Genomic DNA, 897,370 nt, shown 5'->3' on the forward strand with positions numbered 1-897,370 from the left:
GCGCCCTGACCCAAGCCGGTATCTGGCACGTCCGCACCCGACCCTATACCCCACGCACCAACGGCAAGGCCGAGCGCTTCATCCAGACCTCGCTGCGCGAGTGGGCCTATGCCAGACCCTATCCATCCTCAGCCCTGCGCAACCAGGCCATCGGCCCCTGGATCGACGCCTACAACACCACCAGGCCACACGCTGCCCTCGGTGGCATCACCCCATTCCAAAGACTGAACAACCTGCTTGGTAACGACAGCTAGGTCGCAGGCGCTCCCAAGCTGCGCTTGCCCTCTCCCCTGAGGGGCGAGGGGGCTGAGCACCCGGCTAGTTCTTCGCCGCCCCGGTCTTCGCGGCCTTTGCGGGGCCAGCGCCTCTTTCCTTCTCCCCTTAGGGGAGAAGGTGGCGCGGAGCGCCGGATGAGGGGTGAGGTGGTCTCGACATGCTGAATGAACCAGCATCTCGAAAGGCTGCACCCCTCACCCTAGCTCCGCTAGGTCGCAGGCGCTCCCAAGCTGCGCTTGCCCTCTCCCCTGAAGGCGAGGGGGCTGCGCACCCGGCTAGTTCTTCGCCGCACCCGTCTTTGCCGCCTTGGCTTCATCCCACCACCAGATCGTGGGGAAGCCGATCGAGAACTCGGGGAGTTCGTCGGGGTGGCTGAAGCGGTCCCAGCGGGCGATGCGGGCGCGGCGCAGGGTATAGCTCGGCGTCACGAAGTTGTGGGCGAGCAGGACCCGATCCAGCGCGCGGGTCGTGGCGATAAGCGTCTCGCGGTCGTCGGCGAAGATGATCTTGTCGATCAGCGCATCGATGCCGGGGTCCTTGATGCCGGCATAGTTGGAGCTGTCCGCCTGGTCGGCCGACGCGGAGCCCCAGAAAAAGCGCTGCTCGTTGCCCGGTGACAGCGACTGCGACCAGCCGGTGTAGATCATGTCGAAATCGCGGTTCTGGACGCGCTCGATGTACTGGGGGGAGTCGACCGAACGGATCGACACGTTCATGCCCAGGCGCTTGAGGTTGGTCTGGAAAGCCGCGGCGATGGGCTCGATGGTGGGACCGTTGAGCAGGATCTCGAAGGCGACGGGCTGGCCGCTCGGATCGACGAGTTGGTTGCCGTTGAGCGTGTAGCCGGCCTTGGTCAGGATCTCGTTGGCGGTCCTGAGGCTCTGGCGCAGCTTGGTGGGATCGCCGTTGACCGGGTTCTTGTACTCGGTGGTGAAGACCGAGGCCGGGACCTTGTCCTTGATCGAGTTGAGTATCTCCAGTTCCTCGCCTTCGGGCAGGCCGGACGAGGCGAACTCGGTGCCGTAGAAGAAGCTGTTGATGCGGTCGTACTGGCCGAAGAAGCGCAGCTTGTCGAGTTCCTCGAAATCGAAGGCGTAGAGCATGGCCTCGCGCAGCGCCTGGCTCTGGAACATCGGCTTCCTGAGGTTGGGCACGAAGCCGACCATCACGCCGCTGCTGCGGTAGGGGTTCTCGAACGTCTCCTTGATGACGCGGCCTTCCTGCACGGCGGGGAAGTTGTAGTCGTTCTGCCAGCGCAGGGCGAGGTTCTCGTCCCACCAGTCGAACTCGTCACCCTTGAAGCCCTCGAACTGGGCCGTCGTGTCGCGGAAGAACTCGTAGCGGATGGTCTGGAAGTTGTTCTGGCCGATGTTGAACGGCTCCGTCAGTCCCCAGTAGTTGGGGTCGCGCTCGTAGTTGATCGACCGTCCGGCGGAGAAGCTTCCGAGCTTGTACGGGCCCGAGCCGAGTGGCGGCTCGAGGGTCGACCGCCCGATGTCGCGCGGCTTGCCGTCGGGGCCGGTGCCCTCCCACCAGTGCTGCGGCAGGACGAGGAGCTGGCCCATGATCTGCGGCAGCTCGCGATTGCCCGTCTGGTCGAACGTGAACGTGACCTCGCCAGGTGCGGTCACCTCGGCTGATTTCACGTTGGCGTAGTAATTGGCCTGGTTCGGGCTGAGCTCGATGGCCTTGTTGAAGGACCAGACGGCGTCCTCGGCCGTCACCGGCTCGCCATCCGCCCACTTGGCGCGCGGGTTCATCCGGAAGGTGACCGACGAATAGTCGTCGGGGTAGCTGAAGGCCTCGGCCAGGTTGCCATAGGCCGTCGACGTCTCGTCGAGCGAGGGGCTGGTCAGCGTTTCATAGACGAGGCCGAGGCCGGTCGCCACCTCGCCCTCGGGCAGGATCGGGTTGAACGTGTCGAACCCACCCATGTCGCTGAGCCGCACCATGCCGCCGACCGGGGCATCGGGATTTACATAGTCGAACTGCTTGAACCCTTCCGGGTACTTCGGTTCGCCGATCAGCGAGCCGCCATGATGCCAGACCTTGTCCTGGGCGATGGCGGGCGAGAGCGCGACCAGCGCGGCGAAGGCGAGTGAGGCGAACTTGGCGAGATGCATGACGGGCCTCTGTCCTCTTGAGGGCTTGTGGGGCGAGACTAGCGGGTGATGGCTCACTGGGCCACCTCGGCCGATTGCGCAGCCTCGACGCGGAAGGCCGCAGCCATCAGCGCGCGGGTGTACTCGGATTTCGGGGCGGCAAATATGTCGGCGGCAGGGCCGTGCTCGACCACCTTGCCGCCGCGCATGACCATGAGTTCGTTGGCGAGCGCCCGGACGACACGCAGGTCATGGGAGATGAACAGGTATGTGAGCCCGTGGCGGCGCTGGAGCTCGCGCAGCAGGTCGACGACCTGGGCCTGCACGCTCATGTCGAGGGCCGAAGTGGGCTCGTCGAGGACGACGAATTTGGGCTCCAGCACCATGGCGCGGGCGATGGCGATGCGCTGGCGCTGCCCGCCCGAGAACTCGTGCGGATAGCGGCTGCCGTCGGCCGGATCTAGCCCGACCTCGGTGAGCGCCTGCGCAACCCGCGCATCGCGGTCGGCCGGCGAGAGCTGCGGAGCATGGACGCTCAGGCCCTCGGCAACGATCTCGGCGACAGCCATGCGCGGGCTCAGTGAGCCGAACGGATCCTGGAAGACGATCTGCATGTCCTTGCGCAGCGGGCGCATGGCACGCCAGGAGAGCTTGTCGACGTCGCGGCCCAGATAGACGATGCGCCCTTCCGAAGAGACCAGCCGGAGCAGGGCGCGCCCGAGCGTCGTCTTGCCGGAGCCGGACTCGCCAACGACGCCGAGCGTTTCGCCCCGGCGGATGGCTACGTCCACATCGTCCACGGCCTTGATGTGGCCGACCGTGCGGCGCAGCAGGCCACGCTTGATCGGGAACCAGACGCGCAGCTTCTCGGCGCTGACGATGGGCGGTGCCGAAGCATCGGTAGCGGGTGGCTGGCCCTTGGGCTCGGCGGCGAGGAGCTTGCGCGTGTAGGAGTGCTGCGGGTTGGCGAAGATGGCTTCGGTCGGCCCGGACTCGACGATCTTGCCCTCGGTCATCACATGCGTGATCTCGGCCATGCGGCGAACGATCTGCAGGTCATGCGTGATGAAGAGGATCGCCATGCCGCGCTTCTTCTGCAGCGACATGAGCAACTCGAGGATCTGCGCCTGGATGGTGACGTCGAGCGCCGTGGTCGGCTCATCGGCGATGAGGAGCTTGGGTTCGTTCGCGAGCGCCATGGCGATCATCACGCGCTGGCGCTGGCCGCCGGAGAGCTGGTGCGGGAAATCGCCGAGGCGCGACGCCGGGTCGGGGATGCCGACTTCAGTGAGCAGTTCGATGGTGCGGGCACGGGCGGCGGACCGACGCATGCCGCGGTGGAGGATGAGTGCTTCGCTGACCTGCCGCTCGACGGTGTGGAGCGGGTTCAGCGAGCTCATCGGCTCCTGGAAGATCATCGAGATGTCGTTGCCGCGCACTGCGCGGATGCCATGGTCGTCGAGGCTGAGCAGGTCCTGGCCGCCGTAGAGGATGCGGCCCTTGGGGTGCGAGGCGGCGGGATAGGGGAGGAGCCGGAGCACGGAGAGCGCCGTGACCGATTTTCCGGAGCCGCTTTCGCCGACGAGAGCCACCGTCTGGCCGGGCTGGATGTGGAAGGAGACGCCCCGGACTGCGTGAGACTTGCCATGCTCGGTGGCGAAGTCGACGTGGAGGTCATCGATGCGGAGCAGGGGCTCGTTCATGCGCGCCCCGCGAAGGTCTTGCGCGGATCGAACGCGTCGCGCACCGCCTCGCCGATGAAGACGAGGAGTGTGAGGATGATGGAAACGGTGAAGAAGCCCGTGAGACCCAGCCACCAGGCAGAGAGGTTCTCCTTGCCCTGTGCCAGCAACTCACCCAGCGAGGGCGACCCGACCGGGAGGCCGAAGCCGAGGAAGTCGAGCGCGGTCAGCGTTGTTACGGAGCCGGCGAGGATGAACGGCATGAAGGTGAGCGTCGCCACCATGGCGTTGGGCAGCAGGTGCGCCAGCATGATGCGGCCGTTTGAGACCCCCAGGGCCCGCGCCGCCGCCACGTACTCGAAGTTGCGGGCGCGCAGGAATTCCGCCCGTACGATGCCGACCAGCGCTGTCCACGAGAAAAGCAGGAGGATGCCAAGCAGCACCCAGAAGCTGGGCGCTATGACGCTCGAAATGATGAGCAGCAGATAGAGCGAGGGGATCGAGGTCCAGACCTCGATGACGCGCTGCGCCGTGAGATCGACCCAGCCGCCCAGATAGCCCTGCAGTGCTCCCGCGCCAACCCCGACGATGGAGGACAGCACCGTGAGGATCAGGCCGAACAGCACCGAGATGCGGAAGCCGTAGATCAGGCGCGCCATCACGTCTCGGCCCTGGTCGTCGGTGCCGAGCCAGTGGAAGTTGCCGATGGTGCAGGATGGGTCGGCGGGACCCAGCGGATAGCCGCCACAGCGCTCCTCGACCGTCTGCAGCCAGCTCGGCTTCGATGGTACCGCGCCGGCCAGGGATTCATCGACAGTGGAGTAGGAGTAGCGGATGGGCGGCCAGATCATCCAGCCATTGGCGTTGATCTCGTCGGCGATGAAGGGATCGCGGTAGATCGTCTCGGCGAGGAAGCCGCCGAACTTGCTCTCGGGATAGTTGACGACCACCGGAAAGAGCAACTCGCCCCTGTAGCTGGCGACCAGCGGACGATCATTGGCGATGAGCTCGGCGAACATCGTGATGATGAACAGCACGAGGAAGATCCACAGTGACCACACGCCACGCTTGTTGGCGTTGAAGATCTTCAGCCGGCGCTGGTTGATGGGAGAGAGGCGCGGTGCCGACCGAGCGTGCTCGGCCGGGGCAAAGGCCACGAATGGGGTGCGGATGCCCGCGAGCGTGGCGTGCATCAGACCTCCCGGTTCTCGAAGTCGATCCGGGGATCGACCCACATGTACATGAGGTCGGACACGAGGCCGATCACCAGCCCAAGAAGCGAGAAAATGAAGAGCGTGGCGAACACTACCGAGTAGTCGCGGTTGAGGACGGACTGGAAGCCGAGCAGCCCCAGCCCGTCGAGTGAGAAGATCGTCTCGATCAGCAGCGAGCCGCCGAAGAAGGCCGAGATGAACGCGGCCGGGAAACTAGCGATGATGAGCAGCATGGCGTTGCGGAAGACGTGCCGGTACAGCACTTGCCTCTCGCTGAGCCCCTTGGCGCGCGCGGTGACCACGTACTGTTTGCGGATCTCCTCGAGGAAGGAGTTCTTGGTGAGCAGCGTCACGGTGGCGAAACCGCCGATCGCCATGGCGATGATCGGCAGGGTGATGTGCCAGAGGTAGTCGAGGATCTGCTGGTACCAGGGCAGGCTGGCCCAGTTCTCCGAGACCAGCCCGCGCAGGGGAAAGATGTCCCAGAAGCTGCCCCCGGCGAAAAGCACGATCAGCAGCACGGCGATGAGGAAGCCCGGCAGAGCGTAGCCGACGATAACGATCGATGAGGTCCAGACGTCGAACCGGGTGCCGTCGCGGATGGCCTTGGCGATGCCGAGCGGAATCGAGACGCCGTAGCCGAGCAGGGTCATCCAGAGACCGAGCGTGATCGAGACCGGCAGCTTCTCCTTGATGAGGTCGATGACCGAGATGTCGCGGAAGTAGCTCTCGCCGAAATCGAAGCGGATGTAGTTCCACATCATCGAGACGAAGCGCTCGAGCGGCGGCTTGTCGAAGCCGAACTGCTTCTCGATGCGCGCGATGATCTCTGGCCTGAGACCGCGGGCGCCGCGGTAGGTCGATACCTCCGTGGAATCCTGGGCCCGTGGCATCTGCTGGCCGGCGAAGTCCCCCGCCTCGCTGCCGGTAACGCGCTCAGTGGCGGCAACGTTCTGCCCGCTCATCTGCGCGATCATCTGCTCGACCGGTCCACCCGGCGCGAACTGCACGATCACGAAGGAGACGACCATGATCCCGAACAGTGTCGGGATCATCAGCAGGATGCGTCGGAGGATATAGGCGACCACTAGCGGCTCCAGCGATCCGGGTAGTTTGACGCTAGCAACGCTTCACCTTGGCCCAGAATGCGGCAAATCACCATGCGTTGATATCAGACGTGGTTCCGCCAGCTATGCTGCGGATTGTAGTCCAGCATGCGCCGCGCCTTGTCGATGGAGAGCAGGGTGCCGTTCTGGCTCAGCTCGCGCTTGTGCGGCACCTTGGGGAACACCTCGGCCATCAGCGACATGTTGGAGCGGCTCATCACCGTGTCGTGGTTGGCGATGATGAAGGGCTCGAAGCCCTTGAACTCGGCCTCGATGCCGCGGCGCACGGCCTGCGCGCCGTCGCGCGCGTCGATGTAGCCCCAGAGGTTCCACTTGCGCAGCTTGGGGTCGGCGTCGAAGGACGGGAACGCCTTGTAGTCCTCGACGTCCATGACGTTCGAGAAGCGCAGGCCCACGATCTTGAGTTCGGGGTCCCAGCGGCAGAACTGGGCCGCCATGGTCTCGTCGAGCAGCTTACCGAGCGCATAGGCCGTTTCCGGGCGCGGAAAGTACTCCTCGTCGATCGGCACATAGGGCGGGGGAGTTTCGAAGGGGAGACCGAGTACGGTCTCGCTCGAGGCGAAGACGACGTTCTTGATGCCGGCGAGACGGCAGGACTCGAACACGTTGTACGTGGTGGGCACGTTATTGGCGAACGTCCGGCTGTTGGCGAACAGCCCGGGCGCCGGAATGGCGGCGAGGTGCACGACGGCGTCGAACGGCCCCTTCTTCTCGTCGATACCGCCGAGGATCGCCTGCGCCACCTGACCGAAGTCGGTTAGGTCCACGCGGACGGTCGGGCAGATGGGATCCCTGGGCACGACCTGGTCGACATTGAGGACAGAGTAGCCGTTGGCGACGAGGTCCTTGAGCACCGCCTTGCCGAGCTTGCCGCTGCCGCCCGTCACCAGAACCTTTGCCATTCCCACTCCCTCCGCAGTGATTTGCCTCAGCCTAGCACGCCCGGGGGCCATTCTGTCACGAGCCTGAACGCGCGCGTCACTGCCGGTTCAAGGCGCGGAGCGCAGGTTCGCTTTCAGTGTCAGGAGGCGGGTCGCCTCCGTTCGAAATGGACCAAGACATGCGCGGGCCGATGCCCGCAGCACAAATCAGGAGACCGAAATGACCAAGCTTATGCTCGCCGCCGCCTTCGCCGCCGTTGCGCTGACTTCGTTCGCTTCAGCCCCGGTCAACGCACAGGTGCTTCCCGACTCCACATGTCCCAACGGGCAGTGCGGGGGATCCTCTTCCACTCCCGACCGCTGTGGCGATCAGCTCGGGCACCTGAAGCGCGTGTTCCCGGCCCAGGTGCGTGGCATCGACAACCACTATCGCGTGTGGGTCACCGAGTTCTGCCCCACCGCCGACCTGATGCGCTCGGACGGCAATGCCGCCTACCTGCGCACCACCATCGCCCAGAACGACGTGCTCGTCGACGTGCTGAGCGACAAGGGCTACTTCGCCAGCGACGTGTTTGCCGTGCGGATGATGGGTGAGGACACCATCAGCCTCTACGTGCACCGCTTCGGCGACTGATTTGGGCCAACGGCCGGTTGAAGAGGCGGGACCCCGGTCCCGCCTTTCGCTTTTCTGCCCCGACCTTGCCACTGCGATGAACGAGTTCTGAATGACGGGCTCAGTGCGGGTTCAATCGAGCCGATGCATGTTCACAGCAACAGATCGAACTCCGGCCCCTCGAGAGGATGCCACCATGAACAAGTCCCAGGAAAAGCTGCTGGTCGCGACCCTCGCGGGCCTGATCATCGCAAGCGTCGCCGCCTTCGCCGTGCAACCTGCGCTCGCCGCCGGCTACGATGTCGAGAGCCCCGCCAAGATCGTCGGCGTCAAGAAGTGGGACGTGCTGAACGCCCGCAAGTGGCCCGCCTCCTACTCGCAGAAGGTCGGCGCCTTCGAACCCAAGACCTCCGTCTGGGTCGAGCGCTGCATCATCGCCCCGCAGGGCGGCTCCGACTGGTGCCTCGTCGAGCAGCAGGACACCAAGGGCTGGGTCAACGCCAAGTTCCTGAAGTTCGCCTACGACTGGGACATCTGATTTCCCGGCGCGCCGCTCCTCCCGCGGCGCCCGCCCTCCGACGACTACCCATGCACACGTGCCTTTGACTGACCTCGAATAGATTGACTTGATGGCCCGGACGTTCCTAGGAACCTCCGGGCCTTTTTCTTTGCTTCGGACACCGACCTTGGACGCCAACCCAATACTCATCGAGCAGACGCGCGGCAACTTTGTCGAGAACCGGCACCGCGCCGCCTTCGTGATCGCCGACGCCAACGGCACCATCATCGCCTCGGCGGGAGACATTGCCCGTCCGGTGTTTCCCCGCTCGGCCATCAAGTCGATGCAGGCGCTGGCCATGGTGTCATCGGGCGCCATCGAGCGCTTCGCCATCTCCGACGAGGAACTGGCATTGGCCTGCGCCTCGCACCACGGCGAGGATGTGCATGTGCTCGGCGTGACCAACTTCCTCGCCCATGTCGGGCTCGGGCCGGACGATCTCGAATGCGGTGCGCACCAGCCATCCAACGCCCGCGCCCGCGAGGCGCTGCGGCGTGAGGGGCGCGAGCCGAGCCAGCTTCACAACAACTGCTCGGGCAAGCACTCCGGCATGCTGTCTGTGGCGCGGGCGCTGGGGGTGGATACCCACGGCTATGTCGGCCGCGAGCACCCCGTGCAGGTTGCCGTCCGGCGCGCCATCGAGACCGTGGTCGGCGAAACGCTCAGCGAGGACCGCTGCGGCACCGACGGCTGCTCGATTCCGACCTGGGCAGCACCGCTCAGCGCCTTCGCCCGCGGCTTTGCCCGCATGTCGACTGGGGACGGGCTTCCGGAGGATATGGCGGCCGCTGCGCACAGGGTCTTCGATGCTGCCACGTCGCATCCATTGCTGGTCGCCGGGACCGGGCACCTCGATACACTGGTGATGGAGGCCTTCGGTGGCCGCGTCATGCAGAAGGGCGGGGCCGAAGGCGTGCAGTGCGGCGCCATTCGCGATCGCGGCTGGGGCTATGCCCTCAAGATCGACGACGGCAACATGCTGGCGAGCCAGACCCTCGTTGCCAACCTGCTCCTGCGCTACGCCGAGCCGGACGACGCCCAGCGCGCTGTGCTCGACAGGTTCTCCCGGCAGATTATCAAGAATGTCCGCGGCTTCGAGGTCGGCGAGATGCGCCTCGCCGGAGCGCTGTAGTTCCTTGAGGCGGAACGGCGGGGCGTTGACCCTCCCGGCACCGAGTTCCTAGGCTCCCCCGATCACGCTGGGGAGCCACACATGCGCCTGTTCATCGCTACGCTCGGGACCGAGACGAACACCTTCGCTTCGTTCCCGACGGGGATCGACGACTTCAAGTCCTGCATGTGGAACGAGGGGCAGATCGAGACGCTGCCGGCGTCACCATGGTCGGCACCCGCCCAGATCTGGCTGAAGCGCGGCCAGGAACTGGGATGGGACGTGGTGCAGAGCCTTTTCGCCTTTGCCAACCCTGCCGGTCCGACGGTCAAAGAGGACTACGAGGCGATGCGCGATCGCATCCTCGCCGACCTGGCGGCAGCGGGCGAGGTGGATGCGGTCCTGCTCTATCTCCACGGCGCGATGGTTGCGTACGGCTATGACGATTGCGAGGGCGACCTCGTGAGCCGGATCCGGGCCCAGGTGGGGGATCGGACCAGGATCGGCGTCGAGCTCGACCTGCATGGCCATGTCGACGACACGCTGGTCGATGCCTCCGACCTCATCGTCATCTACAAGACCTATCCGCATATCGACCACGCCGAGCGCGCCGAAGACCTGTTCGACCTGATGCGCCGCCTGCTGGCCGGCGAGATCGACCCGAAGATGGCGCTGTTCGACTGCCGGACGATGGGCCTGTTCCCCACCACGATGGAGGGGCCGATGATCGAGTTCTCGTCCGCAATCATCGAGGCCGAGGGCAAGGACGGCATCCTCTCGCTGTCGCTGAACCACGGCTTCCCATGGGCGGACGTGCCGCTGGCCGGGGCAAAGATGCTCGCAGTTGCCGACGGCGACCAGGCGATAGCCGACGCCGCCGCCGAGAAGTACGGTAAGTGGTTCTACGGCATCCGCCGTGAGGCGACGCTTCCGTTCACCCCCTTTGCCGAGGCGATGGCGGAGGCCAGGATCAAGGGCGACAAGCCGCTGCTCATCGCCGACACCGCCGACCAGATCGGCAGCGGTGCGCCCGGCGACACGACCCATGTGCTGAAAGCCTTCATCGACGCAGGGATTCGGAACGCCGCCGTGGCGCCGCTGTGGGATCCGATGGCTGTCGGGATTTGCTTCCAGGTCGGCGTCGGCGCGAAGCTGCAGCTGAGAATCGGCGGCAAGTTCGAGCCCTACTCGGGGCCGCCGCTCGATGCCGAGGCGGAGGTGCTGTTCCTCAAGCGCAACGCCTACCAGGACCACCTACCCGGCGAGCGCATCGACATCGGCGATGTTGCGGTGGTGCGTGTCGAGGGCATCGAGGTGCTGCTGACCACGCTGAGAACGAACCTCTTCTCGCTCAGCCTCTTGACGCATCACGGCATCAGCTTCGACGACAAGCAGGTGGTCTCGATCAAGAACCTCTACAAGCACAAGGACCTGTTCGTTACGAACACGCGCAAGCAATTATTCGTCGCAACACCCGGAACCAGCAATCCTGACTGGTCGCAACTGCCGTTCAAGCGCCTGCCGCGGCCGATCTGGCCATTGGACGAGGATCCGCTGGGGCTGGAGGGGTAGGGGTCAGAAGCGATTACAGGTGCATAGAGCTGCCGGCGTCCTTGAGGATGCCGTTGGCGGTGTGGCGCTTCATCAGATTGCGAGGGACGATAAGCAGGCGCCCCTGATCGTTGGTCCACTTCTCGTGCGAACCCTTCGCATTTCCCGCATGACGAAACCCCAGGCGACGCAGTTCCTTGGTCACGGTCGTGTAGTAGCCAACGACCACTTAGCTGGCTTTCGCCAGAGGCTTCTCGAAGACAATCGCGGGAACCAGATCGCGCAGGGGGCGATTGGCGAGATCCGAGGCTGACAGGTGGTTGGCAACGATCAACTCGGGCGCAACGTCCATGACGACGGCCTCGAACTCAGCCATGGTCGCTGCCTCGACATGCAGCCCGATGATGTCGCTCTCGGCGTAGAACAGGTTGTCTTCTGCGTCCCACACCGCTTTGACGTGAAATGTTCGGTTTGCCATGTCAGTCCCCTGTTGCGCCCAAACATAAGGTCTGTGGCGGCCGGAAGCCAGTGATCAGCTGACGCTGTTGGCCCCGAGGGTTACGTGCGGGTAGCGCGCGGCGTCGCGGATGAGGTCGTCGCTGAGCACGCGGTCCCAGGCCATGCCGGCGATGGCATGCTCGGAGGGCTTGGCGATGACGTTGCCCGTAATGGTGACGTTGCCGACCGGCGGGTTGTCGACGACGCTGACGCCGATGCCGATGCGCGTGCCGGTGAGCACGTTGTCGGCGATGGCGACGTTCTGCAGGAACGGACCGTTGCCGGCGAGGATGCCGAAGCCGGGGACATTGTCGACCGTATTTCCGGAGACGTTCGTGTCGGCCTCGACATAGATGCCAACCGGGCGCGTGTCGGGGTTGACCTTGGAACGTTCGAAGATGTTCCGCACGACGTTGCCCGAGCAGACCGCGAGTCGGCCCTTGCTGTCGAGATTGGTGATCGAGATGCCGGCCGCCGCGCCGTCGATGACGTTGTTGGCGATGACCGAGCCCGTGAAGGCGAACTCGGAGAAGATCGCCACCTCTCCCGAATTGCGGCAGACGTTGCCGGTGACGGCGACATTGTTGGTCGAGTTGAGGCGAACAGCCGTGAAGGCGCAATCGGCGATCTGGTTGTTGGCGACGATCACGTCGTTGCAGCGGAAAACGTTGATGCCGTTGCCGTTCTGCCCGTTGCCACCGTTGGACGTGCCGATGCCGGTGATCGTGTTGCTCGAGACGATCGACCCGTCATGCCGGTTCTGGCTGCCCCAGATCAGGATGCCGCCATTGCCGCACTTGGTGATGCTGTTGAACCCGATGTTCAGGCCGCGGCTGTCGATCGAGAGGATCGCTGCGAGTGCGTGACCGGTGAAGTCGCAGTCCTCGATATTGGCCGCTGCGTCGCGCACGACGAGACCGTTGGCCGCGCCGCCCACGAAGGTGCAGTTCGTGATCGCGACATGGTCGCTCGCCTCGACTTCGACGAGGCCCCGGTCCGCGCCGGAAGGGCCGCCGTTACCCCGCGTGAAGGTAAGGCCGCTTATGTCGACCCGGGCGCTTCCCGCAATTCGAAGGATCGGCGCGTCGCCGACGGCGGCGAGGATGGTGCTGCCGGCAATGCCCTCGACAGCGATGTTCCCCGGCACCTGCAGGTTCTGCACGTAGTACGTGCCCGGAGGCAGGAACAGCCGTCGCCCCTCGCCGGCGGCGCGAAGCAGCGCTTCCTGCAGCGGCCCGCTCTGGTCGTCGAGGCTGTTCGTGGAGAGGTTGAGGCTCGCGGGGTCCAGCGACTGGGCGAGCGCGGTCCCGGCCAGCGGCAGCGCGGCAAGGGTCGCAAGGATGTGTCGGCGGCTCGGATGACGCATGGCGCCGCGAGTGTAGAGAAATGGTGCCCAATGGGAAATGGCGACTGCGGCACCATCGCCGGACGTCCACAACCTGCTTTCATTTGGCACCCCCTCGCGTGGAAGCTATAGAGATCGCATCCGGCGTACCGAATCCTCGTGAGGTGTCATGCTCCTTCCCGACAAGATCTATCTCGGCAACAGCACCCGCCCGGAGTACCTGGCGCTCAAGTTCGGCAACCGCCACGGGCTGGTCACCGGCGCGACGGGCACGGGCAAGACGGTGACGCTTCAGACGCTGGCGGAAGGCTTCTCGGCGGCGGGCGTGCCGGTGTTCGCAGCCGACATCAAGGGCGACCTTTCTGGCATCGCCGCCATGGGCAAGATGCTCGACTGGCAGGTCAAGCGTGCCGAGGAGATCGGCTTCACCGACTACCGGGCGGACAAGTTTCCAACCATCTTCTGGGACCTGTTCGGGCGGCAGGGCCATCCCGTGCGGACCACTATCTCGGAGATGGGGCCGCTGCTCCTGAGCCGCATCCTCGACCTCAACGACACCCAGGAGGGCGTGCTCAACATCGCCTTCAAGTTCGCCGACGACAACGGCCTGCTGCTGCTGGACCTCAAGGACCTGCGCGCGCTGCTGGTGGAGATCGCCAACAACGCCAAGGATATCTCGGTGCAGTACGGCAACGTCGCCTCGGCGACGGTTGGCGCGGTGCAGCGTTCGCTGCTGGTGCTCGAGCAGCAGGGCGGCGACCAGTTCTTCGGCGAGCGGGCGCTCGATATCCGCGACCTGATGCGGACGACCGTCGACGGCAAGGGCTTCGTCTCGGTGCTGGCCGCCGACGAGCTGATGCGCTCGCCGCGGCTCTACGCGACGTTTCTGCTCTGGCTGCTGTCGGAGCTGTTCGAGGTACTGCCCGAGGTGGGCGATCCGGATCGGCCCAAGCTCGTCTTCTTCTTCGACGAGGCGCACCTGCTGTTCGACGATGCGCCCAAGGCGCTGATCGACAAGGTCGAGCAGGTGGTCAAGCTCGTGCGCTCCAAGGGCGTGGGCGTCTATTTCGTCACGCAGAACCCGGCCGATATTCCCGACAGCGTGCTGGCCCAACTCTCCAACCGCGTGCAGCACGCGCTCCGGGCCTATACGCCCAAGGAACAGAAGGCGGTGCGGATGGCGGCGGAGTCCTTCCGGCCCAACCCCGACTTCTCGACCGAGGAGGTCATCACCCAGCTCGGCATCGGCGAGGCGCTGGTCTCGGTGCTCGAGGAGAAGGGCGTGCCCTCGATCGTCGGGCGGACGCTGATCCGGCCGCCATCGGGGCAGGTGGGGCCGATCCTTCCCGAGGAGCGCCGCAGCCTCATGGCCAATTCGCCGGTCGCCGGCGTCTACGACACGATGGTCGATCGCGATTCCGCCTTCGAGGTGCTGACCAAGAAGGCCGCGGAGCGCCAGGCGGCGGAAGCAGCCCAGAAGCAGGCCGAACTCGAAGCCAAGGAGGCGGCCGCGCGAGCCAAGGCCGAGCGCGCCGCCCAGCCGCGCCGCTCGACCCGGCAGGACCCGGTAGAAGCCGCTGTCACCTCGTTCAGTCGCAGCATGGCCTCCGGCCTCGGTCGGGCGCTGGTCCGCGGCATCCTTGGCGGCCTCACCCGTGGCCGGTAGCGTGGCAACGGCCATCCCGGCACTGGCAGTCTTCGCGTCGGACAAGGGCCCGGGTGATGCCGAGCGCGGCTCGATCATGGCCCAGGCGGGGACGATCCTTGCCCGTCATGGGGTCCGGATCATCTGCCTCGCGGACGAGACGCTGGACGCCATCCCGCTGATCACGAGCGCGCGCGCGGCCGGCGGCGAAGTTCTGATCGTTGCCGATGCCGGCTTTCAGGCGCCGGCCGCGCTGAGCGAGGTGCCGGTGGAGCGGATCGACGATCCGGAGGAGCGCATACGCCGTGTCGGCGAACTGGCTCAGGCCTTCGTGGGGTTGCCCGGATCGCTGGCTTCAGCGGCCGCGCTCTATCGTACCTGGGTGCGGACCGGGGCAGGGGCGAGCGGCAAGCCGGTCGTGCTGCTGAACCACCACCGCGCCTTCGAGGCGATGCGTGGCATGGTGACGGATGTGCTGAGCCACTCGGTCGATCACTCGGACCGGATCGTGGTGTTCACCGACAGCGTGGACGACCTGTGGAACAAGGTCGCCTGGGCGCTGAACGTCGCGAGTTAGCCACTCGGCTCAGTGTGTCGTCGGCAAGGGCCGTTCGCGCGTCCAGAGCGGGATGACGTTTCCGTACTGCGAGAAATCGGGACGTGGGCGACCTTCGTCGCGGTCGCCGCGTGCAGTCGGGCCGCGGCGGGCGAGGCGTGAACGCACGCGCTCGACGAGGTAGCGCGGCGACATCGGCTTGACGATCACTTCGTCGATGCCGGAGGCGATGCAGAGGTTCTTGGTCTCGGGCGAGACCTCGCTGGCGAGCGCAATCACCTGGTACTCGCGGAAGGGAATGGCGCTGTCGGCGCGCAGGTCGCGTGTCACGAGGTCGGCGCGGGCCGAAGCGCTGTCGAAATCGGTGACGACGATATCGACCGGTGCCAGCCGCATGTAGGTGACGAGCGCGAGCTCCGAGTCGAACGGGCGCACGCGGTAGCTCGGGACGGAAGCCAGCACCATGCTGAGGATCGAGCTCAGCGCCGGGTTGGCGACGAGGACGGCAATCGTGCGAGACAGTTCGGCCACGGGCTCTCTCCCGCGCTTCTGCGCGTTATGGTTAACCAATTGTTACCATCGCGCGCTGCGCCGGGGAAGCGGGGCACAAAGAAAAAGGCCCGCCGGAGCGGGCCTTGATGTCTCGATGGGCGAACTGCGCTCAGCGGGCTTCGTCGAACAGGAACTCGACGTGCTCCCAGTTGACCAGGTTGTCGAACCAGGCCTCGAGGTACTTCGGGCGCGCGTTGCGGTAGTCGATGTAGTAGGAGTGCTCCCACACGTCGACGCCGAGCAGCGGCTTGGCATTGCCGTGGACCAGCGGCGACTCGCCATTGGCGGTCTTGGTCACCTGGAGCTTGCCGTCTTTGAGGCTCAGCCACGCCCAGCCCGAACCGAACTGGGTGGTGCCGGCATTGATGAAATCGGCGCGGAACTTGTCGAAGCCGCCGAGGTCGGAATCGATCGCCTTGATCAGCGCCGCCGGGACCTTGGAGGCACCGCCGCCGCCATTGGGCTTCATCCAGTTCCAGAAATGCACGTGGTTGTAGTGCTGGCCCAGGTTGTTGAAGAGCGCCGGATCCTTGCCGAACACCTCCTTCACCGCGTCCTCCAGCTCGAGCACTTCGAGACCCTTGCCCTCGGCAAGCTTGTTGCCGTTGGTGACATAGGCCTGATGGTGCTTGTCGTGGTGGAATTCGAGCGTCTCGGCGCTCATGTACGGCCCGAGGGCATCATAGGCGTAGGGCAGGGGTGGGAGTTCGTAAGCCATTCTGGAAGCCTCCTTGTAGGACAAGTAGTTAGGACTGTGGCCGCTGGGCTGGCACCGATATAGGCCCTTTGCCTTTGCTCAACAATTCCTGCTTTCAGACCATTTATGCCAATCCCACGCAGGAAAGGGCAAAGGCATAGCCGAGCGCGGTTTCCTTGAGCTGGTCGAAGCGGCCGGACGCTCCGCCATGGCCCGCGCCCATGTGCGTCTTGAGATAGAGGGGAGCGCTGCCGAGCTTGGTAGCGCGGAGCTTGGCGACCCACTTGGCCGGCTCCCAGTAGGTGACCCGCGGATCGGTGAGGCCGGCCAGCGCGAAGATGGGCGGATACTCGATGGCAGCGACCTGTTCGTAGGGCGCGTAGCCGGCGATGCGGTCGTAGGCGGCGCGATCGGTGATGGGGTTGCCCCATTCCGGCCATTCGGGCGGCGTGAGCGGCAGCGTCGCGTCGAGCATGGTGTTCAGCACGTCGACAAAGGGCACCTCGGCGATGACGCCGGCCCAGAGATCGGGCCGCATGTTGGCAATGGCGCCCATGAGCAGGCCACCGGCCGAGCCGCCCTCGGCGACGATGCGGTGCTTGCTGGTGTATCCGAGCTCGATCAGCGTCTCGGCGGCGGCGATGAAATCGGTGAACGTGTTCACCTTGTGCTCGCGGCGGCCGTTCTTGTACCAGGCGTAGCCCTTGTCCATGCCGCCCCGGATATGCGCGGTGGCATGGACGAAGCCACGGTCGACGAGGCTGAGCTTGCCCACCGAGAAACCGGCGGGCATGGCCATGCCATAGGCGCCGTAGCCATAGAGCAGGGCAGGGGCGGAGCCGTCGAGCTTGAGGCCCTTGCGGTAGAGCAGCGTCACCGGCACGCGCTCGCCGTCCTTGGCCGTGGCGAAGATGCGCTTTGTCTCGTAGTCGGCCGGGTTGTGCCCGGACGGGACCTCCTGCTCCTTGAGCAGGGTGCGCTCGCGCGTCACGAGGTCGAGGTCGTAGGTCCGCGACGGGGTCGTCGGCGACGAATAGGTGAAGCGGATGGTCCGGGTGTCGAACTCGTAGCCGGCCGACATACCGAGGGCATAGGCCTCCTCGTCGAACTTCACCGTCCACTCTTCGCCATCGTCGAGGTTGCGCACGACGATGCGCGGCAGGCCTTCGAAGCGCTCGAGGCGCACGAGGTGGTGCTGGAGCAGGATGATATCGAGGACCAGCACGCCCGGCCGGTGCGGCACGAGGTCGACCCAGTTCTCGGCCGCCGGGTCTTCGGCCGAGACGGTGACGATCTTGAAGTCCTCGGCACCCTCGGCATTGGTGAGAATGTAGAAGACGCCGTCGCGCTCCTCGATGTCGTACTCGCGGTCGGTGACGCGCGGCGCAACGAGGCGCGGAGCACCACCCTTCACGGCGTCGATCAGCCAGAATTCCGATGTCTGGTGGTCGTGCGCGTCGATGACGATGTACTTGCGGTTGAGCGTCTCGTCGACGCCGACGAAGAAGCCCGGATCCTTCTCCTCGTAGACGATTTCGTCCTCCGACTGCGGCGTCCCCACGATGTGGCGGCGGACGCGGAAGGGCCGGTGATTGTCGTCGTACTCGGAATAATAGATGGCCCTGGAATCGGCGGACCAGACGCCACCGCCGGCGATGTCTTCGAGGATCTCGCCCGTATCCTTGCCCGTCTCCATGTCGCGGATGTGCAGCGTGTAGTACTCGCTGCCCTGGCGGTCCGCGCTCCAGGCGAGCCAGCGATGCGACGGGTCGTGGTCGCCGCCGCCGAAGCCGAAATAGTCGTCGCCGGCCTCGGCGTTGCAGTCGAGCAGGATCTGCTCCTCGCCGCCGTCGCGCGGCGTGCGCACGAGGATGGGGTACTGCCGTCCCTCTTCCATGCGCGAGTTGTAGGCCCAGGCGCCATCGGCGGACGGAATGCCGGACTCGTCCTCTTTGATGCGGCCGCGGATCTCGCGGTAGATGGTCTCGGTGAGCGCCTCGTGCGGTGTCTCGAAAGCCTCGGCGAAATAGGCGTTCTCGGCCTCGACATAGGCCCTGATATCGGCGGGGAGCGTGTCGGGCTCCTGCATGACCTGCTGCCAGTTCTCCGCGCGTAGCCAGTGATAGGGATCCTGCCGGGTGATGCCGTGGTTGGTGACGGCGTGCTGGCGGCGTTCGGCTACGGGCGGCGTGGGAGCGGTGTCGGTCATGCGGCGGGTTCTAGCTCGGAGAGGAGGGGAAGTCTTGCGGTAGAGCGGCGACGCCGGCCGAAGGAGGCGGCGTCGCCGGTTGGTCAGGAGGCCTCGGGCTCGAACTTGAGGCTGGTGCCGTTCATGCAGTAGCGCTGGCCGGTGGGGTTGGGCCCATCGGGGAAGACGTGGCCGAGGTGAGCACCGCAGTTGGCGCAGTGGGCCTCGACCCGGACCATGCCGTGCGAGCGGTCGACGTTCTCGCCGATGGCGCCCTCGATCGGCTTGAAGAAGCTCGGCCAGCCCGAACCCGACTCGTACTTGGTATCTGACGAAAAGAGCGGGACGCCGCAGGCGGCGCAGTAGTACATGCCGTCGCGCTTCTCCGTGTTGTAGAGGTGCGACCACGCCCGCTCGGTGCCATGCTCACGGGCGATGCGGTAGAGGTCGGGGCTGAGCTGCGCCCGCCACTCGTCGTCGGTCTTCTGAACCTTGAAAGTCTCGCTCATGGGGGAATCTCCGTTCGGCGCATGATATGGCGATCGGCGCGCCGATCCGCAAATGCTGCCGTCTCACAAAGCTGTGGTGCAGCGGCGCTTCTGGCCGGTTTGCCTTGCCGGGGCGGCCCGACTGGCTAAGCTGTCGCAAAATCGAATCCGCAAAGAGGTTTGGAGGCAGTGGAGGCAAGGCCGGACATCGCCGTACTGATCAGCGTTCTGCTGCCCTTCGTGGCTGCGGCCCTGGTGCCGCTCGTTCACCGGCTGGCTGGCGCCTTTACGGGATGGATCGTGGCGCTGGTGCCGGCGGCGGGCTTCGTGGCGCTGTGGACGCTGGTTGGGCCGGTCTCGGTCGGGGCGGCCCTGCCGGTCGCCTGGGCGTGGGCGCCCTCATGGGGCATCAGCCTGAGCTTCCTCGTCGACGGGCTGAGCCTTACCTTCGCGCTGACCATCGCCGGCATCGGCACGTTCATCCTGCTCTATTCGGGCGCCTACCTGAAGGGCCATCGGCAGGATCGCTTCCTCGCCTTCCTCCTCGCCTTCATGGGCGCGATGCAGGGTCTGGTGCTCGCCGACAGCCTGATCGCGCTCTACCTCTTCTGGGAGCTGACTTCGGTCACCTCGTTCCTCCTTATCGGCTTCGACCACACGCGGCAGGCCGCGCGCCGGGCGGCCATCCAGGCGCTGGTGGTGACGGGTCTCGGTGGACTGGCGCTGCTTGCCGCCGGGGTGCTGATCTACACCATCTCGGGTAGCTGGGAACTGAGCGCCGCCAACGGCCTGCGCGCCCTCGACGTCTACCCGCTGCTGGTGCTGCTGGTGCTGCTCGCCGCCTTCACCAAGTCGGCGCAATTGCCGTTCCACTTCTGGCTGCCCAACGCAATGGAAGCGCCGACGCCTGTGTCGGCCTATCTCCACTCGGCGACGATGGTGCAGGCCGGTGTCTATCTCGTCGCGCGAATGACGCCGGAGCTTGGCGGCGAGCTGCTGTGGAACCTGACGCTGATGGGGTTCGGCGGCGCGACGATGCTCTGGGGCGCCGTCGCCGCCATTCGCCAGACCGATCTCAAGCAGATGCTCGCGCAGACGACGCTCGCCTCGCTGGGCCTGCTGATGCTGCTGCTGGGCGTGGGGACCGAGCTCGCCGTGACCGCGGCGGTGCTCTACTTCCTTGCCCATGCGCTCTACAAGGCGGCCCTGTTCCTCATCGTGGGCGCCATCGATCACGGCACGGGCACCCGGGACATCACCGCACTGGGCGGGCTGAGGGACACCATGACGGTGACCTTCATCGGCGCCATCATGGCCTCGGTGGCGATGCTGGGCCTGCCTCCCGTTCTCGGCTTCTTCGCCAAGGAGGAAATGTACGCGGCGCTGGCGCTCGGTCAGTGGCTGCCGCTCGTCGCGCTGGGGGCCCTGGTGATCGGGAATGCGGTGTTGGGCGCGGTGGGGCTGGTCGTGCTCATCCGCCCGTTCATGGGCGAACTGCTGCCGACGCCGATCGAACCGCATGAGGCACCGGTGCCGATGCTGGCGGGGCCGGTGGTGATGGGAGGGCTCGGCATCCTCCTGGGCTTCCTGCCGTCGCTTGTGGGGGGCGCGATAGTGGCGCCCGCGACGTCCGCGATACTGGGCAGCGCCGTCTACTCCCACCTCAAGCTCGGCATCGACTTCTTCGGCCTGCCGTTCTGGCTCTCCGTCGTCACCTGGGCATTGGCGCTGGGGCTCTATTTGCGTGTCGATTTCGCCCGCACGCTCCTGCGTCGCACCGAACTGGCGATCGGCTGGAACTTCGACCGAGGGTTCGACGCGGTCTATTTCGGCCTCGTGCGCCTCTCGGGCGCCGTGACGCGACTGCTGCACCACGGGCGGCTCGAACTTTACCTCTTCGTGGTCTTCGCGCTGCTGGCCGCGGCTGCCGTGCTGCCGCTCTGGCTGATGGGCGGACTACCTAGCTGGCCCAGTTCCATCGATGTCCAGTTCTATGAGGCCGGCGTGGCGTTGTTGGCGGTGGTGGGTGTGGTGACCGTTATCGTCGCCCGAAGCCGGCTCTTCGCCATTCTCGCCCTGGGCGTACAGGGCCTGTCCGTGGCGCTGCTGTTCATCCTCGTCGGTGCGCCTGATCTCGGCTTTACCCAGTTGATGGTCGAGGTCCTCTCGGTGGTAATCCTCGCCCTCGTCATGACCCGGCTCAACCTCGACGCAGATGACAGCCGTCCGTTCGAGGACTGGGTGCGCGACGGATCGCTGGCGCTGCTGGTGGGCGTGGCGGTCACGAGCCTGCTCTGGTCGGTGCTGGAGCGACCGCTCGACCTCGCGCTTTCGAGGTTCTTTGACGCCAACAGCGTGCCGGTGGCGCACGGGCATAACGTGGTCAACGTCATCCTCGTCGACTTCCGCGGACTGGATACTCTGGGCGAGATCGCCGTCGTGATGACAGCGGGGATCGCCATTCTCGCGCTCATCCGCGGCCGGAAGCGGCGCCCGCGGGGGGCACCGGTGCCAGCCGAGGACGTCCCGCTGCCGGCCGGCCGGAAGGAGCTCGCATGAGCACGCTCATTTTCCGCACGATCGCGCCGTTGCTGACGGCGGTGATGCTTGTCTTCTCGGTCTTCGTATTGTTGCGGGGCCATAACGAGCCCGGAGGCGGCTTCATCGGCGGGCTGATCGCAGCCTCGGCTCTTGCCATCTACGGGATGGCGATGGGTGGGGAGGCTGCGCGCACCGCGCTGAACGTTCATCCCCTCGCCATGGCTGGCTTCGGTCTCGCACTGGCCGGGCTTTCAGGCGTGCTTTCGCTGGCCTTCGACGTGCCCTTCCTCACCGGCCTGTGGTCGATCTTCGATCTCGATGGCAGCGAGGTCGCACTCTCGACGCCGATGGTTTTCGACATCGGGGTCTACTTCGTGGTCTTCGGCACGATCGCCGCGGTAGCGCTGGCGCTGGAATCGGACGGGGAGGACGCGTGATGGATCACCTCGTTGCCCTGCTGGCCGGTATCTTCCTCACCGCCGCGATCTACCTGCTGCTGTCGCGCTCGCTGATCCGCATGCTGCTAGGGCTCGTGCTGCTGGGCAACGGTGTGAACCTCGTAATCCTCGTGTCCGGCCGGCTCGGCCGCATCGTGCCGCCTATTGTGCCTGAGGGCGCCAAGGTGCCCATGGCCGGCGCCGCCAATCCACTGCCGCAGGCGCTGATCCTCACGGCCATCGTCATCGGATTTGCCATGTTCGCCTTCCTGCTCGTGCTGGCCTATCGGGCCTACCAGTCGCTCGATGCCGACGACACCGACAAGATGCGCGTCGCCGAGCCTCGCAACGCGCCCAAGCCACCGATGAGCTACTGATGGAGGGCGTGATGCAGGACATGGCGATCCATCCCGTCGATTGGCTGGTCATCCTGCCGGTGGTGCTGCCGCTCCTCGGCGCCGCACTGCTGCTGATGCTGCGCGAGGCAAAGGAAGCGCAGTACTGGATGGCGCTCGGGACTGTGGCCGTGCTCCTCCTGGGCGACATCGCGCTGGCCACGCGCATCGCGGAGCAGGGGCCGGTGTCGATGACCATGGGCAACTGGCTGCCGCCCTTCGGCATCAGTTTCACCGCAGACCTGGTGGGGGCGGTCTTCGCGCTCGCCGCTGCGGGCGTGACGCTGCTGGTACTGGTCTATCTCAGGCTCGACATGCCGGACCGGGCCCGTCGCGATGGGGTCTATCCGCTGGTCCTGCTGCTGCTCGCCGGCGTCAGTGGCTCCTTCCTCACGGGCGATCTCTTCAACCTCTACGTCTGGTTCGAGGTCATGCTGATTGCGAGCCTGGGGCTGATGGTGCTGGGCGGGCGCAATAGCCAGCTCGACGCCACGGTCAAGTACGGCTTCCTCAACTTCTTCGCGACGACGATCTTCCTGCTCTCGCTCGGGTTGACCTACGGCACTCTCGGCACGCTCAACATGGCCGACATCGTCGCCAAGGCCCCCGCCGCGGATCCGGCCGTGATGGCTTCGATCGCGGCCCTGCTGCTGCTTGCCTTCGGCATGAAGGCAGCCGCCTTCCCGGTGAACGCGTGGCTGCCGGCGAGTTATCACGCGCCGCCGGCCGCCGTGTCGGCGCTGATGGCGGGGCTGCTCACCAAGGTGGGCGTCTATGCGCTGTTGCGCGCCATGACCATGCTGTTGCCGGCAAGCCGCGAGGTTCTCGAGCCCGTACTGGTCGTCGTGGCGCTGGGAACGTTGATCCTCGGCCCGCTCGGCGCCATTGCCGAGACCAACCTGCGACGTGCGCTTGGCTTTCTCGTCATCGGCGGCATCGGGGCGACCGTCACCGGCATCGCGCTGAACAACGAAGCGGGCCTCGCCGGAGCGGCGACCTATGTGCTGCACGCCATGCTGACGATTACCGGCCTCTATCTCGTCGCCGGGCTGATCGAAGCGATGACCGGCGAAACCGACACGCGGCGCATGGGCGGCCTCTACGCCGCTGCGTCCTTGCCTTCGGTGCTGTTCTTCGTGCTGATGCTGGCCGTAGCGGGCGTGCCGCCCTTCCTCGGCTTCTGGCCCAAGCTGCTGCTGGTCGAGGGCGGTATCGCGGGCTGGGCGCCGAATTGGGACGGCTGGGCGCTCGCCCTGTGGGTCGGCGTGCTGGTCAATGCGTTGCTGACGCTGATCGCGGGAAGCCGGCTCTGGGGGCATATATTCTGGCGGGCGGGGCATGAGAGCGCCGAGAACGAGGCGCCAAATCCGGACCTGCGCCGCCTCGACCGGCGCGCCACCTGGCTGGGCCTTGCGCCAACCGCTGTGCTGACGCTCGCCGTTTTCCTGCTCGGCGTCTGGCCCGAGCCGCTCCTAGGCTTTGGCAAGCAGGCGGCTGCGGGGCTGCTCCAGTCTGCCGACTACGTGGCGGCGACCGGTGTTGCCGGAGGTGAGCCATGAACCTCGCGCTGTTGACCGTCGTGCTGGCAGTGGGCTGGGCGGCCGCGACCGGCAGCTTCGGCGTGCCCAACCTACTGCTCGGCGCCGCAGTGGGCGGAGCCTGCCTGTTCGTCGTCCGACAGTTCGTGTCGTCGCCGGGCGTGCTGGGGCGGGCGACGCGGATCGTCGGCCTTGCCGTGACGTTTGTCGTCGAACTGGTGCTCAGTGCCCTGCGTGTCGCGCGGCTGGTGCTGCGGCCGGATCTCAACGACCACATCCGGCCCGCCATCGTGGCGTTTCCCCTCACGGCGAAAACGGACGGCGAGATCACGCTCCTCGCCAACCTGATCACGCTGACGCCAGGCACGCTGAGCGTCGATGTCTCGGAGGACCGCCGGCTGCTCTACATCCACGTCATCCACCTCACCGACCGGGAGGCCTTCATCAAGGAGATCGCCGACGGCTTCGAGCGACAGGTCATGGGAGCTTTCAGATGAGCGGCGCCATGGCACTGCAATGGGCGGGGCTCGCCGCCCTGGGCCTGCTGCTGATCGCAATGTTCGTCACCGTGATTCGGCTGGTGCGCGGGCCCAACCTCGGCGATCGCATCCTCGCGCTCGACATGATCAGCCTCTTGGCCGCCGCTTTTATCGCCGGCATTGCCGTTGTGACGGGGTTCTCGCTCTATATCGACATCGCCATCGCGCTGGCGCTGGTCAGCTTCCTCTCGACAGTCGCGCTGGCGCGCTACCTGCTTGCGCGGGCGAGCCGCAGGTCCCGAACGGAAGAGGCGCCGTGATGGCAGAGTTCGCGCAGTATCTCGCGGCTTTCCTGGTCCTTGCCGGCGCCGGATTTAGCCTGATCGCGGCGATCGGTGTCTTGCGGCTGCCCGATCTCTATACTCGGCTGCACGCGGCATCGAAGGCTGGAGCAATCGGGGCGGGGCTCGTTTTTCTCGCAGTCGCAGTTGTTTCCCTGGACGGTGCTGTGGTTCTTCGCGCCCTGCTCGGCATCGTCTTCCTTTTGCTGTCCACTCCGGTTTCCGCGCACCTGCTCGCGCGTGCGGCATTTCGTAGCGGGGAAGAGCCGACTAAGGCGACGACTGTGGACGATTTGAAGTGATCCGCCAAAGCAATTGCACACTATTGCCCGAAACAATCAGTTATACACAGTTGTGACAGTTGCTATTGCGTTTGCAATGCAGCGGTTCTACAGAACCAGTCTCCGGTGAGGATGCCACCTCTTTACCCGGACGTACCGCAGAAAAGGACCCGAAATGAACGATATCATCAGCGGCAATGCCGCGGCTGACAACGATCTCATCGATCTGAGCGCCGACATTGTCTCCGCTTATGTTAGCCACAATGCGCTGAGCGTCACCGACCTGCCCAAGCTGATTGCCGATGTGCACGCCGCGCTCAGGGGCCTGCAGTCCCCGTCGGCCGCCGAACCGGTCGAGGAGCTGAAGCCGGCCGTTCCGATCAAGAAGTCGGTCGCCCCCGACTACATCATCTGCCTTGAGGACGGGAAGAAGTTCAAATCCCTCAAGCGGCACCTTCGCACGCACTACAATCTCTCGCCGGAAGAGTATCGCGAGAAGTGGGGCCTGCCGACCGACTATCCGATGGTCGCCCCGAGCTACTCGGCGACCCGGTCGCGCCTCGCCAAGGACAATGGCCTGGGCCGCAAGGCCGCCTGACGTCCTGAGAAACTGTCGTATTCGGCGTGGCCGCTCCGCAAGGGGCGGCCACGCTGCTTTCTGGGTCTGGTTTCCCTGACTTATCCCCGTGACGCCCATTGCCCGATATAGGAATATCGTCCTATATTGAGGAGGCGGCAATGCGTAGTCTCGAGGCGTATGCGGGTGAGGGCCCCGTACTGGTGCGAAAGCGAGCGGGGCGGGTCCTGCGGTTCGATCGGCGACGGGCCGATCCGCGTGGCTGGCACCTGGCCGAACTGGTTGCGGCAGACCGGCGGATAAGGGTGAGCGAGCTGTTCGGTCCCGACCGGGGCAAGGCCGAAATCGCTCTCGCCCGGCAGCTGGCAATGTACCTCATGCACACGCATTACAGCCGGATCTACTCGGAAGTAGGCCGTTTCTTCGGTCGCGACCGCACCACAGTCTCCTATGCCTGCGCCCTGATAGAGGAAATGCGCGAAGACCCTGCCTTCGATGACCGGGTTGGTCGGATTGAACGCGAACTGGCCGGCGAAGCGACGCAGGAGCAGGAGCTCGCCCATGCAGCGAGCTAGCAAGGCGGCGCTGCGCTTCGTGCGGGCTCTCCTCGCCGGCGCCGACGCTCGGCGCGAGGGAGGCACTTTCGTCGCCGCTGGTAACACTGCGCTTCCGGCGGCCGAGGCGAGGGAACTCGTTGCCCAGGGCGTGATCGCCGGCGACCGCGATACATGCCGAGCCATTGCGGGCACGGCACAGTGGCTCAAGCGCCAGATGCTGGATGCTGATGCGTTCGCAGCGCAGCACCGGGTGGAGGCAAAGGGCGCCGAGGGCGCGACGATGAACCTCGCCGAAAGCCCCTTGGCGCGATTGGCGACGCCGGGCCCCGATGGCGCCGCGTTCCTCATGCCGCATCAGGTCGAAGCCGGTGAGCGCCTCCGCCGGCTCGTCGAACGTGCCCAGTTGCAGCCGCGCCTGACCATGAGCTACTCGGCCGCCCATGTTGCCGGGGGCGGGGCCGGGCATTCTGAGATCGGCGACATGGCTGCCGATGCGCGCAAGGCGCTGGCCAATCTGCACCACGAGCTGCCGCGCGACTGTGCCGAGGTGGTGCTCGACGTCTGCGGCTTCGGCAAGGGCCTGCAGCAGGTCGAAGCCGAGCGGGGCTGGCCCCGGCGAAGCGCCAAGCTGGTGCTGCGCATCGCCCTCGACCGGCTGGCCGAAGTCTATGGGCTCAGCGCAGCCGCCACCGGCACAGGCGCGAGGCAGCGTGGCTGGAGGGAGGGCCCACGCGTGGCGATGTTCGAATGAGGGATCTGGTTCAGGCTGCAGCCAGCTGGCGCGCTTCGCCGCGGATGCGGTTGACCATGGCGACGAGGCCATTGGAACGCTGCGTGGTGAGGTGCTCGCGTAGGCCCAGTTCGTCGAAGATGGTGATGGCGTCGGTGTCGGCGATCTCGCGAGCCGGGCGCCCCGAGTAGAGGGCGATGAGCACTGCAACAAGGCCGCGAACGATCATGGCGTCGGACTCGCCGCGATAGATGAGCTGGTCGCCGTTGCTGCTCGAGACGAGCCAGACCTGCGACACGCAGCCATGCACCCTGTTCTCGGCGTTCTTCTCTTCCTCGGCGAGCGCCGGCAGGGCCTGGCCGAGTTCGATGATGTAGCGGTACCGGTCTTCCCAGTCGTCCAGGTAGGAGAGGTTCTCGGCGATTTCGGCGAAAGCGTTCGGGTGGCTCATACGGGATAGATAGGACATCGCGGGCCCCAGAACTAGAGAGCCGCAGTGCGGGGCAGCGCACTGCGGCTCGGGCCAGGGATCGCTCGTTGGAGTAGCGTCGGGGAAGTGACGCGAACCCTGACTAACCCATCCGATCCGGTCGCGGTCGGGGAAGCGGGACCGGAGAATTCGACGAAGCATTCGGCTGGTCGGCGGACGGGAGCTTGCTGCCGGCGAGGACAGAAAGAGCCGCCTTGCCGCCGGCACATCTCAGATCGGCGCAATCGGTCGCAAGAATCTGGGCGACGATCGCCTCCTGGCCGGCCTCGAGTGCCTGTTGCGACGCGGCGCTCGCGGTCTTGCCCAGGTCGAAGTCCTTGGGCGCGATGATGAGGAACATCACCGTGAGCCAGAATGCGGACCTCAGAAGAAACATGAACGCCTCGTCGTGTGGCAAGCCTGTGCCGGTTTCAGGAAGCAACGTTAGGCGCGCCGGCTTAAGTGGCGTTTCGAGATTTCGATAAAAGTTTACGCGAATTGGAGTGGGCGCGTCCGGACCCTCTTCACTGGCGACTTCCCACCATCCCGGAAAGCGCTGGGATTGGTGCGTTGCGATTCGGCCCCCGCAGTAGCGGGAGTGCGGGTGCGGAGTGATGGACGGGGTAGCGGTCAGGTTCCACCTGTCACCGCAACCAACTGTTTACGCTAACGCCAGAAACCCGGCGAGCAAGGCTGTGGATCGCGGTGGCAAGGCCCGGGCGGGCGGTTTCCCTTAAAGCGGCATTAGGCGTTGGAGTGGAAGCTCCTGGTAACAATAAGAAGGGCGACGGGGCGGTTGGTTCGAGTTATGCGTAGCCTCTGGTCATGGTTGAGTGACGCCGATCGGTCCGCGCCTTTGCGCGGAGCCGAGGGGCGCCCCGAAGCGCTGCGGCGCCGGGCGATCTCGACCAATGCCCGGCTTATCCTTCTTGCAAGTATCATCGGGCTGCCCGCAGCGCTCTACGCGCTGACCCAGCTGCTGCTGCTCCCGTTCATTCTCGCCGTCACCGGAGTGACGGTGGGCGTGATTGCCATGGCGTTCTGCCAACGCGGGCAGTACGAGCGAGCCGGTGCGGCTCAGGTCTATGGCACGTTGCTCTGCGGCCTGCTGCTGACCGTGGCCGATCCCGCGATCGCCGATTTCGGCCTCGCCATTGCCGTGCTGGCGCCGGTGCAGGCTTCGCTCCTCAGCCGCACGCCGGTGAAGAAGCGCGCCTGGGCCATCCTCGTCGCCGTCGTCGGGTTTGGCGCAGCGGCCCATTTCGGGATGCTGGGCTGGCCCGAGCCGTTCAGCTTCAGCTACGCCCTGATGGGCGGCTTCATCTTCTGCGTTGCGGCGACCATCGTCGCGGTTTCGGCGAACCGGCTCAACAGCGTGTTCGAGGTCTACGAGAAGGCGCAGATCAACGCCTATCGCCACCTCATCGAGCATGTGCAGGACGCTGTGATGCGCTTTGCCCCCGATGGCACGGTGCTGTTCACCTCGCGCTCGTCGGAGAAGCTGTTCGGCTGCCGGCGTTTCGAACTCAGCGGCAACGGGCTTATCGAGCGCATCCATGTCCTCGACCGCCCGGCCTATCTCACCGCCTTCGCCGAGGCCAACCAGGACGGGCTGACCCGCCGCATCGAGATTCGCATGCGTCGCGACGAGCCCGGCCCGTCTGCCGCTCCGCCCAAGTTCGTATGGGTCGAGGTGTCGCTGACACCGGTGATCGACGAGGACATGCCACGCGGCCGAAACGAGGTCGTCATCCTGCTCCGTGACGTGACCGAGCGGCACGACCAGATGATCGAGCTGCAGCGCGCGCGCAAGGCCGCCGAAGAGGCCTCGAACGCCAAGTCGCGCTTCCTTGCCACCATCGGGCACGAGCTCAGGACGCCGCTCAACGCCATCGTCGGCTTCTCGGAGATGATGACCTCGGGCGTCGTCGGCGACCTCTCGCCGCAGCACAATGAATACGCCACGTTGATCCAGCAGAGCGGCCATCACCTGATCGGCGTCGTGCGCATGCTGCTCGACATGAGCCGGCTCGAAGCGGGCAAGTTCGAGCTCAACACCGAACCGCTCGCCCCCGAATCGCTGGTCGAGCCCTGCCTCAAGATGGTCGACGCCATGGCGCGCGAGAAGTCGGTGCGCCTGATGACCGATATCCCGCGCACCTTGCCGCTTCTCATCGCCGATGAGCGGGCCTGCCGGCAGATACTGATCAACCTGCTGTCGAATGCGGTGAAGTTCTCCAACGAACACTCGGTGGTGACGCTCGCCATGAAGCGGCAGGGCCGGCACCTCGCCATCTCGGTTGCCGACCACGGCATCGGCATGGGCGAGGAATCGGTACAGCGCATCGGAGAGCCGTTCTTCCAGGCCCAGGACGGGCTGGCGCGCCGCTACGAGGGCACCGGATTGGGCCTCTCGATCGTCAAGGGACTCGTCGAACTGCACGACGGAACGCTCCATGCGTCGTCGTCGCCAGGGGAGGGGACCGTGATGACGGTTCTGCTGCCGATAAACGGTCCGGAAACCAAGGTGGAGGAAACTGGCGCCGTTACGCCCCTTCACCGGGACCCGGTCACGCAGCATATGCCCCAATGGTACGACGAAAGAAAAAGAGCCCTATGACGGCAGCATCTCTGGCGCACCTGCCCATGCAGGTCGGCGGTGTCGCATTGGCCCACACAGGCCGGGCGGCACTTTGGGTCATTGCGCGCTACATGCGCGCGCCGCTCACCAATTCGGCGATCGCCTTGCTCGTCGCGACCACCGCGATGGCAGGGTCGAACGCCCTCTATGGACAGAGACACGAGCATCCTGCGCCACTCTTCACGGCTGCCGAGGAGATGACCACCGGCTCGATCGAGATGGAGCCGGTGATTCCCAAGACGCGGCCCAAGAGCTTTGCCATGGGCACGCCGGTCAAACTCAAGTCCGTCGCAGCGACCGAACCGGTCGCGACGTCCGAGGGGCCGATCGGCAACAAGGATGTGTTCGAAGTCCAGCGCAAGCTCGAGCAGTTGCAGCTCTTCACCGGCACCGTCGATGGCTACTACGGGCCGCAAACGGCGCGCGCCATCCGCAAGTTCGAGGAACAGCGCGGGCTGCGGCCCATGGGCGAGCTGTCGCGCGAGGTCATCGCAGCGATTCTGGCGGCGCCGTTGTCGACACCAGAACCCGCGCCGGTCCCGGCACCGGCGCCGGCACCAGCCGCGACGGTCGAACCCAAACCGGCCGTGACGATCACGCTGCCTAAGGTGCAGGCAGCGCCCGTCGGGGAAGTACTCGCGCCGGCAGAGGCCGTGCAGCCGCAGTCTCTGGCGGCCGTTTCCGGTACCAAGCCGCTCGCTGCAGTGGCGCCCGCGCCCAAGGTGAAGCAGGCAAGCCCCGCGCCAAAGCTGCTCGGACGCCCGGTTCCGGAGACGCCCGAACAGGCGCTCGAGATGGCCGCCGATACCGCTGGCGACGCAATCAACACCATTATCGACGGCGTGCAGTCGATGACCATGACCACGCCGCCAAAGAAGCCGGCGGCCCAGGCCTTCGCCGCGCAGGCCAAGGCCACCGCGAATGCTGTCGCAGAAGCGGCCGCGCCGATCGCGCTGGTGCCGCGCACGCAGCAACTCGCTGCTCTGCCCGACAATCCGCAGGTGGGCGTGCCGCTCAAGATCGAGGAAGAGGCGCCCAAGCCCGGTGAGACCATCGCCGTGCTCGATACCGACGCCACGCCCGACCAGGTGAAGCCCATCTCTGTGACCGATCCGGTGGTGGTCGCAAAGATCCAGCGCGGCCTTGCCAGCCTCGGCTTCCTGCACGGCCCCGCGGACGGCGTCGCCGGTGAGGCGACAGCCAAGGCGATCCGCAACTTCGAGGTCTACTTCAACTACAAGGTGACCGGCCGGATTACGCCTGAGTTGATGGATCTGCTGGTCGACAACGGGGCGGTCCTCTAGTCCGCGGGCATCTGAGTTGACGGCACTGCGTGCGGTGCCGTCCGATGCCACATGGATTCGACCCACCCCCACATCGAGATTCGCCGGCCGAAATGCTCGTCGTCTCGGTCGATGATCCGGCGCAGGTCGCGGAGGTAGTCACGCACCACTCTAGTCAAGCGCGCGGTTTTGCGGCATGAGCGCTTATGTTCCGCACCGACCTGTGGGTCTCAGCCTTCGTCAGGCGACACAACGATATCGGCCACATGTGCGTGGTCACGCGCCGGGGCGACCCGATCGCGGGGCAGATCTTCGTCGAGGTGGATCATCTCAACGGCGAGGTTTCACTCTATACCCCCGCGCCGGCCACCAGCCGGTTGGACGACACCGAATCGCGCCTGTTCCAGCTCCGCCTCGACCATGTCGAGCCGCTCAAGGTGCGCGAGCGCATCGAACGCGAACAGGATTTCGATCCCGATCTGTGGGTGGTGTCGCTCGAGCTGCGCAGCGGCGATATCGGTATCGACGTGCCGGGTTAGCCGGCGACTAGGACGCCCTTGCTCCGATGCGTGCCAGGGCCTCGATGGCCTGGTCGACGACCGGGTCGCGATCGCGGGTCTGCGGCGGCGGGATGCGGCGGCGATCCGGATCGAACGGCTTGTACTCGGGCTTGGTCATGTCGAGCAGGTTCACCTCGCCGCGCCAGGCGCTCATCAGGAACGCCGTGGCGTCGACGCTGACCGTCTCGAACAGCAGCGAGAAGTCGGCAAGGGCCCTGGACCGGTCCTGATCGTGCGAGGTGGCGTGGATCAGCACCTTGAGCCCGTCCTGGGCATTGCAGCCGAAGGCGCGCAGCACGACGAAGAGGGCGGCGCCGGAGGTGTCGTGGGCGATCTGGCCGCAGCGGACTTCGTCGAGACCGGTGATCTGGTGGAGCAGCCGCGTGACCTCGGGGCGGCGGTTCTCAGAGAAGAGCTTCATCAGCGCGCGCGTCAGCTCGCTGGTGGCAACCGAGAGCTGCTCGAGCGTGCGCTTGATCGGGGCCGCGGGCGTGTCGCGCTTGGCGAAGGCGTTGATTACCTTGATGCGGTCGTTCTCGCCCAGGTCGAAGAAGGCGGGAGCGAGGAGGGCGGCATCGAAGTCTTCGCGCGCCGCGAGCGACCAGGCCACCTGATGGTCCATCTGTGCCGAGCGGGCGAGGGCGCTGAGATAGGGGCCGCGGGGCACGATGGCCGTATTGGTGGCGAGCGCGCGATAGACCTTGCGGCTGTTCATCTGGAACAGGCGGCCGAGCACGCCATTGGAGAGTTCGCCGCGCCGGGCGAGGGCGGCGCCGAGCGTCACGTCGCCCGACGACAGCACCTTGAGCATGGTGCTCTCGGAGAGCTTGGGTGCCGAGACCAGATAGTCTGCGAGGTCATCGCCGAGGTAGCGGACAACGAGTTCCTCGAGCTCGGGCGAGAGATCCTCGGAGCGGCCGAGGGTGGCTGCTGCCTTGGCCCGCGCCGCTGGCGCAGCTGCCGGGAACAGACGCTGGGCGAGCGCCACGAACTGTTCCATTTCGGCACTGGTCGGCCGACCGCGACGTGCGAAGGCATCGCACGCAGCGCACAAAAGAGTATTCGTTCGATCGACGCCGCCAGTCTCGATGAGGAGCTGGAACGTCTCGTAAGGCTGGAAACCGATCATCATTCGCCCTGCGAGGCCCCATGGATTCGGGCCTCAACCACGAGATCGACTATTTCCTGAAATCGTTAGCGAACTGTTAACCTTGACGAACTCTTAATGGCCTCGTCGGGTTCACGCGTCGCTCCCGATTTGCCGCAGGAATGAGCCTCGGCAACATTCGCCCATCCGCCGGAGGCAAGGTTGGGAAAGCTGGTTCAACTCCCCAAGCGCGGACGCAACTCGAAAACGCGCTCCCAAGCGGAGGGCGCGGGCGAAATCGTGCTGTTCACCGGCATCCGCTACGAGCGGAATGGATCACCGGACAAACCGGCTGGCGCTGCAGCGGGCGGCAAGCGCCGCCGTGGCTAGTTCGTTGCTGAAAGCCAGTCTGGTCGTGCTTGGATTGGCATGGGCAGGGCAGGTCCCCGCCCATGAGATCGGCGACTTCGGCCGGGTGAAGCCCGGCGTGCTGAACGACCAGATCATCCCCGAACTCGACCGCTGGGGGCGGCGGGCCGCAGGCCAGCCAGTCTCCGGCTTCAATGTCACCGACCAGGAACGCGAGATGCACGATCGCGTGTACCGCTTCCTCATCGCGCGCCACGTCAAGGACTGGGCCTTCGACTACGAGCAGGTGGTGATGGTCGCGAGCCTGTTCAGCAAGAGGGCAGGGCGCGACGACCTTTACTATCGCTGGCTCAGCCGCGAGCCCTATGCCTCATCTCGCGTCCGCTTCAACACCATGGCCGATGACGCGGGCGCTGACCTGCTGACGCTACCCACCACTTTCAAGTCGATCTGTGCGGTGATCGAAGTCGACCGCCAGCGCGCCGTCGCTGCCGCCGAGCTTCGTGACCTCGAAGCCGAGATGGTCACTGAAATGCGCACCAGGCGGGCGGAGAACGACCTTTACATCGCACGCTTCGTACGCGCGCTCCGCTACCGTTACGACTCCTACGGCTATGCGCTGGACCACTTCCTGGTCGAGACGCCCCACACCGAAGCGGTACGCGTCGACGAGCGACTGAGTGCGATGGCCATCTGGATCGACCACGCCGAGCGCGGCGAGTTCTGCATCGATGTTGCCGATGGGTGGAACGACAGGGCCATCGCCGTCCCCGGCCGGGTGCTCATGGATGCGCCCAGCGAAGGCGAATACCGCAAGTAGTCAGGTGGCGATGTTCCCGCACTTGAGGCCCGTCAGGGCCTTTTCGAAGCGGGCGCGCATTTCGGGGTGGGGTGGGGCGAGCCGCACGACCACAGCAAGATCATCTTCCTTGGCCTCGACGATCAGGAGTCCCTCGGCGATATCGAGCTGCTGCTCGGCGAGTAGGCGGGTCTGGCCGGGGTTGAAGACGCCAAGGTCGAGATTGGTGCCGATGCCGTCGCGGTTGGTTGTCGCGTAGATCACGGTGCCGGCGCGGCCATAGACGGCGACCGACCAATAGGCCTGGGGCAGGGTGCCGGTGACGGAGCCGGGCCCTTTTCGGAGGTCAAGCCGGCACACCGCATAGGCGAGCTCGGGGTCGAGCCGCAGCGGGTTGGGTTCGCCGGACTTCGCCGCGGGCAGGATGGTGGGGGCGGAGCTCTCGCCGAGCGCTGCCACGCGATCCCAGGCCGCGCTGGCCGAGAGGGTCGGCAGGCTCAGGATCACCACGATGTGAATAATGCCGCCAAGGACGACGCCGCCGAGCAGCCAGAGCAGGGTGCGGATCATGTGCAGGCCTCGCGGATGATCGCGGGCAGGGCTGTGATCTCGCTCGTGGTGCCGGAGAAGCTGGCCGTGTCGTAGAGGGTCAGCATCAGGTCGAAGGGTCCCTCGCCCGTGATCTCGAGCCAGTTCTGCGGTGCCAGGGTCTTGGAGACATAGAGCGCCACCGATCCGTCGCCGGCGCGGCTGAGGCGGGCGCTGTGGAAATCGGTGGGGCCGTCCTCGCGGGCGATGGGCGCGCCGTCGTCGGGCGCCACGGGCACGAGGGTCCAGAAGCGCGCCGCCGGCGTGTTGCCGTCGATGCGGTAGCGGCAGCCGCGGTCGAGGCGGCGGTTGTCGCTGTCGGTGGTGGCGATGAACTGGATGCCCTCGCTGATGCCGAGCTCAAGGGAGCCCGAGCGGGCGATGAAGGCGCGGGTGTAGGGATCGGGCGAGGGGGTGCCGACGTCCTTCCATGCCTGCCAGGGGCCGATCGCGATGGCGCCGAACAGGCGGCCGTCGGTGAGGGCGTGCCAGCTGAGGCCGAAGCCGACCACCAGCGCGACCAGCAGCATCGCACCGATGTTTACGAGAAAGCGCAAGGATTACAGGCTCTTGGAAGGTGCGGCGGGGGCGACGGTGAGGGCGACCTGATTGGCGGCGCCACCCAGGGCGTTGTTGATGAGGTTGGCCATATCGAGCAGCTTCTGGGCGGCCCCCGGCTTGAGCCCGGGTGGACGCTCGACGGCCGGCACGGTCGGTTGTCCCTCGGGCGCGGCGTTGGCGATCACGAATGGAGCGGGCTGGAACTTGACGCCTTCCACCGGCTTGATCTCGATATTGGTATGCGCATAGGCCATGAACTTCTGCCACGCGATCGTCGGAAGCGTGCCGCCGGTCAGTTCCCGGGTCATCTGGTAGTCGTCGTTGCCGAACCAGACGGCCGCAACGTAGTTGCCGGTGAAACCGCAGAACCACGCATCTCGGTAGGACGAGGTGGTCCCGGTCTTGCCCACCGAGGGGACGCCCTCGATCTGCGCGCGCCGTCCCGTGCCGGATTCGACCACCGCGCGCATCATGCGGTTCATGTAGTTGACGGTCTGCTCGCTGACCACGCGTTCGCGCGGTGCGTCGGGATCGGCGTCGAACACCGGCTCGCCCGTCAGGGTCGAGATGCGGGTGATGCCGAAGGCCGGCGTCTTGTAGCCGTGGTTGGCGAACACGGCATAGGACGAGGCCATGTCGATGACGCTGACCGAGGCGGCGCCGAGCGCCAGCGAGCGGGTGACGGGGAAATCGTTCTGCAGCCCGATCTTGCGGGCGAAGTCGGCGATCGGCTGCCGGCCGGTCTTGATCGAGAGGTTGACCGGGACGGTGTTGATCGACTGCTGGAAGGCCGAGATCAGGCTGATGCGGCCGACCGAGTTGCCGGAGTAGTTGCGCGGGCACCAGTTGCCGATGCACTGGGTGGCGCCGGAAACGATCGTGTCCGGATCGTATTCGGGGATCATCTCGAAGGCGGTGGCGTAGTCGAACAGCTTGAAGGCCGAGCCCGGCTGGCGATTGGGCACGATGGCGCGATTGAACTGGCTCTTGCCGTAGTCCATGCCGCCGACCATGGCCCGGATGGCACCATTGGGCTCGAGGACGACCATCGCCGCCTGCGACACGCGATACGCCTCGCCCTGCTCGCGCACGACCGAAGTCACCGCGTCCTCGGCGTAGGACTGCAGCACCGGATCGATCGTGGTGCGGACGACGAAGGTATTGGACCGGCTGCCGCTGGCCTCGATGATCTTCTTGGACTCCTCGAACGCGTAGTCGAGGAAGTAGTTGGGGGAGTTCGCCTCCTCCGAGCGGTCCACCGGAACGGCGGGGCTGCGACGGGCGGCCGCGACCTGCCCCTCGGTGAGGAACCCGGCATCGACGAGGTTGGAAAGCACGAGGTTGGCGCGACCGCGGGCGGCCGCGATGTCGACGTGCGGCGCATATCGGGTCGGCGCCTTGAACAGGCCCGCCAGCATGGCGGACTCGGCGAGCGTGATCTCGGTGACCTTCTTGCCGAAGTAGAACTCGGACGCCGCCGCGGCACCGAAGGCGCCGCCGCCCATGTAGGCGCGGTCGAAATAGAGCTTGAGGATCTCGTCCTTGGTGTAGTGCCACTCGAGCCAGACCGAGAGGTACGCTTCCTTGATCTTGCGCTCGAGCGTGCGCTCGGACGAGAGGAAGAGGTTCTTGGCCAGCTGCTGGGTGATCGACGAGCCGCCCTGCAGCGAGGCATCGCCCTGCGCGTTGCTCATCAGCGCGCGCAGCGTGCCGACGACGTCGATGCCCCAGTGCTCGTAGAAGCGCCGGTCTTCGGTGGCGAGCGTCGCCTTGACGAGATAGTCGGGCAGCTTGTCGAGCGGGTAGGAATCGTCGGAGCGGATGCCGCGGCGGCCGACTTCGTTGCCGTAGCGATCAAGGAAGGTGACGGCGTAGTCCTCGACCTTGTTGAAGCGGCCGGTCGCCGTGGCGTCGAACGCCGGCAGCGCGAGCGCGGTGACCAGCACCATGCCGATGGCGGCAAAGCTCAGCACATCGGAGAAGATTTCGACGAAGAAGCGCTTGAAGCCGGAGACGCGGAAGCGGGAGAAAAAGTCCTCGACAACGGTGTAGACACGCCCCACCGACTGGCCGAACTCGTACATGGCGGAGTCCAGCCAGGCATCCGCAGCCAGCATGCGGGTTTTCTTGCGCCGCTTCTCTTTGTGGTAGAACGGATCCTGCACCAAACGCTCCGCAGGGCCCGAAAACGGGCCTTCGCCGAAAACAGCTAACAGATAGCCGATTTCGGCGAAAAACGAAACGCCGGCAAGGGCGTTCTGACCCTAGTCCCGGTTAGTTGAAGTGGTAGTTCACACCCGCGCGGATCGAGTGATCGGCGAAGTCGGCAGTGGTGACGTTGACCAGGTCGTAAATCTTGGTGCCGAAGCTGGTGTAGCGGTACTCGAGGTTGGCCGAGACGCTGTCAGCCAGAGCAACTTCGACACCGGCGCCGATCGTGTAGCCGATATGGGTCTGCGTCTCGGTGACGTTGCTGCCGTCGGTCACGCTAGCCGTGGTGGCTGCAATGCCGCCCAGCGCGTACGGGACGATGCCGTTGAGGTCGAGGCCGATGCGGGACGTGACCGAACCGCTCCAATCGAGAGCAATGGCGTAGGAATCGTTGTCGGAGGAGGCGCTGTTGTAGGCGATATCAACGCTGTACCCGCCGACCACGTTGTCGGTCAGGTGGAAGTTGTAGCCCGCCTGCACGCCAACGAGGTAGCCCGCATACTCGGCTTCGTAGGGGGAGATGATGAGGAAGTTGTCGGTGGTGGTCAGATCGCCTGCGGCGTATCCGGCGAAGATACCGGCATAGAAGCCATCCCAGTTCGACGAGGCGACGGCCTGTTCCGGCGCTGCCGAAACGAGAAGGTCGGCGGCCTGGGCGGCGCCGGAGAACAGCGCAAAGGACGCGGCGGAAAGCAGAAGTGCATTACGGAAAGACAACGTTACCCTCATATAAATCAAGTCGCTATCCGTAGGTGATTCTCGGCGCGCGGCTGCGCTATACTGGCAAGCAGGTGCCGGAGGCGTGCTGGTGTGACACATCGGCCACAAGGCGTCGTGGCGCGTGGCTTCGCGCCCCGGTTGTGCTACCCAGTCCCCGACCGAATTGCTGAAAGTGCCCGATGCCGTTCTGGGAAGAAAAGACGCTCGAAGAGATGACGCCGGCAGAGTGGGAATCGCTCTGCGACGGCTGCGGGCGCTGCTGCCTGATGAAGCTCGAGGACGAGGATACCGGCGATATCTACGTCTCGGACGTGCGTTGCCGGCTGCTCGACGGCGAGAGCTGCAAGTGCACGGACTATCCCAACCGGCTCAAGGTCGTGCCCGACTGCATCAAGCTGACGCCCGAGAACGTGCGCACGATCGAGTGGATCCCGGTGACCTGCGCCTATCGCCGCATCGCCGAAGGCAAGGGCCTCGCCTGGTGGCACCCGCTGGTGTCGGGTGACCCCGACACCGTCGTTGCCGTTGGTGTGTCCGTCCGCGGCCGGACCGTGCCCGAGCAATCGGTGAAGCCGGGTGAGTGGGAAGAGCACGTGGCCGACTGGCCCAACTGGGAGCCGCCGGAGGACATCTAGGGATCGCACGCGCCACGCAGGGTTGGGCGTCCTCCAGCTACGGAAGCATTGCAGTACACGCGACGAACGGGTTTCCCGAGGTGCTAGAGGTGAAAGTCACCCGAGGCTTCCGGCTGATAGATCAACCGGTCGATCAGAATGCGTCGAGTGCGACTTGAAACCACCCAGTCGATAGCGTCGCCTTTTCGATAGCCCAGGATCGCGGCGCCCAGGTCGGACAGGACCGACAGCTTCCCGGAGCGTTCGTCGGCATCCTGCGGATAGACGAGGGACACTTCCCTTTCTTCGTCGTCCAGCTGCAGCACGACCCTTGAGTTCATTGTCACGACATCCTGCGCGACGCGCTCGGGAGCGACGACGATGGCTCGTTCGATTTCGTGTTCAAGTTCGACGACTGCGGGCCCATGCTCGAGCTCGATCAGTTCCTGAAGCCGGGATTGGTCCATCTCGGTGATGTAGATGTCGGTCGCCTCTGCCATGGCGCCTTCACGCAGGAGCCGGCGATACCGGCCAGCGGTCATGGATAGCGACTTGAGCGTCGACGTCTCGCTCCTGGCAAGGAAACCGCAGCGCTCGAAGGCCTTCAGCGAGCGCGTGTTGTCCGGGTGGATTTTCGCGATCACGGTCTCTGCTCGCATTTCGAGGAAAGCGAGCTTCAAACCTTCGCGGATGGTGCTTGAGCCGATCCTGCGACCCCAGTTGTCGTGGTCTCCGATGACCAGAACGATCTCATAGTCACGGCCTGTCCTGACCAGACGGACGAAGCCGACAGGCCTGTCATCTCGATCGTGGGCCATGAAGAAGCGGCCGCCCTGATTGAACAGGTGTGTCAGGATCGGCATCTGAGTTCGATCTATGGCCTGTGCGATGAACCGAGACACACTACGTGAATCGCTGAGGTGGCGGGTGACGCGTTCATCCTCCAGCCAGTCCATCAGGATCAGTGCGTGTGCCCGCGTGATCTCCGGACACAACGAAACAAAAGGCTTCTTCATCTTCGCCACCTTGGTCGCAAGAATGAAAGCCTGTCACGGCCAGGGCCGTGCTGGTTCTTTCGGGTCAGTGCTAAATTCGGAAAGCACACCCTACCAAAGATCCACTCGCAAAGGCCAGACGTCCGCATCGTGCCAGGCAGCCCTCAGAAGCGGTCACTGCGACTGTCCGCCATGCGCCAGACGCGGACTCTTGATTTGGGACTGAGCCAAGGTCATTCTGGTCAGCGCGAACTCTTCGCTCTGGAGCACTCCATGCGAGCCTACTGATCCAAGGCAACGACGCCACCCGGGCAACGAGCGCTTGTGCTCGCCCTGGATTCGGCGCGACTGCCATGGATCAGATCGTTCTCTGGGTTGAACTCGCTGCCCCAATCGCAATAGCCGCCCTCGCCATCGGTCGTGCACCGCCGGCCAAGGACTGAGTTCGAACGCTACGAGCGCATGGTCACTGCACGCCCTGGGCGAGCAGCGATACCGCCTCCTCGCCCAAGGCCGCCTCTGGCGGTGCGGCGGGCGGCCCGACCCTTCCGGAACACTGATCCCACTCAAAATCCATTTGAGGGGATGACTATGCTTGACGTGACGATCGGCGCGGTGGCGCTGCGACTGCAGACCGAACCTGGCCTCTTCTCTCCGCAACGGCCAGATGCCGGCACACTGGCAATGCTCTCACGGATCACCTTCGATCCACACGACAAGGTCCTCGACCTAGGTTGCGGCTACGGCCTGGTGGGCATTCTGGCCGCCCACCACGCTTCTCCAGCGCAGGTGATCATGCTCGACAACGACCCAAGGGCGGTGGCGGTCGCCCGTCGCAACGCCGAGGCCAACGGGGTGCCCGCCGTGACGGTGGCGCTGTCCGATGGCTTCAGGGACACGCGGGAGACCGGCTTCACCAAGATCATCTCGAACCCGCCCTACCATGTCGATTTCTCCGTTCCCCGGCACTTCATCGAGAAGGGCTTCAACCGGCTGGTGCTGGGCGGGACGATGTGGATGGTCACCAAAAGACGCGATTGGTACCGCAACAAGCTCGGCGCGATCTTCGGCGGCTGCCGGGTGCACGAGATAGACGGATACTATGTGTTCGAGGCCACCAGGCGTCGATCGACCTACGCTCGGTGGCGCTAGGGGCTCTGGTCGGATTGCCGGCCTGTGACAGACGACCGCTCTGGGCCGGGAGCGGTCCATTCAGCACCCCGGGCACAAGCGCTGTGTGCGGGCCTGCGTAGCCGTATTGTGGCTATTGCACTATTCGTCACGTCCTCAAGCTTCCAGCCTTTGTCGAAGTGATGACAGTAGAATTACCAAGGCCACGGAGTAGTATGGCTTATGTGTCGGCAATATTCGGTGGGCATCCTGTTGATTGCCCCATCTTCAAGGGCGCATACTTGCCTCCGCAATGTAACGCTGCGGCCGGCTCATCGCGTCAACACAGGAGGGTGGAATGCCGACAGTTATTGGTCACCACGACATCACGAAGGGCGCGAAACACTGGCTCGACTCGCCAAAACGCAAAGAGCTTTTTGGCTCGATCGGCGTGACCAATATTCGAACATTCGTTGATCCGCAAAATCCGACACGGGTAGCCATCATGATGGATGTTCCGGATATGGATGCGCTGGCGAAGGTGATGCAAAGCCAGGCAGCCCAGGATGCAATGGACTACGATGGCGTGGTGCCGGAGTCCGTGGTGATCCTGGTGGAATCGTAAGTGGCAGTGGAGCCGCAACTGGGTGGCTGCGCAATGCGGCTACCGGGCGGAGGCATCAGCTAGCTGCAACATGGCGGGCGCAGTGGGGCGGTCAGCCTTATCCCCAATCCGCAGCTCTTTTCGTTCTGGTGGTAGCTTTGCGGAATGCGACCAACCAACAAATCCGGGCGCCTGCCATGGCAGCGTGGAGATTGCTGCGTCCGCTGGCGATGATGTCCGGTTCGGGCCAAGAGCTGCCGCTGGGGAACGTCCGTTCAGCGCCAATTGCGTACAGCCACACCCCTACCATTATTCGGGTCCCACTTGGCCATTGCCACTAAATCCCTGGGGAGCCAGAATATCGGTTCCCCTCGCACCGGACGCCTCGCAAGCGGCACGATCGTCATGGCAAAGGGTGAACCATGAGCGAACTCACGCCGCCCCAGCCGCAGCCCCCCGAGCCGCTCAGGCGTGACCGGCGGATCGTCTGGACCGTGATCGCCTCAGCAATGCTGCATGCAGGGGTGCTGGTGTTTCTGCTCTGGCAGCCGCTGCCTGACCGCGCCGAAGCCGCACCGTCGCCCGCCATCGACGTTGAGCTGGTGCGGCCGCCGGAGGCGGTCAGCACCAGTTCGACGCCTGTTGAGGAGCCCGAGGAGGAGGCTTCGGCGGCGACGTCGCCGCCAGCCGAGACGACCTCGGTGGAACCGCCGCCGCCGGCCGAGACGACCTCGGAGGAACCGCCGCCGCCTGAGCAGGCAGCCGGTCCAACTCCATCGGCGGCGGAGGCATCCGCGCCCGAAATGCCATCCGGGACGGCGGCGCCAGAGACCGCATCCGAGGCTGCCACCGCAGCATCGGAGCCGGTGCGGGGTTCGGAGACCTCAGCAGAGGTAGCCCCGATACCGCTGTCGCGCCCCAGAGTGAGGGGGCTGACTGCCCCGGCCAGCGTGCCGGATGAAGCCGTCTCCGCAGTTACGGCCGACACTGGCGAGATGGCGGAAGGAACAGCCCCGCCTGCTGCGTCGGCACAGCCCGATGTCGCGACCCTCAAGCTGGGCGCGCTGCGCAATGCCGAACGCTTCTATCTCAAGGCGATGCTGAGTGATCCCAGCATGGCGCGGGCGCGCGCGATGATCGAAACGCTGCCGCCCGAAAAGCGGCTGCCGCAAACCTGCAATATTGAGGCCCTGGCCCAGGTCGGCAACGCCGGGGAAGGCTTCGCGCCCGACGTGGTGATGGCGGAAGCCTATGCCAGGGCGGAGAAAACAGGCACGCGCGTCGCAGCGAGCGGCGCGATCTTCCGCTCCGGAGAAAGGTGGTATGGCCTCGCCTTCGACTGCACGCTCAGCGACGACCTCTCCAGTGTCACTGCGTTTTCCTATCGGCTCGGCGCCGACGTGACGGACGCGGTGCTTGCTCGACTGAGCAGGACCTAGCCAGGACGGCAGACGCTGGGTTCAAGCACGCCGCCGCACGATCGCGTCCAGTACAGCACTCGGTCCTCGCCGGCCTTTCAGGTGTCGTCGAGGGCAGTGGGGAGTAGCCTTCGCAGGAGCGGACCGTTCGGCAGGTCGTAACGGTCTACGCGCTTTCCAGGGTCTGGCCGAAGCCGATCTTCTTGAACTTGATCGGCCTGCTGTTGGCGACGAAGACGATGCCGATTGTTTCTTCGAGCGTCGACACTTCCTCGGGAGCGAGCAGCGGAAACGCAAGGACCTCTTCCCGCTCGCCGCCGGGCGAGAAGGCCTTGGGCCGGGCTGTCGTGTTGCCGACGCGCTTCGAGATGTACTCAGCCGTGAAAAAGTCGCGCGCCGAGAAGGCCTGGAACACGCCGGAATTGCCGATGAAGGTCTCCCAGGCATCGCCATAGGTCGCCTTGAGCTGGGACAGATCCTGCAGGATCCCCCAGACGCGCACGCCATAGCCGGCGAGGAGGGCGAAGGCGTCCTGGAGGACCCGCATCCGGCCCAGTGCAGCCATCTCGTCGACGATGAAGAGCACCTCCTCGCCGCCTCGCTTGCCGGAGTTGAGGAGGTCAAAGAGCGCGATACCGACGATCAGGCGAAGCCAGCGCCCGTAGGTGGTGAGGAACTGCGGCGGCAGGACGATGAACACGGACGTCCTGGCATCGAACATGCGGGCAAACCTGAAGGGCTCGCCGTCCATTGAACTGAGGATGGCCTCGTTATCGAGGAAACCCAGGTTCTGCCGCAGCGTGGTGAGGACGCCGCTTCTCTCGTTGGGCGCCTTGTTCAGATAGCGGGTGAAGGCGTTCTTGATGGTCGCCGATGCGCCTTCGCTCAAGGCTGCCAGTTGCGTCCGCATGTCCGTCTCGTCCGCGAAGACGAGGTCGCGCAGGGCGCGCAGGGACCCATCGGGTTGAGCCGCGAAATGGAAGAGCAGGCCGATCAGCAGCGATGCAGCCTCTTCCTCCCAGAAGAACTGCGAGCGGTCTTCCCCGCGGTGGATGATGCACTCGGCGACTACAGACGCCGCCGCATGCCGGTCCTGCGCGTCGCGAACGAACTGGAGGAGGTTCAGGCTGGCCGACGGACCGAGGTCGGGCGAGAGGGGGGCGAAGTGGACGATGGTTCGATCGCCTGCCGTGCCCCGCCGGCTGACTGCGAGAGCCTCTCCCTTGGGATCGATGGCCAGCAGCGAACCCCGGTACCGGGCGCTGTTGGGTATGACGGCGCCGACACCCTTGCCGGAACGTGTGGCGCCCACGGTGAGCAGATGCTGCTCGCCCCGGTAGTTGATCGGCTTGCCGGCCAGGTCGTGGCCGAGGAGGATCGGATGGCTCGGCCCGGTATCGGCCGCGGAATTGAGCACGAAGGTGGCCTTGCCCAGCTCCGCTGCCTGGCCCTTCGGCGCGAGGGAATGGCAGACGAGCAGGGTGGGGGCGGCGAGAAATGCCACCTTCAGCAGGGCGTCGACGACCCCCATACCCCCAAGCAGGACGATCGTTCCGACCACCCCGATGGCGGCAGCGATGCCGTAGCTCCAGGCGTAGGAATAGATGCCCTCGCTCGCCAGCGTGTCGCGAATGGTATGCTTTGTGGGGCTGGTCCGGTTGCTGATCAGGTTGGCCACGTGGCTGACCCCGAAAGTCAGGGGCGCGAGGAGCAGCGTGCCGTAGAGCAGCAGGTTGAATGCGGCTGCGATCGCCGAAGGCACCCCTCCGTTGGTCAGTTCCCAGGTCGGGGAATAGTTCGGCATGAGCAGCAGGAGTTCCAGGTAGCCCCGGTAGTCGAAGGCGTAGGACCACGTGCTGAGCGCGCCGATCACGATCAGTATGCAGCCGAAGGTCAGCAGCAGGCTGATGATGATCCCGTTGACGAAGAGCGGATGCCTGAAGCGGTGAAGCCAGCGTTCCATCTCAGTATCCCAGGCCCTGTCCCTGATCCTGGCCTTCGTCCTGGCCCTGATCTGCCCCCTGGCCTTGGTCAGCCTCTTCGCCCTGGTCGGCCTCCTGTCCCTGGTCGGCCTCCTGACCCTGGTCGGCTCCCTGGCTCTGGTCGGGCCCCTGGCCCTGGTCGACGTCTTGGCCCTGATCGGCCCCCTGACCCTGATCGGCCTCCTGGCCGTGGTCGGCCTCCTGACCCCGATCGGCCTCCTGACCCTGGTCAGGCCCCTGACTCTGGTCTGCCCCCTGGCTCTGGTCAGCCCCCTGGCTCTGGTCAGCCCCCTGACCCTGATCTGCCCCCTTGGCCTGATCAGCCGCCTGGCCCGGGCTTGCCGACACGCCGCCCTGCGCACCGATGTAGATATTGGTGCCGATCAATCCGCCGGCTCCGCCAAGCGCGCCTCCCAGGATGCCGCCGGCCGCCGCACCCAGCGGCCCGGCGACGGCTCCGCCCGCAGCACCCGCCAGCGCGCCACTTACTACGCCCACGATCGTGTTCTGAACGTAAGCCTGCGACGCTTCCTTCGGTGTCATTGCCATGGTGCCCCCTCAGCCCTGCATCTCCCCGATGAAGAGCTCGCCAGTAATGCTATTTTCGCATTCAACGAAGACAGACCCTGCGCCAATGGTCGGCGAGAAAATCGAGTGTCTGTGAGAGATATACAGTCGTCAAGCCGATGAAGGCCCGGCGAAATCTTTAGTGTTCGGTGGGGGAGGGCCGTGCGGCGTGTTCGGGCCGCTCAGGCGCGCAGGATATTCTCCATCGCCTTGCCCTTGGCGAGCTCGTCGATCAGTTTGTCGAGGTAGCGGATCTCCCGCATGGTGGGCTCCTCGATGTCCTGCACGCGAACGCCGCAGACCACTCCTGTAATCAGCGAACGTGCCGGATTGAGCCGGGGCGCGCCGGCGAAGAAGTCCTCGAGCGTAGTGGATTTCGCCAGCTCATCGCCGAGCGTTTCCTGGCTGTGTCCGGTCAGCCAGTGGATGATCTCATCGACTTCGGCCTTGGTGCGCCCCTTCTTCTCCGCCTTGGCGATGTAGAGGGGATAGACGCTCGCGAAGCTGATTGAATAGATCCGATGCTTCGTCCTGGTCGCTCCCGCGCTTTGCACTGGTCCGGTCCCCCGTGTGGCTGAGACCCGGACTTTAGCGCGTGCCGGGCGGCGGACAACCGCTAACTGGGAACGCGGCGGGAAAGCGCGGGCGGATTAGCGGTACCTCGGCGCCTCAACAGGGCAGGGCCGAGGTACCTCACCGCGACGTGGTCTGATTCAGGGTGACCAGCGCGGGTACGTAGAGCGACACGTTGGACGCGGGCCACTCGATGTAGAAACCGATGCGATCGGTCGTGACCGACGCCAGTTCGGCGTCGGTCATCGATGCCAGCTCAACCCGATCGCGGGCCTTGAAGGCGAGCGTGTCGCCATCCTTCAGCACGACCGTCAGCATTCCGGTCTCGGCCACGAACTGCACCGATGCGGCGCGCGGCTCCGGGTATGTCGGAAACGGACGCCGCATCGAAGCCGTCAGTGAGCCGGATGCAGGGCATCGTTCAGGTACATGCAGGTCAGCATGGCGAAGACATAGGCCTGGATCGCCGCCATCAGCACCTCGAGCGCGGTGATGGCCACGACCATGAACAGCGGGAACACTGTCGCGACCATGCCGAGAGGACCGAGCCCGCTCAGGTCCACGATGAACCCGGCAAAGACCTTCAGGGTGATATGGCCGGCCAACATGACCGCGAATAGTCGCACCGAATGGCTGATCGGGCGGGAGAGGTAAGAGATGACCTCGATCGGTACGATGATCGGGAGGAGGTAGGGCGGGATGCCGCCCGGCGCGAACAGCTTGAGGAATTTGAAGCCGTGCTTCCAGACGCCGTAGACGGTGACGACCCCGAAGACGAGCATCGCGAGCGCGCCGGTCACGATGATCTGGGCCGTCACCGTGAAGGCGAAGGGGAACATGCCGATCATGTTCGCGACGAGAATGAAGCTGAACAGCGAGAAGACCAGCGGGAAGAACGGCATGCCCTCCCGTCCGATCGCCGAGACGACGAGCCGTTCGATGCCCTCGTAGGCCATCTCGGCCACGAGCTGGAGCCGGTCCGGAACCACCTGCCGCTTCCGCCCGGCGAACACCATGAACCCCGCCGCCGCGGCGACGGTCAGCACCATGTAGGCGGACGCGTTGCTGAAGCTCAGGTCCTGCCCGGCAAGGAGCGGCAATGGAAAGATCGGTTCGATGACGAACTGGTGGATGGGGTCGGCCATGCTGGCTCCCTTCTTGCTGGTTATTTCTGGAGGTGGATGACGACGCCCGCGACGATCAGGCCGACGATCGAGGGCACGAAGCCGACGGTCAGGCCGGCCGTGGTCGGATCGAGCCGGGCGTATTCAATGAGAACGGTCGAGCCGATGTAGCCGACGAGGGCGCCGACCAGGGCAAGCTCGTACACTTTCGACATCGCAGAGGTCCACGGTTACTGGGGTCGTCCCCGTGGGCCCTGCGCCGCCAGGTCGTCCTGGCGGCAGGCGATCGATCAGGTGACGAACAGCAGCACGCCGAAGACGGCGAACATCGTAAGGTGGAGGGCGCCGTGCAGGGCGGACGCACGCTGCCCGAGGAAGGTCAGTGTAGTAAGCCCGATCGTGAGGAGCAGCAGGACTGTCTCCGTGGGCGATACGCCCATGACGACGGTCTTGCCGGTGACGAGGCCAACGATAAGGACCGCCGGCACGGTCAGGCCGACCGTTGACACGAATGCCCCGAGGCACAGGTTGATCGAGCGCTGGAGCTGGTTCTGCATCGCGGCCTTCACGGCCGTGATCGATTCCGGCGTGAACACGATGATGGCGATCACCACGCCACCCAGGGCGACCGGTGCGCCGACCGCGGCGATGCCGAAATCGATGACCAGCGCGAGATCGTGGGCCAGCAGCACGATCGGCAGCATGAGCGCCACCAGCAGCACCGAGTGAATGATCACGCCGCGCAGGTCGACCGGGGGCTTCTCGGCCGCCTGCGGCGGCATCTCGCGCGCCCGCATCGGGATCGTCAGCGATCCCAGTTCAGGCTGGACGAAGAACCGGCTGTAGCCGCGCGTCTGCATGAGGAGGAAAGCGCCGTAGAGAATGATCGTCAGGATGGCGAAGGCCACGGCCTGCGCCGGCCAGAACGTGCCGTCGCCGGTGCTCAGCGTGTTGGGCAGGATGAGCCCGATGCCTGCGAGAACGAGCGTCATCGCCACGTAGGCGATGGCGCCCTGGAAGTTGTAGTCCTGCTCGCCGTAACGCCGGCCGCCCAGCAGCAGGCAGATGCCCGTGACGAGGTTGAGGATGATCATCATCACCGCGAAGATCGAGTCGCGGCCGATGGTCGGGTTCTCCCCCGGACCCAGCAGGACCGCGGCGATCAGGATGACTTCGATGGAGACGATCGCGAGCGTGAGGATCAGCGTGCCGTAGGGCTCGCCAAGCTGGTGCGCCAGGTAGTCGGCCTCGCGCACCACGCCGAAGGCGGCGAGGAGGATCGTGGCGAAGATCACCACGAAGCAGACCACCGCGACAACGGGGGCGATCGGGGCGTGCAGCCAGGTCGGGCCGCCGACCATGAAAACGGCGACGACGAGCCACGACACGATCAGCTTGCTGATCGTCGAGGCCGGTAAGTGCGTCTTGAGAAGGCTGCTACCAGGGGTCGGGACAGACAAGGCCATACCTCATGGGGGCCGTCCCCGTTTGATATGCCCGCACTGCGGTCGTCCGCAATGCCCTGCCGCTCCTGGGCGACATGGCGTCCATAGTCGGTTTGACTTTCGGTGTCCATAAGCGGCCGGCGCCGGTCGCCGAGGGCGCGAAGCCATCAGGACATTCCCGTACGTGATCGTGACAGCGTGGCTCGGTCGCTCGCCTGGCCTAGGATGGCCCGGGGACGTCGGAGTGCAGGGCGGTGGAGCGTATCGAGCGTGTTCTGGGCTGGCTGGCCCGGGTCTTTTCGAGCGGCGTGTTCTTCATGGTGGTCGGCGCGGTGATCCTCTCCGCCGCGTACTACACCATGGGGGACACCCACAGCTCGTTCAGCTTCGTGCTCGTCGTCATCGGCATCGCCATCCTGCTCTACGGCACGGGCACGCAGGGCGCGGGCCAGTTCAGCTCGGAGGCCGAGAGCGCCAAGTACAAGGTGGCGATCGCCGGTGGGGCAGGCATCCTCGCCTTTTGCGTCGGGGCGGGCATTCTCTACTTCGCCGACCAGATCAAGACCGCGTTCCAGATCGAGAAGCGCTACTTCCGCTACCTCGTGAAATCGGACGACGAGAACTTCGCCGACCTCAGCAACTACGTCGCCCTCGCCAACGTCAACGGCGAGATGGTGCCGGCGCTGACGCGCGGCGGGCAGATCGAGGTCTACGTGCCGTACTTCCTCAGCACGCAGGACGTCGAGATCAGCGGCACGGCCTGGCTCTACCGGATCAAGCCGGGGCTGAGCCAGCTGGAGCAGCTGCCGGCGCCGTTCACCATCCAGATCCCCGCCAAGGAAGTGATCCGCAATGCCGACGGCGGCTACGACTTCCCGGTCTACCGCAAGCAGATCATGCGGGTGTCGATCCGCGAGGCGGTGAGGCCGGACGTCGGCCAGCTCGATGAATCGCAGGCGGGAAGCGGTCCGCTGCCGCCGCCGGTTACCGTGGGGGCACAATGAGGACGGGTCTGCTGCTGGGTCTGCTCTGGATTGCGCTTGCCGTCCCACCGGCCATGGGACAGGCGATGGGGAGCAAGGATGCCTGCGCGCCCTTCACCGAGGCGACGAAGACGCCGGGCGCCGTTCCGGACGAACTGCTCGCCGACATGGACACGTCCGTGCCGTGCCTGATGGGCGTGCTCGGCGATCTCGCCAAGCAGGGCGCCAAGGCCGAGCTGGTGGAGACCGAGCGCGACAAGCTCAACCGGGCCACGGCGGCGCTCGGCAAGCTGATCTCGGCCAAAGGCGTGCCGGCGATCGACCAGATGCGCGCGCTGGATACGACCGAGATCGCGTCGCTGTTGTCCTTCGGGGCCCGGAGCGGCGACTACGCCACGCGGGTGAACTCGACGATGCTGCTCTCCAACATCGTCGACAATTCGACGGTCTGCGTGGTGATGGACCATCTCGCAGACCCACAGCTGACGACGACCGAGGGCGGCAAGAACGGCCGGGCGAACCTGCTGTCGGTCGCCTCGGTGGTGGCGCCCTGGGCCATGCGCTCGAACTACGCCAACATGCAGAAGCTGCTCGACTACGTGGAAGAGGACATCGTCGACGAGACGGATGTCGCGCAGACCACGCGCATCGTCGCGGCCTTCAAGGAGCGCCTGGCGTTCCAGGAAAAGGTGGCGGTTCCGAACCGCAACATCGACAGCGCCGAGGCCCGGCGCTGCAACGAATGGCCGGTGCTCTACGACAATTCGGCCGGGTTCCGGATCCAGTACCCGGTCGCCGCTCCACCCTCCCAGTAGCCCATTCTGCCCTTGTTCACGACTTCGTGATGACAAGGTTATCCGCCGTCTGCCGGCGAGTTGGCCCCTGAATGTGGCAGGGTTAACGCCCGCTGAACATTGCGCTGCAAAGCGTGTCAACAGCGTTGCCATATCAAGGCCCCAGTCTGTCACAAACATGAATGAAAGATTAACGGCTCGGCTATTCAACATTCAGCCAAAGTCTCCATCTATCGGCGTCAACAGACCCGCACCACATGGTCGGGTGCACTACCGACCAGAGACAAACCGATACTTCGGAGACGCATGACAATGCACCTCGCGACCAAGCTCGCCGCTGCTGTGCTGGCCACAGTGCTCGCCACGGCGCCCGTTTACGCCATCGCCGCTGATCCCACCGGCACCTGGCAAACCACCACCGGCGAAAGCCGCTACAAGGTCAGCTACTGCGGCAAGGGCGGTCAGCTCTGCGCCAAGCTCGTCTGGCTGCGCGACGACGCCAAGACCGAAGAGAACCTCGCCTACTTGAACCGCAATGTCGTAAACGGCGCCCAGCCGGCTTCCGACAACCAGTGGAAGGGCAAGGTCTCCTATGCCGGCGACACCTTCTCCGGCACGCTGACCATGACCGGCAGCAACTCGCTCAAGCTGAACGGCTGCCAGGCCATGTTCTGCAAGACCATGAATTTCAGCCGTATCTAGGCTGCCCGAATAGGCAGCCCCAAGACTGCCGAACTCCGAAGCCCGCGTCTCCGCCGACGCGGGCTTTTTATTGTGCCTAACCTCAGGGGAACAGCAGGGCGATGTAGGTCGCCAGCACGCATTCGTGCCAGATAGAGCAAAGGCTGTGGGTTGGGGGATACGCCGCGAATGGAATGGATGCTGGTGGCCGTCCTCGGCGGGCTCGTTGCTTACCTGTTCCACGCGCACAGGCAGACGGCGCGCGCGGTAGAGGTCCTCGAAACCAGGTTGAACATGCTCAGGACGCGCCTGGGGGAGATCGAGGACGCTCAGGACGCGGCCGCCAAGCCGAGAGCGAGGGCCAAACCAAAGGCGTCCGTACGCGAGACTCTCGTCGTGGTGCCGGCCGAGATCGAGCCGGCTCCGGCGGTCGTCAGCACGCGGGCCTGGCCTCACCCCGATCCGGCGGAGACGCGAGCGGCGCCAGGGGCTGAGGCAGCGGCTGAGCCGGCCAAGGAAGCTGCGTTCGAACTTCCGCCGCCCCCACCGCCCGCCAGCAAGCCAAAGGAGATCGACTGGGAGAGGACCCTGGGCGTGCGCCTGCCTGTCTGGGGTGGCGCGATCATGCTGCTGATCGCCGGCTATTTCCTCGTGAACTGGGCGATCGAGGCGGGTGCGGGCCTGTTCACGCCGACGGTTCGTGTGGTGCTTTGCGGCCTTGCCGCGGCCGGCCTGTTCGCGGCGGCCGTGGTCGTCAAGGCGAGGCGGATCGCCAATGGCGACAGGATTGCCTCGGCGCTGGCGACGGCGGCGATCGCTGTCGCCTATGGCACGATGTTCCTGGCGGCGAGCGTGTTCCAGCTCGTCCCCGGTCCCGTCGCGCTGATCGGGGCAGGGCTCGTGACACTGGCCGCCATCGGCATTTCCACCCAGTTCGGGCAGAAGGTCATGGTGGTGGGGCTGCTAGGCGGCTACCTGTCGCCGTTCTTTGCCTGGTCGGTCGGATCCTCGAGCGGCCTCGTGCCGATCTATGTGGTCGCGCTCTTCACGGCGTCGATGTTTGCCATCCGCTGGAACGGCTGGTGGGGCCAGGGCATCCCGGCGCTCGTCGCGCCGGCATTGTGGGCGCTCGGGCTCGTCGACAGCTCAGACCCGGTCACGCTCGCTGTGCTTTACCTGCTGCTCGCCGTGGTGCCGGCCGCCCTGATGCTGTCGCCGTTGCGCGACGACGCGGGTGCCCGGGAGCAAAGGTCCGCGCTGGTCATTCTCGCCAGCGCCGCGGCGGGGGCATGTCTTGCGTTCGGGACCTACCTGCACGAGTCCCACACCGCTTTCCTCGCGGCGATGGTGCTTTTCGGGCTGGGTGGAGCTGCGCTGGTGATCCGCTATGGCGTCGCCCTCCGGCCGGCCTGGGTTGCGACGCTGGCCGTGGCTGTTCTCACGTTGATCAGCTGGCGCCAGCCGGACGGGCTGGCCTTTCTTCTGGTCGCGCTGCTGCTGGCCGGTACCCATCTGGGGGCGCTGGCGATCCAGTTCCGGGCCGGCATCGACCGCGCAGCACTGTCCTTCGCGCTCGCCGGGCTTTCGGCGCTGCTCTTCGTCATCCTGCTGGTCAAGCTGGATGGGTGGCTGGGCGCGCGGGATGTTCCCTATCTCTGGGCCGCGATCGGCCTCGCCATCGCCGCCGGATACGCATGGCTGGCGGTGCGCCACAACGAGGCATCGAGCGCTTACGGCCCGGCGGCCGGTTTCGCAGTGGGGGGCAGCGCCTTCCTGTCGCTGGCCCTCGGGCTTGTGCTGGATCCGGGGCTCTATGCCCTTGTCGCGGCGTTGCAGGCGTTCGGGCTGTCGCTGCTCTACCTCAAGTTCCGTGACCCCGTGCTCCGCCAGATGCACATGGTCTATGTGGCGCTCTACGCCGCGCTGCTGGCGCTGGGACAGGTCGGGCCTCTCGTCTCGCAGGTGTTCGGCGGCCAGTTGGCGGGCTGGCTCGACTTTGTCCCGATGGCCGGTGTGCAGGACCAGCCGGTGACGCTGCTGTTGCTGCCGGGGCTGCTGTTCCTCGCGGCGAGCACCGTATTTGCGAGGGTCGCCTACTCGACGCTGCCCTGGGTTCTGGACGGCATCGGCGTGGCGTTGCTGGCGCTGGCGGTGCACTTCCTGATGGTGCCGGGATCGCCTTGGGGTCTCTTCGAGCAGCCGCTGGTGGTGGGCTCGTGGTGGTTCAATGCGCAGGCGCTGCTGGCGCTGGCATCCATCTACGCCGCTTCGAGAACCGGACGCACCATGCTGTTCCAGGCCGGCATTGGGCTGGCTGTGGTCGTCGCGCTGGCGATGGCCGCTACGGTGATGGTGCCGGTGTTCCGGTTCTGGCCCTGGATGGAGACGCCGGGCCTGCCCGTCTTCAACGCCGCGCTCACCGGTATCGGGCTGCCGACGGCGCTGCTGCTCGCCACCGCGTACGTGGCGCGACGGCAGGGCTCGCTGCAGTTCGCGCGCGCTCTCGCCGCTTTCGGCGGGCTCGGCGGGCTGGTCACGATCCTCGTGCTGATCCGTCAGGCCATCCACGGACCGACGCTCCAGGGTCCCGGCCTCGTCCCCGCGCAGATCGAGCTCTATCTCTATTCGGGTGGGATGCTGGTCTATGGCTTCGCGTTGCTGTTGGGCGGGGTGGCGTTCTCGAGCCTCGCCTTGCGCGGAGGTTCACTCGTGGTGGTGCTGGCGACCATCGGCAAGGTGTTCCTCTACGACGTCAGCGGCCTCGAGGGCCTGTGGCGCGTCGGATCGTTCCTTGGGATGGGCATCGCCCTGCTGGCGGTGAGCTGGTTCTACGGGCGGTTCGTGTTCGGCATCGGCCCTTCCGGCAGGAAGGTGGAGGTGGAGGCGACTGGCTAGCGGGGCTGCGCCCGGCTATCGCAGCAAGGGGTGAGGGTTCGTTAAGCATGCAGCGGCTAAGCCTTGGACCGCGCCTATTTGCGGTGGCCAGGAGGCTGCGGCGCGCGATCCCGGGGACTGGTCTTGACCAACGCTGACAACGATATCACCGCGCTGCGCGAGCGGCTCGATTTTGTACGCCTCGATGAAGCGGCGCTTGCCGACCTTCGGGCGCTGCAGCCGGTGGTTGAGCGGCTTCTGCCTGAGGCGCTGTCGGCCTTCTACGACAGGCTGTCGGACGTCCCCGAGATGGCGGCGTTCTTTTCGGGCCGGCCCCAGATGGACCAGGCATCGGGCAAGCAGGTCGGCCACTGGGGCGCCATCGCGGCCGGACGGTTCGACGCCGGCTACATCGCCTCCAGCCGGCGCGTGGGCGAGCGCCACGCCAAGATCGGGCTCGAGCCGCGCTGGTACATGGGCGGCTACGGGCTGATCCTCGAGCACCTGCTGACCGGCGTCCTCACCGCGGAACTGGCCCCGTCGCAGGAAAAGCCCAGGGGCCTGTTCGGCAAGGCCAGGCCGGCTGAAGTCGATGCCGCTGCCCTCTCGCGCAAGCTCTCCGCGCTGGTGAAGGCGGTGCTGCTCGACATGGACCTCGCCGTCACCGTCTATTTCGACCGGCTGACCGCCGACGCCGCCGAGCGCGACCGCAAGGCCGCCGAGCGCATCCACCGTGCCGTGACGCTGACCGGCGAGGCGCTGAAGAGCCTTGCCGACGGCAACCTCACGGCCCGCATCTCGGCCGAGTTCGACGCCGAGTTCGACGAGATCAAGCACGACACGAACGCCGTCGCCGACCGGCTGGAGCAGATCGTGCGCCAGCTGCGCGACACGTCGGGGTCGCTGCGGACGGCGACGGGCGAGATCCTCGCCGGCGCCAACGACCTGTCGGACCGCACCACCAAGCAGGCGGCGACCATCGAGGAGACTTCGGCCGCGATGGAGCAGCTGATGACCACGGTGGCGGCCAATGTCGAGAGCGCCCGGGTCGCGAGCGGCAGCGCCCGCGCCATGTCGGAGACGGCCGAGGCCGGCACCGGCAAGATGGCGCGCGCCAACGAGGCGATGGAACGCATCACCGCCTCGTCGGACAAGATCGGCAAGATCATCGGGCTCATCGACGACATCGCCTTCCAGACCAACCTCCTCGCCCTCAATGCCTCGGTCGAGGCGGCGCGGGCAGGGGAAGCCGGCAAGGGCTTCGCCGTGGTTGCCGTCGAAGTGCGGCGCCTCGCCCAGAGCGCGGCGATCGCATCGGCCGACATCAAGGCGCTGATCGAGCAGAGCGGCAACGACGTGCGCGACGGCACCGCGCTCGTCGCCGAAGCGGCGCAGAAGCTCGGCGCCATCCTGAGCTCGGTGCGCGACAACGAAGTGCTGATGGAGCAGATCGCGACGGCCAGCGCCTCGCAGGCCGAGAGCATCGCCGAGGTCACCGTGGCCGTGCGCCAGATGGACGAGATGACCCAGCACAACGCGGCGCTGGTCGAACAGATCAACGGCGCCATCGAGCAGACCGAGCAGCAGGCCGCCGAGCTCGACATGGTGGTTGACGTGTTCACCGTGTCGGACGAGGACGCACCGATGCGGCGGGTGGCCTAGGCGCTGATCGGACCCGCGGCCTCGAGGAAGGCGGCCAGCTTCTCGAAGGCCGCGATCCAGCCGTCGGCATGGCCCTCGCGGTCGACGCCCGGCGGGAACGGGGACTGGCGGAAGGTCATGCGGGTCCTGTCGCCGACGGCCTCGAAGCTGACGGTGATCTGCGTCGGGTTCTCGCGATTGAGTTTGCCGTCTTCGCCCCAGAACTCGACGGTGAAGGCGAGGCGGGTCGGCGGGTTGAGCTCGAGGTAGCGGCCGCCCCAGCTGTACTCGACGCCCTCGGGAAAGCGCATCGAGATGCGATAGGCGCCGCCGGGCCGGAGGTCGACTTCGACCAGGTGGACATCGACGCCGGGCGGGCCCATCCAGCCGGCCAGTTCCTCAGCGTCGCTCCAGGCACGGTAGAGCTCGGACGGGGACGCCCGGAACTCCTTGACGAGGACGAGATCCTCGCCGCCGAAATCAATCACTCTTCTTCTCCCTCTTGTTGGCGACGTGCTTTTCCAGCCGTTCGAAGCGCGCCTCCCAGACGGCCCGGTTCTGGTCGATCCAGCTGGCGGCGATGCGCAGGCCCGCCGGATCGAGGTGGCAGGGGCGCCGCTGGCCCTCCCGTGTGCGATAGATCAGCCCCGCCCCTTCGAGCACGGCGAGGTGCCGCGACAGGCCCTGCGCGGTGATCGTCACATCCTTCGCCAGCTCGCCCGGGGTCGCCGGGCCGCGCAGCAACCGCTCCACCACGGACCGCCGTGTGGCATCGGAAAGCGCGGCAAGGACGGTGCCAAGGGCGTCGGACATCGGTGGCTCCTACGCGGGGTAGTTTATAAACAGAGTCGTTTAGGATGCAAGCGGCAGGCGTCGGACTGTTGCGGCACCGGCGGACCGGTGGCGACCCAGTGCGATTGGGAGCCACCCGAACTCTCGCTCCCCTCCCCCTTGAGGGGAGGGGTTGGGGGTGGGGGTCTGTCGGTGATCACGGCACGACCCCCTCCCTCGGTCCCTCCCCTCAAGGGGGAGGGAGGCGAAGGAGCCGAGAACTGGCCGAACGCCACCGAGGGGACGGCGGCGGCTGGTGCTAGCCGGCTGGGAGCCACCGAACTCTCGCTCCCCTCCCCCTTGAGGGGAGGGGTCGGGGTGGGGGTCTGTCGGTGATCGCCGGACCACCCCCTCCCTCGATCCCTCCCCTCAAGGGGGAGGGAGGCGAAGGAGTCGAGAACTCGCCGAACACCACAGAGGGGAGGGCGGCTAGTGCCTGCGCCTCGCGACGATCAGCACGAAGCCGATGGCGCAGAGGGTGCCGGCGGCGATGATGACGACCATGGGCATGGGCGTGCCGTCGGCGAAGGCGCCGACGAGGGCTGAGCCGACCATGCCGCCGCCGTACTGGGCGAAGCCGAGCAGCGCCGAGGCGGAGCCGGCGCCGTGGCCGACACTCGAGAGGCCACCGGCGATGGCGTTGGCGCCGACGAGCCCGTTCATGGCGACGAAGACGAAGAGGCCGGCGCCAAAACCGAAGACGCCGCCCCAGCCGGTGGCCACCTGCAGCAGGATGACCAGCGCCGCCGCAAAGCCGATCACGGTTCCGATGAGCATCATGCGGTCGCTGCCGACGCGGTTGACCAGCCTGCGGTTGGCGGCGTTGGCCAGCATGATGCCGACGATGCCGGCGGCGAAGACGAGGCCGTAGGCTTCGGGCGGGAGGGAATAGTACTCGATGAAGACGAAGGACGACCCGGCGACATAGGCGAAGACGCCGGCCGCGAAGCACCCGAGCACGGCGGCGTAGGCCATCAGCCTCGTGTTGCGCAGGTGCTCGCCATAGACCCCGAAGGCGGCGCGGAGCGTGGCGTGCGATCGGCGGGACGCGGGCAGGGACTCCGCCGTGCGGGAAACGCCGACCATGGTGAAGAGGCCAATGGCAACCAGCGTCCAGAAGATGTGGTGCCAGGACGAGACGGCGAGGATCTGCGCCCCGATGGACGGCCCCAGCAGTGGCGCGATGCCCATGATCATCATCAGGGTCGAGAGCACTCGGGCGGCCTCGTCCCGCTCGAACAGATCGCGCACCATGGCGCGGCCGAGGACGACCGCGGCGCTGGCGCCGAGCGCCTGCACGATACGCCAGCCGATGAGCTCTAACGGGCCTGTGGCCAGCGCGCAGCCGGCCGCTCCGATGACGAAGATGGCGATGCCCATCAGCAGCGGCGCCTTGCGACCGTAGAGGTCGCTGACGGGGCCCCAGAACAGCTGCCCGAGGCTGAAGCCGAGCAGGTACCCGGAGACCGTGAGCTCGAGCTGGCCCTGGCTGGCTCCGAGGCTTGCGCCCATGCTGGGCAGGGCGGGCAGGTAGAGATCGGTGGAGATGGAGGCGAAGCCGAGGAGCAGGCTGAGCAGGGCCGTCAGCCAGACGCCGCGATGGGTGCTCGTCCCGGCAGCAGGAGCAGTCATTGCAGTTTCCACTGGGGTCACGGGGCAGGGCAACTGCCCTTCAGACATCAGCGTAGCGGCTCGCCCGGTATGCGACAACGCGGCGTGGTTCGCAAAGGCTTGTGAGCATTTCTCATGAGTGGCCGCGGCAGCACCTGTTGTACCGGGCCAAATCTTCCGCGCACTTCGCCGCGACTCTTCTTATGAAGGTCGGTCGAAACAACCGGGTTACTTCAATGACCGATACCCTCCATCCCCGTCCGCGGCTCACCCGCCAGCGCTGGTTCGACCTCTGCGGCACGTGGGACTTTGCCTATGACGACGACAATTTGGGGCTCGACGGCCGCTGGTTCGAGCAGCCGGAGAAGTTCGACCGGCAGATCCAGGTGCCGTTTCCGCCCGAGAGCGAGCTCTCCGGGATCAACGACAAGGGCTACCACCCGGTCGTCTGGTATCGCCGGACCTTCCCGGCGGTGCAGGAGGAGGGCGAGAGGCTGATCCTCCATTTCGGCGCCGTCGACTACAGCGCCCGGGTGTGGGTGAATGGGCAGCTGGTCGCGACCCATGAGGGCGGGCACACGCCCTTCTCGGCCGATATCACCACGGCGCTGGGCGAGGGCGAGCAGGTCGTCGTGGTCCGCGCCGAGGACCGGCCGCTCGACGGCACCATGCCGCGCGGCAAGCAGGACTGGGAGCCGACCCCGCACGCCATCTGGTATGACCGCACCACGGGCATCTGGCAGCCGGTCTGGCTCGAGCCGGTCCCTGCGACCTACCTCACGAGCTTCCACCTGACGCCGGACCTCACCCGCAATGCGGTGACGGTCGAGGCACGTCTCAACCATGGCCACCAGGGTTGGCTGTCGGTGACCCTGCGCAAGGGCGACGAACTGCTGGCCGTGCAGCAGGTGTTCGTCGGCGGCGACAATGCCGAGAGCACCATCACCATTCCGCGGGCCAAGAACGGCCAGCGGCGCGGCGACCTCTACTGGTCGCCGGAGAACCCCAACATCATCACCGTCGCGGCGGTGCTGCTGTCCGAGAGCGGCGACCAGATCGATACGGTGCAGAGCTATTTCGGACTGCGCAGCGTCGGCATCGGCGAGGGGCGGTTCCTGCTCAACGACAAGCCGTATTTCGTCCGCTCGGTGCTCGAGCAGGGGTTCTGGCCGCAGTCGCATCTGGCGGCGCCGAGTGCCGATGCGCTCCGGCGCGAGGTCGAACTGATCAAGGCGCTGGGCTTCAACGCCTGCCGCATCCACCAGAAGATCGAGGACCCGCGCTTCCTCTATTGGGCCGACCACCTGGGCCTCCTGGTCTGGGGCGAGATGGCGAATGCCTATGAGTTCAACGCTTCGGCGGTGGAGCGGCTGACGCGCGAGTGGCTGAGCGCGGTCGATCGCGACCGCTCGAACCCCTCTATCGTCACCTGGGTGCCGATCAACGAGAGCTGGGGCGTCGAGGATATTGCCCGCAACCCGGCGCAGCAGGCCTATGCCTCCTCGCTCTACTTCCTCACCAAGGCGCTCGATCCGACCCGCCCGGTGATCTCGAACGAGGGCTGGGAGCACACGTTCTCCGATATCATCGGCGTGCACGACTACACCCAGCATGGCAGCCAGCTGACCGATCGCTTCGGCAGCAAGGAGGCGATCGAGGCGACGCTCGGGACGTTCAAGCCCAATCGCAAGCGGCAGCGCCTGTTCGAAGACGATCGCGACCAGCCGGTGATGCTGACCGAGTTCGGCGGGATCTCGTTCCACCCCGCGGCGGGCCAGAACTGGATGGGCTATGCGACCGTCGGCAGCGAGGAGGAGTATCTCGGCATCCTGCGCGACCTGTTCTCGGCGATCTACGCGAGCCCGGAACTGTCGGGCTTCTGCTACACGCAGATCACCGACACGCAGCAGGAAAAGAACGGGCTCTACGACGAGCACCGCAACCCCAAGCTGCCGGTCGACGCGCTGCGCGAGATCATCTGGCAGCCGAGCAATGCCGTGCCGACCGAGTATCTCGACATCGCCCGGCGCAAGGCCATCGAGCTGAGCAAGGCGAGCAAGTAGGCCGACCTGCCGCGCGCTGGGCGGACTTCGGTCTGGTCAGCGCGTGGTCGCTTCGACGATGGGGGCGACGGCGCGCGACAGGCTCGCGGCGTCTAGGCCGGTGACGACGGCACCCAGGAGAATGGCGCCGATGCCGGCCTGCCGGAGGCCGGGCACGTCGGCGGGCGTGAACTTCTTCTGGCTCGGCGCGATCACCGGGCGGCCGGACATGCGCACGATTTCGGCGAAGCGGGCGAGGTCGGCGTCGTTGAGCGGCTGGCCGTATTCGGCAAAGCGCCCGATCGAGGCTTCGACCATGGCGCCGGGGATGGCGCGGATGGCGTCGATGTCGGATTGCCCGCTCTCGCTGTCGAGCGCGAGGATGGGCTTCAGCCGCGATTGCAGCATGTGCGGCTGCACGTGCTTCAGATAGATGTTCCAGCCTTCGACGCCGTAGTCGGCGAGCGCTTCGAGCTCATCGAGGCTCGGCTGGGTTTCCTGTCCGCTCATGACCAGCATGGGTTTGCCGAGCTTGGCCAGCGCTTCGATGAACGGGCGCTCCTCGGCGAAGGTCCCGAACGTGCTGCCGCTGGCGCGGTGATAGGCGTTGAGGTGGAACTTGAGGCCGAAGACGCCGGCATCCACCGCCGCCTTGGCGAGGTCGAGGTCGTGCCGGCCGAGCGACACCAGCACGGGCAGCTGCCCGCCGATCATTGCAGCTTCGATCATGTTGGGCCTTTCAACAAGCTATGGACAGGGCGATGCGCTCGCGCATCGGGGGTCAGCCCTTCAGTCCGGTGTGTGCGAGGCCTTCGATGAACTGGCGCTGCGCGAAGATGAAGACGACCAGCACCGGCAGGGCGGTGAGCGTCGCGGCGGCGAGCTGGATGTTCCACATCGGCCCCTGGTATGCGTCGACATACTGGGTCAGCGCCTGCGGCAGGGTGAAATTGCCGGGGGTGGTGAGGAACACGATCGGCTCGAGGTAGAGATTCCACGAATGGAGGAAGGTGAAGATGGCGACCGCTGCCAGCGCCGGCTTCGCCAGCGGCAGCGCGATCTGCCAGAAGATGCCGAAGCGGCTGAGGCCATCGACGCGGGCGGCCTCTTCCAGCTCCACCGGCAGCGCGATGAAGAACTGGCGCATGACGAAGGTGGCGAAGACGCTCGGCGCGCCGAAGATCGGCACGAGGATCAGCGGCCAGTGCGTGTTCACCAGCCCCCATTTGAGGAACATCTGGAACAGCGGCACGATGGTGACTTCCGACGGGATCAGGAGCCCGAGCAGCACGACCATGAAGATGAGGTTCGCGCCCGGGAACTTGATCCGCGCGAAGGCGTAGCCGGCGAGCGAGGAGACCGCCATCGTGCCCACCGTGACGATCAACGCGATGTAGCAGGAGTTCCAGTATTGCTGCGCGAAGGGCTGCAGCCGGAACACCTCGGAATAGGTCGACCAGTCGAAGCGCGATGGGATCAGCTCGGGCGGGAACGCGAAGATATCCGAGATCGGCTTGACCGAGCTCGTCACCATCCACCAGGTCGGAAAGACGAAGGGGATGGCGAGCACGCAGAGCAGGCCGTAGAGCGCGACGCGGGCGCGGGGTGAGAGCTCAGTTTTCATAGAAGACGATCCGTTTGCGCATCTGCCACTGCGCGAAGGTGAGCACTGCGACGATCACGAACAGCAGGATCGAGATGGTGGCGCCGTAGCCGAAGCGGTGGAACTGGAAGGCCTGCTGGTAGAGGTAGTAGACGAGCACCGTCGTCGACATCCCCGGCCCGCCCTGGGTGAGCACCGCGATCTGCGCGAAGACCTGGAGCGAGCCGACGATGGTGATGATCGTGGTCAGGAGGATCGTGGGCGAGATCAGCGGCACGGTGATCGAATGGAACTGCGTCCAGCGGCTGGCGCCATCGACGCGGGCGGCCTCGTAGAGCTCGCGCGGCACGCCCTGGAGGGCGGCGAGGAACAGCACCATGTTGAGGCCGACATTCTTGAACACCTGCACGACGATGACAGAGAGCATCGCGGTTGGTGGGGAGCGCAGCCAGTTCGGCCCCTCGATGCCGATGACCTGCAGCAGCCCGTTGATGCCGCCATTGGCCTGCAACAGGAAGCTCCAGACGATGGTCCAGGCGACGAGCGAGACGACTACCGGCGAGAAGAAGATGGTGCGGAAGACCGTGATGCCCCTCAGCTTCTGGTTCACGAGGATCGCGAGCAACAGGGCGAGGGTGAGGTTGAAGACCACGAGGCCGGCCGAGAAGATGGCGGTGGCGGTCAGCACTTCGGGGAGCGCGGGATCGGCGGCGAGCTTCTGGTAGTTGGCGTCGCCGACGAAGCGGAAGGTGCCGGCCAGCACGTTCCACTCGTGCAGCGAGTACCAGACGACGAGCCCCAGCGGGATCAGGACGAAGAGGATGATGCCGATGAGCTGCGGGGCGATGAACAGGTAGCCCGCCACGCTGTCGCGCCGCTCCATGGTCCAGAACGGCCGCTTGCGCGATCGGTCAGCGGTGGGAGGGGCAGCGAGGGTCATAGGTACAGCTTTCTCGACATTCGGAGCATACGCCCCTCATCCGGCCCTTCGGGCCACCTTCTCCCCGACGGGGAGAAGAATCCACCGGCACCGGTGAAGGGCACCATTCCTCTCCCCGTCGGGGAGAGGGTGGATCGCGCGTGAGCGCGAGACGGGTGAGGGGTGGGCCACATTGGCCGGCCCACCCCCAGATCGTCACAGCATCGGCTGGATGCGGTCGCAGACCGATTTCAGCACGGCCGGGACGTCCGCATCGGGCACCCAGAGGGCGTCGAGGGCGGCGCGGGCGGTCTGCTGGATTTCGGCGAAACCGGCATGGCCGGGCTTCACGACGCCGGTCGAGATGCCCTTGATCACCACGTTCTCGATCTGCTCGGGGGAGAGCAGCGGGTTGGCGGCGCCGAGGACTTCGGCGTTGAGGAGACTCGCGCGCGGCGGCGGGAAGAACTTGGCGAGCTTCTTGGCATTCTCCGGATTGGTGAAGAAGGCGAGGAAGTCGGAGGCGACGGCCGGGTTCTTGCCCGAGGCGAAGACGCCGATGCCGGCCTGGCCGATCACCGCGTACTCACCGGCGGGGCCGGACGGCAGCGGCACGAGATCCCAGGCGAAGCCATTCTCCTTGGGGAGGAGCGAAGCGCGGGAAATCTGCGTGATGGTCATGGCCGCATCGCCGGCGAAGAAGTCGGCGGTGACGCCGGGGCCGGGGATCGACTTGTCGGTGAAGACGGCCTTGTGGATGAAGCTCATCGCATCAACCATGGGCTGCTCGGTGAACGTGCAGGTCTTGCCGTCGGCGCTCCAGGGCGAGGCGCCCCAGCCGTTCCAGATGGTGGCGAGGTTGTCCCACACCTTGTAGTCGAAATCGCGGACGATCAGGCCCTGCTTGCCGGACGCGGCGACGGCCGTGTTGATGGCATTGGCATTGTCCCAGTTCCACTCGCCGGCGGCGATCAGCTCGGCCGGGGTCTTCTGCCCGGCGGCCTTGATGAGGTCGTTGTTGGCGAACACGCCGAAGGGCGAGGTCGAGAACGGATAGGCGTAGATCTCGTTGTCGGCCGACCACAGGGCGAGAGCGCTCTGGGTCACGTCGGCGAGGTCGTAGCCCTCGACGCCTTCGAAGGTTGCCTTGAGCGGGGAGAGCGCGCCGGAGCTGACGAAGTCGCCCGCCGTGGTCTCGAGGATCCAGGCGAGGTCGGGGGCGTTGCCGCCGGCGATCTGCGTGGTCAGCGTCGTGGTGTAGCCGTCGAAGGGCAGCGAGTCGAAGGTGACGTTCACGTCCGGATGCTGGGCCTTGTAGGCGGCGGCGATCTCGTTGAAGAGCGCCAGGTGCGCCTCGTTGGCGCTCCAGATCGCCATGCGGATGTCCTGCGCCATGGCGGGAACGGCGGCCATCGGGATTGCGATGCCGGCTGCGAGAGCCGCCATCCTGAGGTTGAGTAGGTTCATCTGTTTTTTCCTCCTGTCAGTAGTCGGTTAGTAGCCCCGCACGTCGGGCCAGCGGGTTTCGATGCCCTCGGCGTAGAGCCGGGACTGGAAGTCGGCGAGCAGGGTGTTGTCGGCCTGCACCTGGTGCGGCGTGACGCCTTCGTTGAGGCAGTAGGCGGCGAGCAGGCCGGCGACCTCGCCGATGTTCCACTCCACCGGATGCAGCCGGTAGCAGCCATTGGTGATGTGGGTGGTGCCGATGGTCTTGCCGGCCGGGATCATGTTGGTGACGCGCTGCGGCAAGAGGGCGCCGAGCGGGATCTCGAACGGGCACGAGGCCACGTCGATGTAGTTGTCGCCGCCGGTCGAGGGGTGCAGGTCGATCCGGTACATGCCGATGCCGACGCTGTCGCGGTAGTTGACCGCACCGCGGTCGCCGCGCACGTCGTAGCTGAGGTCCTGCTCGACGATCGTCGTCACCGCCTTGATGCGGCGGCTCTCGCGGATGTAGGGCGCCATGGCGAGGCCATGGTTGGTGCCGGTGATGTCACCGCGCAGGCGCAGGCCCGGGAAGCCCTGGCCGCCATCTTCGCGCGGCGCTTCGGTCTGCAGCCAGTAGAAGACGGAGTAGGCGAGGTCGGCCGCGCCCTGGATGCGCTCGTTGTAGACGGCCTCGGGCACGTCGATGATCGGGTGCTCGAAATAGTCGAGCATCGGCCAGTTCACGAGGCAGATGTCCGACTGGTACGCGCCGGGCACGAAGTTGCGGCGGGCCGCGATGCGCCGGAAGGTCCAGAGATTGCCGTCACCCGGGTTCTTGCGCTGGTCGGCGTCGACGAGGGTCGGATCGTCGTCCGGGTTCGGCGTGAAGCTGCGCACGGTGCTCTCGAGCGTGCGCGGGTGCGGCGCGACGAAGCCGATGAGCGGTCCGCCCCAGAAGCTCGGGGTGTAGGCGCGCCACTTGTCATAGTTGCGCGGCTTGTCGCCGACCTGGTTGCCGTCGACATGGTCGAGGGCAAAGCAGATCGAGACGGCCTGCGAGTTGGTCGGCTGCGCTTCGGCCGGGGCGGAGGGCTCGCCGGTATCGCGCTGGCTCTCAAAGCCGGTGACGTACTCGGTGCCGGTCATCGGCAGCAGGTCGCCGAGCTCGGTGGCCTCGATCACGTACTTGCCGGTGACGACGATCTGGTCGCCGCTGTCGCGGTGCCTGAGGGTCACGGCGCGCACGCGGTCGCCATCCATCTCGGCCGAGACGGGCTTGTAGGGCTGGAGCACGGTGAGCTGGCCGCCGCCGCGATAGGGCATCAGCATCGCTTCCATCACCGCGAGGCCGACGCGCGGCTCGTGGCAGAGGCGCGAGACGTAGCCGGCGCCGGGATTGAGGTCGCCCCAGGCGCGGCTCTTCTCGGTGAGCGGATAGTGGTCGCGATAGTACTGGCGGATCCCGTTGCGCAGGGCGCGGTACGAGCGGGTGATGCCGAACTGCTCGACCCAGCTGTGCTCGTCGGGCGGCACGGCCTGGCTGGTCATCTGCCCGCCGATCCAGTCGAACTCCTCCGTCATGACGACGGTGCGGCCCGAACGAAGGGCGCCGAGCGCCGCCGCGACGCCGCCGAGGCCGCCGCCGATGATCGCGATGTCTGCCGAGAATTCTTTCACTTGAAGTCCGTCTGTTAGGTCGCGCCGGGGGGCGAAGGGCCGGTCAGCTCTTCAGTCCGTCGCTTGGGTGGATGGGGCCGAGGGTTTCGCCCTCGATTGGTTCGCAGGGGAGCACGACCTGCTCGCCTTTCGAGCCGGCCTCGATCCGCTCGCAGAGCATCTGCGTGGCGCGGCGCGCCATTTCCTCGCGGGGGACCGAGAAGGTGGTGAAGCGGGTGCCCGACTGCATGGGTCTCAGGTGGCTGCCGAGGACGACGATCGAGAGATCGCCGGGCACCGAGAGGTTCTGCGAGCGGGCCGCGGCGTCGACGATCACCGCGTCGGCCATTTCGGTGAAGACTGCCACCGTCGCGCCGGAATTGCGGATCGCCTCGAGCATGGGCAGCGCCTTGCCGCCGACTTCGGGGATGTGCAGCACCATCTCGGCGCCCCCCGGCGCCAGTTTGGCGTCCGCGAGTGCGGAGGTGAAGCCGGTCCAGCGGTCGACCGAGGACTCGGCGCCCTTGCTGGGGCCGACATAGGCGAGTTTCGTGTGCCCCTTGAGCCTCGCCCGGCGCACCATTTCGGCGGTGGCCGACACGTAGTCGGCGCCGACATAGGGGACGGGGGCGCCGACGGGCTCGCGGCGGCCGACGGCGACGAAGGGATAGTCGCCGGCGACGAGGCGCTTCAGCTCGGCGCGATCGAACTCGCGGCCGAGGATGACGCAGCCATCGGCGAGGCGCAGGCGGTTGTTCTCGTCGAAGATCTTGCGCTGGCCGCGATGGGCGGGAGCGCCGGTGAGGAGCAGCAGGTCGTAGCCGAGCGCTTGCGCCGTCTCCTCGATACCGAAGAGGAACGGTGTGAAGAAGTCGGCCTGGGCGCTGGGGAAGGCGGGTTCGTAGGTGAAGACGCCGAGGATGCGGTTGAGGCCCTTGGCCATGCGACGGGCGATCGGATCGGCGACGTAGCCGGTCTCGCGGATGGCTTTCTGGACGCGCTCGCGCGTCTCGTCCGGGATGCGGCCGGCGGCGGCCTTGGCGTCGTTGAGGACGAGCGAGACGGTCGCCTGGCTGACGCCGGCGATGCGTGCAATGTCCCGCTGTGTGAGCCGTCCCACCTTCGCCAATCGGTCCTCCCAGACGCCCGGCAAGTCTGCTAATGCGTATTAGCTGCTAATGCGTATTAGCGGGATCGGGGGAGGGAGTCAACGGCCGGGTCGGCGACGGTCACGAGGGGGCCGACCCCGGCCCGCGAAGCCTCTATCGCCACCCCCGTGGTCACGACCGACACATGGAACGGGGCGTGCTGGCTGATCGCCTTCGGGCTGTTCGGCCTCGAGTTCGGCCCGATCCTTCTGTCGGCGCGGACAAAAGGCGGATGAGTTTGCCCCGTCGGTGAAAAGAACGCGAAGGGCTTCCAGCCGGCACTGGCCTTTCGGTGGGCAGACCGTGCTAAGGGTCGGGCAGGCCGAGTCATTCCAGACAAGACTATTCAAAAGAGAGGACAGGTATGAAACTCGAATCCATTGCGCTGCACCACGGCTACACGCCGGAGGCCACCACCAAGTCCGCTGCGGTCCCGATCTACCAGACCACGTCGTACACGTTCGACGACACGCAGCACGGCGCCGACCTGTTCAACCTCGCGGTGCCCGGGAACATCTATACCCGCATCATGAACCCCACGACCGCGGTGCTCGAAGCCCGCGTCGCGGAGATGGAAGGCGGCATCGCCGGCCTCGCGCTCGCCTCGGGCATGGCGGCGATCACCTACGCCATCCAGACCATCGCACAGGCCGGCGACAACATCGTCTCGGTGAGCCAGCTCTATGGCGGCACCTACAACCTGTTCGTCCACACCTTCCCGCGCCAGGGCATCGAGGTCCGGCTTGCCGACCAGGCTGATTTCGACGGGCTCGAGAAGCTGATCGACGGCAAGACCAAGGCCGTGTTCTGCGAGTCCATCGGCAACCCCGCCGGCAACGTCGTCGACATCCAGCGGCTGGCCGAGATCGCGCACAAGCATGGCGTGCCGCTGATCGTCGACAACACCGTCGCAACGCCCTACCTCTGCCGGCCGATCGACTTCGGCGCCGACATCGTGGTGCATGCGCTGACCAAGTATATCGGCGGCCACGGCAACTCGATCGGCGGCATCATCGTCGACTCGGGCAAGTTCGACTGGAAGGCCAACAAGGAGCGCTTCCCGCTGCTCAACGAGCCCGATCCGTCGTACCACGGCGTCGTCTACACCGAGGCGCTCGGGCCGGCAGCCTTTATCGGCCGGGCGCGCGTCGTGCCGCTGCGCAACACCGGCGCCGCACTCTCGCCCAACAGCGCGTTCCTCTTCCTGATGGGGCTCGAGACGCTCGGGCTGCGCATGGAGCGCCATTGCGAGAACGCCGAGGCGCTCGGTGCCTGGCTGAAGAAGCACCCCAAGATCGAATGGGTGAACTACGCCGCGCTGCCTGACAGCAAGTACAACGCGACGGCCAAGAAGATCAGCAAGGGCAAGGCCTCGGGCATCATCAGCTTCGGCATCAAGGGCGGGGCCGCCGCGGGCGCCCAGTTCATCGATGCGCTGCAGATGATCTACCGGCTGGTCAACATCGGCGACGCCAAGTCGCTCGCCTGCCACCCGGCTTCGACGACCCACCGGCAGCTCTCGCCCGAGGAACTGGCCAAGGCCGGCGTCTCCGAGGACCTGGTGCGCATCTCGGTCGGCATCGAGCACATCGACGACATCATCGCCGATGTCGAGCAGGCGCTGGCCAAGGTCAGCTGACAACGAGCTGGCCGCCGGCAACCCCGGCGGCCAGTTTCATTTCAGGACTTCGTACCCCGTGACCGTTCCCTTCCAGTACGTGAAGGGTCCGTGCGGCAGTTGCCAGCTGACCTCGCCATAGCTTGGGAGGCGATGGGCGCCGAACGAGCGGTATTGCGAGTAGGCGCCGATCCACGGGGTCGGCACTGTGCGGTTGCCCACGGTCATCGGCCGGTCCTCGGCGCGCATCCCGGTGATGTCGCCCGCTTCGTCGAAGGTGAAGCGGACGCTTGCCGTACCGTCCGCGACTTCGACGGTCCGCGCGTCGATCTGGCGCCAGGCGAGCCCGGCATTGTTGAGGATGGCATCGGGGTGGAGCGGGAGCTCGGACAGGTAACGTTGCAGCTCGCCCTTGTCGAAATCACCGCCTTCGCCCTTGGCGACGGTCACAGTGCCGAGAAGGCGTGCTTCGAGGAGGCCCTTGCCCCCGACGATGCTGTCGACGACGGAAACGGGGATGCCGAACATGGCGCCGCGGCCGTACCAGACCATGCCGGACGTCGTCGGTGACAGCCACTGGTCGGCGGTGATGTCGATCGGCGGGCGGCCGGCGGCGGTGGACAGGCGGGCGCGATGCGTGAGGTGGATGGGCGAGCCGGCACCAACGCGGCCGCCATTGCGGATGGCGAAGTCGCGCACGATGGCGGGCAGGTCGGGACTGCCCGCTGCTTGCGAAGCGCCCGACAGAACGGTGCCGCGCAGGGCCAGGATCCGGCTGTCGAACTGGCGGTTCTGGACCCATGCGAACGCGGCAGCCGCGATGGCGGCGATCAGCAGCAGCAGTAGCAAGGCGCGTCTCCCATTCACGCCTGTTGATCCGGTCTAGTCGGTCATGGCCTCGAGAGCGGCGACATCGAGCAGTTCCACCTCGCTGATCGAACGGAGCCGGATGAGGCCCTGTTCCTTGAGCGCGCGGAGGACGCGCGACACGGTTTCGAAGGTCATGCCGAGATAGTCGGCAATGTCGTTGCGCGGCATGGCGAGGTAGACCGAACGGGCGTCGCCCTGGCGCTCGGCAAGATCGAGCAGGAGGGCGGCCATGCGCTCGTTGGCGGTCCGGCGGCCCAGCAGCATCAGGTGGCTCTGCATGCGGGCGAGGCCCTTGAGGGCGACCATCAGCAGGCTGCCGGCCGGCTGCGCGCCGCAGCTGGGGCGCAGCACGCGGATGCCGGCGCCGTCGACGCTCTCGGCATACGAGTCGTGGGTGCCATCGGCCTCGAAGCCGAAGACTTCGCCGGCAGTGTGGAAGGCGCAGACGAGCCGGCGGCCGTCCGCCGTCATGCGGCAGATGCGGATCATGCCGAACTCGACGAGGTAGAGCGGACCGGCAGTCTCGCCCTGGGCGTAGATGGTGGCTTCGGCTGGATAGAAGGTGACCGCGGCGGGTTGCATCGCGGTGAGCAGGTCGGACAGGCCAGCATTCGCGTCATTGGTGCGGTTGACCCTGAAGCTCGGCTGGATGTGCATTTTGCTGCCCCGTTGTTGACGGTGCGAAACTAGCCGTTGCGTGGGAATACGAAATTCCGGTCGGAGTCTTAGGGGGACTACTTAGTAGAATCCCGGAGGGGCTAGACCGCAACGGAATGACGCCCGACGCCGGAGCCCAGATAGGTGTCGAAGGCCGAGGCGACAGAGCGCACGAAGGGGCGGCCGAGGCTCGTGACCGAGAAGGACTGGCCGTCGAACGCGACGATCCCGTCGGCGTCGCCCTGGGCGGCATAGCTCATCTCGGCCAGCACCGGCGAGGCGGCCTTGCCGAAGCGCTCCTTCAGCTCGGGGATGGAGATGGCGAAGTCGCACATCAGCCGCTCGATCACCCAGCCGCGCAGCCGGTCCTCGTCGCTGAAGGCGATGCCCTTGGCGATTGCGAGGCCGCGCTCCTTGATGGCGCGGATGTACTCGCCGGTGGCGGTGACGTTCTGCACGTAGCCCTGCGGCAGGCTGCCGATGGAGGAGGCGCCGAGGCCGATCAGGGCAGGGGCGTCGTCGGTGGTGTAGCCCTGGAAGTTGCGGCGGAGCTTGCCTGCGCCTGCTGCGACGGCGAGGCGGTCGGCGGACCTGGCGAAATGGTCGATGCCGATGGCGACATAGCCGGCGGCCTCGATGCGGGCGGCTGCGGCCGTGGACTGGCGCAGGCGCTCGGCGGCATCGGGGAGCACGGTCTCGTCGATCATGCGCTGGTGCGTCTTCATCCACGGGACGTGGGCATAGCCGAAGAGGGCGAGCCGGTCGGGGTTCATCGCGAGCGCGAGGTCGATGGTCGCCTCGACGGTCTCGACCGTCTGGTGCGGCAGGCCGTAGAGCACGTCGAGATTGACCGAGGCGACGCCGCGCTGGCGCATGCCTTCAACCACCGCGCGGGTCTGCTCGAAGGTCTGGATGCGGTTGATCGCTTCCTGCACCTTCGGGTTGAAGTCCTGCACGCCGACGCTGATGCGCGACACGCCCGCGGCCGCGAAGGCGTCGTAGCGGTCCTCGGTCATGTCGTTGGGGTCGATCTCGATGCTGAACTCGAAATCGCGGCGCGGGTTGAAGAGTTCGCGCGCGTGGCGCGAGAGGGCAATGAGGTCGTCGGGCTGCAGCATCGAGGGCGAGCCGCCGCCGAGGTGGAGCGCGGTGGCGCCACCGCGACCATCGAGGAGACGCGCGACGGTTTCCATCTCGGTGTGCACGGACGGCAGGTACGCCGCGATCGGATCGTAGCGGAGCACCTGCTTGGTGTGGCAGCCGCAGAACCAGCACAGCCGATCGCAGAACGGCACGTGGACATAGAGCGAGAGGTCGGTCTCGACGGGGACTGTGCCGAGCCAGCCCGCATAGTCGGCATCCGCGATGCCCGCATGGAAATGCGGGGCAGTCGGATAGCTCGTGTAGCGGGGAACTGGCCTCGAGTGGCGGCTGAGCAGGGTGTCGGACATCGGAACCTCCGCCCCGCTTGTCGCAGGGGGCGGATGGGGCGTCCTTGATCTCGATCAAACCAGCCGGCGCGCGGCGTGCGACGAGAAAGTGCACGCATTCCAGGCACGCCGAATGGACACCCGCCGCACCCCCGATCAACCCATCCCTGTTTCCTGCCAGCGCTGTCGCGTGCGGGAGGGAGGCGTTTGCGAGGTGCTGGGGCCGACCGAGCTGCGGCGGCTCGCGACCTATTCGCGGCGGACACGGCATTGCGCCGGCGAGACGCTGGCGGTCGAGAGCGACGAAGTCATGGGCTATGCCAACGTGACGAGCGGCACCGTGAAGCTCAGCCGCGTGCTGCGCGACGGTCGCCAGCAGCTCGTCGGGCTGCAGTTCGCGCCTGACCTCATGGGGCGGCTGTTCTCGACGGAAAGCCCGCTGTCGGCCGAGGCCGCGACCGAGGTCGAGCTGTGCCGCGTCCCCAAGGAGGTGATGGAGGCGCTGGTGCTGAGCAGCGACAGGCTGAAGCTGCGCCTGCTCGACCAGTCGCTCAAGGACCTCGACGAGGCGCGCGAATGGATGGTGACGCTGGGGCGGAAGAGCGCGATAGAGCGGGTGGCGAGCGTGCTGCTGCTGGTCGCGACGCGCATGGGGGGCGCCGACGCGCAGGGCGACATCGTGGTCGAACTGCCGATCGGGCGGGCCGACATGGCCGACTTCCTCGGGCTGACGCTCGAGACGGTGTCGCGCCAGATGAGCCGGCTGCGCCACGAGGGCGTGATCTCCGTCCAGGGTCACCGCTGTGTCGTGATCCACGACATCGATGCGCTGAAGGGCCGGACGGGCTGACCCTTAGTCCTTTATGTCTTCCTCGAAGATGCGCTCGCTGGCGCCATCGAGATCCTCGTACTGACCCGAGCGCAGCGCCCACAGGAATGCCCCGAGGGCGGCAAGACCCATCAGCACGGCCAGCGGAATGAGAACGGCGAGGCCACTCATGCGGCGGTCTCCTGTGTGACGAGACGATCCTGCGCGGCCTTCGGTACGACGGGGCGGCGGTCGAAGCGCAGCCTGAGGGCATTGGCGACAACGATGATCGACGACGACGACATGGCCACGGCTGCGACCAGCGGTGTCACCAGCCCGCAGATGGCGAGGGGGACGGCGATGGCGTTATAGCCGATGGCGAGGAAGAGGTTCTGCGACACGAGCCGCGCGGCGCGCTTCGCCGTCCTGATGACGAACGGCACGGCGCCGAGGTCTTCGCCCGAAAAGACGAAGTCGGCGGCGCTGCGACCGATATCGGCAGCCGAGGTCGGCGCCATCGAGACATAGGCGGCGCGGAGCGCCGGGGCGTCGTTGATGCCGTCGCCGACCATCATGGTGTGGCCGTCCGCGACGGCTTCGACCTTCTGCTCGGGGCGGAGGCCGCCGGTGGCCGCACCGATGCCGACCACCGTCGCGATGGCGTCGACCGGGCCCTGACGGTCGCCCGAGATGAGGCGGGCGGGAAGGCCCATGCGCTCGAGTTCGGTGACGCTTGCCCGGGCGGTGGGCCGGGGCAGGTCGCTGAAGCGGTACCGGGCGCGGACGGCGCCGTTGGCGGTGAGCCAGACCTCGGTAAGGTCCGATCCCTGGTCCTCCGGCAGGCCGCACCATTCGCGGCTGCCGAGGCGCCAGGTGACGCCGTCGGCCTTGCCCTCGACGCCGCGGCCCGAGACTTCCTCGATGCTGCCGGCGAAGCTGCCGGTGGTTCCGAGCTGGGCCGAGAGGGCGCGCGAGAGCGGGTGGTTGCTGGCCGAGGCGAGGGCGGCGGCGATGGCACTCGCCTGTCCGTCTTCGGCGTGGCTCTCGACCACCTGCGGCTGGCCGATGGTCAGCGTGCCGGTCTTGTCGAAGGCGACCGAGGTGACTTCGGCGGCGCGCTCGAGGGCGGCACCGTCCTTCATCAGGATGCCGCGCTCGAAGAGCTTGCCGGCGGCGACGACGTGGACGATCGGCACGGCAAGGGCGAGCGCGCAGGGGCAGGTGATGATCAGTACCGCCACGGCGTTGAGCAGCGCCGCGTGCCAGTCGCCGCTGAAGAGGCCCCAGCCGAGGAAGGTGGTGATGGCGATGGTGTGGACGACCGGCGCGTAGATCGCGGCGGCGCGATCGGCGATGCGGCGCGGCCGGGTGCGCGCGTTCTCGGCGGCATCCATCATCGCCGCCATGCGGGCGAGGAAGGAATCGGTCGAGGCCCTGGTGGCCTGCAGCAGGACCGGCCCGCCGAGGTTGTTGGCGCCGGCGACGACTTCGCCGCCACTGGGGATGGCGTGGAGGGCGGTTTCGCCGCTGATGATCGAATAGTCGAACGCCGCGCCGTCCGAGACGACGGTCGCGTCGACCGGGACGCGTTCGCCGCCCTTGATCTCGAGGCGCATGCCGGGCGCGATCTCGTCGAGGCGCAGGTACTCGCGCCGGCCGTCGTCGTGGATGCGGGTGGCGCCGCGCGGCTGCAGCCGGGCAAGCCCGGTGATGGCGCTGCGGGCCCGCTCGCGCATCAGGTGATCGAGCGTGCGGCCGATGAGGAGGAAGAAGAGCAGGCTCGTCGAGGCGTCGAAATAGGCGTGACGGCCCGACTGCATGGTCTCGAACAGGCTGAGCGCGGTGGCGAGGATGACGCCGATCGAGATCGGCACGTCCATGTTGGTCTTGCCGACGCGTAGTGCGCGCCAGGCCGAGCGGAAGAAGATGCGGCCCGAATAGGCGACGGCGGGCAGGGCGATGATCGCCGAGATCCAGTGGAAGAGGTCGCGCGTCGCCTCGTTGGCGCCGGACCAGACCGAGACCGAGAACAGCATGATGTTGCCGGCGGCAAAGCCGGCGACGCCAAGGGCGCGGATCAGCTCGCCCAGCACCGGGTCGCCCGTGGTCTCCTGCGCGGGGTCGAGGACATAGGTGTGGTAGCCGCTGGCGCGGATGGCCGGGGCCAGCTCGGCCGGATTGCCCACTGCCGGATCGAAGGCGATGCGGACGCGGCGCGCGGTGAGGTTGACGCGGGCCGTCGCCACCTGCGGCAGCTCGAGCAGCGCCGTCTCGATCGAGCGGATGCAGGCCGCGCAGTGTGCGTCCGGCACGGCGAACTCGAGCTGGCGGCGACCGTCGCCGAGGGGGCGGCTGAGGGAGAGGAGGGCGGCGCTGTCCGCCTCGATGGCGCTCGGATCGTCGATGACGCTGTGGGCGCCGGGAACGCAGCAGGTCATTGCGCTTCTCCCGCGATGCGGAAGCGGTCGTGCAGTTCGAACGGGCCGAGCGCGGTGGCGGGGACGTTCACGCGTGCTTCCCAGACGCCGGGACCGAGGCTGACCGGGCCGGCATAGGTGCCGTCGGGCTGGCGAACGAGGGCGATTGTCTGGTCGTCGTGGCCGCCGACCGGGCGGTTGATCTGGAGCACCGGCTCGCCGAGATCGACGGGATTGCCGGCGCCGTCGACCACCGATAGCAGCGCGGTGCCGCCGGCGTGGGTGAGGCTCGACGTCCAGCCGGCCTCGAGCTGGGCGGCGTGGGCGATGCGCTTTTCCTCGAACTCCTGGCTCGCGACATAGGTGTTCTTGACGACGAGGCCGGTCCAGCTGGTCGCCGAGACCACGGCCATGGTGATGTTCACCGCGATGATGACGCCGAAGAAGCCGACGATGAACAGCCACATGTGGCGGCCGGTGAACTCGCCGGGCCGGGCTTTGGAGTTGGTGGTCATTTGCGCTTCTCCGGGACTTCGAAGGTCGACTCGACGCTGCGGGTGATCCCGGCGGCCTCGTCCGAGACGACGATCTGGAACGGCATCTGGCTTGCGGGCAGGGACTCGGGGCCGACGCGCACGTAGAGGCGCACCGGCAGGACCTTGTCGGGCTCGAGCGTGAAGGTGAGGCTGCCGGCGGTCTCGCTGCCGCCATCGACGAGCGAGATCGTCGAGCCGGGCAGGCCGTCGAGGCGAAGCTCGACCTCGCGCATCTCGGGCGCCATGTTGAGCACCTTCACGTCGTAGCCATTGCGGACCGAGCCGTCGCGCAGCTCGACATAGAGCGGATTGCGGTCGTGCAGCACGTTGAGCGACAGCGGCGTGCGCAGCGCCAGCGCGGTCACCATGGCGAGGCCGATGGCGATCCAGCCGACGAGGTAGACGATCGTGCGCGGGTGGATGACCGAGCGCCAGTTGGTGCGCTTGATCGCATCGACCAGCTTGCCGGTGACCGGGTTGCGGACGCGCGACGGCTGGACGACTTTGCCGCTGCCGGTGGCCAGCGCCATGTTGCGGTTGTAGTCGCTGAGCGTGGCGTAGGAGATGAGGCCCTGCTCCTTGCCGAGCCGGGTCATCACGTCGTCGCAGGCATCGATGCAGAGCGCGCAGGTGATGCACTCGAGCTGCTGGCCGTCGCGGATGTCGATGCCCATGGGGCAGACGACGACGCAGGCATTGCAATCGACGCAGTCGCCGACGGGCTTGCCTTCGGCGGCGGCGCGCTTGGCGTGACGCGAGCGCGGCTCGCCGCGCCAGTCATTGTAGGTGACGGTCAGCGAGTGCTCGTCGAGCATGGCGCCCTGGATGCGCGGCCACGGGCACATGTAGGTGCAGACCTGTTCGCGGAGCAGGCCGCCGAACGTGTAGGTGGTGGCGGTGAGGAGCGCGATGGTGGCGTAGGCGACGAGCGGCGCCTGGAGCGTCACGACGTCGGCGAGGAGGGTCGGGGCGTCGGCGAAATAGAAGATCCAGGCGCCGCCGGTCAGGATGCCGATCACCAGCCAGGTGGCGTGCTTGGCGGTGCGCTTCATGAGCTTGTCGGCGGTCCATTTTCCGGCGTCGAGCTTGATGCGGGCGTTGCGGTCGCCCTCGATGAAACGCTCGACGGCGAGGAAGAGATCGACCCACACGGTCTGCGGGCACGCGTAGCCGCACCAGGCCCGGCCGACGGTGGAGGTGACGAGGAAGAGACCGATTCCCGCCATCACCAGCATGCCGGCGACGTAGTAGAATTCCTGCGGCCAGATCTCGATGAAGAAGAAGTAGAAGCGCCGGTTGGCGAGGTCGACCAGAACGGCCTGATCGGGTGCGAACGGCCCGCGATCCCAACGCAGCCAGGGCGTCACGTAGTAGATGGTGAGCGTGATCAGCATCACCAGCCACTTGAACTTCCGGAACCGGCCGCTGGCGCGCTTGGGGAAGATCTTCTTGCGCGGCGCATAGAGCGGCTGGCGGCGTCCGGCAGCGTTCACCGCCTCGACGTCATAGGTCTGGGTATCTGGGGTATGGGTAGTCATGCCGGGGTTCCGGGTGGTCATCCCCCGGGTTCTCTCACGCCGGGTCGCTGGCGCGATTGATCTGGGTCAAGAGGGGCAGGTCCGGAAACGAAGAAGGGGGCGTTTGCGGACGCCCCCTTCCCCTCGCTGGCAGCAGCACGGGAATGCTATTGGCCGCCGCCGAGACCGTGAACGTAGACCGCGAGCTGCTTGACCGCGGCGTCGCCGAGACGTGCGCCCCAGGCCGGCATCACGCCGTGGCGCGGCAGGGCGATCTGCTCGCGCAGGGCCGCGAGCGTGCCCTCGTAGAGCCAGACCTTGTCGTTGAGCGATGGCGCGCCGACGTCGACCATGCCGGCACCGTCCTCGGCGTGGCAGCCGGCGCAGTTGTCGGCGAACAGCTGCTCACCCTCGGGGGTGGCTTCGCCCCCTTCCATGCCCGAGAGCGACGCAACCTGCTTTGCCACCCGGTCGATGTCCTCGGCCGTCAGCATGCCGTCGGTGCCGAAGGCGGGCATGTCGTTGAAGTGCGTGTCCTGGTCGGTGGGCGAACGCGCGCCGTGGGCGATGGTGGCGTAGACCTGGTCGATCGTGCCGCCCCAGATCCACTCGTCGTCGTTGAGGTTGGGATAGCCCACGCTGCCGGTCGCGCCAGTTCCGTGGCACTGCGAGCAGTAGACCTTGTACAGCGACTCTCCGCCGGCCCGGGCGAAGCGCGCGAGGCCGTCATCCTTGACGATGTCTGCCACCGGCGTCGTCGTCACCGCCTCGAGCATGCCGCCCTGCGCCGCCCTGGCCGCGGCGACATCGGCGTGCAGGTCGGCGCGGCTCGAATAGCCGAGCACGCCGGTCGTCGCCGACGAGATCATCGGCCAGGCGGGGAAGGCGATGGTGTAGCCGATCGAGAAGATGATCGAGCCGTAGAAGGTCCACAGCCACCAGCGCGGCAGGGGGTTGTTCAGCTCCTTGATGCCGTCCCATTCGTGGCCGGTCGTCTCGACGCCAGTGACCTGGTCAACGTCCTTGTCGCTCATTTGCGCTCATCCCCCAGCGGTTCGTTGTCATCGAGCGGGATGCGCGCCGCCGCCATCGCGTTGGCTTTGGCGCCCGGCCGGAGCAGGAAGAACACCACCGATAGGAAGATCGCCATCATGTAGAGAAGGCCCCAGCTGTCGGCGAAGTGCCGGAGCATGTCGTAGTGTGCAGTTGGCATGGTGTGGCTCGCTTACCGGAAGTTGGCCTGGGCGTCGTACGTGGTGAAATCGACCAGCGTGCCGAGCATCTGGAGATAGGCGACGAGGGCATCCATCTCGGTGATCCGCTTCGGATCGCCGTCGAAGTCCTCGGCGCGCACGTTGTTGTAGCGCTCGATCAGACCCGAGGTGTCGGCACCGGGCGTGGCCTGCGCGACGAGGTCGCGCTGCGCGTTGGCCACCGCATCCTCGCTGTAGGGCACGCCGACCGCGACATTGGCCTTGAGGCTGGCCATGGTGTTGTTGGTGTCGAGGTCGGTCTCGGCGAGGAAGCCGTATTTCGGCATGATCGACTCGGGCACCAGCGACTGCGGATTGGTCAGGTGCTCCACATGCCATTCGTCCGAGTAGCGGCCGCCGACGCGGGCGAGGTCGGGCCCCGTCCGCTTCGAACCCCACTGGAACGAGTGGTCGTACATCGACTCCGCCGCCAGCGAGTAGTGGCCATAGCGCTCGGTCTCGTCGCGGAACGGACGGATCATCTGGCTATGGCAGGTGTAGCAGCCCTCGCGGATGTAGATGTCGCGTCCCGCCAGCTCCAGCGGGGTGTAGGGCCGCATGCCCTCCACCTTCTCGATCGTGTTCTGGAAGTAGAACAGGGGAGCGACCTCGACGATGCCGCCGATGCACACCACCACCAGCGAGAGGGTGAGGAGCAGGGTGGCGTTGCGTTCGATGACGCCGTGTTTGCCCAGAATATCCATGGGTGAGGGCTCCTATTCGGCCGGCTGCAGGGCGGTGGTGGGGATCGGGCGCTCATCGCGGACGCGGCCGCGGATGGTCATCCAGATGTTGAAGGCCATCACCAGTCCGCCGGCGAGGTAGAGCAGGCCGCCGAAGGCGCGGGCGATGTAGTAGGGGTGGAGCGCGGCCACGGTCTCGGCGAACGAGTACACGAGGAAGCCCTGGTCATCGTACTCGCGCCACATCAGGCCCTGCATGATGCCCGAGACCCACATGACGGCGGCGTAGATGACGATGCCGGTGGTCGCGAGCCAGAAGTGCCAGTTGACCATGCGCGGCGAGTAGAGCTGCCTGCGGCCCCACAGGCGCGGCACCATGAAGTAGACGGCGGCGAACGAGATCATGCCGACCCAGCCCAGCGCACCCGAGTGCACGTGGCCGATGGTCCAGTCGGTATAGTGGCTGAGGCCGTTGACCGACTTGATCGACATCACCGGGCCTTCGAAGGTCGACATGCCGTAGAAGGCGATGGCGATGACCATCATGCGGATGATCGGGTCGGTGCGGACCTTGTCCCAGGCGCCGCGCAGCGTCATCAGGCCGTTGATCATGCCGCCCCAGCTGGGCATCCACAGCATGATCGAGAACACCATGCCGAGCGTCTGCGCCCAGTCGGGCAGGGCGGTGTAGTGCAGGTGGTGCGGACCGGCCCAGATGTAGAGGAAGATCAGCGCCCAGAAGTGGATGATCGAGAGGCGGTAGCTGTAGACCGGCCGCTCGGCCTGCTTGGGCATGAAGTAGTACATCATGCCGAGGAAGCCGGCGGTGAGGAAGAAGCCCACGGCGTTGTGGCCGTACCACCACTGGGTCAGCGCATCCTGCACGCCCGAAAACAGCGAGTAGCTCTTCGAGCCGAGCAGGCTCACCGGCATGGCGAGGTTGTTGACGACGTGCAGCAGCGCGATCGTGACGATGAAGGCAAGGTAGAACCAGTTCGCCACATAGATATGCGGCTCCTTGCGCTTGATGAGCGTGCCGAGGAACAGGATCAGGTAGGCGACCCAGACGATGGTCAGCCACAGATCGACATACCATTCGGGCTCGGCGTACTCGCGGCTCTGCGTGATGCCGAGCAGGTACCCGGTCGCGGCCATGACGATGAACAGCTGGTAGCCCCAGAAGACGAACCAGGCGAGGTTCTCGCTGATCATCGGGGCGCGGCAGGTGCGCTGCACGACGTAGAAGCTCGTCGTGATCAGGGCGGTGCCGCCAAAGGCGAAGACCACTGCCGAGGTGTGCAGCGGCCGCATGCGCCCGAAGTTGAACCACGGCTCGAGATTGAGGTCGGGCCAGGCGAGCTGGAGGGCGATGACGAGGCCGACGAGGAAGCCGACGCACCCCCAGAAGACGGTGAGGATCGAGCCGGCCCGGATCGGGCCGTCGATATAGGTGGGCGCGTCCGAACGCGAGACCGGCGCCGCGACGGCGGCCGGTTCGGGTCGACGCATCAGGATGATGGCGCCCAGGCCGAGCACGACGGCAATGATGCCCCAGTGCGCGCTGAAGGCCGCATCCTGTCCCAGGCCGGAAAGGACGAGCGCGAAGAACGCGCCGCCTCCCAGCACGATAATCCAAGGCAGATAATGCAAAGCGGCCCCCGTGATGCTGCGGATTGAGACGGGTGCAACCTATGGGGACCGGCCCCGGGAAAACTTGATCCAGATCAACGCGCATCCGGCGACCAGCGGATTTCCTGCCGCCAACGACATCCAGATGCAGGAGGCGGGCCATGATCGCGAGCAAGGGAGCGCTCGAAGAGGTGCGGGAGTTCTTCGAGCAGCAGCTAGCGCTGTGCGACCTGCTCGAGGCCATCGCCGACTCGCTGCCCAACCGGCTCAACCACGCCAGGTGCCTCACGGCCTCCAAGTTGATCGGCCCGCTGCTGCGCGAGGCGCATGCCGCCGAGGAGGCGGTACTGTTTCCCAGCATCGTCGCAACCCACGCCCGCGGCACGCAGATGGTCGAGCAACTGCGCCTAGAGCATCTCGAGGACGAGTGCTTCGGCGAGGAAGTGCAGTTCGAGCTGCACCAGCTGGCCTGCAAACAGCCGGTGCTGGCGCCCGAGGCGACGGGATACATGCTGCGGGGGTTCTTCGAATGCCTGCGCCGTCACGTGCGGCACGAGCGGCAGCTGCTCAACGCGCTGCCCGCGCAGGCGGCCCTGAACTAGGCTTCCGAGTGCATCGCCCGGCGCACCGAGGCCGAGATGGCATTGCCGAGCACCGGCATCTCGACGACGTCGGTGACCCACTGGACCAGCCAGGGGTGGGCATGGGCGGCGAGCAGCACGACCGGATAGGCCTTCACGCAGAAGGCGATGCTGGCATAGTCGGCGCCGGTCAGCGCCTTCTGGTCGAGCACGGTGGCGTCGAAGCGCTGCCGCGCCAGCCAGGAATAGTCGGGCAGGTCGGCGCGTACCGTCACCTCGTAGCCCTCGGCCTCGAGTGCAAAGACCAGCGATCGGCGCAGATCGTTGTCGGGCGCAATGACGAGGAGGCGGCCAGCGGCCATTTCGGTCGATCCCTTGGTTCTGCCCTGCGATCAGGGCAGAACCAGTATGACGATTGGCCGCAGCGCCGTGGTTGAGCTAGATCAAACCGTCAGGGCGTATCGATCTTGAGGTCCATGACCATGCGCACGAGCTCGGGCAGGCTCCGCGCCTGCATCTTGCCCATGAGCCCGGCGCGATAGACCTCGACGGTGCGCGGGCTGATGCCGAGCTCGAAGGCGATGGTCTTGTTGGCCTGGCCGGCGACGACGCCCTTCAGCACCTGCTGCTCGCGTTCGCTGAGCAGCGCGACACGCTGGCGGACCGCCTCGAGGGCCGCGTCGCTCTGGACGCGCTCGGCCGCGCGGCTTGCGGCATGGGTGATCGACTCGATCAGCACGTCGTCGCTGAACGGCTTCTCGATGAAGTCGATGGCGCCGTTCTTCATCGCCTCGACCGCCATCTGCACGTCGCCGTGACCGGTGATGACGATGGCCGGCAGCATGGCATCGGCAGCCCTCAGGCGGCGGAGCAGCTCGACGCCGTCCATGTCCGGCATGCGGAGGTCCGTGATGAGGCAGCCATTGCTGATCTGCGGCGCGACGGCGAGGAACTGCGTGGCGCTCTCGTGGACGCGCACGGCAAACCCCGCGCTCGAAAGCAGGAAGGCGAGCGAGTTGCGGACGGCTTCCTCGTCGTCGACGATGTGGACGACAGTATCAGCTGTACTCAACCGGAGCCTCCGTGAAAGTCGGTAGCGTGAAGGCGAACGTCGCGCCCCCTGCGTAGTTCTTGGTGACGGTCAGCTCGCCGCCATGCGATTCGATGATGCGCCGCGAGATCGACAGGCCGATGCCCATGCCGTTCGCCTTGGTGGTGACGAAGGGCTGGAACAGCTGCGGCGCGATCTCGTCGGCGATGCCGGGCCCGGTGTCCTCGACCTCGACGCTCAGCCAGTCGGGCGACAGCTGGCGGGTCCGCACCACCAGTTCCTTCTGGTCGGTGTCGCGCATGGCCTCGATGGCGTTCCGCATGAGGTTGATCAGCACCTGCTGGATCTGCACGCGGTCGGCGACAACCATGCTTCGGTCCGCGGCGAAATCGAACACCGACTTGATGCCGCGTTCGCGCGAGCCGACCAGCGCCAGGGCGCCCGCTTCCTCGACGAGGTGGTTGATGTCCTCGGGGCCCTTGTCGGTCTCGCCGCGGGTGACGAATTCGCGCAGGTGCCGGATGATGTCGCCGGCGCGCAGCGCCTGCTTTGCCGTCTCGTCGAGCGCGCCCCGCATGCGGTTGGCGAGTTCGTCGTCGAGCTTGTCGAGCATGCGCCGGCAACCCTGCACGTAGTTGGCGATGGCGGAGAGGGGCTGGTTCAACTCGTGGGCGAGCGTCGAGGCCATTTCGCCCAGCTCGTTGAGCCGCGCGAGGCGGGCCAGCTCGCTGCGCGCCTGGTCGAGCATGGCCTGCGATTCCTCGCGCTCGGTGAGGTCGCGGATGAAGCCGGTGAAGTAGACGCGATCGCCCTGCCGCATCTCGCCGACGGCGAGCTTCATGGGGAAGGTCGAGCCGTCCTTGCGTCGCCCCACCACGACCCGGTCGATGCCGATGATCCGCCGCTCTCCAGTGAAGAGATAGCGCGCGATGTAGTCGTCGTGATGCTCGCGATAGGGCGATGGCATCAGCATGCTGACATTGCGGCCCACGACCTCGTCCGGCGCGTAGCCGAACTGCCGTACGGCCGAGGCATTGAACGAGAGCATGATGCCCTCGGCGTCGATGACGACCGTGGCGTCGAGCACGGTGTCGAGGATCGACTTCAGGTGCGCGTCGCGCTCCCCGAGGGTCGCGGTTGTCTCGTTCGCGACGGTGCGCTGCAAGAGCACGGAGCGCAGGAGCAAATAGATCGCGCCCAGCCCGATGGCGCCGAAGAGCACGGAAAAGGCGGTGCGATAGGACGCGGCGACGATCGGCTCGGGCGCCAGCGCCATGCCGGCCGATAGCACAAGGCAAAGCGCCGCCACGGCGGCGGTCATCAGGTCCCGGCGATCTGTGGTGCTGGAGCGCGGCCGCTGCTGCATGAGTGCTGTGTAACCTCCACTTTGCGGCGAGACAATAAGCGCCCCACCTCGCGCCGGCTTGATCTGTCGCAAAGAGCCTGTCCGCGCGCCGTGCATTCTTCCGATGCGTCAAAGGAGGCCGAGATGAGAGCAGCCATTGTCTACTTCTCCCAAACCGGAAAGACGGCCGCCGTGGCCGATGCACTGGGCGCCCAGCTGGACGCCGAGCTGATCCGGCTGACCTGTCCCGCCTATGCCGGGACGCTGGGCAGGTTCAGGAAGGCCTGGGACATCTTCACCCGGGGCTGTCCATCCATCGACCGCGAACCGCTGGTCGACGGCTGGGACCTCGTGGTCGTCGCCGGCCCTGTATGGGACGCCAGGGCAGCGCCACCCGTCCTCAGCGCGCTGCGCCGGCTGAGGGGCAAGACGCGGCGGCTCGCCATGTTCGTCACCTGCGACGGCCGGGTGCCGACCTCGCCGCCGGAGACGGCCATGGAGGAGATGGTGCGTAAGTGGGACCTTCCCGTCCTCACCACCCGCATCTTCCGGCGCGATGACATCAGGACGGCGGCCTTCGCCGGCAACGTCACCAGCTTTGCCAACGAGCTGACCCTCCTGATGCGGCTGCACGGTCGCGACGAGGCCAGGCCGGCTCCGCCCGCCCGCCTGCCGGTCAATGGAGCGGCCGAACTGCTGCTCGGGAGCTGACGGCCGGCGGGAACCTGGGAACCTCCTGTCGAATTTCGCTGCGGCCGTTCGACCATGTAGTGATGGGGTTGCCTGTCGGCCCCCGGCGCTATCGAGGAGGAACTCATGACGCAGTACCTGGTCGCCATCCACCGACCCGATGACTACGACGCGAGCGTCGAAGACGACGCCATGCGCCGCGAGATTCGGGCGCTCAACGTCGAGATGGTGGCTGCGGGGGTGAGGAAATTCGTGGGCGGCCTCGCGCCGCCGCGCGAGGCCAGGGCCGTTCGGGTGAAGGACGGCAATGCGCTCGTTACCGATGGTCCGTACATCGAGACCAAGGAGCACATGGGCGGCCTCTGGGTGCTGGAGACCGATACCCTCGACGAGGTGCTCGAATGGGCGCGCAAGGCCGCAATCGCTTGCCGCGCGCCGGTCGAGGTGCGACCGTTCCTCTGACGATCGCAAGATCCTCGAGGAGGCGCGGATGGACCGATACACTGGCGGCTGCCTGTGCGGCGACGTTCGGATCGTGGCGACGGGTCGCCCGTACCGGGTCGGCATCTGCCACTGCCTCGACTGCCGCAAGCACCATGGCGCGCTCTTTCATGCGTCGGCGATATTCCCTGAGACGGCGGTGACCATCGAGGGGGAAACGCGCGACTATGCCGGCCGGCATTTCTGCCCGCGTTGTGGTTCATCGGTCTTCTCGAGCAGCGCCGACGAGATCGAGGTCCACCTGGGGGCGCTGGATGCGCCGGACCAGTTCGTGCCGACCTACGAGCTCTGGACCATCCGTCGCGAAGCCTGGCTGCCGCCGTTTCCGCTTACGCGGCGCTACGAGCGCAATCGCGACGACGACGCGGGCCGCTCCGAGGAATAGCCCCACCCTCGCCTGATTTCCTACGACCTATGGCTGTGTCCTGACCCGCTTGACCGGGTCGGGATCGTCTGTCATCGTTCAATATATAGACAAACGTTCACTATATTGAACGGCGCGATCAGGCAGGACCTGCGCAGCAGGCGTCGCGCATCCATTGGGAGGGATAGACGTCACCATGACAAACAAGTTTTCGTTGAGCCGCCGCTCCGTGCTGGCGGGCCTTGCGGCATCGCCGTTCGCGCTTGCCGCCGGCAGCCAGTTCGCGATGGCGCAGCCGACCAGCGGCACGCTGTCGATCGGCATCCTCGACTGGGCCGAAACGGGCATCAAGCCGGTGTTCGCCGCCTATGAAGCAGCCCGTCCGGGCGTCAAGATCGACTACTCGATCCTGCCGGGCGATGGCCCCGGCCTGCGCCAGGCGTTGCTGTCGCGCCGCCTCGCCAACAAGCTGCCCGACATCACCTACCTCGCCGACATCTTCGCAACGCAGTTCGCCAATGCGCAGGTCACCGCCGACATGCGGCCGTTCCTGAACTCGGGCGGCCCGATCACGATGACTTCGCTCGCGAAGCCCTTCCTCGACCAGTACCTGGTCACCTCGGGCCCGAACAAGGACGGCATTTTCGGCCTGCCGATCGGCGCCGATACCGTGGTGCTCTACTACAACAAGAAGCACTTCGACGACGCCGGCATCCCGTACCCCGATGACAGCTGGACCTTCGAAAAGCAGATCGAGGTCGCGACCCAGTTGACCCAGAAGAACGGCAATGTCACCACCCGCTACGGCCTCGCCGCCTCGGTGCCGTGGCACGCGACCTACGTTCCGGGCATCGAAGCCTTCGGCGACACGCTGCTCGACGAAAACAACATGTACAAGCTGCAGACCGAAGCGGCGATCAAGGTCTTCACGATGTACTGGGACCAGGTGAAGGCGGGCGTCCTCGCCTCCTCGCCGCAGCAGACCCAGCTCGGCGGCGGCTACCAGGCCTTCGGCGCCGGCACGGTCTCGATGCTCCAGTCGGTGCGTGCGCTGACCCCGCTGATCCGCAGCGTGACGACGGACGACTGGGACGTGGCGCTCGAGCCCACGATCAACGGCGTCCGCAAGACCGGCATGGGCTCCATCGCCCAGGCGATCACCCCGCAGGGCATGGCGAACAACCAGGAACTCGCCTTCGACTACCTCAACTGGTTCTATTCCGAAGACGGCGGCATGAAGATCCTTGCCGCGGGCTACGGCACCGTGCCGCCGGTCGAGGCGCTCTACACCAGCCCGATCTGGACCGATCTGCCCGGACCTCCGTACGACAACCGCGTCTTCGCCGAGTCGATCCAGTATGGCGCCATGAACCCGACCTCGATCCCGGCCGACGTGCAGGTGGTGGTCGATACCGAGCTGGCGAAGGCGGAAGAGGCGGTCGTCCTCAACAACGTCCCCGTGGCCGACGCCCTGAAGGCCGCCGAGGCGGTGATCAACGAAGCCATGGCCCGCGTCATGGCGGCCGGCGGCTGATCAGAAAAGAAGTGTGCCGCCGCTTCCTCTGAAGCGGTGGCGACTCCTGAACCGGCTGCATCCTCCCGCAGCCGGTTCTCCCTTTGTGCAATGGGATCTACGCTTTTGAGCAAGACCGACACCGCCGACGAGGCCGGCCTGTCCGCGATTGCGCGGCTGGCGCCGCGCCGCAGATCGAGCCGCACCGACTCCCCGTTCTGGGCTGCCCTGTTCGTCGGGCCCAACGTGGTCCTGTTCACCGTCTTCATGCTGATCCCCATCGTCTGGGGCCTGGCGCTCAGCCTGTTCGACTGGAACCTGATCTACGAGCCGCGCTTCGTCGGCCTGGACAACTACGTCGCCCTGCTGAACGACACCCGCGCCGTGAACTCGGTGTCGAAGACGGTCTATCTCCTCGTGCTCGGCGTCGTGCCGACGGTGTTCCTGTCGTTCGTCCTCGCGGTGCTGATCAACACAAGTTTCCCCGGCTACAGCGTGTTCCGCACGATGTACCTGCTGCCGATCGTCATCTCGCTGGTCGCTTCAGCCGTGCTGTGGAAGTTCATGTACGATCCGCGCGTCGGCCCGATCGCGCAGCTGCTCGGCTTCTTCGGTATTTCCGGCCCCAACTGGTTGCAGGATACCACCTGGGCGATGCCCGCCCTGTCGCTGGTGATCGTCTGGCTGCGCCTGCCGCTCGGCATCATCCTCTACCTCGCCGCCCTGCAGCAGATTAACCCGCAACTGCTCGAAGCCGCCGAGATCGACGGGGCCGGCCCGTGGGCCAAGCTCCGCCACATCATCTGGCCGAACGTCATGCCGGTGACCCTGCTGATCCTGGTGCTGACGCTGCGCGGCATCATCTTCGACAGCTTCGACATTGCCTTCGTGATGACCAAGGGCGGGCCGCTCAACTCGACCGACATCCTCGCCGTCTACATCTACGACCTCGCCTTCGCCCAGTTGCGGCTCGGCTATGCCTCGGCGCTTTCGACCGTGCTGTTCGTCATCGTCACGATCCTGGCGCTCGTCTTCAACCCGCCGCGCCGACGCCCGACCAATGGAGACCCAGTATGAGTGCCGGACACTATTGGCGTCGCCGCTTCCACGTCTCGACGGTGATCTTCTTCGGCCTCGTGATGGCCGCGCCATTCTACTGGATGATCATCAACTCGTTCAAATCCGCTCGTGAGGTGGTCGCATACCCGCCGACGTGGTGGCCGACGGAATGGCATTTCGAGAACGTCTTCGCGGCGCTCACCTTCCTCGACCCCAGCGCGATCATGAACTCGGTGATCTTCACCGCGATCATCACCATCACGCAGCTGACGCTGGTGGTGATGACCGGCTTCGCGCTCGCCAAGATGCAGTTCCTCGGTCGAAACGCGCTGCTTGGGCTCTTCATCCTGACGATGTTCGTGCCGGGGCAGGTCGCAACGATCCCCACCTTCATCCTGGTGCGTAACCTCAACTGGCTCGATACCTTCATGGGGCTGTGTATCCCCATCATCGCGCAGACCAGCTTTGGCGTATTCATCTTCCGGCAGTTCTACATCTCGATGCCCAATGAGATTCTCGATGCGGCCAAGATCGACGGCGCGCACTGGGGACAGGTGTTCACCAGGATCGTGCTGCCGCTATCCGGCCCGCCGATCGCGGCCTATACGGCGGTGACGGTGCTGACTGCCTGGAACATGTATGCATGGCCGCTGATCTCGACGACGGAGAAGGACATGCGCGTGCTGCCGCTGGCCCTTGCCGGCCTCGGCCAGTCCTTCTCGCAGACGCCGCCGAACATCGCGATGATGGCGGTGCTACTGTCGACCTTGCCGATCATCATCTTCTTCATTCTCTGCCAACGCTACTTCATCAACGGCCTCGGCGGCTCGTTGAAGGAATAGGCGCCAGGTTTTCGATATGTCGCGCTTTCGAACCGGAAAAGTCTGCAACTTTTCCTGAAAGCGCTCAGTCCAGCGGGAGCTGAAACGTGACTACAGTACCAGTCTGCCTCGTCGGGTGCGGCGGCATGGGGAGCCGGCATGTGCAGGGCTTCGCCCGCCTGCAGCGCTCGGGCCTATCCAATGTCCGCCTCGCAGCGGTGTGCGACGTGCGCCAGGACAATGCCGAGCGGGTCGCCAATGAGGCCGAGCAGCTCCTCGGCTACCGGCCGAAGATCCACCTGTCGATCGACGAGGCGGTGGCCGATCCGGAGATCGCGGCGTTCGACGTGGTGACCGAGGCGTTCAGCCACCTCGGCGTGGTGCTGCCGGCGCTGCGCGCGGGCAAGCACGTCCTGTGCGAGAAGCCGCTGGCGCTGACCGTCCGCTCCTGCCAGGTGCTGCTCGATGCGGCCAAGCAGGGCGGTGCGGTGCTGGCGACGGCCGAGAACTACCGGCGCGATCCGACCAACCGGCTGGCCAAGGCGGTGATCGATTCCGGCGTGCTCGGGCCTGTTCACCTGATGGTGCAGACGATGATCGGCGGCAACGACCGGATCATCATCACCCCGTGGCGGCACTTCAAGGACAAGGGCGCTATCGGCCTCGACATGGGCGCGCACCTGACCGACATCGTGCAGTACTATTTCGGGCCGTTCCACTCGGCCTTCGGCAAGGGCTTCATCGCCGAGCCGATCCGTCGCCGGCAGGAAAAGCCGGAGATGCAGACCGAGGCGTACCTGAAGCGCTTCCTCGAGATCCCCGAGCAGATCACCGCCACCGGCGAGGACTCGTTTGCAGCGACGTTCACCATGCAGTCCGGCCTGATGGTACAGATGGCGTACGTCGCCTCGGGCCCGGGCAAGGGCTACAACCAGCGCACGGTGCATGGGCAGAAGGGCTCGCTCGAGATCTTCAACGACCGCACCGGCAAGGCGCCGATCCTCCACACGGCCGAGGGCGATCTCACCGGGCAGGCGCTGGCCGACAAGATCGGGTTCAAGCTCGATGAACTGACCCAGAAGCTCTATGGCGGGGTCTCCTACGAGCTCGACTGGGCCGAGACGGACTCGGGGCTGCTCGCCATCGAGATCCACGATTTCGCCGCTGCCATCATGGAAGGCCGGCCGCCGGAAGTGGACGGGGAGGGTGGTCTTACCGCCGTTGCCTCGGTGCTCGCCGCCTACGAAAGCGGCATTGCCGGCCGGGCCGTGACGATGGACGAGGTGCTGTCGAGCCAGATCTCGACGTACCAGGACGACATCGACGCGGACCTCGGGCTGTTGCCCAAGTCGAACGCGGCCTGAGGGAGTTACGCGATGACTGATGCAGCCTTCGACGCGGTCCCGTTGATCGTCCAGAAGCTCGGCCCCAAGCAGATTGCCTTCGTGGTTCGCGACCTCGAGGCCGCGACGAAGCAGTGGTGGGACGTGCTCCGCATCGGCCCCTGGACGGCGTGGGAATATACGCCGGAAATCCTCAAGGACATGACCTACAAGGGTGCCCCGGCCCAGTTCGGCCTGAAGCACGCCCTCGCCTGGAAGGATGGCGTGCAGTTCGAGCTGGTCGAGCCCACTACCGGCCCGTCCTTCTTCGCCGATCAGCTCGCGAACTCCGGCGAAGGCCTCAACCACATCGGCATCCACGTGACCGAAAACCACGCGCAGGCGGTTGCCGAACTCGAAGCCGCCGGCTTCACCCGTCTCCAGTCCGCCCGCGGCTTCGGCGGCGATGGCAGCGGCGCCTTCGTCTATTTCACCTCACCCAAGCTCAACGGCCTCGTCCTCGAGCTCATCAGTCCGCCGGCCACGCGCCGCACACCGCTATTCGTCTACCCTGAGGAAGCAAAGTGAAGATCGAGCGTATCGATACCTACGTCGCGCATAACTGGATGTTCGTCGAAGTGACGACGGATACCGGCCTGAAAGGCGTGGGCGAATCCACCTTCTTCGGTTTCCCGGAGGCGACCGCCTCGGTGGCCAAGGGCTTTGGCGAGCGGCTGATCGGCGAGGACCCGTTCCGCATCGAATACCATAACCTCTCTCTCTACCGCGCCTATTCGATGCGCGGCATGGCCATCGGCGGCGCCATCTCGGCGATCGACCAGGCGCTGTGGGACATCAAGGGCAAGCACTACCAGGCGCCCGTGTGGGACCTGCTCGGCGGCCGCGTGCGCGACAAGGTGCGCGCCATGCTGGTGATCCCCTACGGCACGGCCGAGGAAGTGGCGGCAAGCTGCAAGGCGGCGGTCGAGGACGGCTACACCGCGCTCAAGGTGATGGTCTACCAGCCCGAGCATCACCTGATGGCGTTCGGCGCCAAGGTGAAGGACATGGTCGAGCGCATGGCGCTGATCCGCGAGGTCGTGGGCTGGGATGTCGAGATCGGCATTGAGCTGCACCGCAACATGGCGCTGGGCGAATCCATCGCCGCCATCCGCGAGTTCGAGCAGTTCCGTCCGCTGTTCGTCGAAGACCCGATTCCGCCCGATAGCGTGCTCTCATTCGGTGAAGTGTCGCAGAAGTCGCGCGTGCCGATGGCCGCGGGCGAGCGCAACACCTCGATCTGGGAATTCCGCGAGTATGTCGAGCACGGCGGCGTGCATCACATCCGCCCCGACGTCGGCATTGCCGGCGGCATCACCGGGACGCGCAAGATCTGCGCGCTGGCCGAGGCGCATCACCAGGGCATCATCCCGCACGCCGTGCCCTCGGGCCCGGTGGCAACCGCGGCGCAGGTGCAGCTCGGCTTTGCCGTGCCGAACTGGGAAGTGACCGAGCACATGGTGCAGGACCGCGCCCCGTGGACCAAGGCCGTGAAGGCGATCGTGCCCGTCATCAACGGCCACTGGCTGCCCAACGAGACCCCGGGCCTCGGCGTCGAACTCGACCACGAGGGGCTGAAGTCGATCCCCGTCATCAACAAGGTGCCGCCGACCTCGATGAAGACCGACGGCTCGGTCGCGTTCCGGTAGGCGCCAGTGATCGTCGACAGCCACACTCACGCCTGGGCGCGCTGGCCCTACGAACCCGAGGTGCCCGATGAGGCCACCAAGGGTTCGGTCGAGCACCTGATCCACGAGATGGACCAGAACGGCGTCGCAGAGGCGGTGATCGTCTCGGCCAGGATCGAGAAGAATCCGGACAACAACGCCTATGGGGCAGCGGCCGTGCGCCGCTACCCCACCCGGCTGCACCAGTTCGCCGATGTCGATTGCGCGTGGTCGCCCGAGTATCACACGCCGGGCGCGGTGGAGCGCCTGCGGACGGCGGCGGACACGCTGCCGATCAAGGGCTTTACCCATTATGTCGGCGAGAACGACGGCTGGTTCCGCTCGGACGAGGGCAGGGCGTTCTTCAGGCTGGCGGCGGAGCGGAAGCTCATCGCCTCGATCGCCATGGGGCCGGCCTGGGCCGGGGACCTTGGCGCGGTGTGTGCCGAGAACCCGGACCTCGTGGTGCTGCTGCACCACATGGGCGGCATCAGCTCCACCGATCCGCGCTCGCAGCTCGAGGCGATCGCGACGCTGGCGAAGTACCCCAATGTCCACATCAAGCTCTCCGGCTTCCACTATGCGGTGGGGCTGGAGAACGGGTGGGATTACCCGCACCCGAGCGCGATGTGGATTGCCGAGGGGCTGTATGCGGCCTTCGGAGCGAACCGGCTCTGCTGGGGTTCCGACTTTCCGGCGCTTAGCCGCGCCATGACCTACAAGCAGGCGCTGGAGATCGTGCGTCTCCATTGCCGCTTCCTGCAGCCGGGCGATCTCGAGATGATCCTGGGCGGCACGTTGAAGCGGCTGCTCGATGCAGCCGCCCCACTGAGGAATATCTGATGAACGCGCCCGCGCGCCCCCAGTCCCTGTTCCGCTCGCTCAATCCGGCGACCGGAGAGCTGTTTGGCAGCTACACCGTACACGACGATGCGGCGGTCGAGAGCGCGCTCGCCCGGAGCTTCTCCGCCTGGCAGACGGTCCGGGGCATGAGCGTCGAGCAGCGGGCGCAGTTGCTGCGCGCGCTCGCCGACCGCCTTGAAGCCCATGTCGAGGACTATGCCCGCCTGATGTCGCTCGAGATGGGCAAGCCCATCAACGAGGCGCGCGGCGAGATCAAGAAATGCGCTTCGACCTGCCGGACGACGGCGGATCTCGGCCCGGCCTGGCTCGAGCCGCTGACGGTGAAGAGCCCGGCGCGCGCGAGCCGCGTCCGCTACGAGGGGCTTGGCCCGATCCTCGGCATCATGCCGTGGAACTTCCCGTTCTGGCAGGTGATCCGCTTCTTCGCCCCGGCCTTCCTCGCCGGCAACACGGCGGTGATCAAGCATGCCGAGAACGTGCCCGGCTGCGCCGAGGCGCTCGAGGAGGTGTTCCGCGAGGCCGGGATGCCGGACGGCACGCTGGTCAACCTGCGCGTCGACCACGGCACGGTCGCGCGGATCATCGCTGACGATCGCATCCGCAGCGTTACCGTCACCGGCAGCGTGCGCGCCGGCCGCATCGTTGCGTCGCTGGCCGGAAGCGTCGGCAAGAAGGCCGTGCTGGAACTGGGTGGTTCGGACCCGTTCATCGTGTTCGCGGACGCCGATTTCGACAAGGCGGTGAAGACCGCAATTGCCGCCCGGCTGAACAACTCGGGCCAGAGCTGCGTGTGCGCCAAGCGCTTCCTCGTCGAGCAGTCGATCGCGCCGCGCTTCACCGAGGCCTTCGTCGAAGGCATGCGCAAGATGAGATACGGCGACCCGCTGGACGAGAACAACAATCTCGGTCCGCTGGCGCGCGAGGACCTGCGCTCCGGACTGCAGGCCCAGCTCGATCGCAGCGTCGCCGGCGGCGCCAAGGTTGCGCTCAAGGGTGGCACCGTCGAGGGCAGGGGCTATTTCTTCGCCCCTACGATCCTCACCGACCTTCCCGACGGCAACGTCGCGGCGGTTGAGGAACTGTTCGGGCCTGTGGCGCCGATCCTGCCCTTCGCCGACGAGGCGGACGCGCTTCGCATCGCCAACGGCACCGAGTTCGGCCTCGCTGCCGCGGTGTGGACGAGCGACGACGAGCGGGCCCTGCTGATGGAAGCGGCCATCGAGGCCGGCGCCGTGTTCATCAACGACATGGTGCGTTCGGACGCCCATATCTCGTTCGGCGGCATCAAGGCTTCCGGCTATGGCCGCGAGCTTGGGCAGATCGGCATCCACGAATTCACCAACGCCAAGACCGTGTGGATTGGCTGACGAGGCATGACCATGACCCTGTACGAACTGTCCGGCCCCGTTCGCGTCGGCTTTGCCTGCAACGCAGAAACCTACGAACGCATGGCCAATGACGAGGCCGTCGCGGCGCTGACCGAACTCGGCAGCTTCACGCACCATGTGTGCGACGAGCCGTCGAGCTGGGACGAGGCGCCGCCGGAGAACTCGGCGGCCATCGACAAGCTGGTGGCGTTCGCCAGCAATGTCGATGCGCTGCTGGTCTGCCACGGCTCGCCACGGCTCACCGGCGCCATTCTCGACCGCCTGCCCAACCTCAAGATCATCGCCGAAGTCGAAGGCGACCGCTTCAGCCAGCGCATCGACGTCAACGCGGCAGCCGAGCGCGGCGTGACCGTGGTCGACACCACCAATGGCTCGTCCTATCCGGTATCGGAATGGGCGCTGGCCATGGCGATGATCGGGCTCAGGAATGCCGGTTCGCTGTTCCGCCGGATGATCGCGGGCGAGGTGCTGTTCACCACGTCCGAGGAACGCGTCAACGATTTAAGCTGGAACGGCGAGTTGACCGGCCGGACCGTCGGGCTGATCGGCTGCGGCTATATCGGGCGCCGGCTGATCGAGCTGCTGCAGCCGTTCCATGCCGATATCTATGCGTTCGATCCGTATGCGCCGCGCGTCCTCGCCGATATCTACGACATGACCCTCACCTCGCTGGAGCAGGTGATGGATTGCGACGTGGTGATCTCGCTGGTGCCGCTGACGCCGGAAACCAGGCAGATGATCGGCGAGAAGGAACTGAACCTCCTCCGCCCCGGCTCGGTGTTCGTCAACGTGTCGCGCGGCGCGGTGGTCGACCAGGCGGCGCTGATCCGGCGGCTCGAGAAGGGCGATATCGTTGCCTCGCTCGACGTGTTCGATCCGGAGCCGCTCGAGGCGGATTCGCCGCTCAGGCAGATGGACAACGTGTTCCTCACCCCGCATATCGCCGGCGTCACCGCACCGTGCGGGCCGCGCTTCCTGACGCTCGCCGCCGACGAGATCGCGCGGAAGTTCGCCGGTCACCGCACCCGCCATGACCTCGTGCCGCGCGCGGGAGTGAAGTCGTGATCGCAGCCGAACTCGCCGCACGCCGCAAGGCCGGCACCGTGAAGATGGGCTATTGCGTGCCGGCTTTCGCCATGCCGAGCCCGGGGCTGTTCCGTGTCCCCAACGTGGCGCGGATCGAGGATGTCGACGTGCTCGGCAATGCCCGCGAGGCGGAGCGGCTGGGCTTCGACTCGCTGTGGGTGTGCGACCACCTGATGCTTGGCCGCGAGCAGGCGGTGCTGGAAGGCTGGACCACGCTGGCGATGATCGCCGGCGCGACCACGAAGGCGCAACTGGGTCTGATCCACCAGGCCAACCTGTTCCGCGCCCCGCAGATCGCCGCCAAGATGATGTCGACGCTCGACCTGCTGTCGGGCGGCCGCTTCATCCACTTCTTCGAGGCCGGGATGGGCCGTCCGGAACAGGTCGCCTACGGCCTCGACTGGGACGACAACCACGATGCGCGCGTCGAGCGGCTGGAAGAGGCGATCAACCTGATCAAGGCGCTCTACGCGTCCGACAAGCCGATCGATTTCGACGGCAAGTTCTATCAGCTGAAGCAGGCGCAGCTGGCGCCAAAGCCGGTGCAGGCGCACGTCCCGGTGTGGCTGGGCGAGGCGTTCGACCCGGTGATCGAGCTCAGCGGCCGCATCGCCGATGGCTGGAACTCGACGCCCGTGACGCTGACCGAGCTGGCCCGTCGGCTGGCGTTGCTCGATGCCTCGCTGGCGAAAGCCGGACGGTCGCGCGCCGAGGTCGAGATCAGCTTCGAGACGCAGATACTCGTTGCGCCGGACGTGGCGACCCTCCGCCGGAAGGTGGCCGCCATGGTCGAGCGAATGGTCGAGACCGGGTCGGGCGAGCCGCCGGCCGAGGTGACCGATTTCGTCGCCGGCCGGGCCGACCGGTTGCCCGAGTCGATGACCGGCCCGTGGATCATCGGCACGGCCGAGGAGGCCAGGGCGCGCATCGTGGAACTCAGGCAGCAGGGGGTCGATCACCTCATGTTGTGGTTCATGGACGCGCCCGAAACGGACGGTATGGAGTATTTCATGACGGAGATCGCCCCGGCCTTCCACTGACAGGCTTGCGACTGCAGGTCAAAGGCGGTTAATGGCCGACCATGTCCACGTAGCGAAAGTATCGCTCCAGATGATCGACGACACAGAGCAGCGCGGCAAACCAGTGCCCGCGCTGGTCAGGACCAAGAGGATACTCGATGCCCTCAGCGCCGGCGGCAAGCCCAAGGGCGTGTCCGAGCTGGCGCGCCTGCTGGACCTGCCCAAGAGCACGGTGCATGGGCTCTGCCATACGCTCGTCGACCTGGGGCTGATGATGCGCGTCGGCCCGTCGCAGTTCGCGGTGGGGCCGCATGTCCTCAGCTGGGCCAACGCCTTCGAGGGCCAGAGCGACCTGACGCAGGAGTTCATGCGCATCGCCGATGCGACGGACCTGATCTCCAAGCAGGCGATCAACCTGTCGATCCTCACCGGCGACGAAGTGATGTACGTCGCCTGCCGCCGCGGCACCGACCCGCTCGGCGTGAGCTTCCGCCCGGGCGTGCGCCTGCCGGCGCCGTTCACGGCCACCGGCAAGGCGATGATGTCGACGATGCGCCCCGAGGAAGTCGAGGCGATCTTCGCCGGCGGCTGGCCGGAGCCGTGGACCAAGCACAGCGTGCCCGACCTCAAGACGCTGATGCACGAGCTGGAAGAGACGCGCGAACGCGGCTACTCGATCGACGATGGCCAGCTGCGCGATGCCATGGTGTGCTTCGGCGCGCCGGTGTTCAGCGCCAATGAGGAGCGCGCCGTCGCGGGCATCGCCATTGGCCTCCTCTCGGGCGAAGTCAACGACGCCTCGACCGCCCTGGTGAGCCACGCCGTGCTCACGCTGGCCCAGAAGCTGAGCCAGCGTCTCGGGGGCCGCAGGCACTAGGCCAAAGTCGTACCTCGGCGCCCGCGGCTGTGATTGACAATCCTCCCGCTGCGACCGATTGTTCAGTATCACGAATGACGTTCAACAGGTTGAACGAAAACGAAAGGGAGCAGGAATGATCGTCCTCATCGCCAAGTACCACACGAAGCCGGGCAACGTGCCGAAGGTACTGGCCGAACTCACCAAGATGAAGCCGCTGGTCGAGGCGGACGAGCCGGGCTGCAAGCTCTACCAGGTGTCGAAGTCGACCGAGAACGAGAACCTGATCGTGCTCTATGAGCACTACGTGGACCAGGCTGCGCTCGCCGCGCACCGCGAGACGCCGCACTTCAAGTCGATCATCGAGGGCACCGTGATCCCGATGCTCGAGAAGCGCGAGCGCGAGCTCTACGAACTCGCTATCTCCTGAGGCTGACATGCGCCTCGTTTCCTTCGAGCTTGCGACGCCGTCGGGCGCGCAGACACGCATCGGCGCCGTCCTCTCGGATGGACGCTATGCCGACCTGCAATCGGCCTTCCGGGCAGTGCTGGGGGACAACGGGGCGACGAGGGAAGGGGCGGCGCGCATCGCCGCCGCCACTATCCCCTCGGACATGGTGGCCTTCATCGAAAACGGCGTGACTGCGCTCGATGCGGCGCAGTCGGCCCTCGACTGGGTGACGGCGAAGGACGAGACGGGTGCCGATGGCGCCACGCTCGTCTTCGCGCCTGAGGCGGTGAAGCTGCTCTCGCCGCTCCCGCGGCCGCCGCTGATCCGCGACTTCATGGCCTTCGAGACGCACCTCAAGAACATCTATCCCAAGCTGGGGCGTGAGATCCCGCCGCAGTGGTACGAGATGCCCGTCTACTACAAGGGCAACCCCTCGGCCGTCGGTGCGCATGGCGATGCCATCACGATGCCGACCTACGCCACCAACATGGACTTCGAGTTCGAGTTCGCGGCGGTCATCGGACGGGGCGGCGCCAACATTGCGCGTGAGGACGCGCACCGGCACATCTTCGGCTTCATGATCTACAACGACTTCAGCGCGCGCGAGATTCAGCAGCGCGAGATGTCGGTGGGCCTGGGGCCGGCCAAGGGCAAGGACTTCGAGCGCGGCCACGTCTTCGGGCCCTGGCTGGTGACAGCCGACGAGATCGCCGACGTCTACGGGCTGCGCATGGTGGCCGAGGTCAGCGGCAAGCCCTGGTGCGACACCAGCACCTCGACCATGCACTGGCGCTTCGACCAGATGATCGCCCACGCCTCGATGAACGAGCGCCTCGTCCCCGGCGAGATCTTCGGCTCCGGCACGGTCGGCGGCGGTTCGGCCGCCGAGATGGGCAAGGTCCTCGGCCGCGGCGACACCGTGACCCTCAGGGTCGACGGCCTCGGCGAACTCCGCAACAGCATCGCCTAGCGGGCTGGGTTGAGGGCTAGGACTGTCGCGTCCTCGATCGCGCTGTTGCAGCGCAAACACCTCCACCGAAGGCCTTGAGCTGGTTGCCGTCGCCGGGCAGGTTGCGGGTCCATTTGGTTTGGACGGAGGCTGGCGGTGGGCAGCGGTGTGCGGGAGCTTCGGCTCGTTATCACGACGGACGATTTCGAGCGGGCCATGGCGTTCTGGAAGGACGCGTTGGGGCTCGAGGAGCAGCTGGCGGTGAACTCGCCGGACGGGCGGGTGGCGATCCTTAGGGCTGGGGTGGCGACGCTCGAGATCGCCGATGCGAACCAGGCGCGCTTCATCGACGAGATCGAGGTCGGCCGGGCCGGTGTCAGCGGGCAGTTCCGCGTGGCGCTGCAGGTACCGGATGTGGCAGCAACGACGGCGCGTCTCGAATCGGCTGGAGCCGGGATCGTGGGCGCGCCGCGGCCGACGCCGTTCAAATCGGTGAATGCGCGGCTCGAGGCGCCCGATGGGGTGCAACTGACGCTGTTCGAGATGGAGTAGGCGGGGTGGACGAATATGTGCTGGTCGAGCGGATTCCGACGGTCGAGGAGTTCTGTGAGCTGAGGCGGCTCAACGGGCTGACGCCGAAATCGGCGGAGGCTGCGGCCAGGGGCCTGCCCAACTCGGTATTCGCCGTCGTCATCGAGCACGAAGGCAGGGCGATCGGCATGGGGCGGGTGATCGGGGACGGCGGGACGGCCTACCAGCTCACCGACATCGCGGTGATGGGCGCGTATCGCGGCAAGGGATGGGGCAAGCGCATCGTCGCGGCGCTGGTCGGCTGGCTCGAGGCCAATGCGCCGAAATCGGCCTATGTCAGCTTGATCGCGGATGGGCCGGCCAAGGAACTCTACGCACAGTTCGGCTTCGAGGAGACGGCGCCGGTTTCGGTTGGGATGGCGCGCTGGATCAGGTGAGGGGGCTGCGTTCGTGAGCGCTGCACCATCCCATGGGTCCCCGGGTCAAGCCCGGGGATGACGGTGGGTGGGGGCTTGGGCGGTGCAGAGCGCAAGTCCTGACCCAGGTCCCTTATCCGCGGACCCATCTCGCCGCCAGCACGGGCTGATGGTTGGGTCCCTGCTTTCGCAGGGATGACAGCCGGTGGGGTGGGGGAGCGGGGTGGATGGAACCGGTCGCCCCGCCGTCATGGCGAAATACATTTGTAATATCAGTGGTTTGCGTCTTTCTTTGCCCCTTCCGTCCCCGCGTGACGGTGGTGTGCTATGTTTTGGCTACGGTCGGAGAAGTGGGGCTGGTCTCCACGGTCTGACTGGATGAAATCGTAGCCGTCGTGGACGTGGGCCCCGAAGTAGCGCCCCTTGGCCGGCGATTGCCGGAGCGCGTCGTAGACGGCGGCCGGAACCTCGAAATGATCGGAGCGGCGGCCTGACGGCCGGAACCAGACGGCAAGCGTCTGGGTGTCCGGGTCATAGGCCATGTCGGCAATAGTCGTGGTCGGCATCCGCGCCTCCGACTGAGGTGAACGCGATGGGGGGAGGGGCGGTTGCCTTCGGACGACGAGGTCAACTGGGAGCTGGTGCGCCTGCAGGTGAAAGCCGGCGAGATGACCCGGCAGCGCATCTGTGCCGCGCACGGCATCACCATGCAGCGGCTGGCCCGCCGGATCAGTGAGAACAAGTGGGATGTCGATGAGGACGCCAGCGAACACGACCGCAGGATCATCGTCGGCGAAATCCTGCTCGCGGCCGAGCTGCAGATCCTGCATCTGCTGGAGACTGAAATGAGCGAGACCGGGGAGCGCGAAAGCATGTTGCTCGGACGCCTGGCCACGACGCTGAACCGTCTCATGGCGCTGGACATCAAGGTCGCCGGGAAGAAACCGACGCCGCGCCAGAGCAAGGAGATGACCGAACTCAGGGCCAAGATTGCAAAGCGGCTGGATGAGCTCAAGGTCCGCTAAGACGCTGATGTCGCTCGTCGCCGACGAGGAGTTGGGCGACCTCCGGTTCGACTGGGAGTTATGGGCTCACGAACAGCAGAAGCCACCGGCGGGCGATTGGGCCACCTGGCTGCTGATGGGTGGACGCGGCGCGGGCAAGACCTGGGCCGGCGCAGAGTGGGTCCGAGGCCTCGCCGCTCGGGAGATCGGCCCCATAGCCATTGTCGGCGAAACGATGATTGAGGCGCTGCAGGTGATGGTGCGCGGCGAAAGCGGCATCCTTCGCGTGACGCCTCCCGAGGAGCGACCGATAGTAAGGGGGCAGACGCTGCGCTGGCCGAATGGCACGGAGGGACTCGTGCTGGGGGCAAGCGACCCTGAGCGCTTCCGTGGCCCGCAGTTCGCCGCCGCCTGGTGCGATGAGATCGGCAAGTGGACGGACGCCGAGGCGGCGTGGGACATGCTGCAGTTCGGCCTCAGGTTGGGCGACGAGCCAAGGCAGCTCGCGACAACGACGCCGCGATCGACAGCTCTGATCAAGCGGCTGCTGACCGATCCACAGACCAGGGTGACGCGCATGCCGACCAGGGTGAACCAGAACAACCTGGCGCGAACCTTCTTCAAGGCCATCGTCGCTCGGTATGAGAACACCGTCCTCGGCCGGCAGGAGCTCGAGGGTGAGCTGATCGAGGATCGGCCGGACGCGCTGTGGACGCGGGGCATGTTCCGGCCGGACGAGGGTGCGGAACTGGGCCGGATCGTCGTGGCGGTGGATCCGCCGGTGACGGGACACAAGGGCTCGGACGCCTGCGGCATCGTCGTTGCGGCGCGGGCGGGGGAGGGGGCCGTGGTGCTCGCCGACCTCAGCTTTGCGCCGGCGCCGCCCGCGGCCTGGGCGGCCCGGGCGGTGGCGGCGTTCCATGAGCATGGCGCGGACTGCATCGTCGCCGAGGTGAACCAGGGCGGCGACCTCGTGAAGGCAGTGATCGCGCAGGAGGACGCCGACGTGCCGGTGCGGGCGGTTCACGCGAGCCGCGGCAAGTGGGTGCGGGCTGAGCCGGTGGCGGCGCTCTACGCCAACGGGCGCGTGGCGCACCGGCCGGGGCTGAGCGCGCTCGAGGATGAGATGTGTGCATTTGGGGCGGACGGGCTGGCGGACGGTCATTCGCCGGACCGGGTGGATGCGCTGGTCTGGGCGCTGACGGAACTGATGCTTGGCAGCGGGGAGCCGCGGGTGCGGGGGATTTGAGGGCTGGTGCGTGGGGCCGCCCCCACCCACCGGCTTCGCCGCCCCCCTCCCCACGAGGGGGAGGGAGACCTGACTGGGAGACCGGAGCCGCTTTCCCACCCCCTTGTGGGGAGGGGGGACCACGCGAAGCGTGGTGGGTGGGGCGGTCAGGCCCTGCAGGCCGCCAAGATCGCAGCGTAGACGCCGTCGAGATTGGTCAGCACGTCTCGGGTGGTGACGCGAAGCACGCGATAGCCCTGGGAGCGCAGGAATGCGTCACGGCGTGCGTCATACGCGATGGCGGCATCGTCGAAATGGCTGCCGCCATCGACTTCGACGACGAGCTTGGGGCCATGCGCGGCGAAATCGGCATAGTAGGGGCCGAGCGGCACCTGGCGTCGAAAGTGGTAGGGCTTCAGCTGTTCATGGCGCAGCGCCGTCCACAGCACGGCTTCGGCCGGGGACATCCGTCGTCGCATCGATCGGGCGCGGGTGATGCTCAACGGGTCGGTGCCTCCCCCACCCACCGGCTTCGCCGGTCCCCCCTCCCCACAAGGGGGAGGGAAGTCCGACTGCGACAATTGAACGGAATCCGAACAAGGACAAGTCATGCCCAACTGGTTCACGCGCCTCGGCGCGGTGATTTCGGCTGCCGAGCGCAAATCGGGCGGGCCGCAGAGTTTGATGACGGTGACGCAGCTGGGCGAGGCGAGCTGGAGCCGGCGCGGCTTCGTGAGCCTTGCGAACGCGGGCTATGCCCGCAATCCGGTGGTGCATCGCTGCGTGCGGATGATCGCCGAGGCGGCGACGCGCGTGCCGCTGGTGGCGGAGGAGGGCGGCAGGCGGCTGAGCGAGCATCCGGTCGTGCGGTTGCTGGCGCGGCCGAACGCGCGGCAATCGGGCTCCGAGCTGCTTGAGGCGGTCTATGCCTACCTGCAGACGGCGGGGAATGCCTATGTCGCGGCGACGCTGATCGAGGGCGAGGTGCGCGAGCTGCATGTGCTGCGGCCCGACCGCGTGCGCGCCGTGATCGGTCGGGACGGATATCCGGCGGCTTATGCCTACACCGTCGGCGGGCGGACCGTGGAACTGAAGCTCGACAGCAAGCCCGTGGCGGGGCTGCTGCACCTGGCGCTGTTCCACCCGCTCGACGACCACTACGGCATGGCCCCGCTCGAGGCGGCGGCGCAGAGCCTCGACATCCACAATGCGGCGGCCGAGTGGAACAAGGCGCTGCTCGACAACGCGGCGCGGCCCAGCGGGGCGCTGGTCTATTCGGGCGGCAGCGGCACGTTGACCGAGGCGCAGTTCCGGCGGCTGAAGGAGGAGCTGGAGCAGGGGTTTTCCGGAGCGCGGAATGCCGGCCGGCCGCTGGTGCTCGAAGGCGGGCTCGACTGGAAGGCCATGGCGCTGACCCCGGCCGAGATGGATTTCATGGAACTGAAGCACGCCGCAGCGCGCGAGATCGCGCTGGCCTTCGGCGTGCCGCCGATGCTGCTGGGTATCCCCGGCGACAACACCTATGCCAACTATGCCGAAGCCAACCGGGCCTTCTGGCGTTCGACAGTGATCCCGCTGGTGCGGCGCGTGGCCGACGACCTGAGCTTCTGGCTGGCGCCGGGGTTCGGTGGGGTGACGCTGGCGCCGGATGTCGACGGCGTCGAGGCTCTGGCCGAGGACCGGGCGGCGCTGTGGGCACGGGTTGGCGGTGCGGAGTTTCTCACGGATGCGGAGAAGCGGGAGATGCTGGGGGTGGGGGCGTAGCTCAGCTACGGAGTTGGTGCGTGGGGCACGCCCACCCTCAGTCCCTCCCCACAAGGGGGAGGGAGGCGATAGCTGCACGGCCTCGGTTCTTGCGTCTCCCTCCCCCTTGTGGGGAGGGATCAAGGGTGGGGGTGCCCCACGCTCGGCGCTACGGCGGCTAACCCAGCTCTTCGACCGAGATATGCACGTCGAGGTCGGGCCAGTGGAGGCCTTCGCCCTTGCCGATGAACCGCCAGTTGAGGCGGGCGGCGGGGGAGCCGTCGCGGAGGCGAGGGTAGCGGGCGAGCGGGGCGATCAGCTCGCGGCCATCTTCGAGTTTCACTTCGATCGTTGCGGTGCCGAAGCGGACGTCGATGGCCCGGGAGCCGGTGTTGGTCGTCGTGCTCATTGGTCCTCCTCCTAAGAGCATGCGGGAGCGAGGCTAGCTGCGTTCCGGGGGTACGAGAAGGTGGGAAACGCCACCGCTCTCGTCACCACCTCGATGTCATCCCAGCGAAAGCTGGGACCCATTTCGTCGCCCGCGCCTGCCGAGAGCTGGGTCCCTGCCTTCGCAGGGATGACAGCCGGTGGGGTGGGCGATCCGGCGCATGACTGCGGACCAAAACCACGGAGGCCCTTATGGACGAGCTCACCAAATCGATCGTGGCGCGGGGAGACCTGGCGCATCTGGCGCTGTTTGCCTGGGCGATGGGGACGACGGGCCTCCTTGTCTGGGCGCTCAAGGAGCTGGTGGCTGCCAATCGCCGCTTCAACGATTTCGTCAAAGAGATTTCGACGCTGAATCAATTGTTCCGCCGGGAGAAATAAGCCTATGGGGGCAAAGGACAATCCTACTGGGAAACACGTAGCTGGAGAGGTGTTCCGGCAGTTCGCCTGGAACCTCGCCGGAACGCTGGCGAAGCCGGTACGCCGGCAGGTGCGGCCACGGCCCGTGGCGGGGAGCAAGGGCTGATGCTGCCCATTCCCATCGACGAGCGGGGGCGCTTTGCCGGCTATGCGAGCGTCTTCGGGCGGCTCGACGAGGCGGGCGACCTGGTGATGCCGGGCGCCTTTGCGAGATCGCTGGCCCGGCGCGGGGCGAACAAGCTGCGGATGCTGTTCCAGCATGACCCCAAGGAGCCGGTCGGCACCTGGGACGTGGCGCGCGAGGACGGCTACGGGCTCTGGGTCGAGGGCCGGCTCGTGGCGGGCGTGCCGCGCGCCGATGCGTTGCGCCGGCTGATCGAAAAGCGCGCCATCGACGGGCTCTCGATAGGCTTTCGCACGGAGCGGGCGACGCGCGAGGCGCGCAACGGCCAGCGGCGCCTGTGGCAGATCGACCTGTGGGAGATCTCGATCGTGACGTTTCCGATGCTGGCCGATGCCCGCATCGCCGCGGGCGGAGCCAAAGCTCCGTCCCTGTCCGGCACAGCCGCGACGGACCGGTCGCTCAAGGCGGCCATTTCGCTTCTGAAGCAATAGAGGACCACCAATGACCGATCTGACGGACCGCCTTGAGAACAAGGCGTCGACTTCGGCTGCGCCCGATTCCGAGGGACTGCTGGGCGAACTGATGACCGCCTTCGAGGAGTTCAAGCGCACCAATGACGGGCGGCTCAAGGAGCTCGAGAAACGCGGTGCGGCGGACGCGCTGACCGAGGAAAAGCTCGGCCGCCTGAACCAGGCGCTCGATGGCGCCAAGGCCGCGATGGACCGGCTGGCGCTCGACCGGGCCCGCCCGGCGCTCGAGGCGGGGCGGCCCGAGCTGGGCGATGAGTACAAGGACGCGTTCTCGGCCTATGTGAAGCGCGGCGAGGAGAAGGCGCTCTCGATCGGCTCGAACCCGGACGGCGGCTATCTCGTGCCGGCCGAGACCGAGAGCGAGATCCTGAAGCGGCTGACGGCGATCTCGCCGATCCGCGCCATCGCCTCGGTGCGCAATGTCAGCTCGAGCCTCTACAAGAAGCCGGTGACGCTGGCCGGCCCGGCGGTGGGCTGGGTGGCCGAGACGGCGAGCCGGCCGCAGACCGCGAGCCAGACCATCGACAGCATCGATTTCCCGACCGCCGAACTCTACGCCATGCCGGCGGCGACGGCAGCCTTTCTCGATGACGCGGCGGTGGATGTGGGCCAGTGGATCGCCGACGAGGTGAACACCGCCTTCGCCGAGCAGGAGACGACGGCGTTCGTTTCCGGCAACGGCACCAACAAGCCCAAGGGCTTCCTCGCCGAAACGCAGGTGGCGGAAGCGAGCTGGGCCTGGGATGCGATCGGCTATCTGGCGACCGGCGTTTCCGGCAACTGGCCGGCGGGCGACCAGAGCGACGTGCTGATCGACCTCGTCTATGCGCTGAAGGCCGGCTATCGCCAGAACGCCAGCTGGGTGATGAACCGCAGGACGCAGGGCGCGGTGCGCAAGCTGAAGGACGCCGACGGCAACTACCTGTGGTCGCCCGGAGCTGCGGCCGGGGCGAAGGCGACACTGCTCGGCTTCGACCTCGTCGAGGCCGAGGATATGCCCAATATCGGCGCCGGCACGACGCCCATCGCCTTCGGCGACTTCCGCCGCGGCTATCTCGTGGTGGACCGCATGGGCGTGAACGTGCTGCGCGACCCGTACTCGGCCAAGCCCTACGTGCTGTTCTACACGACCAAGCGCGTGGGTGGCGGCGTGCAGGACTTCGACGCGATCAAGCTGCTGAAGTTCTCGGCGAGCTGACGGGTCGGAGCGCTCGGCGCCCCTCACCCTGACCCTCTCCCCAGCGGGGAGAGGGGACGCACCTTGCGCGGGCGGTGCCCCTATCGCCCCCTCGCCCCTTTGGGGAGAGGGTTGGGGTGAGGGGCGCCAAGACCACCCAACCTTTCAAGGACATCCAATGATTTCCTACCTTCTCGCGGGACCCGCGGAGGAGCCGGTTTCGCTTGCCGAGGCGCGGGCTTTCCTGAGGCTCGACGGCACAGGCGAGGACGGGCTGGTGACGACGCTGATCGCGGCGGCGCGGCTGCACCTCGAGGGCACGACCGGGCGGGCGCTGGTGCGCCAGAGTTGGCGGCTGGTGCTCGATCGCTGGCCGGTGGAGCAGGCGCTGCGGCTGCCGGTTTCGCCGGTGCTCGAACTGGTCGCGGTTCGCGCCTTCGACGAGCAGGACGACGAGCACGCGATCGGGCTCGGACAGTTCCAGCTCGAGCCGATGGGGCTGATGTTGCCGGCGACGGTCGCGGGCATGCCGGTGCTGCGCGAGCGGCTCGCCATCGAGATCGACTATGACGCGGGCTATGGCGCTGCCGGCGACGTGCCGGCGGACCTGAAGCAGGCGCTGCTGGCGCTGGTGGCGCACTGGTTCGAGCATCGCGATGCGGCGGTGGTGGCCGCCTCGGGCGTGGCGCCGGCGGGGTTCGACCGGCTTGTCGCGCACTATCGCGCGGTGCGGCTGTGACCGCGGCGCCGCCGGTGGGGAGCCTCACCGACCGCGTCTCGCTGCAGCGGCGCGAGACGACGGGCGAGGACGAGGGCGGGCACGCGGTGATCTTCGTGCCGGTGACCTCGCTCTGGGCCCGGGTCCGCGCGCTGAGCGGCCGGCAGGTCGGCGAGGCCGATGCGCGGGGCGTGGCGGTGAGCCATTCCGTGGTGCTGCGGTTCAGGACCGACGTGAAGGCGGGGGACCGCTTCGGCTATCGCGGGCGCTGGCTGAGCGTGGTTTCGGCGGTGGATCTGAACGGGCGCCGCGCCTGGCTGAGCTGCGCCTGCGTGGAGACGGGGGTGGTGGGGTGAGCGGGTTGGCATCGAGCGTGGGGCTCACCCCCACCCAGCTGCGCTACAGGCCGCTGGCCCTGGCTGCGCTACCCTCCCCCCAAGGGGGAGGGAGGGCGTTTGTGGCAACGGCAGCGCCACACCGTCTCCCTCCCCTTGATGGGGAGGGATCAAGGGTGGGGTGGGGCGGCGCGCCATGACCCATCCGATCATCGAACTGCAGTCGGCACTGGTGGCGAACCTCCGCGGCGACCCCGGGCTGGCCGGCGTCGGCATCTTCGATGCGCCGCCGCAGGCTGCGTCGCCGCCCTATGTCGCCATCGCCCGGCACGACCTGCTGCCGCGCGATGGCGATGTGACGCTGCATGTTTGGGCCGGGCAGCCGAGCCGGAAGGCGGCGCTGGCGATTGCCGAGCGCGTCGTGGCGGTGGCCGAGGCGCTGACTGCCGTCGGGCTGGCCGTGACGCATATCCAGCACGAGCGGACCGATACGGCGATCGACGGCGAAACCGGGCAGGCGCGGGCGGCGGTGGCGGTGCGGTTCTTCTCGGAGCCGGTGGCTTAGCCACTGAGCGCTCTGCAGCGCCTCCCTCCCCCTTGAGGGGAGGGATCGAGGGAGGGGGTCGTCCGGTGATCACCGATGGACCCCCACCCCCACCCCCTCCCCTCAAGGGGGAGGGGAGCCGGATAGTTCACTTGGGAGACGCGACATGACCGCCCAGAGCGGCAAGGACATGCTGTTGAAGCTCGACCAGAGCGGGTCGGGGAGTTTCGTCACGGTGGCGGGGCTGCGCTCGCGGAGCCTCGCGTTCAATGCGGCGGCGATCGACGTGACCGACGCGGAGAGTGCCGGGCGCTGGCGCGAACTGCTGGCGGGCGGCGGGATCAAGCGGGCGGCGGTGGCCGGGTCGGGGATCTTCAAGGACCAGGCGTCGGACGCGACGATCCGCTCGCTGTTCTTTGCGGGAACGATCCGCAACTGGCAGCTGATCCTGCCCGATTTCGGCACGGTCGAGGGACCGTTCCAGATCGTGGCGCTGGAGTTTGCCGCGGATCACGCCGGCGAGGTGACGTTCGAACTGGCGCTGGAGAGTGCCGGGCAGCTGAGCTTTGCGGTGGCCTAGCCTCCCTCCCCCTTGAGGGGAGGGATCGAGGGAGGGGGTAGTTCGGTGATCACCGATGGACCCCCACCCCCAACCCCTCCCCTCAGGGGGGAGGGGAGCGAGGGTTCTGTGCAGGAGGAGAGGTAATGCCAAACATTCAGCGCGGTGAGATATCGGCCGTGTTCGAGGGTGAGGAGCGGGTGCTGTGCCTGACGCTGGGGGCGCTGGCGGAGCTGGAGGCGCGGCTGCAGGCGGGGGATCTCGTGGGCTTGAGCGAGCGGTTCAGCTCGGGGCGGGTTTCGGCGCGGGACCTGACGGCGATCATCGGGGCGGGCTTACGCGGCGGTGGCAATGCCATCACCGACGATGACCTAGCGCGGATGGCGATCGAGGGCGGGCTGAAGGGCGCGGCGGAAATCGCGGCGCGGCTGCTGCGCGCGACGTTCGGGGAGGCGGCATGAAAGCGTTTCCGTGGGACGAGGCGATGCGGTTCGGTTTCGGCGTGCTGGGGCTTTCGAGCAGGGAGTTCTGGGGGCTGACGCCGAGGGAGCTGGCGGCGGCCTTCGAGGCGCGGGCAGGGCGGGCGCGGGGCGTGGTGCCGGGGCGCGAAATGCTCGGCCGGCTGATGGCGGCCTTTCCTGACGAGGTGACGTGATGGCGGATCCGTTTGGCGACAGCCTCGCGGGGCTCGACGACGTATCGGCGGAACTCGAGCGGATCGGCGACCTGGCGGACGGCGTTGGCAAGTCGCTGAGCCGGGCGTTTCGCGGTGCGGTGCTCGACGGCAAGTCGCTGAAATCGGTGCTGGGCGAGGTGGCGGGGGCCTTTGCCGAGATTGCGCTGAAGGCGGCGTTCAAGCCAGTTGCCGGGCTGGTGAGCGGAGCGATCGAGAGCCTGTTCCAGATGACCAACCCGGCGGTGACGCCGTTCGCCAAGGGCGGCGTGCTGGCGAGCCCGGCGTATTTTCCGCTCGGGCGCGGACTGGGGCTGGCGGGTGAGGCCGGGGCCGAAGCGATCCTGCCGCTGGCGCGCGGATCGGACGGGCGGCTGGGTGTCGCCGGCGGTGGCGGCGGGGCGGTGAACGTGACGTTCAACGTGACGGCGAGTGATGCGCGGAGTTTTGCGGCGAGCGAGGCGGAGTTGAGCGCGATGCTGCTGCGGGCGGTTCGGCGGGGGACGCGGGGGAGTTAGTCCGTTCAGTGCGCTTGGCTGCCCCTCACCCTGGCCCTCTCCCCTCGGAGGGCGCTATCGCACCTCCTAGGAGGGGAGAGGGGACGCACTTTTGAACTGCCGGTGCCACATCGCCCCCTCGCCCCTCTGGGGAGAGGGTTGGGGTGAGGGGCGGCCACACGCGAGGATATCTCAGATGACCTTCCATCCCAGCCGCTTTCCCCTCGACATATCGCTTGGCGCCCGTGGGGGGCCTGAGCGCGCCACCGACATCGTGACGCTCGCCTCCGGGCGCGAGGAGCGCAACAGCCGGTGGGCGCATTCGCGGCGGCGGTACAATGCCGGCTATGGGGTGAAGTCGCGGGCCGACATGCAGGCGGTGCTGGCGTTCTTCGAGGAGCGGCGGGGGCGGTTCCATGCGTTCCTTTGGCGCGATGGGCTCGACCATTCATCGAACGGGACCGAGGCGCCGACGGCGCTGGACCAGATGATCGGGACGGGCGATGGCGTACGTGTTTCCTTCGATCTGACTAAGCGTTATGGCGCCGAGTTCGACCCCTACCTGAGGCCGATAACGAAGCCGGTGGCGGGGTCGGTGATGGTGGCGGTGGGGGGCGTCGTGACCACGGACTTCGAGGTCGATCCGCTGACCGGGAGGGTGACCTTCGAGGCGGCGCCGGGGGCGGGAGCCGTGGTGACGGCGGGGTTCCTGTTCGATGTGCCGGTGCGGTTCGACATCGACCGGCTGGATGTGGAACTGACCAGCTTCGATGCGGCCGAGGTGCCGGCGATCCCGCTGATCGAGGTGCGCGAATGAGGGCGCTGGAGGCGGGATTTGCCGCCCACATTGCGAGCGGCGCGACGACGCTGGCCACCTGCTGGCGGATCGTGCGGAGCGACGGGCTGGTGCTGGGTTTCACCGACCATGACGTGGCGCTGGCGTTCGGCGACACACAGTATCTGCCGGCGCACGGGCTCGACGGCGGAGAGCGGACCGGGAAACTCGGCGCGAGCGTGGATACGACCGAGGTCGCCGGCGTGCTGCACTCGGACGCCATATCGGAGGAGGACATCCTGCTCGGCCGGTTCGACGGGGCGGAGGTGGAGACCTGGCGGGTCAACTGGCGCGACGTGAACCAGCGGGTGCTGCTGGGGCGGGCGACCATCGGCGAGATTGTGCGCGAGGACGGGGTGTTCCGCGCCGAGCTGCGCTCGGGTCAACACGCGATCAACCAGCCGAAGGGGCGGATCTACCAGGCGCTGTGCGACGCGGAACTGGGGGATGCCCGCTGCCGGGTGAACCTCGACGATCAGGACTATCGCGCCGAGGCGGCGGTGGTCGGGGTGCGGGATCGGTTCCGGATCGTGATCGGGGGGATCGAGGGTTTTGAGCCGGGCTGGTTCGCCTTTGGCGTTGCGGCCTGGGGGAGCGGCAGGCGCGAAGGCCTGCGGGACCGGGTGGTGACGCATGAGCGGCTGGGTGGCGTGGACGTGCTGGGCTTCGGCTCGGCGGTGGGGGAATGGGTCGATGCGGCGGATCAGCTGGTGCTGACGGCGGGGTGCGACAGGCGGTTTGCGACATGCCGGGAGCGGTTCGGCAACGTGGCGAACTTCCGCGGCTTTCCGCACATCCCGGGCACCGACTTCGTACTGCGCTACCCGCGCGAGGGAGCGGTGATGGACGGGCGGACGCTGGTCGGATGAGCGCCCAGATCGTGGCGGCGGCCCGGGCCTGGGTCGGCACGCCCTACCGGCACCGGGCGGCAACGCTCGGGGCAGGGTGCGACTGCCTCGGGCTGCTCGTCGGGGTGTGGCGGGCGGTTTATGGGACGGAGCCACCGGAGCTGCCGAACTACCGGGCGGACTGGCGGGATGCCTCGCATGCGGCGGAGCTGGAGGCGCTGGCCGGGCAGTGGCTGGCGCCGGGGGCGATGGGTCCCGGGGCGGTGCTGCTGTTCCGCATGGGGGCAGCGGCGTTGCCGCGGCATTGCGGGATCATGGTGGGCGAGGGGCGGTTCGTCCACGCGCAGGAGCGGCTGGGCGTGGTGGAGGGGAACCTCACGGATGGGTGGCGGAAGCGGGTGGCGCGGGTGCTGGCGTTTCCGACACTGGGCTAGCAGTCGGGTGCCTTCTCCCCTTGTGGGAGAAGGTGGCGCGGAGCGCCGGATGAGGGGTCCTGTCCGCGCATTGCGTCGCTCGTCGCTTCGCTCCGACCGCACAACCCAAGGGGTTGCGCGACCCCTCATCCGCCCTTCGGGCACCTTCTCCCACAAGGGGAGAAGGCCCTGACTGGATCATCCAGCTCTAGGAGACATCATGGCAACTCTCGCACTACCCGTCGCCGGGCAGTTCATTGGTGGAGCGATTGGTGGGCCGATCGGCGCGACTATTGGCAGGGCGCTGGGGGCGCTGGCTGGGTCGGTGGTCGATCAGGCGCTGTTTGCGGAGAAGCCGCAGCGGGCGCCCGGGGTGGATATCCGGATTTCGGGGTCGGCCGAGGGCGGGGCGGTGCCGCGGCTCTATGGCTGGAACCGGCTGGCCGGCAACATCATCTGGGCGACCGAGCTCGAGGAGATTGCCGGCGAGGACTCGGGCGCCAAGGGCACGGCGCCGGAGGCCGAAGAGCGGCAGGTCGTGGCGAGCTTTGCCGTTGGGCTGTGCGAGGGCGAGGTGCACCGGCTCGGACGCGTCTGGGCCGATGGGCAGGTGCTCGAGACCGAGGGGATGACGATCCGCTTCTATCGCGGAACGGAGACGCAGCAGGCGGACAGCCTGATGGAGGCCAGGCAGGGAAGCGACGCCGCGCCGGCCTATCGCGGGCTCTGCTACCTCGTGTTCGAGCGGCTGCCGCTCGGCCAGTTCGGCAACCGCATCCCCAACATCACGGTGGAACTCTGTCGCGTGGTCGGCGAGCTTGAGCCGATGATCCGCTCGGTGACGGTGATCCCGGGGGCGACCGAGTTCGGCTACGACCCGGTGCCGCGCGTCCGCGTGACGGGGCGGGGCGCCGTGGGGCGCGAGAACGCCCATGCTTCGGCGCTGGTGAGCGACTGGACACTGTCGATCGACGAGCTGGCAGATCTCTGTCCGAACCTCGATCACGTTTCGCTTGTCGTGGCCTGGTTCGGCGACGATCTGCGCTGCGGCGAATGCTCGATCCGACCCAAGGTCGAGGCGGCCAGCCGCACGATCAAGGGCACGAGCTGGAGCGTTGCGGGGCTGACGCGGGCGACGGCGCAGGTGGTTTCGAGCCACGGCGGCGGGCCGGCCTATGGCGGGACGCCTTCCGATGCGGCGGTGCGGGCGGTGATCGCCGACCTCAAGGCGCGCGGGCTCGAGGTGACGATCTACCCGATGCTGCTGATGGACATCCCGGCGGGCAACCCGATGGGGCAGCCGGCCTATCCCTGGCGCGGGCGGATCGCGCCGGTGGGCGGCGGCGCTGCGGCGCAGGTCGCAGAGTTCGTCGGCTCGGCCGGTGGGTGGGGCTACCGCCGTTTCGTCCGGCACTACGCCCGGCTCGCGGACGAGGCGGGGGCGGACTCGCTGGTGATCGGCTCCGAGATGATCGGCATGACCACGGCGCGCGGTACGGGCGGGTTCCCGTTCGTCGATGCGCTGGTGACGCTGGCGGCGGAGGCAAGGGCGCTGGCGCCTTCGGTGGAGCTGACCTACGCGGCGGACTGGAGCGAGTATCACGGCTACCAGCCGCCGGACGCGCCGGGAGACAAGTGGTTTCATCTCGATCCGCTCTGGGCCAGCGACGACATCGCGATGGTGGGGATCGACAACTACATGCCGATCGCCGACTGGCGCGACGGCGAGGACGGGCCGGACGCGGGGAGCGATGGGCCCTATGGCCTCGCCCATCTCGAGGCGGGGATCGACGGCGGCGAGGGGTTCGACTGGTACTATGCCAGTGCCTCCGACCGGCTGGCGGGCGCGCGAAGCCCGATCAGCGACGGGGCGCATGGCGAGCACTGGGTCTGGCGGTTCAAGGATATCGCCGGCTGGTGGGGCAACGCGCATCACGACCGGGTCGGCGGAGTGCGCGCGGCGAGCCCGACGGCCTGGGTGCCGGGGATGAAGCCGATCTGGTTCACGGAACTCGGGTGCGGAGCGGTCGACAAGGGCGCCAACCAGCCGAACATGTTTCCGGACGCAAAGAGCGCCGAGGACGGGCGGCCGCATTTCTCGACGGGCGCGCCGGATGCGCTGATGCAGCGCCAGTTCCTGCGCGCGCACCTCAACCACTGGTAGGGCGACCCCATGGTGGGGCGGATCTCGCTCTGGACCTGGGACGCGCGGCCGTGGCCGGCGTTTCCGACCGATACGGCGAGCTGGGCCGATGGCGAGAACCATGCGGCGGGACACTGGCTGACCGGCCGGCTGGGCGCGCTGGCGCCCGATGAGCTGGCCCGGGCTGTCGCCGATGATTTCGGTGTCGGGCTGGGAGCGGCGGATGTAGCGGGGCCGCTGATCCATGGGGTGGCGGTCGAGGGCGTGGTGAGCTGGCGCGATGCGACGGCACCGGCGCTCGCGGCGGCGGGTCTCTCCGTGCGGGATGGCGCCGATGGGCTGGAGCTTGTGGGGCCGGACCTGCTTCCGGCCGTGGTGCTCGATGGCGAGGATCTGGTGAAGGACGAGGGCCCGGTGCGTTCGCGCCGGCGGCCCGACCCATCGGCGACGGTGGCGCGGCTGGCCGTGGGCTATGTCGATCGCGAGCGCGAGTATCTGACGGGAACCGTAACCGCGATGCGGCCCGAGGGAGCGGCGGTGGCCGGGGAGAATACGGGGCTGGTGCTGGAGGCGGCAGCGGCGCGCGGGGTGGCCGAGCAGCTGCTGCGGGCGACCGATGCGCGGCGCGAGACGCTGGAGTTCGACCTGCCGCCTTCACAACTGGCTCTCGAGGTGGGCGATGTGATCGCGCTTGCCGGGGAGGGGGAGGGACCGTTCGAGATTGCCGAGATCCGTGACGGGCGGAGCCGCCGTGTCTCGGCGCGGGCGCTGCCGCCACTGGTCAGGGCCGCGGTGCTGAGCGACCGGCCGGCGCGCGCACCGACAGCGCCGGCTCCGATGGCCGAGCCTGCCCTGATCGCGGCGCACCTGCCGCCCGACCCGGCGACGCCGGATCGTTCGTGGCTGCTGCTCGCCGCCTATGCCAGCCCTTGGCCGGGTGAGGTGGACGTGCAGCTGGTGGCGACGGGGTCGCGCATCGCGCGGCTGGCGCGGCCGGCGGCGATGGGCGAACTGTTGACGCCGCTGACGGCGGGGCCTCTGCATGTGCGGTACCGGCGGAGCATCGAGATCGAGCTCAGCGGCGGGCATATCGCGCCGGTGGATTTAGAGGCGGCGCTCGCGGGCGCGAACCGGATCGCGGTCGAGACCGACGCGGGCGAGTGGGAGGTGCTGGGCTTTGCCGGCGCCGAACTGATTGCGCCCGGCCGCTATCGGCTCACCGAACTGCTGCGCGGGCTCGGGGGCAGCGATGTGGCGATGGGACCGGCGGCTGTGGGCAACCGGCTCGTCGTGCTCGACGGCAATGTCGTGGTGCTGCCGGTCGAGCCGGACTGGCTCGGCGGGGAATTGGCACTGCGGGCCTTTGCCGGGAGACACGACGGGACGGGCACGGCCTTCGGGGCGACGGCGTCGCTGGGGCCGGTGCTGCCGCTGCCGCCGGTGCATCTGAGGGCCGTGCGCGGGGCAGGGGGCGACGTGAGCCTCAGCTGGCTGCGGCGCAGCCGAGCCGATGCCGGCGCCTGGGCTGCGGTGGAAGTTCCGCTCGAGCACGTGCCCGAGGCCTACCGGGTGACCATCCTCGATGGGCCGACGCCGGTGCGGACCATCGCGGCAGCGGCAGCGGGCGCGACCTACACGGCCGCGCAGCAGGCCGCAGATTTCGGCGCGCCGCCGGCCTCGTTCGACTTCACCGTAGAGCAACTGAGCCCGGTCTTCGGGCCGGGACATCCGGGGGCCGGCACCTTCCATGCGTAAGACCATCTTCGATGGCCTCGACGAGGCCATCGCCCGCCAGCGGCTCAGGCTGCTGGTGGGCTTCCTGTCATCCCAACTGAGGAGAACCCTGATGACTTTCGGAATTCTGGACGGCTTCAAGACCTACATCGTCGCCGCAGCCATGGTGCTCGCGGCCATCAGCCAACTCGTGGGCGTGGACCTGCCCAGCTTCGAGGGGCACGCGGCGGGTCAGCTGCTGATGGAGGGGCTGGCGATCTTGTTCTTGCGCAAGGGAATTAAGGGGGCCGTCTAGGGCACATGCAGGCGATGGGTCGGCGACACTGTCGACCCATCGCTGTGCGCCAGTAGACTTCGACCAGTCGCAGTCGTCCTCCGTTCAGGCAAGCCTGGCACATTCCGCGCAAAGCGGCTTCCCGCCGGTACCGTCGCGAAGGTTCTCTTTCTCGATGTTGTTGCCGGTGTTGCAGGAGGTGTTGTTGTGGTGAACGCTCTGCTTCACAGAGTGCCACGGTGACTTCTTTGCCATTCCCGGATCCCCAAAGTTTCACGACGGGGCATCTTAGGATGCCGACCGAGTCGTGCTCTGTTGGCGACACCTGATGGTGCTTTCACCTACGTGCTGACCAGGTGCCCGACGGTTCCGCGGCGGAGACTCGGCGCTGTTCAAGCCAGGTCGTCCAGCGACACCCCAAGCGCCCCTGCCAGCTTTTTCAATGTGTCCACAGATCCCCGCTTCCTGCCGGATTCAATATTGGCGATCTGGACACGGTTGACCCCGGAGGCCTCGCTGAGCGCGACCTGGGTCAGGCCGCGGAACTCCCGGTACACGCGGACGGGGCTTTCGCCGGCGATCAGCCGGTTGGCAAACTCGGCGGGGATGAGTTCGTCGTCGCCTGCGGCAAGGGCGGCCTTGGCTCGGTCGTAGGCTGCGATATCGGCAAGGTCTTCGGCAGCCTCAAGCAGGCGCTCGTACTCGGCCTTGGTGATGGTGACCATCTCGTTCATCTAGAGTCTCCTTCAGTCGTAGATGCCGCCGCGTGGCCCGATCTGCAGCACGGCCAGCACCGCGCCATCCTCCATGATGACACGCCAGTCGCCGACCCGGAGCCGGATACCCGGCCGACCCTGCAACGCCTTGACGTTGTTGGCCTGCGAGGCCGGATCGGTTGCATATGCTTCGATCTTCGCCCTGATCCTTTCGGCCGTGTTGGTGGGCATCTTGCGCAGCGCCCTCAACGCGTCCTTGGTGTAGGCGATCTGCTTCATGCACGGAATGTAGCGCATAGCTACAGTGTGGGCAATGGCCGGGGAAGCAGCCCCCGTTCATCCCACATTCAGCCATTCCACCCCATAACCCCCCGATGACACAGAAACTGACATTGGTGGCGGCCGGCGTCCTGGCGCTGGGGCTGGGCTTGGGGTTGGCTGCGCCGACCTCGGCGCAGGAGTGCCTGTCCAAGCGCGAGATCCAGGAAAAGATCGATACCGGCGAGCTGGTTCAGCTGTCGCAGGCGATCGCGCAGTCGGGTGTCGACGGCAAGATCATCAGTTCGCAGGCACGGGTATGCAACGTCGGCGGCCAGTGGGAGTGGCAGGTCAACGTGATGGACGAGACCGGCGAAAGCAAACCTGTGAGCTTGCCCGCCCAGTGAGGCGTTCTGTAGAATTCGGGCTCGACCGTCCTTGCGCGAAGGGCCGGCTAAGCCGGGCGCGTGGTCCGGTCGCGGCGGCACAAGGGGACCGATATGCGTATTCTCGTCGTTGAGGACGACACCAATCTCAACCGCCAGCTGAAAGAGGCGCTCACCGAAGGCGGCTACGTCGTCGACGTGGCCTTCGACGGCGAAGAGGGCCATTTCCTGGGCGACACGGAGCCGTACGACGCGATCGTGCTCGATATCGGCCTGCCGCAGATGGACGGGCTCTCCGTGCTCGAGGAATGGCGCCGCGCCGGCCGCAAGACGCCGGTGCTGCTGCTGACCGCCCGCGACCGCTGGAGCGACAAGGTGCAGGGCATCGACGCCGGCGCCGACGATTACGTTGCCAAGCCCTTCCATATGGAAGAGGTGCTGGCCCGCGTTCGCGCTTTGGTGCGCCGCGCCGCCGGCCAGGCCAGCAACGAGATCGTGGCGGGTTCGGTCCGGCTCGACGTGAAGGCGGGCAAGGTGACGGTGGACGGCCATTCCATCAAGCTCACCAGCCACGAGCTGCGCCTCTTGAGCTACCTGATGCACCACAAGGGCAAGGTGATCTCGCGCACCGAGCTGACCGAGCATCTCTACGACCAGGATTTCGACCGCGACTCCAACACCATCGAAGTGTTCGTCGGGCGGTTGCGCAAGAAGCTGCCGGACGACTGCATCCAGACGGTGCGGGGGCTCGGCTACCAGATTGCTGAGGATTGAGCACGGACAGTCCCACCTGGCGTGATCGGATCGGGGGGTGGTTCCGCCCCCGCGAGCAGACCTCGACTCAACCGAAGGGCCGCCGGGGCTCGATAGCGGCCGCGCTGTTCCTGCTGTCGGCCGGCTGGCTGATCGTCGCGCTGGTGGCGACGGCCTTCCTGCTCACCGAGCTCTACTCCCGCGCGCTGGACAACAGCCTCGTCGAGACGCTTGAGTTCCACGTCGAGACGCTGACCGACCTGAGCCTGCTGTCGGAGTCCCCGAAATCGGACCAGATCAGCGTTGCCGATCCGCGCTTTGATCGCACGGGTTCGGGCTGGTACTGGGCTATTCGCGCCGAAGACGGCGAGCTGCTCAACTTCTCCAACTCCTATGTCGGCATGGTGCTCGGCCCGCTCCCAGGCCCGTTCGACAGCACCAACGCCAAGACCGCGGTGGTGACCGACCCGTTCGGCACCAAGATCCGCGTGATCGAGCGCGCCGTGACCGTGAACGGCGTGCCGCTCCACATCATGGTGACGGGCTCGCTCGACGAGATCCTGTCGCTGGTCGACGAGTTCCGCGGCCAGACGCTGATCGTGCTCGGCGCGGTGGCGATCATGCTGGCGGTGATGTCGACCATCGTCGCTCGGCTGGCCCTCCGGCCCATCGGGCGGCTGCGGCGCGAGGTGGAGCGCGTGCGCGAGGGCGACGCCCCGTCCGTGACCGGCTCCTATCCCGCCGAGATCGCTCCGCTCTCCGAAGAGATCAACGAGCTGCTGCGCGCCAACGCCCAGATCGTCGAGCGCGCGCGCAACCAGGTGGGCAACCTCGCCCATGGGCTGAAGACGCCGATCGCTGTGCTGCGCAACGAGGCGGTCGCCCACAAGTCCAACCTGCTGGCCAAGGTCGTCTCGACCGAGACCGAGAAGATGAGCCAGCTGGTCACCACCTATCTCGACCGGGCGCGGCTTGCCGCCCGCTCCGCGGTGGTGGGCAAGAAGGCAGACGCGACCCACGTCATGCTGCGGCTGACGCGCGTGATGCAGAAGCTCAACCCGCGCGTGACCATCGCCATGGTCCGGCCCGACGCCTCGCTGCCCTGGTTCCGCGGCGACGAGGGCGACCTCGAGGAGATGGCGGGGAACCTGCTCGACAATGCCTGCAAGTGGGCCAAGTCCTCGATCGGCGTCACGGTTGTGGCCGAAAGGCGCGACGGAACGACCAACCTGCTGATCAAGGTCGACGACGACGGACCGGGGCTGACCGAGGAAGAAGCGACCAAAGTGTTGCGTAGAGGTGTCAGGCTGGACGAGAAGACGCCCGGATCGGGCCTGGGGCTGGATATCGTCAAGGAACTGGTTGACGTCTACGGCGGCTCCTTGCAATTGAAACGGTCTGTGCTGGGGGGCCTGCTAGCCGAACTGCGGTTGCCTGCCGCCAAGGTCGCTGGCTTCCGCACTTTCGCCTCAATACGAAAAGAGTAAGGCCCCGGCCTTCAACCGAGACCGACATGCAGCAGCCCGTCCGCGCCCTTCCAGTCCTCGCCATGCTCCTGCTCGCCGGGTGCAGCATGGGCCCCTCGACCTCCGACATCGCTGTTGGCCCGACGCTGCCGCAGCCGAATTCGACCCTCGCCACCCAGCCGACGATCACGCCCGCTTCGCTGCCGGCGACGACCGCCATCCAGCCGACCACAGTGGCGATGAACGACGTCAGCGCCTTCGTCGACGGCTCGATCCTCGGCCAGCTGACCGCCAAGGACAAATCCGAAGCGGCGAGCGCGCAGTTCAACGCGCTGACCTTCGGCCGCCCGGGCGCACCGCGCACCTGGAACGGCGACAAGGGCGTTGCCGGTTCGGTGACCGTTGGCCCCTATGTGCGCGTCAACAACATCGACTGCCGCGACTTCACCCACACGGTGACCGTCGGCGGCGCTCCGCATGCCCGCAAGGGCACCGCCTGTCGTGATGCGACCGGCAACTGGAGCGTCACTGGCTGATGGCGATTTGATCGGGCGAGCTTGCCCGATCAGCCATTTGTTTACCGGGGGCAGCTAGGGTCAGGGACTACGCTGGACCTCATCGCCCCCCGGTTTCCATGAACGACAGGACTGCCTCAGCCGCTCCGACCGAGACCGCGCCTTCGCGCGGTCCGCAGCTGGTGGCTCGGCCCTTTTTCGGGCTCATCGACGCCGTCCTCGTTCCGGGCATCACGACTTTCGAGTTCGCCGGCGCCATTGCCGAAGGCCACGCCCGGTCGGCCTGGACCTGGCTGGTCCGCGACGTCGCGCCGGACCTGATCGACTCCACTGCCACCGATGACGAAGCGGCGCGTAAGGCGCTCGATGCGCTCGTGCCGGAGCTGCTGCAGCGCGCTCGCGCGCGGCTTGCCGTCACCTCGGAAGAGGATTTGCGGCGGCTGAAGATCCAGGTGGGCGGTGACGATGTGTTCGCCCGCATGCCGGTGATCCTCGGTGCGCTGAAGTGCCGGGCCCTGTTCGACAAGGCGCAGGCCTTCGGGCGCGCCACCAACGCCATGACCGACGATGCGGCGCTGGGCCTCGCGCTCCAGTCCATGCCGCTCGCCGACCAGGCGGTGACTGCTCTGCTGATGCAGGCGGCGATGGGGCAGGTGACCCATCCGGGCCGGTTGATGGCCGCCGTGGTCCGCATCGCCGACTCCGCCACCGAGGCGTCGGTCCAGCGTGCCGGCTTCGGGCCCCTGGTCGATGCCATGCTGAGCCACGCGCAGGCGCAGATCCCGGCCCTGCAGCAGCGCGGCGCCTTCTCCGATGTCGATCTCATCTGCCGCGCCATGGATCGCTTCCACCGGCTGATGCGCGCCGTGACCGGCTTTGTCGAGCTGGGCCGGCTGACGCGCTGGTCGACGATCATTGCGGCATTGACCAAGACGGTCTCGGAATTGCTTGACCCGAGGCTCCGGGAAGTCGGGCCGGACATCAACCTGGCCCTCCGCCGCCATCATGGCACCGACCGGATCGACAGCGACCAGGTGCTGGCCGCGCTCAACGGCTGCTACGTGATGGCCATGGTGCGTGATTGTCGCGACTCGCTGGCGCTCAATGCGCTGTTCGACCAGATATGGAACCAGGTCGGGCAGGCTCTCGAAATCCACGTGCAGCGCAACCTCGAGCTTTTCCGCCAGAACCCGGCCGACCGTGTCATCGGCGCCCGCCTCGATGCGGCAATCAAGATGGCCTCGCTGCGCTTCAACCCCGACTATGCCGATGTGCTGCGCCGTGCCCGTGACGGCGTCGAGCGGCGGGCCGGCTAGCTCTTGAGCTTCAACTGTCCCGTGAGGCGCGATGCGACCGCCGTGCCGGCGTCGCGGACGAAGAGCGACGCGTTGTCCGGCGTGCCCGCCATGATCGCGATGCCGCCATGCGTGCCGGGGAGCGGCGCGGCATAGATGATGCCGATCGCCTTGAGCGGATCGCTGGTTTCCGAGTTCGTGAAGACGAGGCACCCGGGGCCGAAATTGCGTGCGTCGGCCGACGCGATGGCCCACACCTGCGGCTTGTCGCCGAAGCGGCCGGTGAGCCAGACCGGTGGGGCAGGCACCTCGGCAGTCGCGGGCGCAGGCGGATGGACGCGCCAGCCGGTGTCGGTGATCTCGCCTGCGAGGGCGCAGCGCTCGGCGGCAACCGAGCCGGCGTCGCGCGCCGCCATCGAGCCGATATCCACCGCTGCCGCGATGTCGCCGAGGCTGAGCTGGACCGGGCGGACCGCGATGCCCGAGATGCCGTGCCGGCTGGTTTCGGCCGAGCGGCGGGTGATGAGCGAGGCGCCGCGATCGAGATAGGTATTGCCCTTGGCGTGAGGCCGGAACGGCGCGACCGAGGTGTGCGCATCCGGCGTCTCGAATGCTTCCTCGATGACGTGGTCGACGACGCGCGGGGCCGACTTGCCGAGCTGGGTGAGGATAGCGGCCTTGCCGCTGGCGAGAGCCGCCGCGTTGGTCCGCAAGCCTGCGGCTGAGCCGGCAAGCGAGAGCGTCGCGACCGAGCCGCGAGGCGCGAGCCAGCCGTTGGTCTCGTCCCATGCGGCAGCGCCGCCGGCGCGAAGCCAGAGCATGATATCGGGCTGCCAGGCGCCCGCCGCGATCAGTTGGTCGGTCTCGATCGCGCTGGCATCGTGGCTGATCTCATCCATGTTGACCGAGAAGCTGACCCTGAGCCCCGGCTTGTTCCGCTCCAGCGGCTCGGCGTGGCTGGGCGCGAGCGCCGAGGCGAGGGTGATGCCCATGGCCTTGGCGAAATCGACGAAGCGGGAGAGCGGCGCGAGCCGGCTGTCGACGATGCGCTGGACCGCCACGCCGGCATCGGCGGCATGGAGGGCGAGGCGGTAGGCGAAGCTCTGCGGGGTCGTGAACAGCGCGCGCCGGCCCGGCCAGACGCCGTAGCGCTCCGCCCGCATGTAGGCGGCGAGCGCGCCGGCAATGCCGGGCGTGCGGTTGCCCGGAAAGACCGGCAGCCGCTCCATGGCGCCGGTCGCGATGACGATGTGCCTGGCAACGATCGCCACCACCCGCGAGGTCGGCCGGTCGCCATCGACCACAACCTGATGGACGCGCAGGGTAGTGCCCGCGATGGCAAAGGCCTCGGCGCGCAGCAGTACGGTGACCGGGGTCTTTCCCTCGAGCCCCGCCAGCAGTTCGGTGATGGTCTCGTCGGGCGACGCCTCGCCGTCGATGCCGCCAAAATAACGTGTGATACCGCCCAGCGTGTCGGTGCGCTCGACGAGGACGGCGCTCTTGCCCGCGGCCGAAGCGGCAGCCGCAGCGCTGAGCCCGGCGATGCCGCCGCCGACAATGGCGAAATCGGCCTCGATCGTCTCGGTGGGCGACGCATTGTGCCAGGGTGCGGCGATGGCGGTTGCATCGCCGAAGCGATGATTGAGTGTACGCGCCGGGCCGACGAGCAGGTGGCGCACGGTGCCGAGGAGGCCACCCGACGCGATCGGGTCGCGCCGGTCGCCGATGGTGACGAAGTCGACGCCATCGAGTGCCGGCGTGCGCTCCATCGGCAGCGCGGCGCCCTTGCCGGTCGAAACGAGGGGGGCAAAGGTCTCGTCCAGCGCGATGGGCTCGTCGCCATGGCGCCCCGCGATCTGGATGCCGTCGGCGAGAGCGGCCGAAAGCACCGAGTCTCCCGCAAATCCCTCGATCTGACGGCTGTTGAGGCGGAAACTGATGCGCCGGCTTCGGTCGATGGCTGAACCGCCGAGGCCATGTGGTGCGTCGCCCGGCAACCGGTTTGGGGTTTCGCTCACGCCGACACCGGTGCGTACTCGGCCGCCTGCAGCCGGAGATTGCCGCGGGTGGCGCCGCGCGCGGCAAACCAGGCCTCTTCATCGGCCGGCGAGGCGCCCGCGAGGTGGCGCGCCACGGCCGGCGCAAAGAACGCGGCAGCCGGGCCTAGCCCCGCGACGACCACGGCCTTGCCACCGCGCGCCGGCCCGACATAGGGCGCGCCGTCCGTGGTCGCGATCGTGTTGAAGACCATCTCCCCGGCGATGCGCAGCGCCCCCGCCCGGGCCGCGGCGCTGCCCAGCCGGGCGCGGGTGGTGGCGGGATCGCCCGACGTCAGCGCCGATACGCCGGCGCGGCCATCCTGCGTGAGCGTCACACCCCGATCGAGGAAGGCGAGGTACGGGGCAGAGAGGCCCTTGGCGCCTTCGAGCAGCAGCGCCGAGGCCGGCTGTTCGACGAGGCTGCGGTCGCGTGAGTCCTCGGGCAGATGGGTGAGGATCGCCTCGTCGTCGAGGAGGATCGACCGCGCGGCGTCGACGGCAAGCTCGCCGGCAGTGATCCGCGCCGTGCCGTCCTTGCGGATGCTGACGGCGGCTTCGGCGCGATCGAGCCGCCTGACGCCGTGCTGGCCGAGCCATTGCTCGAGCGCCGGCTCGAACCGCCCGTGGCCGAGGAGCTGGACATCGCGCACCCTGAGAATCAGGCCCTCGGCGAGGCTCCGGTCCGCAACGGGCTCGACGGCATAGCCGAGCGCCAGGGCGAGTTGGCGGAAGTAGCCGAGCGCGGCGATGCTCTCGGGCGTCTCGGCGATGAAGAGGGGATCAACGCGGGTCACGAGGCCCTTGCCCCAGCCATTGACGAGCCGGACGGCCTCGGCCGCGGCCCGTTGCAGCAGGATCAGCGTCTCCGGCCGGGTGACCGGTGCGACCGACAGCGTGAGGCTGCGCTGCAGGCGGAAGGGCGAGAAGGGCTCGCCGACGATACAGACCTGCTTGCCGTGGGCGCTGGCGAGAAGGCCGGCAACAAGGCCCGCAAGTGGGGTCGAGCCAACGATCAGGTAGTCGAAACCGTCGCTGGCCATGGGATCAGTGGACCTGTGCGCATGCGACGATGCGTCCGCCACACAACCGTGTGTGTGGGTGCATTATTTGCCCGAATGCCTTTATAGATCGGGCGCATTTCAGCACCCTCCTTTGAGGCACGGTTCTGTACATGGTCTTCTGGTCGCTCGCTATTGTGGTCACAGTTGTCGCCTGCGCCGCACTCTATTATGCGGGTGCGCGGCGGAGGGTCAACGCGAGCCCTGCCGTTGTAGACAGCCCTGAGGTGCAGCACCTCAGGCTTCAGCTCAAGGAAATCGAGTCCGACGCCGCCCTTGGCCGCCTTGGTCCGGCCGAAGCCGAGGCCGCCAAGGGCGAGCTGGCGCGCGAACTCCTGCGGCTGAAGGCCGGTCCCGGCGCGGTCGCGCAGGGCAACGGCAAGCGCGGCATCGTCGCCGGTGCGGCGATTGCAACGGCGCTGCTGGCCTTCGGCATCTATGGCGCTTTGGGTCGGCCGGACCTCCCGGCGCAGCCGCTGGCGACGCGGACCGACGCTGCCCCGTCCACCCTCACGCTCGACGACGCGATTGCGCGGATCGAGGCGCAGCTGAAGCAGACCCCCGACGACCTGCGCGGCTGGACCGTCGTCGCTCCGGCCTACATGCAGCTCGGCCGTTTCGCCGATGCGGCAACGGCCCTCCGCAAGGTGATCGAACTCGCAGGACCCAACGCCGACCGCGAGACCGATCTCGGCGAAGCCGTGATGATGGCCAATGGCGGCGACGCCAAGGGCGAGCCGATGGAGCTGTTCCGCAGCGCTGCGGCGCGCGATCCGGCACACATCCGCTCGCGCTACTACATTGCCGGCGAGGCGACGCGCGAGGGCGACTTCGCCACCGCCAAGGCCGAATGGGAGAACCTGCTCAAGCTGTCCAAGGGCGACGAGAGCTGGGTTGCCAATGCCGAGGCGGGGCTGGCAGCGGCCGAGACCGGTCTCAACGGCGGCGCGCTCCCCGACGAGTCGGCCATTGCCGGAATGGTGGATGGCCTGTCGGCCCGGCTGATGGCCGATGGCGGTACGATCGCAGAATGGACGCGGCTGGTGCGTTCGCGGCTTGTGCTGGGTCAAAACGACCTTGCGCAGCAGGCGTATGACCTGGCCCGCAAGGCATACCCGGATGCCGGGGATCGCGCGGAACTCGATGTTCTCGCAGCGGATAACGGATTGGTGGCAAACAAGTGACCCGTAAGCAGAAACGCCTGGCGATCATCGGTGGACTCGGCGCCGTACTGGTAGTGGCCGCCGGCCTGATCTTCGTCGCCCTGCGTGACCAGATCGTCTTCTTCTATTCCCCCAGCGAAGTGCAGGAACGCCAGATCGCGGCCGGCACGTCCATTCGCCTGGGCGGCCTCGTGAAGGAAGGGACCTGGACCCGTGCTGGCCAGACCTCCGATTTCGTGGTGACCGACGGGCAGACCGAGATGCCGGTGCACTTCGTCGGCCTGCTCCCCGACCTGTTCCGCGAGGGCCAGGGCGTGGTGGTGGAAGGCAGCGTCTCCGCCACGGGCACGTTCGCCGCGACCAACGTGCTGGCCAAGCACGACGAGAACTACATGCCGAAAGAGCTAGTGGACGAGCTCAAGAAGCGCGGCGAATGGCAGCGCGAAGGGGCACCGCTTTGAAGGTGTTGTCAGCATCGTGGCGGAAGTATACCCCCACCCCTGTTCCCTCCCCGCAAGGGGGAGGGAGACCTGCGCTCGCAAGTCTTCGTAACGCACTGGTAGAAGTGTTGGCGTCTCCTCTCCCCTTGCGGGGGAGGGACAGGGTGGGGGGTGCGCTTCCCGCACCAGCAGCAGGAGGCGTGGCATGACCATCGAGCTCGGCCATTTCGCCCTCGTCCTCGCCTTTGCCATTGCCGCCATCTCGGCGGTGGTGGGCCTTGCCTTCTGGCGGCGTGAGGCCGTTGCCGGCTACCTCCAGCAGGCGGCGGTACTGCAGTTCGTGCTGGTGGCGGCCGCATTCGTGGCGCTGATCCAGGCCTTCGTGACCTCGGACTTCTCGCTCAAGCTCGCCTTCGAGCACGCCCATTCGACCCAGCCGCTGATCTACAAGATCACCGCGGTATGGGGGAACCACGAGGGCTCGATGGTCCTGTGGGTGCTGATCCTCGTGATCATGGGCGCGGCCGTCGCGGCCTTTGGGCGTAACCTGCCCAAGGACCTGATGGCGCTGGTGCTGGCGATGCAGAGCCTGCTCGCCGCGGCCTTCATCGGCTTCACCATTTTCACCTCGAACCCGTTCCTGCGCCTGTCGCCGGCCCCGTTCGAGGGCAAGGACCTGAACCCGATCCTGCAGGACATCGGCCTCGCCATCCACCCGCCGCTGCTCTACCTCGGCTATGTCGGCTTCTCGGTCTGCTTCAGCTTCGCCATGGCGGCGCTGATCTCGGGCCGGATCGATGCCGCCTGGGCCCGCTGGGTGCGGCCGTGGACGCTGGTCAGCTGGTGCTTCCTGACGCTCGGCATCGCCATGGGCTCGTACTGGGCCTACTACGAGCTCGGCTGGGGCGGCTGGTGGTTCTGGGATCCGGTCGAGAACGCGAGCTTCATGCCATGGCTCGCCGGCACCGCGCTGCTCCATTCGGCGCTGGTGATGGAGAAGCGCAACGCGCTCAAGATCTGGACGATCTTCCTCGCCATCATCACATTTTCGCTCAGCCTGCTCGGCACCTTCATGGTGCGCTCGGGCATCCTGACCTCGGTGCACACCTTCGCCGCCGATCCGACGCGCGGCATGGTCATCCTCGCCTTGCTCGCCGCCTTCATCGGTGGCGCCTTCTCGCTGTTCGCCTTCCGCGCTTCGTCGCTGCGGGCCGGCGGGCTGTTCGCGCCGATCAGCCGCGAGGGGGCGCTGATCCTCAACAACCTGTTCCTCATGGCCGCACTCGCGGCTGTGCTGGTGGGAACGCTCTATCCGCTGCTGCTCGATGCCCTGATCGGCGAGACCATCTCGGTCGGTGCGCCGTTCTTCAACCTCACCTTCGGCGCGATCATGGCGCCGCTCCTGATCATCCTGCCTTTCGGGCCCTTCCTCGCCTGGAAGCGCGGCGACCTGATCGCGGTGACGCAGCGGCTGGCCGGTGCGGCCGGGCTGGCGCTGTTCGCGGCCGTCCTCTGCTTCGCGCTGACCGGTGCCTCGGTGTCGCTGGCGCCGCTCGGGTTGCTGCTCGGCTTCTGGGTTTCGTTCGGCGCCCTTGCCGAGCTCGTCGACCGCGCCAGGTTCTTCCGCACCGATGTCGTCACGTCGCTGAAGCGCCTGTTCGGCCTGCCGCGTACCGCCTGGGCTACGGCGCTGGCCCACCTCGGGCTCGGCCTCTCGGTGATCGGCATCGTCGCGGCGAGCGCCTGGCAGAACGAACTCATCACCATCATGACGCCGGGGCAGGGCGTGGTGATCAGCGATCACCAGGTGACGTTCGAAGGCATGCAGCACGTCGAAGGCCCGAACTTCGTGTCCGACACCGGCACCTTCTCGATCCGCGCGCCGGGTGGTGGGGTACGTACGGCGCTGGCGGAGCGCCGGATCTACGTCGCGAGCGGCCAGCCGACGACCGAGGCGGCGATCGAAACCTATGGCTTCAGCCAGCTCTACCTGCAGCTGGGCGAGCCGACCCCGGATGGCAAGACCGTGGTACGGCTCTGGTACAAGCCCTATGTCACCCTGATCTGGCTGGGCTGCCTGATCATGGCCGGCGCCGGCTTCCTGTCGCTCAGCTACCGCCGGCTGCGCGTCGGCGCACCACAGCCGGCCGCGGCCCGGGCGGCAGCCGAATGAGGGCGCTCCTCGCCATCGTGATGCTGGTGCTGCTGAGCGTGCCCGCGCTCGCCGTTCGGCCCGACGAGATGCTGGCGGACCCCACGCTCGAGGCGCGGGCCCGGGCGATCTCGACCGAACTGCGCTGCCTCGTCTGCCAGAACCAGTCGATCGACGAGTCCGACGCCGACCTCGCCCGCGACCTGCGGGTGCTGGTGCGCGAGCGGCTGGTCGCGGGGGACACCGACGATCAGGTCCGCGCCTTCCTCGTCGCCCGTTATGGCGAGTACGTGCTGCTCAACCCGGTGGTGGCGCCGCACACGATCCTGCTCTGGGTGGCCGCGCCGGTGGTGCTGCTGATCGGTGGGATCGTGGTGTGGATCGGGGCGCGCCGCAAGCGGCATGCAGAGCCCGAGCCGGCCCTGACGGAAGAGCAGAAGCGGGCCCTCGACGAACTCAAGTAGGCCGCCACTTGCGGCTGCGGATGGGCGGGGCTACTCAGGCCCGACCCCTCCGGATCCCGCCCTTGCCATTCACCGATCTTCTCCCCGCCGGCCTCGATGCGACGATGGCGCTCGCACTCATCGTCCTGAGCTTCGTGACGTCGCTGATCACGGCGACCTTCTCGCTCGGCGGTGGCACGCTGATGGTGGCGGTGCTGGCGCTGGTGTTTCCGCCCGCTGTGGTGGTGCCGCTCCATGGCGCCATCCAGCTCGGTTCGAACGGCGGCCGCGCCATCGTGCAGCGCGCGCATGTCCAGTGGCACCTGGTGCTGTGGCTGGCGCTCGGTGGGGCGATCGGCACCGTGATCGGCGGGCAGTTCGCGAGCCTGCTGCCGGCGACGGCGTTGCAGGTGGCGATCGCCGCTTTCGTGCTGCTGACGACGTGGTTGCCGCAGCCCCGGATCGTCGGGCGTTCCCGCGTCGCGCAGGTCGTCGGCGGGGCGGTGATCTCCGCCCTGTCGATGGTCGTGGGCGCCACCGGGCCGCTGGTGGCCGTGTTCATCAAGGGCCTCGCCGACCGGCGCCATCTGGTCGCGACGCACGCCATGCTGATGACGTTGCAGAACACGTTCAAGGTCGTCGTCTTCGTGTTCCTGGGCTTCGCCTTCGCGGAATACCTGCCGCTGATCGTTGCGATGGTCGTTTCCGGATTTGGCGGCACGGCGCTCGGGAGCAGGCTGCTCGTGAAGGTGCCCGAGGCCGCTTTCCGCTGGGGTTTCAAGATCGTGCTGACAGTGGTCGCGCTCGACCTGCTGCGCGAGGCGATATTCTAGCAGCTGAGAAAAGCGCTCCGGACGCCCGGTAACATTACCGATATTTAAGACAGGCGACACGCTGCAGAAAGGCGGCACCCTCCATATGTCTGGCCCACAATGAGTGCCTGATTGAAGGAGAACCACATGCGCTCGACTCTCAACTCCCGCGCCCGCCGCTGGATCGGGGCCTCGGCTCTCGCTATCCTTGCAGGTATCGGGGGCGGCACTGCTTTCGTTGCCGCGACTGCACCTTCCACCGCCCAGTCCGCCAAGCTCGTGCCCGCCGCACAGATCACGGCTCCCGCCGTGACCAACGTCCCGAATTTCGCCGACCTCGTCGAGGCGGTGAAGCCGGCCGTTGTCTCGATCGTGGTCGAGGGTTCCGAGAAGGGCCGCGACCTGCAGCGCGGCGGTCGCCAGTTCGAGTTCCGCTTCCCGGATCTCCCGAACGACCACCCGTTCCGTGATTTCTTCGAGCAGTTCGGCGAGCAGTTCGGCGCGCCCGGCCGCGACAACAACAACAACGCACGCCCGCAGCCGCCGCGTCGCACCATGGCAGCCGGTTCCGGCTTCGTCATTTCGGCTGACGGCTACATCGTCACCAACAACCACGTCGTCGACGATGCCGAGAAGGTAACGGTCATCTTCGAGGACGGCACCGAGAAGCAGGCCAAGCTCGTCGGTACCGACGAGAAGACCGACCTCGCGGTCGTCAAGCTCGAGGGCGAGACGGACCTTCCCTTCGTCAAGCTCAGCGATATCGAGCCGCGCGTCGGCGAGTGGGTCGTGGCCGTGGGTAACCCGTTCGGCCTCGGCGGCACCGTGACCGCCGGCATCATCTCGGCCCGTGGCCGCGACATCGCCGGCTCGGCCTATGGCGACTTCCTGCAGATCGACGCGGCCGTGAACACCGGCAATTCCGGTGGCCCGGACTTCAACATGCAGGGTGAGGTCGTCGGCGTGAACACCGCGATCTTCTCGCCCAATGGCGGCAACGTCGGTATCGCCTTCGCCATCCCGGCGAGCGTGGTCAAGCAGGTGACGAACCAGCTCATCGAGCATGGCGCCGTGACCCGTGGCTTCCTCGGCGTCGGCATCCAGGACGTGAACCGCGACATCGCCGAGAGCGTCGGCCTCGCCACTGCGGCGGGTGCACTCGTGACCGAGCCCTCCAAGGACAGCCCGGCCGACAAGGCTGGCGTCAAGTCGGGTGACGTGATCACGGCCGTGGACGGTGACCAGGTGACCGATGCGCTCGACCTGAGCCGCACCATCGCCGGCAAGAACCCGGGCTCTACCGTCGAGCTGACCATCTGGCGCGACGGCAAGGAGCAGAAGATCTCCGTGACGCTCGGCAAGCTCGACGAGGCCGCGCAGGCTCCCAGCGATGAGCAGACCCAGCAGCAGCCGCCGGCTGCGCCCGAGCCCGCTTCGACCAGCGTCGGCCTGACGCTCGTGCCGAACTCGGGTGGTGAAGGCCTGCTGATCCAGGACGTCGATCCGAGTTCGGCTGCCGCTGAGCGTGGCTTCGCCGTGGGTGACACCATTCTCGAGGTCAACAACCAGGCCGTGAAGTCGGTCGATGAGTTCGAGAAGGCCATCCAGTCGGTCAAGGACAACGGCCGCAACACGGCTCTCGTGAAGGCCCAGCGCGACGGCAACACCCGCTTCGTCGGCCTGCCGATCACCGAAGACAAGTCGTAAGGACTTAGGGGCTCCGGGGCGACCTGCCTCGGGGCCCTTCCTCCCTTCCGTCAGTCCTGCCAAGACCGGGATCCGCAAGGGTTCCGGTCTTTGCTGGAATGACGCAGAATGAGCCGGGGGCTGGTGCCATGAAGATTCTGCTGATCGAGGACGATCGCGAGGCGGCGAGCTACCTCATCCAGGCGCTGGATGAGGCCGGCCACGTGACGCACCACGCCAGCGACGGTGAGACCGGCTACGCCATGGCCTCGTCGATGGACTACGACGTGCTGGTGATCGACCGCATGCTGCCCCGGCGCGACGGCCTCTCGATCATCGAGAGCCTGAGGGCCGAGGAAGACCACACCCCGGTGCTGATCCTCTCCGCCCTGGGCGAGGTCGATGACCGCGTGACCGGCCTGCGCGCCGGCGGCGACGACTACCTCGTCAAGCCCTATGCCTTCACCGAGCTTCTCGCCCGCATCGAGGTGCTGGCCCGCCGCTCCTCGCCGGCGGAGGCGGCGACGAGCCTCGAGGTCGGCGGCCTGCAGCTCGACCGGCTGAGCCGCAAGGTGGAGCGCGACGGCGAGCCCATCCTGCTCCAGCCGCGCGAGTTCCGCCTGCTCGAATACCTGATGAAGAATGCCGGCAAGGTGGTGACCCGCACCATGCTGCTCGAGAACGTCTGGGATTATCACTTCGACCCCCAGACCAACGTCATCGACGTGCACATGTCGCGGCTTCGCGCCAAGATCGACAAGGGGCACGCCAATCCGCTGCTGCATACGATCCGCGGCGCCGGCTACATGATCCGCGACTGACATGTACCGTCTCGCCGAGCTTTGGCGCACGACCACGGTGCGCCTGACCGCGATCTTCATGCTGATCTTCATCGTCTTCGCGGTGGGGCTGCTGGGGCTCATCTTCTGGCAGACCACGATCCAGCTGCAGCGCCAGCAGGCCGAGCAGATCGATCGCGAGACCTTCGCCATCAGGCGCATCGACGACGACGGCGGCTTCCGCGCCACCATCCTCGCCATCGGCCAGCTCGCCTCCCAGCCCGGGCCCGGCATCTACTATCTCGCCGATCCCACCGGCCAGAAGATCGTCGGCAACGTCTCCGACCTGCCGTCAGAGGTCGTCGCCGAGCCCGGCACCTACAGCTTCAACTACGATCGCACCCCGGGCCTGAGCGATGGCGGCGGCGACCTGCGGCCGCGCCAGGGCAACGCGCTGGTGCGATCGGAGAAGCTGGCCAGTGGGCTGATCCTTGTCGTCGGCCGCGACGTGGTCGAGCGCCGCGGCTTCACCGCCATCGTCTTCCAGTGGTTCGCCATCGGCGTCGGCGGCATCCTGCTCTTCTCGCTGATCGCCGGCATCGTGACCTCGGTGCGCGTGCTGCGCCGCGTCGACACCATCGCCTCCACCTCCAACAAGATCATGGCCGGCGACCTCAGCGAGCGCGTGCCGGTGACGCGGCGCAACGACGAATTCGATGCCCTCGCCACCAACCTCAACGCCATGCTCGATCGCATCGAGAAGCTCATGCAGGGGATGAAGGAGGTCACCGACAACGTCGCCCACGACCTCAAGACTCCGCTGACCCGACTGCGCAACAAGGCGGAGTCGGCCCTGCTCGAAAGCAAGGACGAGGCGGCGCGGCGCGAGGCGCTGGAGACGACCATCGAGGAGAGCGACAAGCTCATCCGGACCTTCAACGCGCTGCTGATGATCGCGCGGGCCGAAGCCGGCACCCCCTCGGGGGCGCTGAACGAGATCGACCTGAGCGCGGTGGTGAGCGACGTCGCCGAACTCTACGGCCCCCTCGCCGAGGACCAGGGCATGGTGCTCGAGACCGATATCGCCGAGGGGCTGCACATCCACGGCAACCGCGAGCTTCTCGGCCAGGCGCTGGTGAACCTGATCGAGAACGCGCTCAAGTACTACGAGCCGGCGGAAGGCAAGCAGGGCCTCATCAAGGTCAGCCTCAGGTCCGAAGGTGGGCGCGCCAGGATCACGGTCGGCGACAATGGACCGGGCATTCCCGAGGTCGATCGGGGCAGGGTGGTCGAGCGCTACGTGCGCCTCGAAAAGAGCCGCAGCCAGCCCGGATCCGGGCTCGGATTGTCGCTGGTGGCGGCCGTGGCGCGGCTGCACAAGGGCGAGCTCAGGCTCGAGGACAACGCCCCCGGCGTGCGTGCGGTGATCGACCTGCCGGCGTGAACGTCTCGCAGCGCCAATGCGTCACGCTAACCTTACGAAACTGCACGCAAATTTCACGCCTGGGGTAAGCTCATGGAGACCCGCGGCGTGGCATGAGGCGGCCATGACTACGTTCATTGTGCACATGCCGGCGTCCGATGCTCACCGGCTCCAGATGTTCAATCCGACCACGGTCGAACTCCTGCCCACGCCGGAGCTTTCCGCCCTGCGCTCCGATCGCGACGTTGCGATGGTCCGCTCGACGTTTCGGACCGTCGTGAAGATGGCCAAGATGTTCCCCGACTGGCAGTTCCAGGCGCTGATCGGGCACTAGAGCCAAGTACACCAACAGGCCCTCATGGCCGGGCTTGTCCCGGCCTTGTCCCGGCCATCCCGCCACGCGGCGTCTGCCGCGTGAGAAGAAAGTCTCTCGCCGCGCCGATAAGCGGTTGCTGGATCACCGGGACAAGCCCGGTGATGACGGGCACCATGGATCGGCGCCTAGTGCGCCGTCGGCACGGACGTCTCGCCGACGCCGATGCCGCTCACCTTGCCGCCCTTGAGCGTGTAGCCGATGTACTGCGCGATGTCGGAATAGCCGCCCGGCCGGTCGGAGCGGTAGGCGACCTTGTTGCCGGAGGCCGCCCCGAAGGTCGACTTGAGGTCGGCGCTGGCCGCGCCCAGCCCGGGAATGCCGAAATCGGGGACCGCGAACTCGGCCGGCGCCGCATCGCAGCTCTTTGCCGGCTTGCCGGCCTCTGCCGCCACCATCATCACGAACTCGTAGCCGCCAAGCGCATTCGAGATGAACCAGACGTTGGCCCCCTCGGTGCCGTAGCAGATCCAGTCGGCACGGCCGGCGCCGTCGCCGTCGCTCTGGATGGTGCCGCCGAAGGCCTTCTGCAGGTCCTTGAGCTTGGTGCGCTGCAGCTGGACCTTGAGCTTGCCCACCTCGATCGTCTTGACCGGCGCCTTCTCGAGGTTCGCTTTGCTGAAGTTGAAGCCGTTGCCGAAAATCGCCTGGCCCATGCCGCCGAGCGAGGCGGCGTGTGCGGGAACGGCGGCAATGACGAGGGCAGACAGGACGGCGGCAGTCAGGTGGCGCATGCGAGGCTCACGGGGTTTCGACTGGCCGGCGAAGATAGCGGCGCCCATGCCGAATTCCAGTGACTTTTGAGTATGGTGCGCTATCCCTCCACACATGAAAGTCGCGCTCGAAACCCTCCTCGACTCCGCTCCCTACCTCAAGGACCTTGCCGAGCGCCACGCCGACTGGTTCGCCACCACCCGAAGACAGTCCCCCGATGACGCGCTGGCCGCCGTGCTCGACGGCGTCCGACAGGCGGGCGCGTCGTCGGAAAACGAGGACGATATCAGCCGCGAACTGCGAATCGCCAAGGGCAGGGTGGCGCTGCTGGCTGCGGTGTCCGAGGTCGAAGGGCAGTGGACGACGGCGCAATCGACGGCCGCGCTCTCCGATCTCGCCGACGCTGCGCTCGATGCCGGGCTGGAGGTGCTGCTGCGGCTCGCAGCGGCGCGCGGGCTGACCACGAAGACGGCCGCCGACTCCGGGCTGGCCCTGTTCGCGCTGGGCAAGCACGGTGGTCGCGAGCTCAATTATTCGAGCGACATCGACATCGTCGCCTTCTTCGATCCAGACAAGGCCGCGCTGAACGAACGCGGCGAGGAGACCAGGTTCTTCACCCGTATCGTGCAGCGCCTCGCCAACCTGATGCAGGACCGGACGGCCCACGGCTACGTGTTCCGCACCGACCTGCGCCTCAGGCCCGACCCCGGCGCGACGCCGGTGGCGCTCTCGATCGACGCCGCACTCGCCTACTACGAGAGCCGCGGCCAGAACTGGGAGCGTGCCGCCTGGATCAAGGCCCGGCCCTGCGCTGGCGACCGCGAGGTAGGGGAGCGCTTCCTCAAGGAGCTGGCGCCCTATGTCTGGCGCAAGCACCTCGACTTCGCGACCATCGCCGACATCCAGGCGATGAAGCGTCAGATCAATATCACCAAGAACGTCGGTGACGTCCGCGTGGCGGGCCACAACGTCAAGCTCGGGCTCGGCGGCATCCGCGAGATCGAGTTCTTCACCCAGACCCAGCAGCTGATCGCCGGCGGCCGCGACCTGACGCTGCGCGTCCGTCCCACCGCGGTGGCTCTCAGGGCGCTGGCCGAGGCGAACTGGATCTCGAAGCGCGCCGCCGAGGACCTGACGCGCATCTACTGGTTCCTCCGCGCCGTCGAGAACCGGCTGCAGATGCTGCGCGACGAGCAGACCCACGTCATGCCCGAGAGCGACGCGGCCATCGCCACCATCGCTGCCCTCATGGGCATGGATTTGCCAACGTTCGAAACGGTTTACCGGCGCGCGCTGAATCAGGTTGTCGGCTACTACTCCGACCTCTTTGCCGAAGGCGAGAGCCTCGCCGCGACCGGTGGGAACCTCGTCTTCACCGGTTCCGACGACGATCCGGGGACGCTCGAGACCCTGTCCGGCATGGGCTTCCGCGAGCCGTCCAAGGCCATAGCCACGGTGAAGAAGTGGCACTATGGCAGCTATGGCGCGACACGCGCATCTGCCGCGCGCGCCCACCTCACCGAACTGCTGCCGGCGCTGCTCACGACCATCTCGGAAGCCGGTAACCCTGACGACGCGCTGATGCGCTTCGATAACTTCCTGTCGCGCCTGCCCTCGGGCGTGCAGCTCTTCGCCCTGCTGCGCAACCACGAGAACCTGAGGAGCCTGCTCGTCGCGCTGATGGCGTCGGCGCCGCGCATGGCCGATGCAGTCATCCACCGCGCGCACGTCATGGACGGCCTGATCGATCCCGCCTTTGCCGACGACGTGCGGCGCCGCGAGATTCTGCTCGGCAAGATCGAGGCCTTCTTCGCCGACGCCCGCGACTACCAGGAGGTGATCGATCGCGCCCGCATCATCGGGCAGGAGCAGATGTTCCTGATCGCCGCGGGGCTGCTCGCCGGCACGATCGATGCGACGCGGGCAGGGGAGCAGTTCACGACGCTTGCAGAGACGCTGCTGACCAAGCTGTTCGACGCGGTGCGGCGGGAGTTCGAACGCCGGCATGGCGTCGTGCCCGGCGCGCGGGTCGCGCTGCTTGCCTTCGGCAAGATGGCGAGCCGCGAGATGACGGCGCGCTCCGACCTCGATTTCATCATGCTCTACGACCTCGGCGCCGCCGACGAGTCCGACGGCGAAAAGCCTTTGGCGGCAAGCCAGTACTACGCCCGGCTCACCCAACGCCTTCTCGCCGCGATCAGCGCCCCGACCTCCGAAGGCGTGCTCTACGAGGCCGACATGCGGCTCAGGCCCTCCGGCAACGCGGGGCCGCTCGCCACCAGCCTCAAGGGCTTCGTGCAGTATCACCACGAGAGCGCCTGGACCTGGGAGCACCTGGCCCTCACGCGCGCCCGCGTCATCTACGCCGATGGCGAACTGGGTTACGAGGTCGATGCCGCCGTGGCCGAGATTCTCAGCCGCCCGCGCGATGTGGGAAAGACCATCGACGATGTTGTCTCGATGCGCACCCTGATGGCCAAGGAGCGCCCGCCGCGGCACCAGTTCGACCTCAAGCTGGCAGCCGGCGGGCTGGTGGACCTCGAGTTCATCGCCCAGTCTGCCCAGCTGGTGGCCGGCGACACGGTGGCCGCGCCCCAGGCGACGACCGGCCTGGTGCTGCGCCGGCTGGGCGAGACCGGGCTGGTGCCCGAAGGCATTCGCCTCGCCGAGATCCTCGGGCTCTACTCCACCGTGCTGCAGGTCATGAGCGCGGCCCTCGCCGACCCGTTCCAGGACCAGGGCTGGACCCCGGCCTTCCGCGAACTGCTGGCGCAGCGGACCAACACGCCGAACTTCGAGCGGCTGGCGTCCGACGTGCGCGAGATGGAGGGCGAGGTGAGCGCGGCGGCCGACGCTTGGTATGCGCACGCGAGGACGTTGGGGAACTGACGGCAGCCCCGTGCCGAGAAGGAGGCGTGGCCGGGTTCGCCTGGTGGCCGCGATCACCGGAGTGATCCGCATCGCCACTCCGTCACGCGCACGGTCGGACCGCCCCTAGGCCGCCCTCGCCTCTTCCTGCACCAGCAGCGGCAGGCTGATCGCTACCGTCGTGCCCAACCCCTGGCGGCTGTCGATGGCGAGATGACCGCCGCTGAGCTCGGCAATGGCGCGGGCGATGGCGATGCCGAGCCCCGCGCCGTCACGGTCGCGGGTGAGGGCGGCGTCGCCGAAGACGAAGGGCTGGGAGAGGGTGGCGAGGCGTTCGGCGCTCATGCCGATGCCGGTGTCGGTGATCTCGAGGACGACGCCGTCAGCGGCGGCATAGGCCGCCAGCGTTACCTTGCCGCCGCGCGGGGTGAAGCGCACCGCGTTCTCGACGAGGTTCGAAACCATGCGCTCGAGCGCGAAGCGGTCGGCGTTGAGCAGCGCGTTGCACGGGCCGGCGAGCCCGAAGGTGACGCCGGCGTGCTGGGCCTGGCCGGTATAGCGGCGGAACACGCCGACCAGCAGCTCATCGGCGGTGAAGCGGTCGTGGCGGAGTTCACGCCGGCCGCCCTCGAGCTCGGCGAGTTCGAGGATCGAGCCGAAGAAGCCGAGCAGGCGCTCGCCCGAGGTCTTCACCGCCTCGACATAGCTCAGGTACTTGGCGTCGCCGAGCGGCCCGAAGGGCTGCTGGCGCAGCATGTCGGCAAAGCCGATGATGTGGTTGAGCGGCGTGCGGATGTCGTGGCTGAGATGGGCGAGGAAGCTGGTCTTGGACCGGCTCGCCGCCTCGGCGCGGAGCTTTTCCTCGTGGTAGCGCCGGGCCAGCAGGCGCTGTTCCTCGCGGATATTGGTGAGCAGCTGTGTCGTGCGCCGGCTCTCGGTCACATCCATGACCAGCGTGACGAAGCCGGAGCCTTCGAGCGGACGCTCCTCGATGAGCAGCGTCGAGCCGTCCTCGCGGTGCAGTTCGAGCAGCCGGTTCTCCCAGTCCTCGCGCACCGATTGCATGTAGCCGCCCTGGGCGAGCGTCTTGACCACTTCGTGGTAGGCCGAGCCCGGCTCGATCGACGCCACGCGCAGCCGGTCGGCGAAGCGCGTGTTGCTCGCGATCAGGCGCGCGTCGGCGCCCCAGCATGCGACGCCGAAGGGCAGGGTCTCGATGAGCGCGGCATAGCCGGCGGTCGCATCGCGACCCGTGAGACGGAAGAGAAGCCGCTCCAGCACGCCGACCACAGTGCGGCGCAGCCAGCTGCGACGCATCATGGAATCAGGCGCGCGGAATCGCTTCGCCTCGTCGCCGGATTGCTCCGTCGGCCGCATCAAGTTCTCCGCCTATGTGATTGGGACGACCCAGTGATTGCCCAGTGGGGGGACTTTGAATCTGCTTCGCTGTCACTGTCCAGAGGGGGCTCCGAGGGCAGCGACGGCAGAGCGCCAATTCATGAGTCGGCTGAATCACTTAGCCGGAGAAGAAAAATTCTTCTAACGGTAAGCTTCCGTTAACCACGTTGCCGCGGGGCTTGGAATTCGCCGCCGGCGGGGTCCGCAGTTGACGACCGAAAGGGTCGAGCGCGTGGCCTCCCCCCACCCTGTCCCTCCCCCGCAAGGGGGGAGGTGACCTGCGCTCGCAAGCGATCGTCCCGCACACACGGAGTCGGTGGTGGCGTCTCCCTCCCCCTTGCGGGGAGGGGACAGGGGTGGGGGGAGCCTCTCGCGCCATTCTGGCCCCACCCACGGGGTCATTCCCGCGAACGCGGGAACCTCTATTCTCGAGCGGGCAGCCAACGGCGGTCCCCACTTTCGCGGAGACGACACCGCTTGCCTGCCTGCCTCAGCCCGCCAGCGTCCTCTCCAGGATGTCGGCCGTGTTGCGGCTGAGCGAACCTGCGTCGTGCAGCGCCTTCAGCGCCTTCTCGGCTTCGGCCCTGCGACCCGGCTCGTAGCTGCGCCACACCCGGAAGGCGGTGAGGACGCGCGCCGCGACCTGCGGGTTGCGCTTGTCGACATCGCCCACGAACTCGGCGAGGAACCGGAAGCCCGCCCCGTCGGCCCGCGCGAACTGCGTCGGGTTGTTCATGCCGAAGGTCGCCATGAGCGCGCGCAGCCGGTTCGGGTTGTTCTGCGGGAAGTCGGGCGCCGCGAGGATTGCCCTCACGCGGTCGACGACACCATCGTCCGGCGCGCCGGCATTGAGCGCCAGCCACTTGTCGAGCACCAGCGGATCGGCCGTGTACATGGTGCGGAAGTCGCCGAGCAGGGCCTGCGCATCCGCCGTCCACGAGTGCACCGAGATCGACAGCGCCGACAGCCGATCGGTCATGTTGAGCGCGCGCTCGTACTGCTCGCGCGCCAGCTTGTCGGCTCCGGATGCGCCGCCCTGTACCAGCAGGGACAGTGCCGTGTTCTTCATCGAACGTCGGCCCGTCTGCTGGAAATCCGGCGAGTAGGCGAGGCGGCTGTCGTTGGTGAGGTAGATCTTCTCCAGCGTCGGCGCGAGGCGGGCGACGAGCGCCGTGATCAGCTCGCCCCGCACGGCATGGACGCGGTCGGGATCGACATCGTGCTCGATCGTGCGCGCCACGCTCTGCTCGTTCGGCGGGCTCATCGCCAGCGCCTTGTAGGCAGCGTCGAGTTCCTTGGAGTTGAGCGTCTCCTCGAGCGCCTCGGCGAGCGCGCCGACCTGTGCGTCGGTCCACGCCGTCCCGCGGAAGGCGCCCACCATCAGCTTCATCGCCACGTCCTGCAGCGCCTGCCAGCGGTTGAACGGGTCGCTGTCGTGGCGGGCGAGGAAGAGCTGGTCGGCCTCGGTTGCGTTGGTGGTGAGCGTCACCGGCGCCGAGAAGCCGCGCAGCAGCGACGGCACCGGCTTGTTGGGGATGCCGGTGAAGGTGACGGTCGCGCTGGCCCGGTCGAGCACGATCATCTCGTCCCGCACCTCGGCACCGGCCACCGAAGCCCAGCTCATCGGGCTGCCATTGGGGCCGATGAGGCCGAACTTGATCGGCAGGACGAGCGGTTGCTTTTCCGGCTGGCCCGGCGTCGGCGGGTTGGTCTGGGTCAGCTCGAGCGTATAGGTCTGGCTGGCCGGGTCGTAGCTGTCCCTGACGTCGAGCTCGGGCGTGCCGGCCTGCAGGTACCACTGCTGGAAGTGCTGCAGGTTCTGCCCCGAGCTGTCCTCGAACACCTTGATGAAGGCTTCGATGGTCGTCGCCTCGCCGTCATGGCGCTCGAAATAGAGGTCCATGCCACGGCGGAAGCCGGCCTCGCCGAGCAGCGTCGCCAGCATGCGGACAACCTCGGCGCCCTTCTCGTAGATGGTCGCCGTGTAGAAGTTGTTGATCTCCTTGTAGCGGTCCGGGCGCGGCGGATGGGCGAGGGGGCCGCCATCCTCGGGGAACTGCGTCTGGCGCAGCTGGCGCACGTCCTCGATGCGGTTCACCGGCCGCGAACGCTCGTCCATCGAGAATTCCTGGTCGCGGTAAACCGTCAGCCCTTCCTTGAGGCAGAGCTGGAACCAGTCGCGGCAAGTGATCCTGTCGCCGGTCCAATTGTGGAAGTACTCGTGCGCGATGACGCTCTCGATGTTGATGTAGTCGGCATCGGTCGCGGTCTCGGGCTTGGCGAACACCAGCTTGTCGTTGAAGATGTTGAGGCCCTTGTTCTCCATCGCGCCGAAGTTGAAATCGGAGACGGCGACGATGTTGAAGATGTCGAGGTCGTACTCGCGGCCGAAGCGGCGCTCGTCCCAGGCCATGGAGCGCTTGAGCGAGTCCATGGCGTAGAGGCACTCGCTCTCCTTGCCGTGCGTGCAGTAGATGCCGAGCGCCACCTTGCGGCCGGACGCCGTGGTGAACTCGTCATGGATCGAGCCGAGATCGCCGGCCACCATGGCAAAGAGGTAGGCCGGCTTGGGGAAGGGGTCCTCCCACACGGCATAGTGCTGGTCATTGCCCACGGTGCCCTGCTCGACGAGGTTGCCATTCGAGAGCAGCACCGGCGCGAGCTTGCGGTCGGCCGTCATCCGCACCTTGAAGGGAGCGAGGACGTCGGGCCGGTCGTAATAATAGGTGATGCGGCGGAAGCCCTCGGGCTCGCACTGCGTGCACCAGGTGCCGCTGGAGCGGTAGAAACCCATCAGCCGCAGGTTCTTCTCGGGCTCGACCGCAACCTCGGTCTCGAGCACGAAGCGCTTGTTCGGCGGCTGGTGGACCACGAGGCCGGTGGCCGTCGTTTCGTAGGCGGTAAGCGCCAGCGGCAGGCCGTCGATGGCGATCGAGCGCAGCGTCAGTTCCTCGCCGTCGAGGACGAGGGGCGTGCCCGGCGCAGTCGCTGCCCGCGGGGTAAGGGTCAGGAAAGCGCGGATCGTCGAAGTATCGGGCGCGATGCGGACATCGAGCTCAACCTGCTCCACCACATAAGGGGTCTCGGCGTAATCCTTGAGGAAGATGGTCTCTTCGTTCTCGCCACGCATCAATTGCTCCGCAACATCAACTCGTTAACCAACTGTGGCGCACCCGCAACAGCCGAATCCCAGCCTTAGTGTATTCTGTGCGGCTGACAACCAGCCATTTTGGACACGATCCCAGCCGAATTCGGCAGTAGTGGGATCGGCGCCAGGCAGGCCGCCAGCGCGCACCGCCGACGGGTCATCAACCCGTCGAGTGCGCAATCCAGAATGATAATGAGGGATACCCCTCGATTGGCAAGAGCCGCTTGACCTCAACAGTGGTTGAGGTCGTAGCCGTGCCGCCGTCGAGCGTGGATGAGGAGACGGTCGTGATTGATCCTGTGTTCAAGTGGTTCGAGAGCCGGCTGAACCCCTATCCGGTGGGCGAGCCGGAGCAGCCGCCCAAAGGGCTGCTGGCCTTTTGCCTGCACTATTCCAAGGGCGCCAAGCGCTGGCTGATCGCCATGGCAGTCCTCGGCGCGGCCATCGCCATAGGCGAGATCGCGCTGTTCGGCTTCATGGGTTCGCTGGTCGATTGGCTCAGTACCGCCGACAAGGCGACGTTCCTCGAGACGGAAGGCTGGAAGCTCGGGCTCATGGCCTTGTTCCTCCTCGTGCTCCTGCCGGCGCTGCAGATCATCGACACGCACATCATCCACCAGACGCTGATCGGCAACTTCCCGCAGCGCATCCGCTGGATGGCGCACCGGTACCTGCTGCGCCAGTCGATGAGCTACTTCCAGGACGAGTTCGCCGGCCGCATCGGCGCCAAGCTGATGCAGACCGCTCTCGCCGTGCGCGAAGTGGTGATGAAGCTGCTCGACGTGACGATATTCGTGGTCGTCTACTTCGCCGGCGCCGTGGTGCTGGCGGCGATGAGCGACATCTGGCTCGCCGTGCCCTTCGTCGTCTGGCTCGTCGCCTATGTCGCGCTGCTCTACCGCTACGTGCCGCAGCTCGGGAAGATCTCCGAGGCGCAGGCCGACGCGCGCTCGCTGATGACCGGCCGCATCGTCGACAGCTACACCAACATCGCGACGGTGAAGCTGTTCTCGCACTCGCGCCGCGAGGAAGCCTATGCGCACGAGGCCATGGACCAGTTCATGGGCACCGTGCACCAGCAGATGCGGTTGATCGCCTTCCTCCAGATCATCATCCCGCTGATGAACAACCTGCTGCTGTTCGCGGTGGTGGCCGTGGGCATCAACCAGTGGATCTTCGCCGGCATGACCCCGGGCGCCATCGCCGTGGCGGCCGCACTGGTGCTGCGCTTCCAGGGCATGAGCCAGTGGGTGATGTGGGAGATGTCGGCGCTGTTCGAGAACATCGGCATCGTGCGTGACGGCATCAACTCGATCTCGCTGCCGCGCGTCGTCGCCGACCAGCCGGGCGCCAAGCCGCTCGGCCCGGTGAAGGGCGACGTGCGCTTCGACGATGTCGGCTTCCACTACGGCAAGGCGTCGGGCGTCATCGACCACCTCAACCTCGAGATCAAGCCGGGCGAGAAGATCGGTCTCGTCGGGCGGTCCGGTGCGGGCAAGTCGACCATCGTCAACCTGCTGCTGCGGTTCTACGACCGCGAGAGCGGCGTGATCAGCATCGACGGCACCGATATCGCCACCGTGCAGCAGGATACGCTGCGCGAGCAGATCGGCGTCGTGACGCAGGACACCTCGCTCCTGCACCGCTCTGTGCGCGAGAACATCCTCTACGGCCGCCCCGACGCGACCGAGGAGGAGATGCTCGCCGCCGCGCGCCTGGCCGAGGCCGACACGTTCATCGACGGGCTGGTCGATCACAAGGGCCGCAAGGGCTACGACGCCCATGTCGGCGAGCGCGGCGTCAAGCTCTCTGGCGGGCAGCGGCAGCGTATCGCCATCGCCCGGGTGCTGCTGAAGAACGCGCCGATCCTCGTGCTGGACGAAGCGACCTCGGCCCTCGATAGCGAGGTCGAGGCCGCGATCCAGGGCCAGCTGCAGCTCCTGATGCGCAACAAGACCGTGATCGCCATCGCGCACCGGCTTTCGACCATCGCCATGATGGACCGGCTGGTCGTGCTGGAGCACGGCAAGATCGTCGAGCAGGGCACCCACGCCGAACTGATCGCGCTCGGTGGCGTCTACGCCAAGCTCTGGGCCCGCCAGTCCGGCGGCTTCATCGAGATGGACGCACAGGAGGAGGCGGCTGAGTGATGCTTTCGTCTCCGGGCTTTCAGTCGGGATGCCTTCTCCCCTTGTGGGAGAAGTTGCCCGCAGGGCGGATGAGGGGTGTCTCCCGGCACCCACCGTCGCTCGTCGCTACGCTTCGATCGCGCAACCTTCGGTCGCGAGACCCCTCATCCGGCCTTCGGCCACCTTCTCCCACAGGGGGAGAAGGCGCCTAGCCGCGACCTACCGACCAACAACTTCAACCACCCTGAGGAGGGACAAATGGATACACCCAACAGACTCATCGCAATCAGCGCGGGCCCCAACGCCAGCCGTTCCAAAGTGAAGCGAAAACAATCTGATAGAGCCCTGACCTGACTCTGATAGTCGGATATCGGGCTCGGAATATGAGTTCAAAATGCTCAACCGAGTCATTGCCTGGTTCGATGCCCGCTACTCTCCGGTAGCGCTGGCCAAGGACACCCAGCCCCCGATGGGGGTCACCAAGTTTACTATGTACTTCGTCAACCAGTTCCGCGGCGCGTTCCTGCTCCGCATGGTGCTGGTCGCCATCGGCTCCATTGCCGATGCGATGATGCCGATCTTCGTCGGCGTCGTGGTCGGGCTGCTCGCCACCACCCCGCCGGGGCAGATGTTCGAGCTGCACTGGCAGACCTTCCTCTGGATGATCCTCGTGATCGCCGTGGTCCGCCCGATCACCTTCCTGCTCGATACGCTGGTGCGTAACCACTCGATCGTGCCCAACCTCGTCGACATCGTCCGCTGGCAGAGCCATTGGCACGTCATCCGGCAGACCTGGAGCTACTTCCAGAACGATTTCGCCGGACGCATCGCCAACAAGATCATGCAGGCAGGGGAGTCGATCGAGGCCTCGGTCAACATGACCATCGACGCGGTGTGGTACGCGGGCATCTTCGTCATCGTCGCGGTGGTGGTGCTCGCGCGTCTCGACTGGGTGCTGCTGGTGCCGATCGGCATCTGGCTGGTGCTCTATGGCATCCTGTTCACCATCGTCATGCCGATGATTGCCCGGCACTCCGAGGAACTCTCGGAAGCCAAGTCCGTCATGACCGGCCGCGTCGTCGACAGCTACACCAACATCCATACGCTGAAGACGTTCTCGACCGACGGGCACGAGGACGCCTACGTGGCGGACTCGGTGAAGGACCACGCCATCGAGTTCCGCAAGCTCATGCGCGTGTTCACCTACATGTGGTCGACGCTGTTCATGCTCAACGCGGGCCTGGTGATCTCGATCGGCTGGATCGCGCTGGCCAGCTGGAACGCCGGAACGCTGAACGCCGCCGCGGTGGCGACGGCAATCCCGTTCGCGCTGCAGATCATGAACATGAGCGGCTGGATCCTCGACGTCGGCTCCAACATCTTCCGCCAGATCGGCACCACGCGGGACTCGATGATCACCATCGCCCAGCCGATCACCATGCTCGACAAGCCCGAAGCCAAGCACCTGGTGGTGAAGGAGGGCGGCATCGTCTTCGACAACGTCACCTTCAACTACTGGCGCGGCAAGGAAGGCACCGTGATGGAGGGGTTCAACCTCGACATCAAGCCGGGCGAGAAGGTGGGTCTGGTCGGCCGCTCGGGCGCCGGCAAGTCGACGCTGGTCAACCTGATGCTGCGTCTGTTCGACGTGGAATCGGGCTCGATCCGCATCGACGGGCAGGACGTTCGCGACGTCACGCAGGAAAGCGTGCGCGCCGCGATCGGCCTCGTCAGCCAGGACACCTCGCTGCTGCACCGCTCGGTGCGCGAGAACATCAAGTACGGCCGCCAGACGGCGTCCGACGAAGACATGATCCGCGCCGCCGAGCAGGCGAAGGTTGCCGAGGTGATTGCCGGGCTGGTCGATCCGAAGGAACGGCGGGGCTACGACGCCCATGTCGGCGAACGGGGCGTCAAGCTCTCGGGCGGGCAGCGCCAGCGCGTCGCCATCGCCCGCGTGCTCTTGAAGAACGCCCCGATCCTGGTGCTCGACGAAGCGACCTCGGCCCTCGACAGCGAAGTCGAGGCGGCGATCCAGGATCAACTGGTGTCGCTGATGCAGGGCAAGACGGTGATCGCCATCGCCCACCGCCTCTCGACCATCGCCGCGATGGATCGCCTGGTGGTGCTCGAGAAGGGTCGCATCGTCGAGGAGGGCACCCACGCCCAGCTGCTCGCCAGCGGCGGGCACTATGCCCAGCTCTGGGAACGCCAGTCCGGCGGCTTCCTCGACATGAAGTCCGAGACTGCGGAGTAAGGCACCGCATAACCCTCCCCCTCGCGGGGAGGGTAGCGAAGCTGAGCCTGGCGCAGCCAGGTCGTAGCGCAGCTAGGGTGGGGGGAGCAGGACGCACAGAGCGTGTGGCTCCCCCCACCCTTGATCCCTCCCCGCAACGGGGGAGGGAGACGATGTGGCACCCCCATTGCCCAACCTTGACCCGATTTCACGTTCACTTCGTTAGAACTCAAGCTATTGAGTGTTCGACGGGAACACCAATGAAGCTCCTCGAGCCCATCCACCGCTTCTTCGAGACCTGGATCGATCCGTTCGGAAAAACCGGTGATCTCCGGCCGCCGGCGGTGACGTGGCAGTTCTTCTGGTTCTACATTTCGCAGGCCAAGCTCGCGTTCCTGGCCCTCCTGGTACTGGGCGGGCTGGTGGCGCTGGTCGAGGCGGCGCTGTTCTACTATGTCGGCCGCCTCGTCGACATTCTCGACAGTTCCAGCCAGGCCGAGGGTTGGCCCGGGCTGATCGCCGGGTACGGGCCGGAGCTGGTCTGGATGCTGGTCGTGACCCTGGGCATCCGCTTCGTCATCACCTGGTTGTCGGCCACGGTGGAAGAGCAGACGGTCAATCTCGGCTTCTATAACCTGGTGCGCTGGCAGGCCTACGCGCATGTCATCCGCCAGAACCTCACCTTCTTCCAGAACGACTTCGCCGGCTCGATCGCTTCCAAGGTCTGGCAGTCGGGCGGGGCAGTGGGCGACTTCATGGTCAGCCTGCTGCAGGTGGTGTGGTTCATCGGCATCTACACGGTGACCACCATCGTGCTGGTCGGCCAGCTCGACTGGCGGCTGGCGGCGGCGGTGATCCTGTGGGTGGCGGCTTTCGCGGTGCTGGCGCGCTACTACGTGCCGCGCATGCGAAGATACTCGGCGGGCGCGGCGGAGCAGGCCTCGGTGCTGACCGGCCGCATCGTCGACAGCTTCGCCAACATCCAGACGCTGAAACTGTTCGGCACCGCCGAGGCGGACGACAGGTTCGTCAAGTCCGGCTTCGAGACCTTTATCGCCGCGCTGACCAAGCTGGCGCGGACGCTGGTCGGCGTGCGCACGGCGATGGGCATGCTGTCGGGCGTCGCCATCGCCGGCATCGCCGCGCTGGCCGTGAACCTGTGGACCGAGGGGCTGATCAGCGTCGGCGGGGTGGCCTTCACCACCGGCCTGGTGCTCCGGCTCTACAACCTGCTCGGCCGGCTGATGAACCAGCTCAACGGCCTGATGCGCAACTACGGCACCGCGCAGAACTCGGCCGAACTGATCGCCCGGCCGCTCGGGCTCGTCGATGCGCCCGATGCAAAACCGCTGGTGGTGACCAAGGCGGCGATCTCGTTCGACCACGTGAAGTTCAAATACGACAACGCCTTGCCGGTGATCGATGACCTCGAGCTTCAGATCAAGCCAGGTGAACGGGTCGGGCTCATCGGTCGTTCCGGCGCCGGCAAGTCGACCATCGTCAACCTGCTGCTGCGCTTCTACGACGTGCAGGGCGGCACCATTTCGATCGATGGGCAGGACATCGCGAAGGTCACCCAGGAATCGTTGCGCGCCAATATCGGCGTCGTGACGCAGGATACCTCGCTCTTGCACCGCTCGATCCGCGCCAACCTCACCTACGGCCGGCCCGATGCCACCGACGACGAGATGTTCGCCGCGGCGGCCTCGGCCGAGGCGGACGATTTCATCGAGCAGCTGATCGACCAGAAGGGCCGCACTGCTTACGACGCCTTCGTCGGCGAGCGCGGCGTGAAGCTGTCGGGCGGCCAGCGCCAGCGCGTGGCGATTGCCCGGGTGCTGCTGAAGAACGCCCCGATCCTCGTGCTCGACGAGGCGACCTCGGCGCTCGACAGCGAGGTCGAGGCGGCAATCCAGGGCCAGCTCAAGACGCTGATGGAGGGCAAGACCGTGCTTGCCATCGCCCACCGGCTCTCGACCATCGCCGAGATGGATCGGCTGATCGTACTCGACAAAGGCAGGATCATAGAAGAAGGCACGCACGCGCAGCTGCTGAAGCAGGGCGGGGTGTATGCGACGCTGTGGGCGCGGCAGTCCGGCGGATTCCTCGATGCCGAGGCGGCGGAGTAGGCCGGGAACGACGGGTGCAGCCCGTAGACCTTGCTCACCACGGCTCCCCGAGATGGACGGCGTAGTCCCCTAGGTCGGTCGCGCGCTCATACCCCGGCGAGGATCGTCTCCAGCCCCGTCTCGAACGCTTCCTCGATATCGCCGCCGAGGTTGAAGGCGCTGCCGATCTCCATGATCACGAAGCCATGGAGGAACGGCACGAGGGTGCGCGAAACCGGCAGGATGCGCTGCTCGGCGATCCCTGCGGCGCGCAGTTCCTCGAACAGCGGCTGGGCTGAGTAGAGGCACGCCTCCCGGATTTCCGGATCGATGAACGCGTTGCCCGAGTAGATCACCCTGTAGCGGTTGGGCGCCGTCGTCCCGAACCGGCGGTAGGCGCGCGCCATCGCCTTGAGGCGAGACTTGTGGTCCGCCCCTTTCGTCTCGCGCCGCAGATGCGCCTCGAGTTCGTGCAGCACATCGATTTCCACCGCCTTGAGCAGCGCGGATCGATCGACGAAGTGCTTGTAGAGCGACGGCGGCTTGATGCCGGCGCGCTGCGCCACCGCTCCCACCGTCAATGCGTCGGGCCCGGAAGCTTCGACGAGCTCCCGGGCGATGGCTGCAAGCGCCGCTTGCGAGGTCTTAGCCGGCGTTGGCAAGCTTCTTCGCCTTCCCGATCAGGCCCAGATGCGTCTGGTGGTCGAAGCCCGGATACTTGAGTCCGTAGCCGAGCGCACGGTCCATGCCGATATGCGCGGCCCAGATGAGCCCGACCTCGACGAGCCAGTGGACACCACCGAACCAGCCGATCGCGCCCAGCACCGCCGGCACGGCATAGGTGTGCGCGAGATTGTAGATCCTGGCCCCGGTCCTCTCCCCGGCCGCGAAGCCGAAGAACGAGAGATCGGGCGCGAGCAGCAGCAGGGCGAAAAGCCACCAGTTGCCGCCGATGAACCAGTAGGCGGTAACCGCCGCGGCAAGGCCGGCGAGGCCCTCGAGGCGGAGTATCCGGATGACGGATCTGGGCGCGAAGCCCGGAAGGACAGCAGGCATGATATGCGTCTCAATGGCTAATTCATGTAGCCATGATAGCTATATACATTAGCTATAAGAGTCAAGCCGACTAACCTCGGCCGTCATCCCGCCTTTGCGGGAATGACGCCCCGGTAAGCTGGGGGCAAAGGGTGGAGCGAGGCGGCGCCGGCACCTGGCCGGCGCCGCGAGGCACTACATCGGCATCAGTTCGGCGACTTCGACCGAGCCGCCGGCCGCGTAGATCGGGCAGCCACGGGCAAGCGAGATCGCGTCGTCGAGGCTCTTGGCCTCGAGGATGGAGTATCCGGTCAGGGCATTGCCGTTGGTGCTGGCCACGCGGCCGTCGGCGGCAATAGTCTTGCTCGGCCCGGCCGGGTTGCCCATGTCGGCGACGGCGCCGCCCATGTCCTTGTACCAGGCGATCCACTTGGCCATCGCCTTGGCGCCTTCTTCGGGGGTGGCGGGGGCAGTGCCGCCATGAAAGCCCAGGATGTACTTGGTCACGATGATGTTCCCTGTTTTGCCGCTGCTTGCTGGTTACATGCTGGTCGGCAGGTTCAGCGGTTTGCCTGTCTCGAGCAGCGTCTTGAGACCCGCGACGACCACCGGCCAGCCCGTGTCGATCCCGGCATTGGCCTTCTCGTAGTCGTGGTGGGTGATGGTGAACTTGACGACCTCGCCCATCGGCTCGATCGCGAAGGTGACGAGGGTCGGCTGCGAGTTCTCGGCCCAGCTCGGAATGAAGGTCGAGACGATCTTCCTGAGCGGCTCGATCTCGATCACTTCGCCGTCGAGCATCACCTGGCCGTCGCCAACGAGGTACCGGAAGGCGCCGCCGCGCTTGAGGTCGGTGTCGATGCGCGCGCCGTAATAGTACTGCGCGGTCAGCTCGGGCTTGGTGAGCGCATCCCACAGCGCCTCGGGCGTGGTCCGGATGTAGGTCTCGAGCACGAAGTTCGGTTTGTCGGCCATCGGTACTGAACTCTCCAGCTGGTTCTTCAGATCGAGTGCGAAGCGTGCGAACGGCTTCTGGTACGGCGCGATCCAGCGATCGGCGACTTCCTGGATCGGGGCAGCGTTGAGGTAGTGGTACTTGAACCGCCCTTCCTTGCGGCTCGTCACCAGCATCGCCTCTTCGAGCACCTTGAGGTGCTTCATCACCCCGAACCGCGTCATCCCGAGCCCGCTTTCGAGCTCGGTCAGCGTCTGTCCGGCCTTGTCGCGCAGGCTGTCGAGCAGCTGCCTTCGGGTCGGATCGGCCAGGGCTTTGAAGACGGCATCCACGAGGCACAGAATAGGTGACCAAATAGTCACATGTCAAGAGGTGCGGGATCGATCGTCGCTGTCATGGTTCCTGACCGTGCCCAGTGCTCGGTGTCATCCCTGCGAAAGCAGGGACCCATTTCCCCGCTCGCGCTGGCGGTAGGTTGGGTCCCAGCTTTCGCTGGGATGACATCGGGGCAGCATCTTGGCAGCTGGAATGGCAGCGGCTACAGAGTCGACGGCCGGGCCTGCAATCGATTGCGCCGGGCACCGAGCGGAGGACTCCCCAACATGGCCAAGACCAAGACTGCGGCAGCGCCCGCAGCGTCCGGCTACAGCGAACTCAACCTGGCCGGCCAGTTCCAGCTGACTTCGCCAAAATCGAAGATCAAGGCGCCGATCGCGCTCCCGGGCGACGTGCACACCGCACTCCTCGATGCCAGGGAAATCCCCGATCCGTATTTCGGCCAGAACGAAGTCGACGTCATGTGGGTCAACAAGACCCCGTGGACGGTGGAGCGGAAGTTCGATGCCACGGCCGCCGACATCGATGGCTACCTGACGCTCACGCTCGAGAACGTCGACACCATCGCCACGGTGATCCTCAACGGCGAGACGATCGCCGAAACGCAGAACCAGTTCATCCGCTACGACATCGACGTCACCGGCAAGGTGAGGGCCGGCACCAACACGCTGCGCATCGAGTTCGCCGTGACCCGAGACGTGGCCAAGGCCCGTTCGGATGCGCACCCGTTCCCGATCCCGTTCACCTACAACTACCTCTCGAACGGCCTCGAAGGCGTGCACATGAATTTCGTGCGCAAGGCCGCCTGCCACGCCGGCTGGGACTGGGGCATCTGCCTGATGCCGACCGGCGTCTACGGCCGGATGGCCATCCGCCGCTCACGCCTCGCCCGCCAGGAAAGCGTCACCGTCGAGCAGGCGCATGGCAGGAAGTCGGTCGAACTCTCGATCACGACTCGGGTTTTCGCCTTCGCCGAGGGCTCGGTCGAGCTGATGCACGAGATCGACGGCCAGAAGCTCGCCGACAAGGTGGTGGTGCGTCCCGGCGAGAACGTCTTCACCCACAACGTCACCATCAGGAACCCGAAACTGTGGTGGCCGAACGGGCAGGGCGAGCAGCCGCTCTATGAGCTCTGGACCACGCTCGACGGCGAAGTGACCAAGCGCAAGCTCGGGTTGCGGAAGCTCGAGTGGCTGGTCGAGAAGGATGAGATCGACCACACCTTCAAGGTGCGGATCAACGGCCGCGACATCTCGATGTTCGGCGCCAACTGGATCCCCGCCGACGCCATCCCCTCGCGCATCACCCCTGACACCGTTCGCGACCTGCTCGAGAGCGCCAGGGCGGTGAACATGAACATGCTGCGCATCTGGGGCGGCGGGCAGTATGAGCCGGACTATTTCTACGAGATGTGCGACGAGCTCGGCATCCTCATCTGGCACGACTTCATGTTCGCCTGCATGAGCTACCCGAGCGACCGGGCCTTCCTCGCCGACGTGCGCACCGAGATCACCCAGCAGATCCGCCGCCTCAGCCACCACGCCTCGATTGCGCTGTGGTGCGGGGACAACGAGGTGATCGGCTCGCTCCACTGGTACCCCGAGACCAAGGCGGCGCCCGAGCGCTACGTCGCCAATTACGACCGGCTGAACTCGATGCTCGGCTACATCGTCGAGGACGAGGACCCCTCGCGCCGCTTCTGGCCGTCCTCGCCGTCGCTCGGCTACATGGACTATTCCGACGGCTGGCTGTCGGATACGCGCGGCGACACGCACTACTGGAGCGTCTGGCACTCGGCCAAGGATTTCTCGGCCTATCGCGACGTGAACCCGCGCTTCGCCTCCGAGTTCGGCTTCCAGAGCTTCACCTCGATGAACGTCATCGAGACCTTCACCACCCCGGCCGACCGCAACCCGACCTCGCCGGTGATGGAGGCGCACCAGCGCAACACCGGCGGCAACTCGCGCATCCTCGAAACGATGACGCGCTACTTCCGCTTCCCCTCCGGCTTCGAGAACATGGTGTTCCTCAGCCAGATCCAGCAGGGCCTCGCCATCAAGACCGCCATCGAATACTGGCGCTCCACCAAGCCGCGCTGCATGGGCACGCTCTACTGGCAGATCAACGACGTCTACCCGGTCGCCAGCTGGTCGAGCCTCGATTACGGCGGGCAGTGGAAGCTGCTGCACTACATGGCGAAGCGCTTCTACAACCCCATCAATGTCGTCGCCGTGCCGGATGGCGACACCATCCTCCTCAAGGCCATCAACGATACCGCCGAGAAGGCTGAAATCGCTGTCGAAGTCCAGGCGGTCGATGCCAACGGCAAGGCCCGGGTCATCGCCACTGCCAAGGCGAAGACCAACCCGGACAAGGCGGTGGTCGCCACCAAGGTAAGCCTCGCGGACCTGCAGCCCAACGAGTTCCTGTTCTTCAGCTGGACCGCCGAGGACGGCAAGCTCCTGGGCGAGAACGACTATTTCCCCAAGGCCTACAAGGCCTACGACCTGGCCGAAGCCAGGGTGAAGGCAAGCTGGTCGGGCGGCGACAAGGCCCCGGTGCTGACGCTGACCTCGGACCAGCCGGCCGTGTTCGTCACGGCCACGGTGGATGTGCCGGGGTATTTCTCCGACAACGCGGTGACGCTGCTGCCGGGGCGTGAGGTGAAGCTGACCTTCACCCCGCGCAAGGGCGCGACGGTGACGAAGGATGCGTTGGCAGGAAGCCTCAAGGTCGGGCATCTGCGGCAGACTTACTGAGACACACTGATAGAGACGGCCCCCTCCCGGCCTCCCCCATGAAGGGGGAGGTGAAGAGTAGAGGCTACGTCTTCGATCCCGCCCAGTGAGCCGGCGGGGCACCTCCCCCTTCATGGGGGAGGATGGGAGGGGGCCGTCTGCCAGCAGTTGGCTACGGCACCAGCACGATCTTCCCCACCGACCCCCGGCTTTCGATCAGCCGATGCGCCTCCGCGGCATCCGCCAGCGCAAACCGGTGCCCGATATCGACACTTAGCCACCCGTCCGCCACGGCCCCGAACAGCCGCCCATACGACGCCGCGAGCGCCGGTCCGCGGCGCGCCGGATCCCCCAGCAGCGACCACAGCGAGAATCCCGCAATGGTCTGCGCCGCCGCCGTAACCCCGGCCATCTCCGCCGGACCGAAGCTCGGATAAACCCCGCTGGCGCCGCCATAGACAGCGTATCGCCCCTCGGGTGCGAGAAGCGGCAGGCTCGCAGCCGTGATCTCGCCTCCTGCCGCATCGAAGACCACATCGTAGGGGCCGGGCGCCTCGGCAGCCCAATCCGCCTCCCCGGACACCGCCACCCGATCCGCCCCCGCCGCGAGCGCTGCGTCGCGCTTGGCCGCACGACCCACCGTGCCGACGATCCGCGCCACACCCGCCAACCGCGCCAACCGCACCAGCAACTGCCCGACGCCGCCTGCCGCCGAATGCACCAGCACCGACTTCCCCGCGACCGGATTGCGCGCCAGCAGCTGCTCCGCCGTCAGCCCCTGCACGGCCAGCGCCACCGCCGCATCGAACGACACCGCATCGGGCAGCCTGAACGCCACGTCGGCCGAAATCGCCACGAACTCCGCATAGCCGCCATCGAGCCGCGGCTCGGCGAAGATCGCGCCGAGCACCCGGTCGCCGACCGTCAGCCCGCTGACCCCGTCACCCACCGCCGCCACCGTCCCGGCCACCTCGCCGCCGGGCACGAAGGGCATCGGCAGCTCCAGCCCCGAGCGACCGGATCGGATGATCGCGTCGCCGAGGTTGAGCCCGATGGCTTCCACCTTGATCAGCACCTGGCCCGGCCCAGCCACCGGCGTCGGCACCTCGCTGAGCCGCAGCTCCTCGGGACCGCCGAAGCGCGAAATCGAAACAACCTTCATGGGAAATCTCCTTGCCGAAGGCATCCCTTGTTCCGATATCGTCTTCTGCCCGCTACAGACTTTCTGGTGTCATACGCACCGCCGGGTGTGCTTGGAGCAACGCGATGAACCGCCTCTCGACCTGGCCCCTCGAACGCACCCTGCAGATCATCGGCGGGCGCTGGAAACTCTACATCCTGTTCCACGTCCTGGCCGGCCCGCAGCGCCTCTCGCAGCTGCAGCGCGGCATCCCCGGCATCTCGCAGAAGGTGCTGGTGCAGCAGCTGCGCGAGATGGAGGAGCACGGGCTGATCACCCGCAAGGTGTTCGCCTCCGCCCCGCCGCATGTCGAATACAGCGCCACCGACCTTGGCCTGTCGCTGGCGCCGCTGATGGACACGCTGCAGAACTGGGGCATCCGGCACGCCAAGGCCACCGGCGACCACGGCCGCATGGTCTATTGCGACGGCTTCGCGGCCGAGAACCGCGCGGTGACGGCCTGAGGCGTCCGGCGTCACTTTGACCGCGATGCCGGCGCGGCGGGCACCGCGCGCCAGCCAAACTTTAGTCCAAGCGAACGCATTGTTGCCGCCGCGGCATTGACAGTCCGGCGCAGTGCGCCCTTTGGTGCCCCGATGCCGCATCCCTCAGCGGCCCTTCGGACCAGCCCATGACTTCCACCATCGCCCCCGTCGAGGAGCGCCGCAATTTCGGCATTGGCCTGCTGCTGTTCAGCCAGCTGTTCTTCGCCACGCTGGATACCTCGGCCAAGTACCTCGCCTTCATCGGGCTGCCGCTGACGCAGATCGTCTTCGTGCGCTACGCCATCCATGTGGCTCTGGCCATCGCGCTGTTCCTGCCGCTGCAGCGCGGACTGTTCGTGACGCGCAACTGGAAGCTGCAGCTGCTGCGCGGGCTGTGCCTGCTCGGGGTGACGGCGGCCAACTTTCTCGCCATGCGCTTCCTGCCGCTGACCGTGACGGGCGCGCTGATGTTCACCATGCCCCTGATGGTGACGGCGCTGTCCGGTCCGTTCCTCGGCGAACACATCGGCTGGCGCCGCTGGGCGGCAGTCGGCGCCGGCTTCGTCGGCATCCTGATCATCGTGCGGCCCGGCACCGAGGCCTTCCATCCAGCCTCGCTGCTCTGCCTCGCCGGTGCGCTGTCGGCGGCGTTCTATTCGATCATCACGCGCAAGCTCGCGGGCGTCGACTCGGCGGCGACCCAGCAGGTCTATTCCGGCCTCATCGCGCTCGTCTGCATCACCCCATTCGCCTTCAACGACTGGGTGTGGCCGACCGAGGGGGCAGGGTGGTTCGCCTTCGTCGCCATCGGCGTTGCCGGCATGATCGCGCACCAGCTCAACACCATCGCGCACCGCTACGCGCCGCCCTCGACGCTGGCGCCGTTCAGCTACACCGAGCTGCTGCTGCTGGCGCTGGCCAGCTGGCTGATCTTCAACGAGCCGCCCGACGCCTGGTTCTACCTCGGCGCCCCCATCATCATGGGCTCGGGCATCTACATCTGGTTCCGCGAGCGCCAGCTGCGCCGGCCGACCACCATCGAACCCGTGGAGGACTGAGTGGCCTCCACGGTCAAGCCGATCGAGGATCGTCGCCTGCTCGGCATCGGCATGATGCTGGTGGGCTACCTCTGCTACACCATCATCGACAGCTGCGCGAAGCTGCTGAGCCAGTCGGGCCTGCCCACCATGGAAGTGGTGTTCGTGCGCTATGCCGGCCAGTTCATCCTGGTGCTGGCGATCTTCCTTCCGCGCGAGGGCCTGCGCAACCTGACGGCGACGCGCAGCCTGCCGCTCGAGGTCGCGCGCGGCCTCTGCCTCCTCGGCTCCACCGTCTTCAACTTCATGGCCATCACCTTCCTGCCGCTCACGGTGACCTCGGCCATCTCGTTCACGATGCCGCTGATCCTGTGCGCGCTCTCCATCCCCATGCTCGGCGAAACCGTCGGCTGGCGGCGCTGGACCGCGATTGCGGTCGGCTTCATCGGCGTGCTGATCATCGTGCAGCCGGGTACCGAGGCCTTCCATCCGGCGGTGATCCTCTCGATCATCACCGCCGTGTTCAGCGCGCTCTACAACTTGCTGACGCGCAAGCTCGCGGGCGTGGATTCGACCACCACGCAGCAGTTCTGGGCCGCCGCCGTGGCGACGCTCTGCATCGCGCCATTCTCCCTGGGCGACTGGACCTGGCCGCACGAGATCGTCGGCTGGTCGGCCTTCATCGGCATCGGCGTCGCGGCGCTGATCGGGCACCTGTTCATCACGACGGCGCACCGCTACGCCCCGGCCTCGGTGCTGGCGCCGTTCGGCTACCTGCAGATCATCTTCATGACTGCGTCGAGCTGGTTCATCTTCCAGCAGCCGCCCGACATGTGGCTCTTCGTCGGTGCGCCCATCGTCATCGGCTCGGGCCTCTACATCTGGCTGCGCGAGCGCCAGCTGTCGAAGACGATCGTGACCGAGGTGACGGTCGAGGACTAGAAGAGGCTCCCCGCGAAGTCGAACAGCAGCTTCACGTTCAGCGCCGCGATCACGAGGGCAACCACGCCGGCGAGGATGATCAGCCAAAGCGGCGCGACGAGTGCGCCCATCTTCTTCCTGTCGGCGGTGAACATCACCAGCGGGAACACCGCAAAGCTCAGTTGCAGGCTCAGGACCACCTGGGTGAGGATCAGCAGCTCGGCAGTCCCCTTCTCGCCGGCCCAGATGGTCACGCCCGCCGCGGGGATGATGGCGATGGCCCGGGTGATGAGACGCCTCAGCCAGGGCGGCAGCCGGATGTTGAGGAAGCCCTCCATCACGATCTGCCCGGCCAGCGTCGCCGTCACCGTCGAGTTGATCCCGCAGCACAGCAGCGCGATGCCGAACAGGGTTGGCGCGATGGCGAGCCCGAGCAGCGGGGCGAGCAGGGTGTGCGCCTCACCCAGTTCGGCGACATCGGTATGGCCGGTGGCGTTGAAGGTCGAGGCCGCGAGGATGAGGATCGAGGCATTGATCAACAGGGCGAACATCAGCGCCACCGTCGAGTCGATGGTCGCGAACTTCAGCGCCTCGCGCTTCTCGGGCAGCGTCTCGCCATAGGCCCGGGTCTGCACGATGCCCGAGTGGAGGTACAGGTTGTGCGGCATCACGGTGGCGCCGAGGATGCCGAGCGCCAGGTAGAGCATCTCGGGGTTCGTGACGATCTCGGTCGTGGGCGCGAAGCCGCGGATCACCTCGCCCCAGTTGGGATCCGCCAGCGCGATCTGGATGCCGAAGCACACCGCGATGACGCCGAGCAGCGTGATCACCAGCGCCTCGACCCAGCGGAAACCGACCCGCTGCAGGTAGAGGATGAGGAACACGTCGAGCGCCGTGATGATCACGCCCAGCTCGAGCGGAATGCCGAAGATCAGGTTGAGGCCGATCGCCGTGCCGATGACCTCGGCGATGTCGGTTGCGATGATCGCGATCTCGGCCAACAGCCACAGCACCCATGCGACGGGACGCGGAAACGCATCGCGGCAGGCCTGCGCGAGGTCCCGGCCCGAGGCGATGGCAAGTCGCGCGCATAGCGATTGCAGGATGATCGCCATGACGTTGGAGACCAGCGCGACGACCAGCAGCGTGTAGCCGAACTTCGAGCCGCCGGCGAGCGAGGTGGCCCAGTTGCCCGGATCCATGTAGCCCACGGCGACGAGGTAGCCGGGTCCGACAAAGGCGAAGGCCCGCCGCAGGAAAGTCCCCGACGTTGCCACCGCGATGGTGCGGTGGACGTCGGCAAGGGAGGCCTCGCCACGGCTGCGTCGCCAACCGCCGAACAGTTCGCTGGAACCCATGTCCATCGTGCTACCCGCCTTGAAGGCGGCCCTGCTGTTGCGAGGAACGACTATGCGTGAGTCAATTGCGAATGCTTCTTAATAGCAGTTAGTCGGAGAGCGATGTCAACTGCATTCCCTTTGAGCCGGGGCAGGGCGTTCGCGGACTCGCGAGGCTCACGACCCCGGAGAGGCCCGCGCGACCCGTCAGGCCTGCGGAACGCGCTTCCGCAGCAGCCCGCCTCCCGGCGCGAACAGCAGCGCGGCGAGGAACACCGCAGCCTGGATCAGCACGATGCAGGGGCCGGTGGCGCCGTTGATGGCGTAGCTGATCAGCGTGCCGAGCACCCCCGAGCCGATCGCGACCGTCGCCGCGATGACGAGCATGGTCTCGAACCGCTTGGCCAGCAGGAACCCGATGGCGCCCGGAGCGATCAGCATGGCGACAACGAGGATGATCCCCACCGCCTTGAGCGACGCGACGATCGTGATCGAGAGCATTGCGAGCAGGCCATAGTGCAGCACCTGCACCGGCAGGCCGATGGCGCGGGCATGTTGCGGATCAAAGGCATAGAGCAGGAAGTCGCGGCGCTTGGTGAGGATGATCGCGAGCGTCACCACGGCGATGACACCGGTTTCGACGAGGTCGCCCCAGGTGACGCCCAGCATGTCGCCGAACAGGATGTGGCTCAGGTGCTGGTCGGTCTCGATGCGCGAGAACAGTACGAGGCCGATGGCGAACATGCCGGTGAAGACGATGCCCATGGCGGTGTCTTCCTTGATCCGGCTGTTGTCCTTGAGGTAGCCCGTGCTGATCGCGGCGAAGAGCCCGGCGACGAACGCGCCGATGGCGATCGGCAGGCCGATGACATAGGCGATCACGATGCCCGGCAGCACCGCGTGCGAGATCGCGTCGCCCATCAGCGACCAGCCCTTGAGCACGAGGAAGCACGACAGCACCGCCGACACGGCGCCGACCAGCACCGCGACCAGCAGCGCGCGCTGCATGAAGTCGTAGCTCAGCGGCTCGAGCAGGAAAGTCTGGATCCAGTCCATCAGCGCACTCCTGCTTCGCTCATTGCGCGCCGCCGCGCCGCAAGCCGCCCATGCTTGGGTGCGAAGAAGAACGCGATGAGGAACAGCAGCGTCTGCAGCGAGACGATGACGCCGCCCGTCGCCCCATCGAGGAAGAAGCTGATATAGGCGCCGACCGAGGCGGTCGCGGCGCCCAGGATGACGGCGAGGATCAGGAGGTTCCGGAACCGGTCGGTGAGGAGATAGGCCGTCGCGCCCGGGGTCACCACCATGGCGATGACGAGGATCGCGCCCACCGTCTGCAGCGCCGCCACGGTGCATGCCGCCAGCAGCGCGAAGAACAGCACCTGCAGCGCGCGCGGATTGAGCCCGACCGTTCGGGCATGGTTCTCGTCGAAGAACACGACCATCAGGTCCTTCCACTTGAGGACTAGGATGGCGAGCGACACCAGCGAGATGATCACCACCTGCACCACGTCGCCATCGGAAATGCCGAGGATGTTGCCCATGACGATCGCCTGCACGTCGACCGCAGTGGGGTTGAGCGAGACGATCAGCAGGCCCAGCGCGAAGAACGAGGTGAAGATGATGCCGATCACCGCGTCCTCCCTCAGCCGTGTGCGCGCCCGCACGATGACCATCGAGGCTGCGGCGAGTCCGCCCGCAACGAAGGCTCCGGCGGAGTAGGGGAGGCCGAGCAGGTACGCGGTGGCGACGCCCGGCACCACGGCGTGCCCGAGCGCATCGCCGATCAGCGACCAGCCCTTGAGCATGAGGTAGGCCGAGAGGAAGGCACACACGGCGCCGACCAGCGCCGACACCCACATGGCCTTGACCATGTAGTCGTAGCTGAAGGGAAGCAGCATCTCCTCGATCATTTCTCGTCCTGCTCCCGGCTCGGCGAGGCCGGCTTGCTGCCGCCATTCTCGCCGTAGAACACCACCGGCCGCTCGTCGTCCGTGAGCACCGTGACCCGGCGCTTGTCGGTATCCTGGTGCAGGTCCTCGCCGGCGAGGTGGAAGTGGCGCAGCACGCCGCCGAAGGCCTTCTCGAGATTGGCCTGCGTGAACACCTCGGCCGTCGGACCGAAGGCCAGCACCGTGCGGTTGACCAGCACCACCTGGTCGCAGAAGTCCGGCACGCTGCCGAGGTTGTGCGTCGAAACCAGCATCAGGTGGCCCTGCGCGCGCAGCTCGCGCATCAGCCCGATGATCGCTGTCTCGGTCTGCACGTCGACCCCGGTGAACGGCTCGTCGAGGAGGATGATCCGGCCCTCCTGCGCCAGCGCCCGGGCGAGGAACACGCGCTTCTTCTGCCCGCCCGAGAGCTCGCCGATCTGGCGCTTGCGATAGTCGCTCATCCCGACCCGCGCGAGCGACTGGTCGACCAGTTCGCGGTCGCGGGCGCTGGGGATGCGGAAAAAGCCCATGTGGCCCTGCCGGCCCATCATCACCACGTCCTCGACGAGGACGGGGAAGTTCCAGTCGACCTCCTCGGCCTGCGGCACATAGGCGACCAGGTTGCGCTTGAGCGCCTCCCGCACCGGCAGTCCGGCGATGCGGACCTCGCCCGCGATCGGCTGGACGAACCCCATGATGGCCTTGAACAGCGTGGATTTGCCGCTGCCGTTGACGCCGACAAGGCCGGCAATGGTGCCGGCCCCCAGCCCGAATGAAGCGTCCCTCAGGGCAACGTTGCCATTGGGGTAGGCGACCGTGACGCCCTCCACCTCGAGGCTGGGTTGCGGCGTCGGGTTCCACGCTTCATGCGGGACGTTGGCAGTGAGGGTCACTTTCCGAACCCCTTCGCGATCGTGTCGACGGTGACTTCGAGCAGCTTGAGGAAGGTCGGCACCGGGCCATCCGCCTCGCTGAGCGAGTCGACATATAGAACGCCGCCATAGGCCGCTCCGGTTTCCTTGGCGACCTGCTTGGCCGGCTTGTCGGAGATGGTGCTCTCCGAGAAGACGACCGGGATCTTGTTGGCGCGAACCGCGTCGATCACCTTTCGGACCTGCTGGGGCGTGCCCTGCTGGTCGGCATTGATCGGCCACAGGTACAGCTCCTTCATCCCGTAATCGCGGGTGAGGTAGCTGAACGCGCCTTCGCTGGAGACCAGCCAGCGCTCCTCGGCCGGAATCTGCTCGAGCCGGGCGCGAAGCGGGGCGTCGAGCGCCTTGATCTGTTCCGAATAGGCGGCCGCGTTGGCGTCGTAGGTCGCGGCGTTGGCGGGGTCATGCTCCACCAGCGCCTTGCGGATGTTCTCGACATAGACCAGCGCGTTGCTCGGCGACATCCAGGCATGCGGGTTGGGCCTGCCGGAGTAGGGGCCCTCGGCGATGCCCATCGGCTCGATGCCGTCCGTCAGCACGACCTGCGGCACATCCTTCACGTTCTGGAAGAACTTCTCGAACCACTGCTCGAGGTTGAGCCCGTTCCACAGCACGAGGTCGGCATCCTGCGCCTTCACGATGTCGCGCGGCCCGGGCTGGTAGTTGTGGATCTCGGCGCCGGGCTTTGTGATGGATTCCACCACTGCCGCGTCACCGGCGACGTTGCGCGCGATGTCGGCGATGATGGTGAAGGTCGTGACGACCTTGAACTTTTCCTGGGCAAAAGCGCTCACAGGGCTCATCCCGGCGAAGAGAGCGAGCGCCAGGACTGCGAAGTGACGACGGGAAAGCATCGATCAGGCAATTCCTTGTTGCGAATGGTTCTTATTTGCGGGTGCAAGTGTGCTGTTGTCAACTCCCTTGCCTGACTTGCTTTCACTCCCGGATTCCGGGAGCATTGCGCCAAAAGCCCAACACGACAGAGAACAATGCCTGCGTTTCGCATGATCGACGCCAAGCTGCCGGACTTCGGCATTCCCGAAACTCGGCCGGAGCTGGATCGCTCCATCTACACCGAGCGATACTCGGCGCTGAACCGCGCCCGGCGGAACGCCGGACTCGATGCCCTGATCGTCTATGCGGACCGGGAGCACACGGCGAACCTCACCTACCTCACCGGCTTCGATCCCCGCTTCGAGGAGGCACTCCTCATCATCGTTCCCGACGCGACGCCGACCCTCCTCGCCGGGCCCGAGAACCTCGGGCGCGCCGCTGCCTCGGCCATCGAGGTCGAGGCGCGCCTCTACCCGCCCTTCGGCCTCTTGGGGCAGGACCGCACCAAGACGCCCGACCTGGCCGAAGTGCTGCGCAACGCCGGTATCGCGAAGAACCAGCGCGTCGGCGTGCTGGGCTGGAAGTACTTCGGCGCCCATGAAGCGGCCAAGCCCGAGTCGTGGCTGGAGGCGCCGTCCTACATCGTCGACACGCTCCGCCAGGTCGTCGGGGCCGATGGCCGCGTGGTCAACGCCAACGCGCTGCTGATGCACCCGGTTACGGGGCTGCGGGCCGTCAACGAGATCGTCCAGATCGCCCAGTTCGAGTTCGGCGCCGGGGCCTGCTCCGAGGCGGTCAAGGCGCTGATCCGCAACGTGCGGCCGGGCATGAGCGAGTTCGAGGCCGTCCAGCACATGCGCCTCGGCGTGCTCCCCCACTCCTGTCACACCATGCTCTCGTCCGGCGACCGGCTGGTCGGGCTGAACAGCCCGTCGGGCCGCAAGCTCGGTCGCGGCGATCCGATGACCACGGCCGTGGGTTATTGGGGAGGTCTGTCGAGCCGCATGGGCTGGCTCGTCGAGGACGCGTCCGAGCTTTCCGAGGGCGTCCGCGACTATGTCGAGAAGCTGGCCGGCCCGTATTTCGCCTGCGCTGCCGAATGGTACGAAACCATCGGCATCGGCGTCACCGGCGGCGAGCTCGACGCGCTGGCGCGGCGGCACCTCGACAATCCGTTCTTCAAGCTGGTGCTCAATCCCGGTCACCTGATCCACATCGACGAGTGGATGAACACGCAGGTCTATCCGGGTTCGACCGAACCCTTCCTGTCGGGCCAGTGCGTGCAGGTCGACATCATTCCCGCCGCCGGAGCGCCCTACTATGGCGCCAATATCGAGGACGGCATCGCCCTGCTCGATGCGCAGGGCAGGGATGAACTGAAGTCATCTTTCCCCGATGTCTGGAATCGTACCGAGGCGCGGCGGGCCTTCATGGCCGATGTGCTCGGCATCAGGCTGAAGCCCGAGGTTCTGCCGCTTTCCAACCTCGCGGGGGCCATGCCGCCCTACTGGCTGGCGCCCGACCGCATCGTTAGCAAGGCGTGATGTGGCAATAGGGTGGCGCTTGCCAATTGGCACGGCGCAATCTATCCGTTCTGGAATCGACATTTGGCTTATTTCCGGCCGTATGCCGCCGTTTTCGGTCAGGCGCACGATTGGTCTTCCAAAAATCGACTGACCGGACAGGGGGATCTTCGCTGGTCGCGTTCTGTCCACCACCTAACTGCGCATGAGGGACTACCCTATGGAAAAGGGCACCGTCAAATTCTTCAACGAACAAAAGGGCTACGGTTTCATCCAGCCCGATAACGGCAGCAAGGACGTGTTCGTGCATGTCACCGCGCTGCAGCGTGCCGGCCTCACGGCTCTCGCCGAAGGCCAGAAGGTCTCCTTCGAAACCGGAGAAGACCGTCGCACGGGCAAGGTCGCCGTGACCGAGATCTCGGCCGACTGATCGGCCCACAAATCTGAGTCGAAGTGCCGGGTGCCGGAAGGTGCCCGGCTCTTCTTTGGCCTACTTCTTCCCGCTCCCGGCCTCGCCCCAGGTGATCAGCCGCGCACTGCGATGGCCGGTGAGGTAGATCCACAGCCAGCTCATCGCCACCGAAATCCGGTTCTTGAGCCCGATCAGGAAGTAGATGTGGGCAAGGCCCCAGGCCCACCAGCCCACCCAGCCGGTGAGCTGCAGCCAGCCGAAATCGATCACCGCCGCGCTGCGCCCGATCGTGGCGATGTCGCCTGCATGGCGGTACCGGAAGGGCTCGGTCGTCTCCCCCTTGAGCCGAGCCCGGATAACGCCGGCCGCATGCTTGCCGCCCTGCTTGGCCGCATCGCCTACGCCCGGCACCGGCTTGCCATCGGGCGCCGCCACCGTGACCGTGTCGCCCACCGCGAAGATCTCGGGATGCCCGGGCACCGTGAGATCGGGCTCGACCTTGATGCGGCCCGCCCGGTCGGCCTCGACACCAAGCCACTTCGCGGCCGGCGAGGCGAGCACCCCCGCCGCCCAGATGATCGTCTCCGCGCGCAGCGTGTGGCCGTCGAACCTGACGGTATCGCGGGTCACATCGGTGACCGGATGGTTGAGCAGCACTTCGACGCCGAGCTTTTCCAGTGCCGACTTCGCATAGTCCGACAGGTCCGGGCGGAAATTGGCGAGCACCCGCGGCCCGGCCTCGATCAGGACGACACGCGCCTCCTCGGGCCGGATGGTCCGGAACTCGTCCTTGAGCGTGATCCGCGCCAGCTCGATCACCGCACCGGCGAGCTCCACCCCGGTAGGACCCGCCCCGATGATCGCGAAGGTCAGCAGCGCCTTGCGCCGCTCGGGGTCGGTCTCGCGCTCGGCCTCTTCGAAGGCGAGCAACAGGCGGCGGCGCATTGCCGTCGCGTCCTCGAGCGTCTTGAGGCCGGGCGCGAAGGGCTCCCACGCGTCATGGCCGAAATAGGCATGCCGCGCACCCGTGGCGATGATCAGCGAGTCGTAGGGCACGCGATCGCCATCCTCGAGCTCGACCACCCGGTCCTCGGTGTCGATGCCGGTGACGTTGGCAAGCAACGTCGTCACCTCCGGCCGGTTCTTCAGCAGCAGCCGGATCGGCCAGGCGATCTCGGACGGGCTGAGCGAGGTGGTCGCCACCTGGTAGAGCAGGGGCTGGAAGAGGTGATGGTTGCGCCGGTCGATGATGGTGATGTCGAAATCGGCGCCCTTCAGCTTCTCGACAGCCGCGAGACCGCCGAAACCGCCGCCGATGATGACGACACGATGCCTGTGAGCCGAACTGGTCATTGTGAACCCTGCGTCTCTTGCACACCCCGCATGTAAGTCTTTGAGCGGGCTGCAACAACGCCGGGCACCGGCCCACAGGTCAGCCATGCGCCGGGTGCGAGGCTGGAGGGTGCGGCAAACCCTGGCTCCGCGCGGCCCGCCGCCCCCTGGGGGCGACGGCGATCGGTGGTGATCGGGCTTACTCGCCCATCGCGTGGGCGCGTTCCTCGGCCGTCATCGGCTTAGCCGCCTTGGGACGGCGCAGCAGGAAGACGATCGGCAGCGACACGAAGGTCAGGATCATCATCAGGTGGAAGTCATCGAGGAAGGCGAGCATCGCCGCCTGCTGGGTGATCATCCCGTGGATGCTGCCGACGACGTTGCCGAACCCGCCATGGGCCGCCGCGAAGTCGCGCAACGGACCCGAGTCGAGGGTGATCCGCTCGGCCAGCTCGCCGTAGTTCACCACCTGCATCTGCGCGAGGATCGTCGTCACCACCGAGATGCCGACGCCCTGGCCGACATTGCGGATGAGGCTGAACATCGCCGTCGCATCGACCCGGTACTTCGCGTTGATGGTGGCAAAGGCCAGCGAGTTGAGCGGCACGAACACGAACCCCATGCCGATGCCCTGGAGGAACCCCGAGAGGAGGATCGGGCCCGAGCCCATGACGATGTCGAACTCGGTCATCATGTAGAGCGAGTAGCCCATCAGCAGCGTGCCGCCGACGACCAGGATGCGCGGATCGTACTTCGAGACCAGCCGGCCGACGACGATCATCGATACCATCGTGCCGATACCGCGAGGTCCCATCAGCAGGCCCGTCTCGATGACCGGAAAGCCCATCAGGTTCTGCAGCATCGGCGGCAGCAGCGCGAGGCCCGAGAACAGCGTGATGCCGGTGATGAAGATCAGCACCAGCCCGGTGACGAGGTTCCTGTCCCTGAACATCCCCATGTCCATGAACGGGTTCTCGGCCGTGAGGCAGTGGACGGCGAACACCCACAGGCCCGAGATCGCGAGCAGCAGGTAGAGCCAGATCTCCGTCGAGTCGAACCAGCCGACGCTCTGGCCGCGGTCGAGCAGCATCTGCAGCGATGCCACCGCCAGCGCCAGCATGCCGAAGCCGAAGAAGTCGAACTTGCGGATCTTGATCACCGTGTTCGGCATCAGCGCCGCCAGCATGAAGAAGGCGACGATACCGACCGGCAGGTTGACGAGGAACACCGCGCGCCAGTTGAACGTCTCGGTCAGCCAGCCGCCCAGCGTCGGCCCGATGATCGGCCCGAACATGATGCCGGCGCCGAAGATCGCCATCGCCTGCCCGAGCTGCTCGCGCGGGTTGATGTCCATCATCGTCGCCTGCGCCAGCGGCACCAGCATGGCGCCGCAGATGCCCTGGGCGACGCGGAACACCACCATCTGCGCGAGGTTGGTCGCGACACCGCAGAGGAGCGACGCGGCCGTGAAGCCGACCACCGCGAACAGCAGCAGGTTGCGCCGGCCGAAGCGGTCGGAGAACCAGCCGGTCAGCGGCGTCGCGATGGCCGCGGCGACGATGTAGGAGGTCAGCACCCAGTTGATCTCGTCCTGCGACGCGCCCAGGCTGGCGCGCATATGGGGCAGGGCGACGTTGGCGATCGTGGTGTCGAGGACCTGCATGATCACGGCCACCATGATGGCGGCAGTCAGCATGCCCTTGTTCTTCACGACGACCGTGGGGGCCGAGACGGTGGCAGCGGCGGCGGCCATGCTAGAGCGCCTTCTGGCCTTCGGCAGCCTGGGCCCCTTCGGGCTTGGTGTCGACGTTGACGGTGGCGCTCATGCCGGCGCGGAACAGGTCCGTTCCGGTGTCGCACGCGATGTTGACCGGCACGCGCTGCGTCACCTTCACCCAGTTGCCGGTCGCGTTCTGCGCCGGGATCAGCGCGAACTCCGCACCGGTCGCCGCGCCGATCGAGGCGACGTGGCATTCGATCGCCACCCCCGGATAGGCGTCGACCTTCACCTCGGCCGGCATGCCGACGGCGAGCGTGGTCAGCTGCGTTTCCTTGAAGTTGGCCTCGACCCACGTGTCGCCGGTTTCCACCAGCGTCGCGATGGTCGAGCCGGTGTTCACGAACTGGCCGACATTGAGGCTGCCGACCTGCGCGACGATGCCGTCGGCCGGGGCGACGACATTGGTCTTGTCGAGGCTGCGCTGCGCATTGTCGCGCGCGGCCATGGCGGCGCGCACGGCGGGATGCTCGTCGGTCGCGATGTCCGGATTGCCCCCCAGCGCGGCGATGGAATTGGCGACGTCCTGCTCCTCGAGTGCGACGTTCGACTGGGCCTGCTGCAGCGCCAGCCGCGAGTCATCGAGGCTGGATTCGGCAGTGATGCCCTGCTCGCGCAGGTTGGACGTGCGGTCCCATTCCTTCTGCCGGATCTCGAGCGCATCCTTGGCCGCCTGGAGCTTGGCTTGGGCGATGCTGTGCGCGACGCGCAACTGCTCGACATTGACCCGCGCCGAGGCGAGCGCCGCGTCGGCCTGCGCCAGCGCGATGCTGTAGGGCTCGGGGTCGATGGTGAAGAGCGGCTCGCCCGCCGTGACCGGCTGGTTGTCCTTGACCGCCACCGAGACGATGCGGCCCGCGACATCCGGGGAGATCGAGACCTTGTTCTGCTGCACATAGGCGTTGTCGGTTTCGACATAGCGCCCGCCGGTCAGCCAGAAATAGCCGCCACCCGCGGCGAGAACCACCGGCACGGCAAGCATGATGGCGAGACTTTTGCCCGAGCGCTTCTTCTTGGCTGGCGCTACCGGTGCGGCGGGAGCAGCCGCAGCCGGAGCGCTCTCGGCAACCGGAGTTTCGACCGGCTTGGCTTCGCCGGGGGCAGGGGGTGTGACGCGGGCGTTCATTTCAGACTTCCTCGAGTTCGGCCGCCTGGCCGAGTAGGTTGCCGCGCATCTTGCCGAGCACGGCGATAACTGTGTTCCGATCGTCCTCGGAGACGCCCTCCAGCGCCGCCTCGTACATGGCGAGCCCGACCTTGCGGGCCGTCACGAAAATCTCCTCGCCCTCCGGCGTCAGGCGGGCGAGCTTGGCCCGGCTGTCGGTGGGGTCGGCGTAGCGATCGATGAGCCCGCGCTTTTCCAGCCGGTCCAGCACGCCCGACATCGTCATCGGGTCGGTATCGGACGCTGCGGCCAGCTGGACCTGCGTGATGCGCTCGTTGATCGCGATCTGCGCCAGGGCGCGCCACTGCGGCAGGGTGATGCCGTGCGACTTGGCCTCTTCCTCGAAGCGCCGCTTCATCAGCCGCGCCACTTCGTGGATCAGGTAGCCGAGCGGCGCCTGGTGCTTGTAGCTCTCTTTCGATTTCATAAGTGCACATATAATAAGTGCACATATATGGTCAATCGGCGGAACTGTTAGAAACCTAACTAAATCTGCGGACCAGCCATGCGCGCGGTGCGGGGGGATTCAGCCTGTCGGCGCGCGCGGGTAGACAAGCCCGCCATCTTTCGTCAGAACGGCCAAAAGGGCGCGCCGCCCATTGCCGCGCCGCAAGTTCGTCCTAAGTAGCTCGCATGCACACCGACACGCCCCCGGCGCTCGACATCGCAGCTTCCGCACCGCCCGCCGCCGACCGGGTCGCCGTCGCACGCCGGTTCTCCGTCGCGCCCATGATGGACTGGACCGATCGTCATTGCCGCCACCTCCATCGGCTGCTGACCCGGCACGCGCTGCTTTTCACCGAGATGGTGACGAGCGCGGCCATCGTGCATGGGCCGCGCGAGCGGCTGCTCGGCTTCAGTCCGGTGGAGCAGCCCGTCGCCGTGCAGCTCGGCGGCTCCGATCCGCGCGAGCTGGCCGAGGCGACCCGCATCGCGACCGAGTTCGGCTATGCCGAGATCAACCTCAATGTCGGCTGCCCGTCCGATCGCGTGCAGTCCGGCCGCTTCGGCGCCTGCCTGATGGCCGAGCCCGAGCTCGTCGCCGAGTGCGTCCGTGCCATGCGGGACGCAACGGATGTGCCCGTGACGGTCAAGTGCCGCATCGGCATCGACGACCAGGACATCGAGGAAAGCCTCGACCGCTTCGCCGACACCATGGTCGGCGCCGGCGTCGACGCGCTCTATGTCCACGCCCGCAAGGCCTGGCTGAAAGGCCTCAGCCCCAAGGAAAACCGCGAGATTCCGCCGCTCGACTACCCCCGCGTCTACCGGCTGGCCCAGCGCCTCGCGCCGCTGCCGGTGATGATCAACGGCGGTATCAAGACCATCGGTGAGGCCGAGCACCACATGGCGCACATGTCGGGCGTGATGCTGGGCCGCACGGCCTATCACGAGCCCATGGTGCTGAGCCTCGTCGATTCCCGCTTCTTCGGCGATGAGCAGAAGCCCCTCGAACTGCGCGAGATCATGCTGGCGATGGCCGAGTACGCCGAGCGCGAACTCGGCAAGGGCGCGCGTCTCAACAACATCACCCGCCACATGCTCGGGCTCGCCAACGCCCGCGCCGGCGCCCGCACCTTCCGCCAGATCCTCAGCGTCGACGCCGCCAAACGCGGCGCCGGCCCCGACGTCATCCTGCGCGCCTTCGCAGCGCTGGAACCGGAGCTGGCGCTGGCGGTCTGATTGCGACTGTCGCCGTGTGGCGCCCCCTCATCCGTCTCGGCCTGCGGCCGATCCACCTTCTCCCACAAGGGGAGAAGGTACCCGACCGAGAGCCCTCGGCCCCATCGCCTTCTCCCCCTTGGGAGAAGGTGCCCGACTGAGCGCCCTCGGCCCCATCGCCTTCTCCCCTTGTGGGAGAAGGTGCCCGAAGGGCGGATGAGGGGTCGGGGAGCCACGATGCCTCAACCCTTCTCCCCCCAGAAATCCGCCTGCAACTGCGCCGCCTCGTCCGCCAGCAGCGGCCCCACCACCTCAGTCGGCCGCTGGCCCGCCTCGAACACCACATGGCAGGGCAGATCCAGCGTCGGGTTCTCCTCATGCGCACCGGTTTGCGCCTTCAGGTCCCTCTCGCTTTGCCCGAACACCACCCGGCCGATACCGGCCCAGTAAATCGCACCCGAGCACATCGCGCACGGCTCGGCCGAGGTGTAGAGCGTGCACCCCTGCAACTCCTCGAGGCTCAGGTTCCTTGCCGCCCACGAGGCGAGCAGCCGCTCGGCATGCGCGGTGCGGTCGCCGCCCTCCGAACTGTAGCCGTTGCCCTGTTCGCGCAGCACCTTGCCGTTCCGGTCGGCGAGCAGTGCGCCGAACGGATGGTCGCCACCCTCGCGCGAGCGCTTCGCGACGGCAAACGATTGGCGCAGCAGGGATTCGTCATTGGGGCGTTGCGGCATGCGGGTCTCCGGGTTCGCCCCCGAGACTAAGCTGCCTCAGTCGACCAGTTCCAGCGAATTGCCGCTCACCGCATAGCGGCTCAGCGTGCCGAGAAAGCTCATGCCGAGGAGGCTCGTTTCCAGCGCATCGCGCTCGGCGACGAACGCCCGCACATTGTTCCGCACGATCCCACCCACCTCGACCCGGTCGAGCGTGACGGTAGCGGCGCGGCCGGTGCCATTGGCAGTCGAGACCGGAACGCTGTAGTCGAGCGCATCGGTGGCAAGCCCGATCCGCTCGGCGTCCGACTGGCTCAGCACCACGGCGCTCGCGCCCGTATCGAAAATCGTGCGGATGTCCGAACCGTTGATGGCGGCGTTGATCATGAAGTGCCCGTCACGGCCGCCCCGGAACGTGGCCGTGCCGCGTTCGCGATCGACCGTCGCCACGCCCGGCACCAGCTCGCCGAAGACGCGCGAGGCAACGAGCGTCAGGTCCTCGCGATAGGTGTAGCCCACGAGCGCCACGCCGAAGATACCGGCCCACAGGACGAGGTTGCCGATGAGCTCGGAGAAGCGGTGGCGCCGCGCGAAGAGCCCGCCCGCGATGACGATCAGGATCGCCACCAGCGGAATCAGCTGCCCCATCTGGTCCTGCGTCAGCCCCACGAGCGTCCCTGCATCGGCGCTGACGAGCAGCGCCAGACCGATGGCGATCAGGATGGCAAAGCCGATGAAGAGCATGAACTTCCTTTCGCGCGCCCCAGGTCACGATAATGGGGATGTGCGCTACGAGTTCAAGCTCCTCTCACGCAAAGATCAGCAGCACGGCGAGGACGGCGACCTCGATGAGCGCGCCGAGCGCCCCGATCAGGTCCCCGGTCTGCCCGCCGATCAGCCGCCGGCAGGTCCAGACCCAGGCCGAAGCGACGCCAACCGCGGCAGCGAAGGCGAGGATCACCGCAACGAGGCTGGTGAACGGTGCCGCGAGGATCAGCGTCACCAGCGCCGCAAACGCGAGGCCGATGAAAAAGCTGCGCCGCGACACCCTGCCGGCCGACGCCGAGGCGCCGCCCTCGCGCGCGTTCGGCAGCTCGACGCTCAGCCATAGCGAGCCCGAGCGGCCGAGCACGGTAGCCGCCAGCCAGATGCCGGCGGCAGCCAGCGGGTTGTAGGCCGCCACCGCGCCGATGGCGGTGATGCGCAGCAGCAGGTAGAGCCCGAGCGCCGACACCCCATAGGTGCCGTGCCGGCTGTCCTTCATGATCTCGAGCCGCCGCTCGACCGTCTGCCCGCCATAGAGCCCGTCCGCCGCATCGGCGAGGGCGTCGTCGGCCATCGCGCCGGTGGCAACGATCATCGCGGCGACGCCGAGCGCGGCGGCGAAATAGCTGGGGATCGTCGCCCAGGCGCACAGCATCATCAGCAGCGACGGCCCGAAGCCGATGACGATGCTTGTGAAGGGCAGGACGACGGCGATGCGGTCGAGGTCGGGCTTGACGAACGGACGGTCGCCGGTGGGCAGGCGCGAGAAGAAGCGCAGCGCCATCACCAGGTCGTCGCCGAAATTCCGCTCGGGCGGCGGCTCAGTCACCGGCGCCGCCATGCGCGGTCCGTTGTCCTGACGTGGGCGAGTACCATCCTCGTTCAATTGCAAATGCCCGTCGCATGGTCCAGAAGCGTGCCTCCTTACCACTGCCCAGCCGGAGTCGTCACCCGATGGCCTCGCCCTTCGCCGATATCATCGATCTGCTGCATGTGACGCCCGACGGGGATGAGCGGGCCGTCGCCGCCATCCGCGAGCGCGACAAGCAGCTCACCAAGCCCCCGGGCGCGCTCGGCCAGCTCGAGTCGCTGGTCGAGTTCCTCGGGCGCTGGCAGGGCAAGTCTGCCCCGACGCTCGACAACCCGATGGTTGCGATCTTTGCCGGCAACCACGGCGTCACCGACCAGGGCGTCTCGGCCTTTCCGCGTGAAGTAACGGCCCAGATGGTCGCCAACTTCACCGCCGGCGGCGCCGCCATCAGCCAGATCTGCCAGCTCCATGAGCTGAACCTGCGCGTCTTCGAACTCGCCCTCGAACTGCCGACCGGCGACATCACCCGCACCGTCGCCATGGACGATCGCATGTGCGCGGCGACCATCGCCTACGGCATGGAAGCAATCGCAGGTAAGCCCGACCTGCTCGCCATCGGCGAGATGGGCATCGGCAACACCACCGTCGCCGCCGCGATCTTCAACGCCCTCTATGGCGGCAACGGCGCCGACTGGGTCGGCCGCGGCACCGGCGTCGACGATGCCGGCCTCAAGCGCAAGGCCGACGCGGTGGATCGCGCCGTTGCCCTCCATGTCGATCCGCTCACCGATCCGCTGTCGATCCTCGCCCGCCTCGGCGGCCGCGAGATCGCTGCCATGCTCGGCGCCATCATCGCCGCGCGCCAGCAGAAGGTCCCCGTCATCGTCGATGGCTACGTCGCGACTGCGGCGGCGGCCATCGCCCATGCCGTCAACCCGGCCTCGATCGACCACTGCATCTTCGGCCACGTCTCGGCCGAGCACGCCCACGGCCGCGCCCTCGAGGCCATGGGCAAGCGCCCGCTGCTCGATCTGGGGATGCGGCTGGGGGAGGGGAGCGGGGCCGCCCTCGCCGCGGTGCTGGTTAAGACCGCACTTCACCTGCACAAGAACATGGCAACCTTCGCCACAGCCGGCGTAACCGACAAGGGCTGAGCTACTTCGCCTGTTGCTCGTAGAGCGTTTCGACCGCCTCGTTGAGCGCTGCGTCGGCATCCTTGCCCGGCAGGTTCGTCACGGCCGCGATCGTGACTCCGGTCTCGGTGTCGACGAGGATCTTGGCGAGGTTCATGCTGTTGGACCCGTTGTGGGTCAGCACGGGGTGCCCGGTCCAGTCGTAGTTCACCACGCCCCAGCCGAAGGCATACTCGCCCTGGCCCGGCGTGCCCGGCGGCGGGTCGGGCAGCGGCGGCGTCGTCACGCGCGGCTTGAGGATTTCGGCCAGCGTCTCGGGCTTGACGATGGTGGGCGACTTGCCGCCGGTGGCGTTCCAGTCACCCCATTTTGCGAAGTCGAGCACCGACATGTGCGCGTCGCCGGCCGGCGCGACGACTGGCGGTACTCCGGCTGCCACGCCCCAGGGTATGGCCGTGAGCGAGCCGTCGTCATTGATGCGGGTCCCGACGGCTGCGTCGTAGAGCCCGTCGGTGGCCGGCGCCCCGAGCCCTGCCGATTTCAGCCCCAGCGGCTCGAAGATCCGCTCGTGGATCAGCTGTTCCCACGGCTTGCCGGCAGCCTTCTCGATCATCGCCCCCGCGATCAGGTAGCCGAAGTTCGCATACTGGAACGGCGACCCCTCCGGCACCTTGGGCTCGAGGCCCTTCATCGTCTCGATCGCCTTGAGGCGCAGTGCTGCGGCAGTGTCCTGGAACGCGTCGGCGTTGAAGTAGATCTTGATCATCTCGTCGGTATCGGACGGGATGCCGCTCGAATGCGAAAGCAGCTGCTCGAGCGTGACGGCCGCGAGTTTCGGGTTCATGTCCTTGATCTCGTCGCCGAGCACCTCGCCGATCGTGCTGTCCCACTTCAGTTTGCCCTCATCCACCAGCGTACCCGCGATGACCGCAGTCATCGCCTTGGTATCGGAGCCGATATGGAAACGGTCTTCGACCGTGACCGGGATGTCCATGTCGAGAACACGAGTGCCCGCGGCGCCGGACGCGAGGATCTCGCCGTCCTTCATCATCGCCACGGAGATGCCTGGCAGCTGGTACTTGGCGCGAATGCCCTCGAGCACGCCGGATACGTCGTCTGCGGCCAGGGCCGGCAGGCAACTCGCGAGCACGACAAGGGATGCGCCGGCCAGTCGGTACAATGCGGTCACTTGAAGTCTCCTCGTCCACAAGGGAATTCAGACGCGCAAGCCCCGCATAAGCTTGACCGGCCCCCACCTTACGGAGGTGAAAGCCGGTCACATGCCTTTGATTACAATCGGCTCGATGGACGACTAGACGTCCACCCAGCGGCGCTCCCGGTGCGACCGCAGCGCCGCATCCAGCACCTTCTGCACTTCGACGCCCGCCTCGAACCCCGGCTCGGGCCGGAACCCGCCCTGGATCGCATCGATGAAGTGCCTGGCCCCGGCTGAGGCCTTGGTGAACGGCGCCATGAAGTCCTTGCGGTCCATCTCGCCATAGCGCGCATCGGGGACGACGATCGTCTCGGTCGCCCCACCCCGCTGCGTCGCCACGAACCGCAAGCCGTCGCGCGGGCCGAGCACCACATGCTCCACCTCGACGCTGCCGTCTTCGCCGTCGATGCCGACCGACATGCTGCAGGCACAGTCCTGGTGGGTCAGCGTCGTCACGTCGATGATCCCCTGCGCCCCCGAGGCGAAGCGCACGATGAGATGCGCCGTGTCATTGGCCGGCTGGGCAATCTCGCGCCGGAACAGCACCGGCGCGTCCGCCATCACCGAGCTGATCGGACCCATGAGCCACTGGGCCATGTGGATCATGTGCGAGCCGAGATCGCCGAGGGCGCCCGTCGCGCGCGCTGCATCCATCCGCCACTGATAGTCCGCACTGGGCCCGCTCCCGCCCACGAAGCGGAACTCCGCGCGCAGCGGCCGGCCGACGAACTTGTCGTCCACGAGCGACTTGAGGTGCTGGAAATGCGGCTGCCAGTGCCAGGTGAAGGGCACCATGTGCTTGATGCCGGCTTCATTGGCGCGCGCCAGCATCTCCGCGGCGTCGCCGGTCCCGAGAGCCATCGGCTTCTCGCACAGCACATGCAGGCCCGCCGCAATGGCCGACAGCGTCATCTCGTGGTGCAGGTCGTCCGGCGCCGCGATCACCACCGCCTCGATGCCGCTCTTCAGCAACTCGGGATAGGCCGTGAAGGCCTTGGGGATGTTGTGCTTGCGCGCCAGTGCCCCGGTGCGCTCGCCATCCCGGCCGCAGATCGCGACGATCTCGGCTCCGGGATGCGATTCAAGCGATGGAAGAAACATGAGTTCGGTCCACCAGCTCGTGCCGATGATCCCGACCTGAACACGGTCCGACATAGCGCCCTCCGGCCGCTGATGCCCCCGGAACGGTTTTTATCCTGCTTCGGAATATATCTGCAACCGCGGCTTCTTCTCGACCACGGGGGCGAGCGCATCCATCACGCGGGCGCGCGGGAACGTGGCGATGACCTCGGTGCCGAAGCGGAGTTTCGAAAACAGGTCGAACCGCCCCTGGTGCAGTTCCATGATGCGCTGCACGATCGGCAGCCCCAGGCCCGCGCCCTGTTCGGCCGATTTATGCGCCAGCGAACCCTGCCCGAACGAGGTGAGCACCATCTCGATCTCGCTCTCGGGAATGCCCGGCCCGTTGTCGCGCACGCTGATCAGCTGGCCGCCATCGCCCGAGCGGGTCACCGTCAGGTGCACCTTGCCCGACTGCGGCGTGAACTTGATGGCGTTCGACAGCAGGTTCAGCACCACCTGGCGGATGGCGCGCTCGTCGCCCCACAGCTTGGGCAGGTTGTGCGCGTAGCTGACCGTGATCTCGATGCCCTTGCCCTTGGCGCGGATTTCCACCATCCGCCGGCAATCGTCGGCGATGTCGATCAGCGACACCGCTTCCTCGTTGAGGTCGTACTTGCCCGCCTCGATGCGGCTCAGGTCGAGCAGTTCGTTGATGAGGTTGAGCAGGTGCTGGCCGGACGAATGGATGTCGCCGGCATATTCCTTGTACTGGGGCACCTGGTGCGAGCCGAGCAGCTCGGATTTCAGCACTTCGGAAAAGCCGATGATGGCGTTGAGCGGCGTGCGCAGCTCGTGGCTCATCGTGGCGAGGAACTGCGACTTGGCGATGTTGGCCTGCTCGGCGTGCCGGCGGGCCTCGTCGCTCATTTCACGCGCTTCCTCGAGCTCGTTGATGAGCGCATCCTTCTCGGCCTGGTGCTTTATGGTCTCGAGCTCGGAGGTGTAGAGCTGCTTGGCGAGGAAGACGAAGAAGATCTCGCCGCCGATCACCACCGCCGCCAGCGCCCAGTTGAGCGTACCGCCCGAGACCATGAGGTTGATCGTCACCGTGGCGGCAGGCGGCAGCGTGCTGGTCAGCGTCGCGCCGGGCAGGGTGCGGGTCAGCACCGCGTTGGCGGCGATGCCGATCAGCGTCATCGCGAACATGGCGACGAGCAGCGCCACCCTGTCGTCCGCGACCAGCGTGAACAGCGACAGCATCGCCCAGCAGATACCGTTCACGCTCTCGGCCGCGATGAACGTCGCCGCCCAGCGCGGCGCGCTGAACTTGCTGGCCGGCTCGCTCTTGAACTGCCGGCAGAGGAGGACGACGACGAGGTTGGCCGCGATCACCAGCGCTGCCCAGCCGCCGGCGGCCAGCGGCGAAACCCACAGGCTCGCGAACAGCGCCAGGATGAGCACCAGGGCCGGCACGGCCAGCAGGCCGCTCAGCCGCGAGTTCGCGTATTCGTCGATGAGTTCGAAATCGTAGGAAGCGCGGGTGCCGGAGCTGGAGGTGAGGCGCTGGCGCGCGTCTTCCACGGTCCGCTGCGAATTGCGTCGGAGTCCGCGGCCCATCTGGGCGCGCACGTCGTCTCCGTGCATCGCGGACTTGGAAACCATCTACGCAGTACTCGACACTTACTATTGCGAAGAGAGAGAAACGCACTCTCTGACACTTGGTCAAAAAACCTATGCGCCGCATGGTTAAGTTACGGTGAAGCCGGGGGCACGGAAAATGGGTAAAACCCGCGACAGGCGGCCCCGGGCCCCGCTCAAGTTTGATGCCATGCCAGCCTGGGCCTCGGGCCGGCGCGTTCGGCACGGGTCCGGTGGCACCAACTGGCGCAACTGGGCCTTCATCCTGCTCCTCATTGGCGGTCTCGCGATCTACGCCCTGCTGCCGGAGCCGCCGTTCCCCCTAGGGGGCACGCCGCTCACCGGTCCGGTCGAGCGGGTTGCCGATGGCGATACGCTCGAGATCGCCGGACAGCGCATCCGCCTCCTGGGTCTCGACGCACCGGAGTGGAACCAGACCTGCCGTACCGCCGCCGGTGCCGAGTGGCCCTGCGGTCGCGACGCAGCGCGGCGGCTGCGGAACCTGGCGGCCGGCCGCACCCTGAACTGCTCGGCCGAGGGGCATGACCGCTACGGTCGGCTGCTCGCCACCTGCCGCGATGGCAGCGTGGACGTTGCCGAGGTCATGGTGGGGGAGGGGCTGGCCGTGGCGACCGATGCCTATGCCGGCGCCCAGGCTGCTGCCAGGCGTGCAAGGAAGGGCATCTGGCAGGGCGATTTCGATACGCCGGCCGCATGGCGGCAGCGCGAGGCCATGGGCGAAGCCGCAAGCGGCGGGAATCCCAGCCGTTTCGAGCGCTTCATGGCCTGGCTGACGGGCCTGTTCGCCAGTTGACAGGCGCAAGATATTTTCGTTTTATGCCGCCCAACGCTGACCATCGTTGCGTCAGTCTGGGTAATTCGCCTAGAACGCGCAATCTCATTTCACGGGGGCTGTCATCGCTTTGGACAAGATCGACCGCAAGATTCTTGCGCTCCTGCAGAAGGACGCGACCACTCCTGTTGCCGAAATCGGCCGCAAGGTCGGGCTGTCGACCACTCCGTGCTGGCGGCGCATCCAGAAGATGGAAGAGGACGGGATCATCAAGGGGCGCGTCGCCGTCCTCGACCCGGCCAAGATCAATGCCGGCGTCACCGTCTTCGTTTCGATCCGCACCAACGAGCACAACGACTCCTGGATGCGGAAGTTCGCTGCCGTGGTGGATGACTTCACCGAGGTCGTCGAGTTCTACCGCATGAGTGGCGAGGTCGACTACCTGCTGCGCGTCGTCGTGCCCGACATCGCGGCCTATGACTCGTTCTACAAGAAGCTGATTTCCAAGATCAATCTGACCGACGTGAGCTCGTCCTTCGCCATGGGGCAGATCAAGTACACCACGGCGCTGCCGCTCGAGTTCGCCATCGTCAGCGACGACGACCGGTAACATGCCCATCACCAGAGATCGGCTGCGCCAGCTCATCGGACTGGCAGAACGGCCGGTGACGCTGAGCGCTGCCCAGATTGAGCAGCGCGACGGCTATGAGATCGAGCACCTGTCGCTGCGCATCGGCGACGAGGAAGTCCGCGGCATCCTCACCCGGCCACTCCATGTCGAGGGCAGGCTGCCCGCCATCCTCTACGGCCACTCGCATGGCGGCCGCTACGATATCGGCGCCGACGAGTTGCTCGACGGTCGCGAGTACCTGCTCGATCCGCTCGGTCCGGTTTTCGCGCGTGCCGGCTACGTGACGCTCTGCATCGACATGCCGGTGTTCGGCGAACGCGCCACGGTTTCGGAAGGCTACGCGGCCAAGGCTCTGCTCTGGTATGGGCGCGGCCTCTTCGCCGAGATGCTGAGCGACCACGCCTCCGCGCTGACCTACCTCGCGTCGCGTCCCGACGTGAATCCCGACCGCATCGGCGCCTTCGGCATCTCGATGGGCTGTACGCTCAGCTACTGGCTCGCTGCGATGGACGAGCGCATCGCTGCCGTGGCGCACCTCTGCTGCTTTGCCGATCTTCGCAAGATGATCGAACTCGGCGCGCATGACGGGCACGGGATCTACCTCGTCGTGCCCGGCTTGCTCAACGAGGCCGATGCCGGGGCTATCGGGGCGCTGGTGGCGCCGCGCCCGCAGCTCATCTGCATCGGTGAGGCCGATGCGCTGAGCCCGCCGGAGGCGGTGGCGCTGGCCTGGGCGGAAACCAGCGAGACTTACGCCCGAACGGGTGGCGTTCTCGAGAAGGTGTCGGAGCCCGGCGTCGGCCACCGCGAGACCCTGCGCATGCGCGAGGCAATGCTGGCCTTCTTCGCCCAGCACCTCTAGGAGCGCATTGGGGAAAGCCCAGGGTTCCGCCGTTCGCAGCCTAGCGGCCGACGATCCCGATCGCGCCGTCGTCATGGACGACGAACCGCACGCCCGAGCGCGTGAAGGCGTCGCGGATGGCGTCGAGGTTCGCGTCGCGCACCGCGCGGCGCCCCGGCATTTCCACACGTCGCACGGTGGAGAAGGAGACACCCGCCTTCTCGGCGAGCTCGATCGCCGTCCAGCCGAGGTAGGCGCGGGCCGCGCGCACCTGCGCGTGGGTGAGGCCCGGGTCCTCGCGAACGGCGCTTGCCTGCCTGTCCGTCACATCGATGCAGATGCCGCTGATGCCCAGCAGGCCGCCATCGCTTGCGCGTACGGCCCGACCATGTAGCCGCACGCGCCGCAGCTCGCCATCCGGCCGGATGACGCGGAATATCCGGTCGTCGAGCCACTCCATGGCGAGCAGCGCCTGCCAGTTCCCCACGGCGCGCAGGTCGTCCGGATGCACGAGGTTGCGGCAAACGTCGAGTGTCGGGATGACGCTGAAGGCCTCCATGCCGGCGAGCCGGTACAAGCCGACCGACCACTCGAGCTGGTCCTGCCCGGCCTGCCAGCTCCAGCTGCCAATTGTCCCACGGTCCTCCGCCCGGGCCAGCAGGTCGCCGGTCCGGTGATGAACATCCGACTCATCGTTCACTAGGCGCTGGCCTCCTGGAGCCTGTTCTGGGGATCGGGAGCCATCGCTTCACTGACCATGCAGATCGAATACGCAGTTTTCCCTAGTCGCGATCTCACCGTCGCAACTGCCCCATTTCACAACGGCGCACGAACCTGTGCGCCCAATTCAAGTCATGTTGCCGCCCCAGCACCGCAGCATATGCGGCGGAACTGGGGTTTGCGCTAGATCAGCGCCGATCACATTTTGCCGTGAGCAGAAAACGCTCAAGGAAAGCTTTGTCTGTTTGTTGAAAGAACAAAAAGTGCTCTAACAATATAGTTGCGGCAGACGAAACTATATCGGCCGCCATGGCTCAATCATATTGAATGTAACTCATGGTTAACTGTCAATATGTATGGGGGTCTACGTGCGACCGGGTGGCCCCGGTCGGCGATTTAGGGAATTTGGGAGTTCCTGCATGTTTGGCTGGTTTGGGTCGCGCCGCGGGGGCGGCGCGGAAGTCGATGCACGTGCGGTGGTGGACGCCGCTTCGCGCTCGCAGGCGATGATCGAGTTTGCGACCGATGGCACGATCCTCGGTGCCAATGACAATTTCCTCGCGACAATGGGCTATTCGCTCGACGAGATCGTCGGCCAGCACCACCGCCTGTTCGTGACGCCGCTGCACGCCGCGAGCGAGGAGTATCGCGAGTTCTGGCGGCGGCTGGGGCAGGGCGAGTATCAGGCGGCCGAGTACCAGCGCCTCGGCAAGGGCGGGCGCGAGATCTGGATCCAGGCGTCCTACAACCCGATCATGGGTGCGGACGGCAAGCCGGCGCGGATCGTCAAGTTCGCCACCGACATCACCGACCAGAAGCGTATGAGCGCCGACTGGCAGGGGCAGCTCGCCGCCATCTCGAAGTCGCAGGCGGTCATCGAGTTCACGCCTGACGGCAAGGTGCTGACGGCGAACCAGAACTTCTGCGATGCCCTGGGCTACCGTCTGGACGAGATCGTCGGCCGCCACCACGAGTTGTTCGTTCCCCGCGCCTATGCCCAGAGCGCCGAGTACCGCGATTTCTGGCGCCGGCTGGGCGAGGGCGAGTTCCAGGCGGCCGAATACCTGCGCCTCGGCAAGGGTGGCCGCGAGGTCTGGATCCAGGCGACCTACAACCCCATCCTCGACCACGGCGGCCGCGTGCTGAAGGTGGTCAAATACGCCACCGACGTCACCGCCCGGAAGCAGGCCGTGGTCATGCTCGGCCAGAGCCTCAGCCGCCTCGCCGACGGGGACCTGCGCGCCCGCATCGCGACGAGCTTCCCCGGCGAACTCGACGACGTCCGCACGGCCCTCAACCACACGGTCGACCGCTTCGCCGAGATCATCGGCCAGCTGCGGCGCACGTCGCGCACGCTCAGGTCCGCCACCGCGGAAATCCTCGCCGGCGCCAACGATCTCTCCGGACGAACCACGCGGCAGGCCGCGACCATCGAGGAAACCTCGGCGGCCATGGAGCAGTTGAGCGCAACCGTGGCCGACAATGCCCGCCGCGCCGGCGCTGCCAACGTCAAGTCGCAGGAGGTCCTCCACGCCGCGGCGGAGGGCGGCGAGGTCATGCGCTCGGCCAACGACGCCATGACGCGCATCTCCACCTCCTCGGGCAAGATCTCCAACATCATCGGCATGATCGACGACATCGCCTTCCAGACCAATCTGCTGGCCCTCAATGCCTCGGTCGAGGCGGCGCGGGCGGGCGATGCCGGCAAGGGCTTCGCCGTGGTGGCGGTGGAAGTGCGCCGTCTCGCGCAGTCGGCGGCCCATGCCTCGGCCGAGGTCAAGGCGCTGATCGAGCAGTCCGCCCAGGAAGTCGGGGCCGGCTCGCGCCTCGTCTCGGCCGCAGCCGACAAGCTGGCCGCCATGCTCGCCGCCGTCGACGAGAGCGGCTCCCTGGTCAACAGCATCGCCGGCGCCACCCAGGAGCAATCCGGCGCAATCGCCGAGGTCACCAACGCCGTTCGCCAGATCGACGAGATGACCCAGCACAACGCCGCGCTGGTCGAGGAGATCAACGCCTCGATCGAGCAGACCGAGGCCCAGGCCGGCGAACTCGACGGCATGGTCGCCCGCTTCGTGATCGAGGATCAGCCCGCCGTTTCGTCGAAGCCCGCCCCGCGGGCTTATGCAAGCGCCGGCAACGCCGCCATCGCAACCGACTGGAACGAGTTCTAGCCGACCCCTTAGACATTTCGCCCGCGACGGCTATTCTGGCTGTCGCGGGCGTACACGCCCCACCGGCGCCAGGGAACGCCGGCTGCTCTGGAGGGGGCGTTCATGCGGGAGGAGTTCGATCACATCGTGATCGGAGGCGGCGCGTCCGGCTGCGTTGCAGCGGCGCGGCTCGTGACCGACGGCGACCGGCGGGTGCTGCTGCTCGAGGCCGGCTACTCGCACCACCATCCGCTGCTCGACATGCCGCCGGGGATCTTCAAGCTGATCAACGGCTCGAAATACATGACCTATCACCACACCGTGCCGCAGCCGCATCTCAACGGCCGCGTGCACGATATCCCGCAGGGCAATGTGCTCGGCGGCGGCACCTCGGTGAATGCCCAGGTCTACATGCGCGGCCGCCCCACCGACTACGACGAGTGGGACCAGCTCCTGCGCGGCAACAACGACGGCGCCGCCTGGGACTGGAACACGGTGCTCCCCCACTTCCGGCGCATCGAGGGCAACAACCGCATCGCCAACGACTACCACGGCAACGACGGCCCGCTGCTCGTCTCCGACCCCGGCCACATCGACGACGTCTCGCGCTGGTTCGTGCAGAGCGTCCAGCTGATGGGCGAGCCCTTCACCAGCGACTTCAACGGCCCCGCCCAGCGCGGCGTCGGCTTCTACCAGTTCATGAACCGCCGCGGAAAACGCTCGAGCGCCGCCTATGCCTATGTCGAGCCGCTCAAGGACGATCCCCGCCTGACCGTCCGCCTCCGCGCCGCCGTGCAGCGCATCAACATCGAGAACGGCCGCGCCACGAGTGTCACCTACCGCGATGCCGCCGGTCACGAACACACGGTCCACTCGAAGGGCGACATCGTCCTCAGCGCCGGCGCACTGGTAACGCCCAAGCTCCTGATGCTCTCCGGCCTCGGCCCCGCCGAGCACCTGCGCCAGCACGGCATCGACGTGCTGGTCGACCTGCCCGGCGTCGGCCGCAACCTCATCGATCACCCCGAAGTGCCGGTGATCTCGGTCGCCAACGGCCCCTACGGCTACTTCCGGCAGGGCGTCGGCTGGCGCATGATCCGCAACGGGCTGAACTTCAAGCTGTTCGGCAACGGCCCCATCCTCTCCGCCGGCTTCGAGGCCGGCGCCTTCATCAACCCGCTCGACCGCGACGCGCCCCCCTCCATCCAGGCCTTCTGCGTGCCGATCGTCTATCTCGATCGCGACCTGCTGAAGGTCTTCGACGACACCTATGGCGTCACCATCACCACCGTCCTCGTGAAGCCGAAGTCGCGCGGCTACGTCGAGCTGCGCTCGTCCAACCCCGCCGACATGCCGCTCGTCTCGCCCCACCTGCTGCAGGACCCCGACGACATGAAGACCATGGTCGCCGGCCAGCGCTTCTTCCGCGACGTCCTGCTGTCCGGCCCGCTCGGCAAGCGCGTCGAGAAGGTGATCGCCCCCGAGGGACCGGACCTCAGCGACGAGGTCATGGCCGATCACTGCCGCCGCTTCGTCAAGACCAACTACCACCCGGCCAGCACCGCCCGCATGGGCGCCGACGGCGACCGCATGGCCGTGCTGGACGCGCGCATGCGCGTGCGCGGCGTCGACAACCTGCGCGTCTCGGACATGTCGGCGGTGCCCAACATCAATGCCGGCAACACCACGGCGCCCGCCATGATGCTGGGCGACCGGTGCGTCGACTTCATCCTCGGGCTGGATCGGCCCGCGGCCAGCGTTCACTGAGGGAGCAAAGAGATGTCGGTCTTCGATCTGTTTCGACTGGACGGCAAGACGGCGCTGGTCACCGGCGCCACCCGCGGCATCGGCCTCGGCATCGTCGAGGCGCTGACCGACGCGGGCGCCCACGTGATCATGTCCTCCAGAGTGCCAAAGCCCGAAGTGCTGGCGCGCTTCCGCGAAGCCGGCCACAAGGTCGACTACATCCAGGGCGACGTGCAGGACCCCGCCGTCCCCGGACGCCTGATCGCCGAGGCACTCGAACTCGCCGGCGGCAAGCTCGACATCCTCGTCAACAATGCCGGCGTCGCCCAGCACGGCGACACCGAGGCCTTCCCGGCCGAACAGTACCGCCGGCTGATGGATATCAATCTCGACAGCGTCTTCCGCGCCTGCCAGGCAGCGCTCACCCCGATGCGCAAGCAGAAGAGCGGCGTCATCCTCAACATCGGCTCGATCTCGGGCCTCGTCTCGAACATCCCGCAGCGCCAGGCCGCCTACAACGCCAGCAAGGCCGCGGTGCACATGCTGACCAAAAGCCTCGCCTCGGACTACGCCGAGGAGGGCATCCGCGTGAACGCCATCGCCCCGGGCTACATCACCACCGACATGACCAATGGCGGCCTCTCCGACCCGGTCTGGGGCCCCGTCTGGCGCGACATGACCCCGATGAAGCGCCCCGGAGACGCCATGGATATCGGCGCCGCCGCGCTCTACCTCTGCTCCCCCGCGTCAGCCTACGTCACCGGCGAAGTGCTGGTGGTCGATGGGGGCTACACGGTTCGCTGAGGGCCGAAACCGACTGAAGCAGACGGCCCCCTCCCATCCTCCCCCACAAGGGGAGAGGTGCCGCATCCAGTGTTTGGCACCATCGTGCCACAAGCTCGACTCTTCACCTCCCCCTTCATGGGGGAGGCCGGGAGGGGGCCGTCTCCATCGGCAACGCGCGACTTCCCCTTGCGAGGGACTACCCCCCCGTCACGCTCATGTGCCGGCTCAGCGCTGGTGCCGTATGCTCCCGGTCGAGCACGAAGTCGTGGCCCTTGGGCTTGATCAGCATGGCCCGGTCCAGCGCTTCGTCCAGCGCCTCCGGCCCGCCTTCGCGGATGGCCGCGCGCAGGTCGACCATGTCCTCCTGGCCCAGGCACAGGTAAAGCTGGCCCGTCGCCGTCAGCCGCACCCGGTTGCAGCTCTCGCAGAAATTGTGGCTCATCGGCGTGATGAAGCCGATCATGCCGCCGGTCTCGGCGACATGGTCGTAGCGGGCCGGGCCGCCCGTGCGGTGCCCGGTGGGCTCGAGCGTGTAGCGCGCCTTCAGCCGGTCGCGCATCTCCTTGAGCGGCAGGTAGCTGTCGACCCGGTCGATCCCGACTTCGCCCAGCGGCATGCCCTCGATCAGCGTCAGCCCGAAACCGCGACCATGCGCCCAGTGCATCATGGGCTCGATCTCGTCCTCGTTGAACCCGCGCATCGCGACCATGTTGATCTTGATCCGGAGCCCGGCCGCGTCGGCCGCGTCGATGCCGTCGAGCACATCGGCGATGCGGCCGCGCCGCGTGATCTCGGTGAAGCGCTTCTCGTCCAGCGTATCCAGCGACACATTGAGCCGCCTTACGCCGGCGCGCACCAGCCCGTCGGCATACCGGCGCAGCTGGCTGCCGTTGGTGGTCAGCGTCAGCTCCTCGAGCCCATGCCCGATGTGACCGCCGATCTGGCCGACCAGTTCCATGATGTCGCGCCGCACCAGCGGCTCGCCACCGGTCAGCCGCACCTTCCTCACCCCGCGGGCGACGAAGGCGTTCACGATGGTGTCGATCTCCTCGAAGCTCAGCACGTCCTTCCGGGGGAGGAAGGTCATGTGCTCGCTCATGCAGTAGACGCAGCGGAAATCGCAGCGGTCCGTCACCGACACCCGGAGGTAGGTGATCTGCCGGCCATAGCGATCGACGAGCGGGCGCCCGGCGCCGGTCGGCGCAAGGTTCGGCTGTTCGAGAAGCGTCAGGGACATTCCCCTTTCTAGCCCACTGCCGACCGTGGAGCAAAACAAGAAAGGGCCGGCTCCGTGGAGCCAGCCCTTCACAATTGGCATGATCGCGGCCGTTACTGGCGGACGACCACCAGGGCGCCGACCTTCACGCGTTCGTAGAGATCGGTCACGTCCTCATTGGTGAGGCGGATGCAGCCCGACGAGACGGCTTGGCCGATGGTCCAGGGCTCCGAGGTGCCGTGGATGCGGTAGAGCGTCGAGCCGATATAGAGGGCGCGGGCGCCGAGCGGATTGTCCGGACCGCCGGGCATATAGGCCGGCAGGTCGGGAACGCGCTTGCGCATGGCCGGCGGCGGCGTCCAACCGGGCCACTCGGCGACCCGGGTGATCTTGTGCTGGCCCTGCCAGCGGAAGCCGTCGCGGCCCACGCCGATGCCGTACCTCAGCGCCTTGCCATCTTCCATGACAAGGTAGAGCCGGCGCTCGGACGTCTCGACGACGATGGTGCCCGGCTTGAGGGTCGTCTCATAGTCGACGATCGCCTTGGCAATCGCGCTGCCGCGCTTCGAGCGCGCGGCAACCGTGGTCGACTCTTCCCACAGGTTTGAATCTGGATTGTAGACACGCGCCGCGGCGGCCGGAGCCACCAGCGACACGCTCAGGATCGCCGAAAGTGCGGCTGCGAGCGCTATTCTGGTTATAGACATTTGTTTCAAAACTTCGCCTCTTGACGAAACGGCCGCACCTGCTGCGCGCCAGTCGTGCCTTGGTTGATAAAGCGTTCCATACGCCCAACAAACGGGCGATGCCACGATTCGGACAAACTGCTAACAATGCCGCCACAATCTGTTGCGCCGAAGCGACATACCATTCACCTCTGCGTGAGCGTGGACGGTTGACAGCCCGGCCCGCCTCTCCTAACCGGCCGCCATCTTCAGGGAGGCAGTGATGGACGATCCGAAATGGCAGGCCGCCAATGCGGCAATGGCCGAGGTCCGCAGCGGCATGCGGCTGGGCCTGGGTACCGGCTCGACAGCCAGGCACTTCGTCGACCTGGTCGGGCAGGCCGTCGCCGGCGGGCTCGACGTCATCTGCGTGCCGACTTCCGAGGTCACCGCGGCCCAGGCCCTCTCGCTCGGCATCCCGCTGACCGACCTCGATGCGACGCCCGAGCTCGACCTGACGGTCGACGGTGCCGACGAGATCGGTCCGGGCCTGGCGCTCATCAAGGGGGCAGGGGGCGCGCTGCTGCGCGAGAAGATCGTCGCCGCGGCGTCGCAGCGGATGATCGTCATCGCCGATGCGTCCAAGCGCGTTGAAATGCTGGGCCGCTTCCCGCTTTCCATCGAGGTCAACACGTTCGGCCTCGGCGCGACCAACGCGCTGATCGCGAGGGTGATGGCCGATTTTGGCGCCGAAGGCGCACTGAAGCGGCGCTTCAAACCCGACGGTTCGCCCTTCGTCACGGATGGTGGGCACGCCATCATGGATGCTTTTTTTGGCCGCATTCCTCGGCCAGAAGCGCTGGCGCAAGCCCTTGTCGATATCCCGGGCGTCGTGGAGCACGGCCTCTTCATCGGCCTGTGCAAGCGGGCCTACGTGGCAGGGCCGGAGGGTGTCGACGTTCTGGACGGCTGATGGCCGCTCGGGTAGAGGCTAGTGGGGAAACAACCAGATGGGCACCAAGCTGATGACGTCCACTTTCAAGCGCGCGCCGATGCTTGTCGCAGCGCTGCTTTCGCTGATCCTTTCGTCCTTCGCGCTTCCGGCCCTGAGCCAGGACGCTCCGGCCGAGATTTCGCCCGAGGTACTGGCGCTGGCGCGCAAGTATGTCGACCTGACCGACACCGGCGGCCTCTACGAGGCGACCATCGTGCAGGCCGGCATCCGGACCTACCGCCAGTTGCTGCCGCAGAACCCGGAGATTTCTGATCCGCTCAACAAGGCGATCGAGAAGGTCCTGGGCACCTACAAGGGCCGCAAGAGCGAGCTCTTCGACCAGTTCGCCCGCATCTATGCCGTCGTCTTCTCGCAGGACGAGCTGCAGCAGATCGTGGATTTCTACTCCTCGCCGACCGGCCAGAAGCTCGCCAAGTCGAACGCAATGACCAGCGGTACCATCAACCGCGTCATGGACGTGTTCTCGTCGAACCTGAACACCGAGTTCTTCGCTGCCGTGCGCGCCGAGCTCAAGGCTCAGGGTATCGACAGCTGATAGCTTGATACCTATGTGTCCAAAGGCCCCGTCATCGTGCGGGGCCTTTATGCATCTGGGGTTAGGTTTGTGAGCGACAGTTTCGATCTCGTGGTGATTGGTGCCGGTTCGGGCGGCGTGCGGGCCGCACGCATCGCCGCGACCTACGGCGCCCGCGTGGCAATCGTCGAGGAATACCGCGTCGGCGGCACCTGCGTGATCCGGGGCTGCGTGCCCAAGAAGCTCTTCGTCTACGCCTCGCGCTACAAGGACCTGTTCGAGATCGCCCCGAGCTTCGGCTGGGATGTCGGCACGCCCAGCTTCGACTGGGCGACGCTGGTCGCCAACAAGGACAAGGAAATCGCCCGGCTCGAGGCGGCCTATGTCGCCGGGCTGGAAAAGCCCGGCGCCGAGATCATCCGCGACCGCGCGACCGTCACCGGTCCCCACAGCGTGAAGCTGCAGAAGTCCGGCCGCGAGCTGACCGCCGGGACGATCCTCGTCGCCACCGGCGCGCATCCCTTCATCCCCGATATTCCGGGCAAGGAACTGGCCATCACCTCGAACGAGGCCTTCCACCTCGAACAGCTCCCGCATTCGATCCTCATCGAGGGCGGCGGCTTCATCTCGGTCGAGTTCGCGACGATCTTCTCCGGCCTCGGCGTCAACACCACGATCGTCTATCGCGGCGACAAGCTCCTGCGCGGCTTCGACGAGGACCTGCGGACGGGGCTGGAAGCCGGCCTCGAGGCGCGCGGCGTCAAGATCATCCACCAGACCAACGTGCTCGGCCTGCGCCAGACAGGCGACGACGTCACCGTCAGCTTCTCCGATGGCATCGACGCCCCCTTCGGCGCCGTCATGTTCGCCACCGGCCGGTCGCCCAACACCTCCGGCCTCGGGCTGGAGGCGGTCGGCGTCGAGCTCGAGGAAGACGGCGCCATCGCCGTCGACGAGTACTCGCAGTCGAGCGTTCCCTCGATCTACGCCGTCGGCGACGTCACCAACCGCGCCCAGCTGACGCCCATCGCCATCCGCGAGGGCCACGCCTTCGCCGACACCGTGTTCGGCGACCGGCCGACCGCCGTCGACCACTCGCTCATCGGCGAGGCCGTGTTCTCCGAGCCGGAAGTGGGCACGGTCGGTCTCAGCGAGCACGATGCAGCCACCCACGGCGACATCGACGTCTACGTCACCCGCTTCCGCCCGATGATCAACACGCTCTCGCTCAAGTCCGACCGCATGATGATGAAGCTCATCACCAGGGCCGACGGCGGCGAGGTGCTGGGCGTCCACGTCCTCGGGCCGGGCGCCGCCGAGATCATCCAGATGGCCGCCATCCCCATGGGCATGAAGGCGACCAAGGCCGATTTCGACCGCGCCATCGCCATGCACCCGACGGCGGCCGAGGAACTCGTCACCTTCAAGAAGCCAAGCTACGTCTACCGGGCCGGCGTGAAACAGCCCTGACGCCGCCACCGCTTCGCTGCGCCACTCTTGCAGTGTGCCCCTCATCACCGGGCTCGTCCCGGTGATCCAGCCGCCGTGCGTCCGCGCGGCGAAAGGACTCTTCACACGAAAGCTTCGAAGCTCTGCGAGGCTTCACACCGCCCCATTCCCCTGATAGGACGCCCGCCACCAGGAGGAAGTGCGTTATGACTTGGTCGCCCCAGAGCTGGAGAGAAAAGCCGATTTCGCAGGTTCCGGCCTACCCGGATCCCGCGAAGCTGGAAGCCGCCGAGGCGCAGCTGAGGAAGTTCCCGCCGCTGGTCTTTGCCGGCGAGGCGCGCGAGCTCAAGAGCCAGCTCGCCGATGTGGCCGAGGGCAAGGCGTTCCTCCTCCAGGGCGGCGACTGCGCCGAGAGCTTCGCCGAGCACGGCGCCGACCATATCCGCGACTTCTTCCGCGTCTTCCTCCAGATGGCGATCGTCCTCACCCACGGTGCTTCGAAGCCGGTGGTGAAGGTCGGCCGCATCGCAGGGCAGTTCGCGAAGCCCCGCTCGTCCGATACCGAGACGATCGATGGCGTCACCCTGCCGTCCTATCGCGGCGACATCATCAACGACATCGCGTTCACCGAGGCCGCGCGCATCCCCGATCCGGAGCGGTTGCTGCTCGCCTACCGCCAGTCGGCCGCGACGCTCAACCTGCTGCGCGCCTTCGCCTCGGGCGGCTATGCCGACCTGACCCGCGTCCATGAGTGGACCATGGGCTTCATGAAGGACACGAGCGCCTATCCGCGCTTCGAGGAGATCGCCACCAAGATCGACGACGCGATCGACTTCATGCGCGCCCTCGGCCTCAACTCCGAGAACACCCCGTCGCTGCGCGAGACCAAGTTCTACACCAGCCACGAGGCGCTGCTGCTCGGCTACGAGGAAGCGCTGACCCGCCGGGACTCGATCACCGGCGAATACTATGCCACCTCAGGCCACATGCTCTGGATCGGCGACCGCACCCGCCAGCCCGACGCGGCGCATGTCGAGTATTTCTCCGGCATCCGCAACCCGATCGGCGTCAAGTGCGGCCCGAGTCTCGCCGCCGATGACCTGCTCCGCATCCTCGATCGCGTGAACCCCACCAACGAGCCCGGGCGCGTCACGCTGATCGGCCGCTTCGGCTCGGACAAGATCGCCGATCACCTGCCGCGCCTCATCGAGGCGATCCAGCGCGAGGGCAGGGTGGTCGTGTGGTGCTCGGATCCGATGCACGGCAACACCGTCAAGGCCTCGAACGGCTACAAGACCCGCCCGTTCGAGCGCGTGATGAGCGAAGTGAAGAGCTTCTTCGACATCCACCGCTCTTTCGGCACCCACGCCGGCGGCATTCACATCGAGATGACCGGCGACGACGTGACCGAATGCACCGGCGGCGGCGTCGCTGCCATCACCGAGGCCGGGCTGCAGGACCGCTACCACACCTATTGCGATCCGCGCCTCAACGCCTCGCAGGCGCTGGAGCTGGCCTTCCTCGTCGCCGAGGAACTGCGCTCGCAGCGTCCGGCGCGCGAACGGGTCGTGGCGGCGGAGTAAGGGCGCTCAGGCGGTCGCGACGCGATCGCCGAACAGCGTTAGGCGGCGGGGCGGCACCATGGCGCGCCCGGCACCCTCGCGCGTTCCTAGGGCGTAGGCGATCGCCTGCCGCAGTTCGTTGTCGGCGGCGGGCTTGGCGATGACACCGATAGTGCCCGGAACGCCTGCTCCCAGCTGTTCCGGATTGGCCGTCATGTAGATGACCGCGACGCCCTCCTCGGCGAGGCGCCTGCCGGTTTCGACTCCGGTGGGCCCATCGGCCAGATTCACGTCGACGATCGCAAGGTCGGCGTCTTCGGCCATAGCCAATGCCTGGCGGCTGTCAGCGGCGATCCCCAGCGACTGGTGCCCCAGATCCTCCAGGAGGCTCTCCAGTGCCATGGCGATGAAGATCTCGTCTTCTATGATCAGCACCTTGCTCATGCGTCGTTCCGCCAGTCCGTCTGCGTCATTGTCCCAACTCGCCATTGGCACAGGTGGTTGCACCCGTCAGCTGCAGGGCAGCGATGCTGTAGTGGAGAAGCGTGCCGCTCGGTAAGCAAATCATGTGATTCCAAGTGTTTTGCACACGGCTGCTTGCATTGTGCCACGTTCATTTAGCGGAACATTAACCCTAACGCTGGATAAACGGTGCGATAGTGTACCGGAGTTCAAAAATGCCCCGCCTGGCCACGAGCTTCCTCGTTCTCGCCGCTGCTGCCGGAACCCCGGCTCTTGCTGCCGATTGGGGCAGCAACTCGGCGGAAGATATCTACCGTGAGGCCTACTCGATCGAGCCCGCCGACTGGACCGAGATGGGCGACGAGACCGACGGCATCCACCTCGAGACCGGCCTGCGCTACTGGTACTCATGGGGCAGTCAGGACTTCGCGTCGGGTGGCACCAACTCCGCCTCCGAGGACAACGCCCATAGCGGCGAACTCTTCCTGCGCGTCCAGGATGACTCCACCGCGACCTGGGCCCAGGGCATGGCCGGGTACTCGTTCGCCATCAACGGCTCGACCGGTGGCGGCGTCAGCGACATTCAGGACGGCCAGATCGGCTATGGCGGTGCGGACTTCGGCTGGAATGCGTTCGATGACGGTGCCGGCAACGGGGTGGGTGGCCTGGTAGGCTACCTCTACTGGAACAACTCGCCCGATACGGGCCGCAACAACTTCACCACCGCCACGTCGGCGGCCGACATCACCTACGACCCGGCGACCGGCCAGACATTCATTCCCGGCGACAGCTCGCCGAACCAGGTCGATGCCCACGTGCTTCGCCTCGGCTTGTCGGGCAATGCCAGGTTCAGCGACTTCATCGATTTCAGGGCGGAAGTCGCCGCGGTTCCCTACGCCAAGGTTGGTGGCACCGTCGGCGTCGACGACCCGGTGTTCAATACCGACGTGTACACCGGCCCTGCCCAGTTCCCCTATGGCGGTGCCGACGGCAACATCTCGCAGATCCGCTCCTCGGTCACCACCGTGGACGGGTGGGGTTACGGTGCCATGGCCGAAGCCTGGGTCGGCATCCATCCGATCGACAATCTGACGATGCGACTCGGCGGACGCGCCTGGTATCTTCAGGGCACCGCGGACGCCACTTACAGCGTGGCCCATATCGGCAATCCCGGCGATGCCGACTCCGACGGCGAGTACGACACCGATCCGAGCTTCGTGAACGTCGGCGCGATCCAGACGAACAACCCCTTCTCCATGCTCCGCTACGGCCTTCTCGCCGAGCTGACCTACGCGTTCTGATCGCATGGCGGCAACCGGCTGTCCGCTTGCCCCGTTGGGGGTGAGCGGATAAGTCTTGCCCCGATTTCGCGGGAAGCGGGATCAGGACGGGTCGCATGCCTTTCCGGATCGATCCCGCGCCCACTCAACTCCCGGCCCGGATGTTCCAGTGACCGATCGCCTCCGCATCGCCCTCGCGCAGCTCAATCCGACCGTCGGCGCCGTCGCCCAGAACCTCGAGCTGGCCAAGGCCACGCTCGCCGAGGCGGCGGGGCAGGGCGCCGATATCCTGATGTTCCCCGAGCTGTTCATCACCGGGTATTTCCCCGAGGACCTGCTCTTCAAGCCGCGCTTCGTCTCCGATGCCATCGAGGCGGCCGAGGCCTTTGCTGCGGCCACGGCCGGAACCGGCGTCACCGCGATCATGCCCTGCATCTGGCGTGACGGTGACGTGCTCTACAACGCCGTTCTCGTTTGCGAAGACGGGCGAGTCGTCGCCCGCCGCTACAAGCGCGAGCTGCCCGACGACGACGTGTTCTACGAGCAGCGCTACTTCGAGCGCGCGCCGCTGCAGGAGCCCGTGACCATCAAGGGCGTCTCCATCGGCATCCCGATCTGCGAGGACATCTGGCACCCCGATGTCTGCGCCCATCTCGTCGACCAGGGCGCGCGTATCCTGCTCTGCCCCAACGGCTCGCCCTATTGGCGCAACAAGCAGGCCCAGCGCTACAAGCTGGTGCGCGACCGTGTCGCCGAGGACAACGTCCCGCTGCTCTACCTCAACCAGGTCGGTGGCCAGGACGAGCTGGTCTATGACGGCGCGAGCTTTGCCATCGAGCCCGGTGGCCGCCTGGTGCTGCAGGGCAAGAGTTTCGAGCCCGAGCTGCTGTTCTCGAACTGGGAGCGGACCGTCGACGGCTGGCGCTGCACCGATCCGCATGTCACCGAACTGGCCGCCATCGACGAGGCGCCGTGGCGCGCCTGCGTGCTCGGCCTGCGCGACTATGTCGAAAAGAACGGGTTCAAGTCGGTGGTGCTCGGCCTCTCGGGCGGCATCGACAGCGCTGTAGTCGCCGCCATGGCGGTCGATGCGCTGGGCGCCGACAAGGTCCAGACCCTCATGCTGCCCTACCGCTACACCTCGGAGGAAAGCCTCCGCGACGCCAGGGAGTGTGCCGAGCGCCTCGGCATCGGCTACGACATCGTCTCCATCGGCGCCCCCGTCGATGCGGCGCTGGCCGAGCTGCAGCCGGTGTTCGGCAACCGTCCGGTCGACGTGACCGAGGAGAACATCCAGTCGCGCATGCGCGGTGTGTACCTCATGGCGGTCTCCAACAAGACCGGCGCGCTGCTGCTCACCACCGGCAACAAGTCGGAAATGGCCGTCGGCTACGCCACGCTCTATGGCGACATGAATGGCGGCTTCAACCCGATCAAGGACCTGCTGAAGATGCGGGTCTACGAGCTCGCGCACTGGCGCAACCAGCACCTGCCGGCCGATTGCCTCGGGCCCGCTGGCGAAGTCATCCCGCAGGCGATCATCGACAAGGCCCCGAGCGCCGAGCTCAGGCCGAACCAGACCGACCAGGATTCGCTGCCGCCCTATCCGATCCTCGACGAGATCCTCAACGGCCTCGTCGAGCTCGAGCTGTCGGTCGCCGAGATCGTCGCCCGCGGCGAGGGCCGCTTCGACCGACCGCTCGTCAAGCGCATCGAAAAGCTCGTCTACATCGCCGAGTACAAGCGCCGCCAGTCGGCTCCCGGCGTGAAGCTCACCCGCAAGGCCTTCGGCTTCGGCCGCAAGTACCCGATCACCAACGGCTACCGCGACGTCCGCGAGACGGTCGAGCCGACCGTGCGCCTCGAAGGGAAGGGCGTCGAATGAGTCGAGTACCTGGCACGATCGTCCCCAGGCACCTCTTCACCTCCCCCTTCATGGGGGAGGCCGGGAGGGGGCAGTCTCCCTCGGTCGGTCCGCGCCCATGACCACCGTCCGCTACGCCCCGTCGCCCACCGGCCGCCTCCATCTCGGCAATGCCCGTCCGGCGCTGGTCAACTGGCTCTATGCCCGCGCCAATGGCGGCCGCTACGTGCTGCGCCTCGACGACACCGATACCGCCCGCTCCACCGAGGCATTCGCCCGCGGCATCGAGGAGGATCTGGCCTGGTTCGGTGTCACGCCAGATCTCAAGGTCCGCCAGTCCGACCGCACCGCCCTCTATGACGCGGCCCGCGACCGTCTGATCGCGGCCGGACGGCTCTACCCCGCCTACGAGACCGAAGACGAACTGGAGCGCAAACGCGCCCGCGCGCGCCTTCTCGGCCGCCCGCCGATCTACGATCGTGCCGCCCTGAGCCTCACCGACGAGGACAAGGCAAAGTACGAAGCCGAGGGCCGCAAGCCGCACTGGCGCTTCAAGCTCGACGGCCGGCCGGTGACCTTCGACGACCTCGTCAAGGGTCCGCAGACCGTCAACACCGCCTCCATGTCCGATCCGGTGCTGGTGCGCGCCGACGGCAGCTACCTCTACACGCTGCCCTCGGTGGTCGATGACATCGACCTCGGCATCACCCACGTGATCCGCGGCGAAGACCACGTCTCCAACACCGGCACGCAGATCGAGATCCTCGAAGCCCTCGGCGGCAAGGTGCCGGCCTTCGCCCACCTCAACCTCCTGACCGGTGCCGAAGGCGAGGGGCTGTCCAAGCGCCTCGGCTCGCTGTCGCTGGCAGAGCTGCGCGAGACGGGCTACGAGCCGATGGCCGTCGCCGCCGCTGCCGTGCTGACTGGCACCAGCCTACCCGTCGAGCCCTATCCCGATCTCGATGCCATGGCAGAGGCGTTCCGCCTCGACACGGTGTCCCACGGCTCGGCCCGCTTCGATCCGGCCGAGCTGGCGAGCCTCAATACCCGCATCCTCCACCACATGCCCTATGAGACGGCGCGGCCGCGGCTCGAAGCCCTTGGGCTAGCCTCCGAGCCGCTGTGGCTGGCCTTGCGCGGCAACCTCGGCGTCTTCGGCGACATCGTCGACCTCGCCACGCTGGTCCACGGCCCCGTGACCCCCGTCGTCGCCGACGAGGATCGCGACTACCTCGCCGAGGCCCGCGGACTGCTGCCGGCCGAGCCATGGGACGAGACCACCTGGTCGAAATGGACCGAAACGCTGAAGGCGAAGACGGGCCGCAAGGGCAGGGCGCTGTTCCATCCCCTGCGCCTCGCCCTCACGGGACGGGAGCAGGGGCCGGAGCTCAAGGCCCTGCTGCCGCTGCTAGGGCGTATGGAATCTCTGGCCCGACTACCCTGACGCGCTTGTCACCGAACATCACGACCCGACTGTCCGGGTTTGCGGTCGGCGCCCTGACCTGCACCGGCGCTGCCGGCTGGCCCGAGGCACCGGGCCGGCGGCGCGGCAGCGGGATATCGACATAGCTCGTGAGTTCGGCCACCTGCGTCACCGGTGCTGCCGCGACGAGGTTGGTCGTGCGGCGCTTGTCGCGCAGCGGCAGCGGGAAGCTCTCGCCGCGGAACGACACCATCGCCCGCACGCCGCCACCGGTGAGTTCGGCGACCGTCACCGCGCCCTGGTCCTGCGTCGAGTTGCACTTCGCAGTGGTGTCGAACTCGGAGCGGAACCGGAAGGCGCTCGGCAGGCTCGAGTAGGGCTCGCCGAACTGGTTGATCATCTGGGCCGGTTCCTGCCCCGGATTGTCATAGTAGTAGAGATCGACATCGAGGCCGGGACACATGGCCCGGCATTGCTCGGCATCGTTGGGGACATACTCCACCAGCGTCGAGTAGCTGATCGGCCAGTAGAAGCCGTCGGTCTTGCGCACGCACAGGGTGCGCACCGTGTGGTAGTTGCCGAACGGATCGAACTCCTCGCCGCGTACGCCGCCCTCGCCGTCGAACCCCTCCTTGAAGCCGCCGAACAGCCGCTCGAACAGGTTGCCGCGGCTGCCGCGGTCGATCGTCACGCGCGAGCGGGCGTCACACCCGAACCGGGCCATTTCCTGCAGGATCGCCTCGCGCTGCTGCGCCACGGCCTGCCCGGTGTTGGAGCTCTGCGACAGCTGCTGCACGATATCGCGTCCCTGCAGCACCTCGCGGGCAATCGCCCGGCACTCGGCATTGAGCTGGCGTCCCGCCTTGGCGGCGTCGTTGCAGCCCTGTCGCACATAGGCGCTCTCGGCTCGCTGCAGCTGGCGCTGCACCTGCCGCAACTCACCTGTCTGCGACTGCTGGAAGTCGGAGTTCCGCTCCAGCGTGCGCAGCATGCTCTGCAGCTGCGCGCAGCTGCCGGCCTGCGCATGGGCGATGGAAACATTGAGCAGCATGGCCGCCCAGGTTGCCATCATCAGGATGGCAAACCGCAACAGATGCGCTAGGGGTCTGACGCTCGTCATATACTCGAACCGGATCGCATGACCTCCCGATAAGTCGCTATTGCGCCGAAACCGAGACAGGCCGGATTCGCACCGTATCCAGCATGTCGGCTGCCAACGTCAACGTCCAGTGACCCAACTCGATCCTGTCCATTGGTCCGATAACTGAAGCGTGACGGAAGCTTCCGGACTTCGAATGGAATTCGCCCGTACCGGCCGCGCAGGTTCCACCCGATGTCTACCCCGGTCCGATGGGGTTCGCCGGTCCCTGTGGAGTAGTTTCCGGCCGCTGCAATTCTGCCCAGATAGTCGGTAGAAGGTGGGGCCGGGCACGTCGCTCAGGCGTGCCACCCGCCTCGAGGAGTACTTCTCTTGCAGATTCGATTTGTCGCCGCGGCGCTTGCCGGCCTGATCGGCCTTTCCGCCGTGCCGCCGGCACTTGCCCAGACCCCGGCGGATACAGCCGGTTTCAGCCAGGCCTGCCTCGGTGGCGCGACGTTCCTGCTGGGCCAGGTCCCCGAGGGCGCCGACGCCACGACCATCCTGACCCCGCTCTGCGGCTGCCTGGGCACCGCCTTCAAGGACATGTCCCAGAAGGACATCGACATGCTTGCGGCCGACCTCCGCGGCGAAGGCACCGACGAGGCCCACACCGCACACGGCAACTACCAGGGCCTGACCGAGCTCGCCCGCGAGGGCCTCAACAACTGCTTCGCCAGCCCGGAGGTTGTCGCCGCGATGCAGGCGGCCCAGCCACCGGCCGCCGAGACCACGCCGGCAACGCCGCAATAACCGAACTGGAAGGGGTGCTTCGGCGCCCCTTGCTTTTTCTCGGGGCTCCAGCCATTTTGCGCGCCATGAAAACCGGCACCGCGATCTGCATTTCCCGCTGCATTATTATCCGCTAGGCATTGCTGGCGGCGCGGTTTTCTTCATCCTCTGATCTGTAGTCCCGAAGAACCCGTCCGCGAGCATCTCATCGTGCGCGAGGAACACTGACTTTGGGCGACCTTAAACTGAAGCTCCACAACACGCTGACCAGGGCGAAGGAGGACTTTGTCCCCATCGATCCCGATAACGTCCGCATGTATGTGTGCGGGCCGACGGTCTACGATTACGCCCATATCGGCAATGCCCGCCCGGTGATCGTCTTCGATCTGCTCTACCGGCTGCTGCGCCATGTCTACGGCGCCGATCACGTCACCTATGCCCGCAACATCACGGACGTGGACGACAAGATCAACGCCCGCGCCGCCCGCGACTATCCCGGCCTGCCGCTCAACGAGGCGATCCGCAAGGTCACCGAGCAGACCGCCAACCAGTACTTCAAGGACGTGGCCGCCCTCGGCACCCTCGAGCCCGATCACCAGCCCCGCGCCACCGACTTCATCCCCGAGATGCAGTCGCTGATATCGACCCTGATCGGCAGCCGGCACGCCTACGAGGCGGCCGGCGAAGTGCTGTTCGACGTCGGCTCGATGCCCGACTACGGCAAGCTGTCGGGCCGCAACCTCGAGGACAACCTCGCCGGCGCCCGCATCGCCGTCGACGCGCACAAGAAGAACCCGGCCGATTTCGTGCTCTGGAAGCAGTCGAGCGCCGAGGAGCCCGGCTGGGACAGCCCGTGGGGCAGGGGCCGCCCCGGCTGGCACATCGAATGCTCGGCCATGAGCGAGCGCTATCTCGGCCAGGTCTTCGACATCCATGCCGGCGGCCTGGACCTCATCTTTCCGCACCACGAGAACGAGATCGCCCAGTCGCGCTGCGCCCACGGCACGCCCGTGATGGCCAACTACTGGCTGCACAACGGCTTCCTGCAGGTCGAAGGCCAGAAGATGTCGAAATCGCTGGGTAACTTCATCACCATGCACGAGCTGCTCGAGACCGAAAAGTTCGGCGGCCGCAAATGGCCGGGCGAAGTGCTGCGCCTCGCCATGCTGATGACCCACTACCGCGAACCCATCGACTTCTCGGTCAAGCGGCTCGAGGAAGCCGAGCAGAAGCTGCGCGACTGGCAGCGCGCCGCCAGGCCGAAGCCGGGCACGCCGCCCGAGCCGACGGTCGTCGCCGAGCTCACCGACGATCTCAACTTCCACCGCGCCTCCGTGGCGCTCGATGTCGTGGCAAGGAAGGCCAACCGCGGCGTCGAGACGGCTGCCAACTGCCTCGCCGCCACGCTCGAATTCCTCGGCTTCACCACCGATGGCCTGCTCAAGTCCGACGCTGCCGACGCCCCCGCCGGCGTCGCCGAAGCCGTCGCCGAACGTCTCGCCGCCCTCAATGCCAAAGACTTCGCAAAGGCTGACACGATCCGGGCGGAATTGCTGACACAAGGTGTCCAGCTCATGGACTACAAGGACGAGGCCGGCCAGAGGCAGACCAAATGGGAGGTAGTGAGGTGAGCCCGGAATTATCCGTTCAGCAGTCGCCCATCGCTGTCGCTCTGGTCGCACAGCCTTCGGCTGCGGACCCCTCATCCGGCGCTGCGCGCCACCTTCTCCCACAAGGGGAGAAGGCAGTGCGCCCCACCGATGTCGCGGGGTCGCCTTCTCCCCTTGTGGGAGAAGGTGCCCGAAGGGCGGATGATGGGTTCTGGAACAACGAACTCCACACCAACCGCGACGGCGTGATGGAAGCCATCTGGCTCGCCCTGCAGGAGTCCCGCCCATGACCGTCATCCTCGACCACGTCGGCATCAAGGTCTCGGACTTCATCCGCTCGCGCGACTTCTACACAGCGTCCCTCGGCGCACTCGGCATCAAGCTGCTGGCCGAGTTCGAGTACGAGGGCGTGACTTCGGCGGGCTACGGCAATGACCGCGGGCCGACCTTCTGGCTGGGGACGGGCAAGATGCTGCGCGCCGGCGACACCCATGTCGCCTTCAAGGCGCCCAGCCGATCGGCGGTCGAGGCCTTCTATACGGTGGCGCTGGCCGCCGGCGGCCGCGACAACGGCCCCCCGGGCCTCAGGCCGCACTACCACCCTGACTACTACGCCGCCTTTGTCCTTGACCCCGATGGGAACAATATCGAGGCCGTCTATGTCGGCCCGGCTGGAGGAAAACCATGAGCAGGCTCGATCACGTCGCCATCTCGACCGAGGACTACGCCAGGTCGCTTGCCTTCTATGAGGCCGCTCTCGCGCCGCTCGGCATGAAGACGCACATGAAGTTCGAGGGCGAGGAGGGCAATGTCGCCGGCATCGGTTCGGACTCGCCGTTCCTCTGGATCGGCGACGGCGGCAAGCTCTCCGGTGGCCGCGTCCATATCGCCTTCACCGCCGACAAGCGCGCCGACGTGGATGCCTTCTATGCCGCCGCGATCGCCGCTGGCGGCAGGGACAACGGCCCTCCGGGCCTCCGCCCGCATTACCATGCCACCTACTATGCCGCGTTCGTCTACGATCCGGACGGGCACAACATCGAAGCCGTGTGTCATGCCCCCGAGTGAGGCGCCCTATACCGGTGGCTGCCAATGCGGCGCCGTGCGCTTCGCCGTCGGCCGTCTCGGCCGCGGTTCGATCTGTCATTGCCGCATGTGCCAGAAGGCCTTCGGTGGCTTCTTCGGCCCGCTGATCACCAGTTTCGACGTCGTCTGGACGCGCGGCGAGCCGAAATACTTCGCCAGTTCCGACAAGATCAGGCGCGGCTTCTGCCCCGAATGCGGCACGCCGCTGACCTATGAGGAGAGCGATCGGCCGGCCGACCAGCAGGTCGAGATCGCCATCGGCGCCTTCGACGATCCCACCGTCGCGGCGCCCGTCATCCAGGTCAACATGACCAACAAGCTGCCTTTCTTCGATGGGCTGGCAGCGCTACCCGTCCGGACCGAGTATTCTGCCGGCTGGCACGAGTTCATGGCGAGCCTCGTCTCGCATCAGCACCCCGACCACGACACGGCCGAGTGGCCGCCGAAACAAGGTTTCCCCGCGTGAACGCGCTGCGCACCTACTACCCCGAGATCGAGCCCTACGCCTCCGGCCATCTCGATGTCGGCAACGGCCACCAGATCTACTGGGAGCGCGTCGGCACGCCCGGTGCGAAGCCGGCAGTGTTCCTGCACGGCGGTCCCGGCGGCGGCCTCAGCCCCAACCAGCGCCGCGTCTTCGATCCGGCCCGCTACGACGTGCTGCTGTTCGACCAGCGCGGCTGCGGCAAGTCCCGGCCCTTCGCCGAGCTCGAGCACAACACCACCTGGGACCTCGTCGCCGATATCGAGCGCCTGCGCGAGATGGCCGGCGTGGACCAGTGGCTGGTCTTCGGCGGCTCCTGGGGCTCGGCGCTGGCGCTCGCCTATGCGCAGAAGCACCCCGAGCGCGTCACCGAGCTCGTCCTGCGCGGCATCTTCACGCTGAGGCGCTGGGAGCTGCTCTGGTACTACCAGCACGGCGCCTCGCTGCTGTTCCCGGACAAATGGGAGCGCTTCATCGCCCCCATCCCGCCCGAGGAGCGGGACGACATGATCGCCGCCTATCGCAAGCGCCTCACCAGCGCGGATCGTGAGATCCGGCTCGGCGCCGCCCGTGAGTGGGCGCGCTGGGAGGGCGAGACGATCACGCTCCTCCCGGATCCCGCGGTGAGCGACGCCTTCTACGGCGACGAGTACGCGCTCGCCTTCGCCCGCATCGAGAACCACTATTTCGTCCACGCCGGCTGGATGGACGAGGGCCAGTTGATCCGTGATGCCTCGAGGCTGCGCGACATTCCGGGCATCATCGTGCAGGGCCGCTACGATGTAGCCTGCCCGCCCCAGACGGCGTGGGACCTGCACCGGGCCTGGCCCGAGGCCGAGTTCGTCATGGCCGAAGGCGACGGGCACGCCATGAGCCAGCCCGGCATCCTGCATCATCTCATCGAGGCGACCGACCGTTTCGCGGGAGGGGGAATGTGACCGACGACAGCTATCGCTTCCACGAGTACTCGGGTGGCTGCCAGTGCGGCTCCGTGCGCTTCCATGCAACCCAGCTCCACGACAATCCGCACGTCTGCTACTGCCGCATGTGCCAGAAGGCCTTCGGCAGCCTGTTTGCGCCGCTGGTCGCCGTCAGGCGCGAGCACCTGAGCTGGACGCGCGGCACCCCCTCGGTGTTCCACAGCTCGGAGCACGTCAACCGCGGCTTCTGCAAGGATTGCGGCACGCCGCTCTTCTGGGAGTATCTCGAGGGCGAACGGGTGTCCCTCGCCATCGGCGCCTTCGACACCCCGCACCTGATCCCCATCCTCTACCAGCTCGGCAAGGAGAGCCGGCACCCCTCGATCATCGACATCGAGGGCGCCGAACTGCTCGGCACCACCGAGGAAGAGGATGCCGACCAGGTCCCCGGCATCCGCGCCACCAACAACCAGCACCCTGACCACGACACCACCGGCTGGGTCCCGCGAGGCACGCATGTCTGAAGTCCACCTCAGCGGCGGCTGCCAGTGCGGTGCGGTCCGCTTCCGCGTCGACCAGCAGCCCGAGAACGTCCATGTCTGCCACTGCCGCATGTGCCAGAAGGCGGTTGGCGGCCCCTTCGCCGTCATCTGCCCGGTGCAGAAGACGCATTTCCACGTCACGCGCGGCGAGATCAGCTGGTTCAAGAGCTCCGAGCTCGCCAATCGTGGCTTCTGTAAGAACTGCGGCACACCGCTGATCTTCGACTACCCCTGGGCCCCCGACATCGGTCTCCTCTCGGGCGCCTTCGACGAGCCCGACCGGGTCCCGCCCGTTGTCCAGTACGGCAACGAGAGCCGCGTTGGCTGGTACGCCCATATCGGCGAACTGCCCGGCGACACCCCCACCTATTCGGTTGACCCCGAGGGCCGGCTCGAACGCATCCGTTCCTCCAACCGCCAGCATCCCGACCACGACACGGAAAGCTGGTCCGTCCCACAAGGTGCCGCATGACTGCCGTCCGGCTTACCGGCGGGTGCCAGTGCGGCGCCGTACGCTACGCGCTGCTGAAGCAGCCCGAGCGCCCCAGCGTCTGCCATTGCCGCATGTGCCAGAAGGCCATGGGCAATGTCTTCGGCACCTTTGCCGGCGTCGAGCCGGAGCATTTCGAGCTGACGCGGGGCGAGTTCTCGGTGTTCCGCACCTCCGACGAGGGCGAGCGCATGTTCTGCAGCCAGTGCGGCACCCCGCTCGCCTGGCGCGGCACGGGTGGCGGCTGGATCGCGGTGACCATCGGCTCGCTCGACGAGCCCGAGCGGGTCCCACCGATCCGCTTCTACGGGGAGGAAGGCCGAATTAGCTGGGCGGCTGCGGCGGTCGCGCATTTGGCGACCGCCAGCGGCACCGGCCGGTCGCCCGGCCATTCCGATCACATCCGGCGGACCAACCGCCAGCACCCCGATCACGATACGGCCCACTGGCCGCCCGAGTAACAGCATGACCAAGGAACGACTCTACATCTTCGACACCACGTTGCGTGACGGCGCACAGACGGCCGGCGTCGAGTTCTCCCTCGAGGACAAGATCTCCGTCACAGCGCTGCTCGAACGGCTGGGCGTCGACTACATCGAAGGCGGCTACCCCGGCGCCAACGTCATCGACGACCAGTTCTTCACCGAGTCCCGCACGCGCGACGCGACCTTCACCGCCTTCGGCATGACCAAGCGGGCAGGGCGCTCGGTGGGCAACGACCCCGGCGTCCAGGCCATCATCAACTCGGCAGCCGATGCCGCCTGCTTCGTCGGCAAGGCCTGGGATCACCAGGTCAAGACCGCGCTCGAGATCACGCCCGAGCAGAACCTCGAAAACCTGCGCGAAACGGTCGAAGCCGGCGTCGAGGCAGGCAAGGAGGTGCTGGTCGATTGCGAGCACTTCTTCGATGGCTACAAGGCCAACCGCGCCTACGCTCTGAGCTTCGTGAAGACGGCTCTCGATGCCGGCGCCCGCTGGGTGGTGCTGTGCGACACCAATGGTGGCACCATGCCGTCCGAGGTTGCCGACATCGTCGCCGACGTGCTGACCGTGGCTCCCGGCGATCACCTTGGCATCCATGCCCATGATGACACCGGCCAGGCCGTGGCCAACACGCTCGCCGCCGTCTCCGCCGGCGTCCGCCAGATCCAGGGCACGCTCAACGGCATCGGCGAGCGCTGCGGCAACGCCAACCTCGTGACCATCATCCCGACCCTGGCGTTCAAGCCCGGCTTCGCCGACCGCTTCGAAACCGGCATCAGCGCCGAGCAGCTCGGCGATCTCACCTCGATCTCGCGCGCCTTCGACGAGGTGCTGAACCGCGCCCCGGCCCGGCAGTCGCCCTATGTCGGCACCGCCGCGTTCGCGACGAAGGCCGGCATCCATGCCTCGGCTCTCGCCAAGGACGTCTCGAGCTACGAGCACGTCCCACCCGAGAGCGTCGGCAACGAGCGCAACATCATGGTCAGCCAGCAGGCCGGCAAGTCCAACCTGCTCGCCGCCCTCAAGCGCCACGGCATCGAGATCAGCAAGGACGACCCGCGCCTCGAGGGGCTCCTGCGTATAGTCAAGGAACGCGAGGCACAGGGCTATTCCTATGATGGCGCCGACGCGTCCTTCGTGGTGCTGGCCCGCGGTGTCCTCGGCACGCTTCCCGAATTCTTCGATGTGGAGAGCTACCGCACCAGCGTCGAGCGGCGCCACAACGCCAGGGGCGAACAGATCACCGTCACCGAGGCGGTGGTGAAGATCCGCATCGGCGAGGATCGTCTGATGTCGGTGGCCGAAGGCAACGGCCCGGTCAACGCGCTCGACCTCGCCATGCGCAAGGACCTCGGCGTCTACTCCGACATGATCGCCGATCTCGAGCTGGTCGACTTCAAGGTGCGTATCCTCGACGGCGGCACGGGCGCGGTCACCCGTGTGCTGGTCGAGAGCCGCGATGGCACGGGCGAGCGCTGGTACACGATCGGCGTCAGCCCCAACATCATCGATGCCTCATTTGAGGCGCTTTACGAGTCGATAACCTATAAGCTTATGAAGTCCGAGGCAGCCTGAGACGCCGGCTTGGAGCGGGGAGGAGGGCTCCCCGCTGCAGAAGGTGCGGGGCGGGCTGCCGGAGTAACACCCGGAGAGTCCCCGCTGAGCCGGACTGACGATCGCCGCGCTTTGTCCATAGCCCTCGGCGCCGCCGGGGTGACGGTGGCGTTTACCCTTGGCATCGTCGGCCTGCCCGTGGTCAACGCATGCGCGCCCGCGGGGCGTGACTTCATCAACTGCATCCGTGATCTCGCCAACGAACGCTTCGACCTGCCGGGCCGCGAGACACCGCCTCCGCGGCCCGTCGAGCCGTCGCTGCGTGCCGCCGAGGCGCCTGTTCCCCCGGCGTTAGGGCCGCAGCCGGCCACGCCTCCCATGCTCGCCGAAGTCGAAGCCGAGCCACCCGAAACCGGGATACTGACGCCGGCCCGCGAGGACCCGTCCGCTCCTGAGCCGCGCCTGCACCAGGCTGCGGTCCCCCCGCTCGCTAATGTGCCGGACGCCGCGCCCGCCGTCTTGCCTACGGTTCCCGACGCGCCGCCTTCGCCCGAGCCGACGGCGGAACTCGAAACGGCCTATGCCGAACCGGTGCGACCCGAGCCCCCCAGGCCGGTCGCCGCGCCCATTGCCCTCGCCCCCACCATCGACGCCATCGAGCTCGACGCGGACTCGAGCATCATCTCGGGCTCCGCTCCGGCCGGCTCGCTGGTCAGGCTCTTCGCTGATGGCAAGCTGCTCGGGGAGAGCCAGGTCGAGAACGGGCGCTGGCTCGTCCAGACCGGGCCGATCCTCACCCAGCCGCACCGCGAGCTGAAGATCGAGGCCATCGAGCCCGAGACCGGCAAGCGCCTCGGTGAAGCCGCCATCACGGTCGAGATCCAGCTGCCCGATGCGCCCCCTGCCACGCAGCAGCCTCCCGCCCCGGACCAGCCGTCCGGGCCCGAGCAGCCCGCCCCTCCGGTGGTCACGCCCAACGTCGCGCCGCCGTCCGAGGACGATCTCATCGACCCGACCGATGAGGCTCCGCCCACGCTTGCCGAGCCGGAGCCCGATAACTCCGAGGGGCCGTCGTCGGCTCCGTCGGCCGATGAGCCTGCCCCCGCGCCGACCGCCGATCCCACCCCCGATCCCACTCCGGCCACCGAGGCTCCCGCGAGGCCGCCTTCACCGGGCGTCGACAACCGCACCCCCACGCCGTCCGAGGCCGTGGGGCAATATGCCTCGTTGTCGGATGTGCCTGAGCCGGCCTCCTCGCCGGCAATGCTGCCGGACGCCCAACCGGTTCCCGTTACCCCGCCGCCCCCCGATGGTCCGGCGATCCGCGCCGTGTTCCACCTCCCCGCGCCGAAGCCGCCTGGGAAGCCGGTGGCTGTGATCCAGCTCTTCCCCTCTGGCGATCCCGTCTACAGTCGCTTCTCCGGCGGCAAGGCCATCGTCCGGCGCGGCGACACCCTGTGGAGCCTCGGACACCGCTACTACGGGGCGGGCAAGCACTACCGCACGATCTTCAACGCAAACCGCGAAATCCTGCGCAGCGCCTCCCGCATCTATCCCGGCCAGGTGCTGGTTCTGCCCATCGTCACGGACTGAGGAGGAACGACAGGGCGGCTACCCTCGTTGATCCCACGTAACAGGACCGGAGACAAACCATGCCCGCCACGCGCTTTCCGCTGCCTCCGCGCAAGCCCGACGACGTGATCCCCGCCGAGGTCCCCGAGACCGATGCGCCGGTGCGCGACTTCCCCGAAGGCCCGCTCCCGGGCATGCCCGTCGCAACCGATCCGCTGCTGCAGCCCAGTCCGCATCCGGCACCACGCGAGAGGAGGCCTCTCGACTGACTTTTCTCTGACACCGTGCTGGCGCAAATCCAGTTCAACTGCCTCTTCAGGCAGGCGGTTTCACCTTGCCTTGGTCGCGTCGATCTTTTATCGCTGAATGCCGATGAACCAGATGCTCGACGACGATCTTGCCAATGTGATGCGCGCGCTCGGCCACCCCGTGCGCCTCAGCATCATGCGCATCCTCGCCGAGCAGAAAACCGACTGCTGCTGCATGGACGTGACCCAGTCCCTGCCGCTGGCCCAGTCCACCGTGAGCCAGCACATCAAGGTGCTGCTGGACGCCGGCCTGGTGGAACGTCACGCCAAGGGCACCCGCAACTGCTACAAGCTGCGCGCCGATCGCCTCGCCGAGTTCGGGTCCGCCTGGTCGGGACTGTTCAACGGCCTAACTACCACCGAGTCCCCGGTTAAAGAGCTAGCCTGATGTCTGTCGCCGAAGAGGCAAAGCGTCCCACCGTGAACGCGGAGGAGGGCGGCCTCCTATCTACTGTCCGTAATCTCTGGGGCTACATGTGGCCCGAGGGTCGCCCCGACCTGAAATTGCGCGTGGTGCTCGCCATTGGCGCGCTGCTCGTGTCCAAGGTCGCGAGCACGCTGGTGCCGTTCCTCTACAAGGGCATCATCGACACTCTCGACGGATCCACGCCCGATGCGGCGCTGATCATGGGCATTGCCGTACCGGTGGTGCTGGTCATCGCCTATGGCGTCGGCAACGTCATCGATGCCGGCTTCCAGCAGCTTCGCGACGTGCTGTTCGCATCTGTCGGCCAGCACGCGGTGCGCAAGCTCGCCCTGCAGACTTTCGAGCACCTGCATAGGCTGTCGCTGCGCTACCACCTTTCCCGTCGCACCGGCGGCCTCAGCCGGGTGATCGAGCGCGGCACCAAGGGCATCGAGACCATCGTGCGCTTCACGGTGCTCAACACCGCGCCGACACTGGTCGAGTTCATCATCACCGGCGTCATCTTCGTGGTGATGTTCGGCGTCAGCTACCTGACGGTGCTGATCGCCACCGTGTGGCTCTACCTGTGGTTCACCATCAAGGCCTCGAACTGGCGCATCTCGATCCGTCGCGACATGAACGAAAGCGACACCGACGCCAACGGCAAGGCGATCGACAGCCTGCTCAACTTCGAGACGGTGAAGTACTTTGCCAACGAGAAGATGGAAGCCCAGCGCTTCGATGCCTCGATGGCCCGCTACGAGCGCTCTGCCGTCCGCATCTGGACTTCGCTTGGCTACCTCAACTTTGGTCAGGCAGCGATCTTCTACACCGGTACCGTGGTGATCGGGGTGATGGCCGTGCTCGGGGTCATGAACCGGACGCTGACGCTGGGCGATTTCGTCCTGCTCAACACCTTCCTGATGCAGATCTACCGCCCCCTCAACATGATCGGCTTCGTCTATCGCGAAATCCGCCAGGGCCTGACCGACATCGAGGAGATGTTCAAGCTGCTCGACCGCGCCCCCGAGATCGAGGACAAGCCCGGCGCCAAGCCGCTCCAGATCACCGGCCCGGTGATCCGCTTCGAGGACGTGAAGTTCCACTACGACCCCGATCGGCCCATCCTCAAGGGCGTGAGCTTCGAAGTCCCTGCCGGCAAGACGATCGCCGTCGTCGGTCCCTCCGGGGCCGGCAAGTCGACGATCTCGCGGCTGCTCTACCGCTTCTACGATGTGATCGAGGGCCGCATTACCATCGACGGGCAGGACCTGCGCGATGTCACGCAGGAGAGCCTGCGCGCCGAGATCGGCATGGTCCCCCAGGATACGGTGCTGTTCAACGACACCATCGCCTACAACATCCGCTACGGCCGCCCCGACGCCTCGGACGAAGAAGTGCGTGAGGCCGCCGAACGGGCCCAGATCGGCAAGTTCATCGAGAGCCTGCCCAAGGGCTACGACACCCCGGTCGGCGAGCGCGGCCTGAAGCTCTCGGGCGGCGAGAAGCAGCGCGTCGCCATCGCCCGCACCATCCTCAAGAGCCCGGCCATCCTCATCCTCGACGAGGCGACCTCGGCACTGGATTCGAAGACCGAGGAGGACATCAAGTCCGCCCTCGACGTGGTGTCGGCCAACCGCACCACGCTGGTCATCGCCCACCGCCTCTCGACCGTGGTCAACGCCGACGAGATCATCGTCCTCCGCGACGGCCAGATCGCCGAACGCGGCACCCATTCGGGTCTGCTGGCGAGGCAGGGGCTCTACGCCCAGATGTGGAACCGCCAGCGCGAGGCGAGCGAGGTCGAGGAAATGGCCCGCAAGGTTGCCAACGACCCCGAAGGCTTCGTCAAGCGCGGCCTGCCGGCAGCGGAGTAGACGGCCTTCTGGGGCAGGGCGCTCCGGGCCTTCTCCGCCGCCCTCGGCGCAAACAAGTTCGAGGGCGACATGTGGCGCGTGCACAGTTTCTCAGCGTGATCGGGCCGTAGGACCCGGATCCCTAGAGGTCCGGATCGAACGGTACCGTGTTCCGGTTCAGCCATTCCTCGAGCACGTCCTTGCGGAATGTCCGCGCCTCAAGGTGGGCGTAGATGAACGTTTGAACGTCGTCGTTCGAAGCCGCTATGTCGGCTCCGTTCAACTGCAGAAACATTTCGAGGCAGGCGTAGGCCACGCGCTTGTTGCCATCCACGAACCCGTGGTTCATGGCCAGACTCTCCCAAAGCGCCGCGGCCTCTTCAATCAGGTCCGCATAGTAGCCGGTTTGCGGCCGCAGCAGCACGGATTCGATGAGGCCCGGATCGCGAACGCCCGGCGCGCCTCCGAACTCCCTGATCAGGATTTCGTGGATGCGGAGTGCCTCATCCAGTGTGATGTAGATCGCCACTGCTGCTATTTGGCGAGCGCTTCATACAGGGAGCGACGACGCTCGACACTGCGTGCCATCAGCCGCTCGATCGCAGGCCTCACCCTGGGTGCGGCAGCCCGCTCGACAAGCGCACTGTACTGCTCGGCCGACACGACGTAGGCGACGTCGCGGCCATTCTTCTGGATCGCCACGGGCTCGGCCTGTGCCATCTCCAGTACCTGCCCGAACTTGTTCTTCGCCTCAGTCGCAGTCATCTCAGCCATGGCAGTCTCCTAGCTACATCAGCTAAGATAGCTAATCCCCGTCATGGCTACAATAGCTAAACTGGCCAACACAAAAAGGCCCGGATGTCGCCATCCGGGCCTCCCGATTTCGTATCTGCGAAACGGCTATTCCGCCGCTTGCCGGCTCACCACCGTGACCCCGTCCTGTTCCTTCTCCACCAGGCCCGAACCCTCGGTCTTGATGAAGCGCTTGGAGCTGTCGATGTCGGCCGGAATCTCGACCGTCTGGCCCTCCGGCGTGACCGCTGTCTTGCGGCCGCCGAAGATGGCGCGGAACGGCCAGGCGATTGCGGAGCCGATGGCGCCGAAGATGCCGACGAACAGCTGGCCCACCCAGCCCTTCCGGATGACGCTTGGTGCGGTGATCATCACCGGCACCATCACCAGCGTCAGGGCGGTGGACACGAACAGGCCCGAGACCAGCGCGGCGCTGAGGTGGGTGAACCACGAGCCGGCGATACCACCCCACACGATCTCGCGGCGGATGAAGTCGAACTCGAGGTTCAACGCCATCGGGATCACGCCCAGTGCGGTCACGGTTGCCGTGAGCAGCACCGGCCGCACGCGCTGGCTGGCCGTGATCAGCATGGCCTTCACCGGCTCGACGCCGTCGCCGCGGTTGTAGTGGTTGTAGGTGTCGATCAGCACGATGCCGTTCTTCACCACGATACCCGCGAGCGCCACGATGCCGAGGCCCGTCATGATGGCCGAGAAGCTCATCCCGGTAATGGACATGCCCAGCACCACGCCGGCGATCGACATGATCACCGTCGAGAGCGTCACCATCACCTGGTAGAAGCTGTTGTACTCCAGCAGCAGCACCAGGAAGATGATGAACAGGGCCGCCATCAGCGCCTGGCCGATGAACGCATTGGTGTCGCCGATCTGCTCGTCGGCACCGCCGAACACCACGTTGGTCGTGGACGGGAACCCCTGCTGGTCGACCCAGGCCTTGAGCTGCTCGATCTTCTGGTCGGCGGGCACGCCCGGCGCGAGGTTGGCAGCCACCGTCATCTGGTACTTGCCGTTCTTGCGGGTGATGTTGGCCACCTTGGGCACGGCTTCGCGCTTGATGAAGTTGGACACCGGCACGAGGCCCTGCTGGGTCACGATGCGCAGGGAGTCGAGGCTGTCGAAGCTGCGCTCGCCGAGCGGCAGGCGCACCTTGATGTCGAGCTCGTCGTCCGCATCGTCCGGCCGGTAGGAGCCGAGCGTCACGCCCGACGTCACGAGCTGGACATAGGGGCTGAGCTCGCGCACGCCGATGCCATACTTGGCCGCGGCTTCGCGATCGATCGTCACTTCCCAGTCGATACCGGGGGAGGGGCGGCCGTCCTCGATGTCGATCGTGTCGCCAAGATCGTTCTCGATGTAGTCGCGCAGCTTGGTAACCACCGGCACGAGATCGTCATATGCGGTGCTCTCGACGCTCAGGTTGATCGCCTTGCCGGCCGGGGGGCCGTTTTCCTGCGCCGCGATCTGCACCTGGATACCCGAGATGTCCGCCACCCGGTTTCGGATGTTCTGGAAGATCTCTTCGGCCTTCACGCGCTCGTTGTACGGCAGCAGCTGCAGGCTGAACTGCCCGATGGTATCCGGAGGCGCGGAGCCGCCCATCATGTTTCCGCCCGAACCGGCGAAGGTCATGATGGAGTCCTGCACGCCCTGCACCTGCAGGATCTCGTTCTCCACCTCGACCAGCATGTCGCGGATCTCGACCGGCGAGTAGTTGCCGCGCGCGATCACGTTGACCGTGCCGAACTCGGCCTCGGAAGCCGGGAAGGCTTCGACGCCGGTGGGGTTGGAGATGTAGACGGCGAACATGCCCGCGACGATGATGAAACCCACCGTCAGCGTGACGATCGGGTGCCGGATCAGATGGGCGAGCGTACGCACGTAGACGCCGGTCGCGCCCTTCACCTTCTTGGTGTCGAACTTGTCGGCATACATGACCACGTCGGCCGCTTCCTTGGCCTTCTGGTCCACGTGGCTGGAGGCGATGATCGCCCCGATCACCGGCATGAACACCAGCGCCGAGAGGAGCGAAGCGACCATCACCACGATCACGATGATCGGCAGGTAGCTCATGAACTTGCCGATGATGCCGGGCCAGAAGAGCAGCGGGACGAACGCGCCCAGCGTCGTGAAGGTGGCCGAAACCACCGGCACGAACATCTTGCGCGCCGCGAGGATGAAGGCCTCCTTCTTGGATACGCCTTCCTGCAGCTTTCGTTCTGCGTACTCCACCACCACGATGGGGTCGTCGACGAGCACGCCCACGGCCAGCACCAGGCCGAACATGATCATCATGTTGATGGTCATGCCGAGCATCTGCACGACGAGGAACGCGATCATGAACGAGATCGGGATCGAGGTGCCGATCATGAGGGCAGGGCGGACACCGAGGGTGGCCACGCAGACGGTCATCACCAGCGCCACGGCCGTAAGCACGGCGGCTTCGAGCGAGCGGAACAGGTGCTTGGTCGAGTCCGCCTGGTCGACGAGGAACGAGTGCTGGATACCGGCAGGCCAGGTCTTGGTGACCTCGGTCGTCACCTCGCGCACCCGGTCCGACACGTCGATGACGTTGGTGCCGAGCTCCTTGACCACGCCGAGCGTGATCGCGGGCTGCCCGTTCACATGGGCGTACTCGGTGGCGTCCTTGAAAGTGCGGGTAATGGTCGCCACGTCGCCGAAGGTCACGACGTTGTCGCCGTCAGCCTTGATCGGCAGGGTGTAGACGTCCTGTGCCGTGGTGATGAGGCCGGGCACTTCGACGTTGAACGAGCCTTTGCCCGTGTCGAGCGTGCCGCCGGGCACCACCATGTTGTTCTTGGCGAGTGCGTCGAGGAGCTGTGCAGCCGTGAGGTTGTAGGCCTCGAGCCGGTTCATGTCGATTTCGACGGCGAGCATCTCGTCGCGCGAACCGGAGATGGTCACGCTCTGGACGGTCGGGATGCCCTCGAGCTCTTCCTTGAGGTCCTTGGCGCGCTGGACCAGCGTGCGCTCGGGCACGTCGCCATAGAGGGCGACGGACAGCGACGGCATGCTCGAGAACGAGATCTCGTTCACCGTCGGCTCGTCTGCGTCGGCCGGCAGTTCCGCCGAGACGCCATCGAGCTTGGCGCGGATATCGGACAGCGCCTTGTCCTTGTCGGCGTTGACGTTGAACTCGAGGAACACCGAAGCGTGGCCCGTCGTTGCCGTCGAGGTGTAGTTCTCGAGGCCGTCGATGTCCTTGATGCGGTCTTCGATCGGCTTGGCGAGCAGTCGCTCGGAGTCGCGCGGGGAAACACCCGTCTGGCTGACCGACACGTAGAAATAGGGGATGTCGATTGCCGGGAAGCTCTCCTTGGGCAACGACACGTACGCGCCGAAGCCGGCGATGAGCAGCAGTGCCATCACCGTCAACACGACCCGCGGCATGCGCAGGACGCGTTCGAGGAAATCCATCATGAGTGCACCCCTTCAGCAGCGGCGGTCTCGGACTCTTCCGAAGCCGGCGTCCCCGTAACGTTGGTCGCGTTGACCTTCTGACCTGGCACTACGTATTCCTGCCCCATCGTGATCACGTCGACGACCGGCGGCAGGCCCGCGACCCAGACGCCGTCCCGGGAGTCCGAGATGATCGTCACGGGATGGAACTCGACCGAGCCGTCCTTCACCGAACGCACGCCGAGCGCGCCCTCGTCGTTGAGCGTCAGCACCGACTGCGGCAGCAGGTGTGCCGGGATGCTGCCCATGCTGACCGTTGCCGTGGCCGTCACGCCCGAAAGCAGCTTGCCGTCCTTGTTGGGCAGTTCGATCTCGATGGGGAACGAGCGGGTTGCTTCGTCGGCGAGCGAGGCGATGTAGCTCACCTTGCCTTCGACCGTCTGGCCGGTGACGGTGGTCACCTTGGCCGGCAGCCCCAGTTCCGCGCGGGCGATCTGCGCCTCCGGAACATTGGCCACGAACAGCATCGGGTCGAGTTCGACCACGGTGGCGCACGGCTGGCCCGGGCTCAGCACGGTGCCGACCACGGCCACCGGATCCTGCACCACGCCCCCGACCTTGGTTGTCACCTTGGCGCGGTCGTACTCGAGCTTGGCCTGGTCGAACGCGGTCTGCGCCTGACGCAGCGCCGCCTCGGCGATGATGCCTGTATTGTTGGCGGCAAGGCCCTTGTCACGCAGCGCCTTGTTGGAGTCGTAGTTGGTCTGTGCCTGGGCGAGGGCGGACTCGGCTTGCGCCACAGCGCCCGCGCGCGTGCCCTCATCGAGCGTGCACAGCACGTCGCCCGGCTTGACCGTCTGGCCCTTGACCGCGTTGACCGCGGTTACGACGCCCTGCGTCTCTGGCGTGATCGTTGCCGAATTCTTTGCCTTGGTCCGGCCGCGCAGCGGCACTTCCAGCGCCATCGGCTGCACGTTGAACGTCTCGGTCCGCACCGAGACCAGTGGAGCGCCGGCGCCGCCCGAAGCCTCGGCGACCCGCTCTGCGATCGTCAGGTGAGGGTTGATTTCGCCCTCATGGTGGACTTCGCCCACCTCGGCGTTCTTGTCGATGAAGGCAATGATCGGCTTCTCGCCGTTGCCCGGACCGTTGCCGCCCGCCACGAAGGTGCCGCTGCCGAGCCACAGGGCGCCGACAACAAGAATGACTCCGGCAGTGCCGTAGGAATAGATCGCACGCATATCAGTAAAGTCCCTCTACTCGGCCGCGGCGGCATCGTCCCGGTCCGGACGTGCAAGCGCGATCAATTCTGCCCCATGCGCCTCGATGTAGTGACGGGCCGCTTGCATACAAGTGCGGCCGAAATCGATCACCCAGGCGTCTCCGGGATGGTTGTGTTCTCGTTTCATCCGATCGAAGTCGGCGAGATCGGAGTCGATCTGGGCGAGTCGCTCGTTTAGGCGCTGCTCGACCAGGGATTGCGGAAGCTCGGAAGCAAAGCGCAGGAACAGCAGGAATTCGCTGCGATACTCGTCCTCGCCAAGTTTCTCGAAGAGCGATTGGATGAAGGTCGCGCGCCCCGTCTTGGTGATCGAGTAGATCTTCTTGGCGGGCTTGCCGTCCTGCTGCTCGACCCGCGAGGTGACGAACTCTTCCTGCTCCAGCCGGGCCAGCGCCGGATAGATCGCGCCATAGCTGGCGTCGACGAAATAGGAGTACTCCCCTTCCACGGAGAGCTTCCTGATCTCGTATCCGGTGGCGTCGCCATCATAGAGAATGGCGAGGCAGATACTCCTGACGTTCATCAGTTCCCTATCCGTCCGACATATAACGGGCCAGCATATGACGGGCCTATATATGGAGCGGTGGGAAAGAACAACAAGAGTTGTCGCTGGGGCTGCCATGCAAAACGCGAATGGCTAACCGTTTGTATCCTAACGGTAACTGGCCGACGGGCGGCAAACCGGCCCGCGAAGGGCGGGCCATCAGTATCCGCTAGGCGTGTCGCAACATCTCGGCGAGCGCCCGGCGGGCAAGGTCCTCGCCTGCTGCCGCGACGAACCACTCATTGAGGAAGCTCCGGTCGCGATGGCCGCAGGTGAGAGGCTTGCCATCCATGCCCCATACCACGCCGCCGGCCGCCTGCAGCACTGCCTGGCCCGCTGCCGTGTCCCATTCGGAGGTTGGGGTAAACCGCGGGTAAAGCTGGGCTTCTCCCTTGGCGAGCAGGCAGAACTTCAGCGACGAGCCGACCGAAACGTCCTCCGCCACATCGAGCGTGTCGCACAGCTCGGCCAGCGCCGCGTGCCCATGCGAGCGGCTGGCGACGATGCGCAGGGGATGCTCGGTCCGGCTGACCGCGAGCGCGCTGATGGCGCCGATCTGCCCGTCGATCACCTTGCCCGTGAACGCCCCGCGCGGTCCGCCCCAGTAGATCTCCTCAGTCGCCGGCGCCAGCACCACGCCGCTCACCGGGTGGCCCCCTTCGCAATAGGCAATGTTCACGGTGAACTCGCCGTTGCGCCTGAGGAACTCCTTGGTCCCGTCGAGCGGGTCGACCACGAAGTAGCGCTCGCCGAGTTCGGGGATGCGTCCCGCGGCCACGCTCTCCTCGGCCAGCACGGGCAGGCCGGACGCTTCGAGAAACGCGAGGATGATCGCCTCGGCCCTCTGGTCGGCCTCGGTGACGGGCGACCCATCGGGCTTCTCGATGGCGACCGTGCCGCGTTCGTAGACTTCACGGATCGCCGCGGCCGCTTCGATAGCCGCCTCGTTCATCAGGTCGATGAAGTCGCTCATCTGATTTCGACGTCCAGTCCAAGGTCCAGCGGCTTGGCGCCCATCGTGATCTGGCTCGACGAGATGAAGTCCACCCCTGTCTCCGCAATGCCGCGCACGCGGTCCAGCGTCACCCCGCCCGAAGCCTCGAGCCGCGCCCGCCTGTCGTTGAGCCGCACGGCGGCCTTCATGAGTTCGTTGTCCATGTTGTCGAGCATCACGACGGTCGCACCCGCCTCGAGCACTTCCTCGAGCTGGCTGAGCGTCGTCACCTCGATCTCGATCGCGACGAGATGCCCGGCCGCCGCCCGTGCCGCCCGGTAGGCCCTCCCGGCGCTGCCGGCCACCGCGATGTGGTTGTCCTTGATCAGGATCGCGTCGCTGAGCGCATAGCGGTGGCTCACACCACCGCCGCAGCGCACGGCGTATTTCTCGAACGCCCGCAGCCCCGGCGTGGTCTTGCGCGTGTCGCAGATGCGGGCGGCTGTCCCCTCGATCGCCTCGACGAACCGATGCGTCAGCGTCGCAATCCCGCTGAGGTGATTGACGAAGTTGAGCACCGTCCTCTCGCCCGCCAGCAGCTGCCGTGCGTCCCCCGAGACGACCGCGACGATGTCGCCCTTGTCGACTTCGGCGCCGTCAGCCACCTGCGGGTCGAAATCGACCTCGCCACCCAGTTGCCGGAACACTTCGAGCGCCAGCGGCAAGCCCGCGATCACACCCGGCTCCCGCGCCGTCAGCGTCGCCGTCGCCGTTGCGCCCACCGGGATCGTCGCCTGCGAGGTAAGGTCGCCGGCGAGCCCCAGGTCCTCGGCGAGGGCACGGCGCACCGCATCTTCGATGAGGGCAGGGGGCAGGACGGGAAGGGCGATCGCGTCGGTCATGGCGGCGACGATTACGCGGGCAGGGGTTGGAAGTCCACACGAGCTTTTGGTTGACCTCGCTGCCCCATCCGCTGCTGATGGCGAGCCTGGTGAATCTGGTCAAATACCGCATGGACGACCGCATGAAGCGCGACGCCGTCCGCCAGCTCGAGCAGGCCAAGAACGAGAAAATCCTCAAGGACTACGTCGGCAACCAGTGATCCCTCTTGATCCTCCCCCGCGTGGCGGGGGAGGGGGACCGGCGAAGCCGGTGGAGGGGGCGGCCACGCGCGCCCGCCGCTCTCCGCCATCTCCCCCCTCGCGGGGGAATGGAATTTCTTGGGCTTAGCCCTTCGCTAAGCCTTAGAAATTCCAAGAGGGGGGGACGTCATGGGCACGATGTCGCTACCCCAGCCGATACGGCACCACCTCGCGCCGATCGACATCGATCTCCAGCCGCGCGTCCATCGGCGGCACCGAGCGCTGGATGCAATTGGTCCGCGGACAAATCCGGCAACTGATCCCGATCGGCTCGAACCCGCGTCCGAGGTCCAGGTCCGCCGCGTAAGTCAGCTTTCCCGCATGGGTGATCTCGCACCCCAGCGCATAGGCGTACCGCCGCACCGGCCCGCGAAACCCGCCGGTGTGCTTCTCCTCCGACCACGCGAGGCAGAGATACCGGCTCCCATCCGGCGTCTCCGCCAGTTGCCTGACGATCCGCCCGCTATGTTCGCCGAACACCCGGTGCACGTTCCACAGCGGGCACGCTCCGCCGAAGCGCGGGAACTGCAGCGGCGTTGCCGAGTGCCGCTTGGTGATCGTCCCCGCCGCATCGACCCGCGCGAAGAAGAAGGGTACCCCGCGCGCCTTCGGCCGCTGCATCGTCGACAGCCGGTGCCCGACCTGCTCCATCGAAGCCCCGAACTCGAATGCCAGCTCCTCGACGTCGTACCCGGTCCGGTCCGCCGCCGCGAGGAACGCCCCGTACGGCATCTGCAGCGCCCCGGCGAAATAGTTGGCGAGCCCCAGCCGGCAGATATCCGCCGCCTGCCGCGTCTTGAACTCCGCCCTGCCGACGATTTCGTCGATCAACCCGGCCTGCTCGATCAGCGCCAGTTGCACTGCGAGCTGAAAATACTGCGTCGCCGGCGCCAGTCGCCCGTTGAGCACGATGGTCCGGCTCGCCCGCTCGAACCGCCGCAACTGCTCCGGCGAGTTCGGCTCCTCGAACACCACCGAAATCCGGTGCCGCGTCGTCAGATAGTTCGCCAGCCGCTCGAGCCGCCCATGCAACGCCAGCCCGATTGTCCCCGCAAGGCTCTCGGCCGCCAGATCAAGCGGATCGATGTAGTTGTTGGCGTAGTGGAAGAAGTCGCGCACCTCTTCGTAGCTGGTCTGCGGCCCCGGCCCGCCCACCATCGCCGCATCGGCCCCCATCAGCCGCTCGTTGGCTTTCCGATACGCCTCGTAGAGCCGCAGCATTGCCCGCGCCGTATCCGGTGCACTCGCCGCCACCGATTTCAGCTCGATCAGCCCCGGGGCCGCCTCGCCGAACAGTGGGTCGGCCATCGCCTCGCGAAGGTCCGCCAGCACCCGGTCGGCGCCCTCCGAGGTCAGCTCCGTGAGGTCGAGCCCGAAATTCTCCGCCAGCGTCAACATCAGCGATGCCGTCAGCGGCCGCTGGTTGTTCTCGATCTGGTTGAGATACGACACCGAGATTTCGAGCCGTCGCGCCAACTCGCGCTGGGTCAGGCCCGCCTTGGTGCGGGCCGCCCGCACCCGGGCCCCGGCGAAGATCTTCCTGTCAGCCATTCGCAAGTTCGCAATTTCACAGTTTGCAATTTTGCAGAATTAGCAGGTCCGCACATTCCTGTCTCTCGTCGCGTGTTCGGAGCATGTATGTTGCCCCAAAGGCTTGAAGGCAGGACTCCATGCAGAAGATCATCGCCGCACTCGATCAGCGGCGCACCGATGCCCGTCTCGGCGGCGGCCAGAAGCGGATCGATGCCCAGCACGGCAAGGGCAAGCTCACCGCCCGCGAGCGCCTCGAGGTCCTGCTCGATCCCGGCTCGTTCGAGGAATACGACATGTTCGTCACCCACCGCGCGGTGGATTTCGGCATGAACGAAAACATCATCCCCGGCGACGGCGTGGTCACCGGTTGGGGCACCATCAACGGCCGCATCACCTACGTCTTCAGCCAGGATTTCACCGTGTTCGGTGGCTCGCTCAGCGAGACCCACGCCCAGAAGATCTGCAAGATCATGGATCTCGCCGTGCAGAACGGCGCCCCGGTCATCGGCCTCAACGACTCGGGCGGCGCCCGCATCCAAGAAGGCGTCGCGGCGCTCGGCGGCTATGCCGAAGTGTTCTGGCGCAACGTCCAGGCCTCCGGCGCCATCCCGCAGATCTCGGTGGTCATGGGTCCCACCGCCGGCGGCGCCGTCTATTCCCCCGCCATGACCGACTTCATCTACATGGTGAAGGACACCTCCTACATGTACGTGACCGGCCCGGACGTGGTGAAAACCGTCACCTCCGAGATCGTCACCCACGAAGAGCTCGGCGGCGCCTCCACCCACACCAAGGTCAGTTCCGTCGCCGACGCCGCCTTCGACAACGACATCGAGACCCTGCTCGAAGTCCGCCGCCTGTTCGATTTCCTGCCGCTGAGCGCCGCCGACAAGCCGCCCGCCGTCGCCGTCAACGACACCATCGACCGCGCCGAGTCCAGCCTCGACACCCTGATCCCCGACAGCGCCAACAAGCCCTACGACATGCGCGAGGTGATCCTGAAGATCGCAGACGAAGGCGATTTCCTCGAGATCCAGAAGGACCACGCCGGCAACATCCTCGTGGGCTTCATCCGGTTGAACGGCTCCACCGTCGGCGTCGTCGCCAACCAGCCGCTCGTCCTCGCCGGCTGCCTCGACATCAACTCCTCGAAGAAAGCCGCAAGGTTCATCCGCTTCTGCGACGCCTTCTCGATCCCCATCCTGACCCTCGTCGACGTCCCCGGCTTCCTTCCCGGCGTGGCCCAGGAATACGGCGGCATCATCAAGCACGGCGCCAAACTCCTCTTCGCCTACGCCGAAGCCACCGTCCCCAAGGTCACGGTCATCACCCGCAAGGCCTACGGCGGCGCCTACGACGTCATGGCGAGCAAGCACATCCGCGCCGACGTCAACTACGCCTGGCCCACCGCCGAAATCGCGGTGATGGGCGCCAAGGGCGCCACCGAAATCCTCTATCGCTCCGAACTCGGCGACAAAGACAAGATCGCCAAACGAACCGCGGACTACGAAGCGAGGTTCGCCAACCCCTTCGTCGCCGCCGAACGCGGCTTCATCGACGACGTCATCATGCCCCACGGCACGCGACGCCGCGTGGCGAGGGCGTTCGAGACGCTGAAGAACAAGAAGGCCGTGATCCCGCTGAAGAAACACGGGAATATCCCGCTGTGAGCCAGCTCAGTGTGCATGTCGGTGACATCACCAAGCTGCAGGTCGACGCCATCGTCAACGCAGCCAACAGTTCCCTGCTCGGAGGTGGCGGCGTTGATGGCGCCATCCATCGCGCTGCAGGTCCCGAGCTTGCCATCGCCTGTCGTGCTCTCAATGGTTGCAGGACGGGCGATGCGAAGATCACTGGAGGCTTCAAGCTGACGGCGCGCTACGTCATCCACACCGTGGGCCCCGTGTGGCAGGGCGGCAGCGCCGGCGAGGCCGATCTTCTCGCCTCCTGCTATCGCCGCTCTCTGGAGCTCGCGAACGACAACGGACTTACGAGTGTTGCCTTTCCGGCCATATCGACGGGCCGCTACAATTTCCCACCCGACCGCGCCGCCACCATTGCCGTCCGCACCGTTCGCAGCGCTCTGGCCGCCGGCACCACGGTTCGCGAAGTAATCTTCTGCTGTTTCGGTGAGCCCGCCGCAGCAGACTACCGGACGCAGCTCAGCACGCTGGCGCCCGAGCCAAGGTCTTGACCATGTTCTCCTCCCTCCTCATCGCCAATCGCGGCGAGATCGCCTGCCGGGTTATCCGCACCGCCAAGCGCATGGGCATCCGCACCATCGCCGTCTACTCCTATGCCGACCGCGACGCCGTGCACGTGAAGCTCGCCGATGAAGCCGTGCACATCGGTGGCTCCGCCGCCCGCGACTCCTATCTGAGCATCGAAAAGATCGTCGCCGCGTGCAAAGCCACGGGCGCCGAGGCCGTCCATCCCGGGTACGGCTTCCTCTCCGAGAACGCCGCCTTCCCGGCTGCACTGGAGAAGGAAGGCATCATCTTCGTCGGCCCGCCGGTGAAGGCCATCGAGGCGATGGGCGACAAGATCACGTCGAAGAAGCTCGCCGCCGCGGCCGGCGTCTCCACCGTCCCCGGCCACATGGGCCTCATCGATGACGCCGAGCACGCTGTCGCCATCTCGCGCACGATCGGCTACCCGGTGATGATCAAGGCTTCGGCCGGTGGCGGTGGCAAGGGCATGCGCATCGCCCACACCGACGCCGAGGCCCGCGAAGGCTTCGAGCGCTCAAAGTCCGAAGCCGCCTCCAGCTTCGGCGACGATCGTATCTTCATCGAGAAGTTCGTCACCGAGCCGCGCCACATCGAAATCCAGCTGATCGGCGACCAGCACGGCAACGTGCTCTGGCTCAACGAGCGCGAATGCTCGATCCAGCGCCGCAACCAGAAGGTGATCGAGGAGGCGCCATCGCCATTTCTCGACGCCGCCACCCGCAAGGCCATGGGCGAGCAGTCCGTCGCCCTCGCCAAGGCGGTCGGCTACACCTCCGCCGGCACCGTCGAGTTCATCGTCGACAAGGACCGCAACTTCTACTTCCTCGAGATGAACACCCGCCTGCAGGTCGAGCACCCGGTCACCGAACTGATCACCGGCCTCGATCTCGTCGAACTGATGTTCCTCGCCGCGGCGGGCGAGAAGCTGCCGCTGACCCAGGCCGATGTCGGCATCAACGGCTGGGCCATCGAGAGCCGCATCTACGCCGAGGATCCGTTCCGCAACTTCCTGCCCTCCACCGGCCGGCTCACCCGCTACCGCCCGCCGGCCGAGAATCTCGTTCAGGCACCGTTCATCCGCAACGATACCGGCGTCTCGGAAGGGTCAGAGATCGCGACCTATTACGACCCGATGATCGCCAAGCTCTGCACCTGGGCGCCCACGCGCACCGAGGCGATCGACGCCATGGAAGTCGCCCTCGACGAGTTCGAGCTCGAAGGCGTCGGCAACAACATCCCGTTCCTCTCCGCCGTCATGGGGCAGGAACGCTTCCGTTCCGGCCGCCTCACCACCGGCTACATCGCCGAGGAATTCCCCAATGGCTTCAGCGGCGTAGCGCCGGATGCGGAATCTCTCACGCATCTCGCCGCGCTCGCCTGCACCTCGGCTTTCGCCCTCGACAAACGGCTCTACCCGATGACGCCCGAGCCCCGCGCCGTCATCATAGGAGACCAGCGCTGGGACTTCTCTGTCCATGCTGACGGCATCGAGTACTGGCTCACCCAGCCCGACGGCAAGAAGCTCTTGGTCGAAAGCGGCTGGAAGCCCGGCATGAGCCTCTGCATCGCCCGCGTCGACGGGCGCCTGCACCACGTCAAGCTCGACCGCGTCACCGGCGGCTTCCGCCTGCGTTGGCGCGGCGCCGATCTCGTCGCCAAGGTCCTGCTGCCGCACGTCGCCGACCTGATGCCGGTGATGCCGGTCAAGCTTCCGCCCGACCTGAGCAAGTTCCTCCTCTGCCCGATGCCCGGCCAGATCGTCCGCATCGACGTTGCGGAAGGCGATATCGTCGAAGACGGCCAAACCCTCGCCATCGTCGAGGCGATGAAGATGGAGAACGTGCTGAAAGCCGAGAAGCGCGCGAAGATCAGCAAGGTCCGCGTGAAGCCGGGCTCGGTGCTGGCGGTGGACGAGGTCATCCTGGAGTTCGAGGCGGTATGAGCATCGTGCTGACCGAGAGAGACGCCCCCCTCCCATCCTCCCCCACAAGGGGGGAGGTGCCCCGCCGGTGCGTCAGGCTCGATCGAGCCACGAACTCGACTCTTCACCTCCCCCCTTGTGGGGGAGGCCGGGAGGGGGGAGTCTGCTGATGGCAAGCACGCCCACCTTCGCCGCCTGGGCCAAACTCGCCCAGAAGGACCTCCGCCACACCCCCGTCGACTCGCTGAACCGCGACTACGGCGATCTCCCGATCAAGCCAGCCTACTTCCCCGAGGACGCTCCCACCGATCCCGGCCTCCCCGGCGCCGCCCCGTACACCCGCGGCGTCCGCGCCACGATGTATGCCGGCCGCCCCTGGACCATCCGCCAGTACGCCGGCTTCTCCACCGCCCGCGAGTCCAACGACTTCTATCGCAAGAACCTCGCCGCCGGGCAGAAGGGCCTGAGCGTCGCCTTCGACCTCGCCACCCACCGCGGTTATGACAGCGATCATCCGCGCGTCACCGGCGATGTCGGCAAGGCCGGCGTCGCCATCGACAGCGTCGAGGACATGAAGATCCTGTTCGACGGCATCCCGCTCGATCAGATGTCGGTCTCGATGACCATGAACGGCGCCGTCCTGCCGGTGCTCGCCATGTTCATCGTCGCCGCGGAAGAGCAGGGGGTGAAACAGGCCCAGCTCGACGGGACCATCCAGAACGACATCCTCAAGGAGTTCATGGTCCGCAACACCTACATCTACCCGCCCGAGCCGAGCATGCGGATCGTCGGCGACATCATTGCCTACACCGCCCAGCACATGCCGAAGTTCAACTCGATCTCGATCTCCGGCTATCACATGCACGAGGCGGGAGCGACGGCGGTCCAGGAGCTCGCCTACACGCTCGCCGACGGCCGGGAGTACGTTCGCGCTGCCCAGGCCCGCGGCCTCGACATCGACGCCTTCGCCGGCCGGCTGAGCTTCTTCTTCGGCATCGGCATGAACTTCTTCCTCGAGGTAGCAAAGCTCCGCGCCGCCCGCACCCTGTGGTCGAAGATCATGACCGAGCTGGGCGCCAGGGACCCGCGCTCCCTCATGCTGCGCACCCACTGCCAGACGTCCGGCGTTTCGCTCACCGAGCAGGACCCGCACAACAACATCGTCCGCACCACCATCGAGGCGCTCGCTGCGGTGCTCGGCGGCACCCAGAGCCTCCACACCAACAGTTTCGACGAAGCCATTGCACTGCCAACGGAATCCTCCGCCCGCATCGCCCGCAACACCCAACTGATCCTGCAGCACGAAAGCCGCGTCACCGACGTCGTCGATCCGCTCGGTGGCTCCTATTACATCGAGAGCCTGACCGCCGATCTCGTCGCCCGCGCCGAGGCCCTCATAGCCGACGTCGAGGCCCAGGGCGGCATGACTACCGCCGTGCAGGCCGGCACACCCAAGCTCGAAATCGAAAAGGCCGCCGCCCTGCGCCAGGCCCGCGTCGACCGCGGCGAGGACGTCATCGTCGGTGTCAACCGCTACCGGCTCGAAAACGAGCCGCCGATCGCTATCCGCGAGATCGACAACAACAAGGTCCGCGACGAGCAGGTCGCCCGCCTAGCCGAAATCCGCCGCGCCCGCGATGCGGACCAGGTCACTGCTGTCCTCGAGAGCCTGCGCAGCGCGGCCCGCGGCGGTGGCAACCTCCTCGCCGCCAGCATTGAAGCTGCCCGCGCTAGCGCCACGCTGGGAGAAATTTCGGCCGCGCTGGAAGATGTGTTCGGCCGCCACGCGGCCACGACCCGGGTCATCTCCGGCGTCTACGCCGACAGCTACACCGACGACCCGCAGTATGCCGAGCTGCAGCGCCGCATCGCGGATTTCGCCACGGCCGAGCGCCGGCCACCCGCCATCTTCATCGCCAAGATGGGGCAGGATGGACACGACCGCGGCGCCAAGGTCATCGCCACCGCCTTCGCCGACCTCGGCTTCACCGTCCACATGGGCGATCTGTTCGAGACCGCCCCCGAAGTCGCTGACCATGTGGTGGCCCTCAAGGTCGACGCCGTCGGCGTCTCCTCCCTCGCCGCCGGCCACAAGACGCTGGTCCCCGAGCTGATCGGCGAACTCCGGGGGAGGGGCCTCGGCGACGTCACCGTTATCGTTGGCGGCGTCATCCCCGAGCAGGACTACGACTTTCTCCGCCAAGCCGGCGTCGCCGAAATCTTCGGCCCCGGCACCAACGTGCTGGAGGCGGCGTTCTCCGTCCTGAACCAGATCGAGGGAAGGCTGAGCAATCGGTGAAAGCAATCGAGCTCTGGGATTGTGATCGACAAGGCTTCCTTGCCTTGAAGCAGGTTCTGGCTGCTCTACCAGAACGGGCTGTGACATCACGTTGGGAAATGGTCGACTTCGTGTATCCGAACGGCGAGGCCCACTTCGACGTGGCGTCTGCAGGGGACGATCATCTCAGCCGGCTCGCGAACACCGGAAAATCCATATCCAGCAAGGAATTGGTGGCGATCGCGACGTCCTCGCCGCAAGTCATTTGGGGGACGTTCCGTGGCTTCGACCGGAGCGATAGCAAGGAACCTTGGATACTCCTGCACGCAGTTGATTCTACGTTCTGGCGCTGCGAGACGCGTGATATCGCCACGCGGCAGAAGCTGATGAAGACATTTCGAGATGTAAGGCTGTCTGAGCAATGATAGGCCGCCTCAACCACGTCGCCATCGCCGTCCCCGATCTCGCCGCTGCCGCTGCGAAGTACCGCGACCTGCTCGGGGCCGACGTGCGCCATCCGCTCGATCTGCCGGAGCACGGCGTCACAGTCGTCTTCGTCCACCTCGAGAACACCAAGATCGAGCTGATGACACCGCTCGGCCCGAACTCTCCAGTCGCGAGGTTTCTCGAAGCCAACCCCTCGGGTGGCATCCACCACGTCTGCTACGAGGTCCCGGACATTGCATCCTCCATCCGGACGCTGACCGAGGCCGGAGCGCGCGTCCTCGGTGACGGCAAGCCGAAGACCGGCGCACACGGCCTGCCGGTCGTCTTCATCCACCCCAAGGATTTCGACGGCACGCTGATCGAGCTCGAAGAAGTGAAGCCCGAGCTCCAGCCGGCCTGACTTATCCCCACGCCAGCCGGCCCGCCTATCCTCGGCTCACCAACCCGAGGACACCATGACCACAAGCACCCACCTGAGGCTTCCCTTCATCCTCCCGGCGCAGGCCGGCAAACACATCACCCACAACGAGGCGATTGCCGCGCTCGATACGCTCACCCAGCTCGCCGTGCTCGATCGCGACCTCGCGGCGCCGCCATCGAGCCCGCTGCCTGGTTCCCGCTATATCGTCGGCCCGTCGCCGGGCGGCGCATGGGCGGGCAAGTCGGGGCAGATCGCGGCTTGGGACGGAGCGGCGTGGTTGTTTCATGCTCCCGAACCCGGCTGGCTCGCCTTCCTCGTCGACGAAAGCGGCCTCGTCGTCTGGTCAGGCACAGCCTGGCTCCCGACCGTGGGTTTGAATGGCAGGGTGGCGCAGCTCGGCATCAACGGAGCGGCCGACACCACCAACCGGCTTGCCGTGAAGTCCGACGCCGTCCTCTTCAGCCACGACGACGTGACCCCCGGCACCGGTGACATCCGGCTTAACCTCAACAAGGCGTCCGCCGGCCATACGGCCAGTCTCGTCTACCAGACCGGCTCCTCCGGTCGTGCCGAACTGGGAACCGCGGGTGACGACAAGCTCCACCTGAAGGTGAGCGCCGATGGCAGTGCCTGGGCGGAGGCGCTCGTCGTCGATCCGGCGACCGCCCACGTCGGCATCGGCACGTCCACTCCGGCAGTGCATCTCGATGTCGACGGGCCCATTCGCACCAAAACCTACACGGTCGCCGGCGTCCCGTCCGCCGCCGTCGGGGCAGGGCAGTTGATCTACGTCGCGGACGAGATGGGCGGCGCGACGCTCGCCTTCTCGGACGGCACGGACTGGCGGCGGGTGAGCGACCTTGCCGTGATCAGCTGATCACATTCCATATCATGGCATCGCGGCAATTGGCCTTGGCGCGCGCCTGTGCTAGGCGAGCGCCACTGTTCCTCGAGGCCTGATTGTTCAAAATTCTCGCCAACGCGTTCGCCGACATGGCCGCCGCCTATGAGCGGCGTCGGGTCTGGATCACGCTCGCGACCGAGGATGTCGGCGACCAGCATCGGCGCACCGCGCTCGGTCCAATCTGGCTGCTGGTCAACTACTTCGCCTTCGCGGCCACCTTCATCTTCGTGTTCACGCCCAACCCGACGGCCGAGTTCGCCATCTACGTCGCGACGGGCCTCATGGTCTGGAACTACCTCACCGATTGCATCACGCAGTCGGTGACGCTGTTCGAGCGCGAGGAGAGCTTCATCAAGGGCACCAACCTGCCGCTCTCCGCCTATGTCATGCGCCTCACGCTGCAGAACCTGATCCGCGCCGTCTACGCCGTCATCGGCTGCGTCATCATCCTCGTCCTCGCGCAGGTGAACGTCACCTGGGACTGGATCTGGGCCGGGCTCGGCCTCGTCATCATCGTCGTCTGCTCGCCCGCGGTCATCGCCGTGTTCGGCTTCCTCGGCGTGTTCTTCCCCGACAGCCAGTTCATCGTCGCCAACCTGATGCGGGTGGCGATGTTCGCGACGCCGCTGTTCTGGACGCATGAGGGCGAGGGCGGGTTGCGCGGTGCGCTCTACTACTACAACCCGTTCACCTACTTCCTCGATCTCGTGCGCACCCCCATCGTCAACAACGCCATTCCGTTCACGGCGATCGGCATCAGCCTCGTCTTCACGCTTGCCATGTGGGCCATCGCCATCGTGCTGCTGGGCTCGCTGCGCAAGCAGGTGGCTCTGATCGTCTGATGGTCTCGATTTCCGCCCACGATCTCCGCCTCGTCTACCAGGTCCGCGAGAAGCTGACCCTGAGGCCGCGCGACCGGCGCATGACGCGCACTGGTGGCACCATCTCCGGTTCCGGCAGCCGCCGCTTCGTCACCGCGCTCGATGGCGTCAGCTTCGAGCTCTCGGCGGGCGATCGCCTCGGCCTCGTCGGCTCCAACGGCGCCGGCAAGACGACGCTGCTCAAGGTGCTCTACGGCATCTATGAGCCGAGCGGCGGCAGTCTCGATATCCGCGGCAAGGTCGATGCGCTGTTCAACATCAACCTCGGCTTCCGCGCCGAAGCGACGGGGCGACGCAACATCCTGCTGCGCGGCCTGATCAACGGCTGGAACGAGGATGAGATTGGCGCGCGTACCGAGGAGATCATCGAGTTCTCCGAGCTCGGCGATTTCATCGACATGCCGTTCAAGAGCTACAGCCAGGGCATGGGCGCGCGCCTCGCCTTCTCGATCGCGACGACGCTCGAACCCCAGATACTGCTCATGGACGAGTGGATCGGCGCCGGCGACGCCGATTTCCAAACCAAGGCCAAGCGCCGGATGGATGAGCTGGCCGAGAAGGCCGGCATCATCGTGCTCGCCAGCCACCAGCCCGATCTCATCGAGCGCACCTGCAACAAGGTGCTCCAGCTCGAGCACGGCAAGGTGGTGAGGTTCGGCCCGCTCGAGGTCCAGGAGAAGCCGGCAGCCGCCAACTCGGCCTAGATGTAGCCGACTGCCAGCATCATGCGCTGGGCCAGGTTCCAGTGCTGCTGCGGCACGCCGCGTCGCGTGCACATCGCGAAGAACTCGTCATACTCCTCGGCCGACATGCTCGGTGCAAAGGCGGAGAGTTCGCCCACGCCGTAGATGCCGCGCAGCACGAGGTCCGCCTTGATGATCGGGCAGTTGAGGTGCTTGACCAGCGGCAACGCCCCCCAGTGGATTTGGCTGCCGCGGAACACGAAGTCCATGAGGCTCCGCTCGAGCTGCTTGCGATAGTTCGCGGAAACCAGCCGGCGCACGTCGCCCGCATCAGTATCGGCCAGCGAAGCTGCGGCCTCGATCGGCAGCGGCGCATCGCGGTTGGTGGAGCTCTCACCGCGCGTTTCGAACCACTGCGATGCCGTTTGGTGCAGCTTGCGGAGCGCATCGCGCTCGTTGAAGTGCCCGGGCATCTGCGACGCGGTGAGGATGAGCTCGGTGGTCGGCAGTTCGGCCAGCGCCTCACCAAGCTTGCGCGGCGAATAGACCACCGTGGGGTTCACACCGATCGCGCCGATCACGGTTCGGTTGAGCGCGATCTCGCCGGTGCGGATGACCTTGGGTCGCAGCTCGCTCAGCTGGTAGTTCTCCCAGAACTTGCGGAAATGCGGGCTCTGGAACACGCGTGGCCCGAAGCCGAGCGCATAGCTGCCGACGTGGTAGCCGAACTCGTGGTTTTCGGCCGCCCCGACATAGTCCTTGCTGGTGTCGCTCAACGCCGTGAAGAAGGCCTCGAGCCCGCCCGAGCGGTAGAACACGCTGTCGTTGACGATCAGGATGCGCTCGGGCTGGAAGGTGTCTAGCACATGCAGCACGCCGGTCCTGTAGCCGCCGAAATCGCGGCCGATATTGCGCCGCACGATGACTGTGTGCGCCACGGAGTCGATCAGCGGCAGGTCGGCCTCGGGAATGGCGCCGTTGCTGATGATGACGAGGTTGACTCCCTGCGCCTCCAGCGCCTTCAGCGCGCGGATGGCAGATGCCGGCAGTTTCTGCCGCGGAAACAGATGGAATACGCAGAAGGTGCCCGTCGTTGCGTCGCGCAGCTGGCGCTTCGACAGCACGTCACCGTGGCGCTTCAGTTCCTGCGCATTGCGAAAGTCGAGATAGGCGAACCAGGGGTAGAAAATGATCCGGATCAGCACCTGCAACACGCTGATCACGGCACGGCGCAAAAGCCACATGCTAGCTCTGGTCTCCAGGACCGGGAAGGTCCGCGTCTTTGATCCCCGGGGCGGCCGCATCCTTGCCCGACAGGATCGGCGGCGTCGTCAGCGGCCAGGCGATCCCGACATCGGGGTCGTCCCAGCGGATGGCGCGCTCGCTCGCCCCACTCCAGAAATCCGTGGTTTTGTAGAGAAACTCCGTGCCCTCCTCAAGGGCGAGGAACCCGTGCGCGAAACCGGCCGGAATCCAGAACTGCTTGCGGTTCTCGGCGCTGAGCTCGACTGCCGCCCATTTGCCGAAGCTCGGGGAGTCGTGCCGGATGTCGAGGGCGACATCCCACGCCGCCCCTCGGGCGACCCGGACGAGCTTGCCCTGCGCGTGCGGCGGCAGCTGGTAATGCAGCCCGCGCACCACGCCCTTGCGGCTCTGCGACTGGTTGTCCTGCACGAACTGGCCCGTGAACCCGGTCGCCTCGCGGAACACCCGATCGTTGAAGCTCTCGAAGAAGGCACCGCGATCGTCAGCGAACACCTTCGGCTCGAAAACCATGAGCCCGTCGATGTCGAGTTTGGTTACTTGCATCAGTCGCGGCCCTCGCGCAGGATCTGCAGCAGGTACGTGCCGTAGCCGCTCTTCTTCAGCGGCTCGGCCAGCCGCTCGAGCGCCTCGTCGTCGATCCAGCCGTTGCGCCAGGCGATCTCCTCGGGGCAGGCCACCTTGAAACCCTGTCGCTTCTCTAGCGTCGCGATGAACTGCCCCGCTTCGAGCAGCGAGTCGTGCGTACCGGTGTCGAGCCAGGCAAAGCCCCGGCCCATAAGTTCGACATTCAGCTCGCCTCGCTCGAGATAGAGCCGGTTGAGGTCGGTGATCTCGATCTCGCCCCGCGCCGAAGGCTTCAGCGAGCGGGCCAGTTCCACCACCTGCTCGTCATAGTAGTAGAGCCCGGTGACGGCGTAGTTCGACTTCGGCTGCACGGGTTTTTCTTCGATCGAAACCGCCGTCCGCTTGCCGTTGAACTCCACCACGCCATAACGGCCCGGATCATTCACGTGGTAGGCGAAGACGCTCGCCCCGAGCCGGCGCTGGTCGGCGCTGCCCAGGAGCTTGCTGAGGTCGTGCCCGAAGAAGATATTGTCGCCGAGGATCAGCGTCGAACTGCGGTCGCGCACGAAATCGGCGCCGAGCAGGAATGCCTCGGCGAGGCCGCCCGGGCTGGGCTGCACCACATAGCTGAACGACATCCCCCAGCGCCCGCCGTCGCCCAGCAGCGTCTTGAAGCGCGGCAGGTCTTCGGGCGTCGAGATGATCAGCACCTCGCGCAGGCCGCCATGCATGAGTGTCGACAGCGGATAGTAGATCATCGGCTTGTCGTAGACCGGCAGCAGTTGCTTGGAGACGGTCAGCGTTGCCGGGTGCAGGCGCGTGCCGGCGCCGCCGGCGAGAATGATCCCGCGTCGCGTCATCGAGCGGTCTCCGGAAGGATCGTGTTGAGCGTACCCATCACGTCGTCCTGCCAGTTCGGCAGGTCGATTGCCAGCGCATCCCGGAGCTTTCGGGTGGAAAGTCGTGAGTTGAGCGGACGTTGGGCCGGGGTTGGGAACGCCGAGGTCGGTACCGGCAGCACCTTGTCGGGTGTCGCCTTGAGCGGAAATCCGCGTGCCAGCGCCTCGCCGATGACGAAGCGCGCATAGCCGTTCCAGCTCGTCTCGCCCGACGCCGTCAGGTGGTAGATCCCTTCGGCGATCGGACGGTCGCGCTCGATCTGCAGGATCGCACGCTGCGTGATCTCGGCGATCAGCCGCGCGCTGGTCGGCGCCCCCACCTGGTCGTCGATCACCCGCAGCTCGTTGCGCGACTGCGCGAGGCTCAGCATCTTGGCGATGAAGTTGTGACGCCCCGGCGCGTGCACCCAGCTCGTGCGGAAGATCAGGTACTTCGCACCGCTTCCTGCAATCGCACGTTCGCCCGCCAGCTTGGTCGCGCCATAGACGTTGAGCGGCCCGGTCGCATCATCCTCGACATAGGGCTCCGCCTTGGCGCCATCGAACACGTAGTCGGTCGAATAGTGGATCAGCCACGCTCCACTGGCGGCGGCCGCTGCGGCCAGCGCGGCAGGGGAGTCGGCATTCACCAGCCGGGCCACGTCCGGCTCGCTCTCCGCCTTGTCCACGGCGGTGTATGCCGCAGCGTTGACGATCACGTCCGGCGCCTCGCGCTTCACCAGCGCGGCCAGCCCCGCCGGGTGGGCGAGGTCGGCGCCCTTGCGGCCAAAGGCGACGATCGCGTGATCGGCCGCCAGCACGCCCGTCAGCGCCGTGCCGACCTGACCGTCGCGGCCCAGGATCAGGATCTTCATCCGTACTGCCTCTTGATCCAGTCCCGGTAGGCGCCGCTGGTCACGTCGTCTACCCAGCTCGCGTTGCCGAGGTACCAGTCCACAGTCCGCGCGATCCCTTCGGTAAAGCTCGTCGCCGGCCGCCAGCCCAGCTCGCGCTCGATCTTGCGCGCATCGATGGCATAGCGCCGGTCATGGCCGGGCCTGTCGGTGACATGCGTGATCTGGTTCGCGTAGCTCGTGCCGTCCGCCTTGGGCCGCCTCGCGTCGAGCAGCGTGCAGATCGTCCGCACCACCTCGATATTGGTCTTCTGGTTGTCGCCGCCGACATTGTACGTCTCGCCAGGCATACCGGCCTCGAGCACGCGCCGCAGCGCCGAGCAGTGGTCGCCGACATAGAGCCAGTCGCGCACCTGCAGTCCGTCGCCGTAGACCGGCAAAGCCTTGTTCGCCAACGCGTTATGGATCACCAGCGGAATCAGTTTCTCAGGAAACTGCAGCGGCCCGTAGTTGTTGGAACAGTTGGTCACCAGCACCGGCAGCCCGTACGTCTCGCGGTAGGCGCGCACGAGATGGTCGGACGAAGCCTTCGAAGCCGCATAGGGACTGTTCGGCTGGTAGGGATTGGTCTCGGCAAAGGCCGGATCGGCCGGCCCCAGCGTGCCGTACACCTCATCGGTCGAGACGTGCAGGAACCGGAAGTCCTGCCGCGCGCCGTCGCCTAGCGCGGCGAGATGGTTGCGCACCGCCTCAAGCAGCCCCAGCGTGCCCATCACATTGGTCTCGAAGAACGGCGCCGGACCCGAGATGGAACGGTCCACGTGGCTCTCGGCGGCGAAGTTTACCACCGCCCGGATATCGTGGCTGCGCAGCAGCCGTCCGACCAGCGCCTGGTCGCCGATCGAGCCATGCACGAACGTGTGGCGCGCGTCGCCATTGAGCGGCGCGAGGCTGGCGAGGTTTCCCGCATAGGTGAGCGCGTCGAGGGTGACCACCGGCTCGTTGCCGGCCGTGAGCCAGTCGAGCACGTAGTTCGCACCGATGAAGCCGGCACCGCCGGTCACCAGGATCGTCATATGGGTCAGTTTCCTTTCGCCGCACGGGAACTTAGCGCGAATGCTTGCGGCGTACTATCAGCGTCAGAGCTTCCCCAAAAGCCCCGCCGCGTAGAGTGAAATCTGCCCGATGCGAGATTGGCGGTAGACGCCAGACCTCTTGAGGCTCGCGATGCGCTCCCGCAAAGGGGCGGTGCGTGCCCGACGGAAGGCTTCCAACGTGGCCAGGGACTCCGGCGTCAGCAGGTCGCGGCAGGCCTCGAGCGCCGCGACATTCTCTTCGTTCCAGCGGCGGAAGCGCCCGCCGAACGCCGCAAGTATCCGCCGCATCTGCGCTTTCAGGCCGTGGTTCGAACCCACGAGGTTCCCGGCATGCTGCCGGTAGCGCACATGCGGCGTCTCCGAATAGGTGACGTCCCCGCCAGCGCCCGTAACGATCAGGTACGAGAACCAGTCGTGGCTGACAAAGCCGGTGCGGCGCGCTGCTTCGCGCATCAGCCGGTGCGCGGCGCGGTTCATCACCATCGTGTTGCCGCCGCCGATGCTCTGCACCAGGGCGTTCGAGAACTCGGGCGGCCGCCGGAACAGTGGCGAGCGATCGAACTCGTGTCCCCACTCGTCGGCTATGATGGTCCGCGCGCAGTAGAGGGCAGGGCGGTCGCCGCTCCTCGCGAGAATGCTCGCGGCGGCCCGTGTCTTGTCCTTGAGCCAGATGTCGTCCTGGTCGCAGAAACAGACATAGTCCGCATCGACTTCGGGGTTGATCATCAGCGAGCGGAAGTTGTCGGCAAAGCCCCGATCCGGGCCGCTGAGCACGACGAACTTCCCGCGCCGCCAGCGTCGCGCCCACCGGGCGAGCACGCCCAGCGTGCCATCCGACGATCCGTCGTCAGAGGCCCAGATATCGATATGCGTCCAGCTCTGCGCCTCGATTGAGCTCAACTGCTCGTCGATGAAGCGTTCGCCCTGATAGGTCGCCAGGAGAACGGCAAGCCGATTGCCGGTGGACGGGGTGGTACCCACTCCGATTTCGTCAGCTTCGATCACGGACGCTTCTTGCTGCTCAGAGGGCGGGGTGCCCTGCGTGGCGGGATAGGTTGGAGAGGCGAGATGGATATTCAAGATATCCACACTCCGGCAATTGTGCGGCGCAACATAGTCAGCCGATTTCAACACTCAAGCGCCGAATCCGGTTGCACGCCCGCTGCTTTTGGTGCGGCAGTGGTTAAGACCGTGCAAGCGCCGTGCGCATATGTGCCTCGATCAGCCGCACCCCCGTCCAGCCGAGTTCGGCCGACGCCTCCCGGGCGCTCTCGGTGTACCACTTCCCCCCATCGAGTCGCGCCATCTCCACCGCCTCCGGGCAAAGCGCCAGCATCAGCGATGTCTCGCCGATTCCTGCATGGTCGAACGGATACTGCGCGATGATCTCCGGCGTCATCAGCGGATGGCCCTTGATCCAGTTGAACGGGTCGTCGCCGGTCGACTGCTGTGCGTAATAGTCGCGCATGGCGGGGTTTCCCCACCATCCCTCGCCATGCAACTCCTCGAGCCAGGCAAAGATCACCTGCCGCGCCGCGAACTTGAAGCTCAAGTCAGTCGGCATCCCCACTGCGAAGTTCTCGCTCTGGTGGTGGATGAAGAAGTGGATGTTGCGGAACCCGATCCGCAACAGGCTGCGGAACAGTTCGGCCGCGAACGGCGCCAGCGCCTGCTGTCCCACCTGGATCGAGCCATTGCCCTCTGGCGGCTCCACGGCATAGCTCGCTGCCCCATAGTAGAAGGGCGGCAGGATCACGATGTCCGTATCGGCTTCGATCCGATCGAGCATCTTGATGACCGCAAGCGTATCCATGCCCACCGCCATGTGCTCGCCGTGGTACTCCAGCACCCCCAGCGGCAGCACCACCGGCCAGCGCTCCTCGATTGCCCGCCTGATCTGGTGCGGCAGCATCATCTCGTAGCGCATCCCGAACTCCCTCGCTTGCGCATCCCCTCTTTCCGTGGACACTAACGGCACCGAGGGAGGGAGGAAATCATGCTCAAGGGGATCGACCCGATACTGAATGCCGACGTGCTTCATGTGCTCAAGTCTATGGGGCACGGCGACGACCTGATCATCGCCGACATGAACTTCCCGTCGGACTCGATCGCGCGGCAAACCGTCTACGGCCGCCTGCTGAAGCTCGAGAACGTCACGGCCGGTCGGGCCGTAAAGGGCATCCTGTCGCTCATGCCGCTCGACAGCTTCGTGCCGCATCCCGCCCTGCGCATGGAGATCGTCGGCAAGCCCGGCGAAGTCCCGCCGGTGCAGCAGGAAGTGCAAACCGCCATCGACAAGGCGGAGGGCAAGTCGCTACCCATGGGCTCGATCGAGCGCTTCGCCTTCTATGAAGCGGCCAAGAACGCCTACGCCGTGATCCAGACCGGCGAGCGCCGCTTCTACGGCTGTTTCGTGTTGAAGAAGGGCGTTCTGCCACCTGACGCCTGAGCTACTGTGCCCGTAGAGGTCGTTCACCAGTAAGCGACGAGTTCGCTTACCAATAAATGCAAGCGATTTCTTCGTCGCGCCCGCCGATGCACGTGGTTGGCTTTCTGTTGACTTCTAACATGTTAGCTCCGTACCATCCCTCATAGCTTCCGCACAGACGGAAGCGCTCCCTGGGGAGGGACGTAGGCAGGGTGTTGAGGGACTAGGAGTGCGCCTGGCGCGCTCCACCTGCACGTCATGTCTTCCATCGAGCGCCAGTGTGGTGGCCGAACCGCCGCGACATCGCGGCGTCTGATGGGAGGAACATCGTGAGACTGGAACTCTTCAATCAAGTGGTGGCCATGCAGGCCAACCGCCGCAACTTCCTGAAGGGCGCGGCGGCACTGGCTGCCGGCACCGCGCTCTCTACCTCGCTCGCCGGCAAGGCGCTGGCGCAGGACAACCTGCGCGCCCAGATCCTTGCCATTCCGGGCGTAGGCGCCGGATCGCCCACCGACGCCGACTGGCAGAAGGTCGGCGAGCTCTGCCTCGGGCCGACCAAGGCCAACGTCGCCGAAGGCGAGTTCGCCGGCGTCGAGTTGACCTTCATGGGGCTCAACAACCAGAACCTGCACAACTTCCTGTTCCGCGGCTTCCTGAAGCCGTGGGAGGCCTATACCGGCGCCAAGATCAACTGGATCGACCTTGCCCAGGCCGATTACAACGCCCGCCTGCAGCAGTCGATTGCCACCGGCACCGTCGATTTCGACGTCATCGAGATGGGCGCGCCCTTCGAGGGCGATACCGCCGGCAAGGGCCTGCTCGACGAGATGCCCGACTGGGTCAAGACCCAGATCGAGGCGGACGACCTCGTGGGCTACCTGCAGCCGCCGGTCGGAACCTGGGATGGCAAGACCTATCGCATCACCATCGATGGCGACTGCCACACCTTCGCGTACCGCAAGGACTATTTCGGCGACGGCTCGATCAGCGGCATGGCAGAGGTGCCCTCGCATTGGGAAGACTTCCCGGCGCTGGCCACCGCTCTTGCCGGCAAGAACGATCCGATCACCAGCACCCCGGCCTACGGCTTCCTCGATCCGCTGAAGTACCAGTGGGGCGGCTTCGGCTTCTACTTCATGGGCGATCGCGCCGCAGCCTACGCCAAGCATCCGGACGATCCGGCCTGGCTGTTCGATCCCGACACCATGAAGCCGCGCGTCAATAACCCCGGCTGGGTACAGGCGATCCAGGACGTGCTCGATCTGGTCAAGGCCAATGCCTATCCGCCAGATCAGCTCAACGCCGATCCGAACACGACTGCCTTCTCGCAATTCCTCGGCGGCACGGGCGCAGCCCTCACCTGGTGGGGCGACGTCGGATCCAACGCCCGCACGTCCGACACTTCGGTGGTCGGCGACGTGGTCGGCTTCTCCATCAACCCCGGCGCCAGGAAGGTCTACAACGCAAAGACCAGCGCCTGGGAGGAGAAGGAGAACTTCGCCCCCAACATGGCCTATCTTGGCTGGGGTGTTTACGTGACGAGCCGCGTCTCAGCGGACGAGAAGAAGCGCAAGGCCGCATGGTCGGCTGCCGCGCATCTGGGCGGCAAGGACATCTCGCTCTGGATGGCGGCCTATCCGTCTGGCTTCCAGCCCTACCGCAACTCGCACTTCCAGTACGAGGAATGGGAAGCGGCGGGCTATGACCGCGCCTTCGTCGAGGATTACCTCGGTTCGAACCTCGACAGCTACAATCACCCCAATGCTGCCATCGAGCCGCGCATCCCCGGTATCTTCCAGTACTACTCCATCGCCGAGGACGAGCTGGTGAAGGGCATCAACGGTCAGTACGCCGGCGCCCAGGAAACGGCCGACGCCATCGCCGCCGCCTGGGAGAAGATCACCGACCAGATCGGCCGCGACAGCCAGATCAAGCTGTACAAGGCCTCGCTGGGCGATTGACCGTGGCGTTCGATTGACAACCCGCGGCTGGTGGCGGACCGTCACCAGCCGATTTAGTTCCGGACACGAACGATCGGACCAGGAGCCCGGATGGCCATCGCAGAACTACCGGCCTATGGCGCCATCTCGCGCCGCCGCAAGGAGTGGGGCAGGGCGCTGATTGCCGCTGCTACCGTTCTCTTCCTCGCCACTGCGCTCGCCCAGGTCCTCAACTCCGCCCGCATCGTCGATCTCGGATTCCGCGACTGGCGTCCGACTCTTTTCGCCTACCTTGCATGGGCTGTGGTTCTGGGTTTCGGGCAGGTGATGATCCGTGGCCAGGCTGGCCTGCGCGCCCTGTTCATCCTGCCCGCGGCCCTGTTCACCGTCGCCATGGCGATCTTCCCGACCCTGTTCGGTCTCTCCATTGCCTTCACCGACTGGAACCTCTCATCGGCCACGGGCCAGAAGTTCAACGGCCTCGACAACCTGTTCCAGCTGTTCCGCGATCCCTTCTACTGGAACGCCATGCGCAACATGGTGATCTACGTGCTGTTCGTGCTTGTGGAATACGCCATCGCCTTCGGTCTCGCGCTGCTGCTCAACGCCGAGATCAGGGCGCGGAAATTCTGGCGCGTCGTCTTCCTCATCCCGCTCATGCTCTCGCCCGTCGCAGTCAGCTGGATGGTCGGCAAGTCCATGCTCGAATACCGCTTCGGCCCCGTCGCCCGCTTTGCGCGCTGGCTCGGCATCAACAACCCGAGCTTCTTCACCGACCCATGGGCCGCCCGCCTGTGGATCGAGGCGATGGACGCCTGGGTCTCCATCCCCTTCGTCATGATCCTGCTGCTCGCCGGCCTTCAGGCGATGCCCAAGGAGGTGATGGAAGCGGCGACCGTTGACGGCGCGACGCCCTGGCAGCGCTTCTGGCAGATCACCTTTCCACTGATGCTGCCCGTCTCGCTGACAGCGATCGTGCTGCGCATCATCTTCAAACTGAAGCTGGCCGATATCATCATCACCGTCACCTCGGGTGGCCCGGGAGGTGCCACGGACAGCGTCTCGAGCTTCATCTACCGCGAATACCGCGACCGCTCGAACGTGGGTTACGGCACCATGCTCGCTATGTTCTACCTCGTGGTGATCGTCATCTTTGTCACCATCCTGCTGAACGTCCTGAGCAGGCACATGCGGAGGATGACCTGATGGCCGCCGAAGCAACTGCGTCCTCGCTCGCCTCCGCCGACAGCGGTGCCTCGGCTCGCCGAACCAAATGGCTGCTCGGCCGCATCGGCATCTACGCCGCGCTGGTCTTCTGGGCCTTCGTCTCGCTGTTCCCGGTCTACTGGACCATCACGACCTCGATGAAGGTCGCGCGCAACGTCCAGCAGGGCGCGTTGATCCCCTTCGTCGACTATCAGCCCAACTGGCTCGGCTGGCGCTCGCTCGGCCTCTCCCCCGACACAATCGGCAACGTCTCGACCGTGCGCGAGGAGTTCCTCAACCGCTTCCTCAACTCGGTCTACACGGCCTTCGGCGCCTCGGCGCTGGCCGTCCTGCTCGGCGCGCTCGCCGCCTACGGCCTCAGCCGTTACCAGTACAAGTTCCTCTGGATGCGGAACCAGGACCTGGGCTTCTTCTTCCTCTCCCAGTTGATCCTGCCCCCAGTCGTCCTCGCGCTGCCGTTCCTCGTCCTCTACCGCGAACTGGCGCTGCTCGATTCAACCATCGGGCTGATCCTGCTCTACACGCTCACCGTCCTGCCCATCGTCATCTGGATCATGAAGGACCAGTTCGACACCATCCCGGTCGAGCTCGACGAGGCCGCCCAGGTCGACGGCCTCGGCCCCTGGGGCACCTTCTTCCGTATCATCCTGCCCATGGCGCTGCCGGGCATGGTGGCAGCCTTCATCCTCTCGCTGATCCTCTGCTGGAACGAGTATTTCTTCGCCGCGCTCCTCACCAGCACCAACGCCAAGACCCTGCCCGTGATGGTCGCCAGCCAGACCGGCTCGCAGGGCATCAACTGGTGGAGCATGGCCGCCCTCTCCACGGCGGCGATCGCCCCCCTGGTCATCGTCGGTGTGCTCCTCGAGCGCTTCATCATCCGCGGTCTCACGGCGGGGTCCGTGAAGGGGTGAAGCGGCAAGTGCCGTGCCACCCTTGCCTGATGTACCATGGAGTGGTACAGTGGGGCGTTGAGGGCTGGGAATGATCGTTGGGTTTCGCGACGAATGGCTGCGCGAGTTCTTCGTTGATGATCGCCACTCGCGACGCATGCCCGCCGATCTCGAAGTGCGGGTGTTTCGCAAGCTCCAGATGATTGACGACGCGACGACCGATGCCGACCTGCGAGTGCCGCCCAGCAATCACTTCGAGAAGCTGCAGGGCAAGCTCGCCGGGCTGCACTCTATCCGGGTCAACCAACAGTGGCGGTTGATTTTCCGCTGGGATGGAGACCGGGGCGAGGCGAGCGAACTCTACCTCGACGACCATAGCTACAGGTGACATGAATGCTGACCACCAAGCGCAAGCCGGCGACCATCGGCGAAATCCTCGTCGAAGAGTTCATGCGACCCGTCGGCCTCACACAGGCCGCTCTGGCTGAAGCGATGGGCGTGCCACGTAAGCACGTAAACGAGCTGTGCAACGACCGGCGGACGGTGACAGCGCCGACTGCACTCATCCTTGCGCGCGTCTTCGGCAACAGCGCCGATTTTTGGCTGAACGTCCAACGCCGGACCGACCTGTGGCAGGCGATGCACGACCCAGAGGAGCTGAAGCGGATCGGCCGCGCAAAGCCGCTCGCCGATGCCGCCTAGCCTCAAAGTGCCCGCATCAAGTCCTTGTTCCGCTCATACAGCTCGCGGAACACCCGGTACCCCCGCTCATATAGCCCAGCCAGCCCCACGTCGGGCGTGATCTGGTGATCGACCGGGTTCCAGTCGCGGATCTGCTCGGCTGTCACATCCCCGATCGCCAGAGCCGCGATGAATGCATCGCCATACGATGCCCCCACCGTCTTCTGCCGCACGATCTGCGTCCGCCCCGAGACATCCGAGGTCGCCTGCGACCACACGCGGTTCTTCGTCCCGCCGCCCGCCGCGAGGATCGCCTTGGGCGGTTGTCCCACGTCAGCATAGGTCTCGAACACGTGGTGTGTTCCGAAGGCGATGCCCTCGAACAGTGCCCGATAGATGTCGCCACGCGTATGCGTCAGGTTCATCCCGAACAGCACGCCCTTGGCCTCGGTATCGTGGATCGGCGTCCGCTCGCCCGAGAAGTAGGGCAGCATCACCAGCCCGTTCGCCCCCGGCGGCGAGCCCTCGGCCTCGAGCGCCAGCGCCATCGCGGCGGTTGCGGGATCGACTTCCCTCGCGAACTGCTCGCGGAACCAGTGGCTCAGCGTCCCGCTTGTCGCGAGACCCGACATCGCCGCGTGCTTGCCCGGTATGAACCACGGCGCGTACCAGAGCCGCGCGTCCGGCACCCGCACCGGCGTGATCTCGATGATGAATATCGTTGAGCCGTACATCAACAGCATGTCGCCGTCGTCCAGTACGCCGACGCTGAGTGCCTCCGCCCCGGCGTCGATCGTGCCCGTCGTCACCGGCGTCCCCACCGCGAGGCCTGTCTCGGCCGAAGCCTGCGGTGTCACCGTACCGGCGATCTCGGTGGTCCAGATCGCCTCGGGCAGCTTGTCGAGTCCGATGATGTCGCTCGCCAGTTCGTCCGTCCACGCCAGCTTCTCGACATCGTAGAGCGGCGAGAAGTTCGCAGCCGAGTAGTGGTCGATCACGTAGCGGCCCGTGAGCTTGTGCGTGATGTAGGTGGTCGAGGTCAGGATCCTGGCTGTCTTCTCGTAGAGTTCAGGCCGGTTCCGCTTGAGCCACAGGATCTTGGGCCCGATCGACTGGCTCGTCAGTGCATTGCCGCAGCGGCTGAGCAGCACGTCCTCGCCGATCCGCTCCGTGAGCTCGGCAATCTCCCTGGCCGCCCGCGTGTCGACGCCATAGAGCACGCCATTCATCAGCGGCTCGCCGTCGGCATCGACGGGAAGCATGCACGGCCCGATGGCGCTCGCCGCCACCGCCTTGATGTCGGCCGACGGCACGCCGCTGTCGGCAATCAGCTTGTTGGAGATGAAGCAGAAGTCGCCCCACCAGTCCTCGCGCGGCCGGTGCTCGGCCCAGCCCGGCTGCGGCACCAGCATCTTGTGTGGCCGCGCCGCACTGGCGACGATCTGCCCCTCGGTATCGACGAGCACCCCCTTGCTCTCGTAGGTGCCGATATCGATTCCGAGATAGTATCTCATGAGATGTAGTCGTCCCGGTCGAGGCTGAACGAGCCGTCGATCCGGGGCAGGGCCTCGACCAGCAGCGTCGTCAGTTGCTCGAGGTCACCGAGGTCGCAGACCTCCAGCGACGAATGCGAGTAGCGCATCGGGAACCCGACATCGATCGAGGCGACGCCCTGTCCGACAAGTTGCACATAGCTGAGGTCGGTCAGCGCCCCGATATGTGCGCTCCGCTGCAGCGGCAGCTTTGCCGCCTTCGCGCTGTCCTCGAACAGCTTCACCATCGCCGGATGCGGCAGCGTGCCGTTGAGCGTGCCACGCCCGTGGAATGAATAGAGCGAGATCGCCGGCCCGCCGCCGAGCCTCACGTCGCCCCGCGCCGCCATGTCCGGTGTATCGGTGGCAAGGATCAGGTCGAGCTGGATCGCCACATCAGGCATCAGCACCTGTGCCGCCGTCACCGCGCCGCGCAGGTTGAACTCCTCCTGCACCGAGAACACGAAATGCACCGTCGGTCGCCTCTTCGCGTCCTTCAGCGCCCGCGCCACCTCGACCATGACAGCACAGGCCGCCCGGTCGTCCACCGAGGTCCCGGAGATCCGCCCGTTGGCGAGCTCGGTCACCTTCGGCGCATAGACCACCGGCGTCCCCACATCGATCCCCGCCGCCAGCACCTCGGTCGCCGACTTGAACCCGGTGTCGATGTAGAGCTCGGGGTAGGGCAGGACCTTGTACTTCTCGTCCTGCGAGGTCGCGTGGTGGCTCTTGTGGGCGATGAGCCCGGGCACATCCCTGCCGTCGCCCACGCAGAACAGCACTTCTGTAGAGGGTAGCGCCCGTTCCGGGACCCCACCCAGCCGCTCGACGCGCACCAGCCCGTTCGCCTCGATCTTGCGCACGATCAGCCCGAGCTGGTCCATGTGCGCGAACAGCATGACGCTGGGTGTACCCTTGTCGCCCTCAAGCGTCGCGATCAGGTTGCCTAGCCTGTCCGTAGTGGACAGAATCCCGAGCCCGTTCATGGCCTTGCGCAGGTACTTGCGCACCCGGCCTTCATATCCCGAGAGTCCCGGGATGAGCATGAGTTCCGTGACCAGCTGCTTGAGCGCCATCAGTAGCCCCTGGCTTGCCGCACCAGCCGCATGAACTCGGCGGCCCGGTCCGGATCGACTGCCTTCCACGTGTCGCCGTCGACCTTCAGGGACGAGCCGACAATGCAGCCGTCCGCGATCTTCAGCACATCCGCCACGGTGGCATGCTTCACTCCGGTATTGGCAAGCACCGGCGTCGTCGGCAGCACCCTCTTCACGGCTTCCAGGTCGACCATCCTCGCCGCCTCACCGGTGATGGTGCCGGAAACGAGGATCGCATCGGGGATCGACGAGAACACGGCACTTCGCGCCCGGTCAGGCAGCGAACGCTGGTCGAGCGAATAGGCAAACTCGGCGCTCACGTTGTAGAGCAGGGCCAGGTCCTGTTTGCCGAGCCGATCGCGATAGCGCATCGCCTTGCCGGCATCCGGCGTCCACGGCCCCATGTCCGAGGCATAGGTGCCGGTAAAGATCTCGCGAACGAACCGAGCGCCCGTAGCCGCCGCCAGCGCGATCGAACTCTCCGGGTCCCACAGCACATTCACGCCGAAGGGCACCCTGATCTCCGAGTGCAGCCGCCCGATCACGTAACCCATCGTGGCTGTCGAGGCGGTATCGACGTTGAACTCGTATGGCCGGTCGTTCTCGTTGCCGAACATCACCGCGTCGAACCCGGCGGCCTGCAGCGCCACGAGGTCTTTGCGGGCGTTCTCGACGATCGCCTCGACGCCTCCGTCTTGGTCATGCAGCGGCGAGCCGGGCAATGCGCCCAGATGCACCATGGCAATCACCGGCTTGCCCTCGCCGAAGACCGTCCTGAACTTCGCTGTCATCTGTTGTCGCAAAGCGAGTGACTAGATGATTACGCGTAGCAGGGCAGTTAAACTGCGTCCATGGGGGTGGGGGCGAAGATGTTACCGTTCGTTAACCACAATCCGGGCAGATTGAGGACGAATGAGTGCGGAGTTCCGGCCATGGAACTGCTCCTTCTCCTCCTGCTGATCCCCATTGCCTGGCTTGCGCTGGTGCGGCGCCGCATGGCCAATGAGGCGCGTCGCTATCGCATGTCCACGGCCGGCATCGCAGTCGGCGCCGCCCTGGCGGTCTGGGTTGCCTTCCTGGCGTTCTCGGGACCGTCCCAGCAGAAGGTGGATTACGGCACTGGCGACGATCAGGTCCGCGCCCTCCTGCAGCAGCCCGACGTTGCGCCGCGCTACAGCTCGCGGAACTAGGGTGTCGGCAGCGTCCGCACGTTGAGCTTTGCGTCCAGCCAGACCGGCTTGAACTCGCTGCCCGGGGTGAGCCGCCCCAGTCGTTCCGATCCGATCGCCTGCGCCGGGTAGAGCGCAGCCATCCTCAGGCTCTCGCCTAACTCGATGCCCAGCTCGAAGTGGGCATAGCGCACCGCCGCGTCCAGCGTCAGGTCCGCGCCAGCCAGCGTGCCATCGACGAGGCGCAGCGCTCCGTCCTTGCGGAAAATGGTGCGGCCATTGAGCTCGAAGCTCTCGATGTCGGTGCCCGCCTGCGACATCGAGTCCGAGACGAGGAAAATTCGGCCCGGCCCGTTCTTGCTGCGCCGGGCGATGCCCACTGTAGCCGGGTTCACGTGGATGCCGTCCGCGATGAGCCCCGCCCATACGCTGCCCTGGTCCAGCGCCGCTCCGGCCACGCCGGGGTCCCGGTTGCCGATCTGGCTCATGGCGTTGAACAGGTGCGTCGCCATGGAGGCTCCCGCCCGAATAGCGGCCGCGGCGACCTCGTATGAGGCATCCGAATGCCCGAGCGAGACCACGATCCCGGCGCGCGCCAGCCGTGCGATCTGCTCAGGTGTCACCGTCTCCGGTGCAACCGTCACGAGCAGATGGGGCAGGGTGCCCCGCGCCCGCTCCAGCCGGACGATGTCGGCTTCGTCCATCGGCCGGATCAGATCTGGGTCATGCGCGCCCTTGCGGGCTAGTGACAGATGCGGACCCTCGAGATGCAGGCCGAGAAAGCCGGCGGTGCCGGCGCGCGCCGCAGTCGCGCCGGCCGCCAGCACGGCGTCAGTGATTTCGGCTTTATCGGTGATGAGGGTCGGCAGCAGCCCCACCACCCCGAACTGCGCATGCGTCCTGCAGATCGTTCCGAGATCGGCGGCCGTCGTTCCGGGGCCGACCAGCAGCCCCGCTCCGCCATTGACCTGCAGGTCGACATAGCCCGGCGCCAATGTGCCGCCGTCGAGCTGAACGATCCGCGCTTCCGCAGGCGGGGCGCCGATGCCGGCAACGCGGCCGTTCTCGACTACGAGAGCAGCATGGTCATGGAACGCCTCGCCATCGAAGATGCGGGCGCCGGAGAATGCGATGGGGCTGTCTGTCATGGGAAAATTTGGGTGTCCCGGGCAGCAGGGTCAGCTCCTGCCCGGGACAGTTCCATCAGCCTTCGTCGGCCATGGACTTCTTGAACTGCGGAAGGTGCTTCTGCTGCGCCTCGAGCATGCGCTCGCGGTAGACGCCGTAGATGATGTCGGTGTCGTGCAGCGTCACGCCCGGGATGGTCGGCGAAGCGAAGACCGGCAGTTCGATGCCGCGGTCGGCGATCTTCTGCGCGCTCTCGGCCAGCAGCTCGTGCATCATCATCATGGCGAGCACGGTCGACGAGCCCGCCACCGGACGCGACCAGCCCTTGATGTTGACGATCGCGTCTTCCACCGGCGAGCCGGTGTCGATCACGATGTCTGCCGCATGCGGCAGGCGCTTGCCCGAAGAGTGCGTGGCCGGCTTGCCGGCATTCGACTTGGCCGTGATCGCGATCACGGTCAGCCCGCGCTCTTTGGCATAGAGCGCAGTGTCGATACCCGAAGCGTTCGAGCCCGAGTGACCGAAGATCACGATGGTGTCGCCGGCATTCAGTGGCTGGTGGTCGAGGAACTTCTCGGCATACTTCTCGGTGCGCTCGAGCCACAGCAACTCGCGCACGCCGCCGGCGCCGAGGATGTTGTGCCACATCACGCGCGGGTCGGTCAGCGGGTTGAAGCCGACATAAGAGCCGTAGCGCGGGTAGGTTTCCTGCACCGGCAGAACCGAGTGGCCCGAGCCGTAGAGGTGCACGAGGCCCTTGTTGGCGAGGGTTTCCGCGATGGCGGACGAGGCCTTGTCGAAGGCGTCGGCATTCGCTTCGGCCGCCGCCTCGGCGATCTTCACGAGCTTGCTGATATACAGAGTGGACATGGGTTTGCCTTTCAGAACAAAGCGTTACACGTAGAGGGTGGAGCGGATCTCATAGCGGTCCGCACGCATGGTGGAGAGGGCGTATTCGAACGGCCCCCTCGAGTCGTAGGCGATACGCTCGACCTCGAAGGCCGGCGTTCCTGCCGTGAGCTGGATGAGTTCGGCATCGGCTTCGGCCACGCGGCCGACGCGGTAGACCTCCTTGGCCTTCACAGGTGTGATGCCGCAATGCTCCTTGAGCCAGCCGTAGAGCGACTGAACGTTTGCGGCGTCTTCGAGCAGTCCGGCCACGCGGGCCTCGGGCAGGTGGCTGGCCTGGATACCGATCGGCATGCCGTTGCCGAGCCGCAGGCGCTTCAGCAGCACCACCGGATCGCCGATCGCGATCTCCAGCGCATCGGCCATCTCTTCATCCGCGACAACCCGGTACGCCTCGATCAGCCGGGTGCCCGCCTGCAGCGACAGCGTCTTCATCTCGTCGGTGAAGCTGGTCAGTCCGCGCACGCCGGCGACCACGGTAGCCGACCGCACGAACGTCCCGCGCCCGTGCTCGCGCCGCAGCAGTCCCGCTTCCTCGAGGTTGCGCAAGGCATGGCGCAGGGTAATGCGCGAAATGCCCAGCATCTCGCCCAGCCGATCCTCGTTGGGGATCTGCATGCCCGAGCTCCATTCGCCGCGCTCGATCAACTCGCGCAGCGCCATTTCGGCCTGGTGCCACAGCGGCTCCGGACGCCGCCGGTCGGGCTTTATGAGACCGTTCGGTTCATCCATGCCCATTCCTCCAGTTGGTCCCGTAGGCGCCGGCAAAAGCTGCGCCGACGAGACCCGCCCTTGGCCCGAATTGCCCGGGTCTGATGTCGATCGTTCTCAGGTGCGGCGGCAGTTGGCGCCGCAGCGCCGGCAGCACCAATGGGGCCAGCACGTCGACGGATGCCGCGACCCCGCCAGCGAGGATTACGGCCTCGGGATCGAGCAGAGCCACGGCCCCCGCGAGCGCGGTTCCGAGAGCCGCCATCGGCTTGGCCAGCGCTTCGACCGCTTCGGGATCACGCGCCCGTGCAGCTCGGACCAGCGATGCGCCGTCGGGTAGCCCCACGGTCGCAGCCGCCGCGTCCAACGCACGGCCGGACGCCTGCCGCTCGAGCCAGCCGCTGCGATCTTCGCCTGGGTCAGCGACATCGGCGACTGCCCACCCGAACGAACAAGCCCCACCCCCGCTGCCGGTGATGATACGCCCGCCCGCCAGCACGGCCGAGCCGATGCCCGTACCGATGGCGAGCAGCACCGCGTCGCTCAGTCCGTTCGCGGCGCCCGCCTTGGCCTCGGCCAGCAGCGCCAGTTGCGCGTCGTTGCCGAGCCCGATGGAAACGCCCCCCAACTCGTCGGCGAGGTCGAGCCCATCAAGGTACGGCAGGTTGGGCACCCAGCGGCAGGTTGTCCCCTGCGCGAGCCCCGGGATGCCGAGGCCAAGCTGCGTTGCACCATGCTCGTCGAGCTGCTGCCTCACCAGCGCGAGGAAATCCTCCCGCGTCTGTGGCGCGGTCCACTCGCCTTTGGCGACGACACTACCCGGATTTGCGAGATCGGCGACGCCGGCGCGGAAGCGCGTGCCACCGAGATCGATGGCGAGAATCCGGCTCATCCCTTAACCCCCGAGGAAACCACCGAGTCGACGAAGAAGCGCTGCAGGATCACGAACAGCAGCACCGGCGGCAGCACCGCGAGCGTCGCGCCGGCCATGACGAGGCCCGTGTTCATCGCGCCCCGGTTGTAGCTGAGGAGCCGCGAGAGCGAGATGACGATGGGGTACTGGTCCGCATTGCCCTGCAGGACCGTCAGCGGCCACAGGTAGCTGTTCCAGTGGTAGACGAAGGCGAACAGCACCAGAGCGGCGATGGCCGGCATCACTGCCGGGGCCACGACCTGGAACAGGATGCGCAACTCCGAAGCGCCATCCACCCGCGCCGCCTCGATCAGCTCGTCCGGCACGCCCTTGATGAACTGGCGCATGAGGAAGATGCCGAAGGCATTGGCGAGGTTTGGCACCACGACACCCGCGAGGCTCGCGTTGAGCCCCAGATATCCGGTGATCCGGTAGAGCGGGATCAGCGTCACAATCGGCGGCAGGAACATGGTCGCGATGAGGATCGCGAACAGCGCCTCCTTGTGGCGGAACTGGTACTTGGCGAAGGCATACCCGGCCATGAGGCTGGTCACGATGATCGCGACGGTGGTCGTCAGAGCGATGATCGCCGAGTTCCAGAATGACCGGCCGAGGCTCACGACGTCGGCTACCTGGGCGAAAGCGTCGAGGCTCGGGTTCGCCGGCAGCCACACCGGCGGCACCTGCATGGTCTCCTGCGGCGTCTTCAAACTGGTGAGGATCATCCAGGCCAGCGGGAAGGCCGCAACCACGGCTGCAACGATAATGGCGAGGACGAGGAGGGCGGTGGCCGGCGTCGCCTTGTAGCGCGGCCGCTCCATGATGCGGCGATCGGCGGTGGTGGTGCTCATGAGTTCTTCATCTCCCGCGAGCGGGCGAAGGCGAACAGCAACGCGATCGCGACGACCAGCGCCAGCATCAGCGTCACCGCCATCGCCGAGCCGAGCCCGCCCTGGGCCCGCTCGATGCCGACGCGGCGGATATGGAAAGTGAGGACGTTGGTGGCATTCACCGGTCCGCCCTGAGTGATCAGCGCCACCGGCTCGAACACCTGCACGGCATTGATGATGCAGATCACGGCCGAGAACAGCAGCGTGTTGCTCAGCATCGGAAGCGTGATCGAGAAGAACCGCTGCACCGGGTTCGCCCCGTCGATCTTGGCCGCCTCATAGAGCGACTCCGGGATCTGCGTCAGCCCGGCGACGGCAAGCACGGTGAAGTACCCCACCTGCTGCCAGACATTGAGGATCACGATCGAGACCAGCGCTGTCTGCGGCGCGCTCAGCCAGGTCTGCGGCGGAATACCGACCCAGCCCAGGATCTGGTTCAGCGGCCCCTCGGTCGGCGAGTAGAGCTTGGAGAACACCAGCGCCACCGCGATCATCGGCACCATGTAGGTCGAGAACAGCACGGTCCGGAGGAACACCCCGCCCGGCGCGATCTTCTGGTGCACGAGCAGTCCGAGCATCACCGACAGCGGCAGGATGATCAGCACCGACAGCACGGTGTAGATCGCCGTGTTGACCAGCGCCGCCTTGAAATCGCGACCCACCGAATTGTTGGCGAAGATGTCGATGAAGTTCTGCACGCCCACGAACGTGGCGGTCTCGAACCCCGTCTGCGTCGACCAGTTCTGGAAGCTGAGCCAGATGGTGAGCAGCATGGGGATGACGATGAAGACGCCGAGCAGCCCGGTTGCGGGCGCGAGCATCATGATCGCCGATCGGTGCTGGTTTGAAGTCATCGTACTCGTAACGTTCGTCGCATGTCGGCGCTTGGGCGCGATGCTGGTGCGAGGGTCTCCCTCCCCTTCGCGGGGAGGGGACAGGGGTGGAGGTGTTCCCCCACCGGTGGTAGAGGGCGGGTTGCCCCGCCCTCCCATAGTTACTTCGCGTTGCGCTCGAGGATTTCGGTCGCGTCAGCCTGCGCCGTCGCAGCAGCATCAGCCGCCGACACCTGGCCGAACTGGATGGCCTCGAGGGTCTTCTGCAGCGACTCCGAGAACTCCTGGCCGCCCAGCACCACCGGGAACGGCTTGGCGTTGGCGAGCGTGTCCGTGTAGCCCTTGAGGAACGGGTCGCTGGCGAGCCGCTCGGCAAAGGCCGCGCCGTCCGAAGTCCGCGACGGGAGGATGCCCATCGACATCAGGATATCGCCCATCGCCGAAGCGCCGTCCGGACCGGACTCGGGCCCGTTGAGCCAGTTGAGGAAGTCCCACGCAGCGGCCTGTTCCTCGGCCGAAGCCTTGGCGTTGACCACGGTCATCCACGAGTACGAGATCGAGCGGGCGGTATCGCCCGACGGGCCAACCGGGATCGGCGCGGTCGCGACATTGGCGAAGTCATCGCCCATGCCGGCCTTGAGCGCGGATTCCCACCAGTTCGCCATGATGATCATGCCGGTCTTGCCCGACACGAAGCTGTCGAGGAACGGCCCGGTGGTGTTGGCATCGGCCGTGGCCATCGCCGGATCGGAATAGCCCGACTTGATAAGCTTCTCGTAGAGCTCGAAGGTCTGCTTGGCCGCTTCGCTGTCGAGCGTCGGCTTGCCGTCGACCACGAGGTCGCCGCCGTTGGAGACGAGCAGCGAGGAGAACGGGTGCAGCACGCCGGCGGCCCACGAGTTGATCAGGCCGAAGCCCTGCTGGCCCTTGGACTTGTCGGTCAGCTTCTCGGCGGCGGCGAGGAATTCGTCCCAGGTCTTGGGCGCCTCGGTGATGCCGGCCTCTTCGAACAGCTTCTTGTTGTAGTTGAGCGCGTAGACGTCGATCTCGTTCGGGATGCCGTAGAGCGTGCCGCCGATCGAGGCGGCGCCGATCACACCAGCGGGCCAGTTGGCCCTGACGTCGGCAGCAATCGCCTCGGGAACCGGCGCAACCAGCTGGTCCTTGGCGAGGTCCGGCAGCCAGGCATCATAGATGCCGGCAATGGTCGCACCGCCAGCGCCGCCACCCGAAGTGCGCAGCGTCGTGAGCAGGTCGCCGAACGGAACGGCGCGCACGGTGATCTTGGTGTCGGGGTGAGCCGCCGTATAGGTCGCGGCGGCAGCTTCCAGCTTCGCCACGGTATCGGGGGCCCAGTGGGTGAGGAACGACACATCCGCGGCCTGGACCAGCGCGGTGCTCGATAGCAGGACAGCGGCGGTGCCGATGGCACCCAGCGAAGCCCGGAACAGCATGTTTGGATTCTCCCTGTTGACCGGGCACGCTTCATGCCCGGCTGACGTTATAGAGTTATGACGTTATAACGACTTTGGTCAAGAGCCTGTGCGTGTGACGATCCAATGGGAGCCCACGGGCATGGCTGGGGCTCTGGTCGCCGGTGGGTCGACACGGACCAGAGGCGTGCTGTTCCTCCGCCTTTTGACCAAGATGCGACCCAAACTTTGTATGTTGGGAAAGGACTCGCACATACCGTCCCGAAGCCCTCAGTAGCTCCCTTCAGGTGCGCGATGACACAGCTGTCGGCTTGTTTGAGCCTCGCGCCCGTTTGGGCCTAGAAAATGGCGAGCTGGATCGACAACGTCCCGATCCTCTGGCTCGCAATCGCAATCCTCTTGTGCATGAGCCTCGCGGCGGTGGTCGGTTTCTGGGCGCGCCGATCGTTCATGAAGGATCAGGGCGATCCCGATACTTCAGGGCAGGAGGCCTACATCGTCTCCGCCGTCCTGGGACTGCTTGCTCTGCTCATGGGCTTCACCCTCTCGCTATCCCTCGATCGGTTTGAAACGCGCCGGGCCCTGGTCCTCGAAGAAGCGAACGCCATTGGCACTGCCTACCTGCGCACCCAGTTGCTCCGCGAACCGCATCGCGGCCGGCTCACCGATCTCTTGGTTTCCTACATCGACAACCGCCTCGCCTTCGCCAAAACCGACAGCGCCGATGAGCGTCGCGAGCGTCTTGCGGCCGACGACCAGCTCACCGTGGATCTTTGGGCAGCAACCGCCGCGGCTTTTGATGAGATCCGGTCTACTGCCTTCTCCACCGGCTATCTCGACTCCATCAACGCGGTGCTCGACCTCGATACCTCGCGCCGAACGGCGGGAGCCGCCCGGGTCCCGGCGGAGGTGTTCGGCATGCTCGCCCTGTTCACGCTGGTTGCGAGTGGCCTCCTCGGCTTTGTTCTCACTGGGCCGCGGCGGCGCATCACGGCCACCTTCCTGCTGCTGCTTATGGCACTCGCCCTTTCACTGATGCTCGATATCGACCGCCCATCGGCCGGCCTGGTGGTGGAGTGGCAGGAGCCGCTCGAGGCCCTGCGTGCCTCGATTTCGGCGCACCCGCCCGATGCGTACGACCGCTGGCGAACGCCGCCGGCCTAGCCCGAAAGCGTGTCCACCTTACGTAGGGCAGGGAAGAGCCTGGCCCAGATGAGGACGACCGCGATCGTCCCGAGCCCGCCAAAGGCGACCGCTGCAACCGGCCCGATCACCCCGGCAAGGACACCGGACCTGAACTCGCCCAGCTGGTTCGATGTGCCGATGAACAGCGAGTTGACCGCGTTGACCCGGCCGCGCATGTGCTCCGGCGTCAGTAGCTGAACCAGCGAGCTGCGCACCACGACGCTCACCGTGTCCGCCCCACCGAGGATGACCAGCATGGCGATCGAGAGAATGATGTCGGTGGAGTATGCAAAGACCACCGTCGCCGCGCCGAAGATCGCGACCGCCCACAGCATCTTGATCCCGACCTTGCTCTGCAGCGGGAAGCGCGCGAGCAGCAGCGACATTGCCACCGCCCCCACCGCCGGCGCCATGCGGAGAAAGCCCAGCGCCCACGGTCCGGCATGGAGGATGTCGCGGGCATAGACCGGGAGCAGGGCGGTCGCGCCACCCAGCAGCACGGCGAACAGATCGAGCGAGATCGTCCCCAGCATTACCGGCTTGCTCTTGATGAAGGCGACGCCCGCGAACACCGACTCGAAGGTCACCGGCGGCCGTGCCGTCGTGACTTCGGGCCGCGGAATCGAGATCACGTTGTAGCTCGCCGCAAGGAACAGCACGCCCGAAACGAGGAACGGCACCACGGGCCCCAGTCCGTAAAGCAGTCCGCCCGCCGCCGGCCCGATGATCAGCGCCGTCTGCATCACCGATGTCGATGTCGCCACCGCCTGTTGCAGTTGCGGCATGGGCACGATGCCGGGCAGCAGCGCCGCCATGGTCGGGCGCTCGAAGGCAGCTGCCGCGCCCATCACCGCCACTGCGGCGAAGATCCCCCAGGTCGGCAGCCAACCCTGCCACACACCAAGCGCGACGAAGCCCATCGTCACCGCCTCGATGATCTGGCAGATGAGCCCGATCTGGCGCCGGTCGAACTGATCCGCCACCTGTCCGGCGACGAAGGTCAGCACCAGCATGGGCAGGAACTGGAACAGCCCCACCATGCCGAGGTCGAACGGGTTGCGCGTCCGGTCATAGACCAGCCAGCCGATAGCCACCGCCGACCCCTGGAACGCTATCGAAGACAGCGCTCGGGAGGACAGGAAGTGCCGGAAGGGGCTGAGCTTTAGGACGTGTGGGGCGGGACTCGACATAGGCAGGATGCAGTCCTGCCACGGCCCCCGCGATCCTACAACTCATCCCTTCGGCGCCATGCCGACATAGTTGTCATACAGGTTTCGGAGACTTGTATGTTGACAATCCGACGACCCCTCAACTAACCAATTCGACAGGGGAGGGATTGGTAAAGCACACATCGATGTGCAGCCGGCCCGCGGCTGTTGCTTCGCGCCATCAGTTGGCGCGCGATAGATTTGGCTTGCCGCGAAATGGTGCGGTCGCCACTACAGTCGATGTCCCGTCTATTATTGTCCATACGTGCCTGAGAGTCCTGAAAGCTCATACGGGAGGATAATGATGTTTCAGATGACCAAGCTCGCCGCTGCGGCCCTTGTGGCTGCCGCCATGTCCATCGGCCCTGTGACGGCACAGACCGTCCTGGTCGCTTCCGACACGCATCCGGACGGTTACCCGACGGTCGAGGCCGTCAAGCATTTCGGCCAGCTCGTCAGCGAGCGCACTGATGGCCGCTATTCGGTCGACATGAAGTTCGGCGCCCAGCTCGGTCAGGAGGCCGACACCGTCGAGCAGGTCCGCGCCGGCGCCATCGCCATCAACCGCACCTCGCTCGGTCCGTGGAACGGCCTCGTCAAGCAGACCATCGTGCCGTCGCTGCCCTATATCTTCCGTGACACCGCCCATGCGCGCGCCGTCATGAGCGGCCCGATCGGGGATGAGATCCTTGCCGCCTTCGAGCCCTACGGTGTCGTCGGCCTCGCCTTCTACGATGGCGGCGCCCGCTCGTTCTATACGTCGAAGAAGCAGATCACCTCGGTGGATGACCTAAAGGGCATGAAGCTCAGGACCATGCAGTCCGACATCTTCGTGGACATGATGGCCGCCTTCGGTGCCACCGCGACACCCATGCCTTACGGCGAAGTCTACTCCGCCATCGAGACCGGCGTGGTCGATGGCGCCGAGAACAACTTCCCCAGCTACGACACCGCCAAGCACTCTGAAGTGGCCAAGTTCTACACCCTCGACGAACACCTGATTGTCCCGGAGGTCCTGGTCATGTCCAAGATCGTCTGGGACACGATCAGCCCCGAGGACCAGGCGATCATCAAGGCCGCCGCCAAGGAGAGCGTCGCCAAGCAGTATGAGCTTTGGGACGCCAAGGTCGCGGAGTCGCGCAAGATCGTCGAAGCCTCCGGCTCGACCATCGCCGACGTCGCCAACAAACAGGCCTTCGTCGATGCCGTGAAGCCGGTCTACGACAAGTACGCCGCAGATCCCGACCTCAAGGCCCTGATCGAGAAGATTCAGGCGCTTCAGTAAGCCTCTCGGTGCCGGGGCGATTGTCCCGGTACCGTCGGCCGTCGGGGAGGGACGTCCAATTGACTTTGATCGATGAGGCGGTCGCATCACGGCCGCGCCTGCGCCGGCTCGCGAGGGTCCTGTCCGCCACCAGCACCGCCGCGCTCTACCTGGCCGGCCTGCTGCTGGTGCTGATGACTATCTTCGTGGGCTGGCAGGTTTTTACCCGCTACGTGCTCAACTGGTCGAACGCCTGGACCGAACCGGCGGCCGTCCTGCTCATGAGCTGGTTCATCTTCCTGGGCTCGGCCGTCGGCATCCGCGAGAACTACCACCTCGGCTTCGATGTGCTGCTCTACGTGCTGCCCAAGGGCGGCAAGAAGTACCTGCGCACCATCTCCGACTTCGTCGTCCTCGCCTTCGCTATCGGCATGGTCGTCTACGGCATGCAACTGGTGATGCTCTCCTGGGCCGCCCGCATGCCCACGCTCGGCGTGCCAGAAGGGACCAAGTACCTGCCGGTCGTCGTCGGCGGCGTGCTGATCGTCCTCTTTTGCCTCGAGCGCCTCGTCGTCCGCTGGTCCGGCGTCGACATCGACCGCGACGTGAACGTCGACCTCGACGAAGTTCCCGTGGCCGCTGCGGTCAAGGAGGCATAGTCCGATGGAACTCTGGGTGCTTTTCGGCTCCTTCACGCTGCTCATGCTGATCGGAACCCCGATCGCCTTCTGCCTCGGCGTCTCGGCCTTCGCCACCGCGCTCTTCATGAAGCTGCCCCCTCTGGTGATCTTCCAGCAGGTCAATTCCGGCATGAGCATCTTCACGCTGCTCGCCGTCCCCTTCTTCATCTATGCCGGCGATCTCATGGTGCGCGGCGGCATCGCCCAGCGCATCGTCGCCTTTGCCGGCTCGCTCGTCGGCCACCTGCGCGGCGGCCTCGGCCAGGTCAATATCGCCGCCTCGACCCTCTTCGGCGGCATCTCAGGCTCCGCAGTGGCCGAGGCTGCAGCTGTCGGCGGCCTGATGATCCCGCAAATGAAGCAGCGCGGCTATGGCGCCGACTATGCGGTGAACATCACCTCCATGGCCGCGCTCATCGCGCTGCTCCTGCCGCCCAGCCACAACATGATCATCTATTCGATCTCGGCAGGCGGAAAGATCTCGATCGCCGACCTCTTCACCGCCGGCATCATTCCCGGCCTGCTCTTTGCCGCCTCGCTCATGGTCGTCGCCTACTTCGTCGCCCGCAAGCGTGGCTATCCAACAGAGGCGTTTCCGGGCTTCCGCAAGGTCGGACAGCTATTCCTCGTATCGCTGCCGGGCCTGCTGCTCATCGCCATCATCTTCGGCGGCGTGCGCTCGGGCATCTTCACCGCGACCGAAAGCTCGTGCATCGCCGTCTTCTACGCGCTGCTCGTGACCATCCTCGCCTACCGCAACATGAACTGGACCAACTTCGTCCATGCGACCCTCGGTGCGGTGCGGACGACCGCCATGGTGCTGCTCATCATCGGCACCGCCGCCGCCTTCTCCTACCTCATGGCCCGCCTCAGCGTGCCGGCGCTGCTGATCGAATTCCTCAACAACATTTCGTCCGACCCACTGGTCATCCTGCTTCTGCTCAACGTGCTGATGCTGTTCCTCGGCACGTTCATGGATATGGGTCCGATGATCATCATCACCACGCCCATCTTCCTGCCCGTGGTCCAGGCCTATGGCATCGACCCCGTGCATTTCGGCGTCATCATGATCCTCAACCTCGGTATCGGGCTCAATACGCCGCCGGTCGGTGCCGTGCAGTTCGTCGCCTGCGCCGTCGGCAAGATCACCGTCTGGCAGGCCATGCGCTCGATCTGGCCGTTCTACTTCGCGAGCCTCATCGTGCTCGCCCTCGTCACCTACATCCCCGCCATCTCGCTGTGGCTGCCGGGCGTCTTCAGGGGCCACTGACCATGACTTCCGAACTCGGGCGCCCAGTGCTGGCGCCGCGCCCCAAGCTCTCCGTCCGTCTCATCGATGCATTGCGCACCGATATCGAATCCGGCCGAGTACAGGGTGGCCAGAAGCTCCCCAGCGAGGTGCAGCTCACCGTCAAGTTCGGCGTGTCGCGCACCGTCGTGCGCGAGGCGCTGGCGGCGCTCGCTGCCGACGGATTGGTGGAAACGCGCCAGGGCTCCGGCGCCTTCGCCGTGCAGCAGCGCTTCTCGGCCTTCAGCAATCTGGCTGCCGACAAGATTTCGATCGCGATCAACGTGCTCGAGGTCCGCATGGGCATCGAGATCGAGAGTGCCGGGCTCGCTGCCCAGCGCCGGAACCCGTCGCAGGACGCGGCCATCCACGAGGCCTACTACGAGTTCGATCGGCTGCTTGCGCTCAACGAAGCAACCGGCAAGTCCGATTTCGCCTTCCATCGCGCCATCGCCGCCGCCACCAACAATCCGTTCTACATCGAGGTGCTCGAAGCGCTGGGCACGCGCACCATTCCCTGCGACGTCACTTCTCCCTGGGGAACGGACAGCATGCTGACCCTCGACTACCAGATGGGGCTGCAGGTCGAGCATGCCCGGATCATGGACGCGATCTCGGCCGGCGACGCGGGTGAGGCGCGTGCCGCCATGCGGGACCACCTGACCAACAGCCAGCAACGCTACCGCGCCCGTCTGCAACGCCCCACCGCCACTCTACCTAGGACTTGATGATGGCCGACCACACCGACTATGACATCCGGTGGGCCATTGATCCCACCTCCGCAGCCCGCATGGGGACCGACGAACTCCGGAGCAACTTCCTCATCGAGGACCTGTTCACCCCCGGTCGCATCCGTCTCACCTATTCGCACTACGACCGCATGACCGTCGGCGGCGCCGTGCCGCTGGGCTCGCCTCTCGCCCTCGAAACCATCAAGCCCACCGGCACCGCCAACTTCCTCGACCGCCGCGAACTCATCGCCGTCAATGTCGGCGGCCCCGGAACGGTGACTGCCGACGGCGAGCGCTTCGATGTCGGCCAGCGCGACATGGTCTATCTCGGCATGGGCCTTAAGGACGTGACCTTCGCCTCCACCGATGCTGTGATCCCCGCGAAATTCTACCTCCTCAGTGGCCCGGCACACGCCAGCCACCCGGTGCGGCTCCTCCGCATCGCCGATGCGAAGCGCCTCGATCTCGGCGCCCCCGAGACCTCGAACCAGCGCTCGATCTTCCAGTTCATCCACGCCGACAGCCCGGCCCGAACCTGCCAGCTCGTCGTCGGGCTCACCACCTTCGCCCCCGGCTCGATCTGGAACACCATGCCCCCGCACGTGCACGACCGGCGGATGGAGGCCTACCTCTATTTCGATCTCCCCGAGAGCGCCCGCGTTTTCCACATGATGGGCGAGCCCACCGAAACCCGGCATCTCGTTGTCGCCAATGAGCAGGCCATCCTGTCGCCAGCCTGGTCGATCCACTCGGGGGTTGGGACCGCCGCCTATGCCTTCGTCTGGGCCATGGCTGGCGACAACGTCGACTACACCGATGTCGACCCCGCTCCGGTGACGGCGCTCCGCTGATGGATCTCTCCGCTTTCAGCCTCGAAGGCCGCACCGTCCTGGTCACCGGTGCCAATACCGGAACAGGGCAGGGCATCTGCGTTGCCGCTGCCAAAGCCGGAGCCACCGTGCTCGGCGTCGGCCGGTCCTCGCTCGACGAGACCGCCACGTTGGTGGGCGATGCCTTCCATCCGATCACCTGTGATCTCGCCGATCATGCGTCGGCCCTCGCCATGCTCGGACAAGCCGAGCGCCGGCACGGCCCGCTCTTCGGCCTCGTCAACAACGCCGGCATCATCCGCCGTGCCGACAGCGTTGATCACTCGGAATCCGACTGGGACGATGTCATGGATATCAACCTCAAGGCGGTCTTCCTCTTGAGCCAGGCCTTCGCCCGCACCGCCATCGCAGAGGGGCGCACGGCCAAGATCGTCAACATCGCCTCATTGCTGAGCTTCCAGGGCGGCATCCGCGTCGCCGCCTACACGGCCAGCAAACACGGGGTAGCTGGCCTCACCAAGGTAATGGCCAACGAGTGGGCCGCCAAAGGCATCAACGTGAACGCCATCGCCCCCGGCTATGTCGAAAGCAACAACACCGAGGCCCTGCGTGCCGATCCGGACCGCTCGACCGCCATCCTCGCCCGCATCCCCGCCGGCCGCTGGGGCCGCCCCGCCGACATCGGCGCGGCCACGGTCTTCCTGCTCGCCCCGGCCTCTGATTACATGCACGGCACGATCGTGCCCGTCGACGGCGGCTGGCTCGCGCGCTAACGCGGGGCCTTGCCGATACGTCACTGAATTCTCAGAGGAAAGAAGCTGGCTGGGGAACCTGGATACCCAGCGAGTGCCGCAAATGCGCGAGCTAAGTGTTTGCCGAGTAAGAACATTGTTGCATCGCAAGGCGTTAGCGTTAGAAGGGGTGCTACAGTTCCCTGCTACAGTCGTGACCTCTTCAGTGCCTCGCCCGACGAACTTACACCGGCGCCCAAGCGGCATCTACTACGCCCGCATCCATATCCCGACGGACCTCGTTCAGGTCATCGGAAAGAAGGACAAATGGGTTTCTCTGAGGACCAATGACCCGGAGGAGGCAAAGCGTCGACTGATCGCCGTCCAGGACGAGTGGGCAACCACGTTCGAAGACTTGAGGCGCGAGCGCGAGCTTACTGAGACGGACTTCGCTGTCGCCGTTCACGAGCATTTCTCGACGAAGGTAATGGAGGGTGACCGTGAGCGAGCTGCCCGACCGACGCCTGATGAAGTTATGGCGGCGTTTGACGCGGCCGTAGAAAAAGGCCGCAAAGAGCGTCTAGGCGCGAACGCATTCGACATGATCAACATCATGACCGACGTCGAGATCCTCGCGGGAAAGTCGCGATGGGCCGCAGATCGCCGAACCCGCCGTCTCGCCCGACTTCGCCACGACTTGGGTCTCGGCGACACGCGTCTGATTGAGCCGGAGGTCGATGCCTTCCTGAGTGGGAAGCACGTGCGAATTGTGAGAGGTAGCCTGCAGTATCGGGAACTTTGCCAGAGGCTTATGCGGGCAGAGATCCAGCAGCTGGAGATCTACGCTCAGCGAGATCGCGGTGACTTTGGGGCTAAGCCGACCGACGATATCATCGAGGCGGCCGCCGAGGTGGTCGAACGACTTTCGGCCGCAGGCACCGCGCAGTTGGGTCCTGCGCGCGGTATCATGGATCTGTTTTCGAACTACGAACGCGAGCGAGTTGCCCGACCAGAAAGCACGCTACAAGCTAAGCGCGATGTTCAGCATTTCGTCGACTTTCTCGGTGCGGGAGCCGGGCCCACCAAGATGACGCGGGCAGCTGTGCGCGATTGGAAGGAGGTCCTCATGGACTATCCAGTTCGCGCTAGCGACACGAACATCTTCAGGGGTCTTGCTGCTCGCGAGATCGTTGCGTTGAACAAGACCTTGAAGGAACCCAAGCCGACACTGGCACACCAGACGATACGTCGCGCCATGGGCAGCTTGAACGGGTTTTGCACTTGGCTGGTCAACAACGATTACCTCGAGTCCAACCCTGTGGCTGGTCTCATTCCCGAGAAGGCTCCGCCAACGAACAAGCGCTCCTCACTCGATCACGAAGCACTAGCGCTGCTTTTTCAGTCTCCACTCTTCACGACTGCACGAAGCGATCAATGGCGTCACCTGCATGAGGTGGGCAACATAGCTGTGCGGGACCATCGCTATTGGATCCCTTGGATCATGCTCTACAGTGGAGCGCGGCCCGGGGAGATAGCTCAACTCTACGTCGATGACATCCGTCTGGAGCGGAACATATGGGTCATGCAGATCGTGGACGAGGAGGGGACCGGCAAGCGCGTTAAGCGCGGCAGCTCCCGCAGGGTGGTGCCAATACACTCGCGTTTGATCGCGATGGGCTTCCTTGTGCACGTCGAACGGCAACGAGCAGCCGGGAAGGCCCAGGTCTTCCCGGAAGTGGAAATCCCTAAGGAAGGCCAGATAGCGGCGCAGTTCTCCAGGGAGTTCAATCGCTACCTTGCCAACGTGGGAGTGAAGAAGGACCGGCGCATCGTTGCCTACAGCCTGCGGCACACTTTTATCGATGAGGCTCGCAAAGCAGAGCATCTCGACGACGCTATCGCCATCATAGTTGGGCATGAGACAGGCAACAGCAAGAAGACTATGACTAGCGGCTATGGCGCAGAACAGCACGGAACACTGGAGTGGCGGCAGCGCTTGGTAGAGTCGGTCCGATACCCCTCCTTGGAGCGCCCGCCTGCCTAGGCCTTTTGAGACCGGTCGGTCCACTGTCGTCGACGTATCCAGCTACTTTACGAGGTCGCAGGTAAAGCACGGGGCGAAGCCGTCAAATGGATAGCTGAACATCAGTAGGAGCGACGGTAATCCGCTTCAAAACCGGCGTGCTCTGCTAGTTCATCAAGGATTTGGATCACCAGGGACAACAGCAGTCGGACGCGCTCCGGATCGTCCCAGGTAGCATGGCCGTGCTTGCCGCCATGGAACAGGTTGTTCCTGACCGTGTTCGACAGCGTAACAACCTTTTTCAGATCGCAATCGGCCGCCGCGAACGTCACCGGAGCGAACTCGAGATCGGCCGCTCCCACGATCTGGCGTTGCGGCGCCGCTTCAATAAGAGCGGAGCCAGAGTTCGAGAGGACGTATGCTTCGGCATGGTTATCGATGAAGCGATCCCAGCTTGCCTCTGCTTTTGCACCGACCTTCTTGCTCTTCAGGTAGCCACACTCCTTCAGAGCGAACTCGAACCTAGAGAACCAGTAGAAGAACTCGAACGATAGGTCGTGCAAACCATCGGAGATGCCAGCTCGCTTCATCCGTCCCCTCCAAGAGAACCAGTGCTCGCTTCGCTCGCCTGCGCGGCCTTCGGCCTTGCCGGTCGCCTTCGGCGACCACCATATAGAACGTCTAGAGAAGGATGGGGCGTTGCCTGTCTGAGTTTCCCATAGCTTACAACTGCAGCCTGTTCGGGCGGCAGTCGACATGCTTGGCGGTGAAGCTCAGGTTACTAGCCATCCTCGCTTCGCGAGCAACAGCACCTGCCGGATCAGACCGTCTCGGCGGGACTTTTGCGGACCCTGGACTAGGCGGTCCGGAAAGAGTCCGGCGGCACCCAGTTCGCGTAACTTAGCTGATCTAGCAGTGACTTGCCAACATAGTCGATGGCACCCGCCTCGTAACTTACGGTCTTGACATCTACGTCACCTGCAGGGACGAGATCCTGCCATAGCTCGTTTGCCCATCTGTCGAACTTTTCTCCTTGCCTGCGGCGCTCGTCGTCGTCTGCCATCCAGAAGTGGACCAGGCCGTGCCAGTGAGGATTTACGCCCGGCTTCTCGAGCGTATAGAGGCAAAATAGCTGGTTGTCCGGAACATTGAACCAGTTGCTGCCGATCACCCTGCGCTGCATTCGTGCGTCCCACTCCTTGAGTTTGTCACGGAGTGGCTCAACTGCCGAGTCTGAAAGGCCGCGAACCGGACGCCCGCTACCCGGCTGGTTGAAAGTGAGGGTCACGAAGCGATCCCACTTCCATTGACCGATCCATTCCCGCCACTCGGCGGCTATTCTCACGGCGTCGGCAGTAGCGGGGGCGGCGAAAGTTCTTGAGAGCATCGCGGCTCTAGAGCGGATTCGACTGGCTGATGGCAAGTCCCGCAGATAGATACGCCCATCGTAGCAGGGGGATTAGCCTGCCGCCGTTGTGAGCGAGGTGTTGGCACCGGCGGCTTGCGCTCGCGGCAACACTGCTATCGTAACGAAGATCAATGTTGCGATGCCGCCGAGAATGGTCATCAGCCATAGTGCCGCTGTGGTGCCAAGGGCTCCCATCACGATAGCGAGGCAGAAGGGTGAGACTGCGGAGGCGATCTGCCTCGCCGAAGAGAGCCAGCCAAGCCGGCTTCCGTAGTTCTCTCGCCCAAGCAGTTGCAACGGCAGCGCACCGGCGACAATGCTGGTCAACCCGGACCCAAGGCCGAATAGAACGGCGAATAGAATAGACCCGATCAAGGATGGAGCGGTTAGCGCGACCACGGCCACTGCCAAAGGCGGCAGCACGGCCGTGATGATGGCGAGGCGAGTGGACAAGAGGTTCTTGCCAAGAACCATGTTGGCTAGACGGCTTAGCACCTGCGCCGGGCCGAAGAGGGTGGTGATGAGCAGTATGTTGCTTCCAAGTCCCAAGCCCGTCAGTAGCGGAATGATTTGCATGAGGATAGCCGCCAGGATGAAACCCTCGATGGCAAACCCAAACAGCATAAGCACGAAACCTACGCTGCGGTGACGCCCGTGCAGCGTATCGGTGACTGCTGCAGCGGTCATCCCCGTGTCTAATACGGGTTCAACCTGCGCTTTGGCCGCGCGGCCTAGACAGAAGTGAAGCGGAGCGCAGACAAGCAGGTTGAGCGCTGCGAACACCACGTATACGCCGTGCCAATCCATGTGCTCGAGCAGCAGGCTGGTGATCGGCCAGAAGATTGTCGAAGCGAAACCCGCGATCAGCGTCAGGTGCGTTATGCTGCGCTGAGCACCTTGGCCCCCGACCTGGACCAGCGCTGCGAAGGCGGTGGAATAGAGAACGAAGCTTGAGGCGATTTCCATTGCCACTAGGGCAGCAGCGTAAGCGATGCCGGTGCTGGAAAGTGCAGCTGCGACGAGGGTGACAGCCGCCGCGACAGATCCCAGCACCATCACCCGGGCAGCACCGAACCTGTCGGCCACGTGCCCGGCATATGGGGCGAGAAATCCCCCCGCGAGCAAGGCGATCGTCAGCGCCGCGTAGACCCACTCCGAGGACCAATTGAACTCCTGCCCGATGGCCGGCGCCAGCACGCTGAACGAGTAGTAGAGCGTGCCATACCCGATGATCTGAGTGACACCGAGCGCCCAGATGGCCCTGGCAGGAATTCTGGTGGTCATGGTCAAGCCGGTTCAGCTTCGTTGATGGTCGTTCTGTCCGGTGTGGCGCCCGTCGCGCATCCGCAGCCGGCCTCGCCTTCAGCCTTGGTCACCTCATCGGCGGCACAGCAGGACGACGTGCTGGTGGCCGGGCCGCCGCAGCAGGACGAACCCGTGACCGGCGCGGGGGTGCCGCAACAGGAGGAGGCCGCCGGCGACGAGCCATCGCCGAAGCTAACACTGCAAACGCCGGTTTCTGGCAGCGCGAGGTGGACTTCGCGCGCCGCGACGTGATCGCCAGCAAGCTCGGCCACCACCGAACGGGCCTGCTCAAACCCGGTCGCCATCAGGAAGGTCGGAGCGCGGCCATAGCTCTTGGAGCCGATGATGAAGAAGTTTGCCTCAGGTTGAGTAAGTTCGACGACGCCGTGCGGCGGCACCGTGCCGCAGCTATGGAAGTTCGGGTCGATGAGTGGCGACAGCGCGGGGGGAGCCTCAGTGGCCGGATCGACCGAAACACGCAGCTCGGACAGCATGTCGAGGTCTGGACGGAACCCTGTTGCGACAACAATGCGATCCACCATAAGCGTCGTCTGCGTCTGGTTGAGGGTGCCGACAACGGCGACCCTGCCATCTGCCTTCTCCAGACGAGTGGCTGCGAAGGGGGCTAGCACCTGGAGGCGACCGGTGTCGATTGCCTTCTTGGCAGCGAGGCCTAGTGCTCCGCGCTCGGGGAGCTGATCATTCAGGCCGCCGCCGAGCAGGCGCTCGATGCGGTTGCGCCGCAGGGCCCAGAGCACGCGGGTGCCCGGCTCCTGGTCCTGCAAACTGAGCAGCGCCAATGCGATGTTGATTGCGGAATGCCCGCTACCAACCACCAACACGGTCTTGTTGGCGTAACTCTCCCGCGAACCGCCGAGCACATCCGGGATGCCATAGTCGATGAAGTCTGCCGCCGCTCGCTCGCCGAGCACCGGCAGGCCATCCACGCCCATCGGGTTCGGGCGCTTCCAGGTTCCTGAGGCGTCAATCACTGCCCGGACGACGGTTGCTTGCTCGTTACCGTTCGCGTCGGTCCAGCGCACCTCGAATGGCGCCCTTTCGCGATCCCGGTTCGAGACCTTGTCGAGACCGACACGCGTGATCGCCGTGACGCGGGCCGATAGCTTGATGCAGGGCGCCAAGGTCGGCAGTCCGGCCAGCGGCTCCAGATACTGCTCAACGATCTGACGTCCCGTGGGAAGCTCCGTCAGCTCCGGCGCGTCCCATCCCGCTGCCTCCAGTAGCGACCGGGCAGCGCCATCGACGTTGTATTCCCAAGGAGAGAAGACGCGGACGTGGCCCCAATCCAGCAGGGAAGCGCCCACCGAAGCACCGCGCTCGAAAACGATCGGCGTCAGTCCCCGGCTGACGAGATGGGCGGCCGCAGCGAGACCCACCGGGCCGGCGCCGATAACCGCAACAGGGAGATTGGTTTCCAACTTCATCGCAAACCTTCCTAGTTTCTAGAAATATCGAATTTATGACGAAGAGAAGAAGCTCACGCCGCTTCCGTGGTATCCTCCGACGCCGAAGCGCAGCCGCCAGCGTCGGCGCAGCACTCATCAGCAAGGTAGCCGATGAGCCCGTTCATGCTGGTATAGTTTGCCCGACAGATAAGGGTCGTCGCCTGCCGCTCCTGGCTAACCAGGTCGACGTCGATCAGCTTCTTGAGATGATGCGACAGGGTCGACGACGGGATGTCGAGCTTGAGCTGCAGCTTCCCGACCGGCAGGCCGTTGTCGCCTGCACGAACCAGCGTCCGGTAGATGGTCAACCGCGTCGGGTTGCCGAGAGCTTCGAGCTGTGAGGCTGCTGTTTCGATGTTCATAGAAATAGCATGCCAGCCGCAAAGACGACGGTCAAGCCTATTTCGAGAGTTATGGAAGTAGGTGAGCAGCGAGGTCGACGGAAGAAAGCGGAAGCGGCTCTGTCGGGGTTTCCACTCCTTCGACCAGTTCGAGTCCCCACCACCCCACCGAATGCCACCTGCCGTGCTTGAAGCCGACATTGCGGTAGATGCCGACGGGCACGAACCCCATAGCCACGTGCAACCCTACGCTGCCGGCGTTAGGCAGCGCGATCCCGGCAAAGGCGGAGTGAAATCCCTGGGTTCGCAGGATGGACAGGAGCGGCCCATAGAGGGCACGACCTACACCGGTTCGACGCGCCTGCAGCGCCACATAGACGGTCACGTCGACCGACCACCGATACGCCGCCCGTTCGCGGTGCTTGCTCGCATAGGCATAGCCGACGACTTCGCCGGCACGCTCGGCGACAAGGTAGGGATGCGAGGAAATCGTGCTGCGGATACGCTCGGCCATCACGGCGCCGCTCGGCGGCTCGGTTTCGAACGAAACAGATGTGTCCCTGACGATCGGCGCGTAGATGGCGGCGATGGACTCGCCGTCGTCCGGCTGGGCCGCACGCACTGCCATCATCGGATCAGCCGATTCGGTTGCCCCCGGCATCAATCACCACCTCGCCGTCTTCCTTCACGAAAGGACCGATATCCGGATTCTGGAGGATGTCGAGCACTAGTTCGGAAGGCCGGCAAAGACGAACGCCTCTGGTCGTGACGACAAACGGGCGATTGATCAGGACCGGATGCGCCACCATTGCATCAAGCAGGGCCTCGTCGGACACCGAAGCGTCAGACAGGCCCAACGAGTCGTAAGGCGTGTCCTTTTGCCGGACGGCTTGCCTGACGGTGAGACCCGCCTCTCTGATCAGCCAAATCAGCCGCTCCTTGGCCGGCGGATGCTTCAGGTATTCGATGACCTCCGGCTTTTCCTCGCTCTGGCGGATCATGGCCAAGGTGTTGCGAGACGTGCCGCAGTCCGGATTGTGATAGATCGTCGTCACTCTGCGACCTCAACCGGTTTGAAAAGCCAGCCCGCGAGGCCGAGCGCCAGAAGCGCACCCAGGAACTGGGCGATGATGAAGCCGGGAGCGTCGGCCGGGCGGATCCCCGAAAATGTGTCGGTGAGGGCGCGGGCAATGGTGACGGCCGGGTTCGCAAACGATGTCGAAGCGGTGAACCAGTAAGCCGCCGTGATGTAGAGCCCGACAAGAGCAGGGATCGACTGGGGTCTGGCTCGCAAGCCGCCAAGTATCACCGCGACCAACCCGAAAGCTGCCACCGCCTCGGAGAACCACTGCGAGGTCCCCGTGCGCACATGCGTGGCAACCTGCAGCGCCGGTAGATCGAACATCAGGTGGGCGACCATGCTGCCGACAATTCCACCCACCACCTGGGCGATCACGTAAAGGGCGGCCGACGTCCAGTCGATCTCCTTCCTGATCGCAAATACTGCGGTCACGGCCGGATTGAAATGCGCTCCGGAAATAGGGCCGAGAACGGTTATCAGGACGAAGAGGATAGCGCCGGTAGGGATGGTGTTCCCCATCAGCGCCATTGCGGTGTCCGAGGTGAGCTGGTCGGCCATAATGCCGGAGCCCACCACCGTAGCGACGAGAAGTCCGGTGCCGATGGTTTCGGCAGCGAGGCGTCTGGCGAGAGTCATGCGGCGCCGGAAGCCTTCGTCGTCGAACCATCCATCGCGCCGATGCCACGTAGCTTCGAGCCCAACGCCATATGGTCGATGCTCTCGAGCGGCAGGTTGATGAAGGCGGCGATGCGGTTACGCATGAAGCGGAGCGCATCCTCGAACGCCTGGCGTTGCTTGAACTCCGGGCCCTCCACGGCGGCAGGGTCTTCAATGCCCCAGTGCGCCGTCATTGGCTGCCCTGGCCAGATCGGGCACGTTTCGCCGGCGGCGTTGTCGCAGACCGTGAACACGAAGTCCATCTTGGGTGCGGCGGGTCCGGCAAACTCCTCCCACGACTTCGACCGCAGGCCGTCAATTGGGATTCCCGCCTCCCGAAGGATGTTCAGGGTCATCGGATGGATTTTGCCCTTCGGCATGCTGCCAGCCGAGAAGCCCCGGAAATGGCCATTGCCGACATGATTGAGCACAGCCTCTCCCAACACGGAGCGTGCGGAGTTTCCGGTGCAGAGGAACAGAACGTTGTAGACGCGATCAGCAGCAGGCATCGGTTGCCTCCTTCGGGGTGCAGCAGGGGGAGAACTCGGCGACAAGCGGCTCGCACAGCTCGGGTCGGCCGCCGCAGCAATCATTGACGAGGAAACTCGCGATCTCGCGGACCTTGTCTATCTCGGCTCGGTAGATGATCGAGCGGCTATGCCGCTCTGACGAAATGAGGCCCGCGCGTGCCAGCACTGCCAGGTGCGTGGACATCGTGTTCTGCGGGACTTCAAGCCGCCGGGCGACCTCGCCCGCTGGCAGGCCATTCGGCTCGTGCCTCATGACCAATTTGAAGGCGTCGAGCCTGGTCCGTTGACCGAGTGCAACAAGCACGTCGATTGCATCATTGGATTCCATGCATCGAGGATTATCGATGCAATGAGCCGGCGTCCAATGAAGGTTTTATGACGGCGCCAGGCGAGGCACCGCTGGGCCGACGCGGTCTGCTATCGAAGGTCCCATTCTCGCCGGCATCGGACTCTCAAACAGTAGCCAGCATCCAGTGCTTTGGGCACATTGTTCCTAAGGTCGAGGGAAGAGCGACCAGGCGATTGCACAAGAAGCGGAGGCTTGGCGGCGCGGTGCTGACGCGAGACGCCGAGCCGGCGAGGCATTGCCCCTCCGCCCTCTCTCCTCGAATCTATTCGGACTCCTGCGTCCTCGCTGAGCGTCACGAGAACTTGGGTGCCGAGGACGGGCCCTGCGGGCAGGAATTGCATGCTTCTAGGCTCCAGATCGGGAGTGTCCGCCGGAGACACTAGTAACTCGGCAAATAGCTATTCTGACTTGGCTTGCGGCGGTTTCCCTGCTCCATGCTCGGTGCGACGCGAAGAGTGCACAATACCTATTTCGTGTATTTGGAAGACTAGACGACAATCTGCGACATCCGGTGCTCCAAAGGGTGCCCAGTTGATGGGGCTACAAGTTGACACTTCGCCAAAAAGTGGATTTCTGGGTATTTCTGTCAACCAACGTCAACTTAGTGTAATGCCATTCAATCATCCCCTTAGAACCGACTGACACTCCCTGGTTGACATGGGCGCCCGGCTATCATGCCTAAGTTGTCATTTCGGATCGGGAAGTTGGCGTTTTGCTTGAATAGGTTGACGCCGTGTCAACTTGAGGCACGCGTCGGGAGAGGAGGATTGGATCCCCGACGTCGGTGGACACAGCCTCGATCCCCGTCGCGTCTGCCCACCTTTCCTAGGACTTCGTTGTCTGATCAGGAACTGAGCCATTCCTGGACGGCAGTGCGATGCGCACTTTCGGGTTTGCTTCCTCGCGGTCGACTTCGACGCTGTCGATGGCATCGCAAAGCTCACGTAGCGATCTGCTTCCATAGAACCTCGGATCGAACGTTGGTGATGCTTCTCGCAACTCCTGTCCCAGCTTCGAGATGTCCACCCACTGTCGTGCAGCACCAAGGCGGACAAGGGCGTTGAGGACGCGATCCTCTGCATCGCTGGGCGGGCGCTTCCAGACGTCTGTTCCAGCGGCAGCGCCGGTCGATAGGATCAGCGAACTCAGTTCGTCGAAGGTAAGAAAGGACGAGCAACTGGCTCGCAGCGATGCAGCAGCGCTGGCGTGTCCGACCCCATGCACCGTTGCGCCCGAACGCCGAATGCGGTGGGCGAGCGCCGAGAAGTCGGAATCGCTGCTGATGAGCACGTAGTGATCGGGACGCTCCGTATGGATCAGGTCCATTGCTCGCACTATCAGCGAGGTGTCGGCGGCGTTCTTACCATTGCTAGTGCGATAGTGCTGGAAGCCGATGACGCCGTGCTCCTTCATCTGGGCGGACCACCCGGCGGCATGACTGCTTGCGAAGTTCGCAAACACCTCAATGGACGTCACACGCCCGAGGCTCGAGGCATAGCGCACCAACGCACCGGTAAGGCGCGGAGGCACGTTGTCTCCATCGACGAGGACGGCACAGCGTGCATTTCGGGAGCTGGTTGTCCGGCTGAAGTAGTCGAGCCATTCCTTACCGGCCATGCCTAACCTCGTGCCAGCTGGCCGAAGGACCAGGCCGCGAGAAGAGAAGACGAAGCTGTTGCGTGCGCTCAAGCGTGGGCATGGGGTCCGTATCATTGGAGGCCATCTGGATCACCTCGAGCCAGAATAGTTCGTTTCGCGACACCGTAATGGTAGTTCCGATAGTCCTCTCCCTCACTTGCCGAACACCCCGAAAATGGCGGTGCGAGCGCGGCGGGTCATCGGAGGATCGCTCATGTCGGAGGCCTCCCGGATGGCGGTGACCCACCCCATTTCGTGCTGCGTTACCGCATTGCTGAGGATCGACACGATCGCCTGCGCCTCGGTGTTGCCCACCATCTGTTCGAGGGCCAGGAGCAGCAGGTAGGCGGGATCGACCTCCAAGGCCTTGGCAAGAGCAGACACCCGGTCGATCGGGAGACGGTTGCTGCCGGCCTTGATCATCGCCAACATGTTGACATTGATGAAGCCGGCCTGGGTGGCGATCTCGGCCTGCGTCTTGGTGGGACGAAGCTCGAGAATACGCTTGGCGAGATATGCGGTGAGGCGAGTGCCTGCGAAAGGCTTGGACAAGACGTTTCTCCTATAAAAACAAGTGCTTAAATCACTCACTTGCTTTATAGTGTTGGGATCGTTGGGAGCGCTTCGAGTGCTTCCCTGTCCTTGTCTTGAGTATCGAGCGCCGCTCGAAGAAGTGTGCCTGCAATTGAGCCTGAACGACACCCATTGTGCTGCCCAAGAGTCCTCGGATCTGCTTCCGGTTGATGCCGTCGACGATGCGGTGCAGATCATTCTGAACTTGCTCGCGACCAACCCGACGCTCGCGCCCGCCCTGCTACCGGGGTATGACATTGTGCAGAAACGTGGTGCTCATGGAGCCCATCTGCCTTCAGCTCGCGAGCGCCGTAGTGAACTCAATCGGATCAGGCTGCAGCAGGTGAACGAGGTCATCGAGCGAGAGCGACAGCTCAACCCCACGATAGGTATTCGAGAGCTTGCTGCTGCGCTCAACGTGGCCGGCCTGAAGACCTATCGAGGATACCCCTTCGGCTACATCAGGACTGAGGACCATCTTCGTAGGGTGCGAAAGGCGGCGGCAGCCAGGACGGTGGAACCGAGGGGCGCTAGGTAGCACCATTGGCCTTCGCGACCGCCGCCCGTGCGTCGAACGGCGACATCCCCGCTTTCACCAGTTCCATGAACTGATCTCGCATACGGATGTGTCGCCCAGGGTCTCTCCTCAGTGCAGTCGGCATTTCCTGGCCATCGCGATATGCCCGGTTCGTCCCGTCAGCGTGCTCCCGCCATTCAAGCTTCCCGTCGGGAATGAAGTCGAAGTGCATCGCCACTGGCGTTATCTGCGGTGTGAGGCACAGCCACTTGCCATCGATAACCACAACCGAGTGCAGGATCAGGTCGTCGGCGTGGGGTGACCATCCGACTACGTGCCGACTGGCGCCCGTATGATCATTTTGCTCTTGGGCAGCACAGTTCCGGTGACAGTCATAGTCGACCATGCCCGCCGCGATCAACTGATCCCTTGGCGGTCGGGTTACGACTACGCGGGGTAACATCAGGACGTCTGGCAGCGTTCTGGCTTCAAGTTCGGTCGGCGGAAACGCCAGCCACTCGATGTTCCTCATAGCGAGCTCGCCGAGCTCACGTTCTCGCTCAGCTCGGTCCTCCGGCCTGTTGTTCATTCACGCCCCCATGTCACAAGCCCGACGTGGGAACTGTCGGTCGCAATCGCAACACCCGGTCGCGGCTGAATTGACGCTGCTCACTACCGAAACCACAACCGGTAGTGGCTTGTGTTCTTCTTTTGTTCACGTTTTGCTAGATGGCTCGTTTCGCGAGTCCATCCATGCCCTACGTCGAGCTCATCTCCGCCAGCAATTTCACCTTCCTGTCCGGCGCCTCGCATCCCGCCGAGCTGCTGGAGCAGGCTGCCTGCCTGAACCTCGGCGGCATCGGCATCTGCGATCGGAACTCCTTTGCTGGTGTGGTGCGGGGACATGTGGCCGCACGGGTAATCTGGGAAGCCATGCCGACCTTCCGCTACCTGGTCGGCGTGCGCCTCTCCTTCGTCGACGGCACGCCGGACATCATCGCCTATCCCACCGACCGGGCGGCCTACGGCCGGCTTTGCTTCTTGCTCACCACCGGCAATCGCCGCGCGCTGAAGGGTGAATGCCATCTCCGGCTTGCCGATCTGGGGGCTGCGGCTGACGGACAGCTATTCATCGTGAGCGCTGAGTTCAGCGAGTGTGGCGAAGAAACATTGGAGCGCGTTGCAACCTTCGCTCCTGGGAGCACATGGCTGGCCGCCAGTTGCGCGTTCAAGGGGCAGGATCGCGCGCGCCTTAACCGGATCGCCGACATGGCACAGCGTCACGGCGTGCCGATGATCGCTACCAATGACGTGCTGTTCCACGCTCCCGACCGGAAGATCCTGCACGACGTGGTGACCTGCATTCGCGAGCACATGACGCTTGAGGCCGCCGGCAGGCGTCTACAGCAGAATGCAGAGCGTCACATCAAATCGCCTCAGGAGATGGAGCGCCTGTTCGAGGCGTATCCGGAAGCCCTTGCCGAGACCGGGCGCTTCGCCAGCCGCATCGCCTTCTCGCTCGACGAGCTGAAGTATAACTACCCCGAAGAAACCATTGGCAACGGCGAGACCGCCCAGGAGACGCTGGAGCGCTTGTCATGGGCTGGTGCAGCCCGCCGCTATCCAGACGGCGTCCCGGAGCGCGTGCGGCTCGGACTGGAGCATGAGCTGCAGCTCATCGACCAGATGCGCTATGCCAGCTACTTCCTCACCGTGCACGACCTTGTTCGGTTTGCGCGCGAGGAACGCGGTATTCTCTGCCAGGGCCGCGGCTCGGCCGCAAACTCCGTGGTCTGCTTCTGCCTCGGCGTGACCGAAGTAGACCCTATGCTGGTAGACCTGCTGTTCGAGCGGTTCGTGTCCACCGAGCGCGACGAGCCGCCAGACATCGACGTGGACTTCGAGCACGAGCGCCGCGAAGAGGTGATGCAATACCTCTACCAGAAGTATGGCCGGCACCGCTGCGCACTTACCGCGACCGTCACTACCTACAGGGCGAAAGGGGCAATCCGCGAGGTCTCGAAGGTCTTCGGCCTATCCGACGACATGATCGCTCGGCTCAACGGCATGAGCTGGGGCTGGAACGACACCGGCATCACGCCCGAACGGTTGCAGCAGAACGGCTTCGATCCCGACGACCTCACCCTGATGCACGTCCTTACCGTCGTCAGCGTGCTGATGGGCTTTCCACGCCACCTCGGCCAGCATGTCGGCGGCTTCGTCATCACCCGCGATCGGCTGGACAACCTCATACCGGTGATGAACGCCGCCATGGCCGACCGCACCACCGTCGAGTGGGACAAGGACGACCTCGACGCGCTCGGCATCCTGAAGGTCGACGTCCTGGCGCTCGGCATGTTGAGCTGCATCCGCCGGGCTTTCGAGCTGATGCACATCCACTACGGCACCGCCCTGACGCTGACGTCGGTCCCGTCGGAGGATCCGCGCACCTACACCATGATCCAGCGGGCCGACACGATCGGCGTGTTCCAGATCGAGAGCCGGGCGCAGATGTCGATGCTGCCCAGACTGAAGCCGGCGAAGTTCTACGACCTGGTCATCGAGGTCGCCATCGTCCGGCCCGGCCCAATCCAGGGCGGCATGGTCCATCCCTACCTGAAGCGGCGGCTGGGACTGGAGCCGGTGAGCTATCCCAGCCCAGAGCTGGAAGCAGTGCTGAAGAAGACCTATGGCGTCCCGCTGTTCCAGGAACAGGCAATGAAGATCGCCATTGTCGGCGCCGGCTTCTCGCCGGGCGCGGCCGACCAGCTCCGACGCTCCATGGCGACGTTCAAGCGCACCGGCGGCGTAGGCAAGTTCAAGACTGACTTCATCGGCGGTATGCGCAGAAACGGCTATACGCAGGAGTTTGCGGAAGCCTGCTTCAAGCAGATCGAGGGTTTTGGCAGCTATGGCTTTCCGGAGAGCCATGCCGCTTCGTTCGCCCTGCTGGTTTACGTCTCCTGCTGGCTCAAGTGCCACTATCCAGACGCCTTCGCCTGCGCGCTGCTGAACAGCCAGCCCATGGGCTTTTATGCGCCGTCCCAGATTGTCCGTGATGCGCAGGAGCACGGTGTCGAGGTCCGCAACGTCGACATCAACCACTCCGACCTGGTGTCGGTGCTCGAGCCGGGCACGCCCGGCGGCGACCGCGTCTGGCAGCAGCATGCCAGCATGCGGGACGATATCCGCTCGACTAACGCCATTCGGCTCGGCCTCGGCTTTGTCAAAGGCCTGAGCGATGACGACGCCAACCTGATTGTTGCTCGCCGCGGTCGTGGCTATGACAGCGTCCGGGACCTCTGGTTGCGCACCCGGCTGCTGCCGGCCACACTGCAGAAGCTGGCCGATGCCGACGCTTTCACCTCGCTTGGCCTGAACCGGCGTGACGCACAGTGGGCGGTTTTGGGCCTGCAGGGCAGCGATGGTGCCGAGATGCTTCCCTTGTTCGCCGCTGCCGGGCGGCCGGAGCATCGCGAAGAGGAGGACGCCAACCTGCCGGCAATGCCGCCGGGCGAGCAGGTGATCCACGACTATCGAACGCTGAGCCTGTCACTGAAGGCACACCCGGTCAGCTTCCTGCGCGACACGCTGACGGCCCGCCACATCGTCTCTGCCGGAGGACTACGCGACGTTCCCGCCGGGCGCGTCATTACCGTGGCCGGCGTAGTGCTGGTGCGCCAGCGACCGGGCACTGCCAGCGGTGTCATCTTCGCCAGCCTCGAGGACGAGACTGGGCTGGCCAACATCATCGTCTGGCCGAAGGTGTTCGAGAAATACCGCTCGATCGTGCTCGGCTCGCGGCTGATGGCGGTTCGCGGCGAGGTGCAGAAGGAAGGGCTGGTCATCCACGTCATAGCCCGCGAGGTGTTCGACATGACGCCCATGCTGCTCGATCTCGCGAGCGGCCTCGATATCGGCGAAGGCATGATCGCCAACGCCGATGAGGGCAAGACCGGACCGCATGGCAGCGCTCGCGGTGGTGACAAGCGGCAGGACCTGGAGGCTGAGCGCAAGCGGGTCCACGACGCGCTGCCATCCGGCCGCAACTTCCACTGAGGCACGCCATGGCAACGGCTGAAGTCCGCACCCTGCGGCAGTTTCTGGAGAGCGATCAGGTGATCGATTGCGACTGCTCGAACTACTGGATCTGTTCGCACACCGGACCGCTCCGGATTGAACTGGCAATACTGCGCCTCGGATCGGAGTTCGATTTCTATGCGGGCCGCCACGAGCTGGCCGCGCACACTTACTGCTCGGTATGCGGCAAGTTCCATCCGACCTTCCGCCTGGGGTGGAAGACGCGACCCGCGACCTATACCGGCCTACACGGGGGTGGCGCGACACCAATCAGCGTGTTGACCGCTCCAGCACTATTGTCGGCCTGGGTGGAGCCCGACGACTGGCTGGTAGGTGGCAAAGGCGTCCGCAAATTCGGGCCGCGGCGATGAGCCATTCCGAATGTGAGCTCTAAGAAGCGGGATAAGCGGGATGTTTCTACGTTAATTCTTGCTTTACGCAAAAATGCGACACATAAATCCGGTCATACGCAACAACTCGGAAGTGACCATGATTGAGTCGCTTAGCCCTCGTCTCCACAGCGTTCTGAACCGCGATCTCCTCCTTGACCTGGAGGACCGTGAACGCGCAGAGGCCTTGAAAGCCTTCGAGATGGTTCGCGATGGCTCAGGGCTTCAAGGGAAGCGCGCGAGAGAGCTGGAGGGTCAAGCGCGTTTCCGGATGATGGAGAAAGGGTTCGAGGAGGTGTGCGCTCTGCACGGTGGCCAGCTCCTCGATGGGGGTGTCCTGCCGGACACTGATCTGAAGGTGTTCCAGCCTTTCATGCGCTTCGAAGGTGACGGGGGCGGGGTTATTCTTGGCCTTGCCGCGATGCCGGACCGGCACCTGCTTCCTGGGAAAAACAAGTCTCGCCTGGCTGGCGTCAAGCTCAACTACCACCTTGCCCCTCGTCTCGATTTCGACGCTGGCGGACCGAAGATCGGAGACTTTTTTGCGCTGCTGCTAGTTTCGCGGGACAAAAGCAGATCGGGAGTTCTGGAGGAGATCGCGATCGGCGTCGTGAACTCTGAATACACGGCCTTCTTGTTCTACGAACCGCTCGACCAGTTCCTGCGCGGCGCTGGAGATGCGACGGCGCCGGAAACATCGCCCCTGTCTCCGACGCCGGCGGACGTGGCCGGCGTTACCCTCAAGAAGAAGGTTATTCCGTTCGTGCCCCCGGAAGCTGCCCAGCAGGATGAAGGCGAAGAAGACAAAAAATAGGCCCCTGGCTTCTACTTAGGACCGTTTGACTATGCGTGTTGGTATTCCTGGTTTCATTCCTGAGAGGCTAGTGGAGGCGCGGGCAGCTCGCCGCGTCGCCAGCAAGTCTCAGTTGGCCCGCCTTTTGGGTATGAACCCGAGCACGGTCGGCCGCTGGGAGGATGGGACCAGTGCCCCAGATGAAAGTGCTTGGACCGCGCTTTCAACCGTCCTGAACGTGCGCCGAGAGTTCTTCCTGCGGCCCGTTTTCACTAGCCCTCGGCCGATGTTTTACCGGTCGTTGTCGAGCACCCTGATTAGGGACCTGGAATATCAGCACGCCCAGATGCGCTGGCTGCAGGAGTTGTCCTCTGTATTGCAGCACTACGTGGATTTCCCGGCCGTCGATATCCCGGATGTCCTAGACGGTCATACCTACAAGCAGCTTCGCGACGAGGACATCGAGCGCATCGCCCTAGATCTTCGCCGTCATTGGAAGATGGGCGAAGGCCCTTGCACCGACGTGGTGTCGTTGATGGAGCGCATCGGTGTCGTGGTTTCGACCATCGAGATGGGCACGTCAAAGCTTGACGGACTTTGTAGTTGGTCGTCAGCGGAGAGCAGGCCACACATCTTGTTGGCCACCGACAAGATGTCGTTCCCTCGACGACAAATGGATGCGGCGCATGAGCTCGCGCACGCGGTCTTGCACAAAGACGTTTCTGAGGGTGATTTGAAGCGCGACCTGAAGGAGATCGAACGACAGGCCTTTCGGCTCGCAAGCGCATTTCTTCTGCCATCGACAACGTATCCGCTGGAAGTATCGCGTGTTTCGCTCGCCGCTCTTTTGGCAGCCAAGGAGCGCTGGCGAGTATCCGTCAAGGCTCAGATAAAGCGCCTCGGCGACTTGGAGATCATCCCGCCAGAGCACGCAGTCGATCTCTATAAGCTCTACTCAGCAAAGGGTTGGAACCGTGAGGAGCCGCTTGATCGCGAGTGGGCCATCCCAGAACCCCATAATCTTTCGGACGCGCTAAACGCGATCGTCGATGGCGGTGTCCGGACTAAAGCCGATTTGCTTGCTGTGGAGTTCACGATGCCCGCCGGCGATATCGAGGCCTTGGCGAACCTCCCTGGCGGATGGTTCGCCGGCAAGATCGGTCAAGTCGTGCAACTCAAACAGGATGCGACCCGTGCCTCTAGTACTAGGCCAGAGTTGGAGGGGTCGATACTCACGTTCTATCGACCTCGCTAGGCCCGGCGGTCCCGCGACCGACCTACTCTGCGCACGGTCGTCGCGGACAAGATCTGGCGGGCACGGCCGGCATTCAAGCGGGGGGCTGGCGCCTGTCGACCCGACCATCACCTTAGGTAGCTAGTTTGTGGCTTGGCCCGTCCCGCAGATGTCTTGGGCGACGTTCTCTTCGAGTGGAAAAACATAGTGGTGCGCAGAAAGACGTCGACACCTAGAATGAACGCGGGTGGGCGAGCAACCGAAGCCGGGATGGACTTCCAGGCCGAGGTCGGCACTTGGCTTGCCGCACATCTGCTGGCGCGGATCCCGGTCGGTGGGCGCTTCGGCCTCGCCAACACTGCCTTGCCGGTCTCGATCCAGCTCGAAACCGGCGATGGGCTCGACGACATTCGCCTTGAACAGGACGACGCCGGCCGCATCGACCTGCAGAGTAAGACCAGGGCCGGACTGGACACCAGTCCCAAGAGCCCGCTCGGTGAGACCATCAGCCAACTCGTTCGAGTTATGGTCGACGCCCGCGCCGCTGGCCTCGAGGTCGACCTGGCCAAGGCACGCGCTGTGCTGGCGGTTGCGGTCAACGCGCCGCGCACGCTCGACGCCTTGGAGCGCGGGTGCCGAGCATTCGACCTTGGCGGCAGCTGGGCAACCACCAAGGCTGGGCGGTCCTTGGGCGAACGGGAGGCACTTGATCTGTTCGAGACCCATGCGCGGACTGCATGGGCGACGCACTCGCCCACGCCGCCGACCGACAACGAACTCGCGACGATGGCGCGGCTGTTCCGCATCGTGCGCTTCTCCATGAACGAGGGTGAGGACAATTGGCGCGAAGCCTCGCGGCTGCTCGGCGCGCGGCTCTATGGCTGCGAAGCTGCTGGAGACGCGCCATTGCGCGAATTGAAGGGCATCATCCGCGGCATGATCGGCAACGGAGCGCCCGCGAATCGTGTCGGCTTGCTGCGCGAGCTCCGCCGGCTTGGTCAAAATGACGTCGGCGCCGCCGACTACGCCGCAGATCTAGAGCGGCTGTCGGCCGCGACGGATGCGGAGCTCGCGCGCCTCGTGGGACACACGCGCCTGCCGATTGCTGGCGGCATTCCGATCGCGCGGGCCAGCGACGGGCCGCTTGGCGCAGCGGTCGATACAGGCTCGTTGATCGTCGTTGGTGAGCCCGGCGCCGGCAAGACCGGTGCGCTGGTCACGCTGGCGCAGGCGCGCCGCGCGGCGGGCGACACGGTGGTGCTCCTCTCGGTCGATCGCTTCCCGGGCGTCGCCATCGCCGCCAATCTCCAGTCCGAACTTGGATTGGCACATCCCCTGACCGAGGTGCTGGGCGGGTCGCCGGGCTCAGGAAGTAAGCTGCTCATCATCGATGCGCTGGATGCTGCCCGTGGCGGTCCGGCGGAAGGTGTCTTCGCGAAGTTGATCGAGGAGGTGGGTGCGGCGGCACCGAACTGGACCATCATCGCCTCGATTCGCACGTTCGATCTCCGCAACGGTAGGCGGTTCCGCGACGCCATGCCTGGCACTCCACCCGATCCGGCCTATTCGGAGGCGGGTTTGAGCAATGTCCGGCATTTCCAGGTCCCTCGGCTCGCGGATGATGATCTCGACGCCGCTGGCGTCGCTTCCGCGGACCTTGGCATGCTGTTTGACGCCGCACCCGACAAGCTGCGCGACCTGCTGCGCAACGTCTTTAATCTCTCGCTCGCCGCGCAACTGCTCGCCGATGGCGCGAGCCCCGACAGCATTCGCACCATCGCCACTCAGTCCGACCTCATCGACGCCTATGAGGATCGCCGGCTCATCGGCACACCGGCGCATCGGGCCGCGGCAGCGACCGTCGGCGCGATGGTTGCGCGGCGCCGGCTCGCGGTGCGCAAAGTGGTCGTCGGAGACGATCAACTTGATGCAGTCATTCAAGCCGGCGTGCTCGCCGAGTCTGGCGATCTCGTCAGCTTCGCTCATCATGTCCTGTTCGACCACGTCGCCGGCCGCTTCTTTCTCGAATGGGACGATCCCACCCGGCTCATAAAACAGCTCGGCGGCGATACCTCGATCGCGCTCTTGCTCTCGCCCGCACTGCGCTTTTCGATCGAGCGGCTGTGGCGCCAAGACGCCGAAGGCAAGATGCAGGTCTGGCGCCTGGTCGCCGACATCTACGCTGATCCGGCGGTCGATCCGGTGCTCGCCAACGTGGCTCTGCGCACCGCTATCGAACGCGTCGCGATGCCGGCCGATATCGCAGATCTGGTCGAGCTGATCGCGGCTCGTGCCAAAAGCGAGGCCCTGGCAACGATGCTCTCCCGGCTCGCCCGCTTCGTCGGCATGGCGGTCGATGCCAACGGCAGCATTCATCAAGAGGAGGCGCTCGCCTGGGCAATGGTCGCCGACGCCGCGATCCGAGAAGGCTCACGCGAGCTTTCCGACGCGACGCGCTTCCTGCTCCACACCTTGTTCGACAAGGGTGACCTTGCCGAACCCACGCTACTCGACGTTTTTGGCCGTGCCGCGCGTGCGCTACTCGCCTTTGCTTGGGCGGCCGATCCGCCGATGCAGCATACGGCGACTAGCACGATCCGCTTCGTTGGCAAAAGCTTCGCTTCCGATCCAGCCGCGTCCCGGGCGCTGCTCGACCGGATGCTCCGCGACCCGCATTTCTCGGTCCATGCGGACCAGGAGGCGACCTGGCTTTCCGAGCAGATTATGCCGGTCGCGCGCGCCGACGCGGATTTCACGATCGAAATCTACCGGGTGCTCTATTCGCGCGATATCACCGACGACAGCACGTCGTTCCTGGGCGGACACGCTAGCCGTATTCTGCCGCTCTCGTCTAGCCGCAGCCAGGAGTATCGCCACTGCCGCTTCAACCTCGGCCGGAGTGTTACGCGCCTGCTTGAGCTGTCGCCCTCGCTCGGCACGCGCGCAATCGTGGAAGCGTCGCTCGGCGATACCGATCGCTTGACGCAGTTGGCCAACGGTCGCGAGCAGGTCGTGGTGCCGGGACGCGAGCCGTTCGACCTGCTCGGCCACGATCGTGAGTATCGAGCCTGGGACCATCACGATCGCCACGGCACACAGGACGACAATGTGCTTACACAGCTCGTCGCGCATCTGCGTAGCTGCTCGCCCGCCGCCTTTGCAGCGACAGTCGATGCAGCGGCAACCGCGTATGCCGGGCCAGCGGTGTGGAAGCGCATACTCGGCGTCGGCGCCGAGCGCGTCGGTGAGACGGCCGACTTGTTGTGGCCGTTCGCAAGCAGCAACACGATCTTGGCACATGGCGACATCGTCCGCGACGCTGTCCGCCTTCTGGTTGCCGCCTATCCTTCGCGGTCGATTGAGGATCGAGCCGCGTTCGAAGTCGACGCCTTGCGGCCTGGCTTGTTCACGGACGAAGCCAAGCTGCGCCGGTGGCGCGGCACACTGAGCCGCTTCCTGTCGCTAGTTGATGTCGACGCGATCGCCACGGATACAATGCGAGCGCTACGCGCCGAACTCGTGGCCGCAGACGAACTGTCCGGCAATCCGCCGACGCGCTCGCTGTCGGCGCACTGGGGCTCGTCGCGCGGCGTCGCGCGCAGTCTTCTCGCCGGCGAAGGCGTCAATGTCGACGAAGGCGTGGACGCGCAGATGTTGTCTCGTTCCGAGGCGCTCTACGAGATAGTGCAGGCCACGCCCTCGGACAGTGGCGGCACGGCGCTCGCCGGGCTTTGGGCGGAAGTGTCGACGACGATCGCGCTTTATGACGCTCACTCCGCGACTCTGCACGAGAAAGTGGAGCAGCCTGTCTGGGGGCATGTCAGCAATGCCGTCGAACGTATCGCTGGTGCAAAGGCCTATGCACCAGGAATCGATGGCATGCCGGCGATCGAGGAACTGCTCGCCGTGTTGCGGCGACTATGGGCGAGCCCCTTCCCGGAGTCCGGAGAGAAGAACGATGATTCCAGCTTGAGCTGGGGAAACTGGGAAGTCCGCGTCTACGCGGCTGAGGCTTATGCGTCGCTGGCCGACCGGTTCGGCGAAGATCATGGCGAGATCGTCGACATGTTCGAAGCGATCCTCGCCGATCCGACGCCGCAGGTCCGCCTTCAAGTGGCGCAGAACCTGCAGGTGCTGAGCCGCATCGCAGCCGACAAAATGTGGGAGTTGGCCGAGAATGTCGCACGGGACGAGCCCCACTTCGGAGTGCTAAGTGCCTACCTGCACTATTTCATAGCGCGCTTCACTTGGCACAATGTCGAGAAGTGCAAGGCGATCATAGAGATCGTGCGGACCCGCAGTGAGGCGGTCGAGTGCGACCACAAGTCCGGTCGCGACGAGGTTGGCGAACAATTGGGCGGCCTGACCGCGCAGCTTTGGTGCTGGCAGAATGAGGGCATCGCGCTTGAATGGCTAAGGGCCTGGGTCGATGGTCCCGCCGCGCACCGCGAGTTCTTCACCTCCTTCCTGTCGCAGCTGCGCGGCGCTTTCTTCGCCCGCTACGCATACGGTGAGGAGCGCGACGCTGGGCTTGCAGATCGCTCGCAGCAAGCGGCGATGGTCATCCTGGAGGCGTGCTCGGCGGCGGCTGAAGCCAGCCACGCTGCGTTAACGGGCGAGTCGGTCGAAGGCGCCGCGCGCGATGCCGCCGCCGCCACCTACAAGGCTGCCGAGTCCGTGATCGGCCACCTCACGAACCAGCTCTACTTCGGCTCGGGGGCATATGCAGAAAACCGCGAGGCTGCGGTAGGGCTCATGTCGATCGACGCCATGCGCCGATTCCTCGTAGATTATCGCCCGATGCTCGCGCTGTTGGCGGCGTCGCACGAACCTTCGACTCACCATCGCCTCGTCGAACTCTACGAGTTTCTGATCCCCGGCGATCCGGCCGGCGTATTCGACGCGCTTCACGCCCTACTTAAGGGCCCGGCCGCGCGAGAGGGTTATCATCACGAAGGTCTTGCCGCCCCAGTCATTGTCCGGATGATCACTCGCTATATCGCCGATCACCGCGCAATCTTTGAGGACGACACGCGCCGCTCCGCGCTTGTCGAGATCTTGCGCCTGTTCTCCGACGTCGGTTGGCCGGAGGCGTTGAAGCTGCTCTACGAGCTTCCTGAACTACTTCGCTGACGATAGCCACGAGGTTGCGTTATCTATGGATCGCCAAAATACCGCGTGGAGGTTGCCGTTCGTAACTAACAGCGTTGCGTGTTGCACATCTATTGGCTCAATGTAGCAGTCGGGAGGGGCTCATCAATGCGTTTTGCAGCAATAGACGTGGAGACAGCAAATCGCCGTCAACGAAGCATTTGCCAAGTCGCTGTTGTCGTATTCGACGGTGGGAAAGAAGTGGCTAGCGACGTCGTCTACGTAGATCCGGAGGATGACTTCGATCCGATCAACATCGGTATACACGGCATTGACTCAGCTCGCGTGCGCGGCGCTCTGACCTTTCCCCAAGTCCACTCAAGGCTATCTGGCATACTCGCGGGCCAAAGTGTCCTTAGCCACCACTCCTTCGATCGCATCGCGATGGGCCAAGCGGCCTCGCACCACGGGCTACGGGTCCTTCAATGCACTTGGTTGGATAGCTGCCTGATCGCCCGACAGGTGTGGCCTGACCTCGCGAGCCAAGGTGGTTTCGGCTGAAGAACCTGGCGCGGCATTTCGGCATCAGCCTTCGCCACCACGATGCCTTGGAAGACGCCCGAGCTGCCGGGCAGATCATGCTGCTCGCAATGGAGGCCAGCGGAACAGACCTCTTGCGGTGGGCACAACTCAGTATGCCCAAACCGCGAGGAAGCTACGGCGGATCGAAGCGCGACATCACTCGAGAGGGCGATGGTGACGGGCCACTGATCGACGAGAGCATTGTCTTCACCGGAAACTTCACAGTCGACAAGTTTGAGCTCGCCGATATGGCCCACATTGCCGGCGCGGCAGTGCGCAAAAGAGTGACGCAGGAAACGACCATGGTTGTGGTTGGTGAGTTGCCAGCAGGCGTCGTCGGCGCCGACGGTAAGAGCTCTAACCTTCGTTACGCCGAGCAGTTGGCGGCAAAGGGCGCGCCTATCCTGCTGGTGACCGAGGACGACTTTCGGGAGTTGGTCCGCGGACCTGGCGGGCTTTGACTTTGCGACGAGCTCTCGGCGCGATGAAATGCCACAGAGCACGCTACGGTGGCCTGCTACAGTCTCCTGCTACAGGCTCACGCTAACCCATTGAAAATTAATGTGAAAAGAGGCTGGCTGGGGAACCTGGATTCGAACCAAGATTAACGGAGTCAGAGTCCGCTGTTCTACCATTGAACTATTCCCCAAGCGCCTAGCCTGGGAACGCGGGGCGTCAGCCCTCGACGTTCGGTGTGGCCTTCTAGCGACATTCGATGCCGGGATCAACACCCCAGTTGGCGAACATTTTCTGTTCGTCGCAGCGGCTGGGGCAGGGCGGTTTACGGCGGAATCTTGGCGTTGCGCTCACCGGCTTCATCCACTAGGGTTTTCGGCGACACTGAAATGAGCCCGCGTCGGGCGCCCCGGTTCTGAGGCCGGTCGAGCGACTGCACGGGAATGGAGAAACAGGTTGGCCGATTCCGATCGGTCCGCCGCCGCAATCGAGGCCGAGAGCCTCGAGCGGCACCGTGGGGGGCAAGGCGAGAGCCGGGCCCCGTCGACCGCAAGAGCCGGGGGGCAACCGGATCAAGGCGGAACGGATAGGCGGACGAATCCAGCAGTCCACCCGGCGCGCCGTTCGCGGGGGCCGATCTATGCTGCGCTCGATCTTGGCACCAATAACTGCCGCCTGCTGATCGCCCGCCCGCACGAGAACAGCTTCCGCGTACTCGACGGCTTCACTCGCATCGTCCGGCTGGGCGAGGGCCTCTCCACCACAGGCCGGCTCTCCGATGCCGCCATGGAGCGGACGATGGAGGCGTTGCGCCTCTGCCGCAACAAGCTGCGCGAGCACGAGCCCACGCGCATGCGGCTCATCGCCACCGAGGCTTGCCGCGCGGCCTCGAACGGTCTCGAGTTCATCGCCCGGGTCGAGCGCGAGCTTGGGCTCGTGCTCGAAATTGTCGACCGCCAGACGGAGGCTTCGCTGGCCGTCACCGGCTGCGCCGACCTGATCGAAGAGGCGTCGGCCGGCGCGCTGATGTTCGATATCGGCGGCGGCTCGTCCGAGCTCGCCTGGCTCGATTTCCGCGGTGGACGCCCGCGCCGGCAGGGCCGCATGTTCTCGTCCATCCGCTCCTGGCAGTCGCTCCCCGTCGGGGTCGTCTCGATCGCCGAGAAGTTCGGCGGCGTTGACGTGACCCGCGATCGATTCGAGGAGATGGTGGCCTTCGTTTCCGGGCACCTGCGCCAGTTCCGCGGCCGCGAAAAGCTGCGCCAGATGATCGCCGAGCACCCGGTCCACCTGATCGGCACCTCCGGCACGGTGACGACACTCGCCGGCCTGCATCTCGGGCTCGAGCGCTACGAGCGCCAGAAGGTCGACGGCCTGTGGATGAACCGCACCGACGTCGATGCGACCATGCAGGCGCTGCTCGGCATGACCTTCGACCGGCGCGTGGCCCATCCCTGCATAGGCAAGGACCGCGCCGATCTCGTTCTCCCCGGCTGCGCCATCTTCGAGGCCATCCGCCGCGAGTGGCCGACCGAGCGGGTGCGCGTCGCCGACCGGGGACTTCGCGAGGGGATCCTCATTTCGCTGATCGATGCGGACCGCGCAGGCCGCGCCAACCGGGGTAAGGGAGGGCGCTGATGCCTAAGGGAAGCGGAGATGGAGTTGGTCGCCGTTCGGATCGCGACCTCAAGGTGCGCGTGAAGACGGCCAAGGGCCGCAAGATCGGCTCGACTTTGTGGCTGCAGCGGCAGCTCAACGACCCCTATGTGGCCAAGGCCCGGGCCGAGGGCTATCGGTCGCGTGCCGCCTTCAAGATCAAGGAACTCGACGAGCGCTATCACCTGTTCAAGAAGGGCATGCGCATCGTCGATCTGGGCGCCGCTCCCGGCGGCTGGTCGCAGGTCGCCGCCCCCATCGTCGGATCGACCGAAGAGAACCCGCTCATCGTCGGCATCGACTATCTCGAGATGGATCCGATCCCCGGCGTCGTCCTGCTCCAGAAGGACTTCAACGACGAAGACGCGCCGCAAGCGCTGATCGATGCCCTGGGCGGGCACAAGGCCGACATCGTCATGTCCGACATGGCAGCGCCGACCACGGGCCACCGCGCCACCGATCACCTGCGCATCATCGCGCTGGTCGAACTCGCGGCCGATTTCGCCGTCCAGGTGCTTGCGCCCGGCGGCACGTTCATCGCCAAGGTCTTCCAGGGCGGCACCGAGCACGAACTGCTGCACATGCTGAAGCAGAACTTCGCCACCACGATGCACGCCAAGCCCAAGGCCAGCCGGCAGGACTCCGCCGAAACCTACCTCGTCGCCCGCGGCTTCAAGGGCTGATGCTGGCGAGGAGACGAGGCAGATGAGCTCTCGCAAGACGCCAAGCGTGAGTATTCGGCCCCACCACTCGCCTCTGAACCGGTACGTCAACCTGTTCGCCGCTGCCTTCACCACGGCCGGGTGGCGGGTCCGGCGTCTGCGTTGGCGGCCGGGCGAGGCCTGGGGCAGCCAGGTCAACATCGTGCACTGGCCCAACGACATGTTCAGCCCGGTGGGACGACGCCGGTGGCAGGCCACCGGCAAGCTTCTGCTCATGCGGCTTTCGCGATCCGTGTTCGGCACGCGCTGGATCTGGGTCGTCCACAACCTGCAGCCGCATGATCGGGGCGAGGAGGGCGGCAAGATCTGGCGCGCATTCCTGGGGCAGCTCGATGGACTGGTGTTTCTCTCGAGGCATTCGCGCGACCAATTCGCTGCCGCCTACCCGTTTGTGCGCGCTACCAGTGTCGTTGTCCGCCATGGCCACTATCGCAGCGGCGCGGTTCGGCAGGCTGGAGCATTCGCGCCGCCAACGGCGGACCGCCCGTTGCGCCTGCAGTTCGCGGGCCTCGTTCGCCCCTACAAGAATGTCGATGGCCTGATCGAGGCCACAAGGCCGCTCGCTGGACTGGTCGACCTCAACATCAAGGGATTGGCCAGGGATCCGCATATTCGGTCGTTGCTCTCCCGTCTGGCCGCCGGCGCCAACAACATTTCGCTGCACCTCGCCAGCGAACCACTCGAGGAGGCCGAGATTGAAGACGCCGTGGACGCGGCCCACGCCGTGATCTTGCCTTACCGGCACATCCTGAACAGCGGTGTGGCGCTGTTGTCGCTGTCGCGAAATCGTCCGGTTATCGCACCTGCCGTCGGCAGCCTGAAGGAGCTGCGCGCGGAGGTTGGTCCCGAATGGGTACATCTCTACGAGGGGGAACTGACCAGCGACGTCCTCCGGCGGGCTGCCGATTGGGTCCGCAGCGTGCCGCGCCGGCCGACCAGCCCGCTCCATCTGTACGACTGGGATCGGCTCGGTCCCGAGATCGTTGCTTTCGCTGCCTCTTTGAGGTCCTGATTACTCCGCCGCCTCGCCCTGCGGCTTGCCGGCATGCGCATGCATTCCGGCGCCGCGTGGCATGCGCAGGAACCACAGCGTCGAGACCAGCGTCACGGCCGCTATGACGAAGAAGGAGAGGTGGAAGTCGGCCAGCACCGGCTCGCCGCCATGCGTAAGCCTCAGCCCTTCGAGCACGCCGCCACCCAGCGCCACGCCGCAGGCCAGCGACAGCTGCACGCCGACCTGGCTGATGACGTTGGCCTGACCCGCATCCTTGTCCTCGATATCGGCAAACACGAACGCGTTAGTGGTCGTCCAGAACACCGACTGGAAGAAGCCGGTGATGACGAGGAAGGCCATCATCAGCGGCACCGGCGTCTCCGGCCCGTAGATGCCCATGCCCACGAGCCCGAGCGCCGAGACTGCCGTCGAGGCGATGAGGCTCGGCTTGAAGCCGAACCGCATCAGCAGCCGCTCGGTGACGAACTTGGCGCTGAACGCACCGATGGCGGTGGCGAACGTCACCATGCCGCTCTCGAACGGGTTGAGCCCGAAGCCGAGTTGCAGCATCAGTGGGAACAGGAACGGCATCGCGCCCGTGCCGAGGCGATAGATGAAGCCGCCGATCACCGTCAGCCGGAACATCGGCCGGCGGAAGATCCTGAGGTCGAGCAGCGGATATTCGGTGCGCTGGAAGTGGAACCAGTAGGCGATGGCGCCGGCGGTGCCGATCAGCAGCGCGCCGTAGCCGAACCCGGCGGGAAGTGCGGGAAGCGTCAGCACCGAGATGCCGAACACCCAGCCCGCGAAGGTCGTGCCTGCCAGCAGGAACCCGGTGAAGTCCATCTTCCGCGGCTCGTTCCGATGCCATTCGGGCAGGAAGCGGTTGACCAGCAGCACGCCCAGCAGCCCGATCGGCACGTTGATGAGGAAGATCCAGTGCCAGCTGGCGAAGGTGGTGATGAAGCCGCCGATCGGTGGCCCGATGATCGGGCCGACGAGGCCAGGGATCGACAGCCAGGCCATGGCGTCTACGAGCTGGTTTCGCGGCGTCACCCGCACCAGCACCAGCCGCGCCACGGGCGTCATCATCGCCCCGCCCATGCCCTGCAGGAAGCGCGACGCAACGAAGGTCAGCAGCGAATCCGAGATGGCGCAGCAGACCGAGCCGAGCACGAACACGACCATGGCCCAGCTGAACACCGTCTTGGCGCCGAACCGGTCGGCCATCCAGCTCGAGACCGGGATGAAGATCGCGAGCGCCACCATGTAGGTGGTCAGCGCCAGCTTCAGAGCGATCGGCTCTGAGTTGATGTCGTGCGCGATGGCTGCGAGCGAGGTGGCGATGACCGTGCTGTCGATGTTCTCCATGAACAGCGCGACGGCAAGGATCAGCGGGGTAAGGCGCAGGCTGGACATATCAGGCGGTCACTGGAGCGGGTTTGGTGATGGTCTTGATCTTGTGGCCCGACACGTCGCTGCCGGCATCGGGTGGCAGCCGCATGAAGGGGATGGCGCTGGAGATTGCCACGGCCGCGACCACGAACCAGGCGATGTGGAAGTCGCCCAGGGTCAGCTCGCCGCCATGGAAATTGGACGAGATCTCGAGCACGCCGCCTGCGACCGCCACGCCCGCCGCGATGCTGAGCTGCTGGCTCACGGCATTGATGGCGGTGGCCTGGCTGGCATGGGCCTCGTCGACATCGGCAAAGACGAGGGCATTGACGCCGGTGAAGAAGAACGAGCGGGTGAGGCCGCCGAAGAGCAGCGCCGCCATGAGCAGCCAGTGGGGGACGGCCGGCGTGAAGAAGCCGTTCACCGCAAGCAGCAGGCACCCCAGGACCGACATGGCGACGAGCGTCCGCGGGAAGCCGTAGCTGGCATACAGCCGCTCCGCTCCGAACTTGGAGAGGATCGCGCCGAAGGCGGCGATGAAGGTCGTGAGTCCCGACTCGAACGGGGTGAGCCCGAAGGTCAGCTGCAGCATCAGCGGCATGAGGAACGGAAACGCGCCGATGCCGATCCGGAACAGCGAGCCGCCGATGATGGCATTCCGGAACAGGGGCAGCCGGAACATCCTGGGATCGAGGATCGGGAACTCGGCACGCCGGGCGTGGCGCAGGTAGATGACGCCGGCTACTGCGCCCACGACGATCGCCGTGTAGCCGGCCCAGGTGGGAATGGCCGGCAGGCTGATCACCGAGAAGCCGAACATGATGCCGGCAAAGGTGATGGCCGAGAGCAGCAGGCCGGGAATGTCTATCGGCCGCTCGTTGCGTGTCTCCCCGGCATTGAGGAACTTCGTCACGAGGATCAGCCCGATGATCCCGATGGGCACGTTGATCCAGAAGATCCAGTGCCAGCTGAGATAGGTGGTGAGGAAGCCGCCAAGTGGCGGGCCGGTTATCGGGCCGATCAGCGCCGGGATGGTGAGCCATGCCATCGCCGAAACCAGCTCGTTCCTTGGTGTCGCGCGCACCAGTACCAGCCGGGCCACCGGCGTCATCATCGACCCGCCGATGCCCTGCAGGAAGCGCGAGAGGACGAACGTCAGCAGCGAGTCGGAGAAGGCGCAGCAGATCGAGCCGATCATGAACACGACAATGGCGACGCGGAAGACGTTCTTGGCGCCGAACCTGTCCGCTACCCAGCCCGAGAGCGGGATGAAGATGGCGAGGGCGACGAAGTAGGCGGTAAGCGCGAGCTTCAGCGAAATCGGCTCGGTGCCGATGTCGGCCGCAATCGCTGGAAGCGAGGTCGCGATGACGGTCGAGTCCATGTTTTCCATGAACAGGGCGACCGCGAGGACGAGGGGGATGATGCGCAAGGAGGAGCCTCTCGCGAGGCATGATTAGGATCGAAGTTATCTTCCAAGCATTACGGTGCGTGGAGCCGTGGTGCAACAGGCGTGCCTGCTTATTTCGGCCCAGTGCTCGGCAATTGACCAAAAGCCGCCAAGCGTGGCTTATACGCTTAGGGATTCCGTGAGTTTTTTGCCATGAAGAGTTTTTCGTCTTCGAGCTTTGCTTCGAGCCATGCCGAAGCGCTCGATCTAGCCTTTGCTGCCGTGCAGAAAGACCCGCAGGCGCTTTTTACCAATTTCCAGTGGTTCCTGTTCGCCGGCAAGGACACGATCTTCTTTACTGCCTTCTCCAGGGAGCAGTTCGACCAGGAACGGCTGAAGCAGCTCGTTGCTCAGGTTGTTGGTCTTGCCCCGCAACTGACGCACGGTTTCATCGGGGCCCGCCCGGGCCATCCGCTGACCGAAAGCCAGCTGGATGCAATCACCTCCGTCGAAATGGTCGATGACTTCGAGGGCTATCCCGACAAGTGGATAAGCAAGAGCGCCGACATCTTCGACCATCCCGACCTGCCGCTGTTCCGCTTCATGGCCGCGACCCGCAAGGGCGGGCCGGACAGCGAGGGCAGGGCGTCGATCATCCAGGTCCGGGCCGCCCACAGCGTGCTCGAGGGATCTGACTCCGCGCTGCTGTCGCGCTCGCAGACGGCGAGCCATGGCATCCAGAAGAACAAGTCCAACAAGGTGCCGTTCGGCCAGCGCATCAAGGGCGCCCTCGGCGCCGGCATCGGCGTCGCGCTGCACCTGTTTTTCGCCCACGTCCTCTCGCCGCCCGACAAGCCGTTCGGCTACCGCACGCTGCCGCTCAAGCGTGACCGGATGCGGACGCTGGCGAACCGGCTCGGCGTGCGCCAGCGCTCGCTCTATTTCGCCATCGTCACGCACGCGCTGCACTCGGACAGCGATCACCGCCACAACGAGGAGGTGATCACGGCCGCCTACACGATGCTGGATACGCGCCGCAACGCCGTGGACGACGACTTCTTCCGCGTCCGCGCGCTCATGGCGAAGTTCAAGTACATCCCCGACTTCGTCGACTATGTCCGTAACGTCGACCGCGTCGTCAGCGAGATCGAGAACTCCGACGTCACCTCGTTCCAGGTCCAGACGCTGGCGCTCTTCGCGCTCCACCGCAAGGTGCAGAAGCTGCTCCCGTTCCTCTATGGTCCGCGCTTCTGGCGTTTTGCGGGCCGTACCGACACCGTGCTGACGCTGGTTCCGCCGCACCGCACCTTCGGGCCGGTGACCGAGTGGATGATGGAGCCGATCTATTGCGGCGCCTACCACCCCGCCCAGAACATCGCCACCTTCTGCCCCGGCCGCGAGTACATGACGCTCAACTTCGTCATGGAGCAGCGCTATGTCGACCTCGCCGACCGCATCGAGCCGCTCATCGCCTCGATCGAGGCGATGGACCTCGGCCCGGTGAAGCAGGCGCCGGCAGAAGCCGGGGTGTGAGGCGGCGGGTTGGTGCCTGGCTGAGAGATCGATTGGGTCCCCGGGTCAAGCCCGGGGATGACGGTGGGTGGAGTGGAGTGGCGAGGGCGGTGCCACACCCTCGATGTCATCCCTGCGAAAGCAGGGACCCATCTCGCCGCCGGCGCCGGCCGATGGTTGGGTCCCTGCTTGCGCAGGGATGACAGCCGGTGGGGTGGTACTACCCTGGGCATACCGATGCATCCGACAGCCACGCGGCTTCGGAGTTCTCAAAGAACGCATCTCCCGGAAGGGAGATGAAGCGGGGCCGGCGAGGCGCTGGCCTCACGCGGGTAGTCCGCAGATGAAACGAGGCTCGCGCCTCGCCGGCCGGCCGGGGTTTTGGGCGTATGGCACGATGGCCCGGGCGCATCCCGTACCGCATCGCGGGGAACGTGCCGGCTGACAGACGGCCGGAATCCACCGAACCGCCCCGCCTTTGCGGCTGCCTCATGCGTGGCAGCCTTGTCCCCTGAACCAGCCTGCATTCGGATGGCTCCCGCGTGCTAGCGGCGTCCCCGGCGAACCGGATCATGCCGTCGTGCTTTCGGCCTGATGGCGGACGACTCCACCACCACCCGGTCTCCCCTGCACCAACCACTCGTCATGATCTCGCTTCGGTGCAGCGGACGAGTGGAAGAATCGCACGGGTGCTGGGGTGGGGGGACAAGTCGGCGGAGGGTGGGTCGAATCCCACACTCCCGGTGTCCGGCTCGCCCTGCCTCCGCCCCTTCTGCTCTTTGCGCTAGGCCCCGGCGTGACGCCCGTACTTCTGCGCCACCTCGTCGGCAAGTCGCCCACTCATCTCGGCGAGATGGTCGAACTCCTGCACGAAGCTGCCGACACCGGCCGTTGCCGAACGCAGCTCGACGATCAGGTCCTGCATCTCCGAGGCCGGGACCAGCGCGTGGATCTCGTCCCAGCCGTGCCAGCCATCCCGCGCATCCGAACCGACGATCTGGCCGCGCCGGCGCGGCAGGATGGCATTGATCCGCGCGGTGGCTTCGCTCGGGCAGCGCACCGTCACGTCCATCACCGGCTCGAGCAGTACCGGCTCGCATTGTGGCATGCCTTCGCGCATGCCGATCTGGGCTGCCTGGCGGAACGCCATGTCTGAGCTGTCGACCGTATGGTACGAGCCGTCGGTGAGCGTCACCGCCACGTCGACCACGGGGAAGCCGAGCGGCCCGCCCATGTCGAAATACTCGCGCACTCCCGCCTCGACCGAACTGATGTATTGGCGAGGGACCACGCCGCCGGTGATGCTCTCGTCGAAGCCCACGCCCGAACCACGCGGCGTCGGCTTGATGGTGAGCACCACATCGCCGAACTGCCCATGCCCGCCCGACTGCTTCTTGTGCCGGCCGCGCACATTGGCCGACTTGCGGATGGTCTCCCGGTAGGCGATGCGCGGCACCGAAGTGGTGATGGGCACGCCGTAGCGGTTGGTCAGTCGCTCCATGACGACGCGCAGGTGCATCTCGCCATGCCCTTCGAGCACGGTCTCACCCGTCTCCGGCACGTGGACGAGCCTGAGCGAAGGGTCTTCCTCGATGATGCGCTGGAGCGCGGCCGAGAGGCGCACGTCGTCCTTGCGCTCCCTGGGTGCCACGGCGATCGACATCATCGGCATGCTCTCGGGCAGTGGCGCGATGTCTGCGACCATTCCGGTCGACAGCGTGTCGCCGGTGCGGGCAGCCTCGACCTTGCCGAGTGCGACGGTCTCGCCTTCCTGTGCGGCGTCCCGCTTCTGCGTCTCCTGGCCCATGACCCGGAACAGGCCGGACACCTTGCTCTCTCGTCCATCTGCCGAGCGCAGCACCATGCCGTCGGTCACGCTGCCGGCAAGCACCCGGGCGACGCACATCTTGCCGCTGCGTGCCGTCTGCATGGTCTTCATGACCTGGACGACCGTGCCCGAAACGTCCTTGAGCCCCAGCCGCTCGCGGGTCTCCCGCACCGTCGGGGCTTCGTGCCGGATGGCCTTGAGCAGGCGGGTGATCCCGTTGCCGTGCTCGGCCGATCCGATGAACACGGGGCTGATCCTGCCGGCCCGCATCTCCGCGACGAGATCCTTGAACACGAGGCTCCTCTCGGGCTGCACATCCTCGAGCAACTGCTCCATCAGGGTGTCGTCGAAGTCGGCGATCTGCTCGAGCATCGCGGTGCGCGCCTCGATTTCGGCGGCCTTCTCGGCGTCGGGCAGTTCGATGATCTCGCTCTCCCTGGCCTCGTGGTAGACATGGGCGCGTTCGAGCGCGAGGTCGATGCAGCCCGTGATGACGCCTCCATTGGTCATCGGCAGCTGGCGCAAAACGAGGGGAACGCGGCTCGCCGGCTGCAGCATCTGCAGCACGTCGCGCACCGATCCCGAGAGCTTGTCGATCTTGTTGAGGAAGATGAGGTGCGGCAGCCGGCGTGCCTCGAGGTCGCGCAGGATCAGCTGCAGGGCAGGGACCTTCTTGGGGTCGGCCTCGGCCACCACCACGGCCATGTCGACACCGGCGAGGACCGGCAGGGCCTCATACTGGAATTCGACGGAGCCGGGACAGTCGATGAAGGTCAGCCGGTCATCCATGTAGGTGGTCTCGGCGACATTGACCTCGACGCTCATGGCGTTGGCACGGGCCTCCTGCGAGGCGTCGCCCACCATGTTGCCTTCCTTGGAGTGACCTTGTCGGTTGATGGCCCCAGTCCGCATAAGGATCGCTTCGAGCAGTGAAGTCTTGCCGCTCGCGAACGGCCCCACCAGCGCGATGCACCGGGGCCCGGCTTGTCTGCCGTTGTCGTTTGCCATCTACTCCTCCTCGTTCGTGATTTGTTCGCTCTGCGCCGTCCTCCCGGGTGCGTTTTCCTCGCACCCCTGAGGCGCGTCCGCGGCTGCTACTCTAGCGCTCCCGAAGGGCGGAGCCAATCGGTGGGCGACAGGCGTACATCACGTTCTTCCTCCGCAATCGGCCGCACTGCAGCCATGCGGAAACCGCCTTCCCATCGCCATGTGCTGGTGCTATTGACCCTCGCCAACCCGCAGCAGGGCTTCGAGTCGCCGGCTGCGGGCTTCCGTTTTTCTGATGCGAGAAGGGAAGGGCCCGACCCTTGGCGAAGATCATTACCTCAATCACCGGCGAAAGCGCGCTCACGTTCGATGACGTGCTGCTGCAGCCCGCGCACTCCGACGTGCTGCCCACGCAGGTGGACATCCGCACCCGCGTGACCAAGGACATCTCGCTCAACATCCCGATCCTCAGCTCGGCGATGGACACGGTGACCGAGAGCCGCATGGCCATCGCGATGGCCCAGGCCGGCGGCATGGGCGTGATCCACAAGAACCTCGATATTTCGGTGCAGGCCGAGAACGTCCGGGCCGTGAAGAGCTTCGAGAGCGGCATGGTGGTGAACCCCATCACCATCGGGCCCGACGCCACGCTCGCCGATGCGCTGTCGCTGATGGAGATGAACCGCATCTCCGGCATTCCGGTAGTCGAGAACGGCGGCACGGGCGGCCGGCGGCTCGGTCGGCTGGTCGGCATCCTGACCAACCGCGACGTGCGCTTTGCCTCGAACCCCAACCAGCCCATCTCCGAGCTGATGACCTATGAGCGGCTCATCACCGTGCGCGATGGCGTCAGCAAGGAAGAGGCCAAGCGCCTGCTCCATGCCCATCGCATCGAGAAGCTGCTGGTGGTCGACGACGATGGCCGTTGCGTGGGGCTCATCACAGTCAAGGATATCGAGAAGGCCCAGCTCAATCCCAATGCCGTCAAGGACGAGCAGGGGCGCCTCCGCGTCGCCGCCGCTTCGGGTGTCGGCGATGCCGGCTTCGAGCGCTCGCTGGCGCTGATCGACGCGGGCGTCGACCTGCTCGTGATCGACACCGCCCACGGCCATTCCGACGGCGTGCTGAAATCGGTCGAGCGCGTCAAGCGCGAGAGCAATTCGACCCGCATCGTCGCAGGTAACGTCGCGACGGCCGAGGCCACCAGGGCCCTGATCGACGCCGGCGCCGACAGCGTGAAGGTCGGCATCGGCCCGGGCTCCATCTGCACCACCCGCATCGTCGCCGGTGTCGGCGTGCCGCAGCTGGCGGCCGTGATGGCCTGCGCCGAGGAAGGCGCAAAGCAGGGTGTTCCGGTGATCGCCGACGGCGGCATCAAGTTCTCGGGCGACATGGCGAAGGCCCTGGCCGGCGGCGCGAGCTGCGTCATGGTCGGCTCGCTCCTCGCCGGTACCGACGAGAGCCCGGGCGAGGTCTACCTCTACCAGGGCCGCTCCTATAAATCGTATCGCGGCATGGGCTCGGTGGGCGCCATGGCCCGCGGCTCGGCCGATCGCTACTTCCAGCAGGAAGTGAACGACAGCCTCAAGCTCGTGCCCGAGGGCATCGAGGGGCAGGTGCCGTACAAGGGCGCCGCCGGCAACGTGCTGCACCAGCTGGCGGGCGGGCTCCGCGCCGCCATGGGCTATACCGGCGCGCACAACCTCGAGGAGTTCCGCGACAACGCGACGTTCGTCCGCATCTCCGGCGCCGGCCTCAACGAGAGCCACGTGCACGACGTCTCGATCACCCGGGAGAGTCCGAACTACCGCGGCGGCAACTAGGCCGCCCCGATGGCGCCCTGGCTGATCGCCGCCATCCTCGCCCAGGGCGCACTCGCCCTGGGGCTGCTCTGGTACCTCGGCACCATCCGCATCCCGATGGTGATGAAGGGCGAGGTGCGGATCGACGACATCGCGCTCGAGCGTCAGGGCTGGCCGAAGCGCGAGTGGCAGGCCTCCAACGCCTTCGACAACCAATTCCAGCTGCCGGTGCTGTTCTACGTCGCGGCCGGGCTGGCGCTGTACTTCGGCCCGACCATCTTTGAGGTCATGCTGGCCTGGCTGTTCGTCCTCACCCGCTACGTCCACGCCTTCATCCACGTCACCGACAACCACGTGATCCGGCGGTTCTTCGCCTATTTCGCCGGCCTGCTGCTGCTCTGCGTGCTCTGGCTCGACCTGGGCGTGCGGCTGTTCCTCGCTTGATCCGCGTGACGCATCGTGTCACGGACGCGCTGACGAACTGAGGATACCTGCATGAGACTGCCCGGCCGGATCGCTGCCGCCATCGATGTGCTCACCGATATCGATGCGCACAAGCGCCCGGTCGCCGAGGCGCTGAAGGCCTGGGGGCTCGGCAACCGCTTCGCCGGGGCCGGCGACCGCGCCGCCATCGGCAACCTCGTCTATGACGCGCTGCGCCGCCGCTCTTCGCATGCATGGGCCATGGGCGAGGACACGCCGCGGGCCCTGGTGCTGAGCGTCGTCGTGCGCGAATGGGGCGAGAACGTCGAGGAGCTCAACCAGAGCCTCACCGGCGACCGCTTCGGCCCGGGCGAGATCACGCCCGAGGAGACGGCACGCCTGACCGCCGCCGATCCGCTGGCAGGCGCCCCGGACCATGTTCGCGGCGATGTGCCCGAATGGGTCGTGCCGCATCTCGCGGCGAGCTTTGGCGACGACTGGGTCGCCGAGGCCGAGGGTCTGGCCGGGCGGCCGCCGCTCGATCTCCGGGTCAACACGCTCAAGGCTAATCGCGACAAGGTCGCACGGGCGCTTGGGCGCCTCGCTCCAGAGGCCGACGTGCGGCTTGCCGAGGGCATCCGCTTTCCGGCCGGAACGCGCGACAGCCGCACGCCGAACGTGACCAGCGAGGAAGGCTACCTCAAGGGCTGGTTCGAGGTGCAGGACTTCGGCAGCCAGATCGTTGCGGCGCTGGCGAGCCCGCGCGGCGGCGAGCAGGTGCTCGATCTGTGCGCCGGGGCAGGGGGCAAGACCCTCGCCATGGCGGCTGCCATGCAGAACCGCGGCCAGATCTTCGCCTATGACAGCGACCGCACGCGGCTCGCGCCGATCTACGACCGCCTGAAGCGCGCCGGCGTGCGCAACGTCCAGGTGCGCCAGCCCGGGCCCGGTGCCCTCGATGATCTCAAGGGCAAGCTCGACCGCGTCGTCGTCGATGCGCCCTGCACGGGCACGGGCACCTGGCGGCGGCAGCCGACGACGAAATGGAAGCTCACCCCCGAGCAGCTCGCGACGCGCATCGAGGAGCAGCGCGCGATCCTTGCGGACGCAGCGACCTACCTGAAGCCCGGCGGCACGCTCGTCTTCATCACCTGCTCGGTGCTGCCCGAGGAGAACATGGGGCAGGCGACCGCCTTCCTCGCCGCCAATCCCGATTTCACCGCCGTTCCCGGCAACAAGCTGTGGATGAGCCATTTCTCCGGGGCAAAGCTCAGGGCCCGCTTCTCGCCCGAAGGCGGCGTCTCGGTGACGCCCCACACCACGGGAACGGACGGCTTCTACACGATCGCCATGCAGAAGGGCTGAGCATGCCGCGCGTACCCATGCAGCTTTCGCCGTGGTGGCTGATCGGCGGGTCGATCGCCGTCATGGTGCTGGCCGGCGTCTTCGCCTGGTTCGCCCTCCCCGGGGCCAGCGCCAAGCACCACTTCGTCTCCCCAACGGGCCGGGTCGCGCTCGATGTCGGCGAGACCTGCGGCGAGGCCGTATGCGACCGGCGCATCACCGCCGAGATCGTGGCGCCCGACGGCAGCAAGGCCCGGCGCGGCTGTGCCTTCTCGCTGCCCGCGACCCACCTGGTCCTGCTCAACGCCTATCCGCTCTGGGCCTCGGACGAGCAGACGGTCGACATCGTCCATGCCGACTCGGACGGCCAAGGCGGCAAGTTCACCATCGATATCGCCCGCGACTGCACCATCACCGAGTGAACCCGAGTGGTGCTGGCGCGTTGACAGCGCATGAGAACCTTGACCCAGACCGACCTCAAGTCCCCGCGCAGCCTCATCATTCTGGCTGTGTTCCTCGCCGTTGTGATCGGCGTCGGCGCACTGATCGGCTTCTCCACGGCACCCACCGAGTGGTACGCCGGGCTCCACAAGCCGCCGTTCAACCCGCCGAACTGGCTGTTCGCCCCGGTCTGGTTCGCCCTCTACGTGCTGATCGCCGTCGCCGGCTGGCGCACCTATCTGGCCGAGCCGGGCGGCACCGCGATGAAGCTCTGGTACGCCCAGATGGGGCTGAACTGGCTGTGGTCGCCGGTGTTCTTCAGCCTGCACCTGCTCTGGCCGGCCTTCATCGTGATCCTCGCGATCTTCGCCCTGATCATCGCCTTCATCACCAACCGCGCCTACCGCGATCGGATTTCCGCCTGGCTGTTCGTGCCCTACGCGGCATGGGTGGGCTTCGCGAGCCTGCTCAACCTCGCGATCGCTGCCCTCAACTAGCTGCCGGCGAGAACGTCGCGTCCTTCAGCGGGCGGCGTTCCTTGCCGCGCGCCCAGCGGATCACCGGTTCCTCGAGCATGTAGTAGGAGAGGTGCGCGACCACGATGGTGATGAGCGTGATCAGCGTGCTGGTGATCAGGAAGCGCATGGGCTCGGTGGCGGCGCCGTGGTCGATCTGAGGGTCCCAGAAGATCCGCACCAGCTCCAGAACCGGGTAGTGCCAGACATAGATGCCGAACGAGATGCGGGCCACATAGCGCGCCGCCGGGTTGTCGAGCAGCCGCCCCAGCATCGCGCTTGAGGGCGCCGCCGCGAGGAACAGCCCGCAGGCCAGCACGAACCACGGGAACCCGTAGGGCACGCCCAGCCAGCCCCAGCTGTCGCCGTTCCGCATGCCCATCTGGAACATGATCCGTTCCATGCCCCAGGCAAGAGCCGCCAGGGCCAGCACGTCGAAGACGAAGTTGCGATGCCGCGCCCAGCGCACCTGGATGCCAGCGGCGAGGGCGCCGACGGCGAACATCGCGAAGAAGGCGAACGGGTTGTAGCGAGGCATCCAGTACTTGGCGCCGCCGATGAGCCCATAATCCCAGCCGCGCTCCCGCATGTCGACGCGGTAGTAGCGGGCGAACAGCCAGTGCGCGAACAGCGCCAGCGCGATGACGCCGATCCAGGCCAGCCGCGACTGCCAGCCCTGTCCCAGCCAGCCCGCCATCCAGAACAGCAGCACGAAGCAGAGCGGCAGCAGCACGTAGGAAGTCACTTCGAAGCTGATCGACCACAGCGGGCCGTTCACCTCGACAGGAAACAGCGTCACCCAGTGCCAGTCGGCAACGGTGAAGAACCCGGCGAGAAACCGCAGCACCAGCTGGCTGTCGAGCCGGAAGCCGAACACGGTGATCGAGAGAACGAAGGTCACGGCGAGCGCGAGCCAGAACCCCGGCAGGATGCGCGCCGCACGCCGGATGGCATAGGTGCGCAGGGACGGCATCGCCTCGCCCTTGTCGAGCGCCTGCCAGAACGGCCGGGCGAGAAGGAAGCCGGAGAGCACGAAGAACATCGCTACGCCGAACGTGCCCATCTGCGCGAAGGGGCGGAACCACTCCATCCAGGTGAGGTCGTCGCGCCAGCTCATGCGCTGGGCCAGGTGATGGAAAAGCACCGTGAGGCAGGCGGCGGCGCGCAGGAAATCGGCGCCGTCAAGGCGGCTGGCAGGCATCGAAAGTCCCTCCGGCAGGCTCGCGATCTGAACGCCGCGTTGCCTATGAAATCGATTTCATTTCGCACCGTCGACGGTGTGAGTGCAAGCGCTGTTTCTGTTCTCTCAGTACGGCAAGTCCGGGAAGGATAGCGCGGGCGGGGGCTCCCCGTGCGTCACAAGATCGTAAGCGGAGGCGCTGCCGGACAACCAGTACCCGGCGGCGGGCCGCGCTCCCCGGCGGACGAAAGTCTCGGTGCGAGTCGATTCTGACCGGGAGCCAATTGACGACGCCCTGGTGAGGTATCTTTACTTCCGGCGCGCATAATACCTTCGGGACCAATAATGTTGTCGGATCTCGTCTCGCAGCTGACCGATCCCGGTCATCTGCTTACGCATCTGCCCTACGCGCTGCTCGTACTGTCGATGCTCATGAACGACATGGGCTGGCTGCGGGCGATCGCCATCGCGGCAGGCCTCATCCGCATCGTGAACCGGGCCTTCATCGATATCGACCCGGTCATCGTGTTCTGGGAGTCGATCTTCGTCGGCGTGAATGTCGTGCAACTGCTGGTGCTCTGGTACTACGCCAAGCGCCATCGGTTCACCGACGATGAGCAGCGCTTTGCTGCAATCATGCCCGCAGGCATCGACCGGCGCAGCATCCGGCGCCTGCTTCGGCTCGCACAGATGCGCCACGCCGATGCCGGCGCCAGGCTCACGCTCGAAGGACAGTCGGTCAACGAGCTGCTGTTCCTCGCCGAGGGGGTGGCGCAGATCGAGAAGGGCGGCCGGATCATCGGCGTCTGCGGTCCGGGCGACTTCCTTGGCGAGATGAGCTTCGTCTCGGGCGCGCCGGCCTCCGCAACGGCCGTGGCATCGCGACCGGTCCGCTATCTCGCCTTTGACCAGAAGAAGCTGCGAACCGCCGTCGACGCCGACGCCGATCTGAGGCGCGCGATCGACGCGAGCCTCAACTCCAACCTCGTCGGCAAGCTCGCCAAGGCCAACGCGGTGGGATCCGCATGACGACGGCACGTCGCCCACGTAGATTTCGGCACCGACCAACCGTCGATGCCGCAAATGCGATCGGCAGCTGAGACTTGCGGAATCCCCGGGAGCGCTCTATTTCCGGGCCATGCAAGACATCGCTGCCGCCCCCGCTGAATCCATCCTCATCATCGATTTCGGCTCGCAGGTGACGCAGCTGATCGCGCGACGCCTGCGCGAGACCGGTGTCTACTGCGAGATCCACCCGTTCCAGTCGGCCGGCGAGGCCTTCGCCCGCATGAAGCCCAAGGGCGTCATCTTCTCGGGCGGCCCCGCTTCGGTGACCGACGAGGGCAGCCCTCGCGCACCGCAGGCCGTGTTCGACTCGGGCGTGCCCATCCTCGCCATCTGCTATGGCCAGCAGACGCTGGCGCTGCAGCAGGGTGGCAAGGTCGAGGGCGGCCATGCTCGCGAGTTCGGCCGTGCCGATGTCGAGATCAGGGAGCCTTCGCCCCTCTTCGAGGGCTTCTGGGAGGTCGGCGGCCGCTATCCGGTCTGGATGAGCCACGGTGACCGCGTCACCGAGCTGCCGCCCGGCTTCAAGGTCGTCGGCACCTCCGAGAATGCCCCGTTCGCCATCGCCGTGAACGAGGACAAGCGCTACTACACCACCATGTTCCACCCCGAGGTGGTGCACACCCCCGATGGCGGCAAGCTCCTCCAGGCCTTCGTGCACAACATCGTCGGGCTGAAGTCCGACTGGACCATGTCGGCCTATCGCCAGCGTGCCGTCGACAAGATCCGCGCCCAGGTCGGCAAGGGCAAGGTCATCTGCGCGCTCTCTGGCGGCGTTGACAGCTCCGTGGCCGCGATCCTCATCCACGAAGCCATCGGCGACCAGCTCACCTGCGTCTTCGTCGATCACGGCCTGATGCGGATGAACGAGGCCGACGAAGTCGTCTCGATGTTCCGCGACCACTACAACATCCCGCTCGTCCACGTGGATGCCGCCGACAAGTTCATCGGCGCGCTCGAGGGCGAGTCCGACCCCGAGACCAAGCGCAAGACCATCGGCCGGCTGTTCATCGAGGTGTTCGAGGAACAGGCCAAGCGGATGGGCGGCGCCCAGTTCCTCGCCCAGGGCACGCTCTACCCCGACGTCATCGAGAGCGTCAGCTTCTCGGGCGGCCCGTCCGTCACCATCAAGAGCCATCACAATGTCGGTGGCCTGCCCGAGCGCATGAACATGCAGCTTGTCGAGCCGCTGCGTGAGCTGTTCAAGGACGAAGTCCGGGCGCTCGGCCGCGAACTCGGCCTGCCCGACCGCTTCGTCGGCCGCCACCCGTTCCCGGGCCCCGGCCTCGCCATCCGCCTGCCGGGCGGCGTGACGCGCGAAAAGCTCGACATCCTCCGTCGCGCCGACGCCATCTATCTCGACGAGATCAGGAAGGCCGGGCTCTACGACAAGATCTGGCAGGCCTTCGCCGTGCTGCTGCCGGTGCAGACCGTCGGCGTGATGGGCGACGGCCGCACCTACGAGTTCGTCTGCGCGCTCCGCGCCGTGACTTCGGTCGACGGCATGACGGCGGACTTCTTCCCCTACGACATGAACTTCCTCGGCCGCGCCGCCACCCGCATCATCAACGAGGTGCGGGGCATCAACCGGGTCGTCTACGACGTGACGTCGAAGCCGCCGGGAACGATCGAGTGGGAGTAGGCACGAGGCCCGCTTCCGGCTTGCGAGGTCAACCGCCACCCTCGATGGTCAGGTAGGCCCGGTCGAAGCGCTTCTGAACTAGATCAGGGCGCGGCATGATTACCAGGGCGGTGCCCATGTCACCCCATATCCAGCCGGCCACGCCATCGGTGGCCAGTTGGAACAGCAGCACCTGCTGGACGTCCACTGGATTGATGTTCAGGTAGGCGTATTCCTGTGCCCAGGCGGATCGCAACGCCGGCGGCGCGTACGCGCTGACCCTCATTTGGTCGGGCACATCCCAGCCGATCGTCGGCAGTCCACCCATGCTGTGCTCTCCCGGGCGGACCGGCGCGTATAGGTCGGTCGGAGTACGCCGCGCGACTAGCTCGATCGGAACATGTGGCAACGCCGGCGCCGTCCCCGGAGAGGCTCTATGGCGGCGGTCCAGAAAGTCGATCTCGATCTCCGAACCCTCATGTCGTGCCGGGCCCCTCTCGAGCACGTGGAGTATTCGGCTGTAGGGCTCGCCCCCTACCGGCAGGGCATCGAGAAAGAGCAGCAACCAGCCCTCGCGTGGGCCGATGCCACCCCACAGCATCCGGGGCAGATCGGAGCAGCATATCTGGGCAACGAACACCATCTTGCCCGATGGTCCTTCGGGCCAGGGCTGATCCGCGGGCATTTCCGGCATGCCGCCCAGCCAGGATCGGGCTGCCGCGGAGCCCGTCTCGTCCGAAACAGGCTGAAGCACGACCTGTGTCCGGAAGTCCGCATGCTGCAGTAGCGGTTGAGGGACGAAGAAGTCGGTAATCGGCAGTCCGGGATGTGAGTTTTCAGTTGAAGCCACGATTGAGATCCGCCTGTTTTCGGCCAGCGATGCTGCGCCCCAAACAGATGTCTGACGCATTGACGCTCGGAACTCTAGTTCGAGGAATCACCGATGATTTACAGAGTCTTGCGGTGACAACAGAGCATCAGGGTCGCATCAGGCGCTGTGGTTCGGGCGCTGAACGTGCGAGAGTGGCCCCGCAGAGTCGGCTGGTCGGCTCCTGTCGCCGGACGGACCGCCCCTGAACCCAATGCAGCCTGAGTCTGACGAACCCAAGACAAAAGCCGGCCCACGTGCCAGCGCAATCCGGGCTGCCTATCTCGTCGCCGGCTTCGTGCTCCTTGCCCTGGGTATCATCGGGGCTTTCCTGCCCGTGATGCCGACTACCATTTTCATTATCCTCGCCGCCGGGTGCTTCGCCCGCTCGTCGGAGCGGCTGGAGGGCTGGCTGCTGAAGCATCCCCGCTTCGGCCCGACCATCAAGGCATGGCGTGCCGAGGGGGCGATCTCGCGGCGCGGCAAGACGCTTGCCTGCAGCGGCATGGTGCTCGGCTACGTGCTGTTCCTGATCGGCGCACGCCCCGGCCTGCCGGTGGCGCTCTTCGTGCTGGCGGTGTTCGTCGGCTGCGCCTGGTTCGTGCTGTCGCGCCCGGAGCCCTCGGGCCGCTAGCCGCGTACCTGGATCGTCACGTTGCCGCTGCCGTGCTTGTTCACCAGGCTATAGAGCCGCCGCGCGTGATCGGGCGAGAGCCGCACGCAGCCATGCGATGCGACGCGGCCCAGCCGCTTGGTGTCATAGGTGCCGTGGATGGCGTAGCCGCCCCGGAAGAAGATCGCGTAGGGCATCGGCGAGCCGTCGTACTTCTTGGAGTAGTATTCCTTGTACATGCGGGTTACGCCATAGGTGCCGCGGGGGGTGGCATAGCCTTTACGTCCGGTTGATACCGCCCAGCTATGGACGCGCTCGCCCCCGACGTTAACCCTCATCCGCTGGTCCGAGATGTCGATGACGATCCCGACATCAGCGGCCAGACTGGGGGATGCAAGCAAAATGACAGACAAGATAAGTAAAATGCGTCGCAACATTTCTGCATACTCTTGCTGATATTGTCCAAAGCTTGATCGGTACCTGTTGCTGACTGGTTAAGACGAAGCATCGCATATATTGGCTCGCGTGCTCGTGAATGCGCGCGATCAACTTGCGAGCGTGGTTGCTCGCGAGCTGTCGTTTCTTTCATTTATTGATGTTCGAGCTGCCATGAACCTGCGGGCAGGAATCTCGGCAGTAGATCGCGCCCGGGACCTGCGCATGATTGTCTACGCACCGGCGCGTGCCGGGCGAGCCCGTTTCTCCGGCTGCGCTGCCGTCGTGACCCTGCAAAAACCCGGATCGAGCCAAAGTCCAACGGCAACTGGTCTCAGCGTTTGCATTCGGGAGGACGCCTCACTATGTTGCGGCCCCAATCCCGAACCCCGTTCCGCTTGAGCTTCATGTCCAACGAAAACATCATCCGCGAAATCGACGAGGAACTGCGCAGCGACCGTGCGCGCAAGCTCTGGCGGAGCTTTGGCCCGTTCGTCATCGGCGCGGCCGTTGTGGTCGTCCTTGCCGTGGCCGTGAACGAAGGCTGGTCCTGGTGGCAGAATTCCAACTCGGCCCAGTCGTCCGATCAGTTCTACTCGGCGCTCGAGGCTGCTGATGGTGCCGACGTGGCTGCTGCCCAGAAGGCGCTCGACGGCGTGATCGCAGCCGGTCATGGCGGCTATCCGACACTCGCGCGCTTCCGTGAGGCCGCGCTGCTGGCCCAGGACGGCAAGGCGCCCGAGGCGATCGCCGCCTACGACGCGATCTCGACGTCGGAATCGAACAAGTACCTGCGCGAACTGGCTCTGGTCCTCGCGGCCAACCTTCTGGTCGATAGCGGCGATGTCGCCCAGGTCGAGCAGCGCGTCGGCGGGCTGACCGGCCCGGCCAGCACCTTCCGCAACGCCGCCAACGAGGTCATCGGCCTCGCCAAGTACAAGGCTGGCGATCTTGCCGGTGCCCGCACCAGCTTCGAGCAGGCGGCCAACGATGGCCTGACCAGCACCGAGGCCCGCGCCCGGCTGAACATCTATCTCGCCCAGCTGACCGCCGAGGGCGCTGCGCCGGCACCGGTCGCGGCCGCCGAGGCGCCCGCAGCGGCCGATCCGGCTCCGGCTGAGACTTCGGTCGGCGATGCACCGGTGATCGATACCGCTCCGTCTGCGGATGCACCTGCCATGGCGCCTGCCACGGAAGCTCCGGCTGCCGACGCACCTGCCGCGGACGCTCCCGCACCGGCCGCACCGGCCAACTGATATCCGACTGCCTGCATCTGGGGTTCCGATGACCGTCACCGTCGCTATTGTCGGCCGCCCCAATGTCGGGAAGTCCACACTGTTCAACCGCCTCGTCGGCCGCAAGATCGCGCTGGTCGACGACACGCCGGGCGTGACCCGCGACCGCCGCGAGGCCGATGGCCGCATCGGCGACCTGCGCTTCAAGGTGCTCGACACCGCCGGCTACGAGGACCGGACCGACGGTTCGCTCGAAGACCGGATGCGCCAGCAGACCGAGATCGCCATCCGCGACGCCGACATCATCCTGTTCATGATCGACGCCAAGGCCGGGGTGACACCCCTCGACGAGCGCTTCGCCCAGGTGCTGCGCCGCGCTGGCAAGGACGTGCACCTCATCGGCAACAAGGCCGAGGGCAGGGCCGCCGATCCGGGCCTGATGGAAGCCTACAGCCTCGGTTTCGGCGAGCCGGTGGCCATTTCGGCCGAACACGGCCTGGGTCTCGCCGATCTCCACGCCATCGTCTCCAAGGCCGTCGATGCGGCGGCCGAGAAGGAGGCCGAGGCCTCCCATGCCCTCGAAGACCTGATGCCCGAGGTCGATGTCGATGTGACCGACGAGGGGATGGACGAGGATGGGCCCGTCCGGCGCTGGGATCCGCGTCGGCACCTCAACGTCGCCATCATTGGCCGCCCCAACGCCGGCAAGTCGACGCTGATCAACCGCATGGTCGGCGAAGACCGCCTGCTCACCGGCCCCGAGGCCGGCATCACCCGCGATTCGATCCTCGTGCCGTGGGAGTACGGCGGCCGCGTCATCAACCTCGTCGATACCGCAGGCATGCGCCGCAAGTCGCGCATCGAGCTCAAGCTCGAAAAGCTCGCGGTCAGCGATTCCCTGCGCTCCATCCAGTATGCAGAAGTCGTGGTGCTGCTGCTCGATGCGCAGATCCCGTTCGAGAAGCAGGACCTGGCGCTGGCCGACCTCGTCGAGCGCGAAGGCCGCGCCATGGTGATCGCGGTCAACAAGTGGGACACGATCGAGGACAAGAACGAGAAGCTGGCCGAGCTGCGCGAGCAGTGCGAGCGCTACCTGCCGCAGCTCAAGGGCGTCCCGCTCGTGACGATCTCGGGCCTGCAGGGCCGCAACATCGACAAGCTGATGTCGGCCATCTTCGCCATCGAGGAGCGCTGGAACAGCCATGTCTCGACGGCCCGGCTCAATCGCTGGCTCGGCGCCATGACCGAGAGCCATCCGCCGCCGGCCGTTTCGGGCCGCCGGCTCAAGCTGCGTTACATGACGCAGGCCAAGATCCGGCCGCCCAGCTTCATCCTCTTCTGCTCTCGTCCCGAGGCCGTGCCCAACTCATACCAGCGCTACCTCGTGAACGGCATGCGCGAGACCTTCGACCTGCCCGGCACGCCCATCCGGCTCTGGCTGCGCGGCGGCAAGAACCCGTTCGACAAGAGCGAGAAGTAGGCACTTCGCGCCCCCCGCTCGGCCCGTTCGTCTCGCCGGGATGAGCGGGGACCAAAGACGTTCGACAGCAGGTCGATCGGCCCAGTCAGTCATTTCCCTTAGCTTCGATTGCAGTTTACCGGTTCAGTAAATTGTGTCGGTGTTGTATTCCATTGATCGAACTACTATAACGACGAAATCGCACCAAGCGTCTTGACCGAGCGAGGCAATCCGCACGAAGGGTCGGGATAGACGGTCTGATGCGTTTGTAACGTCTGTGAACGTCTGTCCATTAGCGGCGGGGCGACGTTCGCAAGAAGAAGTCGTTGTGCAATTCGAGTTCTTGCCATGCCGCGCCCCACACAGAAACTGCCAAGCAGCGCTTTGCCGGTCTTCTTCGATCCCACCAGGCATCGTTGGATTGCAATCAAGTCGCTGTCGTCGCTTGCCCTCGCCTGCATCCTGTCGTTGTTGACTGTGCTCTTCGTGAGCATCCTCAACGGACCGAAGCTGGAGGGCTCCTCGCTTTCGTCGCCTGAACACCGGATCATCGTGCGACAGCCCGGTCTGCCCGCGGGCGCTCCCCGGGTTGACCCAAACGTCCTCGAGTCGGGGATAGCGGGTGATGTCGTCGGTTTTTTTCCCGAGGAGCCAACGCCCAGCAGCGTAGCGCGGGTGGTTGGCTCGACCCCCTAGACCTCGTCTTCGGCTGGTTCATCGGACGTGCCGGCGCCGCTGAGGCAGTGCCAGCAGAGCCCGCCGGGCCGGATGTGGTCGCCTTCTACGTCAACTGGGACGAAGCGAGCATCGCCTCGCTACGCGAGAACCTCGCCAGCGTCGACGTCCTCCTTCCCGAATGGCTGCACCTCGCGAGCGGCGCCGGCGACATTTCGCTGGACGACGAGGGGAGCACCGACGAGGTGGTCGAGCTGATCGCCAACGAGCAGGCGAACGTGCGCATCCTGCCCCTGATCAACAACTACATCGCCGATGACTGGCAGGTGGACTGGCTGCACGAACTGCTGTCCGACGAAACCGCGCGCCATCGGCTGGTCGGGAACGTCCTCGCCTATGTCGAACAGCACGACTTCGCCGGGATCACCATGGGCCTGCAGGGCGTCGGTCCGGACGACGCCGAAGCCTTCATGGTGCTGGCCGAGGAGCTTTATGGCGCATTCCAGGCGCGCGGGCTGCTCGTCTACCACACCGTTTCGATGGACGACCGCACGCTCGATGCCCATCGCCTGAGCGCCGTTTCCGACGCGGTGATCGTGCTGGCGGAGGGGGAGGACTGGGACCTGGACGGACCCGGGCCACTGGCCTCGCAGGCCTGGTTCGAAGCCGGGATCAAGCGGCGAGCAGAAGAGATTCCTGCCTCCAAGCTGATCGTTTCGCTCTCCAACGTGGCGCGCGACTGGTCCCCCGCCGGGTCCGAGACCTATTCGGTGCAGGAGGCCCTCAGCCGGGCGCGCGAAGCGGGCGCCGAGATCGGCTTCGACCCGCAGCGGCTCAATCCGACCTTCGGGTACCACGACGACGATGGCGTCGAGCATGCGGTCTGGCTGCTCGATGCGGCGACCGCCTTCAACCAGTGGCAGGTGGCAAAGAGCATGTCTCCGCGCGGCATCGCCCTGTGGCGGCTGGGGACCGAGGATCCGTCGATCTGGGGGGTGCTGGCCGACCTGCAGAACGGCTCCGCCCGCGACCTGATCGATATCAAGTTCTCGCACCACATCGATCGCTACGGCGCCGGCGAGGTCATCCGCGTCACGGGGATGCCCGAGAACGGCCTCCGGAACGTCGACTTCTCCCCCGACGGCAGCCAGATCGTGGGAGAGACCATCGCGCGCTATCCGCGCAGTTTCGAGGTCATGCAGTGGGGAGGCGGCAACGAGAAGCTGCTCGCGCTGACCTTCGACGACGGGCCCGATCCCATCTACACCCCCCAGGTACTCGACGTGCTCAAGAAGTACGACGTGCCTGCCACCTTCTTCATGGTCGGCAACCAGATGCTGCGCTACCCCGACCTGCTGCGGCGCGTGGTGGCGGAGGGGCACGAGGTCGGCAACCACACCTACAGCCACTCCAACATCTCCCGCATCGGGGAGGACCTGCTGAGGCTCGAGCTCAACGCCACGCAGCGCGTGTTCGAGAGCGTCACGGGGCGGAACATGATCTTCTTCCGGCCGCCCTATGCCACCGACACCAAGCCCCAGACAGCCGATGAGATCCGCCCCCTCGCGCTGATCAGCGAGCTTGGCTACCTGGCCGTCAACATGAACATCGACTCGCGCGACTGGTGGCTGCCCAACACCCGGCGCATCGTCCAGACGACACTGTCGGAGGCCCGCGCCGGCCTGGGTAACGTGATCCTGATGCACGATGGCGGCGGCGGTCGCCAGCACACCGTCGATGCATTGCCCGAAATCATCGAGAAGGCCCGGGCCGAGGGCTTCCGCTTCGTCGCCGTCAGCGAACTGATCGGCAAGACGCGGGACGAAGTGATGCCGAAGACGGCCAGTGCGCCCACCGTCCAGTTCCTGCAGACGGCCGGCTTCAGCGTCATGCGCGAAGTCGGGCGTGTGCTCGGCATCGCCTTTGGCGCGGCCGTCGCCCTTGGCATCGCCCGCTCGCTCATCCTGATCGTGCTGTCCTTCCAGCGTCGCCGGCGGCGGCAGACCTCGCCGCTGGTGCGCAAGCTCCTGAAGCTGCCGACACCGCCCCGGCTCAGCGTAGGTGTCGTCGTTCCCGGCTACAACGAGGAAAAGGTGATCGTGCAGACCGTACGGTCACTGCTGGCCTCGTCGCTCCCCGACCTGCAGGTGGTCGTCGTCGACGACGGCTCGACCGACGGCACGCTCGAACTCTGCCGCGCGACCTTCGCCGGCGAACCGCGCGTCAAGGTCATCAACAAGAAGAACGGCGGCAAGGCCGACGCGCTCAACCTGGGCTTCCGCCAGCTGCATACCGACATCGTCATCGCCATGGACGCCGACACCATCTTCCTGCCGGATACGGCGGAACGGCTGATAGCGCACTTTGCCGATCCGAACGTCGCCGCCATCTCGGGCAACGCCAAGGTCGGCAACCGCGTCAACCTGCTGACCCGCTGGCAGGCGCTCGAGTACATCACGGCCCAGAACCTCGACCGTCGCGCCTTCGAGCACCTGAACTGCATAGGTGTCGTGCCGGGCGCCATCGGCGCATGGCGGCGCGAACTCGTCATCGCCGCCGGCGGCTTCACCACCGACACGCTTGCCGAGGATGCCGACCTGACGCTGAAGCTGCTGCGCCAGGGCTACAGGGTGGTCTACGAGGAGCGGGCCATTGCCCTCACCGAGGCGCCGGAGACGCTGCGCCAGTTCAACAAGCAGCGCTTCCGCTGGATGTACGGCACGCTGCAGGTCGCCTTCAAGCACCTGGGCGCCCTCGGCCTGCGCGATTCCATGTCGGTCGGCCTCGTCGCCCTACCCAACACGCTGCTGTTCCAGATCATCTTTCCCCTGCTGGCGCCGCTGGCGGACCTGGGAGCCATTCTCGCGCTCGTGGGGCTGGGCTGGAACCTCCTCACCAACTCCACGACCATGCCCACCGACGTCGCGCAGGGCGTCCTGGGGTTGTTCTTCGCGTTCATCCTCATCGATTTCTTCGCGGCACTCGCCTCGTTCTGGCACGAGCCGAAGGAGGATTGGCGGCTGCTCGTCTGGCTGATTCCGCAGCGCTTCTTCTACAGGCAGCTGATCTACATCGTCGCCATCCGGGCCGTGGTTTCGGCGATACAGGGGTCAGCCGTCGGCTGGGGAACGCTGCATCGAACCGCCCACGTAACTGCGCTTCCGCGGGGACTCATGGAGGCGGGGAAGGGGTGATCTGCTCGCGCAACCGGCATGCGACACAGCCACCGATTCACCCTCATTGCGCCCCCGCGCAGCCCCGCTATACTCCCGCCTCCAAAGCGACCCGATGCTGAGTGCGGGGCCGCAACACCGATATGGCCTTGTTCCTCGAAATCATGATTGTCGCCGTCCTGACCCTGGTCAACGGCCTGCTCGCAATGAGCGAACTGGCGGTGGTCTCGTCCCGCCCCGCCCGCCTTAAGGTCCTCGCCGCCGAGGGCAAGCACGGCGCCAGGGTGGCGCTCAAGCTTCAGGACGACCCCGGCAAGTTCCTTTCCTCCGTCCAGATCGGCATCACGCTGGTCGGCGTGCTCTCCGGCGCCTTTTCCGGCGCCACGCTGGGCGAACGCCTGGGGCACTCGCTGGTCGGCGCTGGCATCGACCCCGGTATCGCCATGCCGCTGGGCGTCGGTATCGTCGTCATCATCATCACCTACCTCTCGCTGATCATCGGCGAGCTCGTGCCCAAGCAGATCGCCCTGCGCGACGCAGAGGGCGTGGCGACGCGCGTGGCGCCGCTGATGAGCTTCATCGCCTCGGTCGCGGCGCCCCTGGTCTGGCTGCTCGACATCTCGGGCCGCCTCGTGCTGCGCCTGCTGGGGCAGGGCGGCGAGACCGAGGAGAAGGTCACCGACGAAGAGGTCAAGACCATCATCGCCGAGGCCGAGAGCGCCGGCGTCCTCGAGACCGAGGAACGCCACATGATCTCGGGCGTCATGCGCCTCGCCGACCGTTCGGCGCGCGGGCTGATGACGCCGCGCCTCGACGTCGAGATCATCGACCTGAGCGAAAGCCGCGAGGAGATGATCGAGAAGCTGCGCGAGACGCGCCACTCGGTCCTGCCGGTGCAGGATGGGCCGGTGGATTCGATCGTCGGCGTGATCGTCCGCAAGGACCTCGTCCAGAACGTGCTCTCCGAGCAGCCGCTCGACGTGCGCGCGCTGGTCAAGCAGGCCCCCGTGGTCATGGACCGCTCGAGCGCGCTCGACGTGCTCAAGGCCATCCGCGGCTCGCTGGTGCACATGGCGCTGGTCTTTGACGAGTACGGCCACTTCGAGGGCATCGTCACCCCGGGCGACGTCCTCGAGGCGATCACCGGTGCGTTCCAGGAGGAGGAAGGCGACGAGAAGCCCTACGTCACCCGCGAGGACGGCTCGTTCCTCGTCTCGGGCTGGATGCAGGTCGACGAGTTCCAGGCCCATATCGGCGTGCCGGTGCCCAAGGACGCCAAGTACGAGACGGTCGCCGGCTTCGTCCTCGCCGAGCTCAACCACCTGCCGCAGGTGGGCGAAGCCTTCGAGCGCGGCCACTGGCGCTTCGAGGTCGTGGACCTCGACGGCCGCCGCATCGACAAGGTGCTGGTGACGCGGCTGACCTAGCCGCCACTGCGTGCTCCTCCCCAAGCGGGGAGGGGCGCATCCCCTTAGAGTGCGCTGAGCTCCGACTTGGGCCAGTCGTAGAGCATCCGGTTCTCGTTGAACCCCGGCTCGATCATGTCGATCAGCTTGGGCGCCACCGCTGCCGGTGGGGGCAGGGTCTCCGGATCCTCGCCCGGCACCGCCTGGGCGCGCATCGCCGTGCGCACCGCGCCGGGATAGAACACGTTGGCCCGCACATTGGTGACGCCGCCGGTCTCGGCTGCATAGGACTTCACCAGCGCCTCGAGCGCCGCCTTGCTCGCGGCGTATGGGCCCCAGAAGGCCTTGCCCGAGCGCGCCGCCGAGGAGGACACGAACACCGCGCGGCCGGCTTCGGACTGGCGCAGCAGCAGGTCGAGCGAGCGGATCAGCCGGTAGTTGGCGGTGACGTTCAGCGCCATCACCTTGTCGAAGTCCTTGGGCTCGAAATGCGCCACCGGGCTCAGCACGCCCAGCATGGCGGCATTGGCGACCAGCCCGTCCAGCTTGCCCCAGCGCTCGAACACGGCGCGGCCCAGCCGGTCGATGGCATCGCCATCGCGCAGGTCCGCCGGCACCAGCGTAGCGCTGCCACCGGCAGCCTGGATCTCGTCATCGAGTTCCTCGAGGCCGCCGACGGTACGCGCCACGGCGATGACATGCGCCCCGCGCCGCGCTGCCTCGAGTGCGGCCTGGTAGCCGATGCCGCGCGAAGTGCCGGTAACGAGGACGATCTTGCCCGCGAGGGATTTGGACATGGTCATGCGAGGGAGGCCCGATTGTGATGTTGCGGCGCTTCTAGCGAGGAAGCGCGCCCGATGCCAGTGCGGCGGATAGTCGTCCGGTCACCTTGCACCGCCGGCACCGCCTCCACCGTCACCCCGGGCCCGGCCCGGGGGCTTCTGTACTGTGCGGCTTAGCTCGCTTCCTTCATCAGCGACAGCGTCTTGGGAGCGCTCTTGGAACGGCCCGTGAGGTCGGTGAGGCCGGTCGGGTAGTCGCCGGTGAACTGGTGGTCGGTGAACTGCGGGTTGCCCGGGTCGCGCTTGATGCCGCCGACGGCCTCATAGAGCCCGTCGATCGACAGGAACGCCAGCGAGTCCGCGCCGATATAGTGGCACATCGATTGCAGGTTCGCGTGCTGGTTGGCCAGCAGGTGCTCCGGATCGGGCGTGTCGATGCCGTAATAGTCCGAGTGGAAGATCATCGGAGAGGCGACGCGGATATGCACTTCGCGTGCCCCGGCATCGCGGATCATCTGCACGATCTTCACCGAGGTGGTGCCGCGCACGATCGAGTCGTCGATCAGCACGACGCGCTTGCCCTCGATCTCGGCGCGGTTGGCCGAGTGCTTGAGCTTGACGCCGAAGGCGCGGATCGACTGGGTCGGCTCGATGAAGGTGCGGCCCACGTAGTGGTTGCGGATGATGCCGAGCTCGAACGGAATGCCGCTCTGCTGCGCATAGCCGATCGCCGCGGGCGTGCCGCCATCGGGAACGGGCACGACGACGTCGGCCTCAACCGGCGCTTCCTTGGCGAGGTTGATGCCCATCTTCTTGCGCGCCGCATAGACCGGGCGGCCGGCGACCACGGAGTCGGGGCGGGCGAAGTAGACATACTCGAACAGGCAGATGCGCTCCGGCCGCGGCGCGAATGGCTTCACCGAGTCGATGGTGTAGGTGCCGTCGGGCTGGATCTCGCAGATCACCACTTCGCCGTTCGCGACATCGCGCACGAACTTGGCGCCGATGATGTCGAGGGCGCAGGTTTCCGACGCGAAGATCGGCTTGCCGTCGAGATCGCCGAGCACCAGCGGCCGGATGCCGTTGGCGTCGCGCGCGCCGATCAGCTTGGTGCGCGTCATGGCGACGAGGGCAAAGGCGCCCTCGAGGTGCATCAGCGCATCGATGAAGCGGTCGGAGGAGGCGACCTTCTTTGAGCGCGCGATGAGGTGCAGCACCACCTCGGTGTCCGAGGTCGACTGGCAGATGGCGCCCTGCGCGATCAGCTGCCGGCGCAGCGTCAGGCCGTTGGTGAAGTTGCCGTTATGGGCAATGGCGATGCCGCCCACTTCGAGCTCGGCGAACAGCGGCTGGACGTTCCTGAGGATCGTCTCGCCCGTCGTCGAATAGCGCACGTGCCCCATGGCCATGTGGCCGGGGAGGCGCTTGACCGTCGCCGGGTCGGTGAAGTGATCGCCCACGAGGCCGAGCTGGCGCTCCGAATGGAACTGCTTGCCGTCGAAGCTGACGATGCCCGCCGCTTCCTGTCCGCGATGCTGCAGGGCATGCAGGCCCAGCGCAGTCAGCGTCGCAGCCTCGGGATGCCCAAGGATGCCGAACACGCCGCATTCCTCGCGAAGCGTATCGTATTCCCATTCGTTGAGCGGTTTGGCGTGGTCGTTCACGACGTGCACCTCGGCTTGGTGGCGGGCCAAAAGTCGACGGGACCGCAAGTGCGGTCCCGATCGCGAAATTACAATGCGCTCACCCGAAGTTCATCGGGTGTTGCTTGCCGGCGCCGCGTCCAGCGGCGCGTCGTTCTCGAGCTGGTCCGTGCCTTCTTCCGGCGCGGCATCCTGCGTCGTTCCCTCGGCGGGCGGCTCTTCATCGCTACCGGTCCCGCGATGCAGCAGGTCCGTCACCTGCTTCTCGAGGTCAGGCGGCAGCATGCCGATGAGGCTGTTGCCGAGATCCTCGAGCACCGGCAGCGAGCGCGAGTCGCGTGCCCAGCTCGGCAGGTTGTTCGACATCAGCCACAGCCCGAAGACCACCACGACCACCGCGATCAGCACGCCACGGGCGACGCCAAAGACGAAGCCCAGGGTCCGGTCGAGCGGCCCGATGCGGCTGTCGACCACGAAGTCGGCAATCCGCATGGTGATGAGGTGGAGGATGATCAGCGCCACGATGAACGTGCCGCCCACCGTCACGATGTCGGCCACAAGCTCCTCGGCGATGTACTGCCGGGCGATTTCCTTGTGGTTGAAATAGGCATAGGCCGCAATGGCGGCCGAGCCGGCCCAGGTGGCCAGCGACAGGACCTCGCGAGTGAATCCGCGCGCGGTTGCGAGGATCGCCGAGATCAGCACGAGAACGCCGATGCCGACGTCGAATGCAGTCAACATGTATGAAACCCACCGCTGGGACCCGCTTCGAGACCCGTGTAACCGCTAATTCCGGCAAAGCCAAGCCGGGAGGATGGCGCGCATGGCCGATGTTCACGGAAAGCGCAGGCGTCGCGCATGCCTTACTCCGCCGCCTGCCGCTGCGCCCGCGCCGCGATCTTGCCGATGAGTTCGGCAAGTTCGGCATACTCGCCGACCACGATCCCGGACGGGACGTCGCCCTTGCCCAGTCGCCCCGTGACCGCGCCCTGAAAGCCCAGTTTCTGGGCCTCGCGCAGTCTCATCGCCGCATGCGCCACGGGCCGCACCCCGCCCGCCAGCGAGATTTCGCCGAAATAGACGTTGGAGGAGGGGAGCGGCGAGCCCATCAGCGACGAGATCAGCGCCGCCGCGACCGCAAGGTCTGCCGCCGGCTCGTTGATCTTCAACCCGCCCGCGACGTTGAGATAGATGTCGTTGGCCCCGATGCGCACGCCACAGCGCGTTTCGAGCACCGCCAGCACCATCGAGAGCCGCGACGAATCCCAGCCCACCACCGCACGCCGTGGCGTGCCGAGCGGGGAGGGCGCCACCAGCGCCTGGATCTCGCACAGCACCGGCCGCGTGCCTTCCATGCCGGCGAATACCGCCGAGCCCGCGGCATCCTTGTCGCGCTGGTCGAGGAACAGCGCCGAGGGGTTGGCGACCTCGCGCAGCCCCAGCGTCGACATCTCGAACACGCCGATCTCGTCGGTCGCGCCGTAGCGGTTCTTCACGCCGCGCAGGATGCGGAAGGTGTGGCTCGAGTCGCCCTCGAAGTAGAGCACCGCGTCGACCATGTGCTCGACGACGCGCGGCCCGGCAATCTGCCCGTCCTTGGTGACGTGGCCCACGAGCACCACCGCCGCGCCCGACTTCTTGGCGAAGCGCGTCAGGGCCTGAGCCGATGTGCGCACCTGGGTCACTGTCCCCGGCGCACTCTCCACCCGGTCGGTCCACAGCGTCTGGATCGAATCGATGATGACGAGGTCGGGGGCAGGGCCGTTCTGCAGCGTCGCGAGGATGATCTCGACATTGGTCTCGCTGGCGAGCAGCACCGGCTTGTCGCCAAGTCCGAGACGCTGCGCGCGCAGGCGCACCTGCGCCACCGCCTCCTCGCCCGACACATAGACGATGCGCCGGCCCCGGTCCGCCAGCGCCGCGGCCGCCTGCAGCAGCAGCGTCGACTTGCCGATGCCCGGATCGCCACCTACCAGCACCGCCGAGCCCTTCACGAAGCCGCCACCGGTCACACGGTCGAGCTCGGCGATCCCCGATTCCACCCGCGCCGCGGTTTCAGTCTCGCCCGAAAGCGGCAGCAGCTCGATAGGCCGGCCCCCGGCCATTGCGGACTTGGGCCCCGCGCCAACCCCCGAATCGACGATCTCCTCGACGATGGTGTTCCACTCGCCGCACGACTCGCACCGGCCCTGCCACTGCGTGCTCGTCGACCCGCAGGCCTGGCAGACATAGGAGGTTTTGGTGCGCGCCATGAAGTGCCCCGGAATCGAAGGATCAGTTAGCCGGACTATGCCCGGCATTGCAAGAACGAAGAGTGAACGCTGTCGCGGGTTATTCGCCTGGCCACAAGTGAGCTGTGAGTGAACGGGCCAGGCGCGCTCGAAATTGTGCTGATCCCCGCAACGCTCCCACAATGGAGCCGAGCTATCATGCGCATCCCGATCTGCGGACCCCGCCATGTCGCAACCCGAGGTAACAGTCGAATTGGACCGCCTCGAGGACCTGTTCGCCGCGCCTGAGATCGCCCCGTTCGAGGGGCGCTTCTCGAGTCGGACCGGGATGCAGCAGCTGATAGATGCGATCGAGGACGCCGGCCTCGGGCGTACCGCGGAGCCCATCACCGTCGTGATCCGTACACCGGAGGGTGGCGACGCGATCGTGGTCGCGGCGGCCATTCGCGGCTATTGCGACGAACGGCTCGCGCGTGATGCGTCGGAGTTGCGCATGCTCCGGCGTTCCGGACACTATTCGCTGCGGATCGGCATCGCGCTTCTGGCCGGCTGCCTTCTGATTTCGGCCTCGATCAGCTCCATGTCCTTCCTGCCCGGCTTCATCCGCCGCGTGCTGGGGGAGAGCTTCGGTATTGCAGGCTGGGTCGTGCTTTGGCGCCCGATCGAACTCCTGGTCTTCGAACCCTGGCCGGTCCGCCGGGACGTGCGCATGCACAAACGACTGCGCGATGCTTCCATCCGCGTCGTTGCCACTGGTGGCGCCGCCGCAGGGTGATCAGAACGTGCCGAACATCCGGTCGCGCATCTCGGTATCCGAAGCGGGCATGTTGCCGCCCGGCGTCGCGCGGTCGACCGCTGCGGGGATTGTCGTAGCCAGCCGCTCCAGCAGGTCCTCGCGGGACAGCCCGGTGCGCCGCGACAGCTCAGCGAGGTTCTCGGCGCCGACGGCCTGCTCGACCTGCGATGGCGACAGTCCCTGCGTCGGCACGTTCATGTTGACCCAAGAATCCGCCGTGTCGGCCTGTCCCGACTTGCGGAAGCTGTCCATCAGGTCGTCGAGGCCGCCCGTCAGCACATTTCCATTGCCATTCCCGCTGCCCGGGGCAGGTGCGGGTTGCCCGGCCGCCTGGGGGCTGCCGCCCCCGAACAGCTCACCCAGTCCGCCCAGGATGCCCGACAGGCCATCCTGCACCGGAGTACCATCCGGGTTGGTGCGGTTCTGCAGGCCCTTGAGGGCGTCGGAGATCTTGTCCCGGTTCTGGTAGCCCGCCACGGCCAGGAGGCCGAGAAGGGCGAGCATAGAGGGCATACCGTTCTTCGCCATGCCAAAACTCCTTTCGAGTGTCGGCTGCTAGGTGCGGCGCCGCATGTAGGCGCCGTAGATAAACAGCACTATCACCGCTCCCACGATGGCCCCGAGCAGCCCGGCGCCTTCGCCCGGCTGATACAGACCGAAGGCCTGGCCGAGGAACGAGGCGAGGAAGGCACCGACGATCCCGAGCACCGCCGTCATCACGTAGCCGGACGGCCCACCGCTGTTGGGCAGGATGAGCTTGGCGACGATGCCGGCCACAAGGCCGATCAGCAGTGTCCAGACAATACCCATCGACGCTTCCCCAACGACCAGCCCGCGGGAGGTGCGGACGTCGCCAGAACGCGCTGCGATGGAATGGAGTTCCCTGCCGCGGATCAGGCCGACGGCGCGGCGGTCTCGATGTAGTTCCGCGAGTAGCGGCCCTTGAGGCTGGTCAGGATCTCGTAGCCGATGGTGTTGGCGATGTCGGCGTGGTCGTCCACCGTCACCTGCTTGCCGATGACTTCGGCCATCTCGCCCGGGGCGGGGGGCTGGGGCAGGTCGGTGATATCGACACCGAACATGTCCATCGAGATGCGGCCGACCACCGGGCACGCCTGCCCGCGGATCACCACGCTGGTGCCGCGATGGTTGTTCGAGGACGAGAGCGCCCGGAAGAAGCCGTCGGCATAGCCGAGCGCGACCACCGCGATGCGGCTGTCGCGCGACACCGTCTGCAGCGCGCCGTAGCCCACGGTTTCGCCGGTCTTGACGTCCTTGGTCATCAGGATCGGCGCTTCGAGCGTCACCACCGGCGACATCGGATTGCGGCGTCCGGCAACGGCGCGCCCGCCATAAAGCGCGATGCCGGGGCGGACCATCTGGAAGTGGTTCTCCCGGTTGGTCATCAGCCCGGCCGAGTTCGACAGCGACGCCGGAACGCCCGGGAACTGCGCCATCACTGAGGTGAACAGCGCCAGCTGCGTGCGGTTCTTCTCGTGCGCCGGCGTATCGGCGCAGGCGAGGTGGCTCATGATCATCTGCGGCTGGTAGCCGATCTGCTCGATCATGCGCTTGACGATCGAGGTCTCGTTCAGCCGGAAGCCGAGCCGGTTGATGCCGGTGTCGAAGTGCAGCGCCGCCGGCAGCGCCTGGTTCGACTGCAGGCAGGCCGCGAGCCACTCCTCGAGCATCGGGATCGAGGCGAGGCAGGGCATCAGCCGCTCGCCGACATAAAGCGGCGCAGAGCCCGGATAGAGCCCCGAGAGGATGAAGATGTGGCTGTCTTCGGGGAGGGCGGCACGCACCGCGATGCCCTCGTCGGGTGTCGCGGCGAAGAAAAAGCGGGCCCCGGCCTCGTAGAAGGCGCGCGAGGCCTGGGCGATACCCGTGCCATAGGCGTCGGCCTTCACTACCGCGCCGGTCAGGGCGCCGCGGCTGACCTTGTCGAGCGCCTGCCAGTTGCGCTTGAGGGCGCCCAGGTCGACCGTGAGCCGCCCGCCGTAACCGGTCGCAATGGCCGGTGCCGCCATCACTATTCCATCCTCTCCGGCAGGTAGTCGGCGCGCGCGAGGTTGCCGAAGCGCGTGAACTGCGCCTCAAAGCTCACCTGCACGGTGCCCGTGGGACCGTGACGCTGCTTGCCGATGATCACTTCGGCCTTGCCGTGCACCTGTTCCATCTCGCCCTGCCACGCCAAGTGTTCCGGCGTGCCCTCCTTGGGCTCCTTGTTCTTGAGGTAGTACTCTTCGCGATACACGAACAGCACCACGTCGGCATCCTGCTCGATAGAGCCGGATTCGCGCAGATCCGAAAGCTGCGGATGCTTGTCGTCGCGGTTTTCCACCTGTCGGCTCAGCTGGCTGAGCGCGATGATCGGCACCTCGAGCTCCTTGGCCAGCGCCTTGAGCGTGGTGGTGATCTCGGTCAGTTCCTGCACCCGGTTCTCGCTCGATTTCTTCGACGAGCCACTGAGCAGCTGCAAATAGTCGACGATCAGCAGGTCGAGGCCCTTCTGGCGCTTCAGCCGGCGGGCACGGGCGGCGAGCTGCGCCACCGAGATGCCGCCGGTGTCGTCGATATAGAGTGGCACCTGCGCCATCAGGTTCGAGGTGTCGACCAGCTTCGAGAACTGGCTCTCGTGGATGTTGCCGCGCCGGATATCCGACGACGAGATCTCGGCCTGCTCGGCGAGAATACGCGTCGCCAGCTGCTCGGCACTCATTTCGAGGCTGAAGAAGCCGACATGGCCGCCATCGATGGTCTTGGTGTGCCCGTCGGCCTGCACTTCGCCGCGGAAGCTCTTGGCCACATGGAAGGCAATGTTGGTGGCGAGCGAGGTCTTGCCCATGGCGGGACGCGCCGCGAGGATGATCAAGTCCGAGCGCTGCAGCCCGCCCATCAGCCGGTCGAGGTCGTTGAGCCCGGTGGCGGTGCCCGACAGCGTGCCGTCACGGCCATAGGCCTCGCCGGCCATCTTGATGGCTTCGGTCAGCGCCGCCGAGAAACTCTGGAAGCCGCCGTCGTAGCGGCCCTTTTCGGCGAGATCGAACAGCGCCTTCTCGGCCTCTTCGATCTGCTTGTTTGCCGTTGCCTCGACATCGGAGTCGTAGGCGACCTGCACCATCTCCTCGCCGATCTGGATCAGGTTCCGGCGGATGGCGAGGTCGTAGATCGATTGGCCGTAATCGGCCGCGTTGATGACGGTAGTCGCCTCCGCCGCAAGCCGCGCGAGGTATTGCGGCATGGTCATTTCGGCGGTCAGCTGGTCGGCCAGATAGGTCTTGGCAGTGACCGGAGTCGCCGTCTTGCCGGCCCGGATGATCTTGGCCAGCACCTCGTAGATCGTCCGGTGGATCGGCTCGTAAAAGTGCTCCGCCATGAGGAAGTCCGACACGCGGTAGAACGCCTCGTTGTTGACGAGGATCGCGCCCAGTAGCGCCTGTTCGGCCTCCACGTTGTGGGGGGCGAGTCGGAAGGGCTTTTCCCCGTCCGGATGCAGGCGATGCACGTTGTTGTCGGCCATGGCGACTCGGGGACTCTCCGTTTGTTAAGGATCGCTTTACCAGCCTTACGCAGCCGGCCCCACCAATTGTGACCCACGCGTGACCGAATCGGGCCGCCGATGAGGCAGCCCATTGTGGTTAGTGTTGAAAGCGGGGGAAACTGTGGCGGCTGATTTGCGAATCGGTGGAAGGGCTTGGGTCAGTCCAGCACTGCCATCTCGCCCAGTGATTCGAAAAGCGGCCCAAGGTGCGCCTCGTACTTCTTCCAGCCCTTGACCGACGAGCTGTAGATCGGCTGCCGCACCTGCCATCGGCTCGGGGTCTTTACCAGCCGCTCGGTCTTGTGGAAGTCGAGGCAGGCCTCCTCCCACTCGAGCCCGAGGAAATCGATTAGCTCCCGGCTCTTGCCCTCCTGGTCGGCAATCAGCGCCTCGTAAGAGAAATCCAGCATCCGGATCGGCAGCACCTCGCGCCAATGCGCCATCAGCCGCCGGTACTCGCGATAATAGCGCCCGAGCACCGCAAGGTCGATGTTGTACCCGTGGTTCTCATTGAAATGATGCGTGAAGCACGACACGCAATTGTCGATGGGATCGCGCATGCAATGGATGACCCGCGCATTGGGGAACAGCAGGGCGATCAGGCCCAGATGCTCGAAGTTGTGCGGCATCTTGTCGGTGATGCGGAGCCCAGGCCCGCCATACTGGCGCAGCTTCTCCAGATAGAGCTTGGCAATGTCGCGGGACTGGCTCCTTGTGAGCCGTTGGAGCGCTGTCCCGGGTGTGTCGGCTCCCCCGAGATCGCGAGCGAGGTCGCCTAGAACCCCCAGTTCGCCTGCGCCCGTCACCTGGCTGTGACTCGAAGCGATCTGCTCGGTGAGCGTGGTCCCGGATCGCGGCATCCCGACGATGAAGACCGGTACCTCGCTGTCTATGCCGAAGTCCCTTCGGTCTGCAAAGAAGGCTGGAGTGAGAACTTCTATGAGTTCTTGATGCAGGGAGACGTACTTCGCAAAGTCATAAGTTCGCTCGTAGTGGCTCTTTGCCCGCGAGAAGAGCTGGAAAGCCTGGTCGAAATTGCCAAGGTCCGCCTGTGCCTTGGCTGCGCTGTGCTGGAGCGCGGAGTGGGCCTGCGGATCGTCGCTCGGCTCTCCCGCAAGTTCGAGCAGTATGCGTGGCTCGGGATCGGAGCTTGTGAATCTGTGGGCAACAGCCAATCCGACAAGAGCCTGCCTGTCCCGGGGATATTGCCTCAGCACGCGACGGAACAACCTGGTGGCCTCTTCGACCTCCCCCAGGTCGGTGAGTACGTTGCCGAGACCTACGATCGCTTTTGGTAAGCCGGGTGCCAGCGTCCGGGCTCGGCGATAAAACGCCAGTGCTGCGCCCGAGCGGTTCATGAGCTTGTTCACGCGTCCCAGGTTGCAGATCGCGTCCACAAAGTCTGGTTGCAGCTCGACTGCCTTCGCCAGGGCGCGCTCCGCTTTCGAGAGGTCGCGAGCGGAGATGTATGCCACACCGAGATTGTTGAGGTACTGCGGCTCGGAGGAGCGCAGGCGAACTGCCTGCTCTGCCAGCCTTACCGCGGCGGCAGGCTGCTTCGCCTCCAACGCCAGTGTGCTGAGAAGGTTCAGCGCATCGGGGTGGTGGGGGGCCTCACGCAGGACCGACTGGTAGGCGTACTCGGCTTCAATGAACCGCCGCTGCTTTTGAAGTGCCATGCCCTGTCGCAACAGGCGGCCATACCGGTCGCCGCGATCGTCACTTTGTCCCGGCACCCTCATCTCCAAAAAGGGAAGTGCCGGCGAGCGTTCGCCGGCACTCAATGAGCCTGGTAGTCGAAGCTAGAAGCTGAAGGTCAACCCAGCCTGAACGACATGGCTGCCGATATTGACGTCGAGCGGCTCGTCGTCTTCGTCTTCGAGCGTCAGGCCGGGCATGGCCTTGTAGCGATAGCCAAGGTCGAGCGCGATGCCGCTCGCAATCTCGAACTGGACGCCAGCGCCAATCTGGAAGGCGAGACCAGTTCCAGAAACCTCCCAGTTCCAGTCTGTGAAGTCGATGTTGGCGTGTCCTAGACCGACACCGCCACCGACGTAAGGCGTGATCCCGCCACCTACATCGAGGTCGTACCAAAGGTTGCCCAGCAGGTAGAGGGTCGACACCGAACCGTCGAAATCGGCCCAGACATCATCGGGGTCCGAGACTTCGTTGATCCCGGAGGAGCCGCCGGACAGCTCAAGCTCGACGCGCAGCGCGTCAAAGACCTTCGTGCCAACAGCGACGCCGAGCATGTACCCGGTGTCAGTGTCGATGTCGTAGGTGTTGTCGTAGTAGTCGCCCTCCAGGCCCGGAGCCCAGACGCCACCAGCGAACAGGCTCACATACCAGTCGCCGGGCTCGGAGGCGGTAACTGCCTCGACGGGCGCATCGACGATCAGATCCGCCGCGGTGGCCGCACCGGCCATCGAGACTGCCGCAGCGACGGTCGCCACGGAAAGAAGACGCTTCACCATAGATACTTCTCCCAAGAAATACTGCCAGCCGTATGGCAGAGTCGGTAGTCCGGTGAAAGGCGCTGGATTGTTTCGGAACTTGAATTCGCGTGGTATGTCGTTGGCGCGCAACACTTTCTGCGAATTTTGTTCATTTGCTGTTCAGAAACGCAGCGCCTTTCGCAAGTAGAGAGCAGGTATTGCTCACGGGGAGGGCGCGAGCCCCTGGGCAGCGGATCGCCGAGGACAGCGCCTTCGACCGGATACAGGCACGCGAGCGGGCAAGGGATTTTCGGCGCGTGCTACACCGCAGCCCTTCGACTCGCGCCATTGGTCAGTAGCAGAGCAGAAAGTCCGCAGAGGTGTGCCGGGCGGCTGGGGACCGAAGCGACCGGAGGGAGTTTGAGCGTGGGCGTAAAATGAAGAGGCCGGGATAGCTCCCGGCCGAAAATTTCCCGATCGCAATTTACCGATCAGAAGCTGAAGGTGACGCCAGCCTGTACGATATGGTTGGTCGCACTGCTGACGACCTTGTCCCCTGGACCCATCGGGAAGTCGGGGTCGGTCACTTCGGCGTCGGGCTGAACGCGATAGCGATAGCCCAGACCCAGCGAGACGTCCTCTGTCACCGCATAGTTGATACCGGCACCAAGCTGGTACAGCAGGCCGCTGGTGTTCGACTCGTCCGAGCTGAAGTCGGAACTGAGGACGTCGTAGCCATAGCCGACGCCTCCGCCCAGGTAGGGAGTGAATGCCGTACCCGTGTCGATGTCGTACCAGAGGTTCGCAAGGAGGTTGTAGCCGGTGCTCTTCATAGCTCCATCGGGAACAGGGCCGCCGAGAAGCTCGGAGACCTCGGAGCTCACAACTGAGAACTCCACTTCACCGCGAAGATTGTCGAGAATCTCCCTGCCGATCGCGCCGCCAACGATGTAGCCGGTGTCAAAGCCGACGTCGAAGGTGATGCCGACAGGTACTCCGCCATCATAGGCAGTGACTTTTGCTTCCGGCAGCGAGCCGCCGGCAAAGAACGTCGCATAGAAACCGCCCTGCTGAGTGGCGGGACCGGCCGTGATGGTTTCGACAGCCAGATCGGCGGCGCCGGCTGCACCAGCCGATGCCACCACCGCGGCGGCAGCCGCAGCAGACAAAATACGCTTCATGAAGGCCCCCTTGGAATCTATCAGGCGACGTTCTGCACGGGTGGGGCGCCGAATGCGAGCAGAATGATAAGTCTGAAACTAGAAGTAATCCGCATAGACAGACGACCTCAAAGCAAAGCAGGCCGGGAGTGCCCCCCCGGCCTGTCTGGATAGTGGTTTGGACTGGATTAGGCATCCCGGCGTCGGGCCGCCTGCCTCGCGGTTCAGCAATCAGAATGCGAAGTTCAGGCCCACTTGGAAGACGTGGCTGCTGAGGTCGATGTCCTCCAGCGTATTCCCCCAGTCATCATCGAGGTCCAGGCCCGGGACCGCCTTGAAGCGGTAGCCGAAGTCCAACCCTACGTTCTGGGCGACATCGACCCGCACGCCGGCGCCAAGCTGATAGGCGAAGCCCGAGCCGTCGAGTTCCCAGAGATCGGGCGTGAAGTCGTCGATACCTGTGCTCACCCAGGCCACACCGATACCGCCACCGATATAGGGGGTGAAGCCGTTGCCCACGTAGAAGTCGTACCAGAGGTTGCCCATCAGGTAGACAGCATCGACCGAGTCACCGTCGAAGGTGGTGTTCCAGAACTCCGAGTAGACTCCGGAGATGTCATTGCTCGTGCCGGACAGTTCCACTTCGACGCGCAGCGCGTCCCAGACTTTCGTGCCAACCACGACGCCGAGAGCGAAACCGGTATCGGTCTCGAAGTCCCAGTCGCAGCCGCACATCTGGCCAGTAAAGTCCGGCGTCCAGGCCGCGCCTGCGAATACGCCGACGTACCACATGGGTGGCGGCTCAACGACGACGATGGGCTCCTCCGCCAGGATGTCCGCCGCGAACGCAGGCGCCGATATCAGAAGGGCCGTGGCAGTTGCGACGGCCGCAAGCAGTTTCTTCATTTCCGCAATCTCCCAGAGCGAGTCAGTTATTGACTGACTGATTCATTGCGCTTCGAATAGTTGTGGAAATGTTCACGTGTGAAGATGGCCTAATACATGTAGCGAAGTCGCCACATTGGTAAATATAGGTAGTTGTTGTACTAAATCGCACCAAGATAGTCTGACTCAATATCTGCAGGTGCGTCTCTTAGATGCTATGTAGGGCATGTGCGGTTCGACCGGTCTGGATTGTGGCTGCGACGCGGGCGCACATATAGGGGGCGGTCGGCCCCTGATCTCAACAGCCCCGGTGACGCTCACGCGAGCCCTGGTACGACGACCCTGTCGCCCGCCAGCCTCAATCGGGCTCGCCGTCGCGCTCCAGCGCAGAAACGACCCGGCGCAGCATGTCATGGAACGCCGGGCGCTCTTCGGGCCGGAGGGCGCTGGTGGCGATGTCATTCACCTCCACGGCGGCGCGAAACGCGGCCTCCGCACGCTCGAGCCCCAGCGGGGTCAGCGCGATCCTGGCGCTGCGGCGGTCGTCGGGGTCGGGCGTGCGGACGATGAGCCCGTCGCGCTCCATGCGGTTCAGCGTGTTGGCCATGGTCGGCTGCTCGACGGCCGCCACTTGCACCAGCTCCTTCTGCGTCATCGTGCTTCCGTCCTGCAGGGCGAAGAACACCGGCATCGGTCCGGAGCCCGTGCCGATGCGTCGCTCCAGTGACCGCGCGAACAGGCGCGCCGCCCAGTTGGTCAGGTAGCCCGCCGAGGTCTCTCGTTCGTAGCTCATGTGCATAGCTTGCTATTGATGTGCATAGGGTGCTATTTAGATCTTCGGGAGTGCTGAACGCAAGGAGTTTCCGATGTCCGCAAAGAGTACCGCGACGCGTTACGGCAGTGTGGCTATCGCCATTCACTGGTTGAGCGCGGCAATGATCCTGATCCTGTTCGCTACCGGCCTGCTGGCGGCAGGGCAGGGCGATCCTTCAGCCAAGCTGGCGCTGCTGCGCGCCCATATTCCGTTCGGGGCAGGGGTGCTGATCCTGACCCTGTTTCGCGTCACCTGGTGGTTCGTCGCCGATCGTCGGCCCGGCGCGCCGGCGGCTCAGCCGCGCTGGCAGCAGTGGGTCGCCAAGGGCGTTCACGTCGGCCTCTACGTCGTCGTGCTGGCTGCCGCCGCCAGCGGCATCGCGACCCTGGTCGTCTCCGGAGCGTTGCCGGCTATCATCGGCTCCGCCGCGCTGCCAGATTTCGAAACCGTTCTGCCGCGCCTCGCCCATGGCATCATCACGCGCCTGATGCTGGTGCTGCTCGCCCTGCATGTCGGCGCAGCGCTTTACCACCAGTTCATCCGCCGCGATCGCCTGCTGGCCCGCATGGGCGTGGGCACTGCCTGACAGAACGAAAAGGCCGGGATCGCTCCCGGCCTCAAAGTTCCTCGATGTCCCGACGGGGTCAGAAGCCGAAGGTCAAGCCGGCCTGAACCACGTGGCTGCCGTAGTCGGCGACGGCGTCGTTGCCATTCCCCTCGACTTCGGCGTCGACGATCGCCTTCCAGCGATAGCCCAGATCGAGTGCGATGTTGTCGGCGACGTCGATCTTCACGCCCGCGCCCACCTGATAGGCGAGGCCCCAGCCGGAGAGGTCGACCGATGCGTTGAGAGGGGCGCCGATGACCGCATCAGCGCTGACGAAGCCGACACCAACGCCCGCGCCGACATAAGGCGTGAAGCCCGCGCCGGTGTCGATGTCGAACCAGACGTTACCGAGCAAGTAGGTGGTGGAGGCGGAGCCGTCGGTGAGCGGGAGGGCAACCGAGCCGTCGACCGGGGCGGCCGGACCGCCGCTGATGGTCACGTCGTTGAGGCCAAGCGAGCCAGTGGAGACTTCGACTTCACCGCGGAGGTTGTCGGTGATGCGCACGCCAACGGCGGCACCAACAAGCCAACCCGTGTCAGCGCCGAAATCGAAGAACTGCCCGAAGTCCGGCGAGCCGTCATCGGCTTCGATATTGTGGGCCCACACGCCGCCGCCGAACACGCTCAAGTACCAGCCGGTATCGGCAACCGCCACAGGCTCATCCACCGGCACATCAACGATCAGATCGGCTGCCAGGGCCGGAGTTGCTGCAATGAGCGCCACCGCGGCAGCGCCCGTGAAAAGCTTGAAAAGGTTCATGATTTAAGGTTCCCAAACAGTATCGAGTCGAGTGATGGCAGATCAGCAGTCACTGTGGAACAATGAACTTGACCAGTCGGCATCTAAATGCGGATGTGGCGCATCCTGGCAACACATTGAGCAACGACGTCGGTAAGTTACTTCCGAGTTAGCACTTAATGCGCGGCAATTTATTCGTCGCTGCAGGGTACTCGCGCTCCATGCACTGAGAGCGCCATGGTCTCCGATGCCGGTGTCGGCATCGGCGGCGCCGCGGCGATGTCGCGGGAACGAGGTGTTGTGGATGTTGGTGGGCAATCGGCTCGAGGCCCGGGGGAACGAAGCTCCGCCTGCAACCGATCCCGCGCAAAACGAAAAGGCCGGGATCGCTCCCGGCCTTTCGCACATCTGCGCTTGGCAGCTTGTTCTTACTCTTCTTCGAAGGCGTCCACAGCGGCGGAACCGGCTTCGGCCTGGCCGGCGGCGAACTGCTCGGCGGCTTCGTCGTCGTAGTTGATCGCGGTCAGGTCTTCGCCCTTCTGCTGGCGCTCGGCTTCGTCTTCCGAGCGGGCGACGTTGACGGTGATCGACACGGCGACTTCGGCGTGCAGGTTCAGCGGCACGGTGTGAACGCCGACGGTCTTGATCGGGTTCGCAAGGTCGATCTGCGCACGCGTAACGGCGTAGCCGTCCGAGATCAGCGCATCGGCGACGTCGCGCGAGGAGACCGAGCCGTAGAGCTGGCCGGTTTCACCCGCCTGGCGGATGATGACCACCGACTTGCCGTTGAGGCCCGAAGCGACGCCGGCAGCGGCCTCGCGGCGCTCCTGGTTGCGCTTCTCGATGTCGGCGCGGTCGCGCTCGAAGCGCTTGCGGTTGGCCTCGGTGGCGCGGAGCGCCTTCTGCTGCGGGAGCAGGAAGTTACGGGCGAAACCGTCCTTCACCGACACTTCGTCGCCGATGTGGCCGTGCTTGCCGATACGCTCGAGGAGAATGACTTTCATTTTGCTTTTCCTATGCTGTCCCGTTCACGAGTGAACGGTTAGGAGCCGCCGGTATCGGCAGCCCCAACCAATCCCGTCGGCAAGCTGGCGCGCTCTGCAGCGCCAACCGCCAACTTACGCATCGTTCTTACTGAACGGCGTAGGGCATGATGCCGATGAAGCGGGCGCGCTTGATGGCCTTGGCCAGTTCGCGCTGCTTCAGGGCGGAGACCGCAGTGATGCGGGAGGGGACGATCTTGCCGCGCTCGGAAACGTAGCGCTGCAGCAGGCGGACGTCCTTGTAGTCGATCTTGGGCGCGTTCGGGCCCGAGAACGGGCAGGTCTTGCGACGGCGCTGGAACGGACGGCGAGCCGTAGTCGTGGTCAGGTCTTTGATGGCCATTTGGCGCTTCCTTCCGTGAGATTAGAACCGGCGCGGCGGACGACGGTCGCCGCGGTCGAAGCCGCCGCGGTCGCCACGCGGGCCGCCCGGACGGTCGCCGCGATCGTCATCGCGATCGCGCTTCTGCATCATGGCCGACGGGCCTTCCTCGAGCTCATCGACGCGGATGGTCATGAAGCGCAGGATGTCTTCATTGATGCCCATCTGGCGCTCCATCTCGGCCACCGCGGCGTGCGGAGCGTCGATGTTGAGCAGGGTGTAGTGAGCCTTGCGGTTCTTCTTGATGCGGTACGAGAGCGACTTCAGCCCCCAGTACTCGTTCTTGGTGACCTTGCCGCCGCCGTTGGCGAGCACCTCGGTCAGGGCCGCGGTCAACTCTTCCACCTGCGTGGGGGAAACGTCCTGGCGAGCCAGGAAAATATGTTCGTAAAGGGCCATAAGCGCCTTCCTTCCAGAGAGTTACACTCTGCAGTCCTTCGGCGCGGAGCCTCCTTGAAGCCGGAAAGGCGTCAAAGCAGTCTTCTAAAGAGCGGGAACACGGGAGGACGGGCGAACCCTATCCGGCAAATAGCCGAACCCTCCGTTCAGCCCCCGGCCGAACGAATGCGAGGCGGGCTATAGGGGAAAAGGCCACGAAAGGCAAGCGGCACGCCGGTTAGGCTTTCGCACCGCCCACTCCACAACGCCCCCTCGCCCCTCTGGGGAGAGGGTCGGCGTGAGGGGCTCTCGGTGCGTCCAGCAGTCTGCGAATCTGCCGGTCATGCCGCATTGTACGGCTTGGGCACCTCAAACCCCTGCGACACCAGCAGCGACGTGATCGACGGCGTCAGCGCCCGGCACCCGCAGTTCTTCGCGTGCTCGTAGTGCCACTCGGCCCGCTGCTTCTTCGTCGGGTTCGGCGGCATCCGATGCGCCTGGTGCCATTCGGAGTTGATCTTGCCCATGGCCAAGACCCCTTTTTCGCATTGTGGCCATTGTGCCATGCAAACCCAGCGGCTTAGAACTGCCAAAACGCAACCGGGGCAATACTCTATGACCGCCGCCGTCCGCTCTGCCCCGAAGCTTCCCGATCGTAACGCCGTCCGCGCTACCGAAGCGGTCATCCGCAGCCATGTGCGCCGAACGCCCGTGGTTGACGCCTTGCCCGAGGATTTCGGGCTCCACGGTGCGCCGCTGAACTTCAAGCTCGAGTTCATGCAGCACTCGGGCACCTTCAAGGCGCGTGGCGCCTTCGCCAACCTCCTGCTGCGCAAGGGCGCCGATCGCGGCGTGGTCGCGGCCTCCGGCGGCAACCACGGCGCCGCCGTCGCCTACGCCGCCATGAAGCTCGGCATCAAGGCGCACATCTACGTGCCGCGCATCTCCTCGCAGGCCAAGATCAACCGCATCATGCAGTACGGCGCCGAGATCACCGTGGGCGGGGACACCTACGCCGATGCCTATGCCGCGAGCCACACCTTCGCCAAGGAACACGGTCTCATCGAGGTCCATGCCTATGACGGCTACGAGACCTTGTGCGGGCAGGGGATGGTCGGGCTCGAGTGGCTCGAGCAGTCCCCTGGCATCGACACCCTCCTCGTCGCCGTCGGTGGTGGCGGGCTGATCGGCGGAATCGCGGCGGCTGCCGAGGGCAAGGTGCGTATCATCGGCGTCGAGCCGGAGAACGCCGCCACACTACACGAGGCCACCAGGGCCGGCCATCCGGTCGATGTGCCCGTCAGTGGCGTCGCCGCCGACAGCCTCGGCGCCCGCCGTATCGGCGAACTCTGCTTCGGCCTCTCCGGCTATATCGACCGCACCGTGCTCGTCACCGACGAGGCCATCACCGCCGCCCAGAAGAAGATCTGGGACGTTCTGCGCGTCGTGGTCGAGCCTGGTGGGGCTGCCGCCATGGCCGCGCTGCTCACGGGCCGCTACGTCCCCGCCGGCGACGAAAAGGTCGGCGTCCTCCTTTGCGGCGCCAACACGACAGCGGTGAAGTTCGACTGAACTGGCAACCTGTTGCCTTGACTTTGCCATCCCCCTCCGGCAAACGCCGCCGCCAACTGGACGCCTGTCCGGACGGGGCTTAGGCTTGCCTCAACATAAGAACGGCGGAGGCCACCCGTGACCAAGCGCGCATTCACCTTCCCCGGCCAGGGCAGCCAGGCCGTCGGAATGGGCAAGGACCTTGCCGACACCTACCAGGAGGCTCGCAACGTCTTCGCCGAAGTGGACGAAGCGCTTGGCCAGAAGCTTTCTACCATCATGTTCGAGGGGCCGGATGAAACGCTCCGCCTCACCGAGAACGCCCAGCCGGCGCTGATGGCCGTCTCCGTGGCGGTGACCCGCGTGCTCGAGGCGCGCGGCGTTTCCCTCAAGGATCATGCCGCCTACGTCGCCGGCCACTCGCTCGGCGAATACTCGGCCCTTGCCGCCGCCGGTGCCTTCAGCCTTGCCGATGCGGCGCGGCTTCTGAAGATCCGTGGCCAGGCCATGCAGCAGGCCGTGCCGGTCGGGCAGGGCGCCATGGCCGCGATCCTCGGCCTCGACCTCGAAACCGTGCTGCGTGCCGCCAACGATGCCGCCGACGGCGAAGTCTGCGGCGTCGCCAACGACAACGCCCCCGGGCAGGTCGTGATTTCCGGCCATGTCGGCGCCGTGAACCGCGCCATCGAGCTCCTCAAGGCCGCCGGCGCCAAGCGCGCCCTGCCGCTGCCGGTGAGCGCCCCGTTCCACTGCGCCCTCATGCGCCCCGCCGCCGATGCCATGGAGCACGCGCTCAACCAGGTGACGGTCAACGCTCCGGTCGTCCCGGTCGTCGCCAACGTGCTGGCTGCGCCGATCTCCGATCCCGAAGAGATCAAGAAGCGCCTCGTCGAACAGGTCACCGGCATGGTCCGCTGGACTGAGTGCGTGACCTGGCTCGTCAAGGACGGCGGCGTCACCCAACTGGTCGAGCTCGGATCGGGCAAGGTGCTGAGCGGGCTTGCGAAGCGCATCGCGCCGGAAACGGCCGCGGTGTCGGTTGGCACCCCGGCCGACGTGGATGCGTTCCTGGCTGAAGTCGGTGCGTGAGACCCCTCATCCGGCGCTGCGCGCCACCTTCTCCCCGACGGGGAGAAGAACAGAGCGCCGGCAGCTGCAGGCGGGTGTTCCTCTCCCCGTCGGGGAGAGGGTGGACCGGCGAAGCCGGGACGGGTGAGGGGTGAGCCCCATGATCCAAAGAATGAATCAGACTCTCCAACGGAGCCGATAAATGTTTGATCTGACTGGCAAACGTGCCCTCGTCACCGGCGCTTCGGGCGGTATCGGACGCGAGATCGCCAAGGCGCTGGCCGCCTCGGGCGCCCGCGTCGCGCTGAGCGGCACCCGTGTCGGCGCCCTCGAGGAGACCAAGGCGGCCATTGGCGGCGGCGATCACCCGATCATTCCGACGAACCTGTCGGACCTCGAGGCCGTCGACAAGCTCGTCCCCTCGGCCGAAGCGGCGCTGGGCGGCATCGACATCCTCGTCAACAATGCCGGCGTCACCCGCGACAACCTCTTCATGCGCATGAAGGACGAGGAGTGGGACGAGGTGCTGGCCGTGAACCTCACCTCCGCCTTCCACCTCACGCGCGCCGTGCTCAAGGGGATGATGAAGCAGCGCTTCGGCCGCATCGTCGGCATCACTTCGGTGGTGGGCGTCGTCGGTAACCCGGGGCAGGGCAACTATGCCGCGTCCAAGGCAGGCCTGATCGGCATGGGCAAGGCGCTGGCCTATGAAGTCGCCTCGCGCAATATCACGGTGAACACCGTTGCGCCGGGCTTCATCGCCTCGGCCATGACTGACGAACTGAACGAAAAGCAGCGCGAGAGCATTCTAGGCAAGGTCCCGGCCGGTCGGCTGGGCACCGCCGAGGAAGTGGCGGCGGCCGTCGTGTTCCTCGCGTCCAACGAGGCGGGCTACATCACGGGCCACACGCTCAACGTCAACGGCGGCATGGTGATGCTCTAGGCCGCGTGCGGTCCCCTGACGCCCAGCTGCCTTCTTCCGGAGGCGGCGGGTGGGTGAGTGCAAGGGGGCTGCAAGCGCAAAGGCTGGGGAAACCGGGCTGTGCGGAATATGGCAATGGCGGGGGAAGTATGTTACGTCCGCCCCTGATTTCGGGTGTGACCCCTACTTGCGAGGGTATGGAACCACGCCTACAGTCGGCCGCGAACGGCGGCAGGTCCGAGGAAAAAGCTTGAAAACCAGCGCCTCCCGGCCGAAAGAAACGAAACACCTGTCTGGTAACAAGGGAAGTCAAATATGAGCGATATCGCTGATCGCGTCCGCAAGATCGTTGTGGAACATCTCAACGTTGACGCGGAGAAGGTCGTCGATAAGGCCAGCTTCATCGATGATCTGGGCGCTGACTCGCTCGATCAGGTCGAGCTGGTTATGGCTTTCGAGGAAGAGTTCAACGTCGAGATCCCGGACGATGCCGCGGAATCGATCCAGACCTTCGGCGATGCCGTCGCGTATCTGACCAAGGCCGTCGGCTGATCGCCGGCTACTGAACGGCTTTCTTCGATGGAACTTCGCCGCGTCGTCGTCACCGGGATGGGGATCGTCAGCCCATTGGGCTGCGGGATCGAGTCCACCTGGTCCAACATTCTTGCCGGCAAGAGCGGCGCCAAGCGGATCGACGACTTCCAGGTCGACGATATCGCCTGCCAGATCGCCAACCGGATTCCGTTGGGTGATTACGCCGACGGAAAGTTCAATCCTGACGAATGGATGGACGTGAAGGAGCAACGCAAGGTTGATCCCTTCATCGTCTTCGCCATGGCGGCGGCCAGCCAGGCCATCGCCGACGCCGGGGTCGAACCGAAGACCGAGGAAGAAAAGCAGCGGATCGGGACACTGATCGGCTCGGGCATCGGTGGCATCGGTGGCATCTATGATGCCTCCGTCACGCTCCACGAGCGTGGGCCGCGCCGCATCAGCCCGTTCTTCATTCCCGGCCGCATCATCAACATGGCCTCGGGCAACGTCTCCATCCGATACGGGCTCAAGGGCCCGAACCACTCGGTGGTGACGGCCTGCTCGACCGGCGCGCATGCCATCGGCGATGCCGCCCGGCTGATCATGCTGGGCGATGCCGATGTGATGGTCGCCGGCGGCGCCGAGTCGCCGGTCAACCGGCTCTCCGTTGCCGGCTTCGCCGCCTGCCGGGCGCTGTCGACCGGCTTCAACGACCAGCCCGAGAAGGCATCGCGCCCCTACGACAAGGATCGCGACGGCTTCGTTATGGGCGAGGGCGCCGGCATTGTCGTGCTCGAGGAATACGAGCGCGCCAGGGCCCGCGGCGCCAGGATCTACGGCGAAGTGATCGGCTACGGTCTCAGCGGCGACGCCTACCACATCACCGCTCCTTCCGAGGACGGCGATGGCGGCTATCGCTGCATGCAGGCCGCCGTGAAGCGCGCCGGCATCGACCCAAGCGAGATCGACTACATCAACGCCCACGGCACCTCGACGCCGCTCGGCGACGAGATCGAGCTCGGCTCGGTCACCCGCATGCTGGGCAACGCGGCCGGCAAGGCGGCGATGAGTTCCACCAAGTCGGCAATCGGGCACCTGCTCGGCGCCGCCGGTTCGGTGGAAGCGATCTTCTGCCTGCTCGCCATGCGCGACAGCATGCTGCCGCCCACGATCAACCTCGACAATCCATCGGTCGAAACCGCGATCGACCTGGTTCCTCACACGGCCAAGAAGAAGGAGGTCAACATTGCCCTCTCCAATTCCTTCGGCTTTGGCGGCACCAACGCCTCGCTGATCTTCCGCAAGGTGAACTGATCCTCCGCACCCGGGCCAACCGCCCGGGGGCTGGGTTCCTACTGTCGACAATATTTCACGCACTATTGCCGCCGCCCAGGGAGGTATGACTGATGGCCAACGAGCGCGAGAAGCGAGCAAAGAAGCGTCGCCGCGGCGGTCTGCTCGATATCGTCAATGCGCTGCTGACCCTCACGGTGCTCGGCATTCTTGTCGCTGTCGGCATCTTCCTTTATGGCGCGAACCAGTTCTACGCCCCCGGCGCCGTCAAGACCGAGACCAACTTCACCGTCGAGAAGGGCTCGTCGGTGATGACCACCGCCCGCCGGCTGGAAGAGCAGGGGATCATCCCACAGGGCCAGCTCCTGCCATCCGAATGGCTGTTCTGGGCCGGTGCACGCGCCCTGAAGAAAGAAAAGGACATAAAGGCCGGCGTCTACGCCCTCCCGGCGAACGCTTCGATGTCCGACGTGCTGAGGGAGATCACCGAGGGCAAGCCGCTCGATTTCTTCGTCCACGTCATCCCGGGCGATACGGCCTACCTGGTCGCCGAGCGCATCAACGCCGACAACCCGAACCTCTCGGGCGAGCCGGTCACGCCCCCCGCCGAGGGCTCGCTTCTCGCCGTTCGCTACGACTACACGCCCGGTGATACGCGCCAGTCGGTGCTGGACAAGATGCAGGCCGAGATGAAGGCAAAGGTCGCCGAGATCTGGGCCGGTCGCGACCCGTCCATCGACAGCGTCATCAAGTCCCCCGAGGAAATGGTGACCCTCGCCTCGATCGTCGAGAAGGAAACCGGCCTCGAGACCGAGCGCCCGCAGGTCGCCGCTGTCTTCCTCAACCGCCTCAGGAAGAACATGCGGCTGCAGACCGACCCGACGGTGCTTTACGGTGTCACCGAGGGCAAGAGCGTCATCAACCGCAGCCCGACGTCGTCCGAGCTCAAGCAGCGGACACCGTACAACACCTACCAGATCGACGGCCTGCCGCCCGGACCGATCGCCAACCCCGGCGAAGCGGCGCTGAAGGCAGTGGCCAATCCGGCGACGACGAAGGACCTCTATTTCGTCGCCAAGAGCGCCAACCCCGCTGATGGCCATCTGTTCGCCGAGAACTACGAGCAGCACCGCAAGAATGTGAGGCTCTACCGCAAGGCCGCTGCCGAAGCGGAAGCCGAGGCGGCGAGGGAAGCACTCGAGGCCGAACAGGCCGAGGAAGCCGGCGAGAAAGTCGAGCCTGCAAGCTGATGGCTGCTTCACTCGCCAGCATGACCGGCTACGCCCGCGCCGCCGGTGCGGTCCCGGGCGTCTCCTTCATCGTGGAGCTGAAGTCCGTCAATGGGCGCGGCCTCGACCTCAGGCTGCGGCTCGCGCCCGGCTTCGACGCGCTCGAAAGCGAAATCCGCCGTCTGGTCGGCAAGTCGATCACCCGTGGCTCGCTGACCGTCTCGCTCAATGTCGATCGCGAAGGCGAGGGCGGCCGGGTGGTGGTCAACCATCAGGCGCTGGAGGCCGTGCTCGAAGGCTTCAAGTGGCTCGAGTCGCGTGTGGACGCTCAGCGCCCCTCGCTCGATGGCATCCTGGCCCTCCGCGGCGTGCTCGAGCAGCATGAGAGCCCGCTTTCCGCCGACGAGGAAGAAGCGCTGAACGGCGCCATCCTCGCCGCCGTCGAGCAGGCCGTCGCTGGCCTCGTGGTCGCCCGCCGCGAGGAGGGGGCTCGCATCGCCGCTATCCTCTCCGAGCGTATCGACGAGATCGCTGCCCTCACCAAGGCCGCCGAAATCCACCCCGGTCGCAGCCGCGATGCGATCCTTGCGCGCCTGCGCCAGCAGGTGGCCGAGCTCACCGAAGCGAGCCCCGCTTTCTCCGAGGAGCGGCTGGCCCAGGAAGCCGTTCTGCTCGCCACCAAGGCCGACATCCGCGAGGAACTCGATCGGCTCGGCGCCCACATCGCAGCCGCCCGCCAGCTGATCGCCGGGGGTGGCCCGGTGGGGCGCAAGCTCGATTTCCTGTCACAGGAATTTAACCGCGAAGCGAATACGCTTTGCTCAAAGTCCAACGACGTGGCGCTCACCGCCATCGGCCTCGACCTGAAGGCCGTGATCGATCAGCTCCGCGAGCAGGTCCAGAACATAGAGTAAGCCGAATGGATGGGTATCCGCGCCGCGGAGTGATGCTGGTTCTGGCCTCGCCGTCCGGCGCAGGAAAGTCGTCCATTTCGCGCGCCCTGTTCGCCGACGATCCCAATATCGCGCTCTCCGTCTCGGTAACGACGCGCGCCCGCCGCACCGACGAGATCGACGGCGTCCACTACCACTTCATCGACGTGCCGACCTTCAAGCGCATGCGCGAGGATGGCGAGTTGCTGGAAAGTGCCGAGGTGCACGGCAACTTCTATGGCACACCCAGGTCCAGGGTGGAGGAGCGCCTCTCCGCTGGCCGCGATATCCTGTTCGATATCGACTATCAGGGCACGCTGCAGTTGCTCGAGCACGCGCGTGCCGACATGGTGACCATCTTCATCCTGCCTCCCTCGATCAAGGAGCTCAGGAAGCGGCTCGAGCGGCGCGCACAGGACAGTGCGGGCACGATCGACAAGCGGCTGAAGAATGCCCGCGTCGAGATGGAGCACTACGACGAGTACGACTATGTCCTCGTCAACGAGGATCTCGAGGCTTCGACCCAGCGCGTTCGCACCATCCTCGCCGCGGCCCGCCTGACGCGCCCGCGCTTCTTGCAATTGGATAAGTTCGTCAAGGACTTGCAGGACCAGATCGACTCTCTTTAGGAGCAGTCGAGAGGGTGCGAGCCTCACTCCCTGTTAAGGTTGTGCCTTAACCGCAAGATCAGCTGTGTGTGGAAAACCTCACACATCTGTGGATGGTGCACGCGTCTGGCTTCCGGCCGTACGGAAACGCACACAATCCTGTTCTTGCGGGGGACCTGAAACATGCCATTCGAGATCAAGGCGTGCACGATCGACGAGATGCACCGGCATCCGACCTTTGCCGATCGGACCCAGGCCAAGGTGAAAGTCGTGCTCCGCGAGATCGGTTCGCGCGAGACGTTCGACCACAACCTGACGCTCAAGGTGTGGGCCAACACCAACGAGCGGATGAGCAAGACCGAAATCAACACGGCGCTCCTCAGTCGGGCCGCCACCATCCTCAAGCGCACCATGTCCGTCGCCGACGTCGAAGTCGCCAGCGATGGTAACGTTAGCCGCCCACCGGTAAGCGGCTGAACACCTCCGCGACCCAACTCGCGGCCCCCGCACCGACCCAGCCCCCCATCACCGTCATCCCCGGGCTTGACCCGGGGACCCATGCGATGCCGCAGTCTGGTCCCCAGCCGCTTCGCAGGCGCCCCACCTACCTCCTGCTCAGCAGCATCACGAACTTCGCGATAACCCCCGCCGCGAAGCCGAACAGCATCAATCCGAACAGGAAGCTGCCCAGCACCTGTGTCATGCCGGCCGGATTGGCGAGGTCATGTGTGACCCACGCAAAGAACAGGATGCCCGCCACCACGACGACGCCGAAGCTCTGCCAGCGCTGGACGAACAGCGGCACGGCAATCGGTATCGCGAAGGCGAACAAGGCCGCGACGATGGCAAAGGCGCCGCTCATCCGCGCCGCGCCCTTGCGAGCTTGAGGAAAGTCTCGACCGGCAGCACCTCGGCCCGCTCGTCACCCTTCAGCCCGCCTGCAGCCAGCAGTGGCTCCATCGGCACACCCAGCGACTTAAGGCTCTGGCGCACCATCTTGCGGCGCTGCCCGAAAGCAGCGCGCGTCACCGCCTCGAGGTCGCGCACCGCCACGCCGTCGGTCGTCGCCTTCGGCCTGATATGCACCACGCTCGAGGTAACCTTCGGTGGCGGCGTGAACGCCTCGCGCCCGACATTGAAGGCAATCCGCGCGTCCGTGCGCCAGCCGCAGAGCACTCCCAGCCGGCCATAGTGATCGTCGCCCGCCTTGGCGATGATCCTCTCCGCCACCTCGCGCTGGAACATCAGCGTCAGGCTCTCGAAGAACGGCGGCCACGGCTCGACCGTCAGCCAGCGCGTCAGCAGCTCGGTGCCGATGTTGTAGGGCAGGTTGGAAACGAGCTTGGTCTGGCCCTCGGCCAGCGCCGCATAGTCGATCTCGAGCGCGTCGCCCGATATCACCTCCAGCCGCCCGGGATAGGCAGCGGCGATCTCGGCAAGGGCAGGGAGCGCACGCTCGTCCCGCTCGATGGCGATGACCTTGCGCGCTCCTTCGGCCAGCAGCGCCCGCGTCAGCCCGCCGGGTCCGGGGCCCACCTCGATCACTGTCGCCGCCTCCAGCGGCCCGGCGGCGCGGGCGATGCGGGACGTGAGGTTGAGATCGAGCAGGAAGTTCTGCCCGAGCTCCTTCTTGGCTCTCAGCCCGTGCGCGGCAATGACCTCGCGCAGCGGCGGTAGGTTGTCGATCTGCATGGTAGCGGGGATAGCGGATTTATGACGCCACGCAAATGGCGCTTGACCTTGCCATCATTGGAAGGTGCACGAAAAAGCACTGCCCGGATAGGGCCCTCGACCAAGGAGACCACCATGCTTAAGCGCCTGATCGCCACCGCCGCACTGATCGCCGTTCCCGGCCTCGCTCTCGCGCAGGATCACTCGGGACACACCACGGCAGCGGCGACGGACCTCCCCGCGATCTGCCTCGCCAACGCACCTGCCGAACCGGCTGCGATGGCCGGTCACGCCATGGGTGGCAGCCCCGCCCATCAGGATCTGATGGACGGCATGGACCAGATGAACGCGGACATGATGGCGGGCGGCACCGCTGCCGATATCGACGTCGCCTTCGTCTGCTCGATGATTCCCCATCACCGCGGCGCCATCGACATGGCCGAGGCCGAATTGGCCCACGGCGATGACCCCTGGGCTCGCGAACTGGCCCAGGCCGTGGTCACCGCTCAGGAGAAGGAGATCGCCGACATGATCGCCTGGCTGGAGAAGCAGGGGAAGTAGGGCTTTCGCAGACGGAGAACTAAGCCGAGACGGCCCCCTCTCATCCTCCCCCATGAGGGGGGAGGTGCTCTGCCGGTAAGCTAGGCACCATTCAGCCACGAGCTCGACTCTTCACCTCCCCCTTCATGGGGGAGGATGGGAGGGGGCCGTCTGCTTCAGTCCGCCCCGCCCGTCAGTCGATCCGCCAGCCTGATCGCCGCGAGGAAGCTCGTCTCCGAGCCCTTGCCGGTGCCGGCGAGGTCGAATGCCGTGCCGTGGTCCGGCGAGGTCCTGACGATCGGCAGGCCCAGCGTCACGTTCACTGCCTCGTCGAAGGCCACGGTCTTGATCGGGATCAGCGCCTGGTCGTGATACATCGCGATCACCGCGTCGTAGCGCCGCCAGTGCGGCAAATAGAACAGCGTGTCCGCCGGCATCGGCCCTTCCGCGAGGATACCCTCGTGCTGCAGCTGGCTGATGGCGGGCGCCACGATATCGAAGTCCTCGCGCCCAATATTGCCACCTTCTCCCGCATGCGGGTTGAGGCCCGCAAACCCGATGCGCGGCTCGGCAATGCCGAAGCGGGTACGCAGGTCATGGGCGACGATCCTGCCGGTGTCGGCGACAAGTTGCAGCGTCAGCAGCGCCGGCACATCCCGGATCGGCACATGGATGGTGGCGGGAACAACGCGCAGGTCGTCATGCGCCAGCATCATCACCGGCATGGGCGGATTGCCGTCTCGATCGGTGAGCGCGGCGAGGAACTCGGTATGTCCGGGGTACTTGAAGCCGGCTGCGTAGAGCGCCGCCTTGTGGATCGGCGCGGTGACGATGCCGCGGCAGGTCCCGGTCATCGTCGCGTTGACGGCCTGCGTGATGGCCTCGATCACCACCTTGCCCGAGAGCGGGCTCGGGTCCCCCGGCTTGTCGGGCACGAGCCCTTCGACATGGGCGACCGGCAGGGCGCTGCCGAACCGCGCCGCCGCCTCGCCGGGCGTGCTGGCCTCCAGCGTCACCGCAAGGCCAAGCCGTGCCGCGCGGGAACGCAGGAAATTGAGATGTCCGTAGACGATGAACGGGGGCAGCCCCAGCTCGGCGCGCCTGGCATGAAGCCTGAGGATCAGGTCCGGCCCGATCCCGGCGGGCTCGCCCATGCTGACAGCGAGGGGCAGGGGGCTAGCGGCCACGGGCATCTCTCCTTGACGAGGGCGGCCGGCAGCGGCCGATGCGGGCCCTATAGCAGGCTAGATGCTAACGCCCAGGCAATGGGCGGCCGTTCCGCCCATCGCACGCGCGTGGCTGGTGTCAGCTGTAGCTGATCTTCGCCTTGGCGCGCAGCTCGTCCATGTACTTCTCGGCCTCGGCCTTCATGGCCTGGCCGCCCTGCTCGGAACGCAGCTTGCTCTTGATGAAAGTGGTGTCGCGGGCCGAGGTCTTGGAGCACACGGCCAGCATCGAGACGCCCGACTCCGTGACGCGCGGCTTGGTGATGCCGCCCACGTTGAGGCCAGAGAGCTCCTTGGCCAGCGCGTCGGGCAGCTGGGTGGCATGCCGGCGGCCCATGTCGCGCACGGCGGCGTCCGTATAGTTCAGCGACAGCTGCACCGCCGAGTCGCAGCCCTGGAAGGCCTTGCGGTACGCATTGGCCTGGCCGGTGCGGGCCGAAGCATTGCCGGCCGTGATGAACAGCACTTCCTTGAGGATGTAGTCGTAGCTCAGGCCCTGGTCGAGCTTGGCGTCGGCGGCCTTCTCGAGCTCGAGGTCGGAGACCTTCACGCGCGACTGCACGACCATCTGGCTGAGCTGCTGCCAGGCCAGCGCTGCGCGGAGGCGCGCGCGCATGGTGTCGAGGTTGACGCCGCGGCCGAGCAGGATCTCGCGCAGCTTGTCGGTCGACACCTTGATGTTGCGGGCCACCTGCTGGAACGCGTCGTCCACCTGCTGGTCGGTGATCGCGATGTTGTACTTCTTGGCTTCCTGCAACTGCAGCTGTTCGTTGATCAGCTGGTCCATCGCCGCCTTGGTGCCGCCGCCGCCCTCGAGCGCGAGCAGCTTGGTGCGCTGCGAAATCTCGATGTCGGAGATCGGAACGCCGTTCACGGTCACCTTGGTTGCGGCATAGGCCGGCGCGACGCTGAGGGTAACACCAACCAGTAGTGCAGCGATGAGGCGGAGCATTGTCGTCACCATTCAGTTCGTGGAAGGCAGCCGGATCGCCCCCGGCTCGGCCTACTCGTTTGTTGCAAGAATACGGCTAAAATCCGTTGCTTCGGTGGTACCGGCGGACGTCTTCCACCGCTGGCTGCGCAAGGGCCAACATCAGTAGTCCTTCCCGAACTGCACGCCACCCGGCGCCTTGAGGAAGAACTTCAGGCCGAACTGCACCGAGTCGGGGTTGCTCTCGTTCGTAGGCCCGTTCGCCTGGGCGAATCCGCCCGCGAGGAAGTAGCCGTCGTCATAGACGACCTCGCCGCGGGCCTCCAGCCACTGGTTGGCCGCAAGGTCCCACGAGAAACTGGTATTGGCGCGCCAGTAGTCGATCGGGAGCGGAGCGCTGCCCCGCACCGTCACCTCGTGCTGGTCCTCGGTCACGCCGCGAGCGGCATCGGCCGGCAGGAAGATGTAGTCGCCGCCGACCGAGTAGGGGCCGGCGGAAAGGTCGCCGCCGAGGCCGGCGCGCGCGACGCGTGGACCCTGGGGGTCAACCTGCAGCTTGGCGCCCAGCGTCACGCCCGCAAAAGGCGAACCCCGCGCGCCGAGGACGACATACGAGGCGTCCTCCTGCATGCCGCTGCCGATCCCGGTATTGACCGGGCCGGTTTCGTTGAAGGCATTGACGCCCGCCAGTTGGAAGCTCTGGCCCGCCGTGATTTCCAGCCACTGGCCGCCGGCGAAGTTGGCGAGGTAGCGCGCCCCGACATTGGTGCGGAGGCCCGTTTCCTGCAGGTCCGTGCCGGTGAAGCGGTCGTAGGAGAAGATGTTGGTCTCATCGAGCACGAAGCTGTGGGCGTTGTCGTTGGTCACACCCACGAGGGCGGCATCGCTGCCGCGATAGACCAGCTGCGCGATCGGCTCGAGCAGGTGCGTATCGAAACCGGCGCTGGCGATCAGCGGCCAGCGGATATCCACTGCCGCGATCGGCGTCGCCTCGAACAGGAACTGGTCGTCGGGTTCGGGAAAAACGAGCGGAGGGTCGCCGTACTCCGCTCCAACGAGATCGCCCCTGTCATACTGGGTGATATCGGCCCGCATACCGAGATAGGGCGTCACGACCAGCCCGCCGGGCACAATAGCCTGCCGCTGCCAACTCACCTCGCCCGAGGCGTGCGTCTTGCTGCCTTCGTAGCCCAGCACATAGGGCACCGGGTCGAGAATGGTGCCGTAGACCTGGACATCGTTCTCGTCACGATAAACGCCGAGCAGGTTGCCGGTCGCGCGGACCTGACCCCATTCACCGAGGTCGAAATAGCCGTTGCCGCGTGCGTTCGGCAGCGTCGCCGCCTGCTGGTCCTGCACGATGTCGGCGATGGTGTCATTGGGGAACTGCCCCAGCCGCAGGAACTCCTGCAGTCGGATGTCGGCGTAGAAGTCCCGGCTCAGGTGCGTGGCGTAGACCTCGTTCACGTCCCAGTCGGCGGTGTTGAAGTCGTAGTCGTCGAAATAGGCCGCATCGGAGAACTTGGTGTAGGACCAGCCGAACGCCCAGTTCTCGACTGGTTGGAACTCGCCCGCCGTCTGGATCGCCCCGCGCCACTCGCGGTTGCCCACACTCGTGAACGCGCCGGGATCGAGCTGGTAGATTCCCGAGCCCTGGACCGCGACCCACCCGTAGTCGAAGCGCTGCTCGTACTCGGCAGCCATCAGGAAACCCTGCCGTGTCAGCAGGGTAGGGGCGAGCAGGATGTCGATGTCTTCGCCCACCGGAACGAAGTACGGGACCGTCAGCCGGCCGCCATACTGCTGCTTGTAGTCGACGCTCGGCAGCCGGAAGCCGGCGTTCCGCGCGATGGTGGGATCGGGCACGGACAGCCACGGCAGCCACGCGACCGGGATGCCCAGCACCTCCAGCGACGGTTGCTCGAAATAGACGGTCTTGGTCTCGGCGTCCTGCACGAGCCGCGCCGCTTTCACCTTCCAGCCGATGCGCTGGCCCTTCTCGTCGACGCAGAGGCCGCATGGCGAATAGGTCGCGTCGGTGAGCACCGCTTCGAGCTCTTCCGAGTAGCGGACCTCCCGGGCGGTGACCATGGCTCCATCGGTGGTCGTGAGCGTCAGCGACTGGACGAAGGCCTCCTTCATCCCGCCTGTGACCTCGACCCGGTCGGCCTCGTAGCGCGTGCCCTGCGGGTCGATGACCTCGACATTGCCCTCGCAGATCAGTTCGCCGCTCTGCTGTTCGTAGCGCAGGTCGTCGCAGCCGATGGTGTAGCCCTGGTACTCCATGACCACGCGGCCCTCGCCGCTGATCACGTCCGCCCGCTGGTCGTATTCGAGCAGGTCCGCCTGCACCTTGGCCGGCCCGCCGGGCTCGGGCATTGCGGTGAAGAAATCTTCTGGAAGGAACTGTGCGGCGGCCGGCAGGCTTGTCGCCACCAGCACCGCGAAGCCGAGCGCAAGCGCCGCGCCCGTCTGGCGCAGATGCGTCAACCCCCCGCGGTCGCGGCGCATTCTGCTCACGTCCGTCCGTCTTCCCTGTTGAGCAGCACCGTTACGCCGATGACGACCGCCACCACCGCTGGCCCTGCAACCGCAATTGCGGGGTGCATGACGCCGGCTGCCCCGGCTCGCCCCGCCATCTCGGTCACCACATAAACCAAGACACCAAGGACAATGCCATAAAGCACCGCCCCACCATACTTATTGGTCCTTCGATAACTGGCCGTAAACGCGAAGGCAATGACGAGCGAGCCACACAGGCTGAGCGGAAGGCCGATAAGCCTCAGGAATCGCGTTGCGACTTCCGCGCGCTCGTCCGGATCGTTGAGCCGCGAGGCCAGCGAGCCCGCCAGTTCCCACACCGTCATGTCCGCCACCGAAGCCATCCGCGCCCGCATGTCGCCGGCCGTGCGCGACGTGGGCAGGCGGAAATCGGTGAGTTGCTGGGACATCTCGTTGGAGCGGAATCGCAGGGCCGTCGGCATCACCCATTGGCCGTCTACCAGTTCGGCCGTGGGCGCCTCGATCCGGTCGCGGGGGGAATCCATCAGGAAAACGCTGACATCGCCGAGCGATCGGCCCGAAGGGTCAACGAACCCGGCCTCGAGAATGTAGTGGATATCGGTGCGCCGCTCATCGAGCCACATCGTGTTCGTGCCGTCAGAACCGCCTGCCGAGGGCCAGATGCTGCGGTTGAGCTGCACCACCGCCGTATCGAAAGCCAGCGCCACGAACAGCCCGCCGAGCACCGTCACAGCGAGCGGCGCGCGCATGAGCCGCCACACCGATTGGCCGGCAGCCTTCATGACCGTCATCTCGCGGGTCGACTGCAGGTTGAGCAGGCCCGCGATGGCGCCCACCAGCACCGTGAAGGGCAGGGTGTCGATGATCCACCGCGACGCCGCCACCAGGATGCCGAGCAGCGCCAGCATCGGGCCGCCGGTGTCGGATAGCCTGTCCAGCCGCCCGGTATTCAGCGCTTCCGACAGCATCACGATGCCGAACAGCACCGCGATGGTGATCCCGATATTGCCCGCGAGCCGCCTGACGATGACCCAGTCCATCCGGTTCATGCGCTGTGGGCCTCCACCGGCGTGGGGGCGAAGAGGCGCAGCCGCACCGCCAGCAGCACCAGCGCCACGACGAGCAGGCCGACGACCGGCACCACCTGCTGCGCCCAGCCGCCGAACGGCAGGTAGGTCAGTATCGCGCGCTCGAACAGCACCGCGCCCAGCACCACGATCTCGAGCGGAATGCGCGGCTCGCGCCTGCGGCCGCTGGGGAAGCCGGCAATGGCGCAGACGAGCAGGCACAGGCCCAGCACGCGGAACCCGTCGGCCGTGCGCTCGGCGATGCGGCGCAGCGACTCGGCAGGCCATTCGCCCAGCTCCAGCGCTTCGCTCACCATCGCCCAGGTGCTGAGATCGCCGCGCCGCTCGCCGGGGTCGGTGTCGCCGGTCAGGCGCTCGAGCGCGATGTCGTAGCGGTCGAACGAGATCTCCGAGAACTGCCCGTCGGTGCGGCGATACTGTATGGTGCCGTTCTGCAGCTGCAGCACGTAGCCGAGCTCGTCGGACGTGATCAGCGCGGAATCGGCAATGTAGGTGCGGCGCGTGTTCGGGTCGCGCTGGTCGTCGGCGAAGAACGAGGTGATCTCGCCGTTCCGCCCCCGTCCGCCCACCGTCACGGTCACGCCGTCCCCCAGCTCGGCGAAGCGGTTGGGCACCAGCGATCGGCCGACGAGATCCGCTGCCGCCTGCGAGCGCAGCAGGTTCGCCTCGCGCTTGGCCGCCGGCTCGATCACATGGGCGAGGATCAGCACCATCACCGTGCCGATGGCGGCATAGACGAGGATCGCCCGGATCAGCGTCGGCAGCAGCTGCGCCACGTGGATGATGTGCAGCTCGCGCGAGGCCTGCAGCGCCCGCAGCACCCGGGCGAGGCCGATGGCGATGCAGACATACATGAAGGCGATGGCCAGCTGCGGCACCGCCAGCATGGTCTGCCACAGCAGCGTACCGATACCCCGGTCGCGCACCGCATCGATGTCCACGATTCTGAGCGTCTGGACGAGGTAGAGGATAGTCAGCGCTACCCCGAAAAGCGCTGCGGCTTCGGCGGCAAAAAGCTTGAGAAGATAAGTGCTTAGCCGGTTCATGCCACAATGCGGTTCAACGCGCGCCCAACTGCGGAAACAGGTTCTCCGCCGGACCAGCCCCAGTGTGCCCGCCGCGCCTGTCGCTTGGCAAGAAAAAGCACCGCTCGCGGGACTATGGCAGGCGCGGGTGTTGCGGGATTGACGCGTCGGGGGCTATCTCTCCCCTCAGCATATTCCGCCCACCAGGACATCCCGCTCCATGCCCAGCCGTATCGAAATCGCGACCGCATCCCTGCCGCCTGCCGCAGCAGGCACGCTGGTCATCTATGTGGCCGAGGGCGCAGCACCCGAGGGAGCCGCCGCCGAGGTCTGGCAGGCGACCGGCCTCGACTGGGCCCGCGTATCCTCCGCCGCAGGCTTCAAGGGCAAGCAGGGCAATGCCATCGACCTCGTGGCGCCCGCCGGCGTTGCAGCCGATCGCCTGCTTGTGCTGGGCAGCGGCAAGGCGGATCAGGATGGCGCGCTGTCGGCCTGGACCGACCGCGGCGGCTCGCTCGCGGCCAAGCTCGCCGGTGTCAAGGCGCGCAACGCTGCGGTGGTCCTCGACGGGGAGGCCGCGACTCCGGCCCGCGTCGCCGAGCTCGCCGCCGGCCTCAAGCTCCGGCACTACCGCTTCGACCGCTACAAGGCACCCAAGCCCGACGATAACGGCGACACCCCTCTTGCGGTGACGCTCCACGTGTCCGACCGCGACGCCACCGACAAGGCCATCGCCGACCGCGATGCGACCACCTCGGGCACCATCCTCGCGCGCGATCTCATCCACCAGCCCCCCAACGTGCTCGGCACTCTCGAATTTGCCGCCGAGGCCGAAAAGCTCACCGCCCTCGGGGTCGAGGTCGAACAGCTGGACGAGACGGCCATGCGCAAGCTCGGCATGAACTCGCTGCTGGCCGTGGCGCAGGGCTCGGCGCGCCCGCCGCGTCTGGTCATCATGCGCTGGAACGGCGGCAAGACCGACGACGCCCCGCTCGCCTTCGTCGGCAAGGGCGTGGTGTTCGATTCCGGCGGCATCTCGCTGAAGCCCGGCCTCGGCATGGAGGACATGAAGGGCGACATGGGTGGCGCCGCCGCGGTGACCGGCCTGATGCAGGCCCTCGCCACCCGCAAGGCCAGGGTCAACGCCATCGGCGTCATCGGCCTCGTCGAGAACATGCCCTCCGGCTCGGCCATGCGCCCCGGCGACATCCTCACCGCCATGAGCGGCACGACCATCGAGATCGTCAACACCGACGCCGAGGGCCGTCTCGTCCTCGCCGACGCGCTCTGGTACACGCAGGACCGCTTCAACCCGCGCTTCATGATCAACCTCGCGACCCTCACCGGCGCGATCGGCGTCGCGCTCGGCAACGACCACGCCGGCCTCTTCTCGAACGACGACGACCTGTCGGCCAAACTGCTGGCCGCAGGGCTCGCCACTGGCGAGAAGCTCTGGCGACTGCCGCTCGCCGCCGCGTACGACAAGCTGATCGAGAGCCGGTTCGCCGACATCAAGAACTCGGGCGGCCGCCCCGCCGGCTCGATCACGGCGGCGCAGTTCCTCCAGCGCTTCGTCAACGAAACGCCGTGGGCCCACCTCGACATCGCCAGCGTGGCGCTGGCCTCGCCCAGCTCCGAGACCAACCAGTCCTGGGCCTCGGGCTTCGGCGTTGCGCTCCTCGATCGCCTCGTGCGCGACAACTTCGAGGGCAAATGACCGGCGATCTGCCTCAGCTCCCGCTGACCGCCAATCCGTCGCGCCTGTGGCTGCCGCCGATCGCGGCAGTCGCCGTCATTGCCGGGTTGCTGGCGCTGCTGCCGAGCTTTCTCCTGCTGGCCAGTCTGGTGGGGCTGGCAGGCGTTCCGCCAACCTTGGGGCTGACGATACTGGCGCTGCCGACATTGGCCGTAGCCGTGTTTTTCCTTGCCGTCGGTAGCGTGGTGATCGGCGACCTGCGCCTCGCGCGTCCGGTGCTGACCATCGACGAGCATGGCGTGTTCGACCGCCGCGTCACCGACGCGCCGATCGCCTGGGACGAAGTGGCGGAGGTCGCGCCGGCCCCCGGCGGTGGTGGCGTCCTCCTGGCGTTGAAGACGCCTCGCGAGACCCGCCTCAACCCCTATCGCGCCGGGACGGCAGGGTTTCGCCAGCCGGCGCCCGGCCTCGCCAACATCCCGGTCCGCGCCATGGACCAGCCGACGCGGCTGCTGGCCGAAACGCTGACGGCGCTCGCTCTGCGCCACGGCGCGGTGCCGCCGGCGGAGAGGAGCGCGTAGCGATGGCCGAAATCCTCTTCTACCACCTCGAAAGCCAGCCGCTCGAACGTGTGCTGCCAGTGCTCGTCGAAAAGAGCCTCGAGCGCGGCTGGCACGTGGTGGTGGAAACCGGCAGCGAGGAGCGGGCTGAAGCCATCGACAACCTGCTCTGGACCTATCGCGACGACAGCTTCTTGCCGCACGCGCTGGCCGGCGGCGATGCCGACCACCTCCAGCCGGTGCTGATCACCACCCGCCCGCACAACCCCAACTCCGCCGAAGTCCGCTTCTTCGTCGATCGCGCCGTGCCCCAGTCGGGCGACGGTTACACGCGCATTGTCTTCATGTTCTCCGGCCACGACCCCGACGCCGTCTCCGAAGCCCGCACCGCCTGGAAGGCCCTGCGCGACGGCAACGAAGTCACCTACTGGCAACAGGACGGCAACGGCCGCTGGTCGAAGAAGGGGTAGGGCCCCCGCCGGGCGGCTGGAACCTCCCAGAGTTCGGGCCGTCAGCTTTGCCCCCTCATGGCCGGGCTAGTCCCGGCCATCCAGCTACGCAGCGTCTGCTGCGTGAGAAGAATTGGTCGCCGCGCCGACGCGCGGTCGCTGGATCACCGGGACAAGCCCGGTGATGAGGGACATGACCTGGGCGTCGCACTTCGCTGAAGGGCTGCTATTCCGCGGCTGCCATGCCAGCCGTATCGGGGTCGAGCAGCATGTCGCGGTAGAGCTGGGCGTACTCGTAGCAGATCGAGATCTCATCGATATCGGCGTAGTAGTACGCGTTCTCTTCCTCGCAGATATGGGCCCGGATCGTCAGCGCCCGCGGCAAGACGAACTGCGCGGTGATTGCCTCGGCGACTCCCTCGAGCACGCCGCGCGTCCGGAGCAGGCTCGCGATCTCCTGGTAGTCCGCCGTCGCCTCTTCATAAACCACGGCAACCGCTGCGCTTTCCGCGCCCTCGCCAGCGAGGTGCGGCGCGGCCATCGCGTTCCAGCTCCTCAGCGCCAGCTCGTGCTCGGCGGTGCAGGTCTCCACCCTGTCGGCATCGAGGCCAGCTTCCTTCGCAAGGTCGCCGAACCGATCCGGCCCGCCCCCCACCAGCAGGCAGGCCATCTGGTAGGCACGTTGCACGTCGAGGCCATGCTCGTCCGAGAAATCGGTGCTCTCCTCCACGGTGCCGAACAGCCTGAACGACAGGAAGTACCCGGCCACCGTGTCGCGCGACGCGGTGTCCGCCTCCGCCGTCCCCGCCTGCAGCAGCAGCAGGGTGGTAATCGTATCGGCCGCGTCCTCCTCCCGCCCCAGGATCGGCAGCGCCCACTGGTCGATGAACACGTGTCCGAACTCGTGATAGACAGTGCTGATCACATTGCTGATCGCAAACTGCTCCGCCTCTGCGACGGCAGCCTGCGGCTCGATAGCCGACACTGGTTGAGCAAGCGCCACGACAAGCGCCGCGATGACGAATCTATGCATTGCGGATTTGGTCCCCCCGCGCTGACGGAGAACCGGCGCGGGAGGCTCTGTCAACCGGGCTGCCAGCCCGGCTCGGCCTGCTCGAACTTCGAGAACTGGAACCCCGGCGCCACGGTACAGCCAACCAGCGACCAGTCCCCAAGGCAAATCGCCTGCTGCCAGGCATTGCCCGGGATTACCACCTGCGGGCGTTCGCCCGCGGCAAGGTCGTTGCCGAGCTTGTGCTCGGTGACCTTCCTGGCATCCCGCGAGATGCCGATGGTCATCGGCGCCCCGGCATACCAGTGCCAGACCTCCGCCGAGTCCACCCGGTGCCACGCACCGGCCTGCCGGTCGGTCAGCAGGTAGTAGATCAGCGTCGAATGCGGACGGCCCGACGCATTGGGGGCATCGGCGAAGGTCTGCCTGTAGAAGCCACCCTCGGGATGCGGCTCGAGGCCGAGCAGTCCGATGATCTCCGCCGCGGTCAACTGCGCCATTACTGGGCCCTCTCGGCCTGCTCGAGCTCCTCGCTGAGCGCCAGCCACTTCTCCTCGGCCGTGGCGATCTCGCCTTCGAACCGAGCCTTGTCCTTGCCGAGCAGTATGACGCGCTCGGGGGCGCCGTCATAGGTCTTGGGATCGGCGAGGAAGCCATCGACACGCGCCAGCTCGGTGCGCAGCCGCCCCAGCTTCTGCTCGATGTCCTTGATCGACTTGCGCAGCGGCGCCACCTCGGCCCGCTTCGCCGCGGCCTCCTGCCGGGCGGCCTTGCGGTCCTCGACGACAACCGGCCCGGCGTCCTTCTTGTTGCCCTTGCCGTTCGAGTTCGACGTCAGCTGGCGCTGGTAGGAATCGAGATCGTCGTCGAATTCCTCGATCGTCCCGTTCTGCGCGATCCACAGCTTGTCGGCCGTCGCATCGATCAGGTGCCGGTCGTGGCTGATGATCAGCACCGCGCCCGAATACTCGTTGAGCGCCGCCACCAGCGCATCGCGGCTGTCGATATCGAGGTGGTTGGTCGGCTCGTCGAGGATCAGCATCCCCGGCCCGCCGAAGGTGATGAGCCCGAGCAGCAGTCGTGCGCGTTCGCCACCCGAGAGGTTCTTCACCTTGGTGTCCATTCGCGACGTGGTGAGCCCCATCTGCGCGACGCGCGAGCGCCGCTTGGCCTCGCTGTCATACGGCATCAGCTCGATGACGTGCTCGAACGGCGTCTGCTCGGGCTTGAGCTTGTCGAGCTGGTGCTGCGCGAAATAGGCGATCTCCAGCCCCTTGCCCTTGCGCATCTCGCCGCCCATCGGCCGCAGGTCGCCGGAGAGCAGCTTCGCGAAGGTCGACTTGCCGTTGCCGTTGACGCCGATCAGCGCGATGCGGTCGTCCGGGTCGATGCGGTTGGTGATGTGCCGCAGCACGACCTTGTCGCCATAGCCCACCGACACGTTGTCGAAGGTCATCATCGGTGTGGCCGGGATTTTCTTGGGCTGCGGGAAGTTGAAGGGCAGGGAGGTCTCGTCGAACATCGCCGCCGGCGGCTTCAGCTTGGCGATCATCTTGACGCGGGCCTGCGCCTGCGCCGCCTTGGTCGCCTTGGCCTTGAAGCGATCGACGAACTTCTGCAGGTGCGCGATCTGGTCGAGCGTCTTCTCTCGGGCCTTGTTGTTGAGCTCCATCTGCATGCGGCGCGTCTCTTCGAACGTATCGTAGGCGCCTTTGTAGAAGGTGAGCTTCCTGTGCTCGAGATGCGCGATCGAGGTCACGGCCTTGTTGAGCAGGTCGCGGTCGTGGCTGATCATGAACACGGTGTAGGGGTAGGTCTGGAGATACTTCTCCAGCCACAGCGTGCCTTCGAGATCGAGATAGTTCGTCGGCTCGTCGAGCAGCAGCAGGTCCGGCTGGCTGAACAGCACCGCCGCCAGCGACACGCGCATGCGCCAGCCGCCCGAGAGCTCGGAGGTCGGCCCCAGCTGCCGGTCCTTCTCGAAGCCGAGACCCCTCAGGATGGTCGATGCCCGCGCTTCGGCCGTGTGCGCGTCGATTTCTGCGAGCCGGGTGTGGATGTCGCCGATCCGGTGCGGATCGGTCGCCGTCTCGGCCTCGGCGAGCAGCGCAGTGCGCTCCTTGTCGGCGGCCAGCACCACGTCGAGCACGCTCATGTCGCTCGCCACGGCTTCCTGCGCCACCGAGCCGATGCGGGCTTTCCGGTTGACTTCGATCGAGCCGGTTTCGGGCGCGATATGGCCCTGGATCAGGTGGAACAGGGTGGTCTTGCCCGTGCCGTTCTTGCCCACGAACCCCGTCTTGGAGCCGTCGGGCAGGACCAGCGAGGCGCCCTCGAATAGAGGACGGCCCTGGATGCGGTAGGTGAGGTCGGTGATCGTAAGCATGGCGCGGGGGATGCATCCGCAGCCGCGCGGAGTGCGTTACCTGTGTTCAATTCGGTTCTTGTCGAGGCCGAGCCAATAGAGAAACTAGCCGGAGAAGTCCAATGCGCCGATTGCCCGTCATCCTCGCCCTCTGCCTCGTGAGCGGCGCCGCCAGCGCGCAGGAACTGCACAATCTCGCCGCCTGCCGGCTGAACGCCGAGATGGTGACGCTGACCTTCAGCTACCAGGGCGGGGGCTGCGAGAAGACCGGCGACGCCAGTGTCGAGCCCAGCAGCGCCGGGACTGCCATCGTCACTGTGCCGATAGTCAAGACCGCCGAGGTCTGCACCATGCAGGCCGTGGACGTGTCGAGCGCGAGTGCCGTCGCCGTGGTCGAAGAGGTCAACACGCTCGATGTCCGCCTCGTCGGCGCGGACGGCACCCTCAAGGCCGAGGGCCGCGTCGAGATCACCCCCAACTCCCCCGACTGCAAGCCGCCCAAGCTGAACTAGCTGGCCGCGAGGTCCAGCTCCATCAGCGGCGCCGGGCCGAACCGGGTCTGCGTCACGCCCACCTCGATGAAGCCCATGGCGCGGTAGAAGGCCACGGCATCGGTGCCTGCTGTCACATGCAGCCGGCGCGCTCCCTGCCGCAGGGCCAGTTGCTTGACCGCCTCGACCAGCGCCCGCCCGATCCCGCCACGCTGGAGGTGGGGCGTCACGAACAGTCCGTCGAGCTCGGCGGCCCCATCCGCGCGCGGCACCACGGTCGCAAAGCCGACCACTGCGCCGTCGACCTCGGCGACGCAGCCGGTCTCCGGCTCCAGTTGATCGACCGGCACATCGACCGCGTCCGGATTGGCGATGATTTCGGCGTTCCGCTCGGCATCGACCAGCACCGTATCCCACACGATACGCAGGAGCGCCGGCTGGTCGGTCGGGCGCGCTGGTCTGATGGTGAGCTGGCTGTTCATGTCGGGACTATGCGCAGCGGGAAACTATGCGGCAACCGGCGTCTTGCGCCCGTCACGCCTTGTCGGTAGAAGGCCGCACTCCATTTCAGACCCTTCTCCAAGGACCAGACACATGGCCATCGAGCGCACCTTCTCCATCATCAAGCCCGACGCGACCCGCCGCAACCTCACTGGCAAGATCATCGCCAAGTTCGAGGACGCCGGCCTCCGCGTCGTCGCCTCCAAGCGCATCAAGATGACCCGCGCCCAGGCCGAGGGTTTCTACGCCGTGCACAAGGAGCGTCCGTTCTACGGTGAGCTCGTCGAGTCGATGATGTCCGGCCCGGTCGTCGTCCAGGTGCTCGAGGGCGAGAACGCGATCCTCAAGAACCGCGAAGTGATGGGCGCCACCAACCCGGCGAACGCCGCCGAAGGCACCATCCGCAAGGAATTCGCCGTTTCGGTCGGCGAAAACTCGGTCCACGGCTCGGATGCCCCCGAGACGGCCAAGGAAGAGATCAAGTTCTTCTTCACCGACGACGAGATCGTCGGCTGATCGCCCGCCAGGCACGATTTCCGAGGGCCGCCTCCGGGCGGCCCTTTTGTTTTGCTAGCGATCGACCCACAGCGTCGTGAAAGACATCCCGTGAACCTTCCCGATACCATCCATCCCGCACTCGCCGCCGCGCTCGCGGAGCGGGGCTACGACACGCTCACCCCGGTGCAACTGAGCGTGCTCGCGCCCGAGGCAGCGGAGCGTGACCTCCTGGTGTCGGCCCAGACCGGATCGGGCAAGACCGTCGCCTTCGGCATGGCCATCGCGCCGACGCTCCTCGGCGATGCGCCGGCCTTCGATGCGCCGACCACCCCGCTGGCGCTGCTGATCGCCCCGACGCGCGAACTCGCGCTCCAGGTGCAGCGCGAGCTGCAGTGGCTCTATGCAGGGACCGGCGCGCGGATCGCCGCGGGCGTCGGCGGCATGGATATCCGCACCGAGCGGCGGGCGCTCGAACGCGGCGCCCATATCGTCGTCGGCACACCCGGCCGCCTCCGCGATCACATCACCAAAGGTGCCCTCGATCTCGGCCAGGTCCGGGCCGTCGTCCTCGATGAGGCCGACGAGATGCTCGACCTCGGCTTCCGCGAGGACCTCGAGTTCATCCTCGAAGCCGCCCCCGAGGATCGCCGCACCCTGCTGTTCTCGGCCACCGTCCCGCGCGAGATCGCCGCGCTTGCCAAGACCTTCCAGCGCGATGCGCTCCGCCTCGTCGCCACCAGTGCCGGCGAGCAGCACGCCGATATCGAGTATGTCCAGATCGTCGTCCGCAACGACGAAAAGGAGCACGCCGTCATCAACACGCTGCTCCTCCACGACAGCTCGAACACCATCGTCTTCTGCCATACCCGCGAGTCCGTGAAGCACCTGACCGCGCGCCTCGCCAACCGCGGCTTCCCCGTCGTGGCGCTGTCGGGCGAGCTGACCCAGGCCGAGCGCTCCAACGCGCTCCAGTCCATGCGCGATGGCCGGGCCCGCGTCTGCGTCGCGACCGACGTCGCGGCCCGCGGCATCGACCTGCCCAACCTCGATCTCGTGGTCCACGCCGATATCCCGTCCAACCCCGAGACCCTGCTGCACCGCTCTGGTCGCACCGGCCGGGCAGGGCGCAAAGGCATCTGCGCGCTCATCGTCCCGCTGCACCGCCGCAATGCGGCCGCGCGCGTCCTGCGCGCCGCCAATCTGGAATCGACGATGCGCGGCGCCCCGACCATCGCCGAGATCGACGCCCGCAACCGCCAGCAGATCCTTGCCGTCGCCGGCGAGACCGTGGAGGCCGACGACATCGATGCCGGCTTCGTCGCCGAACTGCTCGAGCGCGTCACCCCCGAACAGCTCGCCGCCGCCTATATCCGCCGCGAGCTGGCAGCCCGGCCCGCGCCCGAGGAAGTCTCCGAGGCGCCCATTTCCGCCTTCCACGAGAAGGCGCCGCGCCGCGACAAGCGCTTCGACGACGAAGGCAAGCGCTTCGTCGATGAGGGGCCCAAGGGCCGGCCCGAGCCGATGACGAACGGGCGCTGGTTCACGCTCTCCATCGGCCGCAATCGCCGGGCAGACCCCAAGTGGCTCCTCCCGCTCATCTGCAAGGCCGGCGACGTCACCAAGCGCGACATCGGCTCGATCAAGATCTTCGATACCGAAACCCGCTTCGAGATCGCCGCCGACAAGGCCGACGCCTTCGCCGCGACGGTTGCGAGCAATGGCAGCAGCATCGAGAACGGCGCCGATATCCGCCCGTCTTCCGCCCCCGGCTTCCAGAAGCGCGGCAAGCCTGGCCGCTTCGACGATGGCCCGCGCCCGCAGTACAACAAGGGCCCGCGCTTCGACGCGCCGCGCCCGGCGCGTGACGATGGTCCGCACTACAAGGTGCGCTCCGACAAGGGCGCCAAGCTCGCGACGAAACCGGCACGCGACATCACCCCGCCCATCGCCGAGGAAGCCCCGCGCCCGCCGAAGAAGGCCGCCTTCAATCCCAAGGACAAGGGCAAGCCCAAGTACAAGAACCGGGTGAAGCACGACCCGCCCGCCGATGCCGGCACCGGGCCGCGCAAGAAGCCCAAGGGCGGCTACGACCCGATCAATTGACGCCCCCGCGGCGTTGCCGCATCCTCCGCCCGGCTCAGGGGGAGGGAAATCCATGCCTTACGTGAAGGTCGAGATCACCAAGGACGGCGTGAGCGCCGAGCAGAAGCGCGCCGTCATCAAGGGCATCACCGATGTGCTGGTGAATGTGCTCAACAAGGATCCGGCGACGACCTTCGTCGTCATCGACGAGATCGACACCGACAACTGGGGCCACATGGGCACCTCGGTAACCGAACTGCGCAAGGCGGCCGCGACCAAGCCGGCCAAGGCCGACAAGCCCGCCAAGGTCGACAAGGCAAAGGCCAGGAAAGTCAAAGCCTGATGCCCGAGGTTCTCGTTCACATCGTCGAAGGGCGCTCGACGGCCGCCAAGAAGGCACTGATGAAGGACATCACCGACGCGGTGGTGAAGAACTTCAACGTGCCTCCCGAGCGCGTCGTCGTGCAGATCGTCGAGAGCCCCCGGGACAGCAAGTCAAGGGGCGGAGTGCCCTTCGACGAGATGTGACCGCCGATCAAACGTCCTAATCATGGTGGCGACGATGACGATGATGGCCGTGGCCACCGCCGCTACACGTGTCGGGGTCTGGCTCAGAATCTGGCCCGGGATCGGGCTTGATCACCACGCTGCTCCCGTCCGACGTGCCTTCGGCAAGGCTCGCCATCGGCCCCGACCGCAGCCCGGGATTGAAGCAATGCAGGGCCTCTTCGAAGCGGAATTCGCGCAGCAGCGGCATCTGCGAGCGGGCGTACATGAATGCGGCCCTCAGCTCCTGGCGCTGCCTGCCTGAGATATGGTCCACATTGCCCACGATGGTCGATTCCGACGGATCGTAGACCCCGATCTCGCAACTGCCGGTGAGCGTCACGCACTTCCGGTCGGTGTTACAGAGCAGCACTTCGCCGTTGTAGAGCAGCACCTGCGTCTCGCCGCCGCCGACGGTGAAATCGAACTCTGTCCCGCGCACCCCGATCGTCCCGGTCGGCGTCTTGATCACATACTTGTCGTGATCCGACTCCCCGGTGGCGAAACGGAACGTCCCCGACAGCGCGTTGATCGCGAACCGTCCCACCGACTGGTCGCTGCGCAGCAGGTAATCCTCGATGAGCAGAGCCGAGTTCGGCCCCACCACCAGTTCCGTCTCGTCCGAGAACTTGATCTGCACCTGGCCCTTGGGCCCGGTCGTCACATTGTCGCCGATGAAGATATCGGCGCCCACGGTGAGCACCCTGATACTGCCGGCCGTATCGGCTTCAGCCTGTGGCTTCACACCAAGGGCGGTGCCACTGGCGGCCATGCTCGGCTCGGCAAATAGCGCGAGCGCAACCATGCTCGCGGCGAACGTTCTGAATACGCACATATTGGTACATCCCCAACAACCCAACGCGCCACTCCTCCGCCGCGCCGCACGGCATCAGAGGTCTACTTCCCATTTCGTAGTCGAGTGATCGTTGTGCCGCTGTCCCGGCACAGACATAAAGTCGATATTCGATCTGCGGAGCGTGCCCTGATGAATTGCCCGCGCTGAAATATCTACACTATCTGCATATCGCGGTGAGAGTAAATCGGCATGGCTATGCGTGTTGAAGCGACGAGAGGCGTAGACCAGTCGTTCGTGATCGATTGCCGTCGCCGTAGCCAGCGGCAACGCGCTTACCTTTGGCGAGACTGGGCAAGGCCCGCCGGTGCCGATCTATTCCTCGTCGTTCGGAATGTTGAGCACGTGCCCGCACGCCTTGCAGTGTACCGCATCGGTATCATGCCGCTGCAGCCCGCACTGCGGGCAGGGGAAGAACACCTTCTTGGGCCGGAAGATGGCCGTCGCCAGCCGCACGAACAGCGAGATGCCGATGATCATCACCGCGATCGAGGTGAGCTTGCCCGCCGTCCCCGGCAGCGTTACGTCGCCATAGCCGGTCGTCGTCACCGACGTGACGGTGAAGTACAGCGCATCGACATAGCCCTCGATCCCGCTGTCGGGACTGCCGAAGAAGGTCAGCACGAAGCCCGACACGACGAACAGGAAGGTGACCAGGTTGACGATCGCCTCGCCCTGTTCGCGATACCGCGTCAGGTGGAACTTCTTGAGCGGCCGCCACAGCACTCCGCTCTTGGACAGTGTCCAGAGCCGCAGGATCCGCAGGAAGCCGAAATTGGCGAGCCAGGCGGGCAGCAGCAGCGTAATCAGGATGAAGATGTCGACGAGGCTCGTCGGCTGCTTCAGCCAGCGCACCGGGTCGGTCGACGCGAGCGCCCGGGTGACCAGGTCCACGACGAGCAGCGCCGCGACGGCCATGTCGAGCCATATGAAGCTCGGCCGGTCGCGCAGCAGCGGCGTGAAGATGAAGAAGCCGATGATGGCGAGATCCACCAGCAGCACGGCGAACTGGAAGCGCACCGCCGTCGGCGAGCTGCCGTGGTAGAGCAGCCGCAGGGTCGACCTTAGATGCGCCAATCCTTGCGGGCGCGACGCCTCCTCGCTCACGATGCTCCTCCGTTTCGGCGAACCATGCCCGGCTTCCGGCTCAAGTCAACTGCGGTGCCTCCGGCCCGCAACTTCCGATGGGCCACGCGCGTTCCGTGGGCAGTCGGGAGCAGGGCAGCCCCCGCGCACCGGCTCCCGGCGCTCGAGACATAGATGGAGTTGGAAATGCGCCATAACAATCTGCCGGCCGAACGCCGCGAACCCCGCGGCATGACGGCTTTCGACATGCTGCAGGACCGTATCGACCACATGTTCGAGGACTTCGCCCAGGGCTTCTCGCTGCCGCGCGGCCTGGGGAGTGGCAACGGCGACATGCTGCCGTCGATCGACATGCACGAGAAGGACGGCAAGGTGATGATCTCGGCCGAACTGCCCGGCGTCGAGGAGAAGGACATCGAGATCTCCGTCGACGAAGGCATGCTCACCATCTCGGGCGAGAAGCGCTCCGAGGTAGAGGACAAGTCGGACGGCACCTACCGCACCGAGCGCAGCTTCGGGCGCTTTTCGCGCAGCATCCGCCTGCCGTTCGACGTCGATCCGCAGAAGGTCGATGCCCGCTTCGTCAATGGCGTGCTGAAACTGACGATCGAGCGCCCGGCCGAAGCCGAACCGCGCATCAAGAAGATCGCGATCCAGCATTGACGCAGTGCCACCTCGCCACCGGCCAGCGCCGCCGGCACCTTAGCCGGCGGCGGCAAGCCGCGGCTCGAAGACGCGATGGGCAAGCATCAGAACCAGCGCATAGTCGGCATTGCTGAAGCCCAGGCCCTCGATCGCGACGATGCCGGTATAGGGCAGGGTGGCGGCATAGCCGGTGCCGTTGAAGAACAGGCTCGCAGCGATTAGTGCCGTGATCGGCAGCCGCGGCTGGGGCGCATCGCTGGTCATCGGGTCCTCCCGCGACGATCCCTAGGGGAGAGTCGGGGAGGGCCGCCAATGAATTGCGCTGACACCCGTATCAGCCGGGCTGATGGCTCAGTTGCACATGTAGCCGTCGGGCGTGGAGTCGTCGGGCCAGCAGCCATCCGGAATTGGCTCCCCGCCGCTCTGTCCCTCGATCAGGCTCGCCGTGTTTGTCGGCCGCTCGAAGCCGCGCTGGAAACACTGCTTTGCGTCCTCGACCCGGAACTGCCCGAGCAGGGGCGCCTGCGACACGGCATAGATGAAGTCGGCCTTGATGTCCTCGCGGGCGCTGCCCTTGAACTGATCGGTATGGCCGAGGATCTGCGACTGCGTCATGTCGAACTGCCCGAGTTCGCACGTGTCGCTCAGCGTCACGCACTGCTTGTCCTTGTTACAGAGGATCGCCTCGCCGTGGTACAGCAGCACGCGCGTATCGGCGCTGTCGACGTTGAAGTCGAACGAGGTGCCGCGCACCCCGATCGTGCCGGTCGGCGTGGTGATGATGTAGCGGTCCTTCGGCGCCCGGCCGGTGGTGAAGCGGAACGTCCCGGACAGCGCGTTGATGGCGAACTTGCCCGCCGAATCGTCCTGGCGCAGCAGGTAGTCCTCGATCAGCAGCGCCGAGTTCGGGCCGACGACGAGTTCGGTCTGGTCGGTGAACTTGATCTGCACGAGGCCGGCCGAGCCGGTGATCACGCGGTCGCCGATGAACACGTCGGCGCCGACCGTCAGCACCTTGGTGTCCGTCTTGCTCTCGAGTTCGGCGGAGGGCTTCACGCCCAGTGCCGTGCCGCTGGCGGCGAAGGTAGGGGAAAGGGTAAGCGCAAAGAGCGCCAGGGCGAGGGGGGATCGCCAGATCAGGAAGTGCATATGCGTCCTCGGCTATGCGTACGAACTATGGATATCGCCCGGCCCCCCGGCGGGTGCGATTGATGGCCTCCTACACAAGGCGAAACGGGGGAGCCAGCCCCAAAAACCGGGCTCTCGCACGCTGGTACGCCCGCCTGTTCAGGAGCTGTTCAGTTTGGCGACCGTGCCCGCTGCCCGCCGCCGACGATCCGATATGCACGGGAGGTACTTCACTCCCGTCGGCGACCGCCCTATATCAGCCCGCGTCGGGGACGACCCCGGCACTTCCCACCCATTGCGGGACGGCCCGCGCTTGAAGGACTGTTCCCATGGCATGGGTCTATCTCGCCGCGGCCGGTATCCTCGAAATCGTCTGGGCCATCGGCCTCAAGTACACCGAGGGCTTCACCCGGCTGACGCCGTCGGTCATCACCATCGGTGCCATGATCGCCAGCGTGGCCCTGCTCGGCATCGCGCTGCGCGATCTGCCGGTCGGCACCGGCTACGCCGTCTGGACCGGTATCGGCACCGTGGGCACCGCGATCCTGGGGATGATCATCTTCAACGAGCCCGCCACTGCCTTCCGGCTGGCGAGCATCGGCCTCATCGTCGCCGGTATTGTCGGGTTGAAGCTGGTTTCGTAGCGGCTCGGTCTCCGCTACAGCGGGGACTGGTAGGGCCTGATGGCGCCAGGAGGCGACCTGTTGCAGCCGCGCCACCTATGGTTACCGAAAATTGAAGATAACACAAAAGTTGATGGAACCGTTTGTGCTTTCGCGTAACGTCCGGCGCTAGGGGGCTCCGTAACTCGGGGCTATTCCGCGCCGAGCGTCAGCGCACTCTGTTAGAAGGTCAAGTGGGAGCCATGCTGTTCCGCTCCGCTGAGGTCGTGTCTGTCCTCTCCGCTGTTGTTCTTTTGCTTTTTGCCAAGCACATCCCGGTCGTGAACGAGGTTCTGCCTCTCGCGCAGATGGCGGGCATCGTGTGCTTCTCGTTCGCCATTTTCCTGAGCCTCAGGATCTACAAGGCCGAACTCGCCCGCATCCGCGCCGAAGAATAGGCTTCCGCCTTTTCCGCATCACCGGCAGGCGACGCGCCGACTTCTAGACAATGAAGTCGGCGCTGCTCAGCGCTATATGGCCGCGCAGCTCGATCTGGAAATCGGCCACCCCATCGCCGTCGACGTCACCCTCGATCAGCGTGATGGCGCTCTGGTCGTTCGCCACGTCCTGCCGCGCGATCAACTCGCCAGCCACGCCGCTGAAGCTGTCGGTGAAGGCAAATGCCTGATTGCCGCTCCGGGTGCTGTCGGCGTCGATCCCGCCCAGATGGAGCAGGTCGGCGCCGCTGGCGAAGTCCCTGACCACATCACGTGACGCCCCGCTTCCCACCTCGCCGAGGTCCCGGAAGTCGAACCGGTCGCTGCCCTCGCCACCCTCGAGGATGTCGCGCCCGAGCCCGCCATCGAGCGTGTCGTTGCCGAACCCTCCCCGCAGCGTGTCGTCTCCCTCGAGCCCAAGCATCAGGTTGTCGGCAAAGCTCCCGGTCAGCACGTTGTCGAGCGCGTTGCCGGTGAGGCGCCAGTTCCCCTCGCCATGGAGCTGCAGGTTCTCGATCTCGGCGAACTGGCGCAGGTCCCAGTGCGTCTCCGCCCGGATGGTGTCGACGCCGCCGGTGTCGATGATCGTGTCGTCGCGGTCGTTGAGCACGTAATACGTGTCGTTCCCGTCGCCGCCCTCGAGGATGTCGCGACCCCTCAGGCTCTTGAGCTCGTCATTGCCCCCGTAGCCGATCAGGTGGTCGTTGCCCCGCCAGCTGATCAGGATGTCGTTGCCGCTGCCGCCATGCACCGTCTGGTCGGCGTTCCCGTCGATCCGCGTCACCCCCTCGGTCGGCTTCTGGCCATAGATGATGTAGGCCGCCCCCTTGCGCTCCACGCCTTCCTTCAGCGCCCCCGGCGCGCCGACGATCAGGTCGTCGAACCCGTCGCCGTTGAAGTCGCCGATGCCGTCGACCGCCTCCGCCATGTCCGCTGGTGCGCCATCGATGCGGAAGCCGTTGCTGCCGTCGAGCGCCGTGACGTCGATGCCCGGCGTGTACCAGGTCGATTTCCCGTAGACGACGTAACTGGTGCCCGGCTGGTCGACGTTCCAGGCCACGCTGACCACGAGGTCGTCGAAGCCGTCGCCGTTGAGATCGCCGGCCGACGAGACCGTCGAACCCGAATAGTCCGCGCTCGCATCGCCGCGGATGACGAAGCCATTGCGGCCGTTGAGCTGGTCCGCGTCGTAGCTCGGCCGGAAGTTGCCCGCCCGGCCGAAGACGACGTAGGATTCCCCGGCCTCGCGGTGGCCGTGCGGGTCGGCGCGCGTCGCGCTGACGATGAAGTCGGCGTAGCCGTCGCCATTGACGTCGCCGGCATCCGAGATCGCGGACCCTAGCCCGTCCTGGTAGTCTGCCCCGTCGACCCGGAAGCCGCTCTCGCCGTCGACGGTGCGCACGTCGAAAACCGAACCGAAGCCATCGGCCTTCCCCAGCACCACATAGGCCGAGCCCGCTTGGCTGGAGAAATCGGGTGAAAGCTGCGGGCTGGCCACAGCGAAGTCGTCGTAGCCGTCGCGGTTGATGTCGCCGATGCCGCTGAGGGCCCATCCGAGGTTTCCCTCGCCGGCGATGGCAAACCCGTTGCTGCCATCCAGCTGGTCGAGCGCGATGTCGGCATCAGCGCCTTCCGCACCCCCGAAGACGACGAAGGCGGGGTAGGGCGCCGCTGCATCCCAGGTACTCTGCACCCCGATCAGCAGGTCGTCGTAGCCGTCCCCATTGATGTCGCCAGCGCTGGAGACAGACCTGCCAGCACCGTTGAAGTCGCCGGTTCCCGTGATGCTGAAGCCGTTGCTGCCATCGAGATCGGCCGTACCGATGCTGGCCTCGAACCCATCGACCTGCCCGTAGATGACATAGGTGGCGCCCGGATAGCGCAGGATGCCGTCGCCACCGGTACCGCTCAGCATCAGGTCGTCGATGCCGTCCCCGTTGACGTCGCCCGCATCGGAGACGTCGAGCCCGAGGTTGCTGTAGGGGATATCGCCCTCGATGCGGAAGCCGTTGCTGCCATCGAGGCTGGCGAGGTCGAAGCTCGCCTCGAACCCGGAGGTACTGCCGAAGACGACATATGCGGTCCCACCACCCAATACGTCCCCGGAGCCGGCGTTGCGCGCCGAAACGATCACATCGGCGAGCCCGTCGCCGTTGACGTCGCCAACCCCGGCCACATCCACGCCGACCTGATCGCCGAACGCCACCCCGTCGAGTCGAAAGCCGTTGCGGCCGTCGAGATCCTCGACGCTGAACACTGCCGGAAACGTCGGCATCCCCACCTCCCAGATGACCACGTCCGCCCAGCGTCGGCCTATCCGTCAAACCTCGGAACGACGCCGAACGCATGGGCGGCCACCGCTCGGCGCATGGCGGAGCGGAAAAACCCTGATGCACGGGCGCGGAGCAGGGACGATCGTGCCTGAAAAAGCGGCACCGGCACGCGCCGCCACTCGCCATGCCCTTGCCCCAAGCAGCAGCCATGATGGCTCCCATCAAAGCAAATCATCGGGCATGCACCTGACAACCGACCCCGCCTTCCTCTAGATTGCGCGCGGAGAATATGCCCATGAACGCCGTCACCGCCCCCCGCATCGCCCGTTCGGTCTGCCCGCACGATTGCCCCTCGACCTGTGCTCTCGACGTCGAGGTCATCGACGCCCGCACCATCGGTCGCGTGCGCGGCGCCAAGGACGATCCGTACACGGCCGGCGTCATCTGCGAGAAAGTCGCGCGCTACGCCGAGCGCATCCATCACCCCGACCGCCTCCAGCATCCGCTCCGCCGCGTCGGCCCCAAGGGCAGCGGCGAGTGGAAGCGGATCACCTGGGACGAAGCCTTCGACGAGATCGTCGCGCGCTGGCAGGCGATCGAGGCCGAGGACGGGCCGGAGGCGATCTGGCCCTACTTCTACGCCGGCACCATGGGCCACGTGCATCGCGACGGCATCGAGCGCCTGCGCCACGCCCGCGGCTACTCCATGCAGTACGACACCATCTGCACCGGCACGGCCTGGCCCGGCTTCCTCGCCGGTGCCGGCAAGCTCACCGGCCCCAATCCCGAGGAGATGGCCGAGAGCGACTGCATCGTCATCTGGGGCACCAACGCCGTCGCCACCCAGGTCAACGTGATGACCCACGCCGTCCGCGCCCGCAAGGAGCGCGGGGCGAAGATCGTCGCCATCGACATCTATCGCAACGCCACCATGGAGCAGGCCGACCTGGCCCTCGTGGTCCGTCCCGGCACGGATGGCGCGCTCGCGGTGGCGGTGATGCACATCCTCCTCCGCGACAATCTCGCCGACCGCGCCTACATGGCGCGCTACACCGACTTCTCGCCCGACTTCGAGGCGCACCTCCAGCAGAAGACGCCGGAATGGGCCGCTGCCATCACCGGACTTTCGGTGGAGGAAATAGAGGAGTTCTCCCGCCTGGTCGGCACCACGCCGCGCACCTATTTCCGCCTCGGCTACGGCTTCACCCGCCAGCGCAACGGCGGCGTCTCCATGCACGCCGCCCTCTCCATCCCCGCCATGACCGGCGCCTGGCAGCACACCGGCGGCGGCGCCTTCCACTCCAACTCCGGCGCCGTAAAGCTCAACAAGACCATGATCGAGGCGAGCGATCTCGGCCCCGGCGGCCGCGAGCTCGACATGAGCGAAATCGGCAAGATCCTCACCGGCGACGCCGCCGCGCTGAAGGGCAAGGGCCCGGTCAAAGCCCTGTTCATCCAGAACACCAACCCCGTAAATGTCGCACCCGAACAAGGACTTACCCGCGCCGGCTTCGACCGCGAGGATCTGTTCACCGTCGTCCACGAGCAGTTCATGACCGACACGGCCAGGATGGCCGACATCGTTCTGCCCGCCACGATGTTCCTCGAGCACAACGACTATTACCGCCGCGGCGGCCACACCCGTTTCCTCTACGGCCCCAGGATCATCGAGGCCCCCGGCGAGTGCCGCTCGAACTTCGACGTCGTCAACGAACTGCTCCGCCGCCTCGGCGCCGACCATCCCTCTATGCACATGACCGATCGCGAGATGGTCGCCCACACCCTGCGCAAATCGCACCTGGGCGAGCTCGACGAGATCGAGAAAACCGGCTTCGTCGACATCCGTCAGCCCCCCGGCCAGTCGCATTTCGGCGACGGTTTCGGCTGGCCCGACGGCCGCTACCGCTTCGAGCCGAACTGGCAGGGCGTCGCGGCACGCGGCGGCTATGTCTGGGTCTGCGATCCCTCGGAAATGCCCCGCTTCGCCGACCACTGGGACGTCAACGAGCAGGTGAACGCGGAGACACCGTTCCGCCTCGCCACCAGCCCGGCGCGCGCCTTCCTCAATTCGAGCTTTTCCGAAACCGCCGGCAGCCGGAAGCGGCACCCGGAGCCGACCGTGTTCATCCATCCCGAAGACGCCGCCGAACTGGGGATCGAAGAGGGCGACCCGGTCACCCTCGGCAACCGCCGCGGCGAAGTTGCGCTGGTCGCGAGCTTCTTTTCGGGCATGCAGCGCGGTGTCCTCATCGCTGAGGGCATCCACCCCAACTCGGCCCACCGCAACGGCGTCGGCATCAATACCCTGATCGGCTCGGACCCCGTCCGCCCCTTCGGCGGCGCGGCGTTCCACGACACCGCAGTGTGGGTGCGGCGGGGATAGGCAGAAGCAGACGGCCCCCTCCCGGCCTCCCCCATAAAGGGGGAGGTGAAGAGTCGAGGTTCTCGCTTCGATCGTGCCCACAGAGCCGGCAGGGCACCTCCCCCTTTATGGGGGAGGATGGGAGGGGGCCGTCTCTCTCAGCCAGCCGCCTAACCGAAATACGCCGACCAGAAGAACCAGGCCGTCAGCCCCAGTCCGTAGACGATCACCAGCGCCCGGATCAGCCCGGTCGGGATCCGCTTGGCCAGCCGCGCCGCCACATAGCCCCCGATCGTTACCCCGACAAGCGCGATGGAGCCGTGGTACCAGTCGATGGCGCCCGATAGGGCGAAACGGATGACCCCGACCGCGGCCACGACCACCGAGATCCAGAGCTTCAGCCCGTTCATGGCGTGGATGTCGGTCATCCCCGCCAGTGCCAGGAAGGCGAGGAGCAGCACGCCGAGGCCGGCGTTGAAGAACCCGCCATAGAGCGAAATAGCCGCGAGCAGCGCCAACAGCAGGATCGCGCCAGCATGGCGGCCACGGCCCTCACCCGCGAGGCGCCGCACCGCGACATTGAGCCGGCCGCCGAAGGCGAACAGCACCACCGCGAACAGCATCAGCCAGGGCACGACGAGAACGAACGTCTCGTTCGAAACCCGGAGCAGCAGTTCAGCCCCCAGATACCCGAAGATCAGAGCGACGATCGAATAGGGGATCAGCTTGTCGCGATGGCGCGCGATCTCGCTGCGGAAGCCGAAGGCGCCGCTCGCGTAGCCGGGCAGGCTCGCATAGGTGTTCGACGCATTGGCGATCACCGGCGGCACGCCGACCAGCACGAGCGCCGGGAACAGCACGAAGGAGCCGCCACCGGCAAGCGTGTTGATGGCGCCGGCGACGAGCCCGGCGACGAGAAGCAATAGTTCGTTCAACGATAAGGGCCCGACAGAGTGAGCCCCCTAGCTACACGTCGCCCCGCTTCGCGGCCAGCGCAAAGGGGTGATTGCACGCATCACCTTTGGTGATGGCTCACGCCATCTCCACCCGCTTCTCGCCGGCCTCGATGCGGAACGGCAGCACGTTCTGCGGCGGCGGCAGCGGGCACACCGCATGCTCGGTGAAGGCGCAGGGCGGGTTGATGGCCTTGTTGAAGTCGAGGACGATCGTCTTGTCGGTCACGTCCTCGCCGTAGACGAACCTGCACGCCCCGTAGGTCGAGTCACGCGACGTGAGATCGCGGATGACGAACTGCGGCGCCTCGGGCGTCCCGTGCGTCGCGATCAGTTCGTACTGCGTCCCGTCATGGCTGAACACCGCCTTGTGGGTCGCCACCACGTCGGTCGGGATGTTGTGGGACGTGTTGACCGTCAGTTCCTGCTCGAACGGCACCCAGTCGGCGACGATGCGCCACTCCGGCTGAGCGGGGAAATACTCGATGCCGGGGAAGTTCGCCGGCGCGGTCGAAGCCTTGTCGCGTACGCGCAGCGCATTGTCGCCGTTCATGCTCGTCACCTCCAGCAGGAGGCTGTCGACGTCGAACTGCGGCGGCTTGTACTTGCTGAGTTGCAGGCGCACCGGCTCGCCACCGTCGGCCGGCGTGAAGGTCACGCCTTCGTCGTCCTCGGTGATCGTCCCCACATGGGCCGGCCCGGCGGTCAGCACGATATCGTTGTCTTCGGCGGACCCCACGGTCGCCGAACCCGGCTCCAGCCAGTACCGCCCGATGATGTTGAGCCAGCCATTCGGCGCCTTGAGATTGGTGAGGCGACGAACCTTCCAGGCTCCGAGCGCGGCGAGATAGTCAGTCGGGGCAGTCATGCGGGAGTCCTTGGTGAGGTCAGGCGGGCATGCGCGGCACGCTGCGGAGCAGGGCCTGCGTATAGGGATGTCGGGGGTCGTCGAGGATTTTGCGAGTAGGGCCAGCCTCGACGACGCGCCCTTTCTCGAGGATCACGATCTGGTCGCAGAGCGCTGCGACGACGCCGAGGTCGTGCGACACGAACACCAGCGTCATCTCGGCGGCAAGCCGCTTCAACAGCTCGACGATCCGGATGCGGGTCGAAAGGTCCAGCGCGCTCACCGCTTCGTCGGCAAGCAGCAGCCGCGGCCGCGCGACGATCGCCCGCGCGATGGCGATGCGCTGCCGCTGCCCACCGGAGAACTCGTGCGGATAGCGCCTGAGGATCGTGCCATCGAGCCCGACCGCCTCGAGCGACGCGGTGACCAGCGCGCGCCGGTCGCCTTCGATCCCGAGCGAGCGCAGCGGCTCCGAAACGATGGCAAGCACGTTCTGGCGCGGATCGAGCGAGGAGTAGGGGTCCTGGAACACCGCCTGCACCTGCCGGCGATAGTCGCGCATGAACCTGCCGCTGCGCGGATCGAGCACGGCGCCGTCGAAGTGGACCGTGCCACTGGTCGGGCGCTCGAGCCCCAGCAGCAGCCGCAGCAGCGTCGTCTTGCCCGAGCCGGACTCGCCAACGAGCCCCACGCTGGTCCCGGCCTTCACGCCAACCGAGACGCTGTCGAGCACCTGCCGACCGCGCGCATATCCAAAGCTGACGTTCTCGACGGAGATGAGGCTCATGCCGTCCCTCCCAGCGCCCGGTCGAGCGACCGCGCCGCGAACACCAGCGACCTAGTGTAGTCATGCCGCGGCGCCGAGAACACCGTCCCGACTGGGCCTTGTTCCACGGTCACGCCGCGGCGCAACACGATGACGCGGTCGACGATGCCCGCCACCACCGGAAGGTCGTGGCTGATGAACAGCAGCGCCATGTTCCGCTCGCGCACGAGCCCATCGAGCAGTTTCACGATCTCGGCCTGCGTGGTGACGTCGAGCGCAGTGGTCGGCTCGTCCGCGATCAGCAGCTGCGGCCGGCACGCCAGCGCCATGGCGATCGCGACGCGCTGCCGCTGCCCGCCGGAAATCTCGTGCGGATAGGAGCGTGCGATCCGCTCCGGCTGGGGCAGGGCGACCTGCTCCAGTAGTTCGGTCACGGCCCGGTCGAGCGCTGTGCCGCTGAGATCCTGCCCATCCCGCCGCGCCCTGCGCTTCAGCGGTTCGGCCACCTGCCGGCCCAGCCGCATCAGCGGATCGAGCGCGGTCAGCGGCTCCTGGAACACGAAGGCTGCCACCGTGCCGCGCAGTCGGTCCAGCACGCCGTCAGCGGCTCCGATCACCTGTGTCCCGCCCAACAACACCGACCCGCTCTTCTCTATCGACCTGGGCAGCAATCCGGTGGCCGCCATCGCCGTCAACGACTTGCCGGACCCGGACTCCCCGATCAGCCCCAGCCGCTCCCCGGGAGCAATGCTCAGCGACAGGTCCTTCACCAGCGGCGCCCCGAGCGTCGAGAGGTTCAGTCCGCGAATGTCGAGCAGGTCGGTCACCGCGACACCCTCCGCGTCGGATCGGCGATGTCGCGCAGCCCGTCTGCGAGAAGGTTGACGCCGATCACCAGCGACACCAGCGCGATGCCGGGCGCGATCGCCCCGATCGGCGCGGTGTAGACCGTCCCCTGCGCCTCCTGCAGCAACCGGCCCCATGAGGCATTCGGCGGCGGCGCGCCAAGGCCGAGATAGGAAAGCGATGCCTCCGCGATCACTGCCAGCCCGAACTGCAGTGCAAAGTTCACCGAAAGCGTCGGCCAGATGTTGGGCAAAACGTGCACAAACACGATCGCAAACCACGATGTTCCAGAGGTGCGCGCCGCCGTGATGTAGTCCATCAGCAGCACTCGCTTGGCGAGAATTCGGGTCAGCCGCGCGACGATCGCCGACAGCGCAATTCCAAGCGCCAGGATCGCCGTCCCGAGGCTCGCCGTATCGCTCGCCGCGACCACCAGCATGGCAAGCAGCAGGGTCGGGAAGGCAATGAGAATATCGAGCGTCGCTGCCAGCGCATCGTCAAGCAGCTTGGTCGCAAAGGCCGCCACGATCCCCAGCGTTACGCCGATCGCCGCCCCAATCGCCACGGCGCCCACGCCGACGATCAGCGCGATCCGCGAACCGATCATGATCTGCGTGAAGAAATCGCGTCCCAACCGGTCGGTCCCGGCCCAGTGTGCCAGCGATGGCGGCTCCAGCCGGCCGCCGGACATCGCCGTGGGGTCATAGGGCGTCCACACCAGCGTCAGCAGCGCGATGACGACGTGCAGCCCGACGAGGAAGGCGCCAACCCACAGGCTGAGCGAATGGTCGCGTCGGAGGGAGACGGTCTGGTCGAGGCTGGTCACGAGTGAATGCGCCCCCTCAGCCGCGGGTCGATCAGGCGCTGCAGCAGGTCGGCGGCAAAGCCGATCAGCAGCACCAGCAGGGTCGAGATGAACAGCACGCCCTGCACATTGGGATAGTCGCGCTGCTGGATGGCGAGCAGCAGCATCGAGCCGAGGCCGGGCAGGGCGAACACCTTCTCCACCACCACCGCGCCAAGGAAAGTCGTCGCCAGTTCGATGCCGAGGATCGAAATCACCGGCACGGCGCCGTTGCGGATCCCATGCCGCACCAGCGCCTCGGGAAAGCTTGAGCCGAGCGCCCGCGCCGTGCGGATGAAGTCGCTGCCGATCACGTCCTGCGTCGCCGAGCGCACGTAGCGCAGGAGGGACGCTGCGATCACCAGCGCGACGGTCAGCACCGGCAGCACCATTGCTGTCGCTGCCTCGCCGAAATTCGCCCACCCCTTCAGCGGGAAGCCGCCGGAGGGGAAAATCCTGAGGTTGATGGCGAAAACCGTGACGATCAGGATGCCCAGCCAGAATACCGGAATGGCGATACCGAGCTGGCTCACCACCGAGATCGCCGCGCCGTACCACTTGTCCGACTTCACCGCCGCCACGATCCCGAGCGGCACCGCGATGACGATTGCGACGAGAAAGCCGAGGATGGTCAGCGGCAGCGTCACGCTCATGCGGTTGCCGATCTCCTCGAGTACGCCCGCCTTGCTGACGAACGAGGCGCCGAGATCGAAACGTGCGAGGTTGCCGATGAAAGTCAGGAACTGCATCCAGATCGGCTGGTCGGACCCTACCTGCGCGCGCGCGGCCTCGATCTGCTGCGCCGTCGCGCCGACGCCCAGCAGAGCGTTCGCCGGATCACCGGGCAGCAGCCGCAACAGGATGAACAGCACCACCGCCGCGATCAGCAGCGACAGCAGCAGGATAACCAGGCGTCGGAGGAGGTAGGTGAGAATTGGAGCAGGCTTTCGAAATGCAAGGAGCGCCGCACTCTATCGCGCGGCGCCCGGATCGTCATGGTGCAGTGAGATCTGTGCGGCTTACTGCGCCTTCTTGATCCCGTAGGCGAAGAACTGCGAGTTCAGCCCGTTCACCGGATAGCCGGTAACGTTCGCGGCCGAAACCACGATCTGCGGGTAGAGGTAGAGCCAGTTGCTGGCGGCGTCCTCGGCGATGATCTTGTTCGCTTCCGTGAGCTTGGCGACCTGGTCCGCCTCGGTCGGCGCGGCCTCGGCGTCGGCGATCAGCTTCACCACTTCGGGGTTGTTGTAGCCCCAGTAGAAGTCCGGGTTGCCGTAGAACACGATATCGCGGTGGTTCACGTGTTCCTGCAGCGTCGCCTGGAAGTTCTTCTCCTGGTAGATCTTGGTGTACCACTCGTTGGCGGTGATGATGTTGATGTTCACCTTCACGCCGACCTTGGCGTACTCGGCCTGCAGGAACTGCGCGACGATCGGATGCGGATCGTAGTCCGGGGTGTCGAGCGTGAACTCGAAGCCATCCGCGTAGCCGGCCTCGGCCAGCAGCGCCTTGGCGCTCTCGACGTCATAGGGATCGACGCCGGTGAGGTCCACGTACCACGGGTCGGTCGGCGGCACGATCGAGCCGATCAGCGTGCCGTAATCGCCCCAGATCGAGTTCAGCAGCTTCGCCTTGTCGGTGGCGCGGGCCAGGGCCTTGCGCACCTTCACGTTGTCGAACGGCGCAACGCGGTCGTTGTAGGCGAGGATTTCCTTGGTCGTCGAAGCGCCCTCGGTCACCGTGTAGGCCGGGTTGCCGGTGAACTGCGCCAGCGAATCCGGGCTCTGCACCGAAGTGACGACGTCGACCGCATTGGTCAGCAGCGCGTTATTCAGCGCCGTCGCGTCGGTGAAGTAGGTGTAGATCACTTCGCCGTTGGTCGGCGCCGTGCCCCAGTATTTGTCGTTGCGTGCGAGGGCGAGGGCCGAGCCGCGGCGCCATTCGCTGAGCGTGTAGGGGCCGGTGCCGTCTTCCGTTGCCGTGATGTCGGTCGCCTTGTCGTTGACGATCCAGACGTAGCTGAGGTTGTACGGAAGCGAGATGGAGCGGGCCGAGAGCTTGATCACCACGGTCTGGTCATCGGGCGTCTCGATGCCGGTGATGGTCGAGAGGCTGCGCTTGCGCGAGCTCTTGGAGGCTTCGGCCGTGACGCGCTCGATCGAGTACTTCACGTCGGCGGCGGTCAGCGGATCGCCCGAGTGGAAGGTCACGCCCGGCTTCAGCTTGAAGGTGTAGGTGAGGCCATCTTCGCTCGCCTCGTAGCTCTCGACGAGCTTGGGCTCCACGGTGCCGGCATCGGTCAGTTGGAACAGCGCCTCGTAGACGTTGCCGTTGAAGGCCTCGTTGATGCCCTGGCCAGCGCCCGCGGTGTTGTCGAGGTTCTGCGGCTCGTACAGCGAGCCGATGCGGATCGTGGCGTTCGGGTCGAAATCCTGCGCGAGCGCTGCCGGGGCGATGGCTGCGCTACCCAAGAGCGCGGCGACCAGCAGGGCGCGGGAGTTGAAGAGTTGCATTATGGGCTCCATTCTCGTTGGGCTGGCACCGGATCCGGCTGCCGGCCAGGAGGTCTCTACCTCCATTGAGGCCCTTGATAGCGCCTCCCGGCCCGCCGCCCTATCCCTTTGCGGGACCATTCCTGCCAAGAGGTGAATGGGACGGAGGAATGGCTTTCTCTTCCAGCGGCGAAGTAAGCAAACCCGGCCACGGGGTCACAACCCGGCCGGTGCATGGCGGAATAACGCCCCCTTAACGCCGCTTGTTCGAATGTGCTTCCGGACGGAGATTCGGATGCCCGAGATTGCACTTAGCCTGGCGTACGCTGTGACCCTCGGGGTAGTTGCCGGTAGCAGCTTCCGCCTGGTCGGCTGGGCGCTGGTCGGCACCGCGTTGCTGTTCACGCTCGTTGTCGCCACGATCATCTCTTCTGCTCCGTTGCTTGTTGGGCTTGGGCTGATCGTCATGAACCTCACCGTGTTCAATATCGGGCTCGTTGCTGGCGCCACCGTCAGCTACGGCGTGGCCGCCCGCGCCTGAAGACTGCCCAACCAGCCGGCGTTCCAGAGTTGTTGACCAGGACAGTGGGCTGAACTAGCGTCCTCTTCGAGTATTGGGGGCTCGGTAGTGCTTGCGCGCTCGTTGGCGGCATTCAGCGTACACATGGCAAAATCGACGGGTAGCCGATTAATCGGTGCGCCTGCCGGGACTGCATCTGCGTCGGCGCAGCTTCAACATGGATGGTAACACCCTTGATTTGCGGGGTGTCGTTGACCTGTTGCAGCGCAGGCTCGGTTTCATTGCGTTGGTCATTGCGCTGACGCTCGGCGTAACTGGGTTGGCGCTCCTGGCGATAACGCCGATCTATTCGGCAACTGCGCTGATGCTCGTCGACCCCAGCAAGAAGAACCTGCTCGATCCCGACGCTCAGGTCGCCTCATCCGCCTCCGATACCATGCGGGTCGATGGCGAAGTCGAGCTGGCGAAGTCGGAGACGACGCTGCTGGCGGCTGCCGAGGAGCTGGACCTTGCCGACGACCCCGAGTTCGGCCTCGAACTCTCCACATGGGACAAGCTGCTGACCTTCGCCCGGCTGGCATCACCCGGCCTGCCCACCGGCGACGAGGCGCTCGCCGAAATCATGGGCAACCTGCGCGCCGCGGTTTCGGTTCAGCGCCGTGGCCTCACCTTCCTCATCGCAGTCACGGGCCGTTCTACCCGTCCCGAGTTCGCCGCCACGCTCGCCAACACGGTCGCCCGCACCTACATCGCCGAGCAGCTTCGGGCCAAGATCGATGCAACCCTCGCCTCGGCCAGCGTGCTGGGCAGCCGCGTCGACGAGGCCGGCGCCGTTGTCGCCCGGTCGGAGCAGGAGTTCGACCAGTTCATCGACGCCAACGTCGCCTCGCTCCAGGGGCCTGCCGGCAGCACGGAACTGCTGGACCTGCGCAAGCGGATCGCGGAGCTCGATGCTGAGCGGGCCAAGTCATCGGTCACCATGGGCAGCGTCGAGCAGAGCCGCGCGCGACGCGACTGGCGCGCGCTCGCCGACAGGCTTGGGGATGCAGCGATCGCCAACCTCGCAAGCGAGCGTTTAGCGTTGCTGGGGATGGTCGATGGTGCGGCTGCGGGCAGCCCCACAGAGGTCGACCTGCGCAACAAGCTCCGGCAACTTGACGAGCAACTGAATACCGCCGCCGAGCGAGCAGTCTCCGGACTGAGGGGCGAACTGTCGGCTTCTGAGGCCCGCCTCGCGGAACTTCGCAACCAGATGCGGGCCGCCGTCCTCGCCAGCAACCTTCCTCCGGCGATGCTGGCGGGCATCTACAAGCTGCAGCAGAACGCCGAGATTGCGCGTGCGCAGTACCAGACGCTGCTCACCCGCCAGAAGGACCTCGACACGCAGGCTCATCTGCAGGTGGCCGACAGCCGGCTCGTCTCCGAGGCCACGACGCCGCAGCGCCCGTCCTTTCCCAATCACGGCCTTGTCCTCCTGCTGGCCGCACTTGCGGGCTGCGGCCTCGGGGTTGGACTTGCCTTTCTGATCGAGAACTACGTCGGTGGCTTCGCCAGCCAGGGCCAGCTCGAGGCTTTCCTCAAGACCCCGGTAGCTGCCGTGCTGCCAAGGCTCCCGGCGCCTCCTGTCGATGGAAGTCCGATTGCCGACGCGCTGGTCGCTTCGCCGCTTTCGATGTTCTCGGAGACGGTTCGACGGGCCCGCATCGGTATCGATCAGGCCATTCGCAGGCGCAATGCCGGGACAGAGGTTGAGGGGAGCGTCATCCTCGTGACGTCCGCTGCCCCCGCCGAGGGCAAGACCACTGTGGCACTCTCGCTGGCCCGCGCCTATGCACTCGCTGGCGTGTCCACGCTTCTCATCGACTGCGATCTGCGCAAGCCCAGCGTCCACCGGCAGTTGGGTATCGAACCGTCCGAGGGCCTGCTTGACTACCTCCAGGGCACGAATCCGGCCGATCTGCGCTCGATCCTCGCGCTGGATGCGGGCAGTGGCGCGCGCGTCATCGTCGGGTCGCGCCGTAGCCACGTCGCCACCGATCGCCTCGTCGCCGGCAAGACCTTCGCGCGGCTGATCGCCGCCGCGCGCCAGAGCTTCGACATCGTGGTGCTCGACACCCCGCCGGTGGGTGTCGCTGTCGATGGGCTCTACCTTGCAGGCATGGCGGATGCTATCGCCTTCGTAGTGAAGTTCTCGAGTACGCCGCAGCAGGAAGTGAAGACGGCGCTATCTGCGCTCGTCGGCGCCAAACCCGGGGACGTCCCGATTCTCACCGTCCTGAACCAGCAAACCAGAAGTCCCGCCGCCTATGGCAGCAAATATGCGGGATACTACGCCGAGGCCTAAAAGCGATGACCGAAGCCAACCCGATCGTACCGGTAGTTCTGGCAGGAGGGCAGGGGACCAGGCTATGGCCGATGTCGCGTGCCTCGCGCCCCAAGCAGTTCCTTCCGCTGACCGGTCCGACCTCGTTGTATCAACAGACCCTGCTGCGCGTGGCGGATGCGTCGCGCTATGCGCCGGCGGTGGTCATCACCAATTCCGAGTATCGCTTCCTTGTCGCCGAGCAGGCCCAGGAGGTTGGCGTCGCTACTGCCGCGGTGCTGCTCGAGCCGGTGGCCCGCAACACGGCCGCCGCCATCGCTGCCGCTGCTCTCCACGCGCGTGCCGCTTTTGGCCCCGGTGCGCTGATCCACGTCCTCGCGTCGGACCACGCCGTCGTCGTCGATGACAACTACTGGTGGAGCGTCGATGCCGCGGCAGCCGCCGCAAAGGCGGGCCGGCTGGTGACCTTCGGAATCACACCGACCGCGCCGGAGACCGGCTACGGCTACATCGAGGCCGGTGCAGAACTCGGCAACGGTGAGCGGGCTGTTGCGCGCTTCGTCGAAAAGCCCGATCGCGCCACGGCGGAGCGAATGCTGTCGGCCGGCGGCTACTACTGGAACTCAGGTACATTCCTGCTCGGCGTCGAGAGCTTCCTCGCCGAGGTCCAGACCCTCGCTCCCGAGACCTTCGCCGCGGCCCAGGCCGCAGTCGCATCTGCCACGGTCGACCTGGATTTTATCCGCCTCGACGAGGCCGGCTTCGCCAGTGCTCCCAATATCTCGGTCGACTACGCCATCTTCGAGAAATCGAAGAAGGTCGCCATGGTGCCGGTGACCTACGCGTGGTCGGACCTGGGCGCCTGGGACGCCGTGTGGAAAGCCTCGCACAAGGACGATGCCGGCAACGTCGTCATCAACGGCAACGCGACGCTATCCGACACCCGCAACTCGCTGGTCGTCTCCGAAAAGGCGCACATCGCCGTCGAGGGGCTGGACGATGTCGCCATCATCGCCTCGGAAGATGCGATCTATGTCGGCAAGCTCTCCGAGGCCCAGCGCGTCGGCCCCATGGTCAAGGCGCTCCGCGCCAACAAGGCGACCCAGGGCCTCACCGAGATTCACCGCACGGCCTATCGGCCCTGGGGCGGCTACTCCTCTGTCCTCAGCGGCGACCGCTTCCAGGTGAAGCGCCTTTTCGTCAAGCCGGGCAAGAAGCTTAGCCTCCAGAAGCACCATCATCGCGCCGAGCACTGGGTTGTCGTCACCGGCACCGCCGAAGTGACGATCGACGGCAAGGTGACTATGCTCACAGAGAACGAGTCGATTTACCTGCCGCTCGGTTCTGTCCACCGGCTCGCAAACCCGGGCAAGATCCTGCTCGAGCTCATCGAGGTGCAGACCGGCTCCTATCTCGGTGAGGACGACATCATCCGCATCGAGGACGAGTTCGGGCGCGCCTGAGCGGCCTTTATCCCCGCGCTCGACACGCGGACTTAGTCTCAGGCTCCAACTTCAACTGGAGCCTGAGCATGACTGAAAGATACCAGGGCCGCGCCGAAGATATCGCCGCTCCCGCCCGGCGTGGGTTTGCGATCACCGCCAGCGACGTCGCCGACCTCGCTGCCGAGACGCGCGCCGTCTATATCGGCAGCGGCGGCGATCTCGCGGTCGTCCTGTCCTCTGGAGACGAAGTGAGCTTTGCCGGTCTCACTGGCGGCTCGCTGTTGCCGATCCGGGCACGCCGCATCAAATCCACCGGGACGACGGCTACCTTCCTCGTAGGGCTCTACTGAGGAGGGGGGAATGAGCGCATCCGCATCCGCCCTCGGCATCGGTCTCGGCCTGGGGAGACAGACGCCTGGTCGTTCGTGGGTCCGGCCGGGCGCCGTGCTGGACGCCGACTTTGCCGGTGGACGCTTCGCCCATGCCGGCCGCAACCATCCGACGAAACCCGCCTTCCTCGCCGCCGTTGGCGGTGTCGAAGCGACAGGCACCATCGCCATCGGACCCCACGACGTCCCCGGAGCCCCCGAACGCGTGACCAACGGAGACTTCTCGGCCGGGACTGCCGGTTGGACCGCCTTCAACGGGGCGAGTCTCTCCGTCGCGGCCGGGATCATGACTCTCCAGGGTACAGGCAGCGACACGCCGGGCTTCCAGCAGGCGCTGTCCCTCACCAAGGGGCAGGCCTATCGCTTCCGCGGCAAACTGCGGATGAGCAACGGCCAACAGCCGGCGCTGCACGTCACGCGGAACCCGACAAACCTCAGCGGTGCCGCAACGATTCATTCCGACACGCTGACGACGCTGCACGAGGTTACCAGCACGTTCAGCGCCGAGGAGGCCGCGATGTATGTCGGCGGCCGGCAGGCCGCAGTGGCGAGCGTGCTGAGCAGCGAGTTCGATGACCTGTCCGTCCGCGAAGTGCTGCCCTTCGCAGGCTTCGCGCAGGGCGGATTTGCTGCCATCGTCGCCGGTACGATGCCGGCGGCCGCCTCGGGCACGAAGGTGATCCTCGAGGCCAGCGACGGCGCCTGGAGCTACACGAGCTTCACGTCCCACAACTGCGTCCGGCTCGTCTGGGACGCGTCTCGGCGCCTCAGGCTGATCGTCCGGGCCCGCAACACCGAGCAGGCCAACCTCGATCTCGGCGTTGTCGATGTCTCGACCCCGTTCGAAGTGTTGTTCTCGGTAAGGTCGAGTGAGTTCAGGGCAGCATTGCGGATTGGGCCGGTCGTCCAGCACGCGTCGGGCGATCTGCCCGGCATCGCCCGCCTCTATCTCAATCGGCAGAACGAGTCCGGCTCGACGTTCGATGGCACACTTCGGCGCGTCTCGCTCTACGGCTCGGCCTGGAGCGAGACGCAGTTCCTCACTCATCAGGCGGGCACACCTTAACCTTGGTGTGGCCTCCGCCGGGTGCGCAGCAATCGCGCTGGGTTCCCGGCATATACGCCCCAAGGGACCAGGTCGCTGAACGCCACGCCCCGGGCGCCCAGCACAGCTCCCTCACCGATGGTTATGCCGGGCCCGACGAACGCTTCGGCCGCGACCCACGCGTTGCGGCCGATCACGATGGGTGCGGCGATCAACTGGAAGCCCGGATCATCAATGTCGTGCGAGCCGGTACAAAGGTGCGCTCCCTGCGAGACGATAGCCCCGACTCCAAGTGTGATCCGCGCCACCGAGTAGCAGTTCGACCTTGGCCCTAGCACGGCACCGGCCGCCATCGTGAGGTTCGGCGGGTACCAGATGCGAGCGCTGCCATAGACCCGCGCCGTTGGGTGGATGCTCGCCCCGAAGGCACCCAGCACTAGACGCCGCCATGCCGCGAGCGGAGCAGGCGTCCACGCCGCCAGCACGGTCCAGGCAACGCTCCAGACCGTCCTGAACACCCGGTGTCGCAGAGTAAAGCTCGCCGCCCCCGCCGCGATCCCTGAGCCGGGCTCAGTCAGGATATTCAGCTCGGTGCTCACGCCGGCACCGCCGGGGCTTGCGACGACCTGGAGGCGATTGACAGCACGGCGCATGAGAGCAGGGTGCAGGCGCCCAGCAGAACCACCGCTCCGAGCGCGCCGCGCATCGCGATCGGCAACGCCGACATCACCAGGTAGCCAAACACCGGTAGGCCGCCCACCATGGGCTGCACGCGCAGCAGGCTGCGCAGGAGCAGCGCGACGGCGAGGCTACCCGGCGCGACACCGGCGAGGCCGAAGTCCATGTAGAAATCGCCCGCCACCGGCATCGAGAGGTTCGGCGTCCCCACCAGCCCCATGCTGTAGAGGTGGTTGCCGATGTCGAGTCCGCCGACGGTCGGCTTGTCGGGCCACAGTGCCCGCGGCACGAAGCAGAGCAGGATCGCCAGCACCTTGCCGCCGAGCTGGAAGCCGAAGGTCTGGGCGTAGTGCACCCCGTGCAGCAGCGTGTCGAACGCATCGATGTAGGGGAGCTCGGCGAGCGACCCCGGCTCCCGGCCGCTGAACGCGCGCTGAAGATCGGCGCCATAGCGGGTCGTCATGCTCAGCACCGGCATCGCGATCACGATTGCCGTGATGGAGATAGACGCGAACATTGCCGGCCGCCTCAGCCGCGGCAGCAGAACGAGCGCCACCGGCAGCCATGCGCTGATCAGAGCAAAACGCGATGTATTGAGCGGGTTGAAGACGATGCCGAGCATCACCAGGCAGGCAATAAGGCTCAGTGCTTCGCCGGCACCTCGCCGCCCCGTCACGAACGCGGCCGTTTGCATGACTGTCGAGGCGATGAGCAGACCCTGGCCGACCGCAACCAATGGCGAGATCTGCTCCTTGTCGTAGCGGGCCGCGAGGAGGTTGCCGAGGTCGCCGCTGAAGAGCACGGCCAGCACGAACCCGGTCGCCCCGGCAGCAAGAAGCAGGTCGACCCGAGGATGTGTCTCGAGTGCCCTCGACGGTCTTCCCGAATGCGGCAGCAGCACAAAGAGCGCCAGGGTGAAGACGTAGATGGCGGCAAAGGCCGTCAGCACCACCTCCGGCTCGTAGTGGAATGGCGCGCGCCCGGCGTACATGGTGATCGTGCCATCCTGCAGCGCCTGCGCCGGGCGCACCACGAAGAACAACGACACCAGGAACCAGATCATGTCGATCGCGTCGAAGTCCTCGTTGCTGTTCCGGATGGCCGCCAGCAAAGCCAGTAGGGCGACCGGCGCGACGAGCGGGAGAGTGGTCGCATCTTTGACCGTGACCGCGGCGAGCAGGACAAGCCCTGAATGCACCGCAACGCGGGAGAGGCTCATCTGCCACTCACCACTGGGGCGCCCGCATGATCGCGACGCCGGTGCGCGTTGAGGATCGCCTCATACTTGTCGAGTATCGCCCGAGCGATCGCATCCCAGCGGTATTGCTCCGCATGCGCGGTGAGGCAGCGAGACCGTTCGGTCACCACCTCGTCGGGTTCGCCGCAAATCCCCTCGATGATCGGCTCGAGGTCCGAGAAGTCCTGCTTCATCCTCACCGCTGCGCCCTGCTGGATGAGGTCGGGGCAGTTGCAGGCGTCGGTGATTACCGGCAGGCAGCCGGCGCGGAGCGCCTCGAGCACGACCATCGGCTGCCCTTCGTTCCGCGACGGGAGCACCAGTGCCCGCGCTTTGGCGAGCGCCTCATCCTTGGCCGCGCCATAGAGCGGGCCTACGAACTCGATGTTGCCTGCGCCTTCGGCCACGCCTCGTAGTTCACGCTCGTAGGCTGCGTCGCCCCAGCCAGCAATGGTCAAGCAGGCGCCCCGCAGTCGCGGCGAACTTGCCCAGGTCCGCGCCAGTTCCAGCACCTGCTTGGTCGGATGCAGCCGCCCGAGGTACAGAGTTCCTGTCCGGCGGCCAACGGACGGTCGGATCTCTTCCCGGTCGATGCCGTTCGGCTGAACGAAGATGCGGTCGTCCGCAACCGGCGCGAACTGTCGAATGGCTGCCCGCTCGGCCTCGTTCAGTGCGTGAACGTGAGCGTTCCGGAGCAGGGCGCGCTCGAACAGGGCAGCGTGAACCTGCTTGATTGTCCGCCGCCGCCCGACGATCCACGGATTCAGCATGCCGCGTGGCGAGAGGACAACCGGAATGCCCACAGCGCTCAGCAGCCGCCCATAGAGCGACGTCGCCGTCCATACCCCGTGCAGGTGGACGAGGTCGGGCCTGCTCGAGAGCAGGTGCGCGACAGCCGCGGGATGGAATGCATAGACGCTGCGCTGCGGGAAATGGTGCAGCGGCACTTCCCCCCAGACGTGCCGATCTTCCGCGAAATAACCGTCCGCGCCACCTAGCACGGCCACGTCGGCGCCTTGCGACAGTTGGGCCTTCGCCAAGCCGGAAACCGAGTGATATAGGCCGCCCGCCGAGCGCGACAGCGAACTCGAAATGTGCAGCACTCGGGCGCTCACGACACGGGACCCACCGTCGATCCGCCGTCGGTGCACCCGCTCACTTGATCCTCGTCTCCGTCAGGCCTGACGGTAGGTGCTCATCCTGAAGCCGCTCCAGTTCCGCAATGAACCGTCCGAGCACCAGTCGCTTGGCCCAGCGTTCCTCAGCCCGGGCTCGTGCCGCTGTGGCTGCCGCCCGCCAGCGATCGGGGGCGTCGATGAGGTCCGCGATCCCGGCGGCGAACGCCTCGCCGTCGCCCGGCTGCACCACGACCCCGCAGCCCTCGACTTCGCGCGCCAGCCCGCTGCCCGCTGCCGCCGTCGCGACTACCGGCCGGCCGGAGGCCAGCATGTTGGTGAGCTTGCTCGGCATCACGAGATCCGCGGCCCCGGCAAGCTGCGGCAGCAGATGGACGGTCGCCAGCCCCATCAGCTCGCTCAGTCGGTCGCACGACTGGAGATCGCGGAACTGGACGTTCCCGAGCCCTCCGACCAGCCGCTCCAGCCTCCTGCGGTTGGGGCCTTCGCCGCACACCACGAACGTCAGGTCCCGCCGATGGCGCAGCCGCTGCGCCGCCTCGGCAACGATCTCGATGCCCTGTTTCTCCGCGATGTTGCCCGCATAGAGCGCGACATGCGGCGTCGCGATGCCCCAGCGCTCGCGATACGGCGAGGGTCCGGTCAGCGGCCGTACATGGTCTACATCGGCCCAATTGCGGAACTCGATGACCCGATGCTGCGCGATGCCCATGTCGGTCAGCCGGCGGCACATTTCCGGCGATATGCTGCTGAGCCGGTGGAAGCTCTTCATGACTGCCGACTCGAAGCGCCGCGCCAGTCCTGCGACGAGCCCTCGGCCCGCCAGCAGTCCAGTGGCGAAGGCAGCCTCGGTCTCGAAGTCCTGGACGTGCAGCCAGCTCCGTGCCCCGCATACCAGCGCGGCGAGGCGCGCCACGGGCGCCGCGATCAATGAAGGCGCCACGGTCAGGACGACATCGGGCCGCCAGCTCAGCGCCGACCACAGGGTTGGACCGAGCGCCGCAAGGCCGAAGCTTGCGTAGTGGACTACTCGTCGCCATCCGCTTTGCTGGGCCGGGACGTAGTGCGGGACGCGGGTGACAGCCACGCCTCGCTCCATCCGGCTGGCAAAGCGCAGGCCGCCATAGCCCGATGTCACCGACCATGCGGGGTAGTAGGGCTGTCCGGCGATGACGCGCACCTCGTGCCCGGCTCCCACCAGCGCCTCGGCCATGCCTGTCGTGTAGACGGCGATGCCGATCTTTTCGGGCGCGTAGTTGAGGCCGAGCACGAGGATCTTCATGCCGCTTTGCCCCTCGCCTCATGCTCGAGGAACCAACGGTAGGTCTCCTTGATCCCCGCTTCGAGCGGTATCCGTGGCGACCATCCCAATCCCTGGAGCTTGTCAGGGCTCATCAGCTTGCGCGGCGTGCCGTCGGGCTTGCTGAGGTCATGGACGATACGCCCCTCGAACCCCACCACGCGGCAAACCAGTTGGGTCAGCTCGAGTATGCTGACATCGGTGCCCGATCCCACGTTGATGTGCTCGGCCTCCGAGTAGGTCTTCAGCAGGAAGACGAGCGCATCAGCGCAGTCGTCGGCATGCAGGAACTCGCGCCTTGGCGACCCTGTCCCCCACACGGTGACGCTCTCCGCGCCCGCGAGCTTTGCCTCGTGTGCCTTACGGATCAGCGCGGGCAGGACGTGGCTCGACTTCAGGTCGAAGTTGTCGCCGGGACCATAGAGGTTCGTCGGCATGGCCGAGATGTAGTCTCGCCCGTGCTGCTTGCGGAACGCCTGGGCCAGCCTGATCCCGGCGATCTTGGCGGTGGCATACCACTCGTTCGTCGGCTCGAGCGGCCCGGTGAGCAGGCTGTCCTCGCGGATCGGCTGGGACGCCATCCTCGGATAGATGCAACTCGACCCCAGAAAGAGCAGGCGGCCGACATTTCCGTCGTTGGCGGCGCCGATCACGTTCGTCTCGATCAGCAGGTTCTCGTAAAGGAAATCGGCCGGGTAGGTGTCGTTGGCCAGAATTCCGCCAACCTTCGCGGCAGCCAAGACGATGGCGTCGGGCCGCTGGTCGCGGATGAACCGTTCGACGTCCGCTTGGCGGGTAAGGTCGAGTTCGGAGCGGCTGGCTGTGAGAACGGTGCATTCCTCGCTGCCGAGGCGGCGGGCCACCGCCGACCCCACCATGCCGCGATGCCCGGCGACCCAGATACGCTTGCCTTTGAGCGCGTACATCAGGCGTCCTTCGCCACAATTGCCGTCTGCATCGTCTTCAGGTCCTCGCGGACCATCTCGCGCGCCAGTTCCCGTGCGCTCTTCTCGTGGCGCCACCCCAGTTTCCTGAAGGCCTTGGAGGGATCGCCGATCAGCACGTCGACCTCGGTGGGCCGGAAGTATCGGGGATCGACCTCGATCAGGCACTTGCCCGTCCCCTGGTCGTAGCCCTTTTCCTCTACGCCCTCTCCCCGCCATTCGAGGGTGATACCTGCGTCGGCGAAGGCCCACTCAACGAACGTTCGCACTGCCGTCGTCTCGCCGGTCGCGAGCACATAGTCGTCGGGCTCGTCCTGCTGCAGCATCAGCCACATGCCGCGGACATACTCCTCGGCGTGGCCCCAGTCGCGACGGGCATCGAGGTTGCCGAGATAGAGGCGGTCCTGCTTGCCCAGCTTGATAGCGGCCACCGCACGCGTGATCTTGCGGGTCACGAACGTCTCGCCGCGCAGTGGGCTCTCGTGGTTGAACAGGATGCCGTTGCTGGCATGCATGCCATAGGCCTCGCGGTAGTTCACCACGATCCAGTAGGCGTAAAGCTTGGCGGCGCCATAGGGCGAGCGCGGGTAGAAAGGCGTCGTTTCCGTTTGCGGCGTCTCGCGCACGAGGCCGTACAGTTCGGACGTAGAAGCCTGGTAGAAGCGGGTGCTCTTCTCCAGTCCCAGAATACGGATTGCCTCGAGCAGCCGCAGTGGACCAAGGGCATCCGCATTCGCCGTATACTCAGGCGTCTCGAAGCTGACCGCGACATGGCTCTGGGCGGCGAGATTGTAGATCTCGTCCGGCTGAGCCTCCTGCACGATGCGGATCAGGTTCGTCGAATCCGTCATGTCGCCGTGGTGGAGGATAAAGCGCTGATCCTCCACGTGCGGGTCCTCGTAGATATCTTCGATCCGACCCGTGTTGAACGACGAGGACCGGCGCTTGATGCCGTGGACGATGTAGCCCTTGCTGAGCAGCAGCCGGGCAAGATAGGCGCCGTCCTGGCCGGTAACGCCGGTGATCAATGCACGCTTGGTCAAACTTGGAACTCTGAGTGGATTTGCACGGGGATGTCGGTCGGCGCGCCGATACTGGTGCGTACATTGCGGATGGCTGGCTTGACCAGGTCGTCGACGTAGGCACGCGATGGAGAGTGTCGCATGCGGGTTCGAGCCAGGTCCACCGCCTACAGGGTAGGCGACCCCCGATGCAGCGCGGGCACGGCGAGGCGGTCCTCCGCCGCAGTAGTTATTGATGGAGTGTCGGGACGGGACTTTTCTGTGGCTGCCGCGTTGCTTTTGGTCGTGCAGAGGTGGCAGTCTACACGTCGGAACGGCCCAGCGCTGACTGCCCGCTACGATTTGCGCAAAGCTACAACTGCGCTGCCCCAGCTCGCAGGTGCCACTCATGAACTTGCCCCGAACCGATGGCGACTTGAAAAAACAAGGTCGCCCGCCCCCATGAACTTTCGGTTGGCGGGCATTAATGATTAAGTTGCAATTTTCTACAAGTGGAAAGTTGCTCGACTATGCTCCCAGCATCGATTCGGGTCTGCAGTACCGCAAAAGCAACGATTCTCGTAGCGAACACGACCGGCGGGCAAGCCTCGGCACCGACGCATCGTTGGACGCCGCTGTTGGTCCGCGCTAGATCAGGCTCGCGACACCAGGGTCGTCTTCGGGGCGTTGAATGAACGTAACTGTGTTTGGCTCGGGCTATGTGGGGCTCGTCACCGGCGCTTGTCTGGCCGACGCCGGCAATCAGGTCGTCTGCGTCGATGTTGACGAGGCCAAGGTTGCCCTTCTGAACGCTGGTGGCATCCCGATCCACGAGCCGGGGCTCGAGGGTGTGGTGGCCAGCGGTCGCGCCGCCGGCCGGCTCGTCTTTACCACCAATGTGGCCGAAGCAGTCGACCACAGCGACATTCTGTTCATCGCCGTCGGCACGCCACCGGATGAGAACGGCTCCGCCGACCTGAAATACGTGCTCGAGGTTGCCCGCTCGATCGGCCGGCACCTCACCGGTTTCAAGGTCATTGCCGACAAGTCCACCGTGCCCGTCGGCACTGCCGAGCAGGTTGCCGCCGCCGTCACGGGGGAGTTGCTGAAGCGGGGCTACTCTGCCTCCGCAGATGAGCGCATCCGCCAGGGCCAGCCCGATTTCACCGTCGTCGCCAACCCGGAGTTTCTCAAGGAAGGCGCAGCGGTCGCAGACTTCAACCGGCCCGAGCGCATCATCATCGGCGCCGACGACACCACCAGCGGCCGGCGCGGGCTGGAAATGATGCGCTACCTCTATGCCCCGTTCACGCTGAACCACGACCGCACCATGGTCATGGATGTACGCTCGGCCGAACTCACGAAATACGCCGCCAATGCCATGCTGGCGACGCGCATCTCCTTCATGAACGAGCTTGCCAACCTTGCCGAGGACCTCGGCGCCGACATCGAACTCGTCCGCCGCGGCATCGGCTCCGACCCGCGCATCGGCTACAGCTTCCTCTACGCCGGCACCGGCTATGGCGGCAGCTGCTTCCCCAAGGATGTCAGCGCACTGCTCCGCACGGCGTCCGAGAGGGGCCGGCCCCTGCGTGTCCTCGATGCGGTCGAGCGCGCCAACGAAGCCCAGAAGCAGGTCCTCGGTGCCAAGATCCGCGAGCGGTTCGGCGACGACCTGAGCGGCCTGACCTTCGCCATCTGGGGGCTCTCGTTCAAGCCGAACACCGACGACATGCGCGATGCGCCAAGCCGCGTGCTCATAGCCGAGCTGCTACGCCGCGGGGCTTCGATTCGCGCCTTCGATCCAGTCGCGATGACTGAGGCGAAACGGGTTCTCGCCCTCGATCTCGACGACAGCCTCGACCGCATCGTTTTCACCGAAACCCACGGCGAGGCCGTGGAAGGCGCTGACATTCTGGTGATCGTTACCGAGTGGAAAGTATTTCGCGCGCCGGATTTCCACGCTCTTGCCACGAGGTTGTCCAAGAAAGCGATCTTCGACGGGCGCAACATGTACGAGCCGTCCGCGGTCGAGGAGGCGGGATTGTCCTACTTCCCAATCGGCCGCCGGCAGGTGCAATAGCTGCCCGACATACTGCAGGGTTTAATGGAGCTGAATTTGTCAAAGCGCGTGCGCACAGCCGTGTTTCCGGTCGCGGGCCTCGGGACCCGCTTCCTTCCCGCCACCAAGGCGATGCCCAAGGAGATGCTGACCGTCGTCGACCGGCCGCTGATCCAGTACGCCGTGGATGAGGCGAGGGAAGCCGGAATCGAGCACTTCGTGTTCGTCACCGGGCGCAACAAGGGCGTCATCGAGGATCACTTCGATCGCCAGTACGAACTCGAGCACACGCTCGAGATGCGCGGCAAGGTGGAAGCGCTCCAGGAGCTGCAGAAGGACCTGCCATCCGCCGGCCGCACCAGCTTCACCCGCCAGCAGGAGCCCTTGGGTCTCGGCCATGCGGTCTGGTGTGCGCGCGAACTGGTCGGCGACCAGCCCTTCGCGCTGCTCCTGCCCGACATGGTGTTCCAGGCCCGCCCGGGCGTGCTCAAGCAGATGATGTCGGCCTATGAAGAGCTGGGCGGCAACATAGTGGGCGTCGAGGAGGTCGACCCCAAGGATGTCTCGAGCTACGGCATCGTCGCGCGCGGCGCTGGTCCCGACAGTGGCTTCAGGATCACCGGCATGGTGGAAAAGCCCAAGCCGGCCGACGCGCCCTCGAACCTCTTCATCTCCGGCCGCTACATTCTCCAGCCCGAGATATTCGCGCTGCTCAGCGAGCAGACCCGCGGCGCCGGCGGCGAGATCCAGCTGACCGACGCCATGCAGATCCTGATCCGCACCCAGAACTTCACCGGCGTGAAGTATGACGGCAAGGTCTTCGACTGCGGCTCCAAGCTTGGTTTCCTCACGGCCAACGTCGCCTTCGCCCTCGAGCGCGAGGACCTGGCTGACGATTTCCGCAAGGCGATCCGTGAACTGGGCCTGCTAGAGCCCGACGCAGAGCCCCGCAAAGTGCCCGCGTAAGCGGGCACTCCAGCCACTATTCCTCGCCGGTTTGGGTTAGTCTCTGGCACCCAGACCAGGCGAGTGATTCATGACCATTACCTACGAGTCCGTGCTCGACGACATGGTGGCCGTCGCGCGCGAAGCCGGCGCCCTGACGCTGAGCCATTTCAAGCGCTTCCGTGACATCGAGATCGGCATCAAGGGCCCGGCAGACTTCGTCTCGGACGCCGACAAGGAGTCCGAGCTGCTGATCCGCAGGTATCTCTTCGAGCGCTACCCGGATTGGAGCTTCACCGGCGAGGAGTTCCCGCCCGTCGACAAGGACGACCAAGAGTACCGCTGGCTGGTCGATCCCATCGATGGCACCACCAATTTCATCAACGGCATGCACTACACCATCTCGATCGCGCTCCGCCGCGGCAACGAGACGGTCGCCGGAGTGCTCTACAACCCGCCGGCCGACGAGATGTTCACCGCCATCAAGGGGCAGGGCGCCTTCATGAACGGCGAACGGCTGAAGGTTTCCGAGCAGACCGACATCGGCCTGATGACGGTCGGTACGGGCCTCCCCATTCCCAGCCTGTCGCTCTATCCCGGTGCCTACGAACGGCTCGACGCGATCCGCGCGCCCATCGGCGCCGTGCGCATCGTCGGCAGCGCCGCCAATTCCTGCGCCTATGTCGCGATGGGCCGGCTCACCGGCTACTATGAGGAAACCGGCTTCGTCGACACCGCGTCCGGCATCCTCTTCGTCGAGGAAGCCGGCGGCATCGTCACCGACTGGTGGGGCCGCGGGCCTGAGTACTTCGAGCGCACGGGCGCCATGATCGTCGCCAACAAGGCCACGCACGCCTACCTGCTCGAGATGCTCAAGGGCGTACCGCGGAAAGAGCCGAGGTAGTACCTCCCGCACCCAACAGGGGGGCGGGGAGGAACTCGCTCATGCTCGATTGGAGGGGGCCGTAGCCCCTAGACACCCAGGTCCGCTGCGAACTGTCCAACGGCCGAATCTGCTGGCGGACGTTTGTTCTCGGTGTGGTTCGAGTGCCAGAGGTGGATCGTCTTGCTCCGCTCGGTCAGGAACTCGTTGAAGGACGAGGCAGGCTTCCAGGCGTCCGCCCAGCGTCGGACCGGAAGCGGGTAGTAGACGTCGACCGGATCGGCGTAGTGCGCCAGCCCGTGCCGTTTCGCGAGCGCCGTCACCGCGCGGGGGCCATAGCTTCCCCATCTCAGGTCGGGGGGCGAAAAGCCCCTGAACGTTACCATGCGCAGGTAGAGCCCGAACTGGTGGTCCAGGGCCACCCACCTCGGCACATAGTTGCGCCTGAAGGCCTTGAGCGCGCCCTTCAGGATTCTCGATTGCGGGTCGAGGTAGAGGATGGCGCTGTTGATCGACGCCGGCGTTTCCAGCCCGAACAGGACGCCATTGTAGATCCGGATCGGACTGAGGCAGAGCATGTCGCAGTCGGACCACAGGCCGACGCCCTTGCGCATGAGGAGGTAGCGGAAGTAGTCGCTGGCCAAGGCATAGGACCCATTCTTGGTCCGCAGCGCCTCGAGTTGGGCACGGTTCATGGTCTCGCTCGCATCGACGACCTCGACCCCATGCGGGAGGTCAGGTGGCTCGTCGTATACGTGCAGTCGAACGTGGTGCCCCTGCTTAAGGAAGGATGTGATCGATAGGCGCTCGGTAAAGCCGAGCGGTTTCCCTATCCACAACATGTTTATTGCTGGAAGTTGTCTCACGCGGTCCCTCGGTGCGTCAGAAGAAGTACGTGCAATAATGTGGGGTTAGCACCATCGCAACTGCTTCTTCGGCTCCGCGGAATGGCGACCGCCCGATCGCCAATTCAGTGCAGCAGTGCTGCCACACCCTCGGGGTCGTCGGTGGTGATCTGATCCACGCGCAGATCCAGAAGTCGCCGGATCACCGCCATGCCATCTTCATCGGCTCGGCGCACCGTGTACGCATCGATCCGCCGCCCGTGGGCATGGAACGCACCGATGATGTCGAACCCGTCGCGATCCGCCTCCAGCACCAGACGGTACTCGAGATAGTCCAGTTCCGACTTCGGCGATGCTGCCACCGCATCGGCGACGAACGCGGCGTAGTTGCGCGACTCCATCAACCGCTCCATCGCGCCCTTGTGGCAGGGATCGTATCCGATCCGCAGCCCCGGCGCGCTGTCGGTCAGCACCCGGACCGACTCCGCATCGCCCGATGACAGGATGAAGTGCCGCGCCACCGGCCCGAGCGCCCTCGCGAAGTTGGCGATCACCGCCGGGTTGAGCGCCGCAGCATCCTCCTTGTAGTCGAGCTGCAGCAGCCCTTCCGGATGCGCCCCGTCGCGCGCGATCAGCGCCGCGAGATCCTCGAGCAGCATCACCTTGTCGGCGATCGGCTGCCCGTCATTGTCCCTGAGGTTGAGCCCGCGCAGCGTCTCGGCGGAGGTCTCGCGCACCAGCCCGCTGCCGGTGGTTTCGCGCTCCAGCGACAGGTTGTGCAGTACCGCCATGCCATCGTCGGCGTGGATCACCAGGTCCACCTCGACACTGGCACCGAGCTTCATCCCCTCGATGATCCGCCGGCCGGTGAACACCGGGTCTGTTGCCGTCCGCCGTCCGCGGTGCCACTTGAAGAACGTGCGATGACCGTTGCGGGTCACCGAAATCGCGTCGGCCATAGTCCTAGTTGCTCCGGTGGATCGCCGCGTTGTCGCGGTAGGCGGCAAAGGCGCGCGGCTTGAGGTCGATCGGCTGGCCGTGCGACCAGTCTCGTGCCTCGCCGGTCATCGACTTGAGCCGGGTGCCGTCCGGCAACTCGATATCGACGATCGCGTGCGTGCCATAGTCGGTTACGCGGTGGATCCTGGCCATTCCCGCACCATCGGCCGAAGCGATCTCCAGCGCCTCCGGGCGCACCGCCAGTGTCGCCGGTCCGTCCCCTGCTGGCACCGGCACGGTGAAGCCCGAATGCTTGAACGTCCCGTTGGCAACTGCACCTTCGACGAGGTTCATCGTGCCGATGAACCCCGCAACGAACGGCGTTGCCGGCTCGCGATAGACGACATCGGGCCGCGCCGCCTGCTCGGTCCGCCCGTCACGCATCACCACGATCCGATCGGCCAGCGCCAACGCCTCGTCCTGCCCGTGCGTCACGAACAGCGTCGTGATCTTCAGCCGCTGCTGGATGTCCCGCACCTCTTCGCGAAGACGCTCGCGCAGATGCTGGTCGAGACTCGCAAACGGCTCGTCGAGGAGCAGAATCTTGGGCTCCAGCACCAGCGAACGCGCCAGCGCCACGCGTTGCTGCTGCCCGCCCGAAAGCTGGTTGGTTGCCCGGTGGCCATAGCCGCCAAGCCCCACCAACTCAAGCACCGCCTCGACCTTGCGCCTGATCTCGGCCTCCGGCAGCCGCCTGAGCTTCAGCCCGAACGCTAGGTTCTTGAACACGTTCATGTGCGTCCAGAGCGCATGGCTCTGGAACACCATTCCGGTCGGCCGCTTCTCCGGCGGCACCCGCGTCACGTCCTCACCGTCGATGCTGATCAGCCCCGACGTCGGCGTCTCGAACCCGCCGATCATCCGCAGCAGCGTGGATTTGCCGGAGCCTGACGGGCCCAGGAGGCACACCAGTTCCCCGTCGCCTACAGTCAGGTTGAAGCTGTCGACCGCCGTCGTGGTCGAAAAGCTCTTGGTGACGTTCCGGATTTCGAGGACTGACATGTAGGCCTTCCTAGGCGCCGAAGCCGCGGGCAAAGCTGCCCGAGCTGATGACGCGGCGCGCGAACAGCAGCGCGATGAATGACGGGATCCACAGCAGCACGGAGAGCACCGCGCCGTACTGGATCACCGGTTGGTTGTTGATGAAGCTGATCATCAGAACGGGCAAGGTGCGGATCTGCGGCGCGCCGATCAGCCAGGCGCCCTCGGTCTCATAGAACGTCCCGACGAAGCTTAGGAGGATCGCCGCCGCGATGGTCGGTCCCGCCTGGGGCAGGGTAATCGACCAGAACACGCGCAGTGGCGAGGCGCCCACATCGCGCGCCGCTTCCTCCATGCGCCGGTCCACCGACTGGAACGCCGCCACGGGGATCCAGATCATGAACAGCAATGTCCCCACCAGCTGTATCAGCACCACGCCCCAGAACGTCCCGATCAGGTTGAGGCTGAGGAAGATGCCGGCGATCGCCACCAGCAGCCCGAACTTGGGGAAGGCGTGTCCGGCGAGGAACGAGAAGAACAGGATGTTCCGCCCCGGGAAGTCGAGCCGCGCGAAGGCATAGGCGGCCGGCAAACAGATGAGCGCCGAGAGGAACGTCACCATCGTCGCAAGGCTGAGGCTCATCGTGATGGAACTCCACACGTCGGCACGGGCCAGCGTCTGGTTCCAGAACTTGAGGCCGAACTCCTGCGGGATCACCGAGGGGTAGCGCCAAACATTGGTGAAGGCCCAGGTCCCCACCACGATGAGCGGGAACACGATCACGAGCGTCAGAACCGCGGCAAAGAAGATGCCGGTCCAGTCGATGCGCCGTTCAGTCAGCATCCGGGCCATCTCAAGCCGCCCGGTTCTTGGCGACGGAGCGCACGTAGAACAGTCCGAACACGATGCAGAACCCGAAAGCGATCACCGCCTGAGTGATGGCCATGGTCGGATCGTTCACGTCGCGGAACGTGCGCTGCATGAACGGGCCCATCATTTCCGGCGCCGCCGGGCCCAGCACGTAGGGCAGGGTGAAGGACGAGAAGATGCCGAGCACGGTGAAGCTCACGGCCACGAGGACGGAGTTCGAGATGCGCGGCAGGATGATGTGCCACAGCAGCGCCCAGCGTCCGGCGCCCACGTCGCGGGCTGCCTCGATCGACTGGTTGGATACCGCGCCAAGTCCCGAGAGGAGGATCAGCACCGTCAGCGGAATGTTGTCCCAGACGAGGCCGATCACCGGCCCCCAGGGCGTGAGGTAGGGCGAGCGGATCTTGGGCAGTCCGACAGAATTGAGCAGCAGGTCCACCGTGCCGTTCGGGCCGAGAACGCGGATGATCGCGTAGCTGAGGATGATCGAGGGCACGAACATCGGAAAGATCGCGAGCCCCTGCACATAGGCCGCGAGCCGACCCTTTGCGAACCGCAGGTAGAGTGAGATCGGCAGGCAGATGAGAATGAGGATCAGGGCGCACACGCCCGTCGTCCACAGCGTCAGCCACAGGTTGTTGAGGCTGTACTGGTCGCTAAAGAAGAACGCGTAGGTCTCGAGCGAAAAGCTCCGCTCACCGCCCTCGTTGGGCAGCCACACGGTCCGCCCGATAGCGGAAATGATGGGCCAGATGATCATCCAGCCCACCAGGAACACCGGCGCCGCGACGAGCAGGAGGCCTACTGGCCACCTGCCGCGCTTGGTGCCGACGATGTCGTTGGCGACAGCAGTCGTCGTCGTCACGAATTCGGGTCCACGTTCGGAGCGACGTTGCGGTACCAGCCTTCGTTGATCGCCTTCTCCCAGTCACCGCCCGGGAACGACGGGATGGTGGTCGGGATGACGTCCTTGAACTGCTCGCGCAGGTCGGCCGAGATGTAGTCCCACGACACGCCCGGGAAGCCGCCGAGCTCGGTCAGCACCGCCGACTGGATTTCCTCGGTGAGGATGAAGTCCGCGAGCTTGAGCGAAGCGTCCTTGTTGACGCCGTTCGACAGCACCGTGCTGCGCGAGAAGCCGCCCGGCAGAGCGAGATCCGAGAGCTGCACGAGGCCGGTCGTCTCCGGCAGCACGCCCTGCTTGATCGCCGACAGAGCCTGGTCCGACCAGGCCGGGATCATCGTCACGGCGCTCTGGCCGAGCAGCTGGATCGACTGGGTATTGCCCGAAGTATAGGCGCCGCCGTCGAACAGGGCCGGGGTGATGTCCTTGAGGATGTCCCAGGCAGGAGGGAGCGCCGTCTCGCCGAGTTCGGCAAAGTTCGAAGTGGTGAACTTGGCCGGGTCCTTGCCGTTCGCCTCGTAGATGGCCCGACGGACGAAGTTGCCGCCCGAACCACCCTTGTTGGGGCGGTTGTAGATGAACTGGCCCGGGTTCGCCTTGATCCAGGCGACGAGGTCGGCCCAGGTCTTGGGAACATTGGCCGGGTCGAGCTTGGTGGTGTCGTAGGCGAGCAGCACCTGGCTGCCGCGATAGGGCAGGGAGTACTCGTTGTCGATCGCCAGCGGGTTGACCTTCGAGTAGTTCGAAAGCCCGGCCTCCTTCATGTTGACGAACAGGCCCGCATCGATAGCGCCGTCCGGCAGCCGCGGATCATAGGACTCGAAATAGTCCGCCTGCGGGTCGGAGTTGGTCGAGAGCGCAGCCAGCGCACGCTCGCCGATCGCGATATTGCCCGGTCCGTCGCCGGCGTCGACGAGGTTGAGGGTCACGCCCGGATTGGCAGCCTCGAACTTCGGCTTCACCACGTTGGTCCAGAAGTCGAGGATGTTCTGGTCCGACGAGGTGTACCAGTCGATCTTGCCTGCCTCGGCGAAAGCCATCCGCGGCAGCAGCACCATGCCGGCGGCAGCACCGCCGACCGAAAGCATAAACGCACGACGTTTCATGGTTGTCATTCCTCCTGTTCGCCTCGCAGGAACATCCCGCGGCAGGCCGATCTGACGCCGGCCTTCGGATGACCAGACTAGCCCGGCCAAATCCGCTGGCAAGCGAAAAATGGAATGGAAATTCCATTGTGACAGTCGCGCGGCTGACTCGTTCCGCGTGAGCTGTTGACCCGCTTAAAGCGTATGGAGGTGACAGCCGCGTGACACCGCGGAACGCCTGGATTTCAGGGCGTTTCCGCTGCGTGTCACAATCAGCTCTGGGTCAGGAAATGCCTACCGACTTCGGCAAACAGCTCGAGGTCAGCGAGGGAATCCGAGAGCCGCGTCTTGGGTTTTTCCCCAGTCGTGACGGAATGGTGGAAAGCGCCGAGCTCCACCCGGAAGGCATCCTCGTAGAACGGCCCGATGATCTCGGTTCCGGTCGAGTGGAGGTCGGAGGTGGTGATCTCCAGCCGTGTGGGGAGGTTCCGCACATACGGCGTGTCGTAGTTGATCTTGAAGTGCTGGTTCATCGTCAGCACCTCGATCCCTGCGTCGAAGCGCGCCACGTCGTGGATCACCGCCTCGTAGAGCGCGGTGAAGCTGCCATAGTCGAACATCACCAACACGTTCTCACCGCGGTGCTGCCGGGCGGCCGCAACGCTCTTGGGCGAGCCCAACAGCTCACGCATCGCAGAGAAGCTGTGCGAGGAAAGCCCGGTCAGCACCTGATAGGCGCGAACCTGCTCGGGCGACGCACTGTCCCCCATCACGGTCCGCAGCAGCGCCTGTGTCCTGGCTCGCCCGTCCGCGATCAGCTCTGCCGGCACGTCGTTCGGCTTGACGATGTTGCGCGACTGATCGACGAAGAACTGGCTCTCGCGGATCAGGTCGCGAATGCGGACGTGGCGGATCTCGTCGCGCGCCGGCAGCCGCTCCTTGAGTGCCGTGAATGCCGGCGCGAACCGCCTCATATAGCCCACGAACACGATCTTCTCGTTGTTCTTGTCGAGTTCGATCAGCGGCTTCAGCTCGCCCGCGGTCAGTGCCGCCGGCTTCTCGATGAAGACGTGCTTGCCCGCCTTGATGGCTTTCTCGAGCAGGGGCGCATGCAGGTAGTCCGGCGTGAGGATGAACACCGCGTCGAGCCCCGGATCGGCGATCAGCGCTTCCGCCGAGGCATGTACCGTCTTCGCCCCGTACCGCTCGGCCACATAGGCCGCGAGGCTCGGCGACGCATCGGTCACCGCCGCGATCTGGAAGCGCCTGTCGTCCGCCAGCAGCGGCAGGTGCATCAGCTGCGCCACTTCACCGAGGCCGATAAGGCCCACTTTGATCTGGTCAGTCATCACGCGATCGCCTGCATGTAGTTGAAGTTGCGTTCGGCCAGCTGCAGCGGCGTCTCCACCGCATTCTCGGCCACGTCCTGCTCCACCACGATCGGGCCATCGAAGCCCTTGGCCTCGAGGAAGCGCATGACCGCACGGATGTCGACGGCGCCGTCGGGCAGGGGAGCCATCACGCCTCGGCCGTAGCTATCCGCCACCGACAGCCGGCCGTCGAGCACGAGCTGCCGCACGGTCGCATCGACGTTCTTCAGGTGCATGTAGGCGATCCGCCCCCACACCTTCTCCATGTAGGCCAGCGGGTCCTGGCCCCAGAAGGCGTGGTGCCCGGTGTCGAAGCAGAGATCGATCTCCGTCTCCTTGAGCAGCCGGTCGATCTGCCGCTCGTACTCGACAGCCGTCCCGACATGCGGATGGAAACTCGCCTTGAGCCCGAACTCGCCCTCTATCACCGCCTGCGCCTCGCGCACCGTCGCGACTAGCCCGTTCCACTCGGCCGTATCGAGCACGCCCTCCTGGCCTTCGGGGTACCAGTTGCTCTCGTCCATGATGACGAGGTGTTCGGCGCCCAAATCCTTCAGCAGCGGCGCCAGCTCACGCAGCGTCGACATCAGCACCGGCGCCGAAGCGCGGTCGCCGAAGGTGTGCACATGCGTCGCGCCGATCAGCGTCAGCCCGCGCTTTTCCAGCTCGGGCCCCAGCACCGCCTTGTCCTTGGGCAGGAACCCGAAAGGCCCCAGCTCCGTGCCGCGATAGCCCGAGGCCGCGACCTGGTCGAGGTATTCCTGCCAGCTGTAGGCGTTGCCGGTGGGATAGTTGATGCCCCAGGAACACGGGGCATTGCCGATAAGCATGGGTCAGTCCTGATCGATGTAGATTGGGTTGGAAATGGCGCGCCGGATCGGCTCGTCCGTGAGATGCGAGCCCTTGAGCTGCCACGGCAACTCGCCGCGCTCGCTCGCCGCCTTGGTGAACTCCTCGACCAGCCAGCTGCGGCTGGCCTTCGCGATGACTTCGGCGCGCACGAACGTCTCGGCGCCATCGAGCAGCGCCAGTTCGCCCCGCCAGTCGCCGCTGGTGATTTCCTGCTCGGTGATTGTCCCCCGCGCGTCGATCCACACCAACACATCGCCGCGTGCGCCACGCACGGTCGCCTCGCAGTTGAGCGGCGCCGTCACCGCTGAGCCCATCGGCTGGCCGTTGACCGTGATCTCGAGATGCGGCCCTTTCGGACCCTCGGTTACATAGCCGCGCCCGGCCTTCATCGCCGCGAGCACGGCGTCCTCGCTCAGTTCCGGCAGCCACAGCACCGTGGTCGGCCGCGCCAGCACCAGCGGCCCTTCCTGCTGGAGCTTGGCGGGCTGGTGATAGTCGCTGCCGCCGATCGCCGAGATGCGCAGGCCCGAAGCCAGCCGCTCCTGCCAGCGGGCGAGGGACACCCAGTTCCAAGCCATCCACGTCGACTGCCAGACCTCCTGGCAGTCCGCGGCCGGGAACTCGTAGTCCCAGGGGATGGTCGGCTTGTCGTGGTTGATCGACAGCAGCCCGCCCCGCCGGTGCACCATCTCCGCCAGCACATGCGCGTCCGACGGCTGGGTCATGCGGAAGTCGATCCACCCGTCGACGCCGTAGACGTTGGCGTGCCCGACGGCGGTGGTCACCTCCATGCCGCGCACGAACACCAGTTCCGGCGACGACGCCGGATGGAAATAGCGCCGCTGCGTGATGGTGTTGTGGTCGGCGACGGCGAGGAAATCGAGCCCCGCCTGCAGCGCCGCCTTGTGCAGCGTCTCGGGCGATCCTGCCGCATCCGAGTGGAAGGTGTGGCAGTGGAGATCGCCCCGATACCATCCAGCCTCCGTCCGCACCGGAAACGTCCGCTCCGGCGGTGGAGTGGTCGGACGCTCGGCATCATCGAGCGCGATGGTCACGGTCACCTCGGCCCCATCCGCCGGCACCTTGTAGAGCCCGAGGATGACGTTCCACTCGCCCGCCGGCATCGCCCCATGCACATAGCCGGGCGTCGCATCGTCGGTGGCCACGAAGAACCGATCCCGAAACCCGCCCGACCAGCCGCGAAAGCCGCCTTCGGACGGGTAGGCGGTCATCCCCGGATCGAACATCCCGAGGTCGATCACGCAATCATCCGCCTTGGGATAGGCGAGCGTCACATCAATCCGCGTCGTCCCCTCGGGGACGGTGACCGGGATGTAGAAGTAGGGGTTCTTCGCCTGATCGGCGTGGGTGATGTGGGCTTTGACGATCTGGGTCATGGGCGGGTGAAGCCACAAGCAGACGGCCCCCTCCCATCCTCCCCCACAAGGGGGGAGGTGCCGCATCCAGTGTTTGGCACCATCGAGCCACAGCCCCGGCTCTTCACCTCCCCCCTTGTGGGGGAGGCCGGGAGGGGGCCGTCTGCTTCAGTCAGCACCGCCAAGCTCACAGCGGCCTCTCCCCATCCGCCGCAATCCGCTTGCCCTCCGCGTCGAACAGTGTCGCGTGCGCTCCATCGAACGTGAACGCCACGTTCTCCGTCGTTTCCACCATGTCGTCGGTGAATATCCGCGCCGTTACGCGCCCCCCGTCCTGGCGCTCGAACGTCACCAGCTTCTCGGGGCCCATGTTCTCGTTGGCGAACAGATTGCCGCTGAGCGTGTTTGTGTCGTTGATCGTGCCCATGCTCAGGTGCTCCGGCCGCACCCCGAGCGTGAGCGCCGCGCCCTTACCGAGTGCCGCCTTGATCCCCTGCGAGAGCGGCAAGTTCCGCACCAGCACGCCATGCGCCCTGAGCTGCAGTTGCTCACTTTCGACGATCCCCTCCACCGGGATCATGTTCATCGGCGGGTTGCCGACGAAGTTCGCGACGAACGTCGTCGCCGGCCGGCGATAGATCTCGATCGGCGGCGCGAACTGCACGATCCGCCCGCGATCCATCACCGCGATCCGCGTCGCCAGCGCCATGGCTTCCGCCTGGTCGTGCGTCACGTAGACCGCCGTCATCCCCATGTCGCGCTGCAGGTGGTTGAGGAAGCCGCGGGCCTCGAGCCTCAGCTTCGCATCGAGGTTCGAGAGCGGCTCGTCGAACAGGTACACCCGGCTCGGATAGACCAGCGCCCGTGCCAGCGAGGTGCGCTGCTGCTGGCCGCCCGAAATCTGGCTCGGCAGCCGCTGCAACAGGTCGCCGATCTTCAGCACGTCGGCCACTTCCTTGGCCCGCTTGTGCCGCTTCTCGACGCTCTCGCCGCGCACCTTCAGCGGGTAGGCGATGTTGTCGGCGAGGTTCATGTGCGGGTAGAGCGCATAGTCCTGGAACACCATCGAGATCTGGCGATCCTTCGGGTGGAGATGGGTCACATCGTCTGGCCCGATCATGATCTTGCCCGAACTCGGCGTTTCGAGCCCCGCGATCATCCTGAGGCTGGTGGTCTTGCCGCAGCCGGATGGGCCGAGCAGGCAGATGAACTCGCCATCCGCGACCTTGAAGCTGATGTCCGAAACAGCGTTGAAACTGCCGAAACTCTTGGTGACGTTCTGGAATTCAACCGAGGCCATTACGCTTTGATTCCACCGAAGAAGCGGAAGCCGAACTTCCAGCTGACGAAGAGATAGAGGGCGACGACGGGCAGGGAGTAGATCAGCGAATACGCCGCGAGCAGCGTCACGATCGGCGTCCCCGCCTCGGAGTAGAACGAGTAGATGGCGACCGACGACGGCATCAGGTCATCCGAGCGCAGCAGGATGAACGGGATCAGGAACGAGCCCCAGATGTTGACGAACGCCCACACCACCACGACCACGATGCCCGGCCGGATCACCGGCAGCGCCACGTCGAAGAACGCCTGCACCGGCGACGCACCGGCCACCATCGCGCTTTCCTCGTAGGTCTTGGGGATGCCGTCGATGAAATCGCGCAGGATGAACATCGCCGTCGGCAGCAGCCCGCCCGCGAACACCAGGATCACCGCGATATGGGTGTCCATCAGCCCCACCGACGAGACGATCAGGAAGATCGGCACCATCGCCGCCGTCCCTGACACCACCGACGAGAACAGCAGCAGGATGTAGGTGATCATGCTCTTGCCGGGGATCGACGACCGGCTCAGCGCATAGGCCGCCAGCGTCGCCGCCGCAGCGACGAGGATCACCCCGCCCACGCTCTGGATCAGGCTGTTGAGCAGACCGCGCATGGCAAAGCCGTTGCCGAACACCGTCATGAAGTTCTGCAGCGTCCACGGGTCGGGAATGGCAATGCCCAGTTCCGCCCGCGCGTTGAACGGCGCGAAGATGAACCAGATCAGCGGCAGCGCGAACAGGATGCCGATGATCGCGGCCAGCGCCGAAAACCCGATGCGCGCCAGCAGTTGCCCGAAGCTGAGCCTCATTCCTGCACCGCCTTGGCCTTCTTGCGTCCGAACGACAGGTAGATCAGCGCAAACGCCAGGTTGATCAGCATGATAATCACCCCAACCGCCGCGCCCTTGCCGAAATCGAACTCACGGAAGGCGATGCGATAGTTGTAGATCGACAGCAGCTCCGTCCGGTAGCTCGGCCCTCCATTGGTCAGGATGAACGGCGTGAACACGTTGAACGTCCACATGGTGATGAGGATCAGGTCGGTGACCACGTGCCCGCGGATCAGCGGCAGTCCGATATCGCGGAATTTTTGCCAGCTCGACGCGCCAGCCACGTCCGCTGCCTGAAAATAGCTCGGCGGGATCGACGCGAAGGCCGAGTTGAACAGCATCATCGAGAACGCCGCGCCGCGCCACGTGTTGAAGATGACGATCACCCAGAACGGCTGCTGCAGCAGGAAATCCCCCGCCGGCAACCCAAGGCCGCGCAGGATCATGTTCAGCGTGCCGTTGTCGTAGTCGAGGAAGGCGAACCAGGCGAAGCCGATCACCACCTCGGGCAGGATCCACGCCGCGATCACCGCCGTCTCGACGATCCGCTTCAGGGCAGGGGGGATGGTCTGCATCAGCCACGCCAGCAGCAGCCCGAGCAGCGCCTGTCCCACCAACGCCGACAGCAGCACGAACTGCGTCGTGAGGATCAGCGAAAACCCAAACTGCCCGCGCGTGAAGAACGTCGCCGGGTCGAACAGCTGGAAATAGTTGGCGAGCCCCACGAAATCCGGATTGAGCGCGGTCTTTCCCAGGAGTGTCCGGTTGGTGAACGAGACAAAGATCACCCAGAAGAACGGCAGGAGCACGAACACGCCGACGAGCGCGGCGGCAGGAGCGAGAAACGCCGCGCCGGCACGATGCGAGAGGAGCGAGAAGTTCTTCTTCATACGAGCTGCCATGTCTTGGATCGGTCGAGCCCCAAACACCGGCCCTGCCTTCTCCCCTTGTGGGAGAAGGTGGCGCGTAGCGCCGGATGAGGGGTCCGCAACCGCAGGTTGCGCGATCGGAGCGAAGCGACGAGCGATGGAGTGCGCGGAGAGAGACCCCTCATCCGCCCTTCGGGCACCTTCTCCCACAAGGGGAGAAGGCCACCGGCCGCTTGCTTCCGCGCTTCAAGCAATATGACAAACCCCAATCGAGAAAAGGAACCTCCCCGGCCGCAGACAGGGTGCCGGGGAGGGTTTCCCAGGGAGCGCCCGGCTCAGGGAGGGCCGGGCGTGGGAGGACGGGCCGCGGGGAGGCGGCCCGCCGAACTCAGAGCTTCGAAACCGTGTTGGCTTCGCCCACGATCGCGATCACTGCCGCCTTGTAGGCCGCCATTGCATCTGCCGGGCTCGCTTCGCCCGAAACCACGCTTTCGGTCATGCGCTGGATCTCGGCCGACACCTTGTTGTAGTTCGGGTCGTTCGGGCGCGCGGTGGTCAGCGACAAGAGGCTCTCCTGCGTCTTCTGCAGGTAGACGTTGTTCGGCGTCGCCACGTCGTCGCGGATGCGGCGGGCTTCACGGAAGCCCTGGAACGCGGTCAGCGATTCCTGGCTGTTCATGTAGCTGAGCAGCGCCCAGGCTTCGGCCGGGTTCTTGGTGGCGGGGTTGAGCACGAAGCCCGTACCACCCGAAACCGTCACGTAGTCCTGACCGCGATAACCCTTGCCCGGCTCCTGCGCCGGCATCGAGGCCCAGGTCACTTCTGCATCGCGGTTCTCGAGCCCGAATTCGGCGCCCGGCGCCATCACCGAGTTGAAGAACCAGTCGCCTTCGACGAGCAGGGCAGTCTTGCCGTCGCGGAAGTTGGTGAAGGTGCGGTTGCGGCCGTCGCCGAGGAGCTGCGCGCGCTGGTCGCCCAGTTGCTCGTCCACGTAGATGGTCTTGTAGAGGTTGAGGGTATCGAGGATGCCCTGGCTGGCGACGATGTACTTGCCGTTCTCGTCGACTACGCTTTCACCCGTCCCGAGGATCGCCATGTAGTAGCCCTGCATGGTGGTGGCTTCGCCCATGTTCACACCGGCATTGAGCTGCAGCGGGAACGAGTCGGGGTTGGCCTTCTTGATGGCGCGGGCCGCGTCGAGCAGCTCGGCCCACGACTTAGGCTGGAAGGTGTCCGGGTCGAGGCCGGCCGACTTCAGCAGTTCCTTGCGCACGAAGATGGCGCGCACGTCGGTGCCCAGCGCCAGGCCATAGGCCTTGCCGCCATAGCTCATCAGCGACTTGGCGCCTTCCGAAATGTGGCTCCAGCCTTCCCAGTCGTTCACGGCTGCGCCCGCAACCTCATCCAGCGGCTTCAGCAGCCCGCCTTCGACGAACGAGGGGATCAGGAAGCCGTCGAACGCCGCGACGTCGGCGCCGGCGCCGGTCGAGAAGTCGAGCGCCAGCTGCTGGGTCATCTGCTCGTCCTTGCCACCGAACTCGTTCAGCGACACGGTGACGTCCTTGCCCTCGGCCTTCATCTTCTCGGTGAAGCCCGGGATCACGCTTTCCTTGATCCAGGTCGCGGTCTCGCTGTTCACGCCGCCGACGACGCAGCGGCAGATCACCGTCAGGTCGACTGCGAAGGCCGGGGTAATCATGGTGGTGGCAGTTGCAAGCCCCAGATACAGGGCGCGCAGGCGATTGCTCATCGCGAAATTCCTCCCTTGGTGGCGCCGCGTTGCGGGCGCCGAATTGGCGACAGCGACGGTCAATCCTCCCCGTCGCAGCTCACGAAGGCAGAATGAACACGCTTTCATTGACCGTCAAGTGGTAGAATGCCTGTTGCGAATGACGGCGTGATGACGCTTGAATGGAATGTTCGTTCCACAATCGCGCGAAACAGCCATAGTTGCGCAACATCAATCGCTTAGCGCGCGGCATAGCCGGATCGGCTTGACAGCACACGAAACCGGACGGCAGAACAGTTTTGCACACGATTTCAATCTAGGGCAGCAAGGCAGACCTTTTGAGCGATCCGGCCACCCGTAATCGCAGCCGCGCCACCGCCGACATGGTGGCCCGTACCGCGAACGTATCGCGCGTTGCGGTCAGCCGCGCCTTCAACCCGCACGCCTCGATCAAGCCGGAAAAGCGCGACCTGATCCTGAAGGTGGCGCAGGAGCTGAACTACACCCCTGACATGGCCGCCCGCTCGATGGTCACCGGCCGCTCGCACCTCGTCGGCATTATCGTGCCCGATGTCTCCGGCCCCTGGGAAAGCCAGGAACTCGACGCGATGACCACCGCGCTGCAGGCCGAGGGGTTCGCGACGCTCCTGTTCCGCACCCGTGATGACCTGTCGCTCGACGAGACGCTCCTTACCTACATGAAGGGCTTCAACCCGGACTCGGTCATCGCCTATGCCGAGAACGTCCGCCCCACCACGCTCGCCCGTGTGCTCGATCGGGCCGTACCGATCTATATCGGCTACCCCGACGAGGATGTGGGGGAGGAGGAGGCCGCGCCGCTCTTCGATCGCCTCGATGTGCTGCAGCGCGAGGGCATCGAGCAGGCGGTGGCGCTGATGCAGGGCTATGGCGCGCGCCGCTTCGCCTTCCTCGCCGGAAAGTCCAATTCGCTGGCCACCCAGTCGCGCGAGCATATGGTACGCAAGGTGATCGCGGAGCGCGGCCTGCCACCGCCCATCCGCATCCAGGGCGACTATATGTACGACACCGCCTATCGCGAGACGCTGAACCAGTTCCGCCTGGGCGAGCCGGTCGATGCCATCTTCGCCGCCAACGACGTCGGCGCCTTCGGCGCCATCGATGCGCTGCGCACCGAACTCGGCTTGCGCGTGCCGCAGGACGTCAAGGTCGTCGGCTTCGACGACATCCACCAGTCGCACTGGAAGAGCTACAACCTCACCACCGTCAAGCTCGACCTCGCCGAACGCACGCAGGCGCTGATGCGCCTGATCCTCCGCCGCCTCAAGAACCCCACCTCACCCTCGCTCACCGAAACCGTGTCGACCCGTCTCGTCGTCCGCGGCACCGTGGGCTGACCGCAAGAACCATGGCCAAAAAGATCCACCTGGTCTTCAAGACCCATCTCGACATCGGCTTCACCGACCACGCCGCGAAAGTCCGCGCCCAGTATCACGACCGCTTCATCCCGCAGGCGATCGAAACCGGCGAGCACTTCTTCGCCGAGGACCCGGAGAACCCGAAGTTCATCTGGACCACCGGCGCCTGGCTGATCTGGGATCACCTGAACTCGCAATCGCCCGAGCGGGTGCAGCGCCTCGAGCGCGCCATCGACCGCGGCCTGATCCGCTGGCACGCGCTGCCCTTCACCACCCATTCCGAGTTGATGTCGCCGGCCGTCTTCCGCGCCGGCCTCAGCTATAGCCAGGAGCTCGACAAGCGCTTCGGCAAGACCACCATCGCTTCCAAGATGACTGACGTCCCCGGCCACACCATCGGCATCGTGCCGCTGATGGCCGAAGCGGGGGTGAAGTTCCTGCACCTTGGCGTCAACTCCGCCTCGCCGCCGCCCGATGTCCCCGGCGTCTTCCGCTGGCGCGCCCCCGGCGGGTCCGAGATCGTCGTGCTGTACCAGAAGACCTACGGCGAAACCTCGTTCCCCCCGGGCTTCGATGAAGGCCTCGGCTTCGCCCACACCAACGACAATATGGGCCCGCAAAGCGTCCCGCAGACCGCTGATGCATGGCGCGAAGTCCAGGGTCATAACTCCGGCACCGAGATCGTCGCCTCCACCCTCGATGCCTATGGCGAAATCCTCTGGAACCGCCGCGAAGAGTTCCCGGTGGTCGATCTCGAACTCGGCGACAACTGGATTCACGGCGCCGGCACCGACCCCGACAAGATCAAGCGCTTCCTGCACCTGCAGCGCCTCTACGACCGCTTCGCCGAGGAAACGCTGACGCCCAGCCGCCTCGCCTTCGGCCGCGGCCTCACCATGGTCGCCGAACACACCTGGGGCGTCGACATCAAGTCGTACCTGCGCGACGACAAGGCTTGGGACCGCCCGGCCTTCGAGGCCGCCCGTGCGACCGACTACCGCTTCCAGTACTCCGAAGCCTCATGGGCCGAACAGCGCGCCTACCTCGACGCCGCCGTCGCCGAGCTCGATCCCGCCGACCGCGCTTTGGCCGAAGCCCCGGACGAGCCCGCCATCGAAGGCACCGGCTGGTTCGTCGAAACCGATCCGAACAGCGGCGACGTGATCCTCATCCGCTCCCCCGCCGGCGTCGAACTCCGCGGTGAGAACATCAGCCTCCTCGGCTACCGCTACGAGAGCTACGATGCCTCCGACGTCGCCGCCCACATGGACACCTACCTGATGCACCGCGCCGAGTGGGCCATTCTGGACCACATCAAGCCGGGCCTCGATCACGCCGCGACTGCGCGCTCGCAAGGCTTCTCCCCCAACGGCCAGCTCGAACTCGACCCCGCGGCCCACACGACGCTCGGCGCGCCCGCCCGCGTTGCGTATCGCTTCCGCGCGCTCGACGCCCGCCACCTCGAGATCACCGTCGAACTGCTCGACAAGCCGGCCAATCGCATGCCGGAAGCGAGCTTCGTCACCTTCACGCCATCAGGCACGCACGACTGGCAGTTCCTGAAAATGGGCCAGTGGCTCGACGCCAACCGCGTCGCCCCCAAGGGCGGCGGCCAGCTTCAGGCCGTCACCGCGGTCCGCACCACAGGCGTCGAACTCCGCCCCCTCGACACCCCGCTGGTCGGCCCCACCGCCACCAAGTTCATACCGTTCAACCCCAGTCCGCCGGATTTCTCCGCCGGCCTTCGCTTCAACCTCCACAACAACAAATGGGGCACCAACTTCCCCATGTGGTGGGGCGCGGAACGCTTCGAAGCGAGGTTCGTGCTGGAGCTTTAGCCCAGCACCGAAGCCGCGATCACGCCGGCAAAGCCGACCAGTGCCACCGAGGCGACCTTGCGCACCACGCCGGTGTGCTTTCCGCCCGCTGCCGCGCCGATCGCCCGGCCGACGAGAATCCAGGCGAACCCCACCAGCGGCACCATCAGCGTGAAGCCGAGCACGTACCAGGCGAGCTGCGGATCGTTCGTCGGGATGATGCTGAGCGAGAAGATCAGCGCCTTGGGGTTGAGCAGGGTGGTGACGAACACCGACTGCATGCCGATCGTCGTCTGGCTCTGCGTGAGGTTGGCATTGTGGCGCCACAGCTTGATCGCGGTCCAGATCAGGTACAGCACCACCGCTGCCTTGAGGGCGATGCCCACCAGCGGATAGCTATGGATCACAGGCCCCAAGACGATGCGGATCGTGCCGACTGCAATCAGGTAGCCGGCCAGCTCGCCCATCAGCAGCGGCACCGACCGCCGCACCCCGGCCGTCGCGCCGGATGTCGCCAGCAGCGTGTTGGTCGGTCCGGGCGTGCCGAGCAGCGTCAGCACCGCGAGAATGAACAGGATCGGGTCGGTCATTAGGGTAGAGGCCTTGTACGCGTTACGCGCGAGTCCAGCCGATCGCCGCGTCGCCCGCAAGCCTGCATCGGCCCTCAGTAGTTCACCGGAGGTAATGGGCCCGCATCTGCCGTGGCGTCAGCCCATAGGCGTTGCGGAACTGCACGTAGAACTGGCTCAGCGCCGAGAACCCGCTCTCGAACGCCACGTTCTCGATCGACAGGCTCCCCTCGAACAGCAGCGAGCGCGCCCGGATCAGGCGCATGCGCACGACGAACTTGTGCATCGGCACCCGCATCACCTCGGTGAACAGGTTCAACGCATAGTTGGGATGGAGCCCCACCACCTTAGCCACGTCCTCGGCCCGGAGTGGCTCCGACAGGTTCTCGAGGATGTGCCGGATCATCGCCACCACATAGCGCAGCGGCGAGGCTGCCCGCGTCGCCGAGCCGACGCTCTCGATCCACGGTTCCATCAGGATGTCCCACCCCGTCACCGCCGCTCGCCGCAGCATCAGCGCGATCTCCTCCTTGAGGATGTCGGTCCGCTCCGCGTCGCCCGAGCGATAGTCCTGGTACCAGCGGGTCAGCGTATCCGCGCCGATCGTCTCGGGCGGCAGCATCACCACCCCGCCACCCATCATCGTCTCGGTAAGTTTGCCCAGGTTCGGCATGTGCAGGAAGCTGTCGAGCGGCAGGTAGACGTTGCACTGCCGGCTCTCGTGCTGCGACCCGTAGTCGATCGCCGTGGTCTGGTGCGGGATGCCCGCCCAGAACAGCACCAGCCGCTCCGGCGGGATTCGCAGTGGCCGGCCGTCGATGACGTAGTCCATGCTGCCGGCCGTCAGCCAGTTGAGCTCGATGTGCCCGTGGAAATGCTCTTCCGGCATGATCTGCGGGTCGAACCAGCGGATGCCGAAGCGCCCGAACGCCTGCGTCTGCGCATAAAACCGGCGGTCCGGCCGCGGCACCGGGGCGGTGGCTTTCTCACGCGGCTTACCCGGCGAGAAGTGGTGCTGATGCTCGTTCATCGCAGCCTGTGGCTATCTTTAAAAACCGGAAATACCCATTCAGATAACGGGATTGTCCCGCCGTTGGCAAGGTCTACCCTTTTGAGGCTGGGACCAGGGGCGGCGGGTTGGAGGCCTGCCGTTGGGTGCGTGTTGCGCCGGGTCTCGAGCCTAGGGAGGAAACATGCGTAAACACCTATTTGCCCTTGGCGGGGCAAGCCTCATGCTTGGCATCTCGCTGATTGCCGCGCAGGCCCAGACCGTGGCGCCGACCACGCCACCCGATCCGCCGAAATTCGATGCCCAGGGCACCCCGAACTTCGTCGGCATCTCCGACGTCTACGAGTACAAGGCGCTCGCCGCGTACAGCGAACCCGATTTCGTCAAAGCCTTCGTCGACGCGGGCAAGCTCCCGCCGGTAGCCGAGCGCCTGCCCAAGGAACCGCTGGTTTTCAAGACCGCCAACATGCCCGACGGCAACGGCGTCTACGGCGACGTGATGCGCCACGTGATCGGCGGTCGTCCGGAAGGCTGGAACTATATGGCCGGCCAGTCGCAGGGCTGGGGCGGCATCGACATCGGCACCATGGAGTGCCTCACCCGTACCGGTCCGCTCTTCCAGATCAAGGCCGAGGAACTGGCGCCCATGCCGAACCTCGCCAAGTCGTGGGAGTGGAGCGAGGACGGCCACAAGCTGACCATGCACCTGATCGAAGGCGCCAAGTGGTCGGACGGCGTGCCGTTCACCTCCGAAGACATCATGTTCTATTGGGAAGACAACATCGTCGATCCCAACGTCTCGCCGCTTAACGGCGCGACCCCCGAGACCTTCGGCGAGGGCACCACGCTCGAGGCCATCGACGACTACACCATCGTCTGGACCTTCAAGGACGCCTTCCCGAACCAGTACATCTACCAGATGGCGTACGGCACGTTCTGTCCGGGCCCGGCGCACATCTTCAAGCCGCTCCACCCCAAGTACAAGGCCGGCGCGACCTACGACGAGTACAAGAACGCCATCAAGCCGGAATACATGAACGTTCCGGTCATGGGCGCCTGGGTGCCTGTCGAATACCGTCCCGACGACATCGTCGTGATGCGCCGCAACCCGTACTACTGGAAGGTCGACGAGGCGGGCAACCAGTTGCCCTACCTCAACGAAGTGCACTATCGCCTGTCGACCTGGGCCGATCGCGACGTGCAGGCCGTGGCCGGCACGGGCGACTTCTCCAACCTCGAGCAGGCCGAAAGCTACGTCGAGGCGCTGAAGCGCTCCGCCGACCCCGCTGCTCCGGCTCGCCTGCAGTTCGGCGCGCGCACCATCGGCTACACGCTATACCCGAACCTCTCCGGCAATGGCTGGGGCGAACCGGATGAGCGTCAGCAGGCGGTCCGCGAACTCAACCGCAATGCCGATTTCCGCAAGGCGATCAGCTACGCGCTTGACCGTCAGCGCTTGGGCGAAGCCCTGGTGAAGGGCCCGTTCACCGCCATCTATCCGGGCGGCCTCTACGCCGGCACGACCTACTACGACAAGGATTCGACCGTGTACTATCCGTACTCGCTCGAAGACGCCAAGGCGCTGCTGGAGAAGGTCGGTCTCAAGGACACGGACGGCAATGGCGTGGTCAATTTCCCGGCTGGTACCGCCGGTGGCGCCGACGTGGAAATCACGGTGCTCGCCAACGCCGACTACCAGACCGACAAGAACCTGGCCGAAGGCGTCATCTCCATGATGGAGCCCCTGGGCATTCGCGTCATCGCCAACTTCCTGACCGGCACCCAGCGTGACGCGACGGAACAGTCGGGCAAGTTCGACTGGCGTGTGGCCCGTAATGGTGCCGAACTGATCGCGGTGGTGCAGAACACCGTCGCGCTGGCCCCGACCGGTCCGCAGATCAGCAACTCGCACCGCGCCGGCACTGACGGCACGATGGACCTGCTGCCGTTCGAGCAGGAGCTGGTGGATACCGTGAACGCCTTCATCGCGACCAACGATGCTGCCGAGCGCACCGAGCTGATGAAGAAGTACCAGAAGCTCTACACCGAGAACCTGTTCGGTATCGGCCTGACCCAGTACCCGGGTGCACTGATCATCAACAAGCGCTTCGCCAACATCCCGGCCGGCGCCCCGATCTTCATGTTCAACTGGGCTGAGGACAACATTATCCGCGAACGCGTGTTCGTGCCGGCCGACAAGCAGGCGGGCCATGAACTGCACCCCAACACCCTCCCGGGTGAGCCGGGTTCTGCCGGTCCGATCTCGCTGGACTGATTGAACCTGGGCAAGGGGGCCGTCGGTCCCCTTGCCACCTGACCGGAGGAGACTTCTCGAATGCACCTGCTGCGTTTTCTGGTGACGCGAATCCTGGCCGCACTGCCGGTCCTGCTGGTTCTCAGCGTCGTCACCTTCGCCATCATCCAGGCCCCTCCGGGCGACTACGGCGACTACATCCGTTCCATGCTCATCAACCAGGGCGGGGCGACGATCGAGGAAGCCGAAAAGCAGGCCGATATCTACCGCGAGCAGAACGGCCTCAACGAGCCGCTCCCGGTCCAGTATGTCAACTGGATCGCCGGCATCGTCACCCGCTTCGATTTCGGTCATTCGCTCTACTACAACAAGCCCGTCGGCGACGTGGTCACGGAGCGCCTGCCGCGCACCATCCTCCTCGCGCTGACCTGCCATTTCTTCGCGTCGGTCATCGGCATCGGCATGGGCATCGTTGCCGCCACCCGACAATACAGCTGGATCGACACCACCTTCGGTATCATCTCGTTCCTCGGGATGACCGTGCCCAGGTTCCTGCTGGCGCTGATCATCATCTACATCCTTGCCTTCAAGCTGAACGTCCAGGAGCTGGGTAGCTTCTTCTCCTCCCGATACGGAGGCGCGCCATGGAGTTGGGACAAGTTCGTCAATCTGGTCGAGCACGTCTGGCCGGTGGTCTTCATCGCCACCTTCGGCGGCCTCGCCTACAACATGCGGGTGATGCGGGCGAACCTGCTCGATGTGCTCAATAGCCAGTACGTCGAGACGGCGCGGGCCAAGGGCCTTTCCGAGGGCGCTGTGATCATGAAGCATGCCGTGCCCAACGCACTCCATCCGCTCATCGCCTACCAGGGGGTGGCGCTGCCCTACATGCTGACAGGTGAGATCGAGGTCGCCATCGTCTTCGGGCTCGCGACAGTCGGGCCGGCCATCGTCGGCTCCATGGCGGTCGGAGACGTCTATGTCACTGCCACGTTCGTCCTCGTCCTCGCCGCGACGCTGATCATCGGCAACATCATCGCCGACCTGCTGCTGGCCGCCGTCGATCCGCGCGTCCGTCTGAGTGGGGAGAACCGCGAATGAGCGACATCGCCGACAAGCCGACCCTCTCGACCACCGAGACCGGCGCCGCAAAGCCGGGCGCACTCGCGACGCCGACCGGGCACCAGCTTCCGCCGGCCGATCCGGCGGCCGATGGGCAACCCGTAGTCGCGGGTCGTTTCAGCCACGGCAACGAGACCTACGCTGCGCTGGTCTGGCGCCGCTTCCGCCGCTCGACCATGGGCATGATCGGGCTCGTCCTCACCGTGGCGCTGCTGACCATGGCCGTCTTCGGCGATTTCTTCGCCCCGATGGACCCCAAGCGCCCGGAGATTGCCTTCGCGCCTCCCGACCACCTCGAGTTCGCCGCCCCCGACGGCAGCTTCAGCCTCATTCCCTACGTCTATCCCATCGTCGAGACGGGCGAGTTCGACCCCATTACGTTCCAGCCCATGACCGGGCCGGATCTCACCAACCCTACGGCGCTCGGTTTCTTCGTCACGGGCCACCGCTACAACCTGCTCGGCATTATCCCGGCCAACATACACTTCTTCGGCTCCGTCGACGGACGCCCGATCCACTTCCTCGGCACCGACAAGTTCGGCCGCGACATCCTCTCGCGCGGCATTGTCGGCTCGCAGATCTCGCTTACCATCGCGCTGGTCGTGGTGCTGCTGACGACGACCATCGGGACGCTTGTCGGCATTGCTTCCGGCTACATCGGCGGCCGGCTCGATGCCTGGGTGCAGCGCTTCGTCGATCTGGTACTGGCCTTCCCGCAACTGCCACTCTACCTGGCGCTCGCCTCGCTGATCCCGGTAACGGCGCCGTCTCCGGTGTTCATCGCCTTCGTCATCGGCGTGATGGCGGTGCTCGGCTGGGCTCAGCTCAGCCGCGAGGTCCGCTCCAAGACGCTGGCGCTCGCCCGCATCGACTATGTGCGCGCCGCCGTCGCCGTCGGCTCCTCCGACCGTCGGATCATCCTGCGCCACATCCTGCCCAACGTTTCGAGCCACCTCATCGTGGCCGTGACCATCGCCATTCCCAGCGTGGTGCTGCTCGAGAGCTTCCTCGGCTACCTCGGCTTCGCCGTGAAGCCGCCGCTCATCTCGTGGGGGCTCATGCTCCAGGACACGGGCACCTTTTCGGTGATCGGCTCCTACCCCTGGATCCTCAGCCCCGTCGTCTTCGTGCTGATCACCGTCTTCGCCTTCAACGCGCTCGGCGATGGCCTGCGCGATGCGATCGACCCCTACTGAGTACCGCGCCATGACCATCGAAGCGAACGACGACTTCTGCCCACCCGAGCGCTACGACCTCGGCAGCCACGGCCGCGAACTGATCCTCGATGCCCGCAATATCGGTGTCGACTTCAAGGTTGAGGGCGGCATCGTCAACGCCGTCCGCGATGTCTCCTTCCAGCTCCACAAGGGCGAGACCATCGCCCTCGTCGGAGAGAGCGGTTCGGGCAAATCCGTGACCGCCCGGACAGTGATGCGCCTTCTCACCAAGCGCGCCACCGTCAACCGCGACTCCGTCATCACGCTCTCGGGCCAGAACATCCTCAAGCTGCGCGACACGCAGATGCGCAAGCTCCGCGGCAACGACGTGTCGATGATCTTCCAGGAGCCGATGAGCTCGCTGAACCCGGTCTACACCGTCGGTCAACAGCTCTGCGAAATCCTGCATCTCCACAACCGCATCAGCCGCGCCGAGGCCATGAGGCGCGCCGAGCAGTTGCTGGTGGACGTGCAGATCCCCGAACCCGCGGCCCGCCTGCGCCAGTACCCGCACCAGATGTCGGGCGGCCAGCGCCAGCGCGTCATGATCGCCATGGCGCTCGCCAACCGCCCCGACGTGCTGATCGCCGACGAGCCGACCACTGCGCTCGACGTCACCGTGCAGGCCCAGATACTCAACCTTATCAAGGACCTGAAGGCCAAGTACGGCATGGCCGTGATCCTCATCACCCACGACCTGACAATCGTCCGGCAGTTCTCGGACTACGTCTACGTCATGCAGCACGGCAAGGTTCAGGAGCACAACACCACCGAGGCGCTCTTCACCAACCCGCGCCACAGCTACACCCGCCATCTCCTCGCCTCCGAGCCAAAGGGGGCCGCTGTCCCGATCGACCCGAACTCGCCCTCGGTCCTCGAAGGCAAGGACGTGAAGGTGGCCTTCACGCTCAAGCGCGGCGGCTTCTTCAACCCCGATTTCTTCGAGCTCGTCGCCGTCGACAAGCTCTCGCTCGACCTCAAGCGCCACGAGACCCTCGGCCTCGTCGGCGAGTCCGGTTCCGGCAAGACCACCTTCGGTCAGGCGCTGATCCGCCTCATCGGCAACCAGGGCGGCGAAATCCTGTTCGATGGCGAGCGCATCGACACCAAGGATAGGAAGGCGATGCGCCCGTTGCGCAGCCGCATGCAGATCGTCTTTCAGGACCCGTTCGCTTCGCTGAACCCGCGCATGAGCGTGCGCCAGATCATCGAGGAGGGCCTGATCGTCAACGGCCTCGGCGCCAATTCTCGCGATCGGGTCGAGCGCGTTCGCCAGGCGCTGCGCGATGCCGGGCTGCCCGACACCATCCTCAACCGCTTCCCGCACGAGTTTTCGGGCGGCCAGCGCCAGCGCCTCGCTATCGCCCGCGCGATTGCGCTCGAACCCGAGTTCATCCTGCTCGACGAGCCGACTTCGGCGCTCGATCTCTCAGTGCAGGCCCAGATCATCGAACTGCTGCGCAAGCTGCAGGCCGAGAAGGGCCTCAGCTACCTCTTCATTTCGCACGACCTCAAGGTCGTCAAAGCCCTGTGCCACCGGGTGATGGTCATGCAATACGGCAAGATCGTCGAACAAGGGCCGGTCAGCGAGGTTCTGGAGAACCCCAAGACCGAGTACACATCGCGGCTCGTCCGGGCTGCCTTCGAAATCGCGGCCTAGCCGGCCCGAACGCACTTACGGAGATACCCTTTATGGCTAACCCAAAGATCACCTTCATCGGCGCCGGCTCGTCCGTGTTCATGAAGAACATCGTCGGCGACATCCTGCAGCGCGAGGCGCTGACCGGCGCCGAGATCCGCCTGATGGACATCAACCCGCAGCGCCTCGAAGAGAGCGCCATCATCGCGGGCAAGCTGGTGAACACCCTCGGTGTCCCCGCCACGGTCAAAACCTTCTCGAACCAGCGCGAGGCCCTCGACGGTACCAACTTCGTCGTCGTCTGCTTCCAGATCGGCGGCTACGAGCCTTCGACCGTCGTCGATTTCGAGGTGCCCAAGAAGTACAACCTGCGCCAGACCATCGCCGATACCCTCGGCGTCGGCGGCATCATGCGCGGCCTCCGCACCGTGCCGCACCTCTGGTCGATCTGTGAGGACATGCTGGAAGTCGCCCCCGAGGCGATCATGCTGCAGTACGTCAACCCGATGGCCATCAACACCTGGGCCATCGCCGAGAAGTACCCGACCATCAAGCAGGTCGGCCTCTGCCACTCGGTGCAGGGCACCGCGATGGAGCTCGCCCACGATCTCGAGATTCCGTACTCCGAGATCCGCTACCGTTCGGCCGGCATCAACCACATGGCCTTCTACCTGAAGTTCGAGCATCGCCAGCCCGACGGCAGCTACCGCGACCTCTATCCGGACCTCGTCCGCGCCTACCGCGAGGGCAGGGCGCCCAAGCCGACCTGGAATCCGCGCTGCCCCAACAAGGTGCGCTACGAGATGCTGACCCGGCTGGGCTACTTCGTCACCGAGAGCTCCGAGCACTTCGCCGAATACACCCCGTACTTCATCAAGGAAGGCCGCGAGGACATCATCGAGAAGTTCGGCATCCCGCTGGACGAGTACCCCAAGCGCTGCGTCGAGCAGATCGCCAAGTGGAAGACCACCTCGGACGAGTACCGCAAGGCCAACACCATCGAGGTCAAGCAGAGTAAGGAATACGCCTCCGAGATCGTCAACTCGGTCTGGACCGGCGAGCCCGGCGTCATTTACGGCAACGTGCGCAACAACGGCGTCATCACCAACCTGCCGTTCAACGCTGCCGTCGAGGTCCCGTGCCTCGTCGACGCCTCGGGCATCCAGCCGACCTATATCGGCGACCTGCCGCCGCAGCTGACCGCGCTCATCCGCACCAACATCAACGTGCAGGAGCTCACCGTCGCCGCGCTGATGACCGAGAACAAGGAGCACATCTACCACGCCGCGATGATGGATCCGCACACTGCTGCCGAGCTCGACCTCGAGCAGATCTGGAACCTCACCGACGACCTCCTCGCCGCGCACGGCGATTGGATCCCGGCCTGGGCCCGCCCCGCCAAGAAGCAGCGCGTCGCCTAAGTCGCGACAGGCACCGGACGAGCTATCCTCCCCCGCATCGCGGGGGAGGGAGGGCGTTCGAAGGGTGGTGGAGGGGGCGACCCCACGCAACAGCACCCATGGCAGTACGCATTCGTCTCCCTGCCTGACCCGCGGTTACAACCGCGGGTCTTCTTTTCCCGCACGCCCAGTCGCGCTATGCCTTCCGGCCATGGCCCTCGCGACACCCAGCCCGACTGCGCTCAACCGCGCCACGCGGCGCTGGTCGTTGACTCGTCCGTCGCTGATCGCCGAAACCCCCACCAGTCTCATCTACAAGGTCGAGCGGGCTGACCGCAGCCAGGCCGCCCTCAAGCTCCTCAAGGAGGGCGTGGGCGCCGACGAGCGTCGCGGGGGCGAACTGCTGCGCTGGTATGCCGGCTATGGCGCCGCCGGTGTCTTCGACGTTGCCGACGATGCCGTGCTGATGCAGTTGCTAGTCGGCGAAACCCTGGGTGATCTCGCGCGCGCCGGCCACGATGCCTCGGCGACCGATATCCTCTGTGATGTCGTCGAGCGCCTGCATGCTCCGCGTCCCGGCTACCCGCCCGAACTGCAGCGCCTGCGCGAGCGCTTCGAGGCGCTGTTCAGGACCCGCACCTCCGCCTGGCCGCACTACGCGCTCGATCTTCTCGCCCGCGCCACGGGCATCGCCTATGTGCTCTTCGACAAATGGGCGCCCCAGTTGCCGCTGCATGGCGATGTCCACCACGACAACATCCTGCGCTCCGGCGACGGCTGGCTCGCCATCGACCCCAAGGGCCTCGTCGGCGACGGCGCCTACGACTATGCCAACAGCTTCCAGAACCCCGTGGGCGGCGATGCATTCGTGCTCAAGGCGCCGCGCATCGCCCGGCACGCCGCCGCCATCGCCGAGCGCACCGGCATCCCCCGCAAGCACCTGCTTGCCTGGGCAGTCGCCCATACAGCCCTCAGTGCCGCCTGGCACATCGAGGACGGCAACCCCATCACCCACCAGGTCACGATGCTCCCGCTGCTGCTCGCCGCCTACGACGCGGCCTGATCCCAGCAGCCCGCGATAAGCAAAACTTTTCCTCGCTCCCGGCTGAACCCGCGGCCCCCGTCAGGGTTCTTCTCGTGGGCGCTCGGTCTTCATCCAAAGGGAGAGACAGCCATGAAAGTCAGTGAGTGCATGAGTGACGGCGTCGAGATTTGCTCACCCGATGACACCATCCGCGACATTGCCCGCACCATGCGGGAGATCGATGTCGGCGCGATGCCGGTCGGCGAGGACGATCGCCTGGTCGGCATGATCACCGACCGCGACATCGCCATCCGCGCCATCGCCGAAGGGATGGGCCCCGAGACGCGCGTGCGCCAGGTCATGAGCCAGCATGTGCGCTGGTGCTACGAGGACGAGGAGATCGACGACGTCGCCGACCAGATGGCGGAATTCAAGGTCCGCCGCCTGCCGGTGCTCAACCGCGACAAGCGTCTGATCGGCGTGATCTCGCTGGGCGACGTATCCCTTGCCGACGGCATGAGCAGCGGCCGCGCCCTGCACGAAATCTCCGAACCCGGCGGCATGCACAGCCAGCACTGACGCCGCCAGCACGGCGCCAACGTGAGCGTCTCCCTCCCCCTTGCGGGGAGGGGATAGGGGTGGGGGCCTGACGCCTCCGCGCTGAGAGTGCTGGCATCAAATCTTCCAGGCCAGCGTCACCGCCCCCGTCATCGCCGCGAACACCGCCGAGAGCAGCGCCCAGAACAGCCAGCTGTCGAATGGCGAGGTCATGATCATCCTTCCTGTCTTGCGAGGAATGTCTATCGTGCGCGAAACGCCTTGGGCGCCGCGCCGGTCAGCTTCTCGAACGCATGGTTGAACGCCGCCTGGTCGAAATAGCCCAGCCGGTGCGCCAGCTCGGTCAGCGTCTCCGCTCCACCGGCGTTCAGCGCTTCCACCGCCTCGAGCATCCGGTAACGGTCGATCACCCATTTCGGCGATACGCCCACATACTCGTCTAACAGCCGCTGCAGCGTCCTGAGCCCCAGCCCGAATGCCGCGGCGAGCTCACCCGCCGACACCAGTTCGAGGTTCGCCTCGGCGAACTGCACGATCTGCCGCGCCAATCCGGCCTTCTCGTCCGGATCCGGCAATCGCGCCCGGATCACGTCCTCCAGCCGTTCTGCCATCCCCAGGGGATCGTTGAGCCCGGTGAACTCCTCCTGCAAGGCCGCCGAACTCCGCGCGAACACAGCTTCAACCGGCACAAAGGTATCGCTCAGCGCACTCACCGGCCGCCCGAAGAAGGGCCGGAACGCTCCGGGCCAGAACTTGGTCGCGAACACCCGGCCCGAGCCGTCGAGCACCGTCTCGAACACTCCGGTCGCTGCGCCGAAAATCCCGGTTTCGCCGCGCGAATCGACCACCAGGTGCTGGTTCGGGTGGCTCAGGTTGCGCTGCGGGTAGGGCGGCCGGTCGCCGAGGTCGTAGAGCACCATCCAGTGATGCTCGACCCAGTCCTTGAGGTCGTCGGATGGCTCGAACCGCGTCAGCTCGAAATGCTCGAAGCTGGTCCGCTTGTGCAGCAGCCCGCGCGCCGGTTTCACCGCGTCATCGATCGGCCTCGGATCGCTCTGTCGCATAACTACAATTCCCCGCGTCCGAGGGCGGCTAGCGTCCCTGTCCAAGCAAGGAGCAAACCATGAAGACGGCCAAAGGCACGATTCTGCATAACAACTGGGATGAGAAGCCCTATCACGAAGCCGCCCCGCTGAAATCGACCGAGGCCAGGATCGACATCGTCATGCACGGCGCCATCGAAGCCACCGGCCCCGGCCGCTACCTGATGCAATACCCCACGGCCGAAACCTGCCACTACTCGGGCTATCTGGTGCTGCAGGGCACGCTGGACGGTAAATCCGGCCAGTTCATCATCTACGAAGTCGGCGACTGGACCAACGGCATCGCCGCCAGCAAATGGCAGATCGTCGAAGGCTCCGGCACCGGCGAGCTGAAGGGCATTACCGGTCAGGGCAGCTACTCAGCGCAGCACGACAAGACCGTGCACTACGAGCTGACCTACGAGCTCTGACCACCGGCCTCTCGGACATCTCCCCCCATGCGGGGGAGAAAGCGAAAACTCGGGCTTAGCCCTTCGCTAAGCCTTAGTTTTCGCCAGAGGGGGGATCGTTTGGGGCACTATCGAGCCACAGCCGCCTTTCTTCACCTCCCCCTTCATGGGGAGGCCGGGAGGGGCCGTCTCTATCGGTTATGTGCCGCCCATCCCCCGCACCACCTCCAGAAACTCCGCATGCCCCAGCGCCTTGTTGGCCGCCTGCTTGTATTCCTTCACCAGCCCGGCATGCGTCTCGCGCGCGAACTTCCTGAGCTTCGGATCCCGCGCCATCTCCGCCTTCGCCACCGCCGGATCGAGCAGCCCGAGCCCATCCAGCACCGGGTAATGCAGCTGTGTCTCCACATGCGGCAGCCCGAACAGGTAGTCGGCAAAATGCTCGCGCCGCGGCATCTCAGTTCTCCACCGCGTCAGGCGCTCCTTGGTCTCCGGGTGAATGCGGTGCGCCCGCACCTCGCGCCAGAACGGCGTATCGTCCCGTTCGGTCATGTAGTGCGTGTTGACGAAAGTGCGGAAGTCGTCGACCTGCCGCCCGACCCGCTTGTTGTAGTCGTCGCGAAGCGCCTGGGTCATCTTCCCGGGTTCGCGCAGGTACTGCCCGGCGAACATCATCATCTGCACGATCGTGCCGTGGATCGAGGTCGACTCCAGCGGCTCGAGGAAGCTCGAGCTCAGCCCCACCGCCACGACATTGTTGATCCACGCCTTCTCGAGCCGCCCGATCTTGAACTGGATGTCGCCACGCACCTCGATCTTGCGGCCGAGCACCCGCTCCACCTCGGCATGGGCTTCGTCCGGCGTCTGGAACTCGTCCGAATACACGTAACCGCAGCCATACCGATACTGCGTCGGGATCTGCCACATCCAGCCCGCTTCCTGCGCCCAGGCGCGGGTGTAGTTGGCGATCTCGGCGCCTTCCTCGACCGGCAACCAGAAGGGCAGGGCCCGGTTCACCGGCAGCTCATGCTGGTACGAAATCCATGGCGCCTGCATCTCGCCGACGATCAGGCGCTTCCTGAACCCGGTCGCGTCGATAAAGAAATCGCCATCGAGCTTCTGCCCGTCCTCGAACACCAGCGCGGTGACATCCCCGGTCTCGCCGTTCCGCTCGACCCCGGTCAGCACGTTGTCGACGATCTCGACCCCTTGCGACTTCTCCTTGAGGAACTTGCCCACCAGCGACTGGTCGAAGTGGTAGGCCGGGAGGAACGGCCCCAGTGGGATCAGCGAGCCGTCCGCCTTCTTCGCCCACGGCGCCTTCTTCTGCTTCAGCAGCGGCCCGAACAGGTGCATGTCCTGCACCGGCTCGTTCACCGACACCGCATAGACATTGAGATAGTCCGACGGCGCTCCCGGCGGCGGCCGCACTACCGCGTGCGGGTCATCGATCGGCCCGTAGTAGGTGTAACCCTTGCGCCGCCAATCCTCGTGCCGGATGCCGAGCTTGTAGGTCGCCTCGGTCTTGCGGAAGAACTCGAAGATATCGATGCCGAAATGCGTGAGGAATACGTGGAAGGCCGCGGTCGTCGCCTCACCCACCCCCACCGTCGGGATATTCGAGGACTCTACCACGCTCAGCTTCGCATCGAGCTTCAGCCGCTTGATCGAGTCCTGGATGATGAACGCCGCGATCCACCCCGCCGTGCCGCCGCCCACGATAACGAAATGCGGTTGCCCCGCCATGTTGTAGTCCTCCCTCCGGGGAGGAAACGCGATGTGGGGCAGGGCGGCAAGAGGCGAACGACGACGGAAAGTCCGGAAAGCTAAGGCAGTTCAGAATCTTGGGCTGACACCGGCTGTCACAGGGGGCCATCCCTCAGCCGGCGCCAGCGGCGACATGGATCCCTGCCTTCGCAGGGATGACACCCCGTGTGTTGAGCAACCTGCGGGGCGCCTCCAGCCCTCACACCCTGTACACCCGCTCCGCATTCCGCCAGAACAGCCCTTCCTGCTCCGCCTCGCTCGCCCCGCTGACGATCTCGCGGCTGGCGTTCACCCACTTGGTCAGATTCGCGAACAGCGTGACGACGGGGTGGTCGCTGCCCCACACCACGCGATCCCAGCCGAACGTTTCGATGACGAACTCGACATAGGGCCGGATCGTATCCACCGTCCATGTCTCGTCGACATTGGCGAGGATGCCCGACACCTTGCACACCACGTTCGGCAGCTCAGCCACGCGCTCCATGCGCGTCGTCCAGTTCTCCCACTCGCCGTCGGCGATCTTGGGGTTGCCGCAGTGGTCGAGTACGAACTGCGTCTGCGGGCACGCCGCAATCAGCGGCGGCGCCAGCATCAGTTCGTGCGATTTCACGCAGATGTCGAAGGTCATCCCGTAACGCGGCAGCAACCGGATGTTGTCGATGAACGTCGCCGTTTGGCTCAGTTCCGCCGGCTGCCCCTGCAGCAACCGCCGGATGCCCTTCACCTTGCCCAGCGCCTTCATTTTCTCCAGGTGCGCCTCGAAACCCGAGTGCTCCGGCCGCCCGCTGGCGATCGCCCCGACCACGCGGTCGAGCCCGAGCACGAACTCGCTCTCCGCCTCGATCTCGGGCTCGGTGACGTCCACCTCCATGTGCAGCGCCGACTCGATGCCGAGCGGCAGCGCCTCAGCCCAGTAGCTCTCCACGTGCCATGGCTTGTTGATCGCCGGTGCGCCGGCGAGCCACGGATAGGAGAACCTGTCGGGATAGATCAGATGCAGGTGCGTATCGAGAATGCGCATGAAATCAGCCGGTTGCGGTGCAAATCGGCTGACATGTTAGCGACTCGTGACGTCGGCGGCGAGAGGCCTGTGTCCCGTTACAGCCGCACCACCTGGCCGGTCCGCACGCTTTCGTCGGCGGCGAGACAGATCCTCAGCGACTGCACCGCGTCCTGCATGTGCCGCGTCAGGTCGATATCCTCGGTGATCGTCCGGTACACATAGTCCTGTTCGCGCGCGCAGAGCGCATCGTGTCCCGGCTCGCCGGCCATCGAGATGTACTCGTCGGCCCGCGCGAACATGCCGTCCGGCCCCACCTCCGCGCGGTGCACCTTGATCTGGTCGGTGCGCGTATGCGTGTCGAGGTCTGCCGACTTCGCGCCCGGCTCCATCACGATCGACACCGAGCCCTTCGGCGTCATCACGTCCTTGATGAAGAACGCCGTATCCGAGACCATCGGCCCCCAGGCCGACTCGTACCAACCGCGCGAGCCATCATCGAACAACACCTGCAGCGCGCCGTAATTGTACATGTCCGGCGCGATCTCATCCGACAGCCGCACCCCCATGCCGCGTACTTCCACGGGCCTGGCATCGGTGATCTGGCACATCACGTCGACATAGTGGACGCCACAGTCGACGATCGGCGACGTCGTCTCCATCAGCCGCTTGTGGGTTTGCCACGCAGCCCCGTCCGATTGCTGGTTGAGGTTGAGCCGGAAAGCGTACGGCCCCCCGAGCTTCCGTGCTTCCTCGATGAACCGTATCCAGCTCGGGTGGTGCCTCAGGATGTAGCCGACAACGAGCTTCCGCCCGTTGGCCTTGGCTGCAGCGACCACCCGCTCAGCGTCGGCCACTGTGGTCGCCAGTGGCTTCTCGATGAAGACGTGCGCACCCTGTTCGAGCGCCATCACGGCATAGTCGGCGTGGCTGTCCGAATAGGTGTTGATGGACACGAGGTCCGGCCTCAGTTCGCGCAGCGCCCCTTCGTAGTCCGGCCGGATCGCGTAACCAGCGAGTTCCTCATGCAGCCGCGGCTGGCTCCGGTTGACCAGCCCCACGATCTCGAATCCGGGGTGGCGGTGATAGGCCAGCGCGTGGCTCCGCCCCATATTGCCGAGCCCGGCTACAAGTACACGCACGGTCATTTCATAGCCCCCGAGATATGCGGCGGATCAATTGCCGCGCGAAGAAGAGATAGAGCACGAGCACCGGCAGGATCGCCAGCGCCAGGGCGAAGGGAAGCCGTTCCGATCTGTCTGGAACTGCCGATGATCTGCCGGAGCGCTACTCGGGCGGCGTATGAGAACAGGGACACGGGCGCTTTCCCTGTAGGTGGCGCCCAAACCGCCCCGCTCGAATAGCCGGATACACAGATGTTGAGTTCATCGCGACCCTCAGGCTCGCCACGCCGAACCGCGGGGCTTGTGTCCTGCTCGCATTCCGTCGTCGATGGGGGTAAGCCATGGGCTGTCATTGCGCTTCCCTCGATAGCAGCTAATGCCAAAAAAATACCACTTGTCCAGATATCGGCGACGAAATTGTCAGCACCGGTCTGAAGCATGTCTGCTAGCCCCGACAATTCGTTGGGATTTGTGCGATTTGATGCCGGTTGGGGACTTTACCCTTGGTCAATGGTCTTTTATTGGTATTATGTCAGTGGAGGGGCTGCGCACGCCACCAGTTTGATCTCATCCGCAGGCGCCGCATGACCACATCGCAGGTTATCAATGGCTGATGCACCAGGCACACTCTTCGGCTCCGAGGCCGTCATCCTCCCCCAGGGCGGCCCGCTCTACCTCCAGCTCAAGCGCTGGATCGAGAATGCCGTCGCTCGCGGGGTGATCCAGCCCGGCGATGCCCTGCCGTCGGAACGCGACCTTGCCACCAAGGTCGATGTTTCGCGCGTAACGGTCCGCAAGGCCGTCCAGCATCTGGTCCGGGACGGCATCCTGGTGCAGCGCCATGGCTCGGGAACCTTCGTCGCCCCGCACCAGAGCCGCGTTGAACAGTCGCTGAGCCAGCTCACCTCATTCACCGAGGATATGGCCCGCCGCGGCATGGCCGTCCGCTCGATCTGGCTCGATCGGGGCATCTACGCTCCCTCACCCGAGGAGACGATGATTCTGGGCCTTTCGCCCGGCGAAGGGGTGGCGCGCGTCGCCCGCCTGCGCCTTTCCGGTGATATGCCGCTCGCCATAGAACGCGCAGCGCTTTCATCGCTGACGCTGCCCGATCCGGCATCGGTCGGCGCCTCGCTCTACGCCCACCTCGAGAAGACCGGCAATCGCCCGGTTCGCGCCATACAGCGTATCCGCGCCGCCAATCTCGGGGAGGACGATGCTCGGCTGCTGGAGATCTCAGCCGGCGCCGCCGCGCTCCATGTCGAGCGCATAGCCTATCTGCCGTCGGGGAAGGTTGTAGAATTCACCCGTTCGGTCTACCGCGGCGACACCTATGACTTCGTCGCCGAAATGAGAGTTGGAAAGTAAGTGACTGATCCGCATACCAAGAGCTTCATGCGTCTCGAAGTCGAGGAGACCCCGTCTGCCATCGCCCGCCTCCTGAGCGAGGGCAGGGCCGACTTCGCACGGGCCGGCGCCGCCCTGCGCGAGCGTGACCCGGCCGCCATCGTCACCATCGCCCGCGGCTCGTCCGACCACGCCTCGTCTTTCCTCAAGTACGCTATCGAGCTGCTCGCCGGTGTACCCGTCGCATCCGTCGGCCCCTCCATCGTCTCCATCTATGGGCGCGAACTGAAGCTCGGCCGCACGGCTGCCATCGCCACCAGCCAGTCGGGTAAAAGCCCCGACATCGTCGCGATGACCGAAGCCGCACACCGCTCCGGCGCGCTTACCATCGCACTGACCAACACGCCCAATTCCCCGCTCGCCGTAGCGGCCGACCAGACGATTGCCCTCCGCTCGGGCGAAGAGAAGTCGGTTGCAGCCACCAAGACCTTCGTCGCCTCCGTGGTCGCCGGCCTCGGGATCGTTGGAAACTGGCTGGAAGACAAGGCCCTGCTGGCCGCACTGGAATCACTGCCTCAGGTCCTCGAGGAAGCGGTCCACTGCGACTGGAGCCCGCTCCTGGGCGCGCTCGACAATCACCAGTCGCTCTACGTCCTCGGTCGCGGCCCCTCGCTCGCCATCGCCAGCGAGGCTGCCCTCAAGTTCAAGGAAACCTGCAGCATCCACGCCGAGGCCTATAGCTCGGCCGAGGTCATCCACGGTCCCGCCCGCATCGTCGAGCACCACTTCCCGGTGCTGGCGCTGGCCGCCCGTGATGCTGCCGAGAACTCCATCATCGAGGTGTCCGAGCGGCTCGCCGGGCAGGGCGCCCGCGTCTTCATCACCTCGGCGAACGCCAAGAGCGGTGAGCGTCTCCCCTTCGCCGCGTCGGGGCACCCCATCACCGATGCACTGGCGCTGATCGTCAGCTTCTACGGCCTCGTCGAGGCACTGAGCCGGCGCCGCGGCTTTGACCCCGATCGGCCTCCGCACCTCAAGAAGGTGACCGAGACGATATGACGGTGGCTGCTACGATCTCTCACAGGAGCGGCTGGAAATGACCAGACAAGCAATCACCGGCGCCCGAATCTTCGATGGCGCCGAGTGGCATGATCGCATGGCTCTGGTGATCGAGGACGGCAAGGTCGAGGGCCTGATCGCCGCCGATTCCCCCACGGACGCCATCCGCGTTCCCGCCGACGGCGCCATGATCGTGCCCGGCTTTCTCGACCTGCAGATCAATGGTGGCGGAGGCGCGCTTCTCAACGAGACGCCGACCGTCGAAGCCATCCGCACCATCTGCACGACCTTTGCCCAGTTCGGCACCACGGCCTGCCTGCCCACCATCGTCACCGACTCAGTGCCGGTGAACGAGGCGACGATCGCGGCTGGCATCGCGGCGGTGGAGCAGGGCGTTCCCGGCTTCCTCGGCCTTCACCTCGAAGGTCCGCACCTCGCCGTTTCGCGCAAGGGCGCGCACGACCCCAAACTCATTCGGCCGATGGATGAATCGGATCTGCAGCGCATCGTCGAGGCGCGCCGCCGGCTCCCGAATCTCTTGATCACCGTCGCCGCCGAAACCGTTGGTCTGGAACAGATTTCGCGCCTCGCCGCCGCCGGCGTCACGGTCAGCATCGGCCATTCGGACGGCACCTACGCGCAGGTGAAGGCCGCAGCCGAGGCGGGCGCCACCATGGTCACGCACCTGTTCAACGCTCAGAGCCAGATCGGCAATCGCGAGCCCGGCGTCGTCGGCGCCGCACTCGATCTGCCATCGTTGAGCGCGGGCCTCATCGCCGACGGCATCCACGTGCATCCGGCCTCGATCGGTATCGCACTACGCGCCAAGCGCGGACCCGGCCGCATTTTCCTCGTCACCGACGCCATGTCGATCACGGGTACGGACTGGACCGAGTTCGAGCTCACCGGACAGATGGCCTATCGCAAGGATGGTGCCCTGCGCCTCGCCGACGGCACTTTGGCCGGCGCCGACCTCACCATGGTCGATGCGATCCGCTACATGCATGGCACCGTCGGCCTGTCGCTGGACGAAGTCCTCCGCATGGCCAGCCTCTACCCGGCCCAGGCCCTGCGCATCGAGGCAACCTACGGCCACCTGCAGCGCGGCGCCCGCGCCGACTTCGCCATCCTTGCGGACGACCTCGCGGTCCGTTCCACCTGGATCGGCGGCGAAAAGCGCTTCGGCTGACCCCAGAAACAGACCGGCCGCCCCACGGGACGGCCGGTCGAGTCGTAATCGGAAGAACTGTCAGAACGAGAAGTTCAGGCCGGCCTTGATCGTGTGGAGGTCGGCGTCCGCGCCGACATCACCCACCGGCAGGGAGAACTCGTAGGTCACCTGGCCCAGGTCGATGTAGTTGTATTCGGCGAAGGCGCTGATGTTGTCGGCCAGCGCGACTTCGACGCCAACGCCCGCCGTCCAGCCAAAGGCCGTCTGGGTGTCTTCCTCATCCATCGCATGCCCGGTGCCGCCGCCATAGGCGATGCCAGCCTTGACGTAGGGCAGCACGCCATCGAGAGCCACGCCCAGCCGGGCGGTCGTCGTGCCGAACCAGTCGATCGTGTCGTTCTCGCCGTCGCCATCCTCTTCGTACTGGATGCCCGAAAGGCTGAGGTCGGTCTGGATGCCGAAGACCAGCGTATCCGTCTGGATGTTGTAGCCGAGTTGGACGCCGCCGAAGAAGCCGTCGACATCCTGCTCGAGGTCGCTCGGATCGATCACATCGGACTCGAGCGTGATGACGCCGGCGCCAAAGCCGCCGTGCACACCGATGTAGATGCCGGACCAGTCATTGGCCGCAACGGCGACCACCGGGTCTTCGGCAATGATGAGGTCAGCAGCGGTCGCGGCGCCAGCAAGAGCCAGCACGGAGGCACCGGCCAGCATCGAAGTATAGAGTTTCATGAATCCCCCTGGAGTAAGGTGAGGCCCTTAAGCCTCATCTTCCCGGGGCAGTGCAACCCGTGTCGCCGCGCAACTGACAGATTATCGCCAATGTTGCGGCAGCGACACCGGAGTGCAATTAAGTAACGTCGCGAACTAATCTACTATCCGCGCCCGATATAGGGCATGGTGGTGGCCATAACAGTCATGAATTGGACGTTCGCCTCGAGTGGCAGCCCCGCCATGTAGAGGATCGCGTCGACCACGTGCCGTACGTCGAAGGTCGGCTCGGGTTCCATGGTCCCATTGGCCTGCAGCGACCCCGTTGTCATCTTGGCGGTCATGTCGGTGGCCGTGTTGCCGATATCGATCTGCCCGCAGGCGATGTTGTAGGCCCGCCCATCGAGTGAGATCGCCTTCGTCAGCCCGGTGATGGCGTGCTTGGTCGCCGTATAGGCCGCCGCGCCGGGGCGGGGGACATAGGCCGAGATCGAGCCGTTGTTGATGATTCTGCCGCCCTGCGGGCTCTGGTCGCGCATCGCGCGGAACGCCTCGCGGGCCACGTAGAAGGCCCCGTTGAGATTCACGTCGACCATGTTCTGCCAGGTCGCGATATCGGTGTCCCCGAAGCTCGCCTGCGGGGCGAAGCGGCCGGCATTGTTGAACACCACGTCCACCCGGCCCAGTTTGGCCCTGAGATCGGTGAAATACCGGTGCACCGCCCCCGCATCTGTCACGTCGCACGTGCCGCTATAGGCTGCCCCGCTGAGTTGCGCGGTTTCTGTGAGCTCCGCCTCACGCCGCCCCAGAATTGCCACGCGATACCCCGACCTTCCAAGTCCGATCGCAGTCGCGCGGCCGATCCCCGAGGTCGCGCCGGTTACCACCGCCACCTTGCCGTCTGTCATTTTCGTGTTTTCCCCGCCCTTGTCTTCGCCTCATATGCAAGGCTACTTGCGGCATAGACAAGGCAGCGGCACCTGCCGATGCACCGTTAGTCGTATGGGCTTGCATGAGAAAACCCGCCTCACCGACGAAGCGATCGGCAGGAGCCGAGATTGCAGAGCTTCTCGCCAACGGCCTAGCGCACCAGCAGGCCGGGCGGGATACCGCCGCTGAGGCCCTCTATGCCCAGGTTCTCGCGAGGGACCCGAACCAGCCAGGTGCCAACCACTTGCTAGGCGTAATCCGCCTCAAGCAAGGCAGGGCCGCAGAAGCGGTAGACTTCATATCGCGGTCTGTCCGCCAAAAGCCGCGCGATCCACAGTACCTCAGCAATCTCGGTGTGGCCTTGAACAACGCCGGTCGCCCCACCGAGGCGATCGACGTCTTGTATAGGGCCCTGGCGCTAAAGCCCGACATGGCCGAAGCCCACGCGAATCTCGGTATCGCGCTCCGGGCCGTTCGCAGGTACGACGACGCTGCCGTAGCGCACAGAGCCGCACTGCGCATCAAGCCCAACGAACCCGGCTTCCACTTCAACCTCGGCAATGCCCTTTCCGACGGCGGCTTTCCCCTGGAGAGCCAGATGTCCTTTCGTCGCGCGCTGGAGTTGCGCCCGACACATGTCGGCGCAGCAAACTCGCTGTCATTGTCCCTGGATCGTCACGGCGCTGCGGAAGAAGGGCTTCGGGTGGCGGAGCAGGTCCTCGCACTTGTTCCCAACAGCGCGCTCCTGCTCATGCGTCGCGGTCGCAGCTTGCAAGAGCTCGGTCGGCTGTCGGAGGCGGAGCAGTCGTTACGCCAGTCCATCGATCGTGACCCGGGCCTCGGTGAGGCGCGGCTACATCTAGCCTACATAACGCGCCGGCACGAGCCGGCCGACTTGGTGGCGATGGAAGGTCTCCTCCGCAACGTCCGCGCCCCAGTCGAACAGCGAACCTTCGCCGGCTTTGGCCTGGGCAAGGCCCTTCGTGATTCAGGAAGGCACGAAGAGTCCATCGATACCTTCAAGCTGGCCAACCGCATCAACCGCCAGCATAGCCCGTTCTCCATCGAGGAGGCGTTGCTGCAACTTGATGACGAGGCGCGCTGGTTCGACGACCTTGAGCGGGGGCAGGTGCCGGAGGCCTCCTCTGAAACTCGTCACATTTTCGTCGTGGGCCTTCCACGTTCCGGCAAGACTACCGCCGAAAAGGTTCTCGCTCGGCACCCCCGTGTTACGGCCGCCGGCGAGCTTCCGATCATGATGCGACTGGCCAGGAAGCTGCACCTGGAAGTCGGCAACGAGTCTCCTGCAACGATCGACCCGGCGCGAGTGGCCGCCGTTGGCTCGGACTACCGGGTGGCCGTGCAGGCCCTGTTGCCAGGGTCTGAGGTCGTTGTGGACACCCTGCCTGCCAACTTCCGCTCGGTCAGCCTCATTCGACTCGCCTTGCCGGACGCTCGTATCGTCTGGTGCAGCCGCTCGCTTCCCGAACTCTGCGTCGCCATATTCGAGAAGCACTTCACCAGTGGTGGCCACGACTACTCCAACGATCTGAACGATCTGCTGCGATACGCGGCGGCCCACGAGGCCCGTCGCGCAACCTGGGTCGGCCGATATCCAGACGGTGCGCTCGCGTTCGAAGTCGGTGCCTTCCTTCGTTCCCCGGAAAGCTCGACACGTGCATTGCTCGATCACTGCGGCCTGACGTGGCACGCGGGCTGTGCGGAGCCAGTCGCATCAGAACCGCAGCTCGCCGAATGGTCCCCCGAGGAGCAGCAAGCGAATACCGCCGAGCACCTCGATCTGTGGAAGAAGCTCCATCCGGAGCTGTGGGCGCCGGTAAACACCGCCGTGCGCACTGACGCTTAAGGGCGGCTTCACAGGCGTTAACAGGTGGTTTCGCTTTCTGTGCTGAATCTGCAACAGCCCGTCCGCAACCACCCTGCCGTCGCCCCATTTCGGCCATTCTGCGATTGCGTGGGCAGAACTCATCGGTAGATTGGCTAATGCGAATCCATGCATGGGATCGTTTGTCGGTCGCAAACGCGACGGCAACACACACAGCAAGGTGTGGTCGCGTTTCGACAAGCCGCCGGGTAACTGGCAAAAACGAATGACTGACTTTGGAGGTCAATAATGAAAATCAGGAGCCTTCTTCTGGGTTCTGTGGCGGCGGCGGGTCTCTCGACCGGCGCTTTTGCGGCTGACCTGGGCGTCCTCACGTCCATGGACATCTGCGACGATCTCGGCCTGTCGGGTCTGACGATCTCGTCGGATACGAACTGCCTGCAGATCACCGGTGAAGTGAAGTACAAGTTCACTTGGGGCGACTATGTCGATCTCGACGGCGACTTTTTCACTGTCGATACCGGTGCCGGCGTCTATGACGTGATCGGCGGCGACGGCGAGAATGACTGGGAATCGCGCTTCGACGCTTGGGTCAAGGTCGTCGCTACGGCCAATTCCGATTTCGGTCCGGCCAAGGCCGTCCTGAAGCTCAAGGAAGTTGATCGCACTGCAGCGTCGGCCGACATCGCCATCCAGGGCGGTGGTTCCGACACCTCGGGTGTGATCCTCGACGAAGCTTATGTCTCGATCGGCGACTCGACTGTCATCATGGCGGGCAAGAAGGGCTCGATCATGAAGAAGGGCGACGACGAGCCGCTGAACTGGCTCGGTCTCTTCAACTCCGAGAAGGTTGACGTTGGCGTGAGCTGGGGGCCGTTCGACGGCACGGGTGACGATGATGGTCTCGATGACGGTGGTCACGTCATTCAGGTCGTGTCTGACCTTGGTAACGGTTTCTCGATCGGCGCCGGTCTTGAAGACCTGAACGGCGCGAACACCCTTGGTTCTGACCTGGCGGGTACCGCTGTTGGCGTGATCTCCTATTCGGGTGAAGGCATCTCGGCTCACATCACCGCCGCTGCCGCTGGCGTGCTTGACGGCGAAATCGATGCTTGGGGCGTCCATGCCGGCTTCACCGGCACGTTCGACAACTTCAAGGTTGTTCTCGCTGGTGCCTATGGTCACGCCGACGACGTCTTCGGTGTCGGCAACGACTATGATTACTGGAACGTCCTGGCTTCGGCTTCGGCAACCTTCGATATCTTCACGATCGCAGGCTCGGTCGAAGCTGTTAACGGCTACGGCGATACCGTTCCCCCGTTCCCCAGTGATGACACCGACTACGGTGCAGGCGCGTCCATCAGTGCAGCTATTGCTGACGGCGTGATCCTGAACCTCGGTGGCCGTTGGTACCAGCAGAACATCTGGCACCCGGGCATCGACAACAACGCCTACCAGGTCGCGGCCTCGGTTTCGGCTGCTGTCACCGAGTCGATCACCGTCACCGGCGAAATCGGCTACCTGAACGACGAAGTTGAGCCGGAAGACGTGTTCTACGGTTCGGGCAAGCTCGCTTGGGCTCCGGGCGCGAACAGCGGCTTCACCTCGTCGATCAAGGGCACCGTCTCTTCGGGCATCGAGTCCGGCGACGTGGGCTACAAGCTCGAGACCGAGTTCAAGAAGACCTTCGAGTAAGCCTTACGGCCCAATCGGATATGGAAGGCCCGGCATTTGCCGGGCCTTTCTTTTTGGCGGGATCGCGCGTTCAGCGGCCAGTCAGGTGCCGTTCATCTGGACGCACGTAGCTGTGATCCCGGCGCTCGGAAAATCCACGTCGGACAAAGAGGTGGCGCACTTTTCCGATTCAAGGATTGAGGCTATTGCAGGTCGACGGTGCAGCTTCGGGTTCTGGGGATAGGATGAGCATTTTTCTGCGGTGGGGCATTCCGGCGTTCGTCACCGTTGTCGGTGGCACAGCCGCCGCCATCGCCACCAGCGGAACCGGCATCCCGGCCGATCTTGCAGCGCGGACCAACATCGTCACAACCTCGGAAAACGCCTGGGCCCAGGTCGCTTTCGACATGCGCGATGCCACCGTAACCGGCACCGCCACCACGCAACAGATGGTCGACGATGTCGTCGCCCGGGTTGCTGCAGTCCATGGCGTCCGCTCGGTTGCCACCGATGTGGTCTTGGCCGAGCATGTGAGTCCGTTCCCCTTCGTCGCCAGTGTACAGGCAGGCGTTCTCACCTTGGGTGGGGGCGTTCCCGACGAAGCAACTCGCACACGACTGATCGCCGAAGCCGGGCAGGGCACCGCCGATACGCTTCGCCCCATGTCCGGCGCACCGGACCGCACGCTTTGGGCCGCTGCAACCAATCACGCCATAGCGTTTGCGAAACGTCTCGACGAGGGCGAGGTCGCCCTCGCGGATCTGACCCTCACGGTTTCTGGCCGTGCCAGATCCGCCGAAGACTACGACGCACTGGTTCGCCTGGCCGCGGCGCCGTCGCCGGAAGGCGTTGAGCTCGCCTATCACGAATTCGCTCCCCCGCTGCTGTCACCCTTCGAGTGGCGCGCCGAGTTCGATGGCTCCCGTCTGAACTTCTCCGGTTCGGCTCCGTCCGATGCTTTGATCGCCGAGTTGGAGGCTCTTGCCCCCGCTGATGTCTCCGTCTCCACCAGCCTCGTTCTGGCATCCGGCGCACCCGAATCCTTCGACTTGACGGCCAAGTCACTCGTCGAAAATCTGTTGAGGCTTGAGCACGGTAGTGCCGATATCTCCGATGGCACATCAACGCTGTCGGGCGTCCCCGCTGATGCCGTGACCGCCCAGGCCATCCGCGTTGCCATGACCCCGGGCGGAACCAGCGTCTCGCTCGGTGCCCCGCTAGTCGGTGACTACTGGTTCAGCGCCGAGCGCAAGAACGGCGCCACTATCGTGGACGGCTTCGTGCCCGACCAAGCCATGCGCGACCGCCTCGAAGCTGCGGACAGCGTCGACGCGTCAGGGCTGGAACTCGGTCGCGGCGCTCCCGAGCGCTTCGAGTCCGGCGTCGATTTCGTCATGACGGCGCTCGGCCGGATGAGCGAAGGCCGCGGATCCGTCTCCGGCACCAGCATCACCATAGAGGGCCGTGCCGCTACCACCGCCGATTTCGCCGCGCTCGAGACGACGCTCGATCTCGGTGCGCCGCAGGGCCTGATCCTGGCGTCGAGCTCAATCAAGCCGCCGCTTGCAACGCCCTTCACCTTCGCCGTCGAGAAGTCCGCGGACGGCAAGTATGCCGTCACGGGCCACGTCCCCAGCGAAGCCGCGCGCAAGGCTATCGTGGCCGCCGTACCTGGCGCGCCCAGCGACAGCTCTGTCATCGCCGATGGCAATCCAGTCGACTTCCAGGCCAGCTCCGTCAAGGCACTCGATGTGCTGGCTCTGATGGACAGCGGTCGGCTCAGCTACGACGGCGCCAACTGGAGCCTGACTGGCGCCGTAGGCACGGCGCAGCAGGCCTTCGCCGCCGAGTCGGCCTTCGCGGCCACCGGTCTGAGAGCCGCCGGCTGGACCTACAAGGTCGATCTCCCCGCGGCGACTGCCGCCGAGGTCCTGCCCGTCATCGATCCCTATACATGGCGGGCGCGGAAGTCCCCCGGCGGCCCCGTGACCTTCTCGGGTTTTGTCCCCACCGGGCAGCTCAAGCGTTACCTCGCAGGCCACGCTGGTGCGGGCGTGGTCGATGGCACCAGCCTCGGCGCCGGCGCCCCCGACGGCTTTATTCCCGCAGCCATCGGTGGTCTTGATGCCCTGCTCGCTATGGATGAGGGGACCCTGAGCTTCTCGGCCGGCAACTGGTCGCTCATTGGCGAGGTCGCGACCACCGATTCCCGCCATGCGGTGGAGGCCGCGCTCGTTGCCGCTGCCGATACGTCGGCCTGGCACGTCGCCATCCAGTCAGCCGACGCGGCCCCGGTCGTCGTCCCGTTCGTCTGGTCGGCCACCAAGATTGCCGACGGCGCTGTCACACTCTCCGGCTACGTCCCCACCGAGGAGGCGCGCGCTGCGCTTGCCGAACTCGCCGGCACAGGCGCGTCGGACAAGACACTGGTCGGCTCGGGCGAGCCACCCGCCTTTGCCGACAACGCTCGCAAAGGTCTTACCGCGCTGCTCGCCCTCGAGAGCGGCGAAGTTCGCTACGACGGATCGCAGTGGTCGATCACCGGGCAGCCCACCACGGCAGCCGACGTCGAAGCGGCCCAAACGGCGCTTGCAGCCGCTGCGGACGCCAAGTGGACAACCTCGTTTGCCGAGCCGACGCAGCTTGAGGCAACCGAGACTGCAGCGGCTGAGCCTGAGGCAGCACCGGCCCACGATCCTGCACCAACCGAGGCGGCTACCCCGGCCGCGCCGGCAACCGCCGACACTCCAGCCACTGAAGCGGAGACGCAGGTCGCTGCCGTCGATCCGGCCGTGCCGGTGGTTGAACAGGCCTCCGTCGCCCCTGAGTACGTGTTCGAGGCGACAAAGGCATTGGGCGGCCCCGTCGCTTTCGCTGGCGCCGTTCCAGCCGAGCCGATGCGCCGCCACCTGGCGGTGATCACGGGTGGCGAACCGGCCGAGAGCCTTGCGATCGATGCCGGTCTTCCCGGCGACTTCATCGCCAATGCCGATGCCGGCAGTCGGGCCCTCGCGCTCCTGGCCGATGGTCAGTTCGGACTGGCTGGAGACGCCTGGGTCTTCACCGGCCGCGCTGATACTGAAGCGGTTCGTGAGGCTGCATTGGCGGAGCTCGCCGCCGCTCCGGCCGCAGCCAAGTGGAAGACGGACGTCACTCTTCTGCCGCCACTGCTGGTCTGCCGCGACGAGATCGATACGTTCGCTGCCCGCAATGCCATCCTCTTCCAGTCGGGCAGTGCCGTCATCGCTGAGGGCTCGCTTCCCGCCATCGACGAGCTCGCCGGCTATCTCAACGATTGCCCGGGCGCGATGGTGAATATCGAAGGGCACACGGATGCGGACGGCGAAGAGGATGCGAACCTCGCGCTCTCCGTGTCGCGCGCCGAAGCCGTTGTTGATGCGCTGATTCTGCGCGGCATCGGTCCGGAGCGGCTTTATGCCATCGGCTATGGCGAGAGCCTGCCGATCGCCAGCAACGAAACGCGCGCCGGCAAGCAAGCCAACCGGCGCATCGCCTTCACGCTTTCCGAAGAGTGACCGCCTCAACATGACGCTCGACTCTCTGATCTACCTTATCGAGATCTACTGGCCGTTCGTCCTTGGTGCTGCGGTGGTGGGGTTGGCAACCGGCTGGTGGTCCGCCACCCCGCGGAAGGGGTGAACGCACCATGTTGAACCCTGCCCACATTCTCGAAACGGCGTTCCTGCTGCTGGTCGCCTTCCTCATCGGCGCCACCGTCGGCAGTCTGGCCCGCCTGGCCGTGCTGCGGATGTCGCGCGCCCCGACCGTGCAACAAGCCACCCCGGTCCCCAAGGCCGAAGTGATCGAGGCGCCCGCGGCCCTCGTCACCGCCCCGGCCATCGAGCCCATGAGCAAGCCGGCTACGCCCGCTGCTCCAGCCGAGGTTCCCGCCCCCGATTTCACCGAGGCGGTGCAGGCCATTGAGGCCGCCCGGCCCGGTGCCCTCACGCCTTTGCCGGAAGTCAGGATGCCGACCCTGGCGCCGCTCCCGACGGTCGAGACGCGCGAGCAGAAACCTGTGATGTCGCCCGCCCGAGTGGCAGGGCAGACGACTTCGGGTCTCCTCGTCGCGTCCCCGAGGCATGAGCCAGCCGGGCGCTCCACAGCGCCGGCCGGTGGACCGAGCGCCGAGGTCATTCCGTTCCCCATCGATCGCACGGCCGAGATGCCTGTCGAAGTTACCGTTACGGCGGATGCCGTCGACGCCGTTCTCGAGCCGGAGCAGTTCAGCGAGTCTGCTGCAACCACCCCCACCGAAGTGGCAGTCGTGTCCGTTCCCGAGCCATTCGAGAACGCTGAAGCCGAGCCGGCTGAAGCGCCAGGGGCCGATTCTGCTGTCGCCGTCCAAGCGCTAGTGGCAGAGCCGGAAGCGATCGCCCCACGTGCGCCAGCCCCACAACCTGCCGAGACCGTAGCCTCGAAGACAGACGATGAAGGCGCCGCCATGCGGGCTATCGAGGGCAACTGGACCCCGACACGGAACTCCGGCAGCCGGGCCCGCCCCGCCGAGGCACCGGATGGCGTCGATGCCGAACCCGCGCCCAGTCGCCGCCGAGCCTCCCGTCAGGCGGCCACGGAGATCGATCCAGCTCCGGCCGAGTCGCCGGGCAAACCCGTCGGTATCGAGGCGCCGCGCCAAGGAATCAGCGACAGCCTGGCCAATGTCATCGGCATCCTGCCCATCATCGAGAAAGCGCTGAACAAGCTCGGCCTCTACCATTTCGACCAGATTGCGAATCTCACCGACGAGAACGTCGAGTGGATCGAAGCCCACCTCGGCATCGATGGGCGCATCGGCCGCGAGCATTGGCGCGAGCAGGCCCGCGAACTGGCGCTGATTTCGGAGCCCGGGCGGAAAGTTGCCGCCCAGCCCTAGTCAGGCAGCCTTGGGGCGGCGGCGCAAAAGCTTGCGCACGAACCCAGCAATCGGTTCGACGTCCTCGGGCGTGTTGAGCAGGGCAGGGGAGCCCTGTCCTTCGATCACATAGCCTTCGGCATCGCGCCGGCGCCGCAGCATTTCCTCGAACGTCTCGCGCCGCAGTTGCTCAGTCAGCTGGGTCCGCATCAGCAGCAGCGGTGCGTTGCCCAGTGCGTCGTAGAGTGGCCATTGCGGCACGAGGATATCGTCGTGCTCGAAAGCCTCCAGCTTCTTGATCAGGTGCGGGTCGAACAGCGTGTGCACCCGGTTGCGCTTGTCAAGATAGTGCGTTCGCGCTGCGATCACGTCGAGCAGCCCTTCGGTGGCCGCCGGATAGTCCGGCGCCAGCATGCGCCGGAACATCGCGCGGAACCCGGCCTCCGACCGGCTGCCGTCGAGGTCCTTGAGATTGTTCCGAAGCCGCACGAGTCCGCGCGGGTCCGATACCGGGCCGGCATCGAGCAGCACGGCTGCATGCACGAGCCGCGGGTGCTCGGCGGCAAGTGCCATGACCACCTGACCGCCATAGCCCTGGCCGACGAAAATGCCCCCGTCCAGCGCCAGTGCGGCGAGGACCTGCACAACGTCCCGGGCGTCGATCGTGGAGAGATAGCGCGCCTTGTCGCTCCGGTCCGACGAGCGGCCACGACCCTTGAGGTCGATCAGAATGATCGGCCAGTCGTCACCGAACACGCGGTGGAAGTTGTTGGCGAAGTCGGAGAAGTCCGCCATGTTGCGCTGGTAGCCGGCGAGGCAGACCAGCGGCACCCGCCCCATAGCGAGGCGGCCGGCCACATGCACCGCCATCTGCTCGTTGGCGGCCCCAACGGCAAGGCGCTGCACCGGCAGGTTCTGAAAGCTCCGATAGCCGTCCGGCACTGTGCGCTGGCGCGAGAACATGGCTCGACGGATAGCAGGCGCCGCGAGCCACGCCAATCGTCAGCTCGGGATCTTCCTCAGCGCTTCGTCGATGCTGAGGTCGTTGTTGCCCAGTCGCGCCCGGTAGACGAGGTAGTTGCCGAGCACGCGCTTCACATAGGTGCGCGTCTCCTGCACCGGAATCAGCTCGACCCACACCACGGGATCTATCGTATCCGAGCGCGGGTCGCCGAACAGCTTGATCCACTTGTTGGCGTTGCCGCCACCGGCGTTGTAGGCCGCGGCCGCAAGTAACAGCGAACCGTCATACCGTTCGAGCTGGGCCTTGAGGTAGGTCGAGCCGAGCAGCGTGTTGTATTCCGCATCGCTGGTCAGCCGGCTCTTGGAGTAGTCGACGCCCAGCTTGCCGGCCGTCTCTTTTGCCGTCGCCGGCATCAGCTGCATCAGCCCGCGCGCTCCGGCCGACGACACGGCGTCGACCTGAAACCGGCTCTCCTGACGGGTGATGGCGTAGATCGCCGCGTGATCCATCGCCGCCAGCTTCTTTACCGGCAGCCCGTCCTTGGGGAAGTTGAACAGGTCGAGCGGCACGCCACGGCGCTCGGCCGTGTCGGCGATAGAAATGGCGAGGTTGTGCGATCCGAGCGACTGGGCCAGCCGTGCTGCGAGCAGCAGTTCGCCGCCCTCGGTGAAGTTGGTGGCAAAGCTGCGGAGCAAGGGGGCGGCCATGTCCTTCTGCCCGTTGTCGGCAAGCAGCCGTACGGCACGCACGAGATCGTTGCTCTCGAAGCTGGCTTCCATCGTCTTCCACTCGGGCAGGCCGCGCAACTCCACGCCCTTCTGCCCCAAAGCGGAGCGGGCGAGCTGCCCGTAATAAACGGTGCCGAACTTGGCCGCTTCGGTCCACGCGGAGCGGGCGCCCGCTTCGTCGCCCAGCGCCATGCGGGACCGGCCGAGCCAGTAGTTGGCCTGCGTCACCGAGTCGGGCAGCGTCGAGTGCTTGGTCATTTCTTCGAAGTGCGGCGCCGCCGCCTTCGCGTCGCGCAGGAAGTTGAGCGCGATCCAGCCGGCGTGGAAGTGCGCCTCCACCATCCGGCCCTCGGGGCCGACATAGCGATCGGAGGCTTCGTAGGCACGGCGGACCTCGCCCAGGGCGAGGAGCTGCCGTGTGAGAGCGCGGCGCTCGTACCACCACTCGGCGGCGTCCGGCACCTCGCCTTTGGCCTTGTTGAGCCAGGTGATCGCCTGGTCCCACAGCTCGAACTGCCGCGCACGCTGGGCCCGGCTGAACTGGAATACCGGGTTCGACTGCATCGACGGGTCGACGTTGTCGAGCAGCTTCTTGGCGTCCTTGGCGTTGCGCGACACGGCATTGCGCGCTGTCGCCAGCGATTTCTGCGCCGGCGTCATGTACTTCATCAGCCGTTCAACGCCGGTCGCGCGGTCATGCATCATCAGGTGCATTGCGCGCGTCCAGTGGGCGTCGCGGTCGAGCAAGCTGCCGAGCTTGTCCAGCACCAGCGCTTCGGTACCCTTGTCGAGGAAGTTCTCTGTCCAGAGCGAGCGGGCGATCCGCGCGGCGCGATCATTCTGCCCATCGGCGACATAGGCCTCGGCCAGCGCGATCTGCGCGCTCACCGTATTGGGCATCGCCCCGCCCAGCGTCTTGATGATGGTCTCGGTGCTCGCGTCTTCCTTGATCAGCGCCTGTTCGAGGCGTGTCTTGAACACCGCGTCGGTGGCGAAGTCGGGTGCGTCGGCCATGAAGCGCTGCACTGAGGCCGAGGGGACCCCGCCATTGCCGTAGTAGATTGCCGCCCACTGGATGGCGCGACGTTCGACACCGTCGGATAGACCCCGTGCCGCCTCGTAGGCGCCGGCCTGGTCGCCGTCGTCGAGCAGCGCAATTGCCTTCTTGAAGCCGGCCGAAGCGCCCGGAACGGGAATCGCGACGCTACCCTTGGCAATCGCCCCCGTGCTGATCGGGTCGATGGCTGCGACAGGCGTTTCGGCAGGCTGATCATTGGCGCGCAACAGCACCATGGGCAGTGGCACGGCCACAGCCACACTAACGGCGAGAAAGCCCGCGATCAGGCCTTTCCGGCCTCGCGCAACAACCATGGTAACCGTCCTGTTGGTCCTCGGTACAAATCCAACAAGGTGCCCCCACCCTTGCAGCCGGTCCAGAATCTCACGGCGCCCGTGAACGTTTGGTTAGCTGCTCGGTCCTTGTGGGTGTGCGACGCGCCCTGACGCGACTGCTTGCTTGTCGTGCCGCACGAGAGAAACTATGGTGCGCGACTGTGGCCCAGGGATGATCCGGATGTGGCCATAATCTGGCCGCACGGCCCACCAACAAGTCCGCGGCCGCCATGGGCGGCGCGACGATCCAAGAGGAATTCCCGACAAATGCTCCGAGGCTCTCTAACAGCGCTCATCACTCCGTTCGCGAACGGGGCGCTGGATGAGAAAGCTTTCAGCCACTTTGTCGACTGGCAGATCAACGAGGGCTCGCACGGCCTCGTCCCCGTGGGCACGACTGGCGAAAGCCCCACCGTGACCCATGACGAGCACCGTCGGCTTATCGAGATCTGTGTCGAAGTGACGGCCAAGCGGGTACCCGTCGTCGCTGGTGCCGGCTCGAACTCCACGGCCGAGGCCGTGGCGCTCGCCCGCTATGCCGAAGATGTCGGTGCGGACGCCGTGTTGTCGGTCGTGCCGTACTACAACAAGCCGACCCAGGAGGGGATGTTCCAGCACTTCTCCGCCGTGGCCTCGGCCACGTCGCTGCCGATCATCCTCTACTCCGTGCCCGGCCGCACGGTGGTCGATCTCACCGTCGACACCATTGCGCGCCTGCGCGATGCCCATTCCAACATCGTCGGCGTCAAGGACGCGACGGCGAACATGGAGCGGGCCAGCGCCCAGCGTGCCAGGCTCGGTGTCGATTTCGTACTGCTCTCGGGCGAGGACGTGACTGCGCTTGGCTTCAACGCCCATGGCGGGCACGGCTGCATCTCGGTGACCTCGAACGTCGCGCCTCGAATGTGTGCCTTGTTCCAGAATGCCTGCCAGCAGGGCAACTACGCCGAGGCCCTTGCTCTCCAGGACAAGCTCTTCCCCCTGCACAAGGCCCTGTTCCTCGAGAACAATCCCGGTGGTGTCAAATACGCCGCCGCCCGTCTCGGCCTCTGCCGCAACGAGTTCCGCCTCCCTGTCGTGCCGATCAGCAAGGCCAACGAGCAGGCGATCGACGCGGCCTTGCAGCACGCGGGCCTGCTGCCCAACTAGCACCCATGGCCAAAGCTCCCGGAAAACCCGCGACCATCTCGACGGGGCCCGTCGCGGAAAACCGCCGGGCTCGCTACGACTACGAGATCCTTGATACCCTCGAAGCCGGCATCGTGCTGACCGGCTCCGAGGTCAAGTCGCTACGCCAGGGCAAAGCCCAGATCACCGAGAGCTATGCCTCGCCCGAGCGCGGCGAGCTCTGGCTCATCAACGCGCACATCCCCGAGTTCCTGCAGGCCAACCGCTTCAACCACGAGGAAAAGCGCCCGCGTAAGCTGCTGGTGAACAGGAAGCAGCTGGCGAAACTCAGCCAGGACGTCGAACGCGCCGGCAACACCATCGTGCCGCTCAAGCTCTATTTCAACGAGCAGGGCAGGGCGAAGCTCCTCATCGGCGTCGGCAAGGGCAAGAAGAGCTTCGACAAGCGCGAAACCGAAAAGAATCGCGACTGGAACCGCGAAAAGTCCCGCCTGCTCAAACACGGCTGAGCTGCCAGGCTGACGCCCATCCCGGCTGTCTTCACGGCAAGGGCTGGGAAACCCACGCAGAGCCCCCGTAGTCGCCATTTGCTCGAGAAAAGCCGCCACCCTACGTCAGGTCCGGCGTTCGCTCCCCTGCGCCCTGCATATGCGGGTCTGCAGCCAGCTCCACCTGCGCCGTCTCACCCTCCGCCGCCAGCAGCTTGTTGATCGCGAGCTTGGACTTCTCTGTCATGTCCCGCAGCGCCGGCAGGTACTCCGGCGTCGGCACCCACGCCCGTAGCTGCATCACGATCTTGTCGCCGGTGAAGCTCTCCACATGCACTGACGGCGGCGGGTCGACATGCACGCGCTTGTCGGTCGTCGCGATCTTCAGCATCGTTCGCCGCACCGCCGAGACATTGGCCGTATCGGGCACAGTGATGTTCACATCGATTCGCCGTCGGGGTTCGCGGCTGTGATTGGTGATGGCGCTGTTCCACAGCTTCTGGTTCGGCGTGAAGATGTAGAGGCCGCTGGTCGAGCGCAGCCGCGTCCCGAAAAGCCCGATCTCCACTACGACCCCGGCCACGCTGTCGGCCACGATGTACTCGCCGATGGCGATGGGCCTGAGCCAGATCAGCATGATTCCCGCCGCGATGTTGGCGAGCGTGTTCTGCAGCGCCAGCGCGATGGCGAGGCCGGCCGCGCCGATAACCGCATAGATCGAGGTGCTCGAGACACCCACGAAGCTCAGCGCCGTCACGATGGCGAAGATCATGACGCCGTAGCGCGTCACCTGCGCCAGCAGCGGCGCGAAATTCTTGTCCACCCCGTAGGCGCGCGGCAGCAGATCGCGCACGAGCCGCGACAGAACTCGGGACAGGTACCAGCCGAACACCAGCGTTCCGAGCGCCAGCAGGATCGGGATGGAATTGTCAGTCAGCCAGCGCCAAGGCAGGGATACGAGTTCGTGGGGTTCGTTCATGGTTGGTCGATCGAGGGAACGCTCGCTGGTAGCTTAGCAATCTGGCAAAAGCAGGAAAGTCAAAGAACCTCCGAAAGGGTGCTTGCCAAGCCGGACTCACCCTGATAGTCACCCCCTCGGCCCAGGGTGCATAGCTCAGATGGTAGAGCAGCTGACTCTTAATCAGCGGGTCCAAGGTTCGAGTCCTTGTGCACCCACCAACCTCCCCTAGGGGAAGGTTGGTGTTCCGGTCCCCCAGGTCAGAGTAGGCCTGACAAGGCGGTAATAGATCCGCCCAGCCAGATTTCAGTTCGCCATCGGCAGCAGTTCGGCAGCACCTTGCTGTCACGCAGCAGTTCGCGCTCCAGCGAGTGGCGTTTCCATGAGAATTGGCAGCCCTACACCTCAGCGGTGCGTGTCATCGCCGAGTGATCGCAATACTGAACGGGGATGCGGTGTCCGTGGTCAACGGCTTGACGGCGCTGCTGGGCGTCAGGTCAACCTCGTCGACGACCCGCTCGGTCTTCTCGTTGAGCGATTTGACTCGATAGAGGACGGGGCCACCCTCGTAGGGGAGGCGGAGCACGACCTCACACGGTCCTGCCGGTCGGTTGCTCACGCCCGGCAAGGCGCGCATCTCCAATATCTGGCCGACCTGGTAACGATGTTTCATGACTGTCCTGAAAAACAAAGGGCCGCCGACCGGAGCGATCGGCGACCCGATAACAAGGGGCTGGGAGCCAACCAGGTGGCACCCGAGTGCAGTACCCAGACGTCCCGGGACGCTTAGAGCAGCGACAGATTCGTCGCGGAAACCTTGCCGTCCCGACCCTTTTCGAGGTCGTACGACACCTTCTGGCCTTCGCTGAGCGAAGAGATGCCGGCGCGCTCCAGCGCGGTCACGTGGACGAATGCGTCCTTGCTACCATCGTCGGGCTGAATGAAGCCGAAACCCTTGGTGGTATTGAAGAATTTGACGGTGCCTTGGATCATTTGAGGCCCTTCCTGATATATGTGGCACATGCAGATGCACAATGCCCGTTCCAGACAGCCAACATGGCTGCCCAGCCTAAACGTTCACAATATCAAGAATAACCTGAGGGACCTTAAGCCGCCTCTGTATCGCGTGATGTCAGCGAGCGCGAAAAGAGCATGCGCCTAAATAGCGCCAATAGCAAGGCGCGATCGAAGCTTGCCCAACCTCCCCCACTATCGCCCAAAAATCTTCCTTGGCAATGGAATATTTCTGGGCCGGTTGCCCTGTTGGCGTGTCAGGTCAGTGGTCGCAGGCCGATGTACTCCATGATCAGCACCTGAGCGACCATCACAAATCGCCCGCCGATGGTGGATTTGTCCGCAGTGCGGCCTTCACAACCGGGCGCCAGCCCTCTAAATAGCCGCGATCGCCTTTCCACCTGGAGTATCTGACGAATGCCCTTTGGCCTCGACGCTTCGGCTTTTGCGGCATTCTTTCAGGTCATCGTCATCGATCTGGTTCTTGCCGGCGACAACGCAGTCGTCATCGGCCTCGCTGCAGCCGGCCTCGAGCCGACGCTGCGCAAGAAGGCGATCCTCATCGGCATCATCGCCGCTACGGTGCTCCGCATCTGCTTTGCGCTGATAACCACGCAGTTGCTCGCGCTCGGCGGGGGCCTGCTGATCGCCGGCGGCCTGCTGCTGCTCTGGGTATGCTGGAAGATGTATCGGGAGCTCGCGGTCTCCCATGAGCAGGAGCACGAGGCCACCGAGGCTCTGGCCGATGCCGATCTCAATCGCGACGGAAGTATCGCCTCCAAGGCCCCACGCAAGTCGCTCAAGTCCGCCGTCTGGCAGATCGTCATCGCCGACGTCTCGATGTCGCTCGACAACGTTCTGGCCGTGGCCGGCGCCGCGCAGCACCACGAAGTGGCGCTGATCTTCGGCCTCGGCCTCTCGGTTCTGCTTATGGGCGTCGCCGCGACTCTCGTCGCCGGTCTCCTCCATCGCTACCGCTGGATCGCGTGGATCGGCCTCGTGGTCATCCTCTACGTCGCGGTGAAGATGCTCTACGAGGGCGCCGACCAACTCCTCGACCACACGCTCCCCGCCATCCCCCTTCTCAAGGGTGTCGCGCCCATCGCCGTCGGGCACTAACCCATTAACCACCGGGGCATTTTCCTCGGTGGAGTAGGGGATTGGGAATAGGCGCGACGGTAGTTTGCGCACCGGAACTGTCATCCGGACGCAAACATGCCTCACGTCGCTATCTCCGAGGGTATCCCGGTCGAACTTGCCGCGCCGCGCGCTGCCACGTCGTCGGTCAGCATGCGCGTCGTCACCCCTGCCGAGTGGGATGAGACGATCGCCGACTTCGACGGCGCCTGTCAGGAGCAACTCGCGACCTTCGCACTCGCCCGCTGGCCGGGCGTCGCTCTCGAGCCACAGGTCTTTGTCCGGAACGGCGAAATCGTCGGCGGCTGCCTCATCATGGTCCAGCCGCTGCCGCTCAGGCTCGGCTCGGTGGCCGTTGCCAAGTGGGCGCCCATGCTGCGTCGCAACGGCACCCCGGATGCCGATCGAATCTATTCGCAGATCGTCGATGCGCTCACGGCCGAGTATGCCGATCGCCGCCGCATGATGCTGTCGATCCTGCCGCGCGCCTCCCTCGAGGCCGAGAACGCTGAGTACGCGCATCTGGCGGGCCGCGGTTTCCGCGAGGGCTCGTCGCTGCTCTTTCCCAACCGCTACATCGTCAACCTGCGCCTCTCCGATGCCGAGCAGCGCTCGAGCTTCCACCAGAAGTGGCGCTACCATCTCAACAAGTCCGACAAGGCCGGCTTACGCTTCGAGCACGCTCCGGCCGACCGGCTCGCCGATTTCACCAGGCTTTACGAGCAGATGGTGGACCGCAAGAAGTTCCCCGATCATTCGGCCTACGACACCGTCGCGGCCCTGATGACGATGGCGAACGAGACCCTGCGCCCCGAGCTCTTCTTCGTCTGGCACGGCGATGAACTCGTCGCCGGCGCCGTTATCTTCAAGGCCGGCGACCGGGCCGTCTACCTCTACGGCGCGACGACCGCGGCCGCCCTCGATCTCCGCGCCGGCTATTTCCTCCACTGGCACATCATTCGCTGGTTGCGCGACAACACCCGCGCCTCCTGGTACGACCTTGGAGGCACCGATGGGTTCCACGGGCTGCACCAGTTCAAGAAGGGCATGGTCGGCGATCGTGGCGTCATCTCGCCGGTGCCGCCTGTTGCCAACTATGCGCGGCACTGGTGGCCGCGGTTGATGGGCGAGTGTGCATTCGCAGCGCGTGGAGCGATCCAGGCTCTCGCCAGGTACGTCGATCGGCTTCGGCCCGACCGGGCCAAGCCGGATCAGAAGCGGTCCGACGACTGATGAGCCTCCGCCAGCGCCTGCTATCGCAATCGACGGTGATCTTCGGAGCCCGCGTCTTCGGCGCGGGCGTGATCTTTCTCGCCCAAGCGGCCATCGCCCGCTTCTGGGGCGCCGAAATCCTCGGCGAGTACCTGCTGATCATCGCCACGGTAAACATCGTCGCTGTGTTCCTGCCGCTCGGCTTCCACACGGTTGGCACCTACTTTGCTGCCGAGTATCGGTCCAGGGGGCAGGGCGGGCTGCTGCGCGGCTTCATGCGGCGCACCTACAGCCATCTCCTCGTCGGCGCGCTCGTCCTGCTCGTCGTCGGCTATCCCATTGCCGAATCGTTCGGCGAACCCGGCAAGGTGCTGACCGCTCACTGGATCCCCGCCTGCCTCATGGCGCTCGCCACCGGGGCAGTCTACTGCAACACCGCGCTCCTCGTCGGCCTCCGGCGGCCCTTCGCCGGCTACTTTGCCGATACCGTCTTCCGCCCGATGCTGGTCGCCCTCTGCTTCGGCATATCGGGCCTTGCGCTGGGTGTTGCCGCCAAGCTCGACGAGATGATCTGGCTGCTCGCCATCGGCTTCGTGCTCATCGCCGCCGGCCAGTTCGCCTGGCTGCTCCGCGCGGTGCGTGACGTTCCCGCTTCCGCCGCCGCAGCGCCCGCCGATCGCAAGCGATGGTGGCGGTTCGCCATGCCCTGGGTGGTCATCTCCCTCGCCACTGATTTCTACTTCGACATCGACCTGCTGGTCCTTTCGAACCTGCTCGATCGCGAGAGCCTCGCCGTGTTCGGCGTGTGTACCCGCGTCTTCTCGCTGGTCGCATTCGGCGTCTCCGCGGTCTACGCGGTGACACTGCCCGAAATGTTCGAGCGCAGCGCCGCCTCCGATCGCGAGGGATTCATGCGCCAGATCGGTGAGGCCAACCTCGTGGCGTCAGGCATTTCGGTCGGCCTGTTTGCCGTCGTCGCCGCCATCGCGCCGCTGCTGCTGATGCTGTTCGGCCCCGAGTTCGAGGTCGGCGTCGCGCCGCTCGCCGTGCTCTGCCTCACCCTGTGCGTCCGTTCGGTCTTCGGTCCGGCCGCCATGGTGCTGTCGATCCACGATCGGCCCTATGCCACGCTGCCAGCGGTCGTCCTGGGCATGACCGTGCTCGTCACTGCAAATATCCTGCTGGTTCCGGCCCACGGCCTGATGGGCGCCGCCATCGCTGCCCTGATCGCCCAGACCATCTGGTCCGCCGCCATGTGGGTCACCGCCCGCCGGTTCGCCGGCATCGACGTGTCGATCGGCCCGCGCCTGCGAGAACTGCTCGCCCGCCGCGTCCCCAAGGACGTCTAGCGCCTCCCTGCGGGCCGGGGCGTCATCGCACCGACGGCAACTTTGCGAGAAGGCTACCGTCCCAGCATCGCGTCAACCCTCGCCTTGAAACGGGCCAGTCGGCCCAGACCCATTCCCCGGTCGTAGGTGTCGGTCTGCTTGGTGTAGAACTTCTCCATCACCACGTAGTCCTGCCCGAAGATCTGCTGGCGCAGCAGCGCCGCCTGCTCGTAGCCGTAGCGGCGGAGCAGGGCGAGCGCGACCTCGTTCTCCGGGCGCACCCAGGTGAAGGCCTTGTGGAACTTGCCGTTATCCCAGTGTTCGTCGAACACCCGCATGCCATGCAGCCCCAGTCGGGTCTGGCGATGCGAGGGAAATATCCAGCTCCAGTAGCGGAATAGCGAGCCGGTCTCCGGCCCCGAGATCAGTCCGCCGCCCGGCACGCCGTCGACAGTCAGCACGATGACGTGGAACGGGTCGACACGCTGCAGCGCGCGCAGGAACGACTTGCTGAGCCGGTCCTTTTCGTGCGCCTTGAACAGGTCGTTGTAGTGCGGCGACTCGTCGATCACGGCCATCAGTTCGTGATGGATCATGTCGATCTCGTCGGGCCGCGCAGCGTGGTGGCCGAGTTCCGGCATCTTGCCCCCCAGGACTGGTATTATCGGCAGTATCGGGAAAAGCCCCGCAAAAACCGTTTACGGCTAGGGTTTCCGTAGGTCTAAAGACGACAAGTGGTCTGCTTGCTCGGGCTGGGGGCCTTGGTTAGAACGGTTCTCAAAAACCGGGAGATCTCCATGAGCGAGAATTTGGTCTTCGAGCCCAGCGCAGCTGCCCTTGCGCGGACGCGGACGACGGCACAGCAGTACGAGGAACTCTACGCCCGGTCGGTGAACGATCCCGACGGCTTCTGGAAGGAAATGAGCCAGCGCATCGACTGGATCAAGGCTCCGACCAAGATCAAGAACACCACGTTCCAGTACCCCGACGTTTCGATCAAGTGGTTCGAGGACGGCGAGCTCAATATCTCGGCCAACTGCGTCGACCGGCACCTCGCGACACGCGGCGACCAGACTGCCATCATCTGGGAAGGCGATGTCCCGGGCACCGACGGCAAGATCACCTACCGCGAGCTGCATGATCGCCTCTGCCGCTTTGCCAACGTGCTCAAGGCCAACGGCGTAAAGAAGGGTGACCGCGTCACCATCTACATGCCGATGGTGATCGATACCGCCATCGCCATGCTCGCCTGCGCCCGCATCGGCGCGGTGCATTCCGTGATCTTCGGCGGCTTCTCGCCGGATTCGATCGCCGGCCGCATCAACGATTGCGACAGCCGGATCGTGCTGACCGCCGACGAAGGCCGCCGCGGCGGCCGGACCATTCCGCTCAAGAAGAACGTCGACGAAGCGCTGTTGAAGAGCCCCGGCGTCGACAAGGTCATCGTCGTCAAGGTCACCGGCAATGCCGTCGACATGAAACCCGGCCGCGACGTCTGGTACGACGATGCCGTCAAGACCGTCACCGCCGACTGCCCGCCCGAGCCGATGAACGCCGAAGACCCGCTGTTCATCCTCTATACCTCGGGTTCGACCGGCAAGCCCAAGGGCGTGCTGCACACCACCGGCGGCTACATCGTCTGGGCCTCGCTCACCCACGAGCGCACCTTTGATTACCGCGATGGCGACATCTACTGGTGCACCGCCGACGTCGGCTGGGTCACCGGCCACAGCTACATCGTCTATGGCCCCCTTGCGAACGGCGCGACCACGCTGATGTTCGAGGGCGTGCCGAGCTATCCCGATGCCTCGCGCTTCTGGCAGGTCGTCGAAAAGCACAAGGTCAACATCTTCTACACCGCGCCGACCGCCATCCGGGCCCTGATGGGCGCCGGCCCCGAGTTCGCCGACAAGTACGAGATGCCCAGCCTGCGCATGCTCGGTTCGGTGGGCGAGCCGATCAATCCCGAGGCCTGGCTCTGGTACCACAAGCATGTCGGCAAGGGCCGCTGCGAGGTCGTCGATACCTGGTGGCAGACCGAAACCGGCGGCTTCATGATCACGCCGCTCCCGGGCGCGATCCCGACCAAGCCGGGCTCCGCGACCAAGCCCTTCTTCGGCGTCCAGCCCATCGTCCTCTCACCTGAGGGCCGTATCCAGGAGCAGACCAAGGCCGAAGGTGTGCTCTGCATCAAGGACAGCTGGCCCGGCCAGATGCGCACCGTCTATGGCGACCATGCCCGGTTCGTCTCGACCTACTTCGAGACCTACAAGGGCTACTACTTCACCGGCGACGGCTGCCGCCGCGACGAGGACGGCTACTACTGGATCACCGGTCGCGTCGACGACGTGCTCAACGTCTCCGGCCACCGCATCGGCACGGCCGAAGTGGAGAGCGCGCTGGTCGCTCATCCCAAGGTCGCCGAAGCCGCCGTCGTCGGCTATCCGCACGACGTCAAGGGGCAGGGGATCTACTGCTACATCACGCTGATGGCCGGCGCGCAGGGCGACGACGCGCTCAAGACCGAGCTCCGCAACTGGGTCCGCAAGGAGATCGGCGCTATCGCATCGCCTGACCTGATGCAGTTCGCGCCCGGCCTGCCCAAGACCCGCTCCGGCAAGATCATGCGCCGCATCCTGCGCAAGATCGCCGAGAACGACTACGGCGCGCTCGGCGACACCACCACGCTCGCCGACCCTGGCGTGGTCACCGACCTGATCGAGAACCGCCAGAACCGCTAAGGCCTTAGCCCCTGCAAAAGCCCAACCATCGCGTCCCTCCCCCTTGAGGGGAGGGATCGAGGGAGATACTCCCCTTGATGGGGGCCATGCCGGCGCAGTGACTCATCGTACGGTGACTACCCCGCTTTCGCCGCACTTGTCCGTCACAAGCGCGCCCATCCGATCCCCGAAAGCTCAAATCGATGCGCCTCGCCACGACACTCCTCGCGACGATCTTCGCCCTGTGCACTGCGCCCGTCATGGCACAGTCCCTCGAGCAGATGGCCGGCCAGATGATCGTCGTCGGCTTCGCCGGTGACTCGGTCGACGACAAGGGCGTGGTCGCCGCCCGCAAGCAGATTGCCGACGGCGAAATCGGCGGGGTCATGTTCCTCAAGACCAACGTCGCGAGCCGCGAGGCCGTGACCGCCATGAACGCCGCCTTCCGCGACGCCGCGCCCGCCAACCTTCCGCCCTTCATTACCCTCGATCAGGAGGGCGGCCTGGTCGAGCGGCTGAGCAAGGATGTCGGCTTCAAGGAAATCGCCAACGCCGCCACCATTGCCGGCGACAACACGCCCGAACAGGCCCGCGCCGTCTATGCCGGCCTCGCCGAAGGCGTTCGCGACTGGGGCTTCAACGTCAACTTCGCCCCGGTCCTCGATCTGGCCGTGAATCCCGCCAATACGGTCATCGCCAGGAACGGCCGGGCCTATGGCAAGACTGCCGACGTCGTCGCCTCCTATGCCGCCGAGGTCGTCGCCGCGCACCACGATGCCGGGCTCATCACCTCGCTGAAGCACTTTCCTGGCCACGGCTCGTCCACCGCCGACAGCCACGAGGGCTTCGTCGATATCACCCGCACCTGGAAGCCTGTCGAACTCGATCCCTACCGCGCGCTGATCGCCAAGGGCTACGAGGACTTCGTCATGGTCGGCCACCTGATCAACACCGAGATCGATCCGTCCGGCCTGCCGTCGAGCCTGTCCAAGCCCTGGATCGAGGAAGTGCTGCGCGGCCAGCTTGGCTTCACCGGCGCGGTCATCACCGACGATCTCGAGATGGGCGCCATCCGTGATCACTTCAATCTCGAAGAGACGGTCACCCGCGCCGTGCGCGCCGGCGTCGACGTGCTGCTCTTCTCCAACACCGCCAAGCCCCGCTCCTCGCTCGGCCCCGAAGTCCGCGACATCCTCGTCGCCGAAGCCAAGGCCGACCCCGAGTTCAAGGCCCGCATCGAAGAGAGCTATAAGCGCATCGTCGCCCTGAAGAGCCGCATCGGAAAGTAGGGCGACTCCAAGTCGCCTCCTACCCACCAGCTGTTGTCCTGCGAGAGCAGGGACCCACATCCCAGTGCGTACCGGACGGAAGCTCTAGCTCCAGCCTGCGAACGCACCAACTGCACATCTTGCCACCCCCGCGGGCCTCATGCTGGTTGCAGTCGTCCTGTTCCTGCTCTAGCAGCAAGTTTTCCCCACCTGAGGCCGGTCGCTGGTCGAAAGCGCTCCCGCCCGTTGGTGCAAATGAGCTAAACTCCGGCCTCCGAAGTAGTGAAGGGTGTACGCATGAGTGATGGAACCAGGGAGGTGCGGCGAGTTCGCGCGCTGTTTATCTCCGATGTCCATCTCGGCATGCGCCCGACCCGCATCCACCAGCTCATCGATTTCCTGCGCTGGCACGAGGCCGAGACCATCTACCTCGTCGGCGACATCATCGATGGCTGGCGCCTCGCCAAGGCCTGGCATTGGCCCGCCGAGTACCACCAGCTTGTCGAGGTCTTCCTCGACAAGGCCCTCGCAGGTACCCGCATCGTCGTCCTCCCGGGCAATCACGACGAGTTCCTGCGCGAGTACCTCGGCACGTACTTCGGCGAAGTCGAGGTCGTCGATCGCACCATCCACACAACGGCGCAGGGCAAGACCTACGTCGTTATCCACGGCGACCAGTTCGACGTCGTCGTCGCCCATGCCAAATGGCTGGCGCATGTGGGCGATTGGGCCTATCGCGCCGCGTTGCGGCTCAACATCGCGGTCAACTGGGTGCGCCGCCGCATGGGTCTGACGTACTGGTCGCTCTCCGCCTGGGCCAAGCACAAGGTCAAGAACGCCGTCTCCGTCATCGGCCGCTTCGAGGAAGCGCTGACCCTCGAAGCGCGCGACAGCGGCGCCGACGGCGTCATCTGCGGTCACATCCACTACGCCGACATGCACGAGCGGCTGGGCATCCACTACGTCAACACCGGCGATTGGGTCGAAAGCTGCACCGCCGTGTGCGAAACCGACGAGGGCGTCCTCGAGCTCATCCGCTGGACCGAAGCTCCCCTCCCGCGCAAACCCCGCCGCCTGAGGCTCAGGCGCGCCCCAGCCGCTCCGGGTCAGTAAACCGGGGCCGCAGTGCGCTGACCTCTCAGTCGGCCCGCACCTGCTCCATGTCGGCCGCATCTCGATCGAAAAGAACGTCGAGGCCTTCCTTTCCCTCGACCTCCCCGGCACCAAGATCGTCGTCGGCGACGGTCCGGCGCGCGCCGAGCTCCAGGGCCGTTATCCGGATGCGCTCTTCCTCGGCCTCAGGACCGGCTCCGAGCTCGCCGAAATCTACCGCTCGGCCGATGTCTTCGTCTTTCCCAGCCGCACCGACACCTTCGGCAACGTGCTGCTCGAAGCGCTTGCCAGCGGCCTGCCTGTTGCCGCCTTCCCGGTCACCGGACCGCGCGACATCCTCACCGATCCAGCCTGCGGTGCACCTCGCCGTCGCGGTCCTGCGCGCGTTGACCCTCGACCGGGGGGCAGCGCGCGCCCACGCCCGGAACTTCACCTGGTCGCGTTGCGCCGACATCTTCCTCGATACACTGGTGCCGGGCCGCAACGCCGCTCTCGCGGCGTGACCGCGACATAACGCTCCCCACCTTTGGGCCCGTTGATTATTTCTCCGTCTCATGAGCAAGGTCGGCCAAAGGGGCAGGATTCTCCCGCCCGGAGCACACCCTGATGTCGTCGTCCACGGTCGCACCCCGGGTCTCCCCCGAGTTGCGCGCGGCCATCTACCATTTTGCCGTGTTCGGCTCGACAGGCGTCTCGTCGGTCTACTTCGGCATCTGGCTCGCCAACCGTGGCATCGGCCCCGACGAGATCGGCATCATCAACGCGGCGCCGCTGCTCCTCATGCTGCTCCTCAACCAGCTGGTCGGCCGTATCGCCGATCGGATGCCCGATTGGCGCGGCGTCATCATTGTGCTGTCGCTCATCGCCGGCGCGGTGCCCATCGGCCTGTTCTTTGTCTCCGGCTTCTGGGGCATCCTGCTCGTCTGGGTGCTGTCGATCATGCCGGCCTTCGCGCTGGTCCCCGTCGTCGACGCCGCCACCTTGCGCATGACGCAGCGGCGCGGCACGGATTTCAGCACCGTGCGGGCCTGGGGGACGGTGGGCTTCATGGTCACGACCTTCATTTCCGGCCCGCTCATCGCCTGGCTGGGTGACGGTGCCTTCGTACCGCTCTTCGTCGCCTTCGCGCTGCTGCGCGCGCTGCTCGCGTTCCAGCTGCCCCAGTTCCGGGCCGGTGAGGGGCAGACCAAGTCCGCCACCAAAGGCGCCCGCCGCCTGCGCGAAGTGCTCAAGCCCTGGTTTCTCCTGACCCTTGCCGGCGTCGCCATCCTCTATTCCACCCACGCTGTCATCAGCGCTTTCGGCGCGCTGCTCTGGAAGGAGCAGGGGATATCCGAGGGCCTGATCGGTCCGCTCGTCGCCACCATGGCCGCCGCCGAAGCCGTGATGATGTTCGTCTGGAGCCGGCTGAAGCTGCGCGTCTCGGCCCGCCACCTCATCCTGTTCGCATGCCTGGTCGCCGCCTTCCGCTGGACCGCCATGGCCTTCTCGCCGCCAGTCTGGGTGCTGTTCTGCCTGCAGATGCTGCACTCGGTGACCTTCGCCATGGGCTATCTCGGCGGCATCTACTTCCTCGCCAACTGGACCAGCGACGAGATCGCCGCCGAGGCCCAGGGCTTCTCCTACGTGCTGCAGCAGGCCATGAGCGTCCTCATCATCCTCGGCATGGGCTGGCTTGTCGCCGCCTTCGGCCCGATGGCATGGCTATTCGTCGGCGCCTTCTCGGTGCTCGGCGCCTTGTGCGTCGCGCTCTCGCTGAAACTGCAACCTAAGTCCGCCCACGCCGTCGCCCCCGACGAGATCGTGGCCTCCGATCCCACTCCCTGAGTTTCCACTTTCATGTCCGCCGTGACGATCGCCGAACCACGTCTGAGCCCCGAATTCCGGGCAACGATCTACTATTTCATCCAGTACATGTCGGGCGCCGTCGTCACCGTCTATGGTGGCATCTGGTTCGCCGACCAGGGCCTGACGCCCGAGCAGATCGGCGTCCTCAACGCCGTGCCCGTGCTGATCATGCTCGCCCTCAACGTCGTGGTCGGCCGCATCGCCGACCGGGCCTCGGATTGGCGGCAGGTGATCATCCTCGGCTCGATTCTCGCCGGTCTCCTTCCCCTCGGCCTGTTCTTCGTCTCGGGCTTCTGGAGCATCCTCATCGTCTGGACGCTGCTCTCGCTGCCCGCTGCGGCCGTCGGCCCCGTGGTTGACGCCGCCACCATCCGCATGACGCGCCGCCGCGGCACGCAGTTCGGTCCCATCCGCGCCTGGGGCACGGTGGGTTACATGGTGATGCTCATCCTCACCGGCTTCGTCATCACCTGGCTTGGCGGCGCCATTTTCCTTCCGATGTTCGTCGGCCTGTCACTGCTGAGGACGATCACGGCCTTCGGCCTGCCGCGCTTCCGCGGCCCCGAAACTGCCGACTCGGTAGCCCCGCATGCCGGTGCCGCCCGCCACCTGGGTGAGGCGATGAAGCCCTTCTTCGTGCTGCCGCTCGTCGGCTTCTCGATGGTCTACGGCACGCACATCGTGCTCAACGCCTTCCAGGGCCTCTTGTGGAAGGAACAGGGCTTCTCCGCCGATATCATCGGCCCGCTCCTCGCGGTCGGGGCTCTTGCCGAAGCCGGCCTGATGTTCGTCTTCGGCCGGGTCCAGTCGCGCTTTTCGGCGCGCAGCCTCATCCTCGCCTCGGCCGTAGTCGCGGTGTTCCGCTGGTTCTGCATGGCCCTCCAGCCCGGCATCGAGTTCCTGATCCCGCTTCAGGCCCTCAACGCCATCACCTTCGCGCTCGGCTACATGGGCTGCATGCACTTCATCGCCAACTGGACCAGCGACGAGATTGCGGCCGAAGCGCAGGGCTTCTTCCAGATGCTGCAGCAGGGCATGAGCGTCATCGCCCTTGTCGGCTTTGGCTGGCTCATCGGCCTCATGGGGGCCCAGGCCTACTTCATCGCGGCCGCCTTCGCCGGCGTCGGCGGCATCCTGATCTGGCTCTCCATCGCCATGCAGGGCCGGAAGCAACCGGGCGGCGCGCGCCTCGGCTAGTCGTTTCGCTTTGATAATGGCGGCGGGCAGGAGAGCTGGATACGGTGCCCCTGCCCATGAAGGACGACCTCGTGGCCACGACTTCCAGGACGACATCGACGCCATCGCGCGCATCGATGCCGTGAAGACGATCCTCGACGTTGTCTGCCGGATCACCGGCATGGGCTTTGCCGCGCTCGCCCGCGTCACCCGGCCGACTGCTATCCTGACACAGTCGTTGCCTGTCGAGGTGCGAGCGCAGGTCCCTAGCCAGCTCCAGCGAACCTCAAGCTACTGCGCCCGTCGGCCCGCCCGCCTCGCCCCCATCCCCCAGCGCAAACAAAAAGCCCCGCGATCGCTCGCGGGGCTTTGTTGGTTAGCTGCTACCGGAGCTTAGCCCAGTCGGCCGCTCGCATGGGCCAGCATGGTGTAGACCCGGCCGCGGTCGCTGAGCAGGTACTCGCGAGTCTCGCCCGCGGGGTTCCCACCTGTCGCTGCGCGCTTCAGCAACTGCTCGAACTCGGCCATGTAGGTCGCCGAGGTCTTGGCGAAGTCCTGGTCGCGCTGGATGCGCTTGCGCACCTCGTCATAGGTCGCCTGGCCGCCCAGCGTGTAGATGCGGCGCGAGAAGACGTTCTGCTCGCCCGACTGGTAGCGCTGCCAGGCGTCGGCCAACGCGGCCGGCTCCATGGCCTTGGCGATCTCTTCCGTGAGGGTCGAGAGGTTCTGCTGCGCCACGGGGGCAGGGGCCGGAGCCGGTGCGCTGGCCGCGGCCGGAGTACCGGCGCGGTTCAGCACGTCGCGGAGCCAGCCGCCACTTTCCTCGGACTTGGCCGGGGCGGGGGTCGGAGCAGGAGCCGGCTTTTCGGCGACAGGCTGCGGCCGCGGAGCGGTGACGGTCGGTGCCGGGCTTTCGAACCGCGGTGTGGTCCGGATCGGCTCGGCCGGACGGACCAGCTCGGGGCGCGGCTCCGGCTTGCTCGGGGCTTCATCGCGGATGAAGGACGAGCGCGTCGGCGCCGGCGGCGGGCGGCGGTCGTTGAGGTCGTGCGTCGCCGGCTGCGACCGGACGATGGCATTGAGCTCGGCCAGGGCCTCGATCTGCTCGGCCACGACGCGGCGCATCGCGGCGGCGCTCGACTTGGTCTCCTCGGGCAGTTCCATGACGCCACGGGCGAGCTCCGACCGGGTGCTCTCGAGCTCGGCGCCCACTTCCTTGGCGGTAGCGCGCATGGCCGAGGCCGTCTCGTTGAACCGCTGCGTGGCGGCTTCGAGGGCCTGCTGCATCTCGAGGATCATGGTCGCCTGCGTCTGGCGCAGGGCATCGGCGGCGCGCTGGCTCTCGTTGGAGGCCGTGTCGGTGAACGAGCCGAGCTGGGTCGCCACACGGTGCGAGGTGCTTTCCAGCGCTTCCTCGAGCAGGTTGGTGCTCTTGCCGAGCACCGACTGCATGTCGGTCGTGGCGCCGGCGAGGGCCGACTGCAGCTTGTCCGTGGTGCCGTTGAGCGCCTGTTCGAGCTGCGTCGTGGTCTCGCTGAGCGAGGTCTGGACGCGTTCGGCCGTCCCGGTCAGCACGTGCTCGAGCTGGCCGGTGGTCTCGCCGAGCGAGGTCTGGATCTGCTCGGCGGTGCTGGTAAGCACCGACTGCAGCTGGCCGGTCGTGTCGGCGAGGGCGGCATTGATCGTGCCGGTCGTCGCCTCCAGCGTCTCGGCAACGTTCGAGGTCGTGCTCGCCAGCAGCTGCTCCATCGACTCGCGTGCCGAGACGAGCCGCACTTCGGTCTCTTCCACGGTCTCGGAGATGGACTGGGCGAAGCCGCGCATGCGGCTGTCGATCTCGTCGGCACGAGCGGTGAAGGCGTGAGCCAGCTCGTCCATGGCATGGCGGCGCTCGTCGAGGTTGGCGAGCGTCATCGCGCCGGTGTTACTGAGGTTCTGCGCCGCCGTGTCGAGGCTCTTGGCCTCGCTGTCGAGGTTGCCGAGGATGGCGCCGAACTCGTTGACCATCGAGGCGATGGCCGTCTGCAGCGCGCCGACATGCTCGGTGACCATGCGACCGGCTTCTTCCGTCGAGCCGATCGCCTCGCGGACCGTGCTCGAGTAGGTGGCGGTCTGCTGGGCGACGCTGGTCTCGAGGTTGGCGAGGTTCGCCGTCGAGGCGTCCAGCACCTTCTGCAGCAGCATGTTGGAGTCGTTGAGCTTGCCGAGCGCCGCCGTCACATCGGTGAGGATGCGCGAGGTCGACTGGCTCATCAGCTCCTCGGCCTGCGAGGCGTTGGTGATCAGCGCCTGGGCCAGCACGTTGCTGTGGCCGGCGAGGCTCATCTCGAGCTGTGCCGAACGGTCGGAGACGAGCGCCGAGAAGGCGTCGGTCTGCTCGGAGACCACTCGGTTGATCTCGGCCACCTTGCCGCCGATTGCATCGGCGGCGGCCACGGCCTTGATCGAGATCAGCTCGTCGATGTTGCCCGACGCGCGCTGGATCTGCTCGAGCGCGTTGCGGACTGCGACGTCCATGCGATCGGCGGTCGAGGTGACGTCCTCGGCGATGATCTGCGTCGCTTCGACAATACGGCGGGAGATGGTCTCCTCGATGCGGTCGGCGCCGGCCTCGAGGTCGGTCATCGACTGCACCAGCGCCGTGTTGATCGCGGTGTTCAGCGACGCAAGGCGCTCGGCCGTGATGTCGGCACGGGCGGTGATGGCCTCGGGCAGGGTGCCCAGGCGCTGGTCGACCATGTCGGTGATGGCCTTGCGGGCCGAGTTGACGCCGGTCTCGATGATGTCGGCCGCCTTGCGAGCGCTGTCGCCCACGGTCGAGGCCGCACCGTCGATGCGGGCGGTGACGCCGGACTCGGCGTCGGCAATCCTGAGGATTGCAGCGTCGAGGCCACGGCCGAGCGACTCGTTGATTTCCGAAACCTTGGTCTCGATGACGGTCGCGACGGCGCCGGCACGCTCCGACATGACGTCGGTGACATTGCGCAGGGTGCCTTCGATCTTGTCGCGGGCATTATTGCCCTGCGCCTCGATCGTCCGTGCCAGCTCGCCGGTGCGGTCGCCGATGGCAGCCGCGATACCGACAGTGTGCGAGCCGAGCGTTTCAGCCAGCTGCTGGGTACGGGTGTTGAGGGCTTCGGCAAGCTCGGCCGAGCGGGTCGAGACGGTCGCCGCCAGCGCCTGCGTGCGCTGGTCGAGGCTGTCGCCGATCTGCTGGGCATGCTGCTGCAGCGCGATGTCGATCGCCTGGGTGCGTTCCAGCACGGACTGGTCGAGCGCCTGAGTGCGGCTGGCAACGGCGTCGTCCAGTTCCTTGGCGCGGCCGGTGAGGATCTGATCGAACTGCTCGACCCGGTTGCCGAGCGCAACGTCGATCGCCTGCGCGTGGGTGATGATATTGGTGTCCATGTGCCGCGCATGGCCGGCAATGGTCTCGTCGAACGCCTTCACGTGCTGGTCGAGCGCCGAGGTGATCTCGCCATGACGGCTCGCCAGCGACTCGTTGAGCAGCTGCACGCGCGTGTCCAGCGCATCGGCGATGATCTGCGTGTGCCCTTCGAGGGAGTCCGAGATTTCGCTCGAACGGTTGGCGATGGCCTCGGTGATCTGCTTGGTCCGCTGGCCGAGCGTCTCGGTCATCTCGCGGGTGCGCTGCGCCACCATGTCGTTGAAGCTCTCGGCCTTCTCGTCGAGGGCCATCTCAAGCACGTTCGCGCGGGCCGAGAAGCTCGCGTTGTTCTTGTCGAGAGCAGCGATCAGCTTATCGCCCTTGTCGCCGATCACGCTGTCGAGCGTCGACAGACGGCTGTCGATGGCCGTTGAGATTTCGTCGAGGCGGGCGTCGAACTGGGCGAGGTTCTGCGAACCGGCGCCGGTCAGGGTGACACGCGCGCGCTCAGTGGTGTCGTCGAGAGCGCCCGACAGCTCGATCATCGCGGATTGCAGCCGCGACTCCATCGAGTTGACCTGGATCTGCACCTGCTCGTCGAGCTGGCGCGACAGGCCGCCCAGCAGTTGCTCGGCCTCACGGGAACGGCCCGTGATGTCGGAGGCGATGCGGGTGCCGATCATGTCGAGTGCGCTCGACACTTCGTGGCCGCGGTCGCGCAACTGGTCGAGCAGGGTGATGCCGCCCTGGCTCAGGAGCTTGGCCAGCGACGACGTGCGGTTGTCGATCGCGTCGGAGAGTGTCACGGCGCGGCTGTCGAGGGCCTCGGTCAGCGAGTTCATGCGGCCGTCGATGACGGCGCTCAGTTCCTGCGTGCGGCTCTCGAACGCGCCGGACAGGGTTCCTGCCTTGTCCTCGAGCGTGATGTTCAGGCGCGACGCGGAGTCGTCGAGAGCGACCAGCAGGTGGCTGGTGCGCTGGTCGATCAGCGACACGAAGCTCTCGGTGCGCTCGCCGAAGGCGCCGTTGAGCGAATTGCCGGCGGTCTCGAGTGCCTTGGTCAGGTTGCCACCGGACTCGACGATCGTGCCCGCGATGCGCTGCGAAATCATGTCGAGGTCGAACACGAGGCCCGTATGGCTCTCGGTGATGGCCTCGCGCACGCGCTCGGTGTTGGTAATGACAGCTTCGCGCTGGCTGGCCAGTTCCTGGATCAGGGCGCGCATACGCGATTCATTGTCGGAATAGGTGCGCTCGAGTGCGGTGACCTCGTTGTGGATCATCACTTCGAGCTCGCCGGCGCGCGACAGGGCGCGCTCGAGGCCGTCGCCCAGCGCGTTCACTTCACGGCGCACGGCCTGGCCGACCGACGCGACCTTCTCGGACGCGGTGGTTTCGGGTTCGGCGAGGCGGATCGCCGCCTGTGTCACGGCCGCCGCGGCGTTGCGGAGATCCTGTGCGCGGCGAATGAGGGTGGCGATGGCGAAGATGCCGATCACCGGCACCACTGCGAGCGCGACGAGACCGATGAAGTCGTTCGAGCCCCAGAAGGCCGCCGTGCCCATGTCGCCGCCGTTGCGGATCAGCGCGACGAGGAGGATGGCCACCACCCAGCCGGCCGAAACGATGCCCGCGACCATGGTCGGCGCGCCCGATGACTTGGACTGCAGGCCATAGAGGATCTTGGAGGAGGGGAAGCGGTCGTCATTGGCGACCGATCCGGTCTGCGCCGCGAACTTGTCCGCGATGCGCTGCCGCTCCGAGCGAGCCGAGTTGTCGCGCGGGATCGGCTTGGGGCCCATCTTCTCGGCGGGCGCCGCTTCCTCCGGCTCCGCCGGTTTGTCGAGGTTGGCGAACACCGAGTCCTTCAGCGCGTCTTCGACGGCCGAGAACGCCAAGGTTGCAGGGTCGTTCTGGGGTGCGGTGGTCTTTTTGGCCATACTCTCAATACTCTCGCATCGGCACTCGGCAAGCGATCAGAGCTGGCATTGGACCACCCACCGAGTTCCGGTAAGCCGTCCAAATTGGGTAAAATGCGATTCAAAAGCCCCGCAGTCTTCCCATTACGCCCCACGCCGCCGCGCGCTAGGTAACCTCAAAGATACATACAATTTGAGCCAAACCGAGCGCATTCTTAAGCAAGGGTTAATTTCCGGTGGGAATGCGGCCGGTTAAGGGCATAGATAAAGTTGTCCACATTCGTTTGTCTGGCCCTTCATTCACCCCCGCTAGCCTCAACCCCAATGCGTTCCTTGGAGAACGCGAAGAAGAATGGGGTGCAGGGCATGGCACAGCGAAATGTGGTCGAAGCGGGGCAGGGGGCCCTCCAGCGCAATCTCGAAGACGGTCCGATCGACCTGCGTCACCTCGAGCAGCAGTCGCTCGGCGATCCTGGTCTGCAGGAAGAGGTCCTTCGTCTCTACTCCGATATGTCGGGCGTCTATCTCACCCGTATAGAGGAGAGCGCCACGCCTGAGGACATGCTCAAGCACCTTCATACGCTCAAGAGCGCAGCCGCGGGCATCGGCGCCTGGCAGGTCCGCGATCTCGCCCGTCATGCCGAGGATGCACTGCGCGAAGGCGCGTCCGTCGACCCGGACCTGATCGCCGACGTCGCGCGGGCCGTGCGCGAGTGCCAGGACTACATCGCCGATTTCGTGAGCAGCCTCGACTGAGGCTGTGGCGTCAGCGCGCTTGCAGCGTGGGGATCGCAGGCACTATATGCGGCTGATCCCCTCCCACGAAGACCAGACATGCCCCACATCACCTATATCGAACCCAACGGTACGCGGCACGAAACCGAGGGTGAGGTCGGCTCGACCGTGATGGAAACCGCGATCATGAACGGCGTCCCGGGCATTATCGCCGAGTGCGGCGGCGCCTGCACCTGTGCCACCTGCCACGTCTATGTCGACGACGCCTGGACCGACACAGTCGGTGGCCCTTCCATGATGGAAGAGGACATGCTCGACTTTGCCTACGCCGTGAAGCCGACCAGCCGCCTCAGCTGCCAGATCAAGGTCAAGGACGAGCTAGACGGGCTGGTCGTGCACGTACCGGAACGGCAGGGCTGAACCTTGATTTGGACCATTCGATGGTCTAAATAGATGGACCATATAATTGGTCCATGACTCATGAACATTTCCGTCAGCGAAGCCAAAGCGCTGCTCGCTGAGCTCGTCCGGCGAGCTGAGCAGGGCGAGGAGGTCGTGCTGACGCGTCATGGGCAGCCAGTCGCTCAGATTGGTCCAATTCGGAGAGCACGCCTCACGCCCGCCGAACGGGCACGTGTTATCCGCGATGTCATGAAGTCTGCCGCCGGCAAGGCATCGCCTGGCCCGGATGCGGCCCATAGCCAAGACTTCCTGTACGACGAGAACGGTCTTCCCAATTGATCGCCCTCGATACCTCTGCGCTGCTTGCGATCGTTCTCAACGAGCCGATGGCATCAGGGTGTACGAGAGCCGTGACGGAAGCCGACCGCATCCTGATATCTGCGGGAACCATGGCGGAAGCGCTCATGGTCGCTCAGTACCGATTGATCGGCGACGAGATGCGCGATCTGCTGGCGCGGCTAGATATTGAGGTAATCCCGGTAACACAGGTGGTCGCTGAGCGTGTGGCTTCGGCCAGCCGCCGGTGGGGAAAGGGTGTTCACCCGGCAGGGCTCAATTACGGCGACTGCTTCGCCTATGCCTTGGCAGAGGAGTACGACTGCCCGCTGCTCTACATCGGCAATGACTTCGCTCAGACCGATATCCGCAGCGCGCTTTGAGCTTGCCGTAGCGTCACCATTCCACCATCAGGGCGGTGCATGGATTCTTTTGCCGAGACGGGTTGCCGGGCCTCAACGCAATTCTAATCCGTACCTGCTACGAGAAACATTAAAGCTATTGTTTTTCAATAGCTTGTTACAAAGAGCCGATGTGGGTATGTATCCGGCTTCCGAAAGGCCGTGAATGGGTGAACTGACAACATTTCCTGTCAGCTACAAAGTCGAGGGTAAGCGCATCGTCATAGTCGGCGGTGGAGAAGAAGCCCTCAGCAAAGCCCGGTTGGCAATTAAGACTACTGCTTCAGTCGTCATTATCTCCGCCAACATCGAAGCCGACTTCTCCGATCTGCCCGTCGCCATTCTAGCGCGTCCCTTCGAGGATGCCGATCTCGTTGATGCGGCTCTGGTTTTCGTTGCCGATCACGGTCCCGATGGCGAGGCCGCAAAGCGCGCGGCCCGCGCTGCGCGGGTGCCGCTGAACGTCGTCGACGTTCCCGAGGAATGCGATTTCTACACTCCGGCGATCATCGACCGGGCCCCGGTGTCCATCGCCGTGGCCTCAGAGGGCGATGCACCCGTACTCTCCCGCCTGATCCGCGCCCGCATTGAAGCTGCGCTCTCGCCGAACCTCGGCGCGCTGGCTCGGCTTGCCGGTTCCATGCGCGAGAAGGTTGCGGCTGTGCTCGAGGGCTCCCGTGCCCGCCGGTTCTACGAGGAACTGGTCACCTCTCCCGAGGTCGAGGCCGAGCTTATCCGCGGGCAGGGGACCGAGAGGGCCGACGAGCTCCTCGCGCAGCACGTCGAGAAGGGCGAGAGCCCCGGCGTCGTCTGGCTCATTGGTGCGGGCCCCGGCGCCGAGGACCTGCTGACCCTGCGCGCCCAGCGCCTGCTGCAGGAAGCCGACGTCATCGTCCATGATCACCTCGTCCCCGCCGCGGCGGTCGAGATGGGCCGCCGCGATGCCGAGCGCATTCTGGTCGGCAAGCAGAAGGGCCACCACTCTTTCACCCAGGCCGAGATCAACGCGCTGATCGTGCGGCTCGGCAAGGCCGGCAAGCGCGTCGCCCGCCTCAAGGGCGGCGATCCCATGGTCTTCGGCCGCGCTGGCGAGGAGATCGATGCGCTGAACGAAGCGGGCATCGCCTATCACGTCGTCCCAGGTGTCACCGCGGCCCTTGCCGCTGCAGCAGATACGGCGACGCCGGTGACGTTGCGCAGGGTTTCGACCGGCTTTGTCCTCGCCACGGCGCACGGCGCCGAGTCCGAGGAACTCAGGCACTGGGCGTCGCTCGCCTCGACCGGCCTCACCCTCGCCCTCTACATGGGCAAGTCCGTCGCCGGACCGACCGCCTCGCGGTTGATCGCGGAAGGCGCCAGCGCGTCTATCCCGATCGGCGTCGTCGTGCGGGCAGGGCGCAAGGACCGGGTCCTCTACCGCGGCACTCTGGGCGGCCTCGCCGCCGACGAGCTCGAGCTCGAGGATGGCCCGGCAATCATTTTCGTGGGCGAGGCGATCGCCCATGGTGACTGGCGCGGCGCGATCGAGATCGCCCGCTCCGAATTTAAGGTGGCGTAGGAAGAGAATGGAAATCCTCACCGGCAATGAGCTGATGAGCGGCGCGACGGTCTATCTGGACCGGTCCGGCAAGTGGGTCGAAGAGCTGCAGCAGGCACGGGTCTTCCTCAAGGAAGAGTCGGAGGCTAAGGACGCGGCTCTGGCGGTCACCAAGAAGGGTGGGCGCGTCATTTCTCTTGAGGTCGAAACGGTCACGCTTCGCGACGGGGCGATCTACCCCGACCGCATCCGCGAACGTATCCGCGCCGAGGGCCCGACTGCCCCACGCTTCGACCGGCAGCATCTCGACGAGGACGGCCATGTATCGATATGACGAGTTCGACGCCGCGTTCGTGAAGGAACGTACGGCGCAGTTTTCCGACCAGGTGGCCCGCCGTCTCAGCGGCGAGCTGAACGAGGACCAGTTCCGGCCGCTGCGCCTGATGAACGGCCTCTACCTGCAGTTGCACGCCTACATGCTGCGCATCGCGGTGCCCTACGGCACGATGAACTCCCGTCAGATGCGCACGCTGGCCCACATCGCGCGTACCTATGATCGCGGTTACGGCCACTTCACCACGCGCCAGAACATCCAGTTCAACTGGCCCAAGCTCCGCGACATCCCGAAGATCCTCGAGGATCTCGCTGCGGTCGAGATGCACGCCATCCAGACCTCGGGCAACTGCATCCGCAACATCACGACCGACCAGTTCGCCGGCGCCGCCGCCGACGAGATCATCGATCCGCGTCCGGTTGCCGAAATCCTGCGCCAGTGGTCGTCGCTGCACCCTGAGTTCAGCTACCTGCCGCGCAAGTTCAAGATCGCCATGTCCGGCTCGACCGCCGACCGCGCCGCGATACGCTTCCACGACATCGGCCTGCAGGCGACGACCAACGGCCTGGGCGAGATCGGCTGGCAGGTCTGGGTCGGTGGCGGCCTCGGCCGTACTCCGATGATCGCCAAGATGATCTCGGGCTTCGTCCCGCACGAGCACCTGCTCGCCTATCTCGAGAGCATCCTGCGCGTCTACAACCGCTATGGCCGCCGGGACAACAAGTACAAGGCGCGCATCAAGATCCTCGTCCACGAGACTGGCATCGAGACCATCCGCGAGCAGGTCGAGGAAGAGTTCGCCCACGTGAAGGGCGGTGTGCTCACCCTCCCGCAGGAAGAGCTTGACCGGATCACCAGGTACTTCGCCGAGCCCGACTACGAGTTGGTCAACCAGACCAGCGTCGACGTGGCCCGCGAGAAGATCCTCAACCCGCCATACGGTCGCTGGCTCGAGCGCAACCTCAACGCCCACCGCCAGGCGGGCTATGTCTCGATCACCATCTCGCTGAAGCCCGTAGGCGGCGCCCCCGGCGATGCCACCGACAAGCAGATGGACGTGATCGCGGACCTCGCCGAGCGCTACTCGCACGACGAGCTGCGCGTGAGCCACGAGCAGAACATCGTCCTGCCTTACGTCAAGATCACCGATCTGCCCTCGGTCTATGCCACGCTTGTCGAACATGGCCTCGCCGAAGGCAATGCGGGCCAGATCACTGATATCATCTGCTGCCCGGGCCTCGATTTCTGCGCGCTGGCCAACGCCCGCTCGATCCCTCTCGCGCAGGAACTGACCCGCAAGTTCGCCGCCCCCGAGCGGCAGGCCGAGATCGGCGACCTGAAGATCAAGATCTCGGGGTGCATCAATGCCTGCGGCCACCACCATGTCGGCCACATCGGCATTCTCGGCGTCGAGAAGAAGGGCACTGAGCTCTACCAGATCACGGTCGGCGGCGACGCCACCGAGAACGCCGCCATCGGCGACATCCTGGGTCACGGTTTCGTTGCCGAGGATGTCCCAAACGCCATCGAGCGGTTGGTCGATGCCTACATCGCCCGGCGCGAAAGCCCGAGCGAGCCGTTCATCGCGGCCTTCCGCCGGCTCGGCAAGCAGCCCTTCAAGGAGGCCTTGTACGGCGATGCTTGATCTCGCCGCACCCGGCATACGCGCCCACAAACCCGACAAGCTGCGCCAGCTCGGCATCATGTCGCTCAACGGCATGTTCGACGAGATGGATGGCGTGGGTGTCCTGCGCCAGGCCGTCACCGAGCTCCTGCCCGGCGATGTCGCCATCGTCTCGTCGTTCGGCGCGGACTCCTCTGTGCTCCTGCACATGGTCTCCGAGGTCGACAAGGATTTGCCGGTCTACTTCCTCGAGACCGGCAAGCACTTCCCCGAGACGCTCGAGTATGTCGAGACGCTGAAGCAGCGCCTCGGCCTCACGAACGTCATCGCACTCCATCCGGACGCCAAAGACATCGAGCGCTTCGATCCCAAGGGCAACCTGTGGGAGACAGATCCGGATTCCTGCTGCCATATCAGGAAGACCGAGCCGCTCGAGGCCACGGTCAAGGGCTTCGGCGGCTGGATCACCGGCCGCAAGCGTTTCCAGACCTCAGAGCGTGGCGTGCTTCCGCATTTCGAGCTGACCAGCGACGACCGCATCAAGGTCAACCCGCTCGCCTACTTCTCGGATGCCGATATCACGACCTACAAGCTCAAGTATGGGTTGCCGGAGCACCCGCTTTATTCTAGGGGCTACAAGTCCATCGGCTGCGCGCCCTGCACGAGCGTGGTGGCCGAGGGCGAAGATCCGCGCGCCGGCCGCTGGCGCGGGCTCAACAAGAAAGAGTGCGGCATCCACTTCGATTTCAACGGAGCCATCGCCAAGCCCATGGCCGAGCAGGAACTGAACCTCTGGAAAGACGGCAAGTTCATCGCCGACCCGTTCCACCCGTGGGTGGAGGGCGATGATCCCGCCTCGGTGCGCTACACGCACATCCCCCTGCCGGTGTTCCTCGAGAGACGCGACGCTGTGCTCGCCAACCCCCATCCGGTCGGCCTGCTCGTTTCGCCGGGCGATAATGTCGAACTGGTGAAGGGCGATCTCGATCGCTTCTCCTCCATCGCCATCAACTTCCCTGCCTTTGGCGACGGCCGCGGCTATTCCTCGGCGCGCCTGATCGTCGAGCGCTATGGCTACAAGGGCGAAGTCCGTGCCGTCGGCGACGTGCTGCACGACCAGGTTTCGCACATGCGCCGCTGCGGCATGACGGCCTTCGTGGTCAAGCACGAGCCGACGAGGAAAGCGCTGGAAGACGGCAAGCTCGCCACCGTCGACATCTTCTACCAGCCGGTCGGCCTGACCGAGATTCCCCTCGGCACCCGCCCGTTCCTCCGCCGCGCGGTGGAGAACGCCTGAACACGCCACGATCCCGGTGTCATCCCTGCGACAGCAGGGAATGGCGCCGCCTGCGCAGGCCGGGAGTATCATCCCAACCAGCCGGGATGACACTCGAAGCCAAACGGCAGCACCGTTAGCCGCAGAACTGAGAAGCATATGAGCCAGAACGAAATCGTCACCGATGTGGTCATTATCGGCGCCGGCCCGGTGGGCCTGTTCGCCGTGTTCGAGCTTGGGCTGCTCGACATCAAATGCCACCTCATCGACATTCTCGATCGGCCCGGCGGGCAGTGCGCGGAGCTCTATCCGGAAAAGCCCATCTACGACATTCCGGCCTTCCCGATGGTCACGGGGCAGGGGCTCACCGACAACCTGATGCAGCAGATTGCCCCCTTCGGGCCTGAGTTCCATTTCAACCGGATGGTGACGAAGCTCGAAAAGCTCGAGGACGGCAGTTTCCGCCTGGAGACCGACGCAGACGAAGTGTTCCTCTGCAAGGCCGTGGTCGTCGCGGCTGGTGGCGGCTCGTTCCAGCCCAAGCGCCCGCCGGTGGAAGGCATCGAGGAATACGAGAACAAGTCCGTGTTCTACGCCGTCCGCAAGATGGACGATTTCCGCGATCAGGACGTGGTCATCGTCGGCGGCGGTGACAGCGCGCTCGACTGGACCCTCAACCTGCAGCCGATCGTCCGCTCGCTGACGCTGGTTCATCGCCGCGACGCCTTCAAGGCGGCCCCGGCCTCGGTGAACAAGATGAAGGAACTGGTGATGGAGGGGAAGATCAGCTTCCTCCTCGGTCAGATCGGCAAGCTCGAAGGCAAGGACGGTCAGATCGACCACGTCCACATCACCATGGACTCGGGCGATCTCGCCGTACCGGCGACGCGCCTGCTCCCCTTCTTCGGCCTCACCATGAAGCTCGGTCCGGTTGCCGACTGGGGGCTCGAGCTCAACGACAACCTGATCACCGTCGACACCGAAAAGTTCCAGAGCTCGATCCCGGGCATCTTCGCGATCGGCGACATCAACCACTACCCGGGCAAGCTCAAGCTCATCCTCTCGGGCTTCCACGAAGCCGCCCTGATGGCCCAGGCCGCCAAGGCCATCGTCTCCCCGGGCGAGCGCGTTGTGTTCCAGTACACCACCAGCTCCACCAAGCTGCAGAAGAAGCTCGGCGTCGTCTGACCCCGGCACGGCCTCTCCCTGATCCTCCCCCGCGTGGCGGGGGAGGCGCCCCAAGCTCGAAGTTGCGCTTTGCAGCCATTTTCCAGTAATGGGGCACGCCCCACCTCACCGGAGCCGATGCACCGATGAAGATCCACGTTACAGACCAGTCCGGCGTTGAACACGAGCTCGAAGGGCTCGACGGCTGGCGCACGATGGAAGTGATCCGCGACTGGGGCCTCAACATCAAGGCCGAGTGCGGCGGCGCCTGCTCCTGCGCCACCTGTCACGTCTATGTCGAGGATGGCTGGTTCGACAAACTTCCGCCGCCCAGCGACGACGAGGAAGATCTGCTCTATTCGACGCTCGACAAGAAGCCCAACAGCCGCCTGAGCTGCCAGATCCTGCTCAGCGACGAACTCGACGGCATGCGCGTCACTCTGGCTCCCAGCGCCGCCAAGGACTCCGAAGCCGCCTGAGGCCTACTGCGCCTGTGCCAATGTGCCCGCGGCCTGCGGGGGCGGCGTGGACTCGCGGAGCAGGCTGCTGTGCACCCAGCCTTCACGGCCTTGCTCGTCCTTGACATGCATCCAGCCTTTGACGTTCTCGCTGACGGTCACCCAGCTGCCGTTCTTGAGGGTGAATACGTGCGGCGAGCCCTTCTTGGGGCCCGAGCGGACGCGGGCTGCATCCACCGCTACCTTGTGGGTGAACTTGGGTACGGGCGGCGCCACCACGGGCTCGGGTGCCTTCGCCTGGACCGACAGCGTTGCCGGCGCGACCGGCACCGCCTTGGCGACATTGAGCGCCTCGGGCTTGGTCACCGGCAGACGGGCCACATAGCTCGGCTTCATGCGCGCCTGGATCTGAGTTTCTGCTGCGACCCGGGCCACCGTGTCGGCCGTGAAATTCAAGCCGCCTACTGTCAATGCACCGGATATGAGAACGACGCCCGAAAACAGGGCAACGGAGGTAAAGGGAAGGGCCAATTCCGACTCCTGCGACGCAACTAACGCAGCGCTATGCCGCCTTGCAGTTGGAGTGGCCCTTCACCCAAGCCCCAGGCCGGACATTGCGCGTACGGGCACCTTAACACGCCCGCCCGGCCGGGGTTCCTACACGACGCTGTGACTACGCTGCAGCGCGTGTCTCCGCGCTGTCGCGGCCGGCCTTCAGAGTTTGCGTGTACCAGGCGAGCTCATCGAGCATCGTGGTGACCGTCGGCGCCAGGTACGCGTAGTCGGCGAAGTCCTTGCCCTGCTGCAGCATGCCGAGCAGCGGCTCCATGTTGATGTGGACGCCTGCCTTCATCGGCACCATCGACAGCTCGACCGCGATCTGCCGCAGGTGCTCCACGGCGCGCGCCGCGCCCACTGCGCCATAACCGACGAATGCTGCCGGCTTGCGGGACGGCTCGTCATAGAGGTGGTCGAGTGCGTTCTTCAGCACCGCCGCGATGGTGTGGTTGTACTCGGCCGTAACGAAGATGTAGCCGTCGAGCTCCGACACCTTCCTTGCCCACTTGGTGGCCGCGTCGTCCGTGATCGGCACGAAGCGCGGCGAGGCCGGCGCGTCGAAATAGGGGATCGGATAGTCGCGCAGGTCGACGATCTCGTACTCGGCGTCTCCCCGGGCCTTGGCGATATCGAGCACCCATTTCGCCGGTCGGTCGGCGAAGCGCGTTTCGCGGGTGGTGGAGAGGATGATGCCGATCTTTGGCTTGCTCATGTCTGCTGCTCATGACGAAAGTTTGAGGGGGCAGCCACCAACAGTGACCTAGTCACCGTCAGTAACTGACGCTAAGTATGTGCCCGCGGCAGACACCTGCAAGACGGCACTATTCTCTCACGGAGGCACCCATGGACAACTTGGTCACCCACGCGGAACCGCATCACGAGCAGGACCTGCTGACCGACGCGCTGCCTCGTGAGCCGCACAATTTCGAGGAATGCCAGCGCCACATGCTGCCGGTCCACGAGGTGCTGGCCCAGATCAGCGGCAAGTGGACCATTCTCGTTTTCCGCGTCCTCAGCACCGGCCCCCGGCGCTTCTCCGAGATCAAGCGGCAGATCGAGGGCGTTTCGCAGAAGATGCTGACCTCAACGCTGCGCGACCTCGAAAAGGACGGCTTCGTCACCCGCACGGTGACGCCCTCCATTCCGCCGCGCGTCGACTACGAACTCACCGAGATGGGCAAGGAATTGCAGGAGCCGCTGCGCATCATCGGCAACTGGGCCCACGTGAACCGCCATCGCGTCGAAGCGGCCCGCGAGCGCTTCGCCGAGCGCGAGGCCGAGGCCAAGCGCCTCGCCTGGTAGGGCAGGGCTCCGGCCTATTCATTCGCCATTCAGGCGCCCTTCGCTACGCCCGCCATTTCGCGGGGGGCCGATCCGCGAGAGGGCAAATGGATCTCTACACAGTCTTCAAGTTTCTGCATGTCGTGACGGCCATCGCCTGGGTCGGCGGCGGCATCACCATGTTCGCGCTGGCCCTGATGGCACTGGCGCGCGGCGACGAGGACATGGCCTCACAGGCCGTCAAGCACGTCGCATTCCTCGGCACGCGCTGGTTCGTGCCCGCCTCCATCCTCACGCTCGTCTTCGGGCTCATCATGACCTTCCTCGGCGGCCTGTGGGGCGAGGCCTGGATCATCCTCGGCCTTGCCGGCTTCGCCTCGACCTTCTTCACCGGCCTGCTTGGCCTCAAGCCGCTGTCCGAGCAGATCGAGATGCTGCACATCGCCGGTGCGCACGACGAGGCACGCCCGCTCGAGGCCCGCATCATGCAGCTGTCGAAGTTCGACTATACGGTGATGGCCGTCGTCATCGCCGACATGGTGTTCCGGCCGGCCTGGAACGACCTGATCACCCTCAGCCTCATGGCCATCGTCGTGGCGGGCGGCGCAGTCCTCTTCCTCGGCAGCGGCTTCCGCCGGGCCGTTGACGCCTGAGCCGATACGAAATGGCCCGCCTTGGGGGCGGGCCGGTCTGCTAGGCGGTCTTTCGGACTTCGTCCGCGGCCTCGGCCGCTCGCGGCTCCGCGAATCGCTCGATCCAGCGGACGAACTGGTCGACCCAGATATTGAGGTTGGTCCGGATGCGCTCGTCGGTGAAGTTGCCGTCATCGTCGATCGCGCCCGGGCGCGACTGGAAGTAGATTTCGGGCTTGCCCATCAGAGCCACGCCGACCACCGGCAGGATGGCGCGCAGGTGCGCCTGCGCCGCTGCCGTCCCGCTCACGCCACCGGTCGCCCCGGCGATCGCGCCGGGCTTGTCCGTCCACACGCCGTCGCCATATGGCCGCGACGGCCAGTCGATGGCGTTCTTGAGGATGCCGGGGATCGAGCGGTTGTACTCTGGCGTCACGAACAGCACCGCGTCCGCCTCGGTGATCTCGCGCTTCATGCGGATCACTTCGGCCGGCGGATCGTTCCACAGCGCGTCGTCATAGAACGGCAGGTTGTCGATCTTGATGTAATTGAACTCCAGCCGGCCGGCCGCCAGCTTTTCCAGCGCCTTGGCCAGCTTGAGGTTCGATGAGGTCGGGCGCGTCGACCCGACAAAAACGGCGACCCGGAACATCGGCTCCCCTTGAGTTACGAAATGTTACTCGGGCTCGATATGTGCCTGTGCCGCAGATCGCGCAAGACGGCACAAGGTTGTAACCGGCGTCCACCCATCAACCCTCTCGCCCCGGAGGCGAGAGTCCCTCTCACGGCGTCACCTTCTTCTCCCCCAGCACGTTTGCCAGTTCCGGGATAAAGTCTTTCACCATCGGCTGCTTCGCTACCTCGAACGGCAACGGCCGCACCACGCGCATCGCCGCGATCCCGACGCGTACCGTCATCAGGCCGTTGACCACTCCTTCGCCCAGCCGGGCCGAGAGCTTCGCCGCCAGGCCCTGGCCGACCAGTTGCTCCACCACGCCGTCCGTCAGCACCAGCCCGCCGGTCACCGCGAGGTGCGCGAGGATTGCACCCAGAAGCCGCCAGGTGCCCATCAGTCCCGGCCGCGCGCCGTAGAGCCGCGCGATGTCACCACCCAGCCGCACGCTCTCGAAAATCACGAAGGCGATGTCGATCAGCGCCCGCGGCGACACGGTCGTCACCAGCGCCACCCGCCGCGCCGAAGCCGCCGTCAGCGCGCGTGCCCTTGCATCGAGTGGCGCCATCAGCAGCCGCTCACCCAGCCGCACATGCTCGGCGCCATCGAAGATATGCCGGGCATCCGTCTCCAGTTGTTCCCGTCCGCGTGCGAGGTCGGGACGCCGCGCATAGATGTCGAGCAGCTCACGCGTGATCGCTGCGCCGTCCTTGCCACGGTCACTCGCCAGCGTCGCGATGGCCTGGTGGCGCAGCCGGTCCAGCGCGCGCAGCCGCATCAGCGATGCCGCCTCCCGCGCGATGATCCCCACCAGCGCCACGAGGAAGGCAGCGAGCACCGCCAGCCCGACCCACCCGAGCCAGGGCTGCGTCGCGAACAGATCCGAGATCAGCCGCTCCGCCGCCAGGCCCAGCGCCAGCGACACGAGGATTCCGCCCGTGGTCCACAGCAGGCGCCCGAACCAGCCCATGAGGCGCGGCGGCTCCACCGCTTCGTCGAGCGGCACATCCACATCGGTCAGGAGCTCGATCTCCTCGGGCAGGGCGATGGCCTGCGTCGGCTGGAAGGCGCGCGGGCGGCGCGTATCGTCTTGCTGCTCGGCCTCGGGGCCTACGGGTCGTGCAAAGGGCGGTTTCACTTGAGCCAGTCCCCGATCAGGTAGTCGAGCGCGCGGTCGAAGCGGATATGCGGCAGCACAACGCTTCCCTCGGCGTTCTTTTCGAGCCGCTGCGGCGGCCGGAACCGCATGAATTTGAGCGCCACGGGCCGGCCCTCGTCAAACAGGCTCTCCGGGTGTTCTGGCAGGTCGCCCGGAAAAAGCGCGATCTCCGTCCGCCCGTCATAGGTCACGCCGTCCAGCGTTTCGCCGGCCTCGGGCGTACCCACGATCACCTCGTGCCGCTCGCGGCCTTGGTCGATCACGCTCTCCCGCGTCGCGCGGATGGCGGCAATGGCCATCGAGCGGGTCTCGGCCCCGGCGAACCGGGCGCGCCGCGCCGCATCGGCCACCAGCCGGTTCATCAAAGCTTCCAGCCGGTCATGGCTGGACGAGTGGATGTGGTCCGCCTTGGTCGCCGCGAACAGGATGCGGTCGATCCGCCGCGCCACCAGCCGCGTCAGCACATTGTTGTCGCCCTGCCGGAAGCACGAGAGGATATCGGTCAGCGCCGTCTCGAGATCGGCCACCGCCGCCGGTCCGGCATTCAGCGCACGCAGCGTATCGACCAGCACCACCTGCCGGTCGAGCCGGGCGAAATGGTCGCGGAAGAACGGCCGCACCACGATCGCCTTGTAGGCCTCGTAGCGCCGCTCGAGCATGGCATAAAGGCTCGACGACCGCACAGGGCCGGCCGGCGCGGGCAGGGGCGCGAAGGTGAGCGCCGGGCTGCCCTCGAGGTCGCCGGGCATGAGGAAGCGGCCGGGGGGCAGGGTGCTCATCGCCCGTCCGTCTTCCTTGCTGCGCCTGAGGTAATCCGTGAAGGCCGCCGCCAGCCGCTCGGCATCGGCGTCGTTGGCCTCCTTAAGTACGTCCGTTTGCCCGATTTCGCGGAGAAAGCTATCGGACTCGGCCTGCGTGTGGGGCAGTTTCGAGCGCCGCAGCGCCTGCTCGCTCCAGTCGGCAAAGCTCAGCGATAGCAGCGGCAGGTCCAGCAGCCACTCGCCGGGGTAGTCGACGATGTCGAGGTTCAGCACCGTCGGCCCGAACATGCCCGAGACCCAGCGCTTCGACTGGAACTTCAGTGTCAGCCGGAGCTGGCTGATCCGCCGCGTCGATTCCGGCCAGTGCGGTTCCTTCCCCGTCAGCGCCGCGAGGTGCTGCTCATAGGCGAAGCGCGGTATCCCTGCGTCCGGGTGCTCGGCCAGCCGCGCCCCGATGAACCGCCCCTCGGTCAGCGCCGCGAATCCCGGCAGACGCCCCCCGGTGAGGAGGTTGTGGATCAGCGCCGTGATGAAGATCGTTTTCCCCGCCCGGCTCAGCCCGGTCACGCCCAGCCGCAGGGTAGGGGTGAATGGCGCCGCGGCGGCGTCGGCAAGGTTGCCTAGCGCTATGCCCAGCTCGTCGGTGATGGTCGTCGGCGATTGCGGCACAGGGGCTCCTCGAACACGACCGAAAGGTAGGCGGTCCAGCCCCAAATACAAGCCGCAACTCCCCGCCCGCGCTGGCGTTTTGTGTGGAGGCACCGGAGGAAATGAACCACGGCGGTGTCACCGCCGGCCCGTCGCCCCCACCCGTTCGAGCGCAGCCTTCAGGACGATCGTCAGCACTGCAAGCGCCGCAAGCGTCGAGGCCGCGGCGAACGCGCCCGAGACGTTGAAGTCGTTGAACAGCAGCTCGATCTGCAACGGCAACGTGTTGGTCTGGCCGCGGATGGCGCCCGAGACCACGGACACGGCGCCGAACTCGCCAATCACCCGCGCATTGCACAGCAGCGCGCCATAGAGCAGCGCCCATTTGATGTTGGGCAGCGTGACGTTCCAGAAGATCTGGAAGCCGTTGGCTCCCAGAGACAGGGCCGCCTCCTCGTCCTCACCGCCCTGCTGTTGCATCAACGGGATCAGCTCGCGCGCCACGAACGGTGAGGTCACGAACAGTGAGACGAGGAAGATCGCCCACACCGTGAACATGATCTTGATGCCGTTGTCGGCAAGGACCGGTCCCAGCAGGCCCTGTCCGCCATAGAGGAACAGGTAGATGACGCCGGCGACGATTGGCGAGATCGAGAACGGGATCTCGATGATGGTAATCAGCAGCCGCTTGCCGGGAAAGTCGTAGCGCGTCACCAGCCAGGCCGCGCAGACGCCGAACACGATATTGATCGGCACCACCACGATCGCCGTCAGCACCGTCAGGAAGATCGCGTGCAGCGTGTCGGGCGCAAGGATGTTGGCGAGATAGGCATCGAGCCCGTTGCGGAATGCCATGGTGACGATCAGCACCAGCGGCATGGCAAGGATCAGCGCCGACGACACATAGGTCAGCGCGATCAGCCCCCACCCGGCACGCCCGGGCCGGGTCGGGCTGCCGGCCCGCGATGCGTCAGCGGGATTTGTCTGCATAGCGCAACTGCCAGGCCTGGATGAGATTGGTGACAAGCAGGGCGCTGAACGCCACCGCAAGCAGCACCGTCGCAAGCGCGGCGGTGGCGGGGTAGTTCAGTTCCTCGAGCCGGATGACGATCAGCAGCGACACGATCTCGGTCAGCCCCGGCAGGTTGCCGGCAATGAACACCACTGCGCCGTACTCGCCGATGGCGCGGGCGAAGCAGAGCACCGATCCAGCCGTGAACGCGGGGAGGATCAGCGGGAAGATCACGCGCGAAAAGATCTGCCAGCGCGTCGCGCCGAGTGTCCGCGCCGCTTCCTCGACGTCCTCGGGAACATCCTCCAGCACTGGCTGGATGGTGCGCACCACGAACGGGATCGAGGTGAAGATCATGGCGACGATGATGCCGAGCTGGGCGTAGCTCACCTTGATGCCCAGCGGCTCAAGGTACTGTCCATACCATCCCTCGGGCGCGAACAGGGTGACGAGCGCGAGCCCGGCCACGGCCGTGGGCAAGGCGAACGGCAGGTCGACCAGTGCATCGATGAGGCGCTTGCCCGGAAATTCGTAGCGGACCAGCACCCAGGCGAGCAGCAGTCCAAAGACGGAGTTGAACAGCGCTGCGACGGCGGCCGAGGAGAACGTGAGCCAGTAGGCCGCCTGCGCCCGGCCGGACGAGATGATCCGCCAGAAGTCCTCGAGCCCCAGGCTGGTCGTCTTGAGCAGCATGGCGGCGAGCGGGATCACCACGATGACGGCGAGGTAAAGGAGCGTGACCCCCATGGTCAGCCCAAAACCCGGCAACAGGTGCCGCTTCCTCAAGCGTCCCGCAGCCGGGTGCCCCCGAACTACCGGCGGCGCGGGGTTGGCCGCGCCGCCTCGATCAATATCTGTGGTCAATCCGGACGTCGCCTAGAGGTTTGGAAGGACCTTGTCGAGCAGGCCACCTTCGGCGAAGTGCTCGGCCTTGACCTTGGCCCAGCCGCCGAACGCGTCCTCGACCTTGATCAGCCGGACTTCGGGGAACTGCGCCTTGTACTTCTCGACCGCAGCCGCATCGTTCACGCGGTTGTAGAACGAGCCGATAATGTCCTGGCCCTCGGGCGTATAGAGGTAGTTGAGATAGGCCTCGGCGATCGGCCGGGTGCCGCGCTCATCGACGACCTTGTCAACGACGGCAACCGGGAACTCGGCGAGCAGGCTCACCGGCGGCGTCACTGCGTCATACTGGTCGTCGCCCACGGCCTTCACGGTGCCGAGCACTTCGGTTTCGAAAGTGATGAGCACGTCGCCGATCTTGTTCTCGACGAAGGTGGTCGTGGCCTGGCGACCGCCGGTGTCGAACACCTTCACGTTGGCGAACACCTTCTTGAGGTAGTCCTCGATCTTGGCCTCGTCGCCGGCGAACTCTTCCTGGGCCCAGGCGCGTGCCGCGAGGTAGGTGTAGCGGCCATTGCCGGAGGTCTTGGGGTTCGGGATAACGATGCCCACGCCGTCTTTGGCGAGATCAGCCCAGCTGACGATGCCCTTGGGGTTGCCCTCGCGCACGAGGAACGCCGGCAGCGAGTAGAACGGCGAAGCGCTGTTGGGGTACTTCGATTGCCAGTCGGTGGCAACGAACTGCTTGCCCGCCAGCGTCTCGATATCGGTGACCTGGTTGAAGGTCACGACATCAGCAGCCAGGCCCTCGAGCACGAGCCCAGCCTGCTTGGACGAACCGGCATGCGACTGGTTCACGGTCACGTCGACGCCAGCGCTGGCCTTGTAGGAGGGGATGAACTTGGCGTTCACCGCCTCGAACAGCTCGCGCGACACGTCATAGGACACATTGAGAATATCCGTGGGCTGGGCCCAGGCCTGCGACACGCCCAGAGCGAGCGTCAGCGCCGCGGCAAAGATCGATCTTTTCAAGTAGGCCCCCTTAAGGCTCGGCATGAATTCGGGGGGACAATATGGGTCCGCGTCCCGGGCTCAAGCAGAGTCTGATCCTTCAGGAAGACAATTTCCCCAGCGCGGCCAGACTTGTAACGTCTTGGCGGCAACCTCTGGCGATGCGCAAATTCGCTGCCGGAGGACGACTGCCTGACAAGGGCAACTGCACCATCCGGGGCCTGCGCACCGCACTATCAGTTGGACACCCCCGCCCCCTGAGGGCAGGGGTGGGGGCTATCGGCGACAGGTACGGTTGTCCCCCCTTTGGGCGGAACATCTTACGGCTCGTGCGCGACCCGCCCGACTTTTTCGATCTCGTACGGCGTCGTCTGGTAGATCTCGTTGATCCAGTTCTGGAACAGGAGATGAGCGTGGCTGCGCCAGCGGTTTTCCGGCTCGGCCGTGCTGTCCCCGTTGGGGAACACGTTCGCCGGCATCTCCGGGTTCAGCCCTGCCTTGACGTCGCGGTCGAATTCGTCCGCCAGCGAGCGGTTGTCGTACTCGAGGTGGTTGAGCATGTAGAGCGCCTGCCGCACCTTGTCGCGCAGCATGCAGACCCCGATCTCGTCATTGTCGATCAGGATCTCGAGGTCATCGGAAATGCTCGACCGTTCGATGTCGTTGTAGCGCGACACCGGGATCATCGGGCTGTCCGAGATGCCGCGCAGCCACGGATTCGGCGCGCCGGCCAGCGTGTGCCGGAAGACGCCGAACGCCTTCTTGGGCATGCGGTAGCGCCTGGTCTTGTGGAAGTGGTGCAGCGCCGCCTGCGCGCCCCAGCAGATGAACATCGTCTGGTGCACGTTGCGCTCGGTCCAGTCCATGATCTCGAGCATCTCGGACCAATACTTCACCTCCTCGAACGGGATGTGCGCGATGGGCGCCCCCGTCACGATGAAGCCATCGAACTTGCGCTCCTTCACCTCTTCCCAGGTGGAGTAGAAGGTCTTCAGGTACTCTTCCGACGTGTGCTTGGACTGGTGGTCCGTGATCCGCACCAGCGTCATGTCGATCTGGAGCGGGGTCGAGCCGATCAGCCGTGCGAACTGCGTCTCGGTCCGCTCCTTGTTGGGCATCAGGTTGAGCAGGCCGATCTGCAGCGGGCGGATGTCCTGGCGGGCGGCGCGCGACGAATTCATCACCATGACACCCTCCGTTTCGAGGGTCTTGGCGGCGGGCAGGTTGTCAGGAATACGAATGGGCATGATGTGCCTCTAGATGGGAACGCGAACGGGTGAGCTGAAGCGGCGCCTTGCGGCGCTATCGCATTCGCTTGCCGATCGCCCCGGCGATGAGGTCTACGAACTCATCGCCGTCGCGCACTGTCGCCAGGTCGCTTGCGTCGATGGTGTAGCCGAAATTGTCGGCCAGCAGCTGGTAGCGCGGTAGCCGGTCCTTCAATAGCGCCTCGAAGCCCCAGGCGCCGAACGCATCGGGGTCGACGTCGGCATCGTCCTTGACCTTGTTGAGCGTCTTGAACTCCGCCCATTTCTCCACGAGGAAGTGGGGCTGGTAATACATCGGCTTGGGGCTGTGCTTGAACCGCTCGATCAGCTTGTGGGCGTCCGCCTCGGTTCCGCGGATGTAGACCAGCGCCGTGCTCTGGGTCAGCGCCTTGATCACCGGGTCCTCGGCGTTCGCCGGGTCGACCACCTCGATCAGCGAGCCGCCGGTATCGGCGATGAAGTTGCTGTAACCGTAGAGCTTTTCGGCCCGCTCGATGAAATAGGGCACATCCTCGAGCGCGCCGATCTCGGCCACTCGGTGCTGCTCCTGCCGGCGCTGATACTCGCCGAGCGGCAGGCCGCCGCGCGTTACGTCTCCCGGTCGCCCCAGATAGGTCGAGAGCGGGTCGAGATTGGCAAACGTGATGTTGCTGTCGATCTTGATCGAGTCCGAGCGCAAGAGGTCGCGCAGGAACGGCACCTTCATGGCCTCGGCCTTGAAGTTGTCGACGATGAACTCGCCCATGTAGCGCGTGCCGATGCGGTAGTCGGCCGAGTAATGGAACCACTGGTGCTTGCGCAGCAGCGCCGCCAGCCAGGTCTTGCCGACACCGGCCATGCCGAACACCGTCACGGCGTGACGCGGCGCGCGCAGGAATTCCTCAGCGGAGTTGAACAGCATAGGGCGGGGTCCGGGTTCGGCGCATCGATTTAGACGATGCCGGGGGAGGGGACAAGTAGAGGCCGTTTCCCCCTTTCGCAGCGTCCGTATCCGGATAGACTGCCGTCACTCCCAAAGAGGCTCCCGGTTCCCTCCATGCGCTCACTCCTCAAGGCCCTCCAAGGCGCGCTTCTCGTGCTCCTGCTCCTGCCGCTCGCGGCCTGTGCCGACGACAGTAGGCTGATCATCAAGTCCCAGGGGGGCGAGCACGTCTTCACGGTCGAAGTCGTGGACACGCCAGAGAGCCGGGCCCAGGGACTCATGTACCGCACCACGCTTGCACCCGATGCCGGCATGCTCTTCGACTTCAAGGAGAGCCGCGAGGTCAGCTTCTGGATGCGCAACACGCTCATCCCGCTCGACATGATCTTCATCACCGCCGATGGGCTGATCGCCAATATCCACGTCAACGCCATCCCCCACGACCCCACCGGCATCCCGTCCGATGGTCCGGTGATGTTCGTTCTCGAGATTCCGGGTGGCCGGTCGGTGGAGCTTGGATTGAAGCCGGGCGACCGCGTTGTCCACCCGCGCATCAAAGGCGGCTGATCACCATGCAGTCGAGCACGGCCCATAGATGCAGGCTCGCGCCGACGACAACAAAGCCGTGCCAGATAGCATTGTGGAAGTTCATGCGCTCTGACAGGTGGAACACCAGTCCCACACTGTAAGAGACACCCCCGCCCACCAGCATCCAGAGGGCCATGGCCGGCAGATGTGCCGCCAGCGCCTGCAGGGCAAACACCCCGCTCCACCCGATCCCCAGGTAGAGCACGATGGCGCCGCGCCCGAACCGGGCCGGCACGAACAGCTTGAGCGCCATCCCCGTCAGCGCCGCCCCCCAGATCAGCAGCCCCAGGATGATGTTGGACGGCGTCGCCCCCAGTAGGACCAGAAACGGCGTGTAAGTCCCCGCGATGAAAAGGAAAATCGCCGCCTGATCCAGCCGCGCCAGCGTCCGCTTTGCCGGCGCGTTGATCGGGCAGAGGTTGAAGGCCAGCGAAATGCTGAGCACCAGCAACAGGCTCGCGACATAGATCACCAGCGCCGGCAGCTCGCGCGGCGCCGTTTCATATCCGGCAAAGGCCAGCAGAACCGCACCCAGCGACACCGCCGCCACGATGCCGACGCCATGCACGATCCCGTCGGCGATCAGCTCGGCCAGAGTGAAGGGCCGGCCTCGTGTCCACCAGGTTCGCGGGATGGTCGTTTCGGTCGTCACGGCAAGTCCCGGGTACGCAAACGAAAATAAGCTGTGACAATCCCGTCATCGGACCGTCACAGTCAAGACTTCCGGGCTCCGATCGCTTGACAGGTAACGCAGCTGTTACGATGGTCCGCCATGCCATTGTTTCGGAACGATAAATGAACCTCCCGGAGCTTTTTTCCGCCCTTGCCGACCCAACGCGGCTGAAGGTGCTCGAGATGCTGCACCAGAAATCGCGGCCAGTGCACGAGCTGGCGGCCGCCTTCGACATCAGCCGTCCGGCCATCTCGCGCCACCTGCGCGTGTTGAAGGAGGCCGGCCTCGTCGCTGAGGTGAAGCAGGGCAGGGAGAACGTTTACTCGTTCCAGCGCGCGGTGCTGGGCTCGGGCAGCAAGTGGATCGAGGTCCACGGCACCGCGGCCAAGGCAAGAAAGAAAGCCCCGGCGAAGGCCGAGGCCTCCGCTGCCGTCGCGAAGAAGCCCCGCTCCACCATCGTGGTCAAATCAAAGCCGGCGGTACCGAAGAAGCCCGCCAAGGCTCCTTCGGTCGAGGCCAAGCCAATGGCAAAGCCCGCCGCACCAGCCCCCACACCGCAGCTTTCCTTCTTCGATTTCTAGGGGCCGGGCACCAGCTCGTCGATCCGGCCGGTGAGGTGATAGCCGAGCAGCCCGATCCACTCGCGCAGCGCCATGTTGGCGACGGCGAGGTTCTCGGTTGATTGATCCGGCTTGATCCTCCAGCCCTCCGCGCCGCTGGCGAGATAGTCGGCAGGCCACGGCACCACGTCGAACCCCGCCTTGCGGAACAGCCCGACCGAGCGCGGCATATGGAATGCCGAGGTTACCAGTAGCCAGGTCTGCCCCTCAACCGGCCCCGCCAGTTCCTTGGCGAACTGGGCATTCTCCTCGGTGTTCCGCGACTTGTTGTCGGTGATGATCCGGTCGGCGGAGACGCCGAACGCCTCGAACATCCGCCGCCCCGCATCTGCCTCCGGCTCCTGCTGCACCAGCGCCGGCGGCCCACCCGAGATAAGCACCTTCGCCTCGGGATGCTTCAACGCGAGCCGCAGCGCCTCGACAAAGCGGTCGCCCGACCGGTTCAGCTCCCAGCCGCCGCGGACCGTGTTCACCTCGCCGTCGAGCCCCCCGCCCAGCACCACGATTCCATCGATCCGCGCCGGCTCCGCCGGCCGGACGAAGCGCGTCTCCAGCGGCGTGATCAGCACATAGCCGAAGGTTGTGAAGCTGCAGGCAAACAGGATGACGAACGCCATCCCCACCGCCACCCGAGCCGGCCACCGCCGCTTCAGAAAGCTCAGCGCGAATCCCGCTAGGAGCAGCAGCACCACGATCGACAGCGGCTGAGCCAGCAGCCAGAAGATGCGCGTCAGGTACGGGAACATGCCCCAGGCTCCTCCAATACGCCTGAGAGCTTGGTGACCTCGGGAGGATTCGAACCTCCGACCAACAGCTTAGAAGGCTGCTGCTCTATCCCCTGAGCTACGAGGCCATGGCGCCCGTTTAGCGCAATCCCACCGGATTGTCAGTCCTTGTGACGACCTCGCGCAAGCGTTCGAGGTCGGCGTTGTCGTGGCTGCAGAAAATATCGACGGCGCTGCCGTGGTTTCGCTTGAGCTCGCGCAGCCGATCGAGGTTCGCGCGGCCCGCCGGCGCATCGGTCGCCATGATGCGCTCGTAGATTCTGAGCCCCAGCGGCATATGCGGCTTGGGCGCGAGTTCGCCGGCATTGAGATAGGCGTCGCCTGCATTGAGCAGCCAGCCATCGGACGTCTTGATCGCCACACCGGCATGGCCGAGCGTGTGGCCGGGCAAGGGAATCATCAGGATTTCCGGCGGCAGACCATCGAGCGCCCGGACCGCTTCGAACCCGAACCAGGCTTCACCCCCGGCCGCATAGGTACGCCAATCGCGTACGTCGTCCCACATCAGCGGGCGGTAGCGTTGCCTGGCGACGAAGCTGCGCCGCTTGTGCTCGGCGGCGTCGCGCTCCGTTTCCATCACGTGGATTCGGGCCTGCGGAAAGTCCTCGAGCCCGCCGGCATGGTCGAAATCGAGATGCGTCAGCACGATGTGCCGCACGTCGCTGGCCGGGAATCCCAGCGCCTCGATCTGCCGCAGGGCGGTGTCGGCTTCCCTCAGCCGGGTATTGAGAACCAGCGGCCAGGTGTAGGCGAGGCGACGCGGCGGCGAATGAAGCACGTCCTGCAGCCCGTAGCCCGTGTCGATCAGCACCAGCCCGTCATCGCCCTCGAGCAGCATGCAATGGGTGCATAGGTTGCCCAGCACTCCCTTGCTGGTGCCGTCGAAGAACGCCCCGCCAATAGGGCAATGCGTACCGCAGTTGAGATGATGAATGCGCAAGTGCCGTCCCTCCAGGTCCTCGCGCCACGGTTCACTACGGCTGGTGGGTGCACAACCCCCGCTCAGCGCCGCCCAGCCATTCCGCGGGCGGATCGCCTAGTGCTTGCGCCAGACCTGGGTATCCTCGTCGGCGACGAGGCGCAGTCCATCGCTATTCTCGACATAGACAGCGGCCGCTTCGCCCAGGGCCCGCAGCATGCGGGCAGCAAACAGCGCATCGGATATCGCTTCGTCGCGCTGTGTGTAGGGCCTGGGGCGGCCCGACATGTCGAGATCACGCTCCGGGCTCGCTATCCGCCAGCCGGCGCCGTCATGGTGAACGAGAATTCTGACCGTCATGCCGCATCAAACTCCAGCCCCCGCAACGCTCCAGAACGTCTTCGGTTGCCCGGTCATGCGGCGCAGCCGCGCGAACATATAGCAGACCGCGGTGCAAGTGCGTGACGGCTAGATTGCCCTGGTGCTCTTGCGGACGATCAGGTCCGACATGAGGACGAGGTGAACCGGTTCGTCCTCCGGCTGGATTCCTTCGATGATGTCGATCAGCGAGCGTGTCGCCATCCGGCCGATCTGCTCGCGCGGCTGCCGCATCGTGGTCAGCGGCGGGTCGAAGTACTCGGCGACGGTGATGTCGTCGAAGCCGATCACCGAAATGTCCCGCGGGCATTCGACGCCGGCCTTCCGCATCTGGTGTACGAAGCCGATCGCCATCTCGTCGTTGGCGCAGAAGACGGCCGTGGGCCGCTGCTTGAGCGCGAGCAGCTGCTCGGCGGCCGCGGCTCCCGAGGGCATGTTGTAGTTGCCCAGCGCCATCCACTCGGGATGTGTCTCGAGCCCGGCTTCCGTCATTGCCTCGTGGTAGCCGATCAGCCGCTCGTTCGTGGTGCCGTTGCGCGACGGGAAGGTCACGTGACCGATCCGCCTGTGCCCCAGTTCGACCAGGTGCCGGATGGCGCGCTTCGCCGCGAGGCGGTTGTCGGTGATCACCGAGTTGATCTCGGGGTCGGGGATCTCATCATAGGCTGCGACCAGCGGCAGGCTGACCCCGCCTTCGTCCAGCCCGTGCAGGCGCTTGGTGTCGAGCGAGCCGTCGAACAGCAGCAGCCCGTCTGCCCGCGTCGACAGCAGGTAGTCGCGCAGCCACAGGTTGGGGTCGTCGCCGATGCTGCTGGCGACCAGCACGCTGTAGCCGCGTGCCGCCGCCTCGCTCAGCACGGCGTCGACGATCGTCGAATAGAACGGATTTCCGATGTTCGGAGCCGCCATCAGAATCGTCCGCGCTGCCTTAAGGCGCAGCGAACGGGCTGCCTGGTTGATCGTGTAGCCGGTCTCGCGCACGGCAGCGGTGACCCGTTCGCGCGTTGTTTCCGACACGCGTTCGGGCGAGCTCAGGACCCGGCTGACCGTCGCTGCCGACACGCTTGCGTGCCGCGCAACATCCTGAATTGTCGGCGTTTTCTTCCCAGAGATCATGGTCAAGCAGCGCTCCAATTCCGCTGCGCTCTCACTCTGTCTAGATCGACCTTGACAGCCGCGCAAGGAATGTCTGAAACTCCTGCAATCGATTGCATTGATCTTCTCCGAAGCGCGGTGTAATCGATTACACGCAGTTGGCTCCAGAGGCCGGCCCGTTCAGAGGGGGCCCTGAGTTGCTGTGTGCATTTCGCGAGGGGCGCATCGCTCCTGGGTGAACGTTGGGAGGATACATTATGAAGTCAGTCGTGTCGGTGGTGGCCCTGGTGGCCGCCGCCCTGCTTGGCAGCACCGCCGTGCGCGCCGCGGACGTCGAAGTCATTCACTGGTGGACGTCTGGTGGCGAACAGGCCGCCGTGTCGGTCTTCGCCCGTGAGTTCGACGCGCTCGGTGGCGACAAGTGGGTGGATACCGCTATCGCCGGCGGCGAAAACGCTCGCTCGGCCACGCTGCAGCGCATCCTCGGCGGTGACCCGCCGGGTGCGGCTCAGTTCAACCCCGGCCGTCAGTACGAAGAACTGATCGCCGGCGGCATGCTGCTCGATCTCACCGATCTGGCCAACAAGGAAGGCTGGGCCAACTTCATCCGTCCGGCGTCCATCTCCGAGGCTTGCCTCGTCGACGGTCACTGGTGGTGCGTGCCCGTGAACATCCACTCGTGGAACTGGGCCTGGGCCTCGGTCCCGGCCTTCGAGAAGGCCGGCGTCGAGCTGCCGACCAGCTTCGATGACTTCCTCGAGAAGGCTCCGAAGCTCAAGGAAGCCGGCATCATCCCGTTCGCGATCGGCGGCGAAAGCTGGCAGATCAACGGTGCCTTCGGCGTGATCCAGACTGGTCTGCTCGGCCTCGACAAGCGCGAGAAGATCATCAAGGACAAGGACCTCGAACTCGCCAAGGCAGAGATGCCCGCCGTTTTCGAGAAGTTCCGTCAGTTCAAGCAGTTCTCCGATGAAGGTTCGGCGAACCGCAACTGGAACGACACGACCAATCTCGTCGTGACCGACCAGGCGGCTCTCCAGATCATGGGTGACTGGGCTCGTGGCGAGTTCGGCGTTGCTGGCGAAAAGGCCGGCGTCGACTATGCTTGCCTTGCCCTGCCGCTCGACAAGCCGACCGTCTCCACCGGCGGCGACATCTTCCTGTTCCCCAAGCAGTCCGATGCGGCTGTTGAGGCGGCCCAGCTGAAGATGGCTTCCATGATGGTCAACCCGCAGGTCCAGGCGCTGTTCAACAACGCCAAGGGCTCCATGCCGATCCGTGACGATGTCGATATGTCGCTCGCCGACGACTGCATGAAGCGTGGCCTCGAGATCATCAAGGACCCGGCCAACATCGCCGTCGACGCCGGCCGTTGGCAGTCGAACGACACCACCGGTCAGATGAACGATCTCGTTGCCCAGTTCTGGGCCGACGACTCCATGACTGCAGCGGCTGCGGCCGAGCAGTACGTGACGATCCTTCAGAACGCCGACTGATTTGGTGTTATGATGTCCGGGCGGTGCCACAAGCACCGCCCGGCTCTTTTTTCGGCGTATCCGGGTGGGCAGGGGATCCGGGGCCGGTTGCTTCAACAACGCGGGGAGTGAGCCATGACCCAGATCGCCGAACCTGGCGAACGAGCGGCGCCTGGTTTTGCCGGCACGGCAGCGGGGCGCAAACCGCGCACGCGCCGGAAGTTCAACATCCAGTCGATCCTGGGTACCACACCGATGATCGCCACGGCGATCGGGGTGTTCGTAATCTGCATCATCTTCTCGATCATCTGGTCGTTCACCAGCTCCAAGCTGTTCCCGAACTTCAATTTCGTCGGGCTGTCCCAGTACGAGCGCCTGTGGCGCACCGACCGCTGGATCATCTCGGTGCAGAACGTCTTCGTGTACGGCGTTCTTTCGATGATCGTTGGTATGGTCTTCGGCTACTTGCTGGCGGTCTTCATGGACCAGCGCATCCGGCAGGAAGATCTGTTCCGCTCCATCTTTCTTTATCCCTTCGCCATGTCGCTGGTCGTCACCGGCCTCGTCTGGCAGTGGATGTTCGACCCCAACCTCGGCATTCAGTCCGCGGTGCGCCAGCTTGGCTGGACGAGCTTCGAGTTCGCGCCACTGGTGAAGCAGGAGACCGCTCTCTACGGTCTCGTCCTAGGCGGGCTGTGGAACGGCGTCGGCGTGACCATGGCCATCATGCTGGCCGGCCTGCGCGGAGTGGACGCCGAAATCTGGAAGGCCGCCAAGGTTGACGGCATCCCGACGTGGAAGACCTATCTGTTCATCGTTTTGCCTATGATGAAGGGCGCCATCGCGACCGCCTTCATCCTGTCCGCTACCGGCGTTGTCCGCGTGTTCGACATCGTCATCGCCATGACCCAGGGCGGTCCGGGCGTCTCCACACAGATGCCCGCGATCTACGTCATCCAGCACATCACTGATCGTGCGAATGTCGGTCAGGGCATGGCCGCGGCCACCATGATGCTCGTGCCGGTGATGGTGATCATCAGTCTGCAGTATCTGTTCCAGTGGAACGCCAAGCGCAAGGCAGCGAGGACCTGATGACGACCGAAGCCATTTCCTCGCGCCTCCCGACTGGCGCCATCGATACCTCGGGCCCGCGCGGCCCCAGGCCAAAGTCCGTCACGATCGGCCGGATCGGCGTCTATGCCTTCCTGATCCTGTCGGCGCTGTTCTTCCTGTTGCCGCTCTGGGTGATGGTCGTCACCTCGCTGAAGACGATGCCTGAGATCCGTGAAGGGCACCTGTTCAACTGGCCGGCGCTGCTGACCTTCGATCCCTGGCTGAAGGCCTGGGACACCGCCTGTACAGGGCGCGACTGTAACGGCCTGAAGCCCGGTTTCTGGAACTCGGTGAAGATCACCGCGCTCTCCGTGCCGGTCTCCATCGTCATCGCCATGATCAACGGCTATGCGTTGAGCTTCTGGCGGTACAAGGGCTCCGAACTGCTGTTCGGCATCCTGATCTTCGGTGCCTTCGTGCCTTACCAGGTGGTGATCTACCCCCTGATCATCGGCATGCGCGAGCTCGGCCTGTTCGCCACGCTCCCGGGCATCGTGATCGTCCACACCATCTTCGGCATGCCGATCCTGACGCTGCTCTACCGCAACTTCTTTGCCTCGCTGCCGATCGAACTGTTCAAGGCCGGCCGCGTCGACGGGGCCGGGTTCTGGGGCATCTTCTTCCGCATCATGCTGCCCATGTCGGTACCGATCACCATCGTTGCGGTGATCCTGCAGACCACCGGCATCTGGAACGACTTCCTGTTCGGCACGGTCTTCGCCGGCCGTGAGAACATGCCGATGACGGTCCAGCTCAACAACATCGTCACCACCACGACGGGTATCCGCGAGTACAACGTGAACATGGCTGCGACCATTCTCACGGCGGCGGTTCCGCTGGTGGTCTATTTCATCTCGGGTAAGTGGTTCGTCCGCGGCATCGCCGCCGGTGCGGTGAAGGGGTAATCCTCAATGACGACTAGCGTTTCCATCAAGGATCTCAGCCTCAACTTCGGCAATGTGAAGGTCCTCGAGTCCCTCGATCTCGAGGTCGCACAGGGCGAGTTCATCGTGTTGCTCGGGCCTTCGGGCTGCGGCAAGTCCACGCTGCTGAACTGTATCGCCGGCCTCCTCGACGTCTCCGACGGGCAGATCTTCATCTCCGGCAAGAACGTCACCTGGGACGAGCCCAAGGACCGCGGCATCGGCATGGTGTTCCAGTCCTACGCGCTCTACCCGCAGATGACGGTCGAAAAGAACCTCTCGTTCGGCCTGCGCGTGGCGCGCATGCCCAAGGAAGAGGTCGAGGCTCGCGTCAAACGCGCCGCCGAGATCTTGCAGATCGAGCCGCTCCTCCAGCGCAAGCCGGTCGAGCTGTCCGGCGGTCAGCGTCAGCGCGTCGCCATCGGCCGTGCCCTGGTGCGCGACGTGGACGTGTTCCTGTTCGACGAGCCGCTGTCGAACCTCGATGCCAAGCTCCGCAATGACCTGCGCATCGAGATCAAGCGGCTGCACCAGCGGCTCAAGAACACCATGATCTACGTGACGCACGATCAGATCGAGGCCATGACCCTTGCCGATCGCATCGCCATCATGAAGAACGGCGTGATCCAGCAGCTGGCCGATCCGCACACGATCTACAACAAGCCCACGAACCTGTTCGTCGCCGGCTTCATCGGCTCGCCGTCGATGAACTTCCTCAAGGGCGACCTGAACGGGGGCACGATCAATGTTTCGGGCACGCCGATCCCGCTGACGAACTATGCCTTCGAGCAGCAGCTGAACGGTGCCGCTGTGCTGGGCGTCCGCCCGGAGCACGTCGCTATCGGCGACGAGGCGCGCAAGATGCCGTTCCAGGTCGAGAGCGAGATCGAGATCGTCGAGCCCATGGGCGCCGATACTGTCGCCTGGACCAAGCTCGGCGGCCAGCAGCTCACTTTCCGTGCCGCCGCCGAGGTCCACCTCGAGCCCGGCCAGAAGGTGCTGATCGGCTTCGATCCGGCCCGCGGTTCCGTCTTCAACGCCGAGACGGGCAACCGCATCTGACCTTTTGGCTCGTAGATCTTACCGGGCGCGTGGCGACGCATCCGGCCCGGTGCTACGAACCTCATCAACATGCGATGCGCCGCCCCGGCAACGACCGGGGCGAACGCTTTAGCGGAGGAGATATCTGTTGGACTTTTCGTTTCAGCTCTACAGCGCGCGCAATTTCCCGCCGCTCGACACTGTGCTCGGCCGCCTTGCGGCATTGGGCTATAAGCAAGTCGAGGGGTTCGGCGGTCTCTATGGCGAGGCGGATGCGCTCGCTGCGTCGCTGAAGAAGCATGGTCTCGCCATGCCTACCGGCCATTTCGGCCTCGCCCAGCTCCAGGACACCGAGACGGCGCTGAAGACCGCCGAGACGCTTGGCATCAAGTTTCTTTATTGCCCGGCCATTCCCAAGGAAGAGCGGCTGAACCAGCCTGAGGCCAAGTGGGTGCAGCTTGGCGAGACGTTGGCCCGCCTGGGTGAGGCGTTCCGCAAGCGCGGGTTCGGGTTTGGCTGGCACAACCACGATTTCGAGTTCCATGCGCTCGACAACGGCAGGCTGCCGATGGACATCCTGCTCGAGACGGCGCCCCACAACGAGTGGGAGATGGACGTTGCCTGGGTGGTCAAGGGCGGGCAGGATCCTGTTGCCTGGCTGAAGAAATATGGCAGCAGAATCAACGCCGTGCACGTCAAGGACATTGCTCCGGCCGGACAGAATACGAATGAGGACGGCTGGGCGGACGTGGGGCAGGGGACGCTCGACTGGAACGCCCTGCAGGCCGCCATCAAGCAGCATACGAATGCCCGTTATTGGGTCATGGAGCACGACAACCCGTCCGACGTCGACCGGTTCGCCTCGCGCTCAATCGCCTCTGTACACACCTGGAACTTGGTAGAGAACTCCAAATGAATATTGGCTTTCAGCTATTCAGTGCTCGCAACTTTCCATTGGAAGATGTGCTCAAGAAGGTCGCCGCGCTCGGCTACACCCATGTCGAGGGCTACGGCTCGCTCTACACCGACCCCCAGGCCCTGAAGGCGCAGCTCGACGCCAACGGCCTCACCATGCCGACCGCGCATGTGAGCCTCGGCGACCTCGAGGATACGGGGAAGACCCTCAAGCTCGCCGAGACGCTCGGCATCAAGGTCGTCGTCTGCCCCTGGCTCGCCCCGAACGAGCGCCCGACCTCGGCCGATGGCTGGAAGGCGTTCGGCGACAAGCTGCAGAAGATCGGCAAGCCCTTCCAGGATGCCGGCCTTACCTTCGGCTACCACAACCACGACTTCGAGTTCGTCAGCTATGACGGCAAGTACGCCATGGACATCCTGCTCGAGGCGGCGCCCGCGGTGAACGTCGAGGCCGACGTCGCCTGGATCGTCCGCGGCAAGGCCGATCCGGCCACGTGGCTACCCAAGTTCGGCGACCGCATCGTCGCCGTCCACGTCAAGGACATCGCGCCGGCAGGCGAGAACACCAACGAGGATGGCTGGGCCGATGCCGGCCATGGCGTCGTGCCGTGGAAGACCCTGTGGCCGATCGTCCGCAACCAGACCAAGGCGCAGTACTTCGTCGCCGAACACGACAACCCCAGCGACATCGACCGCTTCGCCTCGCGCTCGATCGCCTTCATCAAGACCCTCGGAGCGTAACGATGGCAAAGACCTATGGCGTCGGCATCATGGGTGCCGGCAACATCTCGGCCGCCTACCTGCGCCTTGCGCCCCTGTTCAAGAACCTCGAAGTCCGGGCCATCGCCGATATCATCCCCGAGGCCGCCAAGAAGCGCGCCGAGGAGTACAATGTAGCGGGCCAGACGCCGGACGAGCTGCTGAAGAACTCAGAGGTCGACGTGATCGTGAACCTCACGATCCCCTCGACCCACTTCGCAGTGACCAAGGACATCCTGAGCGCCGGCAAGCACGCCTATTCCGAGAAGCCGTTCGTCCTCAGCGTCGAAGAAGGCATCGAGATTCGCGCCATCGCCGCCGAGCACAAGCTCAAGGTCGGCTCGGCTCCGGATACCTTCCTCGGCGGCGCGCACCAGCAGGCCCGGGCGATCATCGACAGCGGCAAGATCGGCCGCATCGCCTCGGGCACCATGCACGTGATGAGCCGCGGCATGGAGCACTGGCACCCCAATCCGGACTTCTTCTTCCAGCCCGGCGGCGGCCCGATCCTCGATCTTGGCCCGTACTACATCACGGACCTGATCAGCCTCGTCGGCCCGATCAAGCGCGTCACCGCGTTCACCGGCATGGCCCGCACCGAGCGCGAGGTGACCACGCCCAACTCGCCCTACCAGGGGACCAAGATCAAGGTCGGCACCCCGACCACGATCCATGCCATCCTCGAGTTCCACTCGGGTGCCATCATCACGCTGGGCGCCAGCTGGGACGTGTCGAGCCACGGCCACCACAACATCGAGCTCTACGGCACCGAAGGCTCGGTCTACGTGCCCGATCCGAACTTCTTCAACGGCGACGTCACCATCACCGACCGCGCCGGCGAGAAGGAGAAGGTCACCCCGTGGGATCACCCGTTCGGCGTTGCCAACCAGGACCTCGACAAGCCGAACCCGCGTGCGAACTACCGCAACGCCGGCCTCAGCGACATGATGGATTCCATCGAGACCGGCCGTAAGGCCCGCTGCGACCTCGACGTGGCGCTCCATGCCATCGACGTCATGGTCTCGATCCTCAAGGCCGGCGAAACCGGCCAGGTCATCACGCTGTCGACCACCTGCGAGCGCCCCGCCGCCCTCGGCATCGAAGAGGCGCGCGCGCTGCTCCGCTGAGCCAGCCGCTGCGTCATCCATCCATGAGGGCCCGGGCCATGCTCGGGCCCTCATGCTTTGGACTACGGGGACGACCAGCTCACATCCAACCGTTGCACAATCGACCGGTGGCCGTTCCTCGCGCGAAGGGGACACTCAACTCGTCGCGCTGGCCCGGTGCATGGCGGCGTAGCGGCCGCTGGCGGCGATCAGCTCGGCATGCGTGCCGTGCTCGACCACGCTGCCATGCTCGATCATGACGACACGGTCCGCACGCTCGATAGCCGATGCCCGGTGCGCCACCACGAGCACCGCCCGGTTGGCCGCGATCGTGTCGATGGCATCGAGGATGCCTTCCTCGCGTTCGGCGTCGAGATGCGAGGTTGCCTCGTCGAGGATGAGCAGCGGCCGATCGCGCAGCACCGCACGGGCAATGGCGACGCGTTGTCGTTCACCGCCGGAGAAACGCTTGCCGCGTTGCCCGACCATGGTGCCCAGCCCATCAGGCAGCTGCCGCAACAGTTCACCCAGTCCGGCCTGGTGCAGGGCATCGGTGAGCCGGTCGTCCGTGGCATCCCCGACGCCATAGCTCAGGTTGTCGCGCAGTGTCGCATCGCGCAGGTAGACATCCTGGCTGACGAGGGAGACGGAACGCCAGACATCTTCTTCCGCCAACTCGCTCGCATCGACGCCCTCGACGCGGATGCGACCGCTCGACGGCCGGATCGAGCCGCAGGCGAGGCTGATGATGGTCGACTTGCCCGAGCCGGAATGTCCGGCGATCGCCACGGTCTCACCCCGGCGAACCGAGAACGAGATGTCGTTGAGGAACCGGGACGGTTGGTCCTGCCCATCCACGCCCGCCGCCTCGTTCAGTCGGGTCAGAGATATTCCGGCGAGAAACCCGGTCATGCCGGAACTGGCGCTGGCGACATCCGAAAGCGTCCTGACCGCCACGGCGTCGCGGCCGGGATAGGTGTAGCTCACGCTGTCGAACGCCAGGACCTCAGCGGACGGCGCGGGCCCTGGCGCGCGTGCTGCAGCCACCACTGTCGGCAGGCCCGTGTTCTCTGACTGCAGCACCGCCTCGACGCGATCCAGCCCCATGCCGGCGCGGATCATCGGATAGCGCTGGCCCACCACCTCGCCCAGCGGCTGGCGCACGAGGCCGACGAAGAACAGCGCCGAGACGACGCTGCCGATCGATATCTGCCCGGCCGAGGCCAGCAGCACCCCGATCCCGAGAAACAGCACGGTGATCAGATCGAAGCACAGCCGATAGGCCGCGCTGATCACTGCGCGCCAGTTGTCCATGCGCGCCGCGAGGGCAACGGATTTGTCGGCCAGCTCGGCGAAGCGGTGCTCCTCGGCCCCAGTGGCGCGCGCCTGCCGGACGAGGCTGACCGCGTCGCCGCTGGTGGTGCTCTCGATCTGCGAGGCGACGGCCGCGTTGATCTCGTAGGAGTCCTTGATCGTGGCGTTGATGCGTCCTTCGGCAAAGCGCACTGCCATGAGGGCAAGCGGGACGAGCGCGAAGGCGGCAAGGAACCAGGGATTGATGAGGGCCAGCGCGATCCCGACGGCAGCCAGCCCGACCCAGCCGTGGACGGTGGCCAGCGGGACGGCGGTGAACAGCGGATCGACCATGCGCATGTCGTTGGTCAGGCGGCTGTTCAAGACGCCGGGATTGATGGTGGCATAACTCAGCAGCGGCATGCGGAGAAGCTGGCCATAGAGCCGCCGCGCCAGCTGCCAGGAGAGGCCATAGCCGACGCGAGCCCCAAGGGTGTTGGCCAGCACCTCGGCAAGAGCTGCGGCGACGGCAAGGGCCACGACGAGACCCAGGAGCGGCAGCAACTCGAACAGCCCCGCGCCACGCAGCGCGGCGTCGATAATGCGGCCCAGGAGCACCGGCACGCCGACGGGCAGGGCGGCGGCCAGCGCCGTGCACGCGAGGATGGGCAGGACCCGCACCCAATCGATCGCAAGGCCAAGCCGCAAGACTCTGCCGAACATGTTGGGCCCTCCCAAGCCACCACCCCTTGCCCACATGGGTTACATTGCCGCTCCGGCCGCGCAACCGGATTTCCGATGGCCCCGATGACTGCCCGAAGGCGTGGACCGGCTGCCGATCGCAAGTGGGTCGGGTTCTCAAGGCGGAAGAGATTGGACCGGCCGGGCCAGGGGCCTGCCACTGCGGGCCTGCCGACAACGACAGCTAGGTCATGAGCAGTACGATGACCGTGCCGAACGTGGTGAGGATGATGTTTCCCAGTGCATAGGGGACGGTGAAGCCGAGCACCGGGGCCTGGCTCTTTGCCCGGTCCTGCACCGCCACCATGGCTGCCGTCATGGTCTGCGCACCGGCGACGCCTCCGAACAGCAGGACGGGGTTCATCTTGAGCACATAGCGACCGAACAGGACGCCGACAGTCGGCGGCACGCAGGTGCAGATCACACCGGCAATGAACAGCGCCAGCCCGACCTCCATGAGGCCGGAAATGAAGTCCGGCCCGGCGTGGAGGCCGGTGATGGCGACAAAGCCTGCCAGGCCGAAGTTCACGATGAACATCCGCGACGCTTCCGGGATGTGCCCAACGAGCCAGGGCCGCCGGCTATGCAGCCAGCCGAACAGCAACCCGGCGAGAAGGGTGCCCACCGAGGTCGAAAGCGCCAGCTTGACGCCGCCGATATAGAACGCCGGCAGCCCGATCAGGCATCCGATGGCGATCCCGAGTCCCAGCGTCAGCATGTTGGTGACGAGCGTCGAACGTTCGAGGTATCCCAGATGCGCGGCCGCGGCGGAAAGCCGGGATGGCTGCCCGATGAGGGACAGGACGTCGCCCCTCTCGATGCGGGTCGCGTCGGTGATGGGGATCTGCTGCTGCCCGCGCATCAGCTTGGTGACAAAAACGCCGCGGGCAAAATCGCGCTGAGCCAGTTCGCCAAACGTCTGTCCGTCGACACTGCCCTTCGTGACGATGATGGCGGCAGACTCGATGGGCGTATCGAGCAGGGTCGGATCGTCGACCTCCTCGCCGATCCGGTCCGCGAAATCGAGAATGAAGCGCTGCTGTCCGCCCAGGGCAATGACGTCGCCCTGCCGCAGCCTGGTCGTCGGCGCGGCCTCCTCGATGATCTCGCCGCGCCGGACGCGCGAGACGAAAACCCGCATGCCCTCGGCCGTCGCCTCGGCCTCGAGGGCTGCGACATCGGCATAGCGGTCCGACGTCATCAGGAAGGCGCGCGTCGCGTGGACGGCATATCCGGACTGGAGCCCGAAATCCTGCTTCATCCCCAGCTTGGTCTCCAGCTCCCTTGCCTCGCGTTCGAGATCGATCCCCAGCAGGCGAGGCAGGATGGCCGCGACGAACAGCACTTCCCCCCAGAACCCGAAGAGGTAGCAGACGGCATCGGCGATGGGGACCTGGTTGGCGAGCCGCTGCTGCTCCTCGACCGGGATCGGCAGGTTCATGATCGCCTCGGTGGCAGTACCCATCGCGGATGACTGGGTCAGGGCGCCAGACAACAGGCCCGCCGCGTATCCGACCTCGAGATTCATCAGCCTCGCCATCAGCCAGACCATGAGCAGGCCGGTGAAGCACACCACGAGGGTCAGAAGAAGCGGCCCCACTCCATCCTGTCGCAAGGCGCGGAAGAACTGGGGTCCCGCGCCATAGCCATTGGCGAAGAGAAACAGCAGCAGGAAGATCGTCTTGAGCTCGGGACTGAGCTCGATCGCCAGCTGACCGACCAGCAGGCCCGCGAACAACGACCCGGTGACCAACCCGAGCGCATGCCCGCCGAGCTTGATCTGTCCGATCAGGTAGCCGAGGGCCAACGTCAGAAAGAACGCGATATACGGATAGGTCCGGAGGATGCCGACGAGGCCATCGATCATGGCAGACGTCCCGAGCTCAACGCGGAGCAAGGTCTCCGCGATACGCCGCGGGCTAGTTCCTAGCAGCTCTCAGTTGCGCCACGATTGCCACGGTGCAGACAATTTCCTGACACTTGGGTCAAACCCGGCACGTGGCTCCGGGCGGCCTTCGAAATGGGCCCTTGGTAAGGCCCACTCCGACTGGTGAGGCGAGGCCCAGCTGGCGCCGGGCCTCGCCGTTTGATCACTTCTCGACGGTGACTGCGTCGAAGTAGGGGACGTTGAGCGGCGAGCGCCAGAAGCCTTTCACGTAGGGCTTCATCATCATGTACTGGTTGCGGTGGTACTGCGGCAGGATGACCATCTCGTTCATGATGATCGCCTCGGCCTTGCGCATGTCGTCGAGCGACACCTTCTCGTCACCGGTCGCCTTGGCGTCGGCGATCAGCTTGTCGTAGTCGGCGTTCGACCAGCCGGCGAGGTTGTTGGGGCTGCCGGTGACGAAGTTGTCGAGGAACGTCATCGGGTGCGGGTAATCGGCGCCCCAGCCCATCTGCGCGATCTGGTACTGCACCTTCTGCACTTCGGGGTAGAAGACCTGCCACTCGGACGCCTGGATCTTCACGTCGATGTTGAGGTTCTTCTTCCACATCTGCTGGATGGCCTCGAGCAGCTTCTCGATCGGCGGCGACGAGTAGGTCACGAACACCGTGTCGGGGAAGCCTGCGCCGTCGGGGTAGCCGGCTTCGGCGAGCAGCGCCTTGGCGGCGTCGACCTCAGCGGTCGGCGCGAGGCCGAACGTGTCGCGCCCGTCGGTGAAGTCCTCGCCGGCGACGTTCATGCCGGGCGGCACGAGGGCGAGCGCCGGCTGATCGGCCGACTGCAGCACGAACTCGACGATCTCCTCGCGGTCGATCGCCATGGAGAGTGCCTTGCGGACGCGGACGTCGTCGAGCGGCTTCTGCGCAGGGTTGAAGAAGGCGTAGGTGGTGCCGAGCGCCGGCACGACCAGGAAGCCGTTGCCATCTTCCGACGACAGGCGCGGAATTTCAGGCGAGGGCACGGCTTCGATCCCGTCCACGTCACCGGCCTCGTAGGCCGCGAGCGCGGTAGCCGGATCGGGGATGAGGCGGAAGGTCAGCTTGTCGAGGCTGACGTTCTCGGCGTTGTAGTAGTCGGGGTTCTTCTCGAGCACGACGGACTCGCCGAAGTTCATCGCCGTGACCTTGAACGGGCCGGTGCCGATGTAGGTCTCGGGCTTGGTCGTCCAGCCATCGGGATTGGCGGAGACGATGTCCTCGCGCACCGGGAAGAAGGTCGAGAAGCCGAGCAACTGCAGCATGTAGGGGACGCGCTGCTTGAGCGTGAAGGTCAGCGTCTTGTCATCGGTGGCGCTGACCGCGACGCTGTCCTTGCTCTGGTCGGCGAAGTATTCCTCGGCACCGACGATCGAATAGAGCATCGGCGCGTTCATGGCGCCCGAGGCCGGGGTCAGCACGCGCTTCCAGGCGTAGACGAAATCGCCGGCGGTGACGGGCTTGCCGTCCGACCACTTGGCGGCGTCGCGGATCTTGAAGGTGTAGGTGAGGCCGTCATCGCTGAGGGTCCAGCTTTCGGCGAGCGCCGGAACGATCGAACCGTCCGAGGCATACTTCACCAGGCCCTCGAAGGCGTTGCCGATGATGGGGGTGGCAAACGTTTCGGCCGTGGTGCCGGGATCGTACTTGGCGGATTCGTTGTTGACCACGTAGGTCAGCTCGCCCGCGGCCCAGACCGGACTGGCGGAGGCGAGCAGCAGTGCGGCCAGGGCTGGCAGCAGCGCAGTCTTCAGCATGACGTTTCTCCCTGTTGAATCCGGACCGAGAGCCGGTCCTGCGAAAGTCGGCGGCCGCGTGACGTCACGCAGCCTCCATCTGCCTGGCCATCACCTTCTCGGCGTAGTGGCAGGCGGCGAAATGGCCTCCGTCGAGTTCGCGCAGTGGAGGCTCGGCGGAAGCGCAAAGGTCGGTGGCGAAGGGGCAGCGCGTGCGGAAGCGGCAGCCCGAAGGGACGTCGACGGCAGTCGGGATCTCGCCGCGCATCGGCGCAGTGTCCCGCCGCGCCGTCGGATCGGCGACCGGGATCGAGGCGAGCAGCGCCTGCGTGTAGGGATGCGCCGGGGCGCGATAGAGGGCGTCATTGGGGGCAAGCTCGACGATCTTGCCCAGATACATCACCCCGATCCGATCCGAGATATGGCGCACCATCGACAGGTCGTGGGTGATGAAAAGGTAGGTCAGGCCGAACTCGTCCTGCAGATCCTCGAGCATGTTGACCACCTGCGCCTGGATCGACACGTCGAGCGCCGAGATCGGTTCGTCGCAGATCACGAGGTCAGGGTTGAGCGCGATGGCGCGGGCGATGCCGATGCGCTGGCGCTGCCCGCCGGAGAACTCGTGCGGGAAGCGCGTGGCGTGGTCGGGGTTGAGGCCGACCCGGTCCATGAGTTCGTCGACCCGGGCCAGCCGCGAGGCTGCGTCGCCGATGCCTGCAATCTCGAGCGGCTCGGCGATCAGGTTCCGCACAGTCATGCGTCCATTCAGCGACGCATACGGATCCTGGAAGATCATCTGCATGCGGCGGCGGAACGGCGCGAGCTGCCGCTCGCCGATTTCGGCGATGTCGATGCCATCGAACAGCATCTCGCCGGAGGTTGGCTGGAACAGGCGGATCAACGTGCGGGCGAGGGTCGACTTGCCGCATCCGCTTTCGCCGACGAGGCCGAGCGTCTCGCCGCGATTGATGGTGAGGTCAACGCCATCGACGGCGCGGAGCACGACCTTGCCGCGGCCGAACAGGCCGTTCGACAGCGTGAAGTGCTTGGTGAGATTGCGCAGTTCGACCAGGGGCGTGTCGCTCATGCCGGCACCAGTTCGTTGATACCCTCGACGCGCGGGGCTTCGGCATGGTGCAGCCAGCAGCGCGACCCATGGCCTGCGTCGACTTCGTAGATTGGTGGCAGCGCCTTGACGCATTGCGCCATCGCGTTGCGGCAGCGCGGGGCGAAGGGGCAGCCGGCGGGCGGGCGGCGCATATCCGGCGGCGAGCCGGGGATAGGCGTCAGCCGCTGGTGCGTGCCATCGCGGAGGTCGGGAATCGAGGCGAGCAGACCGCGCGTGTAGGGGTGGCTCGGCCGGGCGAACATGCGGCGCACCGGTGCTTCTTCCATCACCATGCCGCCATACATCACCAGCACGCGATCGGCGGTTTCGGCGATGACGCCGAGGTCGTGCGTGATGAGGATCACGGCCATGCCCAGCCGCGACTGCAATTCTCGCAGCAGCGCCAGGATTTGTCGCTGGATGGTGACGTCGAGGGCGGTCGTCGGCTCGTCGGCGATCAGCAGCTTGGGATCGCAGCTCAGGGCCATGGCGATCATCACCCGCTGCCGCATCCCGCCCGAGAACTCGTGCGGATACGAGCGGAGCCGCTTGGCGGCCGACGGAATGCGCACGAGCTCGAACAGCTCGGTGGCGCGTTGCCGCGCCGCCGCTCGGGAGATGCGACGATGCCTCAGGATCGTCTCGATCACCTGCTCGCCGACCGTCAGCGTGGGGTTCAGCGAGGTCATCGGATCCTGGAAGATCATGCCGATCTCGTCGCCGCGCAGGCGACGCAGGTCGCGATCGTCGAGCTGCAGCAGGTCCTCGCCTTCGAACAGGGCGGAGCCGGCGATCACCTTGCCGTTGCTCTTGAGCAGCCCGAGCAGGCTCATGCAGGTGATCGACTTGCCCGAGCCGCTCTCGCCGACGATGCCGAGAATCTCGCCGGGCCGGAGTTCGAACGACACCCCGCGCACCGCCTGCACCTCGCCACGTGAGGTGAAGAAGCTGGTGCGCAGATCCCTGACCGACAGAAGGGGCTGGCTCATGTGCGCAGCCTCGGATCGAGTGCATCGCGCAGGCCGTCGCCGAGGAAGTTGAAGGCGAACATGGTTAGGCTGATGGCGGCCGCCGGGAAGAACATCTGGTACGGATAGGCCCGCAATGTCTCGACGGCCTCCGATGTCAGGGTGCCCCAGCTTGCTTCGGGCGGCGTGACGCCGAGACCGATGAAGCTCATGAAGCTCTCGATGAAGATGGCGCTCGGGATCAGCATCGTCAGTGCGACGAGGATCGGGCCGATGGAGTTGGGCAGCAGGTGACGCGTCAGGATGCGGCCGGTCGAGGCGCCCATCGTCCGCGCCGCGGCAACGTAGTCCTGCTGCTTCAGCGTGAGGATCTGCCCGCGTACGATGCGGGCCATGTCGACCCAGTAGACCGAGCCGATGGCGATGATCACCGAGAAGAAGCCGGAGTTGAACACCACCATGATGAGGATGACGTAGAGCGTCAGCGGGATCGTGGAGATCACCTCGACGACGCGCATCATCAGCGTGTCGACGCGACCACCCAGGTAGCCGGCGATGCCGCCGTAGAAGACGCCGATGAAGAAGTTCACCAGTGTTGCGACCAGCGCGACGGTCAGCGAAATCCGTGCGCCGTAGAGCTGGCGGGCGAGCACGTCGCGGCCGAGCTGGTCGGTGCCGAAGAGGTTGCTCATGTTCCACTGCCAGCCGCCCGCAGCCAGCACCACGCCGCCGCCGCGCGTCAGCGTCTGGGTTGCCGCGTTGAGGGTCACCTCGACATCGCCGAAGGCAAACACGGTCTGCTTCTTCAGCAGGTCCTTCTTGCCGCGGATGAGACCGGCGATGCGGCCGTCGTCGGTCACCTCGTAGAGGTTGAGGTTGCCGGAGTTGAAGAAGAAGCGCGTGGTCGCGCCGCTCTCGTCCGTCACCTCATAGACCTGGAACACCGGCGGGATGTTGGAGAGCTTCAGGTCCTGGTCGTAGTAGTTGTGCCGCGACACCATCGGGCCGAAGATCGCGGCGATGACCAGCACGATGATGAAGCCCAGCCCGAGCATGGCCGGCCGATTGCGCCACAGGCGCTGGCGCACGTCCTGCCAGTAGGTGAGGCTGGGTGCCGCGATCTGCTCGGCCGCGCCCGCGATCCGGGCAGCCGGCTTCCACATCTCGGGGGCGACGTGAATATCGCTCATCGCGCCTCGCGGTATTTGATGCGCGGGTCGAGCACGAGGTACAGCATGTCGACGATGAAGATCATCACCATCAGCACCGCTGCGTAGAAGATCGTGATGCCCATGATCGCGGTGTAGTCGCGATTGGTGATCGACAGCACGAAGTGGCGGCCGATGCCGGGCAGGGCGAAGATCTGCTCGATCACGAACGACCCCGTGATGAGGTTGGCGACGACCGGTCCGAGCACTGTCACGACCGGGATCAGTGAGTTGCGCAGTCCGTGCTTGAAGAGGATCTGGCCGGGCTTCAGGCCCTTGGCCTTGGCGGTGGTCATGTAGTCCATCTGCAGCGTCTCGAGCAGGCTCGAGCGGGCAAGGCGCGCGATGAACGAAATCCAGAAGCCCGACAGCGCGAAGACCGGGAGGAAGTAGCCGCGCCAGTCGTCGAGGCCGAAGGTCGGGACCCAGCCCAGGCGCAGCGCAAAGAAGTAGAGCGCCACCGTCGCGATGACATAGGACGGCACCGCGACGCCGATGGTGGCGATCACCATCACCAGCGTGTCGGGCCAGCGGTTGCGGTTGAGCGCCGCGACAATGCCGAGCGGCACACCCAGCGAGACGACGCAGATCAGCGCCAGCACCCCGACCTTGAGCGTCGTCGGCAGCCCCTGGGCGATGATCTCGTTGACGCTCATGCCTGCGTACTTGAACGACGGCCCGAGGTCGAAGGTCGCGATGCCCCGCAGGTAATTGAGGTACTGCACCCAGATCGGGTCATCGAGGTGGTACTTGGCGTTGATGGCCGCCTGGATTTCCGGCGCCATCATCTTGTCGGAGACGAACGGCCCGCCGGGCACCGCGTGCATCAGGAAGAAGGTGAGGGTGATGATGGCGAACAGCGTCACCAGCATCAGCGCCAGCCGCTGCAAGACATAGGCGGTCATGCCGGCTGCCCCGTTTGTCCCACCACGCTCAACTTTAGCCCCACTATAATTGGAGGCATATCAGCACCTTGCCGGCGCCCGCGCAACCATCAGATGGTGAAGCGGCTGCGCAGGATCAGGAAGCAGGCGATCGCCGGCACGGTCAGGAGTCGCGCGGCCTCGACGCGCTCGGGCGTGTACCAGCCTTCCTCGTGCAAGAGATTGACGCTTCCGAGCATCTCGCCGCCTGCGACGATCGGCATGTTGATCGCCGAACCGCAGCCCAGCGAAACGATGAGGTCGAGGTCGGGGAAGTCAGCGCGCATCGCCTCGACCGAGTTCGCCACGTAGACGAATCGCTCCTCGGTCATCTTGCGGTAGGTCTCGTCGAACACGATCGGCTTGGTGCCGAGCACCGGATAGGCCGTCTCGTCGCTCGAATAGACGCGTCGCACATATCCGCCCGCGGGATTGTCGGCTGTCATCGTGAACAGCTTCACGCCAACCGTCGCTTCGGCAAGGCGATGCAGCGCCACTCCGACGTCGCGCTCGGTGCGATACGTGGCAAGGGCGTCGGCGAACGCGATCTGCGGCGATGTCTGCGTCATGTCGTCGATGATTCCTGCGCGGCTTGAAGATGTCCAGACGGCGCCGCGGCAGCAACCGCGCACCAGGCTGGCGTTGCGGGGCAGGCATGCAGTTCGGCATGACCGCATGCACGTCCCTCTCACCCTGCGGGGAGAGGGACGTGGCGTTGCTTACTTCCGTGCCTTGCGCACCGCTTCGACGGTCTGGCCGACCAGGTCGTCGAAGGCGATCTTGGCCGGGCGGCGCATGTAGGTGACGATGTCGTCGACCAGCAGCGGGGCGGACCAGCGGTCGTCGATGATGCTGCTGCCCTGCTGGATGCCGAGGATGCAGAGCATCTGGGCGGCGTTGCAATCGACGTCGTGGCCGATGCCGCAGATGATCTCCAGCGTCAGGTCGAAATCGCCGTTGCCGAACCACAGCGCCACCACCTGCGCGGCGGCATTCGGGTAGACGTGGATCCAGTTGTACTCGACGTATTCCGCGTCGCACTTCGCCCAGGCGGTCTGCCAGTCCGGCGAATTGCGGCAGGCGTCGAGCGCGAAGGCGAGGACGGCGCCGTACTCGGTGCGGGTCGAGAACAGGGCGATGGTCGAGGTGAGCAGCGCCTTGCTGTCGGTCTCGGTGTAGGCGCGGGCGGCGAGCACGGCGTTGAACACCTCGCCGAGGATGCCGTTGCCGGCGGCCGAGATCTCGGCGTCGATCCAGGCGAGGCGGGCGGCCTCACGGGCCTGGCCGGGGGCGACCATGCCGCAGATGGTGCCGCGCATCTGGCCGCCGATCCACTCGTCGAACGGGTTGTCGAGCGAACCGGTCAGCGGCGGCAGGAGGCCACGGCGGATGCTGGCGAGCGCCACGGCCTCGGCCGACCAGCCCATCGGGATCAGCGCGGTCCAGCGCTCGGCGATATCGGCGCCGGTGACGGCGTGGCCCTTGTCGGCGAAGGCTTCGAGGAAGGCGATCTCGAAGGTGATGTCGTCATTATAGGTGTTGGGCTCGCGCACGTAGTCGCGGATCGGGCCGAACACCTTGGCGATGTTTTCGGCGGTGTAGCCCTCGAGCGCCGTGCCGGCGGCAGCGCCGACCAGCTGCGCCAGCCAAGCGGCGCGGGTGCGATCGACGAAGTCGGCGCTGGCGACGTCGACGGCAGTGTCGGCCGGCCAGTTCACATCGGCATCGAACGCGGCCCAGTCGGCGTAGCGCAGGGTCTTCTGGCTCTTGTGGTTGGGATCGGCCACGGCGGCGCGCATGATGGCGCGCAGGCGGTAGTCGATGGTGTAGAGCGCTTCGTAATTCTTGGCGGCCAGAGCGTCGAGGCCCTGCTTCAGCAGGTCCTCATAGGGAGCGAGCTTGTACCCCTTGCTCTCCATCGACTGCAGCGCGCCGGCCATCAGGCATTCGGGCGCGGCGGAGCCGGGCACGTTGCTCTGCCAGTACATCGCCACCAGCATGTCGCCGCCGTTCATGATGGCGCTGGCGTCCCAGGTCTGCTCTTCGGCAGTGCGGACGATCGGCATGGTGTCGCGCAGCAGGTCGCGGGTCAGTTCCCAGGCTTTCATGGGCTACCTTCGTATCTAGGGTGGTCAGGAATTCGAGCGGGCCTTGGCCTGCCGGCGTGCCGCGTAAACGGTCAGCATGACGGCCGGCACGATGTAGGGGATCATCTGCATCAGCTCATTGGGCAGGCCCTTGGTCTGCATGGTGATGGCGACGGTTTCGGCGATGCCGAGCACCGCCGCAGCGGCGAACGTGCCCCAGGCCGTGCCCATGCCCATCACCTCGGCGGCGAGCGCGATGAAGCCACGTCCGGCGGTCATGTTCTGGGCGAACCAGCTGACATAGCCCATCGAGAGATATGCGCCCGCGGCGCCGCCGAATACGCCGGAGAGAGTCAGCGCATGGAACTGCACGCGATTGCGCGAGACACCGGCGGCCGCGGCCGCCTTGGGGTCGGAGCCGACGGCGCGGATGTGAAGGCCGAAGGGCGTCCGCGCCAGCATGATGGCGACCGTGGGGACGGCGAGGATCGCCACGTAGGTCAGCATGTGGTGGCCCGACAGCAGCGGGCCGAGCACCGGGATGCCGCCGAGCAAGGGGATGTCGATATTGGGCAGCACGCCGCTCTGCAGCGCGCCCGACATCCCCTTGTCGCCGGTGGCAAGGAACAGGCCCAACGTCGTCGCGGCGAGGGCCGCCATGTTGAGCGCAATACCTGTGATGATGAACTGGGTGCCGAGGCCATTGATGAACAAGGCCATCAGCGCGCCGAGCATGCCGCCGCCGATCAGCGCGGCGAAGAGGCCGAGGAACGGGTTGGCGGTAGCGGCGCTGACCAGCACGCCGATCAGCGCGCCCGAGAGCATGATGCCCTCCATGCCGATGTTGAGCACGCCCGCGCGATCGGAGATCAGCACGCCGAGGGCAGCGAGCAGCAGCGGCGTCATCACTCGCAGCACGGTGGCGACGACGGCGGGGTCGGCGATGGCCTGGAAGAACTCGATCATGCGCCGCGCTCCTGACCCTTGATGTCGCGGATGAGGCGCAGGAACGCCGGGTGGCGGAAGATGGCCGCGGCGGTGACGGCCAGCAGGATCGCGGCGGTGACCAGCCCGACGATCTCGGAGGGCACGTCGAGATTGCGCGCCAGCATGTCGCCGCCGACCTGGAGGTAAGCGAGGAACAGTGCGGCAGGGATGACGAGGAACGGGTTCTCGCGGGCGAGGATGGCGACGGTGATGCCGGTCCAGCCGAGGCCGGGCAGGGCGGTCCACGAGAAGCGGCTGTAGAGCCCGAGCACCTCGATGGCGCCGGCCATGCCGGCAATCAGACCGCCGGCGACCTGCGCCTGCATCAGCAGTTTCGACGAGGCGAGGCCGAGATGGCTGGCAAAGCCCGGGCTCGAGCCGACGATGCGGACATTGAGGCCGGAACGGGTGCCGTAGAGCCAGATGCCGCCGAGGATGCAGGCGACGAAGGCGATGATGACGCCGGTATGCAGGCGGGTGCCCTGCAGCAGCCGGTCGAGGGTGAAGTCGGCGGGCAGCTTGTAGGACATCAGCGCGCCGGCATTGGGATCGCGCAGCACGTAGTTGAGGAAGTAGACGCCGGCGAACAGGAAGGCGAAGTTCAGCACCAGCGAGTTGACCATCTCGGAGGCGCCGAAACGCACCCGGAGGTAGCCCGGCACGATACAGGCGAGCGAGCCGACGAGCGCGCCAACGAGGATGGCGGCAGGCGTCGCGACGAAGCCGGTGAGCGGGAGCAGGACGGCAGTCGCGGCGGCGGCGAGGCCACCGAGGAAGAAGCTGCCCTCGACGCCGAGGTTGAACATGCCGGCGCGAAAGATGATGGTCGCGGCAAGGCCGGTCATCATGGCGGGGGTCGCCGCTTCGAGGATGTTGCCCATGTGGCGGATGGTGCCGAACGGGCCGAGGACGAACAGCCGGAGCACCTCGAACGGGTCCGGCTGCGACAGCGCCACCGGCACCAGTACGGCGAGGATCACCAGCACGATGACCAGTGCCGTGAGGGCGAATTCGGTGAGACCGGCGAGGATGGAGCGGGTCATGAGGCCTTCTCCAGACCGAGCATGTAGGGGCCGAGCGCGGCGGGCGTCAGGCCGGCGTGGTTGGCGAGGTCGGCGACGATCCGGCCGTTGAACAGCACCAGCACGCGATCGGCGAGGCGCAGCAGTTCGTCCAGATCGGCAGTGATCAGCAGCACCGCGGCGCCGTTGCGGGCGGCCTGGTCGATGCGGCCGTGCAAGAGGGCAGCGGCCGCGACGTCGACGCCGCGGGTCGGCTGGTCGGCGATCAGCAGTTTTGGCGAGCCGGCGAGTTCGCGCGCTGCGATCAGCTTCTGGGCGTTGCCGCCGGAGAGCGAGTCCAGCCGCTCGCCGGTGCCGCCGGCGCGCACCGCATAGTCGGCGATCATCTGCTGGACGCGCTGGCGGATGGCGCCGCGGCGAAGGAACGGGCCCCATTGCAGCGCCTTGTCGCCATCGGTGCCGGCAATGGCGTTGTCGGCCAGGCTGAGCGAGGCGGTGCCGCCCTGCGCGTAGCGATCGGCCGGGAGGTAGGCGAGGCCGGCCTTGCGCCAGGCGGGGGCGGCGGCTCGCGACATGTCGGCGCCGGAGAGGCGAATGCTGCCGGAGGCCGGATGCATCAGGCCGCTGAGCACCGAGACGAGGCCACGCTGGCCGCTGCCATCGACGCCGGCGATGCCGACGATTTCATCGGCGCGGATCGATAGCGAGATGTCCTCGATGCGGTCGGCGGGATCGTGCGAGCGGGTCGAGACTTTCGCGAGCTCGAGCACGACCGGGGCAGAGGTGGTCTGGCGCTGGCGGCGTGGCACGTCGACGTCGCGGCCCATCACCATGCGGGTGATCTCGGCGTCATCGACCTCGGCAAGCGGCGTGGTGCCCACCACCTTGCCGGCGCGCAGCACGGTGACCGTCTCCGCCAGCGCGCGCACTTCGTGCAGCTTGTGGGAGATGAACAGGATGGTCATGCCCGCGGCGCGCAGGTCGCGCAGGCGGTTGAACAGTTCTTCGATCTCGGGCGGAGACAGCACAGCGGTCGGCTCGTCGAGGATGAGCAGGCGCGTGTCGCGCGACAGTGCCTTGAGAATCTCGACCTTCTGCTGCGCTGCGACCGACAGGGTGTCGGTGCGCGCATCGGGGTCGACTGCGAGGTCGAAACGTTCACTCAGTTCGACGACCTGGCGGCGCGCCTTAGTACGATCGATGAAGATCGAGCTGCGCGGCTCGTGGCCGAGGATGATGTTCTCGGTGACAGTGAGGATGGGGACCAGCGAGAAGTGCTGGTGCACCATGCCGATGCCGTGCTTGCCGGCGAAGTCTGGCGTCGCGGTATCGGCCGCGGCGCCATCGATGAAGACCTGTCCGGCGCTCGGGCTTTCGAGCCCGAACAGGATCTTCATCAGCGTGGATTTGCCGGCGCCGTTCTCGCCGCAGATGGCGTGGATCGATCCTCTCCGGATGTCGAAGGAGGCGTCCGTGAGGGCCACGGTGCCGTTCGGATAGGTCTTGCCGACCTGCCGGAACGAGACGATGGGGCCTTCGGCCATTTGCGGCGCGGTGCTCATCGGCGCTTACGGACGGACGGCGTCGCGGATGGCGCTGATCGCGGCGGTGTCCATGCCGAACGCGGTCGGCACGACGATCTCGCCCGCGGCGATCTTGGCCTTGGCGTCGGCGATGGCGGCCTTGGTCTCGGCGGACGCGAGCTTCTCGTAGTTGCCGGTCTCGACGATGCCGACGGCGCCTTCAGCAAGGCCGACGGTCTCGGCCGAACCGAAGGGGAGCTTACCCTCCTTGTAGAGGTCGTAGGCGCGGACGAGGCTGACGTCGACGTTCTTCAGCACCGAGCTCACCACCTGGCTGGCGATCGCCGGATCGCTTTCGGCGAAGATCGCTTCCTGGTCGGAGTCGACGCCGAGCACGAACTTGCCGGTTTCCTTGGCGGCAGCCGCCTGGCCGAGGCCGGCCTGCGAGGCGGCGATGAAGCCGAGCGCAACGCCCGAGCGATACTGGGCGAGCCCGAGTTCCTTGCCCTTGGCGGCATCGGTGAACGAGCCGGCATAGGCGACCGACACCTTGACGTCGGGGGTGACCGACTGGGCGCCGGCAATGTAGCCGACGAGGAAGTCGTTGATCACGGGAATGTCCATGCCGCCGAGGAAGCCGAGCGCCGTGCCGGCGTCAGCGGGGAGGCCCGACTTCAGGAGGCCCGCGGCAAGGATGCCGCCGAGGTAGGAGCCTTCGTTCTGCTTGTACTGGACGGCGTAGACGTTGGGGTAGGCGCCGCCTTCGAAGGGCAGGCTCGCATCGAACAGGATGTACTTCTTGTCCGGGTACTGCTCGGCCACGGTGCCCAGCGTTTCGGACAGCGAGAAGGTGCCGCCGATGATCAGGTCCCAGTCCTGCTCGGACACTTCGAGCAGCGCCGGCTCCCAGCCGGTCGGATCGTCGCCGATTTCGAGCACCTTGGTCTCGACGTCGTCGCCGTACTTGGCCTTGATCTCCTCGATGCCCTTATTGGCCGAGTCGAAGAACGACTTGTCGCCAAGGGCGCCGTTGATCAGCAGCAGGACCTTGTCCTGGGCCAGCGCGCCGGCAGCGGTGGCGGCCAGCAGCGCCGTGGCGCTGACGAGCCCGAGGGCAGCACGGCGCAGGGCCACGCGGGTTGCGGATCTAGACATGGGGACTCCTCCAGAGCGGTCCGATGAAACTCAACGATCAGGTCGTTTAATCGTGTAAATAGATAACCGAGGTGCTATTGGGGGAGTCAAGCCGCATTTCGTCGGATGCCGCTGGGTGCTTGGCAGAGCAGCGGTCTTGGTCCACAGATTTCAGGCGGGGGAGCGGTCGGGGAAGCATGGGCAAAGAGAAGAGCCCAACCATCAAGGACGTGGCGAGAATTGCCGGGGTTTCCTCGGCGACCGTGTCCTATGTGCTCAACGATCTCAACAAGGTAACCCCTGAAGTTGACGCGCTGGTGCGCCGGGTGGCGGAGGAACTGGGCTACTCGCGCAACAATGCGGCGCGGGCGCTGAAGACCGGGCGCAACAACATCATCGGCTGCATCCTGCCGACGCTGACGAGCCCGGTGTTCCCGGAAATCGCCCAGGCGGTGCAACTGCGCGCCGAGGCGCATGGCTATGCGACACTGGTGATCGATTCCGGCAATGCGCCGATGCGCGAGGAGAGGGTGGTGCGCACCCTCGCCAAGCACGGAGTCGATGGCGCGGTGGCGCTGCTGCACCCCAAATTCAAGCTGGCCAACCCGCCGATCTTCCCGATGGTGTCGCTCGACGCGAAGTTCCCTGGCCTCGACAGCGTCCACGCCGATCACTATGCCGGCGGGCGGCTGATGGCGGAACACGCTATCGCGCTAGGGCACCGCCGCGTCGGCATGCTCTCTGGATTCCAGGATCTCACCAGCAGCTACGAACGCCGGCAGGGCTTCGTCGATGCCGCCGCGGGCAGGGTGGAGCTGGTGTGGGAAGTGAACGTGCAGCTCGTGCCGCAACTGCCGCCCGAGGCGGTCGCTGCAATCCGCCGGCGCGAGGTGACGATGATCGCCTGCGTCAACGACCTCGTCGCGATCGCGGCGCTCAGCGTGCTCAAGGACAGCGGCATGAGCGTGCCCGGCGACGTCTCCGTGTTCGGTTTCGACGACATGCAGTGGGCCAGCTGGCCGCTGATCGACCTGACCACCATCCGCCAGCCGCTGGCCGATCTCGGCAGCCGCGCCACGGACCTGCTGATCGCCCGCCTCGGCAACCGCGACCTGCCCACAGAGGACGTGGTGCTGCCGGTGACGCTGGTGGAGCGCGGCTCGACATCTCGAATTTGATCGAGGCGTCATGCCCCGGGTTTCACCGCGGCTAGGCCCTAGTTGAGCGCTGCACCGACTTCCAGGGATGAGGCGCGGCCTTCCGAGACTGCGTGACAGGCAACGCGCGCCGGACCGGCTTCGGCCAGCGTGGGCAGCTCCGACTTGCAGCGGTCGTTCGCCAGCGGGCAACGGGGGTGGAAAGGGCAGCCGGTGGGCGGATTGAGCGGCGATGGCAGTTCGCCCGTCAACTGCACGCGCTTTCCGCGCTGGTCCGGATCGGCAATGGGGGTCGCCGAGAGCAGGGCCTGCGTATAGGGGTGGCGCGGACGCGAGAAGAGCACGTCCGCTGGCGCCACTTCGACGGCATGACCCAGATACATCACCATCACATCGTCGGCGATGTGGCGAACCACGGCCAGGTTGTGGGAGATGAACATCATGGTCAGGTTGAGCTGGCCCTTCAGCACGCGCAGCAGGTTCAGGATCTGCGCCTGCACCGAGACGTCCAGCGCCGAAGTCGGCTCATCGCAGATCAGCACTTCGGGCTCGAGTATCAGGGCACGGGCAATGCCGATGCGCTGGCGCTGACCGCCGGAGAATTCGTGTGGATAGCGATCGGCCGCCTGCTGCGGCAGTCCCACCCGCTGCAGGATTTCGCCGACGGCCTTGCGTCGGCTCGCGGCATCGCCGATGCCGTGGATGACGAGGCCTTCGCCGATCGAGACGCCGACCGGAACGCGCGGGTCGAGGGAGGAGTAGGGGTCCTGGAAGACCATCTGGATCCGGCGGCTCGAGGCAAAGTCGATGCCTGAGGCGCCGCCGCTGATCGTCCTGCCATCGAAGACGACCTCGCCGCTGCTGGGCGGATGCAGTCCGATGACGATCCGGGCCAGCGTGGATTTCCCGCACCCGCTTTCACCGACCACACCGAGGGTGCGCCCCTTCTCGATGGTGAGATCGATGTCGCTGACCGCGCGGACGCGGCCGACGAGGCGCTGAAAGGTGCCGCCTCTAATCGCGAATTCCTTGTGGATTCCGCGCAGTTCCAGCAGGGCGCTCATGCCAGTTCTGCCTCTTTTCGTGTTTCGCCGGCAGATGGTGCCGTCAGCCAGCACCGGCAGTTGTGTCCCCCCGCCACCGAGAGCAGATCCGGCACCGTCGTCGTGCAGCGCGGCTCGTTGGCTTCGCGCCGGGCGGCGCAGCGCGGGGCGAACAGGCAGCCCTGCGGCAGATTGGTCAACTGCGGGACCCGCCCCTCGATCACCTCGAGCATCTCGCGGCTGGCGTCCATGCTCGGAACCGAGCGCAGCAAGGCCTGGGTGTAGGGGTGCTTGGGCGACTTGAACAGCGTCCGCACGTCGGCGTACTCGACGATCTGGCCGGCATACATCACCGCCACGTGGTCGGCCATCTCGGCGACGACGCCGAGATCGTGCGTGATCAGGATGATGGCGGTGCCGTAGTCGCTCTGCAGCTGGCGCATCAGGTCCAGGATCTGGGCCTGGATGGTGACGTCGAGTGCGGTCGTCGGCTCGTCGGCGATCAGGACCTGCGGTTCGCAGGCCAGCGCCATGGCGATCATGATGCGCTGGGCCATGCCGCCGGACATTTCGTGCGGATAGGCCTTCATGCGTCGGGCCGGATCCGGGATACCCACCGCGGCCAGCAGCCGCGTGGCAGCCGCCTCGGCCTGCTTTGCATCCATGCCCTTGTGCAGGCGATAGACCTCGGAGATCTGCTTGCCGACGGTATGGACGGGATTGAGCGAGGAGGAGGGGTCCTGGAAGATCATCGACAGGCGATTGCCGCGCACCTTGCTGATCTCGGCGGGCGTCATCCTGCGCAGGTCGACGCCTCCGAGCAGCACTTCGCCACCGACCACCTTGCCCGGGTAGGGAACGAGATCGGCAGCGCTCAGCGCGGTGATCGACTTGCCGCAGCCGCTCTCACCGACGATGCACAGGGTTTCCCTCGCATTGAGGTCGAAGCTGACGCCGTCCACGGCCCGGGCAATGCCCGAGCGCGTGGTGAAGACGGTGCTGAGGTCGCGGACTTGAAAGATTGGCTCGCTCATGGCGCTTGCCTCAGCTGTTCAGGCGCGGATCGAGCGCGTCGCGCAGTCCGTCGCCAAGCAGGTTGAAGCCGAGCACCGTGATGACGATCGCGATGCCGGGGAAGAACACGAGGTGGGGCGAAGAGAACATCTGGTCCTTTTCGGTGCCCAGCATCGTGCCCCATTCCGGTGTCGGCGGCTGCGCGCCGAGCCCGAGGAAGCTCAGGCCGGCGGCTTCAAGAATGCCTCCCGCCACACCCATTGTCGCAAGGACGACGATCGGCGTCAGGGCATTGGGCAACACCCGGGTGAACAGGATCCGCCACTTGCTGCCGCCCAGAACGCGGCTGGCGGCCACGAAGTCCTGGGACTTCACCGACAGCACGCTGGCGCGGGTGACGCGGGCATAGCCCGGTACCGACACCACGGAAATGGCGAGCAGGGCGTTGACTATACCCGGCCCGAGCACGGCCACGATGGCGATGGCGAGGAGGAGGGCAGGGAAACCCAGGATCACGTCCATGCAGCGCATGATCAGGTTGTCGGTCCAGCCACCGAAATAGCCGGCGATCGCGCCGAGAAACACGCCCACGATCAGCGCGATGGTGACGGTGACGACACCGATCATCAGGCTGATCTGCGCCCCGTAGACCAGTCTCGAGAACACGTCGCGCGAGTTGCCGTCGATGCCCATGATGTGCTGCGGGCGCGATACGTCGCAGCCGAGCATGTGCACGCAGGGAGGGTCACGGCGCTTGACGTCCTCGATCCCGATCAGAACCTGGTTCGGATCGTAGGGGGCAATGAGCGGGGCAAAGATTGCCACCAGCACCATGAAGCCGATCAGGAACATGCCGACCTGGCCCGACCGCTTGCGCAGCAGTCGTTTCAACGTCTGTTTCCACAGCGGCACCGGATCGCCGAGCAGGCCATCCTCCATTACGTTCGCGGCCGCCTGGGCGCTGGCGATGTTTAGGCTCGTCATATCAGGTCCTATTGAGGCCGAACGCGTGGGTCGAGGTAGGTGTAGGAGAGGTCCACGATCAGGTTCACCACGACGTAGATCGTGGCGATCATCACCGTGAACGCCTGGACGATGGGGTAATCGCGGGCGAAGATCGCCTCGACCAGCATGCGTCCCACCCCGGCGAGACCGAACACGGTCTCGGTGAGGACCGCCCCGCTGAGCAGGGCGCCCATCTGCAGTCCCAGGATCGTCACCACCGGCAGCATGGCGTTGCCCAGGGCGTGCCGCCGCACCACCTTGTTGTCCGGCACCCCCTTGGCGCGGGCCGTGCGGACATAGTCGCGCCCCAGCACGTCGAGCAGGGATGAGCGGGTCATGCGGGCGATCACGGCCATCGGAATGGTGGCCACGGCAAGCGCCGGCAGGATCATGTGCCGAACCGCGTCGGTGAAGACTACCCAGTTCTGCGTGATCAGCGCGTTGAAGATGTAGAAGTTGGAGATGAACTCGGCGAACTGGGCACCGAACGTGCCCTTGGTCAGTTCCCAGCCCCAGACCTGGTAGAACGGCACGGAGCTCAAACCGGCGGTGAGCCGGCCGGACGGCGGCAGCCAGAGGGGCGTACCCTTCAGCATGACGCCGAAGACATAGGCCATCATCAGGCCGAGCCAGAAGATCGGCATGGCGATACCGACATTGGCGAGCGCCATCGTGCCAACGTCAGCGGCGGTGTTGTGCCGCCGCGCCGCGAAAATGCCGATGGAGATACCGGCAACGGCGGCGACGATCAGCGCCAGGATCGCCAGTTCCATGGTCATCGGCAGGCGCTCGATGATGATCTGCGTCACCGGCCGGGAGAAGCGGATGGAGTTGCCGAAATTACCCTGGGCGATATCGCGCAGGTAATAGAGGAACTGCACCGGAATGGGTTGGTCGAGGCCGAAATTGCGCACGAACTCGGCGCAAGTCGCATCGCTGACCTTGTCGCCCAGCATGGCTTTGCACGGGTCGCCGGGAATGAGGCGGGCGAGGGAGAAGGTGACTACCAGGATGCCAAACAAGACTGGAATGGCGCTGAGTAGCCGTTTGATCGCGTAACCAAGCATCGCGCAAAACTTTATGGGCTGAAAGCGGGTGAGGCGGGCGCCGGAACGCCCGCCTCAAGACAGAACTCGCCTTACTGGGCGGGCGCGTTCATCAGGCCCCAGAGGCTCGAGAAGTAGTCGAACGCACCGGTGTTGCCGACGTGCGACGGATTGCTCACGTCAATGCCGGCAGCGTAGGAGGCCACGACGTCGTTGGCGTCGAAGGCCGAACCGTCGGTGAACTTCACGCCTTCGCGCAGGTGGCAGGTCCACTCGGTCGCGTCGGCATTCGCCTCGCAGCCCGTTGCCAGGCCGCCCACGACCTCGCCGCTGTCCTGAGCGTAGTCGAGCAGCGTCTCGGTGATCTGCGTGCAGACCAGGGTCGACTCGCCGTCGCTCTCGTCACCGCAGTAGAGGCTGATCGGCTCAGCGTTCTGCATGACGATCATGGTGTCCTTGCCCGGGTCCACAGTGCTGAACTGCTTGGCGCCGAACGGACGGTAGTTCGCGTTCTTGACGTAGCTGCGGGCCGCCGAACCTGCTGCCGCGTGGGAGATCGGCACCATCGGCACGAATTCGCGGATGGCGTTGTTGGCCTGCTCGTAGACCGGCTTGGCTTCATCGACATTGGCGATCGAGGAGCCCTTGGTCAGCGCCTCGTGGATCTCCGGGATGGAAGCGCCAAACTGCTTGGTGTCCTTGCCGAAGTGGTAGTCGAGGAAGTTGGTGATGTGCGGATAGTCCGCGCCCCAACCGAGCAGGTAGAAGCCGTCGAGGTTGCCGGCGCTGGCCTGGCCGATGAACTCGCCCGACTCCATCGGAGACACTTCGGCGTCGATGCCGATGGCCTTCAGCTGCGACTGGATTTCCACTGCCATGGTGCTGGGTTCCGGCAGGTAGGTGCGGAACACGTCACGGTAGTAGATCTTGGTCTTGAAGCCTTCCGGGAAACCGGCTTCGGCCAGGAGCGCCTTGGCGGCGACGGGATCGAACCCGTACCAGGCCTCGCCCGCACAGCCGTTCGGGATCGTGCACGGCGTGAAGTGGGACGCAACTTCCGACCCATCGGGGAAGTAGTTGTCGACGATGCGCTGGCGGTCGATGCCCATCGCAATGGCCTGACGCACCTTGACGTTGTTGAACGGCTCGAAGGTGTTGGTCATGCCCAGATACAGGGTATTCGGGCCCGACTGCGGCAGGAACTGCAGGTCGGGGTCGTTCTTGACGGCGTCGAAGTCGTCGGGGCTCAGGGTGCTGATCTGGTCGACCGTGCCCGAGCGCAGTTCGTTCAGCTGGCCGGCACCGGACGTGCTCCAGCGGAACACCAGCGTCTCGTAGGGCGACTTGTTGCCCCAGTAGCCATCGTTGCGCTTGAGGATGATCGAGTCGCCGCGATTCCAGGCATCGAGCTTGAAGGGACCGGTCCCGATCGGGTTGGTAAGGATGTCCTTGGTCGTGCCGACGGTGGCGAGGTGCTCGGACGGTTGAATGCCGAACGAGACGAAGGCGGCCTTCGCCTCGAATGCCGGATCCGCTGCGCACATCGTGAAGGTGACGGTGTGCTCGTCGGTGGCCCGGATCGCGCTGATCTTGCCGCCGTAGTTGCAGTCGGGGGCAACGAGAGAACTTCCCTCGAAGCTCAGCGCTGCGCCAGTGGACATCGTTGACACCGCGAGTGCGGCGCCAAGAAATACCAATCGTTTCACCAGTAGGGCTCCTCTGTCCTGGTTGTTGTAGTCGAAAAAGTGCCAGCCTACGCAGGTCGAGCCTGCGTATGAGTCTCCGGGTAATCTAGCTAAGCTTCCGGAGGGGCCGTCAGCTTTATTGTTGTTTTGCTTGCAATCGGCGTCGGTCGCAAAAAAAGACTATCAAAGTCCGGTTTTGGACACCTGTGACCCCATGTTTGTCAAATGTCAGACAAAGGCATGTCGCGAGGCCTGTCAAGGCGGCGTCGTAGCGAAAGAACAGCATCCGATGCGATTCACGCCTCCGACAGAGGCAGTCTTGAGTATGGATGGTGCCTCCCTGGGGCATGTGCCATACGCCCCCGTAGCGGGATCGGAGAGAGTGATCCCGAATCACAGAAGCGGTGCCTATGTCAGACCTCGAACCTGTCCTCACCCGTGCCGACGCGAACCTTGAATCGAGCCTCGAAACCCTATTCGAGCTCGTACGGGTCCCCTCGATATCGACCGACCCAGCCCACGCCGCCGACTGTCGCAAAGCGGCGCAACTGCTCGCCGATTACCTGACGAGCCTGGGATTTGATGCCTCGGTGCGCGATACGATCGGCCATCCTATGGTGGTGGCGCATCACGAGGGCGTCCGCCCCGACAGTCCGCACTTCCTGTTCTACGGTCACTACGACGTCCAGCCCGTCGATCCGCTGCACCTGTGGACCCATCCGCCGTTCGAGCCGGCGATCCGCATCGGCGCCAAGGGCCAGAAGATCATTTCCGGTCGCGGCACCTGCGACGACAAGGCGCAGCTGCTGACCTTCGTGGAGGCCGTGCGAGCCTACAAGGAAGTGCGCGGGAGCCTGCCGGCCCGCATCTCGATCATCTTTGAAGGCGAGGAAGAATGCGGCTCGCCGTCCGCCCGCCCTTTCCTTGAAGCCAACAAGGAAGAGCTCAAGGCCGACTACGTGCTCGTTTGCGACACGGGCATGTGGGACGATGACACCCCGTCGATCTGCGCCGGCCTGCGCGGCCTCGTGGGCGAAGAGATCAAGATCTACGCCGCCAGCCACGACCTGCATTCGGGTGGCTATGGCGGCATCGCCGCCAATCCGCTGCATATCATCAGCGACATTCTCGCCGGTCTCCACGACAAGGACGGCACCGTTACGCTGCCGGGCTTCTATGATGGCGTCCGCGAAACGCCGGCCGACCTGAAAAAGGTCTGGGACGACCTCGAAAAGTCGATGCCGCACATGCTCGATCAGGTGGGTCTCTCCATCCCGGTAGGCGAGAAGAACCGTTCGATGCTCGAGCTCAACTGGGCTCGTCCGACCGCCGAAGTGAACGGCATCAGCGGCGGCTATGCCGGCGAAGGCTTCAAGACCGTGATCCCGGCCGAAGCCACTGCCAAGGTCTCGTTCCGGCTGGTGCACGATCAGGATCCGCTGAAAATCCGCGACAGCTTCCGCGCCTATGTCCGCTCGAAGGTGCCGGCCGACTGCCGCGTGGAGTTCGGCGACCATGGCGCCGCGCCGGCCGTCCAGCTGCCGTTCGACGCGCCGATCCTCGACAAGGCCAAGCAGGCGCTGCTCGGTGAATGGTCGAACCCGGCCATCGTCACCGGCGGTGGCGGCTCGATCCCGATCGTCGGCGATTTCGGCACCATCCTCGGCATGGATGCGCTGCTGGTCGGCTGGGGCAATTCCGACGACCGCGGCCACTCGCCGAACGAGAAGTACAATCTGAGCTCGTTCCAGAAGGGCATCCGTGCCTGGGTGCGGATTCTCGACGCCATTACCACGCCGTAAACCGACCCCACACGGGGCGATGCACTCGCGTGTGTGACAGCAACAATGGCAGCGGGACCAGACCCGCTGCCGATGACAACAAACACGGCCGCATCGCTCCCGGATGGGCAGGCGAGGGGCCAGGACCATACGCCTGAAGGGGGGCGCCTACTGTGACTGTGGATACCAAGGCCAGGCTCGCCGGACTGCGCGAGCGGATGAAGGCACAGGACGTCGATCTCGTTGCCCTCGCCCCGAGCCCGCATATGGACTGGCTCGTCGGGTTCCATCCGCTGCTGTGCGAGCGCCCGTGCCTGCTGCTCGTGGGGCCGGAGCGCGAAGCGTTCCTGATGCCGGCGCTCAACGCCGACGGCTCCCGCGAAGAGACCGAAATCCCGTTCCGCGTCTGGGCCGACGATGTTGGCCCGAAGGCCGCGTTCCTCGAAGCCCTCGCCGATGTCGGCGGCACGACCGCGCGCCATGTCGCGTTCGACGAGACGATGCGCATCGACTTTGCCATGCTGCTGCTCGACGCTCTGCCCGAGGCGAAGCGCAGCTTCACGGACGACACGCTGAGCTACCTGCGCATGCGCAAGGACGCACGCGAATACGCTGCCCTCAAGAAGAACGCCCTCATCGCCGACAAGGCGATGCAGAAGGGTTTTGCGGCGATGCGTCCCGGCATGACCGAAAAGGAACTCGCCGCGATCATCTTCGATGAGTTCAGCGCGCAGGGCGCCAAGCCGGAATTCGCCGTCATCGCCGCTGGCCCCAACGGTGCCTTCCCGCATCATCACACCGGCGACCGGCAGCTGGCGGAAGGCGATGCCGTCGTCATGGATATCGGTGGCCGCATCGCCGGCTTCCCGAGCGACATCACCCGCATGGCCGTGGTCGGCCGTCCGCCCGACGGATACGGCCAGATCCACACCATCGTTGAACGCGCCGTGCAGGCTGCGCTGAAGGCGGCCAAGCCGGGCGCGCTGGCCCGCGATGTCGATGAGGCGGCCCGCAAGGTCATCACCGATGCCGGCTACGGCGAATACTTCGTCCACCGCACCGGCCACGGCATGGGCATTGGCGGGCACGAGCCGCCCTATATCACGGCGACATCCGACACGGTGCTCGCCGAGGGCATGGTGTTCTCGATCGAACCCGGCATCTACATTCCCGGCCGCTTCGGCATCCGCCTCGAGGACATCGTGATCCTGCGGGAGGACGGGCCGGAGATTCTCTCCAGCCTGTCGCGCGACATGCATGTGGCGGCCGACTGACGGCGACGCGACAGCCGGTCACCCGGACAAGTCCGACGGCTCCCATGGGAGCCGTCCCGAGGGCAATGCCGCGACGTCACCGCCGCTGCCCGCCTCCCAGGCTGGGCTCGCCCTACTGGCGGGCCATGGCGGTGCGGGCCAACGCGGCTTCCTGTTCCTTCGTATCGACGATCAGCTTGCCGGTCAGATCGACCGTCACCTGCTTGATGGTGCCGGTGAAGGCGAAGGGCGGATCGTACAGCGCGGAGACCGATGAGCCGCCATTGCGGCCGACAAAGACGCCGCTGCCGATACCGAGCGCCAGCGGCACGGTGTAGGGCAGCTTCATCTCGCCGACGAGCTTGTGCGCGATGTAGAGCCGGCCGGTCCCCGCAGCCCCCTTGCCGCGGGCGAGATCGGGTTTGCCGGTGACCTCGAACTCGTAGCGGAGCTCGACCTTGCCCACCGGCACGTCAGTGTCCGAGACGAGGTGGAATTCCTCCGCGCCCACGTAGTTGTGGACATAGTGGAGCTTTCCATCCTTCACGAACAGCGTGTAGCCGCCGACATTGCCGCCGTGGCAGATCAGTACGCCCTCGGCGCCGCCCTTGGGGATCTCCACCTCGGCGGTGAGGCTGTGCGAACGGTTGAGCAGCTTGGCCGCGACATTCTCCGGCACCATCTGCGTCCCGGGATAGTAGACATAGGTGGCCCGGTCCTTGGTGAGCTGCGGCCGCGGATCGGCGAAGCGCATGGTGCCGCGGCTGTCGAGCGGCAGCACCTTGTACTTGCCCGCCTCGACGTACCAGGTGGCGATCATCTCGATCAGCTTGGCGCGGTTGGTCTCGGCAAGATTGTTGGTTTCGGTGGGGTCCTTGCTGAGGTCGTAGAGTTCCCAACCCGTCGCATCGAGCTCGCGGAGCTTGTCCTCGGTCAGCACCATCTGGCCGAAGCCGAAGCCGGACTCGATGAACGAGGTGCCGGGCACCGGGCACACCGCCCGCCAGCCGTCGTGATAGATCGAGCGGTGCCCGAACATCTCGAAATACTGGGTCTTGTGCCTGTCCTCGGCCTTCGGGTCGGAGAAGGTCTCGGCAAAGCTGATGCCCTCGATCGGCGACTGGGTGACGCCGCGGACTGTCGTCGGCGGGTCGAGCTTCAGCGCGTCGTAGACCGTCGGAACCATGTCAATGGCGTGGGTGAACTGCGTCCGCAGCCCGTTCTTCCTGATGCCGTGCGGCCAGTGGACGATGAACGGGTCGGAAACCCCGCCGCGATAGGTCTCACGCTTCCAGCGGCGGAACGGCGTATTGCCGGCATGCGTCCAGCCCCAGGCGTAGTGATTGAAGTACTTCGGCCCGCCCAGGTCGTCGAGCGCCGCGAGGTTCTGCTTCAGGTCGTCCGGGACGTTGTTGAAGAACTTGTTCTCGTTGATCGAGCCTGTCGGGCCGCCTTCCGCACTCGCGCCGTTATCCGAGATGAACATGATCAGCGTGTTGTCGAGCTCGCCGAGCTTTTCGAGGTAGTCGATGATCCGGCCGACCTGATGGTCCATGTGCGAGCAGAAGCCAGCGTACACCTCCATCATCCGCGCGTAGAGCTTGCGCTCTTCGGCGGGGAGCTTGCCCCAGTCCTGCACATCCGGATCATGGCGTGAGAGCACCGCATCCTTGGGCATGATGCCGAGTTTCTTCTGCCTGGCGAAGGTGCGCTCGCGCAGCGCGTCCCAGCCATCGTCGAACTGGCCCTTGTACTTGTCGGCCCACTCCTTGGGCACGTGGTGCGGAGCGTGGTTCGCGCCGGTGCAGAAGTACATGAAGAACGGCTTGTCCGGCGCCACCTGCTTGAGGTCGCCGATGAACTCGATGGCCTTGTCCGCCAGGTCCTCGGAGAGATGGTAGCCCTCCTCGGGTGTCTTCGGCGGCTCGACCTGGTGGTTGTCGTAGACGAGGTCCGGATAATACTGGTGCGTATCGCCGCCGAGGAACCCGTAGTAGCGATCGAATCCGCGCCCCAGGGGCCAGCGATCATACGGTCCGGCCGCGCTGATCTGCTCGGCCGGCGTCAGGTGCCACTTGCCGAGTGCGACGGTCGCATAGCCGTGCTGTTGCAGCCCCTCGGAGAGGAAGCCGTTCTCGAACGGAATTGCGCCGTTGGAGCCCGGATAGCCGGTTGATCCTTCGGTGATGCAGGCCATCGCGTTGGAGTGGTGGTTGCGACCGGTGATCATGCACGAGCGCGACGGCGAGCAGAGCGCCGTGGTGTGCATGTTGGTGAACAGCAGCCCGTTCTTGGCCAGCCGGTCGATGTTCGGTGTCTCGATCGGGCCGCCATAGCAGCCGAGCTGACCGAAGCCGGTGTCGTCGATGACGATGAACATGACGTTGGGCGAACCGGCCGCGGCCCGCTCCGGCGCCGGCCAGGCCGGCTGGGATTCATCGATCGTGCGGCCCATGCGGCCGGGGAAGGTAGTGCCGGGTTTGTACTCTGTGAGTGCCATCGGGGGGGGCTCCGTCCAGGCGGCGAACGAGGCCCTTCGATCCGTGAGAAATGGCAGACGCGCGATTGCGGCAAGACGACCGTCAGGCGTCGCATGAGGCGATGGAGAGACGACGATTAGGGCGTCCCCCTCTACAGCCCCTTCTCCCGTGGCCTGGCAATCGAGTCGATTTTTCCGTTAACCCGAGACGACCCGCCAGGCACCCCTGCAACGCACAACGGCGCTACGCCTGAACGGTTCGAGGCCGCCACGGTTCGTGCTCATGCGCGAGCCAGATCAGTTGCGGGTTCATCGCCAAGACGCGCAGTTGACCTTCGCTGTGCGGCTCCTCGAGTTCGCCGAACCAGACCGCAACGTCGCCGCCGACCACGATCGGGCGTTCTCCGGTGTCCACGACGACGACCTGCATCCCGTCTGTGTGGCCCGGCGCGGGGACGAGCCGAAGCCCGGGTAGCAGCTCGAGCTCGCCATCCACTGGAATGTACTCAACGCCTGCGGCATCGATCCACTCTCGAATGGGATACTCGTCCTTGTTGCTGCGGGCATCGTCCAGTTCGCGGCGCTGGACGTAGATTGGCTTGCCCGCGAAGAGGTGATTGCCACCGCAGTGGTCGGCGTGCAGGTGCGTATTGACCACGATGTCAACGCTGCCCAGGTCGAAGTTCTGCTTGTTGAGCGGGTGGAGGCAGGGGTTCAGGTCCGCTGCCATCGGGTGAAGTTCGGTCATGCCCGTGTCCACCAGAATCCGCGCATCGGGATGGTCGATGACATGGACGTAGACCGGCATCCGCTCGCCTTCGACCAGCAGATCGGCAACGAAAATCGGCGTGATGGTGATTGGGCGGGAAGCGCTCATCGTCTTTGTCTCCAGCATAGGTTCAGAGTTGGCCATGCCGCACGCTTTCAGGCGATGCGGCCGAACCGAATGCGTAGGGCGCGTCGGGCGAAGCCACCTTGAGTTGCGCACTCATTGACGCGTGCGGACGCATGCGTTGGATTGGTTCGGTGGTGGAAGTGCAGGGCTCGGCGTGAAGTCGCCCCGGGCCCCAGGTAAGCCGCGCTACGCTTTGGTCAGCAGTGCCTCGAGCTTGTCGTAGACTTCGTCAAAGCCGTCCGTCATGCCGTTTCTGATCGCCTCTTCGCGGGCTTCTGCATCGGCGTATCGCATGACGATTGTCATGCGGGTCCCGGTGCCGCGTGCCTCCAGATCGGTCGTGATGGTTGTCCCCGACGCCGTGTCGCCGTTGAAATATTCGACGTGGGTCATGTGGTGCGGCGCGTCAACAGCCAGGATTGGCCCGGAGAAGTAAAAGGAGTTCTCCGGTGAGCCGCCCCATTCGTAATGGAAACTGCCGCCCGGCCGCAGATCCATCTCGCATCGGGTCATCGTATCCATCGATGCCATCCACTTGGGGATCAGGGCGGGGTCGGTCATCGCCCGCCACACCCGGGTGGGCGGGTGGCGAAAACTGCGACGGACGATGATGGCGGTGTCGCCGTCCTGGGTGACCTGCAGTTGCAGCATTTCCACGTTCTTGTTCACGGCAGGCCGGCTCCTCGATCGCGTGACGTTTGCTGTTCATCATCGGCAATCTCGTCGAGTACCGCGTCGAGCTTCTGGAACTGCACCTCCCAAAGCGTGCGGTATTGGCCGAGCCAGTTCCAGAGCTGAGCGACAGCCTCGGGCTTCAGCCGACGGGGCCGCGCCGTGCCGTCAACGCGCGTTTCGATCAACCCCGCGTCCTCGAGGACCTTCAGGTGACGGCTGATTGCGGGCTGGCTGATGGAAAACGGTCGGGCCAGGTCCTGCACCGTTGCTTCGCCCTCCGCCAGCCGCTGGATAAGGGCACGGCGCACAGGATCGGAAAGGGCGGCAAAGGACTGGTCGAGCATCTGAAGCCGTCCGCTTGATAACATACGTCTTATATAACAGACATGTTATGTTGTCAACGCGACGTGGGAGCAACTCTGGAACAGCCGAGCGCTGCCTCAGGTGGCCCAGATGGCGTGCAAGGCGGAATGGCCGCCGGGAGGCCTGCGGCTCTTACGATTTGCTGCGTTATCGCCCCGAATGCGGGGGGTGATGTTCACCCCGTGTTGGAACGGGCTCGCGATGATGTGGTGGGGCAATGTTGCCCCTGAGAGGAGAAGGGTTATGACGCGCATTCGCATTCTTGCAGTCGTTGCTTCAGTCCTGATTATTGCTGGCCCGGCCGTCGCCGCCGAGGCCGACCTGTCCAAGCTGACCTGCAAACAGGCTGCCGAGATGGGGCCAGTCGCCACGGGAGTGGTTGCGGCTTGGGCGAGCGGTTATTCCCACGCCAAGAGCAATAACCCGATGGTAGAAGTCGGGACCCTGACGGCCAACGTGGACAAGGTGAAGGCCGCTTGCGCCACGTCGCCCGATGCTACCGTTTCGAGCATCATCGAGGGCATGAAGTAGAACTAACCCATCGGAACAGGCGAATGGCGGCGAATGGTCACTCTCGCCGCTTGCCTATCGATGGAACGGCTGGAGCGGCAAAGGGCCTTGCCGCTCCTGTCGTTCGGCGCAACGGTTCGCCTCTCCCTGTTCGGCAGCGCCGCGATTGCAGTCTGCTCCCCAGGATCGGTGGGGCAGGGGGCGCGCTCCGAATCCCCGATCTTGCGACGTCTCAGGCCCGGCAAATCCTGCCCATGGACCCGGACTCTTTTGCCTCAATGCGTCCACAGTTCGGCGTGACTGTGAAGAAAATCCAGCAAAAACAATAGCATGCCGGTTTGGCATCACCCTTGCATTGTTTCCGGTGAACCCGCGTGTCCGCACGCCAATGGGGGTACTGGAGCTTAACATGGGCATCTACGGCGCTCTTTCGACCGCAGTTACGGGGCTTCGCGCCCAATCCTTCGCTCTCGAGAACATCTCGGGCAACATCGCCAACAGCCAGACGACCGGCTTCAAGCGCATCGATACCGACTTCGTCGACATGATCCCGGATGCCTCGCAGAAGCGGCAAACCGCCGGTTCGGTGCTGGCCTACTCGCGCTCGACGAACAACCTCCAGGGCGACATCAAGGGCACGACGACCGAAACCAACATGGCCATCAACGGCAACGGTTTCTTCGTGGTCGAGCCGGCCATCGGCATGTCGGACGGCGACACCCTGTTCGCCGGCGCCAGCTACTACACCCGCCGCGGCGACTTCGAGCTCGACAAGAACGGCTACATGGTCAACGGCTCCGGCTACTACCTCAAGGGCCTGCCGATCGACCCCGAGACGCAGAATATCTCGGGCTCCGTGCCGCAGGTGCTGCGGGTTTCGAGCGCGTTCCTGCCGGCCCAGCAGACGAGCACGGTGAACTACGAGCTCAACCTGCCGCAGCTGCCCAAGACCGCGGCCTACCAGGCCTCGCTCGCGCCCGGCAGCGAACTGCTGCGCGCCCAGGACTTCCTGAACCTGACGCCGGACGTGCCGGCGACCACGAGTGGTGCAACGTTGGCAGCTGGCGACCTGGCAACCAATGTTGCCAGCGTCGGTGACTCGCTGACCATCAGCGTCAACGGCTCGCCGGTGACGATCAACTTCGTTTCAGGCGGCGGCCATACCGGCAACAACGTCGACATCGCGGCCGCGGGCACGGTCGGCGGTCTGCTGACTGCCATTCAGAACGTCATCAACGCAGGGATTCCGGCGCCGGGCGACAGGCCCACGATCGCGCTGAACGGCAGCGGCGCCGTCACTGTGACGGCGGCGGACGCCACCGACGTTATCCAGGTCACCGACACGACCACGGGCACCTCTTCGCTCGGTTTCGGTCTCGCCGACGGCACCTACAACCCGACGGTTTCGTCGTCTGTCGCGCTGGCGGCCCGCGTGAACAACATCGCGGCCGACGATGCGAACACCTTCGTCTCCCAGTCGATCTCGGGCGGCGCCATCACCGTCTATGCGGGCAACGGCGCGCCGGCCAACGTGCAGATGCGCTGGGCCAAGGTGAACTCGACCGCCAATGGCGGCGCCGAGCGCTGGAACCTGTTCGTCCTGACCAACTCGGCGGCGACCGGTGCCGGCACGGCCTGGTCCCGTGTCGGGGGCGACTACAGCTTCGGCGCCGACGGCTCGCCCAACCCGCCGATCGAATACACCCAGCTCGACGACCTGCAGGTCAACGGCGTGCTCATCGGCGATGTCCGGCTGCAGCACGGTCAGACGGGCCTCACCCAGTTCTCCGATCCGAACGGCACCGCCGAGGTGACGACGCTCAACCAGAACGGCTACGCCGCGGGTGAGTTCGTCTCGGTGGCGGTGAACGACAACGGCCGCGTGGTCGTCTCCTACACCAACGGGCAGCAGCTCGAGGTGGCGCAGGTCGTGACCGCGAACTTCAACGCCGTGAATGCGCTGAAGCGCATGGACGGTGGCGTCTTCGCCGCGACCTCGCAGTCGGGCGAGCCTCTGCTCGATACCGACGGCGTGCTGGGCTCGGCGGTGGAAGCCTCGAATACCGACATCTCCGAAGAGTTCACCAAGCTCATCGTGACGCAGCAGGCCTATGCGGCCGGTACCCGCATCGTCTCGGCGGCGGACCAGATGCTGCAGGAATCGCTGAACATGATCCGCTGACGCGGGCATCCGAACTCGTCCGGCGCGGTTCAGCCGCGCCGGATGCGACCTAAACTGGAGCAGGGTGTATGGGGCTCTCGGTTACCCTCAGCAACGCACTATCGGGCATGCGCGTCGGCCAGAGCGCGCTCGATACGCTGTCGAACAACGTCGCCAATGCCGGCACCCCCGGCTACCACCGGCGTTCGATCAGCGTCATCGACTCGATGGGCGCCAACTCCACCTATGCCCGCGAGGGGGCGCTTACCCGCGCCTTCAATTCCAGCCTCCAGCAGCACTATACGCGGACGACCGCCGAGTCCGGCTTCGCCAGCGTGAAGGCGAACTACCTCGACCGCGTGCAGACCCTGTTCGGCAAGCCCGGCACCATCGGCTCGATCGACAGCGCCTACAACGCCTTCGAAAGCTCGCTCGCGGCTGTTGCGACGAGCCCCGACAGCTATGCAAGCCGGGCCGACCTCGTGCAGAAGGCGCAGACGCTGGCCACGACGCTCAACCGCCTGAGCTCGGACGTGCAGTCGCTCCGCCAGGAGATCGAGGCCAAGCTCTCCAACAACGTCGACAGCATAAACCAGCAGTTGCAGGCGCTGGAGAAGGTGAACTCGCGCCTCGCCGACCAGGGCATCGATTCCGGCTCGCGGGCGACGCTGATGGACCAGCGCGACCGGCTGATCGAAGGCCTGTCCGGACAGATGGACCTGCGCGTCAGCTACCGCGGTGACGGCACCGTGTCGCTGATGACGCGCTCGGGCGTGGGCATTCTCGACGTGAAGGCGTCGGTCTTCCACTACGAGAGCGCCGGCGCGCTCTCGGCCGCCTCGCGCTTCAGCCCGGACGATGCCGTCAGCGGGGTGGGCAAGCTCACCATCATGACGCCGGCCGGCCTCGAGATCGATCTGGTCAAGCAGAACGTCCTCAGTTCCGGCGAGATCCGCGGCCTCATTCAGCTGCGTGACCAGTCGCTGGTGCAGGCGCAGGACCAGCTTGACGAGATCGCTGCGTCCGTCGCGCAGGCCATGTCGACCAACGTGACCCAGGGCACGCAGGTCACGGCCGGCGCGTTCAACGGCTACGAAGTCGATATCGCGAACATCCGCAACGGCAACGAGTTCAGTTTCACCTATACGCAGGGCGGCGCGGAGAAGACCGTGCGCGTGCTGCGCGTCGATGACGCCAGCAGGCTGCCGATCGACTATGTCGATGCGAACGGCGCCCGTGTCATCGGCCTCGACTTTGCCGGTGGCGCGGCGGGCGTCGCCGCCCAGCTGCAGAACCGCATCGGCGTCAACCTCGCCGTGAGCAATCCCTCGGGCTCGACGCTCAGGATCATGGACGATGGCGCAGCCGGCACGCTCGACATGCTGTCGCTGTCGACCCGCACGACCTCGACGGGCCTACAGAACGGCACGCTCGGCTTCTCGCTCTTCGTCGATACCAACGAGGCCGATTTTACGAACAGCCTCGATGGCGTGGGCCAGAAGCTCGGCTTCGCCAGCCGCATCAGCGTCAATTCGGCCATCGTTACGGACAACAAGCTGCTGGTGCAGCACACCGCCACGACGCCGCTCGGCGACCAGGACCGGCTCAACCAGCTGATCAACAACCTCGACGGCATGCGCTTCGCCGGCACCAAGGGGACCAGCGGAACCACGGCAAGCCTCCGCCTCGGCGGCACCGTCGCCGACCTCATTTCGCAGACCCTCAATTTCCAGGGCAATGTCGCGCAAGCCGCGATCTCGGAAGCCGAGACGCAGGAGCTGACCCTCGATGCCCTGACCCAGCGGCTCGACTCCGAATACGGCGTCGACGTCGACGAAGAAATGGCGCGCCTCATGGAACTGCAGAACGCCTTCGCCGCCAATGCGCGGGTGATGAGCGTGGTGCAGGAACTCATGAACGCGATCATGCAGCTGTAGGACCCGAGATCATGACCTCTGTCGCCAAGACGATGTTCCCGCTGGCCAACGGCATCAAGAACATCACGGACATGAAGGCCCGCTACGACAAGCTGCAGACGCAGCTGGCGACGGGCGAGAAGGCGGCGACGCTCGCCGAGATGGGCTCGGACCGTTATTTCGACCTCGCGCTCCGTCAGCGCATCGCGCGCATGGATGGCTACCAGCAGTCGATCTCGGTGGTGAACCTCAGGCTGGAAGCGCTCGACTCGGTGATGACCCGGCTCGATACCATCGAGGGCGATGCCCGCGCCGCGGCGCTCTCGGGCGGCGGTGGCACGTCCGGGCTCAACTTCCAGACGGCGCCGACGCTCGCCATGTCGCGCTTCGACGAAGTGCTGACGCTGCTCAACACCGACATCGCCGGCCGCTTCATGTTCGGCGGCAACAAGACCGACAAGAACCCCGTCGGCATGCCCAAGGACATCATGAACGGCGTCGGCGCTAGGGCGGGCTTCAAGCAGGTCGCCGCCGAGCGCAAGCTCGCCGATCTCGGCCCCGACCAGCAGGGCCGGCTCGACGTCACGGTCGCCACCGACACGGTGACGCTGGCCGAGGAGAACACCGTCTTCGGCATGAAGCTCTCCGGCGCCACCACGACCTCGGCCAACATCTCGGTGACCGCGCCCAGTGGCAGCCCGGCTTCGCTGACCGTGCAGTTCGGTGCCACCCTGCCGACAGCCGGCGAGAAGGTGCAGGTGAACTTCACGCTGCCGGATGGCACCGAGGAGCAGGTCATGCTGGTTGCGACCACCGGCACGCCGGGCCCCGGCGAGTTCCAGATCGGCGCCGATGCGGACGCCACAGCCGCGAGCTTTCAGACCGCGCTCACCGCCTCGGTGAAGGATCTCGCCCAGACCAGCATGGTCTCCGCCTCCGCCTACGCGGCGGCCGAGAACTTCTTCAACGGGCAGGGGACGCCCGTCCAGCGCGTCGATGGCCCGCCCTACGACACGGCGACCGGCACCATCGCCGGCACCAACGCCAACACCATGCTGTGGTACACCGGCGAGGACAGCGCCGATCCGCGCAGCACGGTGACGGCGCGGGTAGGCGAGGGGACCACCGTCAACTACGGCGTCCAGGCCAACGAGCTCGGCTTCGTCAATCTCATCCAGACCCTCGCCGCCCTGGCGGTGCAGGATTTCCCGGACTCCGATCCTACCTCCTCGGTTCGCTACACCTCGATGATGGAGCGCCAGGCGACCCGACTCGCCGACACCAAGGACAACAACCCGGGCTCGCTCGCGGCCATCACGGTCGAGCTCGGCCTCGCACAGAGCACCACCGGCGCCATCACCGAGCGACATACCGCCCATTCGGCCCACCTGACCAACATGCTCGAGGACATCGAGAACGCACCGACCGAGACCATCGCCATGGAGATCCTGGCGCTGAAGACCCGGCTCGAGGCCAGCTACCAGACAACGGCGCTGCTCAGCCAGCTCTCCTTGGTCAACTACATCAAGTAGAACCGGAATCCCGGCCGCTCCCGCCTTGACAGTTGCGGGCGCTCGTTGAAGGTAGCAGCCGACATGTCAGCGGCGGCTCGGCTCATCGGCGAAGTTGCATCCGAACGGCCGATCACTCCCCGCTAGACTGAGGTACGTGCACCAGACGGCGGCCGAACCGTCGTCCACAGGGAGGTAATCATGATGCGCACCATCAAGGGGCCGGCGATCTTTCTCGCCCAGTTCGCGGGCGACAAGGCACCGTTCGACACGCTCGACAACATCTGCGCCTGGGCGGCCGATCTCGGCTACAAGGGCGTGCAGATCCCGACCTGGCTCACGCACTTCGTCGATGTCGAAAAGGCCGCGACGTCAAAGACTTACGCCGACGAGGTGAAGGGCACCGTGCAGAGCCACGGGCTCGAGATCGCCGAGCTCGCGAGCCACATCATCGGCCAGCTCGTCGCGGTGCATCCGGTCTACGACACGCTGTCCGACGGCTTCGCCATCCCGGCCGTGCGCGGCAACCCCGCGGCGCGGCAGGAATGGGCCGTGCAGCACCTGAAGCATTGCGCTGCTGCATCCAAGAACCTCGGCCTCAAGGCCCATGCGACCTTCTCGGGCGCGCTCGCCTGGCCGTTCCTCTATCCGTTCCCGCAGCGCCCCGCCGGCCTCGTCGAAGAGGCCTTCGATGAACTGGCCCGTCGCTGGACCCCGATCCTCAACGAGTTCGACAAGCACGGCGTCGACGTCTGCTACGAGATCCATCCGAGCGAGGACCTGCACGACGGGGTCACCTACGAGATGTTCCTCGAGCGGGTGAACAACCACCCGCGCGCGAACCTGCTCTACGATCCCAGCCACTTCGTGCTGCAGCAGCTGGACTACCTGCAGTACATCGATTTCTACCACGACCGGATCCGGATGTTCCACGTCAAGGACGCCGAGTTCAATCCGACCGGCAAGCAGGGCGTCTATGGCGGCTTCCAGAACTGGGTGAACCGGGCAGGGCGCTTCCGCTCGCTCGGCGATGGCCAGGTCGATTTCGTCGGCATCTTCAGTAAGCTCAGCGCCTACGGCTTCGATGGCTGGGCGGTGCTGGAATGGGAATGCGCCATCAAGTCGGCCGAGCAAGGCGCGGCGGAAGGGGCTCCTTTCATCCAGAGCCACATCATCAACGTCACCGAGAAAGCCTTCGACGACTTCGCGTCGTCGGGCACCGACAAGGCGGCCAACCGCAAGATTCTCGGTCTGAGCTAAGGGGGAAGAAATGGCAGAGAACGGCGCACCGCGCATTCGTCTTGGCATGGTCGGCGGCGGGACCGGGGCCTTCATCGGCTACGTCCACCGTGTCGCGGCCCGCATCGATGGCGACTATGAACTCGTCGCCGGCGCACTCTCGTCGCGCCCCGAAGTGGCGATCGAGTCCGGCAAGAACATCGGCCTCGCCGAGGACCGCATCTACACCTCCTACGAGGAGATGGCGGCCAAGGAATCGGCCCGCAAGGACGGCATCCAGGCCGTGGCGATCGTGACGCCCAACCACATGCACTACGGCCCGGCCAAGGCCTTCCTCGAGGCCGGTATCCACGTCATCTGCGACAAGCCGCTGACCTCGACGCTCGAGGATGCGCGGGCGCTGGCGGCGATCAAGCCGAAGAAGGGTGCCAAGTTCCTGCTGACGCACAACTACACCGGCTACCCGCTGGTGCGGCAGGCGCGCGAGCTGGTGAAGTCGGGAGCGCTGGGCAAGATCCGCGTCGTGCAGGTGGAATACCCGCAGGACTGGCTGACCAACGCGGCCGACCCGGGCAACAAGCAGGCGAGCTGGCGCACCGATCCCAAGCGCTCCGGCGCGGGCGGCGCCATCGGCGATATCGGCACGCATGCCTACAACCTCGCGCGCTTCGTCACCGGGCTGAAGACCGAGGCGGTGAGCGCCGAGCTCACCAGCTTCGTCAAGGGCCGGAAGCTCGACGACGACGTGCAGATCAAGCTGCGCTTCGTCGGCGGCGCCAAGGGCATGCTCTGGGCTAGCCAGGTCGCGGTGGGCAACGAGAACGGCCTGCAGTTGCGCGTCTATGGCGAGAAGGGCGGCCTCGAGTGGCGGCAGGACAACCCGAACTACATGTGGTTCTCCGAGTTCGGTAAGCCCAGGCAGTTGCTGACCCGCGGCGGCGCCATCTCGGCCGATCCGGCCGCCTCGATGAACGTCCGCATCCCGTCCGGCCATCCCGAGGGCTACCTCGAAGCCTTCGCCACGCTCTACAGCCAGTTCGCCCAGGTCATCCGCGGCGAGGGCAAGGACGTGGCAGGACTGCTGCCCAGCCTCGCCGATGGCGTCGAGGGCATGGAGTTCATCATGGCCTCGGTCGCGTCGTCGAAGAACGACGGCAAGTGGACCAAGCTCAGCGAGGTCTAGTCCAACTCAAGCGGGCGGGAGATCATGTCACCAGTGGTCTTCCGCCATCGCGGTTACCGGTTCCAGTTCTACGCCAACGAGGGCAATCCTCGTGAGCCAACGCATATCCACATGGTCAAGGACGGCATCGACGCCAAGTTCTGGCTTTGGCCCGAGGTCACCCTGGCCTATAATGACGGCTTCGACGCACGGACCATCAGGCAGATGATCCCGATCATCGAGGCGCAACGTGGAACGATCGAAACAGTCTGGAACGACTTCTTTGGTGAAGCCGACTGACATCCGGTTCGAGGGCGACAAGTTCTGGGTCGACTTGTCGGATGGTCGCGTACTTGGCGTGCCCCTCTCGTGGTTCCCGATCCTCGAGGAAGCAACGGCGGAACAGCGTGCGCGGTTCTATCTTAGCTCCCGTGGTCTGCACTGGGAGGAGCTCGACGAGGACATCTCGGTCGAGGGACTGCTTGCCGGGCGCGGCGACATGACTAATCGCCGGCGCAAAGTCGCGGCTGCAGAGTAGCAGCAGGCTACACCCAGGCCGCCACCGCGCCCCAGACCAGCACAAGCCCCGACACGGTCAACACCATCAGCACCAGTCGCCGGAACCCGACGGTGCTGAGCTGACGGAATACCAGCACGCCCATGATGGCGAACGGCACCAGCACCAGTCCGGTCACTGCCAGCGGTGCCGCCATGTCCGCCACGATCCGGCCCGACGCGGCGTAGACCGCCAGCGTTCCTGTATGCATGGCGATGTTGAAGCCCTGCAGGATGCCGCGCTGCTCGTCCTTGCTCAGCCCCCTGAGCGTCGCCCACAGCGTCGGCGCCGGCCCCGACAGTCCTGAGAAGCCTCCAAGTACGCCGCCGATCCACCCCACTACCGCGTCGGCGATGCGCCCGCCGGCCTTGATCCGCAGGTCGGGTCGCATCAGCAGCATGGCGGGGCAGTAGATCAGCAGGAACAGCCCCAGCACGAACTTGAACAGGGTAGGGTCCGCCGCCCCCACGAACTGCGCCCCGATGGGAATGCCCACGAGCCCGCCGAGGACAAAGGGCAGGGCCTGCCGCAGGTTGAAGCCGCGCCACACGAAGGGCAGGGTGACGAGCTGGCCGACCAGCGAGCCGAACACGGCCAGCACGGCCGCCAGCACCGGATTGATGCCCCAGGCCCAGACCGACAGCGCCACCAGCGAGAAGGCAAAGCCCGATATGCCCTGGGCAAATCCGGCCGCCGCGGCCCCAAGGCCGATGAGAAGCAGCGTTCCGTCCACCTCTGGCTACCGGCGGGCGCCGTCGACATGCGAGCCGGCTGTGGTGGGCGCATCGATGCGCTCGACCTTGTAGCCCTTGCCTTCGAGCAGGGCTGGCACGCCCTCGGGCCCGACCAGGTGGCCGGCGCCGACGATCACCAGCGCGTTGTCGTTCTCGGCCAGGAGCTGCTCGAGCGGCGCGATCCACTTGGCGTTGCGCTCGTCGATCAGCTTGGCATAGGCCGCCTTGTCACGCGGCGTGATGAACCCATCCATCGCCGCCTTGAGCGCGTCAGTGTCGCCGCTCTCCCAGGCATCGACCAGTGGCTCGAGTTCGACCAGCATGCCGCTCTCGATGCCCTCGACCGTGGACATCAGCCCCTCGATCTGCTCCGCGCGCGTGCCGCCGGCGAACAGGTCCATCTGCTCCTCGACCGTCTCGAGGCTGCGCTTGCGCTCGGGCTCGACCTCACTGTCGATGAGCAGCTCGACGCCGGCGCTCGTCTTGGGCATCGCCATCTGTCCGAGCGTCATCGCCGCCAGCCAGGGCTGCATCCGTTCCAGCGCCCCCATCTCGAGGCCGAGGGAGCTCGTTACCTCCGCAAGGGTCGAGTATTGGTCGGCGCTCAGCATGTCGCCCAGCAATTCGCCGTTGGGGAGCGTCCCCTCGGTCATGGTGATGTAGGTGAGGGTCGAGTAGGCATCGACGTCCATCACCACCTCGAAAACGACGTGGTCGGCCGACTTCAGCAGCGCGTCGAACTGAGGCGTGCGCCAGTTCATCTCGCGCGTGAAGATGTGGACGGAACCGAAGAGGTAGATGTCGCTGTCGCTGTCGCTGACCCGCCAGAGGGCAGGGTCGGCCAGCGCCGGCGAGCTGAGGCTGGCCGTGGCCAGCGCGGTCAGGACGAGGCGTCGGAACAAACCCACGCCGCCGGTCCTCAGTGCGTCCAGGGTGTCTTGCGATCGGAGCGGAAGTTGTCCGAGTAGTTGTTCCGCTTCACGGTGGGCTTGTGGTCGGGCATCACCTGGTAGGCGATGCCGTTGCGGTGCGCGTAAGCCTCGGCTTCCTCGAGCGTATCGAAGGAGAGGCGGATCTGCGCGCGGGCATCGCTGGTCGAAGTGTAGCCCATCAGCGGCTCGATCTCGCGCGGCGAGGCGGGCTCGTAGACGAGCACCCATTCGTTGGACTTGCCTCGGCCGGACTGCATGGCATTGGGCGCAGGCCGGAAGATACGTGCCGTCATGATCGCTATCGAGTCCTTGTCGAGTTTGGCCGAACCATAAGGGTCTTTCAGTACCCTTTCGAGTCCTTCTGCCCCCGTGGGTCAACGCCCCGCAATTTGGACAAAAACCGGGAGCGGTCAACCCTTTCTGCTGCGGCGGCCGGAATCCGGCCCAGCCCTAGCGCCGCCAGTCGGCAACCAGCACTCGCAGCAGCAGGGCCGCCACCACTACGTGCAGCACGACGACCGGCCACAGCAGGACGCCTGTAGCCTCGCCCCGGAAGCCGAGCCAGGCGAGGTAGACCGCGACGCCCGCCCCATAGACCAGCATCCCCGCGATGGGCGGGCCGGGCCAGCAGGCGATCCCGAGGCCGAGCAGCGCAATCCCCAGGATGCGAGCGACCGGCACGGCGATGCCCGCCAGATCCTCTCCGAGCAGGAGCTGCCCGACCAGCGCGGGAGCGAGCAGCAACGCGGCGCCGGTGAGGATCTCGACGAGGGCGGCGAAGGTCAGGGCTCTGCTCATGGAGCTACTGGATCGGCGCGGTGTAGATTTCGCCCAGCAGCATCAGCATCATCGTGTTGGCGGTCGGCTTGGCATCGAGAGCGAGGGTCAGGTTGGTCCAGACGACCAGCGTCACGTCGTTCTCGGAATCCCGGCCCATGAAGGATTGGAAGCCGGGCATTTCCCCGCCGTGGAAGTAGAGCTTGTTTGGACCGACGTTGGTGAACGCGATGCCGTAGCCGTATCGCTGGCCGTTCGGCTTGGCCGGGTCCTCGGGCAGGGGACTCTGAAGCCATTTGTCGTGGTACTCGGCGTCGAAGAGCTTGCCGTCCACGAGTGCTGTCATCCAGGTCGCGAGATCGCTGGCGGTCGAGATGGCGCCGCCAGCGGCCGAGTAGGGCGATGGGTTCTGCCAGGTCACGTCGTTCGGCTTGAGAGTGCCCGCCTTCGCGGCGGCCTGGAGATCGGCGGGGTACGGCGCATCCACCATCGCATAGGAGCTCCCGCCGTAGAGGTAGCCATGCGAGAACGGCTCGGGAATAGCGTTCGACGCGGCGTCGGGCAGAGCCGTGTTCTTCATCCCGAGCGGGCCGAACAGGCGAGCCTGAAACACGGTGGCGAGCGGCTTGCCTTCGAGCTTTTCGATCACGAGGCCGAGCAGCAGGTAGTTGGTGTTGTTGTACTCATACGCCGCTCCGGGTGCAAAGTTCGGCGGATGCGCGAACGCCAGCTTGAGCAGTTCCTCCCGGGTCCACACCTTGTCCGGATCGTTGTCGAGGCTTTCCGAGAGCTCCGGTGCGTCGGTGAAGTTGTAAAGGCCGCTGCGCATCCGGATCAGCTGGTCGATGTCGATGTTCTCCCCGTTGGGGACGCCGGGCACGTACTTCGTGATCGGATCGTCGAAGCCGAGCTTGCCCTCCTGGATGAGCTGCACGATCACCGCGGCCGTCATCGTCTTGGTGTTCGAGGCGGCCCGGAAATGCGTTCCGGCATTGGGAACATCCGACTTGCCCAACTCGGTCGTGCCGTAGCCGATCGCGTAGTCGCCCTGAGGCGTGTGAAGCAGCACCATGGCTCCCGGAAGCAGCAGCTCCTTGGCCAGCGCCGCAACCTTGTCCTCCAGGGCCGCCGGATCGATCTGCCTGAGCGCCGGCGTACTCGCCGCCATGGCGCTGCCGGTCCACCAGACGGCGGCAATCAGCATGCACAGCACTCTCGACATGTCGTCCTCCTCGGTCGGGTGGAGTCGCGTCGGACACTAGGTCCGAGCGCCGCAGCCCGGCCACAGGTCGGTGGGCGTTCGATCTACGAAGGGTGTACGCACCCGGCGCAAGCTGCGCCGAATTAGCCGCTCATTTCCATCAGGGGGCGATCGCGGAAAATCCTTGTGCCTTGTCGTGTCGGCCCCGTCGCCGAACCCCGGGACGCCGCGTATGGTCCTCGGTGCGTCGGGTGGGAAGCCGGTGCGATATCACCCTAAGTAGGGGGATCGAGCGCCGGGGGCAGGCTGTATGTCGACCAGGAGAACACCGGCTCGGTCGATCAAAACAGGCAGCAGATGACCTCTGACATCAGCACCGGCTCCAGCACAGGGCCCACCGACAACCTCCGCGCCGCGATCGATCGCATCATACCGCGCGACAGCGACCCCGGAGCCATCGACCTCGGGACCGAGAACTACGTCCGGGCCCAGCTCGCCGGCGACGCCAGGGGCCATGCCGAGGCGATTGCGGCAGGGTTGGCCGGGCTCGAACAGGCCGCGACATCCCGCTTTGACGCCGGCTTTGCGTCGCTGACCGAGGCGCAACGCGACGATCTGCTCGCCGGGGTTTCGGACGAGGGTTGGTTCGCGGTGCTCGCCGAACTCGTGGCCGAGGGCTTTTATGCCGATCCCGGCAATGGCGGTAACCGCGATGCCGCTTCGTGGTCGATGATCGGCTACGGGCATCGTCTCCCGGACGGGCCGGACGGACCGACTGCCGGACGGCCTCCGCTGGCCCAGCGGCTGGGGCGGGCACAGGATAGCTACGATGTCATCGTCGTCGGCGCTGGAGCGGCCGGCGGCATCATGGCGAAGGTGCTGGCGGAGGCGGGGCTGCGCGTGCTCGTCCTCGAGCGCGGCCCGCACATCGGCTACGAAACGGATGGTCGGCGCGACCACCTGCGCAACCAGCGCCTTGCCCAATATGGCCACAACACCGGACCCGACATCGACCATAACCCGCGCGTCTTCGTCGATGCGCAGGGGATCGAGCGCGTGGTCCGTCCGCATGAGGCGGGCTACCAGAACAACGCGGCAGCCGTCGGCAGCGGGACCGTGGTCTACGGCGCGCAGGCGTGGCGTTTCCTGCCCGACGACTTCCGCATGGCGAGCCTCTATGGCGTCCCGGCCGGCTCGTCGCTGACCGACTGGCCGATCGGCTATGACGAGCTTGCCCCCTTCTATGAGCAGGCGGAGTGGGAGATCGGCGTCGCCGGTCAGAGCGACGACAATCCGCACAAGGGCGGGCGCGCGCGGGACTATCCCATGCCGCCGGTCTGGCAGCACCGGACCGCGGCACTGCTGAAGGAAGGCGCGGCGGGGCTAGGGTTCAGGACCCTCGTGCCGCCGCTCGCCATCAATACCGTGTCGCGCGACGGCAGGCCCGCCTGCATCGAATGCGGCTCGTGCATCGGGTTCGCCTGTCCCAGCGATGGCAAGAACGGCACCCAGAACACTGTGCTGCCGAGCGCCATCGCGACCGGCAATTGCGAGCTGGTCGCCCACGCCATGGTCGAGCAGGTCGATACCGACGCGAGCGGCAAGGTCACAGGCGTCACCTTCATCGACGACAGCGAGGGCCGGCGGGTCCGGCGGACGGTTCGGGCGAAGGCGGTGGTGCTCTCGGCCGGTGCCATCGAGAGCGCCCGTCTGCTGCTGCTGTCGCGGTCGCCGCTGCATCCGGACGGGCTGGGAAATGCGCATGACCAGGTCGGGCGGCACCTGCAGGGGCATTACTACGCCTCGGCCTGGGGCGAGTTCGACGAGGAGGTTTACGATCCCCGCGGGCCGGGCGTCACCGTCGCCACCGTCGACTTCAACCACGGCAACCCCGGCGTGATCGGCGGCGGCATGCTGGCCGACGACTTCATCATGCTGCCCGCGATCTTCTGGAAGACGGCGCGGCCGGCGGGTGTCCCGCGCTGGGGTCTTGGCGCCAAGGAGTTCATGCGGCACGGCTACCGGCACATCACCGCGGTAAAGGGACCTGTGCACGAGATCCCCAATCCGGAGAGCCGGGTCCAGCTCGACCCTCGCGTCCGCGACGGCTTCGGCCTCGCCGTGGCGCGGCTGTCCGGCGTGGCGCATGAGGAGACGGTTCGGACGACCCGCTTCATGAACGAGCGGGCGGCCGACTGGCTGCGGGCCGCGGGCGCCCGCCGGACCTGGAGCCACGATCCCGTGGCGCGGCTCTCGGCCGGGCAGCACCAGGCCGGCACGTGCCGGATGGGCACCGATCCCGAGACGTCGGTGACCGACAAGTGGGGGCGCGTGTGGGGGCACGACAACCTGTTCGTCTCCGACGGCTCGCTCCATCCCACCAATGGCGGCTTCAACCCGGTGCTGACCATCATGGCTCTCGCGTTCCGCAACTCGGCCCACATCGCGAGCCAGCTGTCAGCCGGGTGATGACCCGAGCGTGATCGAGTCGAAAAGCCCTCGCAGCAGCGAGGCGCTACGCTCCAGCTCGGCATGCTCCGCCTGGTCGAGTTCGGGGAACAGGTCGGCGGTCACTCCCTTGCCACCGACGACGCGGGGGAGCGAGAGAGCCACGTCGCGCACGCCCTCGACCTCCGACGTGACGATCGAAACCGAGAGCAAGGCCTCTTCGTCCTGGCGGATCGCCGCCACGATCCGCGCGATGCCGGCGCCGATGCCAAAGTAGGTGCAACCCTTGCCCGAAACGATCGTGTAGGCGGCGTTGCGGGTCTGGGAATCGATCTCTTCACGCACGACCTGCGTGATGGCGGTCAAGTACACTTCAGCGGTGCGCTGACAGAGTTGCTCTCCCTATCCAAGCTCGAGACTGAAATTAGCGTTCTGCTGGCTGGGAGGGGTAGCGAGAAGCTGCCTCTCGATGAACCCACAACAGGGGCAGGGGGCGGTCAGGGTTCGGACCTCGAGCGTGCCACCACGCTCGCGAAGGCGATCGAGATGCTCTACGGTTTTGGAACCGCACCGGGCCTCACCTACCTGGGCGGCGCCGACTTACTCTGGCATCCCGGCATCCTTGAAGCCGTCAAGGAAAGGCTGGCGAGGATCGACGGGAGCGTTACCGAATTGCTCGCCGCGCACCTCGAGGAGCTGCGGGCCGTCGCGACGGCGTTGGCGGCAAAGGAGTACCTCACGGGGGCCGAGGTCGCTGAGATCATTCGGGGTTCCAACGCACGGATGGCATCATGAACCGCATCGACGCGAACCCGGAGGATGAGGCTGTAAGTCGCTTACTGGAGTCAATCAACGAACTAAGTCATGTGGCTGAATTTGATGCCGCAACGTTGACAGAGGAACTCGCTGAGATCGTCGTCCGCCGTGTGACCTTCGAACAGCTTCGCAACCGGTTTGACGCGGGTCATCTGAAACGGCGTCGGACTTAAGTGCTCAATGTCGCCGCCGGAGGGAATCGAAGTATCGCACTTCCCGTGTCCGCAACGGATGACCGGCTGGCAAGCATGCCTTCTCGTCGATAATAGGCAGTTCGAAACTGCACGAGATACCTCGGCCGACTCAGAGTAGAGGGCCCTCACTTCTGGCGCGAAGCTCCTGTGCCGAGAAACGTGCGGCGACGGACCTGGGGAGGCTGTCGTCGCCGCGCGCGGCGGGCTTAGTGGGCCACGCCGGTGGTCGGGACTTCGAGGTTCTTGCGAACGATGTTGCCCAGGATCTGCATTACGGCCATCGAGGTTTCCCCATCGAGACCGTCGACGAGGAAGTCGGTGGTGCACATCATGGCTTCGAGACCGCCGGCATCGAGGCATTGGCGCAGCATGCGCTCTTCCTGAGCCGGGGTGTGGATGATCTCGGGCTTCTTAAGCAGGTAGGCGAGAGCCGCCTCGATGCCGTAGCAGCCCCAGTTGCTCATCATCACCGGCAGCACGATGTCGCAGGCGGTGGTGGTGCCCAAGAACTCGCCGCGCGGCATGGTCTTGACCACGGTGTCGTGGATGGCGCCGAAGCCGATTTCGTTGCCGTGATCGCCGATGCCGATCGTAAGGATGCCACGCTTGGTGGCTTCGGTGACGACCGCCGAGATGTCGATGATGCCGGTGGCACTCGGCGAGGACGGATCATAGAACGGAATGCCGGTGGCACTATGCAGAATGCCGTCTTTGCCCGGACCGATGCGCTCGGCGCTAATCAGAGCCTTGGGTTGGTACTTGTCGAGCAGGTCCTTGGCCCACTTCTGCACGTCGGTCTGGTTCCTGGGCGCATAGACAATGGTCGAGCCGAGGCGCTTGTCCTTGGCGTCCTCGAAGTGCTCCTTGACCATCAGGCCGAGGGCGTGGCTCGAGGCGACGACCGGACCGGCGTGGCACTCTTCGACCACATAGACCGGGACGGCGCCGAGGCCGCGATAGAGGGCGCGCGCGATGGCAGCCGCACCCGGAGGGCCGTCGCTCTCGCCGAACGGCATCTGCGGCGCATAGCCGGCACCGGTCAGCACCAGCACCGAGTCACCCTGGCCCACGTTTTCCCTCAGCTTTTCGGCGGCTACCATAGTGATCGGGCGGTCGCCCACGAGCTTGCGGGCGGCGGCGTACATCGGCGCCAGAACATTAATCGGCATGCCGCGGTTCTTCGCTTCGATGGTGCAGATCTTGTCTATGGCCTCGCCGGTAGTATCAGGCATTCGTCTCTCCGTTGATCTCGGCCACGCCGGGCTGCGCCGGGATGCCGCATCCACCAAGGACATCAGGTCTAGCCTATCACGAGAAGCAGCAATAAGGTTCAGAAGCGATGACCGTGGGTCATCGCCTTGATTGAGTCCCGGGAGTAAGGCCGCACTTTGCTCAAGACGTCGATGAGGTACTTTCTGGCGGTTGTACAGCACGGGTCGATCCGTGCGGCGGCCGAAGCCCTGCTGATCAACCAGTCCGCCATTAGTCGTCAGATCCAGAGTCTCGAAGAAGAATACGAGACGCCGCTCTTCGAGAGGCATGCCCGGGGGGTGCGCCTGACACCGGCCGGCGAGTTGGTGTTCGGCGCCATCCGGGAGATCGGCTTCACCTCGGACCGGGCGCGGTCCGAGATCAATGCGCTGCAGGGGCTCAAGCGCGGTCACATCAAGATGCATGTGATCGAATCCATGATTCAGCACGTGATCCCGAGCGTCATCGAGAAGTTCCACGATCAATTTCCGGGGGTGAACTTCGAGGTGATCATGACAGGCTCGGACGCGGTGGTGACCGCAGTGCGCAACGGCGAGTGCGACTTCGGCATAACCCTCTGCAACCACTCGCATCCGGGTGTCACCGCCATGTTCAGCATCGACTGTCGGCTGACGGCCATTATGCGGCCTGATCATCCACTGGCATCGCAGCGCAATCTTTCGGTCGGCAACCTCGTCACCTGGCCCGTCGGTGTGGCGACGCGGCCAACCGGCACGCGCCAATTCTTCGATGACGCATGCCGAACGCGGGGGGTGGACATCATCCCCAAGATCGAAACCAACTCGGTCGAACTGCTGCACCAGTTCGCATTGATGGAAGAAGCCGTGGTGGTCACCAGCGACCTGATGTTCGCCGCCTCCATCCGGTCGGGCAAGCTGCTCAAACGCCCGCTGGCCGAGACCGAACTCAACAACGGGCGCTTCGAAGTTTTGGTGATGACTGGGCGAAAGCCCACCGTCGCGGCCGAGCGCTTTCTGATGATGCTCGGGCGCGAACTTGAACGGCCCGTGGGTTGAACGCGAATAGTGCCTAAGGCCTACGCACCGACGTCGAATTCAAGGCAGCCAGTGATGACTCCTGCGCATCAGCCTGCTGCCAGCTTTGCGGCTACCGCGAGGCTGGGGGGCGATGCTGTAGTCACCAACGCCTGCTGAGCCGGGCAAAATGATCGAAGGATCATACAGGTTGCACCCGAACCTAGGACGGAAGTTTGGATGACTGAGAAAACGAAGTTGGTCAGTTTCAACCGACGCCAATTCATCAAGACCGCTGCGGCTGGCGCCACGCTCGCCGCGGCTGGCGGCTTCGGCGCCTTCCCCGCTATCGCGCAGTCGGCGCGAAACGATCTGCGCATTGGCCTGTGGGGCGGGGACTTCGGCAACCTGAGCCCGGTCATCCGCTGGGACATCTCCGCCGGCATAATTATGAACCACATCTATGATGGCCTCGTGCGCGTTAACTACGCCGAGCGCACCATCATGCCGTGGCTCGCCGAAGAGTGGACCAACCCTGATCCACTTACTTGGCGCGTCCGCCTCAAGGAAGGCGTCAAGTGGCACAAGGGCTTTGGTGAGTTCACCGCCGAGGACGTTGCGTATACCTGGCGCTACCACCTCGATACGTCGAGCTTCCAGGTCGGTACCGCGATCTTCCCGATCGACACCGTGACCGTCGACAGCAAGTACGTGCTCGAGGTCAAGACCAAGCTGCCCTTCGGCGCCTTCCCGGGCGTGACCATGGGCTATGGCGGCATGACCATTAGCCAGAACGCCCACAAGGAAATGGGTGATGGCGAGTATTCGGCCAATCCGATCGGCCACGGCCCCTATGTCTTCTCGGCTGGCCGCGGCAATGAGATCGAGCTTGCTAGGAACGCCGAGTACTGGCGTCCGGGCTTCCCCAAGCTCGACCATCTGCTCTACCGAGCCATCCCAGACTCGACCGTCCGCCTGCAGGCGCTGCAGAACGGCGAACTGGACTTCATCACCCACCCCGAGGCCCGTGAAGTGGCCGGCGTGCGGTCGAACGCGAATTTCAGCGTCACCTCCACCCCGGGCTGGAACTGGGACTATCAGCAGTTTAACCTGGTCGGCGGCAGCAACTCGCCCTACACCAACAAGCTGGTGCGTCAGGCGATCTCCTACGCGATCGACCGCGAGGCCATCGTCAACGAGATCTATGCCGGCGAAGCAACGGTCACCGACAACCAGATCCCGCCGGGTTTCCTCGGGCACAAGTCCTCGCTCGTCCGCTACCCCAAGAACGGAGATCTGTCTAAGGCCAAGGAGCTGATGGCGCAGGCAGGCGTATCGGGCTACGAAGTCGAGGTCATCACCTCCGACAAGGATTGGCTGCGGCGTGAACTCGAACTGGTGGCCGCGATGGTCAGCCAGATCGGCATCAACTACAAGATCCGCGGCCTCGACATCGGTGGCTTCAACAACCTCTGGCTCAACAAGAACTTCGACCAGACGCTCGAAGACATCACCATCGTGTCGCCCGATCCGGACGCGACCTCGTGGTGGTTCCTGCACTCGCGCGGCACGTCGGGCGCCCTCAACCTGCCGCAGATGGACGAGCTGCTCGATACCGCCCGCGGCGAGACCGACGTGGCCCGTCGTGCAGAGCTCTACGGCCAAGTCACCGATCTGACGCTCGAAGAGAACCCGAACATCTACCACTGCAACGTGAACTTCGTGCGTATCTTTGACGCGCGCCTGCAGGGCTTCGAGCCCACGCCGCAGGAGTTCAACGAGATGGTCGACGAAGTCAGCTGGGCCTGACGCACGTAGGTTCGGATACCACCAGGACCAGGAGCCACCATGTGGAGCTATCTCGTCAAGCGACTGATCCAGATGCCTCTGGTTCTGCTGGTGGTCACGATCACCATCTTCCTGATCATCCGGTTCACGCCGGGTGATCCCGTCCAGATCATGCTCGGCATGCAGACCTCGCCGGAGGCGGAGGCGGCCCTACGCGCCGAGTTCCGCCTCGATCAACCCTGGCACATGCAGTATCTGCTCTGGGTAGGCGATCTGTTGCAGGGCGATTTCGGTCGCTCCATCCGCATGAACACGCCGGTGCTGCAACTGCTGGCTGACCGTCTCCCCATCTCGCTGGCGCTGGCATTGAGCGCCATGATCTTCGCGGTGGTCGTCTCCATCCCGCTGGGTCTCATCGCAGCGCTCAAGCGCAACACCTGGATCGACTATCTCGCCACCGGCTACACGCTATTCGGTTTCGCCGTGCCCAACTTCGCGCTGGCGATGATCCTCATCTACGTCTTCTCGATCACGCTGAGTTGGTTCCCCATTACCGGCATCGGCTCGGGCGCCTCGACCGCGCCGGGCCTTTGGGGCGTGGTCCAGCCCTATGTGCTGCCGGCGGTCGCCCTGGGCACGCTGCAGACCGCGATCTTCACCCGTCTCCTCCGCTCGAGCATGATCGACGTGCTGGGGCAGGACTATATGCGCACGGCCAATGCCAAGGGGCTGCAGCCGCTGACCATCCTCCTCGTGCATGCACTCAAGAACGCGATGATCCCGTTCGTGACTATGCTCGCCATCCAGTTCGGCTACCTCATCGGCATCCAGGTCACGATCGAGCACATCTTCGCCATTCCTGGCATGGGCTCGGCGATCCTCTCGGCGGTGGTCAATCGCGACTTCCCGGTCATCCAGGGTTTCGTATTGGTGATCGCCGCCTTCTTCATGCTGGCCAACATCATCGCCGACATTCTCTACGGCATTATCGATCCCAGGATCCGCTACTGATGGCCTTTCACGACGCTTCCACGCCGGTAGCGGTTGAGCCGAACTACGACTCCGGCTTCCGCATGGCCATGCGCCAGCTGCTGCGCAACAAGGCAGCCGCAGCGGGTCTCTTCTGCCTGTTGCTCATCGTGTTCCTTGCGGTGTTCGCGCCCTGGATCATTCCCTATGACCCGACCCAGATCGCGCTCTCGTCCAAGCTCCATGGGCCGAGTTGGGAGCACTGGCTGGGCACCGATCATTTCGGCCGCGACGTGCTGGCCCGCATGGCCCATGGGGCGCGGGTCTCGCTCTCGGTGGGGCTCTCGACAGTGGCCTTCGCCGCCGCCTTCGGCGTGCCGATCGGACTGCTCTCGGGCTATGTCGGCGGCCGACTCGACAATGTGCTGATGCGTCTGATGGATGCGTTCCTGACCTTTCCGCCGCTGCTGCTCGGCGTCGCGATCGTCGGCCTCCTCGGCGCCGACCTCACCACCGTGACATTGGCCCTCGGCATCGTGCAGATCCCGGTGCTGGCCCGCGTGGTGCGATCGGCGACGCTGGTGGTGCGCGAGGAAACTTACATCACAGCGACCCGGGCGCTTGGTGCTGGCTCGTGGCGGCTCGTCTTCCAGCATGTGCTGCGCAACATCCTCTCGCCGCTGGTGGTGCAGATCACCATCGTCTTCTCCGCGGCCATCGTCGCCGAAGCGTCGCTGAGCTTTCTCGGCCTGGGTGTTCAGCCGCCCACGCCATCTTGGGGCCGCGACCTCGCTGAGGCGCGCCGTTTCATGGTGGATGCGCCCTGGATGTTCCTTGCGCCCACCGGCTTCATCATCGTGAGCGTCATGGCCATCAACTTCATGGGCGACAGCCTGCGGGACTCGCTGGATCCGCGTTCGTGGGTCCGCCGTGCGGTTACTTCCAGGGAGACGCCTCGTGCCTCTGCTGACCGTTAAGAACCTGAGGACGCGGTTCTCCACCGATCGCGGCACCGTGCGCGCCGTCGACGGCGTCTCCTTCGAGCTCGAAGAGGGCGAAGTGATGGGGCTGGTGGGCGAGAGCGGCAGCGGCAAGTCCATCACCGCCATGTCGATCATGCGGCTCATCAAGGAGCCGCCGGGCAGGATCGAAGCCGACGAGATCACCTTCGATGGCGTCGACTTGCTAGCGCTCACGCCGGCGCAGTTGCGCGACTACCGGGCGCGGCACATCTCGATGATTTTCCAGGATCCGATGCGGTCGCTGAACCCCGTGCTCACCATAGGCCGGCAGCTGATGGAAACGCTGCAGCGCCATCTTCGGATGAGTGCCCGCGATGCCCGCCGCAGGAGCATCGAACTGCTCGAAGTGGTCGGGATTCCGCGAGCCGAAAAGCGGCTCGACGAGTATCCGCATCAGTTCTCGGGCGGCATGCGGCAGCGGGTGATGATTGCCATCGCGCTCTCGTGTAATCCGCGCCTGCTGATCGCCGACGAGGCGACGACGGCGCTCGACGTCACCATCCAGGCGCAGATTATCGATCTCATTCGTCGTCTGCGCTCCGAAATGGGCACGGCGGTGATCTGGATCAGTCACGATCTCGGCCTCGTCGCGGGTCTCTGTGATAAAGTGAGCGTGATGTATGCCGGCCGCATCGTCGAAAGCGGCCCGGTGCGCGAAGTCTTCTACCGCCCAGCCCACGGCTACACGCTCGGTTTGATGAATTGCACGCCGCGCGTCGACGATATCGGCCACCGCCTGCGTCCCATTGAAGGCATGCCACCGAACCTGGCCGAACCGATGCCGCTCTGTCCGTTCCTGCCGCGCTGCGAAATGGCGGTCGCCGCCTGTCGTGAAAGCAAGCCCAGGCTCGAGACCATCGCTGAGGGTCACGTCGCGTCGTGCCATGCCAACCTCAGTGCCTATTGGCGCAAGGAGAAGGTGGCATGACCCAGGTTGTGCTGCTGTCGGCCGAAGGGCTGACCGTGAGTTTCCCCGGCCGCGCGCGGCCCTTCGCCAAGCCCGACGTCGTCCGCGCCGTCGATGGCGTCGACATCACCATCAAGCGGGGCCAGACCCTAGGCCTCGTCGGCGAATCCGGCTGCGGTAAGTCGACGACAGGCTATGCGCTGCTGCGGCTCAACAAGGGCACCGGCCGGGTGATGTTCGACGGCGTCGACCTCATGCTGTTGCCGCCGGAAAAGCTGCGCAGCATGCGCCGCCGCATCCAGATCATCTTCCAGGATGCCGCGGCCTCGCTCGACCCGCGTATGACCATCGGCGATCTCATCGCTGAGGCGCTGGACCTGCACAAGCTCCACACCGGCGGCAGCCGGCAACCGCGCGTGCGTGAACTGCTCGAACTGGTGGGCATTCCGCAGCGCTTCGCCGAACGCTATCCGCATGAACTCTCGGGCGGACAAGCGCAACGCATTGCCATCTGCCGCGCGCTGGCGGTGGAGCCCGACCTCATCATCTGCGACGAGGCGGTGTCGGCGCTCGATGTTTCGATCCAGGCGCAAATCCTCAACCTGCTGCAGGACCTGCAGCAGCGGCTGGGTCTATCCTTCCTCTTCATCTCGCACGACCTCTCGGTGGTGCGTCACATAAGCCACGAAGTGGCGGTCATGTATCTGGGCAAGATCGTCGAACAGGCACCGACCAGCCTGCTGTTCGAGAACCCGCGGCATCCCTACACCAAGGCATTGCTCTCGGCCGTCCCCGTGCCCGACCCTGATGTCGAGAAGGCGCGCGAACGCATCGTCCTAGCCGGCGACCTGCCCAATCCTGCCAATCCCCCTAGCGGTTGCCGCTTCCGCACCCGCTGCCCCGTCGCCCAATCCAAATGCGCCGAAACGCTGCCAACGCTGCATGAAATCGAGCAGCGGCACTCTGCCGCCTGCCTATTTGTCTAGGCGCGGTCGGTCCGCCCGCCAAGCTCACTATACCATTCGTCCTCTCACTCCCTGAGGTCTACTTCGGTTGACTTGTTGGCCGTCTGGGTTAGCCGTTAACCGAAACAGGGAGAGGGGCCGATGAGAAGGCCTTCCGCAGACTTCATTCAGCGCGAGGCCTCCGGCTGTGGGTGTGAGTCAGCGTACCAACCCCATTCGACCTTCACGGCTCGCGGAACCAATGCTGTGCTCAAAAGTTGAGCACGCGCGCGCGAAACGCGGCAACCGCCTGGGGCTCGATGAACGCATACCCTCCGACTATCACCAGCGACGCGTGGCTCGCCGCCATCGTCGAAGGTACGACCGATGCGATCGTCTCGAAGACGCTCGACGGCATCGTTACGTCCTGGAACGCAAGCGCGCAGCGGATCTTCGGCTACACTGCGGACGAGATGATCGGGCAGTCGATCCTGAAGCTGATCCCGCTGGACCGTCGCGATGAGGAGACGCTTATCCTCAGCCGCATTCGTCGTGGAGAGCGGTTGGAGCACTTCGAGACGAAGCGCCGGCGCAAAGACGGTTCGCCGATCGACATCTCCCTGACGGTCTCCCCGATTATGGACGACAAGGGGCGGATCGTTGGCGTCTCGAAGATCGCCCGCGACATCAGCGAAGAGCGAAGAGGTCGTGAGACCCAGCGACTGCTCATGCGTGAGGTGAACCATCGATCCAAGAATCTGCTGGCCGTCATCGAGGCGATGGTTCGCCAAACAGTCGATACGAGCACGCCCGTCGATTTCTCCCGCGCCATTTCCGGGCGCATCGCCGCGCTGTCCCTCACTCAGGACCTGATCGTCCGGGCGGATTGGCAAGGCGTCGATCTGAGAGAGCTGGTAATGGCGCATGCCGGCGTGATCGCCGCGATGGCGGAGGGGCGATACACCGTGACGGGCCCGGAGGTTCGGGTTTCGCCCAGTGCTGCGCAGGCCCTTGGTCTGGCACTGCACGAACTGTTCGTCGGATCGGCCCAACGGCTGTCGAGGTCGGAAAGCGGAGCCGTCGCTATCAGTTGGACGAGCGATCAGGACGGGCAGTCCCTTGCGCTCGGGTGGGCAGAAGAGCTCGACGACCCCGGCGGTGTGCCGACCACCAACGACGACTTCGCACGAACGATCCTTAGCAAGGTTGCTCCGATGTCGTTGAATGGGCTTGCGACGCTGAACTCGTCCGACCTTGGCTGGCGCTGGACCCTGACGACCAAGTCCGATTCTGCCTTTGGGCCGCAAATTGTCGACCCTCTTGGATTCCATGCGGGCTGAAAGGTTGTGCATTGGAGCCGAAGGTGACATCGTTGCCGTGCTCCAACGACGGGGCCATTCCAACCAGATGAAGATGATCGACGACGAGTTGGCGATAGCTGTTGCCGAAACCACGCCCGCTATGCTGTGGATGGGGGACGCTTCCGGTCGCTGCGTGTTCCTGAACGGTGCGCTGCGGCGGTTCTGGGGCGTCGATCCGGAGCGTCTCGACGAGTTCGACTGGACCTCGACGCTTCACCCCGATGACATCGAACTGCTGAGCAGGCCGTTCGGCGAGGCCATGGCCGCTCACACCCCGTTTGTCGTCGAGGCACGCTACAAGCGCGCCGATGGCGTCTACCGCATCATGCGCACAGAGGCGAACCCGAGGTTCGGCCGGGACGGTTCATTCCTCGGCATGACTGGGGTCAACACCGACGTGACCGAACAGCGCGACGCCGAGCAGCAGTCTCGATATCTGATGGGCGAACTCAACCATCGCACCAAGAACCTGATCACGGTGGTGATGGCGATCGCACGCGCCACCGCCCGTTCCACCGAGCCCGAGCGGTTCCTCGACGCCTTTTCCTCTCGGCTATCGGGTCTCGCTTCCAGCAATGACCTGCTGGTCGCAAAGGACTGGACGTCGGTGTCATTGCGAGATCTCGTTGCCGGTCAGTTCCAGACGATCTCGATGGAAGGCGATGGACGCATCGCCTTCGATGGGCCGGATATCTCGGTATGTCCGCAGCATGCGCAGACGCTGGGAATGGCGCTGCATGAGCTGGCAACCAACAGCCTGAAGCACGGAGCATTGGCGGAGCCAAGTGGGCGTCTGACCGTGACCTGGCGGGCCAAGGATCGAGACCGCTGGCGCATGGATTGGCGAGAGACCGTGTCGCGGCCTGTCGTCGCTCCGGAGCGAAAGGGGTTCGGGCACGTCGTCATGGTCGACATGGTCGAGCGCGCAGTGGACGGAAAAGTCGAACTGCGCTTCGAGCCGGACGGCGTAGTCTGGAGCCTCGAGGTCCGGCCTCCGGCCTGACTTATTGCTTGGGAACGATGGCACCGATGATGAGCAGGGCAAAAGCCACCCACGCCACACGCTCCACCGTCCAGAACCGCTCCTGAAAGGCGCGATCCTCGGAAATGTCCGGCTTCTGTGCAGTGGTGCGGGCCATGTGGGCAACCGTCAGGCGGCCTTCCGATTGGCTTCGGTGACGCCCAACTGCGAGAGCTTCTCGTCAGTCGCCACTTCTTCGGACAGCGTAGTGTCGAACAGCTTCATCGCATCGTTGAGGCCGAGATCCTTGGCCCAGGCTTTTAGGGTGCCATAGCGGGCGATCTCGTAGTGCTCGACGGCCTGTGCGGCCGCCACGAGGCCGGCGTCTAGGACAGGGGTGCCCTTGTACTCGTCCATGATCGTCTTGCCTTCTTCGAGGATGCCAAGGATAGCGTCGCAGGTCTTGCCGCGAGCCGGCTTGCCCAGCATCTCAAACACTTGCTCGAGGCGTTCGACGTGGACCTCGCTCTCCCTCAGATGGTGCTCGAAACCAGCTTTCAGAGCCGCGGATTCGGCCGCTTTCGCCATCTTCGGCAGCGCTTTCACGATCTGCCGTTCGGCGTAATAGATGTCCTTGAGGGTATCGAGGAAGAGGTCGTCGAGTGTCTTTTCCTGAGCCATGATTTCCTCCGTGGCCTGTTCGAAGTGCAGGCCGAACGTCCCGTCGAAGGCAGAGGTTCCGCCGCATGCGCCCAACGCCGTAGGGGGGAACGTTTCGCGGTCACGCTGATTGTTGGCAGCAGCAACGGGAGGCCACCATGGCGAGATCGACTTCGAAGAATTCAGCGACCTACGGCGATCAGCAGGTCCGCAGAGGCGCAGGCGGCGAGACGCATCAGGTGGCTGAAGAGGGCTATGACGTCCTCACCACGCAGCAGGGCATGCCGGTCAGCGACGACCAGAACACCTTGAAGCAAGGTGCTCGCGGGCCGTCCCTGATCGAGGACGCCCACTTTCGCGAGAAGATATTTCACTTCGATCACGAACGGATCCCTGAGCGGGTTGTGCACGCCCGTGGCTACGGCGCGCACGGCTTCTTCGAGACCTACGAGCCGCTGACCGATCTGACGCGCGCCGACCTGTTCCAGCGGGCAGGGGAGAAGACGCCAGTTTTCGTCAGGTTCTCGACTGTAGCCGGCAACAAGGGTTCGTTCGACCTGGCCCGCGATGTGCGGGGCTTCGCCGTCAAGTTCTACACCCAGGAGGGCAATTGGGACTTGGTCGGCAACAACATCCCGGTGTTCTTCATCCAGGACGCCATCAAGTTTCCAGACGTCGTCCACTCCGTGAAGGATGAGCCTGATCGGGCCTTTCCGCAGGCGGCGAGCGCCCACGACAACTTCTGGGACTTCATTTCGCTGACGCCCGAGTCGATGCACATGATCATGTGGGTCATGTCGGACCGGGCCATACCTCGCTCCTTCCGCTTCATGCAGGGTTTTGGCGTCCACACGTTCCGGCTGGTCAACGCCAAGGGCAAGGCGAGCTTCGTCAAGTTCATCTGGAAGCCCAAGCTCGGCATGCAGTCGGTCGTCTGGAACGAGGCGGTCAAGATCAACGGCGCCGACCCCGACTTCCACCGTCGCGACCTGTGGAACGCGATCCAGATGGGCGATTTCCCCGAGTGGGAACTTTGCCTCCAGAGCTTCGACCAGAAATTCGCCGACAGCTTCGACTTCGACGTGCTCGACCCTACCAAGCTGATCCCCGAGGAAATCCTGCCGGCGAGGCCGGTCGGCCGGCTGGTGCTCGACCGCATGCCGGAGAATTTCTTCGCCGAGACCGAGCAGGTCGCGTTCATGACCCAGAACATCGTACCGGGCATCGATTTCTCGAACGATCCCCTCTTGCAGGGACGGAACTTCTCTTACCTCGATACGCAGCTGAAGCGGCTCGGTGGACCCAACTTCACCCACCTGCCGATCAATGCGCCGAAGTGCCCGTTCAACCATTTCCAGCAGGACGGCCACATGGCCTTCCACAATCCCCGTGGCCGGGCGAACTACGAGCCCAATTCCTGGGGCACCGAGATCGGCGGACCGCGCGAGACTGAAGCCGGGTTCCGTTCGATCGAGGAGGAGCCCGAGGGCAACAAGCAGCGCATCCGGCCGGAAAGCTTTGCCGACCACTACAGCCAGGCTCGCCAGTTCTACCTGAGCCAGACGCTGGTCGAGCAGCGCCACATCGGCGAGGCGCTTGTGTTCGAGCTGAGCAAGGTCGAGACGCCGGCGATCAGGGAGCGTCTCGTTTCGCACCTGATCAATATTGATGCCGACCTGGCGCAGACAGTCGCCGATGGGCTGGGGCTGCGGGCCTTGCCGAAGGCGGCGACGCCGATGGTCGAGCCGCGCGACGATCTGCCGACGTCCGATGCGCTCAGCATCCTCAAGAACGCTCCCGGCACCTTCAAGGGTCGCAAGCTGGGCGTGCTCATCACTGATGGAGTCGATGCCAGCCTGATCGATGCGCTGAAGCAGGCGGTCGATGCGGAAGGCGCGGTGATGGAGCTGGTGGCACCGACCGTGGGAGGCGTCGAAGCCAGTGACGGCACGCTCATTGCCGCCCACCACAAGATCGACGGCGGTCCTTCGGTTGTATTCGACGCCGTGGCGATCCTCGCCGGTGAGGAAGGAGCGCTGGGCCTCCTGAAGCTGCCACCAGCAAGGGACTTCGTCGCCGATGCCTATGCCCACTACAAGTTCGTCGCCTTCACCGAGCCGGCTGAAAAGCTCTTCGCCAAGGCCGGACTGCCCGAGGACCTCGACGACGGCTTTTTTCCGCTGGGCAACGCCAGTGACGTCAAGGCGTTCATCGCTGCCTGTCGCGACCTGCGGTTCTGGGACCGCGCGGACGGCGCTTAATCCGATTCACCAAGGAGATAGCCATGTCTTCTACCAAGCATGAAAAGCCCAATCCCAAGGGCGACAAGCCGAGCAAGGAAAGCCCGAACGAGCCAGCAACCGGCTCCAAGGATGATCGCAAGGTATCCGACCCGCACCCCGACACCGAGGAGGGATATGGCCGCGCCACCGAAGTGCCCATGACGGGGTTGTAGCCGGGGAGGGTCTGCGATGAACCAGATTACGCCGCTCATGGCCTCGCCGCGGTTCGGTCCACTGATCGCTGGCAACACGACTACATTCAGGCTGTGGGCACCGTCGCTGCCCTCGGCGGACCTCATCATCGACGGTCGCCCCGCACAAGCAATGCGGAAGGCCGCAGACGGGTTCTTCACCGTCGATGTGGAGGATGCGGGGCCGGGCACTCGCTATATGTTCCGTTCGGGCGAACTGTCCTTCCCAGACATTGCCTCACGCCAGCAGGCCCAGGACGCGGATGACTGGAGCGTCGTCCGTGCGCCGCTGGCGCCGGGTCGATCGACTACGGTGCGGCCATGGCACGAAGCGGTGATATGCGTTGGAGCGGCGACGCCGGAGGGCACGTTCGCCGCCCTGTCCGAGAAGCTCGAGCACTTCCGCGATGCCGGCTTCACTTGCCTCGAGATCATGCCGGTAAACGAGTTCCCCGGCGACAGGAACTGGGGCTATGACGGGACACTGATCTTCGCGCCCGAACATGCTTACGGATCACCCGAGGACCTTCGAGCACTTGTGGATCGTGCCCATGAGTTGGGCCTCTCGATGGTTCTCGACGTCGTCTACAACCACTTCGGTGAGGCACACAATTTTCTTCCTCGCTATGCCCCTGAGTGGTTCAGGAAAGACGAGACTACGCCCTGGGGGCCAGCAATCAATTTCGACGAGCCGATGGTGCGGCAGTTCTACTGCGAGAATACGGCCATGTGGCTCTCGGAGTACGACTTCGATGGGCTGCGCTTCGACAGCGTCCATGAGGTCAAGACAGGAAGCCGGGATGTCGTCCTGACCGAGATCGCACGCGCTGCCAAAGCGGTGAAGCCCGACTGCCAACTGATCATCGAGAACGTCCGCAATTCTTTCCGCTGGCTTGAGCGCGATGGCAACAACAAGCCCATTCAGTACCTGGCGCAGTGGAACGACGACATGCACCATGTCCTCGCCTAGCTCGTCACGGGCGAGGCGAAGAAGACCGGCTATGACGATCCCGGCAAGGACCCCTACGCCGACCTCGAGAAGGCGCTGGCGAACGGGTTCGTTCACGATCCGACCGAAGGCGACGAAAGCGACGGTCGCACGAGGGGAGGGGCGGCGGCAAAGCTCCCGCCCGACAGCTTCATCACCTACATCGAGAACCACGACCAGATCGGCAACCGAGCGGACTCTATGCGCCTTTCTGCCCGCATCAGTCCGGAGAAGTTGGACTTCCTGCATTTCATCAAGTTTCTCGCGCCGCAAATTCCGCTCTGCTTCATGGGCGACGAAGCCAACCTCACCAGCGGATTCCCTTTCTTCTTCGACCTGCCGGAGGACGTGGCCAGGTCCAAGGCCGACGACCGCTACGAGCAGATGCGCGAGATGTTCGGCGAGGAGGTGAAGGAAGGCGACCTTCCTGAACCGAACGATTCGGAGGCCTTCCTCATGGCGAAGTTGCCATGGGACGACTATCGCGACCTCCCCGAGCGCCGCTCGGCTCTCGAACGTTTCCGCACGCTCGCCCATTGGCGGCGGGAGAGACTATGGCCGCTTGCAGCAACGCCGTGCCTCGAGGCAAGGACCGTTCGCCACGGCACCTGCCTGATCGTCACATGGCAGTTCGAGGCGGGAACACTGTCCATCGCGCTGAACCCAACGGCGGCGCCTGCCGATCTTGCCTGCATGGTGTGCGCAGAGCCGGTCGCGACGGGCGAGTTCTCCCAGCACGGCGATGTCCTGCGACTGGGGCCTTGGTCGGCCGTCTCGTGGTAAACGGGGCGGCCTGAGGCCGCCCCTCCTGATTACATGACGGGTTTACCGCCGGTAACGGCAATGGTGGCGCCGGAAATGTAGCTCGCTTCGTCGCTCGCCAGCATCACGTATGGAGGAGCCAGTTCCACCGGCTGTGCTGGCCGCTTGAATGGCACCTGCTTGCCAAACTCGGCAACGTTCGACGCCGGCAGGCTGGCAGGCCCGAGTGGCGTCCAGACGGGGCCAGGCGCAACGGTGTTGACGCGGATACCCTCCTTGGCGAGCAACTGGCACAGCCCAGCACTGAAGTTCTGGATGGCGCCCTTGGTCACCGCATAGGCGAGCAGTTCCGGGCTCGGTTCGTCGGCTTGCTTGGACGCCGTGTTGATGATCGACGAACCCGACTTCATGTGCGGCACTGCGGCTTTGGTGATGTAGAACATCGCCGAGATGTTCACCGCCATGGTCGTCTCCCATTCCTCGTCGGGGATTTCCTCTAGGCTTTCGAAATAGGACTGGTGCGCCGCGTTGTTCACCAGCACGTCGATCCTGCCGAACGCATCCACGGTCTTCGCAACGAGGTCACGGCAATGCTCGGGAGCGGCGATATCGCCGGGAAGCAGTAGGCATTGGCGACCGTCTGCCTCGATGACCCGCTTCACATCCTCAGCGTCTTCATGCTCGTTGAGATAGGAGATGGCGACGTCAGCGCCCTCCCTGGCGAAGGCGATCGCTACGGCCCGGCCGATGCCGGAATCGGCCCCGGTGATCAGAGCCTTCTTGCCCTTGAGGCGCCCGTTGCCACGATAGGTCTCCTCGCCATGATCAGGCACCGGGTCCATCTTGCTGGCGAGCCCGGGGTAGGGCTGCTGCTGCTCGGGGAACGGCGGCTTGGGATATTCCTTCTGCATTACGACACATCTCCGTTGGGACAAGAGGTACAACTCGAGGCCGCCGGATGAGTTCACCGTAGCCATTGCTTGCCCACGGGCTCGTTCCCGAGGCGGCACGGGATGGCTGCGGATCAGGCCACGGCCCGCCACTGGCTAAGCTGTTGACTGCGATCGTCGAGCACACGTTCCGCAGCAATGAAGACGTCAAAGCGCACCCTCCCGGGCCGCCTGCCAGATCGTCGCTACCTCGGGCCTAAAGCCCAGGCTCTGCGCTAGGGTCCCGTCCAAGACGCCCGACCAGGGATTGGCGAGCGGTGCTGTGCTCGGCTGCATCGGAGCACCAGCCAATTTGCACAGATCGAGTATCGTCATCGGCGCCTCGTCCACCGTATTGACGGTTCTTCCGTCCAACGCGCCGGTTAGTGCCATCTTCACGAAAGAGGCTATGTCGCGGTGATGGATCAGGCTCAGGCGGTTGGCTGGATGCAGTTTCAGGATCTTGGCGAGATGTGGAATTTGGTCCAAATGCCCGTCGCCGTCCCCATAGACGAAACCAAACCTGAGCACCGACCAGTTGAGCCCGCTCTCGCGCAAAATCCTCTCTGCCGCGACCTTGCTCGCGGGATAGTCGCGCTCCGGTGCAACCTCATCGCCTTCCAGCGAGGGCCTAACGCTGTCCTTGTTGTAGACTAGGCCCGTGCTCGCCATGATGAACCGTGCACCGGGTGCATGGTCTTTGACCGCTGCGACCAGATTACGAGTGCCTTCGACATTAACGGCCCACGTGCGTTCGGGGTCGGGCGCACGCAGTACCGCAGCAAGGTGGACGACGGCATCAACCCCTTTCACGGCGAGGGCCAACGACGAAGGGTCGAGCACATCGCCCTCAACCGCCACCGCCCCTGGCGGTACAGTATTCCCTGACCGGACCAGGACGCGGCAGTCGAGTCCGGCGTCGATTAGCCGAGGGAGAAGGCGAGTGCCGACAAGGCCGCTGCCTCCCGTCACGAAGATGCTCATGATTTCTTTCCGACTTTCAGAACGTTGTTCAATCGTTCGGTGCCCGTCCGCAGCACACGGACAACCGTTGCAAGATCTTCTTCGGGCGTGCCCTCGAAGGCGATTGCACGCATAAGCGCGATGGGGTCAGGAAGAGTGTCCCAAAGGGCCCGCCCGGTTGTCGTGATCGACAAGAGTTTCTGACGCTGGTCTTCGGGGGCGGTCGATTGCTCGACAAGGCCCTTGCGAACGAGCGCCGAAACCACCCCGCTAAGTGTGGGTTTCTCAACCTGCAAGAGATCTAGAAGATGGCGTTGGGCCATCGGCCCTTCGTGAACCAGGTGCCACAGCACATACCACTGGGTCGAGCCAAGGTCATATGGCCGCAACGCGGCCTCCATGGCGGAGCGGGCCGCGAGATGGAATCTCTTCACCCAGGCGCCAGCCGAGTCATAGCTCATGTCACCATCCATATGGTACGGTACCGAACCCATATCGTTTGGTAGCGAACTATGTCAAGTCGCCTCGCCATGATCGCTATTGTGCTGAGCTGCGGAGTGAGGACCGCCACTCAGGCGACCGACAAAATCGTATGAGTTTGTGCTCTTCATGCCGCTCGCGCGGTTCGTCTCGAGGGGGCAGGTCGAGTGCCTACGAGGTCGACGATGGCGGATTTGGCCTTACGGTCTCCATGAGAAAAGCCCGCCCTGTTGGGACACAGACGCGGGCTGGTTCGGGCGATTTCGGCCGCTTCAATGCTTTGGGGGCTAGTCCACGGCCGCCGAACGTCCGGGACCATGGGGCGTGGCGCGTGATGGCCGCGTTAGTGGTTGCGGTTACAGGGCACGCCGGCGTGCATCACGGGGATGTGTCCCGCGTTACCATGGCGAACCCGGCTCCCTTCACTCACGTCGCCAATCAAAGCAAGGCCAAGAATCTCGACGAGTGAAGGACAGAAAAATGTACAAAGTCACGAGCGCCATTGGGGTGCTGACCGCACTTGCCTTCCCTTTGGTCGCAACCGCCCAGGACACCCCGCAACAACCTCCGCCCGGATGAGCAGGAGCCAGCTCCCGGCCAGGCCGAGCCGACACCCACAGAGCCGACGCCCACTGAGCCGACCGCTCCGGCCGAGGCAGATTCGGTGACAACACGGATTGCAGTGCACCCCCCGAGCAGCAGGCTCAGATCCGGACCGACATAACGGCGCTCAAGGTCGCGCCGGTCACCTCGATTTTGCCGTCGACGTCGGTGTAGTCGTCCCGAGCACGGTTGTGCTTCAGCCGCTGCCAGCCAGTATCATCACGCTTGTGCCCCGGTGGGCGGGCTTCCTGTTCTTCGTACTGGCAGACGGCCGGATCGTGGTGGTCGAACCGGCGGGTCTCAAGGTCGTCGCCGTCGTCACGGCATAGTCAACCAATGTCCAGTCGACTGGCGTGGCGAGGATATCGTCACGCCGGAATGCGTTTGTACGCCTATCGACCGACACGCGACGCCGTCCCCTGCCTGCGGGCCAGCAGGCCAATCGAAATCCGAAGAGATCGATCCTGATCGCTCGCTGATGATATCAAATTGAAATGCCCCCACGTTTAGAGGGCCTATCCTCATATCTACCAAGACCGGCTTAAGCGGCCAACCAGCGGTTGGCACGACGCACACTGTGGGCCGGGCGGCGACCTCCGCAATATCCCACCGTCTCGATGGAAGGTTTTGCGGAAATGCGAAATCAAACCGCGTTACTATATCAACCCAACGCCATGGTTCTGATGGACCTGGAGAGTGTGCTGCTGGAACTCGGCTTTACCTGCACCACAACCCTTACGCCGCCTGCAACCGTCAGGGCGGGCTATTCTCTTGCCGTGCTTCATCTGGACCAATCGGCTCGTGACGTCGTTCCGACGCTCGTTGCGCAAGGGACGGCGGTCATCGCAATCTCATCGAGTAGCCTTCCGGATTTGCCGGAGCATGTCAGCTATCTGGCGGCTCCGTACCTTTCCGGTGACCTCGTGACGATGGTCGGCTCGCTCACTGACCCACTCCACCGGCGTCGCCCGCCCCAGCTTGAGACCCTGCAGAGGAGGGCGGCTGCTAAGCTGGTGGCGCCCTACGCCAGGCGCCTGCACGATTGGCATAGCAGGGTCGCGCGTCTCAGTGCTATCGGCAGCTTCCGCCGCCCCACGCCTCACGAACGGCAACTGTTGATCGCCAAGATCGCAGGCTTGCGAGAGGAGGTCCGGCGAGCTCACGTCGAGATGGAGTCCGTCACGCGGAGCAGCCCGCGGCATACCCTTATTGATGATGTTGAAACCGGCCTGCTGAAGGTGATGCAGGACCTGGCGGAACTGGGTGCCACTATAGACTGACCAACTGGGGTGGGTAGTGCCGCGGAGCATCCGCGGCACCGTTGTCAGTGGAGATCGCGCGATCCCTCGGGACCAGGCCATCGGCCCCTGGATCGATGCCTACAACACCACCAGGCCACACGCTGCCCTCGGTGGCATCAGCCCATTCCAAAGACTGAACAACCTGGTTGGTAACGGCAGCTAGGCATCGTCATCGGCTCCATAGTCGACGGGATTCCGGAGTCGATCATCTTCGGTTCCAGCAAGCGAGCGGCCAAGCAATAAGCATCGCGTTTCTCTCGGCAGTCGCGATATCCAATATTCCCCAAGCAGTCACCGCCATAGGCGGACCTGGCGGCGAGTGGTTGGCGGTGGCAACGGATTCTCGGCGTGGTGCTTGAGACCGTAGCTGCCCATTTTCCGGTTAGGCAACTTGGTGCGGCCCTGGCGCGACAGGTGGATCAGGGCCAGCTCGAACTGGTCCGCTGCCCAGGCAGACTCGTAGGCATGCTTCCGGCGCTCGGCCAACAACGCGAGCCTTTCCTCACGAGACTTGCGCTGTTCCTCCGGGCCACCTTGCCAGATGGAATCAAGCCTCGCTCGGTCAGCGCCGGATGTTCGTTGAGAACCCCGGTGAGCATTGACTTCGCGATCGCGTGGGAAAGCGGACGGTCGGGACGACCTCCTGAGGCCGTCGGATTGCCCAGTAATGTCACGAAGACGCTCTCGTCCGGCAAGACTCTGACGGGGCCATTGGCTAGTCCGGTCGGTAGGCCGGCATAAGTCCGAAAACCGCAACCCCGAGCTGCCGCCTCCATGCGAAGGCTGGAGCCGGAATCTCATCGGTCGGCAGCAGGACGCCATTTGAGCAGCGGCGGGGATGAAGATCGGCGTGCGCTGATTAGTACGAAAGTTCCGCCGTTCTACTTGGCGACAGGTTCGGAGACACGGTCCAAGAAAATATCCCGGAGGCTGGGTTGAGTCGTCAACCCCGCGGCCCCGGCTGTGTCGAGCCGCCCTATTGTAGGTCCGGTCCTTTGCTGCGCCACGCTCTCGCTCGACGCGGGCCAACCACGCAAGCGCCTCAATCGCTGGGGGCTGCCGCGGACAACAGGACTCGGAAGCTACAGATCGTCGCTTTCTGTCTGATGGTCGGGGCAGAGTGATTCGAACACTCGACCCCCGGTTCCCAAAACCGGTGCTCTACCAGGCTGAGCTATACCCCGAACGGGCACTCCGTACCGGCTGTCGCGGGAAAGCGCAAGCGTGGGCCTATCGTGTCGTGCGTGTTGACGTCGGGCGCGTCAGTCCCCATCAACAGGCCATGACCGATTTGAGCAAACCCTGGCCCTTCGGGCTGTCGCGCCGGAACGCACTGTTCTTCCTCGCCGGCTTCGCCGTCCTGATCGTGCTGCTTCACTTCCTCGACCGGCCGCTGTCGGCCTGGGGCACGGGGCTTCCCCATGATGTGCGCGCCGTCTTCGAGTGGATCACCGAATGGGGGGAGTCGGGCTGGATCCTCATTCCGGCGCTGGTCGCCTGGCTCGTCGCCTGGCTGCTGTCGCTGGTGACGCGGGACAATATCAAGCGGGCGCTGGCCGAAGTGGCGTCCGTCGCCGGCTTCATCCTGCTCGGCGTGGGCCTGCCGGGCCTCGCCTCCGCCATTCTGAAGCGCGTCATCGGGCGCGGGCGTCCGGAGACCTGGACGGTCGACAATCCGCTCAGCTTCCAGTGGTTGAACTGGGGCGCCTACGACTACCAGAGCTTCCCGTCGGGTCACGCGACCACGGCGTTCTCCCTGGCTGCGGTGGTCGCCTTCCTCTGGCCCCGGGCCTTCTGGCCGGCGATGGCGTGTGCGGCGCTGATCGCGTTCTCGCGCATCGTGGTGGGCGCGCACTACCCCACCGACATCACCGCCGGCGCGGTGCTCGGCGTTCTGGGCGCCTATGCCGTGCGCGAGCTGTTCGTCGCGCGCGGCTGGCTGTTCACCTCCTCCGATGGCCGCACCGAGCGTCGCCCGCTTGCGGCCATCACGGGCCTCTTCAGGCGCTGATCGAGCCGTAGCGCGCGAGCGCTGCGGCCATGTCGGCCTTGAGGTCGTCGAGACCCTCGAGCCCGACATGCACGCGGAAGAGCTGGCCGCGCGCCGTCCACGGCACGGCCGTGCGGATGTTGCTCGGGTTGAACGGGATGCAGAGGCTCTCGTAGCCGCCCCAGGAATAGCCCATGCCGAAGAGCTGGAAGCCGTTGACCATCGCCGCCACGGCGTCGCGGTTGCGCGGCTTCAGCCGGAAGGTGAAGAGGCTGCCCGAGCCGGTGAAATCGCGCTTCCAGATCGCGTGGTCGGGGCTGTCGGGAAGGGCAGGGTGGTACACCTCCTCCACCTCCGGCTGCCCGGCGAGCCACCTGGCGAACTCCACCGAGGTTTCGTTGTGGTGCTTCATGCGCACCCCGAGTGTCCGCATGCCACGCAGGGTGAGGTAGGCGTCGTCGGGCGAGATGGTGACGCCGAAGATGCGGTGCGTTCGCTTCAGCCGGGGCCACAGCTTCTCGTTGGCCGAGACCGTCCCCACCATGGCGTCCGAATGGCCGACGAACATCTTGGTCGCCGCGTGCATGACGATGTCGGCGCCCATCTCGAGCGGCCGGTGATAGAGCGGCGTTGCCCAGGAGTTGTCGACGATCACCGTGATGTCGCGCGCATGCGCCGCTGCCGCGATGGCAGGCAGGTCCTGCATCTCGAAGGTCAGCGATCCCGGGCTCTCGACGAAGATCGCCCGCGTCTTGTCGGTGAACAGCTCGGCTACGCCGGCGCCGATCCGGGGATCGTAGTAGCGCGTGGTTATTCCGAGCTTGGCCAGCCCTTCCGTCGCGAAGGTGCGCGTCGGCTCATACGCGGAGTCGGTCACCAGCAGCTCGTCGCCGGCGGACAGTGCGCTCAGCAGCGCGGTCGACACCGCCGACAGCCCCGACGGCGCGAGGACGGTTCCGGCTGCGCCCTCGAGCTCGCTCACGAGGTCGGCCAGCGCCAGCACAGTGGGGTTGTCGTTGCGCCCGTAGCGGTACGGCGCCTTGTAGTTCTCGAGCTCGTCGAGCGTCTCGAACAGGATCGTCGAGCCTCGGAACACCGGCATGTTCACATAGCCGAGGTGATCCCGCGAGGCGCGCCCACTATGCGTGAGAATGGTCTCTGGGGACGCGGAAGCGCCGCTTTCGCGGTCTTTTTTGGTCATCTCAGGCTCTGCCTAAATCAACGTCAGGAGGGATAGTTGAACAAAAAACAGTCAGTCTTGCTGCCCCATTTCGGCCATGGAGCTTGACGCAACCGTCAATTGCCGCTTCGATGCTACCAGCATCACACCCGCCGTCAAAGGCGGAGGTGCCGCCGGCAAGCAGGGCTGGGGCCGCGCTTCCCGGACGAAACAGGGTCAGGAAACAAGGTATAACACCAATGATCAAATCGCTTCTTTCGGTCGCGCTCGCGGCGGGCCTCGGCCTTTCCGCGTCCGCAGCCTACGCACAGACGGCGGCTTCGCCCACCCTCGATGCGATCAAGGCAAAGGGCTACGTGCAGTGTGGTGTGACCGGCGGCGTGCCGGGCTTCTCGGCGCCGGACTCGAACAACGTGTGGTCGGGCCTCGAGGTCGACTACTGCCGTGCACTCGCCGCGGCGATCTTCAACAACCCCGACTCCGTGCGCTACACGCCGCTGACCTCGCAGGAGCGCTTCACCGCGCTCAGCGCCGGCGAGATCGACGTGCTCTCGCGCACCACGACCTGGACCATGAGCCGCGACACGCAGCTCGGCATCAAGTTCATCGGCACGATGTTCTATGACGGCCAGGGCTTCATGGTCCGCAAGGCCGACAACATCGCCTCGGCTCTCGATCTGAGCGGCGCCGCCGTCTGCATCGAGTCCGGCACCACGACCGAGCTGAACGCGGCCGACTACTTCGCCGCCAACAACCTCGAGTTCAACACTGTGGTGTTCGTGGACCAGGACGAGGTGGTGAAGGCCTACGAAGACGGCCGTTGCGACGTCTACACCACGGACTCCTCCGCGCTCGCCGCCGAGCGTTCGAAGTTCGCCAACCCGGATGATCACATCATTCTGCCCGAGATCATCTCCAAGGAGCCGCTCGGCCCGGTGGTTCGCCAGGGTGACGATGGCTGGTTCAACATCGCTCGCTGGACCTACTTCGCGCTGCTCGAGGCCGAGGAACTGGGCGTCACCCAGGCCAACGTCGACGACATGCTGGCCTCCGACAACCCGGCCATCAAGCGCCTGCTCGGCGTTGAAGGCGACTTCGGTACCCCCATCGGGCTGACCAAGGACTGGGCCTACCAGATCATCAAGGCACTGGGTAACTACGGCGAGATCTACGATCGCCACGTCGGCCCGGATACCCCGATCGGGCTCGCCCGCGGCCTGAACGCCCTCTGGAAAGACGGCGGTATCCAGTACTCGCCGCCGATCCGTTAAGGACGGTTCGAATAACAGCCCGGCGTTGCGTCAGCGCCGGGCTGTCCGATTCAGCGGCAATGGCTTGGCGGAGCCATGGCCGACTGTGCTAGACTCTTCTCCTGGGCAGAGGAGATGCATGACCCATGGCATCCTTCGACTCGGCGCAACCGGCGCCGCAGAGGACCTTCTCCCTCAACGACCCCGTTGTACGGGGCGTCATCTACCAGATCGTCGTTGCGGCACTGGTGATCCTGTTCCTGGTCTGGATCATCAACAACACGGCAATCAACCTCAGGGCGCAGAACAAGACGTCCGGCTTCGACTTCCTCTGGAAGACCGCCGGCTTCGACATCAGCTTCTCGCTGTTCCCCTTCGACCGGACCTCCTTCTACTGGGAGGCGTTCCTCGTCGGCTTGACCAACACCATTCTCGTGGCCGTGATCGGCATCGTGCTGGCCACCTTTCTCGGCTTCACCATCGGCATCGCGCGGCTGAGCTCGAACTACCTGATCTCACGGCTCGCGACGGTGTACGTCGAGACCATCCGCAACATCCCGCTGCTGCTGCAGCTGTTCTTCTGGTACTTCGCGGTGCTGAAGACCATGCCGGCGGTGCGCAATTCCATCCAGCTTCCGCTGGACACCTTCATCAACCAGCGCGGCCTGTTCGTTCCCAAGCCCATCTTCGATGACCAGTTCATCTTCGTGCTCGCCGCCCTCGTGGTGGCGGTCATCGGATGGATCGCACTTGGCCGCTGGGCCAAGGCGCGGCTGGAGCGCACCGGCGAGCGCTTCCCGGTGTTCTGGGCCGGTCTTGGCGCTTCGATAGTGCTGGTCGCGATCGTCTGGTTCGCTTCGGGCGCGTCGTTGGCCTTCGATCCGCCGGTGCTCAACCGCTTCAACTTCAAGGGCGGCCTCGAGCTGCCGCCCGAGCTCGTGGCGCTGGCACTGGGCCTCACCATCTACACCGCCTCGTTCATCGCCGAGAACGTGCGCGCCGGCATCCAGTCGGTGAGCTACGGGCAGACCGAGGCCGCCCAGTCGCTCGGCCTCAAGGAGAATGACCGGCTGCGGCTGGTGATCGTCCCGCAGGCCATGCGCGTGATCATTCCGCCGCTCACCAGCCAGTACCTGAACCTGACCAAGAACTCCTCGCTCGGTGCCGCCATCGGCTACCCCGAGCTGGTCAACGTGTTCACCGGCACGACGCTCAACCAGACCGGCCGCGCCATCGAGGTGATCTCGCTGACCATGCTGGTCTACCTGATCCTGTCGCTCGGCACCTCGGCGCTGATGAACTGGTACAACGCCCGCGTGGCGCTGGTGGAACGCTAGGAGCCGATGATGACAGACATTGCCTTCGTCCGTTCCGAGATTGCGCCGGCCATGCCGGCTCCGCGTCGCGTCACGGGTATCCTCGCCTGGTTGCAGAAGAACCTGTTCTCGAGCGTCACCGACTCGATCCTCACGATCCTGGCGGTGCTGTTCCTGCTGTGGCTGCTGCCCAACCTCTATGGCTTCCTCATCGGCCGCGCCGTACCGCCCGGCGGTACGGTGGAGCAGTGCCGCGTCGAGAACGTCGGCGCCTGCTGGGCCTATGTCGCCAGCGAGATCGAGTTCTTCATCTACGGCTTCTATCCGATGGCCGAGTACTGGCGGCCCAACATCGTGTTCGCGATGCTGGCGCTGCTGGGCCTCCCGCTGCTGATCCCGAAGTTCCCTTTCAAGATCGCAAACGCGGTCCTGTTCTTCGTGGTCTTCCCGATCGCCTCGGTGATCCTGCTGTCCGGCGGCATGTTCGGGCTGAAATACGTGCCGACCGAGCAGTGGGGCGGGCTCCTCGTCACGCTGATCATCTCGGTGGTCGGGATCTGTACGGCCCTGCCGCTCGGCATCCTGCTGGCCCTCGGCCGGCAGTCGAAGCTCCCCATCATCAAGACCCTGTGCGTCTGCTTCATCGAGCTGATCCGTGCGGTGCCGCTGATCACCGTGCTGTTCATGGCCTCGATCATGCTGCCGCTGTTCATGCCGCAGGGCATGACGGTCGACAAACTGCTCCGGGCGCTCGTGGGTGTCACGCTGTTCTCGTCGGCCTACATGGCCGAGGTGGTGCGCGGCGGCATGCAGGCGATCGGTCGCGGCCAGTACGAGGCGGCGTCCGCGCTCGGGCTGGGCTACTGGAAGCGGATGGGCTTCGTCATCCTGCCGCAGGCGCTCAAGCACGTTATCCCCGGCATCGTGGGCAACTTCATCTCGCTCTTCAAAGATACCTCGCTTGTCTACATAGTGGGCATGAAGGATCTGCTCGAGGCGGTGAAGACCAAGAACGATGCCATCGAGTGGGCGGCGCCTACCCAGGCCATCAGCGGCTACATCTTCGCCGCTGCCGTGTTCTGGATCTTCTGTTTCTCGATCTCCCGATACTCCCGCTACTGGGAGCGCCGGCTCAATACAGGCCACAAGAGGTAGCCTATGTCAGACGTATCCCCCGCGGTCGTGAACCGCGGCATCGACACCTCGCTCATGCAGGTGAGTGCGACCGAGGTCGCGGTCGAGATCATCGGCATGAACAAGTGGTTCGGTGATTTCCACGTTCTGCGCGACATCAACCTCAAGGTGATGAAGGGCGAACGCATCGTCATTGCCGGGCCTTCGGGCTCCGGCAAGTCGACGCTGATCCGCTGCATCAACCGGCTCGAGGAGCACCAGACGGGCCAGGTCATCGTCAACGGCGTCGAGCTGACCTCCGACCTCAAGCGCGTCGACGAGGTGCGCCGCGAGGTCGGCATGGTGTTCCAGCACTTCAACCTGTTCCCGCACCTCACGATCCTGCAGAACCTGACGCTGGCCCCGATCTGGGTGCGTGGCGTGCCCAAGGCGCAGGCCGAGGAAACGGCGATGATGTACCTCGAACGGGTGCGCATCCCCGAGCAGGCGGCCAAGTTCCCCGGCCAGCTCTCGGGCGGCCAGCAGCAGCGCGTGGCGATCGCCCGCTCGCTCTGCATGAACCCCAGGATCATGCTGTTCGACGAGCCGACATCGGCGCTCGACCCGGAAATGGTCAAGGAAGTGCTCGAGGTGATGATCAGCCTCGCCGAGGAAGGCATGACCATGCTCTGCGTCACGCACGAGATGGGCTTCGCCCGGCAGGTCGCCAACCGCGTGATCTTCATGGATCAGGGGCAGATCATCGAGGAGAACGAGCCCGAGGCCTTCTTCTCCAACCCGCGCCACGAGCGGACCAAGCTGTTCCTCAGCCAGATCCTGCATTGACGCGACACTCCGCCCTCTCCTCGGAGGGGAGGGCGGAGACGCGCCGCATCCGCCCAAATTCGGCTGCGCGACAACGCCGCCTTGACCCCACCATGGCTGATCTGGATATTGCGCGCCGAGGGCGAGCAGGAGCAGCAAGATTGACCATGGCGGTTGCGGCCGTTTGGCGGAGCCTCGTCCGCATCATCACATGCCTGGCGGTCCTGGCGCCCGCGATCGCATTGGCACAGAAGGCGGAACCGGCTGGCCCGACGCTGCAGGCGATCCGCGACCGCGGCCACGTGATCTGTGCGACCGTCGACCCTATCCCGGGCTTTGCCCAGCCCGGCGCCGACGGGCGCTGGACCGGCTTCGACGTCGATTTCTGCCGCGCCGTCGCGGTGGCGATCTTCAACGATGCCAGCAAGATGGAATTCGTGACGCTCTCGGGCGACAGCCGTTTCGCCCAGTTGCAGACCGGCAGCATCGACCTGATCGCTCGCAACGCGCCCTGGACCATGCGCCGCGACACCAGCTACGGCGTACGCTACGTCGCCAACTCGTTCTACGACGGTCAGGCGATCATGGTGCCGCAGTCGCTGGGCGTCGTTTCGGCCTACGAACTCGAGGACGTCACGGTCTGCATCCTCGATGAGCCCGAGCAACTGGCCAACCTGCGCGAATTCTTCTTCGGCACGCAGGCTACCTATGACGAGGTGCTCTACGAAGACCGCGAGGATCTGGCGGTGGCCTATCACAACGGCCTCTGCAACGCCGTCTCGGCCCCGGCCAGCTTCCTCAACGCGGTGCGGCGCAGCCTGTCCGAGCCCTCGACCCACCGCATCCTGCCCGAGCGCATCTCCAAGGACTCCTTCGGTCCGGTGGTGCGCGAGGGCGATGACCAGTGGTTCGACATCGTCGAGTGGACGCTGTTCGCGCTGATCAACGCCGAGGAATCGGGGGTCACGTCGGCCAACATCGAATCCCTCGCCGCCGCCAAGACGCACCGCATCCGCCGGCTGCTCGGCCTTGAAGGCACGTTCGGGCCCTCGATCGGGCTCGACCGCCTGTTCATTGCCAATGTCATCAGGGCCGTGGGCAACTACGGCGAGATCTTCGAGCGCAACTTCGGGCCCGCTACCGGCGCCGCCGTGGTTCGGGGACAGAATGCGCTGTGGAGCAATGGCGGCCTGATCTGGGCGCCGCCGATCGAGTAGGGCTGCAACTTCCCCTCACCCTGACCCTCTCCCCAGAGGGGAGAGGGGACGCGGTTTGCACCGCCGGTGCCATCACCCCCTCTGGGGAGAGGGCAGGAGTAAGGGGCTGTCGCGAGCCGCGCGGGCACCTGACTACCCGAACAGCACCGAGACCCGGCGGTTGATGGCGCCCTTCTTCTCGATCTTGCCGAGGCGCAGGGGGCCGATCTCGCTGGTGTTCCGGACGTGCGTGCCGCCGCAGGGCTGCAGGTCGATGTCGCCGATGCGGACCAGCCGGACGCGGCCCTGGCCAACCGGTGGCTTGACGTTCATCGACTTGATGAGGCCGGGGTTGGCCGCGAGCTCTTCGTCGCTGATCCACTCCGCCGAGACGGCGTGGCCAGCGTTCACCAGATCGTTGAGCTTGCTCTCGATCTCGTCCGCGTCAGGTGCGTCGGGCAGGTTGAAATCGACCCGCCCCTTGTCCTCGGCCACCGAGGCGCCGGTGATCGGGTAGGGCAGCACGACAGTCACGAGGTGCAGCGCCGTGTGCATGCGCATCAGCTTGTGCCGGCGCTCCCAGTCGAGATGCGCGATCACCTCTTCGCCCGCGGCCAGCGGTGGCTGGCCCTCGGCCGCCAAGTGCACGATCGCCGTCTTGTCGCCATCCGGATGAATGGTGCCCGCGAGGTTGATGAACGAGCCGTCGGCGCGCTCCAGCCGTCCGGTGTCGCCGGGCTGGCCGCCCGATGTCGCATAGAAGATCGTCCGGTCGAGCACGATCCCGCCCTCGGGCGTGATCGCCGCCACCAGCGTCGGCAGCGAGCGGACATAGCTGTCCTCTCGAAAGATGAATTCAGTCACGCAACAGGCTCCGCCTCAACGACTGCGTGCCAGTCTATGGGCGTCCCGGGCTCAAGCCAATGCGGCACCGGCAGGTTCTTCGAGCGCAGGAATTCCGGGTTGAACAGCTTGCTCTGATAGCGGTTGCCGTAGTCGGCGAGGATGGTGACGATGGTCTTGCCCGGGCCGAGGTCGCGCGCCAGCCGCACGGCGCCGGCGACGTTGATGCCGGACGAGCCGCCGAGGCAGAGCCCCTCGTGCTCGAGCAGGTCGAAGACGTAGGGCAGGGCCTCGCTGTCGGGGATCTGGTAGGCCCGGTCCACCACGACGCCCTCGAGGTTGGCCGTGATCCGGCCCTGGCCGATACCCTCGGTGATCGAGTTGCCGGAGCTCCTGAGCTCGCCTGTGGTGTAGTAGCTGAACAGCGCCGCGCCCTCGGGATCGGCGAGGCCGATCTGGATGTCCGGGTTCTTCGCCTTGAGCGCCATCGAGATGCCGCCCAGCGTGCCGCCCGAGCCGACGGCGCAGATGAAGCCGTCGATCTTGCCGCCGGTCTGCTCCCAGATTTCCGGGCCGGTGGTCTCGATGTGGGACTGCCGGTTGGCGACGTTGTCGAACTGGTTGGCCCAGATGGCGCCGCCGGGCAACTCGCGGGCGAGCTTTTCGGCGAGGCGGCCCGAGAGCTTCACGTAGTTGTTCGGGTTCTTGTAGGGCTTGGCGGGAACCTGGATCAGCTCGGCGCCGAGCAGGGTCAGCGCGTCCTTCTTTTCCTGGCTCTGCGTCTCGGGGATGACGATGACCGACTTGTAACCGAGCGCGTTGGCAACCATCGAGAGGCCGATGCCGGTGTTGCCGGCAGTGCCCTCGACGATGGTGCCGCCCTTGCGAAGCAGGCCCCTGCGCTCGGCATCGCGGACGATGAACAGCGCGGCGCGGTCTTTCACCGACTGGCCGGGGTTCAGGAACTCCGCCTTGCCCCAGATCTCGCAGCCCGTCGCGTCGGACACACGGTTGAGCCGGATCAACGGCGTGTTGCCGATGGCGGAGATAACGTCGCGGTGGTTGGTCATGGGATCAAGGGCTTAGGGGAAGGATGGGGCAAAGTAGGGGGCACCAGCCGGCATGCCAAGAGATACGGCGCGGATTGGGTAACGCGTGCCGCCGCTTAGCAGAAATAGATTTTCGTTTGCGCGCGCCTCCCAGTGCTGCCGTTTCCACTGTGACGATCGGGCGACAAGCTCCACCTTTTTCGGATCGGGTCCGCGCAAACCAGTGGAATAGTTGACTGATTTAGTAGTCTGTACGCGCTTGCCGGGTAGGCAGAGGACGCGTTATTTCACAGCTCCCAAGCAATACTCTTACCCCAGCGCAAATGACCAATTCCGGCCCGCGTGGGCTCAGCCACCTGAAGTCCCTCGAGTCCGAGAGCATCGAGATTTTCCGCGAAGTCGCGGCAAGTTTCGAGCGCCCGGTGATGATGTATTCGATCGGCAAGGACTCCTCGGTCCTGCTGCATCTGGCCCGCAAGGCCTTCTACCCCAGCCGGATTCCGTTCCCGCTGCTCCACATCGACACGACGTGGAAGTTCAGGGAAATGATCGCCTTCCGCGACCGGATGGCGAAGGAGCACGGCTTCGAGCTGCTGGTGCACACCAACCCCGAGGGGCTGGCGGCCAACGTCAATCCGTTCGACCACGGCTCGTCGCGCTATACCGACATCATGAAGACGCAGGCGCTGCGCCAGGCCCTGAACGCGGGCGGCTACGATGCCGCGATCGGCGGGGCCCGCCGCGACGAGGAGAAATCGCGCGCCAAGGAGCGCATCTTCTCGCACCGCAACGCCCAGCATGCGTGGGACCCCAAGAACCAGCGCCCCGAACTCTGGCGCATCTTCAACACCCGGCTGGCACCGGGCGAGAGCATGCGCGTGTTCCCGCTGTCGAACTGGACCGAGCTCGACATCTGGACCTACATCTATTCCGAGGGCATCGAGATCACGCCGCTCTACTTCGCACGGCCGCGGCCGGTGGTGGAGCGCTCCGGCACGCTGATCATGGTCGATGACGAGCGCTACCGGCTCGAGCCCGGCGAGAAGCCGCGCGAGGAGATGGTGAGGTTCCGCACCCTGGGCTGCTACCCGCTCACCGGCGCCATCCGCTCCGATGCCGCCGATCTGCCTTCGATCATCATGGAAATGCAGGCTTCCCGCACCTCGGAACGCGAGGGACGGCTGATCGACAGCGACCAGGCCGGCTCGATGGAAAAGAAGAAGCAGGAAGGGTACTTCTGATGGCCAGCGTATCCATGACCGCCCCCACCGCCGAAACCGCCCTCGATCTCTGGCTGGCCGAGCAGACCGACAAGGGCCTGCTGCGCTTTCTCACTTGCGGCTCGGTGGACGACGGCAAGTCGACGCTGATCGGCCGGCTGCTCTACGATAGCCAGCTGATCCTAGACGACCAGCTCGCCTCGCTCCGCAAGGAAAGCCGCAACCGCACGACCGGCGACGAGGGCATCGACTTCTCGCTGCTGGTCGACGGGCTGACGGCCGAGCGCGAACAGGGCATCACCATCGACGTCGCCTACCGGTTCTTCTCGACCGACAAGCGCAAGTTCATCGTCGCCGACACCCCGGGCCACGAGCAGTACACCCGCAACATGGCGACCGGCGCCTCGAATGCCGATCTCGCCATCGTGCTGATCGATGCGCGCAAGGGCGTGCTCACCCAGACGCGCCGGCACAGCTTCATCCTCAGCCTCATCGGCGTCAAGCACGTGGTGCTGGCGGTCAACAAGATCGACCTCGTCGGCTACGACGCCACCGTCTTCCACGCCATCGAGGCCGAGTACCGCGCCTTTGCCAAGGACCTCGGCTTCGAAAGCCTTGTCGCGATCCCGGTTTCGGCGCTCAGGGGTGACAACATCCTCGCCGCCAGCGAACACATGCCGTGGTATCACGGCCCGCAGCTCGTGCCTTATCTCGAGACCATCGAGGTCGGGAGCGACCGCATCGAGAGGCCGTTCCGCTTCCCGGTGCAGTGGGTGAACCGTCCCAATCTCGACTTCCGCGGCTTCTCGGGCACCGTCTCGGCGGGTTCGGTCAAGGTCGGCGACGACATTCTCGTCGCTGCCTCGCGCAAGCCAGCGACCATCACGCGTATCGTCACCATGGACGGCGACCAGCAGCGCGCCATCGCCGGCGAAGCCGTGACACTGGTGCTCGACCGCGAGGTCGACATCTCGCGCGGCGATGTGCTGGTGCATCCCGGCGAGACGCCTGACTATTCCAACCAGTTCCAGGCGCGCCTCGTCTGGATGAACGACGAGCAGGCCATTCCGGGCCGCTCGTATCTGCTCAAGCTGGGCGCGCAGCTGGTTCCGGCCTCGATCACCGACCTCAAGTTCCGCACCAACGTCAACACGCTCGAGGAGAGCGCGGCCAAGACGCTGGAGCTGAACGAAGTCGGCACGGTCACTATCGCCACCGACAAGCCGATCGCCTTCGACAGCTATGGCGACAATGCACTGTCGGGCAGCTTCATCCTGATCGATCGCATCTCCAACGCCACGCTCGGCGCCGGCGTGATCGATTTCGGCCTGCGCCGCGCCCAGAACCTGAGCTACCAGAGCTTCGACGTGAACCGGAAGGTGCGCGCCGAGATGAAGGGGCAGACGCCGCAGATCGTCTGGTTCACCGGGCTATCGGGCTCGGGCAAGTCGACCGTGGCGAACCTCATCGAGAAGCGCCTGACCTCCGAGGGCCGGCACGCCTACATCCTCGATGGCGACAATGTCCGCCACGGGCTCAACAAGGACCTCGGCTTCACCGACGAGGCGCGCGTGGAGAACATCCGTCGCGTGTCCGAGGTGGCGCGGCTGATGGCCGATGCCGGGCTGATCGTCATCGTCTCGTTCATCTCGCCCTTCCGCAACGAGCGTCGGCTGGCGCGCGAGATCGCCGGCGACGTGAAGTTCACCGAGGTGTTCGTCAACACGCCGCTCGAGGTCTGCGAGGCCCGCGATCCCAAGGGGCTGTATGCCAAGGCCCGGCGCGGCGAGATCGAGAACTTCACCGGCATCTCGAGCCCGTACGAAGCGCCGGAGAAGCCGGACATCGTGCTGCACGGCGCCCTGCAGGACCCCCTCCAGATGGCCGACGAGCTCTTCGCCAAAGTGTTCGAGTGGGACACGGGGTACTCGATCTAGGGGCTGCTTGCGCTGCACGCCTAGTTGCGGGGCCGGCTGATGCCGCTGCATTCCACTGGGTTCCCGCTTTCGCGGGAATGACGGCGGTGGTGGTCTGGACGGCGGCGGAGTTGGTGCGTGCCGTCAGGTGAAGAGGGTCGGGTAGAGGTCTTTCCAGCTAGCGTTCGTCTTCTCGATCGGTTCGATCTTCCAGGCCCGGTTCCATTTCTTCAGCTGCTTCTCTCGGGTGATGGCTGACTCGGCGGTGCCGCGCTGTTCGAACCAGACGAGCCGATGGACGCCGTACTTGCTGGTAAAGCCGGGCACGAGGGCCTCCCTGTGGATGTAGACCCGCCCCACGAGGTCGCTGGTGACCCCAATGTAGATCGTGCCGCCCATTTTGCTGGCCAATATGTAAACGTGGAAATCCTTGTCCATCGGGGCCCTCGTCGGGGCCTAACCTAGCCACGACGTCATTCCCGCGAAAGCGGGAACCCAGTGCCGAGCGCTCGGCATGCCCCTGATCCCGGCCCGCTTCCCTGCAGAGATGGACCTCTCGTGAGGACCACTGGATAGTCCGTCCCATTCGCTGGCGCTGCGTACAAATCGATGCAACAATGCTGTTGGGTTGATCGGTTTTCTTCATGCGCAACGTGCTTCGCCTTGGGTTTTGGCTGCTGCTCCTGTGGATGCCGGCCGGGCTGGCGTACGCGTCTTTTGATGACTCGCGAACCTGGTTCGAGCGCCTGTCCGACGCGGAGCGGACGGCGACTCAGGCGGACCTGATCCTGCTCGGCCACTACCAGCATCTGGTCGATGGCCGGTTCGGCCAGGGGACGTTCGACGCGATCGCGGCCTTCCAGAAGAGCCAGGGCAAGTCGGGGACCGGGGTGCTCTCCGATCCGGAGCGCAATGCCCTGCGGGACGCGGCGAGCAAGGTCGACAGCCGGCTCGGCATCGAACTGGTGAGCGACACCATGGCCCGGGTCGCCATGATGATCCCGGTTGGCCTGCTCTCGATCCGCAACCCGACCGATGTCGGCACCTCCTATGTCAGCGCCGATGGCGAGATTTCGCTCGAGACGATGCACGCCTCGCTCGCCGCGCAGTCGTTCGAGGAACTGTTCGCCGTCATGACGAGCCCGGATCCGGAGCGGATCGTCACCTATCGCAACTTCGGCACGAGCCGCTTCGTCGTCTCCGGCCAGATCGGCGACTACTCGTTCTATACGATGTTCGTGAATGCCGACGGCGAGGCCATCGGCTACTCGCTGGCCTGGGGCAAGACCTACGAGGAGGAGGGGCCGATCGCCTCGGTCTACATCGCCTCGCATTTCACGCCGATCGGCAGCCTGCCCCCGCCGCTCGAGGTGCGCAAGGCGCAGGGCGGTGCGGGACCGGCGCCTGCCGCGTTCCGGCTGCCCAAGGACAATCCCGACCTGATCGTCTTCAGCGCCGATGTCACCGATGACAGCGCGACCGAATTCGAGAATGCGCTCGCGAAGCGGCCAAATGCGAAGATCCTTGTGCTCAACAGCGCCGGCGGTTCCGTCGACGCCGCCGTGGAGATGGCCCGCGAGGTTCACCGCCGGGGCATGAAGACCTACGTCCCCGCGGACATGGGCTGCTACTCGGCCTGCGCCTACATCTTCCTCGGCGGCTCGGACCGGCAGGTCGATGGCGAACTGGGCGTGCACCAGATCTCGGCGGAGGTCGCCGACCTGGTGATGGCCCAGAATGCGCTGGGCGATGTGCTCGATGCGCTGCAGATCTTCGGCGTCCACCAGCAGGTGATTTCGCACATGCTGCGCACGCCGCCCGATGACATGTACGTCTTCACGGCCACCGAACTCGATGAGTTCGGCATCCTGAGCGGGGACAGGATCGAGATCGCGGTTTCCCTGGACGACAAGGCGCAGCCGGCCAGCGGTGGCACGGTCTATGTCGAGCTTTCAAAGCTCACCGACGCCGACGCTGCGGAGCGCTCGCGGGAGTATGCGGCTGATCGCTGGGACGTGCTGTTCGGAGGGATCGAGCCGGAGGTCGAAACCTCCGGCGAGATCTATCGGGTGCGGCTGCCGACCGCTTCCCTCGAACGGGCCAGTGAAATCTGCGCCGCCATCAAGGCCGACGGCGGCGGTTGTTACGTGGCCGGCAGCTGACGATCAGCTCGGTATCGGGCACTCGGACGACTGACGCCCGAACTCGGGATATTCCCATTCGCAATCCGGCTCGCGTGGCGGCGGACGGACGCCGTCGCCGGTCGGGGCGAGCGACTTGAGTTCGTACTGTCCGCTCCCACCGCAGACGGGATCGGCATTGAAGGCCGGGATATCAGTCCACAGCAGCTTCTTGCAGTGGAAGTACTCTTCGATATGCGCCTTCTGCTTGTCCGAAAGGCCGGAAAAGGCAGTGGCGGCGGTGGCGGAGAGGGAGATGCTGGCGGCAACAGCCAGCGATGCCACGCCCAGGAGACGCAGCAGATCGGATCTACGCATTTACTTGCTCCAGTATCGGCCGGTCCCCAAGACGGCCCGGCATGTTGCGACGCGCCGGCAACCGCTTGGTTACCAAACCGGAAACCGGCGTGGTTACCAAAACACTAACGGAACCAATGGGCAAGCGTCCCGCAGCGGCGACCTGCTGCCGTGGTTAAGGCGGGAACGCGTAGGAGAGGGGAGTCGCGGGCAGAAAAATGCCCCCGGCAAAGTGACCGGGGGCCAGTGCTCGCTTCGCAGGCTAGAACTGGAAGTTGATACCGGCACGAACCACGTGGAACGCGACGTCACTGTCAGCGGTGAAGTCGATCCCGTAGTCGTCGAAGTTGATGATCTCTTCCGACCCGAGGTCGGTGAAGAGATATTCGGTCTTGAACGTGATGTTGTCGGTCAGCGCATACTCGACACCGGCGCCGATCGTCCAACCGAAGCGATCGTTCTCGACTTCGTTGTCGATTCCGATCTCGTCGAAGATGTCTACGTTATTGTAGCTGGCGTTGACCGAGGATGTGGTGCGGCCCCAGGCGACACCGCCGGTGCCGTAGACCATGAACCGATCGTTCACCCAGCCGGCGCGGCCGCGCAGGGTCGCGAACCAGTCGAGGCTGGTTCCGATGTCCGCATCGAAGCTGTCGTTCCCGGAGTCGACGTTGATCGAGACGCGCCCGTCGATGCTGGACCCCTGGATGTCGCCTTCGATACCGAACAGGAAGTTCTCGTCGAACTGCCAGTTGTAGCCGCCCTGGATACCGCCGACGAAGCCGCCGGCCGTGATATCCGCGCTACCCGACAACGCATACTCAGAGTAGCAATCGTTGTTGTAGTCGCCTTCTCCTTCCCCTTCATCGAGGACGATCTGGGGATAGTAGTGGCACAGATCGAACGGGTGCTTGAATTCGCCGCCGCCATAGCCCCCGTTAACACCGACGTAGAAACCGCTCCAATCGTAGATCGGCGCGACATAGACCGGCTCGACAATTGGTAGATCAGCCGCAACTGCGCTCGTGGTGAGCAGGCAGGCAGCCCCGAGTAGTAAAAGACGTCCCTTCATTTCATACCTCCGAAGTGGGCCGCTTCCTGACCCCATGCCTATCGGAAGTTAGGCGACGTTTTGCGCCGAGTCTTTAACGTGGCGGCACTTCAGCAGAGGTGTTGCAGTAGTGACAAAGAAGTGGCAAGTGTACACTACCGTACTGCAGCGTAATACGAGTCTGAAAGACAATGAGAATTACAGTTGTGGCGCAGAAAAAAGCGACAGCAATGCTGCTGTGGATTGCGCGGTTTACGGCGCAAAGTTGATGAACGTCCAATTTACGCCAATATTTGCGCAATTTGTGACGATCCGTGGCGGAGTTGTGGCGGGCGTTAGAAAGCGTACGGAGATTGCTTACGCCTTGTCGGGGGCGCTTTCGGCCGCGACCGGGGTGTCTTCAGCGTCGAGATCCGTGGCTTTCACGCCATGATCCATGCCCCAGTCTAGGGTCTCGAGCTTGAGGGTATCGAACAGCGCGTCGGTGCTGACCGAGCGGCCATCGAGCTTGCTGAGGACGGAAGAGAAACGCGCGCCAAGATCGGCGGGAGCTTCGACGGCAGTTACGGGGACCACGGCAGTTGCGCTTTCACCAAGGGAGCGACGGAGCCGGGCATGCCCCCGGCGTTGCGGGTGCGGAGCTACTGCAGGATCTTGGGATTGCTTCTTACGCAAAGTACAATTTCGCTTTCGTTCGGAAAGCGCGCTGTATGTGAAGCAACAGCTTCAGCGCAGGTTTCTACCGCGCTTATGTGAGTACCGACCTGAACCGCGAATGAAAAGCGCCGCCGACCCGATTAGGGCAGGCGGCGCCTCAATTCGGCCGGAAGGGTTAACCGGATACTGCCGGAAGCCGGGAAATCCAGTCCCCGATCCGGGTAAGGTTGCCGCCGAGCTTGGCATGGCCAAGCGGTCTCAGCCCGTCGACGAGCTCGTCCAGCGCCGGGTCCGGCTGGTGGCGGAGCAGGGGCTCCACCCAGGCGAGCATGAAGGGCTCGACTTCCTGCTTGCCGGTCTGGAACGTCTGCTCGACGCCGTTGATCTTCTGGACGATCGACGGGTCGGCGAGGGCGGCCAGGCTGAAGCCGGCGATGCGCGCGAGGTTTCCGTCACAGGCGGCATATCCGTCATAGCCGGTGGCCTTGAGCAGGTCGGCCGTGACCACCAGCGGCGCGGTGGCATGGAGCTGGTAGTTCAGCGCCTTGTCGGCCCGGTTCATTTCGAGCGGCAGGCTGCCATCCGGGGCGGCCTGGCAGGCGACGAGCTCGAAGCTCTCCCTTGCCCAGTCGAGCGACGCAGCGTCGCCGTCGAGGCGGCCGATGGCTGCCGAAGCCAGCCCGGCCCAGGCGCGGAGGTTGTTGCGGCTGGCATTGCGCGGTGCCTCGGTGTCGAAGAACGCCCGCATGTCGGCGCCCGCATCGGAAAGCCAGTCGACCACCCGGGCACGCTTGACGGGATCGAGCGCTCCCACGGTTTCGGCCTGGAGCAGCGCGATGGCTATGCCGGCATAGCGCGCCGGGATGGCGAGCTCGACATTGGCCGTCTCTAGGTTGGTCAGCGCCCCGGCGGCGGCCCACTGATCGAGCCAGTCTAGGACGCAGGACGCCCGGTTCGCGTCGGCGTTCACGAGCGCCGTGTTCGCCATCTTCATCAGCTCGCCGATGAACTTCTCGACCGGCTGCAGGGCCTTGTCGACGTCGGCGTTCGAAGTCTCGTCGATGTCGGAGCGGGTCTTGCTGTCGTCGGTGTAGCGCGAACCGAAGCTGACGGCGATCACCGGCGAGGGGACCTCGGGGCAGGCGAAGGGTTTCTCCTCGGCGCGGGGAGCCGTCGCGCAGAGGAGAAGCGTCATCGCCATCGCGATGCCAAAAGGAGTGTGCATCTCAGTTCTCGACTGCCATTGATGTCAGGAGCTGCTGCGCCTCGGTGTTGCCGAGCCCGGCCGCGTCTTTCAGCAGCACCGTGGCCTGCTGGATCGAAGGCTCGATGCCGATGCCCATGGCGTAGGCCTTGGCGAGTTCGACCATGGCCGGCGCGTCGCCCGCCTCAGCCGCCCGCTTCAGCCATGAGCTGGCATCACGCGCCTCGGTCACGGTCGTGCCCGTCTGGCGCAGGTAGAGCGCCAGTTCGCGCATCGCCACGGCATCGCCCGAGGCGGCAGCGGCGGCATAGCGGGCCGACCAGTCGACCTCGTCCATCACCGCGGTCATGATCGCCGGAGGGGCTTTGAGTACCTTCTCGCGGATCTTGCTGAGGTCGGCGACCGGCGCGTCGTCGATCATGCGCTTGAACATCGCCACCGCCTTGGTGGGCGCGTAGTCCTCGCTGTCGGGGTCGGCATAGATCTTCACCAGCCGGCTTACCGCCGTGTCGTCGCCCAGTGCCACCGCCTGGTCGAACAGCTCGACGGCGGTCTTGGCCCGCTCCTCGCCGCCCATCGCCATGTAGCGGTCGGCGATCGCCGTGTGGCGCCAGCCGTCGTCGCCCGCGAGCCGCAGGCTGACCTCGAGCCAGTGCTCGGTCTCGGCGTCGTCTGCCGTGGCAACGAAGGCGCCAGCCAGCTTGATCGTGTTCTCGAAGGTGCAATCCACTACGCTGGCGGCGCGGTACAGGTAGTCGTGCCGCTGCGCCTCGTCCTTGGTGTTGGACGCGGCAAAGATCAGCGCGTCCGCGTCGCCGCGATCCTCGATGGCCTGATGGTACTGCGCCAGGAGGTCGGCGTCGGTGACGCCCTCGGACTGCATGATCGGCAGCAGGCGGAGGATGGCCTCGCCGGAGCCCATCTGCGCTGCTTCGGTCAGGTAGCCGATGGCTTCCGTCCGCCGCTCCGCATCGCTGGGGAAGTAGTCCAGCAGCACCGAGCCGAGATCTACGGCCGCACGCGGCAGACCCTCTTCACGGGCCCGCTTCAGAGCGGCGATGGTTTCCTCGATCACCTCGGGCGTGGGGGTGACGGTCAGGCGGTGCCGTGCCAGAGCGTCGACGGTCGCCGGCACCGGGTCGATGCGGGACTGCCAGAACGCCAGCATCTCGGGGCTGGCGCCGTTGCGCCCGAGATAATCGAAATAGTAGGCCACCGAGTTCGGTCGACCGTAGAGCGCATGGGTCTGGAGCTTGGCCAGCGAGATCGGATCGGCACTCGGATCGAGCGCGCCGATGTCGTCGGAATCCATGAACTCGGTCGAGTTGCCCGCTGCGTCTTCGGTGCGCTGCCAGAAGCCGGCGAGGCGCATATCCGCACCCTCCGGCGCACGGCAGAGGTAGGCCTGCCGCAGGTCGGTCATCGGGTCGATTTTGCCGGCATTGGTCACGGCGAAGCCGAGCAGTTCGGTCGCCCGCTCGAACAGGCCCGGCTCGTCGCGATGACGCAGCAGGATGAAGGCCAGTTCCTGCGCGGAGTCGGCGTCTTCGAGCGCCACGCCCTTTTCGAGCAGCGCCTTGGCCTCGGCTTCTCCGGCCCAGCGGCCCTTGTCGGTCAGCACGAGCTTGGCGAGCTTGGAGAATGCCCAGCCCGGCGGCTGCGACATGCCGACGAGCTCGGTGAGGCGCGCCTGGTAGGCCTGCTTCTTTTCCGGGATCGACTGCTCCTTCTCGAGCAGCGTCACCAGCCGGAACAGCGCGTTGCGGCTGCCGAGGTCGGACGCTTGGGCATAGAGCGCCTCGGCCCTGTTCTTGTCTTCTGGTACGAGAGCGCCGGCTTCGTAGAGCTTGCCCAATTCCACCTGCGCCGCGGCGACGCTGCGGTCCGATGCGAGGTTCAGGTACTTCAGCAGGCTGTCGTTGTTCTTGACGATCAGCTCGCTCTCGAGGTGGAGCTGCGCCACTTTCCAGGCCGCACTGGCGTCACCGAGATCGGCGGCGAGCCGCAGCCACTGCTCGGAGATGTTGTGGTCCTGCTTGACCACGAGGCCCTTGGAATACTCGCGGGCGATGCGGCCGATGCGGTCGCAGATGTCGGCGTCGAGCTTGCCCACGAGCGCGCCGAACGCCATCGTCACGGCGAGCTTGGGATCGAGCTCCCAGCCCGGCACCTGTTCGCCGTCGATGTTCATCGAGGCGAGGCGGAGCAGGGCATCGGCATTGCCGCCCATGGCCGCGCGGGTGAGGTAGCCGAGACCCTTCTCGCGGTCCTTCTTCACCACCAGCCCGTCGATGTAGAGCGTCGAGAGCAGGTTGAGCGCCTTGGGCGCGAGGCTGTCGGCATTGGTCTCCAGCCCTGCGATGACGCCGGTGTCGCGCAGCTGCGGCACCTTGCCGGCCTTGAGGTAGAGGTTGATCCGGTCGATCGAGGTGTCCGGCACCTTGGGCGCCGGCATCTTGCCAACGATCGCCAGCATCTTGTCGACCAGCTCGAAGTTGCCGGTCGGGTTGAGGTCGCGCAGGCGCCGCGCGTCGCGCAGCACCAGCTCCGGATCGCCCTCGGGCACGGAAGCTCCGTCCCACGCCTGCCAGCGCGCCACCACGTCGGGATCGGCCTTCTTGGCAACGCAGACTTCCTGCGCCGGGATCTCCGGCGGCAGGAAGGTCACATCGACAGGCGCCGCGACAGCGGCAGACACGAGACCTGAGCCGAGCAGCAGGGCAGTGGCGAGGCGGGGGACGAATGAGGGCATCTCAGCCTCCGATTGGCGCGATTACTGCGCGCGGAAGAACGCGTTCTCGACGGCGGCAGCAGTGTAGGTGCCGTTCGAGCCGGTGAAGACGATGGAGACGCCGCCGCGGCGTTTGAGGTCGAGCGCGGCCACGGTGGCGACTGCCTCGCCGTCGGCCTGCACTTCGAAATCGAGCGTCAGCGGCGCCTTGAGCGCGACCGACTTGCCGGTGTCGCCAGCCACGGCTTCGATGGCCTTGGTCTTGGCCGCGGGCACGAACAGGTCGACGCTGGCGAGGTCGGAGAGGTTGTAGAAGTAGACGGTCGCCTTGCTCGGATCGGAGGCCGGATCGTCCTGCAGCACCAGCGGCTCGCCTTCGACGCTCCAGGCATAGGTGTAGTAGGCGCCGGGCGAGGTGGAGACCGAGCCGGAGACGTCGCCGGCCGAGACCGCGATATCGCCCGGCTGCACGTTCACATAGGGCGAGAGGCCGTCGGTGATGTCGTCGACAGTCGCGCCGTTGACCACGGCCACCGCGGCACCCGGCACCAGCACGCGCACGAAGGCGGAGTTCGGATCGACCGGGGCGTCGTACAGCCCGTCATCCTGCGCCATCGCCATCGGCGTGGCGCCGAGCAGCAGCAGGGTGGTCAGTGTGATGAGTTTGGGGGTTGAGCGCAGCATCTGGCTCTCCTTCCTAGGTGTTGCACAGGGAGATCGCCGCCTTCTCTTCCGAGAGGCGATCGAACGTGATGGAGACCTTCGACAGTTCGAGGCTGTCGAGGGACTCGAGCGGGATGAAGAACCGGCCGGTGCCGCGGAAGCGGTCGCCACGGTGGACTTCACGCGTGAAGGTGCGGCCGTCGGTGCTCTCGAAGTTGAGCACCACGTCGCGGCTGCCATCGTCACCGGCATCGGCGAGCAGCACCTGGTTCGGCGCGATCGGCGTGCCGGTGAGGTCGGCTTCGTAGAGGCCCTTCGCCCTGTCGACGACTGGCGCGTTGCCGACCGGCTGGCAGTCGTTGCGGGCCGCGGCGATCAGCTCGGTGAGCGAGCCGGTGCCGAACTGGGCGAGGTTGTTGTAGATCGGGTTTTCCCACACGAGGAATTTCGGCCGGTTGGCCTGGAATTCGCGCGAGGTGAGGTACGAGGTGATGGCGCCGAACTGGTTGCCGCCGGTGATCGCCATGTTGGCGACCGGCAGGCTCGCGTACTGGGCGAGAAAGCCCGAGAAGTTCGGGACCAGTGCATCGGAGAAGCTGGTGCCGACCAGCGCGATCTCGTCGTTGGTTGCGCCTTCCTCGGCGCCGCCGCTATCGCCGAAGATATCGAGGCTGGCGTCGGCACTGGCGACTTCCACCGTCTCGTAGGAGGTGCTGATCACCGGGGGCAGACTCTCGACGCAATAGGCCTGCAGCGTGCGGCGCATGCCGGAGACGGCCAGCTCGGCGCCGGTGGCCCTGGTCTCGTAGGTGACCGGCGTCACGTCGGCATAGGCCGGCAGCTGCTTGATCGTACCGCCGATGGTCTTTGCGGCGGTTTCGGCGCCGCGCGAGGTCCAGTGGAAGTCGGACTTGAAGAACGGCGGATCGTTGCCATCGGTGGTGCGGAGCGCCGAAAGCAGGTCGACCGCGATCACACCCTTGGCGTTGAGCCGCGCCACCTGGTCCTCGTAGACGGCAACCGCGACGTCCTCGTCGAAGCCGAAGAGCCGGGCTTCGTCGGGGAGGAAGGTCGGCAGCGTCACGCTCTTGGTCGGGATCGGCACGTAGAGCATGGTCGTGCCGTGCGCCTTCAGCGCCTCGGCGAGCTTGCCCATCTGCGTGGTCGTGTCCTCGGTGAACGGATGCTGCATGCGCAGGTCTGCGAAGATGCGGAAGAAGAACCCGTCGCGGCCTTCGACCGAAGGGAGGGTGGGGTTGTCCTCCAGATGCTTGCAGCCGAAGGCCGAGTTGGCGGCGAGGGCCGGGCTGGCGGAAAGCAGGGCAGCGAGGGCCGCGCCCAGCAGCAGGGACTTGTTCATGGCCAAGGTCCTCATTGCAGTGTCTCCGTGGAGGCGGTGAGCTGTGGGTCGAGCGTGCGGAGGATGTTCTCCGCCATCGTTCGGATGTTGAGGGTTTCGGAGGTGGCGGCGATCCGGAGGTAGCCGCGGGCCTTGTCGATCTCGTCGGCGTCCGGTGTGCCCGAGAGCAGCTCGAAGGCGAGGTCCAGCGCCGCCTTGCTGTCGCCGGCTTCGGCCGAGGTGACGAGCAGGGTATCGGCGCGGGCGGGATCGAGCCCCAAGGGCTTGCCCTTGCGGTACATGGCGATGAGCGCGTCCCGGGCCACGGCATCGCCATCGGCGGCCAGCCGCTCGAGCTGCAGCTGGGCCGAGGCCCGATCCTCGAAGGAGGACAGCACCGCTCCGCCGTTGAGCACCCGGATCAGGGGGCGGAGGGCCGACGAACGGCCGTTCTCGAGCGCAAGCATGTAGTAGCGGGCAGCCGTGCCGAGCGTCTCGGGATCGTTGTCGGCCTCGATCCGCTTGGCGAGGTAGAACTGGGCGAGGTCGTCGCCGGAGTCGGCGAGCGTCTCGAGTTCCTTGTAGCTGACCTCCGCGCCGGCGATCACGCGGTTGCGGATCTCCTTCATCGGATCGACCGGCCTGGCCTGGCGGAGCTTCGACCCTTTCTGGCCCTGCTTGCAGGGACCCGGCACCATGGGGCCGGAGCGTTCCGAGTCACTCGAGAGCGACGCCGGCACGCGCACCATGCAGGTTGCGCTGACCGCCGGCGTTGCGATCGCAACGCCTGTCGCAACGAAGGCTGCGAGCGAGAGCGCGCGGATCATTCGGTCGCCTCCTCGTTCCAGAGCTTGGTCTGGCCGAGGTAGCGCACCGGGAACTCCCAGATCACCACTTCGGGCGGGGTGTCGCGCAGCGTGTCGCTCTTGAGCAAGGCGCGCATCGGCGCGATCGGGCCCTTGCCCTCTTCGGCGAGGTTCAGCACGTCCGAGCCAAGCGCGACCTTGAGGCTTTCGCCGAAGCTCCACTGCGCGTTGGCGCTGTAGCTGGTGCCGGTGAGGACGAACGGGATGGAGGAGGGTCCGAAGATGTCGGCGGGCGCGGCCTCATGGGGGGCGATGGCCTCGCGCGGCACGACAGTCTCCGGACCCAGACCGACGAGAGGTGCCAACCCGCCGGTAACGGTGAACTTCGAGAGGTCGCCTTCGCGCTCGACGGGAGCGGTATCGGCGATGGTGTAGGCGGCATCGCGCCTGCCGAGGGCTGCCCCCACCGCATCCGCCACCACCTCGGCGCCGAGCGGCGTCCAGTGGGTGTCGGTGGTGAGGAAAAGCGGGCCCTCGGCCTTGGCCTCGAGCAGCGGGGCGCGGGTCTCGATGCTGCGGATGCCCGCACGGTCGAGGACCGTGAGGAAATCTCCGTAGAGTCGCTCGAGATCGGTCGGGATCGCCGCGTAGCTCACATGCTCGCGGTAGATGTCGGCCTTGGCCGGCAGCGGCACGACGACGAGTTCGATGCCCAGCGCCGCCAGCTGGTCGCGGATCGCCGTGACGCCGGCCGCGGCCTCGGCGAGATCGGGCGTGCGCATCAGCGTCGCCTCGAACTCCTCCTTCGAGAACAGCCAGCCGTCCTCGCCGACTACCACACCCGGACGTCCTTCGCGGAACGCGAGGTACCGGGCGGCGCCCATCGCGTCGACCGAAGGCAGCCGGTGCGGCATGATCTTCTTGTAGTAGGTGTCGATCTGATGGGCCGCTTCGCCGCTGAGATAGGCCGAGGCGGTCCTGGGCATCTCGGCGATGTCGCGGCCGAGCCCGGTGACGAACTCGTAGTTGGCGACGACCGCGTAGCCGAGGAACAGCACCGGCAGCGCGAAGGCGGGCGCAACCGAGGCGAAGGTCTTGGCGGTGATGTTGGATTCAAAGGTCATTTCCGGCCTCAGAACTGGAAGTAGAGGAAGGGCGAGTAGGTCTGCTCGGCGAGCCGCATCAGGCAGAAGATCGCCAGCGCACTGAGGGCGCCCGCCTTGACGAGGCTGGTGGCGGCAGCTGTCGCGGTGCCGTCGGCGTTGACGGTGATCTGCGGCTCCCACAGGTGGCGCATGCGCGGTTCGGCAATACAGATGGCGATCGCGATGGCGAGCATGGTCATCGCCTCGCGGCTCACCATCCAGGCCACTTCCGGGCGGATGCCGATGCCGTTGAAGCCGAACATGCCGGCGTACATCTGGAACGCCTGGCCCACGTCGGGGGCGCGGAACATCACCCAGCCGAGGACGACGGCGACGAAGCAGAGCGGCAGGCTCCACCAGTAGTTCTGCGCGGTCTTGTCGAAGCCGGTGAGCCGCTCGACGACGAGGATGCCGCCGTGCCAGACGCCCCACAGGATGAAGGTGAAGGCAGCGCCGTGCCACAACCCGCCCAGCAGCATGACGAGGAACAGGTTGATGTAGGTGCGGACCGTGCCCTTACGATTGCCGCCCAGCGAGATGTAGAGGTAGGTGCGCAGCCACGTGCTGAGCGAGATGTGCCAGCGCCGCCAGAACTCGGTGATCGAGCGGCTGATGTAGGGCATGTTGAAGTTCTCGGCGAAGCGGAAGCCGATCATCAGCGCCAGCCCGATCGCCATCGCCGAATAGCCGGCAAAATCGAAGTAGAGCTGCATCGTGTAGGCGAGGGCGCCCAGCCAGGACTCGACCACAGTCGGGTTCGGCGCCGAGAACATGGCGTCGGCGAGCGGCGCGACGGGGTCGGCGATCAGCACCTTCATGGAGAGGCCGATCAGAAACCGCTGCCAGCCGGCGTTGAACAGCTCCCAGGTGTGCTCGCGCTTCTCGAACTGCGGCGCGAGATCCTTGTAGCGCAGGATCGGACCGGCCACGAGCTGCGGGAACAGCGCGAGGAAGGCGGCGAAGTCGATGATGTTGCGCGAGACCTTGGCGTCGCCGCGATAGACGTCGACGAGGTAGCTGATCGAGTGGAAGACGTAGAACGAGATGCCGATCGGCAGCAGCAGCTGCCAGTGGATGCCGAGTGCGTCCGGCGTCGTGCCCCAGAGGGAAGCGAAGCTGTCGACGAAGAAGTTGAGGTACTTGAACACCCCCAGCACCAGGAGGTGCCCGGTGACGCCGATGGCGACGAACAGTTTTGCGCGCGGGGTGCCCTGGTACTTCTCGACGAGGATCGAGAAGACGTAGGCCCACAGCGTATTGGCGCACAGCAGCACCAGGAAGTCGAAGCGCCACCAGCCATAGAACAGGTAGGACTCGAGCAGCAGCGTCAGGTTCCGGTACTTTGGCGGCGTCAGGTAGTACGCGGCGAGGAAGAGGGGCAGGAACAGGAAAAGGAACGTCTCGGACGAAAAGACCATCAGGCATCTCCCTCGAAGGTACAGCTGGTGGGACGCAGGGCGCCGGTGGGTGTGAGCTTGGCGCCGGCCTTGAGCTGCAGGCCGTCGATGATCGTCGGCGTGCTGTCGGTGGCGCTGAGGTTGAAGAACCGATCGGTGAACTGCACCAGCTCGCCATCGAGCAGGCGCGGTGCCTGGCCGGTGAAATCGTTCATGGCGAACTGCAGCCGCGCCGTGGTCGAGCCCTTGATGCCGACGCGGTTGCCGTCGAGCTCGTTCGACGCGATCTCGATCACCCCGTAATCGGGCTGGTGCGTCACGCTGATCCCGGCATTGCCGTTGTCGATCAGCCGGTTGGCGCTGACCCTGAGCCCGGCGCTGTCGCGGACCGCGAGGCCCGACTGGGCGTTCTGCAGCAGGAGGTTCCCGGCGACGTCGATGCAGTCGGCCGAGGTGATGGAGACGCCGGAGCGCTTGCTGCCGGCGATCAGGTTGTCCTCGATCCTGAGGTTGGCGGCGCCCGCGTCGGCGAAGATGCCATTGAGCCCGGCGTCGATGACGATGTTGCCCGAGACCTCGACCGCGATTGCCCCGCCGGTAACCTTGATGCCGTGGGTAGCGGGGCCGGCGAGGACGACGTTGCCGCGGGCGGCGATATCCTTGCCGCCGTTGAGCAGCAGCGCGGGGCCGGAGGAGGGGCCGAACACGTTGCCATCGACGATTGCCTCGTCGGCATCGACCAGCGCGAGGGAGCCGACATTGTCGAAGCGGCTGTCGCGCACCACCGAGGGCGAGGGGTTGGCGTAGAAGCCGCCTTCGAGAATGGTGACCCCGGTCAGCGGCGGGAACAGCCCGTACCCGAGATCGGCAAACGTCATCCGCTCGAGCCTGGCGCTGCCCGAGAGCGCGACCACGACGAACGGGTTGAAATCCTTGAGGCGCGGGTTGGGTTCGCCCGTTCCGGCGATCCCGGCGGCATTGCCGACGAGGTTCCCCGATGCGAGGAGGAAGGCGCCGGAGGAGCGATCGAGCAGCAGAGTTTCGCCCGGCTGCAGCGATAGCGTCGCGCCGTTCCACACCGCGATCGGCAGGTGGGCGACATAGCCGGCTTCGGTCTTGTCGATCAGGCCGGCAAGCCCGGCCGCGGTAACCGTTTCATGGAGCTGCGCGAGGCTGGTGACGCCGGCTTCGACCAGCAGCACTTCCGGCTTCGCCTGCGCCTGCCGAAGGGCCACGTGATAGTTGGCGCCTGCCTGCAGCGCGAGCTGGCTCAGCACCAGGTCGATCGAGACGACGCTGACCTTCGCCCCGCCGAGTGCCGGTTCATTGGCAGGTTTCGGCTCGGCTGCCGCATAGCTGAATCCGAGAGGCGCGGCCGCCGACTGGAGGTCGGTGGCAGGACGGCCGGCCTCGACCATCGCCGCAAGGGCGGCGACGGTCTTTTCGTAGGCGAGGGTCCGCGCGTAGTCAGCCCCCGTGGCGGCCCAAGGGAGAGAGCATGCCGCGGCGGCAAGACCTGCGCAGACCCACGCCCTACGCATGTTCGCGGCTCCCGTCGGCGACCGCTGCGAGTTCCAGCAGCGGTGTGAGGTGCGTCAGGGGGCCGTCCACATGGCAGGCGACCTCGATGACCTGCATCGGGCCTGTGCCGTCATTGATAACGTCGGCGGTCTGTTCCGGGCCGATCTCGAAGGTGGCGCCGGCGCGGATCTCGCGGCGGCGACTGCCCATGTGCAGCATGCCGCCACCGGAGGCGACGACCATCAGTCGCCGGAACTCCGAGCCGCTCTCCACTGGCAGCGTCGCGCCGGGGTTCACTGTGAGATGGCGGAGCATGTAGCCGGCGCCGGAGGCGAGCTTGCCCTGCTTGCCCCAGTCCGTGGCGCCGACCGAGTGGTCCTCGGCCTCGCGGCGGTTCTGCGCCTTGAGCTGCTCGACGATCGTCTTGACGTTCTGCGACTGGTCGCGCGTCGTCACCAGCAGCGCGTCGTGGGTATCGACCACCACGAGGTTGTCGACGCCGACCACGGCGACCAGCCGGTCCGAGCCGCGGACATAGGTGTCGCGCGAGTTGACCATCATCACGTCGCCGCTGACGACGTTGTTGTCCTCGGACTTCTTGCCGATGGTGTGGAACGCCGCCCAGGCGCCCACGTCGTCCCATTCGACATCGGCCGGCGCCAGCGCGACGGACCTCGACTTCTCGAACACCGCCCGCTCGGTGGGGAGGCTCTCGGCCGAGCCGAAACTCGCTTCCTCGAGCAGCAGGGCCCCGTCCTCGTTCCGGGCGTTGGCCAGCGAGGCGCTGACGGCGCCGAAGGTCACCGGATCGAACCGGCGATACTCCTCGATCACCGTGTCGGCCCGCATCAGCGAGATGCCCGAGGCCCAGTAGGCGAGGCCGGTCTCGATCAGCGACTGCGCGGTCTGCGCGTTGGGCTTTTCGATGAACTTCTCGGCCCGGTGCACGCCGCGATAGTTCGAGAACTCGCCGCCATCGATGATGTAGCCGTAGCCCGTCTCGTTGTAGCGCGGCTTGATGCCGAACGTGACGATCAGGCCGTCCATCGCCGCCTTGTGCGATTCCCGGATACGCGAGTTGAGGTCGCCCTCGATCACGTGGTCGGACGGGCAGATCAGCATCACCGCGTCGGGATCGGTGCGGGCGATCAGCAGCGCTGCAGAGAGCACCGCCGGCCCGGTATTGCGCGCCACCGGCTCGGCGATGATCCGCGCATTGCGCTGTACATCGCGAAGCTGGCGACGGACCGTGCCCAGGTGCCCGCTGGCGACCGACACCACGGGATCGTGGAACAGTTCGCCCCGGTGCCGCTGCACGGTGGTCTGGAAGAAGGTGATCGAGCCCTCATGGTCGATCGGCTGGAACTGTTTCGGTTGCTGGCTGCGGGACAACGGCCAAAGCCGCGTACCCACGCCTCCGCAAAGCACGACTGGATGGATGGCGTTCATCTTAGTGGCCCTCGTTCGCCGGTCCGTTGAAGGAGAAGAACCGTCCCACCGCCGCCAGCGGGTCGGATTTGATCAGCACGTCGACCGGCGACCCCACGGTGCTCGGGTTGAGCGCAGTGGCCGGCACGAGCGTGACCGGGATTGCCGTGCCGTCCGTGGCACTCCGCAGCAGTCCCGGCAGTTCCTTGGCATCGAGCGTCGCGGTGGTGACGGCGCCGCTCGGCATGTGCACCTCGGCATGGGCGCCGGAGGCGAGTGCCCTCAGCCCGTTGCCGTCGACCTTCGAAGAGATGACGACCGGTGCCTCCTTGGGCGCGACGGTCATCACGGTGTCGCCGGCCAGCACCGTGGCGCCGCCCTGGGCCGAGCCGGGTGCGACGACGCAGTCGCACGGCATCGATACGGCGAGCACTTCGCCCGAGGTGGTGCGGATGGCGAAGGCGATCTCGCCCTTGGTCGCGGCAGGATTGACGAAGTCGAGCTGGCCCGGGCTGATGGCCCTGAGGTCCATGCCATCAAGCGTGATGGTGGAGAGACTGGTGACCGGCAGCACGAACAGCCGCTCGTAGAGCTTCACGCCAACGAAGCCGACCAGCAGCAGGCCGAGGCCGGCGAAGGCGCCCCAGCGGATGCCGGTCATGATGCCCTGTGTGGCCGACGGCTTGGCGTTCGGTGCCTCGCTGCGCGCCCTCTCCGGCCTGTCGGCGGTGCGGATCAGCCCGTCGACCCCGACGAGTTCGCCGCCGACGACGGAGTTGAGGATGTAGCGCAGCTGCGGCAGGTGCGGGCCGGTGGGCTCGAGGAAGCGCAGCGTCACTGTGCCGGCTTCGGGGGAGCCGGCGCCGATCGCAGCGTCCACCGGCAGGCTGATGGCGTAGCCGGGGAAGTTGAACACCAGCGTCACCAGCTGCACGCGGCCGTGCAGTTGCGGGTCGATCAGCCCGGTGGCTTCCGCCCCGACGATGCTGAGCGCGTGGCCCTGGAAGGAGCGGCCGTTGATGATGACGTTGAACGGCAGCCGGATGACCGGGTGTTCGCCGTGCACGGCGGGTTCGGCCGCCACCGGGGCAGGCGAGGCGCTTCTCGTGGCTTTTGGTTTGTCGAGTTCTGCATGCGCTTCGGTCATTGCTGGTGAGCCCTCAGTTGGCATGGATCGGGAAGGGGCTGAGGAGCCCCGTGACGAAGATCACTCCGGCGACCAGCAGGCCCAGGGCGAGCACGTGCATGTAGCTGGAGCTGATGGCGCGGACCCGCCCCGCGCGGCCGGCGCTGTTGTTCACGCTGGTCGCCGACTGGCGGGTCCAGCGCTGGCGGTCGAGGCGGAACATGACCGAGGTCTTGATCGCGGCGCCGAACAGCTGGCCGAAGTAAAGCAGGAACGGGTAGGTGATCGGGAACGGGCCGCCGAAGCTGGCGAGCAGCCAGCAATAGGCGTAGCGGGTGGCCATCACCCAGGCGATGTAGGCGACCGCGATCAGCGGATCGACGAACACCGAGAAGAGCACGATGCCGACCGGCGCCGTCAGCGTCGTCCACATCGAGACGCGCTGGTCGAGGATCGACCACCAGGCGAAGGGTCCGATTCTCGTCGGCGACAGTGCCAGGGCCCGGCCATTGGTGCGCAGCATGTTACCGAACCAGCGGCGCATCAGCGTGACGGCGCTCTCGATGAAGCCGGGCTTGGGCTGGGTCTCCATCGAGACGCAGGCGACGTCCGGCAGGTAGGCCATCTCGTAGCCGTGCTTGAGCAGCCAGAACCAGGTCGACTTGTCGTCGCCGGTGAGGAACTTCACCCGGCCCAGGCGCCAGTGATCGATGTAGTCCTGCTCGACCGAAGCGATGAACTCGGGGTTGGTGGCGAGATCGGCGCGGAACACCGACATGCGGCCGGTGAGGGTCAGCACGCGGCGGCCGAGCGCCACCGCCGACATCATCATCTGGCGCTGGGTGAAGCGCAGCTTGAACCAGTCGCGGAACAGCGGGGTGTCGTCGATCTCGGCGCGCTCGTGCGTGGTCAGTGCCCCGACCTTGCCGTTGGCGAAGAACGGCGCGGCGCGCTCGACGATGTCCTCGGGGATCTGAGTGTCGCCGTCGATCAGCAGCACGACGTCATCGGCGCTGGGATAGCGGCGGGCGATGGAGCGCAGCGAGGTGGCGAGCGCGTCGCGCTTGCCGGTGCCGTCGATGCGATCGATGACAACCTCGACGGTGTTGGTGCCGGCGAGAACCTGTGCAGCGACGGCGCGGATCAGCCGCTCGTCGGCGAGATCGACCACCGAGGCGACGACCGTCGAGCCGCCGGGGGAGCGCCGGGCTGCCAGAAAGATCGAGCGGTAGACGCGCGAGGTGATCGCGGCCTCGATCTTGTAGCTGGTGGCGAGGAAGAAGGCGTGCGCCGGCCGCCTGGCGGCGTAGAGCGCCTCGGCGGCAGCACGCCGCCGAGGATAAGCGATGCGGATGTAGACGTGCGCACGCACGAAGTTGACCAGCGCCCAGCTGTAGCGCCAGAGCCCGATCACCCCGAGGGTGAGGAACACCCCGGCGCCGCCCGAGAAGGCGGATGCCGGTACGGTGCTGGCGATGGCCGCGGCCGAGAGGACGTAGATGGCGTGCGCAAAGGGGTTCATGGCGACTACCAGCAGATGCCTTCGTAGGTGCCGTTGGAGCGCAGCGAGGCGTTGATGCGCGTCAGGTCGACCAGCGAGCGGTACTCGCTCACCGCGTTGAGCGGCGCGATGGTCTCCTCGTAGCGGTTGCCCACGAGGATCACATCGGAGGACGAGATCAGGTCCTCGATCCTGCCGACGAGGCGGGCCGGCAGGTCCGGCACCACGTCGTTGCCGCGACCCATGGCGCTGACCCCGCCGGCGACGGCCTGCGAGACGTAGGGGTCATAGACGCGGAGCTCGAGGCCCTTGCTGATCAGCCGGCTCGCAAGTTCCGCCAGCGGGCTTTCGCGCAGGTCGTCAGTACCGGGCTTGAAGGCGATGCCGACGAGGCCCACCGACTTGGCGCCGGAGTTGGCGACCATGGTCTCGGCCCGGTCGATCTGCGCCGCATTGGCGACCAGCACCGAGTCGAGGAGTGGCGAGGAGACGCCCTTCTTCGCGGCGAGATGCTGTAGCGCACGGACGTCCTTGGGCAGGCACGAGCCGCCGAAGGCGAAGCCCGGCTTCATGAAGTAGGGCGAGATGTTCACCTTGGTGTCGGCGCAGATGAGCTTCATCACCTGCTGGCCGTCGACGCCCGAGGCCTTGGCGATGTTGCCGATTTCGTTGGCGAAGGTGACCTTCACGGCGCGCCAGGAATTGGACGCATACTTCACCGCCTCGGCGGTCTTCAGCGTCACCACGTGCGAAGGCACGGGCATCTCGGCGTTGATGTCCTTGAGGATCTGCGCGGTGCGGTCTTCGAGCGCGCCGAAGACGATCAGGCCCGGATCGTAATAGTCGGCGATCGCCGTGCTCTCGCGCAGGAACTCGGGGTAGTAGCCGACGCCGAACCCCTGGCCGGCGACCATGCCGCTCGCTTCCTCGAGCACCGGGATGCAGGTCTCGTCCATGGTGCCGGGCACGATGGTCGAGCGGATGATCACCGAATGGAAGCTCTGCTTGTGGCGGATCGCCTGGCCGATGTCGGCGCAGACACCCTTCACGTATTTGAGCCCGACGGCGCCGGTCTCGTCGCTCGGCGTGCCGACGCAGACGAAGCTGGCGTCGGTATCGAGCACGGCCTGCTGGCCGTCGGTGGTGGCACGCAGCCGGCCCGACGCCACGGCGCGGGCGATGATCTCGTCGAGCCCGTTTTCGACAATGGGGGAGAGCCCCGCATTGACGGCGTCGACCTTTGCCGGATCGAGGTCGACTGCGATCACCTCGTGACCGTCGTCCGCGAGGCAGGCGGCGGACACGACCCCGACATAACCGATTCCAAAGACGCTGATTTTGGCCACAACAGTTCTCTTTTCCGAAGTGTGAGCAGTATCGTTCTCGCCGAAGGGCGAGTTGTATTGAGTAGCGACGTGTACAGAACAGCGAGCTAGAAGCTCATTGGCCCCGTTCCGCTAAGTGGGTGCATTCGTACTCTCCACCGCTGGAGTTTCGACGCAGGCACTTAGTTTGCCGGCATTCTTGCCGAGGGACGGAGATGCTTTCCGTCCGATGCATGAAAGCCTGTTCGTTGGCCCTGAAGCTGAGAAGCAATGGCGATTCATAGGAGCTATGCGTACAGCGCATAGCTTCGCTACTTCTCGCATCTGCGACGTTGGGATGAGTGCGTCATCCAATCGCAGGCGGCGCGCGGGCCTGGCGAGGGCGCGGCTTTGTACGACACCGGACGGAAGAGTGTCCGGATTACGGCAAAACCTTGCCTTGCCTCCATGCTCACGGCCGCGTGATCAAAAACTAGGCAGTTTTTGCTCTTTTGGGGACGTGACATCCGGATGACAGCGGCAGCAGCGCTGACCCGATTGGACTCCCGCCCGGCCGGCGCAAAATCTGCTGTTTCCTGCTGTTTCCGGGGATTTAGTTCGAGTCTTTAAGTAATCGCACGGGATCCCCGCCGGGATTCGTTAGGTGTTTGTGGGCAGTTGCAGCCCGCACGGGAGCGCCGGGGTTCAGCCGCGCTTTTGCCGTCGTTGAGCGAAAGGATTCGCATGGGCAGAATCGGAGGGCACCCTTCGGTTCATTGTTGCCTGGCGTCTCACGCGCCAGCGCTTGGGTAAAAGAACGGGTCTATCGATTGTCAGGTACCGGAAGCAGCAGCCGGCCATTGGTCCTCGTTGTCGAGGATGAACCCATGATCATGTTGGGGGCGGTCCAGCTTTTCGAGACGGCGGGGTTCGAGGCCCTCGTCGCCTTCAGCTCGGACGAAGCCGTCGCGCACCTCGAGGGGCGCGGAGGCATCGTGGTCGCATTCATAGAGTATGACGTGCCAGGCACGCTCGACGGCCCGCAACTGGCCGAGACGGTGCGCAACCGCTGGCCCACCGTCGAAATCATCGTCGTCTCGCGCCCACGCATCGGCCACGCGCCGGACCTGCCGCTCGGGGCGCGCTATTTCGAGAAGCCCTACACGCACTCCGAAATCAACCGCGCTCTCGAAGAGCTCGGGCTGACGGGGGAACTGCCACGCGCCAGGACGAACTTGCCGCCGCGCGGGTGACAACGTTAGCGAGACTGCGAGCCGAGGCTCCGGCCCGGCTCGCTCCCGCTATGGGAATGGCGCGAGGAAGCTGTCGGGCAGGGGGACCCGGTTCTTGTTGACCACTGTCACCGGGCGCGCTTCGAATACGACCTCGCCCGGCTTGTACAGGAAGGCCCCGTCCTTGCCGACCAGCGAGCCCATCGAGAACTTTCGCGCCGCCTCCCACTCCCCGTCGGCCGCCACGAAATCGGTGAACAGCACGATCTGCTCGTCATTGGAGCGCATGTAGTCGAGCAGGGGAATCGCGTCGCCAAGCGCGTCGCGCCGGCCGACCCAGTCGACGCAGCGGCGGAACATCTTGGGGTCGAAGCACTTCGAGCGGAAGGCGCCCGAAGAGTTGTCGTCCCGGTCGCCGTCGCGCATGGACGCAGTCGTCCAGAGTTCGGGTTCGAAATCGCGCAGCTGGCTCGAGACATTGTTCCTGAGGGGCGACTTGCGTTCGCCGCCCGTGCCGTGACCGGCGAACAGTTCCGTCAGCCGCCGCATCTCGTCGATCGCCATGCTGCCGTAGAAGGAGCAGAAGGCGAAGCCGCGGGCGAGCGCATGATCGTTGAGGACGATCTCCTGCCCGTTCCTCGTGACCGTGACGTAGCCGACGACCCGGCCATAGACGTCCACCGCACCATTGATGCTGTCGGCGAGGATCTTGAGCTTGGCGTCTACGAGAACCTCGGGGTTGGCGGAATCGAAGGCGCCGACGCCGAGGGCCGTCCGGAGGCCGGTCGCGAACTGGTCGGTGCACAGCTTGCCGTAGGGCTGCCGGTGCGACTTCTGCCGGGTGACGTGCTTGGCGATCCACCTTGCATAGTCGCCATCGAACATGCCTTCCCGGAAGTTCGAGGCGTAGTGCGTTTCCGGAGCATCGATGCCTTGCAGGCGCACCGACAGGTACTTCCCGCCGGAATTGCGCATGATCGAGCGGAATCGTTCCTCGCCGGGGCGGTTGTCGTCGGGCTGGAAGGTCCCGCCTTCGGTGAAATACGCCGCCACGTTGACCGGCGCAGTGTCGGAGACGTAGGTGGCGGTGGTCAGGTCGGGGATGAACTGCAACGTGTCGACATCGGACTCGCCATGCGGCCAGTACTGGAAGATGTCGACCTTGCCGGAGATTTCTACGAACCCCATGCAATGCTCCTGATATTGTTCCTGGCGCGACCAAGGACTTCCAACAAAGTCCGGTCGGCGCAAAAAACTACGCATCCCCGCGAAGGGACGATTTTCAAGGCACTAGGATTGGATAAGGATGCACGGTTACTTTGAGGTCGAAAGTAACCGATTTCGCTGCCGCTGCAATAGCTGACGATGCACATGATCCCCAACCGCGGCGCAAAGCAGCGTCGCGCAGCAATCAAGCAAATGAGGGGGAATTGGCTCCGCGAGTAGGACTCGAACCTACGACCCAGCGGTTAACAGCCGCTTGCTCTACCAACTGAGCTATCGCGGAACACGGAGCACCTTGTGCAAGGCAGCGCCCGTGTAGCGGGTTTGGTTTCCTTTGCCAAGCACGAATTTCACGCTGGCGGAACTCTGTCCAAAACAGCGGCGCGGCGCTGCATTTCATCGAGCTCGGCCGGGGTGTTGATGTTGGCGAACGGGTCGCCGCGGGATGCGGCCGGCCACTCGAGTGTGACCGAGTTCACGCGCGCCGCCAGCGACTTCAGGCTCCGCGGCGCGGTGCCGGCGAGCACCTGCCGGGGCAGGTCGAGAAAGCTCCGCACCCGCCACACCGAGTTGGTGGGGTAGAGCTGCCCCTCATACGCGGCCAGTGCAGCGTCGGCCGTTCCCAGGGCTCCGACGAGCCGCTCCACATAGTCGGGCGGGAGGAAGGGCGCATCGACAGCGGCGCACACGACAAGGTCGGGTGGAGTGGGCTCGGACGCCAGGAAGCTCAGGGCGCCGGCAAAGCCGGCGAGGGGGCCGCCGTAGTCGGTGGGCAGGTCGGGCACCGGCTGCATTCCTTTGCCGAGGTGCAACTTGTCGGGAGCGATTCCCCCATGGGCCACGAGCAGCTGGTCGCAGCCTTCGAAGCGCGCTGCCACGCGGTCGAGCAGGCGCACGCCGCCCACGACGAGTTCCGATTTGATCGCGCCACCGAGCCGCTCGCCGCGACCCCCGGCCAGGATGAGCCCGGTTATCCGGGGGCGTTCTGGTGTCTGCATTGCAGCACCTCATCCCGGCAGCGGTGGCGGGTCAAGACGGTTCAGCGGCCGGCGGCGCCAGGAGAGCGCTCGGCTCTCCCGGCGGCGCTGGAGCTCAGTGCTTGTGGTGCTCGCAGGTTACTGCGGAGTTGAACGGCTCGAGGTCGCCCCTCGGGTTTTCCCGCATGACCCAGACGTGCTGGTCGTAATGCGGCATGAAGCCATGGGCCTCGTCGCCGGGTGTCGCGGGATCGTCGGACATGAAATCCCACAGCCGCCCGGAGAACTCCGGCGGCTCCTTGTTGCCGGCGGCCTCCCACGACTTGACGAAGACGAGGTTCTCGACGCCGACCAGCTGCAGGCTTCCGTCTGCCTGCGGCTCGTAGATCAGAATCGCGGGCTTGCTCCAGTCGGTATAGGTGCTCTCGCCATCCACGCGGGGGGCGGTGGCCGTGATCTTGAGCAGGCCGGGATTGAGATAGTGGATGCCCATGGCGCCATACTCGGCAGGGAACCCGGCCATCTCGGCAGTCACGCAGTGACCGGACGGATCGGGGATGTATCCGTCGGCGAGCGCGGCGTTCACGTCCTGGTATTTCTCGACGGCGCCGCGCACCGACGCAACGTCGGACGCCTGGTCGGCGCGCGCGATTCCCGCGGCGGCGACGCACAAGACCACCAGCGCCGAAGCGCTGAGCTTCCAAACTGCTGTAGACATCCAGTACCTCCTGTTGAATTCGGAGGCAGCGACGGTTCGTCTGGGCGTTTGACCCCTGTCCATGCGCAGTGTTCCGCCTGTCGGCGGATCGTCAGAAACAGCTCGTTCCGGGCATGGATGCCCTGCCGACGCTTCGCTTTCCTCCACACTTGGCAGGTCTGAGCGAGTGCAATTCCAGCAGCACAGAGTTGGGGTTGCACCAGGTCAAACCACCAATCGCGGCAGCCTAGAGCGGGCCCGGGTTGCGGTCAATCTCGGCAGGCGAACGCCCGGAGAGAGACACCGCCGGCGCTCCGATAGTTTGAGTCAAATGTCACAGTACCTATTGAGTAGTCGCCACGGTCTGAAATAGGGTCGAGCTTGCGACTAATACTTCCGGTGGCCTGACATTTGAGCCGCCCGCCTCGCATAGCCTCTCATCTCTACAGACTGCACCCAGGTAACTCACCCAACAGCCCGACATTGCGTCGGGTCCCGAAGGAGTTTGCGGTGTATTCACGTGCGCTTCTCGTCGCCCTGTTCGCAGTTGTGACCGCAATGGTCACGCAGTCGTTCGCCGCGCCGCTTGTCTTACCACCACCTCCGGCCACGGCCGACGAGGCGTGGGACACATTTGACGCCAGGTCCGAGATTGCGATCAGGTACGGCGCGTGCGGCCGCGAGGTGGACTACGCCACGATCCGGCAGAAGATGAGCGAGGAGGACTACGACAAGCAGGGCGAGAACCTGACCGGCATCCTGATCGCCAAGGTCGCCTGGCTCACCGAGGACAGGTTCCGGGGCACCCCGTGCACCTTCAAGCGATCGGTCGCCCGGCCGAGGGCTGCGGATGGCACCCCGCTCCAGTTGGACGCGGACTTCATCGTGGCGCATCTGGGCTGGTGGCAGGATTCCCGGGCCCCGACGGGATGCTCATACCCGACGAGCCGGATCAATCTCACCGACGAGAAACTCGACATAGCGGTCGTCGTCGAGCCCGATTGCCTGCGCAGGCAGGTCAACGAGGCCATCCGCTCGATGGTCAAGAATCGGCAGATGGGGACGCCTCTGCCGTGCTTCGCCGGTTTTCACGCGCATGAGGGAGACTGGGACGTCAACGTGCGCGAGCTCGTTCGCCTTTTCTACATGGGCACGCAGCCGCGCCGGGAGGTGCTCGAGCAGGCCACGATCGACTACATGTACGAGAACCTGCTGTCGGCGCGCGGGCCCGTTTCGGACGCCAGCTACTCGGTGATCAGCGACTGCGACGATCCCGCCGGCGATGAGCTTGGCAGCCCGGAGGATTTCGCCGATCGGGAGTACTGGTACCGCGAGGTGCTGGGAGCCATCGGAGACTTCTTCAAGTGGCTGGCCGAGCTTCCGATCAAGATCGGCGTGCTGGCCATTGCCGGTGCCGGCAGCGTGGCAGCGGCCCCGTTCCTGATCGCCGACGGCACTGATCCGGTCGAACTGCTCGAGCCGCATAGCGATCTCAGAATCCCCGAGACGGAGAACCACCGTCTCATGATCGAGACCTCCAGGTACCTGACCAACGCCAAGATCCTCGTCGACCTCAGGCGGATGGACCACGACAACATCGACGAGATCGAAGAGGAGCAGGCTGGGGTCCGGGACTGGCTACTTAAGCGGCTGAACGAGATCGCGAGTTCCGACTTCGACGAGTACAACGCGCGGCCCTACACGCGGTACAGCCTGAACGCGATCCTGAACCTCTACGATTTCGCCTGCGATCCGACGATCCTCGTCGACAACACGTGCAACGACAGCGCCCTCAAGACGGCGAGCCAGATCGTGCTGGATCTCTCCGGCGCCAAGTTCGCGGCCTCCAGCAACCGGGGACGTCGCGAGCCGCCGTTCCGCCGGTTGTCGGGCAGCGACAATGTCGGCCCCTACGAGATGGTGCAGAACGCGGACCATGAGGTGACCCGCGCTGCAATGTACGCAGGGCAGTCGCAACTGGTGCCCTGGGGGTTCGACGAGCTCGGCGTGGGCAACATGATCTACGCTGCCGTCAGCTCATACCGGTGGCCCAAGGTCGTCCTGAACGTCGCCATCGAGCGCAGCGCCACGTTCTCGCAGTCGGTCCTGCACGCCGGCGTCGAGCAGTATTTCCAGTCTCCGGCCTTCACGATGAGCCTGGGAGGCGTGCCGCGACCCGCAGCACTTCGCGCCTGGGGGTACGAGCTTGGCGAGGACCGCGGCATCGCCATGCCGACCACGATCATCCCGACGATCAGGGGCATCCAGCCGGGAGAGTTCTTCACCATCGAGGGGACCGGCACGGAGGAGGATCGTGCCCAGAACATGTGCGGGTTCGAGGGCTTCATCTGCGGCACCAATCCAAGTTGGCCGACCCAGTTCGATGCCTGCACCACGCGCGAGGAAAGGCTGATCAGCGGCGAAAAGCTCAAGTTCATGCGGTCGGTCGGCTGCGTTCCGGAGGGGCCGCACTTCTATGCCGCCTTCATGAGCCGGCCTTGCGACGATGAATTCTGCGAGGAGGGCGAGACCTATGGAATGATCGAGGTCGTCCCTGCCGCGGCGACCGATGCGGCGCTGCCGGACCCCGTGTTCGATGCGTTCAAGAACTCGCGGCGGGCAAGCCTGCGCGCCTCAGTGCCGGACGACGATGGTTTCGGGTCGTATCTGGACGATTCCGGGCGGACGATCCGCTACCGCATCCATGAAGACGGCTCCTACCTAGCGAGCGTGAACGGAGCTTCGGTTGCTCCGTCCCAGACCCAGGGGGCGGTCGTCACCCGGGCCAGCAACGGCACCGTGACGATCACGAGCCCGACCTATCCGAAATCCATCACCATCAACGTGTCGCGCTGGAACCTGCCGGTGAGGGGCGAAACACCATGATCCGCTCGTTTCTCGTTGCCTTGGCCCTTTCGCTGCTGCCGGTCGGCGCCCAGGCGCAGACCTACGTCGATCGCTGCAGGTCGGATGTCGAACCCGGCGGGATGAACCTGGCCACTGCCCTGGCGGTCAGCCGCGACATCATCATCGACTGTCCGCGCGGCAGTTCGATCAGAATTACCCAGGGCTATCGGTTGCCACCGGGCGTCAGCATCGAAGGGCAGGGGACCACCCTGGATGCTCATGGGCTTCAAGGGACCATCTTCTACGTGCCGCAAGGCGACTTCTCCGCCCAGAACCTGACGATCCAGAATGCGAAGCGCTGGCGCTCGCAACTCGGGCGGTTGGCCTCGGTGCTGCTGGTACAGGGCAACGCTACTCTGGAAGATGTCGAGCTGGTCGCCAACGAGGCGCCCGTGGAGGTCGGCGGGACGGTCACGGTGATCCGGGGGGCGTTTCTCGGGAACGCCTCGACCGCCCTCTATGCTCGTTCCGAAGCGATCATCCGCGACACCCGGTTCCTCGGCAACGGCACCGGCCTCGTCATGCGATCAGGGACGGTAACGAAGAGCGTCTTCTCTCGGAACACCAACGCCGGACTACGCATCTCCCACGCGACCGACGACGTGACGATCACGGGCGCGACGTTCACGTCGAACGAGGGCGGCGGAGCGGTGCAACTGTCGCAACGGGCCGGAACGGAGGGAGTTCTCATCACTATTCGTCGAAGCCGCTTCGAGAACAACGTGAACACGAGCGGGGGCGGAGCGATCACCATCTACGACAGCACCGCCACCGCTTCGTCCGTGGCGCGGCCGATCCTGATGCGCATGCCTCCGGCGCGCTTTCTCGTCGCCTACTCGCAGTTCATCCGCAACCAGGGAACGCAGGCGGGCGCGATCGAGGCTGACCTGTCCTACAGCGACGGATTGCAGGTCGTCGGCGGGATATTCGTCAGCAACGTCTCGTCGTCGGTGGGGGGAGCGATAGCGGCAAAGGGCAGGGGGATGCTCGTCGAGCACAGCCTGTTCCGCGGCAACGACGCACCGCGCGGCGCCGCGATCTACGCCGACTACCCGGACGGCGACTCGCGCTGGATCGTCTCGAACAGCCTTTTCGCCGGGAACTCGACCACCGACGGGGGCATAATCCAGGCCAATCCCGTCGAGCTCTACAACGTCACCATCGCCCGCAACACCGGAATTGGAGTGGTGTCCGACTTCCATGGTCCCGCGAGCCCGGCAACCAAGCTCGCCAACACCATCATTTCCGAGAACAGCACCGGCAACTGTCGGGGCGTGCCTCGGGCGGCATTCGAAGGGTCGAACCTCGTCTTCGGGATCGTCGATTGCGGCGGTGCTTCCGAACTCGATCCGATGCTCGACAGCATGTTCGTGCCGGCGCTGGGCAGTCCCGTGCTGGCGATGGGCGACATCGACACCTGCCGGTCGGCCCCGGTTTCGAGGAACGACATCGTCTTTCAGTCGCGTGCGACTGGCGACCGCTGCGCCCTTGGAGCCTTCGAACGTCCCCCGCATCGGCGCGCGCCGGATATCCTGGAACGGTAGGAGCCCAGCCATGAAGCGACTCATACTCCTGTCGGTGCTGCTCCTCGCCCTGCCGGGTGATGCTCTGGCCGAGGACCTGAAGGACCTGCTGGTCGCCGCCATGAAGGCCAGTGAGCAGCAGCCCAGTCAGCAGGCCCGCCTGACCTTCGTGAGGGACGGCGGCGAGGTCGAGTACGTGATCGAGCGCGTGCAGCCTGACCGCCTGCACATGACCAGCAGCAACGGCTCTGCCGGCTCGGAAACCTTCGTCATCGGCGACGAGGTCTATCAGCGGACTGAGGCCGGCTGGGTTCGCTCGTATGCCGCACAGGCGCCCGCCGTGTTCTCGGTGGCGGCGCTGTTCGATGACGGGCTGCAGAACGTGATCGAACTCGACCCCGTGGTGGCTGGAGGCCGGCAGCGCGTGTTCTCGGCGGAGATCGACTGGTACACGGCGCGAAACCACAATTCAGGCACCATCGAGGTGTGGATCGAAGAGGCCACGAGCCTGCCGAGCCGCATGTCGTTCGCGGGCACTTGTGGATCGGTGCGTTGCGAGTTCGTGCAGACGATGGCCTATGATGCATCGGTTGTGATCGAGGCCCCCGACTAGCGGGCTATCTCCCGTGCCGCTGCCCTCGGCGCCCCGATTTTCGAGAGTGAGTTCCGACGCTTAGCGGAGTTTCTTCAGAAAGCGGCCGTCGACCGGGCGCGTTCAGCTTGCGTAAAGCGTTGCCGTGCCATATGAACCCCGCGCGTTGAGGCCACGTGGCGGAGTGGTTACGCAGCGGATTGCAAATCCGTGTATTCCGGTTCGATTCCGGACGTGGCCTCCATTCCCCTCTTTCGAAATATGTCTGTGTCGCGCCGAAGGCGCGTCCTTGATGCCCATGTGGGGCGGCGCTATGCACCTGCCAGTCGCTTCCAACCGTGAGGAGTTGAGATGGCTGTCGATTTCGCCGCTGCCCGCCTGAAGATGGTCGACAACCAGTTGCGCACCAGCAACGTGACCGACCACCGGGTCCTCGCCGCCATCGGTGAAGTGCCGCGCGAGCTGTTCGTTCCTGCCAATCGTGCTGCGCTCGCCTATGCCGATGTCGTCCATCATCTGGGTGGCGATCGCTACCTCGCGGCGCCTGCTCCCTTCGCAAAGCTCCTGCAGCTCGCCGAGATCACCGAGGCCGACCGGATTCTCGATGTGGGAGCGGGGACGGGGTATTCCACCGCGGTGCTGTCGCAACTCGGCTCCGAGGTGACTGCGCTTGAGCCCGATACCGCGCTCGCCGAGCGCGCCGAGTCGAATCTCAGGGAACTGGGCGTGACCAATGCGACGGTTGCCGTGGGGCCGCTGAACGGCTCGAGCCTGCTGCATTCCCATTTCGACGTCGTGGTGGTCGAAGGTGAGGTGCGCAGCGAGCCGACCGAGCTGACCTACCTGCTGCGCGACGGCGGCCGGCTGGTCGTCGTGATCGCCGGCAACGGCCCGGGCGTTGCCCACGTGTTCGTCAAGTCGGGCGGGGAAGTGGCGGGGCGCAGCGAATTCAATGCCAGTCTTCCACCGCTGACTGCACCGCCCCGTCTGGAAACCTTCGTGTTCTAGCGATAGGAAATACGTACTGACCCGCGGTCGGTCGGTGTTGCCGTCCGACCACGGACCCAAAGATTTCAAAGGCTAGTACGTAACAACCATTGAGTTGCGCAGTTGTGCCGCCCATGTGGCCGGCATATCGTCGGTAGGGCGTCGGAGGTTTGAATATGGGTTACCTGGGGGCAATGCGGGCGGGCGCCCTTGCCATAGCCTTAAGTCTGGTGCCGGCGGCGGCACAGGCGGAGACGCTGAGTTCAGCGCTCACGAGTGCCTACCTGAACAATCCCGAGATCATGTCGGCATTGCTCAACGTCAAGGCGACGGCCGAGAACATCGCGCTCGCCAAGTCGGCCAAGCTACCTTCGATAGGAGTTTCAGGCACTTTCGGTGGATCGTGGACGGCGCCGCAGGGCGGTGACGTTTTCACTGCGCTCGGCTCGACTGCTGGGATCAACTACAGCCAGACGCTGTTCGACAACTTCAAGACCGAAGCCGATATCGAGCAGGCGCGGGCCGGGACCGAGCTGTCGAAATACGCGCTGCGCAATGTCGAGCAGAACATCCTGTTCTCCGTGGTGCAGGCCTACTACGCGGTAATTCGCGATACGCAGCTGGTGCAGCTGCGGCAGGACAACATGGCGTTCTACGATGCGCAGTTGACCTCCGCTGAGGATCGCCTGCGGCTCGGCGAGGGCACCAAGATCGACGTGTCCCAGGCGCAGACCCGCCAGATCGCGGGCGTCGCGCTCTATCAGTCGGCCATCGCCTCGCTGCAGACGAGCCAGGCAAGCTACGAGCGCTATGTGGGCCACAAGCCCAGGAACCTGGTTTACGACTTCAACTTCGGCAAATCGCTCCCGACATCGATTGACGCCGGCATCGCCTCGGCCGAAGACCGTCACCCGGCGCTTCTCGCCGCCCGCGCGGCCATCCGCGTGGCGCAGGCCGGCTCGGACGCCGCCAGCGCCGCGTTCGGTCCTACTCTCAGCCTGATTGGAAGCATCGAGACGAGCATCGCGTACGCCAGCGAACGAAATCTGCAACCGGCAGGCACGGCTAGCGACCTCACCGGGTCCGCACAGCTTCGGCTCTCGGTCCCGCTCTATTCGGGAGGCGCGCTCAGTGCCAGCCTGCGCAAGGCCAACATCCAGCAGATCCAGAGCGAAGTCGATGCGCTGGGCGCCTTCGACACGGTCAAGGAAGCAGTGATCTCCTCGTGGTCGACGCTGCAGAACGCCATCTCGCAGATCCAGTCGGCGGAAGCCGCGGTGGCGTCGGCCGAGCTGGTCGTCGAAGGCACCATTCAGGAACGCGACGTCGGCCAGAAGACCACCCTCGACGTGCTGAACGCCCAGGCCGAATACTCGACGGCACGCGAGGCGCTGATTTCCGCCCGGACGACGCGCATGGTTGCGGCCTTCGCGCTGCTCGCCGCCTCGGGCCGGCTCTCGCCGGACGTGCTGGGCCTCAACATCCCCGTGCACTCGGCCGATGGCTACATCGCGACGGTCGAGGATGTGTGGCTCGAGCTCAGGGCCCTCGACGAATAAGCTCTGGACGCGACCCTGGCCTCGATAGACCAGGCGTTTCGGGCCAAATACTCTCCTCATTGAAGCCGCGGCGCGAGTCTCGCGTCGCGGCTTTTTCACGCGGGCGCCGTTGGGGCGGTCCCGCCTTGGGGGAGAAGTCATGAAGTCACTACCGTTCTGGTTCATTGCCGTCGGCGTACTGCTGGGCTTCGCGGGCATGTTGTGGGGCCTGCAGATGGCCATCACGCAGGATCACACGCTGTCGCCGGGCCACGCGCATAACAACCTGGTCGGCTTCGTGCTGATGATCATCTACGGCGTCTACTACAAGCTGGTGCCGGTGGCGGCCGGTAGCCGGCTGGCGCTGGCTCACTTCATACTGGCGCTCATCGGGGCGCTGACCATGGGCGCCGGGGTGGCCATGGCGACTTCGGGGCAGGGCGAGTGGCTGGCCCAGATCGCGTCCATCGCCACGATCCTGGGCATGGCGGTCTTCGTCTACACCGTCTTCCGCAACCGCGCGGCGCTGACGGTGTAGTCAAGCAGCAACGTCAACGTCTTCCCCCGGATTTCCCTGGGGGAAGACGGCAGCGCGAATTTACCTCCGATTCACAAACTGCGAGCGCTTGGACTAGATTGGTCGAAGCCGATTCGGTCTTTTCGTCGAATCCGGCCAATCAGCGGCCGCGTATCTGGCGGGTAATGTGAGGCAGTGATGAACAAGCCGGCGCCCAAAGAGCCTTCGATGGACGAGATCCTCTCGTCGATCCGGCAGATCATTGCCGACGACGATGCGGGGGCCGCGCCAAAGAAGCCGGCGGCGGCCACGCCTGCTCCGGCGCCTGCCCGCAGCTTCATGCCGCAGCCCGCCCCGCTGCGCCCGTCCCAGCCGGAACCCGAGCCAGAGCCCGAGCCGCTGGCGCTTTCGCCCGAGCAGATCCTGCGCGACACCGCGGCGGAAGACAGCGCCAAGCCGGGCCTCAGCTATTCCGAGCTCCTCGGCTCGGCACCTGCTACCGATTTCGATGCGGCCTCGCTCATCGATCCGGACGATATCGCGTTCGACGTGGAGCCTGAGCCCGAGGCCGTCCCGGTGTTCTCACCGCCGCCGCGCGCCGCCGCCCCCGCTTTTGAACGGCCGGCGCCGCGCCCCGTGGCGCAGGCGGCTCCGATGCCCGATCCGATGCTGTCGGCCGATATCGCCGAGGAACTGCTTGAGCCGGCCACACAATCGGCCGTGCAGAGCACCTTCGCCAAGCTGTCGGGCATGCAGAGCATCGGCACGGGCATCACGCTCGAGGACATGATGCGTGAGATGCTCCGGCCCATGCTGAAGGAATGGCTGGACGAGAACCTGCCCGCCGTCGTCGAGCGCATGGTGGAAAAGGAAATCTCGCGGGTATCGCGCGGGAAGTAGGGGCGCTGACCGGACAGTGCTCCGGTGCGTTTCCGGTCGCGATCGAGATGACATGGATGGGATCCGCAGGTCTTTGGCGTTCCCGCTGTGCCGGTCCGCCTCGGCGCTCAGCCTTGCCTGCCGCAGGCAGGCTCCCCACATCGGCGTGTTGACTTTCGCCACCCGCCTTTGCTTTAGCACTAATTGTCGAATTCTGGCTCGCCCGGCGCCTCTGGCGCGGACTGGTGGGCCGTTGCCGTTGGAAACCACCGATGCTTGAGAAGAACTACGAACCGGCCTCTGTCGAGACCCGTATCTACGAAGAGTGGCAGGAGGCTGGTGCGTTCAAGGCCGGGGCAGGGGCCAAGCCCGGCGCGGAGACCTTCTCCATCGTCATTCCGCCGCCCAACGTCACGGGCTCGCTCCATATCGGGCACGCGCTCAACAACACGATCCAGGACATCCTGATCCGCTTCGAGCGCATGCGCGGCAAGGACGTGCTGTGGCAGCCCGGCACCGACCACGCCGGCATCGCCACCCAGATGATCGTCGAGCGCCAGCTGATGCAGCGCCAGGAACCGTCCCGCCGCGAGATGGGGCGCGAGAAGTTCCTCGAGCGCGTGTGGGAATGGAAGGCCGAATCCGGCGGCACGATCCTCAACCAGCTGAAGCGCCTGGGCGCATCGGCCGATTGGTCGCGCGAGCGCTTCACCATGGACGAGGGCCTTTCCGAGGCCGTCCGCAAGGTGTTCGTGACGCTTTACGAGAAGGGCCTCATCTATCGCGCGAAGCGCCTGGTTAACTGGCACCCCGGCCTCGAGACCGCGATCTCCGACCTCGAGGTCGAGAACATCGAGACCAACGGCAAGATGTGGCACCTGCGCTACCCCATCGAGGGCAGCGAGGAAACCATCACCGTCGCCACCACGCGTCCGGAGACCATGCTGGGCGACGTCGCCGTCGCCGTGCACCCGGAGGACGAGCGCTACAAGCACCTCATCGGCAAGCACGTCATCCTGCCGCTCGTCGGCCGGCGCATCCCCATCATCGGTGACGAGTATGCCGATCCCGAGCTCGGCTCGGGCGCTGTGAAGATCACCCCGGCGCACGACTTCAACGACTTCGAGGTCGGCCAGCGCCACGGGCTCAAGCCCATCAACATCTTCACCACGACGGCCAAGCTGAACAATTCCGTCCCCGAGGCCTATCGCGGGCTCGACCGGTTCGACGCGCGCACCAGGATCGTCGCCGAGCTCGAGGAATCGGGCGTGCTCGTCTGGGTGGACGAGAAGAAGATCATGGTCCCCTACGACGAGAAGTCGAAGCAGATCGTGATCGAGCCGTTCCTGACGGACCAGTGGTTCGTGAAGGCCGAGGTGCTGGCCGAGCCGGCGCTCGCCTCGGTGAAGGAGGGCCGGACCAAGTTCGTGCCCAGGCAGTACGAGAACACCTATTACGCCTGGATGGAGAACATCAAACCCTGGTGCATCTCGCGCCAGCTGTGGTGGGGCCATCAGATTCCGGCCTGGTACGGTCCCCGGCTGAGCACCGATCCCGACTTCAACAATCGCGAGGCGGGGCCGAAGTGCTTCGTCGCCGACAGCGAGGCGGACGCGGTCAAGCTCGCGCAAGCCTACTACGGCAGCCGCAAGATCGAGGTCTACGCCGGTGGCGCCACTGCGCCCGACTATGCCAAGGCGTTCAATGGCTTCGAAGCCACGCAGCGCGACCGGCTCAATGCCGACACCTGGAACGCGCGCAAGCACAAGGACCCGTTCGCCGAGCTCAGTGACAGCAAGGTGCCGCTGCACCGCGACGAAGACGTGCTCGACACGTGGTTCTCGTCGGCGCTGTGGCCGTTCTCGACCATGGGCTGGCCGAACCAGACCCCCGAGCTGGCCAAGTACTATCCGACCGATGTGCTGGTCACCGGCTTCGACATCATCTTCTTCTGGGTTGCCCGCATGATGATGATGGGGCTCGAGTTCACCGGCACCGAGCCCTTCCACACCGTCTACATGCACGCCCTGGTCCGCGACGAGAAGGGCCAGAAGATGAGCAAGACCAAGGGGAACGTCATCGACCCCCTGAACCTCATCGACGAGTACGGCGCCGACGCCACGCGCTTCACGCTGGCCGCCATGGCCGCGCAGGGCCGCGACATGCGCCTCGCCATTGCGCGTGTCGAGGGCTACCGGAATTTCGTGACCAAGCTCTGGAACGCTGCGCGCTTCCTCGAGATGAACGGCTGCGTCCGCGTCGAGGCCTATGACCCGCGCGCCAACACGCTGGCGCTCAACCGCTGGATCGTGGGCTCGACCGCCCGTGCCGCCGCGGCTATCACGGCAGCCATCACGGACTACAAGTTCAACGAAGCCGCCAACGCGGCCTACGACTTCGTCTGGGGCACGTTCTGCGACTGGTACATCGAGCTGGCCAAGCCCGTGTTCACCGGGGAGGACCAGGGGGCCAAGGCCGAGACACAGGCGACAGCGGCATTCGTGCTCGACCAGATCCTGAAGCTCTTGCACCCGTTCATGCCCTTCGTCACCGAGGAGCTGTGGGCCGAGACCGGCAAGGCGGGCCCGGCGCGCGAGAAGCTGCTGATCATCTCCGAGTGGCCCGAGCTGGCCGGCCTCGAGGATGTCGATGCGCAGGCCGAGCTCGATTGGCTGGTGGCGCTGATCTCCGGCATCCGCTCGGTGCGCCAGGAGATGAACGTTCCGGCCGGCGCCAAGATCAAGCTGCTGGTGGTCGGGGCAGGGGAGGAGACCGGCACCCGCGTCGAGGCCAACCTGAGCGCGCTGACCCGTCTCGCCCGCCTCGAGGGCGTCGACTACACCTCGGACGTGCCGCGCGACTCGGCCCAACTGATCCTCAGCGAGGCGACCTTCGTGCTGCCGCTCGCCGGCGTCATCGATCTCGATGCCGAGCGTGGCAGGCTGAAGCGCGACATTGCCAAGGAACAGTCCGAGATCGACAAGATCGACAAGAAGCTCGGCAACGAGCAGTTCCTTGCCAAGGCCGCCGAAGAGGTGATCGAGGAGCAGCGGACGCGCCGTGCCGAAGCCGAGGACAAGGTCAAGCGCCTCACCGAAGCGCTCTCGCGCCTGAGCTAAAGGGAAAATCTACCATGCCGGCCAGCAGTCAGCGTCCGCCGGTGAAGGATTGGCTGACCATCGTGCAGTTCGATGGTCGCGGCGGCGTTCGTCAGCTCGAGGAGGCCGAGGAGGCCGACTTCGTCACGTTGCAGCGTGGCTTCGCGCTCATTTCCGGTAACGCGCGCGCGCCTGAGTTCAAGGTCTGGCTCAAGAAGCAGGTCGGCGATTTCGTCGCCGATCTGATCACCCTGCCGACGACGCGGACGCGCTGCACCATTCTCGATGACCGGGCGCTGGTGGTGCTTCGTGTCGCCCGCCCGGGGGCCGAGCCGGAGGATGTCGGTCGCCAGCTCCTCAGCATGTGGATCGAGAAGGGGCGGGTAATCATCGCCTCTGAACTCAACATCATCGAGCTGCTCGGCATTTCAGCCTGGCAGCAGACCCATCACGCACCGGTATCGCCAGCCGACCTCGTCGCCCGCCTCGCGCTGCGCGCTGCCGACCGCATCGAACCGCTCATCGAGCGGCTGGGAAACAGCCTCGATACGGTCGAGGAAGAGCTGATCGTCAGCCGCAACCACGGCTCGCGCAACCGGCTGGCCCAGCTGCGCCGTACGCTGATCAACATGCGCCGGCTGATCTGGCCGCAGCGGGATGCGCTCACGACGCTGGAAATCGAGGACCTGTCCTTGGGAGGCGGCCTCGCGCACGGCCCGCCTGGGCGACGAGATGCAGACGCTCTCCGAGCGCGCCGTGCTGGTCCATGAACAGCTGCTGGACACCCGCGCCGAGCAGATGAACCGCAACATGCTGGTGCTCGCGGCGGCCACCGTGGTGCTGATGCCGCTGACCGTCATCAGCGGCCTTCTCGGCATGAACGTCGCGGGCATTCCCTTCCACGACAGCCCCTACGCGTTCTGGATCGTGACGCTCGCGCTGGCTGTCCTTGGCGGGGCCATCTACCTCTTCATGCGCCGCCAAAAGTGGATGTAACGGGCTGAGGATTTCAGGCCCGTTTGCTGGTCCGGCGAGGCCCCGGCGGCCCCTATGCTGAACGCCCTCTGAATTCCTCGTGACGTTTTTGCAACAGCAAGTTTGAATCCCGTTTGCCTCTAGTTGCGATCAACGTTTTGCTGAAGAACCCCGCCACATTCTGACCCTAAAAGAAGACGAGGACAGGGGGCGGTCAGGTCGCAACTGGACGGAACCATTTCAGGTGCCGTGCCACGCCAAAAGCGTCTTTCCCGGATCTTGTGCCCCGTCGGGCCTGAGTCACGACGCCTCTACAGGCGCCGCGGGCTTTGGGTCGGACACGCAGGTAAGAAGAATGGCATCGAACTACGTCGATAAGTCGCGCCTTCCTTCGAGGCATGTGACCGAGGGCCCGGAACGGGCTCCCCATCGGTCGTACCTCTATGCGATGGGCCTGACGAGCGAGCAGATCCACCAGCCGCTGGTGGGTGTTGCGACGGCGTGGAACGAAGCTGCCCCCTGCAACATCTCGCTGGCCCGCCAGGCGCAGGCCGTGAAGAAGGGCGTTGCCGCCAATCGCGGCACCCCGCGCGAGTTCACCACCATCACCGTGACCGACGGCATCGCCATGGGCCATGCCGGCATGAAGTCCTCGCTGGCATCGCGCGACGTGATCGCCGATTCGGTCGAGCTCACCATGCGTGGCCACTCGTATGACGCGCTGGTTGCCATGGCCGGCTGCGACAAGTCGCTGCCGGGCATGATGATGGCGATGATCCGCCTCAACGTGCCGTCGATCTTCATCTATGGCGGCTCGATCCTCCCGGGCCGCTTCCGTGGTCGCGATGTCGTGGTCCAGGACCTGTTCGAGGCTGTCGGCCTCCATTCGGTCGGCAAGATGGACGACGAGACCCTCGACGAGCTCGAACGCGTTGCCTGTCCGACGGCCGGCTCGTGCGGCGGCCAGTACACTGCCAACACCATGGCCATGGTCGCCGAGGCGATCGGGCTGGCGCTGCCTTACAGCTGTGGCGCTCCGGCCCCCTACGAAATCCGTGACGCGCTCTGCGCCGCCGCCGGCGAGCAGGTGATGGAACTGCTCAAGGTGCAGCTCCGCCCGCGCGATATCGCCACCCGCAGGGCGTTCGAGAACGCCGCCATGACCGTCGCCGCCACGGGCGGCTCGACCAATGCCGCACTGCATCTGCCGGCGATGGCGCATGAAGCCGGGATCGACTTCGACCTGTTCGACGTCGGTGAGATCTTCAAGAAGACCCCCTATATCGGCAACCTCAAGCCGGGCGGGCAGTACGTCGCCAAGGACCTGTTCGAAGCCGGCGGCATCCCGCTGGTGATGAAGGCGCTGCTCGACGGCGGATACCTGCACGGCGACTGCATGACAGTCACCGGCAAGACCGTGGCCGAGAACCTCGCCAACGTGAAGTTCAACACCGAGCAGGACGTGATCCGCTCGACGTCCAACCCGATCTCGCCGACCGGCGGCGTGGTGTCCCTCAGGGGTAACCTCGCGCCGGACGGGGCGATCGTGAAGGTGGCCGGGCTGAAGACCCTGCGCTTCGTCGGTCCGGCGCGCGTCTTCGACAATGAAGAGGCGTGCTTCGAGGCCGTCGAGAAGCGCACCTACAAGGAAGGCGACGTGCTCGTCATCCGCTACGAGGGTCCCAAGGGCGGCCCGGGCATGCGCGAGATGCTGTCGACGACGGCGGCGCTCTACGGCCAGGGCATGGGCGACAAGGTTGCGCTCATCACCGACGGCCGCTTCTCGGGCGCCACGCGCGGCTTCTGCATCGGCCATGTCGGCCCGGAGGCAGCCATCGGCGGCCCCATCGCCCTCATCGAGGACGGCGACATCATTACGCTCGACGCGACGACCGGAGAGATTTCCGTCGACGTGTCCGACGACGAGCTTGCCCAGCGCAAGGCCAAGTGGGCCCCGCGCGAAACCGAGTATGGCTCGGGCGCCATCTGGAAGTATGCCCAACTGGTGGGGCCGGCACGCTATGGCGCGCTGACCAACCCAGGTGCAAAGGGCGAGAAGGAGCAGTATGCGGACATTTAGGGCTGGAGCCCTTGTTTCCGTTGCAGTGGGTTTTGTGCTCGCCATGGCGACTGCAAGCGGACCTGCTGCCGCACAGGTGAGCGGCGTCCTGCCGTCCCTGCCGGCCGCGCCGGAAACGGCCGCCGACGCTGCACTAGCAATGGCCAACCAGCTCGATGGTGCCGGTGGCGGCATCTCGAGCAAGGACCTGATCGCTGCGCTCGAGGATGCGGCGCTGGCCGGCCAGCCGATGGCGCTGTTCCAGCTAGGTCTCATGTACGAGACCGGCGAAGGCGTCGGCAAGGATCCGGTCAAGGCTTTCGGCTACTTCAGCCAGATCGCCGACGAGCATGCCGACACGGCCCCCAGGGGCGTCGAGGCCGACATCGTCGCGCAGTCGTTCCTCAAGGTCGGCGAGTACTACCGCACCGGCCTTCCGGAGGCCGGCATCCCGAAGAACGAGGCCTACTCGAACAAGCTGATCATGCACGCGGCGTCCTACTTCGGCGATGCCGACGCGCAGTACAAGGTTGGCGAACTCTATCTCGATGATGCCGAACTCGGCGCCAACCCGCTCCAGAGCGCGCGCTGGCTCAACCTCGCGGCCCGCAAGGGGCATGCAGGGGCCCAGGCCAAGCTCGGCAGCATGCTCTTCAATGGCGAGGGCATCGATGGGGACAAGGTCGAGGGCCTGATGTGGCTCACCGTTGCCTCGCGCCGCTCCGCCGGCACGATCGACGAGAGCTGGATCGGCGACCTGCTCAACAACGCCATGTCCGTGGCATCGCCCGAGCAGCGCAAGCGTGCCGTTGAACTGGCCGATTCGCTCGGCGCCCGGTTCGGCGGCCAGCACTAGCCTGCTACCTTCGAGGTGGCTGATGGTGTCGTCGGGCTTGGCTCGGCGAAGAGCCGTCGCGCGTTGGCGCGGCGTAGGGACCAAGCCAGGCTGATCCACCCGAACTGTGAAACGACCCTAGCCAATGTCGTGCCGGCCTGTCACCGGCACGACTGAGAGGTTTTACCCCACGAACCTGTTGTTGCGCGGGAAGCCGGTCGGCGGTTGGCGTCCGGCGTCGGCGCGGTTGCCGATCCACTCCCCCAGCTCGTCCATCGTCTTGGTGTAGGTCCGGCCCGAGGAATCCGTCCAGGTGAGGCCGGTCGAGGTCGGGAAGGTCTTGAGGTCGCTCAGGCCGCCGTCTTTGTACTTCTGCAGGCGGACACCCTTGCCGCGGCCCATCTCGGGTAGCTGCTCGAGCGGGAACACCACCATCTTGCGGTTCTCGCCGATGACCGCGACCATGTCGCCATCCACCGGCACGATCAGCCGCGCTTCCTCGGTATCGGAGACGTTGAGCACCTGCTTGCCCTTGCGGGTGTTGGCGATCAGTTCGTCCTCGGCAACGATGAAGCCGTCGCCCTTGCGCGAGGCGATGACGCGCTTGCGGCCGGGGCGGTAGACGAAGAGGTCGACCAGGTCGTGGCCTTCCTCGATATCGACCATCAGCCGTACCGGCTCGCCCTGGCTGCGGCCGCCAGGGAGGCGGTCGCCGGAGAGGGTGAAGACCTTGCCGCCCGTCGAGAGCAGCAGCAGCTTGTCCGTCGTCTGGGCGTGGATGAACAGCTTCAGCCGGTCGCCGGTCTTGAAGCCCTTCTCGTCGATGTCGCTCGTGTGGCCCTTCATCGAACGGATCCAGCCCTTCTCGGAGAGGATCACGGTGATGGGCTCGCGCTCGATCATCTGGGTCGCCACTTCCTCGTGGTCGATGTCCAGTGCTTCGGCGAAATCGGTCTTGCGACCCCACAACGGGTGCCGGGTGACCCCGTCCTTCTCGAACTTCGGATAGGCCTTCTTGAGGTCGCCGATCTGCTTGGCGATCTCGCCCCACTGCTTCTTGTCCGACGCGATCAGGGCGTTGAGGTGCGCCTGCTCATCGCTGAGGTTCTTGTGCTCGGTGCGGAGCTCGATCTCCTCGAGCTTGCGCAGCGACCGGAGCCGCATGTTGAGGATAGCCTCGGCCTGGACGTCCGTCAGGCTGAAGGTCGCCATCAACGACGCCTTGGCATCGTCCTCCTCGCGGATGATGCGGATCACCTCGTCGAGGTTGAGGTAGGCAACGATGTAGCCGTCGAGCACCTCGAGGCGGCGGGCGATCTCGGCCAGCCGGTTGTTGGTGCGGCGCACCAGCACGTCCTTGCGGTGCTCGAGCCAGGCGACGATCGCCTCCTTGAGGCCCATCACCCGCGGCACGACCCCACGGTCGAGGACGTTCATGTTGAGCGAGACGCGCTGCTCGAGATCGGAAAGCTTGAACAGCTGCTCCATCAGGATGGCCGGATCGACCGTGCCGGCCCGCGGCTCGATGACCAGCCGGACGTCGTCGGCGCTCTCGTCGCGGATGTCCTTGAGCAGCGGCAACTTCTTCGCGAGCAGCAGCTCGGCGATCTTTTCGACGAGCTTGGACTTCTGCACCCCATAGGGGATCTCGGTGACGACGATCTGGTAGACGCCGCGTCCCTTGTCCTCGCGCTCCCAGCGGGCGCGCAGGCGGAACGAGCCGCGGCCGGTCTCATAGGAATTGAGGATGGACGCCTGGCTTTCGACCAGGATGCCGCCGGTCGGGAAATCCGGACCGGGAATATGGTGCATCAGGTCGGCCGTCGTGGTGTCGTCACGACCGTGGTTGATGAGGTGCAGCGCCGCGTCGCAGATCTCGTGGACGTTGTGCGGCGGGATCGAGGTCGCCATGCCGACGGCGATGCCGGTCGAGCCGTTCGCTAGCAGGTTCGGGAAGTTCGCCGGCAGTACCGAGGGTTCCTCGGTGGCGCCGTCATAGGTCGGCTTGAAGTCGACTGCGTTCTCGCTGATGCCCTCGAGCAGGCGCTGCGCCACCTCGGTCATGCGCGCTTCGGTGTAGCGGTAGGCCGCCGCTCCGTCGCCGTCGATATTGCCGAAGTTCCCCTGGCCGTCCACCAGCGGGTAGCGCATGGCAAAGTCCTGCGCCAGGCGGACCATGGCGTCGTAGATCGACTGGTCGCCGTGCGGGTGGAAGCTACCGATCACGTCGCCGACGACCTTGGCCGACTTCTTGTAGGCGCCGCCCGGATCGAGCCGCAGCAGCCGCATGGCGTGGAGAATCCGGCGGTGCACCGGCTTCAGGCCGTCGCGGGCATCGGGCAGGGCGCGCTGCGTGATGGTGGAAAGGGCGTAGGAGAGATAGCGCTCTTCGAGCGCATGCTTCAGATCGACGACCTCGGTTTTCTCGCCTTCCGGCGGCAGGGTCTTGTCGTCGCTCATGGGGTGCTGGGGTTCTTGCGAATCATTTTCGCACTATAGCGACATGCCTCGCGGCTGGGGGCGCAGCGTGGCCGCACCCCCAGTGATTCTGCCACTCAGAGGCGGCACTCGTGCAGCTGACCGTCGAAGCCGAGAAACGTATTGGTATCGGCGTCGTACGACTGATAGCGGGCGTCGCAGCGCGCCGCCTTGTCCTCGTCGATGGTCAGGGCTCTGTTCACCGCGTTGCCTTCAAACGGGACAGCCCTGTTCATGTAGCCTCCACGGGTGACTGTCTCGCTGTTCACGGTGTCCGCATCCAGAGTTTCGTCCTCGAGGGCTTCGTCCGGCCCTATGCCCGGGCCGGCGACCACGATCGGCGCACCCTGGACAACGGCGGGTCCGGGCATCGGATCGCCCCCCCAGCGGTTGAAGTACCGGTCGCCCGGATCGATTGCGTATGTGGGGTCTTCGACCACGAGTGGCCTGTAGACCACCGCGTCGTCACTTCCGAGCCCATAGTTCCAGCGGTTGGAATAGCGTGAGGGGTCCGGGTAGGCGCCGCCCCACATGTTGAGGTAGCCGTCATGCTCCTCGCACAGATTGAAGTCGATGCAGGCAAGGCCCGTCTCTGGGCCGTTCGTCAGGCCCGGTTCGAAGTAGTATCCGGTACTCGGGCCGCCGGAGACGTACTGGGCCAGGGCCGGGGTAGTCGAAATTGCCGTCATGCCGACGACAGTCGCCGCCGCAGCGGCAAGGGCGAGCTTGAGCATCGTCCTTCTCCCTTTCTTGGGTCATGTCGTGAGGCGATGGGCAAACCCGTCGGTTGCAGCAATGGTTGCTAGAAAAACGCTCCAAAAACGAGGTTCATCGCCTCATTTCTGCTTGAAAGACGGTTTCCCGGCCGCGCCCGGATGGGCCGGCCATGCTCTCGGTGGGGGATGCAGCAGGGGCAGCATCCCCCATGCTTGGGCACCTAGAGACGGCAGACGTGGAACTGGCCGTCGAAGCCGAGGAACATGTCGGTCTGCGGGTTGTAGGACCGATAGCGCGCCTGGCAGCGAAGGACGTGGTTGCTGTCGACGACGATGACCTGCTGGTTGACGTAGTTGTCGTCATAGCTGTTCGCCAGGGCAGCGCCTGCTGCAAAGCCGAGTATCCCGGCTCCCAGTCCCCAGCCCCACGGGCGGTAGTTCCAGTTGTTCCAATACCGTCCGCGGTTCCAGTACCGGCCACCGTTCCAGTTGTTCCAGTAGCGGCCGCCGCCCCAGTTGCTCCAGCGGTTACCCCACCGGTTGCCGTTCCAGTTGTTCCAGTACCGGCCGCCGCCACCCCAGGCGCCAAAGTTGCGGCCGCGGTTGAAGTTCATGTAGCGACCACCGCCGCCCCAGTTGCTCATGTGGCCGAAGTTGCCTCCTCCACCAAAGCTGCGACCGCCGCCGCCGCCAAAGCGTTGAGCATCGGCAGGTGTAGAAGTCGCCAGAACGCCGACGACAGCAGCCGCACATGCGGCAAGGGCGAGCTTTTGCATCGTCCTTCTCCCTTCTTGGGTTATGTCGTGAGGCCGTTGGCCAAACCCTGCGACAGGCGCTTTGGTTGCCTGCCGCGCGAGAAATGTGGATCACTGGTGCGAAGGAGTACGAACCGTGCTGCGTCTCATCCTCGTCCGGCATGCCAAGTCAGCATGGGACAGCCCCGATCTGGCAGATTTCGATCGTCCCCTGGCGCCGCGCGGACGGCGGGCGGCGGCGTGGATAGGTGAGACTGTGCGTGCCGAGGGCTGGTTGCCGACCCAGATCCTCTGCTCGCCGGCCACCCGCACCCGCGAGACCCTGACCCTGTCCGGCATCGAAGCTGATCAGCTGGACTTCGAGCGGCGGGTCTACGACCTGCGCGACGAGCACTACTTGGACCTGATCCGCGAGCGCGGGAAGGCGCGCACCCTCATGCTGGTTGGACACAACATGGCGATCTCGGCAACGGCAGAGCTCCTGACAGGCGGAGTTGGACCTGGTCCGATGGCGACCGGCGCCATCGTGGTTCTCGACTTCGACGCCAATGACTGGGCAGGCGTGGAGACGGGGAGCGGCCGCCTGATCGCATCGAGAAGACCGCCAAAGGACTAGGGGACGCCGGGGCAGGGGCTTTTCTCGTCCGGCCAAGTCTGCGATAACGGCACCGTTCGCGCGACTGGCGAGATCAGATGGGGCACCATCGGGGAACGCGAACGAGAAGCTGCCGCTCGCCTGGGCACCCGTCGCAACCTCATGGGAGCCCGTATGAACCCTACATCCCGCAGTAACCGCCAGGCTGTCGCCAGCTTGGAATCGCCGGAGCCGGCGTGCTACACGCAGCCCGGCCCACACGCCACTTACCTCTTCTGCTCCGGGAGACGCCAATGAGCGCCGCCGCGAACCTTCCGCTCTTTCCGCGCTTCTTTTCCAACACGCTGGCCGAGACCGATCCCGAGATCGCCGAGGCCATCCAGCTCGAACTCGGTCGCCAGCAGCACGAGATCGAGCTGATCGCGTCCGAGAACATCGTGTCCAAGGCCGTGCTCGAGGCCCAGGGCTCGATCATGACCAACAAGTACGCCGAGGGTTACCCGGGCAAGCGCTACTACGGCGGCTGCCAGTACGTGGACATCGCCGAGAACCTCGCGATCGAGCGCGCCAAGCAGCTGTTCGGCTCGAACTTCGCCAACGTCCAGCCCAATTCGGGCTCGCAGATGAACCAGGCCGTGTTCCTCGCGCTGCTGCAGCCGGGCGATACCTTCATGGGCCTCGACCTGAACTCGGGCGGTCACCTGACCCACGGCTCGCCGGTCAACATGAGCGGCAAGTGGTTCAACGTCATCTCCTACGGCGTGCGCCGTGACGACAACCTGCTCGACATGGACGATGTCGCGGCCAAGGCCCGCGAGCACAAGCCCAAGCTGATCCTCGCCGGCGGCACGGCCTATTCGCGCGTCTGGGACTGGGCGAAGTTCCGCGAGATCGCCGACGAGATCGGCGCCTATCTGATGGTCGACATGGCTCACATCGCCGGCCTCGTCGCCGGTGGTGTGCATCCCTCGCCGGTGCCGCATGCGCATGTGGTGACGACGACCACCCACAAGTCGCTCCGCGGCCCGCGCGGCGGCATGATCCTCAGCAACGACGAGGACATCGCCAAGAAGATCAACTCGGCCGTGTTCCCGGGCCTCCAGGGCGGGCCGCTGATGCACGTCATCGCCGCCAAGGCCGTGGCGTTCAAGGAAGCGCTGCAGCCCGAGTTCAAGGCCTATGCTCAGCAGGTCGTCTCGAACGCCCGCACGCTGGCCGCGACGCTGGTGGAGAACGGCCTCGACGTCGTCTCGGGCGGTACCGACAACCACCTGATGCTGGTCGACCTTCGCAAGAAGAATGCGACCGGCAAGCGGGCGGAAGCCGGCCTGGGTCGCGCCTTCATCACCTGCAACAAGAACGGCATCCCGTTCGATCCGGAAAAGCCGTTCGTCACCTCGGGTGTCCGTCTCGGCACGCCGGCGGCGACCAGCCGTGGCTTCGGCGAAGCGGAATTCCGTGAGATCGGCAAGCTGATCGTCGAGGTTCTTGATGGCCTGCGTGAAGCCAATTCGGACGAGGGCAACGCCGCAGTGGAAGCCGCCGTGCGCGAGAAGGTGAAAGCCCTCACCGCCCGCTTCCCGATCTACGCCGACTGAGGCCATGGGCTCGATCAGGTCCTCGCTGTCGTCTGCGGCCTCCCTCCCCCTTGAGGGGAGGGCCGGGGAGGGGGTAGTGCGGTTCATGAACCGATGGACCCCCACCCCCAACCCCTCCCCTCAAGGGGGAGGGGAGCCGACCGCTGCCCGGCCCTGGACCTGTTCGAGGATGTACCTCTGATGCGCTGTCCCTATTGCGGAAACGACGATACGCAGGTCAAGGACAGCCGGCCGACCGAGGACTCCAACGCCATTCGCCGCCGCAGGATCTGCAATGCCTGCGGCGGCCGCTTCACCACCTTTGAGCGCGTGCAGCTGCGCGAGCTGCTGGTGGTGAAGAAATCCGGCCGCAAGGTGCCGTTCGACCGCGACAAGCTCGAGCGGTCGGTGAATACGGCGCTGCGCAAGCGGGATGTCGAACCCGAGCGCGTCGAGCGCATGATCTCGGGCGTCGTCCGTCAGCTCGAAAGCCTCGGCGAATCCGAGGTTACCTCCGACCAGATCGGGGAGTTCGTGATGGAGGGCCTCAAGGGGCTCGACGATGTCGCATTTGTGCGCTTCGCCTCCGTTTACAAGAACTTCTCGGCGGCCGATGATTTCCGGTCGTTCCTGACTGAACTCGGGAACGACGAGCGGAGCAAACCCAACCGCGACGATTGAGATTGCGGTCCTTGAGCCTGCTGGACTAAATCTGCGGGCCGAACATTGCGCCACTCGAGCGCGTAACAGAACGTCCTTTATATATGTCCCAGCCTAAGCCGCGCGATCCTTCTGCTCCCCGTCCCGCCAACCAGCGTGGAGCGGCAAGGCTGGCGGCCGTCCAGGCCCTGTACCAGATGGATGTGGGCCGGCAGACGCTCGAGGATACGCTGGCCCAGTTCAGCGCCATCCATGTCGGCCGCGAGATCGAGGGCGAGGAATATCTGCCGGCCGATGCGGACTTCTTCCGCCAGATCGTCTCCGGCGTGATCAAGTCCCAGCTGCAGATCGACCCGGCGGTGGACACCGCGCTGGTCGACACCTGGCCGATGGGCCGGATCGACGCCACGCTCCGCGCTATCCTCCGCGCCGCGACTTTCGAGTTGCTGAAGCGCCGGGATATCCCGGCGCGGGTCGTGATCACCGAGTATGTCGACGTCGCCAAGGCCTTCTACGAGGACGAGGCGCCACGGATGGTCAACGCCGTGCTCGACCAGGTGGCCAAGACCGCGGGGCGCGACAACGACCCGGCCAAGACCAGGTAGCCATGATGCACGGGCGCGCTGGCACCAGCACTGGGTCGCCCGTCCGGAACATTGGCCTGCTCGCCGTCGCCCAGGCAATCATGGGTTCGAACCAGGCGATCCTGATGTCGATCGCCTCGCTTACGGCTGCCGGCATGGTCGCCGACAAGGCCTTCGCCACCGTACCGGTATCGCTGATGATCATCGGCACGGCCCTCGCAACGGGGCCGGCCGCCTGGCTCATCCACTCGTGGGGCAGGCGGAATGGACTCGCCCTTGGCGCCGCCATCGCCATACCCGCTGCGCTGGTTGCCGCCTTTGCCGCATGGATGGGCTGGTTCGTGCTGTTCTGCGTGGCGCTCGCCGCGCTGGGTGCGCCGGCCGCCTTCGCCAACCAGTATCGTTTCGCGGCGGCGGACAGCGTGCCGGAAGGGCTCAAGTCCCGCGCCATCTCGTGGGTGCTCTTCGGTGGCGTGGTGTCCGGATTCCTCGGGCCACAGCTCAGCGCCCACACCAAGGACTGGTTCCCGGGCCACGAGTTCACCGCCACCTACCTGGTGATGGCGGGGCTTGCGATCGTTGCCATCGGCGTCCTCTGGCTCACGCGACTGGCGCCGACGGTGCAGCAAGCCGAGGGCCGCAAGGCCGGGCGCTCGCTGCCGGTTCTGCTGCGGGACAGGAGCATCTGGGTGCCGATGCTGGCTGCGGCGGCGTCCTACTCGCTGATGGTGCTGGTGATGGTCGCGGCGCCGCTCGCCATGGTCTACGTGTGCGGGCACACCAGCGAGGACGCGGCCTTCGCCATCCAGTGGCACATCGTCTCGATGTTCGCGCCGAGCTTCATCACTGGCGCGGTGATCACGCGACTCGGGGCGCCGATGACGGCGGCCATCGGCCTGCTCGCCATCCTCGCGGCAGCGGCGGTGAACCTCAACGGTATCAGCACGCTCCACTTCAACATTTCGCTGATTCTGCTGGGGGTTGGCTGGAACTTCGGGTTCATCGCCTCAACCGCCATGCTGTCCATCGCCTACCGCCCCGAAGAGGCGGCGCGGGTGCAGGGACTGAACGAGCAGGTGGTGTTCGGCGTGATGGCCGTGGCCTCGATCGCCTCGGGCGTGCTGCTGCAGGTGGTGGGGTGGCAGACGATCAACCTGCTGGCGATCGTCGTCGCTACGGCCGCCATCCTGGCACTGGCCTGGGGCAGCCTGGGGCCGAGCAGGTCAGCGGAGCTGACCTGACAAGTCGCGAAATCTGAACGAAGCTTGCTGCGATCCTGAACGGCGTCTGGCGCCGTTCGGGCGCTAGATCGAGCTGAGGATCGATTCGAGGAAGGTGCGGTCCTGGCCGTAGGACGGGGTGCGGCGGCTCTCGATGTTGAACATCTTGCCGTCCTTGATCCCGAGCCGCTCGGTGTCGACGACCTTGTTCTTCTTGTCGAAGTAGACGACGAGCAGGGTGCGCTCCTTGTTCAGCTCCATGCCGAACGCGGTCTGCTGCACCTTCTCACCCAGGTAGTACCAGGCGGTCTCGGATGCGAAGTTGTTGGTGACCTGCGGCGACCCCAGCACGGCAGTGACGAGCGCGGCGCTCTGGCCGACGCGAATCTGCGCCACCGCGTCTTCCGAGATCGTGTAGCCGCGTTGCTTCTGCTGCGTCAGGCTCATGCCGCTCGAGCAGGCCGACAGCGTCAGCCCCAGCACCACGGCGGCACTGATCGGGAGGAGGCGGTTTGTGAAGCTGCGCAGAGGCATCAATTTGACTTTCCCGATCCCTGTCTACTATTAGCTCGGCCTTGGCCGGGCGGGCACTGTTTAGCTGTCAAAGGCGCCCAATGGCAAGCTGGCTAGGTCGACGACCTTGAACCCTTCCACACCGGCAGAAGCTTGTACCGCACAAACGCGGAGTGCCACTGATGATATTGAACTTGTTCAGAAAAAAACCGGCCTCGGACGCCCTTTATTCGGTCTACCGAGCCATTGTGGCGCAATCCCGGCAGCCCGTCTTCTACGCCGAGTGGGGCGTTCCGGACACGGTGACGGGCCGCTTCGACATGATCTCGCTGCACATGGCGCTGCTGTTCCGCCGCCTGCGGGACGACAAGGCCACGACCGATTTCAGCCAGGCGCTGTTCGACCTGTTCTTCAAGGACATGGACCGAAACCTGCGTGAAATGGGCGTCACGGACCTCGGCGTGCCCAAGAAGGTGCGCAAGATGACCGAGATCTTCTATGCGCTGATGACCGGCATCAACGAGGCGATCGACCGCGGTGACCGGGCAGGGGTGGAAGCCGTGCTCAAGCGCAACATCCTCGCCGACGCCGACAACGCCCGCCCCGCGGAACTGGCGGCATATCTCTTCGTTCAGTCCGAAAACCTGGCCGGCCAGCCGCTCGAGGCGATCACCGGCGGCAAGCTCGAAATGGCGGCAGCGGCATGAGTGCTCACCCCAGTACCTTCAGAATCGCCGATGCGAGCATCCGGCTCGATTCGATGCCGTCGGCCGGCAGGGACCTCGAATTCACCGTTGGCCCCGAGGAGCGGCTCGCGATTGCCGATGCGATCGGCATCACGGCCTTGGAAAAACTCGAGGTCAAGCTGCACGCGGTGCGCTTCAAGGGCGGTATCCGCGTGGCCGGGCGGCTCTGGGCGACCACCGTGCAGCCCAGCGTGATTTCGCTCGAGCCGGTGACGCAGGAGATCGAGGAAAGCGTCGATCGCATCTTCCTGCCCGGTGGCGAGAAGGAGTATGCCGGGCCTGCGGACGCCGAGATCTTCGTCGATCTTGAAGGCGACGACCTGCCGGACCATTTCGAAGGCAACGAAGCCGATCTCTCGGCCCTGATCATGGAGACGGTCGCGCTGGCCCTGGAGCCCTATCCCAAGCTGCCCGGCGAAAGCCTGGGAGCAATTGGCGATGATGGCGACACGGAGAGCGAACTGCCTTTCGCCGGCCTCAAAATCCTCAAGACTCCCGAGGACAAGGGCTGAGGCCGGGGCTTCCGGCATCGAGGCTCGTGAGGTAAGCGTTTGACGACTATGTTTTCCGTCCCCATGTGGGGGCGCTGGATCGGGCAGCCATGAGCGACACCATCCGTATTTCCGTGGACGCCATGGGGGGCGACAAGGGCCCGCGCGTGGCGGTGCAGGGTTCGTACCTGTTCTGGCGCGAGCGCAAGAACACCACCTACATCTTCCACGGCCGCGAAGCGGAGCTGACGGTACTCCTCGACGAGTTCCCCGAGCTCAAGAAGGTCTCCCGCATCGTCAACTGCGACAACGTCATCTCCATGGAGGAGAAGCCCAGCCAGGCCCTGCGCAAGGGCCGCGGGAACTCCTCGATGTGGGCGGCGCTGCAGTCGGTGAAGGACGGTGAGGCGGACGTTGCCATTTCTGGCGGCAATACCGGCGCGCTGATGGCCATGGCGACCTTCTGCCTGCGTCCGATCGAGGGCATTTCGCGGCCCGCCATCGCAGCCATCTGGCCGACTCTGCGCACCGACATCATCGTGCTCGACGTCGGCGCGACCGTCGGCGGCGACGCCAAGCAGCTGACCGACTTCTCGATTCTCGGCGCCGCACTGGCGCGCGCCCTGTTCGACCAGGAGTTGCCCACCGTGGGCCTGCTCAACGTCGGGACCGAGGAAATGAAGGGCCATGACGAGGTGAAGGAGGCCGCGCGCATCCTTCAGGCGGCGAGCGGCGAGGGCTTCGTCTACCACGGCTTCGTCGAAGGCGACGATATCGGCAAGGGCACCGTCGACGTGGTGGTGACCGAGGGCTTTGCCGGCAACATCGCGCTCAAGACCGCCGAAGGCACGGCCCGCCAGGTCGGCACCTATATCCGCGAGGCGCTGAAGGCCGACATCGTGTCGATGATCGGCGCGGCCATCGCCTCCCAGGCCCTGCAGGCGCTCAAGCGCAAGCTCGACCCCCGCAACATCAATGGCGGCGTGTTCCTGGGTCTCAACGGCATCGTCATCAAGTCGCACGGCGGCACCGACGAGATCGGCTTCAAGGGCGCGCTCGGACTTGCCTACGAAATGGCGCGCAACCGGGTGATGGACAAGATCGCCGAGGGCCTGCGCCGCTTCCCAACCCTCACCGTGACGCCGGCGCCGCCGGCCACCGCCGAACCCGAGGCCAAACCCGCGTGACCGAGAAGAAATCCATCATCCGCAGCGTCGGCGCCTACCTGCCGGCGCGCGTCATGACCAATGACGAACTCGCCAAGCTGGTCGACACCTCCGACGAGTGGATCCAGCAGCGCACGGGCATCAAGCAGCGCCATGTCGCCGCCGAGGGCGAGAACACGTCCGACCTCGCCGCCGCGGCTGGCCGCAAGGCGCTCGAGAATGCCGGCATGGACATCGCCGACGTCGACCTGATCGTCGTCGCGACCACGACTCCGGACATGACCTTTCCCGCCACTGCCGCGGTGGTCCAGCAGAAGCTCGGCATGCACCACGGCGCCGCCTTCGACATCCAGGCCGTGTGCTCGGGCTTCGTCTATGCCGTGGCGACGGCCGACTCGTACCTCAAGAACGGGCTGGCCAAGCGCGCCCTGGTGATCGGCGCCGAGACGGCGACGCGCATCCTCGACTGGAACGACCGCACCACCTGCGTGCTGTTCGGCGACGGGGCAGGGGCCGTGATCATGGACCACGCCAAGGCCGGCGAGGATCGCGGCGTACTCGCCACCTCGCTGCGCTCGGACGGGCACTACTGGAACAAGCTCTACACCGACGGCGGGCCGAGCTCGACGCGCTCCATGGGCCACGTCCGCATGGAAGGTCGCGAGGTCTTCAAGCACGCGGTCGGGATGATCACCGACGTGGTCTACAAGGTGCTCGAGGATACCGGCCATACCATCGACGATCTCGACTGGTTCGTGCCGCACCAGGCCAACAAGCGCATCATCGACGGCGCCGGCCAGAAGCTGGGCCTGCCGCCCGAGAAGGTGGTGGTGACCGTCGACCGCCACGCCAACACTTCGGCCGCCTCCGTGCCGCTGGCGTTGCACACCGCCGTCACGGACGGCCGCATCAAGCGCGGCGACCTGGTGATGATCGAGGCCATGGGTGGCGGGTTCACCTGGGGTGCCTCGCTCATCCGCTGGTAGCGTACACAAGTGCACCAAACTTCCCTAGCCGTTGATAGTTAAGCCAGATTGCCAGCTGAACGGCGGCGAGTTAATCTTTAGTAATAGTCCGCGGGTGGGGGCGCCTAAGTGGATTTCAACCAGCAGGCGAACGACGGAGGGGCGGTAATGACACAGAAGACTGTCACGCGGGCGGACTTGGCTGAGGCGGTGTACGAAGCAGTAGGGCTTTCGCGCACCGAGTCGGCTGAATTGGTGGAGCGCGTACTCGATCTGATCGGCGACGCGCTTGTCGCAGGCCAGAATGTGAAGCTGAGTTCGTTCGGCTCCTTCCAGGTGCGCTCCAAGAACGAGCGCATCGGCCGCAATCCCAAGACCGGCGAGGAAGTCCCGATCCTGCCGCGTCAGGTTCTGGTTTTCAAACCCAGCAACGTGTTGAAATCCAAGATCAACAAATCTATGGTCCGGTCTGGAAAATAAGACTCTTTCCGGGCGGGTGAGTCCTTTTGGATAAATCTCCAGACGCGTTCCGCACAATCTCCGAGGCGGCTGACGAGCTCGACCTGCCGCAGCACGTGCTGCGCTTCTGGGAGACGCGATTCTCGACCATCAAGCCGCTGAAGCGCGGCGGCGGGCGGCGCTATTACCGCCCCGAAGACGTGTTGCTTTTGAAGGGCATCCGCCACCTGCTCTATGATCGTGGCTTCACCATCAAGGGCGTGCAGCGGATCCTCAAGGATCAGGGCATCCGCTACGTGATCGGCGTCGGCGAGGGAAAGCCCGTCGACTCCCTGCCGGCACCGAGCGAGGCCATCGACGAGGACGACTTCGTCTCCGAGTCGGCGGCGCTCCCCGAGGTCGACGGTATCGAGCCGGACACTGGCGCTCCGGCCCCATCGCGCGGGCTGCGGCTGCCGAGCTTCAAGCCGGCCCCCAAGGCCGGACTCACGGCCGCGGACCGCGACAAGCTGTCCGACGTGCTGCGCGAACTGCTCGACTGCAAGCGCCTGCTGGAGCGGGCCCGCGAGGGCTGACCCTCCCGCGCCTCAGCCCTTGGCACCGCCGGTGGGCGGAGCCGGGTCGAGCACCCCATAGGACTGCGAAGGACCCGCGCCGCCATCGAGGGGGCCGCCGGCGACGCCGAGCCCGCGGCGCAGCAGTTCCCGCACGGCCGCGGCGCGACTCGGCATGCGGTTGGCGAAGCGGAAGTCGTCCAGAACCCGCAACTCGTCCGGATCGAGCATGATCTGCAGGCGCTCGCCGCGCAGCAGATCGTTCCCCTTGTAAGTCGTCTCGGTCATGGCCCCTGCAACCTGCTAAACTTACTCATTCAACTCACTCGGCCGCATTCGGTTGCACGGCCAATGAGCAAGTCACTCACTGTTCGCAAGAGACGGTGCCCCAGCAAAAGCCTCACTCCCATTTTCCTCGACCTGTCGCCGCGCAGCGGGCATGTTCGCCCGAAAAAGGTTAGCCATGTTCAATGAACCACAAGCTGGCAGCGGCGGGCTGGGTATTGTCCTTCTCGTGGAGGACGAGGCGCTGGTGTCCGCAATGATCGAAGATTACCTGCTCGAGCTCGGCGCCAGCCGGGTCATCGTTGCCGCGAGCGCCGAACAGGCGCTGGAGGCCCTGAATCACGAGCGGCCGAGTTGCGCCATTCTCGACGTGCTTGTCGGCGCCAGGGACAGCTTTTCGGTGGCCGACGCGCTGGAGAAGCGGGGCATCCCCTTCGCCTTCGTGAGCGGGTTCGGCCGGGAGGACGTCGTCGCCCGGCATCGCGATCGGCCGTTCCTCGGCAAGCCCTTCCACATCGAGCACCTGACCCGGTGCGTGGCAGGGCTGGTGCCGGGTGCCCGGACGTCTCCGGAGGCACTGGACGGGGCGCCATTGGAGCCGTAACCGTTCTGCATGTCCAGGACCACAGCCGCGACGCTGGCGCTCACCAAGGCCGGTATCGCCTTCACGCACTTTCCCTATGAGTACGACCCCGACGCGCCGCGCATCGGGCTGCAGGCGGCCGAGGCGCTGGGCAAGGATGCCGGGCAGGTGTTCAAGACGCTGATGGCCGAGGTGGACGGCAAGCCCGTCTGCGTGGTGGTGCCCTCCGACAGCGAAGTCAGCATGAAAAAGCTGGCCGCGGCTTTCGGCGGCAAGTCCGCCAACATGATGAAGCCGGTGGACGCTGAGCGGCTGACCGGCTTCAAGGTGGGCGGAATCAGCCCGTTCGGCCAGCGCCGCAAGGTGCCTACGGCAATCGACGAAACGGCCGAGCTGTTCGACGAAGTGCTGATCAACGGCGGCCAGCGCGGCCTGCTGGTCGGCCTCAGCCCGGCCGATGCCGTGCGGACGGCCGAGATGAAGATCGTGGACCTGCTGGCTGTGTGAAGGCGGTTTTCACCCTATGCCCGATGCCCGACCGAGAACCCCTTTTGGAGGGTTGCCTTGGGACACTCTTGCGACTAGATAGGGCGCCAGTCGGGGTGTAGCGCAGCCTGGTAGCGCATTTGTCTGGGGGACAAAGGGTCGTCGGTTCAAATCCGGCCACTCCGACCATTCTTCTACTGACGACTGAGGTTAGCGGATTGGACAGGGCCCCCAACGATCCGCAGGCGGATGAGCTTTCGCTCGTAGCGGCCAGCCTCGAACGCTGGCCAGCGGTGGCCGGCGGAACGCCGGTGCTGATCAACCTCTCCGAAAATCACACTTTCCGCATCGACGGGCCGAAGGGCGCGCATCACGTGCTGCGCCTGCACCGGCCGCGATATCAGTCGCGTGCGGCCATCGGCAGCGAACTCAGCTGGCTCGAAGCCATCACCGACGAGACCGAGATTCCCGTGCCGCGCCCGGTCCCCGGGGCGGATGGCGAGATCGTGCAGGAGGTGGCGCCCGATCGCTACGCGGCGATGTTCGCGTTCGAGCCGGGCGAAGAGCCGCAGGCCGACGCCGACCTCGTGCCGCTGTTTGCCACTCTCGGGAACTACGCGGCGACGCTTCATAACCACGTCTCGGTCTGGCAGCAGCCGGAGCACTTCGTACGCCCGATCTGGGATGCGGTGAGCATTCTCGAGCCGTCGGGCCTGTGGGGCGACTGGCGCAAGGCGCCGCATGTCGAGGGCGAGACGCTGGCGGTGCTGACCGAGCTGGATTCTGCCCTGCGCGCCGATCTCAGGGCCTATGGCACAGATATCGATCGCTTCGGCCTGATCCATGCCGACATGCGGCTCGCGAACCTGCTGGTCGATGGCGAGACGACCGTGCTGCTCGACTTCGACGACTGCGGGCATGGCTGGTTCCTCTACGACCTCGCCGCGAGCCTCTCCTTCATCGAGACCTCGCCGCAGGTACCGGCGCTGATCCGGGCCTGGCTTTCCGCCTATATCGAGGTGCGGCCGCTCAAGGCCGACGACTTCAGGATGATCGACGCGATGATCCTGCTGCGGCGGATGGCACTACTCGCCTGGATCGGCTCCCATGCGGAAACCGATCTCGCCAAGGCCCATGCCGACCGGTTTGCGCTGGACACGGCGGCGCTGGCGGAGAAGTATCTCGCCCGCTGAACCCACTGGGGGAGGGGGCGTGCGCATCCTGTCGGTGGCCGACCTGCACTACAGCCTGCCGCAGTTCGACTGGCTGCTGCGCACTGCGCCGCGCTACGATCTCGTCATCATCGCCGGAGACCTGCTCGACAGCGCCTCGTTTGTTACCGCGAGCGCGCAGATGGTCGTGGTGCTGAAGTATCTCGAGCGGTTGCGCGAGGTGGCGCCGCTGCTGGTCTGCTCGGGCAATCACGACCTGAACCACAAGTACTCGAGCGGCGAGCGCTACGCGCGCTGGATCCCCTATGTCCGCTCGCCCCGTGCCCATGCGGACAGCGACACGCTCGAGCTCGACGAGATCACCTTCACTATCTGCCCGTGGTGGGACGGCGACATCGCCAAGGCCGCGATCGAGCGGCAGCTCGAGGCCGCGGCGGCGCAGCGCGCCGGGAAGTGGTTCTGGGTCTATCACGCGCCGCCGGCCAACGCGGAGGTGAGCTGGTCGGGGCACCGGCATTTCGGCGATGTCGAGCTGAGCGGCTGGATCGAGCGCTACAAGCCGGACCTGGTGTTCGCCGGCCATGTGCACGAAGCCCCGTTCGTTCGCGGCGGCTCGTGGGCATCGCGGGCGGGGACGACCTGGGTGCTCAACGCCGGCCGGCAGATCGGCGACGTGCCGACCCACATCGCGGTGGACACCGGGCGGATGCAGGCGGCGTGGTTCTCGTACGAAGGCGCGGGCGTGCTGGACCTCGCTGCGACGGTGCCGCCCGGCGAGATGTTCGAAATCCCCGAGTGGGTACCGCTCGGCTAGAGCCTCGGGTCGGACGTGGGAGCGGCGTCGGGGGCGGGCGTTGTCTGTTGCTGGTGGACCAGCGCCTCGAGCACCTCGTCGACCATGCCCAGGTGATCGGAACGATCGGCGTACTGATGCTTGATGTCGGCGAGATAGGTCGTTGCGTCGACGAGGCGGCGCGCGAGGATGCGGGCGACGTGGAAGACGACCTCCGGCCGCATCTGGAGGAAGTTCACCGCGTCCTCGATGCGGTGGACAGTCACCGGTTCGACGGCCCGCACCGTGGCGCTGTGGGTGCCACCGAGGAGGGCCGAGATCTCGCCGAAGACCGCGCCGGGCTCATCGACGAGGGCGACGCGGACATCGCCGCGCAGCACTTCGATCGCGCCTTCGACGAGGATGTAGAGCACCCCGCTCGGCGGGCCTTCGCTGATCAGGATATCGCCGGTGTCGTAGCGGAACTTGGCGAGGTCGTCCGTATGCGCCAGCACGGCCTGCATAGAGCTGTCGGAGGTCATGGGGCCCTCATGCCTTGTCCGCGCGGATCATGCGCTCAGGGAACGGGCGGCCTCAAGCCAAATCGCTTGTCCACGTGCCCGTAGCCCGCGGTGACGCCCCAGATGAGGCCGCCCACGAGGAAGAAGTGGCGCCAGTGGTCGACGTCGATGATGGCGGCTTCGCCGGCCAGCGGGATGAAGACTGAAACGAGCGGGATGAGCAGCAGCCGGTTGGGGCTGGGCCGTGCGAGGAAGGTCACGCCGCGCCAGATGGTGACGAAGATGAATGCGATCATGACGAGGCCGCCGCCCCAGCCATAGGCATGGATCACGTTGACGTAGGTGTTGTGCGGCTCTTCCTTGACCCGGTAGTTGCGGAACTCGAGCGGGCCAAGCCCCAGCGGGTGCTGCAGCGCCAGGTCGAACGCATAACCCTGGCGCCCGAAACGGCCGCTCTCGCCGGTGTCGTAATCCTGCGACTGGGTGCGAAGCTCGATGAACGAACTGAACTGGGGGAGCGACAGAATGCCGGCCGCCGCCACCACCAAGGTAGCGGCGCCCGCGAGGGCCAGCATCAGCATGCGCACCTTCTGCAGGGCGTGTGTCTCGAGCCAGAACAGCAGCACGTAGACCATGGCGCTGGAGATGACGATGTGGCCCCAGGCGGCGCGCGAGAAGCTTGCGAACACGCCGACGAACAGGACGCCATAGGCGAGCGTCGCGATAACCGCGCTCCGGCTCTTGCCGATCAGCACGCGCTGCAGCGCGTACATCGCCGGCAGCATCAGGAACGGGCCGTAGACGTTGGGATCGTTGAACAGCGCCTTGGCGCGGTCGTAGCGCGTGAAGATCTCGTGCCCGATCCCGAGATAGCCCAGCGTACCCATGATGGCAGAGAGGAGGGCGGTCCCGAGGTAGGCGCCGATGATGATGCGCATGCGCGCCTGCGGCGCCTCGGCGACATAGTTGGCGACCCAGTACGCGGTGAAGAACAGGAAGATCGTCACCGTCTGGTAGATCAGGGCATCACTGATGGTGAGGAACCGGACCTGGAAAGCCGCGATGTAGGCGAAGGGGACGAGCGCCACGAACAGCACGAGCAGCCCGAGCGTCGAGCGGTGGAAATGGAACGCCGCAAAGAACGACACGCCGAGCACCAGCACGAAGGCGAGCTCGTAGGGCGAGGGCTCGTTGATGACGAAGCCGCCGGCGAAGATCCAGAGCGCAACGCAGGCGTTGAGGATGGCCGTGGCACGGGCGCGGAACCAGGCGGAGGCCTGCTCGCGCGGCATGGTCCCCCAATCGGAAGCTGCCGCGCCCACCATCAGTAAGCGTTCTTGCTCTGCGTAAACAGCGAGAGCGGGGTCAGCGCGACGATCTTGAGGTCCAGCCAGAGCGACCAGTTCTCAATATAGTAGAGGTCGTAGTTCACGCGGTTCATGATCTTGTCGACCGTATCGGTCTCGCCGCGCCAGCCGTGGATCTGGGCCCAGCCGGTCATGCCTGGCTTCACCCGGTGGCGGGCGAAATAGCCGTCGACGGCTTCGTAGTAGAGCTGGTCGGCGGCCTTGGCGGCCAGTGCGTGCGGCCGCGGCCCGACGATCGACAGCTCATCCATCAGGACGTTGAACAGCTGCGGCAGTTCGTCGATCGAGGTCTTGCGGATGAACCGGCCGACGCGCGTCACGCGCGGATCGTCCTTGGTGACCAGCTTGCTGGCGTCGAAATCGAGCATGTCGGTCCGCATCGAGCGGAACTTCCACATGTTGATGTGCTGGTTGTTGAAGCCGTGGCGCTGCTGCCGGAAGAACACCGGTCCGGGGCTCTCGAGCTTGATCGCGATGGCGGTGGCGATCATCACCGGCGACAGCAGGACGAGCGCGGTGATCGCGACGAGCTTGTCGAAGATCCACTTGAGCACGAGATTCCAGTCCGAGATCGGCCGGTCGGCCATGTCGAACACCGGCACGCCGCCGACATAGGAATAGGCCTTGCGGGTGAACTTGAGCTTGCTCATGTGCGCCGAGAGCCGGATGTCGACCGGCAGCACCCACAGCTGCTTCAGCATGTCGAGGACGCGGTGCTCGGCGAACAGCGGCATCGAGACGATGACGAGGTCGACGCGGGTGCGACGGGCAAACTCGATGAGTTCGGCAACGCGCCCCAGCTTGGGCAGGCTCGCGACGGATTCGGGCGAGCGGTCGTCGTTGCGGTCGTCGAACAGGCCGAGCAGCTCGATATCGTCGCGCGCGCCGACCTGGATGGATTGGATGAGCACCTCGGCATCCTTGCCGCCGCCGACGATGACCGTGCGGCGGCGGAGACGCCCCTCCGCAGTCCAGCGCGTGATGAGCGCGCGCAGCACGGCCCGGTAGGCGATCAGAACGACGAGTCCTGTCAGCCAGAACGCGATGATCCAGTTGCGCGAGACCGAATTGCCGCTGTCGAGCAGCAGGACAGCCGCGCCAACCACGACAAACGCGCCGGTCCAGCCGGCTGCGACCTTGAGGTACTGCTCCAGCCCAAGCCGGTAGTCGGCGACGCGTCGCAGCAGCACCGAGCGGATGATGAACTCGGCGACGGCGACCACCGAAAGTGTAACGACGACTCCGAGGAGGCCGTTGCCGCTGCCGAGGACTGTAAGCAGGACGACGCCGGTGAGGGCCAGCAGGAGACACTCGATCGCCTGGGCCGCGCCTGCGACGACTGTTGCCGAATAGCCAGGTTCGACCGGCTTGTCAGCCACCATTGCGGCAAGTTCGTTCAGCCCCGAGGCGGCCAACTTGGACCTGGGCTTTTGCGCGACGTGATCGAGGACGGCCTGCTTGGGGTCGAGGTGGAACATTCGTTAGCTCGCTGACGTCGTGAGGCTAAGCGGGAGCGATGAAAACTCGGTGAAACGGCTCATGCGGCACGCTGCCGGGTGCCGAGGGCCTGCCGGTAGAGTGCCTCGATCTGGTCGGCCATGTGCGACACCGAGAAGCCCGCCCGGATATGGGCCAGACGCTGCGCGGCCTCGGCGCGGGTGGTCTCCGGATCATAGAGTGCCGCCTGCATGGCTAGCCTCAGGGCCTCGCTGTCGGCGGGGGGCACGAGGCTCGCCGCGGTCGGGCCGAAGATTTCCCGCGTGCCGCCAACATCGGTGGCGATCACCGGCAGCCCCGCTGCGGCCGCTTCGAGCACGACATAGGGCAGCGATTCCTTGAGCGAGGGGAGCACCGCGATCCGGCCGGTATGGAACGTCGGCCGGGCCGGCTTCACGCCGAGCAGCGTCACCCGTTCCTCGAGCCCCAATCGGGCGATTTGCTCCTTGATGGAGTCGAGGTCCGGCCCGCCGCCGGCCATGCTGATGGTCGCCGGGCGTCCACCGGGCGCCCGGACATCGACCAGCGCGTCGAGCAGGTAGGTTATTCCCTTCAGGCTGCGGAATTCGCCGATGAACACGAAGTCGGCGGCATCGGCATGGGGCGTGATCGTTTCGAACTCCGCCAGCATCAGGCCGTTGTGAATGACCGGTGCCGGACATTTCGGCGCGACCACCTGCTCACGGAAGGCGGACTGGGCGAAGGCGCTCTCGAACACCAAGGCATCGGTGGCCCCGATCAGCGCGCGCTCGATGAGGCGGAAGGCCATACCTGCGGGCGAAGCCGGCCTGTAGTGGAGGACGCCGCCATGCGGGGTGTAGAGCGCCACCCGCTCGCGCGACCCGATGCGCGCCAGGCGGGCGTTGAGGCCACCCTTGGCGCCATGGCCGTGAAGGACGTCGATATCCAGCGAGGCGGCAAGCTTGCGGATCTTGAGTGGAGTCGTCGCATCCTCGGGCCCGAAGACGCGTGGGATCGGCAAGGAATGGATGCCCAGCCGGGCAAGGGGCCTCAACCGGCCCAGGCGCTCCTCGGTGAGGGCGTCGGTATGGAGGCTATCGGCAACGATTCCAATCTCGTGGCCGCGCGCGCTCAGTTCGTGAACGAGGTCGTAGACGTGCCGGAACAGTCCGCCAACTGGTGCACGGAGAATTTGCAGGATGCGGAGCGGTCGTGGCGCGTTCGGCTTCATGCCCGAGCTTATGCGTAGGCCCGGGTTTCCGAACTCTTTAGAGCCAGCGCTCGCCCACCACGATGGTATCCCCCGGGTAAATGGGGAAATCGAGGCTCACGGTGCCCTTGACCATCTGGTTGCCCTGCCGGCGGTAGACGACCGCCTTGTTCCGCTCGGCCGTCTCGGAATAGCCGCCAGCAGTGCTGATCGCGGCGCGGACGCTCATGCCGTAGACATAGGGGAACTGTCCGCCGTTCTTGACCGCACCCTGGATGAAGAACGGACGATAAGACTCGATCTCGACCGCGACGCTCGGCTCGCGAATGTAGCCCTGGGCGAGGGCGGCGGTGATGGCGGCAGCGGCGATCTGCGTGGTTTTCCCGCGCACCGACACCGGGCCGACGAGGGGGAGTGCAAGCGCTCCGGTGTCATCGACCTGGTAGCTGCGCGTCATGTCCGGCTCGCCGTAGACACTCACCCGGACGACGTCGCCGGTGTCGAGCGTGTAGGGGCCCTTGACCTCGACCAGATAGGTCGCCGCGGCGCCATTCATGGCGCAGGCGGCGAGTGGAATGAACAGCAGCAGTGAGAGAAGACGCAGCCAGCGCATCGCGGACCCGGGACTTGAAGTGGTGCGCAGTTTCGCGGCGGCATGGTTAACATTCTGCTTAGAACCGCGAGGGTTGGTCGCAATCTGCACGAGTGTTTAACCGAATGCTTACCACGTTCGGGGCATGACTCAGGGGTAGTCGAAGGGATGGTGCCTTGAGTTCTGACGCGGTGCGAGGAGAGGATCTGCGTATGGACGTAGGGGCGCTGGTCTCGGCGGTGCTGTCGCGCTGGCTGCGCATCGTGCTGGTTACGGTGCTGCTGCTGGTCGCTACGGCGTCGATCCTGATGTTCGTGCCCAAGGTCTACGAATCATCGGCCAGCATCCTCGTCGAGCCGCGTGAGAATGTTTACACGCGCGCTCCGGGAGAGACCTCGTCGGGTGGCGGTTCCGCCGGAAACGAGGCGGCGCTGATGTCGAGCCAGATCGAACTGATCAAATCTCGCGACCTCCTGCTCGAGGTGATCGGTTCTGAGGGCCTGCGCTCGGTTCCCGAGTTTGCAAAGCCGGCCTTCTCGCCGGTGGGCGCCGTGATGAAGCTGCTGGGCCGGGGTGGCAATGAGGCGGACAGCCTCGACGAGACGGTCCTCGCCAATCTTTCGGAGAGCATGACGGTCATTCGCGAGCGCGACTCGGCGGTGATCTCCATCTATGTGCGCTCGAAGGACCCGGCATTGGCGGCACGGCTCGCCAACGCCATCGCGGCCGCCCATGTGAAGCGGCGCGCGCAGCAATCCCTGACCGACACCGCAGACGCCACCGTGTGGCTCGAGCAGGAGATCGGCAAGCTCCGCGGCAAGGTGAGCGAGGCCGAGACGGCCGTCGCCAACTACAAGATCGACAACGATCTGTTCGTCGGAACCAACGCCACGCCGGTCACCGACCAGCAGCTGAGCGCCGTGGCCCAGCAGATTGCCGATGCGCAGCAGCGCAAGAATGCCGCGACCTCCCGCGCCCAGGTGATCCGGGGCCTGATCGGTTCGGGCCAGTCGCTCGAAGGCGTGGCCGACGTGCGCAACTCGGTGGTGGTGCAGAGCCTGCTCCAGACCAAGGCGGCGCTGCAGGGCGACCTGGCGCAGCGATCGACGACGCTGCTCGCCAACCACCCCACGATCAAGGCGCTGAAGGCGCAGATCCGCGAGATCGAGCAGCAGGTTGCCCTCGAGGCCGACAAGGTCGCCGATTCGCTCGAGGCGGAGGCCGAGGTCGAATCGGGCCTCGAACTGCGGCTGCGCGAGGACCTGACCCGGGCCAAGATCACGGCCAGCGATGCCACCAAGGGCGGTGTGACGCTCGACAGTCTCGAGCGCGAGGCCAAGGCCCAGCGCGACCTGCTCGAGAACTACCTCGCCAAGTACTCCGACGCGGTGTCGCGCACAGCATCGAGCGCGACCCTGCCGGACGTTCGCGTGATCAGCGAAGCCGCACCCTCGACGACACCGTCCTCGCCCAAGACCGCGCTGATTCTCGGAGCCGTGGGCTTTGTGGCGCTGGCGCTGCAGGTCGGTGCGGCACTTTTCGGCGAACTGATGTCGGGCCGGGCGCTGGTCGAGCGCGGGCCGAGAACCGGGCGCGCCGCCGCCACTCCCGAGCCGGTCCTCGCCGCCGAGGCGCTGCCGGAGCCGGAGGCGGATTCCGATGAGGCGCTGGAGCACGCCGTTGCCGAGGCGGTGGCCAGGCCGATGCGATACGTTCCGGCGCCCCATGATGAGCTCTCCGCGTTCTCCGCCGATATTCACGACGGCCCTCCGGGCGTCATTCTCCTCGCTTCAGTCGGGGCCGCGCACGAGTCGCTGCAGGTGATCGAGCGGCTGCTCGAGGACGCGATCATGGAGCGGCAGACCGCGGTGGTGGTCGACGCCGGCAGCGGCGAGATGTCGGAGGCCCTGGGCCTGACCGACCTTGCCGCCGACGGCGCCGAGTACGCCGATGTGATCCAGCTCGCGGGTGAAAACCTCGCAGAAGTGCGATGGGGCCGGCAGCCGGAGCTCGACCGGAACTCGACACGGCCGCTGATTCTCGTCCAGGCGCTGGCCGATCTCTATCAGCTGGTAATCGTCGACACCGGCCGCGCCGGCATGGGCTCGAGCCTGCCGCTGTTCGCCGGCGTCGCCGACCATGCCCGTCTGGTGCTGGTCGCGAGCGAAACCGCCAATCCTGTGGCTGTCGCCGCGGCCCGCCATGACATCGCCATGCTTGGCTTTGATGCAGATCGCGTCGTACACCTCTCCGCGGCGCAGGCGGACGTGGCATAGGCCGGATGGCGGATTTCAAGTACAAGCTTATCGGCGCCGCCTTCGAGCTGCTTTGGGCGAGCCAGCTGACGCGACTGATCCGCAGGCAATCGAAGGCCCGCGGGGTGATCTTCACGCTGCATCGCGTGCTGCCCGAGGACCCGGCGGACTTCTCACCCAACGCCATCCTGCAGGTGAAGCCGGACTTCCTCGAATACACGATCATGCGCGTGCGCCAGCTCGGCTTCGAAATCGTCGACCTCGACGAGGCGGCGCGGCGCATCGAGGCGGACGAGCCCGCCAAGCCCTTCGTCGCCTTTACCTTCGACGACGCCTATCGCGACAACCTGCGCTATGCGCTGCCGATCATGCGGCGCCAGCAATGCCCGTTCACGATCTACGTGCCGACCGCGCTGGTCGACGGCGTGGGTGAGGTCTGGTGGCAGGCGCTCGAGGACATCATCGCCGCCCAGAACGCGCTGGCGGTCACCCAGGGCGGCGAGACCGAATACTACGCGACCGCCAACCTCGGCGAGAAGCACCGGGCTTATGACAGCCTCTATCACCGCATGCGGACCATGCCGGAGGCCGACCGCGTCAAGCTGATCCGCGAACTCGCGGAGCAGTACGGCCTCGATCTCCAGCGGCATTGTCGCGAGCTCATCATGGACTGGTCGGAGCTCAGGCTCTTCGCCAACGAGCCACTCTGCACCATCGGCGCCCATGGCGTGCACCACTATGAGCTGGCCAAGCTCAGCCCGCAGGACGCGCGCAACGAGATCGAGCAGTCGTTGCGGATTCTCAAGGCGCAGTTCGGCAAGGCCCCGATCCACCTGAGCTATCCGATCGGCGGCACGCCCTCCGCGGGGCCGCGCGAATATACCCTGGCGCGTGAGCTTGGCCTCAGGACCGCCGTCACCACCAGGCCGGGCGGGCTCTATGCCGGCAATCGCTACAGCCTGCACTCGCTGCCGCGCGTATCGCTGAACGGCCTGTTCCAGCAGAAGCGCCATGTCGACGTATTCGCGACACCCGCCCTGTTTTCGCTGGTGGCCAGATAGGCTATTGAAACAGTTCCTCCTGCTTTGACGAGTCACCCATGACCGACCTCATCGTCGACGGCGCGCGCCCCGTTTCCGGCACCATCCGTCCCTCCGGCAACAAGAACGCCGTGCTGCCCATGCTATGCGCGACGCTGCTGACCGAAGAGGAAGTCACCCTCACCAACGTCCCCGAGATCAGCGACATCGACAAGCTGGTCGAGTACTTCCGCTCGAAGGGCTCGACCGTGACGCGCGACCTCGCGGCCCAGACGCTGAAGATCAAGCACGACTTCGAAGCCTTCGCGACGTCCGATGCCGAGCTGCCGGTGGGCATCCGTGCGGCCGTCCTGCTGCTCGCCCCGGTGCTGATGCGGAGCGACTTCCTGATCTTCGATACCGAGGCCAAGGGCTGCGCGCTCGGCGTGCGCGAGATCGACCCGCACCTCGAGATTCTCGAAAAGCTCGGCGGCACGATCGCCGGCACGCGGCCTTATCGCATCGAGCGTCGCGGCGAGATCCGCGGCACCGACCTGTGGCCGGACTATGCCTCGGTGACCGGCACCGAGACGTTCGTGATGATCGCCGCGGTCGCCAAGGGCACGTCGCATCTCAACAACGCCGCGTCCGAGCCGCACGTCCAGGCGCTGTGCGACATGCTGGCGGCGATGGGCGCCGACATCGACGGGATCGGCACGTCCAAGCTGACGGTCCGCGGCGTCGAGAAGCTGCGCGGCACCACGGCCCGGGTTCCCGACGACCACCACGAGGTCGCGACCTTCCTCGCCATCGGCGCCGTTACCGGCGGCCGGTTGACGGTCGAGACTGACATGGGCCCGCACATGACGCTGATCCTGCGCCAGTTCGGCAAGCTCGGCCTGCAGTTCGAGGTCGAGGAGGGCAGGGTCACCGCGACCGGCTGGAACCGCCGCATCACCGAGCCCTACACGGCCGAGATGCTGCCCAAGATCGAGGCCGCGCCCTGGCCCTATTTCCCGGCCGACCTCCTGCCGCATGCCATCGGTATTTCCGTGGGTTGCACGGGCGACATCATGTTCTGGAACAAGGTGTACGAGGGTGCCCTGGGCTGGAGCGCGGAACTGCTGAAGTTCGGCGCCCGCGTCCACCTCTCCGACCCGCACCGGCTGATCGTCTTCGGCGGCAACAAGCTGCGACCGGCGACGGTCGAAGCGCCCTACATCATCCGCGTGGTGGTGGCGCTGCTCCTCGCCGCGATCCAGATCCCGGGCGAATCCCGCATCAAGAACGCCGACCCGATCCGCCGCGCCTATCCGCACTTCGTGGAGAAGCTGAGTGCGCTCGGCGCGCATGTGCGGTGGGAGTAGGGGGCGGGTAATGCCCTCCACAAGGCACATCGAGTGAAAGATGCTGGCGCAGTCCACCAGGCAGTTCTGTTTGACAGCCTGGAGGACCTGCTTGCGGCAATCGATCGGGGCGAGCCAGTGGATGCTGAGGATCGGCAGGGCCGAACGGCACTGTTCTACTCCGTTCAACGCGGGAACGTTCTGGTCGTCTCGGCACTGATTGCGGCCGGCGTCCAGGTCAACGTGAAGGATCGGAACGGCGAGACTCCACTGCACTTTGCTGCCCGTGAGCAGCACCCGGAGATCGTCGACCTACTTCTGGTCGCCGGTGCCGAGATCGACCCAGTCGACAGGCACGGGAACACCCCCCTGTTCCGGGCAGTGTTCGACTCCCGAGGTCGAGGAGCGGTCATCAAGCAGCTTCTCGATGCCGGTGCCGACTGGTCGCTCAGTAACTTGCATGGCGTGTCGCCGCTCGAGCTGGCCAAGTCGATTGCCAATCACGACGTTGTTCAATTCTTCGTCGGCCGCACAGCGCCTTGATGCGTCAAGGTATGCACCCCGCCACGAGCCAGCTTACCTTCTCCGTCATCTGCGGGCTTGACCCGCGGACCCATCTCTCCACTCGCGCAGAGCCATCGCTTGGGTCCCCGGGTCTTCGCCCGGGGATGACGGTGGTGAGGAGGCGTCAATGGTGACGGCAGGCGGACGAGAATGGCAGCGCGCTCGCCTCAGTCCGGCTTCGACATCCACCGCACGAGCCAGGCGGCGGGGTAGAACCAGCTCATGCCCATCAGCGCGAAGAAGCCGATGAGCAGCCACCAGGCGGCGGCGCCGAGGAAGCTCATGTAGATCCACATTCCCAGCACCGACCAGACCACGAGCGAGAGCAGCACGAGGACGGTGCCGAGGAGTTTGCGGGTCGATTGGGTCATGGCCGCCTGATCGGATGCGGCATCGCGGTCGTTGCCTCGACCGGATGCAAGGAGTAGGTCGGACGCAAAGGAGCCGATCTTGACTACCAGTGCAACCGCTCAATCCGCCACACCGACAGTTTCCAGCGCCGACCGTCTGCGGCCGGTCCGCATCTGGCTCTATTTCATGGCCTGGCTGGTACTTGCCATGGTTGTGGTTGGCGGCGCGACGCGGCTGACGGAGTCGGGGCTCTCGATCACCTCCTGGAAGCCGATCTCCGGCGCCATTCCCCCGATCACCGACGCGGACTGGCAGGCCGAGTTCGACGCCTACCGGCAGATCCCGCAGGGCGTTCAGAATGCGTGGATGGGGATCGAGGAGTTCAAGTCGATCTTCTGGTGGGAATGGGGTCATCGCCTGCTCGGGCGCGTTCTCGGTTTCGCCTTCGCCATTCCGTTCGTCGTGTTCCTGGTCCAGCGCCGCTTCGACTGGAGCCTTGCCGGACCGCTTGCCGGGCTGTTCCTGCTCGGCGGCTTCCAGGGCTTCCTTGGCTGGTGGATGGTGTCGTCCGGCCTGTCGGAGCTGACTTCGGTTTCGCAGTACCGGCTGGCCGCCCACCTGTTTGCCGCTTCGCTCCTGTTGCTCGCCTTGATCTGGGTGGCGCGCCGGCTCGAGCCGGCCAAGACCGTGACGACTTCGCCGGGCTGGCCGGTATGGGGGCTGCTGATCCTCATCGAACTGCAGATCGTCGCCGGCGCCTTCGTCGCCGGGCTCGACGCCGGCATGGGCTACAACACCTGGCCGCTGATGGACGGGCAGCTGATTCCGCGCGGCCTCGACGTCATGGACCCGTTCTGGAAGAACCTCTTCGAGAACGCGCTGACGGTGCAGTTCATCCACCGCATGATCGCCTACGTCGTCGTCGCCTACACTGGCTGGCTGCTGTGGCGGCAGGCGAGGCGAGGGGGCTTCGCTGGCGTGCACGGCTGGCTGCCGCGGATCGCCGGCCTGATCGGGCTGCAGGTGGTGCTGGGCATCGCAACGCTCCTCGCCATGGTGCCGATCTCGCTGGCGCTCGGCCATCAGGCCCTGGCATTCCTGCTGGCGGGAACGACGATCGCCTACCTCGCGGACGCGCAGCCGCGCCGGGCGAGCTAGCCTTTCGATGTCATCCCCGCGTTGGGATGGGGATTCGGAAAACGGCAAGGTTGAGCAAAATCAATAGCTTAGTATGTGGTATCATAATACCAACGGTGTAAGCTATTGAAATACAGTGCGAAAATCTTGCCGCTTGACGCTTGAGCCACTGCCCCGTATATCCCGCGCCAAGAGAACCGGGCATGGGTCACTTGTCCGCCTTTCCCAAAGGAAAACATCAATGAGCACCTTCTCGGTAAAGCCGAGCGAGATCGACAAGAAGTGGATCTTGATCGACGCCAAGGATCTGGTGGTTGGCCGTGTCGCCTCCATCATCGCGATGCGCCTGCGTGGCAAGCATCTGCCGACCTTCACGCCGCACATGGACATGGGCGACAACGTCGTCGTCATCAACGCCGACAAGGTGAAGCTGACCGGCAACAAGCTCGATCAGCGCCGCTTCTACTGGCACACCGGCCATCCCGGCGGCATCAAGGACCGCACCCAGCGCGAGCTGCTCGAGGGTCGTTTCCCCGAGCGCGTGCTTGAGAACGCCGTCCGCCGCATGCTTCCCGGTGGCCCGCTCGGCCGCAAGCAGTACGGCAACCTGCGCGTCTACGCCGGCGAGACTCATCCGCATGAGGCTCAGTCGCCGACCAAGCTCGACGTCGCCTCGCTCAACACCAAGAACGTGAGGGCCAAGTAAATGGCCGAGACCATCAATTCCCTCGAAGATTTGGGTACTGTCGCTCCGGTCGTCGCCAACGAGGCTCCGGTCCATGTCCAGAAGCTGGACAAGGAAGGCCGCGCCTACGCCACCGGCAAGCGTAAGAACGCCATTGCCCGCGTGTGGGTGAAGCCCGGCTCGGGCAAGATCACCGTCAACGGCAAGGACTACAACGCGTTCTTCGCCCGCCCGGTGCTCCAGATGATCCTGCAGCAGCCGATCGTGGCCGCGTCGCGCGTCGACCAGTACGATGTCGTCGCGACCGTCTCCGGCGGTGGTCTCTCCGGCCAGGCCGGTGCCGTCCGTCACGGCATCTCGCAGGCGCTGACCCACTACGAGCCTGAGCTTCGCGCCGTGCTCAAGAAGGGTGGCTTCCTGACCCGCGACAGCCGCGTCGTCGAACGCAAGAAGTACGGCAAGGCCAAGGCCCGTCGTTCCTTCCAGTTCTCGAAGCGCTAAGCGGTTCGGACTACACAGACTTGCAGGGCCCGCAGCGATGCGGGCCCTTTGCTTTTGGCGGCAATCGGCGTAGTGGCGCCGGCCTCGGTGCCGTGTATCCACGCCCGCGTGGCAGCGATGCTGCTTGCGGGAGCAATGGCCCCACGTTACCCATTGCCGCCTGAAGAACGAGCAGCCAATGCCGCAACAGCCCAAGACCGTTCTGATCGTGACCGATGCCTGGCACCCGCAGATCAACGGCGTGGTGCGTTCGATCGAGCTCGTGGCGCGCGAGATGGAAAAGCGCGGCATCACGGTGAAGCTGCTGACGCCCAACGAGTTCAAGACCTTCCCGATGCCGGGCTATGGCGAGATCCGTCTCAGCCGCACTTTGATGAAGCCGGTCTATGCCCGGATCGAGGCGGCGGAAGCCGATGCGATCCATATCGCGACCGAGGGGCCGCTGGGCATCATCGCGCGACGCTGGTGCCGCAAGAACGGCTTCCCGTTCTCGACGGCCTATCACACCCAGTTCCCCGAATACCTGAAGGCCCGGCTGCCGGTGCCGCTGCGCTGGAGCTACCGGTTCCTGCGCTGGTTCCACGGGGCCGCGACCTACTGCCTCGTCGGCACGCCGCACCTCAAGATGCTGCTCGAGAATCGCGGCTTCACCAACGCGGTGATCTGGCAGAAGGGCGTCGATACTGAGCTGTTCAACCCGTCACGTCGAAGCAGCCTGCCGTATCCGGGGCCGGTTTTTCTCTATGTCGGCCGCGTGGCCGTGGAAAAAAACATCGAGGCCTTCCTCGAGCTCGACCTGCCCGGAACCAAGCTCGTGGTGGGCGGCGGCCCGAGCCTCGACAAGCTTACGGTCGACTATCCGGGCGTCACGTTCCTTGGCTCCAGGCAGGGCGAAGAACTTGCCACGCTCTTCGCGTCGGCCGACGTGTTCGTGTTTCCATCGAGGACCGACACATTCGGGCTGGTGCTGCTCGAAGCGCTGGCGAGCGGCACGCCGGTGGCAGCCTATCCCGTGACCGGGCCGATCGACGTCATCGGCGATGCGCCTGTCGGCGTGCTCGACCACGATCTCAAGGCCGCGGCGCTTCGGGCGCTGGACGTCTCGCGCGAGGAGTGCCGCGCCTATGCCGAGCAGTTCTCCTGGGCGGCGAGCGCGGACCAGTTCATCTCGTACCTGCCGACCAAGGATTAGCGTTGCATCTAATTAGATAGTCGTCTAATTAGAATCCTGTCGCAATATGCGTACGGGACCGATGAGCATCAATTCCGTCTTCGAAGCGCTGTCGCATCCGGTGCGCCGGGAAATCCTGCAGCTGCTGCGGGAGGGGCCGCTGTCGGCCGGCGCGCTCGCCGAGCACTTCACGCTGAGCAAGCCCACGCTCTCCGTCCACTTCAACAAGCTCAAGGAAGCCGATCTGGTGGCCGTGGAGCGGCAGGGGACGAGCCTCATCTATCACCTGAACATGTCCATCCTGGAGGAAGCCCTGTCAGGGCTTCTCAGCCTGAGGAAGCCCACGCCATGACCCCGCTCTTCACCTCGATCCGCATCGCGCTGCTCGTCGCGCTCGTTTCGGCCTTCGTCACCGGCCTGCTGGTCGTGCCGGCCGGCACGATGCTGCCGGTGCATTGGGGCCCAAGCGGCGAGGCCGACGGCTTCCTGCCGCGCGAATGGGCGCTGCTCGTGCCCCTGCTGATGGTCGCCGTGGTCTGGGCGATCTTCCTCGTCGTCGGCCGCTTCGGCCGGCCTGCCGACATCGCCGCCGGCCGGTACAGTTTCGGCGTGGTCGTGACCGCAATCACCGGGCTTGCGCTGGTGATGGAGGTGGCGACGGTGCTGATCGGCATCGGCGTGCCGGTGAACATGGTGCAGGTGCTCGGCTTCGCCCTCGGCGCCCTGCTGGTGGTGCTCGGCAACGTCATGCCGAAGTCGCAGCCCAACAGCCTCGCGGGCCTGCGCATGCCGTCGACGCTGAACGATCCCGCCAACTGGCAGGCCACCCATCGCCTTACCGGCTTCCTGTGCATCATTGCCGGTCTCGTTCTTATCGTCGCCGCCGCGCTGGTGCCGACGCCGGCGCTGATCTGGTGGCTGCTGGGCTGCGTCTTCGCGCCGATCCTGATCGGGGTGGTGTATTCCATCCGCTACGCCCGCCGGCAGAAGCCGAACGGCCTGTAGCGATCGCGGTGCGGCACGAGCCCATCAGCGGGCTTGACCACTCGCCGTTCCCGCCACTAAAGCTCCTCAATCCTCGCTCACGGTTTCGGACATGACTCAGGGAGTAGCAGCGCAGATCGCAGTGGCCGGCAGGGATGCCGGTGCCGCCGCGCGTGCTAGCGCCCCCGCTCTTTAGCTCTCCCCGAGCGCCGCAATGCGGCTGGGGAGAGCGGAACCAGAAGAGCCTGGCGGCAACAGGTCAAGACCTTGCGCCGCTTAACCGAGTCCACACCATAATTCCGCGATAATCGGCGCCACATGAAGGCGATGCATGCACCCTAGGGTGCGTCGCGGGTCCACCGAGGTTCCAATGAACGATTTCCACCGCATCCGTCGCCTGCCGCCTTACGTTTTCGCTCATATCGATCCGATCAAGGCCAAGCTTCGCGCCAGCGGCGTCGACATCATCGACCTGGGCATGGGCAATCCGGACATGCCCACGCCGCAGCATATCGTCGACAAGCTCAAGGAGACGGTGAAGGACCCGCGCACCCACCGCTACTCCTCGTCCAAGGGCATCCCGGGGCTGAGGAAGGCGCAAGCGAGCTACTACGGCCGCCGTTTCGGCGTGAAGGTGAACCCCGACACGCAGGTGGTGGCGACGCTCGGCTCCAAGGAAGGCTTCGCCAACATGGCCGCGGCGATCACCGCGCCGGGCGACGTGGTGCTGGTGCCCAACCCGACCTATCCGATCCACTCGTTCGGCTTCATCATGAGCGGCGGCGTGGTCCGCTCAATGCCGGCCGAGCCGGATGAGAACTTCATGCGCTCGCTCGATCGCGCAGTGCGGCACTCGATCCCCAAGCCCATCGCGCTGATCCTGAACTACCCGGCCAACCCGACCGCCTACACGGCGACGCTCGACTTCTACAAAGAGGTCGTCAAGTTCTGCAAAGAGCACGACATCTTCATCCTCTCCGATCTGGCCTATGCCGAGATCTATTTCGACGAGGACGTGCCGCCGTCGGTGCTGGAAGTGCCGGGCGCCATCGACATCACCGTCGAGTTCACCTCGATGTCCAAGACCTACTCGATGCCCGGCTGGCGCGTCGGTTTCGCCGTCGGCAACGAGAAGCTGATCTCGGCGCTGGCGCGCGTGAAGTCCTATCTCGACTACGGTGCGTTCACGCCCATCCAGGTGGCTGCCGCGACCGCGCTCAACGGCGACGACAAGGTCATCGAGGAAGTCCGCAACATCTACCGGTCGCGCCGCGACGTGATGGTGGAGAGCTTCGCCCGCGCGGGCTGGAACATTCCGGCCCCCAAAGCGACCATGTTCGCCTGGACGCCGATCCCCGATCAGTTCGCCCACATGGGCTCGCTCGAGTTCGCCAAGCTCCTGATCCAGGAGACCGGCGTCGGCGTCGCACCCGGCGTCGGCTTCGGCGAGTACGGCGACCAGTATGTCCGCCTCGCGCTGGTCGAGAACGAGCAGCGCATCCGCCAGGCGGCGCGCAACATCAAGAAGTTCCTCGCCGGCCAGCCCAGCCACGGCAACGTGGTGCCGATCACGGCAACAAAGTAAGGCAGGCGAGACTTCCAAGACGCACGGCCCGGTCACCGACCGGGCCGTTTGCATTTTGCGTTTCGTTCTTGGGGCCGCCCATAGCTCGATGACAGTCGGTAGGGGCACCGGCCGCCAGCGATCCCACTTGCTCAACTAACATGACTGTGATTATCAGCTTTCGATCTCAATCGAGGGCAAGAGCCATGTTCCGCCGACTCGTCGTTGCCGCTGCGATGCTGATCGCGGTGATCATCCCGGCTGCCGCGCAGGAATTCCCCGTCACCATCAAACATGCCTATGGCGAGACGACTATTCCCGCCAAGCCGCAGCGCATCGTCACCTGGGGCTGGTCGACACAGGACGCGGTCATCGCGCTGGGCGAGGTGCCGGTGGGCGTTCCCTTCTTCGGCTATGGCGGCGACGGGAACGGCGCCCTGCGCTGGACCAAGGACGCTGTTGCCGCCCTTGGCGCCGAGTTTCCGTCCATCCTGCCCGACACCGGCCGTGAGCCGCCGGTCGAAGCGATCGCCGCGCTTAAGCCCGACCTGATCCTTGCGGTCTATTCCGGCATCTCGGAAGAGCAGTACAAAGTCCTGAGCAACATCGCGCCGGTCGTCGCCTTCCCTGAGACACCCTGGGACACGTCATGGCAGGACACCATCACCATGTCAGGCGAGGCGATGGGCAAGAAGGCGGATGCCGAGGCGCTGGTGGGCGAGCTCGAGCAGTTCATCAAGGATGAGACCGCGAAGTATCCCGAGCTGGCCGGCGCTACCTTTGCAACCATCGCGGAGTGGAACGGCGAGATCAATGTCTACGGCAACCTCGATTCCCGCGTGCGCTTCCTCGTCGATGCCGGCCTCGCCTCCGCGCCGAGCGTCGCCGAACTCGCCAAGGGGCAGGACCTGTTCTTCACGCTGAGCTTCGAGAACCTCGATCAGTTGACCGGCGACGTGCTCGTCTCCTACTTCGAGACGCCCGAAACCGCCGCCGCCTTCTTCGGCAACTCGGTGATTGCGCTGGCGCCGCAGGTGACCAAAGGCGCGGTTGCACGCATCGTCGGCGCTGAGCTCATCAACTCGGTCTCGCCGCCGAGCGCCCTGTCGCTGAAGTGGGGCTACCCGCAATACATCAAGCTGATCGCCGACGCCGTCAGGGCGGGCAGGGACTAGCAGAGTACTCCGGTCGGCAGCGGCCCGGTCGCTGGCCGGGCCCGCCGGCGGCTCGCAGTTAGCAATCCCACTTGCTCAACTAACATGACCGTGATTATCAAGTTTGTGTCTCAACCGAGGGCCAGAGCCATGTTCCGCCGACTCGTCGTTGCCGTTGCGCTGCTTGTTGCGGCGGTTCTTCCTGCCTCCGCCCAGAGCTTCCCCGTCACCGTCAAGCACGCCTATGGCGAGACGGTGATCGAGAAGGTGCCCAAGCGGATCGTCACCTGGGGTTGGGGCAATCACGACGCGCTGCTGGCGCTGGGGGTGGTGCCGGTCGCCATGCCGTTCTCGACCTACGGCGGCGGGGAGAATGGCCTCCATCCCTGGGTCGAGGAGCGGCTCAAGGAACTGGGCGCAGAGACCCCGGTACAGCTCTCGGATACGTCCGAGATTCCGTTCGAGCAGATCGCGGCGCAGAAGCCGGATGTGATCATCGCCGTGTTCTCCGGCATCAGCGCCGAGGACTACCAGCGCCTGAACCAGATCCGCCGACCGTGGCCTTCCCGGACAAGGCGTGGAGCACGCCGTGGCAGGACGTGACCCGCATCATCGGCCAGGTCGTGGGCAAGTCCGCCGAGGCGGAGCAGGTCGTCGCCGATACGCTCAAGTTCGTGGCCGACGAGACGGCCAAGTACCCCGAGATTGCCGGGACGACCTTTGCCGGCGTGAACGACTTCGACGGCTCGATCGCCGTCTACGATGCGCTCGATGCGCGCATGAAGTTCCTCACCGACATAGGCATGGTGCTGGCGCCGAGCGTGACCGAACTCTCGCCCAAGGACGGCTCGTTCTACTACCCGCTGAGCTACGAACTGTTCGACCGGCTCACCAGCGACATCCTGATCACGTACTACGAGACGCAGGAGGCCTCGGACGAGTTCTTCGCCAAGCCCTATGCGCAGAGCCAGCCGCAATACGTGAGGGGCGCGTTCGCCTCGCTGGTCGGCATCGAGTACGTCGCCGCGGTCTCGCCGCCGAGCGCGCTGAGCCTGCGCTGGGGCTATCCGCATTATGCCGGGACCATTGCCCAGGCGGCGCGTAACGCGAAGAAGTAGTTAGTCCTATTGACTGATAGGGTCTTTCCTATCCATAGCTCTCGGGCAATCTTTTAGGGCCCGTTTAATGTCCGATATCCAGTCCTTCCGCCACTCCGTAGAAGCCTTTATCGCGGCGCGTGGCTGGACTCCGACCCGGTTCGGCCGGACCATCGCCGGTGACCCGCTGTTCGTCTTCGACCTGCGCGAAGGGCGCGAGCCGCGCTCGGATACGCGCACGCGCATCCTCAAGGCGATGCAGGACCATGCCGACGCCGCGCTCGAGGCGCCGCTGCGCATCGGCGTTGCCGGCCTCGGCAATGTCGGCGCCACGCTGGTCCGCATCATCCAGAAGGACGGCGAGGAACTGACCCGAAAACTTGGGCGCAAGATCACCGTGACTGCGGTGTGCGCCCGTTCGCGCAGCCGCGATCGCGGGATCGATACGACCGACCTCGAGTGGTTCGATGATCCCGTCGCGCTGGCCAAGTCCGACGGGATCGATCTTTTCGTCGAGCTGATCGGCGGCGAGGACGGCCCGGCCCTGGCCGCGGTGCGCGCGGCGCTCGAGATCGGCCGTCCGGTGGTCACCGCCAACAAGGCGCTGCTGGCGCGGCATGGCGTCAACCTCGCAAAGATCGCCGAGGAAGCGGGCGCGCAGCTCGGCTTCGAAGCGGCGGTGGCCGGCGGCATCCCGGTGATCAAGACGCTGCGCGAGGGGCTGGGCTCGGCCCGCATCGCCCGCGTCTACGGCATCATGAACGGCACCTGCAACTACATCCTCACCCGCATGGGCAATGAGGGCATCAGCTTCGCCGAGTGCCTCGCCGATGCGCAGAAGCTGGGCTACGCTGAGGCCGACCCCACCTTCGACGTCGAGGGCTACGACACCGCCCACAAGCTGGCGATTCTGGCGTCCCTCTGCTTCGGCTGCGAGATCGCGCCGGACGAGATCTTCGTCGAGGGCATCACCAAGATCAGCCAGGCCGACATCAAGGTCGCCGGCGACCTCGGCTTCAAGATCAAGCTGCTCGGCATCGCCCAACGCTCGCATGACGGCATCGACCAGCGCGTACACCCCACGCTCGTGCCCAAGAGCTCGGCGGTTGCCGGCGTCGACGGCGTGCTGAACGCCGTGGCGCTCGAAACCGACCACGTGCACGAACTGCTGCTCGCCGGCCCGGGCGCCGGCGGCCCGCCGACCGCGTCCTCGGTGCTGTCCGATATCCTCGACATCGCCCGCGGCACCAAGGTGCCGCCGCTGGGCGTGCCGAGCGCGGAGCTGACCCCATATCGGCGCGCGCCCATCCGCGAGCACGAGGGCGGCTATTACATCCGACTAAATGTGAGGGATGTCCCCGGCGCGTTTGCCGCTATTGCTTCTAGGATGGGTGCGGCGGGCATCTCGCTCGAAAGCGTCATCCAACGTCCGGATTTGCGTGTTAGCGAACCCGGCGTGACGGGGACCGACACCCGGACGGTGGTGCTGCTCACGCACTCCACCATGGAGCAGACGGTGCGCGACGCCCTGGCGGCGATCCGCAGCGACGGCTTCATCGTCGGCGATCCGCAGATGATCCGGATCGAACAACTGTAAGCGTTCCCGGCAAGAGTTGCAGACTTTTGCGGTGCGGGAGCGCGACCGCAAAGCTGTAACAAATGCCCCTGCGGCGGGGCAGGGAGTGTTCATGAAGCTCGGCAAATCCGATCCCGACCGGCAGGCGGCCATCGACCGTTCGCTCACGCTCGAACTGGTGCGCGTCACCGAGGCAGCGGCACTGGCCGCGGCCACCTGGCGCGGCAAGGGCAATGAAAAGGCTGCCGATGCGGCCGCCGTCGAGGCCATGCGCGCCGAGATGGGCAACGTTCATATCCATGGCCGGATCGTTATCGGCGAGGGTGAGCGCGACGAGGCCCCGATGCTCTACATCGGCGAGGAAGTCGGCGCCGGCGATGGCCCCGAGGTCGATATCGCCGTCGATCCGCTCGAGGGCACGACGCTGTGCGCCAAGAACCAGCCCGATTCGATCTGCGTGCTGGCCATGGCCGAACGCGGCGGACTGCTGAACGCCCCCGACGTCTACATGAACAAGATCGCGATCGGCGCCGGCTACGCCGATGGCCTCGTCGACCTCGACGCGAGCCCCAGGCAGAACGTGACGGCGCTGGCGAAGGCCAAGGGCGTCTCGGTCAGCGAGATCACCGCCTGCGTGCTGGATCGCCCGCGCCATGCGGCGCTGATCGACGACCTGCGCTCGGCGGGCGTCGCCATCAAGCTCATCTCGGACGGCGACGTTGCCGGCATCATCCATGCGGTGAACACCGAGGACACCGGCATCGACATCTACCTCGGCTCGGGCGGCGCCCCCGAGGGCGTGCTGGCCGCTGCGGCGCTGCGCTGCATCGGCGGGCAGATGCAGGGCCGGCTGATCCTCGATACGGACGAGAAGCGGCAGCGGGCGGCCAAGATGGGCATCAGCGACCCCTTGCGGAAATACCGCACCGAGGAACTGGCCTCGGGCGACGTGCTCTTCGCCGCCACCGGCGTTACCGACGGAAGCCTCCTCAGCGGCGTGCGCTACGGCAAGAACGCGGTCCGCACCAACACCGTGGTGATGCGCTCGTGGAGCCAGACGGTCCGCTGGATCACGGCGGAACATCATCGGGGGAACTGATGGCGCTTAGCTACCGCACCGGCGACCTGCTGGCCTCGTCGCTCCGCGTCATCGGCCACGGCTGCAATGCCCAGGGCTTGATGGGAGCAGGCATAGCGGCTGCGATCAAGCGGGCCTACCCGGGCGCGTTCGACGTCTATGCCAAGGCCCACGCCACGCGCCGGCTGAGGGTGGGTGAAGTCGTTCCCTGGTTCGGCAACGACCGGGTCGTGCTCAACTGCATTACCCAGGAGCGCTACGGCAAGGATCCCAACGTGGTCTATGTGAGCTACGAGGGGATCCGTTCCTGCATGCGGTGGATCGAGAACACGGCGCGGGAGCAACGGACGGCCGGCGTCGGCCCGCTTGCCACCGCCCGTGAAATCGGCTTGCCCAAGATTGGCGCTGGCCTCGCCCGTGGCGACTGGGAACGGATCGCCGCGATCATCGAAGCCGAGGTCACCTCGCTGGACGTCGTGGTGTACGTGCTGTGACGAAGTAGCGAGGGGATCGCCGCGAACCGCGTAGCGCAACGAAAAGGACCGCCCAACGGGCGGCCCTTCGGCATTCTATCGAGGCGCTCAGGCCTCCTGGATGGCGCTCACCAGCCACGGGCCGCCGTTCTGGCGCTGGAAGGTCCAGATCTCGGTCGTGGTCGTGACGCGGTCCTCGCCCGAGACGATCTCGCCGGTGGCGCGATTGCGGGTGATGTCGCGCGACTCGTAGCGGAGCGCCACGGTGGCGTATTCGGTGCCATCCTCGCGCCAGGCCTCGGCAATGTCGCCGGCGAGGAGCTTCATGTCGAAGACCTCGTTGCGCACGCCGCGGGAGGCGTTCTCACCAAGTTCCTCGGCCAGGTAGCCCATGACCTCGGGCGTCGAGATCTTGCGCAGGGTGGCGTAATCCTCGCTGGAGAAGGCGGCCTGCAGCTCGTTGAGGCGCTGCTCGAACACCGACAGGTCGGCGTCGGTCACCCCGACTTCGTCACGGCGACCGGCGCGCTCGGATGCGCTCGAGCGCGGCTCGGCCCCGGCCCGCGGGCGGCTGGAGAAGCCGGTGCTGCCTGCGTTGGGCGGCGCCTCGTAGCGATACGAGTTGGCGCTGGCGTTGCCGGCCATGGCGGGCTGCCGCTGCTGCCGACGGCGCAGGAAGAAGGCGACGATCAGGCCGATGGCCAGCACCTGCACGAGCAGGGCGAGGAAACCGCCGATGCCGCCGAAGCCGGCGCCGAACAGCATGCCGAACAGGCCGCTGAACAGCAGGCCGCCGAGCAGCGCCCCACCGAGACCGCCGAAGAGGCCGGGACGGGCGGGGTTCGTGGCGTTACCCACGGTGTTGCGCTGCGCCGCATTGCTGTTGGTCATCGTGTTCTGCACGGGCGTCGTGGCGTTGGGTGAGACCTGCGTGGACGGGACGGTCCGCTCCGTGCGCATGCCGCGGCCGCCGAAGCTGCCACCCCGCCGCGCCTCGGCCGTATCGACGGCGACGAGCGAGAAGGTCATCACGAGAGTGGCGAGTAGGGCCGAAAGTCGGAAGCCCCGGGAAGCGAACATCATGGTCCCCCTGATAAAAACGTTCGGGCACATATGGGGGACGCTGGCGGCAATGTTGAGTCCCCTGAGACGAGATCGTGTCCGATTTTCTCCTGACGGCATCGGTTTGACGGGAAAACGGCCTCCGGCTCTCGACTAGGCGCGCCGATGGGCTTACCTCGCGGGGTATGGAAGAGCCGCGGGCCAATTTCCTCGACGTTTCGAAATCCGTGCTTGGCCGCGCCTGGACCGACCGGCTGGACCAGCACGGCATTCGCACTGCGACCGCCATCGGGCAGCGCACCGATCTCTCCGACATTCTCGCGCGCATCGTCGCCGGCCGTGGTGTCGATGTGGACGCGGCCGAGCGCTACCTGCAGCCGACCGTGCGCGAACTGATGCCGGATCCGTCGACGCTGGCGGGCATGGATGATCTGGCCGAGCGGCTGGTGAGGGCCATCACCGATGTCGAGCCGGTCGCGCTGTTCGGCGACTACGACGTCGACGGGGCCTGTTCCACCGCGCTGATGGCGCGCTACCTCCGTCATTTCGGGCTCAAGCCCCAAGTCCATATTCCCGACCGCATCTTCGAGGGTTACGGGCCGAACACCACGGCGATCGACAAGCTGGTGGATGGCGGAGCGAAGCTGCTCATCACGCTCGACTGCGGCACGACCAGCGACGGGCCGATCGCCCATGCCCGCGGGCGCGGCCTCGACGTGCTGGTGATCGACCATCACCTCTCCGACGCCGAGTTGCCGCCCGCGACGGCGCTGGTGAACCCCAACCGGCCCGACGATATCTCGGGGCTGGGCTATCTCTGTGCCGCCGGCGTGACCTTCATGGTGCTGGTCGCGGCCAACCGCCTGCTGCGCCAGCGTGGCGAGACGGGCCTGCCGGACCTGATGTCGATGATCGACCTCGTGGCGCTGGCGACGGTCTGCGATGTCGTGCCGCTCAAGGGGCTCAACCGGGCCTTCGTCGCCCGGGGGCTCGAGGTTGCCCGCACCGGATCGAACCGCGGCATCGGCGCTCTGTCGCTTGCCGCGCGCATCTCCGGCCCGCTCAACCCGTATCACCTCGGTTACCTGATCGGGCCGCGCATCAATGCCGGCGGGCGCATCGGCGATGCCGCGCTGGGCACGCGCCTGCTGACGCTCGATGACGAGCAGGAGGCGATGGTGATCGCGGCCCGGCTCAACGAGCTCAATACCGAGCGGCAGCGCATCGAGACGGAAGCGCTCGAGGAGGCCGTGCGCGCCGCCGAGGCGGAAATCGGCGGCGGCGAAGGGCCGCCCGTGCTGCTCCTCGCTTCGGCGAACTGGCACCCCGGCATCGTCGGCCTCATCGCGGCGCGACTGCGCGAGCGCTTCGAGCGCCCCGCCTTCGCCATTGCCCTGGGGCCGGACGGAACGGGTACCGGCTCCGGTCGCTCCATGCCGGGCGTCGACCTCGGGAGCGCCGTGATCGAAGCCGTGGAGCTGGGCCTGGCCGCCAAGGGCGGCGGGCACGCCATGGCTGCCGGCGTAACGCTGGTGCCGGGCCAGCTCGGGCCGTTCCGCGCGCATGTGACGGATCGGCTGGCGCGCAGCGTCGGCGCAGCGCGGGCGATCTCGGCGCTGGCCATCGATGCCGCAATGACGGCGCGTGCGGCAACGCCGCAGTTTGTCCGCGAGATCGAGCGGGCAGGGCCCTTCGGTTCGGGCAGCCCGCAGCCGATCTTCGCCTTCCCGGCGCACAAGGCGAAGTTCGCCGAAGTGGTCGGTGGCGCCGGGCACGTGAAGTTCACTCTGACGTCGGACGATGGCGCACGGATAAAGGCCATCGCCTTTCGCGCCGCGGCCACGGCGCTGGGGGATGCGCTCCTCACCGGAGGCAACGACAAGCCACTCCATCTGGCCGGCACGCTGTCCCTCGATCACTGGCAGGGACGCGAAGAGGTTCAGTTCCGGCTGACGGATGCGGCGGAGCCCAACGGCCTCTGACCGTCCAATTGGTTGAATCTACTGGCTTGCATATCCACTTGTGGTGACTAAAGTGCTGCATCTTCTCGCGCTGCAGCACGGTGAGGGCCGGCACCGCAGCGCTTGTTTGCTGGCATGCTTGCTGGGTCTGAGTGGTCGGATTTTGTAGCGTCATGGACAAGCTTGCGGTTGAAACCAGGGCGGCGTCGCCCACGCTTTGGACACACGTGTTGTCGGGCGTTGCAGCATGGATCGGCAAGCGCCTGGTGGGGCGGCCCAAGCATGGCGCCGTGACCATCACCTTTCCCAACGGCAAGACCCGCACCTTCGGCACCCCCGGCACCGGCGAGCATCCGCGGCTCGCGCTCCGCAATTTCAAGGTCGTGCAGAAGACGCTGCAACGCGGCACGGTGGGCTTCGCCCAGGCCTATATCGACGGCGATGTCGAGATCGACGACCTGACGCCGCTGTTCCGCTATTTCCTGCAGAACCGCGACGTGCTCGATGGCGCCGAGAACTCCTGGTACGGGCGCGCCGCGCACGATCTCGCCTATCACCTGAGCCGGTCCAACTCGCGGGAAGGCTCCAGGAAAAACATCTCCGAGCACTACGACCTCGGCAATGACTTCTATGCCGAGTGGCTCGACCCCTCGATGACCTACTCGTCGGCCTACTTCACCTCCGAGGACCAGTCGCTCACCGACGCCCAGCACGCCAAGTACCGCAAGGTGGCCGAGATGGCCGGCGTGCAGCCGGGGCATCGCGTGCTCGAGATCGGCTGCGGCTGGGGCGGCTTCGCCGAGACGGCGGCGAGGGATTTCGGGGCCGAGGTGCATGGCATCACGCTCTCGTCCGAGCAGTTGAGGTTCGCCAACGAGCGCATGGAACGGCAGGGCCTCGACAAGCTCGCCCGGATGCACTTCGAGGACTATCGCGACACCAAGGGCGAGTTCGATCACGTCGCCTCGATCGAGATGATCGAGGCCGTGGGCGAGGAGCATTGGCCGAGCTACTTCAAGACGGTGCACGACCGGCTGACGCCGGGTGGCACGGCCGCCATCCAGGCGATCACCATCGGCGAGAAGGACTTCGTCGACTACCGGGCGCGGCCGGACTTCATCCAGCGCTTCATCTTCCCGGGCGGCATGTTGCTGACCAAGACGGCAATGAAGGAGCAGGGCGACAAGGTCGGGCTCGTGCTGGAGAACGTCGAGACGTTCCGCCTCAGCTACGCCAAGACCCTGCGGCTCTGGCGGGAGCGCTTCCTCGATCGCTGGTCCGAGATCAAGAAGCTCGGCTACACCGAAGAATTCCGGCGCAAGTGGGTGTATTATCTCAGCTATTGCGAGGCTGGCTTCGCCGAGGGATCGATCGACGTCGGCATCTACCAGTACCGCCGCCCGGTGTGAGCCGGGCGCGCCGTTTCGTGAGCGTTATGTCCAGTGCCATACCGCACGTTCGCCGCTCGATTTGATTTGCGCGAAGTGCAAGAACTGCTCTCGGGGACCGTCGAGTTGGCGGATTCGGCGATGCGTCCCGGGGGCTCGCACATAGGAGACGCCGTTGGCAAAGGCGCTCTATCTCGTCATTCGCAGTCGCGACAACTGGTGGGTCGATTTCGAGGGCAAGGCCCACGGACCCTTCAACTCGCGGGAGAACGCAGCGCTGGAAGCGCGCTCGCTCGCCCGGTTCCAGACCCATTCCGGCCGCGAGGCCGAGGTACTGGTGCCGGACGAGCACGGCAAGTTCTGGGTCGTCTGGTCCAGCCTGCACGATCGCGGCAGCGCCAGCTTCGAACCATACCGCGTCGCCAGCTAGCCGGTCTGCTGGGGGAGGGTGATCCGGCGATCACCGATCGACCCCACCCCCAGGCCTCCCCGCAAGGGGGAGGGGAGCAGAAGTGCGTTGATCGACTGGACGAGCCCCATCGCCTCCCTCCCCCTTGAGGGGAGGGACCGAGGGAGGGGGTGGTGCGGCGATCGCCGATGGACCCCACGAGCAGCTAGCGGATCATCCGCCGCGGTATCTTGCGGACATAGATATCCTCGCGCCCGTCCTCGTGGGCCCGGGTCAGCCGATGCACGCCGTCGAGGATGAGCCAGCGGCCGCGGAAGCGCGTGATCTCGATGGGAAAGGCCAGGCTGGCCGCCCGCACGCGCCGGTATTCCTTGCTGTAGCGATAGGGCGAACGCAGCACCTGGCGAGGCGTCAGCACGTACTTGCTGTCGTCGAGCGGCCATAGCGGCACGTCGAGGTGCCAGAGCAGCCGTTCGATCGGGAAGGGCATGGAGGGCAGGTCCAGCGCCCAGAGCGCCTCGACGTTCCAATCGAAGGCGTACCAGTACTCCTTGATGGCCGGCGGCAGCTCGATCACGCGGGTGCCCGTCTCACCATGCAGTGCAGGAACATAGCACCGATTGGTGACACGCGGGTGACTCTGGAAACATGACTTGACTAATCAATATTGCGCGCGGATACGTGACCAGAACAGTCAACATTCTGGGTCATTGCCATGTCTGTCAAAGCCGTTGCCGCCGCGATCGTCGCGGCACTCGCACTTTCGTTGCCGGGCGTCGCCCTGGCCCAGGCCTGGAGCTACACGGACGGCTCGGGCAAGACCGTAAGTCTCGACCATGTCCCGACCCGCATCGTCGCCCACGCCAATGCGGCCGCGGGCCTGATCGCACTCGGCATCCGCCCCGTCGGCATCTACGTCGACAGCCCGGTTGCCGACGACAAGTCGCTCGAAGGACTCGACCTCACCGGCATCGAGATCGTCGGAGAGGCCTGGGGCGAGATCAATGTCGAAAAGACCGCCGCGCTGAAGCCCGACCTGATCGTCGCCGAATGGTGGCCGCTCGACAATGCGTGGAGTGGTCTCAACGACAAGCTAGAGCAGGTCTCGAAGATCGCACCCGTCACCGGGCCGGCGCAGGGTGCTTCGATCGTCACGCTGATCGAGGACTACGAGAAGCTGGCCGCGAGCCTAGGCGCCGACCTTTCGGCTCCCGAAGTGGCGGCCGACAAGAAGGCCTTCGAGGACGCGCGCGAGAAGTTCAAGGCCGCGCTGGCGGCCAAGCCCAATCTCAACGTGCTCGCCGTCTGGGCCGGTACGGACGCGCTCTATGTTGCCGCCACGGCCGGCGCTGCCGAACTCTCCGACTTCGCCTCCTGGGGCATGAAGCTGGTCGACCCGGCGGTCGCCGATGACCGCGGCTACTGGGAGACGCTGAGCTGGGAGCAGGCAGACAAGTACCAGCCCGACCTCGTCATCGTCGACAACCGCTCGGCGACCACCATCGAGACCGCCAAGGACCAGCCGATGTGGACGGCGATCCGTGCCGCCGCTGCCGGGCAGGTGACCGATTGGCCGGCGTTCTGGCTGCGCAACTACAAGGCCTATGCCGGCGCTCTCGACAAGCTGACCACCGCCATCGCGGCGGCCGACGAAAACCTCGGCGACTGACGTGGCGGAGGCCGCCGCATCGGCAAAGGGACTTGCGCCGTCGGCCCGTGCCGGCGGCCTCGTCGTCCTTGCCGGGCTGCTGGTGGCGGTCCTCGTCCTCTCCATTGCCGTCGGCGCGCGGGCCATCCCGCTCAGCGACATCTGGAGCGCGCTGGTGGCGTTCGACCCCAGCCAGACCAATCACCGCATCATCCTCGACCTGCGCCTGCCGCGAACGCTGGTGGGGCTCCTCGTCGGAGCGGCGCTGGGCCTGTCCGGCGCGATCCTCCAGGGCGCGACGCGCAACCCGCTCGCCGACCCCGGCATTCTCGGCATCAATGCCGGCGCGACGCTCTGTGTCGTGCTGGGCATCTCGGTGTTCGGGATCACGCAGCTGTCCGGCTACGTCTGGCTCGCCTTCCTCGGTGCAGGTGGCGCGACGGTTGCCGTCTACCTCATCGCCTCGCTTGGCCGGGAAGGGGCGACGCCGGTGAAGCTCGCGCTGGCCGGTGCCGCGGTGACCGCGGTGCTGACCTCGGTGACGAGCGCCATCCTCATCACCAGCGTCGAGACGCTCGACCAGATCCGCTTCTGGCAGGTCGGGGCGCTGACCGGGCGCACCAATGAAATCCTGCTACAGGTCACCCCATTCATTCTCGCCGGCATCGTGCTGGCGCTCGCGACCTCCCGCATCCTCGACGGGCTGGCGCTCGGCGACGACGTAGCGCGCGGGCTGGGCATGAAGGTGCAGCGCTCGCGCGCACTGGTCGGGCTCGCGGCGGTGATCCTCGCCGGCGCGGCAACGGCGGCGGCGGGGCCGATCGCCTTTGTCGGGCTGACGGTGCCGCACGTGGCGCGGGCTTTCACCGGTCCGAACTATCGCTGGCTGCTGCCCTATTCGATGCTGCTCGCCCCGGTGATGCTGCTGGGCGCCGATATCGTCGGCCGCGTGATCGTGCCGCCGGGCGAACTGCAGGTCGGTATTGTCACGGCAGCGCTGGGCGCGCCGTTCTTCATCGCGCTGGTGCGGCGCAGGAAGCTGGCCGAGCTATGAGCACCACAGGCTTCGCACCGGTCGGAACCGTGGTGGCGGTACGCCGTCGCCTGCAGCGCCGCTACGCCCTCGTGATGGCGCTGCTCGCGGTCCTGACGCTCGCCGCCATCGGCCTCGCACTGGCGGTGGGCGACTATCCGTTGCCGCTCGCGGAAGTGGTGCGCTCGCTGCTCTCGCCCTTCACCGGCAACGTCGAGCCGGCGGGCGACTTCATCGTCCTGGGCGTGCGGTTGCCGCGTGCCGTGGCCGGCCTGCTCGCGGGCGGCGCCTTCGGCCTCTCGGGCGTCCTCTTCCAGAGCGTGCTCCGCAACCCGCTGGCGAGCCCGGACATCGTTGGCATCACCATGGGCGCAAGCGCGACGGCAGTTGCCGCGATCATCGTGTTCGACTGGTCGGGCACGGCGGTTTCGCTGAGCGCCTGCGTCGGCGCGGTCGTGATCGCCCTCCTGATCTACGGCCTCTCCTGGCGCAACGGCGTGACGCCCTATCGGCTGGTGCTGATCGGCATCGGCATGTCGGCCATCGCGGGGGCGGTGGTCTCGTACCTGTTCACCCGGGCGCGTATCTTCGACGTGCAGGAGGCGCTGGCCTGGCTGACGGGCAGCCTCAACGGCGCGAGCTTCGAGCACCTGGCTCCGCTGGCGCTGGCCTTGCTGGTGCTGACGCCGGTCGCCGCCGTGCTGTGGCGTTCGCTCAATGCGCTGCAGCTGGGCGACGACACCGCCAAGGCGCTGGGCACGCGGGTCGAGCTGTCGCGCCTCGGCCTGATCATCGTGGCGGTGCTGCTGGCGGCCGCTGCGACTGCGGCGGTCGGGCCGGTGGCGTTCGTCGCCTTCGTGTCCGGGCCGATCGCCCGACGCCTGCTGGGGCCGGCCGGCAACGCGCTGCTGCCGTCTGCGCTGGTCGGCGGTCTCGTCACCATCGGTTCCGATTTCGTCGCCCAGCACATGCTCGGCCGCAACCAGCTGCCCGTCGGCGTCGTCACCGGCGCGTTCGGCGCCGTGTTCCTGATCTACCTGCTCGCTGCCGCCCACCGTTCGGGCCGCGGCGGGTAACCCGGAGGCTTCCGATGTCCGCCAACCACCAGCTCTCCGCCGCCGATCTGACGCTCGGCTATGCCGACCGCACCATCGTCGAGAAGCTGAGCATCGCGATCCCGCCGGCCCGGTTCACGGTGATCGTCGGGGCGAATGCCTGCGGGAAGTCGACGCTGCTGCGCGGGCTGGCACGCCTGCTGACGCCCAGAGCGGGCACGGTCTATCTCGACGGCCGCGCCATCCACCAGATGCCAACCAAGGAGGTCGCGACGCTGCTGGGCGTGCTGCCGCAGACCCCGGTCGCGCCCGACGGCATCACCGTCGCCGACCTCGTCGGCCGTGGGCGCTACCCGCACCAGGGCTGGTTCCGGCAGTGGGTCGCCGCGGACGACGCGGCCGTCGCCAATGCGCTGCAGGCAACCGATACGCTCGATCTCGCCGGCAGGGCCGTGGACGAGCTCTCGGGCGGCCAGCGGCAGCGCGTCTGGATCGCCATGGCGCTGGCGCAGGAAACCGAACTCCTGCTGCTCGACGAGCCCACGACCTTCCTCGACATCAACCACCAGGTCGAGGTGCTGGACCTGCTGACCGACCTCGTCCACGAGCGTGGCCGCACCGTGGTCGCCGTGCTGCACGACCTCAACCTCGCCTGCCGCTACGCCGACCACATCGTCGCCATGCGCGACGGCAAGGTCGCTGCCTCGGGCACGCCGCCGGAGGTGGTGACCCCGGAACTGGTGAAGTCGGTCTTCGGGATGGACGCCGAGGTCGTTTCCGACCCGGTGTCGCATACCCCGATGATCGTGCCGGTCGGACGGCACAAGGTGAAGGCGAAGCTCAAGGCGGCGGCGGAGTAGGGCGGGGCTGGAGCCGAAGCAGACTCCCCCCTTCCGGCCTCCCCCACAAGGGGGGAGGTGAAGAGTCGAGCCTCTATCTCCGATCGTGCCCGACGCACCGGTGGGGCACCTCCCCCCTTGTGGGGGAGGATGGGAGGGGGCCGTCTCTATCGGGTGATCACCCCCGCAAAAACCCCAATTCTCCCAGTGGGACTGTCGTCAGTTCTGGCGGTCTTCGTGCCGGGCGAGGAACTCGCGCACCGCGTCCCAGAACAGCGGCCGGTTGACGGCGTCGTGGTCGGCATTGGCGATGACCGAGAGTTCGCCAGCCCTGAGGTGGCGATAGAGCCGGCTCGCCTCCTCGGCACCGCCCAGCGGATCGCGGTCGCCCATGATCGCCAGCGTCGGGGCCGAGATCGAGGCCAGCTGCTTGTCGCTGTAGCTCGGCAGCGTGTGCCAGAGCTCGGAGATCTGCACGAGGAACGAGCGCCAGTAATCGGGCCCGTAGTGATGCATGTGCGTCACCTTGATCTGATCGAAATACGGGCCGAACTCGGCCGCCATCCGGTCGAGGTCGACCTGTCCGGCGGCCGGAAAGCCCCAGCCGCGCAGGCCCTCGAGATAGGCCTCGCTCGGTCGGCTGACCGTGCCCCCGAGCACCAGCGCTCCGGCCTTGCCGGGGTGCCGGAGCCCGAACTCGAGCGCCGTCTGCCCGCCATCGCTGTAGCCGACGATCAGCGGCTTCTTCAGCCCGAGCGCCGCGATGAAGCCGGCGACGTCGTCGGCGAACTGCGCGTAGCTCAGCTTTTGCGAGGGGTTGCTGGTCTTGCCGTGTCCGCGCGTGTCGGGAGCGAGGACGCGGTAGCGGTCGGCCATGCGCGGCATCGCCTCGCCCCAGGAACTGGCCGTTGCCATGCCGCCATGCAGCAGGATCAGTGGCTGCCCCCGGCCTTCCTCGAGGTAGTGAACCTCGAGGTCGCCGACCGTCACGGTGTTCGAGCGTGCGCTCATGGCTGTGCGTCGAGCCACTTGCCCATCACGTCGATGAGGTAGTTCGTGCCCGCTTCGCGCTGCTTGTAGTCGTCGAGCCCGTCGAGGAACGCGCCGTCTTCCTTGACCACCATGCGGGTGCCGCCATCCTTGGGGAACAGCTCGATGGTCGCCAGCGAGACCGACATGCGCTTGCCGTCCACGCTCATCTCGTAGGTGTAGACGATGCGGTTGTCGGGCACGATGTCGCGATAGGTGACGTCGAACGTGTAGAACTTGCCCTCCATTTCGCTCTCGTTGTACTCGCGGCCGCCGACGCGGAAATTCATCTCGTCCGTGGGCTTGTCGGGGCTGGGCGAGCCGAACCACTGGCGCTTGAACTCGGGATTGGCCCAGGCCTGGAAGACCTTGCCGGGCGCGTGCTTGTAGGTGCGTTCGACGGCAAAGCTGCCATGGGCAATGGAACGTTCAGTCATTGTCTCTACCTCAGTTGCTTACGTTGAAATCCAGGTGCGTCACATCGGGCGATCCGGCGCTGACGCGGGTACGCACTAATTCGATCTGGGCGTCGCCGATCCGGTCGAAGAGGCGCACGCCGCCCGCCAGCAGGACGCTCACGATCTGGATGTGCAGCGCGTCGGCGAGGCCTGCGCGCAATATCTGCTGGGCGGTCGAAGCGCCCATGACGATCACATCCTTGTCGCCTGCCGCGGCCCGGGCCTCTCGCACCGCGGCTTCGACGCCTTCGGTCACGAAGCGGAAGCTCGCGCTCTTCATCGGCTGCTCGGCGCGCGGGTGGTGGGTGAGGACGAAGCTCGGCACGGGGAAGGGCGTGTCGCCCCAGTGCTGCAGGCCGACATCGTAGGTGCGGCGGCCGACAATGGTGGCGCCCACGAGGCCGAAGGTCGTCTCGACCTCCGCAGCGTCTGCCGGCTCGGGAGCGCCGCCCTGTCGGGGGAACATCCACTCGTGCAGCCTCTCGCCGCCGACGCCCATGGCGTGACGCACCGAGACGTCGGGGCCGGCGACATAGCCGTCGAGCGACATCGAGAAACTCAGCACCACTCTTGCCATCCGATGCTCCCTGGGGTGAGACGCAGGCAAACCCCGCCCGCTGCCGGAAGCGGCGCTCCCGGCCCAAAGTCCAAATTCTCGCTACGTGGCCGCTACTTGTCGGCCTTGTCACTGCTGCCGGGCAAGGCGTCGAGGAACGCCCCGAGCCGGTCCAGCCGGCGCTCCCAGCCGATGCGGCGGTCGTTGATCCACTTCTCGGCCATGCTCAGCGCTCCCGTGTCGATGGTGCAGGTGCGGACGCGCCCCACCTTCTCCGTCGTCACCAGCCCGCTCTGTTCCAGCACCTGCAGGTGCTGGACCACGGCGGGCAGGCTCATCTGGAACGGCTCGGCCAGTTCGCTGACCGAAGCCGGTCCCCGGCTCAGCCTCTCCACCATCCGGCGCCGCGTGGGGTCGGCGAGTGCCTGGAACATGAGGTCGAGTGGTTCAGGTTGTTGCTTAAGCATGATCTTAAGTATCGTGCTGCCGCCGCCCTGTCAATAGATAAGTTTCTGCTTAAGTGTTGTCAGTGCGTCGAGATGCTGACGGCGTCGACTGTCCATTCCTGCTGGCTGTCCGGGCCGAGGCGCTCCACCGTCACCACCTTGGGCGGGCCACTCAGCTGCCCGAAATAGGTGGCGAAGGCAGTGTCCGCCGCATCGCGCCCGACTGCGATCTTGACGATGCCGTCGATGGGGCAGAGCCGGGTGGCATCGAAGAGATACCAGCGCCCGCCCAGGTACGCCTCGAACACCGCGTGGAAATCCTGCGGCACGAGCTCGAGGGCATAGGCGGAGACAAACCGGGCAGGGATGCCCAGTGCCCGGGCGAAGGTCACGCCCAGATGCGCGAAATCGCGGCAGACGCCGGCCCGCAGCGTGAAGGTGTCGTGAGCCGAGGTGCTCGTGTCGCTCGAGCCCTCGAGATAGTCGACGTTCTCGTAGATCCAGTTGCAGATCGCCTGCACCTTCTCGTGGCCGGTGGCGATCGAGCCGAACTGGCGCCAGGCGAAGCGCGCCAGCTGGTCGGACGGGCAGTAGCGGCTGGGATAGAGGTGGGGAAGCACGTCGAAGGGCAGGGCGGCGACCGGCATCTCGGCAATCTTGCCCGGGTCCTCGATCCTGAGCGGCTGGGTGTCGACTTCGGCCCTGTATTCGATGTCGTGCGTACCGGGGGCGAGCACCATCCGGCGGTAGCGGTTGCCGGTCTCGGGCATCTCGTGCGCTTCGCCTTCGGGCCCGGTGAAGCGCTCGCCGATGAGGCGCTGCCCGCTGCTCGTTTGCGCCGCGATGTTGAGGATCAGCGTTGTCTCGCTGGCCACTTCGTATTGCAGCTTGCAGCCGACGGCGAACTTCATCGTTGTACCTCCGTTCTGCCTGCAATTCGCAAGGCTGCCGGTGGTTCCGGGAACCCATGCGCCGCGTCGCGGATTTCGTTGGCACTCCCAACGCAAGCGGATGCTCCCATGACGATCCTCAAGGTGCGGCACGTCACCACGTACAGCTACGCCAGGCCGGTGCGTTTCGGTGAGCATCGCATCATGTTCCGCCCGCGCGACTCGCACGACCAGCACCTGCTGAGCGCCGACATTTCGATTTCGCCGGCGGCGGCAACGCACTGGATCCACGACGTGTTCGGCAATTGCATCACCATCGCCGAGTTCACCGAGCCGTCCGACCAGTTGCGCTTCGAGAGCAACATCGTCCTCGACCATACGCCCGAGATGGTCCCGCGGTTCCGCACCGATGAGCGGGCCAAGCACTGGCCCTTCGAGTACGACCCGGATGCGCTGCCCGATATCGAGCCCTACCTGAGGCCGCACCATCCCGCCCCCGAGGTCGAGGCCTTCGCGCGAAAGTTCACGCGATCGGGTCTGGAGACCGAAACCGGGCACCTGCTCATGACCATGACGCGGGGGATCCGCGAGTGCCTTCGCTACAACCGGCGGACGGACCCGGGCACGCAGTCGCCCATCGAGACCCTGACGACACGCACCGGCACCTGCCGCGACTATGCGCTGCTGATGATCGAAGCCTGCCGGGCCCTCGGCCTCGCCGCGCGATTCGTCTCCGGCTACATCTACGTGCCGTCCCGGGACACGGGTACGACCCTGCGCGGCGGCGGCGCGACGCACGCCTGGGTGCAGGTCTATATTCCGGGCGCCGGCTGGGTGGAGTTCGATCCGACCAACGGCCTTGTCGGCAGCAAGGACCTCATCCGCGTCGCCGTTGCGCGCGAGCCGCGGCAGGCCAAGCCGCTGAGCGGCAGCTTCATCGGCGACCGGGCCGACTACCGCAGCATGACCGTGCAGGTGAACGTCACGGCCGAAGCCGGACACCGGGCACCCGCAGCGGTCGCAGCAGCAGGGCGCCGGCTGCGCGAGGCGACAGCCACGCAGATCGAGAACTCCCGCACCGTCACCGGCCAGGTCATGGATCGATAGGAAGGGGAGATTGGCGCGCCCAAGGGGAATCGCATGATCCTGCTGTTGCCTGCGGCAAGTGATAAAGTGCATCTACGTCGTCGCTATTTGCTGACGGGTGCGACTTTGGGAACACGCCCTTCGGTCCAACCAGAAACTAGAAGTTATGCATGTAGTGAAGGTCGCACTGCTGTCGCAGATAAACTGAGATCGCGTTGCAGTGGCCGCACGCTTGCGTCCAGCCGGCTGCTGCGAAAGATGGCGGGCCACAAAACCTCGATATGGCGTCCCATGGAGTCCCTGGTGCGGCTGGGCTCATGAACGATTGCCGGCGCCCTGGCGAGCTTCATCCCTGTTGTCGCTGAGGTCAGGACGCGTGCGGACTATGGTCATCGACGACACCCTAACAAGGAAGGAGGTCCGCAAGGACCGGAAGAAACCGCGCAAATCCAGCGCCGCGCGAATGTGTTGAGGCGGTGGCGCGCTGACCGTTGGTGCCGCCTCTGGCTCAGCCAAAGGCTGAGGCCGTTCAAAATAGCCTAGCCGTTCCATCTCCTTAATATCCCTCAAGTCGTCGGCGTAAAGCGCGCGCGAGAGTTTGCGCGCTTCTGGCGATTCGATGCTTTGAGCGATCTCCAACTCGTGCAGTCGGGCCCAGTTTGTCATCGGCACCGGCAGCATGTGAAGGATCTGGACCGAGAGCCATGCGGCATCGATTGCAGCGGCCACTCCAACGATGCCCTTCGTGATTAGGGGGTCGATAGTCGGATTGCTCCAAACGAAGACGTAAATCGTTATTCGAGCCCAAACGATGAGCACCAGGATTGAAGCGCCAAAGGCGTACCAAAAATACCCCGATGCCCTAACGAACAGGCCAAACCAGCTGGACCATATTAGCTCTGGCTGAAGTCGAGTGTAGTACGGTGATGGCGGTTCTGCAGGAAAGTACGCGGAGTGGAGAAACGGATGCAGTTCGGGAGGGTAATATGCCCTCGCTAGGCCGCTTATTGCCATCCCGAGTTGGTAAACGTTCAGGGCGCGCGGAAGAAGTGATACCCCGATCATAGCAATGATAAGGACCGACACCTCCCGAAGCCCGGGCGTTTTGGCTAGGGAAACACCCTCAATGCTGACGGTTAGCTCGATTGAGAAGCTTGCCAACAAGAGGTAGGCCGTTAGCAGGAGGCTCACCAAAGACCACCGCCTTGATGTCTGCAGGATTTCGCTACGCTGTGCTGCTAGCTTTTCCAGGAGTGCGATGCCGTCGAGCTCGGGGTCAATCTCCTTCAGTCGCCTTATGTCTTCGCTGATCAGCGATCCGGGAACCCGAAACACTGTCGGAAAGTTGTCAGCGTTCCGACGGCGATACCGGCTACGGTAAGCAGCGCGCGCAACTGCTCGCCGAATGGGAAACAGTAGGCCTTGAGTATTCGGTTTCGATCCCATCGCCGAAAAATCTCGCATGCCGGAGCGCCTTGCAAGAGGCGCCGACGCCTGTCCACATGTGCAGAGGTGAAGGCGACCGGCGGGACGGGCAGCGTTGCCACGCGAGCTAGGCAGATGGCCACGACGAGACGCTACGCTCCACCAAAACCGGATTTCCAAGGAGAGATTGGCGCGCCCAAGGGGAATCGAACCCCTGTTCCCGCCGTGAGAGGGCGGTGTCCTGACCGCTAGACGATGGGCGCGGCTGAACTCTTATCGGCGATCGTCGCCGTACCGTCAACCACCTGCCCATGAGGGGGAAGTGGCGCGCCCTAGGGGAGTCGAACCCCTCTCTGCACCGTGAAAGGGTGCCGTCCTAACCGATAGACGAAGGGCGCCGCGGTGTGGGGGTCGTATAGGGAGGTTCATCGGGGCTGGCAAGAGGTAATTCCTGCCTTTTCGTCGCGTTCAACAACCGGAGAAGGTGACCGGCTTCCTGTACCCGCGCGGGCGGTCGCGAACGTCGACATGGATGAAGCTGCGCCCGGAGTAGCAGCCGAGGCCTCCCACCAGCGGGTTGTCCATGGCGTAGGCGATGAGGCTCGACTTGCTGACGCCGGGGATGAAGAAATCCACCGCTTCGCAGTTCATGTGATGGCTGCTTTCGGTGCCGCCGCCGATGATGTTGCGGATCGGATCGCGGTAGCCTGAGCTGACCACGATCTTGCGCCCGAACCGGCGCTCGAAGGAATCGATGACACGCTGCAGCTTGGGCGAGATGCAGGAATTGTCCACGTCCCAGGAGGCGAGGTACATGCCGCTGCGCTGCACGTAGCCGTTGTAGGAAGCGGGGCCGCTGCCTCCGCCACCCAGGAAGAAACAGCCGGAGAGGAGCGTTGCGCAGCACAGCGCAGCGATCAGTCGTAGCATCGTCGATTTCCCCGACAGCCGGCCCTCGGGCGGCATGAAGCCGGCCTTGCCCGGCCGGCTCCTTCGTTCGGAAAAACCTACGCACTGTTGGCTAACCGCCAGCTAAGCCGCGTGGTTAGCAGGCAGTTACCAGACGCCGGTATTGGGCATGGAGAGCCACGGCTCGGCCGGGGCGAGGGCAGGGCCGGCCTGCAGGAGCTCGATCGACACATTGTCGGGCGAGCGCACGAACGCCATGCGGCCGTCGCGCGGCGGCCGGTTGATGGTGACGCCCATGTCCTGCAGGTGCTTGCAGGTCGCGTAGATGTCGGCGACCTCGTAGGCGAGGTGGCCGAAGTTGCGGCCGCCCGTGTAGACCTCGGGATCCCAGTTGTAGGTGAGTTCGACCTGGGCATCGGGCTGGCCGGGAGGGGCGAGGAAGATCAGCGTGTAGCGGCCCTTCTCGTTCTCGGTGCGGCCCACTTCCTCGAGGCCGAGGCCTTCGGAGTAGAACTTTAGGCTGGCGTCGACATCGGTGACACGGACCATGGTGTGCAGATACTTCACGTCATATCCTCCCGGACAGTAAGCAAGTGGATCGCGGGCGGGGTCGGGGCCGGCCGCCGGCGCGGGGCAGTCTATTGGTGTGGCGTGCGTGCAGCAACCCGGCCACACCCTCGCGCCAGTTTCGAATAACCCCCTACAAAATGGTAAACCCTTCTTAACTTCCCCACCTGAATCGGACATGGTGCCAACGTCTTGTGGCGTACCCCGTTTAGCGGCGGGGCGAGTACGAAAAGGCTAAGGGCATGGGGGCCAAGTTTACAGCCGAGGGTGAGGATCCGGGCTTCCGGTCGAGCGAGATCGGCGGGCAGGATGAACGGACTGCGGGCGAAGGTGCCCACGGTTCCGCTCTCGACGTTATCGAGGTAGTCGGCAGCATCAAGTGGTTCGACGTGGCGAAGGGCTTCGGCTTCATCGTCCCCGATGACGGCCGGCCGGATGTGCTGCTGCACGTCACGTGCCTCCGTCGCGACGGCTACCAGACCGCCTATGAAGGCTCGCGCATCGTCGTGGAGGCGCTGGCGCGTCCGGGCGGATTGCAGGCCTTCCGTATCCTGTCGATGGACGATTCGACCGCCAAGCACCCGGCGCAGATGCCGCCGCCGCGCACGCATGTGACGGTGGAGCCCACGAGCAAGCTCGAGCGGCTCGAGGTGAAGTGGTTCAACCGCATCCGCGGCTTCGGCTTCCTGTCGGCGGGCGAAGGCACCCCCGACATCTTCGTCCACATGGAAACGCTGCGCCGTTTCGGCATCACCGAGTTGCGGCCCGGCCAGTACGTCCTGGTCCGCTACGGCACAGGCCCCAAGGGCCTGATGGTGGCCGAGATCCGGCCCGACGGCTGGGGCGACGCACCGTCCTCGCACTAGGCCCGGGCGTAACCCGCAAGGGTACCGCTGGAAACGAAAAAGCCCGCCATGCAGCGGGCTTTTTGATTCCGAGGCCGCGGAGGAGAGAGCCCTGGACTCAGGTCGACGGGCCGGCGCGCAGGCCTGCGGCGATCTCGCGGTTGATATTGATCAGCACGGTGAGCTTGCCGGGGGCGGGCTCTGCCTGAACGGTCATCGTCTGTTTCATCACGAACAGGCCAAGATTGGCGATGTTCTCGCGCAGCGGCTTGGGCAGGGCGCTCTCCTCGCCGGTAACCGACCCCAGGAACACCGTCCACAGCTTGCGGTTGAAGGCGAGAGCCGTGCTGAGCTCGTGACGCGAGGTCTCCCAGTCGTCTCGAACACGTTGCAGCTGGCCGGCGGCGCGGGAGAGAAGGTTGGCCTCGAGGAGACGAGGGTTGATCGTCTGCTTGCCCACCTGCTGGTAGGCGAGCGCCGCGCTATTCTGCATTTGCTAGAAGTTCCTGCTCGTACTGGATCAGCTTTTTTGCAGCCTTGAGAGCTTTGTAGAGATTGCCGGTTAATATCTCGTTATTGATTTCGTCAACAATGCGGACTGTAGATGGCGCCGCCGAGATGATGTCATTGACCAGTTGAAAGTAGTCTTTCGTGAGTCGATCAACGTCATCATGGATGTACATGAGCTGCACCGCCAAGTAGATGCGCTTGGCGGGACTGTTGGCTGTGTCGAAAGTAAGGATGTCCTTTTCGCGAAGGATTGGCGCCTTGCCATCGATGAACAGCCGCGTGCGCTGATCCGAGTTGGTGATGACGCAATTGCCGACGATAAGCCTTTCGCCAGGCTTCAGTTCGACCTTGAGAGACATGGTACTTACTCGACCCCGTGATTCCGTGGCCGAGCATACTGCATGTCCGGCCACACCAGAAACCTGCTGTGATTCAAAGTCTGCACTTCGTGCGGTAAGGCACTGATCGGCAAAAGAAAAAGGCGGACCGAAGCCCGCCTTTTCATATCGTCTTGCGACTGACTTCTTAGAACAGACGCAGCACGGCCTGGTCGGACTGCGAGGCCATCGACAGCGCCGTCGAAGACAGCTGCTGGCGGGTCTGCAGGGCGAGCAGGTTCGCTGCTTCCTCGTTGGTGTCGGCAAGCGTGAGGTTCGCCGCACCGGTCTCGAGGGTGTTGATCATGTTCTTGGTGAAGTCCTGGCGGTTCTCGACGACCGACAGGTTCGAGCCGAAGGACGACGACATCGAACGGAGCGTGCCCAGGGCATCGCTCAGCTTGCCGAGGCGTGCATCGATCGAGCTGTCGCTGTCGAAGTCCGCGTCGAGCGCAGTGGTGATGCTGAGGGTGGTGTTGTTCACCGAGGTGGCGACGCCGTCGGCATCCTTGGCCTGGATGTCGATGGTCGAGGTGCCGGTCTCGTTGAAGGTCAGCTTCAGCTTGTCGCCGCGGAGCAGGTTGATGCCGTTGAACGAGGCATCGTCCGAGAACTTGTCGAGCTGGTCGCGCAGATCGTTGAACTGCTTGGCCAGGTTCTTGCGGACGTCGTTGCCGTCGACCGTGGAACCACCGGTGGAGGTGCCGTCGACAGTGCCCGAGGCGGTGACGCCGTCCACATCGAGATCAGCCGTCGACTGGTTCTCGAGGCGGAGCTTGCCATTGTCGTTCGACGCACGGACCTTGCCGGCGAACGCGCTGCTCGGAGCGTTGATCTCCGAAACGAGCTGGTCGACGGTCTTGGCCGAATACGTCCTGGTCGTCGTCTCGGTCGGGTTGGCCGCCGAGAAGCCGAAGTTGGCGAGGGTCGGCGCGGTGCCGCCACCGCCGGTCTGAACTGCACCGGCAGTGATATCGATGCTGGAGCTGCCGACAGCAGCTTCCGGACCGGTGAAGGTCAGGTTGTTCGAGCCATCCAGAGCAGCCGTCACACCCATGTTCACGGCCGCGAAGCCGCCATTCAGGGCCGACACCAGTTCGTCGCGGGTGACGGCAGCGCCATCAGCCACGTCCATGGTGAAGCTGGTAGCACCGGCGTCGACGGTGATCTGGTTCGTGCCTGCCGAGCCACGGACGGTCACGGCAGTCGCCGAACCGCCGTTGACGGCGATCGAGAAGTCGAGGCCGTCGCCGGCTTCGTCCAGGTCGATAGTTGCGGCCACGGCGCCGATAGCGGCGGTCGCGGTCGAACCCTTGATCAGGCTGATGCTGGCTTCTGCGCCCTCGGCGAAGGCACCGCCGGAGACCGTGATGGCCTTGGCGTTCGCCGCGGCGTCAGTGCTGACACCGGTGGTGACGTCGGCAGCGGTCAGCGAGTAGGAGGCCGTCTTGAACGACTTGTCCTGACGCGCCTGACGGAGCGTCGACTGCATCGACTCAACGGTCTTGGTGATCGACTTCAGGCCGTTGTCGGCTGCTTCGATCGTCTTGACACCGCTCGACATGCTGTCGAGCAGGTTGGCCATGTCGCCGGCGCGGCTGTTGAGAGACGCGGCGGTGAAGAAGTTGGAGGGGTTGTCGAGCGCAGAGTTCACCTTGAGACCGGTGGCGAGACGCTCCTGCGTCTTGGCCATGGAGGCTGCGGTGGACTGCAGGCTCAGCAGGTTCGAGCGAACTGCTTTCGACAGATTGACATCAACCATTTGGAGGCCCTTTCTGGGTCCGTACTCAGTTACTAAAGCCGTCTCGTCCTGAGACGCGGGCAGATGATTGGCCTCCACCGGCAAAAGAAGTCTTAAGTTCGATTCTTGAATTCGAGTTTGTCTGTCGCATTCGAGGCAAAGTTAATGAGCAGTTGGGGCTTCGATCTGGTACGCGCAATGGCGCGGGCAACAAAAAAGGCGGGCCTAAGCCCGCCTTTTGCGTTTCGATGTGCGTTGGATCAGAACAGACGCAGCACCGCCTGGTCGGCCTGCGAGGCCATCGACAGAGCCGTCGACGACAGCTGCTGGCGGGTCTGCAGGGCGAGAAGGTTCGCCGCTTCCTCGTTGGTGTCGGCGAGCGTCAGGTTCGCCGCGCCGGTCTCGAGGGTATTGATCATGTTCTTGGTGAAGTCCGTGCGGTTCTGAACGATCGACAGGTTCGAACCGAACGAGGAGGCCAGCGAACGGAGCTTCAGCAGCGCCGTGCTGAGGACTTCGAGGCGGGCGTCGAGCGTGGTGTCGCTGTCGAAGTCGGCATTGACGGCATGATCGATGCCCAGCTCGGTGTTGTTGACCGAGATGGGGTCGCCATCCTCGTTCTTGGCCTGGATGTCGATGGTCGACGTGCCGGTCTCGTTGAAGGTCAGCTTCAGCTTGTCGCCGCGGAGCAGGTTGATGCCGTTGAACGAGGCATCGTCCGAGAACTTGTCGAGCTGATCACGCAGTTCGTTGAACTGGGTGACGAGGTTGCGGCGAACGGTGTTGCCATCGATCTGCGAACCACCCGACGAACTGCCGTCGAGGGTGCCCGAAGCGGTGACGCCATCGACATCGAGCCCGACCGTCGACTGGTTCTCGAGGCGGAGCTTGCCGTTGTCATTCGACGCACGGACCTTGCCGACGAAGGCGCTGCTCGGAGCGTTGATCTCCGAGACCAACTGGTCAACGGTCTTGGCCGCATACGACTTGGTGGTCGTCTCGGTCGGGTTGGCGGCCGCGAAGCCGAAGTTGGCGAGTGTCAGTGCCGTGCCGGCACCGCCGTTCGCGATCACGCCGGCGGTGATGTCGATGCCGGCAGTGGTGAAGTCGGTGGCTTCCGGACCCGTGAAGGTCAGGTTGTTCGAACCATCGAGGCCAGCGGTCACGTTCATTCCGACGGCAGCGAAGCCACCGTTGAGGGCGGAAACCAGTTCGGCGCGGGTGACGGCGGCGCCGTTGGCGACGCTCATCGTGTAGCTGGTGGCGCCAGCATCGACGGTGATCTGGTTCAGGCCGGCCGAACCACGAATGGTCACAGGCGTTGCCGCGCCGCCGTTGACGGCGATCGAGAAGTCGAGGCCGTCGCCGGCTTCGTTCATGTCGACAGTGGCGGCCACGGCGCCGATCGCGGCGGTAGCAGTCGCGCCCCTGATGAGGCCGACGCTCGCCTGGGTGCCCGTCGCATAGGCGCCGCCCGAAACGGTCAGCGACTTGGCCAGGGCCTGAGCGTCGGTGGTGACGCCGGTCGTGATGTCCGCCGGGGTCAGCGAGTAGGATGAGGTCTTGAACGACTTGTCCTGGCGCGCCTGGCGCAGGGAGGACTGCATCGTTTCCACGGTCTTGACGATCGAGGTCAGGCCGTTGTCGGCCGCCTCGATGGTCTTGATGCCGTTGCCCATCGAGTCCAGCAGGTTTGCCATGTCGGACGCACGACTATTAAGCGACGCGGCGGTGAAGAAGTTCGTCGGGTTGTCGAGCGCGGTATTCACCTTGAGACCGGTGGCAAGACGCTCCTGCGTCTTGGCCATCTGGGCGGCGGTGGACTGAAGGCTCAAGAGGTTCGAACGAACCGCTTTGGAAAGATTAACTTCCGGCATGGGGTGAAATCCCTTCTGGCTAGTATCGCTATCTCGTTCTGAGACTGGTGAGGATGCTAGCTGCCGGAGACTTCGGAATGGTTAACAGATGCCTGCTCAGCGCAGTTAATTTTTGGTTCTGCGCTGGTGTTCGAAACCGCACAAGCCATTGATATCGCGCCGAAATACGCGACATCGGCAAATCCTGCCGAGAGCCCGGAGAGGCACTCGGCAATTAGTGATTAGCTGTTTCTTAAGGACGGAATCGCCCGTCAGACGAGTCTGTCGTGGAGGGCGAGCGAGCCCTGCGCCGGCAGGTCGGCGCTCCCCAGCCTGAGCATGATCTCGCGCTCGGTCGTGGGCTTGGGCGGCAGCTGGCCGGAAAGCAGCGCGGCGGCAAAGGCCGAGCCGGGCGGCGGGGGTGGCGTAGGAATAGGGGGCAGGGTATCGGCGAGCCGCATCTGGCGCGGCTCCTGCTGCGGTGGCGGCTGATCCTGCTGCTCCGGAGCCGAATGGGAATCGCCGAGCATCGATCGCGAGCGAAAATCCGCGACGGCTCCGAGTCCCGTTCTGATCGGTTCGGGCGCTATTCTGGCGCTCATGACCGGCATTCCCAATTGCCAATTCAGCTTTGGAAACTGCCGGTCCGGGCTTTCATTACGCTTAGGGAGTTCCGGGCAATTTGTAGAAAATTGGAGCTACAGCGCCCGGTTCAGTGAAACGCCGCTCGCGACCTGCGGAGGATGGCCGCTGAGCTGGCCGGTGGCTCCATAAGTCTTGGGGTTGGCCTTGGCGCTGATCGAGCGGGCGACGTCGGTCAGCAGATCCTCGGTGACCGTTCGGGCGGTGGCGATGACCCTGAGGTTCTCGGCCATCTGCGTCGCCAGCTTGTCGTGGCGGGCAAGAAGGTTGTCGACCTGGGCAGGGGCCTCGGCGCGGAGGCGTGCTGCCTGCCGCTGCACCGAGCGGGCAAAGCCCATGTAGTCCTGGGCGAGCCGCGTCTTCTCGGCGGTGAGCTCGCCCGCCTCCCTCGCGCGTCCGGCGCGGAGCAGGGTGGTCTCCTGGTTGATCGCCACCACGAGGCTCTCGAGCGTGTCCGTGGCGAGCGCGCACAGGTCCGCGGCGGGAAGGGAATCTAGGGCCGCAAGGCGTTCGGCAGCGTTCGACATCAATTACATCGCTCCTCTTGTCGTGGTCGCTTTCTGCGCGGCCTCCTGGGCCGCGATGAGATCGGGAAGAATGGACTCGGCGATGCCGATGCCGCCGCCCTTGGCCACGGCATTGGCCATCTGCTCGGCCTGCATGCCGCGCCAGGTCTCTTCGCCGAAGCCGCCGCCGAGGGCGGACTGGTCGGTTTTGAGCGAGGCGAACATTTCCTTCATCAGGGTGTTGAGGAAAACGCCCTCAAGCTCTTCGGCCTGCTCGCGAAGCTGAGCCAGCTTGGCTGGCGCAAGGCTGCTGCCGGCGGTGGTGGTGGTGGCGGAGGCTGCGGGGCCGAACATCAGAGCACCTCGATCTCGGCCTGGAGGGCGCCGGAGGCCTTGATGGCCTGGAGGATCGCGATCAGGTCGCGCGGCGCGATGCCCAGTGCGTTGAGCCCGTCGACCAGCTGCTGCAGGCTCACCGACTCCCGCACCATGGCGAGGTTGCTGCCGGCTTCGTCGACATTGATGTCGGTGCGCGGCTCCACGGCGGTCTGCCCCAGGCTCAGCGGATTGGGCTGAACGACGGTCGGGCTCTCGGCAATGGTGACGGTGAGGTTCGACTGGGCCACGGCGACCGTCGACACGCGCACATCCTTGCCCATGACGATGATGCCCGAGTTCTCGTCGATAACGATCTTGGCCGGCAGGTCCGTCTCGACGATCAGTTGCTCGATGTCCGTCAGCAGGTCGACGATGTTGCCGTTGAAGTTGCGCGGCAGGTTCACGCGGATGGTCGCCGGATCCTCGGGCGTCGCCGAGGGGATGCCGATGAAATCGTTGATGGCGAGCGCAATGCGCCGCGAGGTGGTGAAATCCGGGTTCCGCAGCGCAAGGCGCAGGGTGCGCTGGGCGCCGAGCACGAAGCCGATTTCGCGCTCGATCAGCCCGCCCGAGGAGATCCGGCCGGTGGTCGGCACCCCGGAGACGACCGATGCGGCGTCGCCGTCGACGCGGAAGCCGTTGATGGTCACGGCGCCCTGGGCGATGGCATAGACCTCGCCGTCGGCGCCGAGCAGCGGCGTGACGAGCAGCGTGCCGCCCTGCAGGCTCTTGGCATCGCCGAGGGCGGCGACGTTCACATCGAGGCGCGAGCCCTGCGTGGAGAAGGCCGACAGGTTGGCCGTCACCATCACCGCGGCCACGTTGGCCGTGCGCATGTTCTCGCCACGGGTGTTGACCCCGAGGCGCTCGAGCATCGCCTGAAGGCTCTGCTTGGTGAAGGGCGAGTTGTTGAGGCCGTCGCCGGTGCCGTTGAGGCCGACGACGAGGCCGTAGCCGATCAGCTGGTTATCGCGGACGCCTTCGATATCGACGATGTCCTTGATGCGGGCCGCGGCGCCGTAGCTGATGCTCGGCTGCGGAATGAGCAGCACGGCGGTCAGCAGACCGAACAGCGCGCGCTTGAGGTTGAATTTGGCCATCTGGCAGTCCCCGGAGTTCGGCACATCCCCATGCGCCGTGATCGCCAGTGGTGTTGCGAGAAACGTGCCAACTCACTGCAGTCCGTACTAAGTCGTGGATTTATCGTAGTTTTTCCTCAGTTGGTCATCGCCGGGGCAGGGGTGGGCGGCAAGTCCTGCCGGGCTGGTTAACCTTTGCTTAACCGGTGGCGGCAGAATTTGCCGAGGCAGGTGACAGCAGGTGAGTCCGGTGCGGATCGACAGCAATTCGCGGGTAGGCAATGTGACGGGGCGCTCCGCCTCGGGGCGTGCCTCGGGCTCGGGGACCTTCGAGGTGAACCTCGGCGGTCAGGCGACCGAGGCCCGCGCCGCCATGGGCGCCGGCCCGGTGACCTCGCTCGATGCGCTGCTCGCGCTGCAGGCAGTGGACGACCCGCTGCAGAAGCGGCGCAGGATGGCGCGTCGCGGCACCGACCTCATCGACACCCTCGAAGGGCTGCGCACGGACCTTCTGGCCGGCCGGCTGACCGAGGGGCGCCTCACCCAGCTCATGGCCGTCATGACCCAGGCGCGGGAGCGCGGCGAGCCCGGACTTGATGCCCTGCTGGACGAAATCGAGCTCAGGGCAAGGGTGGAGCTGGCCAAGAGAGGACTGTACCCCGCCTGACACAATCGGCTACAAGCTCGCTCACGTATTAATCACCGAGCTTTTCGAAGCTTGCGAAGATATGCCTTGCGCCACTATAAGGCCCGCCATTAGGGGCGTCTTGGAATGAGTCAGAATGTCGACTGAAGTTCTTGATTATCGTCCTACTGAGGATGAGCCTTTCATGAACCCGCGCCAGCGGGAGTACTTCCGGCAGAAGCTGGAACGCTGGAAGGACGAGATCCTGCGGGAGAGCCGCGAGACTCTCGAGAACCTGCAGGAAGAAAGCCAGAACCACCCGGACATGGCCGACCGTGCTTCTTCGGAAAGCGACCGTGCCCTGGAACTGCGGACCCGCGACCGCCAGCGCAAGTTGATCAGCAAGATCGACGCAGCGCTTAAGCGGATCGAGGACGGCACCTACGGCTATTGCGAAGAAACCGGCGAGCCCATCGGCCTCGCCCGGCTCGACGCCCGGCCGATCGCCACGCTCTCCCTGGAAGCCCAGGAAATGCACGAGCGCCGCGAGAAGGTGTACCGCGACGAGTAACGACAAGGCCCGCAGCGATGCGGGCCTTGTTGCTCGTGGTGGCTGGCGGACTGCGAGGCTGCGTCCGGCCCTCAGCGGCGGAGCAGCATGCCGACTTTCGCCCCGATCACCTTCGTCACAAATCTCAGCGGAATGCCCGCGGCATTCGGCATGTCCGCCGGCACGCTGGCGCCAGCCGGCGCGAACCGGGTGTTGATCCGCATCTCGGGCCGCGGCGCATCCGCGATGCGATCGCCGTAGACCGGCGTCCAGTGCAGGACGTCGTCGAGCCGCATCAGCATCGCCGAGTTGCAGCACGTGGCGACGACTCGGCGCGTACCGGCCTCCGGCTTGAGCCGGTGTTCGGCGACGAGTTCCTCGCCGCGGATGAACGATATCCGGTCATTGCGGTAGAGGGCGTAGGGCGTGCCGCCGCTCGCATCGAGGATGGCCGGCGCGTTCGGCAGGGCCTCCAGCTGGCTCGAGCCGGCCTGGCAGTCGTCACAATGGCACACGAGGCTGATCATCGGCGCCCCCTGCATCTCGACTTCGACCTGGCCGCAGGTGCAGCGCGCCACGTAACGGGTTTTCCTCATCGGGCAGGCCTTCCATATGCCGCGAGAAACACCCGGACCCCGGCTTCGGCGTTGCGGCGCAGGTCCGCCTGTGAGGGTATGGCATCGTCGCCCAGCAGCATCGCCTGGTTCAGCGGCTCGGACATGATCAGCCAGTTGAAGTGGGAGGCCGCGATCTGCGGGTCGTCGATCGTCAGCAGGCCACGCTCGGCCAGCCCCTGGAAGACCCCGGCCAGCATGGCCATGGCCCGCGCCGGCCCGCGCTCGTAGAGTACCCGTGCCAGCTCCGGAAAGCGCGTGACCTCGCCGATCACGAGGCGCCGCAGCTGCATGATGCGCGGCGTCAGCACGACCGTGAGCTGGCGGAGGGCATACTCGACCAGGTAGGCGGAAAGGTCCTCGTCCCGGCCGAGCTCCGCCACGTCGTTGTGCACGATGTCGCCCGCGCCGGTGGTCATGCCCCCCACGATCTCGATGAACAGCGCTTCCTTGCTGGAGAAGTGCTTGTAGACCGTCTGCTTGGACACCGCGGAGAGGGCGGCGATCTCGTCCATGTTGGTGCCGAGATAGCCGCTCCTGAGAAAGACCTCGGTGGCGGCGTCGAGTATCGCCCGGCGCTTGCGCGCGGAACGTCCGTCTCCCTCCGCATCCGTGTTTTCGCTCGCTTCAGATCCCATTTTGCTCGCACCTCTCGCGGAGTTCCGCCGTCCCGATTGACATCACAGTACTGGACAGTCTAGTTTCCTGCAAGCAGAGAACTGGACGGTCCAGTTCTGCAAGAACAGGCAGAGCCACGTGCCAAACGGAAGCCTCGTTCTGGCCGTCACGGTGGCGGGCGCGTTTGCCCTTTCGCTGCCGGCGGCCCTGGCTCAGACCCATTCCGAAGTTCGATCCACAGGAGACGTCCACATGACCGACACCATGCCGACGATGAGCGCCGCCACGCTGAAGGTTCCCGGCGCGACGCTCTACTACGAGGTGCGCGGCAGCGGCCCGACGCTGCTGGTCATTCCGGGCGGCCCGCAGGACGCCGGTGTGTTCGCCGACCTGGCGCAGCGGCTGGCGGATCGCTATCGGGTCGTGACCTTCGATCCGCGCGGCAACTCGCGCAGCCCCTTCGACGGCGCGCCGGTCGAGCTGGACATGATGGTGCAGGCCGACGACGCCGCGGCGCTGATCCGTGCCGCCGGCAGCGGACCGGCCTATGTGTTCGGCACCAGCGGCGGCGCGCAGATTGGGCTGGCCCTCGCTGCCCGCCATCCCGACCTCGTCAGGGCGGTCCTCGCCCACGAGCCACCGTCCATGATGCTGATGGACGACCCGTCCGCGGCGCTGGCGGCCGACAAGGTGATCTACGACACCTACCGGCGCGACGGCGTCGACGCGGCCATGGGCGCGTTCTTCGGCATGAACGGCCTCGAGGACGGGCCGCTCGAGGACATGCCTCCCGAGATGGAGATGAGCCCGGAAGACGCCGAGACCTTCGGCCGGGTGAGCGGCAACTTCGAATACTGGCTCGCCCACGGCATGATGCCGCTCGGGCACTATCGCCCCGATGTGGAGGCGCTGCGCCGCGGCCAGCCACCGATCGTCGTCGCCATCGGCGAAGGTTCGGCCGGCCAGCCGATCGAGGCGATGGGCCAGGCACTGGCGCGGGAACTGGGCATCGAGCCTGTCGCGTTTCCCGGAGACCACATGGGGTTCGAGGCCGCGCCGGCCGAGTTCGCCGCCGCGGTTCACCGCGCCTTCACACGCTGAGAGAGTTGGCCATGCATATCCAGTTTGCCGAACTGCCCGTTGCCGATCAGGACCGGGCCAAGCAGTTCTACGTCGATGCCCTGGGCTGCGAAGTCGCCGCCGACACGCCGATGGGGCCCGATGGCTGGCGGTGGATCGAGTTGCGCCTGCCGGGCGCGGTCACCAACCTGCATTTTCTCCGCCAGGACACCCGGCCGTCGGACGCGCCGGTTCTGGTGCTCGTCGATGACGACGTCCGCGGGACCGTCGCCGCTCTCAGGGCCAGGGGCGTCGAGATCATCACCGAGCCGGCGGAAGCGCCATGGCAGCCCGGCCGGATCGTTGCGGAGTTCCGCGACAGCGAGGGCAACCGCATGGTGATCGGCAGCCCCTAGGCGACGGTCCTCGTGTCGTCCAGTGCCCCGACCATGTACTGGACGAGCTCGGAGGCGTTCGTATCCGCCATGCGCTTCTCGGCGACCTTGCGCCCCCGGTGCATGACGATGATGCGGTCGGCTACCGCGAAGACATCGGGCATGGTGTGGGTGATGAGGATCACCGGCACGCCCTGGTCGCGGAGCCGCCGGATCAGCTCCAGCACCTTCTGCTGCTCCGGTACGCCGAGGTTGTTGGTCGGCTCGTCCATGATCATCAGCCGCGCCTTCCAGTAGATGGCGCGCGCGATGGCGACGGCCTGGCGTTGGCCGCCGGAGAGGCTCTCGATCGGCTGGGTCAGCGTCGGGAACTGGATCTCGAGCGCGGCAAGGCTCTGCGCGGCCTCACGCAGCATCTGGCGATCGTTGAGCGTCTGCACGAGCCCGCCGAGATAGCGGTTCTTCATCTCGCGGCCGAGGAAGATGTTGGCCGGGACATCGAGATTGTTGGCGAGCGCCAGGTCCTGGTAGATCGTCTCGATGCCGGCGCTGCGCGCGTCGATCGGCTTGGGAAAGCTCACGGGACGGCCCTCGAAGCGGATTTCGCCGCTGTCGGGCAGGTGGACGCCCGAGACGCACTTGATCAGGGTCGACTTGCCGGCGCCGTTGTCGCCGAGCAGCGCCACAACTTCGCCCGGATGGATATCGAGGCTCACGTCGTTGACGGCGGTGAGGCCGCCGAAGCGCTTGACCATGTGGCGGATGGAGAGGATCGGTTCGCTCATCAGCTGCCCCTCCCGCGCCGACCGAGGATGAGGTCGCGCGACTGGTCGATCAGCACCGCGATGATGACCACGGCGCCGACCACGATGAACTGCCAGAAGGCCTGGACATTGAGCATCACGAGCCCGGTGGTGAGGACTGCGATGATCAGCGCGCCGATCACCGTGCCAACGATCGAGCCGGCGCCGCCGAAGAGGCTCACGCCGCCGATGATCACCGCCGCGATGGAGCTCAGCAGCAGCGGGTCGCCGATGACGGCCGATCCGGCGGTGAAGCGCAGGGTCGAGAGCACCCCGGCGATCCCCGCCGTGGCCGAGCTCAGCATGTAGAGCTTGATGATGTGGCGGTCGACCGGGATGCCGGTGCGCAGCGCCGCCTGCATGTTCCCGCCGATGGCATAGGTGTGCCGGCCGAACTGGGTGCGCTTGAGCAGGAAGATGCAGAAGATCACGACGACGGCGGTGATCACCACCGGCCAGGCGAGGATGCGGTCCATCGAGCGGAGCAGCGCCCCCGTCACTTCGGGGCGCTCGAGGACATAGAAGCCGCCGCCTTCGCCACGTACCCAGTAGAAGAGGGCCTCGTTGCCATAGTCGCGAACGCCTTCGGGCAGCCCGATGACCGTCGTGTTCTCCGAGAACAGCAACGACAGCCCCCGCACGATAAATGAGGTGCCGAGCGTGACGATGAATGCCGGCACCTTCAGCTTGGCGATGATCAGCCCGTTGACAAGTCCGACCGTCGCCGCTCCCCCGACACCGGCGGCAAAGCCAAGGAAGACCGCAAGGAACAGCGGTGCGCCGGCATTGTAGGACGCGCGGATCGCATGTGCCGACAGGACGGAGGCGAGGCTCATCACCCAGCCCACGCTGAGGTCGATGCCCGCCGCGATGATAACGAAGGTCTGGCCCAGCCCGAGCAGCAGAACCGGAACTATCGCCATCAGGATGTTCTGGCTGTTGCGGACGGTGAGGAAGGTGGCGCCGCCGAAAAGGGGCACCGCGATGATGAAGAAGACGATCATCACCCCGAGAAACACCCAGGCCCACAGCCGGCTCGCGAGAAGGACGAAGCGCTTGTCGGCGGATAGTCGCGGCTCCATTGCGGCCGCGATGGCATTGCTGTCGGTCACGTCTTCCCCGCGTCGCTGGAACGAGAGGGCCGAGGCGCGGTGGCGCCCCGGCCGGTCAGGTTTCGGGCCGGTCAGTTGCCGGTCTTGTAGATGAAGCGCGCGTAGTTCGGATCCGCGACATTCTCCTTGTCGAGGATGGCGAACCCGGTCTCGACGCGGCGCGGCAGGCTGGTGACGCCCGCGGCATCGGCGGCGGCGAACTGCACCGCCATGTAGCCCATGTCGAACGGCTTCTGCGCCAGCACCAGGCTGACGACGCCCTTGTTCATGAGCTCGATCGCTTCGAGCGTCGCGTCATAGGCGACGACCTGCACGGCGCCGCCGAGCCCGGCATTGACCACCGCGTTGCCCGCGCCGCCGGCGCTGAACACGTTGGTGCCGAACACGCCGACGAGATCGGGGTTCTGCTCGATGACAGCCGCGGTCTGCTGGGCCGCCTTGTTCTGGTCATCGAGATTGTAGTCGGGCCCGAGCACCTTGATGTCCGGGAACTCGTTGGCCATCACCTCCTTGAAGCCCTGCTCGCGGCCCTCGACGGAGCTCACGTTCGGGTTGGTGGAGTTGATGTAGACGGTGCCCTTGCCGCCGATCGCCTTGGCGAGACCGCGGGCCGAGATGCGGCCGCCCTCGACATTGTCCGAGCCGATATAGGCGATGGGGAACGTCACCGGGCCGTTGGCATAGTCGCCATCGCCGAGGAACGTGTCGACGGTGATGACTTTGACGCCGGCGTCCACTGCGTGCTGCAGCGGGGCGACCATCTGGTCCTTATCGGTGGGCGCCGTGATGATGTAGTTGAGGTCCCCGCGCGCGACGAGCGCATCGAGGATCGGCGTCTGGGCTTCGACGCCCCAGGTCGGCGGGATCTGGGTCACGACCTCGATGCCGAGATCCTTGGCAGCGGCTTCCACGCCGAGCTGCATCACCTGGTAAAACGGGTCCACCACGCCCGGCAGGAAGCCGATCTTGATGTCGACGGCAGTAGCGGCACTACTCGAAAGAAACAGTGCTCCCAGCAGGGTAGCAGTCATCGTCGACGCCTTGCGCATCGATTCCTCCCCTCGATTGTCCGGCTTCCCAAAGTCCTCCAGCCAGATGCAGCGACGATAGGCCCGCCGCCACGTATTTGTAAATCGGGCGGATAAATTCGGACGACTGATACTTTGGGCGGTCAACCATCGTGCCGGGGATGGTGGGCCGGGATATCGGCCCAGTCGCGCGGCGTGAGGTGGGACAGCGGGTCGGCTTCGGCCTCGACGGGCTCGGACAGCCAGACCAGCAGCGCGTTCCACAGTCGGCCCGCGGCGGCACGAAGGCCCGGGCGCGATGAGCGGGTGAAGGAGAGGGGGATGTGGTCGGTAGCCATGGTTGCCTCCAGGTGCGATGGAGGCAGGGTGGCATCGGTCGGCCGCCGGGTCCCAAAGCGGCGCCAAAAGAGTTCCAGAATCAGGCGGGCAGGCCGGCCTTCCTGAGGCCCTCGACCAGGATCGAGTAGCGCTCCGCATACCGCTCGCCGCGCCGCTCGATATCGGCCAGCCGCATGTGCGGCGCGCGTTGCAGCAACTGGGCGATCACCGCACGGGCTTCGTCGCTGCGCCCGAGATGGCCGTAGGCGGCGGCGAGCGTCCAGTAGGCGCCCAGCCAGTCGGGATTGCTGGCGAGGCTCCGCAGGGCCCAGTCGGCGGCCGGCTCGAACTCGCCGGCAAGGATGTGCGACAGGCCGACCCCGACCAGCGTCTCGTAGTTCTCGAGCGAGCCGGGAGCCACGCGCAGGCCGCGCAGGAAGCACTCGCGGCCGAAGGCGAGGTCGCCGACCATGACATTGGCGAATGCGGTGAGGGCGATGACGGTCGCGTTGTTCGGGTTGGCGTCGAAGGCGCGGCGGAACATGGCGAGGCTGCGTTCGGGCTGGCCTCCGACATTGAGCAGGACCAGCGCGGCGATCGACAGGACGAGTGCATCGTCGGAATCGTGCTCGATGGCCCGTTCTGCCAGCTCGAGCGCGCGCGCACGTTCGGCGGCCGTCATGCCGGAGCCGAAGGTGTCCTGCCGTTCGTAGGCCCAGGCGAGATAGGCGATGGCGGTCGAGAATCCCGGATCGAGCGCCACGGCGTCCTCGAGCAGGCGGATGGCTTCGCGGCGCGTCTCGGGCGTCGTGCCGCGGAAGAGCGGCAGGGCGCGCAGGTAGAGATCGTAGGCATCGAGGCTGCCCGGACGCTTGCTGCGAGCGCGCTCGATCTCGGCCTTGCGAATCTCGGGCTCGACGAGGCCGACGACCTCCTCGGTGATCCGATCCTCGAACGCGAACAGGTCCTCGAGGCTGCCGTCGAGATGTGTGGACCAGAGCTGCGCCATGCTCGAAGTGTCGACGAGACGGGCAGAAACCCGCACGCGCTGTCCCTGCCGGCGGACGCTGCCGGCCAGCACGTAGCGGACGCCGAGTTCGTCGCGGGCGCGAGGCAGGTCCGTGGGCGACAGGGCCCGGGCGGCATGGCGCGCGACGACCGCAAAGCCCCGGAAGCGCGACAGGGCGCTGGTGATGCCCTCCACCACGCCGTCGGCGAAATAGGTGTCCGCGGCGTCGGCGGAGAGGCTCTCGAACGGGAGCACCGCTATGGCAGGCCTGATCTGGGTAGCGGGAGGCGAGGCCGGGCCCGGGTGGGCAAGGCGATAGCCGACGCGCGGCACCGTTGCGATCCATTCGTCACCGTCGGGCGCCTTGCCCAAAGCCTTGCGCAGCGACGCGACCTGCACCGACAGGTTCGCCTCCTCGACGAACAGGCCGGGCCAGGCTTCGGCGAGCAGCCGGTCCTTCGTCACCGGCTGTCCCTCGGCCTCGATCAGGATGCGGAGCAGGGCCGTGGCGCGCTGGCCGACGGCAAGTATCTCGCCCTCCCGCTGCAGCACGCCTGCGGCGGGATCGAGCGTGAACGGGCCGAAGGCATAGCTGAGGCGCGCCATGCCACGAGCTTATCCTGATGACGGAGCATCGGAAAAGCCGGGCCCGCCAAGTTCCAGCTCCCGTTCGATGCCGATCGCCTCGAGGAAGGCGCGGTCGTGGCTGACCACGAGGAGCGCGCCGTCATAGGCCCTGAGGCCGGCCTCGACCGCTTCGATGGCGTGGATGTCGAGGTGGTTGGTTGGCTCGTCGAGGATCAGCAGCTCCGGTGGCCTTCCGCTGCCGATCGTGCAGGCGAGGCCGGCGCGCAGCATCTCGCCGCCGCTCAGCTGCCAGACGGACTTCAGCGCGGCGTCGGAGCGGAACATGAAGCGGGCGAGGGCGGCGCGGGCGGCGTTCTCGTTGTCGCCGGGGTTCAGCCGGAGATAGTTCTCGCGGATGGTCTCGGTGGGATCGAGGATGCCGACCTGCTGGTCGAGCAGGGCATGCCGCGGGGTGATGCGCACGGCGCCGCCCTCCGGCCCGAGGTCGCCGGTGATCAATCGCAGCAGCGTCGTCTTGCCGGTGCCGTTCGGACCGGTGATCGCCACGCGCTCGGGCCCGGTGACCTTGAGGCCCAGGTCGCGGATGATCGGCTGGCCCGGGATGGGCCCGCCCGTCAGCCGGTCGAGCTGCAGCACCGTGGTGCCGCGGGAGAGCCCGCTCGGCTCGAGCTTCACCGACATGGGCTGCAGCACCTCGATCTCGGCCTTGGCCTCGGCCAGTGCGACCGATGCCGTGGCGCGGCGGCGTTCGCCGAGCCGGGCCTGCTCGCCGCTCGTGTTCTCGGAATTGTTCTTCATTCCGCCCAGCAGGATGCGGGGAATGTCGCCGCGGGCCGCCTTCTTTGCGCCGGCCGAGTCCTTCCTGGCCTTGCGCTCGCGCATCGCCTGGGTCTTGCGATCGATCTCGCCGAGCGTGCGCTCGGCATTGGCGAGATCGTGCTCGGCCGCCGCCAGTTCCGCCGCCTTGCGCTCGCGGTAGAGGTCCCAGTTGCCGCCATAGACATTGGCGCCGATGGTCGTGAGCTCGATGATCTGGTCCATCTCGCGCAGCAGTGCACGATCGTGGCTGACGACGATGGCGCCCCCGCGCCAGCCCTTGAGCATCGCGGCCACCGCGGCGCGTCCATCGGCATCGAGGTTGTTGGTCGGCTCGTCGAGCAGCAGCATGTCGGGCTGTTCGAGCAGCAACGCCGCCAGCGACAGCCTCGTCCGCTGCCCGCCGCTGAGCGAGGAAACCGGCCGCTGCATGTCGAGGCTGGGCAGGCCGACATCGGCGAGGACGTTCTCGATGCGCGCGGGCAGGGTCCAGTCGGCGTCGGTCGCATCCTCGAGCGAGCCGGTGCCGGCCTCGAGCCGGTCCAGCCGGTCGAGCTCATCGGCGCAGCCGAGGCCGACACGCACGCTCGCATCGCCGTGCTGCACCGTCTGGCGCAGCAGACCGATCGTGCCGGTCACGGCGACTTCGCCGCTGGCCGGCGCGAGTTCGCCGGTGATCAGCTTGAGCAGCGTGCTCTTGCCGACGCCGTTCCGGCCGATGAGGCCGGTGCGGAGCGGACCGAACGCGAGGTCGAGATTGGAGAAGAGTTCGACGCCGCTAGGCGTCTTGTAGCTTGCCGCTTTGAGCGAGATGGAACCGGGCATGGTTGGACTCCGGGTGACGGATCAGGGCGAAATGATCGGTCATGCGGATATCCATGGGGACCTGCCGGTTGGTGCTGCGGGAGCCCGGAACATAGGGATCGTCGCCCCGATGTCAACCTCAGGGCGGATCGATCGTCCGGTTGGCGGCGATGGCGGCGAACCAGTTCGGCGGCCTCTCGATCATGCGCCGGACCACGGGACGCTCGCGCCCTGGTGCAGGTTGCGGAGCTGGTCGCCGATCACTTCATCGGCGTGGGTGAGGCGCTGGTTGTGCCGGGCATACTCGGTCCAGGTCGGGCTCTTGTAGTTCTCGATCCAGACGTCGGTCTGGCTGAGGTCGCGCCGCAGCGTCCATTCCCGCGCGCCGTCGCGCAGACGCACGCGCTTGCGCTCCGCCATCACCTTGAGGAACTCGCGCACGTCCTGCGGCCGGATGCGATACTCGATGCTGACCACGATCGGGCCCGACCGGGGCTCGATCGGCAGCGATATCTCGGGCTCTTTCCAGCGGTTGGCGGGATCGAGGTCGAGGATCATCCGCGGCGGGATGGCGAGGAACAGGCCGACCGCGGCGCCGACGAGCAGCGCGGCAGCAGAGGCGAGCAGGGCGTTCGAAATACCGAACTGCTCGCCGGCAAGACCCCAGAGCCAGCTGCCTGCAGCCATGCCGGCAAAGGTCGCGGTCTGGTAGAGCGAAAGGGCCCGCCCGACCACCCAGCGTGGCGTCGAAAGCTGGACGGTGATGTTGAACAGCGTCAGCGCCAGCACCCAGCACGCGCCGCCCAGCGCCAGCGCCAGCCCGATGATCCAGGGCGAGGGGCTGATGGCCGTGATCGCGGCGCAGGCGGCAAAGCCGATGAAGGCGAGGCGGACGATGGCTTCGCTGCTGAACTGCTCGGCGAGACGTGCGCTGACCAGCGCGCCGCTCACCGCACCGACGCCGAAGGCGCCCAGCAGCAGGCCGTAGAGCAGGGGCCCGGCACCCTCGATCTGGCGCGATACCACCGGCAGCAGCGCCAGCACCGCGCTTGCGGCGAGGCCGAAGAGGAAGCTGCGCACCAGCACCTTGCCTAGGTTCGGCGACAGCGCGATGTAGCGGATGCCGGCAAGCATCGCGGCGCCCACCGCCTCACGCGGCAATCCCGCAGGCGCAGGCTGCGGCTTCCAGCTGATGAGCACGGCGAGCAGCCCCAGATAGCTCAGCATGTTGACGGCAAACGCCGCGGCGGCGCCGGCGACCGCGACGATGATGCCGCCCACGGCCGGGCCGAGGCTACGCGAGAGGTTGAAGCCGATCGAGTTGAGCGCCACCGCCGAGCCTACGCTCGAGCGCGGCACGAGATCGCCCACCGAGGCCTGCCAGGACGGGTTGTTGAGGGCCGTGCCGCAGCCGATGAGGAAGGTGAAGGTCAGCAGCAGCCACGGGGTGATCAGCCCCATCCAGGCCGTCAGCGTCAGCAGCGCCGAGACGACGAACATGAACGCCTGCGCGATCAGCATCACCCGGCGGCGCGGGAAGTTGTCGGCAATGGCTCCGCCCAGCAGCGAGAACAGCATGATCGGCAGCGAGATGGAGGCCTGGACCAGTGCCACCAGATCGACCGAGTTGGTCAGCGCGGTCATCATCCAGGCCGCGCCGACACCCTGGATCAGCGCGCCGAAGCTCGAAACGAGATTGGCGATCCAGATGTTGCGGAACGTGCCGTGCTGCAGCGGCTGCAGCACGGATGGCCGGTCCTTGGCCATGGGCCGATCTCCTCCCGATCAGCTGAGGTAGCGGCGCGTCAGGTGCTCCTCGAAGTGCTTGGAGTTCAGCTTCTCGCCCGTGGCGCGCTGGATGAGCTCGGGCATGGAGTACTTGCTGGCCTGCTGCCAGATCTTCTCGCGACGCCATTCGTTGAGCCCGACGAAGCGGCCGTTGCGCATGTCTTCGCGGGCGTTCGGCTGGTCGCGCTCGATGGCGTGCCAGATCTGCGCCGCGATGATGGCGCCCAGCGTGTAGCTGGGGAAGTAGCCGATGGCGCCCGACGGCCAGTGGACGTCCTGCATGGGGCCGTCCTTCATGTTGTCGATGGTGGAGAGACCCAGGTACTCGCGCATCTTGGCGTCCCAGGCTTCGGGAACGTCCTTGGGCTTCAGCGAGCCGTCGATCAGCCCCTGTTCGAGCTCGAAGCGCAGGATGACGTGCAGTGGATAGGTCGCTTCGTCCGCATCGACGCGGATCAGGCCGCGCTTGATGAAGTGGACATGCGCGAGCACATCCTCGAGGTCCCAGCCGGCAATGGCTTCGTCGCCGAGCTTCTCGCGGATATGGGGCATAGCCCACTCCCAGAACTCCGGCGAGCGGGCGATTTCCTTCTCGACGAACAGGCTCTGGCTTTCGTGCATGGCCATGCCGCGGGCGCGGCCCACGGGCCAGTGCGTCCACTCATGCGGCAGGTTCTGCTCGTAGAGGCCGTGGCCGGTCTCGTGCATGATGCCCATCAGCGAGCTGATGAACTCGCCCTCGGTGTAGCGGGTGGTCATGCGGATGTCGGTCGGCACGCCGCCGCAGAACGGGTGGTGCGAGATGTCGAGCCGCCCGTGGTCGAAATCGAAGCCGACCGCCTCCATCATGACGAGGCCGAGGGCCTTCTGCTTGTCGATCGGGAAGGGCGCGTTGAACGGCTTCAGCGGCCGGGCCGCGAGCTTTTCTTCCTGCCGCGCCAGCGCCTTGGGGATGAAATCCTTGAGGAACACCTTGAGGTTGGCGAAGACCGGCGCGACGTCGGCGGCGCGGTTGCCGGGATCGTACTGCTCCATCAGCGCGTCATAGGGCGAGAGCCCGAGCACGTCGCCGCGCAGCTGCGCTTCCTCGCGCGCGGTGGCGACGACGCCCTCGAAGGCCGGCAGGAAAGCCTTCCAGTCGCCGGTTGGGCGCAGCTCGCGCCACAGCTGCTCGCTGCGGATGCGGGCGTTGACCTGCTTGCGCACGAAATCGGCCGAGAGGCAGGTCATGTTGGTGTGGACGCGGCGGAACTCCTGGATGGCGAGCTTCTGCATCTCGTCCAGCGGCTCGGCCTCGGCATCCGCCAGCCAGTCGCCGACCTCAGGACCGGTCGCCATCTCGTGGTACATGCCGGCGAGCACGCCCATCGTCTCGGCGCGCTTCTCGCCCCCGCCCACGGGCATCATCACGGCCTCGTCGACACCCAGCATGGACTGGGCGTGCTCGATGGCCTCGAGTCGGCGGCTCAGCGCATCGAGCTTGGTGAAGGCGGAATTGGCGGACATGTAACGCTCCGAATTCGAGTGGCCGCCGTTCGTAGCGTCAAATCGATGGGCGTGTCATCCCCGGGGGACTGTCTCAATTGCATCAACGGTGTTAGGCACCACCGCACCATGCCGGATCTGCCGATACTCGTCTCCTTCATCGTCGCCGCGTTCGTCGTCGTCATCGTCCCCGGTGTGACGGTTTCGGCGCTGGTCTCGACGTCGCTGGCCCGCGGCATGGCCGCCGGCTTCTGGATGGAGGCCGGCGTGCAGGTCGGCCGCCTCACCATGGTGCTGATCGTGGCGCTGGCGCTCGAGGCGGTGACGAGCGTCGTGTCGGCGGCATTCGACATCATCAAGTATGCCGGCGCGGCCTACCTCGTCTGGCTCGGCTGGGGCTACATCACCAGCCGCCACGGCCTCAGTACGGACCGGCCGGTTTCGGCCCGGACGCCGCTGCAGCAGATGGTGGCGGGCTTCCTGGTGCTCTGGAGCAACCCCAAGGCGCTGATCTTCTTCGGCGCCTTCCTGCCGCAGTTCGTCAACCCGGCCTATCCGGCCTGGCCACAGGTGATCGGGCTCGGCCTCATCGAGATGGGCGCAGGGCTCATTACTGACGGCGTCTACATTTATCTCGCCGCCAAGGCCCGCACCGCGCTGGGCGACGACCGGATCAACCTCGTCAACCGCATCGCCGGGGTCATCCTGATCGGCGCCGCGGTGTGGCTGGCCGTCCAGCATCACTGATCCCCGGCGGATTGTTGCGAAATCAACACGATCATGAGTCCCATTGGGCGATCGAGGCGTGACGCTTGTCACCCCATTGCCTAAACTCTGCCTAGTTCCGCGGAGATTCCCGGGCCCGTGCTAAACCGGCTCTTCATTATCGTTGGGGTCATCGCGATCCTCGCCATCGCCGCGGCCTTTGTCGTGCCCAGCTTCGTGCCGTGGAACGACTATCGCGATCGGCTGGCCGTGATCGCGGGCGAGGTGCTCGGCGAGCCGGTCCGCATCGACGGCGACGTGTCGTTCTCGCTGCTGCCTGCGCCCAAGCTCAAGTTCGCCGATGTCAGCGCCGGTCCGGTGGACGCGCCCAACCTCACGGTCGAGACCGTCGAGGCCGATTTCTCCCTCATCGACTTCCTGCGCGACCGCTACAACATCACGCGGCTGCAGCTCGGCAACCCCACGGTCTCGCTGGACGTCGCCGCCGACGGCACGTTCGCGGGCGGCCTTGCGCCGACCCGCCGGATCGAGAGCAACATCTCGGTCGCCAGCGCCTCGGTGAGTGGTGGCGCCGTGCGCGTCGCGGATGCCCGCAACGGCGAGACCTACGAGGCGACGGGCATTTCCGGCGAGCTCAAGCTCGAGGCCTTGCAGGGACCTTTCAGCTTCCAGGGAACCGGCACGCTCGACGGCGCCGCTTACGCGGTGCGCCTCGCCATGGGTGAGCTGGGTGCCGAGGGCGGCGGGACGCTGTCGCTGTCGGTGCGGCCGGCCGACGAGACGTTCTCCTTGCTCGCCGAAGGCACCGTTTCGCCCGGGCCCGCGCTGGCATTCACCGGTTCGATGATCTACCGGCAGCCGCCCCCCAGGCAGGCGGAAAAGGACGCCGGGCAGGGCGACCTCGTGATGACCAGCAAGGTCTCGGCGACACCGGCCCGCGTGCTGCTGTCGGACTACGTGCTCATTCCTGACGAGAACCGCGCCGCGACCCGCCTTCTCGGCGCTGCCGACGTCACGCTGGGACAGAACTCCGCGTTCAATGCCGTCATATCCGGTGGGGTGCTGGCGCTGCCGCCGCGCGACGCAACCGCCGAGCAGACCGTCGAGCCCTACGAGCTCATCCGCCTCCTGAAGGAACTGCCGCTCCCGGCCTCGCCGGCCATGCCGGGGACAGTCGGCGTTGATATCGCCGAGCTGAACCTGCGCGCCTTCTCCCTGCGCAATGTCCGGCTCGATGCCACGGCGCGCGGTGGCGGCTGGGTCGTCGAGCGCTTCTCCGGGACGCTGCCGGGCGACACCATTGTGGGGCTCTCCGGCGATGTGAGTCTCGCGACCGGCTCTCCCGAGTTCACCGGTGCGCTGTCCATCAGGTCGGGGCGCCTTGATGCGCTGAGCACGCTGTGGCGCAAGCCCGCCGAAGGAAATCCGCTGTTCGGCCTGCCGGGCAGCCTCGACGCCAAGGTCGACCTTGTGGGGCAGACCCTCTCGATCAGCGACGGCCGCCTCGAGCTCGATGGCGAGAGCCGGTCCTTCTCGGCGCAGATCGGCTTCGGCGCCGTCCGCGACCTGCACATCGACGCTCAGCTGGGCGTGCTTGATCCGGCGCGCAGCGCGGCGCTGGCGGCGCTCCTGCCCGATCTGGGCGCGGACGCCCAGTTCCCTGCCACGTTCCCGGCTGGCGAGTTCGACCTGAGCGCGGAAGCCATGTCGCTCTCGGGCCTCGAGGGGCGCGGGCTCAAGGCGAAGGGCACGTGGGACGGCGGCGTCCTGGTGCTGGACGAGGTGTCGGCCGAAGATCTCGGCGGCGCCCGGTTCTCCGCCAAAGGCACCGCCTTCGGTTCGTTCGCGAAGCCGGAAATGTCGGGTTCGGGCTCGGTTACGGTTTTTGCGGCCGATGCTCCGGCCCTCGCAAGGTTCTACGAGGCCATCCGGGTGTCGCCGGCGATGGCGGACTTCCTCGCGCAGTCGCTGCCGGCCGAGCTCAACCTCCGGCTCGACGCACCTACCGGGGAGGGCGCCCAGAGCCTCTCGGTTACGGGAAAGCTGGGCCCCTCGGATGCCACGGCGGAGGCCCATCTCGACGCCGGCTTCCTTCGCGCGCTGAACGGGCCGGTGAAGCTGAAGCTCGACCTCAAGGCGCCCGATGCGGCCGCGATGACGACGCAGATCGGGCTCGGCGACACACCGCTCTTCGCCGACGGCGTGCCGGCCCGCTTGGTCGGAGTGCTCGAGGGCAACACCGCCAACAGCATCGAGACGACCGTGCTCGTCGAGGGCGGCGGGGACTCGCTGGGCTTTTCCGGCAACGTGGTGGTTACCAATCCCGACGCCCTCAGCGGCAAGGGCACGCTCAAGGCCAGGCTGGCCGAGCCTTCCGCGCTCGCGGCCTGGCTGGGCGCCGAGGGTATTACGCTGCCGGCATTGGCGGGGTCGGCGAGAGTTGCGTTCGAAGGGGCCACCAGCGTCACGCTGGAGGACCTGACGGGCACGTCCGGCGACGAGACGTTCAAGGGCAACCTCAGCCTCGTAGCCAAGGGAACGGCGCGGGCCGTGACCGGCAAGCTCGAGCTCGGGACCCTCGATATCGCGAGCCTGCTCAAGACCTTGACCGGCCCGGCGGCACTTCTTCCGGGCGCAACCGGCATCTGGCCGGACGGACCCTTTGCGACAGGCGACGCGCCGCGCACGACGACGGGCCGCATCGCCGTAACCGCTACCGATCTGGTCGCCGCCGGCAAGCCGATCGCGTCGGACCTCCGGTTCGATCTCGATTGGGACGCGAAGGCGGCCCGCTTGCGCAACGCCAGCGCCGCCATCGGCGAGGGGCGTGCCGAGCTGGAGCTGTCCATCTGCTGCTCCGGTGCATTGACGGACAAGCAGGTCGCGGGCCGCATCTCGCTCGCGGGCGTCGCCCTCGACGACATCGTGCCGCCCGCCGTAGCCGCGGCCATCGACGGCAAGCTCGATGCCGCAGGGCGCTTCGACGGCACGGGCGGGAGCCTTGCCGGCATCCTCGGCGCCATGACGGGCGAGGGGACCTACAGCGTGACCAGCCTCAGGGTCGAGCGCCTCGATCCGCAGGCGCCGACCGCCGTGACCGGCGTGGCCAACGTGCTCGAACTGCAGCCCGAGCAGCTCATCGCGCTGATCGAGGACCGGCTGGACGACGGGCCCTTCATCAGCCCGACCATGGGCGGCAATTTCACCGTGGCCGGCGGCGTGTTCCGCAGCCCGAACGTCTCGATCGAAGGCGAGGGCGGCGCCCTGTTCGGCAGCGGATCGATCCGGCTGCCCGACCTCGGGATCACCGGCGACTACACGCTGACGCCCACCACGGTGGCGCCTGCGGCGCTGGTCGATGCCAGCACCGCACGCGTCGCGACACGGCTCAGCGGGACGCTGACCGAGCCGCAGCGCGTCTTCGATGTGTCGGGGCTCGTCGACGCCATCATGGTCAAGGCCTTCGAGGCCGAAGTCGCGCGCCTTGAAAAGCTGCGCGCCGAGGAAGAGGCACGGCTCAAGGCCGAAGCCGACGAGAAGGCGCGCCTGGCGGCCGAGGAGGCTGCCCGAAAGGCCGCAGCAGAGGCCGAGGCCAGGAGACTTGCCGATGAGGCGCGTCTGAAGGCTGAGCAAGAAGCGCGCCTCAAGGCTGAACAGGAGGCCGCCAGAAAGGCGGCCGAGGACGCAGCGGCCAAACAGGCGGCCGAGGAAGAGGCGAGGCAGGAAGAAGAGCTGCGCAAGGCGCTCGAAGAGTTCAACAACCGGCCGATGGATATCGGTCTGGGGAACTAGCCGGCGCGGTCGCGATACCACGCGAGCACGGCCAGCCGCACCGCCGAGGAGAGGTTCTGCACCTCCCGCGCTTCGTCGATCTCGCCAACCATGGCTGCGATGGATTTGCCCGAGGCCTCGGCCAGGGCTTCGAGCCCGGCCCAGAACTCCGGCTCGATGGCGATGCTGGTGCGGTGACCGGCAATAGTCAGCGAGCGCTTCTCCACGCGCCGCGCCCGCTACTTCTTGCGGAAGCTGTCGAGGCTCACGACCTTCTCGCCCTTGCTCTCGGGAGCAGGGGCCGGGCTGGGCTCCGAGGCAGCATCTTCGGCTGCCGGTTCTGCGCTCGCTTCGGCTTCGTCGCCTTCGACGCGCTCGACATCGAACTGCAGCCCGAACTGCACGGACGGATCGAAGAAGCCCTTGATCGCCGAGAACGGGATGGCCAGCATTTCGGAACGGCCATCGAACGACAGGCCGACCTCGAAGCCGGTCTCGTTGACCTTGAGGCCATCGAACTGGTTCTGCAGCACGATGGTCATTTCCTTGTCGTACTGCTCGAGCAGCCGCTGGCTCAGGCGCACGCCGGGCGCCCGGGTGACGAAGGAGATGAAGAAGTGGTGGTCGCCGGGCAGACCAGTCCGCGCCACTTCGGAAAGCACCTTGCGCACGACGCCGCGCAGCGCTTCCTGGGCAAGAATATCATAGCGGATCAGGTCTTCGGCCATTCAGAGTCCCTAGTCTCGGGGGAATCCCCATTCCGCTATCATCGCCGCGCGAGGGGGGGCAATTCAAGGAGAAACGCCGAATTCCAACGGTGGCGTACGCTGGTTGTTCCGTTTCGGCGAATGGGAAGTGCAGGCTTCTGTTGCCAGGTGCCTGCGAACCCCGCCTGTCGGCCTGCTAGGACCGGAGGACTTCTAGTTCAGGTGCCGGCGCCGCATTAAGCAGCGATAGCAACCTTAGCATAGTTGTCGTTGGCAACTATTAGGATGGCCCGATATCGGTGGTACCATGCCGAGCGAAAGTCTACCCTTTACGCCCTTGTCGATCCTGTTTCGCCCCCGTGAGCCCGCCACGACGGGGAGTTCTGGTGGAGGCGCCGGGCACTGCCCCCGGGTCCAATGGGTTTATTACGATAGCCGTTTATCGCCATAGCCGTTTCCGGCAAACCCTATATAGGGGCGTTGCCGACGGGATGCAAACGCCCCTGTGGATGCGGGCGGGAGCGCTCACGAATCGAGATAAGCTGTACGCATGCGCCAATACCTAGACCTACTCCGCGATGTCCTCGAAAACGGCACCGATCGGCCCGATCGCACCGGTACCGGCACCCGGTCCGTGTTCGGCCGCCAGGTGCGGTTCGACCTCTCGCAGGGCTTCCCGCTGCTGACCACCAAGAAGCTCCACATCAAGTCGATCGTCTACGAACTGCTGTGGTTCCTGCGCGGCGAGACGAACGTGCGCTGGCTGCAGGAGCGCGGGGTCAAGATCTGGGACCAGTGGGCCGACGAGAACGGCGATCTCGGACCGGTCTATGGCTCGCAGTGGCGCAGCTGGCCGGACGGTGAAGGCGGCACGATCGACCAGATCAGGAACGTCGTGGACTCGATCCGCAACAAGCCCGATTCCCGCCGCCACATCGTTTCGGCGTGGAACCCGGCCGAGGTCGACGACATGGCGCTGCCGCCATGCCACTGCCTGTTCCAGTTCTATGTCGCGGACGGCAAGCTCAGCTGCCAGCTCTACCAGCGCTCGGGCGATATCTTCCTCGGCGTGCCCTTCAACATCGGCTCGTACGCCCTGCTGACCGAGATGATGGCGCAGGTGACCGGGCTGAAGGCCGGCGAGTTCGTCCACTCGTTCGGCGACCTGCATCTCTATCACAACCACTTCGACCAGGCCCGGCTGCAGCTGTCGCGCGATCCGCGCCCGCTGCCGCGGCTGACCATCGACCCGGACAAGCGCGACATCTTCGATTTCGAGTTCGAGGATTTCATGATCACGGGCTATGATCCGCACCCGCACATCAAGGCCGAGGTCGCCGTATGAAGGTTCTCGCTGCACTGCTTGCCTTCACCGCCCTTGCGGCGCCCGCCATCGGCAACGACACCATGTCGACGCTCGGCGCCGGGGGACTGGTGTTCATCCAGACCGAGCAGGTCCGCATGGTGCGCGAGGATCTCTATGTCTCGCCCGAGCAGGTGCGGGTGAAGTACGAGTTCCACAACGAGAGCGAGACCGACGCCACGAGCCTCGTCGCGTTCCCGCTGCCCGACATCACCGGCAGCGGCGACTTCATGGTCGCGATCCCGACGGTGGACCCTGAGAACATCTTCGGCTTCGAGACGCGCGTGAACGGCGAGCCGGTTGATACCGAGCTGCAACAGTACGCCTTTGCCACCAACATCGACTACACCGAGTACCTGGTCGACCTCGGCATCCCGCTCGCCCCCTTCGGCGACGACACCGTCAAGGCGATCAACGCGCTCGACGATGCGACCAAGAAGGAACTGCAGCACCGCGCCCTCGTCATTCCCATGGAATACGATGCCGGGCAGGGGATGCAGACCGAGTACTGGCCGACCTGGACGCTGCGTTCCACCTACAGCTGGGAGGCTCACTTCCCGGCCGGCGAAACCGTGATGGTCGAGCACAGCTACAAGCCGAGCGTCGGCGGCACGGTGGCGGTCAGCTTCCTTGGCGAGCCCTACGAGGGCTACGACCCGGCCGCCGAGTACAAGAAGAAGTACTGCACCGACGACAGCTTCGTGAATACGGTGAAGAAGACGCTGCCGAACCCCAACGAGCCCTGGGGCGCGCCCTTCACCGAGAGCTGGATCAGCTACATCTGGTCGACCGGCGCCAACTGGGCCGGCAGTGTCGGCACCTTCCACCTGACCATCGACAAGGTGCTGCCGCAGAACCTCGTCTCGTTCTGCTGGGACGGCGAGGTGAAAAAGACTGGCCCGACCACGTTCGAGATGGAGGCCAGGGACTGGTGGCCGCCCTATGGCCGCGAACTCGAGATCCTGATCCTCAACCGGCAGGATCCGGAACCGACGGTCGGCTGATGGCATCCCTCGCGGAACTGGCCGATCGCGTCGAGCGCGTATCGGCGATCTATGCCGAACGCTGCAACATCAATCGCGATGCGGACTGGTACGCGCTGAAGCTGCAGGAAGAGGCCGGCGAGCTGGTCGCCGAGTACCTGCGTGGCAGCGGTCGCGGCAGGACCGGGGACCGGTCGCCGGAGGCCATTCGCACGGCGCTGGAGAACGAGGCCGCCGACCTCATGGCGCAGCTCCTGCTGTTCTGCCGCAACAATGCGATCGACGTCGAGGCAGCGCTCGATCGCAAGTGGTTTGTCTACCTGCCCGAGTCCGACCGCCCATGACCCTCACCATCCGGAGCGCGACGCCGGACGACGCCGCGCTCATCATCCATTTCATCGCGGCGCTGGCCGAGTACGAGAAGCTGGCGCACGAGGCCGTGGCGAGCGAGGCGGACATCGTCCGCGACCTGTTCGGTGCCGATCCCAAGGTGTTCTGCGAGATCGCCGAATGGGACGGCAGGCCGGTAGGCTTCACGCTCTGGTTCTACACCTACTCGACCTTCCAGGGCCGGCACGGCATCTGGCTCGAGGACCTGTTCGTCGAGCCGGAGGCCCGCGGGCTGGGCGTCGGCAAGGCGCTGCTGATCAACCTCGCGCAGCGCTGCGTGCGCGAAGGGCTGGGCCGGTTCGAATGGTGGGTGCTCGACTGGAACGAGCCCTCGATCGAGTTCTACAAGTCGCAGGGCGGCGTCATGCAGGACGAGTGGACCAAGGTCCGCGTCGATGGCGATGCACTTGCGAGGCTCGGCTCGCCATGACCGTCCCTGTCGCCATGATCGCTGCCATGGGCGAAAACGGCGTCATCGGCGCCGCGGGCGAGATCCCGTGGCGGTTGCCGACGGACTTCGCCCATTTCAAGCGCACCACGCTGGGCAAGCCGCTCATCATGGGCCGCAAGACGTTCGAGAGCATAGGCAAGCCCTTGCCCGGTCGCACGAATATCGTGGTGACCCGCCAGCAGGGCTATGAGCCCGATGGTGTCGTCGTTGTGGACAGCCTCGCAGCTGCCCTCGAAAAGGCTCAGGCGATCGCCGCTGCCGATGGCGCCGGAGAGGTGATGATCGGGGGCGGAGGCGAAATCTACCGGGAGGCAATGCCTCTGGCGGAGCGACTTTACGTCACACATGTGGCGCTGGCCCCGGCGGGCGATGCTTACTTTCCTGCCATCGATCCCAGTATCTGGGAGGCGGAGTCTATACCAGAACTGGTGCGGACCGAACGGGACAGCTCTGATTTCACGGTAAGAATCTATCGACGGCGTCAAACGGGCGCACGTTGATCGCTGCGGGACCCTTCCCTATATAGGTCGTCACATCGATAACCCGGCAGAAAGGTGGCGTATGCCCTGGGACAATAATACGGGCGGGGGAGGCCGCAACTCCAATAGTGGCGGTCCATGGGGCCAGGCCCCGGGCGGCGGCGGCGGCGGACCACGCCGCAGCGGCGGTGGCGGCGGCGGTACGCCGAACCTCGAGGATCTGCTGTCCCGCGGGCGCGACCGTTTTCAAGGCGGCATCCCCGGCGGGCGCTGGACGATTGTCGGCGTCATCGCGGCCCTTGCCGTGTTCTGGGGTCTCAACGCATTCTACACCATCGATCCGCAGGAAGTCGGCGTGAAGCTGCGCTTCGGCCGTCCGATCGAGACGACCGGACCTGGCCTGCACTTCCATCTGTGGCCGCTCGAAACCGTCGAGCGCGTCAACATGACGGAAAACCGGACCGAGATCGGCTCGGTCGGCTCCAACCGGGCGCAGTCCGATGAAGGCCTGATGCTCTCGGGCGATCAGAACATCGTCGACGTGAAGTTCTCGGTGCTGTGGTCGGTCAGCGATCCGGCGGCCTATCTGTTCAACGTGCGCGAGCCGGACGACATGGTTCGCTCCATTGGCGAAAGCGCCATGCGCGAGATCGTCGGCCGCCGTCCGGCGCAGGACATCTTCCGTGATGACCGCGCTGGCATCGCCAACGATGTGCGCAGCATCGTGCAGTCGATCGTGCAGAGCTACGGCATGGGCGTGACCGTGTCGCAGATCGCCATCGAGCAGGCGGCACCGCCGACCGAAGTGGCTGACGCATTCAACGAGGTGCAGCGCGCCGAGCAGGACGAGGACCGTTTCCAGGAAGAAGCCCGGCAGTATGCCAACGAGCTTCTGGGTAACGCCCGCGGCCAGGCGGCCAAGCTCCGCGAAGACGCGGCCGCCTACAAGAACCGTGTGGTGCAGGAAGCCGAAGGTGAGGCAGCCCGCTTCCTCTCGGTCTATTCCGAGTACGCCAAGGCCCCCGAGGTGACGCGCAAGCGCCTGTTCCTCGAGACCATGGAAGAAGTGCTGGGCGGCACCGAGAAGGTGCTGGTCGAAAGCAGCGCCGGCGGTTCGGGCGTGATCCCCTACCTGCCTCTGCCGGAACTAAGGTCGGGCGCCAGGCCCACTTCCACCCTTCCCAGCACGACCACCGACGGGGCGCAGTAAGCCATGAACCGCTGGATAGTTATTGGCATCGCCGCTGTTGCGCTGCTCTACATCTTCATCTCGTCGATTTTCGTGGTCAACGAGCGTGAGCAGGCCATCGTCATGCGCTTCGGTCAAATCACCGACGTGAAGACCGAACCCGGTCTCTACTTCAAGATCCCGACCAACTTCGTGGACACGGTGCAGATCGTCGAAGATCGGCTGCTGCGCTACGACATCGCCAACATGACGGTGCAGGTGTCGGACGGTAAGTTCTACATCGTCGATGCGTTCATCACCTATCGCATCTCCGATCCGCGGCTGTTCCGTGCCCGCGCGCTCGGTGAACTGCGCGTGGTCGAAGACCGTATCTCGAGCCGTTTCGACGCAGCTCTGCGTCAGGTCTACGGTCTGCGCGACTTCACCGAGGCGCTCTCCGAGCAGCGTCCGGAGATGATGCGCGAGGCCCGCGACCTGATCCGTCCGGACATGGCCCAGCTCGGCGTTGAAGTCGTCGACGTGCGCATTCTGCGTACCGACCTCGATCCGAGCGTGTCTGCGGATACCTTCAACCGCATGAAGGCCGAGCGTCTCGCCGAGGCGGCACTGCTTCGTGCCCGTGGCCAGGAAGCGGCCCAGACGGCGCGCGCCGTGGCTGACCGCCAGGCAGTCGAAGTGCTCGCCGCTGCCCGCCGCGACTCCGAGATCCTGCGAGGCGAGGGCGAAGGCCAGCGCAGCCAGATCTTTGCCGATGCGTACAACCGCGACCGTGACTTCTTCGAGTTCTATCGCTCGATGCAGTCCTACCGCGCGGCGCTGGGCGGCAACGGAACGACCATGGTCCTGTCGCCGGATTCGGAGTTCTTCCGGTTCTTCCAGAACCAGAACCCCGACAACGTGACGCCGCCGCCCGAGGCCGCGACGACGCCGATCCCGGCGACGCCGCTGGTCGAGGAACCCGCCTTGGATTCGCCGATCCTGAACGACCCGGCGGCAACTCCGGCCCTGCCGGAAGCCGCTCCGGCAGACGCAGCGCCGGCGACGACTCCGGCTGAGGCGGCGCCTGCGGCCCAGTGATCGAGTTCTTCTCGGCACTGGCCCTGGTCCTCGTCATCGAGGGGGTGCTGTACGCGGCATTCCCCGAGCAGATGAAGAAGGTGCTGGCATCGATCCAATCGATGCCGGCATCAAGCATTCGTGCGGCGGCTTTAGCTTGCGCCGGGGTCGGACTTGTTCTCTTGTGGCTGCTCCGCGGCTGAGGGTTGAGGCCGCCGCGGCCGAGTCGTTGCGGGAGAAGTCGATGCGTGCTGCCGGTCGTCTGGTGCGGTCTCTGTTCTTTTCGGGGCTGCTTGCGCTGCCGGTCGCGATCACACCCGCGTTGGCCCAGGGGCCGGCCTCCGTTGCTGGCCTCGCCGAAAAACTCTCCCCCGCGGTCGTCAATATCGGCACGTCGCGCCGGGTGCCCGGTGGCAGCGGCGTTCCGTTCCCGGACCTGCCTGACGGCTCGCCGCTGCAGGAGTTCTTCGACGAACACAATCCCAATGACGGTCTCGGCGACGACCTGATGCAGGAGGCGCGCAGCCTCGGCTCGGGCTTCATCATCAGCGCCGACGGCACCGTCGTGACCAACAACCACGTCATCGATGGCGCCGAGGAGATCGAGGTCTACCTGACCGACGGCACACGGCTGCCCGCCAAGATCATCGGCAAGGACGACAAGACCGACCTTGCGGTACTCAAGGTCGACGCCGGCCGTGAGCTCCCCTTCGTCGAGTTCGGCGACAGCGACACGGCCGTGGTCGGCGACTGGGTCATGGCCATCGGCAACCCGTTCGGGCTCGGCGGCTCGGTGACGATCGGCATCGTCTCGGCCCGCAACCGCGACATCCAGTCGGGTCCCTACGACCAGTTCATCCAGACTGACGCGGCCATCAACCAGGGCAATTCCGGCGGCCCGCTGTTCGACATGAACGGCGACGTCATCGGCATCAACACCGCCATCATCGCGCGCGGCGGCTCGTCGCTGGGCATCGGCTTCGCCGTGCCGGGGAATCTCGCCGCCCCCGTCATCAGGCAGCTTGCCGAGTTCGGCGAGACCCGGCGCGGCTGGCTCGGCGTCGGCATCCAGGAAGTGAGCGACGACATCGCCTCGAGCCTCGGGCTGGCCAACACGGCCGGCGCGCTGGTCATCGACGTCACCAAGGGCGGCCCGTCCGAGGGCAAGGTCTCCGAGGGCGACATCATCCTCGAGTTCGACGGCAAGCCCATCGCCCGCATGCGCGACCTGCCGCGTGTCGTGGCCGAGACCGAGGTCGGCAAGGCCGTCCCGGTGAAGATCCTGCGCAACGGCGCCGAGCAGACCCTCGACATCACTCTGGGGCGGCTGGAGCTGGGCGAGCAGCTCATCGCCAGCACCAGCACGCCTCCGGCGGCGCCCGAGCCTGCTCCGGCTCCCGAGGAAACTGTCGCCGAGGAAGAAGTCGCGCCGCTGGGCCTGCCCGACATCGTCGGCTTCGACGTCGCCGCGCTGGACGAAGCCAGCCGCTCCACCTACGGCATCGCGCCCGAGGAGAAGGGCATCGTCGTCACAACCGTGAAGCGCGGCAGCGATGCCGACATCAAGGGCTTCATCCCGGGCCTGATCGTCAACGAGGTGAACCAGAACCGGGTTGCCACGGTCGACGAGCTCAACGCCATGGTCGGGCAGGCCAAGGAGGCCGGCCGCCCGGCGGTGCTGTTCAAGGTCACCGACCCCACCGGCACCAGCCGCTTCATCGCCGTGCGGCTGGGCTAAACCGGCCTCGTGATCCGGTAGACCACGTGTGACCGCAGCGGGTGCCCCTGCGCCAGCCGCGGGTGCTCGAAGTCTGCGTCCGGGTCGCGGACCATCCCGATCTTTTCCATCACCCGCTGGCTCGGCACATTGCCCCGGAAGGTGAAGGCGACGATCTCGTCGAGGCCGAGGGTCCCGAACCCATAATCGAGCCAGGCCAGCGCGCCCTCCGGCGCCAGGCCCTGGCCCCAGAACGCCTTGTCGAACTGCCAGCCGATCTCGACCGCCGGGTTGCCGCGGATGGCGGCGCGTGTCTCGTCAGGGATGTAGCCGAGCCCGATAAGGCCGACGAACTGCCCCGTCGCCTTGACCTCGGCCGCGCCGAAGTGAAACCCGACCTCCGCGGTCTTCTGCATCGCAAAGTCGAGCTGGGCGCCCGCCTGCTCGGGCGTCAGCACCGAGGGGTAGAATCGCCGCACCTCGGGGTCGCCGAGGACGGCGGCGAGCGGCGCCCGGTCGCGCTCTTGCCACGGCCTCAGGATCAGTCGCTCCGTCTCGAGCCTCACCTGACGATGTCCTCTTCCTCAAAGCCCTGCAGATAGAGCAGGGCGGTGAGGTCGCCGTGGTCGATGCGGATGCCGGCCTGGGCTGCAACATGCGGCTTGGCGTGCAGCGCCACGCCGAAGCCCGCCGCCTTGATCATGTCGAGGTCGTTGGCCCCGTCGCCGACAGCCAGGGTCGCGCTCAGCGGCAGGTTGCGCTCGGCAGCGAGTTCCTCGAGGCGCCGGAGCTTGGTCGTCTTGTCGACGATCGGGCTCGCCACCGTGCCGGCCAGCGTGTCGCCGTCGAACTCGAGCACGTTGGCGATGGCCTCGTCGAAGCCGATGCGCTTGGCGAAATAGTCGGCGAACAGCGTGAAGCCGCCCGAGACGAGCGACGTGTAGGCGCCATACGCCTTCATCGTGTGGATCAGGGCCCGCCCGCCCGGCGCCAGCGTGATCCGCTCGCGCCGGATTTCCTCGATGACGCGGCGCTCGAGCCCCTTGATCAGCCCGACGCGGGTGCGCAGCGCCTGCTCGAAATCGAGCTCGCCATTCATGGCCCGCTCGGTGATCTCGGCGACCTTGTCCTTGATGCCGACGGCGTCCGCCAGCTCGTCGATGCACTCCTGCTCGATCATGGTCGAGTCCATGTCGGCGACGAGCACCTGCTTGCGCCGGCCGGATTCGGGGACCAGCGCGACGTCGACCGCACGGCTGCCGATCACGCTGCGCGCCGTCTCCACCGGGTCGGCGGACCCGGGCGAATGGATCTCGCAGGCGATGCGCTGGTGCAGCCAGTTGATCTCGCCCTTGGTCTCATGCTGGATCGCCGCCACCAGTTTCGAGTCAAGCGCGGGGTCGGCCGGGTTGGCGATGAGGCAGAGAACTGTCATTGGAAGCTTCCGAGAGGCCTGAGAAGATGGGCAAAAGCCCGGAAAAGCGAGCGGTGTTGATAGCGGGTCCAACCGCCAGCGGCAAGTCGGCGCTGGCGGTCGAGATAGCTCGCGCGCAGGGCGGGGTGATCGTCAACACCGATGCCCTGCAGGTCTATGACGTGCTGCGGCTGCTTACCGCCCGCCCGTCCGAGATCGAGATGGTCGGGATACCGCATCGTCTCTACGGCTCGGTGCATCCGTCGGTGCGTTTTTCGACCGGCGAGTGGGCCCGCGCCGCCGAGGCCGTCATCGCCGGGGAAGGGAATCGGCCCCTGATCTTCGTCGGCGGCACCGGCCTCTACTTCGACGTGCTGACAACGGGCTTCGCCGACGTGCCCGAGGTGCCGCCCGAAGCTGTCGCGGCCGCCGAAGCCGAGGTCGCCGGCCTCGATCGCGAGGCGCGCGGACGGCTCATCGCCGCGCGCGACCCGCTGATCGCGGCCCGCCTCAAGGCGCCCGATCCGCAGCGGGTGATCCGCGCGCTGGCCGTCCTCAACGCCACCGGCAGGTCGCTCGCGGCGTTCCAGGACGCAACCCACAGCCCGCTGCTCGAGAACTTTGCCGTCGAACGCATGGTGCTCAACCCCGATCGCGAGGTGCTGCGCCAGCGCATCGCCCGGCGCTTCGAGGCGATGTTCGCGAGTGGTGCTGTCGAGGAGGTCGAGGCGCTTCTGGCGCTCGACCTGGACCCTTCGCTGCCGGCCATGAAGGCCATCGGCGTTCCCGAGATCACGGCCATGCTGCGCGGCGAACTCGAGGAGGGCGACGCGATCGAGCGCGCCGTCATCGCTACCCGCCAGTACGCCAAGCGGCAGCGGACCTGGTTCCGCAATCGCATGGCCGATTGGAACTGGATCGTCCCCTAGGCCGGCGTCATGGCCTTTGTCCGGCGATGATCTTCATCAGGCCGAAGCGTTCCCGCAGCGCGAACCGTCCGACGAGGAGTATCGCCACGAAGGCAAGTCCCGTCGCCAGTCCGAGCCAGACGCCGATCCCCCTCAGTTCGAAGACGAAGCCGAGAAGGTAAGCCGTCGGCAAGCCCACGAACCAGTACCCGAAGATGGCGAGCAGCATCGGCGTACGCGTGTCCGACAGTCCGCGCAGCGAGTGCGCCGCCACGACCTGGGCGCCGTCGACCAGCTGGAAGATGCCTGCAATGCCCAGGTAGGTCGCAGCCAGCATCAGGGCGGTGGCATTGCTCGGATCGCTCGGGTCAAGGAAGATGGTGACGAGCAGGTGCGGCGCGACGAGGAAGAGCGTCGCCGTCAGCGCCATGAAGCCGACACCCAGGATGATCGCCATCCAGCCGGCGACCCGGACGCCCTCGACATCCCCGCGGCCGGCTGCGAGGCCGACGCGAACCGTCGCCGCCATGCCGAGCCCGAGCGGCACCATGAACGCCATGGACGCAAGCTGCAGCGCCACGGCATGCGCCGCGACCTCGTTCGTCCCCAGCCGCCCCATCAGGATGGCGGCGACCGAGAACAGTCCGACTTCTGCCGCGACGGTGAGGCCGATCGGCAGGCCGACACGCAGGATCTCCCGGAAGTGCCCCCAGTCGGGCTTGAAGAACCGCGCCATGACGTGGAAGCGCTTGAACTTGCGGTGGGTCAGCACATAGCCGAGCAGGGCGGCGAACATGAACACGTTCACCAGGCCCGTGGCGATGGCGGCGCCGCGCAGTTCGAGGCGCGGCAGGCCGAAATGCCCGAAGATCAGGACATAGGCGAGGATGGCGTTGAGGATCACGCCCATGACGGTGACGGCGAGGATGATCCTCGTCGAGTCGTGGGCGGACAGGAACGAGCGCAGCACCATGATGCCGAGTATCGGATAGAGCATCCAGAAGCCGGCCTGCATGTAGGACTCGGCGAGCGCCGTGACCTCGGGGTCCTGGCCCAGGGCGAGATAGATCGGCCGGATACTGAGGACTATCGGCACGAGCAGGGTCGCGATGAGGATAGCCACCCAGAAGCCCTGCCGCACGATGCGGCGCACGGCCTTCACGTCGCCGCGGCCACGGGCCTGCGCGACGAGCGGCGCGACCGCTCCGACAATGCCGATGCCGGTCAGCTGGAACGGCATGAGGAAGGCGCCGGCCAGCGTGCCGGCCGCCAGATACTTCGGTCCGATCCAGCCCATCAGCACCACGTCGGTGGTGAAAAGCAGGTTCTGCGCCAGCTGCGCGATGATCAGCGGCCACGCCAAGGCGAGGCTTGAACGGAATTCACCGGCCCAGGTGTGCGTAGAAGCGGAACTGTCGACGCCCTTCTCCGGCGTCGCCAAAGTCTTGTCCATTTCGGAGATCCTAATCGTGGCCGGAGCCATAGCCCAATCGGCGAGGAGCCTCAAGCCATTGGAACCAATCGGCTTCGACCGCATTAACGCAACGGGCTCGTGTACCAACAACTCCCGGAGGGTTCTTCATGCGTAAATTTCTATCTGTGGCGGTGGTGCTGACGGCGACGATGACGCTCGCTGCCTGTACCACCACCGAACGTACGGCGAGCGCAGGCGCCGTGACCGGTGCAGTGCTCGGCGGCGTGACGACTGGCACTGTCGGCGGCGCGCTTGCTGGCGCGGCCATCGGCGGCGTGACTGGAGCGGTGGCTGGTCAGCTTCTCGGCCGCTATCGCGACGACCCGACCCGCTGCGTCTACGAAGACCGCTACGGTCGCCGCTACGTCGACGTGTGCTGAACCTGTTCAGCGAATGAACAAGGCCCGGTGATGCACCGGGCCTTTTTCTTGTCTAGGGCGCGAGGCCGGCCGGCACCGGCGGCGCCTCGTACTTGACCACGATCTCCACGCGGCCATTGCCGGCGAGGTAGGGGTCGTTGGGGAACAGCGGGTCGGCCGCCGCTCGCCCCGAGACCGAGCTGAGCCGGTCGTCGGAGAGACCGAACTCGCCGAGAATGGAGCGGACCGCGTTTGCCCGGTCGCTCGACAGTTCCCATGCGCCGTAGCGCGGATTGGGATAGGCGGCGCCCGCCGCCGTGTGCCCCGAAATCATCAGTGGCCGCGCCAGCTTCTGCAGGATCGGCGCCAGCGCTGCGATGGCCTTGCGCGTCGTCTCGTAGGGGTACTTCGATCCCTCGGGGAACATCGGCCGGCCTTCCTGGTCGATGATCTCGATGTTGAGACCTTCCTCGGTTTGTTCCACCAGCAGGCTGTCGGCGAGGGTGGTGAGGTCCGGATTGGCCTGCCAGGCCTGCCGGATGCTGGCCGCCGCGCTGTGGAAGTCCTTGTTGTACTTGGACTGCAGGCTGACCGTAGAGGCGAGCACCGCGTCCTGCTGGTTGCCTCCGGCCAGGTCGCTGCCGCCGCGTGCTTCTGCCTGCGGGCCCGCCTCGCTGCTCTCGGGGGCCGTGAGCGCATCCTTGCTGGCTTCGACACGAATCTTGGCCCCGTCCTCGGAGAAGGCCTGTCCGCCCATCACGCCACCGGCGCCGCTCGGGCTCTCGCTCACGTTGGGCGGAGCGAAATAGTCGGCCAGCCCCTTCTTCTGCTCGGGCGTCGTCATGCTGATGAGCCAGAGCAGCAGGAAGAAGGCCATCATCGCCGTCACGAAGTCGGCATAGGCGATCTTCCAGGCGCCGCCATGGTGCGCATGGGCCGCCTTCTTGACCTTCTTGATGATGATGGGCTGAAGGTTGCCGTTGGCCATCGCGATGGTCCTAGGTCAGGGCAGGGAGGTTGGCGGTCGCTTCGTCGATCTCGGCGAAGCTCGGGCGCACCTCGCTCATCAGCGCCTTGCGGGCGAACTCGATGGCGATGGATGGCGCGTAGCCCGACATGTGGGCGAGCAGGCCGACCTTCATCGACAGGAAGTACTTGGACTCGGCCTCGAAGGTGTTCTTGAGCGACTGCGCCATCGGGCCGAAGAAGCCGTAGGCGACGAACACGCCGAGGAAGGTACCGACCAGCGCGCCGCCGATCATGTGGCCGAGCACCTCGGGCGGCTCGCTGATGGAGCCCATGGTCTTGATCACGCCCAGCACGGCGGCAACGATGCCGAGTGCCGGCGTGCCGTCCGCCAGGGCCTGCACGGCGCTGACCAGCCGCTCGTTCTCCTGGTGGTGGGTCTCAAGTTCCTCGTCCATGAGCGATTCCATCTCGTGGACGACGTTGGTCCCCAGCGTCACCATGCGCAGGTAGTCGCACATGAACACCACCGCATGGTGGTTCTTCATGAAGGTCGGAAAGCGCTGGAACAGCGGGGAGTTTTCCGGGTCCTCGATATGCTGCTCGAGCGCGAGGACGCCCTTGGCCTGCACGAGCTTGAACAGGCTGAACTGCAGCCCCAGCAACTCGACATACGCTTCCTTGTTGTATCGGGGGCCGCGGAACAGGATGCCGAACAGGGATCCTGTCTGCTTGAGCACCGGCCCGGTGTTGCCGATGATGTAGGCGCCGAAGGCCGCGCCCAGGATGATGACCGCCTCGAAGGGCTGCCACAGCACCTCGAGGTGCCCACCCATGGCGACATAGCCGCCGAGTACGCTGCCGAAGATGACAACAATGCCGATGATAAGCCGCATACGCCCGAACCCGCGCCAATTCCCAAAAACAAGGACAAAGTCCTACAAAACCGGCGGTCGGTCCGTTCTGCGCGGTGTGACCTGGCTCCGGCGGCCCGTAGAAACTCAGCATTCTGCTGCGACCCGCCCGGCTTCGCCTCCTGCTCGGCCACTGGACTTGCGCTGCGGTCACCTTCCTATGCGCGCAGTTAAGGTTCGCCTAACCGCGGGTGCGTACGTCAGTCTATGTCGTGATGCTGGCGTGACCGCTTGCACAGACTGGTCGTGCTGCATACCTGAACGAGACAGACGGCGCCTTCAGGCTGGACCCGGTCAGGCGCTCCAGCCCATACTCCCCCCAGACAGGAGGACCCCATGACCTTCGATCCGATCCTGCCCTCCATCGTCACGCTGCGCGCGACCGTCCCCGACGATGCCTTCACCGCTGCAACCCTCGGCACCATTCGCGAAGGGAGCGGCGTCGTGATCCGCGAGAGCGGTCTGGTCCTGACCATCGGCTATCTCATCACCGAGGCCGAAGAGGTCTGGCTGGGCACCCATGACGGCCGCCAGGTGCCGGCCCATCCCGTCGCCTACGACCAGGAGACCGGCTTCGGCCTCGTCCAGGCCCTGATGCCGCTGGACCTGCCGGCGCTGGAGTTCGGCAAGTCGTCCGAGTCCGATCTCGGCGACTCCGTGGTCTTCGCCGACGGCCAGGGCAATTCCGTCCGCGCCACCATCGTCGCCAAGCAGGAATTCGCCGGCTACTGGGAATACCTGCTCGACGAGGCGATCTTCATCGCGCCGGCGCACCCGTCATGGGGTGGGGCGGGCCTGATCAGCGCCGACGGCAAGCTGCTCGGCATCGGCTCGCTGCGGCTGCAGATGTCGCGTAACGGCGACGTTGCCGATATCAACATGGCCGTGCCGATCGACCTGTTGCCGCCCATCCTCGACGACCTCCTCACCCGCGGCAGCGTCGACAAGCCGCCGCGCCCGTGGCTCGGGGTGTTCTCGGCCGAGAGCGATGGCGAGGTGGTGGTGATGAGCGTCGCCGACAACGGCCCGGCCGCCCGCGCCGGCCTGCGGCGCGGCGACATCATCTCCGATGTCCGCGACGGCGCGGTGGAGGGGCTCGCCGATTTCTACCGCAAGCTCTGGGAGATCGGGCCCGCCGGCGCCGAGGTGCCGATGCGCATCGTGCGCGATGGCCGCGAGAACTGGGTCCGCGTCAAGTCCGCCGACCGCAACACCTATCTCAGGAAGCCGATGATGCAATGAGGCGCAGGGCGGCTTGACGGCTGCCGACGAGTCCCTGCACGGTTCGCCATGCCCTTGACGATGCATGAGAACACCCGCCTGGGCCGGAGAAGACCATGACCGCATCCCAGCGCGTACTCGACATGCTGCGCACCCAGTACACCTTCCAGATCTCGGTCGACGTCGACAGCATCCCGCAGGGGCTGGCCGTGGCGCAGGCGGCGCTGAACGCCGGCATCACCATCGTCGAGCTGGGCACGCCGCTCCTCAAGTACGAGGGCGTCCGCAACGTCGTGCCGGTCTTCCGCCAGCGCTTTCCCGAGGCCCTGCTTCTCGCCGACATGAAGACCATGGATGGCGGCGGCTTCGAGGCCCGCACGGTCTACGAGGGCGGCGGCAACATCATCGATTTCCTCGCGGCGGCCGGCGTGCCGAGCGCCAGGGCCGTCTGCGCCGTCCGCGACGAGTACCGCGAGCGCAACCCCGGGATCCCGCGCCTCGCCTTCGCCGATATCCTCCTGCCGCTGCAGGGGCCGGCGGCAACGGCCGTCGAAGTCGCCGAGCAGATGGTCGAAGCCGGCGTCGATGGCGTCGGCCTCCACCTGCAGCTCGACGCCCGCCGCGCCGATCCCTCGCTCTGGGCCTCCAGCTACCTCGCCGACGTGGCGCAGGCCGTCTACGAGCGGGTCGGGGGCAGGGCCTCGGTGCAGGTCGTCGGCGGCCTCAGCGCCGACCAGGCCGTCGGCCTCGCCCAGGCCGGGCTGATGGCCTTCGTCATCAGCGGCAACATGGGCCTGCCCGACGGCAACGCCCGCTACGACCTGCCTCCCGCCGAGCTCGAAGCCCTCATCGACGAGTTCATCGGGCGCGTGAAGGCAGACTGATGACCCGCATCAACTGCATCCCCCCGGCCGAACTCAGCCGCCAGCACCTCGTCGCCGAATACCGCGAACTGCCGCGCATCTACGCGCTGGTCCGCCAGGCCATCGCCCGCGGCGAGCTGCCCGACGATCGGCGCAACCCCACCGAATACACCCTCGGCCGCGGCCACATCCGCTTCTTCTACTCCCGCCTGGGCTACCTCACGAACCGCCAGCGCTCCCTGGTCGCCGAGATGCAACGCCGCGGCTACCAGCCCACATTCGTCGAAGTCGACCAACTGGCGGAGGGGATTCCCGCGGAATGGTGCCGCGACTGGCAACCAACGGAAGCCGCCATTGCCCTCAACCGGGCCCGGATCGCGGAGCGGAGCGCAGCCGCGAGGCTCCCCCTTGACACCGCCCCCTCACCCCCCTCATAACTCCCCACCTAATCTTGGAGCACGATCCGTGCAGAAGCTTATCGTAGTAATGGGGCGCATCGAGCACGTGGGGTAAATCCCTGCGAGGGTCGGTGCGCTTGTAAGGTCCCTAACGGGGCCTTTTTTGTTGCCGAATTTCCGCCGGTGACGGCGTAGCGAATAGAAGACCGGCTAAGCCCGGGTGGAGTGAGAAAATGGCCGAACAGATGACGGGCGCGGAGATGGTGATCCAGGCGCTCACCGATCAGGGGGTCGAGCATATCTTCGGTTACCCCGGTGGTGCGGCGCTGCCGATCTATGATGCGCTGTTCCAGCAGGACAAGGTGCAGCACATCCTGGTGCGGCACGAGCAGGGCGCCGGCCACATGGCCGAGGGCTATGCCCGCTCGACCGGCAAGGTCGGTGTCGTGCTGGTGACCTCGGGCCCCGGCGCGACCAACGTCGTCACCCCGCTCACCGATGCGCTGATGGACTCGATCCCCATCGTCGTCCTCTCGGCCCAGGTGCCGACGCCGCTGATCGGCTCGGACGCGTTCCAGGAATGCGACACGGTCGGCATCACCCGCTCGTGCACCAAGCACAACTACCTGGTGAAGTCGGTCGCCGAGCTGCCGCGCGTGCTGCACGAGGCGTTCCACATCGCCCGCACCGGCCGTCCCGGCCCGGTCCTGATCGACATCCCCAAGGATGTCCAGTTCGCGCTCGGCACCTATTACGGCGCCGACGAGATCGGGACGACCCGCCACAAGAGCTACCACCCGGCCACATCAGGCGACATCGCGGCCATCGAGCAGGCGGTGGATCTGATGCTGCGCGCCGAGCGGCCGATCTTCTATACCGGCGGCGGCGTGGTGAACTCCGGTCCCGAGGCCAGCGAGAAGCTGCGCGAGCTGGCCGAGCTGACCGGCTTCCCGGTGACGTCCACGCTGATGGGGCTCGGCTCGTTCCCGGGCTCGAACCCGCAGTGGATGGGCATGCTGGGCATGCACGGCACCTACGAAGCCAACATGGCGATGCACGACTGCGACCTGATGATCAACATCGGTGCGCGCTTCGACGACCGCATCACCGGCCGTATCGATGCGTTCTCGCCGAACTCGACCAAGATCCATGTCGATATCGACCCCAGCTCGATCAACAAGAACGTGCGCATCGACCTGCCGATCGTCGGCGATTGCGGGCTGGTCCTCGAGGAAATGGTCCGCATCTGGCGCACCAGGACCAATCAGCCGCGCACCGAGGCGATCGCGCCGTGGTGGAAGCAGATCGAAGGGTGGCGCCAGCGGCATTCGCTGGGCTTCAAGAACTCCGACACCACCATCAAGCCGCAGCACGCCATCCAGCGCCTCTACCAGGCGACCAGGGATCGCGACGTCTACATCACCACCGAAGTCGGCCAGCACCAGATGTGGGCGGCACAGCACTTCCACTTCGAGCAGCCCAATCGCTGGATGACCTCGGGTGGCCTGGGCACCATGGGTTACGGCCTGCCGGCCGCGGTCGGCGTGCAGGTGGCGCATCCGGATGCGCTGGTCATCGATATCGCCGGCGAAGCCAGCGTCCAGATGACCATGCAGGAGATCTCGACGGCGGTGCAGTACCGCCTGCCGATCAAGATCTTCATCCTCAACAACGAGCGCATGGGCATGGTGCGCCAGTGGCAGGACCTGCTGCATGGCGGCCGCTACGCGCACAGCTATTCCGAGAGCCTGCCGGATTTCGTCAAGCTGGCGGAAGCCTATGGGGCCAAGGGCATCAAGTGCGACGATCCCGGCAAGCTCGACGCGGCGATCGCCGAGATGCTCGACTATGACGGCCCGGTGATCTTCGACTGCCTCGTGGAAAAGCACGAGAACTGCCTGCCCATGATCCCGTCGGGCAAGCCGCACAACGAGATGATCCTGCCCGATTTCGAGGACGATATCGGCGCGGTGATCGACGAAAAAGGCCGGCAGCTGGTTTGAGGAGCTAAGCCATGAACGCACATTTGCAGCCGAGCGGTTCGGCATACTTCCTCGCCGCGGAGACCCAGAAGCCGGAGCGGCACACGCTCTCGGTGCTGGTCGATAACGAGCCGGGCATTCTCGCCCGGGTGGTCGGGCTGTTCTCGGCCCGCGGCTACAATATCGACAGTCTCACGGTCTCGGAGACCGAGCACGAGAAGGGGCTGTCGCGTATCACGGTCGTTACCGTGGCGACGCCCAAGGTGCTGACGCAGATCAAGCTGCAGCTCGAGCGGCTGGTGCCGGTGCACAAGGTCCACGACCTCACCGCCGAGGGGAAGGCCCTGGAGCGCGAACTGGCGCTGGTTAAGGTCGCCGGCTCCGGCGAGCACCGCGTCGAGACCCTGCGTCTCGCCGATGCCTTCCGCGCCCAGGTCGTCGACGCGACCACCGAGAGCTTCGTGTTCGAGGTGACCGGCAAGCCATCCAAGATCGACAGCTTCATCACGCTGATGGTGCCGCTCGGGCTGGTGGAAGTTGTGCGGACGGGCCTCGCGGCAATTTCGCGCGGGCCCGAGGGCATGTAAGACGATGGGGCCGGGAGCAATCCCGGCCTTTCGTTTCTGAGAGGATCCGTCGTGTCGTTTGCCAACCACCCGTTCCGCGGACCGCTGTTCATGGTCATCGCGACCGGGTCCTACGTCGTCAACGACACCTTCATGAAGCTCGCGACCGAGGGGTTGCCGCCGTACCAGGTGCTGATGATGCGCGGCATCGCGGCGATGGTGTGGGGCATGCCCCTACTGTTCATCCTCGGCTACGGGCGCAACCTGCCGCAGCTGTTCGAGCGCCGCGTGCTGGTGCGCAACCTCGCCGAGATGGTGGCCATCCTCTGCTACATCGTCGCACTGGCCAACATGCCCATCGCCGATGCCTCGGCGCTGGGGCAGATCACGCCGCTGCTGGTGCTGCTCGGCGTCTCGATCCTGTTCGGCGAAAAGATCGGCGCGGTGCGCATGGCGCTGATCGGGCTCGGCTTCGTCGGGGCGCTCATGGTGGCGCAGCCGACCATGCAGGGCATCTCGATCTACGCGCTGCTGGCGCTCGCAAACGCGGTGCTGTGCGCGGTGCGCGACATCGCCGGGCGGCGGATCGAGCATCATGTGCCAGGGCTGATCGTCGCCATGTCGGCGGTGATCGTGGTGCTGGTCGGGGCAGGGGTCATGCACTTTGCCACCGAGAGCTGGGTGATGCCGCAGGCGCACCACCTGATGCTGCTGGCTGGATCTGGGCTGTTCCTGATCTTCGGCCACTTCTTCATCTTCATGTCGTACCGGATCGGGCCGACCAGCGCGGTCGCGCCGTTCTACTACTTCTTCACGTTCTGGGCGGTGGTGTCCGGCTTCCTCGTTTTCCAGCAGCTGCCCAATGCCCTGGCGCTTGGCGGCATCGTGCTGGTGGTGGCAAGCGGGCTCGCCATCGTGCTGCTCGACGAGCGCCGCCGCCGGCTCGCGCCGGTGGCGTGACAGGGGACTGTCCCAGACGGTGCGTACCCATCTTCGTGGCTGATTGAGCTTATCAAAACGTTCGATTGGCCGGGGCGATGGCGATGCGCTAAGCAGCACTGGCCAAGCCAAGGGGCTGCCATGACGCACCTATCCGTGAACCTCAATGCCATCGCCTTCCTCCGCAACCGCCGGAGCGTGCCGTGGCCCAGCGTCAGCGACATCGCGCGGATCGCGCTCGATGCCGGCGCCGATGGCATCACGGTGCATCCGCGTCCGGATGAGCGACATATCCGCCGAACGGATGTGTTCGAGCTCGTGACGCTGCTGCGGCAGGACTACCCGGGCCGTGAGTTCAACATCGAGGGCTATCCGACCGAGGACTTCCTGACGCTCGTCGAGCGCGCGAAGCCGGACCAGGTGACGTTCGTGCCGGACGATCCGCTGCAGGCCACCTCCGACCATGGCTGGAACATCGAGGCCAACCGGGCCGTGCTCGAGCCGGCGATCGCCCGGATGAAGGCGGCCGGGATCCGCGTTTCGCTCTTCATCAACGCCGATCCGACGGCTCCCGCCTCGGCGGCGAGCGTGGGCGCCGACCGCGTGGAGCTCTACACCGGCCCCTATGGCGGCTCGCTGAAGCCGGAAGTACAGGCCGTGCATCTGGCGGCGCTCAAGGAGACGGCCGATGCGGCGCGGGCCGCCGGTCACAACGCGCGCCCGGGGCAGGGCGGGCTGCTGGTGAACGCCGGGCACGACCTCAATCTGGTCAACCTGCCGCCGCTCAAGCACGCCATCCCGGACCTTGCCGAGGTCTCGATCGGCCATGCGATCACCGCGGATGCCTTGGTCTACGGCATGGCCGAGACCGTGAAGCACTACAAGGTTGCGTGCGCTTGAGCGCTGTCACGCAACCGTCACCCCGCTGTCTGTGAGCGTAGCGCAGCCCTCCTGAGCCGGTGCCCTCAATTCAGGGGGACGCCATGCACGTGCTGCTGTCCCTGGCCGGTGGCTCGCTCGATCCGGAATCGCTGACCAAGGTCGATCTCACCGGTCTCGCCACCATCGCCGGCGACGACGCGGAACCTGAGTATGTCGCGATCAACGGCCTCGATGAGGTCGCCGTGACGCTGCAGGAGAACAACGAGATCGTCATCGTCGACGGCCGGACCGGCCAAGGAGGAGGTTCGCGACCTGATCCCCGACCTCGCATCCAACAACGGCTATGTTGTCGACAAGGTCGAGAGCTTCGCCATCGACACGGCGGGCACCGGTTACGTCATCACCGACAACGACGGCGTCGCGGACTCCTCGGGGGAAACCTTGTTCTGGACCGTCGGAACAATCCGGTAATTCCCCGGTACTTCGCCGGTCGTTACCCACAAAGTAGGGGTCGGTACAACGCCGGCCCCTTCGCTTTTCGCCCCCAGGGAACATGACAGTAGAATGAATTTGCCATGCACCGAGCGCATGTCGGCACTGTATTTTGCCCCGATGCGCATCCCCGCAAATCAGCGCATCCTACCCTGGTCGTGATCCGCGAAAGGAGACCGCCGTGTTCGTACGCGCCGTCTGGCGGCAAAGGCGACTGGTCGACCTCAGGCAGACGCCACGTGAGGCAGATGCTCCGACAATCCGTGATGGAATAGGGATTTGCGGGTCGGACTTCCGAAAAATGACTCGCGGCCTGTTCGACCGCTGACCCTTCATTCTTCGCTAACCATACCCGCCCCTGCCTGGTCGCCACCTTGTCGCCACCAAGCTGAATCGAAGATGAACGCACCCAGTCATAGCCATGCACAAGACGCATAACGGCACTGAGACTTTCCCCACTGCTCAATCACCCACGCTACGACTATCTCTTGGTGCGTAGACGAAAGGAGAAAACAAATGGGCATCCGTACTACCTTCAAGAAATGGGCCGCTTACCAGCAGACCGTCCGTGAGCTTGCTGCTCTCGACAATCGCCAGCTGAGCGACCTGGGTATCACCCGCACCGACATCCAGCGCGTCGCACGCGACCATGCGCGCACCATCTAACGGTACGCCGACTGGTTCCTGCGTAACGCCGGCATCCTAGAACGCTCGCTTCAGACCGAAGCGGGCGTTCAGCCTTTTCTGGGTGGCTTTCCGGCTGAGCTCAGCCGATGGTGCGCTCGAGCAGCGACAGCCAGTTCCCGCTCGCCAGCCTCTCGAGCAGCGTCCGGTCATAACCATGCCGCTCCAGCGCCTCGAACAGTACCGGCAGGCCAGCAGCTGACCCGATCGCCGCGGGGATCGTGGCGCCATCGAAATCCGAACCCAGCCCCACGCGGGTATCGCCCAGCGCCTCGATGAGCGCATCGAGGTGGCGCACCATGTGCTCGACGCTGGTATCGGTCGTCATCCGTCCATCAGGCCTCAGAAAGCCCGTCGCGAAGTTGAGGCCCACCATGCCGTCGCTCTCGCGGATTGCGCGCAACTGGTCGGCGGTCAGGTTGCGCGGACTGGGCGTCAGCGCGTGGACGTTCGAGTGCGTCGCGACCAGCGGTGCGGTCGATATCTCCGCCACGTCCCAGAAGCCCTTCTCGGTGATGTGCGAAAGATCGACGAGGATACGCTTCTCGTTGCAGGCCCGGACGAGCCGCTTGCCCGCCTCGGTGAGCCCCGGGCCGATATCCGGCGAGTGCGGGAAGCGGAAGGGCACGCCATAGCCGAAGATGTTCGTGCGGCTCCAGACCGGCCCGATCGAGCGCAGCCCGGCGGCATGGAGGACATCGAGGAAGTACAGGTCCTCGTCGATCGCCTCGGCGCCCTCGATGTGCAGCACCGCCGCGATGGCGCCACGTCCCATCGCGGCTCGAACATCGCCAGCCGACCGGCAGACCGCAAACGATCCGTCGGACGCGGCTTCGAGGCGCAGCAGCAGGGCGATCTGCGCGACCGTGATCCGCCGGGCGGCATCCATCGGCAATTCGGGCGGCAGCGGGAGGTCGGGAGCGGTTCCCGACGGTCCACTGATATCCCTGGCGTTCGGTGAGGGGCAGAAGACGGCGAACAAGCCTCCGGCAAGCCCGCCGGCCCGCGCCTTCGGCAGATCGATGTGTCCCGTACCGCCGCCGGCAAGGAAGCGGGCGACCGGATCCGGCGAGCTGTCGTTGAACAGACGCAGCAGCGCGTCGTTATGGCCGTCGAATATGGGGATGTCGGTCATGCGGTGCCCCGAGGTGCATTTGGCACCTTCGGCGCCACGACCCAGATAGAGCAGGGATGTCGGGTCGGAACAAGGCGACCCGACGTCACTGTTCCTACTCCGCCGCCTGCACGCGCTGCGGCCGGCGTTCCATGACTTCCTTCAGGAACTTGCCGGTGTACGAGCGCGTGTTGGCCGCAATGTCCTCGGGCGTGCCCTCGCCGACCACCTCGCCGCCGCCGTCACCGCCCTCCGGACCCATGTCGATGATCCAGTCGGCGGTCTTGATGACCTCGAGGTTGTGCTCGATCACCACCACCGTGTTGCCGCTGTCGACGAGCTCGTGCAGCACCTCGAGGAGCTTGGCGATATCGTGGAAGTGAAGGCCCGTAGTGGGCTCGTCGAGCATGTAGAGCGTCCGGCCGGTGGCGCGGCGGCTCAGTTCCTTCGATAGCTTGACGCGCTGCGCCTCGCCGCCCGAAAGCGTCGTGGCCGGCTGGCCGACCTTCACGTAGCCAAGGCCAACTCGTTGCAGGGTCACGAACTTCTCGCGGATCGAGGGGACCGCCGCGAAGAACTCCACCGCCTCGTCGATGGTCATGTCGAGCACGTCGGCGATCGATTTGCCCTTGAACTGAACCTCGAGTGTCTCGCGGTTGTAGCGGTGGCCCTTGCACACCTCGCAGGTGACGTAGACGTCGGGCAGGAAGTGCATCTCGATCTTGATGACGCCGTCGCCCTCGCACTTCTCGCAGCGGCCGCCCTTCACGTTGAACGAGAAACGACCCGGGCCGTAGCCGCGCGCCTTGGCTTCCGGCAGGCCGGCGAACCACTCGCGCATCGGGCCGAAGGCACCGGTATAAGTGGCCGGGTTGGAGCGTGGCGTGCGACCGATCGGCGACTGGTCGATGTCGATCACCTTGTCGAGGTGCTCGAGGCCGGTGAGGTGGTTGTGCGGCGCCGGGTTGACGCGCGCGCCGTTCAGCCGGCGGGCGATGGCCTGGTACATGGTGTCGATCATCAGCGTCGACTTGCCGCCACCGGAGACGCCGGTGATGGCGACGAAGTTGGCGAGCGGCACGTCGACCGACACGTTCTTGAGGTTGTTGCCCGTGGCGCCGTCGAGATGGAGCTTCTTGGATTTGCTCTGCTTGCGCCGCTCGATCGGCATGGGGATCGCGAGCTCGCCGGTCAGGTACTTGCCGGTGATGCTCTTGGGGTTGGTCATGATATCCTTGGGCGAGCCCTCGGCAACGATGTGCCCGCCATGGACACCGGCCCCGGGGCCGATATCGACCACGTAGTCGGCGGCAAGGATCGCGTCCTCGTCATGCTCGACGACGATCACGGTGTTGCCGATGTCGCGCAGCCGCTGCAGCGTCTCGAGCAACCGCTCGTTGTCGCGCTGGTGCAGCCCGATCGAAGGCTCGTCGAGCACGTAGAGCACACCGGTGAGGCCCGAGCCGATCTGGCTGGCGAGACGGATGCGCTGGCTCTCGCCGCCGGACAGCGAGCCGGAGTTGCGCGCCAGCGTCAGGTAGTCGAGCCCGACGTCGTTGAGGAAGCCCAGCCGCTCGCGGATCTCCTTGAAGATGCGCTCGCCGATATGGTTCTGCTGCTCGCTGAGCTTGCCGGGGAGGGTCGCAAACCACTCGGCCGCCGCCTTGATCGACTTGTCGCTGACCTGGCCGATATGGAGGCCGTCGATCTTCACCGCCAGCGATTCCGGCTTCAGCCGGAAGCCGTTGCAGGCGAGGCAGGGCGCCTGCGACATGTAGCGCTCGATCTCCTCGCGCATGCCGGCGCTCTCGGTCTCCTTGTAACGGCGCTCGAGATTGCCGATCACGCCCTCGAAGGGCTTGGTCGACTTGTAGGTCCTCAGGCCATCGTCATAGACGAACTGGATCGCCGTCGAACCCGTGCCGTAGAGCACGGCGTGCTGGACCTCGAAGGGCAACTCGTCCCAGGCCGTTCCAGTCGAGGCGCCGAAGTGCTTGGCCACTGCTCCCAGCGTCTGCAGGTAGTACGGCGCCGAGGTCTTCGACCACGGCAGGATGGCCCCATCGCGCAGCGACAGGCTGCCATCGGGCACGATCAGGTTCGGGTCGATTTTCTGCTCGGTGCCGAGGCCGTCGCAGACCGGGCAGGCGCCGAACGGGTTGTTGAACGAGAACAGCCGCGGCTCGATCTCGGGAATGGTGAAGCCCGAGATCGGATCGGCGAACTTCTCCGAGAAGATCAGGCGCTTTGGCGCGCCCTTCTCGTCCAGCTCATCAGCAAACTCGGCGAAGGCGATGCCGTCGGCCAGCTTCAGCGCTGTCTCGAAGCTCTCGGCCAGCCGACCCGCGATATCCGGTCCGACGACCACGCGATCGACCACGACCTCGATGTCATGCTTGAGTTTCTTGTCGAGGTTCGGCGCATCCTCGATGTCCCAGAACTCGCCGTCGATCTTCACGCGCTGGAAGCCCTTGCGCATGAGGTCGTTGAGTTCGCGCTTGTACTCGCCCTTGCGGCCGCGCGCGATGGGCGCGAGCAGGTAGAGGCGCGTCTCCTCGGGCAGCGCCATGACCTTGTCGACCATCTGGCTGACGGTCTGGCTTTCGATCGGCAGCCCGGTGACGGGCGAGTAGGGGATGCCAACGCGCGCAAACAGCAGGCGCAGGTAGTCGTAGATCTCGGTGACGGTACCGACGGTCGAGCGCGGATTCCGGCTTGTGGTCTTCTGCTCGATGGAGATGGCCGGGGACAGGCCCTCGATGCTCTCCACATCGGGCTTCTGCATCATCTCGAGGAACTGGCGCGCATAGGCGGAGAGCGACTCCACGTAGCGCCGCTGGCCCTCGGCATAGATGGTGTCGAAGGCAAGCGACGACTTGCCCGAGCCGGATAGGCCGGTCATCACGATGAGGCTGTCGCGAGGCAACCTCAGATCGACGTTCTTGAGGTTGTGTTCCTTGGCGCCACGGATGACGAGGTCGCGGTTCGGGTTACGTTTGTCGGCCATTGATACTATCCACCTGCGAGGCGCGCGACCTTAGTGCCGCAATGTGCCAAATCGTGTCAGGGTTTCCGAAAATGTGGGATCGGCTGCTCATCTGGGGATCGGGCGCCGGAGTTGCAACTCTAACCACGTGACGGCTCCCCCTGTCACCATCAACACCGTCATGCCACGATCAACTGATCGAGAACATAAGTAGAACAATCCGGATTCGGTCAAGTCCGTTCACGATGGGCAGCCGGCTCGGGATAAAAGCAGTTGGAACTGCCTGACCGGACAGCGGGTTCGAACCTCGTGCGTCGGGGCTGGGGCCCTGGCGTACGCCCTCGCTGCTTGACAATGGCGCGACAAAGTAGAACATAAAGCGAACGGTTTCGACGAAACTGTGGGCGACGCGCAATGTCGCGCGCACCGCCGATACGATAGCGGTAGGATACGCGCCTCAGTTTTCAGCCCGGTGCGTATCCGGGAACGGATGAAAGGAATGTGCCATGGCTGGCAGTGTGAACAAGGTTATCCTCGTCGGAAACCTGGGCAATGATCCCGAGGTGAGGAACCTGCCAAGTGGCGGCAAGGTCGTGAACCTGTCTGTCGCCACTTCGGACCAGTGGCGCGACAAGAACACCGGCGAGCGCAAGGAGCGCACCGAGTGGCACCGCGTGGTGATCTTCTCCGAGGGCCTCGTGCGCGTGGCCGAGCAGTACCTGCGCAAGGGCGCAAAGGTCTACATCGAGGGCTCGCTGCAGACGCGCAAGTGGCAGGACCAGTCGGGCCAGGACAAGTACTCGACCGAGATCGTGCTGCAGGGCTTCAACTCGACCCTGACCATGCTCGACGGGCGCGGCGAGGGTGAGGGCGCCGGCGGCGGCTTCTCCGGTCCGCGCGAAAACTCGTCCTTCGGTGGCGGCGGCGCCCGCCAGGAGTCGCGTCGCCCCAGTTCCGCGCCGGCCTTCGAGTCCGGCTCGATGGATGACGACATCCCGTTCTGAGGACGGGCAGCGATTGTAGAAGAGAAATGGGCCGCATGTCGGCCCATTTTCGCGACTGGACGTGGTTCTGGAGGGGGACGAACGTGCTGGCAGAAGAAGTTCAAGCGATCGATCGCCCGGAAAAGCACTTGGTCGGCTTCAGGATCCGGGCGACGCTCAACGAGATTCTGAAGTCGAAGGTTGTGCACCGGCTGCGCCAGGAACTTGCGTCGAGAGCGGGGGAAATTGCCGGCAAGACCGAGGACGGCATCTATCTCGTCCAGGTCTATGACGGGCCGGGCTGGACCCCGAATACCCCATTCACGCATGTCGTGGGCAAGGCGGTCGACCGCCTCGGCGCGGTGCCGACGGGCATGACCGCACACACCATCCCCGCCGGACATTTCTTGCGCTTCGAGCACAAGGGTCCCGAATCCCGGATCGGCGGCAGCTACGCCGCCATGAACGCCTGGATGAAGGACAACCAGCGCGAGCAGTGTGCGCCGTTCGACTTCGAATACTGGGGCGACATAGCGAAGCTGGAAGCGCCGGACAGCACCATCGGCATCCATCTGCCCGTTCGCGCGAGCGCTTGACGTTCGTACTTGGTGCGTGAAGGGCGGCCGACACACCACCCGAGTTCAGCCCCCTCAAAGTACTCCCACCAACCGGGCGCGGGTGCTGCTCGGGGCCGCGACGACCTGGTTGCGGCCCTGCGCCTTGGCGCTATAGAGCGCCAGGTCGGCAGCACTGATAAGCCAGGGCCCATCATGGCTGGCGTCGTCCCGCCTCGGATCGATGGTCGCCACGCCGATGCTGACGGTCGCCACCTTCCATGGGAGGTTCCGCTGATGCGGGATGGCAAGCGCCTGGACCTGGCGGCAGATGTCGTTGGCGATGTGCCGTGCACCGGCCGCGTCGCTTTCCGGCAGAAGTAGAGCAAGCTCCTCTCCGCCATAGCGGGCGGCGAGGTCGGTAGTGCGGCGCGCCGCGAGTGCCACTATCGATGCGATGGCCTTCAGGCAGGCGTCGCCGGCAAGGTGCCCATTGTCATCGTTGAAGCGCTTGAACCGGTCGGCATCGATCATCAGCAGCGACACCGGCGCGCCGCTGCGGCGAGCGCGGGCGAGCTCCGCCACGATCGCCGCGTCGAAGGCACGCCTGTTGGCGAGCCCGGTCAGGCCGTCGCGCATCGCCATTGCCTCCAGCTTCATCTCGAGGCGCTTGCGCTCGGTGATGTCGCGCGTCACCCCCACCACCGAAAAGCCCCCGCCGGTCTCGGCCGCGACTCGCAGCGATGTCTCGAGCCAGATCTCACGTCCGTCGCGGTGCAGGCGGCGGAACGCCACCGTTTCCTGCTCGGACGCCCCGCTTCGCAGCCGGTCGGCTGCTGCCACGACTGTCGGGCGGTCGTCGTCGTGGACCACGTCGAAGGCGTTGAGGCCGATGAGCTCGTCCGGGCGGTAGCCGGTGAGACGCTCGAGGGCAGGGGAGATGTAGGTACGCGTACCCTCCCGGTCGAACCGCTCGACCAGGTCGCTGGCGCTCTCGGCAAGCAGGCGAAACTCGGATTCCTTTTGCTCGAGAACAGCCTCGCTGCGGTGACGACGCCGAATCTGGTCGGCAAGCCTCAGCCCGAGCAGAGCAATTGTGCCGGCCAGCGCCAGTGCGAGCAGCCCCCGGAGGATGGCTCCCTCCCACCAGGTGGCAAGGGCCTCGTCGCGCGAAAGGCCGACGACCGCTACGAGCGGGTAGCTGACGCTCTTGTCGTAGCCGCCGATCCTGTTCTCGCCGTCTATGGGTGAGGTGAACTGGTACGCGCCGGTGTTGGACTTCGCGAGCTCCTGGGCAAAGAGCTCCCGACCGCTCATGTTCGAACCGATAAGCGTGGCCTGATAGGGCGAGCGACTGAGGAGGTGACCGGCCGTGTCGAACAGGTTGATGGCGCCGCGCCGTCCCACGTCGATGACGTCGTAGACTTGCGCGAAGTATCGGGAGTCGATGGTGGCGAGGACCACCCCGGCAAAGGTCCCGTCCGGATTGTTGAAGCGCCGGCTTACGGTGGTGACGAGTGCGCCGTCGCTGGTGCGGATCGGTGGGCCGTAGAATGTACCGAGGCTGCTCGACGCACGGTGATTTTGGAAGAACTTGATGCTCCCGAAGTTGCCGCTGCTGGCCTCCGATGACGTGCTTGCGATCCGACGACCGTTGCGGTCGATGATGGTGATGGAATGCAGTCGCGGGCTGCCCGCGATCATCCGCCGGATGAAGGAGTCGGCGCGAATGAGCTCATCCGGATCGTCGTCGATCGCTTGAGCCTCGAAGGCCACCATCGAGACGGCTGTATCCGCCATCTCGTACGTATCCTCGGCATGTTGGCGAAGCGAGTGCGCAAGATTCTGCGCCTCGAGGCCAGCCCGGTTCAGGGCGGCACCATAAGCCGTCCATTCCCTCCATCCCTCGAATCCGAGGATGGCCAAGCAGATCACCGCGACGTAGAGCGCGGTCCTCAAACTCAGGGATGGAAGGGCCGGACGGGCCATAGACATACTTCGGGCTGGCAATAGCCTCTAGGTGTGGCATGGCTTCGTTAACGTCGAACGTAGCCGTCCGGTCGCATCATCCCATTGAAATTCACCAAAAAAAGAGGGCGGACGACTGTTGTCGTCCGCCCGATCGGTAGGGCGATAAGTGGAAGCAGTTACTTCGAAAACGGCACCGAGGCCTTCAGCATTTCGCCGGTCGCATTGAAAACGACCTGGAACTCGACGTCGATACGCTTACCCTTGCCCTTGAGCGCAATGGCTGCCGTGATCGTGAGGTCGTTGCCTTCCTCGTCCTTGTTGCGCTCGCGCAGGTTGAACACGACACCGTCACCCTGCTTCTTGCCGATGGCAACACCGGTGAAGGTGACGTTCGAGGTCATCGCCGCTTCGTAGCGCTTGGCGGAGTCGTTGTAGAGCAGGGTGCCGTTGACCGACAGGCTCGTGCCGGCAAGCGAACAGCGACCGGAATAGTTGATCTTGTCCTGGTTACCCGGGTTGAGCGACAGCCGGCAGACAACGGATTCGCTCTCCGCGCCAATGAGTTGGCCACGCCCTTTCCAGTCGCCCACATAGGACTTCAGCAGGGCCACGTCGGCAGCAGCGGCATAGGCCGGTGCGGCAGCCATGGGGGTAGCGACAAGCAGACCGACGAGCGCGGCGACGCGCGTCAGGGGTCCGAAGAGCTTCATTTCTTAACGCCTCCAAGCGGATGAAAGAATCGCCCCCCGGCGACCAGCAGTGCAGGTAGGATGAACACATCCCCGATCAATGCAAAGCCGAGAGTTATCACAAAAAGCGTACCAAACAAGGCGACCTGCGGCAGCGCGGAGAACATGACGATGGCCATGCCCGAGCAAAGGATCAGTGTGGCCGCGATGATCGCCCCGCCAATACGCTGCATCGTGTGATGGATAGCATCCATGTGTGAACGCCCTTCTTCACGCCGCGAATGGAGATAGTGCGACAGGAAGTGCGTAGTATCGTCGACCGCTATACCAAATGCTATCGTGAGCGCCAGCACGGTGGTGAGCTGCAGGCCGGAGCCGCTGAAGTATAGCCAGGCCTCGGTGCCGAGGACCGGGAAGAGGTTGGGGATGGCGGCTGCGACGGCGACACGCAGCGAGCGGAAGGCCCAGCCGATGAGGAAAAGGTTGACGATCACCGACAGCGTCAGGTCGAGCTGCAGGCCGCGAACGATGCTGTCCGTGGCGTAGGTGGTCATCACCCGGAAGCCGCCAACTTCGGCGCCTGCAATCCCCGCGGCCTTGATATCCGCCTCGATCCCTTCCTTGAGCCGGATGAGCTCCTCGGAGGAAATGATTGTGGGCATGAAGCCGGTGACGAGGGCGCGGTTGCCGTCGTCGGTCACGAAGCGCCGCTTCAGATCGCCCACAGCGTTGAAGATCTGTTCGCGGGTAAAGCCGGAGTCCGCGTAGTGCGTGAACGCGGCAGCCGAGATCACCTTGTTCTGGCCGAGGTACTTCTCGACGATCTGGTGGACCTGCTTGACCTTCTCGAAGTCCTGGTCGCCGACATCGGCGATGCCCTCGTCGAGCGGGACGTTGACATAGAGCGGCGCCACACCGCCCACGCCGGCGTCGATCTCCTCGGCCGCGGTCAGCGCGGTCGAGTCTTTGGCCATGAAGTCTTCGAATGAGAACCGCGGCTGGATCAGCGCGTAGGGGATCAGCAGCAGACCGGTGAGGACGATCGCGACTGCAGCGAGCGGCCGACCGAGGCGGCTGGCGACGAACCAGGCGACCGGGATCGGGGCCGTGATGGCATAGCTCGGCTTGGGCGCCTTGAAGCCGAGCCGGACGGCCAGCTTCAGCAGCAGCGGCAGGAACGTCATCAGGCAGATGAAGTTGGTCACCGAGGCGATCGAACCCGCCCAGGAGAACTCCTGGATGCCCTGGCCGGCCGTCAGCGACAGCGACAGGAACGACACCAGCGTGGTCAGCATCGTCAGCCCGCTGGCCGGGCCGACGACGCGGACGGTTTCATCCACCGCCTTGTACGGATCCATGCCTTCGCGCCAGTAGGCGAGCCAGTTGAAGATGAAGAACAGGCTCTCGGCGAACGCGATCACCAGGACGATCGTCGTGACGATGATGGTGAGGAACGAGAACGAGCCGAACAGGGCAATGATGGTGCCCATGACCCAAACGACGGCGACGAAGGGCGTCGCGGCTACGAGGATGGCGCCCCAGAACGAGCGCAGCGACAGCAGGGCAATGAGGGCGCCGAGGGCAAAGCCGTAGACCGTGAAGGTGATCTGGTCGTCGACCGCGGCGTTCAACATTTCGCTGGTCCAGATCGGCGGACCGGTCAATTCGACCTGCACGCTGTCGGACTTGTAGTCATCGACCAGCGAGCGCAGGTCGTTGATCATGGCGCGGGTGCCGCCACCCTTGGTCATTTCGGGGTTGGGGAACACGATGATGACCACGCCGGACAGGTCCGGGTTGATCAGGTTCTTCATCATCGGGTCGTTGTTGTAGAGGTCGGTGAGCGCCTTGCTGACCTCTTCCGGCGACTGCAGCCCCTCGGGAACCGCGGGCAGGGTGGTACCGTCCGGCCCCGGCACGCGCAGCGTGAAGGCCGACATGGTGCCGGTAATGTATTCGCTGTTCGAGAGGTCCAGCGCCATGGCGCGGATCGTCTCGATGGTCTCGGGATTGGTCAGGTCGGGCGAGTTGACGAGCAGGTAGATGTCGTTCTCGAACGTGCCGAATGTATCGGCCAGGTGCTGGTAGGCCGTGTACTCTTCGCCCGAGTGCGCGAACACGCGCAGCATATCGCCATCGACACTCGCACGCGGAATCTGTGTCACGGTGAAGATGGTCATGGCGAGAACGAAGGTCGCCACAATCCTCGGCCACCTCAACGTCGCCTTGCCAATGTTTTCGAGCCCGAAGCCGATGGAGCGGTCATGCCCGAAGGACCAGTTCCAGATCCGGCCCAGCAGAGTATCCTTCGACAATAGAATCTTCCCTTGGTGACTAAGCCCCGCGTCAGGCGCGGATCATTAAGGGCTGCGCGTCACACCGTCCAGACGTTTAGGGGGCTCGGGCAGCGCCTTCCTGTGCAGCCCGCGAGTTTTGGGCCCAAAGTTGCCGCAAACCCACTGCATTGTGACCACAAGAAGCGCCTGGCAACTCCAATGCCGTGGACATCTCGTCCCGAAAACCCTCAGTCGTTGGTTTCCTCGACGGGAATCGCCTAAAGCTTCCGCAGTTTTTCTTAGCTCGAATACGGCTCCGTGGCAGACAACACCCAAGACGAGAGCGGCGCTCCGGCGCCGTCCGACATCGCCCCGATTTCGCTGACCGACGAAATGCGCAAGTCGTATCTCGATTACGCCATGAGCGTTATCGTGAGCCGAGCCTTGCCGGACGTCCGCGATGGGCTCAAGCCCGTGCATCGGCGCATCCTCTTTTCGATGCACGAACAGGGCTATGTCTGGAACCGGCCCTACCGCAAGTCGGCCCGCGTGGTCGGCGACGTGATCGGTAAGTACCACCCGCACTCGAACGATGCGGTGTACTTCTCGTTGGTCCGTATGGCGCAGGAATTCTCCCTGCGCGTGACGCTGATCGACGGCCAGGGCAACTTCGGCTCGGTCGACGGCGATATGCCGGCCGCCATGCGCTACACCGAAGTGCGCATGGAGAAGGTGACCGACAGCCTTCTCGAGGACATCGACAAGGACACGATCGACTTCAAGGACAACTACGACGCGTCCGAACGAGAGCCGACGGTCCTTCCCGCGCGCTTCCCCAATCTGCTCGTCAACGGCGGCAGCGGTATCGCCGTGGGCATGGCCACCAACATCCCGACGCACAACCTGGGCGAAGTCATCGACGCGCTCCTGATGCTGATGGACAATCCGGAAGCGCTGACCGAGGACCTCATGACGGTCCTGCCGGGCCCGGACTTCCCGACCGCCGGCATCATTCTCGGCCGCGCCGGCATCCGCCAGGCCTACGAGACCGGCCGCGGCGGCATCATGATCCGTGGTCGCGTCCACACCGAGGAAATGCGCAAGGAGCGCGAGGCGCTCATCATCACCGAGATCCCGTTCCAGGTGAACAAGGCGGTGATGATCGAGAAGATCGCCGAGCTGGTGCGCGACAAGCGCATCGAGGGCATCTCCGACATTCGCGACGAGTCGGACCGTAACGGCATGCGCGTCGTGATCGAGATGAAGCGCGACGCCGTGGCCGACGTTGTGCTGAACCAGCTCTACCGGTTCACCCCGCTCCAGGGCTCGTTCGGCTGCAACTTCGTCGCGCTCAACGGCGGCAAGCCGGAGCTGATGAGCCTCAAGACGATGCTCGCGGCATTCATCGACTTCCGCGAGGTCGTGGTCACCCGGCGCACGCGCTTCCTGCTGAACAAGGCGCGGGATCGCGCCCATATCCTCGTCGGCCTGGCTGTTGCCGTGGCCAACGTGGACGAGGTCATCCGCCTCATCCGCACGTCGCCCGATCCGGCCACCGCCCGTGAGCGCCTGATGGAGCGGGATTGGCCCGCCCGCGACGTGGCGCCTCTGATTGCGCTGATCGACGATCCGCGTCACCGCATGAACGAGGACGGCACCTTCAAGCTCTCCGACGAGCAGGCCCGCGCCATCCTTGCACTGACCCTGAGCCGTCTCACGGCGCTGGGCGTCACGGAAATCGGTGAAGAGCTGAACGGTCTCGGCGCGGACATCTCCGAGTACCTGGACATCCTGCGTTCGCGTGAGCGCGTGATGCAGATCGTCCGGGACGAACTGACCGAGATCAAGGACCAGTTCAACACCCCCCGCATCACCACGATCGACGATGCGGCCGGCGACTTCGAGGACGAGGACCTCATCGCCCGCGAGGACATGGTGGTCACCGTCACCCACGGCGGCTACATCAAGCGCGTGCCGCTCTCGGCCTACCGGGCCCAGCGCCGCGGCGGCAAGGGCCGCTCGGGCATGGCGACCCGTGACGAGGACTTCGTCTCGCGCCTGTTCGTCGCCAACACGCACACGCCCGTGCTGTTCTTCTCGTCGGCCGGCCAGGTCTACAAGATGAAGGTCTGGCGCCTGCCCATCGGCGAACCCCAGGCAAGGGGCAGGGCGCTCATCAACATGCTGCCGCTCGATGAGAATGAGCGCATCACCTCGATCATGCCGCTGCCCGAGGACGAGAGCAGTTGGAACCAGCTCGACATCATGTTCGCCACCCGCTCGGGCGGCGTGCGCCGGAACTCGCTGGCCGATTTCGTCGAGATCAACAAGAACGGCAAGATCGCCATGAAGCTCGACGAGGGTGACGAGATCATTGGCGTCGAGACGGCGACCGCTGCGAATGACGTGTTGCTGGCCACCTCGGGCGGCCGTGCCATCCGCTTCGAAGTGGGCGACGTCCGCGTGTTCAAGGGCCGGGATTCGACTGGCGTGCGTGGCATCAGCATGGCCGATGGCGAGCGCGTCATCTCCATGTCGATCCTTCGGCATTTCGAGGCGACCCCGGCAGAGCGCAACACTTTCCTCAAGCAGTACGGCGCGTTCCGCCGGGCGCAGACCGGCGACGGCATCGAGCCCGAGGTACCCGCGGTGGGCGAGGATGCCGAGGAGGAAGGCGGCGAGGTCGCACTGTCGGTCGAGCGCTACGCCGAGATGGACGCCAACCAGCAGTTTGTGCTGACGGTCACCGAACTGGGTTACGGCAAGATCTCGTCGTCCTACGACTTCCGTACGTCGAACCGCGGCGGCAAGGGCATCCAGGCCACCGACCTCGACAAGCTGGACGAAATCGGGGCGCTGGTTGCCGCCTTCCCGGTGGAGGAAAGCGACCAGTTGATGATGGTGTCCAACGGCGGGCAGCTGATCCGGCTGCCGGTCGAGGGCATCCGCTTTACCAAGCGGGCCAGCAAGGGCGTGCGCGTCTTCAAGACCGCGTCCGAAGAGAAGGTGGTCTCGGTCGAGCGCATAAGCGAACCCGACAGCGACGACGATGCCGAGGGCGGCGAGCCCGCCGATGACGGCGCCGAGTGACGGCGACACTCCTTCGATCAAGCAGCGGGCGGCAATTGCCGCCCGTTTGCGTTTGGCCATCGAGGGGAGCTTCGCCCACTGGGAAGCGGTACCCGAACTCGACTTCGAGTCGGCGTTTGACGCGTATCTCGAAGAGGCGCTGAGGGCGGAAACGCGGCTGGGTTTCGTGCTGGCCTCGCAGCGGTTGGTGGCACAGCTGCGCAACGGCCACACCGGCTTTCATGACGACCGGGTGATGCGGCGGCATGGTCGCTCGTTCGGCCTGATGCTGCGGCCGCTTGGCGAGGCGTGGACGGTGACGATCAGCCGGCATGCCGAGCTGACACTAGGCAGCGTGGTCGAGACCATCGACGGCGCCCCGGTGGCTGAGACGTTCGCCCGGGCGCGGCGATTTCTCGCAGCGTCAAGCGACCGTGCGGCCGCCGACAGTCTGTTCTTCCGTCGGCACCTGCTGCCTGATGCGCTCACCCTCGGGCTGGAAGGAGGCGCCACGTTTACCGTGGCGAAGGGGGAATGGCCGGTGGTCGAGGTGCCTCTGCCCGCCGTGCGGTACGGGGAGCGCGGTGTGGCTGTGCTGGCCATCGCCAGCTTCGACGGTCCGAGGTTCGAGGCGGCCGCGGTGGGTGCGGTTCGGACGCTCGACCGCGACGCGCCACTGGTGATCGACCTGCGCGGCAACGGCGGCGGCAACACCCCGTTGCAACTGCTCGCGGCGCTGATGGACCGGCCATATCGGCGCTGGCGGTCGACCGTACTGTCCACCACGACGCTGCAGCGCGCCCTTGGAGAGAAGCCTGAGCCGGTGATCTACCAGGCGCCGCGGCACGAGCCGGTCGCCGGCGCCCATCGCGGGCGGCTGGCCCTCGTCATCGACGCCACCGTCGGCTCGGCCGCCGAGGACTTCGTCATGCCGTTCAAGGACAATGGCCGTGCCGTTCTGGTGGGCGATACGACCGCCGGCAGCAGCGGACAGCCGCATCGGCTCGACCTAGGTGACCGGATGCTGGCCTGGGTCGGCGCCAAGCGCGAATGCTTCCCGGACGGAAGCACCTTCGAGGGCGTTGGAATCGCGCCGGACATCCGCGTGATCACCACGCCGGAGGACCTTGCGTGCGGCCGCGATCCCGCCTTGGCGGCGGCACTCGAGGCTGTGCGCTGATCCCTCTTGCAGTCTGGCTGCCGCTATGGCTGGCTCGCCTTCCTTCGGGAGCCGCCGCCGGTCGCCGCGTGCCCTGCAAAGTGTGCATGACCACTAGGAGCCTCTCGTGATCGACCCCACTATCCTCCTGCCCTACATCGCGGCCTGTTTCCTGTTCTCCATCGTGCCGGGTCCATCGGTCGCCGTCGTCGTAGCCAACTCCCTCGTTCGCGGCACCAAGGCCGGCCTCCTCACCATCCTCGGCACAGAGATCGCCATGCTGAGCATGGTGATCGTCGTCGCCCTTGGCCTCGAGGTCGTGATGGGCCTCGTGTCCGAGGCCTTCACCGTTATCAAGTTCGTCGGCGCCGCCTATCTCGTCTGGATCGGCTTCAAGATGTTCACCTCGTCCGGCAAGCTCGAGATGGGCGAGCCCGGCGAGCGGCTGCCGCTCGGGCGCTACATCTGGCAGGGCGCGCTCATCAACTGGTCCAACCCCAAGACCCTGCTGTTCCTCGGGGCCTTCCTGCCGCAGTTCGTCGACATGAGCCGGCCAGCCTTCGAGCAGATCATGGTGCTCGGCCTGATCGTCATGGCCGTAGCGACCTTCACCGACGCCATCTACGCCATCCTCGCCGGCAGCGCCCGACAGCTGCTCACTCAGGCGCGCGTCCGCATGATGAACCGCGTGTCCGGCATCATTCTCATGATCGGCGGCGTGTGGCTGGCCTTCCAGAAGCGGGGTTAGGCTGGAGCCGCCGGGCCTGACGGACCGCGCCGGCGACCTATTTGCCCGCTTCGTAGATGACCTCGTCTTCCTTGATCGTCGTCAGCACCTTGAGGTCGACGAGGGTTTCGGGGTCGACCGCCGTCGGATCATCCGAGAGGATGACGAAGTCGGCGAGCTTGCCAACTTCGATCGTGCCCTTGTCGTCCTCCTCGAACTGCTGCCAGGCGGGCCAGATCGTCATGGCCTTGAGGGCAGTGGGCACGTCGACCCGCTGGCTCGGACCGAGGATGTCGCCTGAGCGCGTGCGGCGCGTGACCGTGGCCGAGAGGACACGCATGCTGTCGGGCAGGGCGACCGGAGCGTCGTGATGCGTCCCGAACATCATGTCGCGTTCCCGCACCCAGCCCGTGGGCGAGATATTGTCCGCGTTGACCGGACCGACGGTGTGTTCGCGGTGCCAGTCTCCCCAGTAGAAGGTGTGCATTGGGAACAGCGAGGGAAACACACCCAGTGCCTTGTAGCTGTCGACCTGATCCTCGCGCAGGAACTGGCCGTGGATCAGGACCGGGCGAATGTCCTTCCTGCCGTACTTGTCCTGCGCTGCCTTGAGCGCGGCGATCAGCATGTCGGAGGCGCCTTCGCCGTTGGCGTGCACCATGATCTGGATGCCGTGCTCGTAGCACCAGTCCACGGCGTCCTGCAGTTGCTCCATGCTGATGGACGCGTAGCCGGCATAACCCGGCGGGTAGTCACCCACCGGGTCGTAGTAGGGGCGGTCCCTGAGGGCGGTGAAACCCTGCGGGGAGCCATCGATGGTCAGCTTGCACCCGGCGACGCGCACATGGCCGTCATAGTCCCGCGAGACATTGGCCTCGATGAAGTCCTTGGCTTCCAGCACGTCGGGATAGGCAATGACGTCGACCTTGATCTTGCCCGCTGCATCGGCTGCCTTCAGGGCGTCGACGGCGCCGGCCGACGATCGTCCATCTTGAGCGGTCGTGTAGCCGTAGCGGGCCCACAGCTCCGCCCCCGCCGCGGCAAATGCCTCCAGTCCCTCCGGGCCCAGTCTGGCCAACAATTTCCCGAGCACATCGAAGAAGGCGTACTCTTCGAGGACGCCGTTCGGTTCACCGTTCTGATCCCGACGAATGATGCCGCCGGCCGGATCCTTGGTCGACGCCGTGATCCCGGCCAGCTCGAGCGCCTTGGAGTTCGCCACGCCCAGATGGCCGGATTGGTGGATGATGAGCACCGGCAGGTCCTTGGAGACCTTGTCCAGGTCCTCGCGGGTAGGGTGGCGCAGTTCGGCGAGCTGCGAGTTGTCGTAGCCGAAGCCGACGATCATCTTCGCCTGATCGACCCATTCGGCGTTCTTCTCTGCCCAGGCCGAAAGCGCCGAGATCAGGCTCGCGATGTCCGTCACCTCACCGTCCGGGGGCGCCAGAAGGTTCGCCGACAGCGCCTGCAATCCACCCATGACGACATGGCTGTGGCTGTCGACGAAACCAGGCAGCATGGTGCGGCCGTTCAGATCGAAGTCGTCTGTCGCCTCGCCTCGGTACGCTTCGACCTCGGCGAGCCCACCCACCGCGATGATTCGACCATCCTTCACGGCGACTGCCTCGGCGGTCGGCTGTGCGTCATTCATCGTGAGGATCGGGCCGCCGGAATAGATGGTGTCGGCGACATCCTGCGCCACGACGGTTCCAGCCATCATCAGCCCGCTCGCGAGGAGCACCGTCAGATGCGCGCAGATATTCATCGCAATCGCCTCCGATCGTACACCGTGACGCCAAACTGATCGCCGGACCTGACTTCCGGGTTGAGGCCGGCGCGCGAATTGGTCACAAAACCGCTGAAACGCGAGCAACACAGGCCTGAGCGTCGTCCCAGCCAATCACTGCTTCCCGACCTGTGAGCGCAACCGAGTGAACGCCATGTCCCTGCCGACTGCGATCTTGTTCGACCTGGACGACACCTTGGTGGGCGAGGGGCATAGGCTGCCAGCACTCGTCCAGGTCTGTGAGGAGTTCGCAGCGGCGCTCGGCGATAACAACCCTGGCGCCGTGGCCGACACCCTGGAACGCGAGCTGCAGGCGTTCTGGTCGAACTCGGACGCCTCGAAAGCGGCGCGACTTGATGGTTCCGGCAGTGGTATCATAACCGCGAGGCGTAACATCATCGCGCGCTCGTTCGAGCGTCTCGATGTACCCTATGCCCTGCGGCAGGCTCACCTGTTCAGCGACCGGTTCACCGAGCTCCGTGCAGCCGGCGCCGGCGTGTTCCCGGGAGCACGTGAGGCACTCCATGACCTGAGAACCCTGGGGGTGCGGCTGGCCTTGGTGACGAATGGTGCGGCCGAACTGCAAAGGGCGAAGCTGGAGCGCTTTTCGCTGACCAGCCTGTTCGACCATGTGCAGATCGAAGGCGAGTGCGGCTTCGGCAAACCCGATGAGCGCGCCTACGTCCACGCGATGGCCGCCCTCGACGTCCAGCCGGCCGAGACGTGGATGGTTGGCGACAACCTCGAATGGGAAGTCGCCGCTCCCCAGCGCCTCGGCATCCATGCCATCTGGCACGACCATCTCGGAAGGGGGCTGCCCACTACCACGGCGATACGGCCGGACCGGATAATCCGAAGCGTCCGCGAGCTGATCGCGCCGCCTCCTGCTCCTCGGAGTCCGTGATCAGCTCCCTGTCAGGTCGACCGTCGCCTGCTGAAATCGCCGGTCAGACCGATCTGGTGGTCAGCCGCAGCGATCGAGCAGCTTCTTGATGGTCGCCGACGATCCCTTTGCGCCGAAGGAGTTGCTGTCGAACACCTCAAGCTTGCCCTGTTTGTTCGTTCGCACATAGGCGACCTGGATAGCATTCCGCGCTTGCTGCGCAATCCGGGCCCACTGCCGCGCCACCGGCCCGCGGACGATCATCGAGCTGCCGTCACTGTGGATGAGCGGAATGTCCTGCGCGAATCTGGTGCCTCCGCCGGCAGAAACGCCGGTCCCTTCCGGCGGGTCCGCCGTGATGGCGAGGTTCATCGCCGAGGCTCCCGCCACTTCCCGGTGCGGCGCCCGCACCCAGAAGCCCATCGCCAGGTCGCCGCCGCGGCAGGCGAACTGGAACTGCGCGTCGCCGTTGTCGAAGTACGCGATCGGCACACCCTGGTCCTCGTACCGCCAGTCCTGAGCGCTCGCTGTCGTAGCCAGCAACAGGACGAGAAAAGCCGGAAACACTCTGAGCATGCACAACCCCTGAAAAACCGACGGACCGTAGTCGACAAGCCGCGGCGCTCGCAAGCAAAGCCGCCGCGGCCTGTGGGAATTAACGGAGGTTCGGGTGACTGGCCTTGCCGTTTCGCGATCGATCCTGACGCGATCTCGCTCCCTGAAATGGGGAAAGGGCGCAGCCGGGGAGACTGCGCCCTCGTGGCGGGCTCTGTTCTGGAACCTGCCTGGGCTGCCGGCACCAATGGGGGATTGTGCCGGCAGCGGGGAACTGTGGGATCAGAAGGGCAGGATCGCGTCGGCGATCTGCTGTCCGTAGCGGGGTTGCTGGACCTGGGTGATCTGGCCGCGACCGCCGTAGGAGATGCGGGCTTCGGCGATCTTGGACGAGGGGATCGTGTTGTCGGCGTGGATATCCTCCGGCCGGACGATGCCGGCGACGATCAGCTCGCGCACCTCGAAGTTCACGCGCACTTCCTGGCGGCCCTCGATGACGAGGTTGCCATTGGGAAGCACCTGCACGACCACGGCCGCGACCTGCGTCTCGAGCGATTCCTTGCGGTTCACCGAACCCGAGCCGCCGTCCGTCATGCTGCCGCCAGTGCTGATGGCGCCGTTCGCCTTGACGTCGGCGAGGGGAACATTGCCGCCGAAGATCGAGCCGAGCACGCCGCCGACGCTGGCTTCCGAAGCCGAGCTGCGCTCGCGGTCGGTCGTATTGGAGATCTTGGCGCTGTCGTCGATCGTCACCATCACCGTGAGGATGTCGCCGATCTTGTGGGCGCGCTGGTCCTTGAAGAAGCCCTTGGCCTGCGTCGAGAACAGCGAGTTGGGCTGGTAGGACGCGACAACCGGCTCCGGCATCGGCATCTGCACCGGACGGTAGCCTGCCTGAGCGGTCGGGTCGGCAATGGCGGTGAGCCGGGGCTGTTCGCCGACCGAAGCCAGCTTGTCCATGGTGGAGCAGCCGGCGAGGAGGGCAGCGAAGGCGAGGGCGGCGGTAAGCTTGAGCATGTTCATCTTGATAGTCCTTTCGCCCGTCAGAGCCCGGCGACCTTGAGCTGGCCGGCAGCTGTGACGACTTCGACGGTGCCTTCGGCTGTGGCGACGCCGTTGAGGATCTTGCGCGAGACCGGGTTCATGACCTGGACCGGCTGGCCCGTGCTCGCGTCGGCCAGCGACTGGCCGATCATGGTGAGGGTCATCGGGCCGGTGTGCAGAAGCACGGTGACCTGGGTGTTCCGCTTGACGATCACCGGTTCGGTGACATCGGCGGCCTTGAGCATGACGCCGGCGCGCGAGGTACGGCGCATCTGCTTGCCCACGAGATCGTCGAAGCTCTCGATGCCGGTCTGACCGACGAAGGCGAGCGGCACGCGCTTCATCTCGAGGTCTGCCGGCGTGATGGTGGCGCCGGCCTTGAGGGAGCTGGCAAGGTGCGGGACCTCGACCATGAGGTCGATGCGGCCGTTCACGTCGATCGGCATCTCGATGCCCTCGATCTGGAACCGTGCCGCAAAGGTCGAGCCATTGGGCTGGTACTGCAGCGAGCTGAGGGCTGCCGGCACGGCCACGTTCTCGGCCTTGAAGGTGAGGTCGGAGCTGTCGAAGCGGGCCTCGACTTCGACGCCCGGCTGGAGCAGGCCGCGTGTCGCGAGGTCGGCGCGGATCAGTTCCGACAGCGCCGCGGCGTCGACGATGGCGGCCTGGCGTTCGACGCGGACGTTCAGGACGCCGTCCTGGGCGTAGTCCGTCAGGCCGGCGCGGGCCGCGGCACTGCGCACCGCCTCGAGGCTGACGATCCCGGTGGTGCCCGGCTCGGGCGCCCGGAACAGGGCGCGCTCTGCGAGAAGGCCGGCATCGTCGAACATGTCGCCGACCGTGATGACCGGGCGGTTGACCGAGACCTCGGCCTTGAGCACGGGCGCGGCATGGGCGGTGGTGCTGAGCAGCGCGAGCAGGGCAGGGAGGAGGATCTTGTGCATCTAGTGTCTCCCGGTCAGCGCAGCTGCGAGGTCGCCTGCATCATCTCGTCGGCGCCCGAGATGACACGTGCGTTCATCTCGTAGGCGCGCTGTGCGGCGATGAGGTCGGCGATTTCGGTGACGGAGTTGACGTTCGAGCTTTCGAGATAGGCCTGCAGCAGGTCGCCCATGCCATCGGCATTGGGGGTGCCCACCTGCGCCGGGCCGCTCGAGGCCGTCTCGACGAACAGGTTGTTGCCCGCCGAGGCGAGGCCGGCCTTGTTGACGAAGCGGGCGAGCTGGAGCTGGCCGATCTGCGTAGGGATGGTGTCGTTGTCGAGATAGGCCTCGACGATGCCGTCGGCGCTGATGTGCACCGAGTTGGCGTTGCCCGGAATGGTGATGCCGGGCTGGATGGCATGGCCGTCGACGGTGACAAGTTGCCCGTCCGCACTGCGCTCGAACGAGCCGTCGCGGGTGTACCCGGTCCGGCCGTCGGGCATGTCGACCATGAAGTAGCCCTCGCCGCGCACGGCGACGTCGAGTTCCTTCTCGGTCGGCGCCACCGTGCCCTGGCTCATGATGCGGGGCGTGGCAGCGGTGCGGACGCCCGAGCCGACTTCGAGGGCGACGGGAGCCATCGTGCCGTTTTCCGAAGTGGTGGCGCCGGCCTGGCGGTACTGCTGGTAGAGCAGGTCCTGGAACTCTGCGCGGGCCCGCTTGTAGCCGGTGGTCCGCATGTTCGCGATGTTGTTGGAGATGACTTCGACGTTGCGCTCCTGCGCAGCCATCCCGGACGAGGCGATGTAGAGGGCTTTCATGTCGTGTCTCCGGTCAGGCCAGGGTGCCGAGTTTCTGGATGGCGGTGCGGCGCTGCTCGTCCTGCTTCTGCATCAGGGAGGCCACACTCTCGTAGGAGCGCTGGACGCGGATCATTTCCGTCATCTCGCCGACGCTCGAGACGTTGGACTTCTCGATCGAGCCCTGGATGACGGTGGTCGCCGTGGCCGCCAGGGGAGTACCGCCCGACCACAGGTTGTCGCCGAAGCGCTCGGCCGCCTGCGGGTCCTCGAACTCGACGACGCGGAGCGTGCCCTTGAGGCCTTCGCTCGAGGAGATCGTGCCGTCGGGGCTGATATTGATATCGGTCTCGGTGGCGGCGAACTGGATCGGTCCGCCATTGCCGAGGACCGGGTTGCCCGAGAGGTCCATCAGCGTGCCGTCGGCGCCGATGGCGAGGCTGCCGGCCCGGGTGTACTTCTCGCCGTCGGCGGTCTGCACCACGAGGAAACCCTCGCCCTGCAGTGCGACGTCGAGCGGGTTGCCCGTCTGGATGAGGGTGCCCGTGGACAGGTCGTGAACCGTGGCCCAGCTGTTGGTGTAGCTCAGCGGCTGGTCGGGAAACTCGAAATCCCGGTCGCGGGCGACCGGCATCATGTATTCCTCGAACAGCAGTTGCTCGGCCTTGAAGCCGGTCGTGTTCATGTTGGCGATGTTGTTCGCCACCACGTCCATCTGGCGCTGCAGGGCAATCTGCCGCGACAGTCCGATGAGCTGCGCATTTTCCATGGCGCACGGTCCCCGTTAAGTCCCCGAACCATCCGACCTCCCCAGGCCGTCCGGCTCGCCATTAACATTGCAGCAACCATGCCAAGTCGGTAAGTGTAGTAAGATCAATGTCTTAGAGATAGTCGCGGCGCGGCATGATGTGCCGCCGGGCGTGCGCGTGGCAAAAACTGCCCGGCAATTTCTGCCCGCTTTGGCACACTTCGTAACTAATCGTTAACCCTCAGCCGATTAGCTCGAATTCGTACGGAATCGTCCGGTGGGGCAGGGGTTTGGGGCATGGCCGCGGAAGCCGATATTGAGAGTGGCGACGCCGCGCCCGACAAGAAGAAGCTGCCCATCATGCTCATTGCCATGGTGGCCGCAGCGGTCGTCCTGCTCGGTGGCGGTGCGGCGAGCTACTTCCTGTTCTTCTCGGCGCCGCCGAAACAGGACACCCACCTCGAAGGGGTCCATGAGACCTTCATCTTCAATCTGCCGGCCATGACGGTGAACCTGCGCGGTGACGGCGACCGGTCGCAGTTCATGAAGCTCACGGTTGCGCTCGAAGTTGCCAATGAAGAGGTGATGACCGAGATCCAGCCGCGCATGGCCAAGGTCGTCGACGCCTTCCAGGTCTACCTGCGCGAGCTGAGGAAGTCCGATCTCGAGGGCTCGGCCGGCATCTACCGTCTCAAGGAAGAGCTGCGCCGCCGCGTCAACATCGCCATCTTCCCGGCGCAGGTGGACTCGATCCTGTTCAAGGAAATCCTGGTGCAGTGATGGCTGGACCGGGCGATCAGGACAAGTTGAGCGACGACTGGGGGCTCGACGCCACCAGTGGACAAGCTGCACCGGCTGCTGACAGCGAGGACGCCATGGGCGCCGAGTGGGCAGCGATGCTCGAGGCGGACAGCGCCGAGGCCGGCGCCGCCGATCGCGTGCTCAACCAGGATGAGATCGACAGCCTCCTCGGCTTCGATCCTAATGCTGGCGGCAGCGCCGAACTCAGCGGCGTGCAGGCCCTCATCAATTCGGCACTCGTCTCGTACGAGCGCCTGCCGATGCTCGAAATCGTCTTCGATCGGCTGGTCCGGCTGGCGACGACGAGCCTGCGCAATTTCACCTCCGACAACGTCGAAGTGGCGATGGATTCCATCTCCTCGGTGCGCTTCGGCGATTACCTCAACTCCATTCCGCTGCCCGCCATCCTCTCGGTCATCAAGGCCGAGGAATGGGACAATTACGGGCTGCTGACCGTCGACTCCTCGCTCATCTACTCGATGATCGACGTGCTGCTGGGCGGCCGCCGCGTCGGTGGTCAGATCCGCGTCGAGGGGCGGCCTTACACCACCATCGAGATGGCGCTGGCGCGCCGCATGATCGAGGTGATCCTCGAGGACACGCACCGCGCCTTCGAGCCGGTGACCGACGTCAACTTCCGTATCGAGCGGCTCGAGACCAATCCGCGCTTCGCCGCCATCTCGCGCCCGGCCAATGCCGCCATCCTGATCGAGCTCCGCATCGAGATGGACGATCGCGGCGGCAAGGTCGAGATCCTGCTGCCATACGCCACGATCGAGCCCATCCGCGAGCAGCTGCTCCAGATGTACATGGGCGAGAAATTCGGCCGCGACCCGATCTGGGAAGGTCACCTCGCCACCGAGATCTACGCCGCCGACGTCGAGATCGACGCGATCCTCCATGAGATGGACCTGCCGCTGAACCGGGTGCTGAACCTGCAGCCGGGCGACACCGTGATGTTCGAGCGCTCGCCCGGCGATCCGGTGAAGCTGCGCTGCGGCGAGGTCGACCTGACCGAGGCGATCATGGGCCACATCGGCAACCATGTGTCGGTGCGCGTCGCGCAGCCGCTCAACCCACCCAAAGTTACGATGGCCAGCTTCGAAGCCATCGATGAGAACAAGATGGAGCAACGCTGATGTTCGGGCTGCCGCTGGGGATCGTGGTCGAAACGCTGGTCGCGATACTGCTCGCCACCACGATCGGCTATTGCGTGATCCTCAACCAGAGGCTGAAGCGCCTCCACGCCGACCGCAGCGAGCTGCGCCAGATGGTGGCGGACCTGGTGCAGGCAACCGGCCTCGCCAATTCTGCGATCAAAGAGCTGAAGTCCACCGCCCAGGAGGCCGAGACGGTGCTCGCCTCCCGTCTCAACGAGGCCGAAACCTTCGGCATCCAGCTCGCCAGCCATGTCAGCGCTGGTCAGCAGATCATGGAGCGGCTGGCCCGCATCACCAGCGCGGCGCGCGCCCAGCCGCTCGACGACCGGCTCGAGGCTGAGCCGAGCAAGACCCAATCGGCCCTGCAGCAACTCTCCATGCGGCCGCGGATCAGGGGCAACGCCGCCTGATGTTCAAGACGCCGCGTCTCCTCCCAGTCGTCATAGCCGCCGGCACGGCGCTGCTGCTCCTCAAGGGCATCGGCCTCGTGACCAATGGCGGCTACGTCCTGACGGGTACGACGCAGGTCGTCGCGGCGGGCGACAAGGGCGGGAAAGGGGCGACGCCGGCAGCGGCGGGCAACGATCCGACCATGGCCCTGCCACCCGAAGCGACCATGACCGACGCCAACCCGACCCTCGAGGATTCGTCGCCCGAGCTGTCGCTCGAACCGGCGACGGGGGGCGAGCACGGGACCTCGGCGCCAAAGGAGGGTTCGGGGCATGACGCGCCCCCCGAGGAGGCCCAGCCGCTGGCGGGAGGGCCGGCGCTGGACGCTGCCTGTCCGCCGATTTCCGAAGCCCTCGAAGTCGCGACCGGACATGGCGCGGAAGCGCCGGCAGCGGCTGAAGGCGAACACGGTGCAGACCCCGCCGGGGGTGCGGCAGCCGAGCCGGATTGCATGCCCATCCCGGTCAACGAATATGGCGACGCCATTGCCCTCGAGCTGAACGACAAAGGTGTCGTCGCACCCGTCGTCGCCGACGAAGGCAGCAAGGAAGGCCTGATCGAGCGCCTCGGCGAGCGTCGTACCTCGCTCGATGCGCGCGAGAAGGAACTCGAGATGCGCCTCGCCCTGGTCGAGGCGGCCGAGAAGCGGCTGGAGGAGCGGACGCAGGCGCTGCAGGCCATCGAGGCCCGGATCGATGCGCTGGTCGAGCAGAAGAAGGCTGACGAGCAGCAGCAGTTCGCCGGCATCGTCGCGATGTACGAGACGATGAAGCCCAAGGAAGCGGCAACGATCTTCAACACGCTTGATAGCGAGGTGCTGCTGCGGGTCACTCGCGCCATGAACCCGCGCAAGATGGCGCCCATCCTCGCCCGCATGGAGCCGTTGAAGGCCAAGACGCTGACCGCGGGCCTCGCTCGCCAGGAGGCTGAGCCGACCATCGACGCGGCGACGGTCGAGGACCTCGCCAACCTGCCGCAGATCGTCGGTCAGTAAACCAGCCAATTCCCGTGAGTTCTCCGCGCTTTGCGGCTCCGGGTTAGCCCGCCGTTAAGCCCGTCCCGCCTATTGTCGCCCCACCAGAAGTGTGTAGGGCGGGCAGAAAGCCGGCATGTCAGCGCGGGTTGCATATTGGCGCGGGGAGCTATTCCCGTTGCGTGGGGTCGTGCTGGCGCTGCTGGCGATCCTCATGCTGTATGCCGCACCGGTCCGTGCCCAGGACCAGGCACAGATCCTCACCTCCGCGGAACAGGGCTTTGCGCGGATCGTCCTGAGCTTTCCCGGGCGACTGGACCTGCCCAAGTATCGCGTGAAGTACGACAACGGCGTGCTGGCCATCGAGTTCGATGAGCCGATCTCGATCCTCCTGCCCGACATTGCGCTGGCGCTGCCCGACTACGCGACGATCGCCCGCGTCGATCCCGACAGCCGCGGCATCAGGATCGGGCTGCGCAGCACGTTCAACATCAACCGCATGGATGCGGGCGAGGCGCTCTACATCGACCTCCTGCCACCCAACTGGGTCGGCCTGCCGCCGGCGCTGCCGCCCGAGGTCATCGCGGCCCTGGCCGAGCGCTCGAAGCGCCTCGCCGAGCAGGCCGAAGAGGAGCGCAAGGTCGAGGAAGCCAAGCGGCTGAAGCCCGTCGCCACGGTGCGCGTGGGTCGCAACCCGACCTTCGTCAGGCTGCAGGTCGACTGGAACGTCGACACCAAGGCGCAGTTCACGCTCAAGGGCACGCAGGGCTCGGCCAGGTTCGACTGGCCGGCTGCCCTCGATCTGACACCTCTGAACGAGGATCTGCCGGCCGAGATCAAGCGCGCCTCGAACAAGGTCGGCAAGGCCGCCAGCACGCTCGACGTCGCGGTTGCAGAGGGGGTGATCCCTCGCTTTTACCAGATGTCGCCGCGCCAGTTCATTCTCGACATCGACATCGCCCCCACCGACGGGCTCAAGGTGGTGCTGGAAGCCGAGGACAAGGCCAACAAGGCGCGCCTCGACCTCGAGGCCGCTGCCAAGGATCAGGAACAGCGGCTGGCGGCCCGGCTCGGGCTTGAAGCGTCTCACGACAATGCCGCCGAGCTCTATCCGGCGAGCAGGGGGGCAGTGACGCCCGTCGTCTCCACCGTCGGCAACACCGTGCGCATCGCTTTTCCATTCGATGCCGATACACCAGCCGCAGTCTTCCGCCGCGGCGACGTGGTCTGGATGGTCTTCGACACGCCTCAGGTCGTGGCGAATCCGCCTTCGTCCGATGCCCTGTCCAGCATCGCCAGCGGGTTCGAGGTCGTGACTGCCGGTGAGACCAAGGTGGTCCGCATGGATCTCGCCGCTGACCGCCTGGCGACGCTCGGCTCCGAGGGCAGGGCCTGGGTCCTGTCGCTCGGCGACACGCTGCTTGCCGCCACCGAGCCGGTGGCGCTCCTGCGCGAGCGCGACGAACAGGGCCGGTTCCAGATGTCGGCGAACATGGAGCGCCCGGGCAAGGTCCACGTGCTGCGTGATCCCGTCGTCGGCGATACGCTGCGCGTCGTGACGGCCCTGCCGCCGGCACGCGGCATGACCCGCAGCCTTCAGTTCGTTGACTTCGATGCCTTGCGTTCCGCCCACGGCCTCGTCATCAAGCCGCGCACCGACGAACTCGATGTCGAGCTCGAAGACAAGGTGGCGCTGATTTCATCGCGGACCGGACTGACGCTGTCCGAGGCAGAGGCGTCGCGCAAGCTCGATGCCGGTAACGCCCCGCAGTTCAGGGCGAGCTACCTCGACCTCAACGTATGGCGCGAAACCGATCCGACAGCCTTTGCCCGGCGCAAGGAGGCGGCCATGTCCAGCGCCGCCGCCGCCGAAGGCCGCCTGCGCGACGTGGCCCGGCTGGAGCTCGCGCAGCTCTATGTCGGCAACGAGTTGGCCTACGAGGCGATCGGCGTTCTCGACGTGCTCCAGGCCGAGCTGAAGAGCGACGATCTGCGCAAGAAAGCCCAACTGGTGCGGGCCATTGCGGATACGCTCGCGACCCGACCGAAGGACGCGCTGCCAATTCTCAATGCCGGGACCTTCCCCGACGAGGCGGATGCCCTGCTGTGGCGCACCATCGCGCGGACCGAGGTCAGCGACTACCGGGGCGCGCGGCTCGATGCCGTGGCGGCCGAGGGCATCATCTCGAGCTATCCGGTCTGGGTGCAGACCAAGTTCCTGTTCGCCGCCACGCGTGCGGCCGTCGAGACCAAGGACGAGCAGCTTGCGCTGCGGCTTGTCGCGAAGGTGGATTTCCCCAAGCTCGATCCCGAGCAGGTCAGCTTCTACCAGCTCATGCAGGGGCGGATTTCCGAACTCGGCCGGCGTGACGATGAAGCGCTCGAGACCTATGGCACCGTCATTGCGGCAGACTTCCGCCCGACGCGGGCCGAGGCCGTCTACCGGACCCTTCTGCTGCTCGACAAGGGTGGCAAGATCGACCTCTCCAAGGCCACCGAGACGCTGGCGGCCGAAGTGCTGACCTGGCGCGGTACAGCGCTAGAGGCCGACATGCAGAAGCTCTTGGCGCAGCTCTACTTCAAGAACCACGCCTATCGCGAAGGCTTCATCACCGTGCGCGAGGCGGCAGCCAGCTTTCCGGACAGCACGGTCATCGACAGCCTGCTGACGGATGCACAGGCCACCTTCGAAGACCTCTACCTGAACGGCGCCGCGGACAAGCTCGCCGATCTCGATGCCCTCGCGCTCTTCTACGACTTCCGCCAGCTCACCCCGCCCGGCACCCGGGGCGACGAAATGATCCGCAACCTCACGCGCCGGCTGGTGAAGGTCGACCTGCTGCAGCAGGCGGGGGACCTCCTCGAGTACCAGGTCGACAGCCGTCTCACCGGCGTGGCGCAGGCGCAGGTCGCGACCGACCTGGCGCTGATCCGCATTGCCGACCGGCATCCCGAGGAGGCGCTCAAGGTGCTGGCGCGCACCCGTCTCGCCGACCTGCCGCCCCAACTCGAGCGGCAGCGCCGCATCCTCGAGTCCCGCGCGCTGATCGATGCCGGCCGCCAGGAACTGGCCCTCGACCTCATTTCCAAGCTCGAAGGCCGCGACGCCGACTACCTGCGCGTCGATGGCTACTGGAAGGCGAGGAACTATGCCCAGGCCTCGGAACTGCTGGAGGTGCTGAGCACGCCGGCCGCACGGACCGACAAGATGAACCAGGACGAGCGCATGAGCGTGGTCAAGGCGGCCGTCGGTTTCGTGCTGGCTGGCGACAAGCTCGGCCTGTCGCGCCTCCGCTCGAAATTCTCCGACCAGATGGCCAACTCGGCCGAGTGGCCGCTCTTCGAATACGTGACCCGCGATATCGCCCCGCAATCGGTCGAGTTCCGCAAGGTAGCGCAGGAGATCGCCAGCCAGGATTCGCTCAACGCGTTCATCGCGTCCTACCGCGAACGCTATGGCGAGGCGGCAGCGGTGACGCCCGACAAGGCTGTCGCGCCGGCCGCCTAGATTGCGGTGAAACTTCGGATCAGCGAGCCGGCGACGAGGTGCCAACCGTCGACGAGCACGAAGAAGATCAGCTTGAACGGCAGCGAGATCACCACCGGTGGCAGCATCATCATGCCCATGGACATCAGCACCGACGCCACGACCATGTCGATGATGACGAAGGGCAGGAAGAGCAGGAAGCCGATCTCGAAGGCGCGCCTCAGCTCCGAGATCATGAAGGCCGGGATGAGCGTCTGAAGCGGCGTCGCCGCCGGATCGGCGGGCGGCTGGGTGTTCGACATGTCGAAGAACAGCCGCAAATCCTGCTCGCGCACGTTGGCCAACATGAACTCATGGATCGGCGCAGAGGTGCGGGCGAATGCCTCCTCGATCGGAATGGTCCCCGCCACGAGCGGCGCGATACCGTTGTCGTAGCTCTGCTGCAGTGTCGGACCCATCACGAAGAGCGTGAGGAAGAGCGCGAGGCTCACCATCACCGAGTTGGGCGGCGCGGTCTGCAGGCCGATCGCGGTGCGGAGCAGCGACAGCACCACGACGATGCGCGTAAAGCTCGTCACCATCACGAGAATGGACGGCGCCAGCGACAGCAGCGTGATCAGGCCGACGATCTGCACCGCACGTTCGGTAATCGTCGTGTCGTCGCCGAAATCGATCGAAACGTCCTGCCCGAAGGCGAGGGCAGGGATCAGCAGCGCTGCGAAAAACGCAAGGTAGGCGAGGGCGCGCCGAAGCGATGGCCGGTCAGTGCGACTCCGCCGTCGTTCCGTCACCGAGGGTTCGCTGAGCCCCAACCGCAGTCCGCCCGTTGTCCTTGCCTTCGGGGGTTGTAGCTGAGTCGGCTCTGGCGCGGCCGGAGTTATCCCCAGCCATCGGAGGCATGGGGATCACGGCGGGCTCCATGGTGCTGACCGGACGCAGCAAACCGGTCTGCCGCAGGGTCGGCGACTTCCGCTGAGCGCCCGAGCGCACGAACTCGCGCAGCTTGTCCAGTTCGGGCTTGGTGAGCGTCGGTGTCGGCGCCGGCGGAACTTCCTTCTCGACGGGGCGGCGCGCTGCGACCGGCGGACGCTCCACGGGAATGCCCGCCTCGACGACGAGGTCCTGGGGGCCGCCGGTCAGGATCAGGTGCTCGACGTCGTCGCGCCGAACGATGAGGAGCTGGCGCTTGGCGTCGACCTGCATGTGGTCGATGACGCTGAGCCGCCGGTTGCGACCGCGGCCCACGCTCGCCGTGGAGCGGGTGACCAGCTTGAGCAGCCATAGACCGAGGACGACGAGGACGAGGACGATGCCGAGTGCAAGGACCGAGGTGACGATCATGCCCGCCGACTCACCGAGCAAACTGGTCAGGAACTGCATGGCCGGGCACCTCCAACGCCGGTCCGGTGTGGCCATCCGAACCGATAAGAGTGGAACTTGTTGCCGAGTAATGCGCCCAGATTATGCAAAATGCGAGACATCGGGCGCCTCAAACCTTCGTGGTTAACACTTCGTTAACCGAAGATCGGCAACATTTACCTAGTTGCCTAAGGGACTCGGCGGAACATGAAGCTCGGACTGCTGGACGCGATCAGCGAGAAGATGCGCTGGCACCAGACTCGGCAAACCCTGCTCGCCGAGAACGTCGCCAACGCCGACACCCCCGGCTATCGGGGCCGCGACCTCAAGGCCTTCGGATTCGAAGAGCATATGAAGATGCGCTCGCGGGTGGAAGTCGCCACCGTCGCGACGCAGCCGGGCCATATCTCGGTGCGTGGCACCGGCCCAGACGGCTTCGGGGCGCGCGATCTGAACAGCTTCGAGATCACCCCCGAGGGCAACGGCGTCACGCTCGAGGACGAGATGATGAAGGTGGCCGGCAACCAGCTCGACTACCAGTCCATCACGGCGCTCTACACGCGCTCGGTGAAGCTCCTGAAGACCGCCCTTGGCAAGCAGGCATAAGCGATGAACGATTTCCTCTCCTCCCTCAAGATCGCGGCCACGGGCCTCCACGCCCAGTCGGCTCGCATGCGCGTGATCGCCGAGAACCTTGCCAACGCCGACTCTGCCGGCAAGACGCCGGACGAGGACCCGTACCGGCGCAAGATCCCGACCTTCAAGGCCGTGATGGACCGCGAGCTCGGGGCCACCAAGGTCGAGATCGGCCGTATCGCCTACGACCAGTCCGACTTCTCAGACCGCTACGAGCCCGGCCACCCGGCTGCCGACGCCAGCGGCTACGTCCGCTACCCCAACGTGAACTCGCTCATCGAGACGATGGACATGCGCGAGGCGCAGCGGAGCTACGAGGCCAACCTCAACGTCGTCACCGTCACCCGGCAGATGCTGGGCGCCACCCTCGACATCCTGCGCGGCTGACGCGCCACTAGCCGGAGAGCATCATGGCCATTCCCGTGAACGCCGCCACGAACGCCTATGCCAGCGCAGCCAAGCTCCTGCAGCAGGCACGGCCCAGCGCGCTGAACCAGGTTGCCGAAGCAGGGCAGGGCGACGACTTCGCCAAGATGCTGGGCCAGGCCGTGCAGGGCGTGGTCGATAGCGGCAAGGTCGCCGACACCAAGGCCATGGAGATGGTCAATGGCCGCGGCGACATGGTCGACGTGGTGACGGCCATCAGCCAGACCGAACTCGCCATGGATACGATGGTGACAGTCCGCGACCGCGTGATCTCGGCATACGAGGAAATCATGCGGATGCCGATCTGAGTCACCACCGACTCGCGTTAGGACTGGGCCAGAAGGTCCGTAAGATGCACCAGCCGATCCAATCCACCGAGATGCGCCCGTGACCGGCGACATGGTCCTCGACATTGCCCGAGAGGGCATCTGGGTCATGATCCTGATTGGCGGCCCGATCATGATCGTGGGCCTGATCGTTGGCGTGGTGATCGCGCTGTTCCAGGCGCTGACGCAGATCCAGGAAATGACGCTGGTCTTCGTGCCGAAGATCCTCGCCATCTTCGTCACCATGCTGCTGACGCTGCCGTTCATGGGGGCCGTGCTGGGCGGTTACATGACCCGGATTGCCGACATGATCATATCCGGCAACTGACCATGATTTCGCTGAACTGGCTGCCGGAGACCGCTTACACCTACCTCGTCATCTTCTCGCGCGTCGGGGCGATGATGATGCTGATCCCCGCGCTTGGCGAAATGACCATCCCGTCCCGCATGCGGTTGAGCTTTGCCCTGATGATGGCCGGGGTGCTCTACCCGATCGTCGCCGACCAGATCCCGCCGCTGCCGACGGACCTTCTTGGCATCGTCGTCATAGTACTCCATGAGATCGCCGTCGGCCTCATTCTTGGCTCCATCGCGCGGCTGGCCGTTTCGGGCACCCAGACGGCCGGCGCGGTCATCGCCTCGGCCTCGGGTCTCTCGCTTGCGCAGGCCGCCGACCCCACCAACGGCGGCGTGCAGGGCGCGCTCATCGGCGCCTTCCTCAGCTTCCTCGGCATCGCGCTGATCTTTGCCACCGATCTGCACCACGTGGCCCTGTCGGCGGTTCACGACAGCTACATGATCTTCACGCCGCGCGAACCGCTGATGTTCGGCGACGCGGCCCAGACAGTCATCGACGTCGTGTCCGGCGCCTTTGTGGTCGGCGTCCAGATGTCGGCGCCGTTCATCGTTTTCGGGCTGGTGTTCAACCTTGGCATGGGCATCCTCAGTCGGCTCATGCCGCAGTTGCAGGTGTTCTTCATCGCCATGCCGGCGACCGTGGGCGTCGGCCTCGTGCTGATGGCGCTGCTGCTCACGATGATGATGGGGCTCTACCTCACGCACTATGAAGGCGTGCTCGCCATGTTGCGGGGCGTCTAGTGAGCGACGACGCCCCCGATCAGGAACAAAAAACCGAAGACCCTTCGGAAAAAAAGCTCCGCGACGCCCATGAGCGGGGCGACGTGGTCAAGAGCCAGGAGGTCAACACCTGGTTCATCCTGTCCGGCTCGGCCCTCGTTTTCGCCATGATGGCGGGCCCCACGAGCGCCAGCCTCATGGAGAGCCTCCGCCAGATCCTCGACAATGCCGAGAAGTTCGAGGTCGGCAGCCAGGCGTTGCAGGCCTTCTGGGGCAATCTTGCCGGCTCGATCCTCCTCGTCGCGATCATCCCGTCGATCATTCTTGCGGGCTTCGGCGTTGCAGCCAACCTCGTCCAGCACCGGCCGCTACTCTCGCTCGATCCGATCAAGCCGAAGCTCTCCAAGATCAATCCGATCGAAGGTGCCAAGCGGCTCTTCGGCATGGATGCGCTGGTCAACTTCGGCAAGGGCCTGATCAAGCTCTCGATCGTCTCGGCGGTGCTCTGGTTCGTGCTGGCGCCCGAGATCGACAGCCTCGAGAACATGATCAACCTCGAGCCGGGGATGATCCTCCAGGACTTCATGGACCTGAGCCTGAAGATCTTCGGCGCCGTGCTCGCGGTCGTCACGATCATCGCCATCGCCGACTATCTCTATCAGCGCAACCGCTGGTGGAAGCGGCTGCGGATGACGGTCCAGGAAACGCGCGACGAGTACAAGCAGCAGGAAGGCGACCCCAAGGTAAAGGGCCGCATCCGCCAGATCCGCATGGAGCGCAGCCGCAAGCGCATGATGGCGGCGGTGCCCGAGGCCACCGTGGTCATCACCAACCCGACCCACTTCGCGGTGGCGCTCAAGTACGACAGCACGATGGGCGCCCCCCAGTGCGTCGCCAAGGGCGCCGACGCCATCGCTTTTCGCATCCGCGAGCTCGCCAAGGAGCACGACGTTCCCATCGTCGAGAATCCGCCGCTCGCCCGTGCGCTCTACGCCTCGGTCGACATCGACGACGTCATCCCGACCGAGCACTTCAAGGCAGTTGCCGAGGTCATCGGCTTCGTCATGCGCCTGAAGCGCTCCGGCGGCAGCAATTGGAAGGCGAACTGATCGTCGGCGCTAGTGGCTCGTCGCCAGTTCCCGCTCGAGCACCAGTGCCAGCCGGTCGAAACCGCCCGCGGTCCCTGACTGGCGCTCGGCGACCACTGCCGCATCCCGGAAAGCCGCTTGCTCGGTGAACGTCATCAGCGTGCCCTTGTCGGCAAGGCTGAACTCCACCGTGACGAGCGAGCTGGAGAGAGGTTCGCCGCCGATTTGCATCGCGTAGGCGTAGATAATGCGCTCGCGCGGCTGGATATCGAGATAGTGCGCCGCAAAGACCTGCTCGACGCCATCGGCGGTGCGCCATCGCATCGTCTCTGCCCCGCCGACGCGAAAATCGAAGGCGTCCTCTAGCACGGTCCAGTCCGGGTGGCAGCTGTTCCACTGGCGCTTGAGCTGGTGCTCGGACCAGAAGCGATAGGCGTGACGGGGGCTTCCCGGCAGGTCCCGCTCGATCGTGAAAGTCGTATGGTGCACCGGCAATCCCATCAGCTCTCCTCCTCGGGCATGGCTTCCATGGCCGCCGCCAGCCGGTCGAAACCCTTCGCCAACTCGGCCTCGCGCCCGCTCACCCAGTCCCTGATGATATCGAGCGCCTGCGGCTGCATGCGATAGGTCCGGACACGCCCGACCTTCTCGGACAGCACGATGCCGCCGTCCTCCAGCACCCTCAGGTGCTTCAGAGCAGAGGGCAGGCCGAGCCCGTCCGGCTCGGCCAGTTCCGTCACCGAAGCCGGTCCCCGGCTCAGCCGCTCCACCATCCGGCGGCGCGAGCCGTCCGCAAGGGCGTGGAACAATCGGTCGAACTGCTGCGAAGCGTGCAACGGGCGGAGTTCCCTAGAGGTTCAGATATCGCTCCGGCATAGCATCCCGGTAGGGAAACATCGAGAAGTAGGGCTCGGCTTCCCTGAGGGCCCGGCGCACCGATGGCCGCTCGAGCAACCGGTCGAGATAGGCGCTCAAGTTGCCGTGCTCCGGCGGAAACGGCTCGACGATCGAGGCGAAGAACAGTGCCGGCGCCGCGGCGCAGTCGGCGAGCGTGAAGGCTTCGCCCATCGCCCATTGGCCAGCCCACAACTGTCCCTCGATCATGCCATAGGCGACCCGCAGTGTCGCCCGGGCCTCCTCGACGCCGTACGGGTCCTTCGCGTCCGCTGGCCGGATGCGGTCGATGACGATCTTCTGCATGGGAACGTTCACGTAGAGGTCGAAGAACCGGTCCCACTGCCTTGTTTCCAGGCTCAGCTCGTCGTTCTCGGGAAGGAGGCGAACCGGTCCTGGATAGTGGGCCTGGAGGTACTCGATGATGATGCTGGTCTCGGGCACCACCCGTCGGTTCTCGCTGTCATGCAGCACCGGGATCTTGCCCACGGGCCAGCGGGCCAGATGTGCCGCGGCCGCGCCCTCGTCGTTGAGGTCCACCATCTGCGGTGTGAAGGGCGTTCCGTTCTCGTAGAGCGCGATCAGTACCTTGTGGCAGAACGAGGCGAGCGGATGGAGGTAGAGCGTGAGTGACATCGCCGATCCAATAGTTTCCATTGTCGGAAACAATCGCATCAGGCGCCCCTGCGTGCAATATATAGTTTCTGGATTGGAAACTATCGTCTGGATGCCGCAAATCCGCCGGGCGCGACGGGGATAACGCCTTTGGCGCTACCCAAGCGATAAACCCATTTGCTAGACCTCTAGAAAGCCGATTCGAAGCGATTTCCCCGAGGCCCCACCAGCGCATGGCCCCTCTGCCACTCGACGAGGACAACTACCCCAGTCCGCTAGTGAACCGTGGTCGCCCCGCCGCCGGGCTCTGGCGCGTCGTGGCGCTGGCCGGATTCTTCATTCTCGTTGCCGTTCTCATCGCCACGCTGGGCGATCAGCTCCCGGCCGATCTGATCCTCGTCTTCCTCGGGCTGCTCGCCGTGGTCGGCGTATTCTGCCTCTTCGCCATCGCAGCGGGCCTGTTCCGGTTCTCGGCCAGCGAGGATACCCAGACGCTGAGCCGCGCCGTGGTCGACAGCCTGCCGTTCGGAGCGGTGGTGACCGACCGGGACGGCAAGATCAGTTACGTCAACGCCCACTATGGCGAGTTCGCCGGCGGCGTCACGGATGGCGTGCCGGTCTCCGTGCCGCGCTTGTTCGCGGGCGAGCCGGAAGCCGCCGAAGCCATCTACCGCCTGGCGCGTGCCGCACGTGATGGCCGACCTGCGCTGGAGGACCTCCGTATCATCGGCGGCCTCGGCGGCTCGGTCGGCGGTTCGACCAAGCCCTTCTGGTACCGGGTCGGCGTCCGCGCGCTGCCCTCGATCGGCGAGGGTGGCAAGCCGCTCGTGCTTTGGACGGTCGAGGACATCACCCGCGACCGCGAACGGCAGGACCACGCCTTCATCGAGCTGCAGCGGGCTATCGACTACCTCGATCACGCGCCGGCCGGCTTCTTCTCGGCCGATGCGAAGGGCAGGGTGCAGTACCTCAACTCGACCCTGGCCGACTGGCTGGGCTATGACCTCGCCGAGTTCGAATCCACCGCCATCCGGCTCGACGACATCGTGCGCGGCGATGGCTCGACGCTGCTGATGCGCGGCCGCTCGGACGGCGAGATTCGCACCGAGATCATCGACATCGACCTCGTGCGCCGCAACGGCACCAGCTTTCCGGTTCGCCTGATGCATCGCGCCGCCCGCCTTGCCGATGGCGAGCTTGGCGAGACCCGGACTCTGGTTCTCGATCGCCGCCAGGGGGCGGACACGGAAGAGGCCCTGCGCGCTTCGGAAGTGCGTTTCTCGCGCTTCTTCAACGACACGCCGTTCGCCATTGCGACGCTCGACCAGTCGGGCCGCATCATCCGCACCAATGCGCCGTTCGGGCGCATCTTCGATTGGCATGGCGGCGAGAAGTCCATCGACATGCAGCCCATGGTGGAGCTGCTTGCCGAGGGCAACCGCGACGCCCTCCAGAAGGCCATAGCCGCCGCGCTCGCCAGCCGCTCGGAGATCGAGCCGGTGGACGCCCTCCTGGCCGGCACCAGCGATCACGCAGTCCGGCTCTATGTCTCCGGTTCCGAGACAGCCGAGGGCTCAGCCGAGCGGATCAACGTCTACGCACTGGATATGACCGAGCAGCGCAAGCTCGAGGCGCAGTTCGCCCAGGGCCAGAAGATGCAGGCCGTCGGCCAACTCGCGGGCGGCGTGGCACACGACTTCAACAACGTGCTCACCGCCATCATCGGTTTCGCCGACCTGCTGCTGTTGAAGCACAAGCCGGGTGATCCGAGCTTTGCCGACCTCATGTCGATCAAGAACAGCGCCAACCGCGCTGCCGGCCTGACGCGCCAGCTCCTCGCCTTCTCCCGCCGGCAGACGCTGCGCCCGCAGGTGCTCGAGGTGCCGGGCCATCTCGACGACCTGACGGTGCTGCTAAAGCGCCTGATCGGGGAGCAGATCACGCTCGGCGTCGAGCATTCGACGAACGTCTGGCCCGTGAAGGCCGATCTCGTGCAGCTCGAGCAGGTGGTGGTGAACCTCGTCGTCAACGCCCGCGACGCCATGCCGAACGGCGGCACCATCACGCTGCGCACCCGCAACGTCACCGAGCAGGAAGCGCAAGGTTTCACCTACACGGGCATGCCGCCGGCCGACTACGTGCTGATCGAGGTCGAGGATACCGGCACCGGCATGTCGCCCGAGATCCTCGAGAAAATCTTCGAGCCGTTCTTCTCGACCAAGGAACTCGGCAAGGGCACCGGCCTCGGTCTCTCGACGGTGTACGGCATCGTCAAGCAGAGCTCGGGCTTCATCTACACCGACTCCGTCGTCGGCAAGGGCACGACCTTCCGTATCTTCCTGCCGCGCCACGTGCCGACGGAAGGGGAAGTGCCGGTCAAGCAGGTCGCCGCCCCGGTCAAGGACCTTACGGGTCACGAGCGCATCCTGCTGGTCGAGGACGAGGACAGCGTCCGTGCCTTCTCCGCCCGTGCCTTGCGCACCACGGGCTACGAGGTCTTCGAGGCCGATTCCGGCGACGAGGCGCTCGATGTGCTCGACGAGCTGAACTACGAGATCGACCTCATGATCTCGGATGTTGTAATGCCCGAAATGGATGGGCCGACCCTGCTCACCAAGGTCCGCGAGCGCGTCCCCGACCTCAAGGTCATCTTCGTCTCCGGCTATGCCGAGGAGAATGTCCGCCAGGATATCGCGGACAACCAGAGCGTCGAGTTCCTGCCCAAGCCCTATTCGCTCGACCAGATCAACACCAAGGTGAAGGACGTGCTGGGCAAGGTGGATCTGGGCCAGGAGTAGCTGGGCGGTAGCGTTTCGGGCCGACCGGGCCTATATGGCTGGGCATGGATACCAGCCTGCCCAAACTCGACCAGTTTCTCGCCGCCGTCGAAGCCGCCACTACCGATGGTTCACTCGTGCGGCTGGCGCTGCGCATGCCGTTCGGCGCCGACGAGACGCTGAAGAGCGTCGATATCAAGCCCGCGACCATCCGCGATGCGCTGAAGCTCAGCTTTACCTTCCACCACAAGACCCGCGACCTGACCCAGAACCATCCGCCGGATGGTGCCATCGGGCAGCTCAAGCGCTTGATCGAAAAGGACTTTCGGCAGGCGTTCCTGTTCACGACCGGGTTCGACCTGGCCTATGACGCGCAGGGCAAGCAGCCCCGCCTGAAGCAGACCGAGGCGACGAGCAAGGCCCCCGCCACGCTGGAGCATGACCGCGAAAAGGCGAGGCCGATCAAGGCTGTAGAAGCGAACTGGCTGGCAGCGTTGGGCGTCACCGGCGCCGATGGGCAGGTGCTCAAGGCGGCGGGCGACAAGTTTCGGCAGATCAACCGCTACGTCGAGATTCTTGGACCATTGCTGAAGGCGATCCCGCCGGACCGGTTGAAGCGGGTGGTCGATATGGGGGCCGGCAAGGGCTACCTGACCTTCGCGGTCGCGGACTACTTGTGCCAGTTGGACCGGCAATCCACCGACGTTGTCGGTGTCGAATTCCGGCAGGATCTGGTGGACTTCTGCAACCGCACCGCGCAGGACTCAGAGATCGGCAACCTGAGCTTCGCGCAGGGCACGATCGAGAGCTTCGACTCAACCGGCGCCGACGCGCTGATCGCCCTCCATGCCTGCGACACGGCCACCGATGATGCCATCGCCAAGGGCATCGCCGCCGGAGCAGAGCTGATCGTCGTCGCGCCGTGCTGCCACAAGCAGATCCGCCGCGAGATGGAAGCGGCGCACCAGGGCACCGACCTCGATTTCGTCACCCGCCACGGCATCTTCCTCGAGCGCCAGGCCGAGATGGTCACCGACGCCATGCGCGCCATGATCCTCGAGCACTTCGGTTACTCGACCAAGGTCTTCGAGTTCATCTCGGACGTCCATACGCCCAAGAACGTCCTGATCGTCGGCACGAAGACGCGGCGTGGCAAGGATGCCGGCGCCCTCAAGCGCCTCGAGGCGGCGAAGGCCTATTTCGGCATCCGCCGCCACCATCTCGAGGACGCGCTCGGGCTGTAGCGCCCGGGAGTCTCAGGCCACGCGTCCGTTCGGTAACGGTGTACCCGCAACGACCAGCTTCTTGTCGGCCAGCGCGTCCCAGAAGGCGGCCGGGATCGACGTGTTCCACCACTTGAGGATGCCTTCGAGCTCGGCGGGCGATTTCGGACCGGTGAGGACCGAGACCACGACGTCGTCGGCGAGGCCGAACTGCAGCGCGGCGGCGCCGAGCGGGATATTGAACTCGTCGCAGACGGCGCGGAGGCCGCTGACCTTCTCGACGATGTGCGGCGGCGCCTTCTGGTAGGCGCCGTTGCTGGGCCCCCATACGTCCGTGCCCGCGAGAATGCCGGCAGCGAACGGACCGGCCGCGATCACCGACGTGCCGTGCGCCTTGCAGAGCGGGAACAGCGTCTCGAGCGGCGACTGCTCGATGAGGTTGTAGCGGTTGGCGATGAGGAATACGTCCCAGTTGCCGATGTCGAACGACTGGACGAGGGCCGGCACCTCGTTGACCCCGAGGCCGATGGCCTTGGCATCGCCGTTGCGCCGCAGCTCCTCGAGCGCCTTGTAGCCACCGCTCGCGAGGTCGGCCCAGTGCTTCTTGTTGCCTTCCTCGCCGTGGCTCTGCACGCCGATATCGTGGACGAGGAGGATTTCGACGTGTCCGAGGCCGAGGCGCTGCAGGCTCGCCTCGTAGGAGCGCATGACCCCGTCATAGGTGTAGTCGTACTTGATCTCGAACGGGAACGGATAGGTCCAGCCGCGCGGCACGGTACGGTCCGCTTCGGAACGGAGGGGACGCAGCAGGCGGCCGACCTTGGTGGAAATCGCGACGCCGTCCTGCCGGTAGCGCAGGGCATCGCCCATCAGGCGCTCGGAGCGTCCGTCGCCATAGTGGGGAGCAGTGTCGTAGTAGCCGATGCCGGCATCGAGCGCCGCCGTGACCGTGGCGCGCGCCTGATCGTCGGGAACCTCGTTGCCCATCATTCCGGCCAGCGTGGCGCCGCCGAGGCCAAGCTCGGTCATTTCGAGGTCGGTCCGTCCGACGCGGCGCTTCCTGAAGGCACTGGCGGTCATTCGTCTACTCTCCTTGGCGCCGTCCGGCCGGCGGCGGAAACTGACATGTTAGTTGGAAGGGGTAAAGCAGCCAGAGCGCCAAGTGGCAAGAGCGGCTGCGTTTTTCCCACCGGGAGACAGGCGGGATGCCCGCCGCAGACCTCAATCCTCGCGGAACGCGTGGCTCAGCTGCGCAGTCAGCGGTCCGAGCAGGTAGCTCAGCACTGTCCGGTCGGCCGTCCTGAGGAAGGCCTCGGCCGGCATGCCGGCGACGAGGTGCTGGCCTCGCGGCAGGCGACGCACCTCGGACTCCGGCAAGCCGATGCGCACCGAGAAATAGGCGATGCCGGTCGCCGGATCGCGAGACAGGTCCGGCGAGACGGAGTCGACCCGCGCCACGAGCTCGGGCGTGGTCCGCGCGTCGAGGCCGAGGAGACGGATCGTTGCTGTCTGGCCGATGGCGAGCTTGTCGACATCGAGTGGCGAGGCGCGTGCCTCGAGGACCAGCCGGTCGTTATTGGGAACCACCAGCATCAGCGTTTCGCCGGCCGACACGACCCCACCGACGGTGCGGACGATCGACTCGTGGACGGTGCCGGATTGCGGCGCACGGATCTCCAGCCGGGCCAATCGATCCTCGGCGGCGATCTTCTGCTGCATCAATTCGGCGACCTGCAACCCGACATCGCGCATCTCCTCGAGCACTCCGGAACGGAAAGTGGCGACCGTCTCGGCAAGTCTCGCGCGGTTGGCGGCAATGGCGGCGCGGGCAGACGCGATCTCGGCCGCGAGGCTGCCTGCCTCGCCTTCGAGCTGCGCAAGATCACGCTTCGCCGTCGTGACCTTGGCCTCGGGGACGAGGCCATCGCTGAAGAGCGTCTCGGCATCCGCCAGCTCGCCGGCGACAATGTCCGCCTGCGCCTTGACCGAAGCCTGCTGCGCTTCGAGGCCGGTGATCTGCTCGCCCAGTTGCGCGATCTGCTCCTCGATCTGGCCGTTGAACCCGGCCTGTGCCGCGGCGCGGCTCTGGCGCAGAGTGTCCTGTTCGACGACCAGCCGCCGCAGCGTATCGCGGTCGGGCCAGTCGTCCAGCGATCGCGGAAGCGTAACGGACGCGTTCCCGGTGCTCTCGGCGCGCAGGCGCGCTTCGAGCGCGAAGGCGCCGCTGAGTTGCGAGACGATCACGGCGAGGTTGGCCGCAACGGTCGTTCCGTCGAGGCGGAGCAGCGGCTGGCCGGCGCTGACCGGATCGCCGTCTTTCACCAGGATCTCGGTGACGACGCCCCCCTCGGGATGCTGCACGCGCTTGGTGCCCTCGATGGGGACGATGCTGCCCTGGGCGATCACCGCGCCCGCGATTTCGGTCGTGCCGGCCCAGCCTCCGAGCGCGGCGACGAAGATCGCGATTGCGGCGAGGCCGACGAGCGCATGGCGGCGGAGACTTCGGAGAGGATCAGCCACTGACGCGGACCCCTTCGATACGTGCGGCCGGCGTCGTCACCTGTCGCAGCACCTCGTCCTTGGCGCCGAAGGCCGCCTGCCGTCCTCCGACGAGGTAGAGCAGCCGGTCGCAGACCGCGATCGCGCTCGGCCGGTGGGCGATGACGATGACGATTGCCCCGCGCTCCCGGGCCTGGCGCAGTCCGGCGGTCATGGCATCGTCGCCGGCGAAGTCGAGGTTGGAGTTGGGCTCGTCGAGGACGAGGAGGAAGGGATCGCCGTAGAAGGCGCGGGCGAGCCCGATGCGCTGGCGCTGGCCGGCCGAGAGCGCGGCGCCACGGCTGCCGATCCGCGTCTCGTACCCGTCGGGCAGGGCGGCGATCATGTCGTGCACACTGGCCAGCCTCGCGGCCTTGAGGATGGTCTCGCTGTCTGCGTCGGACCGGAAACGGGCGATGTTTTCGGCCACCGTGCCATCGAACAGACCCACGGATTGCGGGAGGTAGCCGACGCGACGGCCAAGAAGACCGGGCTCGTAATGCGCGAGTTCCGAACCATCGAGCCGGATCTCGCCTGTGTATGCCGGCCACACGCCGACCAGCGCGCGTGCCAGCGATGTCTTCCCCGAACCCGACAGCCCGAGCACACCCATGGCCTCACCGGCCGCGAGTGAGAAGCTGACGCCTGAAACCAGTGGCGGGGCCTCCGGGCCGGGGCCGGTCGCGAGGTTGCGCACGTCGAGTCGCCGGTGCGGATCGGGCAGGGCCAATGCTCGCGGTGCGGCACTGGAAGACGCGACCACCGGTCCGATCCGCTTCAGCGCCTGTGTCGCGCTCACGAGCCCGCGCCAGTGCGCCACCACCTGCTCCACTGGAGCGAGCGCCCGCGACGTTACGATGGATGCTGCAATCATCAGGCCGGCCGAGAGCTCGCCGCGGATCACCAGCCACGCCCCGAGCGCGAGCACCGCCGACTGGAGCAGCAGGCGGAACGACTTGGTTACCGATGCATAGAGCGCGCCGATGTCCGCCGAGCGGTATTGCAGGCCGGAGACGACGGCCGACCGTGCCTGCCAGCGCGCCTTGATATCCTCGATCATGCCCATCGCGAAGATCGGCTCGGCATTGATGCGGGCGTCCTCGGCGAAGGCCTGCCGTGCGACCTGCGCCGTAGTGGCTTCGCTCGCCGGCCGCGCCGTAAGGCGCTCGTTGAAGACGAGCAGCAGGATGGCCGCCACCGCGCCACCAGTCGCCAGCCAGCCAAGCGCCGGATGGAAGAGGAAGACGATCAGCAGATAGACGGGCAGCCAGGGCAGGTCGAGCAGCGCCATCGGACCGGGGCTCGCCACATACTGCCGGATGGTATCGACGTCCCGCACCGGATCGGACCGCAGCCCCAGCGGCGAAAGGGCGAGCCTCAGCGAGGCCCGGAACGCCTCCGGCGCGAGATCCGCCTCGATCACCCCGGCGAAGCGCGCCGCCATGCGCGAGCGCAGCAGATCGATAAGGGCAAGAAAGCCATAGGTCGCAGCGACGAGCAGGAACAGGGCCACCAGCGTCGGCACCGAGCGGCTCGCCAGCACGCGGTCGTACACCTGCAGCATGAAGAGCGGGCCGGTGAGAACCAGGAGGTTCGCGGCAAAGCTCAGCACGCCCAGTGCAAGGATGGGAAGGCGGGTGCGCCTCACGAGGGCGCGGACGACGCTCGTCCGCCGGGCGCCGTTCGGCATGTCGTTACCCCGTCGCTAACCCGTTTCGGGCAACCGGCCACAGTCTCGGCATCGCAGGCGGCGGCCTGAACCGGTGACGGAGCGAGGGCAGCCATGTGCGCCATGCATGCGTGAACAGGCGCCGCCCACTAAAAAGCCCCGGAACGCGGAGTTCCGGGGCCAGTGACGGCACGGTGGCTGTGCCGCATTTTTCAGCAGGCGAGGTTTGGGGATCCCGCTGCCGAATTCGAATGCACGTCAGACGATCCAGTCAGAGGACGAAAGCAGCGACTCAAGTGTGGCGCCATTGAGTCCCAGCCGCAGGCTTTCCCCAGCCGCATCGGCCACCCGGATCTCGACGTGATAGCCGCTGCCATCCACATCGATGCCGAGGCTGTCGAACGTGTCGCCGCCCGTCGTTGCAGCCTCGTTGAAGGCAGCGAGGAAGGCGGAGGCTGAGGCAAAACGGGTGAGGCCGATATCGAGCCGGTCCCCCGACTTGAGCGAGAAATCCTCGATCGTGTCGCGCCCCGCCGAGAATACGAAGGTGTCCGCGCCGGAGCCGCCGTTGAGGAGATCGGTGCCGTCGCCGCCGAACAGCCGGTCGTTGCCCGCCTGTCCATAGAGCTCGTCGTCGCCTTCGCCGCCGGAGATGTAGTCGTTGCCGCCGCGCGCGAAGAACCGGTCGTCGCCTCCGAGGCCATAGAGCGAATTGGCCGCCTCATTGCCGGTGAAGCTGTTGGCCCGCTCGTTCCCGGTGCCGGTGGTGGCGGCGCTACCGGTGAGCTCCAGCGCCTCGCTGTCGGTGCCCAGCCTGAAGCTGTAGTCGGAGACGACGCGGTCGTAGCCATCGCCCGAGAGCACCACGTCGCGCGAGGAGCTGACGATGATGCGGTCGGCATCGTCAGTGCCGAAGTAGGTCGTCGGCAGGTCGGTGAGCGTCGAGGCCGCGACCGTGCCGTCCTTGAAGCGGAAGGCCTCGATGCCGCCGACGACGTCATAGGCGTCGCCCGGCTTGTGGACGACGAAGCGGCCGGAAATGTCGCGGGTGATGAGGTAGTCGTCGCCCTTGCCGGCATAGGAGAGGACATCCGTCCCCAGCCCGCCGTCGATCGTGTCGTTGCCGCCCGAGCCGATGACGAGGTCGTCGCCCTTTTCCGCATAGAGCAGGTCGCAGCCCTTGCCGCCGATGAGGATGTCGGCGCCGGCGCGGGCGCGGAAATAGGCGCCGTTGTCGGAAGCGACGAGCACCTCGCTCTTGTTGGTGCCGGCGACGGTCTGGAACGTGACCTTGTTCCCGTCCGGATAGGTCGGTGCGCCGTAGCTCGTGCCCTCGTCGTTGATGAACAGCGTTGGCGACAGGTAGGTGGCTTCGAGTTCGGTTCGGACCGAGCTCAGCACCTCGATGACGTTGCCGTGGTCGGGGCCGCCATGCAGGTTGATGTCGCGGTTGGTCTCGCGCAGCTGGATCCGGTTGTTGGCCTCGCTGGTCCAGCTGGCGAAGAGCACGGCGTGGCGGGTGTCGAAGGCCTCGAGGCCGACGAGTTCGCTGTCGTAGGTGGCCTTGAGCTGGAAGGCATAGCCGTTGCCGCCGTCGCCCTTGTTGACCGCGCCGTCCACCGAGAGGTTCGAGGCCTCGAGGAAGATCGACTGCGCCACGGTGAAGCCGTTGGAGGGCGCGTTGTCGACGGCGATGTCGAACAGCTTCGCATGGCTGGTACCGGACAGCGAGATGACGTTCGAGCGGCCGAAGCTCGAGCTGACGTTGCTGAAGTCGCCGGGGTCCTGCTCGGCGAGGCCGGATTCCACCGAGAAGCCGCCGAGCCGCACGTTCTCGGCGACCTCGATCTTCTGGATCGAGGCGATGGTGGAGAAGTCGAAGGCGAGGCCGTTGGTCAGCCGCACGGTATTGCCGTGGACCGAGGCCACTTCCACCATCGAGGTGCGCAGCGGCTTGTCCTCGCGCCACTCGGTGTCGCCGATCGAGTCGAGATATTCGTCCGTGTTCTCGAGCTCGACCCACAGCACGTCGCCGGTCTCGATACCCGTGGCATCGTCGAGCCGGAGGTACATCGAGCCTTCCGCGGCGGATTCGGAGAGGCCGAACTCGCCCGAGTAGCGCGGCACGTCGATCTCGCCGCCGACCTGGAAGGCGCCGCCGGAACGGGCGCTGCCCACGAGGTTGATGGTGGTGTGCCCGGAGCCGGTGCCCATCACGGTGACGTCGTCGCGGTCGATGACCACGGTGCGGTCGAACTCGAACTGCCCGGCACCGAGAAGGATGGTTTCGCCCGCCGGAGCGGAGTCAATAATGGCCTGCAGCGCGGCTGCGCTGGTCGATGCGGATACGGTGATCATGAGGGAGGTGCCTTTCGCTAAGCTGTTGGACTTGTGGCGCGAATGCCTCCCTTTGCATCGCGACGGCAGTGTTCCCACGGAGCGCGCTAATCCCGGCTGAGGCCGATGGTTTGGATTTTCGGCAAATGCCGACGATCCGCGGAACACCCGAAGCACGCCCGCCAAATCGGGCGAGGAGGGGGCGAGCGGAGAAATCGGCTGGGGAAAGGTCGTCGGAAACGAAACGAGCCGGGCAGGGGCCCGGCTCGCTGGATGCTTCGTGCTGTGACGCTTGCGCCTAGAGCTGGCGCACCGCGAACGGCTTGTCCTTGTCCCAGGCCACCGAGTTCCTGAGCGGCAGGCCGAACTGGGCCTCCTCGATCTCGAACACGTCGCCGGCCTCGGTCTTGATGCCGTCGGCAAAGCTCAGCGTCGCCGTGCCGAACATGTGCACGTGGATGTCGCCGGGCTGGCGGAACAGGTCGTACTTGAAGTGGTGATGCTCGAGGTTGGCGATGGTGTGGCTCATGTTGTCCTCACCCGAGAGGAACGGCTTCTCCCACAGCACCTTGCCGTCGCGCAGGATGCGCGACATGCCCGAAACGTTCCGCGGCAGCTCGCCGACGCGCAGTTCGGGTCCGAACGAGCACCAGCGCAGCTTCGAATGGGCGAGGAACAGATAGTTTACCCGCTCGGTCACGTGGTCCGAGAACTCGTTGCCGAGTGCGAAGCCGAGCCGGAAGGGCGTGCCGTCCTTGCCGATATAGTAGATGCCGGCGATCTCGGGCTCCTCGCCCGCGTCCTTGGCGAAGGCCGGCGACGGAATCGGCTGGCCCGGCCCGGCGACGATGTTGCCGTTGCCCTTGTAGAACCACTCCGGCTGCACGCCGGTCTGTCCCGGAGCGGGCTTGCCGCCCTCGAGGCCCATGCGGAACATCTTCATGGAGTCGGTCAGCGGCGCCTCGGCGGCCTGCTGGTTCGACTTGTGCATGGCGTCGCGGGTCGAGGCCGAACCCAGATGGGTGAGCCCGGTGCCGGTGACGTAGAGATGCGCCGTATCCGGATGATCGACGGGGGCGAGCAGGCGGCCTTCGGCGGCCAGCTTCTGCTTGTCCACGGTGGCGCCCAGGCCCTTCTCGATCACCACTTCGCGCAGGGAGAGGCCGCGTTCGGCGGCTTCCTTGGCCAGCGCGTAGACGCTGGGCGCCCCGGTGACGACGCTGGTCGTGCCGCCTTCGGTCACGGCCACGGCCCGGCTGCCGCGCTCGTCGGTGAACTGGATCAGATGCATGACGTCCTCGTCCCCTCGCTGTCAGGTCGGCGCCCTATAGCGCGCCTCGCCGCCGAATGCATTTGGATTTTGGATGTAGATCACCAAGACGGGTGATTAAGCGGCGTCCGTCGCGAATCGCGTACTGCCGGTGAGTAAGGCACAGCGAATTTACCCCCTTGACGATTTGGAAACGAAATGAGAACAAAGTAAGCACATTAGATGGACATTAATCGGTTTGCGCGGCGCGGACCGAAGTGGAATAAGGGGAGACCTGTTATGGCTGCTGCAGCGCCTCTGCGCGTGATTGAGGGATCGATGGATAAGGAAAAGGCTCTGGCGGCTGCCCTGAGCCAGATCGAGCGGAACTTCGGTAAAGGCTCGGTCATGCGTTTCGACGCCAACGCGATCCAGCAGGTCGAGGCCATCTCGACCGGGTCGCTCGGTCTCGATATCGCGCTGGGCATCGGTGGCCTGCCGCGCGGCCGCATCGTCGAGGTGTTCGGGCCGGAGAGCTCGGGCAAGACGACGCTGGCACTGCATGTGGTGGCCGAGGCGCAGAAGAATGGCGGCATCGCTGCCTTCATCGACGCCGAGCACGCACTCGATCCGGTCTATGCCCGCAAGCTCGGCGTGAAGGTCGATGACCTGCTGATCTCCCAGCCCGATACCGGCGAGCAGGCTCTCGAGATCGCCGACACGCTGGTGCGTTCCGGCGCCATCGACGTCCTGGTCGTGGATTCGGTCGCCGCGCTGACGCCCAAGGCCGAGCTCGAAGGCGAGATGGGCGATTCGATGCCGGGTCTGCAGGCTCGTCTCATGAGCCAGGCCATGCGCAAGCTCACCGGCTCGATCTCCAAGTCGAAGGCGATGGTGATCTTCATCAACCAGATCCGCATGAAGATCGGCGTGATGTACGGCTCGCCCGAAACCACCACGGGCGGCAACGCCCTCAAGTTCTACTCCTCGGTCCGCCTCGACATCCGCCGCATCGGCGCGATCAAGGAGCGCGAGGAAGTCATCGGCAACCAGACCCGCGTCAAGGTGGTCAAGAACAAGCTGGCCCCGCCGTTCCGGCAGGTCGAGTTCGACATCATGTATGGTGAGGGCATCTCCAAGACCGGCGAACTGCTCGACCTGGGCGTGAAGTCCGGTATCGTCGAAAAGTCCGGCGCCTGGTTCTCCTACGACAGCCAGCGGCTCGGGCAGGGGCGTGAAAACTCCCGCCAGTTCCTCAGGGACAACCCGCAGATCGCCGACCAGATCGAAAAGGGTGTCCGCGAGAGCTCCGGCGTCCTCTCCGAGGCACTCCTCACCGGCCCGGAAAGCGATGATGGCGACGAAGGCGAACCGTGATCGGTTCGCCGCAGGCTAGGGTTCAAGGGCGCCTCCGGGCGCCCTTTGCTTTTGGGCCTTCTCCGGAATGACGGCCGATAGGTTGAACTCAATCCGACCCATCCACGGCCGGTAGCTTGAACGCGAACCGCGCCCCACGCTCCTCTGCACCTCCCCCTGGACGGGGGAGGCCGGGTGGGGGTGCGCACCACGCTCATGGCCCGCAGCAGGCACGCTCGCCCCACCGACTTATCCCCACGCACAACCACCCGGCCTATCCTCCCCAACGCGCAACCAGCGCCAGCGGAGAGATGGGTCCGCGGGTCAAGCCCGCGGATGACGGCGCGTTTTTTGCCGGCATCGCGCGTATTGCCCGCAGACTTTGCATCAGCCTCGCACCGAACAAGCCTCCACCCTCCGTCGTCCCCGGGCTTGACCCGGGGACCCATGCGATGGTGCGGCTCCGTCACTGCTCGAAGCGCCGGCCCACGCCACCGCCCCCTAGATGCTCCCCGTATGCTCTTCCGGTGTCTCGATCGTGCGGAGCCATTTGACCGACTTGATCTCCCAGGCCGGGTCCTTGGACCGCAGCAGTGCGAGCAGGCCGGGCGGGTGGCCGGCGCCGTAGTGGCCGGGCAGGACGGCGAACTTCGCGGCAAATCTGTCGGCGCTGCCGGTACGTGTGCTGGACATCACGGCAACCCCCGCGATAGAAGGCGTTTCCTGTTTTTGCTGGCGAGGCGCAGGCCTCGCCTTTTCTCTGTAAGAGACCCGTCATGACGAGCATGAACGATATCCGGTCGAGCTTCCTCTCCTACTTCGTGAAGAACGGCCATGAGGCAGTCCCTTCGAGCCCGCTGGTTCCGCGGAACGATCCGACGCTGATGTTCACCAATGCCGGCATGGTGCAGTTCAAGAACGTCTTCACCGGCGTCGAAAAGCGCGACTATGTGCGCGCGACGACGTCGCAGAAATGCGTGCGGGCCGGCGGCAAGCACAACGACCTCGACAATGTCGGCTACACCGCCCGCCACCACACCTTCTTCGAGATGCTCGGCAACTTCTCGTTCGGCGACTACTTCAAGGAGCACGCGATCGAACTGGCCTGGAACCTGCTCACCAAGGAGTGGGGCCTGCCCAAGGACAAGCTGACCGCGACGATCTACGAAGACGACGACGAGGCCATGGCGCTCTGGAAGAAGATCGCCGGCCTGCCCGAGGATCGCATCGTGCGGCTCGGGGCCAAGTCGAACTTCTGGCAGATGGGCGACACCGGCCCCTGCGGTCCGTGCTCGGAAATCTTCTACGACCACGGCGACAAGTACTGGGGCGGCCCTCCGGGCTCGCCCGAGGAAGACGGCGATCGCTTCGTCGAGATTTGGAACCTCGTGTTCATGCAGTACGAGCAGTTCGCCGACGGCTCGCGCGTCAGCCTGCCCAAGCCATCGGTGGATACCGGCTCGGGCCTCGAGCGCGTCGCCGCGGTGATGCAGGGCACGAACAACAACTACGAGATCGACCTGTTCCGCTCGCTCATTTCGTCGACGCAGAACGCGGTCGGCTACAATGACGACCCCAAGAACCCGAGCCTGCGCGTGATCGCCGATCACCTGCGCTCGATGAGCTTCCTCATCGCCGAAGGCGTGCTGCCCTCGAACGAGGGTCGCGGCTATGTGCTGCGCCGCATCATGCGCCGTGCCATGCGCCACGCGACGCTGCTCGGGGCCGAGGAGCCGGTGATCCACAAGATCGTCCCGACGCTGGTCAAGGAGATGGGCCAGGCGTACCCCGAACTCGTCCGCGGCGAGCAGATGATCGAGGAGACGGTGCGTCTCGAGGAGCAGCGCTTCCTCAAGACGCTGAGCCGCGGCCTCCAGATCCTCGACGAGGCGAGCGCCGATCTCAAGCAGGGCGACATGCTCGAGGGCGTCACCGCCTTCAAGCTCTACGACACCTACGGCTTCCCGCTCGACCTCACGCAGGACGCGCTGCGCAACCGCGGCATCAATGTCGACCTCTCGGGCTTCGAGGACGCGATGGCCCGCCAGCGCGCCGAGGCGCGCAAGAGCTGGGCTGGCTCCGGCGAGGTCGGCGAAGACAAGGTGTGGTTCGCGGTCGCCGACAAGGTCGGCCCGACCGAGTTCCTCGGCTACGAGACCGAAACGGCCGAAGGCGTGGTCACCGCGCTGGTCAAGGGCGGCCAGATCGTCGACGAGCTCAAGGCCGGCGACGAGGGCTATGTCGTCGTCAACCAGACGCCGTTCTATGGCGAGAGCGGCGGCCAGGTGGGCGATACCGGTGTGATCACCGGCGACGGCAGCGCCGCCGACGTGCTCGACACGGTCAAGAACAGCGGCGTCTTCGGTCACCGCGTGAAGGTCACGGCCGGCTCGCTCAAGGTAGGGGCGCCGCTCCTCCTCGTGGTCGATCACTCGCGCCGCAGCGCCATCCGCGCCAACCACTCGGCGACGCACCTGCTGCACGAGGCGCTCCGCCTGGTGCTGGGCGATCACGTCGCGCAGAAGGGCTCGCTGGTTTCGCCCGATCGGCTGCGCTTCGACTTCGTCCACACCAAGCCGCTCACGCCGCAGGAACTTGCCGAAGTCGAGGACATCGCCAACGACATCGTGTTGCAGAACTCGGCTGTCGAGACGCGCCTGATGGGCGTCGAGGAAGCCAAGGAATCCGGCGCCCGCGCTCTGTTCGGCGAGAAGTATGGCGACGAAGTGCGCGTCGTCTCGATGGGCGACCCGACGGGTAACGCGGTCGGCTGGTCGGTCGAGCTCTGTGGTGGCACGCATGTGCGCCGCACCGGCGACATAGGGCTCATCACCGTGCTCAGCGATTCCGGCGTTGCCGCCGGCGTGCGCCGCCTCGAGGCGCTGACCGCCAAGGGTGCGCGCACCCATGCCCGCGCCAACGCCAACATCGTCGGCAGCGCCGCCGAAGTGCTGCGCGTCGGCCCGCACGAACTCATCGGCCGCATCGAGGTGCTGCAGGACAACCTCAAGAAGTCCGAGCGCGCCCTGAGCGAGGCCAACAAGAAGCTGGCGCTCGGCGGCGGCACCGCTGGCGCAGGCGCCGCGGCCCCGGCGGACGAGACCGTGAACGGCATCATCTATGTCGGCCGTACCGTCGAGGGCGTTTCGCCCAAGGACGTGAAGGGCCTCGTGGATGCCGAAAAGAAGCGGATCGGTTCGGGTGTCGTTACGGTCGTGCTGAAGGGCGAGGATGGTCGCGGCACCGTGGCCGTGGGCGTCACCGACGACCTGACGGGCAGGTACTCGGCCGGCGACCTGATCAAGCTCGCGACGGCAGCGCTGGGTGGACAGGGCGGCGGCGGCCGTCCCGACATGGCCCAGGGCGGCGGACCGGACGGCGCCAAGGCTGCCGACGCCATCGCCGCGGTGCGCGGCGGGCTCTAGTCGCAAGGGCCGTCGCCGTGGCCACGCTCGATCGATCCTTCGGTCGGGAAGCGTTCGGCGACGACCCGGCGAACTACGACGCGGCGCGTCCGGGCTATCCGGATGCGACCTGGCACGCCCTGTCTCGACGCCGCGGCCCGTACGAGCGACTTCGCTGCGGCCGGCTTTCGAGCCGACGAACCGGAGATGATCCAGGACGCTGGCGCTCGACCCGGAGGCGGTGCGGCGGCTCTATGCACCTACTCGAACGTCACGGCGCTGCCATCGGTCGATCGTGAACAGTTGCTCGATGGCCTCGCGGAGGTGGCGCAGCGGCAGTTCGGCGGGTGCGTCGAGCGCAACCTCTCGACCGCCATCTACACGGCGCGGCGCTAGACCGGATCAGGGCCGGGGCCGTCGAACCCGCTCGGCTCGGGCTGGTCGCGCCGCGCACGGTATTCGGCCCAGCGTCCTGCGATACGGGCCCGCGCTCCGTCGATGAAGATGTTGCCGATGCCGGCGGCGACGACCAGGGTGAGGCCCACCAGCCCGACAGCGTCCGGCGCCTCCTCGAAGAACAGCGCCCCGAACAGCAGTGCCCAGACGATCTGGCTGTACTGCATCGGCGCCACGCGGCTCGCTGGCGCGAGGGTAACCGCCGCGATCTGCAGCAGGTAGCCGATGCCGCCCAGCACGCCGCAGACGAGGAGGCCGCCGAGCAGCATCCAGCCGGGCCAGATGGCGCCAAAGATGACGAGGCCGATGGCATTGGCGATCAGCGTGAGCAGGCCGGGAAGGGCGAACAGCGTGACCTTGCGCTCCTCGCCCGAGATAAGGCGCATCGCCGTCACCGAGATGGCGGCACTGATGGCGCAGCCGAAGGCGGTGATGTGGCCCAGCTCAATCTCCTTGAACCCCGGGCGGACGACGATCAGGACGCCGACGAAGCTGATGATGGCCAGAGCCCAGCGCTCTAGACCAACGCGTTCGCGCAGAACGACCACGGAGAGGACGATCGTCATCACCGGGATGAGGAAGACGAGGCTGTAGGCTTCAGCCAGCGGAATGGTGACGAAGGAATAGGTGATCAGCATCGCGCTGGCGGTGCGGCAGACGGCGATGAGGCCCATCAGCCACGGGCGGCGCAGCTTGAACGTATCGCGCCAGCGCTCATCGGCGGGCTTGGAGAACAGCGCAGGGATTACCGAGAACAGCGTGGTGAAGAAGCCGATCTCGAACACGCTGAGTTCGCCGCCGAGCCCTTTCACCATGGCATCGGCGATCGAATAGACGGCGTAGGCGGTGAGGGCGGTGAGCACCCCCAGGGACGTAGGCGACAAGGAACGAAGCATCTACTTGCTGGCCACCGTCGCGTCGTTCTTGGCCACAGCGGACGGAAGCTTCGCATCTTCCCCGAGCGGCGGACTGACCTCGGAGACGGCGCTCGCCGGCCCGAAGACCGACAGTCGCGAGAAGATGCGGATCCGGGTCTCGTCCGACATCACGTTGAGGATGCCGCCAAAGGCGACGACGACGAGGCCGCAATAGCCAATGGCGTCAGGATACTCGGCGTAGAACAGGGCGCCGAAGGCGATGGCCCAGGCGATCTGGCTGTATTGCGCCGGCGCGATCAGGCTTATCGGCGCGCTGCGGGTGGCGGCAATGAAGATGATGTTTCCGGTGCCGCCCAGGGCGCCGATCAGCAGCAGGAAGGCGAACTCCTGCGGGCTCGGCCAGTTGAAGCCGGCGACCACCATCAGGACGGAATTCACCACCACGACATAGCCCAATGGCAGGCCGAGCAGGGTGACCCGCTTCTCGACCGGCGCCACCTTGCGCAGCGCGGTGGTGGCGATACCGCCCATCAGCGCGGCGCCCAAGGCTGCCAGATGGCCGAGCTGCAGCTCACGGAAGCCCGGCCGGACGACCAGCAGCACACCGCAGAAGGTTGCACCCAGGAAGAGCCAGCGCTGCCACGTGACCGTCTCTCCGAGATAGGTGCGGGAGAGCGCTACCACGAAGATCGGCGCGAGGAAGGCGATGGAATAGGCCTCGGCCAGCGGAATGTGGGTGAAGGCGTAGATGATGCAGAGGTTGCCGATCACACCCGCGATGCTGCGCAGATGCACGAGGTAGGGATGGCGCATGCGATGCATGTGCCGCCAGTGCTCGCCCTTGGGCTTGGTGAAGATCGCCGGAATGAAGGAAAACAGCGCCGTCCAGAAGGCTATCTCGAAGACGGAAAGGCTGGTGCCGAACCCTTTGATGATGGCGTCGCAACAGGAATAGAGGAAATAGGCAAAAAGCGCGTACGCGACGCCGACGGGCATCTCAATGGGAATCCGAAGAGGGAGGAGCGGGCAGCTAGTATGTTAGTTACGTCGTATACGCTGGCCGCCCGGGGCCGTCGATGGGCGCGGAAGCCACACTGGCTAATTATTTAGTCTCTATTGAAGCGGTCGCGTGCGAGCGGGCCGATTGTCTCGATCTTGTTGGTCCAGATGTAGCCGGCAAAAACATCGGGCACCTGGGCCAGTAATTCCGGCGTGTCTATGCCTGCGGTGCCCGGGTCTCCGGCGGAATAGGGCCCGAGCAGGATCACCTCCGACCCCGCAGCTTTCATGCGCTCGAGGAACAGGTTAGGCCAGCCCCAGACGAAGGGGGCGACGTTGATCGGCAGCATCACCTTGGTGTTCCGGCACGCCTCGGGCATGAACCCCGTCCAGCCCAGCCCCTCGTACTGCAACAGGCAGTCGACGAGGCTGCGACGCGACCAGACGTTGAGCCCTTCGATGAGTTCCGCCGCGCGGAAGGTCGGCGGATCGCCGCCATAGGCGCCCCACACCCCCTTGCGCCAGTCCGGATGCTCCGCCAGCACGGCAGCGACCATGTCGCCCTCGCGCGCCTCGTTGCTCTTGAAGTTCACGAGGAAGCGGCCCTCGGGCATGGCTGCGAACACCTGCTTGAACTCGGGCATCATGCCGACGCCCTTGCCGCGGAAGGGCAAAGTCGCGCCGCCGTCGGCGGTGTAGCCGTAACCGATGTCGAGCGCCCTCAGGTAAGCCATGTCGTGGCTGCGGGTCGTGCCGGTACCCTCGGTGCGGCAGTCGATGGTCCAGTCGTGCATCACCGCAAGCTGGCCGTCGGTGGTGGGGTGGACGTCGAGCTCCACGATATCCGCGCCGGCCGCGAAGGCGGCCTGCATCGAGGGCAGGGTGTTCTCGAGGTAGTCGTGGGTCGGCGCAAAGATGCGTTCGGCCGTGCAGGTGTCGTTATCGAGTCCTTCGCGGTTGAAGGTCTGGTGCACGCCGCGATGGGCGATCAGTTGCACCTCGCCCTCGGGCGGTGCGACGCGCCAGGACGCGTTGAACACGTAGATGGCGGCGCTAACCACCACCAGCACCAGCACAATCCTGCGAAACATCGAGCCCCCCGGAATCGGCGGCCAGATTTTGCAGCGTTGATGGCTTCATTGTGACGCGCGGCGTCCCGACGTTGCGGGACGCGGCGTCAGCCGCCGCGTCGCATCTCCTGGATGGCCCAGCGGTTGCCGTCGGGATCGGCGAAGAAGATGAACCGGCCCCAGGGGAAATCCTGCACCTCGCCGACATCGACGCCGCGGCCGCTGAGTTCGGCCCGCGCCGCGTCGACATCGGAAACCACGAGCTGGAGGCCTTCCACCGACCCCGGTTGCGCGTTGGTGATCCCCTTGCCCAAAGCGATCGAACAGGCCGAGCCTGGGGGCGTCAGCTGCACGAACCGGATGTCGTCACTGACACGGTGGTCATGATCGGCATTGAAGCCGACGCGGTCGACATAGAACGACTTGGCACGATCGACGTCGCTGACGGGTACGGCAACCAGTTCGAGCTTCATGTCCATGGCCTTGCTCCTCTCGGCAGGGGGCTGCCGGGGTACCAGCCCATTGGGGCGGAGGTACGGAGGGGCAGAAACGAAAACCGCGCCGGCCCGGACGGGCGGCGCGGCTTCGAATGTCGGCAAAAGAGCCGGATCAGGCGGCGGCCATGGCCTTCTGCAGGTTGGCATCGACCGCGTCGAGGAAGCCCAGCGTCGAGAGCCACTTCTGGTCGGGACCGACGAGCAGCGCAAGGTCCTTGGTCATCTGGCCGGACTCGACCGTATCGATGCAGACCTGCTCGAGCGTCTCGGCGAACTTCGCCAGCTCGGCATTGTTGTCGAGCTTGGCACGATGCTGCAGGCCACGCGTCCAGGCGAAGATCGAGGCGATGGAGTTGGTCGAGGTCTCCTTGCCCTGCTGGTGCTGGCGATAGTGGCGGGTCACGGTGCCGTGGGCTGCCTCGGCCTCGACGATCTTGCCATCGGGGGTCATCAGCACCGAGGTCATCAGGCCGAGCGAGCCGAAGCCCTGGGCCACGATGTCGGACTGCACGTCGCCGTCGTAGTTCTTGCACGCCCAGACATAGCCGCCGGACCACTTCAGCGCCGAGGCGACCATGTCGTCGATCAGGCGGTGCTCGTACCAGATCTTCAGCTCGTCGAACTTCGCCTTGTAGTCGCGGTCGAAGATCTCCTGGAAGATATCCTTGAAGCGCCCGTCATAGGCCTTGAGGATGGTGTTCTTGGTCGAAAGGTAGCACGGGACCTTGCGGTTGATCGCGTAGTTGAACGACGCGTGGGCGAAGTCGGCGATCGAGTCGTCGAGGTTGTACATGCCCATGGCGACGCCGGCGGACGGGGCATCGAACACGTCGTATTCCTGCACGGTGCCGTCATCGCCGACGAACTTCATCGTCAGCTTGCCCTTGCCCGGGAACTTGAAGTCGGTGGCGCGGTACTGGTCGCCGAAGGCGTGGCGGCCGACGATGATCGGCTGGGTCCAGCCCGGCACGAGGCGCGGCACGTTGCTCATGATGATCGGCTCGCGGAAGATCACGCCGCCCAGGATGTTGCGGATGGTGCCGTTGGGCGACTTCCACATCTTCTTGAGCTTGAACTCTTCGACGCGCTGCTCGTCGGGGGTGATGGTGGCGCACTTGATGCCGACGCCGTGCTTCTTGATGGCGTTGGCGGCATCGACCGTCACCTGGTCGTCGGTGGCGTCGCGGTTCTGCACCGAGAGATCGTAGTACTCGATCTTGAGATCGAGGTACGGGAGGATCAGCTTGTCCTTGATCGCCTGCCAGATGATGCGGGTCATCTCGTCGCCGTCGAGATCGACGACAGGGTTGGCAACTTTGATCTTGGCCATGCGTAAGCTCCTCAGCGGCGCGGAAAATCTGATGCCGCGGCTAATAGCATGAAATTTGGCGGGAGGAAGCGGGCGGCGGCCATTTGGCTCAGGGAGAGGGCGCGCGGGTGAGGGGGACTGGCGAAGAGGGCACAGGGGCTGTCCGCGCTCTCTCCGATAGCTAAACCCGATTTACGGATGACACGTCCTCTAGAACCGGAAGTTCAGCCCGGCCTGCACTGTCCCGAGATCGTGCGTGTATTCGTAGGTCCAGTTCGACGGATAGGCTGAGCCATAGTCGAAGGTGGCGCTGCCCGTCTCGAACCGCACGTAGGTGTATTCGGTGAACATGGAGACGTTCTCGGTCACGCGGTACTCGACGCCCGCGCCGATGCCCCAGCCGGTGCGGGTTGCGTCGAGGCTGTCGTCCACGAGGCCCCAGCGCTCGTCGACGCTGGCATAGTTGAACTGGCCCGCAACGACGCTGGCGCTGACATAGCCGAGCAGTTGCGGCTGGAACAGGTAGCCGGCACGGGCCGACAGGCTGGTGAGCGCAACGGCGTTGGACGACACCAGTTCGTCCACCTTCATGAAGGAATCACCGTCGGAATTGGTGACCGCGTGCTGCAGCTTGAGGCCGAGCACCGTGCTGCCCAGCTGCAGGTCCAGCCCTCCCTGGATGCTTCCATAGGGATGCCAGCCCGCGTAGTCGGCGGCCGCATAGCCGCCATAGCTCAGCTGGGGCGGAGAATACTGATCGGTCGAGAGATGCCCGGCGCCGAGCCCGGCTCCGACATAAGCGCCAGTCCACGACGGCCCAGCGGGCGCCTCCTGGGCCAGAGCTGGAATCGCAGCCAGCACCACAAGCGCCGACAGCGCGGCCAGTGCCGTTGATAAGCGGATAGTCATGGCAGCCCCCATTCACAGGGCGCCTTGCGACTCCACTGTTGCACTTAGGTAGGGGCCCGCCGCCGACATGGTCAAGCGCATCGCGGCAGGAGCGGCCTATCCGTTGGTAGTGCTGCAGGCAGAGGGCGACCTCACCAGAGGTCAGGCTTGGCGACCATCAGCCAGAACGTGCCTGCAAGCCCGATGAAGGCGGGCCATCCCAATGCGAACCAAAGCCGCATCACGCGGAAGTACTCTGGAGGCAGCTCGCCTTTCGCCGCCGCTGCGGCCGAAGCGAGGTCGCGAGCCCGTATCCGCAGCCAGACCACCGGCGCCCAGCACGCGAAGGCGATCGCATAGAGTATGTAGGTGGCGACGAGCCAGCTCGCGCCGAGGTCATATCCGGCGCTGACCGCGAGCAGGAGGCCGGAGACTGGCTGCACGATGCCGCTGGTGCCGGTGAAGATCCAGTCCGCGGTGACCACCATGCTCCCGACGGTGGCGATGGTGCGGGCATCGCGGCTCAGATGCGCCATCCAGAAGTAGTAGGCCGTTCCGGCACCGAGGCCGAACAGCACGGTCGAGCTCAGGATGTGGACCCACTTGAGAACGAGGTACGGGTCCATCAGCGCGACTCGGAAAGAGCTGCGTTGACCGCGATTAGGGCAAGGATGGGCACGTTCTTGAGCAATGCGCCAAAAGGATCGGCCCAAAGCCCGGGCAGGGCGATGGTGAGGCCAATGGTGTAGCCGAGCACCAACGCGAGCTGGAGCGTCAGGGCCAGCCGCCACCGGCGTGTCAGCAGAAGCGCGGCTGCCACCAGATCCAGAAGGACGGTGACGACTATGAGCGGCTCCACCAGCGCCGCGGGCAGACCAATCGCGGCTGCAAACGCATCGGCCTGGGCGCGGCCGAACAGCAGGCCGCTCAGGGCAGACGCCAGCCAGAGAAAAATGAGGCTCGCCCGCACCGCTATGGCGAGGAAGAACAGTCGGGCATGCCAGCGGTCCTGAACGCCCGCGGGTTCCGCTTCGAGGACAGCAGTGAGCTCACGCGGCGCAAAGCCTGTCGCGGTGGTGAAGGCCGCAGCGTCACCGGCATTGCCAGCAGCGAGCTGGCGCATGGTGGTGGTCGATATTGGCCCACCGAGCCATTCGCCCATCCGGGCCACAGGTGCGACCAGTGCCTCCGAAAGCCGGAGCTGACGGGAGGCGCCGTACCCGAGCCAGCGCCGATAGACGGCGACGAGTTCGCCAAGCGAGTAGGTTTCCGGACCGCATGGCTCAAGTGTCTGCCCCATCAAGCGGTCGTCGCCGCCGACGCGGGCAATGATCCGCCCCAGGTCGCTGGCATGAAGGGGAGAGAAGCGGGCGTCGTTGGACGGAAGAACGGGAGTCAGGAATGGCAACCCCGCAAGGCCGCGCAGGACCGAGCTCCCTCCGAAGCTGTCCCCGGCGACGACCAGTGAGGGGCGGAGAATGGTCCAGGCGACGCCGCTGCTGCGCAGGACTTCCTCACCCTCCAGCTTGGTGCGGGCGTAGTCGGTGTCCACATCCGGCCGTGCACTGATGGCGGAGATGAGGATGATGCGGCGCACCCCAGCCGCGAGCGCGGCACGATAGAGCGCAGCGGGGCCATCCACGTGCACGTTCCGCAACTGCCGGTTCAACTGGCCGGCCGCGTTCACGACCACATCGATGCCGGCGAGCGCAGTGCACCAATCCTCATCGGTGGTGGAACTGAAGTCCGCTCGCAGTGCCGTGATGGACGGGAATATCTGCTTGAGCCTGTCAGCATCGCGCGCGGTACCCGTGACCCGATGGCCCTCGGCCAGGAGCGCGGCAACGATGTGCCGGCCGATGAATCCGGCAGCGCCGACGACCAGAAAGTGCATTTCGAGCCCTCCGGATTCGAGCTTAGCCGAAACGGCAGGGTCGCCAAGGCCGATTGACACCGTGCATATACACACTATCTTCCTGCGCATGGATGATTTCAGCCGGTGCATGGTTTCGAATACGCGGATGGCGGCGCGGGCGATCACGCGGCGGTATGATGCCTATGTGCGGCCGTTCGGCATTACCTCCACGCAGTATTCGGTGCTCGGGCTGATCGTTGCGTCGGGTGAGCGGAACGTCAGCGAGCTGGCGGAGAAGCGCGGGTTCGAGCGGACGACGCTGACGCGGAACCTCGATCGGCTCGAGAAGATGGGGCTGATCGCTTCGCGGCCGGCCGAGCATGGCAATGGCCGCATCTGCTCACTGACGCCGAAGGGCAGGGCGCTGGTCGATGAGCTCTTGCCGCTGTGGCGTAAGGCGCAGGCGGAGATCCGCGATGAGCTGGGCGCCGACGGCTTTGAAGACACCCTGATGAAATTGCAGCGGCTCGCCACCATCTGAACCGGACGCGGGCGGCGGCAGTTTCCGCTCCAACCCGTGTAACTACACGAAAGGAAGAATACCGATGGCAACCCAGTCCGATCCGATCGTCGTCACCGGCATGGGCGTCGTCAGCCCGCTGGGAACCGGCGTCGACACAGTGTGGTCGCGCCTCATCGCGGGAAAGAGCGGCATCGTGAGGAATACGCGCTTCGACGTGACCGACTATGCCGCGAAGGTCGCGGGGCTCGTGCCGACGACGGAGACGGACCCGCAGGGCTTCGATCCGCTTGTGGCTATCGACCCCAAGGACATCAAGAAAATGGACCTGTTCATCCAGTACGGGCTGGTGGCGGCGCAGGAAGCGATCGCGCAGTCGGGCTGGGTGCCTGAGACCGAGGACCAGAAGGCGCGGACCGCCACGGTGATCGGCACCGGCGTCGGCGGCTCGCCGGTGATGGCGGCGGCGGTCGAGACCATCATCGAGAAGGGGCCGCGGCGGCTGTCGCCGTTCACGGTGCCCAGCTTTCTCGCCAACCTCGCGGCGGGCTGGATCTCGATCCGCTATGGCTTCAAGGGCCCGATCGGCGCGCCGGTTACCGCTTGCGCCGCCTCGGGCCAGGCGATCGGCGACGGCATGCGGCTGATCCTCACCGGCGAGGCGGATGTAGCCATCGTCGGCGGCGCGGAAGGCTCGGTCGATCCGATCTCGGTCGGCGGGTTCGGTGCGGCGCGGGCTCTGGCCACGGCGTTCAACGATGACCCGGAAGGCGCGTCGCGGCCGTTCGACCGGAAGCGCGACGGGTTCGTGCTGGCGGAAGGCGCGGCGGTGCTGGTGATCGAGCGGCTGAGCCACGCCAGGGCACGCGGCGCGACGCCCCTCGCGATACTTGCCGGTTACGGAACGTCGGCGGATGCCTACCACCTGACGGCAGGCGAGCCAGGCGGCGCCGGGGCGCAGGCGGCGATGCGCGGCGCACTGCGGATGGCCGGGCTGTCGCCGGGCGAGATCGACTACATCAACGCCCACTCGACCTCGACGCAGGTCGGCGATGCGGCGGAACTGGCCGGCATCGGGGCGGTATTCGCCAATCGCGGCAAGGACCTCGCGATTTCCTCGACCAAGTCGGCGACCGGGCACCTGATGGGCGCCGCCGGCGCCATCGAGGCAGTGTTCTCGGTGTTGGCGATCCGCAACGGTATCGTGCCGCCGACCCGCAATCTCGATGACCCGGACGTGGGCGAGCAGTTCAACCTGGTGCCCAAGGTGGCGCAGGAGAAGGCCGTACGCCACGCGCTGTCGAACGCCTTCGGCTTCGGTGGGGTCAACGCGACATTGGTGTTTTCGGCCGTCTAGGAACGGTCCCTGGGTGTTTTCGGCGATCTGGGCTTTTTCGGTTTCTGGACCTTGAGCGGGCGCTGGACGACCGCCGCTTCGGCAAAGCGGACCCAATCCTCCAGCGCCTCGTCGTCCTCGATGGCGTCGCCGTCGATCCAGAAAAAGCCCGACATCACCCGGCCGTTTTGAACCAACTCGGTGGTACCCGGCCGGGCCTTTGCCGCCTCGTGATTGTCCTTGCCGACCGAAATCAGGATGCCGCCATCCTTCCTGCAGCCGACGAGGATGTGGCCGTTGAGGAGGAAGGTGAGGCCGCCGAACATGTACTTTTCGGTGATGCGCGGATCGTCGCCCACCAGCATGCGGACGCGCTCGGCCAGGTGATTCATCGTCTCGGAGTTCTTCATTTCGGGGGCAGGGTCTCCGCGAAGCCGAGGGCGTAGGCGATCCAGCGGTTGAGCGCGGCATCGTCGGACGTGCCGGTGGCATCGACGGCAATGAAGCCGGTCATCGGGCGCGGGCCCATGTGCATCTGGTAAGCGCCGGACCGGTCGAGGGCTTCGGCTTGCTTCGCCGGATTGATGCGCACGAGTAGCTCACCCTTGGCGGTGGTGCCGATGGCCATGTTGCCCCGGAGCATGAAGCCGATGCCCCCGAACATCTTCTTTTCGACGAGTTCACGGGAGGCGAGCAGGGGCCTGAGCCGCGCCGCGAGCTCGTCGGACGCAATGGACATCAGTGGCCTCCCTCGTTGCGATAGGTGGCGTGATGGGGGAGGTCCGGCGCGACAATGTCCCAGTCGCGATGGCTCCGCGCAAAGATAAGCTGGTTGGGCACGAACCAGTCCGCAGCAGCACCGAACAGGCCGACCGGCAGCATGGCGAGAGCCGGTGCGCGGCTCGAGGCGGCATAAATCGGCGTGCCGCAGCGCGGGCAGAACCAGCGCGTCAGTGTCGCGCCGGAGTTGGCCGGTCGGGCGAAGCTGGCGACGTCTCCCGTAACTGTGACGTCACCAATGGCAACGAGCGCGACGGCCGAGTGCCCCGTGCCGGTGGCGCGCTGGCAGTCCTCGCAGGAGCACAGGAACATGGAGCGGACACGACCGCGCACGGATAGCGTCACGCCCCCGCAAGCGCAGGCGGCGGTGAGGTCAACCTGCGGCTTTTCGTTGTTGGTCATGACGGCGAGCAGACATCAGCGCCTGCCGATCCGCAAGCAGTCGTATTGATCGCGGTTGGCTCTGCCTCTATGCGAAGGCATGGTCTACGCACCCCGCTATCCCATCGAAACGGATCGGCTACGGCTGCGCCCCTTCACGCGCGGCGACGTCGATGCAGTATTCGCCTATCGCCAGCGCGCCGATGTCGCCCGCTACCTGTCGGATGGGCCCATGACCCGCGAGAGCGTGGCCGAGGCGCTGCAGATGCGCGTGGGTCAGGAAGCGCTGCGGGTCGAGGGGGACAAGATCTTCCTCGCCGTCGAGACCAAGGAGCGCTCCGGCGTCATCGGCGAGCTGTCGCTGATCCTGCGCGACGAAGCCGGGCGGCAGGGCGAGATCGGCTACATCCTCGATCCCGGTTACCACGGACAGGGCTACGCCACCGAGGCCGGCGCAAAGCTGCTCGAGATGGGGTTCGACGGCGCCGGTCTCCACCGCATCTATGCCCGCTGCGCCGCAGCCAACCATGCGTCCTGGCGCGTGATGGAGCGTCTCGGCATGCGGCGCGAGGCACACTTCCGTGAGCACGCCTTCGTGAAGGGGGCATGGGACGAGGAGTTCGTCTACGCCGTGCTCGAGGACGAATGGCGAACGGCAGAGCGCCGCTAACGATTTGAATCGTAAGGCATTATTCGCGGACAAAGGTCCGTCGGGCAGGATTTTTCTGACCTGTTGCCGGAACCGCCGTATGGGCACCACGTTCCCGCCGTATGAGTTCTTTCGGGGAGGAACGGGAAGATGCCGATGCCTGAACTACCTATCGAGACGGACCGGCTTTTACTTAGGAATTTCCAGAAGTCGGACCTGGACGCCGTAATGTCCTACCACGCTCTGCCCGACGTGCAGCGCTACCTCGACTGGAAGGCGCGGGACAAGGTAGAGGTCCAGGCAGCTCTGGATACCATGATCCAGGAGCACCGCATGCACCGTCCAGGCGACGCCATTTCGCTCGCCGTGGTGCGCAAGAGCGACAACGCGCTGATCGGGCAGGTGTCTCTGCGCTGGACCGACGCCACGGCCGGCCAGGCCGAACTCCGCTTCATCGTGGGACCGACCTATCGCCGGCAGGGCTACGCACGCGAAGCCGCCCGCGCCATGCTCGACCTGGGCTTCGACAAGCTGAGCATGCACCGCATATTCGCGCGCTGCGCCGCCCGCAACGAGGCGTCGGCGAAGATGCTGAGGGACCTGGGCATGCGCCTCGAGGCGCATTATCGCGAGCACGCCATGTTCCAGGGGGAATGGGACGAGGAACTGCATTTCGCACTCCTCGACCGCGAGTGGCTGCGCGGAAGCAAAGTGAAAGAGCTGCGCCGGCATATGGTTGCGTAAGTCTCACGCGCGCGAAATGCTAGTTGTCGAGTAGTCGGCCGTCGACTTGCGAAACCGCATGGCTGGCCTGCAATAGTTCCTGACGCGAAGCACTGTGCGTGGTCTACTGCCGACGTTGAGGGCATCGCGGCAGATGCCGGGTGCTGATTGAGGGGTCAGGTGCCCGGGTGCGATGTCCAAGGTTGGATGCACGCGCAGGGGACCCCCATGGACTTCACTCCGGCGGCCGGAGACGGCGAAGGCCGCAGCCGTCTGTTTTCTTTTTCCCCTCGCGACATCCTGATCGTCGCCGTTCTCGTCTTTCTGGCCGCGATTGCCGGCAGCATGTCCCGCCCGGCCGGCTTCCTTGCCGCGTTCTGGCCGGCCAACGCCATTCTGGCGGGCGTGCTGGTGCGCGACCCGCGGCTGCGCACCGTACTGGTGCTCACCGGTGCGGCCCTGGGCTATGTCGCGGCAGGGCTGGTGATGGGCGACAGGCCACACATGGTCATCGTGCTGACCATCGCCAACCTCGTGGGCGTGCTGGCCTTCACACTGCTCTTCGGTGCTTTGGAACCCGAGGATCGTGCGCTGTCGCGGCCTCAGGGGGTGATCTCGCTCCTGCTCATGGCGTGCGCAGGCTCGGCGGCAGCAGGCGTGGTCGGCGGTCTGGCGATAAGCGAGCTGACTGGGCGGAGTTATTTCGAAGGCTGGGCCGGCTGGTTCGCCGCGGAGCTGGTAAACTATCTCGCGCTGCTGCCGGTGATCCTGACGCTGCCGACGCCGGCGAAATGGTGGCCGCCGCCGCGTCTCGACACACGGGCGAAGCAGGCGCTCCTGCCGATGGCGGTGGTGATCGTGGCGATCGCCCTGTCGCTGCTGGTGCGGCATCCGGTGTCGATGGTGTTCCCCGTGCCGGCATTGATCTGGTGCGCCCTCACGCTGCCGCTCGCCGCATCGGCCGTCCTCGTAATGCTCTACTCGGGCCTGACGATGATCGGCATCAAGCTCGGGTTGTTCAACCTGGGAGTTGGGGCCGAGGTGGTCGGCGACTCGATCACGGCGGTACACCTGGGCGTAGCGCTGGTGGCGCTGGGTCCGATGGTCATCGCCAGCGTCAATTCCGAGCGCCGCCGCCGCATCGAGCATCTCGAGCGGCTGGCGCGCCACGACTCGCTGACCGATGCGCTGACGCGCAGCACCTTCATGGAGCAGGGGGCCGGGTTGCTGGTCCAGTTGCAGCAGGAGCAGGCGGCGACAGCGGTGTTGGTGCTGGATGCCGACCACTTCAAGCAGATCAACGATGTGCACGGCCATCCGTCGGGCGACCGGGTGCTGGTGGCGGTGGCAGCGGCGATCCGCACCGCGATACGCCAGGGCGACCTGTTCGGCCGCATCGGCGGGGAGGAGTTCGCACTGGTGCTGCCGCGGGTCACGCGGCGCGAGGCGCAGGCGGTGGCCGAGCGGATGCGGAAAGCAGTCGCCAATCTTGCGGTGGTGCTGGAGACCGGCAGCCTGCAGCGCATCACGGTGAGTATCGGAGTGGCGTTTGACGCAACGAGCGGGGCCGGGCTCTCCGAAATGGTTTCGCTCGCCGACCGCGCGATGTATGAGGCCAAGCGGGCGGGGCGCGACCAGGTGGTGGTCTGCGACTTCGGAGAGCCGGAGCGCCCGCCGATGCACTGAAAGGGCTTGTGGCGCCGATGGCCGGAACCGACAAATCGCAGGAGTTCACGCTCCGGCCGAGCCCGGCCATCATCCTGTGCGAACCGCAGCTGGGCGAGAACGTGGGGACCACGGCACGCGCCATGGCCAATTTCGGGCTCTGGGACCTGCGGCTCGTCAACCCGCGCGACGGCTGGCCGAACGAGCGGGCGATCGCCGCGGCATCGCGCGCCGACCACGTGATCGAGCAGGTGCGTGTCTTTGATACCGTCGAGGCCGCCGTGGCCGACCTCTCGCTGGTCTTCGCCACCACGGCGCGCCGGCGCGACATGCAGAAAACCGTCTACGGACCGGAAGAGGGCGCCCAGCGCATCATCTCGCACATCGCGGGCGGCGCGAAGGCGGGGCTGCTGTTCGGCCGCGAGCGCTGGGGCCTTTACAACGAGGAAGTGGCGCTCTCGGACGCCATCGTCACCTTCCCGGTCGAGGCGGCCTTCGCCTCACTCAACATCGCCCAGGCCGTGCTGCTGATGTCCTACGAATGGCGCCGGCAGTACGACAAGGGCGAAGTGCTCCCGTTCACCGGCGGGCTCGATCCGGCCGCGCCGCGCGAGGAACTGATCGGGCTCTTCCACCACCTCGAGGAGACGCTCGACCGCACCGGCTTCTTCAAGACGGCCGACAAGCGCCCCACCATGGTCGACAACCTGCGCAACGCCTTCACCCGGGCCCAGCTCTCCACCCAGGAAATCCGCACCTTGCGCGGCGTGATCTCGTCGATCGATCGCGCCCACCTGAGGCAGGGGCGGCTGGCCAAGAAGGACTAGGCCGCCTATCGCCCCATAGCCATCGCCAACCGCGCCTTCAGCAGGCGCCAGACGAAGCTGAACGGAAAGCTGCGGTAGCTCGGCACGTCGTTGGGCACGCTGGTCCCCGCGGGAACGAAGCGCGTGTTGACCCGCATCTCCACCGGCGGCGCATCGGCGCCGAGGCGCCCGCGATAGACCGGGTTCCAGTGGAGCGCGTTGTCGAAGGTCACCAGCATCGCCGAGTTGCAGCAGGTCGTGACCATGCGATTGGTCGGGGACTCCGGCTTGAGCTTGAGGCTGCGCAGGCGCTCGGCACCACGGAGGATCCGGACCCGGTCCTTGCGGTAGTGGACATAGGCGGTCCCGGCAGCCGCATCGAGCACAGTCGGAGAACCGGGCAGGGCCTCGATCATCCGCGAGCCCGCCTGGCAGTCGTCGCAGTGGCAGGTGGCAGCGAGGATCGGAGCTCCGGCCAGCTCGATCTCCACCTCGCCGCACAGGCACCGGGCGGTTCTCACGGATGTCGGCGACCCAGACGGCATGCGATGTCCTCCAAAAAAGACGGAGTGTTGGAAGATCGGCCGGCAATGTCCAGTCCCGGGGCCGGGCCAGCACAAAGTAGCCTTTGACCGCGGGTCGACCGGCGTGCCATCTGAGCGCCCATCATGAGCGCCCACGCCCCCTCCGAGCCATCGAAGCTCGCCTTCAGCTACCGCAGCTTCCGCTTCTTCTGGGCCACGACCCTGCTCGTGAGCTTTGCCGTGCAGATCATGTCGGTCTCCATCGCCTGGCAGATCTACGATGTGACGGGCGAGCCGTTCCTGCTCGGTCTGGTGGGGCTGTCGCTGTTCCTGCCGGCGCTGGTGCTGATCCTCGTGACCGGGCTGGCAGCCGACCGGTTCAACCGTCGTGGCATCATGGCCGTGTGCCTCGGTGTGGAACTCCTCTGCGCGCTGGGCTTCCTCGCCTTCGTCAACGCCCAGGCGCACGAGGTCTGGCCGATCTTCGGCATCCTCGTCGTCCTCGGCACGGCCCGGGCCTTCTGGGGGCCGGCCGCCCAGTCGCTGGCGCCCAATCTCGTGCCGCCCGAGGCGCTCTCGAACGCCATCACGGTCAATGCCTCGGCCTGGCAGTTCGCCTCGATCATGGGGCCGGCCGTCGGCGGGCTGCTCTATGGCATCAATCCGTCGGTCGCCTTCGGCACCGGCGCTGTGCTGCTGGTCGCGGCCATGGGCTCGGTGCTGATGATCGCGCGGCCACCCAAGCGCGAGTCGCACCAGGCGACGAGCCTTGCCACCATGCTCGCCGGCTTCCGCTACATCTTCTCCAACAAGGTCGTCCTCGGCGCTATCTCGCTCGACATGTTTGCCGTGCTGATGGGCGGCGCCGTGGCCCTGTTGCCGATCTACGCCAAGGACATCCTCCACGCCGGCCCGGCCGAACTCGGCTTCCTGCGCGCTGCACCCGGCGTTGGCGCCATCGTCATGGCGCTCGTCCTCACGCGGTTCCCGATCCGCGACCATGCGGGCAAGCTGCTGTTCCTGTTCGTGGGGCTGTTCGGCGCGTTCACGGTGCTGTTCGGATTGTCGACCACGGTGTGGATTTCGATACCTGCGCTGGTGCTGGTCGGTGCCTCGGACATGGTGAGCGTCACCATCCGCGAGACCATCATGCAGCTCTGGACGCCCGAGGAGGTCCGCGGCCGGGTCAACGCGGTGAACTCGGTCTTCATCGGCGCCAGCAACGAGTTGGGCGAGTTCCGCGCCGGCTCCGTCGCACACCTCATAGGGCCGGTCCCGGCCGTGGTGCTGGGCGGTATCGGCTCAGTCGCCATCGCCGTGATCTGGAGCCAGGTATTCCCGGGTCTGCGCGACCAGCGCACGCTCGACAGGAAGATGGTCGAAGCCTAGAGCCGCACGGTCACCTTGCGCTACCGGGCCCGAACAGACGGCCGCCCGGTGGGCCGTTCGAGCTTGACATGCCGGGATCGCACCTCTATCACGCGGCCACTTGTTGAGCCCTAGGGCTCCTCGAGCGCACCCGGGATTCCCCAAATCGTGGAATCTGTCGGTCCGTTCCGCAAGGACGGGCAGAGGAGGGCGCAATCACTTTCGACAACCTGAAAGGATTACGATGTCGAAGCGCATTCAGTCTAAGCACAAGATCGACCGCCGTCTTGGCGAAAACCTGTGGGGCCGTCCGTCCTCGCCGCTGAACAACCGTGCCTACGGCCCCGGCCAGCACGGCCAGCGCCGCAAGGGCAAGACTTCGGACTACGGCCTGCAGCTCCGCGCCAAGCAGAAGCTCAAGGGCTACTACGGCTCGATCACCGAGAAGGCGTTCAAGAAGCTCTACTCCGAGGCCGCCCGCGTGAAGGGTGATACCGGCGAGAACCTGATCGGCCTGCTCGAGAGCCGTCTCGACGCCATCGTTTACCGCGCCAAGTTCGTGCCGACCGTGTTCGCCGCGCGTCAGTTCGTGTCGCACGGCCACATCCTGGTCAACGGCAAGCGCGTGAACATTCCGTCCTATCAGGTGAAGGTCGGCGACAAGGTCGAGATCAAGGAGCGTTCGAAGCAGCTCGGCATCGTGCTCGAAGCCAACCAGCTCGCCGAGCGCGACGTTCCTGAATACGTCGAGGTCGACCACTCCAAGCAGACCGCAACCTACGTCCGCGTCCCGGCTCTCGCCGACGTGCCGTACCCGGTCCAGATGGAACCGAACCTGGTCGTCGAATTCTACTCGCGCTAATCGCGCGGTACACCACACAGTTCTCGAATGGGCCGTCCGCAAGGGCGGCCCATTTGCTTTGGGGCGATCGATGATGTCGGTCGGTCGTCGGGGGCGATGGGCCGTTCTCGTCAGCCTATCTCGACATCGAGAAGAGGCCGCCCCGAGGGGCGGCCTTGTTGCTAGACGGCGGCGCCGCTGAAGGACTCCTTGATCGGCTCCTGGTCCGGCGGGATGAAGGACTCGAAGCGCCTGAGGCGAGCGTAGACCGAGATCAGCTCGACGATGGTCGTCCAGGCCCGGGCAAAGAACTGGAACGAGCTCGAGACCTGGCCGAAGGCGTTCTGCACCTGCTGGTAGATACCCAGCGTCAGCGTGCCGGCGAGGATCGACGGGGCCATGGCCAGCAGCGGGATGTAGCCGGCCAGCTGCAGGTACCCGTACCGGGCGAGGTTGAAGTACGTGTAGTGGAAATACAGCCTGAAGTAGTTCCTCTGCACGCCCGCGAACAGCTCGCGCACGGTCGGAGGATCGGCCCTCGTGGGGTTATCCTCGCCGTACACCAGCTCCTTGCGATAGGCGGCCTCGACCAGCTGGTTCTGGAACTGCAGGCCCGGCAGCTTGAATCCCACGACGCCCAGGAGAACCGTGCCGAGGGCGGCGGAGATCAGGGCGACGAAAACGAGGCTGCCCGGAATTGAGCCTATCAGCGGCAACTCCGTGATGTGGTGCGAAAGCCCCCACAGGATGGGCAGGAACACCACCAGGGTGATCAGCGAGCTGAAGAAGCTGGTCCCAAGGTCCTCGAGGATCTGGGCCAGGCGCATCGTATCTTCCTGAACACGCTGTGCGGCGCCTTCGGTGGTCCGGATGTTCTGCCAGTACGCCATGTAGTAGGAGTTCATCGCCTTGCGCCAGCGGAACACATAGTGCGAGGTGAAGAAGCTCAGCACGATCAGGAACAGGATGTTGGGTACGGTCACGGCAATGATGGTGACCACGTACGGCCAGAACTCCTCAGGCGTTACAGAGCCAGGCTGCGACAGGGCCTTTTGCAGCACGTTGAAGAATGCGCCCTGCCAGTCGTTGATCCAGGCATCGACCTGCACCTGCGCGTAGATGCAGAGAAGGATGGCGGTCGAGGCCACGACGGACCACCAGTACCAGTCGTTGCGCTTGTAGAAGTACCAGAAGACGCAGAACAGCGCCGCGACCATCAGGATGTACTGATACTCCCAGAGCTTGGCGCCGTTGAGGAAGTTGGTGTCCTCCGCAACGCAGCCTGCCGTCGCCGAAGCTGGCGGGGGAGCGCTCTCCGCGGCGCCAGTGGCCTCGGGCGTAGGAGTGGCGGGCTGTGCCTCGGCGGCCGGTGCTCCCTCGCCAGGGGCACAGATCGCCGGGGCGAAGAAGCGGTCAAGGCTGATGGCCGACCGGATCGGCCCGCCGGCGAAGAAGAAGATCAAGGTCGCGGCCAGCATCCAGAGGATGGCTGACGTGAAGAACAGCTTGGGTTCAGGGAAGAATGAGCGGAACAAGGGTAAACTCCTTGCAGTTCCGTGGGGTCGCGGTCATCTAACTGACTAAGTTCGGAACCGGCAAGGAATCCGCGCTCACCTTGCCATGATGTAATGTGGCGCGCTTCCTGTCGGGCGCGCGGTTTGCTATCAGGCAGCCATGAACGAGATCGCCACGCCCGCCCTGTTCGAAGCCCATGCCGATCCCCTGGCAGAGGACCTCTCGGGCGCACATCCGCTGTTTGCCATGGCTCCCCGGTCGGTTGAGTTCAACAAGCTCAGGAAGCGCCTCATCCGCAACATGCGCGAGGCGATCGAGAAGTTCGGCATGGCCCGGCCCGGGGAGCGCTGGCTGGTCGCCATTTCGGGCGGCAAGGACAGCTACGGCATGCTGGCGCTGCTGCTCGACCTCAAGTGGCGCGGCCTGCTGCCGGTCGAACTGCTCGCCTGCAACCTCGACCAGGGGCAGCCGAACTTCCCCAAGCACATCCTGCCCGAGTGGCTGACCGCCAGCGGCATCGCGCACCGCATCGAGTACAAGGACACCTACTCGATCGTCACCGACAAGCTGCCGCAGGGCGCGACCTACTGCTCGCTCTGCTCGCGCCTGCGCCGCGGCAACCTCTATCGGATCGCGCGCGAGGAAGGCTGCTCGGCGCTGGTGCTGGGGCATCACCGCGAGGACAGCCTCGAGACGTTCTTCATGAACCTCTTCCACGGCGGCAAGCTCGCCGCCATGCCGCCGCGGCTGATGAACGACGACGGCGACATCGAGGTGCTGCGCCCGATGATCTACTGCGCCGAGCCCGACCTCGAGAAGTTCGCCGAGCACATGCAGTTCCCGATCATCCCCTGCGACCTCTGCGGATCGCAGGAGGGGCTCGAGCGCAACGCCATGAAGGCGATGCTCAACGATATCGAGAAGCGCATGCCGGGCCGCAAGGACGTGATGATCCGCGCTCTGGGCAACGTGAACGCCAGTCATCTGCTCGACCCCAGGCTGTTCGATTTCCTCGGCCTTCAGAAGGCCTCGACCGGGACGGGTGCCGGCGCCTGATCGCGCCCGAACATGCGGCCCCGCTCGGCGATGGCGAAGCAGCCGAAGGCGCAGATGCCCATCACGCCCATGCCGACGAGCAGCGGAATGACGGTGCCGTCATAGGCCTGGGCAATGCCGAAGCCGAGCAGCGCCCCGAACACCATCTGGAACAGGCCGAAAACAGCGGCAGCCGTGCCGGCGACCTCGCCCAGGGGCTCCATCGAGAGCGCGCCGCTGCCGGCGAAGGACGGGACGATGCAGGGCGCGAGCAGTACCATCGCAAGCAGGAAACCCCAGTCGGGTAGTCCCGGGCCGAGACTGACGAGGGCAGCACCGAAGGTGATGACGGGGATGAGGATCGAGCCCCCATGCGAGCAGCGCCTCAGCCCGATGCGGCCGAGCACCCGCGAGGCAATCAGCGAGGTGATCGCCGCCGATCCGGCTATGATGACCATCGAGAGGGGGTAGAACACGCCCCAGGGGTAGATCTCGGTGAAGATCTGCTGCGTCGTGACGACCATGCCGAGGATGGCGCCCTGGAGGAACACCGCCGCGACGCCGTAGAAGAAGGCGCGCCGGTTGCGCAGCACGATCAGGAAGCCCTCGGCGACCACGCCGAAGTCGAGCGAGCGCCGGTCTTCCGGCCGCTGCGTTTCACCGAGGCGCAGGAAGGTCCAGACCCACGTGGCCGCGGCAATGGCCGCCATCGCGACGAATATGTACTGCCACGGCGCCGCGAGGATGATGAGCTGTCCCACCGTGGGCATGATGATGGGGACGAGCAGGAAGATGGAAAGGACCAGCGACAGCACCTCGGCCATTTCCTTGCCGCTGTATCGGTCGCGAATGGTCGCGTTCAGGCCGACACGCACTGCTGCGGCGGCGGTGCCCTGCAGGAAGCGCAGGATCAGCAGCCACAGGAAGCTGGGAGCGACGGCGCCGGCGAGCGCGCAGACGATATAGGCCGCCAGCCCCCACAGGATCGGCCGGCGTCGCCCGAAACGGTCGACAAGCGGGCCGAAGAATATCTGCGGCAGCCCGAAACCGATGATGAAGACGGTGATGACGAGGGAACGGTCGTTCTCGCGCAGCACGGCGAAGGTATCGCCGATGTTGGGCAGGGCCGGCAGCATGATGTCGATCGCCAGCGCGTCGACAATCATGAGCGCTGCAACGATCGCGACAAATTCCGGCTTCGATAGCGGGTGACTGCTCATGGCTCGATCGCGTCCGACGAAGAACAGTATTAAGGTCAGGTTATACTGTTATTCACGTCATGGTCAAAGACGTTGAGTGCGAACCGGCCGGCTCGACGTTTTGGTGGGAGACGCCGCCGTCGCAATCAGTGCATATGAAGGCATCACCAGCAGACCCGGGACCATCATGACCACGATCGATATCACCCGCCTCGCCAACATTCTGAGGGACGCGGCCAAGGCCGAAGTCCTGCCGCGGTTCCGCCGGCTCGATCAGGGCATGGTGCGCCAGAAATCCGAGGCCATCGATCTCGTCACCGAAGCCGATGAGCAGGCCGAGCACCGCATCAAGGCCGAGGTGTCGGCAGCCTGGCCGGACGCGCTGTTCGTGGGCGAGGAATCGGTCGCCGCCGATCCGGCGCTGCTGGACCGGTTGGACGATGCAGACCTCGCCATCGTGGTCGATCCCGTCGACGGCACGGCCAACTTCGCGGCCGGGCTGCCGCTCTTTGCCACCATGGCCAGCGTTGTCGTCAAAGGCGAGACCGTCGCGGGCATCATCTACGACCCGATGGGTGACGACTGGGTGCTGGCCGAAAAGGGCTCTGGCGCCTGGCAGCGTCGCCCCGATGGCTCCGACTGGCGCCTGCAGGTGGCCAAGGCGCCCGCACTCGACCAGATGGTCGGTCACGTCTCGATCACGTTCCTGCCGGCCGACAGCAAACCGAAGGTGCTCGCCAACCTCGCCAAGGTCCGGGTGGCTGCGAACTACCGCGTGGCGGGCCACGACTATCGCACCTTCGCCTCGGGTCACTGCCACTTCGTCATGTTCAACAAGCTGATGCCCTGGGATCACCTGGGCGGCACGTTGATCTGCCAGGAGGCCGGAGGCCATGTGGCCCGTTTCGACGGAAGCCCCTACCTGCCGTCGCATCGCGCCGGCGGTTTGCTGATGGCCCCCGACGCCGACGCGTGGAATTTGCTGCGTGCAGAGGTGTTTACGGTATAGTCGGGGTCACAACCGTCGAGGGAGGGCTTCGGTTTGGATCCGCTGAACTACTGGGCTATCGCCGAGCGCGACATCGAAATCCAGAACCCCATCACCGACCGCAAACTGAGGCTGCTCGACGACTATTGTGATGTGGCCGATGGCCTCAGCGTCCTGGATATCGGCTGCGGCAAGGCGTGGCTGATGCGGCAGTGGGCCGAGCGCCATGCCATCGAGGGCGTCGGCATCGACGTCAATGCCCGCTTCCTCGAGGTCGCACGTCGCAAGGCCCCGGCGCGGGGGCGGCTCACCTTCCACAATTCATCGGCCAAGCGCTTCCCGGTCGCGATGGAGAGCTACGACATCGTCCTCTGCCTGGGAGCCTCGTTCGCCATCGGCGACGTGCCCGCAGCGCTCGAGTGGATGGTCGCAGCGACCAAGCCGGGCGGGCGTGTGGTGATCGGCGACCTGGTGCTCAAGCACCCGCCCGTGGTGTCGAAGGGCGATATCCTGCCGCCCGACACTATCGGGATGATGGGCATCGTCGAGCGCCACGGTGCCGAGGTGTCGGCAACGATCAGCGCCTCCGAGGCCGATTTCGAGCGCTATGCCAGCCATCACCGGCACGCGACGCTCACCTGGGCCCGGGCGAACCCGCAGCATCCGGACCACGATGAAGTGCTGGCCAAGAGCCGGACGGATTGGCTCTACTACCAGCGGACCATCCGCCCGATGCTGGGCTGGACGATCTTGGTGGGACGCAAGGGCTAGCGGCGGGTCAGTGCCCGCCGTCGCCGTGATGCGCGTATTGCGGGCTGACACCGAACAGCCGGCCCTTCTCGGCGATCAGCACGCAGCCCAGCGTCAGCAGCCCCATGATGAGGTAGCCGGCGGCGGTGGGGGTCACCGTGCCGTCGAACATCTGGCCGAAAGCGGTACCGATCACCACGCCGCCAACCGTCTGGGTGAAGCCGAACACCGATGCCGCGGTGCCGGCGACCGCGCCGAGCGGTTCCATGGACAGCGAATTCATGTTCGAGGCCGCCCAGCCGAACATCCACTGCACGACCAGCAGCAGGCCGAAGAACAGCCATAGCGGCATGAAGCCGGCGAGGCTGAAGGCAACGAGCAGCGCCGCCGCTCCTACATAAACGATGATGGAGAAGTGGCTGAGCCGGCGCATGCCGAAGCGACTGACGATGCGCGAATTGGTAAAGGCGCCGATCGACATTGTGCCGGCCATCAGCGCGAAGGCGACAGGGAACAGCGCCCCCAGCCCGTAAATCTCGACGAAGATCTGCTGGCTGGTGGAGATGAAGCTGAACAGCCCGGCGAACAGGAACATGCCGGCGAGGCCATAGAACAGCGCCGAGCGGTTGGTGAGCACGAGGCGGAAGCCCTCGGCGATGGCGCTGAGCGTCAGCGGCCGGCGGTACTCCGGACGCAGCGTTTCGGGCAGGCGGAAGAAGGCCCAGATGCTGATGAGCGTGGCGAGGCCGCCCATGAACAGGAAGATGTACTGCCACGGCCCCGACAACAGGATCACCTGGCCAATGCCCGGCGCGAGGATCGGGACGACCATGAACACCATGAAGGTCAGCGACATCACTTCGGCCATGGCGCGGCCCGAGTATTTGTCGCGCACGATCGAGGTGGCGATCACACGGGTGGCGGCGGCGCCCAGTCCCTGGGTGAAGCGGATGGCGAGCAGGATCGCGAATGTCGGCGCAAACACGGCTGCGAAGGCGCAGATCACATAGATCGCGAGCCCGATCAGCAGCGGCCCGCGCCGGCCGAAACGATCGGACAGCGGCCCGAAAGCGAGCTGGGCAAAGCCGAAGCCAAGCATGTAGACGCCGACGACGAACTGACGCTCGTTCTCGTGGCTTATGCCGAGTGCTTCGCCCATGTAGGGCAGCGCGGGAAGCATGACGTCGATGGCCAGCGCATTGAGCGCCATCAAGGCAGCGACAAGGGCAATGAACTCGACGCGGGACAGCTCCCGCGTTGAATGGGCAGTATCGGACATGTGGTAGCTCATGATGGCCGGGGAGGCGGCCGGAAAGGCCGGCAACATGCTCCCACGGCTTGGATTTGGCAACCCGTTAGGGTCCTAATAGTTCCGTGGTTCAGGCCGACTTCAGTGCGAAGGACGGGGCGCTCCGCTCCTTGATCGGCAGGTGTACGGCAGCCGAGGCGAGCCCGAGCAGGATACCCAGGTACCACACGAGACTGTACGAGCCCGTGTGGTCGTAGACGAAGCCGCCCAGCCATACGCCGACGAACGAGCCGACCTGATGGCTGAGGAAGGCGATGCCGTAGAGCATGCCCATGTACCGCGCCCCGAAGAACAGCGTCACGAGGCCGGCGGTAGGCGGCACCGTGGAGAGCCACAACAGGCCCATCGCGCCGGCGAAGACATAGGCGCTGAGTTCGGTCACCGGCAGCAGCACGAACAGGCCGATGGCGACGGCGCGACTGAAGTAGATCGTCGCCAGCAGCATCTGCTTGGGCACGCGGCCGCCGAGGTACCCGGCGAGCAGCGAGCCGACGATGTTGAACAGCCCGATCACCGCGATGGCCCAGCTACCCACTTCCGGCGGCAGGCCGCACTGCACGAGGTAGGCGGGCATGTGCACGTTGACGAAGGCAAGGTGGAAGCCGCAGACGAAGAAGCCGATGACCAGCAGCCGATATGAGCTGAAGCCCCAGGCCCGGCGCAGCGCCTCCATGAAGGGCAGGTCGATCTGGTCGGGCGCGCGCTCGGTACGGCCGCGCAGCGCAAAGGTCAGCGGGATCGTCAGTGCGAGGAGCACCGCTGCGTAGAGCAGGGCAGTCTGCCAGCCAAAACCGGTGATGACGGCCTGGCCGATCGGCGCGAACAGGAACTGGCCGAAGGACGAGGCTGCCGTGGCGATGCCGAAGATGAGGGTGCGCTTCTCCTGCGGCACGCTGCGCCCGAACGCGATCATCACGATCGAGAAGGACGAGGTGGCGATGCCGACACCGGTGATCACGCCGGCCGTGAGGTTGAGCAGCGTCCCCGTCGGCGAGACGATCATCAGCAGAAGGCCCGCGGCGTAGATCAGGAGGCCCCCGACGATCACCTTGGCCGTCCCGTAGCGATCCGCAAGACCACCGGCGAACGGCTGGGCGACGCCCCAGGCGAGGTTCTGGATGGCCATGGCCATGCCCCAGGCCTCGCGCGTCAGCCCCAGGTCACCGGCCATGGGCAGCGTGAGCAGCCCGAAACTCGTGCGGATACCGTTCGTCACCGCGGCGATGGCGCAGCCGGCAACGATCAGGAGGAGGAGCGGCATCGCGATGGAGCGGGGTGCGGCAATGGAGGACATCGTGAGGACTCGATGAGAATTGTCTGCCGTGTACTTACACGTGCGAGCGTCCGGCGAGAAACGCATTTCGGTGATGCCGGCGATCACCCAAAGTGATTGCGAGGCTATGCCGCAGTTGACCCGCCGCGACGGAGGACTATCTACGGGGGAGCATCGGAGCCAGCCACGTGATCCGCCATATCGTCTTCTTCACCGCCAAGGATCCCGCCGATCTCGAGAGGATCGTCGAGGGGCTCGAACTGCTCGGCCAGATCCCCCATTCGCAGCACTTCGAGGTGACGCGGAACACCAAGGTGGACCAGTTCGGCAACGACGTGGACGTCGTGGTCTATGCCGAGTTCGCCGACGAGGCGGCGCTCGCCGCCTACAAGGCGCACCCGATCTATGCCGAGGCCACCCGGCGCGTCCGGCCGCTGCGCGAGCTGCGTTTCGCGGCCGATGTCACCGCGCTGGAAGCCGACGTCGCGATGGTGCGGCGCTCCGCCTGACCGGGTAGATTATTCTCACATCGCTGCAAGAACCCCTCCCGAACGGATGAATATTCTCGCGCTTTGGTTGCGTCCGGACTGAGCGCGGCTCAGTTTGCCCCAACTAAGCGAGGGGCGAGTGCCGTGGAGATCAAGGAAACCGAGCCGATGCTGGTGCTGAGCGCCACGCGCCGGCTCACCATCCCGCAGATACGGCAGGTCAGTCCCGAGCTCACTGGCGAGATCGACGCCGAGATCGAGCGATGCGGCTTCGGCATGGCCGGACCGTGGGTGTTCATCTCGCACCACCTCCCCAGGGACAGCAGGACCGCGTTCGACATTCGCTTCTGCCGGCCCGTGGCGAACCTCGATGGCTATGATGGCCCGTTCGAGGTGCAGCAGCTCGAGCCGATCATGGTAGCGAGCGCGCTCCACCAGGGATCGATGCGGACCCTGTTCACGCAGGGCTACGCGCCTCTGGTACAGGCGATCGAGTTCTCACGGCACACCTTCTCGGGCGAAAGCCGCGAGATCTATCATCAGTGGGCCGGGCAGGGCGCCCGTTACCATCGCATCGAAATCCAGTTCGGACTGGCTTCGTAGGCCGCGGTAGGTTACGTGCCATGTCCGCAATCACTGCGCAGTCGGGGGGAACACACATGACAGCACTCATCGCCGAGCGCCGGCGGGCCCATGCCGGTATGTGTGCGAGCGGTTTCTCCGCTCTTTCGATTGTCTGCGGTGCTCCGCACGCCGCGATTGCAGGATCCTTGCTTGATGCAACTCCTCAACGAGACTGCCTATGAGGCCGTCCGCCCTCTGCTGACAGAGACCATCTCACGCCACGCCCCGGTTGCCGCGATACTCGCCGGCACACTTGAGGGGGTGATCTGGACCGACGACCCCGCCCAGCCGACCGTAGTGCTGGTATCCGATGGGGAGGCCAGCTTCCTCGCCGGTGATCCCGACCGACTGGTGCAGCCCGCCGTGCTGCGAGCGCTCATCCCTGCCTGGACTTACCTCCTACCGGATGACAACTGGATCCACCGGTTGTCCGAGGTCTGGGACAACCCGTTCGCGCGACCGCATCCGAGGCTGCGATTTGCCCTGGAGCAGCCGCCGACCGGGTCGACGCTGCCGCCTGGATTCGAGCTCGTACGCATCGACCGGGCCGGTGTGGCGGAGCACCCCGCACTGCACGATCTCGCGGGCGATGGCTGGCGATCCCGCGATGACTTCCTCGAACTGGGCATCGGCTACGCTGTGCTGCACGAGGGTGCCGTGGTGAGCCATTGCACCGCCGACTGCGTCGTCGACGGTCGTGCCGAGCTTGGTGTCGGCACTGAGGAGGGCTTCCGCCGGTTGGGGCTGGCGCGCGCAGCGGCCACCGCGGCAGTCGGCGAATGCCTGCGGCGCGGCGTCGCCGATGTTGGCTGGCACTGTCATGCCTCGAACGCCGGCTCGATCCGCATCGCTGAAGCCGTCGGCATGCGGCGGCAAGCGGCCTATTTCGGCTATTCGAGCAATCTGCCGGCCGAGAACGTCGGCGATCTGAGCCCGGAACAGTGCCGCGACTGGGCCGCGCACCTCGAAGCCGCCGCGGCGAAGGTGATCTGGCACGGCTTCCACGCCGCCGGAGCCTGGGCGCTGGCTGGTGAACCCGACCGGGCCCTGCGCTGCCTCGAACGGCTGGTGGGGAGCGGCTGGCAGGGCCGAGCCGAATGGCTCGAGGACCACTGGGCCTTCGCCGCGATCCGCGACAGCGCCGCATTCAAGGCCATCGTGGCCCGGCAGCGTGGATAGTCACGAGAAAAAGCAAAGGCCGCGCCTGTTGGCACGGCCTGTCTGCTCGTCTGCGAGATGGTGTCAGGCGGTCTGCTTGACCGCGATGCCCTTCTCGGCGAGGTGTGTCTGCAACTCGCCCGCCTGGAACATCTCGGTGACGATGTCGGCGCCGCCGACGAACTCGCCCTTGACGTAGAGCTGCGGAATGGTCGGCCAGTTGGCATAGGCCTTGATGCCCTCGCGCAGTTCCTGGTTCTCCAGCACGTTGGCGCTCTGGTAGTCGACGCCGAGATAGCCGAGAATCTGCACGACGCGGCCCGAGAAGCCGCACATCGGGAAGTCGGGCGTGCCCTTCATGTAGAGGAACACGTCGTTGTTCTTCACCTGCTCGTCGATCAGTGCGTTGATGTCGCTCATATGCATGCCTTTCAGGCCGGAGAACGTGCCGGCTGCGTTACCCGTTAGATAGTCCTGCAATGCGGCGCTGTCGAGGTGGTCATCGTCATTTGACGATGCTTAGCCGCTCCGCGATCCAGGAATGGCCGCTGCAATCGGTCACGTCGGTGAACAGCACACCTTCCCAGCCATGGGCGTTGGCGGCGGCGATGACTTCTGCGGAATCGTCGAAGAGCAATGGCGGCTGCTCAAGCGGGCCGATGAACGCTTCGGCGCGACGGAAGAACTCCGGGTTCGGCTTGGCTGCTCCGAAACGTGCAGCGTAGAACATGTCGTCGAACAGATGACGCAGCTTCAATTCGTTCCAGAGATATGTAGCGCGGATGTGCTCCTGGTTCGTCGCCACGTAGAGCCTTACGCCGCGCGCAGACCGGAGCTGCTTGATTACCTCGAGCAGCTGGAAGTTGAGGTGGCTGTCCCGCGCGATCCAGTAGCCGATGAAATCCATCGTGCTGCCGCGGTAGCCGACCGTGGGCAGGAACTCGTCGAGCGCGGCCACCAGCGATTTCTGGCCGGTCAGAACACGTTCGAAGGATGGGTCGAACAGCGCCTGGAAGCGGGAGGGCTCGACACCCATGTCCGCCAGCAGGTGTTCATCCCAGTATCGCCGCGCCGCCTCGTCAGCGTGAAAGCGGCTATGGACCAACACCCCGTCTACGTCGAAAAGCACTGCCCGCGTCATCGCTGCTCCAGATCACTGCAGTTGGCGGATCACCCACGGATGTCCGGTGACGTCCTCGATCGCCTCGTACTGCACCGCCTCCCAGCCGTGGGCACGGGCGGCCTTCACGATGTCCTCGCGGTCGTCGAAGAAGAGCGGCGGCTCGGCCTGCGGACCGAGGCGGTTGCTCACCCAGTCGAAATAGGGCTTGGCCGGCTTGGCATGCCCGATGCGGGCGGAGTGGAACATGTCCTCGAACAGCTCGCCGAACCTGAGCTGCTGCCACAGCCATTGGGCCCGCATGTGCTCCTGGTTGGTGGCGAGATAGAGCGTCGTGCCGGCCGCCTTCAGCCGCGCCACGACGTCCAGCAGCGGCTGGTTGACGTTGCTGTCATGGCTCAGCCAGTAACCGGCAAAGGCCATGCTCGGCCCGCGATAGCCGAGGCCGGGCAGCGTCCGATCCAGTGCCTCGAGCAACGACATTTGCCCGACGATGACCTTCTTGACGAAGACGTCGTAGATGAACTCGTGGTTGAACCGGTCGGGGTCGACCCCGAGATCGGCCAGCAGGTTCTCGTTCCAGCGGACATGCTTCTCAGGCCGGCCGTGATAGCCGTGGACGAGCACGCCATCGACGTCGAAGAGAACGGTGCGGGTCATGGTGCCGCCCCCGATCCTCCCCCGCGGGGCGGGGGAGGGGCTTCGAGCCGTCCCGAAGGGCAAATCGCTCCAGTGGAGCGATTTGAGGCGAGAAGGCCTTGAGAGCTATGCTCGAAAGGCCCGGCGGCCCCATGCCCCATCAATCCGGCGCCTTCGTCTGCAGGGCCAGCGAGTGCAGCACGGTGCCCATGTCGGACCCGAACGCCGCGTTCACCATCTGGTGCTGCTGGACGCGGGTCTTGCCGCGGAAGGCCTCGGAGATGACGGTCGCTGCGTAGTGGTCACCGTCGCCGGCGAGGTCGCGGATTTCGATCTTGGCGTCGGGAAGCGCCGCGAGGATGCGTTTTTCGATTTCGTGTGCAGCCATGGCCATGGCACGTCTCCCGAGAAATAGTTGAGCCCGTTGGACATATGGCACGTGGGGCGGGGCGCTTCAACGGAAGCGGGCGCCGGTTTCCCCGGCGCCCGTTGCAGTCAGGCGGCCTCGCGCTTGGGCAGCTTCCAGTTGGGCCGCACCCAGTGGCAGGTGTAGCCATTGGGTATACGCTGCAGGTAGTCCTGGTGCTCGGGCTCGGCCTCCCAGAACGGGCCGACCGGCTGCAGCTCGGTCACGACCTTGCCGGGCCAGAGGCCGGAGGCGTCGACATCCTTGATGGTGTCCTCGGCCACGGCCTTCTGGTCGGCGTTCTCGTAGAAGATCGCGGAACGATAGGCGCGGCCCACGTCGTTGCCCTGCCGGTTCTTCGTCGACGGATCGTGGATCTGGAAGAAGAACTCCAGGATGTCGCGATAGCTGATGCGGCTCGGATCGAAGATGATCTCGACGGCCTCCGCATGGTCCCCATGATCGCGATAGGTGGCGTTCGCCTTGCCATCGTCGCCGGAATAGCCGACGCGGGTGGAGATGATCCCGTCCTTGTGGCGCAGCAGCTCCTGCGCGCCCCAGAAGCAGCCGCCAGCGAGCACCGCCCGCTCGGTATTGGTCGTCATGATGCGCTCTCCATGTTGGGATGCTCAGTATATACGTATTCCGGGCGCCGATTGTTACAGCGGCTCACGGAAACGGTACTGGAGGCAGTCACCGGGCCCTCCGCGCCCCTCCCCCTTGAGGGGAGGGGTTGGGGTGGGGGTCGTGAGGCGATCACGGTGATCCCCGCGCCACCCCCTCCCTCTGTCCCTCCCCTCAAGGGGGAGGGAAGCGAGGCGGCGACATCGAGTCCCCTAGACCTCGGTGATCTCGCCCTTCATGAACTCCGGGAACCAGCCCTCGTGCGCCTTGCGCAGTTCGGCGACCGCCACCGGCCGTGCCTCGCCCAGCTTCAGCGTCTTGCCGCCGGTCGTGCCGATCCACGGGGCGAAGACGCCCGCATAGGGGTAGATCTCGGCGTAGAACTTCTCGAGGTTCTCGCGCGTCATGGTGACGAGGTAGCGCCCCTGGTCCTCGCCGAAGAACAGCGGAATAGGGTCGCCGCCGTCGAGCTGGTTCACCGTGGCGCCGATACCGGACGCCATCGCCATCTCGGCGACGCCGACCGCTAGGCCGCCGTCGGAGAGGTCGTGCACGGCGGTCGCGATGCCGTCGCGGATCAGGATGCGGACCAGGTCGCCGACCTTCTTCTCGTGGTCGAGGTCGACCGGCGGCGGCGTGCCGTCCTTGCGCTTGAACATCTCCCGCAGGTAGATCGACTGGCCCAGGTGGGTGCCCCACCAGTCGGGCGCGCCGAACAGCAGGATCGCCTGGTCCTCGCCGGCAAAGCCGATGCGGGCCATCTTGCTCCAGTCGGGGATGAGGCCGACGCCGCCGATGGTCGGGGTCGGCAGGATGCCGCGCCCGTTGGTTTCATTGTAGAGCGACACGTTGCCCGAAACGATCGGGAAGCCCAGCGCCCGGCAGGCATCGCCGATGCCCTTAACCGCATGGACGAACTGCCCCATGATCTCGGGCCTTTCAGGGTTGCCGAAATTGAGGTTGTCGGTCGCCGCCAGTGGATCGGCACCGGTAGCCGTCAGGTTACGCCAGCACTCGGCCACCGCCTGCTTGCCGCCCTCGTAGGCGTCGGCCTCGCAGTAGCGTGGGGTGACGTCGGATGAGAAGGCGAGGGCCTTGGTCGCGTGGCCCTCGACGCGGATCACGCCGGCATCGCCGCCGGGGCGCTGCAGCGAGTTGCCCTGGATCAGCGTGTCGTACTGCTCGTAGACCCAGCGGCGCGACGAGAGCGCCGGCGAAGCCAGCATGCGGAGCAGGGCGTCGGCCACGTCCATCTGCGGGATGTCGTCGGCGGCGAGCGCCTTGGGCGGCACCGGGGCCGTCCACGGGCGGTCGTACTCCGGCGCCTCGTCCCCCAGTTCCTTGATCGGCAGATTGGCGACTTCCTCGCCCTTCCACATGACGCGGAAGCGCAGGTCGTCCGTGGTCTTGCCCACGGTGGCGAAGTCGAGTTCCCACTTCTCGAAGACGGCGCGGGCCTCGGCCTCCTTCTCGGGGTGCAGCACCATGAGCATGCGCTCCTGGCTCTCCGAGAGCATCATCTCGTACGGCGTCATCGCGTCTTCGCGGACCGGCACCATATCGAGGTTGAGCTCGACGCCGAGGTCGCCCTTGGCGCCCATTTCGACGGCCGAGCAGGTCAGGCCCGCAGCGCCCATGTCCTGGATGGCGATCACCGCGCCCGTCGCCATCAGCTCGAGGCAGGCCTCGAGCAGGCGCTTCTCCGTGAAGGGGTCGCCGACTTGCACGGTCGGGCGCTTCTCCTCGATGTCGTCGCCGAACTCGGCCGAGGCCATGGTGGCGCCGCCGACCCCGTCGCGCCCGGTCTTGGCGCCGAGATAGACGACGGGCAGGCCGACGCCCTCGGCCTTCGAGTAGAAGATCTTGTCGGTGTCGGCGAGGCCGGCCGCGAAGGCGTTGACGAGGATATTGCCGTTGTAGCGCTCGTCGAACTCGACTTCGCCGCCCACCGTCGGGACGCCGAACGAGTTGCCATAGCCGCCGACGCCGGCCACCACGCCCGCGACGAGGTGCTTGGTCTTTTCATGCTCGGGCGCGCCGAAGCGTAGCGCGTTCATCGCCGCCACCGGCCGCGCACCCATCGTGAAAACGTCGCGCAGGATGCCGCCCACGCCCGTCGCCGCGCCCTGGTAGGGCTCGATGTAGCTGGGGTGGTTGTGCGACTCCATCTTGAAGACGATCGCCTGCCCATCGCCGATATCGACGACGCCGGCATTCTCGCCCGGACCCTGAATGACGCGCTCGCCCGTGGTCGGGAGCGTGCGTAGCCACTTCTTGGAGCTCTTGTAGGAGCAGTGCTCGTTCCACATCGCCGAGAAAATGCCGAGCTCGGTATAGGTCGGCGCCCGGCCGATCAGCTGGATGATCTTCTGGTACTCGTCGAGCTTCAGGCCATGGTCGGCAACCAGCTCGGGCGTGATGGCGATATGGTTGTTGAACGTCATCGAAGAATCCGGGGAGGGGCAGGGGTTCAGGCTCGCTATAACCCAAGCCTTCCCGGGACGACAGGAGAAATCGGCTCAGATCTCTCCGCCGACAAGCATGGCCAGGCTGGAGTTGTAGTATTGGGGGTCGCCGGTCACCTCGTCACCCAGCCAGTCGGGTAGCGTCAGTGGTGCGTTGGGGCTGTCGAGCTCGACCTCGGCAAGCACCAACCCGCTGTGGTGGCCGAGGAACTCGTCGACCACCCAGTCGCCGCCGCCCAGGTCGAGGGTGTGCCTGGTCTTCTCGATCCGCGCCCCGCGCCCAAGGGCGAGCAGCTGTCGCGCATCCGTGATCGGCACCTCGTACTCGAACTCGGCCCGGGCCAGTGCCGAGCCGCCGCTCTTGATGGTGATGTAGCCGCGAGCGTCGTCGATGGTCCGGACGCGCACCGTGACGCCGGAGCCGCCTGTGCTGAGATATCCCTGTCGCAGCGTCTGGCTGCGCTTCACCAGGGGCCGCCATCGGTCCGTCGCCACGAGGAATTTGCGCTCGATCTCGATGGCCATCTACTCGGCCGCCTCGCGCGTCGACCAGCCCGAAAGGTAGGCGTCGAACCGCGCCTTCAGTGCCTTGGGTGTCTCGGCGAAGACCTGCCGGCCGAGCTCGTCGATGCGGCCTTCAAACTCCTGCTGCCGACGCTGGATCGCGTCTCGCGCAAATGCCAGGTCGATGTCGAGGCCCAGCACCGCGACGGCCTCGTCCAGGTTGCCTTCCAGCAGAGCGAGGTCGTGGTGCAGCCCAAGTGTGTCGGCGAGGTCTCCCGCCGTCTTGTGGGCCGGCGGCAGGATGTCCTCGGCGCATTCCTCGAGCAGGCCGAGCTGGTTCCAGTAGTACTTGGCGTACTTGCGCCACTCGTGGAATGCCTCGTCCGTGCGCTGTCTCTCGGCGTGCCGGCGGGTCCAGCGGCCTCGGCGGTAGGTGTGCTTCAGCCCCCGCGTGAGCGTCCGGGCGTCGATGTCATCGGTCGACCAGTGGGTGCTGCGCGCCTCGAGTTCCCGCATTCGTCCGGCAAAGACCCGCAGCACATCGGCCTCGACCGCGGCTTGGTCGTCGCCGGCCTTGTCCGAACGCGGCAGAGGCCGCCCGGCCCAAGCCAGCAGTTCGGCCAGCGTCTGGCCCAGGACGCGGGCGTCGCGGGCGCCCGACAGGTCCCGGGCCGCGTCGCGGACGAACGCGTTCTCTTGCTTGTAGCTGTCGAAGTCCGTCCGGATCAGGCGGAACAGCGCCCTCAGCTTCTTGCAGCGACGGCGCGCCTCATGCACGCGGCGCTCCGGGCTGGTCGACACGTCCTCGGCGTCGGAGATCGCCTTCGCCAGCTGCTCACGGACGATCCTGACGAACCCATCCCCGATGGTCGTGTCGCTCCGGGACCACTGAAAACTCATAGACGCTCCACCCGTTCGGGCCAGCGCAAGACTACCGGTTGCTCGATGTCACAAACAAGCCGTCAGGTGGCAGTCGCTCAGGCCGGGCGCTGTCTCCGCGCGAACCATCGGTCGCCCGCCACGATGATCACCGAAAAGACCGATACCGCCACCAGCAATACGCCGACCCCGATCGCCACTGCCAGGTAGCCGAACCTGCCGGCATCGAGGATGTCGTAGGGGTACTCGTTGACGAAGGCGCCGCGGACCAGCACCCAGGCGACGTAGCCGATGCCCGGCAGCAGCATCAACGGGATGTATGTGAACCGCAGGCGGCCGTGGGGCGCGAAGGCCGTCCACCACACGAGATAGAGGATCGGCGCGATGTAGTGGAGCAGATACGTGGCGACGCCGAGGGCACCCTCGAGCCTGAGGCCCGGCGCCAGCATGAAGTGGTAGTAGAGCATAACCAGCGTGATGAACGCTGCAGCCGAGCCCATCATCACGGGCGTCCGGAACCAGGCCAGCCAGCGCCAGCCAGACAGCACCGCCACGTAGGTGACGATCAGCCACAGGTTGGTCAGGTGGGTGAAGTAGGTCCAGAAGTAGATGAACGCGTCCGGGAACGACCGCGCCACCGGGTTGGCTTCCGAAACGGTCATCACCGATGGAAAGATGGCGGACCAGTCCAGCGCAAGGCCGGTAACCCCGACCAGCACTGCGGCCCAGGCAAGCACAATCCGCAAAGCACTGCCTCAACGAACCAGACGCAATGAGCAACAGACTAGAGCGCGCCGCCGCGCGCCGCTACCGCTAGTTAGGTCGACTTCGCTTCAAATCAGGCTGCGTTGAGCAGGCCGGAGAACAGCTGACGGCCGTCGGAGCCGCCATGCGCCGCCTCGATCAGGTTCTCGGGGTGCGGCATCAGGCCGAGCACGTTCTTCTTCTCGTTGAACACGCCGGCGATGTCGTTGATCGAGCCGTTCGGGTTTGTGCCGTCGGCGTAGCGGAAGGCAACCTGGCCCTGACCTTCTACGCGTGCCAGCGTCTCGGCATCGGCAAAATAGTTGCCGTCATGGTGGGCGACGGGGCAGCGGATGATCTGGCCCTGCTTGTAGCCGCGCGTGAACGGCGTCGAAGCGTTCTCGATCTGGAGCTTCACCTCGCGGCAGACGAACTTCAGCGAGGCATTCCGCATCAGCACGCCCGGCACGAGCCCGGCCTCGCTGAGAATCTGGAAGCCGTTGCAGACGCCCATCACCTTGACGCCATGGGCGGCGCGATCGCGGATGGTGTCCATCACCGGCGAGCGGGCAGCGATAGCGCCGACGCGAAGGTAGTCGCCGTAAGAAAAGCCGCCCGGGATGACGATGAGGTCGACCTTGGGGATCTCGGCATCCTTGTGCCAGACCACTGCCGGCGCCTCGCCCCCGATCTTGGTCAGGGCGGCGATCATGTCGCGGTCGCGGTTGAGACCGGGGAACACGACGACGGCGGCTTTCATCGGCAACTCCTCAATGGCGTCGCCGATCCTTTGGTGAGTCTTGATGGCAAAAGCAAGAGCGGAGCCGTGGCTCCGCTCAATGAGGCGCCTACTCCGCCGGCACCGCAGCCGGCTTGACGTAGCTGCGGCTGCCCGGCGCGCCGGGGATGTGGGCCCAGGCGGGGCGCTCGAACAGGAACTTGCCCCATCCGGTGCGCTTGATCAGCCAGTAGAGCACCAGCGGCGAGACGAGCGCGATGGTCATCACGAGGACACTGACGACGCTGACGTCATCGATGAGCCCGGTCTTGAGAATCAGGGTGCGGCTCGCGGCCATCGGGATGGAGAAGCTGAGGTAGATCACGATCGAGCGCTCGCCGAGCCAGCGCAACCAGCTCATCCACGGCAGTTTCACGAGCAGGGCCGCCGTGACGCAGACTGCGAGCGCACCCACGAAGGCCAGTACGAGGTGGACGACCGGCAGGGCCGCATAGCCCATGTACATGTGACGCGGCGCGACGGTGGCGCCGCCGGAAAAGACGAGGATGCCCTCGATGACGGCGGAGGCCAGCAGCGCGACAGTCGACAGCGCCGGCCGTTCCTGCGCCGCCGCGACGATGCGGAACACCAGCGGTGCGAACGCATATCCGGCGTAGAAGTACACGGAGTAGGCTGCGAAGTGGTCGACCAGCGGGATGCCGGTGGTGACCGGGAATATCTGGAGGAGCGCGGCGGCGCCGAAGGCGGCCCAGTGCGGCACCTTCAGCGAGTAAAGGACCTTCGCCACCAGCGAATAGACCGCGAGCATGTAGATGAACCACAGCACGCCATAGGGCTCGACGACGGCCCACAGGATCTGCGTCGCAACGCCACCGACGTCGCCGGTGCCGAGGCCGACCTTGAAGGCGATCTGCAGCACGGCCCAGAGCGCATAGAAGTACAGGTAGTGGACCACGCGCCGGTCCGTGTAGTGCAGCCACGGCCGCGCGATGACCTGGCTGAGGAAGAGGCCCGAGATCAGGAAGAACTCGGGCATCCGGAACGGGGCGGCCCAGCCGATGATGTAGTGCAGGACGCCGACACCGTTGAGATCCTCGCCGACCCCGTAGGCCGAATGCATCATGACCACGAGGATGATCGACAGACCCTTGGCGGCGTCGACCCAGTCGAGACGATTGGCGTTTGGCATCGCGAGGCTCCCGGTAACCTGGCCACATATAGCCGGGCGCGTCCGGGATGCCGGAAAAGCCTGCAAATAGGCTTAAGCCAACTGCTTAATAAACAAGGACATATCGAGCTGGCAGGGGCCGGGACCGGCGGCGCGCCTGGACCCGGTGCAGCCGTCCGCGTGCCTTAGAACGGCAGCGACAGGTGCGTGGCGAGGAGGAGGCCGACGGTCATGAAGAAGAGGGCGGAGAGCGAGAAGGTCTTGAGCATCTGAACGGTCGTATTCTGCGCCGGTTCTGGGCGCGTTGGGGTGCGGGTTCTGTAGGTCGGTTCGCCGCGGGCGGATAGTCCGTGTCCGTGCATGGCTCCAATGCACTGCTTTGGCTGAATGGAGTCTGAACCGGCACGGTTAACGGGCTGAGTGACGCAACTCTGCGACTATTCGGTGAGGTCGCCGCGGCGGAATAGTGGCAGCGGATCCATGTGGCGTATGCGCCACAGGCGAGCCAGTCGCGGGACGTGTAGCCAGCCGCCCTCACTCCCCGGATGCGAAAGCCGGGAGGACGGGCGGCGCAAGACCGCGTGCACCGGGGCAGTGAACAGTTGGGATAAGACCTGTCTGTCCGCGCGGGGCAATACCCCGCTCGTCAATCGGCCGTCGATTTGCTTGGGGAGTCGCCCGGTCCTAGACCGGAACCGATGCGTACGCCGCGAAGAACAGGCCGAGCGTGAGGAAGAAGGCGATCGAGAGCGAGAAGGTCTTGAGCATCGGCTGGTCTTTACTGGAGCGCGCCCGGCTTGTGCAGGCTGCGCCAACATATGCGGTGATTCTTAAGGCGTGATTTCGATCGTGTAATTTTCGATGACCGTATTGGCGAGTAGTTTCTCGCACATTGTACGTACGTTCGCCTCGGCCTGTGACCTATCGGCGTCACCCAGCTCGAGGTCGAACACCTTGCCCTGCCGCACGGCGCCGACGCCGTCGAAGCCGAGGCTCTTGAGCGAACCCTGGATGGCCTGGCCCTGCGGATCGAGGACGCCGGATTTGAGCGTGACGGTGACGCGGGCTTTCATCGAAAATTCCCGAAAGAGGGCAGGGCGATCGCTCTGCCGAGGGCGCTATTGCACGAGTCGCGGACCAGTGGTCAACGCGTTGTCGGTTTCCACCAGGATCCCGAGGCGCTGGGCCACTTCGCGGTAGGATTCCACCAGCCCGCCGAGGTCCTCGCGGAAACGGTCCTTGTCGAGCTTGTTGCGCGTCTTGATGTCCCACAGCCGGCAGTTGTCCGGGCTGATCTCGTCGGCGAGCACGATCCGCATCAGGTCGCCATCATAGAGGCGGCCGCACTCGATCTTGAAATCGACGAGCTGGATGCCGACACCCATGAACAGGCCGGTGAGGAAGTCGTTGACGCGGATGGCGAGGGCCATGATGTCGTCGAGTTCCTGGGGTGTTGCCCAGCCGAACGCGGTGATGTGCTCTTCGCTGACCATCGGGTCGTTGAGCGCATCGTCCTTGTAGTAGAACTCTATGATCGAGCGCGGCAGCTGCGTGCCCGGCTCGAGGCCGAGGCGCTTGGTCAGCGAGCCGGCGGCGACGTTGCGAACCACCACCTCGAGCGGGATGATCTCGACTTCCTTGATCAGCTGCTCGCGCATGTTGAGCCGGCGGATGAAGTGCGTCGGGATGCCGAGGCCGTTGAGCTTGGAGAAGATGAACTCGCTGATGCGGTTGTTCAGCACGCCCTTGCCGTCGATGATCTCATGCTTGGCGCCGTTGCCGGCGGTCGCGTCGTCCTTGAAATACTGGATCAGCGTACCCGGCTCCGGACCCTCGTAGAGTGTCTTGGCCTTGCCGTCATAGATCTTGCGGCGACGGTTCATATGAGGTCTGCCTCGTGGCAATGTGGGGAATTGCGGGCCTAATGCGCCAGAATGGTTGCGGAATGCAAGCTATTTCGCCGCCTCACGGCCCGACTCGGGCACGCCCAGGGGCATCCAAAACGAACGCTGGCCGTTGATGAAGCTGACCAAATGACGCGACGGACGCCGTTGATTTGACTGTCCGTCCAGCTTATGTCCAAACGCAATCGAGGGCGCCCGGCAAGCGGGCCGAAGAGCGGAGAACATCATGTCGGGTTTCAGCGATCGCGAAAAGGGCCAAGAGGCGAAGTTCGCCCATGACTCGGAACTCCGCTTCAAGGCCGAGGCGCGCCGCAACAAGCTGCTCGGCCTCTGGGCCGCCGAGCACATGGGCCTTTCCGAAGAGCACGCCCGCCAGTACGCCGCCGAAGTCGTCGCTGCCGATTTCCAGGAAGCCGGCGACGAGGACGTGTTCCGCAAGCTTTCGACCGACCTCAAGGCTAAGGGCGCCTCGGTCTCCGACGACATGATTCGCCAGAAGATGGCCGAGCTCGTCCCCGTCGCCCGTGAGCAGGTTCTCAACGAGGGCTGATCCCTCGCGGTAAGCCGCCCGAAACCATGACCCTGATTTGCCTTGCGCCCGACGGGCGCGAGGCGTTTCGTGCTGCGTCATGCACAGGAGATCGAGCATGGACGTGGGCTTGCACGTGGGCCGCCGCGCCGCCACGGCGTTGATCGTCGGCGCCATGTTCGCTTTTGCCGCCGGCGCAGCGATGGCCAACAGCACGACCGTCACCGGCGCTGTGATCTATCGCGAGCGCATGATGCTGCCGGAGGGCGCCGTGGCCCGGATACGGCTCGAGGATGTGTCGCTGGCCGACGCGCCCGCGCGGGTCCTGGCCGAGACGACCGTGCCGGCAAGGACCAGCCCGACGGCCTTCACGCTCGCCTACGATCCGGCCGAACTCGAGGCCGGCCATACCTATGCCTGGCGCGCCACCATCTCGGTGGGTGACGTGCTGCTGTTCACGACGACAGAGCGGCACGCTCTGGATCCGCAGGCCGACCGCGTCGAACTGCTGGTGCGGCGGGTCGCTGATGGCGAAGCCACGGCCTTGCCCTTGACCGGCGCCTGGCTGGCCGAGGACATCGATGGCGGCGGCGTGATCGACAACCTGCAGACGACGCTGGAGATCGCGGCGGACGGCAAGGTGTCGGGCTCGGGCGGCTGCAACCGCTTCAGTGGCAGCGCGAAGGTCGATGGCGACACCGTCACCTTCGGCGACCTCGCCTCGACCATGATGGCCTGTACCGAAGCCGCGATGAACCAGGAACACAAGTTCCACGCGGCGCTCGCTGCCGCGCGAACCTTCCGGATCGATGCCGGACAGAAGAAGCTCTTCCTCAGCGACGCAGCCGGCAAGGTCGTGCTGCAGTTCACGGCGATGTAGCCGTCAGATCCGCTGCATCAGCCGCGTGAACATCAGCAGCCCCTCGGGCCAAGGTCCATGCCCGGACGCGACGTTGATGTGGCCGGCCTCGCCCGCGAAATGCAGCTCCGAGCCCCAGGCCGTCGCCATGTCCGCAGCGCGCTGTGGCGACACCAGCTCGTCATTGTTCGAGACCACAAGCAGCGACGGAAAGGGCAGGGGATCGAGCGGCACGTTGGCGAAGCTCATTGCCTCCCGCGGCACGGCCTTGCCCTCGTGATCGGGAGGCGAGACGAGGAACGCCCCCTTCACCTTGCCCGCCGGCAGGCGCGACGCGGCATGCACCAGCGCCGAGACGGCCAGGGAGTGGGCGACGAGCACCACAGGCTTGCTGGCCATCTCCACGGCTTCGACGATCGCTGCTGTCCAGTCCCGGATATCGGGATTGTCCCAGTCTTCCTGTTCGACGACGCGCCCGGTCGAGAACCGCTCGGCCCAGCGTCGCTGCCAATGGCCTGGCCCGGAGTCACCGAGCCCGGGCAGGATGAGTATTTCGACGTCGGCGATGCGCATCAGACCTCCGGCCCGAACACCCGCTCGAACAGGGCGTCCACGTGCTTGAGGTGATAGAAGTCGTCGAACATGGCGTCGATGTCGGCTGCTGAAAGCTTGGCCGACACTTCCGGATCCGCCTTGAGCAGTTCAGCGAACAGCCCGGTGCGATCGCCGCGATGCTCCCACACCTTCATCGCGTTGCGTTGCACGGCCGCATAGGACTCCTCGCGGCTGAGGCCCGCCTGGGTCAGCGCCAGGAGGACACGCTGGCTGTTGTGCAGCCCGCCCAGCAGGTCGAGGTTGCGCTTCATGTTGTCCGGATAGACGAGCAGGTTCTCGATCAGCCCGGTCAGGCGGTGGAGCGCGAAGTCGAGCGTCACCGTGGCATCGGGTCCGATCATACGCTCGACCGAGGAGTGCGAGATGTCGCGCTCGTGCCAGAGGGCCACGTTCTCGAGCGCCGGGGTCACCATCCCGCGCACGATGCGGGCGAGCCCTGTGAGGTTCTCGCTCAGCACCGGGTTGCGCTTGTGCGGCATGGCCGACGAGCCCTTCTGGCCGGGAGAGAAATACTCCTCGACCTCGAGCACCTCGGTACGCTGCAGGTGCCGGACTTCGGTCGCGATCCGTTCGATCGACGAGGCGATGACGCCGAGCGTGGCGAAGAACATGGCGTGCCGGTCGCGCGGGATGACCTGAGTGGAGATCGGCTCGGGCTTGAGGCCCATCTTCTCGGCCACATAGGCTTCGACCCGCGGATCGATATTGGCGAAGGTGCCGATGGCGCCGGAGATGGCGCAGGTGGCGATCTCCTCCCGTGCAGCGACGAGGCGCTCGCGGTTGCGCACGAACTCGGCATGGGCCTCGGCCAGCTTGATCCCGAACGTGGTCGGCTCGGCATGGATGCCGTGGCTGCGGCCGATCGTGATCGTGTACTTGTGTTCCTTGGCGCGGCGGCGGATGGCCGAGAGCAGCCGGTCGATATCGGTCAGCAGGATGTCCGATGCGCGTGCCAGTTGCACCGCAAGGGAGGTATCGAGAACGTCCGACGAGGTCATGCCCTGGTGCAGGAAGCGCGCTTCCGGCCCGACGATCTCGGCGACATGGGTGAGGAAGGCAATCACATCGTGCTTGGTCGTGCGCTCGATCTCGTCGATGCGCTCGACGTTGAACGTTGCGTCCTTGCCCTTGGCCCAGATGGTCTCGGCGGCTTCCTTCGGCACGACGCCGAGCTCGGCGAGCCGGGTCGTGGCGTGTGCCTCGATCTCGAACCAGATGCGGAAGCGGGTCTCGGGCGACCAGACGGCGACCATGTCGGGGCGGGAATAGCGCGGGATCATAGGCTTATCGCTCGTTGTTCGCGTAACCGGCGAGTTACGCGGTGACTGCCGTGGCAGCGTTGCGGATGGCCGCGATGCGGCCGGCATAGGTCTGGGGGTCGTTGCCGGCAAAGACCGACGTTCCTGCGACGTAGAGGTCGGCTCCGGCGTCGGCCAGCGCCCTCGAGTTCTCGACCGAAACACCGCCGTCGACCTCGAGGTCGATCGGGCGGCCGCCGATCAGCGCGCGCGCCTGCCGGATCTTGGTCAGGCTCTCCGGAATGAACTTCTGCCCGCCGAAGCCTGGATTGACGCTCATCACCAGCACGAGGTCGACGTCGCCGATCACATGCTCGATGGCGGAAACCGGCGTCGCCGGGTTGATGGCGACCCCGGCGCGCTTGCCCTCGGCCCGAATGGCCTGCAGCGAACGGTGCAGGTGCGGCCCGGCTTCGACATGCACCGTGATGGAATCGGCGCCGGCCTTCGCGAACGCGGCGAGATAGGGATCCGCCGGCGCGATCATCAGGTGGACGTCGATCACCTTGCGGGTCAGCGGGCGGATGGCGGAGACGACCAGCGGACCGATGGAGATGTTGGGGACGAAGTGGCCGTCCATCACATCGACATGGATGTAGTCGGCGCCCCCGTGGTCGATGGCGCGAATCTCCTCGCCCAGCCGCGTGAAATCGGCCGAGAGGATCGAGGGGGCGATACGGATGGGGCGGACCATGAGCACACTCGTCAGTTGCAGGCCGAGAGACCAAGGGCTGCTTACCCCGAGCCAACCCCGATGTCATCCCTGCGAAAGCAGGGACCCGACTGTCCACAGGTCACGGGGAGCGCAATGCGGTCGCCTCGAGGGACAGAAGAACGCCCCGGGGGCAGTCCGCCCGGGCGCTCCTTCACTTCCCGGCGAGCGCCACCCCGCCGCATTGCCTTCCGCCTTGAACCCGCTATGACTTCGCCCGCTATGGATCAGATTTCCCTTTGGTTGGTGTTCGGCGCGGGCGTTCTCAGCTTCCTGAGCCCCTGCGTGTTGCCCCTGGTGCCGCCTTATCTCACCTACATGAGCGGTGCTTCCTTCGATCAGCTGCGTGACGACGGCGCCACCGCCGGCGCGATCTGGCAGAAGAGCGTGTTCACCTCGCTGTTCTTCATCGCCGGGTTCTCGATCGTCTTCATCCTGTTCGGTGCCACGGCGACCGCCTTCGGGCAGGCGTTCCGGCAGGCGCTGCCGATCATCACGCCGATCGCCGGGCTGTTCATCATCGCGATGGGGCTGCACTTCCTTGGCGTCTACCGGATCGGTTTGCTCGATCGACAGCTTCGGCACAGCGGTCCGGGCGTCGCGAGCGGACCGGCGGGTGGCTTCCTTCTGGGGCTGGCCTTCGCCGTTGGCTGGACGCCGTGCATCGGACCGGTGCTGGCGGCGATCCTCGCAGTTGCCTCGACCAAGGAAACGGCCATGGATGGCGCGGCTCTGCTGGGGCTCTACTCACTCGGGCTCGGCGTGCCGTTCCTGCTGGCCGGCATCGCCATCGGCCCCTTCCTCACGTTCTTCTCGGGCTTCAAGAAGCATCTTGGCGTGGTGGAGAAGGTAATGGGCGGACTCCTGGTCGTGACTGGTCTGTTGTTCCTCACCGGCCAGTTCACCCGCATCTCGTACTGGTTCCTCGAGACCTTCCCGATCCTGCAGCAGTTCGGGTAATCGCCGCTTAACTCTGCCGATAAGTTCGAGCGGCGCCGTGTTCCGGACGTGCCCGCGTCAACCTGCAGTTCATTCGGTTTGGGGATAGATCGCTCGATACTTGTCGAGGACGCGACATGGCTGTCGAAGCCTTTGCCGATCATTCCCAGCCGGATGCCCACGCCCACGCCGATGGCCCGGTAACGGTCAGGCTGGCCCATCGCGCCGCCGATGTCGCGCCGGTCTGGGCCGCGCTCGAAGCCGGCAACATCGAGTCGCCCGGCCAGAACTCGGCGTTCACGCGTGCCTGGGTCGAGGCGCTCGGCATCGCCGAAGCCGACCAGTTCTATCTCACCGCCGAGATCGATGGCGCCGCGGTGGCGCTGCTGCCGCTCTGGCGTCGCCACAAGCACGGCGTGCGCATGCTCACCTGGTTCCCCGGTCCGCATGTCGGCTGCAACGCGCCGCTGGTCGACGCGACGCGGCTGGCCCGCCTCGGCTCGGTCGGACGCGCCGCCCTGTGGTCCGCCATGCTGCAGGAGCTCTCGGGCGCCGATCTCATCTATCTCAAGTCGGTGCCGCAGCTCAGCGTCGAGGGCATCGACATCTTCGCCGAGCTGGGCGAGTCCATTGCTGCCGAAACCCTCTACCGCGCCCAGTTCGCGAGCTGGGACGAAGCCAACACCACCCAGCGTTCCAAGTCCCGCCGCAAGCACGATCGCCAGCAGGGCGAACGGCTCGAGGCGCTGGGGCAGGTGGAGTTCGAGGAATTGCGCGGCACGCCCGAAACCATGCCGGTGCTCGATACCCTCTTTCGCCAGCGCGCCGCCCGCTTCGTCGAGATGGGGGTGTCCGATCCCTTCACCGAGCCGGGCATCCGCGCGTTCTACGAGTCGACACTCGACCCGGCTCGAGGTGTAGATGTCCGCTTTCACGTCCTCCGCCTCGACGGCGAGATCGTCGCCCTGCGCTACAACATCGCCCACGGCAACCGGCTGTTCTGCCTCATCTCCTCGATGAGCGCCGACCCGTCCATCCAGACGGGCTCGCCCGGCAAGCAGTGCCTGCTCCGCGTCATGCAGACGATCTTCGAGGCCGGCTGGCGCGTCTTCGACATGGGCGCCGGCTTCACCGACGAGAAGCGCCACTGGTGCAACATCCAGATCCCGGTGCGCCAGCACTACGTCCCGCTGACCCCCGCCGGCACCATCGCCGCCAGGACCCACCTCGGCTGGCAACTCCTCCGCCAACGCATCAAGTCCAGCAAGACGGTGATGGAGATGGTGAAGGCGGTGCGGGGTCGGATGCTGCGGGCGAAATCCGCATCAGTGCCTGCAGAAGACTGACAGAGACGGCCCACTCCCATCCTCCCCCATGAAGGGGGAGATGAAGAGTCGAGCCTCTTGCTTCGATAGTGCCAAGTGAACCGGCAGAGCACCTCCCCCTTCATGGGGGAGGATGGGAGGGGGCGTCTGCCTCAGTCGGCACTCTAGATCAGCTTCAGCCCCCGCATCGAGGCATGCCCGCTCTTCCCGATGATGATGTGGTCATGCACCGTGATCCCCAGCGGCCGGGCCACGTCGTTGATCTGCCGCGTCATCTGCACGTCGGCGGATGAGGGCGCCGGGTCACCCGAGGGATGGTTGTGGACGAGGATCAGCGCGGTGGCGCTGAGTTCCAGCGTGCGCTTAATCACCTCGCGAGGGTAGACCGGCGTGTGGTCGACCGTCCCCGTCTGCTGCACCTCATCGGCGATGAGCCGGTTCTTCTTGTCGAGGAACAGGATGCGGAACTGCTCGACATTGTTGAATGCCATCTGCGTCGAGCAGTAGTCGATCAGCGCCGACCATGAGCTGAGGATCGGCTGGTCGGGCACCATGCGGTCCCGTGCAAAGCGCTGTGCGGCAGCCTGGATGATCTTGAGATTGGCGGCGGAAACCAGCCCCAGCCCTTTCACATCGTCGAGCTGCTGCGGCGTTGCCGAGAACACGCCGGAGAACGAGCCGAACTTGTGGATCAACTCCTTGGCGAGCGGCTTGGTGTCCTTGCGAGGAATGACGATCTGCAGGATCAGCTCCAGCAGTTCGTAGTCCTCGATATGCTGCTCGCCCAACTGCAGGAAGCGCTGCCGGGCGCGCTCGCGATGTCCAAGATAATGCGGGGCCGGAGCTTCGCCGAGTCCGTCCGGCGATGGCTTGGCCCCCCGCGTCATTGCTAGCGCCGCGCTTCGAGCGGGTTGAACAGCCCCCGTGGCGAGGTCGTGAAGATTTCCGCCCCCGACTCCGTGATGCCGATCGAGTGCTCGGCCTGCGCCGAGAGCGTCCGGTCGCGCGTCACCGCGGTCCAGCCGTCGGCGAGGATCTTCACGTGCGGCCGGCCCAGGTTGATCATCGGCTCGATGGTGAAGATCATCCCCGGCTTGAGCGGCACGCCCGTTCCCGGCACGCCGAAATGCATGATGTTGGGCTCGTCATGGAACAGCTGGCCGACGCCGTGGCCGACGAAATCGCGTACCACGCTCATTCGCTCGGCCTCGGCCAGCGCCTGGATCGCCGCGCCGATATCGCCGGTCGTCGCACCCGGCTTGGCCACCGCTATGCCGGCCATCAGACCGGCATAGGTCACCTCGATCAGCCGCTCGGCCTTTCGGGTGATCTCGCCGACCGGGTACATGCGCGAGCTATCCCCGTACCAGCCATCTACAATTAGGGTGAGGTCGATGTTGACGATGTCGCCTTCACGCAGCGGCCGTTCCTCTGGGATGCCGTGGCAGACGACGTGGTTGATCGAGGTGCAGATCGAGTGGCGGTAGCCCTTGTAGAAGAGCGTCGCCGGAATGGCGTTGTTGTCGCGTGCGAACTCATAGGCCAGCCGGTCGAGTGCCGCGGTGGTGACGCCCGGCTGCACCGCGTCGACGAGCAGGTCGAGGGCCTCGGCTGTCAGGCGGCCGGCCTTGCGCATGCCCTCAAACCCGGCCTCGCCATGGAGCGGAATCACCCCCTGCGTCCGGCGCGTCTTGGTCTCGGCATCGACAAAGGTGATCATCAGGGGCTCCGTTCAGAACGTCGAAAGTAGGCGTTCATCCGCGTTAAGAAAAGGGCGTTCAGCAGGTCAGCAATGCTGTGGCATTCCCCCCGGATTGCTTGACCATTCGGGCCCTCGTAAGGCAATGCATTGTGCCTCTCGAAGCGAGGGGCTCTCATGCCGTCGTCTCTACCCGTCACCGCCGCTCTCGTCGTCATCGGCGATGAAATCCTGTCCGGCCGGACCAAGGATGTGAACATCGGCGCCACCGCCGACTTCTGCACCGACCTCGGCATCGAGCTCAGCGAAGTGCGAGTCGTTCCCGATATCGAGGACGAGATCGTCGCTGCGGTGAACGCCGTGAGGTCCCGCTACACCTACGTTTTCACCACCGGCGGCATCGGCCCCACGCACGACGACATCACCGCCGATGCCATCGCCAGGGCCTTCGGCGTATCCCTGCCGATCAACGCCGAGGCGCGCGCCATGCTGGAAGCGCGCTGGCAGCAGACGGGCACCGAGGTCAACGAAGCGCGCCTGCGCATGGCGCGCATTCCCGAGGGCGCCTCGCTGATCGTCAACTCGGTCAGCGCCGCCCCCGGCTTCCGTATCGGCAATGTGCACGTCATGGCCGGCGTCCCCAAGATCATGCTGGCGATGCTCGAGGCCATCGCACCGACCCTCGAAGGCGGGCAGAAGGTCAAGTCGGTCACCATCCGCTGCCGCGTCGGCGAAGGCACCATCGGCGTCCCGTTCGGCCGGATCCAGGCCGATTTTCCCGACGTGAAGATGGGAAGTTATCCCCAGATGGGCCAGACCGCTGTAATGACGGAACTGGTGTTGCGTTCGCCCGACGAGGCGCGGCTCGCCGAGGCCGCCGGTCGCGTCCGCGAAATGGTGACCGAGGCGCATCGCGCTGCCGGCCTGCCGCTCGAGGTCGAGGCGTACTGAGTTTCCGGGCCGATCCGGCCCACAGAGTCAACGCGGCCGAGCCCGCGACAGGAGAGTGAATTGAACCAGACTGCCCAGAAATCCTTCCCCGTGACGTGGGATCAGTTCCATCGCGACAGCCGCGCGCTCGCCTGGCGCCTGCAGGCGCTCGGCCCGTTCGACGCCCTCGTCGCCATCACCCGCGGCGGGCTTGTGCCCGCAGCCGTCGTGGCGCGTGAACTCAACATCCGCGTCGTCGAGAGCGTCGCGGTCAAGAGCTACGACCACCAGAACCAGAGCGGCATCAAGGTGCTGAAGCCGATCACCCAGGACCTGCTCGACAAGGCCAGGAACGGCGGCAAGATCCTGATCGTCGACGACCTCGTCGACACCGGCGCCACCGCCCGCGTCGTTCGCGAAATGCTCCCCGGCGCCCACTTCGCAACCGTCTACGCCAAGCCCAAGGGCCGCGACATGGTGGATACCTTCATCACGGAGGTCAGCCAGGACACCTGGATCTTCTTCCCGTGGGACCTCGATGTCGCCTACGTCCCGCCGATCTCGGGCGCGACGGACTAAAGCTGCTGCACCACGTTGATCCACAGACCTGACGGGTCCTTGATGCTGAAGCGGCGCTGGCCGAAGGGCTCGTCGGTGAGGGGATAGTCCGGCTCCTTGCCGGTCGCCTGCATCTCGGCGAGCGCGGCGGCGGCGTCCTTCACCTCGAGCTCCATGCTGGAGCCGGCAAAATACGCCTCGGGCCCGGGTGGGTACGACGGATGGCTGGGCGACATGAAGGCCATGCTGGCGCCATCGGCCTGCATGAGGACGAACCAGTCATTCTCGAACAGCACGGCAAAGCTCAGGTGCCGGGTCCAGAAGTCGCGGCACTCGGCGAACTTGTCGGTGACGATGATGGGGTAGCGATCGATGAACTGCATGTCGGCCTCCCGTTGTTGGCATCGTCAGGCTTAGCGCAGGTACACTGCCACTCGATGTCAGGGTTTAGAGCCCCACAACCGTTTGAGTTTCTGCCACTTCTGTGAGAAACGGCATGGCGCATGCGGGCGTGATGGAATGGTAGACATACGGGACTTAAAATCCCGAGGGTGTACACCCGTGTGGGTTCGAGTCCCACCGCCCGCACCAGTTCGAGGAGATCCCCGGTGCTCTTGAAGCTCGAAGTGCTCGAGGCCATCAAGCGCGGCGACATCACGCTGCAGTTCCGGCGCTGGACGCGCCCCACGGTGAAGCCCGGCGGGACGCTCAAGACCAAGGTGGGCCTGCTCAGGATCGGTCGCATCGACGACATGTCGCCCGACGACGTGAGCGAGGCCGATGCGAGGAAGGCCGGGTTCAAGGATGTGCCGGAGTTCCGGCGCTGGCTCGACACGATGAAGCAGGGCCCGCTCTTCCAGCGCATCGAGGTGAGCTATCTCGGAGAAGCCGAATGATCCGGTTCCTGGCGCTGGCGCTGCTGTTCGCGACTCCGGTCGTCGCCGAAGACGAACTGCCGGCCTGCACGACCTGGTCGGCGCAGATGCAGGAAGACGAGGGCGGTGAAGTTTTCACCGCCTCGGCCTGCGCCACAGACCGGCCGGATGCCTTCATGATGCTGACCTGTTCGGCCGGCGAGGTGTTCATCCGCTATGACCTGGCTGCCGGTGCCGAGCGCTCGCCCGATCTCGGCGAACGGGCAGGGGTCGATTTCACCATCGGGGTCAACATCCAGCGCGTGCCGATGACCTATCAGGAGATGGACGGCCTCTTCGCCGGGACGGTCCCCGCCGGTGGCCCGCTCGTCACCCTGATGCGCTCGGGCGACTCCATGACGCTCGCGGATGGGGACGGGCGCTATCCCATCCACACCTTCAGCCTCCGCGGTTCGTCGGGATCACTGGGTGCGCTGCTCGAACGCTGCTTCTAGGCGCACCCGCTCGCGCATCCACGGCTGTTCGTCGAGGTTGGGCCCGGTGACGGAGAAGCTCGACAGCGTCCCGTCCAGCGTCCTCTGCAGCACGATGAGCGCCCGGACCCACTCGGTGTAGAGCCGTCGCGATCTCCGCACCGCTTCCAGCGACACGCATTGCGCCTGCACGGCATGCCAGTCGGGTCGGCGCGCCTCGCGGGCAAAGCGGCGGATCATGGTCGCATGGGGCACGGGCAGGGCGAGCACGGCCCAATAGACCGTCAGAGCGTCCGGGTCCGCGGTAGGAGTCGTCTCCACACCTTCAGTCTGGAACGCCCAGATCAGCAGATCCTGGATGTCGATGCGCGGCGGCATTTGCACCTCTCGGCGCCTACTTAGCCCATGAGGAAACGGCGGGCGGAATACACGGTTTCCACATTCTGCCGCCATTGCATCGGGGCTGGTTGATGCGCTGTAAAACGGGCCAACGGCTTTCGCGCAAATGAGTATTGACCCTCACGCAACGTCAGGGGCTACCCGCCATATCCCCGGCCGGGCTCGCCGACCTCTACCCGTCGCACCCGGACTTTGCCGCGCACTACGAAGCGATCGAGTCGGGCTTCGCCGAGTACCTGGCCGGAGCCATGAAGGCGTACACCGCCCGTCTGGCCGGCTGGCGGCCCGACACATGGGATAGGACCGCCCACCCGGCGGCCCTTTCCGCTAGTCTGCCAGCGCACACAGGGAGTCGCGCATGATCGGCAGCATCCTCACCGGCGTCGTGGCGCTGATTCACGTCTACATCGTCGTCCTCGAGATGTTCCTGTGGGACAAGCCCCAGGGTCGCAAGGCCTTTGGCACCACGCCCGAATTCGCAGCCGAAACCAAGGTCTTGGCCGCCAACCAGGGCCTCTACAACGGCTTTCTCGCCGCTGGCCTCGTCTGGGGCATCTGGCTGGGAGAGGCAGGAGACCCGATCAAGGTGTTCTTCCTCCTCTGCGTTGCCGTTGCCGGCGTGTTCGGAGCAGCGACCGCCAGCCGCAAGATTTTGTATGTACAGACGTTTCCGGCCGTCGCGGCGTTACTGGCGGTGTGGCTGACCTGAGCCTTTTGCACAGGTCAGTTTGGAAATGCCCGCCAAGATTTGCCGGGCAGCCGCAACTTGGCTAACGTCACTCACGGCGGCGTGATCTGCGGGAAACCTCCAATGCGAGGTTTCTCCAGCGGTCGGGTACTTTCGCCAGTCTAGGCAGTTGCTTGGACTGTGCGAACCCGGTCGGCCCGCCAGCAAGCCGGACGAGCCCGCGAGTTGCGGCGCGGACTCGTCGATGCGTCCCGCGCGGTGCGGGCGGGTTCCGCGCGGGCCAGAGGCCAGGGCCGCGCTCAGGGACCGATCACGTCGTATTTCTGGCGCATGGCACAGGTTCAATGAGCATACGCAGGGGGTTGTCTATCGATTGGGCGGGAACTGCGCCGCATTTGGAATGGGCGCCTCAACACGATGAGACGCGGTCCACGGTGAAGCAGGTCATCTTTCGCATCGATTTCGGCATGGTCAGCCACGGCATCGCGCCGCTTTTCGTCGATGGGCATGCCACCGAACTCGGTTTCTGGGGCCTCTCCAGCGATATCGTCCGGCGCCTCAAGCGGCTGAGCGAGCTCTACGACCGCCAGGTCAACTGGGATAACCCGACCGACCCGAACTGGCGCATCTCCGAGCGCGACCGGCACGAGTTCAATGCGCTCCTGCCATTCGTCGTCTCCGAGTTGCAGATTGCCCTTGGCGAGCGTTGGCAGATCATCGTCGAGAGCGAGGCGATCTGACCGTCTATTCGAAGGAGTAGTGCAGCCGGGCGCAGCCACTTCCGAGCGACTTGGCCGAAAGCAGCTTGATCGACTTCGAAAAGCCGGTAGGCGGGAACAGCGGGTAGCCGCCGCCCAACAGTTGCGAGATGACGTAGACCTCGAGTTCGTCGAGCGCTCCGCGCTCTATGAATGCCATCTGCAGCTGTCCGCCGCCCAGCATCCACACGTCTCCGTCGTCGAGCGCGCGCAGCTCCGCGACCAGCGCTTCGACATCGGTCCGAGTCTCGAGCGGTCCGATCGGGTCGGGCAGGGGCCGCGATGTGACGACGATCACGCGTTGCTCGGCATAGGGCCAGGGGATGTTCTCCTTGACCAGCCACTCGTAGGTCCCGCGACCCATGACGACGGTGCGGATACGCTTGATGAACAGGTTGTAGTCGTGCTCGCCCAGTTCCATGTCTCGCCGCTCGGTGAGCCAAGCCAGCGACTCGTCCGGGGCGGCGATGAAGCCGTCGAGGCTGCTCGCAATGTAGCCAACGATCCGTGCCATTCCGATTCTCCTGTCCGATCGATCAGAAACCGTATATAAACAAACATTCGTTTATATTGGAAGCCATGGCGAGACCCAGAAAGATCTCCGATGAGGACGTCCTCGAGGCGCTGGCGGGGCAACTCGCGACGCAGGGCCCGCAGGCCCTGACCTTTGCTTCGGCCTCTTCGGCGACCGGCCTTTCCCCGGCGACCCTCGTCCAGCGCTATGGCAGCCGGGAGGCGATGCTGCGTGCAGGTCTGCTGTGGATGTGGGACGAACTCAACAAGCAGACGGCCTTTCTCGACGCGACGCAGTCACTCGATGCGGAGGGCGCCATAGGGCTGCTCATTCGCCTGTCGGCCGACTATGGTGGCGGTGACGAGGCTGCACAGGGCCTGCTTCTGCTGCGCGAGGATCTCCGCGATCCAGTGGTGCGCGCTCGCGGAGTGGCCTGGAACCACACCCTGTCCTCAGCCCTCGGGAGGCGTCTCAGTGCCGATGCGAACGGGCAGGAACGGCTCGGGCGCCTGATGGCCAGCCAGTGGCAGGGTGCGGTCCTCTGGTGGGGCTTTTCCCGCGAAGGGACGTTGCGCAGCTACCTCCGCCGCGAACTCCGTGAATGGCTGTCGGCCGTGGGGGTGCGCTGACCCAGACGCCCGGCGTGGGTCAGATTCGGGTTCAATCCGCCGCCGCGGCGTCCTATCTTGCTGCCATGCGCTACCGCATCTTCGACACGGCCCTTGGACAGATGGCGATCGGCTGGACCGAACGCGGCATCTGCCGCGTGATGCTGCCCGGCGAGTCGCCCGATGAAATGCGAGCTCGGCTCGCAAAGGCCGATGGTGTGGAAGACCGGGACGGTCAGGAGGAAGTCGTCGACCGGATCGTCGCCTATGCCGAGGGTGCGAAAGATAACTTCGCCGACCTCGCGCTGGACCTCGCGGAGGTTCCAGCTTCCAACCGGCGCATCTACGAGCACATACGGGAACTTCGCTGGGGCGAGACGACGACCTATGGCGCCATTGCCCGCTGGCTTGGCGACGTTGCGCTGTCCCGCGCGGTAGGGGCGGCCATGGGCGCCAACCCGCTCCCGCTCGTCATTCCCTGCCATCGTGTGCTGGCCGCCGACGGCAGGACCGGCGGCTTCTCATCGCCCAACGGCGTCCGTACCAAGATGCAGATGCTGGCCCTCGAGAAGGCCGCTTCGCCGACGGGACAGTTCTCGTTCGGGTTCTGAGGGCGAGCCTACTGCCCGCGCTTGAACACCTTCAGGTGCCCCAGTTCCTTCGCCACCTTGCTCGCGATGGTCTCGACCGGATCGGACACGTCCACCACCAGCACGTTCTCGTCCTCGCCCGGCCGCTCCAGCGTCGCGAACTGGCTATCGAGCAGGGCCGGGTTCATGAACTCGTGCCGCCGCGCCTCGATGCGCTTGCGGATCGTCTCGATGTCGCCATCGAGGAACACGAACAGGATCGGCTCGCCCGCCTTCTCGGTGAGATACTCGCGATAGGCGCGCTTCAGCGAGGAGCACGCCCCGACGGCGACGCCCTTCTGTTCCGCCGCCTCGGCCAGCGCCTTGGCGAGCGTTTCGAGCCACGGCCAGCGGTCGTCGTCGGTGAGCGGGATGCCGGAGCGCATCTTCTCCTTGTTGGCGGGCGGGTGGTAGCCGTCGCCATCGAGGAAGGGGGCATGGAGCCGGCGCCCGAGTGCTGCCCCGACGGCAGACTTGCCCGACGAGGACACGCCCATCGCGATGATGATGCGGGCCGGCTCAAACTGTCGCTGTAAAGGCGCCGTCGACATAGAGGATGTGTCCGTTCACGAAGGAGGAAGCATCGGAAGCGAGGAAGACCGCAGCGCCACCGAGTTCGGCCGGCTGGCCCCAGCGCCCCATGGGGGTGCGCTTTTCGATCCAGGCGTTGAACTCTTCGTTCTTGAGCAGCGCCTCGTTGAGCTCGGTGGCGATGTAGCCGGGGGAGATGCCGTTGACGTTGATGCCGTGCTTCGCCCAGTCGACCGCCATGCCGCGCGTAAGGTTGGCGAGCGCCGCCTTGGAGGCAGAGTAGGGCGCAACCGAACTGCGCGCGAAGTTCGACAGCACCGAGCAGATGTTGATGATGCGCCCGCGCCTGCGCTCGATCATGCCGCGCACCACGGCCCGGCTGACGAGGAAGGCGGAAGTCACGTTGGTGGACATCACCTGCTCGAACTTCTCGAGCGGCCAGGTCTCGAGCGAGGCGCGGTGCTGCATGCCGGCATTGTTGACGAGGATGTCGATCGGCCCGATCTCGGTTTCGGCATGCGAGATGGCGTCCTCGACGCTGTCCTCGCTGGTGACATCGAATGCCAGCGCCTTGACCAGAGCGCCGCCCTCGGCGAGCCGCGCAGCCGCTTCACCGAGCGCCTCGGGGTTGCGCGAATTGATGATGATCTCCGCTCCGGCACCCGCAAGGGCCTCGGCGATGCCATAGCCGATGCCACGGCTTGACCCCGTCACGAGGGCACGCCGACCCTTGAGGTTGAACTGAGAAATAGAATCCAACTGACGGTCCTCCCTAGCCACAGGCGGCGGAGACTAGAGGAACCGTCGCGGCTTGGTAAGCCTGCAAAAGGTACGTGCACAATGCTGCCACGAGGCCGCCTTCCGGGGTGGCATTTGCGCGGTGACCGTGCCAAAAAGCCGCGCAAGAAATCCTGATAACTCCCAATGGAGAACACGATGGCGTCTGCCGACATCGGCCTGATCGGTCTTGCGGTCATGGGGTCCAACCTGGCTCTGAACATTGCCGAAAAGGGCTACACCATTGCGGTCCACAACCGCACGGCGTCGCGCATCGACGAGTTCGTCCATATGGCCAAGGAGCAAGGGCTCGATGGCAAGGTCGTGCCTGAGGCCGACCTGGTCCAGTTCATCCAGTCCGTGAAGCGGCCGCGCTCGATCATCATCATGGTCAAGGCCGGCAAGCCCGTCGACGAGATGATCGAGCAACTCCTGCCGCACCTCGAGCCGGGCGATGCCATCCTCGAATGCGGCAACTCGCTCTATACCGACAGCCAGCGGCGCTTCGAATACCTGCGCGACAAGGGCATCGGCTTCCTCGGCATCGGCGTGTCCGGTGGCGAAGAGGGCGCACGCCATGGTCCGTCGATCATGGTCGGCGGCCCCGAGCAGCAGTGGAAGAACGCCCAGCCGATCCTCGAGGCGATCTCGGCCAAGTTCAACGGCGAGCCGTGCTGTGCGTATCTCGGCGAAGGCGGCGCCGGCCACTTCGTCAAGATGATCCACAACGGCATCGAATACGGCGACATGCAGATGATCGCCGAAGTCTACGGCGTGATGCGCGACGGGCTCGGCATGACCCCCGCCGCCTCGGCCAAGGTGTTCAAGGACTGGGACAAGGGTCCGCTCAACTCCTATCTCATCGAGATCACTGGCTACGTGCTCGAAGCAATCGAGCCCAAGACGGGCAAACCCCTGGTCGAGCTGATCCTCGACAAGGCTGGCCAGAAGGGCACGGGCACATGGTCGGCCATCGCCGCCCAGCAGCTCGGCGTTCCGGCCACCGCCATCGAAGGCGCCGTCGCGGCCCGTTCGATTTCGTCCCGCAAGGACGAGCGCGTGGCGGCCGAGAAGGTCTACGGCAAGCCGTCCGGCGGCAAGGCGGACGTCTCGCTGACCGACCTCGAACAGGCGCTCCTGGCCGGCAAGATCGTCTCCTATGCGCAGGGCTTTGCGGTGATGGCAAAGGCATCCGAGGAGTTCGGCTGGAACCTGCCGCTCGCCACCATTGCCAAGATCTGGCGCGCCGGCTGCATCATCCGTTCGCGCTTCCTCGACCAGATGTCGGCGGCCTATTCGAAGGGCGAGGCAGTCAATCTGCTGATGGTGCCGGACTTCATCGCGATCATGAAGACGGCAAACAAATCCCTCCGCAAGGTGGTCGCTGCGGCCGCACTCGGCGAGTTCCCGCTCATCTGCCTCTCGGCTTCGCTGGCCTATTTCGACAGCTACCGCCAGGCCCAGGGCACCGCCAACCTGACCCAGGCCCAGCGCGACTTCTTCGGCGCGCACGGCTTCGAGCTGATCGACCGTCCGGGCGAGCAGCACGGCAAGTGGCCCTCGACACTGGGCAAGTAAGCATCCACGGGGGCGACGATCATGTTCTCAATTGTCGCCCTTGTCCTGGGCATCGTCCGTTGGCCCTGGTGGACCCTCGTGGTCTTGCTGGCTGCCCGGGTCGCCTGGGTGATCTACGTCGATCTGCCGGGCCTCAACGCGCTGAGACCGCCAGGAGAACCTGCAGTCGGTCTTGAGAGTGAAGCGGCAATGATCGGATTGGTCCTGTCGCTCGCTCAGATCGCCGCAGCCTACGTGGCCGGTCGAGGCGCCCGCGCATTCTTCGAGTGGACTCGCCGCCCGTCATAGCGGTGAGGCAAAGGCAGGAAACCAGAAAGCCTGACTACTCGCCTAACGGCTGCTGTGTGCCGTTGCCGTTTTCGTCATGCGGCGGCGTCTGCTGCTGGCCGGGCTGGGCCATCTCGTGGATGTGTTCTTTCTTCGACACGCGCGGGCGGTGCATCAGGTCGAAGCGGCGCACGACGTAGACGAAGAGCGCGGCGGCACAGACCACCAGGATGCCGGCCCCGAGGAACGGGGCACCGGGGAAGTAGCCTGGCTCGCCCGGCTGGGCCTGGGTGAAGCGGCTGAACAGCTGCGTCGCGAGCAGCGGACCAAGGATAGAGGCCAGGGAGTTGGTGGCGTTGATCGCGCCCTGCAGCTCGCCCTGCGCATCGTCAGGCACCTGGCGCGACATCAGCGAGTTGATGGCGGGGCCGGCAAGCCCAGCCAGCGAGCCGAACACCAGGAAGCCGTAGAGCGGCAACTCGGAGTGGATGAAGGCCGTGCCGGTGAAGGCGATGGCGGCGGCCAGCATGCCGAGCAGCACGGTCGACCACTCGCCGATACGCTTGGTCACCGGGGCGATCAGGAAAGCCTGGCTCATGGCGAAGCCGATACCGAAGGCGCCCAGCGCGATACCGATCTGCGACGACGAGAAGCTCAGCACCTCGATGGTGAAAAAGTTCCACACCGAGGGGAAAGCCTGGCTGGCGAGGACGAAGAGGCCCAGCACGGCCAGCAGCCAGAGCACCACGGGGTTCTTGCTGAGGCTCCACAGCACGCCGAACGGGTTGGCGCGGCGGATGTCGAACGGCCGGCGCTTGTCCCGGGGCAGGCTCTCGGGCAGGACGAAGAAGCCGAACAGCAGGTTCGCACCGGCCAGCGCCGCCGCGGCGTAGAACGGCCAGCGCGGACCCAGCTCGCCAAGCAGGCCACCCACGACGGGGCCGAAGATGAAGCCGAGCCCGAACGCGGCGCCGATCAGGCCGAAGCGGTGAGCGCGTTTCTCGCGTGGCGTGATATCGGCGATGTAGGCAGTGGCAGTCGCGACCGATGCGCCCGAGATACCCGCGATGGTGTGGCCGATGAAGATCAGCACCAGCGAGTTGGCGAGGCCCATGATCGTGTAGTCGATCGTGAGGCCTGCGAGCGCGATCAGGATGATCGGGCGCCGCCCGAACCGGTCCGACAGATTGCCCAGCGCCGGTCCGAACAGGAACTGCATCAGGGAATAGGCGAAGACCAGATAGCCGCCGATCACCGCGGCCTGCGCGACGCTACCACCCGACAGCTGGCCGATGAGCTGCGGCAGCACCGGCAGGATGATGCCGTAGCCCAGCATGTCGAGGAAGATCGTGACGAGCACGCAAGCGAGGGTGAGGTTCGACTGTGGGGAAACGGGCATGCGGGGGCATTCAATCCCTTTTTGGAGGCCGCAGTTGACACATCGCCTCGCGTGAAGGCAAGCGCCACTCGCCTCAGTGGACGTCCTGTCGCGGCCGCCGCGGGACCGGTGGAACACCGGCCGGATCGGGCGCCGCGTCGTATCCATAAAGCCAGCTCAGTCGACGCAAATGCCCGCGCGGGCCCTGAAGTTTCACCACGGCATTCCGGCCGAGCGTGAAGGGCCACTCGAGGTGGAAGGCAAAGCCGTTGAAATCAGAGAGTTTGCGGACGCGCTCGACACGCGGACGGCGGAGCGAAGCGTAGCGTCCGAGGGCCGACTCGGCATCGGCCTCGGTCATCAGCAGCGGCGCGAGGATCGCGGCATCCTCGATGGCCATCACCGCGCCCTGGGCCTGGAACGGCATCATCGCATGGGCGGCGTCGCCAACGAGGCCCACCCCACCTTCGGTCCAGACTTCGGTCGTCACAGTCGATAGCGGCCAGTAGCCCCAGCTGTCGCCGGCGGCGGCAAGGATCGCCGCGAACTGCTGGCTCTTCTTCATCGCCCAGGGCAGGTCAGGCGCGCGCGGCGGATCCTCGCCGAAGGCCTTGTCGGCCTTGGCTTTGGCGAACAGCGCGATGTTGACCTGCTTGCGGAACGGCAGCGGGTAGGTGACGGCGTGGAATCCCGGGGCCCAGAGCAGGCTCGTGCGGTCCGCCGCCACGACGCCTGCCAATGCGGCCTCTTCGAGCGTGACGCGCCACGCCACCGAGCCCGAGTAGACTGCCTCGGGGCCCATCAGGACGCCGGTCCGCGTAAGCGAGTTGACGCCATCCGCTCCGATGAAGGCGAAGGCCCGTGCTGCGCGTGACTTGCCATCGGCCTCGTCGACCGTGACGGACACGCCGCGCGCGTGGCTCACGACGTCGTAGGAGCGGACACCGAACAGGATGTCGATGTTGGCGAAGCGCTTGCACGCCTTGTAGAGGACATTGGCGAGATCGGCCCGGTGCATCACGGCATAGGGCGCGCCGAACGTCTGCTCGACCGCCTTGCCCAGTTCCAGCGTCACCAGCGGCCGGTCGAACCCATAGGGATAGATGTCGATGCCTTCGGGCTCGAACGAGCGGGCCGCGAGGGCGCGGTCGAGGCCGAGGCGGTTGAGGATCTTGCGGGCGTTGGGGCTGAGCTGGAGGCCGGCGCCGACCTCCTGCACGCGCTCCCGCCGCTCGAGCACGACCACCGTCGCGCCGAACTTGGCGAGTGCGAGGGCCAGCGTCATGCCCGCGATGCCTGCGCCTGCGATGTAGACCGTGCGTCCGTTGCCGGACATGGGCGTACTAGGCGGCTTCGTGGTGATAGACGGCCGAGAGCGGCTGGGACGTGCCAGGAGCGAGCTCCGGGTTGAAGACATAGAGCGTCGAGCAATACGAGCAGACGATCTCGTTGTCCCTGCCCATGTCGATGTAGATGTGCGGGTGGTCGAACGGGGGCAGGGCGCCCACGCACATGAACTCCTTGGACCCCACCTCGATCCGCGGCAGCCCCTCGGTGTTGTGGAAATGCGGGGTGCTCTCGTGCGCCATCGGACAGTCCTCGGTTCGGAATTCGGCGCGAACATAGCGATGCGAGTGGGGGAATGGAAGTCTCCGGCAGTCGATGACACCTGCCATATCGGGGAGGCTGGTTCTGCTTTCGCGGGGATGTTGCGCTGTGTATGACCTCCCCGAGCGCCCACCTGCACGAGAGGCCCCGACTTGCCCCAGTTCAATTCCGCCGGCATTGCCATCGACTACGAGGTCCACGGTGAGGGTCAGCCGATCCTCCTGATCCACGGCTTCGGATCCTCGGGCAAGATAAACTGGATCGATACGGGGTGGGTGGAGACGCTGCTCGGGGCAGGATACCAGCCGATCACCTTTGATAATCGTGGGCACGGCAAGTCCCGCAAGCTCTACGACGCGCAGCTCTACTACGCGCACGAGATGGCCGAGGATGCGCGGCGCTTGCTCGATCACCTTGGCATCGCCCGCGCGCCGGTGATGGGCTACTCGATGGGCGCCCGCATCACGGCCTACCTCATGCTGCAGCACCCGGAACGGGTGAGCGCGGCCATCTGGGGCGGCATGGGGCTCAACCTGATCTCCGGCCTCGAGGACAGCGAGGAGATCATCACGGCGCTCACCGCCGAGTCGCTCGATCAGGTCACCGGCCGCACCGGGCGCCAGTTCCGTATCTTCGCCGATCACAACAAGGCCGATCGCGCCGCGCTTGCCGCCTGCATGGTCAACTCGCGCGAACCGATGCGCGAGGCCGATGTGCGACGCATCGAGGCGCCGGTACTGGTCGCCGTGGGCAGCGAAGACGACATGGCCGGCTCGGCCGAAGCCCTGGCCGCCCTGCTGCCGCAGGGGGAGGCCTTCACCATCGAGCGGCGCGATCACATGCGCGCCACCGGCGACAAGCAGTTCAAGGCGGCAGCACTGGATTTCCTCGCGCGGCACTCTGCGGAGTAACCACTCGACGCGACTTCAGCTCTCGCGAACCAATTTGTGCGCTAGGGGTTGGTATCGGAGCACGAGTTGGCTTATATCGGCATCCGCCGATGGAGACACGGATGAGCACGAGTTTGAAGAAGGCCGAGATCACGGCCATCGATCCGGTTTGGGATGCAGTGGTGTCGGGCGCACGGCAGATCGTTGCCGGCGAGCCGTCCCTCGCCAATCTCGTCTACTCCAACATCCTCAACCACGGCTCCTTCGAGGAAGCGCTGGCGCACCGGCTGTCCGAGCGCCTGGATCATCCGGATGTCTCGGCAGAGCTGATCCGCCAGGCGTTCCGCGACGCACTCGAGATGCGGCCCGAGATCGGGCTCGAATCTCGCGCCGACCTCGCCGCGACGCTCGAGCGGGATCCGGCCCTCCACAAGGCCGTGGACGGCTTCCTCTACTTCAAGGGCTTCCACGCCATCCAGACCCACCGTTTCGCGCACCAGCTGTGGAACTCGGGTCGCAAGGATTTCGCGCTTTACCTGCAGAGCCGCTCGAGTTCCGTGTTCCAGGTCGACATCAACCCGGCCGCGCGCATCGGCAAGGGCATCCTGCTCGACCATGCGACCGGATTCGTCGTCGGCGAGACGGCCGTCATCGGCGACAATGTCTCGATCCTTCAGGGCGTCACGCTCGGCGGAACGGGCAAGTCCGAGGAGGATCGGCACCCCAAGATCGGCAATGGCGTGCTGATCGGTGCCCACACCGTGGTCCTGGGTAACATCAAGGTCGGCGACTGCGCCCGCATCGGCGCGGGCTCGGTCGTGGTCAAGGATGTGCCACCGCGCGTCACCGTGGTTGGCGTTCCGGCTCGGATCATTGGCGAGGCGGGCACCGCTCATCCGGCCTCGGTCATGGACCAGACCCGCGGCGTGCAGGACATCACCGGCTGATCGAACGGCGGCAACGCCGTATTTGCGCCATCTCGCACGGGAAAAAGCTGTAGCACGGGATTGCCCGCCAAGCCGCAATGCCTATTGTGGCGGTCCCAACGAACCCGAGTAAAGGCGTACGCCATGAATCATCCCGAGATCATCAAGCTTCAGAAGTTCCTGCAGCAGAAATTCAGCAACAGGAACATCGACGTACGTCCGCGCAACAAGCAGAACGACAGTGTCGAGGTGTATCTGGGCGAGGAGTTCCTGGGCCTGATCTACGTCGACGACGAAGACGGCGACCGCTCCTACAACTTCCAGATGGCGATCCTCGACGTCGACCTGGACGAAATCCACTAAGGGGCCGGGCCGGTCCGGCTCCACCCGAACGACTGGCCGACCGCCAGGCGGCGGCAATCAAGGGGCGCCGCTAGAGCGCCCCGATCTGCCTGAGCCTGTCGCCCACGATAGCGTCAAAGTCCCGCCACCCCGCGAGTACCGGCTCCGGAAAGGCATAGACCGCCGCGATCCCGGTACCCAGATAGACCATCCTGAGGCATTGCCCGGTCCCGTTCGCGGCGATCGGCTGCGAACACTTGGCGACGAACGGGTCGCCTGACAGCGGATCGTACCAGACCGTTTCCCCGGCATATCCCTCCACTGGCTTGAGAGGCTTGCCCACCAGCCCCGGCGGTCCGGTCAACTGGTCGTCCAGGAACTGGTGCAGGTACACTCCGTCCAGAAGCGCGGCGCTGGGGCGGACCCGGCTGCGCGGCAGCAGTGTCACATCCACGGCGGCGAGACTTCCCTCCGCACCCAGCGGCAGGTCGAGCCGAAGCTCGATCTGCTTGGCGAAACCCTCGACCCGCTGCTCGTCGTAGCGGAACCATGAGCGCGGGATCTCGAAATCCACGCCGCCGAGGGTGCGCGTCCGGGTGGTTTCCGCGTCGCTGCGATGCGTAGAAACCGCAGAACTCCGTACGGTCGCGTCGAGCAGATAGGCGGCGCCAAGGCCGAAGAGTACCATCATCACGGCGATAGCCGCGAGATTGAACCCCAGTGGATGCGTGTGATGCCGTGCCTCGACCTGATCGGGCATGTGAGAATTAACCAGTGGATCGCGCTTCAGATGACAGGCGACTGGGCGCTCGATATGCTTAACAAAGCGTTAATTGAGTGGCTTGAGGCTCATCTATGTTGCGCGAACTGATGCTCGCAGGGTTGATCATGGCTGTCGGCCTGACGGTTGCCGGCATGGGCACGCACCTCTATCAGGGGCTGGCGCGGACGCAGGCCATGCTGCGCTACGACGGCAGGACCTTTGCCCACTCCCTTGGCCACCTGGCCGTGAGCTTCGTCTGCGGTCCCTACATCATGCTGCAGATGGGCTGGCAGCAGGACAGGAACGGCACCCTCTCGCTCGCCATGGCCCTGGTTGCTGCCTTCGTCGCCTTCGGCTGGGCCTTCATCACGGGCCTTCTCTATGTCGGCAGCTACTTTGCGGTCGTGGGGTAGGGTCCTCGACCCAGCGCGCCATGCCGCCGCCGGTTCCGGTCGAGCTGCAACCACACAATCCGGGCTGGGCGGCCGCCGCAGATCAGGAGGCCGGGCGCCTCCGATCGACGCTCGGGCGGGCGGTCCTCGACATCCACCACATCGGATCCACCGCGATCCCGGGCCTCGTCGCCAAGCCGACGATCGACCTTGTTCCGGTCGTGGGCTCGCTGGACGCATTGGATGCCGCGCGGCCCATGCTCGAGGCTCTGGGCTACGAGTGGTGGGGCGAGTACGGGCTACCAGGCCGTCGCTACTGCACTCTCAGTGATGCTCCGACCGGCAAGCGCCTCGTGCATCTGCACTTTTACGAGAATGGCGACCCGGCGATCACGCGACACGTCGCCTTCCGGGACTACCTGCGAGCTCGACCCGACCTGATCGCCGAGTATGAAGCGCTGAAGCAGCGCTGCCGCGAGGCCCACGCTGCCAGTTCGCACAGCTACAGTGCGTGCAAGGGGGACTGGATCAAGCGCATCGAGGCCGAGGCTATGGCGGCGCTCGGCTGACTTACTTCGACGCGACGAACGTGGCGCGCTTGTCGACGATGTCGATCCACTGGCCGGCATCGGCCTGCGACTGGCGCTTGAGGTAGGTGTAGGGCGTCTCGTTCCAGAGCAGGATCCGACCGTCCTGGTTGTCGAGCACGAGGTCGCCGCGGTCGGTGCGCACCATCAGCACGGCATGGCCTTCGCCATTGGGCTGGCGGACGACGGTCATGAGCAGGGTGGACGGGTTCCAGCCGGCGTCGATGAGCGCCTTGCGCTTGGCGAGGGCGAAGTCCTCGCAGTCGCCATAGCCGTCGGGATAAGTCCAGTACTCGCTGACCTGGTAGTAGTCCTGGTCGGTCACCGGTACGATCGCGGTGTTGACGAGGTTGTTGACGTCGACCAGCTGCTCCCAGCGCTTGTCGGTCAGCACGCTTGCCGCAACGGCGTGGGGGTTGGCCGTGCACTCGCCCTTGTGGGCCTTGCAGAAGTCGTTGGCTCCGACCGGGATGCTGGTGAGGCCGCCGGCCGGCGCGAAGGCCGGGTGGGTGAAGTCGACCTGGTCAGCCCGTGCCGGCATGGCGAGGATGAAGATCGCCATCCCGAACACCATTGCCACGCTGAAGAACTGCTTGATTTTGCCCGGCATCTTCTGAAGCCCCGTTGATGGAGCCAGAATGCCGGGGGCCAATTGCCCCGAACGAAAAACTGCAAGCTAGTTTTTACGCGAATTCTATCGGTCCCGGTGAGGACTCGTTAGCCATGACTTCGCGGGGTTGGGTTCAGTTGACCCGGAGGTTCTGCTGGACGACGTTCAGCATTTCCTGCGACGAGGCGAACTCGACTGCCACGCCGTCGGCGAAATGACGAACCACGCGCGCCCGCATGCGGCCCAGGGTAACCGGAGTACCCATCGCCGGACGCACGGCGAGTTCGATCGCGGCGCCGGAAAGCGAGATGTCGATGATCTTGCAGTTGTAGCGCCGACCGTCGTCGAGAACGACGGTCGAGTGCCGGTTATCGGGCACCACGCGCTCGTGGCGCCGATCCTCAGGCAGGTTCAATACGTCCTTGTTGGCGAGCCAGGTCAGCTGTGCCGCCATCTTGTCGCGCTTGCGCGAGGTAGCGGCCAGATCCATGCTGAACCCGCCTTCGAAGACGGTCGTGATGTCGCCTTCGATGCGCCCAAGATGATCGAGATAGGCGATGACCTTTTCGCCGGCGACGCCCGAGACCGGGGCAATTACCATCGCGTCACCCGGCGACATCTCGATCACCTGGCACGGAAACTCGCGACGGTCGGTCAGCATGTAGCGGCCCAGCAGCGATACCTTCACGCGCTGGAACTTCGGCATCTGCGCATAGCTGCGAGCCGGCCTGGCCAGTCGGGATTCATCGGTGAGCATGGATCTGGATCGCCCAGTCAAGTATTTGACGGGATCACGCTAATCCACTCAGGGTTAACCGAAGGTAAGATAGGTCCGCAGGATTGCCGGAATCTGGCGATTTTTTACTGCCGACCGCCGTCAATCACCGCCAGATGCGCGTAACGCCGGGCCGTGCGGCCAAATACGGTCGCCGACATCGGAGTGGGGACCGCACTGGCGGCCGCGGTGAAGATCAGATCGTCCGCCGGCACGCTGGTGGCCATGTCGCGGCCCATGTCCGACAGCGAGACGTCGTCCGGCCAGATGAGGCGCAGGCCGGTGATCCGCTGCTCGAGGATCGGCTGCACGCCGAACCAGTAGGGCTCGTCGATGGCGGTCATGGCGCCGAGGAGGCGGGTCTGGGTGCTGCCGTTGTGACGCAGCGGCAGCAGCATGGTCTCGACCGACAGGCGCGTGTGCACCGCCGTCGTGCCCTGGAATGTGACGAGGGCAACCGCATGATCCTCGGTGACGGCGCGGACCAGGGTGTCGATAGCGTCGCGGTCACGGTCGTGCCACAGACGTGTAAAGGAGCGGCCTTTGAGCTCGCGGGCATAGGCCGTGCAAAGGTGCGAGCCGGCAAGGCGGAAATCGAACTCGCTATGATCGTTGAGTTCGAGAATGAAAGTGTTGGCGAGGGCCGCGCGGATACGGGTAGGGTCGATATCCCGGCGATCCGGCGCGCTGCGGGAACCGCGCAGCGCGTTCCAATAGTCGAACAGCGCCTTGGTGCTGGCCTTTTGCATTGTCTTCTTGTGCCTTGTTCCAAACCCCAGCATCGCAACCCGGGGAAGGGGCGAACGCCGCGAGGCACAGACTGTCAAATCGGGATCGGGAAATCGCCCTTAAACAATTGTTAGGGTTAACGCGGCGGACCCTGTGTGGATAAGTCGGGCGAATGGGCTACAAAGCCCGGAAATCCGGGAGTTTCTATGTCTGACCACCAAAATGGTGAGGAAAATCAAGGGCAAAGCGGGCGCGAGCCTGCCATTCTGTTGCCCGGTGTGGTGATCGGCCTGCTGGGGGCGATGTTGGCCGTCCACCTCGCCAGAGCCTTCATTCTTAACGAGTCTGGCGACCTCCAGCTCATCTACTGGTTCGCGTTCATACCCCTTCGCGGAGTCATCCCGGCCGAGTTCGACGGAGGGTGGATACCGCTCCTCTGGACCCCCCTCACGCATGCCTTTTTGCATGCGGGATGGGAGCACCTTTTAATCAATTGCGCCTGGTTGGCCATTTTCGGCACCCCGGTGGCCCGTCGCTACGGACCGATTCCCACCCTGATTCTCTTTTTCGTGAGCGCCGCGGCCGGCGCCGCATTCTTCGCCGCAACGACACTGCCCGAGTTGCAGGTTCTGATTGGCGCCTCGGGTGGCATTTCCGGCCTCACCGGTGTGGCGTGCCGCTTCATCTTCCAGCCGGTGATCGTTGCCCGCGATCCCGAGACCGGGGCGACCCATGTGCTCGGCCGGCGCCTCGCGAGCCTGGGTGAGCTCGCGCGCAACCAGCGGGCTGCCTTCTTCATTGCTATATGGCTCATACTCAATGCCGCCGTGCCGTTCCTGCCCATGCTGATCGGGCAGTCTGTCGGCATCGCGTGGCAGGCGCATCTGGGTGGCTTCCTCGCGGGACTGTTCCTTGTTCCGCTGTTCGAACGCCGCCCCAAGGAGGAGACGACATGACGCAGGAACCGGACCTCGATCTCGACGTCGCCGCCCGTATCGAAAAGCTCGAGACGACGATCGCATTCCAGGATCAGACGATCGAGGAGCTCAGCCAGGCACTGGCCGGGCATTTCAAGGAGATCGAGGCGCTGAAGCGCGAGGTCCACAATCTCGGCTCGCAACTGCGCGACGTGGAATCGCATCCGGCGCTCACGCCACCGGCCGAGCCTCCACCTCCGCACTACTAGGAGAACGCAGACCGTTTAGCGGTGGCGTTCAGCCACCGTAGACGTCCTTGGGATCGAACAGCCGGGGCTCGCCGCTCTGGCGCAGCGTGTCGGCATCCTCGACGATCCGATAGAAGCAGCTCTTCCGTCCGGTGTGGCACGCCGCACCGCGGCCGGTCTGCTCGACCAGCATCAGGACGACGTCCTGGTCGCAGTCGGTGCGCATCTCGACGAGCCGCTGGATTTCGCCAGAGCTCTCGCCCTTCTTCCAGAGCTTGCCACGCGAGCGCGAGTAATAATGCACCTCGCCGGTCTCGATGGTCAGCCGCAGGGCTTCCGCGTTCATGTGCGCTACCATCAGCACGCGGTTGCTGCCCGCTTCCTGCGCCACGGCAGTGACGAGGCCGTGGGCATCGAACTTCGGCGCGAAGACCGTGCCTTCGTCGCGTTCGTCGTGGCTCAGGGTGCTGGGGTCGGCAAATGTGGTGCTCATGAGCGGTTTCTAGCGTGCGCCCGCACGACGCTCAATCCACCGCGTTCAGTCCTCGAGCGCGAGCCAGATTTCGACGGTGCCCAGGCCAGTGGCCCCGCTGAAGTCGGGGCCGTAGTACTCGATGAAGTTGTAGGGGGCCTGCGACCGCCGATAGCCCGATTGCGGCAGCCAGTGCGCGTAGATCGCATCGATGGTGGAGCGGATGGTGGTGATGTGGCCCCGGTGGCCAAGGCGGGCGTAGCGCTGCGCCGGGATGGTGATCACGTCGAGTTCCGGCGGCACCTCGGCGACATCGCTCACCTCCATGCCGGCCATGTACTCGCTTTCGCCCCGCTCTCCGGCACAGTGTCCGCAGACCCCGTAGGCGACGCCTTCCACGGCGCCCGGCACGTTGCCGAAGTAGGGATTGACCTTCTGCCACTGCGCCGGGATCGACGCTCCCAGCGGCGGCAAATGCCGCTCCAGTACTCCGGCGACGCGAAAGGCGGCGCGTCGTTCTATGCGCGGCGCGCTGAGTTTCACCTCGGTCTGCGGATCCATGCGCAACGGCTGCAATAGCGGCAGCCCCTCGAGCGAGCGGCCCTGGCGGACGTCGTCCGGTGTCGCTCCCATCACCTCGTGGAAGGCGCGCGTGAAGGCCTCATGCGAGCCGTAGCCGGCATCGAGGGCCACCCCGAGGATGTCCGGCGCGCCGCCTGCCAATGCCTTCGCTGCTTCAGTGAGACGGCGGCCGCGCAGGTAGCCCGAGATCGAATGCCCGGTCTGCTGCGCAAAGACCCGCGACAGGTGGTATTTCGAGATACCGGCATGCACAGCCATCTCGTCGAGCGACAGCGGCACGCCAAAGCGCGACTCGATCATCCAGATGGTCTTGGCGACTGCGGACATGGTCTCACCCTAGGGAGCAACCTTACCACAGGCTTGATCGCGGTTGCGGTAGGCTCAGGCCCGCCGGCCGATCATGGCGAAGAACCGGTCCTGCAGGTCGCGCTCCTCGGCGAACTTGCCCGTGAAGCGTAGCGTTGTCGTTACGGCTCCGTGGGCGCGCACGCCGCGCATCGACATGCACATGTGCTCGGCCTCGAGCATCACGGCGGCCCCATGCGGGTCGAGATGCTCGTTCACCGCGTCGATGACCTGCTGGGTCATGTTCTCCTGCACCTGCAGGCGCCGGCCGTAGACCTCGACCAGGCGCGCGAGCTTGGACAGGCCCACGACGCCGCCATTGGGGAGGTACGCTATGTGCGCCTTGCCGACGAACGGAACCATGTGGTGCTCGCAATGCGACGCAAAGGGGATGTCCTTGACCAGCACGATGTCGTCGTAGCCACCGACCTCCTTGAAGGTCGTCTCGAGGGTCTCGGCGGCGCTCTGCTTGTAGCCGGCGAAGAACTCGCCATAGGCCTCGGTGACGCGGCGCGGCGTATCGAGCAGGCCTTCGCGGTTGGGATTGTCGCCGGCCCAGGCGAGCAGCGTCCGCACGGCGGCTTCGGCTTCTTCGCGGCTCGGGCGGGGGTAGGCGGCGACAGACGACAAAGCCGGCTGCGGCTTGGCGCGGGCGTCCATGGTGTTCTCTCCCGGTCAATTTCCGGCGGCATGCGCACACGTCGCCTAGCGGTTCACGGATTGTCAGTGACGTGGACGCCCCTGACTTGATGCATCCTCGTGACTATATAGGGTGTTGGATGCGCGGCTCAAGAAAAGGTTTCATGTCGGTCATGGACTTAGGCGATCTCTATTCTGAAAAGATCCTCGAAATCGCTGGCAACCAACCAATCCCCGGCCGGCTCGCCGATGCCGATGCAAGTGCGCGTCGCGTCAGTCGCGTGTGCGGCTCGACCATCGAGGTGGACATCAGCGTCACGGACGGAGTGATCACTGGCTACGGCCACGAGATTCAGGCCTGCGCCCTGGGCCAGACCTCTGCGGCAGTGGTCGCAACCAACATCGTCGGCACCTCGGTCGAGGAATTCCGCCGCGTCCGCGACGAAATGACGGCCATGCTCAAGGCCGACGGCCCGCCGCCCGCCGGCGAAAGGTGGAGCGACCTCAGGTACCTCCAGCCCGTCCGCGAGTACCGCCCCCGCCACACGTCCACGCTGCTGGTGTTCGATGCAGTGTGCGATGCGCTGGACAAGATCGAGGCGCCGAAGGTCGCGGCGACGGCCTGATGGACAGCCCCGTCCGTCTGTTCTGGACGATCGTCGACTGGCCCTTCAGGATCGCCTCCTATGTGTTGATCCAGGGCTACCGCTACTCGCTCTCGATGTTCATGGGCCGCAACTGCCGGCACGCTCCCAGCTGCTCGGAGTTCACCCGCGACGCCATCTGGCGCCATGGCTTCTGGCCCGGAGGCTGGATGGGCCTTGCCCGCATCGTCCGCTGCCGACCCGGCGGCACGCACGGCTACGATCCGGTGCCGGAGAAGGTGCCCGACGGCGCGCACTGGTACGCGCCGTGGAGCTATGGTCGCTGGAAATAGCCCTCAGGCGTGGACCGTCCAGCGCTCCTCGCGCGGGGCGGTCGGCCGGAAATCATAGCGGTCCTTCCCCAGGGCATGCAGCGTCGCGCGCTCGATCAGCGAGAACTCCCTCGGATCGTCGCGGTTGAGGTTCATCGGCTCCTTCAGCACCACCGGCGGGTTGGTCATGAACCGGACCCGGCCCGAGTGGTTGTTGGACGAGGCGTGCAGCATGAACGGGTGGAGGATGATGAAGTCGCCGGTCTCGCCGGTGATCTCCTCGAACTCCTGGCACTCCTCGATCAGCTTGCCGAACGCGTCCCCGTCATCCACGCCCTCCGGGTGCTCGGCGAGGTACTTCGCCACCACCTTGATGGAATCGGGCGCCACGAACGTGCCGCCGCCCTTGTGCACCACGTCCGACCAGTAGACGATCGTCAACAGACCCTGTTCGCGGCTGTCGAGGAAGTGGCGGAAGAAGCTGCCGTCCTTGTGCCAGCCGCCGGCCGCGGCCGATGGCTCGACCCACGGCTTGTCGGCGCCGCGGCGGAAGTTGACGACGAACGCATCCGACCACTCGGTGGAGTCGATGGTCGTGAAGTGCTGCGACTCGATCTCCATGATCCGGTGTTCGATGCGATCCTCGCCGCCGGTCACGTCGCAGAGCGCCGCCCAGCCCTTGGGCGAGATGTCCTTGATCGCCGCCGTGTTGTGGCGGTCCATCCAGACGATCTCCTTGGTCCAGGTCGAACGGTCCTCGGGGTCGTAGCCGAGGCGCGTGTAGGCCTCGTCCGTCCATTTCTTCGCCAGGGCTGGGTCGACGCACCCTTTGACGCGCACATAGCCCTTCTCGATGAAATGCTGCGCCTGTTCCGGTGTGAGCACCTGGAGTTCGCGGGCCATCAGAATATCCTCCTCGTTCTGGAATGGCTGGAGGCGCCGGCGCATTGCCCCGGCGCCGGATGGGTTACGGACGGACGATACCGCCATCGCGGCGGCGGTCTTCGGCCATGTAGTGCGACTTGGCCGCCTTGTCCGGATCGAGCAGGGCTTCCGCCTTCTTCACGTCGATATCGATGCCGAGGCCGGGCTGCTCGTTGCCGTAGAGATAGCCGCCCTCGAGGATCGCGTGGCCGGGGAACAGCTCGTACTCCTCGGGCTTGAAGTGGTTCTCCTCCTGAATGCCGAAGGCGGTGGAGGCGAGGTCGACATGCATCGCGGCCATCTGGTTGACCGGATCGTTGTCGCCGCCCTCCTGCCAGGCGGTCTGCACGCCGAACCATTCACAGAGCGTCGCGATCTTGCGCGCCTGGGTGATGCCGCCGCCCTTCGAGATGCGGACGCGGACGAAATCGATCAGCCGCTCGGTGATCAGCGGCAGGTATTCGTGCGGGTTGACGAACAGCTCGCCCATCGCCTGCGGGGTGGCGCATTGCTGGCGCACCTGGCGGTACCAGCCGACCTGTTCGGGCGACAGCAGGTCCTCGAGGAAGTAGAGCCGATAGGGCTCGAGCAGCTTGGCCAGTTGCACCGCATTGGTCGGGGCGAGGTGCTCGTGCACGTCATGGGTGAATTTCGGGCCCCAGCCGAGCTTGTCGCGCAGGTGGGCGAACATTTCGGGGATCGCGTGCAGGTACGCGTCGTCGTCGAAAGCCTTGTCCTGCGGCCAGTGGTTCTTGGGCCCGCGGGCGTTGGCGCGATCGAGGAAGCCGCCGCCGCCATAGTTGCCGAGCTGGCAGCGGATGACGGTGTAGCCTTCCTCCCAGTAGCGACGGACGTCGTCCTCGAGCTCGGTGAGCGAGTTGCCCTGGGCATGGGCGTAGGCGGCGACGGCGCTGCGGGTCTTGCCGCCGAGCAGCTGGTAAACCGGCATGCCAGCTTCCTTGCCCTTGATGTCCCACAGCGCCATGTCGATGCCGGCCTGCGCGGTGTTGCCGATGGCCTCGTTGCGCCAGTAGCTCTGGGTGTAGACGGACTGCCAGATATCCTCGATCTGGCTGACGTCGCGGCCGATCAGCAGGGGAGTGACGTTCTCGATCGCCGCCTGCACCACCTTGGCGCGGTAGTGGTCGGAGGCCGAGCCGATGCCGTAGAGGCCCGGCTGGTCCGTCAGAACCTTGACGAACAGCCATGTTCCATCGGCGCGCGTGCGGATCGTTTCGATCCCCGTGATCTTGGTCATCTCTTCCCTATGGTGCTTGCCGGCCGCTGACGGGCCGCTTGGTGTGCAGGACCCCAGCTTGGCAACGCGCGGAAGGCGAGGCAAGTCGTGCTTAGGTCGGTTTCGGTCCCCAGGTGGCAGACCCGCCACAGGGCCGGCCCCACGCTCAGCCCGCGTTGGCGTCGCCCCTCGCGCTGACGGGCTGGCGCAGGATCGTCCGCAGCTTGGATGGCTCGGTGCGTCGCGGATCGTTGAGATAGATCTCGTGATGCTTGCCGGTGAGCATGAGCCCGTTGGCCGGGACGAACTCGTCGTGCAGGCGCGCGAGGGTAGGGGCCTCGTCGTCGTACGAGCCCACATGCAGCGTCTGCACGCACAAGCCCTCGTCGAGCGTCTCCAGCCTGATGCGGTCGATAGCCGGTGCGCCACCGGCCTTTGCCAGCGCTGCGACGACATCGTCGAAGTGGTCGTCGCTGATCCACTCCGGGACGAGGTTCATCACGGTCCAGTCCCATTGCGACTTGTCCCGGGCGCTGGTGAAGGCCTCCATGTCCTCGGCCCACCACAGGGCTTCGAGCGGCATGACGACATAGTCGCGCTCGAGGCTGACCTTGCTGAAGAACTTCAGCTTGTAGGCGACGGGATAGAGTGTCGTCAGGGCATCGACGTAGGCTTGCGCGGTATTGGGGTCGCCGTGGCCGTCGATCATGAGGTACCGCAGGGGCGGGATGACCACGATCTCGAATCGGCCTTTGGGTGCGGCGTAACTCGGGATCTGGGCCTTAAGGTCGATCTTCACGCTTGGCTCGCCGATTGTGGCGCGGATTCGCGCCGAGGGTGTCGGCAGCGTGGCACGCGACTCTTCGCAAGCGCCAGCATCAGCGACGGTCCACGGATCGATTTTCGTTGTTCTCCGTTATTTCCCGAAGCCGGAATGTTCTGGCTGGCTGGGTACTTAACGAGGAAGGAGACGCAAATGGCTTTCGATGGAGTGGGTTGGATTGCTGCGATCATCATCGGCGGCGTCGCCGGCTGGCTCGCCGGCCGGTTCATGAAGACCGACACCGGGATCGTGATGAACATCATCCTGGGCATCGTCGGGGCGATCGTCGCCAATCTGGCCCTTGGCTTGCTCGGGATATCGTTCGGTGGCTGGGTCGGCTACCTGATTGCGGGCTTCATCGGCGCCTGCATCATCATCGCCATCGGACGAGCCGTGACCACCAGGCGAACATAGCGCGCGCCGTCGCGACACGCTTCGGCCGGCACTGTCCACAACGGATGGCGCCGGCTTTCGACTGGCGAAGGTCCGCACTCGGACCTCGCCACCACCGTGCCTCCGCACGATCCTTATCCCCTTCCTCCATTCCCATTGTATTCTCGCTTCGTCCTCCACGGGGCGGCGCTCGCGACGAACGAACGGTGGCGGATATCGAGGGTCATGGGAGTCGTCCCATGGCGGGCTTTTGGGGCTGACACCCGGCCGCCCATCCCGGCTCCGATGCAGCAATGCAGACGAGAGGAGCGATGGGGGCACGCTTCTTGGTCCCCTCAGGTCCAACTCCACCTCGCTCGGCACCGGCGCGGCGACGGCCGTTCATCTGCGGACTACCCGCGTGGCCAGAAACCGCGCCGGTCCCCGCCCGACTGCTGCAAAACCCGGGGCTGGAGGCCATCGGGCGATTCGGCGCGTCCGCTTGGCGTATGCCCGCGACGCGTGCTAGACACCCCGCCTTGCCGGCATTTCCGCCGACGCCAATCCCAATTCTGGAGATGAAAATGATCAAGGTGACGTTCCCCGACGGTGCAGTACGCGACTATGCGCGTGGCACCACCGGGACCACCGTGGTCGAGGGCATCTCCCCAAGCCTCGCCAAGAAGACGGTCGCCATGAAGTGGAACGGGGTCCTCAGCGACCTTTCCGATCCGCTCGAAGAGGACGGCAAGATCGAGTTCGTGATGCGCGACAGCGCCGATGGGCTCGGGCTGATCCGTCACGACGCCGCGCACGTCCTCGCCGAGGCAGTGCAGGAGCTGTGGCCCGACACGCAGGTCACCATCGGCCCGGTGATCGAGAACGGCTTCTACTACGACTTCAAGCGCGACACGCCGTTCAGTGAGGACGACTTCGGCACCATCGAAAAGAAGATGGCTGAGATCATCGCGCGCGGTGCTGCCTTCACCAAGGAAGTGTGGACGCGCGACGAGGCCAAGAGGGTGTTCGCCAGCAAGGGCGAGAACTTCAAGGTCGAACTGATCGATGCGATCCCGGCGGATCAGAAGATCAAGATCTACAAGCAGGGCCAGTGGTTCGACCTCTGCCGCGGCCCCCACATGCGCTCGACCAAGGACATCGGCACCGCGTTCAAGCTGACCAAGGTGGCCGGCGCCTACTGGCGTGGCGACAGCAACAATCCGGTGCTGAGCCGCATCTATGGCACGGCGTTCGCCAGCCAGAAGGAACTCGACGAATACCTGCACATGATCGAGGAAGCCGAGAAGCGGGACCACCGCCGCATCGGCAAGGACCTCGACCTGTTCCATCTGCAGGAAGAAGCCCAGGGTTCGGTGTTCTGGCACCCCAAGGGCTATGTCCTCTACAACCAGATGGAGGCCTATATCCGCCGCCGGGTGAACGCCAACGGCTACAACGAGGTGAAGACCCCGCAGCTGATGTCGTCGAAGTTCTGGGAGGCCTCGGGCCACTGGGGCAAGTACCGCGAGAACATGTTCGTGGTTCCCGACGAGGTGCCCGGCACCGAGGAAGAAGGCCCGGTCCTGTCGGGCAAGGCAGAGCTCATGGCGCTGAAGCCGATGAACTGCCCGGCCCACATCCAGATCTTCAACCAGGGCATCAAGAGCTACCGCGACCTGCCGATCCGCATGGCCGAGTTCGGCTGCTGCCATCGCAACGAGGCCCATGGCGCGCTCCATGGCCTGCTGCGCGTGCGGCAGATGACGCAGGACGACGCCCACATCTTCTGCACCGAGGAGCAGATCCAGGCCGAAACCGAGCGTTTCGTGCACCTGCTCTACTCGGTGTACGAGCACATGGGCTTCGAGAACGTCGTCATCAAGCTGGCGACCCGGCCGGATAAGTTCGGCGGCACCATCGAGCGCTGGGACGCGGCCGAGAAGGCTCTGGGCGACGCCCTCAAGGCCACCGGCTACGACTTCGTCATCGCCGAAGGCGAGGGCGCCTTCTATGCGCCCAAGCTCGAGTTCCACCTCAAGGACGCCATCGGGCGCTCCTGGCAGGTGGGCACGCTCCAGCTCGACTACGTGCTGCCGGAGCGCCTTGGGGCCATGTATGTGGCCGAGGACGGGACCAAGAAGTACGCGGTGATGCTGCACCGCGCGATCCTCGGCTCGCTCGAACGCTTCATCGGCATGCTGATCGAGCACTATGCCGGCAAGATGCCGATGTGGCTGGCGCCGACCCAGGTGGTCGTCGCGACCATCGTCTCGGAGGCCGACGACTATGCCCAGAAGTTGGTCGACCGCCTTCGCGCCGGCGGCATCCGGGCCGAGCTCGACGCGCGCAACGAGAAGATCAACTACAAGGTGCGCGAGCACTCGGTGCAGAAGGTGCCGCTGATGTTCGTGGTCGGCAAGCGCGAGGCCGAGGAGGGCACCGTATCGGTCCGCCGCCTCGGCACCGAAGGCCAGAGGGTGATCCCGGCGACTGATGCGATCGTCGAGCTGATGGCGGAAGCGGTTCCGCCGGACCTCAAGCAGCAAGCCGCTGCGTAAATGCGAAAGGGCCGCTCTTGGCGGCCCTTTTCTTGGATCAGGCGGCTGTCAGCTGAACAGTGACGCGGCAATGCCGGCCCGATGGTGGCACCGGCGCTGTCCGCGACAGCAGCCGGACCGGGAAATCACTGGGGTTGCGGTACGCGAACCAGACTCCCGGCGGAACCCTCACGTGAGAGCCTGCCCCGACGAGGGCAGCCGCGCCGTTGACCATCATCTCGAGTGTGCCCTGCGCGACGACGATGACGGTCTCGGCGGATTCATGACGTTGCGGATCGACCTGCACCTGCGGCAGCAGGACCTGCGACGTTGCCTGGTACGGAAAGGCCGCCCCCGCCGGGTTGGCGACGTGGAGCACCTGGTCACCGGCGATGATGAACGCGTGCTGGGGCATGGCAACCCTCCTTCGGACGCTGACCGAACTGTGCTGCCATCAATGATATAGTGCGGCTGAACGGGAGTTGAATGGAAAAGGGCGGCCCTGAGGCCGCCCCGTCGGTCAGACGACGTCCGGAAGCTCCGGATAGTCGTAGCAGCCGGAGGCCGCCACGAGGAGCTTCTCGTCGGCAACGCGCGTCCCGAAGGAGCTCTCGACAATCCAGGGAGCCTCGGTGCAGTCCCCGCTCTCGACCAGCGAGCCGTTGGCACCGACCTGATCACAGAAGCCGCCCTGGGCCTTGTAGTTTTCCGGGCCGTCCGGGCCGCATAGCGACGTGATACCGGTGTCGACAGCGAGGGTCGGGGTGGCGGCCGGGAAAGCGACAAGCGAGAGGGCGATCAGCGAGATCGCGATAGTCTTCTTCATAGTTTTCTCCTGAAAGACGTACGTCCCGGCGAGGAGCCGAAACGTCGGCGAGCCTTGCGTTCGCCGATGGACGTCTGACTAGGAGGGAGACTTTGAACCGATCCCGAACTGGCCGTTCAGTGCGGGTTCAGCGTAGCGACGTGTCCTGGAACTGCACGCCGAGTTCCTTCACGGAGCGCCACACCACGAGGCACGGCTGTGGCCGGACCTTGTCGACCACGAGATCGAAGGTGCGCGGAATCTTCGTCACAGATGCGACTTCGAGCTTGGCACCGGATTCTGACAGGTTGCGGATGATGCACCGCATGCGCGATCGACCACCATCGAACACGATCGTTGCTTCGATCACTGTGTTGCGACGCGGCGAAAGACGCTTTTCCAGTCGAATGTCCAAGGCACTGCCCCCGTAAACCCGCGCGCAGAATGCCCTGCGAAGGTTGGAGAAACACTTACGGGATGAATAAAGTTGCGTAGGGCCCTAACGAAGCCCTGCCAACTGCAGCCCTTGCAGGTAGCGGGCCAGCAGCGAGGGATACATGAATCGCAGTCCGTCGCCCACGCCGGCGAGGGTGACATGCGGGTGGTGGCGTTGGAATCGCCCTAGGGCATCGCTCGCCGAGGCGAGGTCGCCCTGGTGGGCGAAATAGACGGCGAGGTCGCGATTAGGCCAGGTGAGGCCGGGGCGCTCGGCCATGGCACGCTGCGCCCACTCGATCGCCCGCTGGGGCCGGCCCGAGGCGAAGTTGGCAAGGCCCATCCCGAGATGGACGTTGAAGCCGAAGGGATCCATTGGCGACAAGCGGGCGGAACGCTCGAAGGCGGCAAGACCCTCATCAGGGTTGCCGAGATAGACGTGACCCCAGCCCCGCCGCATCCAGGCCCAGGCATGGTTGGGGTCGAGATGCAGCGCCCGGTCGGCGAAAGCGGCAGCCTGCGCGACATTGCCACCCAGCATCATCATCGCAGAGGCGAGGGCCGTCAGGGCTGTGGGGTCGTCCGCGACGTTCATCGTCGCGGTTTCCACCAATTGCGAGGCCGTGCTCCGCTCGCCCGCGAAATCGGCGGTCCAGTTGTAGGCGATCTGCTGCCCGTGCGCCCACGCCGCCAGCGCTGCCGCTAGCCCATACTGGGGCTCGAGTTGCAGGGCCCGGGTCAGGAAGGCGATGGCCTCGCGATTGTCGTCGGGGCTGTGCGCCCAGAGGTGCGGAAACGCCCGCATGACGAGATCGTAGGAGGCGAGCGTTTCGGGGCGCTTCTTGCGGGCGCGCTCCACCTCGGCGCGACGGATCGAGGGCTGTATCGCGCTTGCGACTTCCGCCGCCATGCGATCCTGCAGGTCGAACAGGTCGGCGACTGCGCCGTCGATCTTGTTGGACCAGATGTGGCTGCCCGTCTCAGTCTCGACCAGCTGCGCCGTGATGCGGACCCGCTCGCCGACACGGCGCACCGAGCCCTCGACGACATAACGGACCCCCAGGTCGCGGCCGATCTGGCGAATGTCGATGCCGGCGCGGCCCTTGTAGGTGAAGGCCGAGTTGCGGGCGATGACGAAGAAGTCCTTCACCCGGCTCAGCGTGGCGGTGATTTCCTCGACGACTGCATCGGCGAAGTAGCTCTGGTCAGCCTCGCCAGAAAGGTTGTCGAACGGCAGTACGACGACTGACGGCCGATTGCTCGGGGGCGGCGGTGGCGGCGCATCGATGGGTAGCGGGCGCGTCACGCCAGCCGGGTGCCAGGTGTAGATTCGTACCGTCTTGGTGATGTTCTTGAGCTCGGTCGGCCCCATGTCGACGAAGGGCAGGTCGATGGTGCCGTCGAGGTACTGGTACATCCACTTGGTGATGCACATGCCGCCGGGCGGGGAGTGGCTCTGCACGCGCACGGCGAGGTTGATGCCCGAACCGTAGAGGTCGTTCCCGGCCACCAGGACGTCTGCCAATACAATTCCCGCGCGGACCTGGAACAGCTCGCCGCCCGGCGCGTGGATCTTCCGCTCGTGGATCTTGCGCTGCAGTTGGGAGGTCCACTGGACAGCCGCCACGACGCTGTTGAACTCTGCGAGAAGACCGTCGCCCATGGTCTTGAAGACCTTGCCGCCAGCCGACCCGATGGTGCCCGCAATCAAGCGATCGTAGACCCGCTGCACGAGGCGGAGGGTCTGACGTTCATTGCGCTCGATCAGGCGGGAATAGCCCACCACGTCCAGCGATACTATCGGGACCAGTCTTCGGTCTGGCTGAGCCATTACATGTGCTTCTGCTGCAAGCCTTTTCTCTATAGCACCGGCGCTCGTCGTGGAGATAGCAGGACACATCTTGCCGCACGAACAATTCGCGGGGACCTGCCAACCTAATGAGTTGACGACGACTCAGGCGGCTGGGTCGCAGGCGGCCGCCCGCTCCAGCAGCAGCGCGCGTTCCTTCTCGTTGCGGGTCATGCCTGCCGCCCGTTCGAACTCCTCACGCGCCTCCGCCAGCCGCCCGAGCCTGAAGAGAAAGTCGCCACGCACACTCGGGAGCAGGTGGTACCCCTTGAGCGCCGGGGCGTCGGCGATCAGAGCGAGGATGACGAGACCATCGGCCGGCCCGAAGGCCATGGAATGGGCAACGGCACGGTTGAGTTCAACCACCGGGTTCGGCGCCGCCACGGCCAGCCGGTCATAAAGTGCCGCTATCCTCTTCCAGTCAGTCTCGTCGGCGCGCCGGGCGCGGGCATGGCAGGCAGCGATCGCGGCCTGGAGCACGTAGGGCCCGGTGCCGCCGAGGGCTTCCGCACGCTCCAGTGCGGTCAGTCCACGCCGGATCATGAGCTGATCCCAGAGCGCCCGATTCTGGTCGAGCAGGAGGATGGGCTCGCCCTTTGGACCGTTCCTCGCTCTCAGCCGGGAGGCCTGGATTTCCATCAAGGCCACCAGCCCGTGGACCTCGGGCTCATCGGGGGTAAGACCGGCGAGGATGCGTCCGAGCCGCATGGCTTCGTCGCAGAGGGCCGGGCGGGTCCAGTCGTCACCTGCAGTTGCCGAGTATCCTTCGTTGAAGATGAGGTAGAGCACTTCGAGCACTGATCCCAAACGGCCCGCCCGCTCTCCGGCCCGCGGCACCTCGAAGGGCAGGCCTGCTTCGGCAAGGCTCCTCTTGGCCCGAACGATGCGTTGGGCGATCGTTGGCTCCGGAGCGAGGAAGGCGCGGGCGATCTCATCCGTCGTCAGTCCACCGAGCAGCCGCAGCGTCAGGGCCACGCGAGATTCGGGTGAGATCACCGGGTGGCACGACGTGAAGATCAGCTTCAACAGGTCGTCGCCGACATCGTCATCCAGCGGTGTGTCGAGGTCCGGTGCCGTCGACTCCTCCTCGCGCAGGTCGTGCCCGAGTTCGTCCAGCTTGCGCGCGGCCATCTTGTTGCGGCGGAAGTAGTCGATGGCGCGGCGTTTGGCCGTCTGCATCAGCCAGGCGCCGGGGCTACGAGGCAAGCCGTTCTCGGGCCAGTGCCTGAGCGCAACGATCAGAGCGTCTTGCGCCAGCTCCTCGGCCATGCCCACGTCGCGCACGATCCGCGTGAGGCCTGCGATCAATCTGGCCTGCTCGAGACGGAAGACAGCCTCGATGGCGCTATGGGTTTCGTGTTTCGACATGGCGGCGGATCAGACCAAATCCGATCCGCCTCGGCAAGACGCTCAGCTCCTCGCCTTCTCGTCCTCGCGCATGTTCGCGTGACGTTCCTGCAGCTCGGGCGTGAAAGCGTCGCCGAAATCCTCGGCGGTAAAGATCTGGCGCAGCTCGAGTTCGACATTGCCGTGGCCGTCAAGCGGCGGCCACTGCCTGAGCCATTCGATCGCTTCCTCGCGAGAAGCGACGTCGATCAGTGTGTAGCCCGCGATCAGCTCCTTGGCCTCGGCAAAGGGACCGTCGAGCACCGTCGGCTTGCCCGCATTGAACTTGACCCGGGCGCCTCGCGCACTCGGGTGCAGTCCGTCCCCCCCGACGAGGACGCCGGCCTTGTTCAGCTTCTCGTTGTACTCGGTCATCTGCTCGATGAGGGCGGTGCCTGGCATCACCCCCGCCTCGGTCTCGGCATCGGCTTTGCGGATGATCATGAAGCGCATGCGGAATCCCTTTCAGTTCGTGATCGGCTTCTGGTTGGCATCGCGCCAGGCCTGCTCCTTGGCGATTTCATCGGCTGAAAGGACCTCGGCGAAGTCGGCGGCCTCGAAGACGCGGCGAAGTTCGATCGTTTCGCCGTCGTCGAAGGGAATGCGCTTCACCCATTCGAGCGCCTCGTCCTTCGACTTAGCCGTGATGATCCAGAAGCCAGCAATCAGCTCCTTGCTCTCGGCGAACGGGCCGTCTGTGACGGTGATCTCGCCCCCACTGGACGTGACGAGGGCACCCTCGCTCGATGGGTGCAGGCCTTCACCGGCCAGCAAGACGCCGGCATTAATGAGCTCTTCATTGAACTTGCCCATCGCTTCGAAGACTTCAGGCTTGGGCATGATCCCGGCTTCACTTTCCGGGGTGGCCTTGACGATGATCATGAACCGCATGGTCGTTCTCCTTCCGCGGCAGTGCCTCATCGGATGATGGGGCGTTTCCTGCCTTCATGACCACGACGAGCGGAGGGATGGAGGATCGACACGCGTCAGGAAGAAAATTCGAGGGCACTCACTTGTCTCAGTAGACCGCGGTGAGGACCTCGATCTCCTTGGCCGGACCGGGCTGGACTTGGAATTCGCGATTGTAGACCTGTTCCCCCCGCTTGGCCAAAACGAGGTAGTCGCCTTCGGCGAGGACCGTTGAGGGGAAGGCACCGATATTGGTGAAGACGGTCTGCCCGTCAGCGGTCTTCACCGTCCAGTCGATGTCGGCAATGGCTTCGCCACCAGCCTCGCTCACCAGCTTGAACGAGATCTGGGCCGCCTTGTGGTAGAGCGTCGCTTCCGTCAGTTGGCCCGGCTCGACCCGGAGGTCGGCGCGCACCACGGCGTTCACATCGCCGAAATAGGAGACGATGTGATAAGTGCCCGCGTTGAGCGTCACGATGTCGTTGGAGCTGAGGTTCTGCGCAACAAGCGTCCGGTCGCCTTCATTTCCGGACGTGTAGATGTCGAACCGGAGCAGGTTGATCGGAATCGCTACGTCGCCGGTGGCGAGCGCGCTGAGGCGCATGGCGCCCGCGTCGAGCACCAGCTGCTTGTTGTTCTCGCCCTCCGCCACCGTCAGCGTGTCCGTGGTCTGGGCCCGGCCGTAGGCGACATGCACCACGTAGTTCCCCGGCGCGAGCTCCATGTGGGCAGTCGCATCCTCGGACTTCTTGGCCAGAATCAGGTCGCCTGACGCATCGGTCTTGGTCTCGAACACCCGCCAGGTGACGCCGTCGGGCAGCGTGCCGCCCTGTTCGGTAATCTTTGCTACGAGGGTGACGGGCTGCGGCGTGGTGATGGCCGCGATCTGCGCAGCGGCCTCGGCGGCGGCCGCCGCCACATCGGGTGCCGCCTCGGGGACCTCGTCGGCCGCGGCTTCGTCGGTGGTCGTTGCTGCCGGCGCGCTGGGCGCAGCTTCGATGCCGGCCGGCATGCGGTCGGCACGGCGGGGCAGGGGGACCGGTGCTTCCTGGCCGATCGCCAGTGTCGGCACCAGCAGCGACGCCAGCACCAACATCCCGATCCACTGCCTGAGCATCACGCAACGACCCCGCAATTCACGCCCTTCGGCGCCCGCCAGAAAATCCGCGTCCCTACGCTTGGATTGGGGAAAAGCTGTGTCATAAGGTCCACACTCTCGCAAGGACCTGACCATGCCCATCAACGCCGCACTGCGCGACTACCTCAAGACCCGACGTTCCGTCGGGATCGGTTTTCTCAAGGATCCCGGGCCAACACCCGAGGAACTTCAGGAAATCCTGACCATGGGGACGCGTGTGCCGGATCACGGAAAGTTTGTGCCCTGGCGACTGGTACTGATCGAGGGCGACGACCGCATCAAGGCGGGTGAAAAGCTGGCCGAGATCGCCAGGCGCCGTCGGCCGGACCTTGATGAGGCCGGTCTCGATATCGAGCGGCGTCAGTTTCTGCCGGCGCCGCTGACCATCGGCGTGCTGCTTTCCCCCAAGCCGAATCCGAAGGCACCCGAGATGGAGCAACTGCTCTCGGCCGGCAACGTCTGCTTCAATCTCTCGCATGCGGCCTTCGCGATGGGATTTGCGGCAAGCTGGACCAACCGCTGGTATGGCTTCGACACGGAAGCGCAGACCATGCTGGGCGCCCGCGGCGGCGAGCGCTTCGTCGGCTTCATCCACATCGGGACGCCGACCACGGAGATCGAGGATCGCGATCGGCCGGTTCTCTCGGATGTAGTGACACGCTGGCAGGGGTAACCAATCGTTAACCTCCATAAGTGATTGGTTAACCGAACGTTAGCAGCCGGACCCGCGAGTCGATGGGCGTAAAGCCGATATCGGTGCCTCAGCCACTCGCCTATGCCATCGACACGGCAGGGGCGAAGAGCCGGGTCGACTTCGACTATCTGCTGCAAACGGCTATCCGCGAGAGCAGCCTGAAGCCGGATGCCAAGGCCGCTACCTCCAGCGCCACGGGGCTCTTCCAGTTCATCGATAGTACCTGGCTCCAGGTGATGAAGCAGGAAGGGCCGCGGCTGGGCTACCAGGCCTACGCCGATGCCATCTCGGTTGATGCCAGCGGCGACTACTCGGTTCCGAACAAGGCAATGCGGAAGGAAATCCTGGCGCTGCGCGAGGATGCTCAGGTCGCCTCGGACCTCGCCGCAGCCTACACCCGCAGCAATGGCGACTACCTGTTTGCGAAGTTCGGTCGCATGCCTAGTCCCGGCGAGCTGTACATTGCGCATTTCCTGGGGGCGCAGGGGGCCGAGAAGCTCTTCAACGCTGGCCTCGCCAACCCGGACCAGATCGCCGCCAAGCTCTTCCCGAAGGCGGCCCAGGCCAACCGCGCGATCTTCTATGAGGATGGCAACGCCCGCACGATCCGTGAGGTCTACCAGGCGCTCGTCGCGCGGCACGACGCTCCGGCTGACCCACGGTTCTCGGCACAGCAGCTGGCGGCGGACCCTTCCGGCAAGTGGCCCGATGCGACGCCCCTGCCTTCGCGCTTCTCTGCGGACGACATGTCGTTCACTTCGCTCTTTTCCAGCGAGGGCGAAGTGCAGAGCAGGGTCCTCATGAGCCCGGATACCGAGGCCCAGGGCAGCGCCCTCTTCACCCAGCTCTACGGGCAGGGGAAGGCGACACCCTGACGGGCTCATTTATGGTGAACCGTTCCTTAAGCCTTCACGGATAGCGTGACGTCAGCGCCTCCCGGAGAGCTTGATGGTCGCCTACCAGGACTTCGTTGCCCTGAGCCAGTCGCGTGATAGCGAAGAACGTGGGCAGGCTGCCCATCTGGCGGCGATAGCATACCTCAACCATGTCGGCCCCGCGGACGAGCACGCGGCCCTCTATGCGGCGCTTATCGGCTTCCTTGATGATCCCTCGGTACGCGTACGCGGCGCGCTGGCCTATGGCCTCCTTCACGCCATCGAAGCGCCGCGCCCCATCCTTCTGGCACTGCTGCAGGACAGTGCTGTCATCGCTCGTGCTGTCGTGCAGTATTCGCCGGCGCTGATCGACGCTGATCTCATGGCTCTCATTGGCCAGGCTGACCAGGGCATGCTCCTGGCCACTGCCATGCGCGAGCGCCTTAGCTCGCGGGTGGTGGAAGCGCTGATCGCCCGCGGCGGTGAACCGTTGACGACAAAGCTGCTCGGCCGTCCGGATGTGCCGTTCTCGCCGGACTTGCTGAGACGACTCGCCGAGGTCGAGGGCCGGGACAGCGCGGAGATACGCGGTCTTCTGCTTGAGCGCGAGGACCTGCCTGCCGACGCGCGCCTTGTATTGGTTCAGGCCGTCGCGAGCGCGCTGCTCGGCACCCGCATGGTCGTTGGTGCCGTCGCGCCACAGCGCCTGGCCCGCCTGCTGCGCAATGCCACCGATACCGCGCTGACCTCGATTGGCGAGCGGGAAGCCGCCGCTGGTCGTGAACCTTACGCTGCCCGCCTGGTCGACACCGAGCTCGTCTCGACGCGCGTCATGCTGCATGCCCTGGTACAGGGGCATGTGCTGTTCTTCTCCAACTGCATTGCCAACCTGGCCGACACCCCTCAGGGGAAGGTCTTCAGCCTGCTCGAGAACGGCAGCCGCGCCGCGCTGAACGCGATGTTCGCCCAATGTGGATTGAGCGAGCCGGTTCGCAACATGCTCGCACGCCTCATTTTCCACGCCCGCGCGGCCGACCTGGCGGACGATCTTTCGGCCCGCCACTTCGTGGTCACGGCCCTGACCGAGGAACTGATCGTGGAGCACGACGGGGCGATCCCGCCGGAACTCGAAGAGGCCTTTGCCTACCTCAACGAGCAGAACGTCATCCTCGCCCGGCGCGCTGCTCGCGGCGTGATGGCGGGTTTCGCTGGCGCGGCCCGCACGGAAATGCCGCTGCCCCGCGTCGAGTTCGAGGACCGCTTGGCCCTGCCAGCCGCTTAGTAGCGGAACTGCTCGGTCAGGACCCGTTCCTCGAGGCCGGTGCCCGGGTCGAACAGGAGCGTAACCTTCTGGTTACGGTTTTCCCGCACGGTCACTTCGACGACCCGCTGGAACTCGACATTGTCGGCCACGGCGCTCACGGGGCGCTTTTCCGATTCGCGGGTGCGGAAGGTCACGACCGCATGGTTGTTGAGAATGGCGCCGCGCCAGCGGCGGGGCCGGAATGGCGAGATCGGCGTGAGCGCCAGCAGCGGCGCATCTATCGGCAGGATCGGGCCGTGGGCGGAGAGGTTATAGGCCGTCGAGCCCGCTGGAGTTGCGAGGAGCACGCCATCGCAGATGAGTTCATCGAGGCGCACATGGCCATCGACCACAATCTGCACCTTCACGGCCTGGTAGGTCATGCGGAACAGCGAGACCTCGTTGAGCGCAAGGGCCATGTGCTCCGAGCCGTCCGCGAGCATGACGTGCATCTCTAGCGGGTAGATGTCGGTCGGTAAGGCGGCCGCCAGGCGCTGCGGCAGGCTGTCGGCGCCGAACTCGTTCATCAGGAACCCGACGGTCCCGAAGTTCATGCCGTAGACCGGCACGTTCATGCCCATCTTGCGGTGAAGCGTCTGGAGCATGAGGCCATCACCCCCAAGGGCGACGACCACGCTGGCATTCTCGAAGCCGCAGTCACCGTAGCGGTCGCGCAACTGCGCCGTCGCGCGGTCGGCTTCGGCCGTACCGCTGGAAACGAAGCTTACTCCTTCGATGCGCTCAGTCACGGCCTGCCCTCGTCGATCTGCCTCGCTGCGTACCATGGGAGGGTGACGCGGGGAAGAACGGGTTGATTGGGCCCTTCGTCTCAACTACATGAGCGATCAATGTGATTGAGGACAGCCATGCGCGCCGAAACGACCAAGATCATCGCCGAAATCGAGCAGGTCATAAGCCTGCTGAGGAGGCATCTTTGACTGGGGTACTGCCCAGGCACGCCTAGACGACCTCAACGCCCGTACGGAGAATCCGAACTTCTGGGCCGATCCCGAAAAGGCCCGGCCGATCATGCAGCAGCGTGATGAGCTGGACGCCCAGATCGGCGCGGTAAAGCGCCTCGAGGCATCGATCCGCGACAACTCCGAACTCATCGAGATGGGTGAGGCCGAGGGTGACGCCGACGTCGTGAAGGAAGCCGAACAGGCCTTGCAGGAGACCCTGAAGGAAGCCCGCTCGGCACAGGTCGAGACTCTCCTCTCGGGTGAGGCCGACGCCAACGACTGCTACCTCGAAATCCACTCCGGTGCCGGTGGCACCGAAAGCCAGGACTGGGCCAACATCCTTCTGCGCATGTACACGCGCTGGGCCGAGCGGCGGAAGTTCAAGGTCGAGGTCATGGAAATGCATGACGGCGAAGAAGCCGGCATCAAGTCCGCGACCGTGAAAGTGTCCGGCCACAATGCCTATGGCTGGCTTAAGACGGAAAGCGGCGTGCATCGTCTCGTCCGCATCTCGCCGTACGACAGCGCGGCCCGCCGCCACACGAGCTTCTCGAGCGCTTGGGTCTATCCGGTGGTGGACGACACCATCAACATCGAGATCAACGAGTCCGACCTCAAGGTGGACACGTACCGGTCCTCCGGCGCCGGCGGCCAGCACGTGAACACCACCGACTCCGCCATCCGCATCACGCACATTCCCACCGGCATCATCGTCGCCTGCCAGCAGGAGCGCAGCCAGCACAAGAACCGGGCCACGGCCATGGCGATGCTGAAGGCGCGACTGTACGAGGCCGAGTTGCAGAAGCGGGAAGAGGCGGCGAACGCCGAGTCTGCGGCCAAGACCGACGTTGGCTGGGGTCATCAGATCCGCAGCTACGTGCTGCAGCCCTACCAGATGGTCAAAGACCTGCGCACCGGTCACGAGACCTCGAACACGGCAGCAGTGCTCGATGGCGATCTCGACGATTTCATGGAAGCATCGCTTGCCGCCCGCGTCACCGGCTATGCCGACAAGGTCGCGGACGTAGACTAAGAGATCGGCCGGTGAATCCCTCCACCGGCCGACGACTTAGAAAGGTCCGAAATCTAGGTATTGCGCGCCTAGTGCCACCCGGCGCGCAACGACCAAGTCCTATCATGGCATGGACATGCATGCATGATCCATTTGCACTAGCGCATTCCACAGGTAGGAACAATTCCGCCTCAGCGGGGCGACTGAACCGTCGCGATCGCTGCGGCGTAGGTGATGCCGCCGCCGAAGGCCACGAGCCCGAGCTTGTCGCCCGGTTTGGTCGTCGGCAGCGCATCGATCAGGGCCAGCGGGATCGTCGAGGAACTGGTGTTGCCGTAGTTCCGGATGATCGAATGGGCCGGGCGGCCCGAACGCCGGGCAATCGCATCGATGATGCGCTGGTTGGCCTGATGCGGCACCATCAGGTCGATGTCATCCATCGCGATGCCTTCGGCAGCGCAGGCCGAGGTCAGCGTTGACGTCATGGCGCGGACAGCATCGGCGAAGACTTCGCGCCCGTTCATCTTGATGTAGCCTTCGCCAGCCCGCGGGACGCTGAGCAACTCCCCGGATTCGGGAGAGCCGGCAATCGTAGGCTGCGCAAAGGTGAAGAGTGGAGCCGGGTCGTGGTCCGGTCCCTGGATGAGGGAGGCCGAGGCCGCATCGGCAAAGAGCACCGCGGTGTTGAAGTCGTTCTGGTCGAGTAGCGGCGAAAGGACTTCCGACGTCACGACCAGCACCCGCGCGGACGGGTGGTTGGTGACATAGTCCCGCGCCTGGGCGAGGGCGTAGAGGTACCCCGAGCAGGCGGCGTTGATGTCATAGGCCGGCAAGCTGGTGCGTCCGGAGGTGCTCACGGCATCGGCGACGCGGCAGGCGAGCGACGGCGTGATGACGTCGGGCGTGCCGGTTGCCGCGATCACCAGATCGATGTCCTGGATCACCAGTTGCTGCTCGTCGAGCAGCTTCTTCGTGGCCGAGACAGCGAGCGAGAGAACGCTCTCGCCTGGCTGTACCCATCGACGGCTCTCGATGCCGGTCAGTTTGACGATGTCATCCGCATCGCGGGTCTGCCAGTTGCCGCGCAGGTCCGAGTTGTTGACCTTGCGGGCGCCGGTCACCGCGGCAATTCCGGCAACGCCGACGGCAACCTGGGCCCGACCGATAGTGACAGGTGCGGCGGCAGCACTGCTGTGGCGCCTAAGGATAGCCTTGTCGATGCGCTCCGAGGTGACCGTCACCTGCTGTCTGGCCACTGAAGCGTCTGCCTCGACGAAGATCAGCGGCGCGCCGACGGCAACCTTCTGCTTCAGCTCGACCGGAATGGACAGAACCTTGCCCGAAACAGTGGCCTGGACGTCGACGGCCGCCTTGGTGGCCTCGACGACGGCGACGAGATCGCCGGTCTTGATAACGTCGCCCGGTTTTACGAGCAGCTCGACAATCTCGACTTCGTCGTCGGCCGGGCCAGACCCGATCGCAGCGACCGCGGCCGGGCCGGTTTCGGCCTTAGGTGCCTCCCACTCGAGGTCAAACTCGAGCAGCGCGGCAGCTGCTTCCATGATCCGACGATAGGAGGGCAGGGTATCGATCTGCCGCTCGAACTGGAACGGCACGTGGATATCGTCGCGGGTGACTCGCTTTGCCGCCACGACGACGCCGGCCTTCTCCATGACCGTGGCCATCACCTCCGCGCCGAAGCCGGCCGTGTGGTTGTCCTCGTGCACGACCAGCAGACGCCTGGTGCGGCGGACCGAGCGGAGAACCGCCTCCTCGTCCCAGGGCGAGATGGAGCGCAGGTCGATCAGGTCGATCTCTGCTCCCGCGTCGGACAGGGTCCCAGCGGCGAGCAACGACTGGGCCAGCGGATTGCCCCAGGTGACCAGCGTCAGGTCGTTGCCCTGACGAACGGTGCGCGCCTTGCCGGGCGCTACAAAGTGCCCCTCCACATCGTCGGAGGTCCGGCGATCGGAGAGGTTCAGGGCGCTCTTGGGATAGAGGAAGACCGTAGGGCGGCGGCTTTCGAACGCTGCGTTGAGCAGGCCCGCTGCGTCTCCGGCGCTCGACGGCATGACGACGTCGATGCCGGGAATATGCGCGAGGATCGATTCGAGCGTCTGGGCATGGAACGGGCCGAGGCCGGCTTTGTATCCGCCGCAGCTGACCATGAGGATCACTGGCGTCTGCCAGGCTCCGTTGGTGCGCCAGAACATCGAGCCGAGCTCGGAGATGATCTGGTTGAACCCGAGCGGCAGAAAGTCGGCGAACTGGATGAAGGCAACGGGTCGCTGGCCGACGAGCGCGCGACCGACCGAAGTGCCGACTATGGTCGATTCCGACAGGGGCGCGTTCCGGACGCGGCCAGGGAACGCTGTAGAGAGGCCCTTGGTGACGCCAAACACGTCACCCTTGGGGTCCTCGATGTCCTGGCCGAGGAGGTAGACGTCGCGATTGGCGGCAAGCTGCTCGCGCAGCACCCGGTTGAGAGCCTCGCGCATCGTCAGGCTGGGCGCCTTGACGTCGCCGCGATACTCCTTGGCCTGGGCGAAGGCAGCCGGGTAGGGCGCCTTGGCCGACCCGGCCGTCTCCGGCACGGGCTCGCCACGCGCCTCAGCCACCGAAGCCGCGACTTCCGCGATCAGGCTCGTTTCGAGCTGCGCGAGGGCCGTGTCACCCATCTGCGACTGGCGCAGGGACTGTCGGATGGCTTCGAGTGGATCACGCGTCCGGCCGGAACTCAGGTCCTCGGCGGTGCGATAGAGCGCCTGATCGTCGGCATTGGTGTGATCTGAGAGCCGCTCGAGCTCCATCAGGATCAGCGAGGGGCCGCGCGTGGCGCGCGTATGCGTCACCGCAGCTTCGAACACGGAGCGCGTCGCGCCCAGATCGTAGCCGTCAACTCGACGAATCGGCAGTCCGAGGAAGCTGTCGGCCGGCCCGCCCGGCAGGTCGAAGAACGTCTGCCCAGGAGTCTTGGTTGAGATGGCCCAGTTGTTGTTCTGGATGACGAAGACCACCGGCGCCTCGGTGCGGACCGCCTCGGCAACCGCCTCGAGGAACTCACCCTGCTGGGTTGTGCCGTCGCCGACACAGCAGATCACCACCGGTGCATCCGGATGGAACTTCACGGCCTGCGCGTTGCCGACGGCATGCAGCGCATTGTTGCCGACAGGACCGACCATCGAGGCGACGTTGAGGTCCCGCGCGGAGTAGTGCGCGCTCATCTGCCGTCCGGCCGAATGCGAGGGCCCGGTAGCCAGAAGGCTGCGGAAGAACTCGACGAGGGGCAGGCCGCGCGCAACCAGGAGGGCCTTGTCGCGATAGTGCAGGTGCAACCAGTCCTCGGGACCGAGATAGTCGGCGACAAGTGCCGTCGACTCGTGGCCGGCGCCCGATACATGGAAGTGGGCGAGGCCCTGCTTCACGAGGTCCTGTTCGACACGGTCAATCTCACGCGCAAGAAACATCGCGCGGTGGAGACGCAGCATCGTCGGAATATCTGAAGTCATCAGCATTGCGCCGGGACCCTAAACCCGCCGGAAACGAAAAACCAGAACAACCACCCGGCCTTGCGCTTATGCATGGCTGATTTGCTCGGGACGTTGCTTCGGTGCACGCCTCACGCGCCGAGGAAGCGAGCGAGGCGCTTGCCGACGGCTAGATACTTGCCGGGATCGACGGCCACATCCTTGCGGCGGACCTCGAAATGGAGATGGGGTCCGGTGGACCGGCCGGTGGATCCCACCCGTGCGATGGGTGTACCGGCATTCACGATGTCACCTTGGGACGCGATGAACGCGCTTAGGTGACCGTAGCGTGTGACGAGGCCCGTGCCGTGGGTGATCTCGACCGTATTCCCGTAACCGGGACGTTCCCCGACAAAGGTCACCTTGCCATACCCCGCGCTGAGTACGACCGTTCCCTTGGCGGCAGGGAAGTCGAGGCCGGAGTGAAAGGCGCGGCCCCCCGTGAATGGATCCTTGCGGTTGCCGAAGCTCGAACTCATGCCCACCAGTCCGTCCATGGGCCGGTGGATCGGAGCGACGTCGATTGCACTCTTCGCGGCCTTGAAACGGGCCAGGGCGAGATATGCCTCGTTGGCATGATCGACCAGTCCATCTGAATCGCCGGCGCTATCGACCGCGGCGAGAAGGGGGCCGCCGACGCCATTCGTCAGGTCTGGCATATCGGGCCTGATGCCGAGGCCGGATAGTGCGTCCAGGATCGTTTCGGTCGACTCCTCCGCCGACTCCGACAGCGCCAGGAGGGCGAGACGGCTCTCGTCCATCATCGCTGCCATCGAGGAACCTACTTCAGCGAGGTCGCCGCTTCCCCTGGCGACGGGCACGACGGCTGCAACAGGCGGCTGATCCGACGTCTCGATCGGATCGAGGCCGAGTTCGGAGGCCTTCTGGGCGAGCTGGCGGACGAGCTGATGCTGTTCGAGCAGGACTTCCTGCTGCTGGGTTAGTTCCTGGAGTTGCAGGTTGATGTCGCCGACCTGGGCAAACTGGCGCGAATGGAGGCGATCGACCTCCATACGCAGTTGCACGATCCGGTCTTCGTAGGCGGACAGAACCTGATCCTTGCGGCCCTCGACAAGCGCTGAGATGTCGGACGACATAAGCAGCCCGACTGCCATGAGAGCGTTTGTGCCGACGAGGGCGGCGAAGGTCAGGTAGAAAAACCACGGACGTATGCCAGCGCTAGGCTGTGCTGACGCCCTTCTGGGCGGAGAGCCGAAGACCTTCGAGGTCGGCTGCACCCCATTCGCATTAGAACGCACAGCTACTCCGGTCGTTACTTACCCATCCGGAGCATGATCGGTTAAGGTTAACAAACGCAGAAAAGCCGGCGACGTGGGGGGCTTCAGCCGCGCTTGCGGCCCCGTGCCGGGCTGTCCTGGCGCTCAACCAGGGCGCGTGTGGCGGCCAGGACCTTTTCGGCATGGCCCTTGATTCGCGTGGCGTGGAAGACCTCGGCTACCTTGCCCTCAGGATCCACGAGGATGGTGACGCGCTTCACGCCCATGAACTCGACGCCGAACATCTTCTTGAGCTGCCACACCCCATAGGCCTCGATCGCCTTGCGGTCTGGATCTGCGGCCAGGGTGACGCCGAGGTTGTATTTGTCGCGGAAGGAGCAGTGCTTCTCGACGCTGTCCGGCGAGATGCCGATGACGACGGCACCAAGTTCCCGAAAGGCAGGCATCTGGGCGGTGAACTCGATGCTCTCGAACGTACAGCCTTGGGTGTCGTCCTGCGGGTAGAAGTAGATGACCACCGGATGACCGCGCTGGCTGGACAGTCGAAATTTCTCGTACCTGTCAGTGACGAGCTCGAAATCGGGAGCAGGCGTGCCGGGGGCGGGGAATGTCACAATGTCGACGCGCAAAGTTCACGACAGCGCCGGAAAACTGCGCCGCCAAGGGGTGTTAGTGCCATATTGCAGCCGGTATCATCAGGCAGTGAACGCCGGCTCGGTTTGATTCTAGGATAGGGCGGCAAGGCGAGCATTCTCAAGTCCGGAAAGCAGTGAAACCTACTCCAGTCCCTGGTCAGCTCCGCAAGCGCTCGGCATGGCGCATCCTGGGTCGGGTTGCGGCGGCGGCAGTGGCCGCGCCTGTTGCGCTGCTCGTCGTTCTCTACCTCGTCCTGCTAGTTACCCCAGTTCCATTGCCGCTGTTGAACTCCCAGGTGCGCAATGCCGTGCTGGCCTCGATGCCGGCGGGCAGCCAGCTCGAGCTCGGCGACATGGCCTTGGCGCTCGAGGGCTTCATCTGGCCGGTGATCCAGTTCAAGCCTGTCACCTATACCGACGTGAAGAGTGGCGGCAGCGTCAGCATGGAGGCGCTCGAAGTCGGCTTCTCGCCCATCCGCATGCTCATCGGCCAGCCGGCCGCGAGCGTTACGGTCGTGGGCGCGCACCTGCAGGTCAACCAGGACCTCTTCGGGCCGCGCCTTGCCAAGTTCGAATATGTCGACGAGCCCAACGGCGAGCGCACCGTGCGCATCATCGAAGGGCAGGACACCTTCCCCGAGGTGAACCTCTCGTCGGATGGCGTGGACGTGCGGGGCGAAGTCCCGAACGGCGGCATGCGGTCGGACAACGACTGGCTGGTCTACAACCTCGAGGCCGCCGCGCAGGGTATCGCCGGCATCGTCCAGCAGGCGAAGCTCGGGACCTTCTCCCGCCTCGTCATGCGCGAGGGCAAGCTGGACATGAACGACGCCCTGTACGGCGTCCTCCGGCACTTCACCGACATCACCATCGACATCGCTCCGAGCGCCGATGCCAAGACGGCGTCCGGCCAGTTCTCGGCCGAGATCGGCGGATCGGTTATGAACGGCATTCTCGAGTGGATCGAGCAGCCCGACGGCTCCGCACGGATGAAGGCCTCGATCACCAATCTAGACCCTGGCGCCTTCGCCCCCTTCGTCGGTGAGCAGGAAACTGCGATCGCCGTGGTCGGAACCGCGTCCGTGTCGATCGACGTCGGCTTCACGCGCGAGAGCAAGATCACTGACGGGGTGTTCCACATCGACGCCACAGGCATGGATGTGCGCGTCAACGGCGAGTACTTCCCCATCGCAACCTCGATCGCCGAGGTGAAGTGGGAGCCGGCGATCGGCCAGTTCACCATGGACGAGACGCAGGTCAGCGTCGCCGGCAGCACGGGCTATGTCAGCGGCGTGTTCAAGCTCGGCCTCGATCCGCTCTACGGTCCGACCGTGGGGATGAAGGTCGCGGCTCGCGACGTTGCCATCCACAACGAACTGGGCGCACCCGCCGAGCCGTTCAGCGAAGTCAATTTCCAGGGCTGGTCGGCACCGCTCTACGGGGCGACCGGCATCGATCAGTTCGAGGCAAAAAAGGCCGATGGCAGCCGCCTTGTCTCGACCGGCCGCATCGACATGGTGCGGCGCGGCACCGGCTTCGAGATGAACATCGCCGGCGACGGACTGACGGCGGACGATCTGAAGCGCCTGTGGCCCGCCTTCCTCGCGTCCGAGTCGCGGGACTGGTTCGTCAAGAACGTGGTGGGCGGGCGCATCAAGACCTCGTCCATGCGCTACTCGTTCCCCATCGGGTCGCTCGGGGAGCCGGGCGAGAACAAGCCGCTGCCCAAGAACTCGATGTCGATCGACATCACGGGCGTGGGCGTCCAGATCAAGGCGCTCGAGACGATGGAGCCGATCGCCATCGACGGCGAGATGAAGCTGACCATGCGCGACACCGACATCACCATGTCGGCAGACGGCGCCAGCATCCCTACGCCACAGGGCAACGTCGACATCACCAATGCCGCCTTCATCATCGGGGCCAATAGCGATACCGAGGCCGTCTACGAGATTTCCGGCGACCTGAAGGGTGGCATTCCTGCGCTGATCGCCTGGACCAAGAAGCATCAGCCGGATGCGCTGGGCCAGGTGGCGCTGCCGATCAACCTCGACATCCTGCAGGGGCAACTGTCCCTGGGGCTGGTCGCGACCATCGTCACGGACAAGGCGACCAACGAGCCACGCAGCATCGACTACGTGGTGAACGGCGCGGTTCAGGACTTGGGCACGTCGTCGCCGATTGAAGGGCATACGCTCAGCGATGGGCAACTGGCGTTCCGCGTGACGCAGGCCGGGTTCAGTGTCGGTGGGACGACCGAGTTCGACGGGGTATCGGCGGAGGTCGAGGCGACAGGCAAGCTGGATCCGAAGGCTCCGGACCTGGTTCTGCGCGCCAAGGTCGATTCGAACGCCTTCGCAAAGCTCGGCTTCGACGCCTCCCAGTTCCTCGACGGTCCGTTGACCGTGGAAGCACGGCCACAGCCGGATGGCAGCATTCAGCTTGCCGCCGACCTCAAGGATGCGAGCCTGGCGATCAAGGATCTCGGCATCAGCAAGGCGCGCGGCGTTGCGGGTATCGCGCAGGCCAACATCAAGCAGACCGGCGACGTGGTCGACGTCAGCAAGCTGGACGTGGCCTTTGATGACGTGAAGCTTGAAGGCAGCCTCGGCGTCGACGTCAAGAAGGGCCTCCAGTCAGCCGAGTTCAGCAACTTCGCGCTGAGCCCCGGCGATCAGGCTCAGATCTCGCTGACCCCGATCAACAACGGCTACGAGGTGCGGCTGCGCGGCGAGCAGCTCGACCTCAAGCCCATGCTGCAGCGCTTTTTCAGCCTGTCCGGCGATTCCACCGGTGGGCCGCAGGCAACAGCGATAAACCAGACCATCGCCGTCGATCTCGAACTCAAGCGTGCGTTGGGCTTCTACAAGACCACCGCATTCAACGTGAACCTGGACCTCGTCCTTCGCGGCGCAGACCTGCAGCGCGTGAACCTCCAGGCGAATCTGGGTGGCAACCGCAACGTGTCGGTCACCACTAACCCGACGCCGGATGGCAGGGTGATGTCGGTCGCGTTCAACGACCTGGGAACCCTCCTGCGGTTGATGAATGTCTATCCCAACGTCGAGGGCGGGCAGGGCAGTCTCGTGGTCGAGACCCTCAAGGACCAAAAGATCGATCAGGGCCAATTCACCCTGCGCAACTTTGCCTTCGTCAATGAGGAAAACGTCGCACAGATCCTTGGGAATCACAGCGAGTCGCGGCAGATGATCGCCCGCTCGAACAAGCTCGAGTTCCGGAGTGCCGAGGCCGACTTCATCCGCCGCAAGGATCGCGTCGAAATTTCCGATGCGGTGCTGGCCGGGTCGACTGTGGGCGGGACAGTGCGCGGCTTCATCTACACCGACCAGCGCCAGTTCGACCTGACGGGGACCTACGTGCCGCTGTTCGGGCTCAACAATGCCTTCGCCAAGCTGCTCGGCCCACTCGCTGGCCGCGAGGGCGAAGGGCTCTACGGCGTGACGTTCGCCGTCCGTGGGCCGCTCGACAAGCCGGACTTCAAGATCAACCCGATGTCGGCCCTGGTGCCCGGTGCCTTCCGCCGCATGTTCGAGTACCGTGCCAAGGAAATTCCGCGGGTCGAATAAAGTGCGTTGATTTCGATCAATCCGGTGGTTGGCACCGCCGGGTAGCATCTCCACATGACGTCTGGAGGCAATTGAAATGTATGCACATATTCTCGTCGCAACCGATGGCTCGGAACTCGCCGCGCGCGCGCTGGATCACGCACTGGGGCTCGCCAAGGCGCTCGGCTCCAGGCTGACGATCGTCACGGTGACAGAACCGGCGGCACTGGTCGGGGGCGGCTATGCCACCATTGCCGGCACCGCATTCGACCCTGTTCCGGAACTGTTGGAAGCACAGGAATCCGCGGCGCGTGGTCTGCTCGACAAGGCAGTCCAGACGGCCGCCGCCGCCGGGATCGACGCCAAGTCCGTCTACGTGAACGACAGTTTCCCTGCCGAAGGGATCATCACGACGGCCGTCACCAGTGCGGCCGACCTGATCGTCATGGGCTCGCACGGACGCCGAGGGTTGGGCCGGCTGCTACTCGGCAGCCAGACCAGCAACGTGCTGGCGCACACCTCGATCCCCGTGCTGGTGACCCGCTGAAGCCGGTCAGACCGGCTTCAGGAGGGCGTGCTTCTTCTTTCCGACGGAGAGCTTGATCACGCCCTCGGGCAGAACGGCGGCCGAACCCAGCGAGGCGCGGTCGTCGGCGGTCGCTTCGTCGTTGACCTTCACCGCACCCGACTGAACGAGACGGCGGGCTTCGCCGTTCGAAGCGGCGAGGCCGGCCGTCACCAGTGCGGCTAGGAGACCAACGCCGGCATTGAGATCAGACTTCGGGACCTCGACGGTGGGCAGGGACAGATCCAGAGCACCTGCCTCGAAGGTGGCTGCCGCAGTTGCTGCCGACTGCTCGGCCGCTTCCCGTCCGTGGACGATCGCGGTCACCTCGGTGGCGAGGATTTTCTTGGCCTCATTGAGCTCGGAGCCGCCGAGCGCGTCGAGCTTGGCAATCTCGTCGAGCGGTAGGCGCGTGAAGATCTTGAGGAACTTCGCGACGTCAGCGTCCTCGGTGTTCCGGAAGTACTGCCAGAAATCGTAGGGGCTGAAGAGCTCGCCGTTAAGCCAGACGGCGCCGGAGGCCGATTTGCCCATCTTCTCTCCGGAGGCCTTGGTGAGCAGCGGCGTGGTCAGTGCATAGAGCTGCGGGCCGCCCATCCGGTGGCTGAGGTCGACGCCGTTGATGATGTTGCCCCACTGGTCGGAGCCACCCATCTGCAGCACCGTGCCGTAGCGCCGGTTCAGCTCCGTGAAGTCGTAGCCCTGCATGATCATGTAGTTGAACTCGAGGAAGCTCAACGACTGCTCGCGATCGAGCCGCAGCTTCACCGAGTCGAAGCTCAGCATGCGGTTGACCGAGAAGAAGCGGCCGACGTCGCGCAGGAACTCGACATAGTTGAGCTTCAGCAGCCAGTCGGCATTGTTGACCATGACGGCATCCGTCGGGCCGTCGCCATAGCGCAGGATACGGCTGTAGACCTTCTTGATGCTTTCGATGTTGGTGTTGATCTTCTCGACGCTGAGCAGGCTCCGCTGGTCATCGCGGAACGAGGGATCGCCGACCATGGAGGTGCCGCCGCCCATCAGGCTGATCGGGCGGTGGCCGGTTTCCTGCAGCCAGTAGAGCATCGTCACCGTGATCAGGTTGCCGATGTGGATGCTGGTCGCCGTGGCGTCATAGCCGACGTAGCCGGTGATCCGCTCCTTTGCCGCGAGGGCGTCAAGGCCCTCGGGATCGGAGATCTGGTGGATGAAGCCTCGCTGATCGAGGACGTTCAGGAAATCGGACTTGAACTTGGCGGCCATCGGCTTGCCCTATGTAATCGACCGGCTCGTCATGAGGGCGCGCAGCCCCCATGAGGACCTCATCCCGAGCCTTCCGAAGGAGGAGGTCCGGGGCGTATGGCTAGCGCCCCTTGCCCGCCGCGATTTCCGCGCGGCGCCGGTCAAGATAGTCGGCGCAGCGCTCGGTGAGTTCGTCGATCTTGCCCTCGTAGAAGTGGTTGGCGCCCTCGACCTGCTGCTGCTCGATGGTGATGCCCTTCTGCGTCTTCAGCTTGTCGACCAGCTTCTGCACCGACTGCGGCGGCGCCACGCGGTCCTTGTCGCCATGGATGATCAGGCCCGAGGACGGGCAGGGGGCGAGGAAGGAGAAGTCGTAGAGGTTCTCGGGCGGGCTCACCGAGATGAAGCCCTCGACCTCAGGGCGGCGCATCAGCAACTGCATGCCGATCCAGGCGCCGAACGAGAAGCCGGCGATCCAGCAGCCGCGCGACTCGCGGTTGAGGCTCTGCAGCCAGTCGAGGGCGGCAGCCGCATCGGAGAGCTCGCCGATGCCGTGGTCGAACATGCCCTGGCTGCGGCCGACGCCGCGCGAATTGAAGCGCAGCACGGAGAAGCCGCGCTGGGCGAACATGTAGAACAGGTTGTAGACGATCTGGTTGTTCATCGTGCCGCCGAACTGCGGATGCGGATGCAGCACGATAGCGATCGGTGCGTTGGGGTCCTTGCCCTGCTGGTACCGCCCCTCGAGGCGGCCTTCAGGTCCGTTGAAGATGACTTCTGGCATAGGTCGTTTCCTTGGGCCCCGCCCAGTCTTCATGCGCGTGGCTCATACCTCGCGCGCGCGCCGGTCTCTCGGCTTGACGAATGGTCTGCCGCTGCCTAAAACATGGGCGGAAATGTCCAGTTTCGAATTATTCTAAACTGGTTTTTCGAAAGGCGGCAGTTGGTCTTCCAACCGCTTCCGGTTGCTGGTGAGCGCTCCTTGTAGAGAAAGTGAGCGCCCGATTTCAAGAATTGTTTCGGGCTCCAGCGAGCGCCTCGGCGTCGCAGGCAGCTATTCGAAGCAGATGAGCGAGCCCCTGGACTCATGACGCGACAGTCGATCTATCTCGATCACAATGCGTCGGCACCGATGTTGCCGGAGGCTCGGGCTGCTCATATTGGTGCCCTGGACCTCGTGGGCAACCCCTCGTCCGTCCACGCCCAGGGCAGGGCGCTGCGTGCCGCGATCGACAAGGCGCGTGCCCAGGTGGCCGCCCTTGCCGGCGCCGAGCGCGACCAGGTCGTCTTCACGAGTTCCGCTACCGAGGCCATCACCCAAGCCATCGTTGGAGGCGCCAAGGCTTTCGGCGTCGACGCTATCGTGGTCTCCGCCGGCGAGCACGCGGCGGTGCTCAAGGCCGCCGAAGCGACGGGTCTGCCGGTCAAGAAGGTGGGCCTCGACGCGGACGGCTACATCAAGATCGAGGAACTCGCTTCGGCCATCGCCGCAGCGGACCTCGTGGGGATGCGCTTGCTGGTGGCGGTCCACCTCGTCAACAACGAGACCGGCGTAATCCAGCCGGTGGACCGCATCGAGGTCATGGTTGGGCCGAGCCCGCACTATCTCTTCGTCGATGCCGTACAGGCTTTCGGCAAGGTGGCGCTGGAATTTGCCTCGCGCGCACCCGATATGATGGCTGTCAGCGGTCACAAGATCGGTGGCCCGGCCGGAGCAGCGGCGCTGCTCATGAAAGGGCATGCCGATCAGGTTCGGTTGATCCCGGGCGGCGGCCAGGAAACGGGGCGACGCGGCGGCACTGAGAATGCAGCGGCGATCGCCGGGTTCGGGGCGGCCGCGGAAGTGTTCGCGGAACGCTTCTACCACGCCAATGTCAGTGAGTTGGTTCGCGTGGCCGAGGACGGGATGCGGCAGATCGCGCCCGATCTGGTCGTGTTCGGCGAGAAGGCAGAGCGGATCGGCAATACGAGCAACTTTGCCGTGCCAGGCCTCAAGAGCGCCGTGGCAATGATGGGACTGGACCTCAGCGGCATCGCCGTTTCGTCCGGTTCAGCCTGCTCGTCCGGCAAGGTCGGGCCGAGCCACGTGCTCGAGGCGATGGGTGTGCCGGGAGAGCTCGGCGAGTGTGCAATGCGGGTGAGCTTCGGCTGGTCCTCCACAATCGAGGACGTCGAAGCCTACCTGAAGGGTTTCAGCGAAGTCGTCGGGCGTCACCGCGCCCGCCACGGCGTCGCAGCATAGGAAGAAGACGATGGCGCGTTACGATATCCCGACTTTGAAGGAAGAGATCGAGGACGATACCGTAGAAAAGGTACTCGCTCTCGATGTCGAGAAGTACAAGTACGGGTTCGAAACTCAGATCGAGGTCGAGAAGGCCCCCAAGGGCCTGAACGAGGACACGATCCGCTTCATCTCGGCCAAGAAGGACGAGCCCGAGTGGATGCTCGAGTGGCGCCTCGAGGCCTATCGCCGCTGGCTGACCATGGATGAGCCGACCTGGGCGAAGGTGAAGTACCCCAAGATCGACTTCCAGGACATGTACTACTACGCGGCCCCCAAGGGCGCGAATAAGCCCAAGTCGCTCGACGAGGTCGATCCCGCCCTGCTCGAGATGTACGAGAAACTGGGCGTGCCGCTGCGGGAGCGCGAGCTCCTCGCCGGCGTCGAGCAGCCCAGGGTGGCCGTGGATGCGGTGATCGATTCCGTCTCGGTTGCGACGACCTTCCGCGCCGAGCTCGAGAAAATGGGCATCATCTTCTGCTCGATCTCCGAGGCGATCCGCGAGTACCCGGACCTGGTGAAGCAGTACCTCGGCTCGGTCGTGCCTGTGTCCGACAACTACTACGCGACGCTGAACTCGGCCGTCTTCACCGACGGGTCGTTCTGCTACATCCCCAAGGGCGTCCGCTGCCCGATGGAGCTCTCGACCTATTTCCGCATCAACGAGGCCAAGACCGGCCAGTTTGAGCGCACGCTGCTGATCGCCGACGAGGGCGCTTACGTCAGCTACCTCGAAGGTTGCACGGCTCCGGCTCGCGCCGAGCACCAGCTGCATGCGGCGGTGGTCGAGCTCGTCGCGATGAAGGACGCCGAGATCAAGTACTCGACTGTCCAGAACTGGTTCCCGGGCGACAAGGACGGCAAGGGCGGCGTCTACAACTTCGTCACCAAGCGTGGCGACTGTCGTGGCGACAACTCCAAGATCAGCTGGACGCAGGTGGAAACCGGCTCCGCGATCACCTGGAAGTACCCCTCCTGCATCCTGCGCGGCGACAACTCGTCGGGCGAGTTCTACTCGATCGCCATTTCGAACGGCTATCAGCAGGTCGACAGCGGCACCAAGATGCTGCACCTGGGCAAGAACACCACGAGCCGGATCATCTCCAAGGGCATCGCGGCAGGCTACTCGGACAACACCTATCGCGGGCAGGTCTCTGCCCATGCCAAGGCCAAGGGCGCGCGCAACTTCACCCAGTGCGACAGCCTGCTGATCGGTGACAAGTGCGGTGCGCACACGGTGCCTTACATCGAGAGCCGCAACGCTACGGCCGTGTTTGAGCACGAGGCGACGACATCCAAGATCTCCGACGACCAGATGTTCTACTGCATGCAGCGCGGCCTCTCCGAAGAGGAAGCGGTAGCGCTGATCGTCAACGGCTTCGTCCGCGACGTGCTGCAGCACCTGCCTATGGAGTTCATGGTCGAGACGCAGAAGCTGATCTCGATCTCGCTCGAGGGCAGCGTCGGCTGATGACGTCTTCGCCCCGCTACATCGTCAACGTTGCCGACCTTGAGCTCAACTGGCTCAAGGTCGGGAAGCGTTTTGAGGTGGGGCTGCACGACATCGACGCGGCCGTCGGCACCGACCAGATCGGTGCGACCCTGCATGTCGTGCCGGCCGGCAAGACTGCTTGGCCGTATCACCGGCATCACGGGAACGATGAGCTGTTCTTCATCGTCTCGGGGACCGGGACGTATCGGGTGGGCGACCAGCGGCTGCCGATCAAGGCGGGCGACTGCATCGGGGCGCCGGCCGGTGGCGAGGCGCACCAGATCATCAACAGCAGCGATGCCGAGCTGCGCTATATCGCCTTCGCCAATCATGGCCGGGCGGATGTGACCGAGTATCCCGACAGCGGGCGAATTGCGGTCGATATCGCACACGGCAACGACAAGGAGCCAATGTCGATCTTCAGCACGGCTGGCAAGCTGACGCCGTTCGGCTACTGGGACGGCGAAGACACCGAGGGCGCGCAATGACCAAGCCGGTGATCAACATTGCGGACCTGGCGCTGGAGACCTGGACCAAGGGCTCGAAGTACGCTTCGACCGATGCCTCGTTCGGCCGCCAGATCGGCATGACCGGGATGGGCATCAGCTACAACGAGGTGCCCCCCGGCAAGACCGGTTGCCCCTACCACAACCACCACATCGAGGATGAGCTGTTCATCGTGCTCGAGAGTGAGGGGACCTATCGCTTCGGCGCCGAGAGCTACCCGATCAAGGCGGGCGATGTGCTTGGCGCTCCTGCTGGCGGCCGCGATGTGGCGCATCAGATCATCAACACAGGAGCGGTGACGCTCCGCTACTACGGGGTTTCGACCAAGGCGCAGAGCGAAGTGGTCGAATACCCGGACTCGAACAAGTTTGCAGCCTTCAGCCGGCTCAAGGACGGAACGAGGCTGTTCGACCGCATCGGCGGAGCGGACGCTTCACTCGACTACTGGGCCGGCGAAGACATCGGAGAAGACAAATGACCACCCCCATGCTTGAAATCCGCAACCTCCATGTTCGCATCGAGGAGCGCGAGATCCTCAAAGGCGTGAACCTCATCGTCCCCAAGGGCGAGGTGCACGCGATCATGGGGCGCAACGGCTCGGGCAAATCGACCCTGAGCTACGTGCTCGCAGGCAAGGAAGACTACGAGGTAACCGACGGCGAAGTGCTGCTCGATGGCAAGAACATCCTCGAGATGGAGCCGTCGGATCGTGCTGTCGCGGGCCTGTTCCTCGCGTTCCAGTACCCGATCGAGATCCCGGGCGTCGCCACGATGACCTTCCTCAAGTCGGCGCTCAATGCCCAGCGCAAGGCGCGCGGCGAGAGTGAGATTTCGACGCCGGATTTCATGAAGGCGGTCAAGGAAGCCGGCAAGGCGCTCCATATCGACGCCGATATGCTGAAGCGCGCCCTGAACGTGGGCTTCTCGGGCGGCGAGAAGAAGCGCGCCGAGATCCTTCAGATGGCACTCCTGAAGCCCAAGATGTGCATCCTCGACGAGACGGATTCCGGCCTCGATATTGACGCGCTCAAGGTCGTGTCCGAGGGCGTGAACGCTCTTCGCGGCGCCGACCGCTCGATGCTGGTCATCACCCACTACCAGCGTCTGCTGAACCATATCGTGCCGGACGTGGTCCACGTGTTCTCGGATGGTCGTGTGGTCGAGAGCGGCCCCAAGGAGCTCGCGCTCGAGCTCGAGGCTAAGGGCTACGCCGGCTTTGACGAGGAGCAGGCGGCGTGAGCATGCATGTACCCGTTCGTCTCGGCCCGGCCGAGACCAAGCTCATCGAGCAGCTGACGGCCATCGGCGCCGCTTCCGAGGCCGAACGCCTCACCGGCACGGGTCTGCCGACCCGCCGGGTCGAGGCCTACCACTATACCGACCTCAAGCAGCTGCTGCGCGCGGTGCCCGAGCTCGCCGGTGCGGCTATGGAGGCGAGCGCTCCGGCGCTGCGCGTCGCCGGTGCCTACCAGCTGATGATCGCCAACGGGGTGGTGCAGGATACCGGCACCGCGCCCGCAGGCGTCATCGTCGGCAAGGCCAATGGCGGAGTGCTGTCCACGCGTGACGATGTCGTCACGCGTCTCAACAACGCGCTCACCAAGCAATGCCTCACGCTCGACCTCGACGGCTCGGTCGATCCGGTGATCCAGATCGACCGCCGCACCGAAGGCGCCGCCGGGCACTCGACCAGCGCGGCGAAGATTTTCGTCGCCGACGGCGGCAGCGCGGTGATCCTCGAGACCTATTCGGGGAGCGACGAAGCGCACCTGGGCAACCACGCCACCTATGTGGCGCTGGGCAAGAACGCCAGAGTGACCCACATCACGGTGAACCTCGCGGCCAAGGCGGCAACTCACTTCGCCTCGAACGAGTATCACATCGCCGAGGGTGCGCAGTTGCGCACGCTGGTGATCAATGCCGGTGCGGCGTTGAGCCGGACCCAGCTGTTCCCACGCTACATGGGGGCGGGGGCGCATGCCGACCTCACCGGCCTGAACCTCGTCAGCGACGGCCAGCACGCCGACATCACCATGGATGCGCTGCACGCCGTTCCGCACACCACTTCGAAGCCGCTGTTCAAGTCGATCGCCCGCGGGCGCTCGAAGGCAGTGGTTCAGGGGCGGCTCGTGGTTGCGCGCGATGCACAGAAGACCGACGCCAAGCTGATGAGCCAGGGGCTGATGCTCTCGGACGAGGCTGAGATCCTCAGCAAGCCCGAGCTCGAGATTTATGCCGACGACGTCGTCTGCGGCCACGGCTCGACCTGCGGCCGCCTCGACGAGGACTCGATGTTCTATCTGTTGAGCCGCGGCATTCCCAAGGTGGAAGCCGAGACGATGCTGGTGCGGGCGTTCCTCGCCGAGCTGGTTGATCCCATCGAGGACGAGGCGCTCAACGAAGCGCTGACCGCGGTGATCGAGGATTGGCTGGCGCGGGGCTGATCCCGCGCCATCTCCAACGGTAAGCAAGATGACCTTCGACCTCGCCAAAGTGCGCTCTGACTTTCCGATCCTCGAGGAGAAGATCCACGGGAATCGGCTCGTCTACCTCGACTCGGGCGCTTCGGCGCAGAAGCCGAACCAGGTGCTCGACCGGATGGATTGGGCGCATCGGCACGCCTATGCCAACGTCCACCGCGGGCTCCATACCCTCGCAAACCGGGCGACCGAAGCCTACGAAGGCGGGCGCGAAGCCGTGCGGCGCTTCGTCAATGCGGGGCGGAACGAGGAGATCATCTTCACCCGCTCGGCCACCGAGGCGATCAACCTCGTCGCAGCGTCGTTCCTCGGGCCGCGGATCGGGGAGGGCGATGAGATCGTGCTCTCCATCATGGAGCACCACTCCAACATTGTGCCATGGCATTTCCACCGCGAGCGCAAGGGCGCGGTGCTGAACTGGGTGGATGTCGGCGATGACGGCAGCTTCTCGATCGAGGCGTTCGAGAAGGCGTTGACGCCGCGCACCAAGATGGTCGCCATCACTCACATGTCGAACGTGCTGGGCACGGTGACGCCGATCAAGCAGATCGTCGAGATCGCCCACGCGCGGGGCATCCCGGTGCTGGTCGACGGCAGCCAGGGGGCGGTGCACCGGAAGGTCGACGTCCAGGATCTCGACGTCGACTTCTACGTCTTCACCGGCCACAAGCTCTACGGCCCGACGGGCATCGGGGTGCTTTACGGCAAGTACGAGCTGCTGGCAGACATGCAGCCCTACCAGGGCGGCGGCGAGATGATCGATACGGTCACGATGGAGCAGGTCACCTACAACGAGCCGCCGCACCGCTTCGAGGCCGGCACACCCCCCATTGTCCAGGCCATCGGCCTGGGAGCAGCCATCGACTACGTCGAGGGCATCGGGCATGAGGCAACCGAGGCGCACGAAGCGGAACTGACCAGTTACGCGATGGAGCGCCTGGGCCGGATCAACTCGCTGCGCCTGATCGGCACGGCGCCCGGAAAGGGCGGCATTTTCTCGTTCGAGCTCAAGGGCGCACATGCCCATGACGTCTCGACCATTCTCGATCGCTACGGCATCGCGGTGCGGGCTGGAACCCACTGCGCCATGCCGCTGCTCAAGCGTTTCGGCGTCACCTCTACCTGCCGGGCCTCCTTCGGCCTATATACCGGCAAGGATGACATCGATGCGCTGGTCGAAGGTATCGAAAAGGCGCGAAGCTTCTTCGCGTAAGGGTTGGATATGACCGACGAAGTGAAAGACCTGGCCCCCGCGGCCGAAGCCCCCGAGCCCAATGCCGGCGATGCCCCGCGCATCAAGGCGAACGTGGGCGGCGCGATTCCCGCCGACGAGGTCGAGCGGATCACCAAGGACCTGATTGGGGCGCTGAAGACCGTCTACGATCCGGAGATCCCGGTCGACATCTACGAGCTTGGGCTGATCTACAAGGTCGACCTGGACGACGACCGCAACCTCGCCATCGATATGACTCTGACCGCTCCTGGATGTCCTGTGGCCGGCGAGATGCCGGGCTGGGTGGAAAACGCTGCGCTGTCCGTCGAAGGCATCCAGAACGTGACCGTGAACATGGTCTACGATCCGCCATGGGATGCGTCTCGCATGAGCGAAGAAGCCCAGGTTGCGCTCAACTGGTGGTAAGTTCCGCGCGTTAGGTCTATATATCGTCTTGTTACGATGAAGGTCCGCAGCCGATGCCATTGAAGATCATGAGCCTCACCGATGCCGCCGCCGAGCGCATCAATGAGATCATTGAGGATAGCGACAAGCCCGTAGTCGGCGTGCGAGTCGGCATCCGCAATGCCGGTTGCGCCGGGCAAGCCTATACACTCGACTACGTCTCCGAACCGGTCTCGGGCGACGACCATGTCGAGGACAAGGGCGTCCACGTTTTTGTCGAGCCCAAGGCGACGCTGTTCCTTCTCGGCACGGTGATGGACTTCGAGGAGGACATTCTCAAGTCCGGGTTCACCTTCAAGAACCCCAACCAGACGGGTGAGTGCGGCTGCGGCGAGAGCGTCCAGCTAAAGCCGGCCGACCTGAAGGCTCTGGCCGACGCACGGACGACCGGGCACGCCTGAGGGCGATGCCCGTTGCAGCATTTGCCCCGATTGGCTACACCCATCGGGCTTGCTTCAACCTCACCCCGGCGAAGGACCGGGCCATTCGACAGATCGATGTGTCCGGCTCGACCGGAGTGAGTGCGGCCATCGGCCGCCTGTTTGACGGAGTGCTCCATTGACTGCTGCCGCTTCCTCAAAGCTCGAGGCTTTGACGATCGTCCCCCCCGCCCGTCCCCTGGTGGGACGCGTGACGCCCCCGGGCTCCAAGTCGATCACCAATCGTGCACTGCTGCTGGCAGCCCTCGCCAAGGGCACGAGCCGCCTGACCGGGGCGCTGAAGAGCAAGGACACGGCCCTGATGGCACGGGCACTCGGCCAGATGGGCGTCACGGTCGAGGAGCCTGACGCGACGACCTTCATCGTCACCAGCGACGGGACGCTCAAGGCGCCCACCGAGGCTCTGGTGCTGGGGAACGCCGGCACCGCGACACGCTTCCTGACCGCCGCAGTGTCGCTGGTCGAGGGCAGGGTGGTCGTCGACGGCGACGAGGCAATGCGCAAGCGCCCGATCGAGCCGCTCCTGGTGGCTCTCCGCTCCCTCGGTATCGACGCCACCAGTGAGACCGGCTGCCCGCCTGTGGTGATCGACGGCACAGGCTCGTTTGGCAGCGGGCGTGTCGAGATCGATGGTGGCCTCTCGAGCCAGTACGTCTCCGCGCTGCTCATGGCGGCACCCTATGGCGACGGCCCGATTGAGGTGGCGCTGACTGGCAAGGACCTCGATGCCCGCGGCTACGTGAACCTGACGCTCGCCGCCATGCGCGCCTTCGGTGCGAAGGTCGAGCAACTGGACGAGATGACCTGGCGCGTTGAGCCGACCGGCTACCGGGCCACTGATTTCCACATCGAGCCCGATGCTTCGGCTGCCACGTACCTCTGGGCGGCGGAAGCGCTCACGGGCGGCTCCATCGAACTCGGCGTGCCCATGGATGCCTTCACGCAGCCCGATGCCGAGGCCGCCAGGTTCATTAGCATGTTCCCGCACCTGCCGGCCGTGATCGACGGCTCGCAAATGCAGGACGCCGTGCCGACGCTGGCCGTGCTGTCGGCATTCAACGAGACGCCGGTCCGGTTCATCGGGATCGCCAACCTGCGGGTCAAGGAGTGCGACCGCATCTCGGCGCTCTCGACCGAACTGAACCGCATTCGCGCCGGGCTGGCGCATGAGGAAGGCGATGACCTCGTGGTCAGTTCGGACCCTGGCTTGGCCGGTCAGGCGCTGCCCACGAAGATAGAAACCTACGAGGATCATCGCATCGCGATGAGCTTTGCCCTCGCCGGACTGAAGATCGGCGGAATCACCATCCTCGATCCACTATGCGTCGGAAAGACCTATCCCGGGTACTGGGACGCCCTCAGATCCCTGAGCGTCGAGACGCGGGAGGCCTAAGCGCAGGTCAGGCGGCACCTAGAGCCGGGAAAGTCTCGTCGTTGTCGAGATCGGTCTCGCTGACCACCTTGTTGCGTCCCAGGTGCTTTGCGGCATAGAGGCAGCGATCGGCGCGCTCGATCAGGCCCGAGGGGGTATCCGAAGCCCGGTACGAGGCGACACCGAACGAAGCGGTGACCCGGCCCAGCTTCTCGTTGGTGGAGCGCTTCAGCAGTTCCTTGGCCTGGATGGCCTTGCGGATGTTGTCGGCAAGGATCACGGCGCCTTCGAGGTCGGTGTCCGGCAGAATGGCCGCGAACTCTTCACCGCCGTAGCGGGCCGCAATGTCCTTACCCTTGATGTTGGACTTCAGCGTCATCGCCACGAGGCGCAGGACTTGGTCGCCCGTCTGGTGGCCCCAAGTGTCGTTGAAGTTCTTGAAGTGGTCGATGTCGATCAGGATCAGCGACAGGTGGCCGTGGCCTTCGGCAGCCCGGCCGACGGCGCGCAGCAGTCCGTCATCGAAGGCCTTGCGGTTGTGGATCTTGGTCAGCGGGTCGAGCAGCGCTTCTCGGCGGACGTCGTCGAGATCGCGCTGCAGGGCGTCGATGTCGTCTCGGGACGCCTGCAGGCTCATCTCCAGCTGGTGGTTGGCATCCTGCATACGGCGCGTCTCGGCGAGCAGCGCACCGGCCAGCTTCCGCAGTTCGTCGGTATCGAGTTCGTCCGCGCCGAGGTCCCCCGAGGCGATCTGCAGGGAGGCGGAGTAGGCGCTGGCCGTGGTCATCGCCGTGTCGATGGCATCGTGTACCGCGACGATGCGCCGGGACATCCGCTCTGACACGCCCGAGATGCGCGCATTGGCATCCTGGGCCCTCAGAAACTCATTGTAGAGCCGTTCGGCAATATCGGAAGTGGCGTGGCCGTCGCGGAAGATCTCGTTGATGCGAGAGTTGAGAGACGGGTTCACGCCGGTCGCGTAGGTGTAGAGCAGTTCGTAGAACTGCGGGTACGGCGGAATCGTCGCCCGCTTCAGCAGGTCGATCGCCGAAGTGGCATAGCCAAGGGCGCGTCTGAATTCCTGCTCTGACACCGTGCCCCCGAATCCCACCGTAAGCCGATTGATTGGCGCGCATTGTCCGATGTTCGGCATTAATGCCGCGTAAAAGCACCGTAACCCAATGGGAGTTATACTGACATGTCAGGTGTTAGTCTGTATTTCGGTCAGCGCCGGAGCAGGAATGCCGGAACAGGTCCATCGGTACCGAACGGTGAATCCGCAACGATCCCCTCGATATGCTTGTCGGAGGACACACGCGCCGGCCGATCCTCGTGATTGTCTTCCGGCCGTCCACGCCGCCGCGACCGCTGGGGACGCTCGGTGCGAGGCTCCTCACGCTCGGCGCGAGCCGGACGCGACTGCGGTTCGCTGCGCGCGGGACGCGACTGTGGCTCGGCGCCACCGGGCATCGGTACCTCGGGAATGCCCTTGCCGATCAGCTTGGTGATCGCATCGACGTACTTTCCATCCGCAGGGGATGCTAGCGTCACCGCGACGCCCGAGCGGCCGGCCCGACCGGTGCGGCCGATACGGTGCACATAGTCTTCGGCATGGGTCGGTACGTCGAAGTTGAAGACGTGGCTCACTGCCGGAATGTCGAGGCCACGGGCGGCCACGTCGCTGGCGACGAGCAGCTGCAGCTTGTCCGACTTGAACGCGTCGAGCGTCTCCATGCGGCTCTTCTGGTCCATGTCGCCATGCAGGCCGCCAGCCGAGAAACCGTGCTTCTGCAGCGAACGGGCTAGGGTGGCGACGTCGCGCTTGCGATTGGAGAAGATGATCGCGTTCTTGAGGTTAGGCTCGGCGCGGATCAGGCGACGCAGCGCGTCGCGCTTTTCCTCGGGCTTGCCGGAGACGCGAACAAGGCGCTGCTCGATCGTTTCGGCGGTCGAGTTCTGACGGGCGACCTCGATGCGGATCGGATCGCGCAGGAACCGGTTGGTCAGCCGCTGGATCTCCGGCGGCATGGTGGCGGAGAAGAACAGCGTCTGCCGGCGCGGCGGCAAGAGGCCACAGATGCGCTCGATATCGGGAATAAAGCCCATGTCGAGCATGCGGTCAGCCTCGTCGATGACGAGGATATCGACACCGGTAAGCAGGATCCGTCCGCGTTCGAACTGGTCGAGCATGCGGCCCGGCGTTGCGATCAGCACGTCGGCGCCACGATCGAGGACCTTGTTCTGGTCCTCGAAGCTGACGCCACCGATAAGCAGTGCGACGTTGAGCCTGTGGTTCTTGCCGTATTTCTCGAAGTTCTCGTGCACCTGCGCAGCGAGTTCGCGCGTCGGTTCGAGGATCAGCGTGCGCGGCATGCGGGCCCGGGCGCGACCACTTTCGAGCAGCGTGAGCATGGGCAGCACGAACGATGCCGTCTTGCCGGTGCCGGTCTGGGCAATGCCGATAATGTCCTTCTTCTCGAGGACATGCGGGATAGCCTGCGCCTGAATGTCGGTGGGCTTGGTATAACCAGATGCGGCAACCGCATCCATCACCTTGGTGCTAAGGCCGAGCCCAGAAAAGTCATTTGCCAAATCAGTGGTCCGCTCAAGTAGGAGGGCTGGTCGACAGGCAGCTACTTGAGAAGGTGCGGGTCGACAGAAATGTCGCCGGGTGAAATCAGCAAACTCGACTCCGCCTTCAGCAACCCAACCGGTCTCCACCCTTCCCGGTCGTGCTCGCGACGGGCCGGAACATAGTGGAAACCCCTTGCGAGTCAACGCCAATTGCAGGCGCGCGGTTAATGTCGTGCCCGGGCGACCGCCCGGTTCGCCGTTCGGCTGATCAGGCACCCAATTCGAGCAGGACGATTTCGGGCCAACTGCCGAAGCGGATGGGGAGACCTGAGCAGCCCAGTCCGCGCGAAACGATGAGTTCGCGGCCGCCTTCGTTGAAGTACCCGGCCGGGTAGGGCCGCGAGCCGGCCGACGCCGCCACTGGCCGCCAGCCGAAGATATTGACCTGCCCGCCGTGCGTGTGCCCGCTGAGCGTGAGGCTGACACGCTCCGGGACAGACGGGTAGATGTCGGGCTCATGCGCCATGAGCAGCACCGGAGCCTCGTCAGGTATCGAGGCAAGGACGCCCTCAAGGTCATCGATGCCGGTGAGCCGGGGGCGACCGGCGGAACTGTTGGGCCGAAGCGCCAACTGGTCGCCCAGCCCGGCCAGCCAGAAGGCGTGGCCGTCCTTCTCGAGGCGCACCGCTTCGTTGACATGGGTGGAGATGCCTGCTCCACGCAGGGCCTCGACGACGAAGGGCAGCACCGTGCTGTCACGTTGGTAAGCCCGATCCTCCCAGTAGTCGTGATTGCCGAGAACAGCGTGCACCCCCAGCGGCGCCTGCAGCTTGCCGAGCGAAGCCGCCCAATCCGATGCTGCGAAATGCTTGGTTACGAACCGCATGGCGCCGGGGACATAGTCGCCGAGCGGCAGGATGATGTCCGGTTCGAGTGCCTGGGCCTGGGCGCAGATGCTGTCGACGCGCTGCAGGGTCATCCACGGTTCGCAGGCATGGAAGTCGGTGAGAACCGCGACGCGCAGCTTGAGGCCCGGGGTCCAGCCGCGCGGCGTGAGCGGGTAGCGCGTGACGAACGGACTGCCGAGAACTTCCACGAAGGGGTAGGCGGCAGTAGCCACGAGCGTAGCCAGGCCAGCTCCCAGGAGCTTAAGCACCCTGCGCCGCGTTATCATCTATGCGCTTGCCCCTGGCGTGGCAGTGCACGCCGCCCACATCTGTCAGATATCGAGATCGGTGACGAATGCGGCGTTTTCCTGGATGAAGTCGAAGCGGGCTTCGGGGCGGTTGCCCATCAGGCGGTCGACGGTGACCTTGGTCTCGTCGAAGTCGTCTCGGATGCGGACCTGCAGCAGAGTGCGGGTCTTCTTGTCCATCGTCGTCTCGCGCAGGTGCACGTAGGGCATCTCGCCGAGGCCCTTGAAGCGCGTGATATCCGGTTTCTTGCCCTTGAACTCTGTGGCGAGCAGCTGGTCCCGGTGCGCGTCGTTCATCGCGTAGGCGACCTTGGGCCCCGAGCTGATGCGGAACAGCGGCGGCATCGCGAGGTAGAGGTGGCCGCCCTCGATGAGCTTGGGCATCTCCTGGAAGAAAAAGGTCATCAGCAGCGAGGCGATGTGCGCGCCGTCGACGTCGGCATCGGTCATCAGGATGATCTTGTCGTAGCGCAGCTCGTCTTCGCGATAGCGCTCGCGGGTGCCGCAGCCGAGCGCCTGGATCAGGTCGGCGATGGCCTGGCTGGCCTGCACCTTGTCGCGGGTGGCGCCTGCGACATTGAGGATCTTGCCGCGCAGCGGCAGGATGGCCTGGCTCTTGCGGTCGCGCGCCGACTTGGCGCTGCCACCGGCCGAGTCGCCCTCGACGATGAAGATTTCTGCACCCTGGGCAGCCGACTGGGTGCAGTCGGCGAGCTTGCCAGGCAGGCGGAGCTTCCTGGTCGCCGACTGACGGTCGACTTCCTTTTCCTTCTTGCGGCGCAGGCGCTCCTCGGCGCGCTCGATGGCCCAATCCAGGAGCTTTGAAGCCTGGTTGGGCGAAGCGGCGAGCCAGTGGTCGAACGGGTCGCGCAGCGCGTTGTCGACGATGCGCGAGGCTTCGGGCGAGCTCAGCTTGTCCTTGGTCTGGCCGACGAATTCGGGCTCACGCACGAATACCGACAGCATGGCCGAACACTGCACCAGCACGTCGTCGGCGGTCAGCTGGGCGGCGCGCTTGTTGCCGCTGAGCTCGGCGTAGTTGCGGAGGCCGCGGAGCAAGGCGACGCGGAGGCCCTGTTCGTGCGTGCCGCCATCGCCCGTCGGGACGGTGTTGCAGTAGGAGTTGACGAAACCGTCGCCGAGACACCAGGCGACGGCCCACTCGACGGCGCCGTGCGTGCCGGGCTTGCCGATGGTGCCCGAAAAGATGTCCTCGGTGATGCGCGGCTCGCCATCGATGCGGTTGGCAAGAAAATCGCGGAGGCCGCCGGGGAAGTGGAAGGTCGCCTTGGCCGGCACGTCGGAGGTAGCGACGCTCTCGTCGCAGGACCAGCGAATCTCGACACCGCCGAACAGGTAGGCCTTCGACCGGGTCATCTTGAAAAGGCGTGCGGCGGAGAACTCGGCCTTGTCACCGAAGATCTGCGGATCGGCGTGGAAGCGCGTGGTGGTGCCACGGCGGTTCTGCACCCGTCCTACGGTCTCCATGCCGCCAACGGGCTTGCCACGCGAAAAACTCTGGCGATAGAGCACCTGGTCGCGCGCCACTTCGACAACGAGGTCGTCCGACAGCGCGTTCACGACCGAGACGCCGACGCCGTGGAGGCCACCCGAGGTCTCGTATGCCTTGCCGTCGAACTTGCCGCCGGCATGCAGCGTGGTCATGACGATCTCGAGCGTCGAGCGCCCGGGGAACTTCGGGTGGTTCTCGACCGGGATGCCGCGGCCGTTGTCGGCGACAGTCAGGTAGCCGTCGGCGCCGAAATGCACCTCGATACGGTTGGCGTGGCCAGCAATAGCCTCGTCCATCGAGTTGTCGATGACTTCGGCGAACAGATGGTGCAGCGCATTGGCGTCGGTGCCGCCGATATACATACCGGGGCGGCGGCGCACCGGCTCGAGGCCTTCCAGCACTTCGATGTCGGCGGCGGAATAGCTGTTGGCGTGCGAGACATTCGGCGTGGCAGGCGCAGCGGGGGCAGGGGCGGGTGCCGCAGGCGCCGGCTTGACGGAGCGGGGAGCCTCGTCGTCCGAGCCGAATAGGTCTTCGATGGCCGCCATGAAATCTCCGTCCAAGGCGCGAATCGGCGCCTCTCAAGCTCTAGCATATTGCCGAAATGGGTGGGTAAGGCCCGAGGTAAGACGGGGCACCGCAGGTGTCAACCACCTGTGAACGGCATGTGAACGCACGGTTCCGCGAGCCTTCAGTCTGCGGGGACTAGACGCCCGGCCGAGATTGCAGGGCACCCTGCCGGGGCCAGTATGCAGCGTCCGGGCCGGGAGTTCGGCAATCTCACCATCTACGCACGTGACATCACCTGTTCCGTCTGCCGCCGTGTTGCCACCAACATGAACGGCAGGTGAACGGGCGATGCCGTTTCGATTAAGATTGGAACCACTAGGGTCGCGGTACGCTAGTGGACCTGGCACCACAGACGACTTGTTCTAGGAGACCTCACATGACCCCCATCCTTTCCACCGTGATGAAGTCGGGCCGCGCCGCCATAGTTGCGCTTACGCTCGGCGCTGCAACGCTCACGGCCATGCCGGTGCAGGCTCAGTCGGGCAGTCCCTCGTTCAACTTTGAGTTCGGCATCCGCGGCGGTGGGGACGGCTTCTCCTACCGCTTCGACAACGGCCGCCGTTTCCGCGGCGAATGCCTGACCAACAACGAAGTTCGCCGTGGCCTCGGTCGGCTCGGCTGGGATGACATTCGTTTCGTCGATCGTCGCGGCGTCCGCGTGAAGGTCGTTGCCGACTGGGGCCGTCGCACCTACGCAATGACCATCAACCGCTGCAGCGGTCGTGTCACTGATATCGAGCGGCTGCGTCGCTCCTATACCCCCGGCTTCCGCTTCGAGTTCAACCTCTAGGCAAAGACCCGGCGGGGGCCGGCTCCTCCCCAAGGCTCCCGCCAGAATCCCGGCCCCCATGGGGTCGGGATTTCTTGTTTCAGAAGACCAGGAGCTGGAAATGAAGGCGACGCCAATCCTTCGCGCTGCGGTTCTGGGCTTGTCCCTCGCAGCCTCGACCATCCCGGCCATGGCCCAGTCGCCGTTCCACTTCGGCTTCGGCACCGATGGCTTCGGCTATCGCCGGCCGCTCATCTGCGTGGAACTGACCGATCGCCAGATACGCAACGCAGTACGCGATCAGGGCTATCGCAATATCTCTCTGAACGTCCGAAACGACCGGCGCATCCAGGTGCGGGGAACCCGTGGCGGGTGGGTGCACCTGCTCAGGGTGTCGACCTGCACCGGTGCCATCCTTGTGCGTGACAGGCTCCGTCCCGCCTAAGTGATTTTTCCAATGATTCCAAAGCGTCCGGTACCGCACAAAAGGACCGGGCGCCTTGTTTTGGAGCACTCCGTTTAGGTTTCATTTGCTTTCTCGAAGCACTTTTTTAAGCGCGTCCCGATACAGTCCCTTCATACGGTTTTGAGTGTTGGAGTAGCCGTATGCGCGCCCGTAGCGGTGGTTTCGCGTACCTTGAGACCAGTTCCCTGGCGCAACGAAACAGCGGATGGCAGCAAGCCGGATTAAAGAGTTTTGCGTACCGGTTTGCCCATCTTGCCTTTCCTCGCCCCCTGACGGTCGCCGCAGTGGCCACACTGTTCTATCTGGCCTAGCGGGCAGGGGGTCTTCCCTTTGGTGGTCCGTGCTGGGCCGCCCCTTGATCTTCGCTGGTCCGCGCGCGATAACGCGACGTCCGCCACACCAATGAGGGAGGGTCGCGTGGGCTTTCGCCATGACCAGCACCGCAGCCGCGGCCCTGTCTTCGCCCTGCAGCAGCAGTTGCAGGGCTGACCGAACGGGTCCGGACGACAGCTTCGTCTCATCCACTTCTGGTCTGCCCAAGCCGGCCCCGCATTGTGTGGGCCATTGACGGCAAAGGCGCTTTGATCGCGCCGTAGATCCAGAAGAGACGAAAATGGGCTCGATCAGCCTCAAGAACCTTTCCACCATTGCCACTGCGCCGCTGTTCAGCGACCTCAACCTCGTCGTCGCCGACGGGGACCGGGTAGGCCTCGTCGCCGGCAATGGTCTGGGCAAGACCACGCTTCTGCGCATCATCATGGGCCTTGCCGAGCCGACCACCGGCGAGGTGATCCGCTCGCGCGGCCTGCGCATCGGCTATGTCGAGCAGCATGTCCCGGCGAACCTGATGCAACTGAGCATGCGTGACGCCGTGCTCGATGCCCTGCCGCCGCCCGACCGGGAAACCGATGCCTGGCGCGCCGACGTGGCGCTAGATGGCTTCGAGACGCCCTACGAGATGCGTGACCGCAAGGTCGCCGAACTGAGCGGCGGCTGGCAGCGGCTGATGCTGATCGCGCGGGTGTGGGTGACCGACCCCGACGCGATGCTGATGGATGAGCCGACCAACCATCTCGATCTCAGCAAGCTGTTCCGCCTCGAGACGTGGCTGAACCGCGAGGCGCGTAACGTGCCACTGCTCGTCGCCAGCCACGACCGGGACTTCCTCGACGCCGTGACCAACCGGACGCTATTCCTGCGGCCGGGGACTTCGCGGTACTTCCCATTGACCTATAGTGCCGCCCGGTCGGAGCTCGAACGGGAGGACGCATCGCGGCAGGCCCAGAACGAGCGCGACCTCAAGGAAGCGGGCAAGTTGCGCAAGCAGGCCGCCAAGCTCAACAACATCGGCATCAACTCGGGCAGCGACCTGCTGGTGGTGAAGACCAAGCAGCTCAGGGAACGGGCCGCGAAGCTCGAGGAGGCCGTCAGGCCGGTCCATCGCGAGCGCTCGGGCGAGATTCGGCTCACCAACCGTGGCACCCACGCCAAACTGCTCGTCGCGATCGAGAACGTCGCCGTCTCGACCCCGACGGGACAGCAGCTCTTTCGCATCGACAAGCTGCACATCTTCCAGGGCGACCGGATCATCCTGCTTGGGCGGAACGGCGCGGGCAAATCCCAACTGGTCAAGCTGATCCACCGCGCAATGACCGGGCTCGACGGTGTTGCGGGCATCCGCGTCACACCATCGCTGGTGCTCGGCTACACCGACCAGGACATGTCGCAGCTACCGGTGAAGGAGACGCCGGAAAGCTTCATCTCTGTCGGGTTCAATCAGCCCGATGCCCGGGTACGTAGCCTGCTGGCCGCAGCGGGCTTCGTCATCGAGAAGCAGTCCAAGCCGATCGGACAGCTGAGCTTCGGGCAACGGGCCCGCCTTGGCCTGCTGGCGCTGCGGCTGACCGAGCCAAACTTCTATCTGATGGACGAGCCGACCAACCACGTCGACATCCCCGGACGCGAGACGCTCGAGAGCGAGATACTCGCCCACGATGCGACGGCCGTTCTCGTCTCCCACGATCGCAGCTTCGTGCGGAATGTCGGCAACCGCTATCTGCAGATCCAGGGCAGGCGGCTGGCGGAGGTCGAAAGTCCGGAGTCCTTCTTCGAGGAGATGATGCTCGAGGAGAGCTGACGACGGCGCGCTGGTGCAATGTCGGGGTGCGGCGTCCTTGTTGCGCGTACGGATGATGCTTCGCTCTCCCACCACGGGTACATGGGCAATATTACCTATGGACGTCGACCGGGGCGGGCGGAGTCGAAAAGACGAATGCGCGATATTGCTGCGAAATTGCAGGAAACTGCGTCGGAAATACTGTCGATCAACTAGTCAGGTAACTTTCGATTCAGATTCCGATGCGTAGTCTTACCCATGGGTTGGAGAGGCTCGGATGTCCGGTTCAGAAGATCGACATGTCCAGCGGCTGCCCGAACGGCGGTCGGAAGTTCGGTATGATGGCGGGTTGCTCGCCTCGTTCACTTACACTCCGCGGGCAGGGGGCGTGCGGGCCGTCCACTGCACGGTGGTTAGTCTCGCGCCGTCGGCGATGGTGATTGCGGCGCCCGTCCACGGCGACGTGGGCGAGCACCTTTGGGTCGAACTCGAGGGCTTCGGGCTTATCCGCTGCGAGATCGAGTCAGTCCGCGAGGACGGATTCGTCTGCGTCAATCTGCTGAACGACGAGGCCCGCAAGCGGCTCACGACCTGGGTCGCGTGGCTTCGCCGGCATGGCGGGCGGATCTCGGGAGATAGCCGCGACTTCATGCGGACGCGCCCGCGCGATGCCCGCACCACTGTGACCTTCGCCGACGGCATGACGGCCGACGCGACGCTCAGTGACATTTCCCGATCCGGCGCTGCTGTGCTGGCCGATCGAACCGCTACTCCTGGTGACGCCATTGCAGTGGGCCGGGTGCCGGCGCATGTGGTGCGCGTTTTCGAGGGTGGATTTGCAATCGCCTTTGACGAAGCGCTGGACGCGGCAGACGCCGACCGCCTTGTCGCGGGATACGAAGTAGTTCTCACCCCCAAGCGCGAAGCGATGTAGCAGATGGCAGTTGCAGCCCAGATGAGCGGCCCCGCCGGTGCAGCGACAGGCGTCCAGGGCCGCAAGGACGTCCGGTTCATCGGCGACGTGATGGGCAGCTACGTGCTGGCCAGCCGTGCACAGACCGCGGGGGCGGTTCAGGTGTTCGCCTGCCGCGCACGCAGCATTTCGCCGTTCGAAGCGGTGATCAACGCACCGGTCGCCGGACCTCTGGGCGACGGGCTGATCGTAACCTTCCAGGGCCTCGGCATCATCCGTGGTAAGATTTCGCGCGTGCTCGACGGCGGCTTCGCTGCAAGCTTCGAGTGCAGCGACAGCGAGCGGAACCTGTTGGGCGCACGGATCGACTGGTTGAAGCGCAAGGCGCTGAAGGCGGTCATCGATCGGCGTGCGCACCGGCGTGTGCTGCCACGCGAGACGAAGGCCAGGCTGATCCTGGGAGACGGGACGAAGTTCGACTGCTTCATCATCGACATGTCGCAGTCGGGCGTAGCCGTGTCGGCAGATGTGCTGCCGCCACTTGGCTCGCCTGCCGGCGTGGGTGGGGTCCCCGGCAGGGTCGTGCGACACATTCCGACGGGCTTCGCCATTCAGTTCGCCGAGCTGCAGCCCATGGACCAGATCGAGGCCTTGCTGACGCTCAGGACCGGCCCCGACCGCGTGCTTGCGGCCGAGCACCCCGAGATTGGCGAGTAGGCTAGCGCTCGGTCAGCGCTAGCTTGGCGCCGAGCGCGACGAAGGCCGCCGCAAAGGTGCGGCGCATCCAGTTGAGTACGCGCGGACGCGTCACCACATGCTTGCGCACTGCGGCAGCGAACACACCGTAGATAGCGAAAATCACGAACGTCATGGCCATGAACACGCCGCTGAGCTCCAGCATGCGGGTCAGGCCGTCGGGCGCGCCCGACGGCACGAACTGTGGCAGGAAGGCAAAGAAGAAGATCGAGAGCTTGGGGTTGAGGATGTTGACCAGGATGCCCGACAGCAGGACCTGGCGCACCGACTTCGGAGCCGCGTCGGTATCGACGCTAAGCGCGCCCTTCTCCCTGAGCGTGGCCCAGGCCATGTAGAGCAGGTAGGCGACGCCGAAATACTTGATGATCTCGAAAGCGAGCGCGCTCGTGTGCAGCAGAGCCGCAAGTCCGGTGATCGCCGCCGCCATATGCGGAATGACGCCCAGCGTACAGGCGAAGGCGGCCACGATGCTGGCCCGCGCCCCGCGCGTGAGGCCGGCGGCAAGCGTGAACAGCGCGCCGGTGCCCGGCGAAGCGACGATCACCAGCGTGGTGATCAGGAATTCCGGAGTCATCCCGCACGCTCCTCGCGCTTGAACAGGCTGCGGATCGCGCGCCAGGCCGGGACGATGAGCTTGCTGGCGACCGGAATCAACAGCAGTCCGAGCACGAGGCCAATGACGAGATCAGCAAAGATGATCGCCAGCTGGCCGAGGAAGCCGCCGATCTGCGGCAGGAGCGCCTCCGCGCCATGGGCGAAGGCCTCGACGACGTGCTCGACCTGATTGAGCCCGAACCCGGCGAGACCGTGCACGACGATGCCGCCGCCGACCCAGATCATGGCTGCGGTGCCCAGCACGGAGAGAAAGCGCATGACCCACGGCATGGCTCGCAGGATGCCGCGCCCAAGCGCCTTGCCGACTCCGGTGCGGGCGCCGTTGGCGAGGGCAAGGCCAATGTCGTCGGCCTTCACGATCAACGCCACGGCCCCATAGACGCCCACGGTGATGCCGAAAGCGACGACCACCAGCACCAGTGCCTGCTCCCAGAAGGGCAGGTCGGGCAGGGCGGCGAGCGCGATGGTCATGATCTCGGCCGAGAGGATGAAGTCGGTCTGGATGGCGCCGGCGACGCGCTCTTCCTCGAGCCGCTTGGGATCGCTGGGCGCGTCTGCGAGCTCCGCCTCGTGGGCGTGGCCGGCATGGGGGAAAACCGAGCCGAACACCTTCTCGGCACCCTCGTAGCAGAGATACGCGCCGCCGATCATGAGGAGGGGCGTGATGAGCCAGGGAGCGAAGAAGCTGAGTGCCAGCGCGGCGGGCAGCAGGATCAGCAGCTTGTTGCGGATGGAGCCGACGGCGATGCGCCAGACGATCGGCAGTTCGCGCTCCGCGGCAAAGCCGTGGACATAGCGCGGCGTGACTGCCGTGTCGTCGATGACCGCGCCTGCAGCCTTGAGGCCGGCCTTGGTGGCCTGTCCCGCGACATCGTCGATCGAGGCGGCTGCGACCTTCGCGAGCGCGGTGATGTCGTCGAGCAGTCCAAGCAGTCCAACGCTCATGGCGAATCCTTCAGGGGGTTGCAGTCACCATGCCAGCGGCCAATGAAGCTGCAAACAGGAAGTAGCCAGGGCCTGGGCGGTTCCGCCTCGGCCCGACGGAAGGCGGATTCCGCTTCGCGCTAGGCGGCTGCTAGAGCTTGGCAGCAAGGCAAATGGGAGTTGGAGCCATGACGATTGGGGCAAGCCGCACGGTCATCGATCTCGGAGCGGTGGCGTTCGAGGCGAGGGAGCGGCAACTCGCGGAGTTGGGCGCGCTGCGGGCCAGCGTGTTCCGCTATGCCTCCGGCGTCGCCGCAGTTCGTATCGCAAACGCCGATGGCGAGATCGTCGTCCTGCCCTACCATGGGCAGCAGATTTGGGACGCGACGTTCTACGGCCGGCGGCTGACCATGCGCTCGGTGTTCGACGAGCCTGTGGCGAGCACGGAGTTCTTGCGCAACTACGGCGCGTTCCTTGTTCACTGCGGAGCTTCCGCGATGGGCAACGTCGGGCCGAACGACAAGCACGCACCGCACGGCGAGTTGCCCAATGCAGCCTACGAGGCGGCTCGACTGGTCCTCGGTAGCGACGACGCAGGTGCCTATGTCGAGGTGTCGGGAAAGCACGTGCAACGGGTCGCGTTCGGGCTTCACTACGAGTTCGAGCCGGTGCTCCGGGTGCGGGAGCGGGGAGGGCGCATCGAACTCGATCTCACGGTGACCAACCGGCGCAGCAAGCCGATGGAGCTCATGTACCTCGCCCATGTGAACTTCCGCCCGGTGGACGGCGCACGCCTGGTGGATGCGGTGCCGAACACACCCGAGCATTTCCGTGTCCGCACGCACATGCCCGGCTACCGATTGGCCGACCAATCGTACCACGACCTCATGGCGCGCTTTCAGGACGACCCCGCGTCGCATCGCACCATCGTCGCTGGCCGCCGGATCGATCCGGAGCTCGTCGCCGGCATGGACTATCCGGCGGGAGCAGACGGCTGGGCCCACACCCTGCAGCTCCTGCCGGACGGGACGGCGGACTTCATCAGCCACCGCCCGTCCGAGTTGGACAAGGGCGTGCGCTGGATGTCGCGCAACGGCGACGAGGACGCGCTCGGCCCATTCCTGCCGGCGACGGCGGAGGCAGATGGTCGCGAGGCCGAGCTGGCCAAGGGTAACGTCAAGTTCATCGCCCCCGGCGGCACCTTCCGCACCCGTTTGGCCTTCGGGGCGCTGACAACCGACGAGGCCGCCACAATGGCGGGCGAGATCGCTGCGCTGGCGCGATGAGAATGAAGGGGGGCCCGTGCGAGGCCCTCTCGAGTTCCGTCCATCTGTCAGTCCTGAAAAGTCGGGTCATTTGAACTGTCGCCGGGGCGAAGACAGCGCTAAAGCTGCCGGACCAGTGACAAGGAGAATGCCGTGCTGCCGTGGGTTGAGCTCGATCGTGCGAAGGTGCCCGGAGGCGGTGAGTTCAAGCTGATGCAGCGCGGGCAGGAGTTCACCATCTTCGCCGGCACAATCGGACTGATGAGCAGCCGGCAAGCCGGCTCGGAAGAGGCGATGTCCAATGTCGCTGCCGAACGCATCGGCGGACGGCCGAAGGCGCGGGTGCTGATCGGCGGGCTCGGCATGGGCTTTACCCTGCGCGCGGCGCTCGCTGCATTCCGGCCGGACGCCGAGCTGGTGGTGGCCGAACTGGTGCCGCAGATCGCCGGGGCCTGGGCCCGCGGCCCGCTCGCTGCGATCCACGGCGACAGCCTCGATGACCCGCGGGTGACCCTGCGGGTGGGTGATGTCGGCGCGGTGATGGCCGGCGACGCGCAGAAGTTCGACGCCATCCTGCTCGATGTCGACAATGGCCCCGAGGGCCTGTCTCGGCCGGGCAACGACCGCCTGTACAGTCACGGCGGGATCGCCGCTGCGAAGGCAGCGCTTCGGCCGGACGGTATGCTGGCGGTATGGTCGGTGGCGCCCGACGCGCACTTCACCAAACGGCTGCAGCAATCGGGCATGAAAGTCGAGGAGCTGAAGGCGCGGGCGCATGGCGGGAAGGGCGCGCGGCACGTCATCTGGGTGGCGACCAACAGTCCGCCAGCGCATGCACCGGGCAAACCCGGATCGGCCACGCATCGCAGGCCATGAAAGAGAAAGGGCCCCGAGGGGCCCTTTCATGTTCCTGCGATCGATCCGACCATCAGGCCGAATAGTACATCTCGTACTCGACCGGATGCGGGGTGTGCTCGAACTTGATGACTTCCGTCATCTTCAGCTCGATGTAGCTGTCGATCTGGTCGTCGTCGAACACGCCGCCGGCCTTGAGGAAGTCGCGGTCCTTGTCGAGGGACTCGAGCGCTTCACGGAGCGAGCCGCAAACGGTCGGAATCTGCTTCAGCTCTTCCTTGGGCAGCTCGTACAGATCCTTGTCCATCGGGTCGCCCGGGTGGATCTTGTTCTTGATGCCGTCGATGCCGGCCATCACCAGGGCGGCGAAGCCGAGGTACGGGTTGGCCAGCGGATCAGGGAAGCGGACTTCGACGCGCTTCGACTTCGGCGACTGGCCGAAGGGAATGCGGCACGAAGCCGAGCGGTTGCGCGCCGAGTAGGCGAGCAGCACCGGAGCTTCGAAGCCCGGCACGAGGCGCTTGTACGAGTTGGTGGTCGGGTTGGTGAAGGCGTTGATGGCCTTCGCGTGCTTGATCACGCCGCCGATGTAGTACAGCGCTTCCATCGAAAGGCCGGCATACTGGTCACCTGCGAAGAGCGGCTTGCCGTCCTTCCAGATCGACTGGTGGCAGTGCATGCCCGAGCCGTTGTCGCCATAGACCGGCTTCGGCATGAAGGTCACGGTCTTGCCGTAGGCCTGGGCGACCTGCTGGATCACGTACTTGTAGATCTGCACGTCGTCGGCCGACTTGATCATCGGAGCGAACTTGATGCCGAGCTCATGCTGGGCCGAGGCCACTTCGTGGTGGTGCTTTTCGACGGTGACGCCCATCGACGCCATGGCGGCGAGCATTTCGCCGCGCATGTCCTGCGCGCTGTCCAGCGGCGGAACCGGGAAGTAGCCCTTCTTGAGGCCGATATGGTGGCCGGTGTTGCCCGACTCGTACTCGGTGTCGTTGTTGATCGGCAGTTCCGAGTGGTCGACCGAGAAGCCCACCTTGTACGTGGTGTTCGAGTAGCGCACGTCGTCGAAGATGAAGAATTCGGGCTCGGGGCCGAAAACGATGGTGTCGCCGATACCGAGCTCCTTGACGTACGCCTCGGCCTTCTTGGCGGTGGTGCGCGGGTCGCGGTTGTACGGCTGATAGGTCAGCGGCTCGAGGACGTCGCAGTTGATGGCGAGGGTCAGGGCCCCGAAGAACGGGTCGATATAGGCCGAGTTCGGATCGGGCATCAGCACCATGTCGGACTCGTTGATGGCCTTCCAGCCGGCGATCGAGGACCCGTCGAACATGGTCCCTTCCTCGAAGAGATCCTCGTCGACGACGGTCACGTCCATGGTGACGTGCTGCAGCTTGCCGCGCAGATCGGTAAAGCGGAGGTCGACGTACTTGATGTCCTCGTCTTTGATCTTCTTGAGGATGTCGCTTCCAGTGGTCATTAGGTTCCCCTGTAAAAGTCTGGAGTTGAATTAGGCGGGCGGACGATGGCTCAGGCGCCCTAGAGCGCGTCGTCGCCGAATTCGCCGGTGCGGATGCGGATGGCCTGTTCGATCGAATAGACGAAGATCTTGCCGTCGCCGATGCGGCCGGTTTGCGCAGCGGTGCGGATCGCTTCGATCGCCTTCTCGGCGAGTTCGTCGGGGCAAACCACCTCGACCTTCACCTTGGGCAGGAAATCGACGACATACTCGGCACCCCGATAGAGCTCGGTATGCCCCTTCTGCCGACCGAAGCCCTTGGCTTCAGTCACGGTGATGCCCTGCAGGCCGACTTCCTGCAGCGCTTCCTTCACTTCGTCGAGCTTGAACGGCTTTACGATAGCCTCGATCTTCTTCATTCAGGCCTCCAACAGGCACCGGTCGGGTGCCGCACGGTTGTATGCAGGGTCCGTGCCAGCTTGCCAGCGCCGGAGAAAACCTTGCCAAGATAAGCGCCTACGGCGAACATCTGATCCAGCAGTCGAGATGCGCAGCCGGCCCAGTGATCAAATAGTAGGCATGCTGAGCGTGATTTGGTCAATTCCGGTGTCCAGAATGGCCGATCCAAGTGTGACAAAGGTCGGTTTGCAGCGAAAGTGGGCAGATGCTTGAACTGAAGCGCTGCAAGAACGCGCTGTTCGGCCGGCACCCGTGCCACGATGGGGCAGATTACAGCGAGCTGAAGGGCGCGTTCATCGACGTAGCCAAGGCACGGCTCGCCCAACTACGCTTGGCGCCCCACCTCTCCCTTTGACCTTCCCCGTTTCTTGCCATATATGCACGCGACCCGGCCGACGGGGCACCTTGCGGGTGTGGCGGAACTGGTAGACGCACTGGATTTAGGTTCCAGCGCCGCAAGGCGTGGAGGTTCGAGCCCTCTCACCCGCACCAGAGCTTGCCAGCGCTACTGCCAGCGACTTCGGCCAAACGAGTTTTGAAGAGACAACGGGATACCCCAATGCAGGTTACAGAAACCCTCAACGAGGGCCTCAAGCGCAAACTTACCGTCGTCATCCCCAAGAAGGATCTCAGCGACCGGCTGGATGCGCGGCTCGACGAGCTCAAGGGCACCGCGAACATCAAGGGTTTCCGCCCCGGCAAGGTGCCGACCGCGCACCTGAAGAAGGTCTATGGCCGCTCGGCCATGTCGGAAGTGCTGTCCGACGCAATCAACGCGACCGTCTCCAAGACCCTGGACGACCGTTCCGAGCGCGCCGCAACGCAGCCGAAGGTTGACCTGCCGGAAGACCAGGACGTCATCAACAAGGTGCTCGACGGCGACGCCGACCTCAACTTCGAGGTCAGCTACGAGGTACTGCCGCCCGTCACCCTGATGGACTTCAAGGGCCTCAAGGTCGACAAGCCTGTCGTCGAGATCGACGACAAGGACGTTGATGCCGAGGTGCAGCGCGTATTCGCGCAGCAGCGCGGCTATGAGGAGAAGGGCGAGGACGGTGTCGTCGAGAATGGCGACCGGCTCGGGCTCTCCTTCAAGGGCACGATCAAGGGTGAGGCCTTCCCGGGCGGCACTTCGGACCATGCCCACCTCGTCGTCGGTTCGGGCGAGTTCATCCCCGGCTTCGAAGAGCAGCTGGTCGGAATGAAGAAGAACGAGACCAAGACGGTCAAGGTCACGTTCCCCAAGGACTACGCGCAGGACGAGCTGGCCGGCAAGAAGGCCGAGTTCGAGACGACCATCCTGCACATCGACGGCCCCCGCGCCGGTGAGCTCAACGACGATTTCGCCAAGAATCTCGGTCTCGAGAACGTCGAAGCCCTGCGCAACGCGGTCAAGGACCAGATGCGCGCCGCGCTCGACTCCATGGGCCGCCAGGCGATCAAGCGCCAGATTCTCGATCAGCTCGACGAAGGCCACAAGTTCGACGTTCCCGAGCAGCTCGTGGACGCCGAGTTCAACACCATCTGGCAGCGCGTCGTGCACGAGGTTGAACACCACGGCCGTTCCTTCGAGGACGAGGGCACGACCGAAGAAGCCGCCAAGGAGCAGTACAGGAAGATCGCCGAGCGCCGCGTGCGCCTGGGCCTCGTGGTCGCCGAGATCGGCAACCAGAACAAGGTCGAGGTCACCGAGGAAGAGCACCAGCAGGCCCTGATCGCCGAAGTGCGCCGCTTCCAGGGCCAGGAACAGCAGGTCTACGACTACTACCGCAAGAACCCGCAGGCTCTGGCCAGCCTCCGCGCGCCGGTGTTCGAGAACAAGGTGGTGGATTTCGTCACCGAGCTCGCTGAGAAGACCGATAAGCCGATGACCCGCGCCGAGCTGAGCAAGATCATCGCGGCCGACGAGGACGAAGTTCCGGAAGAGCACCACCACTAATCGGTAGGTTTCTGCCAGAATAATCGGGCCGCCCTTTGGGGCGGCCTTTTCTTTTTGCGCCATTGGACGGCTGGGGCGTTGCTGCGCTAGGCTTCTGCCGGAGAGCGACGGCGATCAGCGCGAAAGGAACAGCCGATGCCGCTATACCTGACCCGCTTCACCTACACGCCCGAAACCTGGGCACGCCTAATCCAGAACCCCGAGGACCGCCGCAAGGCCGGCCAGCAGTACATCGAATCCGTGGGCGGCAAGCTTCATGGATTCTGGTACTCGCTCGGCGAGCACGACGGCTACACCCTGTGGGAAGCGCCCGACAATGTCGCGATGGCCTCTACAGCGATCGCGATCGCCGCCGGCGGCGCGATGAGCAGCATGCAGACCTCGGTCCTCCTGACGATCGAGGAGACCATGGAGGCGCTGCGGGCGGCCTCTTCGATCGCCTATAGTCCGCCGGGGCGCGTCGGCCAGCCAGCGCGATAGCCGGCAAGCCTCTGGTGGCTTTTGGTTTTCGCCGGGCCCGGCTAGGCTCGCGGCATGACCATTGACCAAGAAGTGCTCCTGACGCCCACCGAAATGGGCCGCGCCGACCAGCTGGCCGTCGCGGCCGGCGTGCCTTCGCTCCGGCTGATGGAGGCCGCTGGCGCCGCAGTGGCCGATCTCGTGGCCGAGCACTATCCCGGCCAGGTCCTCGTACTGTGCGGTCCCGGCAACAACGGCGGCGACGGGTTCGTGGCGGCCGAGAAGCTTCGGCAGGCGGGGCGTGCGGTGCGGCTGGCCCTGTTCGGCGATCGGACGAAGCTGAAGGGGGATGCGGCGCACTATGCCGACCTTTGGCAGGGGCCGATCGACGACGCGCGGGCAGTGGCCCTGCAGCCGGCCGACGTGATCGTCGACGCCCTTCTGGGAGCTGGCCTCGATCGCGACATCGAGGGCAAACTGGCGGCATTGATCGAGGCGGTGAATGCCACGGGCGTGCCGGTGGTGTCGGTGGACGTGCCGAGCGGTATCGACGGCGCGAGCGGACAGGTGCGCGGCGTTGCGGTCAAGGCTGCGGCGTCGGTGACGTTCTTCCGGCTGAAGCCCGGACACCTGTTGCTGCCGGGACGGGCACGCTGCGGCGAGGTGGAGCTCCGCCAGATCGGCATTCCGGACAGCGTTCTCGGCGAGATCGGAGCGCGGCTCTGGCGGAACGCGCCGACGCTATGGCATCTGCCAGCGGCCGACGCCGAGGGGCACAAATTCACGCGCGGACACTGCATGGTAATGTCCGGCGGCCCGCTGCAGACCGGCGCCAGCCGGTTGACCGCGACAGCAGCCCTCCGCACCGGCGCCGGGCTGGTGACGCTCACGGGGCACCCCGAGGCGCTTGCGGTCCATGCCAATCACGTTACGGCAGTCATGCTGAAGCCGGCCGCGGCGGCGCCCGAACTCGGTCAGTTGATCGCCGATCACAAGGTGAAGTCGTTCGTCATCGGCCCGGCAGCGGGAGTAGGGGATGCAACCCGGGCGAACGTGCTCGCCATTCTCAACCGCGGGCCGGCAACTGTGCTCGATGCCGACGCACTCACGAGCTTCAAGGACGACCCGGACACCTTGTTCGCCGCGATAGGGCAGTCCCCGGACCGGCCGGTGGTGATGACGCCGCACGAGGGCGAGTTCGAACGGCTGTTCGGCAAGATCGAAGGCACCAAGGTCGAGCGGGCGCGGGCTGCAGCGGCGCGTTCGGGAGCCGTGGTGATCCTCAAGGGCAGCGATACGGTCGTGGCTTCGCCCGATGGACGTGCGGTGATCAACGACAACGCGCCGCCGACGCTGGGGACCGCCGGGTCGGGCGATGTGCTGGCTGGTATCGTCGCGGGGCTGCTGGCTCAGGGCATGGTCGGCTTCGAGGCCGCTTGCGCCGGGGTGTGGATTCACGGCGAGGCGGGCAACCTGTGGGGTGGTCCGGGCTTGATCGCTGAGGACCTGCCGGCACTGGTTCCGGAAGTGCTGGCGGAGCTGGTCGAAGGCCCGAATGGGCCCCCCTGGGCAAGCCCGAGAGGCCGCTTCTGAGCACCAATCAGGCAAACCGTCATCCCCGGGCTCGACCCGGGGACTCAGCCGGACGCGCAGCGCGCTCCGAATGCCGCGCGGCTACCACTCCACCTCGAGCCGCTCCAGCCCGTGGAAGTGGTAGATGTTCTTGTACTGTGGCTCGGTAGCCAGCCTCAGCCCGGGCAGCCGGTCGAACAGCGTCTTCATCGACACCTGCAGCTCGATGCGGGCGAGCGGCGCGCCGATGCAGAAGTGGATGCCGGCGCCGAAGCTGACATTGGCGCCATCCGTCCGGAACGGATCGAAGGTGTTGGCGTGGGCGAAGCGCGACGGGTCGCGGTTGGCGGCGGCCAGCATCAGCCCGATCGTCTCACCCTGCTTGAAGCTCAGCCCGTTGTCGAGCGTCACATCCTGCAGCGCATAGCGCGTGAACATGTGGAGCGGCGCGTCGAAGCGCAGTCCTTCCTCGACGGTGGCCTCGGTCTGCTTTTCGTCGGCAAAGATCGCCTGGTGGTCGAGACCGCTCTCGAGGATGGATTTTAGCGTGTTGCCCGTAGTGTGGACGGTCGCCTCGTGTCCGGCGTTGAGCAGCAGGATCGTAGTCGAGATGACCTCTTCCTCGGTCAGCTTTTCGCCATCGACCTCGGAGGTCAGCATGTGGGTGAGCAGGTCCTCGCGCGGCTGGCGGCGGCGCTCGGCGATCATCGCCCGGACATAGTCCATGAACTCGATCGAGGCTTGGTTGGCGTCGAGCTCGGTCTCGTGGCTGACCCCGTGCATGTACATTGCGACCATGCGGTTGGACCAGTCGACCAGCTGCATGGCCATGTCGGCTGGGAGGCCGATCATCTCGGCGATGACGATGGCGGGGATCGGCACCGCATAGGAGCGGAGCAGTTCAGTGCCGCCGTCAGCCTCGAAGCCATCGATCAGCTCGTTGGCGAGGCGCTCGATGCGGGGGCGCAGTTGCTCGACATTGCGTGACACGAAGGCGCGGTTGACCAGTGCGCGCAGCCGGGTGTGCG

At 65.7% G+C, this 897,370-nt stretch carries 879 protein-coding genes, 11 tRNA genes, 1 other RNA gene, 2 pseudogenes and 1 riboswitch (1 of these 894 cut by a window edge); of the genes and pseudogenes, 466 read left to right on the plus strand and 427 right to left on the minus strand.

The annotated features are described in order from the left end of the window. Positions 1–254, plus strand: a 254-nt coding sequence (locus tag PRN20_RS08200; protein WP_273956800.1) for an integrase core domain-containing protein, incomplete at its 5' end; no start/stop codon positions are given. Positions 255–551: 297 nt separating this feature from the next. Here the strand turns inward: PRN20_RS08200 and PRN20_RS08205 are convergent. From PRN20_RS08205 to PRN20_RS08225, 5 genes are all read right to left on the minus strand, one after another. Further along, positions 552–2,399: an extracellular solute-binding protein gene (locus PRN20_RS08205; protein ID WP_273956801.1), complete on the minus strand. Its 1,848-nt coding sequence runs from the start codon at positions 2,397–2,399 to the stop codon at positions 552–554. Positions 2,400–2,452: 53 nt separating this feature from the next. Next, positions 2,453–4,081 carry an ABC transporter ATP-binding protein gene (locus PRN20_RS08210; protein ID WP_273956802.1) on the minus strand — a complete coding sequence of 543 codons (1,629 nt, stop codon included), beginning with the start codon at positions 4,079–4,081 and terminating at the stop codon, positions 2,453–2,455. Beyond that, positions 4,078–5,253, minus strand: a complete 1,176-nt coding sequence (locus PRN20_RS08215) for an ABC transporter permease (RefSeq protein WP_273956803.1) — start codon at positions 5,251–5,253, stop codon at positions 4,078–4,080. Before PRN20_RS08215 ends, PRN20_RS08210 begins: the two co-directional genes overlap by 4 nt. Next, a complete protein-coding gene (locus PRN20_RS08220; protein ID WP_273956804.1) occupies positions 5,253–6,362 on the minus strand; it encodes a microcin C ABC transporter permease YejB in 1,110 nt (369 codons plus the stop codon). The genes PRN20_RS08215 and PRN20_RS08220 overlap by 1 nt, the downstream gene beginning before the upstream one ends. Before the next feature lie 83 nt (positions 6,363–6,445). Beyond that, positions 6,446–7,303, minus strand: coding sequence for an NAD-dependent epimerase/dehydratase family protein (locus PRN20_RS08225; protein ID WP_273956805.1), 858 nt, complete (start codon positions 7,301–7,303; stop codon positions 6,446–6,448). Positions 7,304–7,502: 199 nt separating this feature from the next. Between PRN20_RS08225 and PRN20_RS08230 the strand changes: the two genes are divergently transcribed. The 4 genes from PRN20_RS08230 (at position 7,503) to PRN20_RS08245 (ending at position 11,137) form a co-directional block, all read left to right on the plus strand. Next, complete coding sequence (locus PRN20_RS08230) at positions 7,503–7,916, plus strand: hypothetical protein (RefSeq protein ID WP_273956806.1); 414 nt, start codon at positions 7,503–7,505, stop codon at positions 7,914–7,916. A 175-nt stretch (positions 7,917–8,091) separates the two neighbouring features. Continuing rightward, positions 8,092–8,433 (plus strand): SH3 domain-containing protein, encoded by a 342-nt coding sequence (locus PRN20_RS08235; RefSeq protein WP_273956807.1) that lies wholly within the window; start codon positions 8,092–8,094, stop codon positions 8,431–8,433. A gap of 148 nt (positions 8,434–8,581) precedes the next feature. Then, positions 8,582–9,586 carry an asparaginase gene (locus PRN20_RS08240; RefSeq protein WP_273956808.1) on the plus strand — a complete coding sequence of 335 codons (1,005 nt, stop codon included), beginning with the start codon at positions 8,582–8,584 and terminating at the stop codon, positions 9,584–9,586. Between the two features lie 81 nt (positions 9,587–9,667). Beyond that, positions 9,668–11,137 carry a M81 family metallopeptidase gene (locus PRN20_RS08245; protein ID WP_273956809.1) on the plus strand — a complete coding sequence of 490 codons (1,470 nt, stop codon included), beginning with the start codon at positions 9,668–9,670 and terminating at the stop codon, positions 11,135–11,137. 13 nt (positions 11,138–11,150) lie between these two features. On the opposite strand, the gene PRN20_RS08250 is transcribed toward PRN20_RS08245, so the two are convergent. Genes PRN20_RS08250 through PRN20_RS08260 form a run of 3 tightly spaced genes read right to left on the minus strand, consistent with a single transcriptional unit; the run spans position 11,151 to position 12,980 of the window. After that, the gene (locus tag PRN20_RS08250) at positions 11,151–11,345 is read right to left on the minus strand and encodes a type II toxin-antitoxin system HicA family toxin (protein WP_273956810.1); all 195 of its coding nucleotides are present in this window, start codon (positions 11,343–11,345) and stop codon (positions 11,151–11,153) included. Then, positions 11,346–11,594, minus strand: a complete 249-nt coding sequence (locus PRN20_RS08255) for a DUF1902 domain-containing protein (RefSeq protein WP_273956811.1) — start codon at positions 11,592–11,594, stop codon at positions 11,346–11,348. Positions 11,595–11,648: 54 nt separating this feature from the next. Continuing rightward, a complete protein-coding gene (locus PRN20_RS08260) occupies positions 11,649–12,980 on the minus strand; it encodes a TIGR03808 family TAT-translocated repetitive protein (RefSeq protein ID WP_273956812.1) in 1,332 nt (443 codons plus the stop codon). Between the two features lie 148 nt (positions 12,981–13,128). Here PRN20_RS08260 and PRN20_RS08265 point away from each other — a divergent pair, with 148 nt between their 5' ends. Then, positions 13,129–14,625, plus strand: a complete 1,497-nt coding sequence (locus PRN20_RS08265; RefSeq protein ID WP_273956813.1) for a helicase HerA-like domain-containing protein — start codon at positions 13,129–13,131, stop codon at positions 14,623–14,625. After that, the gene (locus tag PRN20_RS08270) at positions 14,615–15,181 is read left to right on the plus strand and encodes a hypothetical protein (RefSeq protein WP_273956814.1); all 567 of its coding nucleotides are present in this window, start codon (positions 14,615–14,617) and stop codon (positions 15,179–15,181) included. Before PRN20_RS08265 ends, PRN20_RS08270 begins: the two co-directional genes overlap by 11 nt. A 9-nt stretch (positions 15,182–15,190) precedes the next feature. Here the strand turns inward: PRN20_RS08270 and PRN20_RS08275 are convergent, their stop codons facing one another. The 4 genes from PRN20_RS08275 to msrB form a co-directional block, all read right to left on the minus strand. Further along, entirely contained in the window at positions 15,191–15,691 is a 501-nt protein-coding gene (locus PRN20_RS08275) for a hypothetical protein (RefSeq protein WP_273956815.1), read from the minus strand. A gap of 130 nt (positions 15,692–15,821) precedes the next feature. After that, positions 15,822–16,430 carry a superoxide dismutase gene (locus PRN20_RS08280; protein WP_273956816.1) on the minus strand — a complete coding sequence of 203 codons (609 nt, stop codon included), beginning with the start codon at positions 16,428–16,430 and terminating at the stop codon, positions 15,822–15,824. Positions 16,431–16,533: 103 nt separating this feature from the next. Then, complete coding sequence (locus PRN20_RS08285; protein WP_273956817.1) at positions 16,534–18,618, minus strand: S9 family peptidase; 2,085 nt, start codon at positions 18,616–18,618, stop codon at positions 16,534–16,536. A gap of 83 nt (positions 18,619–18,701) precedes the next feature. Then, positions 18,702–19,106 carry a peptide-methionine (R)-S-oxide reductase MsrB gene (gene msrB / locus PRN20_RS08290; protein WP_273956818.1) on the minus strand — a complete coding sequence of 135 codons (405 nt, stop codon included), beginning with the start codon at positions 19,104–19,106 and terminating at the stop codon, positions 18,702–18,704. A gap of 168 nt (positions 19,107–19,274) precedes the next feature. Between msrB and mbhE the strand changes: the two genes are divergently transcribed. From mbhE to PRN20_RS08340, 10 genes are all read left to right on the plus strand, one after another. After that, positions 19,275–21,644 (plus strand): hydrogen gas-evolving membrane-bound hydrogenase subunit E, encoded by a 2,370-nt coding sequence (gene mbhE / locus PRN20_RS08295; RefSeq protein ID WP_273956819.1) that lies wholly within the window; start codon positions 19,275–19,277, stop codon positions 21,642–21,644. Continuing rightward, positions 21,641–22,063, plus strand: a complete 423-nt coding sequence (locus PRN20_RS08300; RefSeq protein WP_273956820.1) for an MnhB domain-containing protein — start codon at positions 21,641–21,643, stop codon at positions 22,061–22,063. Before mbhE ends, PRN20_RS08300 begins: the two co-directional genes overlap by 4 nt. Beyond that, positions 22,063–22,440: a Na+/H+ antiporter subunit C gene (locus tag PRN20_RS08305; protein WP_273956821.1), complete on the plus strand. Its 378-nt coding sequence runs from the start codon at positions 22,063–22,065 to the stop codon at positions 22,438–22,440. Before PRN20_RS08300 ends, PRN20_RS08305 begins: the two co-directional genes overlap by 1 nt. After that, positions 22,440–24,017 carry a proton-conducting transporter transmembrane domain-containing protein gene (locus PRN20_RS08310; RefSeq protein ID WP_273956822.1) on the plus strand — a complete coding sequence of 526 codons (1,578 nt, stop codon included), beginning with the start codon at positions 22,440–22,442 and terminating at the stop codon, positions 24,015–24,017. The genes PRN20_RS08305 and PRN20_RS08310 overlap by 1 nt, the downstream gene beginning before the upstream one ends. Continuing rightward, positions 24,014–24,493 (plus strand): Na+/H+ antiporter subunit E, encoded by a 480-nt coding sequence (locus tag PRN20_RS08315; RefSeq protein ID WP_273956823.1) that lies wholly within the window; start codon positions 24,014–24,016, stop codon positions 24,491–24,493. The genes PRN20_RS08310 and PRN20_RS08315 overlap by 4 nt, the downstream gene beginning before the upstream one ends. Beyond that, positions 24,490–24,795, plus strand: a complete 306-nt coding sequence (locus PRN20_RS08320) for a monovalent cation/H+ antiporter complex subunit F (protein ID WP_273956824.1) — start codon at positions 24,490–24,492, stop codon at positions 24,793–24,795. Before PRN20_RS08315 ends, PRN20_RS08320 begins: the two co-directional genes overlap by 4 nt. Then, positions 24,792–25,118: a monovalent cation/H(+) antiporter subunit G gene (gene mnhG, locus PRN20_RS08325; RefSeq protein WP_443112544.1), complete on the plus strand. Its 327-nt coding sequence runs from the start codon at positions 24,792–24,794 to the stop codon at positions 25,116–25,118. The genes PRN20_RS08320 and mnhG overlap by 4 nt, the downstream gene beginning before the upstream one ends. Positions 25,119–25,272: 154 nt before the next feature. Then, positions 25,273–25,695 carry a MucR family transcriptional regulator gene (locus PRN20_RS08330; protein WP_273956826.1) on the plus strand — a complete coding sequence of 141 codons (423 nt, stop codon included), beginning with the start codon at positions 25,273–25,275 and terminating at the stop codon, positions 25,693–25,695. Positions 25,696–25,835: 140 nt separating this feature from the next. Further along, complete coding sequence (locus tag PRN20_RS08335) at positions 25,836–26,249, plus strand: helix-turn-helix domain-containing protein (RefSeq protein WP_273956827.1); 414 nt, start codon at positions 25,836–25,838, stop codon at positions 26,247–26,249. Beyond that, a complete protein-coding gene (locus PRN20_RS08340; protein ID WP_273956828.1) occupies positions 26,236–26,982 on the plus strand; it encodes a DUF6456 domain-containing protein in 747 nt (248 codons plus the stop codon). Before PRN20_RS08335 ends, PRN20_RS08340 begins: the two co-directional genes overlap by 14 nt. Before the next feature lie 10 nt (positions 26,983–26,992). On the opposite strand, the gene PRN20_RS08345 is transcribed toward PRN20_RS08340, so the two are convergent. Both PRN20_RS08345 and PRN20_RS08350 read right to left on the minus strand, forming a co-directional pair. Beyond that, the gene (locus PRN20_RS08345) at positions 26,993–27,412 is read right to left on the minus strand and encodes a SufE family protein (RefSeq protein ID WP_443112562.1); all 420 of its coding nucleotides are present in this window, start codon (positions 27,410–27,412) and stop codon (positions 26,993–26,995) included. A 121-nt stretch (positions 27,413–27,533) separates the two neighbouring features. Then, positions 27,534–27,827 (minus strand): hypothetical protein, encoded by a 294-nt coding sequence (locus PRN20_RS08350; protein WP_273956830.1) that lies wholly within the window; start codon positions 27,825–27,827, stop codon positions 27,534–27,536. A gap of 459 nt (positions 27,828–28,286) precedes the next feature. On the opposite strand from PRN20_RS08350, the gene PRN20_RS08355 reads away from it, so the two are divergent. The 3 genes from PRN20_RS08355 to PRN20_RS08365 all read left to right on the plus strand — a co-directional run bounded on the left by PRN20_RS08355 (position 28,287) and on the right by PRN20_RS08365 (position 31,893). Next, entirely contained in the window at positions 28,287–30,050 is a 1,764-nt protein-coding gene (locus PRN20_RS08355; RefSeq protein ID WP_273956831.1) for a PAS domain-containing sensor histidine kinase, read from the plus strand. Continuing rightward, entirely contained in the window at positions 30,047–31,375 is a 1,329-nt protein-coding gene (locus tag PRN20_RS08360; RefSeq protein ID WP_273956832.1) for a peptidoglycan-binding domain-containing protein, read from the plus strand. The genes PRN20_RS08355 and PRN20_RS08360 overlap by 4 nt, the downstream gene beginning before the upstream one ends. Before the next feature lie 185 nt (positions 31,376–31,560). Beyond that, on the plus strand, positions 31,561–31,893 hold the full coding sequence (locus tag PRN20_RS08365; protein WP_273956834.1) for a DUF1491 family protein: 333 nt from the start codon (positions 31,561–31,563) through the stop codon (positions 31,891–31,893). Positions 31,894–31,900: 7 nt separating this feature from the next. On the opposite strand, the gene PRN20_RS08370 is transcribed toward PRN20_RS08365, so the two are convergent. Further along, complete coding sequence (locus PRN20_RS08370; protein ID WP_273956835.1) at positions 31,901–32,914, minus strand: DUF2336 domain-containing protein; 1,014 nt, start codon at positions 32,912–32,914, stop codon at positions 31,901–31,903. A 481-nt stretch (positions 32,915–33,395) separates the two neighbouring features. Between PRN20_RS08370 and PRN20_RS08375 the strand changes: the two genes are divergently transcribed. Next, positions 33,396–34,190 (plus strand): hypothetical protein, encoded by a 795-nt coding sequence (locus tag PRN20_RS08375; protein ID WP_273956837.1) that lies wholly within the window; start codon positions 33,396–33,398, stop codon positions 34,188–34,190. Here the strand turns inward: PRN20_RS08375 and PRN20_RS08380 are convergent, their stop codons facing one another. From PRN20_RS08380 to PRN20_RS08395, 4 genes are all read right to left on the minus strand, one after another. Then, the gene (locus PRN20_RS08380) at positions 34,191–34,739 is read right to left on the minus strand and encodes a DUF1254 domain-containing protein (protein ID WP_273956838.1); all 549 of its coding nucleotides are present in this window, start codon (positions 34,737–34,739) and stop codon (positions 34,191–34,193) included. Next, the gene (locus tag PRN20_RS08385; RefSeq protein ID WP_273956839.1) at positions 34,736–35,314 is read right to left on the minus strand and encodes a DUF1214 domain-containing protein; all 579 of its coding nucleotides are present in this window, start codon (positions 35,312–35,314) and stop codon (positions 34,736–34,738) included. Before PRN20_RS08385 ends, PRN20_RS08380 begins: the two co-directional genes overlap by 4 nt. Before the next feature lie 3 nt (positions 35,315–35,317). Further along, positions 35,318–37,483 (minus strand): transglycosylase domain-containing protein, encoded by a 2,166-nt coding sequence (locus tag PRN20_RS08390; RefSeq protein ID WP_273956840.1) that lies wholly within the window; start codon positions 37,481–37,483, stop codon positions 35,318–35,320. 109 nt (positions 37,484–37,592) lie between these two features. After that, complete coding sequence (locus tag PRN20_RS08395) at positions 37,593–38,246, minus strand: outer membrane protein (RefSeq protein ID WP_273956841.1); 654 nt, start codon at positions 38,244–38,246, stop codon at positions 37,593–37,595. A 182-nt stretch (positions 38,247–38,428) separates the two neighbouring features. Between PRN20_RS08395 and PRN20_RS08400 the strand changes: the two genes are divergently transcribed. Next, positions 38,429–38,884: a YcgN family cysteine cluster protein gene (locus tag PRN20_RS08400; protein ID WP_273956842.1), complete on the plus strand. Its 456-nt coding sequence runs from the start codon at positions 38,429–38,431 to the stop codon at positions 38,882–38,884. A gap of 83 nt (positions 38,885–38,967) precedes the next feature. Here PRN20_RS08400 and PRN20_RS08405 read toward each other — a convergent pair whose 3' ends face one another. Next, on the minus strand, positions 38,968–39,879 hold the full coding sequence (locus tag PRN20_RS08405; protein ID WP_273956843.1) for a bifunctional GNAT family N-acetyltransferase/nucleoside diphosphate kinase regulator: 912 nt from the start codon (positions 39,877–39,879) through the stop codon (positions 38,968–38,970). Between the two features lie 570 nt (positions 39,880–40,449). On the opposite strand from PRN20_RS08405, the gene PRN20_RS08410 reads away from it, so the two are divergent. The 3 genes from PRN20_RS08410 (at position 40,450) to PRN20_RS08420 (ending at position 43,011) form a co-directional block, all read left to right on the plus strand. Beyond that, a complete protein-coding gene (locus tag PRN20_RS08410) occupies positions 40,450–41,010 on the plus strand; it encodes a class I SAM-dependent methyltransferase (protein ID WP_273956844.1) in 561 nt (186 codons plus the stop codon). A 316-nt stretch (positions 41,011–41,326) separates the two neighbouring features. After that, the gene (locus PRN20_RS08415; RefSeq protein ID WP_273956845.1) at positions 41,327–41,593 is read left to right on the plus strand and encodes a hypothetical protein; all 267 of its coding nucleotides are present in this window, start codon (positions 41,327–41,329) and stop codon (positions 41,591–41,593) included. A 401-nt stretch (positions 41,594–41,994) separates the two neighbouring features. Next, positions 41,995–43,011, plus strand: coding sequence for a DUF930 domain-containing protein (locus PRN20_RS08420; protein WP_273956847.1), 1,017 nt, complete (start codon positions 41,995–41,997; stop codon positions 43,009–43,011). 145 nt (positions 43,012–43,156) lie between these two features. On the opposite strand, the gene PRN20_RS08425 is transcribed toward PRN20_RS08420, so the two are convergent. The 7 genes from PRN20_RS08425 to PRN20_RS08455 form a co-directional block, all read right to left on the minus strand. Beyond that, positions 43,157–44,953 (minus strand): type IV secretory system conjugative DNA transfer family protein, encoded by a 1,797-nt coding sequence (locus tag PRN20_RS08425; RefSeq protein WP_273956848.1) that lies wholly within the window; start codon positions 44,951–44,953, stop codon positions 43,157–43,159. 1 nt (position 44,954) lies between these two features. After that, entirely contained in the window at positions 44,955–45,521 is a 567-nt protein-coding gene (locus tag PRN20_RS08430) for a hypothetical protein (protein ID WP_273956849.1), read from the minus strand. A 200-nt stretch (positions 45,522–45,721) separates the two neighbouring features. Further along, positions 45,722–46,093: a DUF2200 domain-containing protein gene (locus PRN20_RS08435; RefSeq protein ID WP_273956850.1), complete on the minus strand. Its 372-nt coding sequence runs from the start codon at positions 46,091–46,093 to the stop codon at positions 45,722–45,724. Between the two features lie 139 nt (positions 46,094–46,232). Beyond that, a complete protein-coding gene (locus tag PRN20_RS08440; RefSeq protein ID WP_273956851.1) occupies positions 46,233–46,499 on the minus strand; it encodes a DUF2442 domain-containing protein in 267 nt (88 codons plus the stop codon). 8 nt (positions 46,500–46,507) lie between these two features. Then, positions 46,508–47,257, minus strand: coding sequence for a F0F1 ATP synthase subunit A (locus PRN20_RS08445; RefSeq protein WP_273956852.1), 750 nt, complete (start codon positions 47,255–47,257; stop codon positions 46,508–46,510). A 20-nt stretch (positions 47,258–47,277) separates the two neighbouring features. Beyond that, entirely contained in the window at positions 47,278–47,451 is a 174-nt protein-coding gene (locus PRN20_RS08450; RefSeq protein ID WP_273956853.1) for a hypothetical protein, read from the minus strand. Between the two features lie 75 nt (positions 47,452–47,526). After that, positions 47,527–48,696 carry a calcium:proton antiporter gene (locus PRN20_RS08455; RefSeq protein ID WP_273956854.1) on the minus strand — a complete coding sequence of 390 codons (1,170 nt, stop codon included), beginning with the start codon at positions 48,694–48,696 and terminating at the stop codon, positions 47,527–47,529. 239 nt (positions 48,697–48,935) lie between these two features. Between PRN20_RS08455 and PRN20_RS08460 the strand changes: the two genes are divergently transcribed. The 5 genes from PRN20_RS08460 (at position 48,936) to PRN20_RS08480 (ending at position 55,675) form a co-directional block, all read left to right on the plus strand. After that, a complete protein-coding gene (locus PRN20_RS08460) occupies positions 48,936–49,685 on the plus strand; it encodes a hypothetical protein (protein WP_273956855.1) in 750 nt (249 codons plus the stop codon). Next, positions 49,682–50,479, plus strand: coding sequence for a hypothetical protein (locus tag PRN20_RS08465; protein WP_273956856.1), 798 nt, complete (start codon positions 49,682–49,684; stop codon positions 50,477–50,479). The genes PRN20_RS08460 and PRN20_RS08465 overlap by 4 nt, the downstream gene beginning before the upstream one ends. 291 nt (positions 50,480–50,770) lie before the next feature. Then, entirely contained in the window at positions 50,771–51,160 is a 390-nt protein-coding gene (locus PRN20_RS08470) for a DUF2147 domain-containing protein (protein ID WP_273956857.1), read from the plus strand. A gap of 168 nt (positions 51,161–51,328) precedes the next feature. Beyond that, a complete protein-coding gene (locus tag PRN20_RS08475) occupies positions 51,329–54,034 on the plus strand; it encodes a DUF2339 domain-containing protein (protein ID WP_273956858.1) in 2,706 nt (901 codons plus the stop codon). Positions 54,035–54,157: 123 nt separating this feature from the next. Next, positions 54,158–55,675, plus strand: coding sequence for a methyl-accepting chemotaxis protein (locus tag PRN20_RS08480; RefSeq protein ID WP_273956859.1), 1,518 nt, complete (start codon positions 54,158–54,160; stop codon positions 55,673–55,675). Here PRN20_RS08480 and PRN20_RS08485 read toward each other — a convergent pair. The 3 genes from PRN20_RS08485 to PRN20_RS08495 form a co-directional block, all read right to left on the minus strand. Further along, positions 55,672–56,142, minus strand: coding sequence for an SRPBCC family protein (locus tag PRN20_RS08485; RefSeq protein ID WP_273956860.1), 471 nt, complete (start codon positions 56,140–56,142; stop codon positions 55,672–55,674). The genes PRN20_RS08480 and PRN20_RS08485 overlap by 4 nt on opposite strands. Further along, on the minus strand, positions 56,135–56,467 hold the full coding sequence (locus tag PRN20_RS08490; RefSeq protein ID WP_273956861.1) for an ArsR/SmtB family transcription factor: 333 nt from the start codon (positions 56,465–56,467) through the stop codon (positions 56,135–56,137). The genes PRN20_RS08485 and PRN20_RS08490 overlap by 8 nt, the downstream gene beginning before the upstream one ends. A gap of 447 nt (positions 56,468–56,914) precedes the next feature. Beyond that, positions 56,915–58,117 (minus strand): multidrug effflux MFS transporter, encoded by a 1,203-nt coding sequence (locus tag PRN20_RS08495; RefSeq protein WP_273956862.1) that lies wholly within the window; start codon positions 58,115–58,117, stop codon positions 56,915–56,917. A gap of 215 nt (positions 58,118–58,332) precedes the next feature. Between PRN20_RS08495 and PRN20_RS08500 the strand changes: the two genes are divergently transcribed. After that, positions 58,333–60,159, plus strand: a complete 1,827-nt coding sequence (locus tag PRN20_RS08500; RefSeq protein ID WP_273956864.1) for a glycoside hydrolase family 2 protein — start codon at positions 58,333–58,335, stop codon at positions 60,157–60,159. A gap of 36 nt (positions 60,160–60,195) precedes the next feature. Here PRN20_RS08500 and PRN20_RS08505 read toward each other — a convergent pair whose 3' ends face one another. The 6 genes from PRN20_RS08505 to PRN20_RS08530 form a co-directional block, all read right to left on the minus strand. Beyond that, a complete protein-coding gene (locus tag PRN20_RS08505; protein ID WP_273956865.1) occupies positions 60,196–60,867 on the minus strand; it encodes a hypothetical protein in 672 nt (223 codons plus the stop codon). A 52-nt stretch (positions 60,868–60,919) separates the two neighbouring features. Further along, on the minus strand, positions 60,920–61,762 hold the full coding sequence (locus PRN20_RS08510) for a carbohydrate ABC transporter permease (protein WP_273956866.1): 843 nt from the start codon (positions 61,760–61,762) through the stop codon (positions 60,920–60,922). Continuing rightward, the gene (locus tag PRN20_RS08515; protein ID WP_273956868.1) at positions 61,752–62,681 is read right to left on the minus strand and encodes a carbohydrate ABC transporter permease; all 930 of its coding nucleotides are present in this window, start codon (positions 62,679–62,681) and stop codon (positions 61,752–61,754) included. The genes PRN20_RS08510 and PRN20_RS08515 overlap by 11 nt, the downstream gene beginning before the upstream one ends. Before the next feature lie 195 nt (positions 62,682–62,876). After that, a complete protein-coding gene (locus PRN20_RS08520) occupies positions 62,877–64,127 on the minus strand; it encodes an ABC transporter substrate-binding protein (RefSeq protein ID WP_273956869.1) in 1,251 nt (416 codons plus the stop codon). Positions 64,128–64,154: 27 nt separating this feature from the next. Further along, positions 64,155–65,765 (minus strand): FAD-dependent oxidoreductase, encoded by a 1,611-nt coding sequence (locus PRN20_RS08525; RefSeq protein WP_273956870.1) that lies wholly within the window; start codon positions 65,763–65,765, stop codon positions 64,155–64,157. A 43-nt stretch (positions 65,766–65,808) separates the two neighbouring features. Next, positions 65,809–66,873: a LacI family DNA-binding transcriptional regulator gene (locus PRN20_RS08530; protein ID WP_273956871.1), complete on the minus strand. Its 1,065-nt coding sequence runs from the start codon at positions 66,871–66,873 to the stop codon at positions 65,809–65,811. A 383-nt stretch (positions 66,874–67,256) separates the two neighbouring features. Here PRN20_RS08530 and PRN20_RS08535 point away from each other — a divergent pair, with 383 nt between their 5' ends. Beyond that, the gene (locus PRN20_RS08535) at positions 67,257–68,531 is read left to right on the plus strand and encodes an O-acetylhomoserine aminocarboxypropyltransferase/cysteine synthase family protein (protein WP_273956872.1); all 1,275 of its coding nucleotides are present in this window, start codon (positions 67,257–67,259) and stop codon (positions 68,529–68,531) included. A 36-nt stretch (positions 68,532–68,567) separates the two neighbouring features. Here the strand turns inward: PRN20_RS08535 and PRN20_RS08540 are convergent, their stop codons facing one another. The 3 genes from PRN20_RS08540 to hemN all read right to left on the minus strand — a co-directional run bounded on the left by PRN20_RS08540 (position 68,568) and on the right by hemN (position 71,488). Further along, positions 68,568–69,359 carry a DUF6544 family protein gene (locus PRN20_RS08540; RefSeq protein WP_273956874.1) on the minus strand — a complete coding sequence of 264 codons (792 nt, stop codon included), beginning with the start codon at positions 69,357–69,359 and terminating at the stop codon, positions 68,568–68,570. A 33-nt stretch (positions 69,360–69,392) separates the two neighbouring features. Then, positions 69,393–70,037, minus strand: a complete 645-nt coding sequence (locus tag PRN20_RS08545; RefSeq protein ID WP_273956875.1) for a helix-turn-helix domain-containing protein — start codon at positions 70,035–70,037, stop codon at positions 69,393–69,395. A gap of 101 nt (positions 70,038–70,138) precedes the next feature. Next, complete coding sequence (gene hemN / locus PRN20_RS08550) at positions 70,139–71,488, minus strand: oxygen-independent coproporphyrinogen III oxidase (RefSeq protein ID WP_273956877.1); 1,350 nt, start codon at positions 71,486–71,488, stop codon at positions 70,139–70,141. Positions 71,489–71,681: 193 nt separating this feature from the next. Here hemN and PRN20_RS08555 point away from each other — a divergent pair, with 193 nt between their 5' ends. Further along, positions 71,682–72,317, plus strand: coding sequence for a Crp/Fnr family transcriptional regulator (locus tag PRN20_RS08555; protein ID WP_273956878.1), 636 nt, complete (start codon positions 71,682–71,684; stop codon positions 72,315–72,317). Positions 72,318–72,320: 3 nt separating this feature from the next. Here the strand turns inward: PRN20_RS08555 and ccoS are convergent, their stop codons facing one another. From ccoS to ccoN, 8 genes are all read right to left on the minus strand, one after another. Then, positions 72,321–72,467 (minus strand): cbb3-type cytochrome oxidase assembly protein CcoS, encoded by a 147-nt coding sequence (gene ccoS, locus PRN20_RS08560; protein ID WP_273956879.1) that lies wholly within the window; start codon positions 72,465–72,467, stop codon positions 72,321–72,323. Next, positions 72,464–74,713 carry a heavy metal translocating P-type ATPase gene (locus PRN20_RS08565; RefSeq protein WP_273956880.1) on the minus strand — a complete coding sequence of 750 codons (2,250 nt, stop codon included), beginning with the start codon at positions 74,711–74,713 and terminating at the stop codon, positions 72,464–72,466. Before PRN20_RS08565 ends, ccoS begins: the two co-directional genes overlap by 4 nt. Next, positions 74,710–75,207, minus strand: coding sequence for a FixH family protein (locus tag PRN20_RS08570; protein WP_273956881.1), 498 nt, complete (start codon positions 75,205–75,207; stop codon positions 74,710–74,712). The genes PRN20_RS08565 and PRN20_RS08570 overlap by 4 nt, the downstream gene beginning before the upstream one ends. Then, positions 75,204–76,766: a cytochrome c oxidase accessory protein CcoG gene (ccoG, locus tag PRN20_RS08575; RefSeq protein ID WP_273956882.1), complete on the minus strand. Its 1,563-nt coding sequence runs from the start codon at positions 76,764–76,766 to the stop codon at positions 75,204–75,206. The genes PRN20_RS08570 and ccoG overlap by 4 nt, the downstream gene beginning before the upstream one ends. A 146-nt stretch (positions 76,767–76,912) precedes the next feature. Then, on the minus strand, positions 76,913–77,779 hold the full coding sequence (ccoP, locus tag PRN20_RS08580) for a cytochrome-c oxidase, cbb3-type subunit III (protein ID WP_273956883.1): 867 nt from the start codon (positions 77,777–77,779) through the stop codon (positions 76,913–76,915). Then, positions 77,776–77,958 (minus strand): cbb3-type cytochrome c oxidase subunit 3, encoded by a 183-nt coding sequence (locus tag PRN20_RS08585; protein WP_273956884.1) that lies wholly within the window; start codon positions 77,956–77,958, stop codon positions 77,776–77,778. Before PRN20_RS08585 ends, ccoP begins: the two co-directional genes overlap by 4 nt. Positions 77,959–77,970: 12 nt before the next feature. After that, positions 77,971–78,702: a cytochrome-c oxidase, cbb3-type subunit II gene (gene ccoO, locus PRN20_RS08590; RefSeq protein ID WP_273956885.1), complete on the minus strand. Its 732-nt coding sequence runs from the start codon at positions 78,700–78,702 to the stop codon at positions 77,971–77,973. Positions 78,703–78,714: 12 nt separating this feature from the next. Then, on the minus strand, positions 78,715–80,331 hold the full coding sequence (ccoN, locus tag PRN20_RS08595; protein WP_273956886.1) for a cytochrome-c oxidase, cbb3-type subunit I: 1,617 nt from the start codon (positions 80,329–80,331) through the stop codon (positions 78,715–78,717). A 140-nt stretch (positions 80,332–80,471) separates the two neighbouring features. On the opposite strand from ccoN, the gene PRN20_RS08600 reads away from it, so the two are divergent. Further along, positions 80,472–80,912 carry a hemerythrin domain-containing protein gene (locus tag PRN20_RS08600; protein WP_273956887.1) on the plus strand — a complete coding sequence of 147 codons (441 nt, stop codon included), beginning with the start codon at positions 80,472–80,474 and terminating at the stop codon, positions 80,910–80,912. Here PRN20_RS08600 and PRN20_RS08605 read toward each other — a convergent pair. The 3 genes from PRN20_RS08605 to PRN20_RS08615 all read right to left on the minus strand — a co-directional run bounded on the left by PRN20_RS08605 (position 80,909) and on the right by PRN20_RS08615 (position 83,263). Next, positions 80,909–81,253: a hypothetical protein gene (locus PRN20_RS08605; RefSeq protein ID WP_273956888.1), complete on the minus strand. Its 345-nt coding sequence runs from the start codon at positions 81,251–81,253 to the stop codon at positions 80,909–80,911. The genes PRN20_RS08600 and PRN20_RS08605 overlap by 4 nt on opposite strands. Positions 81,254–81,342: 89 nt before the next feature. After that, a complete protein-coding gene (gene fixJ, locus PRN20_RS08610) occupies positions 81,343–81,963 on the minus strand; it encodes a response regulator FixJ (protein WP_273956889.1) in 621 nt (206 codons plus the stop codon). Further along, entirely contained in the window at positions 81,950–83,263 is a 1,314-nt protein-coding gene (locus PRN20_RS08615; protein WP_273958044.1) for a sensor histidine kinase, read from the minus strand. The genes fixJ and PRN20_RS08615 overlap by 14 nt, the downstream gene beginning before the upstream one ends. A 168-nt stretch (positions 83,264–83,431) precedes the next feature. On the opposite strand from PRN20_RS08615, the gene PRN20_RS08620 reads away from it, so the two are divergent. From PRN20_RS08620 to PRN20_RS08705, 18 genes are all read left to right on the plus strand, one after another. Further along, positions 83,432–83,998: a flavodoxin family protein gene (locus PRN20_RS08620; protein WP_273956890.1), complete on the plus strand. Its 567-nt coding sequence runs from the start codon at positions 83,432–83,434 to the stop codon at positions 83,996–83,998. Between the two features lie 105 nt (positions 83,999–84,103). Then, positions 84,104–84,439 carry a YciI family protein gene (locus PRN20_RS08625; RefSeq protein WP_273956891.1) on the plus strand — a complete coding sequence of 112 codons (336 nt, stop codon included), beginning with the start codon at positions 84,104–84,106 and terminating at the stop codon, positions 84,437–84,439. Positions 84,440–84,467: 28 nt separating this feature from the next. Continuing rightward, positions 84,468–84,863, plus strand: a complete 396-nt coding sequence (locus PRN20_RS08630; protein WP_273956892.1) for a GFA family protein — start codon at positions 84,468–84,470, stop codon at positions 84,861–84,863. A 175-nt stretch (positions 84,864–85,038) separates the two neighbouring features. Further along, on the plus strand, positions 85,039–86,376 hold the full coding sequence (locus PRN20_RS08635; RefSeq protein WP_273956893.1) for an extracellular solute-binding protein: 1,338 nt from the start codon (positions 85,039–85,041) through the stop codon (positions 86,374–86,376). A 105-nt stretch (positions 86,377–86,481) separates the two neighbouring features. Continuing rightward, positions 86,482–87,432, plus strand: coding sequence for a carbohydrate ABC transporter permease (locus tag PRN20_RS08640; RefSeq protein WP_273956894.1), 951 nt, complete (start codon positions 86,482–86,484; stop codon positions 87,430–87,432). After that, positions 87,429–88,256 carry a carbohydrate ABC transporter permease gene (locus PRN20_RS08645; RefSeq protein ID WP_273956895.1) on the plus strand — a complete coding sequence of 276 codons (828 nt, stop codon included), beginning with the start codon at positions 87,429–87,431 and terminating at the stop codon, positions 88,254–88,256. The genes PRN20_RS08640 and PRN20_RS08645 overlap by 4 nt, the downstream gene beginning before the upstream one ends. 86 nt (positions 88,257–88,342) lie before the next feature. Beyond that, positions 88,343–89,599: a Gfo/Idh/MocA family protein gene (locus PRN20_RS08650; protein WP_273956896.1), complete on the plus strand. Its 1,257-nt coding sequence runs from the start codon at positions 88,343–88,345 to the stop codon at positions 89,597–89,599. Positions 89,600–89,611: 12 nt separating this feature from the next. Further along, on the plus strand, positions 89,612–90,145 hold the full coding sequence (locus tag PRN20_RS08655) for a VOC family protein (RefSeq protein ID WP_273956897.1): 534 nt from the start codon (positions 89,612–89,614) through the stop codon (positions 90,143–90,145). Continuing rightward, complete coding sequence (locus PRN20_RS08660) at positions 90,142–91,266, plus strand: mandelate racemase/muconate lactonizing enzyme family protein (RefSeq protein ID WP_273956898.1); 1,125 nt, start codon at positions 90,142–90,144, stop codon at positions 91,264–91,266. The genes PRN20_RS08655 and PRN20_RS08660 overlap by 4 nt, the downstream gene beginning before the upstream one ends. A gap of 6 nt (positions 91,267–91,272) precedes the next feature. Then, the gene (locus PRN20_RS08665; protein WP_273956899.1) at positions 91,273–92,127 is read left to right on the plus strand and encodes an amidohydrolase family protein; all 855 of its coding nucleotides are present in this window, start codon (positions 91,273–91,275) and stop codon (positions 92,125–92,127) included. Continuing rightward, positions 92,127–93,515 (plus strand): NAD-dependent succinate-semialdehyde dehydrogenase, encoded by a 1,389-nt coding sequence (locus tag PRN20_RS08670; protein WP_273956900.1) that lies wholly within the window; start codon positions 92,127–92,129, stop codon positions 93,513–93,515. Before PRN20_RS08665 ends, PRN20_RS08670 begins: the two co-directional genes overlap by 1 nt. Positions 93,516–93,527: 12 nt before the next feature. Continuing rightward, positions 93,528–94,601 (plus strand): NAD(P)-dependent oxidoreductase, encoded by a 1,074-nt coding sequence (locus PRN20_RS08675; RefSeq protein ID WP_273956901.1) that lies wholly within the window; start codon positions 93,528–93,530, stop codon positions 94,599–94,601. Then, the gene (locus tag PRN20_RS08680) at positions 94,598–95,662 is read left to right on the plus strand and encodes an LLM class flavin-dependent oxidoreductase (protein ID WP_273956902.1); all 1,065 of its coding nucleotides are present in this window, start codon (positions 94,598–94,600) and stop codon (positions 95,660–95,662) included. The genes PRN20_RS08675 and PRN20_RS08680 overlap by 4 nt, the downstream gene beginning before the upstream one ends. Before the next feature lie 70 nt (positions 95,663–95,732). Beyond that, complete coding sequence (locus PRN20_RS08685) at positions 95,733–96,518, plus strand: IclR family transcriptional regulator (RefSeq protein WP_273956904.1); 786 nt, start codon at positions 95,733–95,735, stop codon at positions 96,516–96,518. A gap of 115 nt (positions 96,519–96,633) precedes the next feature. Beyond that, complete coding sequence (locus tag PRN20_RS08690; RefSeq protein ID WP_273956905.1) at positions 96,634–96,927, plus strand: putative quinol monooxygenase; 294 nt, start codon at positions 96,634–96,636, stop codon at positions 96,925–96,927. Positions 96,928–96,934: 7 nt separating this feature from the next. Beyond that, complete coding sequence (locus PRN20_RS08695; RefSeq protein ID WP_273956906.1) at positions 96,935–97,918, plus strand: fumarylacetoacetate hydrolase family protein; 984 nt, start codon at positions 96,935–96,937, stop codon at positions 97,916–97,918. 135 nt (positions 97,919–98,053) lie between these two features. Next, a complete protein-coding gene (locus tag PRN20_RS08700) occupies positions 98,054–98,449 on the plus strand; it encodes a VOC family protein (protein ID WP_273956907.1) in 396 nt (131 codons plus the stop codon). 5 nt (positions 98,450–98,454) lie between these two features. Continuing rightward, complete coding sequence (locus PRN20_RS08705; protein ID WP_273956908.1) at positions 98,455–98,865, plus strand: GNAT family N-acetyltransferase; 411 nt, start codon at positions 98,455–98,457, stop codon at positions 98,863–98,865. Positions 98,866–99,116: 251 nt separating this feature from the next. Here the strand turns inward: PRN20_RS08705 and PRN20_RS08710 are convergent, their stop codons facing one another. Then, the gene (locus PRN20_RS08710) at positions 99,117–99,410 is read right to left on the minus strand and encodes a KTSC domain-containing protein (protein ID WP_273956909.1); all 294 of its coding nucleotides are present in this window, start codon (positions 99,408–99,410) and stop codon (positions 99,117–99,119) included. 42 nt (positions 99,411–99,452) lie between these two features. On the opposite strand from PRN20_RS08710, the gene PRN20_RS08715 reads away from it, so the two are divergent. Both PRN20_RS08715 and PRN20_RS08720 read left to right on the plus strand, forming a co-directional pair. Beyond that, positions 99,453–99,869 carry a hypothetical protein gene (locus tag PRN20_RS08715; protein ID WP_273956910.1) on the plus strand — a complete coding sequence of 139 codons (417 nt, stop codon included), beginning with the start codon at positions 99,453–99,455 and terminating at the stop codon, positions 99,867–99,869. Positions 99,870–99,876: 7 nt separating this feature from the next. After that, positions 99,877–101,097 carry a DNA-packaging protein gene (locus tag PRN20_RS08720; protein ID WP_273956911.1) on the plus strand — a complete coding sequence of 407 codons (1,221 nt, stop codon included), beginning with the start codon at positions 99,877–99,879 and terminating at the stop codon, positions 101,095–101,097. Positions 101,098–101,243: 146 nt separating this feature from the next. Here PRN20_RS08720 and PRN20_RS08725 read toward each other — a convergent pair whose 3' ends face one another. Then, the gene (locus PRN20_RS08725; protein WP_273956912.1) at positions 101,244–101,687 is read right to left on the minus strand and encodes an endonuclease domain-containing protein; all 444 of its coding nucleotides are present in this window, start codon (positions 101,685–101,687) and stop codon (positions 101,244–101,246) included. Between PRN20_RS08725 and PRN20_RS08730 the strand changes: the two genes are divergently transcribed. Beyond that, positions 101,686–102,840, plus strand: coding sequence for a phage portal protein (locus PRN20_RS08730; protein WP_273956913.1), 1,155 nt, complete (start codon positions 101,686–101,688; stop codon positions 102,838–102,840). The two genes, PRN20_RS08725 and PRN20_RS08730, sit on opposite strands and share 2 nt — an antisense overlap. A 157-nt stretch (positions 102,841–102,997) precedes the next feature. On the opposite strand, the gene PRN20_RS08735 is transcribed toward PRN20_RS08730, so the two are convergent. Next, positions 102,998–103,228 carry a DUF2442 domain-containing protein gene (locus PRN20_RS08735; RefSeq protein ID WP_273956914.1) on the minus strand — a complete coding sequence of 77 codons (231 nt, stop codon included), beginning with the start codon at positions 103,226–103,228 and terminating at the stop codon, positions 102,998–103,000. A 230-nt stretch (positions 103,229–103,458) separates the two neighbouring features. On the opposite strand from PRN20_RS08735, the gene PRN20_RS08740 reads away from it, so the two are divergent. From PRN20_RS08740 to PRN20_RS08815, 16 genes are all read left to right on the plus strand, one after another. Beyond that, positions 103,459–103,647, plus strand: coding sequence for a hypothetical protein (locus tag PRN20_RS08740; RefSeq protein WP_273956915.1), 189 nt, complete (start codon positions 103,459–103,461; stop codon positions 103,645–103,647). Between the two features lie 144 nt (positions 103,648–103,791). After that, positions 103,792–104,301 (plus strand): HK97 family phage prohead protease, encoded by a 510-nt coding sequence (locus PRN20_RS08745; protein WP_273956917.1) that lies wholly within the window; start codon positions 103,792–103,794, stop codon positions 104,299–104,301. 10 nt (positions 104,302–104,311) lie between these two features. After that, positions 104,312–105,538, plus strand: a complete 1,227-nt coding sequence (locus tag PRN20_RS08750; protein WP_273956918.1) for a phage major capsid protein — start codon at positions 104,312–104,314, stop codon at positions 105,536–105,538. 157 nt (positions 105,539–105,695) lie between these two features. Then, entirely contained in the window at positions 105,696–106,256 is a 561-nt protein-coding gene (locus PRN20_RS08755) for a head-tail connector protein (protein ID WP_273956919.1), read from the plus strand. Further along, a complete protein-coding gene (locus PRN20_RS08760; protein ID WP_273956920.1) occupies positions 106,253–106,591 on the plus strand; it encodes a phage head closure protein in 339 nt (112 codons plus the stop codon). The genes PRN20_RS08755 and PRN20_RS08760 overlap by 4 nt, the downstream gene beginning before the upstream one ends. A 175-nt stretch (positions 106,592–106,766) precedes the next feature. Further along, a complete protein-coding gene (locus PRN20_RS08765) occupies positions 106,767–107,135 on the plus strand; it encodes a DUF3168 domain-containing protein (protein ID WP_273956921.1) in 369 nt (122 codons plus the stop codon). A 145-nt stretch (positions 107,136–107,280) separates the two neighbouring features. Further along, the gene (locus PRN20_RS08770) at positions 107,281–107,694 is read left to right on the plus strand and encodes a phage major tail protein, TP901-1 family (protein WP_273956922.1); all 414 of its coding nucleotides are present in this window, start codon (positions 107,281–107,283) and stop codon (positions 107,692–107,694) included. Between the two features lie 125 nt (positions 107,695–107,819). Further along, positions 107,820–108,134: a gene transfer agent family protein gene (locus tag PRN20_RS08775; RefSeq protein WP_273956923.1), complete on the plus strand. Its 315-nt coding sequence runs from the start codon at positions 107,820–107,822 to the stop codon at positions 108,132–108,134. After that, positions 108,131–108,328 (plus strand): phage tail assembly chaperone, encoded by a 198-nt coding sequence (locus tag PRN20_RS08780; protein ID WP_273956924.1) that lies wholly within the window; start codon positions 108,131–108,133, stop codon positions 108,326–108,328. The genes PRN20_RS08775 and PRN20_RS08780 overlap by 4 nt, the downstream gene beginning before the upstream one ends. Then, positions 108,328–108,864 carry a phage tail tape measure protein gene (locus PRN20_RS08785; RefSeq protein ID WP_273956925.1) on the plus strand — a complete coding sequence of 179 codons (537 nt, stop codon included), beginning with the start codon at positions 108,328–108,330 and terminating at the stop codon, positions 108,862–108,864. The genes PRN20_RS08780 and PRN20_RS08785 overlap by 1 nt, the downstream gene beginning before the upstream one ends. A gap of 175 nt (positions 108,865–109,039) precedes the next feature. Beyond that, positions 109,040–109,660, plus strand: a complete 621-nt coding sequence (locus tag PRN20_RS08790) for a DUF2460 domain-containing protein (RefSeq protein WP_273956926.1) — start codon at positions 109,040–109,042, stop codon at positions 109,658–109,660. Then, the gene (locus PRN20_RS08795; RefSeq protein ID WP_273956927.1) at positions 109,657–110,547 is read left to right on the plus strand and encodes a DUF2163 domain-containing protein; all 891 of its coding nucleotides are present in this window, start codon (positions 109,657–109,659) and stop codon (positions 110,545–110,547) included. The genes PRN20_RS08790 and PRN20_RS08795 overlap by 4 nt, the downstream gene beginning before the upstream one ends. Next, positions 110,544–110,960 carry an NlpC/P60 family protein gene (locus PRN20_RS08800; protein ID WP_273956928.1) on the plus strand — a complete coding sequence of 139 codons (417 nt, stop codon included), beginning with the start codon at positions 110,544–110,546 and terminating at the stop codon, positions 110,958–110,960. Before PRN20_RS08795 ends, PRN20_RS08800 begins: the two co-directional genes overlap by 4 nt. Before the next feature lie 199 nt (positions 110,961–111,159). Then, on the plus strand, positions 111,160–113,103 hold the full coding sequence (locus PRN20_RS08805) for a baseplate multidomain protein megatron (RefSeq protein ID WP_273956930.1): 1,944 nt from the start codon (positions 111,160–111,162) through the stop codon (positions 113,101–113,103). 9 nt (positions 113,104–113,112) lie between these two features. Continuing rightward, positions 113,113–114,837: a GTA baseplate fiber-binding domain-containing protein gene (locus PRN20_RS08810; protein ID WP_273956931.1), complete on the plus strand. Its 1,725-nt coding sequence runs from the start codon at positions 113,113–113,115 to the stop codon at positions 114,835–114,837. Then, positions 114,830–115,111 (plus strand): hypothetical protein, encoded by a 282-nt coding sequence (locus tag PRN20_RS08815; protein WP_273956932.1) that lies wholly within the window; start codon positions 114,830–114,832, stop codon positions 115,109–115,111. The genes PRN20_RS08810 and PRN20_RS08815 overlap by 8 nt, the downstream gene beginning before the upstream one ends. Before the next feature lie 371 nt (positions 115,112–115,482). Here PRN20_RS08815 and PRN20_RS08820 read toward each other — a convergent pair whose 3' ends face one another. Continuing rightward, positions 115,483–115,824 carry a helix-turn-helix transcriptional regulator gene (locus tag PRN20_RS08820; protein WP_273956933.1) on the minus strand — a complete coding sequence of 114 codons (342 nt, stop codon included), beginning with the start codon at positions 115,822–115,824 and terminating at the stop codon, positions 115,483–115,485. Positions 115,825–115,836: 12 nt separating this feature from the next. Beyond that, positions 115,837–116,085 (minus strand): type II toxin-antitoxin system RelE family toxin, encoded by a 249-nt coding sequence (locus PRN20_RS08825; protein WP_273956935.1) that lies wholly within the window; start codon positions 116,083–116,085, stop codon positions 115,837–115,839. A gap of 95 nt (positions 116,086–116,180) precedes the next feature. Between PRN20_RS08825 and PRN20_RS08830 the strand changes: the two genes are divergently transcribed. The 5 genes from PRN20_RS08830 to PRN20_RS08850 all read left to right on the plus strand — a co-directional run bounded on the left by PRN20_RS08830 (position 116,181) and on the right by PRN20_RS08850 (position 120,500). Further along, positions 116,181–116,471, plus strand: coding sequence for a hypothetical protein (locus PRN20_RS08830; RefSeq protein WP_273956936.1), 291 nt, complete (start codon positions 116,181–116,183; stop codon positions 116,469–116,471). 93 nt (positions 116,472–116,564) lie between these two features. Continuing rightward, complete coding sequence (locus PRN20_RS08835; protein ID WP_273956937.1) at positions 116,565–117,224, plus strand: response regulator transcription factor; 660 nt, start codon at positions 116,565–116,567, stop codon at positions 117,222–117,224. After that, positions 117,221–118,690, plus strand: a complete 1,470-nt coding sequence (locus PRN20_RS08840) for a sensor histidine kinase (protein WP_273956938.1) — start codon at positions 117,221–117,223, stop codon at positions 118,688–118,690. Before PRN20_RS08835 ends, PRN20_RS08840 begins: the two co-directional genes overlap by 4 nt. A gap of 26 nt (positions 118,691–118,716) precedes the next feature. Then, the gene (locus PRN20_RS08845) at positions 118,717–119,205 is read left to right on the plus strand and encodes a hypothetical protein (protein WP_273956939.1); all 489 of its coding nucleotides are present in this window, start codon (positions 118,717–118,719) and stop codon (positions 119,203–119,205) included. Positions 119,206–119,303: 98 nt separating this feature from the next. Further along, complete coding sequence (locus PRN20_RS08850; protein ID WP_273956940.1) at positions 119,304–120,500, plus strand: hypothetical protein; 1,197 nt, start codon at positions 119,304–119,306, stop codon at positions 120,498–120,500. Here the strand turns inward: PRN20_RS08850 and PRN20_RS08855 are convergent. Together PRN20_RS08855 and PRN20_RS08860 are read right to left on the minus strand one after the other, a co-directional pair. Further along, complete coding sequence (locus PRN20_RS08855) at positions 120,497–122,497, minus strand: FAD-dependent oxidoreductase (RefSeq protein WP_273956941.1); 2,001 nt, start codon at positions 122,495–122,497, stop codon at positions 120,497–120,499. The genes PRN20_RS08850 and PRN20_RS08855 overlap by 4 nt on opposite strands. Continuing rightward, positions 122,494–123,558 carry a hypothetical protein gene (locus PRN20_RS08860; protein WP_273956942.1) on the minus strand — a complete coding sequence of 355 codons (1,065 nt, stop codon included), beginning with the start codon at positions 123,556–123,558 and terminating at the stop codon, positions 122,494–122,496. The genes PRN20_RS08855 and PRN20_RS08860 overlap by 4 nt, the downstream gene beginning before the upstream one ends. Before the next feature lie 131 nt (positions 123,559–123,689). Here PRN20_RS08860 and ccmI point away from each other — a divergent pair, with 131 nt between their 5' ends. The 9 genes from ccmI to PRN20_RS08905 all read left to right on the plus strand — a co-directional run bounded on the left by ccmI (position 123,690) and on the right by PRN20_RS08905 (position 132,808). Continuing rightward, a complete protein-coding gene (gene ccmI / locus PRN20_RS08865) occupies positions 123,690–124,760 on the plus strand; it encodes a c-type cytochrome biogenesis protein CcmI (RefSeq protein WP_273956943.1) in 1,071 nt (356 codons plus the stop codon). Then, complete coding sequence (gene ccmE, locus PRN20_RS08870; protein WP_273956944.1) at positions 124,757–125,200, plus strand: cytochrome c maturation protein CcmE; 444 nt, start codon at positions 124,757–124,759, stop codon at positions 125,198–125,200. Before ccmI ends, ccmE begins: the two co-directional genes overlap by 4 nt. Positions 125,201–125,384: 184 nt before the next feature. Beyond that, positions 125,385–127,352, plus strand: a complete 1,968-nt coding sequence (locus PRN20_RS08875; RefSeq protein ID WP_273956945.1) for a heme lyase CcmF/NrfE family subunit — start codon at positions 125,385–125,387, stop codon at positions 127,350–127,352. Beyond that, positions 127,349–127,795 carry a cytochrome c-type biogenesis protein gene (locus PRN20_RS08880; protein ID WP_273956946.1) on the plus strand — a complete coding sequence of 149 codons (447 nt, stop codon included), beginning with the start codon at positions 127,349–127,351 and terminating at the stop codon, positions 127,793–127,795. The genes PRN20_RS08875 and PRN20_RS08880 overlap by 4 nt, the downstream gene beginning before the upstream one ends. A 62-nt stretch (positions 127,796–127,857) precedes the next feature. Next, positions 127,858–128,607, plus strand: a complete 750-nt coding sequence (locus PRN20_RS08885) for a sulfite exporter TauE/SafE family protein (RefSeq protein WP_273956947.1) — start codon at positions 127,858–127,860, stop codon at positions 128,605–128,607. A 126-nt stretch (positions 128,608–128,733) separates the two neighbouring features. Continuing rightward, positions 128,734–130,293: a Do family serine endopeptidase gene (locus PRN20_RS08890; RefSeq protein ID WP_273956948.1), complete on the plus strand. Its 1,560-nt coding sequence runs from the start codon at positions 128,734–128,736 to the stop codon at positions 130,291–130,293. Between the two features lie 128 nt (positions 130,294–130,421). Beyond that, on the plus strand, positions 130,422–131,093 hold the full coding sequence (locus tag PRN20_RS08895) for a response regulator transcription factor (RefSeq protein ID WP_273956949.1): 672 nt from the start codon (positions 130,422–130,424) through the stop codon (positions 131,091–131,093). A 1-nt stretch (position 131,094) separates the two neighbouring features. Next, positions 131,095–132,495, plus strand: a complete 1,401-nt coding sequence (locus PRN20_RS08900; protein ID WP_273956950.1) for a sensor histidine kinase — start codon at positions 131,095–131,097, stop codon at positions 132,493–132,495. 103 nt (positions 132,496–132,598) lie between these two features. Next, positions 132,599–132,808 (plus strand): hypothetical protein, encoded by a 210-nt coding sequence (locus PRN20_RS08905; RefSeq protein ID WP_273956951.1) that lies wholly within the window; start codon positions 132,599–132,601, stop codon positions 132,806–132,808. A gap of 167 nt (positions 132,809–132,975) precedes the next feature. Here PRN20_RS08905 and PRN20_RS08910 read toward each other — a convergent pair whose 3' ends face one another. Beyond that, a complete protein-coding gene (locus PRN20_RS08910) occupies positions 132,976–133,581 on the minus strand; it encodes a hypothetical protein (protein ID WP_273956952.1) in 606 nt (201 codons plus the stop codon). A 94-nt stretch (positions 133,582–133,675) separates the two neighbouring features. Between PRN20_RS08910 and PRN20_RS08915 the strand changes: the two genes are divergently transcribed. Then, positions 133,676–136,450, plus strand: coding sequence for a bifunctional [glutamine synthetase] adenylyltransferase/[glutamine synthetase]-adenylyl-L-tyrosine phosphorylase (locus PRN20_RS08915; protein ID WP_273956953.1), 2,775 nt, complete (start codon positions 133,676–133,678; stop codon positions 136,448–136,450). A gap of 105 nt (positions 136,451–136,555) precedes the next feature. Here PRN20_RS08915 and PRN20_RS08920 read toward each other — a convergent pair whose 3' ends face one another. Together PRN20_RS08920 and pepN are read right to left on the minus strand one after the other, a co-directional pair. Beyond that, positions 136,556–137,806: a sensor histidine kinase gene (locus tag PRN20_RS08920; RefSeq protein ID WP_273956954.1), complete on the minus strand. Its 1,251-nt coding sequence runs from the start codon at positions 137,804–137,806 to the stop codon at positions 136,556–136,558. A 511-nt stretch (positions 137,807–138,317) separates the two neighbouring features. Continuing rightward, positions 138,318–140,957 (minus strand): aminopeptidase N, encoded by a 2,640-nt coding sequence (gene pepN / locus PRN20_RS08925; protein ID WP_273956955.1) that lies wholly within the window; start codon positions 140,955–140,957, stop codon positions 138,318–138,320. A gap of 308 nt (positions 140,958–141,265) precedes the next feature. Between pepN and PRN20_RS08930 the strand changes: the two genes are divergently transcribed. The 3 genes from PRN20_RS08930 to PRN20_RS08940 all read left to right on the plus strand — a co-directional run bounded on the left by PRN20_RS08930 (position 141,266) and on the right by PRN20_RS08940 (position 147,469). Then, positions 141,266–143,125 carry an ABC transporter ATP-binding protein gene (locus PRN20_RS08930; RefSeq protein WP_443112563.1) on the plus strand — a complete coding sequence of 620 codons (1,860 nt, stop codon included), beginning with the start codon at positions 141,266–141,268 and terminating at the stop codon, positions 143,123–143,125. 373 nt (positions 143,126–143,498) lie between these two features. Then, on the plus strand, positions 143,499–145,361 hold the full coding sequence (locus PRN20_RS08935; RefSeq protein ID WP_273956957.1) for an ABC transporter ATP-binding protein: 1,863 nt from the start codon (positions 143,499–143,501) through the stop codon (positions 145,359–145,361). A gap of 239 nt (positions 145,362–145,600) precedes the next feature. Further along, a complete protein-coding gene (locus PRN20_RS08940) occupies positions 145,601–147,469 on the plus strand; it encodes an ABC transporter ATP-binding protein (protein WP_273956958.1) in 1,869 nt (622 codons plus the stop codon). An 86-nt stretch (positions 147,470–147,555) separates the two neighbouring features. On the opposite strand, the gene PRN20_RS08945 is transcribed toward PRN20_RS08940, so the two are convergent. From PRN20_RS08945 to PRN20_RS22805, 4 genes are all read right to left on the minus strand, one after another. Beyond that, positions 147,556–148,110 (minus strand): TetR/AcrR family transcriptional regulator, encoded by a 555-nt coding sequence (locus tag PRN20_RS08945; protein WP_273956959.1) that lies wholly within the window; start codon positions 148,108–148,110, stop codon positions 147,556–147,558. Then, a complete protein-coding gene (locus PRN20_RS08950; protein ID WP_273956960.1) occupies positions 148,094–148,504 on the minus strand; it encodes a DUF4260 family protein in 411 nt (136 codons plus the stop codon). Before PRN20_RS08950 ends, PRN20_RS08945 begins: the two co-directional genes overlap by 17 nt. Before the next feature lie 174 nt (positions 148,505–148,678). After that, a complete protein-coding gene (locus tag PRN20_RS08955) occupies positions 148,679–148,990 on the minus strand; it encodes a YciI family protein (RefSeq protein WP_273956961.1) in 312 nt (103 codons plus the stop codon). 33 nt (positions 148,991–149,023) lie between these two features. Next, positions 149,024–149,770, minus strand: coding sequence for an ArsR/SmtB family transcription factor (locus tag PRN20_RS22805; protein ID WP_337956236.1), 747 nt, complete (start codon positions 149,768–149,770; stop codon positions 149,024–149,026). Between the two features lie 270 nt (positions 149,771–150,040). Between PRN20_RS22805 and PRN20_RS08970 the strand changes: the two genes are divergently transcribed. After that, positions 150,041–152,533: a beta-mannosidase gene (locus PRN20_RS08970; protein WP_273956962.1), complete on the plus strand. Its 2,493-nt coding sequence runs from the start codon at positions 150,041–150,043 to the stop codon at positions 152,531–152,533. 151 nt (positions 152,534–152,684) lie between these two features. Here PRN20_RS08970 and PRN20_RS08975 read toward each other — a convergent pair whose 3' ends face one another. Further along, complete coding sequence (locus PRN20_RS08975) at positions 152,685–153,674, minus strand: quinone oxidoreductase family protein (RefSeq protein WP_273956963.1); 990 nt, start codon at positions 153,672–153,674, stop codon at positions 152,685–152,687. Positions 153,675–153,778: 104 nt separating this feature from the next. Here PRN20_RS08975 and PRN20_RS08980 point away from each other — a divergent pair, with 104 nt between their 5' ends. The 3 genes from PRN20_RS08980 (at position 153,779) to PRN20_RS08990 (ending at position 156,156) form a co-directional block, all read left to right on the plus strand. Continuing rightward, complete coding sequence (locus PRN20_RS08980) at positions 153,779–154,156, plus strand: winged helix-turn-helix transcriptional regulator (protein WP_273956964.1); 378 nt, start codon at positions 153,779–153,781, stop codon at positions 154,154–154,156. A gap of 167 nt (positions 154,157–154,323) precedes the next feature. After that, positions 154,324–155,235, plus strand: a complete 912-nt coding sequence (locus PRN20_RS08985) for a DMT family transporter (protein ID WP_273956965.1) — start codon at positions 154,324–154,326, stop codon at positions 155,233–155,235. Beyond that, the gene (locus PRN20_RS08990) at positions 155,236–156,156 is read left to right on the plus strand and encodes a DMT family transporter (RefSeq protein WP_273956966.1); all 921 of its coding nucleotides are present in this window, start codon (positions 155,236–155,238) and stop codon (positions 156,154–156,156) included. Here PRN20_RS08990 and PRN20_RS08995 read toward each other — a convergent pair. The 5 genes from PRN20_RS08995 to PRN20_RS09015 all read right to left on the minus strand — a co-directional run bounded on the left by PRN20_RS08995 (position 156,153) and on the right by PRN20_RS09015 (position 161,141). Beyond that, entirely contained in the window at positions 156,153–157,499 is a 1,347-nt protein-coding gene (locus tag PRN20_RS08995; protein WP_273956968.1) for an Nramp family divalent metal transporter, read from the minus strand. The two genes, PRN20_RS08990 and PRN20_RS08995, sit on opposite strands and share 4 nt — an antisense overlap. A gap of 180 nt (positions 157,500–157,679) precedes the next feature. Further along, positions 157,680–158,528 (minus strand): metal ABC transporter permease, encoded by an 849-nt coding sequence (locus PRN20_RS09000; protein WP_273956969.1) that lies wholly within the window; start codon positions 158,526–158,528, stop codon positions 157,680–157,682. Further along, positions 158,528–159,385 (minus strand): metal ABC transporter permease, encoded by an 858-nt coding sequence (locus PRN20_RS09005; RefSeq protein WP_273956970.1) that lies wholly within the window; start codon positions 159,383–159,385, stop codon positions 158,528–158,530. The genes PRN20_RS09000 and PRN20_RS09005 overlap by 1 nt, the downstream gene beginning before the upstream one ends. Continuing rightward, the gene (locus tag PRN20_RS09010; RefSeq protein ID WP_273956971.1) at positions 159,382–160,299 is read right to left on the minus strand and encodes a manganese/iron ABC transporter ATP-binding protein; all 918 of its coding nucleotides are present in this window, start codon (positions 160,297–160,299) and stop codon (positions 159,382–159,384) included. The genes PRN20_RS09005 and PRN20_RS09010 overlap by 4 nt, the downstream gene beginning before the upstream one ends. Beyond that, positions 160,296–161,141, minus strand: coding sequence for a metal ABC transporter substrate-binding protein (locus PRN20_RS09015; RefSeq protein WP_273958049.1), 846 nt, complete (start codon positions 161,139–161,141; stop codon positions 160,296–160,298). The genes PRN20_RS09010 and PRN20_RS09015 overlap by 4 nt, the downstream gene beginning before the upstream one ends. Positions 161,142–161,327: 186 nt before the next feature. Between PRN20_RS09015 and PRN20_RS09020 the strand changes: the two genes are divergently transcribed. Together PRN20_RS09020 and PRN20_RS09025 are read left to right on the plus strand one after the other, a co-directional pair. Then, positions 161,328–162,716 (plus strand): M24 family metallopeptidase, encoded by a 1,389-nt coding sequence (locus PRN20_RS09020; RefSeq protein ID WP_273956972.1) that lies wholly within the window; start codon positions 161,328–161,330, stop codon positions 162,714–162,716. Between the two features lie 199 nt (positions 162,717–162,915). Next, a complete protein-coding gene (locus tag PRN20_RS09025) occupies positions 162,916–163,125 on the plus strand; it encodes a cold-shock protein (protein ID WP_273956973.1) in 210 nt (69 codons plus the stop codon). 60 nt (positions 163,126–163,185) lie between these two features. On the opposite strand, the gene PRN20_RS09030 is transcribed toward PRN20_RS09025, so the two are convergent. The 4 genes from PRN20_RS09030 to PRN20_RS09045 all read right to left on the minus strand — a co-directional run bounded on the left by PRN20_RS09030 (position 163,186) and on the right by PRN20_RS09045 (position 167,808). After that, a complete protein-coding gene (locus tag PRN20_RS09030; protein WP_273956974.1) occupies positions 163,186–164,460 on the minus strand; it encodes an NAD(P)/FAD-dependent oxidoreductase in 1,275 nt (424 codons plus the stop codon). Between the two features lie 178 nt (positions 164,461–164,638). Continuing rightward, positions 164,639–166,192 (minus strand): DHA2 family efflux MFS transporter permease subunit, encoded by a 1,554-nt coding sequence (locus PRN20_RS09035; protein ID WP_273956976.1) that lies wholly within the window; start codon positions 166,190–166,192, stop codon positions 164,639–164,641. 1 nt (position 166,193) lies between these two features. Beyond that, on the minus strand, positions 166,194–167,342 hold the full coding sequence (locus PRN20_RS09040) for an HlyD family secretion protein (RefSeq protein ID WP_273956977.1): 1,149 nt from the start codon (positions 167,340–167,342) through the stop codon (positions 166,194–166,196). A gap of 1 nt (position 167,343) precedes the next feature. After that, complete coding sequence (locus PRN20_RS09045) at positions 167,344–167,808, minus strand: MarR family winged helix-turn-helix transcriptional regulator (protein ID WP_273956978.1); 465 nt, start codon at positions 167,806–167,808, stop codon at positions 167,344–167,346. 206 nt (positions 167,809–168,014) lie between these two features. Between PRN20_RS09045 and dusA the strand changes: the two genes are divergently transcribed. Next, on the plus strand, positions 168,015–169,064 hold the full coding sequence (gene dusA, locus PRN20_RS09050; RefSeq protein WP_273956980.1) for a tRNA dihydrouridine(20/20a) synthase DusA: 1,050 nt from the start codon (positions 168,015–168,017) through the stop codon (positions 169,062–169,064). Between the two features lie 221 nt (positions 169,065–169,285). Here the strand turns inward: dusA and PRN20_RS09055 are convergent, their stop codons facing one another. From PRN20_RS09055 to PRN20_RS09065, 3 genes are all read right to left on the minus strand, one after another. Further along, entirely contained in the window at positions 169,286–169,777 is a 492-nt protein-coding gene (locus tag PRN20_RS09055; RefSeq protein WP_273956981.1) for a nucleoside deaminase, read from the minus strand. 36 nt (positions 169,778–169,813) lie between these two features. After that, entirely contained in the window at positions 169,814–170,500 is a 687-nt protein-coding gene (locus tag PRN20_RS09060; RefSeq protein ID WP_273956982.1) for a retropepsin-like aspartic protease family protein, read from the minus strand. A gap of 64 nt (positions 170,501–170,564) precedes the next feature. Continuing rightward, positions 170,565–171,350, minus strand: coding sequence for an adenosylcobinamide-GDP ribazoletransferase (locus PRN20_RS09065; protein WP_273956983.1), 786 nt, complete (start codon positions 171,348–171,350; stop codon positions 170,565–170,567). A gap of 125 nt (positions 171,351–171,475) precedes the next feature. On the opposite strand from PRN20_RS09065, the gene cobT reads away from it, so the two are divergent. After that, positions 171,476–172,486, plus strand: coding sequence for a nicotinate-nucleotide--dimethylbenzimidazole phosphoribosyltransferase (gene cobT, locus PRN20_RS09070; RefSeq protein ID WP_273956985.1), 1,011 nt, complete (start codon positions 171,476–171,478; stop codon positions 172,484–172,486). Between the two features lies 1 nt (position 172,487). Here the strand turns inward: cobT and PRN20_RS09075 are convergent, their stop codons facing one another. The 3 genes from PRN20_RS09075 to PRN20_RS09085 all read right to left on the minus strand — a co-directional run bounded on the left by PRN20_RS09075 (position 172,488) and on the right by PRN20_RS09085 (position 176,405). Further along, complete coding sequence (locus PRN20_RS09075; RefSeq protein WP_273956986.1) at positions 172,488–173,654, minus strand: serine hydrolase domain-containing protein; 1,167 nt, start codon at positions 173,652–173,654, stop codon at positions 172,488–172,490. 123 nt (positions 173,655–173,777) lie between these two features. Next, positions 173,778–174,836 carry a Gfo/Idh/MocA family protein gene (locus PRN20_RS09080; RefSeq protein ID WP_273956987.1) on the minus strand — a complete coding sequence of 353 codons (1,059 nt, stop codon included), beginning with the start codon at positions 174,834–174,836 and terminating at the stop codon, positions 173,778–173,780. A 36-nt stretch (positions 174,837–174,872) separates the two neighbouring features. Next, positions 174,873–176,405, minus strand: coding sequence for a sensor histidine kinase (locus tag PRN20_RS09085; protein WP_273956988.1), 1,533 nt, complete (start codon positions 176,403–176,405; stop codon positions 174,873–174,875). Between the two features lie 166 nt (positions 176,406–176,571). Here PRN20_RS09085 and PRN20_RS09090 point away from each other — a divergent pair, with 166 nt between their 5' ends. The 3 genes from PRN20_RS09090 to PRN20_RS09100 all read left to right on the plus strand — a co-directional run bounded on the left by PRN20_RS09090 (position 176,572) and on the right by PRN20_RS09100 (position 178,667). Then, positions 176,572–177,195, plus strand: a complete 624-nt coding sequence (locus tag PRN20_RS09090) for a thermonuclease family protein (RefSeq protein WP_273956989.1) — start codon at positions 176,572–176,574, stop codon at positions 177,193–177,195. A 109-nt stretch (positions 177,196–177,304) separates the two neighbouring features. Next, entirely contained in the window at positions 177,305–177,784 is a 480-nt protein-coding gene (locus PRN20_RS09095) for an Lrp/AsnC family transcriptional regulator (RefSeq protein ID WP_273956990.1), read from the plus strand. A gap of 1 nt (position 177,785) precedes the next feature. Next, positions 177,786–178,667, plus strand: coding sequence for an alpha/beta hydrolase family protein (locus PRN20_RS09100; protein WP_273956991.1), 882 nt, complete (start codon positions 177,786–177,788; stop codon positions 178,665–178,667). Between the two features lie 40 nt (positions 178,668–178,707). On the opposite strand, the gene PRN20_RS09105 is transcribed toward PRN20_RS09100, so the two are convergent. Then, entirely contained in the window at positions 178,708–179,346 is a 639-nt protein-coding gene (locus PRN20_RS09105; protein WP_273956993.1) for a PAS domain-containing protein, read from the minus strand. A gap of 439 nt (positions 179,347–179,785) precedes the next feature. On the opposite strand from PRN20_RS09105, the gene PRN20_RS09110 reads away from it, so the two are divergent. From PRN20_RS09110 to PRN20_RS09120, 3 genes are all read left to right on the plus strand, one after another. After that, positions 179,786–181,537, plus strand: coding sequence for a methyl-accepting chemotaxis protein (locus PRN20_RS09110; RefSeq protein ID WP_273956994.1), 1,752 nt, complete (start codon positions 179,786–179,788; stop codon positions 181,535–181,537). A gap of 102 nt (positions 181,538–181,639) precedes the next feature. Next, entirely contained in the window at positions 181,640–183,283 is a 1,644-nt protein-coding gene (locus PRN20_RS09115; RefSeq protein ID WP_273956995.1) for a GMC family oxidoreductase, read from the plus strand. A gap of 12 nt (positions 183,284–183,295) precedes the next feature. After that, the gene (locus PRN20_RS09120; protein WP_273956997.1) at positions 183,296–184,066 is read left to right on the plus strand and encodes an SDR family NAD(P)-dependent oxidoreductase; all 771 of its coding nucleotides are present in this window, start codon (positions 183,296–183,298) and stop codon (positions 184,064–184,066) included. A 178-nt stretch (positions 184,067–184,244) separates the two neighbouring features. On the opposite strand, the gene moaA is transcribed toward PRN20_RS09120, so the two are convergent. Both moaA and PRN20_RS09130 read right to left on the minus strand, forming a co-directional pair. Beyond that, a complete protein-coding gene (gene moaA / locus PRN20_RS09125) occupies positions 184,245–185,285 on the minus strand; it encodes a GTP 3',8-cyclase MoaA (protein ID WP_273956998.1) in 1,041 nt (346 codons plus the stop codon). Between the two features lie 92 nt (positions 185,286–185,377). After that, the gene (locus PRN20_RS09130) at positions 185,378–185,971 is read right to left on the minus strand and encodes a L,D-transpeptidase (protein WP_273956999.1); all 594 of its coding nucleotides are present in this window, start codon (positions 185,969–185,971) and stop codon (positions 185,378–185,380) included. A gap of 241 nt (positions 185,972–186,212) precedes the next feature. On the opposite strand from PRN20_RS09130, the gene rpiA reads away from it, so the two are divergent. The 4 genes from rpiA to PRN20_RS09150 all read left to right on the plus strand — a co-directional run bounded on the left by rpiA (position 186,213) and on the right by PRN20_RS09150 (position 190,490). Next, positions 186,213–186,902, plus strand: coding sequence for a ribose-5-phosphate isomerase RpiA (rpiA, locus tag PRN20_RS09135; protein ID WP_273957000.1), 690 nt, complete (start codon positions 186,213–186,215; stop codon positions 186,900–186,902). A 37-nt stretch (positions 186,903–186,939) separates the two neighbouring features. After that, complete coding sequence (locus tag PRN20_RS09140) at positions 186,940–187,479, plus strand: DUF2059 domain-containing protein (RefSeq protein ID WP_273957001.1); 540 nt, start codon at positions 186,940–186,942, stop codon at positions 187,477–187,479. Positions 187,480–187,548: 69 nt separating this feature from the next. Continuing rightward, on the plus strand, positions 187,549–188,928 hold the full coding sequence (gene gor, locus PRN20_RS09145) for a glutathione-disulfide reductase (RefSeq protein WP_273957002.1): 1,380 nt from the start codon (positions 187,549–187,551) through the stop codon (positions 188,926–188,928). A 185-nt stretch (positions 188,929–189,113) separates the two neighbouring features. Next, on the plus strand, positions 189,114–190,490 hold the full coding sequence (locus PRN20_RS09150) for a class II 3-deoxy-7-phosphoheptulonate synthase (protein WP_273957004.1): 1,377 nt from the start codon (positions 189,114–189,116) through the stop codon (positions 190,488–190,490). Between the two features lie 6 nt (positions 190,491–190,496). Here the strand turns inward: PRN20_RS09150 and PRN20_RS09155 are convergent, their stop codons facing one another. Beyond that, the gene (locus PRN20_RS09155) at positions 190,497–190,913 is read right to left on the minus strand and encodes a response regulator (protein ID WP_273957005.1); all 417 of its coding nucleotides are present in this window, start codon (positions 190,911–190,913) and stop codon (positions 190,497–190,499) included. A gap of 233 nt (positions 190,914–191,146) precedes the next feature. On the opposite strand from PRN20_RS09155, the gene PRN20_RS09160 reads away from it, so the two are divergent. From PRN20_RS09160 to gltX, 3 genes are all read left to right on the plus strand, one after another. Then, positions 191,147–192,232, plus strand: a complete 1,086-nt coding sequence (locus tag PRN20_RS09160; RefSeq protein ID WP_273957006.1) for a hypothetical protein — start codon at positions 191,147–191,149, stop codon at positions 192,230–192,232. Positions 192,233–192,380: 148 nt separating this feature from the next. Further along, a complete protein-coding gene (locus tag PRN20_RS09165; RefSeq protein WP_273957007.1) occupies positions 192,381–194,096 on the plus strand; it encodes an NAD+ synthase in 1,716 nt (571 codons plus the stop codon). Between the two features lie 97 nt (positions 194,097–194,193). Beyond that, a complete protein-coding gene (gene gltX, locus PRN20_RS09170; RefSeq protein WP_273957008.1) occupies positions 194,194–195,519 on the plus strand; it encodes a glutamate--tRNA ligase in 1,326 nt (441 codons plus the stop codon). On the opposite strand, the gene PRN20_RS09175 is transcribed toward gltX, so the two are convergent. Beyond that, positions 195,464–196,588, minus strand: coding sequence for a DUF2865 domain-containing protein (locus PRN20_RS09175; protein WP_273957009.1), 1,125 nt, complete (start codon positions 196,586–196,588; stop codon positions 195,464–195,466). The two genes, gltX and PRN20_RS09175, sit on opposite strands and share 56 nt — an antisense overlap. A 381-nt stretch (positions 196,589–196,969) precedes the next feature. Here PRN20_RS09175 and PRN20_RS09180 point away from each other — a divergent pair, with 381 nt between their 5' ends. From PRN20_RS09180 to PRN20_RS09245, 14 genes are all read left to right on the plus strand, one after another. Then, positions 196,970–197,389, plus strand: a complete 420-nt coding sequence (locus PRN20_RS09180; protein WP_273957010.1) for a hypothetical protein — start codon at positions 196,970–196,972, stop codon at positions 197,387–197,389. 209 nt (positions 197,390–197,598) lie between these two features. Continuing rightward, positions 197,599–198,999: a cysteine--tRNA ligase gene (gene cysS / locus PRN20_RS09185; protein ID WP_273957011.1), complete on the plus strand. Its 1,401-nt coding sequence runs from the start codon at positions 197,599–197,601 to the stop codon at positions 198,997–198,999. A 274-nt stretch (positions 199,000–199,273) separates the two neighbouring features. Next, entirely contained in the window at positions 199,274–199,666 is a 393-nt protein-coding gene (locus tag PRN20_RS09190; protein ID WP_273958050.1) for a VOC family protein, read from the plus strand. Continuing rightward, on the plus strand, positions 199,663–200,046 hold the full coding sequence (locus PRN20_RS09195; RefSeq protein WP_273957012.1) for a VOC family protein: 384 nt from the start codon (positions 199,663–199,665) through the stop codon (positions 200,044–200,046). Before PRN20_RS09190 ends, PRN20_RS09195 begins: the two co-directional genes overlap by 4 nt. Continuing rightward, positions 200,033–200,530: a GFA family protein gene (locus PRN20_RS09200; protein ID WP_273957013.1), complete on the plus strand. Its 498-nt coding sequence runs from the start codon at positions 200,033–200,035 to the stop codon at positions 200,528–200,530. Before PRN20_RS09195 ends, PRN20_RS09200 begins: the two co-directional genes overlap by 14 nt. Beyond that, entirely contained in the window at positions 200,527–201,486 is a 960-nt protein-coding gene (pip, locus tag PRN20_RS09205) for a prolyl aminopeptidase (RefSeq protein WP_273957015.1), read from the plus strand. The genes PRN20_RS09200 and pip overlap by 4 nt, the downstream gene beginning before the upstream one ends. Continuing rightward, positions 201,483–201,992, plus strand: a complete 510-nt coding sequence (locus tag PRN20_RS09210; protein WP_273957016.1) for a GFA family protein — start codon at positions 201,483–201,485, stop codon at positions 201,990–201,992. Before pip ends, PRN20_RS09210 begins: the two co-directional genes overlap by 4 nt. Then, the gene (locus PRN20_RS09215) at positions 201,985–202,482 is read left to right on the plus strand and encodes a GFA family protein (RefSeq protein ID WP_273957017.1); all 498 of its coding nucleotides are present in this window, start codon (positions 201,985–201,987) and stop codon (positions 202,480–202,482) included. The genes PRN20_RS09210 and PRN20_RS09215 overlap by 8 nt, the downstream gene beginning before the upstream one ends. Further along, a complete protein-coding gene (locus PRN20_RS09220; protein ID WP_273957018.1) occupies positions 202,479–202,961 on the plus strand; it encodes a GFA family protein in 483 nt (160 codons plus the stop codon). The genes PRN20_RS09215 and PRN20_RS09220 overlap by 4 nt, the downstream gene beginning before the upstream one ends. 4 nt (positions 202,962–202,965) lie before the next feature. Continuing rightward, on the plus strand, positions 202,966–204,558 hold the full coding sequence (cimA, locus tag PRN20_RS09225; protein WP_273957019.1) for a citramalate synthase: 1,593 nt from the start codon (positions 202,966–202,968) through the stop codon (positions 204,556–204,558). Between the two features lie 111 nt (positions 204,559–204,669). After that, complete coding sequence (locus tag PRN20_RS09230; protein ID WP_273957021.1) at positions 204,670–206,130, plus strand: LysM peptidoglycan-binding domain-containing protein; 1,461 nt, start codon at positions 204,670–204,672, stop codon at positions 206,128–206,130. A 59-nt stretch (positions 206,131–206,189) separates the two neighbouring features. After that, positions 206,190–206,378 (plus strand): hypothetical protein, encoded by a 189-nt coding sequence (locus tag PRN20_RS09235; RefSeq protein WP_273957022.1) that lies wholly within the window; start codon positions 206,190–206,192, stop codon positions 206,376–206,378. A 112-nt stretch (positions 206,379–206,490) separates the two neighbouring features. Next, positions 206,491–206,805, plus strand: a complete 315-nt coding sequence (locus tag PRN20_RS09240; protein WP_273957023.1) for an ArsR/SmtB family transcription factor — start codon at positions 206,491–206,493, stop codon at positions 206,803–206,805. Beyond that, a complete protein-coding gene (locus PRN20_RS09245) occupies positions 206,805–208,700 on the plus strand; it encodes an ABCB family ABC transporter ATP-binding protein/permease (RefSeq protein WP_273957024.1) in 1,896 nt (631 codons plus the stop codon). Before PRN20_RS09240 ends, PRN20_RS09245 begins: the two co-directional genes overlap by 1 nt. A 121-nt stretch (positions 208,701–208,821) precedes the next feature. On the opposite strand, the gene PRN20_RS09250 is transcribed toward PRN20_RS09245, so the two are convergent. From PRN20_RS09250 to nadC, 7 genes are all read right to left on the minus strand, one after another. Continuing rightward, on the minus strand, positions 208,822–209,208 hold the full coding sequence (locus PRN20_RS09250; protein ID WP_273957025.1) for a type II toxin-antitoxin system death-on-curing family toxin: 387 nt from the start codon (positions 209,206–209,208) through the stop codon (positions 208,822–208,824). Positions 209,209–209,213: 5 nt separating this feature from the next. Continuing rightward, positions 209,214–209,453, minus strand: a complete 240-nt coding sequence (locus tag PRN20_RS09255) for a type II toxin-antitoxin system Phd/YefM family antitoxin (protein WP_273957026.1) — start codon at positions 209,451–209,453, stop codon at positions 209,214–209,216. A gap of 126 nt (positions 209,454–209,579) precedes the next feature. Further along, a complete protein-coding gene (locus PRN20_RS09260) occupies positions 209,580–212,930 on the minus strand; it encodes an efflux RND transporter permease subunit (RefSeq protein WP_273957027.1) in 3,351 nt (1,116 codons plus the stop codon). Beyond that, positions 212,927–214,150, minus strand: a complete 1,224-nt coding sequence (locus PRN20_RS09265) for an efflux RND transporter periplasmic adaptor subunit (protein ID WP_273957028.1) — start codon at positions 214,148–214,150, stop codon at positions 212,927–212,929. The genes PRN20_RS09260 and PRN20_RS09265 overlap by 4 nt, the downstream gene beginning before the upstream one ends. A gap of 15 nt (positions 214,151–214,165) precedes the next feature. Further along, on the minus strand, positions 214,166–214,714 hold the full coding sequence (locus tag PRN20_RS09270; protein ID WP_273957030.1) for a PadR family transcriptional regulator: 549 nt from the start codon (positions 214,712–214,714) through the stop codon (positions 214,166–214,168). 190 nt (positions 214,715–214,904) lie between these two features. Then, entirely contained in the window at positions 214,905–215,708 is an 804-nt protein-coding gene (gene cysQ / locus PRN20_RS09275) for a 3'(2'),5'-bisphosphate nucleotidase CysQ (protein ID WP_273957031.1), read from the minus strand. Further along, the gene (gene nadC, locus PRN20_RS09280; RefSeq protein ID WP_273957032.1) at positions 215,705–216,571 is read right to left on the minus strand and encodes a carboxylating nicotinate-nucleotide diphosphorylase; all 867 of its coding nucleotides are present in this window, start codon (positions 216,569–216,571) and stop codon (positions 215,705–215,707) included. Before nadC ends, cysQ begins: the two co-directional genes overlap by 4 nt. A gap of 50 nt (positions 216,572–216,621) precedes the next feature. On the opposite strand from nadC, the gene PRN20_RS09285 reads away from it, so the two are divergent. After that, positions 216,622–216,771 (plus strand): hypothetical protein, encoded by a 150-nt coding sequence (locus PRN20_RS09285; RefSeq protein ID WP_273957033.1) that lies wholly within the window; start codon positions 216,622–216,624, stop codon positions 216,769–216,771. 184 nt (positions 216,772–216,955) lie between these two features. Here the strand turns inward: PRN20_RS09285 and PRN20_RS09290 are convergent, their stop codons facing one another. Next, positions 216,956–218,362 (minus strand): helix-turn-helix domain-containing protein, encoded by a 1,407-nt coding sequence (locus PRN20_RS09290; protein WP_273957034.1) that lies wholly within the window; start codon positions 218,360–218,362, stop codon positions 216,956–216,958. 119 nt (positions 218,363–218,481) lie between these two features. On the opposite strand from PRN20_RS09290, the gene PRN20_RS09295 reads away from it, so the two are divergent. The 9 genes from PRN20_RS09295 (at position 218,482) to PRN20_RS09335 (ending at position 228,131) form a co-directional block, all read left to right on the plus strand. Beyond that, the gene (locus tag PRN20_RS09295) at positions 218,482–220,014 is read left to right on the plus strand and encodes an acyl-CoA carboxylase subunit beta (RefSeq protein WP_273957036.1); all 1,533 of its coding nucleotides are present in this window, start codon (positions 218,482–218,484) and stop codon (positions 220,012–220,014) included. Continuing rightward, positions 220,011–220,538: an O-acetyl-ADP-ribose deacetylase gene (locus PRN20_RS09300; protein WP_273957037.1), complete on the plus strand. Its 528-nt coding sequence runs from the start codon at positions 220,011–220,013 to the stop codon at positions 220,536–220,538. The genes PRN20_RS09295 and PRN20_RS09300 overlap by 4 nt, the downstream gene beginning before the upstream one ends. A 2-nt stretch (positions 220,539–220,540) precedes the next feature. After that, positions 220,541–222,517 carry an acetyl-CoA carboxylase biotin carboxylase subunit gene (locus PRN20_RS09305; protein WP_273957038.1) on the plus strand — a complete coding sequence of 659 codons (1,977 nt, stop codon included), beginning with the start codon at positions 220,541–220,543 and terminating at the stop codon, positions 222,515–222,517. Positions 222,518–222,665: 148 nt separating this feature from the next. Continuing rightward, on the plus strand, positions 222,666–224,795 hold the full coding sequence (gene scpA, locus PRN20_RS09310) for a methylmalonyl-CoA mutase (RefSeq protein ID WP_273957039.1): 2,130 nt from the start codon (positions 222,666–222,668) through the stop codon (positions 224,793–224,795). Then, positions 224,792–225,199, plus strand: coding sequence for a hypothetical protein (locus tag PRN20_RS09315; protein WP_273957040.1), 408 nt, complete (start codon positions 224,792–224,794; stop codon positions 225,197–225,199). The genes scpA and PRN20_RS09315 overlap by 4 nt, the downstream gene beginning before the upstream one ends. After that, the gene (mce, locus tag PRN20_RS09320) at positions 225,196–225,621 is read left to right on the plus strand and encodes a methylmalonyl-CoA epimerase (RefSeq protein WP_273957041.1); all 426 of its coding nucleotides are present in this window, start codon (positions 225,196–225,198) and stop codon (positions 225,619–225,621) included. Before PRN20_RS09315 ends, mce begins: the two co-directional genes overlap by 4 nt. Before the next feature lie 55 nt (positions 225,622–225,676). Then, on the plus strand, positions 225,677–226,519 hold the full coding sequence (locus tag PRN20_RS09325) for a DUF2793 domain-containing protein (RefSeq protein ID WP_273957042.1): 843 nt from the start codon (positions 225,677–225,679) through the stop codon (positions 226,517–226,519). An 83-nt stretch (positions 226,520–226,602) separates the two neighbouring features. Next, entirely contained in the window at positions 226,603–227,388 is a 786-nt protein-coding gene (locus tag PRN20_RS09330; protein ID WP_273957043.1) for an ABC transporter permease, read from the plus strand. Then, positions 227,388–228,131, plus strand: coding sequence for an ABC transporter ATP-binding protein (locus tag PRN20_RS09335; RefSeq protein WP_273957044.1), 744 nt, complete (start codon positions 227,388–227,390; stop codon positions 228,129–228,131). The genes PRN20_RS09330 and PRN20_RS09335 overlap by 1 nt, the downstream gene beginning before the upstream one ends. Here PRN20_RS09335 and PRN20_RS09340 read toward each other — a convergent pair. The 7 genes from PRN20_RS09340 to PRN20_RS09370 form a co-directional block, all read right to left on the minus strand. Then, positions 228,128–229,354: a rhamnan synthesis F family protein gene (locus PRN20_RS09340; protein WP_273957046.1), complete on the minus strand. Its 1,227-nt coding sequence runs from the start codon at positions 229,352–229,354 to the stop codon at positions 228,128–228,130. The two genes, PRN20_RS09335 and PRN20_RS09340, sit on opposite strands and share 4 nt — an antisense overlap. Before the next feature lies 1 nt (position 229,355). Next, a complete protein-coding gene (rfbC, locus tag PRN20_RS09345; protein WP_273957047.1) occupies positions 229,356–229,919 on the minus strand; it encodes a dTDP-4-dehydrorhamnose 3,5-epimerase in 564 nt (187 codons plus the stop codon). Next, positions 229,919–230,800, minus strand: a complete 882-nt coding sequence (rfbA, locus tag PRN20_RS09350) for a glucose-1-phosphate thymidylyltransferase RfbA (RefSeq protein WP_273957048.1) — start codon at positions 230,798–230,800, stop codon at positions 229,919–229,921. Before rfbA ends, rfbC begins: the two co-directional genes overlap by 1 nt. Continuing rightward, the gene (gene rfbD / locus PRN20_RS09355) at positions 230,797–231,693 is read right to left on the minus strand and encodes a dTDP-4-dehydrorhamnose reductase (RefSeq protein WP_273957049.1); all 897 of its coding nucleotides are present in this window, start codon (positions 231,691–231,693) and stop codon (positions 230,797–230,799) included. The genes rfbA and rfbD overlap by 4 nt, the downstream gene beginning before the upstream one ends. Next, the gene (gene rfbB / locus PRN20_RS09360; RefSeq protein WP_273957050.1) at positions 231,690–232,748 is read right to left on the minus strand and encodes a dTDP-glucose 4,6-dehydratase; all 1,059 of its coding nucleotides are present in this window, start codon (positions 232,746–232,748) and stop codon (positions 231,690–231,692) included. Before rfbB ends, rfbD begins: the two co-directional genes overlap by 4 nt. Positions 232,749–232,811: 63 nt before the next feature. Beyond that, a complete protein-coding gene (locus PRN20_RS09365; RefSeq protein ID WP_273957051.1) occupies positions 232,812–233,750 on the minus strand; it encodes a glycosyltransferase in 939 nt (312 codons plus the stop codon). Positions 233,751–233,952: 202 nt separating this feature from the next. Further along, complete coding sequence (locus tag PRN20_RS09370) at positions 233,953–234,696, minus strand: creatininase family protein (protein ID WP_273957052.1); 744 nt, start codon at positions 234,694–234,696, stop codon at positions 233,953–233,955. Between the two features lie 69 nt (positions 234,697–234,765). Between PRN20_RS09370 and PRN20_RS09375 the strand changes: the two genes are divergently transcribed. The 6 genes from PRN20_RS09375 (at position 234,766) to PRN20_RS09400 (ending at position 239,962) form a co-directional block, all read left to right on the plus strand. Beyond that, the gene (locus PRN20_RS09375; RefSeq protein ID WP_273957054.1) at positions 234,766–235,218 is read left to right on the plus strand and encodes an RbsD/FucU family protein; all 453 of its coding nucleotides are present in this window, start codon (positions 234,766–234,768) and stop codon (positions 235,216–235,218) included. Between the two features lie 341 nt (positions 235,219–235,559). Further along, positions 235,560–237,161: an extracellular solute-binding protein gene (locus PRN20_RS09380; protein WP_443112564.1), complete on the plus strand. Its 1,602-nt coding sequence runs from the start codon at positions 235,560–235,562 to the stop codon at positions 237,159–237,161. A 90-nt stretch (positions 237,162–237,251) separates the two neighbouring features. Then, positions 237,252–238,346, plus strand: coding sequence for a carbohydrate ABC transporter permease (locus PRN20_RS09385; RefSeq protein WP_273957056.1), 1,095 nt, complete (start codon positions 237,252–237,254; stop codon positions 238,344–238,346). Next, positions 238,346–239,281 (plus strand): carbohydrate ABC transporter permease, encoded by a 936-nt coding sequence (locus tag PRN20_RS09390; protein ID WP_273957057.1) that lies wholly within the window; start codon positions 238,346–238,348, stop codon positions 239,279–239,281. Before PRN20_RS09385 ends, PRN20_RS09390 begins: the two co-directional genes overlap by 1 nt. Before the next feature lie 70 nt (positions 239,282–239,351). Further along, positions 239,352–239,648, plus strand: coding sequence for a type II toxin-antitoxin system RelE/ParE family toxin (locus tag PRN20_RS09395; RefSeq protein ID WP_273957058.1), 297 nt, complete (start codon positions 239,352–239,354; stop codon positions 239,646–239,648). 5 nt (positions 239,649–239,653) lie between these two features. Then, positions 239,654–239,962 (plus strand): HigA family addiction module antitoxin, encoded by a 309-nt coding sequence (locus PRN20_RS09400; protein WP_273957059.1) that lies wholly within the window; start codon positions 239,654–239,656, stop codon positions 239,960–239,962. Positions 239,963–239,964: 2 nt separating this feature from the next. On the opposite strand, the gene PRN20_RS09405 is transcribed toward PRN20_RS09400, so the two are convergent. Genes PRN20_RS09405 through PRN20_RS09415 form a run of 3 tightly spaced genes read right to left on the minus strand, consistent with a single transcriptional unit; the run spans position 239,965 to position 243,361 of the window. Next, the gene (locus PRN20_RS09405; protein WP_273957061.1) at positions 239,965–241,455 is read right to left on the minus strand and encodes an FGGY-family carbohydrate kinase; all 1,491 of its coding nucleotides are present in this window, start codon (positions 241,453–241,455) and stop codon (positions 239,965–239,967) included. After that, on the minus strand, positions 241,452–242,549 hold the full coding sequence (locus PRN20_RS09410) for a M42 family metallopeptidase (protein ID WP_273957062.1): 1,098 nt from the start codon (positions 242,547–242,549) through the stop codon (positions 241,452–241,454). The genes PRN20_RS09405 and PRN20_RS09410 overlap by 4 nt, the downstream gene beginning before the upstream one ends. Next, a complete protein-coding gene (locus PRN20_RS09415; protein WP_273957063.1) occupies positions 242,549–243,361 on the minus strand; it encodes a BtpA/SgcQ family protein in 813 nt (270 codons plus the stop codon). The genes PRN20_RS09410 and PRN20_RS09415 overlap by 1 nt, the downstream gene beginning before the upstream one ends. A 141-nt stretch (positions 243,362–243,502) precedes the next feature. Between PRN20_RS09415 and PRN20_RS09420 the strand changes: the two genes are divergently transcribed. Further along, the gene (locus PRN20_RS09420) at positions 243,503–243,760 is read left to right on the plus strand and encodes a hypothetical protein (RefSeq protein ID WP_273957064.1); all 258 of its coding nucleotides are present in this window, start codon (positions 243,503–243,505) and stop codon (positions 243,758–243,760) included. Here PRN20_RS09420 and nagA (PRN20_RS09425) read toward each other — a convergent pair. The 7 genes from nagA (PRN20_RS09425) to PRN20_RS09455 all read right to left on the minus strand — a co-directional run bounded on the left by nagA (PRN20_RS09425) (position 243,757) and on the right by PRN20_RS09455 (position 250,577). Next, a complete protein-coding gene (gene nagA / locus PRN20_RS09425) occupies positions 243,757–244,887 on the minus strand; it encodes an N-acetylglucosamine-6-phosphate deacetylase (RefSeq protein WP_273957065.1) in 1,131 nt (376 codons plus the stop codon). The two genes, PRN20_RS09420 and nagA (PRN20_RS09425), sit on opposite strands and share 4 nt — an antisense overlap. Before the next feature lie 55 nt (positions 244,888–244,942). Further along, on the minus strand, positions 244,943–245,737 hold the full coding sequence (locus PRN20_RS09430; protein ID WP_273957066.1) for a sugar isomerase domain-containing protein: 795 nt from the start codon (positions 245,735–245,737) through the stop codon (positions 244,943–244,945). A gap of 24 nt (positions 245,738–245,761) precedes the next feature. Beyond that, on the minus strand, positions 245,762–246,508 hold the full coding sequence (locus PRN20_RS09435; protein WP_273957068.1) for a GntR family transcriptional regulator: 747 nt from the start codon (positions 246,506–246,508) through the stop codon (positions 245,762–245,764). After that, positions 246,501–247,379 (minus strand): ROK family protein, encoded by an 879-nt coding sequence (locus tag PRN20_RS09440; protein WP_273957069.1) that lies wholly within the window; start codon positions 247,377–247,379, stop codon positions 246,501–246,503. Before PRN20_RS09440 ends, PRN20_RS09435 begins: the two co-directional genes overlap by 8 nt. Then, positions 247,376–248,221, minus strand: coding sequence for a carbohydrate ABC transporter permease (locus PRN20_RS09445; protein ID WP_273958051.1), 846 nt, complete (start codon positions 248,219–248,221; stop codon positions 247,376–247,378). The genes PRN20_RS09440 and PRN20_RS09445 overlap by 4 nt, the downstream gene beginning before the upstream one ends. A 26-nt stretch (positions 248,222–248,247) precedes the next feature. After that, entirely contained in the window at positions 248,248–249,114 is an 867-nt protein-coding gene (locus tag PRN20_RS09450; RefSeq protein WP_273957070.1) for a carbohydrate ABC transporter permease, read from the minus strand. 170 nt (positions 249,115–249,284) lie between these two features. Then, the gene (locus PRN20_RS09455; RefSeq protein WP_273957071.1) at positions 249,285–250,577 is read right to left on the minus strand and encodes an ABC transporter substrate-binding protein; all 1,293 of its coding nucleotides are present in this window, start codon (positions 250,575–250,577) and stop codon (positions 249,285–249,287) included. A 384-nt stretch (positions 250,578–250,961) separates the two neighbouring features. On the opposite strand from PRN20_RS09455, the gene PRN20_RS09460 reads away from it, so the two are divergent. After that, positions 250,962–251,720 (plus strand): bestrophin-like domain, encoded by a 759-nt coding sequence (locus tag PRN20_RS09460; protein WP_273957073.1) that lies wholly within the window; start codon positions 250,962–250,964, stop codon positions 251,718–251,720. Here the strand turns inward: PRN20_RS09460 and PRN20_RS09465 are convergent. Continuing rightward, positions 251,717–252,931: an MFS transporter gene (locus PRN20_RS09465; protein ID WP_273957074.1), complete on the minus strand. Its 1,215-nt coding sequence runs from the start codon at positions 252,929–252,931 to the stop codon at positions 251,717–251,719. The genes PRN20_RS09460 and PRN20_RS09465 overlap by 4 nt on opposite strands. Positions 252,932–253,253: 322 nt before the next feature. Here PRN20_RS09465 and PRN20_RS09470 point away from each other — a divergent pair, with 322 nt between their 5' ends. The 7 genes from PRN20_RS09470 to PRN20_RS09500 all read left to right on the plus strand — a co-directional run bounded on the left by PRN20_RS09470 (position 253,254) and on the right by PRN20_RS09500 (position 260,517). Continuing rightward, positions 253,254–254,234: a TRAP transporter substrate-binding protein gene (locus tag PRN20_RS09470; RefSeq protein WP_273957075.1), complete on the plus strand. Its 981-nt coding sequence runs from the start codon at positions 253,254–253,256 to the stop codon at positions 254,232–254,234. Positions 254,235–254,302: 68 nt separating this feature from the next. Beyond that, positions 254,303–254,872 carry a TRAP transporter small permease gene (locus PRN20_RS09475; RefSeq protein ID WP_443112565.1) on the plus strand — a complete coding sequence of 190 codons (570 nt, stop codon included), beginning with the start codon at positions 254,303–254,305 and terminating at the stop codon, positions 254,870–254,872. A gap of 4 nt (positions 254,873–254,876) precedes the next feature. Further along, positions 254,877–256,163 (plus strand): TRAP transporter large permease, encoded by a 1,287-nt coding sequence (locus tag PRN20_RS09480; protein ID WP_273957077.1) that lies wholly within the window; start codon positions 254,877–254,879, stop codon positions 256,161–256,163. 2 nt (positions 256,164–256,165) lie between these two features. Next, positions 256,166–256,909, plus strand: coding sequence for a FadR/GntR family transcriptional regulator (locus tag PRN20_RS09485; protein WP_273957078.1), 744 nt, complete (start codon positions 256,166–256,168; stop codon positions 256,907–256,909). Continuing rightward, entirely contained in the window at positions 256,909–257,763 is an 855-nt protein-coding gene (gene kduI / locus PRN20_RS09490; RefSeq protein WP_273957079.1) for a 5-dehydro-4-deoxy-D-glucuronate isomerase, read from the plus strand. Before PRN20_RS09485 ends, kduI begins: the two co-directional genes overlap by 1 nt. Next, positions 257,763–258,515, plus strand: a complete 753-nt coding sequence (gene kduD / locus PRN20_RS09495) for a 2-dehydro-3-deoxy-D-gluconate 5-dehydrogenase KduD (protein ID WP_273957080.1) — start codon at positions 257,763–257,765, stop codon at positions 258,513–258,515. The genes kduI and kduD overlap by 1 nt, the downstream gene beginning before the upstream one ends. 82 nt (positions 258,516–258,597) lie before the next feature. After that, entirely contained in the window at positions 258,598–260,517 is a 1,920-nt protein-coding gene (locus tag PRN20_RS09500; protein ID WP_273957082.1) for a DUF6538 domain-containing protein, read from the plus strand. Positions 260,518–260,618: 101 nt separating this feature from the next. On the opposite strand, the gene PRN20_RS09505 is transcribed toward PRN20_RS09500, so the two are convergent. From PRN20_RS09505 to PRN20_RS09560, 12 genes are all read right to left on the minus strand, one after another. Next, positions 260,619–261,086 carry a hypothetical protein gene (locus tag PRN20_RS09505; RefSeq protein ID WP_273957083.1) on the minus strand — a complete coding sequence of 156 codons (468 nt, stop codon included), beginning with the start codon at positions 261,084–261,086 and terminating at the stop codon, positions 260,619–260,621. A 266-nt stretch (positions 261,087–261,352) separates the two neighbouring features. Beyond that, a complete protein-coding gene (locus PRN20_RS09510; RefSeq protein WP_273957084.1) occupies positions 261,353–261,784 on the minus strand; it encodes a hypothetical protein in 432 nt (143 codons plus the stop codon). Between the two features lie 171 nt (positions 261,785–261,955). Further along, complete coding sequence (gene arsK, locus PRN20_RS09515; RefSeq protein ID WP_273958052.1) at positions 261,956–263,188, minus strand: arsenite efflux MFS transporter ArsK; 1,233 nt, start codon at positions 263,186–263,188, stop codon at positions 261,956–261,958. 2 nt (positions 263,189–263,190) lie between these two features. Next, entirely contained in the window at positions 263,191–264,654 is a 1,464-nt protein-coding gene (locus PRN20_RS09520) for an NAD(P)-binding domain-containing protein (RefSeq protein WP_273957085.1), read from the minus strand. Positions 264,655–264,707: 53 nt separating this feature from the next. Then, positions 264,708–265,037, minus strand: a complete 330-nt coding sequence (locus PRN20_RS09525) for an ArsR/SmtB family transcription factor (RefSeq protein ID WP_273957086.1) — start codon at positions 265,035–265,037, stop codon at positions 264,708–264,710. A gap of 49 nt (positions 265,038–265,086) precedes the next feature. Beyond that, complete coding sequence (locus PRN20_RS09530) at positions 265,087–265,677, minus strand: arsinothricin resistance N-acetyltransferase ArsN1 family B (protein ID WP_273957087.1); 591 nt, start codon at positions 265,675–265,677, stop codon at positions 265,087–265,089. Further along, positions 265,652–266,071, minus strand: a complete 420-nt coding sequence (gene arsC, locus PRN20_RS09535; RefSeq protein WP_273957088.1) for an arsenate reductase (glutaredoxin) — start codon at positions 266,069–266,071, stop codon at positions 265,652–265,654. The genes PRN20_RS09530 and arsC overlap by 26 nt, the downstream gene beginning before the upstream one ends. After that, complete coding sequence (locus tag PRN20_RS09540) at positions 266,068–266,733, minus strand: aquaporin (RefSeq protein WP_273957089.1); 666 nt, start codon at positions 266,731–266,733, stop codon at positions 266,068–266,070. The genes arsC and PRN20_RS09540 overlap by 4 nt, the downstream gene beginning before the upstream one ends. Beyond that, entirely contained in the window at positions 266,730–267,263 is a 534-nt protein-coding gene (locus tag PRN20_RS09545) for an arsenate reductase ArsC (RefSeq protein WP_273957090.1), read from the minus strand. The genes PRN20_RS09540 and PRN20_RS09545 overlap by 4 nt, the downstream gene beginning before the upstream one ends. Continuing rightward, a complete protein-coding gene (locus PRN20_RS09550; protein WP_273957091.1) occupies positions 267,250–267,612 on the minus strand; it encodes an ArsR/SmtB family transcription factor in 363 nt (120 codons plus the stop codon). The genes PRN20_RS09545 and PRN20_RS09550 overlap by 14 nt, the downstream gene beginning before the upstream one ends. A gap of 846 nt (positions 267,613–268,458) precedes the next feature. Then, complete coding sequence (locus tag PRN20_RS09555) at positions 268,459–269,250, minus strand: NYN domain-containing protein (RefSeq protein WP_273957092.1); 792 nt, start codon at positions 269,248–269,250, stop codon at positions 268,459–268,461. 174 nt (positions 269,251–269,424) lie between these two features. After that, positions 269,425–269,823 (minus strand): helix-turn-helix domain-containing protein, encoded by a 399-nt coding sequence (locus PRN20_RS09560; RefSeq protein ID WP_273957093.1) that lies wholly within the window; start codon positions 269,821–269,823, stop codon positions 269,425–269,427. A gap of 133 nt (positions 269,824–269,956) precedes the next feature. Between PRN20_RS09560 and PRN20_RS09565 the strand changes: the two genes are divergently transcribed. Further along, a complete protein-coding gene (locus PRN20_RS09565) occupies positions 269,957–270,382 on the plus strand; it encodes a hypothetical protein (protein WP_273957094.1) in 426 nt (141 codons plus the stop codon). On the opposite strand, the gene PRN20_RS09570 is transcribed toward PRN20_RS09565, so the two are convergent. Further along, complete coding sequence (locus PRN20_RS09570) at positions 270,375–270,950, minus strand: hypothetical protein (RefSeq protein ID WP_273957095.1); 576 nt, start codon at positions 270,948–270,950, stop codon at positions 270,375–270,377. The genes PRN20_RS09565 and PRN20_RS09570 overlap by 8 nt on opposite strands. 164 nt (positions 270,951–271,114) lie before the next feature. On the opposite strand from PRN20_RS09570, the gene PRN20_RS09575 reads away from it, so the two are divergent. From PRN20_RS09575 to PRN20_RS09600, 7 genes are all read left to right on the plus strand, one after another. After that, positions 271,115–274,420 carry an error-prone DNA polymerase gene (locus tag PRN20_RS09575; RefSeq protein ID WP_273957096.1) on the plus strand — a complete coding sequence of 1,102 codons (3,306 nt, stop codon included), beginning with the start codon at positions 271,115–271,117 and terminating at the stop codon, positions 274,418–274,420. A gap of 8 nt (positions 274,421–274,428) precedes the next feature. After that, positions 274,429–274,812 (plus strand): hypothetical protein, encoded by a 384-nt coding sequence (locus PRN20_RS09580; protein WP_273957097.1) that lies wholly within the window; start codon positions 274,429–274,431, stop codon positions 274,810–274,812. A gap of 118 nt (positions 274,813–274,930) precedes the next feature. Next, positions 274,931–275,644: a hypothetical protein gene (locus PRN20_RS09585; protein WP_273957098.1), complete on the plus strand. Its 714-nt coding sequence runs from the start codon at positions 274,931–274,933 to the stop codon at positions 275,642–275,644. A 31-nt stretch (positions 275,645–275,675) separates the two neighbouring features. Further along, complete coding sequence (locus tag PRN20_RS09590; RefSeq protein ID WP_273957099.1) at positions 275,676–276,878, plus strand: XRE family transcriptional regulator; 1,203 nt, start codon at positions 275,676–275,678, stop codon at positions 276,876–276,878. A 153-nt stretch (positions 276,879–277,031) separates the two neighbouring features. After that, entirely contained in the window at positions 277,032–281,990 is a 4,959-nt protein-coding gene (locus PRN20_RS09595; RefSeq protein WP_273957101.1) for an ATP-binding protein, read from the plus strand. Positions 281,991–282,116: 126 nt separating this feature from the next. Beyond that, positions 282,117–282,509 carry an exonuclease domain-containing protein gene (locus PRN20_RS22860; protein WP_443112545.1) on the plus strand — a complete coding sequence of 131 codons (393 nt, stop codon included), beginning with the start codon at positions 282,117–282,119 and terminating at the stop codon, positions 282,507–282,509. Positions 282,510–282,586: 77 nt separating this feature from the next. Then, a complete protein-coding gene (locus PRN20_RS09600; RefSeq protein WP_273957102.1) occupies positions 282,587–282,991 on the plus strand; it encodes a BRCT domain-containing protein in 405 nt (134 codons plus the stop codon). 114 nt (positions 282,992–283,105) lie between these two features. On the opposite strand, the gene PRN20_RS09605 is transcribed toward PRN20_RS09600, so the two are convergent. After that, positions 283,106–283,179, minus strand: a tRNA-Gln gene (locus PRN20_RS09605). A gap of 263 nt (positions 283,180–283,442) precedes the next feature. On the opposite strand from PRN20_RS09605, the gene PRN20_RS09610 reads away from it, so the two are divergent. Genes PRN20_RS09610 through PRN20_RS09620 form a run of 3 tightly spaced genes read left to right on the plus strand, consistent with a single transcriptional unit; the run spans position 283,443 to position 286,376 of the window. Next, positions 283,443–284,624 carry a Ppx/GppA phosphatase family protein gene (locus PRN20_RS09610; RefSeq protein WP_273957103.1) on the plus strand — a complete coding sequence of 394 codons (1,182 nt, stop codon included), beginning with the start codon at positions 283,443–283,445 and terminating at the stop codon, positions 284,622–284,624. Next, a complete protein-coding gene (locus PRN20_RS09615; RefSeq protein WP_273957104.1) occupies positions 284,624–285,325 on the plus strand; it encodes an RlmE family RNA methyltransferase in 702 nt (233 codons plus the stop codon). Before PRN20_RS09610 ends, PRN20_RS09615 begins: the two co-directional genes overlap by 1 nt. A 22-nt stretch (positions 285,326–285,347) precedes the next feature. Further along, the gene (locus PRN20_RS09620; protein ID WP_273957105.1) at positions 285,348–286,376 is read left to right on the plus strand and encodes a hypothetical protein; all 1,029 of its coding nucleotides are present in this window, start codon (positions 285,348–285,350) and stop codon (positions 286,374–286,376) included. Here PRN20_RS09620 and PRN20_RS09625 read toward each other — a convergent pair whose 3' ends face one another. Together PRN20_RS09625 and PRN20_RS09630 are read right to left on the minus strand one after the other, a co-directional pair. Then, on the minus strand, positions 286,377–287,777 hold the full coding sequence (locus PRN20_RS09625; RefSeq protein WP_273957106.1) for an MFS transporter: 1,401 nt from the start codon (positions 287,775–287,777) through the stop codon (positions 286,377–286,379). Between the two features lies 1 nt (position 287,778). Further along, the gene (locus PRN20_RS09630; protein WP_443112566.1) at positions 287,779–289,146 is read right to left on the minus strand and encodes an MFS transporter; all 1,368 of its coding nucleotides are present in this window, start codon (positions 289,144–289,146) and stop codon (positions 287,779–287,781) included. Positions 289,147–289,356: 210 nt separating this feature from the next. Here PRN20_RS09630 and PRN20_RS09635 point away from each other — a divergent pair, with 210 nt between their 5' ends. Beyond that, positions 289,357–290,676: a hypothetical protein gene (locus PRN20_RS09635; RefSeq protein ID WP_273957108.1), complete on the plus strand. Its 1,320-nt coding sequence runs from the start codon at positions 289,357–289,359 to the stop codon at positions 290,674–290,676. A 763-nt stretch (positions 290,677–291,439) separates the two neighbouring features. Here PRN20_RS09635 and PRN20_RS09640 read toward each other — a convergent pair. Next, the gene (locus PRN20_RS09640; RefSeq protein ID WP_273957109.1) at positions 291,440–293,491 is read right to left on the minus strand and encodes an elongation factor G; all 2,052 of its coding nucleotides are present in this window, start codon (positions 293,489–293,491) and stop codon (positions 291,440–291,442) included. 299 nt (positions 293,492–293,790) lie between these two features. Between PRN20_RS09640 and guaB the strand changes: the two genes are divergently transcribed. Genes guaB through PRN20_RS09665 form a run of 5 tightly spaced genes read left to right on the plus strand, consistent with a single transcriptional unit; the run spans position 293,791 to position 297,977 of the window. Further along, entirely contained in the window at positions 293,791–295,293 is a 1,503-nt protein-coding gene (gene guaB, locus PRN20_RS09645) for an IMP dehydrogenase (protein ID WP_273957110.1), read from the plus strand. A gap of 9 nt (positions 295,294–295,302) precedes the next feature. Then, positions 295,303–295,716: an MAPEG family protein gene (locus PRN20_RS09650; protein WP_273957111.1), complete on the plus strand. Its 414-nt coding sequence runs from the start codon at positions 295,303–295,305 to the stop codon at positions 295,714–295,716. 51 nt (positions 295,717–295,767) lie between these two features. Next, positions 295,768–297,060 (plus strand): RsmB/NOP family class I SAM-dependent RNA methyltransferase, encoded by a 1,293-nt coding sequence (locus PRN20_RS09655; RefSeq protein ID WP_273957112.1) that lies wholly within the window; start codon positions 295,768–295,770, stop codon positions 297,058–297,060. Positions 297,061–297,062: 2 nt separating this feature from the next. Beyond that, on the plus strand, positions 297,063–297,461 hold the full coding sequence (locus PRN20_RS09660) for a hypothetical protein (protein WP_273957113.1): 399 nt from the start codon (positions 297,063–297,065) through the stop codon (positions 297,459–297,461). Between the two features lie 30 nt (positions 297,462–297,491). Beyond that, on the plus strand, positions 297,492–297,977 hold the full coding sequence (locus tag PRN20_RS09665; RefSeq protein ID WP_273957114.1) for a TspO/MBR family protein: 486 nt from the start codon (positions 297,492–297,494) through the stop codon (positions 297,975–297,977). Here PRN20_RS09665 and PRN20_RS09670 read toward each other — a convergent pair. Continuing rightward, entirely contained in the window at positions 297,970–299,196 is a 1,227-nt protein-coding gene (locus PRN20_RS09670; RefSeq protein ID WP_273957115.1) for an acyltransferase family protein, read from the minus strand. The two genes, PRN20_RS09665 and PRN20_RS09670, sit on opposite strands and share 8 nt — an antisense overlap. 324 nt (positions 299,197–299,520) lie before the next feature. Here PRN20_RS09670 and PRN20_RS09675 point away from each other — a divergent pair, with 324 nt between their 5' ends. Further along, positions 299,521–300,204: a cyclic nucleotide-binding domain-containing protein gene (locus PRN20_RS09675; protein WP_273957116.1), complete on the plus strand. Its 684-nt coding sequence runs from the start codon at positions 299,521–299,523 to the stop codon at positions 300,202–300,204. Between the two features lie 109 nt (positions 300,205–300,313). Then, positions 300,314–301,882 (plus strand): glutamine-hydrolyzing GMP synthase, encoded by a 1,569-nt coding sequence (gene guaA / locus PRN20_RS09680; protein ID WP_273957117.1) that lies wholly within the window; start codon positions 300,314–300,316, stop codon positions 301,880–301,882. Positions 301,883–301,910: 28 nt separating this feature from the next. Here the strand turns inward: guaA and PRN20_RS09685 are convergent, their stop codons facing one another. Next, a complete protein-coding gene (locus PRN20_RS09685; RefSeq protein WP_273957118.1) occupies positions 301,911–302,771 on the minus strand; it encodes a YwqG family protein in 861 nt (286 codons plus the stop codon). 172 nt (positions 302,772–302,943) lie between these two features. Between PRN20_RS09685 and PRN20_RS09690 the strand changes: the two genes are divergently transcribed. Further along, complete coding sequence (locus PRN20_RS09690) at positions 302,944–303,363, plus strand: YbaN family protein (protein WP_273957119.1); 420 nt, start codon at positions 302,944–302,946, stop codon at positions 303,361–303,363. On the opposite strand, the gene PRN20_RS09695 is transcribed toward PRN20_RS09690, so the two are convergent. Continuing rightward, a complete protein-coding gene (locus PRN20_RS09695) occupies positions 303,360–303,779 on the minus strand; it encodes a L,D-transpeptidase (protein ID WP_273957120.1) in 420 nt (139 codons plus the stop codon). The genes PRN20_RS09690 and PRN20_RS09695 overlap by 4 nt on opposite strands. 405 nt (positions 303,780–304,184) lie before the next feature. Here PRN20_RS09695 and PRN20_RS09700 point away from each other — a divergent pair, with 405 nt between their 5' ends. From PRN20_RS09700 to PRN20_RS09720, 5 genes are all read left to right on the plus strand, one after another. Next, a complete protein-coding gene (locus tag PRN20_RS09700; RefSeq protein WP_273957121.1) occupies positions 304,185–305,033 on the plus strand; it encodes a tetratricopeptide repeat protein in 849 nt (282 codons plus the stop codon). 28 nt (positions 305,034–305,061) lie between these two features. After that, positions 305,062–306,492, plus strand: coding sequence for a ribosome biogenesis GTPase Der (gene der / locus PRN20_RS09705; protein ID WP_273957122.1), 1,431 nt, complete (start codon positions 305,062–305,064; stop codon positions 306,490–306,492). 327 nt (positions 306,493–306,819) lie between these two features. After that, on the plus strand, positions 306,820–307,167 hold the full coding sequence (locus tag PRN20_RS09710) for a hypothetical protein (protein ID WP_273957123.1): 348 nt from the start codon (positions 306,820–306,822) through the stop codon (positions 307,165–307,167). A gap of 47 nt (positions 307,168–307,214) precedes the next feature. Beyond that, the gene (locus PRN20_RS09715; RefSeq protein ID WP_273957124.1) at positions 307,215–310,340 is read left to right on the plus strand and encodes a glycosyltransferase; all 3,126 of its coding nucleotides are present in this window, start codon (positions 307,215–307,217) and stop codon (positions 310,338–310,340) included. A gap of 143 nt (positions 310,341–310,483) precedes the next feature. After that, the gene (locus PRN20_RS09720; protein ID WP_337956249.1) at positions 310,484–311,746 is read left to right on the plus strand and encodes a hemolysin family protein; all 1,263 of its coding nucleotides are present in this window, start codon (positions 310,484–310,486) and stop codon (positions 311,744–311,746) included. A gap of 44 nt (positions 311,747–311,790) precedes the next feature. Here the strand turns inward: PRN20_RS09720 and PRN20_RS09725 are convergent, their stop codons facing one another. The 4 genes from PRN20_RS09725 to radA form a co-directional block, all read right to left on the minus strand. Further along, positions 311,791–312,528 (minus strand): SDR family NAD(P)-dependent oxidoreductase, encoded by a 738-nt coding sequence (locus PRN20_RS09725; RefSeq protein WP_273957126.1) that lies wholly within the window; start codon positions 312,526–312,528, stop codon positions 311,791–311,793. Between the two features lie 152 nt (positions 312,529–312,680). Continuing rightward, the gene (gene purF / locus PRN20_RS09730) at positions 312,681–314,171 is read right to left on the minus strand and encodes an amidophosphoribosyltransferase (RefSeq protein ID WP_443112546.1); all 1,491 of its coding nucleotides are present in this window, start codon (positions 314,169–314,171) and stop codon (positions 312,681–312,683) included. 90 nt (positions 314,172–314,261) lie between these two features. Continuing rightward, positions 314,262–314,891 (minus strand): CvpA family protein, encoded by a 630-nt coding sequence (locus PRN20_RS09735; protein WP_273957129.1) that lies wholly within the window; start codon positions 314,889–314,891, stop codon positions 314,262–314,264. A gap of 122 nt (positions 314,892–315,013) precedes the next feature. Further along, the gene (gene radA, locus PRN20_RS09740; protein WP_273957131.1) at positions 315,014–316,402 is read right to left on the minus strand and encodes a DNA repair protein RadA; all 1,389 of its coding nucleotides are present in this window, start codon (positions 316,400–316,402) and stop codon (positions 315,014–315,016) included. A 205-nt stretch (positions 316,403–316,607) separates the two neighbouring features. Here radA and PRN20_RS09745 point away from each other — a divergent pair, with 205 nt between their 5' ends. Then, positions 316,608–317,156 (plus strand): hypothetical protein, encoded by a 549-nt coding sequence (locus tag PRN20_RS09745; RefSeq protein ID WP_273957132.1) that lies wholly within the window; start codon positions 316,608–316,610, stop codon positions 317,154–317,156. Here the strand turns inward: PRN20_RS09745 and PRN20_RS09750 are convergent, their stop codons facing one another. From PRN20_RS09750 to PRN20_RS09790, 9 genes are all read right to left on the minus strand, one after another. Next, positions 317,157–317,705 (minus strand): YidB family protein, encoded by a 549-nt coding sequence (locus PRN20_RS09750; protein WP_273957133.1) that lies wholly within the window; start codon positions 317,703–317,705, stop codon positions 317,157–317,159. Positions 317,706–317,732: 27 nt separating this feature from the next. Then, positions 317,733–317,987 (minus strand): GlsB/YeaQ/YmgE family stress response membrane protein, encoded by a 255-nt coding sequence (locus tag PRN20_RS09755; RefSeq protein ID WP_273957134.1) that lies wholly within the window; start codon positions 317,985–317,987, stop codon positions 317,733–317,735. 83 nt (positions 317,988–318,070) lie between these two features. After that, entirely contained in the window at positions 318,071–319,207 is a 1,137-nt protein-coding gene (gene alr / locus PRN20_RS09760; RefSeq protein WP_273957135.1) for an alanine racemase, read from the minus strand. 2 nt (positions 319,208–319,209) lie between these two features. Next, positions 319,210–320,700 (minus strand): replicative DNA helicase, encoded by a 1,491-nt coding sequence (locus tag PRN20_RS09765; RefSeq protein ID WP_273957137.1) that lies wholly within the window; start codon positions 320,698–320,700, stop codon positions 319,210–319,212. A 179-nt stretch (positions 320,701–320,879) separates the two neighbouring features. Further along, on the minus strand, positions 320,880–322,457 hold the full coding sequence (locus PRN20_RS09770; RefSeq protein ID WP_273957138.1) for a tetratricopeptide repeat-containing sulfotransferase family protein: 1,578 nt from the start codon (positions 322,455–322,457) through the stop codon (positions 320,880–320,882). A 66-nt stretch (positions 322,458–322,523) separates the two neighbouring features. Beyond that, positions 322,524–323,195, minus strand: a complete 672-nt coding sequence (locus tag PRN20_RS09775; RefSeq protein ID WP_273957139.1) for an outer membrane protein — start codon at positions 323,193–323,195, stop codon at positions 322,524–322,526. A gap of 452 nt (positions 323,196–323,647) precedes the next feature. Beyond that, positions 323,648–324,337: an outer membrane protein gene (locus tag PRN20_RS09780; RefSeq protein ID WP_273957140.1), complete on the minus strand. Its 690-nt coding sequence runs from the start codon at positions 324,335–324,337 to the stop codon at positions 323,648–323,650. A 210-nt stretch (positions 324,338–324,547) separates the two neighbouring features. Next, positions 324,548–325,222 (minus strand): outer membrane protein, encoded by a 675-nt coding sequence (locus PRN20_RS09785; RefSeq protein ID WP_273957141.1) that lies wholly within the window; start codon positions 325,220–325,222, stop codon positions 324,548–324,550. Positions 325,223–325,559: 337 nt separating this feature from the next. Further along, positions 325,560–325,994, minus strand: coding sequence for a MarR family winged helix-turn-helix transcriptional regulator (locus tag PRN20_RS09790; RefSeq protein WP_273957142.1), 435 nt, complete (start codon positions 325,992–325,994; stop codon positions 325,560–325,562). Positions 325,995–326,067: 73 nt separating this feature from the next. Between PRN20_RS09790 and PRN20_RS09795 the strand changes: the two genes are divergently transcribed. Then, on the plus strand, positions 326,068–326,601 hold the full coding sequence (locus tag PRN20_RS09795; protein WP_273957143.1) for a cytochrome b: 534 nt from the start codon (positions 326,068–326,070) through the stop codon (positions 326,599–326,601). A gap of 58 nt (positions 326,602–326,659) precedes the next feature. Here PRN20_RS09795 and PRN20_RS09800 read toward each other — a convergent pair whose 3' ends face one another. The 5 genes from PRN20_RS09800 to PRN20_RS09820 all read right to left on the minus strand — a co-directional run bounded on the left by PRN20_RS09800 (position 326,660) and on the right by PRN20_RS09820 (position 329,691). Then, on the minus strand, positions 326,660–327,382 hold the full coding sequence (locus tag PRN20_RS09800; protein ID WP_273957144.1) for an outer membrane protein: 723 nt from the start codon (positions 327,380–327,382) through the stop codon (positions 326,660–326,662). A gap of 407 nt (positions 327,383–327,789) precedes the next feature. Beyond that, on the minus strand, positions 327,790–328,365 hold the full coding sequence (rplI, locus tag PRN20_RS09805; protein WP_273957145.1) for a 50S ribosomal protein L9: 576 nt from the start codon (positions 328,363–328,365) through the stop codon (positions 327,790–327,792). Between the two features lie 127 nt (positions 328,366–328,492). Continuing rightward, complete coding sequence (gene rpsR, locus PRN20_RS09810) at positions 328,493–328,747, minus strand: 30S ribosomal protein S18 (protein WP_055048535.1); 255 nt, start codon at positions 328,745–328,747, stop codon at positions 328,493–328,495. A gap of 21 nt (positions 328,748–328,768) precedes the next feature. Continuing rightward, the gene (rpsF, locus tag PRN20_RS09815; RefSeq protein WP_273957147.1) at positions 328,769–329,185 is read right to left on the minus strand and encodes a 30S ribosomal protein S6; all 417 of its coding nucleotides are present in this window, start codon (positions 329,183–329,185) and stop codon (positions 328,769–328,771) included. Positions 329,186–329,505: 320 nt separating this feature from the next. Continuing rightward, positions 329,506–329,691, minus strand: coding sequence for a hypothetical protein (locus PRN20_RS09820; RefSeq protein ID WP_273957148.1), 186 nt, complete (start codon positions 329,689–329,691; stop codon positions 329,506–329,508). Between the two features lie 88 nt (positions 329,692–329,779). On the opposite strand from PRN20_RS09820, the gene PRN20_RS09825 reads away from it, so the two are divergent. From PRN20_RS09825 to PRN20_RS09865, 9 genes are all read left to right on the plus strand, one after another. After that, a complete protein-coding gene (locus tag PRN20_RS09825; RefSeq protein WP_273957149.1) occupies positions 329,780–330,736 on the plus strand; it encodes a threonine/serine dehydratase in 957 nt (318 codons plus the stop codon). A 117-nt stretch (positions 330,737–330,853) separates the two neighbouring features. Then, a complete protein-coding gene (gene fabD / locus PRN20_RS09830) occupies positions 330,854–331,804 on the plus strand; it encodes an ACP S-malonyltransferase (protein ID WP_273957150.1) in 951 nt (316 codons plus the stop codon). 181 nt (positions 331,805–331,985) lie between these two features. Continuing rightward, positions 331,986–332,726, plus strand: a complete 741-nt coding sequence (fabG, locus tag PRN20_RS09835; RefSeq protein ID WP_273957151.1) for a 3-oxoacyl-[acyl-carrier-protein] reductase — start codon at positions 331,986–331,988, stop codon at positions 332,724–332,726. Positions 332,727–333,020: 294 nt separating this feature from the next. Next, complete coding sequence (locus PRN20_RS09840; RefSeq protein ID WP_055048542.1) at positions 333,021–333,257, plus strand: acyl carrier protein; 237 nt, start codon at positions 333,021–333,023, stop codon at positions 333,255–333,257. Between the two features lie 27 nt (positions 333,258–333,284). Then, positions 333,285–334,553 (plus strand): beta-ketoacyl-ACP synthase II, encoded by a 1,269-nt coding sequence (gene fabF, locus PRN20_RS09845; RefSeq protein ID WP_273957152.1) that lies wholly within the window; start codon positions 333,285–333,287, stop codon positions 334,551–334,553. Positions 334,554–334,645: 92 nt separating this feature from the next. Beyond that, a complete protein-coding gene (mltG, locus tag PRN20_RS09850) occupies positions 334,646–335,782 on the plus strand; it encodes an endolytic transglycosylase MltG (protein WP_273957153.1) in 1,137 nt (378 codons plus the stop codon). Continuing rightward, on the plus strand, positions 335,782–336,675 hold the full coding sequence (locus PRN20_RS09855) for a YicC/YloC family endoribonuclease (protein ID WP_273957154.1): 894 nt from the start codon (positions 335,782–335,784) through the stop codon (positions 336,673–336,675). Before mltG ends, PRN20_RS09855 begins: the two co-directional genes overlap by 1 nt. A 5-nt stretch (positions 336,676–336,680) precedes the next feature. Further along, a complete protein-coding gene (gene gmk / locus PRN20_RS09860; RefSeq protein ID WP_273957155.1) occupies positions 336,681–337,322 on the plus strand; it encodes a guanylate kinase in 642 nt (213 codons plus the stop codon). 162 nt (positions 337,323–337,484) lie between these two features. Beyond that, positions 337,485–337,778: a hypothetical protein gene (locus PRN20_RS09865; RefSeq protein ID WP_273957156.1), complete on the plus strand. Its 294-nt coding sequence runs from the start codon at positions 337,485–337,487 to the stop codon at positions 337,776–337,778. Positions 337,779–337,905: 127 nt separating this feature from the next. Here PRN20_RS09865 and PRN20_RS09870 read toward each other — a convergent pair whose 3' ends face one another. Next, positions 337,906–338,163, minus strand: a complete 258-nt coding sequence (locus tag PRN20_RS09870; protein ID WP_273957157.1) for a hypothetical protein — start codon at positions 338,161–338,163, stop codon at positions 337,906–337,908. Continuing rightward, complete coding sequence (gene rsmA / locus PRN20_RS09875; RefSeq protein ID WP_273957158.1) at positions 338,160–338,993, minus strand: 16S rRNA (adenine(1518)-N(6)/adenine(1519)-N(6))-dimethyltransferase RsmA; 834 nt, start codon at positions 338,991–338,993, stop codon at positions 338,160–338,162. Before rsmA ends, PRN20_RS09870 begins: the two co-directional genes overlap by 4 nt. A 114-nt stretch (positions 338,994–339,107) precedes the next feature. On the opposite strand from rsmA, the gene copM reads away from it, so the two are divergent. Then, positions 339,108–339,533 (plus strand): CopM family metallochaperone, encoded by a 426-nt coding sequence (copM, locus tag PRN20_RS09880; protein ID WP_273957159.1) that lies wholly within the window; start codon positions 339,108–339,110, stop codon positions 339,531–339,533. Positions 339,534–339,688: 155 nt separating this feature from the next. On the opposite strand, the gene pdxA is transcribed toward copM, so the two are convergent. From pdxA to PRN20_RS09905, 5 genes are all read right to left on the minus strand, one after another. After that, positions 339,689–340,705: a 4-hydroxythreonine-4-phosphate dehydrogenase PdxA gene (gene pdxA / locus PRN20_RS09885; RefSeq protein WP_273957160.1), complete on the minus strand. Its 1,017-nt coding sequence runs from the start codon at positions 340,703–340,705 to the stop codon at positions 339,689–339,691. A 112-nt stretch (positions 340,706–340,817) separates the two neighbouring features. Next, positions 340,818–341,690 carry a peptidylprolyl isomerase gene (locus tag PRN20_RS09890; RefSeq protein ID WP_273957161.1) on the minus strand — a complete coding sequence of 291 codons (873 nt, stop codon included), beginning with the start codon at positions 341,688–341,690 and terminating at the stop codon, positions 340,818–340,820. Positions 341,691–341,831: 141 nt separating this feature from the next. After that, positions 341,832–344,180 (minus strand): LPS-assembly protein LptD, encoded by a 2,349-nt coding sequence (locus PRN20_RS09895; protein ID WP_273957163.1) that lies wholly within the window; start codon positions 344,178–344,180, stop codon positions 341,832–341,834. 5 nt (positions 344,181–344,185) lie between these two features. After that, a complete protein-coding gene (locus PRN20_RS09900; protein ID WP_273957164.1) occupies positions 344,186–345,241 on the minus strand; it encodes an LptF/LptG family permease in 1,056 nt (351 codons plus the stop codon). Then, complete coding sequence (locus PRN20_RS09905) at positions 345,238–346,326, minus strand: LptF/LptG family permease (RefSeq protein WP_273957166.1); 1,089 nt, start codon at positions 346,324–346,326, stop codon at positions 345,238–345,240. The genes PRN20_RS09900 and PRN20_RS09905 overlap by 4 nt, the downstream gene beginning before the upstream one ends. Positions 346,327–346,525: 199 nt before the next feature. Here PRN20_RS09905 and PRN20_RS09910 point away from each other — a divergent pair, with 199 nt between their 5' ends. Genes PRN20_RS09910 through PRN20_RS09920 form a run of 3 tightly spaced genes read left to right on the plus strand, consistent with a single transcriptional unit; the run spans position 346,526 to position 349,031 of the window. Further along, positions 346,526–348,022 (plus strand): leucyl aminopeptidase, encoded by a 1,497-nt coding sequence (locus PRN20_RS09910; RefSeq protein ID WP_273957168.1) that lies wholly within the window; start codon positions 346,526–346,528, stop codon positions 348,020–348,022. Next, a complete protein-coding gene (locus PRN20_RS09915) occupies positions 348,019–348,582 on the plus strand; it encodes a hypothetical protein (RefSeq protein ID WP_273957169.1) in 564 nt (187 codons plus the stop codon). Before PRN20_RS09910 ends, PRN20_RS09915 begins: the two co-directional genes overlap by 4 nt. 2 nt (positions 348,583–348,584) lie before the next feature. Continuing rightward, a complete protein-coding gene (locus PRN20_RS09920) occupies positions 348,585–349,031 on the plus strand; it encodes a DNA polymerase III subunit chi (RefSeq protein ID WP_273957170.1) in 447 nt (148 codons plus the stop codon). A 205-nt stretch (positions 349,032–349,236) separates the two neighbouring features. Here PRN20_RS09920 and PRN20_RS09925 read toward each other — a convergent pair whose 3' ends face one another. The 3 genes from PRN20_RS09925 to PRN20_RS09935 are packed head-to-tail and all read right to left on the minus strand — an operon-like array spanning position 349,237 to position 352,408. Then, entirely contained in the window at positions 349,237–350,043 is an 807-nt protein-coding gene (locus tag PRN20_RS09925; protein ID WP_273957171.1) for a DUF4344 domain-containing metallopeptidase, read from the minus strand. Between the two features lie 50 nt (positions 350,044–350,093). Further along, positions 350,094–350,522, minus strand: a complete 429-nt coding sequence (locus tag PRN20_RS09930; protein ID WP_273957172.1) for a cupin domain-containing protein — start codon at positions 350,520–350,522, stop codon at positions 350,094–350,096. Next, positions 350,522–352,408, minus strand: coding sequence for an ABC-F family ATP-binding cassette domain-containing protein (locus tag PRN20_RS09935; protein WP_273957173.1), 1,887 nt, complete (start codon positions 352,406–352,408; stop codon positions 350,522–350,524). The genes PRN20_RS09930 and PRN20_RS09935 overlap by 1 nt, the downstream gene beginning before the upstream one ends. A gap of 101 nt (positions 352,409–352,509) precedes the next feature. On the opposite strand from PRN20_RS09935, the gene PRN20_RS09940 reads away from it, so the two are divergent. Continuing rightward, the gene (locus PRN20_RS09940; RefSeq protein WP_273957174.1) at positions 352,510–352,899 is read left to right on the plus strand and encodes a hypothetical protein; all 390 of its coding nucleotides are present in this window, start codon (positions 352,510–352,512) and stop codon (positions 352,897–352,899) included. Here the strand turns inward: PRN20_RS09940 and PRN20_RS09945 are convergent. Further along, on the minus strand, positions 352,896–353,360 hold the full coding sequence (locus tag PRN20_RS09945) for a GNAT family N-acetyltransferase (RefSeq protein ID WP_273957175.1): 465 nt from the start codon (positions 353,358–353,360) through the stop codon (positions 352,896–352,898). The two genes, PRN20_RS09940 and PRN20_RS09945, sit on opposite strands and share 4 nt — an antisense overlap. A gap of 112 nt (positions 353,361–353,472) precedes the next feature. On the opposite strand from PRN20_RS09945, the gene ndk reads away from it, so the two are divergent. The 4 genes from ndk (at position 353,473) to PRN20_RS09965 (ending at position 356,487) form a co-directional block, all read left to right on the plus strand. After that, the gene (ndk, locus tag PRN20_RS09950; RefSeq protein ID WP_273957176.1) at positions 353,473–353,895 is read left to right on the plus strand and encodes a nucleoside-diphosphate kinase; all 423 of its coding nucleotides are present in this window, start codon (positions 353,473–353,475) and stop codon (positions 353,893–353,895) included. A 90-nt stretch (positions 353,896–353,985) separates the two neighbouring features. Next, on the plus strand, positions 353,986–355,980 hold the full coding sequence (locus PRN20_RS09955) for a DEAD/DEAH box helicase (RefSeq protein ID WP_273957177.1): 1,995 nt from the start codon (positions 353,986–353,988) through the stop codon (positions 355,978–355,980). A gap of 52 nt (positions 355,981–356,032) precedes the next feature. Further along, positions 356,033–356,302, plus strand: a complete 270-nt coding sequence (locus PRN20_RS09960) for a tautomerase family protein (protein WP_273957178.1) — start codon at positions 356,033–356,035, stop codon at positions 356,300–356,302. Further along, positions 356,302–356,487, plus strand: coding sequence for a tautomerase family protein (locus tag PRN20_RS09965; RefSeq protein ID WP_273957179.1), 186 nt, complete (start codon positions 356,302–356,304; stop codon positions 356,485–356,487). The genes PRN20_RS09960 and PRN20_RS09965 overlap by 1 nt, the downstream gene beginning before the upstream one ends. Positions 356,488–356,503: 16 nt before the next feature. Here PRN20_RS09965 and PRN20_RS09970 read toward each other — a convergent pair whose 3' ends face one another. Next, a complete protein-coding gene (locus PRN20_RS09970; protein ID WP_273957180.1) occupies positions 356,504–357,340 on the minus strand; it encodes a FecR family protein in 837 nt (278 codons plus the stop codon). 333 nt (positions 357,341–357,673) lie between these two features. Continuing rightward, positions 357,674–358,465 (minus strand): ion channel, encoded by a 792-nt coding sequence (locus PRN20_RS09975; RefSeq protein ID WP_273957181.1) that lies wholly within the window; start codon positions 358,463–358,465, stop codon positions 357,674–357,676. 165 nt (positions 358,466–358,630) lie between these two features. On the opposite strand from PRN20_RS09975, the gene PRN20_RS09980 reads away from it, so the two are divergent. Further along, positions 358,631–359,107, plus strand: a complete 477-nt coding sequence (locus PRN20_RS09980) for an Hsp20/alpha crystallin family protein (RefSeq protein WP_273957182.1) — start codon at positions 358,631–358,633, stop codon at positions 359,105–359,107. Between the two features lie 39 nt (positions 359,108–359,146). Here the strand turns inward: PRN20_RS09980 and PRN20_RS09985 are convergent, their stop codons facing one another. Together PRN20_RS09985 and PRN20_RS09990 are read right to left on the minus strand one after the other, a co-directional pair. Next, the gene (locus tag PRN20_RS09985; RefSeq protein ID WP_273957183.1) at positions 359,147–359,353 is read right to left on the minus strand and encodes a hypothetical protein; all 207 of its coding nucleotides are present in this window, start codon (positions 359,351–359,353) and stop codon (positions 359,147–359,149) included. Positions 359,354–359,440: 87 nt separating this feature from the next. Beyond that, positions 359,441–360,238 (minus strand): FecR family protein, encoded by a 798-nt coding sequence (locus tag PRN20_RS09990; protein ID WP_273957184.1) that lies wholly within the window; start codon positions 360,236–360,238, stop codon positions 359,441–359,443. Positions 360,239–360,546: 308 nt separating this feature from the next. Here PRN20_RS09990 and sugE point away from each other — a divergent pair, with 308 nt between their 5' ends. Together sugE and PRN20_RS10000 are read left to right on the plus strand one after the other, a co-directional pair. Further along, the gene (gene sugE, locus PRN20_RS09995; RefSeq protein ID WP_273957185.1) at positions 360,547–360,861 is read left to right on the plus strand and encodes a quaternary ammonium compound efflux SMR transporter SugE; all 315 of its coding nucleotides are present in this window, start codon (positions 360,547–360,549) and stop codon (positions 360,859–360,861) included. A 221-nt stretch (positions 360,862–361,082) separates the two neighbouring features. Continuing rightward, positions 361,083–361,277: a hypothetical protein gene (locus PRN20_RS10000; protein ID WP_273957186.1), complete on the plus strand. Its 195-nt coding sequence runs from the start codon at positions 361,083–361,085 to the stop codon at positions 361,275–361,277. 43 nt (positions 361,278–361,320) lie between these two features. Here the strand turns inward: PRN20_RS10000 and PRN20_RS10005 are convergent, their stop codons facing one another. Further along, complete coding sequence (locus tag PRN20_RS10005) at positions 361,321–363,591, minus strand: hypothetical protein (protein ID WP_273957187.1); 2,271 nt, start codon at positions 363,589–363,591, stop codon at positions 361,321–361,323. A gap of 293 nt (positions 363,592–363,884) precedes the next feature. Between PRN20_RS10005 and PRN20_RS10010 the strand changes: the two genes are divergently transcribed. Next, a complete protein-coding gene (locus PRN20_RS10010; protein ID WP_273957188.1) occupies positions 363,885–365,972 on the plus strand; it encodes a molybdopterin-containing oxidoreductase family protein in 2,088 nt (695 codons plus the stop codon). A gap of 149 nt (positions 365,973–366,121) precedes the next feature. Here PRN20_RS10010 and PRN20_RS10015 read toward each other — a convergent pair whose 3' ends face one another. From PRN20_RS10015 to PRN20_RS10045, 7 genes are all read right to left on the minus strand, one after another. Next, positions 366,122–366,886 carry a sulfite exporter TauE/SafE family protein gene (locus PRN20_RS10015; protein ID WP_273957189.1) on the minus strand — a complete coding sequence of 255 codons (765 nt, stop codon included), beginning with the start codon at positions 366,884–366,886 and terminating at the stop codon, positions 366,122–366,124. Positions 366,887–366,983: 97 nt separating this feature from the next. After that, on the minus strand, positions 366,984–367,772 hold the full coding sequence (locus tag PRN20_RS10020) for a DUF1684 domain-containing protein (protein ID WP_273957190.1): 789 nt from the start codon (positions 367,770–367,772) through the stop codon (positions 366,984–366,986). A gap of 19 nt (positions 367,773–367,791) precedes the next feature. After that, the gene (locus PRN20_RS10025; RefSeq protein WP_273957191.1) at positions 367,792–368,538 is read right to left on the minus strand and encodes an ABC transporter ATP-binding protein; all 747 of its coding nucleotides are present in this window, start codon (positions 368,536–368,538) and stop codon (positions 367,792–367,794) included. Beyond that, entirely contained in the window at positions 368,535–369,344 is an 810-nt protein-coding gene (locus PRN20_RS10030) for an ATP-binding cassette domain-containing protein (protein WP_273957192.1), read from the minus strand. The genes PRN20_RS10025 and PRN20_RS10030 overlap by 4 nt, the downstream gene beginning before the upstream one ends. Then, positions 369,341–370,189: an ABC transporter permease gene (locus tag PRN20_RS10035; RefSeq protein WP_273957193.1), complete on the minus strand. Its 849-nt coding sequence runs from the start codon at positions 370,187–370,189 to the stop codon at positions 369,341–369,343. The genes PRN20_RS10030 and PRN20_RS10035 overlap by 4 nt, the downstream gene beginning before the upstream one ends. Then, on the minus strand, positions 370,186–371,142 hold the full coding sequence (locus PRN20_RS10040) for an ABC transporter permease (RefSeq protein WP_273958053.1): 957 nt from the start codon (positions 371,140–371,142) through the stop codon (positions 370,186–370,188). Before PRN20_RS10040 ends, PRN20_RS10035 begins: the two co-directional genes overlap by 4 nt. An 84-nt stretch (positions 371,143–371,226) precedes the next feature. Then, positions 371,227–372,720, minus strand: a complete 1,494-nt coding sequence (locus PRN20_RS10045) for an ABC transporter substrate-binding protein (RefSeq protein WP_273957194.1) — start codon at positions 372,718–372,720, stop codon at positions 371,227–371,229. Positions 372,721–372,994: 274 nt separating this feature from the next. On the opposite strand from PRN20_RS10045, the gene PRN20_RS10050 reads away from it, so the two are divergent. The 5 genes from PRN20_RS10050 (at position 372,995) to PRN20_RS10070 (ending at position 378,442) form a co-directional block, all read left to right on the plus strand. Continuing rightward, the gene (locus tag PRN20_RS10050) at positions 372,995–373,240 is read left to right on the plus strand and encodes a hypothetical protein (protein WP_273957195.1); all 246 of its coding nucleotides are present in this window, start codon (positions 372,995–372,997) and stop codon (positions 373,238–373,240) included. A 196-nt stretch (positions 373,241–373,436) separates the two neighbouring features. Further along, the gene (locus PRN20_RS10055) at positions 373,437–375,563 is read left to right on the plus strand and encodes a GumC family protein (RefSeq protein ID WP_273957196.1); all 2,127 of its coding nucleotides are present in this window, start codon (positions 373,437–373,439) and stop codon (positions 375,561–375,563) included. A 5-nt stretch (positions 375,564–375,568) separates the two neighbouring features. Continuing rightward, positions 375,569–377,005 carry a mannose-1-phosphate guanylyltransferase/mannose-6-phosphate isomerase gene (locus tag PRN20_RS10060; RefSeq protein WP_273957197.1) on the plus strand — a complete coding sequence of 479 codons (1,437 nt, stop codon included), beginning with the start codon at positions 375,569–375,571 and terminating at the stop codon, positions 377,003–377,005. A 68-nt stretch (positions 377,006–377,073) separates the two neighbouring features. Then, positions 377,074–377,337, plus strand: a complete 264-nt coding sequence (locus PRN20_RS10065) for a spike base protein, RCAP_Rcc01079 family (protein WP_273957198.1) — start codon at positions 377,074–377,076, stop codon at positions 377,335–377,337. 10 nt (positions 377,338–377,347) lie between these two features. Then, positions 377,348–378,442: a hypothetical protein gene (locus tag PRN20_RS10070; protein ID WP_273957199.1), complete on the plus strand. Its 1,095-nt coding sequence runs from the start codon at positions 377,348–377,350 to the stop codon at positions 378,440–378,442. Here PRN20_RS10070 and PRN20_RS10075 read toward each other — a convergent pair. Genes PRN20_RS10075 through gmd form a run of 6 tightly spaced genes read right to left on the minus strand, consistent with a single transcriptional unit; the run spans position 378,439 to position 384,759 of the window. Beyond that, positions 378,439–379,020 (minus strand): putative colanic acid biosynthesis acetyltransferase, encoded by a 582-nt coding sequence (locus tag PRN20_RS10075; RefSeq protein ID WP_273957200.1) that lies wholly within the window; start codon positions 379,018–379,020, stop codon positions 378,439–378,441. The genes PRN20_RS10070 and PRN20_RS10075 overlap by 4 nt on opposite strands. Next, entirely contained in the window at positions 379,017–380,318 is a 1,302-nt protein-coding gene (locus tag PRN20_RS10080) for a hypothetical protein (RefSeq protein ID WP_273957201.1), read from the minus strand. Before PRN20_RS10080 ends, PRN20_RS10075 begins: the two co-directional genes overlap by 4 nt. After that, positions 380,315–381,487 (minus strand): glycosyltransferase, encoded by a 1,173-nt coding sequence (locus PRN20_RS10085; protein WP_337956240.1) that lies wholly within the window; start codon positions 381,485–381,487, stop codon positions 380,315–380,317. Before PRN20_RS10085 ends, PRN20_RS10080 begins: the two co-directional genes overlap by 4 nt. A 4-nt stretch (positions 381,488–381,491) precedes the next feature. Next, positions 381,492–382,754, minus strand: a complete 1,263-nt coding sequence (locus PRN20_RS10090; RefSeq protein ID WP_273957203.1) for a WcaI family glycosyltransferase — start codon at positions 382,752–382,754, stop codon at positions 381,492–381,494. Further along, positions 382,751–383,698 (minus strand): GDP-L-fucose synthase, encoded by a 948-nt coding sequence (gene fcl / locus PRN20_RS10095; protein ID WP_273957204.1) that lies wholly within the window; start codon positions 383,696–383,698, stop codon positions 382,751–382,753. Before fcl ends, PRN20_RS10090 begins: the two co-directional genes overlap by 4 nt. Beyond that, positions 383,698–384,759: a GDP-mannose 4,6-dehydratase gene (gene gmd / locus PRN20_RS10100; protein WP_273957205.1), complete on the minus strand. Its 1,062-nt coding sequence runs from the start codon at positions 384,757–384,759 to the stop codon at positions 383,698–383,700. The genes fcl and gmd overlap by 1 nt, the downstream gene beginning before the upstream one ends. A gap of 649 nt (positions 384,760–385,408) precedes the next feature. Between gmd and PRN20_RS10105 the strand changes: the two genes are divergently transcribed. The 3 genes from PRN20_RS10105 (at position 385,409) to PRN20_RS10115 (ending at position 388,628) form a co-directional block, all read left to right on the plus strand. After that, positions 385,409–386,800, plus strand: a complete 1,392-nt coding sequence (locus tag PRN20_RS10105) for a UDP-glucose dehydrogenase family protein (RefSeq protein ID WP_273957206.1) — start codon at positions 385,409–385,411, stop codon at positions 386,798–386,800. Between the two features lie 36 nt (positions 386,801–386,836). Beyond that, entirely contained in the window at positions 386,837–387,745 is a 909-nt protein-coding gene (gene galU, locus PRN20_RS10110; protein WP_273957207.1) for a UTP--glucose-1-phosphate uridylyltransferase GalU, read from the plus strand. Between the two features lie 70 nt (positions 387,746–387,815). Next, positions 387,816–388,628 carry an inositol monophosphatase family protein gene (locus PRN20_RS10115; RefSeq protein WP_273957208.1) on the plus strand — a complete coding sequence of 271 codons (813 nt, stop codon included), beginning with the start codon at positions 387,816–387,818 and terminating at the stop codon, positions 388,626–388,628. Between the two features lie 68 nt (positions 388,629–388,696). Here the strand turns inward: PRN20_RS10115 and PRN20_RS10120 are convergent, their stop codons facing one another. The 13 genes from PRN20_RS10120 to PRN20_RS10180 all read right to left on the minus strand — a co-directional run bounded on the left by PRN20_RS10120 (position 388,697) and on the right by PRN20_RS10180 (position 402,660). After that, the gene (locus PRN20_RS10120; protein ID WP_273957209.1) at positions 388,697–389,302 is read right to left on the minus strand and encodes a hypothetical protein; all 606 of its coding nucleotides are present in this window, start codon (positions 389,300–389,302) and stop codon (positions 388,697–388,699) included. Between the two features lie 275 nt (positions 389,303–389,577). Then, positions 389,578–390,411 (minus strand): glycerophosphodiester phosphodiesterase, encoded by an 834-nt coding sequence (locus tag PRN20_RS10125; RefSeq protein ID WP_273957210.1) that lies wholly within the window; start codon positions 390,409–390,411, stop codon positions 389,578–389,580. A 4-nt stretch (positions 390,412–390,415) separates the two neighbouring features. Beyond that, positions 390,416–391,453, minus strand: a complete 1,038-nt coding sequence (locus PRN20_RS10130; RefSeq protein WP_273957211.1) for an ABC transporter ATP-binding protein — start codon at positions 391,451–391,453, stop codon at positions 390,416–390,418. 10 nt (positions 391,454–391,463) lie between these two features. Beyond that, entirely contained in the window at positions 391,464–392,276 is an 813-nt protein-coding gene (locus tag PRN20_RS10135; protein WP_443112547.1) for an ABC transporter permease, read from the minus strand. A 10-nt stretch (positions 392,277–392,286) separates the two neighbouring features. Further along, the gene (locus PRN20_RS10140) at positions 392,287–393,168 is read right to left on the minus strand and encodes an ABC transporter permease (RefSeq protein WP_273957213.1); all 882 of its coding nucleotides are present in this window, start codon (positions 393,166–393,168) and stop codon (positions 392,287–392,289) included. Then, complete coding sequence (locus tag PRN20_RS10145) at positions 393,165–394,313, minus strand: extracellular solute-binding protein (protein WP_273957214.1); 1,149 nt, start codon at positions 394,311–394,313, stop codon at positions 393,165–393,167. Before PRN20_RS10145 ends, PRN20_RS10140 begins: the two co-directional genes overlap by 4 nt. A 251-nt stretch (positions 394,314–394,564) precedes the next feature. Then, the gene (locus PRN20_RS10150) at positions 394,565–395,641 is read right to left on the minus strand and encodes a Gfo/Idh/MocA family protein (protein WP_273957215.1); all 1,077 of its coding nucleotides are present in this window, start codon (positions 395,639–395,641) and stop codon (positions 394,565–394,567) included. After that, complete coding sequence (locus PRN20_RS10155) at positions 395,641–396,492, minus strand: sugar phosphate isomerase/epimerase family protein (protein WP_273957216.1); 852 nt, start codon at positions 396,490–396,492, stop codon at positions 395,641–395,643. The genes PRN20_RS10150 and PRN20_RS10155 overlap by 1 nt, the downstream gene beginning before the upstream one ends. Before the next feature lie 3 nt (positions 396,493–396,495). Next, complete coding sequence (locus PRN20_RS10160; protein WP_273957218.1) at positions 396,496–397,911, minus strand: CehA/McbA family metallohydrolase; 1,416 nt, start codon at positions 397,909–397,911, stop codon at positions 396,496–396,498. A 166-nt stretch (positions 397,912–398,077) separates the two neighbouring features. Beyond that, positions 398,078–399,190 carry an ABC transporter ATP-binding protein gene (locus PRN20_RS10165; protein ID WP_273957219.1) on the minus strand — a complete coding sequence of 371 codons (1,113 nt, stop codon included), beginning with the start codon at positions 399,188–399,190 and terminating at the stop codon, positions 398,078–398,080. Beyond that, on the minus strand, positions 399,190–400,020 hold the full coding sequence (locus tag PRN20_RS10170) for a carbohydrate ABC transporter permease (protein ID WP_273957220.1): 831 nt from the start codon (positions 400,018–400,020) through the stop codon (positions 399,190–399,192). Before PRN20_RS10170 ends, PRN20_RS10165 begins: the two co-directional genes overlap by 1 nt. Further along, a complete protein-coding gene (locus PRN20_RS10175; protein ID WP_273957221.1) occupies positions 400,017–400,943 on the minus strand; it encodes a carbohydrate ABC transporter permease in 927 nt (308 codons plus the stop codon). The genes PRN20_RS10170 and PRN20_RS10175 overlap by 4 nt, the downstream gene beginning before the upstream one ends. A gap of 355 nt (positions 400,944–401,298) precedes the next feature. Beyond that, the gene (locus tag PRN20_RS10180; RefSeq protein WP_273957222.1) at positions 401,299–402,660 is read right to left on the minus strand and encodes an extracellular solute-binding protein; all 1,362 of its coding nucleotides are present in this window, start codon (positions 402,658–402,660) and stop codon (positions 401,299–401,301) included. A gap of 317 nt (positions 402,661–402,977) precedes the next feature. Here PRN20_RS10180 and PRN20_RS10185 point away from each other — a divergent pair, with 317 nt between their 5' ends. Together PRN20_RS10185 and PRN20_RS10190 are read left to right on the plus strand one after the other, a co-directional pair. Beyond that, positions 402,978–404,015 (plus strand): LacI family DNA-binding transcriptional regulator, encoded by a 1,038-nt coding sequence (locus PRN20_RS10185; RefSeq protein WP_273957224.1) that lies wholly within the window; start codon positions 402,978–402,980, stop codon positions 404,013–404,015. Positions 404,016–404,026: 11 nt separating this feature from the next. Continuing rightward, a complete protein-coding gene (locus tag PRN20_RS10190; RefSeq protein WP_273957225.1) occupies positions 404,027–405,874 on the plus strand; it encodes a DUF5054 domain-containing protein in 1,848 nt (615 codons plus the stop codon). On the opposite strand, the gene PRN20_RS10195 is transcribed toward PRN20_RS10190, so the two are convergent. Both PRN20_RS10195 and PRN20_RS10200 read right to left on the minus strand, forming a co-directional pair. Continuing rightward, positions 405,871–406,443, minus strand: a complete 573-nt coding sequence (locus tag PRN20_RS10195; protein WP_273957226.1) for a LysE family translocator — start codon at positions 406,441–406,443, stop codon at positions 405,871–405,873. The genes PRN20_RS10190 and PRN20_RS10195 overlap by 4 nt on opposite strands. Positions 406,444–406,525: 82 nt before the next feature. Next, positions 406,526–407,452, minus strand: coding sequence for a helix-turn-helix domain-containing protein (locus PRN20_RS10200; protein WP_273957228.1), 927 nt, complete (start codon positions 407,450–407,452; stop codon positions 406,526–406,528). Positions 407,453–407,615: 163 nt separating this feature from the next. Here PRN20_RS10200 and PRN20_RS10205 point away from each other — a divergent pair, with 163 nt between their 5' ends. The 7 genes from PRN20_RS10205 (at position 407,616) to PRN20_RS10235 (ending at position 416,666) form a co-directional block, all read left to right on the plus strand. Continuing rightward, positions 407,616–409,706 carry an ABC transporter substrate-binding protein gene (locus PRN20_RS10205; protein WP_273957230.1) on the plus strand — a complete coding sequence of 697 codons (2,091 nt, stop codon included), beginning with the start codon at positions 407,616–407,618 and terminating at the stop codon, positions 409,704–409,706. Between the two features lie 66 nt (positions 409,707–409,772). Further along, positions 409,773–410,786 (plus strand): ABC transporter permease, encoded by a 1,014-nt coding sequence (locus PRN20_RS10210; RefSeq protein WP_273958054.1) that lies wholly within the window; start codon positions 409,773–409,775, stop codon positions 410,784–410,786. Continuing rightward, positions 410,783–412,003 (plus strand): ABC transporter permease, encoded by a 1,221-nt coding sequence (locus PRN20_RS10215; RefSeq protein ID WP_273957231.1) that lies wholly within the window; start codon positions 410,783–410,785, stop codon positions 412,001–412,003. The genes PRN20_RS10210 and PRN20_RS10215 overlap by 4 nt, the downstream gene beginning before the upstream one ends. 10 nt (positions 412,004–412,013) lie before the next feature. Continuing rightward, positions 412,014–413,684 (plus strand): ABC transporter ATP-binding protein, encoded by a 1,671-nt coding sequence (locus PRN20_RS10220; RefSeq protein ID WP_273957233.1) that lies wholly within the window; start codon positions 412,014–412,016, stop codon positions 413,682–413,684. A gap of 32 nt (positions 413,685–413,716) precedes the next feature. Next, complete coding sequence (locus PRN20_RS10225) at positions 413,717–415,084, plus strand: alpha-glucosidase/alpha-galactosidase (RefSeq protein WP_273957234.1); 1,368 nt, start codon at positions 413,717–413,719, stop codon at positions 415,082–415,084. A gap of 190 nt (positions 415,085–415,274) precedes the next feature. Beyond that, on the plus strand, positions 415,275–416,126 hold the full coding sequence (locus tag PRN20_RS10230; RefSeq protein ID WP_273957236.1) for an aminoglycoside phosphotransferase family protein: 852 nt from the start codon (positions 415,275–415,277) through the stop codon (positions 416,124–416,126). Between the two features lie 111 nt (positions 416,127–416,237). Beyond that, on the plus strand, positions 416,238–416,666 hold the full coding sequence (locus tag PRN20_RS10235) for a CBS domain-containing protein (RefSeq protein WP_273957237.1): 429 nt from the start codon (positions 416,238–416,240) through the stop codon (positions 416,664–416,666). Positions 416,667–416,887: 221 nt separating this feature from the next. Here PRN20_RS10235 and PRN20_RS10240 read toward each other — a convergent pair whose 3' ends face one another. Then, positions 416,888–417,709, minus strand: coding sequence for an AraC family transcriptional regulator (locus PRN20_RS10240; protein WP_273957239.1), 822 nt, complete (start codon positions 417,707–417,709; stop codon positions 416,888–416,890). Positions 417,710–417,768: 59 nt separating this feature from the next. Between PRN20_RS10240 and PRN20_RS10245 the strand changes: the two genes are divergently transcribed. After that, positions 417,769–418,158 carry a DUF3224 domain-containing protein gene (locus PRN20_RS10245; RefSeq protein ID WP_273957240.1) on the plus strand — a complete coding sequence of 130 codons (390 nt, stop codon included), beginning with the start codon at positions 417,769–417,771 and terminating at the stop codon, positions 418,156–418,158. 177 nt (positions 418,159–418,335) lie between these two features. On the opposite strand, the gene PRN20_RS10250 is transcribed toward PRN20_RS10245, so the two are convergent. The 3 genes from PRN20_RS10250 to PRN20_RS10260 form a co-directional block, all read right to left on the minus strand. Next, the gene (locus PRN20_RS10250; protein WP_273957241.1) at positions 418,336–419,883 is read right to left on the minus strand and encodes a tryptophan halogenase family protein; all 1,548 of its coding nucleotides are present in this window, start codon (positions 419,881–419,883) and stop codon (positions 418,336–418,338) included. 220 nt (positions 419,884–420,103) lie between these two features. After that, a complete protein-coding gene (locus tag PRN20_RS10255; protein WP_273957243.1) occupies positions 420,104–420,925 on the minus strand; it encodes an amidohydrolase family protein in 822 nt (273 codons plus the stop codon). A gap of 77 nt (positions 420,926–421,002) precedes the next feature. After that, entirely contained in the window at positions 421,003–422,052 is a 1,050-nt protein-coding gene (locus PRN20_RS10260; RefSeq protein ID WP_273957245.1) for a Gfo/Idh/MocA family protein, read from the minus strand. Between the two features lie 582 nt (positions 422,053–422,634). On the opposite strand from PRN20_RS10260, the gene PRN20_RS10265 reads away from it, so the two are divergent. The 3 genes from PRN20_RS10265 to nagA (PRN20_RS10275) are packed head-to-tail and all read left to right on the plus strand — an operon-like array spanning position 422,635 to position 425,623. Further along, positions 422,635–423,396: a GntR family transcriptional regulator gene (locus PRN20_RS10265; RefSeq protein ID WP_273957247.1), complete on the plus strand. Its 762-nt coding sequence runs from the start codon at positions 422,635–422,637 to the stop codon at positions 423,394–423,396. A gap of 27 nt (positions 423,397–423,423) precedes the next feature. Continuing rightward, positions 423,424–424,434 (plus strand): SIS domain-containing protein, encoded by a 1,011-nt coding sequence (locus tag PRN20_RS10270; protein WP_273958056.1) that lies wholly within the window; start codon positions 423,424–423,426, stop codon positions 424,432–424,434. 37 nt (positions 424,435–424,471) lie between these two features. Continuing rightward, positions 424,472–425,623, plus strand: a complete 1,152-nt coding sequence (gene nagA, locus PRN20_RS10275; protein ID WP_273957248.1) for an N-acetylglucosamine-6-phosphate deacetylase — start codon at positions 424,472–424,474, stop codon at positions 425,621–425,623. A gap of 60 nt (positions 425,624–425,683) precedes the next feature. Here the strand turns inward: nagA (PRN20_RS10275) and PRN20_RS10280 are convergent, their stop codons facing one another. Next, on the minus strand, positions 425,684–426,340 hold the full coding sequence (locus PRN20_RS10280; protein ID WP_273957249.1) for an outer membrane protein: 657 nt from the start codon (positions 426,338–426,340) through the stop codon (positions 425,684–425,686). A gap of 143 nt (positions 426,341–426,483) precedes the next feature. After that, positions 426,484–427,227 carry an SDR family oxidoreductase gene (locus tag PRN20_RS10285; protein WP_273957250.1) on the minus strand — a complete coding sequence of 248 codons (744 nt, stop codon included), beginning with the start codon at positions 427,225–427,227 and terminating at the stop codon, positions 426,484–426,486. A 104-nt stretch (positions 427,228–427,331) separates the two neighbouring features. Here PRN20_RS10285 and PRN20_RS10290 point away from each other — a divergent pair, with 104 nt between their 5' ends. The 4 genes from PRN20_RS10290 to PRN20_RS10305 all read left to right on the plus strand — a co-directional run bounded on the left by PRN20_RS10290 (position 427,332) and on the right by PRN20_RS10305 (position 435,666). Beyond that, a complete protein-coding gene (locus PRN20_RS10290) occupies positions 427,332–429,116 on the plus strand; it encodes a tetratricopeptide repeat-containing sulfotransferase family protein (protein WP_273957251.1) in 1,785 nt (594 codons plus the stop codon). A 267-nt stretch (positions 429,117–429,383) separates the two neighbouring features. Next, positions 429,384–430,790 carry a hypothetical protein gene (locus PRN20_RS10295; protein WP_273957253.1) on the plus strand — a complete coding sequence of 469 codons (1,407 nt, stop codon included), beginning with the start codon at positions 429,384–429,386 and terminating at the stop codon, positions 430,788–430,790. Between the two features lie 224 nt (positions 430,791–431,014). Then, the gene (locus PRN20_RS10300; protein WP_273957254.1) at positions 431,015–434,305 is read left to right on the plus strand and encodes an OmpA family protein; all 3,291 of its coding nucleotides are present in this window, start codon (positions 431,015–431,017) and stop codon (positions 434,303–434,305) included. A gap of 131 nt (positions 434,306–434,436) precedes the next feature. Continuing rightward, entirely contained in the window at positions 434,437–435,666 is a 1,230-nt protein-coding gene (locus PRN20_RS10305; RefSeq protein WP_273957255.1) for a hypothetical protein, read from the plus strand. Here PRN20_RS10305 and PRN20_RS10310 read toward each other — a convergent pair whose 3' ends face one another. After that, the gene (locus PRN20_RS10310; protein WP_273957256.1) at positions 435,667–436,644 is read right to left on the minus strand and encodes an alpha/beta fold hydrolase; all 978 of its coding nucleotides are present in this window, start codon (positions 436,642–436,644) and stop codon (positions 435,667–435,669) included. It abuts the gene before it with no gap. A 3-nt stretch (positions 436,645–436,647) separates the two neighbouring features. Then, entirely contained in the window at positions 436,648–438,708 is a 2,061-nt protein-coding gene (locus PRN20_RS10315; RefSeq protein ID WP_273957258.1) for a lytic transglycosylase domain-containing protein, read from the minus strand. Positions 438,709–438,996: 288 nt separating this feature from the next. On the opposite strand from PRN20_RS10315, the gene dapA reads away from it, so the two are divergent. Beyond that, positions 438,997–439,878: a 4-hydroxy-tetrahydrodipicolinate synthase gene (gene dapA, locus PRN20_RS10320; RefSeq protein ID WP_273957259.1), complete on the plus strand. Its 882-nt coding sequence runs from the start codon at positions 438,997–438,999 to the stop codon at positions 439,876–439,878. A gap of 5 nt (positions 439,879–439,883) precedes the next feature. Beyond that, positions 439,884–440,366 carry an SsrA-binding protein SmpB gene (gene smpB / locus PRN20_RS10325; protein WP_273957260.1) on the plus strand — a complete coding sequence of 161 codons (483 nt, stop codon included), beginning with the start codon at positions 439,884–439,886 and terminating at the stop codon, positions 440,364–440,366. Positions 440,367–440,466: 100 nt separating this feature from the next. Here the strand turns inward: smpB and PRN20_RS10330 are convergent, their stop codons facing one another. Continuing rightward, on the minus strand, positions 440,467–441,324 hold the full coding sequence (locus PRN20_RS10330) for a mechanosensitive ion channel family protein (protein WP_273957261.1): 858 nt from the start codon (positions 441,322–441,324) through the stop codon (positions 440,467–440,469). A 124-nt stretch (positions 441,325–441,448) separates the two neighbouring features. Between PRN20_RS10330 and PRN20_RS10335 the strand changes: the two genes are divergently transcribed. Next, positions 441,449–441,524: transfer RNA gene (locus tag PRN20_RS10335), tRNA-Lys, on the plus strand. 197 nt (positions 441,525–441,721) lie between these two features. Here the strand turns inward: PRN20_RS10335 and PRN20_RS10340 are convergent. Beyond that, positions 441,722–441,976 (minus strand): hypothetical protein, encoded by a 255-nt coding sequence (locus PRN20_RS10340; RefSeq protein ID WP_273957262.1) that lies wholly within the window; start codon positions 441,974–441,976, stop codon positions 441,722–441,724. Positions 441,977–442,089: 113 nt separating this feature from the next. Next, positions 442,090–442,296, minus strand: a complete 207-nt coding sequence (locus tag PRN20_RS10345; protein WP_273957263.1) for a cold-shock protein — start codon at positions 442,294–442,296, stop codon at positions 442,090–442,092. A 438-nt stretch (positions 442,297–442,734) separates the two neighbouring features. Between PRN20_RS10345 and PRN20_RS10350 the strand changes: the two genes are divergently transcribed. From PRN20_RS10350 to PRN20_RS10360, 3 genes are all read left to right on the plus strand, one after another. Then, the gene (locus PRN20_RS10350) at positions 442,735–443,436 is read left to right on the plus strand and encodes a TerC family protein (protein WP_273957264.1); all 702 of its coding nucleotides are present in this window, start codon (positions 442,735–442,737) and stop codon (positions 443,434–443,436) included. A 96-nt stretch (positions 443,437–443,532) separates the two neighbouring features. Further along, entirely contained in the window at positions 443,533–444,687 is a 1,155-nt protein-coding gene (locus PRN20_RS10355) for a lipid II:glycine glycyltransferase FemX (RefSeq protein ID WP_273957265.1), read from the plus strand. Next, the gene (locus tag PRN20_RS10360; protein WP_273957266.1) at positions 444,687–446,015 is read left to right on the plus strand and encodes a lipopolysaccharide biosynthesis protein; all 1,329 of its coding nucleotides are present in this window, start codon (positions 444,687–444,689) and stop codon (positions 446,013–446,015) included. Before PRN20_RS10355 ends, PRN20_RS10360 begins: the two co-directional genes overlap by 1 nt. Positions 446,016–446,068: 53 nt before the next feature. On the opposite strand, the gene PRN20_RS10365 is transcribed toward PRN20_RS10360, so the two are convergent. Then, complete coding sequence (locus PRN20_RS10365; protein ID WP_273957267.1) at positions 446,069–446,635, minus strand: hypothetical protein; 567 nt, start codon at positions 446,633–446,635, stop codon at positions 446,069–446,071. Between the two features lie 156 nt (positions 446,636–446,791). Here PRN20_RS10365 and acs point away from each other — a divergent pair, with 156 nt between their 5' ends. The 6 genes from acs to PRN20_RS10395 all read left to right on the plus strand — a co-directional run bounded on the left by acs (position 446,792) and on the right by PRN20_RS10395 (position 454,140). Then, a complete protein-coding gene (gene acs / locus PRN20_RS10370; RefSeq protein ID WP_273957268.1) occupies positions 446,792–448,735 on the plus strand; it encodes an acetate--CoA ligase in 1,944 nt (647 codons plus the stop codon). Between the two features lie 182 nt (positions 448,736–448,917). Next, positions 448,918–450,003: a glycoside hydrolase family 3 protein gene (locus PRN20_RS10375; RefSeq protein WP_273957269.1), complete on the plus strand. Its 1,086-nt coding sequence runs from the start codon at positions 448,918–448,920 to the stop codon at positions 450,001–450,003. Positions 450,004–450,279: 276 nt separating this feature from the next. Then, the gene (locus PRN20_RS10380) at positions 450,280–451,095 is read left to right on the plus strand and encodes a UDP-2,3-diacylglucosamine diphosphatase (RefSeq protein ID WP_273957270.1); all 816 of its coding nucleotides are present in this window, start codon (positions 450,280–450,282) and stop codon (positions 451,093–451,095) included. Between the two features lie 64 nt (positions 451,096–451,159). Further along, positions 451,160–451,609, plus strand: coding sequence for a glycosyltransferase (locus PRN20_RS10385; RefSeq protein WP_443112567.1), 450 nt, complete (start codon positions 451,160–451,162; stop codon positions 451,607–451,609). A gap of 92 nt (positions 451,610–451,701) precedes the next feature. After that, the gene (locus PRN20_RS10390) at positions 451,702–452,922 is read left to right on the plus strand and encodes an MFS transporter (protein WP_273957271.1); all 1,221 of its coding nucleotides are present in this window, start codon (positions 451,702–451,704) and stop codon (positions 452,920–452,922) included. A 12-nt stretch (positions 452,923–452,934) separates the two neighbouring features. Next, positions 452,935–454,140 carry an MFS transporter gene (locus PRN20_RS10395; protein WP_273957272.1) on the plus strand — a complete coding sequence of 402 codons (1,206 nt, stop codon included), beginning with the start codon at positions 452,935–452,937 and terminating at the stop codon, positions 454,138–454,140. Positions 454,141–454,512: 372 nt separating this feature from the next. Here the strand turns inward: PRN20_RS10395 and PRN20_RS10400 are convergent, their stop codons facing one another. Continuing rightward, positions 454,513–459,447: a hypothetical protein gene (locus PRN20_RS10400; RefSeq protein WP_273957273.1), complete on the minus strand. Its 4,935-nt coding sequence runs from the start codon at positions 459,445–459,447 to the stop codon at positions 454,513–454,515. Positions 459,448–459,792: 345 nt separating this feature from the next. Between PRN20_RS10400 and PRN20_RS10405 the strand changes: the two genes are divergently transcribed. The 10 genes from PRN20_RS10405 to PRN20_RS10450 all read left to right on the plus strand — a co-directional run bounded on the left by PRN20_RS10405 (position 459,793) and on the right by PRN20_RS10450 (position 467,717). Beyond that, complete coding sequence (locus tag PRN20_RS10405; RefSeq protein WP_273957274.1) at positions 459,793–460,182, plus strand: Hpt domain-containing protein; 390 nt, start codon at positions 459,793–459,795, stop codon at positions 460,180–460,182. A gap of 78 nt (positions 460,183–460,260) precedes the next feature. After that, positions 460,261–460,581: a 2Fe-2S iron-sulfur cluster-binding protein gene (locus tag PRN20_RS10410; protein ID WP_273957275.1), complete on the plus strand. Its 321-nt coding sequence runs from the start codon at positions 460,261–460,263 to the stop codon at positions 460,579–460,581. 60 nt (positions 460,582–460,641) lie between these two features. Continuing rightward, positions 460,642–460,902, plus strand: coding sequence for a type II toxin-antitoxin system Phd/YefM family antitoxin (locus PRN20_RS10415; protein WP_273957276.1), 261 nt, complete (start codon positions 460,642–460,644; stop codon positions 460,900–460,902). Continuing rightward, positions 460,899–461,282, plus strand: a complete 384-nt coding sequence (locus PRN20_RS10420) for a type II toxin-antitoxin system VapC family toxin (RefSeq protein WP_273957277.1) — start codon at positions 460,899–460,901, stop codon at positions 461,280–461,282. Before PRN20_RS10415 ends, PRN20_RS10420 begins: the two co-directional genes overlap by 4 nt. 184 nt (positions 461,283–461,466) lie before the next feature. Beyond that, positions 461,467–462,858: a siroheme synthase CysG gene (gene cysG, locus PRN20_RS10425; RefSeq protein WP_273957278.1), complete on the plus strand. Its 1,392-nt coding sequence runs from the start codon at positions 461,467–461,469 to the stop codon at positions 462,856–462,858. A gap of 7 nt (positions 462,859–462,865) precedes the next feature. After that, entirely contained in the window at positions 462,866–463,171 is a 306-nt protein-coding gene (locus PRN20_RS10430) for a DUF2849 domain-containing protein (RefSeq protein WP_273957279.1), read from the plus strand. Further along, a complete protein-coding gene (locus PRN20_RS10435; RefSeq protein ID WP_273957281.1) occupies positions 463,158–464,816 on the plus strand; it encodes a nitrite/sulfite reductase in 1,659 nt (552 codons plus the stop codon). The genes PRN20_RS10430 and PRN20_RS10435 overlap by 14 nt, the downstream gene beginning before the upstream one ends. Beyond that, positions 464,809–466,092 carry a phosphoadenylyl-sulfate reductase gene (locus PRN20_RS10440; RefSeq protein WP_273957282.1) on the plus strand — a complete coding sequence of 428 codons (1,284 nt, stop codon included), beginning with the start codon at positions 464,809–464,811 and terminating at the stop codon, positions 466,090–466,092. Before PRN20_RS10435 ends, PRN20_RS10440 begins: the two co-directional genes overlap by 8 nt. A 138-nt stretch (positions 466,093–466,230) precedes the next feature. Beyond that, positions 466,231–467,259 (plus strand): NAD(P)/FAD-dependent oxidoreductase, encoded by a 1,029-nt coding sequence (locus PRN20_RS10445; RefSeq protein ID WP_273957283.1) that lies wholly within the window; start codon positions 466,231–466,233, stop codon positions 467,257–467,259. 125 nt (positions 467,260–467,384) lie between these two features. Continuing rightward, positions 467,385–467,717 carry a 2Fe-2S iron-sulfur cluster-binding protein gene (locus tag PRN20_RS10450; RefSeq protein WP_273957285.1) on the plus strand — a complete coding sequence of 111 codons (333 nt, stop codon included), beginning with the start codon at positions 467,385–467,387 and terminating at the stop codon, positions 467,715–467,717. A 3-nt stretch (positions 467,718–467,720) separates the two neighbouring features. On the opposite strand, the gene PRN20_RS10455 is transcribed toward PRN20_RS10450, so the two are convergent. Then, entirely contained in the window at positions 467,721–468,152 is a 432-nt protein-coding gene (locus PRN20_RS10455) for an SH3 domain-containing protein (RefSeq protein ID WP_273957286.1), read from the minus strand. A 217-nt stretch (positions 468,153–468,369) separates the two neighbouring features. Then, a complete protein-coding gene (locus tag PRN20_RS10460; RefSeq protein ID WP_273957287.1) occupies positions 468,370–468,966 on the minus strand; it encodes an NADPH-dependent FMN reductase in 597 nt (198 codons plus the stop codon). Between the two features lie 131 nt (positions 468,967–469,097). Here PRN20_RS10460 and PRN20_RS10465 point away from each other — a divergent pair, with 131 nt between their 5' ends. Next, on the plus strand, positions 469,098–469,556 hold the full coding sequence (locus tag PRN20_RS10465) for a winged helix-turn-helix transcriptional regulator (protein WP_273957288.1): 459 nt from the start codon (positions 469,098–469,100) through the stop codon (positions 469,554–469,556). A gap of 86 nt (positions 469,557–469,642) precedes the next feature. Next, positions 469,643–470,188, plus strand: coding sequence for a DUF2269 family protein (locus tag PRN20_RS10470; RefSeq protein ID WP_273957289.1), 546 nt, complete (start codon positions 469,643–469,645; stop codon positions 470,186–470,188). A gap of 40 nt (positions 470,189–470,228) precedes the next feature. Here PRN20_RS10470 and PRN20_RS10475 read toward each other — a convergent pair whose 3' ends face one another. The 8 genes from PRN20_RS10475 to PRN20_RS10510 all read right to left on the minus strand — a co-directional run bounded on the left by PRN20_RS10475 (position 470,229) and on the right by PRN20_RS10510 (position 478,443). Beyond that, a complete protein-coding gene (locus tag PRN20_RS10475; RefSeq protein ID WP_273957290.1) occupies positions 470,229–470,819 on the minus strand; it encodes an NADPH-dependent FMN reductase in 591 nt (196 codons plus the stop codon). A 130-nt stretch (positions 470,820–470,949) separates the two neighbouring features. Beyond that, positions 470,950–471,978 carry a YcjF family protein gene (locus PRN20_RS10480; protein WP_273957291.1) on the minus strand — a complete coding sequence of 343 codons (1,029 nt, stop codon included), beginning with the start codon at positions 471,976–471,978 and terminating at the stop codon, positions 470,950–470,952. After that, a complete protein-coding gene (locus tag PRN20_RS10485; RefSeq protein WP_273957292.1) occupies positions 471,975–473,429 on the minus strand; it encodes a YcjX family protein in 1,455 nt (484 codons plus the stop codon). Before PRN20_RS10485 ends, PRN20_RS10480 begins: the two co-directional genes overlap by 4 nt. Positions 473,430–473,546: 117 nt before the next feature. Next, a complete protein-coding gene (gene cysW, locus PRN20_RS10490; RefSeq protein WP_273957293.1) occupies positions 473,547–474,398 on the minus strand; it encodes a sulfate ABC transporter permease subunit CysW in 852 nt (283 codons plus the stop codon). Then, positions 474,379–475,167, minus strand: a complete 789-nt coding sequence (cysT, locus tag PRN20_RS10495; protein WP_443112548.1) for a sulfate ABC transporter permease subunit CysT — start codon at positions 475,165–475,167, stop codon at positions 474,379–474,381. Before cysT ends, cysW begins: the two co-directional genes overlap by 20 nt. A 129-nt stretch (positions 475,168–475,296) precedes the next feature. Then, positions 475,297–476,295 carry a thiosulfate ABC transporter substrate-binding protein CysP gene (gene cysP / locus PRN20_RS10500; protein WP_273957294.1) on the minus strand — a complete coding sequence of 333 codons (999 nt, stop codon included), beginning with the start codon at positions 476,293–476,295 and terminating at the stop codon, positions 475,297–475,299. Between the two features lie 299 nt (positions 476,296–476,594). Further along, positions 476,595–477,521 (minus strand): homoserine O-succinyltransferase, encoded by a 927-nt coding sequence (locus PRN20_RS10505; protein WP_273957295.1) that lies wholly within the window; start codon positions 477,519–477,521, stop codon positions 476,595–476,597. Between the two features lie 55 nt (positions 477,522–477,576). Continuing rightward, positions 477,577–478,443, minus strand: a complete 867-nt coding sequence (locus tag PRN20_RS10510) for an ATPase (RefSeq protein WP_273957296.1) — start codon at positions 478,441–478,443, stop codon at positions 477,577–477,579. A 135-nt stretch (positions 478,444–478,578) separates the two neighbouring features. On the opposite strand from PRN20_RS10510, the gene PRN20_RS10515 reads away from it, so the two are divergent. After that, the gene (locus PRN20_RS10515) at positions 478,579–479,031 is read left to right on the plus strand and encodes a DUF192 domain-containing protein (protein WP_273957297.1); all 453 of its coding nucleotides are present in this window, start codon (positions 478,579–478,581) and stop codon (positions 479,029–479,031) included. Here the strand turns inward: PRN20_RS10515 and trhA are convergent. After that, positions 479,018–479,704: a PAQR family membrane homeostasis protein TrhA gene (gene trhA / locus PRN20_RS10520; RefSeq protein ID WP_273957298.1), complete on the minus strand. Its 687-nt coding sequence runs from the start codon at positions 479,702–479,704 to the stop codon at positions 479,018–479,020. The genes PRN20_RS10515 and trhA overlap by 14 nt on opposite strands. 143 nt (positions 479,705–479,847) lie before the next feature. On the opposite strand from trhA, the gene PRN20_RS10525 reads away from it, so the two are divergent. Continuing rightward, on the plus strand, positions 479,848–480,306 hold the full coding sequence (locus PRN20_RS10525) for an ArsR/SmtB family transcription factor (RefSeq protein ID WP_273957299.1): 459 nt from the start codon (positions 479,848–479,850) through the stop codon (positions 480,304–480,306). On the opposite strand, the gene PRN20_RS10530 is transcribed toward PRN20_RS10525, so the two are convergent. The 5 genes from PRN20_RS10530 to PRN20_RS10550 form a co-directional block, all read right to left on the minus strand. Next, positions 480,303–481,091 (minus strand): YdcF family protein, encoded by a 789-nt coding sequence (locus PRN20_RS10530; RefSeq protein WP_273957301.1) that lies wholly within the window; start codon positions 481,089–481,091, stop codon positions 480,303–480,305. The two genes, PRN20_RS10525 and PRN20_RS10530, sit on opposite strands and share 4 nt — an antisense overlap. A gap of 31 nt (positions 481,092–481,122) precedes the next feature. Then, positions 481,123–481,198, minus strand: a tRNA-Arg gene (locus PRN20_RS10535). A gap of 11 nt (positions 481,199–481,209) precedes the next feature. Continuing rightward, positions 481,210–482,070, minus strand: coding sequence for an MBL fold metallo-hydrolase (locus PRN20_RS10540; RefSeq protein WP_273957302.1), 861 nt, complete (start codon positions 482,068–482,070; stop codon positions 481,210–481,212). 96 nt (positions 482,071–482,166) lie between these two features. After that, a complete protein-coding gene (locus PRN20_RS10545) occupies positions 482,167–482,409 on the minus strand; it encodes a hypothetical protein (protein ID WP_273957303.1) in 243 nt (80 codons plus the stop codon). A gap of 108 nt (positions 482,410–482,517) precedes the next feature. Further along, the gene (locus tag PRN20_RS10550; RefSeq protein ID WP_273958058.1) at positions 482,518–483,543 is read right to left on the minus strand and encodes a LacI family DNA-binding transcriptional regulator; all 1,026 of its coding nucleotides are present in this window, start codon (positions 483,541–483,543) and stop codon (positions 482,518–482,520) included. A 236-nt stretch (positions 483,544–483,779) separates the two neighbouring features. Between PRN20_RS10550 and PRN20_RS10555 the strand changes: the two genes are divergently transcribed. From PRN20_RS10555 to PRN20_RS10585, 7 genes are all read left to right on the plus strand, one after another. Then, complete coding sequence (locus tag PRN20_RS10555; RefSeq protein WP_273957304.1) at positions 483,780–485,018, plus strand: ABC transporter substrate-binding protein; 1,239 nt, start codon at positions 483,780–483,782, stop codon at positions 485,016–485,018. A gap of 114 nt (positions 485,019–485,132) precedes the next feature. Further along, positions 485,133–486,089 (plus strand): carbohydrate ABC transporter permease, encoded by a 957-nt coding sequence (locus PRN20_RS10560; RefSeq protein ID WP_273957305.1) that lies wholly within the window; start codon positions 485,133–485,135, stop codon positions 486,087–486,089. Continuing rightward, positions 486,089–487,015, plus strand: a complete 927-nt coding sequence (locus tag PRN20_RS10565; protein ID WP_273957306.1) for a carbohydrate ABC transporter permease — start codon at positions 486,089–486,091, stop codon at positions 487,013–487,015. The genes PRN20_RS10560 and PRN20_RS10565 overlap by 1 nt, the downstream gene beginning before the upstream one ends. Positions 487,016–487,021: 6 nt before the next feature. Next, on the plus strand, positions 487,022–488,095 hold the full coding sequence (locus tag PRN20_RS10570; protein WP_273957307.1) for an ABC transporter ATP-binding protein: 1,074 nt from the start codon (positions 487,022–487,024) through the stop codon (positions 488,093–488,095). A 124-nt stretch (positions 488,096–488,219) separates the two neighbouring features. Then, positions 488,220–488,990: a sugar phosphate isomerase/epimerase family protein gene (locus PRN20_RS10575; protein WP_273958059.1), complete on the plus strand. Its 771-nt coding sequence runs from the start codon at positions 488,220–488,222 to the stop codon at positions 488,988–488,990. After that, complete coding sequence (locus PRN20_RS10580) at positions 488,987–489,730, plus strand: sugar phosphate isomerase/epimerase family protein (protein ID WP_273957309.1); 744 nt, start codon at positions 488,987–488,989, stop codon at positions 489,728–489,730. Before PRN20_RS10575 ends, PRN20_RS10580 begins: the two co-directional genes overlap by 4 nt. Before the next feature lie 2 nt (positions 489,731–489,732). Continuing rightward, positions 489,733–490,875: a Gfo/Idh/MocA family protein gene (locus PRN20_RS10585; RefSeq protein WP_273957310.1), complete on the plus strand. Its 1,143-nt coding sequence runs from the start codon at positions 489,733–489,735 to the stop codon at positions 490,873–490,875. A 135-nt stretch (positions 490,876–491,010) separates the two neighbouring features. Here PRN20_RS10585 and PRN20_RS10590 read toward each other — a convergent pair whose 3' ends face one another. The 13 genes from PRN20_RS10590 to PRN20_RS10650 all read right to left on the minus strand — a co-directional run bounded on the left by PRN20_RS10590 (position 491,011) and on the right by PRN20_RS10650 (position 507,528). Next, positions 491,011–492,870: an ABC transporter ATP-binding protein gene (locus tag PRN20_RS10590; protein ID WP_273957311.1), complete on the minus strand. Its 1,860-nt coding sequence runs from the start codon at positions 492,868–492,870 to the stop codon at positions 491,011–491,013. A 202-nt stretch (positions 492,871–493,072) separates the two neighbouring features. Continuing rightward, the gene (gene aspT / locus PRN20_RS10595; protein WP_273957312.1) at positions 493,073–494,755 is read right to left on the minus strand and encodes an aspartate-alanine antiporter; all 1,683 of its coding nucleotides are present in this window, start codon (positions 494,753–494,755) and stop codon (positions 493,073–493,075) included. 223 nt (positions 494,756–494,978) lie between these two features. After that, entirely contained in the window at positions 494,979–496,568 is a 1,590-nt protein-coding gene (locus PRN20_RS10600) for a peptide ABC transporter substrate-binding protein (RefSeq protein ID WP_273957313.1), read from the minus strand. Between the two features lie 64 nt (positions 496,569–496,632). Further along, on the minus strand, positions 496,633–497,634 hold the full coding sequence (locus PRN20_RS10605; RefSeq protein WP_273957314.1) for an ABC transporter ATP-binding protein: 1,002 nt from the start codon (positions 497,632–497,634) through the stop codon (positions 496,633–496,635). Beyond that, complete coding sequence (locus PRN20_RS10610; RefSeq protein ID WP_273957315.1) at positions 497,631–498,644, minus strand: ABC transporter ATP-binding protein; 1,014 nt, start codon at positions 498,642–498,644, stop codon at positions 497,631–497,633. The genes PRN20_RS10605 and PRN20_RS10610 overlap by 4 nt, the downstream gene beginning before the upstream one ends. Next, complete coding sequence (locus PRN20_RS10615; protein WP_273957316.1) at positions 498,641–499,813, minus strand: ABC transporter permease; 1,173 nt, start codon at positions 499,811–499,813, stop codon at positions 498,641–498,643. The genes PRN20_RS10610 and PRN20_RS10615 overlap by 4 nt, the downstream gene beginning before the upstream one ends. Beyond that, positions 499,810–500,736, minus strand: coding sequence for an ABC transporter permease (locus tag PRN20_RS10620; protein WP_273957317.1), 927 nt, complete (start codon positions 500,734–500,736; stop codon positions 499,810–499,812). Before PRN20_RS10620 ends, PRN20_RS10615 begins: the two co-directional genes overlap by 4 nt. A gap of 89 nt (positions 500,737–500,825) precedes the next feature. Continuing rightward, positions 500,826–501,323, minus strand: a complete 498-nt coding sequence (locus PRN20_RS10625; RefSeq protein ID WP_273957319.1) for a GAF domain-containing protein — start codon at positions 501,321–501,323, stop codon at positions 500,826–500,828. A 150-nt stretch (positions 501,324–501,473) separates the two neighbouring features. Beyond that, a complete protein-coding gene (locus tag PRN20_RS10630) occupies positions 501,474–502,862 on the minus strand; it encodes an ADP-ribosylglycohydrolase family protein (RefSeq protein ID WP_273957320.1) in 1,389 nt (462 codons plus the stop codon). Between the two features lie 24 nt (positions 502,863–502,886). Next, positions 502,887–503,807, minus strand: a complete 921-nt coding sequence (locus PRN20_RS10635) for an ABC transporter permease (RefSeq protein WP_273957321.1) — start codon at positions 503,805–503,807, stop codon at positions 502,887–502,889. Then, the gene (locus PRN20_RS10640) at positions 503,804–504,871 is read right to left on the minus strand and encodes an ABC transporter permease (protein WP_273957323.1); all 1,068 of its coding nucleotides are present in this window, start codon (positions 504,869–504,871) and stop codon (positions 503,804–503,806) included. Before PRN20_RS10640 ends, PRN20_RS10635 begins: the two co-directional genes overlap by 4 nt. Then, complete coding sequence (locus PRN20_RS10645) at positions 504,868–506,412, minus strand: ABC transporter ATP-binding protein (RefSeq protein WP_273957324.1); 1,545 nt, start codon at positions 506,410–506,412, stop codon at positions 504,868–504,870. The genes PRN20_RS10640 and PRN20_RS10645 overlap by 4 nt, the downstream gene beginning before the upstream one ends. A gap of 6 nt (positions 506,413–506,418) precedes the next feature. After that, positions 506,419–507,528, minus strand: coding sequence for a BMP family ABC transporter substrate-binding protein (locus PRN20_RS10650; RefSeq protein ID WP_273957325.1), 1,110 nt, complete (start codon positions 507,526–507,528; stop codon positions 506,419–506,421). Between the two features lie 176 nt (positions 507,529–507,704). Between PRN20_RS10650 and PRN20_RS10655 the strand changes: the two genes are divergently transcribed. Next, the gene (locus PRN20_RS10655) at positions 507,705–508,685 is read left to right on the plus strand and encodes a LacI family DNA-binding transcriptional regulator (protein WP_273957327.1); all 981 of its coding nucleotides are present in this window, start codon (positions 507,705–507,707) and stop codon (positions 508,683–508,685) included. Positions 508,686–508,723: 38 nt separating this feature from the next. On the opposite strand, the gene PRN20_RS10660 is transcribed toward PRN20_RS10655, so the two are convergent. The 5 genes from PRN20_RS10660 to PRN20_RS10680 form a co-directional block, all read right to left on the minus strand. After that, the gene (locus PRN20_RS10660) at positions 508,724–509,728 is read right to left on the minus strand and encodes an ABC transporter ATP-binding protein (protein ID WP_273957328.1); all 1,005 of its coding nucleotides are present in this window, start codon (positions 509,726–509,728) and stop codon (positions 508,724–508,726) included. Continuing rightward, positions 509,725–510,741 (minus strand): ABC transporter ATP-binding protein, encoded by a 1,017-nt coding sequence (locus PRN20_RS10665; RefSeq protein WP_273957329.1) that lies wholly within the window; start codon positions 510,739–510,741, stop codon positions 509,725–509,727. The genes PRN20_RS10660 and PRN20_RS10665 overlap by 4 nt, the downstream gene beginning before the upstream one ends. A gap of 10 nt (positions 510,742–510,751) precedes the next feature. Further along, entirely contained in the window at positions 510,752–511,705 is a 954-nt protein-coding gene (locus tag PRN20_RS10670; protein ID WP_273957330.1) for an ABC transporter permease, read from the minus strand. An 8-nt stretch (positions 511,706–511,713) separates the two neighbouring features. Next, positions 511,714–512,793 carry an ABC transporter permease gene (locus PRN20_RS10675; protein WP_273957331.1) on the minus strand — a complete coding sequence of 360 codons (1,080 nt, stop codon included), beginning with the start codon at positions 512,791–512,793 and terminating at the stop codon, positions 511,714–511,716. A 71-nt stretch (positions 512,794–512,864) separates the two neighbouring features. After that, positions 512,865–514,433 carry an ABC transporter substrate-binding protein gene (locus PRN20_RS10680; protein ID WP_273957332.1) on the minus strand — a complete coding sequence of 523 codons (1,569 nt, stop codon included), beginning with the start codon at positions 514,431–514,433 and terminating at the stop codon, positions 512,865–512,867. Between the two features lie 434 nt (positions 514,434–514,867). Between PRN20_RS10680 and PRN20_RS10685 the strand changes: the two genes are divergently transcribed. Next, positions 514,868–516,259, plus strand: coding sequence for a M20/M25/M40 family metallo-hydrolase (locus PRN20_RS10685; RefSeq protein WP_273957333.1), 1,392 nt, complete (start codon positions 514,868–514,870; stop codon positions 516,257–516,259). A gap of 152 nt (positions 516,260–516,411) precedes the next feature. Beyond that, positions 516,412–517,512, plus strand: a complete 1,101-nt coding sequence (locus tag PRN20_RS10690) for a M24 family metallopeptidase (protein WP_273957334.1) — start codon at positions 516,412–516,414, stop codon at positions 517,510–517,512. A 112-nt stretch (positions 517,513–517,624) separates the two neighbouring features. Here PRN20_RS10690 and PRN20_RS10695 read toward each other — a convergent pair whose 3' ends face one another. The 4 genes from PRN20_RS10695 to PRN20_RS10710 all read right to left on the minus strand — a co-directional run bounded on the left by PRN20_RS10695 (position 517,625) and on the right by PRN20_RS10710 (position 521,884). Next, complete coding sequence (locus PRN20_RS10695) at positions 517,625–519,991, minus strand: arylsulfatase (protein WP_273957335.1); 2,367 nt, start codon at positions 519,989–519,991, stop codon at positions 517,625–517,627. Positions 519,992–520,214: 223 nt separating this feature from the next. Then, positions 520,215–520,847, minus strand: a complete 633-nt coding sequence (locus PRN20_RS10700) for an MBL fold metallo-hydrolase (RefSeq protein ID WP_273957336.1) — start codon at positions 520,845–520,847, stop codon at positions 520,215–520,217. A 204-nt stretch (positions 520,848–521,051) separates the two neighbouring features. Then, positions 521,052–521,534: an SRPBCC family protein gene (locus PRN20_RS10705; RefSeq protein ID WP_273957338.1), complete on the minus strand. Its 483-nt coding sequence runs from the start codon at positions 521,532–521,534 to the stop codon at positions 521,052–521,054. Further along, entirely contained in the window at positions 521,531–521,884 is a 354-nt protein-coding gene (locus PRN20_RS10710) for an ArsR/SmtB family transcription factor (RefSeq protein ID WP_273957339.1), read from the minus strand. Before PRN20_RS10710 ends, PRN20_RS10705 begins: the two co-directional genes overlap by 4 nt. A gap of 262 nt (positions 521,885–522,146) precedes the next feature. On the opposite strand from PRN20_RS10710, the gene PRN20_RS10715 reads away from it, so the two are divergent. The 8 genes from PRN20_RS10715 to PRN20_RS10750 all read left to right on the plus strand — a co-directional run bounded on the left by PRN20_RS10715 (position 522,147) and on the right by PRN20_RS10750 (position 530,940). After that, positions 522,147–522,434, plus strand: a complete 288-nt coding sequence (locus PRN20_RS10715; RefSeq protein WP_273957340.1) for an HdeA/HdeB family chaperone — start codon at positions 522,147–522,149, stop codon at positions 522,432–522,434. Between the two features lie 388 nt (positions 522,435–522,822). Beyond that, on the plus strand, positions 522,823–524,595 hold the full coding sequence (locus PRN20_RS10720; RefSeq protein WP_273957341.1) for a flagellar hook protein FlgE: 1,773 nt from the start codon (positions 522,823–522,825) through the stop codon (positions 524,593–524,595). Between the two features lie 68 nt (positions 524,596–524,663). Continuing rightward, complete coding sequence (gene flgK, locus PRN20_RS10725) at positions 524,664–526,511, plus strand: flagellar hook-associated protein FlgK (RefSeq protein WP_273957343.1); 1,848 nt, start codon at positions 524,664–524,666, stop codon at positions 526,509–526,511. A gap of 11 nt (positions 526,512–526,522) precedes the next feature. Further along, complete coding sequence (locus PRN20_RS10730; protein ID WP_273957344.1) at positions 526,523–528,022, plus strand: hypothetical protein; 1,500 nt, start codon at positions 526,523–526,525, stop codon at positions 528,020–528,022. 183 nt (positions 528,023–528,205) lie between these two features. Next, the gene (locus PRN20_RS10735) at positions 528,206–529,261 is read left to right on the plus strand and encodes a sugar phosphate isomerase/epimerase family protein (protein ID WP_273958060.1); all 1,056 of its coding nucleotides are present in this window, start codon (positions 528,206–528,208) and stop codon (positions 529,259–529,261) included. Between the two features lie 10 nt (positions 529,262–529,271). Continuing rightward, the gene (locus tag PRN20_RS10740; protein WP_273957345.1) at positions 529,272–530,423 is read left to right on the plus strand and encodes a Gfo/Idh/MocA family protein; all 1,152 of its coding nucleotides are present in this window, start codon (positions 529,272–529,274) and stop codon (positions 530,421–530,423) included. 24 nt (positions 530,424–530,447) lie between these two features. After that, a complete protein-coding gene (locus tag PRN20_RS10745) occupies positions 530,448–530,702 on the plus strand; it encodes a DUF4160 domain-containing protein (protein WP_273957346.1) in 255 nt (84 codons plus the stop codon). Then, a complete protein-coding gene (locus tag PRN20_RS10750; RefSeq protein ID WP_273957347.1) occupies positions 530,689–530,940 on the plus strand; it encodes a DUF2442 domain-containing protein in 252 nt (83 codons plus the stop codon). Before PRN20_RS10745 ends, PRN20_RS10750 begins: the two co-directional genes overlap by 14 nt. A gap of 7 nt (positions 530,941–530,947) precedes the next feature. Here the strand turns inward: PRN20_RS10750 and PRN20_RS10755 are convergent, their stop codons facing one another. The 5 genes from PRN20_RS10755 to PRN20_RS10775 form a co-directional block, all read right to left on the minus strand. Next, positions 530,948–531,691 carry a sulfite exporter TauE/SafE family protein gene (locus tag PRN20_RS10755; RefSeq protein ID WP_273957348.1) on the minus strand — a complete coding sequence of 248 codons (744 nt, stop codon included), beginning with the start codon at positions 531,689–531,691 and terminating at the stop codon, positions 530,948–530,950. Positions 531,692–531,697: 6 nt separating this feature from the next. Beyond that, positions 531,698–532,600 carry a TraB/GumN family protein gene (locus tag PRN20_RS10760; protein ID WP_273957349.1) on the minus strand — a complete coding sequence of 301 codons (903 nt, stop codon included), beginning with the start codon at positions 532,598–532,600 and terminating at the stop codon, positions 531,698–531,700. A gap of 11 nt (positions 532,601–532,611) precedes the next feature. Beyond that, positions 532,612–532,917, minus strand: a complete 306-nt coding sequence (locus tag PRN20_RS10765) for an ETC complex I subunit (RefSeq protein WP_273957350.1) — start codon at positions 532,915–532,917, stop codon at positions 532,612–532,614. Positions 532,918–533,074: 157 nt separating this feature from the next. Then, entirely contained in the window at positions 533,075–533,422 is a 348-nt protein-coding gene (locus PRN20_RS10770) for a hypothetical protein (protein ID WP_273957351.1), read from the minus strand. A gap of 4 nt (positions 533,423–533,426) precedes the next feature. Then, positions 533,427–534,623, minus strand: a complete 1,197-nt coding sequence (locus PRN20_RS10775) for a serine hydrolase domain-containing protein (RefSeq protein ID WP_273957352.1) — start codon at positions 534,621–534,623, stop codon at positions 533,427–533,429. A gap of 336 nt (positions 534,624–534,959) precedes the next feature. On the opposite strand from PRN20_RS10775, the gene PRN20_RS10780 reads away from it, so the two are divergent. Continuing rightward, a complete protein-coding gene (locus tag PRN20_RS10780) occupies positions 534,960–537,071 on the plus strand; it encodes a GMC family oxidoreductase (RefSeq protein ID WP_273957353.1) in 2,112 nt (703 codons plus the stop codon). On the opposite strand, the gene PRN20_RS10785 is transcribed toward PRN20_RS10780, so the two are convergent. Continuing rightward, a complete protein-coding gene (locus PRN20_RS10785) occupies positions 537,060–537,416 on the minus strand; it encodes a hypothetical protein (RefSeq protein WP_273957354.1) in 357 nt (118 codons plus the stop codon). The genes PRN20_RS10780 and PRN20_RS10785 overlap by 12 nt on opposite strands. A 27-nt stretch (positions 537,417–537,443) precedes the next feature. Between PRN20_RS10785 and PRN20_RS10790 the strand changes: the two genes are divergently transcribed. Both PRN20_RS10790 and PRN20_RS10795 read left to right on the plus strand, forming a co-directional pair. Then, positions 537,444–537,845 carry a hypothetical protein gene (locus PRN20_RS10790; RefSeq protein ID WP_273957355.1) on the plus strand — a complete coding sequence of 134 codons (402 nt, stop codon included), beginning with the start codon at positions 537,444–537,446 and terminating at the stop codon, positions 537,843–537,845. Next, positions 537,842–538,039 carry a hypothetical protein gene (locus PRN20_RS10795; protein ID WP_273957356.1) on the plus strand — a complete coding sequence of 66 codons (198 nt, stop codon included), beginning with the start codon at positions 537,842–537,844 and terminating at the stop codon, positions 538,037–538,039. The genes PRN20_RS10790 and PRN20_RS10795 overlap by 4 nt, the downstream gene beginning before the upstream one ends. A 227-nt stretch (positions 538,040–538,266) precedes the next feature. Here the strand turns inward: PRN20_RS10795 and PRN20_RS10800 are convergent, their stop codons facing one another. Next, the gene (locus tag PRN20_RS10800; RefSeq protein ID WP_273957357.1) at positions 538,267–539,292 is read right to left on the minus strand and encodes a glutamate cyclase domain-containing protein; all 1,026 of its coding nucleotides are present in this window, start codon (positions 539,290–539,292) and stop codon (positions 538,267–538,269) included. A 171-nt stretch (positions 539,293–539,463) separates the two neighbouring features. On the opposite strand from PRN20_RS10800, the gene PRN20_RS10805 reads away from it, so the two are divergent. The 8 genes from PRN20_RS10805 (at position 539,464) to PRN20_RS10840 (ending at position 548,300) form a co-directional block, all read left to right on the plus strand. Further along, the gene (locus PRN20_RS10805; protein WP_273957358.1) at positions 539,464–540,348 is read left to right on the plus strand and encodes a LysR family transcriptional regulator; all 885 of its coding nucleotides are present in this window, start codon (positions 539,464–539,466) and stop codon (positions 540,346–540,348) included. Between the two features lie 198 nt (positions 540,349–540,546). After that, on the plus strand, positions 540,547–542,115 hold the full coding sequence (locus tag PRN20_RS10810) for an ABC transporter substrate-binding protein (RefSeq protein ID WP_273957359.1): 1,569 nt from the start codon (positions 540,547–540,549) through the stop codon (positions 542,113–542,115). Between the two features lie 39 nt (positions 542,116–542,154). Further along, complete coding sequence (locus PRN20_RS10815) at positions 542,155–543,105, plus strand: ABC transporter permease (RefSeq protein ID WP_273957360.1); 951 nt, start codon at positions 542,155–542,157, stop codon at positions 543,103–543,105. Further along, a complete protein-coding gene (locus PRN20_RS10820; protein ID WP_273957361.1) occupies positions 543,105–544,040 on the plus strand; it encodes an ABC transporter permease in 936 nt (311 codons plus the stop codon). The genes PRN20_RS10815 and PRN20_RS10820 overlap by 1 nt, the downstream gene beginning before the upstream one ends. Further along, positions 544,021–545,013 (plus strand): ABC transporter ATP-binding protein, encoded by a 993-nt coding sequence (locus PRN20_RS10825; RefSeq protein WP_273957362.1) that lies wholly within the window; start codon positions 544,021–544,023, stop codon positions 545,011–545,013. The genes PRN20_RS10820 and PRN20_RS10825 overlap by 20 nt, the downstream gene beginning before the upstream one ends. Further along, a complete protein-coding gene (locus PRN20_RS10830) occupies positions 545,010–545,978 on the plus strand; it encodes an ABC transporter ATP-binding protein (RefSeq protein ID WP_273957363.1) in 969 nt (322 codons plus the stop codon). The genes PRN20_RS10825 and PRN20_RS10830 overlap by 4 nt, the downstream gene beginning before the upstream one ends. A gap of 278 nt (positions 545,979–546,256) precedes the next feature. Continuing rightward, on the plus strand, positions 546,257–547,276 hold the full coding sequence (locus PRN20_RS10835; protein ID WP_273957364.1) for a PAS domain S-box protein: 1,020 nt from the start codon (positions 546,257–546,259) through the stop codon (positions 547,274–547,276). A gap of 37 nt (positions 547,277–547,313) precedes the next feature. After that, on the plus strand, positions 547,314–548,300 hold the full coding sequence (locus PRN20_RS10840; protein ID WP_273957365.1) for an HWE histidine kinase domain-containing protein: 987 nt from the start codon (positions 547,314–547,316) through the stop codon (positions 548,298–548,300). A 1-nt stretch (position 548,301) separates the two neighbouring features. On the opposite strand, the gene PRN20_RS10845 is transcribed toward PRN20_RS10840, so the two are convergent. Together PRN20_RS10845 and PRN20_RS10850 are read right to left on the minus strand one after the other, a co-directional pair. After that, positions 548,302–548,436 carry a hypothetical protein gene (locus PRN20_RS10845; RefSeq protein ID WP_273957366.1) on the minus strand — a complete coding sequence of 45 codons (135 nt, stop codon included), beginning with the start codon at positions 548,434–548,436 and terminating at the stop codon, positions 548,302–548,304. Positions 548,437–548,447: 11 nt separating this feature from the next. Then, positions 548,448–548,939: a YciE/YciF ferroxidase family protein gene (locus tag PRN20_RS10850; RefSeq protein ID WP_273957367.1), complete on the minus strand. Its 492-nt coding sequence runs from the start codon at positions 548,937–548,939 to the stop codon at positions 548,448–548,450. Between the two features lie 137 nt (positions 548,940–549,076). Between PRN20_RS10850 and PRN20_RS10855 the strand changes: the two genes are divergently transcribed. The 4 genes from PRN20_RS10855 (at position 549,077) to PRN20_RS10870 (ending at position 553,162) form a co-directional block, all read left to right on the plus strand. Next, positions 549,077–551,179, plus strand: coding sequence for a catalase (locus PRN20_RS10855; protein ID WP_273957368.1), 2,103 nt, complete (start codon positions 549,077–549,079; stop codon positions 551,177–551,179). Between the two features lie 23 nt (positions 551,180–551,202). After that, on the plus strand, positions 551,203–551,373 hold the full coding sequence (locus PRN20_RS10860; protein WP_273957369.1) for a hypothetical protein: 171 nt from the start codon (positions 551,203–551,205) through the stop codon (positions 551,371–551,373). A 16-nt stretch (positions 551,374–551,389) separates the two neighbouring features. Next, positions 551,390–552,361, plus strand: a complete 972-nt coding sequence (locus PRN20_RS10865; RefSeq protein WP_273957370.1) for an alpha-amylase family glycosyl hydrolase — start codon at positions 551,390–551,392, stop codon at positions 552,359–552,361. A gap of 219 nt (positions 552,362–552,580) precedes the next feature. Next, positions 552,581–553,162, plus strand: a complete 582-nt coding sequence (locus PRN20_RS10870; RefSeq protein WP_273957371.1) for a DUF3459 domain-containing protein — start codon at positions 552,581–552,583, stop codon at positions 553,160–553,162. Positions 553,163–553,191: 29 nt separating this feature from the next. Here PRN20_RS10870 and PRN20_RS10875 read toward each other — a convergent pair whose 3' ends face one another. From PRN20_RS10875 to PRN20_RS10885, 3 genes are all read right to left on the minus strand, one after another. Next, complete coding sequence (locus PRN20_RS10875) at positions 553,192–554,052, minus strand: SDR family oxidoreductase (RefSeq protein ID WP_273957372.1); 861 nt, start codon at positions 554,050–554,052, stop codon at positions 553,192–553,194. 186 nt (positions 554,053–554,238) lie between these two features. Further along, entirely contained in the window at positions 554,239–555,054 is an 816-nt protein-coding gene (locus PRN20_RS10880; RefSeq protein WP_273957373.1) for an NAD-dependent epimerase/dehydratase family protein, read from the minus strand. Next, positions 555,051–555,494, minus strand: coding sequence for a MarR family winged helix-turn-helix transcriptional regulator (locus PRN20_RS10885; protein WP_273957374.1), 444 nt, complete (start codon positions 555,492–555,494; stop codon positions 555,051–555,053). The genes PRN20_RS10880 and PRN20_RS10885 overlap by 4 nt, the downstream gene beginning before the upstream one ends. Positions 555,495–556,190: 696 nt before the next feature. Here PRN20_RS10885 and PRN20_RS22865 point away from each other — a divergent pair. The 3 genes from PRN20_RS22865 (at position 556,191) to PRN20_RS22870 (ending at position 557,580) form a co-directional block, all read left to right on the plus strand. Further along, positions 556,191–556,445 (plus strand): DUF1236 domain-containing protein, encoded by a 255-nt coding sequence (locus PRN20_RS22865; RefSeq protein WP_443112549.1) that lies wholly within the window; start codon positions 556,191–556,193, stop codon positions 556,443–556,445. Positions 556,446–556,751: 306 nt separating this feature from the next. Continuing rightward, on the plus strand, positions 556,752–557,396 hold the full coding sequence (locus PRN20_RS10895; protein ID WP_273957376.1) for a hypothetical protein: 645 nt from the start codon (positions 556,752–556,754) through the stop codon (positions 557,394–557,396). A gap of 16 nt (positions 557,397–557,412) precedes the next feature. Then, positions 557,413–557,580, plus strand: a complete 168-nt coding sequence (locus tag PRN20_RS22870; RefSeq protein ID WP_443112550.1) for an integrase core domain-containing protein — start codon at positions 557,413–557,415, stop codon at positions 557,578–557,580. 944 nt (positions 557,581–558,524) lie between these two features. Here the strand turns inward: PRN20_RS22870 and PRN20_RS10900 are convergent. After that, positions 558,525–558,601: transfer RNA gene (locus tag PRN20_RS10900), tRNA-Pro, on the minus strand. Positions 558,602–558,699: 98 nt separating this feature from the next. Between PRN20_RS10900 and PRN20_RS10905 the strand changes: the two genes are divergently transcribed. Then, positions 558,700–559,428 (plus strand): phosphatase PAP2 family protein, encoded by a 729-nt coding sequence (locus PRN20_RS10905; protein WP_273957377.1) that lies wholly within the window; start codon positions 558,700–558,702, stop codon positions 559,426–559,428. On the opposite strand, the gene metC is transcribed toward PRN20_RS10905, so the two are convergent. Further along, positions 559,418–560,608, minus strand: a complete 1,191-nt coding sequence (gene metC / locus PRN20_RS10910) for a cystathionine beta-lyase (RefSeq protein WP_273957378.1) — start codon at positions 560,606–560,608, stop codon at positions 559,418–559,420. The two genes, PRN20_RS10905 and metC, sit on opposite strands and share 11 nt — an antisense overlap. A gap of 218 nt (positions 560,609–560,826) precedes the next feature. Here metC and PRN20_RS10915 point away from each other — a divergent pair, with 218 nt between their 5' ends. The 5 genes from PRN20_RS10915 (at position 560,827) to PRN20_RS10935 (ending at position 566,308) form a co-directional block, all read left to right on the plus strand. Next, on the plus strand, positions 560,827–561,858 hold the full coding sequence (locus PRN20_RS10915; RefSeq protein ID WP_273957379.1) for an amino acid ABC transporter substrate-binding protein: 1,032 nt from the start codon (positions 560,827–560,829) through the stop codon (positions 561,856–561,858). Positions 561,859–561,983: 125 nt separating this feature from the next. Beyond that, positions 561,984–563,174: an amino acid ABC transporter permease gene (locus tag PRN20_RS10920; protein WP_273957380.1), complete on the plus strand. Its 1,191-nt coding sequence runs from the start codon at positions 561,984–561,986 to the stop codon at positions 563,172–563,174. A gap of 9 nt (positions 563,175–563,183) precedes the next feature. Continuing rightward, positions 563,184–564,308 carry an amino acid ABC transporter permease gene (locus tag PRN20_RS10925; RefSeq protein WP_273957381.1) on the plus strand — a complete coding sequence of 375 codons (1,125 nt, stop codon included), beginning with the start codon at positions 563,184–563,186 and terminating at the stop codon, positions 564,306–564,308. Positions 564,309–564,311: 3 nt separating this feature from the next. Further along, positions 564,312–565,112 carry an amino acid ABC transporter ATP-binding protein gene (locus tag PRN20_RS10930; RefSeq protein ID WP_273957382.1) on the plus strand — a complete coding sequence of 267 codons (801 nt, stop codon included), beginning with the start codon at positions 564,312–564,314 and terminating at the stop codon, positions 565,110–565,112. 146 nt (positions 565,113–565,258) lie between these two features. Beyond that, complete coding sequence (locus tag PRN20_RS10935) at positions 565,259–566,308, plus strand: amino acid ABC transporter substrate-binding protein (RefSeq protein WP_273958062.1); 1,050 nt, start codon at positions 565,259–565,261, stop codon at positions 566,306–566,308. A gap of 132 nt (positions 566,309–566,440) precedes the next feature. On the opposite strand, the gene PRN20_RS10940 is transcribed toward PRN20_RS10935, so the two are convergent. Both PRN20_RS10940 and PRN20_RS10945 read right to left on the minus strand, forming a co-directional pair. Continuing rightward, entirely contained in the window at positions 566,441–567,151 is a 711-nt protein-coding gene (locus tag PRN20_RS10940; protein ID WP_273957383.1) for an alanyl-tRNA editing protein, read from the minus strand. Next, the gene (locus PRN20_RS10945) at positions 567,148–568,200 is read right to left on the minus strand and encodes a cysteine synthase A (RefSeq protein WP_273957384.1); all 1,053 of its coding nucleotides are present in this window, start codon (positions 568,198–568,200) and stop codon (positions 567,148–567,150) included. The genes PRN20_RS10940 and PRN20_RS10945 overlap by 4 nt, the downstream gene beginning before the upstream one ends. A 302-nt stretch (positions 568,201–568,502) precedes the next feature. Between PRN20_RS10945 and cysD the strand changes: the two genes are divergently transcribed. Both cysD and cysN read left to right on the plus strand, forming a co-directional pair. After that, positions 568,503–569,420, plus strand: coding sequence for a sulfate adenylyltransferase subunit CysD (gene cysD / locus PRN20_RS10950; RefSeq protein WP_273957385.1), 918 nt, complete (start codon positions 568,503–568,505; stop codon positions 569,418–569,420). After that, complete coding sequence (cysN, locus tag PRN20_RS10955; protein ID WP_273957386.1) at positions 569,420–571,336, plus strand: sulfate adenylyltransferase subunit CysN; 1,917 nt, start codon at positions 569,420–569,422, stop codon at positions 571,334–571,336. The genes cysD and cysN overlap by 1 nt, the downstream gene beginning before the upstream one ends. Before the next feature lie 123 nt (positions 571,337–571,459). On the opposite strand, the gene PRN20_RS10960 is transcribed toward cysN, so the two are convergent. Beyond that, the gene (locus PRN20_RS10960; RefSeq protein ID WP_273957387.1) at positions 571,460–571,753 is read right to left on the minus strand and encodes a GIY-YIG nuclease family protein; all 294 of its coding nucleotides are present in this window, start codon (positions 571,751–571,753) and stop codon (positions 571,460–571,462) included. A gap of 206 nt (positions 571,754–571,959) precedes the next feature. On the opposite strand from PRN20_RS10960, the gene PRN20_RS10965 reads away from it, so the two are divergent. Beyond that, positions 571,960–573,477, plus strand: a complete 1,518-nt coding sequence (locus PRN20_RS10965; protein ID WP_273957388.1) for a peptidoglycan-binding protein — start codon at positions 571,960–571,962, stop codon at positions 573,475–573,477. A 3-nt stretch (positions 573,478–573,480) separates the two neighbouring features. Here PRN20_RS10965 and PRN20_RS10970 read toward each other — a convergent pair whose 3' ends face one another. The 15 genes from PRN20_RS10970 to PRN20_RS11040 all read right to left on the minus strand — a co-directional run bounded on the left by PRN20_RS10970 (position 573,481) and on the right by PRN20_RS11040 (position 591,707). Further along, a complete protein-coding gene (locus PRN20_RS10970) occupies positions 573,481–573,813 on the minus strand; it encodes a hypothetical protein (RefSeq protein ID WP_273957389.1) in 333 nt (110 codons plus the stop codon). Positions 573,814–574,054: 241 nt separating this feature from the next. Continuing rightward, on the minus strand, positions 574,055–574,864 hold the full coding sequence (locus PRN20_RS10975; protein ID WP_273957390.1) for an outer membrane protein: 810 nt from the start codon (positions 574,862–574,864) through the stop codon (positions 574,055–574,057). Positions 574,865–575,200: 336 nt separating this feature from the next. Then, the gene (locus PRN20_RS10980) at positions 575,201–575,419 is read right to left on the minus strand and encodes a hypothetical protein (RefSeq protein ID WP_273957391.1); all 219 of its coding nucleotides are present in this window, start codon (positions 575,417–575,419) and stop codon (positions 575,201–575,203) included. Between the two features lie 256 nt (positions 575,420–575,675). Then, entirely contained in the window at positions 575,676–576,725 is a 1,050-nt protein-coding gene (locus PRN20_RS10985) for an alginate lyase family protein (protein ID WP_273957392.1), read from the minus strand. Position 576,726: 1 nt separating this feature from the next. Next, positions 576,727–579,456: a tetratricopeptide repeat protein gene (locus PRN20_RS10990; RefSeq protein ID WP_273957394.1), complete on the minus strand. Its 2,730-nt coding sequence runs from the start codon at positions 579,454–579,456 to the stop codon at positions 576,727–576,729. Between the two features lie 21 nt (positions 579,457–579,477). Continuing rightward, entirely contained in the window at positions 579,478–580,119 is a 642-nt protein-coding gene (locus PRN20_RS10995; protein WP_273957395.1) for an alginate O-acetyltransferase AlgF, read from the minus strand. Between the two features lie 13 nt (positions 580,120–580,132). After that, on the minus strand, positions 580,133–581,458 hold the full coding sequence (locus PRN20_RS11000) for an alginate O-acetyltransferase AlgX-related protein (protein WP_273957396.1): 1,326 nt from the start codon (positions 581,456–581,458) through the stop codon (positions 580,133–580,135). Positions 581,459–581,469: 11 nt separating this feature from the next. Continuing rightward, positions 581,470–582,264: a hypothetical protein gene (locus PRN20_RS11005; protein ID WP_273957397.1), complete on the minus strand. Its 795-nt coding sequence runs from the start codon at positions 582,262–582,264 to the stop codon at positions 581,470–581,472. After that, the gene (locus PRN20_RS11010) at positions 582,261–583,367 is read right to left on the minus strand and encodes an alginate O-acetyltransferase AlgX-related protein (RefSeq protein ID WP_273957398.1); all 1,107 of its coding nucleotides are present in this window, start codon (positions 583,365–583,367) and stop codon (positions 582,261–582,263) included. Before PRN20_RS11010 ends, PRN20_RS11005 begins: the two co-directional genes overlap by 4 nt. Positions 583,368–583,375: 8 nt before the next feature. Continuing rightward, a complete protein-coding gene (locus tag PRN20_RS11015; RefSeq protein WP_273957399.1) occupies positions 583,376–584,806 on the minus strand; it encodes an MBOAT family O-acyltransferase in 1,431 nt (476 codons plus the stop codon). Beyond that, the gene (locus tag PRN20_RS11020) at positions 584,806–586,326 is read right to left on the minus strand and encodes a right-handed parallel beta-helix repeat-containing protein (RefSeq protein ID WP_273957401.1); all 1,521 of its coding nucleotides are present in this window, start codon (positions 586,324–586,326) and stop codon (positions 584,806–584,808) included. Before PRN20_RS11020 ends, PRN20_RS11015 begins: the two co-directional genes overlap by 1 nt. Continuing rightward, positions 586,319–587,755, minus strand: coding sequence for a mannose-1-phosphate guanylyltransferase/mannose-6-phosphate isomerase (locus PRN20_RS11025; RefSeq protein WP_273957402.1), 1,437 nt, complete (start codon positions 587,753–587,755; stop codon positions 586,319–586,321). Before PRN20_RS11025 ends, PRN20_RS11020 begins: the two co-directional genes overlap by 8 nt. Before the next feature lies 1 nt (position 587,756). Continuing rightward, a complete protein-coding gene (locus PRN20_RS11030; RefSeq protein WP_273957403.1) occupies positions 587,757–588,881 on the minus strand; it encodes a hypothetical protein in 1,125 nt (374 codons plus the stop codon). A gap of 13 nt (positions 588,882–588,894) precedes the next feature. After that, on the minus strand, positions 588,895–590,382 hold the full coding sequence (locus PRN20_RS11035) for a glycosyltransferase (protein WP_273957404.1): 1,488 nt from the start codon (positions 590,380–590,382) through the stop codon (positions 588,895–588,897). 5 nt (positions 590,383–590,387) lie between these two features. Continuing rightward, positions 590,388–591,707, minus strand: coding sequence for a nucleotide sugar dehydrogenase (locus PRN20_RS11040; RefSeq protein ID WP_273957405.1), 1,320 nt, complete (start codon positions 591,705–591,707; stop codon positions 590,388–590,390). Positions 591,708–592,525: 818 nt separating this feature from the next. Here PRN20_RS11040 and PRN20_RS11045 point away from each other — a divergent pair. Further along, the gene (locus PRN20_RS11045) at positions 592,526–592,918 is read left to right on the plus strand and encodes a response regulator (RefSeq protein WP_273957406.1); all 393 of its coding nucleotides are present in this window, start codon (positions 592,526–592,528) and stop codon (positions 592,916–592,918) included. Between the two features lie 48 nt (positions 592,919–592,966). On the opposite strand, the gene PRN20_RS11050 is transcribed toward PRN20_RS11045, so the two are convergent. From PRN20_RS11050 to PRN20_RS11065, 4 genes are all read right to left on the minus strand, one after another. Beyond that, entirely contained in the window at positions 592,967–594,085 is a 1,119-nt protein-coding gene (locus PRN20_RS11050) for a hypothetical protein (RefSeq protein WP_273957407.1), read from the minus strand. 243 nt (positions 594,086–594,328) lie between these two features. Continuing rightward, positions 594,329–594,404 (minus strand) — tRNA-Asn (locus PRN20_RS11055). Positions 594,405–594,471: 67 nt separating this feature from the next. Then, positions 594,472–595,119 (minus strand): molybdenum cofactor guanylyltransferase, encoded by a 648-nt coding sequence (gene mobA / locus PRN20_RS11060; RefSeq protein WP_273957408.1) that lies wholly within the window; start codon positions 595,117–595,119, stop codon positions 594,472–594,474. A 94-nt stretch (positions 595,120–595,213) separates the two neighbouring features. Further along, positions 595,214–595,816 (minus strand): hypothetical protein, encoded by a 603-nt coding sequence (locus tag PRN20_RS11065; RefSeq protein ID WP_273957409.1) that lies wholly within the window; start codon positions 595,814–595,816, stop codon positions 595,214–595,216. Between the two features lie 489 nt (positions 595,817–596,305). On the opposite strand from PRN20_RS11065, the gene PRN20_RS11070 reads away from it, so the two are divergent. The 13 genes from PRN20_RS11070 to PRN20_RS11130 all read left to right on the plus strand — a co-directional run bounded on the left by PRN20_RS11070 (position 596,306) and on the right by PRN20_RS11130 (position 611,726). Beyond that, positions 596,306–598,681: a hypothetical protein gene (locus tag PRN20_RS11070; RefSeq protein ID WP_273957410.1), complete on the plus strand. Its 2,376-nt coding sequence runs from the start codon at positions 596,306–596,308 to the stop codon at positions 598,679–598,681. Then, positions 598,678–600,246 (plus strand): right-handed parallel beta-helix repeat-containing protein, encoded by a 1,569-nt coding sequence (locus PRN20_RS11075; RefSeq protein ID WP_273957411.1) that lies wholly within the window; start codon positions 598,678–598,680, stop codon positions 600,244–600,246. Before PRN20_RS11070 ends, PRN20_RS11075 begins: the two co-directional genes overlap by 4 nt. 10 nt (positions 600,247–600,256) lie before the next feature. Then, a complete protein-coding gene (locus tag PRN20_RS11080) occupies positions 600,257–600,838 on the plus strand; it encodes a hypothetical protein (protein ID WP_273957412.1) in 582 nt (193 codons plus the stop codon). A gap of 149 nt (positions 600,839–600,987) precedes the next feature. Beyond that, positions 600,988–601,061, plus strand: a tRNA-Cys gene (locus PRN20_RS11085). Positions 601,062–601,168: 107 nt separating this feature from the next. Further along, positions 601,169–601,825: a protein-L-isoaspartate O-methyltransferase family protein gene (locus PRN20_RS11090; RefSeq protein WP_273957413.1), complete on the plus strand. Its 657-nt coding sequence runs from the start codon at positions 601,169–601,171 to the stop codon at positions 601,823–601,825. A 155-nt stretch (positions 601,826–601,980) separates the two neighbouring features. Next, positions 601,981–603,363 carry a TolC family outer membrane protein gene (locus PRN20_RS11095; RefSeq protein WP_273957414.1) on the plus strand — a complete coding sequence of 461 codons (1,383 nt, stop codon included), beginning with the start codon at positions 601,981–601,983 and terminating at the stop codon, positions 603,361–603,363. Between the two features lie 139 nt (positions 603,364–603,502). Continuing rightward, on the plus strand, positions 603,503–603,880 hold the full coding sequence (locus PRN20_RS11100; protein WP_273957415.1) for a hypothetical protein: 378 nt from the start codon (positions 603,503–603,505) through the stop codon (positions 603,878–603,880). A gap of 207 nt (positions 603,881–604,087) precedes the next feature. Next, the gene (locus tag PRN20_RS11105) at positions 604,088–604,759 is read left to right on the plus strand and encodes a PopZ family protein (protein WP_273957416.1); all 672 of its coding nucleotides are present in this window, start codon (positions 604,088–604,090) and stop codon (positions 604,757–604,759) included. 251 nt (positions 604,760–605,010) lie between these two features. Further along, a complete protein-coding gene (locus PRN20_RS11110; RefSeq protein WP_273957417.1) occupies positions 605,011–607,857 on the plus strand; it encodes a valine--tRNA ligase in 2,847 nt (948 codons plus the stop codon). Positions 607,858–607,871: 14 nt separating this feature from the next. After that, positions 607,872–608,606, plus strand: coding sequence for a CorA family divalent cation transporter (locus PRN20_RS11115; protein ID WP_273957418.1), 735 nt, complete (start codon positions 607,872–607,874; stop codon positions 608,604–608,606). Further along, on the plus strand, positions 608,569–608,832 hold the full coding sequence (locus tag PRN20_RS11120) for a CorA family divalent cation transporter (protein ID WP_273957419.1): 264 nt from the start codon (positions 608,569–608,571) through the stop codon (positions 608,830–608,832). Before PRN20_RS11115 ends, PRN20_RS11120 begins: the two co-directional genes overlap by 38 nt. 334 nt (positions 608,833–609,166) lie before the next feature. Continuing rightward, positions 609,167–610,891: a dihydroxy-acid dehydratase gene (gene ilvD / locus PRN20_RS11125; protein ID WP_273957420.1), complete on the plus strand. Its 1,725-nt coding sequence runs from the start codon at positions 609,167–609,169 to the stop codon at positions 610,889–610,891. A 43-nt stretch (positions 610,892–610,934) separates the two neighbouring features. Then, positions 610,935–611,726 carry a tetratricopeptide repeat protein gene (locus tag PRN20_RS11130; protein ID WP_273957421.1) on the plus strand — a complete coding sequence of 264 codons (792 nt, stop codon included), beginning with the start codon at positions 610,935–610,937 and terminating at the stop codon, positions 611,724–611,726. 162 nt (positions 611,727–611,888) lie between these two features. On the opposite strand, the gene parC is transcribed toward PRN20_RS11130, so the two are convergent. The 3 genes from parC to PRN20_RS11145 all read right to left on the minus strand — a co-directional run bounded on the left by parC (position 611,889) and on the right by PRN20_RS11145 (position 615,675). After that, positions 611,889–614,165 (minus strand): DNA topoisomerase IV subunit A, encoded by a 2,277-nt coding sequence (gene parC / locus PRN20_RS11135; protein ID WP_273957422.1) that lies wholly within the window; start codon positions 614,163–614,165, stop codon positions 611,889–611,891. Between the two features lie 95 nt (positions 614,166–614,260). Further along, positions 614,261–614,917 (minus strand): BA14K family protein, encoded by a 657-nt coding sequence (locus tag PRN20_RS11140; protein WP_273957423.1) that lies wholly within the window; start codon positions 614,915–614,917, stop codon positions 614,261–614,263. 203 nt (positions 614,918–615,120) lie between these two features. After that, a complete protein-coding gene (locus PRN20_RS11145; RefSeq protein ID WP_273957424.1) occupies positions 615,121–615,675 on the minus strand; it encodes a BA14K family protein in 555 nt (184 codons plus the stop codon). A 115-nt stretch (positions 615,676–615,790) separates the two neighbouring features. Here PRN20_RS11145 and PRN20_RS11150 point away from each other — a divergent pair, with 115 nt between their 5' ends. From PRN20_RS11150 to PRN20_RS11170, 5 genes are all read left to right on the plus strand, one after another. After that, positions 615,791–616,270, plus strand: a complete 480-nt coding sequence (locus PRN20_RS11150; RefSeq protein WP_273957425.1) for a SixA phosphatase family protein — start codon at positions 615,791–615,793, stop codon at positions 616,268–616,270. 50 nt (positions 616,271–616,320) lie between these two features. Further along, a riboswitch (ZMP/ZTP riboswitch) is annotated at positions 616,321–616,403 on the plus strand. A 139-nt stretch (positions 616,404–616,542) separates the two neighbouring features. Next, positions 616,543–617,847: a serine hydroxymethyltransferase gene (gene glyA, locus PRN20_RS11155; protein ID WP_273957426.1), complete on the plus strand. Its 1,305-nt coding sequence runs from the start codon at positions 616,543–616,545 to the stop codon at positions 617,845–617,847. Positions 617,848–618,027: 180 nt separating this feature from the next. Next, entirely contained in the window at positions 618,028–618,507 is a 480-nt protein-coding gene (nrdR, locus tag PRN20_RS11160) for a transcriptional regulator NrdR (protein WP_273957427.1), read from the plus strand. Positions 618,508–618,590: 83 nt separating this feature from the next. Beyond that, a complete protein-coding gene (gene nusB / locus PRN20_RS11165; protein ID WP_273957428.1) occupies positions 618,591–619,091 on the plus strand; it encodes a transcription antitermination factor NusB in 501 nt (166 codons plus the stop codon). A 5-nt stretch (positions 619,092–619,096) separates the two neighbouring features. After that, on the plus strand, positions 619,097–620,311 hold the full coding sequence (locus PRN20_RS11170) for an MFS transporter (protein ID WP_273958064.1): 1,215 nt from the start codon (positions 619,097–619,099) through the stop codon (positions 620,309–620,311). 63 nt (positions 620,312–620,374) lie between these two features. Here PRN20_RS11170 and PRN20_RS11175 read toward each other — a convergent pair whose 3' ends face one another. Next, entirely contained in the window at positions 620,375–620,824 is a 450-nt protein-coding gene (locus PRN20_RS11175) for an outer membrane protein assembly factor BamE (protein ID WP_273957429.1), read from the minus strand. Positions 620,825–620,997: 173 nt separating this feature from the next. Here PRN20_RS11175 and PRN20_RS11180 point away from each other — a divergent pair, with 173 nt between their 5' ends. From PRN20_RS11180 to PRN20_RS11205, 6 genes are all read left to right on the plus strand, one after another. Next, positions 620,998–621,510 carry a ubiquinol-cytochrome C chaperone family protein gene (locus PRN20_RS11180; protein WP_273957430.1) on the plus strand — a complete coding sequence of 171 codons (513 nt, stop codon included), beginning with the start codon at positions 620,998–621,000 and terminating at the stop codon, positions 621,508–621,510. Further along, positions 621,507–622,061, plus strand: a complete 555-nt coding sequence (locus PRN20_RS11185; RefSeq protein WP_273957431.1) for a YceD family protein — start codon at positions 621,507–621,509, stop codon at positions 622,059–622,061. The genes PRN20_RS11180 and PRN20_RS11185 overlap by 4 nt, the downstream gene beginning before the upstream one ends. Before the next feature lie 89 nt (positions 622,062–622,150). Then, on the plus strand, positions 622,151–623,227 hold the full coding sequence (gene plsX, locus PRN20_RS11190) for a phosphate acyltransferase PlsX (protein ID WP_273957432.1): 1,077 nt from the start codon (positions 622,151–622,153) through the stop codon (positions 623,225–623,227). Next, the gene (locus PRN20_RS11195) at positions 623,224–624,192 is read left to right on the plus strand and encodes a beta-ketoacyl-ACP synthase III (protein WP_273957433.1); all 969 of its coding nucleotides are present in this window, start codon (positions 623,224–623,226) and stop codon (positions 624,190–624,192) included. The genes plsX and PRN20_RS11195 overlap by 4 nt, the downstream gene beginning before the upstream one ends. Before the next feature lie 147 nt (positions 624,193–624,339). Further along, on the plus strand, positions 624,340–624,651 hold the full coding sequence (locus PRN20_RS11200) for an integration host factor subunit alpha (protein ID WP_273958066.1): 312 nt from the start codon (positions 624,340–624,342) through the stop codon (positions 624,649–624,651). 26 nt (positions 624,652–624,677) lie between these two features. Further along, a complete protein-coding gene (locus tag PRN20_RS11205) occupies positions 624,678–625,205 on the plus strand; it encodes a MerR family transcriptional regulator (RefSeq protein WP_273957434.1) in 528 nt (175 codons plus the stop codon). Between the two features lie 12 nt (positions 625,206–625,217). Here the strand turns inward: PRN20_RS11205 and PRN20_RS11210 are convergent, their stop codons facing one another. Next, on the minus strand, positions 625,218–625,472 hold the full coding sequence (locus PRN20_RS11210) for a hypothetical protein (protein WP_273957435.1): 255 nt from the start codon (positions 625,470–625,472) through the stop codon (positions 625,218–625,220). Positions 625,473–625,647: 175 nt separating this feature from the next. Here PRN20_RS11210 and PRN20_RS11215 point away from each other — a divergent pair, with 175 nt between their 5' ends. From PRN20_RS11215 to PRN20_RS11235, 5 genes are all read left to right on the plus strand, one after another. Further along, positions 625,648–626,073 carry a response regulator gene (locus tag PRN20_RS11215; protein WP_273957436.1) on the plus strand — a complete coding sequence of 142 codons (426 nt, stop codon included), beginning with the start codon at positions 625,648–625,650 and terminating at the stop codon, positions 626,071–626,073. A gap of 9 nt (positions 626,074–626,082) precedes the next feature. Next, positions 626,083–626,559, plus strand: a complete 477-nt coding sequence (gene ybaK / locus PRN20_RS11220) for a Cys-tRNA(Pro) deacylase (protein ID WP_273957437.1) — start codon at positions 626,083–626,085, stop codon at positions 626,557–626,559. Between the two features lie 91 nt (positions 626,560–626,650). Beyond that, positions 626,651–626,727, plus strand: a tRNA-Pro gene (locus PRN20_RS11225). A gap of 29 nt (positions 626,728–626,756) precedes the next feature. Further along, positions 626,757–627,731, plus strand: coding sequence for a phosphotransferase enzyme family protein (locus PRN20_RS11230; protein WP_273957439.1), 975 nt, complete (start codon positions 626,757–626,759; stop codon positions 627,729–627,731). Positions 627,732–627,750: 19 nt separating this feature from the next. Continuing rightward, the gene (locus PRN20_RS11235) at positions 627,751–628,524 is read left to right on the plus strand and encodes a metallophosphoesterase family protein (protein ID WP_273957440.1); all 774 of its coding nucleotides are present in this window, start codon (positions 627,751–627,753) and stop codon (positions 628,522–628,524) included. Here the strand turns inward: PRN20_RS11235 and PRN20_RS11240 are convergent. From PRN20_RS11240 to PRN20_RS11260, 5 genes are read right to left on the minus strand one after another with little or no spacing between them, the layout of a single operon-like run. After that, entirely contained in the window at positions 628,521–629,024 is a 504-nt protein-coding gene (locus tag PRN20_RS11240) for a Crp/Fnr family transcriptional regulator (RefSeq protein WP_273957441.1), read from the minus strand. The genes PRN20_RS11235 and PRN20_RS11240 overlap by 4 nt on opposite strands. 35 nt (positions 629,025–629,059) lie before the next feature. Continuing rightward, positions 629,060–630,295, minus strand: a complete 1,236-nt coding sequence (locus PRN20_RS11245; protein WP_273957442.1) for an O-antigen ligase family protein — start codon at positions 630,293–630,295, stop codon at positions 629,060–629,062. Between the two features lie 32 nt (positions 630,296–630,327). Then, positions 630,328–631,848, minus strand: a complete 1,521-nt coding sequence (locus PRN20_RS11250; RefSeq protein ID WP_273957443.1) for an undecaprenyl-phosphate glucose phosphotransferase — start codon at positions 631,846–631,848, stop codon at positions 630,328–630,330. Positions 631,849–631,907: 59 nt separating this feature from the next. Then, positions 631,908–633,059, minus strand: a complete 1,152-nt coding sequence (locus tag PRN20_RS11255; RefSeq protein ID WP_273957445.1) for a glycosyltransferase family 4 protein — start codon at positions 633,057–633,059, stop codon at positions 631,908–631,910. A gap of 37 nt (positions 633,060–633,096) precedes the next feature. Then, a complete protein-coding gene (locus PRN20_RS11260) occupies positions 633,097–633,651 on the minus strand; it encodes a polysaccharide biosynthesis/export family protein (RefSeq protein WP_273957446.1) in 555 nt (184 codons plus the stop codon). Positions 633,652–633,842: 191 nt separating this feature from the next. Here PRN20_RS11260 and PRN20_RS11265 point away from each other — a divergent pair, with 191 nt between their 5' ends. From PRN20_RS11265 to PRN20_RS11280, 4 genes are read left to right on the plus strand one after another with little or no spacing between them, the layout of a single operon-like run. Then, positions 633,843–635,906, plus strand: a complete 2,064-nt coding sequence (locus PRN20_RS11265; RefSeq protein ID WP_273957447.1) for a GumC family protein — start codon at positions 633,843–633,845, stop codon at positions 635,904–635,906. A 5-nt stretch (positions 635,907–635,911) separates the two neighbouring features. Continuing rightward, positions 635,912–636,946, plus strand: coding sequence for a polysaccharide deacetylase family protein (locus tag PRN20_RS11270; protein ID WP_273957448.1), 1,035 nt, complete (start codon positions 635,912–635,914; stop codon positions 636,944–636,946). A 38-nt stretch (positions 636,947–636,984) separates the two neighbouring features. Then, positions 636,985–638,271, plus strand: coding sequence for a UDP-N-acetylglucosamine 1-carboxyvinyltransferase (locus PRN20_RS11275; protein ID WP_273957449.1), 1,287 nt, complete (start codon positions 636,985–636,987; stop codon positions 638,269–638,271). Between the two features lie 33 nt (positions 638,272–638,304). Next, entirely contained in the window at positions 638,305–638,793 is a 489-nt protein-coding gene (locus PRN20_RS11280; RefSeq protein ID WP_273957450.1) for an ankyrin repeat domain-containing protein, read from the plus strand. Between the two features lie 188 nt (positions 638,794–638,981). Here the strand turns inward: PRN20_RS11280 and PRN20_RS11285 are convergent, their stop codons facing one another. Continuing rightward, a complete protein-coding gene (locus PRN20_RS11285; RefSeq protein WP_273957451.1) occupies positions 638,982–639,185 on the minus strand; it encodes a DUF2842 domain-containing protein in 204 nt (67 codons plus the stop codon). 79 nt (positions 639,186–639,264) lie between these two features. Here PRN20_RS11285 and PRN20_RS11290 point away from each other — a divergent pair, with 79 nt between their 5' ends. From PRN20_RS11290 to PRN20_RS11345, 12 genes and pseudogenes are all read left to right on the plus strand, one after another. Then, positions 639,265–640,323, plus strand: a complete 1,059-nt coding sequence (locus tag PRN20_RS11290; RefSeq protein ID WP_273957453.1) for a COX15/CtaA family protein — start codon at positions 639,265–639,267, stop codon at positions 640,321–640,323. Between the two features lie 220 nt (positions 640,324–640,543). Next, entirely contained in the window at positions 640,544–641,008 is a 465-nt protein-coding gene (gene rplM, locus PRN20_RS11295) for a 50S ribosomal protein L13 (protein ID WP_273957454.1), read from the plus strand. Beyond that, complete coding sequence (gene rpsI, locus PRN20_RS11300; RefSeq protein ID WP_273957455.1) at positions 641,009–641,488, plus strand: 30S ribosomal protein S9; 480 nt, start codon at positions 641,009–641,011, stop codon at positions 641,486–641,488. Positions 641,489–641,666: 178 nt separating this feature from the next. Then, positions 641,667–642,680, plus strand: a complete 1,014-nt coding sequence (locus PRN20_RS11305) for a glycosyltransferase family 4 protein (protein WP_273957456.1) — start codon at positions 641,667–641,669, stop codon at positions 642,678–642,680. Positions 642,681–642,741: 61 nt separating this feature from the next. Continuing rightward, the gene (locus PRN20_RS11310) at positions 642,742–643,011 is read left to right on the plus strand and encodes an autorepressor SdpR family transcription factor (RefSeq protein ID WP_273957457.1); all 270 of its coding nucleotides are present in this window, start codon (positions 642,742–642,744) and stop codon (positions 643,009–643,011) included. Beyond that, on the plus strand, positions 643,008–643,664 hold the full coding sequence (locus PRN20_RS11315) for an SdpI family protein (RefSeq protein WP_273957458.1): 657 nt from the start codon (positions 643,008–643,010) through the stop codon (positions 643,662–643,664). Before PRN20_RS11310 ends, PRN20_RS11315 begins: the two co-directional genes overlap by 4 nt. A gap of 349 nt (positions 643,665–644,013) precedes the next feature. After that, complete coding sequence (locus tag PRN20_RS11320) at positions 644,014–645,228, plus strand: LL-diaminopimelate aminotransferase (RefSeq protein ID WP_273957459.1); 1,215 nt, start codon at positions 644,014–644,016, stop codon at positions 645,226–645,228. Positions 645,229–645,413: 185 nt separating this feature from the next. Beyond that, positions 645,414–646,382, plus strand: a complete 969-nt coding sequence (locus PRN20_RS11325; protein WP_273957460.1) for an iron-siderophore ABC transporter substrate-binding protein — start codon at positions 645,414–645,416, stop codon at positions 646,380–646,382. Between the two features lie 129 nt (positions 646,383–646,511). Continuing rightward, positions 646,512–647,479 (plus strand): annotated as a pseudogene (locus PRN20_RS11330) (ABC transporter substrate-binding protein). 235 nt (positions 647,480–647,714) lie between these two features. Then, a complete protein-coding gene (locus tag PRN20_RS11335) occupies positions 647,715–649,055 on the plus strand; it encodes a homoserine dehydrogenase (RefSeq protein WP_273958068.1) in 1,341 nt (446 codons plus the stop codon). Between the two features lie 91 nt (positions 649,056–649,146). Further along, positions 649,147–650,133: a class II fructose-bisphosphatase gene (glpX, locus tag PRN20_RS11340; RefSeq protein ID WP_273957461.1), complete on the plus strand. Its 987-nt coding sequence runs from the start codon at positions 649,147–649,149 to the stop codon at positions 650,131–650,133. Continuing rightward, entirely contained in the window at positions 650,133–650,606 is a 474-nt protein-coding gene (locus PRN20_RS11345) for a macro domain-containing protein (protein WP_273957462.1), read from the plus strand. The genes glpX and PRN20_RS11345 overlap by 1 nt, the downstream gene beginning before the upstream one ends. An 87-nt stretch (positions 650,607–650,693) precedes the next feature. On the opposite strand, the gene PRN20_RS11350 is transcribed toward PRN20_RS11345, so the two are convergent. Further along, entirely contained in the window at positions 650,694–651,665 is a 972-nt protein-coding gene (locus tag PRN20_RS11350) for a Tim44 domain-containing protein (RefSeq protein ID WP_273957463.1), read from the minus strand. 167 nt (positions 651,666–651,832) lie between these two features. Between PRN20_RS11350 and recJ the strand changes: the two genes are divergently transcribed. From recJ to PRN20_RS11365, 3 genes are all read left to right on the plus strand, one after another. Beyond that, positions 651,833–653,629: a single-stranded-DNA-specific exonuclease RecJ gene (gene recJ / locus PRN20_RS11355; protein ID WP_273957464.1), complete on the plus strand. Its 1,797-nt coding sequence runs from the start codon at positions 651,833–651,835 to the stop codon at positions 653,627–653,629. Between the two features lie 209 nt (positions 653,630–653,838). Then, positions 653,839–655,017: an SAM-dependent methyltransferase gene (locus PRN20_RS11360; protein ID WP_273957465.1), complete on the plus strand. Its 1,179-nt coding sequence runs from the start codon at positions 653,839–653,841 to the stop codon at positions 655,015–655,017. A 154-nt stretch (positions 655,018–655,171) separates the two neighbouring features. Next, a complete protein-coding gene (locus tag PRN20_RS11365; protein WP_273957466.1) occupies positions 655,172–655,426 on the plus strand; it encodes a hypothetical protein in 255 nt (84 codons plus the stop codon). Positions 655,427–655,610: 184 nt separating this feature from the next. Here the strand turns inward: PRN20_RS11365 and PRN20_RS11370 are convergent, their stop codons facing one another. Then, a complete protein-coding gene (locus tag PRN20_RS11370; protein ID WP_273957467.1) occupies positions 655,611–655,982 on the minus strand; it encodes a hypothetical protein in 372 nt (123 codons plus the stop codon). A 138-nt stretch (positions 655,983–656,120) separates the two neighbouring features. On the opposite strand from PRN20_RS11370, the gene PRN20_RS11375 reads away from it, so the two are divergent. From PRN20_RS11375 to PRN20_RS11390, 4 genes are read left to right on the plus strand one after another with little or no spacing between them, the layout of a single operon-like run. Continuing rightward, entirely contained in the window at positions 656,121–657,074 is a 954-nt protein-coding gene (locus PRN20_RS11375) for an ABC transporter substrate-binding protein (protein ID WP_273957468.1), read from the plus strand. 1 nt (position 657,075) lies between these two features. Next, positions 657,076–658,107, plus strand: coding sequence for a FecCD family ABC transporter permease (locus PRN20_RS11380; protein ID WP_273957469.1), 1,032 nt, complete (start codon positions 657,076–657,078; stop codon positions 658,105–658,107). After that, complete coding sequence (locus tag PRN20_RS11385) at positions 658,104–659,162, plus strand: FecCD family ABC transporter permease (protein ID WP_273957470.1); 1,059 nt, start codon at positions 658,104–658,106, stop codon at positions 659,160–659,162. The genes PRN20_RS11380 and PRN20_RS11385 overlap by 4 nt, the downstream gene beginning before the upstream one ends. Positions 659,163–659,176: 14 nt before the next feature. Further along, positions 659,177–660,001 carry an ABC transporter ATP-binding protein gene (locus tag PRN20_RS11390; RefSeq protein ID WP_273957471.1) on the plus strand — a complete coding sequence of 275 codons (825 nt, stop codon included), beginning with the start codon at positions 659,177–659,179 and terminating at the stop codon, positions 659,999–660,001. A gap of 198 nt (positions 660,002–660,199) precedes the next feature. Here PRN20_RS11390 and PRN20_RS11395 read toward each other — a convergent pair whose 3' ends face one another. The 5 genes from PRN20_RS11395 to PRN20_RS11415 form a co-directional block, all read right to left on the minus strand. Further along, positions 660,200–660,991 carry an alpha/beta fold hydrolase gene (locus tag PRN20_RS11395; RefSeq protein WP_273957472.1) on the minus strand — a complete coding sequence of 264 codons (792 nt, stop codon included), beginning with the start codon at positions 660,989–660,991 and terminating at the stop codon, positions 660,200–660,202. Further along, a complete protein-coding gene (locus PRN20_RS11400; RefSeq protein ID WP_273957473.1) occupies positions 660,988–661,446 on the minus strand; it encodes an SRPBCC family protein in 459 nt (152 codons plus the stop codon). Before PRN20_RS11400 ends, PRN20_RS11395 begins: the two co-directional genes overlap by 4 nt. A 10-nt stretch (positions 661,447–661,456) precedes the next feature. Continuing rightward, positions 661,457–662,044: a dihydrofolate reductase family protein gene (locus PRN20_RS11405; protein ID WP_273957474.1), complete on the minus strand. Its 588-nt coding sequence runs from the start codon at positions 662,042–662,044 to the stop codon at positions 661,457–661,459. 92 nt (positions 662,045–662,136) lie between these two features. Further along, positions 662,137–662,490, minus strand: a complete 354-nt coding sequence (locus PRN20_RS11410; RefSeq protein WP_273957475.1) for an ArsR/SmtB family transcription factor — start codon at positions 662,488–662,490, stop codon at positions 662,137–662,139. 59 nt (positions 662,491–662,549) lie between these two features. Continuing rightward, the gene (locus PRN20_RS11415; protein ID WP_273957476.1) at positions 662,550–663,380 is read right to left on the minus strand and encodes a transglutaminase-like domain-containing protein; all 831 of its coding nucleotides are present in this window, start codon (positions 663,378–663,380) and stop codon (positions 662,550–662,552) included. Between the two features lie 108 nt (positions 663,381–663,488). Here PRN20_RS11415 and PRN20_RS11420 point away from each other — a divergent pair, with 108 nt between their 5' ends. After that, entirely contained in the window at positions 663,489–664,466 is a 978-nt protein-coding gene (locus tag PRN20_RS11420) for a transglutaminase family protein (RefSeq protein WP_273957477.1), read from the plus strand. A 294-nt stretch (positions 664,467–664,760) separates the two neighbouring features. On the opposite strand, the gene PRN20_RS11425 is transcribed toward PRN20_RS11420, so the two are convergent. The 5 genes from PRN20_RS11425 to PRN20_RS11445 all read right to left on the minus strand — a co-directional run bounded on the left by PRN20_RS11425 (position 664,761) and on the right by PRN20_RS11445 (position 667,346). Beyond that, on the minus strand, positions 664,761–665,909 hold the full coding sequence (locus tag PRN20_RS11425) for a hypothetical protein (protein WP_273957479.1): 1,149 nt from the start codon (positions 665,907–665,909) through the stop codon (positions 664,761–664,763). Positions 665,910–666,058: 149 nt separating this feature from the next. After that, positions 666,059–666,133: transfer RNA gene (locus PRN20_RS11430), tRNA-Glu, on the minus strand. A gap of 60 nt (positions 666,134–666,193) precedes the next feature. Beyond that, positions 666,194–666,268, minus strand: a tRNA-Glu gene (locus PRN20_RS11435). 70 nt (positions 666,269–666,338) lie between these two features. Further along, positions 666,339–666,800 carry a YcbK family protein gene (locus PRN20_RS11440; RefSeq protein WP_273957480.1) on the minus strand — a complete coding sequence of 154 codons (462 nt, stop codon included), beginning with the start codon at positions 666,798–666,800 and terminating at the stop codon, positions 666,339–666,341. Between the two features lie 126 nt (positions 666,801–666,926). Continuing rightward, positions 666,927–667,346: a VOC family protein gene (locus PRN20_RS11445; RefSeq protein WP_273957481.1), complete on the minus strand. Its 420-nt coding sequence runs from the start codon at positions 667,344–667,346 to the stop codon at positions 666,927–666,929. Positions 667,347–667,588: 242 nt separating this feature from the next. Between PRN20_RS11445 and PRN20_RS11450 the strand changes: the two genes are divergently transcribed. Then, positions 667,589–668,212 carry a cold-shock protein gene (locus PRN20_RS11450; RefSeq protein WP_273957482.1) on the plus strand — a complete coding sequence of 208 codons (624 nt, stop codon included), beginning with the start codon at positions 667,589–667,591 and terminating at the stop codon, positions 668,210–668,212. A 97-nt stretch (positions 668,213–668,309) separates the two neighbouring features. On the opposite strand, the gene flaF is transcribed toward PRN20_RS11450, so the two are convergent. From flaF to PRN20_RS11490, 8 genes are all read right to left on the minus strand, one after another. Then, entirely contained in the window at positions 668,310–668,684 is a 375-nt protein-coding gene (flaF, locus tag PRN20_RS11455; RefSeq protein WP_273957483.1) for a flagellar biosynthesis regulator FlaF, read from the minus strand. After that, positions 668,674–669,060, minus strand: a complete 387-nt coding sequence (gene flbT, locus PRN20_RS11460; RefSeq protein WP_273957484.1) for a flagellar biosynthesis repressor FlbT — start codon at positions 669,058–669,060, stop codon at positions 668,674–668,676. The genes flaF and flbT overlap by 11 nt, the downstream gene beginning before the upstream one ends. Before the next feature lie 166 nt (positions 669,061–669,226). Then, complete coding sequence (locus PRN20_RS11465) at positions 669,227–670,840, minus strand: flagellin N-terminal helical domain-containing protein (protein ID WP_273957485.1); 1,614 nt, start codon at positions 670,838–670,840, stop codon at positions 669,227–669,229. Between the two features lie 239 nt (positions 670,841–671,079). Beyond that, a complete protein-coding gene (locus PRN20_RS11470; RefSeq protein ID WP_273957486.1) occupies positions 671,080–672,696 on the minus strand; it encodes a flagellin N-terminal helical domain-containing protein in 1,617 nt (538 codons plus the stop codon). Positions 672,697–672,947: 251 nt separating this feature from the next. Further along, the gene (locus tag PRN20_RS11475) at positions 672,948–673,205 is read right to left on the minus strand and encodes a hypothetical protein (protein ID WP_273957487.1); all 258 of its coding nucleotides are present in this window, start codon (positions 673,203–673,205) and stop codon (positions 672,948–672,950) included. Between the two features lie 168 nt (positions 673,206–673,373). Further along, complete coding sequence (locus tag PRN20_RS11480) at positions 673,374–673,844, minus strand: flagellar protein FlgN (protein ID WP_273957488.1); 471 nt, start codon at positions 673,842–673,844, stop codon at positions 673,374–673,376. 3 nt (positions 673,845–673,847) lie between these two features. Beyond that, entirely contained in the window at positions 673,848–674,177 is a 330-nt protein-coding gene (locus PRN20_RS11485) for a rod-binding protein (RefSeq protein ID WP_273957489.1), read from the minus strand. Further along, positions 674,177–675,301, minus strand: coding sequence for a flagellar basal body P-ring protein FlgI (locus tag PRN20_RS11490; protein WP_273957490.1), 1,125 nt, complete (start codon positions 675,299–675,301; stop codon positions 674,177–674,179). The genes PRN20_RS11485 and PRN20_RS11490 overlap by 1 nt, the downstream gene beginning before the upstream one ends. A gap of 229 nt (positions 675,302–675,530) precedes the next feature. Between PRN20_RS11490 and PRN20_RS11495 the strand changes: the two genes are divergently transcribed. Further along, the gene (locus tag PRN20_RS11495) at positions 675,531–675,947 is read left to right on the plus strand and encodes a flagellar assembly protein FliX (RefSeq protein WP_273957492.1); all 417 of its coding nucleotides are present in this window, start codon (positions 675,531–675,533) and stop codon (positions 675,945–675,947) included. A 115-nt stretch (positions 675,948–676,062) separates the two neighbouring features. After that, positions 676,063–676,476 carry an RNA polymerase-binding protein DksA gene (dksA, locus tag PRN20_RS11500; RefSeq protein ID WP_273957493.1) on the plus strand — a complete coding sequence of 138 codons (414 nt, stop codon included), beginning with the start codon at positions 676,063–676,065 and terminating at the stop codon, positions 676,474–676,476. A 71-nt stretch (positions 676,477–676,547) separates the two neighbouring features. On the opposite strand, the gene PRN20_RS11505 is transcribed toward dksA, so the two are convergent. Continuing rightward, entirely contained in the window at positions 676,548–677,051 is a 504-nt protein-coding gene (locus PRN20_RS11505; RefSeq protein WP_273957494.1) for a GFA family protein, read from the minus strand. Further along, positions 677,048–677,707 (minus strand): TetR/AcrR family transcriptional regulator, encoded by a 660-nt coding sequence (locus PRN20_RS11510; RefSeq protein WP_273957495.1) that lies wholly within the window; start codon positions 677,705–677,707, stop codon positions 677,048–677,050. Before PRN20_RS11510 ends, PRN20_RS11505 begins: the two co-directional genes overlap by 4 nt. 232 nt (positions 677,708–677,939) lie before the next feature. On the opposite strand from PRN20_RS11510, the gene PRN20_RS11515 reads away from it, so the two are divergent. Then, positions 677,940–678,788 carry an alpha/beta fold hydrolase gene (locus PRN20_RS11515; protein ID WP_273957496.1) on the plus strand — a complete coding sequence of 283 codons (849 nt, stop codon included), beginning with the start codon at positions 677,940–677,942 and terminating at the stop codon, positions 678,786–678,788. Positions 678,789–678,799: 11 nt separating this feature from the next. Beyond that, complete coding sequence (locus PRN20_RS11520; protein WP_273957497.1) at positions 678,800–679,162, plus strand: VOC family protein; 363 nt, start codon at positions 678,800–678,802, stop codon at positions 679,160–679,162. On the opposite strand, the gene PRN20_RS11525 is transcribed toward PRN20_RS11520, so the two are convergent. The 8 genes and pseudogenes from PRN20_RS11525 to PRN20_RS11560 all read right to left on the minus strand — a co-directional run bounded on the left by PRN20_RS11525 (position 679,159) and on the right by PRN20_RS11560 (position 688,913). Further along, positions 679,159–679,926 carry an ATP-binding cassette domain-containing protein gene (locus PRN20_RS11525; protein WP_273957498.1) on the minus strand — a complete coding sequence of 256 codons (768 nt, stop codon included), beginning with the start codon at positions 679,924–679,926 and terminating at the stop codon, positions 679,159–679,161. The two genes, PRN20_RS11520 and PRN20_RS11525, sit on opposite strands and share 4 nt — an antisense overlap. Beyond that, positions 679,926–681,056 (minus strand): ABC transporter permease, encoded by a 1,131-nt coding sequence (locus PRN20_RS11530; RefSeq protein WP_273957500.1) that lies wholly within the window; start codon positions 681,054–681,056, stop codon positions 679,926–679,928. The genes PRN20_RS11525 and PRN20_RS11530 overlap by 1 nt, the downstream gene beginning before the upstream one ends. Positions 681,057–681,127: 71 nt before the next feature. Then, positions 681,128–682,105, minus strand: coding sequence for an ABC transporter substrate-binding protein (locus PRN20_RS11535; protein ID WP_273957501.1), 978 nt, complete (start codon positions 682,103–682,105; stop codon positions 681,128–681,130). A gap of 122 nt (positions 682,106–682,227) precedes the next feature. Next, complete coding sequence (locus PRN20_RS11540) at positions 682,228–682,422, minus strand: hypothetical protein (RefSeq protein WP_273957502.1); 195 nt, start codon at positions 682,420–682,422, stop codon at positions 682,228–682,230. 80 nt (positions 682,423–682,502) lie between these two features. Further along, on the minus strand, positions 682,503–684,017 hold the full coding sequence (locus PRN20_RS11545; RefSeq protein ID WP_273957503.1) for a winged helix-turn-helix domain-containing protein: 1,515 nt from the start codon (positions 684,015–684,017) through the stop codon (positions 682,503–682,505). A gap of 9 nt (positions 684,018–684,026) precedes the next feature. Beyond that, a complete protein-coding gene (locus PRN20_RS11550) occupies positions 684,027–685,640 on the minus strand; it encodes an ABC-F family ATP-binding cassette domain-containing protein (RefSeq protein WP_273957504.1) in 1,614 nt (537 codons plus the stop codon). A gap of 118 nt (positions 685,641–685,758) precedes the next feature. Beyond that, positions 685,759–687,386, minus strand: a pseudogene (locus PRN20_RS11555) (MFS transporter). Between the two features lie 18 nt (positions 687,387–687,404). Beyond that, positions 687,405–688,913: a carboxypeptidase M32 gene (locus tag PRN20_RS11560; protein ID WP_273957506.1), complete on the minus strand. Its 1,509-nt coding sequence runs from the start codon at positions 688,911–688,913 to the stop codon at positions 687,405–687,407. Between the two features lie 108 nt (positions 688,914–689,021). Between PRN20_RS11560 and PRN20_RS11565 the strand changes: the two genes are divergently transcribed. Together PRN20_RS11565 and PRN20_RS11570 are read left to right on the plus strand one after the other, a co-directional pair. Further along, positions 689,022–689,639 (plus strand): LysE family translocator, encoded by a 618-nt coding sequence (locus tag PRN20_RS11565; RefSeq protein ID WP_273957507.1) that lies wholly within the window; start codon positions 689,022–689,024, stop codon positions 689,637–689,639. A gap of 117 nt (positions 689,640–689,756) precedes the next feature. Continuing rightward, positions 689,757–693,410 carry an AsmA family protein gene (locus tag PRN20_RS11570; protein ID WP_273957508.1) on the plus strand — a complete coding sequence of 1,218 codons (3,654 nt, stop codon included), beginning with the start codon at positions 689,757–689,759 and terminating at the stop codon, positions 693,408–693,410. On the opposite strand, the gene PRN20_RS11575 is transcribed toward PRN20_RS11570, so the two are convergent. From PRN20_RS11575 to ssrA, 3 genes are all read right to left on the minus strand, one after another. Further along, entirely contained in the window at positions 693,407–693,616 is a 210-nt protein-coding gene (locus tag PRN20_RS11575; protein ID WP_273957509.1) for a ribbon-helix-helix domain-containing protein, read from the minus strand. The genes PRN20_RS11570 and PRN20_RS11575 overlap by 4 nt on opposite strands. A 12-nt stretch (positions 693,617–693,628) precedes the next feature. Further along, entirely contained in the window at positions 693,629–694,117 is a 489-nt protein-coding gene (locus tag PRN20_RS11580; RefSeq protein WP_273957510.1) for an SspB family protein, read from the minus strand. Between the two features lie 126 nt (positions 694,118–694,243). Continuing rightward, positions 694,244–694,597: a transfer-messenger RNA gene (gene ssrA / locus PRN20_RS11585) on the minus strand. Positions 694,598–694,646: 49 nt separating this feature from the next. Here ssrA and PRN20_RS11590 point away from each other — a divergent pair. The 9 genes from PRN20_RS11590 (at position 694,647) to PRN20_RS11630 (ending at position 701,745) form a co-directional block, all read left to right on the plus strand. Next, on the plus strand, positions 694,647–695,441 hold the full coding sequence (locus tag PRN20_RS11590; protein WP_273957511.1) for a thymidylate synthase: 795 nt from the start codon (positions 694,647–694,649) through the stop codon (positions 695,439–695,441). Continuing rightward, on the plus strand, positions 695,438–696,463 hold the full coding sequence (locus tag PRN20_RS11595; RefSeq protein ID WP_273957512.1) for a DUF4424 domain-containing protein: 1,026 nt from the start codon (positions 695,438–695,440) through the stop codon (positions 696,461–696,463). The genes PRN20_RS11590 and PRN20_RS11595 overlap by 4 nt, the downstream gene beginning before the upstream one ends. Beyond that, complete coding sequence (locus PRN20_RS11600; protein ID WP_273957513.1) at positions 696,463–696,786, plus strand: phosphoribosyl-ATP pyrophosphohydrolase; 324 nt, start codon at positions 696,463–696,465, stop codon at positions 696,784–696,786. The genes PRN20_RS11595 and PRN20_RS11600 overlap by 1 nt, the downstream gene beginning before the upstream one ends. Next, positions 696,783–697,262, plus strand: coding sequence for a GNAT family N-acetyltransferase (locus PRN20_RS11605; RefSeq protein WP_273957514.1), 480 nt, complete (start codon positions 696,783–696,785; stop codon positions 697,260–697,262). The genes PRN20_RS11600 and PRN20_RS11605 overlap by 4 nt, the downstream gene beginning before the upstream one ends. After that, positions 697,259–697,783 carry a dihydrofolate reductase gene (locus PRN20_RS11610; RefSeq protein WP_273957515.1) on the plus strand — a complete coding sequence of 175 codons (525 nt, stop codon included), beginning with the start codon at positions 697,259–697,261 and terminating at the stop codon, positions 697,781–697,783. The genes PRN20_RS11605 and PRN20_RS11610 overlap by 4 nt, the downstream gene beginning before the upstream one ends. Positions 697,784–697,844: 61 nt before the next feature. Then, positions 697,845–698,972 carry an FtsH protease activity modulator HflK gene (hflK, locus tag PRN20_RS11615; protein ID WP_273957516.1) on the plus strand — a complete coding sequence of 376 codons (1,128 nt, stop codon included), beginning with the start codon at positions 697,845–697,847 and terminating at the stop codon, positions 698,970–698,972. 3 nt (positions 698,973–698,975) lie between these two features. Beyond that, on the plus strand, positions 698,976–700,028 hold the full coding sequence (gene hflC / locus PRN20_RS11620) for a protease modulator HflC (protein WP_273957517.1): 1,053 nt from the start codon (positions 698,976–698,978) through the stop codon (positions 700,026–700,028). After that, positions 700,025–700,210 carry a DUF2065 domain-containing protein gene (locus PRN20_RS11625; protein WP_273957518.1) on the plus strand — a complete coding sequence of 62 codons (186 nt, stop codon included), beginning with the start codon at positions 700,025–700,027 and terminating at the stop codon, positions 700,208–700,210. The genes hflC and PRN20_RS11625 overlap by 4 nt, the downstream gene beginning before the upstream one ends. 41 nt (positions 700,211–700,251) lie before the next feature. Next, positions 700,252–701,745 (plus strand): Do family serine endopeptidase, encoded by a 1,494-nt coding sequence (locus PRN20_RS11630; protein WP_273957519.1) that lies wholly within the window; start codon positions 700,252–700,254, stop codon positions 701,743–701,745. On the opposite strand, the gene PRN20_RS11635 is transcribed toward PRN20_RS11630, so the two are convergent. Together PRN20_RS11635 and serB are read right to left on the minus strand one after the other, a co-directional pair. After that, complete coding sequence (locus tag PRN20_RS11635) at positions 701,742–702,290, minus strand: GNAT family N-acetyltransferase (RefSeq protein ID WP_273957520.1); 549 nt, start codon at positions 702,288–702,290, stop codon at positions 701,742–701,744. The genes PRN20_RS11630 and PRN20_RS11635 overlap by 4 nt on opposite strands. Beyond that, on the minus strand, positions 702,287–703,159 hold the full coding sequence (gene serB / locus PRN20_RS11640) for a phosphoserine phosphatase SerB (RefSeq protein ID WP_273957521.1): 873 nt from the start codon (positions 703,157–703,159) through the stop codon (positions 702,287–702,289). Before serB ends, PRN20_RS11635 begins: the two co-directional genes overlap by 4 nt. A 26-nt stretch (positions 703,160–703,185) precedes the next feature. Here serB and miaA point away from each other — a divergent pair, with 26 nt between their 5' ends. After that, positions 703,186–704,067: a tRNA (adenosine(37)-N6)-dimethylallyltransferase MiaA gene (gene miaA / locus PRN20_RS11645; RefSeq protein ID WP_273957523.1), complete on the plus strand. Its 882-nt coding sequence runs from the start codon at positions 703,186–703,188 to the stop codon at positions 704,065–704,067. A gap of 7 nt (positions 704,068–704,074) precedes the next feature. Here miaA and PRN20_RS11650 read toward each other — a convergent pair whose 3' ends face one another. Then, positions 704,075–705,499, minus strand: coding sequence for an MATE family efflux transporter (locus PRN20_RS11650; protein ID WP_273957524.1), 1,425 nt, complete (start codon positions 705,497–705,499; stop codon positions 704,075–704,077). Positions 705,500–705,627: 128 nt separating this feature from the next. Between PRN20_RS11650 and PRN20_RS11655 the strand changes: the two genes are divergently transcribed. Continuing rightward, positions 705,628–705,900, plus strand: coding sequence for a glycine zipper domain-containing protein (locus tag PRN20_RS11655; protein ID WP_273957525.1), 273 nt, complete (start codon positions 705,628–705,630; stop codon positions 705,898–705,900). Positions 705,901–705,952: 52 nt separating this feature from the next. Here PRN20_RS11655 and PRN20_RS11660 read toward each other — a convergent pair whose 3' ends face one another. Then, complete coding sequence (locus PRN20_RS11660) at positions 705,953–706,867, minus strand: flagellar motor protein MotB (protein WP_273957526.1); 915 nt, start codon at positions 706,865–706,867, stop codon at positions 705,953–705,955. Positions 706,868–706,877: 10 nt separating this feature from the next. Beyond that, entirely contained in the window at positions 706,878–707,741 is an 864-nt protein-coding gene (gene motA, locus PRN20_RS11665; protein ID WP_273957527.1) for a flagellar motor stator protein MotA, read from the minus strand. Between the two features lie 354 nt (positions 707,742–708,095). Between motA and PRN20_RS11670 the strand changes: the two genes are divergently transcribed. The 9 genes from PRN20_RS11670 (at position 708,096) to PRN20_RS11710 (ending at position 715,768) form a co-directional block, all read left to right on the plus strand. Then, positions 708,096–709,001 carry a S1C family serine protease gene (locus PRN20_RS11670; RefSeq protein ID WP_273957528.1) on the plus strand — a complete coding sequence of 302 codons (906 nt, stop codon included), beginning with the start codon at positions 708,096–708,098 and terminating at the stop codon, positions 708,999–709,001. Between the two features lie 95 nt (positions 709,002–709,096). After that, entirely contained in the window at positions 709,097–709,864 is a 768-nt protein-coding gene (locus tag PRN20_RS11675; protein ID WP_273957530.1) for an orotidine 5'-phosphate decarboxylase / HUMPS family protein, read from the plus strand. Beyond that, positions 709,864–710,280, plus strand: a complete 417-nt coding sequence (locus PRN20_RS11680; protein WP_273957531.1) for a pyrimidine dimer DNA glycosylase/endonuclease V — start codon at positions 709,864–709,866, stop codon at positions 710,278–710,280. The genes PRN20_RS11675 and PRN20_RS11680 overlap by 1 nt, the downstream gene beginning before the upstream one ends. Before the next feature lie 194 nt (positions 710,281–710,474). Beyond that, positions 710,475–712,244 carry an acetolactate synthase 3 large subunit gene (locus PRN20_RS11685; protein ID WP_273957532.1) on the plus strand — a complete coding sequence of 590 codons (1,770 nt, stop codon included), beginning with the start codon at positions 710,475–710,477 and terminating at the stop codon, positions 712,242–712,244. A gap of 11 nt (positions 712,245–712,255) precedes the next feature. After that, positions 712,256–712,810: an acetolactate synthase small subunit gene (gene ilvN / locus PRN20_RS11690; protein WP_273957533.1), complete on the plus strand. Its 555-nt coding sequence runs from the start codon at positions 712,256–712,258 to the stop codon at positions 712,808–712,810. 51 nt (positions 712,811–712,861) lie between these two features. Further along, on the plus strand, positions 712,862–713,749 hold the full coding sequence (locus tag PRN20_RS11695; RefSeq protein WP_273957534.1) for a DMT family transporter: 888 nt from the start codon (positions 712,862–712,864) through the stop codon (positions 713,747–713,749). 120 nt (positions 713,750–713,869) lie between these two features. Then, positions 713,870–714,628, plus strand: a complete 759-nt coding sequence (locus PRN20_RS11700) for a pyridoxine 5'-phosphate synthase (protein ID WP_273957535.1) — start codon at positions 713,870–713,872, stop codon at positions 714,626–714,628. 83 nt (positions 714,629–714,711) lie between these two features. Beyond that, positions 714,712–715,167 carry a hypothetical protein gene (locus PRN20_RS11705; RefSeq protein WP_273957536.1) on the plus strand — a complete coding sequence of 152 codons (456 nt, stop codon included), beginning with the start codon at positions 714,712–714,714 and terminating at the stop codon, positions 715,165–715,167. 451 nt (positions 715,168–715,618) lie between these two features. Further along, the gene (locus tag PRN20_RS11710) at positions 715,619–715,768 is read left to right on the plus strand and encodes a DUF1127 domain-containing protein (protein ID WP_273957537.1); all 150 of its coding nucleotides are present in this window, start codon (positions 715,619–715,621) and stop codon (positions 715,766–715,768) included. 100 nt (positions 715,769–715,868) lie between these two features. Here the strand turns inward: PRN20_RS11710 and PRN20_RS11715 are convergent, their stop codons facing one another. Beyond that, positions 715,869–716,921 (minus strand): dipeptidase, encoded by a 1,053-nt coding sequence (locus PRN20_RS11715; protein ID WP_273957539.1) that lies wholly within the window; start codon positions 716,919–716,921, stop codon positions 715,869–715,871. A gap of 94 nt (positions 716,922–717,015) precedes the next feature. Continuing rightward, positions 717,016–719,907: an excinuclease ABC subunit UvrA gene (gene uvrA / locus PRN20_RS11720; RefSeq protein ID WP_273957540.1), complete on the minus strand. Its 2,892-nt coding sequence runs from the start codon at positions 719,905–719,907 to the stop codon at positions 717,016–717,018. Between the two features lie 485 nt (positions 719,908–720,392). Here uvrA and ssb point away from each other — a divergent pair, with 485 nt between their 5' ends. Then, positions 720,393–720,890 (plus strand): single-stranded DNA-binding protein, encoded by a 498-nt coding sequence (gene ssb / locus PRN20_RS11725; protein ID WP_273957541.1) that lies wholly within the window; start codon positions 720,393–720,395, stop codon positions 720,888–720,890. A 35-nt stretch (positions 720,891–720,925) separates the two neighbouring features. Continuing rightward, positions 720,926–721,465 carry a GyrI-like domain-containing protein gene (locus tag PRN20_RS11730; protein WP_273957542.1) on the plus strand — a complete coding sequence of 180 codons (540 nt, stop codon included), beginning with the start codon at positions 720,926–720,928 and terminating at the stop codon, positions 721,463–721,465. 54 nt (positions 721,466–721,519) lie between these two features. Here PRN20_RS11730 and PRN20_RS11735 read toward each other — a convergent pair whose 3' ends face one another. From PRN20_RS11735 to PRN20_RS11745, 3 genes are all read right to left on the minus strand, one after another. Beyond that, positions 721,520–723,223 carry a sensor domain-containing diguanylate cyclase gene (locus tag PRN20_RS11735; RefSeq protein WP_273957543.1) on the minus strand — a complete coding sequence of 568 codons (1,704 nt, stop codon included), beginning with the start codon at positions 723,221–723,223 and terminating at the stop codon, positions 721,520–721,522. 347 nt (positions 723,224–723,570) lie between these two features. Further along, positions 723,571–724,104 (minus strand): hypothetical protein, encoded by a 534-nt coding sequence (locus tag PRN20_RS11740; protein ID WP_273957544.1) that lies wholly within the window; start codon positions 724,102–724,104, stop codon positions 723,571–723,573. Continuing rightward, complete coding sequence (locus PRN20_RS11745; RefSeq protein WP_273957545.1) at positions 724,101–726,398, minus strand: efflux RND transporter permease subunit; 2,298 nt, start codon at positions 726,396–726,398, stop codon at positions 724,101–724,103. The genes PRN20_RS11740 and PRN20_RS11745 overlap by 4 nt, the downstream gene beginning before the upstream one ends. 279 nt (positions 726,399–726,677) lie before the next feature. Between PRN20_RS11745 and gyrA the strand changes: the two genes are divergently transcribed. From gyrA to PRN20_RS11760, 3 genes are all read left to right on the plus strand, one after another. Continuing rightward, positions 726,678–729,449: a DNA gyrase subunit A gene (gene gyrA, locus PRN20_RS11750; RefSeq protein WP_443112552.1), complete on the plus strand. Its 2,772-nt coding sequence runs from the start codon at positions 726,678–726,680 to the stop codon at positions 729,447–729,449. Next, entirely contained in the window at positions 729,433–730,608 is a 1,176-nt protein-coding gene (locus tag PRN20_RS11755) for a S41 family peptidase (protein ID WP_273957546.1), read from the plus strand. Before gyrA ends, PRN20_RS11755 begins: the two co-directional genes overlap by 17 nt. 106 nt (positions 730,609–730,714) lie before the next feature. Further along, positions 730,715–731,335: a LysE family translocator gene (locus PRN20_RS11760; RefSeq protein ID WP_273957548.1), complete on the plus strand. Its 621-nt coding sequence runs from the start codon at positions 730,715–730,717 to the stop codon at positions 731,333–731,335. A 37-nt stretch (positions 731,336–731,372) separates the two neighbouring features. Here PRN20_RS11760 and PRN20_RS11765 read toward each other — a convergent pair whose 3' ends face one another. Next, positions 731,373–733,079 (minus strand): amidohydrolase, encoded by a 1,707-nt coding sequence (locus PRN20_RS11765; protein WP_273957549.1) that lies wholly within the window; start codon positions 733,077–733,079, stop codon positions 731,373–731,375. A 175-nt stretch (positions 733,080–733,254) separates the two neighbouring features. Here PRN20_RS11765 and PRN20_RS11770 point away from each other — a divergent pair, with 175 nt between their 5' ends. Beyond that, positions 733,255–734,004 carry an HAD family hydrolase gene (locus tag PRN20_RS11770; RefSeq protein WP_273957550.1) on the plus strand — a complete coding sequence of 250 codons (750 nt, stop codon included), beginning with the start codon at positions 733,255–733,257 and terminating at the stop codon, positions 734,002–734,004. A gap of 60 nt (positions 734,005–734,064) precedes the next feature. Here the strand turns inward: PRN20_RS11770 and PRN20_RS11775 are convergent, their stop codons facing one another. The 5 genes from PRN20_RS11775 to flgF form a co-directional block, all read right to left on the minus strand. Continuing rightward, positions 734,065–734,559 (minus strand): hypothetical protein, encoded by a 495-nt coding sequence (locus tag PRN20_RS11775; RefSeq protein ID WP_273957553.1) that lies wholly within the window; start codon positions 734,557–734,559, stop codon positions 734,065–734,067. A 261-nt stretch (positions 734,560–734,820) separates the two neighbouring features. Next, positions 734,821–735,561 carry a flagellar basal body L-ring protein FlgH gene (gene flgH, locus PRN20_RS11780; RefSeq protein WP_273957554.1) on the minus strand — a complete coding sequence of 247 codons (741 nt, stop codon included), beginning with the start codon at positions 735,559–735,561 and terminating at the stop codon, positions 734,821–734,823. 20 nt (positions 735,562–735,581) lie between these two features. After that, the gene (flgA, locus tag PRN20_RS11785) at positions 735,582–736,526 is read right to left on the minus strand and encodes a flagellar basal body P-ring formation chaperone FlgA (RefSeq protein ID WP_273957556.1); all 945 of its coding nucleotides are present in this window, start codon (positions 736,524–736,526) and stop codon (positions 735,582–735,584) included. Between the two features lie 14 nt (positions 736,527–736,540). Then, positions 736,541–737,326, minus strand: coding sequence for a flagellar basal-body rod protein FlgG (flgG, locus tag PRN20_RS11790; RefSeq protein ID WP_273957557.1), 786 nt, complete (start codon positions 737,324–737,326; stop codon positions 736,541–736,543). Positions 737,327–737,339: 13 nt separating this feature from the next. Then, positions 737,340–738,074, minus strand: a complete 735-nt coding sequence (gene flgF / locus PRN20_RS11795) for a flagellar basal-body rod protein FlgF (RefSeq protein ID WP_273957558.1) — start codon at positions 738,072–738,074, stop codon at positions 737,340–737,342. Between the two features lie 276 nt (positions 738,075–738,350). Between flgF and PRN20_RS11800 the strand changes: the two genes are divergently transcribed. The 5 genes from PRN20_RS11800 to PRN20_RS11820 all read left to right on the plus strand — a co-directional run bounded on the left by PRN20_RS11800 (position 738,351) and on the right by PRN20_RS11820 (position 744,945). After that, complete coding sequence (locus tag PRN20_RS11800) at positions 738,351–738,833, plus strand: flagellar basal body-associated FliL family protein (RefSeq protein WP_273957559.1); 483 nt, start codon at positions 738,351–738,353, stop codon at positions 738,831–738,833. Then, entirely contained in the window at positions 738,833–739,993 is a 1,161-nt protein-coding gene (fliM, locus tag PRN20_RS11805) for a flagellar motor switch protein FliM (protein ID WP_273957560.1), read from the plus strand. Before PRN20_RS11800 ends, fliM begins: the two co-directional genes overlap by 1 nt. After that, on the plus strand, positions 739,993–740,424 hold the full coding sequence (locus tag PRN20_RS11810) for a DUF6468 domain-containing protein (protein ID WP_273957561.1): 432 nt from the start codon (positions 739,993–739,995) through the stop codon (positions 740,422–740,424). The genes fliM and PRN20_RS11810 overlap by 1 nt, the downstream gene beginning before the upstream one ends. Then, positions 740,424–741,458, plus strand: a complete 1,035-nt coding sequence (locus PRN20_RS11815) for a MotE family protein (RefSeq protein WP_273957562.1) — start codon at positions 740,424–740,426, stop codon at positions 741,456–741,458. The genes PRN20_RS11810 and PRN20_RS11815 overlap by 1 nt, the downstream gene beginning before the upstream one ends. A 157-nt stretch (positions 741,459–741,615) precedes the next feature. Then, positions 741,616–744,945 carry a hypothetical protein gene (locus PRN20_RS11820; RefSeq protein WP_273957563.1) on the plus strand — a complete coding sequence of 1,110 codons (3,330 nt, stop codon included), beginning with the start codon at positions 741,616–741,618 and terminating at the stop codon, positions 744,943–744,945. Here the strand turns inward: PRN20_RS11820 and fliP are convergent. Continuing rightward, on the minus strand, positions 744,942–745,715 hold the full coding sequence (gene fliP, locus PRN20_RS11825; RefSeq protein WP_443112553.1) for a flagellar type III secretion system pore protein FliP: 774 nt from the start codon (positions 745,713–745,715) through the stop codon (positions 744,942–744,944). The genes PRN20_RS11820 and fliP overlap by 4 nt on opposite strands. Further along, positions 745,687–746,304, minus strand: a complete 618-nt coding sequence (locus tag PRN20_RS11830; protein WP_273957564.1) for a flagellar biosynthetic protein FliO — start codon at positions 746,302–746,304, stop codon at positions 745,687–745,689. The genes fliP and PRN20_RS11830 overlap by 29 nt, the downstream gene beginning before the upstream one ends. Before the next feature lie 186 nt (positions 746,305–746,490). On the opposite strand from PRN20_RS11830, the gene flgB reads away from it, so the two are divergent. From flgB to flhB, 6 genes are all read left to right on the plus strand, one after another. Beyond that, on the plus strand, positions 746,491–746,889 hold the full coding sequence (flgB, locus tag PRN20_RS11835; RefSeq protein ID WP_273957565.1) for a flagellar basal body rod protein FlgB: 399 nt from the start codon (positions 746,491–746,493) through the stop codon (positions 746,887–746,889). A gap of 3 nt (positions 746,890–746,892) precedes the next feature. After that, entirely contained in the window at positions 746,893–747,306 is a 414-nt protein-coding gene (flgC, locus tag PRN20_RS11840; RefSeq protein WP_273957566.1) for a flagellar basal body rod protein FlgC, read from the plus strand. Positions 747,307–747,329: 23 nt separating this feature from the next. Next, positions 747,330–747,653, plus strand: coding sequence for a flagellar hook-basal body complex protein FliE (gene fliE, locus PRN20_RS11845; protein WP_273957567.1), 324 nt, complete (start codon positions 747,330–747,332; stop codon positions 747,651–747,653). A 79-nt stretch (positions 747,654–747,732) separates the two neighbouring features. Continuing rightward, positions 747,733–747,999 carry a flagellar biosynthesis protein FliQ gene (gene fliQ / locus PRN20_RS11850; RefSeq protein ID WP_273957568.1) on the plus strand — a complete coding sequence of 89 codons (267 nt, stop codon included), beginning with the start codon at positions 747,733–747,735 and terminating at the stop codon, positions 747,997–747,999. Between the two features lie 2 nt (positions 748,000–748,001). Further along, the gene (gene fliR, locus PRN20_RS11855) at positions 748,002–748,769 is read left to right on the plus strand and encodes a flagellar biosynthetic protein FliR (RefSeq protein WP_273957570.1); all 768 of its coding nucleotides are present in this window, start codon (positions 748,002–748,004) and stop codon (positions 748,767–748,769) included. Further along, positions 748,769–749,857, plus strand: a complete 1,089-nt coding sequence (gene flhB, locus PRN20_RS11860) for a flagellar biosynthesis protein FlhB (RefSeq protein WP_273957571.1) — start codon at positions 748,769–748,771, stop codon at positions 749,855–749,857. Before fliR ends, flhB begins: the two co-directional genes overlap by 1 nt. A gap of 9 nt (positions 749,858–749,866) precedes the next feature. Here flhB and PRN20_RS11865 read toward each other — a convergent pair whose 3' ends face one another. Genes PRN20_RS11865 through PRN20_RS11875 form a run of 3 tightly spaced genes read right to left on the minus strand, consistent with a single transcriptional unit; the run spans position 749,867 to position 751,366 of the window. Further along, positions 749,867–750,337: an SRPBCC family protein gene (locus PRN20_RS11865; protein WP_273957572.1), complete on the minus strand. Its 471-nt coding sequence runs from the start codon at positions 750,335–750,337 to the stop codon at positions 749,867–749,869. Then, complete coding sequence (locus PRN20_RS11870) at positions 750,337–750,672, minus strand: ArsR/SmtB family transcription factor (protein WP_273957574.1); 336 nt, start codon at positions 750,670–750,672, stop codon at positions 750,337–750,339. The genes PRN20_RS11865 and PRN20_RS11870 overlap by 1 nt, the downstream gene beginning before the upstream one ends. A gap of 13 nt (positions 750,673–750,685) precedes the next feature. Beyond that, on the minus strand, positions 750,686–751,366 hold the full coding sequence (locus PRN20_RS11875; RefSeq protein WP_273957575.1) for a glutathione S-transferase family protein: 681 nt from the start codon (positions 751,364–751,366) through the stop codon (positions 750,686–750,688). A 212-nt stretch (positions 751,367–751,578) separates the two neighbouring features. Between PRN20_RS11875 and cckA the strand changes: the two genes are divergently transcribed. Then, positions 751,579–754,143: a cell cycle histidine kinase CckA gene (cckA, locus tag PRN20_RS11880; protein ID WP_273957576.1), complete on the plus strand. Its 2,565-nt coding sequence runs from the start codon at positions 751,579–751,581 to the stop codon at positions 754,141–754,143. 44 nt (positions 754,144–754,187) lie between these two features. Next, positions 754,188–755,366 (plus strand): class I SAM-dependent methyltransferase, encoded by a 1,179-nt coding sequence (locus PRN20_RS11885; protein WP_273957577.1) that lies wholly within the window; start codon positions 754,188–754,190, stop codon positions 755,364–755,366. Between the two features lie 12 nt (positions 755,367–755,378). Here the strand turns inward: PRN20_RS11885 and PRN20_RS11890 are convergent, their stop codons facing one another. The 5 genes from PRN20_RS11890 to araD1 form a co-directional block, all read right to left on the minus strand. Then, positions 755,379–756,425: an aldo/keto reductase gene (locus PRN20_RS11890; RefSeq protein ID WP_273957578.1), complete on the minus strand. Its 1,047-nt coding sequence runs from the start codon at positions 756,423–756,425 to the stop codon at positions 755,379–755,381. 141 nt (positions 756,426–756,566) lie between these two features. Then, a complete protein-coding gene (locus PRN20_RS11895) occupies positions 756,567–757,865 on the minus strand; it encodes an HlyD family type I secretion periplasmic adaptor subunit (RefSeq protein WP_273957579.1) in 1,299 nt (432 codons plus the stop codon). Beyond that, positions 757,858–759,573 (minus strand): type I secretion system permease/ATPase, encoded by a 1,716-nt coding sequence (locus PRN20_RS11900; RefSeq protein WP_273957580.1) that lies wholly within the window; start codon positions 759,571–759,573, stop codon positions 757,858–757,860. The genes PRN20_RS11895 and PRN20_RS11900 overlap by 8 nt, the downstream gene beginning before the upstream one ends. Before the next feature lie 237 nt (positions 759,574–759,810). Beyond that, complete coding sequence (locus PRN20_RS11905; protein WP_273957581.1) at positions 759,811–761,910, minus strand: calcium-binding protein; 2,100 nt, start codon at positions 761,908–761,910, stop codon at positions 759,811–759,813. Positions 761,911–762,187: 277 nt separating this feature from the next. Beyond that, positions 762,188–763,180: an AraD1 family protein gene (gene araD1, locus PRN20_RS11910; protein ID WP_273957582.1), complete on the minus strand. Its 993-nt coding sequence runs from the start codon at positions 763,178–763,180 to the stop codon at positions 762,188–762,190. A gap of 297 nt (positions 763,181–763,477) precedes the next feature. Here araD1 and recA point away from each other — a divergent pair, with 297 nt between their 5' ends. Further along, positions 763,478–764,515, plus strand: coding sequence for a recombinase RecA (gene recA / locus PRN20_RS11915; protein WP_443112554.1), 1,038 nt, complete (start codon positions 763,478–763,480; stop codon positions 764,513–764,515). 480 nt (positions 764,516–764,995) lie between these two features. Here the strand turns inward: recA and PRN20_RS11920 are convergent, their stop codons facing one another. Next, complete coding sequence (locus tag PRN20_RS11920; protein ID WP_273957585.1) at positions 764,996–765,187, minus strand: hypothetical protein; 192 nt, start codon at positions 765,185–765,187, stop codon at positions 764,996–764,998. A gap of 83 nt (positions 765,188–765,270) precedes the next feature. Here PRN20_RS11920 and alaS point away from each other — a divergent pair, with 83 nt between their 5' ends. Together alaS and PRN20_RS11930 are read left to right on the plus strand one after the other, a co-directional pair. Then, positions 765,271–767,919 carry an alanine--tRNA ligase gene (alaS, locus tag PRN20_RS11925; protein WP_273957586.1) on the plus strand — a complete coding sequence of 883 codons (2,649 nt, stop codon included), beginning with the start codon at positions 765,271–765,273 and terminating at the stop codon, positions 767,917–767,919. 186 nt (positions 767,920–768,105) lie between these two features. Then, on the plus strand, positions 768,106–768,294 hold the full coding sequence (locus PRN20_RS11930; RefSeq protein WP_273957587.1) for a hypothetical protein: 189 nt from the start codon (positions 768,106–768,108) through the stop codon (positions 768,292–768,294). On the opposite strand, the gene PRN20_RS11935 is transcribed toward PRN20_RS11930, so the two are convergent. The 8 genes from PRN20_RS11935 to PRN20_RS11970 form a co-directional block, all read right to left on the minus strand. Then, the gene (locus PRN20_RS11935; protein ID WP_273957588.1) at positions 768,291–769,238 is read right to left on the minus strand and encodes a DMT family transporter; all 948 of its coding nucleotides are present in this window, start codon (positions 769,236–769,238) and stop codon (positions 768,291–768,293) included. The two genes, PRN20_RS11930 and PRN20_RS11935, sit on opposite strands and share 4 nt — an antisense overlap. A 12-nt stretch (positions 769,239–769,250) precedes the next feature. Next, complete coding sequence (locus PRN20_RS11940; protein WP_273957590.1) at positions 769,251–770,228, minus strand: DMT family transporter; 978 nt, start codon at positions 770,226–770,228, stop codon at positions 769,251–769,253. 110 nt (positions 770,229–770,338) lie between these two features. After that, positions 770,339–771,322, minus strand: a complete 984-nt coding sequence (locus PRN20_RS11945) for a glycerophosphodiester phosphodiesterase family protein (protein WP_273957591.1) — start codon at positions 771,320–771,322, stop codon at positions 770,339–770,341. Positions 771,323–771,408: 86 nt separating this feature from the next. Next, complete coding sequence (locus PRN20_RS11950; RefSeq protein ID WP_273957593.1) at positions 771,409–771,780, minus strand: glyoxalase superfamily protein; 372 nt, start codon at positions 771,778–771,780, stop codon at positions 771,409–771,411. 130 nt (positions 771,781–771,910) lie between these two features. Next, on the minus strand, positions 771,911–773,128 hold the full coding sequence (locus PRN20_RS11955; RefSeq protein WP_273957594.1) for an NADP-dependent isocitrate dehydrogenase: 1,218 nt from the start codon (positions 773,126–773,128) through the stop codon (positions 771,911–771,913). Positions 773,129–773,317: 189 nt separating this feature from the next. Continuing rightward, positions 773,318–774,016 carry an outer membrane protein gene (locus PRN20_RS11960; protein ID WP_273957595.1) on the minus strand — a complete coding sequence of 233 codons (699 nt, stop codon included), beginning with the start codon at positions 774,014–774,016 and terminating at the stop codon, positions 773,318–773,320. A 131-nt stretch (positions 774,017–774,147) separates the two neighbouring features. Further along, a complete protein-coding gene (locus tag PRN20_RS11965) occupies positions 774,148–774,621 on the minus strand; it encodes a DUF2269 family protein (protein ID WP_273957596.1) in 474 nt (157 codons plus the stop codon). Beyond that, positions 774,621–775,889 (minus strand): SDR family oxidoreductase, encoded by a 1,269-nt coding sequence (locus PRN20_RS11970; RefSeq protein WP_273957597.1) that lies wholly within the window; start codon positions 775,887–775,889, stop codon positions 774,621–774,623. The genes PRN20_RS11965 and PRN20_RS11970 overlap by 1 nt, the downstream gene beginning before the upstream one ends. Before the next feature lie 61 nt (positions 775,890–775,950). On the opposite strand from PRN20_RS11970, the gene PRN20_RS11975 reads away from it, so the two are divergent. Then, entirely contained in the window at positions 775,951–776,391 is a 441-nt protein-coding gene (locus PRN20_RS11975) for a MarR family winged helix-turn-helix transcriptional regulator (RefSeq protein WP_273957598.1), read from the plus strand. A 64-nt stretch (positions 776,392–776,455) separates the two neighbouring features. After that, positions 776,456–777,727: a beta-ketoacyl-ACP synthase II gene (gene fabF / locus PRN20_RS11980; RefSeq protein ID WP_273957599.1), complete on the plus strand. Its 1,272-nt coding sequence runs from the start codon at positions 776,456–776,458 to the stop codon at positions 777,725–777,727. On the opposite strand, the gene PRN20_RS11985 is transcribed toward fabF (PRN20_RS11980), so the two are convergent. From PRN20_RS11985 to PRN20_RS11995, 3 genes are read right to left on the minus strand one after another with little or no spacing between them, the layout of a single operon-like run. After that, entirely contained in the window at positions 777,724–778,116 is a 393-nt protein-coding gene (locus PRN20_RS11985) for a TfoX/Sxy family protein (protein ID WP_273957600.1), read from the minus strand. The two genes, fabF (PRN20_RS11980) and PRN20_RS11985, sit on opposite strands and share 4 nt — an antisense overlap. Beyond that, positions 778,113–778,445 carry a TfoX/Sxy family protein gene (locus PRN20_RS11990; RefSeq protein ID WP_273957601.1) on the minus strand — a complete coding sequence of 111 codons (333 nt, stop codon included), beginning with the start codon at positions 778,443–778,445 and terminating at the stop codon, positions 778,113–778,115. The genes PRN20_RS11985 and PRN20_RS11990 overlap by 4 nt, the downstream gene beginning before the upstream one ends. Beyond that, positions 778,445–778,888, minus strand: coding sequence for a GFA family protein (locus PRN20_RS11995; protein ID WP_273957602.1), 444 nt, complete (start codon positions 778,886–778,888; stop codon positions 778,445–778,447). The genes PRN20_RS11990 and PRN20_RS11995 overlap by 1 nt, the downstream gene beginning before the upstream one ends. A 79-nt stretch (positions 778,889–778,967) precedes the next feature. Between PRN20_RS11995 and PRN20_RS12000 the strand changes: the two genes are divergently transcribed. From PRN20_RS12000 to PRN20_RS12015, 4 genes are all read left to right on the plus strand, one after another. After that, a complete protein-coding gene (locus PRN20_RS12000) occupies positions 778,968–779,537 on the plus strand; it encodes a GNAT family N-acetyltransferase (protein ID WP_273957603.1) in 570 nt (189 codons plus the stop codon). Between the two features lie 135 nt (positions 779,538–779,672). Beyond that, the gene (locus tag PRN20_RS12005; RefSeq protein WP_273957605.1) at positions 779,673–780,260 is read left to right on the plus strand and encodes a GNAT family N-acetyltransferase; all 588 of its coding nucleotides are present in this window, start codon (positions 779,673–779,675) and stop codon (positions 780,258–780,260) included. A gap of 207 nt (positions 780,261–780,467) precedes the next feature. Then, complete coding sequence (locus tag PRN20_RS12010; RefSeq protein ID WP_273957606.1) at positions 780,468–781,925, plus strand: GGDEF domain-containing protein; 1,458 nt, start codon at positions 780,468–780,470, stop codon at positions 781,923–781,925. 17 nt (positions 781,926–781,942) lie between these two features. After that, the gene (locus PRN20_RS12015) at positions 781,943–782,731 is read left to right on the plus strand and encodes an RNA methyltransferase (RefSeq protein ID WP_273957607.1); all 789 of its coding nucleotides are present in this window, start codon (positions 781,943–781,945) and stop codon (positions 782,729–782,731) included. 5 nt (positions 782,732–782,736) lie between these two features. Here PRN20_RS12015 and PRN20_RS12020 read toward each other — a convergent pair whose 3' ends face one another. Further along, positions 782,737–783,231 (minus strand): GFA family protein, encoded by a 495-nt coding sequence (locus PRN20_RS12020; protein ID WP_273957608.1) that lies wholly within the window; start codon positions 783,229–783,231, stop codon positions 782,737–782,739. Between the two features lie 147 nt (positions 783,232–783,378). On the opposite strand from PRN20_RS12020, the gene PRN20_RS12025 reads away from it, so the two are divergent. After that, positions 783,379–784,623 (plus strand): MFS transporter, encoded by a 1,245-nt coding sequence (locus PRN20_RS12025; protein WP_273957609.1) that lies wholly within the window; start codon positions 783,379–783,381, stop codon positions 784,621–784,623. 223 nt (positions 784,624–784,846) lie between these two features. Then, positions 784,847–785,464, plus strand: a complete 618-nt coding sequence (rpsD, locus tag PRN20_RS12030; protein WP_273957610.1) for a 30S ribosomal protein S4 — start codon at positions 784,847–784,849, stop codon at positions 785,462–785,464. A gap of 161 nt (positions 785,465–785,625) precedes the next feature. On the opposite strand, the gene PRN20_RS12035 is transcribed toward rpsD, so the two are convergent. Continuing rightward, a complete protein-coding gene (locus PRN20_RS12035; RefSeq protein WP_273957611.1) occupies positions 785,626–786,978 on the minus strand; it encodes a peptide transporter in 1,353 nt (450 codons plus the stop codon). Positions 786,979–787,204: 226 nt separating this feature from the next. Here PRN20_RS12035 and ttcA point away from each other — a divergent pair, with 226 nt between their 5' ends. Beyond that, on the plus strand, positions 787,205–788,014 hold the full coding sequence (ttcA, locus tag PRN20_RS12040) for a tRNA 2-thiocytidine(32) synthetase TtcA (protein ID WP_273958073.1): 810 nt from the start codon (positions 787,205–787,207) through the stop codon (positions 788,012–788,014). Here the strand turns inward: ttcA and PRN20_RS12045 are convergent. Beyond that, positions 787,978–789,213 carry a multidrug effflux MFS transporter gene (locus PRN20_RS12045; RefSeq protein ID WP_273957612.1) on the minus strand — a complete coding sequence of 412 codons (1,236 nt, stop codon included), beginning with the start codon at positions 789,211–789,213 and terminating at the stop codon, positions 787,978–787,980. The genes ttcA and PRN20_RS12045 overlap by 37 nt on opposite strands. Before the next feature lie 163 nt (positions 789,214–789,376). Between PRN20_RS12045 and PRN20_RS12050 the strand changes: the two genes are divergently transcribed. Continuing rightward, positions 789,377–790,201, plus strand: coding sequence for an inositol monophosphatase family protein (locus PRN20_RS12050; protein ID WP_273958075.1), 825 nt, complete (start codon positions 789,377–789,379; stop codon positions 790,199–790,201). Positions 790,202–790,234: 33 nt separating this feature from the next. Further along, a complete protein-coding gene (locus PRN20_RS12055; protein WP_273957613.1) occupies positions 790,235–790,951 on the plus strand; it encodes an SAM-dependent methyltransferase in 717 nt (238 codons plus the stop codon). A 7-nt stretch (positions 790,952–790,958) separates the two neighbouring features. On the opposite strand, the gene PRN20_RS12060 is transcribed toward PRN20_RS12055, so the two are convergent. Both PRN20_RS12060 and PRN20_RS12065 read right to left on the minus strand, forming a co-directional pair. After that, on the minus strand, positions 790,959–792,209 hold the full coding sequence (locus tag PRN20_RS12060; RefSeq protein WP_273957614.1) for a multidrug effflux MFS transporter: 1,251 nt from the start codon (positions 792,207–792,209) through the stop codon (positions 790,959–790,961). 100 nt (positions 792,210–792,309) lie between these two features. Next, positions 792,310–793,533, minus strand: coding sequence for an MFS transporter (locus tag PRN20_RS12065; RefSeq protein ID WP_273957615.1), 1,224 nt, complete (start codon positions 793,531–793,533; stop codon positions 792,310–792,312). 167 nt (positions 793,534–793,700) lie between these two features. On the opposite strand from PRN20_RS12065, the gene PRN20_RS12070 reads away from it, so the two are divergent. The 3 genes from PRN20_RS12070 to PRN20_RS12080 all read left to right on the plus strand — a co-directional run bounded on the left by PRN20_RS12070 (position 793,701) and on the right by PRN20_RS12080 (position 795,803). Then, a complete protein-coding gene (locus PRN20_RS12070) occupies positions 793,701–794,021 on the plus strand; it encodes a Dabb family protein (RefSeq protein ID WP_273957616.1) in 321 nt (106 codons plus the stop codon). Positions 794,022–794,144: 123 nt separating this feature from the next. Further along, on the plus strand, positions 794,145–794,603 hold the full coding sequence (locus PRN20_RS12075; RefSeq protein WP_273957617.1) for a hypothetical protein: 459 nt from the start codon (positions 794,145–794,147) through the stop codon (positions 794,601–794,603). 174 nt (positions 794,604–794,777) lie between these two features. Further along, complete coding sequence (locus tag PRN20_RS12080) at positions 794,778–795,803, plus strand: GNAT family N-acetyltransferase (RefSeq protein ID WP_273957619.1); 1,026 nt, start codon at positions 794,778–794,780, stop codon at positions 795,801–795,803. 63 nt (positions 795,804–795,866) lie between these two features. On the opposite strand, the gene grxD is transcribed toward PRN20_RS12080, so the two are convergent. The 14 genes from grxD to purC all read right to left on the minus strand — a co-directional run bounded on the left by grxD (position 795,867) and on the right by purC (position 806,953). Further along, positions 795,867–796,202, minus strand: a complete 336-nt coding sequence (gene grxD, locus PRN20_RS12085; protein WP_273957620.1) for a Grx4 family monothiol glutaredoxin — start codon at positions 796,200–796,202, stop codon at positions 795,867–795,869. Positions 796,203–796,287: 85 nt separating this feature from the next. After that, entirely contained in the window at positions 796,288–796,923 is a 636-nt protein-coding gene (locus PRN20_RS12090) for an HAD family hydrolase (RefSeq protein ID WP_273957621.1), read from the minus strand. A gap of 12 nt (positions 796,924–796,935) precedes the next feature. After that, the gene (locus PRN20_RS12095; protein ID WP_273957622.1) at positions 796,936–797,562 is read right to left on the minus strand and encodes an HAD family hydrolase; all 627 of its coding nucleotides are present in this window, start codon (positions 797,560–797,562) and stop codon (positions 796,936–796,938) included. 139 nt (positions 797,563–797,701) lie between these two features. Continuing rightward, entirely contained in the window at positions 797,702–797,935 is a 234-nt protein-coding gene (locus PRN20_RS12100) for a BolA family transcriptional regulator (protein WP_273957623.1), read from the minus strand. Between the two features lie 101 nt (positions 797,936–798,036). Next, on the minus strand, positions 798,037–798,552 hold the full coding sequence (gene msrA / locus PRN20_RS12105) for a peptide-methionine (S)-S-oxide reductase MsrA (RefSeq protein WP_273957624.1): 516 nt from the start codon (positions 798,550–798,552) through the stop codon (positions 798,037–798,039). A gap of 231 nt (positions 798,553–798,783) precedes the next feature. Beyond that, positions 798,784–801,015 (minus strand): phosphoribosylformylglycinamidine synthase subunit PurL, encoded by a 2,232-nt coding sequence (gene purL, locus PRN20_RS12110; protein ID WP_273957626.1) that lies wholly within the window; start codon positions 801,013–801,015, stop codon positions 798,784–798,786. Between the two features lie 75 nt (positions 801,016–801,090). Next, positions 801,091–801,561 carry a CYTH domain-containing protein gene (locus PRN20_RS12115; RefSeq protein WP_273957627.1) on the minus strand — a complete coding sequence of 157 codons (471 nt, stop codon included), beginning with the start codon at positions 801,559–801,561 and terminating at the stop codon, positions 801,091–801,093. Beyond that, on the minus strand, positions 801,562–802,440 hold the full coding sequence (locus PRN20_RS12120) for a CHAD domain-containing protein (protein ID WP_273957628.1): 879 nt from the start codon (positions 802,438–802,440) through the stop codon (positions 801,562–801,564). Between the two features lie 77 nt (positions 802,441–802,517). Next, positions 802,518–803,156 carry a Pr6Pr family membrane protein gene (locus tag PRN20_RS12125; protein ID WP_273958078.1) on the minus strand — a complete coding sequence of 213 codons (639 nt, stop codon included), beginning with the start codon at positions 803,154–803,156 and terminating at the stop codon, positions 802,518–802,520. Between the two features lie 101 nt (positions 803,157–803,257). Continuing rightward, entirely contained in the window at positions 803,258–803,923 is a 666-nt protein-coding gene (gene purQ / locus PRN20_RS12130) for a phosphoribosylformylglycinamidine synthase subunit PurQ (RefSeq protein WP_273957629.1), read from the minus strand. Positions 803,924–804,011: 88 nt separating this feature from the next. Continuing rightward, complete coding sequence (locus PRN20_RS12135) at positions 804,012–805,091, minus strand: acyltransferase family protein (protein ID WP_273957630.1); 1,080 nt, start codon at positions 805,089–805,091, stop codon at positions 804,012–804,014. 164 nt (positions 805,092–805,255) lie between these two features. Continuing rightward, on the minus strand, positions 805,256–805,432 hold the full coding sequence (locus PRN20_RS12140; RefSeq protein ID WP_273957631.1) for a hypothetical protein: 177 nt from the start codon (positions 805,430–805,432) through the stop codon (positions 805,256–805,258). 468 nt (positions 805,433–805,900) lie between these two features. Beyond that, positions 805,901–806,143 carry a phosphoribosylformylglycinamidine synthase subunit PurS gene (gene purS, locus PRN20_RS12145; protein WP_273957632.1) on the minus strand — a complete coding sequence of 81 codons (243 nt, stop codon included), beginning with the start codon at positions 806,141–806,143 and terminating at the stop codon, positions 805,901–805,903. Between the two features lie 45 nt (positions 806,144–806,188). Then, positions 806,189–806,953, minus strand: coding sequence for a phosphoribosylaminoimidazolesuccinocarboxamide synthase (gene purC / locus PRN20_RS12150; protein ID WP_273957633.1), 765 nt, complete (start codon positions 806,951–806,953; stop codon positions 806,189–806,191). A gap of 244 nt (positions 806,954–807,197) precedes the next feature. Between purC and PRN20_RS12155 the strand changes: the two genes are divergently transcribed. Both PRN20_RS12155 and PRN20_RS12160 read left to right on the plus strand, forming a co-directional pair. Continuing rightward, positions 807,198–807,524 (plus strand): DUF1476 domain-containing protein, encoded by a 327-nt coding sequence (locus PRN20_RS12155; protein WP_443112568.1) that lies wholly within the window; start codon positions 807,198–807,200, stop codon positions 807,522–807,524. Positions 807,525–807,621: 97 nt separating this feature from the next. Continuing rightward, entirely contained in the window at positions 807,622–808,383 is a 762-nt protein-coding gene (locus tag PRN20_RS12160; RefSeq protein ID WP_273957637.1) for an META domain-containing protein, read from the plus strand. A 3-nt stretch (positions 808,384–808,386) separates the two neighbouring features. On the opposite strand, the gene PRN20_RS12165 is transcribed toward PRN20_RS12160, so the two are convergent. The 3 genes from PRN20_RS12165 to rpe are packed head-to-tail and all read right to left on the minus strand — an operon-like array spanning position 808,387 to position 810,969. Continuing rightward, positions 808,387–808,935: an RBBP9/YdeN family alpha/beta hydrolase gene (locus PRN20_RS12165; RefSeq protein ID WP_273957639.1), complete on the minus strand. Its 549-nt coding sequence runs from the start codon at positions 808,933–808,935 to the stop codon at positions 808,387–808,389. Next, complete coding sequence (purB, locus tag PRN20_RS12170) at positions 808,935–810,257, minus strand: adenylosuccinate lyase (protein WP_273957640.1); 1,323 nt, start codon at positions 810,255–810,257, stop codon at positions 808,935–808,937. The genes PRN20_RS12165 and purB overlap by 1 nt, the downstream gene beginning before the upstream one ends. A gap of 34 nt (positions 810,258–810,291) precedes the next feature. Next, positions 810,292–810,969 carry a ribulose-phosphate 3-epimerase gene (gene rpe, locus PRN20_RS12175; protein ID WP_273957641.1) on the minus strand — a complete coding sequence of 226 codons (678 nt, stop codon included), beginning with the start codon at positions 810,967–810,969 and terminating at the stop codon, positions 810,292–810,294. A gap of 240 nt (positions 810,970–811,209) precedes the next feature. Here rpe and PRN20_RS12180 point away from each other — a divergent pair, with 240 nt between their 5' ends. Together PRN20_RS12180 and PRN20_RS12185 are read left to right on the plus strand one after the other, a co-directional pair. Further along, positions 811,210–811,947, plus strand: coding sequence for a cytochrome c biogenesis CcdA family protein (locus PRN20_RS12180; RefSeq protein ID WP_273957642.1), 738 nt, complete (start codon positions 811,210–811,212; stop codon positions 811,945–811,947). 116 nt (positions 811,948–812,063) lie between these two features. Continuing rightward, positions 812,064–813,272 carry a GNAT family N-acetyltransferase gene (locus tag PRN20_RS12185; protein ID WP_273957643.1) on the plus strand — a complete coding sequence of 403 codons (1,209 nt, stop codon included), beginning with the start codon at positions 812,064–812,066 and terminating at the stop codon, positions 813,270–813,272. 143 nt (positions 813,273–813,415) lie between these two features. Here PRN20_RS12185 and radC read toward each other — a convergent pair whose 3' ends face one another. Then, a complete protein-coding gene (radC, locus tag PRN20_RS12190) occupies positions 813,416–814,138 on the minus strand; it encodes a RadC family protein (RefSeq protein WP_273957644.1) in 723 nt (240 codons plus the stop codon). A gap of 2 nt (positions 814,139–814,140) precedes the next feature. Then, on the minus strand, positions 814,141–814,971 hold the full coding sequence (map, locus tag PRN20_RS12195) for a type I methionyl aminopeptidase (protein WP_443112557.1): 831 nt from the start codon (positions 814,969–814,971) through the stop codon (positions 814,141–814,143). Positions 814,972–815,127: 156 nt separating this feature from the next. Here map and PRN20_RS12200 point away from each other — a divergent pair, with 156 nt between their 5' ends. Both PRN20_RS12200 and gpt read left to right on the plus strand, forming a co-directional pair. After that, the gene (locus PRN20_RS12200; protein ID WP_273957645.1) at positions 815,128–815,901 is read left to right on the plus strand and encodes a competence/damage-inducible protein A; all 774 of its coding nucleotides are present in this window, start codon (positions 815,128–815,130) and stop codon (positions 815,899–815,901) included. 60 nt (positions 815,902–815,961) lie between these two features. After that, complete coding sequence (gene gpt / locus PRN20_RS12205) at positions 815,962–816,459, plus strand: xanthine phosphoribosyltransferase (protein WP_273957646.1); 498 nt, start codon at positions 815,962–815,964, stop codon at positions 816,457–816,459. Here gpt and PRN20_RS12210 read toward each other — a convergent pair. Beyond that, entirely contained in the window at positions 816,456–816,821 is a 366-nt protein-coding gene (locus PRN20_RS12210; RefSeq protein ID WP_273957647.1) for a VOC family protein, read from the minus strand. The two genes, gpt and PRN20_RS12210, sit on opposite strands and share 4 nt — an antisense overlap. A gap of 122 nt (positions 816,822–816,943) precedes the next feature. Here PRN20_RS12210 and PRN20_RS12215 point away from each other — a divergent pair. From PRN20_RS12215 to PRN20_RS12225, 3 genes are all read left to right on the plus strand, one after another. Further along, a tRNA-Leu gene (locus tag PRN20_RS12215) sits at positions 816,944–817,029 on the plus strand. A 17-nt stretch (positions 817,030–817,046) separates the two neighbouring features. Next, complete coding sequence (locus PRN20_RS12220; protein ID WP_273957648.1) at positions 817,047–817,334, plus strand: hypothetical protein; 288 nt, start codon at positions 817,047–817,049, stop codon at positions 817,332–817,334. Continuing rightward, positions 817,331–817,807 carry a hypothetical protein gene (locus PRN20_RS12225; RefSeq protein WP_273957649.1) on the plus strand — a complete coding sequence of 159 codons (477 nt, stop codon included), beginning with the start codon at positions 817,331–817,333 and terminating at the stop codon, positions 817,805–817,807. Before PRN20_RS12220 ends, PRN20_RS12225 begins: the two co-directional genes overlap by 4 nt. Here PRN20_RS12225 and PRN20_RS12230 read toward each other — a convergent pair. Continuing rightward, positions 817,775–818,164: a hypothetical protein gene (locus tag PRN20_RS12230; RefSeq protein WP_273957650.1), complete on the minus strand. Its 390-nt coding sequence runs from the start codon at positions 818,162–818,164 to the stop codon at positions 817,775–817,777. The two genes, PRN20_RS12225 and PRN20_RS12230, sit on opposite strands and share 33 nt — an antisense overlap. Positions 818,165–818,298: 134 nt before the next feature. Here PRN20_RS12230 and PRN20_RS12235 point away from each other — a divergent pair, with 134 nt between their 5' ends. From PRN20_RS12235 to PRN20_RS12245, 3 genes are all read left to right on the plus strand, one after another. Continuing rightward, positions 818,299–818,547 carry a TipAS antibiotic-recognition domain-containing protein gene (locus PRN20_RS12235; protein ID WP_273957651.1) on the plus strand — a complete coding sequence of 83 codons (249 nt, stop codon included), beginning with the start codon at positions 818,299–818,301 and terminating at the stop codon, positions 818,545–818,547. Next, complete coding sequence (locus PRN20_RS12240; protein ID WP_273957652.1) at positions 818,544–818,894, plus strand: DUF1304 domain-containing protein; 351 nt, start codon at positions 818,544–818,546, stop codon at positions 818,892–818,894. The genes PRN20_RS12235 and PRN20_RS12240 overlap by 4 nt, the downstream gene beginning before the upstream one ends. 413 nt (positions 818,895–819,307) lie before the next feature. After that, positions 819,308–819,613 carry a hypothetical protein gene (locus PRN20_RS12245; protein ID WP_273957653.1) on the plus strand — a complete coding sequence of 102 codons (306 nt, stop codon included), beginning with the start codon at positions 819,308–819,310 and terminating at the stop codon, positions 819,611–819,613. Positions 819,614–819,617: 4 nt separating this feature from the next. Here PRN20_RS12245 and PRN20_RS12250 read toward each other — a convergent pair whose 3' ends face one another. Then, positions 819,618–820,145: a dihydrofolate reductase family protein gene (locus PRN20_RS12250; protein WP_273957654.1), complete on the minus strand. Its 528-nt coding sequence runs from the start codon at positions 820,143–820,145 to the stop codon at positions 819,618–819,620. Positions 820,146–820,210: 65 nt separating this feature from the next. Between PRN20_RS12250 and PRN20_RS12255 the strand changes: the two genes are divergently transcribed. Further along, complete coding sequence (locus tag PRN20_RS12255) at positions 820,211–820,774, plus strand: TetR/AcrR family transcriptional regulator (RefSeq protein WP_273957655.1); 564 nt, start codon at positions 820,211–820,213, stop codon at positions 820,772–820,774. Continuing rightward, positions 820,747–821,364 carry a methylated-DNA--[protein]-cysteine S-methyltransferase gene (locus tag PRN20_RS12260; RefSeq protein WP_273957656.1) on the plus strand — a complete coding sequence of 206 codons (618 nt, stop codon included), beginning with the start codon at positions 820,747–820,749 and terminating at the stop codon, positions 821,362–821,364. The genes PRN20_RS12255 and PRN20_RS12260 overlap by 28 nt, the downstream gene beginning before the upstream one ends. Before the next feature lie 8 nt (positions 821,365–821,372). On the opposite strand, the gene PRN20_RS12265 is transcribed toward PRN20_RS12260, so the two are convergent. Both PRN20_RS12265 and PRN20_RS12270 read right to left on the minus strand, forming a co-directional pair. Beyond that, positions 821,373–821,933 (minus strand): gluconokinase, encoded by a 561-nt coding sequence (locus PRN20_RS12265; protein WP_273957657.1) that lies wholly within the window; start codon positions 821,931–821,933, stop codon positions 821,373–821,375. Further along, positions 821,902–822,672, minus strand: a complete 771-nt coding sequence (locus PRN20_RS12270) for a glucose 1-dehydrogenase (protein ID WP_273957658.1) — start codon at positions 822,670–822,672, stop codon at positions 821,902–821,904. Before PRN20_RS12270 ends, PRN20_RS12265 begins: the two co-directional genes overlap by 32 nt. Before the next feature lie 177 nt (positions 822,673–822,849). Between PRN20_RS12270 and gndA the strand changes: the two genes are divergently transcribed. Then, positions 822,850–824,268, plus strand: coding sequence for an NADP-dependent phosphogluconate dehydrogenase (gene gndA / locus PRN20_RS12275; RefSeq protein WP_273957659.1), 1,419 nt, complete (start codon positions 822,850–822,852; stop codon positions 824,266–824,268). Positions 824,269–824,289: 21 nt separating this feature from the next. Then, positions 824,290–824,556 (plus strand): hypothetical protein, encoded by a 267-nt coding sequence (locus PRN20_RS12280; RefSeq protein WP_273957660.1) that lies wholly within the window; start codon positions 824,290–824,292, stop codon positions 824,554–824,556. A 34-nt stretch (positions 824,557–824,590) separates the two neighbouring features. On the opposite strand, the gene PRN20_RS12285 is transcribed toward PRN20_RS12280, so the two are convergent. From PRN20_RS12285 to PRN20_RS12295, 3 genes are all read right to left on the minus strand, one after another. Further along, positions 824,591–825,934, minus strand: a complete 1,344-nt coding sequence (locus tag PRN20_RS12285) for a TCR/Tet family MFS transporter (protein WP_273957661.1) — start codon at positions 825,932–825,934, stop codon at positions 824,591–824,593. A gap of 73 nt (positions 825,935–826,007) precedes the next feature. Beyond that, positions 826,008–827,249, minus strand: a complete 1,242-nt coding sequence (locus PRN20_RS12290; RefSeq protein WP_273957662.1) for an FAD-dependent monooxygenase — start codon at positions 827,247–827,249, stop codon at positions 826,008–826,010. Positions 827,250–827,256: 7 nt separating this feature from the next. Continuing rightward, positions 827,257–827,502: a zinc-finger domain-containing protein gene (locus PRN20_RS12295; RefSeq protein WP_273957663.1), complete on the minus strand. Its 246-nt coding sequence runs from the start codon at positions 827,500–827,502 to the stop codon at positions 827,257–827,259. 171 nt (positions 827,503–827,673) lie between these two features. On the opposite strand from PRN20_RS12295, the gene PRN20_RS12300 reads away from it, so the two are divergent. The 3 genes from PRN20_RS12300 (at position 827,674) to PRN20_RS12310 (ending at position 829,700) form a co-directional block, all read left to right on the plus strand. Then, positions 827,674–828,432 carry an alpha/beta fold hydrolase gene (locus tag PRN20_RS12300; protein WP_273957664.1) on the plus strand — a complete coding sequence of 253 codons (759 nt, stop codon included), beginning with the start codon at positions 827,674–827,676 and terminating at the stop codon, positions 828,430–828,432. Between the two features lie 101 nt (positions 828,433–828,533). Beyond that, complete coding sequence (gene cysE / locus PRN20_RS12305; RefSeq protein WP_273957666.1) at positions 828,534–829,358, plus strand: serine O-acetyltransferase; 825 nt, start codon at positions 828,534–828,536, stop codon at positions 829,356–829,358. A gap of 123 nt (positions 829,359–829,481) precedes the next feature. Continuing rightward, positions 829,482–829,700, plus strand: a complete 219-nt coding sequence (locus PRN20_RS12310; RefSeq protein ID WP_273957667.1) for a DUF3126 family protein — start codon at positions 829,482–829,484, stop codon at positions 829,698–829,700. 70 nt (positions 829,701–829,770) lie between these two features. Here the strand turns inward: PRN20_RS12310 and PRN20_RS12315 are convergent, their stop codons facing one another. Then, positions 829,771–830,439 carry a hypothetical protein gene (locus PRN20_RS12315; RefSeq protein WP_273957668.1) on the minus strand — a complete coding sequence of 223 codons (669 nt, stop codon included), beginning with the start codon at positions 830,437–830,439 and terminating at the stop codon, positions 829,771–829,773. A gap of 95 nt (positions 830,440–830,534) precedes the next feature. Here PRN20_RS12315 and PRN20_RS12320 point away from each other — a divergent pair, with 95 nt between their 5' ends. Beyond that, positions 830,535–830,855 (plus strand): DUF6949 family protein, encoded by a 321-nt coding sequence (locus PRN20_RS12320; protein ID WP_273957669.1) that lies wholly within the window; start codon positions 830,535–830,537, stop codon positions 830,853–830,855. A 20-nt stretch (positions 830,856–830,875) separates the two neighbouring features. Next, positions 830,876–831,403 carry a GrpB family protein gene (locus PRN20_RS12325; protein ID WP_273957670.1) on the plus strand — a complete coding sequence of 176 codons (528 nt, stop codon included), beginning with the start codon at positions 830,876–830,878 and terminating at the stop codon, positions 831,401–831,403. Between the two features lies 1 nt (position 831,404). On the opposite strand, the gene PRN20_RS12330 is transcribed toward PRN20_RS12325, so the two are convergent. The 3 genes from PRN20_RS12330 to PRN20_RS12340 all read right to left on the minus strand — a co-directional run bounded on the left by PRN20_RS12330 (position 831,405) and on the right by PRN20_RS12340 (position 833,555). Then, complete coding sequence (locus PRN20_RS12330; RefSeq protein WP_273957672.1) at positions 831,405–832,031, minus strand: transglutaminase-like cysteine peptidase; 627 nt, start codon at positions 832,029–832,031, stop codon at positions 831,405–831,407. A 133-nt stretch (positions 832,032–832,164) separates the two neighbouring features. Further along, entirely contained in the window at positions 832,165–832,788 is a 624-nt protein-coding gene (locus tag PRN20_RS12335; RefSeq protein ID WP_273957673.1) for a PilZ domain-containing protein, read from the minus strand. 104 nt (positions 832,789–832,892) lie between these two features. Continuing rightward, the gene (locus PRN20_RS12340; protein ID WP_273957674.1) at positions 832,893–833,555 is read right to left on the minus strand and encodes a PAS domain-containing protein; all 663 of its coding nucleotides are present in this window, start codon (positions 833,553–833,555) and stop codon (positions 832,893–832,895) included. 186 nt (positions 833,556–833,741) lie between these two features. On the opposite strand from PRN20_RS12340, the gene PRN20_RS12345 reads away from it, so the two are divergent. Further along, complete coding sequence (locus tag PRN20_RS12345) at positions 833,742–834,491, plus strand: rhomboid family intramembrane serine protease (RefSeq protein WP_273957675.1); 750 nt, start codon at positions 833,742–833,744, stop codon at positions 834,489–834,491. Then, positions 834,488–834,721, plus strand: coding sequence for a SlyX family protein (locus tag PRN20_RS12350; RefSeq protein WP_273957677.1), 234 nt, complete (start codon positions 834,488–834,490; stop codon positions 834,719–834,721). The genes PRN20_RS12345 and PRN20_RS12350 overlap by 4 nt, the downstream gene beginning before the upstream one ends. A gap of 28 nt (positions 834,722–834,749) precedes the next feature. On the opposite strand, the gene hisI is transcribed toward PRN20_RS12350, so the two are convergent. From hisI to folE, 3 genes are read right to left on the minus strand one after another with little or no spacing between them, the layout of a single operon-like run. Continuing rightward, positions 834,750–835,193, minus strand: a complete 444-nt coding sequence (gene hisI, locus PRN20_RS12355; protein ID WP_273957678.1) for a phosphoribosyl-AMP cyclohydrolase — start codon at positions 835,191–835,193, stop codon at positions 834,750–834,752. 45 nt (positions 835,194–835,238) lie between these two features. After that, positions 835,239–836,081 carry an AraC family transcriptional regulator gene (locus PRN20_RS12360; protein WP_273957679.1) on the minus strand — a complete coding sequence of 281 codons (843 nt, stop codon included), beginning with the start codon at positions 836,079–836,081 and terminating at the stop codon, positions 835,239–835,241. 54 nt (positions 836,082–836,135) lie between these two features. After that, a complete protein-coding gene (gene folE, locus PRN20_RS12365) occupies positions 836,136–836,759 on the minus strand; it encodes a GTP cyclohydrolase I FolE (protein WP_273957680.1) in 624 nt (207 codons plus the stop codon). A gap of 143 nt (positions 836,760–836,902) precedes the next feature. Between folE and PRN20_RS12370 the strand changes: the two genes are divergently transcribed. Next, complete coding sequence (locus PRN20_RS12370) at positions 836,903–837,364, plus strand: iron-sulfur cluster assembly scaffold protein (RefSeq protein WP_273957681.1); 462 nt, start codon at positions 836,903–836,905, stop codon at positions 837,362–837,364. Further along, on the plus strand, positions 837,364–837,675 hold the full coding sequence (gene yidD, locus PRN20_RS12375) for a membrane protein insertion efficiency factor YidD (RefSeq protein WP_273957682.1): 312 nt from the start codon (positions 837,364–837,366) through the stop codon (positions 837,673–837,675). The genes PRN20_RS12370 and yidD overlap by 1 nt, the downstream gene beginning before the upstream one ends. Positions 837,676–837,678: 3 nt before the next feature. Here the strand turns inward: yidD and PRN20_RS12380 are convergent, their stop codons facing one another. From PRN20_RS12380 to PRN20_RS12390, 3 genes are all read right to left on the minus strand, one after another. Next, positions 837,679–838,557: a phytanoyl-CoA dioxygenase family protein gene (locus PRN20_RS12380; protein ID WP_273957683.1), complete on the minus strand. Its 879-nt coding sequence runs from the start codon at positions 838,555–838,557 to the stop codon at positions 837,679–837,681. 64 nt (positions 838,558–838,621) lie between these two features. After that, positions 838,622–839,836 carry an enolase C-terminal domain-like protein gene (locus PRN20_RS12385; protein ID WP_273957684.1) on the minus strand — a complete coding sequence of 405 codons (1,215 nt, stop codon included), beginning with the start codon at positions 839,834–839,836 and terminating at the stop codon, positions 838,622–838,624. A gap of 145 nt (positions 839,837–839,981) precedes the next feature. Continuing rightward, positions 839,982–840,614, minus strand: coding sequence for a GyrI-like domain-containing protein (locus PRN20_RS12390; RefSeq protein WP_273957685.1), 633 nt, complete (start codon positions 840,612–840,614; stop codon positions 839,982–839,984). 177 nt (positions 840,615–840,791) lie between these two features. On the opposite strand from PRN20_RS12390, the gene PRN20_RS12395 reads away from it, so the two are divergent. Together PRN20_RS12395 and thrS are read left to right on the plus strand one after the other, a co-directional pair. After that, a complete protein-coding gene (locus tag PRN20_RS12395; RefSeq protein WP_273957686.1) occupies positions 840,792–841,052 on the plus strand; it encodes a GlsB/YeaQ/YmgE family stress response membrane protein in 261 nt (86 codons plus the stop codon). A gap of 542 nt (positions 841,053–841,594) precedes the next feature. Beyond that, positions 841,595–843,568 carry a threonine--tRNA ligase gene (gene thrS, locus PRN20_RS12400; protein ID WP_273957687.1) on the plus strand — a complete coding sequence of 658 codons (1,974 nt, stop codon included), beginning with the start codon at positions 841,595–841,597 and terminating at the stop codon, positions 843,566–843,568. A gap of 37 nt (positions 843,569–843,605) precedes the next feature. Here the strand turns inward: thrS and PRN20_RS12405 are convergent, their stop codons facing one another. The 8 genes from PRN20_RS12405 to PRN20_RS12440 form a co-directional block, all read right to left on the minus strand. Next, positions 843,606–843,962 carry a cupin domain-containing protein gene (locus PRN20_RS12405; RefSeq protein WP_273957688.1) on the minus strand — a complete coding sequence of 119 codons (357 nt, stop codon included), beginning with the start codon at positions 843,960–843,962 and terminating at the stop codon, positions 843,606–843,608. A 105-nt stretch (positions 843,963–844,067) separates the two neighbouring features. Next, entirely contained in the window at positions 844,068–844,373 is a 306-nt protein-coding gene (locus tag PRN20_RS12410; protein ID WP_273957689.1) for a hypothetical protein, read from the minus strand. A 127-nt stretch (positions 844,374–844,500) separates the two neighbouring features. Next, positions 844,501–844,767 carry a PilZ domain-containing protein gene (locus tag PRN20_RS12415; protein WP_273957691.1) on the minus strand — a complete coding sequence of 89 codons (267 nt, stop codon included), beginning with the start codon at positions 844,765–844,767 and terminating at the stop codon, positions 844,501–844,503. An 84-nt stretch (positions 844,768–844,851) separates the two neighbouring features. Further along, positions 844,852–846,618, minus strand: coding sequence for a tetratricopeptide repeat protein (locus PRN20_RS12420; RefSeq protein WP_273957692.1), 1,767 nt, complete (start codon positions 846,616–846,618; stop codon positions 844,852–844,854). A 123-nt stretch (positions 846,619–846,741) separates the two neighbouring features. After that, entirely contained in the window at positions 846,742–848,004 is a 1,263-nt protein-coding gene (locus PRN20_RS12425) for an RNA polymerase sigma factor (protein WP_273957693.1), read from the minus strand. A 42-nt stretch (positions 848,005–848,046) separates the two neighbouring features. Beyond that, a complete protein-coding gene (locus PRN20_RS12430) occupies positions 848,047–848,475 on the minus strand; it encodes a YciI family protein (protein ID WP_273957694.1) in 429 nt (142 codons plus the stop codon). 12 nt (positions 848,476–848,487) lie between these two features. Further along, positions 848,488–848,913, minus strand: coding sequence for a YciI family protein (locus tag PRN20_RS12435; RefSeq protein ID WP_273957695.1), 426 nt, complete (start codon positions 848,911–848,913; stop codon positions 848,488–848,490). Between the two features lie 127 nt (positions 848,914–849,040). Then, positions 849,041–850,051 (minus strand): hypothetical protein, encoded by a 1,011-nt coding sequence (locus PRN20_RS12440; protein WP_273957696.1) that lies wholly within the window; start codon positions 850,049–850,051, stop codon positions 849,041–849,043. 112 nt (positions 850,052–850,163) lie between these two features. Between PRN20_RS12440 and PRN20_RS12445 the strand changes: the two genes are divergently transcribed. The 3 genes from PRN20_RS12445 to PRN20_RS12455 all read left to right on the plus strand — a co-directional run bounded on the left by PRN20_RS12445 (position 850,164) and on the right by PRN20_RS12455 (position 852,920). After that, a complete protein-coding gene (locus PRN20_RS12445) occupies positions 850,164–850,742 on the plus strand; it encodes a nitroreductase family protein (RefSeq protein ID WP_273957697.1) in 579 nt (192 codons plus the stop codon). An 83-nt stretch (positions 850,743–850,825) separates the two neighbouring features. Next, positions 850,826–851,638 (plus strand): transglycosylase SLT domain-containing protein, encoded by an 813-nt coding sequence (locus PRN20_RS12450; RefSeq protein WP_273957698.1) that lies wholly within the window; start codon positions 850,826–850,828, stop codon positions 851,636–851,638. A 73-nt stretch (positions 851,639–851,711) separates the two neighbouring features. After that, positions 851,712–852,920 carry a DUF2336 domain-containing protein gene (locus PRN20_RS12455; RefSeq protein WP_273957699.1) on the plus strand — a complete coding sequence of 403 codons (1,209 nt, stop codon included), beginning with the start codon at positions 851,712–851,714 and terminating at the stop codon, positions 852,918–852,920. On the opposite strand, the gene PRN20_RS12460 is transcribed toward PRN20_RS12455, so the two are convergent. Continuing rightward, positions 852,917–853,690, minus strand: coding sequence for an NAD kinase (locus tag PRN20_RS12460; protein ID WP_273957700.1), 774 nt, complete (start codon positions 853,688–853,690; stop codon positions 852,917–852,919). The two genes, PRN20_RS12455 and PRN20_RS12460, sit on opposite strands and share 4 nt — an antisense overlap. Positions 853,691–853,807: 117 nt before the next feature. On the opposite strand from PRN20_RS12460, the gene prfB reads away from it, so the two are divergent. Further along, positions 853,808–854,936, plus strand: a protein-coding gene (gene prfB / locus PRN20_RS12465; RefSeq protein ID WP_273957701.1) for a peptide chain release factor 2 whose coding sequence is annotated in 2 segments (ribosomal slippage) — positions 853,808–853,876 and positions 853,878–854,936 — 1,128 coding nt in all. Because the reading frame shifts where the segments join, the coding sequence is not laid out codon by codon here. Between the two features lie 170 nt (positions 854,937–855,106). Here the strand turns inward: prfB and PRN20_RS12470 are convergent. The 3 genes from PRN20_RS12470 to PRN20_RS12480 all read right to left on the minus strand — a co-directional run bounded on the left by PRN20_RS12470 (position 855,107) and on the right by PRN20_RS12480 (position 860,294). Beyond that, positions 855,107–858,424: a beta-ketoacyl-ACP synthase 3 gene (locus tag PRN20_RS12470; protein WP_273957702.1), complete on the minus strand. Its 3,318-nt coding sequence runs from the start codon at positions 858,422–858,424 to the stop codon at positions 855,107–855,109. Positions 858,425–858,534: 110 nt separating this feature from the next. Then, a complete protein-coding gene (locus tag PRN20_RS12475; protein ID WP_273957704.1) occupies positions 858,535–859,539 on the minus strand; it encodes a M23 family metallopeptidase in 1,005 nt (334 codons plus the stop codon). Positions 859,540–859,784: 245 nt separating this feature from the next. Continuing rightward, complete coding sequence (locus tag PRN20_RS12480; protein WP_273957705.1) at positions 859,785–860,294, minus strand: peroxiredoxin; 510 nt, start codon at positions 860,292–860,294, stop codon at positions 859,785–859,787. A 233-nt stretch (positions 860,295–860,527) separates the two neighbouring features. Here PRN20_RS12480 and PRN20_RS12485 point away from each other — a divergent pair, with 233 nt between their 5' ends. Further along, a complete protein-coding gene (locus PRN20_RS12485; protein ID WP_273957707.1) occupies positions 860,528–863,902 on the plus strand; it encodes an AsmA-like C-terminal region-containing protein in 3,375 nt (1,124 codons plus the stop codon). Positions 863,903–863,978: 76 nt separating this feature from the next. After that, a complete protein-coding gene (locus PRN20_RS12490; protein WP_273957708.1) occupies positions 863,979–864,428 on the plus strand; it encodes a universal stress protein in 450 nt (149 codons plus the stop codon). A gap of 6 nt (positions 864,429–864,434) precedes the next feature. Here the strand turns inward: PRN20_RS12490 and tyrS are convergent, their stop codons facing one another. After that, the gene (tyrS, locus tag PRN20_RS12495) at positions 864,435–865,691 is read right to left on the minus strand and encodes a tyrosine--tRNA ligase (protein ID WP_273957709.1); all 1,257 of its coding nucleotides are present in this window, start codon (positions 865,689–865,691) and stop codon (positions 864,435–864,437) included. Positions 865,692–865,791: 100 nt separating this feature from the next. Continuing rightward, positions 865,792–866,454, minus strand: a complete 663-nt coding sequence (locus tag PRN20_RS12500; RefSeq protein WP_273957710.1) for an alpha/beta hydrolase — start codon at positions 866,452–866,454, stop codon at positions 865,792–865,794. Between the two features lie 303 nt (positions 866,455–866,757). Between PRN20_RS12500 and PRN20_RS12505 the strand changes: the two genes are divergently transcribed. From PRN20_RS12505 to PRN20_RS12550, 10 genes are all read left to right on the plus strand, one after another. Beyond that, positions 866,758–867,912 (plus strand): cysteine desulfurase family protein, encoded by a 1,155-nt coding sequence (locus PRN20_RS12505; RefSeq protein WP_273957711.1) that lies wholly within the window; start codon positions 866,758–866,760, stop codon positions 867,910–867,912. Positions 867,913–867,922: 10 nt separating this feature from the next. Next, complete coding sequence (sufB, locus tag PRN20_RS12510; RefSeq protein ID WP_273957712.1) at positions 867,923–869,422, plus strand: Fe-S cluster assembly protein SufB; 1,500 nt, start codon at positions 867,923–867,925, stop codon at positions 869,420–869,422. Further along, positions 869,422–869,931, plus strand: a complete 510-nt coding sequence (locus PRN20_RS12515; protein WP_273957713.1) for a cupin domain-containing protein — start codon at positions 869,422–869,424, stop codon at positions 869,929–869,931. Before sufB ends, PRN20_RS12515 begins: the two co-directional genes overlap by 1 nt. Further along, positions 869,928–870,428, plus strand: coding sequence for a cupin domain-containing protein (locus PRN20_RS12520; RefSeq protein ID WP_273957714.1), 501 nt, complete (start codon positions 869,928–869,930; stop codon positions 870,426–870,428). The genes PRN20_RS12515 and PRN20_RS12520 overlap by 4 nt, the downstream gene beginning before the upstream one ends. A gap of 8 nt (positions 870,429–870,436) precedes the next feature. Then, the gene (gene sufC, locus PRN20_RS12525; protein WP_273958082.1) at positions 870,437–871,189 is read left to right on the plus strand and encodes a Fe-S cluster assembly ATPase SufC; all 753 of its coding nucleotides are present in this window, start codon (positions 870,437–870,439) and stop codon (positions 871,187–871,189) included. Positions 871,190–871,191: 2 nt separating this feature from the next. Further along, a complete protein-coding gene (gene sufD / locus PRN20_RS12530; RefSeq protein WP_273958084.1) occupies positions 871,192–872,394 on the plus strand; it encodes a Fe-S cluster assembly protein SufD in 1,203 nt (400 codons plus the stop codon). Positions 872,395–872,422: 28 nt separating this feature from the next. After that, positions 872,423–873,643 (plus strand): cysteine desulfurase, encoded by a 1,221-nt coding sequence (locus PRN20_RS12535; RefSeq protein ID WP_273957715.1) that lies wholly within the window; start codon positions 872,423–872,425, stop codon positions 873,641–873,643. Positions 873,644–873,652: 9 nt separating this feature from the next. Beyond that, positions 873,653–874,069: an SUF system Fe-S cluster assembly protein gene (locus tag PRN20_RS12540; RefSeq protein WP_273957716.1), complete on the plus strand. Its 417-nt coding sequence runs from the start codon at positions 873,653–873,655 to the stop codon at positions 874,067–874,069. 53 nt (positions 874,070–874,122) lie between these two features. Then, entirely contained in the window at positions 874,123–874,509 is a 387-nt protein-coding gene (locus PRN20_RS12545) for a HesB/IscA family protein (RefSeq protein WP_273957717.1), read from the plus strand. 190 nt (positions 874,510–874,699) lie between these two features. Next, a complete protein-coding gene (locus PRN20_RS12550; protein ID WP_273958086.1) occupies positions 874,700–875,941 on the plus strand; it encodes a 3-phosphoshikimate 1-carboxyvinyltransferase in 1,242 nt (413 codons plus the stop codon). A gap of 7 nt (positions 875,942–875,948) precedes the next feature. On the opposite strand, the gene PRN20_RS12555 is transcribed toward PRN20_RS12550, so the two are convergent. The 4 genes from PRN20_RS12555 to parE all read right to left on the minus strand — a co-directional run bounded on the left by PRN20_RS12555 (position 875,949) and on the right by parE (position 881,750). Beyond that, a complete protein-coding gene (locus PRN20_RS12555; protein WP_273957718.1) occupies positions 875,949–877,013 on the minus strand; it encodes a GGDEF domain-containing protein in 1,065 nt (354 codons plus the stop codon). A gap of 131 nt (positions 877,014–877,144) precedes the next feature. Continuing rightward, complete coding sequence (locus tag PRN20_RS12560) at positions 877,145–878,470, minus strand: DEAD/DEAH box helicase (RefSeq protein ID WP_273958088.1); 1,326 nt, start codon at positions 878,468–878,470, stop codon at positions 877,145–877,147. Positions 878,471–878,762: 292 nt separating this feature from the next. Beyond that, the gene (locus PRN20_RS12565) at positions 878,763–879,668 is read right to left on the minus strand and encodes a metallophosphoesterase (RefSeq protein ID WP_273957719.1); all 906 of its coding nucleotides are present in this window, start codon (positions 879,666–879,668) and stop codon (positions 878,763–878,765) included. A 45-nt stretch (positions 879,669–879,713) separates the two neighbouring features. Beyond that, positions 879,714–881,750 carry a DNA topoisomerase IV subunit B gene (gene parE / locus PRN20_RS12570; RefSeq protein WP_273957720.1) on the minus strand — a complete coding sequence of 679 codons (2,037 nt, stop codon included), beginning with the start codon at positions 881,748–881,750 and terminating at the stop codon, positions 879,714–879,716. Between the two features lie 398 nt (positions 881,751–882,148). On the opposite strand from parE, the gene PRN20_RS12575 reads away from it, so the two are divergent. The 5 genes from PRN20_RS12575 to PRN20_RS12595 all read left to right on the plus strand — a co-directional run bounded on the left by PRN20_RS12575 (position 882,149) and on the right by PRN20_RS12595 (position 886,753). Next, positions 882,149–882,562: a hypothetical protein gene (locus PRN20_RS12575; RefSeq protein WP_273957721.1), complete on the plus strand. Its 414-nt coding sequence runs from the start codon at positions 882,149–882,151 to the stop codon at positions 882,560–882,562. 100 nt (positions 882,563–882,662) lie between these two features. After that, positions 882,663–882,986: a hypothetical protein gene (locus PRN20_RS12580; protein ID WP_273957722.1), complete on the plus strand. Its 324-nt coding sequence runs from the start codon at positions 882,663–882,665 to the stop codon at positions 882,984–882,986. Between the two features lie 634 nt (positions 882,987–883,620). Beyond that, positions 883,621–885,144, plus strand: a complete 1,524-nt coding sequence (locus PRN20_RS12585; RefSeq protein ID WP_273957723.1) for an ABC-F family ATP-binding cassette domain-containing protein — start codon at positions 883,621–883,623, stop codon at positions 885,142–885,144. Between the two features lie 256 nt (positions 885,145–885,400). Continuing rightward, a complete protein-coding gene (locus tag PRN20_RS12590) occupies positions 885,401–886,057 on the plus strand; it encodes a hypothetical protein (protein ID WP_273957724.1) in 657 nt (218 codons plus the stop codon). A 3-nt stretch (positions 886,058–886,060) separates the two neighbouring features. Continuing rightward, the gene (locus tag PRN20_RS12595; protein ID WP_273957726.1) at positions 886,061–886,753 is read left to right on the plus strand and encodes a PilZ domain-containing protein; all 693 of its coding nucleotides are present in this window, start codon (positions 886,061–886,063) and stop codon (positions 886,751–886,753) included. Position 886,754: 1 nt separating this feature from the next. On the opposite strand, the gene PRN20_RS12600 is transcribed toward PRN20_RS12595, so the two are convergent. Beyond that, the gene (locus tag PRN20_RS12600) at positions 886,755–887,366 is read right to left on the minus strand and encodes a LysE family translocator (protein ID WP_273957727.1); all 612 of its coding nucleotides are present in this window, start codon (positions 887,364–887,366) and stop codon (positions 886,755–886,757) included. Next, entirely contained in the window at positions 887,363–888,352 is a 990-nt protein-coding gene (locus tag PRN20_RS12605; RefSeq protein ID WP_273957728.1) for a DUF808 domain-containing protein, read from the minus strand. Before PRN20_RS12605 ends, PRN20_RS12600 begins: the two co-directional genes overlap by 4 nt. 167 nt (positions 888,353–888,519) lie before the next feature. Between PRN20_RS12605 and PRN20_RS12610 the strand changes: the two genes are divergently transcribed. Together PRN20_RS12610 and PRN20_RS12615 are read left to right on the plus strand one after the other, a co-directional pair. Beyond that, positions 888,520–889,617 (plus strand): DUF4432 family protein, encoded by a 1,098-nt coding sequence (locus PRN20_RS12610; protein ID WP_273957729.1) that lies wholly within the window; start codon positions 888,520–888,522, stop codon positions 889,615–889,617. 132 nt (positions 889,618–889,749) lie between these two features. Next, positions 889,750–890,472: a spermidine synthase gene (locus tag PRN20_RS12615; RefSeq protein WP_273957730.1), complete on the plus strand. Its 723-nt coding sequence runs from the start codon at positions 889,750–889,752 to the stop codon at positions 890,470–890,472. Positions 890,473–890,524: 52 nt separating this feature from the next. Here PRN20_RS12615 and glnA read toward each other — a convergent pair whose 3' ends face one another. Further along, the gene (gene glnA / locus PRN20_RS12620) at positions 890,525–891,934 is read right to left on the minus strand and encodes a type I glutamate--ammonia ligase (RefSeq protein WP_273957731.1); all 1,410 of its coding nucleotides are present in this window, start codon (positions 891,932–891,934) and stop codon (positions 890,525–890,527) included. A 59-nt stretch (positions 891,935–891,993) separates the two neighbouring features. Further along, a complete protein-coding gene (locus tag PRN20_RS12625) occupies positions 891,994–892,332 on the minus strand; it encodes a P-II family nitrogen regulator (protein ID WP_126151873.1) in 339 nt (112 codons plus the stop codon). A gap of 245 nt (positions 892,333–892,577) precedes the next feature. Between PRN20_RS12625 and PRN20_RS12630 the strand changes: the two genes are divergently transcribed. The 5 genes from PRN20_RS12630 to PRN20_RS12650 all read left to right on the plus strand — a co-directional run bounded on the left by PRN20_RS12630 (position 892,578) and on the right by PRN20_RS12650 (position 896,363). Beyond that, a complete protein-coding gene (locus PRN20_RS12630) occupies positions 892,578–892,727 on the plus strand; it encodes a hypothetical protein (protein WP_273957733.1) in 150 nt (49 codons plus the stop codon). 52 nt (positions 892,728–892,779) lie between these two features. Beyond that, positions 892,780–892,864, plus strand: a tRNA-Leu gene (locus PRN20_RS12635). A gap of 67 nt (positions 892,865–892,931) precedes the next feature. Beyond that, a complete protein-coding gene (tig, locus tag PRN20_RS12640) occupies positions 892,932–894,311 on the plus strand; it encodes a trigger factor (protein WP_273957734.1) in 1,380 nt (459 codons plus the stop codon). 135 nt (positions 894,312–894,446) lie between these two features. Next, entirely contained in the window at positions 894,447–894,791 is a 345-nt protein-coding gene (locus PRN20_RS12645) for a GYD domain-containing protein (protein ID WP_273957735.1), read from the plus strand. Between the two features lie 54 nt (positions 894,792–894,845). Then, entirely contained in the window at positions 894,846–896,363 is a 1,518-nt protein-coding gene (locus PRN20_RS12650; protein ID WP_273957736.1) for an NAD(P)H-hydrate dehydratase, read from the plus strand. 81 nt (positions 896,364–896,444) lie between these two features. Here the strand turns inward: PRN20_RS12650 and PRN20_RS12655 are convergent, their stop codons facing one another. Next, positions 896,445–897,370, minus strand: partial view of a cytochrome P450 gene (locus PRN20_RS12655; RefSeq protein ID WP_443112569.1) — the 3' portion only. It continues 316 nt past the right edge of the window; only the last 926 of its 1,242 coding nucleotides appear in the window; the start codon falls outside the window, past its right edge — the gene reads right to left on this strand; it ends in the stop codon at positions 896,445–896,447.

Source organism: Devosia sp. ZB163 (assembly GCF_028613635.1).
Lineage (GTDB): Bacteria > Pseudomonadota > Alphaproteobacteria > Rhizobiales > Devosiaceae > Devosia_A.

Excerpts from the sequence above, each read along its gene's own strand:
- PRN20_RS08205 (WP_273956801.1), bottom strand. The coding sequence starts at position 2,399 with ATGCATCTCGCCAAGTTCGCCTCACTCGCCTTCGCCGCGCTGGTCGCG.
- PRN20_RS08210 (WP_273956802.1), bottom strand. The coding sequence starts at position 4,081 with ATGAACGAGCCCCTGCTCCGCATCGATGACCTCCACGTCGACTTCGCC.
- PRN20_RS08215 (WP_273956803.1), bottom strand. The coding sequence starts at position 5,253 with ATGCACGCCACGCTCGCGGGCATCCGCACCCCATTCGTGGCCTTTGCC.
- PRN20_RS08225 (WP_273956805.1), bottom strand. The coding sequence starts at position 7,303 with ATGGCAAAGGTTCTGGTGACGGGCGGCAGCGGCAAGCTCGGCAAGGCG.
- PRN20_RS08230 (WP_273956806.1), top strand. The coding sequence starts at position 7,503 with ATGACCAAGCTTATGCTCGCCGCCGCCTTCGCCGCCGTTGCGCTGACT.
- PRN20_RS08235 (WP_273956807.1), top strand. The coding sequence starts at position 8,092 with ATGAACAAGTCCCAGGAAAAGCTGCTGGTCGCGACCCTCGCGGGCCTG.
- PRN20_RS08245 (WP_273956809.1), top strand. The coding sequence starts at position 9,668 with ATGCGCCTGTTCATCGCTACGCTCGGGACCGAGACGAACACCTTCGCT.
- PRN20_RS08255 (WP_273956811.1), bottom strand. The coding sequence starts at position 11,594 with ATGGCAAACCGAACATTTCACGTCAAAGCGGTGTGGGACGCAGAAGAC.
- PRN20_RS08260 (WP_273956812.1), bottom strand. The coding sequence starts at position 12,980 with ATGCGTCATCCGAGCCGCCGACACATCCTTGCGACCCTTGCCGCGCTG.
- PRN20_RS08265 (WP_273956813.1), top strand. The coding sequence starts at position 13,129 with ATGCTCCTTCCCGACAAGATCTATCTCGGCAACAGCACCCGCCCGGAG.
- PRN20_RS08280 (WP_273956816.1), bottom strand. The coding sequence starts at position 16,430 with ATGGCTTACGAACTCCCACCCCTGCCCTACGCCTATGATGCCCTCGGG.
- PRN20_RS08285 (WP_273956817.1), bottom strand. The coding sequence starts at position 18,618 with ATGACCGACACCGCTCCCACGCCGCCCGTAGCCGAACGCCGCCAGCAC.
- msrB (WP_273956818.1), bottom strand. The coding sequence starts at position 19,106 with ATGAGCGAGACTTTCAAGGTTCAGAAGACCGACGACGAGTGGCGGGCG.
- PRN20_RS08300 (WP_273956820.1), top strand. The coding sequence starts at position 21,641 with ATGAGCACGCTCATTTTCCGCACGATCGCGCCGTTGCTGACGGCGGTG.
- PRN20_RS08305 (WP_273956821.1), top strand. The coding sequence starts at position 22,063 with ATGGATCACCTCGTTGCCCTGCTGGCCGGTATCTTCCTCACCGCCGCG.
- PRN20_RS08310 (WP_273956822.1), top strand. The coding sequence starts at position 22,440 with ATGGAGGGCGTGATGCAGGACATGGCGATCCATCCCGTCGATTGGCTG.
- PRN20_RS08315 (WP_273956823.1), top strand. The coding sequence starts at position 24,014 with ATGAACCTCGCGCTGTTGACCGTCGTGCTGGCAGTGGGCTGGGCGGCC.
- PRN20_RS08320 (WP_273956824.1), top strand. The coding sequence starts at position 24,490 with ATGAGCGGCGCCATGGCACTGCAATGGGCGGGGCTCGCCGCCCTGGGC.
- PRN20_RS08330 (WP_273956826.1), top strand. The coding sequence starts at position 25,273 with ATGAACGATATCATCAGCGGCAATGCCGCGGCTGACAACGATCTCATC.
- PRN20_RS08335 (WP_273956827.1), top strand. The coding sequence starts at position 25,836 with ATGCGTAGTCTCGAGGCGTATGCGGGTGAGGGCCCCGTACTGGTGCGA.
- PRN20_RS08340 (WP_273956828.1), top strand. The coding sequence starts at position 26,236 with ATGCAGCGAGCTAGCAAGGCGGCGCTGCGCTTCGTGCGGGCTCTCCTC.
- PRN20_RS08345 (WP_443112562.1), bottom strand. The coding sequence starts at position 27,412 with ATGAGCCACCCGAACGCTTTCGCCGAAATCGCCGAGAACCTCTCCTAC.
- PRN20_RS08350 (WP_273956830.1), bottom strand. The coding sequence starts at position 27,827 with ATGTTTCTTCTGAGGTCCGCATTCTGGCTCACGGTGATGTTCCTCATC.
- PRN20_RS08360 (WP_273956832.1), top strand. The coding sequence starts at position 30,047 with ATGACGGCAGCATCTCTGGCGCACCTGCCCATGCAGGTCGGCGGTGTC.
- PRN20_RS08365 (WP_273956834.1), top strand. The coding sequence starts at position 31,561 with ATGTTCCGCACCGACCTGTGGGTCTCAGCCTTCGTCAGGCGACACAAC.
- PRN20_RS08370 (WP_273956835.1), bottom strand. The coding sequence starts at position 32,914 with ATGGAACAGTTCGTGGCGCTCGCCCAGCGTCTGTTCCCGGCAGCTGCG.
- PRN20_RS08380 (WP_273956838.1), bottom strand. The coding sequence starts at position 34,739 with ATGATCCGCACCCTGCTCTGGCTGCTCGGCGGCGTCGTCCTTGGCGGC.
- PRN20_RS08400 (WP_273956842.1), top strand. The coding sequence starts at position 38,429 with ATGCCGTTCTGGGAAGAAAAGACGCTCGAAGAGATGACGCCGGCAGAG.
- PRN20_RS08405 (WP_273956843.1), bottom strand. The coding sequence starts at position 39,879 with ATGAAGAAGCCTTTTGTTTCGTTGTGTCCGGAGATCACGCGGGCACAC.
- PRN20_RS08410 (WP_273956844.1), top strand. The coding sequence starts at position 40,450 with ATGCTTGACGTGACGATCGGCGCGGTGGCGCTGCGACTGCAGACCGAA.
- PRN20_RS08415 (WP_273956845.1), top strand. The coding sequence starts at position 41,327 with ATGCCGACAGTTATTGGTCACCACGACATCACGAAGGGCGCGAAACAC.
- PRN20_RS08420 (WP_273956847.1), top strand. The coding sequence starts at position 41,995 with ATGAGCGAACTCACGCCGCCCCAGCCGCAGCCCCCCGAGCCGCTCAGG.
- PRN20_RS08425 (WP_273956848.1), bottom strand. The coding sequence starts at position 44,953 with ATGGAACGCTGGCTTCACCGCTTCAGGCATCCGCTCTTCGTCAACGGG.
- PRN20_RS08430 (WP_273956849.1), bottom strand. The coding sequence starts at position 45,521 with ATGGCAATGACACCGAAGGAAGCGTCGCAGGCTTACGTTCAGAACACG.
- PRN20_RS08440 (WP_273956851.1), bottom strand. The coding sequence starts at position 46,499 with ATGCGGCGTCCGTTTCCGACATACCCGGAGCCGCGCGCCGCATCGGTG.
- PRN20_RS08445 (WP_273956852.1), bottom strand. The coding sequence starts at position 47,257 with ATGGCCGACCCCATCCACCAGTTCGTCATCGAACCGATCTTTCCATTG.
- PRN20_RS08450 (WP_273956853.1), bottom strand. The coding sequence starts at position 47,451 with ATGTCGAAAGTGTACGAGCTTGCCCTGGTCGGCGCCCTCGTCGGCTAC.
- PRN20_RS08465 (WP_273956856.1), top strand. The coding sequence starts at position 49,682 with ATGAGGACGGGTCTGCTGCTGGGTCTGCTCTGGATTGCGCTTGCCGTC.
- PRN20_RS08470 (WP_273956857.1), top strand. The coding sequence starts at position 50,771 with ATGCACCTCGCGACCAAGCTCGCCGCTGCTGTGCTGGCCACAGTGCTC.
- PRN20_RS08475 (WP_273956858.1), top strand. The coding sequence starts at position 51,329 with ATGGAATGGATGCTGGTGGCCGTCCTCGGCGGGCTCGTTGCTTACCTG.
- PRN20_RS08490 (WP_273956861.1), bottom strand. The coding sequence starts at position 56,467 with ATGTCCGACGCCCTTGGCACCGTCCTTGCCGCGCTTTCCGATGCCACA.
- PRN20_RS08495 (WP_273956862.1), bottom strand. The coding sequence starts at position 58,117 with ATGACTGCTCCTGCTGCCGGGACGAGCACCCATCGCGGCGTCTGGCTG.
- PRN20_RS08500 (WP_273956864.1), top strand. The coding sequence starts at position 58,333 with ATGACCGATACCCTCCATCCCCGTCCGCGGCTCACCCGCCAGCGCTGG.
- PRN20_RS08505 (WP_273956865.1), bottom strand. The coding sequence starts at position 60,867 with ATGATCGAAGCTGCAATGATCGGCGGGCAGCTGCCCGTGCTGGTGTCG.
- PRN20_RS08510 (WP_273956866.1), bottom strand. The coding sequence starts at position 61,762 with ATGAAAACTGAGCTCTCACCCCGCGCCCGCGTCGCGCTCTACGGCCTG.
- PRN20_RS08515 (WP_273956868.1), bottom strand. The coding sequence starts at position 62,681 with ATGACCCTCGCTGCCCCTCCCACCGCTGACCGATCGCGCAAGCGGCCG.
- PRN20_RS08520 (WP_273956869.1), bottom strand. The coding sequence starts at position 64,127 with ATGAACCTACTCAACCTCAGGATGGCGGCTCTCGCAGCCGGCATCGCA.
- PRN20_RS08535 (WP_273956872.1), top strand. The coding sequence starts at position 67,257 with ATGAAACTCGAATCCATTGCGCTGCACCACGGCTACACGCCGGAGGCC.
- PRN20_RS08545 (WP_273956875.1), bottom strand. The coding sequence starts at position 70,037 with ATGCACATCCAGCCGAGCTTCAGGGTCAACCGCACCAATGACGCGAAT.
- hemN (WP_273956877.1), bottom strand. The coding sequence starts at position 71,488 with ATGTCCGACACCCTGCTCAGCCGCCACTCGAGGCCAGTTCCCCGCTAC.
- ccoS (WP_273956879.1), bottom strand. The coding sequence starts at position 72,467 with ATGAGTGGCCTCGCCGTTCTCATTCCGCTGGCCGTGCTGATGGGTCTT.
- PRN20_RS08565 (WP_273956880.1), bottom strand. The coding sequence starts at position 74,713 with ATGACCTGCTGCGTTCCCGGCGCCCACAGCGTCATCGACGATCCGAGC.
- PRN20_RS08570 (WP_273956881.1), bottom strand. The coding sequence starts at position 75,207 with ATGACCACCAACTCCAAAGCCCGGCCCGGCGAGTTCACCGGCCGCCAC.
- ccoG (WP_273956882.1), bottom strand. The coding sequence starts at position 76,766 with ATGACTACCCATACCCCAGATACCCAGACCTATGACGTCGAGGCGGTG.
- ccoP (WP_273956883.1), bottom strand. The coding sequence starts at position 77,779 with ATGAGCGACAAGGACGTTGACCAGGTCACTGGCGTCGAGACGACCGGC.
- PRN20_RS08585 (WP_273956884.1), bottom strand. The coding sequence starts at position 77,958 with ATGCCAACTGCACACTACGACATGCTCCGGCACTTCGCCGACAGCTGG.
- ccoO (WP_273956885.1), bottom strand. The coding sequence starts at position 78,702 with ATGGATATTCTGGGCAAACACGGCGTCATCGAACGCAACGCCACCCTG.
- PRN20_RS08600 (WP_273956887.1), top strand. The coding sequence starts at position 80,472 with ATGATCGCGAGCAAGGGAGCGCTCGAAGAGGTGCGGGAGTTCTTCGAG.
- PRN20_RS08605 (WP_273956888.1), bottom strand. The coding sequence starts at position 81,253 with ATGGCCGCTGGCCGCCTCCTCGTCATTGCGCCCGACAACGATCTGCGC.
- PRN20_RS08615 (WP_273958044.1), bottom strand. The coding sequence starts at position 83,263 with ATGACCGCCGCCGTGGCGGCGCTTTGCCTTGTGCTATCGGCCGGCATG.
- PRN20_RS08620 (WP_273956890.1), top strand. The coding sequence starts at position 83,432 with ATGAGAGCAGCCATTGTCTACTTCTCCCAAACCGGAAAGACGGCCGCC.
- PRN20_RS08625 (WP_273956891.1), top strand. The coding sequence starts at position 84,104 with ATGACGCAGTACCTGGTCGCCATCCACCGACCCGATGACTACGACGCG.
- PRN20_RS08630 (WP_273956892.1), top strand. The coding sequence starts at position 84,468 with ATGGACCGATACACTGGCGGCTGCCTGTGCGGCGACGTTCGGATCGTG.
- PRN20_RS08635 (WP_273956893.1), top strand. The coding sequence starts at position 85,039 with ATGACAAACAAGTTTTCGTTGAGCCGCCGCTCCGTGCTGGCGGGCCTT.
- PRN20_RS08645 (WP_273956895.1), top strand. The coding sequence starts at position 87,429 with ATGAGTGCCGGACACTATTGGCGTCGCCGCTTCCACGTCTCGACGGTG.
- PRN20_RS08655 (WP_273956897.1), top strand. The coding sequence starts at position 89,612 with ATGACTGATGCAGCCTTCGACGCGGTCCCGTTGATCGTCCAGAAGCTC.
- PRN20_RS08670 (WP_273956900.1), top strand. The coding sequence starts at position 92,127 with ATGAACGCGCCCGCGCGCCCCCAGTCCCTGTTCCGCTCGCTCAATCCG.
- PRN20_RS08675 (WP_273956901.1), top strand. The coding sequence starts at position 93,528 with ATGACCCTGTACGAACTGTCCGGCCCCGTTCGCGTCGGCTTTGCCTGC.
- PRN20_RS08685 (WP_273956904.1), top strand. The coding sequence starts at position 95,733 with ATGATCGACGACACAGAGCAGCGCGGCAAACCAGTGCCCGCGCTGGTC.
- PRN20_RS08690 (WP_273956905.1), top strand. The coding sequence starts at position 96,634 with ATGATCGTCCTCATCGCCAAGTACCACACGAAGCCGGGCAACGTGCCG.
- PRN20_RS08695 (WP_273956906.1), top strand. The coding sequence starts at position 96,935 with ATGCGCCTCGTTTCCTTCGAGCTTGCGACGCCGTCGGGCGCGCAGACA.
- PRN20_RS08710 (WP_273956909.1), bottom strand. The coding sequence starts at position 99,410 with ATGCCGACCACGACTATTGCCGACATGGCCTATGACCCGGACACCCAG.
- PRN20_RS08720 (WP_273956911.1), top strand. The coding sequence starts at position 99,877 with ATGTCGCTCGTCGCCGACGAGGAGTTGGGCGACCTCCGGTTCGACTGG.
- PRN20_RS08730 (WP_273956913.1), top strand. The coding sequence starts at position 101,686 with ATGCCCAACTGGTTCACGCGCCTCGGCGCGGTGATTTCGGCTGCCGAG.
- PRN20_RS08725 (WP_273956912.1), bottom strand. The coding sequence starts at position 101,687 with ATGACTTGTCCTTGTTCGGATTCCGTTCAATTGTCGCAGTCGGACTTC.
- PRN20_RS08735 (WP_273956914.1), bottom strand. The coding sequence starts at position 103,228 with ATGAGCACGACGACCAACACCGGCTCCCGGGCCATCGACGTCCGCTTC.
- PRN20_RS08740 (WP_273956915.1), top strand. The coding sequence starts at position 103,459 with ATGGACGAGCTCACCAAATCGATCGTGGCGCGGGGAGACCTGGCGCAT.
- PRN20_RS08745 (WP_273956917.1), top strand. The coding sequence starts at position 103,792 with ATGCTGCCCATTCCCATCGACGAGCGGGGGCGCTTTGCCGGCTATGCG.
- PRN20_RS08750 (WP_273956918.1), top strand. The coding sequence starts at position 104,312 with ATGACCGATCTGACGGACCGCCTTGAGAACAAGGCGTCGACTTCGGCT.
- PRN20_RS08755 (WP_273956919.1), top strand. The coding sequence starts at position 105,696 with ATGATTTCCTACCTTCTCGCGGGACCCGCGGAGGAGCCGGTTTCGCTT.
- PRN20_RS08765 (WP_273956921.1), top strand. The coding sequence starts at position 106,767 with ATGACCCATCCGATCATCGAACTGCAGTCGGCACTGGTGGCGAACCTC.
- PRN20_RS08770 (WP_273956922.1), top strand. The coding sequence starts at position 107,281 with ATGACCGCCCAGAGCGGCAAGGACATGCTGTTGAAGCTCGACCAGAGC.
- PRN20_RS08775 (WP_273956923.1), top strand. The coding sequence starts at position 107,820 with ATGCCAAACATTCAGCGCGGTGAGATATCGGCCGTGTTCGAGGGTGAG.
- PRN20_RS08780 (WP_273956924.1), top strand. The coding sequence starts at position 108,131 with ATGAAAGCGTTTCCGTGGGACGAGGCGATGCGGTTCGGTTTCGGCGTG.
- PRN20_RS08785 (WP_273956925.1), top strand. The coding sequence starts at position 108,328 with ATGGCGGATCCGTTTGGCGACAGCCTCGCGGGGCTCGACGACGTATCG.
- PRN20_RS08790 (WP_273956926.1), top strand. The coding sequence starts at position 109,040 with ATGACCTTCCATCCCAGCCGCTTTCCCCTCGACATATCGCTTGGCGCC.
- PRN20_RS08795 (WP_273956927.1), top strand. The coding sequence starts at position 109,657 with ATGAGGGCGCTGGAGGCGGGATTTGCCGCCCACATTGCGAGCGGCGCG.
- PRN20_RS08800 (WP_273956928.1), top strand. The coding sequence starts at position 110,544 with ATGAGCGCCCAGATCGTGGCGGCGGCCCGGGCCTGGGTCGGCACGCCC.
- PRN20_RS08805 (WP_273956930.1), top strand. The coding sequence starts at position 111,160 with ATGGCAACTCTCGCACTACCCGTCGCCGGGCAGTTCATTGGTGGAGCG.
- PRN20_RS08810 (WP_273956931.1), top strand. The coding sequence starts at position 113,113 with ATGGTGGGGCGGATCTCGCTCTGGACCTGGGACGCGCGGCCGTGGCCG.
- PRN20_RS08815 (WP_273956932.1), top strand. The coding sequence starts at position 114,830 with ATGCGTAAGACCATCTTCGATGGCCTCGACGAGGCCATCGCCCGCCAG.
- PRN20_RS08820 (WP_273956933.1), bottom strand. The coding sequence starts at position 115,824 with ATGAACGAGATGGTCACCATCACCAAGGCCGAGTACGAGCGCCTGCTT.
- PRN20_RS08825 (WP_273956935.1), bottom strand. The coding sequence starts at position 116,085 with ATGAAGCAGATCGCCTACACCAAGGACGCGTTGAGGGCGCTGCGCAAG.
- PRN20_RS08830 (WP_273956936.1), top strand. The coding sequence starts at position 116,181 with ATGACACAGAAACTGACATTGGTGGCGGCCGGCGTCCTGGCGCTGGGG.
- PRN20_RS08835 (WP_273956937.1), top strand. The coding sequence starts at position 116,565 with ATGCGTATTCTCGTCGTTGAGGACGACACCAATCTCAACCGCCAGCTG.
- PRN20_RS08845 (WP_273956939.1), top strand. The coding sequence starts at position 118,717 with ATGCAGCAGCCCGTCCGCGCCCTTCCAGTCCTCGCCATGCTCCTGCTC.
- PRN20_RS08850 (WP_273956940.1), top strand. The coding sequence starts at position 119,304 with ATGAACGACAGGACTGCCTCAGCCGCTCCGACCGAGACCGCGCCTTCG.
- PRN20_RS08860 (WP_273956942.1), bottom strand. The coding sequence starts at position 123,558 with ATGGCCAGCGACGGTTTCGACTACCTGATCGTTGGCTCGACCCCACTT.
- ccmI (WP_273956943.1), top strand. The coding sequence starts at position 123,690 with ATGGTCTTCTGGTCGCTCGCTATTGTGGTCACAGTTGTCGCCTGCGCC.
- PRN20_RS08875 (WP_273956945.1), top strand. The coding sequence starts at position 125,385 with ATGACCATCGAGCTCGGCCATTTCGCCCTCGTCCTCGCCTTTGCCATT.
- PRN20_RS08880 (WP_273956946.1), top strand. The coding sequence starts at position 127,349 with ATGAGGGCGCTCCTCGCCATCGTGATGCTGGTGCTGCTGAGCGTGCCC.
- PRN20_RS08890 (WP_273956948.1), top strand. The coding sequence starts at position 128,734 with ATGCGCTCGACTCTCAACTCCCGCGCCCGCCGCTGGATCGGGGCCTCG.
- PRN20_RS08895 (WP_273956949.1), top strand. The coding sequence starts at position 130,422 with ATGAAGATTCTGCTGATCGAGGACGATCGCGAGGCGGCGAGCTACCTC.
- PRN20_RS08900 (WP_273956950.1), top strand. The coding sequence starts at position 131,095 with ATGTACCGTCTCGCCGAGCTTTGGCGCACGACCACGGTGCGCCTGACC.
- PRN20_RS08905 (WP_273956951.1), top strand. The coding sequence starts at position 132,599 with ATGACTACGTTCATTGTGCACATGCCGGCGTCCGATGCTCACCGGCTC.
- PRN20_RS08910 (WP_273956952.1), bottom strand. The coding sequence starts at position 133,581 with ATGCGCCACCTGACTGCCGCCGTCCTGTCTGCCCTCGTCATTGCCGCC.
- PRN20_RS08915 (WP_273956953.1), top strand. The coding sequence starts at position 133,676 with ATGAAAGTCGCGCTCGAAACCCTCCTCGACTCCGCTCCCTACCTCAAG.
- PRN20_RS08920 (WP_273956954.1), bottom strand. The coding sequence starts at position 137,806 with ATGCGGCCGACGGAGCAATCCGGCGACGAGGCGAAGCGATTCCGCGCG.
- pepN (WP_273956955.1), bottom strand. The coding sequence starts at position 140,957 with ATGCGTGGCGAGAACGAAGAGACCATCTTCCTCAAGGATTACGCCGAG.
- PRN20_RS08935 (WP_273956957.1), top strand. The coding sequence starts at position 143,499 with ATGCTCAACCGAGTCATTGCCTGGTTCGATGCCCGCTACTCTCCGGTA.
- PRN20_RS08940 (WP_273956958.1), top strand. The coding sequence starts at position 145,601 with ATGAAGCTCCTCGAGCCCATCCACCGCTTCTTCGAGACCTGGATCGAT.
- PRN20_RS08950 (WP_273956960.1), bottom strand. The coding sequence starts at position 148,504 with ATGCCTGCTGTCCTTCCGGGCTTCGCGCCCAGATCCGTCATCCGGATA.
- PRN20_RS08970 (WP_273956962.1), top strand. The coding sequence starts at position 150,041 with ATGGCCAAGACCAAGACTGCGGCAGCGCCCGCAGCGTCCGGCTACAGC.
- PRN20_RS08975 (WP_273956963.1), bottom strand. The coding sequence starts at position 153,674 with ATGAAGGTTGTTTCGATTTCGCGCTTCGGCGGTCCCGAGGAGCTGCGG.
- PRN20_RS08980 (WP_273956964.1), top strand. The coding sequence starts at position 153,779 with ATGAACCGCCTCTCGACCTGGCCCCTCGAACGCACCCTGCAGATCATC.
- PRN20_RS08985 (WP_273956965.1), top strand. The coding sequence starts at position 154,324 with ATGACTTCCACCATCGCCCCCGTCGAGGAGCGCCGCAATTTCGGCATT.
- PRN20_RS08995 (WP_273956968.1), bottom strand. The coding sequence starts at position 157,499 with ATGGACATGGGTTCCAGCGAACTGTTCGGCGGTTGGCGACGCAGCCGT.
- PRN20_RS09000 (WP_273956969.1), bottom strand. The coding sequence starts at position 158,528 with ATGGACTGGATCCAGACTTTCCTGCTCGAGCCGCTGAGCTACGACTTC.
- PRN20_RS09005 (WP_273956970.1), bottom strand. The coding sequence starts at position 159,385 with ATGATCGAGGAGATGCTGCTTCCCTTCAGCTACGACTACATGGTCAAG.
- PRN20_RS09015 (WP_273958049.1), bottom strand. The coding sequence starts at position 161,141 with ATGAGCCCTGTGAGCGCTTTTGCCCAGGAAAAGTTCAAGGTCGTCACG.
- PRN20_RS09020 (WP_273956972.1), top strand. The coding sequence starts at position 161,328 with ATGCCTGCGTTTCGCATGATCGACGCCAAGCTGCCGGACTTCGGCATT.
- PRN20_RS09025 (WP_273956973.1), top strand. The coding sequence starts at position 162,916 with ATGGAAAAGGGCACCGTCAAATTCTTCAACGAACAAAAGGGCTACGGT.
- PRN20_RS09030 (WP_273956974.1), bottom strand. The coding sequence starts at position 164,460 with ATGACCAGTTCGGCTCACAGGCATCGTGTCGTCATCATCGGCGGCGGT.
- PRN20_RS09035 (WP_273956976.1), bottom strand. The coding sequence starts at position 166,192 with ATGGCCGCCGCCGCTGCCACCGTCTCGGCCCCCACGGTCGTCGTGAAG.
- PRN20_RS09040 (WP_273956977.1), bottom strand. The coding sequence starts at position 167,342 with ATGAACGCCCGCGTCACACCCCCTGCCCCCGGCGAAGCCAAGCCGGTC.
- PRN20_RS09045 (WP_273956978.1), bottom strand. The coding sequence starts at position 167,808 with ATGAAATCGAAAGAGAGCTACAAGCACCAGGCGCCGCTCGGCTACCTG.
- dusA (WP_273956980.1), top strand. The coding sequence starts at position 168,015 with ATGCACACCGACACGCCCCCGGCGCTCGACATCGCAGCTTCCGCACCG.
- PRN20_RS09055 (WP_273956981.1), bottom strand. The coding sequence starts at position 169,777 with ATGCCGCAACGCCCCAATGACGAATCCCTGCTGCGCCAATCGTTTGCC.
- PRN20_RS09060 (WP_273956982.1), bottom strand. The coding sequence starts at position 170,500 with ATGCTCTTCATCGGCTTTGCCATCCTGATCGCCATCGGTCTGGCGCTG.
- cobT (WP_273956985.1), top strand. The coding sequence starts at position 171,476 with ATGGCCTCGCCCTTCGCCGATATCATCGATCTGCTGCATGTGACGCCC.
- PRN20_RS09080 (WP_273956987.1), bottom strand. The coding sequence starts at position 174,836 with ATGTCGGACCGTGTTCAGGTCGGGATCATCGGCACGAGCTGGTGGACC.
- PRN20_RS09085 (WP_273956988.1), bottom strand. The coding sequence starts at position 176,405 with ATGGTTTCCAAGTCCGCGATGCACGGAGACGACGTGCGCGCCCAGATG.
- PRN20_RS09090 (WP_273956989.1), top strand. The coding sequence starts at position 176,572 with ATGCCAGCCTGGGCCTCGGGCCGGCGCGTTCGGCACGGGTCCGGTGGC.
- PRN20_RS09100 (WP_273956991.1), top strand. The coding sequence starts at position 177,786 with ATGCCCATCACCAGAGATCGGCTGCGCCAGCTCATCGGACTGGCAGAA.
- PRN20_RS09110 (WP_273956994.1), top strand. The coding sequence starts at position 179,786 with ATGTTTGGCTGGTTTGGGTCGCGCCGCGGGGGCGGCGCGGAAGTCGAT.
- PRN20_RS09115 (WP_273956995.1), top strand. The coding sequence starts at position 181,640 with ATGCGGGAGGAGTTCGATCACATCGTGATCGGAGGCGGCGCGTCCGGC.
- PRN20_RS09120 (WP_273956997.1), top strand. The coding sequence starts at position 183,296 with ATGTCGGTCTTCGATCTGTTTCGACTGGACGGCAAGACGGCGCTGGTC.
- moaA (WP_273956998.1), bottom strand. The coding sequence starts at position 185,285 with ATGTCCCTGACGCTTCTCGAACAGCCGAACCTTGCGCCGACCGGCGCC.
- PRN20_RS09130 (WP_273956999.1), bottom strand. The coding sequence starts at position 185,971 with ATGTCTATAACCAGAATAGCGCTCGCAGCCGCACTTTCGGCGATCCTG.
- rpiA (WP_273957000.1), top strand. The coding sequence starts at position 186,213 with ATGGACGATCCGAAATGGCAGGCCGCCAATGCGGCAATGGCCGAGGTC.
- PRN20_RS09140 (WP_273957001.1), top strand. The coding sequence starts at position 186,940 with ATGGGCACCAAGCTGATGACGTCCACTTTCAAGCGCGCGCCGATGCTT.
- PRN20_RS09150 (WP_273957004.1), top strand. The coding sequence starts at position 189,114 with ATGACTTGGTCGCCCCAGAGCTGGAGAGAAAAGCCGATTTCGCAGGTT.
- PRN20_RS09155 (WP_273957005.1), bottom strand. The coding sequence starts at position 190,913 with ATGAGCAAGGTGCTGATCATAGAAGACGAGATCTTCATCGCCATGGCA.
- PRN20_RS09160 (WP_273957006.1), top strand. The coding sequence starts at position 191,147 with ATGCCCCGCCTGGCCACGAGCTTCCTCGTTCTCGCCGCTGCTGCCGGA.
- gltX (WP_273957008.1), top strand. The coding sequence starts at position 194,194 with ATGACCACCGTCCGCTACGCCCCGTCGCCCACCGGCCGCCTCCATCTC.
- PRN20_RS09195 (WP_273957012.1), top strand. The coding sequence starts at position 199,663 with ATGAGCAGGCTCGATCACGTCGCCATCTCGACCGAGGACTACGCCAGG.
- PRN20_RS09200 (WP_273957013.1), top strand. The coding sequence starts at position 200,033 with ATGCCCCCGAGTGAGGCGCCCTATACCGGTGGCTGCCAATGCGGCGCC.
- PRN20_RS09215 (WP_273957017.1), top strand. The coding sequence starts at position 201,985 with ATGTCTGAAGTCCACCTCAGCGGCGGCTGCCAGTGCGGTGCGGTCCGC.
- PRN20_RS09220 (WP_273957018.1), top strand. The coding sequence starts at position 202,479 with ATGACTGCCGTCCGGCTTACCGGCGGGTGCCAGTGCGGCGCCGTACGC.
- cimA (WP_273957019.1), top strand. The coding sequence starts at position 202,966 with ATGACCAAGGAACGACTCTACATCTTCGACACCACGTTGCGTGACGGC.
- PRN20_RS09235 (WP_273957022.1), top strand. The coding sequence starts at position 206,190 with ATGCCCGCCACGCGCTTTCCGCTGCCTCCGCGCAAGCCCGACGACGTG.
- PRN20_RS09240 (WP_273957023.1), top strand. The coding sequence starts at position 206,491 with ATGCTCGACGACGATCTTGCCAATGTGATGCGCGCGCTCGGCCACCCC.
- PRN20_RS09245 (WP_273957024.1), top strand. The coding sequence starts at position 206,805 with ATGTCTGTCGCCGAAGAGGCAAAGCGTCCCACCGTGAACGCGGAGGAG.
- PRN20_RS09255 (WP_273957026.1), bottom strand. The coding sequence starts at position 209,453 with ATGGCTGAGATGACTGCGACTGAGGCGAAGAACAAGTTCGGGCAGGTA.
- PRN20_RS09260 (WP_273957027.1), bottom strand. The coding sequence starts at position 212,930 with ATGATGGATTTCCTCGAACGCGTCCTGCGCATGCCGCGGGTCGTGTTG.
- PRN20_RS09265 (WP_273957028.1), bottom strand. The coding sequence starts at position 214,150 with ATGCGTGCGATCTATTCCTACGGCACTGCCGGAGTCATTCTTGTTGTC.
- PRN20_RS09270 (WP_273957030.1), bottom strand. The coding sequence starts at position 214,714 with ATGAACGTCAGGAGTATCTGCCTCGCCATTCTCTATGATGGCGACGCC.
- cysQ (WP_273957031.1), bottom strand. The coding sequence starts at position 215,708 with ATGAGCGACTTCATCGACCTGATGAACGAGGCGGCTATCGAAGCGGCC.
- nadC (WP_273957032.1), bottom strand. The coding sequence starts at position 216,571 with ATGACCGACGCGATCGCCCTTCCCGTCCTGCCCCCTGCCCTCATCGAA.
- PRN20_RS09290 (WP_273957034.1), bottom strand. The coding sequence starts at position 218,362 with ATGGCTGACAGGAAGATCTTCGCCGGGGCCCGGGTGCGGGCGGCCCGC.
- PRN20_RS09295 (WP_273957036.1), top strand. The coding sequence starts at position 218,482 with ATGCAGAAGATCATCGCCGCACTCGATCAGCGGCGCACCGATGCCCGT.
- PRN20_RS09305 (WP_273957038.1), top strand. The coding sequence starts at position 220,541 with ATGTTCTCCTCCCTCCTCATCGCCAATCGCGGCGAGATCGCCTGCCGG.
- scpA (WP_273957039.1), top strand. The coding sequence starts at position 222,666 with ATGGCAAGCACGCCCACCTTCGCCGCCTGGGCCAAACTCGCCCAGAAG.
- mce (WP_273957041.1), top strand. The coding sequence starts at position 225,196 with ATGATAGGCCGCCTCAACCACGTCGCCATCGCCGTCCCCGATCTCGCC.
- PRN20_RS09325 (WP_273957042.1), top strand. The coding sequence starts at position 225,677 with ATGACCACAAGCACCCACCTGAGGCTTCCCTTCATCCTCCCGGCGCAG.
- PRN20_RS09335 (WP_273957044.1), top strand. The coding sequence starts at position 227,388 with ATGGTCTCGATTTCCGCCCACGATCTCCGCCTCGTCTACCAGGTCCGC.
- PRN20_RS09340 (WP_273957046.1), bottom strand. The coding sequence starts at position 229,354 with ATGTGGCTTTTGCGCCGTGCCGTGATCAGCGTGTTGCAGGTGCTGATC.
- rfbC (WP_273957047.1), bottom strand. The coding sequence starts at position 229,919 with ATGCAAGTAACCAAACTCGACATCGACGGGCTCATGGTTTTCGAGCCG.
- rfbA (WP_273957048.1), bottom strand. The coding sequence starts at position 230,800 with ATGACGCGACGCGGGATCATTCTCGCCGGCGGCGCCGGCACGCGCCTG.
- rfbD (WP_273957049.1), bottom strand. The coding sequence starts at position 231,693 with ATGAAGATCCTGATCCTGGGCCGCGACGGTCAGGTCGGCACGGCGCTG.
- rfbB (WP_273957050.1), bottom strand. The coding sequence starts at position 232,748 with ATGACGATCCTGGTGACCGGCGGTGCCGGCTTCATCGGTGCGAACTAC.
- PRN20_RS09370 (WP_273957052.1), bottom strand. The coding sequence starts at position 234,696 with ATGCGCTACGAGATGATGCTGCCGCACCAGATCAGGCGGGCAATCGAG.
- PRN20_RS09375 (WP_273957054.1), top strand. The coding sequence starts at position 234,766 with ATGCTCAAGGGGATCGACCCGATACTGAATGCCGACGTGCTTCATGTG.
- PRN20_RS09380 (WP_443112564.1), top strand. The coding sequence starts at position 235,560 with ATGCAGGCCAACCGCCGCAACTTCCTGAAGGGCGCGGCGGCACTGGCT.
- PRN20_RS09385 (WP_273957056.1), top strand. The coding sequence starts at position 237,252 with ATGGCCATCGCAGAACTACCGGCCTATGGCGCCATCTCGCGCCGCCGC.
- PRN20_RS09390 (WP_273957057.1), top strand. The coding sequence starts at position 238,346 with ATGGCCGCCGAAGCAACTGCGTCCTCGCTCGCCTCCGCCGACAGCGGT.
- PRN20_RS09395 (WP_273957058.1), top strand. The coding sequence starts at position 239,352 with ATGATCGTTGGGTTTCGCGACGAATGGCTGCGCGAGTTCTTCGTTGAT.
- PRN20_RS09400 (WP_273957059.1), top strand. The coding sequence starts at position 239,654 with ATGCTGACCACCAAGCGCAAGCCGGCGACCATCGGCGAAATCCTCGTC.
- PRN20_RS09405 (WP_273957061.1), bottom strand. The coding sequence starts at position 241,455 with ATGAGATACTATCTCGGAATCGATATCGGCACCTACGAGAGCAAGGGG.
- PRN20_RS09410 (WP_273957062.1), bottom strand. The coding sequence starts at position 242,549 with ATGGCGCTCAAGCAGCTGGTCACGGAACTCATGCTCATCCCGGGACTC.
- PRN20_RS09415 (WP_273957063.1), bottom strand. The coding sequence starts at position 243,361 with ATGACAGCGAAGTTCAGGACGGTCTTCGGCGAGGGCAAGCCGGTGATT.
- PRN20_RS09420 (WP_273957064.1), top strand. The coding sequence starts at position 243,503 with ATGGAACTGCTCCTTCTCCTCCTGCTGATCCCCATTGCCTGGCTTGCG.
- nagA (WP_273957065.1), bottom strand. The coding sequence starts at position 244,887 with ATGACAGACAGCCCCATCGCATTCTCCGGCGCCCGCATCTTCGATGGC.
- PRN20_RS09430 (WP_273957066.1), bottom strand. The coding sequence starts at position 245,737 with ATGTCCACTCTGTATATCAGCAAGCTCGTGAAGATCGCCGAGGCGGCG.
- PRN20_RS09435 (WP_273957068.1), bottom strand. The coding sequence starts at position 246,508 with ATGGATGAACCGAACGGTCTCATAAAGCCCGACCGGCGGCGTCCGGAG.
- PRN20_RS09440 (WP_273957069.1), bottom strand. The coding sequence starts at position 247,379 with ATGAGCCGGATTCTCGCCATCGATCTCGGTGGCACGCGCTTCCGCGCC.
- PRN20_RS09445 (WP_273958051.1), bottom strand. The coding sequence starts at position 248,221 with ATGGAGCGGCCGCGCTACAAGGCGACGCCGGCCACCGCCCTCCTCGTC.
- PRN20_RS09450 (WP_273957070.1), bottom strand. The coding sequence starts at position 249,114 with ATGATGCTCGCGCCCGCAACCGGGCTGCTCGGCGTCTTCATCGTCATC.
- PRN20_RS09455 (WP_273957071.1), bottom strand. The coding sequence starts at position 250,577 with ATGCTGTTCCGGGCTTCGCTGGGTGCCATCGGCACCGCCGCTGTCCTG.
- PRN20_RS09460 (WP_273957073.1), top strand. The coding sequence starts at position 250,962 with ATGAGCCTCGCGGCGGTGGTCGGTTTCTGGGCGCGCCGATCGTTCATG.
- PRN20_RS09465 (WP_273957074.1), bottom strand. The coding sequence starts at position 252,931 with ATGTCGAGTCCCGCCCCACACGTCCTAAAGCTCAGCCCCTTCCGGCAC.
- PRN20_RS09470 (WP_273957075.1), top strand. The coding sequence starts at position 253,254 with ATGTTTCAGATGACCAAGCTCGCCGCTGCGGCCCTTGTGGCTGCCGCC.
- PRN20_RS09480 (WP_273957077.1), top strand. The coding sequence starts at position 254,877 with ATGGAACTCTGGGTGCTTTTCGGCTCCTTCACGCTGCTCATGCTGATC.
- PRN20_RS09485 (WP_273957078.1), top strand. The coding sequence starts at position 256,166 with ATGACTTCCGAACTCGGGCGCCCAGTGCTGGCGCCGCGCCCCAAGCTC.
- kduI (WP_273957079.1), top strand. The coding sequence starts at position 256,909 with ATGATGGCCGACCACACCGACTATGACATCCGGTGGGCCATTGATCCC.
- kduD (WP_273957080.1), top strand. The coding sequence starts at position 257,763 with ATGGATCTCTCCGCTTTCAGCCTCGAAGGCCGCACCGTCCTGGTCACC.
- PRN20_RS09500 (WP_273957082.1), top strand. The coding sequence starts at position 258,598 with ATGCGCGAGCTAAGTGTTTGCCGAGTAAGAACATTGTTGCATCGCAAG.
- PRN20_RS09505 (WP_273957083.1), bottom strand. The coding sequence starts at position 261,086 with ATGAAGCGAGCTGGCATCTCCGATGGTTTGCACGACCTATCGTTCGAG.
- arsK (WP_273958052.1), bottom strand. The coding sequence starts at position 263,188 with ATGACCACCAGAATTCCTGCCAGGGCCATCTGGGCGCTCGGTGTCACT.
- PRN20_RS09520 (WP_273957085.1), bottom strand. The coding sequence starts at position 264,654 with ATGAAGTTGGAAACCAATCTCCCTGTTGCGGTTATCGGCGCCGGCCCG.
- PRN20_RS09525 (WP_273957086.1), bottom strand. The coding sequence starts at position 265,037 with ATGAACATCGAAACAGCAGCCTCACAGCTCGAAGCTCTCGGCAACCCG.
- PRN20_RS09530 (WP_273957087.1), bottom strand. The coding sequence starts at position 265,677 with ATGCCGGGGGCAACCGAATCGGCTGATCCGATGATGGCAGTGCGTGCG.
- PRN20_RS09540 (WP_273957089.1), bottom strand. The coding sequence starts at position 266,733 with ATGACTCTCGCCAGACGCCTCGCTGCCGAAACCATCGGCACCGGACTT.
- PRN20_RS09545 (WP_273957090.1), bottom strand. The coding sequence starts at position 267,263 with ATGCCTGCTGCTGATCGCGTCTACAACGTTCTGTTCCTCTGCACCGGA.
- PRN20_RS09550 (WP_273957091.1), bottom strand. The coding sequence starts at position 267,612 with ATGGAATCCAATGATGCAATCGACGTGCTTGTTGCACTCGGTCAACGG.
- PRN20_RS09555 (WP_273957092.1), bottom strand. The coding sequence starts at position 269,250 with ATGGCCGGTAAGGAATGGCTCGACTACTTCAGCCGGACAACCAGCTCC.
- PRN20_RS09570 (WP_273957095.1), bottom strand. The coding sequence starts at position 270,950 with ATGAACAACAGGCCGGAGGACCGAGCTGAGCGAGAACGTGAGCTCGGC.
- PRN20_RS09575 (WP_273957096.1), top strand. The coding sequence starts at position 271,115 with ATGCCCTACGTCGAGCTCATCTCCGCCAGCAATTTCACCTTCCTGTCC.
- PRN20_RS09580 (WP_273957097.1), top strand. The coding sequence starts at position 274,429 with ATGGCAACGGCTGAAGTCCGCACCCTGCGGCAGTTTCTGGAGAGCGAT.
- PRN20_RS09585 (WP_273957098.1), top strand. The coding sequence starts at position 274,931 with ATGATTGAGTCGCTTAGCCCTCGTCTCCACAGCGTTCTGAACCGCGAT.
- PRN20_RS09590 (WP_273957099.1), top strand. The coding sequence starts at position 275,676 with ATGCGTGTTGGTATTCCTGGTTTCATTCCTGAGAGGCTAGTGGAGGCG.
- PRN20_RS22860 (WP_443112545.1), top strand. The coding sequence starts at position 282,117 with ATGCGTTTTGCAGCAATAGACGTGGAGACAGCAAATCGCCGTCAACGA.
- PRN20_RS09600 (WP_273957102.1), top strand. The coding sequence starts at position 282,587 with ATGCTGCTCGCAATGGAGGCCAGCGGAACAGACCTCTTGCGGTGGGCA.
- PRN20_RS09615 (WP_273957104.1), top strand. The coding sequence starts at position 284,624 with ATGCCTAAGGGAAGCGGAGATGGAGTTGGTCGCCGTTCGGATCGCGAC.
- PRN20_RS09620 (WP_273957105.1), top strand. The coding sequence starts at position 285,348 with ATGAGCTCTCGCAAGACGCCAAGCGTGAGTATTCGGCCCCACCACTCG.
- PRN20_RS09625 (WP_273957106.1), bottom strand. The coding sequence starts at position 287,777 with ATGTCCAGCCTGCGCCTTACCCCGCTGATCCTTGCCGTCGCGCTGTTC.
- PRN20_RS09630 (WP_443112566.1), bottom strand. The coding sequence starts at position 289,146 with ATGGAAAACATGGACTCGACCGTCATCGCGACCTCGCTTCCAGCGATT.
- PRN20_RS09635 (WP_273957108.1), top strand. The coding sequence starts at position 289,357 with ATGAAGAGTTTTTCGTCTTCGAGCTTTGCTTCGAGCCATGCCGAAGCG.
- PRN20_RS09640 (WP_273957109.1), bottom strand. The coding sequence starts at position 293,491 with ATGGCAAACGACAACGGCAGACAAGCCGGGCCCCGGTGCATCGCGCTG.
- PRN20_RS09650 (WP_273957111.1), top strand. The coding sequence starts at position 295,303 with ATGGCGCCCTGGCTGATCGCCGCCATCCTCGCCCAGGGCGCACTCGCC.
- PRN20_RS09655 (WP_273957112.1), top strand. The coding sequence starts at position 295,768 with ATGAGACTGCCCGGCCGGATCGCTGCCGCCATCGATGTGCTCACCGAT.
- PRN20_RS09660 (WP_273957113.1), top strand. The coding sequence starts at position 297,063 with ATGCCGCGCGTACCCATGCAGCTTTCGCCGTGGTGGCTGATCGGCGGG.
- PRN20_RS09665 (WP_273957114.1), top strand. The coding sequence starts at position 297,492 with ATGAGAACCTTGACCCAGACCGACCTCAAGTCCCCGCGCAGCCTCATC.
- PRN20_RS09670 (WP_273957115.1), bottom strand. The coding sequence starts at position 299,196 with ATGCCTGCCAGCCGCCTTGACGGCGCCGATTTCCTGCGCGCCGCCGCC.
- PRN20_RS09675 (WP_273957116.1), top strand. The coding sequence starts at position 299,521 with ATGTTGTCGGATCTCGTCTCGCAGCTGACCGATCCCGGTCATCTGCTT.
- guaA (WP_273957117.1), top strand. The coding sequence starts at position 300,314 with ATGCAAGACATCGCTGCCGCCCCCGCTGAATCCATCCTCATCATCGAT.
- PRN20_RS09685 (WP_273957118.1), bottom strand. The coding sequence starts at position 302,771 with ATGCGTCAGACATCTGTTTGGGGCGCAGCATCGCTGGCCGAAAACAGG.
- PRN20_RS09690 (WP_273957119.1), top strand. The coding sequence starts at position 302,944 with ATGCAGCCTGAGTCTGACGAACCCAAGACAAAAGCCGGCCCACGTGCC.
- PRN20_RS09695 (WP_273957120.1), bottom strand. The coding sequence starts at position 303,779 with ATGTTGCGACGCATTTTACTTATCTTGTCTGTCATTTTGCTTGCATCC.
- PRN20_RS09700 (WP_273957121.1), top strand. The coding sequence starts at position 304,185 with ATGTCCAACGAAAACATCATCCGCGAAATCGACGAGGAACTGCGCAGC.
- der (WP_273957122.1), top strand. The coding sequence starts at position 305,062 with ATGACCGTCACCGTCGCTATTGTCGGCCGCCCCAATGTCGGGAAGTCC.
- PRN20_RS09710 (WP_273957123.1), top strand. The coding sequence starts at position 306,820 with ATGCCGCGCCCCACACAGAAACTGCCAAGCAGCGCTTTGCCGGTCTTC.
- PRN20_RS09720 (WP_337956249.1), top strand. The coding sequence starts at position 310,484 with ATGATTGTCGCCGTCCTGACCCTGGTCAACGGCCTGCTCGCAATGAGC.
- PRN20_RS09725 (WP_273957126.1), bottom strand. The coding sequence starts at position 312,528 with ATGACCATGTCCAAATCCCTCGCGGGCAAGATCGTCCTCGTTACCGGC.
- PRN20_RS09735 (WP_273957129.1), bottom strand. The coding sequence starts at position 314,891 with ATGTTGACTGCATTCGACGTCGGCATCGGCGTTCTCGTGCTGATCTCG.
- radA (WP_273957131.1), bottom strand. The coding sequence starts at position 316,402 with ATGGCGCGCACCAAAACCTCCTATGTCTGCCAGGCCTGCGGGTCGACG.
- PRN20_RS09745 (WP_273957132.1), top strand. The coding sequence starts at position 316,608 with ATGTCGCAACCCGAGGTAACAGTCGAATTGGACCGCCTCGAGGACCTG.
- PRN20_RS09750 (WP_273957133.1), bottom strand. The coding sequence starts at position 317,705 with ATGGCGAAGAACGGTATGCCCTCTATGCTCGCCCTTCTCGGCCTCCTG.
- PRN20_RS09755 (WP_273957134.1), bottom strand. The coding sequence starts at position 317,987 with ATGGGTATTGTCTGGACACTGCTGATCGGCCTTGTGGCCGGCATCGTC.
- alr (WP_273957135.1), bottom strand. The coding sequence starts at position 319,207 with ATGGCGGCACCGGCCATTGCGACCGGTTACGGCGGGCGGCTCACGGTC.
- PRN20_RS09765 (WP_273957137.1), bottom strand. The coding sequence starts at position 320,700 with ATGGCCGACAACAACGTGCATCGCCTGCATCCGGACGGGGAAAAGCCC.
- PRN20_RS09775 (WP_273957139.1), bottom strand. The coding sequence starts at position 323,195 with ATGGTGAAGCGTCTTCTTTCCGTGGCGACCGTCGCTGCGGCAGTCTCG.
- PRN20_RS09780 (WP_273957140.1), bottom strand. The coding sequence starts at position 324,337 with ATGAAGCGTATTTTGTCTGCTGCGGCTGCCGCCGCGGTGGTGGCATCG.
- PRN20_RS09785 (WP_273957141.1), bottom strand. The coding sequence starts at position 325,222 with ATGAAGAAACTGCTTGCGGCCGTCGCAACTGCCACGGCCCTTCTGATA.
- PRN20_RS09790 (WP_273957142.1), bottom strand. The coding sequence starts at position 325,994 with ATGAGCTACGAACGAGAGACCTCGGCGGGCTACCTGACCAACTGGGCG.
- PRN20_RS09795 (WP_273957143.1), top strand. The coding sequence starts at position 326,068 with ATGTCCGCAAAGAGTACCGCGACGCGTTACGGCAGTGTGGCTATCGCC.
- PRN20_RS09800 (WP_273957144.1), bottom strand. The coding sequence starts at position 327,382 with ATGAACCTTTTCAAGCTTTTCACGGGCGCTGCCGCGGTGGCGCTCATT.
- rplI (WP_273957145.1), bottom strand. The coding sequence starts at position 328,365 with ATGAAAGTCATTCTCCTCGAGCGTATCGGCAAGCACGGCCACATCGGC.
- rpsR (WP_055048535.1), bottom strand. The coding sequence starts at position 328,747 with ATGGCCATCAAAGACCTGACCACGACTACGGCTCGCCGTCCGTTCCAG.
- rpsF (WP_273957147.1), bottom strand. The coding sequence starts at position 329,185 with ATGGCCCTTTACGAACATATTTTCCTGGCTCGCCAGGACGTTTCCCCC.
- PRN20_RS09820 (WP_273957148.1), bottom strand. The coding sequence starts at position 329,691 with ATGGGCAAGATCAACTCCGAATGGCACCAGGCGCATCGGATGCCGCCG.
- PRN20_RS09825 (WP_273957149.1), top strand. The coding sequence starts at position 329,780 with ATGACCGCCGCCGTCCGCTCTGCCCCGAAGCTTCCCGATCGTAACGCC.
- fabG (WP_273957151.1), top strand. The coding sequence starts at position 331,986 with ATGTTTGATCTGACTGGCAAACGTGCCCTCGTCACCGGCGCTTCGGGC.
- PRN20_RS09840 (WP_055048542.1), top strand. The coding sequence starts at position 333,021 with ATGAGCGATATCGCTGATCGCGTCCGCAAGATCGTTGTGGAACATCTC.
- fabF (WP_273957152.1), top strand. The coding sequence starts at position 333,285 with ATGGAACTTCGCCGCGTCGTCGTCACCGGGATGGGGATCGTCAGCCCA.
- mltG (WP_273957153.1), top strand. The coding sequence starts at position 334,646 with ATGGCCAACGAGCGCGAGAAGCGAGCAAAGAAGCGTCGCCGCGGCGGT.
- PRN20_RS09855 (WP_273957154.1), top strand. The coding sequence starts at position 335,782 with ATGGCTGCTTCACTCGCCAGCATGACCGGCTACGCCCGCGCCGCCGGT.
- gmk (WP_273957155.1), top strand. The coding sequence starts at position 336,681 with ATGGATGGGTATCCGCGCCGCGGAGTGATGCTGGTTCTGGCCTCGCCG.
- PRN20_RS09865 (WP_273957156.1), top strand. The coding sequence starts at position 337,485 with ATGCCATTCGAGATCAAGGCGTGCACGATCGACGAGATGCACCGGCAT.
- PRN20_RS09870 (WP_273957157.1), bottom strand. The coding sequence starts at position 338,163 with ATGAGCGGCGCCTTTGCCATCGTCGCGGCCTTGTTCGCCTTCGCGATA.
- rsmA (WP_273957158.1), bottom strand. The coding sequence starts at position 338,993 with ATGCAGATCGACAACCTACCGCCGCTGCGCGAGGTCATTGCCGCGCAC.
- copM (WP_273957159.1), top strand. The coding sequence starts at position 339,108 with ATGCTTAAGCGCCTGATCGCCACCGCCGCACTGATCGCCGTTCCCGGC.
- pdxA (WP_273957160.1), bottom strand. The coding sequence starts at position 340,705 with ATGCCCGTGGCCGCTAGCCCCCTGCCCCTCGCTGTCAGCATGGGCGAG.
- PRN20_RS09890 (WP_273957161.1), bottom strand. The coding sequence starts at position 341,690 with ATGCTCCGCCTCATCGCTGCACTACTGGTTGGTGTTACCCTCAGCGTC.
- PRN20_RS09895 (WP_273957163.1), bottom strand. The coding sequence starts at position 344,180 with ATGCGCCGCGACCGCGGGGGGTTGACGCATCTGCGCCAGACGGGCGCG.
- PRN20_RS09900 (WP_273957164.1), bottom strand. The coding sequence starts at position 345,241 with ATGAACCGGATGGACTGGGTCATCGTCAGGCGGCTCGCGGGCAATATC.
- PRN20_RS09905 (WP_273957166.1), bottom strand. The coding sequence starts at position 346,326 with ATGAACCGGCTAAGCACTTATCTTCTCAAGCTTTTTGCCGCCGAAGCC.
- PRN20_RS09910 (WP_273957168.1), top strand. The coding sequence starts at position 346,526 with ATGCCCAGCCGTATCGAAATCGCGACCGCATCCCTGCCGCCTGCCGCA.
- PRN20_RS09915 (WP_273957169.1), top strand. The coding sequence starts at position 348,019 with ATGACCGGCGATCTGCCTCAGCTCCCGCTGACCGCCAATCCGTCGCGC.
- PRN20_RS09920 (WP_273957170.1), top strand. The coding sequence starts at position 348,585 with ATGGCCGAAATCCTCTTCTACCACCTCGAAAGCCAGCCGCTCGAACGT.
- PRN20_RS09925 (WP_273957171.1), bottom strand. The coding sequence starts at position 350,043 with ATGCATAGATTCGTCATCGCGGCGCTTGTCGTGGCGCTTGCTCAACCA.
- PRN20_RS09930 (WP_273957172.1), bottom strand. The coding sequence starts at position 350,522 with ATGGCGCAGTTGACCGCGGCGGAGATCATCGGACTGCTCGGCCTCGAG.
- PRN20_RS09935 (WP_273957173.1), bottom strand. The coding sequence starts at position 352,408 with ATGCTTACGATCACCGACCTCACCTACCGCATCCAGGGCCGTCCTCTA.
- PRN20_RS09940 (WP_273957174.1), top strand. The coding sequence starts at position 352,510 with ATGCGCCGATTGCCCGTCATCCTCGCCCTCTGCCTCGTGAGCGGCGCC.
- PRN20_RS09945 (WP_273957175.1), bottom strand. The coding sequence starts at position 353,360 with ATGAACAGCCAGCTCACCATCAGACCAGCGCGCCCGACCGACCAGCCG.
- ndk (WP_273957176.1), top strand. The coding sequence starts at position 353,473 with ATGGCCATCGAGCGCACCTTCTCCATCATCAAGCCCGACGCGACCCGC.
- PRN20_RS09960 (WP_273957178.1), top strand. The coding sequence starts at position 356,033 with ATGCCTTACGTGAAGGTCGAGATCACCAAGGACGGCGTGAGCGCCGAG.
- PRN20_RS09965 (WP_273957179.1), top strand. The coding sequence starts at position 356,302 with ATGCCCGAGGTTCTCGTTCACATCGTCGAAGGGCGCTCGACGGCCGCC.
- PRN20_RS09970 (WP_273957180.1), bottom strand. The coding sequence starts at position 357,340 with ATGTGCGTATTCAGAACGTTCGCCGCGAGCATGGTTGCGCTCGCGCTA.
- PRN20_RS09980 (WP_273957182.1), top strand. The coding sequence starts at position 358,631 with ATGCGCCATAACAATCTGCCGGCCGAACGCCGCGAACCCCGCGGCATG.
- PRN20_RS09985 (WP_273957183.1), bottom strand. The coding sequence starts at position 359,353 with ATGACCAGCGATGCGCCCCAGCCGCGGCTGCCGATCACGGCACTAATC.
- PRN20_RS09990 (WP_273957184.1), bottom strand. The coding sequence starts at position 360,238 with ATGCACTTCCTGATCTGGCGATCCCCCCTCGCCCTGGCGCTCTTTGCG.
- sugE (WP_273957185.1), top strand. The coding sequence starts at position 360,547 with ATGGCATGGGTCTATCTCGCCGCGGCCGGTATCCTCGAAATCGTCTGG.
- PRN20_RS10000 (WP_273957186.1), top strand. The coding sequence starts at position 361,083 with ATGCTGTTCCGCTCCGCTGAGGTCGTGTCTGTCCTCTCCGCTGTTGTT.
- PRN20_RS10005 (WP_273957187.1), bottom strand. The coding sequence starts at position 363,591 with ATGCCGACGTTTCCGGCAGTGTTCAGCGTCGAGGATCTCGACGGCCGC.
- PRN20_RS10010 (WP_273957188.1), top strand. The coding sequence starts at position 363,885 with ATGAACGCCGTCACCGCCCCCCGCATCGCCCGTTCGGTCTGCCCGCAC.
- PRN20_RS10020 (WP_273957190.1), bottom strand. The coding sequence starts at position 367,772 with ATGACTGCCCCGACTGACTATCTCGCCGCGCTCGGAGCCTGGAAGGTT.
- PRN20_RS10025 (WP_273957191.1), bottom strand. The coding sequence starts at position 368,538 with ATGAGCCTCATCTCCGTCGAGAACGTCAGCTTTGGATATGCGCGCGGT.
- PRN20_RS10045 (WP_273957194.1), bottom strand. The coding sequence starts at position 372,720 with ATGCAACTCTTCAACTCCCGCGCCCTGCTGGTCGCCGCGCTCTTGGGT.
- PRN20_RS10050 (WP_273957195.1), top strand. The coding sequence starts at position 372,995 with ATGCCCGAGATTGCACTTAGCCTGGCGTACGCTGTGACCCTCGGGGTA.
- PRN20_RS10055 (WP_273957196.1), top strand. The coding sequence starts at position 373,437 with ATGGATGGTAACACCCTTGATTTGCGGGGTGTCGTTGACCTGTTGCAG.
- PRN20_RS10060 (WP_273957197.1), top strand. The coding sequence starts at position 375,569 with ATGACCGAAGCCAACCCGATCGTACCGGTAGTTCTGGCAGGAGGGCAG.
- PRN20_RS10065 (WP_273957198.1), top strand. The coding sequence starts at position 377,074 with ATGACTGAAAGATACCAGGGCCGCGCCGAAGATATCGCCGCTCCCGCC.
- PRN20_RS10070 (WP_273957199.1), top strand. The coding sequence starts at position 377,348 with ATGAGCGCATCCGCATCCGCCCTCGGCATCGGTCTCGGCCTGGGGAGA.
- PRN20_RS10080 (WP_273957201.1), bottom strand. The coding sequence starts at position 380,318 with ATGAGCCTCTCCCGCGTTGCGGTGCATTCAGGGCTTGTCCTGCTCGCC.
- PRN20_RS10090 (WP_273957203.1), bottom strand. The coding sequence starts at position 382,754 with ATGAAGATCCTCGTGCTCGGCCTCAACTACGCGCCCGAAAAGATCGGC.
- fcl (WP_273957204.1), bottom strand. The coding sequence starts at position 383,698 with ATGTACGCGCTCAAAGGCAAGCGTATCTGGGTCGCCGGGCATCGCGGC.
- PRN20_RS10105 (WP_273957206.1), top strand. The coding sequence starts at position 385,409 with ATGAACGTAACTGTGTTTGGCTCGGGCTATGTGGGGCTCGTCACCGGC.
- PRN20_RS10115 (WP_273957208.1), top strand. The coding sequence starts at position 387,816 with ATGACCATTACCTACGAGTCCGTGCTCGACGACATGGTGGCCGTCGCG.
- PRN20_RS10120 (WP_273957209.1), bottom strand. The coding sequence starts at position 389,302 with ATGAACCGTGCCCAACTCGAGGCGCTGCGGACCAAGAATGGGTCCTAT.
- PRN20_RS10125 (WP_273957210.1), bottom strand. The coding sequence starts at position 390,411 with ATGGCCGACGCGATTTCGGTGACCCGCAACGGTCATCGCACGTTCTTC.
- PRN20_RS10130 (WP_273957211.1), bottom strand. The coding sequence starts at position 391,453 with ATGTCAGTCCTCGAAATCCGGAACGTCACCAAGAGCTTTTCGACCACG.
- PRN20_RS10135 (WP_443112547.1), bottom strand. The coding sequence starts at position 392,276 with ATGCTGACTGAACGGCGCATCGACTGGACCGGCATCTTCTTTGCCGCG.
- PRN20_RS10145 (WP_273957214.1), bottom strand. The coding sequence starts at position 394,313 with ATGAAACGTCGTGCGTTTATGCTTTCGGTCGGCGGTGCTGCCGCCGGC.
- PRN20_RS10150 (WP_273957215.1), bottom strand. The coding sequence starts at position 395,641 with ATGACTGACCAGATCAAAGTGGGCCTTATCGGCCTCGGTGAAGTGGCG.
- PRN20_RS10155 (WP_273957216.1), bottom strand. The coding sequence starts at position 396,492 with ATGCTTATCGGCAATGCCCCGTGTTCCTGGGGCATCAACTATCCCACC.
- PRN20_RS10160 (WP_273957218.1), bottom strand. The coding sequence starts at position 397,911 with ATGACCCAGATCGTCAAAGCCCACATCACCCACGCCGATCAGGCGAAG.
- PRN20_RS10165 (WP_273957219.1), bottom strand. The coding sequence starts at position 399,190 with ATGGCCTCGGTTGAATTCCAGAACGTCACCAAGAGTTTCGGCAGTTTC.
- PRN20_RS10170 (WP_273957220.1), bottom strand. The coding sequence starts at position 400,020 with ATGAGGCTCAGCTTCGGGCAACTGCTGGCGCGCATCGGGTTTTCGGCG.
- PRN20_RS10175 (WP_273957221.1), bottom strand. The coding sequence starts at position 400,943 with ATGGCAGCTCGTATGAAGAAGAACTTCTCGCTCCTCTCGCATCGTGCC.
- PRN20_RS10180 (WP_273957222.1), bottom strand. The coding sequence starts at position 402,660 with ATGAGCAATCGCCTGCGCGCCCTGTATCTGGGGCTTGCAACTGCCACC.
- PRN20_RS10190 (WP_273957225.1), top strand. The coding sequence starts at position 404,027 with ATGGCCAAAAAGATCCACCTGGTCTTCAAGACCCATCTCGACATCGGC.
- PRN20_RS10195 (WP_273957226.1), bottom strand. The coding sequence starts at position 406,443 with ATGACCGACCCGATCCTGTTCATTCTCGCGGTGCTGACGCTGCTCGGC.
- PRN20_RS10200 (WP_273957228.1), bottom strand. The coding sequence starts at position 407,452 with ATGAACGAGCATCAGCACCACTTCTCGCCGGGTAAGCCGCGTGAGAAA.
- PRN20_RS10205 (WP_273957230.1), top strand. The coding sequence starts at position 407,616 with ATGCGTAAACACCTATTTGCCCTTGGCGGGGCAAGCCTCATGCTTGGC.
- PRN20_RS10215 (WP_273957231.1), top strand. The coding sequence starts at position 410,783 with ATGAGCGACATCGCCGACAAGCCGACCCTCTCGACCACCGAGACCGGC.
- PRN20_RS10220 (WP_273957233.1), top strand. The coding sequence starts at position 412,014 with ATGACCATCGAAGCGAACGACGACTTCTGCCCACCCGAGCGCTACGAC.
- PRN20_RS10225 (WP_273957234.1), top strand. The coding sequence starts at position 413,717 with ATGGCTAACCCAAAGATCACCTTCATCGGCGCCGGCTCGTCCGTGTTC.
- PRN20_RS10230 (WP_273957236.1), top strand. The coding sequence starts at position 415,275 with ATGGCCCTCGCGACACCCAGCCCGACTGCGCTCAACCGCGCCACGCGG.
- PRN20_RS10235 (WP_273957237.1), top strand. The coding sequence starts at position 416,238 with ATGAAAGTCAGTGAGTGCATGAGTGACGGCGTCGAGATTTGCTCACCC.
- PRN20_RS10240 (WP_273957239.1), bottom strand. The coding sequence starts at position 417,709 with ATGCGACAGAGCGATCCGAGGCCGATCGATGACGCGGTGAAACCGGCG.
- PRN20_RS10245 (WP_273957240.1), top strand. The coding sequence starts at position 417,769 with ATGAAGACGGCCAAAGGCACGATTCTGCATAACAACTGGGATGAGAAG.
- PRN20_RS10250 (WP_273957241.1), bottom strand. The coding sequence starts at position 419,883 with ATGGCGGGGCAACCGCATTTCGTTATCGTGGGCGGCGGCACGGCGGGG.
- PRN20_RS10255 (WP_273957243.1), bottom strand. The coding sequence starts at position 420,925 with ATGCGCATTCTCGATACGCACCTGCATCTGATCTATCCCGACAGGTTC.
- PRN20_RS10260 (WP_273957245.1), bottom strand. The coding sequence starts at position 422,052 with ATGACCGTGCGTGTACTTGTAGCCGGGCTCGGCAATATGGGGCGGAGC.
- PRN20_RS10265 (WP_273957247.1), top strand. The coding sequence starts at position 422,635 with ATGGCTGATGCACCAGGCACACTCTTCGGCTCCGAGGCCGTCATCCTC.
- PRN20_RS10270 (WP_273958056.1), top strand. The coding sequence starts at position 423,424 with ATGCGTCTCGAAGTCGAGGAGACCCCGTCTGCCATCGCCCGCCTCCTG.
- nagA (WP_273957248.1), top strand. The coding sequence starts at position 424,472 with ATGACCAGACAAGCAATCACCGGCGCCCGAATCTTCGATGGCGCCGAG.
- PRN20_RS10280 (WP_273957249.1), bottom strand. The coding sequence starts at position 426,340 with ATGAAACTCTATACTTCGATGCTGGCCGGTGCCTCCGTGCTGGCTCTT.
- PRN20_RS10285 (WP_273957250.1), bottom strand. The coding sequence starts at position 427,227 with ATGACAGACGGCAAGGTGGCGGTGGTAACCGGCGCGACCTCGGGGATC.
- PRN20_RS10290 (WP_273957251.1), top strand. The coding sequence starts at position 427,332 with ATGAGAAAACCCGCCTCACCGACGAAGCGATCGGCAGGAGCCGAGATT.
- PRN20_RS10295 (WP_273957253.1), top strand. The coding sequence starts at position 429,384 with ATGAAAATCAGGAGCCTTCTTCTGGGTTCTGTGGCGGCGGCGGGTCTC.
- PRN20_RS10300 (WP_273957254.1), top strand. The coding sequence starts at position 431,015 with ATGAGCATTTTTCTGCGGTGGGGCATTCCGGCGTTCGTCACCGTTGTC.
- PRN20_RS10305 (WP_273957255.1), top strand. The coding sequence starts at position 434,437 with ATGTTGAACCCTGCCCACATTCTCGAAACGGCGTTCCTGCTGCTGGTC.
- PRN20_RS10315 (WP_273957258.1), bottom strand. The coding sequence starts at position 438,708 with ATGGTTGTTGCGCGAGGCCGGAAAGGCCTGATCGCGGGCTTTCTCGCC.
- dapA (WP_273957259.1), top strand. The coding sequence starts at position 438,997 with ATGCTCCGAGGCTCTCTAACAGCGCTCATCACTCCGTTCGCGAACGGG.
- smpB (WP_273957260.1), top strand. The coding sequence starts at position 439,884 with ATGGCCAAAGCTCCCGGAAAACCCGCGACCATCTCGACGGGGCCCGTC.
- PRN20_RS10330 (WP_273957261.1), bottom strand. The coding sequence starts at position 441,324 with ATGAACGAACCCCACGAACTCGTATCCCTGCCTTGGCGCTGGCTGACT.
- PRN20_RS10340 (WP_273957262.1), bottom strand. The coding sequence starts at position 441,976 with ATGAAACATCGTTACCAGGTCGGCCAGATATTGGAGATGCGCGCCTTG.
- PRN20_RS10345 (WP_273957263.1), bottom strand. The coding sequence starts at position 442,296 with ATGATCCAAGGCACCGTCAAATTCTTCAATACCACCAAGGGTTTCGGC.
- PRN20_RS10350 (WP_273957264.1), top strand. The coding sequence starts at position 442,735 with ATGCCCTTTGGCCTCGACGCTTCGGCTTTTGCGGCATTCTTTCAGGTC.
- PRN20_RS10355 (WP_273957265.1), top strand. The coding sequence starts at position 443,533 with ATGCCTCACGTCGCTATCTCCGAGGGTATCCCGGTCGAACTTGCCGCG.
- PRN20_RS10360 (WP_273957266.1), top strand. The coding sequence starts at position 444,687 with ATGAGCCTCCGCCAGCGCCTGCTATCGCAATCGACGGTGATCTTCGGA.
- PRN20_RS10365 (WP_273957267.1), bottom strand. The coding sequence starts at position 446,635 with ATGCCGGAACTCGGCCACCACGCTGCGCGGCCCGACGAGATCGACATG.
- acs (WP_273957268.1), top strand. The coding sequence starts at position 446,792 with ATGAGCGAGAATTTGGTCTTCGAGCCCAGCGCAGCTGCCCTTGCGCGG.
- PRN20_RS10375 (WP_273957269.1), top strand. The coding sequence starts at position 448,918 with ATGCGCCTCGCCACGACACTCCTCGCGACGATCTTCGCCCTGTGCACT.
- PRN20_RS10380 (WP_273957270.1), top strand. The coding sequence starts at position 450,280 with ATGAGTGATGGAACCAGGGAGGTGCGGCGAGTTCGCGCGCTGTTTATC.
- PRN20_RS10390 (WP_273957271.1), top strand. The coding sequence starts at position 451,702 with ATGTCGTCGTCCACGGTCGCACCCCGGGTCTCCCCCGAGTTGCGCGCG.
- PRN20_RS10395 (WP_273957272.1), top strand. The coding sequence starts at position 452,935 with ATGTCCGCCGTGACGATCGCCGAACCACGTCTGAGCCCCGAATTCCGG.
- PRN20_RS10400 (WP_273957273.1), bottom strand. The coding sequence starts at position 459,447 with ATGGCCAAAAAGACCACCGCACCCCAGAACGACCCTGCAACCTTGGCG.
- PRN20_RS10405 (WP_273957274.1), top strand. The coding sequence starts at position 459,793 with ATGGCACAGCGAAATGTGGTCGAAGCGGGGCAGGGGGCCCTCCAGCGC.
- PRN20_RS10410 (WP_273957275.1), top strand. The coding sequence starts at position 460,261 with ATGCCCCACATCACCTATATCGAACCCAACGGTACGCGGCACGAAACC.
- PRN20_RS10415 (WP_273957276.1), top strand. The coding sequence starts at position 460,642 with ATGAACATTTCCGTCAGCGAAGCCAAAGCGCTGCTCGCTGAGCTCGTC.
- cysG (WP_273957278.1), top strand. The coding sequence starts at position 461,467 with ATGGGTGAACTGACAACATTTCCTGTCAGCTACAAAGTCGAGGGTAAG.
- PRN20_RS10430 (WP_273957279.1), top strand. The coding sequence starts at position 462,866 with ATGGAAATCCTCACCGGCAATGAGCTGATGAGCGGCGCGACGGTCTAT.
- PRN20_RS10435 (WP_273957281.1), top strand. The coding sequence starts at position 463,158 with ATGTATCGATATGACGAGTTCGACGCCGCGTTCGTGAAGGAACGTACG.
- PRN20_RS10440 (WP_273957282.1), top strand. The coding sequence starts at position 464,809 with ATGCTTGATCTCGCCGCACCCGGCATACGCGCCCACAAACCCGACAAG.
- PRN20_RS10445 (WP_273957283.1), top strand. The coding sequence starts at position 466,231 with ATGAGCCAGAACGAAATCGTCACCGATGTGGTCATTATCGGCGCCGGC.
- PRN20_RS10450 (WP_273957285.1), top strand. The coding sequence starts at position 467,385 with ATGAAGATCCACGTTACAGACCAGTCCGGCGTTGAACACGAGCTCGAA.
- PRN20_RS10460 (WP_273957287.1), bottom strand. The coding sequence starts at position 468,966 with ATGAGCAAGCCAAAGATCGGCATCATCCTCTCCACCACCCGCGAAACG.
- PRN20_RS10465 (WP_273957288.1), top strand. The coding sequence starts at position 469,098 with ATGGACAACTTGGTCACCCACGCGGAACCGCATCACGAGCAGGACCTG.
- PRN20_RS10470 (WP_273957289.1), top strand. The coding sequence starts at position 469,643 with ATGGATCTCTACACAGTCTTCAAGTTTCTGCATGTCGTGACGGCCATC.
- PRN20_RS10475 (WP_273957290.1), bottom strand. The coding sequence starts at position 470,819 with ATGTTCCGGGTCGCCGTTTTTGTCGGGTCGACGCGCCCGACCTCATCG.
- cysW (WP_273957293.1), bottom strand. The coding sequence starts at position 474,398 with ATGCAGACAAATCCCGCTGACGCATCGCGGGCCGGCAGCCCGACCCGG.
- cysT (WP_443112548.1), bottom strand. The coding sequence starts at position 475,167 with ATGGGGGTCACGCTCCTTTACCTCGCCGTCATCGTGGTGATCCCGCTC.
- PRN20_RS10505 (WP_273957295.1), bottom strand. The coding sequence starts at position 477,521 with ATGCCCATTCGTATTCCTGACAACCTGCCCGCCGCCAAGACCCTCGAA.
- PRN20_RS10510 (WP_273957296.1), bottom strand. The coding sequence starts at position 478,443 with ATGCTGTTCAACTCCGCTGAGGAATTCCTGCGCGCGCCGCGTCACGCC.
- PRN20_RS10515 (WP_273957297.1), top strand. The coding sequence starts at position 478,579 with ATGCGCTCACTCCTCAAGGCCCTCCAAGGCGCGCTTCTCGTGCTCCTG.
- PRN20_RS10525 (WP_273957299.1), top strand. The coding sequence starts at position 479,848 with ATGAACCTCCCGGAGCTTTTTTCCGCCCTTGCCGACCCAACGCGGCTG.
- PRN20_RS10530 (WP_273957301.1), bottom strand. The coding sequence starts at position 481,091 with ATGTTCCCGTACCTGACGCGCATCTTCTGGCTGCTGGCTCAGCCGCTG.
- PRN20_RS10545 (WP_273957303.1), bottom strand. The coding sequence starts at position 482,409 with ATGACGGTCAGAATTCTCGTTCACCATGACGGCGCCGGCTGGCGGATA.
- PRN20_RS10550 (WP_273958058.1), bottom strand. The coding sequence starts at position 483,543 with ATGATCTCTGGGAAGAAAACGCCGACAATTCAGGATGTTGCGCGGCAC.
- PRN20_RS10555 (WP_273957304.1), top strand. The coding sequence starts at position 483,780 with ATGAAGTCAGTCGTGTCGGTGGTGGCCCTGGTGGCCGCCGCCCTGCTT.
- PRN20_RS10560 (WP_273957305.1), top strand. The coding sequence starts at position 485,133 with ATGACCCAGATCGCCGAACCTGGCGAACGAGCGGCGCCTGGTTTTGCC.
- PRN20_RS10565 (WP_273957306.1), top strand. The coding sequence starts at position 486,089 with ATGACGACCGAAGCCATTTCCTCGCGCCTCCCGACTGGCGCCATCGAT.
- PRN20_RS10570 (WP_273957307.1), top strand. The coding sequence starts at position 487,022 with ATGACGACTAGCGTTTCCATCAAGGATCTCAGCCTCAACTTCGGCAAT.
- PRN20_RS10580 (WP_273957309.1), top strand. The coding sequence starts at position 488,987 with ATGAATATTGGCTTTCAGCTATTCAGTGCTCGCAACTTTCCATTGGAA.
- PRN20_RS10585 (WP_273957310.1), top strand. The coding sequence starts at position 489,733 with ATGGCAAAGACCTATGGCGTCGGCATCATGGGTGCCGGCAACATCTCG.
- PRN20_RS10590 (WP_273957311.1), bottom strand. The coding sequence starts at position 492,870 with ATGTTCGGCAGAGTCTTGCGGCTTGGCCTTGCGATCGATTGGGTGCGG.
- aspT (WP_273957312.1), bottom strand. The coding sequence starts at position 494,755 with ATGATCGATGGCCTCGTCGGCATCCTCCGGACCTATCCGTATATCGCG.
- PRN20_RS10600 (WP_273957313.1), bottom strand. The coding sequence starts at position 496,568 with ATGCTGAAGACTGCGCTGCTGCCAGCCCTGGCCGCACTGCTGCTCGCC.
- PRN20_RS10605 (WP_273957314.1), bottom strand. The coding sequence starts at position 497,634 with ATGAGCGACACGCCCCTGGTCGAACTGCGCAATCTCACCAAGCACTTC.
- PRN20_RS10610 (WP_273957315.1), bottom strand. The coding sequence starts at position 498,644 with ATGAGCCAGCCCCTTCTGTCGGTCAGGGATCTGCGCACCAGCTTCTTC.
- PRN20_RS10615 (WP_273957316.1), bottom strand. The coding sequence starts at position 499,813 with ATGAGCGATATTCACGTCGCCCCCGAGATGTGGAAGCCGGCTGCCCGG.
- PRN20_RS10620 (WP_273957317.1), bottom strand. The coding sequence starts at position 500,736 with ATGACCGCCTATGTCTTGCAGCGGCTGGCGCTGATGCTGGTGACGCTG.
- PRN20_RS10625 (WP_273957319.1), bottom strand. The coding sequence starts at position 501,323 with ATGACGCAGACATCGCCGCAGATCGCGTTCGCCGACGCCCTTGCCACG.
- PRN20_RS10630 (WP_273957320.1), bottom strand. The coding sequence starts at position 502,862 with ATGAAAGCCTGGGAACTGACCCGCGACCTGCTGCGCGACACCATGCCG.
- PRN20_RS10635 (WP_273957321.1), bottom strand. The coding sequence starts at position 503,807 with ATGATCGAGTTCTTCCAGGCCATCGCCGACCCCGCCGTCGTCGCCACC.
- PRN20_RS10640 (WP_273957323.1), bottom strand. The coding sequence starts at position 504,871 with ATGACCCGCTCCATCCTCGCCGGTCTCACCGAATTCGCCCTCACGGCA.
- PRN20_RS10645 (WP_273957324.1), bottom strand. The coding sequence starts at position 506,412 with ATGAGCACCGCGCCGCAAATGGCCGAAGGCCCCATCGTCTCGTTCCGG.
- PRN20_RS10650 (WP_273957325.1), bottom strand. The coding sequence starts at position 507,528 with ATGTCTAGATCCGCAACCCGCGTGGCCCTGCGCCGTGCTGCCCTCGGG.
- PRN20_RS10655 (WP_273957327.1), top strand. The coding sequence starts at position 507,705 with ATGGGCAAAGAGAAGAGCCCAACCATCAAGGACGTGGCGAGAATTGCC.
- PRN20_RS10660 (WP_273957328.1), bottom strand. The coding sequence starts at position 509,728 with ATGAGCGCCCTGCTGGAACTGCGCGGAATCCACAAGGAATTCGCGATT.
- PRN20_RS10665 (WP_273957329.1), bottom strand. The coding sequence starts at position 510,741 with ATGAGCGAGCCAATCTTTCAAGTCCGCGACCTCAGCACCGTCTTCACC.
- PRN20_RS10670 (WP_273957330.1), bottom strand. The coding sequence starts at position 511,705 with ATGACGAGCCTAAACATCGCCAGCGCCCAGGCGGCCGCGAACGTAATG.
- PRN20_RS10675 (WP_273957331.1), bottom strand. The coding sequence starts at position 512,793 with ATGCTTGGTTACGCGATCAAACGGCTACTCAGCGCCATTCCAGTCTTG.
- PRN20_RS10680 (WP_273957332.1), bottom strand. The coding sequence starts at position 514,433 with ATGTCCACTGGCGCAGCGCTGAGCTTCGAGGGAAGTTCTCTCGTTGCC.
- PRN20_RS10685 (WP_273957333.1), top strand. The coding sequence starts at position 514,868 with ATGTCAGACCTCGAACCTGTCCTCACCCGTGCCGACGCGAACCTTGAA.
- PRN20_RS10695 (WP_273957335.1), bottom strand. The coding sequence starts at position 519,991 with ATGGCACTCACAGAGTACAAACCCGGCACTACCTTCCCCGGCCGCATG.
- PRN20_RS10700 (WP_273957336.1), bottom strand. The coding sequence starts at position 520,847 with ATGAGCGCTTCCCGCCCAATCACCATCACGCCGATTTTCGTTGCCGAT.
- PRN20_RS10710 (WP_273957339.1), bottom strand. The coding sequence starts at position 521,884 with ATGCTCGACCAGTCCTTTGCCGCCCTTTCCGATCCTGTGCGCCGTGCC.
- PRN20_RS10715 (WP_273957340.1), top strand. The coding sequence starts at position 522,147 with ATGACGCGCATTCGCATTCTTGCAGTCGTTGCTTCAGTCCTGATTATT.
- PRN20_RS10720 (WP_273957341.1), top strand. The coding sequence starts at position 522,823 with ATGGGCATCTACGGCGCTCTTTCGACCGCAGTTACGGGGCTTCGCGCC.
- flgK (WP_273957343.1), top strand. The coding sequence starts at position 524,664 with ATGGGGCTCTCGGTTACCCTCAGCAACGCACTATCGGGCATGCGCGTC.
- PRN20_RS10730 (WP_273957344.1), top strand. The coding sequence starts at position 526,523 with ATGACCTCTGTCGCCAAGACGATGTTCCCGCTGGCCAACGGCATCAAG.
- PRN20_RS10735 (WP_273958060.1), top strand. The coding sequence starts at position 528,206 with ATGCGCACCATCAAGGGGCCGGCGATCTTTCTCGCCCAGTTCGCGGGC.
- PRN20_RS10740 (WP_273957345.1), top strand. The coding sequence starts at position 529,272 with ATGGCAGAGAACGGCGCACCGCGCATTCGTCTTGGCATGGTCGGCGGC.
- PRN20_RS10745 (WP_273957346.1), top strand. The coding sequence starts at position 530,448 with ATGTCACCAGTGGTCTTCCGCCATCGCGGTTACCGGTTCCAGTTCTAC.
- PRN20_RS10765 (WP_273957350.1), bottom strand. The coding sequence starts at position 532,917 with ATGACGGCACGTATCTTCCGGCCTGCGCCCAATGCCATGCAGTCCGGC.
- PRN20_RS10770 (WP_273957351.1), bottom strand. The coding sequence starts at position 533,422 with ATGAGCAGAGCCCTGACCTTCGCCGCCCTCGTCGAGATCCTCACCGGC.
- PRN20_RS10775 (WP_273957352.1), bottom strand. The coding sequence starts at position 534,623 with ATGTCGAGAGTGCTGTGCATGCTGATTGCCGCCGTCTGGTGGACCGGC.
- PRN20_RS10780 (WP_273957353.1), top strand. The coding sequence starts at position 534,960 with ATGACCTCTGACATCAGCACCGGCTCCAGCACAGGGCCCACCGACAAC.
- PRN20_RS10795 (WP_273957356.1), top strand. The coding sequence starts at position 537,842 with ATGAACCGCATCGACGCGAACCCGGAGGATGAGGCTGTAAGTCGCTTA.
- PRN20_RS10800 (WP_273957357.1), bottom strand. The coding sequence starts at position 539,292 with ATGCCTGATACTACCGGCGAGGCCATAGACAAGATCTGCACCATCGAA.
- PRN20_RS10805 (WP_273957358.1), top strand. The coding sequence starts at position 539,464 with ATGAGGTACTTTCTGGCGGTTGTACAGCACGGGTCGATCCGTGCGGCG.
- PRN20_RS10810 (WP_273957359.1), top strand. The coding sequence starts at position 540,547 with ATGACTGAGAAAACGAAGTTGGTCAGTTTCAACCGACGCCAATTCATC.
- PRN20_RS10815 (WP_273957360.1), top strand. The coding sequence starts at position 542,155 with ATGTGGAGCTATCTCGTCAAGCGACTGATCCAGATGCCTCTGGTTCTG.
- PRN20_RS10820 (WP_273957361.1), top strand. The coding sequence starts at position 543,105 with ATGGCCTTTCACGACGCTTCCACGCCGGTAGCGGTTGAGCCGAACTAC.
- PRN20_RS10830 (WP_273957363.1), top strand. The coding sequence starts at position 545,010 with ATGACCCAGGTTGTGCTGCTGTCGGCCGAAGGGCTGACCGTGAGTTTC.
- PRN20_RS10835 (WP_273957364.1), top strand. The coding sequence starts at position 546,257 with ATGAACGCATACCCTCCGACTATCACCAGCGACGCGTGGCTCGCCGCC.
- PRN20_RS10845 (WP_273957366.1), bottom strand. The coding sequence starts at position 548,436 with ATGGCCCGCACCACTGCACAGAAGCCGGACATTTCCGAGGATCGCGCC.
- PRN20_RS10850 (WP_273957367.1), bottom strand. The coding sequence starts at position 548,939 with ATGGCTCAGGAAAAGACACTCGACGACCTCTTCCTCGATACCCTCAAG.
- PRN20_RS10855 (WP_273957368.1), top strand. The coding sequence starts at position 549,077 with ATGGCGAGATCGACTTCGAAGAATTCAGCGACCTACGGCGATCAGCAG.
- PRN20_RS10860 (WP_273957369.1), top strand. The coding sequence starts at position 551,203 with ATGTCTTCTACCAAGCATGAAAAGCCCAATCCCAAGGGCGACAAGCCG.
- PRN20_RS10865 (WP_273957370.1), top strand. The coding sequence starts at position 551,390 with ATGAACCAGATTACGCCGCTCATGGCCTCGCCGCGGTTCGGTCCACTG.
- PRN20_RS10870 (WP_273957371.1), top strand. The coding sequence starts at position 552,581 with ATGCGCCTTTCTGCCCGCATCAGTCCGGAGAAGTTGGACTTCCTGCAT.
- PRN20_RS10875 (WP_273957372.1), bottom strand. The coding sequence starts at position 554,052 with ATGCAGAAGGAATATCCCAAGCCGCCGTTCCCCGAGCAGCAGCAGCCC.
- PRN20_RS10880 (WP_273957373.1), bottom strand. The coding sequence starts at position 555,054 with ATGAGCATCTTCGTGACGGGAGGCAGCGGCCTTGTCGGCACTCGCCTT.
- PRN20_RS10885 (WP_273957374.1), bottom strand. The coding sequence starts at position 555,494 with ATGAGCTATGACTCGGCTGGCGCCTGGGTGAAGAGATTCCATCTCGCG.
- PRN20_RS10895 (WP_273957376.1), top strand. The coding sequence starts at position 556,752 with ATGCGAAATCAAACCGCGTTACTATATCAACCCAACGCCATGGTTCTG.
- PRN20_RS10905 (WP_273957377.1), top strand. The coding sequence starts at position 558,700 with ATGACCGATTTGAGCAAACCCTGGCCCTTCGGGCTGTCGCGCCGGAAC.
- metC (WP_273957378.1), bottom strand. The coding sequence starts at position 560,608 with ATGACCAAAAAAGACCGCGAAAGCGGCGCTTCCGCGTCCCCAGAGACC.
- PRN20_RS10915 (WP_273957379.1), top strand. The coding sequence starts at position 560,827 with ATGATCAAATCGCTTCTTTCGGTCGCGCTCGCGGCGGGCCTCGGCCTT.
- PRN20_RS10920 (WP_273957380.1), top strand. The coding sequence starts at position 561,984 with ATGGCATCCTTCGACTCGGCGCAACCGGCGCCGCAGAGGACCTTCTCC.
- PRN20_RS10925 (WP_273957381.1), top strand. The coding sequence starts at position 563,184 with ATGACAGACATTGCCTTCGTCCGTTCCGAGATTGCGCCGGCCATGCCG.
- PRN20_RS10930 (WP_273957382.1), top strand. The coding sequence starts at position 564,312 with ATGTCAGACGTATCCCCCGCGGTCGTGAACCGCGGCATCGACACCTCG.
- PRN20_RS10935 (WP_273958062.1), top strand. The coding sequence starts at position 565,259 with ATGGCGGTTGCGGCCGTTTGGCGGAGCCTCGTCCGCATCATCACATGC.
- PRN20_RS10945 (WP_273957384.1), bottom strand. The coding sequence starts at position 568,200 with ATGACCAACCACCGCGACGTTATCTCCGCCATCGGCAACACGCCGTTG.
- cysD (WP_273957385.1), top strand. The coding sequence starts at position 568,503 with ATGACCAATTCCGGCCCGCGTGGGCTCAGCCACCTGAAGTCCCTCGAG.
- cysN (WP_273957386.1), top strand. The coding sequence starts at position 569,420 with ATGGCCAGCGTATCCATGACCGCCCCCACCGCCGAAACCGCCCTCGAT.
- PRN20_RS10960 (WP_273957387.1), bottom strand. The coding sequence starts at position 571,753 with ATGGACAAGGATTTCCACGTTTACATATTGGCCAGCAAAATGGGCGGC.
- PRN20_RS10965 (WP_273957388.1), top strand. The coding sequence starts at position 571,960 with ATGCGCAACGTGCTTCGCCTTGGGTTTTGGCTGCTGCTCCTGTGGATG.
- PRN20_RS10970 (WP_273957389.1), bottom strand. The coding sequence starts at position 573,813 with ATGCGTAGATCCGATCTGCTGCGTCTCCTGGGCGTGGCATCGCTGGCT.
- PRN20_RS10975 (WP_273957390.1), bottom strand. The coding sequence starts at position 574,864 with ATGAAGGGACGTCTTTTACTACTCGGGGCTGCCTGCCTGCTCACCACG.
- PRN20_RS10985 (WP_273957392.1), bottom strand. The coding sequence starts at position 576,725 with ATGCACACTCCTTTTGGCATCGCGATGGCGATGACGCTTCTCCTCTGC.
- PRN20_RS10990 (WP_273957394.1), bottom strand. The coding sequence starts at position 579,456 with ATGCCCTCATTCGTCCCCCGCCTCGCCACTGCCCTGCTGCTCGGCTCA.
- PRN20_RS10995 (WP_273957395.1), bottom strand. The coding sequence starts at position 580,119 with ATGCTGCGCTCAACCCCCAAACTCATCACACTGACCACCCTGCTGCTG.
- PRN20_RS11000 (WP_273957396.1), bottom strand. The coding sequence starts at position 581,458 with ATGAACAAGTCCCTGCTGCTGGGCGCGGCCCTCGCTGCCCTGCTTTCC.
- PRN20_RS11005 (WP_273957397.1), bottom strand. The coding sequence starts at position 582,264 with ATGATCCGCGCGCTCTCGCTCGCAGCCTTCGTTGCGACAGGCGTTGCG.
- PRN20_RS11010 (WP_273957398.1), bottom strand. The coding sequence starts at position 583,367 with ATGACCTTTGAATCCAACATCACCGCCAAGACCTTCGCCTCGGTTGCG.
- PRN20_RS11015 (WP_273957399.1), bottom strand. The coding sequence starts at position 584,806 with ATGGTCTTTTCGTCCGAGACGTTCCTTTTCCTGTTCCTGCCCCTCTTC.
- PRN20_RS11020 (WP_273957401.1), bottom strand. The coding sequence starts at position 586,326 with ATGCGTAGGGCGTGGGTCTGCGCAGGTCTTGCCGCCGCGGCATGCTCT.
- PRN20_RS11025 (WP_273957402.1), bottom strand. The coding sequence starts at position 587,755 with ATGAACGCCATCCATCCAGTCGTGCTTTGCGGAGGCGTGGGTACGCGG.
- PRN20_RS11030 (WP_273957403.1), bottom strand. The coding sequence starts at position 588,881 with ATGACCGAAGCGCATGCAGAACTCGACAAACCAAAAGCCACGAGAAGC.
- PRN20_RS11035 (WP_273957404.1), bottom strand. The coding sequence starts at position 590,382 with ATGAACCCCTTTGCGCACGCCATCTACGTCCTCTCGGCCGCGGCCATC.
- PRN20_RS11050 (WP_273957407.1), bottom strand. The coding sequence starts at position 594,085 with ATGGGGTTCGTAGAAATCTCCGGCAAGGTCGACATCTTCCAGTACTGG.
- mobA (WP_273957408.1), bottom strand. The coding sequence starts at position 595,119 with ATGCAGACACCAGAACGCCCCCGGATAACCGGGCTCATCCTGGCCGGG.
- PRN20_RS11065 (WP_273957409.1), bottom strand. The coding sequence starts at position 595,816 with ATGTCTACAGCAGTTTGGAAGCTCAGCGCTTCGGCGCTGGTGGTCTTG.
- PRN20_RS11075 (WP_273957411.1), top strand. The coding sequence starts at position 598,678 with ATGATCCGCTCGTTTCTCGTTGCCTTGGCCCTTTCGCTGCTGCCGGTC.
- PRN20_RS11080 (WP_273957412.1), top strand. The coding sequence starts at position 600,257 with ATGAAGCGACTCATACTCCTGTCGGTGCTGCTCCTCGCCCTGCCGGGT.
- PRN20_RS11090 (WP_273957413.1), top strand. The coding sequence starts at position 601,169 with ATGGCTGTCGATTTCGCCGCTGCCCGCCTGAAGATGGTCGACAACCAG.
- PRN20_RS11095 (WP_273957414.1), top strand. The coding sequence starts at position 601,981 with ATGGGTTACCTGGGGGCAATGCGGGCGGGCGCCCTTGCCATAGCCTTA.
- PRN20_RS11100 (WP_273957415.1), top strand. The coding sequence starts at position 603,503 with ATGAAGTCACTACCGTTCTGGTTCATTGCCGTCGGCGTACTGCTGGGC.
- PRN20_RS11105 (WP_273957416.1), top strand. The coding sequence starts at position 604,088 with ATGGACGAGATCCTCTCGTCGATCCGGCAGATCATTGCCGACGACGAT.
- PRN20_RS11110 (WP_273957417.1), top strand. The coding sequence starts at position 605,011 with ATGCTTGAGAAGAACTACGAACCGGCCTCTGTCGAGACCCGTATCTAC.
- PRN20_RS11115 (WP_273957418.1), top strand. The coding sequence starts at position 607,872 with ATGCCGGCCAGCAGTCAGCGTCCGCCGGTGAAGGATTGGCTGACCATC.
- PRN20_RS11120 (WP_273957419.1), top strand. The coding sequence starts at position 608,569 with ATGCAGACGCTCTCCGAGCGCGCCGTGCTGGTCCATGAACAGCTGCTG.
- ilvD (WP_273957420.1), top strand. The coding sequence starts at position 609,167 with ATGGCATCGAACTACGTCGATAAGTCGCGCCTTCCTTCGAGGCATGTG.
- PRN20_RS11130 (WP_273957421.1), top strand. The coding sequence starts at position 610,935 with ATGGCGACTGCAAGCGGACCTGCTGCCGCACAGGTGAGCGGCGTCCTG.
- parC (WP_273957422.1), bottom strand. The coding sequence starts at position 614,165 with ATGAGCGACGACAAGACCCTGCCGCCGGAAGGCGAGAAAACCGAGGTC.
- PRN20_RS11140 (WP_273957423.1), bottom strand. The coding sequence starts at position 614,917 with ATGCTCAAGCTCGCCCTTGCCGCTGCGGCGGCGACTGTCGTCGGCATG.
- PRN20_RS11145 (WP_273957424.1), bottom strand. The coding sequence starts at position 615,675 with ATGCAAAAGCTCGCCCTTGCCGCATGTGCGGCTGCTGTCGTCGGCGTT.
- glyA (WP_273957426.1), top strand. The coding sequence starts at position 616,543 with ATGAGCGCCGCCGCGAACCTTCCGCTCTTTCCGCGCTTCTTTTCCAAC.
- nrdR (WP_273957427.1), top strand. The coding sequence starts at position 618,028 with ATGCGCTGTCCCTATTGCGGAAACGACGATACGCAGGTCAAGGACAGC.
- nusB (WP_273957428.1), top strand. The coding sequence starts at position 618,591 with ATGTCCCAGCCTAAGCCGCGCGATCCTTCTGCTCCCCGTCCCGCCAAC.
- PRN20_RS11170 (WP_273958064.1), top strand. The coding sequence starts at position 619,097 with ATGCACGGGCGCGCTGGCACCAGCACTGGGTCGCCCGTCCGGAACATT.
- PRN20_RS11175 (WP_273957429.1), bottom strand. The coding sequence starts at position 620,824 with ATGCCTCTGCGCAGCTTCACAAACCGCCTCCTCCCGATCAGTGCCGCC.
- PRN20_RS11185 (WP_273957431.1), top strand. The coding sequence starts at position 621,507 with ATGAGTGCTCACCCCAGTACCTTCAGAATCGCCGATGCGAGCATCCGG.
- plsX (WP_273957432.1), top strand. The coding sequence starts at position 622,151 with ATGAGCGACACCATCCGTATTTCCGTGGACGCCATGGGGGGCGACAAG.
- PRN20_RS11200 (WP_273958066.1), top strand. The coding sequence starts at position 624,340 with ATGACACAGAAGACTGTCACGCGGGCGGACTTGGCTGAGGCGGTGTAC.
- PRN20_RS11210 (WP_273957435.1), bottom strand. The coding sequence starts at position 625,472 with ATGACCGAGACGACTTACAAGGGGAACGATCTGCTGCGCGGCGAGCGC.
- PRN20_RS11215 (WP_273957436.1), top strand. The coding sequence starts at position 625,648 with ATGTTCAATGAACCACAAGCTGGCAGCGGCGGGCTGGGTATTGTCCTT.
- ybaK (WP_273957437.1), top strand. The coding sequence starts at position 626,083 with ATGTCCAGGACCACAGCCGCGACGCTGGCGCTCACCAAGGCCGGTATC.
- PRN20_RS11240 (WP_273957441.1), bottom strand. The coding sequence starts at position 629,024 with ATGACCTCCGACAGCTCTATGCAGGCCGTGCTGGCGCATACGGACGAC.
- PRN20_RS11245 (WP_273957442.1), bottom strand. The coding sequence starts at position 630,295 with ATGCCGCGCGAGCAGGCCTCCGCCTGGTTCCGCGCCCGTGCCACGGCC.
- PRN20_RS11250 (WP_273957443.1), bottom strand. The coding sequence starts at position 631,848 with ATGTTCCACCTCGACCCCAAGCAGGCCGTCCTCGATCACGTCGCGCAA.
- PRN20_RS11255 (WP_273957445.1), bottom strand. The coding sequence starts at position 633,059 with ATGAAGCCGAACGCGCCACGACCGCTCCGCATCCTGCAAATTCTCCGT.
- PRN20_RS11260 (WP_273957446.1), bottom strand. The coding sequence starts at position 633,651 with ATGCGCTGGCTGCGTCTTCTCTCACTGCTGCTGTTCATTCCACTCGCC.
- PRN20_RS11265 (WP_273957447.1), top strand. The coding sequence starts at position 633,843 with ATGGACGTAGGGGCGCTGGTCTCGGCGGTGCTGTCGCGCTGGCTGCGC.
- PRN20_RS11270 (WP_273957448.1), top strand. The coding sequence starts at position 635,912 with ATGGCGGATTTCAAGTACAAGCTTATCGGCGCCGCCTTCGAGCTGCTT.
- PRN20_RS11275 (WP_273957449.1), top strand. The coding sequence starts at position 636,985 with ATGACCGACCTCATCGTCGACGGCGCGCGCCCCGTTTCCGGCACCATC.
- PRN20_RS11285 (WP_273957451.1), bottom strand. The coding sequence starts at position 639,185 with ATGACCCAATCGACCCGCAAACTCCTCGGCACCGTCCTCGTGCTGCTC.
- rplM (WP_273957454.1), top strand. The coding sequence starts at position 640,544 with ATGAGCACCTTCTCGGTAAAGCCGAGCGAGATCGACAAGAAGTGGATC.
- rpsI (WP_273957455.1), top strand. The coding sequence starts at position 641,009 with ATGGCCGAGACCATCAATTCCCTCGAAGATTTGGGTACTGTCGCTCCG.
- PRN20_RS11305 (WP_273957456.1), top strand. The coding sequence starts at position 641,667 with ATGCCGCAACAGCCCAAGACCGTTCTGATCGTGACCGATGCCTGGCAC.
- PRN20_RS11310 (WP_273957457.1), top strand. The coding sequence starts at position 642,742 with ATGAGCATCAATTCCGTCTTCGAAGCGCTGTCGCATCCGGTGCGCCGG.
- PRN20_RS11315 (WP_273957458.1), top strand. The coding sequence starts at position 643,008 with ATGACCCCGCTCTTCACCTCGATCCGCATCGCGCTGCTCGTCGCGCTC.
- PRN20_RS11320 (WP_273957459.1), top strand. The coding sequence starts at position 644,014 with ATGAACGATTTCCACCGCATCCGTCGCCTGCCGCCTTACGTTTTCGCT.
- PRN20_RS11325 (WP_273957460.1), top strand. The coding sequence starts at position 645,414 with ATGTTCCGCCGACTCGTCGTTGCCGCTGCGATGCTGATCGCGGTGATC.
- PRN20_RS11335 (WP_273958068.1), top strand. The coding sequence starts at position 647,715 with ATGCAGGACCATGCCGACGCCGCGCTCGAGGCGCCGCTGCGCATCGGC.
- glpX (WP_273957461.1), top strand. The coding sequence starts at position 649,147 with ATGAAGCTCGGCAAATCCGATCCCGACCGGCAGGCGGCCATCGACCGT.
- PRN20_RS11345 (WP_273957462.1), top strand. The coding sequence starts at position 650,133 with ATGGCGCTTAGCTACCGCACCGGCGACCTGCTGGCCTCGTCGCTCCGC.
- PRN20_RS11350 (WP_273957463.1), bottom strand. The coding sequence starts at position 651,665 with ATGTTCGCTTCCCGGGGCTTCCGACTTTCGGCCCTACTCGCCACTCTC.
- recJ (WP_273957464.1), top strand. The coding sequence starts at position 651,833 with ATGGAAGAGCCGCGGGCCAATTTCCTCGACGTTTCGAAATCCGTGCTT.
- PRN20_RS11375 (WP_273957468.1), top strand. The coding sequence starts at position 656,121 with ATGTCTGTCAAAGCCGTTGCCGCCGCGATCGTCGCGGCACTCGCACTT.
- PRN20_RS11385 (WP_273957470.1), top strand. The coding sequence starts at position 658,104 with ATGAGCACCACAGGCTTCGCACCGGTCGGAACCGTGGTGGCGGTACGC.
- PRN20_RS11390 (WP_273957471.1), top strand. The coding sequence starts at position 659,177 with ATGTCCGCCAACCACCAGCTCTCCGCCGCCGATCTGACGCTCGGCTAT.
- PRN20_RS11395 (WP_273957472.1), bottom strand. The coding sequence starts at position 660,991 with ATGAGCGCACGCTCGAACACCGTGACGGTCGGCGACCTCGAGGTTCAC.
- PRN20_RS11400 (WP_273957473.1), bottom strand. The coding sequence starts at position 661,446 with ATGACTGAACGTTCCATTGCCCATGGCAGCTTTGCCGTCGAACGCACC.
- PRN20_RS11405 (WP_273957474.1), bottom strand. The coding sequence starts at position 662,044 with ATGGCAAGAGTGGTGCTGAGTTTCTCGATGTCGCTCGACGGCTATGTC.
- PRN20_RS11410 (WP_273957475.1), bottom strand. The coding sequence starts at position 662,490 with ATGCTTAAGCAACAACCTGAACCACTCGACCTCATGTTCCAGGCACTC.
- PRN20_RS11415 (WP_273957476.1), bottom strand. The coding sequence starts at position 663,380 with ATGAAGTTCGCCGTCGGCTGCAAGCTGCAATACGAAGTGGCCAGCGAG.
- PRN20_RS11420 (WP_273957477.1), top strand. The coding sequence starts at position 663,489 with ATGACGATCCTCAAGGTGCGGCACGTCACCACGTACAGCTACGCCAGG.
- PRN20_RS11425 (WP_273957479.1), bottom strand. The coding sequence starts at position 665,909 with ATGCGAGATTTTTCGGCGATGGGATCGAAACCGAATACTCAAGGCCTA.
- PRN20_RS11440 (WP_273957480.1), bottom strand. The coding sequence starts at position 666,800 with ATGCTACGACTGATCGCTGCGCTGTGCTGCGCAACGCTCCTCTCCGGC.
- PRN20_RS11450 (WP_273957482.1), top strand. The coding sequence starts at position 667,589 with ATGGGGGCCAAGTTTACAGCCGAGGGTGAGGATCCGGGCTTCCGGTCG.
- flaF (WP_273957483.1), bottom strand. The coding sequence starts at position 668,684 with ATGCAGAATAGCGCGGCGCTCGCCTACCAGCAGGTGGGCAAGCAGACG.
- flbT (WP_273957484.1), bottom strand. The coding sequence starts at position 669,060 with ATGTCTCTCAAGGTCGAACTGAAGCCTGGCGAAAGGCTTATCGTCGGC.
- PRN20_RS11465 (WP_273957485.1), bottom strand. The coding sequence starts at position 670,840 with ATGGTTGATGTCAATCTGTCGAAAGCAGTTCGCTCGAACCTGCTGAGC.
- PRN20_RS11470 (WP_273957486.1), bottom strand. The coding sequence starts at position 672,696 with ATGCCGGAAGTTAATCTTTCCAAAGCGGTTCGTTCGAACCTCTTGAGC.
- PRN20_RS11475 (WP_273957487.1), bottom strand. The coding sequence starts at position 673,205 with ATGCTCGGCGATTCCCATTCGGCTCCGGAGCAGCAGGATCAGCCGCCA.
- PRN20_RS11480 (WP_273957488.1), bottom strand. The coding sequence starts at position 673,844 with ATGTCGAACGCTGCCGAACGCCTTGCGGCCCTAGATTCCCTTCCCGCC.
- PRN20_RS11485 (WP_273957489.1), bottom strand. The coding sequence starts at position 674,177 with ATGTTCGGCCCCGCAGCCTCCGCCACCACCACCACCGCCGGCAGCAGC.
- PRN20_RS11490 (WP_273957490.1), bottom strand. The coding sequence starts at position 675,301 with ATGGCCAAATTCAACCTCAAGCGCGCGCTGTTCGGTCTGCTGACCGCC.
- dksA (WP_273957493.1), top strand. The coding sequence starts at position 676,063 with ATGTCGACTGAAGTTCTTGATTATCGTCCTACTGAGGATGAGCCTTTC.
- PRN20_RS11505 (WP_273957494.1), bottom strand. The coding sequence starts at position 677,051 with ATGAGGAAAACCCGTTACGTGGCGCGCTGCACCTGCGGCCAGGTCGAA.
- PRN20_RS11510 (WP_273957495.1), bottom strand. The coding sequence starts at position 677,707 with ATGGGATCTGAAGCGAGCGAAAACACGGATGCGGAGGGAGACGGACGT.
- PRN20_RS11515 (WP_273957496.1), top strand. The coding sequence starts at position 677,940 with ATGACCGACACCATGCCGACGATGAGCGCCGCCACGCTGAAGGTTCCC.
- PRN20_RS11520 (WP_273957497.1), top strand. The coding sequence starts at position 678,800 with ATGCATATCCAGTTTGCCGAACTGCCCGTTGCCGATCAGGACCGGGCC.
- PRN20_RS11525 (WP_273957498.1), bottom strand. The coding sequence starts at position 679,926 with ATGAGCGAACCGATCCTCTCCATCCGCCACATGGTCAAGCGCTTCGGC.
- PRN20_RS11535 (WP_273957501.1), bottom strand. The coding sequence starts at position 682,105 with ATGCGCAAGGCGTCGACGATGACTGCTACCCTGCTGGGAGCACTGTTT.
- PRN20_RS11540 (WP_273957502.1), bottom strand. The coding sequence starts at position 682,422 with ATGGCTACCGACCACATCCCCCTCTCCTTCACCCGCTCATCGCGCCCG.
- PRN20_RS11545 (WP_273957503.1), bottom strand. The coding sequence starts at position 684,017 with ATGGCGCGCCTCAGCTATGCCTTCGGCCCGTTCACGCTCGATCCCGCC.
- PRN20_RS11550 (WP_273957504.1), bottom strand. The coding sequence starts at position 685,640 with ATGCCCGGTTCCATCTCGCTCAAAGCGGCAAGCTACAAGACGCCTAGC.
- PRN20_RS11560 (WP_273957506.1), bottom strand. The coding sequence starts at position 688,913 with ATGTCCGCCAATTCCGCCTTCACCAAGCTCGATGCGCTGAGCCGCCGA.
- PRN20_RS11565 (WP_273957507.1), top strand. The coding sequence starts at position 689,022 with ATGCCGGATCTGCCGATACTCGTCTCCTTCATCGTCGCCGCGTTCGTC.
- PRN20_RS11580 (WP_273957510.1), bottom strand. The coding sequence starts at position 694,117 with ATGGCCGAAGACCTGATCCGCTATGATATTCTTGCCCAGGAAGCGCTG.
- PRN20_RS11590 (WP_273957511.1), top strand. The coding sequence starts at position 694,647 with ATGCGCCAATACCTAGACCTACTCCGCGATGTCCTCGAAAACGGCACC.
- PRN20_RS11595 (WP_273957512.1), top strand. The coding sequence starts at position 695,438 with ATGAAGGTTCTCGCTGCACTGCTTGCCTTCACCGCCCTTGCGGCGCCC.
- PRN20_RS11600 (WP_273957513.1), top strand. The coding sequence starts at position 696,463 with ATGGCATCCCTCGCGGAACTGGCCGATCGCGTCGAGCGCGTATCGGCG.
- PRN20_RS11605 (WP_273957514.1), top strand. The coding sequence starts at position 696,783 with ATGACCCTCACCATCCGGAGCGCGACGCCGGACGACGCCGCGCTCATC.
- PRN20_RS11610 (WP_273957515.1), top strand. The coding sequence starts at position 697,259 with ATGACCGTCCCTGTCGCCATGATCGCTGCCATGGGCGAAAACGGCGTC.
- hflK (WP_273957516.1), top strand. The coding sequence starts at position 697,845 with ATGCCCTGGGACAATAATACGGGCGGGGGAGGCCGCAACTCCAATAGT.
- hflC (WP_273957517.1), top strand. The coding sequence starts at position 698,976 with ATGAACCGCTGGATAGTTATTGGCATCGCCGCTGTTGCGCTGCTCTAC.
- PRN20_RS11630 (WP_273957519.1), top strand. The coding sequence starts at position 700,252 with ATGCGTGCTGCCGGTCGTCTGGTGCGGTCTCTGTTCTTTTCGGGGCTG.
- serB (WP_273957521.1), bottom strand. The coding sequence starts at position 703,159 with ATGACAGTTCTCTGCCTCATCGCCAACCCGGCCGACCCCGCGCTTGAC.
- miaA (WP_273957523.1), top strand. The coding sequence starts at position 703,186 with ATGGGCAAAAGCCCGGAAAAGCGAGCGGTGTTGATAGCGGGTCCAACC.
- PRN20_RS11650 (WP_273957524.1), bottom strand. The coding sequence starts at position 705,499 with ATGGACAAGACTTTGGCGACGCCGGAGAAGGGCGTCGACAGTTCCGCT.
- PRN20_RS11655 (WP_273957525.1), top strand. The coding sequence starts at position 705,628 with ATGCGTAAATTTCTATCTGTGGCGGTGGTGCTGACGGCGACGATGACG.
- PRN20_RS11660 (WP_273957526.1), bottom strand. The coding sequence starts at position 706,867 with ATGGCCAACGGCAACCTTCAGCCCATCATCATCAAGAAGGTCAAGAAG.
- motA (WP_273957527.1), bottom strand. The coding sequence starts at position 707,741 with ATGCGGCTTATCATCGGCATTGTTGTCATCTTCGGCAGCGTACTCGGC.
- PRN20_RS11670 (WP_273957528.1), top strand. The coding sequence starts at position 708,096 with ATGACCTTCGATCCGATCCTGCCCTCCATCGTCACGCTGCGCGCGACC.
- PRN20_RS11675 (WP_273957530.1), top strand. The coding sequence starts at position 709,097 with ATGACCGCATCCCAGCGCGTACTCGACATGCTGCGCACCCAGTACACC.
- PRN20_RS11680 (WP_273957531.1), top strand. The coding sequence starts at position 709,864 with ATGACCCGCATCAACTGCATCCCCCCGGCCGAACTCAGCCGCCAGCAC.
- PRN20_RS11685 (WP_273957532.1), top strand. The coding sequence starts at position 710,475 with ATGGCCGAACAGATGACGGGCGCGGAGATGGTGATCCAGGCGCTCACC.
- ilvN (WP_273957533.1), top strand. The coding sequence starts at position 712,256 with ATGAACGCACATTTGCAGCCGAGCGGTTCGGCATACTTCCTCGCCGCG.
- PRN20_RS11700 (WP_273957535.1), top strand. The coding sequence starts at position 713,870 with ATGACGCACCTATCCGTGAACCTCAATGCCATCGCCTTCCTCCGCAAC.
- PRN20_RS11705 (WP_273957536.1), top strand. The coding sequence starts at position 714,712 with ATGCACGTGCTGCTGTCCCTGGCCGGTGGCTCGCTCGATCCGGAATCG.
- PRN20_RS11710 (WP_273957537.1), top strand. The coding sequence starts at position 715,619 with ATGGGCATCCGTACTACCTTCAAGAAATGGGCCGCTTACCAGCAGACC.
- PRN20_RS11715 (WP_273957539.1), bottom strand. The coding sequence starts at position 716,921 with ATGACCGACATCCCCATATTCGACGGCCATAACGACGCGCTGCTGCGT.
- uvrA (WP_273957540.1), bottom strand. The coding sequence starts at position 719,907 with ATGGCCGACAAACGTAACCCGAACCGCGACCTCGTCATCCGTGGCGCC.
- ssb (WP_273957541.1), top strand. The coding sequence starts at position 720,393 with ATGGCTGGCAGTGTGAACAAGGTTATCCTCGTCGGAAACCTGGGCAAT.
- PRN20_RS11730 (WP_273957542.1), top strand. The coding sequence starts at position 720,926 with ATGTCGGCCCATTTTCGCGACTGGACGTGGTTCTGGAGGGGGACGAAC.
- PRN20_RS11735 (WP_273957543.1), bottom strand. The coding sequence starts at position 723,223 with ATGGCGGATACAGCCGTCTCGATGGTGGCCTTCGAGGCTCAAGCGATC.
- PRN20_RS11740 (WP_273957544.1), bottom strand. The coding sequence starts at position 724,104 with ATGAAGCTCTTCGGACCCCTGACGCGCGTCGCCGCGCTCGTCGGTCTG.
- PRN20_RS11755 (WP_273957546.1), top strand. The coding sequence starts at position 729,433 with ATGACGGCGCCGAGTGACGGCGACACTCCTTCGATCAAGCAGCGGGCG.
- PRN20_RS11765 (WP_273957549.1), bottom strand. The coding sequence starts at position 733,079 with ATGAATATCTGCGCGCATCTGACGGTGCTCCTCGCGAGCGGGCTGATG.
- PRN20_RS11770 (WP_273957550.1), top strand. The coding sequence starts at position 733,255 with ATGTCCCTGCCGACTGCGATCTTGTTCGACCTGGACGACACCTTGGTG.
- PRN20_RS11775 (WP_273957553.1), bottom strand. The coding sequence starts at position 734,559 with ATGCTCAGAGTGTTTCCGGCTTTTCTCGTCCTGTTGCTGGCTACGACA.
- flgH (WP_273957554.1), bottom strand. The coding sequence starts at position 735,561 with ATGAACATGCTCAAGCTTACCGCCGCCCTCGCCTTCGCTGCCCTCCTC.
- flgA (WP_273957556.1), bottom strand. The coding sequence starts at position 736,526 with ATGCACAAGATCCTCCTCCCTGCCCTGCTCGCGCTGCTCAGCACCACC.
- flgG (WP_273957557.1), bottom strand. The coding sequence starts at position 737,326 with ATGAAAGCCCTCTACATCGCCTCGTCCGGGATGGCTGCGCAGGAGCGC.
- flgF (WP_273957558.1), bottom strand. The coding sequence starts at position 738,074 with ATGGAAAATGCGCAGCTCATCGGACTGTCGCGGCAGATTGCCCTGCAG.
- PRN20_RS11800 (WP_273957559.1), top strand. The coding sequence starts at position 738,351 with ATGGCCGCGGAAGCCGATATTGAGAGTGGCGACGCCGCGCCCGACAAG.
- fliM (WP_273957560.1), top strand. The coding sequence starts at position 738,833 with ATGGCTGGACCGGGCGATCAGGACAAGTTGAGCGACGACTGGGGGCTC.
- PRN20_RS11810 (WP_273957561.1), top strand. The coding sequence starts at position 739,993 with ATGTTCGGGCTGCCGCTGGGGATCGTGGTCGAAACGCTGGTCGCGATA.
- PRN20_RS11815 (WP_273957562.1), top strand. The coding sequence starts at position 740,424 with ATGTTCAAGACGCCGCGTCTCCTCCCAGTCGTCATAGCCGCCGGCACG.
- PRN20_RS11830 (WP_273957564.1), bottom strand. The coding sequence starts at position 746,304 with ATGCAGTTCCTGACCAGTTTGCTCGGTGAGTCGGCGGGCATGATCGTC.
- flgB (WP_273957565.1), top strand. The coding sequence starts at position 746,491 with ATGAAGCTCGGACTGCTGGACGCGATCAGCGAGAAGATGCGCTGGCAC.
- flgC (WP_273957566.1), top strand. The coding sequence starts at position 746,893 with ATGAACGATTTCCTCTCCTCCCTCAAGATCGCGGCCACGGGCCTCCAC.
- fliE (WP_273957567.1), top strand. The coding sequence starts at position 747,330 with ATGGCCATTCCCGTGAACGCCGCCACGAACGCCTATGCCAGCGCAGCC.
- fliR (WP_273957570.1), top strand. The coding sequence starts at position 748,002 with ATGATTTCGCTGAACTGGCTGCCGGAGACCGCTTACACCTACCTCGTC.
- PRN20_RS11865 (WP_273957572.1), bottom strand. The coding sequence starts at position 750,337 with ATGGGATTGCCGGTGCACCATACGACTTTCACGATCGAGCGGGACCTG.
- PRN20_RS11875 (WP_273957575.1), bottom strand. The coding sequence starts at position 751,366 with ATGTCACTCACGCTCTACCTCCATCCGCTCGCCTCGTTCTGCCACAAG.
- cckA (WP_273957576.1), top strand. The coding sequence starts at position 751,579 with ATGGCCCCTCTGCCACTCGACGAGGACAACTACCCCAGTCCGCTAGTG.
- PRN20_RS11885 (WP_273957577.1), top strand. The coding sequence starts at position 754,188 with ATGGATACCAGCCTGCCCAAACTCGACCAGTTTCTCGCCGCCGTCGAA.
- PRN20_RS11890 (WP_273957578.1), bottom strand. The coding sequence starts at position 756,425 with ATGACCGCCAGTGCCTTCAGGAAGCGCCGCGTCGGACGGACCGACCTC.
- PRN20_RS11900 (WP_273957580.1), bottom strand. The coding sequence starts at position 759,573 with ATGCCGAACGGCGCCCGGCGGACGAGCGTCGTCCGCGCCCTCGTGAGG.
- PRN20_RS11905 (WP_273957581.1), bottom strand. The coding sequence starts at position 761,910 with ATGATCACCGTATCCGCATCGACCAGCGCAGCCGCGCTGCAGGCCATT.
- araD1 (WP_273957582.1), bottom strand. The coding sequence starts at position 763,180 with ATGCATCTGATCCAGTTCACCGACGAGCGCGGCAGCCGGGCCGTGGCC.
- recA (WP_443112554.1), top strand. The coding sequence starts at position 763,478 with ATGGATAAGGAAAAGGCTCTGGCGGCTGCCCTGAGCCAGATCGAGCGG.
- PRN20_RS11920 (WP_273957585.1), bottom strand. The coding sequence starts at position 765,187 with ATGTCCAGCACACGTACCGGCAGCGCCGACAGATTTGCCGCGAAGTTC.
- alaS (WP_273957586.1), top strand. The coding sequence starts at position 765,271 with ATGACGAGCATGAACGATATCCGGTCGAGCTTCCTCTCCTACTTCGTG.
- PRN20_RS11930 (WP_273957587.1), top strand. The coding sequence starts at position 768,106 with ATGATCCAGGACGCTGGCGCTCGACCCGGAGGCGGTGCGGCGGCTCTA.
- PRN20_RS11940 (WP_273957590.1), bottom strand. The coding sequence starts at position 770,228 with ATGCCCGTCGGCGTCGCGTACGCGCTTTTTGCCTATTTCCTCTATTCC.
- PRN20_RS11945 (WP_273957591.1), bottom strand. The coding sequence starts at position 771,322 with ATGTTTCGCAGGATTGTGCTGGTGCTGGTGGTGGTTAGCGCCGCCATC.
- PRN20_RS11950 (WP_273957593.1), bottom strand. The coding sequence starts at position 771,780 with ATGGACATGAAGCTCGAACTGGTTGCCGTACCCGTCAGCGACGTCGAT.
- PRN20_RS11955 (WP_273957594.1), bottom strand. The coding sequence starts at position 773,128 with ATGGCCAAGATCAAAGTTGCCAACCCTGTCGTCGATCTCGACGGCGAC.
- PRN20_RS11960 (WP_273957595.1), bottom strand. The coding sequence starts at position 774,016 with ATGACTATCCGCTTATCAACGGCACTGGCCGCGCTGTCGGCGCTTGTG.
- PRN20_RS11965 (WP_273957596.1), bottom strand. The coding sequence starts at position 774,621 with ATGGACCCGTACCTCGTTCTCAAGTGGGTCCACATCCTGAGCTCGACC.
- PRN20_RS11970 (WP_273957597.1), bottom strand. The coding sequence starts at position 775,889 with ATGCACTTTCTGGTCGTCGGCGCTGCCGGATTCATCGGCCGGCACATC.
- fabF (WP_273957599.1), top strand. The coding sequence starts at position 776,456 with ATGGCAACCCAGTCCGATCCGATCGTCGTCACCGGCATGGGCGTCGTC.
- PRN20_RS11985 (WP_273957600.1), bottom strand. The coding sequence starts at position 778,116 with ATGAAGAACTCCGAGACGATGAATCACCTGGCCGAGCGCGTCCGCATG.
- PRN20_RS11990 (WP_273957601.1), bottom strand. The coding sequence starts at position 778,445 with ATGTCCATTGCGTCCGACGAGCTCGCGGCGCGGCTCAGGCCCCTGCTC.
- PRN20_RS11995 (WP_273957602.1), bottom strand. The coding sequence starts at position 778,888 with ATGACCAACAACGAAAAGCCGCAGGTTGACCTCACCGCCGCCTGCGCT.
- PRN20_RS12000 (WP_273957603.1), top strand. The coding sequence starts at position 778,968 with ATGGTCTACGCACCCCGCTATCCCATCGAAACGGATCGGCTACGGCTG.
- PRN20_RS12005 (WP_273957605.1), top strand. The coding sequence starts at position 779,673 with ATGCCTGAACTACCTATCGAGACGGACCGGCTTTTACTTAGGAATTTC.
- PRN20_RS12010 (WP_273957606.1), top strand. The coding sequence starts at position 780,468 with ATGGACTTCACTCCGGCGGCCGGAGACGGCGAAGGCCGCAGCCGTCTG.
- PRN20_RS12015 (WP_273957607.1), top strand. The coding sequence starts at position 781,943 with ATGGCCGGAACCGACAAATCGCAGGAGTTCACGCTCCGGCCGAGCCCG.
- PRN20_RS12025 (WP_273957609.1), top strand. The coding sequence starts at position 783,379 with ATGAGCGCCCACGCCCCCTCCGAGCCATCGAAGCTCGCCTTCAGCTAC.
- rpsD (WP_273957610.1), top strand. The coding sequence starts at position 784,847 with ATGTCGAAGCGCATTCAGTCTAAGCACAAGATCGACCGCCGTCTTGGC.
- ttcA (WP_273958073.1), top strand. The coding sequence starts at position 787,205 with ATGGCTCCCCGGTCGGTTGAGTTCAACAAGCTCAGGAAGCGCCTCATC.
- PRN20_RS12045 (WP_273957612.1), bottom strand. The coding sequence starts at position 789,213 with ATGAGCAGTCACCCGCTATCGAAGCCGGAATTTGTCGCGATCGTTGCA.
- PRN20_RS12060 (WP_273957614.1), bottom strand. The coding sequence starts at position 792,209 with ATGTCCGATACTGCCCATTCAACGCGGGAGCTGTCCCGCGTCGAGTTC.
- PRN20_RS12065 (WP_273957615.1), bottom strand. The coding sequence starts at position 793,533 with ATGTCCTCCATTGCCGCACCCCGCTCCATCGCGATGCCGCTCCTCCTC.
- PRN20_RS12080 (WP_273957619.1), top strand. The coding sequence starts at position 794,778 with ATGCAACTCCTCAACGAGACTGCCTATGAGGCCGTCCGCCCTCTGCTG.
- grxD (WP_273957620.1), bottom strand. The coding sequence starts at position 796,202 with ATGAGCGACATCAACGCACTGATCGACGAGCAGGTGAAGAACAACGAC.
- PRN20_RS12090 (WP_273957621.1), bottom strand. The coding sequence starts at position 796,923 with ATGACGCGGGCAGTGCTTTTCGACGTAGACGGGGTGTTGGTCCATAGC.
- PRN20_RS12095 (WP_273957622.1), bottom strand. The coding sequence starts at position 797,562 with ATGACCCGCACCGTTCTCTTCGACGTCGATGGCGTGCTCGTCCACGGC.
- PRN20_RS12100 (WP_273957623.1), bottom strand. The coding sequence starts at position 797,935 with ATGGCCATGGCTGCACACGAAATCGAAAAACGCATCCTCGCGGCGCTT.
- msrA (WP_273957624.1), bottom strand. The coding sequence starts at position 798,552 with ATGACGACCAATACCGAGCGGGCGGTGCTCGCTGGCGGCTGCTTCTGG.
- purL (WP_273957626.1), bottom strand. The coding sequence starts at position 801,015 with ATGACGTTCAACAACCATATCGCCATCACGCCCGAGCTGGTTGCCGAC.
- PRN20_RS12115 (WP_273957627.1), bottom strand. The coding sequence starts at position 801,561 with ATGGCCATCGAGATCGAGCGCAAATTCCTCGTGGCGACGGACCGATGG.
- PRN20_RS12120 (WP_273957628.1), bottom strand. The coding sequence starts at position 802,440 with ATGAGTTTTCAGTGGTCCCGGAGCGACACGACCATCGGGGATGGGTTC.
- purQ (WP_273957629.1), bottom strand. The coding sequence starts at position 803,923 with ATGAAAGCCGCCGTCGTCGTGTTCCCCGGTCTCAACCGCGACCGCGAC.
- PRN20_RS12135 (WP_273957630.1), bottom strand. The coding sequence starts at position 805,091 with ATGCCAAACGCCAATCGTCTCGACTGGGTCGACGCCGCCAAGGGTCTG.
- PRN20_RS12140 (WP_273957631.1), bottom strand. The coding sequence starts at position 805,432 with ATGCACGGACACGGACTATCCGCCCGCGGCGAACCGACCTACAGAACC.
- purS (WP_273957632.1), bottom strand. The coding sequence starts at position 806,143 with ATGAAAGCCCGCGTCACCGTCACGCTCAAATCCGGCGTCCTCGATCCG.
- purC (WP_273957633.1), bottom strand. The coding sequence starts at position 806,953 with ATGAACCGTCGCCGCAAGATCTATGACGGCAAGGCCAAGACACTCTAC.
- PRN20_RS12160 (WP_273957637.1), top strand. The coding sequence starts at position 807,622 with ATGGACGTGGGCTTGCACGTGGGCCGCCGCGCCGCCACGGCGTTGATC.
- PRN20_RS12165 (WP_273957639.1), bottom strand. The coding sequence starts at position 808,935 with ATGCGCATCGCCGACGTCGAAATACTCATCCTGCCCGGGCTCGGTGAC.
- purB (WP_273957640.1), bottom strand. The coding sequence starts at position 810,257 with ATGATCCCGCGCTATTCCCGCCCCGACATGGTCGCCGTCTGGTCGCCC.
- rpe (WP_273957641.1), bottom strand. The coding sequence starts at position 810,969 with ATGGTCCGCCCCATCCGTATCGCCCCCTCGATCCTCTCGGCCGATTTC.
- PRN20_RS12180 (WP_273957642.1), top strand. The coding sequence starts at position 811,210 with ATGGATCAGATTTCCCTTTGGTTGGTGTTCGGCGCGGGCGTTCTCAGC.
- PRN20_RS12185 (WP_273957643.1), top strand. The coding sequence starts at position 812,064 with ATGGCTGTCGAAGCCTTTGCCGATCATTCCCAGCCGGATGCCCACGCC.
- radC (WP_273957644.1), bottom strand. The coding sequence starts at position 814,138 with ATGACGCGGGGGGCCAAGCCATCGCCGGACGGACTCGGCGAAGCTCCG.
- map (WP_443112557.1), bottom strand. The coding sequence starts at position 814,971 with ATGATCACCTTTGTCGATGCCGAGACCAAGACGCGCCGGACGCAGGGG.
- PRN20_RS12200 (WP_273957645.1), top strand. The coding sequence starts at position 815,128 with ATGCCGTCGTCTCTACCCGTCACCGCCGCTCTCGTCGTCATCGGCGAT.
- PRN20_RS12210 (WP_273957647.1), bottom strand. The coding sequence starts at position 816,821 with ATGCAGTTCATCGATCGCTACCCCATCATCGTCACCGACAAGTTCGCC.
- PRN20_RS12225 (WP_273957649.1), top strand. The coding sequence starts at position 817,331 with ATGATCCGGTTCCTGGCGCTGGCGCTGCTGTTCGCGACTCCGGTCGTC.
- PRN20_RS12230 (WP_273957650.1), bottom strand. The coding sequence starts at position 818,164 with ATGCCGCCGCGCATCGACATCCAGGATCTGCTGATCTGGGCGTTCCAG.
- PRN20_RS12240 (WP_273957652.1), top strand. The coding sequence starts at position 818,544 with ATGATCGGCAGCATCCTCACCGGCGTCGTGGCGCTGATTCACGTCTAC.
- PRN20_RS12250 (WP_273957654.1), bottom strand. The coding sequence starts at position 820,145 with ATGGCACGGATCGTTGGCTACATTGCGAGCAGCCTCGACGGCTTCATC.
- PRN20_RS12255 (WP_273957655.1), top strand. The coding sequence starts at position 820,211 with ATGGCGAGACCCAGAAAGATCTCCGATGAGGACGTCCTCGAGGCGCTG.
- PRN20_RS12260 (WP_273957656.1), top strand. The coding sequence starts at position 820,747 with ATGGCTGTCGGCCGTGGGGGTGCGCTGACCCAGACGCCCGGCGTGGGT.
- PRN20_RS12265 (WP_273957657.1), bottom strand. The coding sequence starts at position 821,933 with ATGTCGACGGCGCCTTTACAGCGACAGTTTGAGCCGGCCCGCATCATC.
- gndA (WP_273957659.1), top strand. The coding sequence starts at position 822,850 with ATGGCGTCTGCCGACATCGGCCTGATCGGTCTTGCGGTCATGGGGTCC.
- PRN20_RS12280 (WP_273957660.1), top strand. The coding sequence starts at position 824,290 with ATGTTCTCAATTGTCGCCCTTGTCCTGGGCATCGTCCGTTGGCCCTGG.
- PRN20_RS12285 (WP_273957661.1), bottom strand. The coding sequence starts at position 825,934 with ATGCCCGTTTCCCCACAGTCGAACCTCACCCTCGCTTGCGTGCTCGTC.
- PRN20_RS12290 (WP_273957662.1), bottom strand. The coding sequence starts at position 827,249 with ATGTCCGGCAACGGACGCACGGTCTACATCGCAGGCGCAGGCATCGCG.
- PRN20_RS12295 (WP_273957663.1), bottom strand. The coding sequence starts at position 827,502 with ATGGCGCACGAGAGCACCCCGCATTTCCACAACACCGAGGGGCTGCCG.
- cysE (WP_273957666.1), top strand. The coding sequence starts at position 828,534 with ATGAGCACGAGTTTGAAGAAGGCCGAGATCACGGCCATCGATCCGGTT.
- PRN20_RS12310 (WP_273957667.1), top strand. The coding sequence starts at position 829,482 with ATGAATCATCCCGAGATCATCAAGCTTCAGAAGTTCCTGCAGCAGAAA.
- PRN20_RS12315 (WP_273957668.1), bottom strand. The coding sequence starts at position 830,439 with ATGCCCGATCAGGTCGAGGCACGGCATCACACGCATCCACTGGGGTTC.
- PRN20_RS12320 (WP_273957669.1), top strand. The coding sequence starts at position 830,535 with ATGTTGCGCGAACTGATGCTCGCAGGGTTGATCATGGCTGTCGGCCTG.
- PRN20_RS12325 (WP_273957670.1), top strand. The coding sequence starts at position 830,876 with ATGCCGCCGCCGGTTCCGGTCGAGCTGCAACCACACAATCCGGGCTGG.
- PRN20_RS12330 (WP_273957672.1), bottom strand. The coding sequence starts at position 832,031 with ATGCCGGGCAAAATCAAGCAGTTCTTCAGCGTGGCAATGGTGTTCGGG.
- PRN20_RS12335 (WP_273957673.1), bottom strand. The coding sequence starts at position 832,788 with ATGCTCACCGATGAATCCCGACTGGCCAGGCCGGCTCGCAGCTATGCG.
- PRN20_RS12340 (WP_273957674.1), bottom strand. The coding sequence starts at position 833,555 with ATGCAAAAGGCCAGCACCAAGGCGCTGTTCGACTATTGGAACGCGCTG.
- PRN20_RS12345 (WP_273957675.1), top strand. The coding sequence starts at position 833,742 with ATGTCTGACCACCAAAATGGTGAGGAAAATCAAGGGCAAAGCGGGCGC.
- PRN20_RS12350 (WP_273957677.1), top strand. The coding sequence starts at position 834,488 with ATGACGCAGGAACCGGACCTCGATCTCGACGTCGCCGCCCGTATCGAA.
- hisI (WP_273957678.1), bottom strand. The coding sequence starts at position 835,193 with ATGAGCACCACATTTGCCGACCCCAGCACCCTGAGCCACGACGAACGC.
- PRN20_RS12360 (WP_273957679.1), bottom strand. The coding sequence starts at position 836,081 with ATGTCCGCAGTCGCCAAGACCATCTGGATGATCGAGTCGCGCTTTGGC.
- folE (WP_273957680.1), bottom strand. The coding sequence starts at position 836,759 with ATGGACGCCCGCGCCAAGCCGCAGCCGGCTTTGTCGTCTGTCGCCGCC.
- PRN20_RS12370 (WP_273957681.1), top strand. The coding sequence starts at position 836,903 with ATGTCGGTCATGGACTTAGGCGATCTCTATTCTGAAAAGATCCTCGAA.
- yidD (WP_273957682.1), top strand. The coding sequence starts at position 837,364 with ATGGACAGCCCCGTCCGTCTGTTCTGGACGATCGTCGACTGGCCCTTC.
- PRN20_RS12380 (WP_273957683.1), bottom strand. The coding sequence starts at position 838,557 with ATGGCCCGCGAACTCCAGGTGCTCACACCGGAACAGGCGCAGCATTTC.
- PRN20_RS12385 (WP_273957684.1), bottom strand. The coding sequence starts at position 839,836 with ATGACCAAGATCACGGGGATCGAAACGATCCGCACGCGCGCCGATGGA.
- PRN20_RS12395 (WP_273957686.1), top strand. The coding sequence starts at position 840,792 with ATGGCTTTCGATGGAGTGGGTTGGATTGCTGCGATCATCATCGGCGGC.
- thrS (WP_273957687.1), top strand. The coding sequence starts at position 841,595 with ATGATCAAGGTGACGTTCCCCGACGGTGCAGTACGCGACTATGCGCGT.
- PRN20_RS12405 (WP_273957688.1), bottom strand. The coding sequence starts at position 843,962 with ATGCCCCAGCACGCGTTCATCATCGCCGGTGACCAGGTGCTCCACGTC.
- PRN20_RS12410 (WP_273957689.1), bottom strand. The coding sequence starts at position 844,373 with ATGAAGAAGACTATCGCGATCTCGCTGATCGCCCTCTCGCTTGTCGCT.
- PRN20_RS12420 (WP_273957692.1), bottom strand. The coding sequence starts at position 846,618 with ATGGCTCAGCCAGACCGAAGACTGGTCCCGATAGTATCGCTGGACGTG.
- PRN20_RS12425 (WP_273957693.1), bottom strand. The coding sequence starts at position 848,004 with ATGTCGAAACACGAAACCCATAGCGCCATCGAGGCTGTCTTCCGTCTC.
- PRN20_RS12430 (WP_273957694.1), bottom strand. The coding sequence starts at position 848,475 with ATGCGCTTCATGATCATCCGCAAAGCCGATGCCGAGACCGAGGCGGGG.
- PRN20_RS12435 (WP_273957695.1), bottom strand. The coding sequence starts at position 848,913 with ATGCGGTTCATGATCATCGTCAAGGCCACCCCGGAAAGTGAAGCCGGG.
- PRN20_RS12445 (WP_273957697.1), top strand. The coding sequence starts at position 850,164 with ATGCCCATCAACGCCGCACTGCGCGACTACCTCAAGACCCGACGTTCC.
- PRN20_RS12455 (WP_273957699.1), top strand. The coding sequence starts at position 851,712 with ATGGTCGCCTACCAGGACTTCGTTGCCCTGAGCCAGTCGCGTGATAGC.
- PRN20_RS12470 (WP_273957702.1), bottom strand. The coding sequence starts at position 858,424 with ATGACTTCAGATATTCCGACGATGCTGCGTCTCCACCGCGCGATGTTT.
- PRN20_RS12475 (WP_273957704.1), bottom strand. The coding sequence starts at position 859,539 with ATGTCGTCCGACATCTCAGCGCTTGTCGAGGGCCGCAAGGATCAGGTT.
- PRN20_RS12490 (WP_273957708.1), top strand. The coding sequence starts at position 863,979 with ATGTATGCACATATTCTCGTCGCAACCGATGGCTCGGAACTCGCCGCG.
- tyrS (WP_273957709.1), bottom strand. The coding sequence starts at position 865,691 with ATGGCCGCCAAGTTCAAGTCCGATTTCCTGAACGTCCTCGATCAGCGA.
- PRN20_RS12500 (WP_273957710.1), bottom strand. The coding sequence starts at position 866,454 with ATGCCAGAAGTCATCTTCAACGGACCTGAAGGCCGCCTCGAGGGGCGG.
- PRN20_RS12505 (WP_273957711.1), top strand. The coding sequence starts at position 866,758 with ATGACGCGACAGTCGATCTATCTCGATCACAATGCGTCGGCACCGATG.
- sufB (WP_273957712.1), top strand. The coding sequence starts at position 867,923 with ATGGCGCGTTACGATATCCCGACTTTGAAGGAAGAGATCGAGGACGAT.
- PRN20_RS12515 (WP_273957713.1), top strand. The coding sequence starts at position 869,422 with ATGACGTCTTCGCCCCGCTACATCGTCAACGTTGCCGACCTTGAGCTC.
- PRN20_RS12520 (WP_273957714.1), top strand. The coding sequence starts at position 869,928 with ATGACCAAGCCGGTGATCAACATTGCGGACCTGGCGCTGGAGACCTGG.
- sufC (WP_273958082.1), top strand. The coding sequence starts at position 870,437 with ATGCTTGAAATCCGCAACCTCCATGTTCGCATCGAGGAGCGCGAGATC.
- sufD (WP_273958084.1), top strand. The coding sequence starts at position 871,192 with ATGCATGTACCCGTTCGTCTCGGCCCGGCCGAGACCAAGCTCATCGAG.
- PRN20_RS12535 (WP_273957715.1), top strand. The coding sequence starts at position 872,423 with ATGACCTTCGACCTCGCCAAAGTGCGCTCTGACTTTCCGATCCTCGAG.
- PRN20_RS12540 (WP_273957716.1), top strand. The coding sequence starts at position 873,653 with ATGACCGACGAAGTGAAAGACCTGGCCCCCGCGGCCGAAGCCCCCGAG.
- PRN20_RS12545 (WP_273957717.1), top strand. The coding sequence starts at position 874,123 with ATGCCATTGAAGATCATGAGCCTCACCGATGCCGCCGCCGAGCGCATC.
- PRN20_RS12560 (WP_273958088.1), bottom strand. The coding sequence starts at position 878,470 with ATGGATGCGGTTGCCGCATCTGGTTATACCAAGCCCACCGACATTCAG.
- PRN20_RS12565 (WP_273957719.1), bottom strand. The coding sequence starts at position 879,668 with ATGATAACGCGGCGCAGGGTGCTTAAGCTCCTGGGAGCTGGCCTGGCT.
- parE (WP_273957720.1), bottom strand. The coding sequence starts at position 881,750 with ATGGCGGCCATCGAAGACCTATTCGGCTCGGACGACGAGGCTCCCCGC.
- PRN20_RS12575 (WP_273957721.1), top strand. The coding sequence starts at position 882,149 with ATGACCCCCATCCTTTCCACCGTGATGAAGTCGGGCCGCGCCGCCATA.
- PRN20_RS12580 (WP_273957722.1), top strand. The coding sequence starts at position 882,663 with ATGAAGGCGACGCCAATCCTTCGCGCTGCGGTTCTGGGCTTGTCCCTC.
- PRN20_RS12585 (WP_273957723.1), top strand. The coding sequence starts at position 883,621 with ATGGGCTCGATCAGCCTCAAGAACCTTTCCACCATTGCCACTGCGCCG.
- PRN20_RS12590 (WP_273957724.1), top strand. The coding sequence starts at position 885,401 with ATGTCCGGTTCAGAAGATCGACATGTCCAGCGGCTGCCCGAACGGCGG.
- PRN20_RS12595 (WP_273957726.1), top strand. The coding sequence starts at position 886,061 with ATGGCAGTTGCAGCCCAGATGAGCGGCCCCGCCGGTGCAGCGACAGGC.
- PRN20_RS12600 (WP_273957727.1), bottom strand. The coding sequence starts at position 887,366 with ATGACTCCGGAATTCCTGATCACCACGCTGGTGATCGTCGCTTCGCCG.
- PRN20_RS12605 (WP_273957728.1), bottom strand. The coding sequence starts at position 888,352 with ATGAGCGTTGGACTGCTTGGACTGCTCGACGACATCACCGCGCTCGCG.
- PRN20_RS12610 (WP_273957729.1), top strand. The coding sequence starts at position 888,520 with ATGACGATTGGGGCAAGCCGCACGGTCATCGATCTCGGAGCGGTGGCG.
- glnA (WP_273957731.1), bottom strand. The coding sequence starts at position 891,934 with ATGACCACTGGAAGCGACATCCTCAAGAAGATCAAAGACGAGGACATC.
- PRN20_RS12625 (WP_126151873.1), bottom strand. The coding sequence starts at position 892,332 with ATGAAGAAGATCGAGGCTATCGTAAAGCCGTTCAAGCTCGACGAAGTG.
- PRN20_RS12630 (WP_273957733.1), top strand. The coding sequence starts at position 892,578 with ATGCTTGAACTGAAGCGCTGCAAGAACGCGCTGTTCGGCCGGCACCCG.
- tig (WP_273957734.1), top strand. The coding sequence starts at position 892,932 with ATGCAGGTTACAGAAACCCTCAACGAGGGCCTCAAGCGCAAACTTACC.
- PRN20_RS12645 (WP_273957735.1), top strand. The coding sequence starts at position 894,447 with ATGCCGCTATACCTGACCCGCTTCACCTACACGCCCGAAACCTGGGCA.
- PRN20_RS12650 (WP_273957736.1), top strand. The coding sequence starts at position 894,846 with ATGACCATTGACCAAGAAGTGCTCCTGACGCCCACCGAAATGGGCCGC.